This window comes from Nostoc commune NIES-4072, assembly GCF_003113895.1.
GTDB classification, from domain to species: Bacteria; Cyanobacteriota; Cyanobacteriia; order Cyanobacteriales; family Nostocaceae; genus Nostoc; species Nostoc commune.
The window spans coordinates 1,215,821-2,138,566 of sequence record NZ_BDUD01000001.1 but is presented as its reverse complement, the minus strand read 5'-3'; the positions used below and the strand labels follow the sequence as shown (position 1 = coordinate 2,138,566).

The following is a 922,746-nucleotide window of genomic DNA, read 5'->3' as shown; positions in this document are numbered from 1 at the left end:
CAGATTCTTTCGTCTAAAAAATCCGTTGATCGGGTTTAACCATTTGCAAAAAATCGTTTAAAATTAGGCTCTATTTACTTTGAGAGTTCTGGTGTGAAGAGAATGCGGCTTTCACCAACCCTACCAAATGCAGGTGTAGACCAGCGATCGACTACTTTGCCCAGAACTGACATGTCTTGAACTAAGCGGTCAAATTTATCAGGGGTGAGAGATTGGGGGCCATCGGATAAAGCTTTTGCGGGATTGGGATGAACTTCAATCATTAAGGCATCTGTACCAGCTGCGATCGCAGCCATTGCCATTGATGGAACATATTCAGACCTACCAGTACCATGACTAGGATCGATCATAATCGGTAAATGGGTAAGCGATCGCAATACCGGAAGCACCGATAAATCTAAAGTATTCCGGGCATATTTGCCATCAAAGGTTCTGATTCCCCGTTCACAAAGAATCACATTAGGATTTCCAGATGCCAAAATATATTCTGCCGCCATCAGCCACTCGTCAATTGTGGCAGACATTCCCCGCTTCAGTAGCACAGGTTTATCTTGAGCGCCTACCTTTTTGAGCAACGAGAAGTTGTGCATATTTCGCGCCCCAATTTGAATTATGTCAGCTACTCTCGCCACTGCTGATAAATCGGCAGCATCCATAAGTTCTGTAACGATACCCAAACCAGTAGCTTCCCGCGCTGCTGCTAATAAATCTAAAGCACTTTCACCATAACCTTGAAAGGCATAAGGTGAAGTGCGGGGTTTGTAAGCTCCGCCACGCAGAAACTGCGCTCCTGCTGCCTTCACGCGCTTTGCCGTTTCGACAATCATCGCTTCATTTTCAACGGAACAAGGCCCGGCTACTACTACGATTGGGTGAAGTTCGCCGAAATAGACATCACCGTTAGGTGTAGGTACAACAACCTCGCTGGCTTCTCCATGTCGGAATTCTCGGCTTACCCGCTTGAAAGGTTGTTGCACCCGTAATACTTGCTCAATCCAAGGGCTGAATTCCTGAACCTGCAATTTATCGATGCTAGTGGTATCACCAATTAGCCCCAGCACAACTTTATGAGTGCCAACGCTTTTTTCTACCGTGACTCCCCAAGTCTCACTCACTTCTTGGCTGATGCGAGTAATTTCTTCAACAGGTGTACCGCTTTTAAGTATGATAATCATCTATTTTTCCTTCCGTATAGTTTGAGTGGGCTAATCTTTGCAGGTCGATACATTGTTATTGCAGGTCGATGTATTGGCATTGCAGGTCAATGCATTGGCATTGCAGGTCAATGCATTGGCATTGCAGGTCGATGCATTGGCATTGCAGGTCGATGCATTGTTATTGCAGGTCGATGCATTGTTATTGCAGGTCGATGTATTGGCATTGCAGGTCGATGCATTGGCATTGCAGGTCGAGGTGTAGCAACTTTAGAAGACTTGCGTATACACGTAGCTCTTCGTAGGGGAGGTTAGTCTAGCGCAAAAATTCAGCAAGTTGCTCTAGTTTTGTCCAAGCTACGCCGCTTTGCAGAATTTCCTTAGCAAGGGCAATACCTTTAACACAACCTGCTAAAACATCAGTTTCCCCGTGAATGGCTTCACCAACTTGCAGTGCAAGGGCTGTATTTAAAGCGACTACATCCTGCTGCGCTTGAGTGCCTTTACCTTGGAGAACTGCCTTCAAGATTTCGGCATTTTCTTGAACATCTCCACCGCATAACGCCGCAGTCGGTGCAAAACTCAAACCAAGTTCTTGAGGATTAAGCGTTAGAGAACGGACTTTTTTATCTTGAAGTACAGCTAAATCAGTGACATCTGCTAAACCAGCTTCATCTAAACGTTCTCGTCCGTGGACTGCGATCGCTTGCTGACATCCCAGTTGGGATAAAGCTTGAACAATCTCCTCTAGTAAAAGCGGATCGTTCACACCAATAATTTGCCCTGTTGGTCGCATGGGATTTACTAGCGGGCCGAGTAAGTTAAAAACAGTCCGTACTTTCAAAGTTTTTCGCAAAGTAGCGATCGCTTTAAGTGCAGGATGCCAACCTGGAGCAAACAAAAAGGTAATCCCAACCTCATCCACTGCGGCTTGCACTTTTTCTGGAGTGGCGTTGAGATTTATACCCAAAGCTTCCAACACATCAGCCGAACCAGTCTTGCTAGATGCAGAACGATTGCCATGTTTGGCAACTTTTACTCCGGCGGCGGCGGCAACAAAGGCTACAGCAGTGGAAATATTAAAGGTTGAAGCGCCATCTCCACCAGTTCCGCAGGTGTCAATTAGGGGGACTGGGGACTGGGTACTGGGTACTGGGGATTGGGAAAATTCTTGCCCAGTCCCTAATCCCCAGTCCCCAGTCCCTAGACTTTGGGATTGTAAGACGCTAGCCATCCCGACTAATTCTTGGGCGGATACGCCTTTAGCTTGGATTGCGGCTAAAATCGCTCCTGAGAGGACATCGGGAATGGCATCTGTGAGCCAACCTTGCATGAGATCCGCAGCTTGGGAAACTGTCAACGATTGCCGAGCAAACAACTGTTGTAATAATCCTGGCCAGTTGTACAACTCAGAAGTGACGGGGATGTTGTCAAGTGGGGTTTTAGTTACAGCGATCATATTTATTGGGCATGGGGCATTGGGCATTGGGCATGGGGCATGGTTGTCTGCCTCATGCCTTGAAAAGAATAATTAAGGAATTAGGACTTTGGCGACGGTTTGCACATCCTTGTCACCTCTGCCGGAACAGTTGATGACGATGCGGGGGTTGCCTTCTAACTGAGGACAAAGGGTTTCTAAATATGCGATCGCATGAGCAGTTTCTAAGGCTGGAATAATCCCTTCGAGTTGCGAAAGCTTTTGGAATGCATCTAACGCCTGTTTATCGGTAACACTGTAATATTCGGCGCGACCAAGATCCTTTAAATAACTATGCTCAGGCCCAACGCCGGGATAGTCTAATCCGGCGCTAATTGAATGAGCTTCGATGACTTGACCATCATCATCTTGCAGTAAATAGCTCATTGCACCGTGCAATACACCTATTTTTCCTTTTGTCAAGGTAGCAGCGTGTTTTTCTGTATCTACACCTTCACCCGCCGCTTCCACTCCGATTAGGCGCACCGAAGGTTCATGCATAAACTCATGAAACAAGCCGATCGCATTGGAACCTCCACCCACGCAAGCCAGTAGAATATCTGGTAATCCTCCCCATTTCTCCTGAGCTTGAATGCGGGTTTCTACACCAATTATCGCGTGGAAGTCACGGACAATCATTGGGTAGGGATGAGGCCCAGCAACAGAACCCAGGATGTAATGGGTTGTTTCTACATTCGTCACCCAATCCCGAATTGCTTCAGAAGTTGCATCCTTGAGAGTTCCTGTACCTGCTTCCACTGGACGAACTTCTGCGCCCATTAATTTCATGCGGAACACGTTCAGGGCTTGGCGTTCCATATCGTGGACGCCCATGTAAATTACACATTTCAAACCAAACCTAGCACATACAGTTGCAGTTGCTACGCCGTGTTGTCCTGCACCTGTCTCTGCAATCACTCGTTGCTTACCCATGCGTTTAGCTAGTAACACCTGAGCCAAAGCATTATTAATTTTGTGAGCGCCTGTATGATTTAAATCTTCGCGCTTTAAATAGATTTGCGGCCCCGTGCCATCTGGTCTAGCGTAGTTTGTTGTCAAACGTTCAGCAAAATATAATGGGCTGGGTCGTCCTACATAATCGCGCAGTAGGTTTTGCAGTTCTGCTTGGAAACTCGGCTCATTGCAATATTGATTAAATGCCGCTTCTAACTCAGTTAATGCAGGCATTAAGGTTTCGGGGACATACTTACCGCCGAATTTTCCAAACCTGCCTAAAAAATCAGGTAGCACAGGCGTAGTTGAAATTATAGCGTTGATGTCTTGGATGCTTACCACAGTTGAAAATCCTTTATGTTCAAGTATTTTTTACTTTCGTTCTAACTTTTTAGAACTTATCCCACAGATAAAATTCTTTTCGCGTTTCCTGTTCACGGGTTTCGTAGGTATAACCCAATTCCCTGTGATTCAAAACGTCTATAGGGCGCACCAAATCGTCGGAGTTAAAATTTGGTAATAGGGATACTAAATCTCCTAACGCCGTAGCTTTGGGGGTAGACATACCGCCGTCCCAAGGCCACATTAGGTCTTTAAGGTTGTGTCCGTAAGGCTGACCATTGGCAGGATAAAAATCGCTACCTTTATGACTGTTTTCTTGCCATTGGGCCCAGAGGCGATCTACATTTGCATGATGCAACCAAAACACTGGGTCATAAGGCGAACTTGGTATATTGCTCATAGTACCCAAGCCCTTAAACTTTACGGGTCTTGTGCTTGCATCTATCTGCACCCCACCAACTAAACCATGAATGTAGTTGTTAATGAATCCTCCTGGGGTAACTTTACCCTGCTCATCTACAGAGATAAATCCTTCTAAAGCGGGGCGAAATAGAGAATAGTTATTAAGACTCAGCGCACGCTCAACATCTTTTTTGGGCACAGGGTAATCGGTGGCAGGAGGTATCCGTAGAAAGCGGACAAGTGATGTGCCTAATGATGTGTTGGTATCTAGGTCAATGTTTAATACTGGATTCATAATCCAGCCATTTGCAGCAGAAAAAGCTCCAGGCACTGGCCCGCCTGTAAAAGTTCCTTGATTTGGAATTTTGATGGTTACTCCTTGACCGTTAGAACCAAGAAAGTCATCGTTAAAAACCACATCAAGTGATTTGGGGTCAGTCCAATCCCAGTATGGGAGAGTAACATTTGGGTCTACTGCTTGCAGTGCTTGTTCAAATCTGCGAATATATTCTCGATGCCAAGGGAAAAATGCGGCATTTTCATGAGCAAGTTCTTGAGCGGAACCATTGGAATGTCCTTTATGGTTATGAATCAAGCGTGTTGCGCCTATATGTATGGCAACAAATTGGTCGTAAATACTGAGCTTGCTACCTGCGGGAATTGTAGTTTTTAAGGTTTTGATAGCCTTGACGAAGGCTGTTTTCTCTGCTGATGTCAGGTCAGTTACGTTTTTTCTTACAGCTAGGCGAGCGTATTGTCCAACATTGTGATTCCAATGGTATTGGTATTGTCCGTGGCCAATGCGATCGTGCGCGAAGACTGTAATAGCACAGGCGCTAACTAGAAGTACGCTATAAATTAATATTTTGACAGATTTCAGCAGGAGTTTCATAGCTAAGATTTCCTTTGTATTTCTCCTTTGCGGTTTGTTATTTTTTATCGAACCGCCTTCGCGTAGCGTCTCGCAGAGAAGACGCCAAGGACGCAGAGAAAGAAAAAATAGAGCTTTTTTATTTTGCAGAAACAACTTGTTGCAGGGATACTGGAGTAATTGCTGCTTTGAGTTCCTGACACAATTCTTCTACAGCTTGCAATCCTTCATTTGGGCTACCTTCAGCTAAACGTTTCACAAAGGCACTACCAACAATTACTGCATCTGCACCCCATTCTTTTACTTGATGTGCTTGTTCTGGCCCTGAGATGCCAAAACCAACGCCGATGGGTTTATCGGTGACGCTTCGCAAATCTGTTAATAAATACTTTACGCGGTCTTGGATTTGAGCGCGGATACCTGTAACGCCTGTAACACTCACTAGGTAGATAAAACCCTGAGATTGATGAGCGATCGCTTCAATTCTATCTCTAGAACTGGTAGGAGCTACGAGTAAAATTACCTCAATTCCAAATGATGCAGCAGTTTGGATTAATTCTTCGGCTTCTTCTAAGGGTAAGTCTGGTACTACCAACCCTTGCACCCCAGCAGTGGCAATTTGCGCCAAAAACGACTTAATACCCCGGTGCAAAATGGGATTGTAATAAGTAAATAGAATTATCGGCGCTTTTAGGCTAGGAATGACTATGTGCAACATCTCTAGCACTTGTTCTAATTTTGTGCCATTTTGCAAAGCGCGAGTTGCTGCTGCTTGAATCACAGGCCCATCTGCGAGAGGATCGGAGTAGGGAACACCCAACTCGATGAAGTCTGCACCATTGCGATCTAAGATACGTATTGCCTCGGCAGTGGTTTCTAAGTTAGGATCGCCTGCTGTGATAAAGGGGATTAAAGCACACTGTTGGCGATCGCGTAAAGTTTGAAAGGAAGCTGAGATAGAAGTCATGCTGAAAATTAGTTAATGATTGGTTAATAGTTTTGGAATAATTTACACTTAGCAATTAGCAATACCCACGCCAGGTTTTTTGTCGTTGAGTCTTTTATACTCGTGAACGAGTCTTTGATACTCGTGAATGAGGCTTTTATCTCCGTTAGGACTTACGCAAAAATTGCTAAAAAGCTTAATTTCTCGAACCGCCAAGACGCCAAGAGCGCCGAGAATTCGTAGAGTGTGCGTAAGTCCTATCCGTTAACGAGGCTTTTATCTCCGTTAATGAGGCTTTTATCTCCGTTAACGAGGCTTTTATCTCCGTTAACGAGGCTTTTAGCTCCGTTAGGGAATAAGGAAAGGGTTAAGGGGGAAGGGAAAAGGGAATTTTGCCCCTTAAATCAGTTATCAGTTATCAGTTATCAGTTATCAGGCGTATGGTGGGGGATTTAGACCCGCCACCAACGCATTCCACCTCTTTGTGGGGGACTTAAACCCAGGGATAAATAGATCACTGATAACTGTTTACTGTTCACTGTTCACTGTTAAATGTCCCCTTTACCCGCATTCTGCAAGAAACTTATTTTCCTAAACATCTACCCAACCGCCTTAGAAAGGCTTGCTTTAATTTTGAAGGATGGTTAGGGAGCATCTAGCCTTAGCAAACTACGCACAGCTTGTTCGACATCGCTTTGTTTAACTAAAGATTCTCCAATCAAAACCGCACGCGCACCAGCTTCAGCGACAAGAGATAAATCAGCAGGTGTATACAGTCCAGACTCGCTGACGACGGTGATATCCAAACTTTGTAACTGTTGTTGGCGCTGTGTTAAAAGTTGCTGTGTTGTGCCTATATCAAGGGTAAAATCTTCTAAATTGCGATTGTTGATTCCTACTAAATGTAAATCGTCAAGGTTTAACACTCGATCCAGTTCAGCCAGGGTATGAACTTCTACCAGCGCATTCATGCCTAAATCATGAATTAGTTGCAAAAAAGCCTGAAGTTCTTGATCTGATAAAATGGCAGCAATTAACAAGACTGCATCTGCACCTGCTGTTCGTGCTAAATATATTTGATAAGGGTTAATAATAAACTCCTTGCACAGTAGGGGTAATGCTACTTGCTTACGCACCCTTCGCAGATTATCAAAACTACCTTGAAAAAACTTTTGGTCAGTTAAAACTGATAAACAAGCTGCGCCACCTCGTTCATAAGCTTGAGCAACAGCTACAGGGTCAAAATCTGCGCGGATAATCCCACGGCTAGGTGATGCCTTTTTTACCTCGGCAATTAAGCTAGGTTGATTAGGATTTTCTTGCAAAGCAGCCAAGAAATTTCGCACAGTCGGGGCTGAATTTAACTGTTGTCGCAAGGAGGTTAAAGGCAATTCTTGCTGCATTTGTGCAACTTCTTGGCTTTTATGCAACACAATTTCTTCAAGAATATGGCGGGGAGGGGCAACTTGGTTAGTCATAAAATGCTGGGGGAGTGGGGAGTGGGGGGAGATGAGGGAGCAGGGGGAGCAGGGGGAGATTAGGGGGATGAGGGAGTGAGTGAGGGACAAGAATTAATAACCAATGCCCAATGCCCAATGCCCCATGCCCAATGCCCAATGACTAATGACCAATGACTAATGACTCTTTCGTTGTATATGCACGCACCACATTTTTAATGATTTCCAAACCGACTTCTCCGGCTAGAGTCATGATTGACTCTGGATGAAACTGAACGGCGGCGATGGGGAGTGTCTGATGTTCAATGCCCATAATTACGTCGTCATCAGAAATCGCTGTTACCTTGAGTTCTTTTGGCAAACGTTGCGGTAGGGCAAATAATGAATGATATCTACCGACTGGAAAAGATTGTGGTAAATTTTTGAAAGTTACGGAATTAGAATCGGTGACAAAAATCCTTGAGGATTTACCATGTTGGGGATAGTTGAGGACTCCCAATTCTCCATCAAATGCTTCAACAATGCCTTGCAATCCCAGACAAACTCCGAAAATAGGAATTTTGCGATGAAGAAGCGCATCGACGGTCTGGGGAACCCGAAAATCACTTGGTCTACCAGGGCCAGGAGATAATACAACTAAGTCAGGGCGTTCTGTATCAAATAGAGATTCTGAGAAACCATGACGCAGTGTAGTAACATTTGCACCAGTTTGGCGAATGTAATTGGCTAGGGTATGAACAAATGAGTCTTCATAGTCTATTAGTAAGATGCGTTTGCCATCTGCCCCACTTGGAAGGATTTTAGTTGATTTTATAGAACTGGATTCACCAATTTTTTTACTGGTTTCCTTTACACGGCGAATTGTTTCAAATAAAGCAGCAGCTTTGGTAATTGTTTCTTGTTCTTCTGCTTGCGGTATGGAGTCATAAAGGACTGTAGCACCAACTCGCACTTCGGCGATGCAGTCTTTTAATCGAATTGTCCGCAGAATTAATCCGGTGTTTAAATTCCCATTGAAATTTAAATAACCAACTGCGCCACCATACCAACGTCGGGCGCTACGTTCATGCTGTTCAATAAAATCTATTGCGGCTCTTTTGGGTGCGCCTGTGACTGTAACTGCCCATGTATGCGAAAGAAAAGCATCTAAGGCATCAAATTGCGATCGCAGTGTCCCCTCTACATGATCTACTGTATGTATCAGGTGGCTGTATAATTCTATTTGACGACGACCAATGACTTGTACTGAACCTGGTTTGCAGATTCGGGATTTGTCATTGCGATCGACATCAGTACACATGGTCAACTCAGCTTCATCTTTGTGGGAGTTGAGTAACTGACGAATTTGCACCGCATCGTCAAGAGCATCTTGTCCCCGGCTAATAGTGCCACTAATGGGACAGGTTTCAACCCGCCTACCTTCAACCCGCACAAACATTTCTGGAGACGCGCCAATCAGATATTCTCCACCCAGATTAAAAATAAACCCATAAGGACTAGGATTTATTTCTTTTAAGGTGTTAAATAGTTTGCTGGGTTCATCTTCATAGCCTTCAAAAAAGTTTTGACTAGGAACTACTTCAAATAAATCGCCTCGGCGGAAATAATCGAGCGCACCCTCAACTTTTTTGGCATACTCGCCTACTTTATGATCAGCAGTTTGATTAGGGAGAAGATGTTTTCCGCGATAGTCTATAGACTCACCTGTTCGAGGAAGATCATTAGTCTTGCCATGCGCTGTTTCAAATTCATATTGTAAACGAAATGCGCGTTGCTGATAGTAGTCAACAATTATCAAGTCATCAGGCAGATAAAGCACTAAATCCCGTTGATCTGTAGGACGTTCTAGACGCTGGGTAATTGGTTCAAACTGAAAAACTAAGTCATAACCAAATGCACCATACAATCCTAAATGCTCGTCTTCTTGACTCGAAAAAGTGTATAGAATTTCGCGGACAACTGTAAATGCTGAAGGTTGCTTACTGCGTTCTTCTTCAGTAAATAGTTTTTTTGTCGGTTTAACAAAGCCTACAAGATTGTTATTATCTAGAGTAACTTTCTCAAGTTGGATTGAGTTAGATAAGCCCTCTAAAAGTAATGGTAAAAGCACCCGACCGCGTTCATTCAACGCTATCAAAGTAAAAGCATTGTCTTGTGTAGTCAATTCCAATGGTGGATTGACAAATCCGATCGCCCATCTTTTGTATCTGCCAGGATATTCGTAGCTGCTCCTTAACAAACCTCCACGCTGAGAATTTAAGCGGAATAGAATGTCTTCGAGAGCAGTGTCCATCTTCACTTCTGTGATGGAGCGAGAAACAAGTACACCGCCAAGGGTTTTGTAGGAACGGGAATCAAAGATCATGGGAAAATTCTCTGGAAGAGTTATTAGTCAAAAGCCAATCATTATTGATAACTATCTTCAAATTAAAAACAAATCCAGATAATCCGATGTCAATTTAATTCAAACTATCCAAATCTGCGGATTCTTTTTAAAAGATGTAATGAAAAACTTTTCGCTTCTTACTTAAGAATACTAGATATCAAGCAGATAAGACATTGAATAATTTTTCGATTAGATGTCAATTTATTCGCTTTTTATACTGCTTTTCTAGTACATTTCCTGACAGCCATTTTTAAAAATAATCACCTCCCTCAAAAGTAGTAGATCCTCTCATAACCTCAGCGTACCTCTGCGCTTCCCTCAGCGTCCCTCTGCGTTTAAAATCCAATCCTAAAACCCCTGCAACAGCGATATTGCCTGCCTATACAAAAACAAATCCACCTCATGAACCTCAACCCCTTTTCCAATTCGTTGTAACAGCATCAAAGTCAACTCTCCCCCCAAATGTTCCCGGAACTCAGTTAAACCCCGGAACAAACAATGAGGATGTTCTAGTTGTGATAACTTCTCAACCAGTTCTGGGACATACAACGTAAAACCCAACGCCGACAAAGTACTTAATATTCTTTGCCATTGTGAGCAATCCAGCAATCCTACCAAATAGGAATAAGTGCTATCCAAAGCAATACCGATCGCAACTGCTTCGCCATGACGCAAGCGATAATTTGTCAAATGCTCCAGTTTATGAGCCGCCCAATGTCCAAAATCCAGGGGACGAGACGAACCCATTTCAAAAGGATCGCCGCTATTGGCAATATGTTCTAGGTGCAACTGGGCGCAACGATAAATAACTTGTTGCATCGTATCCATGTCTCGCCGTGCAAGGGCTGCGCTGTGAGAGTGGATAAAATCAAAAAAGCTAGCATCCTTAATCAGCGCCACTTTGACTGCTTCTGCGATTCCAGAACGCCAATCGCGATCGTCTAAGCTTGTCAAAAAGGCAGAATCATTTATAACTGCATAAGGTGGCGCAAATGTGCCGAGAAAGTTTTTTTTACCAAAGGCGTTGATGCCGTTTTTTACGCCAACCCCGGAATCATTTTGTGCTAACACCGTTGTCGGAACTCGAATCAGACGAATACCCCGGTGAGCAGTTGCGGCTGCATATCCTACCAAATCCAACACAGCCCCGCCCCCAATGGCTAACACGTAACAATGGCGACATAATCCGGCTGCTTCAATCTGTTGCTGGATTTGATCTACTAAAGTGCGATCGTTTTTAGCAGCTTCTCCTCCCGAAATTATCATTGGTTCGGCTGCGATCGCTACTATCTCTGCATAAAAATTGGTATACGCTACTAATTGCTTAACCAATTCCGGTTGATGTTGTAATATTCCTGCGTCTACTATCGCTACAACTTTTTTCGGCTTTGTCTCCCCATCTGCTGTAATTACTTGGGCTAAGGTGGGGTTTTTCAACTCAAATAAATTTTTTGTAAAGTAAACTCCGTAGTTAAAAGTAACCGAAACACGTTGATGAATTGGTTGCAGATTGAATTTACTTTTTTGCTTAATGTCAACTACCATGTTTTTGCTTATATATTTACAAGTGTGGCACGATTCAAAGCTTGAAGAAAAATGTCTACTGAGTGAGAACCATTGATCTTGACTTTATTATTGATAATGAAAAACGGCACGCTGTTGATGCCATTCGGGCGAGCAAATATCGATTCCGCTACGAAAGCTTTAATCACAGCATCATCGCTCAATTGCTGGCGTAATTCCCTAGAATCCATTTGGTAAGCTCTACCTATGGCAATCAGAACTTCAATATTTCCGATGTTCAAACCGTCTTCAAAATAAGCTTTATAAATGGCTTCTACGACATCGTTTTTTACCTTTGCTGGTGCAAGTGTAATCAGTCGGTGCGAAAGCTTAGTATTGACAGCCAAACGGATTTTGTCAAAATTTAGCTTGACTCCAGCCATCTCACCTGCATATTGCGTAGATTCAAACAGATATTGTAGTTCTTCGGCTTTTATACCTTTTCTATTTTGCATAAAGCTGTGAAATTCGTATCCGTCAGCAGGAATAGTATTATCGAGAATAAAGGGATGCCACCGGATATCTACTTCTTTTTCTGGCCATTTTGCCAATGCATCAAACAGATGCTTTTTACCGATTCTGCACCAGGGACAAACGGGATCGTGAAAGATGTCTATCAGCATAGTTTTTGTCATTTAAATGCTAATATTTGTGTGCATTTGTGGTTTAAAATCTCTTTGAACCGTTGTATTTAAAGGCTGAAGAAAAGCGTTGGTTTTTTCTTCAAAAAAGCTTTGAGTAGTTTCAAATTCCTGAATTAATGCGTCTCTATCTTTCCTTGCTACCAGTCTTGCTAAACGGCTGTAAGTTTTAGCTAAAAAGCTAATTGCATTACACCGTTCTTCTGTAGCTAGCATAATATCAACACATAAATTAGGATTTTGGGAAAACAAACGTTTAACAATGTCAATTTCTTGACGATAGTTAGGTGTTGACATTGTTAAGCTCTGCTTTATATCTACTTTTACTTGTGCTAAGAAAACACCGAGACTAAATCTACAAAAATGTTGCGTTGCTTGAATAATCACCATCATTTGATCGTGTTCTTCAGGCGTGCAAACAATTAATTCTCCACCTTTACTTTTGAGAAAGTCTAATAACCACTGAAATGAATCATCGTTTCGACCTGGGCATACTACGACCTTTTGTCCCAAAAACGATTTGATATTTGGCCCAAACATTGGATGTAAACCCATGACTGGGCCAGAATGATGTTCGAGCATCGCCTGAGTTGGCTGAGTTTTTACGCTCGTGATGTCACACAAAGCTGTATTGGTTCCAAGGTATTTAGCTGCACGTTTGATAACATCAACTGTATGTTCAATAGGAACGCTTACTAATACTAATTCTGCCTGACTTAACAGTTTATCTGCGTATTCCCAATCTTCATGTTCGAGAATGCTAATATTGTGACCTACTAGCGAAAGCTGCTCTTGAAATAATCTTCCCATCCTGCCGCGTCCACCGATGATGGTAACTTGTCGGGGAGCGACATGATTTGTTGTAGATTTAAGAATTAGAGTAGCATGACAACTATTTATTACACTTGCCCAAACAGACTCAGGAATACCAGCTTGAGCGAGGAGGGGAGCCACATCAGCCAGTTGTTCATCTAAAGAAGGTTGTTCTGATGCTGCTAATAATGATATGCGATCGCTAAGTAGGGCGATCAAACTTTGGTCAGTTTTTTTAAGCTGATCTGAATTAGTCATTAGTCATTTGTCATTTGTCATTTGTCCTTGAGATAGCACGCGCATAGGGGATTTGGTTTTAATTAGTTTGATATGATTAGTTTTTTCGACTACAAGGGGCGAGGTATGTACGAGAAAGTCTTGATCGACAAGTGATTCTTTAGAACTCAATTCGGGTAAGATATCCAAAGTTGTTGCTTTTTTGGCGATCGCATCATAAAATAACTCTTCATACCGATCTAATGCTTGCTCAAAGGAATAGTTTTCTACTGCAAACTTTCTTCCTTCGCGCCCTAATTGCGCTGCTAATTCCGGCTGATTGTATAAATTTAATACTGCCGCAGCCAAAGCATCTGCTGACTCTGGCTCAACGATAATACCGCCACCACTTTCTTTGATAGCTTTGGCAGCAGTCCCCGCATCTGGGACTGAACCGACAATTGGGCGGCCACTGGCTAACAGCAGTGGTATTTTAGAAGGCATATTGAAAGAAATCACATTGCTCTTTTGCACAATCAACCCCACATCTGCGGCTGCTAACATTTGCGGTAGTTTTTCTCGCGGTTCCAAGGGTAACAGCAAAACGTTATCTGCACCACAAGCAAGACAATGTTTTTGCAACCTTTCGAGAGCTTGGGGTTCGCCTGCGATCGCAAAGACAATATCATTAATATGACGCAACCGAGCTGCTGCTTCTATGACTGTCTCTAAACCTTGGGTCAGAGCAATATTACCTGAATAAAGTACTACAAATTTATCATCGAGTTGATGGGTAGCTCTCCAAGAGTTATTCTCTTTCGGTAAAGGGCGGATAAAATTTAGATTCACCCAATTTGGAATGCAGGCAATTTTATTAGCCGATACACCTTTATTTATTAAATTATCTACAAAGCCATCGGCAATCACGCTAATGGTATGTGCAGTTCGGTAGGCAAATTTTTCTAAAGCTTCCAGAGCTTGAATCATCAACTTATTTTTAATCAGCCCAACACGCACAGCAGCTTCCGGCAGGATATCTTGCACATTCAGCACTACTGGACAATTGTATAGCCAAGCTATTAAGGTTGCAGGTAAACAAACTAGTAATGGCGGCACTGTTAAGAGTATTACATCAGGTCGCTCGCCCTTCAGCGCTTGTGGCAAACTTGTAAAGACAAAGCTTAACTCTAGCATTAGCCTATCTATAAGGTTAGGCTTAGACTTAATCCGCAGGTAACTACGCTGAATTTTGACACCATTTTTATGTTCAGTAACGTATAGCTTACCCCGATACCCATCGTAAATCTGACGCTGAGGATAGTTAGGCATACCTGTGATTACCCGCACTTGATGCCCTCGCTTTACCAGCCCTTCTGCTAGTTCAGTCATCAAAGGTGCAATACCAATTGGTTCTGGATGATAATTGTATGAATAAATCAGAATTTGCATGAACTTTTAATGTCCTGAAAACACCTTAATAATGTTGACTTTATTAGTGTTATCCAGTTTTTATCTCCCTTGTTCCGGATTTAATAACCTGAAATTTTCGTAGAAACTTTCGTAAGGTATGTTACCGCCAAGGTACAGCACCAAATTTATGGAGATGGTGCGTTAGCCAAAGACATAACGCACCTTACGAAACTGTTACTTAAGCATTAGAACTCAGCATTGTTTTTGCAGTTACTTCTCTAAACTGAAGACTGGCTTTTGTTGTCCACGTTTCCGCAATGTGATAGTAGCAGCCCCAAGTCCGAGCAATGCTAGACTCAGTGCTGAACTTGGCTCCGGTACTTGCTTTGTGCCTTCTACATTTAGCACTTGGACGCGACCTTGGAAGAAATCGCCTACATACAGCTTGCCATCTTTGAGGGCTGTACCACCAGTCCAGTTAAATCTGCCTGGAGTGAGGTCAAGAGGGTTGCCAAAAGGAGGGCCAGTTAATGCTGGAGGCGGTACAGGGTTACCTGATGCATCTAGGGCTGGTTGACCGAAGGAAGTCAAAAAGTTACCGTTTTTATCAAACACCTGAACGCGGCTGTTGATAGAATCAGCTACATAAACATTCTCTTGGTCGTCCACTTCGATGCCAATTGGCTGAAGAAGCTGTCCAGGTTCGCTACCTGCTGAACCAAATGCCAACAGAGGATTACCATTTGGATCGAGTACTTGAACGCGGTTATTATACTGGTCAGCTACAAAGATATTTCCACTAACGGGGGAAATTCTTACACCTGCTACACCTTGGAATTGCCCAGGCGCAGTGCCATTGGTGCCACCAATGACACCAATTTGCTGTCCGTCAGGTGTGAATTTAAGGATTCTTTCGCCGTTAAAATCACCTACGTAAACGTTGCCAGTTTTGTCAAATGTTACACCAGATGGACCAAAGAAAAACCTACCCTCTACGAGAGGGGTAAATTCTCCATTTGCAAAGGATCTAATAAAGTTACCCTGAGAATCGAATTGATTGATGCGGTTGTTGTAAACATCACCTGCATACAAATCCCCTGTTACGGGATTAAAGTCTACAGTTGTTGGCTCGTCAAATTGTCCGGGCCCTGTGCCGCCGGAGCCAATTGCTCCAATATACTGACCGCTTGGACTAAATTTTTCAATTTTGTTACCGAGGTTGTAGTTAGGAGTACCATCCGTCGGGTTAATACCGCGTCCGTTAGCTATGAGGGTATTCCCTTGGCTATCCACCGCTATCCCTTGGGGAACAAACAGTTGCCCAGGACCGAAGCCAGGTTCGCCGATACTTCTGTCGTAAGTTAATGTTACAGCCTTGGCTTGGGCTGCTGTTGCCAGCACCATCAATCCAGTACCGAGAATGCCGATTGAGAAATTTTTGACTAATCCCATGAGTTTGAAGTCCTGGTTGTAGGAGTGTATACTCTTTCCTAGACTAATTTTGTTCCCAGTCCCAGTTCGGGAACCCTAATATTCGGGCTGCTGCCTCCTGTTTGAAATGCAACTTTCTGTGTGAGGCAGCAGCCTATTCTCTAACTATTACCTGGTGTCAGGTAATGAGGAATTAAACCAATTCGCAATTCGCAATGGGCTAACGCCCCGCTCCGCTAACGCAATTCGCAATTACGTTTTGTGACGGGGATTTAGACCCCGACACAAAACGTGCTGCCTATCTTGCTGGGGACTTAAACCCCCAAAGTTCGTTAAACTATCTCTGCTTTGGGTAGCAATTCACCCAACTTGTGTTGGCGTTTGCGCTTGGCGAAAGCAGCAGTTGCGCCTACACTAGCAAGTGCTATTAAGCCAACGATTGAACCAGGTTCGGGGACTGTTTGTGTAACAAGACCATCCACTCGAACAACCTCCCCTAATCCTTTGCCGACACCGCGATTAGTAATATAAATCTTGCCGTCAGGGCCAATATCAATTCCATCAGCCGAATCTAGCCCTTGACCTGCTGCAACAAGTGTTGTCCGAGTGCCGTCAGGAGCAACTCGGATCAGAGAACCAGGTAGATTTGTGATGTCACCCCCTAACTGGGATTTGTCGCTGAACTGTAAGACGAGCAAATCGCCTTTCTCATCAAAGGTTAGGTCTGTGATGTGTGTAAACCCATCCAGAAAAACTTCTGGTTTGAGATCATCGCCAATACGGAAAATTCGTGATTTTCCTGCTGGATAAGGAAAACCCGTATATTCACCAACGTATAAAGCTCCATCGGGGCCAATTGCGCCACCTGTGGGTACTGCTTGAAGTGCTACTTTTCCTCCTGGAACCTCTTCTAATAGCCCAGGAGGTAATTGTAATCCTGGTGGTAAATCTGACTTACTAACAATGGTTTTAGGAATTGGGATCGCCTGGGACTCACTTCCATCAAGTTTAATTTTGTAAGCAACATTCCCGCCCCCGTCAACGACATAAGCATTATCGCCATTAATCGCCAGATCATAAGGATTGGTAACTAGATCCCCCTTATCTGGATTGTTGGTGATTTCATTCTTGGCAAAGTCAAAAATACTTTTGAGAGATCCGGTGTTCAAGTCAACTTGGTAGAGTTTTGCTAGAAGCGGAGTATTCAAAACTTTATCGGGTGTTGATGGCGGAAAAGTAGCAAGTTGCTGTGGTGGGAGAGTTATTTTAGAGCCAAGGTTAAGTGTTTCTAGATCGCGGTTCCCTGGATAACCAGCAAAGCCAGTGATCAGATAAGCATTTCCTTTAGAGTCGAATTGTACGTCTGCAATACCAGCGCCTTGGTTGCCACTGGGTTGTTCTGCTATAGACTCAAAGTTATTAAGTAGACGCTGTTTGGTGCCGTCTGGTGCAACTTTGACCAGTGAACCACTATTACCAGCACAGATAGGCTGGAACAGGGTACTCGGAGATGGTTGGCAATTTCCGTTTCCTCCGATACCTGGCTCTGCTACGTAAAGACTGCCGTCAGGGCCAAAGCTAACACCCCGTGCATTACTGATTCCATCGACAATTTTCGTTAGTGATGCAGCTTGTACAGATGGTGTTCCGCAAATAGCAGCAAAACAAAATGTAAGAGATGTAAGAGCAAATGATTTGAGTTTCATACCTTTGGAGATTGAGAGTTAAATAAGTGGAAACTTTTATGGTTTTAAAGACAATGAATCCCAGTTTTTAAGGAACGTAGGATTGGTTTGAAACTCTTTACTTGAGCGCCACGGCTCCGTTTATGGGAGGTTTAGTTGCTTTCTTTTTGTGCAAGCAACCAACGCCAAAAGCAGCGATCGCTAATATGCCCAAAGCAGAATCAGGTTCAGGTACAGATTTGATATTTTCAATTCTGAGAACTTGTCCATCTCCAGGGCGATCGCCTCGGTTTGTGACGTATACTGCACCATCAGCACCAATAGTCAAGGCGCTAGGCGACTCTAATCCATCCCCACTCAGAAGAGTTGTGCGTGTCCCATCGGGAGCTATTTTGATGACAGAACCATCAAAATCACCCTTCCAGGCTGACTGATTGGCGTACTGCAAAGCATATAAATTGCCTTCAGGATCAAATTCCAAGTCTGTGAGTTGGGTAAAGCCATCTGCATATACTGTTGGCTTGCCATCAGCACCGACTTTATAGATTTTTGCCCCACCTTCTGGGAAGGGAAAACCTGTAAATTGGCTGATGTAATAAGCGCCATCGGGGCCTTTGGTCACACTTGAGGGTACTGGCTGGCTTGCAAACTGCGATGGGCCTTGCACCACTTCCCCTTGAGATGGCACTTGCGCCGGTTCATTGGATGGTGTACCGGAGGGTGGAAAGACGGGATTAGCTAATATATCTTGGGGAAATGCAACCATCGCCTGCAAATTATTGCCATCAGTGTTAACACTGAGTAAGTCATTTGCACCGGCATCAACTGCAAGCAACTTTTTGCCATCTATCACGAAACCCAAGGGATTGCTATCAACATCACCACCATCGGGATTGTTGGTGAGTTCATAGTTACCTAAATCGGCAACACTCGTCCAGGAATTAGTGTTAAAGTCGGGAGCGATGATTTTAGCGAGGTCAGTATTACCTAAATTGCGATCGCGAAAGGCTGGATTAGCCCCATACCCAATTAGAACATAAGGTTTACCTTGAGCATCAAATTTGATATCACGAGGGCCGGCGGCTCCAGTACCATCTGGTAATGCTAAGGAAGGAAGTCCTGTAAGTATGCGTTCGGTTTTACCATTCTCAATTTTGGTAACTGCCCCACTTGTGCCATAGCATAAGGAATCGCCTTGACCGCTTGCTGGTGGAACACAACCTCCACTTCCCCCTATTCCTGCCTCTGTAACATAGAGATTACCATCAGGGCTAAAGCTCAGACCTCCGGCGTTATATAGACCGTCGGCGATTACAGAAAAGGATGCAGCTGAGGCAGCTTTGATTCCAGAAAAAGCGGCAACACAAAAAGTGAGGATAGTAATGGTAAGTTGTTTCAGTTTCATATTTTGTCCTTTGTCATTTGTCATTTGTCATTTGTTAGTTGACCAATGACCAATGACCAATGACTAATGACTATTTACTAGTGCTTCTGGAGTTTTTGGGAGGTAGCTCATTCCTCGGTCAAATGATTTGAGGTTTCCAGCTTTGGCTTCGAGTAAACGTTTGATGTTCATGCTCTCAGCGCCAAAGTCTTCAATTTGAAGTTTGCCGTGAGTGACGGTTCCATCTGTTTTCCAGAATGTGATTCGATGCAGGATAAAACCTGAAGCTTCGGGGTCAGCGAATGCATAAGCGGTTGGGATGAGTAACGCTACAGAACGCTGATAATATTCGTAGTCTGGATAAAAATGTTCTTGTTCAAGCAAGTAGTATTTGCTCAGACTATGAACCCGCACGGAAACTTTTACTTTCTGGTCATATTCATCTTTGAATTCACCTGATTCAGAAGTAATATCACCATTTGGACGCAGTAGATGTGCCCACTCATCTATATTCCGTAGGTCTTTTAAGTATTCAATGCCGATTTCAATTGGGGCATCAACATAGATGGTATCTGTATCGATAAAGTGGCGACCTTTGGCTGCTGAGGTCAGACCAGCTTTGCGTTCCAAATTACCTTTTAGAGAACGACACTCGGAAGTATGTACCGTGTGAATTCCCTGCATAATCATCTGAGTTTGTCGTTTTGGATCGACAAAGCTCAACCAATGGAAGTATACACCTTTTTCATCTGTTCCCGGCTCGATGTAGTCGGTGGGAAATAACAAAACTGGGTAAACCTGAAAATATTTCTGATACTCTAATCCACAATGCCACTCAATGCCGTAGAAAAGCGGATTTTCTAATTTTTTAACGTGATAATAGAGGTTTTTGTGATAACCAGATGCAGTTCCGAGCCAGGTATCTTCGTCAATTTGCTCTTTCATCCGGCTATAAAGCGTCCATTCGTCTAAGTTTTTTAAACTACAAAGATACTCAAAGGCGCTCTCTGGTGAAGTAGCAATGTAAGCTGATGTTGCAAAGGTATTCTTTTCCACTTTTTACTCCTTAAAATAATAACAATTAAGCTGCGATCGCTTTAGTTTTGTTTCGTTTGCCGCTCTGAATCCGGTCTTCTGCTAACCGTTTAGCAGCATCGTTAGTAGTAATTGCCTGCTGTTTAGAAATATCAAAAATTGCTAGTAGTGTGTCATAAATGTTATGCACTTGCTTAAAAGCTTTTTCTTCGTCATAGCCAATCATTTCGTTGTAAACGTTGATTAGCCCTCCAGCATTAATTACATAATCAGGGCTGTAAAGAATCCCTTTTTTAGCAAGCATTTGACTATGTAGCTGCTCATTCTCCAATTGATTATTCGCTGCACCAGCAATAATAGAAGCTTTTAAGAAAGGAATTGTATGACTATTAAGAATTCCTCCTAAAGCGCAAGGAGCAAAGATATCTACATCAAGAGAGTAAATATCGGCGGGTTCTACAATAGTTGCGCCAAAAAGCCGTTTTGCTTCTTCCGCTTTTACAGGGTCTACATCGCTAACAAAAAGTTTGACATCATGCTCATGTAAGTGGCGGCAGAGGTTTTTACCTACATTTCCTAAGCCTTGAACTGCAACTTTCATGCCATCAAGTCTTTTGCTTTGCCAACGAGATTCTACAGCAGCTTTAATTCCAAGAAAAACTCCTAATGATGTTATGGGAGCAGGCCCACCAGATTTTTCTGATACCCCAACTACATGTTTCGTTTCTTGACTGATTGTCCGCACATCGCCGGGGGTAATATTTACATCTTGTCCGGTAATAAAACGCCCATTTAGACTATCAACAAAACGTCCATAAGCTCTTAACAGATCATCTGTTTTATTTTCCGGATTAGCGATAATGACTGCTTTTCCGCCACCAGCCGGGATGTTTGCACATGCAGCTTTATATGTCATCCCACGACTCAAACGAAGGGCATCTTTTAAAGCAGCTTCTTCGTTGACATAAGGTAAGAGTCTTGTAGCTCCCATCGCTGGGCCCAAGGTCGTGTCATGGATAGCAATAATCGCCTTAATTTCAGGATTTTTACCATGACAGAAGAGAACTTGTTCGTGACCCATTTCTCTAACAGTTTCAAATAGCAGCATTTTCACCTCTCGATATTGTTTGGTATTGGTTAGAGAAAGTAATTTGCATTACAAAATGTAAAGATATAGACACAAAAACGCTCTCGAATATTAATATTGGATGAAGCTAAGAAAAACTTAGGGTTAAAAAAGCATAAAAAAGCAAAAGTTCCAGTTGATTGGGTGTAGTTTTTTGGCTGGAATAAAGTTTTTACTGCTTCTAAATTCATCCTTTGTCTTTTGTGAATAGTTGAGATGTTTTAGTGTCTATAACAATTTAAGGAAATTGTCAGGTTTTAAAGTTAAACCATTGGAAATGAAATTTGCTTGGCTGGATTTTTAGCCGAATTTGATTTGACTCCTTGTGCTGCTAAACTTTTATTACGTGCACCAGAGGGTGCTGGTCGATCAGCGTCAATCACGACATCGATCAGAAAGGGAGCATTTGATGCGATCGCTTGTTGTAATGCTGCTTCGATCTCTGACTCTCTGACGACTACGAGTGCTTCTGCTCCCATACCACGAGCAATCATGGCGAAGTTTGTTGGTGGAAGTGTTGCATCTGCGCCCTTTAATCCCAAGATTTTCATCCCTTGATGGCACATGTTGTAACGCGCATCGTTGAGTACAATCCAGATTGCAGGAATTTTATATTTCACGGCTGTGCTGATTTCGTTATTCATCAGCATTGCTCCATCGCCAACAATCCCTACAGCTTTGCTATTGCTAGCCAACGCTGCACCCAATACTCCGGTAACGGCGTGACCCATTGCGCCAACTCCGGTGCTGACTCGGTAACGATTGGCTTCGGAAAATTGGAGGAGATGAGTTGACCAAGTAAAGGAGTTACCACACTCCGCCATTACTACGGCATCGGTATCTTCAACAATGATCTTTTGAATTGCTGCCATCAATACTTCTGGCCGCACTGGATAATCTACCTCTGGTGCAGGTTCAATTGCTTTGTGTTCTGGACGAGGTAGTGGCAAAGTTGTGGAATCAGGAGCATCCGGTAATTGCTGCAATAACTCTTCCACAAAAGCTTTGATATCAGACTGAATTGCCAAAGTTTCAACGTGGGGATAGGCTACACCTGGCACTTCGGGATCAATATCTACATGGATAAAACCTTCTTTTGGAACTAGTGCCGAACTCCAGAAGGAAGTAGGTTCACCAAGGCGAGTTCCTAATACGAGTGTGCGTAGTGGAGGTTGTTGTTCCATATAAGTTAAGACGGAAGCATGACCGCCTAAACCTGTAACACCCACAAACTGGGGATGATCTTCAGGGAAGATACCTTTACCACGGGGTGAACACATGACTGCTGCTCCGGTTCTTTCAGCGAGTTCAATGATTTCCTCTGCTGCGTTACGCGCACCGAAACCAACCCAGATGGCAAAGGGGCCAGATGATAATAACTCTACAGATTTTGCGATCGCTTGTTTTGAAGCAGTCATCGGAAACGGAGTAACATCTAGTTTAGGCAAGGATATGTTCTCAACTAAACTTGTCTGCACTGCGGTAGGAATGCTCAAATGGGCGACAAATCCGCCTGGTTGCGCCATAGCCAAAGCAAGTTTGCGGAAAACCTGCGGTAGTTGAGCCGCAGATTCAATAGTGATTGCATAGTTGAATAAAGCGCCTGGGGTAAAAATTCCCCCACTGGGCAATGTGTAAGTGCTGGTTTCTTGAATTGCCCAACGTCCACGTTGCGGTGCTGAGGTACAAGCCGATAACAAAATTACCTTTGCACCTTCACCACGAGCTGCAAATAACCCGGTAAGAGCATTCGTGATCCCCGGCCCTGCTGTGGTAAAAACTACAGTGGGGCGATTATTAGCAAAGTATGCTTCGGTCGCTGCAAATGCTGCTCCTGCTTCATGGCGGAAGTTCAACACGTTGATGCTGCTATTTGACAGCGCCCCCCAAAGGCTTGCCATCGCACCACCCGCCACACCAAAAGCGTAGTTTACTCCCAAATTTACCAACATCTGAGCGATCGCATCGGCAACTGAGAGCGTTGGGGGTGTTTCGTCGTTTAAAAAAGGCTGAATTTCGTTGTTATTCTCCGATTCATCAACCTGGCGAGAAACGTCAGATACAGATTCTACATATCTGTTTGCTGGAAATTCCTTGTATGGCTCAGTGGTGATTAGAGGAGAGTTTGAACCAGTATAGTTTTGACTCATTAGTTTCACGCAGTTACATAAAATTACACAAAGGCTTTTTAGTTTACAATCACAGTGATGGCAGTATTTTATACAAACGACTCTGTTGCTTTCACAGCTATGACCTAGCTTAGTCGGTTGTAGAAACGGTTAATCGCTGCTGATTGATGCTTGTGAGCGCACTACCAAAAATTTTTACCCAAAGCATACAGCAATCAATACTGTGCTTCTTGTGACCAGAATAAGGGACACAAAGACTGTTGTGCAATCAAATATTCTTTGATGAGGGTGTCAAATCTTTCGTTTTTACTATGGTGACTACAGTGCTTAAGTAGGTTGGCGGGGAAAAACTAAACCATATAAAGGGCTATAAACCAGCAAATAACCTTGATCCAAGCACTTCTCATAAACTTTACAAAACTCAATATAGTTAAGTTTAATAACGCTGCTTTAATTAAACGTCCCTCTTGGCGAGGTGCAATATGGTGATGCTTAGTACAAGCAAAGCCTATTTGCAATGAAAAATCTTTTGATGAAGCTGTTAATTTTTTCGCTTTTATCGTGATTGGGACATTTTCAACTTAGTTATTCTGAAAACTGCGTGGGCGTAGCCCGCCGTAGGCATCGCTGCAAAAACACATTATCAAATGTACAATAGAAAATTTTTTGATCTGATTGTCAATTCTTTTGCTTCTAGATTTCCCCTACCCTACACCACTTTCTCCAACCGAAAGAACCTTATAAGTCCTGTTTTGAAAGGGTTTAGGGCATTTTTTGTGAGTAAGTCCTAGTTTTAGAGCCTCACCCCGAAGCTGTCAACAGTCGAGAAAAAAGCTTGATTATTCACTCTTCAACTCGCCGTTACAAATTATCCGAGTTAAAGTATGAGCTTAACTACAACAGTTTGCCGGCCTTTATATTGCCACTAACAACTTATTGATGCAATTCTTTGTAACGAAAAATACATAATTATTTAACTTTTATCTTTCTTTTGAGAGATGGCTAAATACTAAATAGGTGATTTATTGAGAAAAATTATGATTTATGATGTATAGTATTACCTCAAAATCCGTACACTATAAATAAGTCTGTTTTATATATAACCAAAATCTAAAAACAACACGTAAAAAACCGCAATTTTTCTAATACAAATGTATTTCTGAGGACGGATGACTAAAGATATCCTTTTGTAGTTAAATCCCTGAGAGAGTAAGTTAAGATAATTTAAGAAAAATAAGTTGATGAATAAATTTTGTTCATTTAAGCCAAGCCCAGCAGTGCAAATTTCTTTATGTTGAAAATTAAACGAATCGACACCAATAGTTCGTCAAAACGCATGATTGGTGAACGATAAAGTTAAGTTGGCTCTGGTGCAGGACTAGTTTAAATGTAAAATATTTATTTTTTCTACTTATATACATTAGGAGTTTTGAACTCTTATCTAATAAATTTTATTGGCTAATCTTGATTTGATTCGTCTATATTTTCCTTGCTATATAAAGCTGCTTGGGACAAGAATAAATTTTAAATATTTAGTTTTTTTTAACCGAAGATTGGTTTAATAATTCACTTTTTATTGGTATGATAAGTTTTGTTAACAGGATTAGTAATATTTTTTAATTTACTAACTAATCTTATTCTTGAACAACCTAACGGTGCGCCAAAGATTTTAGTAAGTTATGACTATTAACTCATTAATGGCTATGGTACTGATTGATTACCAGGAGGAAGTAGGAATATGAATTCTGGCGATTCTACATTAGCTAGATCAAATAATCAATGGGTGCTACAACCAGAAGTAGAGATGAAGTTTGCTCACTTCCTAATAAATCACGCTGTAGATGCTGCCTTCTGTTTAGGAGAAAACGCACAGTTTCTTTACGTCAACGATGCCACTTGTCGGATGACTGAGTATTCGCGTGAAGAATTACTTTCCATGAGGCTGCATGATATAGATGTAGATTTTTCTCTACACAATTGGTCAGATATTAGCTCACAAAATTCCCTTACCTTTAAATCTCGTTACCGGACAAAAAGAGGTCGAATATTTCTGGTAGAAATATCCATTAGCTATGTCAAACAACAAGATATGGAATTTGGCTGTGCTTTTGTTCGTGAGATAAGTGATGAAATAGTAGAACTGAGCGTGCAAAAGTGGACTGATGAATTAAGGGATGCCAAAGACAATTTGCAACAGGAATTTTCTCAACTCAAGGCAAAAGAAGTAGAACTAGAAACATCTCTTTCTTTGCTTCGTTCTACTCTCGAATCTACTGCCATTGGTATTGTTGCAGTTAACTTTGAGGGAGATATTCTGAGCTTGAATCAGAAATTTGTGGATATGTGGCAGATCCCGGAGTCTCTAATACTATCTAAGAAATGCCCTCGATGCAAAGCCTTTTTTGAGAACCAACTTAAAGATCCACAAGCCTTTAGTCGGCTGATTTGGGAAGTGTCTAGCCAATCTGATTTCGAGAGCTACGACATTCTGGAGTTGAACGATGGAAGAGTTTTTGCACACTACTCTAAGCCTCAATGGCTCGATAGCAAAATTATTGGTAGAGTGTGGAGTATTTGGGATATTACCGAATCGAAACAGACTGAAGAAGCATTGCGGTTGAATGCAGCTAGATTTCGGGCTTTAGCAGAAACAACAGATGTTAGCACCTTTCTGATTCAAGGCACGCGACTTTGCTATATAAATCCAGCAGTAGAGCAACTCACTGGCTACACAAAAGAGGAACTGCTAACAGGCTTTGATCTTCGCAGACTGATTAAAAGCAAAAAAGGCAGGCAGATACGTAAGCAGGGTGAAGCAGCAAACTTTGAATATCAGGAGATGAGTATTCTGACAAAAAACGGTACGGAGCGCTGGCTAGCTTGCGCGGTTGCAATGCTGGATGGAGGGCTGGATTTTGGTGGAAAATCAGTAGAAATGGTTGCAGGCATCGATATTACCGATTACAAATATGCAGAATTAAGTCTTAACCAAGCTTTAGAACAAGCCAAACAACTTAGCGAACTAAGAGCGCGTTTTCTTTCTATGGTTTGCCATCAATTCCGTACACCACTAAATATTGTTTCATTTTCTAATAGCTTACTAAAGGAAGAAGTAGACAAACGTACACAGAAGAAAATACAACCATTACTAGATCACATTCAAAAAGCTACCGAACAACTCAGTCAGATGTTGGATGATATTTTGTTCTTCTCTAAAACAGAAGCAGCAAAAATAAACTGTGAACCTAAACCACTGGAGTTAGTTGAGTTCTGTAATGATTTAGTTGCCCAAATGCAGATGAGCATTAGCCAAATTCCGATTAATTTTGTAAGTCAATATAGCTCTTTAATAGCCTGTATAGATAAAAAACTGTTAGAGCCAATTTTGAAAAATTTGCTCGACAATGCAATAAAGTATTCTCCCTCGCACATTGCAATTGATTTGAAACTTTCTTGCAAAAATGAGAAAGTAATTTTTCAGGTTAAAGATAGGGGGATCGGTATTTCAGTAGCAGATCAGCAACGAATATTTGAACCATTTTACCGTGGTACTAATATTGATAGTATACCTGGTACTGGATTAGGACTATCAATTCTTAAAACCCTTGTAGATTTACATCACGGTCAAGTATTTGTAGAAAGTCAAGTTGATGTAGGTACTACATTTACTGTGATCTTGCCATTAATCAAATCAGAGTTTAGTAGTTCCGAGTTGTGAATGTTGAATTTAAGATAATTCTTAATTAACAGCTTAACAATCATAACTCTCGGAACGAAGTAATTAATCTCACGCCTATTTACATACTCACCAAAAAGTATAGTAAGCAGCTTCTGCGAAAAGTTATGGTAATAAAAATTATGCATGAATCACCAAAGAAAATTCTTGTCATTGAAGATGATAACGTTACCCGCAACCTTTATTTAATGGGTCTTGAGGCTAAAGGTTTTGATACGATAGGTGCTGACAACGGTCTTGCTGGTATCCAACAAGCACAAGAGTATATACCCGACTTAGTAATTTGCGATATCACAATGCCTGATATGGATGGTTATAGCGTTTTAAATACGCTACGCCAAGATCCTGTTACAGCAATTATTCCGTTCATTTTTCTGACTGGTAGTAGTACCAAAGCAGATGTTCGCAAAGCTATGGAATTGGGAGCAGACGACTATCTTACCAAACCTTCTACACTAGACGAATTACTCAGAGCGATCGCTATTCGCCTACAAAAGCAAGCTACCCTACAATACTGGTGGGCGATGAAATTAGAAAAAGCTCCACAATCAGTATTTGCAGAGAATACCACAGCGATCGCTGTAGGTGGTGGTGTTGGCGTTAGCGATAGCGAAGCGGTAGCGACGTTAGGAGCGTCAGTCAGTAGGGAAGTCTCTGGTAGAGAAGCACCTGATACAGAAATCATGATCCCTCCCAAGTCAATTTTTCCTTACATTCCCCAATTAAAAGAAGTTTTTGACTTTATCGAAGCTAATTATCATCTAGGAATTACTTTGTGTGATGTGGCTGTTGCTGTTGGTTACTCACCTGCTTATTTAACTAACCGAGTAGCAAAGCAAACAGGTGAGACTGTAAACTGCTGGATTGTCAAACGCCGGATGGCGGGAGCACGTTTTCTACTCCAAAATAACGATCAGACAGTCGAGAAGATAGCGAAAGCATTAGGCTATCAGGATGTGTCTCATTTCTCCCGCCAGTTTCGCCAACATCACGGTTTACCTCCCCAAGCTTGGCGCAAAGAGCATCAACTTGTATCACAAAAACAGGTAAAACTTTGGCAAAATTGCTGAAACTTCAAATAAATAGTTGCGTAAACTCATATATTAAATCCACCCTGCCTTTACGTAACATGGCTGGATCTAATCTTTCAGTAGTATTGCAAGTCATCAACACAACTAAGCGTTGCTGCATCTGAATACCAGACTCATCAATTACACTCTGATACAAAGTACCATCTAGCAAACTCAGAATGTGTTCGGTTTTGTTATTGTATTGCGCTACCTCAGAAGCACGATTTTGCGCTAGATTATCAGCTTCGTTAATAACGATACAAATACGCTCTATGTAAGTCGGTGGGACAAAGTTAGCGATCGCATCATGATCTAAAATAAAAATTACATACCCCAAAGGTACAAGAATTTCTTTTGCTACTGCTTGTGTCCAGACTGTCTTACCAGTACCTGGTTGCCCATGTACAACAACCGCTAACTGGTTTTGATTCAGAATCGCTTGTTGTACAGAATCAGTAAAGTTTTGGATATCTGCTGGAAATGTGCGAATGTTAAATTGACTGTGAACCTTGCCTACACGACTTTGATATCCACTCAGCATAACTGCTAAGTCATAAGTCGCTTTGTTAATTAGTGGCGCGAGATTTTTCGCCATTAAACTATATTGTCGTCGTCCGCGATCGTAGGGATCAATTTGCAACCAAACGTCATACTTTGCCCAGTAAGCATAAACAGTATTGATAACGTCTAAGCGTTCCCAGCTAATAAATTTATCTATAGGAAAATAAAAATCTCTTTCTGAGTAATACTGGGTAATAATGTCGGGATTACCTAACACTCCTAAAACTCGTAGTACTGTAATTTCTTGTAGTCGATTAAGAACATAATCAATGGGAATGCTACTACGACTAACGAATTGAACGATGGGCGTTTCCGTACTCAAAACATCTTTGTAGCGATGATCTGGTGATTGAGGATCTGGCGTGATGTAATTCCAAAACTTTTCAACTTCGTAGCGGGTATTTTCAGATACAACATTTAATATATTAGCCCACCAAGCATAATTATTTCGTCCCAAAACATCAGCAAGATTACTCGCTAAATTCAAGCTTTTTTGAGTTAATTCGCGGTAGTCACTATACAACAGTTGCCACAAAAACTCCCAGTCTAATTCTCGGTTAAACGGTCGCCAACCGCTAGCAAGCAAACTTTGTCGGGTATTATTTGTCGGAGTGCCTTCATTACTTCTAAAATAGTCAAAATCCATATTTATTAGTTATGTAGCGTTAATCGAGTTATTTGAGATTAAGTATGAGATTTTGAAAAATTTTTCTCGTAATATTAACTAATTGGGTACAAATGGTAATTTGATTTTCACCGCGCTGTACTGGCTAGTAAACCTTTTTAATCTAACTCATTCTTTATGTAACATACTATAATACACAATAACTACTTACGTCAACTTTTTTAACAAAGCAATTAGTTCTTCATGTACCTGCGCCACTTATCCATCTCTAGATGACGACTAATGCTATCACCGTGGAATTGCTCATAAGATAAAGCACATAACCGCATTTTGACTGATACCATTTCTCTCATTGCTAGCTGGACTACCTACACAAGTAGGAAAACCTCATCCAGGCTTGAATCTGTTAGGATGCGTTAGGGCTAATGTCCATAACGCACCGAAAATATGGGATGGTGCGTTAGCCTACGGCATAACACACCCTACAAATGTTAATCAAGTTGAATATTTGCCATTAATTTCTATATAGCCTTCTGAAAGATCGCAACCCCATACAGTTGCAGAGGCGTCGCCAATATTGAGGCTAACATGAATTCTTACTTGATCTTTGGACATGATTTGCCGCAACTGTTCCAGATTTTCATCAGTTAAGGTATTAGGATAAACTTTCACGTTATCAAAACTAATAACAACTATCTCTGGATTTATCTGCTGTTCATTTTCACATTTGCCTATAGCCATAGCGACTCGTCCCCAATTCGGATCTGCTCCATAGACGGCGGTTTTTACTAATGGTGAATTCACAATTGCTTTAGCTACTGTTTTAGCTTGTGTATAGTTAATTGCTGAATCCACAGTCACCTCAATAATTTTAGTAGCGCCTTCTGCATCTCTGGCAATTTTCAGCACCAATTCTTGTGCAACTTCTTGCAATGCACTGGCAAAATCTGCTTCTGAAACTTCACCGGCTATTCCATTAGCTAGAATCACGGCAGAGTCACTAGTAGAAGTGTCAGTATCTACACTTAGGCAGTTAAAAGTTTTATCTATAGTAGAGCGAAAAATAGAACGAAGGCTATTTGCAGAAATTGCCGCGTCAGTAAAAAAGAAAGTTAGCAGGGTAGCCATATTAGGCTCAATCATGCCAACACCTTTAGCAATTCCTACTAGTTTGGCATTGCCTATTTGTCGTGTAGCTATTTTTGGGACTGTATCGGTGGTCATAATACCACGGGCTGCGGCATGAAAATCAGCAGCAGTCAATTTTTTGCCCAATCCTAATAAACCTGCCCGGATTTTTTCAATTGGGTAACGTCTGCCAATTACACCTGTAGAAGCTATCACAATATTATGTGCAGCAATTCCAGTTTCGGTTGCAACTAATTGCAAAACTTCTTGGGCGTCAGAGATGCCAACAGAACCATTAGCTACATTTGCATTCTTAGATATAACAACAATTCCTTGTGCTTGTGAATCTTTTAAATTATTACGGCTAATAGTAACGCTTGGCCCGGCAAAAAGACTTTGAGTAAAGACTCCATCAGCAACACAAGGAACTGATGATTTAATAAATACAAAATCATCAGTTGTATCTCGTATTCCCAAATTAGTAATGAATGCACTAAAACCTTGAGGTGTGGAAGATATATGTAATGACATTTTTCTGAATTTAATAATTTGGATTAATTATCTCATACCATTACAAAAATATTGGTGACAAATAAATCGGTTGTAGGGGCGTATAGATGTGTGCCTCTAGCTATATGTTGCAAAAGTTTTAATAGAAGCTAAAAACCTATAAATCAGTTAACGTGACAGTAAATGTCGTCCATCCATTATTGCTTTCTACTTGAATGTTTCCTTGCAGTTGTTTGACTAATTTCTGTACTATAGGTAAACCTAATCCCGAACCACCTTGATTCCAGATGTCTGCATTGGGAATGCGATAAAATTTCTCAAAGATTCGTGGTAACTCTGTTACCGGAATTTCTGCTGAATTACTAATAGTAATAATGGTTTTTGCAGGCACTTCCAAGGAATTGTGACGTACACTTAGGACAATTTCACCACCCGCAGGTGTGTATTTACAGGCATTATTAAGCAATTCTACTAAAATTCGTTCCAAGTTAATGCCATCTGAGAACAAGGGCGGGAGATTTGAAGCAAGATTTATCTGTAGGGTTTGCTGATGTTCTTGAACACGGATTTGAAATGGCTCAATAACCCAAGGTAACCACTGTTGTAAGAGCAAGGAATCAGGTGTCATCACTGGATAGTATGAGTTTTCCAAGCGTTGTAAGTCTAGTAGATCGTTAATTAATCCTAGTTCGCGATCGCACTCACCCTCCATCAGTTCTAGATAGCGTTGAGCTTCCTCAGTAAGAGGAGATAGTTGGATCATTTGAATCATTAACTTTATATTACCCAGAGGCGATCGTAGTTCATGAGAAACTAAATTCAAAAAATCATTTTTGAGTTGATTTATCTCCTCCCATTGCACCAGAAGTTGTTCTTGCTCAATTTGCTTTTTACGCGTCTCAATCGCTCGTTTGCGCTCAGTAATATCTCGAAAAACTAATACAGCACCTGTAATATTATCTTGATCATCTTTTATTGGTGCAGCACTATCATCAATTGGGATTTCTCCACCATCTTTAGTAATCAGAATAGTTTCTGCTGGGATACTGATGATAATACCATTTTGAAGGACTTTTATGATTGGGCTTTCAAGAGAGTCATGAGTTTCTGCATTAGCAATATTGAATATTTCTGATGAATTCCTGCCACAAGCTTCTTCCTGTTTCCATCCGGTTAGATTTTCGGCAACCGGATTCATAAAAGTTACCAATTCTTGCATGTCGCTAGCAATGACACCATCGCTGATACTCTTTAAAAGCGTATCTAGCCATTTTTGATTTACCTTTAATTGCTTTTCTAAACCATGTTTAGTCAGAGTTATTTCAATATTTATTTGTAGTTCTCTTTCTTTAAAAGGTTTGATTAGGTAAGCAAAAGGCTCGGTTATCTTAGCTCGTGTTAATGTGTTTTCATCTGCATAAGCAGTCAAATAAATTACTGGAATATCCAAACGTTTATAGATTTCTTCGGCAGCTTCTATCCCATCCATCGTTCCTTTAAGCTTAATATCCATTAGTACTAAATCGGGGGATATTTCTACTGCTTTATTAATTGCTTCTTCTCCTGAAGAAGCTATAGCAGGAACAGTGTAACCGAATTTTATAAGTCGAAGCTGCAAATCTTTGGCAACAATAGCTTCATCTTCCACAACTAAAATTTTTGCCTTTGTCATATTTTAGTTATTTTATATTAATGTAAATTTCACTTGGCATTCTACTCCGCTATCACCTTGGATATCAATATTACCTGTAATTTGATTGGTTAAAGCATCTACTAACTGCCAGCCTAAAGAAGCCATGTTTTTAAAATTGAAATTCGATGGTAAACCAATCCCATCATCACTAACTATAAGTGTAATCTCATGGTCAATGTTTTTGCTCATTTCGATATAAATCGTACCATTTCTACCTGCTGGAAATGCATATTTTAAAGAATTAGATACAAGTTCATGGATAATTAAACTACAGGGAATTGCTGTATCCAAGCCAAGAAATACTTGCTCATCGATATTTACTCTCAGAGCGATCGCATTTTCATTTACTTCATAAGCACTAAATAAACTTGCTACCAAATCTCGAATATATTCACCGAAGTTAATCCTTGCCAAGTCTTGAGACTGATACAATTTTTCGTGAACTAAAGCCATTGAGGCAATTCGCTGCTGGCTTTGTTTAAATATTACTAAATCGTCTGGATCTTTGATATAAGCAGATTGCAAGCTTAACAAACTAGAAATAACCTGTAAATTATTTTTGACTCGATGGTAAATTTCTTTTAATAATACCTCTTTTTCTAAGAGTGAAGCTTGAATTTGTGCCTCCCACTCCTGGCGATCGCGCTGTGCGGCTTGTCGTTCGCTAATGTCTTCGACCACAGAAATAAAATACTTTGGCTCCCCACTCGCTTCGCGCATTAAAGACACGGTGAGATTAACCCAAACAATGGAGCTATCTTTGCAGAAATAACGCTTTTCTATCGAATAAGTTTGAATATTATCTGCTAAAATCTGATCAATATATTTCAGGTCGGCATCAAGATCATCTGGATGAGTAATATCTTGGAAAGTTAGCAACTGTAGTTCTTCGGGTGTATAACCGACAATATCGCAAAGCCTCTGGTTAACTAATAACCACCTTCCATTTATAGCTACATGGGCGATGCCAACAGCAGCTTGATGGAATGTAGCACGAAATCGCTGTTCGCTTTCTCGCAATGCTTGTTCTATTCGCTGGCGCTCAGTAATTTCTGCCTGTAGTGATTGATTAATTTTTGTTAATTCTGCTGTCCGTTCCTCAACCTTGCTTTCTAGTTGGTTAAGTAGGCTACTTAGTGCCTTCTCTGCTTGCTTGCGCTCAGTAATGTCAGTATGTGAGCCTACCATCCGCACTACGTTACCATCTTCATCCCACAGTGCTTGACCTCGATCCAAAATCCATTTGTAAGTCCCATCTTTACATAAAAATCGATATTCGATAGTGTAAAACGGTGTTTTATGAGCAAAATGATCTTGAACTGCTTGTGTCACCCAGTCAAGATCATCAGGATGCACTTGTGTGAGGTATTCATCTAAATAGTTAGAAATTTCCTTGTCTTCGTAACCGAACATTTCCTTCCAGCGAACCGAAAAGAACATTTCATTGGTTTTAACATTCCAGTCCCAAATTCCATCATTATTGCCGCGCAAAGCTAATTGCCATCGTTGTTCACTTTCCCTCAGCACCTTCTCAGTCCGTATGCGTTCAGCAATTTCCTTTGCTAGTTGGGTATGACTCGGTAGAGCCAGTGCCTGGGGTATTAATGGCACAAGTTCTATGGCTGTTAATACTGAGATAAAAGCAGTGATAGCTTTAATTAACCCTGATAGCCAATAGGTAGGATACCAAAGCGTCCACACATCCATTAAATGGGTTGTGCCACAAGCAACGATAAATATGCCAAACATTAGGAACATCCAACCAAAAGGCACATCTCGCCGTTTACGGACAAAATAAACCAACATTACTGGAATTGAATAATAAGCAAGTCCAGTTAACACATCTGAAACGAGATGCAACCATACCAATCCTGGTTTCCAGAGGTAGCAATGTCCGTGAGGAATAAACTGGCTAGTAGAGAAAAAATTATTTAAAAATTCCATCATAAAAACCTATACACTGCACAAGTCTTCACCAAAGCCCAAAGTGCGCTAAAGTGCGAAGAAAGAGGTTTTGAGACTAAGACCTCTGTAGACGCGCAGAGGCTTAGAGAGTGGCTTCTGATACTCTAAAGAAGAACACGTTCGGCGTTTGTCAGAGCTTTCGTGTACTAGCGTTGGGCTAGTACAGAATAGCAGTTAGAGCTTTTACATCCTCTATCTGTCATCCTTTCTGAGTTTTCAAGCTGAGGATGTAAGGTTTATTGAAATAAAAGTACCGCGATCGCTTTGATTTTTGTTACCGTAGATTCTCTGAAATGAATTCTTTAATATATATAGATGCCTTCAAAAAAAATACAGTAATATTTCGCTCGTATAAAATAACTAGTACTGAAATTTTAAGTATATTTTCGGTTTAATAGCTTTCAAATTTCTGTATACTACGTAAAAATTATAAAAGTTCGGTTCCCCATGATTCACACTATACGGTGATACCTGCTTTTTACTTAGTGGCACGCTGACGAGTTTCCTTCTCCTTCTCTTGGGGTCACTACTGACAATGACCAAATGAACTCAGGAATTTTGCTAAAGATGTTCAAATATGAATCTAAGTAAATCGGCACGGAAAACCAACCATCTAAAAATAAATAAATACGCCAGGTTACTGAAAATATGGGCGCTCATCTAAGGGGATTTCTAGTGTTAGCATAAATTTACGCTCACACTTTTTATTTGTCCAAAATCCAATAACGATCGCTCACGACAACAAAATTTTAGATATTGCAGTTCGCATGAGCCATTTGGAAGATAGTATATGCTTCTCTGGTCAAACAAGTTTCGTGACATACCAAATGGATGAAAACTCAACGCTAGTACATTCTGAATATATCTTTGGGAATACCATTTTAGTTTAATGTTCGTACAGCCAGTGGAGACGCAGAAGGTAAAGAATTTATATAAGTCATTTCACTTAATGACTTATACAAACTAACTGACAATAAAGATATTCCTTAAGTCTAATGTAAGACACACCTGAAGTATGAAGTTATAAATTTTCAAGTGAAATATACTTGCATAGCATCTTAATCTAGTCTCAAATGTTAGCAGCATTTAGCTGGTTAAAATTTCTAGTTTATTTTCCATCCAACTAACAAAAATTAATGTAATAAAGTCATTAGATTAAGTAAGGTCAAAATTCTGTTTAACTTAGCGATCGCTTGTATTTATTAAATAAGCCAGTGTAAATAATTAAAAGGTCTGTAGTTTACCCTATTGAGTAAGCAAGCTAAACGTCATGTCTTATATTATATATATGGCTTTAGAGGCTATAACCAGCTACTTTAATGATTTATAGTTGTATTTATCTTCCCTATTTAGTTAACGCATCTAAAGAAGTAACTAAAAAATCCTTACATTCATTATGATTGGTACGAAATTTTATGGTTAAAGATTTTGTTTTTTGTCTACAAGAAGCAGCTTTATACTTTATATCCAAAAAATCCCGACCACATAAAGATCCTTGTAAATGTTTTGTGAACCCTCCCTGTGGATGTGCCAATCCAGGGCAGAATTCCCAGTGTGAAGATTGTGCTTATCTTGAAGCCTGCTTGTCTAATTGCAAGCTCCAAAAATTTTCATTATCTTCACGTTCGTAAACTAACTTTAATGCCAAATTAATTCCTGCGATAGAATTGACTTTACTCTTATGGTAGAGGCCCAGCACAAAAGTAGCAGCTATCCTGAATAAGAATCACAAAATAATTCACAATAAGTAATTAAAAGTTATGATGCGAGTGAATGTAATTTTATAAAAAATAAACATTATTATTCCTTGCAGTTGTGAATAAACAACTTTGTTATTGGGTTCACAATCAGATCATCAATTAGTAATTACTAATTATGAATTAGTTTGAATCTGAGAAACAGTTAAATAAATTGTTGTGTGTGGGAGCTTAAAATGCTTTCAATTTTCCAAAAGAAACTAGGTTAAAGACTCCTCAATCTGTCTTGTAAAAAATTCCCTAATTTAGCAGTAGATTGAGTAGACAATATCGGTTTTGAAAATCAAGTACAGAAATCTAGAACATAAAAGGAACTATAACTATGAAGCCTTTTGATTTATCTAAAGCTGTTTTGGCTACTGTCTTTGCCATCAGTTTCGCTTCTTTGTCCTTACCTCCTTCTGTTTCTGCTCAAAGCGGAGGCTCTGGTAGCGGAAGCTCTGGTAGCGCAGGCTCCAGTGCTGGCAGTAGTAGCTCAGGTAGTAGTGGTACAAGTGGTACAAGTGGCACTACAGGTACAGGTAGTGGTGGTACAAGTGGTATAGGTGGCACTACAGGTACAAGTGGCACAAGTGGCACTACAGGTACAGGTAGTAGTGGTACAAGTGGTATAGGTGGCACTACAGGTACAGGTAGTGGTGGTACAAGTGGTATAGGTGGCACTACAGGTACAAGTGGCACAAGTGGCACTACAGGTACAGGTGGCACAAGTGGCACTACAGGTACAAGTGGCACAAGTGGCACTACAGGTACAGATAGTAGTGGTATGGGTGGCACTACAGGTACAGGTAGTAGTGGTATGGGTGGCACTACAGGTACAGGTAGTAGTGGTACAAGTGGTATGGGTGGCACTACAGGTACAGGTAGTAGTGGTATGGGTGGCACTACAGGTACAGATAGTAGTGGTACAAGTGGTATAGGTGGCACTACAGGTACAGGTAGTAGTGATACAAGTGGCACTACAGGTACAGGTACAGGTAGTAATGGTACAAGTGGCACTACAGGTAGTGGTACAGGCACTGGCACTACAGGTAGTGATGCTACAGGTAGTGGGACAACAGGCAGTGATGCTACAGGTACTGGCACTACAGGTAGTGGGACAACAGGTAGTGATGCTACAGGTACTAATAGGAATGCAGGCGTTGCAGCTTCCGAAAGAACTAGCGATCGCGGTTTCGATTGGGGTTGGCTAGGTTTACTTGGTCTAGCCGGTTTAGCAGGTCTAGCTCGTAATCGTGAAAAAGTCCGGGCTTATAACGATCCTAATGAAGTAACAGGTACTCGTTCTAGATAGTATTTACCAACACTGTAGGAGCTATAGAACTGTTGTTTGTTTTAACTTCAGGCTATTACAGTGGTAAAACTAGATGTATGTGTAGGGGCACAATATATTGATATTGCGCCCCTATAATCACAAAAACTTCGCTGAACGGCAGGGAAGCCACTTGGCAATAGATGCGTGGAGGAAGTGCCAACGGTGGTTTAAACCACCGTCAAGATTAATTATGATGTGGATCTTCGATATACCTTTTAATTACGTCTGTTGAAACCTGTCCGGTAGTGGAGTAGAAATAACTATTAGTCCATAGGCTAGGTAGTTTTAATAATTGTGGAAATTCTTTACGTAACATATAGGATGAACGTCCCTTGAAGGCTTTTACTATCTGATTAATAGCGATATCCGGTTGATGCTCCACAAATAAGTGTACATGGTCGGGGGCGACTTCTAACGCTAAAACATCCCAGTCTTTTTCTAAAGCTAGCTCATTAATGATTTGTCTAAGGCGTTTAGCTATCTCCCCAACCAAAACTCTTTTTCTTCGTTTTGGTATCCAGACTAAATGAACTACTGCATTACCTTTTGAATGATTACCAGTTCTATACTCAAGGGCGGCTTTCATGTTGTTTATTTCGACCTGTTGACAAACTTAGTTTAACTTAGCTATAGTTGACAGGTCAAGAAAAACGACAAAAAGGTATTTGAACTGTGTATGGATGTCAGCAGATTTTAATTACCCCAAACAAGGATTTAAAAGCCTTGCTTGAGTATGTTTGCACAGAAGCAAATAGCTTAATTAATTGCGGAATTTACTACAGTCGTCAGCTTTATTTCAAGACAGGTAACTTACCAAATAAAGCCGATTTACACAAGCAGCTAGGAACTATTCAAAAGAATAAGCATTATCAAGCTTTATATTCAGATACGGCGCAACAGATATTAACTAGCGTGGCTGAATCTTTCAAGTCTTACATTGGTTTAGTGAAGGGGATAAAGAAAGGCACAGTTACTCAAAAACCCAAACTACCTAATTACAGGACATCTGGGGGTTTAGCCTTAGCCACCTTTACAGGGCGCTCTCTTAAATTAAAAGACGGGATGCTCAGGTTTCCTCTAGGTAGCTTGGTAAATATCTGGTTTGGTGTTGATTGTTTTGATCTGCCCATGCCGACAAATTTAGACTTTAAAAGCATCAGAGAAGTTAGAATATTGCCAAGAAACAGATGCTTCTATGCGGAGTTTGTCTACAAAACAGACTCAAAGATTGTCGAGTTTGATAAATCTAAAGTATTGGGAATTGACCACGGAATAGATAACTGGTTAACCTGTGTGTCTAATATAGGAACGTCTTTTATAGTCGATGGGTTACATCTAAAATCTTTCAATCAATGGTACAACAAGTCAGTTGCCAAAATAAAGGAAGGAAAACCTCAAGGATTTTGGTCTAATAGACTTGCAGTCATTACAGAAAAACGTAATCGTCAGATGCGAGATGCTGTTAATAAAGCTGCAAGAGTTGTAATAACCCATTGTGTTGATAATCAAATTGGTTCGATTGTTTTCGGTTGGAATGAAGGACAAAAAGATGGTGCTAATATGGGTAAAACGAACAATCAAAAGTTTGTTCAAATCCCTACGGCTAGGCTGAAAAAACGTATTGAGCAGTTATGTGAACAATACGGGATTGATTTTATTGAAACTGAAGAGAGTTATACCTCCAAGAGTTCGTTTATCGACAATGATTTGCTACCTACATTCGGCGCAAAACCTGAAGGGTGGAAAAGCAGTGGTATTCGGATAACAAGAGGTCAGTTTCAAACCTCAACGGGAATCAAAATAAATTCAGACTGCCACGGGGCAATTAATATAATCAGAAAAGTAGCTGCGATATTTAAGTTTGACTTAAGTGGAGTAGGTAGAGGCTGTTTAAGTCAGCCTAAGAAAGTTCGATTGTGGACTCTTCAGAAATCCCCGTGTCTTCAGACCGGGGAAGCTTAACCCATTCAATTCGCTGCAAACTACTGCTTGTGGCTAAAACAATCAAGCGATCGCCAGCGTAAAGCTTAACATCATACCAGGGCATCAACGAGTAATTGTCTTTTTTATTTCGCGCAGTCTGTAAGAACTTCCGCTTTAACGTTTTTTATTTCGCGCAGTTTGTAGGAACTTCCGCTTTAACATTTCAGTATTTCGCGCAGTCTGTAGCAACTTCTGCTTTCTCTGTAGGAACTTCTGCTTTAACATTTCGGTATTTCGCGCAAGCTGTAGCAACTTCTGCTTTCTCTGTAGGAACTTCTGCTTTAACATTTCGGTGTTTCGCGCAAGCTGTAGCAACTTCCGCTTTCCTTGCAAGAACATCCGTTTTAACGTTTCGGTGTTTCGCGCAATCTGTAGCAACTTCTGCTTTCCCTGCAAGAACTTCTGTTTTAACCTTACTCAGTGGTAAGTCGTGAGTAAGGAAAAAGTCAGGGCGGATTTACTTAATGCAAGAGGGTTTGTAGTAAACACAAAGCCTGCTTAGAAAAAAAGAGCTTAGATCCTTACTACGAATTTGTTTACCCCTCAATTCAAAGCTGACAGACTACTACAGATTTATAACAAATCTAAATTTTTTATAACCGCAATGGTTCTTTGTGAAGCCACTGCGGTTATGAGAGAAAGAGAGGGGGATAAAATTGGTAAAATTACTCAAATTTTAGTCTTAAAAAAAATAAATAGTTTTACGCAGGACAACCTTTTAAAAAATTGTCCATTATAGAATTACTAAAAACTTAAGTTCTTTTTTTAGGTAAAGGAGTATTAAGAATGGCAAGGCGAAAACGCGATTCACGTATTCTTAGCAAAGCTGAGATGCGCTTGGCAAGTATTAAATCTATCAGTTCTACTCTAGATGTGGGAGATAATTTAACGGTTAAAGATTATACAGGGAAAATTGCGAGTCTCCGTCAATCTCTGGAAGCCTACAATACCACTCTCTCTACTATTGATGTTTTATTAACCCAAATCACCGAAAATGAAAGAGATTTGGCAGACTATTCTGAAAAAATTTTGCTTGGTATTGCTTATAAGTTTGGTAAAAATAGCCACGAGTATCAAATGGCTGGTGGTACTCGTAAAAGCGATGTCTCCGACCGGCTACGCCAACGCAAGCGTACTGTGCGCCAAGGTGTTGTTTTAACTACCAGCTAAGAGCAAAACTCCTATTAGTACGCTTTGCATAACCAAAGTAAAGATGAGGGGATAAGGAAAATTAGAAGGATACGGAATAGACATCTCGAAAGAAGAATTGTTTTGATCTAGCATTGCTACTTCTCTACAAGGGTTCTAGATAAGGCATATTTAATTTTTAGAGATGTCTAAGCTGTTGCGCTTTTAATTTGCACTAATATTTTTTTAATATGATTGTGGGGTGGGCATCTTGCCCGCCCTAATTGTGCAAGTTGTATACGTAACAGCTTACTTAATACAAAGATTTCACCCACTCCCATTCCTGTATCAAACCCTCTCTCAAGGAGACTTGCGGCTGATATCCGAGAATTTTCTTGGCTTTAGATACATCAGCAGCCGTGTGGCGGGCGTCTCCCATCGCTTTTTCTATGTGGTTTCTTTTAATTGATTTCCCAACAATTTCTTCAATCGTATCTAAGACTTCTGCTAAAATCACCCTGCTACCGCCACCGATATTAAAGATTTCTCCCACTGCTTCAGGTGTGGAAGCGGCGGCTAAATTGGCGGCGATGATATCACTAACAAACGTAAACTCCCGCGTTTGCTGGCCATCGCCGTAAATAGGAATCGCCTCATCCTGCAAAATCGATTTAAAGAACTTATGAAATGCCATATCTGGGCGCTGTTTGGGGCCATATACTGTAAAATAGCGCAATGACACACAGGGTACGCCAAAGTTTTTGTGATATAGTTCACATAGAAACTCCGCAGCTAGTTTCGTAATCCCGTAAGGAGAAACTGGTTTAGGACAAATTCTTTCATGGGTAGGTAATGTTTCTGCATCACCATATATACTAGATGAAGAGGCAAACACTAACCTTTTCAGGTGTTTAGCATCCTTAGCTGCTTCTAGCAAAACTTGTGTAGCGTTAATATTTCGTTCTGTATAACCTCGAAAAGCTTTACCCCAACTTGCTCTAACACCTGCTTGCGCCGCTTGATGGTAAACTATATCTACATCTTTTAGGAGTTTCTGCCAATCTAAAAACTGCATATCTCCTTCAATTAATGTAAAGCCAGGTGACTGATGTAAGTGTGCAATATTTTTACGCTTTAACATCGGATCGTAGTAATCATTAAATTCATCAATCCCGATCACTTCTTCTCCTTGTTGCAGTAATGTTTCTACAAAATGAGAGCCAATAAAGCCAGCAGCTCCAGTAACAATAATTTTAGCCATGTTGCCTATTTTTGAATATTTTAATTGTTTTCTATATTCACAGATTCATAATTGTAATCAATAATCGTCATCACTTGAAAATGATTTTTTCACTCAATTATTGAAATGGTTAAAAAACTATCATAAATACTTAAATATTGTACTTATATTGGAAAAGTTTCAATACACTTATTTAAGTATTGCAATTGATAAAAAGTTATAATGATACTAATTAACTAAGTTAAATTTTAAGAAGAAATGCAGTAAAAATTCAATATAGTGGTTCTCAGTTGAGTATGTACAGAACCCCATTCCTAATTTAATATTAAATCTCGCACTACGTTTCTATCCCGCCTCGGAATGAATTCCGAGTCTCATAGCTGAACTTTAGTTCTGGGCGGGATGTCGCTGAGTATGACAGCTTAACTCGCTATAGCTATATTTCTTGCTGCCCCTGCTTGTGAGCCTTTTTATTTATGAGGGGGCTTGCATAAGTGTGAAAATTAATGAAAAATTGATCCGCGAGAGCCAAATAGGGCATTCTCGTTTCGCAAGGAACGCACGAGGAAAGCAGTGAAAGTTTTAGTTGTAGGTAATGGAGGGCGCGAACATGCTCTGGCATGGAAACTGTTGCAATCTAAGCAAATTGAGCAAGTTGTCTGTGTACCAGGGAATGGAGGCACAGCAAGTCTGGAACGTTGCCATAACTTGCCCTTAACAGTAGATGATTTTGAGGGCATGAGCCGATATGCTTTAGAAAATGGTATCACTCTGGTGATAGTTGGGCCAGAAGTGCCTTTGGCAAAGGGAATCACAGATTACCTCCAAGGCAAAGGATTGATGGTATTTGGGCCAGTCAGAGCGGGAGCGCAAATTGAGGCGAGTAAAGCTTGGGCAAAAGCTCTGATGCAAGAAGCAGGGATTCCGACAGCACGGGCTGCGGTATTTACGCAAGCAGCAGCAGCAAAATCTTATGTTAAATCTCAGGGAGCGCCAATTGTCGTTAAAGCTGATGGCTTGGCGGCTGGTAAGGGCGTAATGGTAGCTGAAACAGTTGCACAGGCAGAAAGTGCCGTTGAGGCGATTTTTCAAGGACAATTTGGTAGTGCTGGTGAATTTGTTGTCATTGAAGAATGTTTAGTTGGGCAAGAGGTATCAATTTTAGCGTTAACAGATGGGTTAACGATTCGACCCTTGCTGCCAGCTCAAGACCATAAGCGAATTGGTGAGGGTGATACGGGAGACAATACTGGTGGCATGGGAGCATACAGCCCAGCACCTATCGCTACGCCAGAGTTGATGGCCCGCATTCAAACAGAAGTATTAGAAAGAGCGATCGCCACCTTACGAGCTAAAGACATTGATTACCGAGGTGTACTGTATGCTGGGTTAATGATTGCACCCGATGGCGACTTGAAGGTTTTAGAATTTAACTGTCGCTTTGGCGATCCTGAAACCCAGGTGATTTTGCCACTGTTAGAAACGCCCCTAGAAGAGTTGCTTCTAGCCTGTGTACAACAGCGATTAAGTGAATTGCCACCCATTGCTTGGAAAAAGGGAGCATCTGCAACTGTAGTTGCAGCTTCAGGTGGTTATCCAGGAGAATATAAGAAAGGGCAGGTTATTACTGGCATTAGTGAGGCAGAGGCAACCGGAGCAACAGTATTTCATGCAGGTACGAAATTGAACCAACACCAAGAAGTCGTGACAGATGGGGGTCGAGTATTAAATGTGACTGGAATCGGAGAAAATTTTGAGCAAGCGATCGCTCAAGCATACGCAGGTATCAAATATATTCAGTTTGAAGGGATATATTACCGAAAAGATATTGGGCATAAAGTTAGGAGTTAGGAGTACTCCCCCTGCCCCATACTCTATTTCGACTCTTATGAAGTATCTTTCACAGCAAAGCCTGAAAATCTCTCTTTTCTATAGGACTTACGCAAAAATTGCTAAAAAGCTTAATTTCTCGAACCGCCAAGACGCCAAGAGCGCCGAGAATTCGTAGAGTGTGCGTAAGTCCTATTCTAGTCCAGAATGCCCAATACCCAATGCCCAATGCCCCATTTCCTAACATGTTTGTCAAATTAACTGTTAATTTTTTAGTTGTTGGGCTTTATAACAAAGAGTATTAACAACTTTATTTAAGATGCTAAGTCTGTTTAAAACAATTCGACATGCGATCGCTACTTGGTGGTCTGAGTTCACACTCCAGACCAAATTATTGGCTGTAGTCACAATGGTAGTTTCATTAGTGATGAGTGGGCTGACCTTCTGGGCTGTGAATACAATTCAGCAGGATGCGCGGATGAATGACACCCGCTTTGGCCGTGACTTAGGGCTGCTGCTTGCTGCCAACGTTGCTCCTCTAGTCGCTGACAATAATCTGACTGAGGTTGCCCAATTTTCTCAACGCTTCTACAGCAGCACCTCTAGTGTGCGTTATATGCTTTACGCCGACGAAGACGGGGAAATCTTTTTTGGCATTCCTTTTTGGGACGCGGAGGTAGAAAACTCTCTTACCATTAAACGGCGAATCCAACTGCCAGAAGATTACCCTGGTGATGGGGAAAAGCCGATGGTGCGGCAACATGCAACCCCAGATGGAATAGTCACCGATGTATTTATTCCCCTAATTGTCAATAAAAGATACTTAGGTGTATTAGCGATCGGTATCAACCCCAATCAGACTGCTGTCATCTCCACCAATTTTACCCGCGATGTCACCATTGCCGTGTTTATTACCATTTGGGTAATGGTGATTTTGGCAGGAGTGATAAACGCCTTGACCATCACTAAGCCCATTAAAGAACTGCTGGTGGGAGTGAAGCAAATTGCTACCGGGAATTTCAAGCAGCGCATTGATTTACCTTTAGGCGGCGAACTGGGGGAGTTAATTTTAAGCTTTAATGAGATGGCAGAGCGATTAGAGCGCTATGAAGAACAGAATATTGAGGAACTGACCGCAGAAAAAGCCAAGCTACAAACCCTAGTTTCAACGATCGCAGATGGTGCTGTGTTGATTGATAACAACATGCAAGTGATTTTAGCTAACCCCACAGCAGAGCGAATTTTTGGCTGGGAAAACGCTAATGTGGTAGGTGACAACGTGTTACATCACTTGCCCCCAGCAGTACAAATGGAAATCGCTGACCCTTTGTACGAAATGGCAGCAGGCGAATGCGAAAGCGCCGAATTCCGAATTTTTCTTAACCAACCCACCCAAAGGACAATCCGTATTCTCTTGACTACAGTGCTTAATGTGCAAAGGGAAAGCATCAAAGGCATTGCCATTACCATCCAAGATATAACCCGTGAGGTGGAATTAAACGAAGCAAAAAGCCAATTTATCAGCAACGTTTCTCACGAACTGCGAACGCCTTTATTCAACATTAAAACCCATATTGAAACTCTCCACGAATACGGCGAGAACTTGGATTTACAGATACGGCAAGAGTATCTACAAACAGTAAATCATGAAACCGATCGCCTGACCCGCTTAGTTAACGATGTTTTAGATTTATCAAAACTCCAATCTGGTCACAACTACAGCTTCGATGGCGTAGATTTAACCCAAGCGATCGAGCAAACATTGCGTACTTACCAACTGAATGCTAAAGATAAAGGTGTTGAACTCATTCAAGAAGTTGATTCTAATTTGCCCCTGGTAATGGGTAATTATGATCTGTTAGTACAAGTGTTTGGCAACCTGATTGGTAATTCTCTTAAATTCACAAAAGCCGGTGGTAAAGTGGCAATCCGCGCTTACCAACTAGATTTTAAACCCAGTCCAACCCAATCTTCTCCAGTGCGGATTGAAATTTCCGATACTGGAATTGGCATCGCCACAGAAGATCAACGCTCAATTTTTGAACGCTTCTTTCGCGTAGAAAACCGAGTTCACACCCTAGAAGGCACGGGTTTAGGTTTATCGATTGTTAGAAATATCATTGACAGACATCGTAGCAAAGTCCATCTAGTGAGTGAAGTCGGGATTGGCACGACTTTTTGGTTCGATTTAGCCGCCTTTGACGAAAAAGCGCCAACCATATTGATTGAACCTATTGCTGAAGCATCCAAAATCACAACAGTTTGATTGAAGTTAGGAAGTGGGGAATGGGGGAGATGAGGGAGATGAGGGGGATGAGGGAGATGAAGGCATTGGGCATTGAGCATTTGGCAATAATTAATAGTTCTTCTTCCCCTGCTGCCTCATCTTCCCCTACTCCCCACTCCCCACTTAACACAAATCAAGACCTTAATATAACGAACAACAAACAGACCAATAATAAACCCAAAAGTAACAGCAAAGCCTGATTGCGTTTTACCCAACTTTTTACAGTTATTGCAAAACTATTAGTGTAACGCTGCTGTTCCAACTCTAACTTTGTCTCTTCAATATTTTGGTAGAGGGTACAGTCTTTGGCGTAGGGACGCTGAGGAAAATTGCAAGTATCATCAGCGTGATAAGTGCAGGTGTCGCACAGATACCCGTCCCCAATGGCACGGTGCAATGGAATACCGGGATGACCGTAAGCTTTGAGTGTCGTCCGGCAATAGGGACAACTGATAGCTTGATTATCAACGAGTTGATGGCAGTGGGGACAAGATACAGTAGCCAAAACCTTTAGCGCAAATAGGTTAAGTAAACTCTTCGATTCTAGCCATTCTTGGATTTTACTAGCAATAGAGGCAAAAATTCTTACAACGTATAAATTAGCGGATAGAATTGTAAAGTTGGATGCCTCTCGGTGTTAGTATGATTGCTGACTATGGCTGACTATGGCTCGATACTGCAAAACATTTTTCAAGCGATCGCTCCAAATAGTAATGAATCCGATGTAGAGCAAAAGGTAGTAGTTCCCCTCTTAGGTATCCTTGGTTACAGCAATGCCGATTGGCAGTCTCAAGTGGTAGTTCTACAATCTAAGCTTGACTTCTTAGTGGGTCAACCAGACTCCGCTTTAATAAAACCAGCATATTTAATTATTGAAGTTAAAGCGCCCAGCAAAAACATTGCCCACAGCGTTTGGCAAATTAATAATTACATGCGCCACACTGGGTCTGTTATCGGGCTGTTAACCAATGGCTATGACTTTCGTATACTTTATAACTATGATAAAAAAATTACAACTATTGTAGAGTATTCCCAAGCCACACTTATTCTTAGATATAGGTCATTTTACAAAATTTTATCCAAAAAAACTTATTTAAACTTTACTTCTACTTTGTATAAAAACCAACAAAATATTCGGTTACAGTTTCTAAATTTAATCTTAAAAGAGGTGCAACAAGAAGATATGTTGAACTTATTCAACAAACGTAAGACTTCTCCCATTCAAACCCAGCAAACCAGTGAAGAAAAAAAATTAGTTTCTGAAACTAAAGAAGAACGCAAATCGATGATTATTACTGTATTTAATAACAAAGGTGGCGTAGGTAAGACTACAACAACTATCAATCTTGCGGCCGCTCTCAACAAGCTAGGTAAACGAGTCCTTCTGATTGATATTGACGCTCAAGCTAATCTGACAATGGGACTGGGAATAGATCCTTTTGATGATGTTGAACAGCTAGGTAAGAAAGATATAATCAATCTCATTACCGATCCAAGAACCAGCTTAGAAGAAACTATTATTCATAAAAACTGGGATGATGTAGAACTAGATATTGTCCCCTCTCACATTCGTTTAAGTGAGCAAGAACTCACCTTGAATACTACACCAGATATTGATAGAGTATTGGCCAAAAAGCTGAAGAAGTACCATAATCAATATGATTATATATTGATTGATCCGCCACCAGCATTTAGTAGAGTTAATGATATTTCACTCATGGCATCTTCAGGAATTTTAATTCCTACACATCTTGCGGCTTATCCTATTCGAGCATTAGAGTATGTTATTAATCGCGCTATTGGAGTCCATCAATATAGAGATGAACCATTACCAATTCTAGGTATTGCAGTTAGTATGTATAACAGGTCAGCAAATAAGATTGCTCTAGCTATGAGTGATAAAATTTTTGATATTCTCTCAAAGCGTCCTGAAAGTAAAAATGTAGAATTATTTCCTCAAAATACATGGATTCCAAACCTCAGTATAGTTGCAACTACACCTAATAAAGGTTATCCTCTTTGCTTTGCAGAGTTTGATCGTGAATTAAGCTCTAAAGATAAAGAAGCTGCCCAAGATGCTTTTAACTGTTACATAAATTTAGCCAAACACTTAATTTATACTACAAATAAATAAGAGGTAAAAATGCAAGAAACAGAACGTCATAATCGCATTGTTGAATATTTACGTATCAAGTCAATCTCCCACGGACAAGTTTACACTTTTCAAATTGCTGTACCAGAGTCTGAAACTGTAGAAGTTCCTTTTGAAAAACGCGAATACTTAAGGAACAGCCTTACTCAACAAGGTACTAATTTAATTCCTCTGATTGTGCGCCGTACTGAGGCATACAGTGAAGAAAAAGAGTACGAAGTTATTTATGGTGCTGATTGGTGTCTAGTTGCTAAAGAACTTGACATTGAGAAACTGTGGGTTTGGGTATTTGATATGACCGATGAACAAGCTGCTGCTGCTAAAGAAGAAATGCAGCAATTGCTGGGTTTTTCAGATTCCTCGGATTCTATCGCTGTAGTATTACCATCAGTTTCTGAAGAGACAGAATCAACTAAAAAAATACTTAAGCAGCTTAATAAATTATTTCTTGAAGTAGAAACACTTAACAAAAAGGTTGAGCAACTTACTACATCGGTTAAAAAATTGGAGGAGAGTCCAAATAAGCAAACAAATATTGACATTCAGTTAGTTCAGCAATTTACAGAAGCTGTTAAAAAGATTATTGAAGAAGTTCCAAGCAAGCCATCGTATAGCATGAAAAAAGATCAACTACAAGAAATTGCAAGAAAACAAGGGATTAAAATAACAACACGAATGACAAAGACTGATATTCTCAATGCTCTTGAAAAAGCTGATAAAAGTCATGGAGACTAACTACTAACTGGGTCATATTATGATTACCATAGGCTAACCCCGCACCTGTCGCAATGCATTAAACGCCTTACCCCGCAACCCAACTGGTAACAACGATAACCCTAAACCAGTCCAAGCTTTAGCAGTTGAAAAAGACTGTCCCGCTAAAACTAGCTCTCTGCCTTTTTGCGTTTCCCCCTTTTCAATTAAACGCAAACCTAATAATAATTGCGTTTCAGTTAAACGATTTTTCCTGATTGTCTCTATCTTTTCAGACTCAAATTTATAACTTTCTAAATACCGGATTTTATCATATAAATAAGGAATGGCTCTGTTGATACCTTGCTGCTCTGCATGGTAGCGATATTCCATTAATAATTCTGGTAAATAATAGCCTTTTTTCCCAGCCAAAGCTAGACGTACAAACAAATCATTATCCTCACAATTTTGCAAATTGGGCTGCATATATCCTAATTCTTGCAATGTTTTACGGCGAAATAATGTCGCCCCAACTTGAAAACTTTGTTGAATAAATACTACTTCCAACAAATTATCTACAATACCTGCTGATAAATTATTTCTACCCCAGCGATGAGAATTTTCTTGAGTTTTTGCCTCATCCCGCACATTATCAATATCAATTATCCAATGGTCTGTACCAACAAAATCAATGCTAGAGTCTTGAGTAAGAATAGCTGCGGTACTTGCAAGAAAATCGGGTGTTAGCCGATCATCATCATCAAATTTAATAAAATATTCACCACTGGCTGCATCAAAGCCAGAGCGCATATTATTACTTTTACCAATATTTTGCAGATGACGGATATATTTAATCCGGTGATCTGTATACTGTGACATTAACTCAGGTGTGCGATCGCTAGAACCGTCATCACAAACAATTAGCTCAAAGTCTTGCTCAGACTGATTAAGTACGCTGTCAATGGCATAAGGAAGGAGATGAACACGATTAAAAGTAGGAACGCAAACAGTAATTTTAGGCATATATTATACTTTTTTAGAAAATATAGTAAATAAAAATTTTATATCAATTTTCACGAATGATTTAAGATCAGTATAGTTTGCCTGATGTTAACATTACCTATTGTTTGTTTGCATTGGTAAAACCAGTGCTGTGCTATCGTTTGTCCCAAAAATTCCTTGTACCCTTGGGTATTCGATTAAAACACTCAGCCGACAGTTAATCAACGATAAATAAATACTATTTTTAATTTAAGTAAAAAAGGAGTAGCAATGTCTGCCATTGAAGACAACAAAATAATTGCTCGACGGTGGATAGAACTCATTAGCGAGCATCGGATTGAAGATATCTGCGAGATGACTGCCCCAACTTGGAGGATGCACGGTGGTTTACCTGGGCTTCCTCCGGGGCCAGATGGGGTACGCAAACTTTTTGGTTCATTTGGGGCTATCCAGCAGAAATGGACAATTGAAGATGTAATTGCTGAAGGTGACAAAGTAGTGGTGCGTGCAACTAATACCTGCCTTCAGGAAACTTTCTTTGGAATACCTAGCTATGGCCGAGAACAAACGTTCACGGCTATCTTCATTCATTGGATTGTTGACGGGAAAATAATTGAAACCTGGCGTAACGCTGATGATCTTGGACGAGTTCTTCAGCTTGGAGCGCGGATTGAGCCAGGAACTTCTGGGTAATAACTTTAGAGGCTTGCCAAACAAATGGCGAGTCTCTTGAAAAACTGGTAGAAGTTCCTAATAAGTCTAGCTGTTAAACAACTTCTCTCTAGAAAATAATCTCAGCAACCCGGCAGTTCCAATACCCCAAGCACCATTAACCAATAAACCTGTCACTATTCCTGCAAGTTTCCAGCCTCCAGCGATGGGCTGACCCTTGAGTGGTGCGACCACAAACCAAGCCACTAAGGTCGGGACAATTGCACCAAATACTAATGCAGCTAACCAGTAGCTTTTATCATGCCGAAAACGAGGCGCGACGGCTACCCAAATCAGTCCCCAAATCCCTCCCCAGAATGCGCTTGACCAAATTTGTGGGATTCCTAATGGTTGTGTCGGTGCAGTTGCATAGGGGGCGCGAGGCGCGAAATTCACTGCATGTAGCAAGGCTAATACACCTTGGTGAAATAGCAAAACAGACACAAAGCCTGCAATAAATGCTAATGCAAATCGAGATAAGGCAACTTTTTGAGCCATTGCTTATACGAAAACCTCTAGAGCTTGCTTCTTGGAGTTGTCTATGATAGTTTGCTTACTAGTATCAATACAACAAATCTATCGAATTACCGTATTTTATTCAACATTATTGTTAATGTAGTTGAACGAGTCTGGAGTTAAGAATATCTAGGTACTCTACCAAATATATGACAAGTAGAAAAGCCAGTCTTACCGATTGAGAAATCGATGCCTTTGAATTTTTCAATTCATCTATTTGATCAATAAAGCATCTGCTGCGATCGCCTTGAACAAGTAGTCAGAATAGCACCTTACTAAAAGGCAGGGGGAGCAGAAAAGGAATAATTAATACCTAATACTATCAATTACTAAGGAGTTAGATAAATGACAGGTAAATTAGATGAAAAAGTAGCAATTATCACTGGGGCTTCAGCAGGAATTGGAGAAGCAACTGCGATCGCTTTGGCTTCAGTTGGAGCAACAGTAGTGCTGGCTGCTAGGCGTGGCGATCGCATTCAGGCATTGACACAACGTATTGAAGCTAGTGGTGGCAAGGCATTACCCATTGTTACTGATGTAACTGACGAAACCCAGGTAAATAATTTGGTGGCAAAGGCAAATGCAGAATTGGGAAGGGTTGATATTCTTGTGAATAATGCAGGGATTGCTTTACTAGGAACCATTGAAGCAGGAAATAGCTCAGATTGGCGGCGATCGTTTGACCTCAACGTACTAGGACTGCTATATGCTACTCATGCTGTTTTGCCTCTTTTCAAAGCACAAAAATCGGGGCATATAGGGACTTCCAGAAAATAAAATATACAGTTACTAAGAATGATAATCATTGTTAGGGGGGTGGGATAGGCTGCCGTTGGCAGCCTATCCCACCCCAATTTGTAGTAAATTCAATGATGATTCGATTTTGGGATGTTTCAGGTGTCAATACAATTAACCGATTCATTGAAAAACTTGTTGAAGGAAACTGCCGAGCAATTAAAGGGTTCGGCCAAGCGTAAATTTCTAGCACAAACAGTTGCAGCATTAGGACATGGAGGACAGTTGAAAGCAGAGCAAGAGTTAGGATGGAATCGTGTCACAATTAGTAAAGGAATTAAAGAATTAACTAGTGGTATTACTTGTGTAGATAATTATCGAGATCGAGGACGTTATAAAGCCGAATCACATCTACCAAATCTTTTATCAGATATCAAAAACTTGGTAGATGGTCAAAGTCAAATAGATCCAAGTTTTAAAAGTCAAAGGCTTTACACGCGCCTGAGTGCTGCGGAAGTCAGACATCAATTAATTGAGAAATTTGGTTATGCAGATGAAGACTTACCAACTTCAGAAACAATTCGTGTTAAGTTAAATGGTTTAGGATATCGCCTCAAACGGGTTGCCAAAATTCAACCTCAAAAAAAATTCCTGAAACTGACGCAATCTTTGAGCAATTAGCTATAGTTTATCAAGAAGCAATAGAAGATCCAAGTATTTTACGTTTAAGCTTGGATGCAAAAGCTCGTGTCAATATCGGGTCATTTGACCGTGGTGGTAGAAATCGAGCGCCGACAAAAACTGATGACCATGACTTCCACCCTAAAACAAGCGTGACTCCTTATGGCATATTTCTTCCAGGTCTTGACGAGTTATTTTTATATTTTACAGAATCAAAAGTAACGAGTGATTTTATCGTTGATATTTTAGCAGATTTTTGGTCATCAGAAAGTTGGCGATTTCCCGAAATAAAAACTCTGCTTATTAATCAAGATAATGGAGGAGAAAATAGTTTTCGGCGTACACAATTCATGAAACGAATAGTTGAATTTTCTCAGAAATATCAACTGAATTTACGTTTAGCTTACTACCCTCCCTATCATAGTAAATATAATCCTATCGAACGGACTTGGGCTGTACTAGAAAATTATTGGAATGGGAGCATTTTAGATGAAGTAGAAGCTGCTTTAAATTTTGCTAAGAATATGACTTGGAATGGCAAACATCCTGTTGTTAAACTAGTCACTGAAACTTATGAGCTAGGCGTTAAGCTGAACATTTGAAGCTATGTCAAAAGTTGAGGAGCAAATTAAGCGTTTGACTGATTCAACCCATGAAACTTTCCCAGATTTAGGGAAATGGTTTATTGATATTCACTATGGAGCAACATAGGTTAAAAAAATAGTTATTAAAGTTTTCTTTAGCTATAATTAATAATCAAATAGCACTTTTCAGTCAAGCCAGGAAAGTGCAGATTTTCCATGTGTATAAGGTGAGGTCTTGGGTTGCCGTTGGCAACCCAAGACCTCCCCTCATTATAATGATTATCATTCTTACTAGTTGTATATTTTATTTCTTGGAAGTCCCAAACATTTCAGCAGTTTGTATGCCATCCGGTAGCGCTGGTAAACTATTCCACCAAGTACGAAGGGTAGTATCACCTATTTGGGGGCCAATATCAGTAAAAGTCAGTAGATCGAAAACTTTTGGAAGTTGACGAAACAATGAGGGTTTCAGCCGTCGGTTTTGGGACTAGCAATCATAGCCAGTTGCGATCGCTCTTAAGTCTGCCTAGAACAAAAGTTCTTGAAACGCTCCTTAGAAGCTGATTTCGGCTCCTGCTATTCCAAAGCCCAGATCAAGGACTGGTAACGCTTCTGGAAAACTTTTCGGTCTACTGAAAGTCAAATCATCAACAGCAGCCATGTTTTTACTTTTTATTAAAACGGGTACACCACATATCTAGCAATCTTTTCACGGCTTCGTCAAGTACTTTAAAAAGGTTCTTTGCAGCATTCTTCTAGTAGGTTAAGATGCTAGAAAAATGCTTTGTAATAGTGCATAACTACAATGAGTATAAATACTCTAATCGTTAAACAAAAACTATGCGTAACACTCGACACAAATTCGAGCAATAACGTTGTACCAGTTTTTGAATATATTCCCTACAGCAAGCCGGGATATAAATTAATTGATGAATACTTGGAAATCGAAAATTTAAAAGCAGTTGCCTGGATTTATTCATTGCCTCCGGTTCCATTTCCAGTTTTTGAATTAGAGGATACTGAATCAAAACAATTATTAGCAGCAATTAATTTAGAATGGCAATCTCCAAGAATTCAACTCGATATTATGGTGAACATTGATGATACTTTAAATTGGCAAAAAATAGCAGCTTATTCATTATTAAATAGCGACCCCTACCCATATAGAGAATATTCACTAGGAAGTCATACGCTAGGCAATAATTCGTAAGGATTCAGGTCAAGAGGTATTGACAAGTGTGACATCTGAGGGTGAATATCAGAATTATGGGAAAAGACCTGCCTCTAAAACTAGAGCGTGAAACCCTTCTCCAGTTAGCTCCGGAACAACTGGTGGACATGATTGTTGAGCAGGCGATCGCCATACAGAAACTGAACTCCAGAATTTTAGAACTAGAAGAAAAAGTAGAGAAACTCAAGGTCAGTAGAGATTTAGACAGCACAACATCATCAAAACCACCATCGGGAGACCTTCTCAAAAAAACCGAGAACAAGCTTGAAGAGCAATCACAACAGAACGAGGCTACAAAACGAAAACCAGGAGGGCAACCAGGGCATCCGGGAAAAACAAGAAAAGGGTTTGGGAGAGTCGATAGGTTTGAGACATTAAGACCGCAAGTGTGTAGTTGCTGTGGTAACAGAGAATTTCGTTGCGAACCAATAAAAATCGAAACACAGCCAGTAGCGCAGTTAGTGGAGAGGCCAATTGAAATAGTAGAATATCAAAGACATACATGCATTTGCAGCCAGTGTGGGTCAACACAAACAGCAGACTGGTCGCCAGAAATAGTACCGGGACAAGATATAGGAATCAGACTGCAAGCGTTTTTGGGATGGGCAAATAATTATGCACATATCCCTTATGAAAAACAGCAAGAAATGTTATGGGAATTGGGTCAAATTGAAATTGGGTTAGGAACTTTAGTCGCCACCAATGAACGAATTCAAACAGCGATTGAACCAAGTATTAATGAATTGAGCAGTTGGATAAAACAGACACAACCTAATATTCATGTGGATGAAACGCCTTGGTCAGTTAAAGGAATCAAAGAATGGTTGTGGGTAGTTGCCAATTCTGATTTCTGCCTGTTTACTGCGGCTGACACTCGTTCACGATCCGAATTAGAAACGATTTTAGGGGCTAAATATGTAGGGGTACTCAGCAGTGACGATTTTAGTGTTTACAATGGCTATCAAGTTGTTGCCCAGCAAAAATGTTTAGCACATCTACGTCGTCACTTCAAAAAACTAATTATACTTCCAGGTCTTCACAACCAAGCTATTGGTGAAGTGTTTGTTGATTTAATTGATGAAGCCTTTAGGAGCTATGCTCTTCGGGTTTAAGACTCTTGATTCAAGTAGTTATAACGATTGGGTCAATCAATTCAAAGCTAAGTTGCACTCCTCACTCAATCAGTGGATTGAGAAGGCAGGAGCAACGGCAGGCCAGCTTTTACGTTCTTTGCGCGATAAAGCAAATCAATGGTGGTATTTTCTTGACTACCCTGAAGTCCCTCCTGATAACAATCTTGCTGAACGAGAGTCCTTCGGACACGCTTCGCGAACGCTTCGTTTGGCTGTGACCAAACGTAAGGTTAGCGGTGGTTCCCGTTCAATGGAGCGGTTTCAACATACTGCCAATTTGTTGACTGTGGTGCAAACCTGCCGCCGTCAAGGTAGGTCTGTGATTGATTTTTTTGCACAAGCACTGCTGGCTAATTCCAATAATTCTCTGTCTCGCCCATCCCTGCTTCCTAAATATTAGACCTGAATCCTTACAATAATTCAATGATTGGGTTACAAATAAAAAATGTAGAGTATGGATTATTGCAAAATAATGACAAAGTTGTAGCTTATGCTAACGTGAGACGGCACATAATAATCGAAGAACCACCATTGCAACCAGTAATTATTAATTTAACAGGTGAATTACCACCAACACCAACACCAACACCAACACCACCACCAGACCCAATAGGAGATGATGAAATGCCTTTACAGATTAAAATTGCAAATTATACACTAACAAATAGAGATAGAATATTCGCAAAAATAGATAATGCAACTACTAATTTTACACTAACTTTACCACCTAATCCAGTAGAAGGTAACGAAGTAGAAATTATATGCAGCAAGAATAATAGCAGTAATAAAGTATATATCAATGCTGGCAATAATCCTATTTTTGGTAGCGTTCGATCGGCGCAAGTTGTTTCTGTAAATAATGAATATCGTGGCGGAAAGCTTTTGTACACGGAACAAGAGAAATGGATAATTTACCCCTCTTCAGATGCACGTTTTAGTGTAGTTGATCCAAATGCAGATTTTTAATTTAAATGTTATCTAATAAACCATTTGTACATAAATATCCTCGCAAAGGCAAAAAACCAAGTGAACCCTTTGCAGTTTATGAACCAGAAGAACCTCAAGAAAGTTTAGTAAGTATTGGTGGTAATTTTTTTGCTACTCCTGACACCCCAGCAGACCCGATGGATTGCGATAGATATCCTGATAGCCCGTGGTGTGGTGGTAATCCTATTGATTTAGAAAATCCTGTTTCGCTTGATATTGATATTGTTCAAGATGAATGTAATTTTGGCGTTCAATTTAGTGGGACACTTGGATTTATTAAGTTGCCTCCGCTTCAGGTTGTTTATCGTAATCCTAATTGCATTCCTCCTCCACCGCTACCATTAGGGGATTTTCCTGCTTTTTTACCGCCTAAAATTCCTGAAAATGCTTGTAATGCTAAAGGCGGCGGAATACCTCAAATAGTTGTTTTTCAAAGTGATTCTTTTTTTTATCGTCAAGGGTTTAATGATTTTTTTACTAAAGAGTATGTATTGTGGGAAGAGTATAGTAAAAAAATCAGGATAAAACAAGTTGAATTTTTTCCTAGTGGTGAGTACGCTTATCATATTAAATTTGAAATTAATATCAATTGGGAATACAACGAAGATTATGCGATTGATCGTAATTTACCTTTTCCTTCACCTTATCAGATTAATCAAGTAGTCACTTTTGGAATTAAGCGCTATGTATCGGGTTTTGTTCAGCCAATAGATGGCTCTCAAGCTATTTATATTGACCCTTTTGACTTGGGAGGTGTGCTAACTTATTCAACGATTTATTATGATTATTTTGCAACAGGTAAGGGTACTTATAGTGCAGATTGGTTTTCTCGCAATGGTGATTTTTTTCGCAATTATGAAGACAACGAAAGTCAATATGAAGGATACATAACCATTGAGAAAGTAGGCTCTCAATTTCATGTTTTTTGTGGTGATTATAAAGTTTTACCACCACCGCCAGCTAAACCTAAAAAGAAATGTTGTATGTCTTGCGATAATAATGATGCTTTACTGAAATTGATACTTAAAAGAATTGGTAATTTGCCTGCTAGTGTCCCTGATTATTTTACTAAACAAAACCCTAGCTATATCAGCATTGAATCACTAGCGGAATTAATGCTATGGCAGATGCAACAACTAGACGCTTTGATGGGTTCTTATCCTATCAAAATTGAAGTAGAAGATACCGACTTAACGAAGGAAGGAAACCAAACACAAAAACTTGAGTTACCTAATCAAGCTGAATTATTAGCTGAATTATTAGGCTTAGTGATTACACTGAAACGTGATACTCATGCAACTCTAGTAACAGCTATTAAAGCTATGGGTGAATCTGGTATGACAAAAAATTTAGCTACTCAAACACTAGACGTAACACTAGCTAATGCTGAGTTTTTAGGATACAAGCTAGAGCAAGTTAAGCGTAAAATTCCTAGTTTGTTTACTCCGGGTGGTGCTAATTTGGAGGAAACTTTAAAGGAGAAAGAAGTTGAAATAGTTTCTTATGAGAACACCGATAAAAAGGATTTACAAGATGATTTAAAGTTCTTAAAAACAATGGCTGCAAGGTGGAATGCTCAAAATTGGAGACAAGTTACAGGTGAGCCAGTTGAATCCTTGAAACAATCTTTATTTGGTAATCCTGACGCTATTAAGGATACACACAAAGAAAATGAGCAAGGTGATTTTAATGATTTTACAGAGCAAGCTGAAAGAGGATTTATAGAAATTTCTGGCATTACTGACACCGTAAATCCTTGGGGTAGACCTTACAAAGAGCGTCCTAAAATTAGAGAAATCGGAACAGAGAAAGGTAATTACACGAACGACGGAAAAGAGAGGATTGAATAATGGTTATTAGATTACCAGGCGTGAATTATATTCCAAAAGTTCAATTAGCGAGCATTAAAGTAAACGTTGATAATTCGTTAGTAGTTCTTCCAGCAGGAGTAAAATTATTAAGTGGGGGAGATGTCACAACAGCGCCTATTACTTTTGTAGGCGTAAATGTTGACTTAGTTATTACTGATATTGAGAAAGCTAAAGTATCGGCAATAATAGCAAGACTATTCGATCAAATTAATAAAATGGCGAATGGAAATCAGCCAGAAACACCCCCAAGAGATGAACCTATTTTGCAGGGAAGAGTAGGCGGTGATGCGATGACAGAAATAGAAATATCAGTAGATGAAAGCGAAAATATTCCGGTTTGTAGCGTCATATTAAAAATATCTTCTATGCGCTTTGACTTACTTGAATCAAAATTAGCTGAAATTTTCTCTTACATTACAAGCACAATATCAAGTGACCTTTAACATGGCAATAAAGCTTGATTTATCAACACTTACTTCTAGGGTGATAAGGTCTAACGTCGGCTCAAGAATTATCAAAGGAATAGAAGGAAAAATTGAAAAAAAGAATGATAACGGTGTTGTTAATTTCTTGGGATGGGCTTTAGGCGGATTAGCATCACTCGGTGGTTTTTTGCTTAATAAAATAGGAGGATTATTTACTTTTTCATGGACTGCTTTCTGGGGTTGGTTTGTAGCTGCAAAGCAATTCATTTGGAATTTTAACTGGAATGCTACAGATGAAGAACTTAACGCAAGTGTCACCGCTCAATGGAATGCCATAGGTGGGCAAATAGGTGGAACACTTGGGAATGCTTTCGGTTATCTCGCTTGCGGTATTTTACCGGGGATGGTTATTTCTGTTTTCAATGAACCTCTTGGTGCGGTAGTACTGGCGAAAGTAGGAGAAGAGGCACTAGAAGAATTGATGCAAAATCTAGGAGCTTTATTCAATACTGCCTTAAGGTTAGGTACTCAAATATTAATCACTGAAACTTATAAAAATGTTCGTAAGCTTATCAAAAGCAATAGTAATCTTATCGGTAAATTATTCGGTAAAAATGCAAAAAAAGCAGTCGAAGCTTGGGGTACGAAAAGCAGTAAGCCTTGGTCGTTTGCTAGTGCTAATGAAGAATTTTTAGACAACACTTTTGGTTCTGATGGCTTCTGGCGAAATTTAGTAGAGGAAGCACAAGAGGAAGCAGACGAGGCATGTATTGAAGCTGGGTATGTCGTAGCGAATGCAGTAGATACATATCTTTCAGCGCAGATGCTAGCAAAAGAAAAGACACCAGTTTTAGGGCATACAAGATATGTGGAAATAACGCCGAATAGAGAAAACCCTGAAGAAAGGATAGTACTCGGTGGAAGTGAAGAATTATTAAAACCTGTAATTATTCAAACTCTTGCAACTTATGAACAATTTAATGGTAGAGACTTGGGATTGATATATGGTACTCCTGCGGCTGAAATGCCGGAAAGGAAGTATAAACCAGAGGTAGTTTTAAAGTTTTATCAGAGACAAAATAAAGACCCGTTAAAAGGTGCAATAACAGAAAAATTAACAATGCAAATATCTTTTAGATTGATGAATAAATCTAAAGCTGATTTCGCAACTGATGATTACCTTAAATTATTGGCTACTAAAATTTATCAAAAATTTGCTACTCCACCATTTAAAATCCATAAAGCAAAGCAAACCTATATTTATTGTGACTTTGAAAAAGGATATCAATTTAAGCTAGATACAACGACTCAGGCAGAGGCGAGAAGAATTGTTGAGCAAGTTCTGGATATTCAATCACACAAAGTTGATGATAATCTATTGAAAATAGGTAGTAAGCCAGTGAAGCCCGTTAGTACTATTCCTGAAAAGATAACTATCAGAGGGAAAGTTGAGGAATTACCAGTTAGAAGGAAAGAGGGAATTGTAACTTTTACTAATGCTTACTTAAATGTCGGTGTAAATATTCCGCCAATTAACTTAGTAGACTTAACAGGAAAGAGACGAGATGTTGTATACAAAGGAGAATGAGGATAATGTCACAGTTTTCTTATCGATTGGAGAAACTATAGAGTATGAATCAGAAGAAGGAATATACAACGAAGGGCAAGTATTAGAAATTGATGAAACTTGCAACGCTGTTAAGGTGCTACCGTTATCAACAGAAAATCTAATTCTTATTCCAATCTGGATAAGTGGCGACGACGTAGTACCTTTCTAAAGAGGTATTACAAAATAAATTAATGCCTATTCGAGACAAAAATTAAGTTTTGTCACTTCAGCCGCCCAAGCCTTGCTATGTCAGGATACGGGGAAACAAGAAATTGAATCAGAAATCTATTCACAGATAAACCGCATATATACTTAATTATTGAGTTGTTAATTTTTGTCAAAATTCTGCAAAAAGGCGATCGCACCCAGACAACCACCTTTTTGAAACTTGTTAATGGCTATTGAATAAGCTAATCCCTAGTGAAAATGCACTAGTTAGGTTGTCTAGAAGTCGCTGTATTTCTCTGTCTACTGCCTGATTATCGTTGATTAATAGCTTTGGTTCGGGATGATTTTTCACCACATCAGCAAGACAGACATAATCAGGTAAAACCATATTGGAAGTAAGCATAATCTCGCTCTTGTTGGGGGATTTCACTATGTTTCTAGCTTTATTGAAAAATAGCTACAGCAATATTACTGATGCCATCCACAGACTGCTCCAGTTCGACAAACAGAATTGGAGCAGATAGCCTGGGCAAGAATAGCACCTGCTTTATTTCACTCATTGGATTATTGCGATCGCAGTTCTTGGGACGCGATCGCATTTTTCATGCAAGGCGATGACGATGCTTGGCTAAACCTTCATCAGTTGATGTGGGAAGTAAGCTCTTGCAAGTGGCTTGCGGCGATCATCGCATTTTAGCCAGATGCCATCGGCTCTAATGGTGGTAATGGTCGCAAAGGTTTCCTTGTACTTGCCCTCCTGAATTTCCACTTTATCCCCTACGTTGAAATCACTCCTGGGGGATTGCTCACAGTATTGCAAGTCAGTGAAGCGCAAGCTAAGTCTGCCTTTTTCTGGGACTTGGCAGCTAGCTTCAGAGTGAGCGTCAAAAATTTGGAAAACTTTTACCTCTCGCTTGAAAGATGCACTCCAATAAGTAGCTTTTTCCTGAATCAAAGGTAAGACGATCGGCGATTGGTCGTGTATCTGTTTTGACAGAGTTTTTTGAGGATTTTTTGATTCAGAGGTTAAGGAATGATTAACCTCAATTGTTAAGGAATGTGACAACTGATCAACGGTTGGGTCAATTTTTGGCTCAGAAGTGATCAACTCATCAGAAGTGATCAGTTCAGGTTGATCAGTTTTATTCATTGCTACGACAGGATTAGAGGTCGATGTGATCAACTGATCAAACTGATCAACAATTTTTTCGGTCTTTACAATTGAAAATTTTAAATTTTCATTGATCAGTTGATCACATCGCCCAGAACCCTCACCCTGTAAGGCGTTAAATGTGATCAACCGTTGATCACTTCTTTGATCAGGTTGATCAGATCGGTTAACTTCTTTTCTTGCACCACAGTAGTAAACTAAAGCACGTTTATCACGCTGGCTTCTACCTACTCTTACTAGTCCCTCGTTGACACCTCTTTTTAAATCTCGCCTAACAGTGTCTCGATTGAGATTAAGTTCCTCGGCAAGTTCTTGAGCTTCATAGGGGATGCCTCGATGCTGCTTTAGGTATTTGATGCAGCGAGACATAATATTCGTGCTTTGATTATCCCCCTGAGATATTGCGCTGTCTTCTAAACGTCCCGTGAATTTCCAGCCCCAGGTTTCATCGTCGTACATGAATTTGTATGCACCCGGGCCGCGGCTTCTGCTTTTTTCGATGGTCAGTGCGTTGAATTCTTCAATCTCATTGCGCTGCCGGGTTAACTTCCACAGTTCATCGCAAGAGAATTTAATTGCCCTAGTACCGCGAATCTCTCCGTTGGCGTTGCAGTGGTGAACAAGTAGGAAGGTACAGTTGAATTCTTGGGCTAGATGTCTGAGCCGAACGATAGGACGAGCGTATTCGGTATCGTTCTCGCTGTAAATTGAACTGGTTGAAACTGACATCAGCGAGTCGATGATCACCAACTGCGGTTGATTCTGTTTGAGCATCTGTTTGAGTTTTCCAAACTCACCAACTGTCCATTCTTCACAGATAGACAACCTGTCCGAGGTTAGCTCGTCCTCAAAAAAATCTTGCATTTCTAACAGCTTGCTGGTGTTCCTGGCCCCTTGGTCTGTTTCAATTAGCAAGACTTTCATCGGTTCAATTTCTGCGCCGTCATAGGTGAAGCGACCGCCAGAGCAGGCATATTTGGCAAGAGTGAAAGCAAATCTAGTTTTACCTACACCACCGTCGCCATAGGCTACGACCACCGATTCTGTGGGAACCAAGCCAGGGACTACCCAATCTTGCTCTCTGTTGCCGTACTTACCAAAGTATTCTTTGGCTGTATAAAGTTGGGTTTTTGACTGGCTGTCGAGCCATTTAGCATGGAAGTCTAATATTTCTTTTTTGCTGCTAAACTTCCATTTTTTAGCCAATTTTCTCATCAGCCAATCTCGCTGGGCCGCATTTTCAACTTCTTCAATATCTTCGAGTTCTTTACAAAGGCGCTCGAAGGCTATGTCATCAATTTTCTGCCAGTATCCAGTACCTTTAGCGTTCCTCAATTGAGTAAGCTTGAGCATTTTTTGCTCAATATTCTCTAAAATCCATGCCAAAGGTTTCTCTGTTTCATGGGCTTTCTGATCTAGCTCTGTGCTTAAATTTACTAACTGTCTTCTGATATGTTTTTCTACTAACATTTCAGCGTAATGATCTGCGTTAGCACATGAAACACAGTTATTAACAAGCATTGCCAGGGTATTGTTCCCGCCAACTTCTTTGTATAAATTTCTGTCAAGCAACCAGTTAGTAACTGTTAGTGAACTTACTGTTTGTTGCTGTTTATACAAGCTGACAGCAGCTTGATAAATCTTCTGATGAGATTGTACGGTAAATGCTTCTGCTGGCAAGACTTCAGCTACATTGCAAATTACTTGTGGATCAAGTAGAATGGCTCCTAGAAGCGTAATTTCAACATCAACATTGCTCAGTGAAAGTGTTGGAGGCGCAAAAGTATTTATCATATTTTTAATTTGATTTTAGGGGTGATTCAGGTAATCACTCTTTTTTTTTGAGTGTCTGTTTTTTTCCTACTATTAAAAAGGGTCGATCGCAATTTGAAGTTCGGTTTTTATTGGCGATGATTCCTTAATTCCCGACACTCGGCTTTTAGCCCAGCAATAAGGTCTTGGTCTGTTTCGAGCAATGCTGGCAGTCCGTCTAAAATTGCGGCTGTCATTACGATCGCCTCATGGCGTTCCAAGAGTGGGTCTAAGGTCTGAACGTAATCGACAAATTTATGTAGATTGCGGCAGGCAACCTCTGTAGCACCGTTTACTTCTGGGTCAATGATCGCTATTTCGTCTCCATAAATCACGATCGCAGCTTTTATCTGTTCTTCCTGTGTACTCATTGGTTATTGGGTGTTGGGGAATCGGTCAGTTGCAGGTAAAGCAGAAAGTTGTCTAACTCCTCTTCGGTCAGCAGGAGCCGCGATCGCACTCCATAATATTTCATCAAATGCTCTCGACCTTGGAGTTCTGTCCAGCCCAATCGCTGCATTTCTGCATCTGTCTGGTTTACTAGGTTGTCGAAGTTTGGGTATGTTGGTTTCTCGGTCATTGGTCATTGGGTATTAGTCAACAGCGATCGCAACTCAACCCCGAATAGTCACAGATGCATCGCCTGCTACAGAAAGTAGGCGACATATCCATGAAAAAGCCGTCCTTGCCAGAGCGGGCAGGACGGCTGTCATGAAGCTTCTTGAAATTGTTTTTGCAGTTCGGCTCGAAGTGCTTTGAACTCTTGAACCCTGGTTTCGAGCCGACTTACCTCATTATTAAGGCGCTCAATCTCCTCTTGTTTTATTGCCACCTGACTGCAATATTCATCGATCAGGTGGTCAAGCATTCCCCCAGTAACTGCTGTTCCGGAGCTGAAGATACTTGATTTCTGGCTACTCGCTCGATGATCTCGCTCTTGCTGATTCCTAAGATTTTGGCCTTCTCTTCCAGTAATTCCATTCCTTCTGGCGATATCGAGAGGTTTAACTTCTGCTTCCTCTCTCCGTGAAGTGGTTTTCTCATCTTTTGTTGTACCCATCTACTACTCCTTATTGTATCCGCACACAACCTTTACATTTCATGCTCCTACTATTACACTATACTCAGTTGTATACGCCTACAACTACTTTGGCAAGGAAAATCAGTTTTTACAAACCAGGCAGAGATAGCAGCCTGCCAGCACTGAGCGAATACCAAAGACCTGCTAGGGGAAACTTGACCGCCAACAACTTACCCAGGAGATAACCAGCGTGACAATTACTATTCAAAATTTGATTGAAAAATTACAAGGATTCCCGGCTGACTCGGAGATAGCGTTTGAAGACCTGGACAGCGATCAAGAATTTTTTCTTGTCAGCCTTAACCCTGGTGACAACAGAGTAACTATCGTCATCACCGCCGAACCAGAAGAGGAGTAAAGCCGGATAGTAACTGCATTCACCCATAAGTCGTAGCGTCGCGGGGTTGGCAGTGCAAATAAAAAGGCGACCACTACTCGCAAGCGATCGCCCGGTTCAAATTTCAATTAAGGAGATTGTAGCGCAGCACCAAAAGACAAAAACACCGAAATGCTTATACAGCAATACTTTAGCAAATAGACAGATGTCGTTTTCAAGTTAACACAAAGCACACGTCACCCAATATCGAGGTACATATCACCTACTATCGACCCACTTGTGAGGCACATATCACCCATTATCGAGGCACACGTTACCCACTATGACCGACCAACAGACCACAGATCGAGCCACTACTAACGGCAAGTCAGCCAGTAATGCTGAGGCTAAAACCAGAAAGCCGAGAGAGTGGAAAGAAATGTCAACAGATCCACTTTCTGAGGGTTTTGATGTTCACCAGGCTGAATACGTAGTTGGGAAAACTCAAGTAGGTTTTGACACTTTAGCACCCGGACAACTGTTTTCTCGAACCAAAACAGGTAAGAGCCTTTACGTAAAACTCAACGATGGGCGCGGGGTTTGTCTCGATACCCGTCAGCCCATCGAAGTCAGCCCACAAAAGCGAAAAACTTGGCAGATATGGCTAGTGACTAACTTCAATTCAACCACTGCATCAAAAGTTGATTATTAAGGCGGCCGCCGTCCGCACAGATCCGCGATCGCCCCAATGCGATGTCGTCTCCACCAAGAAACTAAACATCACTTTGATTATATGACTGATCAACCAAATCCCAGTAACGAAATTCACCATGTCGGCTTCCCAGAGGGACAGCTACTAGGTAATGGTGCATCTGAGGAGGAGTGCGCCGAAATCTCAACCGCCTACCTCCAAGGGAAACCACTACCCGCCAGTGATAACCCAGTTATCAACCGAATCAATGATCGACTGACCGAAACCAGTGGATACGGCTTGTACAGCGACTGGGGGAGAGAGAATGACTGAAATACTCGTAGCCCTTGGCTGATTGCGGCTATAGCTATATCTGAAGAATTAAAAAAACAACCGCCAGAGGTGCAAGCAGAAATTCGGCGGATGCACAGGAAAACTTACCCCGAAACCTGGAAAGCCATACGAGAGAAGGAGAAGGAGCAGGAATGAATCAAATAAGCATTCTTATTTGCGTCATTGGCGCTCTAATCATTGCGATCGTCACCCTATGCAAACCGGAGGGGAGCCGCCCTTTCTACCTCAAAATCGAGGTGCAGTATGGCAGATGAGCAAAAAATTGTCGTTGAGGTTCCAAGCGATAAGGGTCACTACTCGCCAGTCGCTAGTACAGCCGAGCTATCTAAGTTAGAGCAATTTAAAAAAGGGTGGATAAACGCGATCGCACTCCCAGACAATCTCCCAGACTTAGCTTATACCCTTGCTTCCACAGTTACGATTCCGGCTTTATTAAGTAGTTGCTGGGTAAGTATACCCATACCTGGTTTTATCCGGTTGGGAGTACTGGGGGTGTTAGCGATCGCTGGAATTGTCGCACTTTACTTGCGGCAAATAGTGCCAGAGATTAGAGATGTTCTGCTGTTGCGGGTTGGGTTGGTTGCAGTGGGGGTCTTACTAGGAATATGAGCAGTGATTTACACCCATCCCAGTTACATCAACATTTGCAGATGTACGCCTATGCCAAGTGGTCATTCTGGGGTAGTCTAGCTGTCAGCTGTGGCTTGTTGTTCCTGGGGGCAAGTCAAAAGCCTGAGTCAAAACCCTGGATTCTAGCGGCATCCGTCGGGACTTTAGAAGTAGGTCGCAGACATCGCCAAACAGCCAAATTACTGCAACAATCACTCGGCGATATTGACCGAGCATCACGGGTCAACTTCCAAGCGTGGGCCCGCGCCAACACTCAACCCACAGCACAGTTAGCCGTTACCGTTGGGGCATTGGATGCCAACTGGAAACCAAAGAACTTAATCACTGATCCAGTTGAGTACATCCAGAAAAAACAGAAACACGTTGCTTTAGTTGGTGGAACTGGCGACGGGAAATCAACCTTTACCCAGTACCTATCCTCCAAAATCGGTGGTCGTGTAGTTGTCTACGACAGCGACGCTAAACCAGATGATTGGTCATGGATTAATCAAGCCGAAGCTGCTTCTGTCTGGTGCGTTTGGGACAGTTCGGACGCGACCACGCCAGGACTAAACTCAAAGATCCTCAACTAGAGCAGTGGTTGAAAGCTGGTGGTAAAAGGCGGTTTATGGTCGATGACTGCCCATGTGAGCTTGACCTTAGCAACTGGGGAACCGGATCGACGGTGCAGGCGGAAAACTCCGGCGGGGGAAATGAGGAGATGCAATTGCCCCAAGACCTCAATGAATATGAGCAGATCATTCTCACTTGGGGAAAAGAGCATCCAGGGGAGATTTTGAAGGCGCGAGTACTCCAGCAAGCAAGCCAGCAATTTAAGAAAGATGACCCAGAGAATATCAGGATAATCTTTCAATCCCTTGCTGAGAGGGGTTTGGGGGAAGTGGTAGATAGTGGCGATCGCCTCGGCTGGAGGTGGTCAAAGTAATGTCTACAGTTTGCCTACAGTCCGTCTACACCTTGTCTAGACTTGATTGTAGGCGAATTAACTATCATCTCTCAAATACTTTGAGAATTTCAGCTAACCCTCAATACCCAAGCACTAATTAAACTTTAGACCGTCTACAGTGCCTACAATTTTTAAGATTTAAAAATTCGCCTGTAGACGGCTAAAACCCTTGCTAATAATGGGTTTTAGCGACTGTAGACAAAATTTTCTGGGTTTAAAAAACTTAAAAATTCCAAATAATTTTTAATTCTGCAATGAGTCAAACAACTTGTCCTCGATGTGATTCCACAACGTTAGACTATGAAGAAAATCAAGGTTTCTGGTTGTGTTTAGACTGCGGTCATCTTTGGGCATTAGATGCTGACGACCCAGACTACGACGACACTAAGATTGACAACGCAACCTTGAGGTGGTGTCTTGCAGCAGAGGCTGACAACGCAACCCTATGTAATAAGTGTAATGGCGGTGGGTGGATTCAGGAGGACGGCGAATTGCTCTGCTGTCCTCGGTGCGGCGGGTGGGGAAGCAACTAATGGACACCGAAGATAAGTGGATTAGCTCCGATCCACGGTCAGACAAACTTTTGCTGCGGTTTAGAGTCAAAGGCTTTCCTAAGCAATTTCAAATATCTACGGGGTTAAAAGACCTTAAACGCAACCGCGATATTGTGCGTTTACGTCGGGATGCCATAGCAACCGATATTTCATTGGGGCGCTTTGACCCTACCTTGGAGAGATATCAGTTTAGTCCTAGTGCGATCGCAACTCCCCTAAATTCCCTTTCCCCAAATAGTAAAGGCGACTTGGGGGAGTTGTGGGAGATGTTTACAGAATTTCAGTCTAGGCAGATAGAAGCAACCACTATCTACTCTACTTACAAAGTGGTAAGCAGAACTATCGATCGGCTACCATCTCGCTCACTTTTAGACGCGCCAAAAATCAGAAATTGGCTAATGGAGAACACAAGCCAGTTTATGGCTTCAAAATATTTACTCCGATTTGACCAATGCTGTCGTTGGGCTTTAGAGGAAGGAATTATCACAGCCAATCCATTTGAGAGCCTCAAAAAAATTAAGAAAACCAAGAATAACACCGATGATTGTAGGGCTTTCACCATTGAACAGCGAGATGCGATCGTCGGAGCTTTTGAGTCTGACGACCGATGCAGTCATTACAGCAATCTCATAAAGTTTCTCTTTTGGACTGGTTGCAGACATGGTGAAGCATTTGCTCTTACCTGGAAAGATGTTTCGAGAGATTGCTTACAGATCAGCATCTCCAGATCAAAAAACCTTTTGGGGATAGAGAAAGGCACAAAGAACGGTAAAAGCAGAATATTCCAGTGCAGCGCCGGAGCCAAATTGCATGAACTATTGCTATCGATGAAGCCAACAGCATCAGGTGATTCCCGTATTTTTTCAACAAAAAGAGGCTGTCCTATGACTAGTTCGGCATTGAGCCATGCTTGGAACCGAGACGGGAAAAACCAAACCGGAGTAGTGAAGAAATTATCCAATGAGGGAAAAGTTCCTTATTTGAACCCCTACGCTACCAGGCACACTTTTGCAACTTGGGCGATCGCGGCTGGTAACTCCCCTGACAGAGTTGCCTATTGGATCGGAGACGATGTAAATACAGTACTTCGCTATTACGTTCACCCAGAAGCTACCAAGGGCGAATGCCCAGATTTTTGATAATTTGTGCGTGAATCAAAAATAGAGCGATCGCTACTCATTCGCTACTCAAAAATCTTTAAAAGTAATCAAAACATGCGTTGTTAATACCATCCCTGCATTTCCACCAATTCCATACACAACTCATTAATTTGCTCTAAATCAGGTTTGTGAGGTAGGGTAGATTGTTCGTAAACAATTTCCATTTCAGCCACCAAATCTTCTGCCTTTTTCATCACTTCTTCATAAGAATACTCACCTTTTAAAATAGCTTTTAAATCCCCAAAATCACCAGCTATTCTCCTATCTACAATCACTTCACCCCGCCGCAATATTTCTACTCCACTGCGTAACAATCTAATGCAGTGCATTCCATGTTTGAGGTCAAAACCCGATTTTCTTTCCATTTCTGCTCTAGCCGGATTTCTATTTTCTTGCCAAGATAAGTAAGCTTTCCATTCTCTTAAAGCTATTTGATAACTTTGACTTTTCTGAAGCAGACGGATAAAATCTTTACGGCTATTGGTTAACTTTTGGGTATATTCCAAAGTTTCATCTGGCAAAGTGTATTGTTTCAACACGCCTTTAAAATCAATATCTGCCGTCAGCAATTGGTATAATTGTTCCGCTTCTTCCAAAAACTCAATCCGTCCTCTGATTAAGTTATAAAGATATTCTAGAAAAGCATTTAGCTCATCTTTGCTGAGGGGTGCTTCGTCTTCTATGGCGAAGTCAGATGGTATTGGCTTTTTTTGCGGTGGCTTTAACAACCATTTCCGATGAGTTTCCATTTTTTTAATTTGGGCAAAGGCATAACCAGTGTAAGTATGTTTTACCTTCTTGCTCAAAAATAACTGCTTATGATTAATTAAATGCTGTCCGACTGCGCTTAAAAAAGGATAGTTACTTAACCAGAGCAATTCTAAAACATTGGGATTCGCACCTGCTAATAACTGGAGTATTTTTCTTAATTCATATATAACTGTGTCTTTGTTGCCATCAATAAATGGAAATATTCCTGGTTCATCCCAACCAGTATCTTTTTGTTCTATATGATCAAATCCCAAGTAATACCTTTTGGGTGCGATAAATACTCCCCGATAATCAAAGTCTGAATCAGGACGATTTAAACCATAGCCGTGACTACCTGCCAAACCAATTAAAATAGTTCTTTGCTCAACTTCTATTCTTTCCATATCACCTGATTAAAATATAGTCATCCTAACTCATGAGTTAAGCAGGTGGGAAGTCAATGAAAAATAGTGATACAGAGGATCAGTATAAAAATCCCCATACCCAATGACTAATACCAAGAGTTGCTTAGTACAACATTTCATTAATTCGTAGCGAATTCTTTGCGTACCTTTGCGCTTACCTTTGCGCCCCTCTGCGTTTAAATTTCAACCCTCAATTTGCTACGATTTTACGCAAAACTGTACTTAGTTTAACAAAAATGCCCCTAAAGGAGATGATGCAACGATATCCCCTTAAGGAGCAAAACTTGTCAATTTAGTTGTTCCTATATTTTCGCTTTCCTCGAACAGGAATTATCTAGGATTAATGTGCCGTCTATTCCCCCATCCTGGATTAATAATGGCGGCTAAATCTTCTTCAGACAATTTGTTAATTTCACTATCCAGTTCTTCGACGCTAAAATCATAGCCACGCTCTTGAGCAATTTTAACGAAGGCTTCTGGATTTGCTGTTGCTTTGAGTCTTTGCTGTAGTGCTTGATCTTTTTTTACGGCTTCAAAAAGTCGGGTAGCGTTTTGCTGTGTCATGACAGTTTATCTCCTGTTTTAAATATCAGGTTTCAATCTAGTAATTTGACCCCTATGGAATCACTAAATTTTCTGAAGAACCTTACTATTTAAGAGTGTAAGTTTAATTTTAAAACAAAGAAGAAAAATGTGTAGATTCTGATAAGAAAATATAAGTTTTAGTCTAAATATATCTGCTAATATATAAAACTCAGTCCTAAGATGGAAGCAGTATTTAACTAAATAACATTGATTTTGAATTATCAATGCATTTTACATTCTTTGCGTGGGTGATTTAGCCATGACGACTTGTGGCAAATAAAAGCTTGACTTGGCACCTGTTGATAAAATAGTATATTAGATTGTCTGTCTAATTCCTGCTCGGATCAGGTAGACATATTACAAAAGCTGGCAAAAGGCTCTCTACACGAGATAAAAACCAGCTACCTGTACGGCAACCTCAAGGACAATTCCATGACCTACGCGATTATTGAAACTGGCGGGAAACAAATACGAGTAGAGCCAGGCCGGTTTTACGATATTGAACTGCTTGCGATCGAACCAGATGAAAAAGTTACAATAGACTCCGTATTACTCGTGCAGCACGATGGCGAAGTCACCATTGGACAGCCACTAGTGACAGGTGCAACTGTAGAAGGGACTGTAATGCGACATTACAGAGGTCGTAAAGTTCTGGTATACAAGATGAAGCCCAAAAAGAAAACCCGCAAAAAGCGGGGGCATCGTCAGGAAATTACCAGACTTATGATTGACTCCATCACCCTTAACGGCGAAGTATTTGCTTTTGAAGGAGAAACGGAGAAGGAAACCCCCGTTTTAGATGAGACTCCTACCGAAGAAGTTGAAACTGCTGCTGAATAATAATAAGAAGATACACAAGAGGAAATCATGGCTCATAAGAAAGGAACAGGTAGTACACGCAACGGTCGTGATTCTAATGCCCAACGTCTGGGTGTCAAGCGTTATGGCGGTCAAGTTGTCCGTGCAGGAAACATTCTCGTGCGTCAGCGTGGTACTAAATTCCACCCTGGTAACAATGTCGGTATTGGTAGCGATGACACTCTGTTTGCCTTAATCGACGGTGTTGTAATGTTTGAGAGAAAGGGCAAAACCCGTAAGAAAGTTAGTGTTTATTTACCCATAACTGCTGCTGAGGCAGCCCCTGCTGAGGCAGTAGCAAGTTAAAGTGTTAGGGTGGGTAGTATTACTCACCCTAATTGCTAGTTAGCGATCGCATATCCCAGTACTTAAAAGTCGCTTTGTTCCTTTATTACCCATAATATTAGTATCAGGAGCATCAAAGCGCAGATATTCTTCAATAACAAAATATTACACAAATAAATTGGATTGGGTAGCTTGCTAGTCTTTGGATTAAACGATGTAGTCTTCTGGGCATAATCACAATAACATCAGTGCAATGAAAACATTGTTTATTATGCTAACTTGCGTTCATTCGCTTCAGAATGAGGTTTGGCTGAGAGAATATCTAAATTAAATTCTATAGGAATCCGGTTTGATTTGGAGAAAATATCTGTAGGATGTGTTAGCACAGAGAGTACGGCATCAAACCCTTGATAATAGTGCGTTACGAACTCCGTTCTAACACACTCTACAATACCTAATTCCATTCAAAAATCAAATAGTAATCCTATAGCTTTGAGCTACCATGAATACCTGAGAAAATGCTGAGAATTAACTAAATTTTCTCAAGGGATAAATTTATGAAAATCATGGCTTCGTTTCAATAAACTCTCAGATATAACTGAGATACTTTGGATGTTCCGGGATAACTCAAACATCAGTAGCAAAAGTCTGATGGAGTTCTCTACAAGAAGGTATCTTCTTTATTTCAATAGCTTTTATGAATCTGCTTGTAGCTTAATTTCCCTTGAATCAACACAAAAACAACTATCCAAAGGATGAAAGAAGACTATGAACTGGAAAATACTTTGTTTAATTGCTGGTTTAAGCTTAACCACTAGTCTCACTGCTTGCTCTGGCAGTCCTGCAAGCAACAATCAAATTGCTCCTGAAGCCTCTCCTGCAATGAGTAAAGACAAAGCTGGTGATGCAATGGGCAAAGATAAAGCTGGTAATGCGATGAGTAAAGACAAAGCTGGTAATGCGATGGGCAAAGACAAAGCTGGCGATGCGATGAGTAAAGACAAGGCTGGCGATGCGATGGGCAAAGATAAAGCTGGCGATGCGATGAGCAAAGATAAAGCTGGTGATGCGATGAGCAAAGATAAAGCTGGTGATGCGATGAAGCAATCCCCACCTTCCAGCAAACCTTAGCCACAAGTAGCCTTGCATCTCACTTTTCTTGTACTAAGTATAGGGGCTGCTTACCAAGAAAATCTTGATCCAATCCTTATACTTTGGCACTTTGACCTCAACAGGAGAAATTCTGATGAATCACAACCTACTTCGTCGGCGTCAGTTGCTTTTTTATCTTGGATTGGGGGTTGTCGGAATCGGTGCAACCACAACATTTTCCAACTTCAGAAAAATAGATGCCCCTTCTATTTCTCCTGCAAAAAGTAATAATACGCAAGACTTGAAAACTATTACAATTAAAACTCCGGCAGGTAAGAGTCTGCCAGAGTTTCAGGGTATTAGTCAGTGGCTTAATTCTACTCCTTTGTCGATTGCTGACCTCAAAGGCAGTGTTGTTCTAATACAGTTTTGGACTTTTGCTTGTATTAACTGCCAGCGTACTCTGCCCTACATTACTAGATGGCATCGACAGTATGAGTCGCAGGGACTCAAGGTGATTGGCATCCACACACCAGAGTTTGCCTTTGAGCGAGACGCAAACAATATAAAAAAGGCACTACGACAACACCAAATTACTTATCCAGTTCCGGTTGATAACGAGTACAAAACCTGGAACGCTTACGAAAATCAGTATTGGCCCCATACGTTTTTAGCCGATCGCCAAGGTTTACTACAATATGACCATATTGGTGAAGGGGCATACGAAAAAATAGAGCAAACTATCCGCCAGCTATTGGGGTAGAAGGAATTATGACAACTTCTAGTTTGTCAATCAGTCTGGCTTTACTGGGGGGCGTTCTGAATGTGCTTTCACCCTGTGTTTTACCAATTTTGCCTGTACTATTGGGGCGATCGCTCCAATCCCACATCTACGGCCCAATAGCACTGTTAGGGGGGTTAATCACTGGTTTTGCACTGGCTGGTAGTTTACTCGGTGTCACAGCAAGCTGGTTTACAGGCTTGGCTAATTTACTACGGAATGGCGCGATCGCACTCCTTTTCTTTTTAGGATTACTCACAATTTTTCCCACCTGGAGTTACCGAATATTTTCTTATTTTCCGGTCGGCAATTGGGCTAAGAAACCCCCGCGAATCGGACTTATGGGAGAATTTTGGTTAGGTACTCAATTGGGACTTTTATGGACTCCCTGTGCTGGGCCAGTTTTGGGAGGTATTTTAGTCCTAGCAGCAGTTAATCATCAAGTCATAAATGCATTTTGGCTACTGCTTGCTTATGGAATTGGAGCAGGTTTGCCTCTTTTAGCGATCGCCTACGGTGGGCGAGTACTAAGCCAACGAATCCTTAATCTTCGCTCCCATAGTGCAGCGTTGCAGAGGATTGGTGGTGTAGCGATCGTGGCCACAGCAATTGCTATTCTTCTCGGTTGGGATGTCCGGGTACAACTTTGGCTGGCTCCATTTTTTCCTACTCAACCTCTCTAAAACGTGCCAATTTTAGATTTTGGATTACAAGACCCAATCCGAAAGTCTAACTGGGAACAATCTAAAAATCTAAAATCCAAAATTCAAAATCCAAAATTGGTATGATTTCATCTAAACGCAAAGTCCGGTCAACACCAAGTCAGACTTTTCTATCAAAAACCTTTCACTGGATTAATATCATCAGTCTCATTTTAATGATCGCTAGCGGACTGCAAATCTATAATGCCAATCCGGTATTTGGAGGGCGTGCAGGTTGGCAGTTTCCTGACTTTCTGCTGCTAGGAGGTTGGTTAGCGGGTGGCAGACATTGGCATTTTGCTGCTATGTGGCTGTTTTCGCTGAACTTACTTTGGTATGGATTTTATATTTTTATAACTCGTCGTTGGCAGCGTCGCTTTGCCGATGGCGGTGACTTAAAAGCATTGCAAGTCAGCCAGAACCCAAAGCGCAAAAACTACGCATGGCATCGGCTAGTCTATACTGCTATTATTCCAGTGCTGCTGCTGGCAATCTTGAGTGGTCTGGCGATGTACAAACCTGCTCAACTGTATTGGCTTTCCGGGCTGTTTGGTAATTGGCAAACTCTACGCACTGTTCACTTTATCACTGTTCCTACAGTCATACTGTTTACAATTGCTCATTCTTTACTTGCCCTGAAGGTAGGAAGCATCCGTCTAGTTAAGTCTATGTTCCTGTAGAGGTAATATGAGTCTGATTCTTCCCAAACGCACCCTATCCCGTCGTCGGTTACTGCAAGTATCTGGACTTTCAGGGGTGGGTTTTCTTTTAGGTGGCTGTGGGACAAGTTTATTCTCAGATAATCTGCGGCAAATATCTGAGCCACTAAATCAAAGTCTTGAAGCACTCCTGCTAAGTCAAAAACCAGTTCCAGAATTTCCTGTTAGTGCCATAGAACCAGACAAATTACTGATTAATACCTTTGACTTCACGCCGCAAATCGATCCAGCACAGTTTCGCCTGAAAATAGATGGCGAGGTTAGTAATCCGATGCAATTGAGCATGGCAGATATTCAAAAACTTCCCCTGACTTCAATGGTAATTCGCCATGTGTGTGTTGAAGGCTGGGCTGCGATCGCTCAATGGGGGGGTGTGCGATTAAGAGACTTGGTAGCACTAGTACAGCCGAAGTCAAACGTCCGCTATGTCTACTTTAAATCTGCTGATGGCTACTATGAAAGCTGGGATCTTGCCTCTGCTGTACATCCCCAAACTCTCATGGCTTATCAAAAGAATGGACAACCTTTATCAGTTGATAATGGTGCGCCCATACGCCTAGCATCCCCAATTAAACTGGGCTACAAGCAAAGTAAGTGGGTAACTCAAATTACATTCGTCAGCAATTTGTTACCTCGTAAAGGCTATTGGGAAGATCAGGGCTATGAGTGGTTTGCAGGGCTATAAGGGAAGCAGGCTACGAAATCAGATCCAGTTTTATCCTAGTACGCTTGGGATAAGCCAGAAAGCCCTCATGTAGAGACGCGATTTATCGCGTCTAAAAGACTGACATGTTAAAGAGACGCGATAAATCGCCGTCTCTACAGAGAATGTACTCATCAATTATTCCTTGACAGACTACTATTTCCGACTTGTGTGTACACCATAGGGGGAGCAGGGAAGGCAGAGGGAAATGAGGAAGAAAATTTTACCTTGTTCTCCTTATCCCCGTTGTTCCTTTGTAATGGGATATTTTTATTTGGAAGTTCTTTACATCTCTACACTATAGAGGGATGGGAAATTATGGGAATTAGTTAAAAATCGTTTGGGAAGTGACAAAAAATCAGACACCCAATATCTGAAACTCCCTATCTAGAATTGATTTTGACGAGCTAATAAAGGACACGGCTTTTAGTCCACAAAGCACAGAAAAGTAACAGCATGACTACAGAGAAATTAAGTACCTTGCCATCATCTCCAGCTCAGACCGAATTAGAATTCATAGATTCTCCCGGTTGTCAATCAACAAGTCTGCACGATTCAGATGTACCGGAAGTGGACTTGTTTAGTCCACTGAAAATTCGAGATATTACCCTGCCCGATCGCATCGCAATGTCACCAATGTGCCAATATTCGGCAGAAAATGGATTCGCAAATGATTGGCATTTTGTCCATTTGGGGAGTCGGGCTACTGGAGGTACTCATCTGATTGTAGTCGAAGCTACAGCCGTGACAGCCCAAGGGCGAATTACCCCCGGCGATCTTGGTCTTTGGGACGACATGCACATCGAGCCACTAGCTAGGATTGTCCGTTTCCTTCGTGAGCAAGGAGCGATCGCAGGAATTCAATTAGCCCATGCTGGACGAAAGGCGAGTTGCAATGTTCCCTGGCTGGGTGGTACACCATTAACACCTGAAGAAGGCGGTTGGCCTGTAATTGGCCCAAGCCCAATCCCGTTTCAAGAAGGCGGCCCCGTTCCCATACCCCTCGATGAAGCTGGGATTGAAGAAGTGATTGAAGCCTTTGTTGCCACAGCGCAGCGTGCCGTTCAAGCGGGGTTTCAGATTATCGAAATCCACGCGGCTCATGGATATCTACTGCATTCTTTTCTTTCGCCGCTAAGTAATCAACGAACAGATCGTTACGGTGGTTCGTTGGAGAACCGAATGCGTTTGTTACTGGAGGTTACAAGACGAATCCGAGAGATTCTGCCAACCGGGATGCCGCTTTTTGTGCGCCTCTCTGCTACCGACTGGGTAGAGGGAGGCTGGGATCTCAAGCAGTCAGTGATATTATCGCGTGAACTAAAGGAATTAGGCGTTGATTTAATCGACGTTTCCACAGGAGGCTTAGTCCCTCATGCCAGGATTCCCGTGCAGACAGGTTATCAAGTGCCTTTTGCTGCCAAAATCCGAGAAGAGGCTGGGATTAGGACTGGGGCTGTAGGGATGATAAAGGAGGCTGAGTATGCTAACCAAGTAATTACTCGTGGATGTGCGGATTTAGTTCTCATTGGTCGAGAAATGCTCCGCGATCCATATTGGTCGATTCATGCGCGTTCCCATTTGGATGAAGAACCAAACTGGGCTTTGCCCTACGGCTATGCTGTTAAACAACGGAGACAGGGGAAATAAATCTCAACGGCAGATGTTGCGATCGCAATGGTAAGGTTTGAGATTGCCACGCTGCGATCGCAATTGACAAATAGACCATTTGTAGAGACGCGATTCATCGCGTCTTTACCCAAGGATGTGTTGCAATCTGGGATTTCAATCGCAGGCGGGTAATGCAGCCGATGCAGATTACCTAAATTATTGAAACCAACGCCAGACAAAAGCAACCATTTTCCTGAATCAACGCTGACGATTCCGCCGCAAGTATTCCAGATTTTCACGAAAGGTTATTGTATTGGGATGATTTGCCCCAACCCTTTTTCAACGATCACCGAAACAGTGCTGAGTGCTGAGTAACGAGTGCTGAGTAAAAAAGTAATAAGCGCACTCAGCACAAAAGGTTTGAAGCCCCAGCATGCGGTATGGAAAAACAAAAAAGATTTATTTCGAGATGCGTAGCACGAGAAATAATGCGTCCTTACTTCAATCCCCTAGATTTATCTATGGGGTTACTCAGCACTCAGCACTCAGCACTCCTGAACAAAGCTTCGCTGTACAAAGGTACATCGAAGCCAAACCTTTGTCATAAACGATATGAGAGGTTATTCCAGAACTTGGGGCTTAAGCCCCAAGTCTTGCCATGTCGCCTTTACAAGGCTACCTTAAACCTTAGACGTGAGAAATCTTGATATTTCTGCATGTGCCAACACGGCAGCAGGTTCGCGCTGGAGAGCGTTGTAATACTTTCTCTCGAAGGTATTGCCCGTCTCTAACGGTATAATCAACGTGCGGACATCAGCAATCAACTTTTCAAAATCCTCTATTGCGATCGGTTCATCTGCTTCGAGCATTTCATCAACTTGCACAACCATCTCGGAAATGCGATGTAGCCAAGCAAATTGTTCATGAGCGATAACTAGCTGAAGAAGTTCTCCACTTGATACTCGTCCACTAACCTGTTCGTAGGCAATGCGTTCTGTATCCAGCAACATCTTGTGAAGGTGGAGTAATTTATTTCGTAAATCACGCAGATATTGATGTTGACGAATTCTTTGTGAAAGTGTATTAGAAGTCAATGTTACCCATCCTTTCGTTACGATAGTCTTGAATGGCTTAAATGATTGCTGCGTCAGTATTCATCACGAATAGACTGTAGCGAACAACTAGTTTGTTGAGTCATACGCTAGCGATGAGGAGCATATCTAATGATGGCGTAGCAAGATCCCCGCAGGTTTACGGGAGCGGCACTCAACATACATCGCCACTTCCTCACTGTCTTGTGCAAACAGCATCATTAGCTATCTGCCCAACCTCAGTTCATGTATTCGGTTTCCTTGTTAAGACGCATGACAATCAACATATCTTTTTATAACTGTTGTATCTTATATTTGATTACTCATATATTAGCATAAACTTATAAGAAGTACATAGTGTGGAACCTATCGAGAAAATATCAATTATGGGAAAACTGTCTTAATGTCGCTAGCATACGTAATTCTAGGTCTTCTTCAGCAGCAGGAAATGACGGGCTATGACCTGAAAACGAACTGCTTTGATCAATGCATTGCCCATTTGTGGCCGGCAGACCAGGCACAAATTTACAGAACTCTCGATAAGCTAGTTGAGCAAGGCTGGATTACCTGTACAATTGAGATTGGGCGCGATCGCCCCAACCGCAAAGTCTACAGCGTAACGGAGTCAGGAAAAGCCGAATTCGCCCGATGGCTTGGGACTCATCAGCCTTTGCCAACTATCCGAGAACCAATGCTTGCCCAGTTGCATTTTGCAGATCAGTTACCGAATGAAACCATCATTTACCTGCTGGAGCAACAATTGGCGGCTCGAACTAAAAAGCTTGCTGAATGTGAAATCATTGATTTGCCATCACTTGGTGATGAGTCTGCCAACCGTGAGCAAGTAATGCAAAGGCTGGTGCTGGAGTTGGTGATCCGAAGAGAACAGACTTATATTGATTGGTTGAAGATAGCGCTCAATGTTATCAGTCACCAAAAGCCTTATGCATCAAATTATCAGATTCATTGATACTCCCTAGCATTAAAACGACGGAGATTCCTGTTTCAACCGGCTTGTTTCGGATGATGCCTATCTTCTATTTAGATTAGGACTTACGCAAAAATTGCTAAAAAGCTTAATTTCTCGAACCGCCAAGACGCCAAGAGCGCCGAGAATTCGTAGAGTGTGCGTAAGTCCTATAGATATGTCCACAGGCTCAAAATTATCCTATAGGGCGTTTTCACAGAACCTTTGCGCTAGCATCTCAAAAAGAGGAAGCCGTTGGCTCTAGCTCGTTTTTCTGTAACTCTGATAAATCAAGGCAATGGTAACAACAGCAATCAATCCTTATCTTGATCGCAATTTTGCTCCAATCCGTGAAGAAATCACCACCGACAAGTTGCCAGTTATTGGTGAATTACCCTTTGACTTATCAGGGATGTTTGTTCGAAATGGCCCTAACCCTCAATGGAAACCCATCGGTGAATATCATTGGTTTGATGGGGATGGGATGTTGCATGGTGTGCAAATTAGCAACGGCGTAGCTACTTATCGCAACCGTTACGTCCAGACAGTCGGATGGAAAAAAGAACGAATTGCAGGTAAGGCTCTCTGGAGTGGATTTTTAGAACCACCACAAATGGATAGCCCCTACGCTGGCTACAAAAATACTGCCAATACTGCCTTGGTGTGGCACGCTGGCCAGATGTTGGCGCTGAATGAGGGAGGTAAACCTTACGCTATCAAGCTTCCTGAATTAGATACTATTGGCGAGTATAACTACAATGGCAAGCTGGTTTCAGCCTTCACAGCCCATCCCAAGGTAGATGCAGTGACGGGCGAAATGATGTTCTTTGGCTACTCTGTGTTTGCGCCACCGTACCTGCAATATAGTGTGGTTTCAGCACAAGGCGAATTGTTGTGGACAGTGCCAATTGACCTGCCAATGGGGGTGATGATGCATGATTTCGCCATTACTGAAAACTACACCATTTTTATGGATTTGCCGTTGACTATTAACCCAGAAAGAGCGCAACGGGGAGAACCTGTAATGATGTTTGAGCGCGATCGCTCTAGTCGCTTCGGCATTTTACCACGTCACGGTAACAACAGTAATATCCGATGGTTTGAGAGTCCCGCTTGCTATGTCTTCCACACCCTCAACGCTTACGAAGACGGAGATGAAGTAGTGCTTATTGCCTGTCGCATGAATTCTACTACTGTGTTGATTTCTAGCGATTCGCAACCCGACCCAGAAGGAAATATCCCGCGCTTATATCGCTGGCGATTTAACCTCAACACGGGGACAGTGCGTGAGGAGACGTTGGACGATGTAGCTTCAGAATTTCCCGGCGTCAACGAAAACCTGTTGGGAAGACAAACCCGATATGGTTACACTAACAAAATGGCGAATAATCCCCTACCTTTATTTGAAGGTATTATTAAGTACGACTTCAGCAATGGACAATCCCAAACCCACGAATTTGGACAGGGGCGCTATAGCGGTGAAGCTGTGTTTGCACCGCGTCCTGGTGCAACGGCTGAGGATGATGGTTGGCTGATGACTTTCGTCCACGATGAGGGTTCAGATACTTCAGAATTAGTAGTGGTGAATGCCCAAGATGTGACTGCTGAACCTGTAGCGCGGGTGATAATTCCTCAACGAGTGCCTTATGGATTTCATGGTGCTTGGGTTGCAGGGGAATAGTCGATCATTTCGCTTTTACAGTCAGCAATGGTTATAAAAAGACCTTTCCCTCTCCGACTCGGAGAGGGACAGATTGCAACACATCCTTGGGTAAAGACGCGATGAATCGAGACGCGATGAATCGAGACGCGATGAATCGAGACGCGATGAATCGAGACGCGATGAATCGAGACGCGATGAATCGCGTCTCTACAAATGGTCTATTTGTCGCATTCTTTTTTGCAATTGGTATCACGTTTATGTTTTTTCCCTATACCCTCCTGCGTAATCAATTACACAAATTGTTCTATATAATTTGTGAGTTCCATAAGCAACACCAGATACTTTAAAAGCGCCGTTAAAAATGTTTGTTCGATGACCGCGATCGCGCACACCATCATCAATAATTAACTGCATGACGATATCTTGGGCGGTGTTTGGGCCATAACTAATATTTTCGCCTGCGGTTGTTTGCCATCTACCATAGCGGTTGATGCGAGTAAAGGGGTTGCTACCATCGCTACCATTATGACCTGTAGCACCTTTTGGGCCTTGGTCTTTAACATGGTCTTTTGCTCCTAAAGACATACCTTTAGATGCACTCAACGCCCCTACAGGACGTGCTGATTTCAAAAATGCGATCGCTTCATCAACTGCTTTGACTCCTTCTTGAGTTCGCAAATAGGTATTATTAGAAATTTTGACTCGGTTCCCCTCAAAGCGCTTTCTATAGTTTTCCAAAATCGGGAGATATGATTTAGGATTTGTTCGTACCTTATTTGTTTCAACAATTACCTGTTGTTCCAGTGGTGAAAGATAACTTGCTTTTGCTAATAAAGTTGGAGTGCTAGGTTTAACTACTGCTGGGTTAGAGTTTGCCACAGATGGGTTAGATTGCAACAGTTGATTTGAGCAACCGAATATCAGGGCTACTGGCAAAAGTACCCAAAATTTAATGCGATGCATTCATTACCTCACAATTTTTTCTATGAATTAATTTAGTGAATTAGAAGAAATAATAATTTTCAACACACACAGAAGTTTGGAGACGCTTCTTTATTCAGAATTGTCAGACATCAGAACTTGGATCATTCCCCTAACAAGAAGGGAAATGAGTTGATCAAGAGTATAGATAACGCTGCGAACGTCTTTGTTCCTTGAGTGTTAAAAAAGGGTTACTTAATACCTGTTGTAACCTATCTAACACTGAAACGTAAAGTACAAAAAAAATTTAATTTATTATGCCTGCTTTTAAGTACAATAATTCAAAATCTTCAGTATTTGTCGTCACTGCCCAACGGCGATTATTTATCCCTATACCCATCAGCGTAATTAATTACACAAATTGTTCTATATAATTTGTGAGTTCCATAAGCAACACCAGACACTTTAAAATTTTCTGTGGATTAATAGTTTGAGTGAATTAAACAAAATAAATCTGCAAACGCTTCTGTGGCATTTTGTAACCTCGATAATACTAAAATGTAAATAACAACAAAATTTTTTTCATTTTCTGATGCCTGCTTGCAAATTTACACTTTCAAAAACCAGCGTTGGCGATACATCAGTACACCAACAGCCCACCACAACAACACGGTGACTAGGGCAAATAATAGGGAACCATTTAAAACTCCTGCCCAAGATGCGAAAAAATTCTGGTAAATCCAATTGTAGGTACTGGGAGCATCTTTGCCTGTGCCGATAGTGGTTTTCACTAAGATTTTAATCAATAAAACGGATGGAACGAAAAGTGCGATCGCATTTAAGCCCATAATTTCAAAAGGTTTACTCCAGCGACGATTCGCCCTGACTTCGATGAGTTCATAACAAGCGGCTAGCAAAAGTAACGCCCAACCGCTAGTAAAGATTACATAAGAACTTGTCCACAGCTTTTTGTTGATGGGGAATATCCACCCCCATGCCCAACCGATAATTAAACAACCAACTCCAAATAATGCTAACCCGATACTTGTGCGTGACTGTACAGATTGACTGCGTATCCATTGACCAGTAAAGTAGCCAGCGAGGACGCTTACTATCGCAGGAATAGTACTGAACATTCCTTCTGGATCTCCCATATAGTTGAAACTATCACCTTTATATAGATGTGCTTTGGGAATAATCAAACGGTCAACATAAGCGCCAAAATTACCTTCTCGTGTCAGCACTCCTGCGCCATATTCTGGTACTGGTGCGTACATCATTATTAGCCAGTAGCCGATAAGTAGCACAGATGCCAGTATCCATTGACCTTTGCGCGGAAGGTTGAGAACTATTAAGGAAGCCAGCAGATAGGTAATGCTGATGCGTTGCAACACTCCCATAATGCGGATACTACTCAAGTCAAAAGTCCAAATACCTTGATTCCAAAAGCCATTTAGTAGCAATCCCAAGCCAAAGAGAATGGCGGAGCGGCGTAAGATGCGCCAGTAAACAGCTGAGGTTGGTTTCTTATCTTCGGTGTACTTTGATAGCGAGAAAGTCATTGCTACACCGACAATAAACAGAAAGAAAGGGAATACCAAGTCAGTTGGTGTGCAACCGTGCCAATCAGCGTGTGCTAAGGGAGGATATACATCATCTGCGACCCCCGCCATATTGACGAGAATCATCGCAGCGATGGTAATGCCGCGAAAAACATCCAGTGAAATCAGGCGCATAAGCGGAATTTTCTGTTAGATGAGTATCTAAGTACAGCATTTCATTAATTCGTAGCAAATTAAATTTGACAATGCCAATGCATCGGCTAACAATGCCAACGCATCGACTAACAATGCCAACGCATCGGCTAACAATGCCAACGCATCGGCTAACAATGCCAATGTATCGACTAACAATGCCAACGCATCGACTAACAATGCCAACGCGTCCCTTTGCATTAAAAACGCTACGATTTTACGCAAAGCTGTAATAAGCTACCCCGCTTGATGCAAGTAATCAAGCAAAATTTATAAACTTAGATACAAGGTAAAATTTTGTTAAATAATCACCACAACTTGTTATGCCAATAAAAGTTGGAGATACTGCTCCTAATTTCACTTTACCTGCTCAAAACGGCTCAACAATTAGCCTCCAAGATTTTCGCGGCAAAAATGTTGTCCTATATTTTTACCCCAAAGATGACACACCCGGATGCACGGCTGAATCTTGCGCCTTCCGAGATCAGTATGAAGTCTTTAAAAGCGCTGGCGCTGAAGTTATCGGCGTCAGTGCTGACTCTATCGAATCTCACCAACGATTTGCTACGAAATACAATCTACCTTTTACGCTGTTAACTGACAAAGGCGACCAAGTACGGAAGCTATATGGCGCAACAGCAGCCTTTGGCTTATTCCCTGGTCGCGTTACTTACGTTATTAACCAACAAGGAGTTGTGCAATACGTCTTTGATTCAATGTTTAACTTTAAAGGTCACGTTGAGGAAGCACTGAAAACTTTGCAACAGATTGCAAAATAGGGAAATGGGCATTGGGCATTGGGCATTGGGCATTGGGCATTGGTTCTTTCTCCCTCATCTCCCCATTCCCTATGCCCTATGCCCCATGCCCCATTCCCTTATTTAGAATGCAACTTTTCCTGCATCACAATATTGGCGTGGGTTGCTTTACCGTTCTTGCCGTTAGTATGGCCGTTAGCATTACGGGGATGGATCACGCCATAACCGCCGTGGTTGCGTTCGTAAATTACATTAATCTCTCCAGTTTCAGAATTGCGGAACATATAAAAGTCATGCCCTACGAGTTGTAGTTGTTCTAGGGCTTCTGCAAGAGTCATCGGCGGCATGGAAAAATATTTGGTGCGAACGACTTCGTTGGGTAATTCGGGGGTGCGATCGCCAATTAAATCTGTAACTACCGATTCTACAACAACAACTTCTTCTGGTTGAGACTGAGTTTTATGGTCTTGACGCCGTTCTTTGTATTTCCGCAGTTGACGGGCAATTTTATCTGCAACTAAGTCAATGCTGGCATAGAGGTTTTCGCTGCTTTCCTCGGCACGGATAATGCTACCATTAGCGTAAATAGTTACTTCAGCCGCTTGTCTTGTATTAATTCGAGGATTACGGGCTACGCTAAGATGCACATCTACTTCATTTGTAATGCTCTGGAAGTGACTAACTGCTTTTTCAATCTTTTGATGTACATATTCCCGAATCGCATCGGTGATTTCAATATTTTTGCCGTGGATGACAAGCTTCATGTAAACTCTCCCACTGAATATTTAATGTGTGAATTTGCTTTGTATGAAAAGAAATTGCGGTAAGGTTCATTACTCCCGCCAAAACAAATTGTGAACTTTTTCTATGTACTGCTGGTAAGCTGTGTCTAAGCTTATTGCACCTGGGTTATCGCTCATTATACCCTTGATTTTCCTCTTCATCTCTGCGCTGATATCCAATTGGATATCCACCTAGAATTCTTTGGTGAGGAAAATTTAGCATTGTTAAAACAACGCTTACAGAACTGTTGATAGTTGCTCCTTCTGTGTTCGGTTGAACTTTGCTTTCTATTGTTCAATAATACAAGTCTTTGTGGCAATTTGATTCTATTTGAAATGCAAACTAATGTTATGAGAGTCATCAGCCGGTACATTCGTCTTTATCGTCTCGGCATGATGCTTATTGCAGAGAATTCCTCCTAAAAACCTATTATTGAGGTTGTATATTCAAGCTAGCACTTTGTATTTTCTAATGCATGTTCCCTTGACTTTCCTTTAAAATCCTTTGCAAATCTTGACATTCTTTGACTCTAATCCTGTAAGTTGAAATATATTTCGCCCTTAATGCTGTTGATTTTTGGCATAATCCATAGTATGGAACCACACAAAAACCGTTGTTTGCTGTATAACCAAGGATTAATGCCTTACTTAGAAGCTCATGGATGGCAGCGATCGCTCTTGACTGAGCGTATCCATAATCCTAGCCTAGACGACGTGTTAATTTTGCTAGAACATCCACCCGTCTACACTTTGGGACAAGGAAGCAACTTAGATTTTCTCAAATTTGACATTGACAAAGGTCAATATGATGTGCATCGAATTGAACGGGGCGGCGAGGTTACTTACCATTGTCCCGGTCAATTGGTGGGGTATCCAATTTTAAATCTGCAACGTTATCGTAAAGACCTCCATTGGTATTTACGCGAACTCGAAGAAGTCATAATTCGCATGTTGACAGTTTATGGGTTGCAAGGAGAAAGAATTCCGGCTTTTACTGGCGTTTGGTTACAAGGGCGAAAAGTTGCGGCTATTGGTATTAAAGTCAGTCGTTGGATTACCATGCACGGCTTTGCATTAAATGTTTGTCCAGATATGACAGGCTTTGAGCGCATTGTACCCTGCGGTATTTCTGATAAACCTGTAGGCAGTTTAGCCGAATGGATTCCAGGTATCACCTGCGAAGAAGTGCGTTTTTATATAGCACAGTCCTTTGCTGAAGTCTTTGGTGTGGAATTAGTCGAGTCGCAGCCTTGAGGATTTTTCGGGTCTGAGTAAATTAAGCTTGTAATTATGTAACAAATACTATAGCATTCCTACTTAAATTGTGAGACACTGATGAGGGTAGCCCATATTTAATAGGATAAAAATCACTATTTAATTAAGGTTGTCAAAGCTAAAATCTGATTATTTACAAATTTCTATACTAAATTTTTACGGCTGTCAACCACAACTTTTCGCGTGAATTACTCAAATAATCTCCAGGTATATCCCCCATCTTTAACGTCTTTGAGAGAACGTGATTGGACAGCTTTGATAGAACTATTTGATAGAGATGACGTTGATGAAATTGAAGCCGACATCCACAGTAGTTTGTTTTGGCTGATACCTGAACCTTGTTGGGAAGATGATCCCTTTGATTTCTTGCGTGAGTATCTTTGAATAGTGGGGAGTGGGGAGTTTAAAGAAAGTCTTTAATTACGAATTATTTGAAGGCGACTGAGGAAAAGACGTAGGCGATCGCTTTGCGGATTGGTCAGCAGTTCATAGGCTGGGCCTTGTTCTGTCACAATACCGTTGTCTAAAAATATCACCTGATTGGCTACTTCTTTTGCAAATTGCATTTCATGGGTGACAATTACCATTGTCATTCCTTCAGATGCCAATTGTTGCATCACTTGCAAAACTTCGCCTACGAGTTCAGGATCTAAGGCGCTGGTGGGTTCGTCAAATAACATGATTTGGGGATTCATACATAAACTACGAGCGATCGCTACTCGTTGCTTTTGTCCACCAGAAAGTTGTTCGGGATAAGCAGAGGCTTTTTCAGATAAGCCAACTTTTTCGAGATATAACCTCGCTAGTTGGGCGCTTTCTTTCGGTGTTTTACCCAAGACTTTCTGAGGGGCCAGCGTCATATTTTCTAAGACGCTGAGATGGGGAAACAGGTTGAACTGTTGAAACACCATACCTACTTGTGTTCGTAGTTGCCGCACTTGGCTATAGTTGAGAGTAGGCCTAGATAAGTTAATTCCGTTGATTATTAAACGCCCTTTGTCAATGGTTTCTAGGCGGTTAAAGCAGCGCAGTAGGGTACTTTTACCACAGCCGGAGGAACCAATAACTGCAACGACTTCTCCCCGATTGATTTCGCCTGTGATTCCTTTGAGAACTTTGAGGGAACCAAAGTTTTTTTCGATATTGTCAAAAATAATGGCAGGGATGGTATTGTTCATTACTTGTGTCAAACTACTCTACAGTTGATTGTAAGGTTTTAAGGTAGATGCACGGCTACCGCAGAGGCGTAGAGAGCGCGGAGGGCGAGAAATAATATGGTTAAATTTGGTTTTGTGCGCTGGTGTGTGGTTGTAGGTTTTAGCTGTTTGTTACTAGCTGGCTGTGCTGTGAACTCTAGCGCGGGAAAAACTCTGCAAATTGCTACTGATCCGACGTTTCCACCTTTTGAGTTTCAAAAAGAAAGTGGTGAGTTACAAGGTTTTTCTGTTGAGGTGATGAATGCGATCGCGGTTGCTGCTAACTTTAAATTCAATTTTAAAAGTCTGCCTTTTGATGGCATTATCTCAGCTTTAGGAGCCAAAACGGTAGATGCAGCGATTAGTTCGATCACGATTACAGAGGAGAGGGCGAAGACTATTTCTTTTTCCCGTCCTTATTTTAAATCTGGGTTAGCGATCGCAATTCGTGCAGACAATCAAGATATTACTGGTTTTGACAGTCTCAAAAATAAAAAAATTGCTGTACAAATTGGTACAACTGGGGCTGGAAAGGCTAAAAGTATTCCTGGGGCGCAAATTCGCAGCTTTGATTCTGCGCCCATAGCCTTGCAAGAATTGCTCAATGGTAATGTGGATGCAGTAATTAATGATGCACCTATGACTGTATATGCTATTAATACAGGCAATCTTCAGGGAATTAAAATAGTACAAAAATTGCTGACGGAGGAGTTTTATGGAATTGCTACACCGAAAAACTCGCCGAATTTGGCATTGATAAATGATGGTTTGGATAGGGTGCTGAAAAATGGCACTTATTCCCAAATTTACCAGAAATGGTTTAAAGTTGAACCGCCATCATTACCAGCTAAATCACTATTTGAGGAGCAAAATAATACTAATTCGCCTAAAATATTTACCTCATTTGGCGTGATTTTGCAAGCTTTTCCAACTTTATTACAAGGTGCGTTGGTAACGTTGCAATTGACGATACTTTCTGTAGTGTTTGGTTTAATTGGTGGTTCCCTGATTGGTATTGTCCGCCTTTCTCATATTGCACCTGTGCGTTGGGTGGCGAGGGCGTATGTAGATTTTTTCCGGGGAACACCTTTATTAGTGCAAATTTTTATGATTTACTTTGGATTACCTGCAATTTTGCAAGAACTTGGTTTGACATTTAGTTTTGATCGCTTAACTGCTGGGGTAATTGCTTTAAGTTTGAATAGTGCCGCCTACATTGCCGAAGTTGTTCGTGCGGGGATTCAATCAATTGAACCAGGACAAGCAGAAGCGGCACAGTCATTAGGTTTGAGTCCTGTACAAACAATGAGTTATATAATTTTTCCCCAGGCTTTCCGACGGATGATTCCACCTTTAGGTAATGAATTTATTAGTTTGTTGAAAGATACAAGTTTAGTTGCAGTGATTGGTTTTGAAGAATTGTTTCGCAAAGGACAGTTAATTGTTGCCAATAACTATCGCGCTTTTGAAATTTATGCGGCTGTGGCATTGGTTTATTTATGTTTGACTTTACTTTCTTCCCAAGCATTTAGTCGTTTAGAAGTGTGGATGAATCCAGTAAAACGGCAGAGAAAGTACAATGCTTAATAATCTTTGAGTGATGTTATGATTTATCTATTTTACATAGTCGATTTAATATAAATATGCACTTAATGATTTATAGACAAAAAACTCTGCGTAACTCTGCGCCAACCTTTGCGTACCTTTGCGTTAAAAAATCATAATTATATACAGCTTCACAAACAAACAGTATTAAGTCTCTTTAATGTATTAAGTTGGGTTGACGCTTGAAAGAATCTTGCTGAAAAACGGGAAGACTATGGTTACTCTCTAACGGGGAAATTTCCATGAAAACCCTCAACAGCAAAATGCTCAAAAAATCTCTGCTTAACTGTTTGATTTTGCCTTTTTCTCTAGTGCCCTGGCTGTGTGTGGGAACGCTTTTTGATTCTCAAGCCAATGCTTTACCAGGGCAAAGTACAGAGGAAGTAGGCACTTGGATTAAAGCACATCCCACACTCCGTCCCAGGAGTGGGGAGCAATTATTTGTGCAAAAGACTGATACAGCTGCTCAACGATTCACTTTTCAAGCATCGGTATTGCCTCCCGGTAGGGTAGAGTTTTCCAAAGACCGTAGCACAATTCGGAGTGAGCGCATTGCCATGTATGATGCCATTAACGGCATGACATTTACGCGTCTCCAGGAATCTTTGCGGGTGATTTATGGCTTAGAGATTTATCAAGATTACGATCGCGCCCAAGTGGTGTACGAGTATCCCAACGAAAAGGTAGTTAACTCGGCGCGTCTTGCCAAAACTCCAATTCGGGAAGCTTTAAAGGGAGAATTACGAGTAGGCGATCGCTATGTATACTGGGTGGAAATTGCCCAACCTAAGACTGGCAAAGCTTTTACTGGTCAAATGACGATTTTGCTCAAAACTGATCTAGACAAGTTAGAAAGGGAACTCCAAATTAGGTAATGGGCATTGGGAATAGGGCATTGGGCATTGGGTATTGCTTATTCCCCTTATCTCACTCATCCCTTCTTATTAAAAATGACTGAATTGGTATTCTACAACTTCCCCAACCCTATAGGAGCAAGAGTTTGCCATGTACCCGAAAAGATACTTTCAGATGCTAAGGAAATTCGTAGTAAATCTTCCTTTAGTAGTGGCGGCCAATCAACCCCGGCTTTACGCCCTGCGGCAAACAGCTGTTGCGCCTTAATGCTTAACTGGAAAAGGGTCAAAGCCAGTTCTCGGTCTAGGCTCTTTGCATCTTTGAGGGCTTCAAACACCACTTTCAACGCCAACAAAATCGAGGTGATCTGACCGGGTACCGGTGGTTTTCCCTGTTTCATACGCGTCAACAGCGCATCTGGGTTTTCCTCGGTTGTGCTTGTCTGATCTATGAGGAGTTTCCGAGCTGTTTCGTAATTCATGTAGCCAGTTTAGCGTACATTCTGCTTCAGCAGTAATACCTATAGGACTTACGCACACTCTACGAATTCTCGGCGCTCTTGGCGTCTTGGCGGTTCGAGAAATTAAGCTTTTTAGCAATTTTTGCGTAAGTCCTAACCTAATTAAAAAGTCATCAAACTGGCTTTTGGTTATTTATAGCAATCTCTTGTGATTTGTGAAAAGATAAACTTGGAGAAAATGATGGGGGATGTGCGATGCTCTAGCTTAAGCAGATACACTGAATATAATATCTTGGAAAAATACGTACCGCTTAGAATCAGAAACAAAATGATATCACCAAATTTACTAGAAATTGAGCGCTCCGTCCGTGCTTTGTCTGTGGAAGAACAACTTTGGCTGCTAGAAAGTATCGCTCGACAAATCCGAGAAAGTGAGTATACAAAAGATAAATTGCCTGATGCCAAACATTCAGAAGAACAACTGGAAGTGATAGTTAATGAAGCAAAGATCCCAGTACAAATTGCTTCTATAACTGATGAATTTGCAATTTCAGAAATTCTCTAAGGTAGAAAAGTAAAAATTATGAGTTTGTCAGATTTAAAAAGTTAAATATACAGTTTTTATGGATTCTCTCGTTTCTCTCGTTCCTAGTCTCTAACTGGGAATGCTTGATGGGAGGGCTGCCGCTTCAAGACTTGCGGCAGAAGCCAGAAGCTGGAAATGAGGTTTTAAAGGAATTTTAGTTGAAGTTAACACCAATAAACATTGCTGTGTTCCATGCAATTGAGAACCGCTATATTAGCATTTTCGGTATTGTACTTCGTGTTTAAATTCATCTTGGTTGGACTCAACATTTTGAGAAACAGTCGAGCGTACAAATCCCAAATTATGTAATAAAGCAATAGAACGATGATTTTGGAGATCAACGTAAGCACAAAAATCCAGATTTTGGTATGTCTCAACTAAATAATTAATCATACACGTCACCGCTTCGCGTGCATAACCTTTTCCCCATGAATTAGGAAAAAACACATACGCAATGATTGCACTCTTGTTTACAGTAATTGTTGCTTGAACATATCCAACGTAGCATTTCTCTACAAAACACCAGACAGCCCAATTCAACCAAATCTCTGTTCCATCTGGTGATTGACGACGCGCCAACACCATGTAGCGATCGCGAAGCGATACAACGCTTTGTGGCGGCACATCTTCGATAAAGTCGTATATCCTAGCACTTTGTAGTCCATCAAAAAGCAGTTCGGCATGATCCGGTTCTAGTGGTTCTAAACAAAGTCGTTGAGAGTAGATTTTCATTTTGATCTAACCCTGCACTAAGAAGCCACACCAAACATCTTTGACTAACTCATCTTCAATATGAACCTGTGGAACCAAAAGCTATATGTCAAGGATGTCAAATTTTTGACTTGAAAAAACTCCATAGATATAGTAATTTTCACAACTGATTTAGGATTGCCATAGTTGCTAATCAATAAATACCATACATAATTTCTATATCTAGTACACCACAACGGAAATAGAGTAACCACTTAAAATCCCTAGAGAGCTTATTCCATAATACTTTTGACTTTTTATTTTTGGCTTTTAACTTCCGCCTTGTGGTACTAGCCTTTTAGATGGACTTTTATTTCATCTATCTTTACGATTCAACCTCATTATGGTAAGTCAGGGTAAATACGCTTTTATGATGTTGCTAATTAATAAGTAATAGGGACGATCTCGCAAAACCACTTATCAAGGGTGCTCATTACATTGTTTGAAGTTATGTAGCCTTTTGATTACAGCCTATCAACCACTGCGGTAAACTATGCGTTGATTATGATTCTTTCGCAGAGAAGAACACCTCGAAAGGAGCGGTTTTTTCAATGTCTCATACCGTAAAAATCTACGATACCTGCATTGGTTGCACCCAATGCGTCCGCGCTTGCCCTACTGATGTACTAGAGATGGTTCCTTGGGATGGCTGTAAAGCTGCTCAAATTGCCTCTTCACCCCGTACAGAAGACTGCGTGGGCTGTAAGCGCTGCGAAACCGCTTGTCCCACCGACTTTTTGAGCATCCGGGTTTACCTGGGCGCTGAAACAACTCGCAGTATGGGTCTGGCTTACTAAAAAGCTCAGTGCTAAGTCACCGAACTTCTGATCGCAATGCAGGTCTACTGCCCAACCGTTCTTCTAGAAAGGTTGAAGCGCAAGCCTTTGCTTTGCTCAGAGTTCCCCCTGAGTTCTGAGTCTTGAGTCCAGAGGCAAAAGAAGTAAATCAAAAAAGCAATTTCTTGATTCTTCACTCAGCACGGGCCACGCCCTGCTACGCTAACGGAACTCAGAACTCAGAACTCAGTGTTCAAAACTTTAAAAGTTTCTTAATAGCAAGCATCTTTAAAAATACCTAGTGGCAGAGGGAGTAATTTACTCCCTTTTTTATTTGCAAAAAGGCTACTTTGTGCTACCAACTATACTGGATCTAATCATCCTGAAAAAGAAGTGGTGTGAACAATGTGCGGAATCGTTGGATATATAGGCACTCAAGCGGCGACAGACATTTTATTAGCTGGACTGGAAAAACTAGAGTATAGGGGTTACGATTCTGCTGGAATCGCTACTGTTTGGGAAGGTGAGGTTAATTGTGTGCGGGCAAAGGGCAAACTGCATAACCTGCGTTCTAAACTGGAACAAATAGAAACTCCTGCCCAAATTGGTATTGGTCACACTCGCTGGGCAACTCATGGTAAACCAGAAGAGTACAATGCCCATCCTCACATGGATACGGCAAAGCGAGTGGCGGTGGTGCAAAATGGTATTATCGAAAATTACCGCGAGTTACGCGAGGAACTCAAAGGAAAAGGACACCAGTTTCTTTCTGAAACCGATACAGAAGTAATTCCCCATCTTATAGCCGAATTTTTAAAGAATCTTCCCCCTTCATCTGCCTCATCTTCCTTATCCCCTTTTCTAGAGGGAATTCGCCAAGCAGTTAACCGCTTGCACGGGGCATTTGCGATCGCAGTTGTTTCTGCTGACTATCCTGATGAATTGATTGTTGTTCGCCAGCAAGCGCCTTTGGTAATTGGTTTTGGGCAAGGGGAGTTCTTTTGTGCGTCTGACACGCCTGCGATCGTTGCCTACACTCGTGCAATGCTACCTTTGGAAAATGGCGAAATTGCCCGCCTTACTCCTTTGGGCGTTGAGATTTACAATTTTGCTGGCGACAGGTTGAAAAAACAACCCCGACTGCTCAACTTCAATCCTGCAATGGTAGAAAAGCAGGGATTCAAACACTTCATGCTCAAAGAAATCCATGAGCAACCAGGGGTAGTAAGAGCTAGTTTAGACGCTTACTTTAATCGAGCCGAATCAACCGAATCGCCAATCAATCTTGGTTTACCTGCGGATTTATACAACGATTTAGAACAAATTCAGATCCTCGCCTGTGGTACGAGTTGGCACGCAGCATTAATTGGAAAATATTTACTCGAACAACTAGCAGGAATTTCAACTCAGGTACATTATGCTTCTGAGTATCGTTATGCACCATCACCATTGACATCTAACACGTTGATCATCGGTGTTACCCAATCAGGTGAAACCGCCGATACCCTAGCAGCTTTGGCGATGGAAAAAGAACGTCGCCAGGGGAAAGAACCCAAATATGAAGCGCGACTATTGGGCATTACGAATCGCCCCGAAAGTAGCCTTGGTCATCTAGTACCGCATGTTATCAGTACCCTAGCGGGAATTGAAATTGGAGTAGCCGCGACAAAAACTTTTACTGCCCAACTAATGGCATTTTATGCATTGGCATTGGATTTAGCAGCTCGTCGTCAAACAGTTTCAAAAGATATTTTAGAGAAAATTATTAATGGGTTACGGCAAATTCCTAAAGAAATTGAAGCAACTTTAGAAAGTCAGGAACGTTTAACCGAACAGCTAGCCCACGAATTCGCCGAAACTCAAGATTTTATTTTTGTGGGAAGGGGAATTAACTTTCCCATTGCTTTGGAAGGGGCATTGAAATTAAAAGAAATCAGCTATATTCACGCCGAAGGGTATCCGGCTGGAGAAATGAAACATGGCCCGATCGCACTTTTAGATGCGAAAGTACCAGTAGTTGCGATCGCAATCCCTGGTAGTGTTTACGAAAAAGTTATTTCTAATGCTCAAGAAGCCAAAGCTAGAGATTCTCGGTTAATTGGCGTGACTCCCGTCAACGATGGCGAAGCTGCGGAAATCTTTAACGATCTTCTTCCCGTCTCTCATGTAGAAGAATTACTTTCTCCAATTCTGACAGTAGTTCCTTTGCAATTATTGGCTTATCATATTGCCGCTCGTCGCGGTTTAGATGTCGATCAACCTCGTAACCTTGCTAAAAGTGTCACTGTAGAATAGTATAATTTTATACTTCTACAACTTTTGTGGAGGAATAATTCGGTTAAACAATTAATAATTCGGCTAAACAATTAATAATTCGGTTGAACAATAACCCTTTAGAGAGTACGCTTGTATTAAGAAGATATGCGATCGCTCTCAGGGGTTATTTTTATGGTTAGAGGCAGAGGAGAATGGACACAAGCCAAATTTGAGCGCTATAGAAAAGAAGGTCGTGGGCGGGGGACCCGGATTTCTCACAAAGGTTTAAACGAGTAGCCCAAAACGCTTATGCCACTTAGACTTGAGATAAAATACGCCGTTCACATATTGTTGTGATTCGTGCAGTGTCTAAAACGCTCAAAATCTAAGCCTGATAAAGGTTTGGTAATAGCGATCGCACCGCTTGTGAGAAATGCGGGGGGAGTGGTAAAGACTATAAGCCCTGGATTACAATCCAAGATTTTCCCTCGAAAGGTCGCTCGTCTAGGACTCCTGGCTGGAAAAGCAACCGAGTACATCATTTCTTGTCAGACCAAGAAAAACGATTATTTTATTTATTTGAGTGGTCAGATGTCGTCACAGATACAAGAGAGCAATTCCCTCTAGACGACCTTGACCTAGCGATGAGTATCGCTACGGAGATGGGTATAAAGTATCCTGTAGACCTACAAAGTGGTACTCCTTATGTCTTAACAACTGATTTCATGCTTACAGTAAATCAGAATGGAAAGCAGGTTCAGATTGCCCGAACAGTTAAGCAATCAACAGAGCTAGAGAAAAAGCACTATCACTGCTAAAGGCATTAAACTCAGAGGCAAGGATATGTACTATAGCTGTGATCAAGCAGAAAAGGAACAATGGTTTGAAAAAGCTAGAAGCAATATGCTCTCTAAATCAGAGAACGAGTGCGGGCATTGAAATTATTACGCTCTGTAGAATCAGGGATGTTGTTGATGTGGGATAGGGGATTGCACTCATATGCAATGGTACAGGCAACAGCGTCCAAGGGGTGTGATTATTTAGGAAGAATACCCGCCAATGTAAAATTCCTTGCAGAACAAGCCAGAACTTACGCATTGACAAAAAAGACAATAAATGCAGTATGTGAAATCGGAAAAGAATAGGCGATCGCTAGTCAGCAGGGGGGCTGGAAAGACGGATAATTTATACTGTCTCTATTGAGGATATGGGCAATCAGAGCGACAACCAAGCCATCGACCGCCAAGTGTGATCTGAACACTTATACTCTGTTTCTATTGGCAGCAATCTTTGTATCCAGGCTGCACACGTTTGGCAGATATCATGGAAGATTTGTCACATGATAGCGTCAACAGATTTTTGCTGCGTGAGCGATATGAACCAAAGGATTTATTTGATGAAGTTAAGCCATATATCAACTTAGTAGGTGGCATATTAAGTGGAGATGATACAGTAATTGATAAGCCTCATAGTGACCCAAAATTAACAGAATTAATTGGTTATATCTATTCAGGAAGGCATCATCGTACAGTCAAAGGCATTCAGCTAATTACCTTGTATTACACGGACTTATCAGGTAAATCTGTACCTGTAAATTATCGAATATATGACAAACAGGATGGTCAAACTAAAAATGATTATTTGCGAGATATGATTGCTGAGGTTTTGGTTTGGGGTTTAGAGCCGAAAGCAGTGACTACTGATGCTTGGTATTCCAGTAATAAAAACCTGAAGTTCTTTAGAGACAAGGGATTAGAGTTTTTAACTGGTATAGCCAAAAATCGTTTATGTTCAGTTGATGGTAAAAATTTTACCCAAGTCCAAAATCTAGAAATTCCAGATAACGGTTTAATAGTTCATCTGAAAAAGTTTGGACAAGTGAAAATATTTCGGCGAATTTTCAAAAACGAAATCCCCAGATATTATGTCATGTATGTGTCTGACAAAGATGCACTATTTTGAATTTCTCTCGTCGAGTTTAAGGAGTTACATTCGATTCATTGGGGAATTGAATGTTACCATCGAGCCATCAAGCAAGTGTGTGGAGTTGAGCTATTCATGGTGAGGACATCTGAGGCAATTAGAACTCACTTTTTTAGTGCTATCCGCGCTTTCACCCAACTAGAATTAATGCGAACTGAAGAGTTAATTGAAAACTGGTACGAAGTCCAGAGAAATTTATCTCTTCAAGTAGCTCGTGACTTCATCCTAGAACAGCTAGCACAGAAATCTTGCTTAAATTCACATCATGATATTTCTGTCAATGCGTAAGTCCTGATCCCATCTCCACCGGTTTTTAAGCACATCTCGCATCGAGTCTCTAGACCAAAAACTCATTGCTATTACCAGACATACTACTAATTGTGCTGGTAGCGCTCGCTTGCGTTCTTCTTCAGTTTTAGTATTAGCGATCGCCTGTTCGATGACAGAAGCTGGGATCGCCATCTCAATTGCTTTAAGCAAGTCACCGCTTTGTATCTCAGGAGACACCAACGAGAAATCCTTAAGATGCACCACACTCAATTTTCATTCATGGGAACAATCCCTAGTGTACATAAATTTGAGGCTTAACTGAACCGTATTGCTTTATAAGCAACGGAATTAAATTAATAACACTTTCTTGATGATAGTTCTGTCTATCAAAAGCTCCAAACAAGAAAGAGACGTGAATTTAACACGTCTCTAAGTGATGAGAAAAATATTGAGTTCTAAGCTACATCCGCGACCAGTAAGCCGTTGACAGCAATAATCAAAAGCAGCGCTGAATCAGAAGTGTCACAGCAATGTCTTTTATCGCTATTACAGGGTTGCGCTATCCATTTGCCTTCAAGATTCTGGTAAAAAGTTCCCAGAAGTTGGGGACCGTTCCAAACTCGACAAAGTTCTCCCAAATCATCTGGCACTGAGTCAATTTCAATTTCTGGCGCTACTGCGTCAGCTAAGTGGTCAACATATTCCTCAAACTCTGCTTGAGCCGAGGCTTGGTTGTCAAACTCATCTTGTACAATCATCTGATTCAGAAGGCAGAAGTACGAAGTCAGAAGGAACCCACGTTTAAAAACGTGGGATAGCAAGCTTGGACGCTTTGTATCTCGCGCTACGCGTCTCGATACAATTCTTTGTTTAAACTGGGCTTTATACCCTGCAAATGAAAGTTTTTATTAATACTTCTTTCCTTCTGACTTGAAAATACTCCTTCGATGAGTATCTATATAGATCCGTCTCACATCACATTTTCATTCATGGTGATGAAATTTTTTCATTGGGACTGCCTTCTGACTTGAAAATACTCCTTCGATGAGTATCTATATAGATCCGTCTCACATCACATTTTCATTCATGGTGATGAAATTTTTTCATTGGGACTGCCCTCTGCCTTTCTTTGTAACCTCATTGATGGGGTTTAACAAAAGGCGATCGCAATCTTTGGACGGAGAGCGATCGCCTTTTTGCTTTTATCAATATATTAGTTACTTTAGTAGCTAAAAATCAAGAAAATGTCTAAAACTTTAATTAGTTACTTCAAGAGTGCTAAGGAAGTCGCTTAGAGAAATATCCAATGCTGCACAAATAGCCTCTAATACTTTAATAGAAACACTTTCAGACTCACCGTACTCTAGTTTTTTGATGTTCTGATGGGAGCATTCTCCTCCTGTGGCTGCAATTTCATCAGCTAGTTTCTGCCGCGATTTTTTACCGCGCAATCGCTTTAGAAGCTGACCCCTCTCGTTATTCCAAGCAACGAATACAACATCTGCAACATAAATATACATTTTAGTTTCTTTTTTACCCTTCTCACTCATATAATAGCTACAGCAGTAAACAAGCATTAGAATTTTGGGCTACTACAGTTTACAAACAATGAGGAGATTAAGATGAAAGCGATCGCATCAGGATAGATTTAATTTCTGGAGTCCCTTACTTTCATCCTTGGCAATAATTTTGATATTAGAAAGCCTTCTTGGAATAACTCGCCTACATCAGCGAGATTTTAAGAGTTCTAGTCCGATTATTAGGCTTAAGGATAACTCAACTGTGAGAACCAGCGAAAATCCAGTTGGAGTTGATTATGTTTTTGTAGATGCTTTCAATACCAAACACTTGCGAGTAGCCTTTCTGATACGACAATTGGCTCGTAGTTTAGGTGAGATATGATTTGAACAAAAGTCCTGGGTACTTGGTTGAAATTACTCAAAGTATATTGTAATATTGCAATCCATTGGATTTAAAAAAATCTAAGTATAAGTAGGGTGCGTTACGTCGGAGTCCGTAATGCACCAAAGCTTTCGGACAGTGCGTAACGCAACGCTTTCGGATAGTGCGTATATTTCAAAAATCAAACATGAGCCTTATAGTAAAACAGGCTAATTTGGCAAATTGGTTATGTAAAAATGTTAAGTTATAAAAGCTTTATTGATATATGGAGTTAAAAAAGGTTCTTGGGTGGAGTACGTGCAGATTAAATCCTTAGAAACTACAGTGACATTTGCAACAGAAAAAGACTTACCTTTTGTCAAGGCTCTCGCAGATGCCCATCGCCATGAGATAGGTTTTGTTAATAGAGCTACTTTGGCTGAGGCAATAGCTCATAAGGAAATTTTATGTACGTCTCATGGCTTCTTGCATTTTCATCACAGGCGTGACAAGATATCCACTTTATACCATCTTTCTGTTTCCCCATCTCACCGCCGACAAGGGGTAGGTCTTAAACTAATTAGAGCATGGGAAGAATATAGCAGAACATCCGGTATAAAAACTTTACGCCTCAAATGTCCATTAGATTTGGAAGCTAATGGCTTTTATTACCGAATGGGCTTTAGTCGAGTCAATATTGAACCAGGAATAAAACGCAGTTTAGTTGTGTGGCACAAAAAATTAGTGTCTGCAACACCATTAAGTTCTCAATTTGTTGCATCTTTTAGTGCTGGCGGTTCTCAATTGCAGCGCCTTTTTGAACTATGGAAATCAGGCGGTGATTTGGAACGTAATCCCTTTGCTTACGTTATTTATTCACCTATTGCTTGCCCACCATCTACTACCAAATTTTTGCAGCAACAAAAAGATGTAGAAAACATTAAAAGTGTCTGGTTAGATTGTGGTGCTTATCAAGTGCAGCAAGGTAAACGAACTTATGATGAACTTCTTGCCTTTTTAGATAAATTTTATAAAGAAAACCAGTGGGCAGATGGGTATGTGTTGCCTGATATTGTACCTTTAAGCACAGATGATAATGAGATTGTAGAGTACAAAGTCCGTGACACTCTCTACCATTGTGAGGCATTCTATAGCAAAATGCCTAATTATATACAAGAGCGTGCGATCGCTCCCGTACAGGGACGCACTATCAAGCAAATCAATCGTTGTATCGAAACCTATGCGAGGCTTGGCATTCGCAGAATTGGCTTTGGTTCTTGGGGAACATCAGGCCCTAACGGGAGTGTCAATATGATCTCTCAGGAGAGCTTGGCATTATTTAAAAAAGTCTGTGATATTGCTAGAGAACATGGAATGCTCGTTCACTGTTTTGGGATTGGCGGGCCAAACAGCTATAATCGCCTCCGCAGACATAACTTAATCCCCGATACTCTCGATAGCACAACTTGGTGGAAAGCTGGAGGCTTTGGCAGTATCTTTTTCCCCAATAAATCTCAAATTCAAATTACAGTGAGGCGTAGTTTTGAAACCACTAAAGCGGGTATAGAAAAGCTCAAATTAGATACCGACCACTCTTGCTATTTTTGTGAAAGTATTGAGCAATTAAGAACCAGCCGGACTCATCGAATTATGCACAACCTAGTCGCTTGGTTGGATACATTGGAGCGTGATTTATGAACAAAAAATTGACTCTCCATCTACAGCAGAACACCACATTGGAAAGAGCTGCGATTATTCTGGAAAATTTTTCTATTCAAAAAACTGATATTTATCAGTTAGCTGCTCTGTGTCAACTTGGAGCTACTGTTTTACAAAAAAATGTTTTTCCCTTTCTGCGTAACCTTTCTATTATCGACAAAAAGAATCCATCTGGTTTAACTCCACTAGGGAAAATAGCGGCTGATATTCAACAATCAAACCCATCCCTACTGGGCGATTTTTTACACTTGGTAATTTATCAGCTACATCTTTTCGACGCTGATAAAAGGTTCTCATGGGCTTATGCAACTGTTGTACAACAACTGTGGTTACGAAAAGAAGTTCTTTTATCACCTGCTGAAAGAAAGTCCATAGTGGGAGAAGTGATTGAAAAAGCTACTGTGAACTTTGAACTCCCTGCCAGTGAAATAGCATTCAGTGAAAGCAGTATTACTGGTGTCTTGAACTGGTTACATTCTCTATCACCCTGTGTAATTAAATCAGAAGGAAAATCAGAATACTTCAGCCGTCGCTACTTCTGCGCTGCTCCTATTTTTCTAATGGTGGTAGACACCATTTACAAACAACGCCAACGAACCTATGGAACTAAGATTTTCTTACGCGAAGACATTAAAGACGCTATCTGTCAAATGCTTTTGCTAGATTCGAGTGGGTTAGACGGCACTCTAGATAATGCAAAATGCACGTATGATTATGACCAAGGAGGGTTCTTTGACTATGGGTATGAAGGGGGTTATGGACAGTGGATTATGTTAACTAAATCCCCAGAGTGGACTCAATTAATTTAAAAATTTATATTATCTTCAAACCTCTACATTAAACGACTATTTATGAAGAAATTATTAGAGCAACTAGAATTAATTCAAGCAATTGTTGATACCGTTAGTCCATTTCAGATTGAAAGCGAACTTGAAAGTGTAGCCCATAATTATGAATTATATGCTACCAGCTACGACCCTCTGGAACAAGTTAAAATACTTCGAGACCGTTTAATTGATGAAATTGGTAAGGGAAAGCCTGTCAATGGCTACCTAAGTGCTGACTATGGCTATGGTAAAACAGCAACCCTAATTTATTTGTGGTCTGAATGCAAGCAGAATAAAATTGTAGCTGTGCCACCGTTCAAATTTAAAGAATTGGGCAACTTAATGGTTGCTACTTATGGCTGGATTAAGGCAAGTTTAGAAAAATCTTCTCCTGCTCTTATTCCTGAAATTGAGGCACTGTATTACAAGTACGGACTCAAGACTCAAGCATTGCAAGCCGCAGAAATAGCCCGTAAGTACAAAGTATCTGAAGATAAAGCGCTCAAAATTGTTCAAGAATTAAAAACTGACACCACAAATACTGATAGTGTTTTGAATTTTTGGCAGGAAAGCGTTTCTATCCTGCGCGAAGCAGGTTTTAAGGGTTTAGCAATATTTGCTGACGAATGTCAAGAATTCCTACGCACTGAAGAAGGATCTAGCGTTCGTATCCAGATTTTGAGCGATTTAGTCAAAGGAATGCGGGCTTTAGGTTCTACACCTGTCGCACTCATTCTGGGAATGCCTACCACACCCACTGAATCAGCGATTGAAGAACAGGCTGGTGATATTATCCACAGGATGCAGGAGCAGAAAGTATCGCTACGATTAACTGACGCTTATAAATCTGATTTTCCGGGTAAGCTTTGGGACTTTTTGTGTGAGAAGTTTTTGCCAGAGGATAAGTTTCAGGGAACCCCGTTAGTAGATTTAGCAACGCTTGAAAGTTTAGGACAGTTGTGCGAGCGCAAAGATTTAGGAAACGGCCCTCGCACCGTCATCGAAGTCTTTAAACGCATAGTTACTTTTGCTCAAGAAAAAGGGAAACCGTATACTCCTCTGAATTTGATTGAGGATTATCTTGAGGGACGAGTGCAGCTATACGGTACGCAGCAGCACAAAATTAGTGATGCTATTAACAAAGTTGAGTCACTAATTTCCTTTCAAAAACATCGGCAAGGACGAGAAGTAATTAAGCTTCTTGCTTGTTTTCCATCGGGTGTAAACGCAAGTATAGCTGAGAAATTCGGGCTGTTAAAGAGTTTAAAAAAGCTGGCGGAAGACGACAATTTTTATGGTTCGTACATTGTACAACCAACCGAACGTAGCTTTGCCTTAGTTGCTCTTCTTCAAACAGCTCCTCCTACAGTCATTGATAAAATTCTTGGGTTATTTCGTCGCAGCTGGTTTGGAGAGTGGAATGATGCTCATAAAGAAAAGATAGCAACAACGATTTTCTGCCGGGAAATTCTACCCTTACTTTTCCCAGTTTCTCGCTCTGGTCAGAAAGCCAATTGGAATTGGCGCTATAAAAGTGAATGGCAAGAGGATAGATTTGGATTTTATAATTTTTTGACCGGATCTCCTGAGAGATACAATTTAGAGTTTCCCAACCGTTCTGTCGTCATTAGTGTTGGTGGTGAAGACTCTGACTTGATGAGATTTACTCCGCCGCAAGAAACTCACTTAGACTGGCGATTTTACCTGAGCTATGACCAGAATACAGTTAATGTTCCACAAAGATTAACTGCGATCGCGGGGACAGGTCAAGTAGATTTCCACCTTCAGCTTGATCGAAGCTTTGAAAAGGAATATCCCGCAGCTTTCGGCTTACTCCGTAAAATCATGGTTGCCGAACAGTGTTCAGCTTGTACACTGCTTAATTTATCTGATTATATTCAAAACTGGCTTTCAAGCCATCCTGAAGTCAGCAAAGCAGATAGAGATAGATTAGAACACCACCGTCAGGAATGCCACGCTTTAGCTCTACGCCTCCTGTTCCCATCAATTGCATCAGAAACCTGGAAAATTCTTGGTCTAGAAGCAGTGAATGGTGCGGAAACAAAACTGATAGAATCTGTGTTTTATCAAAAGTGTAAAACTCTATTTCCTAAGTATCAATCTTTCTACACCAATCTGCGTCCAGCACTTCTCAAGTATAAGGTAGCGCTTGAGAATATTCCGTTGTTTGTTCGCCGAGGTCGTCAGTTGTATCAAGCCTCAAAGGAAGACTTTGAAAAGTTATTTGAAACTGCCGGTTCTGGTCTGCCTAGCCTTTTGGGAATTTTGAAACAGCACGGTTTGATTAGTGAATGCAAAATTGCTGGGAAGAAAACAGAAAATTCTCAAGTTCAATTTGCTGCTCATCCTCTGGAATCCTTTATTCAAGACAAACTGAAATCAAAAGAGGCAGTTGAGGCTGTGCAGGGTCAGGAAATTATCCAAGAACTAAACTGTTTAGAGATATGGAAAGAGGTCAAAAAACTTGGCTATCTTCAAGAAGAGTTTGAGGAAGCACTGGAATGCTTGCAACTCCGTCGCTATGTACAATGGGAGCGACAAGAGGAATCATTCGTACTTCTGTAGCAGAACTAGACCCTAATGACCTAAAGGGTCAGTTAAATGAACTTCGCGCTCAGGTTTATTTGTTACTAGAAATTTTTGATGAGAAGCTTTTACAGGAGGTTATTAGCGAATTCAAGGAAGTAGAAAAAACTCTTTTTTCAGTAGCAAGTTCACCAAAAGATTTTAAGAAAACTGAAGATATACAACTAACTTTATTGCAAGAGGTTGATGACGTAAAGGCTGCACATAATCTCACACACTACAATGATGATGTGGTTCTTGATGGAGTTCACAGAACAATACAAAACCTAAATGATCGGCTTGAAGTATTTTGCCACGAAAAACGCTATACTCTGCAAAAAGAACTAGGTGAAATTACACGGAAATTAAAAAAATTCACGCTCAGATTGAAAGCTTCTAAAGTTAGTGAGCCAATTCTTAGCACGAGTAGCTTAGAAGATTGTCTCAATGACTACCGAAAGACTTTAGAAAAACAATTTTTGCAGCTTGATAAAGATTGCTATAATCTAGCCAGTTCCGTTGTATTAGATGAAGCAGACATTCTGAAATTGCATCATCAACTCAATCGCTGTAAGCAGTTTTTGCAAACTAACGAAAGCACTCGAAAAAAACTACAAGATTTAGTAGCTGGTCTCGAACAGTGGCGAATTATTTTGACAGGCGCTGAGAATTTACGAAACAGTTTGAATAACGATTCAGAACATCTATTACAGTATGACGATGAGTTTGTTGACCGAGTGGTAGAGCATTTTAGCCGTCATGGGGTGGAAAGTTTTATAGAATACGATCTGCTACAAAAACCCTTGGTTGAAATTGAAGAACAGATTAAGGGGGAACGGCGATTGCGTCGAAAGGCTTTCGAGCAACTACTAAATCAATATCAAGCTTTATTAAGTCAAATTATTCCAGCAGATAACTATTTGAAAAATCGATGCAAATATGATGATGAAGACTGTGAAGGTTCTTATGAAGTCCTAAGAGAAATTGTTTTAGAAAAGCTTGTTCAGGAGTGTGGTAATCAGATTTCAAATTGGGAGCAAATAGAAAAAGATTTGTGCTTTATTGCTCAAAACTGCGAACATGATGTAACTGAACTTTTGAATCAAGTTAGCAACTTCAAAACACAGTTACTATCGAAAAGGGACTTATTGCTATCTGCAATCGCTGACTTGAAAAACCTTGAATCCCAGATTAACGAAATTAAATTTATTTTTGAGAAATGTGTGGGGTTTCGTGAGGAATTAAGAAAAATTATGAGTCAAAAGCATGAAAATCTTTTAGAAGAAGAGAAAAAACTTTTAAGTATTATTACCACGGTTGAAAGTGGTTTTACAATTAGCCAAATTTTTCAAACTTTCCAAGATACTCAGGATGTATGGAAAATTTTAAAAAATTTGTATGAAAAAGGGCGCTTAGAGATTATTCTGCGCCAACGAGATTAATGTTTATTCTGAAAGCGTTGGGAACTCTGAATAGCAGTATTTGAACTAGATTAACACTCCTACTAACTGATAAATGATAAAATAGAATAAACTTTTTGCTTATAAGCTTATAAGGTAGTATGTCCAAGATAATTCCAATTTTTAATTTTCCCAAGGAATATCCATCAGGATACTGGAGCCTATGACACTATTCTAAAAATCCCTACTTCTTTTCGTAAAATGTGCTTTAAAAGCTTAATTGTTCGTTTTTAGTTCTCAACAAGCTTAAGCTTTTTAGCACAAATATTATTAGTGGGATAGGTTCTGGTAAATGTTCTTGTAGCTAATGACAGTCAAACGTTAAAGACTGATTTGTATTGGCTAAAAGATAAGCCAGGCTTAACTTTTGTTCAATATCTTAAACTTATGAAAAATTAACGAGAGTGATCGCACTTTACACGTAATCCCCTGGTCGCCGAAGAGCCATAAATGGATTGGCAGGCAAAACTTCATAATTGGGATGCTGGGTTAGCGCTGCTGTTCTAGCTGCAATCCACTCAGGATGGTCATCCTGCCATAAAGGATGGTGCAAAATTCTGATTATTCGACGGTCTCGACTTTGGTGAACAAATCCAACTAGCGTTCCAAAATGAGTTGGTGAACCATAATTTAAACGTTGAAACGAAGCGGGAATAGGTGATTGAGTTCCTTGAATTAACCTCAGCCAAGGATTTGGATTACCACCCCAAGGAGTATGCAAATCAATAATTGCTGAAGCATTAGATACTAACCGCGCCATATCTAAAGCCAATCGCCAATCTAAAATTCCGTGATAGGGCAGATTTCGGTAGTCCCGCAAGCATAAGTTACATGATGTATCACAATTTGCCTCATGCCCTGAAGCTAACCATGTCCAAGCAATGCTATTTGGAATAGCAGGGTCAATTTGAGCTAAAAGATTTTGGAACTGCTGTGGTTGTGCCAAAAAGCGACAGTATCCCGCACCATTTTCTAGTTGGTCGCACAAAAATGCTTGACCAATTACCCTTCCTGATTGATCCTGTACAGAGCGAAAACCAGCTTGTAACTCCTGTGGGTCTATATCCAAAAGCGCACCAGCAGCTATCCGTAACCAAAAAGCAAAGGAATACCAAGCTGCACGCCCTTCTACTGTTGTTGGCGGTGCAAAAACACCATTTTGCCATTGGCTGAGATTTACTAGTAAAATGTCTGTCTTACGTTTAGACAATAGTGCTATGCGATAACAAGCACCTGATGTCCTTACAAAGTCATTATTTGTAGCGATCGCATAAGCTCCTGGTTTATGAAAATAAGTACCTGCTTGCTGTCGCTCATTAATCCTAACCGTTTCGTAAAAATCAAATCCACCTTCACCGCCATTATCATTGACAGAAATAATGTTCTCATTGAAATCAGATATAGCAGCGTTGGTATTCACAACGACTGAGGGCAAAGGAACATTAGCACCTATACTCAAAGAAGGTCTAGTTGAGCGTGGTTGCCACTCAAACTGCCCATCAAAATCTTGTGGATTCAAATCTGTAAAGAATCCTTTGGGTTCTCGTGCATCTATGTAACGTAGTTCATTGGCACCACATACCGGACATTGAGTTTTTTGTGGTTCTATACCACCGGGAGGAGGCTGGTTTAATCCTGTATGGGGAAATACCACTGCTTGACAATTTCCACATAGCCCTACAGATTCATTCCCCTCAGGTAGTGCTGGAAATAAGCCTGCGGCAGAACTCACCCTGTGACCTTGAGGGTATAATTCAACTACACCACAAGCATTGTGAACAGCTTTATCTTTAACGGTTTGCGATTTCGGAGCAAATTGGCCAAGTGCAATATCTAAATCCCGATCTACTGTCCCCGTTTCTGGTGGCCAAGGTTCGGGAGAAACAGGCCAGTTTGTGTAAAGTAGCCGGACTCGCGTAGGAAAACCAAACATAGGTAATAAACCGGCATTTGCCAACCGCTCACTCAGGTTATTTTGGGTGTATGAGGGGTCATTAACAACATTGTTAATTAGTGGGATGAGGTTATTGCGTAAATAAGCCAGCATTTGGGCATTACCAGCATTGGGTAAATTCGTCTCAACTCTTAAAGCATCCAAAACTTGCAAAATTATTGGTTCATTTACTGTATCATTTACCCAACTTCTGATCTCAGGTTCGTAATGAGGCCAATCGTTACGAGTACCAAATTCACCATGTACGCTATCAGCCCCATCGGTGGTTAATGGAACGCCACTTGCTTGCAAGCTTAATCTTGCAACAGGGAATGCTTGTCTCAGCACTTCCTTAACTAGAACTCGCTGAAAAATTTCCTGACTTTCCATATCGACATAAGGCGGTGGTGGCGGGTCGCCTGTCATACTTTCTAGACGTTGGAAGTAGAAATCATCATGGCTTCTTCCTCGACAAAAAGTAACAGCAAGAGAAACACCCGCAGATCGTCTTCCGGCTCGTCCGACCCTTTGTTGGTAATTAAAGCGACGGGGAGGCATATTTGCCATCATTACTGCTAAGAGCGAACCAATATCAACCCCTGCTTCCATTGTGGTTGTAACACTTAACAGGTCAATTCCTTGAACACGAGGTATTTCCTGATTAATAAAAATATCCTGAAACCAACGTTGACGTACAGTACGATTGCCCCTGTCAGTTTGTCCCGTCAATTCCGCCGCATTCATGCGGAAAGGCTGACCTGCTTCTTCTGAAAGGTAAGTATAGTAATCGAAGTCCGTAGTTGTTGTGCTGAGACTGAGTGGTTGCAGAGGTGCGTTAGAACAGCGATCACTATTACAAACTGGACAAATTCCAGCCGCTTGATGCAGATAGAAGGCATTACAGCGATCACACCGATATCCAGGACGAGAAAGATTTTGATTTCTAGGAGGTGGGGGAACCAAATAGAGTTGATTTGGTTCTAGCCTGATGCCATTGTTGCTAACCACAGATCCTGATTGTAATAATTGCTGCCGTATATCTTCTGGTATTAAACCAACTCGATTAACGTACCTTTCAGCAAAACCTGGTAAGTTAGCATTATTGCTGTTAGGTACAAAGGCACTATAGGTATGTAATTTTCTAATACCCAACTCACGGATTACCGCATCCACTACTTCTATAACATTTGGAGAAGGATTGCCTTGAGGTTTGTAACTTACCCAACCTTGCCCAAGCCCCTCTAAAGTTCGTGCAATATGTGGAAAAAGAGCGTACATTAGTTCTTCTGTTAGTTTATCCTCAATCAAACTGATATGGTCTGTTTGCTCTTGTGTAGGGTAAACAATTCTTGTAACTGAATTACCAGTCCAGTCATAGCACTCGAACCAGGGTCGATTTGGATTTCTGGTTGGGTACATTAGGATATTGAAACTTGAACCACCCGGACAAATACCATATTCCAGAAGGGTATCTTTCACTTTTTGCCGTAATTCCAATAAGCGAACACGATCTGGATAACGTTGAAGCAATGCCAGCCATTCATGTAAAGCTTGTGGGTTACTTGAAGATAAACCCATTACCCAAGATAAGGCTTGAGTTACTAAAGTCGGATTAGCATTTTGAAATTTGTCACGTCGAATTATATCCTCTGGCTGCGAGTGCTGAGTTACAGCACCATGAAGAGTGGGATTCAAAGCCTGCAATTGATTTAAAATCGTTGGATTTACAGCACAAGTAATCCGCAAAAACGATTCAAGGTCTTGCCAATAGTCATTAAAAGATTGAATTAATAACGAGCGAGCCATATCACGATAATGATCTCGCTCCATCCCCGCAGCTAACTTAGCTGCATCTTGGCGACTATCTGAAAAAATAACTAACTTTCGAGAGGAGCGACTTTGTTGCGTTAGGTTTGCAGGTGCTGGCATTTCTCGAAGCAAACCACTCGCAAGTACCTGGCAAGCTTTCTGAAAGCCAGTGCGATGGGAGCGAAGAGGAGTAGGAAATTTTTCTCTCCTTCCATAGTCAGCATCGCAACGGGGACACTTCGTTGGTAATGCTCGTTGTTCTGGACGATCACCCGCAACTTGGTACACCCACCCTGGTATTTCATCAGGTTGAGGTGGGCTGCTATTTCTTGTTAATACACCTGTAGCTCGGTTGAGTTTGGCACGAACCCACCTGCGTTTTATCTTGTCAACAGTCCACTCTATGCTCTGAGGGTGGGTGTCCCAAGGTTGTGTATCCCAAGGTAAGGGCCAAAATACCCGATAGTTACCGTAGCATTGATTCTGTGTAACTTTGTCTGGAATTCCTTCTAAATCGGGCTGGTCTGGCGTAATAATTTCTACGTTAGTAGTATTACTTCGAGTTGCCCTGTAGCCCCCCACAAGCACTTCTCCGCAGACTTCACACACAATCAAATCTAAAACGCGATAACCACAGGAACAACTCAGGCTATGGGTAGCGTGAATCGCTCCAATAGAAGGGCGATTTTGATTATTTTGTCTAAGAGTTATATCAACTGCTGGATCGCTACAATCAGGGTTACAGCAAGCCCAAAGGTTTTGCAAATTGTGGAAGAATAAATGCCCTCGCACTGGTTGGGGCGATCGCCCATTAGCCCCTTGAGACATAGCTAGTGCTAAAAGTAATCCTCGCATTGCTTGAGATACAAAGCTTAAGCGTTGTCGGATCAAAAAATCATTTAGAAGGTTAATTGCTAAAGTCTGATTCCACATCAGGAGCAACATTAGCAATACTAACCTTGCATAATGTACATTAGGGAAAAGTTTACAGTCTAAATCTGTTGGGTTATTTAAATCTCTAACTTTTGCCGCTCGAACTGTAGGATTATTTGTAGGCTGAACTTGACGATCAACTTCTCGACACGCATCCCGCATCGCATCTGAAGCATCTACTCTGACTAAAGCTTCTGCTAGATGCCTTTGTGCTGAAATTCCTGGTGTAGCTGGAGCTGGTTGCCCTAGTTGTGTTGCCAACTGAGACATTGCGTTTAGCACAGCATTTGATGTGGCATCAGGCTGTGCCATAGGGTTTAACGGGTTTGGTTGAACATCCCGTGTAAACTGAGCAAAAGCATTTGCGTGGGAAGAAAGCGAAAATCTCGCTCCTTGATTTGGAGATGTCTGCGTTCCCGTAATAAATGCAAAGTTATCCCGTCCAAAAAATTCCCGCAAAAACTGTCTTCCTTGAGCCGAGTTATCTAAACTCGCAGTAGTAGTTAAAATTCGTAGTTTAGGTGAGTCTGGTGTTAAATCAAGACGGGAAAACAATAATCTCAAAATATAAGCAACTTCCGTACCAGGTGTTCCCCTGTAGGCATGGAGTTCGTCAATAATGAGGAAAAATTGCCGTTCAGGATGATTTGCTTCAGCCAACCAATCACGAGTGGCATCAAATATATTGTCTTCAATGCTCCGCATCATCATAATGTTGAGCATTGAGTAGTTCGTAATTAAAATATCTGGTGGTGCCTCCTGCATATCCCAACGCGACCACATTTCACCACCATCAATCCGAGGAAAATAATTAATTAGGTCGGGATCGTTTATCAGCTGTATTTGTTGCCATTCTTGTTCTCGCTCCTGCAATTCCCGCCGTAATCTTCTCACGCTATTTGGGTTTTCTTCTCCAGAAACTTCAGTTTGTCCTGTATAGCGACCAAAAGTAATTCGGTTGCCACCCCTACCACCTGGTGATTGATTTAACCAGTAGTGTACTGAAGGAGCTTCAAGAGCTTTTCTTAATCGGCGTAATTGGTCTTCAACTAAAGCGTTGAGACTTGTGTCCCACCAACGATGATTATTTGGTGGTTGAGGATTAGTTGCCCAAGTTTGGGATTCCCTGGCTAACTGTGCTAAAAGTGGCAGCAGAAAACACTCAGTTTTACCAGAACCAGTACCAGTAGTGACGACTATATCTCGCTGATTAACTACAACTTCTCGCAAACTTTCCCACTGGTGTTGGTAAAGCTGGACTCCCGGATCGAAAATCATTTGCCCTAGTTGTGCCAAATTGCGGTATTCGAGGGGTAACTGATTGGCGGCGGCCGACAAATTCAGCCCTGATGTGGGGTAAATGGGAACTGGCTCAACTAAAGGAGGCTGGCTCAAGATGCCTGGTTGCTGTAGGAGGCGATCGCGTTCTTCGGCTAAAGCACGGTAACGTAGCGGAAAAGCACTTTTAATATATAGCTGATAAATACGGTCAAGCCTTTGATACGCACCAACTACGTCATACATGAGTAGATTCCCCGCCACAATTGATGTGCAGTTTATAACATATTTGTAGCATTACGTCTCGTTCTACATTTTCATATAACAACCATGAATTAAAATATTTAGGTAGTATTCCAGATGCCAGCACCAGAGCGCGTTCGTAAATTTCTGGCAATCTTTGGGATACAGGTATTGCTAAACGTTTTGTTTCAACTTCGTAACGTGCAATACATTGTTGACCTATGTGTTGTAATGCCAAAAATCTCAGCCCGTACCAGTCTCCTTGGAACCAGCAACCATTTTCGTAAAAAAGTGTATGTAAGGGGCGATCGCTTATTTTTGTGTTGTACATCCGGTACATACCAGTCTCTCTGGGTAAAGCGCAACTGACAAAATCGTTTCCATCAAAAAGCTCCCACTCGTAGAGACTTGGTACAATTCCCTGTAAATTTCTAAGGCTTTGCTTCCAAGTTATCAGTTCAGGCAAGATGTTAGCTAACAGCTTCGATACTTCACCTGCGTTAATGATAGAAAACTCTTTGCTTAATTCTTCAATTAAATTAGATATAATACTTGGGTTATCAGCTTGAATGCGAACACAAGGAGGAGCTTCTCCTCTTGGTTGGTTTATCAATTCTAATGTTGTTTGATGTGTGAGTTTTTCAAGTAAATTTATGCTTCGTGAACCGCACAATATAAATTCTTGTAAGTTTGAATCTGATAGAATTTTAACAATAGCAATACGAGCGATAGACCATCGATAACCATCTGGAGAAAACTCTATATATCCTAACAATCTTAACCTTCGTAAAATCCTTCTGGGTTCTTCAATCTTTAGGGCAGCACAAGCTTCTTTGAAAGATTCCCAAGTTCCACTACCAAGAGCGGATAGCCAGTAAAGAAGTTGCTCGTATCGACGCGACATATCAATATCAATTAATGAATTATTGATTGATACTGACTCTATTAAGTCAAATGGATTATCACAGGTTAATTGCTGTACAGGCTGATAAGGAATATTGTTAGTATATTCGTAAACATCATGAGCAACCCCAACCATAGGTTTTATTTGTTCATAAGTCAAGCTGGGGCTGCCTTTAATAGCAGATGTAAAAAAAGATAGTTGAAGTAGAGTTGATTGAACTTCGGTTGGTATTTCACCTTCTTGCAAACTTTCAACCGCTAAAAAAAAGTAAAACTGTTTGCGTGATTTTGCTCCTTTTTCCACTCGCAAAAGTGGAACGAACTTCCCAAGATTGTGGCGTTGGACTTGCTCAGAAATTTGCTTGACAAGTTCTTGTGGATTTCCTCTATAAGAAAAACCTTTATACCAGCGTTGGATTTGTGGCATTATGCACCTAGTTTGCTTTTACTCTTTTTCTGAAACTGTCTGAATGACACTGCCACATATATAATTCCCAAAACTAATAGGCGTTATTTCACAACGTTGTGGTTTTTCTATACCAAGCCAACTCCAATCAACGATTTTGACTAAACGTTCAGTGGACTCTCCTGCACAAGTTGCTTTTACAACATAGTCTCCTGAACTTGGGAAATTTACCGAAATTGGTGTATTTGTACTTTGCGATCGCTCAATTATTGATAAATTATCCAATAATCGAGTTATTTGTAACTTCACAGTGGGATAAAAACCAAAGATGGTAACTTGAGGACTATGACCCTCCAACCATGCGCTCTGCTGCGGAACACGTAACCCCCCTGAAAAGCTAATAGATAAACGGACACTGGGCTGTAAAGCATCCTTAAGTTCTTGATTGCTAATAAATACTCCATTCCAAGCTAGGGAAATAACCATGCACTGGTGAAGCTCTACCCAGTTTGAATCATTAAATACAGGCTGAGGTTTACCACTCCACTCTATTAGCCGCTCATCTCGCAAGCGATTGATATCTTGAAGTAGTTCTTTTTTACATAGCAAAATAAATTTAGTGCCGAGTGATGGTTGACCCCAAGTAGCATAAGCTCCTGTATCTGTATCATCTGGATCAGGAACTAATATCCAAAAATTACGAGAAGGTAAAACTAGAGAATCAAGGTCACATTGCAGAGTAATTGGGTATTTAGCACCGCGTTCCAGTTCACTTAAACTTAGAGGAAATTCTAAAGGTAAATACCACCCAGGGCGCTCATCTATTAACCGTTGTTCTCTCTCACGATACTGGATTTTTATAGTGTTTAACTCCCATCCCCGCACTTTTTTTGGATAATGATAGTAATTAACATCACCAAAAAACGGGTCTTCTGTGCGATATAAACCAGCAAATATGTTACGGCTCCAATTACGTACTTCTGCTCTTACTACTGCTGGCCGTCCTTCTGCTTGCCACTGCTGGTAAACTTCGTGAATAGATTCGGCTACTGCTTCATAGCGTTCCCTGTTATCAGTTAGCAATTGTTTGAGATGTGTAGAGAGTCGCTGCGCTTCTCGTCTCACACCAGCAAACAGAGTCATGGCATCCCACTGCGCTGTCCATTGTTTCTCATTAAACAGTTGTACAAGTCGGTTTTTATCTGTACGACGAAGTAGAGATTGAGAAATTGAATAATTAATATAGATTCTTCCTCCGCAACCTCGATGTGCTGAAGGCATGAATCCATTTATCATTAACCAAAGATTCCAGTCTTCCCATAAGGGTTCTTCTCCTTGTTTACCAAACTTCATACCTGGCGGACGACCATTTTCTGATGTTGGCAAACCTAATACTGCTTTTAGACGCTTAAAATAGTTCTCTTCTGAGATTTCCTCTTCATCTACCATTTCATTGGCTGCCAGAACCATTGCACCTAAAAAAGCAACTCCTTCCGGTAAGCCGTCTAAATTACGTCCCTGCAATTTAGCCAAATTAACTCGTCCTTGTGTGACAACTTCTTCTCTTACGGCTCTACGGAAGTCATCACTCCAATTACTATCTTCAATTTTTTGGTTAAATTTCTGACCAATTTGCTCTAAGATTTCACTGTCAACACTTAAATAAACTCTTTTACCCCGTGGCAAGCCAGTGGTAAAATAAAATATAAGCGATTGATTCCACTCTCTGTAATTTGCCATTGCAATTTTAAGTACTTTGATCTTATTGTGTGTATTTATGCTTTTATAGACGAGCTATTAGATACACTCATGGTTTGGTCAGTACAATCTTTCATACTTTCACAACCATAATAAATTATACAATCATTGTACTTAAAAAGTGAGGTGTGGTTGTCGTTTTTATACCAAACTTTATTATTTACGGTAAGAGAATCTCATAGACCAACAAGTTTTCCACAAGCGTACCAGTCCTCCATTTACACTTGGGAATACATGGAACTGAAATGAGCTTGTAATATGCGTTTCAAGCAATTTTGTTCTGGGTAGACTTCAGAGTGATCGCTTCTGTTCATGATCGAAAGTCCTAACAAAGACGGCTGAAACCCTCATTCTCTCATCACCTTGCAACTACAAAAATTACTAGACAATAAGGGACGAAGTAAGGCACTGCGCCAAACACAACTAGAAATGTTGGAGTAGGTGAAAAGTATCAACATTCTTACTTGGACAGCAATCATAAAATGAATCAGTTTTTAGAGTTAAGTGATTGCTCCATGCTATCGGCTACAGGTAAAGTGAAATAAAGTGCGATCGCATCTCTCAAAACTCAAGCTGTTGATTCAGCTTTGTACTTGGAATGCGTAGGCGCAGCCCGCCGTAGGCATCGCCACTAAACTTTGGAGCAAATATTCCCAAATCCTTACAGGAAAGTCGTTTGCAAAGTTGTACAACTTTTTTATTTGTTTTTGAATGCTAGCATGATGAAATTGTACAACTTTATTTTTTCAAAACTTATCAGTAGCTAACGATATAATAGTGCTTGTAGCAGCGCTAATTGTACAACTTTTTTAGTTGTTTACAACTGTGTAAAGATTGGGCAGATTGACAGGGGAAGGCATTTGGCGGTGCGATCGCTCAATGCTACTGGCTATAGGTAAAATAAAATAGAGTGTGATCGCATTCTCAGTGCAAAGCTGAATTAACAGCTTGAGTTTGCGAGACATGCGATCGCCATTGAATCTTGTAGTAAATAATTCTAATCTTTTACAAAACTAGCTTTTGAGCAATTGTACAACTTTTTTATTTATCAATATGACGATTTTTAGAAAATTGTACAACTTTATTTTTGTAAGTCGCGTGAATGCCAACCCTAATATAGGGGTTATAAACTGCAAAATTGTACAACTTTTTTATTTGTTAATTTTAGTAATTTTAGATAAAGTGTATAACTTTATTTTTGGAGATCAGTATTAATGTTAACGGTAATATAATGGTTCTAGCACTTAAAATTGTATAACTTTTTTATACTTTTACAGCTTTGCCAATGGGCTACCAGCAATAGCGCTAGGAGATAGCCAAGTTCACGGATATTTACTCTCTTTTTCCAACCCAAGGATTTTAAGTGAACTAGATGTGCTGGAAGATTAGCAGCCGAATAAACAACCACCAGAAAACCTCTATAATCGACAAATTATCGAGGTTTATGAGCCACAGTAGCTCTCTCTGGGTTGGGCTTGGGTTTATTTAATGGCTTTAGATCGAGTTGACCAATTAGGAGGCATCCTCCAACCTGACGGCTGGTGGAGTAGCTGTGGTTTAACCGCATACAGTTACGATCTGTAAACTGTTAATTTTGCGATTAGTTTATGTCTTGCTTGGAGTCGTGGTGTTGCGGCTGTAGCGGATAAATTGGATTTTCTGGAGAAGCTACTGCTGCTTTAGGAATTTCAATTACCGGGTTATTTAGCCCCACCATCAACGGGGAAGGTGGAATTATAGACGCTGAAGATGTTTGTATCGGTTCTGTTTGTGGTCGTTGTGCCAGTCGCGGCACTCTCGAACCAATAGGTACTAAGCCAGATACTGCACCGATTATACAAGCAGCAATAGCTGCACCTCCCGCCATCCAGTTTAAGCGGGAACGGCGGCGCAAACGTGTCAATACTTGCCCAACTGTTACTTCTGGTGACTGTTGGGCTGTGGGCACTGGGAGAGTCCGCAAGCCTTGGCGCAGTTTTAACAGTCGGGCATACAAGCATTGAACTGAGGCATCATTTGCCAGCCATTCTTCTACTTGTTTGCGTTCGGTGGCTGTAACTTCACCATCGAGATAAGCACTCAATAACTCGAAGCGATCGCGCTTCACTATATCCATAAGACCCGTTGATTCATTGGTATGCTTGGCCATTCCATCTGACAAATCTTGAGGAAGTTGCAAAGGAGAACGGTCGTAAAACTGAGAATCAGTAGTCATCTTAACATTATTACCAATTCATACACGGGTAAACTGGGCGGGAGATTCGGAGAAATTAGCCAATTTTCCTCCTCAGGGCAGAAGCGATCTACGTCTTTGGTGTAATTCTTAATCAATCCTTAAATTCTGCCATTGGGCAGAGCCAAGATACTGTAAATTAGGAGTCTAGATAATTCTGCAAGTGAGTTTGCAGTCTCGATCTAGCTCTGGCAATTCTTGACTTGACAGTTCCTAAAGAAACTCCAGTGATTTCGGCAATTTCTTCATAAGCCATGCCTTCGATTTCTCTCAGGACAATGGTAGTACGAAACACCTCTGGTAAATCCGCGATCGCTTCTCGCAGTTGTTCGTAAAATTCTCTAGTTGTCAGTTCTTCTTCAGGGCCGGGAGTATCACCAGCGATTTCCCAATCCATCTCGCCGTCCTCTAACGAACGCGGAGCATCCAGTGACAAAGGACTCATAACCCGCTTGCGTTTCCGCAACTCGTCGTAAAACAAGTTGGTGGCAATGCGGCTTAACCAGCCCCGAAATTTGGCAGGCTCTTGTAATCGGTTAATATTCCGATACACTCGAATCCAAACTTCTTGAGCTAAATCGGCTCTGTCAGCCCAATCTGGAGCCAGGTGATATAGGACTCTATCAACTTGACTTTGATAGCGGCGTAATAGTTCTGCAAACGCAACACGATCTGGTCGCAGTCCCGCTTGAGTGCGCAAAATTAAATCGTGGTTAGGGAGTTTGTCAACTTGCACTGATGCTTCTGGATACTTTGCATCAACCGTTGACCAGGATACAGAGATCGACTGACTCATAGATCGTACTGGCTCTAAATCATCCCTATCTATTAGACCTGCTAATGGGACAGAAGTTCCATGCTAAGGTGACGGATTTATGACTGGAACACTGAGGCAGACAATTTTGGATACATTTATAGCAATAAAGAGGGTCACTTTTTCCTTATACTGCTGGCATAGTTAGCCAAGACCCAATACGCTTGGGTTAAGCAAATTTATCTGTTAAGGCAGGCAGAGGGAGCAGGGGAGGCTAGCGTTGCAGGGGAAGAGAAAAAGCTTAACTGAACTGTATTAACCCAATATCTATTAAGTAATAAAAGCGCGGCAATATGCACATTTTGGTACTTTTCGCAACTGGGTATATACGCTTGATAAAAATAATTAAATCTGGTTATAAGAATGAAGATAAAACTTTTGTAATTCTAACTTCTTAATACCTTTAAAGCTCAGGTATTAATTTCTGGAAGTTGGGTTGCTGTGGTGACTATAATGGGAATTTATTTTTTTAATTTTGTTACCAGAATAGCTGCTGATTGTTCTGGTTGTGAACCGTAGGTAGCACCATAATGTTGCTCTGGTACGCGAACTTGAAAAAGGAAATTGAGGGAAAATGTAATTGTGACCGCTAAGAATAGTTTTTCAAACATGATTTTTCTCCCACCGACACCACTAAGAATTGATTACTACATTTCAAAAGTTGCATCAGAAAGTCTAAGTATTGGCTTACAACCCCCAGAACTTTGGAGGAATGAGGTTGGTCACTTAGAGTTTTGCTGCTGGAACAATTTGCATAGTCTTAGTTTGCCCAGAGGTGTTGGCAGATTTATAACAGAAATGATAAGTATTGATAAATTTTTGATGATCGGATGATGAACTCATCGAATTCTCGGCTGGATATGTCAGGGATAAATAATAGGCGATGGCAATGGTAAGAAATGAATCTGTAGGGCGAGTGGTAATGTTGCTCTGTTTTGGCACAGCATTTTTATCTTTAGCTGTCCATTGGCGCATTACTACGGCAGAACGGCAGTCTGATAAGTCTGCATCTACTGCGATGCGGCGAGATTCTACCCTAACCAATCCTAAGGGAAGCCGCCCAGAAGGAGTCTACAAGAATCTTTCCCAAGTTAGTTTAGGGGAAATTGCACTGGGTGCATCTGTGCCAATTGATGAAGCTACCCAAGGTACAACTGCCCAGAGGGTATTTACACCAAAGTCTTCTGCTGTTAAGCCTCAAACTAAGGTGAAAGTAATTAAAAAAAAGAATGTAGCCAAAGCAACTAAGTCGAAAATAATTAAGAAGAATTTAGCCAAAGCAACTAATGTAGGCGCAATTGTCCCCCAAACTCAGCCCCAAATCATTAAAAAAGATGTAGCGAAAGAAACCGAACTACCAGCTAAGACGCGGCTGGTGGCACAAACAGAAAGACAAAATTCAGTTACAGATAGTTGGCCAAAAAGTATATGGTCTCAGGCTTCAGCCCAACAAGTACCATCTAACAAGTTGGCAGATGCTAAGACGCAAGTAGTAGTTGATTTAAGCGATCGCCGGACTTATGTATACGCAGGAGATGAGGTGATAGCCAGTTACCCAATCGCTGTAGGTAAGAAAGGTTGGGAAACGCCCACGGGTTCTTTCCAGGTGATTCACATGCGACACTATCCAATTTGGCGTCACCCGATTACAGGCAAAGTATTTGAGGCTGGTACGGATAGTCCCTTGGGAGATAGATGGATTGGTTTTTGGTCAGATGGACGGAATGAAATTGGCTTTCATGGCACGCCGGAAATTGACCTGATAGGAACGGCTGTATCCCACGGCTGCTTAAGAATGCGTAATTCTGATGTTCGATTGTTATATGAGCAAGTTAGTTTAGGAACAAAAGTGTTAGTACGTGATTAATTAGTTAAGAGTCATTAGTCATTAGTCCTTTGTCTAAAACTAATGACCAATGACCAATGACTCTTAAAATTATAATTTTTGCTCAAAGTTAGGTGCATAAGTTTGGAGTAAAGCACTAACTTGGCGTACAACCTCATTTCCAGTGTTTTTGCCCAAAGCTTGCCGTTCTGGGAAGAAATTGGGTCGATCGAGGTAACGATTAATCGCCTCACTTATTTGCTGAGAAATCAAGTCTTGCAGTTGTGCCTGAGCCGTTTGGCGCTGGAAGTTAGCACCTTCTTCTGTAGTAGCATATAAAGGTGGTAGCCTGTTGAGGGCATAAGCAGCAATATCGCCGACATCTAGAGAACTTTCGCTGGTAGCTTCGATTTCTGCGACTCGGGCGATCGCTTCGGTCAGTACCAATTCTTCCATAACGTTAATGAATTGTTTGCGAGGTACCGCCACTACCTCACCAGTCAATAGCGCTCCCATCAGCCGATCTAGCGCCATATACTCTTCAATTGAGAGTTCCGAGGCGTTGTCACATATTCTACCGACTTCTGCTTCCATTGCTGGTGTCAAATAACCATCCTGGAGAGCTTGTTCTACAATTCTTTCGATGCTCATAATGCTTATCATCATTTATGTTAGCAAAGCTTGGTAGGGACGGTATCAACCCAATTTCTTTTGCCAATTTTCAGCAAAAAAAATACAAATTATGCACAGACGCAATCAATTCCGCCTCTACTAATTAACGACCTTAGTTCGCCAAGGTGTTGGATCAACAGATTGTCCGTTGACATACAGACCCCAGTGCAAGTGCGGCCCCGTAGCAGCACCTGTTGAACCTACTGCACCAATTAGTTGACCAGCTTTCACAAAATCACCTTCTTTAACGTTAATACGACTCAGGTGCATGAAAATACTGGTTACTCCTTGACCGTGGTCAATGCCAACTACGTTACCGTGTATCCGAAATCCTTGGGATACCCTACCTACCAAAGCAACTCGTCCAGAGGCTGGGGCAATTATCGGTGATCCGGTAGCACCAGCGTAGTCAAGGCCACGATGATAGTAGTCTTTTGCAAATGTACCATTATAGTAGCGACGTACACCATAGTTTGTACTCATCCGCCCTGCATTTGGCTTCAGAAATACTCCATTCCAATACTTTTGTGGTGTTTGTAGTGCCTTGAAAGCTGCCACACGCTTGAGTTCATACTCTGTGGCATCTACTCCGGCTTTACCAGGTGGCAAAGTAATACGTTGTACGGGGAACTTACGATTAAGCACATTCACTGCTAAATTTTGTACTTGACCATCTCCTGTAACCCGAAGTGTTCTAGTTCCAGCTTTTTCTAGTGGAGTTGTGGGAACGAAAGCCCGATACTGATTGGGGGCAATTTCAAAGGCTGGGTATATATTCTTACCACTAGCTACTGTTGGATTTGGACTATTATCGGTATTATCTCGATTAATCTCTACCGAGATTGTATCCCCTAATTTAGGATTAGTTGGAGTAATTTTGACTTGTAAAGCATCTACAGGCAATGCCAAGGTTAAAGGGAGAACAGCAAATATTCCCTTTAACACATTTATTGCTTTGACATTAAAACCGAGCAACTTCTTGTTTAAACTACTAGCGCTATTCTCAATAATCATAGAGCTGCAAAAATCCCTTGCTTGTGTTGCAAAATAGACTAGCTTATTTCTACTAATGTTTCCTGTTTGAAGTAGATGTTGTTGAAAACCACAAATATTGGGAAATCCATCAGTTGGACACTTGTCCAACTGGACACTCATAGTACACTGTTAGGTTAAAGTTGGTGTAGTTAAATTACTAAACCAGATAAAGTAAGAGCAAGGGGAAAGCGTCAGAAATAACCCCAGAAGATTTAGGCAAAGCTAGCTTTGGTAAGCTGTTGAGCATTTAATTTGCACAATTAGGGTGGACAACATGCCCACCCTATCATAGATTTTATTGATGGATCGTATAAATTATTTCTAGGATTTTTAGCTTATCTAATCTTAATCCTCGTTTATACATTCGTAACAGATATTACTAATATTGATATGGGGTGTCGAGTGTAAAATAACAGTGATTTTACCTAAAATTTTCTGATTCCGAGTTGAGAAGCTAGAGAAATAAAAGCTTATCAACTCTAAACTGATAGTTTTGCTTTTGGCTTGAGTTTGCCATCTTCCATGTGAACGATGCGATCAGCTACATCTAGGATGCGGTTGTCATGAGTAACCATCAAGATGGTACAGCCTTGTTCTTTTGCTAGTTTTTGCATGAGATTGACTACATCTCGTCCCGATTGACTGTCAAGGGCGGCTGTGGGTTCATCGGCTAGGATTATTTGAGGATGACTAACTAAGGCACGAGCGATCGCTACTCGTTGTTTTTGTCCCCCAGACAGTTTATCAGGATAGTAATGCAAATGATTTCCTAATCCTACGTGTTCTAGCATTTGGGCTGACCTAGCTAGCATCTTTTTTAAGCCAAGATGTTTATGCAATTCCAAAGCCATTTTGACGTTTTGGAGTGCTGTTAAACTACCATGCAAGTTATGTGATTGGAAAATATAACCGTTACGGCGTCGCGCCTGTACTAGTTGTTCAGCACTAGCACCACATAGTTCTCGTCCCAATACCCGCAAACTACCAGATTGGGTAGAACGTAATCCACCTACTAAGGTCAGCAAGGTAGTCTTTCCAGAACCAGAAGGCCCAGTCATAATAATAATTTCACCGGCGTTAATCTCCAAGTTGATGTTAGATAAAACTTGCTTACGGAGTGAGCCTTGACCAAAATGGTGGTCGAGATTCTGGATGGAGATGACGGGAAGCATATTTGGGGGGTGGGGAGTGGGGAATGGGGAATGGGGAATGGGGAATGGGGAATGGGGAATGGGGAGTTGTAAGACATTCTTCCCTACTCCCCACTCCCCTAGTTCTAAAACATATCAGCAGGATCGGCGGCTTGGAGTTTGCGGGTGGCGATCGCACCGGAAATTGCACACATAATTATGGTCAGCAGTAATACCTGCAATGCTCGAATCGCAGTCATGTACATGGGTAAATTTGTGGCACTGCGAGTCAGTTGGTAAAGTGCTAAGGATACTCCCAAGCCAGGGAAAAAACCCAGTGCTGCTAATATTAACGATTCTTCAAGCACCACACCTAGTAGATAGTAATTGCGATATCCCATTGCTTTGAAGGTGGCGTATTCCCGAACGTGGGCATTAACATCGGTGGAAAGGACTTGATAAACGATAATCACGCCCACCACAAAGCCCATCGATACACCCAGGCTGAAAATAAAGCCAATTGGGGAATTTGTTCTCCAGAAGTTGTTCTCAAATTCTATAAATTCGGCGTGGGTTAAGACTATGACATCATCTTTTAGATAGGCTTTCAATGTTGCTGCTACCTTTTTCGGGTCATAACCTGGTTTTACCTTTATCAAACCTAAACTGACACTGCTGGACTGTCGCCCAGAAAATAGCCGCAAAAAGTTTTGATCGCTGGTAATCAAATTGCCATCAGAACCAAAGGAAGCGCCGACTTGAAATAAGCCACTAATGGTAATTGTGCGCCGTTCTATTTCGGTGGTTAGGGTTTTACCTTGGTCAATTTGAGCGATCGCTTTTTGATAATCTCCTCTAGCACCACGATCGAACAAGACAGCACCTGGCAGCTTAATTGTCTGCAATTGCTGGTTAACATCTGGTAAATCAAAGGCTGGCTTATCTGGATTAAAACCAATAACTAACACCCCCGCCTCACGGTGTGTTTGGGGATTTTTCCAGATTGTATTGTTGAAATACATTGGTTCTGCTGACTTCACCCCTGGTATATCCATTGCTTGGTAAAGTCGCCGCCGAGAAAATGTAGACAAGCTTGGCAAGTTACGGGCTTGGGGGCTGGTTAAAACAATGTCTGCTTGCAAACTGCGATGCAGTCTAGTGTTACTGTCATACAGCGCAGTCTGAAAGCCCAGTTGCATGAACATGAGAAGATCCGCAAAGGCAATTCCTGATAATGCCACTAAAAGACGGCTTTTTTCATGATTCAATTGCAGCCATCCAAGAGGGGTTCGGCGTCGCAGTTGTTTAATCACATTATAAAAAGGGGGGAGTGGGGAGTGGGGAGTGGGGAATGGGGGCAGGGGGAGATGGAGAATAACTTAAACCAATGCCCAATTCACTATTCCCTATTCCCAATTCAATTACTGCCTTAACTTGCATATTGGTTAAGGTGGCAGCTTTTTGACTGGAGGCTTCATCTAGTCGGATATGGACTTCGACTACTCTGTTATCGATATTGTTAGCAGGATCTGTGTTAATGACATTCTGACGCCGCACTTGTAAGCCTTTACGATCTACGATTCCCTGTAATTCAATGGCGAGGGAATCACCAAAGACTCGCACTTGCTGCCCTGAACGCACTTTGTCGATATCGCTTTCGTAGACTTCGGCTATCACATACATCTGGTTGGTTTGTCCGATATCAGCAATGCCATCATTTGATATTAATTCGCCAGGATGGGTATGGATCTCAAATACCTGTCCATTTTGAGGCGATCGCACTTCGGCCTGTTTTAAATTTACTTTTGCCAGATTCATGGCTGCTATGGTACGATTGACCTCGGCTTGGGCAGCTTTTATATCCACTCCTGGCACTTCGGCGATTTCATCGAGTGTTGCTGTGGCTTCTTTAATCTTTTGCTGGCTTGTTGATTGAGTCCGATTTAACTGTGCTTGTGCTTCTTGCAGGCTTTTTTGAGCGGTTTCCAAGTTTAAACGCTTATTATCTCGTTGGGAAGCGGAAATTGCGCCCTGTTGATATAGCTGCTGATACCGTTCGTCTTCTGCTTGGGCGTTACCCACTTCGGCTTGAAATCGCTCAATTGTCGCTGCTTGGGCATTAATATCACCTTGGCGTTCTGCTTCTAAGCGAGCGATCGCAGCTTTTTGGGCGGCAATTTCACCGGGTTTAGCACCTGCTTGGGTGCGGTTTAGGTTTGCCTGGGCTACTTTTACTTGTTCTTGTGCCTCTTCTAATTCTGCTTGCAAGCGATCGCTACTGTTCAAAATCGCAATCACCTGTCCTGCTTTTACCCTATCCCCCTCCTTCACTAACAACTTTTCTACCCGACTTCCTTCGGCAGACACCGCAGCAGAGAGTTTAATTACTTTTCCCTGTGGTTCAATCCGCCCTAAAGCTGTTACCGTTTGTAACTGTGGCAATTGTGTTGCTGGCACTTGTGCTTCTGAATTTGCATAATTTTGCCAGTTTTTTAGTATATAAAAACTTATTCCGCCAATTGATAAAAATGCAATTATACCTATACCAACGGATAGACGCAGAATAGACTTAGGGAATGTTCTGTACCCTAGCTTTGAGTTTCGCACCATAGATTACCTCTTAACTAGTGGCGCAGAAAAAACTAAATAGTTATTGTTAATCTTTCGATTCTGAATTCATTAAAAATGGTAATTGTTGATATTTTACCAAGCTAATGCGATTTAGCTGGGATAACAACAAATCACTCTTCAGTATTAATAGACTTATGTTTTTAATGAAATACTTTTGTTTTTTTAAAGTACTCAGGTATAGTAAATGTTTTCAAAGTCGCGGGTTGTAACAGCGCCAACAATTAGAGATAAATTCAGTCCAAATAATATTTTTGTCAGAAAATACAAACAAATTAATTCTAATTTATAAATAATATCTTTAAATTTGAGATTTATATAAATTTGAGTGATATATTTGACTACTGAAAGCTATTTTTCCGAATTGTCTTTTAAATTTGACAATCCGTTTGCTACCAATAACTTATGATTCCCACAGTTCAAAGGGTTGGTAGAAACCGCGCCTATACAAAAAAACCCGCGCAAGCGGGTTATAACAAAAGGCTTAATTGACTGAAACTTTAGCTTTTTGTTACTTCCAGCTTCTGGGTATTTTAAAGTTTTCTGGTAAGATTGTGGTGCGATCGCCAAGTGCCTGTTCAATCTGTTGTAATTCAAGGTTTTCACATCCGCTCAAGTTTGCTCTAGAGAGGTTAGCTTCTTGGAAGTTAGCATCTTGCAGGTTAGCTGTACTGAGTAACACAGCTTCTAAGTTAGCTCCAGCAAGCTTTGCATTTTGCAAGTTACTACCAATTAGATTTGCATCTTGAAGGTTGCTATCCTCAAGGTTTACTCCTTCCAAGTTGGCATCACAAAGGATTGCTCCTTCTAAATTTGCACCACAAAGTATTGCTCCTTCTAATTTGGCATCACAAAGGATTGCCCCTTCCAAGTTGGCGTCGTAAAGGGTTGCCTTTGAGAGGTTCGCTTTTCTGAGGACTACGCCTTGGAGATTGGCTTCTGGGAGCATTGCTTTTTGCAGGTTGGCTTCATAGAAAATTGATCCACAAAGATAGGTTATTGATAAGTCTGTCTCTGAAAGATTTGCTCGGGTAAAATTGACCCATTGCAAGTTGGCTCCAACGAGAATTGCCCTAGAGAGGTTTGCTTCGGTTAAGTCTGCATTACTGAGGTCTGTATTGCGTAAATCTAGTTTCTGATTTACCGGATCTTTATGTGAATCGCGCCGTCCAATGACAGTCAACGCTGTTTGAATATCTGTAGGAAGTTTTGATGAGTGCTGTAACTCATCCTCATATTTCTGATTTATTGGGGCATTCTCGCGGATAAATGCAGCGAGAATTTCCATAATTGTCCAATGGTCTTTGTGAGAATCTCTGGCAATTCGCTCTAAAGCATAAATTGCGGCAAACCGCGTTTCAATCTTCTCATTTCCCAACTGTTCAATCGCTTTAGAAAAACGTTCTGGAACAATTTCTTCTAAAGTTTCTTGGGTGTTATTAGTGTCAGTTACAGTGTTGTTATCCCAAGCTAGTGTGCCAGAAAGGAATTTGTTTAACACACTCTGATTGTCACTAAAAGAGAGCCTGGAAGTATAGTAAGCATTAATAATTAATGCTAATCCTCCAATGATTATGGCAATAATGATTAATGCTTGATTAATATATTCTATTTTTTCTTGATTTGAAAATCCTGCAATGTTTTCAAAGAATGAAAAAATTAGAGTTAATGTGAAAATAAATATAATTGAGAGAAATACCAAAAAAGTCGTGAGTCCATTTGTCTTTATGAGAGACATGTCATAAGTCTTCATATCTGACTCCTTACGGAAGTAAATTTAGGTTGATTTTAAGACGATATTCAAGGTTATGATAGAGTACAAACACGTAACTACTTGACAGAGCCTTAAATCTACTTCATAGAAATTATCTATGAAATCTTCGATAAGTTATTTTTCAAACATCCTCTGAAGTGCGCTGGATAGTGGTAGAGACATAAGATGGTTGTGCCTGAAGCGAAGCTATTCCACGCAATTGAAACGTTTGTATTACCTATGAACAATATTTTAAAAAATTTAACATTAATGAGGTTCATCTAATTACTCAGGTTGAGCGCAAACACCTAAGTAGGGGTTGCTGAAAAAAAAGAAAAGGTTACAGTCTCTAGATTATCAGACCAAAGAAAGATATTCAGGTGCAAGAGTTGAGGGTAAAATAACCCAAAATCCTTGCATCACCGTGACTAGCAGGACTAAAGTGTGTCATTAGTAACCATGTACCGAAAGCAGGAGCAAACTACAATCCCACCAGAAAACTTTGAACTTCCGTTTGAAGGAAAATTATCAGAAGATAATCGTTGGGTAATTATGGCTGATTTAATACCGTGGGCGGAATTTGAAGAGGAATATTCTTCATTTTTTTCGGCAGAGATGGGAGCGCCAGCAAAATCATTTCGGGTGGCATTAGGCGCATTAATAATCAAAGAAAAACTAGGAATAAGCGACAGAGAAACAGTAGAACAAATTAAAGAAAACCCTTATCTACAGTACTTCATAGGAATATCATCTTATATTAATGAAGCTCCATTTGATCCATCTATGCTAGTCCATTTTCGTGAAAGAATTAGTGCAGACTTAGTAAACAAAGTAAATCAAGAAACTGTTAAAAGGATGCTAGAGACAACATCTTCGACTTTAGCAACTGAATCAACTGAATCAACTGAATCAACTCAAAAAAAAATAGAAGAATTAGAAAAAGAAGATAACACGCCGAAAAATCGGGGAAAATTAATATTAGATGCGACTTGTGCGCCAGCAGACATCAGCTATCCAACAGATTTCGAGCTATTAAATCAAGCAAGAAAACAGACAGAACGAATAATAGACCTTCTTTATGAACAGATAAAAGGTACATTAGAGAAAAAACCAAGGACTTATCGGGAAATAGCGAGAAAAAACTACTTAGAAGTCGCTAAAAAACGTCGTGTATCCCAAAAAGATAGGAAAAAAGCGATTAAAAAGCAGCTTCAATATATCAAAAGAAACTTATCTCATATTGACCAGCTAATCAGATCGGGAGCAACTCTAGAAAAACTAAGTACTAAACAATATAAAATGTTGCTTGTAGTTGTAGAAGTTTATCGTCAACAACTATGGTTGTATGAAAATAAAAAACAGAGTATTGATGACCGAATCGTTAGTTTAAGCCAACCACATATCCGCCCAATTGTCCGTGGAAAAGCTGGGAAAGCCGTGGAATTTGGGGCAAAATTATCAGCTAGTTATTTTGATGGGTATGTATTTTTAGACCATATTAGTTGGGATAATTTTAATGAATCAGGAGACTTAAAATCACAAGTAGAAGCATATAAAAACTATACTGGCTATTATCCAGAATCGGTTCATGTAGATAAAATTTATCGCACAAGAGAGAATAGAGCTTGGTGCAAAGGAAGAGGTATTATCATGAGTGGTCCTCCTTTGGGAAGACCACCAGCCAATGTTAGTAAAGAAAAAAAGAAACAAGATTTAGAATCTGAGAGAATTCGTAATTGTATTGAAGGAAAATTTGGGCAAGCTAAAAGAAGGTTTAGCCTCAATCGAGTGATGGCGAAACTTTCCCACACTTCTGAAACTGCAATTGCTATTACTTTTCTAGTGATGAATCTTTCTACTCACCTGTCGCGGGTGTTTTATGCTTTTTTATGTCTATTTTTGAAAACTGCACCTTTTTTGCAGTTCCGTATAACTGAAAATTATGATTTTATTAGTTATAAACAAGAAAAGCTTATCTTTGATTTTGCTTGAATAACTAGTCAACCCTTAAGATTGCTTTTTCATACTTTTTCAGCAACCCCTAAGTAGATTGGACTAGATTAGAAATCGCCGTGAGCAATTCCTCTGGTGCTACAGGTTTAACGATGTACTGTTGAAAGCCTGCTTTTAGTGCTTGCTGCTGATTGATTTCGCCTGCATAAGCAGTCAGAGCGATCGCTGGAATCTGTTTTTCACCTATTTTTGCTTCTAGAGTCCGCACCTGTTTGATCAGCATATAGCCGTTCATCTCTGGCATTCCAATATCGCTAAGTAAGATATCTGGCTTTGATTGTGTTAGCGCTTGTAATGCTTCATCTCCTGATGCTGCTGTGGTGACGATCGCTCCAAACTGTTCCAGCACAAAGCTGAAAAAGTCGCGGGTATCAGCATTGTCATCTACAATCAAGACTTGTAAACCCATGAGGGGAGAAGCGGCAAAAACGGCAGTTGAGGAATCACTATTCATGTCATCCTTGATTGTTGCAGATTCCTTGAGCCGTGGTAACTTAACTGTGAAGATAGCTCCTTTGTCCTCGCCAAGACTTTCGACCCAAATCGTTCCACCGTGCATTTCCACCAAGTGACGAGCGATCGCTAAACCTAACCCTAGCCCACCAAACTTTCTAGTTGTTGTACCGTCACCTTGACGGAAATAGTCAAACACATGAGGTAGAAAATCAGGATCAATACCTTTGCCTGTATCGCTGACAGTAATCTGCACTTGAGCATCGATGCACTCCAATAGCACATTTACTTTTCCACCAGTCGCTGTAAACTTGACGGCATTCGATAACAGGTTCCAAAAGACTTGCTGTAAACGGGCTGAATCACCCAAAACTTTCCCCTGCGGATCAAGCACCGTCTCAATCTGAATGGTTTTTGCTTCTGCTGCTAAACGCACTGTTTCCATTGCGGCTTCAATAGTGGATGCCAGATTGACTGGCATCATGTTGAGGTTGAGTTTGCCTTGGAGGATGCGAGAAACATCCAGCAAATCTTCAATTAGTTCAGCTTGTAACTTGGCATTGCGCTCAATAGTTTGAAGGGCTTTTTTAAGTGATATCTCATCAAATTTACGGCTCTGCAACAGTTTTGTCCAGCCGATAATCGGATTCAGTGGCGATCGCAATTCATGGGAAAGTACTGCTAGAAACTCATCTTTGATTCGGTTCGCAGCCTCTGCTTCGGCCCTTGCTGTTTGCTCAAGTTGCAAAAGGCGATCGCGTTCTGATTCGGTGCGCTTGCGATCAGTGATATCAGTTAACATAGCGATCGCACCTAAGAACTCATTTTGTTCATTCAAAATCGCTCTAGCAGAAATCAGTGTCCAAATATACGAACCATCTTTGCAACGCAATCGAGCTTCTTTAAGATCACTCCCTTCTTGCTTGTGCCACTCCAGTTTCTCTTCGGCTGCTACTCCATCAACCCGATCGATAAAATAAAACATAGAACGACCAAGCATTTCTTCTGGCGGATAGCCCAACATCTCACAGAGCCGTTGATTTACAAACTCTGTTCGTGATTGAGAGTCAATCATCCAAATTCCCTCATAGGAGGTATCAACAATTCGGCGATACTTGGCTTCACTCTTCTGTAACGACTCCTCCGCTTGCTGGCGCTCCCGGCGCTCCTTAGCTTCCCGCAATGCCCGTTGCACTGAGGGAACTAACCGCCCTAATCGTTGCTTTAATACATAATCGGTTGCACCATTCTTCAAAGCCTCGATCGCTAATTCTTCACCCAGCGCGGCAGAAACAAAGATAAAAGGAATCTCTGGACATTGATTTTGGGCAATTTCTAAAGCCGAAATTCCATCAAAAGATGGCAGGGCATAATCGGCGAGAATTAAATCGAAAGTCTCTGCTTCCAAAGCAGCCAAGAAATCAGCACCAGTTTCAACTCGTATTAATTCACAATTAATTCCGCCTTCGGTTAACTTCGCTTCGGTAAGCTCTGCATCTAACAAACTGTCTTCTAAAAGCAAGAAACGGAGTAGATTCATTAGTTCTTCTCCTGTTGACGATTAGGTGCTGAAGGTAGAGCGCCAACAGGGGGCTGATTAATGACTGCCCAAAACAGTCCCACACCTTTGATAGCATCGGCAAACTCATGGTAATCAAGAGGTTTGACCACATAAGCATTAACGCCTAACTCATAGCATCGAACTAAGTCTGGCTCCTCACGGGAAGAAGTTAGCACTACCACTGGAATCACTCGCATTATTGGGTCTGATTTTAATTCTGTCAGCACTTCTAATCCATCGATTTTAGGTAGTTTTAAATCGAGCAGCACCACAACCGGATGCCCTTCCATCCGCAACCTAAACAGCCCCCGACGGTAGAGATAATCTAGTGCTTCCTCTCCATCACGCAGTACCACTACTTCGTTGGCGAGATGATTTTCTGATAAAGCGGCCAATATTAATTCTGCATCGTTGGCACTGTCTTCAATTAGCAGAATTCGCTTAAGTTCTTTCATTCGCCCTCCTTCTTTGGCAACTTAGGTAGTGAAAAATAGAAGGTGGCTCCATTGTCAACTATAGCCTCTGCCCAGACTCGACCATTATGCCGATGAATAATGCGTTGCACGTTTGCCAATCCAACACCAGTGCCTTCAAATTTTGGGTCGCTATGCAGGCGTTGAAATACTCCGAATAGCTTGTGAACATATTGCATATTAAAGCCTACGCCGTTATCTTGTACAAAAAAGACAACTTCGTTTTCATTGTCAATACTGCCAACAGTGATTTCTGCTGGGTTTCGAGTCTGGGAATATTTTACGGCATTGTCTATGAGGTTGCGAAGCACGAGCCGCAGCATGGAAGGGTCAGCTTGCACTTCTGGCAGTGATTCTATGTGCCAATTGATTGTGCGTCTTGAGGTTTGAATTTGCAAATCACGTTTTATTTCTTCCACTAGTTGCTCCATATTAATATTGATGTAGCGCATTTCGGTGCGCCCCATGCGAGAAAATGTGAGCAACTCATCTATGAGTATTCCTGCCTGTTTGCTAGTTTCTGCAATTATTCTTAAATAACGCTGACTTGTTTCATCTAATATATTTGTTGAACTATGCCGCTTCTGAAGCAATTCTATAAATCCGGCGATGTGGCGAAGCGGCGATCGCAAGTCGTGAGATACTGAATAAGAAAAAGATTCGAGTTCTTTATTGGCGGCTTCGAGTTGGGCTGTGCGCTCTTGAATCCGTTGCTCTAGCATTTCGTTGAGTTGTTGCAGGGCGGCTTCGGCAACTTTGCGATCGTGAATGTCGCTGGCGATGCCTACCCACTTGATAATCTGTCCGCCTGCATCTCGAAATGGCAAACCCCGGACAAGATGCCAACGATAGCTACCATCAGAAACTCGACGGAAGCGAATTTCTGCTTCGTAGTTTGTACCGTTGGCAACAGCCTGCATCGAAGTTTTAAAGACGCGATCGCGGTCATTGGGGTGAATGATATCAATCCAGCCATACCCAGCCGTCTGCTCCATTGTCAATCCACTGTAATCAAACCAGTATTGATTGCAATAAGTAATACCATTGTGACTATCACCCATCCAAATAGCCTGGGGCGACACTTCTGTTAAAATTCGGTATCGCTCCTCGCTATCACGTAGCGTTTCTTGTGCCAGATTGCGATCGTGTAGCGCAACATGTTGTTCGCTAATGTCAGTGATTAACGCCGCATACCCTTCAACGGTTCCCTGTTGATTAAACTGGGGAACATAAATAGCATTTATATAACGTGTGCCGCCATCTTGATAAGGAACTTGACTTTCAAAAGTGACCTGCTCTCCTGCGAGTACTTGTTCCACATAAGGACGAACTACTTGATATGCGGGTTCACCCAAAACTTCCCAAAGATACTTTCCATAAACTTCTGCTGTCGAATGCCCAAACCATTCTTGATATGCTCGGTTGTTGAAGCGGTAACGTTGTTCTGAATCTACAAAGGAAATCAAAACTGGCAGCGTATCTGTAATTAAGCGCAGTTCCGTTTCTCGTTGCCGCAGTGTCTCCTCCATTTGCTTGCGGTTGGTGATGTCACGCCAGCAATCGATTGCACCAATAATCTGACTTTGGGAATTCCGAATCGGTACTACATTAGCGATCGCTGTAATCCGAGTTCCATCAGGACGTTCAATGATGCATTCCTCATCGCGGATTGTTTCACCGTCGCGCGTAGCACGGTATAAAGGCAATTGCTCTAGGGTAAGGCGCGTTACACCATCAGCTAAAAACAGACCGATGGACTGAACGTAATTGCCAGAAGTCATACCAACGAGGGACTCACCAGGTCTGCCCAAAAGCTCTTGCGCGAGTTTGCTGTTGGCAATGATCGGGAAATCAGGGGGGCCACCAGCGATCGTAATTCCCTCTGGGACGTGTTCTAAGAGCATTTGCAAAATGCTTTGGGAAACTTCTGCTTGTTTGCGATCGCGTAGCGCAGCTTGCCGTTGGCTCAAGTCAAGAACAAAACCAATGATTGTCCTATCTCCTTGCTTGGCAAAGCCAATTAAGACGGGAACTTGAGAGCCATCTTTGCGGATGTATTCTTGCTCAAATGCCTTACAACTTCCAGTAATTCTAAGTTCTTTAATTGCTTGCTCACTCACTTCAATGTATTCGGGTGGAGTAATCTCGCCCCAGCGAATTCTACGAGAGCGCAAATCCTCGCGTGTATAATTAAGCATTTGTAGAAAGGCATCATTGGCTTCAATGATTAAGCCGTTCAGATCAGCCACAATTACCCCAATAATATTGGACTCTGTTAAGCGACCAAATCTTGCCTCGCTTTCGCGTAGTGACTTCAGGTTGATCTCAGCTTTCCGTTGGGCTGTGCGGCGTGATTCGTTGAGCAAGCTGATTAACCCTGCTGTCAACATGAACACAAGCAACGGGACTAAAAAGTTGATATTTATAATGTTTAGCGAATAAACTGGCTTAAAAAAGAAGTAATTGATTGCCAAAGTAGACAAAACGGTAGCAAGTAACCCCGGCCCCAAGCCACCGTACCAGGCACTCACCATCACCGCAGCAAAAAACAGCGCCGCAGGCGTTGGCGTGAGGTATGTTTTGAGCAGCAGAGTTGCCCCCAGTCCTAAAGCAACGCACAGTAAAGCAAGAGTATATTGCAGCAGTTGCTCTCTACCGCCAGCAAAGATGTTTTTAGGTTCCGATGCCCTCACTTTATGAGCCATAACCCTACTCTGCTTTTGGAAAATACTGGTTTAGCAGGCTTTTGCCGGGTTCACCCATCTGCCGTAACATTTCTTTTATTCGTTTTAGCGCTATCCGTGAAGGCACTGTATACCCATTTTCTCAACGATTGACTGTTTTGAATGAAACTTTTAATCTAGCAGCAAACTATTTCTGAGAAAAATTGAGTTATTGCCGAAGCTCTCGAATTAAATCTAAAATCTCTAGCCGCTTTCTGACAGACATCTCCTTTTTCTATCCCCATAGCAATGACTAGCATAGGACAGGTGTCTTATTGTTTATCTCCTGCTTAGGGAATATTTCTCAGGTTATACCAGTAAGTTGAGTTTCGCTGCCTCTTTTCCTCTTATTGACAGTGCGATAAGAGAGCAAATGATTCTATATTAGGACTTACGCACACTCTACGAATTCTCGGCGCTCTTGGCGTCTTGGCGGTTCGAGAAATTAAGCTTTTTAGCAATTTTTGCGTAAGTCCTATATATCATCTTTCTCTACTAAACAGAGGGAAGGGGGATACCGTAAGTATCCAGCATTTAGAAGTTAAAACCAGAAAAATTCAATTAGCACAGCAAAAAAAGAAGTAGCATTTTGTTTTTTGTCAAGTACCTAAAGATAGTTGTATTAGAGATATTTTTCAATGAAACTATCTTTAGATAGATATTTCATCTACCTGAGCCTGTTTCTTTTCCACAAGTTGCATGAAAGTTGTTTACAGCCGATGACCCGTGATGGTTGTAAAAAACATTTATTTTTCTTTAAAGAGATAGCTTTCTCAATATTTATCTAAATACAAGCACAAACTATAACGCCTTTAACTAACTATCGTGTCTTGTCAACATGGACATTAGATTGCGTAAGCCCTGGCCTAATGGGAGAGTGCTTCAACCGAATCTTTGTAAAAGCTTATATAGGGCTGTTTTGCCAAGAATAAATACTAAAAGGATATTTAATGAAAACTAAATTTAGCTCACTCGTGACCAAATCAGTGGTTATTTCTTTTGCAACTACTCCAGTTAATATCCAAACTCATACTTATAAAGTTTTAGCGGATCTATTTCCTTTACTAGTAGGGACAGAAATATTTCCAGAACAAGAAGTACACTTAGTTCAGCTTCACCATGAGATTCGCTTTCAAATTAACAAAATTTTAACTTCTACACAGCAAAGTCAGTTTGAAAGTATCTTAGAAGAAGGTGGAAATTTTAGAGATGCTTTCTGTGCAATGAATCTTTCTTCTCAAGAACAAGCACAATTGCGTAGAGTTTTTCAGTTGTCTTGCATAAAATTAGCTAATCTGCTTACCCCTCAACAGGAAATAAAAATTCTGCAAAATTTGCAGGCTCGTTATAGAAACGAAAGTATTAAAAATAAGGAAATAGTAAAACTATTGACAGGTTTATTGGAGATTTCTTGGCAAGCATCCACAGTCTTAGGGTGAGCCTCAACGTTGAGGTTCTGAAGGTGAAACTTAAGCTTTTTTCCGGTAAGATTGTTGTGCGATCGCCTTTTGCCAATTCAATCTGCTGTTGTTCTAGATTTTCGGCTCCCGTGAAGTCTGGCAATTTTAGACGATTTATTTTTTTAACGAATTGCATTCGCGCAACGTCTAGTTAGAGAAAGACGCAAAGAGCGCAAAGTAAGAGAATTTTAAAGGGTTTTTGCCTCAGTTCCGTAACTTTTTGATTTTTGATTGCGGTCGTGAATTATATAGTGGGTAGGCATTGTTCAAGATGCTAAAACTTCACTGAGGGTAATAACAGGTAAACCAGGAACATTACGAAAGCCTTTATCGTTGGTAATAAATTGGTTAGAATTAACAGATAAAGCTGTTGCAGCATGAATAGCATCGGGTGTTTTAAGGTTACTTGTAGCCCGAATATTTGCAGCTTGTCGTAGTATTAATTGACTCATAGGAATTAACTGCACTTGAGATGACAATAATAGTTCTTCATAGTCTGCTACTAAAGATTTATTACCATTACGTAATGGAACAACTAAAACCTCCATTAATATTAGTTCACTGCTGATGATTTGAATTTCTCCGGCATAAAACTTAAACCATAGTGGTTTCAGAAGAGAGTAATAATCAGGGTTGCCTTCAATAGTATAAATAGCCACCGAAGTATCTATATAAATAGAGCCACTTGTTGGAAGCATTAGCTGTCCCATGATAAGCGTTCTTCTTGTAGTTGTTTTTCTATATCCTCAGCAGTTCGAGAAGGGTGTCTCCTACGGCTTTCTTCTATAATGTCCAGTACAGAACGATGTTTTGGTTCAGCTTTTTCTGGTAATATCACAAATACATCAACGCTATCGCCTATTTCAGCTTCTGGAATTTCAATTTCTATTTTGTTTCCTGGTAAAACTTTGGTTGTGATACGTAAAGCTGATTGCATAGTTTTTCCCTTAAGATTTATTAATACTGTAGGCAAGATTATTCTCTTCTATATTCTCCTACAAGCGATAGACGGCGGTAGTACTTTCATCTATTTCTTGTTTTTCGCTAAATGAATAAATAATGCAATAAATAAAATTAGAATTATAAACAAATTTTTCGGTATGTCTGTGTTGTTATTAGACATAGCTTTCTTCTTCATCTCCAAAATTATTATGGAGACTTTTGGTAGAAACTATAGCACTAAGTGAAACTGGTAGAATGCGCCCAAATAACTAATGATGCTGTGAGAACTCAACTTGATTGTCGCCAATCTGTCGGTGGTTCTATATAATCAGGTAGACGAGTAGTGCGATCGCCAAGTGCTTTTTCAATCTGCTGCAACTCTAAGTTTTTCGCCCCTGTTAAAATTGTCCCTTCCAGTTTGACATCACTAAGGTCAGCTTCTGAAAAGTTAGCTCCCATGAGGTTTGCCTGAGTCAGGTTAGCTTGATAAAAAGTCGCCCTATACAGGTTAGCTCCGATGAGGTTAGCTTGATAAAGGTCAGCTTCCGTTAAACTGGCTTCTGAAAGGTTGGCAAAATAGACTTCTGTTTGGTGGAGTTTGGCTGCATTCAAATTAGCCCCAGAAAGGTTGGCTCCATTTAAGTTAGCCCCTGAGAGGTTAGCACCAATCAAACCCGTCATGTACAGATTGGATTTACCCAATTTTGCTCCTTGCAAGTTAGCTAAAAATAACTTTGCCCCTGAGAGGTCGGTCATTTTTAAGGTCGCTTGTTGTAAGTTAGCTTTATAGAGGTTTGCTCCTTGCAGATTAGCTACACGCAGACTTGCTCCAGAGAGGTTGGCTGAACGCATGTTTGCCCCACTGAGATTAGCGCGGTTGAGATTAGCCCAACAGAGGTTTGCTCCACAAAGGCTAGCTTTTAGTAATTTGGTTTCATAGAGATTAGACCTCACGAGTTTAGCGCCGTTTAAGTCAGCCTCACTCAAGTCTGCTCCCCGGAGGTCAGCGCCACTCAAGTCAGAGCCACGTAAGTCTGCTTGTTGCAGATTAACTCCTAGCAAGTCTGCCTTTCTAATGTCGATATTACGTAAATCAAGTTTTTGATCTTTTGGGTCTTCGAGTAAATTACGTCTGCCAATGACAGTTAAAGCTGCTTGAATATCAGTGCGGATTTTTGGAAATTCTTCATGAAGGTTTTGCTCCAACTGCTGTGTCGGAGGGAACCCACCTCTGTGCCTACCTGAGTAAGCTGCTTCTTGATATTCTGGGTTTTGTTGCTCTACCTTTACCTGCTGGATAGGTGTATTCTCTCGCACAAAGGCAGTGAGAATTTCCATAATTGTCCAATGTTCTTTGGAAAAATCCTGAGCAACTCTTTCTAATGCATAAATTGCGCCTGTCCGGGTTTCAATTTTTTCATGACCAAGCTGGGCAATTGCTCCCATAAAGCGCTCTGAAATCAATCTGTCTTGATTAACTTTTGCATTTTGAATGCCAATTTCCAGGTTTTTCTCAGATGCGATCGCATTTTGCTGCATCGCTTGGGCCCGCTTTGCTGCATAATAAGTATTAAACATAACTGCCGATGCCAGAAAAACTATTGCAGTAGTTGTTAATGCTTGGTTTCTATACTGAATTTTTTCCTGAACTGACAATTCTTTAATACTGGATAAAACAAAAAAAATTACAGTCAATGAGAAGCCAAATATAACTGTTATAGTTATCAAGCAATTCAAAAGAGCGTCTGTCTTTTTAGAAGACATGGTAACGATTTTCCTTACAACCTAGAATTATTACTTAGATGTTGAGGAAAAATAGTATAGCATTTAGCAGAAAATTATAATAGGTGCCAAGACACTCAATTAACTAGTTAATGACAGAACCTCTCCCTGCCTTAACTTAAAATTCAAGTCTGTCCCTCTCCGGCTCGGAGAGGGACGGTTTTACGTAGTAAAACCAGGGAGAGGTCTTTTGATTAGGCTATCCGCCTTGCGATACCAGTGTTTTATTCAGAGAATTTAGCTTCTCTAAGGTTTGCCCCGTCGAGTATGGCATCATTAAGAACTGCCCCATTCAGCCTAGCTAAATACAAGCTTGCACAATGGAGGTTAGCCCCTTCGAGGTTAGCTCCTTTTAGACTAGCTGCACTGAGGATTGCTCCTTCTAGGTTAGCTAAATATAAGTTAGTATCTTCTAGGTTAGCTGCACTGAGAATTGCTCCCGCGAGATTAGCTTCTGTGAGGTTAGCTCCAGCAAGATTAGCTTGATAAAGATTTGTCTGTTCTAGGTTCGCCCTATTTAAATTTGCTCCTCTTATATCCGTGTGACTCAAATCAAGTTGCTCATTTTCTGGGTCTTTGTTTACATCTCTTCTAGCGATAACGGTAAGGGCTGCTTGAATATCTACACGAAGTTTTGTTGACAGGTTACTCGTTAATTTTTCTTGGGGCATATAAGGAGCATTTTCTCGGATAAAAGTAGTCAGAATGCCCATAATTACCCAGTGGTACTGTGCATGATTTTGGGCAATTTGCTCTAAATCATTAATTACAGCGAGACTGGTTTCTATTGTCTTCTTCCCTAGTTCTTCAATTGCTATTCTTAAACTTTCTTTTGGCAAGTGTTGCTGAGTTTGGTTAACTTTTCCATAAAAATCATGTATCCTCAGATATATTTTTGCTAGCTGCCCGTTATTTGTCGGTAAAATATTTTTTATGCCCTGAAAAGCATTAATAATTACTGTCAACATTACTAAGTGATAAAATGAGGTTTCAAAAATTACTTGTACTCACTACTCTTCATTCTTCACTATCAATTAACCTGAGCATGATAATTTTGATTGATGCTAATTATAAAGGATAGCTTTCTTTTACCAGATACGCTAGGCAACAAAAAAATCTGACAACTCAAATAGTATTGTTATTAACTACTTCAATGCAGCAGAAATTACAGCCTATAGTTAAAGACTTAGTGATGATTGGTGGCGGTCACAGCCATGCAATTGCCCTGAAAATGTTTGGGAGAAAGCCTTTACCTGGTGTCCGTTTGACGTTAATTACCGCAGCTAAAAAGACAGCCTATTCTGGAATGTTACCAGGACATATTGCCGGATTTTATAGTCACGATGAATGTCATATTGACTTGCCACCTTTAGCAAACTTCGCTCAAGCACATCTGTATATTGACAAAGTAGTTGCCCTAGACTTGGAAAATCACAAAGTTCTTTGTGCTAATGGACTTGTGGTAGATTTTGATGTGCTGTCTATTGATATTGGCAGCACTCCAGCTACAGTGTCTGTATCAGGTGCAGCAGAATATGCGATCGCAGCTAAACCAGTATCGCAGCTATTGGAACATTGGTATGAACTAATTGAAGCTGTAGGTAAAAATCCTCAAGAACCAATTAGCATTGCGATCGTGGGTGGTGGCGCTGGCGGTGTAGAATTGGCGCTGTCCATGCAATCTCATTTACATCGCATTTTACGTCAAACTCAACAACCAATTCAAAATCTTGAAGTTCATTTATTCCAGCGTGGCACGGAACTGATGCCCAATTATCATTCATCAGTGCGCCATCAAATTCAGCAAATTTTAACCGCGCAAGATATTAAGCTACATCTTGGGGAAACTGTGTGTAAAGTTGCACCTACACTATACAGCGAAACTAAAGAAATGTTTGAGATTAAATGTGAATCTGGCTTAATAGTGGAGTGTAATAAAATTTTCTGGGTAACACAAGCATCCGCACCCGAATGGTTAAAAAGCGCTGGACTAGCAACTGATGAGCAAGGTTTTATTTTGGTAAAAGATACGTTGCAATCTCAAACACACCCGCAAGTATTTGCTGCTGGTGATATTGCCACAATGGTAAATCATCCGCGTCCGAAAGCTGGGGTATTTGCTGTTAGGCAAGGTAAACCTTTATTTGAGAATTTGCAGCGAATTTTATTAGGTAAGCCGCTCAAACCCTATAGACCACAAAAACAATATTTGAGTTTAATTGGTACAGGAGACGAACGAGCAATTGCAACCAGAGGCGCTTTGACTTTACCACCTCACAAACTATTGTGGCATTATAAAAATTGGATTGACTGGCGTTTCATGGAACGCTTTCGTAACCTCCCAAGTAGCAAGAGTAAAGTGTCTTAACGCAGTCTATCTGAGTAAAAAAAGGTCTTACTACGCAAAAACGCCCCTCTCCGAGTCGGAGAGGGACAGATAACGACAGTTCAAGCAGGGAGAGGTTTGTCAAACTCGTTGTTTCAGCAAGTAGACACAGCTACTTTTGCATGTTTGTTAACGTAGTCCACAAATAATTGCTTCAGCCGGGGACTAACACCAGCGTGTTCAAAGAATCCAAAACCCAAATTCTTAGCTTTTTCCAAAGTTTCTTCTGGCGTTAATCCTTCCTGGATAGCGATACTTAACAGCGCAATTCCAGTCGATCGCATCCCGGCTGCACAATGTACCACTGCTGGTTTAGGAATTTCTTCGAGTGTCGTGAGGATTTTGGTAATAGCCTCTTCATTTAAATTTTTTAAATCCACCTTGAGTGGAACATTTGTATAATGCAGTCCCAATGCTTCCGCTACTTTTTGCTCATCCTTAGAAAATCCTAGCTCATCTGGCGATCGCAGATTTAGAACGGACTTAAAACCTTCTTGGATAGCTTGCTCAAGCTGTTTTGGTATAACTTGTCCTGTTGTTGTCAAGTTCTCGTTAATCTGTATGGCGTTGATCACATTCACTCCTTTTCAATTTCTAATGGCTTCTAGCTTGGTAAATAGTCTAATCAGCAAGCTTTAAGAAGATATTCAAATAAGCACCGCAAAATTAGCCACATATCAAAAGATATTGCTTGATTACTTCAAAATACAGATTTTGAAGCTGGTTATTTTATTGCTTTATCCATAATATACGGTTTACCGATAGGCTTAATGGTATTTAAAACTTATTATAGGTTTTGCGTATCAAATTACCGTAGCTTATAGTTTAGAAGTTGTCATCGATTGAATTACAGGGTGTCAGTAAAGCAGCTAAGAATTGCTTAGTTGATGGCTTGCTATGTCTACGACGGTCACTCAGCTTTGTCGTACTCCTTGGAGAAGCAAGCTACGTGCAGCAGAAGTGCGGGCTATACCTGAATAGACTTCTTGCATAAGTCGGGAAAGGGGGAAGGGGAAAAGTTCTGTATTGTCCCCTTCCCCCCTCTTGCAAAAGTGCTTTTTGCAAGAGGTCTAGTTCAGTTAAGCTTTTTTCTCTCCCCCTGCCTGCCTTAACAGATAAATTTGCTTAACTAAACCGTATTGGGCTACACCTACGCAACTAAAATTTCTCATAATATACTAAAAAGTAAAATAGGCACGTAATCTGAATACCAGCCCTGAACCTATGAGCGCTAACGAAATATCTCTTCGGCCTGCCCAAGAAACAGATGCGTGGGTGCTGAGTGCAATTCATATTGCTGCCATCAAAGCTCTACCTGCAACTTTCTACACCCGAAAAGAACTTTTAGCTTGGCGCAATCACCGTGACAAACCTGATGGTTCAAATATCTTGAAGAGTATGAAAACCGAAACTTTCTGGGTTGCGATCCAGGGAGATGTTGTAATAGGTTTTGCTAGTTTTATTGTTGATGAACTTATCGGACTGTATGTCCATCCTAAATATCAGGGTAAAGGGATCGGGCGTGCTTTAGTCCAACATTTTTGCAATGAAGCAACTAATCAAGGTATAAATAAGGTAATTACAACTGCTAGCCTCTATGCCGAAGGCTTTTATTTACGGCTAGGATTTACTGCCATCCAAAGAGCACCTCATTATTTAAGAAGTGGAATAGTTGTCCCAGTTACTAAAATGAGTAAAGTATTAACTATTGCACCAAAATAAATTTAATCTGATATTAGAAGATTTTCAATAACTTTAAAAATGCTCGTATCAAGATTATTTTTCTTCAAATTGCGGCAGCTTTTTCCACATAACATATTATGGAAGTAAGTACTTGCTAGCATAAATGAATAAAACCATCCGGTCATCAGCTCTTACCCGTACACGTTTGATAGAAGCCGCCTCGCAGGTATTTGCTAGTTTAGGTGTTCAAGGAGCAACTACCCGTGAAATAGCTCGTGTTGCTGGTGTGAATGAGGTGACTTTATTTCGCCACTTTGCTAACAAAGAACAACTTTTGGGAGCAGTCATCAAAAACGCCTTGGCACTCCAGACAGAAGCCCTTGCACACCCCCAAGTGTGGACGCAGGATTTAAAAATTGATTTAAGACAGTATGCCCATCTTTACAATACTATGCTGGAGGCACAGGAAGACTTAATTCGTACCTTCATTGGAGAAGCCAAACGTCATCCAGAGGAAGCAAAACAAGTGATTCAAGAAGCTGCCAAGCCTTTAGGGGAAAAATTGGTAGCTTACCTGCAATCGAGTCAGAGATTAGGCACTGTCAGAGCAGACCTTGATCTATTCCCAGCAGTTGATATGTTTAAAGGAATGCTATTAGCCGGAATGCTATGCCGTAGTGCAAATTTCAATCAAGGCAGCTATAGCTGTGAGGATTATATCGAAACCTGCGTAGATATTTTTGTGGACGGTATAATTGCCACTCCGTTTTCGGTTGTCAATACGGCTGTAAACCATGATTTTTGAAGGTAAGTTATTTCTGCGTGACTCCTTACGAAAACTATTCAAGAGGCAACGACTTTAGCGATCGCTAGCTACTGAATACAATTTATGTTTAATCGATATTAATAGTAATTAAAATTCACCAACCTATTTACAAAAAAGATAAAAATATATATTATATGAAAATCTTAAAAGGTAAATTTGTCAGTGGTTTAGGAAACTTTTCTTACTGGATTGAGAAACTCCAAAAATATTACTTGAGAAAAACAGGAATGAAATTTTTCCTGGAACTTTAAATATTCAGCTAGAACAACCTTACCACCTCCCGAAAAATGTAATTCGTCTGGAAAAGGAAGAATATGGAGGGACTGTTTCTGTTAGCATTGTTCCCTGTCAGATATTTAGCAGAGATGCTTTTATCCTAAGAACAGACAAAAATAACACAGAGAGTGGAGATCATCCAAAAACAATTATTGAGATAGCTTGCGACGTTAAACTTCGGGAGCTATATAACCTGAAAGATAATGATTTAATTGAAGTTGAGATTCACGATGTCAGATTTATCTGAATTAAACAATCTGCTTGCAGATGAAGCATTAATCCATTACGCCAGTGGTCAGGAGCAAAACCGATTATCAAAAGGTGCAGGTTTGCTGGAATTAGTCAGAAGCCAAGAACTTATAAGCCGCTATTTACCACCTCCACCCGCAGTGATTTTCGATGTTGGCGGTGGCGCTGGCGTCTATTCTTTTTGGCTTGCTCAACAGGGCTATGAAGTCCATCTCATTGATGCGGTTCCTTTGCACATAGAGCAAGCCCGACATTTGTCACAAGCTCAACCAGAATATCCTCTAGCTAGTTTGGCAGTTGGAGATGCTCGGCAACTGAATCGGGCGGATAATACTGTTGATGCTATTCTCTTACTTGGGCCTTTGTATCATCTGACTGAGCGCACAGATCGGATTATTGCTTTGCATGAAGCTCATCGCATCTTAAAAACTGGGGGTTTTGCTTTTGCTGCGGGAGTTTCTCGCTTTGCTTCAACCTTAGATGGATTATTTCGGGGACATTTAGATGATCCAGAGTTTGTAGAGATTGTTAAACAGGATTTGATTGATGGTCAACACCGCAACCCAAACAACCATCCTCGCTACTTTACCAAAACTTTCTTTCATCATCCAGAAGAACTCAGAGCAGAGGTTGAAGAAGCGGGTTTACATTCTGAAAAGATTTTAGCGATTGAAGGGCCAGGCTGGTTATTACAAAACTTTCAAGAACACTAGAATGAGCTTGGTCGGCGCGATCGCCTTTTAGAAGCGATTCGTTGGTTAGAAACCGAACCCTCTATATTGGGGATGAGCGCTCACATCATGGCTATTGCCCGTAAATAGGCGATAAAGTAAAGCGATCGCCATTAACTAGAGCGCTTGTCGTTTTGCTAATACTTGTTTGCGTAACAAGAGTAATTGTCTATCTTTAATGCCTTCAGCCATCAACCCCTCAACAGTTCTCATGAAATAATCAGCGCAAGACCCCAATTTTCCAGATGCGGTAGCAAGAATTATGCTTGTTTAGTGTTCTTGTCCCGTTGGTCGAATGAGGATTTCGTTGACATTAACGCGTGGTGGTTGGGTAACGGCGTAAACGATCGCAGCCGCAACGTCTTCGCTTTGCAGAGGTGTAATTGCCTTACGTCGTTTTTCGATCCCTTCTTTGGCAACAGGATCAGTTATTTGGCTGTCAATTTCCGTATCCACTAAACCTGGTTCGATGATGGTGACGCGGATGTTGTCTTTGTGGACTTCTTGGCGCAATGCTTCTGAGACGGCATTGACACCCCATTTGGTAGCATTATAAACACCAACGCCCGCCCGCGCTGTCCGCCCAGCCACTGAGGAGATATTGACTATGGGACTTCCAAGAAATAAAATATACAACTAGTAAGAATGATAATCATTATAATGAGGTGAGGTCTTGGGTTGCCGTTGGCAACCCAAGACCTCACCTTATACACATGGAAAATCTGCACTTTCCTGGCTTGACTGAAAAGTGCTATTTGATTATTAATTATAGCTAAAGAAAACTTTAATAACTATTTTTTTAACCTATGTTGCTCCATAGTGAATATCAATAAACCATTTCCCTAAATCCGGGAAAGTTTCATGGGTTGAATCAGTCAAACGCTTAATTTGCTCCTCAACTTTTGACATAGCTTCAAATGTTCAGCTTAACGCCTAGCTCATAAGTTTCAGTGACTAGTTTAACAACAGGATGTTTGCCATTCCAAGTCATATTCTTAGCAAAATTTAAAGCAGCTTCTACTTCATCTAAAATGCTCCCATTCCAATAATTTTCTAGTACAGCCCAAGTCCGTTCGATAGGATTATATTTACTATGATAGGGAGGGTAGTAAGCTAAACGTAAATTCAGTTGATATTTCTGAGAAAATTCAACTATTCGTTTCATGAATTGTGTACGCCGAAAACTATTTTCTCCTCCATTATCTTGATTAATAAGCAGAGTTTTTATTTCGGGAAATCGCCAACTTTCTGATGACCAAAAATCTGCTAAAATATCAACGATAAAATCACTCGTTACTTTTGATTCTGTAAAATATAAAAATAACTCGTCAAGACCTGGAAGAAATATGCCATAAGGAGTCACGCTTGTTTTAGGGTGGAAGTCATGGTCATCAGTTTTTGTCGGCGCTCGATTTCTACCACCACGGTCAAATGACCCGATATTGACACGAGCTTTTGCATCCAAGCTTAAACGTAAAATACTTGGATCTTCTATTGCTTCTTGATGAACTATAGCTAATTGCTCAAAGATTGCGTCAGTTTCAGGAATTTTTTTTGAGGTTGAATTTTGGCAACCCGTTTGAGGCGATATCCTAAACCATTTAACTTAACACGAATTGTTTCTGAAGTTGGTAAGTCTTCATCTGCATAACCAAATTTCTCAATTAATTGATGTCTGACTTCCGCAGCACTCAGGCGCGTGTAAAGCCTTTGACTTTTAAAACTTGGATCTATTTGACTTTGACCATCTACCAAGTTTTTGATATCTGATAAAAGATTTGGTAGATGTGATTCGGCTTTATAACGTCCTCGACCTCGATAATTATCTACACAAGTAATACCACTAGTTAATTCTTTAGTATCGGCTCAATAAGTAGGGGTAGGGCAAGAAAATTATGATCTTAGAGGTCGCGGCATTATAGAATGTGACACATGACGCAAAAGCAGTTGACACAGACACCAGTAGATAAGCTCCTGCAAACCATCGACCCAAACAAGATTGCAGACGAATCTTTGCGTCAGACTGTAGAGATATTGCTGAACCTGATAGAAGAATTAAAATCAGAAGTTAAGGACTTGCGTTCAGAAAACCAACGATTAAGGGACGAAAACAACCGTCTCAAAGGGGAACAGGGTCAACCAGAAATAAAACGCAAGCAGCCAAGGGTTGAGGCCAGGAATCACTCTTCTGAGAAAGAACGAAAAACCCCAAAAAATCATGAGAAAGGTCAGAAAAACGAAAGCATTAAATCAGTTATCAGTTATCAGTTATCAGTTATCAGGCGTATGGTGGGGGATTTAGACCCGCCACCAACGCATTCCACCTTCTTTGTGGGGGACTTAAACCCAGGGATAAATAGATCACTGATAACTGTTTACTGTTCACTGTTCACTGTTAAAATAGACCGTCAGGAAATTATCAAATATCCCCAAGAGAAACTCCCAGTTGATGCACAGTTTAAAGGCTATGAAGAAGTTGTAGTTCAAGACATTAAACTGACAACCGACAACGTTTTATTCCGCAAAGAGAAATACTACTCTCCAAGAGAGGGAAAAACTTACTTAGCGGAACTACCAGATGGTTACGAGGGAGAATTTGGACCGGGAATCAAAGCTTTGGTGATTAGCCTATACTATGGCAGCAACATGACCCAAAGCAAATTACTAGAATTTTTGGGTGATATTGGTATTTCCATGTCAGCAGGTTATTTATCTAACTTGTTGATTAAAAACCACTTGGACTTTCATACTGAGAAAAGTGAAGTCTATGAAGCAGGACTTACTAGTAGCCCTTGGCAGCACTTTGACCAAACAACTGCTCGTGTTGCCGGGGTTAACTACACAACTAATATAGTATGCAACCCGATTTATACGGTATACTTCACGAGCGAGAAGAAAGATAGGTTGACAGTCCTGAAGGGATTACAAAACCAGCAAGAACTCCAGTTTCTGCTCAATCCATTCACTTATGACCTACTGGAGACGTTCCAAATTTCCCAAAAAATCCAGAAGTCTTTAAAGTTGTTGCCCCAAGAAACTAAGTTCAGCGATTTAGAGTTTAATGCCCTACTCGAACACCATCTACCCAAACTCGGCTCTCAACAATGTACCCGTGTAATGGATGCAGCAGCGATCGCTTTTTACCATCATCAAACCGATTGGCCAGTGGTGCAAGCCCTGGTATGTGATGATGCTCCTCAATTCAAATTACTGACAACTGAATTGGCTTTGTGTTGGGTACATGAAGGGCGACACTACAAAAAGTTGAGTCCGGTGGTGGCTTATCATCAAAAGCTTTTAGATCAGTTTCTCACGTCTTTCTGGGATTACTACCGCAAATTACTGGCGTACCAGAATGCCCCAAGCGATGAAGCCGCACAGAAACTGCGGTCTGAGTTTTGGGACATTTTCGCTACCAAAAGTGGTTATGAGGAGTTAGATCAACGAAAACAATTAACAGCAGCAAAAATCGAGGAGTTGTTGTTAGTCTTGGAGCATCCTGAACTTCCGTTGCACAATAATCCTGCCGAACTAGGTGCCAGAACAATGGTTCTGCGACGTAATATTAGCTATGGTACTCAAACTCAGGATGGTACTCAAGCTTGGGATACTTTTATGTCCCTTGTGGCTACGACCCGCAAGTTGGGAATTAGTTTTTTTGAATACGTGCGCGACCGCATCACTCGAACTGAAAATATAGAGTCGCTAGCTCAAATAATTCGGAACAAGACTGCTTCTAATCTGTTTGGTTGGTCCTGGCAAGAATGGCACGCTTGAAAAGCTGAAATACTTGCCTGGTAAGGGGTTTAGAAAACTAATAGTTTTAAGGTCGGGAATCAGAATAATCTGCAACTCTCAGTTTGCGATGCCGAAGGCGGGCGCTTGCGCCATCGCAGATCCATTAGCCTAAGTTTTGCCAAAGTGATGAAACCCTTGTAAATAATACATTTGCGCTTTTCAAGCGTGCCATTCGGTCCTGGCAGACGGAATAACTGCCTACCCCTAATTATTGAGCCGATACGTCTATCCGGTAAAATACTGGCTATTGCAAGCATAGCTATCGCTAATAAGAGCATCAATAATTCTACAAACCTGGGCGGGTTGTATTGGCTAGATAGAACAAAGCTATGAAACCAAAAAGACCAAAATCTCATAATCAGTTTTGAGTGCTAAATGTTGAGTTAGACTCTGCCAATTTTAGATTTTGAATTGAAGGAAAAATCCAAAATCCAAAATCTAAAATCCAAAATTAATTAGCTCCTAGCCCCTAACTTTTGACCTGTGCCGTTTTTTTGTGCAACATCACTTTCTGGTAGTTCGACACCAAAGACGCGGCTAAAAACTTTGGCGACTTTGTAGCCAGAATCAATCGATTCTAAGGGGTCTTTCCGCAGCCTGTGACGCAAGCATAGCGTAATTACGCGGTGGATATCATCAACTGTAACTTCAGTACGTCCTTCATAAGCTGTTAAAGCTTTGGCGGCGCGGTTACTAACAATGTCACCACGCAAACCATCTACATCCAGTTCTGAGCAGACTTCAGAAATTTTCACCCGCAGTTCATAGTCAATTTTCACTTCTGGCAAAAGCTTTTGAGCATTGACAATTTGCTGTTGTAGTGCTTCTTGCTGGGGTTTGTACTTTTCGAGAAATACTAGAGGATTTTGGTCAAAATCCGCCCGTTGTTCCACGATTTGCACCCGCAAGGCTGGTTCCTTTACGGTGTGAATTTCTGCGTGCATCCCAAAGCGATCGAGCAATTGCGGGCGTAGTTCGCCTTCTTCCGGGTTTCCAGAACCCACAAGAACAAAACGCGCAGGGTGACGGATAGAAATACCTTCTCGTTCTACAGTGTTCCATCCACTCGCGGCGGAATCTAGTAGCACGTCTACGAGGTGGTCATCTAGCAAGTTGACTTCATCCACATAAAGAATGCCTCGGTTAGCCTTTGCCAGCAGTCCCGGTTCAAAGGCTTTGACACCTTCAGATAAAGCTTTCTCGATGTCGATTGTGCCACAAACTCGGTCTTCTGTAGCTCCTAGCGGCAGGTCTACCATTTGGACTTTTTTGTGAGCTACAGGAATTTCCGCCCCTTGTTCTAACAGTTGGCGGACTTCATCGCTCATCAAGTCGGGGTCGCTAGGATCGCTACTGAAGGGGTCATTGGCAACCACAGAAATTTCTGGCAGCAGATCGGCCAGCGCCCGGATAGTTGTGGATTTCCCGGTGCCGCGATCACCCATGATCATTACACCACCAATTTTGGGGTCAATCACGTTCAATAGGAGCGCCAGTTTCATTTCTTCCTGGCCCACAATTGCCGTAAAAGGAAATACCACGCGACGCGCACTTGCCGTGGATTGAGCAGTTGGACTCACTAAATTACCTTAACAATATTTTTCTTATTACAGTTCTCTATTGTGACACAGGTGGGGTGTGGCGGAGTGAGAAGATCGGGGGCAGGGAGCAGGGAGCAGGGAGCAGGGAGCAGGGAGCAGAGGGAGCAGGGGCAGCAGGGGAGGCAGTAGGAGATAAAGGAGAAATTTTACCTTGTTGTCCCATTGTCTCTTCCCAATGCCCAATGCCCAATGCCCAATGCCCCATTCCCCATTCCAATATCTATTGGGCACAAATGCCTACTAGCTGCGTCAACTATCTTAATTTGTCTGCTTTAGTTTTTCTGGTGCAAAAGTTCCAGAAGCAGGGAACGAACAACTACCAACTCATCAATCCTGTACTAAGCATAAATACTTGTAGACTAATGGTTAGTAAATTCAATCATCAAAACGAGCAATGGCATGTGTGGGTAGTTAATGCATCATTCAAATTTATGAAATCATCTTTTATTGTTCAAAGTTGGCAACGACTACTCAAGTCTCTTTTTCCAATTCTCATTTTAATATCCTTTTTTACTGTATTGTTGGTGGACAGTTTCACTCCTACCATCGCACAGATACCCCGTCAGGAAATTCGCGGGGTTTGGATGACCAATAATGATTTTGACACCCTCAAGAGTCGTGATAAAGTACAGGATGCTGTAAGTCAATTACGACGGCTGAACTTCAACACAATTTATCCTGTGGTGTGGAATTCTGGCTATGTGATGTATCCTAGTGCGATCGCACAAGGTGCAGGTATTCAACCTTTTGTCTACAAAGGTTCAGATGGACATGATATTCTTGCAGACTTGATTAACCAAGCTCATCGCAAAGGATTGCTGGTAATTCCCTGGTTCGAGTTTGGTTTCATGGCTCCCCCAACCTCAGAATTGGCAATAAATTATCCTCATTGGTTCACACAAAAGCGGGATGGTAGCCAAACTTCAATCAGTGCGGCGGGTGAAGTTATGTGGCTCAATCCGTTCCATCCAAAAGTGCAACAGTTTATCACTAATTTAGTGCTAGAAACTGTTACCCAATATGATGCCGATGGCATTCAGTTTGACGATCACATGAGTTTGCCTCACGAATTTGGCTACGATCAATATACAGTTGCTTTGTACACCAAAGAAACTAAGAATCCTCCCCCAACTAATTCCCAAGATGCGGCATGGGTAAAGTGGCGGGCAGATAAAATTACGGCGTTTATGGTACAAATTAACCAAGCTGTGAAGCAGAGAAAACCGCAGGCGATTTTCTCTGTTTCTCCTAATTATTATGATTTTGCTTACAAGTTTCACCTGCAAGATTGGCTGAGTTGGATACGGCAAAATATTGTGGATGAGTTAATCGTGCAAATTTATCGTCCGGATCTGCAAAGTTTTGTAGCTAATATTTCTCGCCAAGAAATTCAAGAAGCGCAAAAAATAATTCCAACTGGAATTGGTGTTATGACAGGGTTACGAAATAATCCAGTTCCGATGCAGCAAATTAAGTCTCAGGTGCGAGCTGCTCAAGAACGCGGTTTAGGCGTAACTTTCTTTTATTATGAAAGTCTTTGGAACAATGCTCTAGAACCTTTAAATGAGCGCCAAGCTGGATTTGCAACTCTCTTCCGCTCTCCCGCACTCCGCGCCAAAGTTGAATAACTTTTCTGTTGAAGATTATATTTTTGTACTATCAATTAAGGTTTTGACATCTAATTGGTAGTGCCTTGCCTGTTGCAAAGGCTCAGATTCCCGACTATTTTAAAAGTCGGGAATCTTGTTATAATCACTTTAGATGTGTGCTTTTATCCATTCTGAATTGGCTTTTGGAATTAGCCCTAAAATTAGGTGAATCAGGCAAAATCGTCTACATAACGAATATAGGAATCCGGTTTGATTTCTGAAAATATCTGTAGGATGTGTTAGCGACAGCGTAACGCATCAAACCCTTGACACTCGTGAGAGGTTAGAGTGATTGCACTTTTGTCAAGAGGGTGCGGGAAAAGGGGATAAATCCAGCCTGGAGACTGGCTTTCGCAGATATTTAACCACGCCTAAGTCTTGATTCTCTCTTTCTGCGAAGTACTTAATCGGGTCATCCGCTTTGCCTAAGTCAAATGCGACACTAAAATGGTACAAACCGCGAAATATCATCTCCAAAGAAATGCGGTCAAATGGCAGAGATAATTCGTCTGCAACCGCATCTCCCAAGTCAACTAAAACAGCATAAAATAACCAAGTAGCCCCATCGGTGAGAGGTTAAGATAAAGCGCATTTTGTCAATCAGTTAAACTTCTGATCTGCCTTTCAAGTACCTCTGTTCTGGATGGACTTAAGAGCGATCGCAAGTAATTGTGATTGCCAGCCCCAGAAACGTCGCCTGAAACCCTTATGATTTCCTCAACTTTCAAAAGTTTTCGATCTACTGATGGTTGATAAAGTTAGATTTGCATTTACTTAGGACTTACGCACACTCTACGAATTCTCGGCGCTCTTGGCGTCTTGGCGGTTCGAGAAATTAAGCTTTTTAGCAATTTTTGCGTAAGTCCTATTACTGAGGTAAATCCAGAACTCGGTGCATTAAGTACGCTGCCTTATCTACCGCTAATTCTCACTTATGAAAATCGTTCGGTAAGTGTATAAGGCTTGCTAGATACTGGTTCTACTGTGAACGTATTGCCCTACGAAATCGGGTTAAGGCTGCGAGCAGTTTGGGAACGTCAAAGACTCTCGGTTCCATTGGGTGGTAATCTGGCTAGGTTTGAGGCGAGGGCATTGGTGTTGATGGCGAATGTTGAACAATTTCCGTCAGTAGAACTAGCTTTTGCTTGGACAATAGATAGAAACGCCCCATTGATTTTAGGACACATGAATTTCTTTTTAGCGTTTAATGTGTGCTTCTATCGTTCTGAATTAGTGTTTGAGATTAGCCCTAAAATAGCCTGATGGAAATAGTGAAACCCAACATTATATTATATTAGGTTAAAGCTGGGTTTCACTGCATTCAACTAGCTTGATTAGGCGGTATTTCTTCAGGTGGTGCTTCCGCCGGGGGAGCGAGTACCGCATTTGGCGCAATTTCTTCTACGGGAATCGGTTGCTTCTCCTCAATTTCAAAATCTGGTTGCGCTGCTTCCACCAATTCAGGAGATGGGGGATGTGGTGGAATCGCTTCCGGTACACTCTCGGTTTTGGCTTCGGTGTCAGTAGTAACTATCTCCTCTGCTGGTTTTTCTGGTATGGGAGTAGTTTTGTCGATAATCTCAACAGTAGGTTTCTCTGCTATTACAGAGGTAATGTCTTCAGGTTTAGGAGTTGTGGGTATTTTTTTACTCCCAGTTTGTTGTACCTTGTCTTTTACACCACTGAAGGTACTACCAAGACTTTTTTGCAACTGGCCCAGCCGTTCCTGAAGGGAGAACTTATTTACCTGTTCCTGAATGCCAGTTTTCACCGTCTCAGGACTGGGTACTTGGGTTTGTTGTGGCTGCGGGGTCAGTTGGCGACGTAATGATAAAGTTTGCCAGCCAAACCAGACTAAAAGAGCCACACTAGCTACATGACCCAGCAATAAACCTCCAGTAATGCGTGGTGCAAACACCCATAAGACTAAAGCATAAAAAAGTCCTACACCACTCCAGATAAAGTCATTCTTGCGGTGGATTTCGGGAAAAAAGAAAGCTGCTACATAAATGGCTAAACTACCAAAACCGACCACCAAAGCTAGGACAAATGCCAGCATTATTTGGTTACTCCTTACTGCGTCCTTTAACTATTTAAATTTTGCAAATTTTGCCAGTCAATTGTTGATTTAGATACAAATTAAAATTAATTATCCGTGTTAGTTGTGGATTTTTGTCATTTATTCAAGTCTTAAGGTCTTCTTTAGGAGAGAAGGGAAAATATCGGACTACCCTTAAAGTAAAAGGATCTGCAAGAGTTAGCCAGAAATTTTTTATGACACTACAAAGCTTTGGTGTGATTGGATTAGCCGTTATGGGTGAGAACATCGCTCTAAACGTGGAGCGCAATGGCTTCCCAATTGCAGTTTACAACCGCTCCCGAGAAAAAACGGATGCGTTTATGGCGCAGCGTGCTACAGGACGGAACGTCAAAGCCGCCTTTACCTTGGAAGAATTCGTTGCCTTATTGGAACGTCCCCGCAAAATCCTAGTAATGGTGCAAGCTGGTAAACCAGTGGATGCGGTGATTGCTCAACTCAAACCCTTGTTAGAGGAAGGCGATATCATTATTGACGGTGGCAACTCTTGGTTTGAAGATACGGAACGACGCACTCAGGAATTAGAACCCGCAGGGCTTCGGTATCTTGGTATGGGTGTCAGTGGCGGTGAAGAAGGAGCGCTAAATGGGCCTTCACTGATGCCTGGAGGTACAACAAGCTCTTACGAGTTTCTATCACCAATTTTCAACAAAATTGCTGCCCAAGTCGATGATGGCCCTTGTGTAACCTACATTGGCCCTGGTGGTTCTGGCCACTATGTCAAAATGGTACACAACGGCATTGAGTATGGCGATATGCAGCTAATTGCTGAAGCCTACGACTTGCTGAAAAATGTTGCTGGATTAGACCATAATCAGTTACATGAGGTGTTTGCTGAATGGAACACCACCGATGAACTCGATTCATTTTTGATTGAGATTACGAAGAATATCTTCCCATATATTGACCCAGAAACAAAAAAACCCCTGGTGGATTTGATTGTTGATGCAGCCGGTCAAAAGGGAACTGGACGCTGGACTGTGCAAACTGCGTTGGAATTGGGAGTTGCTATTCCTACAATTACAGCAGCAGTTAATGCCCGGATTATATCTTCGATTAAAGAGGAGCGGGTTGCAGCATCTAAAGTCCTCACAGGCCCCAGTGGCAAGTATGACGGGCAAACCAAGGACTTTATCAATAAAGTACGCGATGCTCTCTATTGCTCAAAAATCTGTTCTTATGCTCAAGGGATGGCGTTGCTATCCACAGCTTCAAAAACATATAACTGGAATTTGGATCTGGGCGAAATGGCGCGGATTTGGAAAGGTGGTTGTATTATTCGCGCTCGCTTTTTGAATAAGATTAAGAAGGCTTTTAGCGAAAATCCAGCTTTGCCTAACTTGCTGTTAGCTCCCGAATTTAAGCAGACAATTCTCGATAGACAAACTGCTTGGCGGGAAGTAATTGCGACAGCTGCAACACTGGGAATTCCAGTACCCGCGTTTAGCGCATCCTTGGATTATTTTGACAGCTATCGCCGCGATCGCTTGCCTCAAAATCTAACTCAAGCACAACGTGACTACTTTGGCGCACATACTTATCTGCGTCTTGATAAGCCCGGAAGTTTCCACACTGAATGGGTACCGATTGCTGAAGCTAAGAAGTAATTTTTCACACATCTACACCAGGTTATTGTGAAAAGTTAAAAAGTTTCAGAATACAGTTTTAAGGGTGGCTCTGAGTTTCAGAGTCACTTTCTCTTTAATGCTGAGTTAAAAGTTAAGTAATATTATATCCGCTTGATTACTTATCTTTTGGGGTGGAAATCAAGACGCCTACCCCACAATAAATAATTGGATATTTTTTTATTTGAAATTCCTTTATATTTCAATACGCTTGGGTTAAGGAGACGCGATAAATCGCCGTCTCTACAAGAAGACGCGATAAATCGCCGTCTCTACAAGTGTTTTGGTCTTATCTGAACTGTATTGCTTTATATCTTATTGATTGATTTTAGGGATTGTTATTACCAAGATATTTGGCTTTTAATTCTTCTAATTCTTGATCTATTTCATTTTTACTAGAAGGCCCAGATGTAGGGTTTGGTGGTTGTATTTTATTTGTTTGAGGTTTTTTACTACCCAAAAACTGGGTTTTAATTTGTTCTAATTCTAGATCAATTTGACTGGGAGATGGCGATACAAAAGCAGGTGGAGAATTGGGTGGCGATTGAGGGATAGGTTTTGGTGACGCTGGTGTGGCTGCTACTTGTGACTGTTGATTTAAATCTTTGAGAACTTCATCTACTGTTTGATAACGCCGAATTGGAATACTTTCTAGCATCTTGTTGAGAATGCGACTCAACTGATTACTAACAGGAGTTTTCAAGTATTGCTGCCAAACCCAAGTATCGTTGTTGGTATCATAAGAATCGAAGGGCGATCGCTGGGTTAATAAATTAATACAAGTAGCACCCAAGCTGTAAATATCGCTAGCAAAAACAGCCCTACCTCTCATTTGCTCAGGTGCAACATATTCTGGACTACCGATACTTGTACCAGTTTGATTTAAGGCGGCGCCAGTGGCAGATTTAGCAGCACCAAAATCTACTAATACTAGTTTGCGTTGGGCTTCGCCCTTGCCGTAGGCATCGCTTTCGCGTAAAATAATATTTTCTGGCTTAATATCGCGGTGAATTACGTGTCTAGCATGGCAAAATTGCAATACTGACAATAAATCATTTAATAGTTGCCGGATTTGGATTTCATTGAAAGCACCTCTATGTGCCAATTCCTGGGCTAAGTTCTGCCCGTCGATAAATTCTTGTACAAGATACTGCCGGTCATCTTGGGTAAAATATGCCAGTAGTTCGGGAATTTGAGGATGTTTGCCCAATTCATCTAACCGCACCGCTTCTTGGTTAAATAACTCTACGGCTTTGGCAAGAGTATTAGTGCCTTGGGCTTGGGGATAAAATTGCTTAATTACGCAGCGTGGTTTTGAAGGTTTATCTTCATCTACAGCTAAGAAGGTTTTGCCAAAACCACCTTGTCCGATTGGTTTGATAGCACGGTAACGTTCTTTGAGGAGTAACTTAGAACCACAAGTCCGGCAAAACTTGACATCATTCGGATTTTCCGGCTTGGGACAATGGGGATTAAGGCAGTAGCTCATAATAGCGATCGCTCTTATATGTTTTTATTTTCTCCTGTCCCAGGCAAAAGGGGGTAATTAACAGATTTTGGATTTTAAATTTTGGATTTTGGATTTGTGTCACGCAGAAGGGATAAAAATGTTTAGTGGAACATTAGTCTGGTATGAACCAAAAGAATCTAAAATCTAAAATCTAAAATAATCAAGTGCAATGGCTACGACGGGGTACGCCTATACACTGCTAACTACCCGATACCTTCCATAACTGGATGGAAGTAGAAGGCAAACCCCAATACTGTATAAGCAGCTAATAATAAAGTGCCTTCGAGCCAATTGGATTTACCATCAGAACTAATACTGTTCGCAATCAACACTGACACAACCACAGCTACTAATTCAAAGGGTTTGAAATCCAAATCCATTGGTTTACCTAATACCCGCCCTGCAATTACCAGCACAGGTGCGACAAATAGGGCAATCTGCATACTTGATCCCACAGCTACCGAAAGGGAAAGATCCATCTTATCTTTCATCGCCACGGTGACTGCTGTAGCGTGTTCAGCCGCGTTACCGACGATGGGAACCAATATCACCCCTGTAAACAGCGCCGTCAAACCTAGCTGAGATGTGGCCACTTCCAGAGAATCTACTAACATTTCTGACTCAAGTGCCACTAGTAGAGTACATACTAGCAACACACCTACCCACAACATCATATTTGGTTTTGCGTGAGGGGCTTCCTCGCCTTCTGTCTCCGCTATACCCACATCATAAAGATAGGAGTGGGTTTTCATTGAAAATAGCAGGGTTAGGGCATAAACCAGAATTAATACTACAGCAACAGCAATAGAAAGATTTTGCAGTGTTTCTTCGTTAATTCCTTGAGAGGTATAATTCATCGCCGTTGGCATCAAAATGGCAATCACTGCCAAATTCATCGAAGCAGCATTCACCCGCGCCACAATTGGCTGAAATGTCTGTTCTTTGTAGCGCAGTCCCCCCAAAAGCATGGAAAAACCCATTACCAGTAGTAAGTTGCTAATAATCGATCCTGTAATACTGGCTTTGACTACATCTATTAACCCAGCGTTCAGTGCCACTAGGGCAATGATTAGTTCTGTAGCATTGCCAAAAGTAGCGTTTAACAAGCCCCCCAATGATGGCCCCACTACAACAGCAATTTCTTCTGTAGCTGTACCCATCCAAGCTGCTAAGGGCAGAATTGCTAATCCAGCTGTAATGAAAACTATCAATTCTCCCCACTCCAGAAAGTGGGCTGCTAAGGAGACTGGGATAAACAGTAATAAAACTAGAAGAATAATGTTTTTAGTTGACATTTGTTGTCTTAGGTTGAGGGTATCATTCACAGCGAGCAATCCTAAATTTTAAATTTGGAGTGTTGAATTAAAAATTACTTTCATTCATCACTCCGATATGGTACTCGCAACCACCTGTAGAGCAATTCAGGAATTGTACTGTTTTCGGCTCACTGCGCTGTATGTAAAATAAGATTGCGATATAATGAGTTTTTGTAATCTTTTGTTGCAAAAGTATGAGTCTGAGCCAAAATTTTACATCAAAAATGGGGTTTAATTATTAAAAGACAATTAAAATTTTGATTGGGCCCCAATAAGAGAAAACCCCTAACTAAGGCTTTGTTCAATGGTTAATTACTTTAAGCCTTCAGGGAAAGGGCTGTGCGATAACGCAGATTTCCCACTACTATAAAACCGCCTTGTCAAAAGTTTGGTTGGATTCCATAGTTGTCGTTTATACCGGATTTTGTGTAAAAACAATTGTAGAAAGGTTTACGCACAATGTTTTCGGTGCAACTGCAAGTTTTTTGTTTTGGATAAATATACATGACTTCTGCTGCTGAAATGCCAGCTAGCTCTGGCTCAACGTTAACATTACATTCAGATCCCAATAACACCAAAGAAACCGATCCCCTGAGAAAGGCTAATGGTGTTTATGTGACGGTGCATGGTCATTTTTACCAGCCACCAAGGGAAAACCCTTATCTGGACGCAATTGAACGCCAACCGAGCGCTGCACCTTTCCATGACTGGAATGAGCGGATTCATTGGGAATGCTATCGTCCAAATGCCTTTGCCAGAGTCTTAAATGACCAAGGCGAAGTAGTGGGGATCGTCAATAATTATGAGTATTTCAGTTTTAATATCGGGCCAACGCTGATGTCGTGGCTAGAACGCTACGATGTGGAGGTTTATCAGCGCATTTTAGAGGCGGATGCCAAGAGTAGCGATCGCTTACATGGGCACGGCAATGCGATCGCGCAAGTATACAATCACATCATCATGCCTCTGGCGAATGAACGCGACAAATATACCCAAATTCGCTGGGGTAAAGAAGACTTCCGCTCCCGCTTTGGACGTGATCCCGAAGGGATGTGGCTAGCAGAAACTGCTGTAGACTACGCAACTTTAGAAGCCCTAGTTGCTGAGGGTATTCGCTTCATTGTCCTTGCACCGTCTCAAGCACTGCGTTGTCGTCCCCTCCCCACTCCAGATCATCCCCATCCTGAATGGATCGAAGTCGGCGGTAGTCAGATTGATTCTACCCGTCCCTATCGGTGTTATTTAAAGCCCACATTAGACACTTCATCTTCACCTCTGAGTGCGATCAAAGAAGGGAATAGGGACAGTAACCACTCCCCACTCCCCACTCCCCACTCCCCCCGTTATATTGATATCTTCTTCTACGATGGCCCGATATCGCGGGATATGGGTTTTAGTGATGTGGTTTATAATTCCAGTCACTTTGCCGGACGTATCGGTTCGGCAGTGCGTGGGGATCATCGTCTGGCACAGTTGATTTCTGTGGCGACAGATGGGGAAACCTTTGGACATCACAAAAAGGGAACTGAGAAAACTTTAGCCTACGCCTTTACCAAAGAGTTTCCTCAACAGGGTTGGACGGTGACGAACTTTGCCCATTACCTCAGCTTAAATTCTCCCAGTTGGGAAGTGGAATTGAAGTCAGTCACAGCCTGGAGTTGCGCCCACGGTGTCGGCAGATGGGAGGATGACTGTGGTTGCGGTGGTGAAGGCTCAGTTTGGCATCAGAAATGGCGTCGTCCCTTGCGGGATTCCCTAAATTGGCTGCGGGATCAGCTAACTGAGGTGTATACAGAACATGGTAAGCAGTTATTTCGCGATCCCTGGCTAGCACGAGATGAATATATCCAAGTAATGCGCGATCGCTCTGCTACCAATGTCAACCGTTTCCTCGCCCGTCATCAAACCCACAAACTAACCGCAGCCGAACAAGTAGACGCTTTACGCTTGTTAGAAATGCAGCGTCACGCTTTGTTGATGTTTACTAGTTGCGGTTGGTTTTTTGAAGAAATTTCTCGTCCGGAGGGGACACAAATTCTGCGCTACGCCGCCCGTGCTTTGGAATTGGCAGGGGAAGTGGCAGGTGTGCAATTGGAAAAAGGCTTTGTCAAACGTCTTGGTTTAGCCCCCAGTAATGTGGATCAGTTCAAACACGGTGCGGAAATTTATCGGCAACTCGTCTTAACTGCCCAACTTGGCTTTAAGCAAGTAGCAGCCCATTACGCCATTACTTCTCTATTTACCAATCAGAAACCCGCAGAGACACATAATTCTCTACCGAGAAAAGATGCTGCTGATAAACAGTCTCAGCGTTACCATAAGCGGGTTTATTGCTACGCTGCCAATGAGCTAGATTACCAACTGCAACGCATGGGATCGCTAACTCTGGCTGTGGGAAATTTAAAGCTGGTATCAGAAATTACTTGGGAAAGCGAGCATTTGGTATTTGCGGTTCTGCATTTGGGAGGCTGGGATTTCCACTGCGGCATTCAACAATTTACTGGGCGACGTAACTACAGCCAATTAAAAGAAAAGCTGTTTGGGGCGCTAAAACAAGCTAGCGCGGCTCATACTATCTTGGCAATGACACAGCTATTTGGCGAAGAGGCTTTCAACTTACAGAATCTATTTGCTGAAGAACGCCACCGGATTATGGGGCTGCTTACTGAGGAAACACTGGCACGTTTAGGTCAGTTGTATACCCAAGCGTACCGTGATAATTATGGTGTGCTGATGGCCTTTCATCGAGATGAAATAGCAGTACCACAAGAATTGCAGGTTGCAGCAGATATTGCTTTAGGGCATCGCTGTTTGATGACATTACGATCGCTAGAGCAAGATATTGCTGATCCCCAAAAGAGTTGGAGTCACATCTTAGAATTGGAGGCGATCGCTACTGAAGCAAAACATCTGCGTTGTCGGCTGAATATTCCCGACGGTAAACGGATGTTAGAACAGTTAATTGCGCGATGGCTTTGGCAATTGTTACACGATGCCAATGGTAGTTTTAATGCAGATATCCAACTGTTGGAACGATTGATTGATGTCGGGGATCAACTAAATATTGATGTTTCCCTACAGCGATCGCAGGAACTATATTTTAGTTGTCTGCACAGCCAGATAGGGCCGGTATGTATCACTAGCGTTGATAATGAAGCAGATAATCAGTGTCTTCAGTTGCTCAAGTTGGGCAAAAAGTTAGCCGTTGATGTCAGCATGATCTCAAGTCAACTGCGATAGATGTAGTATGGTAGCACATCTGTGCTACCACGGTAAACGCATCTTATTTCTTAATAAAAATTAAAAAGGATTTTCAAATGACATAGATAACTTCAAAAATGATCAATAAAATAAATTATTTTCAAAAAAAACCTTCTTCATCTGTATCGGCTCACTTTGAACAACGCGGTAGTCAAATAGTGATTGCAGCTTTAAAATACTCCTATCCCTTATTAGAAAAACAATCTATTCTTAATTCTTTAAGTATTTTACTAAATGTCTATCAAGAGCAAGTTATCAAACTTTATGAAAGATTGCCATTAAACCGAAATATGAAAACCGACTTGCATTGGATTAATATTTTAATTGAATTATGTAATTGGAGAAATTACTTGAAAGATAAACAAAACAAATAAATTATTTTCTAAAAAATGAATTAAATTGATATAAATTAGTTGACTATCTATTAGTAGTAACAAACCTTACTTAATGAGTAAGTAAAAGCATGTTTATTAAAAAATATCACACAGAGATAAGGGGAAAATTTCCCCTTTTATTTTGATTTCCTTTACTTCATCTGAGAGCGATCGCAATGGTAGGGATAAAGCCACTCACACCTAAAGAGTCCGTGGGTATGTTTCTCAAAAAAGGTTCCTGCATGGCGTCCAGGTGATATATCGATCCCAGCTTTCGTTTTAATCTCATATAACCAGGGAAAGGCTACTACTAAAACAGCTATGACAGCGAAAAGGTAGAGAATCGTAGTTCTAATGTTGAGGAATCTTAGGGAATTGCTATTGTGATTTTGAGGCATAGATAATCATAAACTAATAGCTCATCCAATCCTAACCTAAAGCTGAAAATATCGCCGGAAGTGGGGATTAATGTTATCTTTTTTCTGTTGATTGCAGGTTAAACAGAGGGTTTGTAAATTGCTGATATCATGTTGACCTCCACGGGCAAGGGGAATGATATGGTCGATACTGAGGTTAGTTTCTATAGTAGTTTTACCGCAGCTTTGACACTGGTATTTGTCACGTTGAAAAACGTATTTCTTTACTTCCGGCGGGATACGAATACGGAGAGTTTTGCTCATTTTATTTCTAGTTGCTAAGAAATTCTCCCAAGCTTGGAACATTTACCCAACTTGCTTTTTGATGCGATTCATGGGATAAATCCATCAACAACTGAGAATAAATTCCTTCTCGCAGTGATGGTATAATTTCCTGATTGCGCTCAATTCCTTGCACCCATTGGTCTACTACGCGGATAAATGCCGAAATGCGTCCATCAGCATAATTTTTCGGAAAAATTAACCGATTCGGTATTTCTATTTCCGTTAGGGGTTTACCAGGGCGGGAACCCCAAACGCGAAAACCATGTATATAATCTTTTTGATTTTCACTACCCACAATTAATGTACCGCGATCGCCATATACTTCTACCCAATGAGTTCTTGGTGCATGAACAACCGCACTGATAGAAAGTTGGCAAGGTGTACCATTCGCTAATTCCAGCGTTAATATACAGTTGTCATCTGTATCCACTGGCTTCGATTCTCCACTAACAGGGTCAACTCGTGTAGGAATAGCAGTAGTTAAATGAGCGTTTAATCTACGCACTGACCCGAATAACCAGTGAATATAATCGAAGGCGTGGGAACCCAAAGATCCCAATGCACCGCCTCCTTTCTCCTTATCAGAATACCAATTCCAAGGGCGTGAAGTATCAGCACGAGAAGAACCCAACCAATCAATTTTAATTAGGCGTAACTTACCCACATAATCTTCTGACAATAATTCAGCAAACAACTGCCATCCTGGTACAAAGCGAAATTCAAAGTCTACAGCTACAATAACGCTTTTTTCTTTAGCTAATTGATAAAGTTCTTTAGCCTCAACTACATTTAAAGTTATCGGTTTTTCTAATAATAAATGTTTGCCAGCTTGCAATACAGTTTTTGCCATTTCATAGTGCAAAAAAGGCGGCGTAGAGATGCTAACTGCTTGTACTTCTGGCAATGCCACAATATCTGTAAGTGAATCGGAGGCGTGGGGAATCTTATGGGATTCTGCTATAGCTCTAGCTTTATTTATATCTCGGTGATAAACAGCAACTACCTCAGTTTGAGGATGTGCTTGGAATCCTGGGATGTGGACTTTTTGACCAAATCCAGTACCTGCGATCGCAATCCCAATCATATCATTATATACTCCTCTAATTATCCAATTTAATTAATAAAATCATTTCATCTATCATATCTAAAATATTTAATCTTTATTTGAGAATTGTAGATATTAAATAACAGAGGTTTAATCATTGTTTTATCGTAAAACTCTAATTGTAAAAGGATAACGATAATGCTCACCATTGTAAGCTTTGATAGAGGCAAAACTCACTAAAAATGATTGTAGTACAAGTTTAAATGAAATCAATGATATAAGTATAAGTAATAAGCTATCTAAAGTGTCTTTTATTTCATCAATTGAAACATTTGTAGTTACTGCAATACTAAACCTAGTGAATAATATAACTAAGGATATAGCGATAACAAATAAAGTATATAATGTTAAAGAAATTTGAAAATTTATAGATTCCTTACCTTGGAAATCAATCCAGGGGTATTGTGTTTTTTTTAATCTCCAAATTATCAATGGGGCTAAAAGATTTAAAGGTAAATATAAGGGAATACCAATAAATACTAAAAAAACCAATAATATCCACCCTAATAAAGCCGATAAATGACAAAAGGTCGCCCACATACGCATTTGTTGTTTAGGTTTTTCTCTCATGGATTTTTATTTATCAGTGGATTTAGCAAACAATTCTCCATTGTAATTCTTTATAAAAAAGCTAAATAAGAGCTTAGAACCTCTGTCATAGTATTCGGGAAGAGTTTCTATTTTCTAGACTATACCTTTTTCTGACAGCAGCGCAACCTCTAAACCTTTGAGGACTTTATCAAGAACGATGGCGTAACCGTCCGTCAGAGGCGATGGTCTCCGACCGACTGGAGGTCATCGCAATCTGAAAAAAGTCTGACAGTTTATACTAAGTACTGGCGCAAACAACCGAATTTTGGGATATCCAATAGCAAGGTTTATATAGAACTTACGCACAAGAGATCCGCTCTACGTGGTAAAGTTAATAACACTAACGGATTTTAAATATGCGAGTTCAAATAACTGTAATTGCGTTGCTTGCCGCCGTAGGCATCGCAGTAATGTTAATGAGTGGGAAAAATGCAGAGGCCCTTGCAGACTCGCAATCTTCTACTCAGGATGAATCTAGTGGTATTGTTAGCCCGGAAGCTACGATCCATATAGGAGAGTATGCCAAATATGGTAATTATATAGGAGCAACTTCAGGAGATAACCAGACTCTTGAATTTTCCCAAAAAGTTGTCAAAGATATCGAAATTCTTTTTATTAATGGCAAAGGTGAGTCGCTTGATGATAAAGGTCAGCCAATTAAAGGGCGGACTCAGACAGATTTTATCATTGGTCTGCTGAAACTCAAACCTGGTCAGGTATTCCGTGAAGATTTACTTCAAGCAGACTTGCAACGATTGAGGAGATTAGAGTCATTTAATCAAGTAAATGTTGATCGAGAACAAGATGCTTCTAGTGTTAAAATCATCTATAAAATCAAAGAGCGCAGCTTCCCTTCTTTAATCTTAGGAGGCGGAAATAACGATGATGTTGGGCTATACGGGCGGGTAGGTTACAAAGATGCAAATATTAGCGGTCTTAACGATAAATTAGATACAACTGTGCAGTTGAGCAGTGAAGATATCCAGTTTAATGGTCAATTCACTAGTCCTTATCGTCCTGGAGAACCAAACCGCTTAGGCTATAGCATTAGAGGTTTTCGTAGTCGAAATATATCAGGAACCTTCAACGAAGATATCAGATTGTCAAACGGTAACAAAGTGCGAGAAGGAAGGTTTGGTGGTTCTGTGGCACTTTTAAGAGCTTTTGATGAGTGGGATACATCAGTGGCTCTCAACTATACCCGGATTAGCCTACGCGATCAAGAATATAACGTTGTACAAGTGGATAGATTAGGGAGTCCCCTATCTGTGAGCGGTACTGGCATTGATGATCTATTTACTGTATCATTTGCTGTGTCTAAAGATCAACGCGATCGCAAAGACAATCCAACTCAAGGATCAATCCTCACCCTCAGCACAGAACAAGCGATTCCCATTGGACTGGGTAACATTTCCAGCAACCGCTTACAGGGAGACTATATTCAGTATTTACCAGTCAGTTGGATAGGGAATGGTCGGCTAACCGACAATCCAGAAATGTTGGCGATTAATTTACAAATTGGTACGACTATTGGAGACTTTCCACCAGCAGATGCCTTTAATATTGGTGGGCTAGATTCTGTCAGAGGTTACGGTTATGGTAAAGTTGCCAGTGGTCGCAGTTATGGTTTAGCTTCTATTGAATATCGTTTTCCAATTTTACAATCAATCGGAGGAGTTCTCTTTACTGACCTCGCCTCAGATTTCGGGTCTAGCGAAACCGTATTGGGAGAACCAGGAGTGCTACGAGACAAACCTGGAAGTGGCTTTGGTTACGGCTTAGGATTGCGATTCAAGTCATCCTTTGGCCTGATTCGAGGCGACTTAGGAATTAGCAACCAAGGAGAAGTTAGATTTGAAGTTACTACAGGTCAGAAATTTTAACTCAAGGCGAAACCTACGCAGTATTGCATCCGGTGTTATTATTCTCAATCTAAACAATGCGCAAAAGGGTAAGTGTAAAAATTCCTCAGCTCCAAAAAAGTGCTTCTATCCCAACTCCTGTAAAGCTTTTAAACCATTAGTTGTCTAATCTTCATCTTCAGTAATTGACCGAGCTATCAAAAAAATTATTAATTGCAATTCATTAAAATCCCTGTTCTCCTGCCTCCTTCCTATCTCTCAGCAGATAGCTTGCTTGTTAAGCTTATCCGTGGTTTGATTTAAATACGGTATATGTATCGATTTATAGTTTTTTGTTAAGGCTCAATTACCTGAATTAACTTGTAAGCCACAAAGTAAATATAAAACTTTCCATGCCTATCCAAACTATTGGTATTTTAAGTCCAGGTGATATGGGACAAGCGATCGCAGCTGTTCTCAATCAAAATGGATTGAAAACTATTGCTGCTCTAGACAATCGCAGTGAACGAACTCGGCAATTAGCAGCCGCAGCCAACATTCAAGATGTGGGTTCCCTCACGCAACTAGTAATTGAATCTGATGTAGTCTTGTCAGTTCTAGTTCCCGCAGCAGCCAGCGAAGCAGCGAATCTTGTAGCTGAAGCGATCAGCAATGTTGGTAAACCCATTCTCTATGTTGACTGTAATGCGATCGCACCCCAAAAAGTCATTAGTATCAGCCAACTTATTGAATCAGTTGGGGGAACATTCGTAGATGCATCAATTATTGGCCCACCACCACGAGTTCCCAATCGCACCCGCATTTATGTTTCAGGAAAACAAGCCAGTCAACTCCTACAACTGCGGGATCATGGCTTGGATGTGCGGGTGATAGGTGATGAAATTGGTCAAGCTTCCGGTTTGAAAATGTCCTATGCAGCCCTGACAAAAGGACTTACAGCAATCGGCACAGAATTACTAATAGCAGCCCATCGTTTAGGATTGGATAAGCAACTATGGGATGAAGTGTCTAGTAGCCAACAGGAACTTGCTAGCATATTAACCCGTTCGATTCCATCGATGACACCAAAAGCGCATCGTTGGATAGGAGAAATGGAAGAGATTGCAGAAACTTTTAAAGAGTTAGGTCTGACTGAAAGGATTTTTTACGGCGCAGCCGACGTTTACCGCTTGGTCAAAGAAACCTCCTTGAGTAAGGAAACACCAGAAGAATGCCATCGCGATCGCCCATTGGATGAAATCATTACAATCCTTTCCAATGAAGCAATATCTGACACCTAATCTTGAGTAATTCTTTTATAGATAGGGTAAAAAGCGAGAATTTATGACTCAAGAGCAATGGACTGCGGTCGATCATTACTTTAACGATTTACTTGTACCGCCCGACCCTGCGCTGGATGCGGCGCTCCAGACTAGCGCCGCAGCTGGATTACCACCGCATAACGTTTCGCCAAACCAGGGCAAGCTGCTGTTGCTGTTGGCACAAATTCAAGGGGCGCGAACCATTCTAGAGATTGGCACGCTGGGCGGCTACAGTACCATCTGGCTAGCGCGGGCGTTACCTAGCGACGGCCGTCTGATTACGCTGGAGGCCAACCCAAAGCACGCCGAAGTCGCCCACACCAACATCGCCCACGCTGGTCTGTCCGATATTGTTGAGCTGCGCCTCGGACAGGCACTCTCTACGTTGCCACAGATTGCTGCCGAAGGTCATACATTTGACCTAATCTTCATTGACGCCGACAAGCCAAACAATCCAGATTACTTCAGATGGGCGCTCAAGCTTTCCCGTCGCGGTAGTCTAATCATTGCCGATAATGTTGTGCGTAACGGAACAGTGATTGATGCTACCAGCAGCGATCCTAGCGTCCAAGGAGTACGTCGCTTCAACGAACTACTCGCCTCTGAGCCGCGCGTTTGCGCCACGGCAATCCAGACAGTGGGCAGCAAAGGATATGATGGCTTTGCGATCGCGATCGTCACTGCTGATCAATAAGACATCGAACCAAGAACCGTGAATTTATTGCTAAATTTTTGCAATCCCTTTTTAAGATTGAATAGCAAATTGTTATTTGGTCAGTCTTAGGAACGATTTTGAGGGAACAGGTAGGCGATCGCAGCATAACCTGAAACACTGAGTAAACTAACTAAAAAAGCAGCCAAAATAAAAGTAGACATAATATTAGACTCTATGTACTGCCAAAATTTCCGCATCCATCAAAAAACAAAGAATTTGGATACTTTCAAATTAGCAATTGGGTATGACACAGCAGTGACTACATTGTGTCAATCTTTTATCTCAAGCTAAAGGCAGAAAAAACCGAAACGTACTGCCAACTCCCAACTCACTTTCTACCTGAATCTGACCGCCTTGTAGTTCAATCAAACGACGGGAAATAGTTAAACCAATACCAGTACCTCCCGAATGGCGATCGCGCGACTGATCGGCTCGCCAGAAGCGCTCAAACACATGAGGCAAATTTTCTGGAGCGATACCAATACCTGTATCTATAACCGCAATCCAGAGTTGAGATCCTTCAGTTCCAACACAAATGGTAATTGAACCTTCATTCGTGTAACGCACTGCATTACCTAGCAAATTGACCAACACCTGTTCTGTGCGGTCAATATCTGCTAATACAGGAGGCAGCACAGATGGACATTGCAATACCAGAACTGGCCCATCCTCCAACAGTTGGTCGGTAAATTTCTCCACTAATGATTCTAATAACGGACGCAGATTTACCCGTTGGATATTAATTGGCAAATAACCAGCTTCTGCCTTAGATAGTTCTTGTAAATCGTTCACCAATCGCTCTAAGCGCTTAGTTTCTTTAGCTAAACGCCGATAAATTTCAGGAGATGCTTCAATTTCCCCATCAGCCAATTCTTCCAAGTAACCACGCACCACTGTTAACGGTGTCCGTAATTCATGGGTCATGTCTCCAATCACTTCTCGCCGCCGCGCTTCTACCCCTTCTAAACTGGCTGCCATCCGGTTGAAACTAGCACCCAATCTATTAAGTTCGGGAATGTCAGACATAGGTAGTCGTGCATCCATCTGACCAGCAGCAAATTTTTGGGTGATTTGTTCCATCTCGGTCAACCTCTGCATAATCCGTCTGGACACCCAGTAACTCAATCCTCCGGCGGCGGTGGTACCGACTAAGACTGACCAAATAGTGCTTCGCTGCCAAGCAAGTTCAAATCCTGCAACCAATTCAGTACGAACATCGATTAAGTCAAACCCCTGATTTTCTAATCGTTCCAAATGCAGTACAAACAAACGAGGGGAAGAAATTTTGCTGATGCTCACCAAACTAGCTACCCCCACGAGCATTACAACTAAGTGGGAGAGAAATAGGCGCGTTCTCAGCCCCATTTTCATAAGATTTACCCTACCAGAGGATCTTCAAATTTATAGCCCACCCCAACAACAGTTTTAATAAAAGTAGGATTTGCCGAATCAGGCTCAATCTTTTTTCGCAACCGAGCTACATGAGTATCCACCACTCGTTCATCGCCAAAAAAGTTATCTCCCCATAGTTTATCAATTAGTTGAGTGCGGTTCCAAACTCGACCAGGATTGCTGACAAAGGTAGTTAGCAAGTTAAATTCTAGAGTAGTTAAGTCCAAAACTTCAACTTCTTGAGAATCCATCTGACGACTAGCAGTGCGCTGGTCTACATCGACAATAAAGTGTTGGGTACGATTGACTTGATGCTGTCCCCCTTGGCGGAGGCTACGCCGCAATAGTGCCCGCACCCTAGCGACTAACTCTCTGGGGCTAAAAGGTTTGACCATGTAATCGTCAGCACCAGTAGATAGACCAATGACGCGATCAATTTCCTCACCCTTAGCCGTGAGCATCAAAATGTAAGGATCTTTGGCACCTGGTTTCTGGCGAATTCTAGCACAAACTTCCAACCCATCCAAACCAGGAATCATTAAATCTAGAATGATTAAATCAGGTGGTTGCTCTTGAAACATCCGCAAAGCATTCATTCCATCGCGGCTAGTGCGACAAAAAAATCCTTCTTTTTCTAAAGAGAGTTCAATTAAATGAGCAATTTCTGGTTCATCTTCAACTATTAAAATATCCATTTCAATTAAGACCAAGCAAAATACGCAAATAGAACTGGCAACTAATGGTCTGTCCCATTAATTTTGCGGGGCTGCTAGCTTCAAGAAGTCGGGGATCTGAACACCACTAACCTCTCAAAACTTTTGGGACAGACTACTAGTATACTGTGACGGAAGTTTACCTACCTTTAATAAGAGTCTTAAACAAACGGCTTAACCTCCTCATGTGTTTGGAGATTGTAGATGGATTTTTACCAAGCTGTACTAAGGAATCTAACCAGTATGAATGGGGATTCAAACCCCACTCAACCTGATAAAAGTTCTACAGGCTTGCAATAACTCAGTATAAATTTCGATAGATTTGAAATACAGTTTTAAAGGTTTGAATTTGAAGGCGTGCGATAACTATAGCCAACATTAGAATCTTTTTGAATGTGTGTCTTAATACTATCAAGGTCAATGAAGCAATCAGCAACATCAATCAAGCTTTCACTAGTGGTATTTTGTAGACTCACCACTTCTACGCGAACCCCCATTCTGCTGACGGCGTTCACAGCATAAGCTAGATCCCCATCGCCACTGACTAAAACCGCAGTATCATAATAAGGAGCTAAGGTTATCATGTCTACAGCAATTTCTACGTTCAAATTTGATTTTTTGAAATTTTCTGCTGGTTGCGCGATATCTTTAGCTACTACACGATAGCCATTACGACGCATCCACAATAAAAAACCTTGTTGCTTTTCATTACTGATATCAACCCCAGTATAGAAGAAAGCACGTAATAGTCTTGAACCGTTAGTTAAATGACAAAGCAATTTAACGTAGTCAATTTCTATACCGAGTTGTAAAGCTGTATGAAACAGACTTAAGCCATCAATAAAAATAGCAACTCGACCACGATTCAAGTTATTTAAAATCGAACTATCGGGTGCTGTATCTTCTGTCTTAGGGTCTTTACTTTTGATGGGAGTATCGCTCAAATTTTGTCCTTGCCAATGTGGTTTAGCTTTGAGTACTTTAGGTTCCTTAAATTCATTTCTTTGTTTGCTAAAATTAGTTATAATCATTGATACCTCTGATTTTAAAGTTAGAAAGACTTTTGGGTAAATTGTCTATACTATATATAGTCTAGTCTGTACTGATTTATAACCCTAGCAGGTAATGGTCTTAAGTCACTACATTTAGATAAACTTAACTGGTGTCTCTGCATAAGCAAGAAAGAGCGTCTAGCGCAAAGGTTCCGATCGCCCTAGAATCAGCGAACGTCATTTATCTATATTTTATTTTACAGCTAGGAAGTTGAAATTTACCGCAGGCTAAGGATACTCAAATACTCCCAGAGTTAGAATCACTAATAATGTAATATGCGATCCCTGCGGCGGGCTACGCCAACGCCCCTTAAAAGGTAAGTTTTAGTAAAGTCTTTAAGTAATCTTTAATACAACTTTTCTAAAATATCTAAATTAGGCAGTACTAAATGGTTAAGTCAGAAAGCATTGACGAAAATACAAGATTCCCGGCTTCTTTAAAGAAGCCGGGAATCTGAGTCTTAATCTTTAGTTAGCTTATTGTTGGATGTGTAGTAAACCTTACTACCAGTATCAGGGACAAAATGGCAGTTGATGCATGAATTCCATACTGACTTCCAAATTGGTTCTTCCGATTTGTGGAAATATTCACCCATCACTGGTTTTATTGCCTCAGTTGCTTTGAGCAAATTGTAGTGAGGGATGTTAAGGAATATATGGTGAGCAACATGAGTACCGATATCGTGATGGATATGATTAACCAAACCATAATCACGATCAATACTAGAAATTGCGCCTTTTAAAAAAGTCCAATCTTCTCCACGATACCAAGGAAGCTCTGGCTCGGTGTGGTGCAAGAACGTCACCAAATCTAGCCAAACTATAAACACAAGGTAAGGCACAGCGTAATATTTTAGCAACCACATCCAACCCCATTGGTAGGTGAGGAAACCTAGCAAACCTACCATGCCAATCAAAAGTATAGTGCTAGTTAGGACATCCCATTTTTCCGATGGTTTGAAAAGCGAACTGCTAGGCAAAAAGTGGGAGCCTTCTTTATTAGGAGAACGCTTAAACAAATACACAGGATAAGCCAAGAGAAAAACATAATATCTGCCTATCTTTTGGGCTAAAGGCATGTCCTTATATTGTGATTCGCTTACAGGATACCAGCTTTCATCATTATCGATGTTGCCAGTATTTTTGTGATGAGTTCTGTGACTAATCCGCCAACCATGATAAGGAACAAGTATTGGTGTGTGAGAAAGATGTCCAATCAAATCATTGAGCCATTTATGCTTAGAAAAAGATTGGTGTCCGCAGTCATGTCCGACTACAAACAAAGCCCAAAACATTGTTCCTTGCATTAACCAGAAAATTGGGAAGAAAAGCCAAGAATCTAGGTAATGAGCAACTGCATAAAGCAGACCGATAATCAGGATGTCACGAAAGAAGTAAAAAAGTGATTTTGTCACATTGGGCTGAAAGCATTCAGCAGGAATTGAAGCTTTTAAATCTTGAAGAGTGAAAGGTAATTTAGTCGTATCCTCAGACGTTTCACCGCTAAGAGGATTGTTGAAACTGATGATATTTGATGGCACTGGATTTTTTTGTTGGATGTAAATCGGAACTTTATTTGAGACAAAATTATCTCACCTCTAGGATGCCCACGAAACTAGCGATCGCTAACATATAAGAGGATAATTTCTGGCAATTTGCCTAACAATTTTAGTTAATAAAAAATTGCCAGATTCTATTTAAACACAGCATGATAAACGCTCTCGTTGGTTCAAGAGCGTGAGTGTAATCACAGCGCTATTTATCGCCCTGTATAATATTCCTTGAAAGTCTTATAACCAACATCAGTTGTGTATAGTTGACATTGGTCTGTAATCTGCTTCATTAAAGGCCAAGAAAACTGACACTCATCATGCAGATAAGGCTCCCAATTTTCTTTGATGCTGCTGTAAGCTAGCCGCAAATTATAAGAAGGAATCGCAGTGGAAATATGATGAGGGACATGAACATTGATATCGTGGCATAGGATTTCTACCCAGCGCGGATAATCGCAATGAATAGTGCCAGCTAGCTGTGCTAAAGCTTCGTTCCACTTGTTCGCTGTCGCAAAAGGAACATCTGCGGCAGTGTGGTGAACAATAGTAAAAGTACTCATCCAAAAATGGTAAATCATCCAGGGCACTAGCCAAAACTTGACAAATCCCCAGATACCAGTTGTGGCGATGAGAAGTGGGAAAGCGATCGCCGCAAACACAACTACTACAGCCACAGAAAGCTTGATACTCGATTGGTCTTTCGTTTTGAAGTTCCGCCAATCAAAATGCACCACAGCCCAATGTCCAATGGAACCTACCCACCAGAGGCGTTTACGCATGAACAACTCAAAAGCAGACTGCCGGATTTTATCCCAATCTTCAAACACTTCTGGTCTAATTGGATGCCAAGCATTATCCTCATCCAGCTTGTTGGTATGAGTATGGTGATAATTATGCTTAATGCGCCAACTGTGAAAGGGGTAAATCAACGGCATCATGAAGAAATGCCCCACCAAATCATTCACCCAACGACGTTTGGCAAAAGACCTGTGACCACAATCATGCCCAATTACAAAAAAACCTGTTAAAGCAGTGCCCGTAAAAACCCAAGCTAGGGGCAAGAGAAACCAAGGAGTAACGATCAGGCTGTAATAGCCCAAGCCAACCGCCAAGACACTGAGCAGTACTTGTGTCCAAGCTTTGCGACGGTTCTGCTGAAAACATTCCCGTGGCAGGGTTTTAACAATATCTTTGAGCCGAAAGTCGGAATTACTAGGCTCGTCACTTAGTTTCTGGCTATTAATTATTGATGTAGTCATGGACACCTGAGAAACAACAAACTCCTCCACCAAGTCACCAAAAAAGTAACTTGCCGCAAAAATTCTTAATATTAGCGCTTCGGATTATAGCAATCTAACGGACACAAGCGCACCAGTAAATAGCTTTTTGAAAAGGAAGGAGTTAAAAGTGATGAGTTATGAGTTAAAAACGTTACGCATCATAACTTTTGTACAGACGCGATTAATCGCGTCTCTACTCCTAACTAGTTTTTATTGGGGCCAACTTCACATTAGTAGCCAAACCAACTGCTTGCAGCAATTGAACAGTCATCCAGGTTAAATCGATTTCCCACCATTCCAGCCCATGACGAGCTGAGTATTGAAAAGCATGATGGTTGTTATGCCAGCCTTCACCGAAAACTAGTACGGCTACCCACCAGCAATTAGTCGATCTATCACCAGAATCATAGCTCCGATAGCCAAACTTATGAGTAGCGCTGTTCACCAACCAGGTGCAGTGATAAACCCAGACAATGCGAACAAAAATTCCCCAAATAACAAAGGGCCAGCCACCCAGAAGTAAAAGCAATACGCCTAGAGCAACCTGGATCAAAATGAAATATTTTTCTAAAAACTGATAAACTGGGTCTTCGGCAATGTCTTTGGTGAAACGAGGAACATCAGCGTGAGCGGGACAATAATGAATCAGCCAATCCATGTGGCTCCACCAGAAGCCTTTATTAGAGTCATGGGGATCAGCGTCAGTATCAGAGTTTAGATGATGAATGCGATGTGTCCCGACCCACTCAATAGGGCCTCCTTGACACGAGAGTGTTCCAAAGAAAACCAAAAGATACTCTAGCCACTTGGGAGTTTGAAAACTGCGGTGGGTGACAAGGCGATGAAATCCTAGAGTAACGCCTAAGCCGCCAGTCACCCAATACAGCAAGAAACCCACACCAACTGCCGTCCAGCTAAAGTTACCAGGAACAAAGGCAAATAAAGCGCCGATGTGCAGTGCAATGAAGAACAGGGTATTAACCCAGTTAATTTGAGGTTTAGTTGAGGTAGCAATTGTCATGCAGTAACCTGAAGAAAGAATTTTCCAGCCTAGTCTGCGCGATCTAAAAATCCGCATATCTATAATTTAATTTTTTTTGAACGAGGAACTGATGAACAGCTTAGAACAGCTGCGGCAAGCAGAACAGGCACTATTAGAAATTTTTTCTGGAATTGACGCTCAGGTCAAGCATAATCTAAAACGAGTGCTGGATGCTTTTCGTAATCACCGTGTAGGCGCACACCACTTCGCTGGTGTAAGTGGCTATGGTCACGATGATTTAGGACGAGAAACTTTAGATAAAGTTTTTGCCGAAGTTATGGGCGCTGAAGCTGCGGCCGTGCGGGTGCAGTTCGTTTCAGGAACTCATGCGATCGCTTGTGCTTTGTTTGGTGTTCTCCGTCCTGGAGATGAAATGTTAGCAGTGGTCGGTTCTCCCTACGATACGCTTGAAGAAGTCATTGGTTTACGGGGTCAAGGTCAAGGTTCCCTTCTTGAGTTTGGCATAAATTACCGACAATTGGAGCTAACCCCAGAGGGAACTATAGATTGGCAAGCTTTAACTACTAGTGTGGCTGAAAATACTCGTTTAGTGCTAATTCAGCGTTCTTGTGGCTATTCTTGGCGTCCTAGTTTATCAATTGCTGATATTGAAAAAATCCTCCACTTAGTCAAACAGCAAAATCCGAACACCGTTTGCTTTGTGGATAACTGCTACGGCGAATTTATTGAAACCAGGGAACCTACAGCCGTAGGTGCTGATTTAATGGCGGGGTCATTGATTAAAAATCCTGGTGGTACCATTGTCAGCGCTGGCGGTTATGTTGCTGGTCGCGCCGACTTAGTGGAAGCATCGGCCTGTCGCCTCACGGCTCCCGGTATTGGGAGTTATGGCGGCGCTACTTTTGACCAAAATCGTCTGCTGTTCCAAGGCTTATTTCTGGCTCCGCAAATGGTAGGAGAGGCGATGAAAGGGACATACTTAACTGGTTATGTGTTTGACAAACTTGGTTATCCAGTGAATCCCGCACCCTTGGCTCCCCGTGGAGATGTAATTCAGGCAATCAAACTCGGTTCTGCCGAAAAGCTAATTGCCTTCTGTAAGGCGATACAACAGCATTCTCCCATCGGTTCCTATCTTGACCCTGTTCCAGATGAAATGCCGGGGTATGAGAGCAAGGTAGTCATGGCTGGTGGGACATTTATTGAAGGGAGTACCTTAGAATTATCGGCAGATGGGCCTTTACGTGAACCCTATGTGGTTTATTGCCAGGGGGGAACTCATTGGACTCATGTAGCGATCGCCTTAGAAGCTGCGATTAATGCAATAGGAAATGCTGGTGATTGATTACAGCATATATTCCGCAGGGCATGAGCTTTGTTGCAATAGGGTTCGGATTGCAGAAGTGGGGTAAAGGGGAAAGGATGGAATTTTCCCTTACCTTTTAACACAGTTTGATCGCTAGAAAAAATCTGCTGACTTTTGCCTTGCGTTGCTATCCTTATTCCCATGATTGAAATTCATCAATGGCGCTACGAATTAAGGAAGTTATTTGAGCGCGACGGGTTTCAAAGTTAGCGGCAATGTAAATCAGGAGAATGCCAACTAGCAAGCCAACAACCCATTTTAAAAAGGAGTACTGCAAACTAAAAATGACTGATTGATAGATTGTAGTAATTAAAAAAGTGGCTGTACCAATGTAGAGAAAAGCCCTAACTCGCAAAGCTAATCCGGCAAAAATGGCGATGAGGCTGAAAATTCCAGGTATCCAGGCTGCATTTTGATTAAAGAAAATTGCCCACCCACAAATTAAACCACTACCTAGCAATCTCAGAATATGACGAGCGCTTTTATTCTCTGGTAGCTTCAGTTGAGTATCTACTTGAGCAATGTAAAGCAGTGATAACCCAATGGGTGTTACATACCATAAAGCATCAGTCAAGCGTAAGGAATCAAACCAACGGTAAAGTGCCCAATCAATCAACGCCACACTAACATAAGTGAAACGGATGTTTTCACCCACCTTTGCAAGGAAGATGTAAAATCCAGCTGCGAGTAGCAAGGTAATTGGGTAAGTTTGCAGTCTAGTTTCCCATAAAATTATCAGTGGTATGATATAGGCGGCTTGCTGCCAAGGTCTTTTAGACCAACCCCAATTTTCCCAAGGTAATATGTACAGAAAATAGGCTACCACACAGGCGATCGCACCGTTCCACGGAACTAATGGCCCAGCCCAAAATCGTCCCACTGCTGTCTCGCGCCAATAAACCCTCATCCCGGCTACCTCTAATAAGCCAAGGTAAACCCACATTTCGGCTATTGTGATTCCTCCAAAAATGCTGGGGGAAGTGCGCGAATTTCGTCCTTGAAAGATGGCATAACGAATCAAAAATACCCCCGTTCCCAATCCCACTAAACGGTTAACTGCAATGGGAAGAGGAATGGCAGCCATTAATAAACAGCTACTCCAAGCCCAGTGAATATGGGCAATTCCTTTCAGTTCTTGAGGAGTCAGCCGTAAGTAGCTTACCAACCAAGGCGATAGGATGCGGTAAGCATACATAATACTTGCGCCAAGGGTAGACATGGCAATCAATCCATCGCCTAATGCTCCTCCTGAAGCTTGTAACATTTGATAGAACAAAAGTTCATAGGCAGAAATTGATACGCCAATAATTCCTAAGTACAACAGGGGTTTAAAGTCTTCGCGGCGTCGCCCTACGCCAATGATAATTAGAGCTACACCCAAGGAATACAAACCAGTCCATTCGGTGAAAGTGTTCACACGCAGCAATACACTGAATGCAGCATAAATTAATGGCAAAATATGAAAACTGCTAGGAAGCCTTTCTAATTGATGTCGTCGCCGCCACCACTCGCCGACAAGTTGAGCAGTTAAACCTAAAGCAATATTTGCAATTGCAATCTTAACTATTGATCGTTCCCCAAATCCCAGCCCTTGGGCAGTCAACAATTCCAAAGACCAACCGATGCCATAAAATGCCCAATTTGTCGGTTCTCGCCAACTGCGATAAACAATAGCTGTCAAGGTGATTGCAGTGGCAGCTAAGTACAAAAATCCAGAAGTAATAAACCCTGAGTAAATTAGTATTGATTGTAACGTTAAACTGAATAACTCAAAACCACACAAGGCGATCGCCCATTTATCATTTGCAGCTGCATATATAACTGGTAATTCGTTACCGCGTTGGTTCAAAACTGTCCGCGTTAACCATAGAATTAGGATTGCGATCGCTCCGACGACAAACCAACCTGATAGTGCGAGGCGAGGTAAGCCAGGTATGCCTACCCATAAAAGTGCCACAATGAAACTCAGAAGAAATCCTTCTGTAATTACCGCAGATATTTGGTTTCGCAAATAGCGCGTATTTACAAACATCAATCCCGTACCTACGGCTAAACCGATTAATCTGGTTTCTGGTAGCTGTAAAGTCAGTAACTGGGCAACTCCCACAGCCAATACACTCAAATAACGGCTAGTCAGGCGACGCTCTATAATTGTGGCATTGGCAATACCTGTGAGAGTTATAGGCGTAACTAGCCATAAGACTCCCCAATGAGCTTGTCCATCAGCTATGCCATACCAAGATGGTTCTGCATTCATCCACAATAGGAAAAAACTAGCGGCGGCTAGTCCTAAACCGATGTCCCAGGCAGTATGTCGCCATAATCCTTCGCTTAAACTAAATACCCATTCTGCAACCATCAGAGCTAATAAAATACTTGCCCAGACTTGATGATTCAGGGTTGGTAATAACCAATTAATGGTAAAGCAAAAAGTCAGCACTCCTATGATGTGAGTTAGATATATCAGGGGAAGGGATGCGGGGGAGCGGCGTTGAGTGACGAATGCCAGAGTGATGGTAGAAAATAGCAAATTTAGCGATCGCAATGCCGGGTTTACTATAGCGATCGTTGTTAAAAAAGCTCCAAATAAAAGGGTAAGCAGTTCACCAAATTTAGCCAATTCTCGCTTTTCGTTGCGATGCAGGTTATCTGTGAGCGCCACCATCAAAATTACGTATGGAAATAAAGCTACACTCAGCAACGCCCAAGGTTCATTTTGAGAATTAGTAAGTTGAGTACCGATTGCGATCGCTAATTTCTGTAAGCTATCAGGTACTAATCGCCAACCTAGCCAAATCGTCTGTAACCCAATGACGAAAACTGCTGCAAAGTCTAATTTTAAACTGTACTGCTGCAAGCGATTTCCCACAAACCACAGACCCAAACCACTTACAGCTATTGCTGACATCGGATAATTTACTACCGAAACCAGCCAACCCAAGAAGAGTAGAGTGCCGCCCAGTCTTTCCCAGAGTAACAAGGATGAAGGGAATGGAGGAGATGAAGGAGAGTCATTTTGAATTTTGAATTTTGTTAGCGCAGCGTTAGCGAGTCCGCGAGCGTCATTTTGAATTGTTTCTCCCTGCCCCCTGCCCCCTGCCTTCCCCTTCTCTGCTAGCCAAGTTACGAGCCAGCCACAAATACCAATAGCTAACCCCAACTGCGTCACATCTACCCGGACAACGAAAATTGCCCGCACTAGCAGCACTATCAAAGCATAAATAATTACAGTGGCAGGTAAACTAATACTTGCTCGGCGGCGATCAGGCCGATCTTCTTCACTGATAGGACTAGGCTGTTGGTAATTGTGATAAACGGTAATAATAGTTGTGCCGATCATTGCCACATAAACGGCAATCAAGGGAAATCCTGGTAATTGCCAACCCCAATGCAAATAACTTAGCCCCAGAATATTTATTAGAGGTAATTTGCCGATAAGTAAATTGGGAAAAATACTGCGATTTTGGGAGAGTAAAACAGTTATAGCAGTGAGGATAGGACAGGCGATCGCAACTACAATCCAATCTAAAGGATTTTGCCACAATCGAAAGCTATCCATTGCCCAAAAGTTCACTGGCACTAACAGCATGGTGACAATTAGCAATGTCTGAGCCGTTAATCTAAGGTTGCTTTGCCTAGTTGCCCAAAAGCTTAATCCCCAGAAAGTCAAAGTATAAGCAAATAAAACTCCATACTGTCCAGAAGCCGGAAACCTCTCCCATTGACTCGCAGCCAGTACCCCAGAGGACACTACTACCAAGAATACCCCTAGAAAAAGTAGCCAACGCACACTCAGTTCTGCCCCCAAGGACTGCAACATTGTGCTGATAAAGTTGGGTTTGGCTGGTTTTTGCTGCGGTTGTTTACGGCTACTAGATTGTGAAGCTGCTACGGGCAGTTGCTGCACGGGGTTGGAAGTTACAAACGCTACCTTTGTTTTAGCTTCAGCTTGGGGTTGCAACACCACCGTACACACCAAGAATTCTCGGCATAGCTGCTTAACTTGGGCATCGGATATCAAACCCAAACGCAGCCAGATATCTAGTCCTTCTAATAAATGAGGATGGGAGGATGGCAGTCTGATTTCAAGTTTTAGTGGGCGCTCAAGGGGCGATGACATAAGCGGCAGCAGTATAAGTATATACTTAATTTTTCATCTAAGTTAAAGTATATTTTGGCTCTAATTGTGCCACTTATTAGGCTGATTGATATTAATTTTTAACCTACGAGTGATATTTAAAGGGCAGGGGAGGCAGGGGAAGAATATTAATGACCAATGACTAATGACCAATGACCAATGACTAATGACTAATGACTAATGACCAATTACTATCTACCAGTAATAGAATTAATAGTGAACCCTTTGTAAAACCTTCAACTATCAAAAGATAGAAGCTCTAGTAGCAGATTGTAGTGAATTTCAGTAGATCGAAAATCTGTATCCCAAATAAGCTAGTATATAAAACGCTTGTAAGATTTTTATGACTTCCCGTATTCGCTTTTTGATGTGCCCTCCTGACCACTACGATGTGGACTATGTGATTAATCCTTGGATGGAAGGGAATATTCACAAGTCATCGCGCGATCGCGCCGTGGAACAGTGGCAGGGACTAAACCAGATCCTCAAACAACACGCCATTGTAGACTTAGTACCACCTGAAAAAGGTTGGCCAGATTTGGTTTTTACCGCCAACGCTGGCTTAGTATTGGGGAATAATGTTGTCCTCAGTCGCTTTTTGCACAAAGAACGTCAGGGAGAGGAGCCTTTCTTCAAACAATGGTTTGAGGCAAATGGTTATACAGTCAATGAACTTCCCAAAGATTTGCCTTTTGAGGGAGCAGGGGACGCACTGCTGGATCGAGAAGGACGCTGGTTATGGGCGGGATACGGTTTCCGCTCGGAATTAGATTCTCACCCTTATTTAGCTAAATGGCTAGATATTGAGGTGCTGTCCCTGCGACTCATAGACGAACGTTTCTATCACTTAGATACTTGCTTTTGTCCCCTAGCAAATGGCTATTTGCTATATTATCCAGGCGCTTTTGATTCTTACTCCAACCGCTTAATCGAAATGCGAGTCGCACCCGAAAAGCGAATTGCGCTTGAAGAGGCTGATGCAGTCAACTTCGCTTGTAATGCGGTGAATGTAGATAGCATCGTCATCATGAACAAGGCGAGTGAGGCTTTAAAAACTCGCCTTGCAGATGTAGGTTTTCAAGTGTTGGAAACACCGCTTACCGAATTTCTCAAAGCTGGTGGTGCAGCTAAATGCTTAACTTTGCGGGTAACAGAACCAGTTAGAGATGAAATTCATGCCAATGTCTCGGTAGAAAGCCGTGTCATTCGCATGGAGGGACACTTGCTGGATGCAGGCTTAATTAACCGCGCTTTGGATTTGATTATAGATGCTGGGGGAAGCTTCCAAGTCCTGAATTTTAACTTGGGAGAACAGCGCCAAAGTACATCAGCCGCAGAAGTTAGGGTATCAGCGCCATCCCATGAGGTGATGGAAGAAATCATCTCCCGGTTGATTGATTTGGGTGCTGTAGATTTACCGCATGATGAGCGAGACGCAAAACTGGAGCCGGTAATTCAAGACGGCGTTGCACCTGATGATTTCTACGTTAGTACAATTTATCCCACTGAAGTCAGAATTAATGGCCAATGGGTGAAGGTGGAAAATCAACGGATGGATGGCGCGATCGCAATTACCCAAACTGCCAATGGCTTAGTTGCTCGGTGTAAAATATTACGCGATTTAAAAGTTGGCGAACGAGTAATTGTAGATGTGCTAGGTATCCGCACCATCCGCAAAACTGAATCGCGGGAACTCCGCAGCACCCAAGAATTCAGCTTTATGTCGGCTGGGGTTTCTAGCGAACGGCGCGTGGAATTGGTTGTAGAGCAAGTGGCTTGGGAATTGCGGAAAATCCGTGATGCTGGTGGTAAGGTAGTTGTCACGGCTGGCCCGGTAGTGATTCACACTGGTGGCGGCGAACACTTGGCGCAACTGATTCGGGAAGGATACGTGCAAGCGTTGCTAGGTGGTAATGCGATCGCAGTTCACGACATTGAGCAAAATATCATGGGCACTTCCTTGGGTGTAGACATGAAGCGGGGTGTCGCCGTACATGGTGGACATCGCCATCACCTGAAGGTAATTAATAGTATCCGCCGTTATGGCAGCATTCCCAAAGCTGTAGAGGCGGGGGCAATTAAAAGTGGCGTGATGTATGAGTGTGTCCACAATAATGTGCCTTTTGTGCTTGCAGGATCGATTCGGGATGACGGGCCTTTGCCTGATACCGTAATGGATTTGATTCAAGCACAGGAACAATATGCTAAACACCTAGAAGGTGCGGAGATGATTTTGATGCTGTCATCAATGCTGCACTCCATTGGTGTGGGAAATATGACTCCAGCCGGGGTGAAAATGGTGTGTGTAGATATTAATCCAGCTGTGGTAACTAAGTTAAGCGATCGCGGTTCTGTAGAATCGGTGGGTGTGGTGACAGATGTGGGATTATTCTTAAGTCTGTTGATTCAGCAGTTGGATAAGTTGACAAGTCCTTATGTTAATAAGGTAGGTTAAGAGAACGTAGACGTGAAACGGCTTCCCGCAGGGTACCGCAAAGACGCAAAGGGCGTGAAGAAAGGAAGATGACAAGAGTAGCTTTCAGTGAATTGCAGGTTAATTGGGTTAGTTTGATTGCTGATTTCTTGTTAGTAGGGATGGTTTTTGGCCCGCCTATCGCTCCCTTTTTGGCTGCGTCTGGAGTGTCTTTGCTTCTTGGGATTGCGGACATCATTTATTTCATGGGTAATCATGTATGTCCGCAACCAAATATGGGGTTAGATTTGGCACCACCGTTTATTATGGCTGTGTGTATGCGCTGCTACGGTACTGTGACGGGTTTGCTGATCACTCGTCTGTTGTATGGAGTAACAGATGGTAAAGGTTTTTACTGGTTGAAACAGTATGGCTGGAGTGGTGTAGCTTTAGCTAGTGTGCTGATGATGGCTTATCCTTTGGAATTGGCAGCACAGATTTTTGGTTTGTGGAGTTTTAATAACTATCTGGTTACGCCTTTTGGGTTGATTACGGGTTTGGCGTGGGGATTGTTTACTATGCCGATTTTGCATGGGTGGCATACCCGGTTACACGAATTGTAGAGACGTTGCATTGCAACGTCTCTACAATAATTAACAGTATTAGTATAGTTCCCCCTTTTTTAAGGGATTGAGAAATTAAGCTAGGACTTACGCACACTCTACGAATTCTCGGCGCTCTTGGCGTCTTGGCGGTTCGAGAAATTAAGCTTTTTAGCAATTTTTGCGTAAGTCCTATAAGCTTTAACTGAATAGTGCCACAGCTACGCCCGTCGTAGCGATCGCTTTTGCTCTAATTTAAGAAACTATTCTGACTCGGAAAATTCCTCAATTCTGTATATTAACCTTGATTTTGTGCTAACCAAGCTTCTAAATCGGTTAAACTCGAAAAATCAAGTAAAGCCTCTGCTAAATCATCCAAATGTGTTGAGTCTAAAGCTTGAATTTTCAATAGCTGTGCAGGTGGAACAGTTCCGACCTTACGGCGAAGTTGTCGGATAATAATCGATAAAGCTTTTTCCTGCTGGATATCCTGATAAATTACAGACTCGCGCATAGCATCACTCCGTAATAACCTTTTGATCAGTTCCTTGTTTAATACTAACCCAGATAAGACTGCCGTTGACGCAGCAATATTACTTTGTGTTCGGATATCATTTATTTGCTCAATAGCTTCAGCAACCTGTTGCAATGTTCGCGTTTTATCCTCAGTTTGACTGAGGGTTGCAAATGGTAACAAACCAGGAGTATTTAAAAATATCTCGCTTGGTTGTTCCCAAAGACGAATGACTCCAAATTCATGACGGGTATTTTCTAAAACAAAAGCTGTTTGTTGGACTAATTCAGATGTGGTGGGTTGCAGATAAATAACAACTTGATGCATCCGCTTATGGGGAAATCTGCGATACACCCTTAATCGATAATCAGTCATCCGAAACGGAATTTCGGCTTTTGCTTCGGTTTGAAATTCTATATGCAGAACAATTTCATCTGACTGTAACAGAATTAACGCATCTGCTCGAATCGGTTCGAGGGATAATTCTGATGGACTGAGTTGGGTAAGTGCAATAGATTCGCCAAGTAACCAGGTGGCGAAATCGGCTGAAAAGGACTCTGCTAAAAAGCGACAGACGTTATCAAACATAGATGGGTATTATATCAGCGAGGTCTTGTCTGTCATTTGCCATTAGTTATTTTGTAAGAATTCAAGAGACGCGATTAATCGCGTCTCTATAGAAATCAGCAGTCATAATTGCTGGAAAATTAAGGGTGGTAAGGCTGCTTAATTTCTTCAAATTATGAAATTGGGGTTTCCAAGCCTTAATAAATTCTGAATTCTTATACTACAAATACTTCTGCAACAATAACCCTAACTTTTCCTTCGTCGCTGCTGGTGCTTTATCTAACTGAGTCAAAATCGCATACTGCAACGCCGAATGCGCCTCACTCGGCGGCGGATTTTCACTCAAGCGTCGCACGGTTTCTTGAATTACTTTTTGAGCATTCACAGCATTTCGCAGCAAATTGCCAATCACCAATTCTACCGTCACACTGTCGTGATCTGGATGCCAACAATCATAATCTGTCACCAACGCTAAGGTTGAGTATGCAATTTCGGCTTCCCTAGCCAACTTCGCCTCTGGTAAATTCGTCATCCCAATGATTGTTGCACCCCAACTGCGGTAAAGATTTGATTCCGCTTTGGTGGAAAAAGCTGGCCCTTCCATGCACACATAAGTGCCACCGCGATGGAGAGTAACTTCTGGTAAATTAAGAGATGCGATCGCATCTGCCAACACACTAGCCAAATTCTTACAAATCGGATCGCCAAAAGCAATGTGAGCAACAATTCCCTCACCAAAAAACGTTGAAATTCGATTTTTCGTTCTGTCAATAAACTGATCTGGAACTACCATATCCAGTGGTTTTGCTTCTTCTTTCAAAGAACCCACAGCACTAGCTGAAATTAAATACTTCACACCCAATTGCTTCATCGCATAGATATTAGCGCGAAACGGTAACTCAGAGGGTAACAGCGCGTGATTACGACCATGACGCGCCAGAAAAGCTACCCGTGTACCATCTAAAGTCCCCAGAATCAAAGCATCTGATGGTGAACCGAAGGGGGTTTGGATATGTACCTCTTCTATATCTTTGAGCGCGTCCATTTTATACAGACCACTACCACCAATAATCCCAATACTAGCTTGAGCCATGATCCTGAACCTGTTCCTTGCTGATCTGCTAAGTTATTTTACCGAAAAGATGAGTAGCAGAGTTAGTTGACTTGCTGGCTTTTTAAGTAGCATACAATCTGGTCAGATAGTACGAAAAAGCTATCTGCTGCTCAACAAACATAAATTTGGTTGAAGCGCGTTTTAGAAATATCGACTAGAGAATTTAAATCACTGAGCGTTTGACTTTCTGAGTTTAGCAATCAAATCTCTAATAATTTTTTCAGATTAATAGTTATATTCAGCCTTGAAATTAATTGTCAGCATAGCGTTTAATCTATGCTCAATGTATACAAATATTAAGTAAATGGACTCCTGAGCAGCGAAACAAAGCAAGCGTTATACTTTTGGGAAAAGGCTTGTTTTAACCTCTGCTTTTAACATTTTCATAAATCAATGGCTCTCAATTTTCGCTTTGCAGTAGTCAGTGACTTACACCTGGCACTTCCTCACACAATCTGGGATCATCCTAACCGATTTCACCTAGTAGAAGTCAGTATCTCGGCGTTTCAAAGTGTACTAGAACATTTAACACAACTCGATTTAGATTTCTTATTGTTACCAGGAGACTTAACCCAGCATGGCGAACCAGAGAACCACGCCTGGTTGCAACAGTGTTTAGCCCAGCTACCTTTTCCTGTCTATGTTGTTCCTGGCAATCATGACGTTCCTGTGCTGTGGGCTGATCAGCAATCAATTGCTTTTGCGGATTTTCCCTACTATTACACAAAGTATGGCTATGAAGATCCACAACAGATTTACTACGTTCGTCAGTTATTGCCTGGAGTTAAGCTGATTGGGCTGAATTCTAACTCCTTTAATGACCAAGGTGAGCAGGTGGGGTGTTTGGATGCCAAACAGCTACGGTGGTTAGAAGAGGTGCTGGCGGCATCTGTTGATGAATTAGTTCTGGTGATGGTGCATCATAATGTGGTCGAGCATTTGCCTAATCAATCAAACCATCCACTGGCAAATCGATACATGTTGTCCAATTCAGCAGAACTGTTGCAGTTGCTAAGGTGCTACGGAGTCAAACTAGTATTTACGGGGCATTTGCACGTTCAGGATATTGCTTACTCAGATGGAGTGTATGATATTACCACTGGTTCTTTAGTGAGTTATCCTCACCCTTATCGGGTGCTAGAGTTTCATCGGGATGACCAAGGTAAAGAATCGTTGCAAATTTTATCTCATCGGGTTGAGTCAGTGCCTGAGTTCCCCGACTTGCAACAGTCATCGCGGCAGTGGATGGGCGATCGCTCTTTCCCCTTCCTCATCAAGCTACTAACTCACTCTCCATTAAACTTACCATTATCACAGGCAAAAAAATTAGCTCCTAGTTTGCGCGAGTTCTGGGCAACTATTGCCGATGGTGATGCAGTATTAGATTACCCCCACTTTCCGCTAGAAGTGCGGCGTTACATTCAGTCCTATGGTGCATTGGCGCAGCAAAACCCCGCTATGGCTACTAATGCAACTCTGACGCTGATTGATAATAACAGCACACTTTTGCTAGGTTAGGAGTGATGAGTGCCCATGTGGAGGTAACTTTTTTGTCTGGGTTAGAAGCTTGGTGACTTTTTAGATAGCGATCGCTCCTACCTCCTACCATAATTCTCCTATCAAAAGTCACCAAGACACGAGCAACTCTTGTACAGACGCGATTAATCGCGTCTCTCTTGTACGATTAATCGCATCTCTCTTGTACAGACGCCGATTAATCGCGTCTCTCTTGTACGATTAATCGCGTCTCTAATTACCGATATCTTCATTCCAAAGTTCGGGATTAGTTTCAATAAACTCACTCATCATCTGTTCGCAATCATCAAGATTAAGATCAATTACTTCCACACCGTGAGATACCATAAATTCTTTAGCACCAGGAAAAGTTCTGGATTCTCCAACGATGACTTTTTTAATCCCAAATTGCACCACTGCCCCAGCGCACAGGTAGCACGGCATTAAAGTTGAATAGAGTGTTGTACCTCTGTAGCTGCCAACTCTCCCAGCATTACGGAGACAATCAATTTCCGCATGGGTGACAGGATCTGCGTCTTGCACACGTTTATTGTGTCCTCTGCCCAAAATTTTGCCATCTTTGACGAGAACCGAACCAATCGGAATTCCCCCTTCTTGTCTGCCTTGTTTTGCTTCTTGAATAGCAGCTTCCATAAACTCATCCATATTAATTCTCCTTCTATGACAAAACAACTAGTATTAATGGATCACGATGGCGGCGTAGATGATTATTTAGCAACTATGTTGCTGTTGACGATGGATCATATTGAACTTCTTGGTGTTGTCGTCACTCCAGCAGATTGCTACATTCAACCTGCTGTTAGCGCCACACGTAAAATTATAGATTTGATGGGATTTTCTCATATTCCGGTAGCAGAAAGTACTGTGCGCGGTATCAATCCATTTCCTACTCTCTATCGCCGTGATTCGTTTATCGTTGACCATCTCCCCATTCTCAATCAAAGCGAAACCATCACTACGCCTTTGGTTGCCGAAACAGGTCAAGATTTCATAATCAAGGTGTTGCAGGAGGCATCAGACCCCGTAACGTTGATGGTAACTGGCCCCTTGACCACGGTAGCAGTGGCGTTAGACAAAGCACCGGATATTGAAGCCAAGATTCACAAAATTGTGTGGATGGGGGGTGCATTAAATGTTGGTGGCAATGTAGAAAAAAGTTTGGAAGCAGGACAAGATGGTTCTGCCGAATGGAATGTTTATTGGGATGCGGTTTCAGCAGCGCGGGTATGGCAAACGCAAATTGAAATTATTATGTGTCCTTTGGATTTGACTAACAATGTCCCAGTCACATCGGAGTTAGTATACAAAATGGGGCGACAACGCCACTATCCCATCTCTGATTTAGCCGGACAATGTTATGCACTAGTTATCCCCCAAGATTATTATTTTTGGGATGTGCTAGCGACAGCTTATCTAGGACACCCAGAATATTATCAATTACGCGAATGGGAAACAGAAATTATCACCACTGGTCTTAGTCAGGGACGTACTAAAGTAGTTCCTGGGGGTCGAAAAATTTCTGCAATGGATAAGGTAGATAAAGAGGCTTTTTATCATTATATTTTACGACAATGGGCAAGATAAAAAACTAAAAAATTAGATGGCGTAGATACTCAAACTCGCTACCGAAAACTAACGACTAAGCTCACTAGATGCAGACAACTTATGCAACTCAACCGACCATATTGAGGCGTTACGGTGCGAAGGCTTTTTTGGGTGTGATGTTACTTAATAATGAGGATTATTCATAGCGTGCCTTTTTAGATTTAATCACCTCAATTACATCATCGTGTCTTTGCCCTTCGATAATATCCTTGAGATGAATTTGCCCATTAATATATTGAACGTGGATACGCCAACCTGAGACTTTATCGATATCAGCACGATAAATTGCCTGCTTCACACCTTTTACTTTGTGCAGCCTCGTTTTTGGAAATTTTCTTGTTCTGTGACACTCGTTATCTTCAAGTTCTGCCAAGGCTTCAAGAAAAGCAATCTTTAGCTCGTCATCTGCCAAAATCTTCATAGCTTGATAAATAATGCCGTATTCATCACACAGAGTAAGGGTTTGTGCCATAAACCAACTTACGAGATCCGGGCAGTTTCTTGATTTTGGTGAAGTAATCCTTGATACAAAGACTCTGCCACACCTTTATATGCTTTATCGAGGTCATCGTGTTTAACCACTCGAAAAAGAGTAAAAATAACTTGCCCAAAAATTGGATCTTCGTCAACTGTCAAAATTACCCTTAGTTTCTGCGAAACCCTTAGCGTGTAGAGCGAAGATTCATAGCCATTAATATGTGAAGGTAGGGGAAGACGACGCAACTTACGATAAACGTCAGCTTTTTGAGTTGGAAAAAGACTGGCGCAATCATTAATTTTTTTAACCGTTGTAGCTTTTTCATCTTCACTCAGCCTGCCAAGATCCTTTTCAAAGCTCCTTGTTGACTCAATTAGAACATCCACGTTACGAACCCTGAATTTATCTACTTGGCCTCTGTCGTGACCATAATCACGGTGATATATATAAAAATTCTGTACATCATCCTTACAAGGACACTATATAGAAACTTTGTTAATATTATTCTAAAGTATTGAGCCAGATCCGACATTTAAGGCTCAACTAGAAGCTAAACTATTACAGGCTCACCAATCAAGTTTAAATCAAAAGACCGACCAAGGAGTGAATCAAATGAACTTTTTGCTTGGGCGGTTAAATCGCCGCGCCTCTCTAGTCGCTTGTGCCTCAATTGCGATCGCTGCTGTTTTCGTTATTCCAACCATGACTTCAGGGCAGATTCCTAAATGGGTTTCAACATTTCTCTACTCAACGGGTGATACAAAAGCAAACGCGCAGACTATTGCCCAAGTGATTGAAACGGGACAAATGACTCTCAGATCAGATGTTCAAAACTATGATGAGAGTACAAAAGAAATAAGAGCAATTGGCAACGCTACTTGGGTATATCCAGAAGCTCAAATTGAAGCCAATGCTGATGAGATTCGATATGTGCCAGGAGGAGGACAAGTTACTTTGTCTGGTAATGTTCAAATTTCACAGAAGGGAGAGCGTTTACAAGGTAAACGAGCAATATGTTCACTTGAACAAAAGCAGTGTAACTTGATTCTGGAGTAAACAATCTCGCCCAAAAAGCATCAATCTCTCAGGAAAACCTAGAGTTTCATCATGATGTGTTTATGCTGCGATCGCCCCTGAGAGATTTGCCTCGAATATCATCTACGCAAACCTAACTCTAAACACTCTACAAACAAATTATAAGTACTATTCCACTAATAACAAATATGCAAATAAATATAAATTTATTTACAGTAAACAAAAGGTTTCCGTTGACTATTAGTCGAGGTACAACGGCACAGACAACTAATGTCTGGGTGAGAATTTCAGAATATGGGATCGAAGGCTGGGGGGAAGCATCACCATTCGGTGTGGGTAATCATCGACAATCAACTGATGCAATCAAAGACGCCCTACAGCAAGTTGTGCCACTGTTGCAAGGATTCAGCCCCTTACAGCGACAGGAAATTGAGCAAGTTTTAACACAAAACCAGGTTCCTTCTGCTGCAAAAGCTGCCTTGGATATAGCAATGCACGACTGGTTGGGTAAGCGCGTAGGATTACCCTTATGGCAAATTTGGGGACTCGATCGCAATCAAATAGTCCCGACTTCTGTCACAATTGGGATTAATTCGCCTGAAGGAGCCAGGGCGAGAGCGCGAGACTGGTTACAATTTACTGATGTCCGCCTTTTCAAGGTGAAGCTAGGTAGTCCAGATGGCATAGATGCAGATAAAAAAATGCTCTTGGCAGTGCAAGAAGAAGCACCATTACTAGAATTTTTCGTTGATGCTAATGGAGGTTGGAGCTTGGAGGATGCGATCGCAATGTGCAATTGGCTAGCTAATTTAGGTATAAAATATGTAGAACAGCCATTGCCACGGGGACAGGAAAAAAGTTTAGCAAAACTCAAAGAACACTCTCCCCTGCCCATCTTTGTTGATGAAAGTTGCTTTACAAGCGCCGATATTCCTCATTTGGCAAACTACGTGGATGGTATTAATATCAAACTGATGAAATCAGGGGGACTAACCGAAGCAATGCGAATGGTACATACAGCGCGAGCATATCGGTTGCAAGTAATGTTTGGTTGCTATTCTGACAGTTCGCTAGCTAATACAGCAGCATTACAGCTGGCGCCACTAGCTGATTATCTAGATTTAGACAGTCACCTCAACTTAATCGATGATCCGTTTACGGGTGCATTATTGCTAAAACAAGGGAGAGTTTTGCCAAACGATTTACCAGGCTTGGGGGTACAACAAAGTGCGTCTATCACCTAATCAACGAGTAGCTATCTTACTGCATGACGGAATTATTGGGACTCACGGCAAAACAGGGCTAGCAATTTTACGTTACAGTGAAGCCCCAATCGTAGCCGTAATTGATCGCGAGTGTGCTGGCAAATCCCTACCAGAATTAACCAATATCAAGCGTGATGTCCCAATAGTAGCATCGGTAGCCGCAGCCCTTGAATACAAGCCAGAAGTCTTAGTAATAGGCATTGCTCCAGGAGGTGGTGCTGTACCAGATGATTACTGGTTGGAAATTAAAGGCGCTCTAGAAGCTGGAATGTCGCTGGTAAATGGTTTACATACACCAATGGCAAATATACCAGAGTTAAATGCACTGCTCAAACCAGGGCAAGTAATTTGGGATGTACGTAAAGAGCCGCCTAATATAAGTGTTGCTAGTGGAATGGCACGTACCCTTTCCTGTCGGCGGGTGTTGACAGTAGGAACCGACATGGCGATCGGTAAAATGTCAACTAGTCTAGAGTTACATTGGGCTGCAAAACAGCGAGGTTGGCGTTCTAAATTCCTCGCTACCGGTCAAACTGGAGTGATGTTAGAAGGAGACGGCGTGCCTTTAGATGCCGTGCGCGTAGACTTTGCCGCCGGTGCTGTGGAACAGATAGTTATGCGCTATGGCAAAAACCACGACATTTTGCACATTGAAGGACAAGGTTCACTGCTACACCCTGGTTCAACGGCAACCTTACCCCTAATTCGTGGTTCGCAACCAACCCAACTGCTGTTAGCACATCGCGCCGGACAAGTTCATGTACGTAATCATCCTCATGTACTAATTCCACCTTTACCAGAGGTGATTCGGCTTTATGAAACTGTTGCTAGTGCTGGTGGTGCTTTTGCAAGTGTTCCTGTAGTGGGGATAGCGCTGAACACAGCCCATCTAGATCAGTCTGCGGCTGAGGAAAGCATTGCTCAAACAATAGCAGAAACTGGGCTACCTTGCACTGATGTAGTCCGCTTTGATGCCAATGTGCTTTTGGATGCGGTGATGAAGAATTAAATGTAGATTTTACTTCATCCAAAAACGATTGCAATATTATAAGCGCTAAATGCGATTACTAGTAGAGACGCGAAATCGTTACGCTAACGTGTCTCCAACCTTTTATTTTGCGATTTAAAAAATTGCGTAATATATGGCGCTTTCGGCGCCTGGAGGAGCTTTGCCTAAATCTCCTATGCCTGATAAGCAACTTTTATTAAAGCCATTAGACTTTTTTTGTCAAGTCCTCTTGACGTTTTGTAACAATATTGTTAAATTTAGTTACATAAACAAACAAAAAAGAGAAAAAACTATGTACACCACTACTAACGAAGACGGCGTTCTCAATAACTACGCAGCTGAACCCAAGATGTATTACGCCGAGTACCCAGCAATTTGGGAACAACGTAAATATGTTTTACAGGCTTTTTTTGCGACTTTAATTGTCACAACTATAGTTTTGGTTGGTTTTAGCGTTAGCTAAGATTTTTTAGATTTCGGTATCGCTATATCTCATCGTCATTCGTACCTCTCTCTCTTACCTCGGTTAGTTTCGCCGGGGTTTTTTGTTTTTTAATTCTCTGCGTTGGCTTTAACGAACTTTGGGGGTTTAAGTCCCCAGCAAGATAGGCAGCACGTTTTGTGTCGGGGTCTAAATCCCCGTCACAAAACGTAATTGCGAATTGCGTTAGCGCAGCGTTAGCGAGGAACGAGCGTCATTGCGAATTGCGAATTGGTTAGGACTTACGCACACTCTACGAATTCTCGGCGCTCTTGGCGTCTTGGCGGTTCGAGAAATTAAGCTTTTTAGCAATTTTTGCGTAAGTCCTATTGGTTTAACCGTCGTAGGCATCGCATCCCAAACAGCGACGTTGTAAAATAACTGCGATCGCCCATAAAATAAAGACAAATCAATAAAAAGGGGTGTTTATGACAACCCAACTCGGTGAAGCTAAATCTTCAACAGAACTGGTAATATCTTGGGAAGCATTGCCAGCAGATTTTCAGCTAGAGGATGAACCAGTGGAAAATACAGGTCAGCCACTATTAGCTGGTGCTTTGCGCGAAAGCCTAGAGATAAGTGGTTTCATCCAACCGCAGATGTTGATAGCCTCGAATTTTGGACTTTGTGCAACGATAAACGGGCAATTTGTTGCTAAAGCACCCGACTGGGTTTATGTACCATCGGTAAATCAAGTTTTAGGAGAACGCAAAAGCTATACACCCAATTTAGACGGGGATATTCCAGCAATTGTGATGGAATTTCTATCTGACACTGAGGGTGGAGAATACTCTTTTAAGCGAACCTATCCACCAGGAAAATGGTTTTTTTATGAGCAGATTCTTCAAGTCCCAATTTACGTAATTTTTGACCCAAATGGCGGTTTGTTAGAATTTTACCAACTCGAAAACAGCCGCTACGAATTAAAGCAACCTGATGAAAATGGTCGTCATTGGATTGATTCAATGGGTTTATTTCTGGGAACTTGGCAAGGAACAAAAGAAGCTAGAACTGGTTACTGGTTGCGCTGGTGGGATGAGGCAGGTAATTTGTTGCTTTGGGCAGTAGAGCAAATTGAACAGGAACGCCAACAAAAAGAACGGCTAATTGCCTATTTACAATCTCAAGGTATTGATCCAAATAATTTGCCAGAGCATATTTAACCAAAATTTGCAAGTATTTGGGTGACTCAGTTTAAACATAAAAGTACTGGGGTACGTCAGCCCCTTTGGGGAAGTCAAAAGTTAAAAGTCAAAAGTCAAAATTAATAATCCCCATAAATAAATTTACTTGCTCTGTATTATGAGTCTTTTTCGGTCACGGAACAGTTCGCACTTGGGCATAATGCCTCACAAAAAATACATCACTGTATGCGTATTTTGCTAATTGCTCATAAAATTTAAAAAAGAGCCTTTTGCATACGTGGGCCCAAGTATGAAACGAATCTGGAAGTCTTTACTGCCAGCTTGGAAGTGGGTATTACTTTCAGCTGCTACATCAATTTTGATAATCCTGACGCAGGCAACTTCACCCCTTCTGGCACAAGAACCTGCTACCTCTACCACTATTGAAACGACAAAGCCCAGTTCAGAAACAACTAAAGTCCAAAAGTTACGGGAAGCGCTGCAACGTTCATCAACGCCAGAAGCACCAAAACCCGCCCCTGGAGTTTCTGAACCGAAAAAGCCAGAGTCGCCACAGGAACCCCCACTCAGCCCGGAAGAACTCACCCGTCAGCTAAAATTTATAGAAGCGGATAAACTTTATCTGGCAGGACAAATCCCGGAGGCGGAAAAAATTTACCGCGAAGTTAAGCAGCCTTTTGGTAAAACATTAGATAATCAACAGCGTAAAGCTGCCATACTCGACCCCACGCAACTATCGCCAGGAGGTAAAGTCTACTGGCGAGAATCAGAGGCGGGGATAGCACAAAAGTTGCAAACAAAAACTTTAGTACCTCTGCAACTATTAGTTGAGCAATATCCTGAATTTATCCCTGGTCATATCCGATATGCTGAAGTATTGAAACAATACGATCGCACTAAAGAAGCATTAGACATATTAGAACGGGCTTCTTCACTGTATCCAGATCAACCAGAATTAATTAAAACTAGAATTACAGCCCTAGCTGATGATAAAAAATGGATGGAAGCCTCTTTGGCGGCGCGTCAATTTGCTATTCTCTACCCGAAAAATCCCCAAGCCCCTGAGTTTACAAAACTAGCAGAAGAAAATCTGAACCGTTACAAAACTCATACACAAAGAGAAATTAGAGGCAATGTCATCGGTAATATTATTACAGGTGCTTTAGGTTATGCCGTCACTGGCAGTCTGCTTGGGCCGTTTTCTGCCCTTGACTCTACCATCATGCTGCTACAAGGTGAACGAGCCATAGGTGAGTCGGTGGCAAAGCAGGCAAAAAAACAGCTAGGTGTAATTATAGACGAAGATATTTTGGCATACGTCAATGAAATTGGACAGAAATTGGCGAAGGTAGGAGGACGGGACGAGTTTAAATACGAATTCTTCGTAATTCCAGAGGAAAGTCTTAACGCCTTTGCATTACCTGGGGGTAAAATTTTTATTAATGCAGGTGCGATCGCTAAAGCTAATTCCGAAGCAGAATTAGCTGGGTTAATGGGTCATGAATTATCCCATGTACTTTTATCCCACACTTTTCAGTTAGTCAGCGAAGGCAACCTGATCTCTAACGTTACTCAATATATACCTCTGGGCGGCACTATCGGTCAACTTTTTGCACTTAGTTACAGCCGCGACATGGAACGTCAGGCAGATAATCTCGGCACACGCCTAATTGTTGCCACTGGCTACGCTGCTGATGGTTTACGTAACTTAATGGTGACGTTAGAAAAACAGCAAAAAAATACTCCTCCTAGTTGGTTATCTTCGCACCCAGGCGGTAATGAGCGAGTTAGCTATTTAGAAAACCTGATTACCCGTAATAGCTACAACCGTTACGCCTATGAAGGAGTGGGGCGTCATCTAGAAATTAAAGCACGGGTGAAAAAGCTACTCGAAGAGAAAAAAGCAAGAGAGGAAAAAAAATAGCGTTTTTGATGAATCAAAACAGAGAATTATTCGTCACTTAGATTATCAGTTCCCTACCTATTTCTACTGGAGGATGATTTATGCCATCACAACTGCTTCGATTGATATCTTTGGGTAGTCTTGGCTTATCTTTATGTTTGGGCAATTCTGTAGCAATGGCGCAATATGATTCTACTGGCGATGGCGTTGTCGTACCAACAGTACCATCAGGTGGGTCATCAGTACCAATAGACACATCAACAGGTATACCAACTTCACCCTCAGCTGACGGTACAACTCGGTTTACCTGTCAGACTTACAATGGTCAATACACCGTTATGTATCAGCCACAAAGTCAACCAGGGCAATACTTTGCTTGGGCTGCACCTGCGGCTTTGGGTGGTGGTTGGGACGCACAAAGGCGTTGTACAGCAATTGCTAGTCGCTTAGAACTTTATCGCCCAGATGGCTTACAAGAACTCCAGACAGCAACAGAAAATAACGAAAATATTGTCTGCGTCACAACAGAAGCTAACCCAACCTGTAGAATTGTCCTGACAGTACCGCCTGGGAAAGACCCCTATGTTATCCGCAATAGTATTTTTCAGAACTTAACTACTGCTGACAGTGGACAACAGACTATAGCTGTTAATACTTATGGCGATCGCAGTAGTGGAGGCAATGAATTATATAATTTAGGACGTACACTTCTAGGCGGTGGCAATAATCGGGTTAGTTCATCTAGAAGTGGAATTAATCTGAAACCTTTCCTCGATCGCAAAGATGGTGGTACCGCTAGAAATCTTCGCAATGGAGTAGCAATTCGTCGTCAGTCACAGCCTAACTCTGTTCGCTTAAATCCTCGTAATTTCCGCTAATGTTTGAATTACATTCAGGTGGGTAACAGCCCACCTGAAATCATATTTAGTAAAGACTTATCATGAAGACTGTAGGGGAAAAAGAGCTTAAAAGTATTATTGTAGCGCTGAACTATTTAGTATGAAACTATCAATTTCGTAATCCCTTTACATCATTTAAGATGGCATCTCTTAAGTCAGCACCAGTTAAGTCAGCACCAGTTAAGTCAGCACCAGTTAAGTCAGCACCAGTTAAGTCAGCACCAGTTAAGTCGGCATTAATTAAGTCGGCATTAATCAAGTTAGCATTACGTATATCTGCATGACTCAAGTCTGCATCACTGAGGTCTGCATCACTGAGGTCTGCTTTAATTAGCTTAACACGACTTAGTTTAGTACCACTTAGTTTAGCGCCTTTCAAACTAGCAGAGCTTAAGTCTAATACAATAGAGTGCCAGTTACTTATAAATTCTGCATCGATTAGAAATCGTATAACACTACCTTTCCGTTCTCCATCTTTGCCAAAGCTACGCAGTATAGTCAGCGTTCTTGTGCGTATTATATCATTTATCAGTTCTAGTAAAGTATCATTGGGTTGTAGGCTATTCACTTTGTTATTAATCAGTAAATCTGATACACGGTCTAAATAATTTAGTAGCGCTTCCTCACGGAGATTTATGTCTGCTACTTCTTTATCTTTCTGCTGAAGTTGATTACCTAAATACAAAAGCAGAAATGGAACTGCTAATAGTTCTAAAAAATCCCAAAGTGTTTTTCCAGACCGAGTTTCATCAGTGGAAATAACCTTTTCAATCGAACTATTTTTTCCACCTTTTTTCTCTGTACTCGTTTTTTTAATTGTGTCTTCTCCAATTCCAGTCCAGTCAGCCCATCTCCATGGCCAACTTTTACTTGCTACAATTGGGGGGACTATAAATATTCCAGCAGTAATTACAGAACCAAAGATGGCTCCTGCAATTAGTAATCGCCACCGATTAAACAACATTTTTCTACCTTTGGACTGCCACTTAAAAAGTATATAGCAATCCGCTTTGACTCCCAAACTTACTCGTAGAGATAAGAAAGAAAATAAACAACATGAAAAAAGGCTCTTCGAGGTTTAATGAGTTTTTTCAAAATTCAAATAGGATTGCTATAATCGCCACTCAAAATATTAAGATTGCTTAATGAATAATGAAAAGTTTAACTGATTAGTGATTTTTGCGAACCACCTATTTTTAAGAGGTTACTTGCTCCATTTAGAAACATTCTTGAACCCAACCAAATACTTCTAGTTTGAAAATTTAAATTGGAATCATAGTACCTCTGTCCGTCTTCACAAACTAAGCCGGTACCACTTGCAATTTGCAAAACTCCATTTAAATACTCCTGAAATCTTTCTCTAATTAGTTGATAATCAAAATTATTACGAGCGTATGTACGACCAAATTCACTCCTAAACGTGATTATATTTCTATAAAGGTCTTCTAATGAGCGCAAGTTTATTTGAACTTGGTTTTGGATAAAAACATCGCAACTTACTACGCAAGAATTGTCAAATCTTTTTAGCCAATCTCTTTCCTGGTCAAATGTAGTATAAGACGGGCTCTTTGTCAGATCACTATTAATACGTTTGACCATTTGATCTTTATTCATGTGCTTTCTGATATTGATGTATTTCTTCAGTGTATCTGAACAATCATCAGTCAGGTTGAATAGTTTCCCAACGTCTCCATCTGCAATTTTACTTATATCATTATGGTTGTTGAAATTTCTGGCGATTATTGCTACTGAACGCAAATGACTTTGTGCATTTTTTAAATGATTACTGCGGTCATTTTTTAATGTAAAGTCTGATGGTTCTCTATGCTTTACTTTGCTCATATTATTCTCCAACACCCTGTGTAAGTTACAGCATCAGTATCAAAATACTAAAAACCTAGTTTCTTTAAGGTTAGTAAATTCACTTTGGATATTTACAATCATTGAAAGAAACCGAGTTATTATTCTCGATTTTGAATAATGAACTAATATTCTGTATTTTACAATAACATTCACAAAATATTTTTATGACAGAAATAATTGCTATAGAACAAAAGTACTCCAAGCCTGAAATTATTTATTATTTTTATCTTAACCTTTTGCTAGCTATTCCTTAATCTAATTAGGATAACTTAAGATTGCCCAATTTAAGTACTAATATCAAAGATTCAATATGTAGTTGTCTTCTGAGAACCTCTAAAAGAGTGGTTTGGAAGACGAATTTTATAGTGTTTAATGTTGATATAGTGATCGCTCTAACTGCAAAGATGTATTTAGGATATATTTCGTAAATTAATTTTAAATGTAATATTTACGAACCTGTGATTTGTCTGTAGGCATAGCGATCGCTTTTGGACTGTTACAAAGTGCGGACAACTTTGGATAAATCGCAAGGGCAATGCCTTTGGCGAAAGTAGCGATACTCAACAGGTATTTGTAAGTGAATTAAGCATTTTGGGTATCATCATTAATTTATCAAGGAGTCTTAGATATGGCACTAAATTCTGGCGACGTTGCATTTATAGGCATCAATACTGCGGGTGGGTCTGACGATTGGGTAGCTTTTGTTACGCTAGCCACTATTCCAGAGGGAACAGTCATCTATTTTACTGACAACGAACTTACAACAGGGACGGCAACGGCTTTTAACACTGGTGAATCATATACTAAATGGACTGCCCCAGCAGGCGGTGTTGTCGCAGGGACTATCGTCACTTTGACCAATTTTGATGTGACTGGTGGGCCAGTTGCTAATGTGGGTACAGCTGCTGTGGTTACTTTCTCAGGGTCTAGTAATCGCGGCTTTAGCCAAACCACGGACTCGGTATATGCTTATCTTGCTGCCAGTGATGCGACGGTAGACACGCCAATAACACAGATCGCACGAATTAATATTGGCAACGCAGAGGATGGTGTCGCACCTAACTTGCTACCTGCCGATAGCCGTATAAGCTTCTTGACGGGTGAGGAATCGGCAGCCTACATTGGTACTCGTACAGCAAATACCTTTGCCGAATTCAAGGCGATTGTTAACAACCCTGCTAATTGGACACTGACCACTGGGGCGACTTTGATTACAGCGCTGAACCAAACCGCCTTCACTATCAATGCAACCCCCACTGTCACGATCGCAGCCCAAGATGCCAATGCAGCCGAAGCTGGCAGTGACCCTGGTATCTTCCGGATCTCTCGCACAGGCAGTACCACCAATGCCTTGACGGTAAATTACAATGTTGCCACGGGTGCTGGACAAGCCACAAGCGCAGATTACACCCCAACCTTAACAGGCACAGCAACGATCGCTGCCGGACAATCCTTTGTGGATATCACCATTACACCTGTGGATGATACGGCAGTTGAAGGAACTGAAACCGTCACTTTGACTCTAAATAGTAGCGCAAACTATACTCTGGGTACTGCTACTGCTACAGTGGCGATCGCTGATAATGACGCAATTCGGATTCACGACATTCAAGGCGCGGCGCATATCTCACCCTTAAGAGGTCAAAGCGTCACCAATGTAGCGGGAATTGTCACGGCTACAGCTAGTAATGGTTTTTACTTGCAAGACCCCAACCCAGACAGCGATGATCGCACTTCGGAAGGTATTTTCGTCTTCACCTCATCAGCACCAACCGTATCTGTTGGCGATTCTATATTAGTCAATGGAACAGTTGCGGAGTTTCGTCCCGGTAATAATGCAAATAACCTGACGGTAACACAAATTACTAGCCCTACAATTGTCACAGTCTCCAGTGGCAATGCTTTACCAACTACCACAATTCTGGGTAATGGCGGCAGAAGCATCCCAACTACAGTAATCGATAACGACACTACTGGTAATATCGAAACTGGAACGACCACCTTTGATCCTGCCCAGGATGGCATCGACTTCTACGAAAGTTTAGAAGGAATGCAAGTACAGGTCAATAACCCGATCACCACTTCACCCACTGCAAGCTTTGGTACATCACAGGAAATTTGGGTATTAGCAGACAATGGGGCAAATGCCACTGGGCGCACAGCTCGCGGTGGTAGCCTAATTAGTGCCTCAGACTTCAATCCTGAACGGATTCAGATCGATGATCTCAACAATGCCTTAGTACTACCTGAGGTGAATGTTGGTACGCAACTTAGCAGTATTACTGGTGTCGTTAACTACGATTTTAGCAACTATGAAGTTTTAGTATCGGCTGCTCCCACAGTAGTACAGAACAGTACCCTGCAAAAAGAAGTCACTAATTTAACTCCCACTACTGACCAATTGACAGTTGCTACCTTCAACGTCGAAAACCTTGACCCAAGCGATGGTGCAACCAAGTTTAACAACCTTGCCAGCCGCATTGTCAATAATCTGAAATCACCAGATATTATTAGTCTAGAAGAAATTCAAGACAATAACGGAGCGACGAATGATAGCGTAGTTGATGCTAGCACCACCTTTCAAACATTAATTAATGCGATCGCTGCTGCTGGTGGCCCCACGTATCAATATCGCCAAATTAACCCAGTAGACGATACTAATGGCGGTGAACCTGGCGGAAATATCCGGGTGGGTTTCTTGTTTAATCCCAATCGTGTCAACTTTGTAGATCGCCCCGGTGGTACTTCCACCTCCAGTACCACAGTTAGTAACGTCTCTGGTCTTCCTACAGTTTCTAATAGTCCTGGTTTGATTGACCCCACCAACTCGGCCTTTACTAGCAGTCGCAAGCCGTTAGTTGGAGAATTTACTTTCAAGGGTGAAACTGTTTATGTAGTCGGCAACCACTTTAATTCTAAAGGTGGCGACCAACCATTATTCGGCGTGAATCAACCGCCAACTCTCAGTAGCGAAGTGCAGCGCCAGCAACAAGCGACACTGGTGAAAAATTTTGTCGAAAGTATTTTAGCAATCAATCCCAATGCCAATGTAGTAGTAGCAGGTGACTTGAATGATTTTGAGTTCTCTAACCCCGTCACCACCCTAGAAAGCGCTGGGCTGACTTCATTAATTGAAACTCTGCCTCAAAATGAGCGTTACACCTATAATTTTGAAGGCAACGCCCAAACACTTGACCACATTTTAGTCAGTAACAACTTACGTAACAGACTAGATGGGTATGATGTAGTTCACATCAATTCAGAGTTTGCCGATCAGGATAGCGATCATGACCCTAGTGTGGCTCGGTTTAATCTCTTTAAAAACAATGCTCCCACTGTAGTACAACCGATTGACGACCAAATCATCTCTACTGACAAACCTTTTTCTTTCAATGTCAGTAACAAATTTACTGACGTAGATCAAGGCGACACCCTCAGCTACAGTGCTACAGGCTTACCCACTGGATCTAGTATTGTTGCTAATACAGGTGTGATATCCGGCACTATCTCCCAAATTGGCATCTTCGGAGTCACAGTTACTGCTACTGATAAGAGTGGTGCTAATGTTAGCGATAGCTTTGACCTGACTGTTGCTAATAACAAGGCGACATCTGGCAATGATATTATCTTTATTGACCAACTTAATGGTTTGAACATAGTCGATGCCTTAGCCGGGAGCGATCGCGTCATCGGTACTAATGCCAATGAAACCATCAATGGTGGTGCAGGCAATGATTACCTTGATGGCAAGGGAGGCACTGACATCCTCCGTGGTGGCGATGACGATGACACAATCTTAGGCGGACTTGGCAATGACACACTTTTTGGAGGCAAGGACAACGACCGCCTCATTGGTTGGGGAGGTGGCACAAGCGAAATTGACCAACTCAACGGCGATCAGGGTGAAGATACTTACGTCTTGGGTAATGCCAATTCAGTTTTCTATGCTAGTTTTGGTAATGGTGACTATGCTTATATTGCCAGCTTTAAGAACAAGGACAAAATTGAACTCAAAGGAGTTGCTAGCAATTACTCACTAGGATCTGCATCAGCCGTGTCTAGTGACAAGTCTGCTGTCGGCATTTTTTATGGAACAGAGTTAATTGCTGTTGTTGAAAATGGGTTAAAGCTAAAGACGAATTTGGCAAGCGATACTGGCTTTGTATTTGTTTAACGCAGATTCAAGCGATCGCCTTCTAACGCAGAGAAAGAGTTGGAAATGATATCATGTCTGCCTAATTCCCCGTAACAAAAGAACCCCACCTCCTGCTCCCTCTTCGGGAGGGGAGACAAAGCACAGCTTTAGCGGAGTGGGGTTCTCCAAGTTTAATAAATAATCAAGCAGACATAATATAAAAGCCAACTCTTAATTTTTAAAGCAGTCTAATATCTGAAATCTACCCCAGAACTAACCTATGGTAACTACAAGCACAGTTCGCTTTTCTCAGTTCAATGCTTCTTTGAATCGCAACGCAACAGGTGAGCTAGTAACCGATCTGTCTACCCCTGATAATGCTCAAGCAAAAGCCGTTGCAGAAATTATCCAGCGTAACAACCCGGATGTGCTGCTGATCAATGAGTTTGATTACTCCCAAGAAGCAGTTCAGTTATTCAAGCAAAATTACCTTGCAGTCAGCCAGAATGGTGCAACTCCTGTTGATTACCCTTATTTTTACATTGCTCCTTCCAATACGGGTATTGCCTCTGGTTTCGACTTGAACAACAACGGCGCAGTAGTTACAATCCCAGGTGAACCGGGATATGGCGATGATGCCTTCGGATTCGGTAATTTTCCTGGTCAATATGGGATGTTGCTGCTATCCAAATATCCCATTGACACAGCTAACGTCCGCACCTTCCAAAATTTTCTTTGGAAGGATATGCCCAATGCCTTGCTTCCCGATGATCCTACAACATCACAGCCAAATGATTGGTATTCTTCACAAGAACTGGCAGTTCTACGCCTCTCCTCCAAAAGTCATTGGGATGTACCCATTCAAGTAAACGGCGAGACAATTCATGTTCTCGCCAGCCACCCCACACCCCCAACCTTTGATGGGCCAGAAGACCGCAACGGTAAGCGCAACCACGACGAGATCCGTTTTTGGGCAGATTATATTACTCCTGGTAATGGTAATTATATTTACGATGATCAGGGTAAAACGGGCGGTATTACGTCTGGTTCCAGCTTTGTGATTGTCGGTGATCAAAATGCAGATCCGTTAGATGGTGATAGTTTTGACAACGCTATCCGGCAACTGTTGCAAAATCCCAATATCAATACTAATGTCATCCCTACCAGCCTTGGTGGCCCCCAACAAGCAGGCTTACAAGGTGGTGCAAACGCTAGCCAAAAGGGTAATCCTAGCTTTGATACCGCAGATTTTGCTGATACGACCCCCGGAAATCTGCGGACTGATTATGTGCTACCCTCGACTAGCCTGACAATTGCCAATTCAGGAGTATTTTGGCCGCTAAATACTGACCCGACATTCTCCCCAGTTGGTATTTTTCCGTTCCCCAGTTCTGACCATCGCTTGGTGTTCGCAGATGTGCAAACTGGGGCGACTCAAGCAGGTAAAACTATTCCCAGTGTGGGATTTGAACGACAAACTATTTTTGCTACTAGCTTTATTCCAACTGGTGTGGCGGGAACGGTGAATGGCGCACCAACTCCACTAGGTGGACTATCTGGTGTCACTTACGATGCTGTTAACAACCGCTATTACGCTATCTCAGACGATCGCTCCCAATTTGCACCTGCTCGTTTTTATACCTTCACTACTGCCGATGCTGGGGTGACTTTTACTAATGTCACACCACTAAAAAATAGCAATGGTAATTTCTTTGCACTCAATAGCCTTGATCCAGAAGGCATTGCTTTAACTAACAATGGCACTGTTTTCATCTCTTCAGAAGGCGAAGTAAATCCTACTGCTGGTCGTGTTAGCAATCCCTTTATTAAAGAGTTTTCGCTGACCACAGGGCAAGAAGTAGGATCGCTACCTGTCCCTACCAAATTCTTACCAGTAGTTGAAGATACCAACAACAATAATATTATCGATGCAGGTGATACGCAGACATCAGGCGTTTACAATAACTTAGCCTTTGAAAGCCTTACCATTACACCCGACCAGAAAACCTTATTCACAGCTACTGAAAACGCGCTCTCCCAAGATGGATTAAAGGCTTCACTCACCAGTGGCAGCCCTTCTCGGATTCTGCAATACAATCTGGTTAGTGGACAACCAGAAAAGGAATACCTCTACATTACTGATGCGATCGCCGAAGCACCCAACCCTAGCACAGGTTCTGCTGACAATGGTTTGACAGATTTATTAGCAATAGATAATCGTGGCACATTATTGGCATTAGAACGTTCCTTTGCCCAAGGTGTAGGTAACACCATCAAAATCTACGAAGTTTCTTTGCAAGGTGCAACAGACATTAGCTTCTACGATTCTCTCAATAATTTGAGTGCTGAACAACTAGCTACTATCAAACCCGCTCAAAAACGTCTGCTGTTGAATTTAAATGACTTAAACTTGCCTAACGGTACAGATAACATCGAGGGTATTACTTTTGGGCCAAAACTAGCAGATGGTAGCCAGTCGATTGTGCTGGTAAGTGATAATAACTTCAGCCAAAGTCAATTTACCCAAATTCTCACTTTAGATGCAGACTTAGTTCCAACTGCTGCACCCATAGTAGAAACTCGTCCTAATTTATTTGATGATGAAGATCCAGCACTACCTGCTGTAGATCAGAATGCTGATGCTGATGATCCTGCTATCTATGTTAATGCTACAAATTCTGCCGATAGCTTAGTACTAACCTCAGTAAAAAATGCTGGATTGCGGGTTTATGACTTGTCTGGTAATTTGTTGCAAACAGTTAATCCAGGTGGTATTCGCTACAACAATATTGACTTACAATACGGTTTCAAATTAGGCAATCAATCTGTTGATATAGCCGTAGCTAGCGATCGCCAAAATGATAAACTAGCAATCTTCAAAATTAACCCCAACCCCACCACCCCCGGTAAATACTTGGAAAATATCACCGATAGCAATATTGGTACTATCTTTCAGACATCACCTTTTGAACCTCCCTATTCTGCATCAACTCGCAGTTCTTACGGACTTACCTTATACCGTAGCCCCGTAACTAATGATTACTATGTCTTTACCAGTCGCCGCCAAACTGGAGATATAGCTCAGTTCAAATTGATTGACAAAGGTAATGGTCAAATTGGAGCAGAACTGGTACGAGAATTCACCATCCCCTCGCCCACGGCAGCAGGGCGTTCTCCCCAAACAGAGGGTATGGTGGTTGACCAAGAAACCGGCTTTCTCTACATAGCCCAAGAAGATGTGGGCATCTGGAAATTCCAGGCAGAACCGGACGGTGGCACAACAGGCAAGTTAATTGATCGCGTTCGTTTTGAAGGTGGTTCTCACCTCACCGATGATACCGAAGGGTTGACCATCTACTACGGCAAAAACGGCACAGGCTACTTGCTAGCATCCAGCCAAGGCGATAGCACCTTTGTTGCCTACACTCGTGAAGGTAACAACGAATACGTGGGTAATTTTGCCATTGGTAATAATGGGTCAATTGACAGCGTGCAAGAGTCAGATGGGGCTGATGTGATTAACCTGCCACTGGGGCCTAACTTCCCATTTGGTTTATTTGTTACCCAAGACGGCTCTAATGAACCTGCCAAAACTATCGATGGCGAAAATGTCAACTCTAATTTTAAGCTAGTGCCTTGGGAAAATATCGCCAATGCTTTCCCCAATTCTCTAAATATCGACACCACTAGTTACGACCCGCGCAATCCTGTTGCCCAACCCAAACTGACTATCTATGAATTTAACAACTTACCCAAGTTAGGAACAACCTCTGAAAATCAAGATATTTTCTTAGGTGGTTTTTCTGGGTTGTATTTTCAAGGGTTTGCAGCAAATGGCAACCTGAAGTTTGTCACCCATACAGACCGTGGCCCCAATGGAGAACCTGATGGTGTAAACAGACCATTTTTCTTACCCAACTTCCAGCCAGAAATAGTCAGCTTTGAACTCAACCGCAGCACAGGTGAAATCAGCATTACCAAGAGGACAGGATTATTCCGCCAAGATGGGACAACCCCATTAACGGGATTACCTAACTTACAAGCTGGGGCAAATGGCACAGCCTACACAGATGAAATTGCCGTTGATTTAGACAACAAGATTATAGCTAACGATTCTTTAGGTGCTGACTTAGAGGGAATTGTAGTTGCGGAAAATGGAGATTACTGGATGGTAGATGAATACCGTCCGGCAATTTATCACTTTGATGTTAATGGTAAACTAATTGATCGCTTTATTCCTCAAGGAACGGCAACTGCACCCGACCCAGATCAACCAACGGGAACTTTTGGCGCTGAGATATTGCCAGCAGTTTATGCCCAACGCCGCAATAACCGGGGATTTGAAGCTGTAGCCCTGGAAGGTAATAAATTATACGCTTTCATCCAAAGTCCCATTGACAACCCAGATGTCGCTAATGATGCGACATCCAAAGCTTCTCTCAACCTGCGAATTCTGGAGTTTGATATTGTCGCCAAGCAGGTAACAGGAGAGTATTTATATCGCCTAGAAGGATTACCACAAACTGATAAGATTGGCGATGCAGTTTCTTTGGGTAACGGCAAATTTGCAGTAGTTGAGCGAGATGACAATAGTACATCTGCTGGCAATAAACTAATTTACCAAATTGATTTAGCTGGGGCGACCAACATTAACAACCCTGCTAACTTTACTTTGCCAGCTGGTAAAACTATTGAACAACTGACCTCTGCGGAGTTAGCTACTGCCAATATTACCACTGTTACCAAAAGTCTAATCGCTAATGCTGCTCAGTTGGGTTACACCGGGGTGGAAAAATTAGAAGGTCTAGCATTGGTAGCACCCAACACTCTAGCCTTGATTAACGACAATGACTTTAACGTTACGGGTAATACGCCTGCTGAAAAACTCGGCATCCTGGAACTACCCAATAACCTAACAACTGTACAGCCTACTTTCCCAAATGGTTTTGGTTCTACCAACAGCGATACTGTCACTCTTGAGCCGGGACAATTCTTTAGTGCAGGTGACGAAGCAGACTTTGTAGAAGGCACTCAAGGTAACACAATCCTGGGTGGAAACGGTGATGACATAGTGCTTACAGGAAGTGAGTCTTCAGTTTCGGGGAATGATGGTAATGATCAGATATTTATTGGTCAAAATGGCCCGGCTCAAAAGACCAGTGCTGATGGTGGCAATGGTAATGATGTTATTACCATAGTAGAAGCCAGTGGTTGTAATAATTTGTTTGGGGGGGCAGGTGATGATAGTCTCACAGTAATTAAAGGTTCTCGTCAATCATTATTCGGTGGTTCAGGTAAAGACACCCTCACGAGTAAGGGTAGCAATAACCGTCTCTACGGTGGTTCTGGAGATGACAAACTCTTCTCTAATATCAATGACTTAGTGTTTGGTGGCGATAGTGATGATGCGCTATTTGCTGGTCAACAGGGCGGTAATCGCTTAACTGGTGGTAATGGTGTTGATCAATTCTGGATTGCTAATGGTAGTCTGCCCACTAGCAAGAGCATAGTGACTGATTTTGCGATCGGCATTGATAAAATCGGGCTTGGTGGTATTGACATGACTCAACTTTCTAGTCTAATACTATTGCAACAGGGTAGTGACACCTTAGTGAAAATTGGAAATACAGAATTGGCTTTATTAGTTGGAATTAACTCAACTAGCCTCACCGCAAATGATTTCGTTTTCCCTGCTAGTATCCTGGATTAATTTGTTCGCCTAGCTTTTGATAGAAACACCTTTTGTAGGGACGTAGAGTTATACGTCCCTACAGCCTATTGATTGGGCAGGAAAGGAAATGGCGATCGCTCCCAAATTCAAACTATAAAAATTTAACTTTATTCTAGAAAAGACTCCTAAAATAAGTGTCAATAACATTTTCATATATTATTTTTATTCCTTATTTTAAAAAATTAATAAAAATTATTTTTTAATTGAGATTTATCAAAACAGAATTCAGGAGTCAGTCGCCAGAATTCAGAATTGAATTCTGTGTGAAAAAGCGGATAGCGCAGCGTTAGCGAGTCATCGAGCGTCTTGATTCTGACTTCTTTTTCAATTTAATCATTTCTTCTAGTTAATTTATTCTTTTCTTAATCTTTCAATGAAAACATCATTATTAATAATGGTCAAGTTCTTTGATAACTACTATCAACATTAAATTCGGAATTTAGTTGCACACTCTTACTAGCTAACACAGATTAGTAGCTAACATTTGACCATCATTACCTCTAAAAAAGACATTGTTTGTAAATGTATTCTCAGAATTTATGGCAAAATCAACTGAACCAAAATATATTTTTGTAATTCTGAAATACTTCAATAATTTGGTTTTTTAGAGTGAAAAGGTGATTTTTCCACAAGTCCAGTTTGGCAATTTTTGCGTAAGTCCACAGCTGATGTAATTAGAGAACTTGAATAGCTTGTGATGCAGCTAAATTCAAATACCCACCAAAAAAGATTCTAATTATGGCAATTGAGAACGGAAGAACAACAGCACTTGCAACACCTGTTCCCCAAGTTGAGTTAGTAGGTTTTGCCTCTTTACCTGCTGATAGCTTTAGTGATGGGCCAGCTTCCGGTCAGGGAATTTCAGCAAATGGCAGAACCGGGCCTTTCCCCGGACAGCCAATACAGGGCTTTAGCGGTGTGCAATTTGCTAACAGCGACTCTTTGTACTTTTTGTCAGATAACGGTTACGGTAGCAAAGATAATAGTGCAGATTTTTTACTGCGAATCAATCGTGTAGACCCAAATTTTAAGGGAACAGAGAATGGAGACGGCAGCGTTAAAGTTTTAGATTACATTCAACTATCTGACCCTAATAAAAAAGTTCCTTTCCAAATTGTAAATGAGGGAACTACTGGAAGATTACTAACTGGTGCAGACTTTGATGTAGAGTCATTCGTCTTTGATAAAGACGGGACAATCTGGGTAGGAGACGAGTTTGGCCCCTACCTACTACATTTTGATGCCAGTGGTAATTTATTAGAAGCTCCGATCGCTACACCTGACCGATTCAAAACTTTAGATGGAGAAGCACCTAAAGTAATTGGTCATAGAGGTGCAAGTGGTTATCGTCCAGAGCATACCTTAGAGTCTTATAAGCAAGCAATTGCACGAGGCGCTGACTTCATTGAGCCTGATTTGGTAGTTACAAAAGATGGTGTGTTAATTGCTCGTCATGAGCCAGCTTTAGCAGTCTTGAACGCTGATGGTACTGTCAATTTCAGCAATACAACCACAGATGTTTACAAGCATCCAGAGTTTGCCGATCGCAAGAAAACGGTAAGTTTAGATGGAAACACAATTACAGGTTGGTTTGCTGAAGACTTCACCTTAGCTGAAATCAAGACTTTACGCGCAGAAGAACGTCTACCTTTCCGCGATCAGTCCTTTGATGGTCAATTTGAAATTCCTACTCTCACAGAAATCATCGATTTGGTTAAGCAAGTAGAAGCCGATACAGGTAAAAAGATCGGCATCTATCCTGAAACTAAGCATCCAACCTATTCGGCTGATGAAGCTACTTATGTAGGCACTACAAATAAAATAAACAGAAACATCAGTCAGTTATTAATCGATACACTGAAGGCAAATAATTTTACTGACCCTAGTCGCATTTTCATCCAGTCCTTTGAAGTATCTAACCTCAAAGAACTGCATGATGTCATTATGCCTGCGGCAGGGGTTGATATTCCACTTGTTCAACTTTTAGATGCAAGTGACATTGATATCAACGGCAAGATCATCGAGAGTCAGCCTTATGATTTGAAAGTCAGTGGTGACACTCGCACTTATGGCGACTTGCGAACACCAGAAGGTTTGGCGGAAGTTGCCACCTATGCCGATGGTATTGGGCCTTGGAAGCGGATGATTGTTAGTGTCAAAGGTACTGATGCTAATGGTGATGGTAAAGCCGATGATGTGAATGGGGATGGAGCAGTCAATGATGCTGATAAGACAACATTACCTCCCTCTACATTAGTTCAAGATGCTCACAATGCAGGGTTGCTGGTTCATCCTTACACCTTCCGGGCGGAAGATCAATACTTAGCAGCAGATTACAAAGGCAAGCTAGCACTAGAAATTCAGCAGTTTTATCAATTAGGCGTAGATGCACTTTTCTCAGATTTTCCAGATATCGCCGATGATGTACGAGATAAACTCAGAGATGATCCTCAATATAATGTAGTGCGATCGCCACAAAACCCCGATGTTCTCTCAGGAGATGCTTTTGCTAACCTGGGTGGTTCCAAAGGTTTTGAAGGCGGAGCAATCAACGCCAGCAAAACTAAGCTTTATTTCCTCTTAGAAGGTACGGTTCAAGGTGATCCTGCTGGTGCTTTGCGAATTAACGAATTTGATTTAGCTAGCGAGAAATACACCAATCAGTTACGCTACTACAAACTGGATAATCCGTCAAATGCGATCGGCGATTTAGCAGTCATTAATGATAATGAATACCTAGTTATTGAGCGGGATAATGGTCAAGGGGCTGCGGCTGAATTTAAGAAGATTTACAAAATAGACTTGTCTAAGACAGATTCTAATGGCTTTGTAGCCAAAGAAGAAGTTGCAGACTTGTTAAATATCCAAGACCCCAATGACTTGAATGGAGATGGCAAAACCACCTTTGACTTCCCATTTGTCACCATTGAAAATGTTTTAGTTGTTGACAAAAACACCATTTTGGTAGCTAATGACAACAATTATCCCTTCTCTACAGGTCGTCCTGGCAATGATCCTCAAAATCCAGTTATAGACAACAATGAAATTATTCTGTTGAAGCTGGAGAATCCCCTTAACCTTGCTGCTGGTTTAGGTAAACCTCAATCTGAACAAATTAAGTTTGGCTCCACTACTAGCGATGATATTACTGTTCAACCAAATCAAACCTTATTCACAGGTGACGGAGCAGACTTTGTAGAGAGTACAAAAGGGAATACAATCCAGACTGGAAACGGTGAAGACACAGTGCTAGTCGGCAGTGACTCTTCAGTATCCACAGAAGAGGGTAACGATCAGATATTTATTGGTCAAAACGGCCCGGCTCAAAATACTACTGCTCATGGTGGCAATGGTAATGATATTATTACCGTAGTGGAAGCTAGTGGTAGTAATAATTTACTTGGGGCAGAAGGTGATGATAGTCTCACAGTAATTGAAGGTTCTCGTCAATTATTATTTGGTGGTTCAAGTAATGATACCCTTCGCAGTAGCGGTAGTAATAACCGTCTCTACGGTGGTTCTGGAGATGACAAACTCTTCTCTAATGTCAATGATTCCCTGTTTGGTGGCGATGGTGATGATGTGCTATTTGCTGGTCAACAGGGCGGTAATCGCCTCAGTGGTGGTGCTGGTGCTGACCAATTCTGGATTGCTAACGCCAGTCTGCCAACTAGCAAGAACATTGTGACTGATTTTGCGATCGGCATTGATAAAATTGGGCTGGGCGGTATTCGCGTCAGTAATTTAACAGTATTGCAACAGGGTAGCGACACTCTTGTGAAAACCGGAAATATAGAGTTGGCTTCATTAGTGGGAATTGCATCAACTAGCCTGACAATAAATGATTTCGTTTTTTCTGCTAGTGTCATTTAGCCGAAAGATGATTACAGCTTAAATTCAACATTAATTAATTAAGCTGTAGCGATTTTGCTAATCATATTTGATTTGCTCTCCACTTAAAGGATCAGATCCCCGATTTCTTGAAGAAGTCGGGGATCTTTTTGTTCGTAAATATCCTTCTGCTTTTTGTCCAAAATCTTAACTTGCTTATAACCTTCCTTAAACTTTGAACAACTATCTTTTGAAAAAGTGACCAGAGTTATATTCATTTGATTTTCTCCACTAATTTATGTGGATACCAAGCATTTTGTCGCCAAATACTACCCAGGTTTTTCTAGCAAAGAATTTTCGTTTGAGTTGAGTGTAATTAATTGCTCAATCTACAGACATCCAATTGCTGCGATTAATCAATCGTAGCTCACAATACTTAAGGAGTAGCTGACATGGCTGATACAAATGGCAATGGTAGAAATGTCATTATTTTTGTTGCTGATGGATTGCGTAACGGTTCTGTAAACCCCATTGACACTCCAACTTTATATAGCATCCGTCAGCAGGGAGTTAGTTTTGCCAATAGTCATTCGCTGTTTCCGACATTTACCACGCCAAATGCTTCTGCGATCGCAACAGGGCATTATCTTGGTGATACAGGTGACTTTAGCAACACCATCTACACTGGTTTTCCTAGTCCTAATGCCAATGGTAGTGTCACGCCATTCATCGAAAACGATGCGGTTTTAGGAGATATTGACGAAAAGTTTCCCGGTAACAACTTTTTAGATGAAGAGTCACTCCTAGCTTATGCGCGATCGCAGGGTTTCAACACAGCAGCAGTTGGTAAACTAGGGCCAGTTGCCATCCAAGATGTTACCCAAGTTAACCGAGAAGGTGGTACTACAGGTACTATTCCTACTCCCGATACAATTATTATTGATGACACTACAAATGGTGCAACACCGCCGCCTACAGCCGCCGGTTCACCTTCTGGTGTTCCACTTGATCCAGATATTGTCAACCGCTTACAAGCGGCTGGTCTGGATGTAAAACCCACACCACGAGTCCAGCCAGCAGGTACTAACACAACTCCTGGCACTCTGAATGCCAATGTGGCTCAACAACAATATTTTGCAGATGCCACTACCAAAGTAATTTTACCTAAATTTCAGGAAGAGGGTAAACCATTCGCATTGGTTTATTGGTCAAGAGATCCTGATGGTACTCAACACAATCAGGGTGATAGCTTAAACACTTTAACACCAGGTATAAATGGCCCTACTTCAAAAGCTGGCGTCAAAAATGCTGATGATAATTTAAAGCAACTTCTTGACTATCTTAAAAGTACAGGCTTAGATAAGACTACTGATGTCTTTATTACTTCCGACCACGGTTTTTCTACCATCAGCAAGCAAGCTATTGATAGTCAAGGTACAAAAACTACAAGTTATGCTGCCACCCAAACTTATGAAGGCGTAAATCCGGGATTTCTACCAGCAGGCTTTGTTGCAATTGATTTGGCTCATGATCTAGGTTTACCCCTATACGATCCTAACCCGACAACCCTGCCCCCAAACCTCAACCAGATCCAGTATGCAACTGTTGATGCCACAAAAGGTCAACGTCCTATTTCGGGGAATGGTGTAATTGGTGGTACAGGTGAGGTAATTAATGGTCAACTTGACCCAGGTACAAAGATAGTTGTAGCTGCTAATGGTGGATCTGACTTGATTTATCTGCCCAATGGCAATGCTAACTTTGCTAAACAGGTCGTGGATTTGCTTTCGCAAAAAGACTATATCAGTGGGATTTTTGTAGACGATGCCTATGGAGACATCCCAGGTGCTTTACCACTGAGTGCGATCGGGCTAAAAGGTGATGCTAAAACACCAGTTCCATCTATAGTTATCAACTTCAAAAGCTTTAGCACAGACCCAAGCAACCCAAACAACCCTCAAGCTCAAGTAGAAATTGCTGATACAACTTTGCAGCAAGGACAGGGGATGCATGGCAGCTTTGGTCGAGGTGATACCTTCAATAACATGGTGGCTATTGGCCCCGACTTTAAACAAGGCTATGTGGACTATGCGCCTGTTAGTAATGCTGATGTAACGCCTACACTTGCTCGGATTCTGGGGTTAGATATTCCCAGTAATGGCGATTTGAAAGGTCGCGTCATTACAGAAGCACTAGTGGGAGGCCCGAATGCAGTTCTCTCCAATAAACAAGTCTTGACTTCGGAAGAAACTGCTAATGGTCAAGCAACAATTCTAGATTCTCAGAGTGTAGGCAATACTCAGTACTTTACAGCCGCAGGGTTTGATGGTCGCACTGTTGGACTAACAACACTAGACCTTCAATTTGGTTCTACCAGTAGTGATGATGTCACCCTGAAGGCAAATCAAACCTTATTCACAGGTGATGGAGCTGACTTTGTAGGGGGTACTAAAGGTAACACTATCGTGACTGGAAGCGGTGATGACACGGTGTTAGTTGGTAGTAACTCCTCTGTGTCCACAGGAGATGGTAACGATCAAGTCTTTATTGGCACAAATGGCCCTGCTAACAATACTACTGTTGATGGTGGTGCTGGTAATGATGAAATTACCGTAGTTGAAGCCAATGGTAGTAATAATTTGTTTGGGGCAGCAGGTAATGATACTTTGACAGTAGTTGAAGGAACTCGTCAACTGTCCTTCGGTGGCTCAGGTAACGATACCCTCACGAGTAAAGGTAGCAATAACCGCCTCTACGGTGGTTCTGGAGATGACAAACTTTTCTCCGGTGTGAATGACTCGTTATTTGGTGGCGATGGTGATGATGTGCTATTTGCTGGTCAACAGGGCGGTAATCGCCTCAGTGGTGGTGCTGGTATTGACCAATTCTGGATTGCTAATGGTAGTCTGCCAACTAGCAAAAACATTGTGACTGATTTTGCGATCGGCACTGATAAAATCGGGCTTGGTGGGATTGGTGTTAATCAGTTTAGTGGTTTAACACTGTTGCAACAAGGCAATGACACTCTAGTGAAAATCGGAAATACAGAGTTAGTTTCATTAGTTGGAATTACATCAACTAGCCTTACAGCAAATGATTTTGTTTTTTCTGCTAATGCCATTTAGCCGAAAAATGATTACAGCTTAGATTCAACATTCATTACTTAATGCGAGGGAATGATTCTCCCTCGTTTTTTACAACATTACTTTAAGGGCCGGTGTTGGACTATGCTAATTATGATGGGATTGCGATCGCCTCTGTCAACGTTGGCATCACTGACAATGATATTCCACTATCGAAGAGTGTTGATAGTGATGTCTTCACCGTCAAAGGTAATAGTGATAAAATAAGACTCTCAGTAGAACTGACAGGTCGCAGTTCTAATCAGCTCTATGAAGTGGGAGTATTTACCGTAGACAATCAACAAGGAAATATTGGTGACATTGCCCCTAGTGCTACTGGTTATGCCGAAGCCGCCGTGCAACAAGCTAAGGTGATTTATTTCCTAGTTCCCTGCGACACGCTACGGGTAAGCGCCCCGCAGACAGACGCATACTCCTAGCTTGCTTCGACCTAAGAGTATGCGTCTAGGGTAAATCAAGGCTTTCACTGCCTTTTTGCGTAAGTTCTAAGTTATAATACATAGCGATCATAGCGATTAGATTGACTCCATATTAATTAAACTAGTAAATTTACTGAAGGCAGTTATTGGATTTACTTCATAAATTTAATGTTTAATCCCTTTGCGGTGATAAAAATCTTAAGATTAATTTTTCTAGTTAATTTTTATGAAATTAAGCTAGCAAAAAAGTGATGGATAATTCTTTCAAAAATCCGGCATATCGGTGTTTACCAACAGGACTTACCGTCTTTGCCATCAGTGAGACTATCAATCCCTATAAGAATTTGTAAAAAATAGTTCAGAAATTTAAAGTTTTTTTTATTACATAATTTTTAACTAGGGTATTTACTTAAAAAAGCATCCGTGATAGTTTCATGTTGATTATCATAAATTAAAACGGGCGACGCTAAATTTAAAAACTACGTTTCTGTGTCTTCGTTTGATGATAGGTATCCATTTTACACATAATTGCAATGCTAAATACTGATTTTACGTTTGTATAAATTATGTGGCGTTAATCAAGTGATAACTTATCCTCAATGTACTGACACCATACTTTACTTGATTTTGAAAAACGCCTAACAATTCTAAACGTGTGATATAAATACAGTCCTGCAATTAGACGAACCTCCTCTCTGTAGTTTTACATATTTAGACACCGGAATTGCACAGAAGTATTGCCACTACTAGCATAAAAGCCAACGCTCTCACTGTTAGTAAGGAATACTCCTTAATGTTTTCGGCTTAATTCCTCACTTTTACTTGTTTTATATGACTTATATTAAGAACAGTTTCCTCGAATTTGTCACCACCCTAGAAGGGTTTGATCGCTTACCAGATGCTGCGATCGCTAACCTATCAGAACAGGTGCAAGCTTGGCGCTATCGGATAGGTCAGAAAATCATCGGTAAAGAAAGCCTCCCAGAACACATCACCATCATTTATGAGGGACAAGTGCGCCTGTTGGGATATGACCCCCACACGCAACTGCCAATTACTCTAAAATTGCTGCAACCGGGGGAAACTATCGGCGAAATTGGTTTGTTGCGCGATGTCGCCTGTGAAACAGCGATCGCCTCCACCGAAGTAGTATGTTTAACCGTGAATGCATCAGCATATTTTAGCTTTCTGGGTTTATACCCAGATTTTGCCAATGCTCGCAAGAACCGCAGCTATTTAGTAGAAGTTTTTGATATTCTCAGCTCGTATTGGAAACAGCAACCGCTCGCTACTTTAAATTTTAAAGAAGTGGCAGAAAAGGCCTTACCACAGGCGAAAATACATTACCTCCCTCCAGGAGCAACTCCATTCAACCAACTCGATAGGGAAAGAGTGTGGTTTTTGAGTGGCGGAGGTACAGTCACGAATTTCTCACCTGGCGATCGCCTAGAATTCGACAATGACAGAGACAATATCCAAGTCATAAGTCAAAACCCTGCACGGTTGGTTGGTATACATCCGTCAGATTTGATATTAGAAGATAGTCATGAGATAGTCCTTGCGGTAAGTAACACTAAATCAGATAGCACAGAGGAATTAGATATTCCCTATGCATCAGACGAAATATTTCCCCAGACACCCCCCCCAACCTCAAAAAGTTCGTCAAAACAAAAATACCCGTTTTTTAGTGGTAAGGGAGAATTAAATACAGCCTTCGCCTGCTTCCAAATGATCGCGAAGCACCTAGAAATGCCGTTTCGTCGAGAAGTGGTTCGCCGCATCTTAACTGAGCAAGTCAAACGTCAGGGTGTCATATCGTTTCAAGTTACAGCTTACCTAGCAGAGTTAATCGGACTGAAAGCGCAGTTGCTAGAGCTACCAATCGCCTCAGTGTCGCGCATTCCGACACCGGCGCTGATTCGTTATGGTGATAATTTTGCCGTTTTATATGAAGTGGATGCAAATACCGTGGTTGTGGGTGTTCCATCGAAAGGAATTGTGCGCTGCAAACCCGCTCAATTGGTTGAACAATTAGATGTTGATCCAACCGACTTTCCGCCCAAAGTTAGGGTATTACTGCTGAGTACTACCAATCAAACGCCGCAAGAGCGTTTTAGTTTACGGTGGTTTCTACCCTATTTGTCACGCCACCGTCGAGTCCTGATAGAGGTCTTTATCGCTTCCTTTTTCGTGCAATTGGCAGCGTTGGCGAATCCTTTGGTGGTTCAGTTAATTATCGACAAAGTTATCACTCAAAATAGTATTGGCACACTACATATTTTGGGGATTTTACTATTAGTAGTCGGACTATTTGAAGCCGTACTGACTACCTTAAGAACCTACTTATTTGTCGATACCACTAACCGGATCGATATGGGTTTAGGGTCGCAAATTATTGACCACTTATTACGTTTACCACTGCGCTACTTTGAACGCCGACCGGTGGGTGAACTTTCCACTCGGATCAACGAATTAGAAAATATCCGCCAATTCTTGACTGGTACTGCCCTAACAGTCGGGTTAGATGCTCTGTTTTCCTTGGTCTATATCGGTGTGATGTTAATTTACAGTTGGCAACTCACCTTAGTAGGCTTAAGCACAATTCCAATATTTGTGATAATCACCTTAGTTGCTTCTCCCACCATTAGTAGACAGTTACGTGGCAAAGCCGAACGCAACGCCGAAACTCAATCTTATTTAGTGGAGGTGATGTCAGGAATTCAAACCGTAAAAGCGCAAAATATCGAATTGCGATCGCGCTTTTCTTGGCAAGAGCGTTATGCTCGTTTTGTCGCTGCTGGTTTTAAAACGGTTGTAACTTCCACCCTCGCTAACTCGACCAGCAACTTTCTCAACAAACTTAGTAGCTTACTGGTTTTATGGGTAGGAGCTTATTTAGTACTCCAAGGAGAATTAACTTTAGGCGAATTAATTGCCTTTAGAATTATATCGGGTTACGTCACCAGCCCAATATTGCGTTTAGCTCAACTCTGGCAAAGCTTCCAAGAAACAGCCTTGTCTTTAGAGCGTTTAAGCGATATTGTCGATACCCCACAAGAAGGAGAAACAGACCGCTACAATATACCTTTACCGACGATTAAGGGAGCGGTGAAATACGAAAATGTTTCCTTCCGTTTTGGGACGAGTGGCCCTCTGCAACTTTCTAATGTCAACCTCGAATTTGAGCCAGGCAAATTTGTCGGCATTGTCGGACAAAGTGGATCTGGTAAAAGTACGATGATGAAGTTATTGCTGAGGCTTTACGAAACTGAGTCCGGCAGAATTTTGATTGATGGTTATGATATTGCCAAAGTTGAACTTTATTCACTGCGACGACAAATAGGCGTAGTTCCCCAAGAAACGTTGTTGTTTGATGGTAGCGTTCAGGAAAATATTGCCCTAACCAATCCCGATGCCACAACCGAAGAAATTATCGAAGCGGCTCAGGTTGCGTGCGCCCACGAGTTTATCATGAACTTACCCAATGGTTACAACACACGGGTGGGAGAACGGGGTTCTGCACTTTCAGGGGGACAACGACAAAGAATTGCGATCGCTCGCTCTGTTTTACAACGACCAAAATTACTGGTTTTAGATGAAGCAACCAGCGCCTTAGATTATCCCACAGAACGGCAAATATGTCTCAATTTAGCCAAAGCATTCAAAGGTGATACAGTATTTTTTATTACCCATCGCCTGAACACTGTAAGTAATGCAGACATGATCGTTGTAATGGATAATAGCAGGGTTATAGAACAAGGTAGCCATCACGAATTAATGGCTGCTAAAGGTCATTATTTTTACCTGTATCAGCAACAAGATGTGAACTTGTAATTAATCATTACATTGGGCATGGGGCATTGGGCATGGGGCATGGGGCATTGGGCATGGGGCATTGGGCATTGGCTATTAATTCTTGTCCCTCACTCCCTTATCTCCCCCTGCTCCCTCATCCCCCTCATCCCCCTCCCTCCCTGCCTCTTTTTCAAAAGATTTTCACTTTGACTAACATTCTATAGATATAGCAATAACTGTAGGGTAGGTACTATCACAAAATATCAAAATCAAGTTTTTCGCATTGCTAAAGAGTGTCCACTCTACAAAAAATCCAAAATCTAAAATCCAAAATCCAAAATTGTTATGACTCAACTTAATGGGAATCACGTTAACAGCAATCACAAAAACGGATTCAAGCAAGATTCACCGGTACTTACGAAACAACAGAAAGCTGCTCAACAGTCTTTAATCAACTCAAGTACTCAGGAATTTGAACAATCTATTGTCTTGCGCCAATCTCCAATTTGGTCGCGTACAATCATGGTGACTTTAATGGCCCTAGCCTGCTTTGGTATTGCTTGGGCTTACTTTGCCAAAATCGAACAAGTAGTGCCAGCAACAGGGCAATTAAAGCCAGAAGGAACAGTCAAAGAAGTTCAGGCTCCTGTTAGTGGAGTTGTAAAAACAGTTAATGTTAAAGATGGGCAAGCAGTAAAGCCAGGAGATTTGTTGCTGACTTTCGATTCCATCGCTTCTGTTGCTGAATTAAATTCTTTAAATAAAATTCGCGTTGCATTAACTAAAGAAAACCAGATTTATCGCCGATTGATGGGGGCAACTAACGCCACGGGATCTGAACTATCGTATTTGCGCGGTAATTTGCCACAAGAAACTGCTTTTCTGCTGAAAAGTCGGGCAACGTTAGTAGGGGAAAATGAATTATTACGGACTCAATTAAAAAATTCTGGTGTAGGTACTGCACTAGGAATTGATGAGCAACAACTTCTACAAGTTGCCAAAAAAGAATTAGACTCTCGCTCTTCGGCAGCGCGGTTAGAAGTAGAAAAAATTAAAAAACAACTAGCTCAAAATAAATATAAGCTAGAAGATAGTAAAGCAAGTTTAGCTATTCAACAGGGAATTTTAGCTAAACTTAAGATATTAGCAGAAGAAGGTGGTATTTCTCAGCTTCAGTATCTCAACCAACAACAAGAAGTACAAAATCGTACAGCAGAAGTAGCACAATTAGGCGAGGAAGAAAAACGCCTCCAGTTTGATATACAAAAAGGGCAACAAGAGTTAAGTAATACGGTGGCTCTTTCTGATAAAAACATTTTGGATAAGATAGCTGATAACAAACAGCGCATCGCCGAAATCGATAGCCAATTCATGAAAGTTATTTTAGATAATGAGCAGCGTTTGGCAGATGTCAATAGTAAAATCTCTCAAGCACAGTTAAATGTTAAATATCAAGAACTGCGTGCGCCTGTCGCCGGAACAGTTTTCGATTTACAAGCAAAAAACCCTGGATTCGTAGCTACTCCAACCACAAAACTGATGCAAATAGTGCCAAACGAAAACTATATAGCTGAAGTTTTCATCACTAACAAAGATATTGGTTTTGTCCGAAAAGGTATGAAGGTAGATGTCAGAATTGACTCTTTTCCTTACAGCGAATTTGGCGATATCAAAGGGGAAGTGGCTGGGATAGGATCAGACGCATTACCACCAGATCAAACACATCAGTTTTATAGATTTCCGGCAAAGCTCCATTTAGATAAACAATCCTTAGTGATTAAGGGTAAAAACGTCCCCTTGCAATCAGGTATGTCCATTAGTGCCAATATAAAAGTACGTGAAGAACGGACTGTGCTTAGTTTATTCACTGAGTTGTTTACCAAGCAAATTGATACCCTTAAAGAGGTACGTTAATTTATCAAGAAAGGCAGGAGGCAAGAGAAAAACTGTCTTGGAGCTAACAAAAACGGCTCTGGCTTTGCTCTGCTTCCTGCCATTACTAGAGAGAGTAAAGGTATTGGTAAGGCAAATTTTATCGCTGCTTGCAGCTAAGACTTGATTTGACAAAGCGATCGCCATTTATAGAAACCTTTCAGACAGCGATCGCAAAACACCCAACCTAGTCGCCTGATATTTGCTCTAGGCTAATGCCGCTACCTTCTCTAACAATCCTTGAAACAACCTCAAGCCGTCGCTATTGCCCAGCATCGCGTCAGATGCTCTTTCTGGGTGCGGCATCATCCCCAACACATTGCCCTGGCGATCGCAAATTCCGGCAATGTTGTTGAGTGAACCGTTGGGATTTTCCCCTTCATAGCGAAACACAACTTGCCCGTTATCTTCAATTTCTGCCAGAGTGGCTGCGTTAGCGTAGAATTGTCCCTCTCCGTGGGCAATGGGCAAAGTAATAACTTCACCAGTCGTATAAGCTTGTGTCCAAGGGAGATTAGTCCGCTCAACTTTTAAGGGGGCGCGATCGCAAATAAAATGCAAATCTCGATTTCTAGTCAACACCCCTGGCAACAGTCCAGCTTCAGTTAATACCTGAAAACCATTGCAAATACCGATTACAAACTTCCCCTTTTGGGCATGTTCAATAACCTGCTGCATCACGGGTGAAAAACGCGCGATCGCACCGCAGCGCAGATAATCTCCGTAACTAAAGCCACCAGGGATGATAACGACATCCAAATCAGCAATATCTGTTTCTTGATGCCAAACCATGCGAGTCGGTTGCCCCAGCAAGTCTCTGGTTACATAAGCAACATCGCGATCGCAATTAGAACCGGGAAAAACAATAACACCGAATTTCATGATTAATCAAAGGGAGTGGGGAGTGGGGAGTGGGGAGTGGGGGGGCAGGGGGAGCAGGGGGGCAGGGGGAGCAGGGGAAGTATTGATTCTTGCCCAATGATGCCCAATGCCCAATGCCCCATGCCCCATGCCCCATGCCCAATCCCTAAAATACCCCAGTCTGTGTTTCGACCTCAATCAAATCAAAGCGATAATTTTCAATCACAGGATTTGCTAGCATTTGGTCACAAATGCGATCGAGGTCTTGACGAGCTTTTTTCTCATCAGACGAGGTAATGGTGAGTTCAATGTACTTACCAATCCGCACCTGGTCAACGTTCTCGTATCCCATTTGCTTAAGACCGGATTGTACAGCTACGCCAGCAGGATCTAAAACTGAAGGACGAAGCGTCACGAAAATTTTGGCTAGATACTTGGTTTGCACGGGCTTTTGCTGAATGCTGCGATCGCTATACTATAACTTTCTGTTCCAACTGAGTGAAAATAAGATTACGAAGCCGTTAAAGTTAATTAATCAATTAGCCTATCTAACAGCTTCAACTACAGTGGCATATTAAAATAATTATCTATGAGAGTCATACGCACCCGCAGTCAAGAGCGTATTTTCAATTTACTGAAAACCATCAAAAAAGGTATTTCAGCCCAGGATATTTACGTGGAACTACGCAATACAAATCAGAGTATGGGTTTAGCAACAGTTTACCGCTCTTTAGAAGCCTTAAAACTCGAAGGCATGGTACAAGTGCGGAATTTGACTAATGGTGAAGCCCTCTATAGTTTAGCGCAGCAAGACAAACATCACCTTACTTGCTTGCAATGCGGTGTCTCAATTCCGATTCATCAATGCCCCGTTCATGACCTAGAAGACCAGTTAGAATCTAGCCATAAATTTAAAGTTTTCTATCACACCTTAGAGTTTTTTGGGTTGTGCAGGGAATGCCAGGTAAATCAAGCGAGTGAAATTAGTCAATAATCATACCAATCCTATGTGATGTTGTACTTCATTTTTCCACAGACTCAAGCCCGTGGCTACCAGAAAAAAGCTTGCTTATGGAGGCTAATAATGTGAATTTTTATAAAGAAATGGTGTGAGCAGGAAATTTTCTTTGATCTTCAAGCTTAACTACAGGAGTAATGCAGTGTTGAGAATTAGCGTTGAAGAAGCAGCTAGGAATTTAAAATCTCTTTTGGAACGAGTAGCTAGGGGAGAAGAAGTAATTTTGTTAGAGCAAGATAAAGCTGTAGCTCGTTTAGTTCCTCCGCTACAAAATGCAGAACGATTAGCAAGTATGAAACAATTTCGTGATTCTCTTGAGATTAAGGGTGAGTCATTGAGTGCAACTGTCATAAATGCACGTATAGAGGAACGTCGTTGATTTATTTAGATACAAGCGTTATCGCTCCTTTGTATTGGACAGAAGCTTTAAGCGACGCAGTTGAACAATTACTACTCAATGAAACTGAAGTAGGTTTGAGTCAGTTGGTTGAGGTTGAACTCGTTTCTGCGTTATCGCGTCGAGTCAGAATGCAAGAAATATCTCAGCAAGATGCAATAGCCATTGTAGAAAGTTTCCAAGCAGATTTGGATAGTGGATTTTATACTCAAATTGCGATGGAAACAGTTCACTATAATTTAGCACGTCAGTGGATTAGTCGCTTTGATACACCATTGCGTACACTTGATGCTCTACATTTGACAATTGCATTTCAAAATCATATCCGATTGGTAACGGCTGATGAGGCTTTAGCTACAAGTGCTGAGATTTCACGAGTTGAGGTTTTGTTACTGCGGTAAATCAACTTTCCTTTACAATTCTTCATTTTCCATAATTATTCAGAAGTGCATTAGCATCAGCTTACTGTTGCTTAATTCAAACAAAACTTAACCAACTAAATACATCTGCAACTGTTAATTGCCAATTTTCCAAAACACTCAAAACGGGTAAGATATCTTGCTGTTCTTTTAATTCTGGTAATTTATTGGGTTCAAAAATCATGATTGACTCATCAGCAGAATCGAGCAACCAACCTAGCTTTGCTCCATTTTGAATAGAAAATGTAATTTTGCGGATAACTCGATTGGGTGATTGTTCTGGTGAAAGAATTTCAATTATCCAATCTGGAGGAATCTCAAATTTATTTGTAATTCTTCCATTAGGAAGCAATGGAATTCTTTGCCATTCAAAAACTGCAATATCTGGTACTATTGAACGACCTTCAAATGTACAGCGTAACTCAGGAAAGGCATAAGCAATTTTTTGCGGTTTAGCAATCTCATTAATAACTGTGACTAAACTACTTTGTAACGTACTATGTTCTCCTTGTGGCATAGACTTTTGGTAGATTTTCCCGTTAAAATACTCGCTTGCTGGTTTTGTATCTGGTAGTTTTAAGAACTCTTCTACACTTAATGCTGTAGTTTGCTGAATAGATAAGGTCATAATTTACAACTTATCAAAGCTTGATCATTTTATCACTTGAAGAATGCAACTTGATAACCTGTTCTGGGTTAATTATCATTAGTCATTAGTCATTGGAAAAAAAAGAAGAGACAAGGAAGAAAGTTGTCCCCTTGTCTCCATTCTCCACTTCTAATTCTAAGTAGAGCGGTTGTTTTCTAATCCTGGGATTTGCTTAGAAAACAATTCGTTAGAGTCAACTTGACCATTTGAGATCACAGAACGCATACCTTCAAAAGCAGCAGGAATAGTGCGCGGATCTATAAATAAGACTTTACTGCTATCGCTTCTACCAATTGTTGCGCCCATATCCAAATAGCCCAAGGCAAACAGAACTTCCACTGCTTTATTGGCATTAGGATTAGTGTGGAGCTTTTGGGCAACAAGTTCTGCTGATTCTGCGATCGCTTGAGCTTTCAAAACCTGTTGCTGACGTTCCGCTTGAGCCTTCAAAACGATCGCCTTTTGTTCAGCTTCCGCTTGCAAAATTGTCGATTTTTGCCGAGCTTCGGCATCCAATATTTGCGCCTCTGCTTTACCTCTAGCACTATTAACAGCAGCTTCACGTTCCCCCTCAGAATTTAAAATTGCTGCCCGTTTGCGTCGTTCTGCCGACATTTGCAATTCCATTGATTCTCGCACCGCTTGCGAAGGAATAATATCCCGCAGTTCTACCCGCGTCACCTTCACACCCCAAGGATCTGTAGCAATATCCAAATCCCTTAACAGAATTTCATTGATTTGAGAACGGGCAGTAAAGGTTTGATCCAACTCCAATTGCCCCATTTCAGAGCGAATTTGAGTTAGCACCATGTTCACCATTGCCGACTGGAGATTTTCTACCTTATACCAGGCTTTTTCCATATCTACAATGCGCCAATAAAACACTGCATCTACCTCAATACCAACGTTGTCGCGGGTGATGCATTTTTGCGGAGGAATATCTAAGACTTTTTCCCGGATGGTTTCTCTGTAAACGATTTTATCCAAAAAAGGAATTAAAAAATTCAGTCCAGGTTCTAGCTTTTTGTTATAGCTACCCAATCTTTCCACCAAAGCTTCATTGCCCTGATTAATGACTTTTACAGACCCCGCTACAGCAGAACCACCAAGGGCTAAAAAGATGAGTAAAAAAAACTGTTCCATTGTAAATCTCCTGATTTTAAATATGAAAGAGGGAGCAGGGAGTAGGGAATGGAGAGCGGGGGATGAGAAAAAAGAGAGGGAGGGGAGGCAAAGGGTTATAGATCAATACGTTTTTTAACGAACCGCCAAGGACGCAAAGGACGCAAAGAGAAGAAATCCTTAACTAAACTGTATTGGGTTATAGATAACAGTTCCTTACTCCCCATTCCCCATTCCCCATTCCCCATTCCCCACTCCCCACTCCCCATTCCCCATTCCCCACTCCCCATTAACTAAGAATTCAACAAATTTTCTGGTATCACAATCAAAGTAGTACCTTCTCTCCTAACCACATAAACTCTTTGATGGGGTGGTACGGTAAATTTGTCATCGTCACATCGTGCTTGCCAAGAATTTCCTTCATACAGCACCCGCCCTGTTTTCCCAGGCGGAATTTCTGTTAAAGTTTCAGCTATAACTGCATCCTGAATTTTTGATTTGCGTTGTCGCGGTTGCAAAAACCGACGAGAAAGCACGATTAGTAATGTGGAAAGTAATAGCCAAACTACAATTTGCAACCATACACTTCCCAAACCCACTCCAGACAGTAGCGCCACCACCAAAGCGCTAATTCCCATCATCAAGGCGACAAACGCCGATGGTAAGAACAGTTCCATTAAACACAAGACTGCTCCTGCCAGAAGCCAGATTAAGGTAAAACTTGGCATAGCGCCATCCTAAACTCTACATTGACGTAAATGCATTTCTACGATTAGATACAGCCAGACGTAAGTTATTTACAGAAAACCAAACTTGGTATTTTTACCAATAACTTTGATTAATTTCAGTAACAAGATGTAGCTAGCAGTACATAAATCCAGTCTATTCTAGCCTTCAAATCTTTGCCAGCTAAACTTAATCGAAGTTCATTAGTTGATTTGTTTGTTAAATTTATACCTTTATGATTTCTACTCAACTGATAATTTATTGTATAAATCCACGCTGTAATAGCCCGATTAATCCGATTGGAGATAGTGTTTGTACCACTTGTCAAACTCCTTTAGTTCACCGCTATCTTTGGGCTACTGGCTCATTATCTGCCAAAATTTCACCAGGTACGAGGGTAGCACAGAGGTATGAGGTAATTAGTCCCCAGATTTGGCTGGATACTCAACCGGGACTGTCGCCAGATGCACCTGATGAATTGCCAACGGAAGTAATTCCTTACCTACGATTATATCAAGAGCGATTACATCTCCCCCAAGCTTATGGGTTTGCTAGCAACTTTGAGGAAGATACAACTAATATCCTCTTATTAGAAAATGTGCCGATAGATGAAAAAGGAAATATCTATCCAACTATTGTTGAGGCATGGGAGCAAGCAACGGCGGTACGACAAGTTTATTGGTTGTGGCAAATTCTCCAACTTTGGACACCTTTATCTGAATTGGGACTTAGCCGCAGTTTACTAGTAGTAGACAACTTGAGAGTCCAAGGTTGGTGTGTGCGATTGTTGGAACTCTACCAAACACCAGCAGATGAGAAACTGAGTTTACGGAATCTGGGGGAGTGTTGGCAGTTTTGGGTAGCGTCTGCAAAGGCATCAGTAGCCAAAGGATTACAGAACATAGTCCAGCAGATGTGTGATGAGGTTGAGTTAGAGACTATTAATATTCAACTCAATAATTTACTACTAGCATCTGCGGCAGAATTGCCATTAGTTTTAAAGGTGGCAGGCTCTACAGATATTGGCCCAATTATGGCGCAAAACGAAGACGCTTACTACCCAAATGCTTTGAGAGTTTTTGGGCATGGGGAATCGGGCATGGGGCATGGGGAAGAAGTTACCAATGCCCAATCCCCAATGCCCCAAGCGACGAGGCAACTATCCCGGAACACCCACAAGGGGATGGAGTTTCCCGTCGCTTTCGATGAACCTTTATTGCCTCACTTGTCGATTGTTTGCGATGGCATTGGCGGACATGAAGGCGGGGAGGTTGCTAGTAAGTTGGCGGTGCAGTCTGTAAAGTTGCAAATTCGGGCTTTACTCAAAGAGGTTAGAGAACAAACTGCACTTGTACCACCAGAGTTATTGCAGGAACAATTAGAAGCAAGCTTACGGGTGGTAAATAATCTGATTAGTGCCCGCAATAATGAACAAAAACGCCAAGGCAAAGAACGCATGGCTACAACCATTGTCATGGCGCTGCAAGTTCCACAACGAGTGCAGACGAGTACTGGCTGGCAATCAAATAATACCCATGAACTTTACTTGGCTAATGTTGGCGATAGCCGTGCCTATTGGATTACTCGCAATTATTGTCAGCTACTGACAGTAGATGATGATGTGGCAACGCGAGAAGTGCGTTTTGCTAAAAGCTTGTATCGAAAAGCACTCTTGAGAACAGATGCTAATGCTTTAACTCAAGCATTGGGGACAAGAGATGCAGAATCTTTGCGTCTCAAGGTTCAGCGATTCATTGTGGAAGAAGATGGCATATTGCTACTTTGTTCTGATGGTTTAAGTGATAAAAACTTGGTGGAACAATCTTGGCAAGATTATGCAATACCCGTGTTAACAGGTGAAATGACAGTTGAAGATGCTGTATGTAACTGGATTAACTTAGCAAATGAAAAAAATGGGCATGATAATACGTCGGTTGTTCTCACTTATTGCCGTGTCTCTCCAGAATACTTAGTACCTGTGACTCCGGCGTTGCCAGAAGAAATTATAGAAGCAGCGATACAAGAAGAACCAGAGGAACCAGAGGAACAAGAAAAATTAGAGGAACTAGAGGAACTAGAAGAACCAATTTCTTTTACAGAAAGTTCCCAAGCTTTGCTAGATTTGGATCTAGATTTGGATTTAGATTTGGATCTTTCAGAAGAACCACCTCTGAGCGTTGAAATTCCACCAACTTTAATTACAAAACCTAAGCGGGGTAAACGTTTGGTAATGCTGGGGGGAGTTTTGGCGTTGCTTGTGGGGGGTACAAGTCTGGGATTATTTGCTTGGTGGCAAATTAATCCTCAAGGATTTCAGCAGATGTGTCGGCAACTTCCCCAAAGAATACAGCAACTTTGTCCGCCTGGAAAGTAAAGAATGAGGGCTGGGGAATAGCTTACAGTAACAACTACCGTAGGTTTCTCAGCTATAAGTATTAAAACATTTAAGTATTTTAGCGATCGCTCTTTGGAGAAAAACTTTTTGGTTTACTGAGGATGTTAGTGACCAATGTTTTAACGGGAGCGGTCTTGCTCACGACGGGAGCGGTCTAACTCGCGACGGGAGTGGTCTTCATCGTGACGGGAGCGGTCTTGCTCACGACGGGAGCGGTCTAACTCGCGACGGGAGCGGTCTTCATCGCGACGGGAGCGGTCTTCATCGCGACGGGAGCGGTCTTCATCGCGACGGGAGCGGTCTTGCTCGCGACGGGAGCGGTCTTGCTCGCGACGGGAGCGGTCTTGCTCGCGACGGGAGCGGTCTTGCTCACGACGGGAGCGGTCTAATCCAGTTTTTGCATTCACAGTGACGGTTTAAGTGGTGACTAATACTGTGAAGCGATCGCACCAGAGATAACTTTACATGACTTTGGCAAAGGCGATCGCTTCCTTCTCCACTTCCACACTTTATGTTGATTTTGTCAACTATGCTCTCATTCTTTACATCTGTCACTCCCTCTGAGTCTGCCTTACACCCATGTTAAGAAAGATGTGACTAATGGATAGTTGCTTAGGAAAAGGGTGGGGATAACGTGTAGTACTTAATTAAATCCGCGTTCCTCAAGTTTTCTCATTTTGAGTGATATTAACTCTTTGAGTACGGTAAACCGTATTTGCTCGTTAGTTCCCAAAGATTAATTTAATTGTTAAGTTTAGTTACATAAATAAAAATTCTGCAACCATTGCTAGAGGAGAGAAATTATGAGAAGCGGTAGTATTGTTAACGATAAAAACGAACTGAACAAGCCTGGACATTACATCACCCAAGTTAAGCTTTCTCAGAAATAAAGCTTATTTAACATTTTTATGAAAGCTACAGATCAATTGGTGCATTTTTTAAAGGAAGAGTTGGGTATTCCTAGTGGAGCAATTTCTCTTGCTTTGCGACATTGTGAGCAGACCCCCAACTTTCTGGCTATGACCCTCTGGCAGTATGGACTGGTAACACTGGATCAGTTAGCCCAAATTTTTGATTGGTTGGAAACAGTATAATACCAATTCGCAATGGGCTTCGCCCCGCTTTGCTAACGCAATTCGCAATGGGCTAACGCCCCGCTTTGCTAACGCAATTCGCAATGGGCTAACGCCCCGCTTTGCTAACGCAATTAAAAAATTTAGATACAGCAATGCTTTCAAGGTTTACCTCTGTATCAGATTTTTTGTTAAATGGTATGAGCTACTGCTTTAACTATTTGGATGCTAAATAACGAACTTTCTGTGAAAGTTACATTTTCAACAGGTTTCATTTTAAGGATTAGTAACATCAATGCCAATTAAAGAACAGCCTAAGTCACCTCGTTTTCGGATCATTGCTAATATATTACTGGCAGTATCAGGGCTATTTTTGCTCTTAAATTTATTTTTACCTGGTTTATTTGCCTCTGGCCCTAGTGGTGTTCCCTACAGCTTATTTATTCATCAAGTACAAGAAGGGGAAGTTAGCCGCGTTTCCGTTGGTCAAAACCAGATTATTTACCAACTAAAAGCAGAAAATGCCGAGCCGCCCCAGGTGTTTGCAACTACACCAATCTTTGATTTAGAGTTACCCAAACTGCTAGAAGAAAAGGGAGTTGAGTTCGCTGCTACACCTCCACCCAAGAATACTTGGTTTACAACCCTCTTAAGTTGGGTGATTCCACCACTGATTTTTATTGGTATTTGGCAATTCTTTCTCGCCCGTGGTGGTGGCGGTGGCCCCCAAGGTGCGCTTTCTATTGGTAAGAGCAAAGCTAAGGTTTACGTTGAAGGCGAATCAGCTAAAATCACCTTTGCAGACGTGGCTGGGGTAGAAGAAGCAAAAACTGAGTTAGTGGAAATTGTGGATTTCCTCAAGACTCCGGCACGATTTACGCAAATTGGCGCTAGGATTCCCAAAGGTGTGTTGTTAGTTGGGCCTCCGGGTACTGGTAAGACACTTTTAGCGAAAGCCGTAGCAGGAGAAGCAGGAGTTCCATTCTTCAGTATCTCTGGTTCGGAGTTTGTAGAATTGTTTGTCGGTGTAGGATCTTCTAGAGTGCGGGATTTGTTTGAGCAGGCAAAGAAACAGGCTCCTTGTATTGTATTCATTGATGAATTGGATGCAATTGGTAAGTCTCGTAGCAGTAACGGCTTCTACGGTGGTAACGATGAGCGAGAACAGACCCTCAACCAGTTACTAACTGAGATGGATGGGTTTGCGGCTGGAGATGCAACAGTGATTGTCCTAGCAGCTACCAACCGCCCCGAAAGCCTTGACTCTGCATTGCTGCGTCCAGGTCGCTTTGACCGCCAGGTGTTGGTAGACCGTCCCGATTTATCTGGTCGGGAAGCAATTCTCAAGATTCACGCTCAAAAGGTAAAATTAGGAGATGATGTAGATTTAAGAGCGATCGCTACTCGTACTCCTGGTTTTGCTGGTGCTGATTTGGCAAACTTGGTGAATGAAGCGGCATTATTAGCAGCCCGTAATATGCGTGAAAGGGTTGCTCAAGAAGACTTTGCTGAAGCAATTGAGCGGGTAGTCGCCGGTTTAGAGAAGAAGAGCCGGGTAATGAATGAGACTGAGAAAAAGATTGTTGCTTACCATGAAGTTGGTCACGCAATGGTCGGGGCGCTAACAACAGGAAACGGTCGCGTAGAAAAGATTTCGATTATTCCCCGTGGAATGGCAGCTTTGGGTTACACCCTGCAATTACCAACTGAAGACCGCTTTTTGATGAATGAAGATGAACTGCGGGGTCAGATTGCGACTTTGTTAGGTGGACGTTCCGCCGAAGAGATTGTGTTTAACAGTATTACCACAGGTGCTTCCAACGATTTGCAACGAGCAACTGACTTGGCAGAACGGATGGTAACAACTTATGGTATGAGCAAAGTCTTAGGGCCGTTGGCTTACCAACAAGGACAACAATCAATGTTCTTGGGTAATGGTGGGGGTAATCCTCGGCGGGCGGTAAGTGAAGATACATCGAGAGCCATTGATAGCGAAGTCAAGGAAATCGTGGAAACAGCCCACGAGCAAGCCCTAGAGATTCTTAGACAGAACCGAGACTTACTAGAAGCGATAGCGACTCAACTCTTAGAAACAGAAGTCATTGAAGGCGAAAAACTGCACAGTTTGCTGGATCAAATTAAACCTGTAGCTCATTCGTAATTAAGATCAGGTTGTAAACTCAGAGGTACGCAAAGATTATTCTCTGCGTACCTCTGCGTTAAACCTCTGCGTTCCTACCCTCCGGGAAGGCGTTCGCGTAGCGTCTCGTAGAGAAGCGCCTATGCGTTTTTAACGAACTTTGGGGGTTTAAGTCCCCAGCAAGATAGGCAGCACGTTTTGTGTCGGGGTCTAAATCCTCGTCACAAAACGTAATTGCGAATTGCGAATTGCGAATTGCGAATTGCGAATTGCGAATTGGTTTAATACTCTGGAACAGAAGGATCAATTTCTCGACTCCAAGCGGTAATTCCGCCTTTGACATTCGTTCCAACAATCCCAGCTTCTTTGAGAATGCCAAGGGCTTTTGCCGATCGCCCGCCCATCTTACAATGAGCAATTAAGCGGTGACCATTCAATATTTCCTTCACCTTGGCAACGCCATTGCCATTTTCAATGTCTGGTAAGGGAACCAACACTGAACCCGGAATTTTGGCAATGTCGTACTCATTGGGGTTGCGGACATCTAGCAGTACAAAATCCTTCGCACCACTATCAAGCAACTCCTTCAAATCCTTAACGGTCATTTCTTCCATTTCCATCTGCTGTTTAGCCTCCTCTGCCTTAGCTTGTGGAATTCCGCAGAATTGTTCGTAGTCTATCAGTTTTTCAATCACAGGGCGAATTGGGTTAGGACGCAGCTTCAACTCTCGGAATTTCATATCTAAGGCGTTGTATAACAGCAATCGTCCACTTAAGGTATTACCTTGTCCCAGGATAATTTTGACAGTTTCTGTTGCTTGAATTAAACCAATAATTCCTGGCAAAATTCCCAATACCCCACCTTCTGCACAAGAGGGAACCATCCCTGGTGGTGGTGGTTCTGGGAAAAGGTCACGATAATTTGGCCCACCTTGATAGTTAAATACAGTAGCTTGACCTTCAAAGCGTAAAATTGAACCGTAGACGTTGGGCTTATTCAGCAATACGCAAGCGTCGTTAACTAGATATCTAGTGGGGAAGTTATCAGTACCATCCACGACGATATCGTAAGGTTCAAGGATTTCTAGGGCGTTTTCGGAAGTTAGGCGGGTTTCGTATAAATCAACCTGACAATAAGGATTAATCTCGTGAATCCGGTTTTTTGCCGATTCAATCTTAGGTTTACCTACCCAAGATGTACCGTGGATGACTTGGCGTTGTAAGTTGGAAGTATCGACAACATCGAAATCGACAATCGCAATACGTCCAATACCCGCCGCCGCCAGATATAAAAGTAGTGGTGCACCTAGTCCGCCTGTACCGATACACACGACACTGGCAGCTTTCAGGCGCTTTTGTCCTTCTAGTCCTACTTCCGGCAAAATTAGGTGTCGGGAGAAGCGTTCGTAATCGTCTTTAGTCAACTGGATTTCATCCAGATTGGGATTGAGCGACATACCATGTACCAATAGTTTCAAGGTTTAATCTGTAATTCTAGTATTAAATATACTAATTTAGTTTTTGAGCTGTTTTTTTATCTTATGGCAAGGGACTGGGGACTGGGGACTGGGGACTGGGTGAAAAGTCTTTTTTTGTCTAAGTTTTATCATCTGTTGATGTCTTAATCACCAAGGCTTTTGCTATACTTTGGAAAAAGCTACTTCTGTACCTCTTAGGTTTTAGGATTAGCGAACGCACTTTATCATCTACAACCCCAGAAAAGCGATCGCCTTTGTAACTATTGCGATATTCTATGCCCAAAACGTTACCCTGCTTTTTTCCACGGAAGTTTGACTGTAAAGCGACTACCTTTACCTAACTGACTTTCAGCGTGGACAGTACCACCATGCAACTCAACAATTTTTTGCACCATTACTAATCCTAAACCACTACCTCTAGCATCACGGTTAGCGGAATTTTCAACTTGCACAAAAGGTTGAAATAATTGGAAAAGGTCATCGGAAAGCATACCAATACCCGTATCTACCACGCTAAAAAAGATATATTCATTTGTGGAATTTGGCTGGACTTCAATCCAAACTTTGCCTCCTTCTTTAGTAAACTTGATAGCGTTAGTTAACAGATTGATAAATACTTGGCGGATGCGGCTTTCATCGACTTGGATGGGTTCGAGTTCTTCAGGTATTTGTACACTCAGGTGGATCTTTTTCTGGAAAGCTAAATGTTTAACAAAACTCAAGCTAGAGTCACATAATCCTTGAATCGAAGTAGTACCTAGTTGCAGTTCTATCTTGCTGGATTCGATGTCGGTAAGCTCAAGAATCTGGTTAATCAATTCTAGTAAGTTCTTACCATTGGATTCGAGAGTATTTAGAGACTGGCTCTGTTCTTCATTCACAGGGCCATACACTTGATTTTGGAGCGCTTCTGTAATTTCTAGAATGGAGGTTAAGGGAGTTCTCAGTTGATGACTGATGTTTCCTAAAAAGGTGCTTTTGGCACGATTTGCGATTTCGGCAACTTCTTTAGCCTCACGTAGAGCGGATTCTGCCCGTTTGCGATTGCCTACTTCTAAGGTTAGAGTAACAAATTCTGCTATTGAGCTAACAAAGTTTTGCTCACTCAGTTCCCATATCCAAGGAATATCAACCTGCTCATACAATATTGTTCCTACAACTTCGCCCCCAACCCAAATCGAAGTATTAATTAGGGATACAATATTCTTTGGTTCTAATAGTTCATCCCATAATTCTTGTATTCGTAGATCGGTGCGAATGTCGGTGACGGCAATGATCCGCGCAGATGTCAGTGATTTAAAGTAGATGGGATAATCTGCAAAGTTGCGTTCTAAACCTGCCGAATGTCTCTGATTGCTACGTTCATAGAGACTTATACATTGTAGTTTGGTGCGGTCGTCATTGAATAACCACACACTGACTCGTTCTATTTCTAAAGCATTTGCTGCTTTCTCGGTAATAACTTTGAATGCCGTTTCCAGCTTTCCTTCTGAAATCGCCCTGTGATTTGCCAGTTCTGCCAACATCTGATGATGCTTTTCCAGTTTTTGCTCACTGTTAATTCGTACTTGAATCTCTTGCTGTAATTCTTGAGTTCGCTGCTTAACTTGCAATTCTAACTCTTCATTTTTGGTTATCTGTGCAGTAAAGGTTTTCCGTAACTGCTGCATCATCTCATTCAAAGATGCACCCAGCACCTCTAGTTCTTTTATGCCCTGTACTACCACCATTGAGTCTTTGCCATTAGTGAAATCAGCTAAATCTTTTGTCGCCGTGCTGAAGTACAAAATTGGCTGAGTTATCCAACGGGCGGTGATAATTCCCAGCAAAGTAGCTAATCCTAATGCTCCCAGACAGAGAAAAATTATGGTTTGAGTGTTGCGATCAATTTGTCCCATAAAGTCTGCTTCTGGAACAGCCACTACTATTAACCAATTGACATTGAGTTCATCCTCTAAGGGTCTAATTTCTAAAAATTGCTGTTTGCCTTCAAAGGAAAAATCTAGTTGCTGTAAACTTTGAATCTGGTCAAAGTTGCTAAATTTAGTTGTTAAATATTTAGCGCTTGCTTGAGTCAAAGAATTTTCACTTTGGGAAGCTGGCAACCTAATAGGTTTACCATTTTGTAAGCGGAATGGTTTTTCGGTTGTGGAACTTGCGACTAATAGCCCGGATCGCTCGATAATAAAAACTTGCCCAGACTTGCCAACTTTAATATTTTGCAGCAAATCTCCAATTTGTGATATGTGAGTTACAGCGCTGTTGACACCGAGTAACTGACCTTGGGAATTATATATAGGAAGAGAAGCACTAATTAGAAGTGTTGGTTCGGTGAGGGGTGTAAAAATCTGACTAAAGTTGAATTTTTTGGCGGTAACTGCTGCTTGATAATCAGGACGCGATCGCACATCATAATTTTTGATCACCTCTGGAAGTTGGGTACGTTGACCAAGAGAGTCAATTTTGTAAGTGTAGAGGTCGTACCCAGTTGACTTGTCGGCAAATCTTAGTAAAAATTGGCGATCGTTGAGCTTTTCCACCGCTAAGTGTTCTTGCTGTTCATTGCTTGCCGTTAAAGCAATGGCATCAGGAAAAATCTCTAACTGCTTTATTAAGTATGATTCCCAGGTTGCTAAATTTTCCATCTTCAGCAACCCGATGTCAATGATATTTTGATTACCGCGTAGTTCTTGACGCAAAGTTGAGAAATAAGTCTGTAACTTCTGCTCTACTCGACTAGCGACTTCATAACGCAATTCGCTAGCTACCTCATTGACTGCCTTTTGCCCATTGTGAATCGATAAATATCCAGTTAATCCCACAGCTAGCAAAATTTGCAGCAGAAATAACGCTACCAAAATACGACGTAAGGGTACGCCTGTAAACAGAGAAAAAACACCACTTTCCCCAGTATTTTTGTTCATCTGCCCACTCCCCCTGCCTGTCCTGTAGTACTAAGTACAACAGTTAGTAACTTTATGGACAAATGTCCTCAAGCAACTTTTCCCGGTGTTACGCGGAATGGATAAACTGCAATATCCTCTATCCCTAAACTATACGTCGCTGGGACTACCTTTCTTGTAATATTCAGGCTGGCATTTATATCTGCATGAATAAGTTTGCCATTACTTGATCTATACCAAGCCCTCTTTATTCGCTTACCACTGAATGTGTGTTTTTCACCCTTTTTGTAAACAGGAATTGGGTCTAAATCGAGAAACGACGAGGCTGAGGTATAGGATTCCTCATTAATCAAAACGGTTATCCCAACCAGTTCGGCTTTATATTGCAATTGCTCAATAAACCGTGAATGAGGAATACTAACAAAGTTCTGGTTAGTCTTTGTCCCAAGATTAATTTCTTGTTTCCATTGGTGATTTTTCCCAATAACCAATGTTCCAATTTTCTCACCAACCAAATGGTTAATGATCCATCTACTGGCATTGTGTAAGTAATTATCAATTCGGTTGTTGCGCTTACAAGTTAAAGCATTGAGCCGAATCGATGTCTTAGCATTGCCTTTGAGGTGGGACTGAAGCTTTGCTTTCACCTTGTTGTATTGTTGGTTGATTGACTTAAGTGGTCGTCCATTAACAAGTACTGGGTTAAATCCAAGCTTGTTTGAAGTTAACGCCGCTAAGTTATCTAAACCGATATCAATCCCTGCTACCAAGAAAGGGTTTAATTGTTGTGGTGTTTCCTCCAATTCATAAACTACTTCAATGATGTACTGTCCACATCTAGGAATTAGCCTTACTTCCTTGACATCATCAACAAATGTTTTCAACTCAATCGCACTTTTGGATAGTCTAATAACTCCTTCTTTTAACGAACTTTGGGGGTTTAAGTCCCCAGCAAGATAGGCAGCACGTTTTGTGTCGGGGTCTAAATCCCCGTCACAAAACGTAATTGCGAATTGCGAATTGCGAATTGCGAATTGGTTTAACCCTTTCTTGGATATCGCCCCAAGTTCATAAATTACTATATTTCTTCCCTTAAGCTTATCTTTGTACTTAGGCAATTTCGGGCGACCATTAAAGTTTGCTGGGTTTTGTCTATATGCTTTTTGAGATTCAAAAAATGATTTCCAATTGCGATGTAGAACCATTAAAACTTGGTTACTTACTTTTGCTGGTAATGCTGTGTATGATTCATGCTTTTTAACTAAATGGAACACTGCAACATTATTTAGATAAGTAGAATCCTTGATAAATGATTGCCTAACTAAATAATTAGCATAATTGTATAGATTCTTGGAACGCCATGCTAATTCATCAACTTCTTTGTAAAACTGATGACTTATCTTGATTATATGGCGTTCTACTAATCTCATTCTTCAACCCCATTTTTATTTAGTTGCCCAGCTTTCCACCAACGATGTGCTGTTTTATAGCTTACTCCAACTTTCTTTGCGTAATCAGATAATTTCATATACCCATATTACAGTTATTGGGTATATATGGGTATAAAATCAATGAATATTTACAACACCTCGACTTTGCTGTTCTGTGGGCTTATACATAGTTTGTACTCGGTCGGGTCAAGAGCCAATATAGCACTTATGGCAAAACAACAAAACGTTAGTTAACTGCACCGATAGATTTTACTAGCCAAATATTGCGATTTTCAAAAGAACTAGTACAGCACGGCGTAAATAAACCACCCATCCCAAATCAACGAAACTCTTACGCTGTATTCATTTTGACTTTTGATTTTTGACTTTTGACTTCCGCCTTGCGGTACTATTACGCCACGGCGTAAATAAAGCAACCATTGAGAATTCCTAAAGAGCTTATTCCATAATACTTTTGACTTTTGACTTCCCCGAACGCGCACAGCGTCTCCAAGAGTTGGGGCTGATTGCAAGAGTCTAATTAAACTAAAGGCAATAAGATTTCAAATTTTGTACCTATACCAGCCTGTGAATGGAAACTTAATTTTCCACCATGTCTCACTGTTATAATTCGATAGCTTACTGCTAAACTAGTATTTTTACTATTCTTCGTTTCAAGAGAAAACGACTCTATAATTTGCTGTTGCAATTCTTGAGACATTCCAGGGCCATTGTCAGAAATGCGAATTAATATCCAGCGAGAATCTGGTGCATTTGGGTTGCTTGCTTCCTGGGAAATTACTTCTGTACTAATCTCAATTCGGGGTTTTTGAAGAGTTTTTGTATCTTCTCGATGCAACTGCTGTCGCACTGCTTCATTGAGTAAAGTATCCACAACTTCGCTGAAAATATTCATCAAAACCTGGTTTAACTGCCCCATAAAGCAATACAGTGGAGGTAATTGACCGTAATATTTTACAATTTCAATTTCTCCTTGAAGACGGCTATTAATTAATAAAATAATACTATCAATACAAGCGTGTAAATCCACTGGTTTGGGATAAAGTTCATCGATATGACAAAAGTTTTGTAAACTGGTAACAAGTTTTTTTAATCTTTCCGCTCCAGTGCGAATACTAACAAGCGATCGCGACAAATCTTGTTCTAAAAACTCAAATTCAATCTCTTCTTTAATATCATTAATTGCCTGAGAAGCTGATGGTAACTCTTTTTCATAAGCCGCTATCAGCTTGAGCAAATCTTGGCTGTAGCTTGAAACGTAAGTTATATTACCCCAAATAAAACCCACTGGGTCTAAAATTTCGTGCGCTACACCGTCTACCAAACGTCCCAAATTTGCCATTTTATCATTTTGAATCATTTGGGCTTGGCTGCGTTCATATCGTACCAGATTGTCGATTCCTCGAATTTGCCAAGAAATAATGCTCAATTCTTGGACATCTAACAATCTATAAGCACCAGATTCTGTTTCTACTACAATTGGTTCTGCTAATAATTCTGGCGATCGCTTTAAGCTAAGTTGCATCGCAGTTAAAATCGACGTTGTATCAGCAAGCAGCAACATTGGTATCCGCGCATAACTGTAGAGAACGGCTAATGGTTGCTGAACAAATAATTCTTGTCCCAATGGGCGAATTAAAAACTCCAGCAGTCGCCGCCGCGAAATCATTCCAACGAACTTTCCCTGTTCTACCAAAATTACTCCTGGTAGCTGGGGGTATTTTTCCAAAAAACTAGCCACTTCCATACCAGTGTGATTGATTTCCACTGGGAAGTTGTACATTGGTAGTTCTTGGAGAGTTGAATTTAAATCAAGATCGCGATCGCTACCAAGAGACACAAATGGCGGTGAGATTTGGCAACTGAATTCTTCTGACACTATACACCCTGATTTTTATAAATACTAGGTAAACGATAAGTTAATATTTTATATTTTGTCATCCTCCAAATCCGGTTTCGGTTTGGGTATCTATCGCAAGGCGGAAGTCCATCTTAAGCCAGTGCGTTCTTGCGGCTCATCGCAAGCTACACTAAAAACAACCTTTACAAAAAGTGCAAAGGTAGCATTATGACCTCTGCAACCAATCAATCCACCGCCCTCACTCCTTTCCCCGACCATACCCAGCTTCCTGAGTCCGATGGCACATTTGTGTTCGCGGAGCGTGCCGAAGGCAAAAATTGGCAAGAACATCCCCAGAGCCTCCTACTAACTGACTCGATTACACCCGTCCTCAAGCAAATAAATCCTGAAGGTCAATACTGTATTGGTCAGGAAAGAGCTGAACAAGAACGCCAAAGGGCAGAACAGGAATCCCAAAGAGCCGATCACCTAGCTGCTCAATTGCGATCGCTTGGCGTTGAACCAGAACTTTAATATTTTGCTCCGAATTACAAATTACGAATTAAAAAGGGGTGGTGTAAAAGAGTCATCTATGGCTTAATTTGTTTAGACACAAATTTTACTGCTACCAGGGTAATCACGATGACAAATAGACCTCCTTCCGAACCGGAGTCATCCCAAAAAACTGCCCTTGGCTTTGATGAATTTATAGCCATACTGGTTGCCTTCGCCACTATCGGAGCGATTCTTTTTTGGTCATTGTCCCGCAGGGATTCTAGCTGGAACTTAAACGGGTTGCTGTCGCCTTCCCCTACTCCGTCTAGAAGTGTTCAACCAAATCAACTATTGCCCTTCCCTACTCCCAAGGGAGAACCAAATGCAGTCGCCAACAACGTTTTGCCGTCATCTCTACCAGAGGCTGTTGTTGAACCCAAGACACCTGCATTCCCTACTTCTTCCCGCACAGTGTTACCATCTGCTCAGGTAATTCCAACTCAATCTCCACAACCACAGACAACTGTATCCTCTTCAGCAGGGCTTGAGTCATCAATTACATCATCAGCTTTGCCTTTAGTAACTCCGGCAAAACAAAAATCTATTATTCCGCCACCAATTGCATTTAACGATGTGCCCAGTAACTTTTGGGGTCGGCGTTTTATAGATGTTCTTTCTTCCCGTGGTATTCTCAAGGGGTTTCCTGATTATTCTTTTAGACCAAATCAGCCTGTAAACCGTGCTGAATTTGCTGCTATCCTGCAAAAAGCCTTTGACCAAGAACCCTCTAAGACTGCGATCGCATTTCAAGATGTACCAGCAAAATTTTGGGCTACTTCAGCAATTGACCAAGCTATCAGTGCCGGGTTTCTCAAAGGCTACCCGAAAAAAACCTTCAAACCACAACAAAATATTACGCGAGTGCAAGTTTTAGTTGCCCTTGTTAGTGGATTGAATTTGAAATCACCCACTTCTCAAAATCAGATTTTAAGTGTCTATAAAGATGCTAAAAATATTCCAAGCTATGCCACTAGCAAAATAGCTGCTGCTACAGCCAATGGTCTGGTAGTTAACTATCCAAATCCACAAATTCTTGCTCCCAACAAAGTAGCTACTAGGGCTGAAGTGGCGGCGATGATTCATCAAGCTTTGGTAAAACGGGGCAAGTTGGAGGGAATTTCATCTCAAAACATAGTGCGTAGACTTAGCCCGTCGCAGACATCCGGTAGCGTGTCTCCAAAATTATCGCCCGCTCCAAGATAGAATCTAAAAAGTTCAAGTCAAAGATAGGTTCATCGAACTTACGTTAAACCGAAGGTCAAAAGAGGCGATCACTAGAAGTCTGATCGCCGACTTCTGGCGATCAGACTTCGTGATTTGCAATTAGAGCTTACTTCTACATAGGAGCAAGCTACGCATAGCGTCTCTAAGAGTTGCGATAATCACTATTAAGCTTCTGGAATTTGTTGACCAACCACTTGTGATTTAAGAGTGGTGATTTCAGTAGTTAACTCTTTCCTGGTTGAGGCTTTGAGTAAATAGCGGTAAACAAACCAAGCAGAGTAACCAATACCGATCAACTCAAAAGTAGGTGCTACCAACGGGATATCATTCAAAGCATCTAATATTGCCAAGAGTACTTTAACCCCAACAATTGATCCCACAATTAAACCAACAGTGATCAGGGGTTGCTTATATTGATTGAAGAAGCTTCCCAGATATTCTGGCAATGTTGCTAAAAAGCTAGAAATTTGCTCACCATATTTTTGCCATTCATCTTGAGACTGTGCGGGAGGCTGGAGTTTGGTGATGGTTCCTGTTTGGCTGTTGATCTCTGCCACTGTAGTCTCTTTGGATGCGGTTTCGGTAAATTCTTGTTCTGGCATTTTCACTCCTATATATTTGACAGTTGAGTTTTTCTAATCTGGATAATTACAACCTAAAGGCTGTTGATTAGGTAATCCACAAGTGCATTAGTACAATTGCGTTAAGGGCACAAAAAGGTTTTAGTGTCCTATAACTATAATTGTCCTGTAATATCTACTGCATCAACTACAAGGTAGACACTCAGGATGAGGATAGAACTAAGAAGGCAGCAGGATGTATTCTGATCAGCTTTCTGAGTTCTTTTCTTGAATCAAGTGGAATCCTCTGGTTGTGATTATCCCATTCTGTGTCATTCGCTCATAATCGTACTAAATTTAAGTACAAATCTGGCAAAAATCAGCCCACCTCTCATTTATATAAGCCTAAAACCCGATTTTAGCTGATATTAAAGCTATCTTAAGCCGCATTGGTAAATTAACGCATTCGTATTGATATTAATACCTAGTAAAATTTTTTTGTGTTCACACAGAGTAGACTTTTAAGCTATTTTATGATACTTCTGCCTTGGAGATGAGGGAGCAAGGAAAGAAATCAATTAAAAATTAAAACTTAAAGAATTTCTGCGTCCAGCCTCCTCTTTCCCCATGCCCAATGCCCAATGCCCCATGCCCAATGCTCAACGAGTGTCAAAGCTTTTGTTTTTTTCCTGATTGTATTAATTTTATAAGGAAGCAGTTAAGGTAGAGTAGTGGCATACCTGATGGTAACAACTCATTGTTATTAACCGCATATTGAGGAAAGTATTGTGGTAAGGAGAAGACAGTTTTAGATAGGTCTTTAGTGTAGAGAATTATTTGTTGCTGCTGAAAAAAGTGAATCCTATTCGCTCTCAGTAACTATACTTAGCAATATTGCTATCAAATTTACCTATTTCATATAAGGATATGTGAATTATATAGTAAGTAATGATTTGCTATTGCTATAAAAGAAGGTAATGTAAATGTTAATCACCAATTAAAGTGTTTGCACAAGTTAAACTGATTTGGTGATTCTTGTGGGAAAGCAAGGGGGTTTGAGAAATGCCTTCCTCAAAAGCCAACCCCTATTGACAGCAGTTCAGAAAGCAAAAAAGTGTCAGCCGAAGAGCCATCGACAGACGAACTCCCGACCATAGAATTTCCCTCACGAGGGAAACTCAAAGCCAGTTCCTGGCGCATCCATCAAAAAATTGGCTATGGGTACTTTGTAGCTATTGGAATTGGCTTTTTTGGCTCACTGACTGGGTTAGTCATCGCCAACTACTACCGGGGAAGGGAAGTTAGGCAATTCAACCAAGCATACGAACAAGGTCAACTACTGAGTAATTATAAAGATGCAGTAGTCGGGGCGCAATTACATAGCTCTAACCTAGTTGCTGTATTGGAAGATTCACAACAGCTACAAACCAAAAAAGCCGATTTTCTGAAGAATGTTGAAAAAGCCAAGCAATTAGAGTCAAAAATTGGCGTATTTATCAACAGTAAACCTAAAAGACTAGCCGCAACAAGTTCGACTTTACAGACGTTATTGCAGGATTACAAGAAAAATTTAAAAGCTTACGTTGAGCAAATCGAGGTCGTCTTAGAGAAAATTGACTCCCAAAAAGTGCAGTCTGGGCAGATTTCTTCCGCCCGATCGCAGTTATTGGCAATTATGCGTGGTGATACAGCCATCCGGCTAGAGCAGCTTTCTCAAAGCTTGACTAACATCCTGCAAACTGCCCAAGAACAAGAGCAACAAAGGCAAAAAGCTGTTGAGCAGGCAAAAATAATTGAGCGATTGATCGTGATCGTGAGTATGCTGGTTTCAGTGGCGATCGCAGCCATTGTAGCTTGGCGTACCAGTCGAGCGATCGCTGAACCAGTTATCACTGTCACCCAAGTAGCTGAACAAGTTGCAAGGAAACATAATTTCGATTTACGAGCGCCTGTTACCACTGAAGATGAAATTGGCCTACTCGCCAAATCTTTAAATCGTCTAATTGAGCGAGTATCTGAGCGAACAAAAGAACTACAACAAGCTAAAGAATTAGCCGAAGCTGCTAGCAAAGCAAAAAGCGTATTTTTGGCCAATGTCAGCCACGAATTACGCACACCATTAAATGCTGTCATTGGCTTAAGTCAACTTCTAGAAGACGACGCTACCGATCTTGGTTTATCGCCAGACTTTATCACAGACTTAGAAACAATTAACGCTGCTGGTAAGCATCTACTGCACTTGATTAACGAAATCCTCGACTTGTCAAAAATTGAAGCGGGGAAAATGGCCCTCTATCCAGAGACATTCGAGATTGCGACGCTGATTCATAATGTTGTCCTCACTGTCAAACCAGCTATAGAAAAAAATGCCAATGTTTTAGAAGTGCATGTTGATCAGCAACTTGGCATGATGTACGCCGATCAAACTAGGATGCGGCAGGTGTTGTTAAACTTACTCAGCAACGCCAGTAAATTCACTACAAACGGCAAAATCACGCTAACAGTCAAAAGAGAAAAGGATGAATTCCGACCGGAGGCTCCTTTGGGGATGATTACTTTCACTGTTACTGACACAGGCATAGGCATGTCTCAAGGTCAACAGCAGCAGTTATTTAAACCTTTTACACAAGGAGATACCTCGACTACGAAAAAGTATGGAGGTACGGGATTGGGGTTAGCAATTAGCCGTCACTTTTGCCAGATGATGGGTGGTGAGATTATTGTCAAAAGTCAACCGGGAGTCGGTTCTACTTTTACTATTCGTCTGCCAATGACTGTGCAAGATTGAATGGGGCATGGGGCATGGGGCATTGGTTATTAATATCTTCTCCCCCTGCCTCCCCTGCCTCCCCTGCCCCCTCATCTCCCTCATCTCCCTTATCTCCCAAACTAAGTAATAATAGTTACCCTCCCTGTATCCAAGTCATAACGACCTCCGACAATTTTCAATTTGCCCGATCGCACTTGCTCAGTTAAAAGCTGCGATCGCTTCAACCGTTCAATTTGATATTGCACATTTGCCACCACAGCATTCTCAACCGCATCACCCGACTGACTCTTAACCTTTTCCACTGCTGGCTTAATTGCCTTCACAAAAGTACTAATATCACCGAGTAACGATTCGTTTTGGACTGCGGCGGTTACAGCTCCGCAACGTTCATGACCCATTACCATCAATAGCGGAGAGGCTAATAAGACAACCGCGTATTCAATACTACCAATCGCTTCAGGCGTAGCGATATTTCCGGCAATCCGAATATCAAAGATGTCCCCAATGCCCTGATCAAAAACAATTTCTGCGGGGACTCGTGAATCCGCACAACTAAGAATAGTTGCAAATGGATGTTGAGCTTGAGCAACTTCTTGCAACCGCAGTGCCGATTGATCGGGGTATTGGGGTTGATGAGCAACAAATCGCTGATTCCCCTCCATCAGTTTTTGTAAGGCTGCATCAGGACTAAGGGATTTAAGGGAAGTTGAGGGTATTTCGGCAGCTTTAGCCTCTTCCACCCGCCAAAGCAAATCGCTGGCAGATAGCATCATCCCAAACGCCCCCGTCATTCCCAACTTCAAAAAGTCACGACGTTCCATGAAATGCTTCATTGATTTATAACTTTTTTACATCGACGCTACACATCTGACAGAGCGAATTTCCATCACATCGGAAACGTAGCAAGTACCTCCGAACTTATTAAGAAGTGGTTTGATATTTTCTACAACCCGATTGAGTTGTTCTGGCATACAAAACGCGAGGATGTAAACATTATCAAACATGGTCATGTCTAAATCTTCAGTCGTTCCTTGTAATCCTTTACCAGTAACATTTCGGATTACGGCATAGTTATGTATACCCGACTTGTCTAAACTATCTAAAATTTTGGCAAGTTCAAAAGAGTTGGCGATAATTTCTATCTTTTTAACTACGTGCATATTATTACCTCCAGAATAGGTTAATTACGTAGAGATATAACGGAATTCCCACAATAATATTGAACGGGAATGTTACTGCTAAAGCGGTTGAAACATACAGGCTGGGATTTGCTTCGGGAACAGTCATCCGCATAGCCGCAGGGACAGCGATGTAAGAAGCACTGGCACACAATACAGCGAACAACAGCGAATCTCCGCGAGGCATACCGATCAATTTGGCGATCACTAACCCGATGCCTGCATTGAGTATAGGAATTAGTATGGCAAATAAAATTAGGAAAACTCCGGTTTTTTGCAAGTCTTTAATTCTTTTAGCAGCCACCAATCCCATGTCAAGTAAAAAGAAGGTGAGAACGCCATAAAATAACCCTTGAGTAAAAGGTTCTAAGACATGCCAACCGTGTTCTCCTGTCAAGACACCTATTAATAGACTACCTACTAATAGAAAAACTGAACTGTTAAGAAATGCTTCTTGCAAAACTTCCGGCCACGATAACTCTCGCTTTCCATCGACGGTGAATATATTTACTAAAATTAGACCAACTATAATTGCTGGAGATTCCATCAGGGCAAGGGCTGCCACCATGTAACCATCAAAAGCAATACCAAGCTCAGTTAAAAAAGCGCTAGCTGTGATGAAGGTGACGGCACTGATAGAACCGTAGGTTGCTGCGATCGCAGCCGCATCGTAAGTATCCAATTTCCACTTCAAGATAAAAAAGGTGTAAATTGGAACAACACAAGCCATCATCATTGCTGCTGCGAGTGTTAGAACGACTTCCTGAGTTACACCGCTTTTGATTAGTTCTACCCCTCCCTTAAAACCAATGGCAAACAGCAAGTACAAGGAAAAGAGTTTGGGCATTGGTGCGGGAATTTCTAAATCAGACTTGACAAAAACAGCAGTCATGCCTAAAAAGAAAAACAGGATTGGCGGATTTAAAATATTGGATACAATTAAGCTGATATCCATATCCACTCCTCCTTGTATTGGTTAAACCTGAAATTAAAGAAATTTTTCATCTTTAAAAACTTAACGGTTGAATCGTGATGTATTGTGTATTGCTACCCAATGTCAATTGGATACTCAAGGAGTGAATAGTCCTATTGGTGACAATACTTATTGGTTAGGTATTAAACAGGGTCAATCGCAGAAAAAGTTAAAGCTTGCCCAGCATTTTTTGATGTTAGATTCCCCGTCGCTGATCTTACGACGAAACGTGTAAGAAGAACTGACGATCAACCTATGTAGCGTAGAAAAAATTAACGTATTGTAGGGGCAATTTATGAATTGCCTTGACACAAATTATATAGGTTTGAAAATTTTTGGCGTAAATCCTGTAAAGATAATGCTCGCTCAAATTGCGCTCGATTAGCAGTAATCTAGGCTTAATCGTCAAGACAGCATAAAATTTTCAGGAATACAATCAATCATGCAATCAACAAAGATTAGGCTGTACGATTTGGCAGGGGCTGAAAACAATCGCCGTTTTAGTCCTAACTGTTGGCGCGTGCGGCTGGCTCTACTCCATAAGGGATTGCCTTTTGAAACTGTACCTTGGCGTTTTACTGAAAAGGAAACTATAGCCTTCTCAGGACAAGGTAAAGTGCCAGTAATAGTTGATCGTGAGCAAGTTGTTTACGATTCCTGGGCGATCGCTCAGTATTTGGAGGAGAATTACCCTAAGTACCCATCACTATTTGGTGGAGAAGTTGGAAAGTCGTTATCTCGATTTACTACTGATTGGGTGGAAGCAGTACTCAATCCTGAAATCTTGCGACTGATTATTACAGATATTTATTCGCACCTACACGAAAAGGACAAAGACTACTTCCGCCAAACACGCGAAAAGGCTTTTGGTGCAACATTAGAGGTCATTTCTGCCGATCGGGAACAACGAGTTGTCACCTTTCGTAATAGCCTAACCCCAATGCGTCGAACTCTCCAGCACCAAAGCTTCTTAGCCGGACAAACACCAGCTTGGGCAGACTATGTGGTGTTTGGCTCTTTTCAATGGGCACGTAGCGTTAGCCCATTTCCCTTACTTGTAGGAGATGATCCCATTTTTAGCTGGCGCGAACGAATGCTTGATACTTTTGATGGCGATGCTCGTAAGGTCTTAGCTTATGAGTAACATTCTGGTTAAGAATATTGCCAATCTTTGTTGACCAAGTTTCGTTAAGATGTTGTAACCTGGGCAATAGCAACTCTCTATTGATGTGACGCCAGGCAATCGCTTTTTCACATCCATGACAACAACCATCGACTTTCTCAGTCACCTTAACCCTAGCCAACGTCAAGCTGTCGAACATTACTGCGGCCCGTTGCTAGTTGTTGCTGGCGCAGGTTCCGGTAAAACACGAGCGCTGACTTATCGTATTGCGAATCTAATTCTGAAACACCGTGTTGATCCAGAAAATATCCTGGCGGTTACTTTTACCAACAAAGCCGCACGGGAAATGAAAGACCGGATTCAACGGCTGTTTGCTGAACAACTGGCGATGAAACAACACGGTCAGAAGTTGGATTTGTTGACAGAATATCAACAAACGCAATTGCGATCGCAAGTTTACAAAGATACGATCAAAGACTTATGGTGTGGCACTTTCCACAGTCTATTTTCTCGGCTTCTCCGGTTTGATATTGAAAAATATGTAGACGAAAAAGGACGGCGTTGGAATCGCAATTTTTCTATCTTTGATGAATCAGATGTGATGAGTCTGATTAAAGAAATCGTCAATAAACAGTTAAATTTAGACGATAAAAAATTTGATGCTCGCTCTGTCCGTTACGCTATTAGTAATGCTAAAAACCAAGGTTTATCGCCCCAAGAATTTGAGCAAGATCAACCCAATTATCGCGGACGAGTAATTGCCCAAGTCTACAGTTTATATCAAGATAAGTTAGCAGAAAATAACGCTCTCGACTTTGACGATCTAATTCTCGTACCAACTAGATTATTTCAGCAAAATGAGCAAGTATTGGGTTACTGGCATCGCAAGTTTCGCCATATCCTTGTAGATGAATATCAGGATACTAACCGCACTCAGTATCAACTAATTCATTTATTGGTGACTAATGGCGAAACCAGAAAGAGCGAATGGGAATGGGAAAATCGCTCAGTTTTCGTTGTCGGCGATGCCGATCAATCAATTTACAGCTTTCGGATGGCAGATTTCACTATCTTGCTGGGATTTCAGGAAGACTTTGGTGATGGTTTGGTAGATGATGACACCCGGACGATGGTTAAGCTGGAAGAAAACTATCGTTCTTGTGAAAACATTCTGCAAGCGGCTAATGAACTGATTGAAAATAACACCCAACGGATTGATAAAGTCCTCAAACCGACGCGGGGGCCGGGTGAGCAGATTACTTGTCACAAAGCCGATGAAGAACTGGCAGAAGCGGCATTTGTGATTAATCAAATTAGCACTTTAGAACAGCAAAATCCAGAGTTAAGCTGGGGTAGTTTTGCCATACTTTATCGGACGAATGCCCAATCTCGACCCTTTGAAGAATTGTTGGTAAAATATCAAATTCCTTACACAGTTGTGGGAGGAATGAGATTTTACGATCGCAAAGAAATTAAAGATGTGATTGCGTATTTAAGAGCGATCGCTAACCCATCTGATACAGTCAGTTTATTACGAGTTATTAATACTCCCCGGCGAGGAATTGGCAAAACCACTATTGATGCTTTGGTAAATGCCTCTCAGCAACTAGGAACAACCCTGTGGGAAATACTCAGTGATGAAACATCAGTTAATACATTAGCTGGACGCGCTACAAAAGCTGTAAATAGCTTTGCCGAGATGATTAGCCGTTGGCAAGGACAAATCGGCACGCTTCCCGTGACTGAAGTTTTGCAAGGAATACTAGAAGATTCTGGTTACGTTCAAGACTTGATGAGTCAAGGCACAGATGAAGCCACAGATCGGGTACAAAACGTCCAGGAACTTTACAATGCTGCACTGCAATTTCAAGAAGAAAACGAAGAGGTTTCCCTGCGAGACTTTCTGAATAGTGCTGCCCTTAGTTCCGATTTGGATAATTTAAAAGAAGGGCAAACAGCCGTTTCATTGATGACTTTGCACGCTTCCAAAGGTTTGGAATTTCCCGTAGTATTTTTAGTGGGATTAGAACAAGGGCTATTTCCTGGCTACCGATCGCTGGGCGATCCTGCATCTTTGGAAGAAGAACGCCGCTTGTGTTATGTGGGAATTACTCGCGCCCAAGAAAGGTTGTATATATCACATGCGCGGGAACGTCGTTTATATGGTTCTCGTGAACCCGCGATGCGATCGCAATTTCTCGACGAATTACCAGAAGAATTATTAACTACTCCACGCCTGAGTCGTCAAACTTATACTAAAAGTGCCTCTACTCCTAATGGAAAGCAAGACACGAAGCAGAATTGGCAAGTAGGCGATCGAGTATTACATAAAACTTTTGGAATTGGTGAAATCACTCATGTCTTTGGAACGGGTAGTAAGATGTCTGTGGCAATTAAATTTGATAGCTTGGGACAAAAAATTGTTGACCCAAGAGTAGCACAGTTGCAACGAGTAGAGTAAGAGGTATATAAACGACCAGATAGACTATATTTTGATGGTGCGTTGCTACAGAACAAGCTGTGTCAACTACAGAAGAAGCATTTATAGCTCAATACGGTTCAGTTAAGGCTAAAACTTTGTTATCCAAGTCAATTTTTTAACGAACCGCCAAGGCGCAGAGGACGCAGAGAGAAGAAAGAGAGGGAAAAATTGCTTAACTGAACTGTATTGATTTATAGCTCCAGAACATCCTGTAGTAACTAAAACTTGTTCATTTGTAACTCCGGAACATCCTGTAGTAACTAAAACTTGTTCATTAATAAGTTAGGAAGAAGTTTTATTAACTAAAACTCGTATTTTACTTATCATTTTTGGAAGTTTTATAATTAATAATTAAATTTATTAAATCCAACTTTAGTTTTACTTATCTAAAAAGGAGTATTTGTAACTAAAACATCAGCATCTATAAGTTGAGCTTAAGTTGTATTAACTCCAGCTTCTTCTGAACTTATCAAAGGATGAGTTTTTGTAACTGATTCTCTTAAAACTGGTAGACGGCTACAGCACAGAAAGCTTTGCGATGTTGCGGTGTTTGCAAAGTATGTTGCTGGGTTAGCGTAGCTTAACTAGGATTGCTATATTTTCAGGTAAATAGACCATGCTGTAGGGGTTTAGCAATTCTAAACTCTTACTACTTGTTTTTTATATTTCAATTTCTTCAAAGTGTTCAACCGTAGGAAATGGCTCATAAAAATGATGTAGAAGTTTTTTCCACTCTTGATACTCAGCAGAATTTCTAAATCCAACAGTATGAGATTCTAAGGTTTGCCATTTGACAAGTAATAAATATTTACCTTGAACTTCTATACATTTATGCAATTCATGGGATAAATATCCATCCATTGAAGAAATAAATTTAGAAGCTTTTTTGAAAGTAGCTTCAAAATCTGATTCTAGACCAGATTTAACATGAAGCATAACTGCCTCAAGAATCATAAATTTTTGCGGTGATAATTAAGCTAATGTTAACGTTTAGAGTTGGATTTTCAGACAACTCTAAAATCTACTCATCGTCCACATCTGCAAATATAGAGCTTAAATCCCGATAACCGCTAACTACCCGCACAATCACAATACTATCTTCAAAAACTCGATAAAAAATAATGTAGCTATCTAAGCGTATTCCTCTAAGCCTGGGGTCAAACTTGGGGTAACTTCGTCCTATATTCGGGAATTGAGCTATGTTTTGGCATTTCTTATTAAATTCTCGAATAAATCTTGACCCAGCGTTGATATTGCGAACTAAAAAATAATCCAAAATCTCATCTAAATCTTGACTTGCTTCCTTGGCAATAGAGTATTCCATTATCCTTGAGTCTCACGCGCTTGACGTAATTTCTCCTCTAGTCGCGCCATCACCACTTCACCATCTACTACATCTCCACGTTCGATAGAAGCAAGCCCAGCAGCTAGTTTTTTCTGGGTTGATTCTTCCCATTCCTGATAACCATTCTCCCATTCTTCCAGCAGTTTCAGTGCTTTAACAATCACATCTTCAGCATTTTCATACCTACCTGTAGCAATTCGGGTTTGTATAAATTGCTCGTATTCCCCTTGAAGTTGGATGTTCATAATTTTTACCCCTAGTTAATTAAAACTTTGTTTATCAGTGGTTAGTTGTTTTGTTGCTAAACCGCCAAGTCATGATTATTGCAGCGATCGCTAAACCAATAGCTAGTCCCCACCAAAGACCAATCGCTCCATACCCCGACGAGATTCCGAAAGTATAACCAGTGAATAAACCAACACACCAATAAGCAAAAATACCAATCAACATCGGAATTCGAGTGTCTTTTAATCCGCGTAATGCTCCGCCCGCAGTAACTTGCACACCGTCAACTATTTGAAAAATCGCTGCCACTCCCAGCAATTTTACTGCGAGGACAACCACATCTGCATTGTTGGGATCGGTAATGTCAATATAAAGAGAAATAATCGACTTTGGCACTAACCAAAATGTAATACCTACCATACCCATAGATAGAGCTGCAATGGCAATGCCTACATATCCAGCCAGACGAGTAGCAAGCAGGTCATTCTGCCCAACTAACTGCCCAACACGTACTGTTGTCGCTAGAGAAATGCCTAGTGCAAGCTGGAATGATATGGAAATTGTTTGTAAAGCAATTTGATGAGCAGCAAGAGCGTTTGTTCCTAATTTTCCTATTATGAAGGTAACAACAGTGAACAGTCCCGCTTCGACCGCAATCAGCCCGCCAATGGGCAATCCAATTTGAAAAATTTCGCCAATGATCCGGCGATGTTCTAAGGGAAAAGCTTTTTTAGATAAAGGTCGAAAAATATTATAAACTGCAAAACGAGGCTGATTACATATATAAACTATCAAAGCAACAAACATACTCCAAAGTGAGAGTGTGCTTGCCCAACCGATACCAGCTAAACCCAGCGCCGGAAATCCCAGTTTGCCAAACATCAGCACATAGTTAGCTGTGATGTTGAGTAGAGTACCCAAAACCACAGTCACCATCACTAATTGCGGTTGGAATAGAGCAGAAAGAAAGCTTTTAAGTACTGCAAAGCCTAAAGCAGGAATAAAACCCAGTGCGATCGCTCTTAAATAAATCTCTGCTAGTGCTACTACCTTAGCATCCTGCCCTAGTAGAAGTAGTAAAGCACCTCCATTGTAAAGCAGCAATGTAATAGGTATTCCTAGTACCAAAGATATCCCTAGTCCCAGCCGGACAATTGTGCCAAGTTTTTCTCTATCTCCGGCTCCGTAGGCTTGGGCGGCTAACGGACTGATAGCAGAAACGATACCAGCAACAATTAACAGACAAAAACTAAAGATAGTAACTCCCAATGCTCCAGATGCAATAGTCTGGCTTCCTAACCAGCCCATCATTACCGTATCCACAAAACCAGTTGCAGATTGAGCCAGTTGTGCTGCTGCTAAAGGTACGGCTAACACGAGACATTTTTTAACTTCAGAAAACATACGCTTATAACCCGATGTGAAGAACAAAGGGTTTTTCCAAAATCTAAACCCATCTTCAGAAGATGCTGCTCCTGTGAACTTCAATATATCTTAATGGAGCAAGAGGATTCACGTTACAGTCTTACGGAGGAAAGACTAATGAAAGATGCAATGTCTACAACAGGCTACTCCATTAAAACTAATTTTTTAGTAAATAAATAATGGCAGCACAAAACTCTTCATAATATCCTTTAGAATCAGTTTCACTGAAACCTAGAATTAAGTCTTGTCTCTCTCCCTCTGTGATTGTGTTGATGATTTCCAAGATTGGCTCAACAGCTTTTGCACGTAAATCTTTCAGCTTATCAATATTAAGTCCAAGTTTATCAATTGTTGTTTCAGCAGCTAATTGCTTTTTTGAATTATCTGTCGCCAAAATCTGCCCATCATCAGTGTAGTTAAAGAACGCCTCACAATTCGCATTTATGGGTGAAACCATCAAATCCTCGTCGTACCAATGATCTTTCTTGCTCCCACAGTGCAGAGGTTCTTTACGCTCTCTTTCTCTTTGGCATGAAGCCAGCATATTTGTGTATTCTAGCGTTAGCTCAGTATAAGGATATCTAGGTTTTAGATGTTCAATATGGCTAATATCCTTGGTAATACGTCTTCCACAATAGCAACAGATAAAACCTTGCTCTTGCAACAAGGAATCATGTACATCGGTTTTTTGTGGTTTGCTGAAGTTGTCTCAACTTGGTTGCCAATCTTCATTTGTTAGAAGAATAGCAAGACAGTCAAGAATACTCGATTTTCCTACACCGTTGATACCAATAAGTACCGTTGGGACTGTTTGATCGAAATCAAGCATCAAATCGCCGATTCCACGGAATGATTGCATTTTTAAACACTTGATTTTCATAATAATTACGCTGATTTTAATTGAATAATACCTTTATCAAAAACGCGATTATTAGTAGCGATCGCACTTACTTCTATTCTATCTTTATACACCTCATAAGAGGCAAAACTTAAATCACTTGTAGAATACTTTGTCCACTCAGAACGCCCTACAGGGCGATTTCCAGCACCTGCACCACAAATTAAATAAGTTGTCCCATCAATAGCACGAGTCCGTTCATAATTATGTTCGTGACCATTGATGTAAAGTTGAACGCCGTGTTTTTGAAATAGAGGAGTGAAAGTTTTTATAAAATTTGGATTACTCCCATACTGACCCGATGAATAAATTGGATGATGACCAAATACAACTTTCCAAGGAGCTTTACTAAGACTTAATTCTTTTTCTAACCAAGTTAACTGGTTTTTCCAATCAGCATTACCGTTAGTATCTAAAGCAAAAAATTGTACTTGATTACGTTTAAATGTATAATAACGTCCCTTCATATTAAAGCCAGCATACTTGACTTGTGGATCGCCATTTTCAGTACGAATATCATGATTACCTAAACAAGCCTGAAATTTCACACCAAGTTTTAGTAAAGCTTGATAAGGACGCTCAAAAACTGCACTAATTTTCTCGATTTCGCCGTTGTTGTAAATGTTGTCTCCAGCTAAAACAACTAAATCATAAGGATTTTGTTTATGATATGCGTTCATCGCTCCAGCCACAGCATACTGTCCTTTAGCGCCAGTCCCTGTATCAGCTACAGACACAAAACGTAATAACAAGTCTTTTTTGGCTGGGTTGGCGGCTATAGCTGTTGTTGAATCGGTGATATCAGCAGTTTGATGATTTTTATCAGCTAACATCCAGCCTAAAAATCCCGTACCAATGGCACTGAAGCTACTTAAAAATAAAAATTGACGGCGTTTGAGGTTCATAACTCACCAAATTTAATAAATAGTCAGTTTAGCTGAAGCAATGTGCAATTGAAATGATACATTAAGGCAAAAGAAGGCAGCACCAGTAATAATGTACGTTGTTTGTCTTTGATTCGCTGCTTTTGGTGAAAGTTCCATGTCACAAGACAATCAGTCAAAACCGACGGATAACCAAGTAACTCAACCTCCCCAAAAACCTTACCAGAGAGTTCAGCCATTTTGGAAGGCTAAAATTATCCAACTTCTCCAAGGGACGATTGGGGTTTTAGAAGTAACGGTGGAGAAACTGGAGGCAGTACCGCCACCTGGTACTGAGGAAAAACCTGGCTTTTTCCAGCAGTTTCAGTTGTGGTGGGGTGGATTGCTAAGGACAATCCGCTTGTTTTTACCATCAAATTTGTCAACAAAGTTATCAGATACAGCAATGACTGGAATTGTTACTGGAATTGCTGTAATTATTGTTTGGACAACTACGAGTGTCTTTACTAGTAAACCTACTGAAATCGCAACAGTTCCACCCGTTGAAGAAGTTCCTGCACCAACACCGACACCAACCATAACTACTCCACCGGAGTCAGTTACACCAGAACCACAGCCGTCACTGCCACCAAAAGAAATTACGCCGCCGCCAGAAGTACAAACTCCGCCACCACCAACGCCGGAAGTGAAAGCGGAACCCGAACCAATTCCCACGCCAACGCCAACGCCAGCGATAGAATTAACGCCAGAACAAGCTTTGATTGCGGCTATTGAAAATCAGGTAGCCGAAATTAGCGATCGCATTGCCTCTGGTCTGATAAAGTCAATTCAAGCCAATTTCCGTACTAGCAATCTTACGGTCAAAATTAGTGACGATTGGTACACTCTCAAAGAATCTCAGCAGGACAAACTAGCTGCGGAGATATTACAACGCTCTCAAGAACTGGATTTTACCCATTTAGAAATTGTTGATTCCCAAAATAGGTTGATAGCGCGTAACCCAGTTGTTGGTACTGAGGTAGTAATTTTTAAACGGCAAACAACAAGTTAAAATAATTCCTAAATCCTAATTTGGACATTTAAATTTAAGTATTTATGTTAGATAATGTTTCCCTATTGCTCCAAGCTTGTGAAAACTTAAACATCAGCTATGAAATTTTTCAACCTGCTGAAAATTTAATAAAAATTAAACTCAATAATAAACAGCATTATTTTTGTAACTATAGCACTCCGTTAATTAATCAAGCAGTAGCAAAAATTATAAAAGACAAGGAATACACATACCATATTTTAAAGCAAAAGGTCAAACTTCCTCGGACAGTAGGTTTTCTTTCGCCTTTTTGTGACATTCAATATAAAATTTATTTAAAATTTCCCAGTATTCAAGATATCGTATTAGAGATTAAAGAAAAATTTGAAACACCAGTAATTGTCAAAAGAAATTCTGGTTCTGGTGGACATAACGTTTTTTTATGCCAGAATATAGATGAAATTGAAACTGCTGTAAAAGAGATTTTTAATATTAATAACAAGTATGATTACGTTGCGATCGCTCAAGAATTTATTCATATAAAATCTGAATATAGAGCGGTTTTCTTAAATAAAGAATTAGTTTTGCTCTATGAAAAAGATACAAGTAATGCAGAGTTTGCGGGGAACCTCAGCCCTCTGCACTGGAATGGTGCAAAAGCAAAGTATATCAACGAACCACAAATATTGTCAGAGATTGCTAATTTTGCTAAACCAGTTTTTGAAGAATTAGACCTTGATTATGGTGGTTTAGATATTGTATTAGATCGAGATAACCAATATTGGTTAATTGAAGTCAATTCTCACCCAAATTATACTATTTTCACTAGAGACAATGGAAAGGAGCCTGTGTTGAAAGTTTTTGAAAAAATGCTTATTAGCCTAGCCTCAAAATAAAAAATTTAGTAGTTTGGTTAGCTGATATAGCAATCCTAAATGATTTATGAGAATATACGTAGATAAGCAATGTAATTTATAAGACATTTAGATAAAAAATACTTAAACTTTTTATGTTTAAGTACCCCTGTATGGAAAGCTATTTTCAACAATCAAATAACAGCTTATTTGCTGCAACTGTTTTCAAAAACCTGCTTAAGATAGAATATTTATTCATACTTAAGTTAGTTGCAAAAATTTTATGTATAGTCTATACGTGTTTTCAAACTCGTTGTATCCTAAAAAATAGGCGAACGCAGGCATAGTGTGTTAATGAATCGAGGCGAGTTAAGTAACCAACAGTGGGCTAAAATCTAAAATCTAAAATCGCATGACTCCTAACTCACCACTCTCATTGCCTGAGCTGGTATCCATACAGTAAAAATTGAGCCGATACTTACAGTGGATTCTACTTCAATTCGTCCCCGATGGAGTTCCACAAGTTGTTTAGTTAAAGCTAGTCCCAGTCCAGTACCTTCGTAGCGGCGGCGATAGGGTGTATCGAGTTGCTGAAATTTATCAAAAATTAATGGTAATTGTTCATCAGGAATACCAATCCCGGTGTCTTCTACTTGAAAAATAGCTGTATCATCTTCCACCCAAAGACGTAAGGTAACGCTACCACTTTCGGGGGTAAATTTAATCGCATTAGTTAACAGATTCCAGAGAATTTGTTCTACTCGTTCTCCATCGGCGGTAAAGCGATCGCGTTTAGGATCGATTTGCAAATCAAGGTTGAGATTAATTTGTTCACTGATTGCTTTTTTTCGCAGTGACTCAACAGCAGTTTCCGCAATATTCACCAAAGAAAATTCCGAAATATTTAAAGCTGTCTTACCAGCCTCGATTTGGGATAAATCGAGGATGTCATTAATCATTTCTAATAAATGTTCTCCACTGTCGTGGATTGTTTGCAGATAACCCCGTTGTCGCTGACTCAATTCACCCAAAGGCCAACGTAACAATGTAGATGACATCCCAATCACATAAGTTAAAGGCGTGAGCAATTCGTGACTGATAGTGGCGAGAAACTCACTTCTGAGACGGTTAGCAGCTTCGGCGGCGAGGAGAGCATCACGTAATCCTATTGTGCGTTCAATAACTCGTTGTTCGAGAGTTTGTTTTTCTTGGGTAAGCGTTTGCATTAAATCAGCTTGGTGAATTGCGATCGCTAACTGTTCTGCGATCGAACTCAGCAAGTTTTTTTCACTCTCAGTCCACTGATGTGGATTATCGCACTGATGAGCAATCAGCAATCCCCACAATTTATCTTCAAATATAATCGGTGCTGCCAACTTAGCCCTAACTTGGGTTTCCCTCAAAAAATTTAACAAACACTCTTCTAGAGCATAAGTTTTTTCGACATCATCCACAGCTAAGGTAAAGCCTTGGCGATATTTTTCCCAACATTGAGAGGTTCGGATAAAGCAATTTTTTTCCGTGTAATTCAACACCGATGTAATAGCATCTGTAGCACGGGCTTCATAGACAATATAACCTCGATAGTTTTGCCAGTCTTCTAGTAATGGTTGATTATTAGCTGACACAGAAAGCGAGGGTTTATCCTTGTTTTTTGGTATAGAAAAATAGATTTCCGAAGCTCCAATCGACTGTTCCGTATCTGTTAGCAGTGCGGTTCCACTGAGGGGAATAGTGTCAGACTGGTATCGTTGAGCCTTGACTTTGGAACCTTCAAATTTATAGATTACTAATCTGTCTAATTCCAGAAACTCACGCACTTGTGTAATTGCTGTTGCCATAATCACTGGCAAATCTAGGCTTTTGCGGATTTGCGTTGTTACCTGATTTAACAACCGCTCCTGGGCAATCTGTTTTTTTAAAGCATCTTCCACTGGCTGACAGATATAAATTGTCGGCGCAGTTGAGCTTGGAGGTGCTATTATTTCTTGGTTTGGCTGAATTAGGAGATATTCTAATAACAACAGTGAGAATTGACTTTGGAGCGTAGCATCATTGGGCTGAATAATTTGGCGATAACCTTCGAGATTTTGGTAAGTGGAGGAATCATACTCAAACAAGTTTCTTAATTCGTAGACAAATGTTGCGATCGCCTCTAAATTAAATGTCAACTGAGCATTAAGCGCCGAGTCAATTCCCTGCTCCCCCTCATCCCCCTGCGCTAAGTTTCCTACCAAGAGCGCACTAAACTGCTCAGAAACCACTAGTGTAAACCTTTGCCTTTGCCACTTCGCAGGTACATCAATTCGTACTAACACAGCTTCTGTCAGTAGCAGAGCGGCACTTCCCACCGTTTGAGCCATCTGTTCTAACAATTCCCCAAGCTGATTAAATACAACAATAGGCAAGGTTCGAGAAAAGCTCAAATCAGGAGAACTAAGCATTTTAAATCATTACTGGTAAGAGGGAGCTGAATGCAAGGAAAAAGTTTGTTTTGATTGTGCAATAACCATATAGTTTAAGACGGTAATACAGCATTATGCATCGTACAAGTAGCATATCGGGTGGATGGAATCAGTCAGAGGGCTTAATTTTTCTAGAACAAACTCCAGCGCCTTTCGTGTTGATTACGGCTGCTGATACCGACATTCAAACTTTGGCAGTTGCGGTGACAAAATTACCTACAAGCTTTCCTGCCTTAAGAGTCGCCAATCTCTTGCAGTTACAGCAACAGTTAAGCATAGATACTTATGGCGAGCAAGTTTTGGAACTTGCCCAAGTAATTATTTTGCGCCTGTTAGGAGGACGTTCCTACTGGAGTTATGGCTTAGAAGTAGTGCAAGAAATTGTACAACGTAATGGTAGAACCCTCATTGTAATGCCAGGGGACGACGCTTTTGATCCCGACTTAATTTCTCAGTCTACCGTGCCTCTGAGTATTGTTAATCAGGTATGGCAGTATTTCAGCGAAGGCGGCGTAGAAAATTTCGTTAATGCTCTGCAATTTATCTCTGATACTTGTCTGTTAACTGCATATAATCCGCCGTTACCCCGTCCAGTTGGGCGTGTGGGATTGTATGAATGGGGAGTGGGGAGTGGGGGAGCAGGGGAGGCAGGGGAGCAGAGGAGCAGGGGAGAGTTAGAACTGAATTCATCCACCTCAGAACTCCGTTCATCCACCTTGGAACTGAATTCATCCACCTCGGAACTCCGTTCATCCATCTCAGAACTGGATTCATCCACCTTGGAACTGGATTCATCCGCCTCAAAACTCCGTTCATCCACCTCAGAACTGGATTCATCCGCCTCAGAACCTCAAGGCTTCCAATGCCCAATGCCCCATGCTCAATGCCCCATTCCCAAAATCGGCATCCTTTTCTACCGCGCTCATTATCTGGCAGGAAACACTAAAGTAATTGATGCTTTATGCGAAGCTTTGGTACAGAAAAATTTACAACCAGTGCCAGTGTTTGTTTCCTCATTGCGTGAACCTGATGTGCAAGTTGAGTTGAGTGAATTTTTTCAACCCAAAGATGGCGAATCGATAGCTGTGCTGCTGAATACCACCAGTTTTTCTCTAGCACGCTTGGAAAGCGAAACACCCCAAACTGAACTATGGGAAAAATTAGATGTGCCTGTATTGCAAGTGATCCTCAGTGGCGGATCAATTGAGCAGTGGGAGTCACAGTTTCAAGGGCTTTCTCCCCGCGATATTGGGATGAATGTGGCGCTACCAGAAGTAGATGGGCGGATTATTACTCGTGCTGTGTCTTTTAAAGCCGTACAAACTCGTAATCCTCATCTAGAGACAGATGTGGTAATTTATGAACCAGTGAGCGATCGCATCGAGTTCGTTGCTAAACTAGCAGCAAATTGGGCGCGTCTACGTTCTAAACCACCCCAAGAACGGCGAATAGCCCTAATTTTGGCAAATTACCCCAACCGCAATGGCCGCCTCGCCAATGGTGTAGGACTCGACACCCCAGCTAGTTGTATAGAAATCCTGCAAGGTTTACATCAGGCTGGGTATGAAGTAGAAAACCCACCCTCTCAAGGAGACGAGTTGATTCAACGCCTGACAGATGGTGTAACCAACGATCCAGAAGGTAAAGAATGGCTTCCGGTACATCAAAGTGTCTCTTGGGAAGAATATCAAGAATATTTCGCTTCATTACCGCCAGCAGTTCAGCAAGGTATTAGTGAAAGGTGGGAAATAGGGCATGGGGCATGGGGCATGGGGCATGGGGAATGGGGAATGGGGAATGGGAACAAGGGGGATGAGGGAGATGAGGGAGATAAGGGAGACAAGAGGAATACCCAATACCCAATGCCCAATTCCCAATACCCAATTCCCAATACCCAATACCCAATGCCCAATGCCCAATGCCCAATACCCAATCCCCAATCCCCAATCCCCGTTCCCGGAATCCAACTCGGCAACGTTTTCGTGGGAATTCAGCCAGCAAGAGGTTATGATAATGACCCCAGTTTGAATTATCATGCGCCGGATTTAGAACCAACCCATGCTTATTTAGCTTTCTACTATTGGGTAAGAGAATGTTTTGGTGCTGATGCTGTAGTTCATGTGGGAAAACACGGAAATTTAGAATGGCTACCGGGTAAAAGTGTGGCTTTATCGAGTAATTGTTATCCAGAAGTGGCTTTTGGCGCACTTCCCCACCTATACCCGTTTATTGTGAATGATCCTGGTGAAGGTTCCCAAGCTAAACGTCGCGCTCAAGCGGTGATTATAGATCACCTAACGCCGCCAATGACTCGTGCGGAACTCTACGGTTCTTTGCAGCAGTTAGAAAATTTAATTGATGAGTATTATGAAGCAGACAGTTTAGATCCTTCGCGTTTGCCAGTGATTCGCGATCGCATCCACGAACTGGTGATCAAAGAAAATCTTCATTTAGATTTAGGAATCCAAAATGAAACAGAAATTTTTAAGTCTGTTAGCGCAGCGTTAGCTCATCCTGGAGCGTCATCCTTAATTTTGAATTCCATCGGTGGCTATCTTTGTGAATTGAAAGAAGCCCAAATCCGTGACGGGTTACACATTTTTGGGCAATGTCCCCAAGGAAGGCAGCTACGAGATTTAATAGTAGCGATCGCCCGCATCCCCAATCGCCATTCTTCAGGTATTACCCGCGCCATAGCTCAAGATTGGGGACTAGATTTCGATCCCCTCACAGCCGATTTGTCAATGCCTAGCGGTGAATACTCAATAGTTAATGCCACAGAATGCCGTACCCTCGGTGATATCGTCGAAGTTTTAGAAGAACACGCCGCCCTCCTAGTAGAACAACTAATAAATCAAAATTCTTCTTGTAGAGACGCGATTCATCGCGTCTTTGCTGCGGAGGGAAACGCAATTCATCGCGTTTCTACGTGGATACGCGATCGCCTCCTTCCCGCCCTACAAAAAACCCCCCAAGAAATCACCCATTTATTACACGGACTCGATGGCGGTTACGTCCCCAGCGCCCCATCTGGCGCACCCACACGCGGCCGCCCAGAAGTTCTACCAACAGGGAGAAACTTTTATTCTGTCGATATTCGCGCCATTCCCACAGAAACAGCTTGGGATATCGGTAGAAAAGCCGCCGAAACCCTCGTTGAATATTACACACAAGAACATGGTGAGTATCCCAAAACACTAGGCTTATCACTGTGGGGAACAGCCACCATGAGAACAGGCGGTGATGATATAGCCGAAGCCTTGGCTTTACTGGGAGTCCAACCTGTCTGGGATGGTGCAGCACGGCGAGTAGTGGATTTTGAAATTTTGCCCTTGGCGATTTTGGGGCGTCCCCGTGTAGATGTCACCTTGCGAATTTCGGGATTCTTCCGCGATGCTTTTCCTAACTTAATTGATTTATTTGCTCAAGCAGTATCAGCAGTAGCAGACTTGGATGAACCACCAGAACAAAATCCTTTAGCGGATGCAGTTCGCCAAGAAACTGATTTGTGGACAAGCCAAGGATTAAGTGTAGAAGAAGCAGTGGTGCGATCGCGCTATCGCATCTTCGGTTCTCGCCCAGGTGCTTACGGCGCAGGACTCCAAGGATTAATCGAATCACAAAACTGGACAGATGACGAAGATTTAGCCCGCGCCTACATCAACTGGAGTTCTTACGCCTACTCTTCAGGAAGCAGCGCAGGGGAAGCAGGGGAGGATAAAATCTCCAATACCCCATGCCCAATCCCCAATGCCCCATGCCCAATTCCCAATACTGAAGCCTTCAAACAACGCTTATCCCAAATGCAAGTTGTCCTGCATAATCAAGATAATCGTGAACACGATCTACTAGATTCTGATGATTATTACCAATTTCAGGGTGGCTTAACTGCGGCGGTACGTTCTCTACAGGGGAAAAATCCCGAAACTTATTTTGGTGATAATTCTATACCCGCTAATCCACGAGTCCGCCAACTCAAAGAAGAAATTGCCAGGGTGTATCGTTCTCGCGTAGTTAATCCCAAGTGGATTGCGGGAGTCATGCGCCACGGTTACAAAGGAGCCTTTGAAATGGCAGCAACAGTAGATTTTTTATTCGCCTACGATGCCACAGCTAAATGTGTCGAAGATTACATGTATCAAGGTATAGTAGAAGCATACCTGCTCGATCCAGTAGTCTCGGAATTTATTCAAGAAAAGAACCCTTATGCACTGCGCGATATTGCAGAAAAATTATTAGAAGCACACAAGCGCAATTTGTGGGAGGATGTAAATATAGGAACATTAGAAGCTTTGAGGAACCTAGTACATCAAGCTGAAGCAGTGATCGAAGAAAAATCAATGGTGTAGGAAACAAATATGGAAAATCTTGCGTATTTGCACCTAGCTTTCGCCTACGAAGACAGCACACCCAGTGAATTGGTCTCCCTCAGTTCCTTGTTTAAGGACGCAGCTGCACCAGACTGGAAACGGCTTTCAGGTAGGGCTTGGAAGTATATGTTGCCCCTTGCTCTGTCTTTATCTATTCTTGGCGCCCTTACCAGCGTCATGGCACTGGAAAAAGGCGATCAAGGCCCTTCCGTCAGAAATTTACAACAAAAGTTGAAAACAGCAGGTTTTTACCAATCTTCTGTTACCCAAGTATATGACGCATCCACACAAGAAGCTGTGCGGCGCTTTCAAAAGGCCGCTGGTTTACCAGTGGACGGCATTGTTGGAGCAAACACCCTGCAAAAATTAGAAACTTGGCAAGCGAAAAAAACTACTGCTGTAAGAAGCACGCAAGCCAAAAAGCCCAATACTACTAGTTCAGCTAGTTCAGCAACTAGCCAACGCCGTAATTCCAACTACCTTGCGAAAGGGGCTGAAGGTGAAGATGTCAGAGCTTTGCAAGAACGCTTAAGAATTGCAGGCTTTTATTACGGAAACGCCACAGGAATATTTGGCCCAATTACCGAAGAAGCTGTCAAGCGATTTCAAGATTCTTACAAATTAAGCGTTGACGGTATTGTTGGCCCAGCAACATTAGCTAAATTGCCGGGAGTTGGCATTGGTGATGGAGAAGAGGCTCCCACAAAGGTAGTCAATCGAAATAAATTTCGTGTAGGCGATCGCGGCGAGCCAGTTAGAGTACTTCAAGAACAGTTAATCCAGGCAGGATACTTAGAGGGAGAGCCAAATGGCTACTATGGCCCTTACACTGCCGATGCTGTACGGAGATTCCAAGCAGATAATTACTTGTCAGCAAGTGGTGTTGCTGGCCCAACTACGCGAGCTAAGTTATATAGCTCAGTTAATACTACTAGCAAAAGCGAATTTAATACCTTAGAAATCCAAACGCGACTACGGGAGCGGGGTTTTTATAAAGGCAAGCTGAACGGTGTAATGGCAGCTGACACCAAAAAAGCAATTAAACAAGCCCAAGAATTCTACGGCATCAGTCTCAAGGATCTTAAGAGCGGACGCTTTTAACATCCGCTTTGGCGTTGTTAGTATCAGTCCCCAACTGGTTGCTTGCCTCCAGTAACAACAAATTACGAACTGCTCAAAATACCATTTATTTGGTTAATTTGAGTAGTTTTGTTTTTTATCTACCCAAGTGCTAAAGCGGCATCAGTGCCCGTTGGCACTTGGGACACACTGCATGAATAGTCATTTGACAGTCCAGTAGGTGAAAACCTTCTTTTTGAGCAGTTTTCGACCCAATTTTTAAAATTGAGTCATTTTTAAACTCAATAGTAGAATTGCATCTAACACAAATTAAGTGATGGTGGTGATGGGGATAGGGCTGGTTGATTTCATAATGCTTATGTCCCTCACCCAGTTCTAGTTCCCGTAAAATTCCCATTCTTGCCATCAACTTCAAAGTCCGATAAATAGTTGACAGACTGATCCCTTCACCATCAGTTTCTAGCCGATGATAAAGATCCTCCGCACTCAGATGCTCACCTTGCGGAAGTTCTTGAAAAATGTGTAAAATTGTTTCGCGCTGGGGAGTTAGTCGCCAGCCTCGTTCGTTCAGTTCTGCCTTGAGTGAAGTAGTTGTGTAGACAGTCATACTAATATTTCTCAACAAAGCTCGTTAGTTGAGAATATAACAAATCTTGGGAGCAATTTGCAACAAACATTGCCTATTGAGAATTCTTACTAAATATTTAAGAACAATTCATCAAATCTTGAGCAAAAATCAAGTAATAAGCTGTAGTGCATTTAATTTGCATACAGCTAATAATTAGGATACTTGTAACGATTGCATCCCTTGACTTTGAATTTTGTATAAGTTAATTTTGAATTGTGCAGTTGATCCCCACCTTCAAGATATTTGAGCAAAGGTCTGGGGAAAGTCTTGTACAATTAAATGCAAATAATTTGCTACAAGCCTCTAAAAGGCTTTTGAGCAGCGATTTTAAATTTTGGATTTTGGATTTTAGATTAAAATAATTTTTGGTTCATGCCCCGTCCCTTATGTACAGAACCAATCTAAAATCCTTGACCTAAGTAACCTTGTAGGCAAAGTCAATCCAAAATTGCAAATCTGAAATTGTTTAACTTGAGTCTCAAATTAGTCCTTTGTCGGTAGTCATTTGTCAAATGTAGTTTTCTAATGACAAATGACTAATGACAAATCACTAACTTAAAGATTCCAAATAGTCGCGGATGAGGTTGCGACGCTTGGGTTGGCGTAGCTTTTGCAAAGCCTTGGATTCTATTTGTCTAACTCGTTCCCGTGATAAATCGAGAGCGCGGCCAATTTCTGCTAATGAGTAAGGATGACCATCTGCCAAACCAAAGCGCATCAAAATTACATCGCGTTCTCGGCTAGTCAAATCTGACAGAAGATGATGCAAATCTCTTTGTAAAGATTCTCGCATTAACATTTCTTCTGGAGTTACACTGTCAGTTTCGAGTAATTCGCCTAATTCAGTGTCTTTATCCTTACCTACTTTGGTTTCCAAAGAAACGGAGCGAGGAACCCGCAACAAAACTTCTCGTACTTGGGTCGGTGTCATCTCTAACTCAGTTGCTAAATCTTCTAGAGTAGGGGTGCGACCTTTTTCTTGAGCAATTTTGCGTTGGGCCTTTTTGATTTTGTTTAACTTTTCGGTAATATGGACAGGGAGGCGGATGGTGCGACTAGAAGTAGCGATCGCCCGTGTAATTCCCTGACGAATCCACCAGTAAGCATAAGTACTGAAGCGATAACCCTTAGTGGGATCAAATTTTTCTACAGCCCGCTCCAAACCAAGTGTGCCTTCTTGGACTAAATCTAACAATTCCAAACCGCGATTTTGATACTTCTTAGCAACAGACACAACTAAGCGGAGATTCGCCTTAATCATGTGTTCTTTTGCTTGGAGTCCTTGGGACTGAACTTGCTCCAACTCTTCTACAGTCAACTTGGCGATTTCAGCCCAGCGACGTTTGCCTTCTGCCAAAGTCGGTCTAAGATCCGATAAAACTATATCAGCAGTAGCAGCCCATCTTTCCAAAGACGGCCGATGTCCTAGTTCGGAAGTAAGACGTTCTTGAACTTCAATTAACCGAAGATAGGGCGTAATCACTTCATCCCCTTCCTTGGCGGCCTTAGCAAGTACTATCCGCATCCGCAAGTAACGCTGGACTTTTTGAGCTTCTGAAACCTCTTCATCCCGCCCTAACAAGCGAACCCGACCAATTTCTTGAAGATATAAACGTACTAGGTCTGTACTCCGACGGTTAGTGTTAGCAGCAAAGTTAGCATTGTCAGCAGAGGCTATCTCTAGCTCCTGTAGGTCATCTACCGATAACTCACTTTCGTCAACCGTGAGATCCGAGTCCAAAGCCTGGCTAGACTTTTTGGTGTTGTAGGGGGCATCTGCATAAAAAGATGTTGCTGGCATAAAGATCGTCTCAATGGCTCCAGGTAACAATAGATTTCGGTCAGCTTAGATTACGGTCAGCTATTCAACTGTTGCTATTGTTCCCGTGATTTACGATGAACTAACATAGTTGAACGTTGCATTACAGTTTTTTTTTGAAATTAACTGTAATGGTTTTATTGGATACAGCAATACTGAACTTAATCAGCTGATAAACTTTTGATTAAACCAATAGCTATTCAAATCGGCAGCTAGGTTTTCAATATTTCAACTACTTAGTTAACATTTCAACCTTGATGGTTTTTAGTAGTAACTTTTTTAACACAGTATAAACATCCTTAAGTGAATGTCATCTTTATAATTGGCATAGTCACATTTACATGGCTACAAAAGTAATATCCTGACGATTTAGCAATTTTTTCTCAGGATTATTCAGGTATAAGTAGAGCTAATAGATATTCAAGAAGTGATTAGTATTAACGGCAAAAATTCTCTCGACACGGAAATAGAAAACGTTAGGAAGTTATTAAATACTCTCTTCTGTCCCCGCATCCTTTTGCATATTAGCCTTAACCTGCCAATTTCAAGACAGACTACTGTCCATGAAGCTAACGAAAGCCTGGTATGTAGTAAGCACTTCAGTGCTTAATATAAGGACTAAAGTCCTTACTACAAACTTAGTTACCCAGCATGGTTGACTTCTAACTAGTACAACACAGCGTAAATAAACCACCCATGCCAAATCAACGAAACTCTTACGCTGTATTGATTTTGACTTTTGACTTTTAACTTTTGGTTTCCGCTTTGCGGTACTAGTAGTTGTACTCTGGCTTGATATCTCGCAACATCAGTTCATCAAGCGCTTGTCGAGGTGTAACTTCACCCTGAAGTAAACGATAAACTTGCTCAGTGATTGGAACAGGAATATTTTCTTGCTTGGCTCGTTGCATCAAAACCCGGCAAGTGTTCACTCCTTCAGCAGTTCCTTGTAAATTTGCGAGAGTTTCTGTAAGTGACTTACCGCCAGCTAGCTGATAGCCGACTTGGTAATTGCGACTTAAGGGACTATTACAGGTTGCTAATAAATCTCCTAGACCTGATAAACCATAAAATGTTTCTGTCTTCGCACCCCAATTGTTGCCGATGCGAACCATTTCTGTAAGTCCACGGGTGACTAAAGCAGCTTTGGCGTTGGTTCCTAGTTGTAAACCATCGCACACACCGGCTGCGATCGCAATCACATTTTTCAGTGTTCCCCCCAATTCCACACCCAAAGGATCGGGATTGGTGTATACCCGAAAACGCCCAGAAGAAAACACTAACTGCACTACTTCCGCAGCCGTGGGAATATTACTGGCTACCACTGTTGCTGCTGGTAATTCCATTTGAATTTCTTTAGATAAATTAGGCCCAGACAAAACAACTACTGCATGGTTAGGGAATGCTGTTTGCCAAATTTGCGACGGCGTGCAGGTGGTTTGAGGGTCTAAGCCTTTCGTCGCTGTGACAAAAATTGTCTCTGGAGAAAGGGGGAAAGACTGGACTTGAGAAGCAACATCCCTCACGCCAATCATTGAGATAGCGGATAGGACGATTTGGACATCTTTTAAAACTGCTTGGATAGTTTGCGAACCTTGACGCGACCACACGCGCACCTGATGACCATTTGCTGCGGCGAGATTTGCCAGAGATGCACCCCAAGCACCCGCACCAAGAATTGCTACAGTTTTTGGATCAGTCATTAATCAAAAGTCTCCCCATCACCGAATTTTAGATTTTAAATTTTGGATTTTGGAATTAATAGGACTTACGCAAAAATTGCTAAAAAGCTTAATTTCTCGAACCGCCAAGACGCCAAGAGCGCCGAGAATTCGTAGAGTGTGCGTAAGTCCTAATTAAATAACTCAAAATCCAAAATTTAAAAAGGTCTGAATGCGAAACGCAAGAACAAATCTAATATCTAAAATTGGCTGCGGGGATAACGTTGCATTAATTCCCTAACTTGTTCTGCATGATATGAGCTTCTTGTCAATGGTGAAGAAACAACTTGTAAAAATCCGATTTCTTCGCCGAATGCCTTCCAAGCAGCAAATTGTTCTGGATTGATAAATTCATTTACTTGCAAATGTTTTTGACTGGGTTGGAGGTATTGCCCAATTGTCAAAATGTCGCAATTTACGGCTCGCAAGTCTTGCATGACCTGGCGAATTTCGGCATCAGTTTCACCAAGTCCAACCATGATACCAGATTTGGTGTATGTGGTAGGAGAAACTTGGCGAGAGCGGTGCAATAATTCTAAAGTGCGATCGTAGTTTCCTTGGGGACGCACCCGCCGATATAGGCGTGGAACAGTTTCTGTATTATGGTTTAATACCTCTGGCGCAGCTTGTAGAATCAACTCTAGAGCATTCCAATTACCGCACAAGTCAGGAATTAGTACCTCAATTGTAGTGTTGGGTGAAACAGTGCGAACCGCATTAATACAGGCTATAAACTGAGACGCACCACCATCTGGCAAGTCATCTCGATTTACAGAAGTGATCACAACATGATTAAGTTTCATGCGGCGAACAGCTTCTGCTAGTCGTTCAGGTTCCGTGGGGTCTAGTGGTTTGGGTTTTTTCTCAAAATCAATATCGCAGTAGGGACAAGCGCGTGTACAAGCCGGGCCCATAATTAAAAATGTGGCAGTCCCAGCATTGAAGCATTCACCAATATTCGGACAGGATGCTTCCTCACAAACTGTATTGAGGGCTAAATCCCGCAAAATATCTTTAACGTTACCGATGCGCTCACGCCCAGGTGCTTTTACCCGCAACCAGTCTGGTTTTACAGTCACAATCCGCTTTTACCACTAGAGTTATACAAATTTAATCGTAGCAAGCAAAGCCTTGGGTGAAGTGATCATATATATAGATGTAATTCTGTTGTTGGGCACGCGTTGTGATATTGTTAATTTATAATGGTATTTTTATGCCGGGATGTGGCGCAGCTTGGTAGCGCACTTCGTTCGGGACGAAGGGGCCGCTGGTTCGAATCCAGTCATCCCGATGTAGATGTAGAGCGACAAATAATTTGTCGCTTTACATTAGTTGAAAGGCGTTGCTGTAGCTCTCTAACTCGAAGCACTAGTATAAAACCTCAATGCAAATCGCCAAAACCAAGTGGAAGCGAAAAACAACGCTACTGCTAATATTGCCGCACCTATCAACCAGCTAATTTCACTACGTCCCAGTAGCGCTTGGGCTGGTACAGTAGTTAAAAAAGCTACTGGCATTACAAAGGTGAAGAAAAAACGGTAAGCATTAGGATATGCTGCGATGGGATATCGTCCAGCTTCTAACAAACCACGTAGTACTTCGGTAACGTTGTATATTTTGACGAACCAGATACTCATCGCTCCGAGCATAAACCACAGGCTGTACAGAATCACAAAGCTGAACAATAACGGCAGCACACCAAGTAGATAGTCATCTATTCCTACACCAAGGCGTTTGCCTGCGTAGCCAATTATAATACTACCAAAAATTATATCTGGTAGTCCCCAAGGTGAAAGGGTATGGGTGGAAAGCCAAAACTGACTGCGGATAGGTTTTAATAATATAAAGTCTAAAGTGCCTTCTTGGACATGGCGGACTATGCGATTCAAGTTCGACGCCAGAAAAGTAGCAGAAAATCCTTGTAGTAAGGTAAAAATTCCTAGAACTACTAAGGCTGCGTCCCATGACCAGCCACTAAAAGTATAACCTTTCCGGTAAAACAAGAATAATCCAAAGAGGCTACCCGCTAAATTTCCCAAGCTGCTGAGGGTAGCTATGAAAAAGTTAATCCGATATTCCAACTCAGCTGCGATCGCAGCACTCCAAAATAGTCTTAGTACTTTCAAATATCTTTGCATCTTGCACACCTAACCCAAAATGTACCATCTGTCACTAGATTTCCAAAGATTACACAATAACTTTACTTAAATTTAATATTACTTTTTATTCAGGAAAATTTCTAAACGTTAAGATGTTGTGGATCTATTGTTGAAAGCTCAAAAATTCTATGCATCTGGATTTACCACAACTGATTAAATCGCTCGGCTATTTTGGCGTATGGGCGATTGTCTTTGCTGAATCTGGCTTGTTAATTGGTTTTTTCCTACCTGGGGATAGTTTATTGTTTACTGCTGGATTTGTGGCATCTCAGAATTTACTGAACATTTGGGTTCTAATTTTTGGTGCTTTTGTTTGTGCAGTCTTAGGTGATAATGTTGGTTATTTTACTGGACATAAATTTGGCAGGAGGCTATTTCAGAAAGAAGATTCATGGTTGTTTCACAAAAAACATCTTGTTAAAACCCAAAACTTTTATGAACAGCACGGTAAAAAAACAGTTGTTTTAGCACGTTTTTTACCCATTGTACGGACTTTCGCACCGATTGTGGCTGGGATTGGTGCGATGCATTATCGCACATTTATGTCTTATAACTTAATCGGTGGCTTTCTTTGGACATTCGGCATCACTATATTAGGGTTTTTCTTAGGAAAATCTCTACCACCTGAACAGGTAGATAAATATTTATTACCGATTATTGGATTAATTATAATTATTTCTTTAGTGCCATCGATTATCCATTTAATACAAGAAAATAGATCAAAAAAAAGTTGAAATATTTTTTGTATTTTGTGTAAATCTATATTTTTACTAAATTTTGCTAAATATTGGTGATATATGGCTAGACTATCTAACGAATTGGAACGCTATTTTTTTGAGGAAGAACGGCCCTCGAAAGTAACTTTGCCAGAGATTTTATCATTAGCAAAAGAAAGAATTTTTGGATTTTTGTTGGTTATCCTGTCTTTACCTTCAGCTTTGCCAGTTCCAGCACCGGGATACTCAGTTCCTTTCGGCATCCTGATTTTTTTATTAGCGATACAGCTAATCACAGGTACTAAAACCCCTTGGCTACCCAAGCGGATGATGAATTATCCTATTCAACTTACAACAGTTCAGAAGTTTTTGAAGGCAGGGATTCCCTGGTTAAAAAGAATTGAAGCGATCGCTCGTCCTCGTCTAAGCTATATCTGTACTACTTTACCTGGTAGAGTGACCATTGGTATAGCGATCGCTTTGATGGCAATTTCCATGATGATTCCGATTCCAGGAACTAATACCCTGCCAGCTATGGGAGTTTTTGTAACTAGCTTTGGCTTATCGGAAGATGATGGTGCTATTAGCTTGGGTGGTTTAGTGATGTGTGTGATGGGGGCAGTTTTGACTACTTCCATACTATTGGCATTGATTTGGGGCGGTTCCAGTCTTCTTGACATTATCAAGACTTGGTTAGGCCGTTAAATAGCAACGCTATAACTGTCTCTCAATTGCCACGACTGTTTAGCTGGGAAGTAAAATCAGACTCTGACCTTAGCTAGGAATTAATCGCAGAATTAGCCATTTTTATTTGTAGTACCCATTTTCAAGATTAAATTACGTATTTAAGAGCTGCTGGAGTCAGCTAAACTGAAGAAGAAATTGCTTAATAAGTTTTAATAATTTTGTTATGAGTACTGATTCACCTGTTAATTCTCCCGATAAGTCTGAATCCAACTTAGGCAAGCGTTTGAGAAACTTTTTAATTGTAATGGTAGCGATCGCTCTTAGCGTTGCTCTCGTCTTGGGCTTGCGAACCGAAACAACCTCGGCAACTCTAGCTAAGTTAAGTGATACGTCCACACCGTTAGAAGTAGCAATCAGCAACGGCAAACCATCTCTAGTAGAGTTTTATGCTGATTGGTGTACTGTCTGTCAGAAAATGGCACCAGATATCACTCAACTGGAAACAGAGTATGCTGACAAGATGAATTTTGTGATGCTGAATGTGGATAACACTAAGTGGCTACCAGAGATGTTGAAATATCGGGTAGATGGGATTCCCCATTTTGTATTTTTGAGTCAGCAAGGGGAAACCATAGCCCAAGCGATCGGCGATCAACCCCGGACAATTATGGCTAGCAATTTAGAAGCTTTGGTTAATGGTTCGTCTCTTCCCTATGCTCAAGCTAGCGGCAAAGTTTCCAAATTTTCAGCCCCAGTAGCACCAACGGCTAATCAAGATGATCCTCGCAGTCATGGCAGCCAAGTAGTAAATTAGCACTTTGGAGGCATAGTTCCCTTCAGGCAATCGATTGCTGCTTGAGACGCTTATGAGCGTACATTAATTCGTCAGACTTGGCGATTAGTTGTTCTAGTGACATATTGCTTTCTGCTGAGTAACGCTCTATCCCGATACTCATCGAAAGTTCATAGTTACGGTTTTGCTGTTGATTAAAGTTGGCGATATTTGTTTGCAAATACTCTTGGATACTGTCAGCGTCCTTAAAGTAGCTAGCGATCGTCCTTGATGGCGTTGGGAACCACTAATATATGATCTGGTTGAAGAATGGCATGGGAGCAAAAAGCCCACTCTCTGGGTGTTTCCCTAGCTTTTAGTCCAACCTTAGATTTAAACCATTGGCGATCGGCATCAACTAAGCTAATTAAAGCTATTGGAGTCTTACAAATATAAGCAGCAAGAGCAGTTAGGTCATCAAATGCTTCTTCAGGTAAGGTATCCAAAATATTGTAGCCTGCTAATACTTTGAGCCTTTCTGCTTCGTTGTCAGGTAGAGGAACAGCTTGCGTTTTCACAGATGAGTGTCTAAACCTTAGCCACGAATGTCTGGTACGCTGGAAATTTTGCAACAACCGCAGGATTACCTTTCCAGCATAAAGGCTGCGTGATAGAAACATCTCTGCAACAAAAATCAACATTCGGTTGAATATACAGAAATATTGTATAGGAATCCGGTTTGATTTCTGAAAATATACGTAGGATGTGTTAGCACAGAGAGTACGGCATCAAACTCGTGTTCATAGTGCGTTACGAACTCCGTTCTAACACACTCTACAATACTTAATTTCGTTCAAAAATCAAATAGTAATCCTATATTACATGATGTTCTTCATGGCTTTGGTTTGCTCTATTGTTCATGTGACTCTAACTTTCACTGTGCAAATTCCCTGAGTATTTAGATGCTTACAAGGTTTTTTGCCCAAAGCCAGGTTGAAAATAATCAATATAAACTAAAAATTATCAAAACTTATTATACTGTCAAGTTACTAGTTAAAAGTTGACTTTTTAATACTGCTATTTTATGTATATCCACAGAAATTCCGAGAGATGGCTTTAAACTCTCGGAAGGTTAAAGGGGATCTAAAGACGAATAAGAAATGGTTTACAGAAATCTAAGTGAACCACTTCTTAGTTTATCTAAAGTCGAATAAAGAAGTAAGAAATTATGAGTGTTCCAAATGTTTCCATTGGAAATAATTTCAAAGTGAACCTACGCTGCTAACGACCAAGCCTGACGACACACACCGCTTACGCGAATTTACGAGATGAGGAGTAAGAGTTATCCCGTCCTGTTACCAAAAATGGCATATCCCTTTGTAAAAATTCTCTATAGCTATGCCTGCGGTATTCTTGTTGCCATCGGTCTGTTAAAACTTAATAAAATAAGTATTTGTTGGTAGGCTTTGGGGGATTCCGGAATTTGTAGACAAATCATTAACTTTACCTGTTTTGAGCACAGCAAACTTATTATTAAATAGCAAGACTTCACCATTACCAGGCGTTATCCAAGCTTTGCGACTCTTAAGATTATTCGGAAAAACTAAAAAACTTGCATCGCCACGGTAAGGTGCAATCAGTTTACCTAAGAATGTTTGGCTATCTCTATTGGGAATTGCGTAAGCAGCACTAGAACCAACAAAAATATCAGTGCCATCTGAGTAAATAGTTTTAGGGAAATTGCTATTGCCGTCTCCCAATCCTCCTGTTGAAGGAAGTCTTGTGATACTTAGTTGTCCACGTTCAACAGAGAATGAAGTTAAATCAACAACTCCTGTATAAACTTTTGTCTCATCACGAGTTTGGGCAGCATTAGTATATTTATCTGTAGTGATCAAAGTTTGTGTTAAGAGGTCTTTACCATTCCACCTAAAGATTGAATTACCCCCGTAGACTGAACCAAGTACGTAGAGTTTATCCCCAGAGATGTGTAATCTGTTGAGTCGAGTATCTGCCATGTTGTCAACAAGACTGGCAGGACTGTAACCCCAAAGCTTACCTTGGTTCTTTCCTTGCAAATTTGGCAAACCAAATATACTTGTGCCATTAAAACCCATTCGGTAAAGAAAAGCAATTTGTACTGGAATGCCTAACCGCTTTTGTTGCTGAAAACCACTAAGGTAGAGATACTTGTTTTTGTACTCAAAATCCATTACCTCAGTTACTTCAAAGCTACGTTTAGCTTTAAAGTTGAGGCTGGTATCATATATCGATAGAGTATTTACAGACTGGTGAATAATCAAGCCATCTAAAAACTTAACTCTTGTTCTTGATGATACAGGACTGTTAACTATTTTTTGGGTAGTTCCATCATTTTTTATTTTTACTAATCCTGTTGGAACAGCGAGAACATAAGTCTTGCCGTCAATAGCTGCACAGTCACGAGCATCCTGATAAGAGTTTGGAATTAGTTTTTTCCTCCCATCAGCTTCTACTTCCCATACACCCTCAGTATTAATGACCGCAATTTTGCTGCCGTTGACACAAGCTGCTATTGGAGATGGAATATTAAGATATGTGGCGATCGCGGGGCTAGAATAACTAAACATTGTTATGCCTCTATCTTTTTATTGTTGTTTGATTTAACCTCACATCACTATAGACCACGTAATAAAAAGCTTCCACAATCTGTACCCGGTTTCTACCTGACTTTTCATATTATTTGGAAAAGCTAACAATAGACCTAACCCCCTTCCCTACCTTCGCGTAGCGGCACGAAGTGCGGGAAGGGGGAAAATTTTTTAAAGTCTCTCTCCTTTTAGGAGCTACGGTGTACACACAAGTGCTTTCGTCCAGAACACAAGTGCTTTTGCAAAGCAAAATGAAGGAAAATCTCAACAGCTATTGGGTGAGTTGGACGCGATCGCCAAGTAAAGTAGCATATTTATTAACAGATAGTGGTATTCAGTGGGCTGTGCTTGGCGTTCTGCGTCTGTTTTACGCGTTGAGAGAGCATGAAATCCTCTCCAAAACGGAGGCTGGTCGATATGCATTGGTGCATCTTCCACCAAAGTGGCATCAACTTATTCAAGAGGCAATTAACCTCCGTGAAATTCGGCATGGTTCCTTTTATCGCAGCAAAGTGAGCCGGGCTGTTGAAGCAGTACGCTTCTTACGGTATGTAATTAATGTATGTAACGAACAGGCATCTTCAAGGGAAAACGGCGTTTAAAATGTTACTGCCTGATTTTAAGAGATAGAAATTCACAATTTTATTAGTGGCGAAACTCTTTCTGAAGCTCAAGCTTGATAGCCTTCAACCACAATTCTTTAAGCAATAGTTTGCACGCGTCTATGAACTTGCGCCAGCCTCAGATACAGTTAAAATTAAGTAAATAGCTAATCTAAACCGTGTCCGCCATTACCAGCAATCATAGAAATCTTTTTAACAGGTAAACCTATTAATAAAATATGGATCGTCGGAATTTTCTAAAGTATGTCACTTTAGCAGGATCTAGCTTTACCTTAACTAGTTGCATTCAAGGCAAAAATTCCAAATTGCAGGGTGAGGTATCTCCCTCAGCGTCCCCTGTGGCAGTAAATGAACCTTTGAAAGTGGGATTTGTTTATGCCGGCCCTGTGGGTGATTTTGGCTGGACTTATGCCCATGATTTAGGTCGTAGAGACATGGAAGCCAATCTTCAAGATAAGGTAAAAACTACCTTTGTGGAAAATGTCAACGAAGGTGCTGATGCCCAACAGGTGATTCGGCAACTCGCATTAGATGGTAATAAGTTGATTTTTACAACTTCCTTAGGGTACATGAACCCAACAATTAAAGTTGCCAAGGATTTTAGTGATGTTGTCTTTGAACACTGTAGAGGATACAAACGTACTGGCAATGTCGGCACTTATCTGGGACGCGTTGAAGAACCGCGTTACTTAACCGGCATGATTGCTGGCAAGATGACAAAATCAAATGTAGTTGGTTTTATTGGCGCATACCCAATTCCAGAAGTAATTCGGGGAATCAGTGCATTCACTCAAGGAGTAAGGCTAACAAATCCCCAAGCAAAAGTTAAGGTACTTTGGGTACAAAGTTGGTACGATCCAGCTAAAGAAAGAGAAGCGGCTCAAGCTTTGGTCAATTTGGGTGCGGATGTACTGACACAGCATACCGATTCTGGTGCTGTTGTTCAATTGGCACAGGAGAAAGGCATTTATGCTTTTGGCTACAACACTGATATGAGTAAGTTTGGTCAAAAAGCCCACCTAACATCAGCTATTAATAAATGGGGCAAATTCTATACAGATAAAGCTTTGGCTGTAATGAATAATACTTGGAAATCTCAAGAGGTTTGGGATGGAATTGGTCAAGGAATGGTGGATATTTCCCCAATGAATCAGGAAATTCCAGGGGATGTGCAACAACTGGTAAATGCGAAGCGCGATGAGTTTATTCAGGGTACTGCACATCCTTTTGATGGCCCGGTGAAAGATCAAAAAGGGGTGGTGCGAGTACCAAAAGGTAAGGTTTTGGATGATCAGAAACAACTGGTGATGGATTGGTATGTTGAGGGAATTGAAGGGTCAATTCCTAAGAGCAAAGCCTAGCACTGTTAAACAATACTAGGATTTCTTTTTTGAATTTTGTTGGAATACAATTATGCGTGACTTTTGACTTCTACCTTGCTGCACTAGTCGCGCAACTTGTCAAATAGCCATGCCAAAGCACCATCAACATCAGTAACTTGCTCTCCTGGTGGTATAGCTGGACGACTTACCATAACAACCTTTACGCCCAGTTCTCGCGCTGCAATAATCTTGGGCTTTGTTGCATCGCCACCGCTATTTTTGCTTACTATGGTGTCAATCTTGTTATGAATCAGGATTTGCCTTTCATTATTGAGGGTAAAAGGCCCGCGATCGCACAATATCATTCCCGGTGGCACTAAAGCATCATTGGTAGGAGGATCAATCATCCGCATCAGAAACCAAATTTTATCTAGGTGAGCAAAGGCGGCGAGTTCTTGCCTGCCAACTGTTAAAAATACTCGCTGTGCCTGGTTTGCTACAGATGCGGCGGCGGCTTCAACGCTGTCAACTTCAATCCAGCGATCGCCACTTTCTTTTTCCCAAGGCGGACGTATTAACATCAGACGGGGTACTCCGACTTCGCTTGCAGCATCCCCCGCATTAAAAGAAATCTGAGTAGCAAAAGGATGGGTTGCATCAATCAATAAGTCGATTTGCATGGCTCGCAAATAGCTAGCCAATCCAGCCACACCACCAAAGCCTCCAACCCGTAAATCGCCTAACGGTACTGATGGTTCACGGGTGCGCCCAGCTAGAGACGTGATTGCTTCTAAACCTTGGATAGTCGCCACTTTGGCAGCTAGTTCTGCGGCATCTCCTGTACCACCCAGAATCAAAACGCGCATCATTAAGATAAAGGTGGAATTTTTGCTAAAATGCCTTTTTTTAACGCTTCTGGACGCTCTGACCAAGGGAGTAAACCATCTGCTTTGGCATAGTATTGACTAGCACATTCTAGTACCGCAGATGCACTACCATCAACAGCTAAATCACCAAATAAATATGTTAATTTGCCTTTAGCAGCAAAGGCAACTACACAGGAACGATTACAAGCACTCATGCATTCAACTTCCTGAATTGGGAATTCATCTCGTAAGTCCCAATCTTGTGCAAGCTGCTGAAGTTGAGATAGAAGTTTTTCACCGCCACTTTCACCTAAGCGTTTTCCATCTTGCCAAACGCTAGCACAAGTTTTGCAAACAAATAAAGTATGGTCAGCAACACCCAAGGGACTAGTCGGGGAAATATTTACAGTAGTAGTCATCTGTACCTCGCAGATATGTGGAACTGATAAATCTATTTCGGCGGGCATCCTGACTCACTCTATTTGGGATTTTAGATTACATCTCAAATTAGTTTACAGTTGCTCCCAAGCGCCGGATTTGCACCGAACTTTAAGAGTTACCTTTGGTAGCTGCTCCCCACCAGAACCGAATAACCTTATCGATCATACACCCTACTCGAATGGGACTTCGCTTATCGAAAAAGTGGGTTTAAAACCCCGTCGTTCTACGACGGCTTTTCTTGATTCTGAATGTATTTTTTAAGGACTTCAAGTGGCGCTCCCCCGACAGAAGATACAAAGTAACTAGGACTCCATAGGGCTTGCTTCCCGTAGGGTTTGGCGAATCCAGCTTGACCATACCTGCGGCTAGACACACCTTTTAACGCATTAACAATTTGAGATATTGAAAGTTTTGGTGGGAACTCAATTACAGTGGGGAGCAACGCGATTTTGTGAGGTGCTAAAATCTGGGACGTATATAGCTTGTTTCAGGATGCGATCGCAACTAAAAAACCAGATTTTGTTGAGAATATAGGGGTGTAATTGAGAACTAAACCCCGATCTCACTTTTTCGCGTTGCTCCCATTACAGTGTGAATGTGGTCTGACTCTCCGTTAAATTCAAGTATTTGAAAATCCATTTTTTTAGCTACTTCTACAAATGATTTGTGGATTAGTTCAAGACTTTCGTTAGTAAAAATCTTTCTTCTGTACTTAGTGACGCAGACCAAGTGCATTTTTAAGTCTGAAACACTATGCCTTTCATGTCTTAAACCACTTGCCATCCTGACCTGACCCTTCGGGTTCGCAGTCGCTACAAGTCGGGGAACCCGCCCAACGCGCTGCTCACCAATGTAGAATATTTTAACAGACCAATCTTAGCATAAAACATGAAAGCTAGATATCAGTATAGATTTTACCCAACAGACCAACAGCAACAGAGTTTAGCTCGGTTGTTTGGTTGTGTTAGGGTTGTCTGGAATAGACAACAAAAGGATTCCAAACGCAGAAATAAAAATAGACTGCGGATAGCCAAACATCACAACCGAATTACAGATACCCGAAAAGATTTTCTGCACAAACTATCAACTAAAGTAGTTAGTGAGAACCAAACTATTGTTTTGGAAGATTTGAATGTGTCAGGGATGGTGAAAAACCGTAAGCTGGCAAGGGTGATTAGTCTGCAAGGTTGGCGAGAATTTCGGGTATTGTGTGAGGCTAAATCTGAAAAATTTAGTCGAGATTTCAGGGTAATTAACAGATGGGAACCCACTAGCCAAACCTGCTCTTGCTGTGGGTATCGCTGGGGTAAAATCGACCTTTCTATTCGCTCAATACTTTGCTTGAGTTGCAATACTGAGCAAGAAAGAGATGAAAACGCTTCCAGAAATATAGAAATGGTCGGCATGGGGCATCGGCACGACCTTAAACGGACGGGGAGTGACTGTAAGACTGTAACGGACTGCAAGTTACTGTGAACTGTCAAGTGTTTCCCCGACGTTCAACGTCGGTGAGTATGTCAAAAGATGGATTTACACCTTTATCTTGCTTTATCAAGAAAGTATGTGTTATTGTTGATAATCGTGTAGTTAAGGACGTATAGCTCAGTTGGTTAGAGCGCTACGTTGACATCGTAGAGGTCACTGGTTCGAATCCAGTTACGTCCATTTTTTTTGTTGTACACTGACTAATTATTTGTCATTGTAGAAGTAAGCAAGCTGCTGAAATCACAGGCTGCACTTTGCGCCAGTTCCAATACTGCGAGAAAAGGGCGCATTTGTTGAGTAAATTCCTAAAGTAGAGGTAGAGGCTAAATCTTCCCTATTAGCAGCGCATGGGTTTGATCCAACTAGGATTTTTGTGGAGCGCAATTAATTATGACTGTAACCTTACAATTACCTCCTAATCTGCAATTTACTGATGAGGAATTTGCACAAATTGTCGCTGTGAATAAAGAATTACGGCTAGAGTTAACTGCTGAAGGGGAATTAATTATCATGTCACCCACTGGGGGAGAAACGGGAAACCGTAATTTTGATTTATTAGGTCAGATATGGTTTTGGAGCAATCAAAATAAGCTCGGAAAAGCTTTCGATTCTTCTACTGGATTTAAACTGCCAAATGGGGCAACTCGTTCACCTGATGCTTCTTGGGTAAGGATACAAAGATGGGATGCTCTTACCCTAGAACAAAGAAAAAAATTTATCCCTTTGTGTCCTGATTTTGCAGTGGAATTAGTTTCTGAAACTGATGATGTGGAAGAGACTAAAGCCAAAATGGCAGAATACTTAGCAAATGGCTTACAACTAGGTTGGTTAATTAATCCTAAAGATAAACAAGTCATAATTTATCGCCCAAATCTTGCACCAGAGGTTTTACAATCTCCCACAAGTTTATCGGGTGAAGATGTTCTCACTGGTTTTGTTTTAAATTTACAGCAGATTTTTACATAGATGCATGAGTTTGGCGTATAATTTCACGGCTTCAATTAGCGTTAATTTGTCACGACGACAGTTAATTAGTCACTGTACACATCTCTTAAACTAAATAGCGTTGCCCAATCAGCACCCTGTGATTGTACAACGTCTAATTTCAAACCCTGTCAAAGAATTGTTATTTGTCTGTGAGTTAGTGAAAGCCTCAAAAAGCTTTTCGTATAAGTTGTTTTACTGCTCTAAATTAACTCTACAAATCTACTCAATTCATTCTTCTTTAGAGATAAATGTTTAAGGCTTAGTTCACCTTGAGATATATAACTAAAGTCACAATTTTTACTAAATCTCCTTATTCACTTCTACAAATGAGAATTGAGTCGTTGTAGACGTTGACGCTGTTTTGACCAGTGCTGACAAACTTCTGTAGCCAAATGCTTTTCTTCTGCTGTTAATAGCTCATCAGGTTTGCCAGAAGCCAATATTTTAGCTGCTCTTGCAGCCAAGTTGTAGTTCACACCGTGTTTGACTAATTGTGTATGAAAAAATTCTTCTAAGTTTTGGACTGACATAAAAACTCTCCTTTAATCAAGTTGTCATATTCGATTAGGGTATTAAAATTTCATAAATAAAATTATGTAACCGCAATTACTGAGAATTATTACAAATGTTTCACCTGACTGGCTTCTCTCGGAAGATGTATGAGTAATTATACCTTTTAAATCCCAGTAGAGGGAAAGTCATAGATCCTGCTGCCGGGAAAGAGTGTAGGCGCAGGCATCGCCAAGGCACCGGAATGGATGGCTTGCCGAGGGAGCGATCGCAACAATCACAAATGCATCAAGAGCATTGCTTGTCTGTGGCACTGCAACAATGCATAAATGCTTCCTTGGCTTGTCGCCAGTTAACAGTTATATAACTCTAAATCAAATTCTTTCTATTGGTTTTATTTTATGGTAAAAAATTGATTGTGACAAAATTTAGTTAATATTAATTAGCTTGGCTAAAATTATCTTATTAAAATCACAATGCGTTCTTCTCACCGTTTGCGACTATCATCAAAATATTTCAATATTATCATTGCAGTACTAACTTTTGTTTTGTTTATCTGGTTAACTCCTGTCGTTGCTCAAACACCCTCTAAAGCTCCGGTTATTTTAGATGGGCAAGAGCTTTTTAAGATCAGCGATTCTGGTCGATATAGCGCTCAAGAACGAACAAAATCAATCAACTTACAACTAAAAAATGCGATTCAAACTTCTGAATCTGTTCAAGTTAAAATTGAAAAACGTAACCAGCTACCTACTATTTTGCTAAATGACCGCTATTTGTTAACAGTTACAGAACAAGATACTGTTCCAGGTAGCACAGTTGATGAGCAGGCAAGGATTTGGGGGCAGCAAATTGAAGAAGCGCTACAGCAAGCTCGCTTAGAGCGAACTAAAACCTATCTCCAACAAACAACTTTTGTAGCTGTAGCAATTTTACTCATCACTGCCGGATTCACTTGGCTATTAGGATGGATTAAGCATTACTTTTTCCGAGTAGCATCACAACGCTTAACTACTCCTAACAATGAGATACCAAATTCGGAACTACTAAAATTATTGGAGTTATTTTTCAAATTAGTGTTGGCGAGTATGCGTATTGCACTTTGGATAAGTGCGATTCTTTATATCACTAATCTCTTTCCTTTCACTCGTCAATGGAGCTACCAAATTTCAAATATCCTGATCACCAGTTTCACCTCACCTATTCTGACATTAGGCAAGAATCCTTACTCTCTTACTGAATTAATAATTTTAATTGGTTTGTTGTTCGGCTTAGTTATATTTGCTGGAACTTTAACCAATTTTTTACGTTCTCGCATTCTATCTTTTACTGGAATCAATCGTGGCGCTCAAGAAGCCATAGTAATACTTTTTAAATATGGTCTGATTTTTATTGGCACACTAGTACTGCTACAAATTTGGGGGCTTGACATTAGCTCTTTGACAATTTTAGCAAGTGCTTTAAGCGTTGGAATTGGCTTTGGTTTACAGGATATTGCAAAGAATTTTGGCAGTGGTTTAGTACTAGTATTTGAGCGTCCAATTCAGGTTGGAGATTTTGTAGAAGTTGGGGAATATACAGGTACTGTCGAGCGAATAGGTGGCAGAAGTACCGAGATTCGGACTCTTGACCACGTTTCAATTATTGTACCTAACTCTCGCTTTTTGGAAAAAGAAGTAATCAACTGGAGCCACCGTAACCCGATTTCTCGGCTTCATCTCCCCGTTGGCGTTGCTTATAGTTCAGATCCCAAAGTTGTGCAAGCTGCTTTGTTAGAAGCAGCCTCTAAGCATCCCAATGTATTACAGGCTCCTTCTCCTCTAGTACTGTTTAAAGAGTTTGGCGACAACAGCTTAAATTTTGAGTTATTAGTATGGACTGCGGAACCTAATAAACAATTCTTACTCAAAAGTGATTTATACTACAATATCTACGAATCATTAGAGCAAAGACAAATTGAAATCCCCTTCCCTCAGTTAGATTTACATCTGCGTTCTGGCACGTTGGAATTTACGCCAGAAATACAGTTAGCCTTAATACAAATGTTTGAACGATTGTCAAACAATAAACAACGCATAGATCCAATCAAGCCAAGTCAAAATCAAACGTAAATTCGGATGCTTGGCTTGCTCTAAGAAAGTTGTTTGTGTCATAATTACTTAAATTCGAGCGATTTTAAGTAGTATTTCAAAAATGACCAAAAGACCTGAATTTGAGGTCGGATGCTGAGGCAGAAAAGAAAGTAGGGTTTAGGCTACAAGTAGTTGCGATCGCTTAACTCCGATGAAAGCATCTCAATGCAGAAACATTAGTTTTTCGCAGGATGGGATTCAGTAGTAGTAAAGTGAATTTTAAAGGAGTATTTATGTCACAGTTGGAGCAAGCAGTGCCAGACACCTTTGTAGCCAAAGGCTTAGAAATCCCCAATAATATATTCGACCAGGTGGAGGCTCTAGCGAAAGACTTTGCTACCCGTGCAGGGGCACATGACAAAGACGGTTCCTTTCCCTTCGAGAATTTTACAGCTTTGCATAAGGCAGGATTACTTAGCCTCACCATTCCTCGTGAATTAGGTGGTCAAGGTTTGGGGCTAGCAACTATCTGCCGAGTGATTGAAGGGATAGCGCGTGGCGATGCTTCCACCGCCCTAGTACTGACAATGCACTATCTCCAACATGCCCATGCAGCCCGTAGCCGTCGCTGGCATCCAGAAGTATATAAACGGCTGTGTCGTGAATCGATTGAAGGTATTGCCCTGCTCAATGCTGCCCGTGTCGAACCTGAGTTAGGAACGCCAGCTAGAGGCGGATTGCCTGCCACAATTGCCGAGCCAACAACAGAGGGTTGGCGTTTAACAGGCCACAAGCAATACACCACGGGTAGTCCCATCCTCAGCTACTTTGTTGTTTGGGCACGGACAACTGAGGATGAACCACAAGTTGGCAATTTTCTGGTTCCGCGCGATCTGCCTGGTTTGCAAATTGTCGAAACCTGGGATCACTTGGGAATGAGAGCTACAGGCAGCCACGATCTCATTTTGGAGAATGTATTAATCCCCAGAGAGTATGCTTTGAATATTAGCCCCATATCAACCGCGCCATCCTTTGATCCCGTGATTTCCACTTGGGGAAGTTTGACAATAAGTGCTTTATATCTAGGTGTTGCTACTAGTGCGCGAGACTGGCTTGTAAAATATCTTTGGGAGCGATCGCCTTCTAATCTCAAAGAGCCACTGGCAACTCTACCACGCTTCCAAACTGCTGTGGGTGAGATAGAAGCACTGTTGTTTGCTAACAATAGATTGATTTATAGCTTGGCTCAAGATATTGATCGGGGCGAATATGAGCCTAACGTAGGATTACAGGCACAAGCTGTTAAATATCTCACCACCACTAACTCGATTCGTGCTGTAGAGATTGCCTTAGAACTGACTGGTAATCCTGGTCTGTTAAAAAAGAATCCTTTAGAGCGACACTACCGTGATGTTCTGTGCAGCCGTATCCATACACCGCAAAATGATGTTATTTGTCAGTCTTTAGGGAAGAGTGTATTGAAAGTAAAGTGAGTGGGGAGTGGGGAGTGGGGATGAGGAAGTAGGGGGAGCAGGGGAGGCAGGGGAGACAAGGGGACAAGGGGACTTAAATCAGAACTTGCAACAAGTGTTTCCCCTTGTCCCCAATTCTCAAGAGTCCCCAAGTACTCTTTCTCATGCCCAATACCCAATACCCAATACCCAATACCCAATACCCAATACCCAATACCCAATACCCAATACCCAATACCCAATACCCAATACCCAATACCCAATACCCAATACCCAATACCCAATATCGGCCAATATGTACTAAAATCAATGACTTGAGTCACAAAGAGAGCAATCATGGCATCCATCCGCGAGTTGCACCAACAGCTGGTTAAGAAAGAACGTTCTGCCGTTGAAATTACCCAAGAAGCTTTAGAGCGCATTCAAGCGTTAGAGCCGAAATTGCATAGCTTTTTATGTGTTACCGCAGAACGGGCATTAGAGCAGGCAAGTGCTGTGGATGCGAAAATTACTGCGGGAGAAGAAATTGGTTTGCTAGCAGGCATTCCGGTTGGGATTAAGGACAATATGTGTACCAAGGGAATTCCTACCACCTGCGCCTCCCGGATTTTGGAAAATTTCGTGCCGCCTTATGAATCAACAGCGACGCAAAAACTGGCAGATGCTGGCGCGGTAATGGTAGGCAAAACTAACTTGGATGAGTTTGCGATGGGTAGTTCCACAGAAAACTCTGCCTACCAAGTCACGGCTAATCCTTGGGATTTATCACGAGTTCCAGGTGGTTCTTCGGGAGGTTCTGCGGCTGCGGTAGCGGCTCAAGAATGTGTGGTTGCTCTTGGTTCTGATACTGGCGGTTCGATTCGGCAACCTGCATCTTTTTGCGGTGTGGTGGGGATGAAACCCACTTATGGTTTGGTTTCTCGTTATGGTTTGGTGGCTTACGCTTCGTCTTTGGATCAAATTGGGCCATTTGGAAACACAGTGGAAGATGCGGCGATATTATTAAGTGCGATCGCAGGTTACGATCCCAAAGACTCTACCAGCCTCAAAGTTGCCATTCCCAACTACGCCGCTAGCTTAAAACCAGACTTCAAACCTAGAGGTCAGCTAAGAATTGGGATCATCAAAGAAACTTTTGGTGAAGGTTTAGACTCTGTAGTAGAACAAGCTGTTACCAAAGCAGTAGATCAACTACAAAGTTTGGGAGCGGAAATTCATATAATTTCCTGTCCCACCTTTCGCTATGGCTTACCCACCTACTACATCATCGCCCCATCAGAAGCGTCAGCAAACCTAGCTCGTTACGATGGCGTTAAATATGGTTATCGCGCCCCTGATGCCGATAATCTACTATCTATGTACACTCGTACCCGTGCCACTGGTTTTGGTACAGAAGTCAAACGCCGAATTATGATTGGCACTTACGCACTTTCGGCTGGTTATTATGATGCTTACTACCTGAAAGCACAAAAAGTCCGTACCTTGATTAAGCGAGATTTTGAAAAGGCTTTTGGCTTAGTTGATGTGTTAGTTTGTCCCACATCTCCCACTACAGCATTCAAAGCAGGGGAAAAAACTACCGACCCCTTGAGCATGTATTTAAATGACTTGATGACTATTCCTGTGAATCTTGCTGGTTTACCTAGTTTAAGTTTGCCATGTGGTTTTGATGATCAGGCGCTACCGATAGGATTACAGCTAATTGGCAATGTCCTGCGAGAAGACTTACTGTTTCAAGTAGCTTACGCTTATGAGCAATCCACTACTTGGCATCTGCGTAAACCGCAAATATCTTGAAAATGGCAATTAGTCATTAGTCATTTGTCATTAGTCATTTGTCATTAATTAATAAATAGTTCTTCTTCCCCTGCCTCCCCTGCTCCCCCTGCTTCCTCATCCCCACTCCCCACTCACTGATTACTGACCATTGACTGTTGACTATTGACTTCTGGAGTCGGAAATTCAGATGTAATTTGTGGTGGATTAAGTGTATGTAAAAGACCAGCAGATGCAGCTACTAATAAGAAAATGTAGGTAACAACAAGAGGTATATAGGTATTTGATTTGTTGCCTGAATTATTCTGATCATTCCTGGAGTCCTGGCAGACTACATTACTTATGAGACTATGTGATAAAGCATTTCCATCCAGTCCTAAAGCATCTCCATAGCGACGGATGAATCCTTGAACAAAAATAGGTTCAGGTAATTCTTCAAATTGTTCTTCTTCTAAAGCTTGCAAAACACCTGCTCTAATGAGTGTTCTTGCAGCTATTTCTTCTATACATATAGATTTTTGTTGTCTTACTTGTCGCAAATGTGTAGTTATTTCTTTTAACTGCTCTACTTGAGCTTGATTTAAGAGTGTCACTGTTTTCTCCTGTATGGGCTAATTCTACTATTCATATAGTCAGAAGCCTTAAATATGCATACGTATTTTTACTGGATAATTGATTTTTAGGAGAAATTTTTGAAAAATGGTTGAAATCTAGATTGGAAAATGCTAAAGCCTTATACTAAGTAAATATATTGTTAATATAGACACTTTATATTTATTAAAAACTTAAGGTATGAAAGCTAATAAAATGCAATTAATAATACAAGTATTTTTCCAACTGCTACTCTGGACTGGGATAATTGCAGCGATCGCTTACTGTGCCATCTGTCTATTTCTTTTTATTAAGCAACCTCGCTTCATTTTCTTTCCCTCTGCTGTTATTGAAAAGACACCAGAGTTTTTTAATCTCCCTTACGAAGAGATTTGGTTATCTGTGCCTAAAACAGGCAAGGTAGAACATATTCACGGTTGGTGGATAGAAGCCAAGCAACCCAATGCTAAGGTGTTGCTATACTTACACGGTAACGGTATTAATGTTGGCGCAAATTGCCCGTGACAATCATGGAACAGGGGTCTGAGTCCTCCACCTCTCCGATTTGGTGGCCAAGATTTGAGCGGGGTTAGAGCCAGGGTCAAATTCTTCCTTTCTGCCCTCTGCCTCCTGCCTTCTTTACAAATCTTCATCAAAATTCTATTCCGATATATCGGAATATATCACGATATATCGTATATTAGAGAAAGTTGATTTGAGATTCATTTATGTTTAGACACTTTCGATCACGTTTTGGCGCACCTGCATGGGCAGGAGTTAACGAAGACGATTCATTGTTTGTCAGGTCATGGTTTGGGCATGGCAAGCATCATGGTAGAGATCATGACAAACACTTTGGCAATGAAATGTTTGGTCGTGGTTGGGGAGACGAATATCGGACTCGTCGGGGTGACATCAAGTTTATCCTGCTGGAATTATTATCCGAGCATCCTAGTCATGGTTACGATCTGATTAAAGATGCGGAAACTCGCTATGGTGGTTTCCGTCGCCTTAGTCCTGGCTCAGTATATCCAACACTCCAATTGCTGGAGGAAGGTGGTTATCTTAAGAGCGCCCAGGAAGGTGGCAAGCGGATTTACACGATTACCGATGAGGGTAGACAATTATTGGCAGAACGCGCCCAACAAGAAACTTCAGATTCTCCTTGGGATACCTTTAAAAGTTTCGTCAAAGGTAAGCCCCAAGAGTTTATTGAGTTGCGGAATGCTGCAACAGAATTAGCTGCTGTTGTGGTGCAGGTTGCTCGTAGTGGCAATATGGAGCGGATAAATCGGGTGCGTGAGCTTCTAGAGCAAGTTAAACGGGAAATTTACGCGATTCTTGCGGAAAAATAAGTAGAAACGGGTTAACAAATTCGCGTCTCTACTCTTGATGTTCTAAGATTTTGCGCTTACAAGTTAGAAGCGATCGCACTCAAATCTGGTTCAATGAGTGAGTTGAGCAATGTCCACAACTGCAAATCAGTAAAATCTGGAATTGCCATAAATGCGCCGACTTCCTGTAAAAATTGGGGATCGTGAGTGGAGGCGATGCCAATAGTGCGGATATCTGCGCTCACCGCCGAACGAATACCAGAGGGAGAGTCTTCTAAAGCGATCGCTTCCTCTGCTGTAATCCCCAAGTTACTCAGGGCGACTTGGTAGGGCGCAGGGTCAGGTTTACCTGCAATACAATCATCTGCTACAACAACTGTATCAAAAGCTTCTTTTATTCCCAAAACTTCTAGCATAAATGCTGCATTTAATCTAGGGGCATTAGTAACTAATGCCCGCTTTAACTGATGTGTTTCTGTCCATGCTAGTAGTTCAGAAAATCCACTCAATGGTTTTAGATGCGGCGCGAGTTTGCGGAAAAGCGCCTCTTTTTCATCTGCAAATTTTTGCCCTTCTGCTGTTGATAATTGTGGCAGAATATCCTTAACAATTGCTGGATTTAGTCGCCCACTCATTCGGGATTTATAAAATGTTTCGTCAATTTCTATGTTGTAATTTAACAGCATTTCCCGCCAAGCTCGGTAGTGTATGGGGTCAGTGTTGACAATAGTGCCGTCTAGGTCAAAGAGAATTGCAGCCAGCATGATTTTTAGGTAAAATGTAAATAATTGTTAACTTAATTTAAATAGTTTACATTGTTTTTTTGCCTTTATACAACGCAAAAAGCTATAAATTAATCTGCTAAATCCTAAAATCTATACCTGATAGGACATATAAGGGCAAATCGGTAGAGCCTCTCAACAAACTACCGTATAATTGATAACTTTCTATGTAAGCAAATGCTAGCCGATCCAAACTTTTTTCGTGTTGATGATTTACTAGTGCAGATTTACAACTCTGAAGTCGAAATGGCTCAAGATGTTGCCGAAATCGCGCAAAAGCATTTACAGCAAGTTCTCCAACAACAGGAGACAGCTGCTGTATTGTTAGCAACAGGTAACTCCCAACTCAAATTTATTGATGCTTTGATTGCATTGGGTAGTGTAGATTGGTCAAGAATTATTCTGTTCCATCTAGATGAATATTTGGGAATTACTGCTGATCATTCTGCCAGTTTCCGGCGCTATATGCGAGAACGTGTAGAAAAGCGGGTTGTTCCTAAAGTATTTCACTATATAGAAGGTGATACATTGCAACCAGTGGCAGAGTGCGATCGCTACACTAAACTACTCCTTGCACAACCAATTGACTTATGCTGTCTTGGTGTTGGCGAAAATGGACATTTAGCTTTTAACGATCCAGCAGTAGCAAATTTTCAAGATCCTTACAGGGTAAAACTTGCGAAACTGGATACAGTGAACCGTCAGCAACAAGTAAGTACAGGTCACTTTCCAAATCTAGAAACTGTCCCACAATATGCTTTTACTGTCACCATCCCAACGATTTGTTCAGCTAAAAAAATTATCTGTCTGGCTCCAGAAACACGTAAAGCGAATGTAGTAAAACAGATGTTGCAAGGAGCTATAAGTATAGACTGTCCTGCTTCTATTCTTCGTCAACAATCCCAAGCAACGTTATTTTTGGATGTCAATTCTGCTAGTTTGCTGTCGTGAAAGTCTTCCAAGTGGGTTTCATCTTCGGACAGAATGGTTAAGGTTCCAATTGCACTACCGGGCTGGCGAGGTTTCCGGGGGTGATTGGAGTTCGCCAATCAGTCTGGCGACAGTGCGATCGCCGGAAAAAATCTCTACTTCTTCACCGGGTTGCAGACTTGCAATCAGTTCGGGTAAACGAAGTTGAGCTTCTGTTAATGGAATTCGTGTCATTGTTTTGTGCTTCTATGCCATCGCTCTTTTTTAATTTTACAGATATCTTGAATTTGGGCGATCGCCTGTCTAATTAGTTCAACTCTTAGCTTTAAGAGTATACGCGCTGTTTGTTCGTTGGTTCTTACCTATCAGGACTTACGCAACTGGCACAGGGCGATCGCATTTGCTATTTTGGCGATCGCGCCAATGCCTTGAACTCGACGGCGGAAAATGGGATTATTGGTAATTAAGAGTTCGTACTCATCTACTTTGGGAAAAAAGTAATTGCAGAAATCTTCGCACTTCCCTGCAAGAGAAGGGGAGTAAGATTCAAACATTTGAGAACCGCTATAATGTTTGCGGTTTAATTTTCATCCCGTCCGTGAACTTGAGCAGGTGGACTGGTTGCCTCAACAGCCGTGAATGGTTCCAGTATTTTGTATGTGTGGCTGGCTCCTTTTGGTACTACCCAAGAACTCCCAGGCTCTAGTAAAATTGCAGGGTTAGCGCGTCTCAAACCCTATTGACAAATGGATTCTAGGAGAGTGTTGAGTTTGGGAGAGCCGTCGCTAAGACAGAAACCATATACTGATCATTCATCGCGGCTCGCCGTGATTTTTGGCGGATACTGCGATGAAAAGATGTTTCTCGTTCTAAGGCATTGAGAGCAATCCGACGTAGTAAAGCAAAATTCTGTGGGCTGTGCAGAGAACGAATTCGACATTCATCTTCATTAAAAGTGACATCTAATGTCCAATGAACAGAATTTTCAATACCCCAGTGCTGTCGAATTGCACTACCAATCTTGTGAGCATCGCAGGCGAGACTAGTAATATAAAATTGCACCTCATGGGTAGTCTGATTCCAATGCTGAATCGAACGCACTACCATAACTACTGTTGTCAAACTAGTCCACAAATCTTGTTCATGAAGTGCAGGAAGTTTTGACACTGGCACGGTGTAAACCTGACGATTTTCGACTCGGTGATGCCCTTTTTCTACCCGTTGACTAACATTCACATCAACATCTTTAAACCCAAGAGATTGTGCTATTTCAAACCAATTTTTCACTTGTTGATGCAGCGTAGGGTGATTATCTTTCAGGCTCAAAATGTAATCAGAACCAGCCGCGATGATTTTCTGGGCAATCGATTTTTGTGTACCCATTGCATCAATTGTGATGATGCAGCCAGATATGTCTAGCATTTCTAACAGTGCTGGAATTGCGGTGATTTCATTGGATTTGTCACTGACCTTTGTTTGTCCCAAGACCAGACGGTGTTCACTCGACCAGGCACTGACCGTATGTAAAGCTTTTAGCTGAGATTCCCGATCATATGAGCCTCTATGAGTTTTGCCATCTATGGCTACTACTTCTACTCCCAATTTCTCAATTAATGATTGTACCCACTCCCGAAAACATTGCTCAAATTCTTTTGGGTTAATTCTTTCAAACACCCTCCTAAAAGTATCGGGGCTGGGTATCCCAAATGGTAGTTGTAAAAATGTTTTCAACCACTCCTGTTTATTGATTCCATACTCTTCAATATCTTCCCAACCTGACGCTCCTGCTATTACTGCCAAAATCGCTATGGTGATGATATCTGTGAGTAAATGATATCTTGTCCTTTCCACTCTGGGGTCTTTTATTTGTGTGAAGTATTCCTGAAACTTAGTGGTAATGTCTTTACTATCTATGCTAGGTGCAAAAGATGCTTTGGTTTTGCTTTTCTTGTTCTCAAATCCTATTGGCATGACTTTGATCTTGCACCTAGATGAATTAAATCTTACCCTACCTCAGATAGCGCCACTTTCTTTTAAACTAATTCTCAATTGTAGTCTTTCCCCATGTATTACACGGAAACAAGACTCCGACCATGCCTATTAATAGGTAAATAACAGCCTCTAAATGAATTCAATTTAATTTCATGGAGTACATCCAACAAATTAATTTCCTTTTTCCATGTAATACACCGTTAATCTCAAACCTTTCCCCAAGTATTACACGGTATTAGCTTGATTAAGATCCAGAATCAGGTTGTTTCCTTGGACAGTAAGCTATTAATTCCTCTCACCGTTCAATCAGGAGCGAACGTACAGTACAGTTCCTAATTCAAACAAATCCCCTTGTCAATAGGGTTTGAGACGCGCTAACCCTGAGTAAAATTGTTTGTCCTTCAATATGCAATTCTGCACGACCACTGATTACATAACCAACAGTTTCATATTCTCGTGCTGTTGGCTCTTTAGGTTCGTTCGGTTCCTCATTTTCCCATAGGCGCATGGAAATGGTTTTGCCAGATGCAAGATATTTCTGACCAAGTTGACCTTTAGGGGAATGGCTAGAGTCTACTTTGATAACGGTTGTATCAGACATATTTTTTGCCTCTTTATAGTTTTAACTTTGGGTATTGGGCATTGGGTATTGGGCATTGGGCATTGGGCATGGTTATTTTCCTTGTTTCCATTCCCTATTCCCTACTACGGTTTGAGTACAACTTTGATGCAGTTATCTTTCTTGTGCTTAAAAATTTCGTAGCCGTGGGGTGCTTGTTCTAGAGGTAAGGTGTGGGTGATGATAAATGTTGGATCGATGTCACCGTTTTGGATGTGTTCTAGCAAGGGTTTTAGATACTTGTGGACGTGTGTTTGTCCCATTTTGAAGGTTAATCCCTTGTTCATAGCAGCACCCATCGGGATTTTATCTAAAAAGCCACCGTATACACCCGCAAGTGATACGTGACCACCTTTAGCGGCAGACACTATTACTTGGCGTAATGCCGTCGGACGGTCTGTTTCTAGACGTACTGCTTGCTTTACTTGGTCGTAGAATGCCATAAAGTCTGTGCCGTGTGCTTCCATTCCCACTGCATCTATGCAAGCATCGGGGCCACGACCGCCAGTCATTTCTTTGAGTGCTTCGCCTACATTCACTTCTTCGTAGTTGAGAACTTCTGCTTTGCCGTATTCTTTAGCCATTTGCAGCCGTTCCGGAACCCGGTCAAAGGCGATTACCCGTTCGGCACCTAGCATATATGCGCTTCTGATGGCGAATTGTCCAACTGGGCCACAACCCCAAACAGCAACAATATCGCCGGGTTTAATGTTGCAATTTTCTGCTGCCATGTAGCCAGTGGGGAAAATATCTGTTAGAAATAGCACTTGCTCATCCGTTAAACCATCGGGAATTTTGAACAAACCGACATCGGCAAATGGTACTCGTGCATACTCTGCTTGACCACCAGCGTAACCGCCGAATAAATGAGAGTAGCCAAATAGACCTGCTGGCGAATGTCCCATTTGCTTTTCTACTAACCAAGCATTGGGGTTAGAGTTATCGCACAATGACCATAAATCCCGATTGCAGAAAAAGCAGCTACCGCAAGATATAGTGAAGGGAACAACGACGCGATCGCCTACCTTCACATTTTTAACTGCACTTCCAAGTTCTACGACTTCCCCCATGAATTCATGACCAAGGATATCGCCCTTTTGCATGGTGGGAATGTAGCCATCATAAATATGCAAATCTGAACCACAAATTGCCGTGGAAGTAATTTTAACAATGGCATCGCGTGGGTTAAGAATTTTGGGGTCGGGAACTGTATCTACCCGCACATCGTTTGCTCCATGCCAGCAAACTGCTTTCATAATATTTAGTCCTTACTTATCATTTCTGGCTCGTTAATATCAAGATAAACACTCGATTTAGCCTGATTTTGAGACGCGATAGTTATCGCGTCTCAGTAAATTTTCAAAGGTTGTTTTGCAGTGTATGAGTCAAAAAGTTAGACTCAAAATTTGCTGCAAATCTAGACTCTATCTTTAGAGTTACTTTCTAGGAGCAGTTCGGTAATAACCTTCTTTAGTTTCAGTCAATGGCTGAACTGTGTCTTCTACTTTATTTTTTGTAGACTTCAGAAACTCTTTTGTAGAGCGAGGAGTCTCTTCATCCAAGTTTAGCTTCTCGCGGATATTATCAGCAGCGCTTTTTAATGGATTTCGGCTATTTGTTGTTTGGGTATCGTTTCTGATTTCACCTTGCCCGTCTGGTACTCCTTTATAATAAGTACCCTCTGGAGTTTTAACATCAGCTTGTGCTACATTAACGTAGGTAAAAGCTTGACCCAGTAAAAACATAAATCCTACTAGGAAAACTACAAGAATTTGAGAAATGCGAATATTTCGTAGCCAAGAAGTTACTCGATTCATAAAAAACCTCAATTGCATTATGTTAGGTGTGCAATTCAAAACGCTGAATGACTATTCACCATTCAGGGTTTAAGAACAACTTTGATGCAGTTATCCTTTTTTTGTTGAAAGATGTGATAGGCGTGGGGTGCTTGCTCTAGTGGCAATTGATGGGTGACAACGAAGGATGGATCAAGTTTTCCGTCCAAAATCATCTGCAATAACGAATGCATATATTTTTGTCCATGCATTTGTCCTATCCTAAAGGTTAGACCCTTATTAAAGGCTGCACCCAATGGTAGTTTATCTACAAAACCACCATAAACACCCATGATTGAAAGAGTTCCGCCTTTACGACAGGCGACCATCATTTCCCGCAGAACGTGGGGACGGTCGGTTTCCAATCTGAGCTTTTGTTTTGTCTGGTCGTAGAAGTCTTCTAAACCAACACCGTGTGCTTCTAAACCAACAGCATCGATGCAAGCATCAGGGCCACGGCCACCAGTCATCTCTTTCAACGCTTCGCCAGCATTAACTTCTTCGTAGTTAATCACTTCTGCTTTGGCAAACTTTTTCGCCATTTCCAGGCGTTCGGGAAAGCGATCTATACCGATCACTTTTTCGGCTCCCATCATGTAGGCGCTAATCATGGCAAATTGTCCAACAGCACCGCAACCCCAAACGGCTACAGTATCACCCGGTTGAATATCGCATAATTCGGCGCCCATATAACCGGTGGGAATAGCGTCAGAGATGAATAACAACATCTCATCCGGCAAATCTGGCGGAACTTTGACGACACCCACATCAGCAAAGGGTACACGGATATATTCTGCTTGTGCGCCTGCATACCCACCTAGCATGTGGGAGTAGCCATAAATGGCTGAGGTGATATTGCCAAATAATTTTTCTTGAATCCAACCGTTGGGATTGGAATTATCGCACAATGACCACATATCACCTTGGCAATAATGGCAATTACCACAGCCAATTGTAGAAGGAACAACAACGCGATCGCCTATTTTTAAATTGTTGACTCCCTTACCAACTTCTACGACTTCCCCCATGAATTCGTGACCAATAATGTCACCCTGTTGCACTGTGGGAATATAGCCGCCATATATATGAAGATCGGAGCCACAAATCGCCGTGGAAGTAATTTTAATAATTGCATCACGCGGGTTGAGAATTGTCGGATCTGGTACCGACTGTACCCGCACATCATTAGCACCGTTCCAGCAAACTGCTTTCATAATTATTAATCATTGGGCATCGGGCATTGGGCATTGGGCATTGGGCATTGGGCGAATAACTAGCTACGTCCAGAGGGTTGCCCTTCAGTTGTGGCAATTTCGCCTGCTTCCATTAGCATTTTGAAACGGCGCAATTCATCACCAATTTGCTGTTCTGGTTCTTCACCAAAAAGTTTAGCTATGGTAGCTGTCAATGCTCCACCGGGGGGGTTATACTCCAAAACAACCTTAACTTCCGTGCCGCGATCGCCTGGTGCTTTTTTGAAGCGAACAAAACCAGAATTATCAACGTCTGCACCTTCTACAGAAGCCCAAGAAATAAATTCATTTTCTCGGTCTTCGAGAATATCTGCATCCCATTCTACTGTATTATCCAAAGGTGCATTGGCAATCCAATGAGAACGTTTTTCGTCGTACACCTTGACAGATTTGAGATGCTTCATAAATGTAGGCAAATTCTCAAAGTCGTGCCAAAAGCGATATAATTCTTCTGCCGATTTATTGATAGTTACCGTTTTTTCAACTTTGATGGGTTGGTTTAGACCTATTGCTTCCTGTGCTTTCTGGATTGTGCTTTGCTTGGTTGCACCTTGATAAACCAAACCACCACCGGCTAAAGCTGTCAGCGCTCCTCGCAATGAACCTTGCCTTAAACCCATCAGCACCATTGCACCGCCACCAATAAGGGATGCCCAACGCTCTACTTCACTAGCTTCTGGCTGGTTTGTACTTGATTTATCCCCTGATGTTGAAGTCACTTTTTATATCTCCATTACTGTAAATTCACCATTGAGGCGCAAATACCCTCTTCTTTCTTGTGTATTATTTGCGCCTCTTCGGTAGCCGCCTACGTTCAAAAAACCTTACATTGACACAGCAGCCCCTGTAGTAGGCTTAGGAGGCTGAATCTGACTGCCTATCCGCGCCCGATACAGTTCTACTAATCGCTGTTCGTATTTCAATAAATCTTGGTAAATTTCTTTGAAAATAGCAGTTGCTACTGGGTCAGTGAACATTGCACACAAATTGCCAACATCGCCGATACCAGTTTGCACATCGCCTAAAGCAGAACGTAACTGATATATGTCATCACTTCCTGTTAAGGCAGTTTTCACCTTGGCATACTGATTAGCAATATTTGCGCCTAAAGAAGGTTTTTCGCCTAATAACTGAAGATAGGTTTCCAGTTTTTGAATGTGGCGCTGTTTATTAGCAATTATTTCTTGAAAAACTGAGTTAACTTCGTTATCTGATTCCTTTTGCAAGTAGTTTTCAAATGCTTCTAGCGAATAACGTTCACCAGCAAGAGCATTATTTAAACCTTTGGTGATCTCACCTTTAGTTGAGCCACCCCAAGCATCAGCCAGCTTCCACCATTGGGCACTTGTGTCTTTTTCATTTGGTAATGCAGCTTCTTTGCCACCATAACCCAAACGGCTCAAAATAGCTGTGGTAAAAATTGGCAAGTCTCCAGGTTCACGGGATGTAATCAAATTTCCGTCAACTACCACCGGCTCATCTAGATATTTTGCGCCAGCGTTAATCATATCCTTGGCAATAGCAATAAAACCAGTAGCTTGTTTACCTTTGAGCAAGTCGCCTTCAATCAAAACTTGTGGGCCATGACAAACAGCAGCGACTAATTTTCCTTGTTGTATAGCTTCTTGGACAAAACGTACTGTGTTGGTATTCCGCCGCATTTGATCGGGAGCCATCCCACCAGGAATGATCACAGCGTCGAATTCGGCTGCGATCGCTTCTGTAGTAGTACCATCAGCTTGGATGCTAAGTTTGCCGCGTTTACCCTTATATTTTTCATTCATTCGAGAACCGAGGACTACTACCTCCATTCCTGCTTGTTTTAGTCCATTATAAGGAACTGTAAATTCTGCATCCTCTACCGCATGTTCAATGAGAATGGCAACTTTTTTATTACCGGAATGATTGTTATACTCAGTCATTGATTGTATTACCTGTTTATTTTTAGTATTTAACTAGCTACAATATTTATTGATTACAAAAGTTAAGCAGCTAGAATTTCTTGTGATATTTAATTGCCTACTATGCAGCAACTTAAATTGTTGGTCAAGTTCCAAACATTTCTTCGTAATCGTGAGACAAATGGGAATGCAAGGTATCAAATAATTCTGGACTGATAGCATTTTGCAACACAGTAAATACAGCCCGAACATGAATTGCCACAGTGGTTGGTTCTATATTTTCTTTCTGACTTGCACGGGCAATAAACTCTTGAAAATTGAAAGAGCCACCACTATCCCCTTCTTTTCCTCGCAAATAATCACCTAGTTGTTGGGGCAAATTTGCAGCTAGTTCTTCTGCTTCATCATTTGCTATCCGTTCTTTAAGGGTTTCTAGTGTGGCACGGGTAGCACGTTCTGCCTCTTCACGAGAATCTGATTGGGTAAGGCTTTGTACATGTGTAATGAACTCATCGTATTCCACTGTTGACCTCCGCTTCTCAAAATTCTTTAGTTAAAAGCATGAATATAAAGTTAAATGCTAAACTTAAATTTGATTTTTTGCTTAATACTAATAGGACTTACGCACACTCTACGAATTCTCGGCGCTCTTGGCGTCTTGGCGGTTCGAGAAATTAAGCTTTTTAGCAATTTTTGCGTAAGTCCTAACTAAAAAATAGTTATGAGTAAGAACTTGGCTACTGAATAATTTCGGTTTTAGAGCTACTAACTCATAACTAAAAACTTCAACTACAAGTTGCTTAACCATGAATTCATATTTACAATGGTATGGCCCAATGTGTACTTTAACTTCGTACCAAGGGGATAGATATTTTATTTCTAAAGCTATACATCTCTAGTAAGACAACTGGGTGACAAGAAAACGTTATTGTGAGAATGCACAAAAGGGCTAGTATCATGGCAGAAAAAAATCATAATGACAAAGTTGAAACCAATGATTTGCCACAGGAAATTACCGAATCTTATGGTACTGGTGTGAAAGACTTGCCGGGATACAATATTGGTGGGCGCTCAATACGAGCAGAAAGACAGGAGTATACAGAAACTAGTCCCGAACTCACTGGTGGCGATGTTGATGCTTATTGGCAAGATGCAGATGCAGTTGGGGATGAAGCTGTTGGTGGTAGTACTTCCACTCCCGATCAAAATGTAACTGAGGAGCTAGAAGCAGCAGTAGGGCTAGAAATGGCTGATTCTGAGTTTCTGCATACTAACGATATTTTAGAAGAACGTGACGATTCTCGTTGGGAGTTAGATCCGAAATCTTCTGAAGATTATCAAGATCGGCGAGAATAAGCTAGATAAAAGCAAAAGCCATATTCCTACTGTACATTAGACTTCTTACAAAAGTGCTTTTTGCCCTCTTGGGGAAAAGGGTAAAGGTTAAATCAGTTATCAGTTATCAGTTATCAGTTATCAGGCGTATGGTGGGGGATTTAGACCCGCCACCAACGCATTCCACCTCTTTGTGGGGGACTTAAACCCAGGGATAAATAGATCACTGATAACTGTTTACTGTTCACTGTTCACTGTTAAAGAGGAAAGGGATAATACAAAACTTTTTCCTCTTCACCTTTTCCTGACTTATGCAAGAAGTCTATTCAAAAATTGGATGTCGCTGTTCATAAATAATATGACTGAATTGGGCAGTGCTTAAAAAGCACTGTCACAATAAAATTAACATCTATCTCCCGAAATAGTTTTTCATAATATTGTTAGCTCCTTTACTGTGCTAAAGGCAAGTATTGTTTTGGCTTTTGATATTTGGTTTTTATTTAACTGTAATACTTCTAATGCAGGACTACAGTTTGCCCAATCTATGTTTTCTTTATAATTGTTCTTCTTTCTGATTCCAATACATCTGTCTTCAGTAGGGTAAAAGGTTAAATGTACATTTGATAACCTTGCTAATGAAATGGATTAATTGCAATCGGAGTTAATAATGACATTTACACAAACTGGCGATCCAACTATTCGTGAACATGTTCAAGCTTGGCAACAGTTGGGTGTGGATCAACAACTGGCTTTGTTTTGGTTCGTTTACAAAGAAATGGGTGGCTCAATTACGCCAGCCGCTCCTGGCGCCAGCACTGTTTCCCCAGAAATTGCTGAAGGTTTGTTTAATCAAGTTAAGGAATTATCTCACGAAGAACAATTACAAGTTCAGCGTGACTTGATTAATAAAGTAGATACCCAAATTTCTCGTGAATATGGTTCTTTAGGTGATACCACTAAGCTACTATTTTGGTATAGATTATCTCAAGGTATGGATCAGGGTACTATCATTCCTGTACCTTCTGACTATGAACTTCCCTCAGAATGTCAACAGTTGCTTGGCAGAATTCAAGGATTAGAGTTTGAGCAACAAATTACTCTTTTCCGTGATTATGTTTCGCCAATGGGCGCTGAAGCAAAAGCAGGTGCTGAAATTTAGCACTTTTGAAGTTTTGAAACTGCTTGGCTACCTTTTTAGCCCCTGTGGATGTCTGTTATACCAAGTTCATTTGGTTGTAGTAGAAGTCAGCAATCAGAATGCTTTTACTCTTCGCTAGGTTTAGGCAATTGGTGTTAGCGTAGCGTTCCAACTCTAGCCTGCGATATGCAGCATCGTCCTCATGAATATGGCAAGGGTATTATAGCCCTTTTGTTAAAGCTTGCCCCGCCAGTCGCTTAATATCTAGCTGAATTTTAATGACTGGCGTTTTCATTTTTTTGATAAATAAACCCAGAGTAAAAACTAAAACTCTTCCTCTGTGTCCATCGTTCATCTATATCTTGAATGGAGTTGTGCCCTATAGTTGTAACGCTCTTTATTTTGTACTTAATATATTAAAAATAATTATAGTTGGATTAATCTGTCTTTTGGTTGGTTTAAATATGCCTAATTTATATTACTAGTCTACCTTTATGTAGTGTTTTATTTGAAGTTAAATCGATACTTTTTTAGTTATTTAAGTAGTTAATATGAGGTGTTTATGACTTCCACGAACGTCAACTTTTTAGAACAAAGTGTATCAAAATTTCAGAGTTTGGATACAGACGATCGCCTGACGGTTTTAGCATTACTTTATACTGAAATTTCTGATGAAATTCCAGCGATCGCTCTCAATGATGTGCAAAATGAAAGTACTGCAAGTTTGCTTGCACAAATTCAAAACTTGTCCCAGGCAGAACAGCTAATTGCTTTGCGTCAGTTGCTACACCCAGATGAAGCAGGGGAAAAGGAAATTCCCACACAGGACTATACTTCAATGAGCGTTGATTGTAAATTGGCTTTTTGGTATCATCTCGCCCAAAATTTGGGAACTTCAGTCATCGGAGTACCAAATGACTATATACCTTCTGAAAAAGCCACAGAAGTATTAGATTTACTTCACACACCTAATCTTGAAGATTTAGTGACTTTCTTCAAGCAAGTGCTGTAACAGTTTTGAGTTAAGAATCGTAGGTGGGGCTATGCCTCACCTTTATTTTTAAGTGTCTTAGTATCTGCCCTATTAATCAACTACGCTTGAATGATGAAGTCTGAACCTATCAAAGTCGGCGCACCAGTCAGAGTTGCAAATAGACCACCGCTACCAAAACCAGCCGCGCTACCATTTTGGTTATAAAACAACTGTCCACTCACAGCGTCATAGACAATTTTTGCCGTGCTGGTCGCTGCTGAAGAAGTGATTTTAAAATCACTGGCATTACTAAAACCTGTTCCCGTAGCAGAAGTAATAGCACTAAAGGTAGTCTTATCCAGGATAATTTTGTCACCTTCGGAGTGTTTAAAATCAGCGATCGCATCTACACCAACAGCAGCACTAGCAAAGGCAGCATTGGTATTGTACAAAAATCTGTCAGCACCCGCACCACCAACAAGGGTATCATTGCCTGCACCACCAATGAAAGTATCATTACCAGCGCCACCCCGCAGCAGGTCATTGCCACTTTTGCCGTCGATTTTGTCATTACCCCCTTGAGCATTGACCACATCAGCAGAGTTGTCAAAACCCTGAATATCGTTAGATAAGTCATTGAGGAATGTCACCGTATTTTTTTCAAACAGGCTAGTTTGAGTGGAATTGGCATCAAAGACATTAAAGTTGGTGATGCTAGTTTGCCCATCAAACAGGATATTACTAATCGCTGGTCTTGTTCCAGAAGCTTTCAGATTATGCAAGTTTTCCAACTGAAAGTTTTGCAGAGTGACTTTGGTATTAGCCACATTTTCAAAGGTAACTTCTAGAATCTTGCCTATTTGAGTCAATAGCAGATTTCGGACAGTTAAGCCACTCCCTGTAAATTGCAAAGTGTCTACTTTCGCAATCACAGCCGCCGATGGATTTGGGCTTTTACCTACACCGCCAAAATCAGTGATGATGTCATTGCCATCGCCTCGGCGAATCACAAACTTATCTTGACCACCACCGCCTGTTAGGGTATCGTTACCAGCTAAACCATCGATAATGTTGTTGCTAGCTGTGCCTACAAGAGTATCTGCACCAGGAGTTCCCGTCAGCTTAAGAGTACCGACGCCGATATTTGGCCCCCCAAACAACACATAGCTTTGTCCAGCGCCAGAGATGCCGTTGGGTGAGGCAAAAGGTGCGCCTATAATTAGGTCGTCAACGCCATCGTTGTTGATGTCACCCGCAGAACTAACTGAAAGACCTATCGCGCCACCCCCAGGAATGGCGAAGCCATTAGTGCCATTCAAGTCAGAGAGGTTGAGGCTGCCACTTTTGCCGACATTCCTTCCCCCAAAGACCACATAGGTTTGGTTACTATTAGGTGCGCCAATAATCAGGTCGTCAATACCATCAGCGTTAACGTCTCCTGCATTGCTGACTGAGGAGCTTGAGAAGCTATTCTCAGTAATACCGTTAATGACAAAGCCATTAGTCCTATTCAAGTCAGAGAGGTTAAAAGTGCCGCTAGTGCCGATATTCGTTCCCCCAAATAGCACATAGGTTTGCCCAGCTTGATTGACGCCGTTGGCGGGCGCACGCGATGCCCCAATAATCAGATCATCAATGCCATCGTTGTTAATGTCCCCCCCATTGCTGACTGTAAAGCCTGATTCGTTGCCTGCTGCAATACCATTAATAGCAAAGCCATTAGTACCATTTAAGTTAGAGAGGTTAAAAGTGCCGCCACTGCCGATATTTTTCCCCCCAAATATCACATAGCTTTGCCCAGCATTCTCCTTGCCGTTAGGGTCGGCTTCATACGCCCCAAGAATCAGGTCGTCAATGCCATCATTGTTAATATCCCCCGCATTGCTGACTGAGAGACTGAATTTGTTGTTACCCACAATATTAATGACAAAGCCATTAGTGCCATCCAGGGATGAAGGGTTGAGGCTGCCACCACTGCCCACATTCGTCCTCCCAAACACCACATAGCTTTTCCCAAATCCCCCAATAATTAAGTCGTCAATACCATCGTTGTTAATGTCTCCCGCATTGCTAACTGAGTTGCCTATGGTGTCTATTTCATTAATGCCGGTGATGGTAAAGCCATTAGCGCCATTCAAGTCAGAGAGGTTGAGGGCGCCGCTACTGGCAACATTCGTCCCCCCAAACACCACATAACTTTCCCCAACTTGAGAGATGCCGTTGCGAAAGGCAAAAGGTGCGCCAATAATCAGGTCGTCAATACCATCGTTGTTGATATCCCCTGCATTGCTGACTGACCTGCCTGAGTCGCCACCAAAGCCGGTGATAGTAAAGCCATTAGTGCCATTCAAGTCAGAGAGATTGAACACGCCGCTACTGCCAACATTTGCCCCCCCAAATACCACATAGCTTTCCCCAGCGAAAATGATGTCATTGCGGTTGGCAAGAGGTGCGCTAATAATCAAGTCGTCAACGCCATCGTTGTTGATATCCCCCGCATTACTGACGCTGTAGCCTGAGTTCCCATCTAAGCCGTTTATAGCAAAGCCGTTGCTGCCATTCAAGTCAGAGAGATTAAATGATGAATTAGCCATGATTTTCTCCTATACTTAGGGACTAAGCTTCAAAGGTTTACTACGCTTTATACACACAAGTCTCTTGACCTGCAATGGCATTGCAGAAAAACCTCTCTCTAAATCTCTCTCCTAAAAGGAGAGAGACTTTGAATTTTTCCCCCTTCCTGTGTCGGGAAGAGGTTTAGGGGGTTAGGTTTTCGTGAACTTTTCCACATAACGTGAAAAGTTAGGTGTGTACACCGTAGAGCAACGAGGAAAACAACCTCGTACATCTACGTTAGCGTAGCGAGACGAAGCCGGGAATGGAGTTTCCCCTTGCTTTCAATAAATTACTCTTAACCTTTTTGAATCAGTGCTTGATAGCGACCTAGAGCGATTAAAGGAAAGTATTGTTGATACAGATGATACTTGAGATAAAAATGGCAAGGAAAGCCAGTACCTGTAAAGTCAGCCTCAAACCAAGTACCATCGGGTTGTTGAGTTGCCACGAGATAGCTAATTCCTCGCTCAATGACTTCAAGAGCTAATTTACCAGTTGCTTCACCTGCTGCCAAGAGGCCAATTAAAGCCCAAGCGGTTTGAGATGCAGTACTATTTCCTTTTCCTTTAAGACTGGGATCGTTATAGCTGCGGCAAGTCTCACCCCAACCCCCATCTCGGTTTTGACATCCAACCAACCAAGCTGCTCCTCGTTCTATACTGAGTTTATGCCTTTGAGGAGCAATTAACGCCAAAGCTGATAAAACACCACTGGTGCCGTAGATATAATTTACACCCCAACGACCAAACCAACAGCCTTCGGTTTCTTGTTCGCTGTGAAGATAAGTAAGCGATCGCTCTAAATTATCACTATCAATTGACAAATCACAAGCACCCAGCATTTCTACGACTCTAGCCGTAACATCTGCGGTATTTGGATCAATCATCGCTTTCAAGTCGCCATAAGGGATGGAGTTAAGCCAATCTTGATCATTATCCAAATCGAATGCAGCCCAGCCGCCTGGTTTACATTGCATAGATGCAATCCAGTTTAACGCCCGTGCGATCGCAGCCTGCTTAATTTCTTCATTGGGAAGTTTCGCCAAATGTAGTGCCATCACCACCACAGCCGAGTCGTCTACATCGGGATAAAAGCGATTGTCAAACTCAAACGCCCAAGCCCCTGGTTTTCCCTGACGATTTTTTACAGCCCAATCTCCGTAATCTAAAATTTGTTTTTGCAACAACCATTCTCCAGCTTGCACCACGGCGGGATGATCTGGTGCAAAGCCAGATTCTACTAAAGCACGCATCGCCCAAGCTGTATCCCAGACGGGTGAAACACAGGGTTGAACCCGATAGCTATCCTCTGTTTCAATGACAAAGTTATCAATTGCTTGCAAACCTCGTTCCACAATGGGATCGTTTCGGTCATAATTCAGACACCGCAAAGCCAGCATTGAATTCAACATCGCCGGAATAATCCCACCCCAGTCACCTGTGGCTTCTTGGCGCTCTAAAATCCATTTTTCGGCGGCTTTGATGCCTTCTTGGCGAAAGGGAACTAAATTTAGACTTTCTGCAAACTTGAACCCCTGATCAAGGGTGAGGAATAAATCTGTCCAATCGCCAGCTTGGGGTAATTCCCACCGGACTTGATCAACGCCTTCAGCGTACAGTTCATCTAGGTTGATAGTTGGATCGGTGATAAAAATAGGTTTGCGATCGCACACAATCAACAACGGCACAGTACTAGAACGTGCCCAACTAGACATTTCGTAGATATTAACTGGGAAAGCTTTTGGCAACAACATTATCCAAGGTGGTAGCGAGGGAATACCGCGCCAGTTGTAGCAGCCAATCAAGGCTAGGTGCAACTTGGTAAAAATCCGAGTTTTGCTGATCCCACCCCGTTGGAGAATAAAGGCTCTCGCTCTAATCATCGCCGGATCGGTTGCTGGTACACCTAGCAGTCTTAGCGCCATGTAGGCTTCAACCGAGGTGCTAAGTTCTCCACCATCACCGTAGTAAAGTTCCCAGCCGCCATGCTGCCGTTGCTCTTGACGCAGGTATGCTGCAACTTTGTGTAAAGGTCTACCGTGGTCTGTTCCCCAAATCTTATGCAAAAGGACGACTTCAGCAGTAATGGTGACATTAGATTGTAACTCTGCCCACCAGTAACCGGCGGGATTTTGAATCGAAAGCAAATATTTTTGACTGGCTGCGATCGCCGTTGCAACTTGATTGACTTTTACCCTGTCTTGTGTTTGCATCAAACCCTATTTAACCTCAACACCAACACTAATTATGAACACGGCAATATTATGATGAAAAAATTTTTCTTTATTTAGTAGACATAGTATTCTGTCTGAGTCACTGAAAATTTGCAATAGGTCATGGATGTAATTGTATTAGGATTGATGCTGTTATCCTTGACAATTTGGTTAGGATTACTGTGTTTTTGGGGACAGTTTTGGCGGACAGACCAGCAATTAGAGGTTACAGAAACTCAGCTACAATCGTTACCTGTGGTTTGTGCCGTGGTTCCAGCCCGTAACGAAGCCGAATTGCTACCAACGACGCTGCGATCGCTCCTACTCCAAGACTATCCTGGTTCTTTCAACGTATTTTTAGTAGACGATCGCAGCACAGACCAAACAGCAAATTTTGCCGAAGGAGTTGCACACGCTGTAGGTAAACCCCAACAATTGCATATTATCTCTGGCGTTTCACTGCCTTTTGGTTGGTCGGGCAAACTTTGGGCAGTTGAGCAAGGTATAAACAGCGCTAGTAAATTCGCACCTGACTATTTTTTGCTGACCGACGCAGATATCGAACACGATCCTAGTAATCTTCGGCGACTCGTTGCTAAAGCTGTGCAAGAAGATTTAGATTTGGTTTCGGTAATGGTGCGGCTCAGGTGTGAAAGCTTTTGGGAAAAACTTTTGATTCCAGCTTTCGTGTTTTTCTTTCAAAAACTCTATCCGTTTCGCTGGGTAAATAATCCCAACAATCCCACAGCCGCCGCCGCAGGGGGATCTATTTTAATCGCCCGTGAAGCTTTAGAGCGAATCGGAGGAATTCAAGTCATTCGCCAAGCTTTAATCGACGATTGCGCCCTAGCTCAAGCTGTTAAGAGAGGGACTGGGAACTGGGGACTGGGGACTAGGGAAGAGTTTTCCCAATACCCAATCCCCAATCCCCAATCCCCAATCCCCAATCAAGGGCGTATCTGGCTAGGATTGAGTAACTTGACTCGCAGTTTACGTCCATATAACTCGCTGGCGACAATTTGGGATATGGTTGCTCGTACTGCTTATACCCAACTAAATTATTCTCCATTACTACTATTGGGAACTTTAGTAGGAATGCCTCTGATTTATCTAGTTGCACCGATGTGTGTAGTTCTGGGTGCAATTTGGGGTAATTGGGCGATCGCACTTACAGGTTTATTAGGATGGTTGTTAATGTCGTTAGCTTACTACCCAACGATCCGCTTTTATAAATGTTCTCCTTGGTTAGCCTTTAGTTTACCTGCGATCGCTTTTCTCTATACTTTAATGACTCTAGACTCAGCACTCCGTCATTGGCAAGGGCGCGGCGGCGCTTGGAAAGGAAGAGTTTATCCCAGTTCGGATAATTTATAGTTAGAATAAAATTAAATGTGGATATCCACAGTGCTAATCTAAATAAAAATAAGCCGAAAGTGGTTGATTAAAAGAGCTATGACAACCGCAACACCCACAATTAATCCTGTTACTGTCCCCAAAAAGCTGCCTTTTCTGGAGTCGATTTGTTGGCAGACTGCCGATGTATATCGGTTTACTTCAGAACAAATGCTGAGTCGCTATGAGCGTGGCTGGCAGTATCATAATCTATTTAATAATCTTGAAGGTGAAGAACTCAATTTTGTTCAGGAACTAGCTAGACGCTATAAATCCTGGTTGCAAGTTTGTTTATGACCTTCAGGTTAGAACACCATAATCAAATTCTCACAGTTCTTGAATCTTTAGATTCTGAAATACTTAGGAAGGGTTCTGCTTACTTCGGTGGCGGAACCCTTCTTGCATTTGAGTTTGAAGAATATCGCTGGAGTAAGGACGTTGATTTTATAGCTTCTGTTAGTACAGAAGGCTACAAATACCTGCGGACAGTGGTATTTGAGGGTGGGCATGAAGCATTATTTCGTGATTTAAGTAAAATTCAAGTTGGACGTAGCACAACTGACCAATATGGAATTCGGATGATAGTTTTTGTGGATAATATACCGATTAAAACGGAAATTATTGCCGAAACTCGTTTTCAACTAGACCCACCAAGATATCTAAACTGGTCACTCGTTCCCTGCTTAAGCTCCAATGACTGTTTTACCTCTAAGCTGCTGTCAAATTCTGATCGTTATGCAGATGACAGCGTTGAGGCAAGAGATTTAATCGATCTAGCAGTTCTTAGGCTACAATCTCCAATACCTCAAGCATCAATTGAAAAGGCTGAAAAAGCATATCAGGTTATACGCCCTTTGAAAAGAGCGATCGCACTATTTCAGGAAAGACCAGATTACAGGGAGAAATGCTTTCTTAGCCTGCAAGTTGATCAAGCTCAGATACCCAAAATTATCGACGGTATTGATTTACTCTCTACAGATTTAGGGTTATCTCCCACTCCAAGGGCTTTTCGAGAACAACATGATATCTTTGCTGATTTAGAAACACAAATTAAAAAACGAGAAGATTCTTAAACAGCGTCGCCCCATGCTTTTAAATCCTTGAAGCTGTTTGTTTAGTACTCGCAGGACTAACAGGCAATGGTTGAGCCGCTTTCAATATCGCATCCAGTAACCCTGGAAACAGCACCTCTAAATCTTCACGCCGCAGGATGTTAATGTGCTGTGTCCCGGATTTCCGTGTAAAGACTATCCCAGACTCCCGCAAAATCTTAAAATGATTGGACATAGTAGACTTAGCGATCGCAAAATCAAAACTGGCACAGCATTGTTCCCCCTCAGTCGCCAGCCGTCGCACAATCTCTAACCGGACTGGATCGCCCAATGCATACAGCACTCCCGGTAAAGAAATATTTTTTCTATCTGGATGATAAAGAAATCTCATAGTTGCATTATCTCATCAGGTGGCATATATTTTTATTATTCGATATTATCGAATTATAGAATTAATTAGGAAGGCAATTTTATGTCATCCATTACAAATGTCACAGAAGCCACATTCAAGCAAGAAGTCTTAGAAAGTGAGATTCCAGTTTTAGTGGACTTTTGGGCCCCGTGGTGTGGCCCTTGCCGGATGGTGGGCCCAGTCGTCGATGAAGTTGCTGCTGAATACGAAGGACAGGTGAAATTTGTGAAGCTGAACACAGATCAAAATCCTACTGTCGCCAGCCACTATGGAATTCGCAGCATTCCGACACTGATGGTTTTTAAGGGAGGTCGCCAGGTTGATACTGTCGTAGGGGCAGTTCCAAAAACCACCTTGAATAAGACCTTAGCACAGCATCTTTAATTTAAGTGAAAGCGAGTAGGTGAGTAGGGAGTAGGGAGAAAATTCCTCTCCTCTGCACCCTTCCTCCTTCCCCTCTGTCTCTTGTGCCCAATCACCAATGCCCCTCTCTTGTGCCCAATCACCAATGCCCCATTCCCTACTCCCAATTCCTAAATTCTGTTTCAACTAACGGGGAAAGAGCGAAATGGACTTGAAATTGCATGGTAAATCCGCGCTGGTGAGTGGCTCAACCGCAGGTATTGGTTTTGCGATCGCTCTTGGGTTAGCTCAAGAGGGTGCATCAGTGATTATCAACGGTCGGACTGAAGAACGAGTAGCTCAAGCGATCGCTAAAATTAAGCATTCTACACCCGACGCGAAAGTTTCTGGTGTTGTTGCTGATACAGGTACTGCATCAGGGATAGAAAAAGTCTTTCAAGAGGTTCCTCACGTTGATATCCTGATAAACAATTTAGGTATTTACGAGCCAAAAACCTCCTTTGATATTACTGATAAAGACTGGTTAAACATATTTGAGGTTAACGTCCTTAGCGGAGTCCGTTTGAGTCGGCAATATCTGCAAAAGCAGCTAGAGCAAAACTGGGGACGGATAATTTTTATCTCCAGCGAGTCTGCGATTCAAATTCCCGTAGAAATGATTCACTACGGCACAACTAAGACAGCACAGCTAGCCATTGCACGAGGTTTAGCAGAGATGACTGTGGGGACTGGAGTCACGGTAAACTCCGTCCTCCCTGGGCCAACCCGTTCAGAAGGAGTTGAAAAGTTTATCACCAACCTGGCGCAGGAACGTAGTATTGATCGCGCCCAAGTCGAGGCTGAGTTTTTTCAAAATGTGCGTCCAAGTTCCCTAATCAAACGCTTTGCAACTAATGAAGAAGTAGCAGCGATCGTAGTTTACCTTTCTAGCCCCGTAGCTTCAGCAACTAATGGTGCAGCTTTGCGGGTAGATGGTGGCCTTATTCGGTCGATTGTTTAGTTTGGGCGGGAGTGGGGAGAGACGCGATGAATCGCGTCTGTACAAAGTGGGGAGTGGGGGATGAGGCAGCAGGGGAGGCAGGGGAAGAAATAATCAATGCCCAATGCCCAATGCCCAATGCCCAATGCCCCATGCCCAATGCCCAATGACTAATGACTAATGACGGAGATAAAACCAATGACTAGTGATATCAACTTATTCTCTCCTTACCAATTAGGGAATCTGGAACTACCTAACCGAATAGTAATGGCACCCTTAACCCGAAACAGGGCAGGTAAGGGAAACGTACCATATCAACTTAATGCTACCTACTACGCCCAACGTGCTTCCGCCGGACTGATTATTTCTGAAGCAACACAGGTAACTCCTGAAGGACAGGGCTATCCTGCTACACCAGGAATTCATTCATCAGAACAGGTGGAGGGATGGAAGTTAGTAACCGATACCGTACATCAGCAGGGAGGGAGAATTTTTCTGCAACTATGGCATGTGGGCAGGATTTCTCATCCAGACTTACAACCGAATGGAGCTTTACCTGTGGCACCTTCTGCCATTGCTCCTAAAGGTGACGCCGCAACTTATGAGGGGCCAAAACCTTTTGTAATTCCCCGTGCTTTAGAAACTTCGGAAATACCGCAGATAGTCGAACAGTATCGTCAGGGAGCGGCAAATGCCCTAGCGGCTGGGTTTGATGGGGTGGAAATTCACGGCGCTAATGGTTATTTAATAGATCAGTTTCTGCGCGATCGCACCAATCAACGTACAGATAAATATGGCGGTTCCATTGAAAATCGTACCCGATTCCTGTTAGAAGTCACAGAAGCAGTAACTAGTGTGTGGGATTCTAACCGAGTCGGGGTACGTTTGTCTCCCAGTGGGACTTTTAACGATATAGGTGACTCCAATCCCCTGGAGACATTTGGTTATGCGGCTCAAGCGTTGAACCAGTTTAATTTGGCATATCTGCATATTTATGAAGCAACAGATGCAGACATCAGACATGGCGGGATAATTGTATCCACTAGTCATATACGCGATCGCTTTACAGGTACACTCATCGTCAATGGTGGTTATACTCGTGAAAAAGGCGATGCTGTACTGGCAAACAAAGCAGCAGATTTAGTTGCCTTTGGCACATTATTTATATCAAACCCAGATTTACCCCGACGCTTGGCTTTAAATGCACCACTAAACGAAGCAAATCAAGCAACCTTTTATGGTGGCGGCGAAGAAGGATATACAGATTATCCATTTTGGTCATCTGCTAATGAGCAGGTAGTCAACACCTAATTTATCTCATCTGAATAATTAAAACCCAGGTTCCGCACTCACTCTGAGGAGATTCTCGCTTTTTTTCAGGATACCAACATCGGTAAAATGGTTGTGCAAGTTGGTTATAAACTATGAAAGAGACTTTAGAAGAAGCGAAAATCAAAGAACGCGTTAACGATTGGCTAGCTGCATTTAGTCCAGGCAATAAACCATTTGATTTTTCTGTTTTAGATACTCTCTACTGGCAAGATGAAAAATTCCTCGCCTTCGATACTCTCTCACCACAGACTACTCGAATTCAAGGATGGCAATCCTATGAGGAAGTCTGGAAGCCTTTCATGGTTGCAATAGCCCAGTGGCAAGTTAAACCAGTTGGAGATATTCGGATCTGGACAAATGATAACATTGCCGTCTCTGCTTTGATCTTCCAAAGTAGCGCAACCACTATTGCGAAAGAAGCGGTTGTAATTACGGCTCATGCGACACTTGTATGGGAGAACCGACAGGGACAATGGCGTATTATCCACGAGCACATCTCTAACCCAGTTAATATAGATGTCAATTAGAGAAGAACACATAACAGTGTTCTGTTCTCTAATGCTCTTGAATCACTCTAGGCAGAGTAAAATTTGAAACCCTTTCATAACTCAACTATCAGGAGAATCTCATGAGTTCCATCACCCAAACTCAAGCTTTAGATGTACCGAGTGCGATCGCTCAACGTCGTTCCATCAAAACTTTTAAAACAGACCCCATTGCCCCAGAACTGCTCAAGCAACTGGTAGAGTTAACCGTGGCAGCGCCCAGCAGCTTTAATATCCAGGACTGGCAAATTATTCTCGTGCAAGATGAGGCGCAAAAGGCAGCACTATCAGCAGCATCGTGGAATCAACAGCAAATTGTCCAAGCACCTGTAACCTTCGTCTTTGCCGCCGATCCTAACGTAGGCGAACGAGACTTAACCCCAATTTTTGAGAGGGCAACTGAAACTGGGGCATGGAATGAAGGCACGGTAAACTACTTTAAAAGCGCCATCCCACAATTTCAAGCTGGGCTAGGCGACAAACGACGCGAATATGCGATCAAAGATGCCATCATTGCCGCTACTCATTTGGTGTTAGCCGCAGAAAGTCTAGGATTATCCACTTGTTTTATGAACGGTTGGATTGAGGATCAGGTAAAACAAGTGATTGGTGCTGAGAATAATCCAGATTTAGCGATCGCTGTTTTAGTTCCTGTTGGCTATGCAGCCGAACCACGCTTAAATCCCGGTCGTTTGCCATTCTCTTCCAACGTCTCTGTAGACAGAATTGGTAATCCTTATGAAGGGTAGTTTTCTTTAAATGGGGAATCGGGCATTGGGCATTGGGCATGGAGAATAGGGGATGAGTCTTTGATACTCGCCGACGAGTCTTTTATACTCGCTGACGAGTCTTTGATACTCGCCGACGAGTCTTTGATACTCGTGAATGAGTCTTTTATACTCGCTGACGAGTCTTTGATACTCGCCGACGAGTCTTTGATACTCGTGAATGAGTCTTTTATACTCGCTGACGAGTCTTTGATACTCGCTGACGAGTCTTTGATACTCGTGAATGAGTCTTTGATACTCGCCGACGAGTCTTTTATACTCGTGAATGAGTCTTTTATACTCGCCAACGAACCTTTGAAGCTGCTCCCCCTGCCCCCTGCCCCAACCATGTCCTTACCCTCCTTCCTAGCGCGTCGTTCGTTCCATTATGGCTGGATTGTAGCTGGCTTAACATTCCTAGCCTTGCTCGTTGCAGCCGGAATTCGTTCTGCTCCTGGAGTTTTTATAGTGCCTCTCGAACAGGAGTTTGGCTGGAGTAGAGCAACTATATCTTTGGCAATCTCCATTAACTTAGTACTCTATGGACTGATTGGCCCTTTTGCCGCTACAGTTATGGAGCGGATCGGCATTCGCCGGATGATGGTGTTCTCACTTGCTGTCATTGCTCTCGGTGTCGGTTTAACTACTTTGATGTCCGCTTCCTGGCAGCTAGTTTTGCTGTGGGGTGTAGTTGTCGGTTCTGGTAGCGGAGTTATTGCCCTGGTTTTGGGTGCTATTGTTGTCAATCGCTGGTTTTTGGAAAAGCGGGGTCTAGTTCTGGGCATCTTAACCGCCAGTACTGCCACGGGGCAACTGGTATTTCTGCCCATGCTGGCCTCAATAGCCGATCGCTTTGGATGGCGAACTGCTGCTCTAGCTCTTACTGGTGCAGCAGTTCTAATTATTCCAGCGATCGCAGCTTTTATGCGCGATCGTCCGGCGGATGTCGGTTTGCGACCCTTTGGCGATAACAGTGAAACTGTGGAATTATCACAGCCTAGAGCAAATTCCATCACTTCCACCCTTAACGCTCTTTGGGTAGGAATGCGTAATCGAGATTTCTGGCTGTTATTTGGTAGCTTTTTTATCTGTGGTGCTAGCACAAATGGGTTAATTGGAACTCATTTGATTCCTGCTTGTATTGACCACGGTATCCCGGAAGTCAAGGCTGCTGGTCTTTTGGCAATCATGGGACTATTCGATTTTTTTGGAACTACTATGTCGGGTTGGCTATCCGATCGCTGGAACAATCGCTACTTGTTGTTTTGGTACTACGGACTACGGGGTTTGTCTTTGATTTTCTTGCCCTTCAGTTTCAACTTCTCCTTCTATGGACTTTCCATTTTCGCCGTCTTCTATGGACTTGATTGGATTGCCACTGTACCACCGACGGTGCGTCTTGTTGCCAATGTCTTTGGTAAAGAAAATGTCGGCGTGATGTTTGGTTGGATTGTCGCAGGACACCAGCTCGGTGCAGCCACAGCAGCCTTTGGAGCCGGAGTGTTGAGAACTTGGACGGGTAGTTATTTACAAGCGTTTATTTTATCAGGCATTCTCTGTCTAATTGCCGCAGTTTGTGTACTGCAAATTGGTCAAAGTCCTACTAAGGGCAATTCAGAGTTATCTTCAGTCACGCTCAATTCTTAATCTATAAATGTCTTAATCGAATAGTATTAAGAAAAGCTCTAAGCTAGGCAGAATAAGCACTACAGGTTTAAAATATGGCAACAACAGCTTTAATTGTCGGTGCAGGTAGTGGACTAAGCGCATCTTTAGCCCGCCTATTTGCTAAAGAAGGATTCACCGTAGCTTTAGCGGCTCGCCAAATTGAAAAACTGACTCAATTGAGCAGTGAAATTGGCGCAGTTAGTTTTGCTGCTGATGCCTCAAACCCAGATGAAGTAGAACAGTTATTTATTGATATTGATCATAAAATTGGTTCCCCGAATATTGTCGTTTACAATCCTAGTTACCGAGTGCGGGGGCCTCTTGTTGATCTAGACCCTGGTGAGGTGGCAAAAACCCTAGATGTAACTGCTTATGGTGGCTTTCTCGTTGCCCAAGCTGCTACCAAAAGGTTTTTGCAACTTGGTGGCGGTGCTATCTTCTTTACTGGAGCCTCAGCGAGTGTTAAGGGTTATGCTGAGTCTGCTCCCTTTGCAATGGGTAAATTTGCACTGCGCGGTTTGGCTCAGAGTATTGCTAGAGAATTAGCACCAAAGAATATCCATGTAGCGCATTTCGTGATTGATGGTGCAATCCGCTCCACAGTCCGCCAAGATCCAGCAGATAATCCTGATAGTACCCTTGACCCAGATGCGATCGCTCAAACTTATCTCAGCATTTTACGCCAACCCCGTAGTGCTTGGACTTATGAAGTAGAACTACGTCCGTGGGTAGAGAACTTTTAGCCAAAACAATTGTTACAAGAATAGTTTTGCAGGTATGAATATTGATTTTGGTGCAACTGCTACTGATTATGCAAAACACCGCGCTGGCTTTCCCAGTTCATTATTTAACAGACTGTCTGAATATGGTATAGGTTTACCAGGGCAGAATATTGTTGACCTTGGTACAGGAACAGGAACACTAGCGCGGGGCTTTGCCGATAGAGGTGCTTATGTCATTGGCATAGATCCATCAGCATCACTTTTAGAACAAGCGAGACTGTTAAGCGAATCTATCGAACTCAAAGTAGATTATCGAGTCGCAACTGCCGAGAATACCGAGTTACCAGATGCAAGTGCGGATGTAGTGACAGCCGGACAGTGTTGGCATTGGTTTGATCGTCCGCGTGCTGTCCAAGAAATTACTCGGATATTGAGAAAAAATGGCTCGCTCGCGATCGCTCATTTTGATTGGATACCCTTAAAAGGTAATGTCGTTGAAGCAACAGAACAATTGATCAAGGCTCATAATCCAGCGTGGAATTTGGATGGTGGTAATGGAATGTATCCCTTGTGGTTACAAGACATTGGCGAAGGAGGATTCCGAGAAATCCGCACATTTTCTTACGATGTCTTTGTGTCTTATACACACGAAGCTTGGCGGGGGCGAATTCGTGCTAGTGCAGGCGTGGGAGCCAGTATGACACAAGAATTGGTAGAAGTATTTGATCAGGAATTGGCGACATTACTCGAAACAAAATATCCTACGCCAATTCTTCAGGTTCACCATAGAGTTTGGGCTGTGATCGCCAAATCACCGCAAAGATGAAGGTTTTCGATAACGGACAAGGCAAAATATTAAGTCAAGACTAATTAAGGCGATTGTTCGCAGAGGGATTTCTCACCCTACGCGATCGCGCCACCCAAAGACATGCGAAAACGAAAACCAATGTCTTGTTTGTAACCCACAGCAGCTACGCCACTCTAGCGTTTCATACAATTGATACCTGCTTAGAAAATCAATTTCAGCGAAAATAGGTAGAAACAACTTAGAAATATTTATTGATAACTTTAAACAAATCCTGCAAGGCTATAAATAATTTATGATTCTTTTATAAATATTATTTATATCTCAACATATCAAAAATATTATATATTGAAAAGCTTGATAATTATAGTAATAAAGGCTATATAACGGATTAAATTCCATATATTTACTTACTAAACTTAGACAAGAAAAATGCTCATAATAAATACTGAAAAAAGAGCAAAAAAATTGTCATAAAGCTTGCTATCTTCCCAAATATGGATTGTCAAGTCTGTGCATATACATTCTTTTTGATTAATCTAATTAATAGTCAGAGGAAGAAAAAATATTATTTTCTTGCTCAAAACATAAAAAAGAAATTTTCGTATTTCTTTATTTGGGAGAATAATTCACTATGTCTGTAAACAAAAGCCTGATAGTTGAAAACCAAGAAGAATTGTTTGAAGACTTATCAGATGAATGTTGCGAACAAATAACAGGAGGTAAAAGTTGGTGGAAGAAAATTACAAAAACAGTTGAACATGCGACAATCAAAACTTTGAATAATGCAGGCAGCGCAGTGACTCAGGCTGGAGGCATGACAGCACTTGGACTCTACACAGCAGGTGAGCTAGCTTTAGAAGCAACTGGAATTGTGGGAAAAAACCAAATAGACGGAAATTAGACTAACAAAACTTAAACAACTTATACCTCATTTCTTAACTCTAGCCGAGAAATGCACTTACTTAAGCTCTGCCTTCTTGAAACAACTAAAGGCAGAGCTTTTTGTTTACTACACTTCAAAAATGACTCATGCACTTTTAGACTACTAAGCAATAAAATTAGCTACACAGCCAGCCGCTTGTGATAGCTTATTTGCTGTAGAGAGACAAATATTGCAATTGTTAAAGCTAGTCGTGTTTGATAGGTTTGTTTCTAGCGATTGCTTGTCTTAACATTTTTGGCAGCCAAAAAAGATAACAATATAGTTGTTTTGCCTGACTATAAAGCGAGAATAACTTTCTTTCACTCAATAAAGTATATGGTCGAACTGCTCTGAGAATTTCTGCAAATTTATCTTCCGCCGCAGTTTGAACTGAACCACTTACAAAATAACCTTGTAAATGTGGAGGTAAGGGCCAGTTAATTTTAGGATCTGGCTGATGTATTACAGGCTCAACATTTCCCCGCCATGCAACTCCCATAATTTGCATAGTTTGATACACCATTGTGTTCCATCCTTTTTCTTTTAAGTAGTCCAAACCTTGGCCTACGTCAGGAGAAGCCAAATCATGAAATAAAATTAAAGCATCTGCTTCTGCAAGTTGTTCGCAAATAATTGTATCATTGAGCGGTGCAGGTGCTTCGTGATTACCATCTATAAATATCAACGACCATTTACGTTGAAATTTATTTGCAATTTCTTCTACTTTTTCAGGGCTACATCCTGGTATTAGATTTACAGATTCTTTAACACCTGCCGACTTTAGTGACTCTGTGACGCTTTCATTAAATAATTCTTCGGATAGCATCGGATCGATGACATCTAGCTCTACTCCTCCTAGAGCCAAATGACAAGCTGACCAACCCATCCAACAACCTATTTCTAAAGCTTTTTTCCCTTTAAATTTTAAGGCTGTATTGTATAAAATATGAGCTTCATCTCTGCTGACAAATCCTACATTCTGCTTTCGCTTATCCACGTACCAGTTATGAGTAATATCCCGCCGCAAGTAAAGCCAAAAAGAATCATATTTATTTCCTAAACTTATATTGGGAAAATAGGAATCTGGCTGAATAGTGGAAAATCCTGACGAAATATAATCTCCTTTCGGTAATAACTTGACTTCAATCACCTTTAATGTTTTTTCACTCATAAGTTACTCTTTAAGTCCTTGAAATTCTAGGTTCTGGATTGACAATTTAACTTCATCAACTTCTTGTTGAAAAGTGCCATCTTTTCTACAGATAAGCTAAAAAGTTAATTTTTTTTAAGCATCTCGTCTTTTTTAATAATGCAAAATCAGTAATAGCCCAGCATAATAGTCCAGTATGGGGCTGTAGCTCCATACCTGACAGCGATTTCTCATCTTACCTCTAAGGGCAATACTTTTGGGTATAAAGTGCTAAAATGCTTATTGTGTATACAGGTTTTAAGTTTTTGCCCCCTTTTTTTTCAAATTTTGTGAGAAATGCGAAAGAGGTGTCCGCACCATTGGCTTAAAAAACAATCGCACAATTTTAGGAAAAATAACCATGATTGATCTTTATTATTGGACAACCCCAAATGGTCATAAGATTACAATTTTCTTAGAAGAAGTCGGTTTGCAATATACCATAATTCCTGTGAATATTGGTGCTGGGGATCAATTTAAACCCGAATTTCTGAATATTTCTCCTAACAATCGCATCCCTGCGATTGTTGACCACGAACCAGCAGATGGAGGTGCGCCGATTTCGGTATTTGAGTCTGGTGCAATCTTGTTATATTTAGCAGAAAAAACCGGGCAATTAATCCCCCAAGATTTACGTAATCGCACTAAAGTTTTAGAGTGGTTGTTCTGGCAAATGGCAGGACTGGGGCCAATGGCCGGACAAAATCATCACTTTAACGCTTACGCTCCCGAAAAAATAGACTATGCGATTAACCGCTATGTGAATGAGACGGGACGCTTATATGGAGTGCTGAATAAGCAACTAGCAGATAGAGAATTTGTGGCTGGCGATTATTCTATCGCCGATATTGCTGCCTATCCCTGGATTGTGCCCTATGAACGCCAGAGTCAGAATCTAGAAGATTTTCCTAATCTCAAACGGTGGTTTGAGGCAATTAAAGCCCGTCCTGCAACAATTCGCGCTTACGAGAAAGCAGAAGCATTCAAAGCTCAAGCGATTGATCCTGATAAGTCACGAGATTTGTTATTTAACCAGTCGGCAAAGACTATTCAACCTTGAGCCTAATGAAATTGTCTTGTTATTGTAGCGATCGCTAAGTTAGCTCTAACCCCAGATCATCTTGTCGCAACTATGAGCAACGATTTCTCACTATCTTCCTTTCCTGAATTAGAAACAGAAAGGCTCCTTCTTCGTGAGACAACGTTGGAGGATGCTGAGGCTATCTTTGCTGTATTCTCCGATCCAGGCGTGACTCAGTTTCACGATCTTGATACTTTCACTTCTATTAAAGAAGCGATTGCTGTTGTTGGACGTAGAGCCAAGCGGTTTGAGCGAGGAGAAGGAATTCGCTGGGGAATCGCACGTAAGCAAGACAACGTTGTGATTGGTTCCTGTGGGTTTACATGGAACCCACAAGAACAGTCTGCTGAGGTCGGTTATGAGCTTGCCAATACTTTTTGGAGGCAAGGCATTATGACTGAGGCAGTGCGTACCATCTTGCAATTTGGGTTTGAGCAAATGGGTTTGCGTTTTATTGTTGCCCAAGTCATGCTGGACAACATAGCTTCTAAAAAGTTGCTAGAAAAATTAGGTTTTCAGAGTCAGGGTGTACTGAAAGAGTATCGCTTCTTCAAAGGGCAGTTTCACGATCTAGAGCAATTTGTGCTTAACAAATAAAAAAACTTGCAAGTAAATATTTTGCTCTTTCGACTCGACATTTAGTAATATATTGGTGAGGTGCTATTCCCATTGATTGCTTAAATAAGCTAGCAAAATAATGCGGGCTGATCTGTGCGATCGCAGCAATTTCTGCTAAAGACAAATTTTGGTCTAAGTTATCGTTGATATAAGCGATCGCTTCTTTTAATTTATGTTTTGGTAATCCATCTGTATATTCTCGAATAATGAATTTTTGCGTTGAATAACGTTTCAACAAATGCACCGCCAACAGATTTACTGCTGACTCTATATACAAGGAACTATCAAATCCACTATTTTCTATTTCCTGCTTGAGTGTCAGTCCAATTTGTTGAATCAGTGGATCGTGGGTTTGCAGTTGTTGTACAATTTCAACTGCATCAGCATTTACTGACTCGTAGGCAACACGAGTAATCATCGCTGGTTCAAGACCAATATGGATAAACCCTAATTCCTGTTCAAATTGTACTGCTGGAGAAATTTGATCAGCAGGAAAAATACCTACATCAGTTGGTGCATAAGATTTACTTTGCCAGTGCCCGTTAATTTTTAATTTGGCCTGAAACTCTCTAGTATAAATGGTAATAATGTTCTGAAAAGGCGAGGTTTCAGGGAGTTGATAGTTTAACTGGCGATGATAGGCAAAATAAAAACCATTCCAACCAGCGACTGGGCTGGAGATAATTAAAGGTTGGGGAAGGAATTGTTTTAGTTTGTCTGGTTGGGCGGCATTAATTCTAAAAGGCTGCTCTATTTGCATGACGATTCGCACGCTTTTTTTCTATATATAAATTAGCTTAGAACGGGAAATAAAATTTACTGAACAGTAACTCTCTAAATACCATTTTTAATTTTAGATTTTAGATTTTGGATTGGAAATCGCTTACTGGATCTGGGTTTTCTCTGTCCATTTGTCGCAATCATTTTTAAAATTGGTATTATTTCTCTAGCCCTTCCCCTTCTACAAAAAGTCTATTCTAGAAGTGCGAAAACTCAAACTACAGGAGAATATAGCAGTGGGTAGGTTAGCAACGGACATCGCAGGCAAAACACCTGTCTCATTAGGACTGTTGGGCGCTGCTGCTTTCATGGTGATTGCTGATGCACGAGTAATTGATCCCCTACTGCACATTATTGCCGACGAGTTTAGAGTCGGTGTTGGTAGTGCTGCGGTGATTATCTCCGCATACACGATTCCCTACGGGCTATTTCAGTTAGTATATGGCCCACTAGGCGATGCCTACAGCAACTCCTTCGGAGAACGCATCGGCAAACTTAAGGTAATTACAGTGGCAGGCGACTAGGTGAAATTGGTTTAATGGGAGTGGGAGGGGGCTCAATGTCTATCAGCTTCTTAGCGATCGCATTATTCCAGAACTGGATGCTGTTTATCCCCTTGAGTATTTTAATGAGATTGGGCTTTTATATGATGCACAGCACCCTCCAAACCTAAGCCACTGAGCTTTCCCCAGAAGCACGAGGCACTGCTGTTTCGCTGTTCGCCTTCAGCTTGTTTTTGTAAAAGTTAAATAAGGAGAATCATCATGAATTCATTGAAGATGTTCATCAATCCCGCAAAGATTTTGGCATTTGCCCTGTCATTTGTTATATTCTGTTTTTCTACATCAGCAATTGCAGCGCCAAGCACTTCTCCTACCTTAATTATCACGGAAAAAGCTCAAATTACTGGAGGAAAGTTTAGTATCGACACAACGACACCAACTCCTTTGCCAGCTACAACAGTTATTCGCTCTGCTAAACTTTTTTTACCGGCTGGTGAAACTGGAACAATTAATAAAATTAAAATTACTGGATCAAATGGACTTGAATTTGGTTGTCAAGATATTAAGGTAAAGGATGGTGTTGATTTAATTAAAGCCTGTGGTGGCCCTGCTGTTTTAAATGCAGGAGGAGCGATTACTTATGTAGCTGAAGGCAGTGGTTTTGCACCAGAACTAAATACCAGCCTAACAGTTGTTTTATCGGATAATTTTTAGACACCAGTTTTAACCGAAATTACACTCACAAGTCTCGTAAATAAGTCGATCTAGTTTTTATTCCAGGCACAAATTATCTGAATCAGTTTCAGGACTCAATATTTGTGCTTGGAATACATGACGCTATATAGACTTCTTGCATAAGTCGGGAAAAGGGGAAAAGTTCTGTATTGTCCCCTTCCCCTTTAACCTTTAACCTTTACCCTTTTCCCCCTCTTGCAAAAGTGTTTTTTGCAAGAGGTCTTATCTAGTGACTAAAAGAGACATCCCATAACCCGCAACTAGGGTGATTACCTGTGTAGAATAACTACGTGCATACTCCAAAATGTAATTGCGCTAATCAAATCATCACATACCGTTGTCATGAGCTTTTTGGTATTAACTAGGCAATAAAAACCCAAACTATGTAAAAATGAATAGGGAAAATGCATCCACCAAGGTAACTTAAAATATGGACGCTCCTTTAAGGAGATTCTTGGCTGTTGGGCAAGACCGAAGTTTGTTAAACCTTAGAAGATCACACTTACTACAGAAAGTCAAATACCAAGCAGAAGTAATTAAGTTGGAATTAGCTGCTGTTAGAGAAGAAACTGACTTAAAGTATTTAGACAAATCAGGTTTTGTGCATGGAGCAAATCTGGTCATACCTAACAAAGGATTGTTTGACGTTTCCCAATCCTGTTAGAATGCATCGATGTCAAAAAAACAACATTTCTTAAACAAAAAACCCGGTTGGTCTTTGGATGAGCGAGATCCAAAGTTCATAGAATCTCTGATGCCCCTGTTGGGCTTTTTCTATCACTACTATTTCCGAGTTAAAACTAGTGGCTGGGATAATATTCCACCCCAAGAAAAAGTCCTATTTGTCGGTTCGCATAATGGGGGACTCGCAGCTCCCGATATGACAATGATGATGTACGACTGGTTCCGACGATTTGGTGTGGAACAACCTGTTTATGGTTTAATGCATCCCAAGGTTTGGCAGGTTAGCCCGCCACTAGCGCAACTGGTTGCTAAGGCTGGAGCAATCATGGCTCATCCGAAAATGGCTTACGCTGCCTTGCGCTCTGGAGCGAGTGTGCTAGTTTATCCAGGTGGAGCCGAAGATATCTTCCGACCGCATTATTTACGCAACAAAATCTACTTTGCGGGGCGACAAGGATTTATCAAGTTAGCGTTGCGGGAAAATGTGCCGATTGTCCCTGTGATTTCTTGGGGCGCTCACGATACGCTGATTATACTGGCTGATTGCTACAAAATTGTGCGGCAACTCCACGAATGGGGGATGCCTTGGCTGTTGGGGATTGATCCAGAAGTTTTTCCGATCTATCTTGGACTGCCTTGGGGATTAGCAATTGGCCCGTTACCCAACATTCCATTGCCTGTGTCCATGTACACGCGGGTTTGTCCGCCAATTGTATTTCAACGCTATGGCCCTGAAGCAGCCAGCGATCGCTACTATGTTAATGAATGTTATGAATTAGTTGTTAGTCAAATGCAGCAAGAGTTAGATGACTTAGTAAAGCTAGCTACTAAGTCCTAAAGCTATTGAGTAGAATTGGCACGTCCAACTTCTAACCAGTTTGATTCCAGACGAGTAAGGACAGCAGGAAAATTATCTTGCCAACGCTAACAAGTGCAAAAATTATTGAGTGCATTTTTCAATTAATTGAATTACACCACTCCCCATTATTTGAAAAGTGATCCATAAACCAATATCTAATATATTCGCCAAAAATAGAGATATATAGTATATTGATTAAAAAAATTGCTGCTCCTTGGAGAAAAAGTTTTTGGTTTTCTGAATGTTAGTTGATGCTTGATAACAGGTTTAAAATTTTACATACCAGATATTTCAATTAGCATAGTGATTATGTGGGCAAAGAGCAAAATATATGCCAAGTATTTGCAACTATAATTTACCTCATACTCAAAATAGTTGAAATGCAGAACTGACAAGGACTTTCAAACTTAATTTCCATTTTTTGCAAGGATCTTAGCTTAATGCTGCCAATACCAATCCCTGCTAAAGTAATTGAAGATGTTCAGTTTTACTATATAACTTTATAGTACTATTGACATAAACCGCATCTACCTTAAAAACGGTAGTTTATTGGAATTAGGAAAAAGCTCAAAACTCAAACCAGGACTGAAAAATCTAGATGTCAAATAAAATAGACGGGGTTTAGACGCATTTAATTGTATAGAATTAAATGACAAATAAACTTATATTTTGATAAGACAAGTAAAAACTTTATTGAATAATTTTTGGATGATTATGCTAAATATTGATAATTATAGCAATCATAAAAAAAACCAAATATTGTTAGGTCTTGCGATAGTATTATCATTAATATTGTGTGTGGAATTAGCAATTAGAGCTTATTCTTTTAATCTTGAGGCTTTAGCTAATTCCACAGGTCAATATATACCTGATTTTTCTAAAACTATTAATAAAATAAGAGTAGGTATAGAATACCGTTGTTTAATTATTATATATATTATATGGCTAATAATAAACAAAAATAAAAAAAGAGATATAAGTTTTATAAAAATCCTAAAAAATAGTTCATTCTTTTTGTTAATTGCCTTCATAAGTTATCCAATAACAACTGATATTAATCTATACGTACATTATGGTTTGATGTATTTAAATGGAATTAATCCTTTTATTAATGCTGCAAGCACATTTACATCAAAGTTGTCTCCATTCCTAGTTTGGAAACAGACTTCAACTTATGGGCCTATATCTCAACTATTTTTTATGTTTTCCGCTATTTTCGTTGCAATTACTCCAATTTTGGGAATTTATGTATTTAAATTAATATGTCTTTTGTTCCATATATTAAATAGTTCCTTAATATGGCAGCATTTAAAAAAATCTCCTCATAAAGCTAATATAACAATTGCATATTTAGTTAACCCATTTTTGCTGTATGAACAGGTTACAAATGCACATATTGATATATTAATTTCTACAGCTTTAATTATTTTAATAATATGCCTCAAAAACCATAATTATATAGCTGCAATTGTTACAGCTTGGATTGGTTTTTTTATTAAAACATTACCAATTATTTGGTTGCCTCTAATCTTTGTTTATTTGATTAAGCAACAACGTTGGAAAATTATCTTTAGTGCTGTTTGTATCTCTTTAGGTATAGTTTGTGCTACTTCTATTATAGCTTTACCTACAATCGATGCTTGGAGAAGTCTTTTAAATCCTGGGGTTGGAGAAAAAGTAGGCGATTCATTATATGCTTTGGTAAAGAGTTTATTAAGTTTGAAAATTCTAAACTTTTCTCTAAGTTTACAACATACTTTATACTCAATAATTAAACCTATAATATTTTCTATATTTGTAGTTTCTTATTTGATTATTCTGGTAAAACCATATTGGAAAAAAAATTATTCCGAAACTAATCTTAGTATAAGTATAGGATGGGTTACTTTAATATTATTTATGTTTGCTGCTCCTTGGTATTGCTCTTGGTATTCTTCTGTGCTGCTGGGAGTCGTAGCTTTAAACATACATTCAAAAAGATTTGCAATTACTAGCATTGGATTCTGCATTATAAGTGCTATTGCTTAGACGGTAGTTTTTCACTCTCCCCCCTAAAACAAGAGTTTGCAGTGAAGTAAAGTAGGGATTAATATGTATGCTAATGTAAAAATAAATCAAACTGCAACGCAATAGTCATTAATTATGAGTTAGAAGTTTTTAATTTTTAACTCCTAACTTCTAACTTTTTTGCTAGCCGCCGCTTACTGGTGGAATCAGGACGACTTCATCCCCATCTTGTAGTAGGGTATCTGGTTCAACAAATATTAGATTAATTCCAAAGCGGGTGATGTCTCGCCATTGGGAGAGTTCGGGGTGTTCAGCTATGAGGCGATCGCATACTGTTTTTACTGGGATACTATTGGGAAATTCCAGCACTAGTTCCGAAACCCTGAAGGCTTCTTGATAAGCAGCGAACAATTTGACGGTAACGGTGATTGCAGATTTAGACATACAACATGCTTTGGCAGTACCAGCAAGTAGTTTAATACTTGACAAGCACCCTGAACTCTTGGGCTTAATTATACATTACTAAGTACATGATTTCATAAGTTCATAACGAAAAAATGTTTCTTAATCCAACATTTCTGGGTCAATTCCTAAAGCGTTGAGTTGTTCAAGAGAGAGAGTACGCAATTTCTCTACAATTCTCTCCCGCTTTTGTCGCTCAATTACAGCCCGTTCCTCACCTGTTAGCAGTAAATTTCCTTGTGCATCCCACCAGCGCAACCAAGGTAACTCTGCATTCTGATAAAATCCTTGCCAGATTCCTAACTCTACCCCCATAGGAGCAATTGGGTAATGTCCTCGTTCATTGGGTTTCATCAATTGATAAGTATTATCCACTAAATGGTAAACTTCCACTTGCGCTTTTGCTACTTCATAAATTCCATAATAAGGCACTCGAATTGCCTGCTCATAAACCCAAAATTTACCAACATTCCCACCATCCCGTTGAGATGGCGGTGTGTTATCTCGTTCTTCTGAACCATCTCCAGAGACAAATTCCAGCACAATCAAGGGTGCAACATACTCCTTCCACAGCACATAAGAACGCCGCATTTTACCGTCAAGGGTCGGTGGTACATTGGGTACATAAAACCAGTCTGGTGCTTCAGCCCCTTTCTCAGGAGGATTTGTCAATCGCCAGTAAATACCAGAATCTTGTCCAATACAATATTGACCGTCAGGATGAAGTTGCTCTAAAACAGGTTTAATTGAATCTGTAATTAAAATGCTTTGCGGATGCTCCTGAAGATTTTTCACGAATGTACCATTTGAGTCTGGTAACTGGGTGTGATCAGGTAAAGTTAATGCCGATAGGGAAGTCATATACACAAACAAGATTATATTTGTATTTTATTTATTATCCTGAATAAATCTAACAAACTTTGTTGTGCTAGACGGCTTTATGGTTGTAAGTTTTGCACTTATTGGGTGTAAGTATATAGCAACAGTTTGAATTCATTGCAGCAATTGAAAATTAATAGATGACAAGAGAAGATTTAATCATATTGAGTAATGGCTGTATAAATATATCCACTATTGGCTTTGCAAAAGCAAGTAAAACTCCAATAGTAATCGTCAATACTAAAGTCTGTTTAATAGAATAATTCTCTACTTTTTTCTCCAGATCATCCAAACGTTTTACCAAAGAAGGAAGAGAAGCAACTGAATCAGGACTATTCATTAAATCAGTGGGAATTAAATCATAACCTAGCTTCTTTCGTGGCTTATCATCATCTTTATCTAAATCTGCATACCATATAGAAAAAACTTTCTCACCTCTCCCTATATGAAGGTGAAGAGGCCCAGCATTATAAACAGCAAAAATTAGTTTACCGCTATAGCCTGGATCGACATGAAGACCTGAAACATTAATCAGCCCCTTTGACTTAAATTTAAATTTAATCGAAATAAATGCAAGTGCATTATTAGGAACTTTGACTTTTTCAGAAGTTATCAGAAATGCAAACTGTCCTGGAGGGATAGGAACAGTTTCTTTATCACTAAGAATAATTTTTTTGCGTTCTTTCAGAGGTGTATCAGGAAGGGCTGAAATATAAACTTCTTCTCCTAAGCACAATTCGTATGATGCAGACTGAATTTGATCCTCATTAAATGGTTCAATTAAACTGGGAAGACGAGAACTCAAAGTTTGTGATGACCAAAAACTCATTTATTTTCCTGCAAGATATCGTTAAGTTAATGTTTTATCTCCACGGAGGCTGAACACAGGCTAGACTTTTTCAAATAGGTTATCAAGCGTGCATCAAGGTCAACAACTACCCTTCCTCCCCGATTTTTCTCTACCTGTCGCCAGACATCATAGCCCATGAGAATTGCCTTCTCCCAATCACCTAGCGAACATTGAGAAACTTCTAAATGGGATGTCATATTTTTGATAGTCTTCAATAGTTGGTAATCTAATGTTGAAACGCCTTCTAAGAAACCGTGATTTTTGGCATAGCTAAATACGAGCGCTGATATACCTTCCTCAATAGCTACTGCACGACCGCCGTCTTCAACTTCATCAATACTAGAATTACTTTTGCGCTTACGTTTAAGCATACTACGAGTGATAACTGACCAACCTAAAACTGCGGCGTAGGAAAAATGAAAAACATCATGAAAGCGGTAGCCATCGCTTGTATAAGAATTATCGGTGAGGTCATTTCCAATCTGTTGTTTGTTGATAAATGCCTTCATTTTGATTGAGTTATCTTTGCTTATCTCCGTAATTTCTACTTCAAATTGCCGTGGTAAACTTTCATTTTCAGGAAAATCATTGTCGAATATGTAGGTTGTAGCTATATCATCTATTTGTGCTGAATCTCTCCATCCCCAACGGTCACGGCACTTTCTCAAATTATCTTCCGCAATTTCTTCCAAATTAAGGTTAAACTTGCTTGCCAAGTTAGAAATATACCAAAGCATATCTCCCAATTCTTCTGCGATGCCTTCTTTAAATAGTTTGTGTGCTTCACCGTCACGTAAATGTTTTTTATACTCAGTCATCAATGAACCAACTTCACCTACTAAACCTAATAGCGGTATAATTAATTCAGTACCTTCCACAGCAGGAATCTGGTCTGTGCTCAGTGCTTGTATTTGATACTCAGAAAAATTCATAACAGACATCTCCAATTTGAAAATTGCTGATTATAGTGATTCTCTGAAGGATGAAATATAAATCTGATGATGAATAAAAAGTATTGCCATTATAAAATTAAGCTATATTTATAGAGAATCACTAGGAAAAATAATTGGTTGTGTACTAACTGAAAGACGTAACGGATGGTGTGGGTATCCATACTTTGTTAGAACTAGGCAGTAAAAAGGTTGTTTATCAGAAATTAGACTTAACACTTCTTTTTCACGGTTCTGAATTCTGGGATATTTCCCCGCACCCCATGCCAAAATAATTAAGGCAGCGCGTTTTGTTGCTACTTGAATATAGCAGTTATTTTTTGGCCCCACAGGGTCATCTACTTGGCAAAGTTCACGGGGGTTTGTAGCACAATAAGCAAATAGATTAACTACTTCAAGAGAACCATATTTCCAAGACTTAGCAAAGTTAATACATCTAGTGAGAGTGTGATCATTTTTCTTATCATCGGCGGTACTTGGATTAAGCATCACAAAAGTAACTTGAGGTAAACTTATATCCCATTTACGCCGCAGTAAGTAGCGATACTTTCTAGTGATGTCGAACTTAGCATATCCTTTTATGTCCATGTATTTTACTCTGAATTACTGTGGATTTATAAAGAGCCGCTTATCTTAAAACAGGCACAACTGTTCATGTTTTTCCATCTCTGGATTTTGTAAAACTTTTGATTTTTTTCTCTGAGTCTCTTGTTCAGATTTTTTATATTGTTTTGATACATGATTTGCAACTTCAGATGTTGTTTTTACCTGAGAATCTAGCTCCAAAGATAATTGCTGACAATTACTATTATTTAATAGTTGCAAATTAGTAATCTCTAATGTTGCCAATCTCTGTGCTAAAGTTTCTTGGACTTTATCATTAATACACCATTTGGGTGGATAAAAATAATCAATTGATTGAGGACTTGAAGTAAATTTCGATTTTATTTTTTTGCGATTACTTTTCAAATCAGGAAATGCTGCTCGGCAGTATTTATCAGTTTCACAAAAAAGATTTTGACAGTCTATAGCCTGTAGCGGACGACCCCAGAGTGATTGAAAGTTTAACTCTAATCGTTGAAACTCTCTCTCTTGGTTTTCAGTCATCCAATGAATTATATCAGTATATGTTTTACCATCTGTATCAACGAAACACTTGCTAATACCACGTTCGGCTCCTGGGCCTGCTATAGTAAAACTGTTTTCGTCAAAGTTGATAATCTCACTATAATTAATATCTGTCGCTAATTGATAAGCCATAAACTTACCTAGCAATGGATATTCTTGAATAAGCTGAAAAACGTGTTCAAATTTTTTAGCTTTGACTATGCGATTGACTACTCTATCTTGGACAACCATTTTGTCGATTAATGCCAAATGATTCTGGTGTTTTTTATCATAACCAAACTCTTTGCTGGCACAAGACATATATGCACTGGTATAAATGACATATCCAAGATTCATAGCCTCTTGTAATATATCTGAGTACACATTGGAGTCAAAATTAGACAGTGTAATATAGTCTCCTATTTTGTTTTCTAAGTATTCCCATGTTTCTATTTTATTAAAAATTTTAAATAGTAGAATCCGTAAAATTACTTCTTCTTGATTTTTGCTCCTATTTTCATCGTAAATTACGTTTTTGATCAGATATTGTGAAACGCGATCACTTGCTCGATATGCATTACAAAATTTATAAGTATTAATAATGGGGTCACTCGTCCAGGGCGGTGGTACATTGTTAATTTTTTTGAAAAATACTTCCTGGCGCATAGCAGCAAATCGCCAATAAGTATCAAAAATTTCTTGTCTTACTTGCATACACGCTTCTCCTGGTTTGTCGTCATTAGTTTCAAACCTTCCTTAATTATGAGGTACTAATCAGAGCTATTGGGTTTAAGCTCAAAACCCCGATTGTGATATATCTTGAGAATCAACGAGTAAAAGTAATTCCAGCAGAAATAATTTTATTCATACAATATAGGGTAGGCGATTTTGCCCACCCCATACAGATTTTAAACAGTTCTGCGAGATATTCTCATCACCGCAATTTAGTCAACACACTGAAAAAATGTAACATTAAAGTATCCACAGAATAATGTGATTTTCATGAAACACTAGGATCATCAGCAGTTTTGATCTCTCGCAAGATTCTTTCTACTTGGTTAACTTTTTCACCTCTATTCTGTTCTTTGAAGATTTTTAAAGCTTTTTCTAAAGAAGATAGCGCTTCATCTTTTTTATTTGTTTGCCACAATGCCAGCGCAAAATTAGTCAGTCCTTCGGCATAATTAGGATTAATTTCTAGAGCTTTTTTATATTCACTAATGGCTTCTTCCCAGCGACTTTGGCTTGCGTAAACCATACCCATCGCATTGTGAGCGAGAGCGTATTTTGGCTGAAGGCGAATGGCTTCTTGATAAGAGCTAATTGCTTCTTCTGGTTTCTTTTGCCGAAAAAGTACATTTCCTAATTGAAAGTGTCCGAAGGCATCGTCTGGGAATTGTTTAATGAATTTGCGTAAATTTTCCTCTGCACCTGTCAACTCTCCCTGATTAAATAAAGCATTAGCTTGTTGCAACATCTGCGATCGCTGTGATGGCCCTGTGTCTGAAAACTGTGCTAGTTTTTGTGGTTGTCTCTGTGCATACTGTTCAGACGAATCCAAAGAAACTTTTGCAGGAACCGCTAACACTAATGGTGATAGACCAATTACAGTGATGATACTCAGCATCATGCCGCTAAAAGATTGAACAAATGCTGATTTCAGTTTGCGCTTTACGTTCATCGCCCTGAATGCCTCAATAATGTTCTATTCTTATAATAATGTGAGGATGCATTAGTAAGTCTGCAATCCACTAAAAAGTTTGTCAATAGGCTGACTGCACGGTGTAATTAAAATTTTAGGTACGGGCGATCGCGCCTATTTGTTTTATAAGAATAAATTTGTATGTGCATACTTATGTATTATTTAGGAATCCGGTTTGATTTATGAAAATATACGTAGGATGTGTTAGCACAGAGAGTACGGCATCAAACTCGTGTTCATAGTGCGTTACGAACTCCGTTCTAACACACTCTACAATACTTAATTTCGTTCAAAAATCAAATAGTAATCCTATTTCTATGATCGTACCAACTATTTATACTTGAAATAATATTAGCTATTTCTTTGTCATCAAGGTTTTTCAGTTCATCATCTTCGTTAAAGTGCAATTTAAATTGCTTTTTTTCATCTATTTTAGGTTCTAAAATCCATTTATAATAACCTTGATCGTTTTCTAAAATAAAGAAAAATAAGCAAACGGGAAATGGTAAATCTTTAAATTTTTCTAGTCTACTCAACCTATTTTTGTCTAGCTTTAAAATATCATTATGCTTCTTTAAATTAGATGTAGAATCTGTTGCTTTTACTTCAATACCAAAAAGTCTTCCAGTATAAACTCCATCTTTGGTAATTGTGATTAAAAAGTCTAATCCTTGATTTGGTGTTGGCTGAGAAATAATCAAGTCATCACGACGAGTTAAGTAAACAATGGCAAGAGATTCTGCCCGTCTTTCAATATACCAAGGTGCTGTGGTTTTCATTGTTTTATCTCCAGTCTCGATCGGTAAATTTGGAAACTAAGTGATTAGTATGGTATCTGCTCCAAAAATCATCAACTTCCTGCCATAGCAGTTCTCTATTTTGTTTGATAATTTTAAATTGGGTAGAAAGGCTTGACATAGACTTAAGACTTTCACCATTTGCAGAAACCATGTAACCTACCTCTTGAATTTCATCAATACCTACTATATAAGTTGGTGCTGGATAAGATGCTAAACCAATTACATTTTCTTGTCGTACTTTCACTTTTAATCGATTATATTTTTTAGTATAACCTTCTCTTGTTGTTTTAACTTGTACAAAGAAATAAGGAACAGATTTACCAGACCCTACCAACTCTACAATAAAATCAACATATTGCCATTTGTCTCCTAAAAACTGCGGCTTGAAAATAGGGCCAGCATGAGAGTGAAATTCCGTCATTAATACTGTAAAGATTGCTTCGCCTCTTTGCCCTAATGCATCTCTCATTTATAGACCTATTTTAATTGAGCCTGTATAGCAAAGGGCAGGCTGTTTTGCCTACCCTATATTATTAAGAATTGCTTTATGTTAGTTTGTTGTTAACAGACTCCTATTTTGAGAAATTTGCATTACTTATGTGCCTTCTCGCAATTTATCTAACACGCTTTTATCTTCTAATGTCGAAGTATCCCCAGATACCTCTTGTCCGGCGGCTAGATTCCGCAGCAAGCGCCGCATAATCTTACCTGATCGCGTTTTCGGTAAAGCATCGGTAAAGCGAATTTCTCCGGGACGCGCGATCGCACCAATTTCTTTGACAACGTGCAGTTTGAGTTCTTTACTCAGTTCCTCACTTGCCTGATAAGTGCCTTCTAAAGTCACAAAAGCAACTACTTCTTCACCTTTAAGTTCATCAGGTTTACCCACTACCGCCGCTTCTGCAACTGCTGGGTGCGAAACTAAGGCTGATTCTACTTCCATTGTACCGAGTCGGTGTCCTGATACATTCAGTACGTCATCCACACGACCCATTACCCAAAAGTAACCGTCTTCATCTTGTCTTGCGCCATCACCAGCAAAGTAAGTATAGTTACCATCCTTGGGTGGAATGTGTTCCCAGTAGGTGCGGCGGAAGCGTTCTGGATCGCCGTAGACTGTCCGCATCATTCCTGGCCAAGGATGGCGCACTGCTAGATAACCGCCTTCGTTATTGGCTACGGTGTTTCCTTCCAAATCTACAACATCTGCAATAATTCCTGGGAAGGGAAGAGTTGCAGATCCGGGTTTAGTGGGAATTGCCCCTGGTAGCGGTGTAATCATGATACCGCCGGTTTCTGTTTGCCACCAAGTATCAACAATTGGACAGCGATCGCCACCAATTACTTTGTGATACCACATCCAAGCTTCTGGGTTAATTGGTTCGCCAACGCTTCCCAGCAAACGCAACGAAGACAAGTTTCGCGCATTTGGATGTTGTTCGCCCATCTTTATAAATGCCCGAATTGCTGTAGGTGCAGTATAAAAAATATTAACGCCGTATTTTTCAATTACATCCCAGAAACAACCAGGATTAGAAGCACGGGGCGCACCTTCATACATCACCGTGGTTGCACCGTTGGAAAGGGGGCCGTAAACAATGTAGCTGTGTCCTGTAATCCAACCTACATCGGCGGTACACCAATATACATCTGTGTCTTGGAGGTCAAAGATCCACTTGGTAGTGATATGCGTATACAAATTATAACCAGCAGTTGTATGCACAACGCCCTTCGGTTTGCCGGTGCTGCCGGAAGTGTAGAGGACAAACAGCATATCTTCACTGTCCATTGGTTCGGCGGGACAATCTGCTGATACACCTTTTTGTAAATCATGCCACCAATGATCGCGTCCGCCCAACTGCATATAGGTTTCTTGCCCAGTGCGCTTGACAACGAGGACATTTTCAACGCTGGGAACAGCACCATCAGCTAAGGCTTTGTCTACCTGTTCTTTGAGAGGAACGATCGCATCTTTGCGCCAACCACCATCAGCCGTGATTACCACTTTAGCTTTAGCATCAATTAAGCGATCGCGCAAAGCTTCGGCACTAAAACCACCAAATACTACGCCGTGGGGTGCGCCAATTCTGGCACAGGCTAACATAGCGATCGCAGCTTCGGGAATCATTGGCATATAAATACCAACGCGATCGCCTTTTTTTACGCCCAGTTGCTTCAATACATTGGCAAACTGGCAAACTTCCCGGTGCAGTTGGGCGTAAGTTAGGGTACGCGAATCACCTGGTTCTCCTTCCCAAATCAATGCTGCTTTATTTTTGCGCCAGGTAGTAAGATGTCTGTCAAGGCAGTTGTAAGAAATATTCATCTTACCGCCAACAAACCACTTAGCAAAAGGTGGTTGCCAATCTAATACTGTATCCCATTTTTGGAACCATTCTAATTCTGTTCCAGCCAAATCTGCCCAAAATTGCTGCGGATCGGCTTTGGCTTTATCGTAGAGGCGCTGATAGTCTTCCAGGCTTTTGATATGGGCATTCTGCGAGAATTCCGAGGCAGGGTGAAATAGGCGATTCTCTTGGAGGATTGATTCTATAGTTGGTTGAGACATGGTTAGTTATGAGTGCGATCGCTATTGTTACTAAAAACCATTCTTAGCCCAGTTGTGCTAGACAATGTTTAGATTTTCGTTAAGCTGGGTAGAAATTGCCGAGTTATTTAGTTTACATTTATTTTCATCTAGCAAAAGCAAGCGATCAAGAAATGTAAAGAGGTTACATTACAACCTATCTAGCGCCAATGTTGCAAAATATAAGTAGTCTTGACAAACAACGCCTGAAATTATGACGCTTACCGTCGAAGCTAGCAGCTTATCTCTCAACGATGTTCATCGGTTTCTCAAACTAGAAAAGCTTTCTAATGCTTCATTCGTAGACTTTTTAAGTCTAGAACCACTATCTGAGTTTGAACAGCAGGATTTATTAAAAATCAGAAACGACTTTGATCGCTATTTAAGCGCTAGGAAAATTTCTGAAGGTTTAGTTAAATTCTTAACGCTCGCACCTTTAATGCGATTAGCAGGATTTTACGATGTGCCGATTCGGTTGACAATGGAAGATAGCATTGCGATCGCAGTTGAAGATGAAGACAAAAGAATTACCGGACGGATGGATATTTTAGCAATCAACAATCCTCAAAGTAATATTGCACCGCCATTTTGGGTTCTAGTGATTGAAACAAAAAATAGTTCGGTCAATGTGATTGAAGGTTTACCTCAATTACTAACTTATGCTTTTAAAAGTTTAGAGCAACAACCATCAGTTTGGGGTTTGGTAAGTAATGGACAGCTTTATCAATTTGTTTATCTAAGACATGATAACCAGTCAACTTATGAGTTAATGCCATTATTAAATTTGAGTCAATCTCTAGATGCAATTGAGTTATTGCAAGTTTTCAAAGCTATTTGTCAGTTACCAAATTTTCAGTAAATAAATCGCGGAGCGATCGCTGATGTCTGAACCTGCTACTCTAGAAATCATCTCTGATAGTATTTCAGAAGACGAAGTTATTTTTCCTCCTGGTGATATACTGAGTGACGAACCACCCTTGGAAAGCGATCTACACCGCGACCAAATCGATTTGCTGATTCGCATCCTCAAATTATGGTGGCGAGATAGGCAAGATTTTTATGCTTCTGGCAATTTGACGATTTACTACAGTCCTAACCAGAAAAAATCAGAATATTTTCGTGGCCCAGACTTCTTTGTAGTTTTGGGAACCCAGAAAAAAGACCGTAAGAGTTGGGTAGTTTGGCAAGAAGACGGCAAATATCCAAATGTGATTGTGGAGATTTTGTCAAGTTCAACGACAGCAGTTGATAAAGGTTTAAAAAAACAAGTTTACCAAGATACCTTCCGTACACCAGATTATTTCTGGTTTGACCCTGTAACAATGGAACTTCAAGGGTTTCATCTAGTTGATGGGAAGTATCAAGAAATTCAAGTGACTACTGATGGACGTTTGTGGAGTCAGCAGTTAGAACTTTATTTAGGAGTTTATGAAGGTAAATTAAGATTCTTCACTACTGAAAATCAATTGATACTATCATCAGAAGAATTGGCTGAACAAGAACGTTTACGTGCCGAACAGGCAGAAGAACGCGCCCAACGAGCAGAGCAAGAAATTGCTCGACTGCGGGAGGTTTTACGTACACAGGGCATCAACCTAGAGAATATTTAATGACACCAGGAAATTAATTAAAGACATTTTCAAGTTAAAATCTAGTTATCAATGTGTAAAAAAAGCGTAATCTTCTGAAAGTAGGGCATCGTTTGCAAGCACAAGAAATTAAGGATCAGCTAAAGTCCCTTACCCTCCAAGCCTCCTCGATAGATCATAATTTAGCGAGAAGATTAGATGAAATCAATCGTTGGATAAAAGACATCAAACCAGGTTCCCTGACTGCAAAACCCTTTGTCACAGCCTTTTTACTAGAGGTAATTACGGATTCGACAATTTGGCTGATAATCAAATCCTTACCTTCAGAAGAAGAACAAAAAGCAAAGTTCGATCTGATGACGCCGCTTGAGAGATATTGGTATGGTTATTTATTTCCCAGATGGTTTAATGCAAGTGACTCCAAGTTTTATATTTGGAAGCAAAAATTAATGGCAGGCGAATTTAATCAGGTGGATGATGATATCATTAAATCAATAGCCCAAGATATTGTTCAGCGAGAAGGTAGCTTTTGGCAGCGTTATATAGCCGACCTTTCAATGGCAACGGATTTAATTGTTAGTCGTAACAATCAACCACTGTGCATTCAAATTACCAGTGTTAGTGAAGAACTTAATCATCAAAAGTACGAAGCTTGGCAAAATACACTGCGATCGTGGGAAATCGAGAGGGGGCTGTTCTTAAGTTACAATCCCAAGGATGCTAATTTTGTCAACCAGTTAGTTAACGTGGCCCTGTATAACAGTGATTACCTTTCTGGTGGCAAATATTTAAAATTTTCGTGAATTTTCAGGAATTTGATATTTCGGGTTTGTGTTCTAGCCTATATACTTACGTGCTAATTAGAGCTTTTATGGCTAACAAAAGAGAGACTCACTGCAACAATCAAGTAGATACATTTGCTGAAGCTTTAGCAACGGCGCGACAAATGCAGCAAAACTGGCTAACTTATGGGGTTGATTTTGTCAATATTTACGTTGAAGATGTAGAGGGAGACTGGCTAGAAAGCTGGGGACATGACGAAATATTAGGTAATTTTCAATTAGATACTATTAAGGAATTCTTGGTAAGTAATGATAGTGTAGCTGTGAAAGTAAGACAGCATTTAGGAGAGCGATCGCTGTTTGATTTTGCAGTAAACTTAGATGAATCTTGGAGAATTTATGAAACCAATGACAGGTTATCTGCTGTAAAAAATCTGTTAGCTGGTGAAGGAAATAGCATTGATACAGATGACATTAGGTTTTTGGATTTAGTAAATAGTCTGGTGGTAAAGTTGGCAGAGATTTTGTGAAATTTTTAGTTGCGTAGTGATAGAGTAAATTTTGAAGTTTTATTTTGGTGCTATTATTCGTTAAGTTCATGGGTTAGCATAGCTAGCTGTGCTACCTTACTCCAAAATCCACGCAGCCTGAAAAAAGTCGCGTTCGCAAAACATCGCATAACGATAAGTTGAATGCACAACGGAACTGGTAGCGGCATAATTGTCAACCAAATTTTCTAATTGTTGTGTTAGTGGTTGAAAATCTGTGCTGCTGTAAGTACGAATCCAGTCTGCATATTGATGATTAGGAATGCCGTTAGTAGCTAACTTTTCTCCTAAAAAGGCATACAAACGCATACAGGGAGACATCGCCGCAGCAGTTAAACCCACATCTCCACCCCAAGCAGTTGCTAACAAAAAGTCAGTATAGCGACGGGTAGCAGATGCAGGTTCTACAGAATGCAAATTCACTCCCCACTGGGAAGCATAACCAATATGCAGCCGCAGTTCTTCTAAAACTCCACTAGCTAAGTTATGAAATGTGGTGAAACCTAACCAGTCTGGTGCTTTAGCTGCGGCTATACTATACGCACGGGCAAAAGCTTCTAAGAAAAAAGCATCTTGCCCTACGTAGTAAGCAAATTTAGCTTGCTCAAGAGTACCATCGCCAATGCCTTGAACGAAAGGATGCTCTAGACAAACTTGGGCTAAGTCTTGATTTGCTGCCCATAATTCCTGAGATAAAGTCATTTGTTATTATCCCCTTTAAAAAGGGAAGAACTGGAGCAAAACTGAACCAAGACTTCCCAAAAAATCAACAAAACTGGGTTTACCAGCACTTACCTTCTCATTTACGGGTGTTTGCAGTTCTTTTATAAAAGCTTGAGCTGTTTGGGTTCCAGGGGTATTGCTTTGGGATGTAAACAACTTTTCAGCAACTTGGGCATCTTGAAATGCACCTTGTCTATCTAGTATTTGGTAACGGGCGATACCGCGAGCTAAATAAGCACCCGCAAATTCTGGTTTAATAGCGATCGCTTGATTAAAATAACTGATTGCTTGCTGTTGGTTGCCTTTTTGCCCTTCTGCTACACCCCAAGCATAAAATTCTTCTGGTGAAGCAATTTGTAATGGTATCCCAACTGCACCTTGAAAGTTAGCACCATTCAAGTAAGCACCAGTTAGTTCTGCATTTGCTAAATAAGTATTTCTCAAATCAGCACCCCCTAAATTTGCCCCACGGAATTTAGCCTCGCTCAGGTTAACACCAAACAAACTCGCACCGCTCAAGTTAGCACCCCGTAAATCTGCGCCACTCAAGTTTGCCCGACTGAGGTTAGCACCTGTAAGATTAGCACCGCTCAAATTGGCTCCAGATAAGTCAGCCATCACTAAACCTGCATTAGTCAAATCACAGTTTTGACATTGCTTGGTTGCCAATAACTGTTTAACGTGTTCAGAATTTGCTGCTTGTACGGTTGTTGCCAAACTAATGGGGGTTAAAAAGGCAGCTATGGCTAGAATTTGCTTCTTCATCTGTGTGTAATATTTATAACTCAATATTTAACATTAACTGAGATAGATTTATACCTCAGCATTATGATATGAGCAATCTGAACAGTTTGCCCTCTGTAGTTGCCTACATCACTTGTAAATTTGAGTAAACACTCACGTATACCCTGATTCTAAATAAATATGAGACTATAGAAGCATTAAGACAGCCATAAAAACGTGAGTCAGCAAGACAAAATCTTAGAAAAGATCCTCTCTGGGACTTCTGATACAGACATCCCTTTTGCCCAACTGTGGCAACTTTTATATCGACTAGGCTTTGAAGAGCGGATTCGTGGTGATCATCGTATTTTTATTAAACCCGATGTTGAGGAAATATTGAACCTGCAACATAAGAGGGGAAAAGCCAAAAGTTATCAAATTAAACAAGTTCGTGCAGTAATTGTCAAGTATAAGTTAGGAAGTAAAAATGATGTTTCGCTATGAAATTATTCTCTACTGGAGTGAATTAGATCAAGCTTTTATTGCTGAAGTACCAGAATTAACAGGCTGTGCTGCTGACGGTGATACTTATCAAGAAGCCCTGCATAATGTAGAATTAGTGATGCAGGAATGGATAGAAACGGCTAAGGATTTAGGGCGGCCAGTTCCTCAAGTTAGACCGCGTTTAATGTACATTTAATTGATACATAAGGCAAGTAAAGCTGATTTTTTAGCATCATCAGAAATATTTAACGCCATAATTGAAAATGTTAGCTATTGGCAACCTGACAAATCACCATAATATGTGATTTATATTTGTCAATACTATAGTGAATAAGTTGTAATCCAGAACGTTCTAGTTCTTGCAAAAGTTTAGGGATTTCATACTTATGATGTCGCCAAATAGTAATTTCTTCACCTTCAGATATTTCAATCTTTTTATCTATCCCCATCCGACTGAAATTTAGAGTGTAATTATGGTGAAATTTCATATTAGCAACTATACTATCTGTTTTTAAATCATACTTTCTGATCAATTCACAATCTTCAGATTTAATCCCAATCTTGCTTTTAACCCATCCATATATTTCTTCTACATGATACTTGCAGCCACCTCTGACGTTTCCATCCCATTTAGAGTTTGAACCAATTTCATTGGTAAACACCAGAAAATCATTTTTTCCCATACTATCTCTAAAGTTTTTTAGTACCTCATCTCTATTTTGATGATTACCGATGGTAACACCTAAATGGAAAAATATTTTTGCTGTGTCGTCAATTTCAATGTTAGTTTGATTTTGGAATAAAGTTTTTGGCACACAACTATTTTCTATGTCAATTGTAGAACTGATAAACTTGACAAGAGGAAACCATTTTGTAAAATTATTCTTGGATAAATTAAGTAATTCTTCACTAATATCTAAAGCTATATATTTATTAACTTTTCCTTGGAAATTAAGTTTTTTAATAAAATTTTTAACTGGATATGAGTTTCCTGCACCAACGTCTACAATATTGACTTTTTTGCCATTCTGAATATTGTCATTCAAGTATTTAAAATTTTCCTTTAAAAGCTCAATTTCTACATTTGATGTTCGATACCATGTTGGAATAACATATTTTCGATAAAAATTGTCCCAGATTTTTGCTCCTCTACCTTTATAAGAATACTTGAGAGGTATTTCTCGTCTGACCTCTAATGCATGAATTATCCCTAAAACTTCTTCTTCCGAAAAAATAGAGTAGAACTCAGAACTTGGCTTTGCTGTGCGATTGATAGCAGTTGACATATTCGAGGAAAGTTGGGAATTGCTATGAAAATTTTGAGCCATTATTCTTGTTCTTTGGTTTTTTAAGGTATTTGAATGGATTAGCTGCAATGCTTGCCAAAGAGGTATTTTCCCATGCCGTTGTCCCAAAATTTCAACCAAAATTTGGACTTACAAGCACAAATAGATCCCACATTCCCTACTGGTCGATTGGTTTTTTACCCTTAAAATACGAGATAATTTTCCAAAGATACAGGGGTGAATTCCAGTGGTTCAGCAACCAGAACTCCAGGAAACTTCGTCGATACAGTCAATCCAGCGCGTGCTTAAGAGTTTAAGCACTTACCGATGGACTTCACTAGGAGCATTGGTGAGTCTGTTGCTGTTGACGATCGCAAACGCAGTTACCCCACAACTATTTCGGTGGGGAATTGATCAGGGCATTACCCAAAAAAACCTCCAAATTGTGCTACATAGCGCCGCCTGGCTGGTACTTGCCGCGATCGCTCGTGGTGTATTTAACTTTGGACAAAGCTATTTAGCAGAAGCAGCGTCTCAGGGTGTAGCTTATGACCTGCGAAACAAAATTTTTAGCAAAATTCAAAATCTCAGTTTCAGTTATCATGACCAGGCGCAGACTTCCCAACTGTTAACTCGTGTTACCAGCGACATTGAGCAGATCCGTACCTTTGTTGGCACTAGCTTAATTCAGGTTGTCGGTTCAATTGTAACATTGGTAAGTATTTCAGTGGTTTTGCTGCTGATGAACTGGCAACTAGCACTAATTACCCTAACGGCAGTACCCCTAGAAGGTTGGTTGATGGCGCAATTTATCACTCGGAATAACAAACTTTTTCGGCAAGTACAAGAGCAACTGAGCGACCTCAATGCTGTATTGCAAGAGAACTTGCTAGGAATCCGGGTGGTGAAAGCGTTTGTCCGGGAGTCAACCGAAAGGTCGCGTTACACGACTCTAAATGATGGTCTAGTCAGGGCAAACATGAAGACCATTAGCGCCATCCACAATACCTTCCCGTTTCTCTTTTTGTTGAGTAATTTGGTAACATTGGCAGTTTTCGCCTATGGGGGAGGGCAGGTGATTGGGGGTAGATTCTCCATTGGCGAACTGGTGGCGTTTAACTCTTACCTAGCGTTGATTCTGCAACCGATTTTGTTAATTGGATTTGCTGCACCGGCGATCGCTCAATCAGCTGCTTCCGCCGAACGTGTCTACGAAGTTGTAGATGCGGAAGTAGAAATTCGCGATCGCCCTGGTGCTGTCCCATTTGAAACCTGCGGCGGTAGAATAACCTTTGAAAATGTTTCCTTCCGCTATCCGGGAGCGACAGCAGAAACTCTTAAAAAAGTTTCCTTTGAAACCAAACCTAACGAGCTGATCGCCGTTCTAGGGATGACTGGTTCCGGGAAAAGCACAATTATGAACTTAATTCCCCGCTTTTATGATGTCACAGGGGGAGCAGTTCGCATTGACGGACGAGATGTCAAAAGTTTTACTCTCAAAAGCCTCAGATCGCATATTGGGATTGTATTTCAGGAAACCACCCTCTTCTCTGGCACAATCCGCGAAAATATTGCCTACGCAAAACCCGATGCAACTCTAGATGAGGTGATTGAGGTTGCCAAAACTGCCCAAATGCACGATTTTATCAGTAGTTTACCCGATGGCTACGAGACGATTGTAGGTGAACGGGGCGTAGGCTTGTCTGGTGGACAAAAACAACGAATTGCGATCGCTCGTACCTTACTAACCGATTACAGCATTCTGATTTTGGACGATAGCACCTCGGCTATAGATGCCAAAACTGCTGCTCAGATTCAAGCCGAACTAGATGACTTAATGCGCCAAAAAGCTTGTACAACTTTTGTAGTAGCTCAACGCATCAGCACCGTCAAGAATGCCGATCGCATTTTTCTCATGGATAAAGGACGATTAGTAGCACAAGGCACACACGAGGAATTGATGCAAACCAGCCCCCTCTACGGTGTGATTTTGGAATCTCAAGTAAAGGCGAAAGAAAAAATGATACCAAACTAAAATAAATAGTCTTGCGTAAGATTTTTATCACAGCCTTGTAATTAAGACAAAGACTTTTAATCCAAAATCCAAAATCTAAAATCCAAAATTGCTATGAGAGGCACAGTTCCCGTTGTTGCATCTGACGATCAAGCGAGTAAACAACTCTCCACCCTACGGCGCTTTTTGCAATACCTGCTACTTTATCGCAAAGAAATTCCCATTGCCCTGACATTAGTATTTATTGGTGCTGTAACCCAAGCAATAGGGCCGTTTTTTCTTGGTTGGTCGATTGATCACCTAATTGCACAAGGAAATTTGCAAGGACTACTACTCTTATTAGGACTACTAGCGCTAAACTACGGACTTGGCGTATTAGCAATCCGGGGTCAAATTATTCGAGTCGGTTGGATTATGCAGCGATTGCTGGCTCAACTAAGGCAAGATATTTTTACTAAAATCCAAAGTCTACCACTCAGCTTTTTTGATCGCAGCGAAGCAGGCGATTTAATGAGCCGTCTACTGAATGATGTTAATACTGTAAATCAGGCATTTGGACTGACGATCGCCCAAATGCTAGGTAACACTTTTAGTTTGGTAGGCATCATCATTGCAATGCTCTCAATTAACCTGCAACTTGGTTTGTTGAGCAATCTGGTTGTACCACTGATGATTTTTACCACAAGCTTATTTGCCCGTTGGGCAAGAGCTAGGTTTCGCGTTACCCGACAAACTATTGGGGAGCTTTCCGCCAAGTTAGAAGAAGATATTGGCAGCGTCAGAGAAGCACAGGCATTTAATCGTGTACAGATGAATATTCAAGAGTTCGACGTTCTTAACGCTGCCAATCGTGATGCTAACGTCGAGGCTGTAGCAATTACTTCGGCCTTTTTGCCCTCCATTGATTTTCTCAATACCCTAGCAACGGCAGGTGTGCTGGCTTATGGCGGCTATCTCGCAGTCACCGGAGCTGCAACAGTGGGTGTGGTGACTGCCTTTTTACTTTACGTTCAGCAGTTCTTTCGCCCGATCCAAATTCTCAGCCAGTTTTACACCCAAGCTCAATCTGCCTTCGCCGGATTAGAGCGAATCTTTCTATTGCTAGATGAACCCTCACAACTCAAAGACGCACCCGATGCTACAGAAATGCCGCCTATTCAAGGTGAAGTGACATTTGATAATGTCAAGTTTGGCTACAACCCAGATCAACTGGTTCTCAAAGGAGTGAATTTGCACGCCTATCCAGGGCAAATGATTGCGTTAGTAGGGCCAACCGGTTCGGGAAAAACTACGATCATTAACTTGATTTTGCGTTTCTACGATGTATCTGGTGGTGCAGTGAAAATTGATGATATTGATGTGCGTAGCGTTACTCAAGCAAGTCTACGCCGTCAAATAGGTATCGTACTGCAAGACAATATTCTATTCAGTGGCACTGTAGCCGAAAACATTGCCTTTGGCTCTGCCCATGCTACCCAAGCTGATATCGAAGCGGCTGCACAGTTAGCAAATGTGCATGAGTTCATTACTTCACTACCACAAGGCTATACAACTCAATTGGGTGAACGGGGAGCGCCCTTGAGCCAAGGACAGCGACAACTAATCAGTATTGCCCGTGCGGTGTTAATTAACCCCCGAATTCTGATTCTTGATGAAGCAACCAGCAGCATTGACACGCGTACAGAAGCGCTAGTACAAATTGCGATCGCTCGTTTGCTGCAAGGTCGTACCAGCTTCGTAATTGCCCACCGCCTCAGTACAGTTACCCAGGCAGATCGGGTATTAGTAATTCAGCAGGGAGAAATTGTAGAGCAGGGTACTCACGCCGAACTGATCAATCAGCAAGGTGTGTATGCCAACCTTTATGCCCTGCAACTGGGTGCAGCAGACACAACGGTTATTTAAAACGAAAAGTAGAATATATATAGCTCGAATTTATCAATTACCAGCAAAATAATGAAGCTACCTGACCTTGATTCACAAACCATCGATCGCATCATTGAAATGGCATGGGAAGATAGAACATCTTTTGATGCCATTGAGGCTCAGTTTGGGCTGCTGGAGAAACAGGTAATCGCTCTAATGAGGCGCGAAATGAAAGAATCTAGTTTCCAGATGTGGCGAGAACGAGTTACCAAACGTGGTACAAAACATTTATCTAAGCGAGAATTTATTGCAGGTCGCTTTAAATCGCATAATCAAAAAACGTAAGGAATTGGGTGAAAACTACCAAATTCAGAAGCACAATGACGAAAGTTACACTATACATTGCAGCTAGTTTGGATGGCTACATCGCTCGCAGTGATGGCGGAATTGATTGGCTCTCATTCCTTGATACAGAAGGTGAAGACTATGGTTACACTGATTTCTACGAATCGATTGATGCGATCGTGTTAGGTAGCAATACATATCAAGTAGGGCTTAGTTTTGATGAATGGCCTTATCCAGAAAAAAAATCCTTCGTTTTCACTCAGCGCCCCCTTCAATCTGATCGTGAAGACGTTACATTTATTTCTGATACAGTGGAGTTAGCCTTAGCAAATATAGAAGCTCAAGGTTATCAAAACATCTGGTTAGTTGGTGGCGGGGAATTAATCAATTCGTTTCTCCAGCACAGCCTGATTGATGAATATATTATTTCAACTATTCCAATTATCTTAGGTGGCGGTATACGCCTTTTCCCACCGCCAAGCCCTGAAGAAAAATTGGAGCTAATTAGCTCAAAACAATATTCTACTGGCTTAGTTCAAGCACATTATAGGCGAAAATAAAACGGTTAAAAATTTATAATTGATAATCATGGTTCAAGTAGTGAGAAGTCCGAGGGTCGGCTTCCAAGGCTCGGAACTTCGTAGAATTTAAACACCACCTAAAACGTCATTGCCGTTATTAGGCATCGGGTATAAACCCTTATTAATTATGGATTACGAATCAGTGGTTGAAACAACCTCAAGAAGCTTCTGAACAGCTTCGCTAAACTGCTCGTAAGGCGAAACTCCTACGATAGTTTCTGCTAAATCACCATCTTTAAAAATTAAAACTGCTGGAATACTGCGAAGACCGAATCTTTTGAAAATTGGCTTGTTGCTGTCAACATCTACCTTAACGACTTTGGCGCGACCTTTGTATTCTTCAGCAAGTTGATCCATTAACGGACTGACCAAGCGACAGGGGCCACACCAAGTAGCAGTAAAATCAACGACAACAACTTTCTCTTCACTTTCAGTTAAAACAGTATCAAATTCGCTTTCTTGAACGTAAGCAACTATGTGAGTATCTGTAGACATTTTTTAATCCTTTAGTGTCAAACTAAAATTTCAGCAAAAAGCTAACTATACAAACTATACTCCCTTCTGCCTGTCAGATTCACCAGTCACCTACATTGGTGAACCCCCACACCCCCACAGATAACTTTTGCTTAGTAGCGATCGTGGATTTAATAATTTACAACTTTCTTACATAGGGCGCGTTAATGCACCCTACCAACCGACCTAATCCAAAAGGGGTACTGTCAAAAGTCATTCTCTGAAGAGAATAGTTCTAACAATCCAATTGTGCCTACGAAAAAAGTATAAGTAGCATATTTTATTGGCATCTTTTTTCTTGAAGGTGCATAAAAAGCTGCTATAATACCTTCGAGAAAATGGCTAGTCATAGCAAAACGTTCAATCCAAAAAATTGGATTAAGGCTGCTTGGTAGATTAGTATTAGTTATTGCTGCATAAATATTCCATGATTCCAATCCAATTGCGCTTGTTATAAGCATTGTGGATATAATTTTTACAAAAGTAAAAACGTTTCTTTTTATAAGTTTTAAGTTCATAGAATTCACAAAAAATTGTTTAAAATATTCAGCAATACTCGTGAAGCAACATACAAGTTAATGTGTAAGTAATTACGCAAAAAAACTCTCTCAAATTATTCGCCGTGTTCTCTGTGCCTCTGTGGTAGCCTACGGCAAACTGCTTTAGTCTAGGTTTTTCTGGTACTCATGTGTAGTCTTATATGTGTTATCTATAATTCCTTTTAAGTCAACCAATCTTATATCATGATTTACATTTTTGTAAAAGCCTCTAAAAATACGAATATGGTGTATTAAGCCTGCGATACCCGTAAACACTACCACAAGGCGGAAATCAAAAGTCAGGCAAAATTGTATTTCAAGCTTATTGCGCCATTTGAAATGGTGAACCAGCGCTGTGGGAGGGTTTCCCTCCGCAGGCGACTGGTGAACCCGAAGGGTATGTTTATTTACGCCGTGTAATACTACGAGTAATGAAGATTAAAATACTCAACAGTCAACAGTTATCAGTTATCACGGCTTCAGTAGGGGATTTAACCTCGAATGAAACACACCACTTGTATTCGTGGGGACTCTGACTTCCAACTGATAACTACTAACTGTTAAATCACTAAATATTTAAAAAATGGTAAAAATATGGAATAATACATAGTGGTAAATTTAATTGCGTTCCGTAAATTGATAAAAATATAAAGCTATGATTACTCAAAACTACAATTCAATTAATGTTGAAAATAGCTTGCTTAAACAAATCAAGGTTAAAGAAAATCAGCTAAAAATTGCACAAGAATCTAATATGCTCTATGTAGCTGAAGCATTACAAGATGAATTGTTAAAGTTACAAGGTCAATTATCAGAATCGCAAGACGTTGAAGTTCAAGCGTTGATGGGTTTGCTAGACGATTAATATTGTAAATTTGTGTTGCAAATATTAAAACACAAAAGCTCTGTAAACAGGAACCAGGGCATACTGATTTGGATGCATGGGGTTCTAAGGTTTCATAAACTCACGATGATTCTTACCTAGTTAAGATATTAGGGTTTTGCTGAGTATGTGGTGTTTTAATCTGCGGTAGTGAATTAATCTTAAGAACAGGTTTAATTGGGCGCAGTTGCCTTTGCCTAAGAATTTTAATTTCTCTCTCAAGCGAATTGTTTCCTTGCCTAAAAAATTCTTGAGAGTTATATGGTACTAAGTCGCGGGACAAATGTTGAGCTTGTGCTGGAGTCAAACGAGGAAGGGGTTGTTGAGCATTGGCAGAAGTCTGTATAGCCAGAAAAAAAGCTGTTGAAAGCACCAAGGGTTTTATTTTTATACATTCGGTGAATATCAGGTTTAACATGATTGATACATCTGTTGCGTGAATGCTGTATCAAACCATCTTGTGTTGGTCTGATTATAAGTAAAGTATACTTATTGGTTTACTTATTACCTCCCACAAATGGGTGAATTAATCAGCGAAAGCTTTATCGAACAGAATTCAGGAGTCAGAATTCAGAATTCAGGGGAGCATCCCAATTTTGCCAAAAGGTACAGGACTGACACAAAAAGCCTGTACAAACCTGTTTCCTTGGCGCTTTTCTCTAACGAGACGCTACGCGTTGGCGGAAGCCTCTCTAAGAGTTGGCGTCCTTCTCTAACGAGACGCTACGCGTTAGCGGTTCGTTATTTCATTATTGTTCTAAGCCAAAATCCCATATAAAAATAAATGATCGCACCTTGGCAATGCATCACCTAAATTATTAGTTTAGGAATGGTGTCGATCCGGTTCAGTGATAATGCTGTAGTAGATGTTCCAGTCTGTAACAGTCACTACTAAATCATAAAATTGTATTTTATACACGCAGTCTTTACCAAAATAATAAAATTACTAACTTAGCTATTGGCAAAACCCCAGTTTGCATACAGTTTATTTACTAACTTTTAAAATAGGTTAATATAATTTACACTAAAAGATATCAGTATTTTAACTGTTGCTTTACCTGTTAATACTTACTTAATATGTAGCACAATCTTTTCCATTATCTTACTCATCGTGAAACCTCTTCTACAAACTTACTTAGAACAAGAAATCTGGATACTAATACGAGACAAATGGTATTTCGCCACAGTTATCGGAGTTTGGGATGATTTGTTGTGGTTTAAACATAGAACTTACAACAAAGATACAGAGGAGGATACTCTCTGGGAAATGGTTGTCAAAATCAGTGAAGTAGTTGCTATTGATAAAGTTAGGTCTGTTATTAGTAGAAAAGCAGACGTGCTTATTTCACGGCTACTAGAAACTGAGCAAGAACTAAACGATCATCATCAAGATCATGACCATTAATTAGCTCAATAGTAAAATACTTGCTTGTCTCCTAGATGAACGGATAAAAGTTGAGACAAGCAGTATAAATCAGTATGATAGAAGATTGGCGGATCTCGTAGTTCCCTTTGGGTTGGTTGCCGATAGATACATTAGGTTAATCTAGCTTCAAGGTTTCTTTTGTAGAGGTTATGGCTACGCTAAGACAATAAAGATGTTCGCACAACGGAGGTTTAATCCTAATCTGATAGACTATCTTAAATTTGAAATTATAAAAACTGGTAGCTCAGGGCTGATAACTAAACTATGAGTGAAGCCTTATTCTGTATCGAAAATTTGCGAGTTGCCTATCCTGCGCGGAGTGGAGAAGAAGCAACCTGGGCGGTTGATGATGTATCTTTCACCTTGCAACCAGGCGAAAGAATGGGATTGGTGGGAGAGTCGGGTTGTGGTAAGTCAACTATAGGACGGGCAGTAATGCGTTTACTACCAGCTTCTAGTCGAATTGAGGGACGGGTGAGATTTCAAGGACAGTCAGTGTTTGACTTGATGCCTAACCAGTTGCGGAAATTTCGGGGAGAAACGATCGCCTTAATTTTTCAAGATCCCATGACACGCCTCGATCCACTAATGACGATTGGTAAGCATTGTATCGAAACCCTCCAGGCGCACTCACCAGAATTATCAACCCGCGAAGCTAAAGAAAAAGCACTTGCTACCTTAGCAAAGGTAAATATTCCAGCTAGTCGTTGGAATCAGTATCCCCACGAATTTAGCGGTGGAATGCGCCAACGGGTAGCGATCGCTTTAGCTTTACTCCTCAACCCCAAATTAATTGTTGCCGATGAACCCACTACCAGTTTAGATGTTACCGTTTCCGCGCAGATATTAAAAGAATTAACTCGTCTGTGCGGTGAAGAAAACATGGGATTGTTGCTGATTTCTCATGATTTGGCAATGGTGGCTGAGTATTGCGATCGCATTGGCGTCATGTACAACGGCAAAATGGTGGAAATGGGTTCTACAGAAACCGTATTTAGACATCCTCAGCATGAATATACGCGATCGCTCTTAAAAGCAGCTTTACACATTCAAGCAGTAAGTGATGACGGAGAATTGATAATTGCCAATGACTCAGAAAAGCAATTACCGATTATTAATAAACAATCCCCAATTTTGAGTGTCAGTGAACTCAAACAACACTACACCATAGAACCTAACTTTATCGAACGGCTGTTTAAGACACAAGCTCAGACAATTAAAGCAGTAGATGGTATCAACCTCGATATTTATCCCGGAGAAATTCTCGGCTTAGTCGGGGAATCAGGTTGTGGTAAGAGTACACTATCACGAACAATCTTGCAACTAATTCGTCCCACGAGTGGCAAAGTTGAGTTTTTAGGACAAGATTTAACTAAACTGTCGCGTCAAGAAATTCGCTCCTCGCGGCGACAGATACAAATGGTTTTTCAAGATCCCCATGCTTGTCTCAATCCGGCGATGACAGTGGGACAAAGTATCGCTGATCCTTTATTTATCCACAATCTAGCCGATCCCGTTAAGGCAAAAGAACAGGTTTTGTGGATGCTAGAGAAAGTTGGGTTAACACCGTCAGAAGTGTATTATGAGCGTTATCCATCAGATTTATCTGGTGGACAACAGCAAAGAGTTGCGATCGCTCGTGCTTTGATTACTCACCCTAAACTTTTGATTTGCGATGAACCCGTAAGTATGTTAGACGCTAGCGTGCAGTCGCAAGTGCTAGATTTGATGTTGCAATTGAAAGAAGAATTTGAGTTAACTTATCTGTTCATCACTCATGATCTTTGGTTAGCTCGATTTTTGTGCGATCGTATTGCCGTGATGAATGGCGGTAAAATTGTCGAACTCGGTTTGACAAAAACTATTTTTGCTAATCCTCAGCATCCTTATACCAAAACCTTACTAGCTGCTGCCCCCTTACTAGCACGCGCTTAACCAAACAAACTCCTAACTTTTGTACAGACGCGATTCATCGCGTCTCTAATTCCCAACTCTTGTACAGACGCGATTCATCGCGTCTCTAACTCTTAACTCTCTTCCTTCCCCTCAAGTAATTTAATTGGTTCTCCAGTCGAACCATATAGCTCAACATATCTTTTAAACAGCAATGCAGCTTCGTTATTTGAAGTCTTACTTAAATTGAATAAACGCGCTATATTTTTATCAGCTAAAGCTCTTAAATACGGCAAATCTTCAAATAGTGTCAAACAAGAAGCAAAATGCAATATTATTTGTAATAATGGCTTTGGCCACTCTAAATCACTATAAATATCTATAAAAAAGTGATGCTCTAAGTCATTTAACGGAAAAGCATGAAATATAACAATTATCCTTTTGTTATTGTAGACTGGGATACTCAGCTCAACAGTATATGGAGTATGTAATATTAAATCCACCTCTACAATCGGTTGACGCCAAATTCTCAGAGCATTACCTGGCGAATCCAATATTGTTTGGAATTTAATTATTCCACCAGTCTTTGTGGGCTGAAAGTGGCTAATTTGAAAAATTTTCAGGTTATTAAGGCTAAAGCTATGAACTGTTTCTAAATGCCTTAAATTCAATAAATGATAGATTTGGCAAATATAAGGAAACGGTAAAATATACTCCTGGCTAATCATGTGGAGCTTTTTTACTTGAAGCTTGTTAGCTTGAGCACGAGCGAGATATTCTTGATATTCATTGGGGCCTAAATCATTGCTATTAAAGCTTTCATCAGGTTTGAGATATAGCCAACTCAGAAAAAAGAAAGAGGCTGTAAGTAACTGAAATATTTCTATAGGAGATAAATAACCATCATTAAATGCAGCTATGCTTCTATCGGTTATCCCAAAAAGCCAAGATGGAATACCAAATAGCCAGATATTACTTTTGATTTGATCTATAAAAAGTGCTATCTCAACATTTGATATATTCCTATCCTTAATTACACTTAAATTATCATTATTTTTAAAGCAATTATTAAACATAATATTTTGATTATTACTACTTAATACTAGTAGTTAATAAAAATTGACTATTTATATTAAGTTTAAATACAAAATATAGTAACAACCTCTATCTTTAGCTGTATATACAAGTTGTATCTCTTCATAGCTGTTTAATATCAAGCTTTTGTTATAGGAATCCGGTTTGATTTCTGAAAATATACGTAGGATGTGTTAGCACAGAGAGTACGGCATCAAACTCGTGTTCATAGTGCGTTACGAACTCCGTTCTAACACACTCTACAATACTTAATTTCGTTCAAAAATCAAATAGTAATCCTATAGATATAATCCTAAATCCTATGTATATCCAGTCAAAACAAAATTATTTCTAATTTCTTATTCCCTACTCCCTACTTCCTACTCCCTACTCCCCGCCCACGTAGATAATTTCAAAAATCAAATACGATTCCTATAAAACTAATATTTATTTGAGGATTTTTGCGTAAATCCTGATAATTTATCTTGTTTGATGCCAAGCTATCTGGGGAGAATATGTCAAAACTTCAGTGAGGTATAAGCAATGATTAATCAGACATACACAGCTGATGTTTTAGTTGTCGGTGGGGGAACCGGAGGCACTGCGGCTGCTATCCAAGCGGCGCGACGGGGAGCCAAAACGATTCTGGTGAGTGAATTTCCTTGGTTGGGGGGAATGCTGACTTCGGCTGGAGTATCCGCACCCGATGGCAACGAATTAGAAGCCTTTCAAACGGGATTATGGGGTGCGTTTTTGCAGAAATTGCGACAACGACAGCCCGGAGGATTAGATAACAGTTGGGTAAGCTTTTTTAGTTACGATCCTCGGATTGGGGCAGAGATTTTTGCAGATTGGGTGCAAGAATTGCCAAATCTGGACTGGATTTCTGGACATGTGCCAATAGAAGTGTTTCGCCAAGGTGATTCTATTACTGGTGTGCGCTTTGCTGATTTTGCTGTCACAGCCAAGATTATTCTCGACGGCACAGAATTAGGAGATTTATTGGCTTTAGCTGAGATACCCTATCGCTGGGGCTGGGAATTGCAATCTGAGTGGGGAGAACCCAGCGCCCCAGTAGCTTTTAACTCTTTAACTGAAAAATATCCAGTGCAAGCGCCCACTTATGTAGTGATTATGCAAGACTTTGGTGAAGCGATGTCTACGACGGGCGTAGCTGCGGCACCAGAAATTCCAGCTGCGCCTAACTATAATCCATCGCAGTTTACAGGCGCTTGGGATAGCTATGGCACAGAGACATTTTTGAATTATGGACGTTTGCCTGGTGGCCTATTTATGATGAATTGGCCAATCTGTGGCAATGACTACGGCGAAGGAGTAGGGCGATTGATAGAGTCAGATGTATCCAGAGATGAATTTATCCAAGAATCTCGCTGGCACAGCCAAAATTTTGCCCATTTTATCCAAAATCAGCTTGGTCGTCGCTATGGTTTAGCAGAAAAAGTATTTCCTCACACCCCTACAGCTTTTGCTCTGCATCCCTATTACCGGGAAAGCCGCCGCTTAGTGGGACTAACTACTGTCCGAGAACAGGATATTTTGCCGATCGCTGGAGGTAGAGTTGCATCTATATATGAAGCGTTCGCCCTACAGCCCTTTGGGCATCCTACGGCAGGCGTTTGCGTTGGCGGAGCCTCTCGTAGAGAAGCGATCGCAATTGGTAACTACGCCAATGACCATCATTATCCTGGTGTTCAATTCCCACTGCAATCTAAATCTATCCGTTGGGGGGGACGCTGGACTGGAACTCCTTTTACAATTCCCTACAGTTCCCTGATTCCAGCCACAACAGATGGTTTCTTGGTTTGTGAAAAAAATATTTCTGTCTCCCACATTGCCAATGGGGCCACCAGATTACAACCTGTGGTTATGGGCATTGGTCAAGCAGCAGGGATGGCAGCAGCGATGTGTGTTGAGTTAAACTGCCAGCCAAGGGATTTACCTGTTAGGGCGCTGCAAATGGCTTTATTGGAAGATAATCGCTCAAAAGCAGCAATTATTCCTTTATTTAATCTTCCACCCAATCATTCGGATTGGCTGCACTGGCAACTGTATTACTTAAATAACCCACAAGCCTATCCAGCTAGTGGTGATTGCCCTTGCCCATCGTCGCGTGAGTACCCTGACTCTACTTTTGGCAAGGGATTAATTCGGGAAAGTAACTGTTTCCAAGGCATTTTTTACCGCTTGGGTCAGCAGGAATACAGATTCACTGTCACATCACCAGCCGCATATCAAGGTCAAAATTGGCAGCTTGTGACTTTGCGATCGCATATCGACAAGCAATTACGCGCTTATCCTCACGAACAATTAATTACATTGTGGGGTCATCAAAACCACTCTGGTAATTGGTTATTAGTCGAACATTTGAACGGAGGATAAGGAGAGTTTATTTTCAGTAAAACTGAATACTTTTTGATGAATTGTCCGGATATTAATCAAAAAGCTAAGTATCAGTGAAGTGGAGAGTTCCAAAATAGACATCTGCTATGCGTGCTGCCATTTCTCTTTTAGTCTCGAGTCTGATGTTCGGCCCCTTAGCTTCTAACTGCCAAACGATGGTCAATCACTTATCCTATGGGCTGCCTTCCACGCCTACTTCGGAACAGTGGCGCTCGGCGGCATCTGAACAAGCTTCAGATGATGCGCCACGTCATCGCGGTAGTGGGCGTAGAGAAGCGACATAAAAATCGGAAAATATCTATGTTGTGGTTTAACTACCGTAGGGTAATGCCTCTTTTTTCAACGGAAACAAAGTACCAGAAAACCCAGTGTTGTACTAACATCGGTTACACAGCTTTTCTGACAGATATATATACAGTTGACACACGAAAATCTTCAGCGATCGCTTAGTATTTCAACTGCAAGCTTTGTATATATAGTTAGCGTCAATCTTGGCGATCAAAACGCAAATTAAATTAAGTGCCTGGTTCCTTCTCCTCACAGATGGCTCCCAACGAAATAAACATTAAGAAGGATCTGCTAGCTACCTCTTAGTCCTCTTAATTATTCTACACCCAAGGGCAGATGCAAAATTTTGCATTTGCCCTTTTTAGGTAAAGTTTATTTAAAGATAAGGGAATGAGAAGGTTTTATCTCAAGCTGGCTTATGAGCAATAAAATACTTACTCATAAAATGGACTTGCGTCTCAATATTCTCAAAGCCTACTTTCTGTAGACGTTCTAGCAGGTTATCAGTGGTGTAATGCTTGTAATAGGGTTCATGGAAAGTTTCGGGGAAAAAATCCATCATATATCCCAACTCAGGTGAATCACTCAACTGAATTGAGTCACAGATAATAAAGACTCCTCCTGGTTTTGTTACCCGGAAGCATTGCTCAATCACTGTCTGACGTACAGTTGCTGGTAACTCATGGAAAAGAAAAACAGAAGTTACAGCATGAAAATAGTCATCTACATAGGGTAACTCTTCGGCATTCGCTTGTAAAAGTTGCGGCAATTCGCCTGCAATTTGGGATAGTAGTTCATTTGCTTTACGCAAATAAGCTGGTGACAAATCTGTGCCAAACAGAGATGCTTGAGGCAAGGCTGCCCGAATCAACTTCAGAGTCCGCCCAGTTCCACAAGCTACATCCAAAATACGGGCTTGCCGTGGTGTAACCAATTCAAAAGCTTTCACCCCTTGCTTGAGGGGAGCGAGAATCCGCCGCCGCATCGCATCAGCTGCCCCACCAAAAAGAATTTCTACTTGTAAATCATATAAATTGGCTGACAAGTCACTCAAGTAGCCATTGCTTTGGTGATGGAAGTTCTGGACGTAGTAGCTGGGATAAGCATCTATGTCAATTTCGGGCGAAAAATCTTGGTAACTCTGTTGTTTAACCCGCTCCCACATTTGAGGGAAATCTAGCCATATCAAGGGATAGTAGCGGAAAAAGTCATCCCAAGGGTTGTCAAACAATAAACTTTCCGGATATACACCTTTTTGAGTATCTTGCCAGTCTGTTTCCAGCAACTGATTCAATCTTTGTTGAAGTTTGGGTAAAAGCTCATTTGGGATGGGTTTGGTCTTTTGTTCAAGTGTCGGATATACCAGGTTCCTTAACCGTGAACTTAATATTTTGTGAGCCAGACCAAAGTAATTTTTGCTCTGCTGAAAGGTTTGATAAGTCAGCTTAGTTAAACTCTCAGGCATAAAAATAGCTTAAGGTTTGATACTTCTATGTAAATAATTGTAACGAAAAAATTATTAGGTGTTGGAAAGATAAAGGCTCTCAGGTGAGACAAATCTGAATCCAGATGATTTTAGCCATCAACGGTAGATTAGGGAGGATTTTTCGAGCTTTGGGGAAAAATACCTGATATTGTCAGCAAAACCAAATATAAATTTTTGTAAAAAGTAGCTTATGTTACAGAATTTTAGCTATAGTAGTTTAAAAAGGAACCAAAAATTATATATTCACAAATAGAGAGGACTATGGTTATGTCTATCGCAGATAAATCTCGTGCGTTGATGGTGCGTGAACATCAGCAAGTTAAGAATCGCCAACAATCAATGCTGATGCGGGCTGCACAAGAACTTGGTCTTCCTGAAGAAGCATCCCACTACTGGAACCCGATTCAAGGGAAAGTAGATGCTAACAGTCGGATGATTTATGGGCCAAGTCATGCTTCGATGAGCTAAGTTTCAAGAGCTTTAAAGTTGATTTTTTGAGCTATTTCCGACAGCAGCCCCACGCCGTCCCGAAGGGCGGCGATGGGAAGAATGTCGGGGCGGTGACGAACACACCCCCGAACCGATGTCAACCGCTAGGTTGACGGGGTGAGTGGGGTGTGTATTGAATCAAGTTAGCTTGTAGTTGTCAAGTTAGCTTGTAGTAATAACTTGTAGTAGTATTTTGTATAGATGACTTCAGGTGAAAACTTTATGACACTAAGAGAGTCACTAGGACTCACTCAAAGACAAATAGCTGAAGCAGTAGGTGTTACCGATCAAACTGTTTCCAACTGGGAGCGTGGAGTTCATGCTCCGAAACTTACCCTAAGACAAACTATCAAGCTTTGCAAAATCACGAGATCCACAGTTGAAGATTTAGCTGATTTATTTGAACCAGAAAAAGATTAGATCAGAATGCGCCTAGCCTACCAGTACCGTCTAAGACCAACCAAACAACAAATAGCCACTTTTGAAAACTGGCTTGAATTGTGCCGTCGTCAATATAACTACAGGTTGGCAGAACGGTTTAACTGGTGGGAGCAAAATCGCTGTAACGTTGACCGATGCTCTATTATTTCTTGTGGTATTGCACCACTAAAAGACAAACCCAGTTATTACAGTCAGAAACGCGATTTAACCAACACCAAAGCCTTGTTCTCTGACTATAAAGAAATCCCCTCGCACACCCTACAAGATGTAATAGCAAGGGTAGAGAAAACGTTTGACCGTTGGCTGAAGGGAGATAGTAAGGGTTTTAAGTCTGGTCGTCCCCGGTTCAAAGGCAAAGGGCGCTATCATTCATTGGCATTTCCTGACCCCATCAAACCAGAACACTTAACGGGTAAATTTATTCAGTTACCCAAAATTGGCAAGGTCAAAATGATTTTGCATCGCCCTATTCCTGACGGTTTCAAAATCAAAACCGCCACAATTACCTGTAAAGCTGACAATTGGTATATCAGTCTTAGCTTAGAAGATGTAACCGTGCCTAGTACTAAAGTTGATGTCATCCCCGCACTGGATAACACACTCGGTATTGACATGGGACTGAAATCATTTTTGGTGACGAATGACAAACAGGAAGTACAAATCCCTCGACATTATCGCAAATCTGAAAAGAAATTAAAGCGGTTGCAGCGTCAATTATCCCGTAGAAAGAAAGGGTCAAAACGTCGTCAAAAATCTATTAAGCGTGTTGCAAAATCTCATTTAAAAGTTGCTAATCAACGTAAAGATTTTCATTATAAAACTGCCTTATGTTTACTTAAGCAATCCCAGGTTATTGCACATGAAAACTTAAATATCAAGGGACTAGCAAAATCAATGCTAGCGAAATCTGTAAATGATGCTGGATGGGGTCAATTTCTACAAATTCTGAACATCAAGGCTGCAAGTGCTGGGTGTTTGATAGTAGCGGTAAATCCCAACGGCACAAGTCAAGAATGCTCTGATTGTGGCGCGACAGTCCCAAAAACACTGGCTGACCGATGGCACAGTTGCCAGTGCGGTGCTAGTTACGACCGTGACCACAACGCAGCGCGAAATATAAAACATAGGGCGGTGGGGCATCCTGTCCTTTCAAAAGCTAGGGAAATGTCCAACCCGTTGGGGGGAGTCACCTAGAAGCCCTCGCCGTCCCGGAGGGCGGCGCAGGGAGTATGTCACGGAACCTTTGCAAGCTCCTCTGGAGAGAGTTCATAGATATTCTTATCTAAATCTAAGGGTTCACCAGGATGGATTTTGTTCCCCAATTCCTAATCCCCAGTTCCCAGCCCCTTTTACTTCAAAGTTCACAACTTATAGTGATATGTGTTTAGACAAAATCAAAGCCACGGCTAAAATCTGAAATTGAAACTCCTTGAACAACCGCGATTAAGTCGTTGTTAAAAGATATCCCTGTCCCCACGGCATTATTAATAGAGATACTACCCAAGCTAAAGGTAGATTCAGGTAGTTCAATAAAGTCTTGGCTGATATTGAAGCCAGTAATCAAGGCGTAGTCACTATTGTTGCCATTATCATAGAAAATTTCATTACCTGCTCCCAGGACGAAGGTATCGCTATTAGCCCCACCAGTTAAGGTATCGACTTCGTTAACAATCGATCCAAATCCTGGGGCAAAAGGTTCAACGCCGATCAGGCGATCGCTCCCATCACCACCTGATAAAGAGTCGTTTCCAGCTCCACCAATCAATAAGTCCGTGCCAGTTTCACCAGTAAGGGTGTCATTTCCAACTCCAGTCCCACCAAATACGGTGTCGTTACCAGCCTCACCCTGAACAAGATCATTGCCTGCATCACCATTGAGTTGGTCGTTCCTCCCGCCACCTGATACCGTGTCATTCCCATTACCCGCAAAAACTCGATCATTTCCAGCGTCGCCAGAAATTACGTCGGCGCCATCAGAGCCATTGAGGATGTCATCTCCATCATTACCATTAATGGTGTCATTCCCTGCATCACCGAAGATGCGGTCATTGTCATTGTTACCAATGATGCGGTCATTGCCGTCCCCCCCATTGATCACGTCAACCCCATCGTCGCCATCAATGGAGTCGTTCCCAGCATCTCCAAATACTAGATCGTCGCCATCCCCACCATCAATTGTGTCGTTTCCTGCTCCACCAACGATCAGGTCTTCGCCATCGTTACCAAAGATTTCGTCGTCACCGGCTAAGGATACAATAGTATCGTCATCATCCAAAGCATCAATGCGATCGCTGCCAATAGTGCCAGCAAGAAAATCGTCCTCATTTGTACCAATAATATCCATGTGTTTTTTCCTTTCAACTTTCAGGAATGATCTTAAAAGGCATCAGTATTATTTGGGCAAGGATCTCTCAACTGACAACTCTGGAAAAAAAGCCACCCTCTACTCTGGGGCGGCAAAACTTATATATTTAGATAGCTACGGTACTTAATTAAGCATCGTAGTAGAGGTAAAACTCGTAGGGATGAGGGCGCAGCTGTAACTGCTTAACTTCGTTACCTAGCTTGTAGTCAATCCAATTTTCGATAAAGTCTTCCGTGAATACGCCTGATTCGGTCAAGAAGGCGTGATCTTTTTCTAGTGCTTGCAACGCCAGTTCTAAAGAACCTGGAGTTGAAGGAACCTTTGCCAGTTCTTCTGGAGAGAGTTCATAGATATTCTTATCTAAGGGTTCACCAGGATGGATTTTGTTCTTGATGCCATCAAGACCAGCACAAAGCATTGCAGCAAATGCCAAGTAGGGGTTAGAAGTAGCATCTGGACAACGGAATTCTAAACGCTTGGCTTTGGGGTTAGTGCCAGATAAAGGAATACGGATAGAAGCAGAACGGTTCCCTTGGGAGTAAGCTAAGTTTACTGGTGCTTCATAACCAGGTACTAGGCGCTTATATGAGTTGGTGCTAGGGTTGGTAATTGCCAACAGCGCTGGTGCGTGTTTGAGAAGACCACCAATGTAGTGCAATGCCATGTCGCTCAAACCAGCATACTTATCACCTGCAAACAGAGGTTGTCCGTCTTTCCAGATGGATTGGTGGCAGTGCATTCCAGAACCGTTGTCGCCAAAAATCGGTTTTGGCATGAAGGTGACGGTTTTGCCGTGTTTTTTGGCAACGTTCTTGATGACATATTTGTAAATCATCAACCAGTCAGCCGCTTCGATCAATTTGCCAAAGCGGAAACCTAGTTCGCACTGACCACCAGTGGCTACTTCGTGGTGATGCTTTTCAATGGGTACACCTAATTGTGCCATCGTCAACAGCATCTCTGTACGGATATCTTGGAAAGAATCCGTCGGTGAGACTGGGAAGTAACCTTCTTTGAAGCGTGGTTTGTAACCTAAGTTGGGTTTGTTCTCTGTACCAGCTTTACCGGAATTCCAAGCACCTTCTTCGGAGTCTAAGAAGTAGTAGCCTTCGTTAGCGGTTTGGGCAAACCTAGCATTGTCAAAGATAAAGAACTCAGCTTCAGGGCCAAAGAAGGCTGTGTCACCAACACCAGTGGAAACCAGGTAATCTATTGCTTTTTGGGCAATAACGCGTGGGCAACGATTGTACCATTCACCCGTGCGAGGTTCCTTAATACTACAAATTATACTTAGCGTTGGGACTTCCATGAATGGGTCGATCCAAGCAGTGTTGGGGTCGAGTACCATCGTCATATCTGATTCGTTGATTGCTTTCCAACCCCGAATGCTGGAACCGTCAAAAGGTACGCCATCAGTAAATGCAGTCTCATCGATTTGGTTCTGGTACAGTGTGAGGTGCTGCCAAGTCCCTACTGTATCGATGAATTTGAGATCAATCAGTTCAATTTTTTCATCTTGAATTCTTTTCAAGACTTCTTGGGGTGTTGTCATTGTTACTCCTTCTCTACCAATTTCCTAAAGTAAACCAGAATCTTACATTGCATCCTAACCCTGCTGATCTCAATCAGGCCGTGACACACCAGAAATATCTTAAATACTAGACATTAGCTGATTTTGTAGCTTCTGTAACAGATATCTAGATTATCAGGTTATATTAACCTTTCAGGGATCATCTGTACAAAACTGGAAAGTTCATCATATAGGGGTCAACTTTGGCATAGAATCCATAGATAGTGGATAAATTGTTTTTGTGCCGAATCTATTTTTAATAGCACAAAAATTTACTGGTGCATAAGTGCAGCCAAATAAATATCAAACCATAAATAGTAATGATTGGGAGAAGAAGGAATGCGCGATGCGGTAACAAGTTTAATTAAGAATTATGACTTAGCTGGCCGGTATTTTGACCGGAATGCGATCGATAGCCTGAAGTCTTACTTTGACAGTGGTACAGCACGAGTACAAGCGGCAGCAGCGATAAATACTAATGCAGCTGCACTTGTCAAGCAAGCTGGTTTAAAGTTATTTGAAGAACTGCCAGAATTGATTCGCCCCGGTGGAAATGCTTATACAACTCGTCGTTATGCAGCTTGTCTGCGGGATATGGACTACTATCTGCGCTATGCCACCTATGCGTTAGTTGCCGGAAACACAAATGTATTGGATGAGCGTGTGCTACAAGGGCTACGGGAAACTTACAATTCTTTAGGAGTACCTATTGGGCCTACGGTTCGCGGTATCCAAATTCTCAAGGATCTGATTAAGGAACAGGTGGCAACAGCAGGTGTAGTTAATACTACTTTTGTGGATGAACCATTTGATCACATCACACGCGAGTTGAGCGAACAGGATATTTAGCATCTAGCCCTAGCAATTAGAAATCGCGGAACTATACAAATAAAGTTCCCGTAAGTGGGCCTAACACGTATCGCACTTTGACTTGATTGGCAAGGTGCGTTTACTTTTATTAATGCAAAAAACTATTTCTTGTGTGACAAATTAATTAGTACTACAAGTAGAATAAGTACTGGAAAAATTTTATACCTGCTCTTATGATATTTATTATTGATATAAATAATTCTTGCCAATAGTTCTATGAGTATTAATGATCTAGAATTTCTGCACGGTGCGGCTTTTCTTCGACTCCTCAAAGGAACATCTTATATCTCTATCAGTTATTTATCTTATATTCATTCATCTCTCTATACAATAAAAAGCTCAAACCAAGAATCAGCTATTTTATTTAAAATATCAAAAAAGCCTACTTCTTCATGGTCATTTAGCTTCAGTTCGCAGGAAGAAAATGCATTAACAAAATTTCGTGAAGCTTATCCGGATATCAAACTTTTTATAGCATTAATTTGTCATCGGGATGGCGTTTGTTGTCTATCAGAACAACAACTATGGACAATTATTGATCCTAGTGAGGGTTTAGCCAAGCAGCGTGTTTCTATTAAAAGAGAACTAAGAGGAAGTTATTATGTTAAAGGTACGGGGAGAGTTCCCTTGGAACAGACAATCCCTCAAAATAATTGGCCTGAAGTAATTTTATCAACATCAAATAACCTATGATACCCACTCAGATTAAAACTAATGGCGACTGTATTGACAGATTAATTAAGAGATTAGAGAAAAAAATCGGAGAAAGAGAAGCGAATCAACTTAAAGAAACTGCTATTGAAATTGTCCAAAATTGTGTCAGAGTTTATTCAGAGAATTTTGGGAATGGTGATGTAGGGAAAAATAGTACAGGTTTAGTGAGTCAACCTTATAAAGGAATAGATGCTATTCCTAATGGGACAACTGGACTTATTTATGGTCGAGTTCAAAGTGGTAAAACTAACACAACTATTGCAACCCTAGCACTGGCTCATGAAAACAATTTTCGCTGTTTTATTATTTTAACCTCTGATAATACATGGTTAGGAAAACAAACGGCTAATCGTTTTAATAATCAAGTTCAAGCAGGTCCTGTTTTCTTTGATTGGGAAGCATGGAAAAAAGACCCTGATGGTTTTGCAAAAACTAAAGTTGCACCCTATATCAAAGATACAGGTGTTGTTTTAGTTTCTACAAAAAACGGTCATCACTTAGATAATTTATTAAAAGTTTTAAAAGCAGCAAAAATAAAATATGTTCCTACTTTGATTTTTGATGATGAAGCGGATAACGCTAGTTTAAATACGAATGAATCTAAACAAGCTAAAAAAGGAAAAGATACGATTGATGATAGTAAAATTTTTGAGACGATAGGTAAAATTCGTCAAGAGGTTGCTAATCATATTTATATTCAAATCACAGCGACTCCTCAAAGTTTATTATTACAAAAGCTCTCTCAGCCTTGTAAGCCACAATTTTGTGCCGCACTACCAGAGCCGGGAGATAGTTATATGGGAGGTGAGTTATTTTTTGCTGAGAAAAGTAACTACTCTTGTATTGTAGATGCTGGAGAAATTAACGAACTTAAGAAACAAAAAGGTACAATAAATCCGGGGAATAAATGGATAATTCCTGAAGGATTACGACTTGCACTTTGTTGCTTCTTCTTAGGTTCAATCTACAAAATGTTATCTTCTGGCAAAGAAGATGATAAATATTCTTTTCTTGCTCATGTTTGTTATAAGCAAGATATTCATAGTGTATTAGAAAAAGTGATTAGTCAATTTGTAATTAATTTAGATCAAGCAATTAGAGAAAAAAGTTCAGATACAGAAAATAAACAAGCTCGGAAATGGTTAGATCAAGCTTACAAGGAGCTAAATAAAACTGCTGATAATTTACCTCCAATTATTGAACTTATAGATGAGCTAAAAGTTCAACTAAGACGTGCAATTCCTAAAATAATTAATGCAAATAATCCTGAGAAAGAGCCTAATTATAATCCTGGCATGAACATATTAATTGGGGGTAATAGATTAGGAAGAGGTGTAACAATTGAAGGTTTAATGGTAACTTATTATGGACGAGATGCAAAACAAAAAGTAATGGATACAGTTCATCAACATGCTCGAATGTATGGTTATCGTTCACAACTAAAAGATGTAACTCGCCTCTTTTTACCAGAACATATACTAGACGCTTTTCGTTCTATTCACGAAGCAGATGAAGCGATGCGGCAAGCAATTGGAGATGATATTCATAATATCAAACTACAACCTGTTTGGATAGGGGGAAATCTTAAACCAACTCGTTCTAATGTTTTAGATCCTTCAGTAATTGATGTATTAGTACCAGGTTCATTAGTTTTTCCTCAAAACCCAGCCTATAAAAAAGATGAAATCGAGGATAATTTCAAAGAAATTGAGGAACTTTTAGTAAACTACCAAGACAATAATCAATATTATGAAGTTGATATAGAACTTATCATTAAAATACTCAATTATACAAGAAGTCATTATGTTTTATCGGAAAAATGGGAAGATAAACGTATTATCAAAGGATTAACAGATATAAAATCAAAGGGTATGACAAAGGGTCGTTTAAATGTTCGTAGAGGTGAAAGAAATAATAATCAAGGATTAGATATGACCAGAAAAGACCCTTTTGAGTGGATGTTTGGCTTCGGCTCAGGTAGGTGGTCATTAGAGGCTAAAGAAAAATATCCCGATGTGCCAACGTTAATTATTTGCTATCAAAAAGGTGAAAAAAGCAAGAAATGGGATGGTCATCCTATATATCTACCTATGTTAGTTTTACCTAAACAAAAATTTGTTTTAATGTTTAATTATGATGAGGATGAATAGGTGATATTTTAAATTTGCGATCGCACCTTTGGAAAATAATTTTTTTAGATTAAATCTGTGTTTTTGAAGCTATCTTTCGACTAATGCCAGCCAGAGACATCTACCACGCCGCAGTCATTAAAGCACTTATAGCAGATGGTTGGACAATAACCAACGATCCCTTATACCTTGCTTATGGGGGTAGAGAACTTTACGTAGATATTGGAGCAGAAAGAGTTACCATTGCTGCTGAGAGGGATAATCAAAAAATAGCTGTTGAAATCAAAAGTTTTCTGAGTCCTTCTCCCGTGAATGACCTTCAGGAAGCTGTGGGACAGTATGAAGTTTATCGTAGCGTGCTTAAAGAACTACAACCAAAACGCCAACTTTATTTAGCAGTTCCCAAGCGGGTTTACGAAGGTATATTTTCCGAACGCTTTGGTCAGCTAATTCTTAATAGTATAGGAATAAACCTAATTGTCTTTGACGAGCAACTAGAAAGGATTATCAGATGGATAAGCTAGCTCGGTATCGTAAAATTATTCGTCAGTTGATATTTGACTATGCTAGTCACAAACCTGCTAACGGTCAAATAGAGACAGAAGCAGTCATTGACTCGGAGCGAGACCACTACGAAGTGTTACATGTCGGTTGGGATGGAGTGCGCCGCGTACACGGTTCGGTGGTACATATAGACATTATTAATAATAAAGTGTGGATTCAATATGATGGTACTTCCCAGCCAGTAGCAGAGGCATTATTAGAAGCGGGTATTTTGCGCGAAGATATTGTCTTGGGTTTCCATCCGGCTGAACTACGGCAATACACTGATTTTGCTGTATCTTAATTATCTGAATATTGTGTATTCGCAAAGAATAATACATTAAGTAGCGATCGCTTCCAATAATCATTTTGTTTTGTGGATGCGCCCAGCCCCGAACCGACGCACATAGCGAAAACCAATACGCACAAACCAGATTTGTGCATCTGGGTAGCGAGTTTCAAGACGCTTCGAGGCATTTATTTCATCAGTATCCATTTCCCATGCACCTGTCTTGATGTCTTCGCTACAATCTTGCCATAATTATTTGCTTCGACTTGTGGGCGCACTTGAGAGTCGTAGATTTTATCACCGCGACGAGCAAATTCTTCTTTGCTGTAACGAGGTTGTCTTAATGGCATAATAAATATTCCGTAGTCTTAAACCACTGGTTAGGAAAGAAAAAGTCCTTTAGCGTCTATTTTAAGTTTAATAGTGTGAATTCTGACTGGCTAAGGAATGCGATCGCTCATAAATTAAACGCATTATTATCTTATCTGAACTAGAACCGCTATAAGCCACAATAGAAGTTGCCGAGGTTTGAGGCGCTGATTATGGAAGAATTATTAGCTCTGAAAGACTTGCTTGTTAAAGGCGATGTTCAAGGAGCATTGATTATAGTTGAAGAATTAACGGAAATGAGCCGAAATGACATCATCAAGACGATTCGTAGCTATGCAGTGATTTTGCTGTTGCATCTGATTAAACAACAAGCTGAAAATCGCACGACTCGCTCTTGGGAAGTCTCTATTCGGAATTCGGTTCGGGAAATTCAACGGGAAAATAAGCGGCGTAAAGCGGGGGGTTATTATCTCACGCCAGAAGAATTGTTAGAAATTTTAGCAGAAGCCTATTTAAATGCCATTGATGAGGCTTCCTTACAAGTAGAAGAAGGTCGTTATGAAGCTCAAGAATTAGAAAAACTTGTTAATCAAGAAGAAATTATTAATCGTGCTTTGACTTTAATTTTACCAGGGTAAGCGCATCTAATTTTGTAGCTCTTGATACAGACAAAAAGCTTAAAACTCTATCTGAATATCAGTTTTTCATTCAAAATAGGACAAATTGTCGTAAATGATTGAAAAAACATGGGTCAAATAGCTTTTTATGTTTTTTGACCACATAAATACGAAAATGTCAATCCCACCCCTTGGCTCAGTGTAGTAATTTTGAACTTATTTGTGCTTTGGTTGAACCCCAAAACCACCGTGTCAATAGGGTTTGAGATGCGCTAACCCTGTTAATTTTACCAGGATCTAGTTAATTGGCTAAACAGAGACTCGATACATTATTAGTAGAGTTAAATTTATGTTCTTCTCGCGCTTTAGCACAACGGCTAATTCAGGCGGGGGAAGTTACTGTTAATCAGCAGCTAGTTGATAAACCTGGTACAGAAGTTGATATTACTGCTCAAATAAATATTAAAGAGCGATCGCCTTTTGTTTCTAGAGGTGGTGAAAAACTCTCCAAAGCCTTATCAGTATTTGCCATTCCCGTAGCAAAGCGCATTTGTTTAGATGGTGGGATTTCTACTGGTGGTTTTACTGATTGTCTCTTACAAGCTGGAGCAAAACAAGTTTACGGAATTGATGTTGGTTACGGACAAGTTGATTGGCGGTTGCGAAATGATTCGCGGGTGATTTTACGGGAACGCACCAACTTACGGCAACTACGACCAGATGAGCTATATGGCGAAAATGACCCGATTCCTGATTTGGCGGTGGTTGATGTATCGTTTATTTCTTTAACAAAAATTCTGCCTGCTTTGTGGCAACTAACTCAAGCTAACCGTGAAGCTGTGTTGTTAGTCAAGCCACAGTTTGAAGTCGGCAGATCCCGTGTGGGTAAAAAAGGTGTTGTGCGCGATCCAAACGACCAAGCTGATGCCATTTTCCAGGTGTTGCAAACAGCCTACGAATTAGGATGGAAATATAAAGGCTTAACTTGGTCGCCGATCACTGGCCCTGCTGGGAATATTGAGTATCTTTTGTGGTTGGGAATGGAAAGTGAAACGCCACCACCTGATTTAGAAGCAATTAAGCAAATAACGCAATCAGCAACAACTGATTTACGGAAGAATTAAAGGTCGTAGATTAGACATTCTACGGATTCAGGATGGCGATCGCAATAATTATCCAAAGAAGTTTTCTTTGATTTTGCTTGCTGTTGATCGGCTTTTTCAGCTTGTAATTCTTCCACAATGTCCCAGGCTACGGCACAACCAGCAGAATCACTGCCATCTAGCTCACAAGTTGTACGCGCTTCACTAATGGCTTGAGTAATAGCTTCTTCAAGATTTGTCGCGCCAGCAGTTTCAAATGAGTTTAGGGTAGTTGTCATGATACTTTTACCTTTAATTTACAGAGATAGATATTAACTGTGAGCTTTCAATGACCCCAAAAAGCTCACTCTCCGGGTGAGGCTCCTGCATCGCTAACGCCAGTCCCTCTTTGTTGGAGCAACAACACCGAGCTGGCTCACATTTCCAGTTTAGATAGGCTTCCCACCAGAGGTGGTGGTAAACACCGCCATCTTTTTAGCTAATTTGAGTGGGAATTACCCTCTTGTCATCTTTGATTCAAAAAGGTAAATAAATTCCACTAGTTGTGGTAACAAGCAGAGATGGTCATGTTCTCAATCTTGCATCCCAAATTGGGAATGTCACTCAATTGTCAGAAGAGTTTGATAGAAGTTGATAAACACTTATAAATAGTAACAAAGGCGAAATAATTTTTATTTATTCTCAACACTTCCGTCTGTAGTAACTCAAAACTCCCTAAAGCACTGCTCATCTGTACAACTACCCAATTCATCAGGTGTACTGTCTCTAAGCAGCTACACTTACATAAGTACCAATACGATTATTTTTTAACTAAAGTATATTTTTTGATTGCTCAAGTAGAGTAAATACTGATAAAACATAAAAGAATAAAGTTTTAATAACAATATGTTAAAGTATACTCTGGGCGCTACTGGTATCGGACTGATAGCCTTAATCATGGGAGAAGTTATAATTCCCCAGCAGGCTGCTGCTATATCTTTGTACTCTATTACCGATCTTGGTTCCTTAAACCCTACTGCTACTGGCTTTGATGCTTTTAGTGCAGCATACGGCATTAACAATGCTGGTCAAGTAGTTGGTAACTCAATTCTTCCTAGTACTGATGTTTTCCGCTCTAACGCCTTTCGCACGGCTCCTAACAGTGCAATTAATCCAGCAACTGACGACTTAGGAACTTTAGGTGGTAATTCAAGCACTGGCTACGCAATCAATGACTTTGGTCAAGTGGTCGGTGAGTCAAAGAAGTCTGTATATGGATCTGATTATGCTTTTCTCTGGAGTGATGCTACTGGAATGCAAAATCTAGGAACCCTTGGAGGAGAATCCAGCGTCGCTTATGCTATCAATAACTTAGGACAGGTCGTTGGCTCGGCAGAAACGAAGGAAGGAGACTTCCACGCCTTTTTCTACAATGGGAGTGGAGGATTACAAGACCTGACCACCCTTGCAGGATTAAGCTCTGCAAGGGATATTAACGACTCAGGACAAATAGTTGGCTCTGCACAAACTCAGTCAGGACAAAATCACCCTTTCCTCTACAGCAGGAGTGGAGGATTACAGGACTTAGGCACACTTGGGGGTGACGAAGGTGTAGCTTATGCTATCAATAACTTAGGACAGGTCGTTGGTAGGGCAGACATTGGAGCAACTTTTGAACCAGATGATCCAGAAGAAGGCCCTAGTAATGTTAGCCACGCCTTCTTTTACAGTGGGAGTGGAACACTGCAAGACTTAGGTACACTTGGGGGACCAAACAGTGAGGCTACTGATATTAATGATTTTGGGCAAATAGTTGGTAATGCAGGCTCTCCCTTCTTCTATAGTGACGGTAAAATGAGTAATTTAAACGACCTCATTCCTGCTAATTCTGGTTGGCTTCTTGGAAGCGCAGATGGGATCAACAACTCTGGACAAATTGTGGGTACAGGTACTATTCAAGACCCTGAACGTAATTACCCTGTTCATGCTTTTCTTTTGACACCTGTTTTGGAACCGACTTCTGTTCCCGAACCCTCAATCATATTGGGTTCATTGACGGCTAGTGCTTTTGGTATAGTCTTAGGCAAAAAATCTAAGCAGCAACGCAAAGCTAAAGGCATAGTCTAGGCTCACAACTTCGACTATTTTATAACTGCCGTGTCAGCGAACTTGATACGGTAGTTTTTACATTAAGTTTTTCTGAGCGACCATCAACCTGTAAATTTCACCGTGCTTATTCTTCTGTGTGAATTGGGGTAAGACTTGTCTTGTTTTTTTTTAAGTTAAATATTTTACCTCCTGATTAATTTGAGCCAACAGAAACTTTTCAGAACACAACTCAAAAATCTCAATACTTTATGCCTAACTCTTGTCGCAAGCGATACAGAATTGTATTTTGGTCAACTTGAGAGAGAATTTCTTGAATGACGCTGCTAGCGCCCAACTGTCCCCAAGTGCAGCCTTTTTCGAGATACACCTGAGCGGCTTTGCCAACGGAGTATGCACCATAACCAGCGATACCAGCTTGAGCGATCGCACTGCCAGCAAAGGCAGTAATATTGCTGGGATTGTCAGCACTGGTTATTGCAGCAGTACTTTTACCCAAGCCCAAAAGGAAACTACTACCTAATTCTCCCAGTAGCAAGCCACCAGAACTAAATAAAATCGTTTTTAAAATTTTCCCGGCTTCGTAGCTAGTCATCGGCAAACCATACAATCTAGCTAGGGCGCGAATTAAAGCCAAATCCGCAACAGTTCCGCCAAGGATATCTAAGAATGCGATGGGATTGAGCATTACTGCCAAAGCTTTGTATTTGGTAAATTGCCAAATGATATCTTCAGCTTCTTGTTCGCGTAAGTCGATGGTTTTTTGAGCGATCGCGGCTTCTGCATCCCGTGCTTGGATGAGTGCATTTAAAGCCAGAAGCGATCGCCCTTCTCGATTGAGAATATTCAGAATTGTTTCTTTGAGTTCGTCTACTTGCGGTGGCGGTGTCTCCCATTCATAACTGACACGACCATCAGGCCATTCAACCCGTACTTCCATTGGCGCTGGTTCCGCCGCCACCATAACAATTTCATCAGGTAATAGAGGTTTCGCTTGAGGATTCCCAGCGCCTAGTTGTTGCAAATTTTGGTAAATCACTCCCTGGTCTGTATCTGGGTAAAGGTCTATTTTGTTAAATACTAAAATCAGGGGTTTTTGCGATCGCCGCAATTCCAGCAGTGCTTGATACTCAGTGCGTGTGATATCACCAGACACGACAAACAAAATCAAATCAGCCTGATGCACGACTTCTCGCGCCATGTCTGCCCGTGACTCACCCTCAATTTCATCTAATCCGGGGGTATCAATTAATTCTACTAACACCTTACCCCCTGGCTGCCAACGGACGGAACGGGGCCATTGAGTGACACCGTTCAGGGGCCCCGTTTGCAGAATCTTCTCTCCCAGTAAGGCATTTAGAACTGCTGACTTACCACGACTTACCAAACCGAAGGCAGCAATTCTAATAATATTAGAATCTAGCTTGTTGAGTGTGGAATTCAAAGCTTCCAATTCTGGTTTCAACAAACCTGCCAATTCCGGGTTGGATGAAAGCTGTCCTGACTTACGAAGATATCCATACCAAGACAGCGCTTGTCTGAGACTGGCGCGGGCACGATTTAAATGAGTTTCTTGCAGATTTCGCACGAAGTTAGGTTGATTCAAGGTTGGACAAACAACAGGCTACATATCCATTTTGATCTAATTCCAAGACTGTTAACCTGTTTTGTCTTTCTTAGGCAATTATTTTGATGATTTACATACCTTTTAATGCAATGTCCATTCAGAACGTAGGATCATGTTCATTATCCCAACACTTGTGATCGCGCCAGTTTCTCCCAGTATGTTCGCATTCAGATGCATTATCTATCCAAGGAATCGATGTAGAGTGGTGCGAGGTTCCAATGAAAGCGAATAAGCTGCCAGTTAATAAGGGCAATAATAAGGATAAAATTATCAATGTACAAATCGGTAGAGCAATTAAATATCCAGTGAGCAGCATAATATTACGATAAGTCCAAAAAACTGTGCCTAATTTATTATTTTTTTGGCTAGTTTTTAAGCTAATTGTTAAATTCAAGAAAAGCATAATGCAACCCTATTAACGCCTGTTTATATAGCAATCCCATTTGATTTTCCAAAGCCAACCTGACTGAGAGCTAGCCGGATTAGGTTTTGGCTCTCAGTATATTTAGCAAAAATCAAATACTACTCCCATATATATACGGATTTTTGCGTAAGAATATTATTGAAGCTATATACTTTAATGTCAAAGGTGGAAGCGACGACTTTTAGAAGTTCTAATTTATGGGCACTAACAAATATTTTTAATGAAAATATATTGAAGTTTTAGCAATCGCCCTTGCGTGAATTCTGAGGAATTTAATTCATAGCCTTCCACCGTCGATGCTGGATTGTTGTATTGCGATCGCTTCTAGGTAAACTGTAAATTTTAGTTCCTACCGCAGACTTTCAGCCCTGAAAGCATGATTTCGGACTCGCTGTTCACTGTATCCCTAATTTGGTTAGCAAAATTTTGCGTGATGCTAGCGGTATAGAAGTAGCGTTAATTGTTTTTTATGCTTAGAGACGATAAATCTGAAACTTCACAAAGGCTAGCTCAATGCTACTTGTAGAAAGTTTTGCCTTCATTGATAATCCCCAACTCTTGCAGTGTGTCATTAATGGCATCTACTACCCCCACATCTTGTGGAGTAGCTTTACCATTTAATACTCAACGCAAAGATAAATAAAAGCTCAGTTGTCCGAAAGCAAGGTCATCAGATTTTTCACCACCTTTGATTATCTTTTGGGCATATTCGTTCACCTTGGTTTCAATAAAATTCGTTAATTCCATAAATGTTTCTAAGATAGCTATGTGTTTTGAATGGTTTTGCTTGTAGCAAGTGACATGTAAATAAACAGCAAAAATGCTGTTTATTTACACTCACACATTATCTGAGAATTGTGACAAAAATGCAAGCACAGTTAAGACAATTAACACAAAATTAAGTATAATTAACGTGTAATTTAATACAAAAATATGTCAAAAAAAGAATTTATATGTTAGCGTGGTGCATTATTTATTAAGGCACCCAGATGATCAGCGTAGGATTGGGATAATTTTGTACTGGAAATACTATCTATTGACTTAGAAACACTAGAAAGTTGTAAATATCGTTCAAAAGCTTTAATCTACAGCGTTTTGTCGTTGATGCTGTAAAAACCACTTATACAACTCTGGATTATTATATGTCTGCGTCCACGAGTCGTGCTTGGCTTCTGGGTAAACTGTAAATTTCACATTTCCGTCGCGGGCTTTGAGTGCAGAAACCATGATTTCAGACTCGCTTAAGGGAACTACATTATCTTTGGCTCCGTGAAATGCCCACACAGGAAGATTTTTCAGATTACGTGTAGCTTATGGATTACCACCGCCACAGATAGGCGCGATCGCAGCGTGCATAACGGGCAATATTTGCATAGTAACCATCATTATGAAAAATTTGGTAAGACTGCTCGTGTATCCTACCAGGTAAAATATCTTGAAAAGGTATAGTAGACCATATTGGCATCCATACTCCTGTAACGATCGCCACTTGCTCTGCAACTTTGCTAAAAGGGTTACGTCGGCTCAACTCTGCAAAATATGGTGCTAATTCATTTTTATAAAATTCTACTTTGGTTTTTAACGGCTCTACATTGCGCCCTTTAACAAGTTCTAAAATTTTATTTTTAATTTCTGGAGTACTCAAATATCCCAAATATTTAGTAGTTGTGACATTTGCCATTACCGTTTATCCTGGGAAGATTTCCAGATTTTGATTGCAATAGACTAACTTGCTCAAAGAAGACAGATACGGGGACGCAAAGAAATAACTCTCCCTATCCCTGTTTCCCCGTGTCTCTTTAGTGAAGGGCTACTACCAAATCCGATTTCCATTTTCGTCAACTCGTGCTGCCCGAATTACGTCAGAAATCTCTTCAGCATCTTTAACGTGGTGGAGTGCTTTTTTTGTGCCATCGGGTTCATCTACAACGAAATAAGTTGGCACTGTGATTTTGTCACCTGTAATATCTGGTACATCATCTACAGCTACCTGTTTAGCCTTTTCTTCAACAGATTGAGACTCATCAGCAATTCTATCTCCTGGATTTGCTGTTAAGTTTCTTTCATTGACGTTTGGTTCTTGGCGCAAATGTGTATCCTCAGCGACTGGTTGATTAATTTGGTTTTCTTGATTTTTATCAGTCATGGCTTTTCTAGGTATTGAAAATACTAGCTTTACTAAATAACATTCTAAAAAGTCGAGGATACAAAGAGTTCTTTCTCTGGAGAGACTTTCAGAAGAACACGTCTTAGGTTAGATATTTACTCTGATAAATTTACTTCTTTAGTTGAAATGGGGTATATTTTCCCCCCAATGCTTCTACAATTGTACGAGTATTCGCTTCCATCATTTTAATATACGAATCTCCTGGACTTCCCTTAGCGCCAATTGAATCAGAATACAGTTGATTTGGTGCTAATTTCACACCTGCTTCTTGGGCAACAGTTTTAATTAAAGCTGGGTTAATTGTAGTCTCAGCAAAAATTGCCGAAACTCCTATTTTTTTAATTGACTCTACCAATCGCTGAACTGTTTGAGCGCTTGGTTGTTCTTCAGTACTGATACCAATTAAAGTACCTGCGATCGCAATTCCATAAGCACGTCCATAATATTGAAATGCATCATGAATTGTTACCAGTTTGCGCTTATCTGTAGGGATAGTTTGAATCTGTTGATTAATCCAGCTATGCAACTGTTTTAATTCATTAGTAAGGTGCGATGCTTTTTGAGTAAATTTTTCTCTATCTTCAGGTGATTGCTTAATCAAAGCATCTCGTATTACATTTGTCATGGCGATCGCATTTTCTGCACTACCCCAAACGTGCGGATCTGGCACAACTTCTCCTTTGCCTTTATCAAGCTGCAAAGATTTCACAGCTTCCCCTACAGCTAACTTTTGCGCCTTATCACCAGAAGCATTCATCAATTTAATCAGCCCCGGTTCCAGGTTATAGCCGTTATACAAAATCAAGTCAGCTTCTTCCAAAACCCTGCTGTCTGCTGGTACTGGTTCGTAAACATGGGGATCAGTACCCGGTTTCAAGATTCCACTTAGTTGAATCTCGTCTCCTGCAACCTCTTGTGCCAAATCAGCAATGATGGTACTTGTTGCAACCACTCGTGGCTTATCTCCCTTGGCAGTGTTGGAGTTAGAGTCTTTCTGGGTACAACTGAATAAAGCCAAAGGCACAAGCATTCCCAAGCAAAGCCGCAAAAGAATTTTTCCCTTCATTCTGCTGATTATTCCTTTGCTGTAAGGATTACTGCCGTCTATCTCTAGTATTAGTTTCATTTATCTTGGATATTACATCTAATTATAGATTTTTTCATATTTCTCTCATTTTTGTAGTAAGCTCAAGAAATAAATATTTAAACGTGATTATGAAAAATGTCTCTTTTCCTGCAAAATTGGGTCTATTCCAGACAAAAATAGAGGAAATGCCTGCAAAAACTATCAAAGCTTTTGACACGAGTTCCAAAGCAGCAATTAGCATTGCCCATTTAGGGGTATACTACCGGACACAAGAAGCCTTAAGGGACGTTAACTGCATCGTCAAACCGGGAAAACTGACGGGTATTTTTGGCCCTAACGGTGCAGGCAAAAGTACGCTGATGAAAGCAATGTTAGGCTTGGTTCCTGTTAGTAGTGGTACGGTGCTATGCGAAGGCAAACCCTTGATGCAACAACTAGAGAAAGTTGCTTATGTACCACAACGTAGCCAAATTGACTGGACTTACCCCGCCACAGTCTGGGATGTAGTAATGATGGGACGGGTAAAGAAAACAGGCTGGTTGCGTAGCTTCTCAACAGTTAGCCGCCAAGTAGCGAAAAATGCCATAGAAAGAGTTGGGATGAGCGAATATTGCGATCGCCCCATTGGACAATTATCAGGAGGACAACAACAACGGGTATTTTTAGCCCGTGCTTTAACACAGCAAGCAGAAATCTTCTGCTTTGATGAACCTCTAGTAGGCATTGATCAAAAAACCCAAGCAGTGATTTTTGAAGTCTTTCATGAACTCGCCGCCAATAATAAAATCGTGCTAGTAGTCAACCACGACTTAGGGGAATCAATCACCCATTTTGATGATTTAATATTACTAAATCGTGAATTAGTCGCCACAGGTTCACGCCAACAAGTACTTACACAAGAGAATTTAAATCTTGCTTATGGTGGAAAAGTAATGTACTTTTCAGATGCTGCCTAAATACTTCCTAATTAAATAGAGTTTATGTTACAAGCATTAATTGAGCCGTTGCAATACGGCTTTATGCAGCGATCCCTCGTGATTGCGATTTTAGTTGGGATGTTGTGTGCAGTTGTAGGTAGCTACCTAATGGTGCAGCGACTAGCCTTGCTGGGTGATGCCATCAGTCACTCAGTTTTGCCAGGACTAGCGATCGCTTTTATGGTAGGAGCAAATATATATATTGGCGCATTTATAGCCGGAGTTTTGAGTACAATGGCGATCGCTTGGATTAGAGTGCGATCGCCAATTAAAGAAGATGCGGCAATGGGCATAGTTTTTTCAGCATTCTTCGCCCTTGGTATCACCCTAATTACTGTTATTCAAAAAGATAACAAAATCGACCTTAACCACTTTCTTTTCGGTAACATTCTCGGTGTTACTATTGATGAAGTGCGGGATACTGCTATTATTGCCACTATTGTTTTAATAGTTGTTCTCTTATTATATAAAGAGCTTTTATTTTACACATTTGATCCTTTAGGCGCTCAAGCCGCAGGTTTGCCCGTCAATCGGCTAAACTTTGGACTGATGGTGCTAATAGCTTTAACAATAGTCGCCAGCATGAAAGCTGTTGGTGTCATTTTAGTATTATCACTTTTGATTACACCAGGAGCTACCGCCTATTTATTAGTTAAGCGCCTCAACTATGTAATGATTTTGGGTGCAGTAATTGGCGTAATTTCTAGTATTAGTGGTATGTATCTTAGCTACTTTTATAACTTGCCCTCTGGGCCTGCGATCGTTTTAGTAGTATCAGGATTCTTTATTTTGGCGTTGTTATTCAGTCCTAAATACGGTATTTTTACCTTGAGTAGCAGAAAGCTCACATCATAATCTTTGAATTACGGTGATTTTCCGGCGTATAGTATTACTATTTGATTTTTGAACGAAATTAAGTATTGTAGAGTGTGTTAGAACGGAGTTCGTAACGCACTATAATCACGGGTTTGATGTGTTACGCTGTCGCTAACACATCCTACGTATATTTTCAGAAATCAAACCTGATTCCTATATATCTATCTGCTTTGGTTCAGGTGTATTGCCACAGATAGGTGGAGAAAAAACTGAGTCGTTGTCGGATGTGTCTGAGCGAAATTATGACGCTGGGTATCGGACATTTAGGCTACCGTCGAAGGTATAACATCGGTGATTACACCTTTTTTTGAAAGCGGCTTTCCATGAAATCGGCATTTAATTTTAAGATTCCTTAGACCGCCAGTTATTTTTATCGCTTCGGCATCATCTATTACTGTGAACCAACTTTTATTTTCTAGCTTTGTATTTTTCATGAAGATTATCCGTTAGAGAATCCTGAGATATTACCATTTTTTTTTGGAAATTACGCACGAATTCGCCCCGGCTACTGCCACGCCCCAATTAATCTCAGCACCTCACCACCGCGATTTTTGACTTCCGCCTTGCTGTACTACTGATTCGCTTGCGATCGCAAACTTTCTAACGCCTTCTGCAAAAACTTACCCCATTCTGCTGCCAAAGGGATTTCTGTAAACGGAACCCGTACTGAATCAGTAGATTCTGAAAATAGAAATTCTAACTCTATAGAACGACCTTTTTCTGGTATATTTTCTAAGTCTACTTTTTTATCATCTACTAAAAGAGATACTTCTTTCACATCAAGCAAAGAGAATGTTTCTAGTTTAATAGGCCCTTTAGGCGTGGGTTTTCCCCAAGTTAGATTGTTGCCTTTTTGACCTAATACAGCGTAGATATCATACTTAGCCCGTTCAAATTGCTCTGCCCAAGCGCGATAGGCTTCAACTTTTTGATATTCCTTCGAGCCTTGCCAAGCCAACCAGAAAAACATTACTAATAACGGCAACCATAAAAGACCACGTTCCATCGTTTAAAAAATTCCTGAGTGAAACTTGTAACTAAAAGTGCAAAATCCACCACTAAAGGATAGAGATAAGTTATGGTAGTGAGCAAACTGGCAAAAAGCGGTGATGAGTTAATATGAGAAAACTTATATTATTGTGCTTGTTTGTCATTGGGCTAGGATCTGCCATATTCGGTTTCCTGAATTTTCAGGGATTGGCAGCTAAAGGAGAGTTTGAGACGATTTTGCTTGATTTTCGGGAAGATATTCCATCACTGGTTGTGGAACAGGATTTGCAAGCGATCGCCAAACAATACAACGTTACACCCCAATTAGACAACAAGTTTTCCAAAAAAGATAATGTCTATATTATCAAGGGCGATCGTCAACGGCTCAAAGAACTGAAAAAATCTCAGTTTGCCCAAGCTACAGAATTCATTGAACCAAACTATATCTATAACAAGATTCCTCAACCGGGTAAGGCAGCAAGGCTGGGAGAATTTTTGAGACCCCAAGAAGATGACGATGAGACAACTCCCTCATTAACTGGCCCCAATGACCAATATTACAGCAAGCAGTGGAACTTGCACAAAATCGGTATTGAAGGCGCATGGAGTCAAACTAAAGGCAGTGGCATCACAGTCGCAGTTATCGACACTGGTATTACCAAGGTGCGCGACTTATATGAGACAAAATTCGTCAAAGGCTATGATTTCGTTAACGACCGAGAAGAAGCCACAGACGATAATGGTCACGGTACTCATGTTGCCGGAACTATAGCTCAAGCTACAAATAACAAATATGGTGTAGCTGGAATTGCTTACGAAGCCAGTCTGATGCCGCTAAAGGTACTTAGTTCTTATGGTGGCGGTACTGTTGCCGATATTGCCGAAGCGATTAAATTTGCTGCTGATAAAGGCGCAGATGTGATTAATATGAGCTTAGGCGGCGGCGGTGAAAGCAAGTTGATGAAAGAAGCGATCGAGTATGCCCATAGAAAAGGCGTAGTTATCATTGCCGCAGCCGGAAATGAAAATGCCAATGGGGCGAGCTATCCAGCCCGCTATCCTTACGTCGTCGGCGTTTCCGCAACTGGCCCAGATGGTGAAAGAGCGCCCTACTCTAACTTTGGTGCTGGGGTAGATATCTCTGCTCCTGGTGGTAGCGAAGCTGGTAAGATTCTCCAAGAAACTATCGACGAAAAGGGCGAAGGGGTATTTCTGGGCTTCCAGGGTACAAGCATGGCTGCTCCCCACGTTGCTGGTGTTGCGGCATTAATTAAAGCTGCTGGCATCAAAGAACCAGATGAAGTCTTAAAAGTTCTCAAACAATCAGCGCGAGTTATCCAGGATGATGGTTTGAACTATTATGGCGCTGGACAACTCAATGCAGAAGCAGCAGTCAAACTAGCCTTTAGCGGGCAAATCAGTTTTCCAGATTTCTTTCGCTGGTTACGAGATAACGGCTATCTTAACCCCGGCTTTTGGATTGATGGTGGTGCAGTAGCACTGTTACCCAAAGTTTTAATGGTAGTTGGTTCCTATCTGCTAGCTTGGTTTTTACGGGTTTACTTCCCCTTCACTTGGAGTTGGTCTTTATTTAGTGGACTAATCGCTGGTAGTTCTGGGTTATTCTTCCTCAAAGGAATCTATATTTTTGATCTTCCCCAATGGCCTTTCCGGGTTTTGGGCAGTTCAATTCCCGAACTAGGCAATACTCTCCAGGGAACCCATGCATTGAACCCGCTATTTGCTAGCGTACTGATTCCCATTGTGTTAATGGCATTGCTGCTGGGACATCCTAGTTGGAGATGGTTTGCCATTGGTTCAACCTTAGGTGTAGCAGCGTGCTTGACAGTAAGTGCGTTTTTAGATCCCGCAGTTATGGGTTTGGGAAGTGGTTACTTAGCACGCCTCTTCCTCATCGCCAATGCCCTAATCTGTTATGGACTTGCTCGTTTAGCATTGAAAAACGAAGAAAAAATAGCATAAATGCAAAGTAGGGAATTGGGAATGGGGCATTGGGCATGGGGAATAAATTTTTATAACTCCTAACTCCTAACTCCTAACTCCTAATTCCTCACTCCTAACTCCCCCACTCAGCACTCAGCACTATTTATGAGCATTACACTTACAGGTACAATCGAACGCCGTGATATTGGCACAGGCGCATGGGCGTTAGTTACAGAAGAGGGCGTTACTTACGAAATCCTCAGAGGTGCTGACAAAGACTTACTCAAAGCCGGACAAAAAGCAAAAGTGAAAGGACAGGTACGTGAAGATATCATGACAGCCGCGATGATTGGCCCTGTCCTGGAAGTTAAATCTTTTGAGGTAATTTAGTTCTGACTAGCTGGGGAATTTAGAACCTCTTGAAGACGGCTTCTAAACTCCCCTTTGGGATGTCCTCCTTTTACTTCACCCACAATCTGAAATTCCCCTTCTGGAGAATTGCAGATGATGTAAGTAGGCCATCCCATTTCTGATTTATCGGGATACTGAGTTAATAAAATCTTGCGATACTTGCGGTAAGCCGCCGTATCCTGCATTTTTACATCGATAAATTCTAAACCCAGTTCTTCAGCCACTTTTTTGTCATAAAAAGACATTTTGTGGCAGATGCCGCACTCACAGCGCTGGCTAGTTTATGGTTAGCAATCATGCCTGATACATTCAGATCCTCGATCCTAATGACAGCAGCTTTACGACTTATGTCAGTGGTCATTTTTTGAGTGGCATCTTGCCGAATGTTGGCAACATGAGCGTGTTGTGTTGCCAGTCGGACATAATATCGTTTCGCTTTATTTGATGCTTTGATTTTCAGCTTCTTATTGCCAAGGACTTTATTACGATTTCGCCACTGCAATTTCCCAAGCTTGATTTTCGCCTTTTTGGTAGTGACAGGCATATCGTAAAAAGTACCGTCAGAACAAGTTGCTAAGACTTTCACTCCTAAGTCAACACCAATCTTTTTAATTGGGTGAATTATTGGTGGAATCTTCTCGGCATCCAACACAAACGCAACGAACCATCTATCTGCGGTTCTAGAAACAGTAAATGTCTGGGAACTACAGATAAAATCAATTCGTTCTTTTAATCTAAGTTCCTTTAGTCCGGGTAACTTTATAATCTTTCCAGCATTTATTACAACTCGGTTAGTAAATGGCAGTGCTGGTTTACCTTTTTCGAGATATATGCCAGCAGTTTTGTAAACACTAAAGGAGTCACCTTTTTTCTTGGACTTCTTCTTTGGGAAATCTCCTAACCCTTTACGCCACTTCGAAAAAGCATCCTTCAAGTCAATAAATGCTGACTGATACACTGTGGACGGATACTCTCTCATCCACGCATATTCAGGCTTTTGCATTGTAACTTGAGTTAGAACTTTCTTGATAGCATCAATGCGTTTGGAGTCAGAAGCTTTTACGTCTTCAAAACTCCAAGATGCAGTTAGCAGTTCTAATCCATAGTTGTAAACAAACCGCTTAAAGCCAGCATTGCCACGCATCAAGGAGGTTTCAACCTTATTTAGTTTTAATTCTCGCTTGATAGCAAACATAGCTAAACTTTTGCAAACTTATTTACTTAAATAAGTATATCCTACTTTGAACAAGGATCGACACCTTGAGCAATTAACTTTACTTTTTGCTTATATTTGCGTAATCCGTATAAACGACTGGAAAAGCAATGCACGATTGACAACAAATCTTGAACCAGTTCTTCATGGGGCGATAATGCTTCACTGTTAGCTACTACAACAGTTCCGCCTCCCCAGACAATAATTTGTTCTACCAAGTCAAAACCGAAGCGGCATAGCCTATCTTTGTGGGCTACATAGACCGATTTAACTTCTCCTTGAATTGCCCACTGAATAATTTGGAGAAACTTTTTGCGCTTAAAGTTAAGTCCACCGCCTATTTCTTCGATTCTGTCAGTGACTACTACGCCATTAGCAACACAAAACCCATCCATAGATTCAACTTGACTAAGCAGATCATCTTTTTGCCCATGTGATGAAACACGGCAATAGATAATTATTCTTGTTGGAAATTTGCCGGACTTCAGGTTTCGAGCTAGTGCTAAGTGTGATTCTGTGTAAATTCTTTGATTGCCTAGCGTCCTTTCCGGGGTTAGTTTCCCTTCTGTCTCCCACCGCCTTAACGTCGATGAAGAGACACCAATTAATCCGCCAAACTCTGCAACCTTCCACATAAACTTGTCTAAAATACCTAAATATAGATAAGTTTAGCAAAGTTTTCTGCTATTTAGTTTAACTCTTCTGAAGAGAACTTAATTACAGCTAAACTCATGGGTTGGAGACTCTTTGATTCTATGCAAAGTTTTTTAGCATAATGCCATGAAATATTACCATATAGCTGGTCATTCTTGGCAAATTAATAGTGAAACCCTGAACCAGTAAGTGTTTTATCTCCTTCCCTGCTTCTAGTAGGGAGGGCAATTTTTTGGCAGTAAGGGTCAAAATGTAGAAAAAAAATTAAGAATATGATTAAATATCATAGCAATCATTTTGATATGACATCTCTAGCTCATAATAAAAAGAAAGCGATTCAGGGACGGGGCGATCGCATTATGCTTTATCCTGGCAGCAACATAAGGATACTCAAGGTCTACCACCAGTAGCAACAAGTAGAGTAATGCACTACAGTTATGTAGGCGGTGTCTGACAACAAGCCACTACGCATCTAAGCCAAAAAAAAACCCCCAGTGGATGTTAGCCAACCAGGGGAGTTAGTTATCAGGGTGCATCTACCAATTAAATGTTCTCAGGTTAAACACCATACTCCGGATAAATTTGTACAAAGGTTAGTTATTTATTAAAATAAAAAAACCCCAGTTGGTGTTAGCCAACTAAGGGAGTGAGTTATCAGGGTGCATCTACCATCAATCTTTTCTAGGGGCAGCCAGTATCTTCCGGAGAAAATCGTCAAAATCGGGGTTGATGGCAATGTCTACGACGGGCTACGCCTACGAAACTAGAAAAAACCCCCAGTGGGTGTTAGCCAACTAGGGGAGTGAGTTATCAGGGTGCATCTACCAATAATTTTTTCTACAGTAAATGGGTCGCTACCGGATAAATTAGCAGAGCATGAATTTGTTACTGTTTGTTTATCAAAGAAAAACCTCAGAGGGGTTAGTTATCAGGACTAATTTGCCAATTAAATAATGGGTGTGCCAGCCCCAACGGGGAAGTTAAAAGTCAAAAGTCAAAAATCAAGCATGATTGTTGCTTTAGGACTTAAGCACAAGAAATCGCCCAAACTCCTGACAAAGTTGACTCTTAGCGTAGCGATCGCAACGTAAGAGTGCGTAGAGTAGGAACTGTTGAAAGGGTTCCCCGACTCTTAAAGCTTGCTAGCAAGAACGTCTTTGAACAGGATAAGCAACTGGCGTAAGCTCATTATAAATATAGGTTTGAAGCTTTTAGTGCGTAAGTTTTGTGCTTAATTCTTTCATAAAAAAACCCCCTAGTGGGCGTTAGCCAACCAGGGGAGCTAGTTATCAGGGTGCATCTACCAATTAAATGTTCTAGGTTTAACCACCATGTTCCGGATAAATTTCTGAGAAAATTGATTCTTCTGTTTTTTCCAAAAAACAAGAGTGGATATTAACTGAATTAAGGGAGTTCAAGATCAAGGGACATCCCATCTACTAATCAAGTATTCTAGGGTTAAGCACTATTTTCTGGTAGAGAATATCTGCGTCAAAAGTTGCTGTTGTTTGCCAAAATTAAAAAAACCCCCAGTGGGTTTTAGCCAACTAGGGGAGTTGAAGATCAAGGTGCATCTACCAATTAAATGTTCTAGTCGCAAGTAATCCGATCCGGATAAAGTTGTAAAGGCAGAAAAAGCAAAACAACTAGAATTCAGAAACATTCAGGGGTGGGATGCATCTAAGTTATCAGAGGGAGCGGAAAATCGACTTGAAACTTTCGCGTTTCAAACCAGATTTAGGAGGCAAACAGGAGAAACTGTGACCCAGGAATTCCACATTTCGGTAACTCCTGTAGGGCGAAATGACTACTTGGTGCGGACGGAACAAGTCGCGCCTGGGGTACCATTGGCAGAAGAATTGGTGACTTGGCCTGTAGCTGATTGGTTAATAGCTGCTGGGCATTTGATGAATGATCCGTTGAAGTCGGTGTTGCAAGGTGATCTATTCGCCTCTGGTGGTCACGAAAGCGATATCGCCAGAAACTCTGTTAATTTGGTGGTCTTAGGTCAACAATTTTATAACGCCCTATTCCAAGGTACTCTTAGGGATAGTTGGATTACTGCCCAAGGTATTGCTCAGAACCATCAACAAGTACTTCGCTTACGGTTGGGGCTAAAAGACACCAGATTAGCTCGTTTGCCTTGGGAAGTGATGCACGCTGGCGATCGCCCTCTAGCTACCGGGCCTTATGTGGCTTTTTCTCGCTTCCAAAGTGGAATTTTGGGAGTTTCGCCTTTGCGATCGCTGCGGGGGGCTACGCCTACGCCAAATATGCCCACACCACTACAACAAGGTGGTGTAAGAGTATTGATGGTAATTGCTTCCCCTTCAGATCAAGTCCGCCTTGACTTACAGAAACAAGAAGCTATCAAACTGCAAGCAGAGCTTCACCGTTTACCACGAATTGCTGAAAATAGCAATCGTTTCCCAGAAATTGAACTCACTGTATTAGATCAACCAGGGCGAGAAGAACTGACGCAAGCTCTAGAACAAGGCAGATACCATGTTCTCCACTACTCAGGTCATAGTAACTTAGGTTCCAATGGCGGAGAAATTTATCTTGCTAGTCGCAGAACTGGCTTAACAGAAATCTTGACTGGCGACGATTTGGCTGGTTTGCTCGTCAACAATAACATCCAAATGGCAGTGTTTAACTCCTGCTTGGGGGCATACACAGCTGCATCCGATCCCTCTGGAGATACTGGCGAACGGAATTTGGCAGAAAGTCTGGTGAAGCGCGGAATTAGAAGCGTTTTGGCGATGTCAGAACGGATTCCTGATGAAGTGGCGTTGACGCTCACACAATTGTTTTACCGCAACTTGAGTCAGGGATATCCAGTAGATTTGTGCGTCAGTCGGGTACGCCAAGGATTAATTTCTGCTTATGGTTCTCACCAGATGTACTGGGCATTACCGATTTTATATCTCCAGCCAGAATTTGACGGTTTTCTGAGCCAAGAAACTGAGTTATCGGATGCAAAGCCCAACCAGTATAATTCGCCTTTAGGGGCAACTTCTACGATGTACTCTGCTATGGCAGACGATAGCGAGATGCCTTTAGGAATGGAGGATATGATTCCTTCTGATTTGGCGCGTGATTCTGGGCTGGACTGGCTAGGTGAAGATACTTGGGGCGATCTTGTTGATGAAATTGAGTATGATGACCCAAGCTATGCAGAAGATTGTGCGATAGTTTCGGATTTATTTCGTCAGCTAGATAACCAAACAGCTCCAACTGAACTGGATCAACAAATTTCCGAAAATACTCTTCAACAAAGCCAGGTTTCAGAAGAAATGACTTCTTCGCAAGAGGAAGCAGATTTGTGGGGAGAAGCCCCAACACCGCCGCCTCCAACTCCTGGAAACTTGGAAGGAAATTTGCAAAATTCTGCTGATTTTTTGCGTTCACAACCACCGCCACCAAGACCTCGTACCCAACGCCGCAAGGTGTGGCCGATTGTGGGTATTGTGGGGATCAGTGCGTTAGTAGCTGCGATCGCTTTAAATTGGTGGTGGCAGCGATCCCAGCAGCCAATTCTGCCTAACATACCAGTAATTTCCACCCAGCCTTTACCCATTAAAAAGCAGCAAAATATCGACTTACAGGCGGCAGAGACTGGAATTGTCACCGCCACCGCTACAGAAAAATTGAGCCAAGGCGACTTGCAAAGTGGGTTATTGGCTGTAGAAGAACTACTCAATCGTGGCGCACTGACTGCGGCTGAAACTGCCCTGAAACTGATTTCAAGTAAACAAGCTGATGATCCATCGGTGAACTTTTACAAGGGACGGTTAGCTTGGCAGTCTATACAAGCCGGAAACAGTAACTATAGCGTCGATGATGCCCGCCGTTACTGGGAAATTGCTGCAAAAGCTAACCCAGAATCGCTTTTGTATAATAACGCCTTGGGATTTGCTTACTACACTGAAGGCGATTTAAATCGGGGTAATGATTCTTGGTTCAAGGCTTTGAATTTAGCTCTTAAAGAACAGAAAACAGGCTCAACATCTACAGTCCCTCAAGATGCTTTAACTTCTTATGCTGGTTTAGCTCTCGGACTGTATAAATCTGCACTGAGTCAACCTAATGGTAAGCAGACACAATATCTGAAAGAAGCGATCAAGTTGCGACAATTGGTAATTAAGTCTGATCCAGTAAATTTTCAGATAGATAAATTAGCTAAAAATTGGCTGTGGACGGAGAAGGCGATCACAGATTGGCGATCGCTCCTCCAGGAAAAGAGTCAAGAGCAGTAATATGTTGTGGTGGTGCGATCGCTTCTAATTAGTAAATCTTTCAGTGCGATCGCTCTGTTGATTCAGGCTGGCGATCGCTTCTGGCAGTGTCGTTAATTGGTTGTAGGCTATTGGTTCCTAGAACTTTGAGTTTCAGGCGATCGCGGCTACTAATTAAGAATCCTGCAAGATATCAAAGCAATCTACTATCCTGTGTAAGACTACGCGATCGCTAAGAATTTTTACTGAATCTAAAAATAATTTATCATTACCAATAGCTTTAATTGACTTCTAAACGAGTCTTCGATACTCGCGGACGAGTCTTTGATACTCGTGGACGAGTCTTTGATACTCGCGGACGAGTCTTTGATACTCGCGAATGAGTCTTTGATATTCGCGGATGAGTCTCTGATACTCGTGGACGAGTCTTTAATACTCGTGGACGAGTCTTTGATACTCTTTTACTTTTTTAGCCCTTGTTTACGCGACTTCTCCAGCCCGAAAAATCTGTTCAGCAGTTAAATTCAACTCTGGGAACGCTGGCGACTGAATGAGGTCATTTTCCCGAAATTGCCTAACTTGATACTCACCTTCAATTAATTGGTAAATCGAGATAGTTGGTTGTTTAGGATTGCCAATAAAGCGCCTACCACCTAAACCTAGATAATTTACAATCCAATATTCAGGAATACCCAAAGACTCGTAATCTTCTAGCTTCAAAGCATAATCATCACTCCAGTTGGTTGAAACAACTTCTACAACCAACTTCACGGAACTACCCCGCGTAATGATAGATTCTTTTTTCCAACGAGGTTCATCCATAATAGCTTGTCTATCAAGAACGATTACATCTGGTTCATAACCTGAATCAGTGTTAATTGACTTGATGACGCATTCTTTAGGGATAAAACAAGGGATGGACAGACGGGTGATTTCAATAAACAAAGAACCATTGATGAACCCGGCTATCTCTGAGTGCTTCCCTGTTGACTTAGGCATTTCAACAATTACCCCATCATGTAGTTCATAATGCCTGTCTGAAGATTCGGGATACCAGGCGATAAATTCATCAAATGTTACTTGTTTGGTTAAGGCTTGAGTCATACTTTGCCCTCTTTATGTCAAATTTGACCCCTCTCCAAACCTCTCCCCGACACGGAGAGAGGCTTAATCAGCGAACTGAGGTTAAACTTTCGCAGCAGCAGCATTTGGTAAATTCACTTTCAATCGCTTAAACATCGCTTCTCGTGCTTGTGCAGCGAGGCTATCGTCAAAAGGTTTTAAGGTAATTTGTTGCTGATACTTTAGCCGCAGTGCTGTTTGAATTAACCAATCAGCGACAAAGGGATTTTTCGGTAACAAAGGGCCGTGAGAATAAGTAGCGATCGCATTCTGATAAAATGCTCCTTCTGTCCCATCCTCTCCATTATTTCCCAAACCGTACACCACTCGCCCCAAGGCTTCCACTTTTCCCAACTTGGTACGTCCGCCGTGATTTTCAAAGCCTACCAAATATGGTGTGCTACCCGTCATCTCTTTTAAATCTTGCGCTAGGCGTGAAGCTGTCACTTCAATTACCAAGTTACCAATACAACGCTTAGTATTTTCACCAGGATGCACGGAAACTAAATCGAGTATTCCCAAACCATCAATCCGTTGTCCTAAGCCTGGTTCATAATAATGTCCCAGTAATTGGGGTGAACCACAAGTAAATACTCCTGGTGTTCCATTTTCGATTTTCTCGCGCATCGCATCAGCTTTTGCACCTTGCAAATCACGCATGACAATTTCTTGCTGACGATCTTGTGCGCCACCACCAACGATTACATCTACAGTTTTTATATCTGCGGCTGTGGAATTTTGATCTAGGGGTAACACTTTAACATCGTATCCCCGCCACTCGGCGCGACGTTCTATAGTAATTACATTACCGCGATCGCCATAGGTACTCATCAGCGTCGGGTATAACCAACCAATTGTTAATTCCAAATTTTGAGAACTCATAAATTTAGGGAATGGGGAATAGGGAATGGGGAGTAGGGAGTGGGAAATTAGGAATTGAGAATGGGGAATTGGGGAAATAATTTCTCTTTTCTTTACCCCTACTCCCCATTCCCCACTCCCTACTCCCCAATTTAAAGAATTTTCCGCCCAGTTAGAACTTCTCGCACTTCTAGCATGGCTGAGTAGGTGGGCAGAATGTGCAGAGTTTCATTCTCTGGTGTATGCTCTAATGCAGTAGCGATCGCTTGTCGCAAATCTTCTTCCACAATTAAATTTAAGTTACTCTCAGGGGACTTTTGGCTGTAACGTAGACGTAGTGCCATATCGTAGACGCGATCGCCACTCACTACTAAAGTCCCGCCGCGTTCGACTAATTTCTCGGTATCTACGTCCCAAATCCAGGATACATCAGTACCATCGGGTGTGCGATCGTTTAATACCAGCAGTGTGGTTTTATCTGTGCTTTGAGTAACTACGCGAATGGTTTCATTCGTTCCTACAGGATTTTTTGATAACAATATCCGCACCCGTTTACCATTAATTACTAAATCTTCAGCCCGACCAAAGGCAGCTTGAAAGGTATTAATAGTATCTCTAATTGTTACTTCATCAACTCCTAACTCAATAGCCGCAGTAGCAGCAGCTAAAGTATTATATTTGTTGTACAAACCAACCAGAATTTGTGACCATTCACTACTTTCGAGAGTCGGTTTACTTTTACTAAAACCACACTTAGGACAAGTAAAATCTCCCAAATGAGACAAATAAACACCTTTGTAATCTAGAGAATGTCCACATTTGGGACAATAAATAGAATCAACGGCGTGAGGAATTGCTTCTAAATAATGTTCTGGTTCATTCAAGCCAAAGAATAACACCTGTTGGGGTAACTGCTGACCGAGGTTAGATAAAGTTGGGTCGTCCGCATTGGGAATTACTACCGTTTCTGGTGGTAGCGTAGAAATAACTTTTGTCCAACGTTTACTAATTGTGTCTACTTCGCCATACCTATCGAGTTGGTCACGGAACAAGTTTAAACAAAGAATAATTCGCGGCTGGAGTGGTGTTAATACTCTTGGGACAATATTTTCATCAACTTCCAAAATGGCGTAATCAGTATTTAGCGTACCTAGTAAGTTGGTGCTTTCTAAAAGCGCCGTCATCAAGCCATTTTCCAGATTTGCACCTGTAGAATTATGAGTGACGCGAAAACCCTTGCGTTCTAGTATTGTGCATAAAAGCAGGGCTGTAGTGGTTTTGCCGTTAGTACCAGCAATTAAAATCACTCCGTTTTTAACTTGCTGACTCAATAATTGTAAAAGTCGGGGTTCAATGCGACGAGCAATCGAGCCTGGTAATACACTAGCAGCACCCAGACGGAGCGATCGCACTATAAACGTTACACTTTTTGCTACTGACACCGCGAAACCCAATCGCAGCCTATCTATGAATTGTATTTTGTTTCCCACATTCGTACCCTAGTCTTCTGGCGTTGCTAATTAAAAGTGCAAATTTAATCTTGTGAGTTTAGCGAATCCTGGCTGAAAAAGCCAGCCTCAAAATCAAGATGCAGGGAGCAGGGGAGAGTTTGAATTTAGTTCATCCACCTCGGAACTCCGTTCATCCACCTCAGAACTGGATTCATCCACCTCGGAACTCCGTTCATCCACCTCGGAACTGGATTCATCCACCTCGGAACTCCGTTCATCCACCTCAGAACTGGATTCATCCACCTTGGAACTCCGTTCATCCACCTCGGAACTGGATTCATCCACCTCGGAACTCCGTTCATCTTCATCATCCACTTACGAGAGATAATCTCAGTAGGCGTTATCTTAAAAAGTAGTGCGCGGGCGTAATTACATATCCAGCCCAGTTTGCCGAATTCAGCACAAACTCACGACAACTAATAGCTTGCAAGGTTCCTTTTGATGAATACCACAAAGTTTCTTTTTTTACATAAACAAATTACTGGCTGGCAAAGGTGGTTGTCCAAGTGCCTGTTGTTGCTTGCAAGTCTTTTCATTATAAGTATGCAACCTGCATTTGCTGGTCTTAATAATGATTTATATGATGGCAACATTTTTGTCGTTTATGCTGGCAACGGTTCATTGGTTCCTCCCAGACAGACATTGGCACAGGCTTTAGCGGAACATAAACCCATATTTTTGGCCTTTTATTTGGATGACAGCAGCGATTCCAAAAGATATGCTATTTCCATTTCACGAGTACAGGAATTCTATGGTCGGGTAGCAGAAATTATGCCGATTAGTGTAGATGCTATCCCGCTTAAACAGACCTACGACCCTACAGAAGCAGGATATTACTATTCTGGGGCTGTTCCTCAAGTTGTGGTGTTTAATAAATCAGGTGAAGTCGTTTTAAATAAAAAAGGTCAAGTACCTTTTGAAGAGATAGACGACGAATTTCGTAAAATCTTTGATTTAGTACCACGCACTGAAACAGCACAGCTAAAACGGCGAGCCTTTAATGAGTTTAGTAGTGAGTTAGCTAAGTAACTTATAGGGTAGGCCAAATTGGTCTGCCCTAATTTTTAGTGATATCTGTTACTACATTGCCATCGTTCTCAAAGCATAATATTGAAATATCTGTGTTAACAGATTAGAAAGTTAGCAAGAATTCAGCACCCAGGAGTCAGAAATCAGAATTTAAAAGGAATGCAGTACGATCAGTAAATTGATGTATCAAGTATTCTTCTGATTCTTTAACTATTCTGACTCTTAAATTCTTACGAAAGTTAATTCATAGTCTATAGTCCATAACAAATGACTAATGACTAATGACTAATGACAAACTAGAGTGTATTCTAATGTCAAAGGTTTACACGACTCAGGAGCTAATTAAAATTTTGGCAGCCGAACGCCAAGCTTGCCTCAACGGAAAACGCCTAAAATTAGAAATACCAGTCTCTGGCAATCCTGTAATTGACCAGTTTCTCATGACTGATGGGCTGCAACAGTTCACTGCCTATCAAGATTTCAAAGCTGCAATTCATGAATATCAAAGGGAAAACCAAGTTTCAGGTATTATTTGGCGTGAGGTAACAGTCAAAGGTAAAAACTTAAACTATCCCGAAGTAGACAGCGAGTTAATAGCCCTCACCAGTGACTTAGAAATATTAAAAACTGCTAAAAATTCTATTGTAGAATTTTGGTATGAAGTCTCTATGGGGATGGATTTATACTTAAGTTTCAATAATAATAAACAATACCAAAAAATTGTTACATCTGATGTAGAAAGAATTGTTCAAATAACAGAATGGGCAAGTTTATGCAAGTGGGAAAATTCTAACTTTTTGGAAATGATTTTGCAGCTAGGATGGGGTAAACCAGAAGAAGCTTGTTATAAACGAGGAAGACCGCAATCGGGTAGTGAATATATTCATGCAGTCAATCCTGGTAATCGGCCTATTGGTTGAGCGAAGAGGCAGGGGGGCAATGCTCTGTTTGGTTAAGGAATTTTTTGGTTGAGGTAGGCAGGGGGGGCAGGGGGAGAAGAGAAGCAGGGGGAGAGAAGAATTACTGAACAATAAATAACCTTCTTTCCTCCCCTGCCCCCTGCCTCTTTCAAAATTAATTCTGCGCGATGAGATTGACGATCGCACTAGCTAAATCTGCTGGATCGACGGGTTTCGGTAGGTGCTTTTGAAATCCAGCTGCCATTGCTTGGTTATAGTCAATTTCTCCAGCATAAGCTGTCAATGCGATCGCAGGAATTTGCCCACCTTGTTCTGGCGGTAATTTTCTCACTTCGCGCAGCAGCATATAGCCATCCATTATGGGCATTCCAATATCGCTTAACAAAATATCTGGCTTTGATTGAGTTAGTATTTCCAGCGCTTCACTTGCTGATTCAGCTAGGGTTACAGTTGCGCCATATTGTTCTAGCGCAAAGCTAAAAAACTCTCGCACATCTGCTTGATCGTCCACAAGCAGAATTTTTACTCCAGCAAGTAATGTGTCGTCATTACTTAGTTCTGGTTGAGAAGCTTCATCACTGCTGACTCGTAACTCGGAGTTTTTGAGCAAAGGTAGTCTGACTGTAAAGGTAGCTCCTTTTCCTTCTCCTAGACTCTCTGCCTGAACTGTACCACCGTGAAGTTCTACCAAATGACGCACAATTGCTAACCCCAATCCCAACCCGCCAAATATCCTGGTTGTCTTGGCATCTGCTTGTCGGAAGTAATCAAATACGTAAGGCAAAAATTCCAGCATAATTCCCTTACCTGTATCAATCACCTGAATTTGAGCTTCTGACCCAACTTGCTCTAGACGCACTTCTACTCGTCCTTCTGTGGGTGTGAATTTAACGGCATTGGAGAGGAGATTCCACATTACTTGTTGCAAACGATCGCTATCACCCAAAACTTTGCCGATATCAGGACTTAGCACCGTTTTTATTTCGATTGATTTGGCTTCTGCTGCTAAACGCACCGTTTCTAGTGCAGCTGCGATCGCTACTTTCAAATCCACTGCATAAAGATTTAACCTGACTTTACCTTGTAAAATCCGCGAAACATCAAGTAAATCTCCAATCAGTTGGGTTTGTAACTTGGCATTACGCTCGATTGTTTCCAATGCCCGGATTCTTGTGGCTTCGTCAAACTTGCGGGTTCTGAGTAACTTCGCCCATCCTAAAATCGGATTTAGAGGAGTTCTAAGTTCATGGGAAAGGACAGCAAGAAATTCATCTTTAATCCGGTTAGCTGTCTCGGCTTGTGCCCTGGCAGTTTTTTCGGCTTCGTAAAGTTGAGCGCGGGCGATCGCTTGGCCACACTGCTGTCCCAGTGTCAACATAAATCCCCGGTCTTCTTCATTAAATATTTGAAGAGGAGTAAAGCTGAATCCCAAAGCCCCAATTACTTTGCCTTCTGCTACCAAGGGAATAGAAGCCCAGGCATTATTCGCTATAACAGTCACAATATTTGCTAAGTCGGGATATCTAGCAATCATGGCTGCTAAATTTTCTAAAAAAACCGGCTGCCCAGTTCTGACTGTTTCTGCTATTTGGTTAGGTGCTGTGATGGGAAAAGTCTCCCAAGTATCTATAAGTGTTTGCGGATAGCCAATTGCTTGCACAACTTTTAGGGTAGTACCTCCCTCAGTAAGTAAGACAACGGAACCACCAGTAGCTTCTAAGGCGGCAATGCCTTGGTTCACCACTACATCGGCTACCTGTTGGGGAGTTAAGGCTTCGGAGAAGGCAGCAGTTATTCTTTGCAAAAGTATGGTGCGATTGACAGACCGTTGAGTTTCTTGGTAGAGTCTGGCGTTGTCAATCGCTATTGCTGCCCGACGAGCAATATCCTCTGCTAAAGCCAAGTCTGTCTGTTGATAATGCCGACCTGACTCGGCTGTAAAAAAAGAGATTGCTCCGAATAATTGCCCACGGGAACGGACTGGAATCACCATTAGAGAACGAATACCCAGGCTTCGCAGCAATTGTAGATGTTCCTCGTCTTCAGCCATCTGTATAAGATGAGAGTCGGAAAATTCCGGGTAAAAGACAGATATTCCCTGCCGTAGCTGCCACACAAGTTGTTTTGCTCTGGTTTGGGGTGAATAACGCCGTTGGATTTCGTCTAAAATATTTTGTTTTCTGGGATTAGCAATTGCGATCGCAATTTGTTTACTTGACCAATCTTTCTGGAAAACATCTACAATACACCAGTCAGCTAGGGTGGGAACTGCTAAATTGGCCACACTTTCCAAGGCGACTTCATAATCTAATGAGGCAGCTAGTAAGGTGCTGGCTTCGACTAAAAACTGTTGTGTGGCTTCAACTCGTTGGCGTTCGCAAAGCGCAGCTTGCTGCTCGCGGAGCGCGGCAAGCCGTTCGCTAATATCTTCAATAATGCCTAAAGCATACTTTGGTTGTCCGTTATCATCCCAAACTACTGATGAAGTTAAATTTACCCAAACAATAGAACCATCTTTGCGGATGTAGCGCTTTTCTAGAGAATAACCACTAATTTCTTTTGCTAAAACTTGCCGAGCATTTTCCCAATCAATTTCTAAATCGTCAGGGTGGGTAATTTCCTGAAAGTTTAATTGGATTAACTCTTCATGGCTGTATCCAGTAATTTCACATAGGGCAGGATTAACTTGAAGAAATTGTCCATCCAACCCTACTAAAGTAATGCCAACAGCTGCCTGGTTGAACATTGCCCGGAACCTTTCTTCGCTTTCTCGTAAGGCAACTTCTGTTTGCTTTGCTGCTGTCACATCTGCCAAAATAATTCCAATCCCTATCCTTTCTCCCATTGGATTATTCACCGGATAATAGTTGCCCAGCCAGTAGCCGTAACGTTCTGGTTGTTCCCTTGTATTACCACTGATTTCTACATTCAGCAGGGGTTCTCCAGTATCCAACACGTGCTGTAATTGTAGCTCCAACTCAGCCGCCATCGCTGGCAAAACTTCCCCAAATTTGCGTCCTAGATGTTCTTCTATGGTCAAACCGTTAATGTCAGCGAAAACTTGATTAATTCGGATATATCGCAGTTCCCGATCCAAAAAGCATACCGCAACGGGAGCAGCGCCTAAGAGCGCATCTAGAAGAGATAGAGATTCGGCGTAATGGACTAAAGCCTGGTGGATATCTCGATAAAGTCGGGCATTTTCCACTGCTAAGGCAGCCCGATGGCTAATCTCTGTTGCTAAAGTTAGGTCAGTGCGATCGTAGCGACGGTTTGATTGGGTGCTGACAAAACTAATAGTGCCGAGGACTCGCCCTTGTGCGATTAACGGCACAATCATCATAGACTTCATCCCCAATTGCCGAACAAGTTCTAAGTGTTCCTGATTCTGAGTACTTGCCACTAATAGCGAGTCAGAGATATCTGAGATTAATTCACTTTGCCCAGTTTGCAGTACTTTAGCAATTACACTTGCACCCTTGTAATCTGGCACATACTCCTGAAGTTTACGCGCTAACTCCGCTTTCGATGAGTCTGCATGGGCAATGGGTAGACGGCGAATAGAACCATCTTCATTTAGAACATCAACGCTACACCAATCAGCAAGCTGGGGAACTGATATTTTGGCGATCTGTTGTAAGGTTTCTTCGTAATCTAGCGAAGTAGATAGTAAACTACTAATTTGGGCGATATAGCGAAGCCTTTCTTCAGCCTGCTTGCGCTCTGTAATATCAAGAGCAAAAAAAGCTCCTCTATCTACAGTCCCTTCAAAGTGGCTACCACCCGCCAAAATTGGGAAGCGCGAACCGTCTTTACGAATATATTCTTTTTCAAAGGGGGTGCAAAAGGAATCGTTTTGAAATTGAGTTAATGCTTGCTTATCAAGTGGCAGGTATTCTTTAGGAGTTAGGTCTTGCCAACGAAGTTCTCCGGCAAGTAATTCTTCACGGGTATAACCCACCATATTTAGCAAGGCATCGTTAGCATCTGTAATCCTGCCGTCTCTATGCCAGAAGCCAATACCAATCATATTAGACTCAACCACACTGCGAAACTTCGCTTCGCTTTCTTGCAGTGCTTGCTCAGTTTGTTTCAGTTGAGTAATATCAATTGAACTAATGCCTACTCCTAATAACTGTCCATCCGGCAAACACACCGGATAATAGCTGACAAGACCATAACGATATACTCCAGAAGGATTAGTTTCACCGCTCACTTCCTGATTAAGCAAGGGTTGCCTAGATTCCATCACTTGCTCAAAAACAGGCTCAATTTGAGCTGCCCATTCCGGTAGTACTTCCCTAAAGGTGCGACCAATATGTTGACTTTGTGGTACACCATTGGTAGCTGCTAACGCTTCATTAACATGAATGTAGCGAAGTTCAGTATCGAGAAAAGCCAGCGCCACTGGTGAACTAGTAACCCAAGCATTGAGTAACGCCAGAGATTCGTCTTTTTGCTGAATCACTTGCTGAAGTTCTTGGTGTAACGTGGCTTTTTCTAGTTCTGCCTGCTTGCGCTCAGTTATATTTACACCTACACAGGTAATACCTTGAATGCTATTGTCTACATTTCTTAGCGGTTCAATCAGCAAATCGTAGTAACGGTTTTCTCCATCAATTGTCAGATAAACCTCTTGGCGGGTTGAAATACCAGTTTCTAGTACCTTCTGCTTAATTGCCCTCAATTGCTCTGCTACTAAGGCTGGAAATAGTTCATCATCAGACTTACCCAGCATTTCCTCAGCAGTGTTTAGACTTTGAGGATTATGAATCCACTGATATCGCAAATCGCGATCGTGTTGAAATACCACGATATCTGAACTACTTAACGCTAATCGAAATCGCTCCTCACAAACTCTGAGCTTTTGGAGATTTCCATCAGCCCGGCTTTTAGCAGTCTTTAATGCCTCACATAAGATACTAAAGAGCAATCCTTGTAATGCAAACAACCCAATTCGCACGAAATTGGATAAGTCAAAACTCAGATCATAAGCTGGAGGGAGAAAAAAGTAATCGCTCAGTAACGCAGACAAGGAAGTTGCTAACAGCCCTGATTTCAAACCACCATACCAACCACTCACCATTACAGCGCTAAAAAACAGCAAGAAAGGAGTTTCTCTCATGCTTAACCAGGGGTCTAGCATCAACATCAGCACTAATGCAAGTGCGACAATTAATACAACAATGCCATAACGCAGTAACTGAGAATAACGAATATGGGGCATGAAAATGTTTTGGAATAACCAATACTTATTGCAAAGGCTCTATACACCCTAAGCTAGTTTGCAATTTTTAGGAATTTATCTCTAGATAGATTTTTATTTATTTATAAAACTTCTGTGGTGAGAGGTTAATTACCCAGTAATATAGTATCTAAAGCCAGAATTTATTACTTATCTTATATATTTATCGGACTAATATTTGATTTATGAAAAAGCTCGGTACAGATCGAAAAGCCTAATTCTTTATCCCTTACTCCCTACTACTTCGGCTCCTTTTGACTTCGCTCAAGGCAAGTCGCTCAGTACAATTCCCTACTCTCCGCCCACCTAGATAATTTCCAAAATCAAATACGATTCCTATATAACATCGGTTTGCTGCTAATAAATACTAAATTCCAAGAGATGCATTAACCCAAGTTTATAACAAATATCAAAATAAAGATGATTTTAAACATCCGATATATCTTCTGGTTCAATAAATCACAGTCTTCAGCACTGTTACCAATTTTTCAATATGTGCTGCTTCATGAGTTGCCATTAAAGATATTCTAATCCGACTTGTCGGCACTGTTGGGGGACGAATTGCTGGAGCAAAAATGCCAGCATTTCTTAGCTGTTTTCCAGCTTTGAGGGCATCTGTTGCATTGGACAATTGGAAACATAGTATAGGTGATTCTGAAGGTAATAGTTTTAGATTAGGTAACTGTTGTTGCAGCAAATTTTTCAAGTGATGTACATTTTGCCATAATTGGGCACGGCGTTGCGGTTCTTGTTGGACTATTTTGATTGCTGCTAAGGCCGCCGCCGTATCAGCAGGTGAAAGCCCAGTGGTGTAAATCCAAGTGGGTGCGCGGTTTTGCAAAAAGTCAATTAAGGCGCTACTTCCTGCTACATACCCGCCTAAACTACCCAAAGCTTTACTCAAAGTGCCAACTTGAATTAACTGCTTTCCTGTACATCCAAAATGTTCCACACACCCAGCGCCAGTTTTTCCTAGTACCCCAGTGGCATGAGCTTCATCAACTAGTAGCATACAGTTAAATTCATCAGCGATCGCCAATAATGCTGGCAACGGACATAAATCGCCATCCATGCTGAAGACGCTATCAGTAAGAATCAAACAGCGTCGGTAGTTTTGTCGCTGTTGACTCAACTGAGTTTTTAAAACTGCAATATCACAATGTGGGTATTCCACAAATACTGCACCACTGAGAATTGCTCCATTTTTCAGACTGGAATGATTGTACTGGTCAGATAAAATTAAATCACGTTTGCCAACAATGGCGGTAATTGTACCCAAATTCGCTAGATACCCTGAACTAAATACCAAGGCATCTTCTGTTTGTTTGGTAGATGCGATCGCCTCCTCTAATCCTCTGTGCAATTCCCGATGCCCACTGAGTAATCTAGAACCAGTACTACCAGTGCCAAATTCTGCGATCGCAGCAGTTGCGGCTGCCATCAATCGCTCATCCCCAGTCAATCCCAAATAGTCATTGCTGGCAAAATTAATTACCTCTTGCCCAGCTAAAACCACCGTTGCACCTGGACGACCGTGGATTGTTTGTACCGAACGATACCAGTCAGCCCGATGAATTGTTGCTAAGGAATGTTCTAGCCAGGCATAAGGGTCGGTGGGCATGGGGCATCGAGGGAGATGAGGAGGATGAAGGGGATGAGGGTGTTGAGATTAAAGTTGATAAAGCAGCAGTCACGGGGATGAGGGGGATGAGGGGGATGAGGGGGATAAGGGGGCAAAGAGAATAAATAACCCATGCCCAATGCCCCATGCCCAATGCCCCATGCCCAATGCCCATGCCCATTAAACTTGTTCGCTGCTGAGATGAGCGATCGCTTGTTTAATCCAATCTTCGACGTAGGCATCTTTGGGTAGTCCGATGTCTTCACTTACTACATGCAGGGCGTGACTGACTTCATGGGCAGTATATCCCAAGGCGAAGAGGGTCATTTGCACCTCTTCGAGAATTCCTGGTGCTGGGCCACCTGTGGCGACGAAGAACCCGGCTGATTTGCGCCACTCGACTAATTTGCTTTTCAGTTCCAAACAAATGCGTTCAGCGATTTTTTTACCGACACCGGGAGCCTGAATTAAGATTTGCGTATTACCAGCGATAATTGCTTGGACTAAATCTGGTAGTTCCAGAGTGTCTAAGAGGGCGATCGCTAAGGCTGCACCAATACCAGTAACAGTCAGTAAGTGGCGAAATAAATCGCGTTCGGCTGGCGACGCAAAGCCATATAGAAAGGGCACTTCTTCACGAATTTGCAAATGGGTAAAAATTTGTGCCACTCCTCCTGACTCTGGTAACTGGTTTGCTAGCCGTTGAGGAACTTGCAAATCATACCCCAAGCCATTCACTTCTAGAGTCAGAATCACGCGATTAGCGCCAATTGTTTGGATACCAGCGACTATACCTTTTAGATAACTAATCATTACAAAAAACCAAAATAATTTAAGCCTTCAATGATTCCACCTGCACAAAAACTTTTTGCCAGGTAGCGATGTTCAGAGGGATGCTCATTGTGCCATTGGAGTAACTCTTTTCGGGCATTCCCTACAATGATTCCCCGTGCGTTGCCTACAGCAAATAAAGCAATATCATTACCTGAATCACCACAGACAACTGTTTGTTCAGCTGCAAATTTCCACTTTTGGCGTAAAAACTGCATTGCCTGACCTTTATCGCTGGTATGGGGTACAATGTCAAGGTCAATACCGCTACTGTAGATTAACTTTACATTTAATTTATATTTCTGCAACTCCGCTTCAAGCTGTGGTAAAAAATTTGCAGATGCATCTTGTTCTAGAAAAAAGCTCACTTTAAAGGGACGCTGTTCTGAATCTGGTTGCCGAACTAACTCCCGGTATTTTTGAGTAATAGATAAGATAGTTTCCCGTTCCCATCCCGGAGAGAGGATTTCTGACCAACTTGAGTCTGGAGTATCAGTACCATCTAGGTAAATTTCTGTACCCACAGAAAGAACGAGGGCATCGGGTTCTAAAAGATTTTTTTGAGCTTGGAGTTCTTTATAAAGTACAGGCGATCGCCCGGTAGAATAAACAATTTTTGTACCATATTCTTGGCGATGTTGACTCAGCAGTTGATTTAGTTCTGCTAAGGCGCTGTCATCGCCTACTGTGCGATACACCAGGGTGTCATCCAAATCTGTTACGAAAAGGAATTTAGTCATAATCATCTCTTATGCTTTGCTTTAACATCAAATTTGCACTTATTTAAAGAAAGCATAGATGTAGTCTGCTTTAATAAAAAATCAGCTAGCAGATATATTCCTTCTTGCAAAAACTGCTTTCATTGTTATATTTCACGTAATAAATGGATTTATAAGCTCATTACAATGATTGTTGCAAATGCTTAAGCCTTTCTTATACATGGAAGAATGTTTGTTGCAAAGTATTAAGCGTTTGCAGCAACTAATTATATGTTTGCTGCAAATACTTAAGCCTTTCTTATATATGGAAGAGTGTTTGTTGCAAAGTATTAAGCGTTTGCAACAACTAATTATATGTTTGCTGCAAATACTTAAGCCTTTCTTATATATGGAAGAGCATTAGCTGCAAACATTCAAACTTTGACAACTAATGTTTAAATTTGAGAGATGTTTACAGAGACGTAGGACTGAAAAACAATGTAGAGAGGTGGGAATAATGTTTGGTTAAGGCAAGAGACGCGATGAATCGCCGTCTCTACAAGAGACGCGATGAATCGCCGTCTCTACAAGAATACAATTTATTTAAATTACTCTACTGCTTGCGATCGCGGTTAACATGTCTCCATAACATCCACCAACCGAATGAATAAATCTCGCACTGCGTTTCTATCCTGCCTCGGAATGAATTCCGAGTCTCATAGCCCAGAATTAAAGTTCGGGGCGGGATGTCGGTAACTGTGACAGTTTAACTGTGACAAAAATGTGGGTAAAAGAGTTGAAACTGCTATTTAGAAATGATCGACGACTCTTAACGCAATGGCGATCGCTTAATTGATTTTTTAATCTTCACAAAAAATTTAGGACTTACGCAAAAAGCGCTAAAAAGCTTAATTTCTCGAACCGCCAAGACGCCAAGAACGCCAAGAATCGTAGAGTTTGCGTAAGTCCTAAAATTGTATTGTTTTTAGCTAATTGAAGAGGTTAGACCCTCAGAGACAAGCTCAATATCAAGACGGGGTATAAAATTAGGCTTGTTCTCAAGAGTGGCGAATTGGGTTCCTTGGAAGGACAAAGCACCAGTGTTGCGGTTGTAACTGAACTCGTTAGTGGAAGTAGCGCCAAACCCAATTGTGGAAATCTGAATTTTGTCACTCTGCAAGTAGCTGAAGTCTTTGATGATCTCAATGCCTTCAGACCTGAAGTTGAAGACAAATGTATCAGCCCCAGCATCGCCTGTGAGTGTGTTGTTACCAGCACCGCCTGTGAGTATGTCGCTACCAGAACCCCCATTTAAGAAGTCGTTACCAGCGCCGCCTTCGAGTGTGTCGTTACCAGCCTCACCAACCAAAATGTCGTAGTCTCCATAGCCAAGCAAGTGATCATTGCCATCACCGCCAACCAAAAAGTTGTGACCGGCATTCCCCTCAATTCGATTGTCCAGGGCGTTGCCTATGCCATCAATATCCTTGCTATCTGTGAGAATCAAATTCTCTAGGTTATCACCTAAGTTGTAGCTGGACGAAGACTCAACCGTATCGATTCCTTCATTCAAATATTCTGTAATACTAACTGTTATGATCTGATTCGCAAACTGATTGATGAGAAAACCGTCCTCAGACCCAAATACAAAAGTAATATAAGTATCGTTGCCAGCTCCACCAAATAGGTCAGCAAGCCCCTTGCTGCTATCAAGGATGTCATCGCCTTCCCCACCATACAGTTCGCCGCCGCCTTCTTTGCCCCTTCTGCCTTCCTGAATAAGTATATGAACCGAATCATTTTAAGGAAGGGGATGGTTTACTGTGTGCAAGTGCCACCACAGCTTGAACTAACTCTTGTGGATTAAAGGGCTTGGTAAGATGCCGTTGATAGCCACTGGTTATGGCTTGCTGGTAATCATCAACTCTGGCATAAGCGGTCAAAGCGATCGCCAGAATGTGTCCCCCTTTTTCCGGGGTTAAAGTGCGGATTTGTTGCATCAAGCAATAGCCATCAACTTCGGGCATCCCAATATCACTGATTAAGACATCGGGTTGAAAGGACTCCAGATTTGCCAACACTTCTGCCGCAGAGGAAACAGTCAGGACTTGCGCTCCGTATTCAGTAAGCAATACTGTTAATAGCTCACGGGCATCAGGATCATCATCAACTGTGAGGACTCGAATTCCCGTGAGTTCGAGTGTTTGTTGTGACAATTCATCTATCTGCTTAATTTCCGATTCAACATTCAGCAGTGGCAAATGGACTGTAAAGGTCGCTCCAAAGCCAACACCCGGACTATCAGCCGCGATCGTGCCGCCATGAGCCTCAACTAACTGACGGACGATCGCTAACCCCAATCCTAACCCGCCATACTTGCGAGTAATTGAGATATCTTCCTGACGAAATGATTCAAAAATATACGGGAGAAAGTCAGGACTAATGCCTTTGCCAGTGTCGCTAACAATAATCTGTGCTTGATCATTGACTTGCTTTAGTTGAATTTCTACCCGTCCGCCTTTGGGAGTAAACTTGATCGCATTAGAAAGTAAATTCCAAACGATCTGTTGCAGGCGGTTGGAATCTCCACAAACCTGCCCAATATTCGGCAGTACTGGATGCAATAGTATTGATTTAGCAATAGCTGCTGTACTTACCGTGTCGATGGCACATTCAATGACAGATGCCAGATTCACAGGACTAGCATCAATGCTGAGTTTGCCGCGCAGAATCTTGGCGATATCGAGCAAATCATCAATCAGTTGAGTTTGCAGTTTAACATTACGTTCGATAATGGCTAAGGCTTCAAGTGTTCTAGTTTCATTGAATTTGCGACTTTGTAGGAGTTTTGTCCAGCCGAGAATAGGGTTGAGAGGCGATCGCAATTCGTGGGAGAGAACGGCAAGAAACTCATCTTTGATGCGATTGGCACGTTCTGCTTCAGCCCGCGCGGCTTGCTCTAGCTGGAATAAGCGATCGCGTTCACCCTCCAGTTGTTTTTGCGCTTCGATATCAGTCGCACTGCCAAACCATTTGACAACTTGACCTTGCTTATCTTTTTGCCCAATTGCTTGGTGTAGATGCCAACGATAGACACCATCTGCCCTCCGCATACGACCTTCGGCTTGATAAGAAGTACCCTGTTGTGCTGCTTTGCTCCAATGTTGAGCCAGAATAATTATATCTTCTGGATGGACAACCTCTTTCCAGCCGATGGTGTGGGCTTGTTCTAGCGTTAATCCTGTGAATTCCAACCAACGTTGATTGACATCGAGTAACGCTCCTTCTGCGTTGGCTGTCCAAACTAATTGTGGAATTAATTCTGCCAAGCACCGATAGCGTTCCTCACTTTGGCGTAATGCTTCCTCTACCTGTTTGCGATCGGTGATGTCTTCGGCAATACCTGCAAATCGATAAATCTCTCCTGTTTCATCTCGAAGCCCAAAGCAGCGATCGTGAACCCAGCGAATGCTACCATCGGGTAAAAAAATCCGATATTCCTGGTCATATTTACCTGCAACAGCTTTTTCATGAAAGGCTCTCTGGACTGATTCTCGATCTTCTGGGTGGATACGATCAACCCAGGCTTGTTGTCCTTGATACATTTCTTCTGGGTTTAATCCCCACAGTCGTTTGTAGGCAGGACTGACATAGCTGACTCGATTTTCAGCCACTTCTCTGATCCAGAATACTGCATCAATATTTTCTGCAAGTTGCCGAAAACGTTCTTCACTGTCGCGCAAAGCTTCGGCTGACCGTTTGCGTTCGCTGATATCTATATCAATACCAGCCATCTGCATCGGTTGCCCCTGTTGGTCGTAAAACACCTTGCCCTGGCTCAATGCCCACCTAATTGTGCCGTTGGGATATACTACCCGAAATTCAATGTTATAGTCTTCTCCGGTAGCGATGGCACGATCTACATCTGCCAAAACGCGATCGCGATCGTCAAGGTGTAACCGTGCCACAAACATTTCAAATGAGCCGTCAAACTCTCCTGGTTGCAGTCCAAATAAGGCTTCTAGATTATCTGACCAAGAAATTTTTCCCGTTTTAATGTTCCAGTTCCACGTTCCCATTCCAGAGGCTAGTAGTGCCAATCGCAGCCGTTCTTGGCTCTGCCGTAGTTCCGCTTCTACCTGTTGGCGTTCCTTTAGTTCACGCTGTGCCTGCTGATACAGTTCTGCCTGTCGCAAGGCGATACTCATCTGAGTTGCCAACTCTTTAAGCAAGTCTATTTCTAAGGGCTGCCAAAATCGAGGGGAGGTACAATGATGAGCAATCAGCAATCCCCAAAACTGGTTATCTTGCAGAATTGGTACAACCAGATGAGCTCTGACTTGAAATGCCAATAATTCAGCGTGGCATGGCTCAATACTGCTATCATGAATATCTGATACTGCCGTTACTTGCCCCTGATAATAGCGTTCAATATAATTCTTGATAAAGGTGGGATTATACCTGACAAATTTCGGTTGATTTGAGGCGATGTAGCTTTCATTTGGGCAGGGAGCATACATCGTAGACGAAAGCACCGATCGCCACTCTGCCCCAACCGATTCAGCTAGTATAGTACCATTGCCGTCAGGTTTTAACCGAAAAACCAAAACCCGATCAGTGTGAAGAAATTCTCTGACTTCGGCTACAGTCGTCTGAAGAATTTCATCCAGATTCAGCGATTGGTGAATTTTCTGGGTAATATATAAGACTACGCGCTCTCGTTCAATACGCTGTTGTAATTGGGTGTGTAGCCGCATTGTTTCAATTATCCCGTTGACTGCTATTTGTAGCCTTTCTGGGGTAATTTGCTCTTTGACAATATAATCTTGTGCGCCCGCTTTGATTGCTTGAACTGCGATCGCCTCATTGCCCTGTGCGGTGACAACAATCACAGGTAAGCAAGGCTGTGGGGTCAAGGGTTGCAATTGAGCCAGAAATTCCAGTCCGTCTAGGTCGGGTAATCGGTAATCGAGTAAAACGGCATCTGGCTGATGTCGCTGCCACAGTTCTAGTCCTTGCACCGCTAACGTTGCTTCCAGGATAGCATAGGAATATTCGCGATCGTGCAGCAAATATTGCCGATAGAGTTCTCGATCGTCTGGGGAATTAACGACAATTAGGACGGTGCGCTGTTGCTGAGACATCGTAAATTAATTGAGCGGATAGAGTTAAAGCCCACATTTGGCAGATTATCATAGAGAAATCAATCTTTTTAAAATAGCGCTAAAATCCTCATTTATATCAAGATTTTGCCATAGTCCTATTTTATGGCTCAGGGAAATGTATGATTCGTACTCTCTGACTCATAGAGCACAATACATAATTCAGGAGTAAAAAAAGAAGAATAAATCGTCTCAAAGCTAGGTGAGCAAATTCTTTGGCTGCATTATTATCAATACCGCAGTAAATGTGCTTTTGTTGCCCACGCTGCTATAGTAGTGAAATTGTTACATTAATGCTTGAACACAATATTATTGTCGTTGGAACATCAGCCGGTGGAGTTGAGGCGCTGACTTATCTAATCAAGAATTTGCCGCCCGATCTCAATGCTGCTGTAATTATAGTTCTTCATGTATCCAGTCATAAAACGAGTGTTCTGCCAAAAATATTAAGTCGCGCTGGCAACTTGCCTGTGTCTCACCCTCAGGACGGCGAAGCTATTGTTCATGGTTGGATTTATGTCGCTCCCCCTGACTACCACTTACTAGTAGAAGAAGGATATTTGCGTTTGACGCGGGGAGCAAAAGAAAACCGTAGTCGTCCCGCTATCGATCCGTTGTTTCGCAGTGCAGCGCGAACCTATGGGCAGCGAGTGATTGCTGTGCTACTAACAGGTACGCTTGATGACGGCACCGCAGGACTAATGGCTGTAAAAATGCGGCGCGGCGTGGCAATTGTCCAAAATCCCGACGATGCTTTGTTTCCTGATATGCCACGTAATGCGATTAATAATGTAGACGATATTGACTATATCGTGCCACTTTCAGATATTCCTTCTATTTTGCTAAGTTTAGTTAATATACCAATGGAAATAGAAGCAGAAAACCCCATACCTACCAAGATGGAGTTTGAAACTGAAATAGCGCAATTGAATTTAAAAGCAGTAGAAAACGAAAACGATCGACCTGGTAAACCATCAACCTTCGCCTGTCCTGACTGCGGCGGTATCCTTTGGGAAGTCGAAGAGAAAAATTTGTTGCGCTTCCGATGCCGCACAGGTCATGCTTATTCAGCAAAAACTTTGCTAGCCACGCAGTCTGATGCCATAGAGGATGCGCTATGGATGGCTTTAAGGGCATTAGAAGAGAAAGCTTCTTTATCACATCGCCTGGCTTCAAGAATGGAAGCTCGCAACCTACCATTGGCAGCGCAAAGATTGAAAGAGGAGGCGCACTCTGCTCTTGAACGCTCCGCCATTATTCGAGAAGTGCTATTAAAAGACGATGCCAACACAGATGATTAAATCAGTGAACAGTCAACAGTTATCAGTTATCAGTTACTCATCGCTTAACGTTTCAATCAACAACTCTACCTGTTGCTGTCGTTGCTGCAAAAAACTTTCGCACTGACGCAAATATTCAACAGCACTTGCAAATTGCTCAAACACAGCTTCCAATTCCAACTCACCTGATTCAATACGAGCGATAATTCCCTCTATTTCAGCAACCTTTGCCTCATAATTCCAAGCTTCCTCAGAACTAGAAGCATTCTTACGTTTAGCCATCTAAACCTCCGGGGTACTCCCGCCACATTGGTACTCCAATTGGCGGTGACGGGGGATAGGAGGGCTGATTGAGTGGGGGTCGATACCCCCGAAATCAGCAATCAGGACTGCTTTGCTTCTCAACATAAGACTTAAGTTGTTCCAATGTAACGCCTCCACATGAGGCGACAAAGTATGCACCTGTCCAGAAGACTGGTTTGCTGTAAAACCGATTAACGTGTTCATTGAACTCCTTGCGAATTAAACGACTAGAAACGGTTTTAAGGTTGTTCACGAGTTTACTTATTTCCACATCCGGCGGGTAACTAATAACCAAGTGAACATGGTCTGACTCTGCGTTGTACTCTGTTACCTTACTCCTCCACTTAGCGCAAGTGCCTTCAAATATCTCTTGTAGTCGTTTCAACATTGCTTGGTTGATAACCTTTCTTTGGTACTTGGTGACAAGCACTAAATGAATATTAAGGCTATAAACTGCTCTGTGTCCTATGTTGTAAATCATGCCACCAAATGGTATTATGACTATATGCTACTAACTTATCAGTTCAAACTCAATCCCACTCCCGAACAGGTTGTCATTCTTGAAATCTGGGGCGAGTTGCTGCGTCGTCATTGGAACTACGCGCTAGGTGAAAGATTGGAGCGGTAGCCTGCGGCAAGCCCTTCGGGTGACGCTCCTACGTCGCTAACGCTTCGCTAACAGCAGTCGCTCGTGGGAGAAACCCCCAAAACCGCGCTGCTTCACCGCTACGCGTCTACGTTTACTTTTATAACCTTCACTTTAACCTGACCCTGCCCCAACTGAATCAACAAATCTTCTCCTACATTCAACTCCGGCGCAGAACGAGCGATCGCCCCATCTTCCCGCCTCACCACCGCATAACCACGCTGCAACACAGCTTTCGGGTCAAGACTAGCTAACTTTTGCCGCAACAACTCTAAATGCTGCGTTGCTTGCTGCGATCGCGCCGTCGTAATTTGCACCAAATGCTGACGCTTCCAACCTAATTTGTCTACCTCCAGCTGCACTTGCCGATCTAAGCGCAAACGTCGCAAACGATTTCGTAATACTTGCAGTTTATTAAGAGCAGTTTTCCCAGAGTCATATACCGCTTCATGTAAAGCTACAACTCGCTGCCGATGATCAGTATACAACTCTGAAAGTGATGGCACAACCAGTTCCGCCGCCGCAGTCGGTGTATGCACACAAGCATCTGCAACTAAATCTGCCAAAGATTCATCTCGTTGATGACCGATACCAGTAATTACCGGAATGGAACAAGTAGCAAGCGATCGCACCACTCGTTCATCATTAAAACAAGCTAACTCCTCCACCGCGCCACCACCCCGCGATAAAATTAGCACTTCGGCGCGACCATCTCTTTCCACCCGCTCAATTGCTTTGACGATAGATTCTGGCGCTTGCTCACCTTGTACTGTTGCGGGAGAAAATAAAACCTGTAAACCTGGATACCTTTGTCTGAGAGTTTTTTGAATATCACCCCAAGCAGCAGCCGTTGGTGAAGTGACAACAGCGATCGTTTGGGGGTGAGTTGGGAGCGATCGCTTTCTTTGCGCGTCGAACAATCCCTCAGCCAGTAAGCGATTTTTGAGTTGTTGATAGCGCAACGCCTGTAAACCAACACCAGCAGGTAGAGTCTGCCAAACTGATAACTGATACTCTCCCCGTTGCGGATACAGGCGAATACTACCCAAAATAATTATCTGCTCACCAGGAACGGGTACCTGGGCGAGTTTTGGCAATTGGCTATTCCATACCACACACTTAATTCCGGCGGTGCGATCGGTATCTTGCAGCGTAAAAAATAAACCACTGCGATGGTGGTTAGCGCTAGAGACTTCGCCAGTTACCCAAACTTGCCGTAATTGTTCATCTTGCTCTAACAGCAAGCGGATATAGTCAGTTAATCCAGAAACTGAAAGTGCAGTATCGAGAATGAGAGAGTGGGGAAGGTCAAAAGTCATCAAAGATGCCTGAAAGCATTTGTGCTGGAGCGATTCTAGCATTTTAATGAAAACCAAAGGTTAACCCAGTAAACGCTTCAATCTTTTGTAGACATCATCATCATTGCGCTTACCGACTAAAATCACTTCTATTAAATCTTCATCTGGAAAATACCTGTAAACAATTCGATATTCACCACTATCAACTCGATATAAACCCTGATAACCAGATAGCTGCTCACTATCAACGGGTAAAGGCTCAACATTCAAAGCCAAAACCTTTTTTGCAATCTGTGCTGCTATTTTAGGCTGTAAACCGTTCAGAAAATCAAGAACAGTTGCTAGACCATCAAGCTTCGCCATTAGCTAAATGCTTTAATGCAGATGTAAAAGCCTCTGTACCAATCATTTTGGACTCACTCAGAGCAACTTCAGCAGCTTGACCGAAAACCATATCTTCTAATTCTTCCAGCCGATTAATTAATTTTTGGTAGCTCTCTGCTGAGATAATCACATGGCTAGGCCGTGATTGCTTAGTTAGTAGAACTGGCTCAGTAGCAGCTTTGTCAAAAACTTCACCGTGTCTGTTACGAGCATCTGTGAGAGTATAGGTCTGCATAGTAATTTTGACTATTTTAGACATTTTGACTATATTTTAGCAGATAACTCTTTTCATCTCAATTTTGACTCAAGATAATATACTGTTCATTAGACATCTGGTGAAAATGAATGTAGAGACGTTGCAATGCAACGTCTCTACAAAGGTTTCAGGTAATGCATAATTAATTTCTGAAGATGTCTATATTGAATGTTAGATTTTTCACTGCGTCTTAAAGCAATAAGTGATTACATTATTTGGTTTAATCTTTCAAAGACTGGAGTAACTGGCTAGGACGTGCCATTTTCACAGCAAGATAAACATTGGGATAGTGAACAAATATATAGTGTTCATACTTGTACCAATGCATTTCACCCTTTTCTTTATTACAAACCTGGCAAATGACCCATAAATTATTGAATTCCATTGATAACCAAGGATACTGTGACCGAGGTAGCTTGTGATCTATCGTCTTACCACCTTTGTCAGAGTAGTGAGATCCACAAATTGGACAGTACCAATTGGAATTTTTTCTTACCCAGTCTTTACTATCTTGAGTTGTACCGCACTCATAATCACCATTAATATAGCGCCAATAATCGAATTTTCTATAAGTTTCAAAATCTTCATCAGTTAGCCTGTGATATCGCTTGTTACCAATTGTGTCTGCAAGCTCAAATAATTCTTTAAGTTCTTTATCTTCAATATTAACCATCTTAATTTCTAAAACTTGACTGTTTTATACGTCTTGTGATTATGCTTATTTTTATATTTAATATTAGTATTTTGGCTGAAATCAATAAATTCAATTTCTGTCTCAGGAAAGTGCTTATCTATTTCTTCTGCTACCTCGTTAACTACTTTAGATAAGCTTTGGTTATAGTCGTTTATTTCTTGATTCGTGAGATATTTATTGCCAATCCTATCAGCCTCGATAAATAATTCTTCAAGCGTCAATTCCTTAACCTGATAATTGTTCAGAAGCTCTTCTATTTTTTGATAAAAATTAACAACATTATTCCAGCCAATATTCTTGTAAAAGTTTTCTTTTAACCAAATTTGGTCTTTTTTATGAAGCTTGCTCCGATTATTTGAGTTGGCAAGTTGAACAACCCGATAACTCATTCCTCTAAAATTCCTTTTTTTACCTTTTTGCTCAATCATATATTCAGTGTTTTAGCCTAAAGTCCATTTGAAAAAAGTAATTACTGCTTTCCGAATTTCACTATCTTCATATTGGAGGATTTCTTTAGTATTTATGGCTAGTTTCAGTTTAATTTTATCAACTAAATTTTTTAGAGATTTATTATCTTTTTTGAGTTGTTCATTAACTTCGGTTAAATTTTTATTGTGAGAATATATTGTTTTGAGTTCAACTTCTAAAATATTATTTTTCTGAGACAAGCTTTTAATTTCAGCTTCGTATTTTTCTCTTTCCTGTTTTGGGTACTTTTTAACTTGGTCAATTTTGGCAGCATATTCCTGCTCCTTCAATTCAATCTCTTTAGTTTTCTTCGTTACCAGACCTTTCTGGGCAGCTTGAAGACGCTGACGCTTAATTAATTCAGAACCAGCAAAAGGCGAAATAGCTCTGCGAATAGTAATTTCATCAGGATTGGTACTAAAATCAATTACTTCCAAAGCACGCATAGCATCTGCTTTTGTCCATCCCTCACTTTCAAGTAGCTTAATAGACTGTGATTTATTCACGTTTGCTGAAGATAGTTTATGTAATTTATGTTACTATGATATCAATACATTATCTCCATGCCAAGAAGCTGGATTCAAGGATAGCAGTAACTTTAATAGCTTTATCGATACTGAAGACTACTTAGTTTTTTGTTGTGACTAGATTGGGATTTGACGAGCGATGTCTACGACGGGCGTAGCTGCGGCACCACGATAGAGGTTTTCTCTCCAAAACAAAGCATTCTCATTATGTACAGTGCATAAGGCTCAGTTGTTTATAGGACTTACGCACACTCTACGAATTCTCGGCGCTCTTGGCGTCTTGGCGGTTCGAGAAATTAAGCTTTTTAGCAATTTTTGCGTAAGTCCTAGTTTAGATAATTTTTTGTTGAAAACCCCTTGCTTACCCAGCCAAAAAAAGCTATCTCTAAATGCAAGTTGGTATCATTGTGCAAGACTACCCTAATCTGGTAGCGATCGAGTTACGATCTTGTTACACCCCTTTTTTGATTTGAGAAGTCCTATTCCAGAATTTTCTGGTTAAAATAGTATATCTGTTCTACTCAAACTCCCAGAGTAACACTCCTTAAAACCATATATTTAGAGGCATTAGAGGCAGGAATGGCTATCAACACCGATACTTCAGGCAAGCAAAAAGCGCTGACTATGGTGCTTAACCAAATTGAGCGCAGCTTTGGTAAAGGAGCAATCATGCGCCTGGGCGATGCTACCCGGATGCGGGTGGAGACTATTTCCAGTGGGGCGCTTACCCTAGATTTAGCATTGGGTGGTGGTTTACCCAAGGGGCGGGTAATTGAAATCTATGGGCCGGAAAGTTCCGGAAAGACTACAGTAGCGCTACATGCGCTCGCCGAAGTGCAAAGAAATGGCGGTGTTGCAGCCTTTGTTGATGCAGAACACGCCCTCGATCCTACTTATGCTGCGGCATTGGGTGTAGATATTGACAATTTGCTGATTTCCCAACCTGATACAGGCGAATCAGCTTTGGAAATTGTCGATCAGCTTGTTCGTTCTGCTGCGGTTGATATTGTAGTCATTGACTCAGTAGCAGCACTGGTTCCCCGTGCTGAAATTGAAGGCGATATGGGTGACGCCCACGTTGGTCTGCAAGCGCGATTAATGAGCCAAGCCCTACGTAAAATTACGGGCAACATTGGTAAATCTGGTTGTACAGTCATTTTCATCAACCAGTTGCGACAAAAAATCGGTGTTACCTACGGTAGCCCAGAAACGACTACTGGCGGTAATGCATTGAAATTTTACGCTTCGGTGCGCTTGGATATTCGCCGGATTCAAACCTTGAAAAAAGGTACGGATGAATTTGGTAATCGCGTTAAAGTCAAAGTTGCTAAAAATAAAGTAGCGCCGCCTTTTAGAATCGCTGAATTCGACATTATTTTTGGTAAAGGTATTTCTACCTTGGGTTGTCTTGTTGACCTAGCAGAAGAAACTGGTATTATTGTCCGCAAAGGAGCTTGGTATAGTTACAATGGCGATAATATCTCTCAAGGACGAGACAACGCCATTAAGTATCTAGAAGAAAAGCCCGAGTTTGCTGACGAAATTAAGAAACTGGTGCGGGAAAAGTTAGATAAAGGTGCTGTTGTTTCTGCTAACTCTGTAGCTAAAGCCAGTGAAGAGGATGAAGAGGAAGAAGTCGATTTAGAGCTAGAAGAATAAGGAATGCGGATTTATATTTATCTGCAACTTTAATATGCAGTGGGTTACATAGATAGATAGCTAACCCACCTTTTCCAAAGTATTGATGAGTTATAGCAAGCCTTAGATAATGATTGCCACTATTATGATGAGCAATCATTTTATTTTTATGGCGTTTGTCCTTGGAATCAGTATAAAAAAGGGGCACAAAAATTTTATGTTGTGCCCTTGCAAATTGTCTACACTTCACGCAATTAAAAATTGCAATAATTTTCAATTTTTTAGCTGGGATACTATGGTATTTGTCTGCTAAAAAAGCGGTCTAAAATTTCTGATTTCTGTTCCGAATTGAAGTTTTCATAGGAATCTTCAAACTTTTCAACTAGTCCAGGATTTCTAAAAATCTCTGAATTATCATTTGGTTTTTCAGTCAAAAGTTTTGGTCTGTTACAGGGATAAGTAAGTATTTCTACTTGATTATCCCTCTTTCGATGCATAAGTTGCATCAATAATTCCATTGCTACAGTTGGCAACACGCGGCAGGTAGAACTCATGAAAAAATCAAAAGTCATACTACCTAGACGGATGCGATCGCCATCTTTGAGCTTGATCGGCCCAAAAGCGCGATCGCCATTCACAAATGAGCCATTGGTACTGTTGAAGTCTATAAAGTAGAAACCTTGATCGTCGATATATTGAATAGCAGCGTGGCGACGAGACATATAACTATCAACAATGCAAATACCACTGTTGCGATTACGACCTATTGTCCAGATTTGCTGTGGCTGCCGTAAACTTTGGGTTTGATTGTCGCACAAATTAGTCATCAAATAAACAGCAGAAGTATCCACTACACCATGTATGTAAGATGCCTTCCTTCTCGTCAACGAAGGTTGAGATAGGTTTTCTAGCTGGAGAATTTCATCTAGAAGTCCACTGTGGTGTTCATACAACTTAAGAAATACCTGATATAAAGTTAATCTCCGTTCTATTTCCGTTTGTGCAAAGTCAGTCATTATATGTAAACCTTGTATGACCTGATTTCGGTTGTGAATATTCTGCTTCAGCCTACAACCAGGGATAATTAATTTTTAACTTTCCGCTACCATCTAAAAATTTGAGTGGCTTAAGAGCGTTAGATTTTACAATTTTTAAAAGCGAGATTCCCTGTCGTTTCTAGCCATGAAAAGCATGGAAACATCAAAAAAAAAGTATTATGATGCTTTATTGTTTATTGTAAATAATCATTTGTTGTTTGTAACAGATAATAATTATAAAGATTTGATTAAAAATTGCCAACTGTATGCGTATTTTTACTGAAAAATAGGATATTTATTGACATTTGCAAGAGCGATGACTAGACTATCGTTTAACACAACTATAGGATTACTATTTGATTTTTGAACGAAATTAAGTATTGTAGAGTGTGTTAGAACGGAGTTCGTAACGCACTATGAACACGAGTTTTATGCCGTACTCTCTGTGCTAACACATCCTACGTATATTTTCAGAAATCAAACCGGATTCCTATATAGGAATCCCAAATTATTCGCGATCAACAAGATCCCCAACAACTTTTACGATGTCGGGGATCTCCGGGTTGAATTGCAATTCTTCCAAGTTAAATAGAGTTGTTATATCCTATTTATTTAGTCAGTTCTGAATAAATCTGAGTTTTCTCGATAAAAATAAGAGCTGATTTATCTAAGCTCATGAGGAAATAGAAGCCTTGTCAGCTTTGTAAAACAATACAGTTGAGTTTAAGACTTGGCCTAAGCACCCTTAAAAAAGAGGGAACTAGTACTGCGAGGCGGAAGTCAAAAGTCACATATACTTTAATTTTGCGCTTTCTGACTGTAATGAAATGGTAGGTTTATTTCCGCCTTGCGGTACTAGTCTGGGAGGCAGAGCAAGCAAGTAACTCTCAAATTTAAACTTTCAACTTATAACAAGCCTCGTTTCCCATTGGGGCGGATGGTCATCCAATTTGTTTTTGCTAGTGCAAGCTGCTCATCAGAAATTTTGGCATTGGTGAGATTAGCACCACACAAGTTAGCTCCTTGGAGGTTGGCATTACTAAGACAAGCATTGCTGAGGTCTGCGCCTCGCAAATCTGCCCCTTGTAAATCAGCATGATTAAAGTATGCTTTGCTCAAATTAGCATCCTTGAGATTTGCTCGAGTGAGACTGGCTCTGCCAAAGTCACTATTGTGAAGATTAGCTCCCTGGAGATTAGTTTTTTGCAATTGAGTGGAATGGAAATTTGTTTGGGATAAGTCAGCACCTTGCAGATTCAGCAAACTTAAATTGTGTAGAGCAAAATCTCGTCTTCCTTTCTGATAAGCAGTTAATAAACCTTGAGTATCTAATTTACGCTCAACTTTAGAAGTTTTAACTTGTGAACTATTACTATTGCTGTTAACAAAAGTCGTTGATTTCGCCATCCCAGAACCCTGGTGTAATCCACCTGCTTCGGCTGCTGCCTTGGCTCGTCTAGCGCGAATTGCTGCCGCTACTTGTGCCACTCCTGTACTAGTAGCAGAAGAGTTGTTACATAAAACAGCAGAATTTTCCAGATGGCTGTGTGTTCGATCTTTAGACCCAGTATCTGATTTAATTAATAAACCCTTTGCTAAACTTTCTAAATATGGTTCTATTTCCAATGCTCTGAGAACTTCTGTTGCTGACTGATAGCGATTACGTACAGACACCTCCAACATTTTTCGCAATACATTGCCCAAGTGGTCACTCACTTGCACAAGTTGCTCCCACATTATCTCGCCAGTGTTGGGATTATAATCTAAATCTTTAGGAGTTTTGCTAGTCAGCAAATAAATGCATGTCACCCCCAGTGCATATATATCACTGGCGTAGACTGGACGCATAGCCATTTGCTCTGGAGGTGCAAAACCAGGAGTGCCAATGGCATAAGCTGTTAATGCTGTCTGTCCTGATTGATTTACCGCACCTTGGCTAATTTGGTTTTTGACAGCGCCAAAGTCGATTAGTACCATTCTGGCATCTTGAGTGCGGCGAATTAAGTTGGCTGGCTTAATATCACGGTGGATCACCTTTTGATCGTGGATGTATTGCAATAGTGGCAGAATTTCGCTCAAAAATTGCTTGACTCCAGTTTCGCTTAAGATACCGTTAAGTTTGATCTCTTCCTGTAAGGTATCACCACTGATGTATTCTTGAACTAAGTAGAATTGTTCATGATTTTCAAAATAGTCTAACAGTCTCGGTACTTGGGGATGATTGCCAATCTTACCTAAAGTTTTGGCTTCTCGTTCAAAGAGTTCTCTGGCCATCTGTAAAACGTGTGGAGCGCTTCCTGATGGGCGTAATTGTTTGATTACGCAACTCGGTTCTCCTGGTAAGCCTTGATCGTTGGCTAAGAAGGTTGCTCCAAAGCCACCTTGACCTAATGGTTTGATCACCTGATAGCGATCGCGCAACAGTAGTTGCGAGCCACAAGACTGGCACCTTTGGCTATATACCAAATTTTCTGGATTGGGACAGATAGGATTTAAGCAGTAGCTCATGCACTGTCAACTCGCTGCACGAAGAATCACGGTGAGTTGTTATACTCTCTTTCAATTATTTAGATATTAATCAACTCTTGCCAGGTAATTTTTGCTGGAAATGCTTTGAAGATTTTTTAAAGTTTAGCTAATATTACGTAATTTAGTTATGAAATAAAAAATTTATTATACTTAAAACGTTAGGTAATATAGCAATCCGATTTGATTTTTGAATCACTTGTAGAAGTAAGGGACTGGGGATTGGGGACTGGGGACTGGGAAGAAGGAATAAAAGTGTACTGAGTTCTGTTCAAAAATCAAATATGAGTCCTATATCTAAATTACTTTTGGAGCGAAGTCGGAGTAGCGGTTTGGGCTGATAGCGGAGCATTAGCGCCGCGCTATCGACCTACACCTACAACGGGTATCTCCCCATCTCCGAAAGGGAGAGGCTAGTACCAAGGGATAATAAATATCAAGTTCGGATGATAACTTATAATGAAATCTATCAATGTAGGTTGGTTGGGTTTTAGCAAGATCCCTTTAGAACAGGGCAGTCAAACCCAACATCAACAAGGATAAAATGTTGGGTTACCTTGCGGAAAACCCCTTCTTTACCAAACGCTGTTCGCTTAACCGAACCTGATATAAGCCCACACTAACTCCCTTACAGAAAATCGCTGTATAATTTTAGATGCCCAAGTTTGGAGGCAATTTAACTCCATTAGTCGTTACGAAACTATTAGCTGGCTTTCATGTTTACACTAATCAGTTGTTCGAGAAGTGCAAAAACATCACTGCGACTAAGTTTCTCTTTACCACTAGCAAGGGCATCAAGAGTGCCATTAGCCAAGGTTAAGGGAATTTGGCAAAAATCTAAGGCTGGGCCAGTAGGAAGGTTTTTGGTATAAACTTCTGCCAGGGCTAGATTGCGCCGGGCATACTCTTGCATATTTTCTGCACTCCAACCCTCTGGAAAAAAGTCTACCCCACGCCCTAAATCTTCAGTATGGTTACGCAGGATATTAACTGCTTGTAAACCCCGCCCAAACCCGATCGCCTGAGTACGGTTAGTTTGCGTTCCATCGTACCATGTCCATAAGTCCGATAGTAACAATCCGACTGCACCTGCAACCCCAAAGGTATAACGATCCAAATCAGATTCTGTATAAATTTTCCAGTTTCTTTCTGCCCAGTAAGCCATCCGGTCTGCCATTGCAGCAGTGGCATCCCAAATTCGAGGCGCAATGGTCTCTGGCGCTAGTATCGACCATTCTCTAATCCTTACTGTGACTTCTTCTAAGGTATTCTCATACCCACTAAATCCCGCAAAGAAAGCATCTACCGGGAAGCCATCAACCCCTGCCTGTAATGTCAGGCTAATCGTTCTTAACAGCTTTGCTTTAGTAGCGTTATCTAATTCGGGATGATCTTCTATTTCATCAATGGCACGCATACACAAATATGCTGATGCTACTGCTTCTTGTAATTCTGGCGGTAAAAGACTAATTGGGATATAAAAAGTTCGGCTAGTTTCTTTGAGGATTTGCAATGCATCTCTACGTAAATTCATGTTTTCACTCCCCGATTGATTTTTGCACCACATGAAGTTTGCAGTTTTTTGATGATACTGGATATAGTTTTGACTAAACTTTAAAAACTATAGACTATAAGATACGCTAGTATTTCATCTAAAAATTAATAGTTTTTGGTGTTGCAATTAACAAAACTCTCAAATTTATCAAAGTCTAATTTAGTATATAGGGTTTTGGTCGCAAAAATCTTTAATGTGCCGTTTGATATAGCTATCATCAACTTTTAGTGGATATATAAAAAATTATGCTAATATTTGGTTGATTAGTGCGAATTTTTTCCATGAGTAAACATCCATAGTCTGGATTTGAAAGTATTTTAAGTCTGCGTTAAATTGACTAAGAAATTATAATTATTGTATATATAAAGACAATTGAAGAGAAGCTATAGGACTCATATTTGATTTTTGAACAAAACTCAGTACACCTTTATTCCTTCTTCCTAGTCCCCAGTCCCCAATTCCCAGTCCCTTACCTCTACGAGTGATTCAGAAATCAAATCGGATTCCTATAGTAATGGATAATAGTAAGTGTAAGCACCTTTAGATACGAACGGCGCTATGTCGAAGAGTTAGGGTAAGTTACATAGACATAAAGGGCTGGGATGCGTGCGTTGGGCTATGTCCACGCTTGTTGGGTTACAATGGGAACCTGCTTAGTGTTTAAGGTGGTATCAAGTGACCATAACCGAGAACAAGAAGTTCCCCTATATTTACGAGATTGACAATAAAAAAGTGGGCTGTTTACCCACTCAATAAAACATTTATGAATATTTGACCTCTTTTATCATGTCCGCTTGATTGCTTCTTAAACTTGAAGAACCCCACCCCGCCAAAGCTATGCTTTGTCTCTCCTCCCGGCTCTTCGACAGGGATTGAGGGGTAGCGTATAATGAATGACTGTGGTCAGCAAATTATTTATGCGGACATTATCACTGAATATGGAAATTTGGCCTTGCATAGTTGCGGGATAATTTAGCAACTTCCAAAATTCTCCCCCTGCTTCTGTTGCTTGCCTCAATTCATCTCACCGTTCTGCAAGGAAGCTATACTCTCCACTTTTTACTTGTTTTCCACTGGTGTCAGTCCATTAATTGCTGGGCCGTTGATTACCTTTCCTTGTGTATCAAACCGCGAACCATGACATGGGCAATCCCAGGTTTTTTCTGAGGAATTCCAGGCGACGATACAGTTGAGGTGAGTACAGATTGCTGAATGTTCGTGCAGTGTGCCGTTTTCATCTCGGTAAGCTGCGACTTTTGTCAAACCACTTAGCACTACTGCACCTGTACCGGGAGCAACTTTTTCAACGGAATCAACATCGCCTGGTGTCACCCACTTTAAATACTGAGCAGCAACGTTGAGATTTTCAGAGATAAAATCACCGACTCCACCAATTTTCACACGCGATGGGTCATAAAGTTCTGCCCAGCTATTATTTCGCCCTAAAATCAAGTCAGTTAATAGTATCCCCGCGATCGCACCGTGGGTCATTCCTATGCCTGTATCACCTGTAACGATGTAAACGTTTTCCTTATCAAAGGGGTTTTTGCCAATGTAGGCAATACCATCATCAGAATTCATTACCTGTCCCGACCAGCGAAATAAAACCTCCTGTGCCATTGGGAAACGTTCTCGCGTCCATGTTTGGAGTCTGGTATAGCGAGCATCGGCATCGTCAGCTTGTCCGGTTTTGTGGTCTTCGCCACCAACAATTAATACATCATATTGTTCGTCAATACTTTGTAATCTTACGTAATGGTAGGGGTCAAGGGTATCCCAATAAAGCGCTTTGGGAACAGAACCACGAGGCACTTTTGCACCGATGACAAAAGTGATGTATGGAGCCTGCTTGAAGTGCATAGTAGCTAAGTTACTGATGGGTGAGTTGGTTGCTACTACCACAGCATCGGCTGTGACAACCTTACCACTGCTTGTCTCGACACGGGCGGGTAAACCACCTTGGATTTTTTCTACGTGCGTCCCCGTATAAATTCTACCGCCACGCCGTTCTATGGCTTCTGTAAGTCCAGCTAGATATTTTAATGGATCAAATTGCCCTTGTTGGGGAAAGCGTAGACACACTCCTGTATCAAAGCTAGTCAATGGCGCTTTCTTCACCATTTCAACATTAGTTAGTCCAACGCGGTGTGCTGCTTCTAACTCGTGCTGAATCTCGTCTATTGATTTTAAGTCTGGCGGAAAAAGATAGCCATCAAGTCGCTCAAAATCACAGTTAATGTTTTCTTGGGTAGCGATCGCCTCTATAGTATTAATTGCTGTTGTATGACTTTGAGCAACTAGTTTTGCGCCCTCTTTACCGTGCATTTGCTCTAGTTCGTAGTAACGATAACTCAGCACATTCGATACGTGTGCTGTTGTTCTTGCAGTTTGACCGCCACCAATAGGGCCATCATCCAGCACGACTACTGATTTACCTGCGCGGATTAACATATAGGCAGTTGACATCCCCGCTATCCCAGCACCGACAATGCACACATCTGCATGAGTATTTTCGGTAAGCACGGGTTGCTCTGGGATTTCTGCCGTTGTCATCCAAATAGAAATAGTTTTACCAGAGTCGTTTTGCATATTTCTTTAGAGTCTTAAGCCTAACTTAATTCGCTGGAAAGAAGGTTATGAAGGTAAGAGTTATGAGAAATTAGAAGGAAAAATATTGCAATATTTTCCCTTCTATGGTTGTGCCTTTATATGTCTTTCAACCTTCCTACAACCAAGCTAAGATGTGTATTCCAGCTTGTTATTTTATAAGCCTAGACTATTAATTGTAAATAACGTATCTGCATCATGATAGACATAAAAATATGCTTTATGGAGGATGGAATTGCCAAATATTTGTATAACTCAAAAAGATTTAGAGTATTTTGTAAAACCTTTAACCTTAGAACAGTCATAATTTCCTAGAGGTGAAAGTGATATCATCATTTTTGAAGTGGATTTCCATTAATACAATAAATTTTGAAATAATTTTTTACAAAATGTTTCGTTAGATAGATGTACACTGTTGCCAAAGTGAAAACAAAAACATATCTGTGTTGGCTATGGAGAGCCTATAAATGCTAGAGCCTGGTAAATTAGGATCTATAATTAATGGTTTATTAATACTGACATTGTTAGCCTCTTGCAGTGGTAAAAGTTCTGTAGAAGATATGGACAAAGAAACACAAAATATATCTTCTTGGGTAGCAACAGAAAATATGATTGGTGATGCTTGGATACGCAATATTGTACCAAATAAATATGCTGAACAAACATTGAAAAAATCCACTGAGGAACTGCGAAAAGAAAAAGATAAAATAGACAAAATAAAGTTATCTAAAGATGTAACAGAACATGATAAATCACTACTATTAGCTGAAGTTATACACTTAGCAAATAAAACAGAAGAAATGTCCAGGGCTGTAGGAGAAAAAATCGTTTAAAGGTACAGCAAAAACTCGAAGAATTAGCAGCAGAAGAACGATCGCTAAATAAGCTGAAAAAAAGTAGCAAAGCAAATTAATGAATAAAATTTTGGAAATCGCTCTTGGGATTGTTACCAGTATTGGTGGGTTTCTAGATGTAGGTGCGTAGGCAATACGGTTCGGATAAGCATTTTTCACTTTCCTTGTGGTCTGGGGAAAGGGTAAGGGGTAAAGGGTAAAGGATGTATTGAAAACCTTTCCCCTTTTCCCTTTGCCCTTTAACCGAACCGTATTGGAAGTGGATGTTGAAGCTGAAGCAACACCAGCTTTAGAGTATGAAAAATGGCTGCGCGATCGCATCATCGCACGAATTCCAGGGGGAGGATCATGACAACTCGTGAAATTCATCTAGAGTTGCTGCTCGGTAAACCAGTATTAGACTCAACTGGTAAAGCCGTCGGACGCATTGAGGAAGTACGCGCCGAACAACAAGGCGAAGAATGGATTGTTAAGGAATATCTTGTCGGTTATGCTGCGGTGTTAGAACGGTTATCTGCTTGGACAATTGGGTTAGGAATTTTGCATCTATTGGGGGCGCACAAAATCCACGGTGGTTATACAGTACCTTGGGATAAGTTAGATTTGACTGACCCTGACAAGCCGCGTTTGCGTTGCAGTCTAGATGCATTAAAGTCATTAAACGAGCGACCACAGGATATATAGATGCCTACGCATTAGTATTGTAAGGTGATGCATTGGCATTGCAGGGTATTGGCAAATTTAATTTGCTACGAATTAATAAAATTCTGTTTTTATACCGTTTCAATTGATTATTGCAACACATCCTTGGGTAAAGACGCGATGAATCGCGTCTCTACAAATGGTCTATTTGTCGGATTCTTATTTTCAAATTGGTATTACCACACACGAAAATCACTCTCTGTTAAAAAATATCTGCTAATCTTTTACCCAACCTCTAGCGAAAGAAAGAGTTTGAGGCTGGATATCTCTGTAATCATGAATGCGGACAAGTGTTTATCTGCTAAATAACTAATATGCCGCAATATTTCGGAAAACTACCCACTACTAACCAACCTTGGACAACTGTTAGCAATATAAAAGCTGTAACCTCCGACAATAATATTATTAATTTTGACTGTGGCGACTCACGCCTTACTATCAGCGTACTTGCGCCCAATTTACTCCGCGTGCGTTTTGCACCAACTGGGGAATTTATGCCTCGTCGGTCTTGGGCAGTAACGCTAGATGATGCAGAATGGGCAACAACACCTTTTACGGTGCAAGAAAATGAAGCAACGGTAGAAATTGAAACAGCACAGATTCGTGTGTGCATCCAGCGAGAAAAGTGCCGCATCGTCTGTTTCGACAAAGCTAATCGCCCTTTTGCCCAAGATGCAGAGATGGGTATAGGTTGGCGGATGGGTGCAGTTGCAGGTTGGAAAGAAATTGTAGCCGATGAACATTTCTATGGTTTTGGTGAACGCACAGGCTTTTTGGATAAACTCAGCGAAGTAAAAACCAACTGGACAACGGATGCCTTAGATTATGATGCACTGACTGATGAAATGTACCAAGCAATTCCATTTTTTATGGCTTTGCGCCCAGAGTTAGGCTATGGCATCTTTTTCAACACTACTTTTTGGAGTCAATTCGATATCGGTGCTGAACAACCAGGTATTTGGAAGATGGAAACTCGTGGCGGTGAGTTGGATTATTACATTATCTATGGCCCCGAACCTGCCAAAATTCTGGAGACTTACACTCAGTTAACTGGGAGAATGCCATTACCGCCAAAATGGGCGCTAGGTTATCATCAATGTCGTTGGAGTTATGAATCAGAAACCGTTGTGCGGGAACTAGCGCAAGAATTCCGTCAGCGTCGCATTCCCTGTGATGTTATTCACTTGGATATTGACTATATGCGGGGTTTTCGGGTATTTACTTGGAGTCCTCAACGCTTCTCTAACCCAGCAAAACTTATTAGTGATTTAGCACAGGATGGTTTCAAAACAGTCACAATTATTGATCCTGGTGTGAAGTATGAACCAGAAGGTAATTATCATGTTTTTGACCAAGGCTTAGAAAACGACTATTTTGTGCGGAAACCTGATGGCGAGTTGTTCCACGGCTACGTTTGGCCTGATAAAGCTGTTTTTCCTGATTTTTTGCGTCCTGATGTGTCTAACTGGTGGGCTGATTTACACAAAAGTTTAACTGATGTTGGTGTGGCAGGGATTTGGAATGATATGAATGAACCTGCTATAAACGATCGCCCTTTCGGCGATGATGGTGAAAAGATTTGGTTTCCCCTAGATGCACCGCAGGGGGGAGATGAGGGAGCAGGGAAAGAGGAGGAGAACCAATCTAAAATTGATGTGACTCATACAGAAGTGCATAATTTGTATGGGTTGATGATGGCTAAAGCTTGCTATGAAGGGTTGGAACGGCATCGAGGTTCAGAGCGATCATTTGTGTTAACGCGATCAGGTTATGCTGGTGTGCAACGCTGGTCTTCTGTGTGGATGGGAGATAACCAATCGTTGTGGGAGCATTTAGAAATGTCTCTGCCGATGCTTTGCAATATGGGACTTTCGGGTGTGGGGTTTGTGGGTTGCGATATTGGCGGATTTGCTGGTAACGCCACAGCTGAATTATTCGCTCGGTGGATGCAGGTAGGAATGCTTTACCCATTGATGCGCGGTCATTCGGCAATGTCTACTGCTCGTCATGAACCTTGGGTATTTGGCGATCGCGTTGAAAATATCTGTCGAGAATACATTAATCTACGTTACCAATTACTTCCCTATATTTATAGTCTTTTCTGGGAAGCGGCAACGACAGGCGCACCGATTTTAAGACCCTTATTATACCACTTCCCCAATGATCTGAAAACCTATAGCCTCTACGATCAAGTATTACTAGGTGCATCGTTGATGGCTGCACCAATTTACCGCCCTGGAGTTGAGCATCGAGCTGTCTACTTACCTGCTGGCACTTGGTATGATTGGTGGAGTGGCGATCGCTACGAAGGCCCGATTCACATTCTTGCTCATGCACCGCTTGAAAGAATGCCACTGTATGTCCGTGGTGGTGCGATCGTTCCCATGCAACCTGTCAAGCAATACGTTGATCAAGCCCCATTAGACGAGATCCGATTACGGATTTGGCCTGGTAATAACGAATATCAGCTATTTGAAGATGATGGACAGACAAATGAGTATCAAGATAAAAAGTTTTCGCTATCAACTATCAGCGTATTTGCTGAATCTAATCAAACAGTAGTTGAAATTGGAGCAAGAGTGGGAGAATGGACACCTCCACTGCGTGAAGTAATTGTAGAACTTGTTGGGGTTGGAGAGCAACGTTTCCAGGATGATGGTAAGCGACATTCTCTGCAATTTTGAAATACGGATTGGGGATTGGGCATTGGGCATTGGAATTAGATATTAAAAATTAGCGATTAGCTATTAGGAAGGATTTTTCGCAGTTCCCAGTCCCTAGTCCCCAATCCCCAGTTTAACCACCATTATTTCCTACTCTAAATTGTGCAATAAAAAATATGCATAGAGGTAGATGATAAGCAAGTCAAGGACAAACATACAATACAAATGATAGAAATGGTTAAACCGTAAGAAATAGATAAGTTTACCACGCTAAACAGATGCGGTTAGAGAACAATCGATGTTAAATATTAACCGCTTGCGGCTGCAAGATATATCTAAAATCCTTACAAATTCACTTGTCGCAAAAGTTGCGAGTGCGATCGCTGTTTTTGTTGGCAGCTTGATACTAGTTGGTTGGTGTCTTGGCGTTGAAGTTCTTAAGCGTGGCTTCCTTGGTAGTCCTGCCACAATGAAAGTAAATACAGCGCTCTGTTTTGTGCTATGTGGTGTGTCGCTGTGGCTATTTTTAAAAGCAACAAATCAGGGGAGCAGGGAGGAAAAAACAATTGAAAATTCCCCTGATAGTTCCCTTTTAATTTCTAGGCTCTGTGCAATAGCTGTCACCACAATAGCTGCGGTTACACTTTGTGAATATCTGTTTGGCTGGAATCTTGGCATTGACGAGCTACTGTTTCGTGATTTGTCAACTACGCATCCAGGGCGAATGGGCACGAACACAGCACTGAACTTTATGCTGGTTAGCGTTGCCCTACAGATTTTGATTGATCCAAAAACCCACCGTAGTTATTGGTATGCTCAGATTATCGCTCTGATAGCTACTTTCATTTCCTTTCAGGCGCTCATGGGCTATGCCTACAAAGTGAAAGTTCTCTATGGGCTTGCTCCTCATACAACATCAATGGCTTTACACACGGCGATGTTGTTCAGCTTATTAAGTGTGGGGATTCTGTGGGCGCGGTCAGACCAGGGGTTAATGAGGGTAGTTACAAGTGATAGTTACGGCGGCTTACTTGCACGTCGTTTATTAATTGCCGCGATCGCAGTACCTTCTATATTGGGGTGGGTAATTGTTGAAGGTCAACGAGCAGGACAATACGATCTAGCTTTTGCAGTATCGGTATTTGCGATCGTCCTGATTGTGATTTTTACTATTTTGATTTGGCAAAGTGCTAGGGTTATTGAACGCCTTAGCCATCAACGCGATCTTGCCCAAGAAGCACTCAGAACCTACGAAGCTAAACTGGGAAGTTTCGTAGATTCTAACGTTATCGGCATTCTGTTTGGCGATGTGTATGGCGGTATCGAGCAGGTCAACGACGAATTTCTCAGGATGATTGGTTACACGCAGGAGGATTTGTTAGCAGGTAGGTTAAGTTGGCGCAATATCACACCCCCGGAGTATCTATACTTAGATGAGCGAGGTGTCGCCGAAGCAAAGGGAAACGCCAACGCTGCTTGTACGCCTTACGAGAAAGAATATATTCACAAGGATGGTAGGCGCATCCCGGTTTTAGTTGGTTACGTGCTACTAGGAGAAAACCGCGAAGAGGCAGTAGCGTTTATCCTTGATTTGAGCGAACGTAAGCAAGCACAAGCAGAGCAACAAAAATTAGTATCACTAGTAGAAAATAGCTCAGACTTTATCGGCATCGCCACCCTTGAGGGTCAATTACTCTACATAAATGATGCAGGTCAAAAGCTAGTAGGGCTTTCCAGTTTTGATGAAGTCAGGCAAAAGGCAGTATTAGATTACTTCATGCCCAAAGACAAAGCCTATTTTCAACAATATATACTGCCGGCTGTGCTACAACTTGGGCGCTGGCAGGGAGAATTCTGCTTTCGCCACCTCCAAACAGGTCAACCGATACCAGTTGATTACAATATCTTCACTGTTACAGACAACAAAACAGGTCAGCCAATTGCCTTAGCAACTGTGACTCGCAACATCAGCGAACAAAAAATGGCTAAGGAAAAAATCTTACAACTAAACAAGGATCTACAGCGCCGCATTACTGAGTTACAAACTCTGTTGGAGGTAATTCCAATTGGAATTGGTATTGCCGAAGATCCAGAATGCAAAAATATCAAAGTCAATCCTGCTTTTGCCAATCAGTTGGGAATATCGTCAGATATAAATGCCTCCCTCAGCGCTCCTTTGGACGAAAAACCGACAAGCTTTAAAGTCTACCGCGAGGGAAGGGAACTGGCAGCAGAGGAACTCCCAATGCAATACTCCGCAACTCATGGTGTTGAAGTTGTGGATTGTGAACTTGATGTTGTCCATGAAAATGGAAAAATCGTCAACCTGTTGGAGTACGTTGCACCTTTGTTTGACGAAGAGGGTAAAACCAGAGGAAGCGTTGGTGCATTCTTAGATATTACGGAGCGCAAACAGGCAGAGGAAGCACTTCTAAATCAGCAAAAATGGCTAGAAGATGTGTTAAATCTGATGCCAAGACCATTGTTGTTTATTGAACCAGGAACGGCGCGGGTAACTTTTGCCAATCGTTCTGCTAACGAATTAGCTGGGGGTGAATTTCCCAAAGGTGTACCAGCCGCAGAGTATCACACAGTCTACCACTATACAGATGCAGCCGGCGATCGCATCCCCAATGAACAAATGCCAGGAGTACGGGTTGCCCTTGGCGAACGCTTGAATGGATTGGAGGTAGACTGGCACACCCCTGGTGGTGTGCGCTCTCTATTAGTATTTGCTGATACCTTAGCAGAAATGTACGGTCATCCGGCTACCTGTATCTTGGTGTTCCAAGAGATTAGCAACCTCAAGCAGGCAGAAAAAGCCCTCTCGTTAGGTTACAAAAGGCTAAAGCTACTATTTGACACAGCCAACGATTTACTCTCAAGCCAGGAACCAGTACTACTAATCGATAGCGTCTACCAAAAACTAAAAGAGCAAATTAGTTTAGATGTTTATTTGAACTATTTGGTTGAGGATAACTCTCAGGTAATGCGGTTGGGGTCTTACAGTGGTATTTCCCCAGAGATAGCAAAGGAAATTGAGTACTTGCCATTAGGTCAAGGGGTTTGCGGTACTGTAGCGCAAGAACGCAATTCCCTAGCTGTAGAGAATGTGCAGGAATCCACTGACGCGCAAACAGAATTGATTCGCTCTTTAGGCATTACTGCTTATTATGCCTACCCATTGATTGCCCAAGGACGCTTGTTGGGCACTCTTTCTTTTGGCAGCCGTACTCGGTTAAGCTTCACTGACAATCAAAAGGGGATGATGCAAGCAGTGTGCGACCAAATAGCGATCGCAATGGAACGAGCTAGTTTAATTGCTTCTTTACAACAACAAACTGAGCAGTTGCAAGAGGCTAACCGCATGAAGGATGAGTTTCTAGGAATATTGTCCCACGAATTGCGATCGCCTCTCAATGCAATTCTTGGCTGGGCGCAATTACTGCAACGAAGTAAGCTTAGTGAAACCCTAATAGCTAGAGCTACGGAGACAATTGAGCGCAATGCGAAGGCACAAACCCAGCTAATTGAAGACCTGCTGGATATATCACGGATGATGAGAGGTAAGTTACGTCTCAATGTCAGTACTTGTAATTTGGTTCCAATAATTGAGTCGAGCCTAAAGACTGTTAGCCTCGCCGCCCAATCTAAGGAAATCGATTTAAAATTTTCCCTTATTCCTTCAAAAGAAACGTCAAATTCAGATTTGGGATTAGGAATCAATCACGAAAATCTAGAATCAAGAGAATCACAATCCCCAACCATGTTGGGCGAAAATTCTCAATTCTTAGTATCCGGTGATTTTGAGCGCTTGCAGCAAATAATCTGGAATCTGCTGTTCAATGCCATCAAATTCACACCCACAGGAGGACGGGTAGAGGTGCAATTGTCTGTAGTCACTAGTCAAGAAAAACAAGACACAACGGATAAATACGCCCAGATTCAGGTAATTGACACAGGTATTGGTATCAGCCCTGATTTTCTTCCTTACATTTTTGATCGCTTTCGTCAAGCTGATAGTTCTAGCACTAGAGCCTATGGTGGATTAGGACTAGGATTAGCGATCGCGCGTAATTTAGTAGAATTACATGGCGGTACTGTTTACGCAAATAGTCCAGGAATTGGACAAGGGGCGAGGTTTACTGTCAAACTACCACTTCTGAAAAGTCCGCCCCTCCACCCCATTGCCCCTTTACCCCTCTCTCCCTCCATCCCTCTCTCCCTCCTTGGTGTACGCGTGCTAGTTGTAGATGACCAAGCCGATACCCGTGACTTCATCACCACAATCCTCGAACATTACCAAGCCGAAGTTCAAGCTGTAGAATCGGTTGCAAAAGCATTACAGCTAATTACACAGTGGAAACCAGATGTTTTAGTTAGCGACATTGGTATGCCCGATGAGGATGGTTATTCTTTGATCCGCAAAGTGCGATCGCAACCACCAGAACTAGGGGGAAATATTCCCGCCGCAGCGTTAACAGCTTATACCAGGGCAGAAGATCGGATGCGAGCTATACAAGAAGGTTATCAGCTATATTTACCTAAACCTATTGAGGCAGCTGAGTTAGCTACAGTAGTTGCTAGACTTGCTGGACGGACTTAGAGAAAATGGGGTATGGAAAATAGGTATTAAATTTTACTTTATGTCCCATTCTCTTTGTTATTAATATCAAAATTTATACAAAATATCAATTTTATGAGAAGAATTCAGAAATCAGGAGCGGAGCCGGAGCCTCTAAAGCTCCGGTCAGAATTCAGCATGAAATAATCTGGATTTATTGTACGGGAAGGCTTACGATACGAGCTTTTTAGCCCAATTGCACGAAGAAAACATGAGCCTCAAGTCAGTAATTTTCATAATGAGATTTCCTGGCTTTTGGTGCATTTTATCGTCGTTTAGGTTCTCAACCTGATTTATTCCTATTTTGTTTAATTTCTCACCTATCAATCCTGATTTTTTATTTTTTGATTAATTTAATACCTAGTTTTATATAAAATATTTTCCTGACTTTTTCCAATTGTATTTTATTTTTACTTAGATAATCATAGTAAATGTAAATCTTTATTTGGAGGAAAACACTGTCCCATGAAAGCGGAGTCATTGATCAAGACCAAATCTATCTGACCGACCGACGCCAAGATTGGGGCGAGGCACCTGATGCTTCAATTTTCCATAGTCGTAGCGACGAACTGGCTAATTTTTAACTCAGAATCGGGTTTGGGTTAAAGGTTTTTTCTTTCCTTTTCCCCAAAACCCGAGAAGTATTGTATCCCTTTATAGGTAGAGTATTTTGAATTCTGACTCCTGTTTTATTCCAACGTCAATACCTGCATATAAAAATATTTAAATGTATATTTTTATTTCGGTATAAGAAATTTTTGTCTTTTGGGGCGATCGCTATTTAGGAAAAGCGGCTTCAATAGGCTGGCTCTTTTCCTTCTTTAGTCCATTCTCAAGGGGATCATTAGCACGGGAAGATTATTTAAAGCTTATAGGACTTACGCAAAAATTGCTAAAAAGCTTAATTTCTCGAACCGCCAAGACGCCAAGAGCGCCGAGAATTCGTAGAGTGTGCGTAAGTCCTAGCTTATTAGAAGCGAATTCCGAAATAGGCAATTTAAGAATTGTATTTAAAGCATGTAACTTAATCTAATGCAAACAGACTACATAAATTGCAAATTGAGTATTTCAAGAAAATAGTCCTAACAACACTTGGGTTGCTGCCATCAGCATGATTGATCTGTAATATTCACCCAATTTATTCAGATAATCATCCAAGAAATAGATAGTGCATCTTTCAACTTCCCTCAACTACTAATCAGCAGTATTTTCTAGATTATAATTTTCCCTATGATCGCCCTAACAAAAACATTAATAAAAACAGCAAAAATAGTAGCTGAAACACAAAAACTAGATAGGATTGACTTATATGAATCGAAGCGAGCTGATTTTTTGCAAGAAGTAATTGAAGGCTTAGAAGATGGTATATTAATTCTAAGCCAAACTGGTGAAGTAATTCATGCTAATGCATCAGCTCGTAGCCTTTGCTGTCAATTTAATCAAGGTAACTTCAACCAAAATTTTGTTGTACCACCAGTCATCTGGAATCTTTGTGAATCATTATTCAATAGTCGGGATTTATTTTCTGATAAACTTTTAATTCTGTCGGATGAAATTGTACTTGATAAGTCTAATATTTTTCGGATTAGGGTGAGACTGCTAGATTTAGAGGGGTTTGAAGTGCCTTGCTTATTGGTGACTATAGAAAATCAATATGAATCTGTGAAAAATGTAGCACTCACTGAAGTTAAAAAATTTGACCTGACGCCACGAGAAGCTGAAATTTGGTTTCTCTATAGAAGTAACTACAGCTACAAAGAAATTGCTACTAAGCTTTACATCACCATAAATACCGTAAAGAAGCACATGAAAAATATTCACACCAAGCGCCAAGCAAACATGTCTTATGATTGAAAATCCCTAAAGATGCAATACGCTTGGATTAGCACCAAAAATCTTAAGCCAAAGGCAATACAGTTCAGTTAAGGTTTGATCCTCCCTAATCCTACTTAAAAAGGAGGAAACTAAGCCCCCAAATTTATCGGGGGATTGGGGGGATCTTCCGAGGTCAAACATCTTAACTGAACTGTATTGGGTTTTATTCTCCTTGATAAAAATTCATTTGTAAAATGTAATAAATAATTAGCAATTAACCTACTCTTCATAAACAAGTGTTTCATGAATTAATATTGGCAGATTTTTGTGTAAAAGCAATACTATAGGATTACTATTTGATTTTTGAACGAAATTAAGTATTGTAGAGTGTGTTAGAACGGAGTTCGTAACGCACTATGAACACGAGTTTGATGCCGTACTCTCTGTGCTAACACATCCTACGTATATTTTCTCCAAATCAAACCGGATTCCTATAGCCTTCACTTTTATGCAGGGGTAGTTAATTGTAATACCATTTAACGAAAAATTTGATGCAGATGTCAACCCTGAAAGCCTTGCTGCATCTAATTTTTTAATTTCGTTAGCGTAGCGGGGCGTTCGCTTTTAGCGTCTCTAAGAGTTACCCATTGCGTAGCTTGCTTCTCGCTTTTGGCAAGTATTGTGAATTGGTATAACGCGTGCCTTTCTAATTTTTATGCAACTTTTAACTATGGAGAATCAGGACTTTTTTGCAGGCGTAATAAAGTATTGTAAACCTGCCGTTTTAAGACATCGTTATTTTGTAACTCTATAGTTATTTTGTTGAACTGCTCAAATCTCAAACCCTTCTCTTCGACAACTTTCTGAGCGTAGTTACAGTAATTCACTGCGATATCTTGAGCCTTCTTTGGAAGACCACTTATGCTGTTAGAATCGTTACAAACAATCTGGGGAATTTCTCCATTACCAATAAGTTTTTTAATTTCTTCAAAGGCATTTTGACGCGCTGGCTCCATTGCTAGCACGGCTTTAGCGTAGCTATCGATTTGAGTATTGTTAACTATTGGTGTTGGAGTTTGACCATAAGCTTTTGAACTAAAGGAAAAAGCGTTGGAAATTACACCCACAGTAGCGATCGCGCCGAAAAAGAATGATTGGGAAAGGATTCGCTTTCGGCTAGATCGAGAAAATAAATCAGAAATTTTATTCATATAGTGTGTGACACAAAACTACATCAGGGATATTATAAGAACGTTGAATTATTTTCGGAGTTGGAAGTTCCAGGAACTGCTCAACATATCAAGCTTTTATATTTGATTGTCAATTCCCTCGGCAGACTTGACAAAGTTCGATGACTTTAGTTTGGAGTGTTGGTATTTCTGATGCTCCTTGCTTGAGACTCACTTCTAATTCCAATAGTAGGGGTAAGCAAGAGATTAACTGTTGCACAGAAAGAAGCTTGATTTCTTGCTGTAAGAAGTAGATCCGTTTGGGATTGCCGATATCAGCAGCAATAGCGATCGCTTGTTGATTGCGCTCCCCACTTTCTATCATAATCTTGACCCACAGCCATGTGCGAAATTGTCCAATCAGCGTGGCGACTATCCGTAATCCCGGCTCGGAAGCATTGCTCAAATCTGCCAGTGTCGTCAAAGCTTTAGGTGTATCTCCTGTTCTGATTGCTGCTGCTAATTGTAAGCTATTTTGAGTAGTATTTCTTACTAACTTTGTAACAGTATCTGTGTCTAAGGGCTTATTGCTACCTTGGGCATATAACCGCAGTTTCTCTAATTCATTGTAGAGCAGCCGTGTATCATTTCCTACAGATTCTGCTAAAAACTGGGCAGCATTGGCAGTTAGTTTTACGCCCATAGTCTGAGCTGCTTGATTAACAGATTGCACCAGCAATTCAGTTTTCCAAGGGGGAATGAGGGGAAATTCTCGAAACTCGGTAGCAAATTGTTTTAATAATTTTGTGGATTTGAGGCGTTCATCTGGCTTGTTCCGGCTGGTGAGTAATAAAAATGAGTTTTCGGGAATGACAGATAGCGATCGCACCAGTTCTGCTAACACATTCTCTGGACACTGCTGGCACAGAGTAGTATTTATCAGCCATACCAAGCGTCCACCAGCACCAAAAGTGGGTGTCATGACCTGATTTAACCCTTGGATAGCAGCATCAGCTTGATCTGAGGTGAATGCAGTGTAATTAAAACTTATCCATTGGGGATCGAGGACGCGATCGCGCAGCATAGCGATCGCCTTTTCCATAGCAAAATCATCCTCACCCCAGTAAACATAAATTGGCATAGACTAACCTCGTATATTAGGGAATGGGGGATTGGGGATTAGGCATTGGGGATTGGGGATTGGGCATGGGGCATTGGGCATTGGGCATTGGGCATTGGGGAAAAACTTACTTCTTCACTCCCTCATCTCCCTCATCTCCCTCATCTCCCCCTGCTCCCCCTGCTCCCCCTACTCCACACTCCCAAAATTAAATACTTTTAAAATCATTCTGTTAATTAAGGTAATTTTCCCTAAAATCTATCAAGTGAGAGCATGAGGCTATGAAGATTGGACGACAACTATCAAACTTACTTAAATCGGTTAGCACGGCTAACGCTGCCAGAAGCCTACAGATCCCAAGTCCAGCATATCCAGGAATCTTCTAAATTTCAGCCACATTCTGGGTTGAGACAAGCAGCGTCCTTTCCTGGCTATACGCTAATTACCCCACCAGCAGGAGAAGAATCGCAAAATTCTGCTTTCTATGACAAATTACAGACTTACCAACAGGAACTTTTGCAGTTGCCTGTAAGCCGTGATTTGATTGTGCCTCTACCTCCTGCTAGCTTCCATATAACTTTAGCGGATTTAATTTGGGACAATGCTTACCTTGACGCTTGCGAAAAAAATCCCAAATTTGATGAAGAGTTACACTCTTGTTTAGCCGAAACCTTTGAGCAATATCAACAATTGATGACAAATAGGAGTCATCCGATTAAATGGCAAATGCTGGGACTGATACTGATGCCAAGGGCTGTAGCCGTTTGTTTAATACCCCAAGACGAACGCTGCTACGAGGAAATTATTAAATTTCGTCGAACAATTTATCAAAATCCCAAGTTAATTGCTTTGGGTATTGAGCAGCATTATCACTTGACAGCCCATGTTACATTAGCCTATTTTGGGGAGGTTTCATCTGACTTAGACCGTACAAGTTTCAGCACAATGCTTTCTCAATTGAATGATCAATGGCTGTTAAATTTGCCAGAATTTTTGATCAATCGTGTTGAATTGCGAAAGTTTGACAACATGACACGCTATTATCGTGAACCAGACTGGCCAATTTTAGATTTTTAAGTCATTAGTTAGCAGCTAGTAGTCAGTAGTTTCCACTTACTGACTACTCAATTCCCCAACCACTTGAGATAAGTTTATTAAAATCTTGTTTATTTAAATGCCCCTACTAGTGTATTTATATTATTAAAGTGAAATAGTATTAATCCAATACAAACATCCTTTAAGTTCATCTATGGGAATGTTGGGATTTTTGAAATAATTGGGATATACCCAAGAGTAAAGACGCTAAAATTTACAGATATTGACAACGGGTTAAATTGATGAGTTCGTCACTCGAAAAAATTTTAAGCGAGATCGAGCAACTGACTCCACAAGAGCAATTGACCGTAATAGGGCATTTGGTAGAGCGGATAAAAAAGCATATTAACCAAGCTCAACCAAAACGCAAGTGGAGCGATTTGAAGGGTATGGCTCCCTATCCGCTATTGGGTGAGGATGCTCAGGAATGGGTTTCCCGGACTCGACAAGAAGGAGATGAGCATCGAGAACGGTTATTCCGAGAATAAGAATGAAGATTAGTGATGCATTAGCAAATGTTTCTCGCTTGTTTCTCGATACAGCACCTGTAATTTATTTTGTAGAACGCAATCCACAGTTTGTGGATTTAGTCGATCCAATTTTTGAGCGATTGTCAGCTGACATTACAGCAGTAGTATCTGGGATAACGTTATCAGAGTGTTTGGTAGGTGCTATACGTCTGGAGTTAGCTGACTTAGAGCAAGCTTTTGTCGATGTGTTGCAACAAGAACAAGTGGTTTTTGTGGAGATTAATGCTGCTATTGCGCGAGAAGCTGCGAGAATTCGGGTGCGCTACAACCTTCAGTTACCCGATGCATTGCAGGTGGCGGTGGCAATAATTGCTGGTTGTGAGGCATTTTTGACCAATGATGCAGCTTTGAAGCGGGTGACGGAGTTCAGGGTTGTAGTGGTGTATGAGTTGGAAAGCGAGAACCCATAATTACGCGCTAGTTGTAGACATACATAGCAGAGAAAATAAGCTCAAATATAAATTTCTAAATAAAATTCCTATCCTAAAATTCCGGTTGTTGATAAAGAAGATAAACAGCTTCTAAAAATACATCAGGTGTAATAGCTTCTGGCAATTTTTCTAAATTAATAATAGCTTTAACTTGCTCGGCTAGCTTTAGAGATAGTGATGCTCTTGCCTTTAACGACATTGCACCACGTCGCTGTAAATACTCACGAATCACAGCAAAATCATCTGGCATTAATTGCGAAAAATCAGCAATCTCGATTAACTGTTCATGCAGTCCTTTTGCCTGTTCTGAAATTGTCAATGTCGCGGATGCAGTGGGTGTTTGGGCTTGAATTACAATTGTGCCAGCAGCTAAATCACCTAAACGCTTTTCTCGATGACTCAACATAATTAAAAAAGCGCCAATAAACAAAGTTTCATCAAAAGGTCGCAATAAGGCACGTAAAGTTGCTTGCTGTAACCCGATGAGTCTACCATCATCTCGAACTACGCGAATTTTAGCAACCCGTTTACCAGGGGTTTGCCCAAACCATAAAGTTTCAAAAATTACAAAATATCCTACATAGATAATAAAACTGACAAGAAATGCGATCGCCATCAACCACAAAGTCACTGCGGTACCGAAAATATCTGCCCAAAAATCTCCTAACTGATCTGAAACGATAGACCAAGCTACGACAAATCCCACCAAAATCACAGCCAAAACGTGATAGTCAATGATCAAAGCCCAGGCACGATTTCCGATTCCAGCAAGAGTAAATTCTAGTTCTACACTTTCTGGAGTATTAAATTTAATATTATTGAACAGGTGCATAGTCGTTTTTATACTGTGGTTTAAATTTCGCGATCGCGTAATTGCAAGCCTAACCCTTCACGACGACTTCGCATGTCATAGTAAATAACAGCTTTAATTGCTTGCCAAAATGGCAAAATTATTGCGCCAGTACTAAAACTCAATGCAAGGATAAGCACAGCCAAAATCGGAGCAAAAATAGCAGAATTATCATTTATTAAGGGCAAGAAAATACCCTGAATCACAGCAGAAAGAATCTGAAGAACAATTTGAGCAGGTATTGTGATCAAAAAGGCTACAAATGAGATAAATAAAATCCGCCAGACGTGACCTTGAGTCAATTCCCAGCTACGGCTAATAACCCAAGTTGCTAGTTACTCTTATGGGCGATCGCTTTGGGACAGTAAAGCAATAAAATGCCCTCCAAGAAGAGAAAATTAGGAGGGCTAAATGCTAAACGAAATAATTTCCATATATGCTATCATAGACGACCTGTTAAAGGCGATTGGGCATAATGAAGATTGTCGTCGAGAGATGAATGACGCAGAAATTATTACAACGGCAATAACATCGGCGATGTTCTTTAATGGTAATCATAGTAAGGCTTGTACCTATATGAAAGAACATAAGTTGATATCTAATATGTTAGAAAAGTCACGATTTAACCGGAGATTACACAGTGTCTCAATGTTAATCAACGACTTGTTTCATCAAGTGGGAATGGCACTGAAGGAAATTAGTGATTCCACTGAATATCTTTTAGACTCGTTCCCAGTGCCCATCTGCGATAACATCCGTATCTTTAATGTAAAAATAATACAGTCGGCGCAGTATAGAGGTTACATCGCATCGAAAAAACGATATTTTTACGGGGTTCGAGTTCAGTTATTAACAACCAAAAATGGTATTCCTGTCGAATTTGTGTTTATGCCTGGTAGTGCCAACGATGTACGTGCTTTAAATGCCTTACCCTTGAATCTACCACCTGGTAGTGAAATTTATGGTGATTCAGCTTACACCGACTACACGATTGAGGATGACTTGGAACAAACAAGTCACATTTCTTTAAAAGTCATGAGGAAAAAGAACTCCAAGCGTCAAGACCAGCCTTGGAATCAATATATTAAACAACATACTCGGCATTATATCGAAACTGTGTTTAGTAGTATCACTTGTGTTTTTCCAAAATCAATACATGCAGTCACTTATCAAGGGTTTTTACTTAAGCTACAAGCATTCATTTTTTCTTTTACTCTTCAACAAGCTTTTATTGAATAAGTAATTTATACAACTAATAGGCATTTAAGTAGCTGAATGCTGGCAACAATGGCATCGGCACGTTGGCGCTAGGCACCAACTTTGTTGTACGCGATCGCATGAATTGAGTGATAACAAGTGCATATCAGTCGATAACCAGCAACTTGGGTTAATAGTTGATGTACCATTAACATTGTCTTCAATGGCAAGGGGCACATCCGCCAAATAGAATCGCGTCAGAAGCCATAAAACTGCCACAATTGCCACAATACTCAACACAATGGTAAGCAGACCAATGAGAATATAGGTAGCTGGATTTCCTTGCTGTCCTAACCCTAAAAATGCTGATAAAAAAGCAAACAACATAAATAAAACGAAAACACCTAAGCCGATTCCTATACCAATTAGAAACATTAACAGCATTGTGACTAAAAATTGCCACAATCGGGAATTCACGTAACGCTGACCTGACGAAATACTTTCAGGTTGATTGACCAACTCGCCAAAGGCCAAACGAGAAATCAGCGCGGAAAGGGCATAAAACTTAGCCCATCCATAAACTGGAAGCAGTACCCATACGTAAGCTTTCAGTGCTAGTAAAAAATAGTCTTTCAAATGAGAACGATACAACCGCACGGCAGCACTCACTACATTCCCAACACTTAAGGGTTGTATCTGACTGGGAGATCCAAAGCTTTCAGACATAATGGCAAATTTACCTTGAAATTACGGAGATGAATTTGAAGCTATCTTAAGCTAAGTTAAACTCAGTGTTCCCAAAATTCATGAATATTCAACGTTGGATTGCGCGACGAGAACCAAATTGGCAGCGTTTGGATGCCCTATTAAGGCAGATAGAAAAAAAAGGGTTAAAGTCCCTACGGGCAGCAGAAATTAGAGAGTTAGCGAGTTTGTATCGTTCAGTAGCAGCAGATTTAGCCCGTGCCCGTACTCAGCAAATCGGCAATACTTTGATACAAAGTTTACAATCTTTAACAACTCGTGCCTATACGCAGATTTACCAAGGTTCGCGGCGACAGGAATGGCAGGCAATCCTAAAATTTTACCAATGGGGATTACCCTCTGTAGTTCAGAAAACATTTGCATATATTGCTGCTGCAACGGCGCTGTTTCTATTGGGTGCATTAGTAGCTTGGTGGTATTCTTGGCAAAATCCCAGCTTTATGTCTTTGATCGTACCTGAAAGTTTGATTACCAAAGTGCGAGATGAGCATAAATTATGGATGGGGTCAATTGTTGGCGTTGAACCTTTAGCATCTAGCAGTATTATGATCAATAATCTGTCGGTGTCCTTTGGTGCTGTTGCCGGTGGCATCACGGCTGGGCTATACACAGTCTATTTGATGGTATTTAATGGCTTATTGATTGGTGCTGTTGGCACTTTAGTAGGCCAAAATAATCTGGCTTATCCTTTTTGGGCGTTTGTGTTACCGCATGGTTCCTTAGAATTACCCGCCATCTTTTTTGCTGGGGGTGCAGGATTTTTATTAGCAAGAGCAATTTTATTTCCTGGTAAATATCGGCGTGGGGATGCACTGAAATTTTACGGTTCTCAAGCGGTGCAGCTCATATTTGGGATTGTACCAATGTTAGTTATTGCTGGTGCGATCGAAGGCTTTTTTTCACCTAATCCCAGTGTACCTGATGCAATTAAATATTTGGCAGGAATGGGATTGTTTATACTTTTGGTACTGTATTGTAGCCGCAAGGAAAATTGAAATAATTTAGATGCCGATAAATTTGCAAATTGCAAAATTCAATTATTAACCAAGAAAAACATTGGTAATTAAAAGCAAAATTTAAACGTATATTAACTTTTATTTTATTCAATGTTAAATTAACTTTAACCAAAATAAATGTAACTTGATTAAGGCTGGAATTACCGCAGGAAAGTATTCCTTTAATCAGAGGTTATATGATTTTTTCGACCACCATCTTGAATCGTGTCGTCGCTACTTCAGTGGTGACAGCTTCTGTCGCACTTAGTCCATTTTTTAGTGCGATCGCACAAGCTCAAACTTTGAACGGTGCAGGAGCAACTTTTCCGGCTCCGCTTTACGAACGCTATGCTCGTGAAGTGAAAAAGAAGTATCCAGACTTGAAAATTAACTACCAAGCAATAGGTAGCGGTGGTGGTATTCGTCAAGTTACTGCTGGAACCGTTGACTTTGGTGGTAGTGATGCTGCCATGAAAGATAGTGAAATCGCTAAAGTCAAGAATGGTGTAATATTAGTACCCACAGCAGGCGGTGCTGTTTCTGTTGTTTACAATGTTCCAGGTGTTAATAATCTCAAATTATCCCGTAGTACACTACCGGCAATTTTTTCAGGTCAAATTACCAAATGGGATGACGCAAAAATTAAAGCTGATAATCCAGGTGTCAATCTACCAAATCAACCAATTAAATTTGTTGTTCGCGCCGATGGTAGCGGTACAACTTTCATTTTTACTAACCACTTAAGCGCTACTAGCAGTTATTTTAAAGGCAGAGTTGGAGCTAACACTGCTCCCAAATGGACTCTGCCAAACGTCCTCAAAGGCAAAGGCAACCCAGGCGTAGCTGCTTTGGTATCTCGTACTCCTGGTTCTATTGGTTATGTAGAATATGCCTACGCTGTCAAAAACAATCTGAAATCAGCGCTAATACAAAATAAGAGAGGAGAATTTGTTGCTCCTTCTTTACAATCTGCAAATGCAGCTTTGTCAACTGTCACTTTCCCAGACAACTACCGTGTTTTCGTAGGAGATCCAGGACAAGGTTATCCAATCGTCGGTCTTACGTGGATGATGGTTTACAAACAGTATGCTAATGCTTCTAAAGCTGATGCTATAAAAAAATGGATTAATTGGGTATTGAAAGACGGTCAACAGTATAACGATGACCTTAACTACACCAAAATTCCATCTGATGTAGCAAATCGGGTGCTTCAGACAGTAAATAACTCTGTCAAGCCTTAATTTGTAATCTTTTAGGACTTATGCATAAGAGATCCCCCAACACCCTTAAAAAGGGGGCTAAAAGTCTCTTAAAACAGTGAACAATCAACAGTTATCAGTGAACAGTTATCAGTTACCTGTTCACTGATAACTGATATCACTTTACTAGTAAGAAAAAATTTATTTGATTAATTTGTAATGGTAAATTCATCGGAACCAGCCGACAGAAATTCATCACATGATTCTAATCTAGGCGATGAAGATTTCAATTTAACAGCTATTGGTGGCACAAATCTTTGGTTTGACCAGGGTTTTACACGGCTAGTATACTTATTTGCCGTGATTACTGTTGCAGTGCTACTTTTGATGAGTTGGGTAATTTTACACGAAGCTCTACCAGCAATTAAGCAGTTTGGATTGGGGTTTTTGTGGGGTCAAGATTGGGATACAGGTAATCAGATTTTTGGTGCATTACCTTATATTTATGGAACTTTGGTAAGTAGTGCGATCGCTATTTTATTCGCTGTCCCAATTGGCATAGCAGTAGCCCTAGTCACGAGTGAAAATTTCTTACCTCCATCGCTACGAACAACCCTAGCATTTGTTGTTGAATTAATTGCAGCTATTCCTAGTGTCATTATTGGTTTGTGGGCGATTTTTGTCTTTATTCCAGTTCTAGAACCTTTACAAAAATGGCTAGCCAGCACTTTTAAATGGATACCACTATTTAATACAGAAGACCCTTCTGGGACTAATATTTTGACTGCTGGAATTATTCTAGCCATCATGATTTTGCCTACAATGGCAGCAATTACTCGTGATGTTTTAATGGCTATCCCTAAAGAATTACGTAGCGCATCTATGGCTTTAGGTGGTACTCGTTGGGAAACAATTTTTCGGGTCTTGCTACCAACTGGATTTTCTGGAATAGTGAGTGCAGCAATGCTCGCCTTAGGACGTGCTTTGGGTGAAACAATGGCTGTCACTATGGTAATTGGCAACTCTGCTCAAATCAGTGCTTCTTTACTCAATCCAGGTTATACAATTCCCTCTGTATTAGCTAATGAATTTGCCGAGGCTGAACCGGGCTTGCATATAGGCGCTTTAAGCTATTTGGCGTTGATTTTGTTTGGGTTGACTCTAGCTGTAAATATTGGGGCTGTACTCTTGGTAAAATGGGTTGGTAGGAAAAATAAATAACATTACTTTAATAAAAATGCCTAAATGTAATCAGAAGTTTATCAATCAAAATTAACAAAAAACATGAGTGGTTATATTCAGTCAGAAACTGATGAATTGGCAACAGAATTATGTAGTCCTCTGCCAACAGAGCGAGTAATATTTACATATACAATGAATGCGATCGCCTTTGGTTTTACAGTTCTGGCACTAATTCCTTTATTATCAATTTTGTGGGAAATTTTCGTTCGGGGAATATCTGGACTGAAATCAGAAATGTTTGTCAAAGCAGTTATTGATAATGGCTTTGGCAATGCCATCTTAGGAACCATAATCATGGTGGTAATTGGTGCTATTTTAAGCATTCCCACAGGAATAATGACAGGAATTTTCTTGGCAGAATTTGGTCAAACCAACTCAATTGCTAGTGTTGTTCGTTTTATCAGCAGTATTTTAACAGGCGTGCCTTCAATAGTTGTAGGCGTATTCGCTTATGGTGTGATAGTTTTGGTAACTAAAGGATTTAGTGCGATCGCAGGTGGTTTTGCTTTAGCCGTGATTATGCTACCTGTAATTATATTGACCACGGAAGAATCTTTAAAACTGATTCCCACATCTCAACGTCTAGCCTCTGCTGCTTTAGGAGGAACTCGCTTTCAAACTACCCTTCGCATTGTTGTCACTGCTGCAATTCCCGGAATTACTACAGGCATTTTATTAGCTGTAGCTCGTGCTGCTGGTGAAACAGCACCCTTAATTTTTACTGCTTTATTTAGTTTAGATTGGTCAGAAGGATTATTAAGTCCAACAGCTTCTTTACCAGTATTAATTTTTAACCTTTACAACGACCCAGATCCGCAAAAAAATCAATTAGTCTGGACTACTTCTATAGTTCTACTTGGCTTAATTTTATGTGTTAATATTCTCTCTCGCTTAGTTATTAAGCAAAGAAAACTGAAGTAAAATAAATAATCTTTTATATTGTTTTGCGTCTTGGCAAAGTATGATATTAAAATGGTAAGCCGCCAGGTTAAAGCCTTGTTTTATATTTCTTAATTACGAATTACAGATTAGCATGAGTAACCTAATACCAGCTATCAAAGTTAAAAATATCAGTTTTTACTATGGCACAATAAAAGCGATTGAAAAGGTGTCAATAGATATTTATCAAAAGCAAGTAACCGCAATTATTGGCCCTAGTGGTTGTGGTAAATCTACCTTCATCAAAATTTTGAATCGCATTAGCGAATTAGAAGGGCCTGTGAAAGTTGAAGGAGATGTAGAATTTTTTGGTCAAAATATTTATGCTCCTCGTGTCAACATCAATCGGTTACGCCGTCAAATTGGTATGGTGTTCCAAAAACCGAATCCTTTTCCGATAAGCATCTACGAAAATGTTGCCTATGGTATGAGGATAGCAGGCAGGTATTCAAAATTAGAATTAGATGAAATTGTCGAATCTGCACTTCACAGCGCTGCTCTTTGGGATGAAGTCAAAGATAAGCTAGATAAATCAGCTTTAGGGCTTTCTGGTGGTCAACAACAAAGATTATGTATTGCCCGTGCTTTAGCAGTCAAGCCAAAAGTTCTGCTGATGGATGAGCCTTGCTCGGCTCTTGACCCCATCGCTACTATGAAAGTTGAGGAACTACTTCATAGCTTGCAGTCTGAATTGACAATTGCGATCGTTACCCATAACATGCAACAAGCCGCTCGCGTCTCTGATTTTACAGCTTTTTTTAGCACTGATGAAAGTCGGATAGGCCAAATGGTTGAATTTGGCGCTACAGAGCAAATTTTTAACAACCCAATAGACCCCCGCACCCGCGACTACATTTCAGGGCGTTTTGGTTAAGGTGAATTTTGGCATGACTTCATGATTTTTATTGAACCATCTCGTACTAGAGCATATTTATAAAGTGTGGTTTAAAAAATAATTACTAATTTATCTTTATTAGGTAAACTAGCTCCTCACTACCCATGAGGGGTATATGATATTAATATTTTTATTTCTATTACCTAAATTTTTTCAATAATCAAATCAGATTGCTATATATAGGATTACTATTTGATTTTTGAACGAAATTAAGTATTGTAGAGTGTGTTAGAACGGAGTTCGTAACGCACTATGAACACGAGTTTGATGCCGTACTCTCTGTGCTAACACATCCTACGTATATTTTCAGAAATCAAACCGGATTCCTATAGGTCAATGTGCCAAAGGTTGGTATAAAAAATCTATAAAAGATGATTTTTAAAGCATAACTTTAATATAAATATTCATTAACAGTTTATCTGCTTGATGACTACTGTATAACTACGTAATTTCTATGAATATTCCCTTTTAGGAGTAACATAGTGAAACAGCGCTGCTGATTTGTACTACTTTACTTCGTCACTTTTATTTCACACGTTTTGGGGATATGAGTAAACTAATTCCAGCTATCAGAGTCAAAAACTTCAGCTTATCTTACGACGCTCAAAAGATAGTTGAAGGCGTGTCAATGGATATTTACCAAAACCAAGTCACGGCAATTATTGGTTCTAGTGGTTGTGGCAAGTCTACTTTTCTTAAATCGTTAAATCGCATGAGTGAATTAGAAGGAGATGTGAAAGTTGAAGGAAAAGTAGAGTTTTTTGGACAAAGTATTTATGAGCGTCGTGTCAACATCAATCGTTTACGTCGCCAAGTCAGTATGGTTTTTCCCAAGCCAAATCTTTTTCCCATGAGCGTTTACGATAATGTTGCTTATGGAGTGAAATTAGTTGGATGGCATCCGAAAGTAGAATTAGATGGAATCGTTGAATCTGCCATCAAAGCTGCTGAACTTTGGGATGAAGTGAAAAATAAGCTGCACAAATCTGCTTTAGAACTTTCTGGCGGTCAACAACAAAGACTATGTATTGCGCGTGCTTTAGCAGTTAAACCGAACGTTCTATTAATGGATGAACCTTGTTCAGGTCTTGATCCTGTCGGTAGTATGAAAGTTGAGAATTTGATCCATAACTTGCGTTCTGAGTTGACAATTGTGATGGTTACTCACAATATGCAGCAAGTTACTCGTCTATCTGATTTTACGGCTTTCTTTTATAGTAATGAAAATCGCATTACTCAAATGGTTGAATTTGGTACTACAAATAAAATCTTTACTAACCCCGTCGATTCTCGCACCCGTGACTATGTTTTCGCCCGCGTTAGTTGAAGTTTTCCTAAAATTCTAACTATTCAGTGAGCTACCACATAGCCTTGCGTAAATTAGGGTTGAAATCTAATTTTTGCTTGTTTTAAGTTTTTGTTATGTTGACAGTAATTTTTTACACTGTATATTTAGAGGCAAGCATCTACTCTAGACCACCTGAATCACAAAATGAAATGTCCTCGGTGCGAATCTACTTTATATCGAAAAAATGGTCGTCGGAATGACAAGCAGAATTACCTCTGCAAAAATTGTGGTAAACAATTTCTTGAGCCTGCATTCCCTCGTTCCTTAGAAGGTGAGTTGCTTGCTAATAGCAATGGACATACTAAAGTATCTATAACTGAAACTACAGAAGATCCTTTAGTAAAAAACTTGCCAGAAGAAAAAATCACAGAGAAGAGTCTTAGTTCTTTTAGTCTTAGATTAGCTGAAGAACTGCTGCAAACTATATTATCACCTGATTGGCTAGAATCTGCTACCTTCAACCAATTTATCCAAAAAATTCAACAAAAAACTGAAATTAAACATCAATTAGAAATAGGAATCTCACTTCTGCTTTTAGATGCAGAAAACTTAAAATTAGATATTAATTCAGAATTGTTTTTAGCTAGTGTCTGTAAGTATCCTCTCCAAGTTAAAATTGCATTTGCTAACTGGAGAAATCCAAGTACTGGTAAGCAAGATATTGAACTATACAATCGTGGCTATCAACTTGTCCATGTGCCTGGAGGTAAAGACAGTGCTGATGCAAAAATGATCGCACTTGGTGCTTGTGTCTTACGCTCTTATCCAACAGTTAAAGAAATCTTGGTCTGTTCTGGCGATGGAATTTTGATTCACCTCTGTAACGAACTTCAAAATCAAGGATTAATTGTTTACTGGGTACGTAGACAAGGACAAAATTTGCAAATAGAAAACCGGAATACTGGCAAATTAACTCATTATTCCTTATCAATGGCAACAGAAATTCCATCTTTGGAACAAGTGGTTGATAAAATTCAAGATTTAATCAAAACTGAACAGGAATCAATCAATGCCCGATTAAACAGTTTAGTGGCTGTTGCAACTTTATTTCAAGAAAGATGCGATATTAATACTAAACATCATTCAAAACAACCAGAAATTGAGGAAATAATTCCTGTTACAGATGATTCATCTGCACAATTTATTCAAAAACCAGAAAAACAAGATTCTGCGGAAATTTCTAATGGAGAAACATTAGATAAATTACTATTGAAAATTATTCAAGATATACAAATTAAATCTCCTGAGACTAGATTATCTGTGTCCAAGCTAGGTTCAGAGCTACAGAAAATAACCAGAAAATCTCCTAATTCAATTATTAAAGAATTAAAGTTAGGTTCCAATTTTACCAAATATCTAGAATCATCTCCCACATTTACATTAAAGGCGAGTGGCAAGGAATATCAGGTAATACCGCTATGTGAGTAAATATCTAGATGTCTACATACAACCTGAGTCTGTAATTTAGTATTATGTGTAAAGATGTAAAGAAATGTAAATATTACAATGCAGGATAAAGTCGTTGTTATTGTCGGTGCTACTGGTGGCATTGGTTCAGCTTTAACGCACAAACTTGCGCCTACCGGAGTGCGGCTGGTATTGGCTGCCAGAGATGCGGTTCGTTTAACAACACTGGCAAATGATTTACCAGGGCAAGTTTTGAGCGTTCCCACTGATATTACTGACCCGCAACAGGTAGATACTTTGATAGAAAAGGCGATCGCTAAGTTTGGTCAAATCGATATTTTAGTAAATGCGGCTGGTGCTGGTATACTCAAGCCCTACAACAGCCTGGAACCTGCTGATTTAGACAAGATGTTAGATGTCAACTTGAAAGGCAGCTTTTACACCACTCAAGCGGCCGCTGAAGAGATGCAAAAGCGCAAGTCTGGTCACATCTGTAATGTGGTTGGAATTCTAGGCAAGCATTCGATGGGAATGGCAGCAGCTTATTCTGCTTCTAAGTTTGGTGTTGTCGGTTTCAGCAAATGCATGGCAGAGGAACTCAAGCGTTTTGGTATCAAGTTCACGCTATTCTACTTTGGTGGGGTAGATTCTCCTTTCTGGGATAACGTCAGTCTAAAAGTAGACCGGAAAAAAATGCTCAGTCCTGAAACTGCTGCCAATGCTATTTTCTTTGCCCTTTCTGCCGAACCGCAAGCTGTGCCAATGGAAATTAACATTCAACCTGATAGTCATTTGTTTTTTTAAAGTGGCAGTAAGCCTACATAATTCTTGCCTGGGAAAGACCTGAAAATTTAGCAAAAAAGGCAAAATTTACAGAGATATAAGCTGTTATGCTGGATTTTCAGTATCTATGAAAATTGATCACGTTCATTTCTATGTAGAAGACGCCAAAGTATGGCGGGATTGGTTTGTCCACCATCTTGGTTTTCAAGTAGTAGCCGATCGCAGCATTTCATTTCACACTTGTACAGAAGTGGTAAGAAGTGGTGCTGTCTGCTTTTTTCTATCTTCACCACTGTTACCCACAAGTCCAGTAGCTGAGTTTCTGCGTCAATATCCACCTGGTGTAGCAGATGTTGCTTTTGCTGTCGAAGATGTAGAAAGCGCGATCGCACTAGCTCAAAAACATGGTGCTACAATCCTACAACCTACCCAGGAACGCCAAGTGGGTACGGAATTCCTCAAGTGTGGCAAAATTGCCGCCTGGGGTGGACTGACTCATACGTTAATAGAAAGGTCATTGGTTTTTGACAAAGGACAAATAACTAATGACAACACTTTTACCGCCATAGATCACATAGTGTTAAACGTGGCTGTTGGTGAATTAGAAAATGCTGTCGCTTGGTATGAAAATATCTTAGATTTTCAACCTCAGCAGGCTTTTAAAATTAAAACCAATCGTTCTGCTTTACACAGTCAAGTCATGGTTTCGCACAACGGTAGTGTCCAATTGCCAATTAATGAACCAGCTTCCAAAAATTCCCAAATTCAGGAATTTTTAGATGTCAATCGGGGGCCGGGTATTCAACATATTGCCTTGCGAACAACTAATCTTGTGAGTGCGATCGCTAAATTTCGTGCCAGTAATTTATCCTTACTCTCAGTTCCCCAAAGCTATTACACGCAACTAAAACAGCGTCCGGGATTGCCTCTATCACTTTTAGAACTGGAAGCGATCGCTCAACAGGAAATTTTGGTAGATTGGCAAGAATATACTCCTTTAGGGGGAAGAAATACGCCGCCCTTATTACTACAAATTTTTACTCAGCCAATATTTGAACAGCCGACATTTTTCTTTGAGTTTATAGAACGCCGTTTCCAAGCTCAAGGTTTTGGCGAAGGTAACTTTCGCGCCTTATTTGAAGCTATTGAAAGCGAACAAATCAAACGCGGTACGTTGCAATGATGCCTGAGTACAAAATATCAATTGAAATCCACCCAGACTCCAAACAAATTGATTTTATTGACAAGCAACTTCAAAATTTTAATGTAAGTAGGTAGGCACGAAAAAACCAATCTATGTAAAGATAAGTAAATACGGAAAATGCATCTACCGAGGTGACTTATATATGGGCGCCCGTTTAAGGATATTCTTGACTCGTGAGCAAGACAGAACCTTGTTAAAGCTAAGAACTGCGGATGTACCACAGAAAGTAAAAGATCGAGCAGAAATAATTAGGCTAAACGCACATGGCTGGTATGTAGAAAAAATAGCTGCTCACTTTAATTTGACTTTACAAACGGTGAGAGAAGTTTTGCACAAATGGAAAAGCAAAGGTCTAGAAGGGCTTTGGGAACTACCCGGTCGAGGAGGAAAGTCAAAATGGGGAGAAGAGGACATAGTATTTTTGGAAGAATGCCTGAAAAAAGAACCACGTACATACAATAGTCTTCAACTTACGCAAAAATTAGAACGCGATCGCAATGTGAAACTGAGTCCCGACAGATTAAGACGGGTACTCAAAAAAAGGGGGTTAATTGGAAGCGAGCAAGGAAGAGTCACAAAGGGAAGCAAGACCCAATCGCACGAGCAAACAAGCAAGCAGACCTAGATATGTTGGAATTATCTGCTGCTGCCAGAGAAATAGACCTAAAATATTTGGATGAATCAGGGTTTTGTGTATGGAGCGAACCTGGTTATACCTACTACTTTAAGGGTGAACAAAAACGTTTAGAGCAAACAAAACGTCGTGGTCGTAGATTAAGTATTATTGGGTTTCTTCAACCAATAATCAGTTTTGTTTACGGTCTCGTCATTGGCGGTGTCAATCGCAAATCTTACATCCAGATGATGGAGCTAGAAGCCCTTGAAGCTCAAAAGGCTGGACGGATCAGAGTAATAGTACAAGACAACGGTCCTATACATAGATGCAAAGAAGTTCAGCAGTTATGGAAAAAGTGGGAATACATGGGTTTGTACATTTTCTTTTTACCAAAATACTGCTCTGAAATGAACCCAATCGAATTGGAGTGGCAGCACCTTAAAAAAGATGAGCTATCCGGGCAAATATTTGATGATGAGTTAGACCTTGCTTACGCTGTCATTGATGGTGTTACAGCTAGAGGAGAGAAAGGAAACTATAGTACGCAACGTGTAAAATTTAACTCTAGCTCCTATGGTTAAGGTTTCGTTACATAGTTATAAATTTTCCCGCCTACCTACTTAAGTAAGATTGGAGATTACCAATATACGCCACTGTTTCTATTGCTTCGTGATTCAGAAAAAAATGTTATGGGCGGCTTGGAAGGTTTTATTGGCTTGGGATGGTTCCATATTGCTACTCTCTGGGTTGCAGAGGAGTTCAGAGGTTACGGATATGGAAAAGCACTTCTTTTGGAGGCAGAGCAAGAGGCTGTTAATCGTGGCTGCTTAAACGCATATCTTTTTACTTACAGCTTCCAAGCTCCCAAATTTTATCAGCACTTGGGGTATGAAATTTTTGGAGAGTTAGAAGATTTTCCTCCAGGTCATTGTCGATACTTTCTTAAAAAGAGTTTACAAAAAAACCTTTAACTAGACTTGATACCCTGAAAAAATAGCCATACATCTGAGATAAACTTAATAAAAATTAACTTTTACCGCCGATGCTAAGACTTATTACTGACTTCGACGGCCCAATTATTGATGTTTCCGAACGGTACTACCGTGTTTATCAATTCTGTTTAGAGAAAACCCGTCGCCCAGAGCAAATAGTGCAAGAACTTCCGAAAGCGGAATTTTGGCAGTTAAAGCGATCGCGCGTTCCCGAAAAACAAATCGCCTTAAATTCAGGGTTAGACGAAGCCCAAGCCCAAGAATTTGCCCAGTTGCGGCGGCAAACTGTGCATACAGAACCCTACTTTGACTATGACACCCTCGCGCCTGGTGCTGTGGATGCACTGTTAAAAATTCAACAAGTTGGAATTGATTTAGCAGTGATGACCATGCGCCGAGTTCGGGAACTAGATTATGCCTTCAAAAAACACGATTTAGGAAGATTTTTCCCCGAAAACCGTTGTTATTGCTTGAGTAACGACTACGTTAAAACTCGTGATATTGAAGATAAGCCCTTATTAATGGCTAGGGCATTAAAAGAACTGCCCCCGGCTACTGATACCTGGATGGTGGGAGATACAGAAGCTGATATCACCGCAGCTAAAAATTATGGAGTTAAAGTGATGGCTGTGGAATGTGGCATCCGCGATCGCACCCAACTGGAACTTTACCACCCCGACTTAATCGTTAAGGATTTCAGCGCTGCTGTAGATTTAGTCTTAAAACCTAAACAATTTGTCTAGAAAAGCTTTGTAGCTGCAACAGATTGAATTTATCGGCATTCAGGTTGCAAATTAAAATAGGAGTCAAAATAGGTATTCTGACTCCTGACTCTCAAATTTTGAGAAGAACACATATAAACCATGTCTTCTTTACGGAAACTTGCTTACAGGTAGCACTTTACCGGAGAAAGCTACTAACCAACCACAATAATATAAACGTTAGTACAGTAGAGAACTGATTCGATGATAAATTGAGGAATGGTATTTGTGGTAAGAGCCAGCCAGCAACTAGTCCCCCAACGATTAAGCCAATTATTAAACTGACCAGGGTGAACAAAACTGCTCGGCCAAATTTGCTTTCCTTGCGATTGAGGAAGTAAATACTAGTACCTACCCCAACTACCAATGCCAACTGCAAAACTTGATCGCCTCCCTCTGGGTAAAACACACTGATAGAACTCAAACCAAGAAACCAAGCTCCTGGTAAGAATATATCAGCAGGTGAAGGCTTATCCAGCATCCGTTGCAGCCATGCAGGTGACTGCTCACGAGGGGCTGGGCTTTCTTTAGGAGGCGATTGCACTCGCAACTCTGGAAACCGAATACGCTCAGGGACTTTAATTTTACCTTCTTGGCGCATCCGTAAGCGATCCATTAAAATCGCATCGTAAGCAGCTTCAATTACTTCTAAATGCTTGGCATCGCTACTATATTGCTCGAATAGGCGATTACGAGCATCCTGAATTTCATCGAAGCTAGCCTCTTCTGATACCCCAAGTTTTTCGTAGGGATTTTGATCGCTCATGGGAGTTTGTTACTTCAGCCTCAGTCAGCGGCAGTCTTTTGTCGAATAAAAAACAGCTTTAGGTTTTCTTTTAATCGAAACTAAAGTCTCGACTTATTTTATGCCCTAACAGGATAGTAGCACGGGTTAGTTTAATCGACTTTGTAATTTTAACTATAGCCACTTTAACACATCGCTATAACTCCGTGTATACCCTCATGTCGTTGTCTAATTCTGGCTTTAATCTAGAATTTGAACGGAGAGTACCTAAAACACATAGTTTTTCATGAAAATATTAATCTTAATGTTTCAAATTTGGCAACTTACTGTGCCCTAATAGAATTTTTTAATTATACTGAATAATCGCTTGTGGTATATATCCGCATATCGATTTAAAATTGAGACGTTTTAAGTTACCACCTAACTGGGATCAAGAACGTGTCTTGGTGTTAAGAACTGTTGCGGCTATCAGAGCGCTTATATACTGTGCCTAACAGAAATTTAGCGTTCTCATCGCCCCCAATCCTGATTAGAGTATTTATTTTTGAATAATCAGGAATCTCATCCCGTAGACATGTAGATTCTTAGTTAGCCCCTAAGTGGCAACTGCGTTTTTACGCAAACCTTTTGTTAATCTTACGAATTTTTGTGCAAAGTAATGGTCATGGCTCCTGCCAAGATTCTTGTAGTTGACGACGACCCTGCGGTTCGGAATTTAATCCAACGCTTTCTGATTAAGCAGAACTATCAGGTGGAGGCTGCCGAAGATGGAAAGACAGCCTTAACTCTATTTGAGCAGTTTAACCCCGACTTGGTGATTCTAGATGTGAATCTACCAGATGTAACTGGGTTTAACCTCTGCCAAGAGATGCAAAGTCGTAATGGTGTGTTTGTTTTGATGTTGACTAGCCGTGCTGACGAAGCTGACAAAATTCGCGGCTTTGCTAAAGGTGCTGACGATTATCTCACCAAGCCTTTTGGGCTAGGAGAGTTAGAAGTCAGAGTCGGAGCTATTTTGAGGCGTCAACGAGTGATAACTACTGCCGAGCAAAAACGCTTGGTATTTGAAAAACTGATGATTGACCCAGTGCGGCGGGAGGTAGCGCTTAATAACCAAGCAGTACCTTTAACTGCTCTGGAATTTGATTTATTGCATTTTTTAGCCAGTCATCCAGGTCGAGTTTGGCGGCGTGCAGAGCTAATCCAAGAGGTATGGGACTATGAATATGTCGGCGACCAACGGGTTGTAGATGTCCATATCGGGCAAATTCGCAAGAAGATTGAAATTGATGCTAGTCAGCCAGCATTAATTCAAACTGTACGTGGCGTAGGGTATAAGTTTGAATCTCCTGCTCATCCCCAGCACTTGGAAGCTAAGTCTTGAGTTAATAGTCTAGAGTTTTTTAACTCTTGACTGTTAATTCTTGGGAGAGTGATTTGTGAATTTTTTTGGCTTTAGTAAAAGACAAATTTAAACAGTCAAATAGGTAAATATTGCTCAAATACACACCAGCTAGTTATTTGAGATATTTATTTATGCGTTTAAGACAGTGAGCAGGGGAGAGAATCCACTGGAAAATATTTATTTGCATCGACCGTTTTGGTAGATACAACAGTGCTTAGGTTGGAGTTTGTAGCGGCGCACAGCTATGATTGGTGTCAACACCCAACAATATTTGGGCTTATCTTCTTAATTTGACACCAATGGGCATTGCTGTGTGCCTACTACATATTTGGTTCAAACAAATGAAAACTGTTGTAAAACATTAACAATTATTTACCACTATAGAAAAAGGCAATTTCTTTTTCTTTTAGGGGTGCAAAACCAGCATCTACAAGTAATTGATCGAGTTCTGCTTGGGGAATGTGTTTTGCACCAATTCGCACTATGCGCGATCGCATAGTATTAGATACGCCACTGCGCTGTCTATTGGCTTCTAGCGCCATAACTTTACCATAAAGTTCTAGCTTGGCAGGGGGAATAGGAGAACCATCAAAATCAATTCCCTGTGCGATCGCTTCATCAATAGCATCAGCACCTGTGGTAGTTTGATTTCCTGGGTTAGTTTCGGTAGGCATGGTGATTTACTCTTCTTCGTTATGGGTAGATTTTACCAGCCTTGTTGACACCAAACTTGCGTATCTAGCGTTTTACAGTAGCCCTCTTCTGTCACTCTCCGAAAAATTTTGCCATTTCTGAAATAAGAGAGCTTTTGTATAGCAAGCGATAGCGCGATTATTTTCTAATAACAAATACAAGACCGATTTTTTTCTAATAGTATAGCTTGTATTGATTGCCTGATGAGGCTTCTAGCCATCGCCCTCTCGGAAAGTGACAGAAGAAGGGTAGAAAGCTGCTTTGTAACCCAATTCCTTTATAGGAAAAGGGGTTGTTTCAAGGGTTTTGATGTTAGCAATGATACTTTTAAAATATCTTCTTAGAAAAAAATCAGCGATCCCAAAGCGTGAGTTAATTTTTGCAAGTCGATGCAATGCCATTGTCAGTTGAAACAATAACCTTTAAGATGTTTTACTACGCAAAACCTTCCCTCTCCGACTCAAAGAGGGACAGACTTGAACTTTAGTTCAAGGTAGGGAGAGGTTTATCGAACTCACGCTAGACTAATTACGAGCTTCTCGCGTCACTAAACCACCAACAAACGCCCCTAAGATAGTGCCTGTCCATAGTCCTGTTGTGCTACCTTGCCATATTGCTCCTGGTGTCATCCAAGCGTTGCACATCTCCTTGAAACCCCAAGGTTGGTTTTGACACTTTTGGGTATGCAGCATTATGGTGATTTGCCCACTGGTGTAAGCACCAAAAAAACCTGCTGATAATGCCAAAAAAGTGCAAATTAAAATTCTATTTTTTGTCATTTGTCATTTGTCATTTGTCATTGGGCATTGATCAATAATTAATAGTTATTCTTCCCCTGCTCCCCTGCTTCCCCTGCTCCCTCATCCCCATTCCCCACTCCCAATCAACCTGTATTTCTCATCCCAGCAGCAATCCCATTAATAGTTAATAATGCTCCTCGCAGTAACTCGCCTTTGCTGTAACGAGAATGGATGACTCCAGAAGTAGCAGTAGTATTTAGGGACTGCCGTAGGCGCTTGAGTAGTGAAACTTGGATAAATCCCAAGGGGACAATTGTGCCATTGCGTAACTGCACAGATCGTTGCAAGACAGGATCGCCATCTAACAGCCGATTGTGATCGGTGATTTTTAACACCAAATCTCTTGTGAGATAGAACTCGCTGGCAATTTGCTCAAAAACTTTGGCAAAACGAAGTTGATCTTCTGGTTTTGATAATTCCTGTACGTAGTGATGTGCCATTTGCATATCTACTTTTGCCAAAGTCATCTCAGCTTTAGAAATCACCATCTTGAAGAACGGCCATTTAATGTAAAAGTAGCGCAGCAATTTCAAATGTTCTTCTGGTTCTTCGTTCAAAAATTCTTGTAAAGCTGTGCCTACGCCATACCAAGAAGGAAGTAAAAAGCGGGTTTGTGTCCAGCTAAATACCCAAGGAATAGCTCGCAGACTGCTTAAATCTTTCTTACCAGATGGACGGCGGGCTGGACGGGAACTAATTTGGAGCTGGCTAATTTCTTCAATGGGTGTTACTTCGTGGAAGAAGTCAACAAAATCAGGCTGTTCGTAGATTAAAGCACGATAATGTTGACGCGATCGCGCTGCTAATTCTTCCATAATCTCATTCCAGGGTTCAATATCATCAAACCCTGTCCGCAGTAGACTAGCTTGAATCACCGCAGTGGTAATGGTTTCCATGTGGTATAATGCCAAGTCCAATAAGGAGTATTTAGAAGCCAAAACTTCTCCTTGTTCGGTAATCTTGATTCGCCCATTGATACTATGACCCGGTTGAGCCAAAATCGCCTCGTAAGCAGGGCCACCACCCCGTCCCACAGAACCGCCACGTCCGTGGAAAATCCGCAAATTTACATCATAGTTTTCTGCTATTTGTTGCAGTGATTTTTGGGCTTTATGAATTTCCCAATTGCTGCTTAAAAACCCAGAGTCTTTGTTGCTATCAGAATACCCCAGCATTACTTCTTGTAAGTTTGGGGGGAGGGGGGAGGAGGGAGCAGGGGGAGCAGGGGAGGCAAGGGTGGATGAATTTTCATCCACAATACTCTCTGTTTTTGTTTGTTCGTAGCCGCCAGCTAATAAAGCGCGATATAAGGGGAGTTCAAACAGTTTCCGCATGACGCTTCTGGAGCGTTGTAAGTCTTCTACTGTTTCAAATAGGGGGACAACTTGAATTGTTCCGACAGCAATGGCGGGGTCAAAAAGTCTGGCTTCTTTGGCTAAAAGTAATACTTCCAGCACGTCGCTGACGTCGCGGCACATGCTGATAATGTAAGTTTGGCAGATATTTAGACCAAATTCTTGTTGCAGCGATCGCACAACGCGAAAGGTTTCAATTACATCGTTGGTTTTTTGAGAAAATGGCAATTCTGCCGGAATTAATGGCCTCCGGGTTTGCAGTTCTCCTGTGAGCCAAGCGACTCTTTGCTCCTCAGATAGTTCGTTGTAAGGTTGAGGTAATATTTGCAGGTATTCGAGTATCTCATTGAGCGCATCGGCATGGCGAGATGATTCTTGGCGAATATCTAGCTGTGTCAAATTAAAACCAAAAATTTCTACCTGGCAAATCAGATTTTCTAATTCTCGACAGCTTAAACCTGTTTCTGTCAAGTTGCGCTGAATCATCCGCAGTTCTGCTAAAAAATCGGCTCCTGAAAGATACAGGGGACTATCTTGATTTTTTGGCGTTTCCCGATTGTACAAAGCTAGATTGCGATCGCGAGTATTTTCTAGCCGTTTCAGGACATAAGCCAGTTTGAGCCGATATGGTTCTTGCCGATAACGCAATGCCAGTGCGTCATATACCTCACTCAACTGGGACTGATCCAATTCTAGAGATTCTAGTAAATCTGGTAAAACATCACTCCAGTGCATCGACACACTCAATAATTCAATCAGATTTTTCACTGACTGAATATATTTCCCAAGCACCATTTTGCGCTGATAGCAAGCTGTTTGCCAGGTAATTTCTGGTGTGACTGATGGGTTCCCATCCCTGTCTGAGCCTACCCAGGAACCGAAAGAGCAAAAGTTTTTACTTGGTGGTTCTAGCCAAGGAAAGGTATTAGATAGGGTGTGTTTGAAACGTCTATAAAGCTGAGGAATGCCATCAAATAAAACTTCTTGGAAGTAGTGCAGAGCATAATCTACTTCATCTAGCACAGTGGGTTTGAACTGGTGAAGTTCGTCTGTACGCCACCAGAGGCGAATTTCTTCGAGCAATTGTTCGCGTACATCTGCTGCTTCCCAAGCATATCCCCCAGTTGCCGCACCAGAATAATTTTCCAAAGCATCCAGTTTTTGCAAAAGTTGTACCACCTGGCGCTGCTTATCCCGGATGGTATGACGAACAATTTCTGTCGGGTGAGCTGTGAAAACTAACCGTACATCTAGATGTGCAATTAGACGTTGAATTTGCTGGGGTGGTACATTCAGTTTAAATAAATAGGGAAACAAAGCAGCAAAAGTACCTTTTGGTTTGACTTGCGCTTTTTCTAGATAATTCTTTCTAAGCAACTCTGCTGCTATTCCCCTGCTAACAGGCGCGTCATCTTCTCTTTGATTGGAAGAATAGTTGACATTGGATGCTATTTCTGCATCTGTAGGCTCTGTTTCTACCTCATAGCGACTCAATTGCTGCCGTTGTTCGTATTCCTGCTCTATGATGTTAATCAACTGAAAATACAGAGCGAAAGCACGAGCCGCACGAATTGCTTCGTTAATATTTAGTTGTTCAATCAATTTTACGGCTGAGGATGCTTGGTCATTTGTTGCTTGTCCTTCGGGTGAACACAAATCTCGCAACTGCCGCAACAACTCTACCATGTTTTGACCGCATTCTTGCCTCAGAACTGACTCCCACAATTCTTCCACTACCTGGAGACGATGACGCAAAAATAATTCCGACACCGGGTATATATCAGCAGTTTGAGACGAAGAGTATAAAAGGGAACCCATATTCTCTATTGTTGTAAAGCTAATAACTGTTTACGCTTCTAGGTTGTGCAATTAATGCTCACCAAGTTTTTCCTGAGCAAATAATTATTTAGTGTATATTTTCTAAGTTTGATTAGTTTCGCTATCTTCTGGGAAGTCGAGATTGGGTAGGCGATCGCCTCGCAATAATTCTTCACTTGCTTCCCCTATGGCTTCTAGTGCCCTTACTGTAGTTTTTCCGGTAATCAGCAGCAGTAATATAGACGCTGTACCTATTTGTAAAAGGAAAGATTGGGGAATGCTAAAGAAATCCAGATTGGATGCGGGGTTAGTTGAGGGTTTTTGGTAGGCAGGAGGCATTGCTAATTCTTGGTTATGGGAATATGAGTTAAAAAGAGTTGGGGGTTAGGAGTTAGGAGTTAGGAGTTAGGAATTAGGAATTAGGAGTTAGAAGTTATGATTACTCCAAAGATCATCAAGAGACGGAGTTTAAATGAGATAAGCTTGTTGTTTTCGCCCATCAGGGCCGTTAGCGCAGTGGGACGCAAGTTCAGCTTTAAAGGACAAGTTATCAGCCAGTCATATAGAATTATTCTGACTCCTGGCTCTTAACTTCTAACTCCTAACTCCTAACTCTTAACTTCTGAATTCTGACTCCCTATTAGTAAAATAAACGCAAAACTCAACATTAGTCAGACTTGCAACCTGTACAAGACTATCTTGGCCGATTTTATGAGCTACGAAGGTAACAAAATTGTTAAAAAAAACGTCGGAGTATGGTAGACCTATGGTTCTAGTTTACAAGTGCAGGCACTATCCCCCAACAATCGCTTCTTGTAAAGTTAACTGAGCATGAAAACAGTATTACCAGATCGCCAGCAATCCTTAGTGCAGTGGGTAAGCCAAGCAACAGGAATCAACACTTTCGGGGTGAAAGTCCGGTTACGGGGAAATAACCTTCATATTCTCTGTGAAGGTACAGAATGTCCGCAGCGTTGGCATACTTTGTCTGACTTGCTGCAAGCACTACAGCAGACAGACTTGGATATTCTCACAAGCGACGAACAACCCTCAATATATCAAGTATTTGTCTATGGGCGAAGAAAAGGGGAACAGCGCCCTAACTGGTGCCATCGGGTTTACTTGAATCAAATAGATAAGCATCTAGAGCAGGTAAAGCAAGCGCTGCTAGAAGATGCGGAAAAATCAAAACAGTCGGCTGGGGCGCTGATTGTCTCGAACGAAAGTTTGGCACGCCAAGGAAATCCAGAAGCGATCGCTCGATATCTGAGCGAGACTCTGAGTACTTTAGGTGTATCAGTACAGGCAAAGATTAAGCCATATAAGTCAAAGAACTCTCAGGCGGAAGAAGATCGCTTGTGGATATTTTGCCAGTCGAGCTATAGCCCCGATGCATCATTGCTTGCCGAACCAATAGCACAGAAGTTGCGTTATCTCAAGCTTACTGGCTACCAAGATGCAGTAATTGTTTCCCAGGTGAGCGGCGAAACAGCCCCGGATTGGCTGTTGCGGGTGGATTTGACCCCACCAGAGGTAATGCTGAAGGAATGGGCGCGTTGGGGCGATATACAAGCGATCGCGCGATTATTAACTGAGGTATTGTCAGGGTTAAAAGTTGCTGTTCAAGCTTTTTTGAAAGAATCAACACTACATATCTTTTGTAGCCCAGCTTTTGATCCTTTGGGAACTGCGCCAATCCCCGACAAGGAAGTGTGCTTACAAGCGATTTTACCGCAGCTAGAAGCGATCGCACCTCAAGGCATTCTCGCTGCCACCATATACGGGCAAAAAGCAGGCGACAATGAACCAACTTGGATTGATTGGGTGGCTTTACCTGCTACAAATTATCCCGCCTTTGCCACATCACCGCTAGATTTGGCGAATACTGGCGATGAACCAGCCATCATATTTTTACTAGAGCGTTTACTCAATCCTGACTTGGATTGGCGTTTATTGACAGGTGGAGTTCGCGTACTTCTGCTGAACAAAAATGACTTATTGCACATTATGTGTGATGCACCTGTTTGTCCAGGGCGTCAACAAGTAGCAACTAAAGTTACGCAGTTTATCCGCCAGTTAAAAATTCCCGGTATTATGGGGGTACGTGTCTACGGTCGCCGGGCTGGGAATAAAGAACCTTTTTGGAATTATGGCGTTGATATTGAGCATCGCCAACGGTTAGTACCAGAAGCAACCCCAGAATTTGCTGCTACTTCTAAATACGTTAAGGAGCTAGTAACCTCTGAGACTAGTGAGCCAATTTTGCGCCCCGACTTAACCACAGAAGAAGTTCAAAGTTTTGTAACAGAAGTCGCGCGAGATTGGATGACAACGGCGAGTACAACTGCGAAAAAATTCCTGTTACAAAGCCAGCTATTTATCGAAAGCGATCAGTCAGCAGAACAAAGCCCTGATGTTCAAGGACTTAAGGTTGCTTTAGTGTGGGGAACACTGGGATTATTGCTTACCCTTCAAACTGATTGGGTATTGGGTCGAATTATTGCAAATAGTATGCCGACGCCAAAAGCAGCTAGTGTCTTGCCTTCATCATCTTCTGGTCAAAAGGCATCTTTGATATCTGGGAAAACTCAGAGTGAGAAAACGACATTTTTTACCAGCACCTCCAAAACAAAATCTTCTCCAAATCAGAGTTCTGTATTTAATGCTTCGGAGTTTACCCAAAGTGATGATACCCCGACAAATAATTTGGCAGCCGCACCACTGAAGGAAAAAGCAACCGCTACCGCTATTCTTTTAGCAGCGCGATCGCAAATGCCAAGTTTCAATGTTAGGCAGTTAGACGAGCAACTAGCACTGTATAAACAGCGTTTGGCTAGAACTGGTACTCCGCCAGATGTGTTGATTATTGGCTCCTCCCGCGCTCTCAGGGGAGTAGATCCCGCAGCACTTTCTAAAGCTTTAGCGACTCAGGGCTATCCAAATCTTGATGTATTTAACTTTGGAATCAACGGTGCTACTGCACAAGTTGTAGACTTTGTAATTCGCCACGTACTGGAAGCATCAGAACTGCCTAAAGTCATTATTTGGGCAGATGGGGCCCGTGCTTTCAACGGTGGACGTGAGGATATTACCTTTAAATCCATCGCTGCATCAGCTGGTTATAAACAAGCATTCCAAAAAGCCCCAACAACTGCTAATAGCAGCGATTTGCCCGAAAATACGATAAATTTGGGAGAAGAAAAGATAAAAGAAGAAAAACCAGAGATTAGCGCTTATGAAGCTGTGAATCAGTCGTTAAATCAGGCTCTAGCATCTCTTTCTGCAAGTTATCCAAACCGTGACCAAATTAAAAGTTTACTGCAAAAACAACTGCTTATAAGTGGTCGCAATCAGACGGTTGGATCACAAAAACAGCTAACAGACGGTACTTCAGATGAAATTACTTCCCAACAAGCAGTTGATTTTGATGGCTTTCTACCTTTGTCGATTCGCTTCAATCCTGCAAGATACTATCAAAAACATTCTAGAGTTCCCGGAAATTATGACAACGACTATAAATCTTTCCAAATAGAAGGACAGCAAGATGCTGCGTTTCAAGAAGTGCTTCAGTTTACCCAGGCTCAGAAAATTTCCTTAGTCTTTGTCAATATGCCTCTCACGGCAGATTATTTAGATCCAGTGCGTAAACAACATGAGCAAGAATTTCAGGAATATATGTTGCGTCTAGCTACTAGTCCCAACTTTATTTATCGAGATTTGAGCCAACAGTGGCCAAAAGCAAATGATTACTTCTCTGATCCCAGCCACCTCAACCGCTTTGGAGCATACGAAGTCTCCAAAAAGCTGGCTAATGATCCGATGATTCCCTGGCCAGTGAAGTAGGGAACTGGGGAATGGGGAGTGGGGAGTGGGGGATGAGGAAGATGAGGAAGATGAGGGAGCAGGGGAAGAATAACTATTAATTATTGATCAATGCCCTATGCCCCATGCCCTATGCCCTATGCCCAATGACAAATGACAAATAACTAAAAAATGAATTTTATATCAATTTTTTATGGATTGTTCTTATTGAGTGTGCTAGGAATTTATTGGTCTTTAGCACAACAGAAATTGCGATTATGGACGCTACTAATTGCTAGCTTGGTTTTCTACGGATCTTTGCAGATTCAGTACATACCATTACTATTAGCATTGACTTATATTAATTTCCGTGTGGGGCTAGAGATTGGAAAAAATACCTCACCCGGAAAACATTCTCTTGACTGGCAAATTTCTAATGAAGAGTGGCAATTTGCCCAAGGTGACTGGAATCGCCGTCGTTTAAAAGTGTTGTGGCTGGGGATAGTTCTAAATGTTTTACTGTTATTAGGTTATAAGTATTTTACTCCTTTATTCAAGTTTGTTTTTAATATACAAACAAACTCACCCGATAGCTCTTTTAAATTAATTGCACCCTTGGGAATTTCATTTTTTACCTTTGAATGCATTGCTTATTTAATAGACGTTTATCGTGGTGCGCCTGCTACTGAGCAGTTTATCAAATTTGCTACCTACAAATTATTCTTCGTAAAACTAATTTCAGGGCCGATTACGCGCTATCACAACTTAGCAAATCAATTCAATACACTAAACTTACCCAATAGCGATAGAGTTGCTGAGGCGCTGTGGTTGATTGCTAGAGGCGCAGTCAAAAAAGGTATTTTTGCAGACCACCTTGGTATTTTTGTCGATTTATGTTTTGGTAATCTACAACGGGCGGGTAGTACCGATTTGTGGTTAGCTACATTTGCCTACGGTTTGCAGTTATATCTAGATTTCAACGGTTATGTAGACATCGCCCGTGGTAGTGCTATGCTTTTTGGCTTGGTTCTACCTGAGAATTTTGATTTTCCTTACTTCAGCACCAATATTTCCGAATTTTGGCGGCGCTGGCATATCACTCTAGGAGATTGGCTACGTAACTATGTCTACTTTCCTTTAGGTGGTTCCCGTCGGGGTTTAGTCCGTACCTGCTGGAATTTATTTATTGTGATGCTAATCGCTGGTATCTGGCACGGTGCTGCTTTGGGTTATGTAGTTTGGGGCATATTACACGGTTTAGCCTTGGTGGTTCATCGACTTACAGATACTATGAGCGATCGCTTTGAAAATCTAGAACAATTCTGGCAAAATCCTCTGGGTATCTTTGTCGCTTGGTTATTAACCCAACTGATGGTTTTTACCTCTTGGATTTGGTTCCGTCTACCTAACCTCGAAGACTCTTCTTTGGTAATTCGGCATCTTTGGGGTTATCCGGCTGACGCCCAGTTTGCTGAAAAAGTCTATGTGGATGCCTTAAATATGAGCCAATCTCAACTCGCTTGGATACTTATAGCTTTAGCTGCTCTTATGGCTGTAGTCTATACCTTCAACCGAATACTGAAGTTAGAGTTTAACTGGCCTCTTAAGCTTGTCTTCGTTCCCATCTGTTTCTACGCTGTTTGGTTATTAGCTCCTGAAGGCAGTTTGCCCTACATCTACTTTGATTTTTAATAAAACATAAGACAACTTACAACTTATTATTTCTTTACAAATCAACAAAACTCAAAATTTTTGCAACAGGCTTTTTGTAAAGGAATGTAAAGAGAATTAACTAGGCGATCGCGGCATTAAAAGTTATAGCTAGTTTGGTGTTGAAACGCCTTACAAAGCTTTAATACATTACCTTTATGGCTATTGTTGATAGTAGGAAAACTTTACAGTTCTATGAGCTTGTTAAAGTATTTTTGTTACAGAATATTAAGTGCAAGATCACGTCAAAGTAAATTCATGTAGACTGTATTTCAACAGGCAAAATAAATCTTGCTTGTTCCATATTTAACAACCCATAGCACTTATAAAACAATGACCACAACCTTACAACGGCGCTCTGACGCTAACGTATGGGATCGCTTTTGCGAGTGGATCACCAGCACTGACAACCGTATTTATATCGGTTGGTTTGGTGTATTGATGATCCCAACCCTGCTAGCTGCTACTGTTTGCTTTGTAATCGCTTTCATCGCAGCACCTCCAGTAGACATCGACGGTATCCGTGAACCTGTTGCAGGTTCATTGATCTATGGAAACAACATCATCTCTGGTGCAGTTGTTCCTTCCTCGAACGCTATTGGCTTGCACTTCTACCCCATTTGGGAAGCAGCTTCCTTAGATGAGTGGTTGTACAACGGTGGCCCTTACCAATTGGTAGTTTTCCACTTCTTGATCGGTTGCGCTTGCTACCTTGGTCGTCAGTGGGAACTTTCTTACCGCTTAGGTATGCGCCCTTGGATCTGCGTAGCTTACAGCGCACCTTTGGCTTCCGCTACCGCAGTATTCTTGATCTACCCAATTGGTCAAGGTTCATTCTCTGATGGTATGCCCTTGGGTATCTCCGGAACCTTCAACTTCATGATCGTGTTCCAAGCAGAACACAACATCTTGATGCACCCCTTCCACATGCTAGGTGTGGCTGGTGTATTCGGCGGTTCATTGTTCTCTGCAATGCACGGATCTCTTGTAACTTCTTCCTTGGTGCGTGAAACCACCGAAACCGAATCACAAAACTACGGTTACAAATTCGGTCAAGAAGAAGAAACCTACAACATCGTTGCAGCCCACGGCTACTTCGGTCGTCTAATCTTCCAATACGCTTCATTCAACAACAGCCGTTCACTGCACTTCTTCTTAGCAGCTTGGCCTGTCGTCGGTATCTGGTTCACCGCTTTAGGTATCAGCACGATGGCATTCAACCTGAACGGTTTCAACTTCAACCAATCAGTTATTGACTCCCAAGGTCGCGTTATCAGCACCTGGGCAGACGTAATCAACCGCGCTAACTTGGGTATGGAAGTAATGCATGAGCGTAACGCTCACAACTTCCCCTTAGACTTAGCTGCTGGTGAAATTACTCCTGTTGCTCTGACTGCTCCTGCTATCAACGGTTAATCCTGAAGATTTAGCTAAATAAAAAGCGCCCTCCAGAAATGGGGGGCGCTTTTTATTTGTAATTATCTAAAATAATCTGAGTTCGGGTTAAACAGAGTTTTTGGAAGACAATATAAACTAAACATAGGACAGGTTGCTGGATTTAACGCTATTTTCAGCTTACTACCTGTCCCTTTCCTTATCCCGAACTCAGGTTAATTAATCTGATGAACCGAGTTTTTTGGTTAACATAAAATTCGGTTTATCAGCCTATTTTTTGAACAAAAATGCTAATACTATTTGTCTTTTAATCTGATATCAATAACAGTTGCATTAAAGTTGTAATTAAAGCCTTCCAACTCAAATGGCATTCCAATTTTAACTTTACTGTTACCGATAACAGGTCCATTATCAGTTAACTGAGCTTTGCCATCTAAAGTCATAAGCAAATCTGTGCTAAAATTGTTACTTTTTGGATCTGGTAATTCTTTAACAGTACCATCAGGTTGGGAAACATTTACTGTTCTAGGTAGCTGTTGAATGGATTTAATCTCAATCGCCCCGTGGGGTTGATTGCGGATAATCACATTAGTTTTACCGCCCTTTTTTAATCCGTTATTGAATAATTGTTCAGGGTCACGGACATTTAAACCACGAACTACTAAATCTACTTCTATGGGTACTGTTTTCGCACCGACTTGGGCAACAGAACCAGAAGTGCCAGGAAAGATAAAGATGCCAAATATAACTAGCAGAATTACTAGCGCAGCACCTAAATCTAAGAGGTTGATTTTGCCGAACAAGCGACCTTTTGAATCTAAAATAGCCATAAAAAGTTTTCCGAGGTAATAGCGAAGTAATTGATTGTAGCAAGAAGGTTTTCAATGGGAATAGTAATTTTCCCTATTTGATAATAATTCAAAGCGGCTGGGCGTTGCGGTTATGCGACAGTTTATCACGAGTTTGTAAGTTCGCAATGGTGGCAGCTAACCCTTAAACTTTTGCCCGTTAAGATTGACACACCCAGAAAGTAATATCTAGTGTTTAAGCCTATCTCTAGAGGGAGTCTCTAATTCCCATAATTCGGTAGATTTGCCTAAACATTAGCTGTATAACAACTCCTTTGGTCTGGATTTAAGAATGCAACTTAGAATACTCTAAATCCGTCTCATAATTTGTTCCATCATTTTATGTTCTCCCAAAATAATCTTCAAAGCGTATTATGTTCAACTGGAATTTTTTTACAAATTACCGTGTGTGGCGGCGTCGCTGGTTTTATCCTTTAATTTCAGTGATAGTTGCCTTGAGTCTGTGCTTGAGTACACCTCTACCTGGAAGAACTTTAGACTTCTTGCCTCTTCTACTCCAAGGAGTTCAGGCATTTCAGCTTTCTAGTATGTCTCCTCGTCAGGAAGTTGATCTGGGTAAGCAAATTAATAAAGAATTGGTAGGCAGTGAAGTGCGGCTTTACCGCAATCCAGAAGTTAATCGCTATGTGGAACAAGTTGGTCGGCGTTTAGCAGCTAATAGCGATCGCCCCGATCTCCCCTATACTTTCCAAGTAGTTCAAGATGACAGTATTAATGCTTTTGCTACCTTGGGCGGCTATGTATATGTCAATACGGGTTTGCTGAAAACCGCAGACAATGAAGCGGAACTAGCAAGTGTACTCGCCCATGAAATTGGTCACATTGGTGGTAAACACGTAGTTAAACAGATGCAGCAAAAAGCACTCGAAAGTGGTCTATTAACAGCTGCTGGCTTAGACCGGAATACGGCGGTGCAAATTGGTGTACAGTTAGCGCGAGACTTGCCACGCAGTCGTAATAATGAATTTGAGGCTGATCAAAGAGGACTACGAACTTTGACACGGACTGGTTATGCCCAGTCTGCAATGGTTAGCTTTATGCAAAAGCTGCTGAAAAAGGGTGGTTCTGCTCCGACATTTTTAAGTACGCACCCTGGAACGAGCGATCGCATTGATGGCCTCAGACGTGCAATTAACTCTCAACCTAGTAAGGGAAATTACGGCTTGGATAAGGCTAGTTATAAAGCCAATATTCGACCATTAGTGAGGTCTTGAGGTATTAGGCATCGAGCATTGCTTATTCCCCTTGTCTCCCTCATCTCCCCACTCATCTTGAATATTGCTCAATTCTTATTGCGGCGATCGACTTTGATTTTAGCTGGATCAATTCTGATCACTACATCTTCTAAGGGCAAGGTACGGAGATAGTCTTTAAAAATATTAACTTGATAAACCAGGTTATTTGTGACATCTAGTCCAGTCAACCAGCCACTCCGGGGATGATAAGCGCCAGTATCTATGTCTAGCCATCCCTCTCCTTGTGCCAGTTTACCAGGAGAAACACCCGGCAGAGTAAAGGTAATGGTATGACCGATGATAATGAGCTTATCTGGGAAGTAGGGTTTTTCAATGCTGTGAAATTCTTCTCGTATCCAGCACAGTTGATCGGCAGTTTGTTCTGTTACAGACTTGGAAGGGTCAACACCAGCATGAGTTAACCAAATATCCCCCAAGTCGAGATATGTAGGCAAACTCTTAAACCAATCCAGATGGTCATCAGGAATTGATGCCTCGTGGTAACTGGCTACGGTAGCTTGCCCTCCACTGTACAGCCATGCTTGCATCGTCGGGGAGGAAATTCTGTCATTGGTCAGAATGTTTAATAACATCTGCTCATGATTTCCCAGCAAACATGAGTAGTTATGTCGCTTGACAAAATTGACTACTTGTGAACTATGAGGCCCACGATCAATTAAGTCTCCCAGAAAATAGATTTGATCGTCTGACGTGGGGGCGATCGCCTCCAACAATGTCATCAAACCTTCATAGTGACCATGTACATCCCCAATTACAATTCGTCTGGGGCTAGTTTCGCTCATTTTCTCTTAGCTTCAATAGTTTGGCTAATACTTCTGCTACAGTTTAAGCTGTCTGGTTTCCGTAGTAGAAGGTAGAAATACTGAATAAGTTTTATTTTAATTTAATTATTCCCCCATAAATAAAATTAATTTAATATGCAATGGGATAAAATGCATCGTCTTGAGTGTTAAGAAAGAAAATCAGCAAATTTCATTCGCGTTGTTAGTTTAGAATTTAAGCTGTTGCTTCTATCTCAACAATGTCTAAAGATTTTTCTGCTGATATTAGTTCACGCATCTGCAAGCACATGAATGATGATCATGCTGATGCCATAGTTCTTTATGCTAAGACTTTTGGTGGTGTAACAGATGCAAATGCAGCACAAATGCTGTCAATTGATGCACAAGGTATGGATTTAACAGCGCAAGTGAATGGGAAAGCTGTGTCAGTTCGCATTCAATTTGATCATGTTTTAGCAGATGCGGAAGATGCCCATCAAACTCTAATTGCGATGGTGAAGCAGGCGCGGGTGAAGGCAAATTAAAAATTGGGCTAATTGATATAACTAATGCTTGGCTGTCTTTATACACACTTAGCTGTCAAGGATATTGGCTGCTGCGGTATAAGCCTTTGGTTGTACAATTTCAAGCTTCCAATCTGAAGAATAATCAGGCAAATCGTAGCCAACACTCTTAACATGAGCCAACATCAACTCATCCCGTTGATGCCAAACTGCAAATATTTTCTCTCTGCCATCATAGAATGTTTCTAGGTCGATTTGATAAACCTCATTTACCCGCTTTAGTTTCAAGCCCAGCAAATTTAACAGTCGGCTGAGTATTTTTATTCCCGAAACCTGCTCTTTCTCCCCGACTAAGTTAATCCCAAGCGCTCTTTTAATATGCTTACTGTGCTGAAAAACAATATTTTTCAGCAATATTAAATCTGGATTACTCTCAGTAAATTCTCTTTCTGATTCGAGAAACTGAAGCATTCCCAAAGCTCTCATCGCCTCAACTTTGAGCGTATAAGTTTTTAAATCTGGCAGAAAAACTTTCCCTTCACCCCAAGACAATTGCTGATGCCATTCTTGCTGGTCTCTAACGTGAAAATACTCGCTTTCGTGAGTTAGATAATAATGAATTAACAATTGACGATAATATGCGTGGTCATCCTGCAATTTCAGCCAAGGAGTAACTTCTACACCATACCTTTGCCTGAGAACATACTTGTTGATTTGGTTACGTTCTCCATCAGTCAGAGAATGCTTCACTAATAGCTGCTCATATTCTACGTAATCGATATCTTTAGCATTAGCTACAGCAGTTGCTATCGATAATTGATTTTGCTGCTTAATATCTTTAATTTTGCGTTTAATTTCTTTAGCTTTTTGACGGCTTTGCGCCCAATCTTTTTGAACTTTGACAATTTCTAAAATTAATCTTCTGCGAGTAGATAAATCATCAGCGTCAGTTGCCAAAAACGCAAGGCGTAAATCTCGAATAATATTATTGTGAACAGCATTACTCCGCATCTGAATTTGATGCCCATCAGCAATCAAACCATCTTGCAGCGATTGACGGTAGAGGCGAATAGAAGCATTTACCCGTGCAGATAACTTGGCCCAAGTTCGCAAATGAATCGGGTCATGAACTAAAGGTAAATCCACATCTATTTTATGCAGTGGACTAAGCAAAGCTAAGTTTTCTTTCTGGTTTTCTTGATACCAATCAGATAGCAAGCGATAATTTGTACTACCACTACCAATTAAGCCAATACCTCGTTTAGCGCACCAGACAACACGCGGCACATCATCCCGCACTCTTGCTAATGCTTGTCTTGCTTCCGAATCAGGAATTACCCCTTGAAAAATGCCATAAACTCGGTCGAAATGTTGGACATCAATACTAATTCCTGTACCAAGACTAGGGGTAACAAAAACGCCGTCATAAGCAGAGATTTTTTGATTGATTGCTGCGATAAAATCAACCGCTTCGTGGCCAGGTGTATTTGTAGTGTGGCTACTAACTACTAAAGTTTTGGGAAATTGCCTTCGTAATTTTTGTAAGCGTTCTTTGAGATAACGTTCAATTGTTTCGCAACTGTAACGCCCAGCGCGGCTATCGGTAGTCACATAACATTTACGTCCAGCAAGTAAATCCAATTCCAGTTGGTGAATTAGCGGTGTTGGGTTCGGCGAATCATAAAAAGTTACATCCCAACCATGCTGAGGCTTCCATTGATTGAGAACTACCCAAGGCGTTAATTTAATTCCTGCTAATCCCTGTAAATATTCAAGTGAAACATCTGATAAATCAGCATCTTGGGCAATTACTAATCCCCCAGTTGTTAACACTGTGGAAATTAGTTGCTGGAATAATTTTAATATTTTTACACGCTTGTGCTTACAAGTATTACTGTTTAATAGATGCCACAAAGACTGCTCTACTTCATCCAGAATTACTATTGCTCCCCGCCAATTTTCAGGATTAAGTTTCCAAATAGAATCAACACATAGTCCAAGGGATTGCTGTGGAAAGAGTGAACGGAGGATGGGAGGAGCAGGGGTAAGTGTTTTATCAATCCTTTTATCCCCATCTTCTTTATGTGTTCCCCATTGAATACCAATTTTCTCACACAAAAATCTTCCTAGTAGGATTCTATGAGTAATTAATAAAACAGGTTGATTTCTAACTTTTGCTTGCTGAACAACAGCTTGTAGTGCTGTAGTTTTACCTGTTCCTTTTGCTGATTTGACTCCTACTAATCCAGAAGTGGGGAAAGGTATTTCACTTATATAAGGGCGATTCAATGTGAGAGCCACAGGAATGCTTAACTCGGTGTGGGGTTTGCTTTGAGCTAAATAAATTTCTAAATCAACACTTTGGCGATAAACTTTATCAAAACTAGTTGCACCTTTGGCAACGATAAATTCATCAACTCCTTTTTCTATTCCTGGGAGTTCGATGACTTTAACAGTGCAATTTTTTTGCTGGAATAAACAACCAAGTTGAGAAATGGCGTTATTTACAGCAGCAATTGTTTTAGGTTGAGTTTCAAAATCAAAGCAAATATAAAAACTACGTTTTGTAATTGCAAACGCTGCTAAATCAGGAATTAACTGACGACGGGTAACTTTGCCAAATTCATCTTTAACAACCCGATAACCACTGGTAATTCCAGGAATGGCAATAGCTACATATCCTTGCGTTAAAAGTGTGGCTGCTTTTTTCACACCCTCACATAGAATCAGGGGAATATTATGTTGCATCACCCATTGCCAAAAGCCTTCAGCTTCACCATCAGCAGTAATGGTGATATTGTCAGGCATGACCAGATTGTAACGTCCAGCAACTTGCTGCCACACTTGCAGCGTTACCCGCAAACAAAACACCCGCGTTGGCGTGCTGGGGGGATGCTCGTATTTGATGGACTTACCATTGTGATTCTGTCGGGGTTGGTTTGGCTTAAAGCATCCCCATTCCATCATTTGCCAATTATTCAAAGGGTCTAGCCCAGAACACCACCAACCACCTTCAGTAATATGAGTATAACGCTGCAACCATGAACTTTTCACCATTCCGGTATTGGTGCGAGGGAGTAGCTCAGAAATCAATAGGTACTCAAAAGCTGTTACGCCTTGGAGTGACTTAAAATTGAGTTGCACTAGGTGTAAGTCTATACCACTACTCTTGACTAATTCTTCAAGGTGTTGGGGGTGTAAATAATAGTGCAGATGCATAGGGAAAGGAACGAAGGGAAGTCAATGAGATTAAAACATTAACATGCATCTGCTTTTTTTCTCTAAGAGAGATTGCGAGGCTTTTGTGATGCTTTTTTTACTTCGTTATGGGAGACACATCGGTTTGGACTTTAGTAAGTTATTCTGCCTATTAGATCCCCGAAGTAATAATTTTGTATTGTGATATTTGTTCGCTATTAATTTTTATTTATCAGTAAATTTCTGTGTTAAGGAATGCGATCGCTAGAGGGGTTGTAGTTGCGATCGCTATAGGGTAGTATCTTCGTACACCTTGGCGTAAATCTAGCTACCATCTCAAACCAGCAAGGAGCTTAAGCCCTTAAGGTAGGGAACTTCCGCCACACTATACTAGAAACTCGGTGCAAGTATCTTAAAGTTTACATTTTATTGGCTCTACGTTCCAAACCCAAGAGGTGATGTCTACTTTAACCCTCTTTTATCACTTTCGGGAGAGAATAATCTGGAATGCTTACAGCATAAGACTTTTACCAAAAACCATGATTTCAACCATTGTGTTAGAAAATAAACGCTCAAATGCCCACTCTATCTACAGTTCAAAATTTGGCTTTGGTTTTTATTTTCCCAGAGTGACAAAAGAGGGTTAAGGGGCTGTGACGCTCGTTGCGCGGCATGGTCTCCCCTTGGGAGATGACTCGCTAATGCTATCGGTGACGCACTAATGGGATCTATGCCAACTTCTGCGGTCATTGGCTATCGATCTCAATGCTGTTTGATTATGCGATCGCTATAAGTTATAACCATTTTACGAAATACCTGATACAAATATTTTGAGAAACGGTATTAACATCTGGCTTTTTAACAGTTAACAGTGAACAGTTATCAGTTATCAGTTAAATCCCCATCAATAAATTGAGGGGATAAGGATTTGGAGGCCTTTATGTCTCGCGCTATGCGTCTCGACATAAAATTTTTATTCTATCTCCACGATTAAAATCGGGGGCTTGTACCGAACAACACATTTATTTGATAACTGATAACTGATAACTGATTCGGTCAAGATTCCTAAATGCACAAATAATGTTAAGAATTAAGAACATCTTCTGGAAACTACCGTTGACAACGTTTATTTTCTATATGTATGTAACTTCCTTAGTAAAAAAAAGAGCTATCAAAAGTTAATCGAGGAAATTATTACTACCGCCCTTAAAGGTAAAATCAGTTCCAAAGAGTTTATATATCGCCAATTAGTAGAAAATGTAAGCAGTGGTAATGGTGAAATCTTTGAACGCTGTTTGAGCGATCGCTCACATTCCACCCAATCTGAAAAAGACTGGGTGGAGTTGACAGTAATTCTCCAAAGAATACAGCAAAGTTTGGTGACTTGGTTTGAAAGACAACCTTATGATTCCAAATGGGGTACATCTGCGTCCATTGCCACTTTTCTCAGTTTCGCTGCAGTTTGGTGCGAGTTATCTAATGGTTTCCGTATCGCTACCAGTATCGATCGCAGCAAAGGCGAAGAATTAGCGAAAGCCTGTTTTCAGATCGTCTTACAAATTCTCAGAACTTTTGCCCATCGCGAATACTTTCCCCTTTACGGCGGAGTTTTTGCCTTTTTCGGTAGGGATGCGCTGCGAGATGCCATCGCTTATTTGGATACACCACTAAAAGAAGTGGAAGGTACTCAAGAAAAAGCGCGGATACTAACGCTGTTGGGCTATTCCCAGTTTATTTTAGGTAAATATCCAGAGGCTAACTCATTTCACCAGGAAGCCTTAGAAATTGCCCGCCAAGCCGGGGATCAACCCTGTGAAATTGCCAATCTCAACCACAATAGCTGTGTTTGCGTTGCTCAAAAAGATTATTCTCAGGCGATTAACTACAGCCAGAGGGCGTTAATTTTGGCTCGTCAAGCAGGCGAACGCTTAGGAGAAGCTCACGCCTTGGCAACTTTAGGCTATAGCGAAGTGTTTGCGGCACAGCAGATGGAACGCATAGAACCAGATGTCTATGAACAAGCAATAGAATACTTGCACCGAGGTTTGGAATTGTCAGAAAAATTGAGTGATTCACGATTTGGTATCAGCTTGGCGGCTCGCCAAACTCAAGCCCTTTGTTACATCAGTCTTGGTATTGCTCACGTCGCCTTAGAAAAACCTCAAGCTGCTGTAGAATACCTAGAAAAAGGCAGTGAGGCGGTGCAGTTTTCTAGTGATAAATATCTGCAAGGGCTGAACTTTTTGTATCTGGCGGAAAGTTACTACAACCTGAATAATTATGAAAAAGCTGTATACAATAGCTGTCTAGGGATGTATTTATTAGAGCAAATTGCTGCGATGGAATGGCGGCAAGCGGCTGGGTTATTAACAATTTTACAGAGTAAATTAGGAGATGAAACCGTACAGCAATTAATAGTAAAGTACCGAACTAACATCATTAAATTTATTGGCGTGGACGGTTATGATTACTTGCCGCAATTGCTAGAAAAATACAAGCGATCGCACTAAGTTTTTGCAATAGATAGAGGTGCGTAGGCACAGTTCGCCGTAGGCATCGCTATTTTAGCAATGTAAGGAAAATAACTAAAAGTAGCTGTAAAGTCACATTACTGGTATTGGCTATTTCAGTAGTGATATCGAGCTTGAAGAAAATCAATTCGGTCATCACTTACTAGATAAACAATCCGGTGTTCTTGAGTAAGTCGCCGCGACCAAGCATCTGAATCTAAGTATTTCAATGGTTCAGGTTTCCCAATACCTGTAAAAGGATCTCGCATAATCGCTTCAACCAAGTTAAAAGCGCGAAGCGCTGTTTTGCGGTTTGTCTCTACCCAATAGGCGAGGTCTTCCCGAAATTCTGGATGAAATACAGCATCTCGAACTTTATTTTCTTGGGGTTGGGTTTCATCCTTCTTTTTCTTCGTCAACACCCAACTCCTGACGTAGTTCGTTGATACTTTGAGGTTTTAAAGTTCTAGCTTTTGCTCTTTCCAAAGCAGTTAACAGACGGATTGCATTTTTAGGTGAACGAAGTAAATGAGATGTTTCTAGTAAACTATCTAGTTCTTCAACAGCAATTAGGGCAACGCTTTCGCCTTCTTGTCGAGTGATAATTACCACTTCTCTATCTGCAACTACTTGAGCGCAGAGTTCGGCTAGGTTGTTACGAGCATCAGTCAAGTTTGTCTGGTTGGACATGGTGGCATATTTCCTAATGCTGTAGGCTTTACAGAACATAATAGCTTGAGTGATTGGAGGCTCGTGTCTTAGCTAAAATCAGTACAGGATGCCCTTTCATCTAACTTAAATTTTCTAAATCTAACCAAATAAGTAGATAAACTGATTAGTCCTCAGTTATTATTCAGACCTTGTATTCCGTTCTATGCGGCTTAAAAGGTCAATAATTGCTCTTAAAACTGCTGTCATAACATATATAACAATACAGTAAATAATCACATAAATTAAAGGTAAGAGACTAAGTATATTAGTTACAGGAGAACTTAAAGCTACACCAAATATTACAATAAAAAAAAAGACTATAATAAAAAAGACGACATACTGAAGTATCTTGAGTGTAGTAACTAATCTGGTATACAGTCTATTTTCGTTCAATCTGCTGGATAATTGATTGTTGTTCATAAATACACTATTTTTAATAAATTAGTTTGTGCAAAAAAAATTTATTTCATAATAAGCAGAAGAGTGTTTTCTCAAAGAAACACTCTTCTATAGAATTATAGCTATCAGTTTTATAACTGATAACTAAATTATCATTAAGCTCCGACGGCTTCCTTGGCAGCGTACAATACCTCAGCGTTTATTTCTTTGAAACCGCGATCGCGGGCAAATTTCTCAGTATTACGCTTCACTTTACCGCGCACAAATCCAGGAATCTTATTCAATTCTGCTTGACCATCTTTTGTCCAATTCAAATCAGAATCAGCAGAAATTCCCCTAGTAATAACTTCTTTGGTATCATGACCACCGAAGATTTCTAATAGGTGATCTTCCATTCCCAAAGTGAAAGAATTATAGATCAAATCGGTAATCTGATTCGTGCCTTCGTAACCCATAAATGGTTTGTAACCAATGGGGAAGTTTTGGACGTGGATTGGTGCAGCAATTACGCCGCAGGGAATATCCAAACGTTTACCAACGTGGCGTTCCATTTGAGTACCGAAAATGGCAGAGGGTTCGACACGAGCGATCGCATCCCCAATTTCACCATGATCTTCGGAAATTAGCACTTCATCGCAATACTCGCTAACCTGTTCGCGGAACCAGTCGGCATCATATTTACAGTAGGTTCCAGCCCAAACAACATGAATTCCCATTTCTCGCGCCAAAATCTTGGTAATGGCGGCGGCGTGGGTGTTGTCACCAAAGACTACAGCTTTTTTGCCAGTCAAGTTTTGACAGTCAATTGAACGGGAGAACCAAGCAGCCTGAGATACATGCAGGGTTTGCTCATTGATGAAGTCTTCATAGTCAACTTCTGCACCTTGAGCGTTAATTACCTGCTGAATCTTACGAATACAACGGGCAGTTTCCACTACACCCATTGGAGTAATGTCTATATAAGGTGTGCCGAATTGTTCTTCCAGGTAACGCGCTGTGGTCAAACCGAGTTCACGGTAAGGCACCAGGTTAAACCAGGCTTGGGACATCTTCTTCAAGTCATTCACCGAAGCACCTTCGGGAATTAAGGTATTTACCTCAATTCCCAAGTCAGCCATCAACCGTTTCAGTTCTGTGCAGTCGTGATTGTTGTGGAAACCAAGGGTAGTAGTACCGATAATGTTCACCGAGGGTTTCGCAGTTTTACCCTCAGCCAATTCACCCCGCCTCCGGGCTTTCTCAATGTAGTATTGGACGATTTGATCCAAAGTGCGATCGGCGGCTTGCAATTCGTTGTAGCGGTAGTGGTTCACATCCGCCAGCATTACGTCTCCTTTCGCTTCCAACTGCGCCCGTTCGACAAAGTTGTGTAAATCCTCTTGCAAAATGCTGGAGGTGCAGGTGGGAGTTAACACAATCAAATCTGGGTGTTCCTCAGCATCCTTGCGAGTGATGTTATCTACTACCTTCTCTTGGGAGCCGCGTGCCAAAACGTTGCGATCGACGACACTAGTTGTTACCGGAGTAAAATCCCTTTCCCGCGATAGCATGGAGCGCATGACGTTAAAGTAGTCGTCGCCAATGGGGGCGTGCATGATCGCATGGACATTTTTAAAAGAGCTAGCGATTCGCAGAGTGCCGATGTGGGCTGGGCCTGCATACATCCAGTAAGCCAATTTCATGTTTGTGTTCTCCCTTTTCAATAGAAATAACACGGAGTCCGATAAGAGTGGACTATAAGTGCTTGATTATTATTAAATCGTTTCTGATTGTCTCAAAAGTTGTATCCCTCTTGAAGTGAAGACTTGTAAGGATTTTAGCTGCGCTGTATAGGCGTAGACATCGCTCAAACCTTGTTCCTGATTGGAATGTAGCTTCTGAATTTAACAATATTACTGTTGCTTTTTTAAAATAAATCTTAATTTTTCGGCAAATTTGTTTTCAATGTGGGGCGGTGTGTTAACCATCACCAATAAATTTAGAAAATTTATGTACAACTTCTCCAAAATTACAAACATCCTCTTAAAGGATGTTTGTAAAGAATCAGGTTGTATTAATATTCCTACTAACCTTCCTTAAACAAGGAAAAAATGAGGAATAACGCTAGGGCTATTTCTTCATTCGAGGGAATAGAAATTAACCTAGAGAGGTATTAATTACTGCCGAAAAATTTCTACTTTTTCTAACACTACGTCTTGGTTTGGACGATCTCTAGTCGTAGGCACATTGGCGATGCGGTTGACTATATCCATACCTTCGACAACTTTACCAAAAACACTGTGTTTGCGGTCAAGATGAGGCGTTGGCCCTTCTGTAATAAACCACTGCGAACCATTAGTACCGCGTCCTGCATTTGCCATTGAGAGGATACCCGCACTAGAGTGTTTCAATTCAGGATGAAACTCATCTTCAAATTGATATCCTGGCCCACCAGTACCCCAACGGTTGGCCATATCTGGATAACGAGCCAGGGGATCGCCACACTGAATCATAAAATCAGGGATGACTCGGTGAAAGCGAACTCCATCATAGGCAGGAGTCCCTTTCTGAGATTGACCTGTCTTAGGGTCTTTCCAGTCGATTGTACCGGTTGCTAAACCTACAAAATTTTTGACGGTGTTGGGGGTTTTGTCTTCCTCCAAACGAACTATAATTTGGCCCAAGGAAGTAATTAAACGAGCGTGCAGTGTGCCATCACCGGGAATATTAATTTCTGGAAAATTCATGAGCTATCCTATGAATGAAAACTGCCAGTATTTGACCTACGATAAGCTTATCAGCATTCAAGTTACAGGTTTACAGATTACGAAAAAACTGAACCTAGAAAACTTTAGAAAACTAATATTTTACTCTGGTAAATTAATCGCTGGATTACGGCTAAAGAATCCTCTAGGTACTAGCTTAAAGCCAACTTGGTGAACAGGCATCACAGGCCAATCTTCCGATCGCGGAACATGAGTTACGCCCATTGTGTACCACAGCACGATATCTTCACCCGTCAAAGATTCATCGTCTGCAATATATTTAGGTAAACCCTGTCCTGGTTGAGTCTGGTTTGGATAATCGCCGCCAGCATAGAGTTCAGCAGGTTTATATTTTGTTATCCAGACATGGTGAGTCGCAAATTCTGCCTTTTGACGGATGTTTGAGCCTTCCACAGGGAAAAATATGGAGTTTCCACCAGGCATCAGCATATATCCAGGTGCAGCCCCTAGCGTATTTTTCTTATCTGCACTAACAATCATCCATTCCCGACTGCTTTTCATATCCAAATCGCGGACAGCAGCCGTTTCTTTTGTGAGTGGGGTTTCTGTAACTGCGATCGCATTTCCTAGAGGATTTTTCTCATCCATCGGTAAAGCTTTCACATTCATTTCCATCACAGAATTAGCCTGTCCATCGACATCGAAATCTAGGCGGTAGTTGAAAAAGTGCTGATGATTTACTCCGAAGATATTCTTAGCGATTAGCCGACCATAAGAGTCATCCTCAGATTGCTTTTGGGCAGCCGTTCCCTGCGCCAGCACGATACCTGTTAGTTCATTTTGGACTTCCAAAGTCCCATCCTGGTGAAAGATCCAATTAAGGCTGTAATCATAATTATCAACAGCCGCAGTCATCGATATCACTAATTCTCGACTGCGACGGACATCATTATGCTGAGTATTGTAATCATAATGTTTCCATAGTATTCCGCGATCGCGTTCATAGATACCGATAACTCCTGGTATTTTATAAGGTTCTCCCTGCTCATTAGCAAATACAGCATCCAGCAAAAGACCGTTTTCAGGAATTTCTTTACCTAACTGCATCGTATTTGCTAGTAAACCAAAGTTGTATTCTCCAACATCAAATGCATTCCTAAACGACCAAGTAGGATTTGGATCGCCGTAAGGAACTACCATTTCCGATAGGCTAGCGCGGTATAAAACTGGTCGAATATTTTCCCCATCGTCGTGTGTCACTTGGTATAGTACCAATCCACTACGGGGATGCATTAAATACCTAAACTTCCAACCTTGCCAGCTAATTTCATTATTATTAATTTGGAAACTTGCACCATTTGGTTGCAGAATCTTTAATGCTTTAGGTGCTGAAAGTAATTTGCCTAAAGATTTTACATCATAGTTCCAGTTTTCTTTAGAGAAAGGTACGTTTCCCTTGTCAAGGAAACTGGCGATTTTACCCGTGTTTAAATTGACTGTTGCTAAGACTCCTTCAATGGGACTACCGTAATAGTTCCAGCCTTTGCCTTTGTAGTAAGATAAAGCTCGACACAGACGATTACCTGTTACTTCTTCCTGTTTACTTAAGATTCCTGGTGCCCAACAACTAATTGTGACTTGATCAAAATCAGTAATTCCCCGCCTTCGTATCGCTTTTTGCCATCGGGAATCGGCTTTAACTACCTGAGTTGCCAGTTCATATTCTGAAACCACGATCGCAGGTTGAACAGAGGATATTTCTTTCCAAGAACTTAAGGTTTTGCTTGTTAGATCGACAATTCCTTCATAAGTTTTGTTTTGCGATCGCTCATAGATCACCAAAAAAGCTTTTCGCCCAAAAGCTTTACCAGGTGTAAATTTCAGAACTTCTTCTTTATCTGGTTCTTGTAAAGCGATCAGTGGAAAAGCTGCCATTTCGCTCAAAGTTTTTTCTCTTTTGACGACCGAAACGGCTGTACTAATTTCTGCCTCTGTTAGCGAAGTGAGAGGATGGGAAATCAAAGGCTGTTGAGCCGTCAATCTTCCCATTAATCCGAGTGATATAGAAATGGCGACAATGATGGCAATAACTAGCCACAAAAAACGCTTTAGCCGCTTAATCATCTTTTACATTTTTAAAAAAGACTTATAGTTATCTATTTCCAAGCCTAAGCATGAAAACCGATAAATTAAGAGGCTAAAGCCAAATTAATTTGTTAATAGTTAGGCAGTAGGGAGAAATAAACAATGCCCAATGCCCAATTTACGCAGAAACCAAACGACGTAAAGATTCAGCACGGCGTTTAGCAATAGGATTATTTGGATCAAACTTTAGTGCTTCCTCGTAACTTTGTAACGCCTGAGTAGTTAACTTTTTTTTCTCATAAGCATGAGCGAGATTATTCAACCCTGTTACATAGTCTGGTTTAGCTTTTAGAGCTTCTTTATACTGACGAATTGCTAGGTCATATTGCTCTTGGGTAAAATAAATATAACCCAGCCCGTTGTAAATAGGGGCAATATTTTCTTCTCCCTCTTCTTGGGCAGCTTTGATAGCTTTTTGAAACAGCAGTATTGCTTGGGAATACAGTTTTTTTTCGGAATAAATACTGCCTAACTCATAATATTCTTGAGTCGTACCTTTTTCTTTCTCTAATTTCTTTCGCAACTTCGCAAAAGAGCTTTCAATCTTGCGAGTTTTGAAAATCTGGCGAAAAATACTCACGGCTGCAAGTGTGAGTATAGTCACAAAAATTGAGAGATAAATTATGGCTAGACTGTTATCCATTGCTGCAAATACAAATATTATAAAGTTGGTTTTGTATCTATTATCAGCTTATTGTTATTTGCCCTTTGTCCTTTGTTATTCACTAATGACCAATGACTAATGACAAAATTACGGTAAACCCCAATATTGAATACGTTGCTGGAGCCAACCTTCTGCTAAGTAACGAGCGATCGCTTGATTCACATTCCGTCTTAATTCATCGTACTGCAATCCCTTGGGCATGACTACAGATAAGGGTTCAGTTGATAGCTTAATTGGCAGTAGCCGATATTGAGGATATTGTTGCACCCAACCGCTCAGAACGCTAGCATCTGCGGCAAAGGCAAAGGCTGCATTAGTTTCTATTTTATCTCGCGCTTCTTGATATGAATTTACTCCTACCAAATCGGCGTTTGACACAAAGTAACGCACCTTAGCAATGGTGCTGGAATTGTTGAGTACAGCAATTTTTTGTTTTGCAAAATCGCTCAATTTCTGTACAGAGGGATCTTTTGTAACTAATACAGTGCTATCCAAATAGTAGGGAACACTGAAACTAACTATGCGGCTGCGAGATTCAGTTGCTGTCACCCTAGCGATCGCAAAATCAACTTTATTGTCTAATACTACAGACAAGCGATCGCGATTCGCTACGGGTTTCAATTTCACAGCCTCGGTACCTACCAAGTCAAGTGCCAATCGCTGTGCCAAGTCAATTTCTAAGCCTTGCAAATTACCGTTAGCATCTCTAAATCCCAACGGACGCAAGTTATCTTTAACGGCAACAGTTAGATAGCCTCGCTGCTGAATTTCTGGCATTTTGGCAGCAGACGCAGTTAATCCCGTCCCCACTATGGAAAAGCAAGATATCCAAAAAATAGTGGCGGATAATACCAGATGTAACCGAGTAATTACTTGCCATCTGTTACATCTGTTATACATCCTTTGCCACCTTTATCCTTTAGCTTTATTTGCGAGTTCAGCAACTTTACCAAAGCTAGCTGGATCGAGGACTGCCAATTGTGCCAACATCTTGCGATTTAGTTGGATATCAGCTTTTTTCAAGTTACCGATCAACTGGCTGTAACTCAAGCCGTGTTGCCTTGAAGCAGCGTTGATGCGGGTGATCCAGAGGCGGCGAAAATCGCGCTTTTTCTTTTTGCGATCGCGGTAGGCACTCCGTAGCGCCTTCATCACTTGTTGGTTGGCAGTTCTAAACAGAGTTGAGTGAGAACCGCGAAAACCTTTAGCTAGTTTGAGAATTTTATTGCGGCGCTTCCGAGCTACATTACCGCGTTTTACCCGAGTCATAACTTATTTCCTAAAATACTTACAAATATGGGAGCATCAAGCGCACGTTAAGTTCATCGCGTTCATGTACAAGCGCACTCTGACGCATACTACGCTTTTTGTCAGAAGATTTGTGCTCTAAAAGGTGGCTTTTGAAAGCTTTACGACGGACGATTTTGCCGGTGCCGGTGGCACGGAATCGCTTCGCTGCGGCTTTACGAGTCTTTAGTTTAGGCATTGTTTAGCTTTAATTCGACACGATCCATTATTATACTAATAAAATTGCTGGAATGGAAATTAAATAAAGGATTGAACCAACTACTAAAGAATATCGTTATTTAAGAAAACTGTCTCTAAATCCCGATAACCACTGACAATACGTACAACTTCCACACCGCCATCAATAGGACGATAAAATATCAAATAATCTTCTACAGGGAAACTCCGTAAACCGCTTATAAAGTTATCGCAACTTTGCCCCATGTTAGGGAAATTAGCCAGCAATTTACACTGCTGTTTAAATTTTTCATTGAATCTTCGAGCCGCAGCAGGATTAAAGCGGATAATATAGCGATTAATTTCCTTGAGGTCTTGCTTGGCTGGAATTGTTAAAACATACCGACTCATTATTTAGCGGCCTCTGCTTGTTGCATTTGAGCTTCAGCACGTCGGATATCTTCTTCAATTTCTGCAAACACCTCTTCGCCATCGATTACTTCACCACGCTCTGAGGCTTCTATTCCTTCTTGGATTTTAGCTTTCAATTCTGCTAGACGCTGATCTCGAATGCGATCGCGTTCTTCTAGCAATCTCAATGCTTCACCCATCACTTCAGTAACTGAGTTGTATTTCCCACTACTAACCTTATCCTTAACCAACTGCTCTAGTTCTGGGGTCAAAGATATATTCACAACTATTACCTCATTCCATTTACCCTATATCCTAACCGACAGGGGTTAGAGCAAGATTCAAATAATTCGTAATTGATAATCTAGCCTCTGGCAAGTATTACGAATGACAAATGACCAATGACCAATGACAAATTATTTAATTCGCTGCTATTTGGGCTTCTTGATAAACTATTTCTTGAAACTGGATCATATCTTTTTGCGGATCGGCGTGGCTGACTTTCACCAATATTTGTTCGCCCAAGTTAACAGAACGTTTGAAAACCATTGGTAACTGCAAGCCCAAATCTTCTAACAAAATTAGGGCCAAGTTGCTGTCTTCTCGCAGCCACATTAATACTGTTACCTCCCAGGTTTCCTCTGGATGACGGCGTAAATACTCTAGAGCATAATATCTATTAGTTTGCCGTTCCACCATCGTCACTTCTTGAGTGATGCTGGTGACAGTCATCATTACTTCTTTAAGTTGATCTGCGGTAAATGGTAAAACTTCACCCCGCAAATGGGCTTTCAATTGGAAGTGGGTAAGCAAATCACTGTAACGACGGATGGGAGAGGTTGCTTGAGTGTAGGTATCCAAACCCAAACCAGCATGGCGCAGAGGCGTAATGCTCATTTCGCTCTTGGGCATACAACGACGCATAGCGCAAGCGCGAACGAATCCGGCGGGAAGTAGCAGCAATTCCTCTTCTGGGGGTAATTCCGGTTGGGGCTGACCGCGAAAGGGCAAAGGTATGTTATGAGCTTTACCATAACGTGCCGCAACTTCACCGGCAACAATCATCATTTCTGCCACTACTTGCCGCGACGGAGAATCGTCCAAGATGTCAATATTGATCTCATCATCTTTGACTTTGATCATCGCTTCCGGCATGGTGATGCTAATTGCCCCTTGAGCGTAACGCCAAGCTTTGCGCTTCTGTGCCCATGTAGCGATCGCTGCAATTTCTGGTTCTGCCTGTACCCGTAATTGCAACATTTCATCTACATCTTCGTAGGTGAGGCGATAAGTCGGCTTAATCAAGCTCGTATGAATGCTGTAATCTTCTACTTTGCCACTTGTATCTAAAATAATCCCGAAACTGAGGGCACAACAAACCCGTCCCTGGATCAGACTCATCGGCCCAGTCGCCAATACCTCTGGGAACATGGGAATCATCCCCGTAGGTAAATAGACTGTACTACCCCGCTTTCTCGCTTCCAAATCTAATTCATCTTCTGGTACTAACCATCGAGTCGGATCGGCGATATGCACCCACAGGCGTTCCCGGCCATCAGGAAGTATTTCCCAACTCAGACCATCGTCGATCTCTGTGGTAGTTTCGTCATCAATGGTGTAGACCTTCAGGTGAGTCAGATCAAGGCGGTTTGTATCTGAGTCAATCGGCGGGAAATCCAAACGCTGTTGCGCCACTTCTAATACCTTATTAGGAAATTGAATCGGAATTGAAGAACGACGCAGGAACAGGTTTTCATAAGGACTCCAGCAACCCAAATCCACTAACAGCTGAAAGGCTCCTTGAGGTGTTGTGGGCCGTCCCAGCATGGTCATAGTTTCTAATACTGGAGCGCTTGGCGGATAAGCACGAGCCAAGGAATCATAATTGACTCCTGTCCGCACGGTGTCAGCAAGCAGTGCTGCGTATTTTTCGAGTCCTTCTAAGCGCTGGCGATCGTGACGGCCCCACTCTACTGCTTCACCTTTGAGCGCCTGCTCTACACGAGTTAAAAATTCCTGCTGTCCCTTAGCTTTTAGCGCCTCTACTTCCATCTGGTGCTTGCGTTCTGCCACTTGAGCAGCAGTTCGCGGCTCGTAAGCATCTCCTTTTTGCTTGAAATAAAGTTTGTCGTCTGATAACAAGCAATGGGCGGCGTAACAAGGAGGCGCGTCTGATGCTGAAAATAGCAAATTTGCCATTTGGTCGGGAGTGACTGTTTCCCCATCCTCAACCAGTAGTTCCCAAGCTACTTCTAAGCTAGATGGATCTAAATAAGGCTTGATCTGCTCCAAAAAGCTAGCAATCTCAGAAGGCTTGTAAGTCTGCCCGGTAACTGTATAAGTTATTTGTCTAGGCGCGAGGCTGTGGGATTGACCACGTTCGTCTACCACAAACCAGCGGGTTTTACCGTCTGGACGTTCTACGATGCCCAGACGGCGATCGCCTTGAACCCTAAATTCAACTAGCGTCCCCTTCTCCACAACTCTCGCACTTTAATTTGGTGAACAGTTTAAATAGTTTTAAGTTAGGAGTTAGGAGTTAGGAGTTTTGATTCTTAACTCATCACTCATAACTCATCACTCTTTTTAGCCTTCCGCATTGATAAATGGCAACAAAGCCACAATCCGCGAACGTTTAATTGCTAATGTCAACTCTCGCTGTTGCTGAGATGTAAGCCCAGTAATCCGACGTGGCAATATCTTACCCCGCTCGGTGACAAACTTACGCAGTAAATCAACATCTTTATAATCGATTGGTTCTCCTGGCTTGATCGGAGAAAGGCGACGACGGAAATAACTCATCTCTACTTAATTTCCTTGTGAACGGTATGTTTGTTGCAGTGGGTGCAGAACTTTTTCAGTTCTAGCCTGTTAGTGGTGTTGCGGCGATTCTTGGTGCTGGTATAACGTGAAACACCAGCAGAACGCTTGTCTGAATTTGTCCGACACTCGGTACACTCTAGTGTCACAATAATGCGGGCACCTTTACTCTTAGCCATAATCTTACAAACAGTGAAGCCTGAAGAGAATTAACACAAATGACTATCTTCTCACATTCCGCCGCATATTATCAACTAATCTTTTAATTTTTATGTCAAGCGAGTAGCCACGACGCGACGAAACTATGAAAGTTTCACAATAGCGATCGTGTAAAGCCTGCCGCATCTGGGTATCAGAAAAGGCAGTTCCACAATCAATTGCTAGGGGAAGTACTAGCAGTATAGCAGTGGGATTGGCTCTAATATTGCTGAGGGCAATTGATACTAAAAGGGCACCCAAGCCAACGATCGCCTCTCGCTTCACCAGTGAGAGCAAATCTGGAACTCTGCCCACTACTTCCCCATCTTCGACTTCCAATACCTTTAAATCGAACGCCCAACGCCCTAAACTTTGCCCTTGATTGTTGTATACCACCAGCACTCGCAAAATCAGCCAAAATATCACAAAAACTAGGATTTGCAGAAATTGAATCCCGATATCGCTGCCCCCCAGTAGGGAACTGACTAACCAGACACCAAGGAAATCAAGCCCCAATGCCATACCTCGTCGCCCAATTTCAGCCTTGGGATAGTGTTTTTGGGGAAGTCGTTCGATAGTCATACAACACAGGTATTTTTATTTAGAGATTGGGAAATAATTACTTCTGTTTTTAATATTAAGGTGATGACTTGAGTTTGGCGTTTAGGCTAGTTTTGGATGAAGAGAGCTTTTTTGGTAAAGTTTCGTAAATTATTAAAGATTTGTATCTAAAGAGCCTCAAAAGCTTATTTGAACAGTGGGTCAATCCTAACAACTGAGGATTTTTAGAGGGTGTAGAGGATTGCTCTTGGTGTCATATTGGTTTACATCTAGATCAATAGACAGGTGAACCGAAAGGTTCTACAATCTGACTGATTGCGGTAAATTTACCTATTGCCCAATCCACATAAGCATAGTAAAGATTTTCTAGTGATTACGTTTGATTGCGAAAGCACTAAATTAATATAAGAAAGTCTTTAAGTAAGGGGCAGCAAAAAAATGGATGTAAAGCTGATTCTAGCTGGATTAACAGTTATCTTTACGCTTTCGTGCTTGTTTTTTGGCACGAAAAATGGATTCTATGATTCAGATAACTATCATGGCAATGGCTCTGCACATTGAGATAAGTCTGTAAACGCTTTGGCGACTTCCTGTAAGGTGAGTTGGTTAAGAGCGTTCAGAACTTGCAAAGGGAAAATAAACAAAAGGCATCTTTGAGCTAGTAATTTGATGGCTTCTGGTTAGTCCACCTTTCTGAATCAGTGCGGGTTCAGTAGAGGCGTCCTCCCCAATCAAAAATCTGTATTCTCAGGGTGTAGGGGCGCACAATAAAACTTACCCCTAAGTCACAAAACCAAAATTTGTGTAATTTTTGGCTTTTGGGATATGTCCATGATGATGAGGTTTGAGGGGAGGAGAGCATGAGGGATAATCTGTCGGCATCCTCTCGCGTAGATGCTGCGTTCGGGGGTACTGAATTAGAATGTTTCCCCTATAGTGTCCAGCATTACGATGAGGGCGTGTGTTTATTAGTGAAGATGGGCCCACACCGCATCCTATTGGATTGTGGTTTGGAGGATATTTCATCGCTGGCGAAGGGGCTTACTAAGTCGGTACGTGGAACTGGTTCGCCCCCACCAGCAGACTTCGTTTTGATTAGTCACGCCCACCCAGATCACGCCAGAGGCTTACTGGCACTTCATAAAGCTTTTCCAAAGTTACCTATTTATGGTAGCGAAGTAACCAGCAAGTTACTGCCGTTGAATTGGCTAGACCAAGATCCTGAGAAAATTTCCGAATTTTGTCATGCCTTGCCGTTGCGATCGCCTGTGGAATTCCAAGATGGTTTGGTGGCAGAATTATTTCCCTCCGGGCATCTACCAGGGGCAGTGGCAATTCTCCTTACCTACACCACTAAGCAGCGTACTTATAAGTTACTGTACACAGGAGATTTTTTCCTGTCAAACTCCCGGTTGGTAGAAGGTTTGCGTTTAGAGGAACTGCGAGGATTAGATTTGGATGTGCTAATTATTGAAGGCAGTTATGGCACATCCCGTCATCCTCACCGCCGCAACCAAGAAAATCAATTAGCAGAACGAATTAATCGGGCGATCGCTGACCATTGTTCTGTGATCCTTCCCACCCCGGCTTTAGGATTGGGTCAAGAATTATTAATGCTCTTACGCTCTCATCACCACTTCACCGGGCGAGATATAGATATCTGGGTAGATGGTGCTGTTGCTACTGGTTGTGATGCTTATCTAGAACTGTTACCCCATCTTCCCCCATCTGTACAGAACTTCGCCCGCCATCAACCCTTATTTTGGGATGAACGGGTGCGTCCCCGCGTGCGTCGTTTACAAGCAGAACATCGTCCCACTGTGGGTAAGTCACCTTGTATTGTTCTCACCGATTCTACAGATGATTTGGGTAAGCACTGCCAACTAGACACTGGCCCTTGGCTAATCCTGCTACCAGAAAAAATTGATATAAAAGTTAATAAAGAATATTTAGCACCTACCACTGTTGAAACTTATCTCTTGGCTCAACATAGTGATGGGCCTGGTACTACGCAGCTAATTCATAATTTGCGACCCCAGCACGTCATTTTTGTTCACGGTTCACCTGCCTACTTGGCAGACCTGACTAGCTTAGAGGAGTTGCAAAACCGCTACCATGTCCATTCGCCGGCGGCTGACATTTTAGTAGAATTGCCTATCGGCGATACATTTTTACAACCTGCAGCACCAGAAACTAATTACGAAGGTGAACTGACAGAGTTGGGAACAGTAATCACAATCACCCTAACTGATGTGATTACTACCGATCCTCGTTGGCGGCAATTTGCTGATACTGGTTTGATCGAAGCTCGTTGGCAAGGCGAAGAACTAGTATTGAGGGGATTGTCTCAAAGAGAATTGCTCAACCAAAATAGCGATCGCTATACATGGACAGATGTAGACTGTTGTGGTACTTGCCGACACCAAAGGGGGCAGCGATGTTGGAATCCAGCTTCCCCGTTGTATAACTTTAAGGTAACTCTAGAAGGTTACTGTCCTGCTTTTGAAGGTTTGAATGATAGCCAATAGTCATTAATCCGGTGTCTTTTGTCATTTTTAATTAATGACGAATGACTAATGACTAATGACTAATGACTGATTATTCTGGATTAGAGTCAGTGTAACGGTTGTGGATGCGTTCGGCTTCGGGACAATCTTCAGTCATCAAAGGCTCCACATTACCGCGTGGTACTGAAGCTAGTTTTTGCGTTACAGCACCAATGCTCTCGAGGCGAACCATTTCTTCCCAAGAACAAACTTCGTCTTCTTCTTCTGTTTCATAGCGTAGGGTCACTAAATCTCCCTCTATGTCGATGATGCGGGCGCGTTCAATCCAGCGTTGCTGGTCCCGCAAGAAAACACATACCTCGCGCCCATCGCAACAGAGTTGATAAATCTTGCGGTGTAGCATGTACTGTTTCTGCCTTTTTAAACAACGTAGTTAAACCTGTCAAAATCTGGGTTCTACCCAATTACATTACACCTTTAAGAGCTTAATTTCACTGTTCAGAACAAGTACGCTTCATCACCTAATCCCAAAACTTGCATGTAGTTGTCAAATATTGGGAAATTTTGGGTCAGAAATCAATGCTTGCAGCAATGAACTTAATCTCCCTCCGGCTCATTCTACTCAATGTCTGCTTCATCGAAGCCAAACAATTCGGAACCTGTCCTAACCAGGCTCATATTTGCTGGTGAGTTCTTGTTACTATTATGTAATAAAGAATACTCAAAACCAATCGTTGATTGCGGTTGTTTAACTTGCCTACTTTTAATCATTGGCATTGCTGGGAAGTCCGGGGACTTGGTTTTACTTTTACCCATGTGTATATGATCTTAACTCATTCTCTTGCTGACCTTGATGGTTTTCAACAACAACACCTAAATAGTTTTGATTTTTAAAGGTTTTTGCCTGATGATAGCTAATTAAAAAGCAACGGAGTAGAGGTGAGAAGCTTCAGGGGCAAAGGAAATGGGGGATAAGAGGGAAACATAGGAAAATCACCCTCCGCTTATTTTGGACTATCAGCAAGATTTATATGGTAGCGAAAATTCCATAAGCACGTTTGATGAGGAGGCTTCTCGTTTAATTTTACCTGCCCGAACTGCATCGTATAGGGCTGCGAGGGCTGACAAATCCTCTTCCTTCCAGCATTTAGTGACAAGCACTTGATGGAGTAATCCCTCAGATTCAACACTAAGATATCCAGTTTGGAAAGCAGATTCAACGAGTGTGCGAATCATCTTGGTTAGGACAGAGTAAACAAATTGTTATGTCAAGTGTGGAACATTTACCTTTGATATTAATTGATATGGAACATGAATATGATGTGATTATCATTACACCTAGTTAGTGATTTAGATCACATCAATGGGTTACAATATAAGATTTAAGTGCATTTATCTATTTATATACGCAGATAATGGTTACAAAAAACTTTAGCGTCGGTACTGAGATGGCGTACAATTTGATCAGATTATAAAGATAAGGAAATTTTAGTGAAACATAAGCAATCAAGCAAAAAACTGGCGGAAATCTTCATCCTTTTGGCTTAATTGCACCCAGTCTAAGTTTAAAGACTGGAATTTTTGCACCAAGCGATCGCAAGCTGGACGTTCGGTAGCGTAATGTCCGGCATCGATTAAAATGAGATTGCGATCGCGGCTTTCTTGAAACTGATGAAACTTACAGTCAGAAGTCAGATAAACTTGAGTACCAGTTTTGGCGACAGCTGAAATATAACTAGCCCCCGAACCACCTAAAACAGCAACTCGTGAAATTGTTTGCTGTAAATCAGCACTTGGAGAAAAAATCAAATTAGGGGGAGCAAGTCGGCTTTGAATGGCTGCGAGTAATTCCTGTAATGTTAGAAATGGCTCTAGCAAACCAACACGACCATATCCTAATCCTCCTTGTGTCGGTACTATGGGAGTAACTTCTTTGAGTTCTAAAATTTGAGCTAAAACGTCAGCAGTACCATCCTGCACTTGATCAAAATTCGTATGGGCAGTGTAAATACCAATATTGTGGGTAAAGGACAACCGTACCATTTCTGCGATCGCTTCACCAGTGCGTAAAGATTTGGGAGGAGTAAAAATCAACGGATGATGGGCAAATATCAGATTAGCATTGAGAGCGATCGCTTCTTGCATTACTGCCAAAGTCGGTGTCAAACATACTAAAACCCGTGCTTTTTCCTGCAATACTCCTGGTTCAATCTGCCAGCCGCAATTATCCCAGCTTTCACACCAAGCGGGATTTGCCCATGCTTCAAACCAAGTAATTAAGTCAGCAATTTTCATAACTATAGGAATCCGATTTGATTTCTGAAAAGATACGTAGTAGCCCAATACAGTTCAGTTAAGCATTTCTCTCTTCTCTCAGTGCCCTCTGCGCCTCTGTGGTTCGTTAAAAAAATTGACTTTGACAAAGAGTTTTAGTCTTAACTGAACCGTATTGCGTAGTAGCCTGTCAAGGCTAAAATAATGCAATAGATTTCCTTTAATATCTCTGTGTTCTCTGCGCCTCTGCGGTTAGTTAATGCACAAAATTAGTCTAGACACGCCAGTAGGGTGTGTTAGCGACAGCGTAACGCACCAAACCCTTGATAATGGTGCGTTACGAACTCCGTTCTAACACACCCTACAATATCTAAATCTAAATTTTGTTCAAAAATAAAATAGTAGTCCTATATATTTATTCAGCAATTTTTAATTTTAATTGCTAATTAGTGTTTCTGTGGTTGAATATTTAATTTTAATGCTAATTGCTGGCGCATTTCTTGGAAAGGTTTGTTCCAGACAGGGCTAGCATTCCAGTTCCACACTGCTACTGGAATCAGTTCTTCTTGGGCAAGACAAGTTAATAGACGATATTCATCTTCTGGTTCACGAGAAAAGGTGAAGGGATTACGGTAGCCTGTGTCACATAGTTTATAAGATGTAACCTGACCGTGATTAATCCGTTGTAAAAGTTCTTTACCTTTGACAAGCAAATAATCCAAAAAAACTGGACTAAAAGGCTCTATATGTGCGCGTTTTTGTGGCTCTTTTTGTACCCACCTTGCCCACTCAAACCCATACATAAAATCGTGAACATAACGAAAGCGGATTTCTGTTTTACTCCCGAACATCTCCGTCAGCAAAACCATCTTTTTGCCGAAAAGGTTTAAAAAAGGAACAGCACCCTCATTTGCTATAAGAGCCTGCTTTAGCATGCTACTTACCATAAAATCAAAATCCCAGAATATGTTTTCTGGAAAGTTTTGCAACTGAGTACGGACTATGGATTCAAGAGTTTGCTGAAGGTTTATGACGAGTTCAATTTCGGTATTTTCTTCAGCAATTAAATTTCCTAATTCTGTGAAACTGGTAATTAATGTTTTTTTGGGATTAAGTGATAATAGATTAATAGACTGTTGGGCAAGGATTTCATCAATAAATTGGAAAGTATGAGTTGTTGTCAGTTCTTCCTTCATAGTCATTGAAATAGCCCATACAGCTTATACTAAATATTAGTTTATATGGAAACAAGTAGATTTTTAAATAATCACAAATAAACTTTACTTTTTAATTTACAAATTGACACGAATTATTTAGCGTATATCTGATTAATTTTCATGACAAAGCGAACGCGGCGAAATTTGTTAAATGCATATCACCGCGAGTTTATGAGATTATAGCCAAAAGGTAAGCTGGATAACTAGAGTATTTAAACTCTATCTTAAATAAAACTTAAGAATCACCTATGCAGAAATATGAATAACCAATTCTCTTAAATGACTGCGTTGGCGATGTTCCCAAATATAAATTCCTTGCCAAGTTCCCAGTACTAAATGACCACGATTAATAGGGATATGTTCAGAAGTATGGGTGAGTGCGGTACGAATGTGTGCCGGCATATCATCGGGGCCTTCTGCATCGTGAATGTATTTTCCCGATTCTGGCACGAGTTTTGCCATAAAGTTAGCTAAATCCACAAGGACATCGGGATCAGCGTTTTCTTGGATAACTAAACTGGCTGAAGTGTGGCGTAAAAATAGAGTACAAAGACCAGTTTCAACTCCCGATTCTGCAACTGCGGCTTCAATTTTTGCAGTGATATTGTAAAAAGATTTACCAGTGGTAGAAATTTTTAGTAGCTTTTGGTAGTGAGTCATTTAAAACACTGTTATTGATGTTAGTAAGAGCTAATTAGCGGTTGAATCTGCTGGATGTTGCCATTGTTCTACTATTAATTTATGTTGTTTTAAAGAACTTTATTCGACTCGAAATAATTAATTACAGCATAAGCGATCGCTTCATTTCCATCTTTAGCAATTGGTTCAGATTGCTTTGGTAATTGGGGTAACTCACGCAGAAAATCCCAAGTCCCTTGAAAAAACTCAGATGGGGTGATGATTTGATGCTGGTTATAATTTGTAATGCCTTCTATTAAAAAAGTTGCTTCGGCAAAGTCCTCGCGGGGTATGGTAACAATAGGTACTCCTAATAGGGTGGCTTCAGCAAAAGTACTGTAACCAGGTTTAGAAATGACTCGCCCACAAATAGACATAAAATCCACAGGGCGGTATTTGCGGTCATCAATTTTCACTAAATTAGGTAAATCAGGAGCAGATTGATCAAAGACGATAAATTGCCAATCTGGGAATCGCCGCAGGTTCTCATAGGGAATTTGTTGTAAACCCAAGCCGCCAAAGGTTAACAAAATAGTTTTTTCTACTGGTGTAGTTATTCTCCAAAGAGAACGTAATTTCTCAGCAGAGTGACGGGGGGAACCGCCTGTTAAACCGACATCTGTGATATTGTTAAAAGCTGGCATCGGTTCGTGGAAGGGTAGACGAAACAGGCGATCGCACTTTGAGTACCAATCACTAATCCAATCTGCAACTACGCTAAATTCGCCTCCCCAATCTCGGTAGATAAAGTCCCAGCCAAAGTTACTCATCATCCAGCAGGGAATATTTGCACCTTTGGCAAACCCAGGAGCGAGGAAGGGAATATCTGCCAAAATGAGATTAACGCGATTTTGGCGGATAAAATTCACTTCTGAAGCAATGAGGGAATTTTGATGCTTTTTAATATCCAGCAACTTTTCTAAAGTCGCTACTTTATCCATTGTCAAACTATCGGTTTGCACCACACCCAAATCAAATGCACGGGGACGATAGATAAAATCGCCTTCTATGTAGCACTCTAGCAACCAGCGCGGGGCAGTAGTTACCAGAATTAGCAGAACTTCTGGACATAATTTTTGAATTGTCGCAGCTACAGAAGCAATGCGGGTAGCATGACCAAAGCCGTGGTTAGTTATGGCTAAGTATAAGATTGGACGTTCCATTTTTATGTTTGTCATTTGTCATTTGTCATTTGTCATTAGGAATTATGACTTTAACTCCTAATGAATAATGACTAACTATTTTTGCAAAAGCTTTGAATTGCTTCAACCAATTGGTCGATTTCCGATTCTAAAGTCAGGTAATGGAGAGTGACGCGTATACAGCTAGGATCGGCAATTGTCCGAGTTAATATTCTTTGTGAGTCTAAAAATTGCACCAACTTGAGATGAGGCTGGGGCTGATTATTTAGCAGTTGAAACGAGACGATACCGCTTTCAGGCGGAGAAGTTCGTAAACATTTAACATCGGGTAATTCTACTAAGCGCCGCCAAAGATACTCACTGTTTTGACAAATTTGCTCGTAACGTTCCTGTGATGTTCCCCATTGCTGATGAATTGCGATCGCCTCTCGTAACCCAACATACAACGGATAAGCTAGTGTAGACACTTCATATCGTCGCCCATCTGGAAGCCAATCCACAGGCTGAGATTGACTATCCACAACAATGCCATTCAAACCAATAAAGGTAGGTTTCAAGCTTTCTCGTGCTTCTGGTCGGACATACAAGCCACCAGCACCCGCAGGGCCACATAACCATTTATGACCAGTGAAAGCATAAAAATCTACACCCAATTCTGTCAAGTTTAAAGGCAACAAACCAGCAGATTGGGCAGCATCTATCAGTAAAAAAGAATGATTATTTCTACATACTTCGGCAATTTTATCAAGAGGTAAAACTTGACCAGTATTCCAGAAAACATGACTTAATATTACAAGACGGGTATTAGGGCGCAAGTGCTGGGCAATGACTTTTACAGGATCGCCTTCATTTAAAGTTGCCTTGAGAGGACAGGTAGTAACTTCCACCGCAAATCTTCGCGCAATTTCCTGTGTTGTGGCAATTACGCCTGGATGTTCGCAGTCTGAAAGTAGTATATGGTCGCCAGCACGCCACTCGATGCCCCATATAGCGATATTACAGCCAACAGTGACATTCTGCGTCAGAGTAATTGTTTCGCTTGGTGCATGTAACTCTGAAGCGATCGCAACTCTAGCAGCTTGAGTCTGGGGGGCTATCCAGCGATATGCTTCATTACCAAAGGGGCCTATTTGCTGAACATAAGCTTGAGTTTGAGCGATCGTATCCATTGCCCTTTGGGGCATCGGGCCTTGTCCCCCATAATTGAAATAAGTCTTATTCCCTAAAGCCGGAAATTGCTCTCGATGGCTATGCAACCTGGTCTGTGTAGCAGAAGTACTGGTCATACCAATTTTAGATTTTAGATTGTAGATTTTGGATTAGTCAAAAGTCATTGATCGTTAGTTATTTTTTACTCATCCCCCTCATCCCCCTCATCTCCTCCATTCTCCCACTCCATCATTAATTGTCTGAGTGACTCCCAGACTGTACTAATTCTTGTTAACTTAAAAGAATGCTAATTAATGCTGAACTCCTACTGCAATACCAACGCTGTAAACGTCGGACTTTTCTAGATATCCACGGTGACAAAAGTCAGCGTGATGCTCCCAATGAGTTGCTGCGGAAACTACAACAGGACAAAATTGCTCATCAGCTGAGTGCTTTGGCAAAGGTGACTTATCACCAACCAGATTATTCTTCTTATGGAAACTGGGAAGCAGCAGAGGCAGCTACTCTAGAATTGATGCAGCGTGGAGTTGAGTACATCTATAAGGGAGTATTGTTAGCAAATTATTCTGAAGGATACACTCTGCTAAGTCGTCCAGATTTACTCGTCAAACGGCCAGGAAAATCTTGCTTTGGAGATTGGATGTATGTTCCGGCTAGTATTGAACTGGGTAAGCGTCCTAAGCAAGAATATCAAGTTGTTGCTGCATTTCACGCCCAGGTATTGGCAACAATACAGGACTTAGCACCAGAAACAGCTTGGCTGATATTGCGTACCAAAGAGAGAAATTATCCTGTGGATTTGCTCAAATGGACACCACGGATGCAGCAGATTCTGGAGGAGTTGATTCAAGTTTTAGAGTTACCAAATTCGCCAGAGGTGTTTATTTCTCGGCAAAAGTGCAATCTTTGCCATTGGTATAGTCAATGTTATGCGATCGCTCAATCTGAAAAACATCTCTCATTATTACCAGGTGTAACACCTCTTCGCTACACTCAACTCCAAGACGTAGCCATTACCACGCTAGAATCTCTTGCTAACACTAGTCCCAGCGCCTTAGAAAACTTGCTTGGTTTTGACAAGGAAGTAGCGCCCAAACTCATAGTGCAAGCTCAATCTTCACTGGAAAAACGACCATTAATATTACCTTATCCATTACCAATAAAAGATATTACATTTACAGCACCTATAGAGCTTTACTTTGATATTGAGGCACAGCCAGACTTAGATTTAAATTATCTTTTAGGGGTTTTAGTCGTTGATAGACTTGCCAATACAGAACAGTTTTATTCGTTTTTAGCAGACAAACCAGAAGACGAAGAATTAGTTTGGCAGCAATTTTTGGATTTGGTTTGGCAATATCCCGAAGCGCCAATTTACCATTTTTGTGTCTACGAGTTTGATACAGTTAAACGGTTGGCAAGGCTTTACAACACTCCTTCCTCCTTAGTGCGTCCTGTACTGAATCGATTTGTGGATGTATATGAACAATTAACGCAAAGTGTAGCATTACCTGTAGAAAGTTATGCCCTGAAAGCGATCGCTCGTTGGTTAGGATTCGAGTGGCGGGAAAAAGAAGCTAGTGGCGCTAAATGTATTTACTGGTATGATCAGTGGCTAGAAACAGGCGATCGCACCTTACTAGAAATTATCCAAAGCTACAACGAAGATGACTGTCGCGCTACTCTCAGAGTGAAAAACTGGCTGGTAAACTTTTTTCAGGATGAATATGGTTTGCGTCTAGCTTAAGTAATTTTAAAGCTTTTAAGTTGCTTATAATACATGTTATTTTTAGCGGTGTACAAATGTGAACCCCGCTTCTTTTAGCGTGATATCTTATTTATAATTTTTCCACTTTAACAAAAAATATATGCAGCTAATTAAAAATATTTTCAAATTTCCAAGAATTATTTACTTCTTTATTCCAATTATAATTATCGTCCTTTTATTAAGTTTTTTACCTATAAATGCTGTTGAGATAAGTAGCATAGAGTTTATCGGAGAAGCTAATTTAGCAAAAAGTTTAACCTTACAAAAAACTGAAATTGGAGGTTTATCTGGAATTACATATAATGCCAAAAACAACCTTTATTATGCTATTTCTGATGACCGTGGACAAAAAGCTAATGCCCGTTTCTACACCCTGAAAATCGACTTAAGCAAGGGTTTTTTACAAAATGGTAAAGTTATTCCTGTCAGCGTTACCACATTATTAAATGAAAATGGTCAAACATTTCGCTCTGGTGAAACTGATACAGAAGGTATTGCCTTAACTAATAAAGCAACTGTATTTATTTCTTCTGAAGGTGATGCTGCAAAATTAATTAATCCTTTTATTAAAGAGTTCTCATTATCTTCTGGTAGAGAAATTGCCACACTTCCCATACCAAACAAATTTTTGCCTAATAAAAGTGGTAACCAAGGTATCCGCAACAATTTGGCTTTTGAAAGCCTTACCATAACACCTGATAAAAAGCATTTATTCACAGCTACGGAAAACGCTCTAATTCAAGATGGTATCGCAGCAAAAGCTAACATCGGTACTCCTTGTCGGATTTTGCAATACAACTTGCTCAACAACCAGCCAGAAAAAGAATTTCTTTACCAAACAGAATCAGTTTCTCCCTTTTTGAATGTGACTGGCAAATTCGCTAGTGGATTACCTGATTTACTTGCTCTAGATAATCAAGGACACTTCCTAAGTTTAGAGCGGTCTTTTACTGGTTTAGGATTTGCTATTTCCCTGTTTCAGGTTTCTTTAGAAGGCTCTGATGATATTCATCAAATAAATAGTCTTTTAGCAGTTGACTCTAAGAATATTAAACCAGTTCAGAAAAAACTTCTGTTAGATTTGAGAACCCTAGATGTACTGCTAGACAACATTGAAGGCTTAACTCTTGGCCCTAAGTTACCTGATGGTCAGCAATCATTAATTCTCATCAGTGATAACAATTTTAACTTCCTGCAACGCACCCAGATACTAGCCTTTAAAATTAAAATTGAAACACCACTAATCAGATTATTACGCCGTTTACTCCCGAATCTCAACCCTTAGCCATACAGAGGCATCAGAGTTTTAATACCATTTACTTTTTCCTGTGTATTCACGGAATCTACTAGCCAGCTTTATCTAGCTTATTTGTAGTTTCCGTGTAATTTCTCAACCGTATTGCTTAATAGATATGTTACACAATATCTAGGAGATTTTTCCGAGAAATTAATCAGGATTATAGGATCTGATTATTTTTCTACAAATTATGATATTTTCTAAATTTAAATTTAATAATTAGCTAAAACATATTAAAGTACTTTGCCAACAATATTTTTCATAAATGATTTTTATGTCACCAAACAAAATTGAGAATATGGTAGGGCAAAAAGTAGAATTAGACAATTATATTGGACAATTTTTAAATAATCGCTATTTAATCAGAGATTTGATTGGCAAAGGTGGCATGGGTAGAGTTTATTTAGCAGAAGATACTGCTAAAGGTGGAATGCCGATCGCAGTCAAAATTTTATCACTGAGTTTGGCGAACCAGCACATGTCCCAACGCTTTGCTAGAGAGATTTTTATCGGCGCTCAATTGGGACGCAAAAGTAAACATATTGTTCGCATATTAAGCTATGGCATTACTGAAGATAAAACTCCGTTTTATGTAATGGAATTCCTGCAAGGAAAAAATCTTAAACAAATTCTTAAAATTCAGCCTTTAACAATATCTAAATTTTTAGAGATTTGTAATCAAATTTGTTTAGGCTTACAATGTGCCCACCAAGGTATTAGCCTCAAAGGAGAGATTTATCCTATTGTTCATAGAGATATTAAACCAGAAAATATCTTCATTACTGAAGATAGTAAACAAGGAGAAATTATTAAAATACTAGATTTTGGTATTGCCAAGTTTTTAACAGAGCGAAGTGGAATGACTCTAACAGATTCTTTTATTGGCAGTTTACCTTACTGTTCTCCCGAACACATGGAAGGGCGAAAATTACTAGATGTTCGCTCTGATATTTACAGTTTGGGAGTACTAATGTTTGAAATGCTGACAGGAAAGCATCCATTTCAGATTCAGACAAAAAGTAACTCCTTTGGTACTTGGTATCAAGCGCATCGCTTTCAAATGCCACCTACTCTTGAGGAAGTGAATCCGCAAGTCAAAATCCCGCAGGTGTTAGAAAAAATAGTGATGAGTTGTTTAGCTAAAGATGTAAGCGATCGCCCTCAAAATGTCAACCAAATATTAGAAAATTTAGAAAGAGTTAACGTTCAGATTAATGATGGTATTACTAGCAACAGTAGTGATATTATTAAACTTTCATTTCCGGTTCAATTAGTACCTTCAACTTTATTATCAGAAAAAGAGTGTTTGCAGAAGAATTGGCCTAAAAATAAACCAGTTGCGCCAATAGGATTTCCCCATTTACTACAAACAACTGAAAGAGCTATACCAACTTTTTGGGCAATGTTACCCAAACAAGAAATTACAAAATTTTTGGATAAAATACATGGTACTGAATTTATTAGTAAAATAAATGTTTACCCGATGCTATTGTGGGTAACCGTACTATATGATACCCAACCTTCTATGACTAAGTGGCTACCTTATTTTCTGGATTTGAAAGATAATAAAGGTCAGAATATAGCACGTACTTTAGCGGAAGTAGGTTACTATCATCTACTATTTTTTGCCATAGAAGATCCAACTCGTTGCTCTCATGTAACAACTTTAAGCCTTACTGGTAACCAGCGTCAACAACTTATAGATTGTTTAGACATGAGTCAACATTCAAATGAATTAATTATGTCTAATCAAGCCAAAAATCTTCTAAAAGCAGATTATGAAAAGCTGAAATTAAACATTTTACAAAAGTTAACCGCAGATCAAAAATCTGAGACAGAAGGCTTAAAAAGCTGGATGGATAAATTTTTGGAGATGTTTTTAAAGCTTTTATCACGTCATTGAAAGTCTGCTATCAAAATATAAAGACTTGCTCCCATTACCTAATGATATTTTTATGCGTGTATTGCTAACTTTAAATAGACTCAGCAACAGAGATGAATAAAGTGAATAAGAGCTTATTTACATCTCCAAGTAGTACGGGCTTGCTTGCCAATCGTTATCAAATCAAGCAATTAATTGGTAGCGGTGGCATGGGTGAAGTTTTTTTAGCAAATGATATTTTGTTAGGAGGCACACCAGTTGCTATCAAGTTTTTGACTCAAACTGTTGTAGATAACAAAATGCAACAAGACTTTGCTCGTGAAGCTTTAATGAGTGCAGCTTTGAGTCAAAATAGTTTACATATAGTCCGGGCGTATGATTATGGTGTAAATGAGAAAGGAAAACCATATTACGTCATGGAATATTTATGTGGTAAGAGTTTAAAGGATTTAATTCCGCTTCCACTGCCTATGTTTTTGACTCTCTCCCGCCAAATTTGTTTGGGCTTACAGTGCGCCCATCAAGGCATTAACATTGATGGCAAAATTTGTCCATTAGTTCATAGAGATATCAAGCCTGCCAATATATTAGTTATTCCCGATCCTATATTGGGACAGTTAGTTAAAATTCTCGATTTTGGTATTGCCAGATTTTTAAATTATGCATCATCAACAGCTAGTACAAGCAGAGGATTTAATGGCACTTTACCCTACTGTTCACCAGAACACCTAGATGGAGAAAAATTAGATAGTCGCTCTGATATTTATAGCCTGGGTGTGATGATGTTTGAAATGCTCACAGGCAAAAAACCTTGGCAACCAGAAACTGATTACTTTGGTGCTTGGTATAAAGCACATCACTTTGAGCAACCAAAAGCGATCGCAGATGTTCAACCTACTCTGAAAATACCAGAAAAACTAAATAATTTAATCATGTCTTGTCTTGCAAAAAAATCTTGCGATCGCCCTCAAAATATCGCTCAAATTTTGCAAGTCTTAAACAGTTTAGAAGAGTCTAATTGTCCCAGTATACCTACAATACCCTCTAGTTCCATCCTTAGCCGTCCTTTAGATTCAGGTTTACCAATCACAGTAGAACAAAGCTGTCATAAACTTTTGTGGCCTCAAAATAAACCAATTCAAGAAATTGTTTTTCCCCAGCTTATAGACACCGCACAGGGATCTATGACAGCCCTATGGTTGATGTTGCCTAAAAAAGAAATCAAAAACTATGCCCTTTCTACCCGTTACAATCACTTTATCTTTATGACATCCCCTCACCCAATGCTGTTGTGGGTGACTGTACTATACAATCGGCAATTGGCTCCTAAGTGGCTACCTTGCTACTTAGATATGCAAAATCCCCAAAATCTTAGGTTGGTAAGTTTGCTGGCTGAAAATGAACACTATCCTTTGATTTTCTTTACTCTGGAAGCACCACATTCTTGCACTAACGTTCTCAGCAGTCGAATCGAGCCAACTCAGCGACAAATGTTGAAGAACTGGGCGCAACAAATTCACAGTCTACCACCAGCTTCTCAACCCCAGTTGAGTAAACAGCTATTAAAGCAGCAGTATAAACAAATGCAATCTCGCATATTGCAGCATCTGGAATCACAGCCACAGGTTGTATTATCAGGCTCTATTTGAGGAAAAATCCGCACCTTGGAAAGACGGGACAAAAAGGATTCCTAATTTCTAACTCCAAAACACTTGACAAGTAGAAAAAAAATAGTGATAATAGCAAAGTTGCCAAACAAGGGACTGTAGTTCAATTGGTTAGAGCACCGCCCTGTCACGGCGGAAGTTGCGGGTTCGAGCCCCGTCAGTCCCGTTATAAATTTATGAGTAGTGAATAACTGAACTGAACTCCGGTAATTTTGGATTTTGAATTACCCAAAGGGATTGACCCAGAATTCAGAGTTTGAATATAAGCTACATTTATCATGCTTTGCGAAAGAGAGAATTAACTGTGACTGTCAGAGTCAGAATTGCGCCGAGTCCAACCGGAAATTTACATATTGGTACAGCTAGAACGGCTGTATTTAACTGGTTATTTGCCCGCCACCACGGCGGAAAATTTATCCTGCGAATAGAAGATACAGATTTAGAGCGATCGCGTCCTGAATACACCGAGAATATTCTTGAGGGATTGCGTTGGCTAGGGCTTAACTGGGATGAAGGGCCATTTTTCCAATCTCAACGCCTGGATCTTTATAAAGAAGCAGTGCAAAAACTGCTAGACCAAGGATTAGCCTATCGCTGCTATACTACTTCTGAAGAACTAGAAGCTCTTAGAGAAGCCCAAAAAGCTAGAGGCGAAGCTCCTCGCTATGACAATCGTCACCGTAGCCTTACGCCAGAACAACGCGCCGCTTATGAAGCAGAAGGTCGCTCCTCTGTGATTCGCTTCAAAATCGAAGATGGGCGAGAAATTGTCTGGAACGACCTAGTAAGGGGAAAGATGTCTTGGCGAGGTAGCGATTTAGGTGGTGATATGGTCATCGCCCGCGCTTCAGAAGAGGGTAGTGGTCAACCTTTATACAACTTTGTAGTTGTAGTGGATGACATTGATATGCAAATCACCCATGTCATTCGGGGAGAAGACCATATTGCTAACACCGCCAAGCAAATTCTGCTATATGAAGCAATGGGTGCAAAAATTCCAGAGTTTGCCCACACGCCCCTGATTTTGAACATGGAAGGGCGCAAGCTTTCTAAGCGGGATGGTGTCACTTCTATTTCTGACTTTCAGAAAATGGGCTTTACTGCTGAAGGCTTAGTGAATTACATGACATTGCTGGGTTGGTCGCCACCAGACTCGACGCAAGAAATATTTACCTTAGAAGAAGCAGCCAAAGAATTTGGTTTTGAGCGTGTAAATAAAGCAGGTGCAAAGTTTGACTGGGACAAGCTGGATTGGTTAAACAGTCAGTATATCCACAAGACGCCAGTAGATAAACTCACAGATTTACTCATACCCTATTGGCAAGCGGCTGGGTATAAATTTGATGGTGGACGCGTAGACGCAAAGCGGCTTCTCGTCAGAGATCGCGCCTGGTTAGAACAGCTAGTAACTTTAATTAGCCAGAGTTTGACTCGTTTAGTAGATGCAGTACCTCAAAGCCAACTGTTTTTTACTGACACAGTTGAATTTAGTGACGAAGGTAGTACACAACTGAAGCAAGAAGGTTCTACTGCTGTCCTTGAGGGGATTGTCACAGCTTTAGAAAATCAGCCGCAACTGTCAGAAGCCGCCGCCCAGGATATTATTAAACAAGTGGTGAAAGAGCAAAAAGTCAAAAAAGGCTTAGTAATGCGATCGCTCAGAGCAGCCTTAACTGGGGATGTTCATGGCCCTGACCTTATACAATCTTGGTTACTACTAAATCAGATTGGTTTAGATAAGTCACGCTTGAGTAAGGCAATAACAGAAGCTAATTAGCGATTACAACAATTTTTAGATGCATTTGGGAGTGGTGAATGAGGGATTCTAAAAATTCTTCCTCCATTCCCGATTCCCCAATTTCAAAGCTAAAATAGGTAGTCAATTCTCCTCACGTTGGGAACTTGGTGTGTAAAATTCATGTCTTCAAAAACACTTAGAAGCGAACGTAATTACAATGCCAAAAAAAGCGCTTAATAGTGGGATGAGATTATCGTTCATGATAGTTATGCTGTTCATCACATCAACAGTAAATGCTACCGTTGATGCTGAGGAAACGCCAACGATATTTGGAGATGTCACCATTAGCCCTCAATTTTCTCCAGATCCCCTGACAGTTCGCGGGATGAGTGGTGGTTCAATATCTGGGAGTCAAGTAGGTGGGAGAAGTGAAACAGCCACTGGCCCTTGCACCGGATTTGTTGATGAAACACCAGACCACACATTAGCGCTAACAAGTAAATTTGACTACCTAAAGCTGCAAGTACAAAGTCCTGAAGACACCACCATAATTATCAAGGGGCCCGGTGGTACTTGGTGCAATGACGATTTTGATGGCAAAAATGCTGGCATTATTGGTGAATGGCTGCCTGGAAATTACGAAGTTTGGGTTGGTTCCTACCAAAAAGACAAGTATCTTCCTTACACTCTACAAATTACAGAAGTTAAGTAGGGAATGGGGAATGGGGCATTGGGCATGGGGCATTGGTTATTTTCCTCATCTCCCTCATCTTCTCCACTCTCCCATAATGACGATTGAGAGAGGCTGGAATGACACGAGGAGCATTCTGGAAAAATTCTCCGTGTCTTTGCATCCTGTTGCCTCCCTTTTCTCGTGCGATTTTGTATTAAAATTAAGTTAACTTTGATTAAGATTCTTGTTGGCATCGCCATAATGCTCTAAATGCTTTATAGCAGTGCATATAAGAGATCAAATTAAACAAAATGGATTTATAAACATCCGTTTAACAGCTTAAAGTGGCAGAGTGATGAACATTCGGTTACTAAGGCTGATGAATTGTATAGGCATCTAGAGGCAAATTAAGATGAAATTCTCTTGGAAAGTCGTAGTACTCTGGACATTGCCTGCTTTGGTAATTGGTTTTTTCTTCTGGCAAGGGGCCTTTGCAGGCGCTCCTACTGACATGAGTAAGAATGCAGCCAATACGCGCATGACCTATGGTCGCTTTCTAGAATACTTGGATGGCGATCGCGTCACCAGCGTGGATTTGTACGAAGGCGGTAGGACAGCAATTATCGAAGCCCGCGATCCAGACATCGAAAATCGTGTCCAAAGGTGGCGTGTGGATTTGCCTGTTAACGCTCCTGAGTTAATTAGCAAGCTCAAAGAAAAAGACATCAGTTTTGATGCTCACCCCATGCGGAATGATGGCGCAATTTGGGGATTATTGGGCAATCTGATATTTCCAGTTTTATTGATTACCGGGCTGTTCTTTTTGTTCCGGCGTTCTAGCAACCTCCCCGGCGGGCCAGGTCAAGCGATGAACTTCGGCAAATCCAAGGCGCGTTTCCAAATGGAGGCGAAAACCGGGGTCAAATTTGACGACGTAGCCGGGATTGAAGAAGCTAAAGAAGAATTGCAAGAAGTTGTCACCTTCCTGAAGCAGCCAGAAAGATTTACTGCTGTAGGCGCACGGATTCCCAAGGGAGTGCTATTAGTTGGGCCTCCTGGAACTGGTAAAACTTTACTAGCAAAAGCGATCGCTGGTGAAGCAGGCGTACCTTTCTTCAGTATTTCCGGTTCGGAATTTGTAGAAATGTTTGTTGGTGTAGGTGCATCCCGCGTCCGCGATTTGTTCAAGAAAGCCAAAGACAACGCTCCTTGTATCATCTTCATTGATGAAATCGACGCAGTAGGACGCCAACGTGGCGCTGGTATCGGTGGCGGTAATGACGAAAGAGAGCAAACCCTCAACCAGTTGCTCACTGAAATGGACGGGTTTGAAGGTAATACAGGCATCATTATTATTGCTGCCACCAACCGTCCCGACGTACTAGACTCAGCTTTGTTACGTCCCGGTCGCTTTGACAGACAAGTAACTGTCGATGCACCCGATATTAAAGGACGTTTGGAAATCTTACAAGTCCATGCGCGGAATAAGAAATTAGATCCTAGTGTATCGTTGGATGCGATCGCTCGCCGCACTCCTGGATTTACTGGTGCTGATTTAGCCAACTTACTTAATGAAGCAGCAATTCTAACTGCGAGAAGACGCAAAGATGCTATCACCCTTCGCGAAATTGATGATGCGGTGGATCGGGTCGTCGCGGGGATGGAAGGTACTCCTTTGGTAGATAGCAAGAGCAAGCGCTTAATTGCATACCACGAAATTGGACACGCTTTGGTTGGGACTTTGTTAAAAGACCATGACCCAGTGCAGAAAGTTACCTTAATCCCAAGAGGACAAGCGCAAGGTTTGACTTGGTTTACTCCCAACGAAGAACAAGGGTTAATTTCTCGTTCTCAGTTGAAAGCCAGGATTACTGGTGCTTTAGGCGGTCGCGCTGCTGAGGAAGTAATTTTTGGAGCTGCGGAAGTCACAACTGGCGCTGGTGGAGACTTGCAACAGTTATCGGGAATGGCACGGCAGATGGTGACTCGTTTCGGCATGTCCGATTTAGGGCCACTTTCCTTAGAAAGCCAGCAGGGTGAAGTGTTCTTGGGTCGTGACTGGACAACCCGATCTGAGTATTCCGAATCTATCGCCTCTCGCATTGATGGACAAGTGCGAGCGATCGTAGAAGAATGCTACGAAAACGCTAAGAAGATTGTCCGTGACCATCGCACTGTCACCGATCGCTTAGTCGATTTGCTCATCGAAAAAGAAACCATTGACGGCGAAGAATTCCGCCAGATTGTGGCTGAGTACGCTGAAGTCCCAGAGAAGCAGCAGTACGTACCGCAACTGTAATAATTAATTATTTTCTGGGCTAATGCCTGGGAATGAGCAAATAAGCAATAAATCAAATGAGGATGGCACCATCCTCATTTTTTTAGCTATACCGCAAATTGGGCGTATCTAGCCTTTGGGGGAGGGAAACTAGGGTGTCAGACTCCGTAGCAAGTGCGAGGATATTTGTGTGGCTATGACTTCAGGTTCTAGGTTTTGATTCTTGACAACGAGTAGATCGTAAAGAGTCCAATTAATCGTGCCAATAATGCTGTTGATAGCAATTTGAACATTGAGTACAGGTGGATTGAGAAATATCTCTTGAGCAATCCCATCCTCAATAATGGTCAAGAAAATATTGCGATAGTTTTGTCGCGCCGACTGAAGTTGTTCGGTTGCTGCCACATCACCATAACCGACTTGGATGAAGAATAGCTTGATTAGTCCTTGATGCTGATGGAAATAGCGCAATGTGAGCAAAACAACCATCTGCATTGCCTCTTTTGGATGAGAACAGGCTTTGTGAGTTTGAGCAATTTGAAGATGTAGCTTGTTTAAATGCCTGACTATGATGGCGGTAAGCAATTCTTGCTTGCTTTTAAAATGCCGATAAAACAATCCAACTGATACACCTGCTGTATCAGCAATGAGTTGAGGTTGAGCTTGCTCGTAGCCCCTCAAGAGCAATGTCTCGCCTGCATCCAACAAAGCTGTATATCGCCCAAGGACATCATATCGAGGTTGTGTAGGTTTGGTTGTTTTTCCCATAGAGCGAACGGTTGTGGTAATGTGAAGCGAGTGAATAATATTCATTCACTCACTCTCAATCATTGCATGATGGATATATCTTATGCCTGGGCAAATATTTATCAACACAATTGAGCAGCCGTGGGTTGATTTGACTCAATTTCCCGGAACTCAGTTTTTACCATTAGCGGAACCTGTTCCACAGGGGTCAATTCATCGTTTGAAAATGAGTGCTGGAACTACAATTCCAGTTCACATCCATTTATGTGATGAGTATGTTTACATACTTGCTGGGGTAGTGGAAACTGGGGGAATAACATCTTCTGTGGGAACCTTTTGGTTTACCCCAGCCAACACTCGCCAGGGGCCGCACAAAGCTATAACAGACGTTGAACTCCTAACAATTCGCCTGGGAGCAATGGGAACGTTTGAATTCGATTCTGATTTATAAGGGTGTAAGTTTTTCTATTAATGCAATACCGAATTGAACAACTGTTTCCATTAGACATGTCATAGATACAGCAAACGACTACGTAGCAAAGGGTTTATTAAACGACAAATGCTTACCCTTGTGGGACAAGTAGAACGCTCTAAATCGGGGGCTTGCCAAAATCCGAAACTGGCAACATGGCTATTGTATATAAATATCTACCCCTTTGATTTGTCGCAAATGAATAGCAAAGCTAAATTATTGACTTTTGGCATCGTAACGCTTGCTCTTTCTTCTCTAACTGTCAGCACAGTTGTAGCACAGGCGAAACTGACTAATAAATCGAAATTATTCATCAATGGTATCGGAGAGGTAAGAGTTGGGATGACTGTTTCCCAAGCGGCAAAAGCTGCCCGTACTAAGCTAGCGGGAGATTCGCCGAATAGCAGTTGCTACTATGTTAAGCCACAAAATGAACCCAAAAATCTTTCGTTCATGGTTACAAAAGGTCGCATTTCTAGAGTAGATGTGCGGCAGAATACCCAAATTACTACCCTTAAAGGAGCAAAAATTGGCGACACCGAAGCACAAATCAAGTCTCTCTACCCAGGACAAATTAAAGTCACGCCTCATAAATACGTCCAAGGCGGACACTACTTGACATTTATCCCGAAAGACCGTGCTAACCAGAACTATCGTGTGGTATTTGAGACTGATGGTAAGCGTATTACTCAGTTTCGGTCAGGTAAACTACCAGAAGTTGAATTTGTTGAAGGCTGTTCTTGATCTGAGATATCATCAAACTTACTTGCCTAGCTTCCGCACTTCGACAAGCTCAGTGACCGCCGTAAACATCGCTGCACTTTACGACCAAGATGATACTATGCAGTTAAGCGTGATTGAGGGGTGATACATTGCCGTACAGCGCCTTTAATCTTAGCAAGGTAAAAACAGACTTTAAATTAATCTTTGTTGAAAATCAAGATTTATTTACAGATGTGCAGACAGTTTCACCTAGTGAATATCTAAATTTGATTTTCTCTGAGCATCTACCATTGGTGACAGCAATAAATACAGAAAAAGCTCGTTCTGAACTAATTATTATGCCTGTTTTAATTGAAGTTAAACGCTTCTTTAAATACCAAATTAGTATATTTTCTGGTTCAGAGTTTAATGTAGATGCTTCTAAAGGCTTAGAAGGACGCTGTGATTTTATTCTCAGTTGTTCACCAGAACAATATGATATTACTAGTCCTGTCGTGACTATTGTAGAAGCTAAAAATGAGAGTATTAAATCTGGTTTAGGACAATGTATTGCGACAATGTTTGCATCTCAATTGTTTAACCAGCAACAAGGAAATATTATCAATGAAATTTATGGTGTAGTTACAACAGGAACAGATTGGAAATTTCTCAAACTTTGTGAGAATACCATCTTTATCGATAAGAACGATTACTTTATTAAAGAAATAGACAAAATCTTAGGAATTCTAACAATGACTCTGATGGCTTGTCCGCAATTTTAGCTTAGAGATAGTTAATATAATGTCTAAGCTAGTAATGAAAAGTTTGTAGTAAGCACTTTAGTGCTTAGAAAATAAGGACTGAAGTCCTTACTACGAACTTGCTTAACCATGAATTGAAACTTTACAGATTAGTACACACCATCCCCATTTTTTATCTTTCCACTTCATCCACTGCTTTGGGAACTCCCGCAGTTAAAACCTCATGTCCATCAGATGTAACTAATACATCATCCTCAATCCGAATACCAATGCCAATCCATCGAGGATCAGTCTCTGGTTGGTCTTCTGCTAGTTTGGTGTCAGGCACAATATATAGTCCCGGTTCCACTGTCAAAATTTGGCCTGATTGTAAAATCTGTGGTTTATCTTCACCGTGCTGGTAAACTCCCACATCATGAACATCCAACCCTAACCAATGACTGGTGCGGTGCATATAATATGGCTTATATTTCTCTTCTTCAATTAATTTATCAACTTCACCTTTGAGGATGCCAAGTTCAACTAAACCTTCCGTAAGAACGCGCACTGCTGTATCATGAACTAATTTGAAGGGATTACCTGGTTTTACTTGAGCGATCGCTTGTTTTTGCGCCTCCAATACAATCTCGTACAGCGTCTTTTGTTCTGGCGTAAATTTACCCCCAACAGGAAATGTCCGCGTAATATCCGAGTTGTAATAACCGTAAGCGCAACCGGCATCAATTAGCAGTAATTCTCCATCCTGCATTTGACGGTTATTTTCAATGTAGTGCAGTACGCAAGCATTCACACCGGAAGCCACAATCGAAGGATAAGCTGGCCCCATTCCACCCCTGACTCGAAAAATGCGTTCCATCTCCGCTTGAATTTCGTACTCATAACGTCCGGGTGCAGCAATTTCTTGGGCGTAATTGTGTGCTTCGACTGCGATCGCTACTGCTTGACGCATCAATTCCAATTCAGCTTGACTTTTAATTAGTCTCATGCTGTTGAGAACAGGGCCAGTATCTTCAATGGCGATCGGCCCAGTACCTCGCTTAGGATAAGTTCGCAGTAAACTTTGGTAATGTCTCAGGATTTGGTCATTAAAAGTGCGATCGCGTCCTAAGTGATAATAAATCCGACTGGCTTTTTCCAAATACTGCGGCAACTTTTCATCTAATTCGCTAATGGGGTAAGCTTCATCAGCACCATAAATTTCCTTAGCTGCATCTACCCCAGAAAGATAACCAGTCCATACTTCCTTTTCGCGATCCTTCGGTTGGACAAACAGCACAAACCGATGTTCCGAATGATGCGGCGCTAACACTGCTACTGCTTGTGGCTCATTAAAACCAGTCAGGTAGAAAAAATCACTGTCTTGGCGATAAACATACTCGACATCGTTGTGCATCACTGCCATTGGTGCACTGCGAAAAATGGCTGTGCCATCACCAATTTTTGCCATTAACTGCTCACGACGCTGCCGATATTCTGCTTGCATAGCTGATGTATTTATGAAAGTATTGTGTTATTTTACACTTTTGGCAACTAGAGGATGCACAGATCATGCCTCTTAATAGTTGCTAATCTAAGTTATTCTAACCAATATTTCTTTCTACTCAAGTTATAAATCATTAGAGAATAATCAATTATCTCGAAAGATTCAGATTTCCTACTTTTTAAATCATTGGAAATCTTTTTGTTATCGAATGAATTAGGGCTAATGTAGCGATCGCTTCTTTTTTAGCCTATTTGGGACTTTGTATAGGCTAGTACATCGGGCGCGGAAATAAACATACCATTTCAAATGGCGCAAGACCTTGGAAGTCCCTTATGCGTGAATGCGTGACTTCCCCGAACGCGAGTGCGTCCCCAAGGGTTGGAGGTTAGGTCTATATTGGACTGAACTGCAAACTACTATAAGTATATTTTGATATAACACTTAAAAGTTAAAGCAAACAGATAAAATCATCAGCCTTTATCTATAAATCATCGTATATATAAAGCACAAAAAATATTTTTTAATTGCTTGCATAGGACTTGAAAATTTTATTATGGTCGTTTAAAACAAACATATATTTATCCTCAAAGAATGACATTAATAAATTAAAAATAGTTATAAAGAAATATTGAAGCCTTCGTAAATGTTATTTAGTTACAGAAAGAGATTATCAAAAAAAGTTAAAAAAATATGATAACCAATGATAAAAATACACCATGCCTGAAAATACGAATTCCTTACCCTTAGCTTTGAATACATCTAAATGGGCATCAGACTCTTTTGCAAAATCACAAATCTTGACAACTTCTTTTGAGAATTTAAATTATGATCCTGTGGGGTTTTTGAGTAAGAGTTCCTCACCAACACTACAAACTGAAGCAGTAACTACGCCTGTCAAAACATCATCAAATCCCAATCCTAATCCTTACTTAACTAGTGCGGCGATTACTCCTGACTTTAACGGTGATGGCAAAACGGATAAAGTTTGGGTCGATTCTACAACCGGTGAGATTATCATTCGGTTGATGGATGGGACAAAAGTTGTTGAGCAAGGTTCTTTGGGTAATTTCGACTTATCCGCCTATGATTACAAAATTGCTGACTTCAATGCTGATGGTAAAACCGACTTCTTATTACGGAATAAGACAACAGGTGAAAATAGTATTGTGCTGATGGATGGAACCAAAGTTGGTACTGCGGCTTCTCTAACTAGTGTTGACCCAGCTTGGACTCCTCAAATTGGAGATTTCAATGGCGATCGCAAAACTGACATCTTCTGGCATAATGCTACAACTGGTGAAAACGCTATTTGGCAGATGGATGGCACTACAGTTCTGAATGCAACTGTTTTAGACACTACAGACCCAGCGCTAACTCCTACCATTGTTGATTTCGACGGCAATGGTAAGAGTGACATTTTCTGGCGCAATGCGACAACCGGCGATAACACCGCTTGGTTTATGGATGGTACACAAAAGACTGAATTTGCGCTGCAATCACAAGATGCCGCCTGGACTGCTAGCCTTGGTGATTTCAACGGCGATTATAAGACTGACATTCTGTGGAGAAACGCTCAAACTGGTGAGAACAAGGTTTGGACGATGAATGGTATCTTAGTCACAGAAGGCGCTTTGGGGACACTTGACTCAGCCTGGACTTCTAAAATTGGCGATTTCAACGGCGATGGCAAGACTGATATCTTCTGGCATAATGGCACGACAGGTGAGAACACCGCTTGGTTGATGGATGGTACAACAGTTGCGACTGAAGCTTTCTTACCGACTAATAACGCAGCCTTGACACCATCTCTTGGCGACTTCAACGGCGATGGTAAGACCGACATCTACTGGCGCGACCAGACAGCAGGTACAGACAACATTTGGACTATAAATGAGACGACAGCCGTTGAGACTCCCATCAGCGACGCAGATAAGCTTGGCCCACAGTGGTATACGTTCTAAAAGTAGAGACGCGATTTATCGCGTCTATACAGGAGTTAGGAGTAGAGACGCGATTAATCGCGTCTCTACAGGAGTTAGAAATCTTCCACTGCTTCCCCTACTCCTGTACTTCTCAAAACTTGTAACTCAAAATTTGTAACTTAAAACCTGAATCACGCTATTTTCCGGCAAATCTTTAGGGCTAATGGAAATACTATCTCCATTGCTACGCCGCACTGTCGTACCTTGCATCACGGTCAGAAAATTATCGAGTGGTGAAATATCACACTTCGCAGCATCAGCGGCCTGTGTGCGGTAATGGGTTGGAATCACTATCTTGGGATTTAAGATTTGCACAGCCTGCTTTGCTTCCTCAGCATTGTAGGCTTTTGCACTGCCTCCCACCGGAATAAATGCTACATCAGGACGCCCCATGAGGATTTTTTGCTCAATAGAAATAGGTGCAGCAGCTCCACCTAAGTGTAGAATATTAATTCCCCCTTGCTTCCAACTCCAAGCGGTATTGGAACCAAACTGTCTACCACCTTTGCGATCGTGGTCTATGGCAATTCCTTGGAACTTAATACCTTTATACTCATAAACTCCTGGTTCGTAGATGAGTTTTGCATTTCCTGGTAATACGTCTACAGCACCTTCATCCAGCAGTTGGCTGCTAATCAGTACTAAATCTGCTGCAACTTTTGGTAGACGATACCCAGCAGTACAACCGGCCGTCCGAAATGGATTAACAAGAATTTTCGCACCGCCACCAGTAAAAAGAAAGCAAGTATGACCCAACCACTGAACTGATAAACCGCTAGATTGTGCGTCAGCTTGAGATTCAGAACCCAAGTTACTAACCAAAGCTGTGACTAACCCCGCCCCAGCATAGCCCATCAACTGTCGTCGTTTCATTAATTATGCTCTCGACTGTAACTGTTCCAGAAAATTTCGCAATAACTGTTTTCCTGAAGATGTCAGGACACTCTCTGGGTGAAACTGGACGCCCTGAATATGAGGATATTTCCGGTGTCGCACTCCCATAATGGTGTTATCTTCAACCCAAGCGGTGATTTCTAACACATCTGGGCAAGTCTCACGTTCTATCACCAAACTATGATACCTGGTTGCGGTTAAAGGATTTTCTAATCCCCGAAAAACCCCCACCCCAGTGTGAGACACCTGAGAGGTTTTGCCATGCATCAACTCTGGAGCAGGAATTATTTTACCACCGAACACTTGACCAATGCTTTGATGTCCTAAACAAACACCCAAAATTGGCAACTCTTGCCCTAGCTGTTCAATCAATTTTAAAGAAATACCGGCATCTTCCGGGCGACCTGGCCCAGGAGAAATAACCACGGCTTCGGGCTTTAATGCCTGAATTTCATCTATGGATATCTTATCGTTACGAAAAACTTTAATATCATCTGCCACTGGGAATTCTGCTGCTAATTCTCCCAGATACTGCACCAAATTATATGTAAAACTGTCGTAATTGTCGATAACTATAATCAAAGCTCATAACTCCTGGTTTTTACCACTCATCAGTTACAAAAAGCATAGACAAATATCTCATGCTATTTGTTCGCTAGGTGTAAAAATAACGCTGACGTGGACGGCTAAAAATTACCGAGTAACCCTTTATCTAGGATGCTTGGCACGTAGGCATAGCCCGTCGTAGACATCGCCTCACTTTTAAATTGCTTATAATGTGTTTTCCAGGGAATCGGACAGAGTGTTTATCGGCTCACTTGGCGATGCCTGGGTTGGACTACGCCGGAGTAAATCAAGTCTACAAAGTTGATATAATTAACTTTACCAGAGGAGGGAGCAGGAGCGTACAAGCTACTAGCACCGCTACCAAAGCAGAGACAAGCACTGCACCAGCCGCACAATCTTTAGCAATTTTTGCCAATTCATGGTATGTCTGCTTAACGGTTAAGTCTACAAGAGACTCGATCGCTGTATTTAGTAACTCTAATGCCAAAACTAAACCACTAGTTACACCTATTACCGCTATTTCTACCGCTTGCAGATGTAGAAAAACGCTTAAAGCGATCGCTAAGGCACAAACACTTACATGAATGCGAAAATTCCGTTGAGTTTGAAAACTATAGCTGATTCCAGCCCAGGCATATTTAAAACTAACAAATAAATTAGAGGCTACTTTCCAGGAGAATTCCCGTTCGTTAGACACCAGTGTTTGTAACGAGGTAGGCGTTGGTGATGGAGAAATTTTTTGGGACATAGACTTAAAAACACAAAAACAGAGTTGCTACGTGGGAATATTCGCCGATTTTAATGGCAGAATTAACTTTGAGGCAATCTTTAAGCAATTTTCCACAGAAGTATTATAAAAGCATTACCCAAAATTAACATTATAGAAATACACGAACTACTACTATTCCATGTCAATAGGAATACCTATTGCATTCAGCAATCTCACTTGCTGTTCTAACATTCGCCCCAAACTTTCTTCATCAGGATGATCCCAGCCCAAGAGATGTAACAAACCGTGACTAGCTAACCAGGCTAACTCAGTGGGTAAGCTATGTTCCTGCTGTTGAGCTTGACGCTGTGCTGTATCTACAGACACGATGATATCACCTAAGTATAATGGTACAGAAGCAAGCATCTCTTTGCTTTGAGGAAAATCCACCTCCAAAGCAGCAAAGGCTAAAACGTCTGTGGGCTTATTTTGTTGCCGATATTGGCTATTTAGTTCTTGAATTTGCGAGTCATCTGTCAAACGCAGCCCAATTTCATAGCTTGGCGCTGGTGGAATATGAGGGTGAAGGATTTCCAACCAGTGATTAAACCAATTTTCCCAAGTTTCAGGAGTAATTCGGGGATCAGGATAATCAATTTTTACAGATGTTGTCGGGGACAACTCGTAAAAATCATCCTCTACGTATAGTTCAACGCTCAGGGGCACATAGTCTCCTAATCTGAGGTTTACGGTTTTTTGCTAGTGAGTTAGGTAAGCAAGACCAACAAGGAGAGCTAAAAGCCCTACGGCAGTCAACGCAAAATGCTTTAAGGAAGTTCCACCCTTCCGCACCATGTTTCGCATAGCGAGTTTTACGTAGCTAGGTTGAGGTTCTGTTGAAGGAGTGTTGCTCATAGTTATTTGTCCACAGACTCTTTTATAACTGTAACAGTTGGCCTGGGATAGAGTGGCGATCGCCTGTATATTACTCAGGAATTTATCTAAAAACGCCCCAATAAGAAGGAATGCTATGCAATCACACCAATTATTAGAAAAATAAATAACAAGTGCTAAGTAATATTAAAGTTAATTACTTAGCACTTGTAAATAATGCAAAATTATGCAGAAGTGTTTTCTACTAATTTATTTTCTTGGCGCAGATAAGCTTGAATGAATGGATCAATTTCGCCATTCATCACATCGTTAATCGCCGTTGTTTCTGTATTTGTACGCAAATCTTTCACCATCTGGTAAGGGTGAAATACATAGTTACGGATTTGGTTTCCCCAGGAGGCTTCCACCATATCGCCACGAATTTCGGCAATTTCTTGGGCGCGTTGCTCCTTGGCGATGACCAACAGCTTGGCTTTGAGGCGATTTAGAGCTTTTTCTTTATTTTGTAGCTGCGATCGCTCTTCTGTACAGCGCACAGCAAGACCAGTGGGAAGGTGAACAATCCGCACCGCAGTTTCTACTTTGTTGACGTTTTGCCCACCTTTACCACCAGAACGAGTTGTGGTGATTTCCAAATCCTTATCTGGAATATCCAATTGCACAGAGTTATCAATCTGCGGCATCACTTCCACCCCTGCAAAACTGGTTTGTCGCTTGCCGTTGGCATTAAAAGGTGAAATCCGCACTAAGCGATGTGTACCCATTTCCGATCGCAAGTAACCATAAGCATAGCGACCAGTAATTTCTAGGGTTGCAGATTTAATTCCGGCTTCATCACCCTCCGACTCTTCAGCTAAAGTTACCTTATAACCGTGTGCTTCGCCCCAACGGGTGTACATCCGCATCAGCATAAATGCCCAGTCTTGAGCATCTGTGCCACCAGCACCAGCACTAATCGTCAATACAGCACCTTCCGCATCATAGGGGCCAGAAAGTAACTGTTGTAACTCCCACTGATCCAGGTCACGATTCAGTTTAGTGATGGTAGATTCTGCTTCTTGGAGTAGTGCCTCATCGGTTTCTAACTCCAATAATTCAACAACTGCCTTAGTATCTTCTAGATTGGCGTGCCAGCGATCGTATTGCTGGAGGTGGGCTTTCAGGTCATTGAGTTCTTGCAGAGTTTGTTGGGCTTGGGTTTGGTTATCCCAAAAGTCTGGCTGTGCTGATATTTTTTCGAGGTCTTGAATTTTGGCTGTCAGTGCAGGTACGTCAAAGATAGTCCTGGGTTTTACCCAGGCGGCCAGACAACGTTTCGATTTCGCGTTTGAGTTCTAAAACTTCCATAGTGCTTGCTGAATGAGAGATAGAGCGCTTTAAATTGGAAAATTGCTCTTTATTCTACTTGTGTTTCTTGATTTTAGCTGTAGTTGGGCAAATTTTTTCTACACTACTTATATAAGTTACAAAAGTGACTTGAAATTATCAAGCGCTTCTTCACCCACTGAAGTAGTGTGATTTAGCTGTTGCAGATAGGCTTTGATAAAGAAATCAATTTTACCGTCTAATACCTCTGTCGCAGCAGGTGTTTCTACATTAGTACGTAAATCTTTCACCTTGGTGTAAGGATGCAAAATATATTCACGGATAAGCTTGTTGGATAGAGGTTTTATCTGTTGGGGTTGAATTTTGTTAATCTGGACATGTTGGGCTTGTGCGTAGGCGTAGCCAGCCGTAGGCATCGCAAACAGTTTACTCTTGAGAATAGCTAGGGCTTTCTCTTTGTTCTGCATTTGACTACGTTGTTGGTCACAAAATACGCTAATCCCGGTAGGAACGTGAACCGCCCGCACCCATACTTCTGGACGGTTGATATTCCCGCGATGGCGATACCAAGTAATTTCCAAATCCTTCTCTGGAATTTCCCACTCAATAGACTCATCCAATATTGGGATAACTTCTACACTTGCTAAACTCGTCCGCAAGCTGTTAGCAGCATCAAAGGGCGATATTTGCTGTAATTGATGTGTACCTGTTTCTGATTTGAGGTAGCCGTATGCACAATGTGCTGTAATTTCTAAGGTTGCATACTTAATTCCGGCCTCATTCCCATCAGAAATCTCTACTACATCCAATTGGTAATTGTGGCTTTTTGCCCAACGCCAGTACATTTGCAGCAACATATATGCCCAATATTCAGCATCTACAACACCAACCCCAGCAGTTATAGTGATAAATGCACCGTTTTTGTCATGGGCGTCAGATAATAACTGTCTTATTTCTGCTGTTTCGAGTTCTTTTTGGAGTTGGGTAAGGTTGGTTTGCGCCTCTTGCAGTAATTGCTCATCGGCTGATAATTCCAACAACTCCAGTGCAGCCTTGATATCTTCTAGAATTGAACACCAACGCTGATATTTCTGATGGTTGTAGAATATGGAGTATTCAATTTCTTGAAGTGTCTGATAAGCAGGGGTGGGATTTTTCCAAAAATCTGGTTGAGCAATTACTAAATGAAAGTATTGAATTGTTGCAGTCAAATATTGAAGGTCAAAGACACTCCTCAGCCTTACCCAAGATATTAGACCACTTTTCTACTTCACGTTTGATATTTGCGAGTTCAAGCATAGTTTTGCTCACTTGATACTTAACTTATCTATAGGAATCCGGTTTGATTTCTGAAAATATACGTAGGATGTGTTAGCGACAGCGTAACGCATCAAACTCGTGTTCATAGTGCGTTACGAACTCCGTTCTAACACACTCTACAATACTTAATTTCGTTCAAAAATCAAATAGTAATCCTATATATATTCTATATTAAAACAGTGAAAAAACCGTGGTTACTGAAAATTTAACCACGGTTTTTACTTTATAAAACTTTACTTTTGTAATTGCCTACAGACAATTAATCGCGGCCATTTATGGCAATTAGCAACCGCAATATAAAGACAAACAAGTTGATGTAAGTTAAGTACATCGACAAAGCAGCAGGCAGATATTGGTCATCGCTGTAAGTGCGGGGCAAGATGTAGAAATCGACAACAGAAACCCCAACAAACAGAAATACTCCTAAACCGGAGATGGCGATTTCTAACCAATTTGGCGTGTAAACACCAAACATCGTAAAGCCGAATTGGGCAAGACATACAACCACCAAGGCGATAACGCCGAGATTGATGGTTTTCGTCAAAGCCATGCCATCTTGTTCAGAAAGATTTGAACCAATTTGACGGGCAGCAATAAAGGTAACGCCACAACCAAGGGCAGCTATACCAATACCTTGAATGCCAACACCTTGGGATCTCAAAGCGACAAATACTAAGCCACTGAGAGTATACCCAGACAAGAGACTGTAGGTTGCTAGCAGGGGTAGTGCAAGACCCTTGTTACCTTTTTGGGCAACATTTTGGGCAACAAAGAACAAAACTAACTCCAAAATCACCGCACCAATGAAGGTGGGAAAGAATATTTCGGGGTTAGTACGGATAACTCCCAAACCGCCGTAGGTTCCTAATGCCGTTAGTACTAATCCACCACCGACGTAGGGGAGAGCGTTGGCAATCACATTTGGGCCAACGAGGGCGTGAGATTTAGCCTCACGGATAGCTTCACGAAAATTACTGGTATTGCTCATATTGAAAAACTGTTTTTTAGGAAAACGTTCAGCCTATTTCTATTCTTACCAAGATTTAAGGCAAGAAACCACTAAGGGCTACGTAAGGTAGGAGACAACTAAACAAAAAAGATTATGTAAGGTCGAAATTTTTATCTGAAAAACAAACATTACCTGCAACAGCGAGGGTAATAAAATCATGCGTACAAATACTGAATTATGGAGTGCGACTCCTCACAAGTTCAGTGAAACGACGATAGCTTATTCTGCCCTTGCTAAGGAAAATAATAACAGCTTAGAAGAAAATATACGCAACTCCATTTTCCCAGGAATAGGAGTTACAACAAAGGAATGTATATGGCAGCAAGTGAGTCCTCTTTACGAACTGATGGTATAGAATTATTACACTTGTACCACCAGAATCCATCTATTAAACTTCGTAATAAACTTGTACAGTTACATACTGGCTTGGTACGGAAGATGGCTCATAAATTCAGCCATCAATGTAATGAACCTTATGAAGATTTAGAACAAATTGGTTATTTTGGTTTGATTAGGGCAATTGAGCGTTTCGATCCTAGCCAAGGATATGCTTTTAGTTCTTTTGCAGTGCCATATATTCGCGGTGAGATGCTGCACTTTTTGCGCGATCGCAGTACTCTATTAAAAATTCCCCGTCGTTGGCAAGAATTATATAATGAAGGGCAAAAGATTCGCAAGGACTTGGCAATGTCTTTAGGTCGTCAGCCCAAGGATGCTGAAATTGCCAGCCACCTTCGGGTATCTGTGCATGAATGGCAAGAAACCAAGTTAGCTGCTCAAAACCGGATGCCTTTGAGTTTAGATGCAACCGCAGTTAACTATGTTGATTGCCAAATAACCTTGGGTGAAGCACTTCCTTGTCCTCGTTCTCATGTCCTTCTGCAACAAGAAGAAGAACGCCAACAACTCCAAGGCGCAATCAATATGTTGGAAGAAAAGCCCCGGATGGCAGTTGAAATGGTATTTTTGAAGGAACTTTCTCGCAAGGATGCTGCTAAAAACATTGGTACTAGTCCAATGACAGTAACGCGGTATCTGCAAAAGGGAATCCAAGATTTGATTTGCTATTTACAACCACAGGTAATGCCCACTGGATCGTAGTCGTGCTGAGTCAAAAATCCAATGACTAATGACTAATGACTAATTACCGAGATTTTAAATCAGCGATCGCACCTTTGGTCATGGCAGCAATAGCTTGATCTGTCGCTTTTGGCAAATGATAATATTTACCGCCTGCTGTTTGCGATAATTCTTTAGCAAAGCCAGTAGACACAAATTTACTTTCTGTATCAATTACTAATAGTTGCATTCCCAAAGCCCGGATTCTGGCAGCAATTTCTAATAATTCTCCTTTGATATCTGGCTTTTCTCCTGGTTCTAGCTGTTCACCCAAAGAACGCGCTAAGGGAATATTACCCCGTCCATCGGTGATTGCTACAAGGACAACTTGCCCAATATCTCCACTCATCTGAGCATTTAAGCCGACGCGCACAGCTTGGGTTAAACCATGCGCTAAGGGCGAACCCCCACCACAGGGCAACCTTTCCAAGCGGTTACGCGCCAAAGCAATAGAACGTGTTGGAGGCAATAATACCTCTGCCTGTTCTCCCCGGAAGGGAATTAATGCTATTTGGTCACGATTTTGATAAGCTTCTGTCAAAAGTTGCATCACCGCACCTTTAGCCGATTGCATTCGATTCAGGGCCATTGAACCAGAAGCATCTACTACAAATACTACCAACGCCCCGGCTTTACGTACCAAGCGTTTCGAGCGAATATCAGGCTGTTCGACAATAACTTTTCTATTTGGTTGTCTTTCTCTGCGTGCTTTTTGATAAGGAGCAGCTGCCCTGAGAGTAGCATCTACTGCAATGCGTCGCGCTTTCCCTTTGGGCAACATCGGCTTAATGTAGCGTCCCCTGTCATCGGAAAAGATGACGCTGCGACTACCAGATTTACCTTGCCGCTTCGCCATTTGAGTAAAATACAGCACGTTGTCATCAAGAATTACCCCTTCTGGATCAAAGATAAATTCTTCCGGGATACTAGGGGGTTCTTGCTCTTGATTCTCTTCCTGTTCTTGTTCTTCTTGTTCCTCTTCAGATTCCTCCTGGGGTTCTTCTTGATTCTGTTGTGGTGGAGGTGGAGGCGGTGGTGGTGCTTGATCGGGTGGCGGTGTCTGCACAACTGTGGCGCGTGGTACAATCACTAATTCCACAGCACGCCGCAAATCTTCGGCATTAACTGTTGTCCGTCCCTCCAAAGCCGCCGCAGCTTTAGCAACCCGCGTGGCGAATAACTCGGCGCGATGTCCCTGAACTCCGCCGCGAATGGCTTCATCTACCAAGTAGGCAATTTGTTCGTGGGTAATGATCACTTCTTTTAACCATTCCCGTGCCAAGATGATTTGGGTTTTCAGGGAGTCTAAATCTTCGTTGTACTGTTTGAGAAAATCTTGAGGAGATTTAGAATAAGCGATCGCAACTTCAACTGCTTCTACTCTTTGATCTAAGCCGAGTACACCGTCAGCAGAAAGTGCGATCGCAATCCTATCTAATAAATGCTCCCGTAATCCACCTTCTTCTGGATTGTAGGTGGCAATAAACAGGGATTTGCACGGATGCTGAAAACTAATTCCTTCCCGTTCTATCTGGTTGCGTCCTTCAGATAATACTGTTAGAAGCTGATTTGATATTTGGTCATCTAATAAATTAATTTCATCTACGTACAGTACACCCCGGTTAGCTGTAGCAAGTAATCCAGGCTGAAAAATGGTATCACCTTGTTTTACAGACTTTTCAACATCTACTGAACCTAATAGTCGGTCTTCAGTGATACCTAGAGGGATTTGCAAAAAAGGCGCGGGGATAATTTCGACGGGCACATCTTGAATGTCTTTGTCTGCGTACTCCGCCAACAGTTGATCATCCCATTCTTCTGGATGGTTGGGGTCACAATTACTAATTGAATCTTTGACAACTTCAATCGGCGGTAGTAGAGCGTGAATAGCACGAGCCATCACAGATTTTGCCGTACCCCGGCGACCTGCGATCGCCACTCCTCCCAAACCAGGATCAACGGCTGCTAACAGCAAGGCTAATTTAATTGCTTCTTGACCGACTACAGCACTCAAGGGAAAGGCAGTGATGCTGGGATTGATAGTAGGCGCAGGCATTGTTTGCTTTTATAGCGAGTCTCGGCTTTTAGCATACCAATTTCTGACACATTTAGAATAGGGATTATGGCAATGAGAGAAAGGTAAGGTTATGAGTATTGCTCAGGCTAAACGCTTCACACTGGATGAATACCACAGGCTTGGAGAATTGGGCTTTTTCCATGAAGATGACCACATTGAATTAATCAACGGGGAAATTATTGAAATGGCATCCAAAGGTACAGCCCATGAAACTTGTTTAAGAAAACTGTGGAAGGAACTCCCCAAAATACTGGGAGACAAGGCTACTTTGCAATCACAAGCGCCGATTACTTTGCCACCTAATAGCGAACCTGAGCCTGATTTTGCGATTGTTCAAAACCGTGCTGATGATTATCTGTCGGCTCACCCTAAACCTGCTGATGTTTTATTGGTGATGGAAGTTTCAGATTCTTCTTTAGCTTATGACCAAGATGTGAAAATACCTCTCTATGCTAAAGCGGGTATTACTGATTATTGGATATTCAATTTATTCGATAATTATTTGGAAGCTTATAGTGAACCATATCAAGATAACCAAGGCAGATATGGTTATTCAAATAAGCGAATTTTCTTGTCAAATGAGGTAATAAATTTTCCCTGCTTCCCTAATTTGTCTCTTGATTTAGCTAGGGTGTTTCCGCCAAAGCTGAATTTTTAAACTTTGTTATAGGATTAAGTCATAAGACAAAGGAGTAAGTTTTATGGCTTATAGTGATTTTAAACTTATTGAAGTTATTGATTATTTTGGGTTAGTTATCCACGAATCATCTGGACTATTCGCAAATGTGCAGGAGCAAGAGTGTAGTGATTTATTATCTACTATTCTTAAAGAAAATGTTGATTTAGCAGTAGCGATAAGTTCAGAAAAAGCTCGAAGTGAAATGATAATAAGTCCAATTTTATTAGAAATTAGACGCAAGTTTAATTATGAAATAAGCTTTTTTTCGGGAGTTGACTTTACTGTTGATAGCCAGCGAGGATTAAACGGCTTTTGTGATTTTATTTTGAGTCTTTCTTCAGAGCAGTTGCTTGTACGTAGTCCGGTGATTGTCTTAGTAGAAAGTAAAAATGAGAATTTGAGGTCTGGTTTAGCTCAATGTATTGCCGAAATGGTAGCGGCTCAGTTATTTAACGAGAGAGGTGGAAACCAAATTAAAGCTATATATGGTGCTGTTACTATCGGTACTATCTGGCAATTTATGAAACTTGAAGGTAATGTAGTTTCGATTGATTTGAGTGAATATTATATTAAGGATATTAAGAAAATTTTAGGTATTTTGTATGGTGCGATCGCTCAAAGCAAACCGTAGATTATTTATTAACTAAAAAAATAGTGGTTGTGAAAGAATACCATAAATGATTATTAAAGTTGATGGATAAGAGACGATGTTTTACAATAACCCGCATTTCTCACAAGCGGTGCGATCGCTATTACCAAACCTTTATCAGGCTTAGATTTTGAGCGTTTTAGACACTGCACGAATCACAACAATATGTGAACGGCGTATTTTATCTCAAGTCTAAGTGGCATAAGCGTTTTGGGCTACTCGTTTAAACCTTTGTGAGAAATCCGGGAATAAGCGCTACGCGTCTATGCTTTTACGAAATCTTCATAAGTAACTATATTGACACGAAGTAGTAGCTATGCAATTCTGTATGTAAGACAGAATAAACAACCCCACTCTAAAACGCAAGTTTTTGGTAGTGGTCTCAGCAGCAGAATTCCTAGTTTACTGCCGAGCTTCGTGTCATCTCTTCGGCTGATTATTTAGCCCAATGTCAAGTCAAATGATTGACTAGACTTTCAACGGGAAGACAAGATGTTTGGATGAATATTCAGGGGAAAGGATGACGCGAAACTTGGTAGGAAGCCAGGAATTCTAAGGCTGAGACTTGAACCAAACGAAAGCGACGGTAGAGAGCTTTATTGCATGGAAGTGCTTTTTGAGTATAAATTCCTTGTATCAACCTCTGCTACTGCTAAATGTGTGATTTGTTGAAGCTGTCCAGTTCACCAAAGAATACTGGATATATTACAATGCCACACGCTAATCAATCTTCCAATAGACAAACAAGCCAGCAGAAAAATTCTGTCGGTATTTTTGCCGATATTCAGAACGTCTCTTCAATTAAAGGAAAGGGTCATTTTTTGCTGGAATTTGCCCAATCCAAGGGGCGTATAGACTGCAAAAATGTCTACTATAATTCACACTACATAAACCAAGTTTGTATCAAAAATGAGCTAGAACTTATTGGTATGAAGTGTGTTGATGTTCCTGAGCATTCAAATAATAGTGCAGACTATCGATTGATCGCTAACTGTGTTCAAGCAGTTGCCTTTAATCCTTCTCTAAAAACAATTATCTTATTTTCAGGAGACTGGGACTATGCTGGCTTAATTTGTATTCTAAAATCTTTGGGTAAAAAGGTGATAATTTTTGCTCAAAGAGGTAGCGCCAGTCCAAATTTGATTAAACTCGTTGGTAATGATAACTTCCACTTTGTAGATGAATTACCTCAGCTAGTTGGCAATAGGAATAAGACTCAACCGCCAAACACGGATCTTGTGTCTCGAATTAATTACAATGAGGCTATAGAGTATCTAATTGAAGCTATCAAAACTGCCTTAAGCCAAGATAAGCTTACCGTATTTGGTCGTATTGATAGATTGATGCGTCAACGTTGTGCTAACTATCAAGGATACTTATCTATTTCTACAGATGATGGCAATAAATTTAAGAGTTTTAGCCAGTTTATTGACGTTGCCGTAAAGGAGGGTAAAGTTCAAAAGCAAGGTCAGGAATTGTTTTTAGTTGAGTTAAAGAAATTAGCTGCTTAAAAAAGCTTTTAAAAACCCAGTTGAGTCAAAGCTGGGTTTTAGTAACACCGCTATATGCGGTTTTTTTATGTCTGAAGACAATAGCATTCGTAAAGTTTCCAACAGTCAATTTACGCAACAAAACACAAGAGAAAAATGCATAAAATTCTAATATTTCATAATGAAAAACTTCTGCGACAAGCGCTTACGCATCGTTCTTATGTCCATGAAAATCCAGGAGAAGGCGAACATAATGAGCGCTTAGAATTCCTCGGTGATGCTTTGCTGAATTTCTTAAGTGGCGAGTATCTATATAAGTGTCACCCAGAAATGGGAGAAGATGAATTAACCCGGCGGCGTTCGGCGCTGGTAGATGAGAAACAATTAGCAAAGTTCGCCGAGGAGGTAGGTTTAGACTTTAGAATGCGGTTAGGAAAAGGCGCAATTCGAGACGGAGGCTTCCAAAATCCTAATTTGCTCAGTAGCACCTTTGAAGCTGTACTTGGTGCTTACTATTTAGATAATGATTCCAATATTGAAGCAGTTCGCGCAATTATAGAACCGTTATTTGATTCTGTAGATCCTAAGCATATAGTTGTGTCTCGTTCTAATGTAGACTCAAAAAATCGCTTTCAAGAATGGGTACAACGCAACGTTACTCCAAATCCCCCCAAATACTTTACAGAACAAATAGGAGGCCCTTCTCACGCGCCAGAATTCATCGCAAAAGTATTGGTAGATGGAAAATTTTACGGCGAAGGTAAGGGACGCAATAAAAAAGACGCAGAAAAAGCTGCTGCTGAGGATGCGCTAGATAAGTTGAAAAAACAAGGATTGTTGTAATAATGTTTTTTGATTTCACGCAAAGGCGCAAAGAAGAATTTTACGTCTTGGCGCGAAATCAACTCTCTATTTGTAATGGCAAAATTACGGTGAAGGTAGAACCAACGCCTACCTCAGAGACTAGCTTAATTTCACCTTCGAGTAGTTTTACTAAACGAGATACGATCGCTAATCCTAATCCTGTACTATCAGGGAGATAGGGACGATCGCTAAAACTGACGCGAAAGTAAGGTTCAAATATCTGGGCTTGATTTTCTGGTGCAATGCCAATTCCAGTGTCAGAAACCGCGATCGCCCATTTCTGATTCTCCAACACCTGACACATTATAATAATAGTTCCTGACTCTGTATAGCGAATCGCATTACTAATAAGATTTGTAAAAATTTGTTGACATTGAAAAGGATCTGTAATTATTTTTTTAGGAGCGTGATCGCAATCGACTACGACTTTTAAATTTTTCCCAGCAGCTAAAGGTTCCAACATTTCACAGACATTATTGATTAATTCACGCACATCGGTGGGTGCTAGGTGGAGTTTTATCTGCCCTGCGTCATACCGCGAAAGTTCTAATACATCGTTGATGAGATGGAGTAATTGTCTGCCATTGCGTAGTACCCGCTCAATATGTTCGAGATTGGCAGAAGTGTCTTTTATCTCAGTCTTTCGTCGTTGTTGGCGTAAAAACAGATCCGAGTAACCAATAATGGAAGTTAGGGGATGTTTTAATTCGTGGGCTAGCTGCGAAAGATACTCTTGATTAGCACTCATTAAGCGCGTGAGTTCATCATTATGAAGTGTTAGTGATAAATGCAACTGCTGTAATTCTCGGAACCGCTCCTCAACATAACTCTTGAAACACCGAGCGATCGCTTCGTCTATGATAGCGTCAATCAAACGCATGGAACGAATTATCTCTACAGCTGTTCCCCCTAATAAATCTGGTTGTAGAGCATCAAATATTACTGTTCGCAGCAAATGATATTCTCTGGCAATTTCTGCTGGGTCAAAGCCTTGTTCCGCTCGAATCGCTCCATGCTGAAAACTGGCAGTAACTATTGACTGAATATCATTATCCTGAGATTTTGAAAGCACTGTCACCATTGCTTTCAAAACATCAGGGATGTGATCCTTTACTGCTGTGTAAGATAGGTCATCAGCACTTTCAATCCGTCTATCCTTGCGAACTGCTGCAACCCATTTATCGATGATGGTATCCGTTTTTTCAGCCAGTATTTGACTAAAATCCATTATGTTAAATATCAGCTAAGAGATAGATGAGCAAACTTCCATATCCAATTAGTTTAGCGAGTGCAGGGAGCTTATACCAAATTTAACGATTTTGTTCACCTACCAAAAGGAATAGATTATATATGCTCTTTTGTTTGCTGATTGACTAAGCGTATATAAAATTTTCCTAGTATAATCTATTTTTTATTAAAAAATATTAATATTAAGCACGTAAGATTTTTGATGCTTGGCTCGACTATATTATTTAGCCGTCTGTGCAAGGAGTTCATTCACAACACAACTAAATTGTAGTTTTATTTTTTACATTTAGTTACAAGTAAATACTTAAAATAGGTATTAAAATAAACAACATTTATTATAAGATAGATGGCTTTTACTGAGCATCAATGTTATATTATGCATAATTTTAGTATCCATTAGAGTAAGTCAGCCTAATTCAGCGTGTCACAGTGCATAACGCTGGAGCGGAGGAACCAAATTGTGGGGCGTATCTCATAGAAAGTGAGAGGTTGAGAGTGGGGAGTTGGAAGTTACTAATATTAATAATATTTAACTGATAACTCATAACTCATAACTCATAACTTTCTTTCTTGTGAAGGGCATCTCTCAGCCCTAGCCCGTCAGCTAACTTCGTAGGCATTGAGAGGAGACTGAAGAGACGGCATTTTTATAGTGTTCCGATCTCATCGGTGTCCAAGGCTGGTACTGCTCGGATTCTTTGTACCTGCACTTAAATCTGTTGAGGTCGGAAATGATATTTCAATTAAATTTAGCAGCGATCGCTGCGATCGCTGGACAAGCCGCTTGGAAAAAAGCAAAACCTGTCGTCGTTAAAGATGTCTTCTTTCTACCTGTGTTGGGGTTCTTGGGAATAATTGTGCTGTGGTGGATTGTTGCACTTGCAAACCATGAATTGATGCCCACTCCACCAGAAGCGCTAATCGCTAATCTAGATTACATCAGATTTCCCTTCTACCAGCGAGGCCCGGGCAACTTGGGAATTGGTTGGCTGTTGATTGCAAGTCTGCGCCGGGTGTTAATAGGCTTTTTATTGGGTGCAGTAGTAGCGATTCCTCTGGGGTTTCTAATTGGCATGTCCAGACCGGCAATGCTAGCACTCAATCCCATCATTCAAATTTTTAAACCTGTATCACCTCTAGCTTGGCTACCCATCGCCTTAGCAATTTTCAATTTAGCAGATCCTTCAGCCATTTTTGTCATCTTTATTACTTCTTTATGGCCGACAATTATTAATACCGCTTTAGGAGTTTCTAGCGTTCCCAAAGATTATTTAGATGTGGCACGAGTCCTAGAAATGCCCCGTTGGCGGCGGATTACAAAAATCATTTGGCCTGCAAGTTTGCCGTATATTTTTACAGGCTTACGAATTAGTTTAGGCATAGCTTGGCTGGTAATCGTTGCCGTGGAAATGCTCACAGGTGGTATCGGTATCGGCTTCTTTGTCTGGGATGAATGGAGCCGCTTAAACCTGAGTTCAGTCTTTTTAGCTGTGTTGGTAATTGGTGTAACTGGGTTAATTCTGGATTATGCCGTGGGCAAAATCGAAGAATTAGTAACCCATCGCCCTAAAACTTCCAACTAACAAAATTCGGCTGCTATCAAAACAGCAAGATTTAACAAGACTCTGCGCCTGAAGCGTGAGCAATCAATCACCAATGGAACTACAAAAATGGGTGATATTAACTGGACTCGACGAGATATTATCAAGGGAATAGGAGCAACAACGGCGGGAATGGCGCTGTCCTCCTGTGGGATTTCAGGAGATAGATCAGCCAAAGGATTGACAGAAGAAGCCTTAGCTGTGCAACCAGTAGTTCAAAGCGGCGACCTGGAAAAAGCCGATCTTACTGTTGGTTACGTTCCCGTTAATGATTGTGCGCCATTTGCGATCGCCTGGAAAAAAGGCTTCTTCCGCAAGTATGGTTTGAACGTTACACTCAACCGCGAAGCCAGTTGGGCTACTTCCCGCGACGGTCTAATTTTTGGTCGTCTGGATGCTTCACCCGTAGTATCTGGTGCGGTTACTAATGCCAGAATTGGTGCTGAAGGCGCACGCCACGCCCCTTTGTGTGCAGCCATGACCATACACCGTCACGGTAACGCCATGACAATGAACAAAGCCATGTGGGATTTTGGGCTGCGTCCGTGGTACGAGTATCAAGAAAAATATGGCGATGGCGCTTTAGAAGCCTTTGGGCGCGATTTCCGAGGTTACTTTGACAACCAACCGCCAGAAAACAGAGTTTGGGCAGTAGTATTAAGTTCCTCCATTTACGAATACTTTATCCGTTACTTATCCGCCGCCGCAGGGGTTGATCCGCTTAAAGAGTTTCGCGTGATTATTGTTCCACCACCCCAAATGGTAACAAACGTGCGGATTGGTGCAATGCAAGCTTACATGGTTGCAGAACCTTGGAATACGCGAGCAATAACAGGTAACGAAAACATCGGCTTTACCTTCGCACAAGGTAAAGAAGTCTGGTTAGGACACCCAGACCGACTTTTGGGCGTGATGGAATCTTTCATCGACAAATATCCCAAAACCTATCGTTCTCTAGTCAAGGCGATGATTGAAGCCTGTCAGTATTGCAGCAAAGCAGAAAACCGCCAAGAAGTAGCCGAACTGATAACAGACCGTTCCTTTACAGGTGCTAGACCTAAAAAGAAAAATGCCCCAATTGCGAAATTTACAAGTCCGGGAATTATCGGCAATTACAACTATGGCGGCTTTGACGGCAAAGACCGCACCATCAAAGCCGCTGACACCACGATTTTCTTCGATATTCCTGACAACCTTCCCAAACAGCCAGGAGAACACTCCACATTCTTATGGAGATCCAGAAGTATCTGGATGATGACACAAGCAGCACGGTGGGGACAAATAAAGGAATTCCCCAAAAATGCCGAGAAACTAGCAGAACTTGGCTGGAGAACAGATTTATATCGGGAGATAGCATCTGAAATGGGCATTCAGTGTCCCAAGGATGATTACAAGGTCGAACCACCAGAAGTATTTATAGATAAGAAAGGCTTCGACCCCAGCGATCCTGTGGGTTATCTGAATAGTTTTGCCATCAGGGCTAACGCTCCCACTAACTTTTTCATGTCTTAAATGCCAAGTTCAAATATTGACTGATGACTAAATTATTTCGGGAGCATTTTGATGATGGAATATACCTCATTACCTATTAATACCCAGACCGGAGTTCTGCCTAGACCTGGATTTTTAGAAATTGAAAATTTAGTCAAGTCTTATCCGACACCTGATAAAGATAATTTTGTCGTTTTAGATGGAGTTAATCTAACGATTAGTGAAGATGAATATATATCTGTAATTGGTCACTCTGGTTGTGGAAAATCGACTCTACTAAAGATAGTAGCTGGTTTAGAAAAAGCCACTTCCGGCTCAGTAAGGCTAGATGGACAAGAAATTCGTGAGCCAGGAGCCGAACGGATGATGGTATTTCAGAACTATTCGTTATTACCTTGGTTAACCGTGCGAGAGAATATCCGTTTAGCTGTAGATGAAGTGCTAAAAAATGCTAATCGATCTGAGAAAATTAGCATTGTAAATGAACACTTGGCAATGGTAAACTTGACGGCGGCAGCTGACAAATATCCTGATGAAATCTCTGGAGGTATGAAACAACGAGTAGGTATTGCCAGAGCTTTAGCAATTCGTCCGAAAATGTTGCTGATGGATGAACCTTTTGGGGCGCTAGATGCACTAACTCGTGGCAAATTACAACGGCAGGTATTGGATATTTGGGAAAATAATCGTCAGGCAGTAATGATGATTACCCACGATGTAGATGAAGCAATTTATATGTCCGATCGCATCGTCTTGATGACCAATGGCCCAGCTGCTAGTATAGGAGAGATATTAGAAGTTCCTTTTGAACATCCACGCGATCGCGCGGCCATGCGAAACTCAAAAGAATATTTTGAACTCCGCAATCACGCTCTGAATTTCCTTGATCGATATTTTGCCCAAGACGAGTAAACTAGATTATCATTTTTTTTAGTGGGTAGCCTAATTCAAATTCATGAAAGCTGAATTTGGAACGGAGGAACCATATTGTGGGGCGTATCTTGCAGAGAGCGGCAATTTGAGAGTAAAAAGTGAAGAATAATTAATCTTTAACTTAGCACTCAGCACTCCTAAGAGAGAGACACCTTCCAGTCTTAGCCCGTCAGCTAACTCCGTAGGCAATGGAAGGAACCCCCAAGACTTTGGCTGTAATACAGTTATTATTGGGGTTTCCTTGATTGATTTAAGATTTGAAATTTTGGTTATCGTTACTCAATCTAAAATCCACAATCTTAAATTGATCGCCCTGCTTCTCATTGTTAATTCATTTCATTGGGAGAAGTAAAGCTGTGCAAATTAAGCCAATGTTAGCACGTCTGCAAAGTGCCACAGGACGAGATAATTTAATTGAACAAATGGTACTGTTACCAGAACCAAAAAAACCTTTTTCTAAAGAACCTCAACAAGTAAAAGCAGTTAATTTAATTGTTGCTTATGACGCATCCCCTAACAGTCATACAGCACTAGATATTGCCTTTTGGATTGCCCATCAAACGCGTTTAGCTACTAATGCAGAAGTTACAGTTCAAGCCGTTTATGTGCTAGAACAAAATCAAAGCAACCAGTATCCAAATGTCTTGAGCTTACCAATACAACAGCCTCCATTTGAGTGCCAAATCAGTGAAATATCACAGTCTACCACGCAGGTATTAACTCAACCCCAATTGCAGACAGTGGTAACTCCCTTGCAACAAGCAGATATAATTCTCTGGCAAGCCCGAAGTCTGGCTGAAGAATGGCAGGGTTGCTTCAAATCTCATTTACGGTTTGGTTGCATTTCTACAGAACTTAAGAAAGTTGTTGAATCAGAAGCTGCCGATATCCTATTCGTCGGTTGCAACTCTGTCAATCATCCGATGATTAAAGCACTAAATTCTAATTTCCCCTGCGCTGTTCTAGGTATTCCCAATTGTATTGATGAATAATCACTGTTAAGAATTTCAGTAATTTTTATCCAATTGTAATCATAGATAAGTCACCTATAACTAGGTGATTTTTTTCGCTAATATGCAACAAATTAAACTTCGAGAGGTAAGGTGTGGAAAACTGGCAAGCAATCCTCAGTGTGATTACATTTATCAGCGTCATTATTTTAGTAATGACAGAATGGGTACATCTTACTATTGCGGCATTATTGGGAGCATTGTTGTTAGTTTTTACCAACGTCATGACTTTAGAAGAAGCTGTTGATTACATCGGCGAAAGTCATGGAACCCTCGGTTTATTCTTTGGAGTTATGGTATTAGTACGGGCTTTTGAACCTACTAAGATATTTGATTATTTAGCTACTCAAATAGTACTTCTGGCAAAAGGACAAGGCAAGCGTCTATTACTCGGTATTGTAGCTATTGTGACACCCATCTGTGCAGTTTTACCAAATGCCACAACAGTAATGCTATTAGCACCTTTAATTCCGCCAATGGCGCAGGAAGTTGGGATAAATTTCGTACCGTTGTTGATTTTAATGGTGTTTGTTGCTAATAGTGCTGGACTGCTGACTTTAGTTGGAGATCCAGCGACATTTATTGTTGGCGATGCTGTGAATATCAGCTTTACAGATTATTTATTGAAGTTGAGTTTAGGAGGAGTAATTGCCATTATTATAGTAATTGCAACATTACCATTTTTATTCCGTAAAATCTGGAATACACAGTTAGATAATCTTGAAGAATTGCCACATCCACAAATCAATCATTCAGGAGCTTTAAGCGTTGGTGCAGTTATTGTATTTTTCGTACTGCTATTTTTTGTTATCGGAGAATCTCTACCAGTTCCCATCTCGCCTGCTGCCGCAGCTTTGTTAGGAGCAGCTTTAGCTTTACTTTTATCTCACCATAGCAAAATAGATTCAGTTAATAACATTTTGCGGGATGTAGACTGGAGTACATTAATATTTTTTATGAGTATTTTTGTGCTAATTGGAGGGCTAGAAAAAACTGGCGTAATTAATGGTTTATCAGGAGTATTAGCAGCAATTTTAGGAAAAAATATTATTTTGGGTTCCCTAGTTTTATTATTTTCTGTGGGGGTATTATCTAGTCTAGTACCCAACATTCCTTTAGTGGTGGGGATGGTGCCCTTACTCAAACAATACATTGTTACTGTCGGATTAGCACCGGCAGAAGTTTTAGCACAAGACTTTCAAGGACAGTTTCCGCCAGAAGTATTACCACTATTTTATGCGATGATGTTTGGTGCAACTTTAGGAGGTAATGGCACACTAGTAGGAGCATCATCTAACATTGTAGCCGCCGGTATTTCTGAGCAGCATGGACGGCGTATTTCGTTTAAAACTTTTCTCCATTACGGTATTCCAGTAATGGTATTGCAACTAGTAGCTTCGGCTTTGTACGTGTTAGTTCGCTTTTTGCTTTAAATAAACCTAAATTAAATATGAAATGCTCAGGAGATAAATCCCCGACTTTTAGTGAGAAGTCGGGTTTCTGAGTAATGTTGTTATTTATACTCAGATATTTATCAATCCTGAGCTATTCCTAATATCCAATTAGGTGTAAAACATCACGTAAGACGCTATAGCCAGCTAAATCCCAAAGTAAATATGCAAGGAATCCAATTGCTGCCAAGCGACCATTCCAAATTTCGGCTTGGGGTGTCCAGCCAAACAGAAATTCATTGCGATCGCGACCGTTGTATTCTGTTGCAACAGGTGGTAAATCTGTAGATGGACGAGTCTCTTGAGTTGCCATTTTTTTTCTCCAATATCTAGTAATTTTTCAGGTGTTAAATGTTTTAGTAGCCAACTATGCGTAAAACGTCACGCAGAACGCTATAGCCTGCTAAATCCCACAATAAATAAGCTAGAAAACCAATTGCTGCCAAGCGACCATTCCAAATTTCGGCTTGGGGTGTCCAGCCAAACAGAAATTCATTGCGATCGCGACCGTTGTATTCTGTTGCAACAGGTGGTAAATCTGTAGATGGACGAGTTCCTTGAGTTGCCATTTTTTTTCTCCGATATCTAGTAATGTTTCCGGTGTTTAAGTTCTAGTAGCCAACTATGCGTAAAACGTCACGAACAACGCTATAGCCTGCTAAATCCCACAATAGATAGGCTAGAAAACCAATTGCTGCAAAGCGACCATTCCAAATTTCGGCTTGTGGTGTCCAGCCAAACAGAAATTCATTGCGATCTATGCCGTTGTATTCTGCTGCAACAGGTGGTAAATCAGTAGAAGGACGAGTTTCTTGAGTTGCCATTTTTTTTCTCCGATATCTAGTAATGTTTCAAGTGATGTTCTAGTAACTAACTAAGCGCAAAACGTCACGAACAACGCCATAGCCTGCTAAATACCAAAATAAATAGGCAAAAAAGCCAATTATTGCAAAATGATCGTTCCGATTTTCGGTTTGAGGAGTCTAGATAAACAGAATTTAATTGCGATATTTGCCATTCAATTCTATTGGAAATAGTGGCAAATCTTTAGAATAACGAGTTGCCATTTATTTTTATATCCTCAACGCTTCATTTGTTAACTTTAATGTAGCTGTTTATCACTAGACTTATTTCTGTCTGTGGGTACAAACCGCAGGCACTTCTTCTGGACGATTATCATAAACGTATTTTTTTTGACAAATCCACCTTGAGAGGGTGACTAAAAACAGATATGTAAACAAATGTAAAGACGTTATAAAGTAAATATAATCGAAATAGAATCAATCGCTACAAATAAGCAATTAAAAAGTAAAAATTAGGTATACATAATTAAGATTAGGTGGTAATTTGATTAAGATTATCACCGAAGGATAATAAAAGTTATATCTTTCGTTGGATACACTTTTCAATCTTTAGAGAGATGCTTTAAATAGCCAAATTCCAGGATTCTGAGCTAATGAGTTAGGTAATTGCCATAGGTACAAACATACATAAATACTAAGAGTTGCTTCTCAAGAAAATCTTAATTCCCCAAATTTAAACCTTAGAAGAAGGAAATACAATGTTCCAAAGTACGGAAATCATGCTGGGACTCTACAAACCACTATTGTGGTTGGCACAGCTTTCAGGAGAATCCTCAAACGTCACGCCAGCACAGGCATCGGTTCTCACTTCTGGGCCGCGCTTTTTTGTGGCTTTAATCTCCGGCGTGATTTTAGCCTTTGCTTTCCAATTAGTTCTAACTAATCTTTCCCTTGCAGCCGGTATTTCCTACCTGGGGCACTCATCTGACTCAGATTCAGATAATGGGGAAGCGGAAAGTTTGGGCGGTAACATTCGCAAAATTGGCACCGCAGTGGGTCTTTGGACATTAGTCACTGTGACGATCGCCTTATTAATTGCTTGTTTTCTGGCGGTTAAATTGAGCTTGGTAATCTTAGACCCAGCATTGGGAGCGATTCTCGGTTTGGTGATTTGGGGTGCTTACTTTTTGCTCCTCGTTTGGGTAAGTTCCACCACCGTAGGTTCCTTAATTGGTTCAGTCGTCAATACGGCAACTTCCGGTTTTCAGGCGATTATGGGCACAGCCACCGCCGCACTAGGCGCAAAGGCTGTGAATAACCAAGTTGTAGCGACAGCTGAAGCCGCCGCCGCCGCCGTCCGCCGAGAACTAGGAAGCGCCATCGACCCTGGAAGTATCCGCGAGAATATAGAAGATTACTTAGAAAAGATACGTCCTCCAGAGCTAGATTTGTCAAAGATTCGGAGTGACTTTGAAAATTTACTCAACGATCCGCAATTAAAAGCGATCGCAGGGACTCCAGATATTCGCAACATCGACCGCCAGAAGTTTATCGAGTTAGTCAGCAGCCGCACCGACCTTTCCAAAAAAGACGTTAGCCGGATTGCTGATACGTTGTATAAAGTTTGGCAGCAAGTTGTGAGTCAGCAATCACCCACCCAAGACCGCCTGGGTGAGTTGATGGATTATCTGAAATCACTTCCAGCAGGACAAAACAAAACAGATGAACTCAACGCCAAACTGGATCGGTTATTAGCAGAACAGAGTAGTTCCAAAGAAGCTGACCAAAAAGCAGCCCCTAGCGCAACGCAAAGTACAATCCAGCAAGCACTATCCGCCTTAACCGCCACTGTGTTGGGACGGGCAGATTTGCCTGATTTGGATGTGGAAAAAATCTTGCGTAGTCTCACCACCGCCAAAGATAAAGTTACCCAACAAGCAGATAAGCTAGGGTTGCCAACACCATCAGAACCTTATAGCCCAATTCGGGCTGATGTCGAAAACTACCTGCACAACACTTATGCTTGGCAACTAAGCCCAGAAAGAATCGCTCAGGAATTTCGTGATGTTCTCTATGACCCAGCAGCTGACCCTGGAATAGTCCGCAGAGAACTAGAACGACTATCCCGCAACGATTTCGTTAATATCCTACAACAACGCGGACTCCTTACCCAAGCCCAAATTCAGCGCATTGCAGATCAGTTAGAAGCTGTCCGCAAAGATGTGCTAGTGATAGTTACAGGTATTGAAGAAAGAGAGATAGTCCAAGACTTGCAACGGGCAGTTGAAAGTTATCTGCTGGTTACTCCGAAAGCAGAATTGACAGTACAAGGCATTGAGCAGAATTTCAAACCACTGTTGCAAGACTCAGATGCAGATTATGAAACTCTGACATTGCGACTAGCCCACCTTGATCGTCAGGAAATGCGGTCGATATTGCTGCAACGTAATGATGTCCAGCTATATGAAGTAGACAGCATTCTCGAAGAGTTGGAAAAACAACGCGATCGCGTCTTGGTAGAATCCAAAGGGCTAGCAGAACAGGCGCAATATCAAGCAGAAACCCTGTGGCTGAATGTAGAATCATATCTGCGTAATACAGGAAAATCAGAACTGAATCCTGATGCCATCCGCGCAGAATTAAAAAGATTACTAGAAGATCCCCAAGCTGGAATTAGCTCAATTCGGGCGCGGTTGTCTCGCTTTGACCGCGATACCTTGGTGCAATTGTTGAGTCAACGGCAAGATTTGAGTGAAGATCAAGTTAATCAAATCATCAATACTGCTGAGGAGTCGTGGCATAGTGTTCGCCATGCACCCCAAGCTGTAGTCGATAAAGCCAAAGAGCAATACGACTCTGTTACTACCACGATCGCAGATTATCTGCGAAATACTGGTAAAGAAGAATTGAACCCAGAAGGTATCGGGCGAGATTTGACCAGATTGTTTGAAAATCCCCAAGAGGGAGCCGTAGCATTGCGCCGTCGGTTGTCGCAGGTAGACCGGGATACACTGGTGAAGTTACTCAGTCAACGTAAAGACTTGAGTGAAGAACAAGTCAATGAAATCATTGATTCCACGCAAACTTCGATTCGTAACTTTGTGCGTGCGCCTCGTCGTTTAGCTACCCGCACACAGCAAAGAGCCGCAACATTTAAAACTTATGTAGAAGAGTATCTGCGTCAAACTGGCAAGGAAGAACTTAATCCTGAAGGTATTAAACGCGACTTACAACTACTGTTGCACGATCCGCGAGTTGGGGTAGAAAGTTTTAGCGATCGCCTTTCCCATTTTGACCGTTCTACGATCATCGCCCTGCTGAAAATTCGGGAAGATATGTCCGATGAAGAAGCGGCGCGGATTGCGGATAATATTGTGTCTGTAAGGGAGCAATTTGTAGAACAAGTGCGGAATATCCAACGAGGCATTCAAGATGCGATTGACGGGGTTTTTGCCCGGATTCGTAACTATCTCAACTCCTTGGATCGCCCGGAACTTAACTACGATAATATCAAGCGCGATGTTCGCACATTTTTTGACGATCCCCAAGCAGGGTTTGATGCTCTGCGCGATCGCCTATCTTCTTTTGACCGTGATACCCTGGTAGCAATAATGAGTTCTCGTGAGGACATCTCTGAGGAAGATGCCAACCGGATTATTGACCAAATTGAACGGGCCCGCAACACAGTATTGCAACGTGCAGAACGCATACAGCATGAAGCTCAACGCCGCCTAGAACAGGTGAAGCATCAAGCACAGCGACAAGCAGAAGAAACCCGCAAAGCCGCAGCGACAGCAGCTTGGTGGCTGTTTGCCACAGCAAGCGTATCTGCGGTTTTCTCTGCATTAGGAGGAGTAATCGCTGTAGTTACGCAGTAGTTTAACAAGATTGTTAACAAGTTTTCTCCGCTAAATTTTAAGCCTCCTGTTATGGGAGGCTTTTTTATATTTGGAATGTTATTAGTAATTACGAATTGTTTAATTCTCCTTAGACACCACAGATTTCAATACTTGTCGGGTTTTGGGGAAAAGGGGAAGGGAAAGGGGAAAGAAAAAATCTTTAACCTAAACCCAGTAACCTTTTCCCGAAACCCAATTCCGAGTTAAAAATCCTTAACCGAGCAGTATTGCCACAGATTTCGTCTTATACCAATTTTACATATACAAACCTGGAAACCTATATAAAATAAGGCTTTTTTAATTAGTATAACTATGCCTTTAAATATAATCATATATGAATATTATTTACTGCTCTAACATCAGGAATTAGATGGGTGAAAATAGATATTTAATAATGCTTTAATATTATTAAATGGATTGCAATTTAATCTAATAATCTATATAATTTATAAAACCTCCCGTAGCAATAATGGCAAAATTATTAGGTTAGAGTTCCTGCTCGTTATGTGAATGTAAGAGTTTAATATCTAAATAGAGGTTAACAGCCCTACTACAGTTGTTAGCCTCTATTAGCTAGTTTGTTGCTAAAGAAGACTTACAAAGTAAATAAAAGTATCTCGCATAAGTCAATTGAATTAACATGAATATATATCAAAGTTCTCAGAATTTAAAAAAGCTTCTAATAGTTCTACTTGGAATTAGTTTATTGACAGCTTGCGATTCCATTCAGGCTGAACAAAAAAGTATAACTAAAGCAAAAATCTTGAGTGGTGATAATTATGGAGAACTAAATGACCAAGGAAAGTTACGTACTTACTATTTGTACACTCCAAAATCTTATAATCCAGACCGCCTAATGCCGTTAGTTTTAGTATTTCATGGAGATGATGGTAATGGTCGGTCTATCAGTAATGTGACTCGCTTCAATGAATTAGCAGATAAAAAAGGATTTATTGTTGTTTATCCAGATGGAATTGACCAAAAATGGAGCCTTAGAGGTAACGCTCAAGGAAGGGTGGATGATGTTTCGTTTGTTAATGCTTTGATTAATCATCTTCAGCAGCAAATCAATATTGATAGCCATAAAATTTATGCCACTGGTTTTTCTAGAGGTGCAATACTTACCCAGGCACTGGCTTGTAAGTTACCTGATAAAATTTCTGGTTTTGCATCAGTAGCTGGTTCACTACCAGTTAGACTCAAATCTAATTGCCAGCCTCGAACTTCTATATCGATGTTAACGATCAATGGTACAAAAGATCGCGATGTCCTTTATGAAGGTGACGATCACACTCAACGAGGAGCGCTGCTTTCTATCTCAGATATGGTAGATTTTTGGCGATCGCATGATCAATGTACTTCATCAAATGAATCTCCTAACTTTTCTCAAGATAAAGTAAAAACCGCTATCTACACAGGTTGTACTGGCAACTCAGAAGTATGGCAGCTAGCGGTAATAAACGGCGGACATTTCTGGCCTGGTGGTTTTTCAACTGACAAGAACGTAAACAAATTCAATGCAAACCTGGGGCTGAACGCCAGTGAAACAATTTGGAACTTTTTTCAAAGTCACAGTTAGTACGATACCGTTAAACACCGTTTTTCTTAAACCACGCCAAAAGACGTTTCCAACCGTCCTTAGCATCTTTTTCGCGGTAAGAGGGGCGATAATCGGCAAAAAAAGCGTGGGGTGCATCGGGGTAGACGATGATTTCAGATTTGCTGCTGCTAGACTTTAAGCGATCGCGCATCTGTTCTACTGTATCAAGAGTAATACCTGTATCCTTCCCACCGTAGAGTCCGAGAACGGGGACTGTCAGTTTTGATGCAATATCGACGGGATACTGGGGCTGAAGTTCGGTAGCATCGCCCACAAGTCGGCCGTACCACGCCACACCAGCCTTCACCTTGGGATTGTGTGCGGCATATAACCAGGTAATGCGGCCACCCCAACAGAAGCCTGTAATCCCCAATTTATCGCCATTACCTTTAGCTGATTTCACAGCCCAGTTTACTGTAGCATCAAGATCGGATAACACTTGAGCATCTGGCACTTTGGCGACAATTGGGCGAATTTCGTTTATGTTGCTTAACTTAGTCACATCGCCTTGACGGATGAATAATTCGGGTGCGATCGCTAAATACCCCAACTTGGCAAAGCGACGGGTGATATCCTGAATATGCTCGTGTACTCCAAATATTTCCTGAATTACTAGGACGATAGGGAAGTTGTCGCCAGTAGCAGGTGCTGCTCTATATGCAGGAATTTCGCCATCTTTAACAGGAATTTTCACCGCACCAGCTACCAACCCCTTGGCATCGGTGGTGATAACTTCGGCAGAAATGGGTTGTACTGCGAGGGCAAAACCCGTCGCCACGGTGGCTGTTGCGATAAATTTGCGGCGTGTTATTTCTTTCATCATCTCTACTTTACAATTGGCGAAAACTTTATTGTTGCTTATCCGTACAGTACTACAATGTATAGACTACGGTTTAGCAATCAGTTTACCGTAATATTAGCTTCATTTGGTACCTCAGTTTTCGCCTGTATAGAAATAGCGATCGCTATCAAAACATAAGCATTAATTAAAGCTTAAGCTGCCTTGAAGAATGAAACACGGTTAAGATATTTACCTGATCATCGCTGACTAAATATACGATTCAGTAACTACCAAAGATAATCTCTCGAATATCCTCTTGAGCGATTTCTGGCACTACACGCCCTGATAGCGGAAACTGTTGTAGACGTTCTACAGATTGAAATACCCTGTCTACAAATACCTGGGCAAAACTTGGTGCATCCCGTGCAATAAAATCGCCAATTGCTTCTAAATCAGTTAAGGCTTGACTTGTCCATTACTTGTGCCATGTCTTAATCTGCTTTTTGGCTTCTGGATGTGAGATGGTATTACCAGTCTCAACTTCCTTTAAACCTCGATCAACTTTGTACAGGAAATAAAGACGTTCCATTACTTCGTCAAAAGTAACGTCTTGGGGCATTTCCTCTACTGCTTTGAGGACTTGATATTTTACAGTAGTATCTGCTGTCATTTGTATTTCCTTTAAGAGATGATGGTGCTAATTTGAATTTAACACTTGGTATCACCGCCGAACAAAGAACAGATATTTATTTTTCCCGATTTATCCAATCTTCACCACCAGCTAACTGACTGAGATAATCATCCATAATCGCTGGTAATTCCTTTGGCGAATAAGTATATGTTAAAGCCAGTAAACTAGTAGCTGTAGTTAAAATCTGGTTTTTATCTAGCATTGCAGACAACTGAGAGCGAGTAAATTTGCCATTCATCACTTCCTCGCTAGCATCAGCGATCGCATCCTCAATAATTTCCTCTTCTATCAAATTTCCCCATTCATCTAAATTAATGTAGTAAGATGTTTTATTATCTTTGATATTCACTTCTTTAATTTCGCGGATGGCGTTGCGAATAGAAGCAGCCCAAGAATTTGTTAATCTCTGTTCTAGTTTATTCTTAATCAAATGAATCAGCAAAATTCTTAAAAACGATTTAATCTGTCGCAAAATTGCCTTTTTACTCATCCCCTCTAATTCATCTACAATTGCCAAAGCATCTGCATAACGTCCTTCCAAAATACTGTTTTTGAGGTCTATTAGTTCCTGGGTCATTTTTTTATCGCCTACCTGCTTTCCAATCTTCTCCACCGACTAGCTGAGTTAAATTTTCAGCCACAACTGCGGGTAACTCCTTAGCTGAATAGGAATAAGTTAGCGCCAAAAACTTCAACGCAGTCTGAATAATTTGGTTCCTATCCACTATTTCAGCCAGTTGAAATTGATTATATCCTCCATTCATTACTTCATCGCTGGCATCAGCGATCGCATCTTCAATCACTTCCTCTTCTATCAAAGTCTCCCACTCATCTAAATTAATATAGTAATATTTTTTATTATCTTTGATATTTAGCTTTTTAATTTCTCTGATTGAATTACGAATAGAATTTGCCCAGGAACCAGTTAATCGTTGTTCTACTTGGTTTTTAATCAAATGAATCAACAGAATGTTTAAATAAGCTTGGATATTCCGCAGAATAGCTTGTTTACTCATGCCTTCTAATTCATCTACAATTGCCAAGGCATCTGCATAACGTCCTTCCAAAATACTCTTTTTGAGGTCTATAAGTTCCTGTGTCATTTTTTATCGCCTACCTGCTTTCCAATCTTCTCCACCGGTTAGCTGAGTTAAATTTTCAGCCAAAACTGCCGATAACTCCTTGGCTGAATAAGAATAAGTTAGCGCCAACAACTTCAAAGCAGTCTGAATTATCTGGTTCCTATCCACCATTTCAGTAAGTTGGAATTCATTGTACATTCCATTCAAAACTTCCACACTGGCATCACGCACTGCTATTTCTATTTCATCTTCAATATAAGTATCCCATTCGGTTAAATTGATATAATAGGATTTTTTATTGTCTTTGAGATTGAGTTTCTTAATTTCTATAAGTGAATTACGAATAGAAGCAACCCAAGAATTGGTTAATCGCTGCTCTAGTTGGTTCTTAATCAAATGAATCAGTAAAATCCTTAAATAAGCTTGGATATTCCGCAGAATAGCTTGTTTACTCATCCCCTCTAATTCATCAACAATTACCAAGGCATCTGCGTAACGTCCTTCCAAAATACTCTTTTTGAGGTCTATTAGTTCCTGCGTCATTTTTTCACTGCTTACCTGCTTAAGTGCTATATAACAATCACTCATACTTTATTAATAGCAAAGTCTCTTAGCTGCCATTAATAAAGCAGTATTGTTTACTTCTTGGCCTGTATCACTTGCAAACTACCACCTGCATATAAAGTTGGCTCACCCACATTAAACCCAGTCTGAGTTAACAATCCAGGTAAATCAGTTTTCAACAATTGCCAAGCTGTTTCCGTTTCAAACAATAACAAAAACACTGATACCCCAGGCCAAAATATCGGATTTGTAGGAGCATGAAAATCTATCAGTGTAAACACTCCTCCTGGCTTCAATACCCGATAAACTTCACTAATAATTTTTCGCAATTGCTCAGGCTGCATCTCGTGTAATGCAACGCTGGTATGCACCACATCAAATAGATTATCTGCAAATGGCATCTTCTCGGCAAAAGCTTCTAGATAGCAAGCTTGAGGTACATTTTCCCGCGCCCGTTGCAAAGACTTGGGTGAAGCGTCCAATCCTGTTACATTTTGTGAAAGTTTTACTAAAAATTGCGTCGTTTGACCACTGCCGCAACATAAATCTAAGACCTGAGAATCTGAGTGAATTGTTAAGCCTTGCAAAGCAAGTTGTCGAAAACGGGCTTCACCACCTACACTTAAGGCTGCTAAACGAGAGATACCATCATATAGCCACTGATAACGGTAACTCCAATCTCTTAAAATTGTAGCCATTGCATATTTCCTTGCTATTAAGCTTTATATTTAATAAAGATATATTGTTAACATTAGTAAAAAACCTGAAAAGATTGGGGGAAAGTAACTGCTATGGGTCGTGTAGGCGTCTTATTACTCAATCTCGGTGGCCCCGATAAGCTAGAGGATGTCGGGCCGTTTTTGTACAACCTATTTTCCGATCCGGAAATTATTCGCCTACCATTTCGCTGGTTGCAAAAGCCCCTAGCCTGGTTTATTGCCTCGCGGCGAACCAGAACATCTCAAGAAAATTATAAGCAAATTGGTGGTGGTTCTCCACTGCGGCGGATCACAGAAGCGCAAGGCGAAGCTTTAAAAGAACAGTTGAGTCATTTAGGGCAAGAAGCCAATATCTACGTGGGAATGCGTTATTGGAATCCCTATACAGAAGAGGCGATCGCACAGATTACCCAAGATAATATAGAACACCTGGTAATATTACCACTATATCCCCAGTTTTCTATTAGTACGAGTGGTTCTAGCTTCCGGCTTTTAGAAAAACTTTGGCAAGAAGACCCAAAGCTTCAACCCATTGATTACACCGTCATTCCTTCCTGGTACAAAGAACCAGGCTACCTGCAAGCAATGGCGGAACTCATAGCCCAAGAATTAGAACAGTTTCCTAACCCAGATGAGGTTCATATATTCTTCAGCGCTCACGGCGTTCCTAAAAGCTACGTTGAAGAGGCTGGCGACCCTTACCAGCAAGAAATTGAGGAATGTACTGCTTTGATTATGCAGACCCTCAATCGACCCAATGTCCACACCTTAGCTTACCAAAGTCGCGTCGGCCCAGTAGAATGGCTCCAACCTTATACTGAGGATGCCCTCAAAGAATTAGGTGCAAAGGGCGTGAAAGATTTGGTTGTCGTGCCAATCAGTTTTGTCTCAGAGCATATTGAGACACTGCAAGAAATTGATATTGAATATCGGGAAGTAGCAGAAGAAGCAGGAATTCACAATTTCCGTCGTGTTCCTGCTCCCAATACCCATCCAGTATTTATTAATGCACTTGCAGACTTGGTGATTAATGCGCTGAAAAACCCCAGTTTCAAGCTTTCGCAAGCTGCCCAAATGAAAAAAAGGGTGAAAATGTACCCCCAAGAGCGTTGGGAATGGGGTCTGACTACTAGCGCTGAAGTATGGAATGGTCGGATTGCCATGTTGGGCTTTATCGCCTTAATCATCGAATTGATTACCGGTCATGGCTTCTTGCACATGATTGGACTTTTGCAGTAAAGGGCATTGGGCATTGGGTATTGGACATTGGGTATTGGAAAACTCTTCTTCCTCTTCTTTTGTTCCAACGTTTGTGTATCTTCTCTTTTAGGAAAAATTCTCTACCACTTTGGAGGTAGCGTAGCCTCATCTAAGCCTGATATTTAAACTTTGCCCCATGCCCCATGCCCCATGCCCCATGCCCTATGCCCTTTTGTGATACCAGTCATACCACTGCTTCGCGCTACGAACTGCAAACCAGAGCAGTATTAAAGCAATTAATCCTCCTTGCCAGGGAGCATCAAAAGCAAAAAGTACTAGAGCAATACACAAGATATCTTGAAGAAAGACTGCCCACAAGGGTAAACCACGTAACCGATAGAACCAACCAACTTGAACTAGTTGGAGTACCAAAGCTAACAAACCCCCAATACAGGCAATCAGCCAGCTTGGCGCTGCTGTTGCACTAGCTACTGCTAACCCCATAATTGCCCCCACGAGGGGAGACATGAATAATTGAACTAGTTGTAGCAATCTTTGCCCCCATAGCTTTTTTGAGGCTAGTAATTCAACTAAAGACCAACAGCTAAGGCAAGCTAACAATATTGGTGGAGAAATGTGAGATAAAATCGGAACTTGTGACCACAAGCTACTACCCTGCAACAATCCAATGATTAGCAAAGGTATACCTATTCTCATTCCTGCTGCCGCAGAGGCTGAAAGTGTGGCTAGGATTTCAATCATTTAGGCACTCGAAGCACTAATAAATAAGTAGTATCATGTTCGTTTAATTACTTATTAATCTCTAAGAACCCCACCCCGCCAAAGCTGCGCTTTGTCTCCCCTCCCCGCAGCCGGGGAGGGGTTGGAGGTGGGGTGCGATGAGTTGGGGAATCACAACTAATTATGCAAACATGATGTAAAGGTGTGTTATTTATACTACCCATTAATGGCAAAAATTCCAGCACCAAATTAACAGTTTTCAGTAATGTAATACTAAAGATTTTTGGTATTTTTATATATTCTTTTTTGAAAAAGTTTGTGTATTTTTTGAGTAACAGGTTAGTAGTAAGCGCTTCAGCGCTCACTACAAGTAAATTAATCCTAAATTCCCAGTCGTCGGTAAATCTCTTCTAAATGGTTCAGATGCTGCTGGGGGTCAAAACAGACTTCTAGTTCTGCTGGGGACAATTTTTCGGTAACGCGAGGATCTTTGCTAATCAAGTCCTGGAAATTACCTTCTGGCTTGTTCCAAGCGGCGTGAGCGCTTTCTTGAACGATCGCATACGCTTCTTCTCGGCTGCTTCCCTTGTCTATCAAGGCTAGCAGGACTTTTTGGCTGAACACAACGCCGCCGTAGCAGTTGAGATTTCGTTTCATGTTTTCAGGATAGACCAACAGGTTTTTCACCAAGTCGGTTATTTCTAAAAGCATAAAGTGCGTCAAAGTGCAAGCATCTGGCAAAATTACCCGTTCTACAGAACTATGGGAAATATCCCTTTCATGCCAAAGTGCGACGTTTTCCAAAGCTGCACCAGCATGGCTTCTGACAAGTCGCGCCATTCCCGTCAGCCGTTCCGAACGGATGGGATTGCGCTTGTGTGGCATTGCCGAGGAGCCTTTTTGACCTTTGGAGAAAAATTCTTCAACTTCCAAAACGTCTGTTTTTTGCAGATTGCGAATTTCTACAGCAAAACGTTCGATGGATGCTGCTACCAAAGCTAATTGTTGCACATAGTCGGCATGGCGATCGCGGGAAATAACTTGCGTTGAGGCCGTATCAGGTTTGAGTCCGAGTTTTTGGCAAGCGATCGCTTCTACACGCGGTTCAACATTCGCATAAGTTCCCACCGCACCAGAAATCTTACCCACAGCGATCGTTTCGTGGAGAATTTTCAGGCGTTCTTGATGACGCAACACTTCAGCTAACCAGCCAGCTAGCTTGAAACCAAAAGTGATCGGTTCAGCATGAATACCATGCGATCGGCCAGCCATCACTGTATGACGATGTTCCCGTGCTTTTTCGCGAATTACCTGAATTAAATCTTCCAGACGTTGCAATAATATATCCAGGCTGGCAACCAATTGCAGTGCTAAAGCTGTATCCAAAACATCCGAACTAGTTAAACCCAGGTGAATGTAGCGTCCTGCATCACCAACATATTCGTTGACATTTGTCAAGAAAGCAATAACATCGTGGCGGACTACAGCCTCAATTTCCAACACTCGCTTTGGATCAAAATCTGCCTTGGCCTTAATTTCCTCAACCGCCTCAGATGGAATGTAACCTAGTTCAGCTTGAGCCTCGCAAACAGCAATTTCAACTTGCAGCCAAGTTTTTAGCTTATAGGCTTCACTCCACAGATTAGCCATTTCGGGTAAAGTATAACGCTCAATCACAGTTCGGCACAGAATACAACCGTCATATTTTACAGTTTAATTAATGTAGATCGCTTTTTAGTACTGCTTTTTGCTCAGGGACAGTACTACTTTTGGAGTCGAAGGTGATGATACTAATCCTGCCGTCAGCCTCCATATATGCAAACTTCACATCTGCTAAAAATTTCACACCTTGCTGGCGTAACTTGCTCATCAATTCATCGTCTGTAATTAACTCTCGTTGTAAATGACGCTCAATCATCCGACCATTTTTTACAAGAACTTAGCGGGAGCGTGAAAGCCCCTGAGAAGTAGCAACGTAGTTGCGTCCTTCGTGCAACAGATGCGGGGATGAAACGCGACTCGGCAGGTTTTAACCTGCCGTATCTCCTTCAAGTTTTAGGCTATCAATCCAATCTTCTATTAAAGCAGTGATAGTTCTATCTTTTTGAGCAGCATATAAATAGAGCTTATTTCTTCTACGCTCAGATAAACGTATTGTTAATGTTTTTGTTTTCATGTTGCACATACATTGTTAGTATTTAGTGTTAGTATATCTTAAGGAGGTAAAAACAATGTATGGTTGTCAGCAAAATCTAGTTAATCCAAATAATGAACTTAGAGCAGTACTTGAGTTTATTTGCTCTGAGTCCCATAAGTTTAGGACTTACGCAAAAATTGCTAAAAAGCTTAATTTCTCGAACCGCCAAGACGCCAAGAGCGCCAAGAATTCGTAGAGTGTGCGTAAGTCCTAAAGTTAACAAATTGTGGCATCTATTATGCGCGTCAGTTATATTTCAAAACTGGTAAATTAATCGGTAAGTATGACCTTGAGAAAGAGTACAAAACTAATAAACATTATCAAGTTTTGCATTCGCAAGCAGCACAACAAATACTCAGGTCTGTTGCCGAGTCATTCAAATCTTTTAAGGAACTAGACAAAAACTACAGTAAAAGTGAACTGCACTTCAGACCCAAGTTGCCCAAGTATCGTAAAGGTAGCGGTTATGCACTTGTGACTTATCCAAAGCTTGCGCTGAAGCTTGTTGGTAACAATATAAAGATACCCTTGGGCAATACCGTTAAACGTTGGTTTAAGCTTGATAGTTTCTTGATACCAATGCCTTCTAACCTGAGATTCGTAGATATCAAAGAGCTAAGAATACTACCAAGAAACCAATGCTTTTATGCTGAGTTTGTCTATGAGCAAGAATCCGCACAAGAGCTAGGGCTAAATCCAGAATACGCATTAGCTATCGATCCAGGTATTAATAACTGGTTAAGTTGTGTTTCTAATATTGAAACCAGCTTTATTATTGATGGGCGTAAAGTTAAATCTCTCAATCAGTGGTATAACAAACGTGTCTCCACAATTAAGGAGGGTAAACCGCAAGGATACTGGGATGATCAGTTAGCTCATATCACAGAAAAACGTAATAGACAGATGCGGGATGCTGTGAATAAAGCGGCTAAGTTGGTGGTTAACCATTGTATTGAGCATCAAATTGGTACAGTTATTTTTGGATGGAATCAAGGACAAAGACAAGAGGCTCGATTAGGCAAGACAACGCAATCTTTTGTACAAATACCAACAGCTAAACTAAAAGAACGAGTTAAGCAACTGTGCGAATACTACAACATCAATTTTGTTGAAACAGAAGAATCTTATACCAGTAAGGCTAGTTTTCTAGATAGTGATTTTCTACCTATTTTCGGCGCAAAACCTGAAGGGTGGACACCAAGCGGAAGGCGAGTAAAACGCGGAATGTATCGGACTAGCAAAGGCATTCTAATCAACGCTGATTTGAATGGAGCCGCAAATATAATGCGAAAAGTAGAGACACAATTAGGTTTAAGCCTAGTCAAGGTCTGTAGGCAAGTTTTGACCCTTGCTACCAGATTTCGTATCTGGGAAACCAAAACTAAAAAGCGGAGAGGGACGGCTTCAGCCTCCCTCGTAGCAACAGTTTAGAATCCCCGTCGCTTCAGCGCGGGGAGAGGTCAATAGTAGCAATGGCGGCTGATTCATAAAACGTTGGAACTGGGGGATTTTGTAGCCTAACCAGTTTAGTAAGTAACTCCAGAAAATCACAGTTCCTACCAAGATAGCGCCTTCGGTAATTGATGTATAATTACTTGCCATAGCGTTTTGGGCAGCTTCAGCAAATAGCACAACTACGAGTAAATCAGTAATTCCTAGTGTTCCTAATTGTCGGCTAGGAAGCACGCGTAACACTGAGAACAGTGCTAAATAAACTAGCGAACCACGGATAATTAACTCAAAAACGCTGATGCTAGGAACAAAGATTGCCTGCCAATCGATAAAAAACCATTTTTCCATTAGCACTGATTTTGTTCCTTTCTGGATAGACTTCTGGAAAAAATCCAGTATAGGTTATTTATCTGTGGTTTCATTTCATAAAACTATACTTTTATTAGAGGTTAAATACTTCAAAATCTATCAGATTTATAAACTTACATTCCTAACAATCAGGAATTAAAATCGCTCATTTTTCCTTCTCTGTTTTAAGCGCTTGGGCTTCTTAAAAGACTGGAACAAGCGATTAATAAAATTAGAAGGAGGCTTTTTATTAGTGGACGATTGACTTGTTGGAGCCTTACCATTGTATTCCCTGTTATCAGATAAAGGTATGGCATGTTTAGATGGGGTTATGCCACTACCGTACCTTCTGGCATAAACTTGGGTAAACTCCGCACCGAAGAAAAGAATCTGCGCGGCATAGTTAACCCAAGCTAAGATTACCACTAGTGAACCAGCTGCACCATAGGCTGAACCAAAACTGCCATTACCTAAATATTGTCCTAACAAAAATCTACCAATAGAAAACAAAAAGGAAGTGAGCATAGCTCCAATTAAAACATCACTCCAACCAATTTCGACATCTGGTAGAACTTTAAAAATGAGTCCGAACAGGAACGTAGTGATGGCAAAAGAAAGGATAAAGTTGATAATCTGCCAGAGAAAATCTACACCTGGTACTAAGTTACTAAAGTATGTTAATAATGCTGCTAATGCCGTACTAATCACCAGAGAAACTAAAAGTAAAAAGCCAATACCGATCACCATTGCAAAAGATAAAACGCGTAAGCGAATCATGTTAGTTACACTGCGTCCGGGTTTTGGTTTCACTTCCCAAATTGTGTTGAGGGAATCTTGCAACTCGGTAAATAAACCAGTAGCACCTAAGAGCAAAACTCCAATACTAATGATAGAAGCCATTGCTCCTGTCTGTGGTTTGTTAGCATTCTGAATGGCTGTTTGGATAAATGCTGCGCCATCTCGGCCGACTAAACCTTGAATTTGTCCAACGATTTGGCCCCTTGCCGCTTCTTCTCCAAATACTGCCCCTGCGATCGCAATTACAATAATTAACAACGGTGCAATAGAAAAAATTGTGTAATAAGCTAGCGCCGCCGCTAACCGTGAGGCTTTATCCTCACTCCATTCTTTGAATGTCTCTTGTAATAACTTCCAAATCGCCTGCAAATTCATCCAATCAGTCTCCTTAAGCGGTATCGGTTACTTCCTGATATATTGGATACTGATTTCATAAGTAGAGGCATCCCCCCAAGGGGGTTTGTGCAGCATCCTTGGGGAGGAATTTAGCAGAATCGATAATTTCCTTAATGGAAATATCTATAAATAATTTGCTTTTTAGTAGACAATTAATGTAGTGCGATCGCTTTAGCATATAAAATGCAGTGGCAGCGATCGCATAATCCCTTATTGATTCCCCTAATTCGGTTAGCTATTCTATTGCCTTTGACTGAAAATTTATTACTTACTTATATAACGCTTCCGATTCATTAACCGATTCTCCCGCCTGTTCTAAATTACGTAGGGTGTTTAACGATAGAAAACCAAACCCGATTTTAGAGGCAATATCTAGTAGCGTATAACTCATTGTTTCCCCACCTTGACCAAAAGCGTTAAAACATTCTGGACTAAGAATCCATACAATTGGATAAAGTGTCCACAGCACCAGATGCACAGTTACCAGCTTGCGGAATGCTTGGATCTGGGATGTTTGCGTTCTGCCTCGATTCGGTAGGGTTTCACTAATAAGTAGAAAATTGCTGCGTAAGCAGCACAACTAACAATATCAGTAGATCGAAAACTTTTGGAAGTTGACGAAATAATCAGGGTTTCAGCCGACGTTTTGGGGTTGACGATCGCGATCGCTTGCACTGCACTCTTAACCCACCAACAATGCCCGTTCCTTGAAAAGCAGACTCCAATAGGATTCCGGTAGATTATGTTCCTAAACTCAAATGAACGGCTGGTAAGGCTTCTGGAAAAGTTTGTGATCTACTGAATATACCAGATGTAGCTGATCGGCTTGGGTGTAATTGTGGCAAGGAAGCCAGTAGCAAGCATATAGGCGTTAGTAAAAATCTGATTTAAATATAATCAAAAATTAGACTTTAGTAGCTTGCACTTTAGTTCAGTATAAGCAGTCTCCTCTAGAGCAACACTTTATTACTAAATCTGTAATAGTCCGTGCTAGTTTGAAAATACGATGTCTACGACGGGCTGCGCCTGCCAATTGGCGATGTCAGTTTGGGCGGCTGTACCGCAAGCCCTAGCTTATATGATGGCTAACCCCAACTCCAGTAAACCTGTGTTTGGGATGGTGACTAATGGAGACGATATTTTATTTGTCAAAGTGACGCAAACAAATACACCACAGTACGATTTGTCAAGGATTTTTGCTCCGTTTGCATCTGCGAGAGAACTGTACACCGTTTTGCAAATTCTCAAGCGTATTGGTCAGTTAATTTCTCCTGCGTCTTAAAGGTTGTTTGAAAAGTATCAAGTTGTATAAAGATCCCCCGGAACCCACGCCAGTTGCTGAAGGGGGAATCGGAATCAAAGTCCCCCTTTTGAAGGAAGATTTAAAAGGATAGAACTTACGCATTGACAGAAAAGCCAAAATAACAGGTAGAGTTTTCAAGGCTGATAGCTAGATTTTTCAATGAGATTTTAGCGATGCCTGCGGCGGGCTACGCCTACGCACTCAATCAAAGGTGATTGATAAAAGCCCGAAACAACGTATTTAGGTTGATGCACAAGATAGTTATTTTGTACAGTGCGTAAGTCCTAAAGGAGCTACAATAATGTTTAGGCAACGAATAATTTCTAAATTTATTCTCTGGAAAAGAGCGAATCTTCTTTTAGCATGGAAAACACAAATCACGAACTTTTCAAGCATAGTTCGTGATGTGTTTATAAGGAGTTCGTGAGAGTTTCTGAAGCGCCTAGTCTGCTCTCGATTGAATATCTTAACAATCAAGAGCAGAGCATACGCGTTTACGCTTTTAACCAATAAATCAAGTCGAACTTGACGATACCTACTTAGATGTAACGGCTAAACCAATGAAGTTACCTTTAGGTACATCGGCGATTTTAGTTGCAGTGCCAGTAGATAGGTCAATAGTGTAAAGAACTGAACCAGACAGTGCATAGCCAGTATTTTTGCCTTGTGCATTTGTAAAGATGTCGAACCCGCTTATCGGTGCAAAGTTAACACCAAGCTTGCCGATTGTTCTAAGAGTACCATCATTGGGTGGGTTTTGCAGTACTAACACGTCAAGATCGTAATCGATGCCAAAAAGTTGAGTTGATGTGGCTCCAGCAACTGAATTTGTGTAAGCGGCACCGGTAATGTTGGGGTTAACTGTGGCGTTAACATCATCAGTAGCATACGCTAGGATTGTATCGACAGTGACTGCACCAGTATCTACATTGGTACGAAAATTTTGGTCATTGCTACCTACTATCCGTAAGCGGTCTGGTACGGGATTGAAGTCAAACCCTGACTGAAATCCTCCATTAAAGCTGCTAGATAGTTTGCTCACAAACGTAGCCTGACCAGTTCTATAATTTATCGTGTATATGTTGTCAGTATCTGTGACACCATAAAGCAGACCGTTTGCTGGACGGAAGTCAATACCTTGTAAGTTGCCGTCAATTCCTTTGACTTGAATTGTGAAAGCAAATCCACTCGGATCTATATTTACAAGAGTATTATTTGAGGTTAAACCAATGAATCTTAAATGAGACCATTTGCCTGTAACATTGATTTGAAGGATATCACCTATTTTGATGATCCCAACGTCAGCTAAAATTTTGTTAGCACTCAAGCCAAGACTTGCAGTGACTACAGTAATTACAAGAGCAATTTTACGTGTGATAAAGCCTTTCATCCTACACCCCAAAATAATAATTTCTGATTTTGATTCAGCAACGAATTATCCTTTTAAAAAAGGATTAATGGTTAAAGTTTACTGATTACTACAGATTACACTTAAATCAATTTTTACAGGTTAAGAAAAAATTAATTTTTTAAAAAAAGTAAGCCGAATCTTTCAAGAATGAACTTAAAGAAAAGTTTATTTAATGCTTTATAGAAAACATCCTACTTTTCCTACTTAACCCACTCTTAAGTGTTAGCTTCAACACGATACTGTAGAAGTTCCAAAAGGGTGCATCCCAGTTTTTATTATTCGATTAAATAATAAAATTTAATATGTCATTGCGATCGCGCTATCATATTCTCTATTTTTCAGCAAAATATTGACTTTTAAATTTGCGGTCTGTAATTCTGATAAAGTTTAGACTCTGACTCATTTATTAGAATCACAGCTTTAGCCTTACTGTTCTAGCTGCTGGGAACACGAACTATTTGCGTCAACCCTTAACACACTTAAGCCATCATCACCAGATTCTTACTGCATTCTATCGATTGTACGATACTGAATCGCTTCCGCTACATGATTGGTTTTTAACTCATCTTCTGCCGCTAAATCTGCAATAGTTCGTGCTACTTTGAGAATGCGATCGCTTGCTCTTGCCGATAAACCTAATTTTCTAATTGCTGCTTCTAATAAATTCCGGCTAGCATCATCTAGCTTGCACCATTTCTGGAGATGACGACTCTGCATGTGAGCATTGCAACGCAGATTTGCTTCTCCTTGGAAGCGGGTAATTGCGCGATCGCTTGCTTGTTGCACCCGTTCGCGTACTGATGTTGATGCTTCTCCGGTAGGTTGTTGGGTAATCTCCTCTGGTTTCAAGCGATTCACCGCAACTTGTAAATCAATTCGATCCATTAACGGCCCAGAAAGCTTTGCCCAATATTGCTCGCGTTGACGGGGAGAACAAGTACATTGTTGGATGGTATCGCCATAATAACCGCAAGGACAGGGATTGGTACTCGCCACCAAAGTAAACTGCGCGGGAAACATTACTGATAGTTTGGTGCGGGAAATTGTCACATAGCCATCTTCTAAAGGTTGGCGCAGAAATTCTAATACATCACGTTTAAACTCAGTTAATTCGTCCAAGAACAGCACGCCCCTGTGAGATAATGAGATTTCCCCAGGACGAGGGAAGCTACCACCACCAACGAGAGAAGGCCCGGATGCTGAGTGATGGGGACTGCGAAAAGGGCGATCGCGTACCAACGAACCGCGATTTTTCAATAAACCAGCTACCGAATGGATACGAGTCACTTCTAAAGATTCGGCAAAACTTAGGGGTGGTAAAATACCTGGTAAGCGCCTTGCTAACATGGTTTTTCCACTACCAGGCGGCCCAACAAAAATTAGATTGTGTCCACCAGCTGCCGCAATTTCTAAAGCACGACGCGCATGAGCTTGTCCTTTTACATCATGCAAATCTGCGCCAGGGTAAGATACTGTTGCTATCTCCGTTGTATGATCAATTTGCACAGGTTTGTAACGCCCCGGATTATTTAAAAAATCCACCACATCAGACAGATGTTTGCAAGCGTAAACAGCCAAGTCTTGAACCACTGCTGCTTCTTGGGCATTATCAGCAGGGATAACTAAACCTGTAATTCCCATCTTTTGGGCTGCTGCTGCGATCGGTAAAACACCAGCCACCGGACGCAAACTGCCATCTAGCGAGACTTCGCCCAAAAATAGATAATCTCCCAATAAATCAGCGCTAACTTGCTCAGAAGCCGCCAAAATTCCCACACTAATAGGCAAATCGAAACAGGGGCCTTCTTTCCGTAAATCTGCCGGAGTCAAATTGATCACGATTTTCCGCATGGGAAAAGCGAAACCTGCATTCTTCAACGTTGCTTTGACTCTTTCTCGTGATTCTTGAATTGCCGAATCTGGCAATCCCAAGACAACAATTCCCGGTAATCCCCCTGACACATCGACTTCTACGCCGACTTTGACGGCATCGATGCCTACAATTGATGCACTCCAAACTCTGGCAAGCATTGATTATATAAAAGTAAACCTTTCAAATCTCTAGCAGATGAGTTGCTACATTGGCATTAGTAAAATTACAGAGATGATTTCCTGAGCAAAGTAGTTACACGAATTTTCAGGTAAATAGACCACACTGTAATACCATTTCACTTTAATGAAATATGCTCTTTTGGAGCAAGGCGCAATGCCCATTGGTGTCAACTTAACGTGAAAGCTATGTCCCGCAAGGAACTGAAGTTCCTTGCTAATAGCGAAAGTCATCTGAAGATGACTAAATATTAGGACTTACGCAAAAACCCTCTCAAACTCTTATTCCTCCGTGTCGCGCCAGTTGCTACCCTGCGGGTTCCGCTTTAGCGGTACAAGTCGGGGAACCGCAAGGGCGCACTGGCTTCTCTGCACCCTCTGTGGTTCGTTTTTCTTTACCCGGCTGCAACAACAGCACCATCATTTACTAACTTGCCATCTTCCATGTAGACGATGCGATCGGCAATATCTAGAATGCGGTTGTCATGAGTAACCAAAAGAATAGTACAATGCTGTTCTTTAGCTAGGGTTTGCATCAGGTTGACCACATCTCGTCCCGATTTACTGTCAAGGGCGGCGGTGGGTTCATCCGCTAAGACAATTTTAGGACGACCAACTAAAGCACGAGCGATCGCAACTCTTTGTTTTTGTCCCCCAGATAAATCATCAGGATAATAATTCAGGCGATTTCCTAATCCTACTTCCTCTAACATTTGGGTTGAACGGGTTTTCATTTCTGCTGGGGAAATATTATTATGCACTTCTAAGCCCATTCTGACGTTCTGGAGTGCTGTCAGGCTACCGTGCAGATTGTGCGCTTGGAAAATATAACCGTTACTGCGTCGCGCTTGAGTAAGTTGTCTTTTGTTAGCACCACACAGTTCTTGTTCCAATATTTGCAAACTACCAGATTGGGCAGAACGCAAGCCGCCGACTAAGGTGAGAAGTGTAGTTTTACCAGAACCAGAAGGCCCAGTCATAATAATAATTTCGCCAGCGTTAATATCCAGGTTGATATCAAAAAGAACTTGCTTACGGAGTTGACCATGACCAAAATAGTGGTCGAGATTTTTCACAGAGATTACAGGTTGACTACTCATAAATAGCTTGATTACTCGTGATGCTCGTCATTTGTCCTTTGCAAATGACAAATGACCAATGACAAATGACAAATTTAAAACATATCTGCGGGGTCGGCGGACTGTAATTTACGGGTAGCGATCGCACCAGAAATTATACACATAATCATAGTTAGTGTTAGTACCGTCAAGGCCCGTGCTACGGTCATGTAAACTGGCAAATTGGTGGCATTACGAGTTAAATGATAAAGTCCTAAAGGTGCGATCGCTCCTGGGATAAAGCCCAAAATCGCCAAAATTATCGCCTCTTCAAACACTACACCTAATAAGTAAAGATTGTTATATCCCATTGCTTTAAAAGTGGCGTATTCTTTGATATGGGAATTCACATCTGTAGAAAGAACTTGATAGACGATAATCACGCCCACCAAAAACCCCATTGCTACACCCAGGCTGAAGATAAACCCGATCGCCGTATTTGTTTTCCAGTAATTTATTTCAAATTCGAGAAATTCTGCTTTGGTTAAAACTTTAACATCATTATCTAAATGAGATTCTAAAGCTGCTTTCATCTGTTTTGGATCATAACCTGGTTGCAGCTGCACTAAACCGAGACTGACACTACTTGCTTCTTGTCTGGGAAATAGTCGCAGAAAGTTCTGGTCGCTGGTGATCAAAGTACCATCGGCTATGAAGGAAGCCCCGACTGAAAATAAGCCGCTAATGGTAATTGTCCTCCGTTCTATTTCGGTTGTGACAGTTTTACCTTGTTCAATTTTGGCGATCGCTTCATTGTAATCTCCTCTAGAGGCGCGATCAAATAGAACCGTATCTGGTAGCTTAATAGCATCTATCTGGCGATTCACATCCGCTAAGTTCAACATTTGCCGATCGGGATTGAACCCCATAACTAATATTGTCGTCTTCTTATGTGTTTGGGGATTTTTCCAATCAACAATGTTGACATACATTCCTTCTGCCGACTTTACACCTGGTACATCCATTGCCTGATACAATCGCCGCCGCGTAAAGCTAGACATATATGCTAGGTTACGTGCTTGGGGGCTGATGACAAACATATCAGCCTGCATACTGCGATGCAGCATTGTGTTACTTTCAAACAGGGCATTCTGAAACCCTAGCTGCATGAACATCAGAACATCGGCAAAGGCAATACCTGACAATGCTACCAAAAGACGGCCTTTTTCATGACTTAGTTGCAGCCATCCTAAAGGCGTTCGCCGCCGCAGTTGTTCGATTAATTTCATAAGAGGGAGTGGGGAGTTAAGGGAGCAGGGGAGGCAGGGGAGGCAGGGGGAGCAGGGGAAGCAGAGGAAGCAGGGGGAGCAGGGAGAGCAGGGGAAGCAGGGAAATAATAACTATTAATTATTGACCAATGCCCAATGCCCAATGCCCAATTCCCTTTAAATTTCAATTACCGCCTTCACTTGCAAATTAGTGAAGCTAGAAGCATTTTGGCTAGATAGTTTATTCAGTTGCACATGGACTTCCACTACTCTGGCATCAATATTGCTAGAGGGATCAGAGTTGATTAAATTTTGCCGCTTTACCTGCATACCAATCCAATCCACTCTTCCCTCTAATTCATTGCGTAGGGAATCACTACTTACCCGCACATCCTGTCCCGGACGCACTTTCTTGATATCACTTTGGTAGACTTCTACCACTGCATACATCTGGTCGGTTTGCCCTAGAGCCACAATTCCTTCATTGCCAACAGTTTCTCCGGCTCGTGTATTAATCTCCAAAATTCGACCAGCTTTAGGAGCCACAACATAAGCCTGCGCCAGTTCTACTCTAATTTTATCCGCCGTGGCTTGAGCGCTGTCTACCTCTGCTTGTGCGTTTGCTATATCTGTTGGACGGACTTCCGCAGTTTGATTTAAGTTAGCTTTTGCTTCGTTAATCTGCTGTTGCAAGCTGGCGAGGGTTTGATTCTGGTTGGCTTTTGCTTCGTTAAGCTGCTGTTGTAGGGTTGCGACAGTTCTTGTCTGGGTGGCTTGGCTTTCAATTAACGCTTGAGTGGAAGTTTCGGCGTTTAAGCGTCTGCTATCAACTTCCTGGCTAGAAATTGCTCCTGCTTTATATAAAGTCTCGTAGCGCTGCATGTCAGCTTGAGCATTACGTCGCTCGGCTTCTACGCGAGCCACTGTTGCTTGCAAGCTGCGTTGTTGCCCAAGGAGTTCTGCTTCTATACGATTAATTGTCGCTTGCTGAGTTTTAATATTTCCTTCTAGTTCTACTTGCAAACGATTCACAGTAGCTTGACGCGCTCCAATTTCTCCCTGTTTGGCTCCAGCTTTTACCTGGTTAAGGCGGGTTTTGGCAACTTGAACTTGTTTTTGTGCTTCAATCAAACTAGCTTGTAGACGATCGCGGTTATCCATAATCGCAACTACCTGCCCAGCTTTGACGCGATCGCCTTCTTTCACCAATAGTTGCTCTACCCGATTTCCTTCACCATTTGAAGAAGGCGCTGACAGTTTTATTACCTCTCCCTTTGGTTCCAACCGCCCTAATGCTGTTACTGTTTTTATTACAGGCTGAACTGCTACTGGTGTTTTTTGTTTTTCATTAGCTGTAGCCTGGAACTTCATCACCGCATAAACACTGATTCCGCCTATTGCTAGAGCTGTAATTATTGCAAGTAGAACAGGCGATCGCACAAGATTATGAGAAGACCTTAAGCCCTCTGAATTCCTGTTTTGCTCCATACTATTTTCCCTTACCACCAGTAGCAATTTGTACTAAACTGTCCAGTTCAATTCATGCTAAACTAAACGGACTAGTTTAGTCAATATGATACAACTAAACTTGTCAATCAATTTGCAAAGGCATTATGCAGCGAAATGCTATTCCTGCCCCCTGCCTCCTTCAACGAAGGTATATTTATTTTCGCCATTTTGTGCTGGGGCATTTTGCAGCATCTATTAATATTGTTTATAAGAAAGGATAATTAATAAATGGTACGCATCAAAGCTGACGAAGTTGATCGAGACAATTCCGTTGATAAAGTGGAGCAAATTCTGCAAGGGGCAATGCAAGAATTCCTTCAACATGGCTATGCTGGCACAAGCATGGATCGGGTAGCAGTAGCAGCAGGCGTTTCTAAAGCGACAGTCTACAGCCACTTTCAAGATAAAGAAGGACTTTTTAAAGTACTGTTAGAGCAACTGGCAAGCAAAAAGAACAGTTCTATTTTTGGCACAGAACCTATTGAGGGAGAACCAGCCGCCATACTGCACCAGGTAATAACTAAAGCATTAGAGCAAATGCTTAACGACAAAGAACATAGTGCATTTATGCGAGTACTAATTGGAGAATCTGGGCGTTTTCCTGAGTTAGCTCAAATTTGTGTTCAGGCGCTGATTAAGCCAGTAGCAGAAACTCTTACTCACTACTTGGCAGCCCCAGAACTAAACATACCTGACCCAGAGGCAACAGCGAGAATTCTTATAGGAGCGTTGGTGCATTTTCATATTACTCAAAATGTAATGCATGGAGAGGACATTATACCAATGGAAAGCGATCGCCTGATTGATGCCTTGACACACTTAATCAATAAATGCGCCGATTAAACTGGCTATTTCCCGGCGCTTGTTCAGTCATAAGGCAATACTTTTCGGTTAAGGGGGAAAGGGGAAGGGGAAAAGGAGAAAGAAAAACCTTTAACCTTTACCCTTTAACCTTTACCCAAAACCCAATTCCAAGTTAAAAATGCTTAACCGAACAGTATTAAGTCAGAAGCCAACTGTAAGAGCTTGTTTTACAATAATTCCTCCATCTAAATAATACGGATTTTTATCCAACCCTATACAAAAGGTCTAAAAATTATATGGATGATTTAAAACAATTAGATAAGTATGCCTTTCAAGTCTTAACTATGAGCAGAGAGGGGTATTCTAGTCGCCAGATCGCCCAGCAGTTTCATCTAAGTTATAAGACAGTAAAGGATATTGTGGAACGGTTTTCTAACTAGCGATAAAATGAAGAAAATTTTCAATCTCCCAATGCCTCTTTTATACGTAAAGCGCATTAGATAAATCCAAAAGCCGCACTTTTAAATGTTAGCGCGGCTTGCAGAAATCAATATTCGTACAAAGGATCTGAGATGTTTCGATGTCCCAGTACTTGGGGTTATGGCATCCCCTACTGGTTTAAGGTTCCATCCTCATCTCCAGTGTAGCCGTGTGCAAGCGCGAGTGGATGCCCAGCGAAAAAATCCCCTTGCTGTCTTCAGTGGGGAGAATCTCAATGTTTTTTCCATAGAAGCTACAGTGTTGCCTCCAGCTTTTTTTGTTCCGTTAACAAGCTCTCACCAATATATCCTCTAGCGATCGCAAGATTAACTAGGCAGGAATCACTTGAACAACTAGTGCGCGTTTATCCAGCGATTGGATTTTACCTACTTGACTAAGATCATTTGCAATTCGGTCTAGCAGTTCTCCTGCTTTGTCACGATATTGATGTTCTCGGCCTCGTAAACGGATGGCAAACTTGACTGAATCGCCTTTACTCAACCATTCACCTGCTTGTTGGATGCGTAAATTGTAATCAGCCACGCCCACGTTTAGGCCAAATCGAACTTCCTTTACCGTGGGTCTAGCACTCTGGCTCTGACGTTTTTTCTTTTGATACTGAAGCTTGCCATAGTTGAGAATCTTGGCGATTGGAGCCTCCTTACCTTGGGAGACTACAACTAAGTCAAGCTCTAAGCTCTCGGCTAGCTGTAGCGCCTCATTGGTGTCGATCAGACCACGATTGTTATTCTCATGGTCAATCAAGAAGACACTAGGTGACTTGATTTGTGAATTAATCAGTTGCTTTTGGATTGCGATAACGAATTTCTCCTAATTGTTCAACATTTTACATTCCAAGTAATGCTAATTTAACACAACGCTGAATTAGAGCAACTTTAACGACACAATCGACTACAATCTGTTAAAATGTGGAATTGCGGCACTCGCTCTTCAGTCTTTGCGCTATTGCCCATCAGCCTTTCAACGCTTTTTTATCCGTCCGCCTAAGACTGACGCCGCCATTGGCGACAGGCCGATGTTATTTTTGGAGTTTTATGTCTTTTTCTAATCTCGGCTTGTCCAATGAAATTATCCGTGCGGTTACCGAACGCGGGTACACCGAACCCACGCCAATTCAAATACAGGCGATTCCTGCTGTATTGTCGGGTAGGGATTTGCTAGCTGGGGCACAAACTGGTACTGGAAAGACCGCTAGTTTTACCCTACCGCTTCTGCATCGGTTGTCGTCTGATAAGAGCATCAAAGGTACATATAAGGGATACCCCCCAATCCGGGCGCTGATTCTTACCCCGACTCGTGAACTCGCCGCACAGGTAGAAGAAAGCGTGCGCGAGTACGGCAAGTACTTGCAGTTAAACTCAATGGTAATGTTCGGTGGAGTCGGTATTAATCTGCAAAAGCAGCGTTTGAAGAACCGAGTGGATATTCTAGTGGCTACTCCAGGGCGACTGTTAGACCATGTACAGCAAGGGACGCTGAACCTGTCGCATATTGAGGTTTTGGTGCTAGATGAAGCAGATCGGATGCTAGACATGGGCTTTATTCATGACATCCGCCGCATCCTCTCACTATTACCCAAAAAGCGACAAAATTTGCTATTCTTCGCTACTTTTTCGGACAAAATTAAGACACTCGCCGCCGGACTGCTGAATAACCCGACGATGATTGAGGTAGCACGCCGCAACGTTACCGCCGAGACGATCGCACAAAAAATTTACCACGTAGACCGTGACAAGAAACGCCAATTACTTGCTCACCTGATTCGCCGAGATAATTGGTATCAAGTGCTAGTGTTTACCCGCACTAAGTATGGTGCTGACCGTTTGGTTAAGCAGTTGGGCGAAGACCGCATTCAAGCACTGGCAATCCACGGGAATAAGAGCCAGCCGGTGCGTACTAATGCTCTGGCAAAGTTCAAAAATGGTAGCTTACAGGTATTGGTGGCGACAGATATTGCTGCTAGGGGTCTTGATATCAGCGAACTGCCTCATGTAGTTAACTTCGATCTACCCAATGTACCAGAGGATTACGTTCACCGCATTGGGCGCACTGGCCGCGCTGGCGCGTCAGGTGAAGCGGTATCGCTGGTGTCCGTCGATGAATACCCTCTATTGAAAGATATTGAAAAACTGATTGAGCAGCGCTTGCCAAGGGAAGTGGTGGCTGGTTTTGCGCTCAACCCCGATATCAACCCCGAACCAATCCCAAATGGACGGCAACACAGAGCTAAACCCGAACGTGACAAGCGTCCGGCTCGTACTGCTAAACCCTTACCACAGACATCGGCTAAACGTAAGGTAGCGCCACCGGTGACGAATGGCGATAAGCCTGGTGCTCGTTCGTCGGCATCGCGCCGTTCTGCTAAACGCGATCGCTAATCTTCGTTCTTAAGGATTAATCTTTCAGCAACACCCCTAAGCGGTTAAATTCACTTTCAACCTGCTCTTGAACTTGACTTTATAGCCAGGACTTACGCACAAACTATGATTTTACGTCATTACGAGCGTTCGCGGAGCGTCTCGTAGAGAAGCGAAGTAATCGCCAAGGCTTGGTTTTTCGTCACGAGTGCGTAAGTCCTAATAGCGACACTACTGTTAGGACTTACGCACTTAGCTTAGATATTGAAACTAAGAATGAAAAATAGCACAACGCCCCATGCTCAATTACAAAATTCCCAAAAAATGGTTAATTTTGGTTACAGTGGCTTTGATATCTGCCTTGTTGCTGGCGATCGCATCTACAGCCTCAAGTATTTACTTATATGGCAGCAGTACTAATAATATCAAGGCAGGTTTAAAATCTAGCTGTAGTCTTTTACTCCCTAGCCTTCAAGCAAGAACTTGTATAAATAGTTTTGAAACCTTTTAGAATTAGATCCGGTCTTAAGAAATTAAATGAACCAAATAACCAATATCATAGCTCTTAATAGCAGCTTTAGTTCTAATCATCAGGCGATCACTAGCTGAAATTTTAGGAGATTGTATGACAAGTTTTCAACGGATTCGACACTTTTCTATTTTAAGTTTGGTATTTTTGCTGTTTTTAACGATAGCTACTAGTCTTTTTGCCTATCAAGTTTCACCGTTAAGAGATCCGACTTTTCAGCCCAATAGTGCAAATGGAGGTTCGTTAATACCTTGGATGCAAGGCGTAAGAGAAGACCATTGGTTATTATTAGCTAATATAATCGCGTTTTCTCTTTCTACAAATCTCACACTTATTATCTGGCAATGGCGGCGATTTGATCAAAATAATAAGTGGATAAGTTTCATAACTATGACAGTAACATGGACGATGTTATTTGGTACTTTTATGTTGACCTCGATAATTTACTTATTAATGCAGTGGCTAGTTGATTAAAGCAAGAGCCACAGGCAATACGGTTCGGATAAGGTTTTTTGATGACACGCCGCTAATCGCAAAGACGCGATAAATCGCCGTCTTTACAAGAATCAGTCCTCTGTAGAGACGGCGATTTATCGCGTCTCTTGCCTTAACCGAACCGTATTGGAGCCACAGGAGTTACAGAAGTTCTCGATAAAATTCAGCTATTGCAAAAGGTCTATTATGAAAAGCGTGCAAGACATAAATTTTTCCCCTATTTTGACTGCGTAAACCGAAACTACAATAACTCTGTGATGGAAAATAACCGTTGTCGGTCTATTTGTTGCAGCTTGATTTTTTCAGCGTAGAAAGCTTGATAATAAGATTGATACCGCTCTGGTTCAGCTTCGGGATCGGTTTGTTGCCATAGTTCCAAAAAGTGGCGATAGCGTTTTTCAAGCATCACTAAATCCATACAAGCGATCGCAGCTTGAACCACTTGCGGAGTCCGAAGTATTTCTTTTTGGTTTTTTTCATCCACATGAAACAAATGGGAAATCAACCCCATCTCGCTGCCAAATTCTAAAAACTGGTCTTGCAAACGGGAAATTAAATCTGGTGGAGACGCAAAATTTCTTGTCTCTCCATCAACGGATGAAATTTCTAAAATCTGTTGCCATAAAAATCGGTGGTGGGAAAGGCTAAATTGCAAATCTCGCTCCTCTAGTTCGTCAATAATCACTTGACGCTGTTCGGGACAATGCAAGTAAATTCGCAGTAATAATGCCTCTGCGTGTTCTAAAAGGCTCCGTTCTGTGGGGAGTGGGGAATGGGGAGAGACGCGATTAATCGCGTCTGTACTAGGGAGTGGGGATTTGCTACTTCCCCATGCTTTTCTGGCTGACACAGGTTTAGAGTATGTAGCCGGAGGAGGAGCAATTTGAGTTAACAGATTTTCAACTCGTAGGGGTATCAGTCTGGTATCTCCTAAGCTGAGTATTTCTGCACAGTAGGAAACGTAATAGTTGCGTGTATCGCTGTTAGCTATATTTTTAAGTAATTTGACTAATTGCTGAGTTACTTGCTGAAAATCAGTAGCCTGTTTCAAATTACGGTCTTGAATAATTTGCTGAATCTGCCAGTCTAGCCAAAGTGGCGCATTTTTTAGCAGTTCTCCATAATCTTCTGGGGTGTGGCTATGCAAATATTCATCAGCATCTTTACCATCGGGTAAATTGAGAATTTTTAGCTGAACTTCCCCTTTGTATGCTAATTCGGCAATTTCACCGATCGCCCGTTCGGCAGCATTCATTCCAGCTTTATCAGCATCAAAGTTGAGTACTAATTGTTTGGATTCGGTGTACCGTAATATTAACCGCACTTGTTCTAAGCTTAAGGCTGTACCGAGTGAGGCGACAGCGTTATTAATACCAGCAGCATGGAGAGCGATCGCATCAAAATATCCCTCTACTACCACGGCTTGATCGAGTTGAGAAATCCCACCTTTGGCTTGATCGAGGGCAAATAATGTTTTACCTTTACTAAAAAGTTCGGTTTCTGGTGAATTCAGATATTTGGGCTGTTCATCGGTTAGGGTTCTACCACCAAAGGCAATTACCCGCCCTTGGACATCACGGATGGGAATCATCAAGCGATCGCGGAATACATCATAATAACCGCCTCCTTCCCGCCGTGGCTTAATCAGTCCCGCTTTTTCTAGTATTTGTACTGGGTAATGTTTATCTTCCACTAGATAACGATAAAGAGTTTCCCAACCTGCGGGGGCATAACCTAAACCAAATTGCTGTATTGTTTCTTCTTTAAATTGGCGGTTAGATTGCAAATATTCAAGTGCCTTTTGCCCTTGTGATTGTCTGAGGGCGTGTTGATAAAATTGGGCTGAGGAAGCTAGAACTTCATATAACTGCTCACGCAAAGATAGCTGACGCTGTAATTCTTGGCGTTGTTCGGGTAAGAGTGTTTGTACAGGTACTTGGTAACGCCGTGCTAAATCCAGTACCACATCAGCAAACGAACGTTTCCCCAATTCCATGACAAACTTAATGGCATTTCCTCCGGCTTGACAGCCGAAGCAATAGTACATTTGCTTAGTCTGGCTGACGGTGAAACTGGGAGATTTCTCATCGTGGAAAGGACACAAACCGACGAAATCTTTCCCACGTTTGCGTAAAACTACGTATTCCGAGACGACATCTACAATATCAGCCCGTAGTTTAACTTCCTCAATTGTGTCTGGGTGCAAGCGGGGGATTTGCATATTTAGTCATTAGTCATTGGTCATTGGTCATTAGTCATTGGTCATTGGGCATTGGGCATTGGGCATTGGACATTGGACAATAATTAATAATTCTTCTACCCTGCTTCCTCATCTCCCTCATCTCCCCCACTCCCCACTCCCTGGAGATTAACTTTGGAGAAATAACAAAGGATAAATGACTTTAGACTTCTGATGGCTATTATATTCTTGTTGTTAGACCAAGAATGATCTATATAATTTTACATTTAATTTTATCAGAGGAATTACTTAAAATGGGGCGTATTTTTATTTCGGCGGCTCACGGAGGTAAGGAAGCTAGAGGGATAGATCCAGGTGCGATCGCAGGTGGTACAACTGAAGCTAAAGAAATGATTCTGCTGCGGGATTTGATTGTTACGGAACTGAGGGCGCGGAATGTCGAAATTTTGGCAGTCCCTGATGACTTGAGTGCCGCCCAAACTATCACCTGGATCAATTCTCGTGGTCGCCGAGGTGATGTCGCCCTAGAAATTGAATCTAATGCGGCTAATAGCCCTTCTGTGCGTGGGGCTGGCGTTTTTTATATTGCTAATAATAGCGATCGCAAGAGTAATGCTGAACAATTGCTAGTGGGGTTGTTGCGCCGCGTACCCCAATTGCCGAATCGGGGAGTCAAGCCAGATACAGATAGTGGATTGGGTAGTTTAGCATTCTGTCGCCAGACAACGCTTCCAGCTTTGGTGATGCAAGTGGCATTTCTCAGCAATCCAGAGGATCGGGCTTTGCTACAAAGTCGTCGCCGCGATTTTGCTTTGGGAATTGTCGATGGATTAGTAATTTGGAGTCGGATAATTGACCCTACTCCTGGAACTCCGACGGAAGCAAATTATCCGCCAATTAATATTAATATTAATGGACAAAAATACTCAGAACAAGGAGTTTTAGTTAATGGTAATGCTTACATTCCCATTGATTTAGTAGACCGTTTGCGGATTGACCTTTCAAAAACGGCTAATGTCAACAGAATTACCTATCGCAAAGTAGTTTATGTCAAAGCGATCGAACTGCGAGATTTTAATGTTGCAGTCACTTGGGATGCTGCAACGCGCACTGTTAGTTTGCGCTCAAATTTGGCAGTTTGCCCTGGTCAATTTTCGCGGGTGATGTCGAACGGTAATACTTCTGAAGTCCAGTTACAATTATTTCTGAGAAACAATAATGAAAATGCTTTAGTAAGCTTTCCTGATATCCCAAAACTTTATCGAGAAGAAGCAGGTATAGAGGGAGTGAACTATGACATTGCCTTTTGTCAAATGTGTGTAGAAACTGGATTTTTACGGTTTGGTGGCGATATTAAGCCTGAGCAAAATAACTTTGCAGGCTTAGGTGCGATCGGTGGTGGTTCGGAGGCTGCATCTTTTCCAAGTGCCAGAATTGGAGTGAGGGCACACGTCCAACATTTGAAAGCTTACGCCAGTTTAGAACCTTTGGTACAAGAAGTAGTAGATCCCAGGTTTCGCTTTGTCACGCGGGGAATTGCGCCATTAATTGATCAGCTATCAGGGCGGTGGTCAGCAGATTTGGATTATGGTACGAAGATTTCAGCAATGCTCAAACGATTATATGAATCAGCAGGACTTCTTTAAGTTGCACTTGCAATAACATTGTCTTCAACTACTTAACAATGCAAATCTCAGCTTATTTGTATTTCTATTAAGTGTTTCAACAAAGATAGTATGTAGACTAAAAAATCCACATCAGTGTTTTTATTTATGTTTTGTTCAGCGTACCTCCGTACCCAGAACTGATAGAAATTATTAACTATTTATCAATAAGTAATAATGCTTAAAGTTTAGTCAAAAATATTTGAAGGAGTTTGCGTGATTGCAGTTGATACTTTTTGTCCCAAAGGTTTATATTCAGTTTGATTTCGCTATCCTAATGATCAAATTACTTTATTAGATATCTTGTTTATATTCTTCTAATAATTGCGGAATGTGATCATATCCATCTACACCGATAACTGCAATCATTTTTGGGCGATGTTGCTGTAAAAACTTTTGGAAAGCTTCTGCCCCTATTTGTCCTTGTAAAATTGTTAGCAACCCTGCTGGTTGACGCCACTCACTAGAAGCAATTTGCTCCAAAAGATACATTCCCAAACAGCCTGTATAAACAGTTTTTTCAGAGTTTTGTAGATGATAATAAGCTTCTGCTAAATAAGCTAAGTTACGCCCTTGGAGATACAAATCACCGGAAACTTGCGCTGTTTTAAAGCCATCTTCAAGATATTTAATTGCACTTTGGTGTTCTCCAATTACTAGATAGGCAATTCCTAAGCTACTGACACATAAGGCTTTACTTTGAATATCGCCTAATTTTTCTGATAATTTTAAACCTTGTTCCAAATAGTTAATTGCAGCTTGGTATGTTTCTGGTTCTAAGTTTTCCAATTCCTGAGCTTGCATGACTTCGCTGTAACCTAAATTGACCAGCGCGTTTGCTTCTCCTGTGCGATCGCCTGCTTGCCGACTCAATATCAATGCTCGTTGACTGTAGTTAATTGCCTCAGTATAATTTTGCTGTTGCACGTATGTACGGCTGAGGTGGTTGAGATTGGCAATTTCACAGGCGCGATCGCCTGCATTTCTGGCTATCTCTAATGCCTGCTGATGAAAATCAATAGAACGCTGGTATTGTCCCAAAGCACGCTGAGAATAGCCTAAAAGTGTCAAAATCCGTGCCTTTTCTTGGGTTCCCTCGCCTCGTCGCAATGGTTCATCCAAATAATCTAAAGCATCTCGCAAATAAGTGCCTGTAAAAGAGGCAAAAATCCCGCCGTAAAAGGGAAAATATGGACGCTGGGCAAAGGTTCGCAAAATCTGGAGCATGATTTGAGAACAGGCATCGCTGTATACTTTCCCAATACTCCCAAAACCACTTGCTAGCTGACTCCAAATCACTGCAAAGGTCAAAAAGGTGGAAATGGACAACTTTGGCCCGGCCTTAATATCGTAAGCTTGTTGGTCAAACCAACTAATTAGTCCCCGTTGCAAGTACTGTAAAATCAATGCCATTTCCACCCAATCTCTAAGGGTGATCCCCCGTTGTCGCTCGGCAAACTCTATTGCAGATTCTTCCATAGCTAAGGTGCGAAGCAGTGCTTGGGGTAACTCACTGTTAAGTTGTTTCGCCCAACTTGCCCAAGGGCCACGTTCTCCCGGTACGCCGCCAAATCCCAAAGATTCTTTTTGCTCGTACATCCAACTGAGCAAGTTGTCTTGTAATCGCTGCCAAGAAGCTAAACCACGGGTAATCCCTTCGGAAAATTGTTGTAAATCAGCATCTGCCTGGGCAAATTGCTGTAATGCTTTTGATAATTGCTGTAGCTGTTGCAAATTTAGCGGATACTTCTGATTGGGATCAGTAACCCGTAAAAATACCGCCAGGCGCTCGTCAGCAGGAGCTGTGGTAATTTCTGTAACTGCGGAGGCGATCGCTTCTGTGGTTTTGTTTTGCTCTTGCCAGCGTTGCCATTGACTTTGAATAGTTTTAATGGCTCTCAAACTGCGAGTAGCCTTAGCTTTTTTGAGTTCGTCTTTTTCACTATCGACTTGATTTTGGAGAGCATTCAAGCGATCGCTCAAAGCTAGCTCAAAAACTTCCCCTGTACCGGAAGTAATTCCTTTAAGCAGCATTTGGTATACCATCTCAACAGAGCTAATTTTGCCCTTGAGGGTGGTTTCGACAATTTCATCGATTAAGGCAAGATAGCGATCGCGCAATGGCAAAGAGTCTGGCACTTTAGCTACTAGAGAACGTCACGTCCATTCTAATTCTAGTCTGAGTGGATTAGACGCGTAGGCATTTACCTGCAAAGTTTAGAATGATGTCAAGGAAACTTTTTAGCAGAACATAACAATGCTGAGAATTAGCCTAAAAATATCTTATGGTGCGATCGCAGGAGGCAAAAAATGAGCTTGGCTGGATTAAGAATTGTGTTGGTAGAGCCAGCTGGGCCGATAAATATCGGAGCGATCGCCAGGGTAATGAAAAATTTCGGGCTATATAATTTAGTATTAGTGAACCCCCAATGCGATCCGTTATCGACGGAAGCTTTGATGATGGCTGTTCATGCTCAGGAAATTATCGAATCTGCGGTATCAGTGCCGACTTTACCAGAAGCATTGCATGGATGTGTACGGGCGATCGCTACTACTGGTCGCGTTCGCAGTTGGGAAACACCCTTAGAAAACCCGCGCACTGCACTACCCTGGTTACTGGAGGAACCAGAAAAACCCGCAGCACTGATTTTTGGCAGGGAAGACCGGGGATTAAGCAATGAAGAATTAAATTATGCACAAAGATTTGTTGCCATTCCTACGAGTCCAGATTATGTAGCCCTAAACTTGGCTACCGCCGTAGCAATTTGCTGTTATGAATTGTCACAATGTACCCAGCAACCTGACATTAAAACCTTAACCCAAACTGAACTCGCCCCCTTAGATGTTGTGGAAGGATACTATCAGCAATTAGAATCATTATTATTAAAAATTGGTTATGTATATCCCCATACGGCAGCTAGTCGCATGGCAAAATTTCGCCAAATATATAATCGCGCTCATCTCAAAACAGGAGAAGTATACATGCTGCGTGGAATTTTGCAGCAAGTAGAATGGGCCCTTAAAAACCAGAGGGATGGTGAAAACTTGTAATTATTTGTTTAATATATACGCAATTATCCCCCTAAAATATTTAATATGGCTTAAACTAAACACAAAAATGCTACTTAGTGGCAAAGTGTAATTTGAGTATTAATATTATTTGCTTAAAGATTAAGTTTGGGGTTAGGAGTCTGCAAGAAAACAGCCAAGTGGGTCACAAGGAGTAACTGTGTCAGAGTCAAGTGACGAACTAACAGCTTTCTCGCGGCGTCAACCCTTAAATCGCCGCCAACCGCCACAAAAAGTTCAAAAAGTGGTAAAGAAGAAAGTTAAAGCTAACAGCCAGCAACAAGCTGCCAATGGACGAGAAGCGGCGCTAACACGCCCAAAAAATCCGAGCAGTCCTCCCCCAATCCCTGGTGCTACACGTAGGGTAAAATCGGGGTTAGTCATGCCAACGGCAGTAAAACCAATACCTAGTGTGAAGGGCAAAATTCCTCCCTTTCGACCAGGTGCTGTAATGGTGAAAACAGTGCGGATGGAAAAGCCAAAAAGAGGCCTGCGTTCATCAAGGAAGACGCAGTTAAAGCCAATGGCCAAAACCTTGTTATATATTGTACGGTTGTTGATTGTGGGTGTTGGCATGGGTGCAATTGTTGGCACAGCATTGTCAGTATTAGACCCCGCTAATCGCATCAGCACAACTTCTGCGCCGCAATCTAATAGTAATGTAGTGCGATCGCAGCCACAACCTACCCAAACTCCCACAGTTGCAGCTTCAAGTCTATACTTATCCCAGGAAATTAGCTCTTTGAAAAGTGCTGTGCAAAATTTGGCGGCGACCAACCCAAATCTTACACCCGGAGTTTTCTTATTAGATTTAGATACTGGTAATTATGTAGATATCAATGCCTCTACCAGTTTTCCGGCAGCTAGCACAATTAAAGTGCCGATTTTGATTGCCTTTTTCCAGGATGTAGACGCGGGGAAAATTCGCCTTGATGAAATGCTGACCATGCAACAGGATATGGTTGCTGGCGGTTCGGGAACTCTGCAACGCCAACCAGCCGGAACCCAGTACGCCGCTCTGGAAGTCGCTACAAAAATGATTACCGTCAGTGATAACACGGCGACAAATATGCTGATTGCACGACTGGGAGGAATAGACGCTTTAAACCAGCGTTTCCGCACTTGGGGATTAACAACCACAACAATTCGTAATCAACTCCCGGATTTGCAAGGGACAAACACCACTACTCCGAGGGAATTGGGGAATTTGATGGCGATTGTGAGTCAGGGAAATTTAGTGAGTATGCCATCACGGGATCTCATGCTCGATATCTTGCGTCGCACCCAGAGAGACACTTTGCTACCATCCGGTTTGGGAACAGGCGCGAGAGTATACCACAAAACGGGCGATATTGGTACTATGCTGGCAGATGCAGGTTTAATTATTGTTCCAACTGGCAAACGCTACATAGCCTCTGTCATGGTACAACGCCCCAATAATGACCCTCGCGCCGAAAAATTGATTAGCTCAATTTCTAGTGTTAGCTACCAAGAATTTAGCCAAAATTCTGTCACACCCAACAGTACCACAAGCATAATACCCGTAAATGGTTATCAGCCTCCTGTTGTAAGTCCTGGTTTAACTAACAATACAACGGGCACTGTACCTATGAGCGTTTATCAGCCCTCTGTTGTGAATCCTGTACCCAACAGTATGGGAAGTACAGTACCCCCAAATGGTTATCAATCTCCAGTTATGAATCCGCAGTATTATCCCCCAAGATAATTAATCTGGGATTGTTGAATTTGTATTATTTTGTATTGTTTATGACATCCATCACCGCCTCATAAATGAGCAGCGAACTAGAGCTGATTGCTTGCCAACCTCACCCTCTTGAGAGTAATGGTTTTAATCTTAATGCGGCTTTGCCATACGACTGTAAAATGGAACACATCGTTTTGGCAATGAATAATTTTGTAGAGTTTTTAGGCTTTATCAATCAACAGCTTTACAGTAAAGAAATGGAGCGTCTTGAGGTAATGCTGATGCCAGCCAACTTTAGCAGTATGGTTGGAGAATTCATGATTTCAAATATTCCGAAATACTGCTCTAGCCTGGTTAAAAATCAATATCATAACGGACATCCTGACTTAATTCCTGCTGGGATGTTTCTGAAAAACTCTGTACAGCATTCTCATATTGGTATTGAAGTAAAAGCTTCTCGTTATCAGAGTGGATGGCAGGGTCATAATCCTGAAGATACTTGGCTGATGATATTTGTTTTTGATAGTAACCGTCCTAGTGACGCTGTTCGAGGTATTCAGCCAAAGCCCTTTCGTTTTATTAAGGTTGTTGGTGCCAGCCTCACGAAAAATGATTGGTCATTCTCTGGACGTTCAGAAATTAGTCGCAGAACAATAACTGCCAGTGTTACTAAATCTGGATATCAAAAAATGATGTCCAATTGGATTTATCAAATTCCCAATCTACCATAGCGTTAATTGCAAGTCTGTAATATTCTGGGAAGGGGTTTCTAAAGTTATCAAGTTAGGAATAGCGGTGCAACTCATCTCGTAATAATCTAAATTACGCTCAATACCAATGCAGCAAACATCTACAGCCTCCGCGGCTGCAACTGTCGAACCAGAACCCATAAAAGTATCAGCAATTATACCTTCACCTAAAGGCAGTGCAGCATAAACTACCTGACGTAAAAAAGACTGTGGTTTAAGGCTTGGGTGATTTGCAATAGCTCGTTCCTTCTGAGGTGTCCTCTCACTGGCAATAACATCACCCAAAGGTGTACCATCTCTGTTGCGTCTTAACCCTCCAGTTTGAAATTCTCGCAAACATTCACTGAGTTTCATTCCTACTGGTATTGGTTTTCGTAAAATACCCCACGGCTCATAACATCCTCTGAGCATGGAAGACACATGAGGAAATTCATCTTCGGCATTTTTTGGGCGATCGCCACCACGAAGTGTTCTCACCAGGCGAATCAATTCTCCACGAAACTCTAAACCGCCCTCAACTAAAGCAGAGAAAACTAACTGGGAAAGAAATGCATTACTTGCAATAAAAACATGGCCACCAGGGCGAAGTACACGTACTACTAGTTTTGCCCATTCTACAAAGAAATTTTTTAAAACTAGACGTTCTTTGGGGCTAAGTGCGGTAAATCGTGGTAGAGGTGCGCGTTGATGTCCATCAAATGATGGTGGAATTCTCCAAATACCTCCGTTTCCATTTGCTCTTTTTAGCAATTGGTCAAAATCATATTCTTTCACCCCATAAGGTGGATCTGTAACTACTGCATGAATACTATTTTCTGGTATTCTACTCAGCCACTCGAAACAGTCTGCGTGCAAAATAACAGATTTACCTATATTTTCTACTTGGTATTCAAAAGCCCACTGGTTCATTATTTTGATTAGTTTGTTTTTATATAAAAATTGTATTTTTATATTGCCATAAATCTGATGATTAAATTGCTAAACACAAAGCTAAACTATAGTATTATTTTTTAATTATTAACTTTTTTGATACCGCATTCCTGGTAGTTGCGAAACCAAACCCATAAGTTCCAGCTGTAACAACGCACCGGAAACTGAACCAGCAGCCATGCCGGTTTGTTGGACAAGAAAATCGAAGGGTAAAGCTTCACTTGCGATCGCATCCATTACTGTTTGCAATTCTGGCGATAAAGTTGGCAAGCTTAACTGTTCTGGTACTGTAGAAGCCTCGACTCCATCAATTTGTGGTATTGCTCCTAGCATTGTTAACAGTTCATCTAATTCTTTGAGGATGAAAGAAGCTCCTTGACTGAGTAACTTTAAGCACCCTTGGGATGGATGATCGTCTACCCTACCAGGCAGTGCATAGACATCTCTACCAAATTCATTGGCATAAGTAGCTGTAATTAAAGCACCAGATTTTAAAGGCGCTTCCATTACGAGGATGGCGCGGCTTAAACCCGCAATAATCCGGTTACGGCGGGGAAAGTGGGTGCGATCTGGTGGGGTTTTTGTGGGGTACTCACTCACAACTAAGCCAGCCGTCAAAATCTGCTTGTACAAATCTCGATTTTTATGCGGATAGATGACATCCACACCGGTTCCCAAAACTGCGATTGTTCGTCCACCTGCTTTCATCGCGGCGCTGTGGCTTTCTGTGTCAATTCCCTCTGCCATCCCAGAAACAACTGTAAAGCCATTTTTAGCCAAAGCTGTACTAATTTGGCGAGTCCAACGGATACCGTATTCTGAGGGTTGGCGGGTTCCGACAATTCCAACCATCGGTTTTTGTCCGAGATTTTCTTGGAGTTCAACTTCACCGCGATAGTACAAAATCGGCGGTGGACTCGGAGTTTCCAGGAGTAAGCGGGGATAATCTGCATCTGCTGGTGTCCAGAAATGAGAATTTTCTTGCTGGTGCTTGGTAAATAGTTGTTCTGGGTGTAAACGCGATCGCTGTTGTACTACTTTTTCTAGTGTTTGAAAACCAAAACCCTCTACTTCTCCCAACTGTACCTTGCTAGCGTTCCAAGCTGTTGCTAACGTGCCAAAATGCTGTTCCAGCCGCCGCAGTAATACCGGGCCAATTCCCGAAATTTGCGCCCAAGCTAGCCAATATGCGCCTTCTTCTACCACGGTTTCATCCTCACTACTGAATTAAGTATTCCCAAATTGGGGTTGGATGTTGATATTAAGGGGGAGTAGGGAGAGCAGGGGAAGCACGGGAAGCAGGGGAGAGTAACTCTTGACTAATGACTAATGACTAACCCCTTGACTTTTGACTCTTGACTCTTGAGTATTAACTATTGACTATCTTTTTATTTTGTGTGATGAAATATTTCTATCGTCTTTTAATAAGCCTATCTGGGTGCTTAATATTTTTACTGTTGCACAGTGGACTTGGTTCATTGCCTAGTTTGGCTGCTGAAAAAGTTACTGTCAGATACGGATTGTTTGAGCGATCAATCCCTGTGGCAGATATACGCAACTATGGCGAGAATCAAAAGGCTTCTGCCGATCTGCAATCTTTCCTAGATTATCTCAGCGCGAAGGAGAAACAGAAATTCCAGGATGCCCTTCAGGTAAAAATGTCTCTTGATATTGTGGCTTTAGATAAGCTGATAAATACAGGAATGGGCAAGCAAATTTTATCTTTTGCATCCCAAGCGATCGCCCGTCGCGATCAAGCCAGTATACAAGCCCTACGATCTGCCATTATCATAGGAGCAAAATCACCAGAAGGTCTAGGATTAGTCAGCTTTCTAGCAGCCTATCCCAGTAATCAATTAGTTATTGATGTGTCAAAAATTTCTAAGCTAGTTGGCATGGCAAATTCCTCTTCTGGTTCTGCTGATGCGCCTCCAAAGGACAATGTGAGTTCTTCACCCTTTGGAAAAATTGCACTGCAATATCAAATACTTGCCGCCCAAAATAAACAGTTTTCAGGTTGCTTATTTGGTGATTCTGTTTCGGCTGAACTTGGTAATACTCTTGGGAATGGTACTTTTAATTTCGGGTTAAATGGCTTGAGTACAATCTCATTACTAGAACAACTGAAAAGTTTAATTCCTACCAAGGTTACATGCGAAAAAGCTATTATTGCTGTAGGTGGAAATGATGCTTGGTATGGAATTAGTGATGAGTTGTTTAGCAAAAATCTGCAAGAGGCGATCGCACTTGTCCGCACAATGGGAAATAAAGAGATTTTTCTCATTCCGGCTTTTTATTCAACAGTTGCAGCAAGCTCAGATCCAACTATATCAGCCCCAAATTCTAGAGTTGAACAAATTAATGCTTTGATTAATAAAGTTGCTGAAATAGAAAAAGTGCCAGTTGCAGCAACAGAAGTAGCACCATTGTATGAGAATAATGTTCTTAAAGAGAATTTATCGAGCGATGGTGATCATCTAAACTCAGAGGGCCTAAAAATTTACCGACAAGCATTATTACAACTTCTGCAAAAGTAATATGATGTCTGTATAATTGCATATAGTAAAAGCACCCTAACCTACCAAACTTACATTTTATACAACGGTTCTCAGTTTTCAGTTGAGTAGGTACTGAACCCCACCTCTAATTCCTTAAGAACAAGCTCGTCGCTTGCTCTGATCTAGCTCATTTAATTAGGAAAATCTACATAACATAATTCGTAGTTCGTAACTCAAAATTACGAATTACAAATTATTACTTTTAGGATTTCCAATTCAAAAACCGCGCATAAATATAAGCTATGCCTTCATCAATAATTGTCCGTACACCTTGGCTATAATCCCACCATTTGTTTGGATCATAATCTTGTGTTTTTGCAGCGATCGCACCAACTTTTATATTAGGGCTAAGTAGTTTTTTGAACAGCAACCAACTCCTACGGGTGTGAACATCCAAAGAAAAAACATTAATTGATTGTAGCTTTAAATTGGAATCGGATAGCCAACGATGAAATTCGGCAGCAGATGCATAACTACGATCCTTGATTACTACAGGTGTCGGCACAGCTACCACCTTCTCTGATTCTAAACCGAGTTTTTTGAAAGTGGCGGCTGACACTTCTGCAAAATTCTTATATTCACTAAGATAATTTCCTTTTTCTATTGAGCCTCCCGTGGTAATTACTAGACTATAAGAACCGTTTTTAAATTCAGTCAAAGCTTGTTGTATGGCATAATCTGGTAGCCATCCTTCAACAACTAATACTTCTGCTGATTTGATCGGGGAAGTCACGGCGAGAAATGAGTGTACATGAGTAATAGTGAAAAATATTAAATAAGTAATCGTAGCGATTGCAATCGCCCACCCCTGAGCCGTAAGTGTCCACATTTCTTGGCGTTTTATTAGTTTAATTGTTGGAAATTTTCGACACCGACGATTTTTTGTCTGCATTAAGCCTTAGCTAAACGTTGTTCTTTCAAGTAAGTAAATACAGATTTATCTCCGATATCAGCAGGAATTGCTTGCACTGTCTTTCGCAGGGCAAACACCAAAAACAACGTTGCCCAAATCCCTAATAAAACACTTTCTCCCTGAGTTGGTAAAATTCCCACCAAATGTCCTAACAATAGTAGCGGTACTATTAGGGTTAATACTTTGGTTTCCAGGCGATTGAAGCAAAAAGCCTCTTTAAAGTAAATACCTGTCAAAGCAACAAAGATAAAACCAACTCCAAATAAGGTAAGAGGGTGATTGTAAACAGTGAGAGCTAAAGGTTCACTACTAGTGATTGCCAGAATCACTGATGCTATAGTACCGATCGCCCAAAAAATTTGCAATATTCGGTGCAGTGATGCCATATAAATATGAATGGTAAATAAACTTACACCAAGAGCGACACTAAAACAAGTATATAGAGGTGTAAGTGCGGTAAAAATAGCCGGGTTATTATTGAGCAAAACCAAAGCACTGCCTATGGCAAAGCTTAGTGCTGCTACCATTAACCCAGCGCGGTAGATAATTACGCCAGTGCGATCGCTCTGAGTAATTGTAAATTCCCCAAACTGACCTTGATAAACTTCTGCTGGAGGTAGTGTCTGCGTAGTCATAGTTAAAAATATAGTTATGATTTATTAATAGAGTACAACAGTAAATTGCTGAAGGATTACTTTTATTATTATGGGCAAACAGACTAACTAAGTGTCACAATCCCTAAAGTATTAAGCCATTTTTGTAGTATTAGTTGACCTGACAGACGCACTAGAGTCGTGAATTATTTTTACCATTTGACCAGATTTCCTTCGAGAGCGAAAGACATAGCAACAGTAAAGCACGGCGTAAATCCAAGTACCATCTCAATTAACCAGACTAATAAGAGGATTTTGCCCCTTGTTAAGGGTAGGCAAACTTCCGCCATATTATACTAGTAATTAGCAATGGTTTGTATAGTATCTAGTTTAACTGAAGACTTAATTCTAACATTAGACTTTAGCTGTAAACAGTAGATATTGACAAATTTAAAATTTAGTGCATATAAAAGTTTGGCAATCAGATAACCCCATAATTAGTTGATATAGGAAGATGAGGTGAGCTATGGCGCTGTTTCTCCCACCGTAGGTGATAGCATTTGTCTAAAAAATTGCGAAACTGTAGACTCTTCCTCGGCTTGTCGTCAGATATTGCTCTTTGCCCTGGATGCGCGATCGCTTAAAATAATTTCCACTCAAGTCAATAGCGTTCGCGTAGCGTGCCGTAGGCATTCGCCTACGGCACAATTTATTGATGCGTGTTAGCAATATGCTTTAGTTTAACGTCTACGTATAGGTCAGCACCAGAAAGCAGGGATATCCACTCAACAAGCTTCTAAAGCTTGCAAAGCATCCTTAAAGGTTTCAATTTGTTTAACATTAGTTGTCCAAAATTCTGCGGCTTTGTGGTTGGCAAATTGCCATTCATTGCTGAGGCGTAAACGCGCGATCGCTTCTTTCCGAATCACCGGATGCAACCAGTATTCACCTTTATCGCACTCCACCAAAGACCGATTTCTCAACGAGGCGATAATTTGGCGATGTTGATCAGATGAGACATCCCAAAGTAAACAAAACAATCCTTGAGATGGAATGGTGGGTATATCCTGGTAACGATAACATCCCAAACGGCAAAGTAGGCGATATGCTTGGGGATCAAGGACTTGTAGACGATTGATTTGACTAACCGCTAAATTTTTTAAGTCGGTTGCTGCTAACGGATCGGCATGATTTTCTTGCCAATAAAGAACCATATCACCGTCAAAATCCTCCTGAATCGAACCACAGAGAATTCCCATTGCTTTAGCATTACCGCCATAAGTGCGATGCATGATTTGCAAGGTTGGTGAGTCGATGCTTAACCCACGGTTGCTAAAAAAATGTTGCCATGCAGTTTGATCCAAACCAGGTAGGACTTACGCAAAAATTGCTAAAAAGCTTAATTTCTCGAACCGCCAAGACGCCAAGAGCGCCGAGAATTCGTAGAGTGTGCGTAAGTCCTACCAGGAAGCCGATAGTGACTCACATTTAACCCAGGTTCACAAAGGCGATCGCGGCTAGTAATCAAGGTAACAGATTGCACCCTAGCATCAGTCAAAACCCGCAATAGTTCTACATAGTTGCGGTGAGAAGCAATTAACCTACCTTGTTGATCCAATGCAGGTTCCAGATTGTCAATTAACAGCCCAATGCGCCGATTGTGGAGTTGGCGCTTGAGTCGTCCCAATGTCACCCCAAATTCTACCCCAGGTTCTTGAGCAAAGTCTTGTTTGAGCCATTCCTCTACAACTCGTTCGGCGGGGGTAATGTTTTGAGTTTCCTTCGCCATCAGCAGTTCCAAAACGAACTCAAACCCCTGATGAAGATATTGCTGCGCTAGAGTTGTTTTGCCTAAACCTCCCTCACCTTGGATGACAATGACTTTCGATCCCTGATTTACCAAAGTATTCAAGTGAGCGATCGCTTCTGTTCGTCCAATAAAATTGGTATCCTCTAATTTTGGGGTGGGTTGGGGCGATCGCGAGTAATCAATCAGACTGGATGATATCGCAGTAGTTTTTCTCAGAACCCGTTCCAAAGTAGCGCGACAATTACTTTTGGTAATCTTTTCTCGCAATACTTTAGAAAGCAGCTTCCATAACTGAGAACCAGCATCCTTAGCGTGTCCTTCCGTACAACCGTAAGCATGAGCGATATCCAAGTATTTTCTACCCAACCAAACTTGCACAAGAATCACTTTTTGCAAATCGCTCAACCGTTCCCCAGTCTGAGGAGGAATTATGGCGTCTAACCATGCTAATGCTGCTTCAGCGTCCATTGTGTAACGACAAGGGTAGTTCAGATTTTAGGGACAACTATAAATCACTTTACAGTTATGTTGCTGGAGTTTTCGGATAAGATTCTGTAAATCCGACTTTTTTCCCGACTTTTCCGAATAAACCTTTCTCATCTAATAAAATAAAGGTCATTAGGTCATCTCAGCACCATCATTACTTATGGTGAAATCAGACCCCCGTCAATTGCCTAGCAGTGCTGAACTTCCTTGTTCAGACGATACCCCTGTGGATAACGAAGACCAGAACTTTATTCCCAACCTGCTTCTCTTTTTATTGCAATATATTTGGGCAAACCGTAATGACTGGTTTTTCACCGTGGATATGGGCGTTTACCATACCACAGGGGTTAGTCCACTTGTGCCAATTGTACCAGACGGATTTTTGAGCTTAGGTGTAGAACGCCGCAAGGCAGATAAATCTCGTAAAAGTTATGTTGTTTGGGAAGAAAACAACATTGTGCCTATCTTGGCTTTGGAAATTGTTTCCTTAACTCCGGGTGGAGAATATGACAAAAAATTAGATACTTATGCCAAGTTAGGGGTACTGTACTACATTATTTATAATCCAGAGTATTGGCAACGCGATCGCCATCAACCTTTTGAAGTTTATCGCTTAGTAGATGGTAGCTATCAACTGCAAATTGGTGAACCCTTTTGGATGCCAGAAATTGGTTTGGGAATTGGGCGATCGCAATATATATCTGGTAATATCCAGCGTCAGGTTTTGTATTGGTATGACCAACAAGGAAAGCGCTATCAAACTCCAGAAGAAGCTGAACAGCAAACTCGCCAGCAACTTGAATTAGTACAACAACAACTTGAGCGTTATCGTCAGCAATTTGGGCAACTGCCAGAAGCGTAAGGCTAATTTCTTAAAAGGACAAAATTTTAAACCAAAATTTTCTATAACCAACTTTTTCCCCGACTTTTGCAACCCTATCACATAAAACTGCCGACTTCAGCCGACTGACAGAACGAAGTGCGATCGCTTAGGCTATTGGGCATAGAGATAAAAACTTAAGTATAAAAATATGCTTAATTCCCTCAGCCCACTCGCAGAAGACTTAGCAGGTCAAAACTATCCCAGTCCTCATTACTTGCAAACACAGCGCCGCATTCGTTCACTCATAGACAAATATATTGCAGTCGAAAAACTACATGAACGTCTGCAAGATTTACCGATACAGTTTACCAATCCTCAACCGCGTCCCTGGAAACCCATCGATTGGCAAACAATTAATCGCAATCAAATTATCGGCTTAGACGCAGAGGTATTTTTATCTATATTAATAGGTGCGATGGATACAGAAGCTCCCATTCGCGGCTATACCCAAACCAGTCGTCAGTATTTAGAAAGATTGCATCCTCAAATGGCTCGGTTTGTTGGTGGAACTGTTGGTGAAAATGGCGAATTGCTGGAACTTGGTTTGTGGGAAAAGGAAGAACGTCAGCACACACCAGCATTAATTAAAATCTACACCCAATTAACAGGCGAGAAAATTACCCCAAAACTTCGGACTGTTAGAGGCTATCTCCCCACAGATGACGCCAACGAAGACTTATATCGCCACGGCTTACACCGCATTGCCACAGAATACGGTGCTACCTGTCTTTATATTTGGTTGATGGCTCATACCACTGGCGCACTCCAGGATGTTCTAGAGGAACCGAAGTCGCGTAGGCGTAGCCCGTCGTAGACATCGCCGTTTTGGTCAAGTTAAAGCTTCAGTGTCAGCTTAGTCTACCAAACCCAGACATCGCCTCAAAATCAAACCAGATTGTTGCCATGAGCAATAAAATAAAAGCACCCACATTACCACGATGGTACATGAGCGCTAATAAATGAAACATTATTGAGGATAATCTATCTGCTATGACAGACCGAAGTAACTATAAGAATAGCAGGCGTTGGGTAAATAAACTGCAAGGGTAGTTACAAATGTTTTGTTAAAAATATTACTTACTGTCAGGCATTGTTTATTTTTCTAAAATGTGATATACGAGACTATTGTGAGGTCTATAGTAGGCTACAACCGCAGGAGAAATTATTTCCATTGTTTTCTTGCTGATTTTACCTGCACCCAAATCGATCAGCGATCGCAATCTCTTGATTTTTTTTGAGTAAATTATTCTCTGGTAGGTATTGAGCCGAAATCCTTGGCTCACTATTTATATCTACTATCACAAAATGAGACTTATGTAATTATTGTTTTGTAAATATAGCAATCTGTTTTTATTTTTGAACAGAGAAAATTGGGAAGGCTTATGAATTAGGCATCCTACAGAAATTACTGTTCACAAACCATTGAGTATTGTCTATAGTAACCATAGAAACTATCAATATAATTTATTGTTAATTCTTTCCAAAAATAGTATTTACTATAATTTAATACTTGCGATATAAGTTGATGTCCATGATAAGTAAATTCAGAAAAAATCCTGAAATAAAAAATTTAAATTTAACAAGATTCTCTTGCTAAATTTACTTTAAATTTACTTATCAATCCATTTTGAAATCGCAATTAATTTTTGCAGTATTTTATTAGGTGTGGGGAGTTATGATGGCAAAATATCTACTAGCTTCTGCTAGTGGGATGGGATTTTTATGTTTAATTGCCGGGTTATCACCTGTGCAAGCCCTTCCTAGTTTAGAAATTACAGATCAAAACGTAGCTGTTAATCAAGATGATGGCAGCTATCAAAAAAATGATTCTCATCAAAGCAATTTAACAAAAAATATCTCCAGTAAATTGTTGATAGCTAATGAGAGTCAAAAAAATTTATCCTCAGTCAATCAAGAGCCAAAAAATCAAGATTTAGAAGTAAATTCTGCTGTTAACTTGTGGCAGGCAATCACACCACAATCTGCAAGTTCATCTCCAACCTCATACAAACTTGCACAAGTAACATCCGTATCCCAATTGTCTGATGTACAGCCGACCGATTGGGCTTTTCAGGCACTCCAATCTTTAGTTGAGCGCTATGGTTGTATCGCAGGTTATCCCAATCAAACTTATCGCGGTAATCGGGCGATAACTCGCTATGAATTTGCTGCTGGTTTAAATGCTTGTTTAGACCGAATCAACGAACTGATTGCGACTGCAACTGGTGATTTGGTCAAGAAGGAAGATTTAGCCACATTACAGAAACTACAAGAACAATTTGCGGCCGAATTGGCAACATTGCGGGGTCGAGTAGATGCTGTAGAAGCTCGCACAGCAGAACTAGAAGCAAATCAGTTTTCTACAACTACCAAACTCAATGGAGAGGTAATTATTGCTGGTGTTGGTGCTAGCGGCGGCGCTCCTAATAACAGCGACTCGAACATCATCTTAGTCAATAGAGTGCGGTTAAATCTCACCACTAGCTTTACTGGTAAAGATTTATTAATTACTGGATTGCAAGCCTATAACTTTTTGGGTGGAGACAATGGACAGGGTAGCTTACAACAAAGTTTAGGATTAGCTTCGCGGATTTTAAGTGCAAGTAGCGCTCGTACCAGTTTTGAGCCACAATTTCCGGGGTTAAATGTCAATACTTTTTCGAGTGTTGGTGCAAACAGTGTTCAGATTTACAAATTGTTGTATATCTTTCCCGTCGCTAATAAATTAACTTTGTTTGCGGGAACTGCGGCAGAAACATCAGATGCTTTCCCAGCAATTACGCCTTTTTATGGTGAAGGACAAGAGTCAATTTCTCGTTTTGGCAACTTGAATCCTGTGGTACGGATTTCTGGTGGAACTTCGGGTACTGGTTTAGCATCGGCGGCAGGATTTATTTTTAACATTTCGCCAAATTTGGATTTAAGAGCTTTATATGGCAATCCAAATGCCAATTTAACCCAAAAATCTGATAATACACCTTTGGGAGCAGGTTTATTTAGTGGTAGTAGTGTTATTGCCACACAGTTAACCTTCAAGCCAAGTGCCGCTCTGGATATTGGTTTAAACTATGCCCACAGTTATCACGAAATCAATATTTTGGGCACTGGATTAGTTAGTAGTGATATCGATGCTTTAGCAGGGGTTGCAACTGGAACTGGAACACCGGTCACACTCAACTCTGTTGGGGGTACGCTAACATGGCGATTGTCTCCCAAGATAGCCTTATCTGGCTACGGTGCAGCACTATTTGTTGATGCTGCTTCAAATAGCGTGAATGCTTCCACCACCTTTACAAGTTGGATGGCGGGAGTTCACTTCAGAGATTTATTCAAGTCAGGGAACACTGCTGGGATTATTTTTGGTCAGCCGCTTTTCCGTAGTGATACTGGTGGTTCTGCTCAACTTACCCCCACAGGCGAGAATCGGGCGACTCCTTACCATTTGGAAGCCTATTACCGCCTTCAAGTTAGCGATAATATCAGCATTACCCCTGGTGCGTTTATTCTCTTTAACCCAGAAGGTAACAGCAACAATGACACTACGACTGTAGGTGTACTTCGGACTACTTTTACCTTTTAAGAGATTGGCAGTAGGGAGTCAAAGTCCCCCAATAAATTGGGGGATTTAGAGATTGGATAACAAAGTTCACAGTAATAACAATATTGCCCTGTCTCACTAGTATCGTGACAAAAAAATCTTTAATCGATGCTGAACCCCACCAAGGTTTGTAGAATCTAAACCCACTAACCTAGATATAGATGGAAAGTGTCCTTTAGGTACGTCCAAGCTGAAAGTATATTCTTCATATTTAACCCATTCATTATTGGCAAGACTTGCTAGCCATCCAACTTTATAAGCAAAGCGCTTACAATCTTTCTTGGCTTGCCAAATACGTTGTTGAACGCTAAAACCAAATCTGCCTTCACTATATTGAACCCAGAGCTTATTAATAATATATAGGACTTACGCAAAAATTGCTAAAAAGCTTAATTTCTCGAACCGCCAAGACGCCAAGAGCGCCGAGAATTCGTAGAGTGTGCGTAAGTCCTAATATAAAGGTCATGACGAGGAAATCTTTTAATTTCTCCATCATCTAACCAGCCTTCTTCTTCACGCTCACATATTTTGAGCATAGTAGAGTAGGTTTCTTTATCAGCTTCCTGCCATTTTTGTTCTGCTAAGAATTCTTGCAATTTTCTGTAATCAATACCAGATGTTTAACAAGACCTCCAAATAGCCATCCCATCATTTATCCACATCCTTTCACAGCATAATTAGTAAGCAGATATCCTCACAAAAATAACACTCCTTTTCAGGAGTGTCGAGGATAAAATAATGGCTAATAAATAGGTATAAATTCGGTGGAAGATTATAAAATAATATTATTTAGTGTTTGAGAAAAATATAGTTGCTTTGCCTAAAATCTGTTGTGCAAAACTTTGCCTACCTTGAGATACGCCTACACTACACTAAAAATAACTTGTGCAGGTGTAGCTCATCATAGACATCGCCCTACAGATAAGCTAATTATTTCTTTTGCCTGATTTATCGGTTTGATTTGAAAGTTGGTGCTTTTGTATAACCCGCTCAATTTGGCAAGTCACCGCATCTATTCTATATTTAACCTTATCAAAATCAATATTTACCCAAATATAGGCTTTGTCAGGTCTTTCCTGCTTGTTATTCATATACTGCTTTACTTGTCAAGATATTTTGTTATATCTACACAATATAGCCGCCTCAATTTCTAAACTACTTTCTTTAGACGTATAAGTAGATATGCTTAATATTTACTTAAGGTTTTACATGTTGATTCGTAGGGCTACAGCTAGCTGTAGCCCTACTAAAAAAGACGCGATATTCCGCGCCTCTAGTAGCTAAAATCCAAAATTTAAGTATTAGCTTAAACCTTTGTTTGTAGATATTGCACCAACTGCGGTGCTTGCATCACTCCCTCTATCCGATCCACAGGCTGACCCTGCTTAAATAGTACTAAGGTTGGTAGAGCGGCAATTTTATACTGAGTAGCTAAATCTGTATATTTTTCCGTGTCGATTTTGACAATCCGCAGGCGATCCTTAAGTTGGGCATTGACTTGCTCTAAAATTGGCACCATCATCTGGCATGGGCCACACCAGTCAGCATAAAAATCTACTAATACAGGTACATCAGAAGCAGACAGCATCTCTTCAAAGCTGTTAAATTGCTTTTTAGTTGCCATGTGATACACACCGATTTTCAATTGTTTGTTTCAATAGTAATTCTTAGAAAATAAAAGCGGTATAGGTTTATGGGTTTTTGTTGGGAAAGGATTAAATTAGTCAATATAGAATGATTTGCCAGCAAAAAATCTTAAATAATTATAATAAAATTCGTATATTATTGTTGTTTGTGCATTTGGATTAAATATGTATTTAAACTTATCCTAACCAAGCAAATAACTAACTAACTACATAGGCATTCAGGAAAGTGATGTCTACGACGCTGGTAGCTGCAACGCTTTCTAGTGTATCCAATTGGGTGATGTCTACGATGGGTTATTGGGCGTCACAGCTATAAATTAAATCAACAATATATTGCTTCAAGTTATTCATCTATTAAGTGAGAAATAACTATAGATATTTAATTATCCAGACAATATTCAGATGTTCCCTAAATCACCATAAGATAATTAGCGCGGTATTTCTAAGATTGAGGAACATTAAATGACACTATTACAAGATAAAGTCGCAATTGTCACAGGTGCATCACGAGGGATTGGACGAGCGATCGCAATTGAATTAGCTACACAGGGAGCGATCGCAGTTGTCAATTATGCCAGTTCCAGTGCTGCTGCTGAGGCAGTTGTTACAGAAATTACAGATGCGGGAGGTCAAGCGATCGCTATCCAAGCAGACGTTTCTAAAGGCGATCAAGTAGACGCACTAGTTAATACCGTCATGGAAAAGTTCAGCCGTGTGGATATCTTAGTCAACAATGCAGGTATTACGCGTGACACACTGCTTTTGCGTTTGAAGCCAGAAGATTGGCAAGCTGTGATAGACCTTAATCTAACTGGTGTTTTCTTATGTACACGTGCTGTAAGTAAAATCATGCTAAAGCAGCGATCGGGACGGATTATCAACATTACTTCCGTTGCTGGGCAAATGGGCAACCCAGGTCAGTCAAACTACAGCGCCGCCAAAGCAGGTGTAATCGGCTTTACCAAAAGTGTTGCTAAAGAACTAGCGACTCGCGGCATCACCGTTAACGCTGTCGCCCCTGGATTCATCACCACCGATATGACTAGCGACCTCAACAACCCCGAAGATATTCTGAAATACATCCCACTTGGCCGCTTTGGTCAACCCGAAGAAATCGCTGGGATGGTGCGCTTCCTAGCCGCCGATCCTGCCGCCAACTACATCACCGGACAAGTCTTTAACGTTGATGGCGGCATGGTAATGGCCTAAATAGTTGAGCTAAATAATTGAGGAGTAGCGATTGTTCGTAGTTGACGCTTTAGCGCTAAAGCGCCAACTACGAACTTATTAAATAAAATATGACAGACTAATTATGAAAACCGACTCCATTTTTTATCGTTTATTTCAAACTTTTCCCAGTGCTTTTTTTGAATTAATTAATCTGCAAGCATCAGAAGCAAATGCATATAATTTCGCTTCAGTAGAATTAAAGCAAACAGCATTTCGCATTGATGGAGTCTTTCTTCCTGTTGCTGATACTAGTAGTCAGCCGATTTATTTTGTGGAGGTTCAATTTCAAAAAGATAACGAATTTTACGCTCGTTTATTTTCAGAAATATTTCTGTATTTGCGACTTTACGCACCTACTACAGATTGGCGAGCAGTAGTTATATTCCCTCGTCGCAGCCTTGAACCAACCCAAATACAACCTTATCGAGTCTTACTTGAAAGCCAACTTGTAACAAGGCTATATCTAAACGAGCTTGGAGAAGTAACTGAACATTCCTTGGGAGTCGGTATCATCAAATTAGTAGTTGTAAATAAAAAACAAACTCCCCTATTAGTCAAAAGTTTGATTACAAAGACACGTTCGGAAGTGAGTGATAAAGCACTTCAACAAAAAGTGCTAGATTTAATAGAAACAATTGTAGTTTACAAACTACCGCGTATCAGTCGTCAGGAGTTGATAAAAATGTTTGGACTCGGTGATTTTGATATCAAAACTACCAGAATTTATGAGGAAGTCCATGATGAAGTTTATGAGGAAGTCCGTGATGAAGTGAGGCAAGAACAGACTCTAGAAGTGGTCATGCGTCAGTTACGACGACGCCTTGGTAATTTGAGTCAGCAATTGTCAGAGCGCATCAGTCAGTTATCTATTGAACAGCTTGAAAATCTAGCCGAAGCACTGTTAGATTTTTCCACAGAAGGAGATTTAGTTGTTTGGCTGCAAGACAATTTAACTCAAACTTGAATTTTTTGTGGACAGAATAAACCATAGTAGGGCTAGCATTGCAATGCTCACCCTACAAGCAACTAAGGCTGTTGGTGTATTCTTTGCCAGATAGTAAAGCCTAAAAGAATGATAATGCTACTGGCGGTAGCCAGCATCACAGCCAAACTCATGCCTTGTATTCTCATAGCCAGCAAGTTGAAAACTAAGGTAATTGACCAAAGTGTGAACGCAGCATGGCGCTGTGATAGTCCCCAAGCAAGTAAGCGGTGGTGCAGGTGATCTTTACCAGGAGTACTGAGAGGGTTATTTCCTGCTAATAGCCGTCGCACAAATACTTGAGTGGTGTCTAGTACTGGCAATAGCAGAAATAAAACCGTGGGAATTAGTGCATAAACTGTGTTTTGTTGCAACCTACCTAAAATACTAGTTGCTGCTAATACATAGCCGAAAAAGTATGCTCCCGCATCACCCATAATGATCCGCGAGGGGTGAAAGTTGTGACGTAAAAAACCCAGTGCAGCACCTGCCAAGGCTGCTAATACCAAGATTGCTGCTGCACGATTGTTAAACTGGGCTGCAACGCCCAACAAACTCATGGCGGTAATAAAGCTAATTCCTCCCGCTAAACCATCCATACCATCCATCAAGTTAATGGCATTGGTAATTCCTACTACCCAAAGTACTGTTAACGACATAGACAGGAGCGAGTCTATGGGAGTACCGAACATAACATGAATGCTGATACCATTAGCTACTAGTAACAGTGCCGTAAGAATTTGCGCCCACAAACGAACAGAGGGCGGCAAGCCGAACTGATCGTCGATAAAGCCCACAAGGACTAATATCGAACCCCCCAACAGAATAGTGAGAACCTGAGCTAATACGTTTTGGAGTTCGATAGGTCGTAAAAGGCTAGCTAATATCAGTGCGGCAATCACACCCGCGTAGATAGCCAAACCCCCTGCATTGGGCAAAGGTTCTCGGTTGAGCCGCCGGGCATTGGGTTGGTCAGCCCAACCTACCCGCAAGGCGAATTTGCGTACTGTCGGAATTAAACGCCACGTTACAAGGCAAGCCAAAAGAAACGTAAATACTACCGCCAACCAGCCGGTGCCGCTAGGGTCGGCGATACCGAGAGACTTAAGGGAGTTGTATAGATTCATCTCCCAATTCAAGCATTACTGCCTGTATGTAATATGAGCATCACCTGTATATTAATCAATTTTTTTATTTCCATTTGTAATTTGAGCCGCTTGGGATATTAGCACTCTGGCGCTGTGAGTGCTAAATTGTCTAATGGAAGCGCTAGAGAAATAAAACATGGCGAAAATTATTGCATTTGACGAGGAATCGCGGCGATCTCTAGAAAGGGGTGTTAACGCCCTTGCCGATGCCGTAAAAATCACCTTGGGGCCCAAAGGTCGCAATGTCCTTTTAGAGAAAAAATTTGGCGCACCTCAAATTGTCAACGATGGTATCACTGTTGCCAAGGAAATTGAATTAGAAGATCCTTTGGAAAATACTGGTGCAAGACTCATCCAGGAAGTGGCCTCAAAAACTAAAGATGTCGCTGGGGATGGGACAACCACCGCCACAGTTTTAGCACAAGCCTTGATTCGGGAAGGTTTGAAGAACGTCGCGGCGGGTAGTAACCCAGTTAGCTTAAAGCGCGGGATCGACAAAACTATTGAGGCATTGGTACTAGAAATTGCCAAGATAGCCAAGCCAGTAGAAGGAAGTGCGTTGGCATCGCCCGCCGCAGGCATCGCTCAAGTTGCCACTGTCTCTGCTGGTAACGATGAAGAAGTTGGCCAAATGTTAGCCCAAGCAATGGAAAAAGTCACCAAAGATGGTGTAATTACCGTTGAAGAATCTAAATCTCTCACAACTGAACTAGAAGTAGTTGAGGGGATGCAGATTGACAGGGGTTACATTTCTCCCTACTTTGTCACCAACAATGAGCGGCAAATCGTGGAATTTGAAAACGCCCGGATCTTGGTTACTGACAAAAAAATCAGCAGTATCCAAGATTTAGTGCCGATTTTGGAAAAAGTTGCCCGTTCTGGTCAGCCTTTGCTGATTATTGCTGAAGATGTCGAAGGTGATGCTTTGGCAACTTTGGTAGTTAACAAAGCGCGGGGTGTACTAACCGTGGCTGCAATTAAAGCACCTGGGTTTGGCGATCGCCGCAAAGCTTTGTTAGAAGATATTGCTATTCTCACCGATGGACAGTTGATTTCTGAAGAAATCGGCTTAAGTTTGGATACTGCTGCTCTAGAAGCACTGGGAACTGCCCGCAAAATCACTATCGACAAAGAAAGCACCACAATTGTAGCTGGTAGCGTCACCAAGCCAGAAGTACAAAAACGGATTGGTCAAATTCGCAGACAGTTGGAAGAAACCGATTCTGAATACGATCAAGAAAAACTGCAAGAACGCATCGCCAAGCTCGCTGGCGGCGTAGCAGTGATTAAAGTGGGTGCGGCAACCGAAACCGAACTCAAAGACCGTAAACTGCGAATTGAAGACGCGCTGAACGCTACTAAAGCTGCTGTGGAAGAAGGTATTGTCCCTGGTGGTGGGACAACCTTGATTCACTTAGCTAAGAAGGTAGAAGAGATTAAAAAGACCCTAGAAAATGACGAAGAAAGAATTGGGGCTGATATTGTCGAACGAGCGCTAGAAGCCCCCTTGCGCCAAATAGCAGATAACGCTGGTGCTGAAGGTTCTGTAATTGTCTCTAGAGTCCGTGAGAGCGACATCAACACTGGCTATAACGCCGCTACCGGCGAATTTGAAGACTTGATTGCTGCTGGTATTATTGACCCTGCCAAAGTAGTGCGTTCAGCTTTGCAAAACGCTGGTTCCATTGCTGGTTTGGTCTTAACCACCGAAGCGATCGTTGTTGAAAAGCCGGAGAAGAAATCTGCTGCTGCTGCTCCTGATATGGGCGGCATGGGCGGCATGGGCGGCATGGGTGGCATGGGTGGCATGGGCGGTATGGGCGGTATGGGCGGCATGGGCATGTTCTAACTTCTGCTCACCTAGATAAATATTTTTCAGCAGTTTGTCTTAACTAAGGCAAACTGTTTTTTTATAGCATTGCTGATTCAGAAGCAATATGTTATCTCTATTGCTGGTAACTCACTGAAGCCAAATAAACTTACAACAGTTTTCATGTACTTAAACCACACATATCTTAGGGGCACAGCATTGCTGTGCCCTTAGAACTAAAAATAGCTGTAATTATGAAATTTTTTTCAGTGATTAGTTCTAATTACAACTCACAACCAACAAAATGCTGATAATCAAGTTAGCAACCTAAATAATTACTTAATCTAAAAATTGCCGTATTTGTATTAGTTTTTGTTAAATTAAATTTAACAGATTATTAGCCAATAGTCAATTATTTTTACTAATGACTAATGACAAATAACTAATAACTATTAGGTAATATTGCATGGCACGAAAACTGAGTCGCCTTCCCAAAATCATCACCAAGTCATATGAAGATGAGTTTTATCACCAACCAGGGACTGTACCTGGAACCATTTTTATTGATGCAGATGCTCCACCACCGATAATTTTCTTGATTGACTATAACCAAACCAATTTCATCCGTGAGCAAATAGCAACTCCAGAAGAATCTATTCCATATCTGGAGAGGGAATCGATTTCTTGGGTAGACGTACAAGGTTTAGGCAGTCAAGACATATTACAACGATTAGGTAAGGTTTTTGAGTTACATCCTCTAGTTTTAGAAGATGTAGTCAATGTACCGGAACGCCCTAAAACAGAGGATTATGAAGACCAATTGCTATTCATTGCCCGCATGGTAGTACCAAAGGAAAGAACATGTGGTTTTCACAGCGAGCAAGTGAGTTTGATATTAGGAAAAAGTTATTTGCTGACAGTACAAGAAGAACCAGAACATGATTGCTTTGAAGCGGTGCGATCGCGAATTGAAAAAAACAAAGGGATCATTCGCAAACAGGGAGCCGATTATTTAGCTTATGCTGTGTTAGATGCGATTATTGATGGCTTTTTCCCAGTACTGGAGCTTTATGGAGAGCGAATCGAAGAGTTAGAAGAAGAAGTAATAATTAAACCTACTCCGCAAACACTACAAAATATTTATCAAATTAGGCGAGAATTACTGCAACTGCGTCGTGCTATCTGGCCCCAGCGAGATGCAATTAATTCTTTAATTCGTGATGATCCCGATTTAATTAGTGAAGAAGTACGAATTTACCTACGAGATTGTTATGACCATACGGTGCAAGTGATGGACATGGTGGAAACTTACCGAGAACTAGCATCTGGATTAATGGATGTGTACCTTTCGGCGGTGAGTAATAAAATGAATGAAATCATGAAGGTACTAACAATAGTTTCAACAATTTTTATTCCACTAACTTTTGTGGCTGGAATATATGGTATGAATTTCAATACTGAAAAATCACCATATAATATGCCTGAATTGAATTGGTATTGGGGTTATCCACTTTGCTGGGCAGTGATGTTAGCGATCGCAGTTGGATTACTATTGTTTTTTTGGCAACGAGGCTGGCTGCAAAATTCTGTAACAATCAAGCGTAATTAAAAATATTAGATGGATAATGACTCAAATATACATTTATTAGCACCGGGAGTTAATATTATAAGTTATGAGGAGCAGCGATCAGAATTTAGTAGTTTTAACGATTTATATTATCGGTGTTTCATACGTTTTTAACCGCATGGTTGAATCCATCGATGATCAAATTAAGTTTGAGTTTAAAAAAGGAATCGTTGACGAGCAACTCAAAGAAAACAATCTCGACGACAAAATTGGAATTTCCTTTAAACTCAAATCCTCCTACCCAATTGATGATTTGAAAGATTTAGGAATTAGCATTGAAAATAAATCTGAAAATATTGCTGTATACGTTGATTGGGACAACAGTTCTTTAGTAGTTGAACATAGCAAGCAATCGCGCCGCGTAATTCGGAAATCACCAGACTTAACCCGCGACTTAGCAGTACCCCAAAGTCCTAGCCTGATTGCTCCCAAAAAAACACTTTCTGAAACGGTGACAGCAGAAGATGTATTCGAGCGCGATCAAGTAGCTGGAACCTATTCAGCTAAAAAACCACTAATTGATATCAACGGGCTGCAAAAAGGGCAAAAAAAATTGTACAACGACTTTATGAACAGAAGAAAGGAGTTAGACTTTTCACTGCAACTGGTGCTACGGATATCTGAGGTGCGTTTAGGTCTAGCTCCAGGTCGTGATTTTCCTCCCATTAGCATTATTAATTGTCCTTTTACAGTCAGAAAACTACCTTGGACTTACGCTCTACCTTGGAATAAAAAAAAGTAATGCCATGTCAACATACTACGTCAACCAAAGATTACACTGGATCTAAGGAGAGAGTAGGCGCAGGCGGTTGCAGATCAGTCATAGTTACTGGTTTGAGGAAAGTCCGGACTCCCGAAAGACCAAACTTGCTGGATAACGTCCAGTGCGAGCGATCGTGAGGATAGTGCCACAGAAAGATACCGCCAAAAAAGTTAGGAGTTAGAAGTTAGGAGTTAGGAATTATTAACTTTTAACTCATCACTCATAACTCTTAACTAAATTTGGTAAGGGTGCAAAGGTGCGGTAAGAGCGCACCAGCAGTATCGAGAGGTGCTGGCTCGGTAAACCCCGGTTGGGAGCAAGGCGATAGGAACTACGGTTGGTCTTTTACCAGTTCCGCTCAATGAGAGCCGCTAGAGGCGTTTGGTAACAAGCGTCCCAGATAGATAACTGCCCTCGCAAGAGAACAGAACCCGGCTTATGTCCTGCTCTCTCCCCCCTTTTTAGTGCTGAGTGCTGAGTGCTGAGTGCTGAGTTAGGAGTTAGGAGTCAGAAGTTAGTATTTTTCCCCTGCTCCCCCTGCCTCCCCTGCCCCCTGCCCCCTGCCCCCTGCTCCCTGCCCCCTGCCCCTTGTCACGTAATGCCCCTTGCCTATCCACGCCGTCAACGGCAACTCGAAAGTTTAGTCCAAAAATTAGGTTTGTCGCTAGAAGCACCTATAAAGTGGGAATTGCTAGATTTAGCGCTAACTCATCCCACTGTCTCTGAGTCGGCAAATTATGAACAACTAGAGTTTGTTGGCGATGCAGTGGTGCGGCTGGTGTCGGCTGTTGTGTTATGGGAAAATTATCCTGATTGTCCAGTAGGGGATTTTGCGGCAATTCGTTCGGTGTTGGTGAGCGATCGCATCCTCGCTCAATTAGCAAGAGTTTATGGTTTGGAGTTATACTTACTAGTCGCTGGTAGTGCTACTGCTGATAAAGTTGGTCAAGAGTCACGATTAGCAGATGCCTTTGAAGCAGTTCTGGGTGCGCTTTACTTAAGTACTCAAAATCTGGAACTGATCCGCTCTTGGCTAGATCCCCACTTTCAACAACTAACAACAGAAATTCGCCTCGATCCTGCCAGACTTAATTACAAAGCTGCTCTCCAAGAATGGACTCAGGCACAATTTAAAGTTTTACCAGAGTATCGGGTTGTGGAAGTCACTCAACCGCACCGCAATCAAGAACGTTTTGTGGCTGAAGTTTGGCTACACGGAAACAAGTTAGGAGAAGGTAAAGGGCGATCAATCAAAACTGCTGAACAAGCCGCAGCTAAAGTAGCCTTTTTAGCAATTCCTAACCCGCAAATACCCTAAACCAAAAATAGTGCTGGTCAGTGGTCATTTGTCCCTAGTCCCTTGCATACTAATGACTAATGACTAATGACTAATGACTAATGACAAACCAAATTAAAATTGCTGTCATCGGAGTTGGGCGTTGGGGAGTGCATTTGCTGCGGAATTTCTTAGCACATCCTCAAGTAGATGTAGTTGCTGTAATAGACCCCCATCCAGAACGATTAGCGGCGATAAAACAGCAGTTTAATTTAGATGATAATGTAGTCTTAACAACTCAATGGGAAGATTTAAAGAAAGTTCCAGGGTTGACAGGGGTGGCGATCGCAACTCCAGCTACCACTCACTACGTTTTAATTAAAGACGCTCTCCAACAGGGATACCATGTTTTAGCTGAAAAACCTCTAACTCTCAACCCAGGAGAATGTCGGGAACTTTGCCAGTTAGCAGAGCAGCATCATTTAATACTCATGGTTGACCATACTTATTTATTTCACCCAGCAGTTGAGCGAGGAAAAACTGTAGTACAAGCGGGGAAATTAGGTGATTTACGCTATGGCTACGCGACGCGCACCCATTTGGGGCCTGTTCGGCAAGATGTTGATGCGCTGTGGGACTTAGCTATTCACGATATTGCTATCTTTAACGCTTGGCTGGGACAGACCCCTGTGAAAGTACAAGCAACGGGTACGGTGTGGCTACAGGGAGAGGGGAGTAGGGAGTGGGGAGCAGGGAGTAGGGAAATGACCCACTCCCCATCTCAAGGATTAGCTGACCTAGTATGGCTAACACTGACATATCCAGATAACTTTCAAGCTTATATTCACTTATGCTGGCTAAATCCTGATAAGCAGCGACGGCTGGCGATTGTAGGTAACCTTGGTAGTTTGATTTTTGATGAAATGTCGCAATCATCACCTCTCACCCTACTACATGGTGAGTTTGAACAGCAGGGGAATCAATTTATTCCTCTAAATCAAAAGCAGGTGATGCTGGAATTAGAGCCAGGGGAACCATTGGGGCGAGTTTGCTCCTGCTTTGTTGTCTCTGTTCTTAACAATACTCCCTCAGAGGTTTCGTCTGGCTGGGTAGGCGCACAGTTAGTAGAAATTCTTGCTGCTTTAACAGTATCTCTTAAGCAAGGCGGCCAACCTGTTTTTTTGAATGATAAGGAGCAAAAGTAACAAATGACAGATGACTCGACCAGTGTTCATGATCCATTCAAACAGTTCGAGCGTGACAGATTTTCTCTCGTAGCCCAAAAATATGATGAAGCGATCGCTACTGTAACTTCTCAGGTGGATGAAGCCATATTGGATGCTGTAGGAGCATCTGGTTTGAGGTTGCTCGATGTAGCTTGCGGGACTGGCTGGCTTAGTGCCGCAGCATTAAAGCGGGAGGCCATAGTAACAGGATTGGACTATGCAGAGAATATGGTGGCTATTGCCAGAGTGCGATGCCCTCAAGCATCATTTTATAACGGAGATGCTGAGAACCTTCCTTTTGAGTCGGGCCAGTTTGAGGCGGTTGTTTGTAGCTTGAGCATCCTCCATTTCCCCAACCCAGAAAGAGCGATCGCTGAATCCTTTCGCGTACTCAAACCGGGAGGGCGATATGCCTTTACCTGTTGGACACCGCCAACGTGCAATCCGTTTATGGCTCTTATACTGGGTTCGGTGCAGACTTATGGCAACATGGATCTGGATCTACCTTCGGGGCCGCCTTTGTTCCGCTTCGGCGAAAGAGGCGAATGTGAAAGGGTCTTGAGCGCCGAGGGATTCACTGAGGTGTCTGTCACTGAATTGCCTATAAAGTGGACTTTCTCTACACCTAAATAGCGTGGGAAAGGTGGTAGCCACGAAGTAGGTAGTTCAAGAAAATAAATGAATTGAACTACCTACGTTATTTATATCGTGGCGGAAACCTGACTCATGCGGATTTATCCGCAGTGGTTATTTGTAGTGATGTGGGTCATTAATGTATTTCTCAATAATTGCAGATGAAATTTTTCCCGTTGAATCGTAGTAATACGAGTGAGTCCACAAAGTAGGAAGTTTAAGTAATTGTGGAAACTCTTGTCTTAAATATCTGGATGAGCGACCTTTGAAAGCTTTAACAATTGAATTAATTGGTGTGCTGGGGTCATATTCCACCAAAGCATGAACATGGTCAGGTGCAATCTCTAAGCATTTAATTATCCATCCTTTTTCATTTGCAACCTCAGTCATTATTTGGCTAAGACGAAATTTAATGTCTCCAACTAAAACGGGTTTTCTTCTCTTGGGTATCCAGATTAAATGCACAGTAGCAGACCCTACCGAATGATTGTTATGCCTGTACTCCCTGCTAGATTTTTTCATCACCTTACATGATTGTGTTGACAGATATATTACAACAGTGTATTGTATATAGCAATGAGCCTTATACAAAATTTAGGAGGTGATAAAACAGTGGCTAAGAGCAAAACTCCATCTTTCGTAACTACAATTTCATTAGTGGTTGACAGCAAGCAAGAATCAGAATTATTAGCTAGGTTTCAAGCGAGTAGACAGCTATACAATGCTTGTCTAAATGAAGCGGTGACTAGGATGGAGTTAGTTAAAAATTCTGATATTTATCAAGCAGCTAGAAAGTTACCTAGAGAGCAAAAGAAACAACGTTCTAATATGTTCTCTGAAGCTAGAAAGTTGTATAGATATTCGGATTATGAATTACAAGCTTATGCCACGTTAGTTAGTAATAAATCAAAATGGATTGCTGATAAAATAGACTCAAACACTCAGCAGACGATAGCCACTCGCGCTTTTAGGGCTAGTGAAAAAGTTTTGTTTGGACTAGCCAAAAAAGTTAGATTTAAAACTTCTAATAGATTCAGGTCTGTTGAAGGTAAGACTAACAAACAAGGGTTGCGCTGGAAAGATAATCAAGTAGTTTGGGGAAAACTTAGACTCAACTCTATTATTGATAAATTTAATCCAGTAATACAGCATGGGTTAAATTCACCTGTTAAATACATTCGTCTGTTATGGAAAGAGATTAATGGTAAACGTCGCTGGTTTATCCAGATAATAAACGAGGGGATACCACATCAAAAGCCACAAAATTATGTTTTAGAAGGTACTATTGGTTTAGACCTTAATATCTCCAACATCGCTTTTGTAAGTGACAATCAAGCGGGACTGTTGCCCTTTGCTGATAAAGTCCCTAACTTCCAGAAGGAGATAACGAGACTACAACAAAAAATGCAACGTTCCCAACGTGCTAATAATCCTGACAATTATGAGCCAGATTTCTTAGCTAAAAAGGGACGCAAAATAGTTACCAAAAAAGGCAAAGTCAAAAAGGGTAATCGCAGGTGGAACAAGTCTAAATCCTACAAAAAGGTTGCTCAAAAGAAGCGTGAACTAGAAAGACGTAAAACTTCTTATGCCAAGTCTCAAAACCGTAAAGTAGTTAATGAGGTTTTAAGGCATGGCAGCATAATTAAAACGGAAAAAGTCTCAGTCAAAGGATGGCAGAAACGCTACGGTAAGGCTATTTCTGCTAAATCACCTGGATTTGTACAATCTGAATTGAAACGCAAGGCTGAAAGTGCTGGTGGTCAATTCATAACTTTTTCTACTCAGAAAACTGCACTCTCTCAAACTCATTTAGATGGTAGTCGTATCAAAAAATCGCTATCCCAACGGGTTCATAGAGATGTGACAGGAGTTGTTATGCACCGTGATATTTTTAGTGCATTTCTGAGTAGATACGTTAATGAGGATCAGTTGTCATTGCAGGATGCTCAATATGAGTATCCAAGGTTGGAGTCAATCTTAAAGTCGGCATGGCAGCAATATCGAATAAACTGCGAACAAGTAAGCGCGTCTGAAAGTAGGTTATCTCATTTACCCTCAGAGCAGTTCGACTTACAAGGCAAAAGTGATAACCAGATAGCGGTAAAGCGCGAAAAGTTATCATAACCTTTGCCCGAATCCGCGTCACTTTAGTGCGCGGGTGCGATTCGTTCACTCGAAATGAATAGAAATATTCAGGGATGAGTGACATTTGAGAGATAACCCCATTGGGTTGAGTTCGCACTTTAATCTCTCTCAGATGATAACTGAATAACCATGAGGGTGACTCCAAAAGAAATTAAGGAGAAGTCCCTCTCCGTAGGTGCAACGGTAACAGCATCATCCCTACGGTAGCGACTAGCCATCAATCCGTAAAGCGGGATGAAAAGGAGGAACAACTGGCAGCCTAAGCTGGTTCCCTTTCGAGCATGAACCCATGAATAGCAAAAGCAAAGATGCGCCGAACCATCGTAATAAAGAACCAGCGAAATAAGGCTTAATGCGTTGGAGCCAAAAGGTAAGGGATAAAGGGCTGGCAGTTCCTCGCCTGACCAGTTGCACTCCTAATAAACCCGGTGGATAGCATCATTCTAAAGGTTCTAACAATGGTTATTCGGAACGAAGTAACCTTTCGTTTGCTCTCAGTAAGGTCGATAACCGAGTAGGTGCTAACCGTATGCAACGAGAGTAAAGATTTAGTCAGAAGCGAACGCTCTGTTGTAATGACAGAGATATGCTGACGGACTTACGGTGATTTGGAGTGTAAAGTTATGAGTAGCAATGCAAAAGTCTAATACACGACAAATTGCTCCTAAACCTAACAAAAACGGTTTTCTTCCCCTGAAGACTAACCCAATTAGAACGGTTTTGAGTAATGAATCGATGGTGGAATGGAAACACATCAACTGGCGTAAGTTGGAAAGACGTGTTTTTAAGTTGCAAAAACGAATTTACAAAGCATCTCGTCGTGGTGATGTCAAAGCATTTCGCAGACTCCAGAGGACGTTGATGAATTCCTGGGCAGCAAAGTGTCTATCGGTTCGTCGGGTTACACAAGATAACCAGGGCAAAAAGACAGCAGGGGTGGACGGTGTTAAATCACTATCCCCAGAAGCTCGTTTGATACTGGTTACAAAAATAAAACCTAAGTCAAAGGTGAAACCGACACGACGGGTTTGGATTCCCAAACCAGGAACGGATGAGAAACGACCTTTGGGTATTCCCGTAATGAACGACCGAGCCTTGCAAGCGCTGTTCAAACTGGCATTAGAGCCGGAATGGGAAGCACGATTTGAGCCTAACTCATACGGGTTCAGACCTGGGCGCTCATGTCATGATGCAAGAGAGGCAATATTCCAAGCAATTGTGCAGAAAAGTAAATTTGTGCTTGATGCCGACATTGCAAAATGCTTCGACCGCATCGACCATGAAGCACTGCTAAGAAAATTAAATACATCTCCCACCATCCGCCGACAAATTCGAGCATGGTTAAAAGCGGGGGTAATGGATGGTAAGCAGTTGTTTCCAACATCTGAGGGTACGCCACAGGGTGGGGTAATCTCTCCGCTACTAGCTAACATCGCCCTTCACGGGATGGAAGAACGGATAAATAAGGCATTCCCAGAAATGTCTCAAACCATGAGGGAAACTTGGTATCACAAAAAAGGTACAAAGTTCAGAAGCCCTCAAGTTATCCGATATGCCGATGACTTTGTGATTCTCCACAAAGACATAACCGTTGTCCAAAGATGCAGGGAGATAATCTCTGAATGGTTAATAGACATGGGTCTGGAATTGAAGCTTTCTAAAACACGTCTAACCCACACTTTAAATAAGTATGGGTCAGAAAAACCAGGTTTTAACTTCCTTGGTTTTAACATAAGACAGTGGAAAGTGGGTAAATACCACTCAAAACAAGGCTTCAAGACAATCATCACCCCAAGCAAGGAAAAGCAAAAGATACATTACGACCGAATAGCAAGTATCATCGATGACCATAAAGCAGCGCCACAAATGGCGTTAATCAGCCGACTAAATCCGGTAATAACAGGATGGTCTAACTACTATTCAACATCAGTAAGCAAGGTTATCTTTGCTGACCTAGATAATCTCATGTATCCAAAGCTAAAGGCTTGGGCGCAACACCGCCACCCCAAGAAATCCAGGGGATGGGTAACAAAGAAATATTGGCAAACCATAGGTGGTGATAATTGGGTATTCGCAACCAGGCAAGAGGGTAAAAACCCGTTGCGGTTACGGTCACACGCGGAAACAAAAATTATTCGGCATGTGAAAGTTAAAGGCGAAGCTAGTCCTTATGATGGCAACCTAATTTACTGGAGTTCAAGAATGGGAGAACACCCAGAAACGACTACGAGAGTAGCAACACTCTTAAAGAAACAAAAAGGGAAGTGTACCCACTGCCGAATGTACTTTCGAGAGGAAGATGTACTGGAGATTGACCACAAAATCCCCAAAAGTTTGGGAGGTAAAGACGATTATAAAAATCTCCAGATATTACACAGACACTGCCACGATGAAAAGACAACTGTAGATGGTTCAGTTGTGAAGTACGCATGATAAGCGCCGATTCATTGAGGAGCCGGATGAGGTGAAAGTCTCACGTCCGGTTTTGAAGACCAACGGGGTTGGTGACAACCTCGTTGAGTTTACTAGTGGCTCAACTGAAGATGTGATGGCAAAGGTTGTTGTGAGTACGGCGCGTCTCGGCACGATATTAGCAATGCAAACCCTTGAGCAACGGCGCAATATTGAGAATGCTATTATCGACGGAGCATCAAAGTATGCCACGGACAATGGTGTGGAAATTCCCGCTTCTGTGGTGCTAGCTGTAGGTTACAAACCATGAGCTAGAACAAATCTTGTTAAATAATTACCTCTTTAAAAGAATATCCGCACAAACTCCCCCTTTTGGAAGACTTACCAAGAGAGTTTGCTGCGGCGAAAGACTAATCTCGTAAGTCTCGTTCCCAAGTAACACCTGGAACTTCGAGGACTTCTCTTTGTCTACATCTGCTTTTACAGATTTGTTACTACTCAAGGAAGGACTTCTCTCAGACTCCTGTAGGCTAGGGTAGTGGCCTACTTTTGCCGCATCATTCATAGAGGAAAATCCAAGATCCCCTACATTTTCTTCTTTCTTTGCAGTAGGTAACAGCGAGATATCAATCAAAGGTAAGGTAATTTTCAACGTCGTACCTTGATGAAGTCCCGTACTTTCAAGAGTAATGCTGCCTCCCATGAGTTCGATTAAGTTCCGTGAAATTGCTAGTCCCAGTCCAGTCCCTTCAAACTGGCGGCTGGTTGTGCCATTCACCATCACAAAGGGGCGAAATAGTTTGTGCTGTTGAGTGGGATCAATCCCTATACCTGTATCTTTAACTATTACCACCACTTGAGATTTACCATTACTATGTTGAATTTCTGTAGCAATGGTGATGCTTCCTGCGTCAGTAAACTTAGTGGCGTTGCCGATAACATTAATCAGCACTTGCTTCAGTTTTGCTGCATCTGCTTTAATTGGTATTGCTTGAGAATCTAACTCGCATTTTAATTGCAAGCCCTTTTGTTGAACATTAACTGATTGTAAATTAATCACCTCTAACAATATTTGTCGGAGATCAAGAGGTGTGGTGACTACAGAAAGCTTACCTGCTTCGATTTTAGAAATGTCGAGTAAATCATTAATAATATTTAGCAAATGAAGCGTTGTTTCATCGGCACGTTTGAGAAACTCCATTTCTTCTTCCCGGCTATCACATAACCCCTCTTCAACCAGGCGAATGCAGTTAATAATAGTATGTAATGGGTTTCTCAATTCATGGGAAGTCGTAGCCAAAAACTGGCTTTTAATCTGGTTAGCATTTTTTGCTTCTTTCCAAGCTATTTCCAGTTCTTCTGAGCCAGCTTTGAGCCGTTCTACCATTTGGTCTAATGCTTGGGCCAGTTGATTGAATTCCCGGATTTGAAAATTGTGCGGAACTGGTTGTGCGGCGTGGTGAGAGTGAATATTTAGAGCGTAGTCTCGCAATTCTTCTACAGGACGTGCCAAGTAAGGAGCTAGATATAAAGATGCTAACAAACTTGCACCAATCAAACCAACTGTCAAAACGATGAGAATGAGTTTGATTTCCTCTAAACCAAAAAGTGCATTCTCAACACTAGTAACAGCTAAGACTATCCATTTTTGCTGTTGCTGTTGGGTAAGTGGATTTGCAATAGCCGTATAACCAGCTACTAATTCGTTCCCCTGTGTAAAAGACAAATTTATCGAATTGTTTTGCCCTGCAATGGCATGTTTAATTATGCTCTTGAGTTGAGAAGCATTTGGGTGCTGATTAATATTAGTTCCCACCCAGTCTGTGAATGGGTGTGCCAAAATTGTGCCATCTTCAGCAATCACTACCATAGCGCCTGTGAGTGATCCCGGCGGATTTCTAGTTTTTTGGTACAATGCAGACTGAATACTTAAGCTGTAAACCAAATTTTTTCGGCTATCGAAGACTGGCGCAGATAACACTACTTGCAATTGATTTTGTGTGTTTCTTTTTCCAGTTATTCCTGCCTTTGGCGGAAAGATTGCTTTGACATCAATTCCGTCGCTAGGCAAAGGTAATGTTAACTCTCCAATTGCTTGATCCCCACAACTACTAGCAACTATTTTCTGGCTTAACAGATTCGTTAATTGAATGCATTCAATACTGGCTGGAAGTTGTTGCTTTAGCTGCGTGAGAATTTCTTGCTCTTGTATTGGCGCCGACGGAATAACCGTTGTTTTACTTACAGTCAGCAAATTAGCTTTTAAGATAGCGATCGCATCTCTAATTCTCTCCCCTTTACTGATAGCGCTTTCTGTTAAATTTTGACGCGCAGTTCCCAATATGCTAGAACGTGCCTTATTCAAGGCAATAATCTGGCCTATAAGTAAAACTGGAACGAACAGAAGCAGTATTCTCGTTACTAAAATTCGACGAAAGGAAGATTGGCGGTAATTAGTCATCGAGTGTCTCACTTTGCATCTGCAAACCACAACAGCAAAGATATGTAATTAGATGAGCTAGATGAGACATTTTATTAAATAATCAGAATTTTATTTTCAATGTTTAAAATTAACAAATTGCTATGATTCAAAAAGAAACGTGGTATACCAAAATTAAGATATGCTAGATTCAGAAGCTGTTTGTGTTGCATATAAATACAGTAGTGAAGTTGTAAAAGAGTAGGTTGTAGGCATGGATTTTTTTTGGAAATCTACACACTAGCAAAGAAAATATTCAAATTCTCAAATCAATTTAATGTTGCAACATCGTCCTCACACTACAGTTGTTTTAGCAATGAGTGCAGATGGTAAAATAGGAGACTTTAGGCGATCGCCTGCTCGGTTTGGCTCAAGGGTTGATAAAGCACACTTAGAAAAACAAATCGCTGCCTGTGATGCGGTTTTATTCGGTGCTGGCACTCTCCGGGCCTACGGAACAACACTTACTATATCAGATCCAACTCTAGTGCAACTTCGGGCGCAAGAAGGGAAGTCTCCGCAGCCAGTTCATATAGTGACTACACACTCTGCAAACTTTCATCCGGAAATTAAGTTTTTTAAGCAACCAGTTAGACGCTGGCTACTCACGACAACAACAGGAGCAGCTTCATGGAAAGAACGTTTAAGGACGCTTCCCTCAATGGGAACTAGATCAAAGGAATGTCCTCCAAAATTTGAGCAAATTCTGGTTTTTGAAACACCAACGCGAGAAATAGACATTTCCGCAGCTTTAAAGTATCTAGCCACTTTACATATAACACGCTTGGCGGTTTTGGGTGGAGGTGAATTAGTCGCTTCCTTGCTGAGATTAAATTTAATTGATGAATTATGGCTGACTGTTTGTCCGTTGATTTTAGGTGGTAATACCGCACCCACTCCCGTAGATGGGAAAGGATTTTTACCTGATTTAGCTCCCAAGCTGCAACTGCTAGAAGTTCATACAGTTGAGCAAGAAGTGTTTTTGCACTATCGCCTGCAACAACCAGCAGATTAGATTACGCTAAATAAGGGATTGGGGATTGGGGATTGGGGGTTGGGTACTGGGTATTTTCCTTATCCTCCTACTCCCTAGTCCGCAGTCCCCTAGTCCCTAGTCCCCAGTCCCCCAGTCCCTAATCCCTAGTCCCCAGTCCCCCAGTCCCCCAGTCCCCCAGTCCCCCAGTCCCTAATCCCTAGTCCCCAGTCCCTAAAAAGTGGAACAACTTAAGCCTCGCTATTCTGTCATTTGGACGAACAAAATTGCTGAAGTACCCCAAAATGCCTGGAATGCTTTGGCAATGCCACTCAAAACACCGTTTTTAGAATGGGAGTGGCTAAACAATATTGAAACCTCTCATAGTGCTACGGCTAAAACTGGTTGGTTGCCTAATCACTTAACATTGTGGCGAGATAGAACGCTGATTGCTGCTGCGCCACTTTATCTTAAAGGACATAGTTCTGGTGAATTTGTTTTCGATCACCAATGGGCAGAGTTAGCCGATCGCATCGGAGTTCAATATTACCCAAAATTGCTGGGAATGACACCATTTACCCCAGCAGAAGGCTATCGCTTCTTAATTGCGCCAGGAGAAGATGAAGACGAAATCACCGCGCTAATGGTGCATGAAATTGACACTTTTTGCGCCAAAAATCGAATTTCTGGGTGTCATTTTCTCTACGTTGATCCCCAATGGCGGCCGATGCTGGAACGGCATGGTTTTACAACTTGGCTGCACCACAGCTACGTGTGGGAAAATGCTGGGTTTAAAACTTTTGATGACTATTTGAAGGTTTTCAACGCTAATCAACGCCGCAACATCAAGCGGGAACGCAAAGCAGTGGAAAAAGCCGGTTTACGATTACAACCTCTAAGCGGGGATCAAATTCCTCAGTCTTTGTTTCCCTTGATGTACCAGTTCTATGCTGACACCTGTGATAAGTTTGGCTGGTGGGGTAGCAAGTATCTCACACGGAGGTTTTTTGAGCAGCTACACGCCGATTATCGCCATCGAGTCTTGTTTATCGCTGCATATAGTGAGCAAGATAACTCTCATCCTTTAGGCATGTCTTTTTGTTTGTTTAAAGGTGACAAACTCTATGGACGCTATTGGGGAAGTTTTCAAGAAATAGATTGCTTACATTTTGATGCTTGCTATTATGCGCCGATTGAGTGGGCGATCGCTAACGGTATCCAAATTTTTGACCCTGGCGCAGGTGGGCGACACAAAAAACGCCGTGGTTTCCCTGCTATGCCCAATCACAGCCTGCACCGCTTTTATAATAATCGTTTAGGACAAATTATTCGTCCCTATATTAAGGAAGTGAATCAACTCGAACAGCAGCAGATTGAGGCAATTAATGCAGAGTTGCCATTTAGTGAGAAAAATGCTTAAGGAAAAGGAACTACTTTCGTAACATCACTGCGTAAGTCCTAATAAGTTTAGGAAAGTATTTATGAATCGTGATGAGTTGATTAGAAGATATGCTGCTGGAGAACGTAACTTCGCTCTAGTTAAATTTTCCGATCCTGCCTTGGACGGGATTGACCTGAGTGGCACTGACTTGACTGGGAATAATATGGAGGAGTTCTATCTTGCTCGTGCTATTTTGAAGGCAGTTAGTTTAGTTAATGCCAGATTGTTTGAAGTTTGTCTGAATAGTGCCGATTTGACTGAAGCCGATCTTAGAGGAGCAGACTTGCGACGTGCCAGTATCAATGTTGCTAACTTGACTTATGCCGACCTTAGAGGAGCGAGATTTCACAACACTAGCTTCTATAAGGCTAATTTAACAGGGGCTAACTTGAGCGGAACTGATTTAGGGGGATGCGACTTCTGGGAAGCTAACTTGACTGGAGCCAATTTGGAAGGATCTAGTCTGCATCGCACTAATTTTCGTAACACCATTATGCCAGATGGCACTATTCGGAATAGTTGAGTCTAATTCTCTAATTTTCTTTTAAGTAAAAGCGATCAAAAATATCTGAAAGATATCAAGAAGACTAAGGAAGATAGGAATTACACTTGATATAGAGTGTAAAAACCCTGAAAAAAGAAAATTTCTTTTTATAATGCTTATGGATTTAATAGTTGAAGATTTAGCCGCAATTGATGATAAACTTTCCCAGCGTCATATTGACCTCGATCCCGGTGGATATTTCATTATTTACTTAGATCGAGACGCAGGATTAATTTATGCCAAGCATTTTACAAATGTAATTGACGATCGCGGTTTAGCTGTCGATCCCGAAACGGGAAAGGTAATTCCAGCGCGACAAAAGGTAGAACGAACTCATACTACAGTTTTTAGCGCGAGGACGGCTAAAGAACTTTGCGTGAAAATCTTTGAGGAAACTCAGCCCTCTCCTGTAACTCAATTAGATCATGCAGCTTACTTAGGCCGAGAATTTGTCCGGGCTGAGATGGCTTTAGTTACAGAGCAAGAGTATGTTCAAGATTAAAGTTAGGAGTGAGGAGTTAAAAGTTAAGAGTTAAAAGCTAAGAGTTAGAAATTTATAACTCCAAACTCCCCACTCCAAACTCCTAACTCTTCCATTACCCATTCGATGATGGCTGATTTATCTGATAGATATAGTAAGTCGCCATTGGGATAACGGTGGCGGCAATTAACAATCCTACTACCCAAGCCGTAGCGTTACCTTGGTTGGTTTCTTCTGCTTTCTTGAATGTGCCTTCTACCTGTACATTGTCAGCAATTTGGGGTGGCCCTGGATCGGGTTTGCCGGAGAGAACAGCAACAAGGCGATCGCTTGCATCTAGAAATGCCTGATTGTATTTGTTACCATCGCGTAACGGCACACTGACTGTTTCCGTAGCTATACTCTCGGCTATAGAGTCAGTAAGCATTGGCTTGACTTGATCCCCAGTTATAATGGCAGTACCATTAGTAACCGTATCAATAACCAATAAGGTTTCATTAGCTTGGGCTTCTTTTGTGGGAAACCATTTTTCAAACAGTTCTTTGGTGAAGCTTTCTGGTGTTTCCCCATAATCGAGGCGACGAACAGTAACTATTCTAACTTCCTTACCTGTTTGCTTTGCCAAATCCTCGAAAGCGCTGTTAATCTTACCTTCATTCAGACGGCTAATAACTTCACCCTGATCTAAAACCCAGGTGTTATTCCCTGCTGTGAGGTTGGGTATTTGATTCACACCTGTAGCAAAAGCAGGTACGGCAAACAGCGAGGCTGCTAAAATAACCGTCACCAAAGGCAGAATTAGCCGGATGAGGTGTTTTTGACTATTAAATACTTGTTTGAAAAGCTGTTTCATCGTATGAATCCTAAGACAGACTTGCACCCAAAATACTACAGAACCACTGCAAAAATCACCTCGTTCACGGTTTTCTCCAGTATCAAGTTTCTGCTACTGCCAGCAAAGATATATTTTACGGGATTTTTTGATTGCACAAACTTGTTCTGAGGGCGGTTGCAAGCATTAAATTGACAAGAAATACCGCCCATTTTGGGAATTAACCCAAAAACTTAGGGCGGAATTTGCAAACCATCTAAAGATGATATCGTATGATCAATATTTTTGGCAGAATTAAGCATATTTTTTCATATCTGCAAGTAGCTTTTCTTGCTGTACCCATTGAAGGGTTGATATCTGCATTTTTCGGATATTTTAGCTAAATTTATATCTATAGGACTTACGCAAAAATTGCTAAAAAGCTTAATTTCTCGAACCGCCAAGACGCCAAGAGCGCCGAGAATTCGTAGAGTGTGCGTAAGTCCTAATCTATATAATATATTGGACTAATATTTGATTTCTGAAAAAGCTCGGTAAAACCCTAATTCCCTACTCCCCACTCCCCACTCCCCACCTACAAAGATAATTTCAAAAATCAAATACGATTCCTATATACATGACCATAATTTTAACTAACGACGACGGCATTGATGCCCCCGGTATCCGAGCGCTCCTGAAAGCTGTAAACGGCAAAAATGCTATTATCGCTGCTCCTGCTGATCATCAATCTGGCTGTGGACATCAAGTTACCACCACTCGTGCCATCAACCTCCAGCGACGTTCTGAGACTGAGTATGCGATCGCAGGCACTCCCGCCGATTGTGTAAGAATTGCCCTAACACAAATTCCGGCAGATGTCAAATTTGTAGTTTCAGGTATCAACGCTGGGGGCAACTTGGGAGTAGATTCCTACATTTCTGGCACAGTGGCTGCTGTGCGGGAAGCCGCAATGCACGGTATTCCTGGAATTGCCATTTCTCAATATCGCAAAGCCAAGCAGAATTTTGATTGGGATATGGCTGCCAAATTCACAGTTGAAGTAATAGAAGACTTACTCCAGCGTCCCCTAGAACCGGGAAGCTTTTGGAATGTGAACTTGCCCCATCTGCAACCAGGAGAACCAGATCCGACTATGGTGTTTTGCCAACCCTGTAACAAACCTTTGCCTGTAAACTATCGAATTGAAGGCGATAATTTTTATTATGTAGGCGAATATAGTAAACGCGATCGCACTCCTGGTAGCGATGTAGATGTATGTTTTTCCGGCAATATTGCGGTAACTCAGTTAAGGGTTTAACGATTGAATCCAGAATCCAAAATTGGTATTAGTCATCCTAAAGCTTCAATTCAAGACATATTTCAAAGTTTTGAAATTTGGTAAAGTTTCAGTAGCACTGAACACTAATTTCAAAAAAAGCAGAAAAATATGCAGTTTCTCAAAATTGTTATTGTCGCTTTCGTGTTGATGGTAAACCTGTTAATTGCTCAACCCTCTTGGGCGGGCAAGGATTTTACTAAGGGGGCAGACTATGCTGAGGTAACTCAGGCACTTAATCAACTTCTAACTGTAAAAGATACACCTGAGCAAACCGGTTATACACCTGAGCAATTCCAGCAGCGACTAGCACAATTGCAGTTTCAGAAAAATATCATAGAAACAGCTAGAAAGCGGGCGCAGTGCCGCAATGAAACAGGAAAAACCTTGGCTGTCTATGCTAATAAACCAAAAAAATCTCCAACCCAACTCTACTTCCTGGGCGCAGGAACAATCACAGATGATGATTGGGATTGTGATGGCATTTACTTACCCGCAGGTTCTCAAGTGGTTCTAGGGCCGAACGCTCAACCACAACAACTAACCCAAGCAATCGCCGTTAAGTTTGTGGATGGTACACAATCTATTGCAAGAACTAATCCAGCCACTGGTGCAATTGAATTGAATGTTGAACCTGCCAAAGTATTCAAGGCGGGTGAGAGCAGCTGGTTACTTCCCAATTTCTCTCAAGCAGATATTGATACGCAAATTCCTACCCCACAACTCATTGACTAATATAGGAATCCGGTTTGATTTCTGAAAATATACGTAGGATGTGTTAGCACGGAGAGTACGGCATCAAACTGGGAGCATCCCAATTTTGCCAAAAGGTACGGGATTGACACAAAAACCCTGTACAAACCTCTTTCCTTGGCGCTCTTGGCGTCCTTGGCGGTTCGTTATTTCATTATTGTTCTAAGCCAAAATCCCGTATAAAAAGAAACTTGCACATTTGGGATGCTCCCATCAAACTCGTGTTCATAGTGCGTTACGAACTCCGTTCTAACACACTCTACAATACTTAATTTCGTTCAAAAATCAAATAGTAATCCTATATCATCTAGATAATTCAACTTTTATGCAATTACCGCATAAAAGTTGAATTAAACCAAATTCTAAAGGTTATTTGATAAATTATGTGAACCAACAAAAAAAGAAGTTAGAAAAGGAAGGAGTTAGAGTTTTACTAGAAGCAGATTTATTAAGTAATTTAAACAAATTTTTTGTAGATATTAAAGATTATCAATAGAAAGATGACACTATATATTTAGAATAAAGATTACTGAATTTTTCATAATACTTGTAAGGTTTGGTAAAAAAATGCTTCCTTTAATCAAGATAATCCCTGATTTTTTATTTGTTTAGATGTAGCTTCCATAAAGTCGATAAAGACTTTTATCAGCTTATGAATTCCCTCGCTACCTCCTGCAATTAAACCTCCTGTCAGTAATGCATCTAAACAACGGAAAATAACTACTTGTATTGGATTATCTAAATCAATAACTACAAGTGGCTCGATTGAACGAATACCTATTGCACTCATTAAAAGACCGAATAAAAGAGATGTCCATAGAGCAATTATTCGTGTATCAGATTTATATGCTGCTTTCTGGCGCTCTTTTTCATTTATATCATCAATTTGCGGCTTGAATATTTTTAACGGTTCTTGTTGGCTTTGTGTAAAGTTTTGGATGATTTGCTGCTCTAAACTCATTCCTTCAGGTGGGAGTCCACTGATTTGATTGGATTCTAAAGAAGAGAATTGATTCTGTTGTACTTCCATAAGTCTTATCTTTTCCGACAATAGAGCCTTTTTTTGCTGAATACTAATATCTAATTGTTCAACGAATGGGCCCCGCCAAGTAGTTATAAAAACTTCTAAAGAACGCTCTAACAACAAAGAAATAAATAATTGTAAAGTAAGTAGCTGGATAATATCATTAAGACCAAATGGTTTTAAAACGAATGGTTTAGATGATAACCAAGTTGACAAAGTTACTACTAGAAAACTAATAATAATTAATACAATAAATAGAGGAGATTCTGGAGAAAGCTTTAACAAAGTATCTATACTCCTGTTTCGCGTCGCAATATCTAACACAGCCTGGAGGTGAAAACTACACCTGCTGAGTAACTTAACAACGTTAATTTGATAGAACAGTAAATAATTTATTACCCAACCATTTTTTTCATCTGGGTAATATAGTCTTCTCTGCGAGATGCTACGCGAACAACGGGCTACGCCTACACACCTTGGCAGAGTAAAAGGTATTGCTATACAAGCATTCCAGAAGTAAACGCTAGGCTTGAACACACTATGCGAAGCCGGACAAGGGGCGATCGCGTTAAATATGAAAAGGTGCGACGCTAGAACAAACAGCAAGCGTAGTACTAACTAAAAACCCCTCCAAGGTTGAAGGGGTTAAAGTAATTTTTGGTAATGGAACGGTGATTAGGGAAAGACGGCAGCTTTTCCTTCTTTGTGAAGTATTTTCTTATCAAAGCAACGAGATGAGAGTAAAGCATTTTATAAATCCGTTACGAACCTTTGCAACGCTGTACTTAGTAAGATAAATTATTAGTGTTGCTGAATGATGTCAGCTGCCACTCTACGGCATTTAAGTAACCTATATCGTTCAAAGCTTGTGCTGGTAACTTTTTAGCGTTGACAGCAGCCTTAACCACATCTTGTGCAGTCAGGCTTCCTGTTCGGTATTGAGAAACCAAAGCACTACCACTAGGAATACCCTGTACTTTCAAGTTACCTTGATAAGCTAGAAATGCAGCATCAAAGGGTTTGAGGTAGCTGACGTTCGTAAAATGAGTGAGTAAATTATTAGAGTTGATAGCTATAGGTTCGCCACTATTGTTAGTAGTTATTTGAGAGCCACCGATTCCAGGTAATAAAGCAATTGAACCAACAATGAGTATAGAATCAATCAAGGTGGAGAATTTCATAGGGTTATCCTTAGCTAGAGTAAAGTGCAATTAGTGTTATTGAGTAATAGAGTCTTATTTTTTATCAGTCTCAACTTCCTGCACTCAGGTCACCTGAGCGGTTGGTTTATTCCTCACCCAAATGGGTGAGCTAATAAGTGCAAGAACTAAAAAAATAAATCGAGAGCAAAGTTCAAGACAAACTTGAACAGATATATATTTAACTGAGGCAATCTAAAAATTTATGCAATCGCTGTTACTCAGTTGTAGGGGTAGCAAGGAAAGTAGGGGAAGTAAGGGAAGTAGGGAAGGCAGGGCAAACGCATCTAAAGTATAAGAATCTTTTAATAGCAAAGGTTTCGGCGTTTTTTAATTGAGCCTATTTTTTCGTCAAGATCCTTATGCAGCAGGGGTTTTAGAAATCCCGTGCCTTTGCCCTGGTATTAGGGTTAGACCAACCCAGGGATTGTATTTCTGTACTATACCCTTGAATAGCAGATTTATTGGTTAACTATGATTCAATCTATTTGTATATTCGGATTTACCGAACATATAAATTAGAGTAAACCGTAACTTTTTTCATGTATAACTTGGGGCGGTAATCATCAATTAGTTGGTGTTAATAACCGAATTTACGGTAGGTTTAACTTTACATAATATAAATATGTAAGCACCAATTGAAGTGCGAAGCTTTAAGCTTTTCGATCTGTACCGAGCTTTTTCAGAATCAAATATTAGTCCTATATATATGTAATGGTGTGCATGGGTAACAGAACCCAAGGGTGCTGGGCTACATCTAGCCACTTCTTAACCTTTAAATAAGTAAAGCTAATAACGTATATCAGGTTTACTGAAGTAATAAAACTTGATTAAAAATTGTAAAGCATTGTAAAGTAGTTTCACAGGCAAAGACTTTACCGCCTGATTCATAAACAACTAACCGCACTTATAAAACCATGACAGCAACCTTACAACAGCGCTCAAGCGCCAACGTATGGGATAGATTCTGTGAGTGGATCACCAGCACCAACAACCGGATTTACATCGGTTGGTTCGGCGTAGTAATGATCCCCACCCTACTAGCCGCCACCGCTTGCTTCGTAATCGCCTTCATCGCCGCACCTCCAGTAGACATCGATGGTATCCGTGAGCCAGTAGCAGGTTCCTTAATCTACGGAAACAACATCATCTCTGGTGCAGTAGTACCTTCCTCCAACGCCATCGGTTTACACTTCTACCCAATTTGGGAAGCAGCATCTCTAGATGAGTGGTTATACAACGGTGGCCCTTACCAATTGGTAATATTCCACTTCTTGATCGGCGTATTCTGCTACCTGGGTCGTGAATGGGAACTATCCTACCGCTTAGGTATGCGTCCTTGGATTGCGATCGCATATTCTGCTCCAGTAGCAGCAGCAACAGCAGTATTCCTCGTATACCCAATCGGACAAGGTTCATTCTCTGACGGTATGCCTTTAGGTATCTCCGGAACCTTCAACTTCATGATCGTGTTCCAAGCAGAACACAACATCTTGATGCACCCCTTCCACCAACTAGGTGTAGCAGGTGTATTCGGTGGTTCACTGTTCTCTGCAATGCACGGATCTCTTGTAACTTCTTCACTAGTTCGTGAAACCACCGAAACCGAGTCACAAAACTACGGTTACAAATTCGGTCAAGAAGAAGAAACCTACAACATCGTTGCAGCCCACGGCTACTTCGGTCGTCTAATCTTCCAATACGCTTCATTCAACAACAGCCGTTCACTGCACTTCTTCTTAGCAGCATGGCCTGTAATCGGCATCTGGTTCACCGCCTTGGGTGTAAGCACAATGGCGTTCAACTTGAACGGTTTCAACTTCAACCAATCAATCATTGATTCAAGCGGTCGCGTGATCAGCACTTGGGCTGATGTAATCAACCGGGCTAACTTGGGTATGGAAGTAATGCACGAGCGTAACGCTCACAACTTCCCCTTAGATTTGGCTGCTGGTGATGTTGCTCCTGTAGCAATGAGCGCTCCTGCTATCAACGGTTAATTCTGAAGTTTAACTAAATCTTAAAGCGCTCTCCCAAATTGGGAGGGCGCTTTTAATTTAAGTTAGTAACAGATACTGTTATGGAGTTGGATAAAAACCCCGAAACATTGTTGATAATTACTAAAAAATAGCGAAAAATTATACAAAAAACAAAGACAAACTTTGTAAGAACTCTAGATAGAATACATAAGCCTCACCTTTTTTCTCAAAATCATGGGCAATATTTTTGGTCATCTATTTCGCATCAGTACTTTTGGCGAGTCTCACGGCGGCGGCGTGGGGGTTGTGATTGATGGTTGTCCTCCCCAATTAGAAATTTCGGCAGAAGAAATTCAAGTAGAACTAGATAGAAGGCGTCCCGGACAAAGTAAAATTACGACGCCTCGCAAAGAAGCAGATACCTGCGAGATTTTATCAGGGGTATTTGAAGGCAAAACTCTGGGAACGCCTATTTCAATTTTGGTGCGGAACAAAGACACTCGTCCCCAAGACTACGATGAGATGTCCGAGAAATATCGGCCATCTCATGCTGATGCAACTTATGATGCCAAATATGGCATTCGTAATTGGCAAGGCGGGGGTAGATCGTCAGCGCGTGAGACAATCGGAAGAGTAGCAGCAGGTGCGATCGCTAAAAAAATTCTTCGTCAAGTCACCAATGTCGAAGTTATCGCTTACGTTAAGCGCATCAAAGACTTGGAAGGTGTCGTTGATCCAAATACTGTCACCTTAGAACAAGTGGAAAGCAATATAGTGCGCTGTCCCGATCCTGAATGCAGCGATCGCATGATTGAATTGATTGAGCAAATAGGTAGACAAGGTGATTCTATCGGTGGTGTAGTAGAATGTGTGGCGCGAAATGTGCCAAAAGGTTTGGGCGAACCAGTATTTGATAAATTGGAAGCTGATATCGCCAAAGGTGTCATGTCTCTTCCTGCTAGCAAAGGCTTTGAAATTGGTTCCGGTTTTGGGGGAACGCTGCTAACCGGAATTGAGCATAACGACGAATTTTATATTGATCCAAATGGTGAAATCCGTACACTAACAAATCGTTCTGGTGGTATTCAAGGAGGAATTTCCAACGGAGAAAATATTATTTTGCGAGTTGCATTTAAGCCGACAGCAACAATTAGAAAAGAGCAGAAGACTGTAACTCGTGAAGGCGAAGAAACGCTCTTAGCAGCCAAAGGACGCCACGATCCTTGTGTATTACCGCGTGCAGTTCCAATGGTTGAGGCAATGGTGGCGTTGGTGCTGTGTGACCATTTGTTAAGGCATCATGGGCAGTGTAAGGTCTTGTAGGCTATATCGACTGATAGATGAGGTAGGAGTTAGGAGGGAATAAGTAATGCCCAATGCCCAATGCCCAATGCCCCATTCCTAATTCCAATCCTGTTCCTCTTTCTTGCCACGACTTTTGTAAACACCCCCCAAATTGTGAATTTGGCGAGTTTTCTCAAAAAGCTCGGCTTCGGTCAAACCCCACTGCTGCAAGGCTTTATCTAGGTCTTTTTGGATATCTCTTGCCCCTGGAAACCCTTGATAACGCATTCGCAGCCTAGCTAATTCTGCTAAGTTATAGTCTGTCGCCTCTTGAGAGAGTAAAATATCAATAAGGGGGCGATCGCGGCTATAAAGAGGATGTTGTTGGTCTTTACCTGCCGATGCATCATTGATCATGAGTCAGTCCTGAGTGTCGTTAGCGGATAGTTATGGTTGAGCTAGTGCTGAGGGCTGAGTTTTAAGTTTAGCCCAGAGTAGAGGAGCAGGAAAAGCAAAAGAAAATCATCTTTTGCACTGAGAAGCTAATTGTCAAATTAACAACTCCTTACTAACTCCTAACTTTTAACTCTTAACTCCTAACTCCTAACTCTTCTTAGACGGCAAGTACACCTGATGTCTTACGGCTCTCACCACTGCCACTTAAGTTTAAATAAAGTTACATTAGTCCTTAAGAAAATACAAAAAACTTTAGATGAGGGTGAATTTTATCTCACCCAAAGTCCAAGCAGCGAGGGAGCAAGAACCCATTATGTTTGAACACTTCACTTCCGAAGCCATTAGAGTAATTATGTTAGCTCAGGAGGAAGCCCGTCGCCTGGGACACAACTTTGTAGGAACAGAACAAATTCTCCTGGGTTTGATGGGAGAAGGAACTGGGGTTGCTGCTAAAGTGCTGGCCGAATTAGGCGTTACCCTCAAAGATTCACGTCGCGAGGTAGAAAAAATTATTGGCAGGGGTTCTGGCTTTGTACCACCAGAAATTCCTTTTACTCCTAAAGTAAAAAGCCTCTTCGAGCAATCGTTTAAAGAAGCTCATAGTCTGGGACAGAATTACATTAACACTGAACACTTACTCTTAGGATTGACCGAGGCTGGTGAAGGTGTTGCCGCCAAAGTACTGCAAAATCTAGGAGTTGACTTCAAGACTGTCCGCAGTGCCATAATTCGCCGTTTGGGTGAAAATGCACCAGCTTTAGCTGGTGGTGGTAGTCAAAAGCGCACTCAACCACTAACTATGGAAGAGTTTGGTCGGAATTTGACCAAATTAGCACAAGAAGGCAGACTTGACCCCGTAGTTGGTCGCCAAAAAGAAATTGAGCGGGCGATCCAGATCCTCGGTCGCCGCACTAAGAATAACCCAGTGTTGATTGGAGAACCAGGAGTTGGTAAAACTGCGATCGCAGAAGGTCTAGCTCAACGGATTATCAACCAGGATGTTCCCGAAAGTTTGCAAGACAAGCAAGTTATCAGCCTCGATATGGGGTCTTTGGTAGCTGGAACTCGCTTCCGTGGCGATTTTGAAGAACGCATCAAAAAAGTCGTAGAAGAAGTCCGCACTGTGGGCAATATCATCTTGGTGATTGACGAAATTCACACCTTGGTTGGCGCTGGTGGTACAGAAGGTGGTTTGGATGCAGCAAACATCCTCAAACCTGCCTTAGCACGGGGTGAACTCCAGTGTATCGGCGCAACTACCCTTGATGAGTATCGTAAGCATATCGAACGCGATGCCGCCCTAGAGCGTCGTTTCCAACCGATTATGGTTGGCGAACCCTCAGTAGAAGAAACCGTACAAATTCTTTACGGCTTGCGCGGCGCTTACGAACAGCACCACAAAGTCACAATTTTGGATTCAGCGCTTGTAGCAGCAGCAGAATTATCAGACCGCTACATTAGCGATCGCTTCTTACCAGATAAAGCAATAGACTTAATTGATGAAGCTGGTTCTCGCGTTCGTCTGCGGAACTCTCAAATTTCTCCCAATAAAGAACTCAAGCGTGAACTCGCTGGCGTTACCAAAGAGAAAGAAGCAGCAGTCAGAGTCCAAGATTTTGACAAAGCTACCCAACTGCGTGACCAAGAGTTAAAACTCGCAGAACAACTGCAAGCAACGTTTGCACAAAACGATCAACCCGTCAACTCGACTGTAGTTGACGAAGAAGATATTGCCCAAATCGTTGCCTCTTGGACTGGCGTACCAGTCAACAAGCTTACCGAGTCTGAGTCAGAATTGCTTCTGCACCTAGAAGACACTCTGCATCAACGGCTCATCGGTCAAGAGCAAGCAGTCTCGGCTGTATCTCGCGGTATCCGTCGCGCCCGTGTCGGCTTGAAGAATCCTAATCGTCCCATTGCTAGCTTTATCTTCTCTGGGCCTACCGGAGTCGGTAAAACAGAATTGGCGAAAGCATTAGCTGCCTACTTCTTCGGTGCGGAAGACTCCATGATTCGCCTAGATATGTCCGAATACATGGAAAGCCACACCGTCTCCAAGCTAATTGGTTCGCCTCCTGGTTATGTCGGATACGACGAAGGTGGACAACTTACAGAAGCAGTGCGCCGGAAACCGTACTCAGTGCTGCTATTCGACGAAATCGAAAAAGCACACCCCGATGTATTCAATATGTTGCTGCAACTCTTGGATGACGGTCATCTTACCGATGCCAAAGGTCGGAAAGTGGACTTCAAGAACACGCTGATCATTTTGACTTCCAACATCGGTTCTAAGGTGATTGAAAAAGGTGGTAGTGGTTTAGGCTTTGACTTTGACACTCAAGCCGACGCTAGTTATAACCGCATCCGCACCTTGGTAAATGAGGAATTGAAAGCTTACTTCCGTCCTGAGTTCCTTAACCGTCTCGATGAAATTATCGTCTTCACCCAGCTTTCTAGAGATGAAGTGAAGCAAATCGCTGAGATTATGCTTCGTGATGTTTCTAAGCGCTTGACAGAAAAAGGAATTATCTTAGAAGTTACCGATCGCTTCAAAGACCGTGTAGTACAAGAAGGCTACAACCCAAGTTATGGTGCTAGACCATTACGCCGGGCAATTATGCGCCTCCTAGAAGATTCTCTCGCCGAAGCAATGCTGTCTGGTGAAATTACAGATGGAGATACAGCGATCGTTGATGTTGATGATGACTCTCAGGTAAGAGTGCGAAAATCAGAAAAACGAGAATTGCTCTTGGCAAATGTTGGCTAATTTTATACCCGATCACCTTTTGCTGTAATATTTGAGAATCACTCCAGCCTCTCATCTAAGTAGAGGCGATCGCAGGGGCATCTCCGACAAACATAAAGTGAAATGGTATTATATCTTTCACCCCTAGTATTTCTACTGGGGGTTTTTTTATCAAAATATTTCCAATAAATCAATTATCTGAGGGATTTTCAGAAAATAAAATATACAAATAATATATTTTGACATACTCCCCCGAATTATATTCGGGGGATTCTAAGCTCAAATATCAATTGCAGGCGTTGCCTGTCTAACATTGCCTAACTTAGGAGTCGATGCCCCGACTTTGAATGTTTTTTCTCATTGTTAATTTTCTCACAAGAACACTAATGAGAAAACTGGGTATGCATCTAAATTTAGAATGAAATAATCTTACATAGGAGGAAAAATATGTTTGTTTTATTACCTCTAGTTTCATTAATCGTTCTATATGGAATTTTTTATCAGAGAGGTAGTTGCTGGCGCAGTTCGGTATTATCAGCAGCTATAGTTTGGGGATTTTTATTAACTGGAATTACTGAGATTTTAAGTTTAGGCAAATTGCTGGTATTTTTTTGGTTGGTAGGAGTATGGATACTGATCAATATTGTACTAATCTACATATATTTTCAACTCGTTAAGAAAAAGAAGCCGATTGCCAATCAAAAAACGACTCTTAATCTGTCACCTTTCTCAATTCTGTTATTGTGCGGTGTAGCTTTTATCATTGCCTCTGTTAGTTTAGTTGCTTTAATAGCGCCGCCCAACAACTGGGATTCGATGTCCTATCATATGGCTCGTATAGTTCATTGGATTCAAAATCATAGTGTCGCCTATTATCCAACGAATTATACAGCACAGCTATTCTTAAGCCCTTGGTCAGAATTCGCCATCATGCATTTACAAATTCTGAGTGGTGGGGATCGTTTAGCAAACCTTGTTCAATGCTTTAGTATGGCTGGTAGCATTCTTGGAGTGTCACTTATTGCAAAACAAATTGGTGCGGATTTGCATGGTCAGGTTTTCTCTGCTGTTGTATGTGCCACTATTCCTATGGGAATTCTTCAAGGTTCAAGCACTCAAAATGACTATGTAGTTTCTTTCTGGTTGGTTTGTTTTGTTTACTATGTATTATTAACATTAAATCAAAGTAAGAATAAAACCAATTTATTCAAAATTAGTGCAAGCTTAGGACTGGCTATTTTGACCAAAACGACAGCTTATATTTACGCATTTCCATTTTTATTTTGCTTTTTTATTCTCAATATAAAAAACCTTGGTTGGAAAATATGGAAAATCGCTGTGACGATGGGATTTGTAGTTTTAATTATTAATATTGGTTTTTATACACGCAACTTGGATTTATTTCATTCCCCTCTCGCAACAAATCCAAAATTGACAAATTTGGATTATACAAATGACGTATTTAGCCTTCCAATATTAATATCAAATATCATTAGAAATATCAGTTTGCATATTGGCATACCATCATGGAAACACACATTTCTTAGCTCAGTCCGTGATGTCATTGAGGGAGATATCCGCATACTCCATACAGTTTTAGGGGTAGATATCAATGACCCTCGTACAACATGGGTGGGATTTTCCCTTCCAACTTCACTAACCTTATTACATGAAGACAGGGCTGCTAATTTTATTCACTTATTATTAATAGTGTTGGCTATTATTTTCTGTCTAAGTTGGAAGCGTTTAAGAAGACAAAAATATCTGGTAGTTTATGGTGCGCTTGTAGTTAGCGCATTTCTACTATTCTGCTTACTTCTTAAATGGACACCGTACAATAGTCGCCTTCATCTACCTCTTTTTGTGTTATTTTCTCCATTTGTTGGGGTAGTATTGTCGAATTTGCCTCAAAATAAACTGGTCAATTCTATAGCTGTTATTTTGATACTTTCATCACTTCCGTGGTTATTCTTTAATCAATCTCGTCCTCTTATTTCTCTTCTTTCGACGCTCAAGGATGGTAGGATAGAGAATATCTTTAATACCAGCAGAACTAATCAATACTTTAATAATCGAGTAGAACTAAGAGAGCCTTACATTGGAGCAACTAACTTTTTGAAATCTCAAAAATGTTTTAAAGTGGGATTGTCAATTCGAGCTGATGATTGGGAATACCCATTTTGGATACTCTTGGAAAATGATAAAACTCAAGAGATTCATATTGAACATATTAATGTCAAGAATATTTCTTCAGTAAAATCTAAAGAATATCCCTATAAAGACTTCATTCCCTGTGCCATCATTTCTATCGAGCCTCAAAACAATCAAGATAAAACAAGTGAGGAAATAGTTACTCAACAAGGCACTTATATTAAGGAATGGTCGGCAAAGCCAGTCAGTGTATTTATGGCACGTTGAAAAATTCCTTAGAGGATGTTTTAAATGTCATGACTCTTTTGCCAATAATTCTGATGCTGTTTCACTTTTAACTACATTCTCAGAATCATCAGATTTATAAAAATTATCTGCTATATCTTTGATAAAACCAGCTACAGGTACTGCGATTAGCAAACCCAATACTCCACCAACATTGGTTCCTACAAGCAAAGCGATTAACACCCATATTGGTCTGATACCAGTAAATTTGCCTAAAAGTCGTGGTGCGATCGCTTGATCAATTAACTGGTCAATGACAACAGCTACTGCAAAAATCTTCACTGCTAGCCAAAAGTCATGTGTGGCTATTATTAAAGTTATTACAACAAGACTGACGACATCGCCAAAGGGAATTAAACTCAAAAGCCCAACCCCTAAACCAAAAAGTAAAGCAAACTGGACTTGAAAAGCTAAAAACAATAATGTTAATGAAACTCCCATCAGCAAAGCCAAACTTCCCTGACCAATCAAGTAATTTTGAAAGTTTTGTTGAATAGATTGACTTACCTTCTGAGCAAAACCTCCAGGTAGCCTTTTAAATATCACCTCCCAAATCCTTGGCCCATCTAACAACAGATAGAAAGTCAATACTATTGTGATTAATGCCTCAGAGATACTATCAATCGTATCTATAATAATGCTTAAAAGTTTATCTGAAAGAAACTCTAATTCATTGGGTAATTGCTGTGTTAATCGGCTTAATAACTGACTTAAATCCACATTTACTTTGTGCCTAAAAAACCAATCATTTAAAATATGAAGTTTTTCTTTACTAGAATCAATCCATTGGGGAAACACTTTCACCATCTCATTAAATTGCTCTAAAACAATGGGAATCAAAGTTATACCCAGAGCAACGATAATGATCAATGCTGAGATAAAAACTAATGCTACTGCATAGCCACGTTTCACTCCTCGCTTTTGGAGAATGGCAACAGGATAGTTTAAAACGAATGCAAGCAAAGTAGCCAAAACAAGAATTGTTACGACAGGTTGAAAATTTTTAACCAGCAAAAATGCTAGCCAACCATTGAGAAACACTAAAGGAAATAATAGCGTAAAAATTAACCATCTAAGTAATTGATTCAGTGAAAAATTCATAATTAATTTAAAAATCCAAATTATTTTAGTTAGTAACCCAAGTTGCTAGTTACTCTTATGGGCGATCGCTTTGGGACAGTAAAGCAATAAAATGCCCTCCAAGAAGAGAAAATTAGGAGGGCTAAATGCTAAACGAAATAATTTCCATATATGCTATCATAGACGACCTGTTAAAGGCGATTGGGCATAATGAAGATTGTCGTCGAGAGATGAATGACGCAGAAATTATTACAACGGCAATAACATCGGCGATGTTCTTTAATGGTAATCATAGTAAGGCTTGTACCTATATGAAAGAACATAAGTTGATATCTAATATGTTAGAAAAGTCACGATTTAACCGGAGATTACACAGTGTCTCAATGTTAATCAACGACTTGTTTCATCAAGTGGGAATGGCACTGAAGGAAATTAGTGATTCCACTGAATATCTTTTAGACTCGTTCCCAGTGCCCATCTGCGATAACATCCGTATCTTTAATGTAAAAATAATACAGTCGGCGCAGTATAGAGGTTACATCGCATCGAAAAAACGATATTTTTACGGGGTTCGAGTTCAGTTATTAACAACCAAAAATGGTATTCCTGTCGAATTTGTGTTTATGCCTGGTAGTGCCAACGATGTACGTGCTTTAAATGCCTTACCCTTGAATCTACCACCTGGTAGTGAAATTTATGGTGATTCAGCTTACACCGACTACACGATTGAGGATGACTTGGAACAAACAAGTCACATTTCTTTAAAAGTCATGAGGAAAAAGAACTCCAAGCGTCAAGACCAGCCTTGGAATCAATATATTAAACAACATACTCGGCATTATATCGAAACTGTGTTTAGTAGTATCACTTGTGTTTTTCCAAAATCAATACATGCAGTCACTTATCAAGGGTTTTTACTTAAGCTACAAGCATTCATTTTTTCTTTTACTCTTCAACAAGCTTTTATTGAATAAGTAATTTATACAACTAATAGGCATTTAAGTAGCTGAATGCTGGCAACAATGGCATCGGCACGTTGGCGCTAGGCACCAACTTTGTTGTACGCGATCGCATGAATTGAGTGATAACAAGTGCATATCAGTCGATAACCAGCAACTTGGGTTAGTAGATTGAACCGAGTAATTAAATATGTTCAAGGCTCAGAACTTGCACCAGTCCCAACAACCGCCTCAGAATGAATTTTGGGGCTACTAGCTAAAGTTTATCTATTGAAGACTGGGTAAGGTTTATAGTCCACGCTTAGTGGGCTTGTGCTATTAACCAGAGAATTTATTCTCTGGCTATAAAGTGGGCAGTGCAAGATATAACCAAGGGTAAGTACATGAGAAAAATCTTCCCCTATTCCCTACCCCCCACTCCCCATTCCCCCAATCACTAACTTTCAGCAAAAGCTAAAAATTGCTCCTCATTTATTCGTCCTGCTTGATACAGAGTATTAGTAATTTCCGAAATAGTTAAAACTGCATGACTACGATAACCATTTTGCTGTAACCTATCTTTCACCCCTTGTTCATGATCGATAAATACCACAATATCATTAACATTTAATCCTGCTGATTCTAACTTTCCTGCGCCTTCCATAACACTTTTACCACTGATGAGAATATCGTCAACAACTACAACTGTTTCACCAGGATGGAAATTACCCTCAATTACTCTCCGAGTCCCGTGAGCCTTTACCTCTTTACGAGGGAAAATCATCGGACAATGAAGGCGCAAAGCTAAACCAGTCGCAGTAGGTAAAGAACCATAGGGAATACCTGCTAATCTATCAAAAATGAGATTCTTCAAAATATCTTGATATGCAGTGAGAACTTGATTAAAAACTTGGGGATTGGAAATAATTTTGCGTAAGTCAATGTAATAAGGAAATATAGCTCCTGATGCTTGGACAAAGCTACCAAACATAATGCAGTCAATATCATAAAGTTGTAAAATCAAATCTTGGTAGGGATGCTGATTTAGGAAACAAACATCAGGAAACCACACAGAACATGTGGAATTTTCGTGAACAATTTCAGTTTTGATTTGATTAATTTCTGCGCGTAAATTTTGAACTTCCTCAGATAGTTGGGTGTTTCCCAACATATCTTGAGGAACAGGAATCAGTAAACCATCACCGTTAGTATTCAAACCCGCTTCTAAAATTTGCTTCAGCTTTGCACCTTCCGCCCAAATGCTACGCGCCATAATAATTCGTTCAGGCGCGATCGCTCGAATAAGTGCTAAAATCTCAGGATTTGTAGTTCCCACTTCCAAACCCAATTGTTCTGGAGTTCCCCAGGTCTTTGATTCTTTTACTACCTGTAAATAAAGGGGTGATTCGTTTGTCGGATATTGCTGTAAAGCTTCTGCGCCTGGATTAGAAGTACAGCATAAAATAAACACCGCTTTATCAGGATAGACCAAAAAAGGTGCTACATGATCTTGTCCCGTATAAGGACTAAGAGTGATTGCATCCACCTGCCATTCTGTAAACACAGTCCGAGCAAAAATGGTACTAGTATTTAAGTCACTGTGTTTGGCATCTAAAATTACTGGAATATGGGGTGGAATAGCTGCTAAAGTTTTGTACAGCAATTCTAAACCGGGAATACCTAATGCTTCGTAGAAGCCAAGTGTCGGTTTATAGGCACAAACATAATCAGAAGTTTCGGCAATAATGAATTGTAACCATTTCTCCAAACCAGTGATCAGTTCTTCAGATTCATAACGCACAGGCATCATCTCTGGATTTGGATCAAGTCCTACAAACAGTAAGCTTTGATTTTGCAAGATATTACGATTCAATTTATCAAAAAAGTTCATTTTTATTAAAAAAGTTTGTTTACGAAAACATTGATTCTGTTAATTCCGTTCCGCCAGCTTTCCGCCCCAATAGAGAGTGAATAACTGCAAATAAGATAAACATTGGCACTGAGGCAAAGTGAACAATTCGCAATGCTTGCCAACTGCCAAAGAAATCCACAATCCAGGGAAATTGAGCAGGTTTATACATTCCTATTCCTGTAAATAATGCCAACAGCAAGATCGGAATAATTGCTGTATAGGCAATCCGATGCCAAGCATAAATTAGGCGTTTGGAATTTTGACTTTTTTGTAATGCTTTGAGGTCATTAGCACCTACAAAGCGATGTCGCCAGCGTCGGGTAACTAAAATGTAAATTCCATACCACAAGAGATTCAGCGAAAATAACCACATTGCTGCAAAATGCCAGTGTCTACCTCCTGCGAGCCAACCTCCTAACGTAAATATCGGAGGAATGTGCAAACCTGCACGTCCACCAAAAACAGGGTTGGCGTTGTAAATTTGTAGTCCACTGGTGAGCATGATAAATAGACTAATGATGTTACACCAGTGGAAAATTTTGGCTCCTATTGCTTGAGTAGGTAGCTTTCGAGTTTGAGAGGAGGTCGAAGTCATAGATTTTGACTGATAAAGTTTGTTGTTTATCTGTCTTGAGTAATATAGTCCAGCAAATTTGAAGGTGGGCATTACTCACTTTTATTTTCCCATCCTATGACTCAGTATTCTGACATTGATGGTTTACCATCTGCTGTTTTAAATGTCAGTTTCAGTGTGGCTAAGGTTGTTCTAAGTTAAATTTTCAAAATTGGGCGATGTCTACGATGGGCTATTGAGTGGCTTTGGTAAGATGCTGTACCCTGTTTTAGTGCCCACGATCAAAGTATTCTATCCAGTGTATCTCTAACGGCGATCGCTAATTGGACTTCCTGGGCAATCAGTTGTGCTGGGTCTGGTGACAACCGTTACCCACACAATCAGCGTTTTTCGCAGCACTCCTGCGTGTGAATTATATCGTTTATATTTCCGACAATATCTGAAAAAAACTGAAAGTTTAAATAATAATTGTGTTGAACAGTTGTTTTAACTCTCAGTTTAGGCGCGGCTAGTGTTATTGCTGTAGTTTGCTAGTTTAGTTAATGCTGCTAAGAAAGCACTCTATTAAAAAATCAAAGGACGCTATATCTACCATGGGCTACGCGATCATATTATAGTTTAATATAGAAGTTATCATCAAGTAAGGAACTTGAGTTATGGCTAGTGCGACCATCACGAGCAAAGGACAAATAACTATTCCTCAAGAAATTAGGGATTATCTTAATCTGGACACAGGTAGTAAGGTTGATTTTGTCATTGATGAAAATGGAGCAGTCAAACTGATTCCCCTTCAGGTTTCTATCCAAACCTTATCAGGGTTTTTACACCGTCCGGGAATGAAAAGCGCAACTTTAGAAGAAATGGAAGTAGCCATCCAAGAAAGTTCAAGTGATTGGACTTGATACAAATATTTTAGTGCGTTACTTGACCAAAGATGATGAAAAGCAGTGGAAGCAAGCTGCTGAAATCATTGAAAGGGGAGAGCAATGTTTTGTTGCTAATATAGTTCTCTGTGAATTAGTCTGGGTTTTGCGCGGGAACCCTTATCAATTTAGTAAGGAAGAAATTAGTAATACCATAGACTTGATGCTGCAATGTTCGGTGTTTGAGTTAGAAAATCGCTCTGTAGCTTATCAAGCATTACAACGATTTAAGCAGGGAAGTGCAGATTTTTCTGACTATTTAATTGGTGTAATCGCTCAAGATTATGGTTGTAATTCAACAGCAACTTTTGACAGAAAGCTGAGAAATGAAAAGGGATTTGATTTATTTGAGTAATGCTCATTTCTAAACTAGGCGATCGCTTGTCGATTTATACTCTAAACTAAGGCGATGTCTCCGATGGGCTACGCCTACGGCAGCTTTCGGCTCAATGATATACCAAAATGAATGCGTGAATTACTCAAATGAGTAAGCAAACTAGGATTTGAGAAAGTAAAAGCTGCTTTTGTTTGCGGAAAACACTAAAATGCAAGATTAAAAGCTGCTTTTGTTTGCGGAAAACACTAAAATGCGAGATTAAAAGCTGCTTTTGAAGAAGTAAAAGCTGCTTTTGCTTGCGGAAAACACTAAAATGTGACATTAAAAGCTGCTTTTGAAGAAGTAAAAGCTGCTTTTGTTTGTGGAAAACACTAAAATGTGAGATTAAAAGCTGCTTTTGAGAAAGTAAAAGCTGCTTTTGAATAAGTAATCAGACATTTTTACTTAATTTAATATGAATTTCAGTCTAGGCGATCGCTTATGGGTTTACGCAAATTATCTTCAACCAAGCGAAAATAACTAGCAAAATACCGTACATCTGCCACTAAAGATGTAATAGGAATATTCCCGGTTAAGTCGCCTCGTCTTGTCATTGCTGCCAAATATTCTCTTAAAGTTTGGCGACTAATCCATAAATCAATACCTTGTTCCGCAAGTGCTTGCAGTCGTTCTGTCGCTTGTATATGAAATGGCGACAAAGCTAAATTTGCATAAACTAAAATATTCGTATCGATGAATACAGAGCTATTAGTCGTTTGCATAAAGGTCTTCCCTACGGAAAGTTAAGCTTTCCGAGACTAATCCTACAGGATAGGCGGAAAATTTGAGAGACGCTTTCTTTTTTTCCGTCTCTACTTCTTCAGCCAAAAGCTTTTCATCAATTACTATTACCACCTGATGTTCACCCTCTGGAATATCCAATGGTAACTGCGCTGTAATCTTACCATCTTTGCTAACAGTAGCAATTGTTTCTATACTTTTCATCTCATTTATCCTTGTTCAATCCATTACAGCTAACACAGCTTTTGGCAATAACTTATCTTTAAACCAAACAATTCTCGCAGGGACATCGTTTAATTTTACTCCCGCTTTTTCTAAATTAAGTCTCTCGGAAATTGCCAAAATCAAATCATCACGTCCAGCCCGTCGCACTTGAGAAAACTTCTTTTGTAAATATTCTGGTCGCCAATAACCAACAATTTCTAATAAGAAAGTGCGTCCATCAGGATGCACTAAGCGAAAATCGGGAATCATCACACTACCAGGGATTGGTATCAAATCCACTTCTCGCTCTAATGCCCAACCACTTTTCAACGCATCCCATTTATCAGCAAAGGATGCTTCTAGCATACTATCGTAGGGCTTCCCTGGTGGATAATGGGATACCAAACCACATTCGGAATTGAGAGTAAAACGTCCAGTTTTCCAACTATTTGTATAAACGTCGCGGGTTTGGAGAATCGACGAAAGACTCCATTTAGTAACGTGAAGTAAAGCGGGAATAAGTTTAGCGATCGCTAACCCATATCGTGTACTAGGATTAAACAAACTCGTTGGCCCATCTATCGTAATTGTAAACCCGTGGTCAGCATCACCCTCAATATAAGCCATCAATTGAAACAACTTTAAATAGCGAAATAACAGCTTATATTCACCCGGAACATTCCGATGAGCATTCAATACAAGTTGACTGGCTTTATAAAATACACCCTGCACCTGAGATAAATTATATCTATTTAATAAATCTGGCGCTGTTGGTGCATCAAAAACAGTCAAAATCTTATTTTCAGATAAATCAGCATATAGTCCATTCCGAACCTGTTCTAATAAAACTTCCCGTTCAAGTTCTTGAGTTAGCTCATCAGCAATTTTACTCAGGGTAACTTGTGTTGATTCTCGACTAGAAACCGATTTTGCAGCCAACGAAAACACCCGTTCTCTTAACATTTGTGGTTCCAAAGGACTAACCACCTCAAAAGTGCAAAAACTGCTTTTGAGAATATAAGCTAATCCCCGCTTCACTCGATAATCTGTAGAATCTCCTTCAAAATCAGTCAGTTGTCGCTCAAGCACACCTTGAGTCTTCCCCACTGCTGATTGAAAGTAATTAATTAACTCAATCGCCAACTCGGAAGTTTTTTGATCAATCTTCAGTCTCTTCGGAATGATCTCCTCTCCGTTTTGGCGATGCATCAGTAAGTCTGTCGGTAACATCTGCTGAATTTTGGATTTTAGATTTTGGATTTTGGATTGAATAATTAATTTCTAACTGTTCCGCAGCCTTCAAACTCCGTTCCTTCCCACTCCCATACACAACCTGCAAATTTCCTTTCTTCTCCCCTTGTCCCCTTGTCCCCTTGTCCCCTTGTCCTCTTCTCCTAGCCGAAGTCCCCTCCTCACTCGTATCCTCCGCCACCACCTCATACAAAATCGCCTGCTTATTCTCAATATTCCCCTTTCGTAAAATCCTACCCAATCGCTGAGTATACTCTCTAGCCGAACCCGTTCCCGATAAAATAATTGCAACAGTTGCCGCCGGTACATCAACCCCTTCATTCAACACATGAGAAGCAACCAAAGTATTATATTTACCCTCTCGAAAGTTTGTTAATATCTCATGGCGTTCTTTCACAGGAGTTTGATGAGTAATTGCCGGAATTAGCAACTCTTGAGAAATGCGATAAACCGTCGTATTATCAGCAGTAAAAATCAAAATTCTTGCTGGATAATGTTCTGCCAATAAATCAATCAAAATTCGCAACTTTCCATCAGTACCCAAAGCGATATCTTTCGCTTCTCGATGCGCTAACATAGCCCTACGTCCAGATTGCGATCTAGCGCTCATTTGCACGAACATTTGCCAACCTTGTAAACTTCCCAAAGAAATCTTTGATTGCTTTAAAAAATCATTGCGGGTTTGAATTAGTTGATTGTATCTTTCCCGCTCAAGTTGCGATAACTTTACCTTAATTTGAACAATTTCATGTTCTGCTAACGCCTTTCCCGCCAAATCTTCAGCGCGTTTGCGATATACTTCTTGACCAATGAGGATATTTAACTCAGCGTGTTTACCATCGGTGCGTTCTGGTGTCGCGGAGAGTCCCAAGCGATAAGGTGCGATCGCATATTCAGCAATCACCCGATTAAAATCTGTGGGTAAATGATGACATTCATCAAAAACAATCAAACCATATTGATTTCCCAACGTCTCAGCGTGAATTGCTGCACTATCATAAGTTGCAACGAGAATTGCTGTTCTATCCCGCGAACCACCACCCAACAATCCCACCTCAGCATCGGGGAAAGCTGCTACCAAGTGTGCATACCACTGGTGCATTAAATCCAAAGTTGGCACCACAATTAGCGTCGTGCGCGGCGTTGACTGCATCGCCATTTGCGCTAAATAAGTCTTTCCCGCCGCCGTGGGAAGCACAACAACCCCTTGTCTACCCGCCAGTTTCCAAGCTGTTAGCGCTTCAGTTTGGTGGGGATAGGGTTCCATTTCTAGACTAGGAACCAAATCTACAGGATAAAATTGCTTTGCCTCATCGATAAAATTCACATCTTCCGCTTGTAGTGCTTCCACTAGCGATCGGTATCTAATTGCGGGAATGCGGAATTTTTCAACTCTATCATCCCATGTAGCATAATCCATCCAACCTTTGCCGCGTGGCGGTGGATGCAAAATTAATGTGCCGCGATCAAAATTTAATGTAGGAGTACGAGCCATGAGTATTGAGCATTGGGGATTGGGCATTGGGGATTGGGCATTGGGCATTGGACATTGGTAATTTTTCCATTCGCTATGCCCCATTCCCTAGTCTATTGATTACTAATAACGCAAAAAGTGCATGATTCATCCAAGTAACTCTGACAAAATCCAACTAGATACGCTTATTAGTAATGGAATGTATGAGCCATAAACCAACAATAATCTTGCTGAATCATACAAATAACAATGACAAGGCTTTCTGCTGAAACAGTCACAATTGCAGCCGCAGATTATATTGATTGTTTGCTTAAACTTAATCTCTTTTTCTATTTACATAAGTCACAATCAGAAGAAAAATATACAATTTTTAAATCGGTATCTTAATGTCATTAATCAATATTATTTGTTGGGTTTTATGTAAAATTCCTTTTGTTCGCCGCCATCTTCCTTAATTTTTTTGAGTTTATCCTGGGTTTGCCTACGACCTTTGGGAAAATACAGTAAATACTGCTAGTAGAATGAAATCAGATGGTATAGCAGGTAGTATCCAAGTTTGTGAAGTAAGTTGTCAGCTTTTGAAGGATAAATACTTATTGGAAATACAAGATTTAATTAAGATTAAATGCAAAGAAAAAATGATAATTGAATCTACTAAAATAAATAAACTTAAAAAATTAATATATCTTAGGACTTACGCACACTCTACGAATTCTCGGCGCTCTTGGCGTCTTGGCGGTTCGAGAAATTAAGCTTTTTAGCAATTTTTGCGTAAGTCCTATATCTATGCTTTTTGATTGAGACTCAAAAAGCATAGATATATAATTAGAGCGACAATTATCAGGTTATTGACCTGTGTTAAAACTAAGTTTTACTACTTTAGATAGATTCACCGCAAGTAACCGCTTAAATGTGGATTTTTCCGATGCATAATAAATGTTGAGCGATGTCTACAACGGGCTACGCCAACGCATTGTCTAGCTGATTTTGGGAATAACCCTTTAGCTAGCTGCATACAAGGAGAAGCCACATTGAAAGGAACACGTTCCCTTCTAGCGCCCTATGCTGTGACATTATTAGCTGTTGGTAGCGCATTGCAACTAACACTATTGCTACAGCCACTACTGAAGCCAACTATTTTTCTGCTATTTTTTCCTGCCGTAGCGGTTAGTACCTGGTATGGCGGTATGAAAACAGGGTTACTAGGTACTGCTTTGTCTACTTTAGCCGTCAGCTACTTTTTTTTAAAGCTAAAGCCAGTGTTTTCGGTCTTTGTTGATAATCTTGACAGCATAGTGCGGTTAGGCTTGTTTATGCTGGTGACAATATTCATCAGCTTGCTCACCTCAGAGTTACGCACTGCTAAACAACATCTTCAAATGAGTTTGCAGAAGCTACAGGTGAGCGAGGCAAAATTTAGAAGGTTGGTAGAATCCAACATCATTGGGGTAATTGTAGCCAATATGGACGGGGCGATGCCTACGGCGGGCTACGCCTACGCAGAAGCTAACGATGTCTTTTTAGCAATGGTAGGTTATTCGCGGGAGGATTTGCTAGCAGGGCTTCGATGGCGCGACATGATACCACCAGAATATATTGAAGCTAACAACAGTGCGATCGCAGAACTCAAAACCAAAGGCGTGTGTCAGCCTTTTGAGAACGAATACATCCGCAAAGATAAGAGCCGCGTTCCCATTCTATTAGGTTGCGCCTTATTAGAAAATAATCCAGAGCATGTTATCTGTTTTGTACTTGATTTAAGCGAACGCAAACAAGTAGAGCTTGCCCTTTCCAAAAGCGAAGAACGCTACCGCGCTTTTTTAGAGCAGAGTTCAGAAGGTATTTGGTGCATGGAATTGGAAGTACCAATTTCGCCAGATTGTCCTGAAGATGAACAAATTCAACATTTTTATCAATATGGTTACTTAGGGGAATGCAACAATGCTATGGCGCAGATGTATGGCTTTTCTCGTGCCGAAGAAATTATCAGCGCCAGACTAGGAGACTTTCTCGTTCCCTCCGATCCACATAATATTGCATATCTATGTAATTTTATTCGTTCTAACTACCGAATTATTGATGCAGAGTCTCATGAAATAGATAAGCAAGGTAATTCCAAATATTTTTTGAATAATCTGGTGGGAATTGTTGAAAATGGCCTTTTAGTCAGAGCATGGGGAACTCAACGCGACATCACAGAACGCAAGCAAGTAGAAGCAGCACTGTGTCAACGAGAAGATCAACTCCGCCTGATTACAAATGCTGTACCCGTCCAGATTTCCTATGTTGATGGCGAACAGCGTTATCGCTTTAATAACAAAGGATATAAAGACTGGTATGGAATTTCTACTTCAGAAATTTATGGTAAACACATAAGAGAAATTGTCGGAGAATCTGTTTATCAGTCAATTCTTCCTTATATAGAAACAGTACTTTCAGGAGAACAAGTAACTTACGAAACCCAAGTACCCGATAAAGATGGCACAAACCATTATGTGAATGTCACTTATGTTCCTCAGTTCAGTCAGCAAGGAAAAGTTGAAGGATTTGTTGCCCTAATCACAGATATTACACTTCATAAATTAGCAGAAGCAGCTCTCAAACAGAGCGAAAAACGGTTAAGGACACTCACAGAAAAAGTCCGCGTGATTCCTTGGGAGGTAAATGCTACTACCGGAAATTTTACTTATGTAGGGCCGCAAACCGTTGATATTCTTGGCTATCCTTTGTTAGACTGGTACACCGAAAATTTCTGGGAAAAATACATGCATCCAGAAGATCGAAAGTGGGCTATCCAGTATTGCCAAGAATCTTCTTTATCATTGAATAATTACGAATTTGAATATAGAATGTTGGCTGCTGATGGCAGAGTCGTATGGTTGTATGACATTGTTAATGTGGTGCGGGATGAGAATGGGCGGCCGCAACTATTACATGGATTCATGATTGATATTACCGATGTCTTGCGACAAGCCGCTTCGCGTCTACGCAAGCAAGCAGAGCAAGAACGTGAACAATTGCTTGAACGCGAACAAGCAGCACGCGCCGATGCTGAAGCTGCGAACCGGATGAAGGATGAATTTCTCGCCACACTCTCCCATGAACTCCGCACACCCTTAAACGCCATATTGGGCTGGACGCAGCTACTTAGGAATCGCAAGTTTGATGAAACTACTACTGCGCGGGCACTACAGACAATCGAGCGTAACACCAAATCCCTCACTCAACTAATCGAAGATGTCTTAGATGTCTCACGGATTATTAGAGGCACACTCCATCTAAATATTCATCAGGTAAAACTTGTACCACTTGTACAGGCAGCAATCGATACTGTGTACCCAGCAGCCCAGGCCAAAGAGATTAGCATAAACTGTCAATTCGACCCGGAATTAGGGGTGGTTGTGGGTGATGCCAGCCGCTTGCAACAAGTTGTCTGGAATTTGCTCTCCAACGCCGTTAAGTTTACACCCAAGGGGGGAAGAATTGATGTGCAATTAAAGCGTATTGAATCTTGCGTGCAAATTCGGGTGAGCGATACAGGAGTAGGAATTGCTGCCGAATTCCTGTCCCATGTATTTGAACGCTTTCGTCAAGAAGACAGTTCGATCACGCGATCGCATGGTGGATTAGGATTAGGGTTAGCGATCGTCCGCCATTTAGTAGAATTACACGGCGGCACAGTCTCTGCCGAAAGTCCAGGAATTGGACAGGGGGCGACATTCATTGTCAATTTGCCAATGAAAGCCGTCTATGTTGAGGCTAATACCGCAGAGCAGCTTTCATCTGTTGCAGATACCCAAGACGCTAACAATTACCTGCCAAAGCTAGATGACTTGCGGGTGCTGATTGTTGATGATGAGGCCGACGCGCGTCATTTGCTCACCATGATTCTGGGACAGTATGGGGCCCAAGTCATGGCTGCTCCATCTGCAAGCGATGCACTGCTGGCCCTGCAAGAATTTCGCCCCCATGTACTGGTAAGCGATATTGGTATGCCACAAGAAGACGGCTACACACTAATTCGTCAAGTCAGGGCACTACCAGCAGACCAAGGTGGGCGAATTCCAGCAGTAGCGCTGACAGCCTATGCTAGGGCAGAAGATCGGACACAAGCTTTATTAGCAGGCTTTCAACTCCATGTCCCCAAACCAGTCAATCCGGGCGAGTTAGCAGCCGTAATTGCCAACCTTACGGGACGTACTTGAATAGTTCAATAAAAATTAGGACTAGCCTTGTCAAACGTAGGAACAATAACTGTTTTTTATCTTATAAAATTGCTAGTAGCAGTTTATACTTAGGTTGTTTCAATTTCCGGTGACCCAACAAGTGGTTTTGACACAACAGGTGGTTTTGGCACAAGATTTACGTGAGATATAGGAGGTTCACCAGTAGCATTCTTGATTTTGGGAACGCCACTAACAGGGATATCTGTACCTTCTGTGGGAGTGCCTCCTTTATAGCTTTCTTCTTCTTCTTCGGTAAGCTCCCTCAGAATAGCTAATTTTAAAACTTTAATAACCATTCGTAAAACCTCCAAAATTAAAACTTACATAAAAAATGTATAGCAAATACATTGATATATCAATATGTATATTTAACTTTTGGTATGCTTGAGGCTGAAAAGAAAGCCGTCCTATAAGTGCGTAGCTTTAAATCTATTTTTCTGGAACCTATCCCACTATTTTAAAAATCCCTACTCCTTTTCGTAAAATGTGCTTGAAAACCTTAATTTTTCGTTTTCAGTTCTCAATAAGTTAAGCTTTGTAGCACAAATATTATTAGTGGGATAGATTCTGGTAATATCAGGTAATTTCACTAAACAATGCCACGGGAAGCTCAAATAAAAACCTTCAAGAAACGTTGGTTTCCCCAGATTCTCAAAAGAACTCTGATTGTACTGTTAATAATGGGGCTATTGTTAGTGGGATTTGCCACTTACATTCTTCAGATGTTTTCCCTGCTTTAGAGTCAATTACTAAGCCGATGATGGCTTTGGAAGAACTTATAGGGCCTATAGGTATAGGTATTGGCTCGAACAACTGGGTGATATCTGGTGAGCGCACAGCTACGGGTAAGCCAATTTTGGCGAATGACCCCCATTTAGGTGTGCAAATACCTTCTATCTGGTATGAAGTTGGTTTGCACTGTACGCCCAAGAGTGCAGAATGTCCTTACAACGTTACTGGGTTTTCTTTTGCGGGAATGATTGGAGTAATTATCGGTCATAGCGATCGCATTGCCTGGGGTGTGACCAATGTACAATCTGATGTGATGGATTTATACATCGAGAAAATCAACCCAAAAAACCCCAACCAGTATGAGGTAAATGGCAAATGGGTTGATATGCAACTTGTGCAAGAGACGATTCAAGTTGCGGGAAGTCAACCGATTGTCCAAACGGTGCGTTATACCCGACATGGGCCGCTCGCTTGCAAGCAGCCCAAAAACTGCTATTAAATTGGAATTTGCAGTTGGGAATGACATCGCCTGCGGCTGCCTTATTTGAAGTATTTTGGAAACACTTGCTAGCAGATACGTTTCACGATCAGTTACCTGAAAAGTACTTTCCTGATGGCGGCGATCGCTGGTATGCTGTGGTAGCGAATTTAGTCAAACAGCCTAATAGTTCTTGGTGGGATAATCGTAACACCCCAGAAGTTGAGAACCGCGACCAAATCCTGCGGCAGTCCTTTACCAATAATCACTAAATTGCAACCTAAGATGATGAAATTACTGAACCATTAGCAGGATAACAGAGGCTATATTCAGTTTTCAAAGATATAGGTGTATCTACCATTGATTATGAATCAGCCTACAATAAAATCTTGGCAAGAAGTTCTCGCTACATTTAAAAAAATCTGGGGTTATGAAGATTTCCGTCCGCCACAAGGAGAGATTGTCAGCAGTTTATTGTCACAAAAAGATGCGCTGATTATTATGCCTACAGGTGGAGGAAAGTCGATTTGTTTTCAACTTCCTGCACTATTACAAACAGGATTAACTTTGGTAGTTTCGCCCTTAGTAGCGTTGATGGAAAATCAAGTACAGGAACTATTACAAAGTAACCAAAAAGCAGCACTTTTACATAGTGAATTACCTTCATTTCAACGCCGTGCAACTCTGCAAGCTTTAGAACGTCAACAGCTAAGATTGCTTTATTTATCGCCAGAAACTTTGCTAAGTGCGCCAGTGTGGGAGAGATTATGTCAGCCGCAATTGCAAATTAATGGCTTAATTTTGGATGAAGCCCATTGTTTAGTTCAGTGGGGAGATACGTTTCGCCCAGCTTATCGCAGATTAGGGGCTGTGCGTCCGGCATTGCTAAAATCAAAACCACCAGGAACAAAAATCAGCATCGCCGCTTTTACTGCGACTGCTGACCCGTTAGCGCAAAAAATTATTCAAACAGTTTTACAATTACAGCAACCAGAAATTTTTCGGTTGAATCCCTACCGTCCGAACTTGCATCCCAGCGTTCGCATTGCTTGGACACCACGAGGTAGAAAACAACAATTATTAAAGTTTATTCAAAATAGACCGCAAGAATCGGGGTTAGTTTATGTTCGCACCAGAAAAGATAGCGAAGATTTAGCCCAATGGTTAGCAGACATGGGTTATGCAACAGCTAGTTACCATGCAGGATTAGGTGCAAGCGAACGCCGTGAAGTAGAAGCAAGCTGGTTAGGTGGCAAAATTCCTTTTGTTGTGTGTACCTGTGCCTTTGGTATGGGGATTAATAAAAGTAATGTCCGTTGGGTTGCCCATTTTCACGCGCCACATTTGTTATCTGAATATGTGCAAGAAATTGGCCGCGCTGGAAGGGATGGGAAACCAGCCGAAGCACTGACATTGGTAAGTGAACCTACAGGATGGTTAGATCCAGAGGATAAGCAAAGACAGGAGTTTTTTCAAGAAAAAATGCGATCGCAACAACAAATAGCGCAGCAACTTGTGAAAAAATTACCTAAACAGGGAGAAGTGAATGCAGTAACCCGACAATTTCCTGAAGGTGCTACGGCGCTAGCTTTACTCCACAGCAACGGTCAGCTAAACTGGCTTGATCCTTTTCATTACACCATTGCTCAAAAAGCCGGAAATCAGCCAACGACCCAATTACACGCTGCTAAACAGATGCATCAATATTTAACAACTAAGCAGTGTCGTTGGCAGTTTTTGTTAAATGCCTTTGGTTTTGACAAAGAAGCTGCTAACTTGCGTTGCGGACATTGCGATAATTGCCGTCAATGAGTATCAAAGACTCGTTCACGAGGATAAAAGGTGGATGAACGGAGCTAAAAGCCTCGTTCACGAGGATAAAAGGTGGATGAACGGAGCTAAAAGCCTCGTTCACGAGGATAAAAGGTGGATGAACGGAGCTAAAAGCCTCGTTCACGAGGATAAAAGGTGGATAAACGGAGCTAAAAGCCTCGTTCACGAGGATAAAAGGTGGATGAACGGAGCTAAAAGCCTCGTTCACGAGGATAAAAGGTGGATGAACGGAGCTAAAAGCCTCGTTCACGAGGATAAAAGGTGGATGAACGGAGCTAAAAGCCTCATTTATAAGTATTAAAGACTCGTTCAATAGATCAATACCTTATCCCTTATTCTCCAATGAGGTTCACCCAATAGGATGAATTGTCATTTTCATAACCAAGTGACAATAAGGTAGTTAAGTAGAGGATGAAAATATGTCATCTGCTCAAGCGCCCTCTCTACCACCGCTAATTCCACGCGAAATTCTGTTTGGGAATCCCGAAAAAACTAGCCCACAACTCTCGCCTGATGGCAAGTACTTAGCATATATCGCCCCTGATGAGAAAAATGTCTTGCAGGTTTGGTTGCGAACTATAGGACAAGAAGACGACCAGATACTAACTGCCGATAAAAAGCGCGGTATCCGCATTTTCTTCTGGACTTATAACGCCGACCAGTTGATTTATATGCAAGACTCCGATGGCGACGAGAACTTTCACCTCCACTTGGTTAATATTCACTCTAAGATTGTGCGTGACTTAACGCCATTCCAGGGTGTAAAAGCCGAACTCGTGGAACTGGAACCCAAATTTCCAGATCAAATGCTGGTAGCTTTGAACTTGAACAATCCCCAAAAGTTTGACGTTTACCGCATCAACCTAAAAAATGGTGCAGTGGAGTTCGACACTGACAACCCCGGTAACATTATCAGTTGGACATCTGACGCTGATTTCCAAATACGGGCAGCAACAGCTAGCGCACCGGATGGTGGTTACGACCTCTTATTGCAGAAACCCGATAAACAGTGGGAAATTCTTCGCCACTGGGGGTCAGAGGAAGAAGGGAATTCTGTAAGTTTCTCGGCTGATGGTAAAACCCTTTATATTCAAGGGAATCACGACGCTAACGCCAAACGTCTGCTAGCTGTTGACTTAGACACCCGTCAAGAAACTGTCATTGCTGAAGATCAGCAGTATGACGTTGTGGGGATAATCATTCAGCCATTAACACGAGTTGTCCAAGCAGTTTCTTTCTACAAAGATAAACAGGAATGGCAAGTAATTGACCAGAGTATCGCCGCAGATTTTGAGGAAATTGCCAAGGTACGTCCTGGTGAATTCTCTATAATTAGCCGCGATTTGGAAGATAAAACTTGGCTCGTAGCTTATAGAACTGACGATGGCCCAGTTTATTACTATGCCTACAGCCGAGAGTCAAAAACTAACACCTTCCTTTTTAGCAACCAACCCAAACTCGAAACGTTGCAGTTAGCTTCAATGCAACCGATTTCTTACGAAGCGCGGGATGGTTTAACTATCCACAGTTACCTGACAACCCCTGTAGGAATACCTACACAGAATCTACCAACAGTACTTCTGGTTCATGGCGGCCCTTGGGCGCGGGATACTTGGGGTTTTTCTCCCACAACGCAATGGCTCGCTAACCGGGGTTATGCTGTTCTGCAAGTGAACTTTCGCGGTTCCACTGGTTACGGTAAAGCATTTTTGAATGCTGGAAATCGAGAATGGGCTGCTAAAATGCACGATGACTTGATTGACAGCGTGAACTGGTTAATAGAAAAAGGCATTTCCGACCCGCAAAAGATTGCAATTATGGGCGGTTCTTATGGAGGTTACGCTACTTTAGTAGGGTTGACTTTTACACCAGAAATCTTTGCGGCTGGTGTGGATATTGTAGGGCCGAGTAACCTGATTACTTTGATAGAAACTATACCGCCTTATTGGGAACCATTGAAGGCAATGCTTTATCATCGTATCGGTAACTTGGAGACAGAAGAGGAATTTTTGAAATCGCGATCGCCTTTATTTTTCGCTGACCGAATTCAAAAACCTTTACTCATCGGTCAAGGTGCAAATGATCCGCGAGTCAAACAATCAGAAAGCGATCAAATTGTCAATGCAATGCAGCAGGCTGGTTTGCCAGTGCAATATGCACTTTACACAGATGAAGGACATGGTTTTGCCAGACCAGAAAATCGGTTGCACTTTTTTGCGATCGCAGAAGAGTTTCTTGCCAAATACTTAGGCGGCAGATTTGAACCTTTGGCAGATATCGCCGGTCATTCAGGAATTGTTAAATAAATAGGACTTACGCAAAAATTGCTAAAAAGCTTAATTTCTCGAACCGCCAAGACGCCAAGAGCGCCGAGAATTCGTAGAGTGTGCGTAAGTCCTAATAAAGTCTCACGCATGGTGGTTAGTGTAATTCAATAGCCACCTTTTGGCTTAAGTTGACACACATGGGCAATACGAGGCTCTATGTTCATCTGTGGTTAAATATTTGTTCTGTACTTTAACCATAATCAGGAAAACTATAGTGACACAAGAAGCTGAGGATATCCACAAAGAGGAAGAAGTAGTTTCCTATAACGTTTTGACTCCCAAACAACAGAAGCAGCGATTAACAGAACTGGCGGCGGTGTTTTTGCGATTGGGGGCGATCGCTTTTGGTGGCCCTGCTGCCCACATCGCCATGATGGACAATGAAGTGGTGAATCGCCGTCAGTGGATGAGCCAGGAGAAACTGCTAGATTTGCTGGGGATTACGAATTTGATTCCAGGCCCCAACTCGACGGAATTAGCGATTCACATTGGCTACGAACGAGCCGGATGGCGTGGGTTACTGGTTGCGGGTAGCTGCTTTATTCTCCCGGCGATGCTGATCGTTTGGGCATTAGCCGCCGTTTATGCACGTTATCAAACAGTCCCGCAAGTGGAATGGCTGCTCTATGGAATTAAACCTGTAATAATTGCGATCGTGATTCAGGCTGTGTGGAATCTGGGGAAAAAGGCAGCTAAAGATGTGCCGACAATCATTGCAGGGATGGCAGGAATCGCAGCGTATTTAGCTGGATTGAACGAAATTTTGGTGCTGATTTTACTAGGTATCGCTGTCATGCTAGTGAAGAATTGGCAAGCTAGAGGACACACAAGTGGAGCATTCCTGTTACCTATTTCAGGTATTCTGGCGCAGGTTGGTAGTACAACAGCAGTTACATCAGTCAGTTGGATTAGCGTCTTTGTCTTTTTTCTCAAAATTGGATGTGTTCTCTATGGCAGTGGTTATGTGTTGCTGGCATTTCTGCAACGGGATTTGGTCGAGCGCAACCATTGGCTGACATCACAGCAGCTTTTAGATGCCGTAGCGATCGGGCAGTTTACACCGGGGCCTGTTTTTACGACCGCAACCTTTATTGGGTATTTGCTAGCAGGGAATGCTGGGGCAATTGCTGCTACAATTGGCATTTTCTTGCCAGCTTTTCTGCTGGTTTGGGTAGTTAATCCTTGGGTTACTAAGTTGCGTCAATCTTCCTGGGCTAGTGGATTTCTGGATGGTGTGAATGCGGCTTCTCTCGGATTAATGGCAGGAGTAACTTACACATTAGGACAAGCCGCGCTAGTGGATTGGTTAACAATTATCGTAGCAATTGTGAGTGTGATCGCTGTGTTTAAATTTAAAATAAATTCTGCCTGGTTAGTACTGGCAGGAGGAGCGATCGGATTTGCTTCACACATATTATTAAGTTAAAGATAGCGATAAGAAATGGTTCTAATTTTTTTTGTTTACGGCTAAATATTAACTTTTTGCTTTTGACTTATTTGGTAATTATTTGACTTTCCAAGTTTGGAGTAATTGCTGTGCTGTTAATTGTAAATTGGGGAAGATGGTAGAAGAGTTTCTCGCCAAATACTTAGGCGGAAGATTTGAACCTTTGGCAGACATCCCCGGTCATTCAGAAATAGTTAAATAAAATCTCACGTATGGTGCTTAGTGTCATTCACCGACCACCTAAATATTTTTAATTTGAAAATATTTATCCATACAACAACTGATTCCTAATTTCATCAGCCGTTAGTGTGCTTACCAGAATCCCAATCCGTTGTGCGACTTCATAAGCATTTTTCTGAGGCACAACGATAATCCCAAAATGTTCTTTATTCTCTTCTATATACTGGAGATGCAACCGCTCAAAATCAACACGGTTATGTGTCAGAATACATCTGCCTACAGAAGTTGCAAATTCAAGTTGCTCACGGTCAGTTTTACCGAGTGTTGCTTGTTCAGGAACAGTTGTGATATCCAGACCGCGCGAACGTAACAGTGTAGCAACCAACGCTGACATATCCTCATCACTGTAAAGTGCAGCAAAAACTGTCGTCACAATGTGTCCAATATAGCTTTTACAGATGGATGTATTAATTCATCAGGTACTCGGTTTCGCTCAATGTATTCATTAATCTCTGCTTGATGATCGAGATAAAAACTCAAGGCATCAAATACTTGTGCCAGCGTCAGATGTGGCAAGTGGTTCAGGATTTCTTCTGGCATAATCCCCAACCGCCACAAACCGACAATGGCACGAACAGATGTCCGAGTACCTATAATAATTGGCTCTCCACTCAAAATTTCCGGGTTACGGGTAACGTAGCGCGAGGAGGTTTCAGCAAACATAGAACGAATCACTCAGCAGAACTGGCGTTACTTCTAGTTTACCAATAGTTTAACTTTTATATAGGAATCCGGTTTGATTTGGAGAAAATATACGTAGGATGTGTTAGCACGGAGAGTACGGCATCAAACTCGTGTTCATAGTGCGTTACGAACTCCGTTCTAACACACTCTACAATACTTAATTTCGTTCAAAAATCAAATAGTAATCCTATATTACATTGGTAAATACATAAGTATTGTATAAATAAAAAAAATTCTGAATTTATATAAATTAATAATTCTTAAGTCAATGTTCTAAGAATATTATTCCCAAAACCAACTCAAAATTAGATTTATCGTCTTTTGGCAACGGCACAAGCAGACAGTTGGTTAGCTTTTCTTCTGCGATTTTTGCATCCTGCGGTAAAAAGGCCATTGTCTCATGGCATGAATTTTGGCTAGGAATTATTGACTATATTTTACTCTGGGACACTGGTCTTCTGCATATTTGAGATATTATCCCGCGTTAAGTACTTGCTCTGCGGTTAGCTGTAATTCTGGGAAAATAGTAGAAGCGATCGCAGTGTTTCCAGTAAATCTGGTTTCTTCATAAAACCCGTCAACTAATATCAGTACGGTAACTGCATTTATTTGGGGGTCAACAATCCAATATTCAGCAATTCCCCTTGCGGCATACTCGGAACGTTTGTAGCGATAGTCTCGATCTTCGTTAGCTTTGCCAGGAGAAACAACTTCGACAACTAATGCTGGAGGTGGCATATCGAAGGTGATTGTAGATCGCGTTGCATTTTCTAAGGCTGTTACAAGTTCATCCGTCAGCACAACTAAGTCAGGAATGCGAGTTGTCGCACGAAAACCAGCAACAACAATTTCAACTTTGTTACTCAACCGATTCAAGGGGACGAACTTGAGGAAATTGACCAGCAAAAAAAGAGATATATGGACATTTTTTGGGCTTTCGGGTGGTATTGCAACTAACTCACCTGCTACCAGTTCATATTGGCTATCCGTGCGATCGTCATATTTCAAATATTCCTCAAGCGTTAGACGTTTGCCACGCTGTTGAAGCTGTTTAGTAGGTTTTCCGCCAACCCGCCGCAGTGCTTGCTTCATCTGTTCTTCAGTCACTTCTGGAATGTCAGAAAGATCAATGTCTTCATCTTGCATTGCATTAATCCTATCCCAATCAGTTTGAGAGGCTTTGAAAGAAAATGATTTGCTCACGTTTAGTACCCTCCCTCATCGAAATCACACGAATTTCATCGCCAACTTCTGTATGGGCAATCACCACCACTCGCCCGCGCAATAGTCCCAGTGTAATAAAGCGCTGTTCTCGATAAGCATATCGCTCATCTTCAAACGTGAATGTTGCACCTTCAAAAACCTGAGAAGCATCAACGAAATCAAACCCGTGTTTGCCCAAATTTGATTGTCGCTTATTTTCATCCCAAGTGAACTGCATCAGCTTACATCGTGCTAAATTTTGAATTTTGAATTATTCAATCCAAAACTCAAAATTGTTTGACTTTTGCAAGAAATTTAGTAACTGCCTGATTATTTAAAGCAACCAATTACTAAAATTGCTGCAAAAACCGCAAATCACTAGCATATAACCGACGAATATCATCGATTTGGTGTAACACCATTGCAAAACGTTCTACACCAAAACCGGCAGCAAACCCAGTATAAACTTCTGGATCATAACCCACAGACTTAAGTACATTTGGATCGACCATACCGCAGCCCATTACCTCCAGCCAGCGACCATTCCACTGCAAATCTACTTCAGCCGAAGGTTCAGTAAACGGAAAATAACTGGCGCGAAAGCGAATTGGCAAATCGCCAAATATTGTTTGTAAAAATACTTTAATTGTGCCTTTGAGGTCTGTAAACGTTAATCCCTCATCAATCGCTAAAAGTTCTATTTGATGGAAAACAGCCGAGTGAGTCGCGTCTACATTATCTCGCCGATAAACTCGCCCTGGAGCCACAACCCGAATCGGTGGTTCTTCTCTTTCCATGTAGCGAATTTGTACTGACGAGGTATGAGTGCGTAAAAGATTACCATCTGGCAAGTAGAAGGTATCCTGCATATCACGAGCAGGGTGGTCAGGTGGGGTATTAAGAGCCTCGAAATTATAGTAATCTGTTTCCATCTCTGGCCCTTGAGCCACGGTGTAGCCCATACCAACAAAAATATCTAGTGCCCGGTCGATAATACCATTGAGGGGATGAATGCGACCTTGGGGGCTATAAATTCCCGGCATAGTAACATCGAGAGTTTCCGCCTCTAGCTGTATCTGAATTTGCGCGGCTTCCAGGGCAACGCGTTGCTGGTCTAGACTAGTTTGCAAGGATTCTTTGACTGTATTAGCGATCGCTCCAATTTTTGGTCGTTCCTCTGCACTCATCTGCCCCATACTTCGCAACAGTGCCCCCAGTTCCCCTTTTTTACCTAGATAGTTAACTCTGAGTTCCTCTAGACGTTCTAAGGTGTCGGCGGCTGCGATCGCTTTTTCTCCTTCCTGCCGCAGTGCTAAAAGTTGAGCTTCTAAATTGCTAGTCATTAGTTATTAGTCATTGGTCATTAGTCATTAGTCTATATTCAAAAGCTGTAAGCTGCTCGACAAATCAACTTACAGCCATGCCATCAATATCAGCCAAAGGGAAGGTTTCTGACCATCAGAACTTTTCAAGACGAATTTTTAATTTTAAACTCTACCTTGCGGTACTAGTAAAGCTTGGCATAAATCCAGGTAACATCTCAATATCTAGCTAATATACATCTCAATTGACTAAACAAGCAGCTTAAAGCCCCTTGTTAAAAGTAGGCAAATTTCCGCCACAGTCTACTTGTGAGTATGTATAGTTTTTTGCTGCTTGTGACCTCAGACATTGACAAATTGCTAATAACAAATAACAAATAACTAATGACCAACGACTAATGACTAATGACAAATGACAAATGACCATGAAATTACTAATTAGCAACGATGATGGCATTTCTGCCTTGGGGATTCGTACCCTAGCTAACTATTTGGCAGAGGCAGGTCATGATGTAAGTGTAGTTTGCCCAGATCGAGAGCGATCGGCAACTGGACACGGGTTAACTTTACACCAACCCATTCGCGCCGAAGTTGTTGAAGGGATTTTTCATCCTGCTATCAAAGCTTGGGCTTGCGATGGTACGCCTTCAGATTGCGTCAAATTGGCGCTGTGGGCTTTACTAGATGCTCCTCCCGATTTGGTTCTCTCTGGCATTAATCAAGGTGCGAATTTGGGAACTGAAATTTTGTATTCCGGCACTGTTTCTGCGGCAATGGAAGGTTTAATTGAAGGCATTCCTAGCGTAGCTTTGAGTCTTATTAGTCACACCTCTAAAGACTTTCAACCTGCTGCTAAGTTTGCCAAAATTCTCGTAGACCAGTTAGCCCAAAAACCTCTGCCAGATTTAATGTTGCTCAACGTCAATATTCCTGCGGTCAAATGGGAAGAAATTGCCGGAGTTACTCTCACTCGTCAAGGGCTACGGCATTACATTGATGTGTTTAATAAACGAGTCGATCCTCGTGGAAAAACGTACTACTGGTTAACCGGAGAGGTAATTGAGGATGTAGAACCCCCAACGGGATTAAATCTGCTGCAAAATGTACCGTTAGATGTGCATGTTGTACGTAAAAACTACATCAGTATAACTCCGTTACAATACAATCTTACTTACGCAGATGGGCTAAATAAATTGTCTGAGTGGGAATTCAATTTTCAGTGAATCATTTGATTTATCAGGATAAAACTAGAATTATTTAAAGGCATTAGAGAAAAATGTAGGCTATAACGTAGGGGCACTCTTGAAATAACCGATACACATCCACCCGAAAAATTGGAAAATTCTACTTGAGAGTCTCTCATTCACATTTACACAATCAGCCAGAAACACGGTATGCTGTTTTACCAAGAAATCCTTCCGATAGCAGAATTGGTCAGACAGCATAAACTTAGACAAAATAAGTAGCAATTTTTTCACTTATCGCCCGCTCAGTCCAGCAAGCAATACCCATGTCTAGGATAGAGAACCAATTTACCGTACAATTTTGGGGCGTTCGCGGCAGCATCCCCAGCCCAGGGCCAAACACCGTTCGTTACGGCGGTAATACCCCTTGCATCTCAATGCAAGCGGGCGATAAACGCTTAATTTTCGATGCAGGCACGGGACTACATGTTTTGGGGCAATCTTTGTTGCGCCAAATGCCGTTAGAAGCTCATATATTTTTTACCCACTCTCACTGGGATCACATGCAGGGTTTTCCCTTCTTTACCCCAGGATTTGTGAAGGGAAATGACTTTCATATCTACGGCGCGATCGCACCTGATGGTTCTACCATAGAACAGCGCCTCAATGACCAGATGTTGCACCCGAACTTTCCTGTACCCTTGCAAATTATGCAAGCTAATTTAAATTTCTACGACATTCGACCGGGGCAACCAATCCACATTGATGACGTTACCGTAGAAACAGCACCTTTAAACCATCCAGGTGAAGCTATAGGATACCGCGTTAACTGGCTTGGTGGTGCTGCTACTTATATCACTGATACCGAACATTTTCCCGACCGACTCGATGATAATGTGCTGTGGCTAGCTCGGAATGCTGACATTTTGGTTTACGATTCCACTTACACAGACGAGGAATACTATTCGCCCAAATCCCCGAAAATTGGCTGGGGACATTCTACCTGGCAAGAAGCGGTGAAAGTGGCACAAGCTGCTAACGTCAAAACTCTGGTAATTTACCACCACGACCCCGCACACGATGACGACTTTTTGGATGGTGTAGGAAAACAAGCATCTGCGAAATTTCCTGGGGCAATCATGGCACGGGAAGGATTGGTACTTCAGATTCCCACCTCAGTTGTCTTATCAGAATCTTTTCCTGTTAGTAAGTTTTCTACCTAAAGATTGCGATCGGAGGAATTGGAGATTTTAGATTAGATTGGTGATCAGAAGCTTTCAGCATGAGAGCATACCTGTTGGCTGTACGGTGAGACAGCACTGCCCAGAGTTGTCACGCCAACCACAGGATAAGGGCAAAGGACATACCTTATAGATTCACCAACACAGCCCAGATACCCACAGACGCCCTAAAATTGCGACTGATCGAAGTAAACTTCGTTGCAGTTCCAACAAGGAACTAGAGCCTTTTTAGCTCTGGTATTTGGGGTCATCTGGACTTAGTAATTAGCTGTCAAGCTAATGGCGCAAGATACCATCTTAGGCAACTTCCCTTGGGTTAGGCTTTTGGCTGATAGCTAAAAGGGGTAGTATCAACACCCTGGCCGATCGCACAAGACTTCATGGGCAGTTGGTGAATGTCCTCCTCAAGGCGGTTTACCATAAGGTAGCTTCTTGCTGATAGCTAAAATAAACCTAAAATCTCAGAATCCACGTGCTAAATTTGTCTAAAAATGGGTGTTCTGTGTGGGTTGCTTCTTCTAGCGTTGGGCTGCTAACGCCGACTGCTATTGCCCTTGGCAAGTTTGATGGTGTTCATCTTGGTCATCAAAGGGTAATTCAGCCAGTCTTGCACACTGATGATCAGTTGTCAGTAACTAGTAGTCCGCAGTCAAAGGAAAAGCAAGAATATATTTACTCAACAGTTGTCACCTTTGACCCCCATCCACAGGAATTTTTTACGGGGCAGCCCCGGACTTTGTTAACGCCACTGGATGAAAAAGTCCAACAATTGCGATCGCTTGGGGTAGAACAACTGGTATTACTACCCTTTGACAAAGAATTATCTGCTTTGACTCCCGAAGAATTCGTCCAAAAAATTCTTGTGCAACAACTGCGATGCCAGCAAATTAGCATCGGGCAGGATTTTTGTTTTGGCGAAAAGCGCAGTGGTACTGCCAAAGATTTGCAATTAATCGCTGCCAAGCACAATATCCCCGTTACTATCGTTCCCTTACAAACTTATACAGGTAACTCGCCCACCGAAAGCAGTTGCGTCAGTACTAATTCGACTCAGGATGCCCGCATTAGCACTTCATTAATTCGGCAAACCCTTGAGCAAGGTGACATCGAAAATGCAAATTTACTACTAGGACGCCCCTACACTCTCCTTGGTGTTGTCGTTCAAGGTCAGCAATTGGGTAGAACAATTGGCTTTCCCACCGCCAACCTCCAACTACCAAAAGAAAAGTTTTTGCCCCGCCAAGGAGTCTATGCTGTCCGTGTTTTCATTCTCAGTGAAACATCAGATATCGTTTCTAGTGAAAGCTTGGGCGTAATGAATATTGGTAACCGCCCAACTGTAAATGGTACTTATTCATCTGCGGAAGTACATCTGTTCGATTGGTCTGGTGATTTGTATGGTAAAAAACTGGCTGTAGAACTAGTGAAATTTTTGCGCCCTGAACAAAAATTTGCTTCTCTAGAAGCCCTGAAAACACAAATTCAACTTGACTGTGTTATTGCTAAAGAAATTTTAAATTCTGAGTGGGAACAATAGATAGGGCACGGGACATGGGGCATGGGTTATTAATTCATATTTCCAATGCCCAATGCCCAATGCCCAATGCCCAATGCCCAATGCCCAATTCCCCACTCCCCGCACCGCATGAGAGAAAAAATTGACGCTTTAACACAAAATCTGGCTCTTACCATCGTTGGCAAAGCTGAGGCAATACGCTTAGTGCTAGTAGCCTTGCTAGGTGGTGGTCATGCCCTGTTAGAAGATGTCCCTGGTGTTGGTAAAACCTTACTCGCTAAATCTTTAGCTCGTTCATTGGATGGTAAATTTCAACGGCTACAATGTACCCCCGATTTACTGCCAACTGATATTACTGGTACTAACATCTGGAACCCAAAAAACGGCGAATTTACTTATCTTCCTGGACCAATTTTTACCAATATCCTCCTAGCTGACGAAATTAACCGTGCTACACCCCGCACTCAGTCAGCTTTACTAGAAGTAATGGAAGAACATCAGGTAACAGTCGATGGTGTCTCTCGTGCAGTTCCTCAGCCCTTTTTTGTCATTGCCACTCAAAACCCGATTGAGTATCAAGGTACTTTTCCCCTGCCGGAAGCGCAAATGGATCGGTTCATGTTGTCGCTGAGTTTGGGCTATCCTTCCGAGCCAGAAGAACTCCTTATGCTGCAAAATCTCCAAAATGGTGTGAAGGTTGCTGATTTGCAACCTTGTATTACCTTGGCAGAAGTACAGGAATTGCGTTACCTCTGCTCTCAAGTAAAAGTGGCACCCTCCTTGCAACAGTACATCCTCGAATTGGTACGAGTAACACGGCAAGATGAGGAAATAACCCTTGGTGTTAGTCCGCGTGGCACATTAGCATTACAACGGGCTACCCAAGCGCTAGCTTTTCTATTAGGGCGTGATTATGCCATTCCTGATGATGTGAAATTTCTCGTCCCTCATGTTCTTTGCCATCGCCTGATTCCTAGAGGAGGACGCAACGCTAGAACTGTTGTTGAGCGATTATTGCGATCGGTTTCTATTCCTTAATATAAGAGTGAATATAAACTTTAGATTCTTTATCCTGCTTCAATTTGTGCGTGTTAAAGTGAGTTCGATGTCTCTGAAATTTTGTGCTTGTTCTCTTAGTTATGTTCTACTTTATTAAGTACATACATTCACAAAATGTACACTGTTTGGAAATGTCATAAATGACCGATAATAGCCATGTTAACACTGAGCTAATACAGGGTCATCTGATATTTTTCTACCAGTGTAGACAATATTGAACGGGCAAGAGAGCCATTATAGTTCCTGTCAGCCAACCATTTTTTACCTTTATCTGGGATGACACAGTTGCCACTTAATGGACTCTTGTCATTGATAACTTTCAATAATCCCAAATCTGATAATTCTCTCACTACTTGCGAAATATATTCATGACCAGCTAGTGGTTCACCTGTTAACATCATTAAGCGGTCGAGCTTGTACCAGTGAACTCCTTCATCACCTTTTAGATCAAGAAGTTCAAGAATGAGAGCATAATCCTTTTCCATAGATTCTAATGAGGTAGACAACAGATGAAAGCGATCGAAGTTACCGGTAGGATTGACTCTCAAGGAAACCTAGTTTTAGATGAGCCGATTCAGGGAAGCACTTATCCTCATCAGGTTCGGGTAATTGTGTTGATTCCAGAACCAGCAGAAGCAGAAGAGGTTGACCCTGATGATACACCCGTTGAAGAGATTAAAGCTAGCTTGAGGAGAGCCTTACAGCAAGCAAAAGCTGGTCAAACTAGACCACTTAGTGAACTATGGGACAGGATTGATGCAGAGTGATAATGCGGTTTCAATTCGATTTTCCGATGAGTTTGAGCAGGAACTTTACAGACTATCAAAGAGATTCCGCAATATTCGCTCTGATGTTCAACCGATTATTGAGCAATTACAACAAAGGAATTTTGTAGGAGATAGGATTGCGGGCATTGGTGAAGAGTATATTGTTTACAAGGTAAGAGTACGCAACAGTAATATTCAAAAAGGTAAGAGTGCTGGATACCGATTGATTTATCAGGTTGAGTCACCTACAAGTATTTTGCTACTAACAATTTATTCCAAATCTGACCGAGAAGATATTGGTGCAAATGAAATCCGAGAGATTGTGGCTGATTTTTCTAGTGAGTCAGGTTAAAACTGCTAAGAGGTTTTTCCTTGAAATGTTGAGAGATGCACAGACGCAGAAGGACTTGCTAAGAGGCATTGCTATGTTGCTACTACCAACGCTGCGTAAGTCCTATGATTAGCACAAGCGCCACTTCTAAATATCTGGGAATGTGAGGAATGTCAATTTTTGTTAAGCGCAAAATCCGCGATCGCGAAAATCGCCCGTCTTACAGCAATCGCCTTGTACTACAGCAAAGTGCCGAACGCCAATTCAAACGTCAATTTTTCGGTTTACTTTTGGTAATTGTCACTTGGAGCCTAGCTATGGGTTGGCTTTTAGCCTTAGCAACTAATGCCCAAAGTGCTACTCCCACCGCCGAAATTGGCACTGTTGATGTAGTGCCTGCACAGTATCAATTAGGACAAGAACTGTATTTGGAAAACTGCTCCACCTGCCACATCGGCTTACCACCAGCCGTTTTCCCCACCCAAACTTGGAAAAATCTCCTGCAAGACTCGCAGCACTACGGCGCACAACTAAAGCCTTTAGTCGATCCGCCACGTATCTTGGTGTGGAAATATCTTTCGACTTTCTCTCGTGTTAAGCGAGACGACGAAGAAACACCATATCGCCTTAATGACTCGCGTTATTTTAAAGCTTTGCATCCAGGAGTTGAGTTACCACGTCCCGTCCAGCTTGGCAGCTGTGTCAGTTGTCATCAAGGCGCTAGCGATTATAATTTCCGCCGCCTGACAGGAGAATGGAAGTGAAGAGAGACGCGATTAATCGCGTCTGTACAGGAGTTAAAGGTTGAAAAATTTATAACTCCTAACTCCTAACTCTATTCCCTCTCTGGCCCCATCTGAGGGCAAAATGATACTATGAAGAAAGACTAAATAATCAGATAAGAGTTAAAACCAATCATTAGTAAACTGATTGCCTCGTTTTTCTTCTGTTTTTGAGTTAATTCTCATTTGACACCCATCCACAACCAAGAAGGTTGGGTTGGGTTAAATGTTTATAATCAATGCCAAACCTTTAATTCCCATCCCCCTTGATTCAGTTCTATAATCTGCCATGCTAAAACTTTTGTTGGGCGACCCCAACGCTCGTAAGCTTAAAAAATACCAACCTTCTGTTACTGAAATTAACCTTCTAGAGGAAGAAATTAAGGCTCTTTCCGATGAGGAGTTAAAAGGTAAAACCGTCGAATTTAAACAACGGTTTGCCAAAGGCGAAACTCTAGATGACCTATTGCCCGAAGCTTACGCCGTTGTCCGGGAAGCAGGACGGCGAGTCTTAGGCTTGCGGCACTTTGATGTTCAACTCCTTGGCGGTATCATTTTGCATGTAGGGCAAATTGCCGAAATGAAAACCGGTGAGGGTAAAACGCTTGTAGCAACCTTACCGAGTTACTTAAATGGCCTTACTGGGAAAGGTGTACACGTCGTCACTGTGAACGATTACCTAGCTCGTCGGGATGCTGAATGGATGGGACAGGTGCATCGGTTCTTGGGGTTGAGTGTGGGGCTAATCCAGTCAACCATGACTCCGAGCGAACGCCAGAAAAACTATGATTGCGATATTACTTATGTTACCAACAGCGAGGTAGGGTTTGACTACCTGCGGGATAACATGGCGACATCAATGGCAGATGTGGTGCAACGCCCGTTTAATTATTGCGTGATTGACGAGGTAGACTCGATTTTAATTGATGAGGCGCGGACACCGCTAATTATTTCTGGGCAGGTAGAAAGACCTACGGAAAAGTATCTGCAAGCGGCTGAAATCGCATTCACACTCAAAAAAGACGAGCATTATGATGTGGATGAAAAAGCTCGTAACGTGCTTTTGACAGATGAAGGATTTGCAGAATCAGAAAATCTTTTAGGAGTCACAGATTTATTTGACCCCGAAGATCCTTGGGCGCACTTCATTTTCAATGCGATTAAAGCCAAAGAACTTTTTCTTAAGGATGTAAATTACATCGTCCGTAATGGCGAAGTGGTAATTGTGGATGAATTTACCGGTCGGGTGCTACCCGGACGGCGTTGGAGTGATGGATTACACCAAGCTATTGAAGCCAAAGAACACGTAGAAATTCAGCCAGAAACTCAAACTCTAGCGACAATTACTTATCAAAATCTGTTTTTGCTGTATCCAAAACTGGGTGGAATGACCGGAACGGCAAAAACGGAAGAACCGGAATTTGAAAAAATTTACAAATTGGAAGTTGCGGTAATTCCTACTAACCGCGATCGCAGACGCGAAGATTTGTCTGATATGGTCTTTAAGACAGAACCAGGCAAGTGGGGTGCGATCGCTAGAGAATGTGCCGAAATGCACGAACTCGGTAGACCTGTATTAGTAGGAACCACTAGTGTAGAAAAGTCCGAACTTCTGAGTCGGCTGCTGAAGGAATTGGCGATTCCCCACGAATTACTAAATGCCCGTCCCGAAAACGTTGAGCGTGAGGCGGAAATCGTCGCCCAAGCTGGACGAAAAGGTGCTGTTACCATTGCTACTAACATGGCTGGTAGAGGTACAGACATCATTCTGGGTGGTAACTCCGAATACATGGCACGTCTGAAGCTGCGGGAATACTTCATGCCCCGGATCGTTATGCCAGAGTCAGAAGATAGCTTTGGCGTTCAAAGACCAGCCGGATTGCCTACAGGACATGGCGGTGGTCAAGGCTTTGTCCCTGGTAAAAAAGTTAAAACTTGGCGGGCTTCGCCAGAAATTTTCCCCACCCAATTGACAAAAGAAACAGAAAAACTACTCAAAGATGCAGTAGAAATTGCGGTGCGTGAATATGGCGATCGCAGTTTACCGGAATTGGAAGCTGAAGACAAGGTAGCTGTGGCCGCAGAAAAAGCTCCTATCGATGACCCTGTAATTCTGAAATTGCGAGAAGCTTACAACCGCGTTAAGCACGAATACGAACAATTTACTACCCGCGAACATGATGAGGTAGTGGGAATCGGTGGTTTGCACGTAATTGGTACAGAACGTCACGAATCACGGCGGATTGATAACCAGTTGCGTGGACGTGCAGGAAGACAAGGCGACCCTGGAACCACGAGATTCTTCCTCAGTTTAGAGGATAACCTACTGCGGATTTTTGGTGGCGAGCGCGTTAAAGGGTTAATGGATGCTTTCCAAGTGGAAGAAGATATGCCCATCGAATCTGGGATGCTCACCCGCAGTTTGGAAGGCGCACAGAAAAAAGTTGAAACCTACTACTACGACATCCGTAAGCAGGTATTTGAGTATGACGAGGTGATGAACAATCAACGTCGGGCTATTTACGCTGAACGCCGCCGGGTGTTAGAAGGTCAAGACTTGAAAGAACAAGTAATCAAGTACGCCGAAAAAACGATGGATGACATCGTTGACTACTATATCAACGTAGACTTACCCTCGGAAGAGTGGGAGTTGGAAAAACTGGTTGACAAAGTTAAAGAATTCGTCTATCTATTAGCGGATTTGCAACCAAATCAATTAGAAGATATGACAGTTAGCGAGATTAAAGCCTTCCTGCATGAACAGGTGCGAATTGCTTACGACCTCAAAGAAGCGCAGATTGACCAAGTTCAACCCGGACTGATGCGCCAAGCAGAACGCTTCTTTATTTTGCAACGCATTGATACACTGTGGCGGGAACACCTGCAACAAATGGATGCCTTGCGCGAATCGGTGGGATTACGTGGTTACGGTCAAAAAGACCCACTGATTGAGTATAAGAGCGAGGGTTACGAATTGTTCTTGGATATGATGGTCAACATCCGCCGAGATGTGGTGTACTCGTTGTTCATGTTCCAGCCGCAGCCGCAGCAGATGGTGCAGCCTTCGTCTGAGATGGTGTAGAAAGTTAGAGAAAATAACTCACGCAAAAGCGCTAAGAGGCAAAGTTTTCTTAGCGCTTTCGCGTTTTGATCCAACGTTGAAAAATACTCTCTTTTCAGGATTTTGCTGAAATAGGTAAGCTAATAATCCCAAATCTTCAAGGCAAGCGGACTTATAAGAGAATTTGCATTTAATTATTGTTAGACCTCGTGTGAGTTTGGGAACACTGAGAACTATAGGACTCCTATTTGATTTTTGAAAAAACTCCGTACATCCCAAGAGTGCTGAAATCAAAGGTAGTGTGTCGAATAAACCACTCAAACATCCACTTTAAATGAGAAAATGTTGGAATTAAGGAACAAAAACGTCGAACCCATGTTTTAGCCTGCAACCAGATATCTTCAATAGGATTTTGCTCTGGACAATTAGGAGCAAAACGAATGCAGTGAATTTTCCATTGTTCTGGTTGCAAACCTTGATTAAGCTCATCTAAAAAGCTTTGGATTTCTTTAGAACGGTGGTAAGTAGCACCATCCCAAAAAATCAGCAGTTGCTGGTTACCAGACTCAGTTAGCAGATATTGCAGGTAATCAATAGTATTTTTTGAATTTCCCCTGTCATAAGCTTTAAGCAGTAATTTTCGTTCAAGATAGTCGACTGCTCCGTAATATGTTTGTTTCTCTCGCTCATTTACCACTGGAACCGTTATTTCCTGGTCAGTTCTCCCCCATACATAGCCACTTAAGTCTCCCCACATTAAATGACACTCATCAATTAGCAATACCCTCAATTTTCCGGCTTCGATTTCGGAACGCTTACTTGCCAACAAGGTTTCAATTTCGTTTTTTTTTCTGCAACAGCATCTGGATTGGCTTTGGGATTTAGCTTTGTGGTTTTCTTCCAACTGATAGAAGCTGCATCGAATAAATCATAGTAACTTTGTTTTGACTCATAAACGACGTCATATTCAAAGGCTAGTTTATACTCCAGTTCCCCAAGCTCCCAATTGTCCTTGGTTTGTAGCCAACTCAACACTTCTTCTTGCTGTTCGTGACTCAGGTAGCTTTTTCGTCCTTTGTGGTTCAACCGTAGTCCGTTGATTCCATCCTGCTCGTAAGCTTGCTTCCAACCTGTTATCGAACCTAAAGACACGTCTAAAATTGTTTGAATCTCTTCGTACAAGTAATCTTGGTAAACCAACTTAACTGCTAAGGCTTTTCTTGCCTCACGGGCATCGCGACAAGCGGCGATAAAGTCTTGTAATTCTGCGATCGCAGTTGCTACTTCTACCGGGAGTGATGTAGTTTGTAGATGCTGAGTTCTCATTGTCTACTCTTACACTTGTGCACTTAGCCGTATTTTCTCGTAATTTCTTTCAAAAATCAAATAGGATTCCTATAGTGTCTAGTAGGCCACAAACAATCTTTGTGAGGTCAATAATGGAAGTGAATGAACTTGGTTTTACTGCTGAAAAAATGGCTGAACTTGACTCTAAAGGTTATGAACTATATCAGCAAGCCGAATCTAATCCTAGCAAGGGCTATGGGATGGTCGTTCAATAATAATTCCAGTAATAATTATCGTGAATGGATTTAACAATCTATCAAAAATGTCATGATAATTGATGTTTATGCTAGGTAATCTCCTGACACAAATATAAATGTATACTGTTGCAATAATCTTTGAAATTATAGAGGTATTTATATGGAGTACAGTAACAATACTGAACTTGGTAAAGTCAATTTGTGATGTCAAATCTTCAAGGTAAGCAAATGGGGCAAGTAATAGTTACCCTCACCGTTACGAATCGAATTGAACAAGTTTTGGCTCAATGAAGCTTTATTTATCCAAAGCAAGTTCGCTCTTATACTAAAAATAATGTTTTATTTGATACTAGTACAAATTTGCTGTTAATATAGGGCAATGTTTTGAATTTTAGAGCTTAAGTGGGTGCATTATTCATGTTTGCGAGAATCACAGACTCTAATGGAAGTATAGTCACAATAGTTGATCGGAAAGTAGTGACACACCAAAATGGTCAAATTATAGATAGATTCATTGACAAAAATGGCAATATTTACCTCGAACGTCCTCAAAGCGAAGTCATTGACGGTATCGAGATCATAAACGCACTCAGGATCGGGGCTGAAAGTTTCTACCAGATGCAAGGACTTGGTATATCGATTGGTCGAACCGAGTAAATTAAGTTAGTCTACCTTAACCACTAGGTAGGCAGCTTGGTGGTGCAGAAAAGTTTTTTGAGTCTCATGATGAGGAGCCTGTGTAGTCAAAATATCGGCTGAAACCCATTGTCCTCGTTAGACTTTTGTGGAGATGTCTAAAATACTATCTCATTAAAAATTCTTTATCCATAAGGGTTTCAGGAGTTTTTTGCACCACTAAGGGTAGGCAGAGATAAGCTAGCCCATAAAGTAGCTGATATAATATCAATAGCAGTCAAGAGGTCTGACCTTTTCAGATCGCGGAAGCTAGGTCTTCCCTTGACTGATTTTTATTGTCTAAAAATATAGAACAGCCATGTATTTGCTGTATGCAGATGAGTCTGGCACAACGCATGACTCAAACCAACAATATTTTGTACTGGCTGGATTTTGTGTATTTGAGCGTCAAGGATACTGGATTTCTGATCAGCTTGACCAAATTGCTGCTAGATTTGATCCTGCTGATCCAGTATCAGTTGAATTGCACGGTAGTCCAATGCTGAGTGGTAGAGGAAAGTGGAGGAGCTATCCTAAGAGCGATAGAGAGAAAGCTATTGAAGATATTTTGCAGGTTTTTCTACAGTCACACCCAAGTAATCGACTATTTGCAAGTGTGATCAAGAAAACTGTAGTATCGCCAAAAGACCCTGTTGAAGTTGCATTTGAACAACTGGCTAGTAGATTTGATAGGTACTTGATCAGGCTGCACAAAAATGATAATACACAGAGAGGCATTATAATTTTTGACAAATCCACTTACGAGACAACAATTCAATCTTTAGCAACTGACTTTAGAACTATTGGATACAGTTGGGGCGTTATCAGAAACTTTTCTGAAGTGCCTTTATTTTTAGACTCAAAAGCTTCGAGACTAATTCAACTTGCTGATATACTCGCTTATGCAATTTTTAGATATTTTGAAAAGGGAGATAGCAAGTTTTTCTCTATTATTCAGTCCAGATTGGATTCTGAAGGCGGTATAGTTCATGGATTACATATACAGCAATAAAATTATATTTATCTAACACCACACTCCAATGCAAATTTTTGAAGCAAGGCAAAAAATACTGTACTTAACTTAAATTAAATCTAATTGCATTATATTCCCTTCAGAGAAACCGATGCTGGAGTAAACTGGTTTACCCGATGGCGAGGCGTTAAGAAGTACTCGCGTGCAACCGATCGCTTTTAAATATTCAATTGCTCTATTAGTTAGGCATTTAGCAATGCCTTGTCTGCGGTAAGATTGTTCTACATAAACGCCCCAAATATATCCAAACTTGCGGTATTCATCTTTGAAAACATTCGGGTATAAGCCTGCAAAAAGTTGACAACTTGCAGAACCCACAACTGTATTATCAACCTCTGCAACAAAAGCCTTGTAAAACAAATCCCGACGCGCCTCTTCTATGAATTTGAGGGTAATCTTCTGCCAATCAAGATCGATATTACTTTCATGCACACCAATATTTAGCCACATTTGGTAGGAGTGTTTTGTAATCAGTGAGTCTTCTTTAATCGTGGCTTCTCTGATCGTGATATGTTTTTCTGTGAGCATAATTTTCTAACAATTTTTCGGAACTCACACCTAACTCCTCCCCAAAATCGGGAAGGAGTTTTTTAGCATTACCTAAAAACAAGGTGCTGTGCTTGTATTATGGGCAGTTTGACAGATACAATCTCAGACTCTGTGTGCAGATATTTCCTCTGGCTTTTCTTGCCTTTGCAACGCAGAATACAGCCTATTGAGCGCATTTACATAAGCTTGTGCGGATGCCACGATGATATCTGTGTTCGCTGCATGACCAGAAAACACTTTAGAATCATAACGTAAACGAATCGTTACTTCTCCAATAGCATCAATACCGGCTGTTACTGACTGCACAGAGAACTCAATCAACTCGTTAGGCACATTCACCACACGGTTGATAGCTTTGTAAACTGCATCCACTGGCCCAGTACCGATCGCAGCATCGGTTAATTCTTCACCTTCTGGGGTACGCAAGGTAACTGTAGCAGTCGGGCGGGCGTTGCTACCACAGGAAACTTGCACCAATTCGACTCGGAACAAATCGGGTGCTTGTTGGATTTCATCGTTAACGATCGCTTCCAAATCCCAATCAGAAATATCTTTCTTTTTATCTGCTACTTCTTTGAATCTGACGAATGCTTTATTTAAATCAGTATCTGACAGTTCAAAGCCCAATTCTTTCAACCGGGTGCGGAAAGCATTTCTACCTGAATGTTTGCCCAAAACTATTTGATTGTCTGTTAAGCCAATCAATTGAGCATCCATAATTTCGTAGGTGAGCTTATTTTTTAGCACACCATCTTGGTGAATTCCAGACTCGTGGGCAAAAGCATTTGCCCCAACGATCGCTTTATTTGGTTGTACTAACATTCCCGTCAAATTGGAAACTAGGCGTGAGGTTTTGTAAATTTGCCGAGTGTCGATATTTGTCAGGGATTCTTGAGATTCTTCTGGTCTTCCCAAATAGGGATTAAAATATTGCCGTCGCACATGCAGCGCCATCACCAATTCTTCTAGTGATGCATTTCCAGCACGTTCGCCAATGCCATTGATGGTACATTCTAGTTGGCGTGCGCCATTTTTCACAGCTTCTAAGAAGTTAGCAACTGCCAAGCCTAAATCGTTATGACCATGAACGGAAATAATCGCTTGGTCGATGTTGGGGACATTTTCAATAATCCCCTTAATGATTGCCCCAAACTCGCTAGGGGTTGTGTAACCGACAGTATCAGGAATGTTAACTGTAGTTGCACCAGCTGCGATCGTTCTCTCTAACACTTGGTAAAGAAATTCTGGATCGGAACGAGCCGCATCCATCGGTGAAAATTCTACATCTGTCACGAAGGATTTGGCATAAGCTACCATTTCTTCTGCGATCGCTAGCACTTCTGCCCGTGACTTCCGCAACTGATACTCTAAATGTATATCAGAAGTGGAAATAAATGTGTGAATTCTGGCGTTAACTGCTGGTTTTAATGCTTCTGCGGCTGCTTCAATATCTGCTTTAATCGCTCTTGCCAAACTGCAAATTACCGGGCCATTTTCTGTCCCGACAATTTTGGCAATCTTGCTGACTGCTTCAAAATCTCCAGGGCTAGCAAAGGCAAAGCCTGCCTCAATTATATCCACACCCAGACGCGCCAGTTGCTTGGCAATAACTAGCTTCTCGTCTATATTCAGAGTCGCTCCTGGACACTGCTCTCCATCTCGCAGTGTAGTATCAAAAATGATGATTCGGTCTGTTTTGTTTGTCATTTGCGGTTTGTTGTTTAATTTTTACTTGTGGATCAAAATATCTTCAAACTTAGTTTTTATTTATACTCTAACCTTTGTAAATAATTGCTAAGAATACTAACCTTCTGTTTTTTCTATTTGATCTCTGATATCATTTAAATCTATATATCTGTCAGTAGCATTGCGTAGCTCTCTAGCTATCATTCCTTCTGTCGATACTACTGTAATATGTGTATTTTTTGAGCGTAATAGTTCGATTGCTCTTTCAAAATCTCCATCGCCACTGAATAATACTACTCGGTCATACTGGTCTACTGTATTAAACATATCTACAACAATTTCAATATCTAAATTCGCTTTTTGCGAGTAACGACCAGAGGTATCATCATAATATTCTTTAAGAATTTTAGTTCTAACTGTATATCCTAGACTAATTAGAGCATCTCTAAAACCTCTTTGATCTTGTGGGTCTTTTAAGCCAGTGTACCAGAATGCATTAATTAATGTTGTTTCTGATTGTTCATGTTTAAAGTATTCTAAAACTCGCCGAGGGTCAAAAAACCAACCATTTTTTTGTTGAGCATAGAACATATTGTTTCCATCTACAAAAATAGACAGACGATTCATTGGAGAACCCATACAAATTTACACCTAATAATATATATGAATTTAGATGGAACAATAGATTATAGCAATTTTCAAATGCCTTGTTTGCTAATATCTATAAACTAACTCTTCATCTGTAGCTTTTATCCTACCTCTTTCAAGGGATAAAAACGCCTGCAACATTGGAGTTGAGATCCTGGGTGCTAAACCTTATTCACCTCCGGCACTGCAAGAGCCACCCTGTGATCAAAATCTACCAATAAAATTGAACTAGTAACAGCATTCATAACTGTATAACACTAAATTTTACTCCTAAAGAGGTATGGCATAAGCTTAGGGTAGGATATAAGTTGATCCCTATCTATAGGTTTAGCTTTCAGTATAAGGATACGCTTTGTGGGAAGTACCAATATTGCGCCAAAGACAGAAGACAAGCTTGGGACAGCTTCTGGTAAAACCCTAGTTAAGAGCATACTTGTTGGTTAGGTTAAGGTAAAATCTTGCCCCAACCAACTACAGAGACAAAGTATATCCGGCTATAATCTGTGAGACAATCACTCTTTTGTAACTCACTCAACAGAAAAATAATAAGTCAGGCAGTACCTGAGTAAGAATCTCTTGGGGGCTACCTTTGCCAATAAAAGTTTGTTGATAAATAGAAGATACTTTACAAATGTATAAGATTATCATTTAAGTATTATTTCAATGTGCTTGTACTAAAACGTGGTCTGAATAAATAAAAGTGTTGGACTTAAATCAATCAGTAACACGATATGGCAGAAGAACCTACATCTACCTTAACTAAAAACTATGTCTCTGCTGCCAATAGACACTCAAGTAAACCGACAAAGGTAACATCAACAGCATCGGCTCGTCAGTCAAGATGGATGGTTCTCTTAGGTCATCTCCTCGCTGGCGGTTGGGCAATGGGTGCAGCAGTGCTGAGTGCTTCTGGTGGGGAATTGGTTCAATTGATGGAGAATAAGGCGCTTTCTGCCTTTTTTCAAGTGCGTGGCCCGATTTCGCCTCCAGAAGACATCGTAATTTTAGCAATAGACGATCAGTCAATATCAGTTCCCGCACAGTACTATAAAACAAATCCGAAACAGTATGCCTACTTAGAAACACTGAAATCTTATCCTTATAAACGGGCTGCTTATGCTCAAGTAATCACAAAGTTAATCAAAGCAGGTGTCCGTTCTGTAGCAATAGATGTCGTTTTTGACACGCCAAGTAGTTATGGAGCTAGTGACGATCGCCAACTCCAGGCAGTATTACAAAAATATGGCAGCAAAGTTACCTTAGCAGCTGTCTACGAAAATTCCCAGACGCACCAAGGGTCTTTTATGCAACTGATTGACCCGCAACAAATGTTTCATACAGGGTCAGTGTCCATTGGCTCAGTTAATTTCCCTTTGGAGACAGATGGTAAAGTTCATCGATTGGCAAGTGAGTTTTCTAAGTTGTTAGCGGAAGACAATTTGATTGAGAAACTACCTTCTTTTGATGAAGCAGCAATCAGGGCCGCACAAGTAAATTATCCCCGACCAAAGGGCGATCGCATTCATTTTTGGGGGCCTGCGGGTACATTTGAGCAAATACCCTTTTGGCATGTACTTGATCCGGAAAACTGGAACACCTATTTGCAGCAAGGAAAGGTCTTTAAAGACAAAATAGTGCTGATTGGTGCAACAGATAAGTTACACAATGATTATTATCCAGTCGCTGCTAGCAACAGCGCTAAACCCATGTCGGGCGTGGAAATTCACGCCAATGCGATCGCAACTTTGATGCAAGGTAAAGCAATCGCCCCAGGAATTAAAAGTCCACCATTGCGGGGTTTGTTTGTGCTAATTATAGTTGGCAGTACAGCCTTGATGATTAGCAGACGCAAGCGTACTATCAATAGATTTCTTTATAGCCTCGCCCTGTCTGGTGCTTGGGCAGGAATTAGTTATGGGTTATTTATTCATGGTCAGTTAATTCCCACTACTGTACCAATGATTGCGATCGCTATGATTGGATTTTCCTACCTGGGAACCTCATTAGTCAGAGAAAGCATCAAAAAACGCCAATTAGTAGATATTTTTCAAAAGTATAAAACTTCCGCCGTTGTCCAAGAGATTATCAGCCAACAAGATGACTTGCAAGACCTAATCCAGCAACGAGATTTAGCCTTATCAGGAAAAGTCCTAGCTAGACGCTACAGAATTGTCAAAGTTCTCGGTTCCGGTGGATTCAGTGAAACCTACATTGCCGAAGATACCCAACGTCCCGGAAATCCGCGATGTGTTGTCAAACAACTAAAACCAGCCAACACCAAACCAGAAGCATTGCAACTTGCTAGACGTTTATTTAACTCGGAGGCGCAAACACTCGAAAAATTGGGAATACACCCTCAAATTCCTCAACTTTTGGCGTATTTTGAAGAAGATGAAGAATTTTATTTAGTACAACAACAGATCATTGGTCATCCTTTAAATCAAGAATTGCCACCAGGCAGAGCAATTGAGGAAATTGCAGCGATCAGAATTGTTAGGGACTTATTGCAAATATTAACATTTGTCCATAAAAATAATGTGATTCACCGGGATATTAAACCCAGCAATATCATGCGCCGACATTCAGACGGTAAACTAATCCTGATTGACTTTGGAGCCGTCAAAGAAGTTAGTACCAAACAGCTCGATCATCAAGAGCAAAGCCCCTTCACCATTGGCATTGGTACTCAGGGTTACGCACCAAGCGAGCAATGTTTTGGGCGTCCACACTACAGTAGTGATATCTATGCAGTCGGTATGGTTGGGATTAAAGCCTTAACTGGTATGGCACCCCGTGAGCTACCTAGAGATGCTGATGGAGAGATAAGATGGAGCGATGCCTACGGCGGTAAACTACGCACCCAGGTGAGTCACTCCTTCGCTAAAATTCTCAGTAAAATGGTGCTGGATGACTTCAAACAGCGATATCAGTCGGCATCAGAGGCTCTTGAGGATCTTGAAGCTTTTGACGATGTTGTAAATTTCCAAAGCATATACCCCATGCTCCAGAATGACTCATTAATGAATACTTTAGATGACTTAGGCACTCCCACAAAATCTAGCTCAGAAGCATCCTCAGAAACTACTTGAGAAGAATGCAAGGATGGGAAATGATTCAGATAAATAAGCAGGGGAGGAAAAAGAGTTAAGTTATTGGTGGACAAATAATTCTTTATCCTCCTCTCTCCCTCCCCGTGTCTTCTTCACTCAGTGCTGCATATAATTTAATCTAACGACAAAAATTCTTCCCCTGTCGTGGGATGAATGCCTATAGTTTCATCCAAATCTTCCTTAGTGATGCCTTTTCGAATTGCCACACCCAGACTTTGAATGATATCTGCTGCATGTTCACCCACCATGTGAGCGCCCAAAACTTGCCCAGAATCACCATTTAACACTAACTTTATAGTGGTTTGATCATTCTGTTCGATTAGCTGATACAACAGTGGTTGGAACTGGGTGCGGTAGCATTGTACAGCTTCACCGAATTTTTCCCGTGCTTTCGCCTCTGTCATTCCCACACTAGCCGCTTCTGGACGGCAAAAAACAGCAGTGGGTACATAATCATAATTTAGTTTTTGCGCCTTGTTGCCAAAAACTGTATCTGCAAAGGCAATACCTTCTGCCTTAGCCACTGGAGTCAATTGCACGCGGCTAGTGCAATCACCCACAGCAAAAATATTTTCTTGGCTGGTGCGGCTGTATTCATCTACTTTAATTGCACCATCTTCGCCAAGTTCAACATGGGCATTTTCCAAACCAAGATTCTTGGTATTTGGAGCGTAACCTGTGGCAACTAAGATGGTATCTGCTGTAATTATTTCTTGCTTCTCACCAGTAATAGTTAACAACAAAGTCTCATCTGAGTATTTTATTTTAGCAACGGTGCTATTGGTGAATATCTTAATTCCGCGTTTAATCAAACCCTGTTGTACAGCAGAGCAAATGTCATCATCAAACCCCGATAAAATCGTCCCGTCTCTTTCAATCACCGTCACTTCACAGCCGAAAGCGTGCATCATGCTGGAAAATTCTACGCCAATGTAGCCGCCGCCAATAATTGCTAAACGTTTCGGCAGATAGGGTAGCTGAAACATCTCGCGGGATGTGATAGCGTATTCTATACCTGGGATTTTGGGCTTGAGGGGTTGCCCTCCCACAGCAATTAAAATTTTGTCGGCTGTAACTTTGCGTCCATCAATATTAATAGTGTGGGTATCGATGAAAGTTACGTGTTGAGAAATTAACTCAATTCCAGCTTTTTGCAATTGCTGAAAATAAGACTGGTTAATGGTGTCAATATGCTGGTGTACTGACTTAATAAATAATGTCCAGTCAAAGTATGTTTGGCAGTCACTCCACCCATAACTGTGCGCTATTTGATTTTGCAAGGCGAAGTCAGCTGCGTAGACAATCAGTTTTTTCGGAACACAGCCGCGATTTACACAAGTTCCACCGACGGATTCTTGTTCAGCAACAGCGACACGTACACCGTAACTAGCTGCTTTTTTAGCTGCTGCCAATCCTCCAGGCCCAGCACCAATGACAAACAAATCGTAATCAAATGTCATAAAAATCTGTTCCTTTTTCACTTTTTGGAAAGCAGAGCTATTTCATACCTTATAGTGATTCACACAAAACTTAATCTACTGTCTTTGGGTGGACAATTTGGGATGAAACCAGGCTGATATCTAGCAGATTGGCACATTAATAGCAATTACATCCAAAAGGAACAGCGATCGCGCGAATAATGCTAAATTATATTACATTATGTTGTAAAAAAGCATCTTGGCTAGATTTGGTGAGTATGCGATCGCACTTTTAGGATTTCCCAAAAATAAATTATCCCATCTTGTAGGGTGGGCATCGCATCTTAACCTATCGATAATTATGGAGAATCAAGGAAAATTTGCATCTCTTGTGCATCCCGTGTCATTCCTAAGAGCTTAAAACCATCAATAGCCTTAATTGACAATTGGTAGGCTTTCTCTGCACTTCCCCACTTTTTCTCCCAACGGGCAAGAGAACGCTGATAGCGAGCTAAACGCCGCTTATTGTGGGTCATTTCAGCGACAGTGAAACCTTGAATTAATAGCTTTTCAGCTTCATTGCGATCGCCTTGTTCGATAGCAATATCAGCTAGCCAATTTCTAGCAGAATTGATTACTCGATGCCAACTAATTTTTTCTGCACTTTGCATCACATCTTGGAAAAGCTTCTTTGCCAAAGAATATTCTCCTTCTAAATAAAGGATTTCAGCCCGATGGTAAAGAACGGGAATAAAATAGCGGATGTGCTGTCGTTCCTCTAGATTCGCCTCGATCACCAATTTTTCTTCTACCGTTAGCCAGTGGCGGGCATCTTGATAATCCTTTTGTCTAATTTGTAGCCTAGCCATACTTTCGGCTAAGTCAGCCTGAACACATAAATCTGCATGATCGCGTAAAATCCACGTCCGCCGCAAAATTTTATCTGCTTCTTTGAGACTCACAGATGAACACTCTCGAATTAGTAGCCAGCTTTTGCGGACAATGATTTTTACGAAAGAAGACCATTCACCACGCCGTTCTGATTGTTCTATGAGCCATTGCAGCCAATCTAAGCGATCGTCCCAATAGGCATAGACATTTGCATAGTGGATCAAGAGCATCCATAAATCTCTAACTGCTTCATAGCGGTCTTGGTCTTTACACCAATAAAGTACTGCCCGTAGGTTTAAGGAGTAGCCACTGGATAATTGACCAATTGAATATACGATCGCCAAAGGGATTCCGCCTGTGCGATCGTATAGTTGCTTCGAGTCTTCATCGTTGATGCTTATACCTTTTTCTTCAGCTTGTTGTCGAATCAACTGCAAACCATCATCTGGTGGTAAGTTTCGCAGACGGATTGGCAGCAAGGCAATTTGTTCGCGGCTAGTAATTATTACTTTGATGCAAATGGGTAGATTATATAAAAATTCAATAACCTCATCCCTATCCTCTATAGTCTCCATATTGTCCACAATCAACAGTGTTCTCCGTTTTGAGAGAATTTGGCGTACACGATCAAATTGGTCATTGGGAGGAGATTGAAGAATTGTCGGGTCGTTTAAAGCATTAGCAATTTCTCGAAAGATATCGCGTAGATTACGCTGTCCCTGTTGCCGCCACAATATACTATTAGTGGGAATAAGTTCTTGTTGTTTGGCTGAAGTAAAAATAATCGCATCAAATTTGGGTGCTTCAGAAGAGTTTTCGTTACTAGCTTTTAAGCACAGGTAAGCAGCTGCTAACACCAGTGCCGTTTTACCTACGCCACCAATGCCATGTACTGTGATCATGTGAGCGCCATGCACCGACGAAAGACGTTCTAATAGCTTTTTCATATCTGCCTCCCGACCAATAAACTGGGTGTAAGTCGGTGCTGGCAGATTGTGGGGGATATCACGGCGTTGGATAGCAGATACAACAGATCCTCTACGATAACCATGCTTTTCCAAAACATAGGCAAGATTACTTGACTTGACGCTTTTATTTGCTTCTCCTGTCAAAGCTTCGATATCCCGATAGATATTGGTTAACCCTGCTCTGACAACACCATTTTCTTTGTGCAAATCTTGACCAATCTTTTTCAAGCTGTACCCACAGAGTAACCCAAGTAACAGGTCTTTCCTGGTACTTTGTCTGTAACGCTTTTGAAGCGTAACCTCCAAATTAGTCAGTAGTCGGTCTATCTCCCAGTCCTGCAAAATCCTGCGATTCCAACTTTTAGGTAAATTCCAACCTTCTGACTGATTTGGCATAAATATCACCTAATAAATTCGTCATCAATGTGACATTGGCAACATTTTAACAAACAAAAGTTTAACAATTTAATAACATTTTTTTAACAGTGTTAATTCTTGTCTTCAATTTAACCAGTAAGCTAATTTATAAGTTTATTTTTGTCTCTACTAAGTAGAGGCTAGCGGTCATACCGATTTCTAAGCTCTAAAACTTTGTCAAATGATTTTTTCAAAAATTACTCGATAAAATTATGACAAATAAAACACTTAGCTTTCTAAACCTCTTGTTTGGACTAAAACAATCCCGACGTTATTTTCCAGACGAAAAACAAGTCTGTGTATTCAATAAACGTCCTATATTATACCGAGGCTTTTCACCAAACTCTGCACAGGAATCAATCAATGAACTGCAAGAGAGACTTCAAGCTCAGGGTTTTCTGTCAAGTATTAGTGGTAAATTTGACTTAGAAACAGAAGAGGCTGTAATCAAATTTCAAAAAGCCAATAATCTTCATGTAGATGGAATAGTTGGGCCACTGAGTTGGTCTTGCCTTTTCTACCCAAAGCTTTACCGCAATCAAAAAAGTATGTCTCCAAAATTACAGGATGCAGTTAAGGAACTGCAAATTATTCTTAATGAAGAAGGGTTTTTCAAAAAAGAACCTGACGGGTATTTTAGTCGTGAAACTGAAAGAGGCGTTAAACGCTTTCAAAGAACTTATGGACTGAAAGATGATGGCATCGTTGGGGCTGCAACTTGGGCTGTCCTTTTGGGAATGCGACAAAAAATAGACAACAAAAGCTTTCTCCAGTTAATTTATTTTCTACCACCACAGTCCTGGTTTTTATGGGAGCAGTTTTTAATGATCTCTTTCATTATGTTGGGTATTTATTATAGCCCTATACCAGGAGATGATCCTGAATGGAATACAGCTTTAGCAACTGCTTATGGGCTTACCTGTATAGTGCCTTTTCTCTTGGAGTGTTTACCGATAAAGTCGTCGAAGCAGTCAAGCTTACCGCTTTTACAATACGCTCCTTATGTGTTGACTGGTATCTTTTGGAAACCAATTATCAATTTCCTGGGGACATTGTTTAATTAAGCATTCGATAGTTGAATAAATTATGAGCGATCGCTATTTTATTTTGGGTTGTGCTTGTAAAGAATTGCGATCGCTTAGTTCGGGTGGATATGCGATCGCACTTCTATGCTGCAACTGCACTGAAGAAAAAATTCAGCCGATTCAGCCATTGATGCCAGACATGAATTAGCGTTGCACGATCAAATTCAAAAATTTCTGCTTCTTCACCTGGCAAGGCTACAACAATGAGAGCATGGTTAATTTTGCAGTTAAAAAGGCGATCGCTACAATATCGGTTAATTGCACCACTATAAGCAGCTACTTGTAAAGGCTTGTCATAAAGCTTATCAAATCTCAGTTTTGGTTCTTCGGCTGTCGTCCATTCAATTACATGTGGAACACCTTGATAACGAGCAACTAAATCAACTTTTCCGGCGTAAAGTTCCTGATAGTTAGGCACAACTTGCTCAACCAGTTGAACATCGCTAAGTTGGTTTAGGACAGATTGAACGCTATCCCAGTAAGGCTGAATCAGGCTGCTGTCAGGTTTGGGTGAGTAACCTTGCAGGTGTTCTTTAATCTAGGACTTACGCAAAAATTGCTAAAAAGCTTAATTTCTCGAACCGCCAAGACGCCAAGAGCGCCGAGAATTCGTAGAGTGTGCGTAAGTCCTAATCATGATGAAATATTGTGAAATTTTTCACAATTGGCAGTTAAGTCCTGAGCAAATAAAGCTGCTACTAAAGCAGTATAGAGATGGTAATAGATTACTTGTCGATTGCCTAAATAACGCTACTTCTAATGTATCTCCTGAAGTCCGATCGCACATCGAAGACACCCTACTCTTACCCATCGCTGAAATAGAAAAACGACCATTCAAAAATTAAATCGCCTTCTTCTTTGCGTAAGGATAAAATCATAACAAAGGCGGGTGCGGGGATTGAACCCGCTAATCCCCACAATGGTGGAGACGTAACCGATAATCCTAAATTCATCGGCCCCGAAAGGCAAGTTGCGAACAAGGATAACCCGCCATGAAGTATGAAGGATAAAGTGTTTCATCCTTTACCCTTCAGGAATATCTACAATTCACCCGTAGCTAGCATCTGAATGATTCGAGGTGTACCTGGGTCGAACCCTGCCAAATCCCAAGACAGCGAATCTTCAGGATCTACCAAAGTAATTTGGTAAGGTGTTAAGGTGACATACACCGCCTTAACGTTAGGGTTTACCTTTTTGCGGTACTCCTTCAGCGCTTGACTTGGATGCTTATACCCAGCCCAGCTTTCTGAATCAGTCCAAAAGCAGACTACATCTGCTTTAAACTTATTCTTAATCATCCAGTCGTAAGCTACAGATGCATCCGTTCCACCGAAGTTTTGGTTGCTAGCTTTGCGAACCGCAGAACTAAAACTATCTTTGGCGGTGATACCCAATTCCCGGAATTCCGTAGCAAAGCCGCGAATCATGTAGTTTTTCTCTGCTTTTGCTGTTACCAGTGCCATTGTGGTGGCAATTTCACAACAAGTTAGTCCCATATCTGCAACTAAGCTACCCATAGAACCAGAAACATCCACGGCGTGCATGAATACTTTACCTGTGGGTTGCACAACATCAAAAGACAGTTCAACCGCCTTTTCTAAAATGTCCACAATCCGAGGAACTGGGTTCCAAGTTTTCTTACTGCGTCCTAATGTTCCACCACATTGATATGTTTTGAGTGCTTTCAAAACATCAATCGGATGGATGCGACCTTTACGCAGATGTTCTCTACGATTAAGAACTGCTTCCACTTGCTGCAAATTAGCGTTTTCATCAGCTCGCAACACACCCAGTTCAGTTAAAGAACCCAAGTTACGTAACATTGCACCTATTGGCATTTCCTGAAATAGCAGCTGCCAAGCAAGCTTGTCCATTTTGCCCACAGGTGCAGCCATTTCGTGGGTTAAGCGTCCTTGGGAAATAGCTTCATGGGTTTGGGTGGGATTCCGCTTGAGCCACTCATACCACCAAATCTGCGCCAATGCCTCTGAGGGGATATCTGCTGGCAATTCTTCCCAGCCTCTAACTACCCACTCAAATAGTTGACGGTGATTTTCTGTAGGCGGTTTGACATGGAACAACCGCAACGCATCTCGGTGGGAGAAGCCTTGACGCTGTTGATATTTCAACAGTTGATAAGCTAAACCCTTGACATCTTCCCTTGAGAGCCAAGTTTTACCAGCTTCCCGCACTACTTTGCCAAATCCCCGCAGAGATTTGGTGTAGTTCAACCATTCGTAGAAGTGGCTACCAGTGCGGACAATTTGTGGAAAGATTTCACCAAATGTCTGTTTTGCTTCTGGTGCTTCACCCATCGACAGCAACACTAAAGCCAAGATAGGCGCACTGTTATTGATGGCGCGTCCATCGCTAGCATAGATAATTTCTTCTGCTACACGGCCGGGATTTTCGGCAACAGCAAGTCTTACAACTGTCACAAAATCTTCAGTTAATTCCTGTTTGCCAGCGTAGTAAGTGCTTTTTGCTGTGCCAACTAAAAGACAACGGCGCAGCATTTTCCAAATGCCAGCATCAAACATCCAGCCGCCGGAACGTCCCTGAACCATTTCGGCTTCTCGTCCGGGGATAGGTTGATTTTGGGGTGTTGTAGTCTTATTTTTCGTGAAAAAATTGTAATTCATGACTTCATCTCCCGGCCCTTGCAGGCAAAAAAGAAAGGTGGCGGAGCGGGATTTGAACCCGCGACCTCTCGAACCCAATTCGATAACCCTAATTCGTCGGCCTTTTCAGGCAAGGGGTGAATAAGGATGTTTTTAGCGCTCTACCTCTGAGCTACCCGCCACGTAAAAAGTTAGGAGTTAGGAGTTAGGAGTTAGGAGGTTGGAGTTTGGAGTTAAATATTTAAAACTTCTCACTCTTGAGTTTCTACTCAGCATTCAGTACTTAATTTGGTGTAGTGGAGCGGGAATTGAACCCGCGACCTCCCGCTTAACAGGCGATAACCCTTGATTCGTCGGCCTTTTCAGGCAAGGGCTGAATAAGGATGTTTAGGCGCTCTAACCACTGAGCTACCCACCACATATCAAGTAAAATTAGCTTGTATTACTAATGTAGTATATGTATTATGCGTTGTCAAGGGGTTGGCAAGTTAATTTATGAGTTCTTGGTTGAGTGAAAAACTCTCTTGTTTTCGCTAGTAAAAACTTTTGTGCGATCGCTAACAAGTAGGAGGTCGATAAGGGTATGACATCTACTGAGTAAAGGTTTTGCCGACAAATTTGCCACAACTTTGCCAAAAGATACAAAAAAGTGTCTCAATTTTTGCCAAGATATATAATATTATTTCCCAAAATTCACTTGGCAAAAATCGGCATGAGTGAGAAACCCATAGAAGATAACGGCAAGGCTTTTCTCGTTCTACTTTTGCCCATCTCGTTCTTGATTATTTTCCTAGTTACCACTTGGAGATTTTTACTGGCGCTAATTGTTCTAGTAATTGGCTTCAAGCTTTGGCAGGAATATCAATGGCAACAGTGGACTCATCGAGTTAACCCAATTTTTCATCAGTTGGTTCGGGAAAATCAAGGCAGACTTACGCCAATGGACTTGGCAATGAGGGGCAATTTTCCTGGAACGACGGCAAAACGCTACTTGGATAGTAAAGCCTCGGAATTTGGCGCTAGTATAGTCAACTCCGAAGATGCGGGGCAGTCTTATTACTTTATAACTGCCAGCATTCTCGGTAATATTCTTGATAGTAGTGAGCCTGTTAAAGAACTTCCTACTCAACCAGTTACTAAAACTGCGCGTTCGTCGCAGACGTTGGCGCAGCCATTGCTCCTAGCACCACCACCAACCCCACAAGAGGAAGAACTAGAAACCGAATCACCACTACAGCCAACCCATGAGTCAGCTAAACAATCCCTGGAAAAACAGTTAATTTTTGGCTCTCTGATTCAATCCGAACTTGCCAAACGACTAAATGTCTATTCCAGCACGGTTTATAAACGGCGAAACGATCCAGAGTTTCCTGAGTGGAGTCGCAGCAAAGACCCTGATGGTATTGCCTGGACATACTCGGAAAAAACTAAAGAGTTTTTCCCAGTGGAGGAAGAAGGGTAAAACAATTCGTAATTCGTAATTAGAATTTTTGAATTCTTGTTTGTAAACCTACAGCTTCGTTGATGGAATTTAAGCCGCTTTGTTCTAGTAGGACAAGCAAACCTGCTAAAATCCGGCGAACCATCAGTGGGCCTTCGTAAATCCAGCCTGTATAAACCTGGATCAAACTAGCACCAGCAGTAATTTTCTCCCAAGCATCTTCAGCAGAAAAGATGCCACCAACGCCAATAATCGGGATTTGTCCTTGGGTTTGCTGCCAAATAAAACGAATTACCTCAGTGGAGCGATCGCGCAATGGTTCACCGCTAATTCCGCCAGCTTCATCCTGGGGTGATTTGCCTGTTTGGTCAATCACCTGGGTTTTAAGTCCATCACGGCTGATGGTGGTATTAGTGGCGATAATTCCTGCTAGTTGGTAGGTTTTAGCCAAAGAAATAATGTCAGCGATCGCAACCCAATCCAAATCTGGCGCTATCTTGACAAAAATTGGCTTTTGTGTAGTATTTTCTTGTTGCAATAAATTCAATATGGAACTGAGCATAGAAGCATCTTGGAGCGATCGCAACCCCGGTGTATTGGGAGAAGAGACATTAACAACAAAATAATCTCCCAAATCCTTGAGGTAGCGAAAACTATCGAGATAATCCTGTGCGGCTGCTTCTAGAGGAGTTACCTTAGATTTACCCAAATTTATCCCTATGGGTATTGACTGGGTTAACTTCTGCTTTTCCTGTATCAAACGTGCCGCCATTGCTGCTGCACCGCGATTATTAAAGCCCATCCGATTGAGAGCAGCTTTGTCCAACGGCAAGCGAAACAAACGCGGACGCGGATTTCCTAGCTGTGCGTGAAAAGTTACAGTTCCTAATTCCGCAAAGCCAAAACCCAGGTTAGACCAAATGTTAGCAGCTACTCCATCCTTATCGAAACCAGCTGCTAACCCTACCGGATTTGGGAAGTTTAGCCCAAACAAATTTTGTTCTAAGCGTGAATCGTACAGACATAAAGATTTTTGTAAGCGTTGATTTAACCAACTAGCAGGGGTTTGCGATAGCCAGCTAAAACTGCGAATCGTCTGCTGGTGTAACCACTCTGAATCGGCTTTTACCACATTGAACAAAAGCGGACGAATGGCAAATTTATAAATATCCATTAGCTTTTCAAAAAAATTACTCACTTAGGCATAGTTGCATAAAAAATACCCTTACTTACGGGTAAGGGTATGGGAATATTACTATGTATGAGATATCCTTGTTTTGTCACTTTGGGAGAATGTAATAGCCCAAAGGTTTACGGGGCTTTAGTTTCGAGTTTGTTATAAATAAAGCCTCAAACCTTTATAAAATCAAAGTCTTAGAGTTTGGCTTTCATTCTTGTTTACCGAGAGTGACAAAACAGGGATAAAACAGTTCTTTAGCTGTGTAACAACGACGAATTTATTCTGCTTGAGAGGCTTTTTGCTTGCGCTTGATCATCCATCCCATGACACCAGCAACTGCTATGGCACTAAGAGTACTGGGTTCAGGAACAGAGGTAATCGCTACTTTCGTTCTGAAGATAGCATAATTGCGATCGCTACTAGAGTCGTCGTTGAGCGAGTCATGCCATATAAAGTTTGCTTGCGAAGATATACCTGGAATGGTAAACCAAGGAGAAGTTCCTTGGGGAGCCGATGCTTGGGGAATACTCCAAGTTGCGCTACCTATTTCGCTAGCGACAGTTGTTAATAAAGGAACATCACCAAACACACCTGGATTTGCACCACTACCAATTGTGTATACCCAATCGCTGGTATTTGATAAGAGTGAAACGCCACTAGGCAATTTGAACTCGCCTATCCAGCTTTGTGGGAAGCCATCATCCCAAGCTAGGACGTACAAGTAGTCTCCGTTATTGGCGTTGAAATTGAAGGTTTCAGGCAAAGACCAGTTATATTGGCCAGGATCGCCAGTTTCACCCTTCTCGTTTCTACCAACAAATGTCAACCCGCTACCATCCTCTTGACCGTAGTAAAGGCCATAATGGTTATCTGCTGTCAGGGTTGCTGTAATATTGACAGCGTGGGCCGAAGTTGTTCCAGTTAACAATAAAGCAACTGATCCTAACATCCCTGTTAGTCCAAGTTTGAGAGAATTAGGATTTGAAATGAAAGTAAAACTCATTTGCTCTCCAAAAAAGCTCAAATTTAGCCTGTCCTAACGTACATCGTTGAACAGCACAGATATATTACTGCTAAAAATACTTAGTATCAATCGCTAATTGAGCTTTTTATCAAATCAACATAATATCAACATCATGTATAATTTGTTTTTTTATTAAATTAAATACATTTAAGCTTCATAGCAGGTTTACAGCTTTTTTTACAGTATCTTTACTTAAAATAAAGATTTTATAAAGTTACAAATATTTACTATTTACTGATTTAAGAGTCTCGTCTAGGGAAAATGCGCGATCGCTTATTACTCAGAGTACTTTTCTGGGCATCTTATATATTACAAGTTATGTTAACCAATAAATCAGATGGGGCAGCCGCAAAAACCTATAGCCGCCGAACAGCAGATCCTCTCATTAGGGCGCGTCCTCCAGAGCCTCAGAGAAGAAGATGATGTTGACGTTCTGATTGAAACTACTATTTCTTATCTTAAAGAACAGTTTGATTACAAACTGATTTGGATTGCTCTTTACGATCGCCTGAATCACATATTATTCGGCAAAGGTGGCATCACACCCGATCGTGACACGAGCTTTTTACGCCAAAGGGTTGTTCTCAGTCCTGGGGATTTATTAGAGCAAGCGGTGATTGAACAGCGTCCCTTAGGCATAGCTGATTTGCAAACTGAAATTCGCGCTGCTGAATGGCAAAAAATTGCTGAAAAATTCCATATTAAAGGAACGATCATTTTACCAATTTGTTATAAAGACCGTTGTTTAGGTGTGCTGTTACTGGGTTCAGAACGCTGGGGCTATTTACTGGCAGGGGAAGCAAAAGCACGTTTGATGATGGTTTTAGGCGAACTGGGGGCAGTGGTTTATCAAAATGAGATGGATTTGCAGCAAAAGCAAATCAAGCGAACCGACGAGCCATTATTAGAATTGCTAGAAAATTTACGCACCCTTAGTAACCTTAATCAAAGACTTGAAGCTACGGTGCAAGCAACTCATAAATTTGTCTCTCCCAACCGGACAAATGTTTACTGGTTTGAGCGAGAGGGGCGCTACTTTTGGTGTCGGATGAGCAATCAACTGGTGAAAATTGATCGTAATTCTAGCAGTCAGCAAGCGGCGGGAATGACTGTGCAGGAGTTGAGCGACTTTTATTATGCTTTGACAGTTAACCAAATTGTTTCGATTGGTGATGCCCGCAGTTCTTTAAAGAGTCATTTTACGGCAAAATTGCTGCAACGCTTGAAGGTGCGATCGCTCTTGGCAGCTCCGATAATCTGGCAAAAAAACTTACTTGGTTTTCTGGCGGTAGAAAGCAATGAACCTCGAATCTGGACGGAGACAGACAAAAATTTTGTCCAAGGTGCTGCTGGCTTAATTTCTCTGGTCGCAACTACCGAAAGCATGGAAAGCACTATCAAACAGATTCAAGAGGATGCCCAACTGACTAGTCAAGTTGCTCAAGGTATCTATAGCGAACATGACCTTCAGGAAACTTTAGACAACTGTGCTAAAAGAGTTTTAGCTCGATTAGCTGCTACGCGCTTTTTGCTATTGCAGTATGATCCTGAACAGAATAATTATCAATTTATTTACCAAAGTCAGCCCTATAATCGCCGACCGTTGGCATTTGCCCTTAATACTCTCAAAGAGTTAGATGGGCAGCTTTTACAACGTTCAACTCAAGCGGTGGAAATTGAGAATTTAGATGAAGATTTACGCTTTTTTAATTGGCGTCCCTTGTTGTTAGAAAGTGGAGTGCGATCGCTACTTATTTCTAAATGCACTCACGATCATATACCAGCAGCGCTTCTAGTCATCACTCACGACAGCTATCATTCTTGGACAACTTTAGAAAAAGAATTAGTATGGGCCGTTAGTCAACAGATTGGTGTAATTGTTCGCCAGTGGCAATTACATAACCGCACGACCCAGCAGCAAAAGACTTCCCAGGCATTTGAGCAATGCCTACGCATACTGACACAATCCCAAAATAGCAAAATCGAGGTAGGTAAAAAACATTTAGAACGTACAGCACTCGAACAAATAGCATCGATTCTAGGTTGTCCCTTAGCAGTACTGCTATCCTGGTCGCCTGGTGAAAGTTGGGCAGAAATTATCCCTGGAGTGGTTGACAATAGCCTATTTGGGATTTTTTCCGATGCATCTATTCCTATCCAGACTGAGGCACTAATTCAGTGGGCACTTGCCACAGAGAGTTATCTGACTTTGAACGTAGATAATTTACCTCCCAAAACTCGAAAATGGTTGAATACTCCAGACAAAGGTCAAATTTTGGTAATGGCATTACGTACCAATACTGATTATGAAATTACGGGTGTAGTGTTATTAGCAGATTATCAAGAGCGTCACTGGTCTGAACAAAACCTCAGTGCAACTGCAACTCTGATTTCTCAATTAGCCTGGTGGCGTCGTGAAAAGCTAATTACCCGACTTTTAGAATCCACAACAGAAGATTTACGACAACTCAACTGGTACAAACATCGCCGCTTAGAAGAAATCCAAAGAATAACAGCGCTATCCCTTAAACAAATACATGCTTTGGGTATTCCTGCTAATGAACTGACTCAGATGCGCTACGAATTATTGCTGCGGCAATTAGATCATACAGCTGCCTCCATGAGTGGAATGCTAAAACTTGAGCAATGGCAGCTCCATGTAAGTTGGGAAACTATGCCCATAGCCAGTTTACTAAAGCGATCGCTCGAACGCATTGAAAATTTACTTAAACAGCATAAGCTGTGGATTGGTGTACATGGTTTGGGACAACAGATTGAAGAACAATCGCCAAATAATTCTTCACTCGCTAGAGGTATTCCTACCTCCAGCGCTCAATCCGCAATGGCGATCGCAGGTGATATTGTCAAAATTGAGTTAGTTATCCATGAGTTATTGATCAATGCCTGTAACTATTCTCAAAGCGGCGGCAGAATTGATATTTGGTGTCGTCGTTTAGATCCGTCAAAATCTTCAGATTCAAAGCATTCTTATGAAAGTGGAGCGACTGAACATCAGACATCTCTAGAACTGTCGATTACATATAACGGTGCGATCAAACCACAGCTACTCACAGAGTTACATGATAATAGACCCAAAGATGTGCTTGCTCCTTCCAAACTTGACCAACCACCAGGTTTACATTTGCTAATCTGCCAAAACCTGATGCAGGTACTAGGAGGAGAGTTGAATTTCTATCAATTACCAGATAATCGGGTGGTTAGTCGCTTGTTGTTGACCTTAGTTGATCATAATTCTTAGCGCAGGCAGCTTTGTATAAAATCGTGACGAATCAAGGGTTAAAGTTTAAACGCAGAGGGGCGCGGAGAATTCGCTACAAATGAAATGCTGTATTTAGTTTAAATTTAAACACAGATATGGTTAGCTTTCCGCAGTATAAAGTAGTACTTATGTATTATTTCACTATGGTTAATTGTTTGGGAACTACTATAACTACAAGCGTTAACAATTGATGCTTGTCACTGTCAAGGTTAATTAAACGGAAATATAAAATTATCTTGGCAATTATCTCAACTATTTTGTATATATTTACTGGCTAAATCAAGAGTTGAACTAGTAGCTTTTGATAATTTGAATGTCTCAAAAAAAACGTGACATTTTTAAAAATACTAGTTAACATATAACTTGATAAAACGCCGATCAACACTATTCCTCTTTTTTAATTCATAAAAAAGCAATTATCCAGTTAAAGTTTGTAAATTTTTTATATAGAGTCTATCTAAAAATTTGATTAGAGCAGAAGCAATTACCAATTGTTATTAGTGCCTGTTTGGAGATTTAAATATTATCGCAATATTTAGCCAAGGCATTAATAACTAAAATAAAATATCTTTTCTGATTACAAATTTAATTGAATAACTAATCAAATTTGTATACCATTTTTGGAATACAAATAGCCGATTTATCCTATATATCTCTGTTAAGCAAGAATATGGTATCAGTACATCAAACGATAACTGCTAGTGTATGGATTATTAACTTACTGCGAAGAAAAATATATAGATTTTATAAAAATATCTTTGAAATCATCAATAAAATTAAATATCAACCTTTAATATACCGATTTGAGGAAGAACAATATAAAAATTATATGTCTGGAGAAATCTATCAATGAGTTTTAGACACTTCAAGCATTGGTTGAAATTTAGTTCAATCCAAAGCATTATTTCTCTGGCTATAATATCAATTCCTAACTTATATAGTGCATCTGCTCAGACTACTCCTAAAGGTGGAATTGACTGGATTATAGTCGTAGATACTTCTGCTTCCATGCGTGGTGCTGGCGGAACAAAAAACATTTTTGAGCCAGTAAAAAATTCTATTACTGAATTTGTTAATACAGCCAGGTTAGGCGATACAGTTACTATTTACAGTTTTGATAAAGATGTCACCCTAAACGCCAATGATATCACTATTAATAGTAATCCAGACAGAGGTAAACTCAAGCAAATAATTAGCTCGCTTCAAGCTGAGGGTATACGTACTTATACAGGTAAAGCTGTGCAAAAGGCTTTAGAACATTCTGCCCTGTTAAATAAACGTGCTGACGCTCTTGGTCGTACTGTTAGCATCGTATTTTTGACAGATGGATTAGAAGATGTGCGCGGTATTCCTAATCCTGTTTCTATTCCTAGCAATACCCAATTTTTGCGTGAGCAACAATGCAAGCCCTATATATTTTTTGTGTCTTTAGGATTAAAAGAACACGAAAAGCAACTGAATGACTTTGCTAGCAATCCAGCGCTTTGTGGCAAGGGGCAAGTATTGCGAGATCCTGGAGGAGTTCAGCTAAACCAACTGGCTCAAAATATTCGACCAGCGCTTATTAAACCCAAACTTGATGTTAATTTACCCACTACCAATTTAGGGCCAGTATCACCGGGAGCAACTACTGAACCATTCAATATTAATGGTATTAGTAATGTCAATGCTAAGGTAAGTTTGCAATTAGAAGACCCTCAGCAAAGTGGTATTCGCTTAATTTCACCCGATCGCACCATCAACTTAGCTGCTAATCAAGCAACAACCATTCCCGTGCGTTTACAGATACCACCGGAGGCAAAGGCGGGTGCTAATAACTTGCGCTTGGTGTTGATAAGTGCAGATCAAGCGATGTCTGGCGACAAGCCGCAAGGCGTCTACGCACCAATTAAAATCGACCTACCTGTAACCATTCAGTCAAAACTACAAATACAACCTACAAAGATAGATTTTGGCTCAATAGAAGCAGGTAAAACCACTGAAACCCAAACTTTGGTACTTCGCACCAATATATCTGGAACAGCTAGCTTACAACTGCAAGGCAATTCCAAAGACGTTTCTATGGCAGAACCTTCAGCAGCGATATCCTTACAACCAGGAGAAACTAAAATTCCTGTGCAATTGCAGGTTAGGGATAGCAGCTTTGCAGGCGATCGCACTTTCACCCTAGTCCTAACCCCAGATAACTCTATCGCTAATCCTGTCAATGCAGAAGCTCATCTGTATATTTTGATGCCACTGTGGCGAAAAATAGTTATTTGGTTGCTCTTACTGCTGTTGATATTGTTAATTACCCTGATAGTAGTTTGTTTGATTCAACGCAAAACTCCTTTGGAATTAGTCGAAGATTTCCGCAACCGCAACCGCTTAGAAGGAGCGTTGGTAGTGCTAGAACCACTGCCACAATCATCGGAAGACGAAGAGATTAGTCTCACTCACCTACAGAAGGGTAGAGTATGCCTGAGTGATTTGATACCAGCTATCGCTGCGACAAATTCTGATGCCGAGTTAGTCACAGTTTGGCGGTTGGCCTAGGGACATTCCAGCAAATGCCTTGATTGGTGGTGCCGGACAAATTCGGGCCCGGGGACGGCTCGCCTTATTTGCCAGAGTAGGCGATATTGATGCTTTAATTGCTCAAGCAATCAATGCTGTCCGCGAAATTCGCACTAGTAAACAAGCATTTTCAGATAACTTTCAAGTTTCCAGTCGGGATGGTGTTGAAGTTTTTATTGTTGGCAGTTTGGCTGGTGGAACGGGCAGTGGCACATTCTTAGATACGGCTTTTTTAACACGGCAACATCTCAATAATTTTTCTAATATTACAGGGGTATTTGTTTTACCCAGAGTGTTTGCCAATATTCCCCAAACTCACTTGGTAAAGTCTAATGCCTATGGCGCTCTCAAGGAAATTGAACACTTTTGGGGATTGTCACCATCTAATAGTATTGAGATTGATTATGGGATCAAAAAAATCAAAGCCGATCGCCCTCCCTTTGATGCTGTATTTTTAATTGACGGGGTTAACAAAAATGGAACTGTAGTCGGTCGTCCAGATGATTTACAAAATTTAGTTGCAGATGGCTTGTACATCCAGATTGGTTCTCAAATCGGTTTAGACGCTGCTAACGTTGCTGATAATATTCGGGCTTATCTGGCAGCTGGTGAAAAAGTTCGAGGACGCAATATCAATTATTGTAGTTTCGGCTTTGCTACCCTAACTCTGCCAGTACAGCAATACGAGCGGATGAAATTAGAAGATGCTCAAAGCTTGCTGAAGAATGAGTTGATGGCATCTACCGCAACACTGAATTTAGAAAGCGATATCACCCGGTTTTTAGAAGATTGCAAATTAGCAGAAGCGACTACTCTCCTGAATGCGTTGACTGAAAGCGATCGCGGCGGACAGATGAAACCCGAATTTAGAATTGGCGAAATCCGTCAGGATCGTACAGCTTTACCGACAATCAAAGAACTCTACAAACGGCAGTTAGATCAATTTGAACAACGGACGGCTCAAGAACTGGGATTGAGTTTTTATCGCTTAGAGCAGACTGCATCTGGTGCGATCGCAACTTTCTGGGAACGTGGTCTTAATCGTCCCAATGGATTAGCTTATGTTTTGGAATTTTTGAGCAAACTTTCCCAAAAATTAGACGAATTACAGCAAAGTGTGCAGCAAAAATCGCAAGAGGCACAATCCAGTTTCAATGCTTTGAAATTAGAAGCTCAAGAAGAAAAAATAAAAGAAGCCGCAGAAACTTGGTTCCCAAATAAAAACACGATCCAAGCAGCTTGTCAGAGATACAAAGAACGGGCTGACCAAAAGTGGAAAACTTATTTACATTGGAAACGGTGTGATAAAGCGGCTGAACTCTATGGTGTACTCCGGGCTAAGGTAGAGCAAATCCAGGAAAAGTGCCAGCGTCTACACAGCAACTTAGATAAAGTTTACCGAGATTTAGAACAAAGTTATCACGAGGTCAACCGTCAAGGAAGTAACGATAATCCTTTTATTCACACAATTGGGCGCATCAATCTGCAATCGAAACGCCCCAAAGTTACTGGCGAAGATTTTATCCGTTGGCATCGAGAACAGTCTCAAACTTTAACGAATTGGTCTGAGAAAAAAGCTGAAGATGTCAAGAACGAAATCCTGAAATTTGTCGATGAAGCTTACTATCCTCTTACCAGTATGACTGTTGAGCAGGTTTTAGCAGATAGCAATCCCGAAGATGCGGGGCAAGATTTGCAACAACTTGGCAAACTTGCAGTTCCTCTTTGGCAATATGAAGAAACGGAAATTCCCGTTCAACAGCAGCACGTAATCACAGAATTTTATTACTACGGAGTAGAGAGCAACAACACAATTTTTAGCGATCCGCCTCTTTCTAATCGTTTGCCTAAAGGAAATAATAATCCTTCTTTTGTACCAACAGGTGAACCCCATAAAGTAATGCTGTTTCGAGTAGAAATTGGTGTTCCCTTATTTGCCTTCAACGGAATGAAGGATATGGAGTCAGCTTACCTAGATCCGAATAAAGTCTTCAAACACTTACATCGCAATTGGACAAACTTAGCTAATTTAATCCCTCCAGAAGATGACGGTGGAGTATTGCGTTGGTTTGCATTAGCGTTAGCACCCGATCCATACAAATTAATTGTCAATCAAGGTAAGAAATATTTCGTTTCTACAGAACAAGCGAAAAGATTAGAGGGCGGAGTTTTGCCATTGGGAAGCGATCGCAAGTCAGCATTTAAAGCTTTCAAAAGTAACTTGCCTCTAGTTAAGGAAATTGCTGACAAAGTTGAGCGGATTACCCACGAAGACCAAGACAAAGCCAAATCTACTTTGCAAAATTACATCAATCACCTCAATCAGGTTTTAAAGGGAGGCAAGGTTGATGCCCAAATTCAAGAACAGGTAGAAATGGAAATCCAGGAAATTGAAGCTTACCTGGAAGATTTAGATGTGATTATTTAGCCCTATAGTTTGCACTCTGAGAGTGTCCCCATGCCAAAACCAACTATTTTACTTGCACTCGATCCTCACAGTGCCGCTTTTTGTGCAGCCATTAAACGGCAACTGCAAGAATTTCCAGCCGATCAAACCTGTTTAATCCAAACTTATACCTTAACTTGGGATGGTCAAACTTTTGGCTTTAGTGGCGAGTTAGATCAGTTTGCTGACACGAGTTTTGATCTGGCTCAAACTCATAGTAAACAAGCTTATGTCTCCAAAATTCGTACCCAGTTCAGTGAAGCGACTGGCGAACTGCAAACTGCACTGATTGAATTATTGAAAACGGCTAGTCAATCAAAAGAAGCGATTGCAGCGAAACGCCAAGGAGTAGAAATCAGCAGCCATCGAGTATATCTCATGCTATCAGCCAGCAATCAATTTGCAAGGGGAGTAGTTTTTGACATAGTACGTTTGATTCGTTGGCTATTTTCTAACTACTTTGTCGATATTCCTTATAGCTTAGAAACTTTGTTGTTACTGCCAGGGTTATTTTCCCAAACCACAAATGTTGATTATGGTGCTGCTTACGCGCTTCTGAAAGAGTTAGATTACAAAATGACCAGTGGAGTTGTGATTAAAGGTGCTCAAAAAGTACCACCTTTTGATAACTGCTGGCTAATGGACGGGCGAATTGGCGGACTAAGGGATAATTTACCAAGCTATGCTGATGCTTTGGCAGGTTTTCTCACCGTGGAACCGGAAATCAACGGCTTATTGCTTGGCGCACAAAAAGTCCGGGGGAAAATACCCGCCTATAGTTCATTTGGTTATGGAGAATTGTTTTTCGCAGGAGAAACAACTATCAACCGTTTGAGTGCTGCCTTTGCTGCCGATATTATCAGGGAGCAGTTTTTACCGAAGGCAGAATTCACTCCCGAAGCGAGTCGCAAATGCCTATTAGATGCCAAAGGATTTGTTCTTAGCGAAGATTTCAGTAATGCTTTTCTGCAATTAGAACGAGATAACGGCAAACCAGTTTGGCAAGATTTTAATCCGCGTATTGAGATCCATGCTGGCATGGCGCGGGAATATGGGATGGAATTGCAACGTGCTTATCGGCAATTTGAAAATAAAGAGCTACTTTCTTATAAGCGCACGTTGGAAAAGTGTTGCAAACAACTACAAGGAAACCTCACCAGCTTCTTAGATCGCAGCATAAATAGCTATATTGATGCTACACCTAGAGGCTTACATGAAGGAGTTAGACTATTAAACATATTGACCTTTTTGTATTTGGAACTGCAAACGGATGCCATTGGCGATCAATCCCAGAATCTGGTTACAGAACTGCGAACGGCTGAGGCATTTCTCGACTCAAGATTGCAGGTGACAATCGATCGAGAAGACACTCAAAAGCTGCTCAACCAAGTTCTATCCTTAAAATTGCGGCAGCAACAATTACAAGATGGTTTAGCTGAAAGAAAATCTGAAGAACAACTGCAAGAATTACAAACAACTCAGAAACAGCTAGAAACGGCAGTTGCTGACTATCGTCAAGCGTTAAATACCGAAATCGAACAAGCTCGACAAATTCGCTTTATGGCGATCGCTCGCGCTCGTGAACAAGCTGAAGCTGCGATCGTTGTCGCTCAGAACCACTTAACGGCGATTGAAAATCAACTCGAAACAGCTACAGATAACTTAGATGAACTACTAACGGAAGAAAACCGTTTTCGTTCACAGTATTTGATTGTTTATCCTACCTTGGTTGCTGGTGCAATATTCGCCTTGCTGGTTCTGACCGGAATTTTCAGTCAATCAACACTATGGCTATTATTGCAAAAATTTTGGGCTAACTTAGTTACTTATCTGCTTTGGACTGCGGTATCAATTTTAACTTACTTAGGTATAGTTTGGCTCAAGTACAGTACTAATATTCGCGATCGCATTCAGAAGGTTCAGAAACAAATTCAACGCTTAGAAAGCTCTATTAAAGCAACCGCCGTAGAATTGCGTCGCAGTTATAACGAACAATTAAAGTTAGAGTACGATTTATACGCCCAAAATCTCCGTGTCGAGGCGTTAAATTATTTGATTAAAACAGCTAAACAAAGAACTGAAACCTTACGTCAAACTCTGTCCGATTTCTCTGAGATATACAATAATTTAATTGCTCAACGCGACCAAGCTACCACAAAGTTCTCCGAAACTCGGCTCACAGTTCTAACTGATGCGGATATTGATGCTTATTACCAAAGTTTTCTTTCCACATTACCAACAGAAAAGTTTACTCAGGAACAGGTTAGCCGTTCTCAATCGTGGAAAATTTCTGCTGAAGAATTTCATAATCAACTTATACCCTTTGCTCGTCAGCAGTTCGAGCAATTGGGTAATTTGTCTATTGGCGAAGTATTAAAGCAATCAGATTTAATTGCCGCCAATACAGCTAATTTGCGTTTGAATCAACTTTATGATAGCGCTAATTTGTTGCTGCGAATTCAAGATATTGACACTAACTTAAACCCAACTTCTCAACGGGAAATTACCCTCTGGCTGGGAGCAAAAGATAAAGAACAAATTTTTGCATTTTACAGCCGATTTAGTCGTAGTTTAACCGCCTTGGTAGCTGAAGATGAGCAACGGTTGTGTATTTTGACTCGTTCCTTGGGCTTTCCGGCTTATTTTCTCAGTCAAATTGAGTATTATCGAGACTGCTATGAACGGACTCAGAGCGAACAAATCGATGAAGACGAAAACATTCCCGATTTAATCCCAGAAGAAATTGGTTCTGGTAGGGAATTAAAACTAGCTTATCAGACGGTGATTTTAGCGATCGCTCTTGGGCTATTAGCCCAACGTTCTCAAGGTGATTATCAATTCAACGGTCGATCCCTTGGGAAAGATCGAGAACAAATTGCCTTAGCTTTAGCAACTGAGTTCACCTTTCAGGAACTTTATGGAAACTTAGAAGAACGTATCGAAACATTTGAACGTGATTTTATTTACCAGAAATTACAAGATTTAGGAACATCTGCTTCATATTTAAATCCTTACGAAGGTAAGCTTTTAGATCATCTACTCTCAGACTATAACCCTCTGAATTAGGCATTAAATCGCCCTCTTTATGGTACGGTACAATACGCTTGTAAGGGCATATTGTAATACGCCCCTACGAATCTACTAATAATCAGCAAAAATTCCGAGTGCGAAGTGTAAAATCATTTCGTGAGCAGGCTTTCAAAGACTCAAATTAAGCCAAAAAAGTTTTTCAGCCTGTGATAAGCTAATTTCAAAGTAGCCGATTATGCACAAAGCAGTTATTAGAGAGATGAAGATAAATCGTTTCATATTTTTCTCGAAATAAGATTTTCTGACATCTAGTTGTTCAGGGTTATTTTACAAAACTGAGTGCTTTGTATGATTGCACTTTCATCTAGTTCCAGGGATGAGCGAGTAAAGCCTGTGAAGTAATGCCTAAGCCAATTAAGGTAATACATAAAGCGCTTGCTACAGGTAACATTTTTATCCTGGGTATCTGCAATGGTAAATGCTCAAACCGATCCTTGGCGTAGACTAGCATTAAGCCGATTCCAGTTAGTACTGCTGCTAGACCTAAGCTAAAGGCAGATACCAGCGCTAATCCAAAGCCAACTCGTCCCATTGCGATCGCACTCAGCAAAACTACTAAGGCTGAAGGACAAGGTAATAAGCCGCCCGATATTCCCAGCGCTAGGAGGCTAGACCACTTCATGGAACTTACATCACCGTGAGGCGGTAGATGCGAATGGTGTACATGGTTATGGTGATGATGCAAGTCGTGGCTGTGTTCATGACTATGTTGATGGTCATCTGAATGAGAGACTTGAGTCCCTTGCAATCGACTGATAAACAAATTCAGACCAATTACAGTTACCAATACACCAGAGACTACGCTTAACCAAGGGTACAATTGCTCTGTCAAAATAAACTGGGATGTGCCAAGAGTGACCAGTCCCAGAGCAAATATGCCAGCAGTATGGGTAATCGTCATAATCAACCCCAGGAATAAAGCATGTTGGGCATTACTGCGGGAACCCACCAAATAAGCACCCACTATCGTTTTTCCATGACCAGGAGAGAGGGCGTGTAAACCACCCCATAAAAAGGCGATCGCTAGAGCTATTAGAATAGTCAGGAAGTTATGATTTTCCTGGGTAATTAAGCTAGTGAAGAGATCGTTGGTTCTTCCTGTCAAAGCATTATCTAAGCGGCTGGATGACTTAACAGACGGTGGAGGCGCTTGTTCACTCGATGTCAGAGACGGATTGAGTTTAAAGTCAATCCGACGTTGGTCGAGAGGACTGCTGAGTAACTCAGTAGGGTAATCTCTCAAGCGGTTGGTGATACTCGAAGAAGTAAAATCACCTTGAATAGGAATGCCATTTGCCGCAACAGTAATTTCACGCCAGCCCAAGCGCTGTGGATAAAACTGATCTTCAAACTCGATTAACTGATTCGCGCCGACTAACTCCGTTGACCCCTGAAAATTACAACTCAGCCGCAGTGTAGATAATCCTCCGACACCTGGAGGAAATTCGACTGTTGATTTGAGCAAAGACAGTGCTAAAGGCTGTTTATCAATCAACAGTTCCAAATGTGAATTGACTTCCTGGCATTTTTGGTTGGGGTATCGAACCGTCTCTACAGGTTCAGCTTTGCGATCGCGATTAGTATCTAAGTGATTAATCTCCTGAAAAGCCGGAATCTCTGCCATGTCTAGAACATAATCAATCCCCACACCATCGGTTGCTACCTGCACTCCTGCGTAGTGATTGATGGTGAAATTGCCTAAAGGATGGGCATCCGCCCTCGGCATCCAAAATAAACATATTGCGATGATTGCAGTAGTGCAAGCCAAGTAATGTAGCAGCTTTTTCATAAAGAACTCCCTATAGCGTTAGGAGTGGGAAAGGTTATTTTGAGAGAGACACAGGGCATTAGGTTTGCCAAGACTTGACCGAAAAAGACTCATGATACAGAGCAAGTAAATTTCTTTATGGAGATTGTTAATTTTGAATTTTGAATTTTGAATTTTGAATTAGGAGCGAAGCGACTTGACGAGCTTCATCAGCATACTTGTGATGAAATTGAGGATTCAGATTAACAGCTTGAGTTAGTCGCTTTATTGCTTCGTCACGCTTACCTAAGTGAAGTGCAATCATGCCAGCATGAAATTGCAGCAAGGCATCCTCTGTTCCAAAGTGAGTTGCCCGTTGTGCTGCCCTTTGCGCTTCTTGCCATTCCCCATTAGCCGCAGCTGCCCAAGCTAATGTATCCTCTGCATATACATCATCTCGCACTGCCACTTCATTACGGGCAATCTGTAGCGCCTCTGGTAAGTGGATTCCGTGTTCGGTGTAGTAGACAGCCATTGCGCGATCGTAGATTCCTTTAACCTTGCTTAGGTAAGCTACTACCCCGATCAAATCTTCAGTTTCAGCTGCGCCTTTTTGGTCGAGAAGAGCTAGTTGAGCATCAGCTTTATACCCCAGTGTTTCTACCAACGGTATCAGTTCTATACCCTGATTTGCGGTATTTAGAACATCTTGCCATCGATGCTGTGCCGCATAGAGGCGGGCTAGTCCTGTAAACGCAGCTATATGCCGTGGAAACAGGTCAAGAGCTTCCCGATATCGCTGCTCAGACAGGGCAAAATCCCCGGCTGCAAAAGCCAGATCCCCAGTCCGCACATGAAACCAAGCACGAGTTTCGGCGCTCGTCGTGTAGAAAGAGTCCATCTCCTGCATAGCCTCATCTAGCAGTTGTCGCGCTGAGGCTAAATTGCCAGTTAACTCTAAGTAACGGGCGACAATTGCCTTATGACCAGAGTTCGATTCCTCATGAGCAAGGCTCTGCAATAGTTGATGAGTTGCTTTATAATCACCCAACTCCATCTGAATCGATGCCTTGAGCGAGATAATACTGGGATTATCAACAGATGAATTATTTAATACTTCTAAAGCTGATCGAAACTGGTGTTGAGATAATAAAGCTGATGCTAGGAGCATGGAAGAAACATCATTATGGAGCGGCTGTAGTGCCAGGGATCTACGTGCCGCTTGTTCTGCTCGTAACACATCGTCTATATCTCCAATTTCTCGAAAGCGCCTCAAATATTGATCGGCTAACAGACGTAAAAATATTGAAGAATCGGGAGATTGGGCAACTTTCTGCTCATAGATGCTGATAATGTGCGATCGCTGTAAATAATCAGGGAAAACTAAATCTGACTGCTGATCTGGTAATATCTCCCTAGAATTAACAGTCAGCAGTTGCACAGTAGAGGAATATGCACCTAAATTACTATTGGTGTAGCCTAAATTTAGCGCTTGTGTATCACAGGGTCTTAGTAAAACCAGTAGGCTAGTCAGCACTAACACCCATAGTATTCGTAGATGCATAACCTTACAAAGGATTACCTAAATAAGGGAAGGTAGGAAGAAAGTTAGCATTATTAGGCCCAACATTATCGCTAGTCAGCGCCGGAATTTGTCCTGCGGTAATCCCTGTAACTGCATTACCAAAGACAACAGATGCTGTGACATCAATTACGTCATCTTTTGGTCTTCTACCACCAAAGTTGTTGGCTAATTGAGTACCAAAATAAGTACCGCTAGGTTTAGAAAGGTCTGCTTGGATCACATCAGGAATCGCTACTGAGATCACTGCATCGGCTATGCCTTGAGGTCTACCAATCGCTTTCACAAAGGTTTGAATGAATTGGGATTGATTGCTAGCGTCTTGTGTTGGTGTCTGAAGATTACTATTATTATGATCCTTGTAGTCCATAAAAAGTTCATTCAGGGCTGGAACTGCTAACCGCTCAATCTGAGCTAAATTTCCGTTTCTGAGTCTAGGAGTTCTAACACTAGTTGTTATCCAAGCACCAATCTTGCCTGTACCAAGCAGTTTCCTGGGTAGCTCGACAATAATTGAGTGAACATTGAATGGGGCTAGAGTGTCTTGTGCTTGTCCAGGTGGTCTGAAGGTAAGAACTGTGAAGGGAGGATTGGGATTAGGCTGAATATTATAATTACGATCTGGGATGATTTTGAAGAATTGTTCCAGATCGAAAAAGAATGGGTCTTTGCGTGTGCCAACAAAGAACTTGATGCCGTTAGATGCGGAGAATGTTTGGTTAAGTTGCCCTGTCCAACTTACTGGAAGCAAAGCTGACGTTGTTCCTACTTTGATTGGACTACTTGGGCCGCGCACTGTGACAGTTTGCTGTGAGCCTTTACCATTTATATTGAATTGAAGTACAACATCTTCAATACTGTCGCCAGTGTTATCAATCTTGAACTGATAAAGAATATTTGGCTCAAATGGTCTGTTTTCACCAGAAACGATCAGAGGGTCGAAATCCATCACTAAGACAACATTTTTGGGGTTTGTCGGACTCTCAAACACAAACAAATCTGTGAGATCCGCAGCAGTAAGCCTACTGGCAAGAAAAATTGTGTCCTGGTGGTCTGAGGCTAAAGCTTGAGGGGTTGCATAGGTTAGGACTACAAGCAAAATAGCGACAAATGCCACTATAGTACGAAAAAAACGAGTAGCTCCAGTCAGCGATCGCTTGATCCGAAAAAATGCCATATTTTGGACTAGTTTATCTACAAGTACCCACCCTTGAGTTGGTATAAAAGAGGTGAGACTCTGAGCATTTATTCTCATAGTTGGACTGAAGTGTTTTGTCTCTAGTATTGTATGCGTAAATAGTGCGGTTATTACTGAAGTGCCTCACAGCTTATTAGCTCCTACTACTCACTTTTTACACCAAAACTTACTTACTTTTCTAGTTTCTAATTGTAAGACTTATTTAATACATGTACACTACATCTGATTTTGTCAGTATTTCTGCTTATAAGCTAATGAGCATTTAAGTTGCATAAAAGCAGGTCTGGAACCGCTCACTACAAGCGAATCATTCTGAAAAAATGAATGACGATTAGCTTAGTTCTATATTCCTATACACGTATAGGACTTACGCACACTCTACGAATTCTCGGCGCTCTTGGCGTCTTGGCGGTTCGAGAAATTAAGCTTTTTAGCAATTTTTGCGTAAGTCCTAACGTAGCTAAAAAATAATTCTAAGGATAGATTGACATTATATTTATTTGCCAAAAGTTTCCTCCCTTCATAGCAAACTGGTTATAATTATTTTCCATCTCTCTCAGAAATAAACTTCTCATCTACACAGCATTTATATGGGACGTGTTCGTTCTAAATCTGACCTACCTACAAAAATCTGTCCGGTATGTCAACGTCCTTTTACATGGCGTAAAAAGTGGCAAGATTGTTGGGACGATGTGAAATACTGCTCAGAACGTTGTCGCCGTCGCCGTTCTGAAGCTCAAAATGAAACTAACCGCAACACAGACGCAAATAGCGCAAGAGATTAATGGAGTCACAGGTGCAACCTAAATTAATTATTCATGGGGGGGCTGGTAGTTCTCTCCACGGTAAAGGCGGATTGGAGGCGGTGCGCCGATCGCTCCATACAGTGATAGAAGAAGTCTATTCTCTACTATTATGCGGAGCAACTGCCTCAGAGGCGGTGGTGCATGGTTGCCACATGCTCGAAGATAATCCCCGCTTTAATGCTGGTACTGGTTCAGTACTCCAATCTGATGGGCAAATCCGCATGAGTGCTTCCCTGATGGATGGCGCATTAGGGCGGTTTAGTGGTGTAATTAATATTTCACGGGTGAAAAATCCCATTGAGTTAGCACAATTTTTACAAAACTCGCCAGACCGAGTGCTATCAGATTTCGGTTCGGCTGAGTTGGCGCGGGAAATGCAACTTCCCAGCTATAACGCTTTAACTGATTTGCGGTTACAAGAATGGATACAAGAGCGCCAGGATAATTTTAAAAGCGCAATGGCTGGCGTGGTAGCAGAACCCGAACTGTTAGAAACCAGCAATGCCGGACGCGGAACCATCGGTGTGGTAGCTTTAGATGCATCTGGTAGGCTAGCTGCTGGCACTTCTACTGGTGGTAAGGGCTTTGAGCGGATTGGCAGGGTAAGTGATTCTGCGATGCCAGCCGGTAATTATGCTACTAGTAATGCGGGTGTTAGCTGTACTGGCATTGGCGAAGATATCATTGATGAGTGTCTAGCTCCCCGAATTGTAGTACGTGTCACTGATGGGATGTCCTTGAAGGAGGCGATGCAGCGATCCTTTGGAGAAGCGCACCAGAACAAACGGGATTTGGGAGCGATCGCCTTAGATGCTAGTGGAGCGATCGCTTGGGGTAAAACTAGCGAAATTTTACTCGCCGCCTACCATGACGGCGAAAAAATTGGTGACACTTTGGAATGGAATGATAGTGAATTGATTGGCTATTGTTGAATAAATTCTAGCGCCTGAGTTAAGATTTCTTCCTGGTCAACCATTGCAGCCAATTCTTCGGCTTCATAACGCCCCTCAAAAGCTTCTAGCGCCGCTCTTTTTAGTGCCACTTGATATGCTTGTTGCAGAATATCGATTAATTCTGCCTGATTCAAGTAATAACCACCGAATTTGCGGCGCTTGTTTATTTTATTTATTTCACGGACTGTATTTTCTATTGAAACATCCCAAGAGCGAGTAGAACGTTTTTCGGTCTTTTGTTTAATTAAATGGATGAGCAGAATTACACCATAACTATCAATTTTATTGATTTTGTCACCAAGGCTCATTTCTTCTAACTCATCCACCAACAGCAACGCCTCATGGATTTTGCCTTGTTCTAGAAATTGCCTAAGTTCTAGCAGTTCTTCCATACTAAATTGGGTTTGTCTTGCTCTGATGACTCAAATGGGACAAGCTAAAACCATACAAACCATTTGATTGTACTTGAGCGGTGAAATAACTAAGATACAAGGGTGCATTAGGAACCTCATTAACCATGAGATTGCTTAACTGCACCTTCTGCTAATTCACTTCAAAAAGAGCGCGTGGCAATCCTGACTGGCGAATAATAGATCGTAAAGTACCGACACGAAGCTCGTCATAATTAGGAACAGGAACGGTTACAGTTTAGGACTTACGCAAACTCTACGATTCTTGGCGTTCTTGGCGTCTTGGCGGTTCGATAAATTAAGCTTTTTAGTACTTTTTGCGTAAGTCCTAAGTTGAGTCTTCTGTTCGCTGTTGCATCATAATATGGCTACCATGCTGGCGTACTTGCACAAAGCCATGCATCTCTAAAATTGGACACACTTCCCCACCCGAAAGAACGCGCAGCTTACCCAACACTTACCTCTAAGCGTGTAATAAAGACTTCTGTAATTAGCCGATCTTGGATTTCAGAGGGGTCAGCTGTCTCAAAAAATAATTCCAATGCCTCAACCAAATTACTGCGTGCTTCTTCGATAGTGTCACCTTGGCTAGCAATATCTAATTCTGGACAAAGCGATACATAGCCTTTTTCCTCGCGCTCAATAATCGCGGTAAGTTGTTGTGTTTTTCTCATTTTTTACCTTTAGTTGAATCAGCTAATCTGATGATTTAATTATCGCTTTATTGGCTTTTCTTGCGCCAAGCTGGTTTTACCACCTGACGACTACGGGCAATTACCAAAGAATCATTAGGCACATCTTCTGTAACAGTGGAACCAGCAGCTACGTAGACATCATCTCCCAAGGTGAGTGGAGCTACTAAAACGCTATTGGAACCCGTTTTTGTCCGATCGCCTATTTTGGTACGGTGTTTCTTCACGCCGTCATAATTGGCAGTAATTGTACCTGCACCAATATTCACCTGATTGCCGACGACCGTATCACCTATATAGGACAAATGTGCTGCATTAGTGCGATCGCCTAATTGCGTATTTTTCAATTCCACAAAATTACCTACACGGCAACCAGCACCCACTTCTACCTGACCGCGCAAATGAGCATAAGGGCCAATTCGACTTCCCGCCTGCACAGTGCTATCTGTCACCACTGAATATTGCACCGTGACATTTTCAGCCAACTGGCTATTTTCAATCAAACTTCCTGGGCCAATGTGACAACTTGATTGAATCACTGTATTTCCCCGCAGATGAGTTTGGGGTTCAATAATTACATCCGGCTGTAATTCTACAGTTTCATCAATGGTGATGCTGGTGGGGTCGATGAGAGTGACACCCGCCAGCATCCATTTTTCCTTGACTCGCCTTTGCAAAATCTCGTAGGCTGTTGCTAGTTGCAAGCGATCATTAATGCCAAGAATTTCTTGGTAATCTTCCACATCCACTGCCATAACTTTTCCCACTTGAGTCACAGCATCAGTGAGATAGTATTCTTTTTGAGCATTGTTTGCTTGTAGGTGGGGAAGCACCTTTGCTAAATCTGGCCAACGGAAGCAGTAAACTCCAGCGTTAATCCGGTGATTTTGTCTTTGAGCAGCAGTACAATCTTTGTGTTCGACCATTTGCTGCACAATATTTTCATCGTTACAAAAAACTCGCCCGTAGCCCGTGGGGTCGGGTAGGTTTGAGGTCAGAATAGTGGCGGCGTTCTGATTTCGGGTGTGAGTTTGTAACATCTGCTTGAGGGTTTCGCTACGTATTAACGGTAAATCACCGTTAAGTACTAGCAAATCCCCAGTGTAGTCTTCCAAGTGAGGGAGTAATTGCTGGATGGCATGACCTGTACCTAGTTGCACAGTCTGTTCAACAAACTCCAAACTGGGAATTGAATGCATGGCGGCTTGCACTTCCTCAGATTGATATCCCACAATCACGATTCGCCGTGAGGGCGAAAGTGGTTCTACACTTTCGAGAACTCTTTCGACTAGCGATCGCCCACCCAAAGAATGTAAAACCTTGGGTAAGCGTGATTTCATCCGTGTGCCGCGTCCCGCCGCTAGAATTGCTACAACTACCATAATTAGCTATCAGCTATCAGTGAAATTATGATTAATGCTGTTGGTACTTTAAAATATTGGCTCAAATCATACCAGCTAATCATAGAAGACCGAAATATACAATGAGTCAGGATTATATCAATTTTCGCCGCTCGCGGCAGCTACAAAATTTTTTACTCCCTACTCGTTTTCATAATAGGAGAGAATAAACTCGGTAAATTGCTGCATTAGTTTGGGATTACGCCAACCAAAATCAGTTTCTTTCTGCATCACTGAAAGTGCTTCTACTGAATTAAAAGCTTTTTTGTAAGGTCGTTCGCTGGTTAGAGCATCGAAAATATCAATTAACTGAAATACTTGCGCCAGGTAAGGAATATCATCTTCTTTGAGACCATCAGGGTAGCCTGAGCCATCCCAGCGTTCGTGATGATGACGAATAATCGGAATTACACCCCGCATACTGCGTAGTGGCTGGCAGATTTTTTCTCCAATCAGAACATGCTGCCGCATGACCTGCCAATCTTCGGGGGTAAGTTTGCCTTTTTTCAGCAGCACGGCATCGGGAATACCTACTTTACCAATATCATGGAGATAACCACCCCACATCAAATCTCGAATTTGGTAACGTGAAAAATTGAGGTATTCACCAAAAGCTTGTCCCAGCTTTACCAAGCGTTCACAATGATTGCCTGTATTGGGATCGCGGCTTTCAATCGACATGGCAATAGAAAATAATACTTGTTCGGCATGTTCTAAATCTTCGTTCAGACGCTTCTGCCGAACTAAGGACTTTACACGCGCCGCCAGTTCCACACGATCAAAGGGTTTGGTGAGAAAATCATCTGCCCCAACTTCAATTCCCCGAATACGCGATCGCCTGTCATTTAAAGCCGTAATAAAAATTACCGGGATTAGCCTAGTCTGCTCATCCTGCTTGAGTAATTGGCACACTTCAAATCCATCCATTCCTGGCATCATCACATCCAGCAAAATCAAATCTGGTTGTTTTTGAGTTACCAATCCTACAACAGTAGAACCACTATCCGCCTCAATCACTTCGTATCCTTCCATCCCCAAAAGAGCAACAGCAGTCATGCGACTGGCGGCATGATCGTCAACTACTAAAATTTTCGGCGGATCTAAATCAAACCCATTCACTTTAGAACCTTTAGCTTGTAGCGTTCTAGAAACCAATGAATTATCACCACAATTAACATCAGCTTTTATCCAAGAAGACACTGCTTGGTTATCTTTAAGCATAAGGTCTTCTTGAGATAAGCCTAAAGAATAAGCCTCCACATTATTTTGTGATCCTACGGCATGATTTGAACCGATACTCTTCACTGTGCTAATGGGGTTTGGCCCACTAACAATTTCTTCTGTAAAGCCTGTATGGTTGGATTTCCATTGAATCACAAAGGCACTCCAGTTTTTTGCACAAGTTAACAGTGTCAAATTTCAAAAACAAATTTAATATTCAACTATATCTGAGCCAGAGTTTTAATAGGGATTATGCATTATGTCAAACTGCGGATCTAAGTTTTTCGCACCATCTCTGTTTTATGTTACAAACAAGGGGTATCTTGCTGTCAATTTTTTTGTTTTGCTTCTAATTACAGTATGATTAATTGACACAAATCTTAAATCAGGTTTTTCACGGATATTTTTTCATTGAACGGCCCTAAAAAGCCTTCTAATCGCTTGTTTTATATTAAGATACCCAGTTTTGAATGTTAAGTCTTTATGGTAATCATTTAGGTATATATAGGAATCCGGTTTGATTTCTGAAAATATACGTAGGATGTGTTAGCACAGAGAGTACGGCATCAAACTCGTGTTCATAGTGCGTTACGAACTCCGTTCTAACACACTCTACAATACTTAATTTCGTTCAAAAATCAAATAGTAATCCTATAGCTTTTTACTTATTCAGTTATAGCAGTATTTTATTACTGTCAAATAGTATGTAGTATTAAATGCTACCACATAATTAACCCTATTAGCTTGTAAAAAGTTGTTGGCTTATCTGGAAAATAAATCAGAATTTTTGGCAAAAAAGAGAAGTGTCGAATCCCCATCTGAATTATCTGCCTTCCTGGCTGATACCTTGTCTCTATTGCAATTGCCGCAGCTACGCCCGTTTTAGACATCTCAACCGAACTATAAACTAGTTCCTATAAAATCTCTGCCTTGTGTTCCCAATAACCACCTTTTTCGCCAATGGGAGGTAGGTTCGAGTGAAGAGGCTTGTTGCTCTTGTTGCCGCCGCATTATTATGACTTCGGTTGAATCGCTTAATTCAGGATCGCGATAGGGAATAGCAGCACGGGTTAGCAAGTGTTCTTTTTCAGGTTGTGAGAGCATATAGCTATGGTTGAGCCAGTGCTGAGTGCTGTTAGAATGGGCTGCCACAGTACCAGGCGATCGCCTCCCCACTGGTGGGGTAGAGATGATTACCAAACCAGCAGACAAAAGTGCTGTGCGTACAGCAGCAGCACAAGAATAGGTGGCTAATAAACCATCTTGATGTAAACACAATGACACTTGTTTAATAAATTCAACAGTCCATAATTGAGGACATTGAGGTGGTGAAAAGGGATCAAGGAAAATTGCATCTGCCCAGAACCCCGACTGACGTAATAGGGTTATCGTAGTTCTAGCATCCCCAATTAATAGCTTTGCTTTTAGACAAGGTGTTTGCACTTGATGATCATTTGCTAGCTGGGACAAAATTTCAATATAGTTACAGTTCCAATTGTCGAACAACTGATGAGCGATCGCAGCTTGTGGCACTGCTGGATTCAGTTCTAAACCAATTACTTCAACAAAACAGTTAGGATTTACTGCCCAAATTGTCTGCAAAGCAGCAGCCGTGTTATATCCTAGACCATAACAAATATCCAAGAGTCGCAAAACTGGTTTTTGAGCGACTGTAGTCAGTTGAGTAGGTTCCACAAACTTGAAAAAACTCTCCTGCTTTGCACCATAATGGCTGTGAAAGGATTCACCAAACTCTTGAGAAACAAAGGTGAAAGAACCATCTGCTGTTAACTTAGGTGTAAAATTTTCTAAGTCTGACATTTTACAAATAAAACTAAATAATCACTAATCCCCTTCAGGAGTACTGAGTGCTGTTAGCGGATAGCTATGGTTTAGCCCGTACTGAGTGGGGAAAATCTCACTTATTTACTCAGAACTGTTTTGCCCAATGCCCAATTCCCCATGCCCAATGCCCCATTCCCAATGCCCAACCCTCAATTTGTTGTTTCGCCAGCTTGGCTATTTGAACATCTAGAAGATCCGCAAATCGTTATTGTGGATTGTCGCTTTTCTCTAGCCGATCCACAACTAGGGCAACAACAGTACCAAACAAGTCATATAAATGGGTCATATTATCTAGATTTGAATCAGGATCTTTCCAGTCCAGTGGGTAAACATGGTGGGAGACATCCTTTACCTAACCCCAATGATATCGCTAACAAATTGGCAGCGATTGGGGTAAATTCCCAAAAAAGTTTAGTTGTAGCTTATGATGATTCGCGCTTTGCCTTTGCGGCTCGTCTATGGTGGCTTTTGCGCTATCTAGGGCATGAACAAGTAGCAGTACTGGATGGAGGCTTTGCTGGATGGCAAAAAGCTGGCTATCCTGTTACGGATGTTGTTCCTCAACCCCGGATGGGTACGTTTGTAGCTCAAGTACAAACAGAAAAGGTGGTAGATATTACAGAGGTCAAAAGTCGCAAAGATAGCCATGAGGTAGTATTGGTAGATTCAAGAGAAAGCGATCGCTATCGAGGTGAACGAGAGCCAATTGATAAAATTGCCGGGCATATTCCCGGTGCAGTCAACTATCCTTGGCAAGAAGTTACAGACTCTTCCGGCTACCTACTGCCTCAACCGGAACAACGCCGTCGCTGGGAACAGCTAGAAACAGCCGAGGAAATCTTGGTTTATTGTGGTTCTGGCGTTACTGCTTGCGTAAATTTACTTTCTTTAGAATTAGCTGGCATTAGCAAGGGTAAACTTTATGCTGGTAGCTGGAGTGATTGGATTAGTTATTAGTCATTGGTCATTGGTCATTGGTCATTAGTTTAAATAAAGGACAAATAACAAAGGACAAAGGACAAATTTCAAAACTGACCTAATTGCAAACTGTAATTAATACTAAAGAACCACCCATCAAAATCAATGTTTTCGGCGGTTGAACTACCTAAACTGACTCCAGCCTGCACACTCATATTGCTGGTATCAGATATTCGGTAATTTAACTGCCCGAACAGCCGGTGAAATTGGTCTTCTCGATCGCGCTGTGTAAAGTCCGAAAAATTCACCTGGTAGTCAATACCAACCTGGAGAGGCTTTTGCAAGTAGTAGTTCAGAGACACCCAAAAGGAATTGATTATCCGATCGCGACTTTGGGGATCAGCAAAATTTACACTCAATTCGTAAAAGCTATTTAGTATTAATTTTGAAGTTAGGGGATCTCGCCGTCCTAAAGACACTTGAAAGGAATTCTCATTTAAAAAGCGATCGCCTGCTTTGAAGCTATCCAGGCGATCGCTGTTGTTGGCATAAAATAACTGTTGATTGCTCCAACTAACTTCTCCATACATTCGCTGCGATAGCTGCTGGTAAATACCGAGATTAAATCTTACCTGGTTGTAATCGTATTGTGACTGATTGATATAACGAATGAGATTGCCATCAATTGAGCCGTTTAAAAAAGTCTTAGCTCCCAAAGGGAAATATGCAGAGGCTAACGTCAGTCCAGAAAAAATTAAACCATCTTCTATGGGAGTATCCTCTGAAGAAAAAATATTACTCGTTTGGAAGTAGGCGACATGCCCTTGTAGATAGCCTATAGGTTTAAACCTGACTACGGGTTGTTCTATTGGTGGAAAAGTAGGCTGTTCTAGGGGTCGTAACCGCACCCGCAACCCTAATTCGCGATCGCTATCAGATTCAGGTGGCTGTTTTGGCAATTTTAGCAGCTGCATTAGCCTTTCTAGCCTTTGGGACTGATTTATCTCAGGTGCATTCAACAGTTCCTCTTTTGGGTCAGGAGGAGATGTAGGCAAATTACTTGGCTGCGATTCTAACTGTGGCGGGTCATTTTGCTTTTGAGTATCTTCATTGGCTGTGTCTGGGGCTTGAGTAGTTTCGGTTGTTTGCTGCGCCAGCTTTAACGAAGAGGCAGGGGCAAGGGGGCAGGGGGCAGCGAGAAATGACCCCTTCCTCTTGTCGTAGAAATGAACGGGGGAACATGAGTCTGAATCCCTCACTTCTATTAACTGGTTATCGTACCCTACGGGAATCTGGCGCAACAGATGGGGTCGAATCCCCATATTTACTATCTCCCCAACTAGGAGTTCCCTGCTTCCTTGCCTCTTTTTCAACGGCATCTGCGAATTTGAAGAATGCGACTCACTGGACTGCTTGCACAAAAAGTTAATTATCTCTTGCTCTAAATTCTGACATGGCTGATAATTTACCTGTTTGCTTGCTAAATTTTTAGAATGCCAAATATCTCTATTTGCAGATTCTGCCGCATCTACTCTAATGCAACACCAGCTTCCACCACTGGAAACTAACAAAATACAAAAAAACAAATTCTTCCAGTTTTTGAGTCGCATCTGTTAGATTGCGTTGATTGCGTTTGGCAAATGTAGACCCACAAGCTGTATCAGAAGTTCCGACTCAGAATATACAATTGAGTGCATCTATCTTAGCTTTGTCGGTATATACTGAAACTACAAACTGAAATTCCTACTTTTCGGATTTTTTCCCAGATTCTTTCGCAAAAGTGAGATGAGCTAATATAGTTACACTTTATGCTCAAATCTAGTGAAATAAAGGCAGTGAGTCATTTCACAACAGATCCCTAACAACTTTTTGTTTCTGTAGCTGATCTGATTAAAATGGATTATCTGTAAGGTACTCATCAGTTAATTGTTAATATCAAGCAAGTACTAACCTTGAAATCTGCCACAGGCTTTCTTGTATCTAATAGCAGTTTCATAAAAAAAATTATATCAGCTAAACACATAATTTGTTTGTTGTCTATTTTATCTATTAAATCTAGGCTAAAGTACAGCTAAAATTACTAAAGAAAATCGCTATAAAAATTCTCAACAGCTTAAACTTTAAATTTTTGGTATTAGTTGAAAATCCCAAGTTCTCAAACTATGTTTTATAAATCATTTCCATTGTTAGTGATTGGTTTATGGGGAGTTATAGTACTGCCCTTGTCAAATAAAGTAAATGCCATAACCCCTTTGACGCGAGCAGAGATTCAAGACCTCCAGAACATCGTCCAACTGATACCCAAAGATAAACTCAAGAAACGTCCTGCACGCAAATTAGATGCAATGATTCCTGGGGACGGGCTGTCAACTGGTCGAGCTTCCCTAGCAGATTTGCGTTTCAATGATGGCTCTTTGGCACGAGTTGGAGAACAGGCGTTATTTCAATTTTTGCCGAAGACTCGTGACTTTAAACTTTCAAATGGAACTGTGTTGCTGCTCATCCCACCAGGAAGGGGACAAACACGTATACAAACGCCAAGTGCAGCAGCAGCAATTCGTGGTTCAGCATTATTTGTACGCTACGACCAACAAACAGACACCACAATTGTGGGTGCGCTGACAAATAGCGGCATTGAAGTTTCTAATAAGGAAGGTGAAACTAAGGTGCTGAAAGCAGGGCAGATGATAATTCTAATTAAAGGGGAATTTCAGAACTTATATGATTTTGATCTGAGAAATTTTTATGAAAATAGCGAACTGGTTCGGGAACTTGATTTGAACAGGCAAAGTCCTGTGCCTACACATCATGATCCAGCAATCACCAGTGTTCAAGCCGAAACTACTGCGGCCTTAAAAGCACAGCCACCGATAAAAGGCGAGGGAGTAATTGAAATGCAGCTACCTCGTCCTAATAGTCCAACTGAGACAACACCCATAACCTCAACTGAGAAATCACCCAACACCTCAACTGAAACAACATCCGTAACCCCAACTCCTCCAACATCCCTAACTCCAACTCCTCCAACATCCCTAACTCCAACTCCTCCAACACCTGTAACTCCAACTGAGCCAACACCTGTAACTCCAACTCCTCCAACACCTGTAACTCCAACTGAGCCAACACCTGTAACTCCAACTCCTCCAACACCCGTAACTCCAACTGAGCCAACACCTGTAACTCCAACTCCTCCAACACCCGTAACCCCAACTGAGCCAACACCTGTAACTCCAACTCCTCCAACACCCGTAACCCCAACTGAGCCAACACCCGTAACCCCACCAACTCAGCTTCCAAGCACATAAAACTGCTAATGGGAGTACAAAATGCTCTGCGAATGCCGAACGTAGTTGGTTTTGTCATAATTTTAATTTCGCCTAAGTATTGTGGGATTTAGCTGCTTCAAGGCAGTAGCACAGACTTATGCCCAAAACCAGAGACAGAACTATGACAAACAATTTTAGTTACTGCCTCTACAGCAACCAAAGCAAAAAGTGATATTCCCTACGACGAGAGAACATCTGCTAACGCTAGATTAAATCAAGGACAGGACTTACACAGGGTTAACCGATATCCTTGTATAGTTCAATGACGTTTTCTGTGTAAGTTCCCAAGAACTGATTTATTGCTAAAGAGAACATAAATTTATGACTTTTGATTACGACCTGTTTGTAATTGGTGCGGGTTCTGGAGGTTTGGCGGCTTCCAAACGGGCGGCTAGCTATGGGGCTAAAGTAGCGATCGCTGAATATGATTTAGTTGGTGGCACTTGTGTGATTCGCGGTTGCGTTCCCAAAAAATTCATGGTCTATGGCTCTCACTTTCCCGCACTATTCAGTGAAGCTTCAGGTTATGGCTGGAAAGTAGGTAATGCCGAGTTAGACTGGGAACATTTCATTACATCTATAGATAAGGAAGTTCGGCGACTGTCGCAACTACATATCAGCTTTTTAGAAAAAGCGGGAGTGGAACTAATTTCTGGTCGCGCCGCATTGGTAGACCCCCACACGGTAGAAGTTGATGGACGCAAAGTTACAGCAGATAAAATTTTAATTGCTGTTGGTGGACGTCCCATCAAGCCAGATTTACCAGGGATGGAATATGGCATTACCTCCAACGAAATCTTTCATCTAAAAGAACAACCAAAACACATCGTCATTCTTGGCGCTGGTTATATTGGCACAGAATTTGCCTGTATCATGCGTGGTTTGGGTTCTGAGGTTACACAAATTACCAGAGGTGAAAAGATTTTAAAGGGGTTTGATGAGGACATCCGTACAGAAATTGAAGAGGGGATGACGAACCACGGAATTCGGCTGATTAAGAATAATGTGGTAAAAACAGTTGAACGCGTGCCGGAAGGTTTTAAACTGACTTTATCAGGGAAAGACCAAGAACCAGTTATTGCCGACGTGTTTTTAGTAGCAACTGGTCGAACTCCCAATGTAGATGGACTAGGTTTAGAAAACGCTGGGGTTGATGTTGTTGATAGTTCTATAGAAGGGCCAGGGTACAGTACCACAAATGCGATCGCAGTCAATGAATACAGTCAAACTAATCAACCAAATATCTTTGCCGTTGGCGATGTCACAGACCGAATCAATTTAACTCCCGTAGCCATTGGTGAAGGTCGCGCCTTTGCAGATAGTGAATTCGGTAATAACCGCCGCGAATTCAGTCACGAAACTGTTCCTACAGCCATATTTTCTACCCCAGAAGCCGCTACAGTCGGTTGGACTGAAGCCGAAGCACGGGAAAAACTCGGCGATGCTGTCAAAATTTTTCACACTCGCTTTCGCCCCATGTACTATAGTTTGACTGGTAAGCAAGAAAAAACAATGATGAAGTTGGTAGTTGATAGCAACACTGACAAAGTGCTAGGCGCTCACATGGTGGGTGAACATGCTGCTGAGATCATTCAAGGTGTAGCGATCGCTGTGAAGATGGGCGCAACTAAAAAAGACTTTGACGCCACCGTTGGTATCCATCCCTCAGTAGCGGAAGAATTTGTCACAATGCGATAACTAGGTCATTTGTCATTTGTCATTTGTCCTTTGGAATCACAAATGACAAATGACTAAGAACGACCTAACGGAAAAACTTTAATGTCTACCCAGTATATTTACCTGCACGGTTTTGCTTCCAGTCCTAATTCGGCCAAAGCACGGGACATAGGCGATCGCTTTGCCCAAATTCATACAAAGCTAAAAATTCCCGATCTAAATGCTGGCGATTTTTCGCACTTGACAATCACTCGTCAGATTACTCAAGTTGCCGCAGAATTCAGTAATAATTCTACGCCAGTAACCCTCATTGGCTCAAGTTTAGGCGGCTTGACCACTGCCCACTTAGGACAGCAATATTTACAAGTACAACGTCTTGTGCTATTAGCACCAGCTTTTGAGTTTTTATCCCATTGGTTACCCAAGCTAGGCGATGAAGAACTACAACGTTGGCAGCAAGAAAAATATATCATGGTCTACCACTATGGGGAGCAGCGAAAGCTTCCCTTAAGTTACGATTTTGTTACAGATGCTGCCCAATACCAAGAAAAGTTTTTGCAACGTCCTATCCCCACCCTGATTTTGCATGGAAAAAACGATGAAGTCATCCCCATCGAAGCCAGTCGTAACTTTGGGCGTTGGCGAAGCCCACCGCAGGTATCGCGTCCTTGGGTGGAGTTAGTCGAACTCGACAGCGATCACGCCTTGGGTAATGTTATGGAAGAAATTTGGCAGGCAATTCGCCTCTTTTGCCAATTACCTTGAAGCTGTAAAATATTAGACTCTTACATAAATAATGTCCTTAGTCATTTGTCCTTTCTTTAGTTACTAATGACTAATGACTAATGACCAATGACTAATTCCTAAAATTATGCTTCCCTTTATCCGGTCAGATTTAGCCAAATTTACCGCGTACAAACCTCACCCCAGCAGCGATACAGCCGAATCTGTCGCCGGGCAATTTGATCGGCTAGATACAAATGAAAGCCCTTATGATTTACCACTTGAGTTAAAAGAAAAGCTAGCCTGGACATATCAGCAAGTAATTGAAACAAATCGTTATCCTGATGGCGGACATGAGACACTTAAAGATGCGATCGCCCAATACGTCAATGAATCAGCCGCTATCTCGCTATATACTGCTGCTAATATTTCTGTGGGAAATGGTTCTGATGAACTAATCCGTTCTTTATTAATCGCCACCTGTCTGGGAGGAGAAGGTTCAATTCTAGTTGCCAATCCCACTTTCTCGATGTACGGAATTTTGGCACAAACTTTAAGTATTCCTGTAGTCGCGGTGGGTAGAAATGAAACAAATTTTGAAATTGATTTAAAAGCTGCACAGGCTGCGATCAAACAAACTCAAAATCCCCCGATTCGCGTAGTTTTTGTAGTGCATCCCAATTCGCCGACAGCAAATAGCTTAACTGCGGCAGAGTTGGCATGGTTAAGAAGTTTGAGTGAGCATATTTTAGTAGTAATTGATGAAGCTTACTTTGAATTCAGTCAAACTACCCTAGTAGGTGAATTAGCACAGCGTCCTAATTGGGTAATATTACGTACTTTTTCTAAAGCCTTCCGGTTGGCAGCTCTCCGTGTTGGCTATTGCGTCGCTCATCCCGAAGCGATCGCCATCTTAGAAAAAGTTCGCCTACCTTACAATCTCCCTAGCTTTTCCATAGCAGCAGCATTAGTTGCTTTACAAAACCGTACACTCTTGCTAGAGTCAATTCCCCAAACCTTGAGTGAACGAGCTAAACTAATCAAAATTTTATCCCAGCAACCAGAACTACAAATTACCCCAAGCGCTGCTAACTTTATTTACCTACGTCTTAAACCAAATAGCTTTAATTCCCAAGATGCTGCGTTAAAAACTCTCCACCAGAAACTTAGAACACTTGGCACTGTTGTGCGACACATTAGCGGCGGATTGCGAATTACTGTAGGGACAATTGAGGAAAATGCCCGTACCATTAATCGAGTACAAGCTGTTTTAGCAAATTTGGAATTTTAGTAATTCACTCAGTAATTAAATCGGCTGTTCACCTCACTGCCCAAACGGCGTACTATTCCCACTGTTTGTGGCAGCACACCAACTAAAAGAGCAAAAGCAACATCCGGCAGAAGAGCCACTATATCTGGTGGAAAGTATTGTTCAAATTGATCGAGAATTTTCTGAACTCGCTGCCCAGGCACTGGGTTTTCTGTAATTTGTTTGATCAATCGAATCCACTGTCGTCTAATCAAGTAAGCTTTCTGGCGTTCTTCATTAGATTCGGGAGTTAATAAAGACAGATTCCCTATGGGCAGTGCCCTTTGGCAATCACAATCGTAATCCCCACCTACAGCAGCCCCAGGTCCAGCAAACTCCGCATGATAGCGTTTAAAAAGGATTAATCCATTTCGTCTACGGCTATTGACGATGAAAACTTCCCCACTGTGTAAACGTGTAAGGATATCCGAGCCTGGCGATTGCTCAGTTCCATCTGGCATCACAAGAGAGTCAAGGAAACTAGCTTCAGGGTAATAAGTTGATACCATAGAGGTCTGATAGCGTCGATGCTGTTCGCTATCCATGTTTTTTAAACTTTCAACGAATTTGGTAGTAGTATGCACTTCAAAACAAAATTAGCTGTTATGTCAAATCAGATTTTTGAATTCTTTATATTATCAAGAGTGTTTTAGCCAATTTTACTAAGATAGTAATAAATAGGCATTGTAATTGAGTGATCATATTTTATGAGATATAACTAGATTTGTCTTCCAATTAAGAGAGGCTTTTCTTAAAGTTTTTATAAAGATGAATATCTTAATTAAAAAGTTATTATGAGCTAATACTAGTTTTCTCAGGGCAATTCTACAGCTATTTTCATTATAATTAATATATTTGTCTATATAAAATATTCTAAAATACTTGTCGTTTAATAGCAAACAAAAAAGACAAACTTTAATAAGTTAATCATTTAAGATAAGTTTTCCAAAGTTATATATTTATTAATATGACGAATAATAAGCTCTGTAAAAAGTCTAAACAAAATATTCTTAAAATAATTATTTAAAGCTATATAGCAGTCATAAATGATTCGTAAGCTTTTTTGCTTCTTTTCTTCTCTACGAGACGCTACGCATTGGCAGAAGCCTCTCGTAGAGATAGTGGTTCAATAATTTTTTCAAAAATCTATATGTAGGGTGCCCTAGAAAGCAGTCCGTAACAAAGCCTTTGGACAGTGCTATACTTTCGTCTGGCACACCCTGCATATATTTCAAAAATAAAATATTAGTCCCATAACTAATACTAGCTTAGTTTTAATTAAGTTAGTTTGTGCTTTGATTGTCTATATTGATGAGAAATTTCCCAAAAGTAATTACAACACCAAAACTTAATTATTATCTGCCAAAATAAAATTCAAATAGTACATTCAGTACTCAGATGCTTGTGCAATAACATTTGGCTTGAGCGTCTTAGGAAAAATTTATTCCAATTCGATTCAACTTTATGCACCCGATATCCCAACTTGAAATAAAGTTGCCTTGCTTGATGGTTATTTTCTAAAACGTGGAGGTATAAGTCTTGAAATCCCCAGTCACGAGAAACTTTTTCACAGCTACTTAGTAACCCTGAAGCAACACCGTGTCTACGGTATTGCGGGTGAACTGCTAAATTAGATAAGTAAGGAAAACCCGTGCCAGCCTGGCTCCACGAATCACTGTAACGTACACCCAGTTCTACACTTCCCACTAAGTTATTAGCCGCACCAGTAGTAGCTTCAAAGGCCACTAAACAAATATGACGCGACGAAGGTGATGCCATGCGATGCCTTAAGTCTTCGTAAATACCGAGACGTAGCAATGGAAATGCCCATCCCCATATACCCTGTTGGGAGTGAAAGCTTTCAGCAATAATTTGAGAAACACTGATTAAATCAGCAGGTGTAGCTGTACGAATTTGAAATTGGCAGCAAGCTGGATTAATTGGCTGTTGCTGGCATGGATGAAAAAACCGATATTTCAAGGCTAGTTTAGTATTGATTTTGTTCAACGAAAATTTTCTCAAATCTCCTCAAATACCATTTCAACTGAAGAAAAACTTTATATCTGCCCAGGATATTGAACTAACCTAAGATTGCTAATTCGCTTTTGCTTGTGGAGCATACAAAGTTTCCCACTTTCATTTGGGGCTTTATAGCCTGTATTTTTGGAAAAGTCAAAGTCTTAGAAGTTATAGCTTCATCAATCTACAATCTTAAGTTCAATTGGTTCAAGTGCATCCCTTGCTTTAGGTAGGGAGGATATCAGTCTTACCACAAAAACATCTGTAAAGTCGAACAGGTTTAGGTAAATGGGTAGATAAATAGCATAACCTGTCCGTAAACATTACTTACAAAATTGTTAAGTAACTATACTGCCAACAAATTCTGCTTGCAAACCACCTTTAGTTACAGTACTGAACTCGCTTAGGCAATTGCCGCTACACTAACAGGACTTTACTACTAGTACAGGTCGGCGGAAATAAACCTACTATTGCATTACAGCCAAAAAGCTCAAAATTATAGACCTTTCACTTCTGAGAGCCAGTTGCTTCTCTTCTCTTCTCTTCGAGAGGCTACGCCAACGAGACGCTGCATGTAGCTTGCTTCCCCACAGGGAAGTAGGCAGAGCCGCAAGGGTGTACTGGCTTCTTTTGACTTCTGCTTTGCGGTAATAGGTCATAGTAACAGTCTGTGCAGGTATACGGGAAGAATCTCCAAGATCCAAGATCCCTAACTTCTTAACCCTACCTTGTCTTAATGATAGTTCTGATTGCTAAATTAGAAGGAGGTATTTGTCTAATAGTATACTTTGACTTTAAATCTTTATGTTTTAATATTTTTGACTCTACCATGACTACCATAAATAAAATTTACCTGCAAGTGTTAGTAAAACTGCTGCAAAGGGAAAACTTAATATGCAGCTTCATCTGGATTTGTCAGCTAGCTATGAGCGCTGTATGTAGTATCAGACATTACTCACAGGAGGTGAAGGAACATTTGGCAAGCAAGCCGCGACTCTGTAACTCTAAAACTGATTATGAAAACAATTACACTGCACCAACGCAATCGGTAATAGGCATAAGCCATTGAGACGAATTACTGTGCGTAAACGCTTCTATACTCAGCAGTCATGTAGCCAAAAAGCCTTATTGGTCAAAATGCTCTGCTCTTACCTGACTCAGAAAAATTCTTACCTGATCAGATTATTCTTTATCCGACTGCCGTTGCAGCAGGAAAGCGGTGCATGAAATCCCAAGCAAACAGTAAGCCTAAAATTTTGGTTGTCGATGATGAACCAGACAACCTTGACTTGCTTTACCGCACTTTCTATCGCGACTATAAGGTGCTAAGGGCAAACTCTGGCCCTGCGGCACTCGATCTGCTGGCTCAAGAGGGAGAGGTCTCAGTGATCATCTCCGATCAGCGGATGCCGATGATGAGCGGTACAGAATTTTTGAGCCTGACAGCAACTCAATATCCAGATATTATCCGGATTATTTTAACTGGCTACACCGATGTCGAAGACTTGGTGGAAGCTATCAACGCTGGTAAGGTATTTAAATACGTTACGAAACCGTGGGAAGCCGAGGAACTCAAAGCAGTGGTACGCCAAGCTTTGGATACTCACAATGTTCTTAAAGCCCGCACCCGCGAGCTTACCCGCACACTTCGGCAAGAATCGCTGCTGAATACTGTCACAAATACAATTCGCAGTGCTTTAGACTATCGCCAAATTTTGCAGGCAATTGTAGATACAGTGGGTCACATGTTGGAGGTGGATGTTTGCCTGTTGCGTCCCTTTCAAGATGAGCAGTTAGCGGATAAAGGATTTATTTATCAGAAGCCTCTTTCTGAAGAAGCAGGGGTGCAGGCAAATAATTCTTCTGCTGTGCCCTTGTCAACCTCTGCCCCTCTACCTCTTTTGGCTCAAACGGTGTGGGAAACTCGTGAAGTCCAAGTGATTCACGATGTAACTGATGATGAGCGAATTCATGGTAATACTCCCGAACTACGCCAACGTGAGGAAGCTTTTACTGCCGCTAACATTTGCTCTAGTTTAGTTGTGCCATTAATCTGCCAACAAGAACTGATGGCAGTGCTGGCACTGCATCAGTGTTCTGTGCCTCGCATTTGGGAGGAGGATGAGGTGCAGCTAGTGTTGATGGTGGCGGATCAGGCAGCTTTAGCTTTGTCTCAAGCTTATGCTTATGAGCAAGTCCGTGCCCTTGCCAAGAGAGAAGCTTTAATTAATACAATTACTAGCGCGATTCGCTCTAGCTTAGACCCCCAAGATATTTTTGCGGCGATTACCCAGCAATTGGGACAAGCTTTACAAGTCGATGGCTGCGTCCTGTCTTTGTGGACAGAGGAAGATGAGTTTGTCCAGTGTGTGGGCTTGTATGACAGTTTTCAACATACGGACAATTTGCGTAGGGACAGCCCAACCCAGGCATTGCCAGCCCCAGACAATAATTCAAGTAGCAAGAATCATCTATTACCTCCGAGATTACCTTATTCTCAAGCATCTATACAGGAGAATCCAATCCTCCAACAAATGCTACAGACTCATGAACCTGTGGTAATTGGTAATGTAAGCCATTCTCCTTCAGATGTGCAGGGTTTTGATTTGCCGTTAAACATGCCAGCGCGATCGCTAATGTTTGTACCATTATTGGCTGATGGCAAATGCATCGGTAGTATTACGTTGCATGAAGGTAAAAAAGTACGCCAATGGCTATCATCTGATATTGATTTAGCTAAAGCAGTAGCAGCTCAAGCAGCGATCGCTGTGCAACAGTCATACCTATATCAAAAAACTCGCCAACAAGCTGAACGCTTACTGGAATTAGATAAACAAAAAACCGAATTTTTCCAAAATATTTCCCATGAGTTTCGTACACCTATCACCCTGATTCAAGGGCCTTTAGAATCGGCGGTGGCGGCTGGTGAAGGATTATCTTACTCTCAAAGTGCGATCGCCCTGCGTAACTCCCGCCGTCTGCTGCGACTGGTAAATCAACTCCTAGATTTACAACGCCTGAATGCAGGGAGAATGCAGCCTAGCTTCCATCCCTGCGATTTAGCAGAATTTGTCACCCAAATTGTGGAATCTTTTCGTCCCTACTGCGAGAAAAAGAGATTGCATCTCGTCACCCAGTTAGATGAATGTTCCCCGGTGTACTTGGACATGGAAAAATTTGACAAGGTGGTTTATAACCTCCTGTCAAATGCCATGAAGTTTACTCCCGAAGGTGGGACGATCAATGTCAGACTAAAATCTGAGCGCGATCGCTGCATATTGCAAGTACAAGATACTGGAATTGGCATTGTTAAAGAACAAATTCCCCACCTATTTGAGCGCTTCCGCCAAGCTGAAGGTTCAGCAAACCGCTCCTATGAAGGTAGTGGTTTGGGTTTAGCTTTAGTTAAAGAATTGGTCGAATTACATGGTGGTCAAGTCACTGTGGAATCAGTTTATGGCCAAGGCACTACCTTTAGTTTATGGCTTATGACTGGAAATGCTCATTTACCCACACAGCAAGTACTAGAAACGCCTACCGAACTGAATACAAGCCGCGCTAGTGTAGAATTGGCTGATTTAGAACTGGTATCAACAACAGACGATATTGAAAATATTACAATAAACCTTTCCCCCAGTATTGATACTCAAGAGTCAGCACTTAAGACTCAGCACTCAATTTTAGTTGTAGATGATAACCCGGATTTACGAACTTATGTATCTGAGATTTTCCGCCGTAATGGCTATCATGTGCAGACAGCTCGTAACGGTTCTGAAGGGCACCGTCTAGCTCAGGAAATTATACCCAGCTTGATTGTGACTGACTTAATGATGCCCTTGGTGAGCGGACTTGAAATGATTCAGATGATCCGCCAAGAGGAGAAGTTGAAAGGAATACCAATCATTCTGCTGACAGCAAAAGCTGATGAGGAAACCCGCATCGAAGGTACAGAAAATGGTGCAGATGCTTATTTAGCAAAACCATTTAATGATCGGGAACTTTTGGCGGAAGTTCGGAATCTTTTGGCATTGAAGGAAAATGAACGGCGAATCGTGGAGTTAAATACTTATCTAACAGAATCGGTGCTAAAGCGCTTTTTACCGGCTGTATTGGTACAAAAAGCCGCAACCGGAGATTTAACGTTAGATTTGCGCCCAGAACCACGCTTAATTACAGTTTTGTTTAGTGATATCGTGGGTTTTACACAGCTATCAAATACTCTCAGATCCCGACGAGTCGCGGAATTGCTAAATGAATATTTAGAAGCTATGACCAAGGTTGTATTTGGCAATGGCGGCACTGTAGATAAATTTATGGGAGATGCTATTTTAGCTTTATATGGAGCGCCGGAAGAGCTAACCCCTAATGAACAAGTGCGTCGTGCCATCAATACAGCAAGAGCAATGCACCGCTCACTGGCTGAGTTGAACCAGCGCTGGCGAAATCAAGGTGTATTCGATGGTGACAGACTTACTAGCGTCCAGTTTCGGTGCGGTATCCACCAAGGTACTGCTGTTGTGGGGATGTTTGGTAGTGCTGAACGGGCTGATTATACTGCCATTGGCCCAAGTGTGAATATTGCTGCAAGGTTACAAGCTGCTGCTGTTCCCGGTACGATCCTAGTTTCTGCTGCCGTGGCAGATTATTTGCAGGAAGAAGAAATTACTAAAGGTAGTCCGCTAGAACTTAAAGGAGTAGATGAAACAGTTTTGACTTTTGCTGTTATACCAGAAGTAATGGTTAATCGCTAAAATTTAGACTGGTATTTTAAAGCATTAGCAATGAGTAATACTGCCTAATCATATCCAGTTTATACAATATAATATGCCACTATCAGTTGCAGACAAAACTCCAATTCCAAGCAAAGTCTGGAGGCGACACACCGATCCACCAGCTTTGTGGATTTCTGTCATTATAGGTTCAGTCTCTCTGCACTTGCTGGCGTTCTGGCTGATGCGCTCATCTCAGTTTAGCCGTTTGTGGCACCAGCCAAATCAAGCCACTATTCCAATTGAAATTGTGGAGATTTCTTCTGAGCCAAAACCAAGAACAAGAAAAGTTGCGTCTGAACCAAAACCAGTCTCGCCCAAGGAATCATCCAGAATTCAAAAGCTACAACCAGTAAAGTTACCAAAGCAAGTAGTTCCAAAAGATAAGTTAACAGCAAAACCTACCCCTAACGGTCAAGATAGAAGTGCAATCGCATTGACAAATCATAAAAATGCGATCGCTCAACAACGTCAACAAGAACTTGCTCAACAACGTCAACGTCAGCAAGAACTCGCTCAACAACGTCAACGTCAACAAGAACTCGCTCAACAACGTCAACAAGAACTTGCTCAACAACGTCAACAAGAACTTGCTCAACAGCGTCAACAAGAACTTGCTCAACAACGTCAACAAGAACTTGCTCAACAGCGTCAACAAGAACTTGCTCAACAAAATGGTTCACCCCTACAGGAACCACGCACTCAAACAGGACAAGCTCCACGAACTGAAAATGATGGAACTATTGCCAAAACTCACACAGCAGGAGGAGTAATAGTTAGCTGGATTCCTTTAACTCCATCTCAACAGACGATCTTAATGAGAACTGATTTACCGAAGGACATCAAACTACCTGAACTTGCACAAAGTACAAAACAAGATTCTACAATTGCAATCCAACCAGACCTCGGACTGAAGACGGGGAATTTTTTATTTAGCTTAATCATTGAGGCAAATGGCGTATGTTCAAAGGCTGTATTATTGCCTGATCAGAATATATCACCTGGCGAAAGGGGCATATATGAGCAATTCGCCTTTGAGGAAGTTTGTCAAAAAAATAAATTTAACCCTGCCTACGAACTCGCTGATCAAACAAAAAAACAAGCAAGCAACCTACTTGTAAGGTTTAAAATCCAACCTGCCAATTCCAACTAGATGCTTGAATTTTTCCAAAGCCTATGTTATACTTAGCTAGTTGGAAATTTGCGGGCGTAGTTTAGTGGTAAAACTATAGCCTTCCAAGCTATTAATGCGGGTTCGATTCCCGCCGCCCGCTTTGAAAAAGTACTAAATTCACTAGTGCTGCACGGTGTAAATACACCTACGATTTTAACTAAACACTGTACTATAATTGCTATTTTGAAGTGGGTGTAGTACACCACTAAATTAATGCAAATCTTGGGTTAAATAGCTTAATTATTGCCTTTCTTAATCAAGCAATGCCTGCGGCGGGCTATTCGGCGTCGCTAACCTTGGCAAACAAATAAAAAACTAGAGGAATATCGCCCAGCGTTAATTTTCGAGTATCCCTCATTGTTCTAAAATCAACAATCTCTAATATTTATTGATCGCGCGTAAAACCCCATCCCCTTGTGGGTGGGGATGCAAGCGCGGTTAATTGAAGGGGTTCGATGCCCCTTCAATTAACACTCTCCCTTCGGGAAAGCAAGTCACCTCTCTGTTTCTGAGTTTCGATGTATCGCTTCACTGCTTCTTCTGAGACTCCACCAACAGATGAGTAAAACGTGCCATCACTCCACATTCCTGAACCCCAAAAGCGACGTTTTTTAAGGTCTTTGAATGTATTAAATATATGCACAGCAGAAATTGATTTCATAGTTTTGGCAATTTCTACTGGTGCAGTTGTGTGATCTGCCTGTACAAATACATGAACGTGGTCGGGCATTATTTCTAGCGCGTGAAGTATCCATCCATAGGTTTTACAGATTTCGCCAAGGATACGTTTTAACTCTATTTCTACTGCATCTTTAAGGACTTGATGACGGTACTTGGGGCAAAAGATAATGTGATATCCCAGGCAGTGTTTAGCGTGTGAACTTGATAAAATTTCCATATTTTGTGTATATCAACAAAACATATAAAAATTGTGATATAGTAATTTTACACAAAAATGCCCCTGCGATGTCGTAACCATCCAGGGGCTTGGTCAACCTAATATCAGTAGGTCAACATGAAAATTCTACAGCAAATAGCAGTAGGCGTTACCGAAGAGGCAAAGGGGCAGTTCTTGCAGGGAGCAGGGGGAGCAATCCCTGTCCCGAAGCCGTGAAGCGGAGCGGAACATGGGTATCAAGCCCCGCCCAAAAGCGGGCGTTCTCGATTGGTGGGAGTACAAGATCCGTTACTACCTCTCCCCTGCTAAGTGCTCCCCGCCCCCCTGCCTCTTTTGACGAAGCTGTGATTATTGCTTACTACAAGCCAGTAGAATCTACATGAAACGTACTGTTAGTATCCCAGTTGATTTACCATCGGATAAATTTTTACCTTTGATGAACCAGTGTGCAGAGATATTTAACGCACACGTTGACTGGGCTATTGCTAAGAGTAGTTACAACAAAAATAAGGCACACAAGGAACTGTATCACTTGTTAAGAGTTCAGTATCCGTGTGTGCCTTCTGCGCTATTGCAAACAATCAGAGATAACGCACTTGAAGCTATCAAAGCTACAAAATTCAAGAGCATTCCCAAGAAAAAACCAACATCGGGATTAAGGTACGATAAACGCACAATGACGCTAAGAGGAAAGCAATTAACCCTCTCGTGCATTGGGAAACGAGTCACTTTAATTCTTGATGTTCCTGAATATTTTCAAGAAGTGTTTGAAACTTGGGAATTTTGCGGTGCAACTGTTACCTGTACTAACAACACCAAGCAATTCTGGGTGAGATTGGTTTTTGAGACAGAAGACCCGCAACAGATAGAAGGACAAATTCAAGGAATTGACCGAGGCTTGTATCATCAAGCTGTTACCAATGATGGTCAATTTTTCAGTTCTTCTAAAATCAGGGAAGTACAAAGACGTTATTTACATAATCGTCGTAAACTCCAGCAAAAAGGCACTCGCAGTGCCAAACGTCGTTTAAAGGCGATGTCTGGACGCGAGAAGCGGTTCATGCGGGATACGAACCATTGTGTAAGTAAAAAGTTAGTCAACCAACCCTTAATTGCGGTTTTTGTACTAGAGGACTTGTCCAGTATTCGCACTCAGCGACGCGGCAAGAAAATGAATAAATGGTTGGGTAGTTGGGCGTTCTATCAGCAAGAGCAGTTCTTGGCTTACAAGGCAGAAGCGTTGGGAAAACGAGTAGTACACCAAGATCCTCGTTATACCTCCCAAAAATGCAATATTTGTAAGCACATCCGAAGAACAAATCGGCACAAGTCCAGATTTCATTGCAAAAATTGTGGACATCGGACACACGCGGATCTCAATGCTGCCAAGAATGTTCGGGACGACTATATTCTCTCCTCTACCCAGTTAGGGACACAGGAGCAGGCATCAGTCAATATGCCGTATGTTTCAGCCGATTCTGTCGGTTAGTTACAAGCCCCATCCCCTTGTGGGTGAGGCGGTTGACCTATTTATCCAAATCTGCCGCTAACGTAATCTCTGGTATCTTGCTGCTGAGGATTGTTGAAAATTAGTTCTGTGGCGTCGTACTCTACCATATAGCCGTTACGACCTCCGCTTTCTGTAGTTTTAACATTAAAAAACGCTGTCTTATCAGAAACCCGCGCTGCTTGCTGCATATTATGGGTAACGATAACGATGGTGTATTGCTCTTTAAGTTGGTGAATTAGTTCTTCAACCCGCAACGTAGAAATAGGATCTAGGGCAGAACAAGGTTCATCCATTAATATAATTTCAGGTTGAACTGCGATCGCACGAGCAATACATAACCTCTGTTGTTGTCCACCAGATAAAGACGAACCACTTTGTCGCAGTTTATCTTTTACTTCATCCCACAAAGCTGCTTGTCGCAAACTTCGTTCTACTAATTCATCCATATCACCTTTGTAGCCATTGATTTTGGCTCCAAAAGCAATATTGTCATAAATTGATTTTGGAAACGGGTTTGGTCTTTGAAACACCATTCCAATCCGACGACGCACCTCTACAGGATCAATGTCGGATGCATACAAGTTTTTATCGTAAAAAAGTATTTTACCATCTGCCCTAAATGACTCAATCAGGTCATTGAGGCGGTTATAGCATCGCAACAACGTACTTTTACCACAACCAGAAGGCCCGATGAAAGCTGTAACCTGATTTTTTGGAATATCTAGCCAGATATCTTTCAATGCTAAAAATTTGCCGTAGTAAACGTTGAGGTTTTCGGTGCGTAAAACGGTTTGAGTATCGTTGACTGTGCTAATGTTGTTAGCCATAAATTAAATGTAGTATTAGTTTTAGCGATACAAATCCGCTATTATGTAGTATTTGACTAAACTTTCTTGCGAGTTGCCCAGCGAGCGATGATACTTGTGATTAAAACCATCAATACCAAAATCAAAGATGCTGCCCAAGCTAGTGATTGCCAATTTTTAAACGGAGAAATAGCATATTTATAAACTAAAACAGCAAGGGAAGCTGTGGGTTCAAATAAGCTACCAGGCCAAAAATTGGAAAACAGGGCGGTAAATAGTAAAGGTGCGGTTTCTCCAGATGCTCTGGCGATCGCTAACGTTGCCCCAGTTACAATTGCAGGTAAGGCTGCTGGCAACACTACTTGTGTTACTGTTTGAAAGTTAGTTGCTCCTAACCCTACAGATGCTTGTCGCAAATCTTGCGATACTAACTGCAAGGCTTCATCAGTGGTTCGGACAATAATTGGCAACATCAAAATTGCCAGTGCAAACCCTCCACCTAGAGCAGAGTATGATCCTAAGTTTAACTTTACCAGTGTCAAAACTACAACGCCATAGGCAAATACTCCAGCAATGATTGACGGGACTCCACTCAGGACGTTAGCCGCAAAACGTACCCATCTCGCTACTTGGGCCGAGCTAAATTCTGTGATGTAAATTGCCGCCAAAACACCAAATGGAATACTAATTAGGGCAGCAATTCCTACCATTAATAGTGTACCCAAAATTGCATTACCAAAGCCTCCTCCCTGTTGTAAAGCTTTGGGTGGCAGTTCAAAAAAGATGCTGGGATTCAAACTGCTAAAACCTTGAATAATGACGTAAGAAAGTACTGCTAGCAAAGGCACAAGTGCCAATACCCCACAGATAAATGCGACTACAGTCATTACTGTATTAAACAGTGTCCTTTGAGACATGGGAGCGCGAGTTAAACTGCGCTCTGGAAAACTAGAAGTCATAATTCAACCCACAACTAAGCTACAGTCGCTTGACTCTCAGAACGATAAACTCGGCCATGATATTAACTACCAGGGTCAAGAAGAATAGAACTAAAGCAGCGTACATTAAAGCCGAAACTTGCAAACCACTAGCTTCTGAAAATTGATTTGCTAATAGAGAAGAAATCGTATTGCCTGGTGCTAACAGTGAGATACTAATGTTGTTGGAATTACCAATCAACATTGTTACAGCCATTGTTTCTCCCATTGCCCGACCGAGTGCCAACATCACAGCGCTAACTATCCCTGAAAAGGCTGCTGGAATCAGAATTTGCAAGATGGTTTCCCATCGGGTTGCTCCTAATCCTACGGCGGCTTGGCGCAAACTGGAGGGTATAGAAATTAAGGCATCGCGCGATAGAGCTGTGATGATGGGCAAAGTCATAATTGCTAATATGACTCCTGCCGGTAACATTCCTGGGCCTGTAGGGGGGGTGCTAAAAAATGGTATCCAGCCAAAGTAACTATTGAGCCATTTTCCCAAGTTAGTTAAAATAGGCACTAAAACAAAAATACCCCACACGCCATAGACAACGCTGGGAATAGCTGCAAGCAGTTCTACTGCAAAAACCAGTACCAACTTCACTTTTGCTGGTAAAAAATCCTCGCTTAGTACAACAGCAGTACCAACTCCAATCGGTACAGCTATAAGTAAACCGATAAAAGAACTCAAGAGAGTTCCATAAATTTGAGGTAGAACCCCGTAGCTATCATTAACTGGATTCCAAGTGGTGTTAGCTAAAAAGCTAGCACCAAACTTTTGGATGGCTGGGCCAGAAGCAATTGCAACCTGGAAGCCGATCCATAATAAAGCGGCAGCAACCCCAAAGGCGAAAATTGCAGTAAGCCAAATAAAACCCCGATCTAGGGACTTTTCTACATCAGAGCGATTTTTTGTCGCTGATGAAAGGTTTTGAGAATTTGTAGTCATGACTACCGACTTTCACAATTAAATCAGAGGAATATATGGGAGGCAACCATATCAACAAATTTGTTGCCTCATCGTCTTTTGAAACCGAGACATTGGTAAAATAGAGTTCCAAATTACGAATGCCTATAGTGTTAGTAAGCAGCCTAAAAATTATTGTTTAGGAATGCTTTATGTCTTAACTGTAGCTACTTGCTAGCACTAGTACCACTACCAACAGCGATTTTATAATCTGGACTAATTTGATCGGCAGCAGCAGCCACCTTTGTAATGACGTTTTGGGGCAGAGGAACATACCCTAGTGCCACAGCATTCTTCTGGCCTTCAGTTAAAGCATATTCGATCGCAGCTTCCATAGCCTTAGCTTTTGCCGCATCAGGATATTTCTTGTAAACCAACAGCCAAGTGTAAGTGACGATGGGATAAGAATCAGCGCCTTCTGGATCGGAAATGAAGATGCGGAGATTAGGCGGTAGAGTTGCTGATGCCAGAGTTTTAGAGGCTGACTCCTCACTAGGGACAATAAACTTACCGCCTTTATTTTCTAAAGCAGCAAACTTGAGACTATTTTGTTTGGCGTAGCCGTATTCGACATAACCAATAGAACCTTGTGTTTGTTGGATTTGGGCGGTAACACCCTCATTGCCTTTTGCACCAACTCCTACAGGCCAGTTGACAGTTTTACCTTCACCAACTTTAGTCTTCCAATCCGGACTGATGGTGCTGAGGTGTTTTGTAAACACACCTGTTGTTCCACTACCATCGGAACGATGAACAACTGTGATTGGCTGGTTAGGAAGCTTTGCACCTGGGTTAGCCTTGGCAATTTGGGGATCATTCCAAGACTTGATTTTGCCTAGTAGAATATCGGCGTAAACGGCTCGTGGTAGCTTTAGTTCTGAAACATCAGGCAAGTTGTAAGCCAACACAATACTACCAGCAGTTACAGGCAGTAAAATAACGCCTTTATCTGCTGGTACTTTTTGGATTTCTTCATCCTTCATGGCAACATCGCTAGCACCAAAGTCTACAGTCCCTTTGATAAACTGCTCAACTCCAGCACCGCTACCAACTGAAGCATAGTCAATTTGTAGATTTGGATATTTTTTGTTTAAATCCGTAAACCATGTATCATACAGTGGTGCTGGGAAAGACGCACCAGCCCCGCTTAACTTGAGATTTCCACCCAAATCTAATTTGGTTGTGCTAGAGGCTGTGGTATCTGTAGCAGTACCAGAAGGAGCATCCTTGGTGGCTGTATTATCTGGATTTTGCTGTCCGCCACCACATGCAGCTAGGCTAATTGTCAGTGCTAACACTGAAACTGAAGCTGTGAGGCGATGGATTTTTGTTACACTAAAATTTGAGGGCATCGCTATCAATGTTTGGGTAACTTTTCAGGTGAGCGCTTCTCAGGATACCCCTAAAAGATGAAGGTCAAGGTAAAGGATAGGTTAACAAAGCAAAAAATGCTTGTTTTTTTTTGATGAAGAACAAACACTCTTTTCTCGTTTTACTTAATAAAATTTATACTGCTATTTTCGTCACATCTTACAAATATTACCACAAGGATTGGGTTACAGATATTTACAAAAAATTTTGATAGTGTAAATTTATTGGTCAATTTATAAAAAAATGTATAAAAATATTGCAGTCTATGGTATACTCTAAGCCTCATAAATTATTGGGTATTAACATCGAAGATTGTTTTTGCTTATCAGTCTCAGCAGATTTCAAGGCATAAGTAAAAAATCTAAGTTTAATGAGTGAAATTATTGTTGAGGAAAACAGAAGAAAAACTATAAATTGCCTGTTTTTTGAGAGTAGGGGGGCGATCGCTAAAAAATTAGTAAAACTGGGTATTGAATCTAAAAATTTATAATAAATACTATATTTTATTTACTACTATTATTAACATGTATTAGGCCAACTACCATAAGCAGACTACGCTTCAACCAATAAAATTACAACTATTGACACCTAAGCCATAATTTGCGTAACTGAAAAGTTACATACCAAAAAGGCAAAAAAATATGCTAGTCCTTAGAGGTGTCAGCACTAATCCCATTCTAACACTAATGAATATACTAGTACGGCGGACGCAGAAATGAACATACCCATTTCAAATGTACAAAAGCCTGAAATACAATCCTTTTGACTTTTGACTTCCGCCTTGCGGTACTAGTTGCTGTTAGTTTTCCCTTTTGCCTTTCCCTGGTTGACTGAATAAATGTTTGCTGCTTCCAATCAATTACTATGGTCAATGATTGGCTTACTCCTGACAATGGGTGGCACTTTCCTAGAAGTTTATGGTATCACCTTACCTTGGAATTGGAGTAAGCACGGAATTCAGACAATTTCTTTAGGTGTCACTTTTCAAGTTGGCGCAGTATTGCTGGTGGGTTGTTTAGGGGGCAAAAATGCTGGTGCGCTTTCACAAATTGCCTATTTAGTCATGGGATTGACCTTATTACCTGTATTTGCGGATGGGGGCGGTATTGGTTATGTTAAATTATCTCAATTTGGCTATCTATTAGGCTTTATTCCTGGAGCTTGGATTTGTGGTTTGTTCGCTTTTAAAGCTAGACCTCGACTAGAAACTCTCGCCTTTAGTTGCATTTGTGGCTTGTTAACTATCCACATCTGCGGTATTGCTTATTTGATTATTAGCTATATTTTTCAGTGGAAAGGCACAGAAAATCTTCCCTTGATGCAAGCAATCCTTAGATACTCTTGGTTTGCACTACCAGGGCAACTAAATGTGGTCTGTGCCGTTACTGTAATAGCATATATATTGCGTCACTTAATGTTTTATTAGTCATGAAGGGGCTAGAGACTAAGGACTAGAAATTTAAAATTCTTCTAATCCTTAGTCCCTAGTCCCTAGTCCCTAATCCTAGCCCCTAGTTTCATGCGTTTAAAAAATCGCCTTTTCTGGATAGCTGCCTTCATAGCTTTTTTCTTAGATCAAATAACAAAATACTGGGTAGTGCAAACCTTTAGCTTGGGGCAAACACTACCACTTTTTGCTGGAATATTTCACTTCACCTATGTCACTAATACTGGTGCGGCTTTTAGTCTATTAAGTGGGAAAGTAGAATGGTTGCGCTGGTTATCTTTAGGAGTGAGTTTAGTATTGATAGCGTTGGCCTTGTTTGGCCCAACATTAAATTTATGGGATCAGTTGGGCTATGGCTTGATTTTAGGTGGAGCTATGGGCAACGGTATTGATCGCTTTGTTTTGGGCTACGTCGTTGATTTTCTTGATTTTCGCCTGATTAACTTTGCTGTATTTAATGTGGCAGATTCATTTATTAGTATCGGTATTGTTTGCCTGTTAATTGCTTCCTTTCAAAAAACACCGACTTCAACTGACAGGTCGCATTAAACTATTAAGCCTGGGATAAATCATCCCAGGCTATTAATTACTAAAACCTTTGCTCAATCCTATATGCGAAGACTTTATTTATTGGTTTGAGCGATTTTGAGTTATTATTTTACACCAGTTTGCATAACTGGTGTAAGAGGTCAAGATGCACTGGCGATCGCTGATGGCAAACTATTATTCAGATTATTATGCCTCAGCTTTTAATTTAGTTATCGGCTAGGAGTTGGCGAATTAGAGCCTGGAGTATTATTGGGAGAACCAGTACTTGGTTCGGGATTGCTGTCAGTAGTACCAGACTCAGGTGTAGTTGGGTTTCCTGGTACGGTAATGCTGCCTGGAGCGCCAGACTCAGGTGAAGTTGGGCTGCTTGGTTCGGTACTGCTGCCAGGAGTGCCAGGTTGAACTGGAGTAACGCTTCCTGGTGGAGTTAAGTTGCCAGGAGTGCCAGAATCAGGCGGGGTAACGCTTCCTGGTGCTGGAGGAGTTAAGTTGCTAGGAGAACCAGGTTCAGATGGGGTAACGCTTCCTGGCGCTGGAGTGCTTTCGGGAGTGGCAGATCCAGATCCTGGTGCAGTTGTGCTACCTGGTGCAGTTGTGCTATCTGGTGTGGTGGTACCACTGGGCGTGGTTTCTGCTGGTGCTGTAGTGCCACTAGGAGTGCTAGGGGTGAGTGCTGTGCCGCCGGGACAGCGTGAGTTGAGTGGAAAATACTCGCATAGAATTTTCTTACCTTCTGGGGACAACTTAATTTCCGTTGGTGCACTAGTTGAGCCGCCACTGGATTGGGCTATGGAGGATTTACTAGATTCGGCTACAGCAATGTTAGCAGTGAATGCTAAAGATAAAGCTGCACCAATCAGAGTCAGAGATTTTCCCATCATTCTGTAATTAACCTCAACGGAACACTCGGCCCATTAAAACAGACAATAGAATTTAGAAAATCTTCCTAAATGAATATATTTAGGTTTGTTTCAGAATATGTGAATATGTAAAATTGGTAAAAATTAAATCTGTTGTCTATTAATAACTAGTGCTTAAAAATACAATCTTTAGAAGGAAGATTGTAGTGAGAGAAAAAGTAACACATATAAAATAGACCTTTGAGAATGGATAAAAAATTTATTTGTATGTGAGAAAGTAGCAAAAAATACAACATATTAGCAGGGATAGGTTGGTATTAAGTATAAATTAAGCCAAAAAATTCCGTATAGATAATTTCTGCTTTGGCTTATGAGTAAAATGATGAAAGACTAACATCTAAATTGATTGTAATTCGCCCGATTCTTCACTAAAAAGTGTGATGTAAATAGCCGATGAGTTCTCCCCAACCCCCTCAAAAGCCACAAACTTTACTTGGTCAACTGACTCAAGCGGTACATACTATCCAAGCTAGGGTCGATTTTTCTAAATTGGCGCTCAAGCCTAATGCCAAAGTACCGGAACTTTGGGTGCAGGATGCGGGGGCGGATAAAGCAGAGGTATATCCACTGTTGGGCGATCGCTATATTCTAGGTCGTAGCTCCAAATCCAGCGATATCGTCATCCGTAACCCTGTTGTCAGCCAAATTCACCTGTCGCTATCGCGGAATTCTAGCCAACGCACACCAGTTTTCGTCATTAAAGATGAAAACTCTACCAATGGCATTTATCGTGGCAAGCGTCGTGTCAATTCTCTAGAACTGCGTCACGGCGATATTCTCACTTTGGGCCCCCCAGAACTCGCCGCTTCTGTGCGGTTGCAATACGTCGATCCACCAGCCTGGTATGTGAAAGCTGCAAGTTGGACAGCTTATGGCGTCGGTGGTACTAGTGCCCTGTTAGCGTTAGTAATTGGCGTCGAATGGCTGAAGTTTTCAGTTAGACCCCTACCTACAGCTACACGCGCCCCAGTAGTTGTTTACGCCCGTGATGGAGCCACTCCCCTGAGAGAGCCTCGGACTATCTCTCACGTAGACATGAAGCGATTAGACGAATTTGGCCCTTATTTGCCTGCTGCGGTGGTGGCTTCAGAGGATAGTCGTTATTACTGGCACTTCGGGGTTGATCCTGTAGGAATTTTACGAGCCGTATTGATTAATAGCCGTAGTGGAGATGTGCAACAAGGAGCCAGCACTGTTACCCAGCAAGTTGCCCGCAGTTTGTTCCGCGAGTATGTAGGCAGGCAAGATACCCTTGGACGCAAATTGCGAGAAGCAGTTGTTGCCCTAAAGCTCGAAACCTTTTACAGCAAAGATGATATTTTGCTGATGTACTTAAATCGGGTTTTTTTAGGGGGAGATACCTCTGGCTTTGAGGATGCATCCCGATATTATTTTGAGAAGCCCGCTAAAGAATTAACTTTGGCAGAAGCAGCAACATTGGTAGGGATTTTACCTGCTCCCAACGCTTTCGATTTTTGTGGGGATGCGCCAAATAAATTAGAAGCAGCTGAATACCGAAATCGTGTGATTAAGCGGTTGCTGGAGATGGGCAAAATCAAGCCTGAGGATGCGAACCGAGCTAGACGCTCCACTGTCCAAATTAGTCCTAAAGTGTGTGAACAGCAAGCTAAGACGATCGCTCCTTATTTTTACAGTTACGTCTTCTCTGAGCTTGAATCAATCTTAGGGGAGGGAGCTGCAAGAGAAGGAAATTATATCATTGAAACCAAGCTTGATCCAGCGATACAAAGCCAAGCAGAAGCGGCGTTAAATAATTCAGTGAACAACGCCGGCAGAAATTTTAATTTTTCTCAAGGGGCGATAGTCACTCTTGACTCTAGTACGGGCAGTATTCTGGCAATGGTGGGCGGGACTGATTACAGAAAAAGTCAGTTCAATCGTGCCGTTCAAGCCAAAAGACAACCAGGTTCCACCTTCAAAATCTTTGCTTACACTGCTGCTATTCAACAGGGAATTCCAGGATCAAAAAGTTATTCTTGTGCCCCTTTAACTTGGCAAGGCTTTACTTATAAACCCTGTCGTGCTGGTGCTGAGGCTACTTTAGATATTGCCACAGGGCTGGCTCTTTCAGAAAATCCCATTGCCCTACGAGTTGCAAAAGAAATTGGGCTGAATAAAGTCGTGGCAATGGCACAGAATTTGGGAATCAAGTCAACCCTTGATCCAGTTCCTGGCTTAGTACTAGGTCAAAGTGTAGTCAATGTTTTGGAAATGACTGGTGCTTTTGGCGCTATTAGTAATGGTGGTGTATGGAATCCTCCCCATGCGATTAACCGAATTTTAGACAGCGGTGATTGCCGCGATCGCAATGATATCAAAACCTGTCGTGTAATCTACTCCTTCGACCAAGATCCAGATGCCAACAAACGAGTTCTGTCAAATGGTGTAGCCGATGAGATGACTAGTTTGATGCGTGGCGTAGTCACCAGAGGGACTGGGCGTAGTGCTGCAATTGGACTGGGGGAAGCTGGGAAAACAGGCACTACTGATAAAAACGTTGACTTATGGTTCATAGGTTTTATCCCCAGTCGGCGGCTTGTAACCGGTGTCTGGCTGGGAAACGATAATAATTCCCCTACATCTGGTAGCAGCGCTCAAGCAGCTCAATTGTGGGGGAATTATATGCGGAGAATTACGAGGTAAATTGGGCATGGGGCATTGGGCATTGGGCATTGGGCATTGGGCATTGAGAATTGGGAACTATTGATCATTTATTGATCAATAGAATTTTGTGAGAAGACCTGATTTTGAGGATTTAGAAGTTTATCAACTTGCTGAAAAGCTAGCTAATGAGATTTGGCGTATTGTTAAATCATGGGACAATTTCACTAAAGATACAATAGGCAAGCAAATTGTTCGCAGGGTAAGCGCATCTAATTTTGTAGCTCTTGATACAGACAAAAAGCTTAAAACTCTATCTGAATATCAGTTTTTCATTCAAAATAGGACAAATTGTCGTAAATGATTGAAAAAACATGGGTCAAATAGCTTTTTATGTTTTTTGACCACATAAATACGAAAATGTCAATCCCACCCCTTGGCTCAGTGTAGTAATTTTGAACTTATTTGTGCTTTGGTTGAACCCCAAAACCACCGTGTCAATAGGGTTTGAGATGCGCTAACCCTGAAATTGTTCGGTCTGCTGATAGTACTTGTGTAAACATTGCAGAAGGTAGAGGTAGGTACAATGACCAAGACAATCGACGTTTTGTCAAGATTGCGAGAGGGTCTCTATATGAAACTATCAGCTGGTTGAGGTTAGCCTACGCCAGACAGTTATTGACAAATGAACATGTAAGCAGATTTAAACCAATTCTTGATGAACTATTACCCAAGCTCAATGCTTATTTCAAATCCTTGACATCTCCTCCGACTAGAAGTCGGAGGATTCTAAACTGATGTTGCTACGGCGGCTATAAGCCGCACTTCGCAACGTTTACGATATGATTTATTTAATCTCTTGAACAAATCAATTCGTTGTGGCACTGTCAAAATTGCCCTACCCACCTCGGCTAAGTCTAAACCTAGCTGTGTGGCTACTTTTCTCATGATGTTGGCGCTACCATTGCAGTCTGCATTGATAATGAAGCCATCACGACTTTTGTACAAACCTCGTTCTATCCTCTTCCCTGATGCTTTCCACCCTTCTGGCTTTTCGCCATGCCTGGGTAGGGAGTCGCAATCAAGAAATGATGCCTTGCTGGTGTATGCCTCTTCAGTAATTGTTAAAGTAATTCCGTACTCTGGGCAGAGTTGTTTAAGTCGCTCAATTAACCGACTGGTAGGAATAATTACAAAATTCTGGTTATTTCTTTTTCCCATGTTGGAATTTTGCTTCTGTCCAGCATTCCAACCAATAACAATATTGCCCACCTTGTCGTTAAGACACTGATTAACAATAAACCTTGCTGCTTTGTTAATCGCATCTCGCATTTGATTATTCCGTTTGCGCTGCACTCTATCAAGATTGGAATCCCAATAAAAATCTGATTTTCCTTGCTTGTATTTAGCAACTAAACGCGAATATCCTTGATTTAATGATCTGAGTTTGCGACCATCAATAATTAAACTTTTCCCACGGGTTGAGACACCTGTCAACCAATTAGAACCGCCGTGGTCAAAACTCCACGCTTGCGTGTAATCTAATTGGGGATTATTTTCTATTGGCTCTTTACCATCATCAATTACCCAATCAATCCATAATTGTCCTAAATTTGGACGCACAGTTACTTCTTTAACCCAGTCAGAATCGATAAACTCTGGAAGATATAACTTAATCTCAGTCAGCAATTCTGGTTTACTTTCTTTGCTGACTGAAGGTTTAAAATATCCTTCTTTGAAGCTTAAAGCCTGACGCGGAAATGTAACAGCCGCTAGTCCTCCTTTTTTTCGATACTTTGGTAAAGATGGTTTATCAACCTCACCGTTGTAATAAGCTTTTACCAGTCCGTTATAAGCTGTAATTGACTCGCCAACTGACTTTAGCGTTTGCTGTGCTGATTGAGCCGCCATTGCTTTGTAATGCACATTCTGTTTGAGAATTAAGTCTAATTCAGGGTAAGTTGTAGTACATCTATAAGTTTTCCATCCACTACGCAAATCATCACCACGCCAATAAGTAGTAAAGGCATTACCATTTTCTTGCAATTTGGCATAATGAATTTTCTTGGCTTCGTACAATGCACAATTTATCAAGCTATTAGCATTTTCGCACTGGTTTAACCAAAAAGCTGTTTCTTCATCATTAAATTTAGCCCTAATTGAACAGGTTTTGTACACTTGTTTTTACAAGACAGTATGTTTTACTATAATTGTTGTCAGGATATAATTCAACAACATTTAATTAGTGGCTAAACTATCACCATCAGACTACGAATACAGGCGCACAAGTGGCTCGGTTTCTTCCCTGAACTACCATTTTGTATTTGTTCCAAAACGGCGAAAAGCTGTGCTAATAAAAGAAGTAGCACAGCGTTTACAAGAAATTATATTAGAGTTAGTGGTTGAGCATAGTTGGAGACTTATCGCTTTAGAAATAATGCCCGACCATGTTCATTGTTTTTTAAATGTCCCAACGCATGAATCACCTGCTGATGTAGCAAGATGGATTAAGGGTAGGGCATCTCACCATTTAAGGCGTGAATTTCCACACTTGAAAAAGCTTCCTTCTCTCTGGAGTCCTAGCTACTTTGTTGCTTCTACTGGTGCAGCAAGTACCGAAGTTGTTAGACAATATATTGAGAATCAAAAAAGCAATTAAAACTAAAATGCCTGATAAATCAGGCGGATAGCTTTCATCCCCTTAGCTATTAGCCGGAGGTTCTCAGCATAGGTACGATAGGGAATAGGGAATAGGAAATAGCAACTTAATTCTTTTCCCCATGCCCCATTCCCCATGCCCCATGCCCAATTACTAATATCCCTGCCAAGGAGTAACTTCTAGTGTGCCGCTAGGCTTAAATATTACTTTGAAGTGAGCGAGGGGTTCTTTATTGTTGGGAGCTGCTACATTGGAACCGTAGACAGCGTTGAACATCTTGGGAAGAGGTGTTTCGCGGAAATAGTCAAAGGCAACTTGGTTTAGTGGTTCATAGTCAGCAATTACACCATCTTTATTAACTGCTACCCGATATTTCAAATCCCGCGTAAAGGTGGGGGTACCACTCCAGCTTTGGCGAACTGTACTATAAAGCTTTTGGTTTAAACCTTTAACTATATTAGAGTCAGTAATTTTTGCACCTACTACCTGTGGTGTCCTAGCATAACCCCGCCAAGGGCTAACTTCTAGCACACCATTTGTATTAAATACTACTCGAAATTGGGCGATCGGTTCATTAGAAATAGGAGGGCGGCTAGCTGGATTGTAAAGTACGTTAGGCAAAGGAGTTTGACCTACTCCTATATTTGCCTCTTTATTCACCGCTTTATAACCAACGATCGCTCCATCCGCAGCTACACCCAGACGATAAATCAAATCCTGTTTTAATCCTAAGCGATTAGTCCAAGCTGGATGAATTTGGTTGTAAACTATTCGATTCAATGCACGCAGCTGGGATGGATCGGTAATTTCTGGAACTGTATTTAAAAGTGCTTCTAAATCTTTAACTGGCGGATTTGTATTAGCTGCGGGTGTTCGTGTAGGCGTTGCAGCAGCTGATGCTGGAGCAGCGATATTATTTGTAGAGCTAGTTTGCTCATCTGGTTTAGGCTGCGGTGGACGCATTTGGGGAGGTGGAATCAAGTTAAAGGCGATCGCTGCTACTGCTAAACTTGACACACCCACAGCAGCAGGAACAGCCTGTCTGATTACAGCCTGACTAGCACCGCCATAGCGTCTGGTAACCGGTTGTAGTTCTAAAGAAAGTTCAGGTAAAGTTTGGGTATCAGCAAAAAACTGATCCACTGCTTCCACTAAATCAAACAACTGTACTGTATTTAAATCTATTTCGATAGGCGGACGTTTGGAATTGTTAGAGTTATCGAATCCCTCTGGAGCGCCTTCTGAATATATAATTAGCCTATGTCGGTTGCTATCAATTTTCCGAAACTCTACTAGCTCCGATTCCTGGTTATGTGCCTGCGGATTGGGTACACTACTCAAAAATTCTTGGGCATAGCCACTAACAGCCCTCACCAAACTTTCAAAAAATTCCCGCCCTCCGGTTAGGGGTTGGTTATAACCAGATAAATAACATTCTGCATTAACCAATATTGATAATTCCGGGCGCATTTCCTGAAAGTGTGCAGCCCTACTGACATCACTTAACCCTTCTAAAAGCAGTGTACAATTAGGCAAACTGTACTTACGTTGAATGTTCATTCCACTTCACCGTCAAAAAGACTAATCCAGAATCGCTGCATTCCAGTTGTACCAGTACAAAATAGTAATTGTCCTAACAAATTTATCGCTAGCTCATCTAATTTTGCATCAGAAGTTAATGCCAGGACACCAGAACGTCGAGCATTCATCCGGCTCTTAAAATGCGCTCTAAACCTCTCTAGGTAATTAGATAGGCGCAAATTCTGTTCTAATGGAATCTGCTTTTCTTCCATTTGTTGACAGATCATTAGTAACTGGCGAATCACAACAGTTAAACGCCGTGCTATATAGCAAGCAATCACCACCAGAGCTTTTGCTTCCATGATACTTAAGGGACGGCGCATGTGCGCTCTCCGTAGCGGATTAGAGCTACGCATCCGCCATAAATTCACCCTGTCTTTAACAATTCCTTTTAGATCCAACTCTTGAGCAAAAGTCAGGATTGCTTCTGAACCACCAAGCTCTAAAGCTTCAATTGCCAGTAAAATCAGGTCAATTTGCAACCGGGTTCTGCGAGGACACGTTTTAGAAGCGATCGCAGGATCTGGCAAAGTGTCCAGAACCATCGGCAGTGAATCTTGAGTTGGACTGTTGAACGGCGTTAAACTTGCTGACACATTCATCCTATAAATACCTTATGCGGTTCCAACAGACTAGATAAAACAAATTTAAGATTGGTAGCCAAGACTTGAACATTAGACTTGTAGAAGTAGCATGACCACCTGATATATACATTACTTAACTCTTTCTACTCAAAGTTTTCCCTATATTGAAATCAAAATTTTAAAACATAACTTAATTCACCTCATTTATTTAGTGCAATACCTTTTATAGCTTGATTTAGATTCTAATTATCGTCAATAAAGGGCGAAGCTTCAGCCTCGATCCCCAGCGTATGACATTATAGTGTACGATTTTTCAGGTATCTGAAATTAGGTATTGGGCATTGGGCATTGGGCATTGGGCATTGGGCATTGGGCATTGGGCATTGGGCATTGGGCATTGGGCATTGGTTATAATTGTTCTCCCTCATCGCCCTCACTCCCTTATCCTCCCCTGCCTCCCCTGCTCCCCCATCTGCCCATGCCCCATTCCCCATTCCCCACTCCTCGTTTTATGGATTTGAAGTCTCTCGTTCGTGACATTCCAGATTTCCCTAAACCCGGAATTTTATTTCGGGATATTACTACCCTGCTGCGCGATCCCGAAGGACTGCGCTACACTATTGACTTTCTAGCACAAAAATGCCATGAAGCTGGGATAACGGCGGATTATGTCATTGGTATAGAGTCGAGGGGATTTATTTTTGGTTCACCCCTGGCTTATAAATTAGGATCTGGTTTTATTCCCGTCCGCAAAAAAGGTAAGTTACCAGCAGCCGTTCATTCAATTGAATATGAACTAGAGTATGGTATGGACTGTCTAGAAGTGCATCAAGACGGTTTACACCAAGGTAGCCGAATTTTAATTGTGGACGATTTGATTGCCACGGGTGGAACTGCGAGTGCAACAGCAAAGTTAGTGCAGAAGATTGGCTGCGAACTAGTAGGATTTGGGTTTATTATCGAGCTACGGGATTTAGAAGGGCGTAAATATCTGCCGGACGTGCCGATTATCTCTCTAATTGAATATTAGTTATTTGTCATTGGTCATTAGCAAACAACAAATGACAAAGGACAAAGGACAAAGGACAAAGGACAAAGGACAAATGATATCTACGAGAATTTCATTGGAGACAGGTCGGGATTGGCTAATAACGCTAGTCACGAGTGAAACTTTTGTTTATGTGGGAAAGCGGGTATTGCAGGCACTACTTACTTTGTTGTTGGCGTCAGCGTTATCGTTTTTCATTATTCAACTTGCTCCAGGAGATTATGTAGATACGTTGCGGCAAAACCCGAAGATATCGCCAGAAAGAATTGAAGAACTCAAGCGGCAGTTTGGTTTGGATAAGTCTTGGCCAGAACAATTTGGGCTGTGGCTATGGCGAATCTTGACAAAAGGGGATTTTGGCACGAGTTTTATTTATCAACGTTCAGTAGCATCGCTGTTGTGGGAACGAGTACCAGCGACTTTGCTATTAGCGATCGCATCTTTAATTGTCACATGGGCGATCGCTATCCCTCTGGGAATCTTTGCTGCTGTTAACCAAAATAAGCTATCAGACCGGGTTTTACAGGTAATTAGCTATGCCGGACAAGGCTTTCCCAGTTTCATCACTGCTTTAGCGTTGCTGGTTTTAGCCCAAATCACCTCGCCCTTCTTCCCAGTGGGTAGCATGACTAGCATCAATCACTCGGAACTAACGTGGTTTGGCAGAATTTTAGATATCGGCTGGCACATGATTTTACCGACGATAGCCCTTTCAATTACTAGTTTTGCTGGTTTACAACGCATCACTCGCGGTGAATTATTGGATGTGCTGCGTCAAGATTACATCCAAACGGCTCGTGCCAAAGGATTGCCAGAAAATCGCGTTATCTACGTTCATGCACTCCGTAATGCGATAAATCCTTTGATTACCTTATTAGGTTTTGAATTAGCTGGTTTATTAAATGGTGCTTTCATTGCCGAATTTTTCTTTAACTGGCCCGGTTTAGGAAGGTTGACCTTACAAGCTTTACAAGCTCAAGATTTATATTTGTTAATGGCAAGCTTGGTAATGGGCGCAGTCTTGCTGATTGCTGGCAATTTAATCGCCGATTTAATGTTAAAAGCCGCCGATCCACGCATTCGTCTAGAAAATCTCAATTAGTCATTAGTCATTAGTCATTGGTCATTCGTCATTAGTTATTAATTTTTCTCCCCCTGCTCCCCTTGCCTCCCCTGCTCCCCCACTCTCCCGATCCCCATCTCCATGCTGTCCGAAGTCTATTACTTAGTGCGCTCAAAAACTGACGGTAATTATCTCATAGCTCGTCCTGACACCGGAACATCAGGTTATTTGTTGCTGTTTCAGGAAAACTTTGATGCCCTTAGCTATCTCAACACTCATGCAGCAGAAGTAGCAAATCGCTTTTCTGTAGAATCTATTCCACGTACACAGTTGGGAAACTTACTCAAACGCTGGGGTTTTAGCGGTGTGGGTATTGTAACTGACCCGTTATTGCCCAAGGTCGAGTTTTTGCAGCACAGTTAAGCTCAACTACTGAATAAGGCGAAACTCAAGAGGAGATGTAAAAATCTTACCCACCCAAACATCTTCTATTTTAATAGTCTCAAGTGTTAGGTAGTTGTTTTTTGGCTGCTCCCGCATTGGCATTAAAGAGATAATTCCATCCCCCCAACTAGCCTGTTCCCAGGTAGGATAAGAATTTTCATATATGACATTGATCGAGTATGTACCTAACTCAAAATTGCCATACCACCAATGTGTAGCATCTTTTCCTATAAATGCAAACTTCAGTTCACTTTTAAACCATTCAAAACATCCTTCCAATAAGAAAGTTAAACTTTCTTCAGGCATCAGTAATTTAAAATCAGATAATTCTGGAGAGGCAGCTGTATTAACAAGAGGGCCAGAGTGTGGAATCTTTTGCTTGTTTGCTTGGATAAATTCTGGACGCGCTGTGAAGAGTAGAAAGTTACGAGGATTTGCTGTATTGTTAGTAATCCGAATGCCAAACTGAACTTGAGTTTTAATACCAGGTTGCTTTGCAGGAATTAGCACTATAGGCTTAGGTATTACCGTTTCAAATTGAATTCCATCTACTTCAACGGTATTGTTACTATTTGATTTAAAAGATGACATATAGGCTACCTTCTCATCTTTTACTTTTTATTAAAAATTGCCAATAGTAAGAAATTACAGCCATTCTATGAACTTGTATTAAGTAAATAAGGATGCGATCGCACAAGTAAAATTAGGCAATATGGGTGAGTTCAAGTCATCACCATTGAACAACGTAGCAACTAACCTTAAACTCGCTTGTTCGCGTCGATAAACTTCCACCTGTTGCTTGCGCCAATCCACAATCCAATATTCCCTAACACCTCTTGCTGAATAAAGCTTTAGTTTAAATTCCCTGTCCCGCTTTTCGTTCTCAATACCAGCAGACAGTACCTCTATTACCAGTTCTGGCGCACCAGTTAAATGCCCCGCCTCGTCTAAAAGCAGGGGCAATCTCTCGTTGCTAGCCCAGACGACATCGGGAATAACATTATCATTATCCCCAAAAATTATTCCTGGAGCAGTCACAACTTCTCCCAAAGCAGTAGTCTGTGACCAAGTATCCAAGGAAGTACTAATTCTGACACAAGTTTTTTGATGATTCCAGTGAGGCGCTCTGGTCACAAACAATTCTCCGTCAATAATTTCATAGCGGTTCCCGTTATCTGGAAACAACTCTAAATCGGCGGTAGTCCAGCGCACTCTCTCAGATATCGGCTGGTTCATAAACCATTTTTATTTAGGTGATTTACCTATTTTATCTTGAATGAGGATGGGGCATTGGGATTAGAGGAGAGGTGACAGGTGATAGGGAATAATCTGTATCCTGTAACCTGTAACCTGTACCCTATTCCCTTCTTCAATTCCTACACCACTACCTTTTCTAAACTCAATTTAGAACGCTTCACTTGCTCAGGAATCGCTACAGGATAATCTCCAGTAAAGCAGGCAGAACAAAAACTATTAGTGTCTTCTCGTGTCGCTTCTAGCATTCCTTCCCAACTGAGATAGGCGAGGCTGTCTACTTCCAGTTGCTTGGCAATTTCCGCTACTGACTTGGTAGCAGCAATTAGCTGATCTTGAGAATCAGTATCGATGCCATAGAAGCAGGGATGAGTTACTGGTGGAGAAGAAATTCGCATGTGTACTTCCACTGCACCCGCTTCACGCAAAGTCTTAACCAATTTACGGCTGGTAGTACCCCGCACAATCGAGTCATCAACAATAATTACTCGTTTACCCACCAGCACATCTTTAAGGGGGTTGAGTTTCATCCGAATACCTGACTCGCGCATGGTTTGGGTTGGCTGAATAAAGGTTCGTCCAACATAGCGATTTTTAATCAGTCCTTCGGCATAAGCTACACCAGAAGCTTGGGAAAATCCGATCGCCGCAGGGATACCTGAATCAGGAACACCAAAGACAATATCGGCATCTACAAAGGATTCTTTAGCTAGTTGATGCCCTAAGCGCATCCGATAGCTGTACAAACTCTCGTTGTGCATGACGCTATCAGGGCGAGCAAAGTAAATCATTTCAAAGATACACAGTTTCCTCTGGGGCTTTTGGCTCCAATGATAGGAAGCCAAACCTTCTTCAGTAATCCAAACTAATTCACCTGGTTCTACGTCTCGCAGGTATTCCGCTCCAATAATGTCTAAACCACAAGTCTCGGAAGCCAAAACGTAACGGATTGGATTACCAGCCAAAGTTCCAATTACTAGGGGGCGAATGCCATTGGTGTCTCGAACACCCATAACGCCGTTAGGAGTGCCAATAACTAAACTAAAGGCTCCTTGGCAACGATGGAATGCCTGAATTGAACCTTCTAGCCAATCTGCACCAGCGTTGATGGCTTCTGCGATCGCAAAAGCGATCATTTCTGAGTCGGTTGTCGTGACTAAGTTGCATTTTTTCTCAAGCAACTCTTGACGCAATTGCACCGTATTGACTAAATTACCATTGTGTGCTAATGCTATTGAACCTAAGCGAGTTTCTAGTACTGCGGGTTGAGCATTAACTTTGCGGCTAGAACCTGTGGTTGAATAACGAGTATGACCAACAGCAAGGCTACCAGGCAAATGATCCAAGATGGATTCATTAAAGACTTGAGATACCAAGCCCATATCTTTGTGGAGATGTACTTGTGTCCCCTCAAAGGTGGCAATACCGGCTGATTCTTGACCCCGATGCTGGAGGGCATACAATCCAAAGTAGGTCAGTTTCGCAACGTTTTCTCCTGGTGCGTAGATGCCAAAAACACCACAAGCTTCTTCTGGCTTGTCAGGCTGATTTTCATGACTATTAATTGGGTTGTTGGTCCGGTCGGGGTATTCATCCGAAGTGACAGAATGAATAGAAATCATGCTAGCTTTGCTCCTGGTGGGGGGGTCAAGTCACTGGGATTATGTATATAGATAGTTGCAGCTTTCTTAATAAATCTTTAACCATCTATTAAAACAGTACCGTAATTATGATCAGAGACGCTAATAAAAGAGTTAGAAGTTAGGAGTGAGGAGTTAGGAGTTATGCTGTTTATTCCTAGCTCCTTACTTGTTTAACTGGGGTTAGTGGTGTGGATGGCAAGACGCCTAGCGATCGCGTGGAAATAGCGATCGTTCATATCTTCGATCCTAACTTTGATTAAGGCTTGGTTATCAGTAGTGAAAACCCCCAAACCCGTTTCATAATTACGAACGATACCCAGTTTTTGCCACTCTTGACCCAGATGTTCCTGTAAATATGATTCCCAAATTTCTTGTTGTTCTGATGCTACAGAAACAAAAATCCGGGCACCACCTTCGGCAAACAACACCTCATCTAGACGGTTTAACTGTGTTGGTGCTATTCCTAAATTGATTTCGGCACCAAGATTGCCAGAAATGCAACATTCTGCTATTGTGATCGCTAATCCGCCCTCAGCAGAATCGTGGGCTGAACGTACCCAACCATTACGAATTCCTTCACGACAAACTTTCTGGACACGACGTTCTAAGTCAAAATCTACTTGTGGCGGTTTCCCGGCAACAGTACCGTGGATTGTGGCTAAATACTCCGATGCTCCCAAACTGATTTTGGATGACAGAGGCAATCCGAGAAGATAAATCACATCACCGACTGCTTGCCAACCTTGACCACAAATTTTGGTGATATCGGGAATTAAGCCCACCATACCCACTACTGGGGTGGGATAAATGGGTTGTGGGATGCCTTGAGAATCAAGGGTTTCATTGTACAAAGAGACATTACCGCCTGTGACGGGTGTTGCCAATTCTCGACAACCTTCTGCCAAACCACGACAAGCTTTTGCCAATTGCCAGTAACCAATCGGTTTTTCTGGAGAGCCAAAATTCAGGTTATCCGTTACCGCCAGAGGTTCTGCACCCACACAGCTAAGATTGCGTGCAGCTTCTGCCACCACTGCCTTAGCCCCTTCGTAAGGGTCAAGATAAACATAGCGAGGATTGCAATCTACCGTTGCTGCCACTCCTGATTTTAGATTTGGGATTTGGGATTTTAGATTGGGGATTTCTTCAAGGGGGCGCAAACGAATAACAGCCGCATCTGCACCACCTGGGAGTATTACCGTATTATTTTGTACTTGATGGTCATACTGACGATATACCCAGTTTTTAGATGCGATCGTGGGTGTATCGAGCAAAGTTAACAGAATATCATTCCAACTTTGCACGCCTTCAGGGAGTTCTATTCCAGCATTTGTGCAAGCAGGTAAGGAATCAGGTGTCCATTCCCAAGCTTGACGAGCATATTCTGGCGGTTCTGTCAACAATTCCCGATTATATAGTGGGGTATTCTCCGCCAAAGCCTCGGCGGGAATTTCTGCTGCTACTTTACCTTCAAAGAGAATCCGCACGATGGGTTCAGCGATGACAGTACCAGCTACAACGGCCTGAAGTCCCCAACGGTGGAAAATGTCGATTAATTCCTGCTCACGCCCCTTGTGGGCAACGAACAGCATTCGTTCTTGAGATTCCGAAAGCAGATATTCATAAGGAACCATCCCCCTTTCTCTTGCGGGAATTTTATCTAAATCTAGTTCAATTCCCACAGCGCCTTTTGCTGCCATCTCTGAAGTAGAACAGGTGATACCTGCTGCTCCCATATCCTGGGCGGCGACAACTGCACCTGTCTTAAAAGCTTCCAGACAAGCTTCAATTAACGACTTTTCCAAAAATGGATCGCCCACTTGCACAGCAGGGCGATCGTCTATTGACTGATCGCTCAATTCTGCACTGGCAAAACTTGCGCCTCCCATCCCATCGCGCCCGGTAGTGGAACCAACATAAAGCACGGGATTGCCTAAGCCAGATGCTCCAGATTTGACGATTTCTGGTGTTTCCATCAACCCTAGTGCCATAACGTTCACCAGGGGATTACCAGAATAAGCCGGGTCAAAGTACACTTCGCCGCCAACCGTGGGTACTCCCACACAATTACCATAATGTGAAATTCCCGCCACTACACCTTGGAACAGCCTTTGAGTTTTGGCATCTTCTAGGGAACCGAAGCGCAGGGAATTTAATAGAGCAATGGGACGCGCACCCATTGTAAAAATATCTCTGAGAATACCACCTACTCCCGTTGCTGCTCCTTGAAATGGTTCTACAGCTGATGGGTGGTTATGGGATTCAATCTTAAAAGCTAGTTGGAGTCCGTCGCCCAAATCTACAACACCAGCATTTTCACCAGGCCCCACGAGGATGCGGGACCCCTCAGTGGGAAATTGTTTGAGTAGAGGTCGAGAATTTTTGTAACAGCAATGCTCTGACCACATTACCCCAAACATTCCCAGTTCAGCTTTGTTGGGATGACGCCCTAACCGACGGACAATTTCTGCGTATTCTTCTGGTTTAAGACCTTCAGCAGCGATTTCTTGAGGGGAGAAAGCAGGAGATGTGGCGGTCATGGAAATAATGCACCAATTGTACAGAGCATTATTCTATCGATTTACTTGCCCTGTAGGTGCAGTTCTACAATGGTTCATGGCTAAATGCTAAAGATTAACCAAATAAATAGATTTACTCAATAAAATATTGTAATACGTCTAAAGATAAATCGTATTACATATTAAAATAGTAGTAATTGTACTGAGTAAAAGGTAATAAAATTTTATTTTTTTGTAATATACATAGGTAATTTTCAGGCTATAGAAATGGCTATCAGCCTGTCAGACAAGACATTATTCTGAATGCAGAAACAATTCATAGAATGCGATGCCTGTAGCGAACTACGCCTACGCCCCTACATAAATATAAGTATTTAAACTTAATTCAGAGGATTTTGATTATGCCTAGACTAACCGTTCCACCAAATTTCATTGGCACCACTGGTTCCGACACTTTAATCGGGGAACAGTTAAATGTATCCGTGGCAATTGGCATTGATATTTTAACTGGAGGTTTTATTTGTACGCGCTCAGGAAAAGACACGATTACTGGCATCGCTACAGGCACAAACAACCTCGAAGGTAGCAGCAACGGCGGTACTGGGACAGGCATTGCCAATAGTGGCAAAGTGAATGTAGGCGATGGAGAAGATGCGATCGCAGGCACAGGCAACGGTGGCAACGGCGGCAAGGGGATCGAACTCGCTCCTGGAGGCAATGGTGGTAGTGCGATCGGCATCACCAATACTGGCAGTCTGAATACAGAGAACCGAAACGACGCGATCGCAGGTACTGGTCAGGGCGGCAACGGCGGCATCGGTGGCAACGGCGGCGATGGTGGTAATGCGATCGGCATCACCAATACTGGCAGTCTGAATACAGGCAACGGACAAGACACGATCGCAGGTACTGGTCAGGGCGGCAACGGTGGCAGCAGTAACGAAAGTATGCTGATCCCTGGCGACGGTGGAGCTGGAACTGGCATCACCAATACTGGCAGTCTGAATACAGGGGACGAAGAAGACACGATCACTGGCATCGGTACTGGCGGTAATGGCGGTAGTAGCGGAGGTGGAAATCCTGACGACGCAGGCGCCATAATCGGGGTCGGTGGAGCTGGGACAGGCATCACTAACAGTGGCAATTTGAATACAGGGAACGGAAAAGATAAGCTTGTCGGTACAGGGAATGGCGGCAATGGCGACTCTATTTTTGGTAATAGCGGCTACGGCGGAACTGGGACAGGCATTAGCAACAGTGGCACTCTAACTACTGGGGACGGAGAAGACACGATCGCCGGTAGTGGTACTGGTGGCAACGGCAGCAATGGCCGCAACGGTGGCGGCCTTGGTGGAGATGGCATTGGCATCAGCAACAGTGGCAAACTGGATACGGCAGACAAAGAAGATACGATCACCGGTACAGGGAAGGGCGGCAACGGCGGCAACGCTGGCAATGCGGGAGGTGGTGACGGCGGGGCTGGGACAGGCATCGCCAACAGTGGTAATTTGAATACAGGAAATGCAAAAGACATGATCGCTGGCATCGGTACTGGCGGCAACGGCGGCAGCGCCGTTGGTAGCGGTAGCGGTGGTACTGGCACAGGCATCAGCATCAGCAACAATGGCAGTCTGAATGCAGGAGACGGAGAAGACACAATCACCGGCATTGGTACTGGAGGCAATGACATCAACGGCGGTGTCAGCGACGGCACTGGTTGTGGGATCGGCATCGCTAACAGTGGCACTCTAAATGCAGGAGACGGAGAAGACACAATCACCGGTATAGGTACTACTGGCATCCCCAACTATATCTACTTCAACGTCATCAGCGTTACTGGCACAGGCATCGTTAACAGTGGCACTCTAAATGCAGGGAATGGAAAAGATGCGATCGCCGGTACCGGAACTGGCAGCAACGGCGACAATGATGGCAACGGTGGAGCTGGTACAGCTGGGACAGGCATCGCTAACAGTGGCAGTTTGAATGCAGGGGACGGAGAAGACACAATCACTGGTATCGGTACTGGCGGTAACGGCGGAATCATCCGTAATGACGGCGGAACTGGGATCGGCATCACCAACAGTGGCAAACTGGATACAGAAGACGGAGAAGACACGATTATCGGAACTGGTACTGGTGGCATCGGCAACCTTACTTCTGATGGCATCGGCAACGTCGGTGTTGGAATCGGCATCCAGAACACTAAAGACGCCACCATCACTACAGGGTGGCGCAATGACACGATTACGGGTTATGGAAATAGTTTAGGAAAAAACGCCACCGCCTATGGCATCGTCAACGATGGAGTGATTGATACCGACAATGGTTCTGACAAGCTTACCGGACAGGCTACAGCAACAATTGGTGGTACTGCATACGGCATTTATGGACAAGGAATCATCAAGACTGGCGATGGCAATGACGAAATTATCGCCACCAGTATCCTAGATGGAGTTCAACAAAAAGTCTCTATCGGTGGCGGCATCAGTATTGATTTGGGCACTGGGGATGACTACTTCAAAGGCTTTGGGCAAGCAACTGTTGATGGCGGAGATGGTTTTGATACTCTCGACTTGAGAGCTTTCAATCGCTCTCAACTGCTGGTATCTGGTGTAATTTCTGGCAATACCCTTAAAAGTGCCAACCTCATTTTCAACAACAATGAAAACTCCATTAGCTTATCTACCACTGGCTTTGAGAAATTTATCTTTGCAGATAGTTCTTTCTGCTACAGTACTTTAGCAAACGGGGCATAGGTTTGTTAATTCCTCTATCTCGTGTTTTAACCTTTGGAGAAAGTTAAAGATAAAGCTAATCATTTTACTGAACTTAAAGAGCAAGAATCAATCATGAAAATGCACTCTGGGGGACAGAGAATTATTCTATCTATCTATTTACTTGCTTTGTAGATGCAGTTCTATAAATGCAGATAATTCTTCTTTGGATATTTCATTTTGAACTACTTGAATCACTAAATTGTAAGCTTGCTCTTGAGATAGGTTAAAAGTATAACAATTTAAGTTCAAAAAAGTAAGCATAACAGCGAAAGCGGTGCGCTTGTTGCCATCAATAAACGGATGGTTCATCGCTAAATGGTACAGGTACGCTGCTGCTTGCTCGTGAATTGTTGGATGGAGAAGTTCACCGCCAAAAGTAACTTGAGGTTGTGCCAGTGCTGAATCTAGCAAACCTTCGTCTCTAACACCTGATGTTCCACCAAATCTTTGAATTTGGCGTTGGTGAATATCTAAGACTTGAGAAATAGTCAAAAATTTAGGAGTTTGCAAGGCGGCGGAAAACCTCTTCCCATTTTTTTTCAACTGCTAAATAAGCCTGCCATACCTCTTCATCTGAGGCAATCTGATTTGAGGCAGTATTTTCTAACTTGTCTTCATTTTGCTCAATCTCGCGGAAAAATTGGGCAAAATCAGGAATATTTAATAATACTTTTTCAGTAACTTCTTTTTCTTCTGTTTCTTGTAAATAAGTCAGAAACGCAACTGCTAATCGCAGCTTTTCAATAGAAAGTTGACGCAAACGGCTTTCGGCTTCTGATAGATAAGTGCTGTGCTTTTGTTCTGTTGCCATCGTTACCCCAAGCTACGTTTGTTACCAGTTGTGAATCAGTTTTGCTGCTAACTCTAGCTTATCGCGCTGAGTGATTGCGATCGCCATCGTGTAGTCAAACAATCCCATATCTGGCGATCGCTTCACACTGCAATTGAGATTAACGTAGCGGTAGATGAACAAAAGTGATTAATTATACAATAACTAGGGCTGATTATTTAGGTCTAAAGACAGATTGTAGTATATCCAGAAATACTGGTAATTTTACTGCTAATTACAAAGTAATACAATTGGCTTACATTGTAATACGTAGAGGTCATTTCTAAATTATGGAAATGGCTATCAGCTTATTAGATGAGGCGATCGCACCTGCTGAATCTGGGTTTAATCCCCTGGAATTTAATTCGGCTTGAGTAAAAGCCATAACAGCAGACTCAATCACTGAATGGCTTATAGAGAAACGATTCCGGGAATTTTTTCCCAGACTGCTCATCTAAATCAGCAAACTGACCTGACTAACCTAATTAAGAGGATTTTGATTGTGACTAGACTTACCTTTCCACCCAATTTCACTGGCACAACTGGTTCCGACAGTTTAATCGGGGAACAGTTAAATGGATCTCCAGCAATAGGTATCGATATTTTAACTCAAGGTTTGATTTATACGCGCTCTGGGGATGACACCATTAAAGGCACGGGTGCTGGTAGCATCAGCAACTCCACTCAGACTGGTAGTGGGACTGGCATTGTTAACTATGGCAGTCTCAATACAGAAAGTGGAAAAGACGCGATCGCTGGCATTGGTAAAGGTGGTGTCGGCTACGACTTCGATGGCAACGGCGGCATTGGCACAGGCATTAATAACAGTGGCAGTCTGAATTCAGGGGACGCAGAAGACACGATCACTGGCACTGGTAGTGGTGGCGACGGTGGCAGCGTTGACATCTACGGCGGCACAGGCAACGGCGGCACAGGCACAGGCATTTATAACAGTGACAGTCTGGATACAGGGGACGCAGAAGACACGATCATCGGCACTGGTACTGGTGGCAGCGGCAGCGGCGGCTACGACACCGCTGGCAGCGGCGACGCTGGCAATGGCATTGTCAACGGTGGCAATCTGAATACAGGGAACGGAAAAGACACGATCACTGGCACTGGTAAAGGTGGCAACGGCGGATTTAGCGGCACTTCCGGCGGCAGCGGCGGCGCTGGCAATGGCATTGTCAACAGTCGCAATCTGAATACGGGGGGCGAAAATGACACGATCACTGGCACTGGTACTGGCGGCAGTGGTGGCACTAGCAGCAAGGGTGGCGGCGGCGACGGCGGTACTGGGACAGGCATTAACAATAGTGGCAGTCTGAATGTAGACGATGGAGATGACACAATCTCTGGCATTGGTACTGGCGGCATCGGCGGCGGCAGCGGCGGTACTGGGACGGGCATCACCAATAGTGGCAATCTGAATACAGGCAAGGGAAAAGACACGATCGACGGCATCGGTACTGGCAGCATCGGCGGTACTGGCGGCCTCCTCGGTGGTAGCGGTAGTGGGACAGGCATCAACAACAGTGGCAAACTCAATACCGAAGATGGGGAAGACACGATCACTGGCAAAGGGAATGGCGGCAATAGCAGCGATGTCCCCTTCGATAACGACGGCGCTGCTGGGATAGGTATCGCTAACAGTGGCAGTCTGAATACAGGGTTGGGCAAAGACGCGATCGCTGGCATCGGTATTGGCGGCATCGATGGCAGCAGCTACGGCGGCAACGGCGGTACTGGGACAGGCATTGCTAACAGTAGCAGTCTAAATACAGGGGAAGAAGACGACACGATTACTGGCACCGGTACTGGCGGCACCAGTGTCAGCAATGGTACTGGCGACATCAGCATTAGTGGTGCTGGAATCGGCATTCAGAACATTAAAAACGCCACCATTACTACAGAGTCGGGTAACGACACAATTACAGGTTCTGGCAACAGTTCTGGAACAAAATCCACCGCTTATGGCATCGTCAACGATGGAATTATTGATACTGGCGATGGTTCTGACAAGCTTACCGGACAAGCGACAGTCACAATTGGTGGTACTGCTTATGGCATTTATGGACAAGGAACCATTAAGACTGGCAATGGCAATGACGAAATTATTGGCACCAGTACCCTAAATGGAGTTCAACAGAAAGTCAGTATCGGTGGCGGCATCAATATTGCTCTCGGCACAGGGAATGACTACTTCAAAGGGTTTGGTGCTGGAACTGTTGATGGCGGAGACGGTTTTGATACCCTCGATCTTAGAGCTTTTAATCGCTCCGAAGTGATCGTATCTGGTGTTACTTCTGGCAATACTCTGAACTCTGCCAACATCAGTTTCAACAACAATGGAAACTCCGTTAGCTTGTCTACCACTGGCTTTGAGAAATTTATCTTTGCAGATACCTCTTTGTCTTACAGCACTTTGGCAAATGGCGCATGAGTTTGTTAATTCCTCTATCTCATGTTTTTCCAGCTAATTGGCGTTGTTTGCTCTAAAGCTGAAAAAGGATCTACCAGCGTACATAACTCTTAGCTGCAAACTTGCATAGATTTACTGGAATTCAGTGATTTCTTGGGCATATGCAGTTTCCCTGTGACAATCAAGTGACGAGAATCACACTTATACATGATTAGGATCGTCACCTTGCGATCGCCAGCTAGGCATAATTAATGACAACTGAACTCTAGCCGAGTCATTAATAGGGAACACACTTAATTGCCGACAGCCTTAATCAAGGACTGTCGGTTTTTTATGTCCGTATGTCCTTCATCCTTTGAGAAATGCCCCATCCCCCAATAAAATTTCCCCACAATTGGTTGGTAACTTGACAGAGATTATGCCAGAGCCACTACCAATTGTGGGGAAGGTTACAATCAAATTGGGTATCTTATGCCTATCGAGCGCTAATATATTGCACTCACTCTAGTAGACCGGAAGTATACTCGTAGAACCAGCACACACTTTGTATTAAGACATCGCTTGAATGATGTAATCAAAGTAGGGTGCTGCTTCGGCAGCGTCTTCCGCACTCAGTAAGCTAAGGGAGGCTGTTTTGAGGGAATTGATCGCTTCTACCATTCCAGGCACAGGAACGCCCAATGAGTTGTACATTTCCCGCACACCAATCAAACCAATTTTTTCAATTGGCTCTTTGTCGCCGGCAAGCACACCATAAGTAATTAGACGTAAGTACCAGCCAAAATCACGGATACATAGAGAGCGCTGGCGTTCTCCGTAAGCATTACCTCCGGGGGAGATAAAGTCAGGACGCTTCTGCCAAAGTTGTTTGGTTGCTTCTTGAACTATCTTTTTTTCGTTTTCGGCTAAAGTAGCCGCAATCCGCGTCCGTTGTACGCCGGTTTCCAAAAAGTCTTTGATGTTTTTAAGTTCGCCACTGCTGGGATAACGCAGTTCGTCGTCGGCTTTGAGAATAACTTGGCTAATTACAGTCATGATTATTGAAATCACCTGAAATATTATCTGTTAGTTTAGCGAGTTGGAGGTACACAAGTGAAGGGATAGGAGCTAGTTATGTATTGAATTTATCTATTTAGGGAGTGGGGAGTGGGGGCAGGGGAAGCAGGGGAAGCAGGGGAGACAAGGGGAGACAAGGGGACAAGGCGACTTAAATCAGAACTTGCAACAAGTGTTTCCCCTTGTCCCCAATGCCCCATGCCCAATGCCCCATGCCCAATAACAAATGACCAATGACTAATGACTAATGACTAAAATAATTTGGCAACAGGGTGAATTAATTGAAGTGACGATCGCTAACCTGAGTGATACAGGCGATGGAGTGGGACGCGCTGATGAGCGTGTAGTGTTTGTCCCAGATACAGTACCAGGCGATCGCGCCCTTATCCGCTTGCTACATGTTAAACCAAAATACGGCCACGGGAAGCTCCAGGAGCTATTGTCATCATCTCCTCACCGTATCCGACCTAGTTGTATTGTGGCGGATAAGTGCGGTGGTTGCCAGTGGCAGCATATTAATTATGATTACCAGTTAGTAGCCAAGCAAAATCAAGTTATCCAAGCTTTGGAACGTATTGGCGGTTTTCTCCAACCACCGGTAGATCCGGTACTCGCCGCCGCTTCTGCTTTAAGTTATCGTAATAAATCTACATATCCTCTCTTGCTATCGGCAACAGGACAGGTACAAGCTGGTTACTACCAAAAAGGTAGTCACCAATTAATTAATTTAAATCAATGTCCAGTCCAAGATTCACGATTAAATCCCTTACTTGCCGAAGTTAAGCAGGATATTCAACAACGGGGTTGGCGAATCTATGACGAACAGCGCCATCAAGGACAAATTCGCCATCTTGGTTTACGCATTGGCCGACACACTGGAGAAATGTTGCTGACTTTGGTGGTAAAGGACTGGAATTTATCAGGAATTGAAACCCAAGCGCAGGAATGGTTAAAGCGTTATCCGCAGTTAGTAGGAGTGTCACTTAACCGCAATAGCGATCGCACAAATGCTATCTTTGGATCAGAAACTCGTTGCATCGCTGGAGTCCCACACCTGCGTGAAAATTTTGCTGGACTGGAATTTCAAGTGCGCCCAGATACATTTTTCCAAGTGTATACAGAAACAGCAGAGGCACTATTGCAGGTGATTGAATCAGAACTCAATCTTCAAGGGCATGAGTTGCTAGTTGATGCCTATTGTGGTATTGGAACTTTAACTTTACCCCTCGCTAAAAAAGTACGGATTGCTACAGGATTAGAGGTGCAACCAGCAGCAGTGGAACAAGCTATTTTGAATGCCCACCGCAACGGAATTGATAATGTGACTTTCATTGTCGGGGCAGTAGAGAAATTGCTTCCCAAAATGGGCACAATACCAGAAGTAGTAATACTCGATCCGCCACGTAAGGGGTGCGATCGCGCAGTCATCGATACTTTACGGCAATTGAAACCATCTCGGATTGTTTACGTCAGTTGTAAAGTAGCCACCCTCGCCCGCGACCTGAAATTGCTTTGTCAAGATGGGCAATATACTATCACACGGGTACAACCTGCTGATTTTTTTCCTCAAACTGCTCATGTTGAAGCTGCCGCCTTTCTTGTGCTATCAGATTTGCACAAGGATAGTAATTCCTTTGCAAAAACTGAAATTTGAAATTTTTAGTTTAGTGCATACTAAAGATGCTAAAATTGAATTAAGGCAAAAATAAAAATCCATTTTGTTTAAATAAATTCAAGCTGCATAGGTTCTTAGAAATATGAATTGAATTGTGTAAATGATAAATCGGCAATTAACTGGAGTCTGCCAATACTCTGTCAAATTACTAGCATCTTTTTAAGTTGCTTAATTCATTATCAAAACTATTCCAGCCGTTATCTATCTAAGCAATCCAAACTCATACTATAGAGCTAATGCTCCCTAGCATTTTCAAAATTTAGTTTTAAAGACGCAAGTTTGAAGGCAGCATGACCACCTCAATTTTATCAGGGTGCCTGTAATAGCAAACTGATGTCTAGCTAACTAAAAGCTATGGGGTTTCTCTTGTGATTACAATTTCACTCCGTCCAGTTGCACGTTATTGGGGCACTATTAGTTTTGCCTCAACCCTCTACCTTTGTCCAATCTTAGATTTACTGTTGGCAGAAATCCCAGCCAAATTACAAGCAGAACTGCGGCTAGGACTTCAAGAAGCCCTGGTAAACGCAGCTAAACATGGCAATAATCTCGATCCAAGTAAAACAGTTGTAGTCCGTTTTTCCTTAATAGATAATCAATATTGGTGGATAATATCAGACCAGGGTAGCGGCTTTACTCCTTCATCTACTAATGAAGAAGAACCAACAGACTATCTCCCACCAGATGAATCAGAAAATGGTCGTGGTTTATGTCTTCTGCATCAAATCTTTGATCAGGTAGAGTGGAGCCGCAAAGGCACAGAATTGAGGCTTTGTAAACAAATGGAAACTCGCCGGGGATTATCTCTGCGGCGGTAGGGTAGTTAGGAGTATAGACGCGATTAATCGCGTCTATACAGGAGTTAGGAGTTGAATAATAATTCATAACTCCTAACTCTTAACTTCTAACTTTTTCCGTGAGTTGGGCAAGGAGGGGCAGAAATGGAGCGATCTAACCAACCAATTGCCTGTTCTAATCTAGCTTGAGCTTCTTGTGGCTGATTCTTTAAAAGATACACCATAGCTGCTGCCACTTGTTCATTAGCGCGAGAATTGCGGTTAGACTTGAGGCGATGCCAATCGTTAGGGGAAATGCTCAGTCTTTCCATGAGGGCTTGAGCAAGTTCTAGAGTACTAAGTTCATTCAGTTGACTGGTTTTCGGCAGCTGGGTAGATTGAGACATAACTATTGGCACATTTGCATTTACTTCTACTTTACTACTTGTAAATGAAGCCGCCAAAACAATCACAGCCGTCAGCAGAAAATCCCGAACCAGATTTTGAACAAGAGCTAGAGGAAGTAGAGCGATCGCTCCTATCCTTAAAAGAACGTTACGATCAAGTGCAACGCGATCGCCAACAACAGGCACAATGGCAACAGCGCCGGGATCAACTAAAGCACAATAAATCTCAGACATCAGAAATCAAAGCAGAGTTACGGCACATTCAACAGCAGTTGGAAAGGCTAGAACTAAACTTAGAAAGCCAGTTATTTTCTTGGCGTAGCCTCAAAAAACCTTTCTGGCAAGTCGTCCGCTTTGGTGGAATGGGCGTTATCATAGGCTGGATATTAAAGTCTTATGCTGGATAAATCCAATTTTGGATTTTGGATTTTGGATTGGGTTAAAGAGTTAAAATTCTTTAATATCTGTACTTTTTACGTTGACGAAATATTAAGTTGTAAAATATGGCAAATCGACGGATTGCAGAAATATTGCGAAGTGGTCAACCTGATGAGTCCCTCCAAGTGCAAGGCTGGGTGCGGACGAAACGCGAGTCCAAAGGGTTTGCTTTTATTGAAGTCAATGACGGCTCATCACTAGCTAATTTGCAAGTCGTCATTAATCAAGATTTGCCAGATTACGAAGCTATTTTGAAAAAACTAAATACAGGTGCTGCTGTTGAGGCTACAGGGTTACTAGTGGCTTCTTTGGGTAAAGGACAGCGAATTGAGTTGAAAGCCGAGTCCGTGAAAGTTTACGGAGAAGCTGATCCCGATACATATCCTCTGCAAAAGAAACGCCATTCCTTTGAGTTTCTGCGAACTATTGGACATTTGCGATCGCGTACTAATTCTTTTGGTGCAGTTTTTCGTGTCAGAAATGCTTGTTCGACAGCAATTCACCAATTTTTCCAAGAAAGAGGCTTTTTGTGGGTACACACCCCCATCATCACTGCTAGCGATTGCGAAGGCGCGGGTGAATTGTTTAGCGTTACCAGTTTAGATTTAAAGAATATCCCCCGCACAGAAAACCAAGCAGTAGATTACAGCCAAGACTTTTTTGCTAAACCCACATATTTAACAGTTAGCGGCCAGTTGGAAGCGGAAGTGATGGCGATGGCGTTTAGCAACGTTTACACCTTTGGCCCTACCTTCCGTGCAGAAAATTCCAACACCTCCCGCCACTTAGCAGAATTTTGGATGGTTGAGCCAGAAATGGCTTTTTGTGACTTAGAAGGCGATATGGATTTAGCTGAGGCGTTTCTTAAACACATATTTAAATATGTCTTGGAAACTTGCCCAGAAGACATGGAATTTTTCAATGAACGCATTGATAAATCTGTGTTAGCGACAGCTGAAAATATTATTAATAATCAGTTTGAACGGTTAACTTATACAGAAGCCATCAAACTTTTAGAAAAAGCTGATGTTAAATTTGAATATCCAGTGAGTTGGGGTTTAGATTTACAATCAGAACACGAACGCTACCTAGCTGAACAATTATTTAAAAAACCTGCGATCGTTACAGATTATCCAGCGCAAATCAAAGCATTTTATATGCGCTTGAACGACGATGAAAAAACCGTCCGCGCAATGGATATTCTCGCACCCAAAATTGGCGAAATCGTCGGCGGTTCTCAGCGCGAAGAACGCCTAGAAGTATTAGAACGCCGCGTATTAGCGCAAGGATTAAAGCCAGAAGATTTATGGTGGTATCTTGATTTGCGTCGTTATGGTACTGTTCCCCACGCTGGTTTTGGACTAGGTTTTGAACGACTTGTGCAATTTATGACGGGTATGGGAAATATCCGTGATGTCATTCCCTTTCCGCGTACACCACAAAGTGCTGAGTTTTAGTTTAAATTTTAGACCTGGCCATTTTTAATCGCCAGGTTTTTGATTTTTGTGGATAAACAGAAATCTATCTGAGAAGATTTATCATGAGTATACAAGACCAAACCATTGGTAAAATCCGGCAAATGCCAGAAGCTTTAGTTCAGGAAGTAAGTGATTTTATCGACTTCCTATTAATGAAGCATAGCAGTAAGAACTGGGAACTATGGCTTCAGTTTAGCGAGTCAGTGGAAATAGTGGAATCAGATTTTTCTGACTATTTATCTAATTTAGAAGATTATGAAGAACGCTTGGCGCGTGGAGAAATCCAGTGGTAGATATCTCAAGAGGAAATGTAGTTTTGTGTGATCTCAATCCTGTTATTGGTACAGAACAAGCAGGGATTAGACCTGTCGTAGTAGTGCAAATTGATCGGACAAATGCTGTTAGTCCCCATACCATTATCGCACCATTCACCTCAAAAATTAGACCTGCTATTTTACCCTCTCATGTGTTTGTACCTGCTGGTATCGATGGTTTAAGCCAAGATTCTGTTGTGCTTTGTGAGCAAGTTCGGGTTGTTGATAAATCAAGAATTCTCAGAGTGATTGGTCAATTGGATAATAGTTATTTAGATCACTTGGCAATAGCTTTGTGTACTATCCTTGGCTTAAGGATTATGAATAATAATGATTGAGAAATATGGATAATGGGGATTTATACAGTCGGTCATTACACAGAAGTAAATATCCTAAAGAATTGATTTTTATTGATATCTAAACAGAGGGTTAAACCTATAAGTTTCTATTAATAGAGTTCCCTAAAACTTTGTCAAAATAATATATATAGCAATCCGATTTGATTTTTGAATCACTTGTAGAGGTAAGGGACTGGGGATTGGGGACTGGAGACTGGGAAGAAGGAATAAAAATGTACTGAGTTCTGTTCAAAAATCAAATATGAGTCCTATAGCAGTTTTCACTTCAGTATTAAATCTCATACACAATAAATTGGGGTTACAACAATTGTTGTAACCCTACGATTAGCTTGAAAATCACTATAAAATAATAATTAACCTCATAACTGCTGAATTATGAGCAATTATTCATATTCATTACATCTAGACTAATGGTTTGCCAAGGCAAATACTTTCTTGCTTGCCTGCGTGGGATAAGTAACGCTAGTGTTAAAAGAATTGTGCAAAGTAAAACCCTCATCCCAGAAGTCGAGTAGGAAGCTAGAATGGTAATTCCAAATAAACAAGTAAAATCTAATACTGATATTTTAGATAATAGACGCACCCAAACTCGTATCCAAGTTCGCATTCCTAAAGACTTGCATGAGGAACCAGTCATTTCACGACTGGTTTCTCACTATGGCATCACAGTGATTATTGCTGATGCCCAGGTAAGCGTAAATATGCCACAATATAGCTGCTTTGATCTGGAACTGCGAGGTACTGTTTCTCAGATTGAAAGCGCCCTAACTTACCTGGATGAACTAGATTTAGAAGTTTTGCACCAATCCAGCCCTGAAGAAGATGGGTGGTAAATCTTAGTTAGGAGTTAGAAGTTAAAAAAATCATAATTCATAACTCCTAACTTTTAACTCTTAACTTTGTTTAAGCCATTTGATTTTCAATCGCCCACCGCGCTAGTTCAGTGCGGTTGTGGAGATTGGTTTTGCCCAACATATTGGACACATGACTTTCAACTGTGCGCTGACTAACATTTAGTTCTTCAGCAATTTCCCGGTTAGCTAAACCCCTAGCGACGAACTGGACTACTTTCAGTTCGGTTGGGGTTAATTGCACATCGAAGGGAACCTGGATGCGGGAACCGTTTTCGCCTCCTTTTGCTTGGTGTTCTTTCCAACGGATAGTTTGTTTCAGCGAGGATTCAACTTGCGCTACGAGTTCTTCTGGTTCAAAGGGTTTGACCATATAAACATCAGCACCTTTATTCAGACCCTTAACTCGGTCTGCACTTTGTCCCTTAGCTGAAAGGAAAAGAACCGGAATCCAACTGGTGCGTTCGTTTTGCCGGACTTGTTCTACAAAAGTATATCCGTCCATTTCCGGCATCATCACGTCGCAGATAATCATGTCTGGAACATCTTGCTCTAAAATTTCCAGAGCTTCACGTCCATTTTCGGCGGTGATGACTTCGTATCCCCGGAATTCTAAGTAATCCTTCACCAGCAAGATGAGGTTAGGGTCATCATCAATCAATAGAAGTCGTTTGTGATCTTTCATGCTGGGCTCTTTCATAGCAGTGGCACTTGTCGCGCTTCGGTCCATCAAAGTCTTGAATATTTATCCTCTATCGTGGGTTATTTCGAGATGTTGTCCTTTTTCCTACTTAACTTGCCTTTGCTGTCTCGAAACCTCAAAAATGCCGAGCACTTTCAAGAGACTAGTAGCTAGATAGCAAAAGTCCAGCAAGGATACGTATAGCAGTAGTATCTATAATGCGCTATTATATATCGCATTGAAAGTGACGGGCGAAAAAACACTGATTAAATAATAATCCTTCTGACTCACAAGTAAGTATTGGCTTAAAGATGACCCTACCTCAAAACCAACCCGCACTTTCTTAAAGCTTACTGCTGTACCATATCCTTCGATTTTTAAGCCTCTATGAGGTGTTCACAAGAAACTAGGGAAGTTTCTGGCAAAGGATGGGTTAAAAATGTATATTCTTCTACCACCTTATTGCCTATTAAGTGTTCTTGGATGATCCGCTCAATAACTTCCGGTCTTGCTTGGCGATATCAGACACCATCAGTGTAAACCACCATTATGAGTCCAGAACAACAAACGCGCAAGCAGTTGGCTTTTAGTTCTATAGACGCAAATGGAATAACTCTGTTGCGGCTCATCAAATTTTAACTCTTTAAGTCGCTTTTTTAAGTATTCCCAAGATTCCAGACTAGCTCGTTTTGAGCAGCAGCTAGCAATTGTCTGGTCAGCGCTACCTAACTCTCCGCTCCCTACTCTCTTCGTAACTTACCGAACAAAACCCGAAAGGTATAAATAATTAAGCATTTATACTTAAGTACATCTTTGAGCTTCTAGTTCGGGAACCCGTACTCAAAGAATTCTTGCCATTGGACGCTACTTTTCGGTAAATTAGCACTCAGGAGTTGAGAGTGCTAATCTCTAAAGGAAAGAAATAATATGGCAGCTTTATCTCTAAGCGTTTCTACAGTTAAACCTTTAGGCGATCGCGTTTTCGTAAAAGTGAACGCCTCTGAGGAGAAGACCGCAGGTGGTCTGTATTTGCCCGATACCGCCAAAGAAAAGCCCCAGGTAGGGGAAGTAGTGGCTCTTGGCCCTGGCAAGCGTAATGACGACGGAAACCGTCAGGAATTGGAAATCAAAGTCGGCGATAAGGTGCTGTACTCGAAGTACGCTGGCACTGACATCAAACTCGGCACCGAAGAATATGTACTGCTTTCTGAAAAAGATATTTTAGCAGTTGTTATCTAGTGGGGAGTGGGGAATGGGGAATAGGAAAGAGTTTTCCTGATGCCCAATGCCCAATACCCAATGCCTAATTCAACAAAAACTTGACTTACTCCCGGAATTTAGACACCTATGGCAAAGCGCATTATCTACAACGAAAACGCCCGTCGCGCCTTGGAACGAGGCATTGACATCCTGGCTGAGGCTGTAGCTGTTACCCTTGGCCCCAAAGGTCGTAACGTAGTCCTAGAAAAGAAATTTGGCGCACCGCAAATTGTTAATGACGGTGTAACGATCGCCAAAGAAATCGAATTAGAAGACCACATTGAAAACACTGGTGTAGCTCTGATTCGTCAAGCTGCTTCTAAGACCAATGATGCTGCGGGCGATGGTACTACCACTGCTACCGTTTTAGCTCATGCGATCGTCAAAGAAGGCTTGCGGAACGTTGCAGCTGGTGCTAACGCAATTTCTCTGAAGCGCGGTATTGACAAAGCTACTGGCTTCCTCGTAGAAAAAATTGCTGAACACGCCCGTCCAGTGGAAGATTCCAAAGCCATTGCCCAAGTTGGTGCGATCTCGGCTGGTAATGACGAAGAAGTTGGTCAAATGATTGCCCAAGCAATGGACAAGGTGGGCAAGGAAGGCGTAATTTCCCTAGAAGAAGGGAAATCTATGTTCACCGAGTTGGAAATCACTGAAGGGATGCGCTTTGACAAAGGCTACATCTCTCCTTATTTCGCTACTGACCCTGAGCGGATGGAAGCGGTTTTTGATGAGCCTTTCATACTGCTGACCGATAAGAAAATCGCTTTGGTACAAGACCTTGTACCAGTGTTAGAGCAAGTAGCTCGTGCTGGTCGTCCTTTGGTGATTATCGCCGAAGATATTGAAAAAGAAGCTTTGGCAACCTTAGTAGTAAACCGTTTGCGCGGTGTACTCAACGTGGCTGCTGTTAAGGCTCCTGGCTTTGGCGATCGCCGCAAAGCACTACTAGAAGATATCGCCGTTTTAACTGGTGGTCAACTAATTACCGAAGATGCTGGTTTGAAGCTAGATAATACCAAGCTGGACAGCCTGGGTAAAGCTCGCCGGATCACCATTACCAAGGACAGCACCACAATTGTTGCCGAAGGTAACGAAGCTGCTGTTAAGGCCCGTGTAGAACAGATTCGTCGTCAAATCGATGAAACCGAATCTTCTTACGACAAAGAGAAATTACAAGAGCGTCTTGCTAAACTCTCTGGTGGTGTCGCTGTAGTGAAAGTGGGTGCAGCGACCGAAACCGAAATGAAAGACAAGAAGTTGCGCTTAGAAGACGCTATCAACGCTACCAAAGCTGCTGTGGAAGAAGGTATTGTTCCCGGCGGTGGTACAACTCTGGCTCACCTTGCTCCTGAATTGGAAGAGTGGGCAAAGAGCAACCTTAAGGATGAAGAGTTGATTGGTGCTTTGATTGTGGTTCGTGCCTTACCCGCACCTCTGAAGCGGATTGCTGAAAACGCTGGTCAGAATGGTGCTGTTATTGCTGAACGCGTCAAAGAGAAAGATTTCAACATTGGCTACAACGCTGCAACCAACGAGTTTGTTGATTTGTTAGCTGCTGGTATTGTTGACCCTGCTAAGGTGACTCGTTCTGCTCTGCAAAACGCTGCTTCCATCGCTGGTATGGTGTTGACAACCGAATGTATTATAGTTGACAAGCCTGAGCCTAAAGATAGTGCTCCTGCTGGCGCTGGTGCTGGTGGTGGCGACTTCGATTACTAATACTTTGTAGTTACATAATTTGTAAAACAGCTGCTTCCGTTGTGGAGGTGGCTGTTTTTTTGTGTCAGGAGAAGAAAAGTGAGTTACGACAACGCTTGTAAATATTTAGCTGAACAGTACCCTACTGATTTTGTGCGTTGGTTACTTGGGGTAGAGGTGCAAGAAATTGAAGTATTAAAAACGGAACTCACGCTTGAACCAATTCGCGCGGATTCTGTGACATTTCTACAAGCAGCTAACCAAATTTTGCACATTGAATTTCAAACTTTGGCGAAATCTAATCCGGCGCTTAATTTCCGATGCTCGATTATTCTGTGAGGTTGAAGCGTCAGTACCGTTGTCCTGTAGTGCAAGTGCTAATCTTTTTGCAAGAAACTACTAACGAAATCGTTTTTACTGAAGAATATCGGGACAACACGACAATTCACCAATATCAGGTTGTTCGTCTTTGGGAGCAAGATTCAACACTATTTTTGGCTAATCCGGCGCTGTTACCTTTAGCAAGTTTGACGCGAACTGACTCGCCACAAACTTTACTGGCACAAGTGGCTGAACAAGTCGCTACAATTCCAGATAGGGAGGAGCGACAAAATATCGCGGGTTGTGTAGAAATTCTGGCGGGTTTGCGGTTTGAGAAGGATTTGGTTCGGCAATTTTTGCGGGAGGATATTATGAAAGAGTCCGTAATTTATCAAGATATCGTTCAAAAAGAAGCGTTTAAATTGATTAGTCGTCTACTTAAACGGCGCTTTGGTGATATTGATGGATCGTTAGTTGAACAGGTTCGTAATTTATCTGCTGAACAGTTAGAAAATTTGGGAGAGGCTTTGTTAGATTTTTCCGAACTTGCTGATTTGGTAGTTTGGTTAGAACAGAAGGAACAAGCTTAATCAAAATGAATAAAAACCCCCTTTATTACTAAGAGCGGTTAAGAAAATCTTCAGGTTCAATACCAGCTTGCTTTAAAATTGCACGTAACGTTCCTTCTGGCATATCACCAGAATGATTGGGAATAGTAGTGTAACGGTTACTTTCAGGATTAAACCAGATTTCATGACTCCCTGCGGCTTGACGATGAAACACAAAGCCAAAGGTTTTTAATATTTTGATAATCTCTCTGTAGCTAAACCCAGCCAACCGTCCCATAAATTAACTACTGACCTAACACTAAAGGATAGTTAAATTGTTCAGCTATTGGTTGCAAATAATCTAGTTGTTGATCCTGAGATTGTGCTTCTAACAACTTACGCGCTACATCACGAGCAATTTCTAAAGTTTCAGAAACAGTCCGTCCTTGAACGACTAAACCTTGAAGCTCATCGGATGTTGCTAAATAAACGCCTTCAGGTAATTTTTCAATGTGGATGTTTAGCAATCTTTCCATTATTGTATGTAGATGTTACTGTTTAGAGCGGTTTAATTGTTATGATATCGCTTTTATGAACTACAGCAATGTCTACGACGAGCTACGCCTACGCATTTCTACTTTTCCATAAAAACCCATGAGCCAAATTAATCCTGAAACAACCCCCTTACATACCTTAAACCCACTCAACCGATTTTCTGACAGAGCAGAGGATTATGTAAAATATCGGCCAAGCTACCCCGCAGATGCAATTGATATTATCTTGGAAGGATTAGGTGAAAATTCACAACTTGTAGCAGCAGATATTGGTGCTGGTACAGGAATTGCTTCAAGATTGTTAGCTGAACGGGGAGTTAATGTCATAGCCATAGAACCAAACGCGGCAATGCGAGAAGCTGCTAAACCACATCCTTTAATAGAGTTTCGTGATGGAACAGCAGAATTTACCCAACTACCTGATAATTCAGTTGATTTAGTTACTTGTTTTCAAGCTTTCCACTGGTTCAATCCCGAACCAACTTTATTGGAATTCCACCGCATTTTAAAACCATCAGCACGCTTGGCTGTAGTGTGGAATAACCGCGATCGAGAAGATGATTTAACTACAGAATATAGCCGAATAATCCGCGAAGCATCTAATAATCACCCAGCAGAATCTCGAATGCAATCGGTAGAGCCATTGTTAGTAACTCCCCCTTTTATTAATATCCGTGAATATAATTTTACTTATAAACAAAAGTTAGATTTAACTGGACTTATTGGACGAGCAATGAGTGTTTCTTACCTTCCGCGTGAAGGCTTGGGATATGAACAGCTTATTGATAGGTTTCAAGAATTATATCAGCGCTTTCGTGATGAAAGTGGTTTTGTCTATATGGTCTATCGCACTAGCGTACACCTTGGTGAAGTAATTTAAAAATAAAAATGGGAATCATAAGAAGTAGGGTGCGTTAATTCACTCTCAATCAATATCAGGATTCACATGGCACAACCAAAATATGAAGGTTATTGCGAATGCATTCCTACGAAATTAGTCAGAGAAAAGTTTGGAGATGTCAATGTTTATGCACAAAATGCTAAATCACTCTTAACAAAAGCTACTGGTTTTATTGGTAATTATGATTTTACTCTAAATCCTTACAGGGGATGTCAATACGGTTGTAGTTATTGCTATGCTGCTGCATTTACTCCTAATGCTCAAATGCGCCAAGATTGGGGTAAATGGGTAATTTTTAAACAAAATGCTGCTGAGATTTTAGCGAAAGAATTAAAAAAATGGTATGAAAAAAATCCCCAGACTCCTCCTAGTATATACATGAGTAGCGTTACCGATCCTTATCAACCACTTGAGTCTAAACATCAATTGACTCGTCGGTTGTTGGAGGTAATGCTAGATATGGGGATTGACGGTTATCCAACTCCAACCTTGGTGATTCAAACTCGTAGCCCAATTATTGTTAGAGACATTGATTATTTACAACGATTTAAGCGATTGCGAATTAATATGAGCATTCCCACTGGGAGCGAATTAGTAAGAAAGGATTTTGAACCGCGATCGCCCAGTATTAAAGCTAGACTAAATGCTATTAGTAAAATAAAACAAAGTATTGATTACTTCAAAGGTTTTCTTCCTAAAATTTCTATTACTATTACCCCTCTACTTCCTACTTTAGCAACTGATGAAGCTGCTTTTATTGAAAAACTAGCCATCGCCGATAGGATTGTAATTCAAGCTTTTCATGCTAACCACAGTCGTTCTCTCATAGCATCAACTCGCCAAGAAGCTGAAGAAATTAAGCAAAAATACTCTTGGTGGTATGAAAATGAGAAATTAAGCTATAGGAAATTTAAGGAAAAGCTAATTTGTCGGCTTCCAGGTGTAGAAATTATGGAAGGTAAAGAGGGATTTTTTTATGAATAATCCTATCATTAATTGGTGGCGAAGTCAGCAGTTAAAATTATCTTTAAAACGCGGGGAGATCCGACGTGCAGTCCAACTATTGCAAGAGATTCAACAATCAGGTGCAAGATTCTCATGGTTAGAAAAACTATTTAGAGATAAACTTCAACTTGAACGTTATTCCCAAGAATACAAACGACAAACAGAAACTTTAGGTAAACAACTAACAGAAGCATCCCAGCAAAAAGATAATCTTATCTTATATTAATGCCAGATGAGGAATTTGTTAAATATATCTATAAAGTTTTTAAGTTAATACACCACGATGAATATAAATTGCAATCTACTGGTATTGATGAACGGATATTTGATGATTTTGAATCAAGTTTAGTTGAATATCTTAAAGAAGAATTTAGTAGGATTCCTGATAAACAGTTATTAATTAAGTTAGAAGACGCTCTTGAGGATATTAATAACTTAAAAATTGGACAAGACCCAGACTACCGTTTTAGTCTAACTCCTCATGTCTACTTTATGAAGTATTTTTTAGAAAATGTATATTGTATATATTTAGCTTGGTTTCTCATTTACCAGAATGCTTTACTACCAAGTAAGGTTAATATTCTTGATATTGCAGCAGGCCCAGGAACAGTTGCTTATGGTTTAGCTTTATTTCTCCAAAGTAGTAGCGGTTTTTTTCATATCCCGCAAATGCACATATCTTACTACTCTTTAGAAAAACAAGATGCCTTCCAATTTCGTGGACTTCAGTTTTGGCGGCGATATATAGAGTCGCGTCTAACTCCAGTAAATGCTTTCTTCCGCTTTGTTACTACCGATATTTTTAATTGGAAAACTCAATCGAATAATCTACCAAAAGACTTTTTTGACTTTATCGTAATTTCCCACTGTTTCTTTGCAGATCCAGGCAAAAGGGTTGAAGCTAATAATACTTACAAGCAAATATTTACCACTAGCTTAAAAAATTCAGGTTATGTTCTACTAATTGTGCAAGATAAAAAATTATTTAAAATTTCCGATGTTCACCAAGTCGAAAATCAAGAAGAGGAAAAAAATGTAGTGCATAAATTTTTGACAGAATTGGGTTTAGAGTTAGTTTGGTATAAATATCTAACCTCAACAGATTCAAGAATACCTATGTCTGGGGTTGAATTTGGTAAGTTTGCTCGAAAAAAATTACCAAATCAAGTGTATATGAGTCCAATACTCCAACAGTATTTTGGTCAGAAGCATCACTTACACTATACATTAGATGATTATGTAATATTGGCGAAAAATTATGATAAATTGCAGGAAAAATAACAGACAATATATTAAATAAATATAAGATATCTGAACTTTAATCTTGAATTTATAAATGACCTGCAATCCGCAAATAGCAGAAGGTTGGCATGGCAAACTTAATTTAGTCTATGCCGATCGCCAGGGTAAAACCCAATTAATTTATAATCACCAACAAGCGCCCCTAAAGGTACAACGCCCATTTTATCCAGAAGGGGGAATTTGTCATAGCGTAATTTTACACACGGCTGGGGGAATGGTAGGAGGCGATCGCTTATCCTCTAACATCCACCTCCAACCCCAAACCCAAGCCTTAATCACTACAGCTGCTGCAAGCAAGATATATCGCAGTAATGGCTTACAAGCTAGACAAACCATCCAGATGCAAGTTGATACTGGTGCTTGTTTAGAGTGGTTGCCGCAAGAGACAATTTTATTTAACGACGCGATTTATCGGCAAGATTTACGGGTAGAATTAGCAACCGGGGGCAGTTGGTTAGGCTGGGAAATTACCCGATTTGGTCGCAGTGCTAGAGGAGAAAAATTCTTGCAAGGGGAATGGCGATCGCATACCGAAATTTGGCAAAAAGATGTTCCCTTATGGATTGATCGGCAATACTTACCGGGTAGCGAAGACATTTTCCACAGTCCCCACGGCTTGGCTGGAAAACCAATAGTAGGTAGTTTAGTTTGGGTCGGTGGTACAGTTTCGGCAGAAATTTTGGAAAAAACGCGAAGTTTGTGGGGCGGGGAAGGTGAAGCGGGTGTTTGTCGATTACAACATGGATTATTATGTCGATATCGCGGTGCTTCTACATCTGAGGTGAGAAACTGGTTTATTGATGTTTGGCAGTTGTTGCGAGTTTCTTTTCTGAATCGTGGTAATTGTATACCAAGAGTGTGGCAGGTTTAAACGAACCGCCAAGACGCCAAGAACGCCAAGAGGGAGAGAAGAATGCAACTTACCCCGCAGGAAAAAGATAAGCTATTGATTTTTACAGCTGCTTTATTAGCAGAAAGACGCAAGGAAAGGGGTTTAAAACTAAATTATCCTGAAGCAGTTGCTTATATTTCTGCTGCTATTTTAGAAGGGGCAAGAGATGGGCAAACTGTAGCTGAATTAATGAGTTATGGTACAACACTCTTAACGCGGGATGATGTCATGGAAGGGATATCAGAAATGGTGCATGATGTGCAGGTTGAAGCTACTTTTCCTGATGGTACAAAGTTAGTGACAGTACATAATCCAATTCGTTAATTTTTTAATTTATTATGATTCCTGGGGAAATTATTACACCAGCAGGTGAAATTGAGCTAAATGTTGGTCGTCCAACTATAAAATTACAAGTGTCAAATACAGGCGATCGCCCCATACAAGTCGGTTCCCATTATCACTTTTATGAAGTTAACACCGCTTTAAACTTTGATAGAGAACAAGCGCGAGGAATGCGCCTAGATATCCCCGCCGGAACCGCAGTTCGCTTTGAACCAGGCGACGAAAAAGAAATAACTCTAGTCCCCCTCGTTGGTACTCGCCAAGTCTACGGCTTCAACGCCAAAATTAACGGAAACCTCTAAAAACCCTCTGCGTACCTCTGCGCTTTCCTTTGCGTCCCTTTGCGTTAAAAAAAGGATTTTATATGCCTTATAGAATGGATCGCCGCGCCTACGCTGAAACATACGGCCCAACAATAGGCGATCGCATCCGACTTGCAGACACAGAATTATTTATTGAAGTTGAACAAGATTTCACTACCTACGGCGATGAAGTGAAATTTGGCGGCGGAAAAGTTATCAGAGACGGAATGGGACAATCCCCAATTTCTAACGCCGATGGTGCTGTAGATTTAGTAATTACTAATGCCTTAATTCTCGATTGGTGGGGTATTGTCAAAGCGGATATTGGCATTAAAGATGGCAAGATTTTCAAAATTGGTAAAGCCGGGAATCCTTATATTCAAGATAATGTAGATATTATTATTGGCTCCGGAACTGAAGCTTTAGCAGGTGAAGGAATGATCCTCACTGCTGGCGGTATTGATGCCCATATTCATTTTATTTGTCCCCAACAAATTGAAGTTGCGATCGCTTCTGGGATTACCACCATGATCGGCGGCGGTACTGGCCCAGCCACAGGTACAAATGCCACTACCTGCACTCCCGGCCCTTGGAATATTTACCGAATGCTGCAAGCTGCTGATGCTTTTTCCGTCAACTTAGGATTTTTAGGTAAAGGTAACGCCAGTCAACCCCAAGGACTTGTAGAACAAGTAAATGCCGGTGCAATGGGATTAAAACTTCATGAAGACTGGGGAACCACACCCGCAGCAATTGATACTTGCCTCAGTGTTGCCGATGAGTATGATGTGCAAGTAGCAATTCATACTGATACCCTAAACGAAGCTGGATTTGTCGAAGATACGATCGCCGCTTTCAAGAATCGTACTATCCACACCTACCATACCGAAGGCGCAGGCGGCGGACACGCACCAGATATCATCAAAGTTTGCAGCCAAGCCAATGTTCTACCATCTTCCACCAATCCCACACGTCCTTATACCCTGAATACCTTAGACGAACACCTGGATATGTTGATGGTATGTCATCATCTCGACCCAGCGATCGCCGAAGATGTTGCTTTTGCCGAATCTCGCATCCGTCGAGAAACCATTGCTGCGGAGGACATTTTGCACGACTTAGGGGCATTTAGCATGATTTCTTCCGATTCTCAGGCTATGGGAAGGGTAGGCGAAGTGATAATTCGCACCTGGCAGACATCTCACAAAATGAAGGTGCAACGGAGAACTCTTAACGCACAAGGAACTGAGCAAAAAGCAGACAATTTTAGAGCAAAAAGATATGTTGCTAAATATACGATTAATCCGGCGATCGCTCACGGAATTGCTCAATATGTGGGTTCAGTGGAAGAGGGAAAATTAGCAGATTTATGTTTGTGGCGTCCGGCATTTTTTGGCGTGAAACCAGAGATGGTCATTAAAGGCGGAATGATTGCATGGGCGCAAATGGGCGATGCTAACGCCAGTATTCCCACACCGCAACCAGTCTATATGCGCCCGATGTTTGGTAGTTTTGCAGGGGCGCGTCATGCTACATCATTAACTTTTGTTTCGCAAGCAGCTTTAGAGAACGAAATTCCCAGCCAGCTAGGTTTACAAAAAGCAGCAGTTGCCGTTTCTGGGACACGCCAATTGAGTAAGCGGGATATGAAGCTGAATGATGCACTACCCCACATTGAAGTAGATCCAGAAACATACGAAGTCAGGGCAGATGGTGAGTTGCTAATTTGTGAACCTGCGACAGTTTTACCAATGGCACAGAGGTACTTTTTGTTTTAAAGACCAATATACTGAAGTCAGAAGTTACCAAGAAGGGATTATCAAAACTCCTAGAGACGCGGTTTGGAGAAGTGCCAAGCTCAATTATCAGATTTGTTAATGGAATTAATGATTTATGTGTGCTAATAAAACTGCCAAAATAGTGATTGCAACTCTGGGAAATCAGCGTAGACATACAGGGTTAGCGCATCTCAAACCCTATTGACACGGTGGTTTTGGGGTTCAACCAAAGCACAAATAAGTTCAAAATTACTACACTGAGCCAAGGGGTGGGATTGACATTTTCGTATTTATGTGGTCAAAAAACATAAAAAGCTATTTGACCCATGTTTTTTCAATCATTTACGACAATTTGTCCTATTTTGAATGAAAAACTGATATTCAGATAGAGTTTTAAGCTTTTTGTCTGTATCAAGAGCTACAAAATTAGATGCGCTTACCCTGCGTAGACATAGAGCGGCTTATTGCTAGATATCGCCCTTGAAGCAATATTGTTTACGAATGATGTAAGATTGGCTGATTTAACAGAAATTAACACTCAGGCAGTGCAAATTGTGTAATTGTAGCCTGAGTTCTCAGCAGGTTTATGCTGTGAATATCGCATTTCGAGATACTCTCGCAAGCGGGTTTCTTTACAGCGATCGCCTACGCAATTATATCTCTAGTTCTCTACCGAAAGCGATACATCAAAGTCTCCATAAGTCATTTAACCATTTACTGCATCCAAAGCTAAAATTTTACCAGCCACAATTTAATAGTAAAAAAATACTTCTTAGGTAGGGAGGCTTACTAAAAAACTTGGTAGACAAATTGTTATAACTACAGCTAGTCTTACAAAAATTTACTTTTACCTCGTACCTTGCATCTATATGACTTCACAATCTTCTCGCTCTGACAAAATTCTAGTTGTTGATGACTCTCCTGATAACGTGTTTTTGATCAAAACTATTTTGGAGGAAGAAGGTTACATCATTAGCACCGCAGAAAATGGGATTTCAGCCTTAGCAGAATTGAAAGCTTCTCCTTGTGACTTGGTTCTGCTGGATCTGATGATGCCAGATATGGATGGGTACGAAGTCACTAAGCATATTCGTGGAGATATGAAATTGCCGCAATATATCCCCATACTGCTGATTACTGCCCATGATGCACCCAACGTCGCCCACGGATTAGACTTGGGTGCTGATGATTTTATCCGCAAACCTGTAACAGTAGATGAATTGCTGGCACGAGTGCGATCGCTCCTGCGCTTAAAGCATAGTATGGATGAACGTGATGAAATTGCCCGCCAGCGAGAAGATTTTGTCTCCCGCCTCACCCACGATTTACGCACTCCTTTGGTAGCTGCCGATCGCATGTTAATGCTATTTCAACAAGGTGCGTTGGGAACATTATCACCGCAAATGCAGGAAGTAATCGCCATCATGGCCCGTAGCAATATCAACCTGCTTTCTATGGTTAATACCTTATTAGAAGTTTATCGCTTTGAAGCAGGTCGCAAAACTTTGGCGTTTCAACCAGTTAATCTGAGCCAATTGCTAGAGGATGTGACTGGAGAATTAGCACCTCTAGCTCAAGACAAAACACTGTCTCTAAATTTAGACATTACTGAGGAATCAAGCACAAAAACAGTAATGGGCGATCGCTTAGAACTGTATCGTCTATTCACCAATCTTATAGGGAATGCGATCAAATTTACCGACTCTGGGTCTGTTACTATTCGTTTAACTTCTCAACACCAGTTTGGTAAAAATAGTCAATCTCAGTTATTAGAAAAATCCAATTCCGTTGAGTATATTAGTATTGAGATAGCGGATACCGGCCCAGGTATTCCTGCTGAAGAACAAGCCACTATATTTGAACGATTTCGTCAAGGTAGCCATAAAAGTTCTGGTAGTGGCTTAGGATTGTACCTTGCTCGTCGAATTGTCGAGGCACATCAAGGTATTATTCTACTTAATTCTGAGTTGGGCAAAGGTAGTGTATTTATTGTGCTTCTACCTACCAAAGCATGAAAAAATTAGTAATTATAAATTATGAATTGTCAATTTTTAATCCTGGTAATTCATGATTTATAAGCTTACTACCATCTATCGAAAATTTAAAGTAAAAGATACTTAGAAAATCAAACGCTAAAAATTGATGAATGAAATATGCTGAAATAATAGCATTAGTATTAAATAGTTTTTGATAGGGCAAAACAATGATGACCACTGAATTATCTAACATTGGCAATATTATCCAGACTCAGCGAAATTTTTTTCAAACGGGCAAAACTAAAGATGTAAATTTTCGCATTGAACAACTTAAAAATCTCAAGCAAGCAATTATCGAGCATGAAAAGTCAATAGTTGAGGCATTACAAGCGGATTTACATAAACCAGAAGTAGAAACTTACCTTACAGAAATTAGCGTAATTAAGGATATTGATTACGCCATCAAACATCTTCAAAAGTGGAGTAAGCCCAAAAAAGCACCCGTTTCTTTTGATTTTTTTTCCTACTCGGCGAAAATTTATCCAGAACCGTTAGGGGTTGTTTTAATTATTGGGCCTTGGAACTATCCATTTCAGTTAATTATCTCACCGTTAGTAGGTGCGATCGCAGCCGGAAATTGTACAATTATCAAACCTTCAGAAATTGCTTCTCATACGTCTGATGTCATTGCTAAGATTATTAACAAAAATTTTGACCCTGCTTATATTGCAGTAGTTGAAGGAGGAGTGGAAGCAAGTCAAAAACTACTAGCAGAAAAGTTTGACCATATCTTTTTTACTGGTGGTACAGCCGTAGGCAAAATCGTTATGGCAGCAGCAGCAAAATATCTCACACCAGTTACTTTAGAATTGGGTGGTAAAAGTCCTTGTATCGTAGATACTGACATTAATCTTGAACACACTGTCAGACGAATTACTTGGGGTAAATTTATTAACGCTGGACAAACTTGTATCGCCCCTGACTATCTTTTAGTTAATAAAAAAATCAAAAAAGATTTAATAGATGGGCTGGGGAAATGTGTAAAAGAATTTTATGGCGATAATCCAGCAAACAGTCCTGATTATGCCAGGATTATCAGTCAAAAACACTTTGATAGGTTGGTTAACTTTCTCAAAGATGGTGAAGTTATTATTGGTGGAGAAACTCAACCTTCAGAGTGTTATATCGCTCCTACAGTGGTTGATAATGTCTCCTTAGAAGATTCTGTAATGCAGGAAGAAATTTTTGGCCCGATTCTACCCATCATTGAATATACTGACATTGCAGAAGCGATCGCCTTGATTAACTCTAAATCTAAACCGTTGGCATTATACTTATTTTCTCAAAACAAAAATCTCCAAAATCGAGTTTTGCAGGAAACCTCCTCTGGTGGAGTTTGTATTAACGACACAGTGATGCAGGTTGGTGTCTCGTCTTTACCATTTGGTGGGGTGGGAGATAGCGGTATTGGCAATTATCACGGCAAAGCTAGTTTTGACACCTTTTCCCATAACAAAAGTGTATTGCAAAACTCTTTCTGGCTCGATTTAAAATGGCGATACGCTCCATATCAGGGCAAGTTGCCTCTAATCAAGAAACTTCTGGGTTAAAAAAGTTAGGAGTTAGGAGTTATGAATTTTTAACTCTAAACTTCTAACTCTTGTACAGACGCGATTAATCGCGTCTCTTCTAACTCTTGTACAGACGCGATTAATCGGGTCTCTCCTAACTCTTAATTATTAAAACCCAAAAGCGTTACTGTAACGCTCCTCAGCCCAAGGTTCACCACGGCGGTGGTAGCCATTACGCTCCCAAAAACCAAGTTCTTCACCAGCTAAAAATTCCAAACCATTAATCCACTTAGCACTTTTCCAAGCGTAGAGGTGGGGAACAACTAGCCGCATCGGGCCACCGTGTTCAGATGGAAGGGGTTCGCCAAAGACTTTAAAAGCAAAGAAGTTTTCTTCGCGCATAAAATCTTCTACAGAAATATTTGTAGTGTAGCCGCCGTAGCAGTGTTCCATAATGTCGGCTACTTTGGGATCTAGCTCAATCAGACCCATGAAATCCGTAACTTTTATGCCAGTCCATTTGACATCCAGTTTAGACCAGCGCGTTACACAGTGAAAGTCTGCCGTAAATTCGTGTTGAGGCAGCGCCATAAAGTCTGACCAACTAAAAGTAGCAGGTTTTGCCAAACCCCAAACTCGAAATTCCCATTCCTCAATGCTGACTTGGGGAGTTGCACCGTAAGTTAATACGGGGAAACCTTTAGCTAAGTGTTGACCAGGAGGGACGCGTTCTCCCTCTTCCTTCCCTGGTTTCTGAAAAAATTTTCCTAGCATAGTTAGAGAAAACTTATTTTTCTCAAGATGTGTACAAGCTTTTTTGCTGAGTTGCCAACAGCATCAGATGTTTGACTCTTTATATGATTACTTGATCATTACTTGTAAATGATAGGTAATGGGTAATGGATATTCCCAATTACTCACTACCAATATTTTCGATCTAATGAGCTTTTGTAGAGTATCTAAGATTCATAATGCAATCAGGAAAGCTAAAAAAAGCATTTATCCAATGGTAAGAAGTTTGATTGGTGACTTTGGCAATCAAATCTATCGGTGCTGTTCACGCTTTTCCTGACTGGGAAATTATGATTCTTCTTCCTCTTCTTCAGCAACTGGATATACAAATGTAGAACGTCCAGTCAAAATTGATTTGCCCAGAGACAGAGCTTTTTGAGCTTCAACGACGGCTTTATGCCTCCAGGTAGCTCGACGTTTATCTCGTTTTGATTTTGAAGTTTTCTTCTTAGGAACAGCCATGTCAGCAGATATCGCAATTCTTGACAACCTTACTATTCTAGGCCATCCACTGACGCGAAGGACAACAGTAAAGGCAATTAATGAATTGCCTCTACAGAAAATTAGGGTTTCGGCTATTTTTTGGGTAAGTTCTGGCTATTTTCCAAGAAAAGTAGCGATCGCGCAGTTTTGAAGTAAGTTGCCCAATTTTGAGCATCGGGACGTGATCGCCATTCGGGACGACTAACATCTAATGCCAGAACCGGTGCGATCGATCCATTATTTTGTACGGACACAATAATTGAAACATCTGTCACCAAGATATCTTGGTCAAAACTCCGTTGAGCAGCTGCTCTAGCGGCTGCTTCCGCCCTTCTGAGAACGGTTTCATAGTTTTCATCTGGCAGGCGGTCAATATCTAAATCAACTCTAGCGGTGTAAGCTCGCACAACCTGAGGTGCGAGCGCTTCCATCAAAAACCACGCAGGAACAGTAGATATAAGCAAAACTGCTAAAGGAATTATCCGGATTCTTCTGGCAATTTGGCTAATAACTGAAAAGGGAGTGATCGATGATGGTAGGTGAGCAGAAATTTTGCTCATAACCTTCTATCTCCTTAGTAATGATCTTTTATTGAAATTAGGTAAAAGGTATTTTCCGCTCTATATACGTAATAAAAATTACATTCTAACTTAAGATTCGATCAGAATCACTTAGACTATAAAACACAGGTTAGCTTTGTTTTTTGGGCAAAGCCAACCGCAATTTTAAGACCAGCAAACAATAACTGACAAATAGCGGGATGGCAAATTACTGGGCGATCGCGATTGGCATCAATCAATATCAGTTATTTCAACCTTTAAGTTGTGCCCAAGCAGATGCTGAGGCACTAGAGGATTTTTTGGTGACGGAGGCAGGTTTTCTCCCCAAACACTGTCTACTAATGACGGATACCTCACCACCGATTGGGGATAGATCAACTTATCCGACTAAAGAAAATATTTTGCTGCTACTTGAGGATTTGGCAGCGACAAGTTGGCAACCAGAAGATTATCTGTGGTTATTTTTTAGCGGTTATGGGGTCAACTACAAGGGCAAAGATTACTTAATGCCAGCAGAGGGCAACCCCGAACTCGTGCAAGAGACTGGCATAGAATTGCGATCGCTAATGCAAAGTCTGCAACTTGCTGAATTAAATGTATTGTTACTACTCGATATCAACCGCGCTTTTGGCACTCAAGCCGATGCTCCCGTTGGTGAAGAAACAATAGAATTAGCCCAAGAACTACAACTTGCAACCATTCTTTCTTGTCAACCAGAGCAATTTTCCCATGAAAGTAGCGAATTAGGTCACGGATTCTTTACAGCAGTCTTGTTAGAAGCTTTACGTTCTGGTAATGGCAACAACTTGGCAGATTTAGAAAGCTATCTAAGCCTGATCATGCCAAAAGTATGTCACCACCACTGGCGTCCTGTCCAAAACCCTGCCACTATTATCCCATCAAGGCAGCAGGTAATCTTGCCAAAATTGGCCATGGAAAGCGACTTGCAATCAGAACCGGTGATTTATCCTGAAGAATCCTTTGCTGTTGCCCTTGCGGCTCCTCCTCTCGACGATTACCCTAAAACTTCAGCAGAACGGGGCAGATGGGGAGAAACGACTGTGAACTCTTCCCAACAGGTGAAAGCTCGCAAGGCCGAAAAATCTAAAGGTCAACAAATCCAAGAGTCAACTACTGGCTTAGTTTCCCAGCCAATGGCGGAAACTTCTTTAGGAGTGCCGAGCGGAAGATTTATCCCCAATTCCTCTAAAGGTTACGTTTCTCGATTGCCATCCAATCAGCCAAGCATCCCTTTTTGGAAACAGTTTATTTTATGGGGCGGAGGCAGCCTGCTAGTAGCAGGTTTAATTGCTGTAGTTTTTCTCCGTAATCAAGAAACTTTTAAAATTAAGCAGATATCAAGCACATTACCTAATGCTGCTGCGAGCGATCGCACCCCACCAGTTAGACTTAAAAATCAATCTAGCGCTCAAATAACTACTAGTTCCGAGCCAGAAAAGCGGAATCAAGCAGTATTAGACCTAGCGAAGATGTCGCTTAGACAAACTCAGGCTAGCGATTTGAGCATGGCGATCGCAACAGCCCGGAAAATTCGACCTGGTGAACCACTCTATGATCAAGCTCAGGAGAATATTAAGATTTGGAGTGAGATGATTTTAGATTTAGCAGAAGGTCGTGCTAAACAAAGACAGTATGCTAGCGCTATTGCTGCTGCTCGATTAATCACCAAAGATGAAGCCCCCTATGCCAAAGCACAAGCAGCAATTAACCTGTGGCGGTTAGAGGGCAAGCAGTATGTAAGTAATAAAACTCTTTTAGATGCAGCTAATGCCTTAATTAAGTCTGGACAGGCATCTACCTACAATCGTGCGATCGAAGTTGCGAAAAAAGTACCACCGGGTCAACCAGGCTTCGATACTGCCCAAAAATCGATCAATAAATGGAGTGAGAAAATTTTAGACCTGGCCAAGCGTCGCGCCACCGAAGGAGAACTTAACGCCGCAATTGCGACCGCCGCTTTAGTACCAGAGGAGACAGGCGCTTATGAAGATGCTCAGGATGCCATTCAAAAATGGCAAAAAAATAGCTAATCAATAGATAGTTAGGAGTAGAGATGCGATTAATCGCGTCAGTACAGGAGTTACGAGTTAGAAGTTTTAATTCTTCACTCATCACTCCTCACTCCTCACTTTCCCTTAGCAGTACTGTGATACATCTTCGCCGCATTCGTCGGCTAAATAGCACAGCGCTCGAAAACGTAAACCAACTACTTCGTCATATAAGGGATTAAGCTTGCACATGGGTGGAATGTGAAACAGGGTTTTCCCAAATAATTTGACATCTCGCTCAAAGGGACACTGAGATGGAATCAGTTTACACAAACGGTGAGCTAGTTGGCGATCGCGGACTTGAATGTTTTCTACACGCTGCCGTAGAGGGTGGAGAATATCCCAGTAAGGCTTAGAAACAGAACGGTTTAGCTGGGTTACTTGATCGTCACTAGTTTCTGCTTGATTGATTGATACCCAGCTTGCCAAAAAGATCTTTTTAGTGGTATTGTCGAATACCTTCATGGTTTATCCTCTGTGTTATTGAGGCTATTCATCTTTTTGATGAATATATACAACGTGGCAACGAACTTTCCCGGAAAAATCGCGTTCTGACTGCGATATAATGTAATACCTGATTAGCCACTTAAGTCAGAACCTAATTTATTACTACGTCAAGTTAATCGCAATTTTCTGGGGATCGGTAGTGTAATATTACGATCTTGTTCATAACTTGATATAGATTAGATTTTAATAAAGACATCCATCATTGGATAGGTTTTAGTGTAACATTTACAGAACTTAATATGAGATATTTTTGAGAGCATTTTTGCTAAGTATAAATATCGGTAATACCTTAGCAGGCATCTTTCCTCCCCGTATTCTCACCTCCCCACGTAAGAGCATTCTTTTTATTGGTGGCTGAATAGCGTAGAAATAGAGAGAAGTCTGTAGATGCTGCTGCGGTTTATAGCCAGGTGGGTTGGCTTTCTCAGTAGATGCAGAGCGGCTAGACATGAAATATCGGTCGTAGCAAAGTCTCGGTAAAGAAAGTGATTCTTCTCCAATTTGCAATCTATAGCGTCTTAGGGCTAACTTATCTGGGGTTAGCATTGGGCTACGTTCCTGGTTTACGCATGAACCGCGCCACCATTGCTTTGGTTGGTTCTGCCTTTTTAATTGCTTTAGGTGTTTTGAATTTACAGGAAGCATGGCAGGCTATTGATGCCAATACCATCGTATTTCTATTGAGCATGATGGTAGTTAATGCCAACCTATCCTATGCAGGGTTTTTTAAGCGATCGCTATCAGTGATATTGAGTATCACTCGCAGTCCTCTAGGTCTGGTCATTGCTTTAACTTTTGCTAGTGGTATTCTCTCCGCCTTTTTTCTCAATGACACTATAGCGTTGATTTTCACACCTTTAACTTTGAGCCTGACTCAAGCTTTGGGTTTAAATCCGATTCCTTATTTACTAGCGATCGCAGGTGCAACTAATATAGGCTCGGTAGCAACTTTGAGCGGTAATCCCCAAAATATCCTGATTGGCTCCTTTTCAGGTATCGCCTATCTAGATTTTTTACGTGTATTAACCCCAGTTGCCCTTGTCGGCTTGGTAATTCAGGTAATATTACTGTGGCTACTTTACCCAGATGTGCGCTCAGTCAAACCTTGCCAACAGGTAATAGTTGATAACCAACGTATTTTTAAACCCTTATTTAAAAAAACATTAGTCATTACAATTGGACTGCTGATTGCATTTACTGTCGGTTTACCGTTAGGGGAATCTGCTTTAGTTGCTGCTAGCTTGTTGCTAATCACTCGGCGGATTAAACCGCAACGCATTTTGCAAAAGGTAGATTGGAACCTACTGGTAATGTTTTCTGGATTGTTTATCCTGACGCGAGTCACACAAAAGTTGAATTTGCTCCAGCCATTTACCCATGCAATCAATTCTGCTGCGAGTTTTTTGGGTGTAACTGTTATTTTATCTAACTTAATTTCTAATGTGCCTGTTGTACTTCTGCTGCATCCCCTGGTTCCTCCAGGTGACAGTAAGTATTGGCTATTGTTGGCAGCCGGATCAACTTTGGCAGGGAATTTAACTTTGTTTGGTTCAGTCGCCAACTTGATAGTTGTAGAAGCTGCTGCGGATTTAGGCTACAAGCTAACTTTTTGGGAACATCTAAGGTTTGGAGCGCCTTTAACAGTGTGTACTTTAGTTCTAGTATACCTCTGGGTTCATTGAGGGCGATCGCTCTAATTACTAAAGTGAGTCACGCAAATTAAATTATCACAGTGTATGTTCCTAACTCTAGTTTACTTTGGGCCAGTTCCCTTTCCAAACGTTATGACTCCAGCTGAACTGTCTGCACTGAATAAAGGTAATAAGATTGCAGTATCATTTGAATAACAAACTGCCTTGTAATCAAAGCTCGTATTATTGCTTCGCTCAACCCAGGTTACTGAACCATCGGGTGCAAGCGTTATACCGATAGAAGCTGGTTGATTGATGGCGAAGGGTTGAGAAGAGAAACTAAAAGGCCCATCTCCTGGCAAACGAATAAATCGGTTACTCAACAGTTGTGTAAGATCACCTGTGAGGTTGTTTCCATTTAGATTGAGCGTTCCAGTGGTGTAGGTAACTGGATTCTTTCCTGCGTTGTTAAAAACTACAGAGGCGGTTACAAAATTGAGAAAACTTCCCCTTTCCCAATCAAAATAGGGTTGTAGAAATGTTGAGCATGGCACTTCGCTCACCGGAACTGTCGCTTTGATTACCGATATAGTTCTGAGTAGCGATGGATTTAGCTTTAGTTGTGCATTTGCTATCGGAATATTGAAAGTAAGTCCGGTATAAAAAAGAAAGGCATAAAATATAGAACCCCAAAAATTCACTCGGTTGTACATATTTTCTCCTCTTATGAAAAAGAATTAGTGTTCGTCAAGTTAACACATGATATTATTCAGCTTTAACCTGGGGTTTTACGCTAAACCTGCTAATTATTTACATAAGTTTAGAGGTCAGATGTGTTTTTTCGTTCATCTGTAGACGCAGCTATAGAAATTGTCCAGTTTTCTCCACAGCAGAGTAGATAGAAATCTAGGACTTACGCACACTCTACGAATTCTCGGCGCTCTTGGCGTCTTGGCGGTTCGAGAAATTAAGCTTTTTAGCAATTTTTGCGTAAGTCCTAAAATCAATACAGTTCAGTTAGCGTCAAAAACCTTTATAGCGATTTTGACACTCCCCATGCCTGAAGGCAGGGGATTCCAGCGTCACTGACGCTCCTTGCTTTTACTGGACTTGCGTCCAACAGAAGTAGAGGGAACATCTCGACTGGCGTTACTTCCCGGATGCCCTCCGGTAGCGTTTGCACGACCTAAAATTACTTTGGCAGCATTCACATCACGTTGTTCAACGTGACCACAATGCAAGCAAGAATGAGTTCTAGTACTAAGTGATTTCTGAACTCTAGCACCACAGTTACTACATTCTTGACTGGTGAAATGAGGGGGGACAGCAATTATTTCCCGACCTAATTTCTCTCCAAAGTATTCAAGCCACTGGCGGAAGTTGTACCAAGACGCATCAGAAATACTCTTGGCAAGTTTGTGGTTTCTCACCAACCCACTAACATTTAAATCTTCCAAGACAACCTTAGCGTTAGCTAGGCATAAGTTACGCGCCAATTTTTTGGCGTGTTCATTCCTTCGTCGAGTTACTTTCAAATGTTTACGAGCATAAACACCACGAGCTTTCCTTCTACCAGATGACCCCTTTTTCTTTTTATAAATTTTACGCTGAACCCGTTTGATATCTTTCTCAGCTTTACGCAAGTATCGCGGGTTTTCTTCATGCTTGCCGAAAGAATCAGAGTAGAAGTATTCCAATCCCACATCAATACCAATAACAGAATTAGTTAATGGTGCTTCCTGCTTGTTATCAACTTTTACGCAAAACTGCACATAATACCCATCTGCACGACGAACGATCCTAACTCTTTTGATTAGCTCAACAGGATAAGTATGGATATCCCACTTGCCCAATAATTTGAGTTCACCAATACCTTTCTTGTCAGTGAATGTTATTCGTCGTTTTGTTGGGTGTAATTTCCAAGACTGTTGTTTGTATTCAACAGAGCGACTATGTTTTTTAAATCTTGGATAGCCCTTCAATCCTTGCTTTTTAGTTTTGCAGTTGTCGTAGAAACGCTTGATAGCACGTTCTACATTCTCAACAGATGCTTGGCAAGCATGACTGCTCAAATCTCTCACGAATTCATATTCTGCTCTTAATTGAGTGTTGTATTGGTACAATTCTTTCTTGCCAATACCACGATTATCTATCCAATATCTAAGCACTTTATTTCTGACAAACTGACTTGTGCGAATAGCTTCATCTATAGCTTTTGCTTGTGGTTTTTTGACAACTGCTTTGTACTCCATTACTAACACTCTTAAATCACCTCCTTGATATACAGCATTACCTGAAATACTATATAGTTACAGGCTATATAATGTCAACAAGGTTCCATGCAAAAGTTTAAATCAAACAACAATGTTGTTTATTCGTGTAAATATCATGTTATTTTTTGCCCTAAATACAGAAGGCCAGTGCTTGTGAATGCAATCGCCTCTCGACTGAAAGAGTTGCTTGCTCAAATAGCAATTGACATTAAAGTTGAAATTATAGAGATGGAAATAATGCCAGATCATGTACATTTACTAGTAGAAGTTGACCCGCAATTTGGAATACACCGTGTTGTGAAGAGATTCAAAGGTGCGACTTCTAGGTATTTGCGATTAGAATTTCCAGAGTTGAAAAGTAGATTACCTACTTTGTGGACTAATTCTTATTTTGTTTCGACAGTGGGAGGCGCACCACTGGAAGCGGTGAAAATGTACATCCAAAACCAAAAAGAAACTTGACGGCGATAGCGTAGCGGTAGCGAGTCATCGAGCGTCTTGAAATCGCCAACGGCTAACCCCCATAAATGAATTTAGGGGCTAGCCCGCCGTTGCTACTTTGGTCTGTGCCATCATCAAAATTGATGTATTCTTCAAGAGTACTAATTTTTATTGGTGTTTTAGTCATAGCGATCGCCTCCAAGAACTATAGACAAGTTCTATACCCATGATAAAAGACCATATCTCACGCCAAAGCGCAAAGACGTTAGAAAAACTCTACGTCTCTGCGCTTATGCATGATATTTTTATCTGAAATTCTCTATGATGCTACTTGAGCAGCAGTCCGAGTCCGCCGTCTTCTACCGTCGGCAACTTTCACGGGTGGCTCATCAGGGATTTGCATCAACAAAGTCACAGATGGCTGACATTGCAATTCTCGACGGATGGAACGTTGCAATTCTCGTTCTAAAGTTCCTTGCAATCCACCCCAGTCTATATCTGCTGCTTGACCTTCGCCAGGAGCAAATTCTGTCCAGCGCACAGTTAAAATTTCTTCAATCCGTTGTTTGACCCAGGTTTGTAAGAGCGATCGCTCTACACTTGTAACTACACCCCGTAGGTGAATTTCTGGTTTCGCCAGCAGTTTACCATTCCAATCAATGGCAGCTGCGATCGTAATAATACCTTCTGAAGCCATGCGTTGCCGTTCTTGCAGCACTTTAGCACTTACCATACCCGAACTAGTAGTATCCACCAATTCGATACCAGATGGCACTTTACCAGCGACGCGAATCGCATCTTCAGTTAGTTCGACAATATCACCATTCTGAATAATGATCATATTTTCTGCGGGAATGCCCATACTCTGAGCCGTTTCTGCGTGCTTCACTAGCATCCGATGTTCGCCGTGAAATGGCACAAAGAATTTGGGTCGAGTTAAGGCAATCATCAGCTTTTGTTCTTCCTGACAGCCGTGACCGGAGACGTGAATCCCTTTATCTCGTCCATAGACAACTTTTGCACCTTGAATCATCAATTTATCAATGGTGTTGACTACTGCGATCGTATTTCCGGGAATTGGGTTAGCAGAGAATACTACTGTATCTCCTTCGCGGATTTTAATGTGAGGATGTTCTTTGTTAGCAATGCGGGTCATTGCTGCCATCGTTTCACCCTGAGAACCTGTAGTTAAAATTAGTACTCTCTCATCAGGCAGATTCCGGACGGCGTGCAATGGTTGCAGCAGATTGTCTTCACACTTGATGTAACCTAAATTGCGGGCATGAGCAATCAAGTTCAGCATAGAACGCCCGACAATCGTCACTACACGGTTTTGCTTCTTGGCGATATCCAAAATCATGTTGATGCGATGCACGCTAGAAGCGAAGGTAGTGACAAATAATCGTCCAGTGGCTTGACTAAATACTCTCTCAAGATTGGGATAAACTGAACGTTCCGAAGGTGTAAAGCCTGGTATCTCAGCGTTAGTGGAATCACTTAGAAGGCAAAGAACGCCTTTTTCACCATGTTCTGCTAACCGTTGCAAATCAAACTTTTCCCCATCCACTGGGGTATGGTCAATTTTGAAATCCCCTGTGTGAATGACTACACCAAGGGGAGTATGAATGGCAACAGTGAAACTATCAGCAATGGAGTGGGTGTTGCGGATATATTCTACTAAAAAGTTTTTGCCAATTCGCACCACGTCGCGTGGTAGAACTGTTCTAATTTCTGTGCGATCGCGCACTCCTGCTTCTTCTAATTTACCCTCTAGCATTGCCATTGCTAGTCTTGGCCCATAAATCACCGGGATATCAAATTGCTTGAGATGAAAAGCAATCCCGCCAATATGGTCTTCATGACCGTGAGTAACGATCATCCCTTTAATTTTGTGGCGATTTTCCCGCAGATAGGTCGTATCTGGCAGAACAATATTTACTCCATGCATCGCCTCTGTGGGAAAAGCCAATCCTGCATCTAACAGGATAATTTCATCATCATACTCAAAAAGACAAGTATTTTTCCCAATTTCGTGTAAACCGCCCAAAGGAATAATTTTCAAGGCGGAATTATCAGCTTCGTTTTTAGCCATTTTCTCCTTAGATTTTTACTTGTGGTTAATTTAGTTGATAGTTAACGAACTTGTATTTAAGACAACATCATTTGTCTCTTAATTCAGTCCCAAAGCAATCAAGTTTTAATTGAAGATTTCAATTTTTTATTCAATAAAATCGACTGTATACTGAAGAATTTATAGTATGTCTATCAGTCCTAACACAGATTTTTAATTTCCAACTTATGAACAATTATGAGCATTGTTTATATGTATCTTTAAAAAGCAGCAGATTAACAGCGCTTAACCGCATGGTGGCTAGATTAAACTAAGTTTTTTCAGAACCGCTTCTAACTTTTGACTTACTTCTAAATCAGCTTCACACAGGGGCGGACGAGTTGAACCAACCTCCCAACCTTGAAGCTTCAATGCTTTTTTCACTGGAATGGGATTTGAAGTGAGAAATAAAGCTTTAAATAACGGGAAGAGTTGGAGATGAATCTCGCTTGCTACCTCAATTTTTCCCGCTCTAAAAGCTTGGATCATCTGCTGTAGTTGGTTTCCTACCAGATGAGAAGCCACACTTACCACACCCTTTGCCCCGATCGCTAACAAGGGCAAAGTCATGTAATCATCACCAGAATAGATGTGAAATTCTTTTGGTGTCAAGCGACGAATTTCGCTTGCTTGATCTATACTACCAGTGGATTCTTTAATTCCGACAATATTGCTAACCTCAGCTAACCGGGCAACTGTTTCTGGCTGAAGGTTTTGTCCGGTACGACCGGGGACATTATATAACAACAAAGGTAAGTCGGGACAGGCTTGTGCTATAGCCTGAAAGTGCGCTTCCAATCCCGCTTGTGGCGGTTTGTTGTAATAAGGGACAACTTGTAAGGAACCATGTACTCCTATTTTAGACGCTTTTTGGGTGGCTGCGATCGCTTCTTTAGTAGAATTTGAACCACAACCTGCAATCACCTTGGCTTTTCCTGCCACGGAGTGCAATACCTCGACAAACAGCTGGTATTCCTCATCCCAGGTTAGGGTAGGGGATTCTCCGGTTGTGCCGCACACCACCAATGTATCTGTACCGTTGTTAGCTAGATGTGCCGCCAGTTCTGCCGCTACATCATAATCTACACTCCCGTCTGCTTTAAACGGCGTAATCATAGCGGTTAAAACATTGCCAAAATCTCCCACCCTGTTTTCACTCCTAATTACCCATGTTTTTATATCTTGGTGGTTTTCTATTGTAATAACCTATGTGCAAATTTCTTTCAACAGTAATTTGCACATTTGCTCTTTTTCATTAGTTGTTTGTTTTTACTAATGATTTAGCTTGAAACGTAAGCTTTAGCAGGTTTGAGTAGATTTTTTTCTACGAGCAATTCGGCGATTTGTACTGCATTTAACGCTGCGCCTTTGCGGATTTGGTCACCACATAACCATAATTCCAACCCACAGGGATGAGAAATATCTTGACGAATTCTTCCCACTAAAACTTCGTCTTTACCCGTTGCTTCAATGGGCATCGGAAAATAGTTAGTTTCCCAATTTTCTACCAACTTCACTCCAGGGGAGGAATTTAAAATCTCTCTGGCTTCCTTTGCACTAAAGGGAGTCTCAAATTCTAAATTAATGGCTTCTGAATGGGCGCGGAGTACGGGAACCCGTATACAGGTAGCAGTGATTCTGATTTGCTGCGTACCAAATATTTTTCGGGTTTCGTTGACCATTTTCATTTCTTCCTCACAATAACCCAAATCGTTTAATGGTGAGTTATGCGGGAATAAATTAAATGCCAGTGGGTAAGGCAATACCTCAGCGACTGGCGGCTGTCCTTGTAGTATAGCGCTTGTTTGCCTTTTGACTTCTGCCATTGCTCTAGCACCAGCACCACTTGCAGATTGGTAGGTTGCAGCTACGATGCGTTGTACTGGTTTAATTTTATGCAATGGCCATACTGCCACTGCCATTAAAATTGTCGTGCAGTTGGGGTTGGCAATAATACCTTGGTGATTAGCTGCGGCTTCTGGATTCACCTCTGGCACTACTAAGGGAACTTCCGGGTTCATCCGAAAAGCACTGGAGTTGTCAATTACCACTGCACCTTTTTCGACGGCAATTGCTGCCCAAGCTTTGGATGTGGAACCACCCGCACTAGCTAGTACTATATCCACATTTTCAAAGGCGCGATCGCTCACTGCTTCTATGGGTATATTTTCTCCTTTAAAGCGCAGCGATCGCCCGACACTCCGCTCTGATGCCAATAGCTTCAAGTCAGCAATTGGAAAATTACGGATTTCTAATAATTCCAGCAACTCTGTGCCAACGGCACCAGTCGCCCCCAAAATAGCTATACGATAGGATTTAGACAAACTCACTTCCTCCTTTAAGAGGTTTATTTGCAATTTGGAACAGTTGAAGATTTACTTATATTTAAATGGCGATGATTGCCTTGGAATACATTTTCAATAAGTTGAAATTTATCTCTAATTTAGTCTATTCTGTGTCAATTTTTAATTTCTAAATATTTAATACATTTATTTTCTGGGCTATTTAATAATTTAAGTTACGTTGCGCTTTACAACAATGGCTATCCAATTTTTCCATCGATTTAAACTATATATTATACAACAAACAGCCATTTAGCAGAAAAATAGAGATATCTGCACTTAGGCGTTTCATAGGCATCCCACTTGTAAGGCTAACTAACGCTTAGATTCAAAGTTGCTTACCAAGATGACGCATATACTATGATCTAAATGGATAAAACCAGCACAGTATAAAACTGAGCTATACGGTTAGGTAATAGATGCGATCTTGTATCACAACTTAATAATAGCTAGACTCAATACTATAACTTGAACTTGGGAGTACTAACTAGTCGCTGAGAACCAGGATATCACGGCGTTAGCCCACTGAATAATTAATTCCTAAGTTTCCGAGGGAGCAGAGGGACAAAGAAGAACTAATGCTAGTCCCCATTAACTAAATTGTTATGAAGGGAAAATGTCAAGTCCCAGGTGATTGGCAGTAAACTGGATCTTTGCCCCAAGACAAACATCCATCCTTTGGATGTCATAAAGCCTTTTGGCATCCCATTTCCTTAAGACACATCAAGCCATAAACGCAAACAATTATTGCATCTTGTGTGTACTTGGAGTATAAAATACCAGAAAACTAGAGACTAAGCATGAAAGTTACCCAGGAAAAACTTCCCGCCAGCCAAATTGGCCTGGAAATAGAGATTACGCCAGAAATTACCAAGCAAACTTACGAACAGGTCATTAAAAACTTAGCGAGTACTGCCAATATTCCTGGGTTTCGTAAAGGCAAGGTGCCTCGGCCGATATTGCTACAACGGCTGGGTACAACTCGAATTAAGGCAGCAGCGCTGGAAGAACTAATTCAAGACGGTATTGAGCAAGCGGTTAAACAAGAAGCTATTCCGGCAATAGGTCAGCCGCAATTGCGTTCCTCTTTTGAGGATTTAATTAAGAATTATGAACCTGGGAAACCCCTGACGATTTCGGCTGCTGTCGATGTAGAACCAGAAGTAAATTTGCTTCAGTACACTGATTTGCAAGCTAAAGCTGAAGAAGTTAAGTACGAACCAGAACGAGTGGACGCTACCCTTGACAAAGAACGTCAAGAATTGGCGACATTGATTCCTGTAGAAGGACGTGCAGCCCAAATCGGTGATATTGCCGTAGTCGATTTTAAAGGTTCATTCGCCAGAGGTGAAGGCGAAGACGAAACAGCTGAACTAGAACCGATTCCCGGAGCCGAAGCAACTGATTTTCAAGTTGAATTGCAGGAAGATAAGTTTATTCCAGGCTTTATTTCGGGAATAGTGGGGATGAATCCGGAAGAAACCAGAGAAATTGCGGCACAGTTCCCAGATCCTTATGCTAATGAAGATTTAGCTGGAAAAGCGGCAACTTTCACAGTGACGCTTAAAGAACTGAAAGAAAAGGAACTACCAGAAGTAAATGACGATTTCGCCCAAGAAATCAGCGATTTTGAAACCTTAGAGGAGTTACGCGCTTCTTTGGTCGAGCAATATCAAAAAGAGGCGGACGACAAAACAAAAACAAATAAACAGGAAGCATTGTTAACGGAACTGCTCAAGCATGTAGAAGTTGACTTACCAGCAACCATGATTGAGCAAGAAGTGGATGCAATGCTAACGCAAACAGCAATGCGACTATCTCAGCAGGGATTGGATGTGAGGAAGTTGTTTACTACAGATATTATTCCTCAATTGCGGGAGCGATCGCGCACTGAGGCAATTGAACGCATCAAACGCTCCTTGTCCTTGCGGGAAGTTGCTAAACGCGAATCTATCGAGGTAACACCAGAAGAAATCGCAGCCAGAGTCACAGAACTTTTGGAACAGTACCCAGAGGAGCAAGACGTTGATGAAGATAGACTGCGCTCAATTGTGGAAAACGAACTATTAACTGAAAAAACCATTGATTGGCTCTTAGAACACTCCTCAGTTGAACTTGTACCCGAAGGCTCGTTGAATCCTATAGAGGAAATAGAAGCCACAGAATCAGACGCTGATGCTGATGCACCTCAGACAGAGGAAGAAACCATCGAAGCTTCAACAGAAGTCACAGAAGGATAATTAGAAATCTCACTAGCCATCAATTCACCAGTTCTGAGTTAAAGTACTGGTGAAATGGGTAAGGTAAAAGAGATGAGGGAGCAGGGGGAGAATAACTACTAATTATTGTCCAATGACTCTTAAATCCTGAAAACTCAGGTAGGAAGACAAAATAATTAAAGAATGAATAAATTTTCAGCAAATTGTGACACATGTGAGCGCCTGAGCTTGATACTGTGTTACACGAGAGGAAATTATATGAGGCATAATGGTTAACACGTACCTATAAAAATCCCATTCGTCGAAAAGGCAGCATCTGCTGCTGAACCATTTGTCCTAAATTATCGTCAAAGAAAGCTTGTATGCTTGTATCGCAGTCGGGAAACAACCCCATCAGCAACCAAAGTCGAATAAACATTAACTCCCAGTTGAACAGCCCTAGCAACATCGTGCCGATGGTGGTGGAACAATCTGGCATGGGAGAAAGGGCTTTCGACATCTACTCCCGCCTGCTGCGAGAGCGGATTATCTTTCTGGGAACGCCAATAGACGATACCGTAGCCAACTCAATTGTGGCTCAGTTGTTATTCCTAGACGCCGAAGACTCAGAAAAAGACATCCAACTGTATATTAATTCTCCTGGCGGCTCTGTCTACGCAGGCATGGCAATCTATGATACAATACAACAAATTCGCCCTGATGTTGTTACCATCTGTTTTGGATTAGCCGCGAGCATGGGGGCATTTTTGTTAACAGCAGGGGCTGCCGGTAAGCGAATGTCTCTGCCCGACTCCCGGATTATGATTCACCAACCACTTGGTGGCGCTCAAGGTCAAGCCATTGACATTGAAATTCAAGCCAGAGAAATTCTTTACATTAAGGCTAAGTTGAATGAGTTAATGGCTCATCATACTGGTCAACCCATAGAAAGAATTGAAGCAGATACTGAGCGCGACTTTTTCATGTCGGCAGAAGAGGCGAAGAACTACGGTTTGATTGATCAGGTCATTTCCAGGCAAAATCTTCCCACAGCAGGGGAAAACGTCACCATTCTGAAATAAGAGGCTGGTATGTCTAAGTACGACTCCCATTTAAAATGTTCGTTTTGCGGCAAGTCTCAAGAGCAGGTGCGTAAATTAATCGCGGGGCCGGGAGTCTACATCTGCGATGAATGCGTTGACTTGTGTAATGAAATACTAGACGAGGAGTTACTCGATACGAATGGTGCGGCAGCACAACCGGCACCAAGAGCAGAACCACCTCAAAAACGACGTACCCAATCTTCTAGTATTTCGTTTAATCAAATACCCAAGCCAAGAGAGATTAAAAATTATCTAGACGAACACGTTATTGGTCAAGACGAAGCCAAAAAAGTGCTGTCAGTAGCCGTTTACAATCACTACAAGCGGTTGGCGGTCATTCAGTCTAAAACAAGTGGCAAAGCTGCGGCAGATGATGCTGTAGAACTGCAAAAGTCCAACATTTTGTTAATTGGCCCGACTGGTTGCGGTAAAACTCTCTTAGCGCAAACCCTAGCAAAAATTCTGGATGTACCCTTTGCCGTCGCTGATGCTACGACGCTGACAGAAGCGGGGTATGTAGGAGAAGATGTGGAAAATATCTTGCTGCGACTGTTGCAGGTGGCAGATTTAGATATAGAAGAAGCGCAACGAGGAATTATCTACATTGATGAAATTGACAAAATTGCTCGCAAGAGTGAGAATCCGTCAATTACCCGCGATGTTTCTGGCGAAGGCGTGCAGCAAGCCTTGCTGAAAATGTTAGAGGGAACGATCGCCAATGTACCACCCCAAGGAGGGCGTAAGCATCCCTATCAAGACTGCATCCAGATTGATACAAGTAATATTTTGTTCGTCTGTGGTGGTGCTTTCGTAGGCTTAGAAAAGGTTGTGGATCAGAGAGTTGGCAAAAAAGCAATAGGCTTTGTGCAACCTGGAGAAGGCCAATCGAAAGAAAAACGGGCAGCAGATACTCTACGCCATTTAGCACCAGACGATCTAGTAAAATTTGGCATGATTCCCGAATTTATTGGACGCGTGCCAATGGTAGCAGTGGTAGATCCGCTAGATGAAGAAGCGTTGATGGCGATTCTCACCCAACCACGCAGTGCCTTAGTGAAGCAGTACCAAAAACTGCTGAAGATGGATAATGTCCAGTTAGATTTTAAACCAGATGCTTTACGAGCGATCGCTCAAGAAGCCTACCGTCGTAAAACTGGTGCGAGAGCGCTGCGGGGCATTGTGGAAGAATTGATGCTGGATGTTATGTACGAGTTACCATCTCGTAAGGATGTGACACGTTGTACAGTAACACGGGAGATGGTTGAGAAGCGATCAACTGCCGAACTGATAATACATCCATCTTCACTACCGAAGCCAGAATCAGCCTAATAGTCATTAGTCATCGGTCATTAGTCATTAGGCAAAAACTAAGGAATAATAACTATGTGACAACTGACAAAGGACAAATGACTAATGCCTTATATTAATGTTCGTGGCGTTGAGCATTACTACGAATGGGTGAAAAAACCATCTGGTTCTTTGGTAAAACCAGTGATGGTTTTTATGCACGGTTGGGCTGGTTCGGCTAGATATTGGCAAAATACTGCGAATGCTTTATCGGAGCAATTTGATTGTTTACTCTACGATATGCGGGGGTTTGGCCGTTCTGGTGGAAAGCCAACCATAGCCGAAGCAAGTGAAGCTGTTGCTGAATCGGAATCCCCCCAGGAAGAATCACAGGCAATCAGAGAGTTAACTTATGAATTAGAAGAATACGCTGATGATTTGGCAGCTTTGTTAGATGGGTTGCATCTTCAGCGTGTTTATATCAATGCTCACTCGATGGGCGCGTCTGTTGCTACTTTATTTTTTAACCGCTATCCTCAACGAGTGGAACGAGGAATTTTAACCTGTAGCGGCGTTTTTGAGTACGACGAAAAATCCTTTAGTGCTTTTCATAAATTTGGTGGCTATGTAGTTAAATTCCGTCCCAAGTGGTTAAGCAAAATTCCATTTGTTGACCGGATGTTTATGGCCAGATTTTTGCATAGTTCCATACCACATTCTGAGCGGCAAGCTTTTTTGGAAGATTTTCTCGAAGCAGATTACGATGCGGCTTTAGGAACAATTTTTACTTCAGTCAGTAAGGCTCAGTCTGAAGTGATGCCGCAAGAGTTTGCCAAGCTGACAGTGCCGACTCTGCTTGTGGCGGGGGAATATGACAAGATTATTCCAGCCGAGATGGGGCGTCAAGCAGCTGCACTGAGTGACAAAGTGAAATTTGTGATGATTCCTAACACAGCGCATTTCCCGATGTTGGAAGATGCGCCAACTTACCTGCGACTAGTAGAAGAGTTTTTGCAAATTAACACCTCACAAGCGCAAGGAAGTTAACTTATTTATTTTTCTTAGCCTCACGCAAAAGCGCAAAGAATTGTTCTTTAGTTATATCGAAAAATGTCATTGCAGGTTTGAAAAAGTCGAGGTGCAATGCTAGTTACAGTGTTTATCTCCAGGGACAATTCTCTCCAGATAAACAAATAGCACTCTTACCTAAGCTTGTTTGAGGGTTATCGGTGAGACAAAAGAATTCTAATGCATCTCCACCTGCATTCACACCAAAGTCATCTACAGATGCATCAGGTACGGTTGCTAATCGTCGAACATAGTAAAAAATATTACCAACTAATCTATAGCCGATAATACCCTGAGTAAGTCCATCTGTAACACAATCGGGTGTTTGTATTTTAGGTGCGGAGAATTGAGCTTGAGCAACGAATTTTGTTGAAAAAAAGCCAAAGAATAGCGTTAGAACTATTACAAAACTAGTAATCCATAAACCAGTTGAGCTTTTAATTTTGAGCATGATTAAAACCTTTTGAAACAAGAATCAGAATTGCTGATCAAGGTATTCTTGTAGGTTACTGCGTTTAACTATTCTGGTGTTTATACGGTATTAGAAAGCCTTGATAAACTTCACAATATACTGTTAGTTGCTATTTCACCAATGAACTTTTAAAAAATTTACACAATTAGGCATCGTGCTAAGATACGTTTGATTTCCTGAAGATGATCTGAAAACCCTTATTCTGTCTAGGCTTAATCATTTGCAACATTAGAGGAAAAAAAGCGGTTATTTGATTGAGACACTTGTTATCCCTCTTCTGTCACTTTCCGAGATAAGCAAGTAGTTCAGGAGCTAAATCATCCATAAGCATAAATAAATTATTTCTCTAATATATCTTGTCTCTGATTTTTGATTGCTAAATGTTCTCTCAAATTTACACCATTTATTTGCCCTAACCCTTTGCCCTGCTGGTAGCCATACTCCATGATTACTTCTAATTGACACCACATAACCTAAGTTATATTCAGCGATTTTTCTAATGAATTGGCTACTTTCACCATATAAACTATCAGCCAGTACTAATTCAATATTGAACCCTGATTCCATTAATACGGTTAGTTCTAAAATGTTATTTTCGGATAGCCTGCACAAATTCTGCAATAGCGTCATACTGGTCAGGATGTCCAATATATTGCAGCAACAAAGCTGGGTCTAAATTTGGGAAGAAACTACTACGGTTTACTTCTTCATACTCGCCAGTCGCATTTAAACGGAATATCTTTATCTGGTCAGATTTCCAGAACCAAACTTCAGGCACTTTCTTGGGTTTGTATAACTCTTTTCGATTAATGGTGCCACTAGTAATAATTACTTCAATAACAATGTCTGGCGTTTCTTTATTGCTACCAATACAGTAAGATTCATCTGGTGTACCAGAAGCATACCCTGGTTCTTCCAAAGTAAAACCACCACGACCGTAGAACCGGATTCCCAACTCTCTCATGTAAGCTTCTAGCAAGTAGCCGAGAGTTCTTTTCACGTACTCATGTTTTTCACCAATGGGCGACATAATTTCTAATATTCCTGATAAATAGGAGAGTCGGACATTGCGGTTGTCCTTTAACTGTGCCTCAATAGCTTTGAATTCCTCCCAAGAAACATCTGCGACGGTCACTAGTTTCTCTTGTATGGGATAGTCTAGAAGTGAGATACTCATATTGCCTCTTAACAGTTCCTTTATTGGATGATTTAGTAAGGGACTTCCAAATTAAAAAATATCCAAAAACCTCATATAACAATCTTCTGCTTTAAAAAACTTACTCAAACCTACTTAACCTTAATTAAATAGACTTAATGTTTTCTTCCTGCTTCAACCAAGGTAGTCGGCTACTTCTTGTCCACAGGCGTTAAGTTTGGGTCAAGCCAACCCTACTTTGCTTAAAGGTGCATCCCTCAAATTAATTGAGGCGTTCTCATCACGATCTTGAATATTGCCGCATCCACCACATCTATAAACACGCTCACTCAGTCCCATCGGTTGAATGTGGTGGCACTTGGAACACATCTTCGAGGACGGATACCATCTATCAACCAACTCAACCCTAGTCGCGTAAAAAGGTTGCTTGTAAGTCAACTGTCTACGAATTTCGTAAAAACAGTTATTACTCACAGCGCTGGCTAGTTTATGGTTAGCAATCATGCCTGATACATTCAGATCCTCGATCCTAATGACAGCAGCTTTACGACTTATGTCAGTGGTCATTTTTTGAGTGGCATCTTGCCGAATGTTGGCAACATGAGCGTGTTGTGTTGCCAGTCGGACATAATATCGTTTCGCTTTATTTGATGCTTTGATTTTCAGCTTCTTATTGCCAAGGACTTTATTACGATTTCGCCACTGCAATTTCCCAAGCTTGATTTTCGCCTTTTTGGTAGTGACAGGCATATCGTAAAAAGTACCGTCAGAACAAGTTGCTAAGACTTTCACTCCTAAGTCAACACCAATCTTTTTAATTGGGTGAATTATTGGTGGAATCTTCTCGGCATCCAACACAAACGCAACGAACCATCTATCTGCGGTTCTAGAAACAGTAAATGTCTGGGAACTACAGATAAAATCAATTCGTTCTTTTAATCTAAGTTCCTTTAGTCCGGGTAACTTTATAATCTTTCCAGCATTTATTACAACTCGGTTAGTAAATGGCAGTGCTGGTTTACCTTTTTCGAGATATATGCCAGCAGTTTTGTAAACACTAAAGGAGTCACCTTTTTTCTTGGACTTCTTCTTTGGGAAATCTCCTAACCCTTTACGCCACTTCGAAAAAGCATCCTTCAAGTCAATAAATGCTGACTGATACACTGTGGACGGATACTCTCTCATCCACGCATATTCAGGCTTTTGCATTGTAACTTGAGTTAGAACTTTCTTGATAGCATCAATGCGTTTGGAGTCAGAAGCTTTTACGTCTTCAAAACTCCAAGATGCAGTTAGCAGTTCTAATCCATAGTTGTAAACAAACCGCTTAAAGCCAGCATTGCCACGCATCAAGGAGGTTTCAACCTTATTTAGTTTTAATTCTCGCTTGATAGCAAACATAGCTAAACTTTTGCAAACTTATTTACTTAAATAAGTATATCCTACTTTGAACAAGGATCGACACCTTGAGCAATTAACTTTACTTTTTGCTTATATTTGCGTAATCCGTATAAACGACTGGAAAAGCAATGCACGATTGACAACAAATCTTGAACCAGTTCTTCATGGGGCGATAATGCTTCACTGTTAGCTACTACAACAGTTCCGCCTCCCCAGACAATAATTTGTTCTACCAAGTCAAAACCGAAGCGGCATAGCCTATCTTTGTGGGCTACATAGACCGATTTAACTTCTCCTTGAATTGCCCACTGAATAATTTGGAGAAACTTTTTGCGCTTAAAGTTAAGTCCACCGCCTATTTCTTCGATTCTGTCAGTGACTACTACGCCATTAGCAACACAAAACCCATCCATAGATTCAACTTGACTAAGCAGATCATCTTTTTGCCCATGTGATGAAACACGGCAATAGATAATTATTCTTGTTGGAAATTTGCCGGACTTCAGGTTTCGAGCTAGTGCTAAGTGTGATTCTGTGTAAATTCTTTGATTGCCTAGCGTCCTTTCCGGGGTTAGTTTCCCTTCTGTCTCCCACCGCCTTAACGTCGATGAAGAGACACCAATTAATCCGCCAAACTCTGCAACCTTCCACATAAACTTGTCTAAAATACCTAAATATAGATAAGTTTAGCAAAGTTTTCTGCTATTTAGTTTAACTCTCTTCTTCCTTTGTCTGTGCGCTCTGCGCCTCTGTGGTAGCCTTCGGCAAGCCCTTCGGTCTACGTTTTCTTGGATAATTTATTTCTTGGAAATCCCTAAGTAGCTGAATCAATATATAGGAATCCGGTTTGATTTGGAGAAAATATCTGTAGGATGTGTTAGCACGGAGAGTACGGCATCAAACCCTTGATAATAGTGCGTCACGAACTCCGTTCTAACACACTGTACAATACCTAATTCCGTTCAAAAATCAAATAGTAATCCTATAGCTGAGTGCTAGTAAACAGCAGACATACATCTACTTGAGTGCTTCTACCAAACCAATAGAGGGTTGCATTTCTACAATCATAATCCTGAGTTATTTGTTAGGTGTGTCCGCCTATGCAATTCTTCTTCTCTCTTAATTATCCTTGAATTAACCTAAACCCAGTTCTCGTTTTAGCAAGTTAATTGAGTTAGTACCGATATAATTTTCAACCTTAATCAGCTTCGGTGGACGAATAATATCTTCATCAGATGCTTGCACGGCTGCTTGGACTGCCGCAAAACTGGCTTGATCACTTATGATTACTTCAGCTCGTTTAACCATTGCCTGAAGTTTATAAGCATCTTTTGGTTGCGAAGTCATTACTAGTAGTTCATCCCCTCGCAGACCGTGGAGGATGACTTCTGCGGCTCGTGCAATCCCGGAACTGAGGCTAACTATGCCTACACAGTTTTCTTTTGGTAAGGTTTTCAAGAGGTTGAGTTCTTTGCTGTAGTCGTAGATATCCAGAGGAATTACCCGTGCAGCTTTAGGAGCTGCGATCGCTTCTACATTACTGATAAAATACCGACTTGTGACTACTGTCGCAGAGGTAGTTTTATCTAATACAGCAGTTAATTCTTCCATTGCTACCAACTGGACTGGTATTTTTAGCGATCGCTCTAATTCATACACCATCAACTCACCAGCACCCATATCATAAGATGGAACTGCTACCAGTACCCGCGCACTACAACGCAAGCGCCAGTCAATTTCTGCTAAAAATAGCTCTCTGGCTTGATTGAGTGAACATCCTTGGGTGAGCAAATCATCAAGTGCTTTTTGGACAACTTGATATGCATCAGGATTTTGTTTGAGTATTGGTGATTGCAGCCTGCTACCGCCCTCATGACCTTGGGGACGAACATAAATCCCCGAACCAGCCATACTTTCAACAAATCCGTCTTCTTCTAGTTGACGGTAAACTTTGCTTATGGTATTACGATGTAATCCAGTTTGCATTGCTAATGCCCTTGTGCTTGGCAATTTGTAAGCAGGGGGATATTGCCGAGACGCGATCGCAAACCGGATTTGATTAAACAGCTGGGTTGATGCGGGAATTTCGCTGTCTGGCTGAATACGGAATTGAATCATCAGCAAATCTCCTGAATACTGAGTGGGGAGTGGGGAGTGGGGAGTGGGGAGTGGGGAGTGTTGATTTACTACTCAGCACACAGCACTTTTAACTCAGCCCTCCTTTAGTGACCAGCTGCATTTGCTACATGTCAAATATTTTATTTACACATGAAGTTTTTCTGGTACAAATTTCTAATGCGCTCCTACTGGTAATTGATAATTTAAATGGAAATGACCTGGGCGTACTGGCATAGTTATATCAAATAAACACACGGCTAATCATACAGCACTGGTAAAAATTATTATGACAGAGCAAGCAATAATTACCACAACAGTTAATCTTTTGCAAGATAATATTCAAGTATCTGCTTATTTAGCAGAGCCAAAAGAAGCTGGATCTTACCCAGGAGTCGTGGTATTACAAGAGATTTTTGGTGTCAACGTTCACATTCGGGATGTTACTGAACGGATTGCCAAACTTGGATATGTAGCGATCGCACCTGCACTTTTTCAACGGACTGCTCCTGGTTTTGAAACCGGATACACACCCGAAGATATTGAAACGGGCAGAAGCTACGCTATGCAAACTAAAGCCTCAGAGTTATTAAGCGATATTCAAGTAGCAATTGACTACCTCAAAACTCTGCCCCAAGTCAAAAAAGATAGTTTTGGCTGTATTGGCTTCTGCTTTGGCGGTTATGTCGCATATCTTGCAGCTACCTTACCAGATATTAAAGCTACGGCTTCTTTCTACGGTGCTGGAATTACTACTCGCACACCAGGAGGTGGAACTCCCACTGTTACCCGCACCAAGGAAATTCCAGGCACTCTCTATGCCTTTTTTGGCAAAGAAGATGCTAGCATTCCACCCGAACAAGTAGATGAAATTGAAGCAGAGTTAGAAAAATATAAAATTCCTCATCGTGTGTTTCGCTACGATGGAGCTGATCACGGATTTTTCTGTGACCGTCGTGCCAGTTATAATCCTAAAGCTGCTGCTGATGCTTGGGAGCAAGTCCAACAACTCTTTAGTCAACTGAATTAGTCATTAGTCATTAGTCATTAGTCATTAGTCATTAGCAAAGGACAAATGACAAATGACAAATGACAATCTTAAACTCCAGTTGCACCATATCAAATAACAATTAATCTTCAAAAGTCATGAATTCCGAATCGAAACTTTCTCAAACAGCCAATTCGCCGTTTACAATGGACGATTTTGCCAAAGCACTAGAAAAACACGACTACCAGTTTCAAAAGGGACAGGTTGTACATGGCAAAGTGTTCCAACTTGACCATGATGGAGCTTATGTCGATATTGGTGGCAAGTCGTCAGCTTTTCTGCCGCGCGATGAGGCTTCTTTGAGAGCAGTTACCGATTTATCGGAAGTGCTGCCATTGCAAGAGGAAATGCAGTTTTTGATTATCCGAGATCAGGATGCAGAAGGTCAAGTTACTCTTTCTCGAAAGCAGTTGGAAATTCAGCACATCTGGGAAAGATTGGCGGAAATGCAGGAAAATGCTCAGACTGTGCAAGTTCGGGTTATGGGTGTAAATAAAGGTGGTGTCACCGTCGATATTCTTTCCTTGCGAGGGTTTATTCCGCGATCGCACCTGGCAGAGCGTGATAATTTAGAAGCACTCAAAGGTCAAAATCTGACTGTGGGCTTTTTGGAAATTAATAAAAACACCAATAAACTCATCCTTTCCCAGCGTTTAGCAACTCGTTCTAGCAACTTCAGCTTATTAGAACTAGGTCAACTGGTGGAAGGTAAAGTTACTGGTATCAAACCTTTTGGTGTGTTTGTCGATTTAAATGGTATGGGGGCTTTGCTTCATATCAAGCAGGTAAGCCAAAAATTCATCGACTCATTAGAAAAGGTATTTCAAGTTGGTCAGCAAATTAAAGCTGTAATTATTGACTTGGATGAGGGTAAAGGGCGGGTTGCTCTTTCTACCAGAGTTTTGGAAAACTTCCCTGGCGAAGTCTTAGAGAATATGGATGAGGTGATGGCTTCGGCTGAAGCGCGTGCTAATAGAGCTAATAACAAAGCTGCTGAATAGTTTTGAAGTGGGGTGTTTGGACAAAGTGTTTAAATGCCCATGTGAAACAATTTTGAATTGTTAATACTCCCCCTGCATCTACAAAGATGTGGGGGATTTTAAATTGGGAAAAATTTTTTCAAGCTTCTTTCTAGCCTTTAGCTGGAAATGCAGGTAAAACAAGAATTTCAGTCAGCTTTAGATGACTTTTGCTATGAGCCGCAGAATTTATTCTGAGGCGGACGTGTGGGCAATGCCAATATTCTGCAATGATGCAAATACCTTAATCCACAATCTTATATTTTAATTTATCACCCGCCATAGGTTAGAAACCTACGGCTAATAGCGAAAGTCCTCTCAAGAGGACTAAACAAGAATTTATATCACGTTATGACTCGCTCACGTCGAAATTTTTAATCTGGATTTTGTTATTACATTACCACTCGCAATACGGTTCGGTTAAGGAAAGAGACGCGATAAATCGCCGTCTCTACAATTAGCGGCGTGTCATCAAAAAACCTTATCCGAACGGTATTGCCCAAACACCAGTTTACTTTCTTATTTCGGTATTTTCCGCAAGCAATCAAGCATATTGCTTTTTCAACATGCTTAATTGCTGATTCATTGCAGTAATTCACACACTTGGGACAACTATTTCTTTGAGATTACTTTTCTCTATCTTTATCTAATGCTTCCTGGATTGCACGACGGCAAAATTCTGGAGGATCATCTTTAGTAGATAGTTCTTCCTTCATAGTTTTTGTGACACGTAAATTAAGACGCTCACTTAAAGGTTCTTCCCTCTCTGATTTAAATGGGTTTAAATTTTCTGGATGACCTTTAGGGTTAGGCATTTATGTAGAAATATAAATATAACTTGAATCACTGGTAGGCAGCAGATTAAATTGTTTTTTGGTGGTTGCTACAACTTGCCGGAAGTACAACCACCAATATCCAATTTCAAAAATGGACACTACTATTTTATGTTCACGCGTTCCGAACTTGAAATCAAGACTATTAAAGAATTACGCGACTTGTGTCGTAGATACGGCATCAAACCAACTGGGAATGCAGGATACAAAACCTCGTACATCGTAACTCTGATGGCATTTCCACTTTTAGCCCTGCAACAAATGAAGCAAGGTAAAGGGTTAAAATTCCCTAACTTTAACGCTATCCAGGTAATCAGTTCTGCTATAGATGAGATGAATTCACCCACAGATGAGCAAGCAGCACTAATTCGGATAACGCTGGAAGGCAGGAAAATGAGCTATCCTGACCGATACGACCAGGAGAACCTACTGAACTTGCACAAGGCTAAGATGTCGCTTGAACAAGCTGTTGACTTGTTGAGCCAGTAAAACTAATCTTATTACCCCATCCCCTGCATCTACAAAGATGTGGGGGATAATTTTTTGAGATTAAGATAAATAAGGTATGACTTATTGGCTTACAAACAAACGAGCGAACCCCTATATAAACCCTGTAACTATTCAATTTAGGTATTTATATGTTTCTAATAACTGGAGTAACGGGAGGAATCGGTCGCAGAGTTGTGCGACTCCTCCGACAACGAGAACAGTCTGTAAGGGGATTTGTCCGCCTTACCTCGCGCTATAGCGAGTTAGAACACCGGGGTGCAGAAATTTTCATCGGTGACTTGCTAGAAGAAAGAGATATCCAGAAAGCTAGTCGGGGTGTCAAGTATGTTATCAGCGCCCACGGTTCTGATAGCGATGCCTTATCTTTAGATTACCGCGCTAATATTGAACTAATAGACCAGGCGAAAGCCAATGGCGTAGAGCATTTTGTTTTTATTTCTGTACTGGGAGCCGATCGCGGATATGAAGATGCTCCTGTATTTAAAGCCAAACGAGCAGTAGAACGATATTTGTCAGCTAGTGGCTTAAATTACACTATTTTACGCCCATCTGGATTAGCATCTAACTTGCTGCCACTAGTAGAACAATTTCGGCAAACGGGATTGTATTTGCTGATTGGCGATCGCAAAAACCGTACTTCAATAGTCAGTACCGATGATTTAGCAAAGATAGTGGTGGATTCTGTGACAGTTGAAGGCGCTCGCAACCAGATTTTACCAGTGGGAGGGCCGGAGATTTTATTACGAGAAGATATTCCCCGGATTTTTGGCCGGATCTTCAACAAACAACCAGTAATAATTAACTCACCACTATTTGCCATTGATGGGTTACAAAGTGCATTGGGTTTAATTAATCCCCAAATCCAAAAAGCTTTAGGAACTTATCGCACATTGCTAGCAAATGAATTTTTCTGTACAAAAGATGAAATTGCCAATTTAGAAGCGATTTATAACTTCCAGTTAGAGACATTAGAAAGTTTTTTGCGGCGCTATCTAGCAGTTTGAATGGGGAATGGGGAGTAGAGGAGACGCGATTAATCGCGTCTGTACTGGGGAGGAAGGAGTAAAAGAAAGGATATAAATGACAAACAAACAATTATTCCCCATTCCCCATTCCCTACTCCCCACTCCCCATTTTTAAAATCTAAAATTCTATGAAATCTTCCCTAGCTGTCAATGCTGCTCAAGCACGTCAGACAAAAGAGCGATTCGCCCAACCAGAGGAACAACTTACTTATGAGTTGGGGAAGGCGGTACAGGAATTGCCACCCCTGTATACTAGATTATTAGCGGGAACGATGAGCGTCATCGTATTTGGAACCATCGCTTGGGCGTACTTCTCGCAAATAGATGAAGTAGCAACAGCACCAGGAGAATTAATTGCTTCCACACAGGTAAGACCGGTGACATCCTTGGGTGGGGGGTCAATTGTTGCTGTTAAAGTCAAAGAAGGCGATCGCGTTACTAAAGGTCAAGTTCTGATTCAAAAAGATCCAGACTTGCAAATAACCGATGTTTCCCGCCTAGCCAAATCTTCTAGATTGATTCAGGACGATTTGCAACGTTTGGATGCAGAACGCACCGGAGGCAAAACTACTGGAACGAAAGTGCAAGATGAACTTTTAAACTCCCGCCTGCAAGACTTCCAAGCACGTCAAGCAGGGGCGGAAGCAGAAGCAAATCGCCAAAAATCACTCATAGATCAAGCCAAAGTCCGCTTGACTCGGTTGCAAGACAACTTAGTTAATGCCAAAAGCAGCGTTGCCAATGCCAAAACCAACCTTGCCAACGCAGATAGCATCCGAATTAAAATTGAAAGTAATTTGGCACTTGCCGAAGAAAGGGAAAAAAGCTTACGTAGCTTAATGACTCCTGGTGCTGTACCTCGTGTCGATTACTTGGATGCCCAAGAAAGATTAACTCGTGCAAAGACAGAAATCACTAGATCGCAAGATGAAGTGACTAACGCCCAGAATAAAATAACAGAGGCTCAAGATAAAGTCACATCATTAGAAAAAGATATTGCTGCTCAAGTCCAAGAAATTCGCCAAGCAGAACAAGCTTACAATGCTGCACGTAGTCAAGCCCAGCGTGTAGCGTCAGAACGTCAAAGTGAAATTTTGACCCAGTTCAACAAGCGTAAAGAAGAACTGACAACTGTTCAAGGTCAATTAGAACAGGCGAGGAAGCAGCAAGCTTTAGAAACAATTGAGGCTCCCGTTGCCGGTACAATATACAGAGTTAAAGCCACCAAGGGGCCAGTGCAATCAGGTGAAGAATTGCTGTCAATTTTGCCGGAAGGAGAAGAAATGCTCCTAGAGGTGAAAGTTCTCAACCGCGATATCGGCTTTATTCGTCAAGGAATGAAGGCAAAAGTAAAAATGGCGACTTTCCCTTTCCAGGAATTTGGCACTGTGAATGGGGAAGTTATGCAAGTCAGTCCGAATGCAATTGTTGATAAAGAATTAGGCTTAGTTTTTCCGACCAGAATTAGGCTAAATAAACACTCAGTTAACGTGCGGGGTCAAGAAGTAGAGTTTACACCAGGTATGTCTGCTTCAGGTGAAATTGTCACTCGTAAAAAATCAATTTTGACATTCATCACTGAACCTGTGACGCGGCGGTTCAGTGAGGCATTTTCCGTCAGATAGGTTTATAGCCTCTGCTGTTTTTATCGTTATCTGGAAGTGACCTACGCTCAAAAACGTTAAGCGATCGCTAAGTTGATTTTTTGAGGGTTCCAAAAAATTAGACCTCTTGCATAAATACTTAAATTGTCATCTTGAGCAAGGCGAAACATCTAGTGAAATTTTTCTCTCCCCTGCGTTACGCTCAAAATGACATTCCTGATTTTCTGACTTTTGCAAGAGGTCTATTGTAGTGTTTATGGTTAAACCTAAAGGAAAGATTTATAACCTTGTCTTTATAGTTCTATGTTGTGAATTGATTTATTTATTTAATCAAGATAGTTATTTGCATCTTGTAAAGATATATTACTCTCTTTAAGAAAATAAATATCAATGATAAATTGTTTTTGTCTAATGTTTTTGACAAGCTATAGCAATCCTATTTGAGTTGTGAAAATTATCGAACCGCCTTTGCATAGCGTCTTGTAGAGAAGGCGCCAAGGGTGTTAAGAGGTTGTTTGAAAAGGGTCATCTTGAGCCTCAAGTGGAAATCAGGGGCACGATCTCAAATCCCAAAACTCCGATTCTTTCGTAGCTGTTTCTCGGTAACTAGGGTAGTGAAACACACGTTGGAACACTTTTCAAACATCCTCTAAGGAAAGAATGAAAGAAGTTTATCAATGATTTAGGATTGCTATAAAATCCTATGCTTTTTATCAATAAGTACAGAGTAAACTACTAGGCTTTTTACCTAAATAGTTTAAATGTTTGAAAATCACCAACTAGAAATCAGAGGATAAAATGTTTAGATTTCGCATTAATAACAAGTGGTTAGTAATAGCTGTTTTATCCTGTGTTTTGGTAACCAGCAGTGCTTTCGCAATAAGCTTCCGAGATACGAATTCAAGTACTCCAGTTAAAATTCATTATCATCCTACAGACAATACAAGCCGATCTAATTACCTTACGCAATTAGAAAGAAGAAGTACTTTTGATACAGACAAAACAAGCCGATTCGATTACCTTACGCAAATAGAAAATGTTTTCAATACAATAGAGTCAACGAAACTAGTAACACTTGAGAAATCTGAAGAAATTAGTAATGCAACAAAAACATACGCAGATAGGACAAAAGCAGATTTGGATATTGCCTTGGAAAACGCTAGATTGCTGGCTGAAACAGAAGGAAAGTCTGGAGAAATTCAATCTCTTTCTAGATTTGAATTGCGATCGCTTGCTCAAGAACTTGGTTTAACAATCGTCGATCTACTCGCTACTGATAAAGGATTAGTGCCAGAAACATGGTATTTTCAAGGACGCAAAATTCCTGAACTAGAAATTATTAATTACTTTATTCCTTTAGCACAGAAAATTGACGAGGATTTAGTTGCCATTGGGGATGGAGATGTAAATTATCGCTCTTACAATCAGGCAACTTTCACTTTAGTAGAACTTACGCATTGACAGAAAAGCCAAAATAACAGATGGAGTTTTCAAGGCTGATAGCTAGATTTTTCAATGAGATTTTAGCGATGCCTGCGGCGGGCTACGCCTACGCACTCAATCAAAGGTGATTGATAAAAGCCCGAAACAACGTATTTAGGTTGATGCACAAGATAGTTATTTTGTACAGTGCGTAAGTCCTATTTAGATAATACCTCCATTGCAGAGTATTTAGAACAAGCAAAAATTAATCCCATTCTGCAAAAAATGCTGTATGTTGCCTATACTACTGAGTATGGACGAGAAGCAGCAGAACAATCGTGTTTGAATCTGGTGTTTTTAATTGGTACTAACACCGATACATTCTCAGTCTACGGTGAAAGCGATGAACGTTACACCATTCGTGGTGGTAACGAGCAAGTACCTCGTCTGTTAGCAGATTACTTAGGAAATGCTATACAAACTGACACAGAATTAGAAGCTATCTGTATCCGTCCCGATGGTCGGTATCGAGTTAGTTTACGGTCTGGCTATAGAACCTTTGAGCGTACTTATGAAAGAATTTTGTTGACATTGCCCTTTAGCACTTTATAATTATTAAAATGAGAAATAGTGTCTGGTGTTAGATATTCTGCTGTTTTTGTAATCCCCTGACCGATTAAAGAACCGACATCATAACTATTAAAACGAGAAATAGTGTCTGGTGTTAGATATTGCGCTGTTTTTATAATCCCTTGACCGATTAGAGAACCAAAATTGAAACTATTAAAACTAGAAAATGTCTGTGATGTAAGATAATTTTCGGCTGTTGCGTTCCTAGCTAGCAAATTATTGCTAGAAATCACCTGCTTTGCTAGAGAACTAACATTGGAAATCTTAAAATTAGAGAAACTAGAGATTGTACTTTGTGAACTATTTTCTGCTGTGTCTGCGTAGGCGTGGCTCGTCGTAGACATCGCCTGACTCGGCATAGAACTAGAAATATTTGAACTATTTGTACTTTGTGTACTTTGTGTACTATTCTCTGAGGTTTCTGCCACAATCTGACGGACTTGGGCATCAGTCAAGTTGGGGTTAGCACTAAGCATCAGGGCAACTATACCAGCAACATGGGGAGCAGCCATAGACGTGCCGCTATAAGTGGCATATTGATTATTTGGAAGTGATGAATAAACCTTGACTCCTGGGGCTGTAACATAAGAAATTTCATTTGTTCCAGAGCGGTTAGAGAAGTCGGCCAGACTATTATTTTTATCTACAGCCCCAACGGCAATTCCCGACTTGGATGCATAGCTGGCGGGATAGTCTGGTGATGAGTCACCATTATTACCTGCTGCCATGACGACAATTACTCCTTTGCTGCTGGCGTAGTCAATGGCTGACTCTAAAGCACGATTGGAAGATGCGCCTCCTAAACTGAGGTTAATCACATTAGCTCCATTATCCACAGCGTAGCGAATACCTTTAGATATGGAACTATAGGAACCAGAGCCAGAGCTATCTAAAACTTTGACGGGCATAATTTTGGCATTGTATGCAATACCAGTGACACCGTAATTATTATTTTCTCCGGCGATCGTGCCAGAAACATGAGTGCCATGACCATTGTTATCTAGGGTGTTGTTGTTTTTATCGGCAAAGTTCCACCCATAATTATCATCAACATAGCCATTGCCATCATCATCTATACCGTTACCCGCAATTTCTTTGGTATTCGTCCAGATATTATTTTTTAAATCCTCGTGGTTATAGTCAACCCCAGTATCTACAACAGCAACAACAACGCCTTGCCCTGTGTATCCATGCGCCCAGACTTCTGGTGCTTTCACAAGGTCTGCTCCCCAATTATTGCCACCAAGAGCAGGAACATCAGCAAAGGTATTCTGACCAATAGCTCTAGCTACTGCTGCTGCTCCATTAATTAAGCCATAGCCATTGGTGGAGTTATAATTTTGAGCGTTAAAAGCATTTTTAGTAGCGTTATTGCTATTTTTGGAGTCACCATTATTTAGCAAGTGTACATCAGCATCATCTGAGTTATAGCTATTACTTCTGCTAAAGTTGAGGCTGTGGCTATCTTTCGTATTAAAGCTATCTAATGAGGAAATTGAAGTGGCATTTAGCTGTTGAGTTGACAACACATTGTTCTTAACATCATCAATGAGCATAGGTGTTTTTTCTCAAAGATAGCAATCATTTTTTGACAGTTTGAAGCTTTAAAATCTCGCTCAGAAAAATTCAATATGTGAAAAAGCCCCATTGTCAATAATTACTATGAAATTTCATAAGAAAATGCTAATTTTATTACCAAAAAATGTTTTGACAACTGTGGTTTTTATTAAGAGTAAATCCATCAATTGAATATTAAATATTTAGGGTGTGTTAATGGATACTAACCCAATGAGAAGAAAACGTTATGACTGTTACTACCTTTAAAACAACTGCGATCGCTGCTTATAAAATTATTTACACTACTCAAACTGGAGCGAGGGTAATTATCAAAACCATCAAAATTAAAATGGCGAATGAAATTATACTTCATTCGCCAAAAACTATTCTTAAGCGGCTTTCAAGACGTTTATTTTTTATGTAGCCACAAGCTTTGAGTTAGTCAGGACTTACGCAAAATACCTCTCAAACTCTTATTCCTCCGTGTTCTCTGTGCCTCTGTGGTTCGATTTTCCGTTACCTGTGCGTAAGTCCTGTTAGTTAAATATTTGCTTGCTGCCGTTGATATAGTGACCAATACAAACCCTTTTGTTGCAACAATTGTGAGTGAGTACCACGTTCGGCAATCACGCCTTGCTCCAATACCAAAATCAAATCAGCACGTTTGAGAGGGGCAAAGCGGTGAGCAATTAAAAACACGGTACGATTAGCAGAAATTTTTTGCAGGTTTTGCAGTACTTGTTGTTCAGTTTCACTATCCAAAGCGCTTGTAGCTTCATCTAAAACTAAAATCGGCGCTTGAGAAAGAAATAGCCTTGCTAAAGCAATACGTTGTCTCTGTCCGCCAGATAAAGCAGTACCGCGTTCACCCACATTGGTTTCGTAACCGTAGGGTAATTGACTGATGAAATCGTGGGCTACTGCTAGTCTTGCCGCTTCTACTACTTGCTCTGCGGTAATGTCGGGACTACCGAGAGTGATATTTTCCAAAATAGAACCGTTAAATAAAAAGTCTTCTTGGAGAACTACACTAACTTGTTGCCGCAGTGACGCTAAATCGGCACTTTTTATATCAAAACCATCAATAAGGATACGTCCTGATTCAATTTGATAGAGGCGTTGTAATAGCTTAGACAGAGTACTTTTACCAGAACCGCTACGTCCGACAATGCCAACAAATTGCCCTGGTTCGGCATTGAAAGAGATTCCCCGCAGAATTGCTTCAAAGTTGGGCCGGTAGCGGAAAAATACTTGCTCGAAAGTGACTTGTCCTTTTAGGGGTGGTAAAACTAGACCGGTTCCCAGTTCAGCTTCTGGAGAGACGTTGAGAATATCACCAATGCGATCTACAGAAAGTAGCACTTGTTGGAGGTTTTGCCACAACTGTACTAAGCGCAAAAGCGGGCCTGTAACTCTACCAGAGAGCATTTGAAAGGCAACAAGCTGTCCAACTGTGAGCTTTTGTTCGATAACTAACTTAGCGCCAAACCAGAGAATCAGCAGAGTGGAAAAATTGGTAAGAAAGTCACCAATATTGCTGCTGATATTAGAGGTGGTAGAAGCTTTAAAACCTGTGCGAATGAAGCGAGCAAATAAGCCTTCCCAGCGATCGCGGGCTACTGGTTCGGCTGCATGGGCTTTAACGGAGTGAATTCCAGTGATTGTCTCTACTAGAAACGATTGACTATCAGCACTCCGGTTAAAGGTTTCGTTGAGCCAGTTACGCAGAATTGGTGTTGCAACTATCGTTAATGTGGCAAATAGCGGCAGTACTGCTAAAGCCACAAAGGTGAGTGGGATATTATAGTAAAACATCAATGCTAGGTACACCACAGCAAAGATGCTATCCAGAATCACAGTTAATGCTGTACCTGTGAGAAATTGACGTATTTGTTCGAGTTCTTGGACTCGTGCTACTGTGTCTCCGACGCGCCGCGACTCAAAATAAGCTAATGGCAGACGCATCAGATGGCGAAATAGCTGTGCTGATAAACTTAAATCCAGACGACGAGCTGTATGGGTAAAGATAAATAAGCGCAGAATCCCAAGTACGGACTCAAATATGGCTACGAACAAAAGTGCGATCGCCATTACGTCAAGAGTCGGCAAACTCTCCTGCACCATCACTTTATCAATAACGACTTGCGTAATTAGTGGTGTTGTTAACCCCAAAAGCTGCAAGGTAAAAGATGCTAACAATACTTCTGTAAGCAATCCCTTATACTTCCAAACTGCTGGGGTGAACCAACTGAGGTTAAATTTTTCTTGCTGGGATATCAGTTCTACTTGCCACAATCGCCCATCCCAAGATGCTTCAACTATTGACTGCGGTAAGCTTTCACAAATGCGATCGGGATTTAGAGGGTTAGCGATAATGAGGCGATCGCCTTTAACTCCATAAGCCACTACCCAAGATGGACTCTGGGGTGAGTCAGAATTCCACAGTAGTAAAGCTGGAAATGACAACTGTCGCAACTCACCCCAACTCACTTGTAACCGCCGCAACACTAACCCTAACTTTTCTCCTGCTTCTACAACCTGTTTTGGGCGTTGTCCTCTGAGTTGGCGCTGTACCCATTCCAGTTGCACAGAATTTTCTAACTGTTGCGCCACCATTGTTAAACATGCAGCAGCAGTGTTCCAACTGGCAACAAAAGGATAATTTGAGACGATCAAATTGGCAGCTGGAAGTCCTCTTTGGGGTTGGAGGCTGTGGGGGCTAGAAGTTCCCTCTGAGGCTGGCGCTAATGAAGGAGTGGAAGAAAAGGAAAATGTGTCTTTCTCTCTCTCTACGTCTACTGGTAACACTTGCCAGAATTCCTGAATTTGTGGGTTAGAAAATTCTGCCCACAACGCTGTATGCCAACACACTACTACTACTTCTTTACTAGCAGCTACAGCTTTAAAATCTCCAGATAGCTTTTGGAAGTCACCAAACCAATCCCCCGCATCTAGGGCGGCTATTGGTTTGCCAACGCCCTCTTCTCGTAAGCGGACTTTTCCAGCCACAATTAAGAATTGGTAACCGCCAACATCGTTTGACCAGATTTTCTCTCCAAGACGATACTGACGAGTTTGGGACTCCTTTTCCAATCGGGATTGTTGTTCGGGAGTCAGCCAACATAACGGTGGCTGATTCCAAGGCAAAGAAGCTAGCACTTTTAATCGTAAAGATTCATTATCCAGAATATTTAACTCACTTGTAATTTGACTGTCAGTTTTTGAATTTTCTCTGCTAGCCATTTCTCAAACAACTCATTTTGTAGTGCAAGATTTAGTTGAGTATCTTCTAAAGACGCTGGCAGAAATTGTTCTACTCGAAACAAACCATAAGGCCCTTCTCCTTGGGGAGAGTCTTTGCCAACGATTTCTATTGGGCCGATCAATTGTCCGGGACTGGCCACATCAATAGCTGCCCGTAATATATCCGGCATAGTTCCTCGGCTGACTATTCCCATCATGCCGTTCACAATTCGGTCATCTGAAAGGGAATACTCTTTAGCTAGTTGCTCAAAACTACCTCCTTCTTCAATTTGGGTGTGTAGTTCGTCTGCCAATTCTCGATTATCAACAACAATCCGAGAAAGTACCACCCGATCCAAAAAAATTTTGCGTTCAATAAAATATTCTGGGATTTTTGCTTGGGTCACTACAGCTTTTAGCTTTTCTAACTTGTAACCAAAAGCTACTGATGTGTGAAAGGTAGCATAATCTGTGTTGTTGGCTTTTAACCATTCTTGAAAACTTTGGGGGTCAATCAGTTGGTTTTTCAGCCTAAAGTCAATAATTGCCTGTTCAGTTACTGCTGTACCAATCTCAATATCGTCTCGTGTTCGTATTTCTTCTTCAATTACGTACTGACGGAGAATATCCCCAATGAACTGTCCCAGTTTTCCAGAGGCTTGCAGGTACTTTACTGCTGACTCAATAGAAATTGTTTTGTCATTGATTGTCAAAAATGATAAAGATTCCATGAATTAACTATGTAAAAATGGTTAAGTATTTATAAGACTTTTAAATTAAATCATATAAAAAGTATTTGGTCATTGATGATTAAATATGATGAAGATTTTATGAACTAATTACATCTAAATGGTCAAAAAATTATATAACTAGTAAATAAAATAATTTCCCATAATTACTTTTACGGTCTAGTGCGGACAGAACAGGATTTAAAATATCAGTTATAAAGCAAAACCAGTTGTGTAACCAAATCTTTATAAATTCAGAGCAGTAATAAGGTAGCTAAATAGGCGAAAATAAAGCAAAACATATTAAGAATTGTTTCTTGCCAGTTGCTCAACTCAAACTACTGGGTTGCTTTTGTTACCAAATTCATAGCAACTGAGATGGGAAACCCTTGCCATGCGGCATCTTAATAAGTAACCCTTTATTCTCACCTGTCTACTTAATTATACTTATCCATGTCCAGGCAAGTAGCACAGATGCGATCGCACCGATTAATGTATTAAAAATGTTTACGACCTCATTAGTCAGCCAGGTATACTTAGATTGCAATGTTGCCCCAATCACACTTTCTAAGTTAGTGGCAATAAATGCTGCGAGTACACACCAAGCTACTCCTAATAAATCAATTAAACCAACTCCCCAACCAACAAATGCGATCGCTACAGAAGCCACAATCCCGGCTAAAGTCCCCTCTAAACTTACTGCCCCTTCTGTACCGCGAGGCACTGGTTTGAGTGTAGTAATGAGAAAGGTGCTTTTACCATAGGCTTTACCAACTTCACTAGCAGTAGTGTCAGCCAGCTTGGTACTGAAACTAGCTACATAGGCTAACAATAATAGGGACTGGGGATTGGGGATTAAAGATTGGGAACTAGGTACAATAAATCCCGAATTTATTATCCCTACTCCTAACGCACACAGCGCCCCAGTCAAAGCTGAACCCCAAACATTTTCTGGGCCTCTTGCCCCAGAGCGTTTTTCGGCAATTCCTTCAGCCTCCTTCTGCGCCATTCCGATGCGGGTAACGCCAGAACCAACGAGAAAATAGAACATTACTACTGCATATCCTTGCCAACCCAGAGTTACCCAAATTAGGATGGCCAGAAACCAGGCGTGGAATAATCCAGCAGGGGTAAGCAGCTTTTTCGGAGCAATCCAAGCTAAACCCAATAGAATTGTGTTTAATCCTATTGCCACCAACCAGGGATTAACAGAATCAATTAAGGATGACATCAGCAATTAATCAATGAGTAATTTTGTCTGAATATCAACAGAATAACTAATTTGTTACCCCTAGCGCTTCATTTATGGCACCTCCGCAGTTAAAGTAATATATTTGTATTATTAACTAAATTTCGTAGGCATCACCCTGAAACCTGAGTGTAAAACGATAAACAATGTCTTAGATAGACACTGCAATATTGATTAAAGAACGTGGATTAAACAAAATGCAAAACTTCTGTTTAGTTGAGTGGACTCTTCGAGTACGTAACATACTCAAAGCAATTTCTAGGCTGAAATAGTACTCAGTCCCCAATCTTATTCATAAGGATAAAGTATATAAGTTAATGCCAATTAAAACTGTGTTCAAGTTGACCACAATCAAGATTAACAGCATAAATTATAGATAGCATCAACTACTAGTAGTACAGCGTGGCGTAAATAAAGCTACAATTTTAAAACTTGCAAATGTCTTAATATACAAAACTTTTGAACGCCAGTTGCTTCTCCTGTCGGAGACGCTGCGCGAACAAGTCGGCAAAGCCGCAAGGGCGCACTGGCTCCTTTTGACTTCCGCCTTGCGGTACTAGTCTTTTCCACACAAGCTATGACGCAAACTTTATTCCATCTTGCTTTCCCTGTAACCGATATTGCCCAAACAAAAGCATATTACGTGGATGGGTTGGGCTGCATTCCTGGTCGTGAAAACCATCACGCCCTGATTCTTAATCTCTACGGTCATCAATTAGTGGCTCATGTCACCAAAGAACTCTTAACACCGCAACAGAGTATATATCCTAGACACTTTGGGCTAATTTTTACCCAAGAAAGTGACTGGGAAGATTTACTAACAAAGGCACAACAAAAACAGCTACTTTTTCGTGAGGAAACCAAAAACCGCTTTGTTGGCTCTCCTCTTGAGCATCGCACTTTCTTTTTAGAAGATCCTTTTTATAACCTCATGGAGTTCAAGTATTATCGTCACCCAGAGGCGATTTTTGGAAGTTACGAACATACACAAATTGGGGATAGGACTTGAGAAATTCGTAATGACGCTTGTTTTGACGCTGCGCTATCTAACGTAATTTAAAGATAAATAAATCCAGTATGGTAAGCATTTTAGCTACTGACTGGATGCTTTTTTAAGTAAAGGCAGCTTAATATCCTCTGCTAAAGCTGCTTTAACTACCGCTAAACTCCTGGGGTCTGTCAACATCCAAGGGTGTAGAGCAACTGGTACTATGACTTCGCTTCCTACAGACATTTGTGAACTATTCGCTGGGACAATCATCAAATCATAAGGTGTCCAGATAGATGTAAAGTTCAGCTGTTTTAACATCTCAGCATCAGAATTTAAATCTTTAAGAAAAATGCTGTCAGGGCGCATTTGCACGCAACCAGGACGCCCGGAACCATAAGCAACCACAGTTCCATTATGGGGCGAAGAAATTGTGATAAATCTCTGAACGCGGTTAATTCCTCCCAATCGCTGGACATAGTAACGGCTGACAATTCCTCCCATACTGAAGCCTACTAAATCCAGACATTGTTCTGGTGCAAAGGTGGCTGTAACATAATCTGCTACTTGTTTTGCCAACTTATCAAGACCTACATTACCATTATTAGGTAAGAGATCGAGAGAATATACAGACCAACCCTGTAGTCTTAACTGAGCCGCCATTTTATGGAAAACTGCCTCTGTGTCGTCAATTCCGTGTATTAACAAAACGGGATTGCGTTGTTGATTTTCAATGTTCATTTACAAAATTTGGCTGAATTAACAGGTATATTTCACTTTTGTAGGTACATACTGCTCTACAAACTGAAGCTCTTGCTTTTCGGAGTCTTTAAAAGACATTTTTGCAAAACTGAAATGCTCCCAACAAGAGTTCGTATAAAATTTAACTTATAGCCAGCGCCATTTGCCAACAGGCTATGACACTCCCCCCACTGGTTGAAAGTAAAGCGCTTGCTTTTCTTCAATCAGCAATTTTCAAACAAAGAAATGTTAATTTTTGTAAAGCCAGGTTTCAGAATCTTGCTCTTAGTTACAGTAAAATTTAATAATTAGTTCTCGGTGTATACAGGTCGCAAGTGCTTGCAAAAGAAGATTTGCCCTATAGTTTTACTACAATGTTGATTAAAGACAAACCTATAAGGGTTGTCACCAGAATGAGGTGACGCAAAGTAAAAAATGTAACATTTTATCGTAATTTTTAACAATTACGGTCGAGTTTCAAATATAAAAGGTAAAAGGCAGGAGTAATTGTAATGGATTTTATCAAAAAGTTAATTTCAGGTATTTTGGATTTCGTTACTGGACTGTTACGAGGAAAGAAGAAAAGCAACGGCTACTTCTTGGAATTGGATGAAGCCAAAGATGCTGCTAAAGATGCTGCTCAAGAAGTGGCATCGAACGCGAAGAAAGTAGCAGAGACAGTTGTATCGAATGCTAAAAAAGTAACGGCAACAATTGGTGGTTCAGAAGCACCAAAAGCACCAGAAGCATCCAAGCCAGCTTCATTGAACGGAACAAAAACCGCCGCAGCTAAAACTAAGGAAAAACCAGCTAAAAATCCTAAACCAGCCGATGTTACGCTAGTTCAGACTGCTGAGGGTCTTAAAGTTGAACCTGGTAAAAAGGCAAAAGCCGCAGCAGCCAAAGTTCTCAAAGAGGAGCCAAAGGAAACTACCTTTGCGCCTAAATATCTCTCTCCTTCAGCGACTAGCTCTAATGGTCGTCGGCGTCCAGGGGCGAATATGAGCGCTTACTTAGACATGGCACGTCAGGTTAAAACCCCTGGTTAAATCACAGAGACGCGAAATTTCGCGTCTCTATACTATTGATGAGTTAATAGGACTTACGCACACTCTACGAATTCTCGGCGCTCTTGGCGTCTTGGCGGTTCGAGAAATTAAGCTTTTTAGCAATTTTTGCGTAAGTCCTAGTTAAGTGTGAATACGCAATACTAAGACAAGTTTACCAGTTGTAGATGGGGGAACTCTCCAAAGTAGGAGCGATCGCTTAATTTTCTCCACTACAACTGTATCTTTTAAGTTTGAGTGAGATAGTTTATTAGTATAACTAATTGGCATCTTTAACAAACACCAGTCCACTATATAAATGAAATGCTGAGTCCCAATTAGTCTCTTCTCTACGCAACAAATCAATGTGAGACTTAATATGGCCCAGTATTTCTGTCTGATCTAATGTTGTATCTGCAAAAGACGTGAAATCTGACCAGATTTTGACTTCAGGTAGTTGCTGGTCAATCCAACTTGATAAACTATTCCAATTAATTCTGATTGTATTTTGGCTAGCTTGAGGAATAATTTTTAACCCTTGCTGGAATTCATAGCCGTTATCATAAATTCGGAGAATGGAACGTCTACCAGGTATGTGTAAATCACAAAACTGAGCATAGTCTTGTGTTTGAGTTTTCCATTCCAGTTTACGGCGGGCATCAACATCTACAACTTGTTCAAAAATAGGTAACAGTCCCACTACTTTTGCTGTTACTTCTGACCAGTCAAAGGTAAGAGAACCAAGTTGATTTGTCTCATTACAGCAAACAACAGTAGCTTGTGGGGTAGATGCTTGGAAATATTTGACTTGATAAACTTGAATTTGTTGAATTTGAGCTATTGTTGCCCAAAAGCAAGCAATGCCAGCCTGTTGTAACTGTTTCCCGTAAAATTTTAGTTCTCCCACTGGGCCAATGCGGTACAACCTCCAGCCACGACTTGGCAGTACCAGGCGTGCAGTATAGGGGTCTAGCTGCATAATTTGGGCAAATTTTCGAGACGCTTCTGTTTTGAGTTCGTTACTGAGTGGCTCTAAAACTAGTACGCCAAGTTCAATGTCACTTGCTTGGGTTGTTGCTTGAGAAATGGCTCTTTGTCTTTCTTCTATTTCCATTTCTTGTAGCCGTCGCAAACCTTCGCGTGCGAGGGTAACTATTCTACTATTCCTCGTATCCCGCAGCAGTTGCCGATAAACTTTTTCTGCATCCTGGTGCTTTCCAGATACTTCATGCAGCCGGCCGAGATAAAATTGTACCCAAGGATGTTCTGGTGATTCTACTAACAGCTGTTTGAGTAATTTAGCAGCTGTTTGATAATCTTTATGCTCAAAGGCGATCGCAACTTGCTCAATCATGTTTCAATCCACTGGATCAATGTCTCGCGCAAAATCACTTTTGCGTGAGCTATAAATCATTTATACTTCACAAGCTGCGGTAATCAAGGATAATGCTACGACTGGGGCTGTAACTGCTCTCAGGATGCGGCGACCAAGGGAAACAGGCTGAAATCCAAATGCGATCGCATTCTCGATTTCTTGTGTTGTCCATCCCCCCTCTGGGCCAGTAGCAATAACAATCTCGTCAGAGATGCTATTCAGCACTTTTTTTAAATGGGGATACTCTCCACGGGCCTCGCAAATGTAACTGTGAATTGTCTGATTAGCGGTAACAGCAGTGTTAAAAGTAACAGGCTCTAAAATTGTTGGTACAAATGAGCGTTCTGATTGCTCTGCGGCTTCCGCAGCGATGCGCCGCCAACGTTCCAGCTTTTGAGGGCTAGGATGAAGCAAAGTGCGATCGCTCAATACTGGTGCAATACAAGTTACTCCCAACTCTGTACAACACCGCACCACTTCATCAAATCCATTGCCTTTGGGCAACGCCACCATCAGCGTAATTGATACAGGTAATTCTGTTTCTACCAAAAGCGCTTCTAAAACCCGTGCTTGTTCCCCTGCTAACTGCGCTAACCACCATTTTCCTTTACCATCCATTGCAATAAAGCGATCGCCTTCACGCAAGCGCAACACACGCCTTAAATAATGCTGTTGTTCTTTTGTGAGCAAAATTTGCCCTTGCTGGAGTTGGGAGGGTGCGATCGCTATTCGTTGCAGTTGAGACATTTTTCTTAATAAATTATTGCCCTGCTGTAGATATCTGTTGTCTAACCCAGGTACGGAAAGCACGAGTTGCTGCTATTTGTCCAAGTTTCTTGCTTTCTTGGATAAATCGGGGAATCTCCGTCACCAGTACAGGCGCAAAAGTTGGACTGCGATCGCTTTGCGAGTATTGCCCACTGTTAAGGGTATAGATCCTCAAGATATTTCCGTTATAGCGCCAGAATTCTGGGACTCCCATTGAAGCATAAAGGCTTAACTTGTCTATCTTGGGTCTGGAATATTCCACTTCCAGTACTATGTCTGGTGGTGGATCTGTATTGAGGTCAATATTTTCTTTGTTGCGGACTAACAATTCATTTTGGATATAGTAACTACTGTCCGGCTCGCCTCCTTGCTCCAAATCATCCCGCGTCATAGTCAACGAGCCAGCGCTTTTAACTTCTAAACCAAATTCTTCACACAGCACAAGAACAAAACCTTCGATGAGACGGTTTGAATTCTCGTGCGGCATTAGCGGAGTCATAATTTCTACTATTCCGTTGTCATAAGCTAGCCTTTTATTTCGCTCAGATCCCATATCTGCCAGCATAGCTTTGAACGTCTGCCAGCTGATATTTTGCAGCACATCCCTAGTTTCTGCGAATTTTGCTGTTGTTACCATAGTTCAGTTTTCCTGTGGATGTGTTACCTAACTGTATTAGGATTTACGCGAGAAAGACACAGATAGATTTATCTGTGTCTCTCTTTAATTTCATTATCTTCAATTTTTCAGCTTACGAAAGATTCTGGAAGTAGGCTTCTAGCGCTTCAGTCACTAACTGAGTCATGGGCTTACCTTGGCTTTCTGCTATTTCCTTCAACTTGCTATAGACCTCTTCTTTCAAATTCACCCGATGGCGCGATTTGTTTGCACCATTAGCGCTGTTAGGATCGTAGCTAGCAGCAAACTCGCGGATGGCATCAAAACCAACGCGATCGCAAAAATCACCGAATTTTTCCTTCGATTTTCGAGATTTCTTAAAGTAAACAAAAATTGGCTCTAAGAAGATTTCTAAGTCATTATGGTGCAGCTTCTCTGTGTAAGGTTGTGCCAGTCGAGTCTGATTTGGCGAACCCCCTAACCATAATTGGTAAGATTCTGGAGCGCTACCCACAAAGCCCAATTCTGCTAAGTAGGGACGAGCGCAACCGTTGGGGCATCCTGTCATCCTTATCACAAAATGCTCATTTTGTAAACCCACTTTATTTAAAAGGGCGCGAACTCTTTCCAAAATGCCTGGTATTGCCCGTTCTGATTCTGTAATTGCCAAGCCGCAAGTGGGCAAAGCCGGACAAGCCATTGCATACCGTACTAAAGGTTCGATTTTACTAGGGTCGTCTCCGACGCCGTGACGGCTGAGAATGTCTTGAATAGCTTGCTTGCTATCTGGTTCGATATCGTAAAATATCAGGTTGTGGTTCGCTGTCAGACGGATGGACAAATTAAACTGCTCGATAATTTCCCGCAAAGCAGTTTTCAGTTGAAACGAACCTTCATCTTTGATTCGACCATTGTCAATGGAAATTCCTAAAAATAGTTTGCCATCACCTTGTTCGTTCCAGCCGAGGAAGTCATAATATTTAAACTCCGGCAGTGGTTTGAAGGCTTCGACTGGTTTACCGAAATATTCTTCAACTTGAGTACGGAATTTATCTACGCCCCATTCGTTTATTAAATATTTTAATCTGGCATGACGACGATCAGTGCGATCGCCATAATCTCTTTGGGTCGCAACAATCGCTTTCACAATGTTGTAAACGTCATCTTTCGCCACATAACCGATGGGGTCTGCTAACCTAGCGAAAGTTTCTTCTTTACCGTGGGTTCTACCTAAACCACCACCAGCAAAAATATTAAATCCTTCTAATTGCTTCTTCTTATTGGTAATCACTACCAACGTCAGGTCTTGAGAATACAAATCAATGGAATTATCCCCTGGCACCGTCACGCAAATTTTAAACTTGCGAGGCATATAGTACGTGCCATAAATCGGTTCTTCGTTGTCATGAATAATTGTGCCATTCCCATTGCGTTGTCGGGCTGCCTTTACCTCTGGGTTCTCTTCAGCACTAATTGCCTTTTCCCCATCTAACCAAATTTCGTAATAAGCGCCTGTTTGCGCTGTCAGCAAGTCAGCAATATTCTGGGCATACTCCCAAGCGTACTGATACTCTGGGCGATTCTTAAAAGGGGCTGGTGGTGCCATCACATTGCGGTTGATGTCGCCGCAAGCTCCTAAAGTCGAACCCAGGTTCTTGACAATGGTGGCGATCGCTGATTTAAGATTCTTCTTTAAAATTCCGTGCAATTGGAAACCTTGACGGGTAGTTGCTCGTAACGTGTGGTTGCCATACTCATCAGCGATTTTATCTAAAGCCAGATACAGCTGCGGCGGTACTAAACCACCCGGATTTTTTGTCCGCAACATAAACTGGTAATCTTTTTCCTGTCCCTTGGTGCGGTTGTCACGATTATCCTGCTGGTAAGAACCGTGAAACTTCAAAAGCTGCACCGCATTTTCAGTAAAATGGGTAGTGTCTTGAAGGATTTCAGTTGCTACAGGTTCACGCAAAAAATTACTATTTTCCTTGATTCCTTCTACTTTGGAAGGCTTACGGGTTGCGATGGGGGAAGGAGCAGATTTAACCATTAGACTTGTATAGTATTCTCAATAAAGCATTAGTAGACGCCGAATCAGCACCCTTCGGCTATTTTATCCCCGGTAATCCGGCCGGAATAATGAGGAATAGTTTAATTTTACCACGGCAAAAGCAGGCTTTGTCAGTGATGTAACACTTAACAAAACCAGCTTTTTGAAGTAGTGAGTTTTAAGTGCTGTTAGCGGTAGCGGGGCGTTTAGCCCGTCCTGAGTACTTAAGTAAAGTATAAACTGACTGAGGACTCAATAATCTTTTATTTGAAGCGATAGCCCAAACCACCATTAATGCTAACAGCAGGAGTATCGCTATTTTGGTAGGCACCAATTCCTACCTTGGCGTTAGTGTAGACGAGGAAATTGTTAGCAACTTCTGATTCAACACCAGCACCTAGCACAACGGAATCTTTGTTACCTATGGGAGTTGGTGAGCCATCTTTTTCTACAAAAGAATAACCACCAGTTAAATAGGCATTAGTTCTATTAGCGATAGGCACATCCACAGAAAGTTCTGGGATAATCGCACTTGTTTTATCACTCCAAAGGACATTACCGCGTGCAGAAAATGGCGTAGTTCCTAATTTCACGCGGCCTGTGACATTACCACCAAATGTAGCATCATCGTTAATATAGGAATCCGGTTTGATTTGGAGAAAATATACGTAGGATGTGTTAGCACAGAGAGTACGGCATCAAACTCGTGTTCATAGTGCGTTACGAACTCCGTTCTAACACACTCTACAATACTTAATTTCGTTCAAAAATCAAATAGTAATCCTATACCTTGTTCACCACTAGTAACACCAGCTGCGACACCAGCACCAACATAGCTAGCATCAGTACCTTTTTTGGTTTCAGCAGAAGCTTGACCAACTGATAGAACAAGAGGAGCAATTATTAAAGAAGATAATGCAGAAATTGTCATGAAAGACTTTAGTAAGCACTTCATAACTTTTACCAAATTTTGTATTTTTTACTTATATATTCCAAGTCGAAAGTTGTATAAGAATGTTCCAAACATTTTTCATATTTTATTAAATTAATGTTGCCATTCATGCATAGCCCTTACAGGTTAGCTATCCCTAAAAATGATAAATAAGCTGTTATAATTATATTCAATGTCTTTTCATCTGGGTTCTTTGTTCCAAAAATAGACGCTTTTAAAACTGGCACAATATTTGGAACTAAAACTAAGTCGTGAGATGGTAAATAAAATACCTGGTTAACAATTTTTTGCCGAGCTTTTCACAGATGATGAAAAGTAGGCTGTAACATCTGTTGCAACAAGCTAGAGAGGGAATCTATAAAGTTAATTTTGAGCAATTTTTGTGGAGATTGAATAATGCTAACCGCTGCAAAAACGTTATCTGGTTTGATGGGTTTATGTGTCGGTGATGCGTTGGGTGTGCCGGTGGAGTTTACTAGCCGTGCTGAACGAGTAAAATCTCCAGTGACAACGATGCAGGGTTATGGCACATGGAATCAACCACCAGGAACTTGGTCAGATGACAGTTCCTTAAGCTTTTGCTTGGCAGAATGCCTTTGTAGGGGGTATTCGTTGGATGCTATAGCCAATTCCTTCTGGCGCTGGTACAAGGAGGCTTACTGGACTCCCCGTGGCGATGTCTTTGATATTGGTCAAACTACCCACACAGCAATTATGCGCCTGAAACAGGGAGTTGTTCCCCATCAGGCGGGTGGTAAGGTTGAAAATAGTAATGGCAATGGTTCGTTGATGAGAATCTTGCCGATGGCTTATTGTCATAGAAACTTCACTTTAGGCGAATTGCTGGCGCGGGTGCATGATGTTTCAGCAATTACTCATGCTCATGCGCGATCGCAAATGGCCTGTGGCATTTATATTAGTATTGCAGTGGCGCTCTTGGAAGGCGCTGACCCGCAAACAGCTTATTTACAAGGATTGCAAGATATCCAAACAATTTATTCTGTGCGAGAATTTTTATTAGAGAAGCCGCATTTTGGCAGAATTTTCAGTGGTGAGATTGCTAAGGTACCAGTGGAAGAGATTAATTCTGGTGGCTATGTGATTGATACCTTAGAGTCATCCCTGTGGTGTTTGTTAAATAGCTCGTCTTATTCTGAAGCAGTGCTGAAAGCTGTCAACTTAGGCGGAGATACCGATACTACCGCCGCCGTCACTGGTGGGTTAGCAGGAATTTATTACGGCGTGGAAAATATTCCTAAACAATGGATGAACCAAATTGCTCGTAGACAGGACATTATTTACTTAGCAGAGCGTTTTGCAAGGGCTGTTTACGCTTAGAGTTAGTAGTTGAGAGTGAGGAATGAGGAGTTATGGAAATTCCAATTTCTCACTCTTTACTTTTAACTTGCTGAGAAATCCACTGTAAGTAGGCTTGAGAACCAGCAACAATTGGTAAAGCAATTATTTCTGGCACTTCATAAGAGTGCAGTTCCTTAATTTTGGCCTCCATTGCCGGAAATTGCGCCAAATCAGTTTTAATCACTAATTGCCATTCTTGCTCTTTATGCAGTTCCCCTTGCCAGGTGTAAATTGAGTGGATTGGTAACAAACTCACACAAGCCGCGAGTTTAGCTTCCACAAGGGCATTGGCAATTGCTTCTGCCTCCTGTATGTTGCCAGCTGTCACCAATACCACACCATAGCCAGTAGGTGTCTCCATGACCTCTAAACCGTCGTAGATAAGGAATAGACCTGACCATCAATCAAGAGGCGTGTGATGCCCTTAGCTTGCAAATGAGTCCGAGCCTTATGGAGCATTTTACTATCAGGAACTTTAATCACGCGATCGCGCTTCGTAGAAAAACGCTTGGCCACGCGATGGTTATCAAACACCGGCAGAGTTCTTTGCTGGGTTTCTAGGCTAGGAATTTGCCCCAAATCACCAAAGTCTTTGAGAGGACGGGTAATTAATTCCGAAGAACGGTCAATTACCAAATAGCAAGTTTTTGGCAAATTGGCTATCGACAGAGGTAAAACTTGAACTGATGCTTCACCTGGTCTACGTTTTGTGACTAACGGTCTTTGGTCATCCAGGTCATCGTCATCAAAGTCTTCTTCCTCAAAGTCGTCATCATCTAAATCATCATCATCTAAATCATCCAAATCCTCTGATTCGTCGAGCAAATCTTCGCCCAGCATCTGCGCGATGACGGCCGCTCCTGGATGTTCATTCTTTAGTGGTGGGATGGGGATGCTGACTATTTCCGGCGGCTTTGGCTCTGGAGTTTCTAATTTCTCCGGGACTCGGAGCTTTGGTTTTTCCGTCGCTGAGGGGCGTCGCCGCACTCGTCTACTAGCAGCAATTGACTCCGCCGTTTCCTCTGAGTAAAGTTCCTGCTCTACATGAATTACCCGACGTGGCAGTGGCTCAACCTTTGGTACTTCCACAGGCGGGGTTTCGATGGGTGGAACCTCTATCTCTGGCTCTGGTTGAGTCAGCAGTGGTAACTGCTCGTAGTTTACCTGCGCCCTCCCCTCAGGAGTTCTCGCAGCCCGCTTTAAGGAGACTAAGTATTCATACTCATCTTCTGGCAAAGTGCTTTTGAGCAGGCGACTAATTGTCGAATTACTCACACCATAGCGGTCTGCCAAAGTTGAGGTTGTTTCGGCAGTCTCTCGATATAACTTAAGAATTTCTTGTTTGTCAGAATCTGTTAATTTTCTCACGGTAGATACCAAAAATCTTTACTAAGCTCGTTTTCGTCCACTGGTACGGCGCGTTCGTCTTAGTGATGCGTCATATTCTAAGACAGCGCCCATGCCAAATAACACTCCACTAAAAACCCAAAACACTTCTAATATCTCTCCACTTTGATAATTGGGGCCTTGGGCATATTTAAACCACATATCTGCAATGTAAAGCGAAAAGGCCGCGGCTGCAATCATTCGCCAAGACTGGGAAACTCTTCCCCCCCAAAAGGCTAGTAGCAGAGTGGTAGCAATAATTAACAGAACTACATCGCTAACTACGTAAAACCAATTCAAAATAGCGACTAGTAGTTCTGAGGGTTTTTCCTGTTGCATAGAAATCCACCATGCTAACAAACTACCGAAAACTGCAATTGCTAACACAATTAGCCACTGCCATTTTTCCAGATTGATTCGCCTGGAAGCCACAGCTAAAATCATGCCTGCGCCAAGTAATAGATAAGTCAGTACAAAAAATATATCGCCTACAGACACATCCGGTTCATCTTTTAAAACTATTTCGGTATAACCGAAAATTATCCCCCCAATGAAATAGGAAAGCATACCTAGCCCAATTAAGAGCCAAACATTTCGACCACTGACGATTTGCGGACTCAGCCAGTTCCTCAAGCATAAGATACCGGCAGCCAAATAAGCTAAAGCTTCAAAAATATTTGTGCCAATCACATACCACTCGGCTCGGCTTTCTATACCATCTGCTCCGGGAACTTTGGCACTAAACAACAAAAAGTATAGCAGTGCCAGTACGGCCCAGCCAATATTAGCTAAGACAATGTTCTGAGTGTTGAAAATTGATTTAGAAAGGAACGAATTCTCGTAAGAGTTATTCATAAAACTTGATTATGTAGATGCACTCTGGCAGTATTTTGAGTTAAAGGACTGTATATCTAGCACTGTGTCTGCTAAGTAATGCACAATCTGCTACCAAAAGCAAGTGTCATTGGCAGGAATTTTGTTACTGCCATAGTTTACCCAGTGGCGATTGATTTAGCCAAGTGATAAACAGCGATCGCTCGGCTTCTGGCATATCTTCTAGCTTATAAATCACTTGTTTGGTAAAATTAGCGTTGCCAAAATAGCCTTTTCCTAATCGATGCAGTTCTTGTAACAGAATTACTACATGATTTTCTTGCCAATCAGGTATTTTGGCTGTCGGTAACGGATTAGTAGATACCAAATATTTAACTGCTTCTAAAGAAGATGCTTGGGGAAATTGTTTCTGCTTGAACACTTCGGCAATATCTTTTTCAAATAATGCAGCTTGCCTAGCACCTAAAAACTCTTCAATGTCGATAGAAACACCCTGCAACAGCAAAATACTGGCTTGGATTAAAATTGCCGTTTTGCCATGACCACCTGTGTCACCATCCAGCTGCTCTAAACGGATTTTACCCCAAACGCTAAAGCGTTCGGGTTCTTCTAGTAAAACACAGGCTTTACCTCGGTTATCCGTTAATTCTCTCCATAAGGCTCTAGCTTCTTCTTCTTGACTAGCTTTGAAGACACTAATCAAGCGAAAAGTCTGCCCTTGATAACTGAGGATCGGCACCTGCTGATCCTTTTTTGGGTGCTGAATGCTTGATATTTCAACATCCTGCCGTTTGAGAATAAACATGGCACTAGCAAAAACTCCTCACAGGGGCACTCTTAATATGGAATATATAATGGCATTTGGCAGTATCGGCAAGGCTGAAATTACCTAGCATACTGTGGAAATGAGCCTAGCGATCGCCAGTTCTTTCCCGAAGGTAGCCGCCCATAGGAGGGTGGCGTTAACAGGCAAATAACCCTTTGAAAACTCAATATATCTAAACCAATACTCCATCTGTTTCGTTTTCGGTGTAGATTAACTAACTAGCGACTAGCATCTTAGCCTTGCTAGTAGTAAATCTGCAATTTTCGATTGCTTCTTGGTACGCGAAAACGATATAATAGTTTAGATGACTCTTTTGGGAGCCATGATTTTGTTTTGGGCGCGTAGCTCAGTGGATAGAGCAATTGCCTTCTAAGCAATCGGTCGCAGGTTCGAACCCTGCCGCGCTCGTTTTAACTCAATATGAACCCTCAAGCACCGTTAAGTGATATGATGATTACCTCGGTTGAGGGTTCGTTATTGCTGCATCATACCAAGAACAAGGGCGATATTGCTGCTACGAGAGCGATCGCGGATCTAACGCTTAAAGGATACTTGATTCTTACGCCACTTGTTTGTGAACATTTACCTTTTGATTTTGTTGTCTACAAAGACGATAAATTTTACAAAATACAAGCTAAATACGCAGGAGATAATAGGGTAGTAAATAAAACTATTTGGGTAGATAAAAATGGAACTCATCAAAAGAAGTATAAAGTAAATGACTTTGATTTTTATGCGGTTTATCTTCCTGACATAGATAAAGTTAGTTGTTTATCCATCAATTAACTTTAATGGTTGCTACATAACCACCCAGATACCTAATTCAGCTACACCCTTTTACTGGTGGGAAGATTTTATAGACTTTACTGAAGATGCGTCTAAGCGAACCTACAAGGAGTTTGGCGTTGATTTAACAACCAGAAAAGTTAATCCAGACTCTAGGATTCATACCAGAAAAGTAGAAAGACCATCTAAAGAAGAACTAGAAAAACTAGTTTGGGAAAAGCCAACTGCACAAATTGGGAGAGATTTTGGTGTGTCTGATAAGGCTGTAGAAAAGTGGTGTAAGGCTTATGGAGTAGAAAAGCCACCTAGAGGGTATTGGGTTAAGAAAGTTTATGGAAAAGTGGAAGGACAGTTAATAAGCCATAACGAAGAAACAAGTCGTGACCTTAGCCTGAGTAAGGATGTGAATTTCTGAATACTAAAGCGGTTTAAGTTGCTCTAAAAGTTTAGCATCAAGATATTTTTGTTCTATAACATCCACCGAGTTATCACACCATTTTGCAACTACAGCAGTAGGAACCCCTTTTGCAATTTGCTCAGATATGAAAGTATCACGACATGAATATGGTGTGGTTTGACGTTCTACTAATGGGTCTACAATTTTATCCCAAGCTCGACGTGAAAAGTTTCTATAATGTATTGATAATCCTTCTGGTGATGGAAATATTAAAGATTCCGGCTCAACATATTCTGGTTTGATTTTTAAAATTAATTCTTGTAGTCGTTGGTTACAGTTAAAAACACGCTTTTTATTGTTCTTAGAGCCATTAACCCTCACCCTTTCACCATTTCCCACCTGAACTAATGCGCCTTCAAAGGTAATTTGAGAACAATCAGGTGTAATATGCTTCCATTGCAGACCGATAGCTTCTGATGGTCGGCATCCTGTTAAAAACAAAAACTCCACAAATGGTGAGTAATAACTGTAGCCTATACCTTTAGATGGTTTGTGATTTTTAAAAGCCTGAATTATTCTTTCTTTCTCTTCTTCACTGAAGGCGTTAGGTTTTGAATTATCCTGCCACTTATGTTTGGGAAGCTCATTGTACATCCCTTCAAAAGGATTAAAAGTTACTAAACCATGTTTCATTCCCCATTTACAAGCTGCTGAAAGATACATGAGTACATCTTTGGCTTGTGAGGTAGTCGTTTGTTGCAACAATGCGAGTCTGATTTTTATACCCTCATCCAAATCTTGATATGGACAGCGTTTAATATGTTTTTCTAGTACAGCTAGTTTATCCAGTGTTCTAGGTTTTAGAGATGGGCGCTTGTAATCAATGTACCTATCCCACAAGTCTGAAATTGTTAATATCTTCTGCTGTTCGCCAGGAGTAACTATAGATAAATGTCTCTGTGGCTTGTACTTAGCCAGTGTTTCATCGAAGCTACCAGATGCAATGTCTAACTCTATCTGATGTGCTTTCTGTTCTGCTAGCTGACGATTTTCTGGCGTATCAGCTAAATTCAGAGTCAAATATTTTTGTGTACCTTCGTAAAGTTGTCTTGGCAGTCTCAGACGTAATCGACTTTGAAATGATTCAACACTTACTGTTCCTTTAGACGCTTTTTGTGTTCTATCCATTAATTTTGACTATTATAAATAATTTGCTCTATAAAAATCATAGTCAAATCATAGTCAAAAAATAAGCTCATAGCCAAATCATATTCAGAATCATAGTCAGAATAGCCACAAATGCAAGTAAGAAACTTAGCTTTTGAACATCTAAATCTCTTAATAAGGCTGAAACCCTTGAATTTGGGTTGATTGTTTTATAAATTTAAAAAGCCCGTGACGAGGATTGAACTCGTGACCTCACCCTTACCAAGGGTGTGCTCTACCACTGAGCCACACGGGCAAAATATAACTTTGGTTTTTTAGTTGTAAGTTACAATGCTGGGAGCTTTGCTCTTAACCCAGTCATTATAACTTATAACTTCGTAAGTGGTGGGCCGGGCTGGATTTGAACCAGCGTAGGCGCTAGCCAACGGATTTACAGTCCGTCTCCATTAACCACTCGGACACCGACCCGATTTGTCTCACGATTTAAAATCTTAGCACCATGTTTTAGAAATTGCAAGTAATTAAAAAAAATAACTTGCAGGTAGAAATCGCAACAAAACTGCGTCTCTACCTTATGGATAAAAAATACTGGTTACACGCTCATCTCCAGCATTCGTTGCATTGGTCGCAGTGCAGCCAGCCGAATATCTTCTGACATGGTAATTTCGGGAGTGCGATTTTTCATTGCCCAGTAAAGCTTTTCTAGAGTATTTAACCGCATAAAGGGACATTCGTTACAAGCACAATTATTCATTGGTGGTGCAGGAATAAAACGCTTGTCAGGAGCTAGTTTTTGCATTTGGTGAATGATTCCTGGCTCTGTCGCAACGATAAATTCTTTGGTGGGGCTGCTTTGACAATACTTGAGTAAGGCGGCTGTAGAGCCAATAAAACTGGCGTGGCGCAATACACTACTTTCACATTCTGGATGTGCGATCGCCTCTGCTTCGGGATGGGCAATTTTTAACTGGACAATTTTCTTTTCTGAAAAGGTTTCATGGACAACACAGCTACCTTGCCATAGCACCAAATCTCGTCCTGTCTGTTCCATTACATACCGCCCCAAGTTCCGATCTGGGGCAAAAATAATCGGCTGTTCTTTCGGTATCTGCTGCACAATTTTCACAGCGTTGGAGCTAGTACAAATAATATCGCTCATCGCCTTGATATCAGCAGAACAGTTGATGTAAGATACCACCAAATGATCTGGATGCGCTGCTTTAAAAGCCGCAAATTCGTCTGGTGGACAACTGTCTGCTAAAGAACAACCAGCATCCAAATCTGGTAAAAGTACTAATTTATCGGGATTAAGTATCTTTGCTGTTTCTGCCATGAAGTGAACGCCAGCAAAGACAATTACATCCGCATTGGTTTTTTCGGCGGCTCTCGCTAGTTGTAATGAATCCCCAATAAAGTCTGCAATATCCTGAATATCTGGCTCTTGATAATAATGTGCCAAGATAACGGCGTTGAGTTCTTTTTTGAGACTCTGAATCGCGGCAAACAAATCTAGTGGTAGTTCACCCAGTTGGGTGTTTTCTCGTTGAGCTAGTGCAGTGGTAAACACAGTTTAGGGGTGCTTTATGTTGTAAATGTATGTCCTGTGGATTCAATTATAGTAGTTTTTACCAAAAATAGTGGACGGTTGATATTTTGGGGTTGTGTCCAAATCGGGCTGAGTTTCATATCCTGGAGATAGACGGCAAGGAAAGTGGCATGACCAGTCAGAAAACTCAATCGATAAACCTCAAAATTGCTGTAGTTGGAGATATTCACGACCAATGGGAAGTGGAAGATGGCGTTGCACTCAAGCATTTGGGTGTTGACTTAGTGCTGTTTGTCGGGGATTTTGGCAATGAGTCGGTGGAAGTGGTCAGAGCGATCGCTTCTCTCGATATTCCCAAAGCAGCCGTAATGGGCAACCACGATGCCTGGTACACCGCCACCGAATGGGGACGCAAAAAGGCTCCTTATGACCGCTCTAAGGAAGACTGGGTACAGGAACAACTCGATTTATTAGGCCCGTCCCATGTCGGTTACGGTAAGTTGGATTTTCCCGCTTGGAATTTAACTGTAGTGGGGGGTCGTCCCTTTACTTGGGGTGGCCCGGAGTGGAAATTCGCGGAAATCTGTAAAGAACGTTACGGTGTGACGAGTTTAGAAGAATCCGCCGATCGCATCGTGAAAGCAGTTAAAAGCGCCGCTTACGAGACAATTATATTTTTGGGTCACAATGGGCCTAGTGGGTTAGGCGATCGCCCCGAAGACCCCTGCGGCAAAGACTGGCATCCAATTGGCGGTGATTTTGGCGATCCAGATTTGGGCGAGGCGATTTCTCAAGCCTTGACTGCTGGTAAAACCATTCCTCTGGTGACATTTGGTCACATGCACCGAGATTTACGCCATACCAAGAAAGTGCAGCGCAAGCCCATCTTTAGAAGTCCAGAGGGAACAATTTACTTAAATGCGGCTAGTGTCCCCAGGATTGTGGAAAATGATAGCGAGAAGTTGCGTAATTTTTCCATTGTCACTCTAGAGGCGGGTGTGGTTTCGCAAGTGTCCCTAGTTTGGGTGGGGAATGACTTTCAAGTGGCTAAGGGGGAAATTTTGTACGAGCGATCGCGTATTGTGTCGTAGATATTCGCATCCAGTAGTGCAATCTGCGTAGATAATAGGGTATAGTATGATCTGTCAAGTTTAGTGCTAACCAACAAAAGCGCCTGAATAGCGTCTGAAACTAGGATCAGCACAAGTTTGACAGATTTACTGGAGAGGTGGCAGAGTGGTCGATTGCGTCCGACTTGAAATCGGATGAGGCTAAAACCTCCGGGAGTTCGAATCTCCCCCTCTCCGTTGCATGAATACTGAATTTTATACAAGTGTTTTTATGTAAGACATCTCTAAGCAATATTTGCATCTCAATCCTTAGCAAAAAGCTTTGCGATCGCTCTCCCTTTTGCTTGCATTATGCTATCATTTTGATAAATTCTACTTTGAGGTAAAGCGATGGCTACCCTTTATGTAAGAAATTTACCCGATGATTTGTATGCAAAGCTGCAAGAGTTAGCGGCATCTGAACACCGTTCCATTAACGCCCAAGTTATAACTCTGTTAGAACAAGCTTTAAAAACTGAAGCACAGCAAACAGAAGAAGAAAGACGAAAGAATGTGCCAAAACTTTTAGAGGAAATCCGTCTTCGCCGTGAAAAGCTACCAACTGATATCGAATGGCCTGACAGCACTGCCATGATTAGAGAAGATCGGGACAGATGACAATTCCTCTTAGGTGCGTCGTGGATGCCAGTGTGTCCGTTAAGCAATTTATTCCCGATCCGCTAACAGCCAAGGTTAATCAACTGTTTGCTTACCTTGCCTATTCCCAGACAGAAATCTTTGTACCTGACCTGTTTTACATTGAGTGTGCAAATGTTTTGTGGAAGTATGCTCGTGCAGGTAGTTACGATGTTTCTCTGATTCAGGGGAATTTAGCTAGTCTGAAAGCTTTCCCTTTGCGTGTCGTCTCCACGGCTGATTTGATGGTGGATGCAGTTGCGATCGCATTAAATTATGGAATCTCCGCCTACGATGGTTCTTATGTTGCACTTTCACAGCAGGTAGGTGCTACTTTGCTGACTCTCGACGGTAAGCTGGTGAAAGCAATAGCCGCTTCGTCTTACAATGTTTGCTCGTTTAATGACTTTGAGGTTCCGCCGTTGGAGTCAATGTAGAAGCGATCGCTTTTCCTCAATATATATTCAACCCCAAAGTATTGGATGAGACTAAATATCTCGATACATCAGGGTTGGGGATAAGGTTTAGACTGTATTACACCGAAGTAAGAATCGCTTGGAATGATTAAGTTGCCCGATCGATTTTTTGCACTTCTTCATCAGATAGTTTCACATTGATAGCTTGTGCTGAGTCTTCAATGCTAGAAACCTTGCTAGCACCAGGAATTGGCAAAATAGCGGGCGACTTGGAACGCAACCACGCCAGAACGATATTATATACTGACACACCTTTTTCTTTAGCTAAGTTAGCGATCGCAGGGATATCTTGTAAATCCTGATGGCGACGCCTACCACCAAAGGGACTCCAAGGCAAAAAGGTCAATCCTTGTTCTTCGCAATACTTCAACACGCCGTCATTTTCTGGCTGTCGTTGCCAAGGGCTGTATTGATTCTGCACCGATACAATATCCACTACATCCCGCGCCCGCTTAATTTGTTCAACGGAAAAGTTAGAAACTCCGACAAATCGAATCAAACCTGCCTCTACTGCTTCTTTCACAGGTGCAAGGGATTCTTCGATTGTGTACTTAGAATCGGGCGAATGGTATTGCCAAACATCGATGGGTTTATCACCACCTAACGCTTCAAAACTAACTCGAATTGTTTCACGCAAATGTTCTGGGTTCCCGTTGCTTGTCCAGTTTCCATCAGGACGCATCAAACCGCCCTTCGTTGCTACAATTACTTGGCTAACATCGCCTTTGTAACTAGTAATTGCCTTGTGAATTAGTCGCTCGTTATGATGCTTGTCTGACTCATCTTTGCAGTAAGAATCGGCAGTGTCAATAAATGTAATACCCAGATCCAAGGCCCGATGAATAACTTGGATTGATTCTGATTCGGGAGGGCGATTAGAGATTGACATGGGCATACCACCCAAACCGATCGCACTTACAAAGATACCAGTTTTTCCTAGCTGTTTGGTTTCCATGCTTCTAGCTCTAGCTTTCTGCCCCAATTATCTACCAGCTAGCCAAAGCTTGTTTAGCAATTCATCATAAATCCTCCCTAGTACTTAGACTTGGTGATTAATGAATGCGCTACGAGGGGAATACTCTACTCAGGGGTTCAGTATTTTATACACAAACACTGATGAAAATTGTAGAGGAAACTCGTACCAGATTACAGCTAAAGCATCAACCACTCAGATATTGGTTCATTGGGTGGTGCCTTTTTACTGTCTGTTTAAGCTTTTTGATTTACTGTTTATTTTTTGAGTCTGCTTCAGTTAATATGACTTGCGTAGTTTACCGCCGTAGGCATCGCCTCTCCCAAAATCAAATTAATTGTGAATTTAGGCGGTTTAATTTGCTGGGAAGCATGGAAAAACTCAAAATGTTTGATCCTCAAGAAGCATACACTCATTTCTAAAATCTTAATAAAAATTACCCGCACTACTTACCAGTGTGTTCATAGACGAAAGTCACAGATCGCTGACTTTAGCTGATAAAATTGGGGATTTTGTCTATCACGAATGACTTAGGATTGCTATAAAGACACGGAACGCCGAGATTAAGTAAGTTTGAGTCACTTTTAACTGAAATTTTACAGCATCCTCGATTAGTACAATTTTTGCTCAACTATAAATACTCACTTTGTCAGTTTATCTATTTAAGCTATTTTGGTAAATAAAATAAGAAGCCAGCCTAATATGAGCGGCTGCTATTCTACACTTGACATAAAGCATTGTGAGTGCTAAAAGACGACTGCCAGAAACCATTGCCCATGTCAGAATCACCCGCCAATCCTGGCAACACGGCTTCCTTGAGGGTGAAGTGAGTGCAGGTGAGTTTGAGTGGCATTTCCAGTGGCATTTTCGCCGGGGAGAACTTGCCGTCAAGCCTTCCCAAGGCCGCGCCTTAATCAAAGAACCCCTCGGTCGATTTTTGGAACAACAAGATTATCAGCTAGAGCCTGGAGGAGATTATGCTTTTACTATTCGGGCGGAACTCTAGGAGTTAGGAGTGATGCAATTTTGGATTTTTGGATTTTAGATTTTAGATTTTAGATTTTTGCTTGAATCCCTTCGGGTTCAGCAGTCGCTCATGGGGGAAACCCCCAAGACCGCGCTGCTTCACCAAAATCCAAGTTGCGCTGGAAGCGCACCAGAGATGCGACCCAAAATCTAAAATTGACTGACTGTTGATTCAGTGAGGCGATTTAAGTATCTTTCGATTAAGAGGATGGCAACAATGTCATCTATTGGTCTTGGTGGCTGTCGTAGACCCTGTGGCAATAGCTTTATTAACCCTTTGGGCGGGAACATTTGCCAATAGCGATCGCGTGCTTCTAAGGTTGTGTAGCGCTCATCCACTAAAATAATACTCAACGGTTCTGTCAATTCTTGATATAATTTCTGTCTCCACTCCTTGGCTGTAGTTTGGTCGCCCATGACCATCAAAGAAATCGGAAACTTTTGACGCAGTGTCTCAATGGTAGCGATCGCCTCTTTTGCTAAGACGACCTGATGATAATACAATTGCCGATCCAGTCCCATCACCGCTAAACCACACTTATCTCGACCTGGATCAAACCCCAATATGACTGGTTGCGTTGGTGAAAATTCCGGGAAAGTCATAATAAATTAAAAATTAAAAATTAAGAATTAGAAATGAATAAATGCAATTACAGCAACTATTTTGACTGCTGTTCGATATGTTTAAATCTTACTAATAACAGTGTGCAAATAATGTTTTAAGTAGTAAAAATAATTTGTCCGTTGACTATTGCCACTAGTTTTACTCTCAATGGCCCGGCTGTATAAGTGTCCTCTGCTGCGATCGCTTTAATCTCCAATGGTTGATTGTATTGTCTTAATTGGCTGACAAAGCGTAAGAAAGTCCCCTCTACTTGCACATCTTCGACAATTCCGGCATTACGGGCCCGAAATTGGGAAGCAGAAATCAGTATTTCCAGTCGCTGCTGTAATTGATAAGATGTCATGGTTTTGGAATCAGCAGTCGTTGTGGCCAGTACCGCGCCTCCCGAAAAAACCAGTTGATTGCGGGCTATATCGGTGAAAAATTCTATCTGCTTTTCTCCCCTGACGTAATTACCAGCCGAGAAAATTCGCACCACGTATTCTTGACCATCGCTAATCTGCTTGCTCAATTGGTCAATCCTATCTTGGGTCACGCGCAGTAGCTCTGCATTTGCAGAATTTGATCCAGGCTCACTTAATTCGAGGTTAGCGTTGCGATTGGCTTCTTGTAAAAGTTGTACCACTGCCTGACGAGCAGCACCAGGTTGGGTAATACGAATTACAGCAGCAGCCAAAACTTGACTGCGAACTAAGGCCAGCTTGCCTAAACGTAGGTCGCGGTAAGACTGATAATATTTTTCCAACCTTGCAACTTCCATTTCTAGTTGCTCTTGTTGTGCTTCCAATTCTTTGAGGCGCGATTCCCGTTTGGCAATTACTTGCTCTCGCGCTGCGACTTCTACATTGCGCTTTTGAATCAATTGATCGAGTTGGGAGATTTTTTGATCGCGCACTTCTATGGCTTCTTGGCGATTAGCAAGTTCGCGATCGCGTTTTTCAATAGCTGTTTTAGCTTCGTCAATAGCTTTTTTAGCTTCAGCGTACAGTCGTTGACGCTCTGTCTTCAGTAATTCAACTGCTGCCTGTAGCTCCTTCCTCTGATTGTAAACGCTTTGCAATTCAGCTATAGCTTTTTGGTATTGAGGTACAACTTGTGCTAGCTGACTTTGAGTGCGTTGGAGTTGAGTTTGAGTTTGAGCTTGTTGACTAATGGTGCGGTTCAACTGAGCTTGTGTTTGGCGTTGTTTGGCATTGGCCGCCTGCAAATATTGATTAATTACCTGCAAGTCTTGTTGTGCTTTTGTTTGGGCAATTCTTGCTTGGTTTAGCTCACTCTCTACCTGACTTTTTTGAGTTTCTGCGGTTTTTAGCTGTTCCCGCTTCTGTCTGAGGTCTGTTTGAATATCTTCTAATTCAAAGACTCCCTTTCGTAAGCCTTCGTCAGCAGCGAATAAAATTCCTAAGGTTGATGCTGAAATCAAACCGCCCGTAAAAATAGTTACTAGTACAGCAGTATTTTTTGGACGAAGGTTAAAAAGTGAGAGGCGGGCTTTGCCAACTCGTGTGCCGATGCGATCGCCCACGGTTGCAATTACGCCTCCCAGAATTAAAATTGCTGCGATGAGGATGTATCCGGTGGTCATCTTTAGCTACCGAAATCCTTCCAGATACAGCCTACTACTTTTAAGCATTGTCTGGAAAGAAGTGGAAATTGGCAATAGCTGAAATTACTCAATTTTAGATTTACCTCTAGCTATTAGTGTCATTTTTCAAAATAGAACACGCGCCGATTCCCCTTTCTCCAATTGATTTTATGTGAATTGCCTACTTAAGGTAACAGGTTTGTGCACAGTAATTTTCTTTTTGTGGATAGAAATCATCTTTTTCTCACGCAAATCCCCTAGTAGCCTAGTAACGGTAACACGAGTTGAACCAATTGCTTCTGCGATCGCTTGATGAGATAACTTCAGATCAATTGTGATCCCATCTGCACAAGGAACTCCAAAATCCCGGCAAAGAATTAGCAAAAAACTCACCAACCTAGAACCCATATCTCGGTGAGCGAGAGTTTCAATCATCATCTCTGTTTGTAAAATGCGCGAAGACAGACCTCGCAGCATTAACATTGATAATTCTGGATTTTCCTTGAGTGCTTGCTCCACTTGTTCAATTGGTGCTGACAGTAATTCTGCAGGCGTAAATGCAACCGCATGGTAAAACCGATCCGACTTATTTCCTGTCAGCAATGACAATACACCAAAAACACTATTTTCCCGCAGCAACGCTACCGTTATTTCCTCTCCTGCCTCGTACACCCTGGAAAGTTTAACAGCACCTTTCAAAAGAAAATAAACTCGTTCGGCAGGATCGCCAGGAAAAAAGATCGTTTTATTGCGTTCAAACGTTTCCACAACTGGCGGAAACGCCCCGGTCGCCATCTGACGAAATACATTTGCTAGGGCTTTATCTTGTGTCACGATCATCTCCCTTCCCCTACCCAATGCCGGAAAAACAAAAACTGATTACCTAAGAATACACCTGAAAAATGAATAAAGCACCGTCAACCTTTCTGTACTTTACTATACTCAAACTAATCTCTTCATAACCCTTTGTTTATAATGATACATAATTGGTGATCCTTTCAGCTACAAATTGTTGATAAGTACTTCCAATAGCTGTATTAAAAAGGGTTTTTTAAAGAACAAATAAAGTTATTTTGGGAATATCTTTAGGAAAAATCAAGATTTTTACACGCAGTAAACACTCTTACCAATATTCATTTTTGCAAATCCTGTATAAAACAAAGACAAAACGTGCCTCAGATTCTAGTATGCTCCTAAATGATCGATCGCATTAACAATTTATATGCTAAATCTGACTGGAAAAAATGCTCTTGTTACAGGTATTGCCAATAACCGCTCGATCGCCTGGGGTATCGCCCAACAGCTGCATAAAGCCGGAGCAAACCTGGGTATTACCTACCTGCCCGATGAACGCGGCAAGATGGAGAAAAAAGTTGCAGAATTGGTAGAACCCCTCAACCCCAGCTTATTTCTTCCCTGTAATGTCCAAAATGATGAACAGATTCAATCTACTTTTGAGACAATCCGCGAAAAGTGGGGAAAGCTAGATATCCTCATCCATTGTCTTGCCTTTGCCAGCAAAGATGATTTGACTGGAGATTTTAGTCAAACCTCTCGTTCTGGCTTCAACACCGCCTTAGAAATTAGTACCTACTCGCTGGTGCAGTTAAGTGGTGCAGCTAAACCTTTGATGACAGAGGGAGGTAGTATCGTTACCCTCACATATTTAGGCGGTGTTAGGGCAATCCCTAACTATAACGTCATGGGAGTTGCCAAAGCTGGCTTAGAAATGAGTGTGCGTTACTTGGCTGCTGAACTAGGGCCACAAAATATCCGCGTCAATGCCATCTCCGCAGGCCCCATCCGCACTTTGGCATCTTCAGCAGTGGGTGGTATTTTGGATATGATTCATCATGTAGAAGAAGTAGCTCCCCTACGACGCACCGTAACTCAGCTAGAAGTGGGTAACGCTGCCGCTTTCTTATGTAGTGATTTGTCTAGCGGCATTACCGGACAAATTCTATATGTAGATGCAGGATATGAAATTATGGGAATGTAAGATAATTTGGGCATAGGGCATTGGGGATTGGGCATTGGGAATTGAGTATTAGTATTTTTGCTCATTCCTCATTCCCCATGCCCGATGCCCCATGCCCCATTCCCCATTGTTTATGCAAACAACCAATCGTCAAGTTAATTCAAACTACGACCAGTCAACTATAACCCCTCGAATTGCCACTGTTCACCGCACCACTGGTGAAACTAATGTGCAAGTTACCATCAATCTGGATGGTAGAGGAACTTGCACGGCAGCAACTGGCATTCCATTTTTAGATCACATGTTGCATCAAATTGCCTCCCACGGGCTGATTGATATAGATGTTCAAGCCAAGGGAGACTGGGAAATTGATGACCATCACACCAACGAAGATGTAGGTATTACCTTGGGCCAAGCCTTTAACCAAGCACTAGGCGACAGAAAGGGCATTGTCCGCTTTGGTAATTTTCTTGCGCCACTGGATGAAGCCTTAGTTCAGGTAGCGCTAGACTTTTCTGGACGCCCTCACCTCAGTTACGGCTTGCAAATTCCTACCCAGCGTGTAGGAACCTATGACACCCAACTAGTACGCGAATTTTTTGTGGCACTCGTGAACCATAGCCAAATGACACTACATATTCGGCAACTGGATGGCATTAATTCCCATCACATTATTGAAGCTACATTTAAGGCATTTGCCAGAGCAACCCGGCTGGCGGTGGAAATCGACCCTCGTCGTGCTGGTCTAATTCCCAGTTCTAAAGGCGTTCTATGAAAGGAGGCAAATGGGGCATAGGGCATGGCGCATTGGGCATGGGAAAGAGGACTTGGGGACTCTTGAGAATTGGGGACAAGGGGAAACACTTGTTGCAAGTTCTGATTTAAGTCCCCTTGTCTTCCCCACTCCCTACTCCCCAGTTCCCAATAATTGACACACAGGTTAGTGATGGTTATTATCAGCCTATCGGGTAACTTGTAATTAGTGCCAAGCTGGTAATTAGTAATTGAACCGAGATGAAGTCTGTTGCAGATGACCCTGATTCTCAACTTAATACGACGGACACTCCACCAGTAGTCTTGACTTCTGAGTTGCGAAAAGTTTATCGCACTGGTTTTTGGCTAAATCAAAAAGTCGTATCTCTCAAAAACTGTTCTTTAACAGTTTATAAAGGTGAAACCTTTGGGTTGCTGGGGCCAAATGGTGCTGGTAAAACCACCCTTTTAAAATTGTTGCTGGGGATTATTCGCCCTAGCTCTGGACGGGGATTATTATTGGGTAAGCCAATAGGCGATCGCAGTGTTAAGCAACATATCGGCTATCTGCCGGAAAATCCCTATTTGTATGACTATCTCACTGGCTGGGAATTTTTACAGCTAGCCGCCGGGCTATTCCAAATTCCCCAAAGTGTGCAACGCAAACGCATTCCCCAACTGCTGGAATTAGTGGGTTTATCTCAAGCCGATGCCCGTAAAAAGCTGCTGCGTCGCTATTCTAAAGGAATGTTACAGCGTGTTGGTATGGCACAGGCGCTAATTAACGAGCCAGATTTGGTTTTTTTGGATGAACCGATGTCTGGTCTTGATCCTGTGGGACGCTACCAAATGCGAGAAATTATCCTGGCGCTAAAAGCTGCTGGGAAGACGATTTTTTTCAACAGCCACGTTCTTAGTGAAGTAGAACAGATTTGCGATCGCATTGCTATCCTCGCTCAAGGTGAATTAATTTGCTCTGGTTCCCTCAATGAACTCTTAGGCAGAAACGACACATATCATGTCAAAGGTCAAGGTGGTGATTGGGAAATTCTTCAAAAATGGATACCTACTCTCAGATTTGAACCAGATGGTTCCTGGCAAGGTACACTACAAGAGGATTACTATGATTTTCTCGCCAGTCTTCGTCTCATGGAAGGTAAAATTATTGCCATGAATTTGTCGCGTTACTCCTTAGAAGAGTTTTTTATTCAACAAATCCAAAGCAAAAATAACTCGTTTAATTAATCTTGCTGCCAAATAGTAAATTTTGGGTTTGCTTGAGCAAAAAAGCCCAAAATGTATGCCTTTTGAGTTGATCTTTTTCAAGACAACCCACGAAAAATAAAATTCAGATCTATTTTTAACGTTATTTGTATTAATTTAATGAACTTGTTCATAGTTTTGGTAGTTATAGTAGGTTTTAAATCGCGCTAAAATGTTATGTCATTGACTTTTACAAAAAAATCTTATTTCTCATTACCTTATTGGTTAACAGAAAATTTATTGTATAAACTGCGCTTATTAGTGTCAGTCCTAATATTTTTGATAATTCCTATATTCAAGTTGGCTTAACTTTAAATTAACTTCACTAAAAATTCAAATTCAATAAACAAATTTCCTCCGGAAAATGACACTTTTCGAGGAAAATAAGAGTGTCGGGGAACTTGAATACTTAGGTATAGTCCAAATAAAAATGTTTAGACAGTACATTATTGATTGTAGTTTCAGAGTTTCAGGTAAATATGCTTAATACAAGTTTGTTTAAATTCCTAACTCAGCCAGTTGTGGGTGTGGCTTTGTTAACTGCTGTCAATGCCGTTGTGCCATTTGCCAGTCTAGCTCAGGGACAACCATTACCACCAACAACACCAACACCAACCACATCAACACAATTAGATACTAATTATTCATTAGGAGGCGGCGATCGCATCCGTGTAAATGTATTTGAAGTACCTGAATATACGGGGGAATATCAAATTCCCCCAGGTGGAGCAATCAACTTACCTTTAATTGGCAGTGTGTCAGTCCTGGGTCTAACGACTGAACAGGCTGCTGACGAAATTGCCAGAAGATATGCTCGCTTCCTGAAACGTCCCTTGATCTCAGTCAATTTGTTATCGTCTCGTCCCATCAATGTTTTTGTTGCCGGAGAGGTGACACGTCCAGGCGCTTACACCCTGAACTTGAGCGGAGGCGCAGGAGACAATCCCGGCGTACAATACCCCACTGTATTAGCCGCACTGACAACAGCACAGGGGGTAACGCTGGCTGCGGATGTGACTCAAGTTCAATTACGGCGTAAAATAGGGCGCTCCTCAGAGCAAGTCGTCAGTATCAATTTAAAGGAACTCATCCAAACAGGCAGGTTATCACAAGATATTACCTTGCGGGATGGAGACACTATAGTTGTGCCAACTGCAACCAACTTCAACTTGGCAGAATCCCGCAATATATTTGCAGCTAACTTTGCCGCTAGCCAAACCACACCCCGCACGGTAACAATTATCGGTGAAGTTAACCGTCCTGGTTCCTATCTTGTCACCCCAGCTAGCACAGATGCACAGGGGGGAGGCGCAACCAATAACAGTGGTACTACCACTCCCAATGGTCTACCAAATGTGACGCGAGTAATTCAATTAGCTGGGGGAATTACAGCACAGGCTGATATTCGTAATCTCAAGCTACGCCGACCTACAAGAGCTGGTTCAGAACAAGCTATAGATATCAATCTTTGGCAATTATTACAGAGTGGTGACGCCAATCAAGATATCATCGTGCAAGACGGAGATACAATAGTTATTCCGACGGCAACTGAAATCAACCCCGCAGAAGCTACTCAATTGGCTACCACTACTTTGTCTCCTGCACGCATTCAAGTTGGTGTGGTAGGTGAAGTTAAAAGACCAGGGTTAACAGATGTTCAGCCGAATAGCTCCTTAAATCAAGCTATACTCGCTGCTGGAGGATTTAATGATGCCAGAGCTAGTAGTAGTGCTGTTGATTTGATTCGCCTCAACCCTAATGGTTCTGTGACTAAACGTATAGTAAAAGTGGATTTCTCCGCTGGGATTAATGAGCAAACTAATCCCATACTCCGCAATAATGATGTTGTGGTAGTCAACCGATCTGGTTTAGCTAAGACTGGCGATACCACAAACACTATAACTGGGCCTCTAGGCGTTATTTTTAATATTCTGAGGTTGTTCGGAATCTAGTTTAAAATATGTTTGTAAATAGGGGACGTTGGTCAACCCTCTTCGTCCCCAAAATTGCACTATGTATGAGTTAAGGCTCAATAGTGAAGAGTTAATATAGCCCTACTTAATCATTTGTGAGAGAAAAAAGCTGAAAAGCTTATAAATAAGTATCTTTATCTCCGTATTTTTTCACAATTTAACCAACTTTGGGGGTTTAAGTCCCCTGTTTCTACAAGCAGCGTGTTTTGTGTCGGGGTTTAAATCCCCGTCACTTTCACGTAATTGCGAACTGCGAATTGTTTTAAATTGGATTGCTATAGAAAAGAACTATAGACTCATAATGGCAAGTCTTAAATTACTCTTGTACTGCGTTTTGAGAGCAAAAATAAGTAAGTGGGCGTGAATAATTAAAGGTTTGTACTAAGCGGCTTCAGCCATATCCCAAGTGTTGGAGCCGCTTAGTACCAGCAAATTAAATTAATTTTACATTACGTAACATAGTTTTATTTATTCTTGCCCACTATACTTAAATGATGCGTTTAAATATGACGCACAGAGCCGTACTATTACAGAGAAGCAAGCTATGTAACACATCTCTTATTCCAAAGAAAAACTTCTAGATTAGAATAGCTGTTCTTGTGCTCTTATAGGAAAGCAAGCTACGCACTCTCTCGGTCACAGGATAAGACTAGGGTACAGAACTGGCTTACATGGAGCGATCGCTCCTCCAAAATTGCATTTTCTATCCCAATTTTAGGATTTTTTTAGGTAGTATTACTTGTTTACAAATACTATAAACCTAAAGTTTTCACTGAAAATTCTTAATCTGCTATTGATAGGCTTTTTGAACTTTATTTTAGTTACTCGAATTTTTATGATAATGATAATCTTTTATAAGATATTGAAGTAAAATGTAGCCTTTACAGTCCTTTTCATATTTATTCATTCTTCTTATCATAAGTATTACTTAAGTAAATTCACTAATTAATGAAATATATAGTATCTTAACCATAGATATCACGTATACACAATACAATAATATCCAATTGGAAATGTCGCCATTTGTAAAGTTGCTTGGTGTCCATTAATGAAGTAAGTCTGGATACTGAATCATTTTCCTTCAGTACTTTTACTATATAGTTGCTACTTTGTGGAAGACAAGCTAAAAAGGCTTTTCAGGCATATCTACGTGGTAACTCGCAGGTTAAAACCTGATAAAGCGTGTATAAACTTACAAATGGCAGTTACACGACTGTATCCAATACTGAGTTACTGACTAAGGCTAGAGCTACTGACCGTCGACGAATCAGTTTTTGCAACATACCCTATTTTTCCCTATGATGATTCATGGTTTAGGTTTTCTCAGTTTGAGCGCATCTCTTGTACTTCCCTGGGCATTAACAGGTCTGGTTCAAGGACAGAGAATAACAGAGTCTTTTGTTAAAGATGTTGGTCAGTCATCCACTGATCAAGAAATGCCACTACCAAGCCGCAAACTGATCAGTTCTATTTCAAATGGGACAACATACTATGTTAGTGGTAAAGGAAACGATAGAAATAGCGGACGCACTACCTCATCTGCCTTTAGGACAATTCAAAGAGCAGCAGACCTGACTAACCCTGGCGACACAGTACTTATTATGGACGGGGTATACAATAATGCAGATCCATCTGGAGCGATAATAGATATTAAACGCTCTGGAAGGACAAATGCATGGATTACGTATAAAGCATACCCTGGACAGCGACCGAAACTTCAGCACAATGGATGGCATGGAATTTGGATTAACGATGGAGCATCATATATTGAAGTTAATGGGCTGGAGGTTGTAGGGAACAATGGCAAAATGTCCCGTAGTTATGCGCTGAGTCAGAAGTATGACGACTCAAACCCCCTGACCAATGGAAATTGTATCAGCATAGAAGGAGGAGAAGATGGTCGTTCCCACCATATACGTATTCTCAACAACAAGGTACATGATTGTGGAGGCGGAGGCATTTCAGCCGTTGAATCAGACTATATAACAATAGATAATAACGAAGTGTTCAATAATGCCTGGTACTCAGTTCACGCCTGTAGTGGCATTTCGATACTTACTAGTTGGAATTCTGATAACAACCAAAACTACAAGATATTTGTGACCAGAAACAAGGTCTACAATAATCGAATGTTCGTTCCCTCGATTTATAATGGCAAGATCCAAGACGGTAATGGCATTATTGTTGATCGTGGAATGAATAAGCACAAAGAAGCAAAATTGAGTGCGTATCGAGGACGTACTTTGATTGCCAGCAATATCTCATATAAAAATGGTGGTGGCGGTATTCACACATTCCAAAGTGAGAATATCGATATTGTCAACAACACTAGTTATATGAATAACCAGAGTCCAGGAATTACCTACGGGCAAATCTCGATTAATGATTCAAATAATATCAACGTTCTCAATAACATCCTTTATTCTGAGCGTGGGAAACCGATAAACGTAAGATACGGTGGTAAGGACGTCAGATTTGACTACAACCTCAACGCCAATAGTTCATTGATAAATGTTTCCGGGTCTAGTGATATGATTGCAGATCCACTCTTTATGAATCCCTCCGATGGTGATTTTAGGCTGAAGTCTACGAGTCCGGCAATCAATAGTGGTATGAAGTTCAATAGTGTAAAAACCGATTTTACAGGCGACCCTCGTGTAAAGGGTTCACTACCCGATAGAGGGGCATACGAAATGCGGTAGTAGTTAAGAGTATGGAATTGGGTTGTATGGCAAAATCCTGATTTATCCAGCCTTTTTGTCTACAACCCGTTTTTTAACACACTGTTGGCTTATTTATTAGAAACTAAGAAAAAGTGTGGTAAATAATCAAAGTTTCAACATTTGCGAAGATAGTTAATACTTGTATCAAACAACGCTAATGCATAAGTAATTACGTGCTAAATATAGCTGTTGCTTTAACAGCTATGGATTTTCTTCTATATTCAATTCCAGATCAAAACTAGATTCCTAATCTTTCCTAACTCTAATAAAAATAAATGGGCGAAGTGTAAGTTTTAACCTCCATTCCGCATCTTCAACTAACTATTAAAGAACAGAAAAAGGGGCAGTTCTCGCTGGGAAGAGAACCCTATATATAAATAAATGCACAGGCTGTGAAACAAGGACGCATTATTTTTGCGTCTTGCGTCTCGAAATAAATATTTTTACTTTTTGGCATCAATAAATTTATTTGCTCTGAAACCCTTGTGGCAGGGTAATTTCACTATTATTCTCTCAGCAAGAGATGCTCCTTGCTGCCCTGCCTCTTCAACCACATGAATTAGGATCATGGTTTATTAATATGTATTGGAGTAGTTCTTAGCCTCTAAAAGTTTTATTTTTTTGCAAGTCCCTGAAATTCCTTTGCCAACTTTGTTGGTTTAAAATATTCATGATCGTGATATAAATAACTACTAGATTCATTTTTATCAATGATTCCATTCACGACTAATCCTAGTACGTTGTAATTGGATCTTTCTAACATCTCTTGAGCAGCGTTAGCACTGTTAGAATCAATTACCCCAGGTCGAGCTACTAACAAAATCCCGTCAGTCATTTGGCTTAAAGTCAAAGCATCGGCTGCTAAAAGCAGGGGAGGAGCATCAATAATTACAAAATCATAGTTATGTTGAGATGAAAAATTTTCAATTAATGATGCCATCCGTTTAGAGTCAAGCAAAGCCAGTGGGTTGGGAGGTCTAACCCCAGCAGTTAATACATCAAGATTATCCATTACCCTAGATACAGTAACGTCAAATTCAGCTTGACCTATAAGAACCTCACTTAAACCAACTGCATTGGTTAGCTGCCAAAGATGATGCTGAGAAGGAATTCGCATATCTGCATCAATTAATAAAACTTTACGCCCTAGTTGAGCGATCGCTGCTGCCAAATTAGCTGAAACTGTAGACTTGCCTTCTTTAGGAACTGCGCTAGTTACCACGATAGTTCTGAGCACTTTATCTGAACTCAGGAATTTCAGATTGGCTTGAATCATGCGGTACATTTCGCTAGTTAAAGAGTAAGGCGTATCTCTGACAGCAATTTTTGGTTCTACATTTGAATCACGACGAACTTTTTTAACAGATAAAGGAATAATTCCCAGCAACGTATATCTAAATACATCTCTGACTTCCTTAAGTGTTTTCAAAGATCTATCTCTCATGCTTAGGAAGAGAACAGTTGTAGTAGCCAAAAATAAACCGAACATCACTCCTAGCAATAAAATGATAATTTTTTTACCTATTACTGGCTTGTTTGGCACTACAGCCGGAGCAATAATCCGCGAACTGGGTGTATTTGTATTTTCAACTAACTGTAATTCTTGTACCTTTTTCAACAGAGTTTGATATGTGGATTCTGCAACTTCAACTTTCCGTTCTAACTCTCGCTGATTTTGTGCTAACTGAGGTATGATTTTCACTCGCTGCTCGTAGGTAAAACGGGAATTAGACAGAGATGAGAGTCTTTTAGCTAAACCAAAGCGCTGTATTTCTGATTGTAGAAAACTTTGGATCAAGTTTTGTCTGAGGTCTCCAATCTGCAATAGTCTTTGCGGAATTTGTGTTTGATTACCAACAGTCTGACCAATTTGCTGTTGCAGGAGCGATTGTAAGCTAGCTTTCTTTGCTTGTAAGTTAATAATTACGGGGTTATCATCTAAAAAACGGCTACGCTCTATCGCTAGTTGTCGGTCTGTATCTTGAAGTTGTGCAAGAACTCCCTGCACTGCGGGTGACTGACTGAGGGCACTCACAGCGATCGCTTCTTGAGAATTTAGCTCTACTTTCTGGCGCAGTTCATTGGTTTGGGCGTTTACCTCATCTAGTTGAGCCTTAACAGTATTCATCTCATTATCTAGATTTCCAATAGTTGCAACGGCTGATCTTGTCTCCTCTGATAAATCAGCTATCTGATGCTTCTGTTTAAATATACGTAACGCTACTTCTGCATTATTAACAGCCTCTTGAGTTTTAGGCAGCTGTTTGGCCATAAATTGACGAGTTGCTGCTGCCTCAGAGCGATTCGTCAAAATATCATTTTCTAAATAAAGATTCATGATTGTGTTGACGACTGCCGCTGCTTGTTCAGGGTCACGGCTGGCGTAGCTAATTCGTAATACATCTGTGCCGTTAATAATTTTCAAGATCACGGCTTTTCGTAGTTTCTCTACCTCTATGGGTTTACCTTCTTCATCTTTAAGCCCTAGTTTATCTATTGTTCGCTGCAATAGATTAGGTGAAGAAATAACTTCTATTTGAGTGTTTATAGGATTTTGAGTTGCTAGCAGGGATTTTAAATCTCCTGGATCTCCTCCTTCAGCGTTAGTAGGAAAAAGATTGGAACCTACTACTTTAAAAGAAGGAATTCTAAACAAAAGTTTTCCTTCGGCTTCATAAGATGGCTTCATAAATTGTGTAGCTACAGCACTTAGCATAACTGTAGCTGCAAATATTGCAGTGCCAGGTAGCCACCATCGTTTTAATATCAATAAGTAACGGCTAAGGTCTAAATCGATAGATTCTCTAGATTCCATAGATTTTTTTGACATAAATCTTCAAAAGTACAGGTTTTAAGCAAGAAACTAAAAATTGACTTAGAGAATGCACAAACCACTGCAATTGACAAGACTGATCTGTTTTACAATCTGACAATAGTATAGACTATCTAAGTTACAAATTTAGTTTCCATCCGAAATTTAAAGTGATTACTAGCTTTGCCAAATTTTATTATAAGCCTCTAACAGTTTCGGAGCTTGATATTGCCACTCAACTATCTTCTCTATTTTGCGTTGCCTTTCAGATCCTATCTCAGAACATAATCAATTCTCTCTGGTTCAGCCTTTGCATGTGTAGAAAGTTTGCTTGATATTATGGCTGATACATAAAGTATCCAATCCAAACTATTTTGCTCTAATAATGTAGTTTCAGTTAAATTTGAAAGAATAGTATAAGTAAAAAAAACTAAAAGCCATAAATTTTCTATTTCATTCCATCGAATTAAATATATTGCTCTTAATAAATTAATAACGAACCCAATTGTAAAAATCAAAACTCCTACTAGACCCAACCCTAGCCAGAGATCCAAAAAACCATTGTGAGCATTAGGAGCATTCCATTGTACGGTTTGTAAAACAAGAGAAGACTCACTACTATTATCCCAGAATGCTCCATAGCCATATCCTAGCCACGGTCTTTTCGCAATCATGTCCAACACAGCAGGCCATAGTTCTGCACGTCCAGTGAGTGTTGTGTCCTTACCTACAGTACCTAAAATTGTCTCGGCTTGGGAGACAAGTAAAGTATAAAGAGCTATACCAACTGTTGTCATCAACGTCACAACAGGTATCATTACTTTATACTTTAAACGTAAAATTCGGTAATATATCAGAAAAGCAGTAGTAATAATTATAAAGTTAAATAGGGATGTTGCTGATTTTGATAATAATACAAGTAATCCAGAACTAGCATAGCCAAGCCATGAAACCCAGCGATTTTCTCGATTAGTCATGGCAAAAAAGAAAAATACTGCTCCAGCAAGTACAAATTTCCTGCCAAGAACATTCTTTTGTGGGTATATCCCTCGCCAAGCACCTGTTTCAATCCCACCAGCAATACCATATTTTGGTATTAATAAAGCAAACAAGAAACACATTACTGCGGAGATTCCAAGCATATATGCACAAAGCTTCAGTTGTTCTTTTAAGGTGTAGCGTGAAGCAAAATAAAGCCCAAAGAGCATTGTTCCTGCCAGACCGAAAACACGACGTATGGTAGTATCTGAATCTAAAGACCAAAAACTAGAAAGTGCACAAACTCCAAGTAGTAACCAAATAAGTTTCTCTTTGCTTAAGACGTAAATAACCTTTTTCCAACGGAGAGTCATTAAGGAAAGGCTGAATATATACGTAAAAATGACAAGCAATCGGCCTATGGTGTTATCAGCTTCTTTAATGGTAAAACCATTTGTTATAAACGGAACTAGTGGAGTTCCTGAATAGATCATTAAACAAAGAACTGTAACTAATTCTTCAGCAGAAATTAAAAACTTTTTCATTTTTTATCATGTGTAAATATCATTTTATATATAAAATTCACAAATTTTTAATTATTAGTAAACATTGATTTGCTAGACTGCTTTACTATATTTATCCACTCAAATTTTATGATATAAGTGTATTTTTTTAATTGACATTTTTAATTTAACTCGAAGACAGAAGTAACCTAAGTTGAAAAGCATGTAATTTAACTAGAGACGTTTTGTATCTCTTACTATGGCTATGCACAGAACTCTCTTTTTTAGAGGTCTTTAAATTCACGCTTTAAGGTTTTTTGTAATTTTTATCTTCTGCCTTCTGCTTTACTTTTGTGAACAGCCTCTTATTTTTGGAATTTCTTGGTCAAAATAGAGCTAACTTGTTGCCTCAACTGCTGAGGGAACAGCCACATAATTAAGTACAAGCCTATATCAATTGGGCGGGGCTTACCGCAGCGTATAGCTTCCCACAACAAAGGAAAAAAGGCTTTCCAATCACCAACTGAGGACGCAGAAGGAGTGATCATTGTTGCAATGAAGCCTGAATAAGCCTTTGGTGTTACCAAATTGCGAGTGGAACGAATCCAATCCAAGGAATATTGCCAGTCGTTAATGTTGCTTAAGCGCTTGATTCCCATTTCTGAATGCCAAATTGCCATAGGCTCAGGCACAAACTCTACTCCTACACCTTCGATAGCAGTAACTCGAAGCAACCACTCCCAATCTTCATGTCTGTAAAATTTTTCTTCCAGAGGCATTTTTTGCATTAATTCCTTTTTCACGAAAATAGTTGAGGTTTGTATGCAGCCTTCTTCTTTAAAAAAAGAGTTACGTGCAAAAAGATATTCACTTAGAGGTTCAGATACCTTAGGTAGCCTTATCGGACGAATAAACTCACCTTTTGGAGTCTGTGAAATGAAACGACTGGCAACAACTGGAAAATCATAATGGGAATTATTTGCTACTTCAAGTTGACGCTCCAATTTTTGTGGAAGCCATTCATCATCATCATCTAAAAATGCTATCCAAGTGCCTTTAGCTTCCCTTACACCAGTATTTCTAGCGCCTGATGGTCCAACATTTTTTGATAGTTCTATGACTCTCAATCTTGGATCGGCTATTTGAGATAGTACATTGACTGTTTCCTGATCAGGGCCGTCTATTATTACAATCACTTCAATTGATTGAAACGTTTGAGCTAATGCCGTTTTGACACCTCTGGCAACAATTTGTGGTCTATTGCGTGTAGGAATCACAACGCTAACTATTGTTTCGTTACTTTCATTTACCATTGCTAATTTTTTGGTTGTTGATTTTTGCTGGGAGATATTTAATACTCAATTGCTTTGCTTATCTTAAATTCGACAATTTTACTGTTTTATAAGCAGGGTGAGCCATTAAAACTTCGTCCTTATATTTAAAAATTTTTCCTTTAGTATATTAATTCCGCCTAAAGCATGAATACTCAGAAAAATAACGAATAAAGTATAGAAAGAAATTGCACTAATCAGAGTGGATAAAAAGTCTAAATTGATTTTTTTTAAAATTAAGAATACAACTAGCATCAAAGTGCTTATCATCACAGGACGACGAATAACTCGCCATAAATTTAATGGAAATAGGAGAGTATAAGTGAAGTAAAGATACTGGCTAAAGGCAAGAATAGTCATTAGCAGTACCATTATACCTGCACCTACTAACTGATATCGTGAAACTAATACTACACCTCCTAAACCTCCTAATGTAGTTGTAATAACTAGTTCACGCAGGTTCACTCTCTCAAAATGGTTGGCTACAAGTAGAGAGCAAAGTGTGCGCGTGAAAGGCAACAAAAGCAGTGACATAGCGCTTATACTAAGAGCTAAACTTCCTTGAGCAAAGCTAGAATCATAAATAAAAACCAGTAAATCTTTCCCAAAAAATAACAATCCAAGGAATAAGGGTAATCCCATCGTTAGTAATATTTCAATAAAGCTTTCAGTGATTTTCTGCTGCTTTTGCCGTCCTTGATCTACTACTTTTGACAGCCTCGGAAACATTGCTACAGTTATACTATTGGCAATAATTAAAAATGGTTGTAGTAATTGTAAAATTGCACCGAAAAGACCTACTAAAAATTCATTTCCTAACAATGAAAGAATCAAAATTTCAATTCTACTACTGATTACAGCTATTGCTTCAATAGCAAAAAATGTCCGTGAGATTTTGATTGTATTCCATACAAAATCTTTATCAATCTGCCATTGTATTTTGACTAATTGCGTGATTATAATCCATTCAATTATGAGAATTAATGTTTCAGAACAAAATAGTATCCCTCCCAGACTTTCAATTCCATACTTCAGGTGCATCGCCCAAATCATTATTATTAGACGTAGTACATATACTGGGACTGTAGCAATGGCAATCAAATGCATCTTTTCTTTAGCTTGAAAAATTGCCTCTGTTACGTTGGAAAGTGCAAAGGGAATTATTGTTAAGCCCATTATGTAGCAAAGATTTGAGGTTTTGGAACTATAGGGAAGTAAAAATACTACAACCACCAATGCCCCATAACTGAGCAAACTAAATATTAACTGCAAGCAGGTACCACTCATCAAATAAACTGATGTTTTTTGTGGTTCACGGGCTAGTTCTCTTGTAAATAATATCTTTAGTCCCTGTGAAGCAATGCCTACAAAAATAAAGTAGTAGCTATAGGCTAGTAGATACTGGCCTATAGCTTCAGCTCCTAGATTACGAGCAATAGCAGCGGTTAATACAAAAGCTGTTATGCTTTGCGCTAGCCGATTGACTATCATTGAGAGGGAATTACTTATGAATTTGTACTTTTCTACCATTCTTAAATTATTAATTCACCTTAATTCGCTCATTTTGAATTGCCAATACCTACTATATATCTCATAACCTGATTTTTTTGGATAGATCGTTTAGAAGCTTGAGTTGTAAATGCAAAACCTTTTATCGTCTTTAAGTAGGCAGTCACTCAGCAAACTAGACAATCTGAATTTAATACGTCAGAAACAGAAGCTCCACCGAAAACTGCAATAATTGTATCTATCAATATGTAAATACTATAATTATTGCTGTCCGCTATAATTTTGTTTTCTAATCCTAGTAAGCACCTTCTTTTTTCAAAACTACCATAACTGTTTTGAGGAGTATTTCAAAATCTAACCGAAGCGACCAATTTTCGATGTAGTTAAGATCAAGATTTATCACTTGTTCAAAGTCTAAAATGTCTGAGCGACCTGAGACTTGCCAAAGACCTGTAATACCAGGTAAAACTTCATGGCGAATAAAATGATGTTCAGAAAACTTATCTACATCTCTAATAGGTAAAGGGCGAGGACCTACTATACTCATTTCTCCAAGGATAACGTTAAAAAGTTGGGGTAATTCGTCTAAACTATAACGTCGAAGGAATTTTCCAACACGGGTAATGCGAGGATCATCTTTAATTTTAAAGATAATCCCATCTTTCGTTTCATTTAATGCTTCTAATTCTTTTTGGAATTTTTCTGCATCAGACCTCATAGTTCTGAATTTCCATACTTTAAACTGTTGCCCATGTAAACCTATACGGGTTTGTTTGTAAAATACTGTGCCAGGAGAGTCCAGTTTGATAGCTATAGCTATAGCTATATAAATAGGGAATGATAAAATTACAAATAAAGTCGCAAAGCAAAAATCACAAGTACGCTTTATCCAAAAATCTTTTCCTGTAATTATTGGACAATCCAAACTTAGACAGGGCATTCCCCCTATTTTATTAAATTCTATGTTTTTATAAATTGGTTTTAATTCCATCGGCAAAATATGTACTTGGATGCCAGATGCTTGAAATAACCAGCATAAAAACATTCTATTTTTGAGAGCATCCCAAGATATAAAAACTTCTGTTACACCTAATTCATTAAGTTGATTCAATGTTTTTTGACGTTGATATCTATCTAATGAATTAGCTTTAGCAGTCCCAGATACAATATAATGCTTTTCTTTTTTTATAAAGCTAGCTATCAGTTCATGATCTTGAGAATCACAAATAATGAAGACAGAAGAACGAACTATTTTTTTCTGTTTCCGCAGATATTCAAGCGTAATATTTATAGCATATCTACCAGTACAAACAAACAATATACTTAGCAACCAAGATAACAATATTAATCTTGGGCGTGTAATATCAATGACTGGCTGATATAAAAGACAAACTAGGAGAATTAATCCATGAGCAAAAGTTAAGGATTTTATAATATTGAAATAGTCATAGCGTTTTTGACCTTCTCGATAAATACCCTCGATAGCTAATGAGCCTATTTGAATAGCAATAGTTATTAGAATCGGCAAATAATGACTCTGTATATACGAAGTCAAATGCCCATAAGAAGATTGATATCCAGCTATAACCCAAGCCAAGGATAAGAGAGTATAGTCTACTAAAAACAATGTTGTTAGTCTCAACCACCACGAACCCTTGCGTACCCTAGCAAATGAAGATGCACGTAAATCTAAAGGTACTTCATTGAATTTACTTGTTGTAATGCTTTGATTACTCATAGTTATAAAGACTTGGTGTAGTTAAAATTTGATGGAAGCTTATATTAATACTGCAAGGAATCTCATATTTTTATTTCAAAGAAACCTGGACTTTACAGCCTACTAATTAACCATTTTCTTTGCACTAAATTTTCTTTGCACTAATTTTAAATTTAAATTCTTGATCAAAAGTATCTTCCAGGATCGGTTGAGCGCAGTTACTACCCAGATACTTAGCTTTTATTGCAGGCTATAATCCAGTGTAGCCTGGAAATTTTGAGCTTTAGATGCCAAAACAAAGATTTTTTGGTGAATGTTAACTTAATAGCAGAATAAAATTCCTGACGTAAATAATAAAGTAGGTCAGGTAATCGAGTAGCTGAGATAAAAGTATTAGGAAGGATTTTTAAGGTGCGTAAGAGGTGAACTGAGTTACTACAGTTCCATTGCAGATTTTCACTTCTATTAGGCAACTATATGCCTTCGGAAATTACTGTAGCATGTTTAGCTAGACTAATTCAGCTTTGCTTAGAAGTTGTCTGTTTGTTTACGCATGATTACTGATTAACAAAACTTACACACATAAGATATAACAAAATGCATCAAAAATTTGATTATCGTTACAAAACTTTACATAAGTTTTCATTCTGGTTGAGTCTGAGTAAGTTTCATGGGCATCTCTCGAGAATTGGTCATAAAGTAATATCAACAGTGGTTAATATCTGTTGAGTCTTGTTATATCTGCATTATAGACATTTTTACTTACTCACAGAGAATCAATTCTTTGGCTTTACAGTATTTTTACATTTGAATAAACACAATGAAGATTGGGTAATAATTGTTTTTTCTTTCAGCAAATTTTCGTAGGAAAAGATAAAGTCTTTTCAGTCCTTGTATTTAAACCATCTTGAAACTTATACAAAAAGGCATTTGTAAAGTAAACAAAAATAATATTGAAATTAAATGCTTGTTTTTAACTGTAATTCCATAATGTAATCAGACATTTTTTTTAAAATTTAAATGCGTTTAAAATTTTAGTTAGGGATAAAATACTTGGTAAATTTTCGGCAATCATTATGTTTAATAAAAATTGATTAACTAGAATTTTAAGTATCAATTATGTTTGAAGATGTATATAATTAGCCTGGATACTGCAAACCAGAAGTATTTCGCGCACCGGACTGACCTTAAGCTTGGCTAGGCTTCTATCCTGAGAGCATTTATTAATGTGCAATTTGGCAGAAAATTTTGTGTAAAAACATTTACAATAAATAATAAATTAAAATAATCGCATTTGTTGATGGAGTTGATATATAAAAAATGCAGAGAAATAGCCAGACTCCAGAGTATAAACAAAATATTCCGTTAAATACCTTAACTCACATTATTGGCACTCAAGTTTTAGAGGCATGTAATAACACTCAAGTAGTTAATCACGATCTGTGCATCCATCAGATGTTTGAGATGCAAGTAGAGCGATCGCCTCAAGCAATTGCTGTAGCATTTGAAGATATACAACTTACTTATCAACAGTTAAATAAGCGGGCGAATCAACTAGCGCATTACCTACGTACTTTGGGAGTTGGGTCTGAAGTGCTTGTGGGAATTTGCATTGAGCGCTCCTTGGAGATGATCGTAGGAATACTGGGTATTCTCAAAGCTGGAGGCGCTTATGTGCCTTTAGATCCGGCATATCCCCCAGAGCGTTTAGCCTTCATCTTGTCAGATACCCAGGCATCAGTGTTGTTAACGCAAGAAAAATTGGTTAAGAACCTACCACCGCATCAGGCGCAAGTGGTTTGTCTAGACTCAAACTGGCAAGGTAACATCCAAAACAGTCAAGAAAATCCTGTAAATCAAACAACGCTTGATAACCTGATCTATGTAATCTACACATCTGGTTCTACAGGACAACCTAAAGGGGTAATGATACCTCATCGTGGTATATGCAATCAACTATATTGGCGGCAAACAAACTTTAAATTAACTCCAGCAGATAAAGTTTTACTGACTATCTCTTTTAGCTTCGACCCCTCAGTGTGGCAGATATTCTGGCCATTGTGCTTTGGGGGGCAATTGATCCTGGCTCGTCCTGGTGGACAGCAAGATACTGCTTACCTAGTGAAGGTGATTATTGAGCAGCAAATCACTGTCTTGGCCTTAGTACCTTCTATACTACGTGTTTTACTAGAAGAGAAGGGAATTGAGAATTGTCGATTTCTTAAGCATATTACCTGCGGTGGTGAAGCTTTACCTAGCGAACTCATAGAGCGCTTTTTTGCCCAACTGAATTTGGATAATGTTTTCCATAATTGCTATGGCCCGACAGAAGCTTCCATTGATGCCACTTTCTGGACTTGTCAGCGCGGCAATAATTATACCATTGCTCCTATTGGTCGCCCCATTGCTAATGCAGAGATTTTCATCCTTAATGAAAATTTGCAGCCTGTGCCTGTTGGTGAATCAGGTGAACTGCACATTGGCGGGATTGGTTTAGCGCGAGGCTATCTAAACCGTCCAGAATTAACCACAGAGAAGTTCATTTTCAACCCTTTTAGCTCTGAAGTTGGGGCACGTCTTTACAAAACTGGGGATTTGGCACGTTTTCTACCAGACGGTAATATCGAGTTCCTTGGTCGTATTGACTACCAAGTGAAAATTCGTGGCTTCCGAATTGAATTGGGAGAAATTGAAGCGATATTAGGTCAACATCCGGCACTGACACAGACTTTAGTCATAGCTAGAGAGGATATTCCTGGTGACAAGCAACTCGTAGCGTATATTGTTGCCAACCCAGAGCAAATTCCTAGTCAGATTGAATTACGTCGCTTTTTGCAAGGTCGGTTGCCTGAATATATGGTGCCTGGATGCTTTGTATTTTTGGACAACCTGCCATTAAACCCCAACGGCAAAATAGACCGCCGCGCTTTACCTGCACCGCATATATCTGACCTTGTGTCAACTAACTTTGTCCCACCACAGAATGCTACAGAAGAAGTCTTAGCTAGCATCTGGGTAAAAGTTTTGCGTTTGGAACAAGTAGGCATTCACGACAATTTTTTTGAATTGGGAGGCCATTCACTGCTGGCGACGCAAGTCATGTCTAGGGTTCGCCAAGCCTTTCAGATAGAAATGCCGTTGCAAATCCTATTTGAGAATCCAACGATCGCTAGTTTAGCTCAAGCAATAGCTCAAACCCAGACTCAAGAAAATGATCCTCAAAACCAGACTATTCCTCTAATAGCCAACCGCGAGTCAATTCCTTTATCCTTTGCCCAGCAGCGAGTGTGGTTTTTGGAGCAGTTGGAACCTAACAGCCCAGCTTATATCATCTCCAATGCACTGCGCTTAACGGGCGAGTTCAGGGCGAGTATATTGCAACAGGCACTAAATGCGATCGTCATTCATCATGAATCACTGCGAACAAACTTTATTACATCACCGGATGGTAGCCCCATACAAGTTATTGGCAAGCCTCGGCCAGTTGAACTCAAAGTAATCAAAGTAACACAGGAGCAAATACAATCTCTACTAAATCAAGAGGCGAAACGCCCCTTTAACTTAGAATCTGACTTAATGTTGCGAGCTTGCTTGCTCCAGATAGACGAACAGGAGCAAATACTTTTGCTAGTGATGCACCACATCGCTTCCGATGGCTGGTCAATGGGTATTCTCTGGCAGCAGTTAGCATCCCTTTATGAAGCCTTATTGAGCGGTAAGCCTTCTCCTTTGGCAAAATTACCTATTCAGTATGCCGATTTTGCTGTGTGGCAGCATCAATGGCTATCTGGTGAAGTCCTTTCCAGTCAAATCAACTACTGGAAAACCCAGTTAGCAGGTGCTAATACTGTACTGGAATTGCCTACCGACCGGCCAAGACCACCAGTGCAAACTTACCAGGGGGCGGCTCAATCCCTCGTGCTACCGCAGACTCTGAGTTCATCGCTCATTGAACTCTCGCGTCAAGAAGGTGTTACCCTATTCATGACCTTGCTGGCGGCCTTTGGGACAATCCTGCATCGCTACAGTGGGCAAGAAGATATTCTCATCGGTTCTCCCATTGCTGGACGTAACCGTTCTGAAATTGAAGGGTTAATCGGATTTTTTATTAATACCGTCGTTTTACGGACTGATTTTTCCGGTAATCCTAGTTTTCGTTCAGTGCTAAGTCGAGTTCGCCAGATGGCATTAGGTGCTTATGCCCATCAAGATATGCCTTTCGAGAAATTGGTAGAAGAACTGCAACCAGAGCGAGATACCAGCCGTAACCCACTGTTTCAAGTGTGGTTTAATATGCTCAACTTAAAGGATATCCAACTGGAACTACCTGGGGTGGCTATAGAACCAGTTTCGATGTTAGAAACAGCTTCTAAGTTCGACTTAACTTTGTATGTGACAGAAAAAAATCAGGGAATCCAACTTGATTTAGTCTACAACACTGATCTGTTTGCTTCAGAGCGGATGATGGAAATGCTGAATCAATTCCATCATTTGTTGGAGCAAATTGTTGCTGCAACGGATAGCCAGATTAGTTTGTATTCTCTTGTGACACCAAAAGCCAGAACTTTGCTACCAGAACCAAGGGTGGTTTTGCCAGAACCTCGATACGAATTGGTAACAACAATGTTTACCTCTTGGGTAAATCGCACCCCAGAACATTCGGCACTCCGTCAAGGATCTCGCACTTGGAATTATGGGGAATTGGGCAAAAGCGCTCAAGCTTTAGCACGGGTAATTTTGTCTCACGGAGTCCAACGGGGAGATGTTGTAGCCGTGTTCGGGACACGAAGCTTTGGACTGATTGCGAGTATGAACGCTGTACTTTTGAGTGGTGGTGTTCTACTGACTCTCGATCCGAAACTTCCTAGCGATCGCCACCTGCTCATGTTAAAGGAAGCTAAAGCTAAATATATCTTATATATAGAGAGTCAGCGTTCAGAAGATAAAGAAATATACAATTTTTTAACAATCATCAGTGTAAACCCAGACACAGGAGAAGCGATAAACTCACCACAAGACAGCAGTAAAGAACTAAACTTACCTGAAATCACTGGCGATGATCCAGCTTATATTTTCTTTACTTCTGGCACTACTGGTATACCCAAGGGAGTACTGGGATGTCACAAAGGGCTGGCGCATTTTCTGAACTGGCAGAGGCAAACATTTGAAATTGGTCAGCAAGACCGGGTTGCCCAATTAACAGGTCTTTCCTTTGATGTAGTTCTCAGAGATATCTTCTTACCTTTGACTAGTGGTGCAACCCTGTGTTTGCCAGAGGAAGGGGATAACTTAGAACCAACTAAAATTTTGAATTACTTGGAACATGAGCAAATTTCTGTGCTGCACACAGTTCCATCGCTGGCGCAATCATGGTTAGCCAATGTGCCGTCAGGAGTCTATCTACGTAACTTACGCTGGTTATTCTTGGCTGGAGAACCTCTCAAAGAAACACTGGTATATCGGTGGCGCGATGCTTTTCCAGAATCAGGTGAAATTGTCAATCTCTATGGGCCGACAGAGACAACTTTGGCGAAGTGTTATTACAAAATACCTGTGGAGTGTACACCAGGGATACAGCCAGTAGGATTGCCGCTTCCTGAAACCCAAGCACTAGTTTTAACACCAAATAACCAACTGTGTGGCATTGGGGAACCAGGCGAGATAGTTATAAGAACGCCATTCCGTACTTTGGGTTACATAAATGCTCAAGATGAAAACCGTTCTCGGTTTGTCAAAAATCTCTTTCGGAATGACGAACAAGATTGGATTTATTATACAGGCGATCGCGGTTGCTATCGTCCAGATGGCTCTCTAGCAATTCTCGGTCGCCGAGATCATCAAGTTAAGATCCGTGGGATACGCATTGAGTTAGGGGAAATTGAGACGGTATTAGCCCAGCACCCGCATGTACTCCAAACCGTAGTAATTGCCCGTGAAGATGTTCCTGGCGATCAACGTTTAGTAGCTTACATTATCCCGAATCAAGACTGGGCATCTACAATTAGTGACATACGGAGCTTCCTTTTGACAAAGCTTCCACAGTACATGCTACCTTCCGCTTTCGTCTTGCTTTCCACCATGCCTCTAACTCCCAACGGTAAGGTAAACCGCCGCGCCTTACCAGCACCCGACTTATCAAGGCAAGAGTCGGAAGCCACCTTTGTTGCTCCCCGCAATGAAGTAGAACGCCAGCTAACAGAAATTTGGGAACAGACTTTAGGTGTCCAGCCCATTGGTGTTAAGGATAACTTCTTTGAGCTAGGAGGACACTCGATATTAGCAGTAAAACTGTTTTGGCAAATTGAGAAGACATTTCATAAAAATCTGCCTCTTGCCATTCTCTTCCAGTCAGGAACTGTAGAGGCTTTAGCCCAAATAATCTGCCAAGATGATTTAGCCGCAAACAAAACTTTAGTCAATACCTTAGACGAGTCAAGAACTACTTGGTCATCCTTGGTAGAAATTCAACCCAATGGTTCCAAGCCGCCTTTTTTCTGTATTCACGGACTGGGTGGAGAAGTTTTGTGTTTCCGTGAATTGGCACAGCATCTAGGGCCAGAACAACCATTCTACGGACTACAACCACAAGGGTTAGATGGAAAACATGCTTTCCATACACGGGTTGAAGATATGGCAACTCACTACATTCAAGAAATCCAGACCCTTCAGCCCAATGGCCCTTATTTTCTGGGAGGTTATTCTTTTGGAGGTGTGGTTGCTTTCGAGATGGCTCGGCAACTGCGAGAACAAGGCGAACAAGTTGGTATTCTAGTTATGCTTGATAGTTGTCGTCCAGGTTATAGCTGGCGGGCGTCATTTCTCAAGCGAGTTTTCTTGCATTTAAATAATATCGTTCAACAAGGGCCAGCCTACCTTTGGCAAAGAGTTGTCAGATGGAGTTATTGGCGTAAGTCTCTGCTCCAAAATACATACGACCGTTACTTAGAAGTGGCACTAGATATACCTGTAAGTGACAAGCACTTAAAGATTATAGATGCTAACACTCAAGCTGTTAGTGAATATACTTTCCCGGTTTACCCTGGCCGAGTTATCCTCTTGCGAACAGAGGATCAAAATCGGGACGAAGCTATAGGCACACAATACGATCCTCAATTCGGCTGGGGCGAAGTAGTTGCTGGAGGATTAGATATCCATTATGTTCCCGGATCTCACCTTGGCCTACTTAATGAGCCGCATGTACAGCTGTTAGCCGAAACATTAAGAAATTGCTTAATCCAAGCGCAGTCTCCAAAGAATTAACCTGACAACCCGCTACCTTAGCAAAAGAAGTCAATCAATTTTTGATTTTTGATTTTGGATTGAAAAAAAACTAAAAGGATACGAGGTTTAAGGATTTTGGATTTTTTCTACCTTCACTCAGCACTGCTGGGTGGTTTTGTCATATCTTAGCCTAAAAACTAATTGGGAAAATAATAGAGAAATGTTTGCTAGTGCTAACTAGGATGAGATAATTATTTTGTGGAACGGGAATACTGGTCGCAGTCCAATAACCAAAAGACCTGATCAATTTAATATGCGATGAATCCTGCTAGTGTCACAGATTGAACAGAGGTAGTTATTGTGGCACTGTAGCCTTGAATGGCTGTTGTTTTAGATTTTAAGTTGGTAAGCAATCCACAATTTACTGATGCTATATAGACGATTTGGACGCACAGAATTACAGATGCCAGTGTTTTCCTGCGGTGGCATGAGATATCAGTTCAAATGGGAAGATGTTCCCAATAATGAAATTCCTGCTGATAACCAGGCGAATCTGGAAGCGACTATTAGAAGGGCACTCGATGTTGGAATTAATCATATTGAAACTGCCCGTGGCTATGGAACTTCCGAAATGCAATTAGGGAGAATATTGCCCAAGTTTCCCCGCGAAAAGTTGATTGTTCAGACCAAAGTCGGCCCAAAGGCAGATGCGAAAGAATTCCGCGAGACATTTGAGCAATCATTGCAAAATCTCCAGCTAGATTATGTTGACCTTTTAGGGCTGCATGGTATCAATCATGCTGAGTCATTTGATGACAGCATCCGTCCAGGTGGCTGTTTGGAAGTAGCGCAGCAATTGCAAGCAGAGGGAAAAGTTAGATTTATTGGCTTTTCTACACACGGATCAACAGATATAATTGTGCAAACAATTAATACCAATCTATTTGATTATGTGAATCTGCACTGGTACTACATTAATCAATGGAATTGGGCAGCAATTGAAGCAGCTAAACGCCACGATATGGGGGTATTTATTATTAGCCCATCTGATAAAGGAGGTTTATTATATAAACCACCGCAAAAATTAGTAAATCTTTGCGCCCCTTTAAGTCCAATGGTGTTTAATGATTTATTTTGTCTGAGTCATCAAGAGGTACATACTCTGAGTTTGGGAGCAGCAAAACCAGAAGATTTTGATGAACACCTGAAGACTTTAGAATTAGTAGATCGGGCATCAGAAATTTTGCCGCCAATTTTAGCAAGGTTGGAAGAAGAAGCGATCGCTACTTTGGGAGAAGATTGGGTAAAATCCTGGGAAACAAATCTACCAACCTTTGACCAAACCCCTGGGGAGGTAAATATTCGGGTGATTTTGTGGCTGCGAAACTTAGCGATCGCCTACGATCTGCTAGAGTATGCCAAAATGCGTTACAACCTGCTTGGTAATGGCAGCCATTGGTTTCCTGGCAACAAAGCTGATCGCCTAGACGAATTAGACTTGCGGCAATGTCTCACTGGTAATCCCCACGCCGATAAAATCCCCCAATTTTTGGCACAAGCCCATCAAATGTTAGCAGGTGAGGCCGTTCAACGTCTATCGAAGACTTGATAAATTGCATAAATAAAGGATTGGGTATGGTGCATAGTAAATAGTAAACAATAATTATCAATGCCCAATTCCCAATCTCCAATGCCCAATAAGCTTTTTGACTTTTGAACGTTAGTTGCTAAAGAGCGGGAACGCTAAGAGCGTAGCAAGATCCCCGTAGGGGTAAAAGTCGGCAGAGCAGCCCAACGCGCTGGCTCCTTTTGACTTCCGCCATGCGGTGCTATTCAGATTTTGCCGTATCCGGTGGTTTACTCCCCTTTGGTATAACTAGCACCTTATCAACGCGATTACCATCCATATCCATCACTTCAATTCGCATACTTTGCCATTCAAAATGATCTGTTGCGGCAGGAATACGACCTAAATGGGTAATCACAAAACCACCTAATGTTTGATAACTGCCGCTTTCTTCAGATTGCCACTCTTCCATACCGAAAAGTTCCAAAAACTCCTCTACAGGCAACATCCCATCCAAAAGCCAGGAACCATCTTCGCGTTGTATGGCTTGTGGTTGATCTTGCCCATCTGTTGAAGGAACATCACCCACGATTTCGCTCATGATGTCGTTGAGAGTGACTAATCCTTGAATCACGCCATATTCATCGACTACTAGCGCCATGTGAGTAATCGTTTGCTTGAATAATTCCAGAACTTTCAAACCACGAGTGCTTTCTGGCACAAATACGGGCTGCCGCAATCCTACTGTCAAATCTAGCGGTTCTCCTCGAAAACTCCTAGCTAATAAGTCGGTAACTGGCATAACACCCAGCACATTGTCAAGTCCCCCCTGACAAACTGGATACCGAGAATAGGCACTATCAACCATTTTTTGGCGATTTTCTTCGGCAGTATTATCCAAATCTAGCCAGACGATATCTGGACGGGGTGTCATTAAGTAGCTAACAGGGCGATCGCCTAAACGAAAAACTCGCTCTACCATATCCTGTTCGGCTTCCTCAAAGGTTCCCGCCTCAGTGCCTTGCTCGATTAGGATTTTAATTTCTTCTTCGGTGACTTGCGGCTCGGTAGAAGCTGTGATTCCCAATACTTTCAAGATCAAATCTGTAGAAGCGCTTAAGAGAAAGACTACAGGAGAAGCGATCGCTGCCAAGGCTTGCATAGGAATCGCTACAATCGATGCAATCCTTTCTGGGTTGTTTAATGCCAAACGCTTCGGTACCAATTCGCCAACAATCAGTGACAAATAGGTAATGATCAAAACCACTATTCCAAAAGATAGCGGTTCACTATAAGGTGCTAACAAAGGCACAAGTTTTACATAGATTGCCAGTCGGTTGGCAATTGTTGCCCCTCCAAAAGCACCAGTCAGGATACCAATCAAGGAAATACCTACTTGGACGGTTGACAAAAAATGATTTGGAGACTCAGCTAGTTTCAATGCTGCCTTTGCCTTGGCATCTCCTTGATTGGCAAGTTGTTGTAGCCTAACTTTCCGTGCCGAGACAATCGCCATCTCAGACATAGAAAACACGCCGTTGGCAATAATTAGCACCAAAATGATTAAAATTTCAAAATTTATGGAGGACATGTTTAAAATTGCCGCTTATCAGAGCGAACGTAGCTCAGTACCTAGTATCTAGTATTAAAGGTGCTTCTATAAATGCAAATGCTTTTACTGTACACAAAGTAATAGTTATAGTTCTTAAGTTTATTCGTCGCCGTGCATTATTCTTCCACCAAAAGAATAAGAAGGCTGTTAACACTTTTAAAATAGTTGAGATAAACTGCCTTAATATTTTCTGATCCACAAAGACTCCCACCGCTAGTAGTACTTATGTCATTTTCTTCTATTGTGCGTGCCTTAGCGCGATCGCCGCTCACCACTGAATTTATTTCTAAGCTAAACCGACAACACGAATTGCGGTTAAATGGCGTTCCTCGACTACCCAAGGGTTTGGTGGCTTCGGCATTGGCGCAGGCTATGGGCAAGGATTTGTTTGTGGTTTGTGCCACTCTGGAAGAAGCTGGACGCGTTTACGCCCAACTGGAGGCAATGGGATGGCAAACAGTACATTTTTACCCCACCTCCGAGGCTTCTCCCTACGAACCTTTTGACCCGGAAACTGAGATGAGTTGGGGGCAAATGCAGGTATTGGCAGATTTGATAACAGGGGACAGGGGATTGGGGGCTGGGGACTGGGGATTAGGAGGACAAGAGGGAATTGTTGAAAAAGTTACTCCCTTGTCTGTTCCCAATCCCCAATTCCCAATCCCCAGTACCGGAGCGAAGCGACCCTTAGCAATTGTGGCTACTCAAGGAGCGCTGCAACCCCACTTACCACCACCAGAAGCTTTTGGGCAATTCTGTCTTACTTTGAAGCGGGGGATGGAATTAGACTTGAATGCTTTCAGTGAGAAAATAACTATTCTGGGATACGAACGAGTACCTCTGGTGGAAACAGAAGGACAGTGGAGCCGCCGGGGCGATATTGTTGATGTGTACCCAGTTTCATCTGAGTTTCCAGTCCGCCTGGAATGGTTTGGTGATGAAATCGAGCAAATGCGGGAATTTGACCCAGCAACCCAACGTTCCGCACTCGACAAAGTTGATCAGTTAATTCTTACCCCCACTAGCTTTGCTCCCATCGTCATGGCGGCACTCAAAAATAGTGTTGAGTTCCGAGTGCTGAGTGCTGAGTCAGAAATTAACTCAGAAATTAGCACTGAGAACTCATCACTTTTGGAGGGTAGTCGTCGCTTTTTGGGGTTGGCTTTCGAGCAACCAGCATCTCTGCTAAATTACTTATCAGAAAATACCCTGATTGCCATTGATGAACCAGAACAGTGCCATGCTCATAGCGATCGCTGGGTAGAAAATGCCCAGGAACAATGGAGAATAGGGAATAGGGAAGAGTCTAATATCCTAACATTGCCGAAAATTCATCGGTCGTTTGATGAGTGTTTGGCTGACGTTGCCAAATTCAAAACATTATATTTATCGGAACTGTCAGAAGAAAATGATGGGATTAATCTTGCTAGCCGACCTGTTCCTGTCACGCCGCACCAGTTTGCTAAATTAGCTGAAACCATCCGCCAAGAACGCGATCGCAATTTCTCGATTTGGTTGCTTTCTGCTCAACCTTCGCGTTCTGTATCGCTGTTGCAAGAACATGATTGTCCGGCTCAGTTTATCCCGAATCCCCGCGACTACCAGGCGATAGATAAGCTGCAAATCAACCATACTCCCATAGCTTTAAAATATTCTGGTCTGGCAGAATTAGAAGGTTTTATCCTGCCTACGTACCGATTGGTAATTATTACAGATCGGGAATTTTTTGGGCAGCATTCTTTGGCGACTCCCGGCTATATCCGCAAGCGTCATAAAGCTACTTCTAAACAAGTTGATCCTAATAAGCTGCGTCCAGGCGATTATGTGGTTCACAGAAATCATGGAGTTGGCAAATTTGTCAAGCTGGAAAGTTTGACGATTAATAATGAAACCCGTGATTATTTAGTAGTGCAGTATGCTGATGGGTTATTAAGAGTTGCAGCCGATCAAGTAGGCGCTTTATCTCGGTTCCGCGCCGCAGGTGATAAAGCACCAGAACTCAATCGGATGACCGGTAAAGCTTGGGAAAATACCAAGAATAAAGTCCGCAAAGCGATTAAAAAATTGGCAGTGGACTTGTTGAAACTGTATGCAGCGCGATCGCAACAACAAGGTTTTAGCTTCCCAGGTGATATGCCTTGGCAAGAGGAATTAGAAGATTCTTTCCCCTACCAACCCACAACGGATCAACTCAAAGCTGTACAAGATGTAAAACGCGACATGGAAAGCGATCGCCCAATGGATCGCTTAGTTTGTGGCGATGTCGGTTTTGGGAAGACGGAAGTGGCGATTCGTGCTGTTTTTAAAGCAGTCACCGCCGGGAAACAAGTGGCACTCCTTGCGCCAACAACTATTTTAACACAGCAGCATTACCATACACTCAAAGAACGTTTTGCTCCCTACCCGGTAAATGTCGGTTTACTCAACCGTTTTCGGTCTGCTGAAGAACGCCGTGATATTCAAAAGCGATTGGCTACGGGTGAATTAGATGTAGTAGTTGGTACGCACCAAATTTTAGGTAAAGGTGTGACATTTAAAGATTTAGGACTGTTGGTAGTTGATGAAGAACAGCGATTTGGGGTAAATCAGAAGGAGAAAATTAAAAGCTTGAAAACTCAAGTGGACGTGCTTACCCTCTCCGCCACTCCCATTCCCCGGACTTTGTATATGTCCTTGTCGGGAATTCGGGAAATGAGTTTGATTACTACACCACCCCCAACCAGACGCCCGATTAAAACCCATCTTTCACCAATCAATTCTGAAAGTATCCGCACTGCAATTCGTCAGGAATTAGACAGGGGCGGACAGGTATTTTACGTAGTTCCACGAGTGGATGGAATTGAAGAGACAACAGCCAATTTACGAGAAGTGTTACCAGGAGCTAGATTTGCGATCGCTCACGGTCAAATGGATGAAAGCGAGTTAGAATCAACCATGCTCACTTTCAGCAATGGCGATGCAGATATCCTGGTTTGTACGACAATTATTGAATCTGGCTTAGATATTCCGCGAGTCAATACGATTTTGATTGAAGATGCTCACCGCTTTGGATTGGCACAACTGTATCAATTACGCGGTCGTGTGGGACGTGCAGGTATCCAAGCCCATGCTTGGTTATTTTATCCGAAGCAACGGGCATTATCTGATGCGGCACGGCAACGATTACGAGCGATTCAGGAATTTACCCAACTAGGTTCTGGGTATCAGCTAGCGATGCGCGACATGGAAATTAGAGGCGTAGGTAACTTGCTAGGTGCAGAACAATCTGGGCAAATGGATGCCATCGGTTTTGATTTATACATGGAAATGCTAGAAGAAGCAATTCGGGAAATCCGAGGACAAGAAATTCCGCAAGTGGAGGATACCCAGATTGACCTTAACCTGACGGCGTTTATTCCGGCAGATTATATCACCGATTTGGATCAAAAGATGAGTGCATACCGGGCGGTAGCAACAGCTAAATCTAAATCAGAATTAAAACAGATTGCAGCCGAGTGGAGCGATCGCTATGGTAGTTTACCAGTCCCTGCAAATCAACTTTTGCGAGTTATGGAACTCAAACAGCTAGCAAAAAAACTCGGATTTAGCCGGATTAAACCAGAAAACAAGCAGCACGTCGTTTTAGAAACGCCAATGGAAGAACCTGCTTGGAATTTGTTAGCGGCAAATTTACCAGAAAATCTCAAGACGCGCTTTGTCTATTCTCCTGGTAAAGTGACGGTGCGCGGATTAGGAGTTTTTAAAGCAGATCAACAATTGCAGAATTTGATTGATGCTTTTGGGAGAATGCAAGGTGCGATTCCAGAGGCGGTTGGTGTTTAAATGCTAGAAAAAGATTAGTCATCAATTGCTTGATAAGTTTTGCTCAAGTTTTTATCAATTCAGAACCAAACCTACAGAGGATAAGCAGAGTGAGTATTAATCTTGATTTGCCACCAGAGTTAGAAAACCAGCTTTTTACTGAAGCGGCTCGGTTAAATCTTCCTCTTTCTGAATACATTCTTCGGATTCTTTCTGTGAGACAAGTTTTAGCAAATCCTCCCAAGACAGGAGCCGAACTCGTTGCTTATTGGCAGAGTGAAGGTGTGATAAACTCACGACCTGATATTACAGATAGTCAAGCATACGCTCGCAAGTTACGCCATGAGGCCCAAACCCGTGAGCGAGAATAGTTGTCGAAATTGCTGTATGAAATCGATTTCTGGCAAGCAACTTTGTAAGATTGTAGAATAAAAAAGTTGGGTTTTGCAAAGAATTACTGGCAGTAATCATATTTCTGAAAACCTTAAAGTATAAAAATGCTGTCAATTCCTGTTCACCGCAATTAAGACTTGAAAGTTAGAACCTTGAAAGCCTTGATGAAAATAGCCCAGCTATCTGAGGAAGATTTACTTTAATCTCAAATTACTGCTCTGATTCATCTAGTAATTTGCTTGGTTCACCGGGGTAGAAATTATAGTCCACAATCTCTACCAAACTGTAGGGACACTCTACAGGAAAAGTCCGCTTAGGCAAATCTGTCTCTCCAACCGCTAATTCGACACCTTTAAGGTAGGCTTTGCAAAATGCTTCTTCAAGGTAAGGCTTTAGGCTAGGATTGTCTTCGAGCAGTTCAGCAATATCTAAGCGTTGAATCCGAAGTGTTGCTAACCAACTACGGCTACGGCGTTGAGGCTGGTACTGCCATTTTAGTAAATGTCCAATCAACACACTCAGACGGTTTCGCAGTTCTTGACGTTGCTGTTTACCCAAAGATTGAATCTCCTCAATCAGATTTTGCAGATCAATCTGACTCCACTGCTCATTGCGAAGTAAAGTTACTTGTTCCTGTGTCCAAGCGTAAAAATCAGTTTCGTATAAGCTTGGTGAAAGCATTGGTATCTTTGGGTTTGTTTCAGGTATACCCATTAGGTTAGTTCAACCTCAACGTCTTTGCTTTTATTGTATAACTGTCTCAAACTCTACTACTTCTGCTATTGAGAGCGATCGCTATGGTACTTTACCTGTCCCTGCAAATCAACTTTTGCGAGTCATGGAACTCAAACAGCTAGCAAAAAAACTCGGATTTAGCCGGATTAAACCAGAAAACAAGCAGCACGTCGTTTTAGAAACATTTCACAGAGAAAGCGTTCGATAAATTCAGCTTTTTAGCAATTTTTGCGTAAATCTTGACGATATATCGCACAGTAACAGATGTTGACCATCATCGGGACTTGCCCAATTTAAGTAATAGACCAAAACTCAAGGCAGCTAAACTAGCAAATCCAACGGTAGGTTCGGGAATCGATTTTGCAACTACAAGCGGTTGAATTTCAGAAGAGGTAATATAGTTGGCAAGAAAAGGTTTGCCAATATAATTAAGATAAGGTAAACCAACAATATTAGCAGTATACTCATCTAAATTTTCAGAAGTTGAGAAAGCTAATTTAGAATTACTAGAGTTAAATCCAAAAGAACTTAAACTAGATACACCCGACCATTTCTCTTGAGGAACTTTAGAGTTGCCAGAAAATATCAAATCAAAGGTATTTAACTCACTTGTGTAAATTAACCCATCATTATTTTGATCCACACCAGAAAATGAACCAGATAAGATACCTCCCCCTTCCCAGCCTGATTGTGTAAAAGCGTAGTCCAGAGATGCAGCTTGTACTTGCTTAACTGAGGTTCCTAGCAAGCTGAAAATACTAAGAGTAGTTGTAAATGCTATTTTTGAGAACCATCTCATAGTTTTATGCCAAAGAATTGTTGAAGAAATTTTGATATTGAAAAAGACAAAGTACTTGCTCAAAACTAGCTATACTAATTGTTTTAATCAACTTAGTACAGCAGAGCGTAATATAGAGATACCATTCACAATCAGGGAAAAGTTTATAACACAAGCTTTTTGACTTTTGACACTTCGACTCCTTTCGACTGCGCTCAAGGCAAATCGCTCAGTGTTAACTTTTGACTTCCGCCTTGCGGCACTAGCTTTTACTCACCCAAAGGTGCTCCTTCACGACGTGGGTCAGCACCACTAACTAGCCCCTGATTAGTTAGTACAATTCCCGTGGAACCACTGGTTAATTGGATAACGCTGACTGTATGACCCTTGGCTTCTAAAGCAGGTTTCAGGTTGGCAACATCTGTATCTGCTTCTAGTTCAGTTGGGCCATTACGACTACCAAAATTTGGCAAAGCTAGCGCTTGCTGAATGTCCAATCCCCAGTCCAGATGGCCTACTATTGCCTTAGCGACATAATTAATAATTTGCGGCCCACCAGCTGAACCAATTACCATTACTAGCTTGCCATTGCGATCAAAGACCATCATGGGAGCCATTGAGCTTCTAGGGCGTTTCTTGGCTTCTATGCGATTAGCAACAGGCTTTCCTTCTGATGTCGGCGAAAAAGAGAAATCTGTCAGTTGGTTGTTAAGTAAGAAGCCTCGTACCATTAATCTTGAGCCAAAGGCATCTTCAATGCTAGTAGTCATTGAAATAGCATTACCTGCCGCATCGACAATTGAAACATGACTAGTAGATGGCAAATCCTTAGATTGATCTATACCCAAAAGATTTGCTTGCTGTAACAATGGATTGCCTGCTTGAGCTTGACCGATTGAACGTTCAGGATTGATTATTGCTGCCCGTAACTTCAGGTAGTTAGGGTTAATTAATTCTTTGACTGGTACTGGGACAAAATCTGTGTCAGCTATATATAAATTTCTGTCAGCATAAGCTAAACGTCCAGCTTCAGAAAATAAATGGACTGCTTCTAAAGAAGCTGGCTTTAAAGCTGGCAGATTAAATTGTTGAAGAATACCTAGAATTTGCAGTACGGTTAAACCACCAGAACTTGGAGGCCCCATGCCGCAAACTTTGTAAATTCGATAAGCGCCACAAACTGGTTCTCGCAGTTTAGCTTGATATTGCACTAGATCAGTGGTGGTTAAGTCACCTGGTACAGCTGCTTGGCTCACCGTAGCTACTATGTCTTTAGCAATATTTCCTTGATAAAAAGCATTAGCGCCTCCTTTGGCAATCTGACGCAATACCTCTGCCAAAGGCTGATTGACCAATCTTGTACCAATTGGCTTGGGTGTACCATCGGGTTGATAGAAATAGCTCTTAGCTGGTTCGTTGCGAGATAGATATAGATCCTTACTTAGCAGAGTGTACAAACGTGGTGAAAGTGGAAAACCTTGTTCAGAAAGTTGGATAGCTCCTTGAAACAGTTGAGACCAAGGTAACTTGCCATATTTTTTGTGTGCCAACTCTAGCATTCGTAACACCCCAGGCACACCTACAGATTTACCTCCGACAACAGCATCATAAAACTGTAAAGGTTTGCCATTGGCATCAAGAAAGCGATCTGGTTTAGCCGCAGCCGGTGCAGTTTCTCGACCATCATAAGTAACCAACTTCTTCGTTTTGGCATCGTAGTAAACAAGGAAAGCACCACCACCAATACCTGAAGATTGCGGTTCTACCAACGTCAGTACCATTTGGACTGCAATAGCAGCATCTATGGCACTACCTCCACGACGTAGAACATCGCGTCCGGCTGCTGATGCTAGTGGATTTGCAGCTACTACCACATACTTATTTGTACGAACAGCTTCACGCTCAACTCGACCACTCCCAGCCTCTGGTGGAGGAGGGTTTTGGGCTTTGCCTATGATAGCTGGCAACAGGGTGGCACTGAGTGTGAGAGGAAGCAAACAAGTACCTAACGCAAACTTAGATGCTTTAGTCAACGCAACTCTCCAAATTTAAATATTTTATTTATCGTCAATGCTGGAACTACAAAAAAACTCATCAAAACTCTAGCAATATCGAGAGTCTTGCTTGTTGATTTTTTGCTTTACTTCACAGATTAGCTTACAAGACATCAACTTACAGCATATTAAGAGGGTAGTCAACTATTTATCACTTTTAAAAATTTTGATTGTGTATGTATTGAAAACAAAGCAATACTTTCTCTGCGTTCGCGCAGCGTGTCGTAGACAGACGCTAGGCGTAGCTTGCTTCCCCAAAGGGTTACAGTGGGTTACGCCAATGCCACCCACACCATCTGTAAAGATATCTTTGCCACTAAGCTGTTCTACATCTAATTTGCAAATTTAAATTAGATAAACTCGTCTATCTACTGCTAAGAAAGTCAGGTTTAAAAAATCAACCTATTTACATAAAATCTAAAATCAGGAAACAGCTTATAAATTGGTCATTTCAGAGTTTTTATAAAACTAAACATACATGGGTTTTATCGTGCCGACTTACTGATGCCAGCCATTAGATACCTAACTCAATCGCAGAAATGAAAGTTTACAAAAAGCTCTTTCAAAGAGTAGGTAAAGACGATACAGTTTATCTGTCAGTGTTCAGCATCAATTTCCTGCTCTGATTCATCTACCAACTTGCTTGGTTCACCAAGGTAGAATTCATTGTCTCAAAATCTACTAGTTCTGCTATTGAGGCGATCGCTATGGTAGTTGACCAGTCTCTGCAAATCAACTTTTGCGACTCATGGAACTCAAACAGCTAGCAAAAAACTCGGATTTAGTCGGATTAAGCCAGAAAACAAGCAGCACGTCGTTTTAGAAACACCAATGGAAGAACCAGCTTGGAATTTGTTGGCGGCAAATTTACTAGATAATCTCAAGACCCGCTTTGTGTATTCTTTTGGGAAAGTAACGGTACGCGGTTTAGGAGTTTTTAAAGCAGATTAACAATTGCGAAATTTGATTGATGCTTTCGGAAGAATGCAGGGTGCGATTCCAGAGACGGCTATTGTTTGATTGGGATAAAAACATTAGTCATCAAATGATAACCTATGTCATTTTGAGCAGGCGGGAATTCTAGACCCAGCCCTTTGAGTATAGTTAGTAGAATTAAAGGAAATACCAACCCAACTTTAATTCATGATAAAAACTATCGAAGGCATTTATCAGGATGGGCAAATTCATCTCACCCAGCTACCGCAAGATATTAGCGATCGCTCTCAAGTTCTCGTCACCTTTCTAGATCCTGGCAAAATCGACCCCAGTAAATTACGCCAACTGATTGATCAGTTGGAGACAATTGCAGGTATTGGACAAGGTTTCGAGGAGCTCAACGCTGGTAAAACTCGCCCAATTGAGGATTTTGTCCAAGAAATGCAACGAAAGTATGGCATTTCAGGTTGAGATTACCCCAATCGCAAAAACTCAGATTGAGCAAGCTTATCGCTGGTATCGAGAGCGGAATCCTGAATTTGCTGATCGTTGGTTTTGAGGATTGATGAATGCTATTGCTACCCTACAAGAGAAGCCCCAACGTTGTGCTTTAGCAGTCGAACATGAAATTTTTCCAGAAGAAGTACGTCAACTTCTTTATGGAAAAGCCAAAAATGTATACCGAATACTTTTTACGATTCGAGGTACTACAGTTAATGTATTGTATGTGCGCCATAGTGGTCAAGCACCACTGGCAGGAGATGACCTAGAGCAGTTAGAAGGTGGAGTTTAGGATTTCAAGGCGATTTATAGTATGACTTTCGTAACGATTAACAGCTATGACAGAGCTACTTGAACAAGCGATCGCTAAACTGAAAAATTTGCCTGCCAATGAACAAGATGCGATCGCAGCGATGATTTTGGCAGAACTAGAAGATGAACGCCGTTGGGATGAAACTTTTGCCCGTTCTCCAGACATACTTGCCAAACTTGCAGCCGAGGCAATGGCTGAATATCGTGCAGGTAAAACCCAAGAGTTAGATCCAGATACATTGTGAAGTCACGTATAACCGCTCAGTTTCGTCAAGGGTTTGGTGATCTACCTGAGCAAGTTCAAGAGCAAACCCGTGAGGCATACCGTCTTTTCAAACAAGATCCGAGCCATCCAAGCTTACGCTTCAAAAAAGTACATGCAGAACTACCAATTTATTCAGCACGGATTAGCAAAAATTATCGAGCGGTTGGACAGTTAGATGGAGATACCGTTATTTGGTTTTGGCTTGGTTCACATGCAGAGTATAACAAGTTGCTTTCTCAGTTGTAGCTATACAATGCGATCGCGTACAGCAAATAGCTGAACTATTAAATTTAGAAGAGTGGATTGATGAAGACACTAAACCAGAAGAACCAGCAGATTGAGAAGCCGTCCTTAGAATATTATTTAAATCTCCAGTACCCTGTAACACTTTACCCCGACCCAGAGGAAGGATATGTAGCTCAAATTAAAGATTTACCTGGATGTCTTACCCAAGGCGAAACCCTTGAAGAGACAATGGCAAATCTTAATGAGGCGCGGGAATTGTGGATTGAAACAGCTTATGAAGCCGACGATAATATTCCTTTACCAAGTAGTAACGATAGCTATAGCGGTAAACTACTACTAGGGATGCCAAAATCTTTACATCGACGTTTAGCTGAGACTTCTGAACGGGAAGGCGTTAGTCTCAACCAGTATATTGTGTCTTTGCTGAGTGCAGTAACATAATTAACAGCAAAGTAATTTTAGTAAACTTCCATATTCTTTATAAATAGTCAAAAAATACTTCAGGTACTAATCGTAATTCCCCAGATTTCAAGCGAGAAATATCTATCCATAAGGCTCTATGTTTATGAGTTTGTGATTCAGAAAAAACTAAACTTTCTAGTTGATAAAATTTTGAATCAGCAAAGTCACATTGATAAAGCTGAATAATTTCATGACCTTGCCTACCACTAAATGTAAACAGGTTTTCTATACAACCTAAATATTTAATATTCGTTAAGTCTGCCTGAATTTCCTCTTGAAACTCTCGTTCTAAGGCGGCATGGCTGGTTTCGCCAAATTCAACACCACCGCCTAAAGCGCGATAAAATGTTTCTTGCTTTACGGGATCGTAGCCTTCAGAAAGAAATATGCGTTCGCCATCCCGAATTAGCCCCAAGACTATTACCCGAATTTCGCCTGCTTTATTCATTTTTGTAACTAATTATCGTAAATAGACTGAGGACGGCTTTCGCTACCCTCAATAGGCCAATCTGGATTTTCGCCACCGATGTACAATTCTTCAATGGTGACATATTCCTGACTTAGCTGGGTGAGGGCGTTGATTAAAATATCCAGAGCGATCGCATCACTAGTTCCTAAGTCAAACCAACAACGCCCCCATTGACCCTCATATTCAAACTCACCAATGTTGTGCATCAGTGCTAGCAAGCTTTTGTCATACCCTTGCTGATCATAATTCATGTAGCTGATATCGAGTCCAGTATCCTGTACCTGAAGATTTTCTGCATTAAATGCACCCAATTTACCCAGATAAAACCAAGAATTGAAAACTTCTTCTACATACTGCTTTTCACGCGCAGAAGGATTTGTGCTGAATTTCAGCCAAATCCACACATCAAAAGGATTAATTTCGCGGAACTGAATCTCCATTTTGGTCTAATATTTCAATTACTCTTCTGCAAATAAGCATATCAAAGTAGGGAGTAGGGAATCGGGAATGGGGCATGGGGCATGGAGAAAAAACTTAATCGCCAATGCCCAATGCCCGATGCCCAATTACCCAGGATTTTTTAAGCTAACAGCACTGCTGCGTTCACGTTCAATTTGTTTGACTAAATCGCCTGGGAGTTGGGATTTTTTAGTCAATGCTTTGTCAAAATTAGCGATCGCTTCCTGGATCATCTGCTGGCTTTTTTCTCTTTGCCCCAGTTGTTTCAGTATTTGGGCTTTAAGATAATAAATTTCTGGATTATCAGATGTCGTTTTAATCGCCCGGTTGACATACTCTAGCGCCTGTGGATAACGTTTTAAATCCCGGTAAGCAAGAGCAATACCCCGATCTACTAGATACCCAGGAGCAGCATTTTTTTCTAAGCGTCCAATTGCCTGATCTGGGCTAGCAAAAGGCAAATTAACCGCCAAAAGTAAATCCATATAACCTTTGATTAAATTCAGTTCTGGATCGTTGGCAGAAATTGCTTCAGCTTTGTCTAAATATTCATAAACTTGCCGCAACCGACTAAAGGCTTGCGGCACACCGTTGACTGTACCCTCGCGGGTGATAATTGCTGCTCCCTTTAAAAAATGACCAACAGCAGTGTATAAATTACCACGCAATGGATCGCTAGAAATCAGTTTTTGTCCTGTTTCTAGAGTTTTTTGGCTGTAGGTATCTAGTTTAGCCCAATCCTTATTTCCGTATGCTAAAGATGCGCTCATGGCATAAGCTAGAGGTTCATTTGGCTCTTTGGATAGTGCTTGTTCCAGATAACGCTGTGCTGCTGGATAATTGCCCTGTTGGAAAATCGCTTTAAAAGCGGCTTCTGTTTGGTCGCCAATTTGATGAGGTTCACGATTGCGAAACGGATCGCCAGCCAGGGAGGGATTTACCCACAAATTAAGTGCGATTGCCCAAGGGGCAACGCCAAAGGCGATCGCAACGCCAAAAGCAGTCTGAGCAAGCTTAGTGAGTCTAGCAGACACTACTAATCGAGGCGAAGAAAACCTTTTAGTCATTTTAACCCTCAGAATATTTGCGGTTGAAATAGTTGTATGTGTTACTTAGAATGCAAAAAATGGTTAATTTTAACTTGCCTCTGCTTCAACCAAAATTTTCTTATATAAAGGTTGACTTTGGTAATTTTTTCATGTTCCCAGGCTGGTTAGAGCCAAAGTTTTAAGGGTGACTCTGCCACAATAGAGAAAAAGTGGATGATTCTTGCTGCTAGATTAAGGTGTTAATCCTTTCTTTGAATTTTCCAGATGTTTTCAGTGTAGCTAATCAGTAATTTGCTGACTTTTTGGTAATCTTAACAAATGCTCTATCTCCGAAATCTAAATTATCACCCCACAGCGTGCCCAACAGCGATTCTCAAATCGATCAACTTGGAATTAGCACCCCAGCAGCTAGGTCTGATTATTGGCGCAAGTGGTTCGGGTAAAAGTACCTTACTAGAAATTTTGTCGGGACTAGCCGAACCCACTAGCGGCGCACTCTTTTGGCGGGAACAAGAACTTATAGCCGAACAGCTGCAACAGTTAGCTGGGTTGGTATTTCAATTTCCAGAGCGTCACTTTTGCGGTGGTTCAATTTTAGAAGAATTGCGTTTAGGACATCCTGAGTTAGGGTCAGAACGAGTCAGACAAGCCCTTACTGAGGTGGGATTAGACCATTTATCACTCTCCGCCGCTCCCTATGCTTTGAGTGGTGGTCAGCAACGACGTTTAGCTTTGGCAGTGCAATTGATTCGCCAGCCAAATTTACTGTTATTGGATGAACCCACAGCTGGGTTAGATTGGTCAATGCGTCGGCAATTGGTAAATTTATTAGCAAAACTCAAAAAAGATTGGACGCTACTGGTAGTGACACACGATGCTGGGGATCTGTTAGCGATCGCAGATCGTTGCTGGACACTCAACCACGGTGAACTACAATCAGTAGACCCAAGAACATTAGAAACCAAAGTTAAAGAACCTTTACCAGCAGTATGAAAGGGGCAGTAGGGAGTGGGGAGTGGGGAGTAGGGAGCAGGGGAGGCAGGGGGAGCAGGGAGAGAAGAAGTATTAATTATTGTCCAATGCCCCATGCCCAATGGCCAATGCCCCATTCCCTATTCCCTATTCCCCATTCCCCACTCCCCATTCCCCACTCCCCATTCCCCAATGACAAACTTATTGCCTGAGATGGCAGAAATCTGGCAGCAAACTCTTAATTGGCAACCAAATGTCCAACAACAAGCGCAATTCCAAAGGCTTTATGAGTTAATCCTAGAAGGTAATCGCCAACTAAATTTAACTCGGATTACTGACCCCCAAGAGTTTTGGGAAAAACATCTCTGGGATTCTCTGCGAGGAATTGCACCCTTGTTATCAGCAAATTTCTCTCTTGCTTCCCCTGCTATCATTGATATCGGTACAGGTGCGGGTTTTCCAGGTATTCCAGTGACAATTACTGTACCTAATTGCACAATTAATCTTCTCGATTCCACTCGGAAAAAAATTTCTTTTATCAACAATATATTAACTGAACTTGCCCTTGCCAATGCCAAAACTGTTGTTGCTAGGGCTGAAGAAATCGGCCATCACCCGCAGCATAGACTAGCTTACGATATTGCATTAATCCGTGCTGTAGGGCCAGCTTCTGTCTGTGCAGAATATACCTTACCACTGCTCAAACAGGGAGGTTTAGCCATAATTTATCGCGGTAATTGGACAGAGGATGAAACAACTACTTTGCAGAATGCTGTGAACCAGTTGGGTGGTGTCGTTGAATCAATCGAACAATTTACAACACCCCTAAGTTACAGCATTCGCCACTGTGTTTATTTGCGTAAGCTAGCTACCACACCAGCTAATTTTCCTCGTGCTGTTGGTATACCTACTCAAAAGCCTCTTTGAGAGGAAAGATGAGAATAGTGGGGAAAAATAATTTCTTTTTCCTCGTATCTATCATATAAATAGTAGCAATTAAGACACTGGAATCTTAATAACAAATTCTGTGCCCTCACCCAGAATCGAGTTGCAGATTAACTTAACGTGAGTTCGACGGGTTGATTTAGATGCAAAAAAAAGCTGAGACTAGAATTATTTTAATTACTACCGTATTTTGGTCGCTGAATACTTCAGTGCGAAAGTGCGAATTATAATTTGTTGATAATTAGCTTGTAATTGGTCAAATATTCACCCAATGCTTTCTGTATCTAATACATCAATACCAATATAAAAAATATTGAAATTAGTTTGTAGTGAGGGCTAACCTACGGGAACGCTTCTCTACGAGAGGCTACGGCAACGCAAACAGCCCTCACTACTAACCTTTAATCATTGACGCCGCCCTACTTAATCAGACAAAATATTAGCACTAATTCCTCAGAATATACCAAGTGCCATTACTTGGTCGCCATACTGCGAAGTCAGTTTTAATAGAGAAATTATAAATGGCAGGGACAGGAATATCACCATTTATGCCCAATTTTCTAGTAACTGTTTGACCTGTAGAACTGTTAATTATATACCAATTACCATTACTTGGTCGCCATACTGCAAAATCAGCTCTAGTATCATCATCGTATTTACCAGGGGCAGGAACATCACCATTTACGCCCAATTTTCTAATAACTACTTGACGCGTATAACTATTAATTACATACCAAGTACCATTACTGGGTCGCCATAGTGCAAAATCAGTTCTACTATCATAATCATAATCGGCGAGAACGGGAATATCACCATTTACACCCCATTTTGTAGTAACTGTTTGACCTGTAGAACTGTTAATTACATACCAAGTACCATTACTAGGACGCCATACTGCAAAATCAGTTTTACCATCATTATCATAACTGCCGGGAACAGGAATATCGCCATCTGTGCCCAATTGTTTAGTAACTGTTTGACCTGTAGAACTGTTAATTACATACCAAGTGCGATTACTTGGCCGCCATACTGCAATATCAGTTATCCTATCACCATCATAATCGCCGATAACGGGAATATCGCCATTTACACCCCATTTTCTAGTAACTGTTTGACCTGTAGAACTGTTGATTACATACCAAGTACCATTACTTGGTCGCCATACTGCAACATCAGTTCTACCATCCTTATCATAATTACCGGGAACGGGAATATCACCAGCTACACCCAATTTTTTAGTAGTAACTTGAGCTTGTGCTTTAAAATTTAAAATTCCAAGAAATAATGGAACAGTTAAAGCAAGCATGAATAATTTGCAACCAATCTTCACGAGAATATACTCCTTATAATTAAAATGACTCAAGAGTGTTTTTATTCAAATTGCACATTTGAAGAAATGATTTTAAGGGTTCTCATGACAAAATTTTAAGTTTTATAGGACTTACGCAAAAATTGCTAAAAAGCTTAATTTCTCGAACCGCCAAGACGCCAAGAGCGCCGAGAATTCGTAGAGTGTGCGTAAGTCCTATTTTAATCTTATATAGCTTTTGCTTTTCATAAGTAATTCAGCACGATAGGTGTAACACCACTTCTTACGATGGGAGGAGTTATGAGCAGAGCCTTACTATTAGGCAAATCTATGCAATGCAGTGGTTTTGCTTATCATAGGAATGAATCATATTTGATTTTTGAAATTATCTACGTGGGCGGGGAGTAGGGATTAGGGAGTAAGGAATTAAACTTTTTGAGCTGTACCGAGCTTTCTCAGAAATCAATTATTAGTCCTATAGCCCTATACAAGCGAATCATTCTGAAAAAATGAATGACGATGAGCTTATCATATCCAGAAAGATGGCAGCAGAATATTGTTTCTGTTGCCAGCTTTTAAGCGTTTATAACTCTAAAATATTGTCTGTTTTCAGGCAAATTTAGTTGCTGCTGCAAATCGCTTGTTAATTTCATCCCAATTAACCACGTTCCACCAAGCATCTAAGTAATCGGCGCGGCGATTCTGGTAATTGAGATAATATGCATGTTCCCATACGTCATTACCCAAGATGGGATATTTACCTGCGCTTAAGGGAGTATCTTGATTAGCTGTAGTGGTCACTTCCAACTTGCCACCTTTATTATGTACTAGCCAAACCCAACCACTACCAAAACGACCAGCACCAGCTTCGTTAAACTGTTTTTTGAAAGCTGCAAAAGAGCCAAAATTTTGATTAATCGCGGAGGCTATATTTCCTGTTGGTTCTCCCCCACCTTTCGGCTTCATAATTTGCCAGAACATTGAGTGGTTCACATGACCACCGCCATTATTGCGTACTGTATTGCGAATATCTTGTGGTACATTGTCAAGTTTCCGCAACAGTTCTTCAACACTTTTACCTTTGAGTTCTGGATGTTTGGCTAACGCTGCATTCAGGTTTTTTACATAAGTTGCGTGGTGTTTATCGTGGTGAAATTGCATCGTTTTGGCATCGATGTGTGGTTCTAGTGCTTCATAGGCGTAAGGTAAAGGCGGTAGTTGGATAGCCCCTGTTGTATTTGGTGTTGTATTTGCTATTGTATTTGGTGTTGCAGTTTTTCCGTCAGGAGATTTCTCTGCTAATGCACAAGCATCTAACGCAAAAGCACCCGCACCTGATGTCAGTAAAAACAAGAAATACCGTCGATTAATAGTCATATAAGTTTTTGCAGGGAATCTACTAAGTCTCTATTACAGTTTTTATTTTCTTAGATTCTGGTTACAAAAAATTGGGAATTGACGATTATTTCTGGCAGTTTAAGAAACTCTTTATAAAATTCTGTCTCCAGTTTTGGAATCAAATACAAACAATTGATTTAAATCGAGTTGTAGAGAAAGGCGATCGCCTGGACGCGGACGCACATCCCCGCCCACCTGAATATTCAACACTACGGGCGAACCAGGTAAACCAGCACGAATCAAAGTTTCCCTTCCCAAAGGTTCCACTACCTTAACTTCCACAATCAGCTGACTCTCATTTACTTCTTGTACTTCTTGGCGCTCTTCTCTTCGAGAGGCTGCGCTAAGGCGACTTAGCGGTTCGTTAATAAAAATATGCTCTGGACGAATCCCCAAATCATAACTGTGTCCCTGACGCAACTGTAATTTCTCTTTCACAACTACTGGGATTGTTAATAACTGTCCACTTACATCAAAACCGTTATTTTCATAGATTGCAGGCAAAATATTCATTGGTGGACTGCCTAAAAAAGTTGCCACCATCTGATTAGCAGGACTTGCATAAATAGTTTGGGGATCGCCAATTTGTTGAATTCGCCCGCGATTTAGCACGACAATTTTATCAGCCAAAGTCATCGCTTCGACTTGATCGTGGGTGACGTAAATTGTTGTAATACCTAACTCTTGATGTAGCTGTTTTAATTCTGCCCTTGTATCATCGCGTAATTGGGCATCTAAATTAGATAAAGGTTCGTCAAGCAAAAACACTTGGGGTTCACGAGCGATCGCTCTCCCTAATGCTACTCGTTGTTGCTGTCCCCCGGAAAGTTGTTTGGGTTTACGATCCAGCAAGTGATCGAGAGAAAGCGATCGCGCCACATTCATCACGCGTTCTTGAATGATTTTCTGGTCAACCTTCCGCATTTGCAAGCCAAAGCCGATGTTTTGGGCCACACTCATGTGAGGATAGAGAGCGTAGTTTTGGAACACCATCGCTACATCCCTTTGTCTGGCTGGGATATTATTCACCAAGCGATCGCCAATGTAGAGTTTGCCAGATGTAGCGGTTTCTAAACCCGCGATCGTTCGCAAAATTGTAGACTTCCCACAACCCGATGGCCCAACTAAAACCCAAAACTCGCCATCAGGAATTTCAAAGGTAATATCCTCAATAGCGGTGACATTATTAAACCTACGCTTAATATCTTCTAGACGAACGTTTGCCATTATCAAAATTTGGTATTTTCAAGGGATCTGCGGCACTTCCAACTAAGCACTAGGAGGTTTAATCCGCTCCCTCCGAGGAACTGTGAGGCTGCTTTATAAGTGCAGAAACTTGGTCGTTCTGCACAACTCTAATCAGAAATCTTAGAGCCTCATTGACGGCATCAGCATTGGGAAAAACCTCTGCAACATCCGCTTCTAAACGAATTGTTGTCTTCCCAAAGCTTTTTCGTTCAGGGCCAAACTTTCTGATCCTTAAACTCCTTAAGTCATACTCTGATCGCAGACTACAGCATGACATTTTTGACTTCTTAGACATCCTCTAAACAGAGTTCAATTACTTGTTTCATATTAGCCATCAACTCATCAATTGTTTCTCCCTGGCTGTAACAAGCTTTTAACTGAGGAACTTCTCCAACATAGTAGCCATCTTCATCCCGTTCAATGATGACGTAGAATTCTCGATTGGTGGAATTGATCATAATCTGTTTGTCCTTAGGCTCAAAATCATTTTTCTGGATTCTTTGACCAAGCTGGGTGAGAGAGTAAAGAAGCAAAGACTCGTACTCCCCGAAGTTGATTTGAGAGGGGTAAGTGACCTCTAGGCGCACTCAAATCCCAGGTAAACCCGTTAGGGTATCGCGTCCAGTTATTACCTGCTTTCCAGCCAATTTTCGGCCAGAAATTCTCCCAGTTTTTACCCAAACTTAACCAGATTTCTCGCTGTACTGAAAAACCAAATTTACCTTCTGAGTGGACTAACCAGAGGTTGTTAATGGTTTGCAAGTCAACAGCCGAGGTATTTTCTACCTCAGTAAAGTACAACCATTTTCGTTGTACAGCCGTTGGCCCTGATAGTTCACACATTTTTTCGATGGTGACGCGATCGGCTGCTTGGAAGTCTTGAGCAGCTAGTAGCTGTTGCAAAGAATTGTAGTTTATCCCGCACTCTGATTTTAGAGGTACAATTCCTTCAGGAAAACAAGAGCGCAGAAATTCTTTGGCTTGAGGTGCATCAGAGTTATAGAGAACTTGGTAAGCTTTGCCATCGATCCAAGTCGCTGGGTTCTCACGCCGTTTCAGTAAAAATTCCATCAACACGTCTAATCCCTCATTACCCAACTCAGCTAATTGTGGGATTATCTGTTGTTGGACTTTTTCAGACCCAGCGATTAATGGTCTTCGGAGGGAGTCGATGTCATTTGCAGGGCCTGATAAAATCATTGGGTCTGTCATGCCATTCTTGTTTTAGCGGTCAGTGAAAGAGCGTTAAGCTATCTGGCTCCTCTAAGGTGAAGCACTGATAGCGAAAAGTAGTTTACTATTTTTGATCGTACAAAATTGCGATCGCTTCACTGAATCCCACACTTAATCCCCAAATAAGGTACAAGGGGAACAGGGGGAAAATCTGGAGACTAGGAACTGGGGACTAGGGACTGGGTACTACGACTGAGGGGACATGGAGGACAAGGGTGAATTATTGAAAAAATCACTTCGTGTCTCTTCCCAATCCCCAGTACGCAATCCCCAGTACCTAAAATATAAGCCTGCCACATAAGGTTTTTTTTGAATAGCAGCGTATCGATTAGGAGTGTGTGAACGATGTACGAAAAGATTACCCCCCCCGCAACCGGAGCAAAAATCACCTTCAAAAATGGTGAACCAATCGTACCGGACAATCCAATTATCCCCTTTATTCGTGGCGACGGCACAGGCATAGACATCTGGCCTGCTACCCAAAAAGTCCTCGATGCTGCGGTAGCCAAAGCATATAAGGGTCAGCGTCAAATTAGTTGGTTCAAGGTTTACGCTGGGGACGAAGCCTGCGATTTATACGGAACATATCAATATTTACCTCAAGACACTCTAACGGCAATTGAAGAATATGGTGTAGCTATTAAAGGGCCTTTGACTACTCCCGTTGGGGGGGGAATTCGTTCTTTAAATGTAGCGCTGCGACAAATTTTTGACTTGTATGCTTGCGTGCGTCCTTGCCGTTACTATGCAGGTACGCCTTCACCGCACAAAAATCCCGAAAAGCTGGATGTAATTGTTTATCGGGAGAATACGGAAGATATTTATTTGGGCATTGAGTGGCGACAAGGTAGCGAAATTGGCGATCGCTTAATTAAAATTCTCAATGAAGAACTGATCCCCGCCACCCCAGAACACGGGAAAAAACGCATTCCTCTTGATTCTGGTATTGGCATCAAACCCATCAGCAAAACTGGTTCCCAGCGTCTAGTCAGACGTGCCATCAAACACGCTTTGCTATTGCCCAAGCACAAGCAACAAGTGACTCTGGTGCATAAGGGCAACATCATGAAGTATACTGAAGGCGCTTTCCGCGATTGGGGCTATGAACTAGCAACCAGCGAATTTCGCCAAGAAACTGTCACCGAACGAGAATCTTGGATTTTGAGCAACAAGGAAAAAAATCCGAATATTTCCTTGGAAGAAAACGCCCGCGAGATTGATCCTGGGTTTGATAGTCTCACTGAAGAGAAGAAAGGGCAAATTGTCAAGGAAGTTGAAACTGTTCTTAACACAATTTGGGCAACCCACGGCGATGGCAAATGGAAAGAGAAAGTTTTGGTGAATGACCGAATTGCTGACAGTATTTTTCAACAAATCCAAACCAGACCGGATGAGTATTCGATTTTGGCGACGATGAACTTAAACGGCGATTATTTGTCTGATGCGGCGGCTGCGATTGTTGGGGGATTAGGAATGGGGCCAGGGGCGAATATTGGTGATTCTAGTGCCATATTTGAAGCTACCCACGGCACTGCACCCAAACACGCCGGCTTAGATCGGATTAATCCTGGTTCAGTGATTTTGTCTGGTGTGATGATGCTGGAATTTATGGGTTGGCAAGAAGCCGCAGACCTAATTAAGAAAGGTTTAAGCGATGCGATCGCAAATAGTCAAGTCACCTACGATTTAGCCCGGTTGCTAGAACCACCAGTTGAACCTTTAAAATGTTCTGAATTTGCTGAGGCAATTATTCAGCATTTTGTTTAAGTCTACTAGGGTTAATTAGTCAATTGATCCCCCTAAATCCCCCTTTTTAAAGGGGACATTGAAAGCTTTTTGTCCCCCAATTTATCGGGGGGTTGGGGGGATCTAAAGCCTGTAGCGCAACTCTAAAAGACTTGTGTGTACACGTAGCAAATGGCATTTTATTTGCAAAAAATACCAAAATCAGAAAGCAAACTGGGGTTTGAGTAAGTCAAACCTTATTAGGACTTACGCAAAAAGCGCTAAAAAGCTTAATTTCTCGAACCGCCAAGACGCCAAGAACGCCAAGAATCGTAGAGTTTGCGTAAGTCCTACTTATTTTGAGAAAGCAAAAGCTGATTTTACTTGCGGAAAACACCGAAATGAGAAAGTAAACTGGGGTTTGAGAAAGTCAAAGCTGATTTTACTTGCGGAAAACACCAAAATCAGAAAGCAAACTGGGGTTTGAGAAAGTCAAAGCTTCTTTTGAGAAAGTAATTGCGGATTTTACTTATTGAATTTAGTTAAAATATAAAGTTTAGATAAAATTATTGAAAAAATTGCTGATAAATTTTGATCCGTCAGATTTCAATACGGTTCGGATAAGGTTTTTTGATGACATGCCCTAGATCCAAAGACGCGATAAATCGCCGTATTTACAAGAATTAGTCCTTTGTAGAGACGGCGATTTATCGCGTCTCTTGCCTTAATTTATCGCGTCTCTTGCCTTAACCGAACCATATTGCCCTATAAAGTTTCCGTTATTTGGATTTACAGTTATCGAGAACTCGGCGCAAGTTCTCCATTAATTTGGATTTAACCCAATCGGTAATTGCTTTAACTGTGATTTCGCTAATTTATCAGGTGCGATCGCTCCATTCTCTGTAATGATGGCTGTAATCAACTCTGCCGGAGTCACATCAAAAGCTGGGTTATAAAAATCTACACCCGCAGGAGTGAGAATCGTATCACCAACTTGATAAATTTCTGTTGGTTCGCGTTCTTCAATCGGAATTTTGCTACCATCGGCTAATTCAAAATCAACAGTAGAAAGGGGTGCAGCGACAAAGAAGGGGATATTATGTGCCTTAGCCGCGATCGCAACACTATATGTACCAATTTTATTAGCAGTATCGCCATTTGCAGCAATGCGATCGGCGCCTACAACTACAGCATGAATCAAACCCTGTTTCATGCAATGGGCTGCCATATTATCAGTAATTAATGTTACTGGAATACCTTCTTGCACACATTCCCAAGTGGTGAGTTTTGCGCCTTGCAAACGAGGACGGGTTTCGTCGGCAAATAAACGTTCTAAACGTCCTTCTCTCCATGCAGAACGCACTACACCCAAAGCTGTGCCATAACCAGCAGTAGCTAACGCCCCAGCGTTACAGTGAGTAAGTAACCTTAGCTTTTCTGGGGTAGCAGGTAACACTGCCAAACCATTGTCACCGATCGCTTGACAGGTTTGCAAATCTTCAGCGTTGATTGCTTGGGCTGTTTGGAAAAGGGTTTGCTTGATGTCTTCTACCGTTCCCAGCGTTTCGTAGGCGGCTTTCAGCATCCGGCTAATTGCCCAAAATAAATTCACCGCCGTTGGACGAGTAGAACGCAACAACTGGGCTACTTTATCTAAGTGTTGCAAAAATTCGTGGCGATCGCTTGTTTTAATTTCCCTGGCACCAAGATACATTCCATACCCCGCAGCTACACCAATGGCTGGCGCACCTCGGACAATCATAGTTTTAATTGCCCGCGCCATATCTTCACTGCGGTGAATTTCTACAAATGTATATTCGTTTGGTAAGCGCGTTTGATCAATTAGTGACACTGAGTCATTGTGCCAAATAACGGGATAAACCTGGTTTGTGGAACGTGTCATAAAAAGGGGTAATTAATACATGAGCAGTAAATACTTAAATGTTACTTGATATTACGTGTTTCAACTAACGACAGCGATCGCTAATACAATAGAAAGTGGTTTTATCTCGCTCAAAATCCTGATCATTTCTCAAATTTCGAGATATCACTGAGTAATAAAAAACATTACGAATAACCAGAGTATCAAACAAAAGAGCAGTTTAATAGATTGATATTGTTACGTCAATTAAAAATACTCAAACTGTTTTATGCGCTTACTTAACATGCCCTGGAAACGAGTGAGCAAGAGATATTATTATTTTCTGCTATCCCTTAGTCTAGCGTTATTGTTACTTTTCACTTCAGTAGAGTTGGGTAAAGCAGAGACAATTAATAGCACTGGCCAGCCAAATAACAACAATTCAGGTCAGACAAGCACTACAACATCCACTCAGCAAACTAGCACTCAATCAGCAATCATATCCGAAGTTGCGTCTATAAAAAGCATCAGTCCTAAAGATTTTTACGTCAGTATTCCTCAGTCGATTATACCGGAAAATAACAGTAGGTACGAGAACGAACGTATCAATGTAGTGGTGACAGGAGAAAACTTTCCCAAGCAAGACAGTTCGCCTCAAAATAAAATTGAGATAAAAATTGGTAAGTTCTCTAATATTGCGATCGCTAGGGCAAAAGTTGCAGAAAATGGGAAAGCGATTTTTGCTAGCTTTAATAATGAGCAGCTAGCGAAATTAAATACCGGAAAAAACCCTGTAATTGTTGAGATTGGTGGTAATGCAACTGATATAGACCCTCAAGAGGCTGACGAAAAACTTCAGGTCACGGTAGAGCGCCCTGTGAGCGTGAGGAAATACCCCCGCCGGCGACAGTACCAGAACAATCAAAATCTGATAATGCTTAATTTCTAGTTTTCCCAAATTTTACAGCTTTTTCTGAACTACAATGCAGCTTTATAACCCAAAAATCTCAGATTTTCTTGTGTATATTGCTGGCGTTCTAGCGGTGTCAATACAGTTTGGTTAAGCCCAAAAAATAAAAATGTGTAGGTTGAATCGAGGAACGAAACCCAACAACTTGGGGGTTCTGATGATTTTGTTACGTGGATGGTAACTTTATCAATTACAATCTACATTGCCAGCCCGTTTATGTAAATTCGGGATTCTTTGTTTCTATTTGTACATTTTTACTCAGTGTGCCTGGGATTTTTTACCAGTTTTGCATATTTGACGCTACAGGGTGCTTATTGCACGAGCAAACTTTTTTGGGTCAATTCCCAAACTCAAATTTAGATCAAACCGGAAGCAAAGTTTCATGAAAAAGCCTTTTTTCAAAAACCATCTTTGTTATTCACTTCTATCTTCTCTAACACTGTTAGTAACGTTGCCAATTGCTTTTGGTAGTCAACCTGCTTTTGGTAGTACCTTGAATCGTACACCAATAATTTTAGATGATGATGGTAGTCAGGATGGCATGACTGCTTGGGCGTACATATTGCAAAATCCCAAGTTCGAGGTCAAGGCTATGACCATAAGCCAGGGATTAGCCCGCCCTCAAATATTTGGCAATAATGTCATGCGGATGCTGGCAGGACTGGGAATAACTGGGATACCTGTTGCTGTTGGTAGGGAAACACCCTTGTCAGGCAATAATGCTTTCCCCGATGCATTTAGAGCGGATACGGATACATTTTGGACTCCTTTTACCAACCTGCCAGATAAAGCCCTTGAAACTGTTGATCAAAGAAGTGCTGCTCAACTGCTTGTAGACACAATAAATCAGTCGCCAGAACCAGTCGAGATTTTAATGACTGGTTCTGCGACAAACATAGCAGATGCACTGACGATAGATCCAAGTATCGCTAAAAAGATTTCGCGCCTGGAAATTATGGGCGGTGCAGTCTTTGTTCCAGGAAATCTCAGGGAACACCTTGACCCGATATTAAAACAAAACCTAGTTTCTGAGTTTAATATCTGGACTGATCCGGTAGCAGCACAAAAGGTATTTTCCGCAGGATTGCCAATATCTCTAACTCCATTGGATGCAACTAACCAAATTGGGTTTACTCGAGCAGACCAAGCAGCATGGAAAGCGACTGGTACTCCTGAGAGCATTCTGGCATCACAATTATTGGACTACGCTCTGACAAATATTTCTGGAAATGACCCGTTGATTCCTAACCCAGCCAGGGTTAGCGCATCTCAAACCCTATTGACACGGTGGTTTTGGGGTTCAACCAAAGCACAAATAAGTTCAAAATTACTACACTGAGCCAAGGGGTGGGATTGACATTTTCGTATTTATGTGGTCAAAAAACATAAAAAGCTATTTGACCCATGTTTTTTCAATCATTTACGACAATTTGTCCTATTTTGAATGAAAAACTGATATTCAGATAGAGTTTTAAGCTTTTTGTCTGTATCAAGAGCTACAAAATTAGATGCGCTTACCCTGCTAACCCAGCTTGGGATTTAGTTGCAGCTATTAACCTCAGTGAACCATCATTTTGTCAACCTACACCGCTACACATAGAGGTAAATACCGATGGAAAACCAGAGGTTAACCAGGGCCAAACTCTTGCTATTCCTAATCAACCACCGAATACTAATGTTTGCTTAAATCCCAGTTTAGCTAACTTGCCATTTACTAGCCAAGAGTTATTCTCAGATGAGGCTAAACTCCAGGCTGTACCAGAAGCTAGTTTCGGGTTAGGATTACTGGCTGCGGCAATGAGCGCTGTTTTTTTGCCAAAGCGTTTATATACGACAATGAGTAGAAATAGCGATCGCTAATATTCTCAGGAAAATAACCCCTGTTCTAGGGGTTATTTTTGAATAATTAATGTTGATAAATTAACTAAACCACAGCAGATACTTGCTGCTTAAAGAAAGCTTGCAATACTCTCTCTGCTATTTGATGGCTAGTTAAACCTAATTCTGTCTTAGATTCATTGGGTTCAGCATGATCTACTAATACATCTGGAACACCGAATCGCTTGACAGGAACGAGGATATCTGCATCTAGTAAAGCTTCAGCGATCGCACTACCAAAGCCACCCATGACACAGCCTTCTTCTAAGGTGACAACTCGGCCAATTTTCTTAGCTAAAGGTAAAATCAACTCGGTATCCAAAGGCTTAACAAAACGGGCATTAATTACAGTTGCTTCAATGCCGTGTTCGCTGAGAATTTCCGCAGCTTGCATTCCTGGATAAACCATTGTGCCATAGCCAACGATTAATACGTCATCGCCTGTACGCAGAATTTCTCCTTTGCCGATTTCTAAAGGTTCCCAACCTTCTTCCATCAAGGGGACACCGTAGCCATTGCCACGAGGATAGCGCATAGCGATCGGGCCACTGGTATGGTTAACGCCAGTTACTACCATGCGTTGCAATTCTGCTTCGTCTTTGGGTGCCATTATTACCATATTGGGAATGCAACGCAGATAAGCGATGTCATACATACCTTGGTGGGTAGGCCCATCAGATCCGACAATTCCTGCCCTATCCAAACAGAAGAATACTGGCAGGTTTTGGATGCAGACATCGTGAATTATCTGGTCATAAGCGCGTTGCAGAAAGGTAGAATAAATGGCAGCTACGGGGCGCATCCCTTGAGTTGCAAGTCCTGCTGCTAGGGTGATTGCGTGTTGTTCAGCAATGCCGACATCAATATATTGATTAGGCAGTTTCGCTTGAAGTTTATCCAAGCCTGTCCCCGTTGCCATCGCCGCAGTAATCCCAACGATTTTGGGGTTTTGTTCGGCAAGTTTCACCAGAGTGTGAGAAAAGACTTTGGCATAAGCCGGAGGTTTGGGTTTGCTAGAAGGAATGGCTTTGCCAGTTGCTACGTTGAAGGGGCTTTGGGCATGGTAGCCAACTTGATCTAGTTCGGCAATTTCATAACCTTTGCCTTTGACTGTTGCTACATGTACCAAAACTGGGCCTGGTATTTGATGTGCTTGTTGGAAGGTGGCAATCAATTCTTCGAGATTATGCCCATCGACTGGCCCAATGTAGGTAAAACCGAGTTCTTCAAAAACTGCACCTACCTTGGGAACAGCCAAGCGTTTCATACCTTCTTTGATGCGTCCGAGTTCGGGAGACAAAGATTCACCCACGAAGGGAATTTGCTTAAATTGTTCTTCAAGATTATCTTTAATAAATTGCACCGGCTGGCTGAGGCGCATTTTGTTCAGATAACGGGGAATCGCGCCGACGTTGCGAGATATAGACATGTCGTTGTCGTTGAGAACAACCAACAGGTTAGTTTTTGGCAAGTGTCCGGCATGGTTGATGGCTTCTAAAGCCATACCCCCAGTCAGCGCCCCATCTCCAATAACAGCGACGGCTTTAAATTTTTCCCCTTTCAAGTCTCGTGCTAAAGCCATGCCCAATGCTGCTGAAATACTTGTAGAAGCATGTCCAGCCCCAAAGTGGTCAAACTTGTTTTCACAGAGTTTGAGATAACCTGCAACTCCGTCCTTTTGTCTGAGGGTGTGGAAGCGATCGTATCGTCCTGTAAGCAGTTTGTGGGGATAAGCCTGGTGTCCTACATCCCAAATCACTTTATCCCGATCTAAGTCCAGCGTCTGGTAAAGTCCTAGTGTTAGTTCTACAACACCCAACCCTGGCCCCAAGTGTCCACCATTAACTGCTACGGTTTGGAGATGCTTATCTCGAATCTGACGGGCAATCTGTTGCAGTTGGCGAACAGATAAACCGTGCAACTGATTAGGATGGGTGATTTCGCTCAGATGCATATTATAGGGTTTTCCTCTCTAACTTCAGGTTTTCGGTATTTTGATTTTCCCACGGCCGGGTTGTTCACATTATCAGACTCTTACATTGTTACTAAGTTGTAGCGGAAAGTATAACTTCGTAATTGATAATAGTGAAAAATTTGTTAACCATTAACAATTTGTCCAAATAAAATTGAAATCAGTTAAACTCAAAGCACATTTGTCAATAAGTGATGCTACTTAAAGATAGTTGCTAATTCGTATAAAAAACAGGTGTTACAGCCACATTTTGCGGAGATTCCTTAGCTAAATCACTCGCTTTAGTTAAACTCAGTATTTTTTTAGTAAAATAATCTTTCTAAATTAATAATTATAAAATTTTGTTTTACTTCTGAGATAACTAGCAAATAACATGCGATTAAAATCACAGCATGAAGTTTATATAATTTGTGCAATAATTTAGACTTTCCTAAATTATTTATAAACAGCAAGATTCCCGACTCTTGTAAAAAGTCGGGATCTAAGGCTTTCGATTTGAACGAAATCAAATAAGATTACTATTTACCAAAAGCATCTTTGATATTATCAACAGTGCGTTCAACAACATTCTTTGTGTTGTCTACTGCTTCTTTAGTCCGAGTTGCATCTTCGTCTGCTCTTCTTTGAATTGTAGCGGCATCTCTCTTTGCTTTGCGCTCAACAAAACTACCATTGTCTGTTGCTTGGTCAACTTTACTGGCGTTGCTCTTGGCAGCTTCTTTAACTTTATCTTTTGTATCCTCGATGAAATTTTTGGCCCGTCCAGCATCTTTACTGGTTTTTTCTTGAACTTTATCGCCTGCGTCTGATGATGCGATCAAGGTTGCAGTAGGAGCAGCCATTGCTGAAGTGTTCGAGAAAAATGCACCTTGCCAAAGAAAAGCGATCGCTAACATACAAAACAGTGTTGTAGCCATCCAGCGTTTTACGGTAGAAAGCTGTTTTGTAACATAATTCAATTTCATAGAATACAATCTCAATGTGACTTAGTATACTATTTCTAATTCATTTAGCTGATTTGCCATATCGTTCCCTAGATAGAAGTTTTTGCGTCATTAGTTATGAAGTGAATTCACTATTTTGATAGATTGAATTTTGAGTAAAGGTTTTTTTGTTGCTAATTAAGGAGCGAATTAAAAATTCACAGCTTTTAAATATGAGCTTAGACGCGTAGAGGCTTGTCCTTAGCGATCGCCATAAAGTTAATTAACTTGCGATCGCACCCGCAATGCTATTTTCCAGGCTTTTGGGCAAGCAACTTAATACTCTACCTAAGCATAAATAACGCTTTTAAAAGGTTATATTTTGACTAATTAATTGAGCGGGCAAACGGCGTGTTTGATTCTGAGCAGGCATATATATATGACTAACACTAAGAAAGTATCACGCTGACATCAATTGCTGAAGGCGCTGTGGTTCCTCTCCTAGCCAATCTGGATTTTGGGCAGTGCTATCGAAAATTGATGAGGTTTTGAAAGGCTCAAACTTGCCGCGTGATGCCGCTTCTGCCGTTTTTGCTAAAAGCGATCGCACCTGCTGGTCATTCATTGGCTGGAATGTCCGCACTGCTTCAAAAGCTTGCTCTAGAATCTCCATGTTGTCAATTCCGGTAATCACAACCGATGTGGGCAGATTCAAAGCATAGTGTAAACATTCAATTGGGGTTACAGTATTTGACCGTAAAATAATACCGTTTGCCAAGCTTTTCATTCCCAGAACACCGATGTTTTGTTTAACTAGTTCTGGCACAACCAGCTTTTCAAAGCTTCGGTAGTGGGCATCCATCACATTAAGCGGCATCTGCGCTGTATCAAATTTAAACCCGTTAGCGGCTGCAACTTCCAGCATGTGCAGATGAACATAAGGGTCTTTGTGCCCAGTAAAACCAATATATCGGAGTTTGCCGGCTTCTCGTGCCTCAATCAAGGCAGCATTCGCTCCTTCTTCGTCAAAAACTCGATGTGGGTCTTCGTGCCGAAGGATTTCGTGGTGCTGAACGAGATCGATGCAATCAACTTGCAGGCGTTGGAGTGATTCGTCTAGCTGTTTTGCTGCTACTTTTTTAGAACGACCATCGATTTTCGTCATCAAGAACACTTTATCTCGATAGCGATCGCGCAGCGCCTTTCCCATGCGAATCTCGCTGACTCCACCGTTGTAATCCCAACTGTTATCCATAAAGGTAATGCCACGATCAATGGCTGTTCTAACAATTCGGATTGCCAATTGCTCATCAACGTGCTTCAAGGCGAGATGCCAACCACCCAATCCAATGGCGGAAACTTTTTCTCCTGTACTACCGAGAACTCGATATAGCATTTCTGAATTTGATGTAGTTCCTGGCATCTATTCTCCAAGTCTTTCAACTATTACTTTACATATAGCTATGTGGCAATTCAAACACAAGGGCAAGTTGAGAATATCTTGCTGAAGATACACTTTTTAACCCGATCAGGAAATTATTGAAGAAGCCAAAATACCGATGGCAATTTGGAATGTGTGAGATACAGAAGCGACTTTACACCAATCCACAGCAATGCGCCCCTAGTAACATGTTTGTATTCAAAATAAAACCGTTATGTAACAAATACTAACGGTCAGCTAAATATATTCAAGTTTTGTCTCAATTATAAATTTTGCACTATTACCAACTAGTTTTGGCAACAAGAGAAACTATTGGAACCTCTTTAAATCTACTGTTCTTTTTTGTTGTAATATTACCCCGATATGAGCGATCGCTTTGGTTCAAAATCCCATTGATGGGGCACGGTTTGCCGTGCCCATATTAGGTCATACCAGTATCTAAGGGGTGTCTAGTAAATTAGCTGTTGCGGGTGAGTTGGTACAAGGCATTTTTACTGTGGAGTGGTGGAACAATGTTTCCAGATAAACTCGAGCAGCACGGCGATCGCTATCTCCATTTTGGAGTAAAAACAATGATAGCGCCGCCGTCAATACTCTGTTTTCATCCCAATCGGGATGGGTTTCTAAGTAGTTTTTTAAGGATTCGTGGAGTGTTTCAGGAATTTCTGTAAAGATGCTAACCGTTGCTTTCATGAGATTTTCCTCCTATGAGGATAATCAAGAGGGACAAGTTGCTTGCGCTGAAGCGGCTTAGAGCTATTTCACACGCTCTTTCGCCAGCCCGCCAATCTACGCTTACATCTGGTGGTAATATATTTTACACATTTGATGCCAACGGTTGAACGGATTACAAAAGCAAGCCGAATCATTGTGCGCCAAGAGGGGGTGGGTTTGTCAATGCTGCGAAATGTTAAAAACGAGTGTATAAAAAATAAATGCGAACGTAATAATCAGCGTTTAAAGCCATTTTTCGTTACATAACTTTATAAGAACTCAGTCCTTGAAGTTACTTCCCACTATTTATCAACAATCCCCAACAGGATAGTAAGAAGCCCATTACCTCGTAGATAACTTGTGGAAAACTGTTAAAATCCCTGTGGAAACCCTGTGGAATGCGTGAGGAAAATAGCAGCCAATGATAAGAATTACAAAAATGTCACGAAACCATGACATCTAAACTCATGAAATTAGCTTCGCAATCGCAGTTATCATCGTGGCTGCCCTCGATACATCCGCAGGTATGGATTTTTGCAATTGGTAGATTTCTGTCGGAAGTTGGTACTGGCTGTACCCTGTTTTACGCCCCGATCTTTTTTGTCAATCAAGTTGGTTTATCTGCAACCAGTGTTGGGGTAGCCTTGGGTAGCGCTTCGATTTCCGGCGTTGTAGGGCGGATTGTAGGTGGTTCTTTGGCTGATTCTGAACACTGGGGACGCCGCCGCACTTTATTGCTAGCCACGGCGATTTCCGCAATTGGTTCTCTGGTTTTAGCTGCAACCAATAATTTTATGATTTTGGTAATCGGTAGCTTGATTAGCGGTTTAGGGATAGGTTTCTATTGGCCTGCTGCTGAATCTGTTGTTGCTGACGCTAGCCAGATTGACAATCGCCGCGAAACTTTTGCGATCGCTCGCCTAGCTGATAATCTTGGGTTAGCTATCGGAATTATGCTGGCTGGTTTTTTGATCTCAATAATTGGGAGTTATCGCTGGCTTTTTGTGATTGATGCCATCTCTTTTTTAGTGTTTTTTGGGGTTGTCTATATAGGAATTAGTGAAACTGAACAGCAGCAAATAGAGGAATCTGAAAACACAAAACTTTTTGCTTCTTGGATGGCAGTATTAACAGATGGCCGTTTCCTGGTTTACATAGCAGTTAATATATTCTTTACAATCTATATTTCTCAAATCCACAGCACCCTGCCGCTTTTCTTCAAAAACTTTGTTATCAAAAGTACTACTGAAGGATTTGCTCAAACTACGATTAGCGTTTTATTTGCTTGGCATCTGGTGTTCGCCATCATCTGTCAGTTGCCTGTCACTAGTATCTTAAAACGCTGCTCTCACACACTCGCACTAACTGTTTCTGCTATTTTCTGGGCAATTGGTTTTGGACTGATTTGGGTAAGCGGCACTGCCCCATCTGATAATCTGGTTTGGGCAATATTGGCATTGGGAGTATTTTCTGTGGCGATTGTCTCTTACACCCCATCTGCTGCTTCTTTAGTGACGGAGTTAGCCCCGGAAAATCAACGTGGTGTTTATTTTTCCATCAATGCTTTGTGCTGGGCTGTTGGCTCATTTATTGGTCATCCCTTGGGTGGATGGGCATTAGATCAACCACAAATTATTACCAATAGTTACTGGTTATGCTTCATCTTGAGTGTAGCGATCGCAGTGGCGATTTTACAATACCTAAATCGAATTTTGTCTGAGTAGGGGCGCACACCTGTGCGCCCCTTATTCCTCCTCATTGGCGACGTTCTTGCAACTTACGATATACCGCTTTTAAATCAACTTGATGGTGAGCTAAGGCAACCAAAGTATGATATAGCAAATCAGCCACTTCACCTGCGATCGCATCTGCTTCATCATCCTTAAAAGCCATTACCACCTCGGCGGTTTCCTCACCAATCTTTTTCAAAATTTTGTTATCGCCACCTGCCAATAGTTTACAGGTATAAGAACTTTCTGTCGGATTATCGCGGCGATCGCATATTATTTGAAACAATTGCGACAATGTATCCCCTGGTGGTGGGGCAATTTTTCCTTCTATTTGGTGAAAGCAACTGCGTTCTCCAGTATGGCAGGCAATATCTCCTAATTGCTCTACCCCGATGAGCAGCGCATCACTATCACAGTCATAACGGATACTTTGCACTTTTTGAATATGTCCAGAAGTCGCCCCCTTATGCCACAATTCTTGCCGCGAACGACTCCAAAACCAAGTTTCTTCAGTTTCTAAAGTTTTTTGTAACGACTCCTGATTCATCCACGCCATCATTAGGACAGTACCATCCAAATAATCTTGGACAATTGCAGGCACTAGACCCCGTTCATCGTAGCGAATTTCCTCAACAGGGATAGCGTAATGCAGAGAGTGCGAATCGTTAGAAGACATACCACCTAGTTTGCTCTAATGAGAATAATTCATGGATTCACGATACCATTCTCAATAGGGCAACTGGCATGTTTTTTTGAATTGAACTATTTTATCTAGCTTTAAACAAGAACATTCCGTTCCATAGCAGACTGCATCTTTACAGCACTCAAAGCGACTTTGTGAGCTTTTGAGGCTTCACCATACCAATGGATGGCCGAATTAAAAGCTGCTCGGTAAAGATCCTGGTATGCTTCAGATAATCGAGTTTGAATATCTAGAGGTAAGTCTTTATTCGAGTTGTATAACATATTATTATTTTTTGGTTCAGCTATGTATATAGGATAGAAATTCTAAGTAGTTTTTGAAACTATCCTAAGATAGAGCTTTTTATTGCCCACTGTTAGGAGAGAACCTTGGTAAATACCACAATTAAAACAACAAAATCACAAGAAATCTTCGCTGCTGCTCAAAACCTCATGCCCGGAGGAGTCAGTTCTCCGGTTCGTGCCTTTAAGTCTGTGGGCGGACAACCCATCGTTTTTGATCGTGTTAAAGGCGCATATATTTGGGATGTAGATGGCAACCAATATATAGATTATGTAGGCACTTGGGGGCCAGCTATTTGCGGTCATGCTCATCCAGAAGTAATTGCAGCCTTGCATGAAGCTTTAGAAAAAGGCACGAGTTTCGGCGCTCCCTCAGTCCTAGAAAATGTTTTGGCAGAAATGGTTATTGATGCCGTTCCTAGCATCGAAATGGTCAGATTTGTCAACTCTGGAACTGAAGCTTGCATGGGAGTTTTGCGACTGATGCGGGCTTTTACAAAACGAGATAAAATCATCAAATTTGAAGGCTGCTACCACGGACACGCCGACACGTTTCTAGTGAAGGCGGGTTCTGGTGTTGCCACACTTGGCTTGCCAGACTCACCAGGAGTTCCGAAATCGGCAACTAGCACCACTCTAACTGCGCCTTTTAATGACTTAGAATCCGTCAAAGCCTTGTTTGAAGAAAACCGCGACGAGATTGCTGGTGTAATTCTTGAGCCAGTTGTCGGTAATGCTGGATTTATTGCACCTGACGCTGGTTTCTTAGAAGGATTACGAGAATTGACTCACGAACATGGAGCATTATTGGTATTTGACGAAGTGATGACAGGCTTCCGTATTGCTTACGGTGGCGCTCAAGAAAAATTTGGTGTGACTCCCGACTTAACAACCTTGGGTAAAGTGATTGGTGGTGGGTTGCCAGTAGGAGCTTATGGCGGTCGCCGAGATATTATGTCAATGGTTGCCCCCGCCGGCCCTGTATATCAAGCTGGGACTCTTTCTGGTAATCCTTTGGCGATGACTGCTGGTATTAAGACTTTAGAATTGCTGCAAAAGCCAGGTACTTACGAATATCTTGACCGGATTACTAAGAAGCTAGCAGATGGTTTACTGAAAATTGCCAAAGAAACTGGTCATGGGGTGTGCGGTGGTCAAATCAGCGCTATGTTTGGCTTATTCTTTACCTCTGGCCCAGTTCATAACTACGAAGATGCCAAAAAGTCTGATACAGCCAAATTCGGACGCTTCCATCGGGGTATGTTAGAGCGTGGTGTTTACTTAGCACCCTCTCAATTTGAAGCTGGGTTTACGTCTTTTGCTCACACTGAAGAGGACATTGAGCAGACTTTAGCAGTTGCACGGGATGTAATGTCTAGCCTGTAATGCAAATCTAGTACAAGTAGCGGAGCCAGGGCGTTGCAGTGAATCCAGCGTTGTAGGGGTACAGCAGCGCCCATTGGTGTCAACTTAACGTGAAACCCTTGTAATGACGTGATATTCAGTTCTCTGGCTTCCCATCACCATCCGTGTCACCCCACCCTAACCCTCCCCGATGTCTTGGGGAGGGAACAAAATTCCTGTTTCCCCTCTTGACAAGGGGGGATTAAGGGGAGTAAAAATCATATCTTGCAAGGAACTGGACTTCCTTGCTAATAGCAGAAGTCTTATTTTAATGACTAAGATATACCCAAAAATCTTTAGTCTACTTCAGTAGACTTTAGCTAAAATAGGACTTACGCACACTCTACGAATTCTCGGCGCTCTTGGCGTCTTGGCGGTTCGAGAAATTAAGCTTTTTAGCAATTTTTGCGTAAGTCCTATAAAAGCCAAAGAACTTTAGTTCCAGATGGGTCAGTCAAGCTTTCAATTAAGCTATTTCTAGGCTTTTGTTGACACTAATGAGCAATGCTATGACCCTACGACAGATATGGTTTTTCAAATTATTCATATTTGCTCTTTCATGTCAATGGGTAAGCATACAATATTTATTACAAAAAAACCGTCCAAAACTAACATCTGAACGGGGTTTTTTCCTATTAATACTTAATGCCAACCTAGTCTGCTACTGGCTGTACTTGTACCTAAAACTACAAGTCAGGAGGCAAAATTACCTGATCAATTGCGTGGATAACACCATTAGTGCCTGTGATATCTGCCTGGGTCACTTTAGCATCATTGACAGTTACACCGGTTGCAGGATCAACTTTAACGTTGATTGCGCCACCTTCAAGGCTTTTAACTTCGCCAGACTTCAAATCAGTGGACAACACCTTACCAGGTACTACATGGTAAGTTAAAATCTTGAGCAATACTTCTTTGTTAGCTGGATTTAACAATTCTTGTAAAGCATCTTGTGGTAACTTAGCAAAAGCTGCATCAGTAGGTGCAAAAATGGTTAAGTTATCTTTGCCTTGCAAAGCTCCAGTCAACCCTGCTGCTTTCAAAGCCCTAGTTAAGGTTTTAAAAGAACCGTTTGACTCTGCCAACCCTAACAAGGTTTTACCTTGATTGCCTGTTGCTCCTGGTGCTGATGGAGTTGTAGGAAGTGTCTCAGTGGGTTGAGTTCCTGGGATAGTGGGTGTTGGTTCACTAGGTGTAACGCTACCACCACGGTTATAGGGCGGCTCGTTGAAAATACTTGGTCTGGGATTTGTTACACTACCTTTCTGCGCTACTTGTTTAGGTTTGGTATTGCCTTTTTCCATTACGGAAGCAGCTTCACCAGGTGTGTATTGAGTGTTTACTTGAAGACGTTGACCCTTATTATAGGGAGCTTCGTTAAAAATACTGGGGTTAGGATTTAGTGCCTCTTTAGCTTCAGATGGTAAAATAATAACAAGGCTGAAACTACTAAATCCTGCTATGCCTGCCAACGTGATCAGCAATTTGCTGTAACTTGTCTTCATAAATTTTGTTTGTCTTTTTGTCCACACATTACATAAAGATTTATAACATTTTGCTATGCACAAAATCTAACCTAAGAAGGTAGAAAAATTTTCCCACAAGAGTTTGTACTGATCAGGTAAAATATCAAACGTCGGCTCACGCTGAGAATTATGAAATATATTTAGCACATATTTTATGTAATGAGTATATTTTTTTGTTTATACCAAAAATAGTTTAAAAGCCTAACTTGCTATAGGGTCAACTCTCAAAAAGTATGAAAATATTACATCTACAAGGTATGATTTACAAGAAGTTGTGAGAAATATTTTCCTTACTTAAAAGCAAATTTATATACAAAGCTCTACGTAAATTAATAGGAAATTAAAAAATACTGAATCTCATAAGGAATAAGGGAATATCTTTGAATTAACCGTTGATTATTCAGCAAAAGTACAGAAATTAATTATCTCGATATTTTAACCTAGCCTAAGCAGTAACGGAAATTAAAGTAAGTGCTGAAGACTTGCAAATGAGCAGTTAAGTTTATCTATAGGATTACTATTTGATTTTTGAACGAAATTAAGTATTGTAGAGTGTGTTAGAACGGAGTTCGTAACGCACTATGAACACGAGTTTGATGCCGTACTCTCCGTGCTAACACATCCTACGTATATTTTCTCCAAATCAAACCGGATTCCTATATGTATGCTAAATTCAATTATTTAATTATTTGATATTTTAATCAAAAAATAATCCTTTTTAATTCGATGATTTTGCTAAAAATCAGCCATAAGTTTAATCCAAATCTCAATTAGATAGCAAAAAAGTAAATAATGTAAAGAAAAATTACTTTAACTAAAGATACAATTGTAAAGTTAAGAAGTTGACCAGTTATAAGGTATACAACATGCTGGAATTATACCAATGGGAACTATCTCAATACTCAGAGAAAGTGCGCCTAATTCTAGATTTCAAAGGACTAGATTACCGCAAAATAGAGGTTACGCCTGGGATTGGACAGGTAGAACTATTTCGGTTGACTGGTCAGAAACAAGTGCCGGTATTAAAGGATCGTAATAGATATATTGCGGATTCTACGGAAATAGCTAAGTATTTGGACTTAGAATATCCCGATCGCCCAATAATACCGCAAGATCCCAAAAGACGGGGTTTAACTTTATTAATAGAAGAATGGGCGGATGAGTCTATAGGCATCAAAGGTCGCAAAGCACTATTTGCAGCCATAAGTCAAGATCAAAATTTCCGCAAGTCTTTATTACCCACCTCAACACCAGATATATTTAAAAGTCTGGTTGAAGGAGTCCCCACTGACTTACTCTCAGTGCTGGGTTTTGGCGTAGGTTATAGTCCAGATATAGTAAAGTCAGCGATCGCATCTTTAAAACAAGACTTGGAAGCGGTAACGTTATTATTGGCAGATAGTCCTTATTTAACAGGAGATGAGCCAACTTTAGCTGACTTAGCAGTAGCTGGCTTATCGATATTGCTCAAGTTCCCCTCTGGCCCCTATCTGGATTTACCAGCTTCTATTAGAGGTAAAGGATTACCAATCTTTTCCGAGAATATAGATTATGAACCATTCTTTACCTGGCGCGATCGCCTTTACGCCCAATTCCGCAAACCATTAATCAGTACCACTCCTCCAACAGGAAGTGCGCCAACTTCAATTCAGATTGACTAATAAGGGGCATTGGGCATTGGGTATTGGACATTGGGCATTGGGCATGGGGGAAAATAACTAATGACTAATGACTAATAACTAATGACTAATAAAATGAATTCAGAACAGCCATTAGGTTCGGTTATTCAAGGTTCTCTAACTGAAGGTTTAGAAGTACGATTGCATCCTGACATTTCTGTGGAAGATATGCGGGTGGGTAAGTTTCTTGTTGTGCAAGGGATGCGATCGCGCTTTTTTTGTATGCTGACAGATGTAGCATTGGGGGCTGCTAATGCCCGAATTATTGCTAATCCCCCTAATTGGGAAGACACTTTTTTACGGGATGTTTTAGCCGGAAGTAGTACTTATGGGACTATCAACCTCGCGCCGATGTTGATGTTCACTCCCGAATCGGAAGAATCTTTCTCCCCAACAAATGGTAAATCGACAAATCCCTTTCTCCCATCGGTGACGGGTTTGGCTTCATTTGTGCCACAAACCAGCACTACAATGGAATTGTTGCCTGTTAAAACTATTCCTAGCCACTTTAGCCAAGTTTACGATGCCAGTGTTGACGATTTTCGCCGCGTATTTGGTTGGGAAGATGACCCCCAAAGGCGTAATTTTTCCATCGGTAAACCTTTGGATATGGATGTGCCCGTTTGCATCGATTTAAACCGCTTCGTGGAACGGAGCAACGGAGTTTTTGGGAAATCTGGTACTGGTAAATCCTTTCTAACACGGTTACTTTTAGCTGGCGTTATCCGTAAAAATGCAGCAGTAAATTTGATTTTTGATATGCACTCTGAGTATGGCTGGGAAGCCGTTGCAGAAGGGAAGAATGTAAATACAGTTAAGGGTTTAAAACAATTATTTCCTAGCAAGGTAGAAGTTTACACCCTCGACCCAGAATCGACAAAGCGCCGGGGTGTGCGTGATGCTCAAGAACTTTATTTGAGTTATGAGCAAATTGAAGTTGAAGATATTAAGTTATGTGGTCGAGATTTAGGACTTTCTGACGCAGCCTTGGATAACGCTAATATTTTGTTTAATGAGTTTGGTAGGTCTTGGATTGTCCAGCTGTTAAATATGACTGGTGAGGACATTAAGATGTTCTGTGAGGAAAAGCCGGGACACCCAGGTTCAATTAACTCTTTACAGCGCAAACTGATGCGTATGGATAATTTGAAGTATATGCGAGCGGTTTGTCCCCAGAATTACATTGATAAAATTGTGCAATGTCTGGAAGCTGGGAAGAATGTTGTGATAGAATTTGGTTCCCAGTCTAATATGCTCTCTTATATGTTGGTGACGAATATGATCACCCGACGTATTCACGAGCATTACGTCAAAAAAGCAGATAAATTCCTGCAAAGCAAGAACCCGAACGATCGCCCCACGCCATTGATGATTACCATTGAAGAGGCGCACCGTTTCCTTGATCCGGCTATCGTACAAAGTACTATCTTTGGGACTATCGCCAGGGAACTGCGAAAGTATTTCGTCACACTTTTGGTAGTTGATCAACGCCCATCGGGTATTGATAATGAAGTCATGTCCCAGATTGGGACTCGAATTACCGCTTTGCTTAATGATGAAAAAGACATTGACGCGATTTTTACAGGTGTATCTGGTGGTGGCGGACTGCGATCGGTATTGGCAAAGTTAGACTCTAAGCAACAAGCTTTAATTTTGGGTCATGCTGTTCCTATGCCAGTAGTAGTACGTACCCGTCCTTACGACGCAACTTTTTACGAAGAAATTGGTGAACCAGCCTGGGAAGAAAAACCTGACGCAGAAGTATTCGCTGCTGCTGAACTAGCCAAAGCTGACCTGGGATTCTAAATAGTCATTAGTCATTGGTCATTTGTTATTTGTTATTTTCCCAATGCCCCATGCCCAATGCCCCATGCCCAATTCGTAACATCCCTCCATTATCGCAGGAAATTAAGTTCGGTTATCCGGCTAGTTTTGGGCAACAGAAGAGAGGTTTTTGGCGTCACTATAGATATAGTCAGTAATTTCAAGGAAGTTTATTTTTTTTTTGCAAATCGGCAATTTTGAATTATAATTAAAGATTTTATCTTAAAGTACTTTACTATTTGCCTGATTTATCGTACTATAAAGTAAATGGAACTCATACCGACTTCGGATTTCCAGTTGCTATTAGTAACTGCCTAAGAGAAGAATTTTCCAAAACAACCAGCGTGCTTATATAGAAACTGAAAATTTAAGAGAGTGAAAATTTAGGGAAGGTAGGGGAACCTATCATTGGGAGTTTACGTCTCAACAACGGCTAGATCAATTGATAATTACTTTTGATAGCTCCCGATATTTCGTGATAGATGTACTACCTTTCTCCATCGATTCTAGTAAGAAAAAATACATTGTGTTTACGGAGTAGAGGATAACACATCAATGCCTACTGTCAACACCCAAACGGAAAACCTCAATACCAAATTCACGGCTGATATGGTGCGAACCTATCTGCGAGAAATTGGTCGTGTACCACTGCTAACCCGTGAACAAGAGATTGTCTATGGGAAGCAGGTGCAACAAATGATGAAGTTCATCGACGCCAAAGAAGCTTTGGCGAAGAAACTGCACCGCGAACCGGAAATGTCAGAGTGGGCTGACCACGTTCAACAATCGGAAACCGAGATCCAACAAACGGTGGCGCAAGGTAAGCGGGCGAAGCAAAAAATGATCGAAGCGAATTTGCGCTTGGTCGTTGCTATTGCCAAAAAGTACCAAAAGCGGAATATGGAGTTTCTGGATTTAATCCAGGAAGGAACACTAGGATTAGAACGGGGCGTGGAGAAATTTGACCCGATGAGGGGTTATAAGTTCTCAACCTATGCTTACTGGTGGATTCGCCAAGCGATTACCCGTGCGATCGCTCAACAAGGTCGTACCATCCGCTTACCAATCCACATTACCGAAAAACTGAATAAAATCAAGAAAGTGCAGCGCGAATTGGCTCAAACCTTGGGGCGATCGCCTACTCCAGCCGAAATTGCCAAAGAACTGGAAATAGAACCTGCTCAGATCCGCGAGTACCTGAACATGGCGCGTCAACCAGTATCTTTGGATGTTAAAGTTGGCGATAATCAAGATACTGAGTTGCAAGAAATGCTCGAAGATGATGGCCCATCACCAGAGTATTACACCAACCAGGAATTCTTACGCCAAGACTTGAACAACCTGCTAGCAGAACTAACCCCGCAACAGCGACAAGTTTTAGCCTTGCGCTTTGGTTTAGAAGATGGTAACGAAATGTCATTGGCGAAAGTGGGTGAGAGATTGAATCTCAGCCGTGAACGCGTCCGCCAGTTAGAGCATCAAGCTTTGGCTCATCTGCGTCGCCGTCGTGCCAATGTCCAAGAATACGTTGCTAGTTAAAATGAGAGACGCGAAATGCCGCGTCTTTCCACCACCTTGGTGATGCGCCTCCTGAATTCAGGGGGCTATTTTTTTATGCTGATAACCCAATTATGTTAGGTCGAATGCGATCGCATTGTCACCGGATGCAAGCCCATCATTAAAATTACCAAAATTCGGCAAGACTCTAAAATAGGAACATAAAGCCACATCTATGGTAGATAGTATATTATGAATATTTCCTTTACTCCAGAATTAGAGCAATTTATCCAAAGTCAAGTTGCCAATGGTAAGTATGCCTCCACAGAGGAAGTGGTTGTTGCGGGTATTAAACTGCTGGAGGAAAGGGAATCTATTTATAAGGGTAGATTTGAAGAATTGCGACGAGAAATTATGGTTGGGGTCAAAGCTTCGGAACGTGGGGAAGTTATTGAGGGGGAAACGGTTTTTCATCAACTAGAACAGAAGCTACAGCAGCGTCGTCAGCAGACTGGTGAATGAGCAATATTTGTAGATTTACTGCTCCTGCAAGTCGGGATATTGAAAGCATTATTGATTATGTTGCTGACAACAGTAGTTTTGATGCTGCGGAGCATTTGCTCAATAAAATTAACGAAAAGTGCAGTAATTTAGCAAATTTTCCCAATATGGGACGCAAGCGTGATGAACTTTTACCTTTGTTACGTAGCTTTCCTGTAGATGATTATCTGATTTTCTATCGTGCGATCGCAAGCAAGCTTTCGGCTCAATCATATACCAAAATGAATGCGTGAATTACTCAAATGAGAAAACATTCAGGCAATTGAGAAAGTAAAAGCTTCTTTTGAGAAAGTAAGAGCTACTTTTACTTGCGGAAAACACTAAAATGAGAAAGTAAAAGCTGCTTTTGTTTGTGGAAAACACTAAAATGCGAAATTAAAAGCTGCTTTTGAAGAAGTAAAAGCTACTTTTGTTTGTGGAAAACACTAAAATGCGAAATTAAAAGCTGCTTTTGAAGAAGTAAAAGCTGCTTTTGTTTGTGGAAAACACTAAAATGCGAAATCAAAAGCTGCTTTTGAAAAAGTAAAAGCTTCTTTTGAGTAAGCAATCAGACATTTTTACTTAATTTAATATGAATTTTAGTCTAGGCGAATCGCGTGTCTAAGTTTTAGGATGGTACACTTTGCCGGAAAGTCAAATTTTACTGTGGTGCGGAGAGGCGATCGCGAAGATATGCTAAATTGTCACGAGTAGTAACAGTATTAGGATGATTCACCCCTACCTGTCGCTCAAAAATATCTAAAGCTTGGATGAAAAGGGGTTCGGCTTCGCTGTATCTGCCTTGGGAGTAGTAGAGATACGCTAGGTTGTTGAGGCTAGTGGCGACATCTGGATGTTCTTCACCCAGCAGCTTGCGCCAGAGTGCTAAAGCTTGGATGAAAAGGGGTTCGGCTTTGCTGTATCTGCCTTGGGAGTCGTAGAGTCCCGCTAGGTTGTTGAGGCTAGAGGCGACATCTGGATGTTCTTCTCCCAGCAGCTTGCGCCTGAGTGCTAAAGCTTGGATGAAAAGGGGTTCGGCTTCGCTGTATCTGCCTTGGGAATCGTAGAGTCCCGCTAGGTTGTTGAGGCTAGTGGCGACAGATGGATGTTCTTCTCCCAGCAGCTTACGCCTGAGTGCTAAAGCTTGGATGAAAAGGGGTTCGGCTTCGCTGTATCTGCCTTGGGAGTTGTAGAGTAACGCTAGGTTGTTGAGGCTTTGGGCGACATCTGGATGTTCTTCTCCCAGCAGCTTGCGCCTGAGTGCCAAAGCTTGGATGTAAAGGGGTTCGGCTTCGCTGTATCTGCCTTGGGAGTAGTAGAGTCCCGCTAGGTTGTTGAGGCTTTGGGCGACATCTGGATGTTCTTCTCCCAGCAGCTTGCAGCTGAGTGCTAAAGCTTGGATGAAAAGGGGTTCGGCTTCGCTGTATCTGCCTTGGGAGTAGTAGAGTCCCGCTAGGTTGTTGTAACTGGTGGCGACATCTTCCTCTAACCCTAATTCTTTTTGCAATTCCAACGCTTTATAAATATACTTAATTGCTAAATCTAATTCTTGTTGATAGTCCTGGGCTTCGCCTCTATCTAATCTCTGTTTGTAAATGTTCGCCAACGTAATATACAAACTTGCTAATTTCGCGTCTTTAATTTCGCTTTGCTGTTCTATTTGCTGAATTAATCTTTGTAAATCTTCAATGGGTAAAAAATAGTCATTATCACTATTAAAATTTTCTAACTCCGTACTTGTTAACGCAAAACGTATCGCCTCAACTTCTCTCGCAGAAATAACACTTTTAGCATGGGAAACAAACCGAAATACTCCATTACGCCAACTCCAAAAATCCGGCGCTTTTTTCATTAAATTAATCATCAATTGATGCGTCACCCACAGGACGATCGCAAAGGGAAATTTCCCCAAACCTTCCCTTGTCCACTGCAAATAACCGAAGAACTTTTCTTGTGGTGATTGTTCTTCCCCCAACCTGAGAAACAGCAACTTTTCTGCACCTGTAACAGTTATCACTGCTGGTTGATACTGTTGTAGACATTTTTCTTTTTCTAAAAGTTCTTGAATAGCACCTTTTAAATTAGGTTCTTTTTCGTCTAATGTAACCCTATAAGTACAAAAATCAGGTTTTAATTCTGTTTCATATCGGTCAATCATTTGATTCCGAAAATCAGCATTATCACAAACACCAATAAGTAAATTAAATTTACCTGTTCCCGCTTCAATAGAGACAATTAAATCATCAAAAGCATCTTGATTTTTTTGATCAGGGTTAATCTTTTTGTTCTGATTATTGGCTGTCATCAATTAACCCCTCTTCACGCAACAATTCAACAATAATAGGATGAACATCATACCAATTTTGACGATTGCGATATTCAAGTACATAAAGCCCATGTAGTAAATCGAGAAATTCTTGCTGTTTCGGGTCTTCTGGCTTGAAATTATTATAAGTTGTCTGCAATATCCGATAATCTACACTACCTAAAGGCATAGCAAAATCATTGCGAATATTATTTATTGCTTGGTCTAAAATCTCATCATTAATTATTACTTTATCTTCTGGCTTCCGGCGAATTAACCGCAGACAAATCCGACAACATTCATTAGAAATACGAATTAATTCCCGTAATACGCCACCACTATTTAAAACTATTTTTTCTGCTGTTGATGATTTGAGTAAATTAGGTGAGATTCGTTTAGTCAATATTTCACAAAGAATATTCAAAGTTTTTGGAAATGGTCTAGCATTTGGTAAATGACTCTCTCCTTTTTTAAATAACTTTAAAACAGGCATTGCCACAACTTGATCGTTAGTTTCATTTTCAATAGTTGGTTTGAGGTCTTTTTCCCGCAAAGCAGCAATGGGGATAGTATAAATAATCCTAAATCCAGGTAAACAAAGAGCTTTAATATTATCTTTAAACAGATGATTGACTACTGCCAAATCAAGTTTATCTAAATCATCAAGAATTACTAATATTTGTTTTTTGGTAACTGCTTGAATTGCTGCGGCGATAATATTTAATTGAGCGATTAACTCAGAAATTTTACGCTCAAATTCTTGTTTAAGTTCATAACGAATTTTCGAGTCAACTTTTAATTTGACACTAAAAAATTTCAATATATTAAAATCTTTAGAGGCTTCCCTTTCAATATTAGTTTCTTCCGTACGGACGCGGGTAGCAAACCATTTATCAATCGCATTTTTAGTAGAAGCAGGAATATCAATTTGACGCGCCTCCGCTTCCAGCATTAAATTAACAGCAATAGAAAACAGGACATTAATATGATTTACGTCGGACATTTCTATAGTGTCAGCAATAGAAAATAAAACAACAAAATATTTATCTTCTATTCTCCGGCTAAATTCCGCCAACAAAGTAGATTTACCACATCCCCGATGTCCGGTAAAAACAACCTTACCATCTGAATTGGGACTATCTTCAATCAACTGTATCAATTCATCAATAGTATCTTCGCCATACTCTACCCGAAACCGTCGTAAATCATTCTCTTCAATTAATGGTAACAGTTCCAAATTACGATAAGCTTGTTGAAACGACTTGAGTAAATCTTCAGTCATAGAATAGGGTAAATATAATTAACCTGCACCACAGTTAATTATCACCCATTTCCCCACAGATGGAAATCCAAAATGATCGTTTCTGTGTAGAGAGATAATTTTATCCAAACCCCCACAACCCATCAAAATTGCAACTTAATTTGGTCACAATATTTACACCATTGCAACTCTTTTTCAATCTGACGCATTTTCACGTCTAGGCGCAGTCTTCCTCGATCTACGGGACTACCTGCAAGTACCAAAATTACTTTGACTGTAGGACTATTACCCATAATCGAGTAAAAAAGTTATCATCGAAACTCAGTACTTAGCTAAGGGGCAATCCTTTTGTATGAAAGCAACAAGGGAGCGATGCCTACGGCAGGCTACGCCTACGCAGAAATTGGCAACACTCTGGCAAGAGATTATAGCAGAGGCAAGGGCGGCACTTCCTGAAAGACCGATGAAATCAGCATTTTTACCACTTGAAAATCTCAAAGGCAAGATGTCAAAAAATTAAATATTAATTGAGAAGGTTTAATTTATGATTAACCTCACCCAATGGGATGAATCTATTGGATGAAGAATAAAGACTCTAAGTGATGGTAATCTAAGCTGGTTGAGCTAAATTAAATAAAAACTTCAGTTTTTGACAGTTTTCTTTTTTGGACAATAGTAATATAAGCTGTAAACAAAGTCTTTGATAATTAAGACTTAGTGATAATTTAAGTAAATCAGAAAGAACTTAGTTCGTTTTTTAACAGGAGAAGTAGGGTGCTTAATAACCTTCATCAGTTCTTATCTCCCCGTCAATGGGGAATTTCCCTCGCAGGCTTAGGCTTACTTCTCGGTTTGGGCTTTATAGCCAAGCAGACTCAAGTAGTACCATTTACAAATTCTTCACTATCATCGGCTCAAATTCAGAAAACCAGCGAAAACTCTCTTTTGTCGCAGCTAAGAAGAGTTCGAGAGCAGAGAAGTCAACTCAATGCGGCTTCTGAAGATAGAGGGTTTTTTGGTCATAAGAGCGGAAAAACATTACCTACAACCACAGCGTTGGTTCCAAATTCTCAAGGATCTACAAAAGACGCAGGAGTTTTACCAAAAGCGGATTTTCCTGTAAAAGATGGGATTTACCTCTATGGTCAATCCCCAAAATCAAATCAGCTTGGTCAAGGTTATATCATATTTCAAAAGCAGCAGGACAAGGTAACGGGTGCATTGTTTATGCCCCACTCAGAGTTTAATTGTTTTCAGGGTACACTCAACCCATCAGGAGAGTTGGCGATGACGGTTAATAGTTCGTCAAATGAAGCCAGTACTACTCAGTCGAATCAGGTAGCTGCAAGCAATAGACTACCTCAAGTGAGTGAAGATGAGTTAAGTAGTTATCCTTACTCGCTGGCTCTGCAAGACTTTTATCATTTAAGTTCTATCACTGCTAGCGATCGCCGCACGTTGCAAATGTGTAAGTAATCTTCAATTTAATACTCAATTCCTGGTTGCGCTTTAACGCCTTGATCGCGGAAAGGATGCTTAACTAGGGTCATTTCAGTTACCAGGTCGGCACACTCTATTATTGCAGCCGGTGCGCCTCTACCTGTGAGAATAACGTGCTTATCGGCTGGTTTTTGCGCCAACCCGGCTAAAACATCCTCTACTTCTAAGTAAGACATTTTCAGCGCGATATTGATTTCGTCTAACAACACCAGATGAAAGTCTGGGTTGCGAATATATTCTAATGATTTTTGCCAAGCGGCGCTAGCTTTATCGAGATCGCGATCGCGGTCTTGAGTTTCCCAGGTAAAGCCTTCGCCCATTGCGTGAAATTCTAACTGGTCTTCCCAATTACTAAAAACCCGTTTTTCTGAAGGTTCCCAACTACCTTTGATAAATTGAACGATCGCTACTTTATACCCGTGACCTAGCGATCGTAACACCATTCCCAAAGCCGCAGTGGTTTTACCTTTACCATTACCAGTATTTACAATAATTAATCCTTTTTCTGGTACAGCTTGTGCTATACGTTGATCCTGCACTTCTTTGCGTCGCTGCATCTTTTTGCGATACTGTTCATCAGTCAGAGATGAAGACATTACCTCATCAATCAAGCGCCCAATCTCTTTGTCTGGGTTTAATTCTTCTGGTGTATCGTTTTTCATCAATTTTGTGTGCAAATAACTGTTAAAAGTTTCGAGAATGAACTGAAATTCAGTCTATTCTTTAATTTTACTTAAATTACATAATTCAATATGTCCAGAAAGATTTTACAGAAAAATATTGATACCGTGTTAGCTTGTTTAACATCATTGGCAGACAACTAAGTAAAACTCTATGATATACAAACTAAGGTTATAATTTGAGTCCAATATTGCTATTTTAAAAAAATTAATAGGTTTATTAAATCATTTTACTAATATTTCCTTCGGTAGGTCAGTTAGTTAGGATAAAGATTATCATTTCATCACTTGTTTAGAAAGTTACATTAATTTTACCAGGGTTACTATTTTAAAAACCGAGTTACTAAAATAGTACAATTACTCTCCCTCATTCTCCTCATCTTCATCCTCACTCCAATATTGTTGAGGTGCATTTCCGTGAACTTCTAAAATCTTTGGTTTTTTAATTTTATTATCAGGCTGATTAATTGCTTCTAACTGCACATCAAATTTCCAGTTATCACCAAAATCATAAAGATAGGTCATTTTAGCACCTGGTTCTAGAGATAAATCACCAATCTGTACTTGGTCAGCGAATGGAGGTATTTCCATGTAGGGATGACCTATTTTAATTGTGCGACCAAAACGGTCTTTATAACTAAACTCATATAAATGGTCGTAGTCAAAATCAAAAGCATCAAGAATTGTTTCTGCTAGCCAGCCTAATGTTTTTTTCGCTGGTATAGCAATGCGTCTCCAAGCGTGAGAAATAGACACTTTAAAAATATAAATTCCATCCGTGAAGCCTTGCTGTGGAACAAATAAGTTATGCTCCCATTCTGGAAAAAATGGTTGTAAATGTGACTGCAATTTCCCAAAATTCACATTTACATCATCCTGTAATTCTCCTCGTATCCCTAGCGGAAATAATAATTGTAACAGAGCATCCCCAAAAGGCAAGCGTTGTAAACTCGTAATCCGCCATCCCTTACCTTCTTGTGCTTTCCCTTGCTTGATAGATAACAATCCAAATAACTCTAACAGAGCAACGTTATGCAAACCAGGGTAATAACTAATATTGTATTGGTCTTCATATTTAGGAAATTTTAAACCTTTATCTGGGACGCGAGGCCAAAGTTGACTACATCTAAATAAATTACCGAATGAGTCTTGATGCTCACCCAAAATTTCGTTATTCCCCCAAATCAACCAAGCTTCTAACAAGTTGAAATAGCGTTCTGTTGGGTTGAGATTTGACCATGATTCCAAGGTGGCTGTATCTAATACTAAAATTTGCTTCTTACCTTGGGATCTTATTTGGGCTATTCCAGAACTGCGTAATAACAGATATAGTCCATTAATGTAGGGGTATGATTTCTGGACAGGACGTTTGAGTTTAGTTTCAATTGGGTGACTTAACCGAGAATTAACTTCTGATAATACTTTCAGTGGTAAAAGGTTATTAACACTACTAACTTCCACTCCATTTGGTTGCAAGAAATCTATTAGAGTTTGAAAGTCATGCAGAATCGTACCAGGTTGATTTTCATCAATGTTGAGTTCTTGTAGAAGTTGTTGCTGTGACTCTGTTAAGGAAGGCAGTTCAGGATTGAATGTGCGTTCTAGCCGCGCAAATAAATCTTCCATAAATAAAACTTATAAATTCACAATTTAACCTTCCGTAAAATCCTGTTCTCTATACTATGACTTCAGCAGTTACCCTAATAAACCTTTAGCTGCTAAGTATCACAGTAGGTCTATTAAGACCGTAAGCTTAATGAGATGTGAATAATATTTTCACCTTGTAGTTGATTATCCCAGGAATTTGATATGAATAGTAACACTCGTCTACAGATGATTTTAAATGATACACCTGTTGATACAGTATTAAGAGCGATCGCTCAACTAAATTTACCTAACTGGTGGTTAGCCGGGGGTGCAGTCCGAAACACCGTTTGGTCTTCAATTTTTGGCAATGAGTGTAAATTAGGTATTAAAGATTTTGATATTGCATTCTTTGATATAGAGGGGAACTGTTCTCAAGAACTAGCAGCAAAGGCGACTCTTACAGAACAATTTCCTCATGAACAGTTTGATGTAAAAAATCAAGCTAGTTTTGCTCGTTGGCGGCTTGGTAGCAGACCCTACACTAGTACAGAGGATGGCATCACAGATTGGCTGCACACTTCTACTGCTGTAGGAGTTCGGCTAGATACACAAGGCCAATGGCAATTTTTTACTCCCTACGGGTTAGATGACCTGTTTGATGGCATTATTCGACCTACGCCAGCACATACTCATAACCTAGATGCCCACAATAAGGCAGCAACATTCTTGCAAAAGTGTCCTTATCTGCGGTTGGCGTAAAAGTTACAGTCGGCTTGTAACCACTAGTTTTCGTTACAAGAAAAATTAGCTTTTTAATTTACAACCCTTGCGTATGGAATCCCATGTTAATATGCGCCAAACTATATGAGGAAAGAACCGTAAAGAGCGCAAAGTAGACAAATAAAGAAGAAGCCAATAAAATTTGGCGCAGCCTCACAAAGAAATGGTATAAGCAAACTATAGTGCAATATAAAAAACACAATCTAGCATTCAATAATTTAGTGAAACAATATCCTAATCTAAGCATTAGCAAAGCTGCAAAACTATTCTTTATTCTGTTTGATGCGTGAGTAAAGAAATTCGCGTAGGCGTAGCCCGTCGTAGACATCGCTGTGAGGATTTACAATTAAGCATGGGCTATTTCCGCTACTTCCATTACTTACAATAACGACAGTAATGCCCGATTTTGGACAAACCCCTAAACAACTGGTGCTAACAACCCGAAATTCTCCCCATAATCCCTCAAATTTTAAACGAGATTTTAACCAATTCTCTAAGTCTTTGGAAGCTGTTGAGCCTGATTGCTCTTTTGTACATTGTGAACATACAAGCACTAAACCAGACTCCCATCGAGGTGAAACACTGGGAATAGAAGTGTCTAACGGGCGAGAATTTATTAAGGGTGATGTCTGCTGAGAATTGGATGCAAACCTCTTGAAGATACGTTGCAGCAATTTTTTAATACGCTGGATCAGTTTTTTCATGGACGATCCTATTTATTTCTCTGAACAACTTAAAAAGACCTCTCCCTGGTTTTACTACGTAAAACCGTCCCTCTCCGAGGCAAAGAGGGATAGAGTTAAACTTAGAAAGAGGTTTGTTGAACAGGATAGTGGAAATTTCTTGTCTAGTCTGTTCTGGTAGATCATCTAGTTCCAGCAAGAATCAGCGTTTTTGAGCAATTTGCTGCAAGTATGCAATTAGCTGTTCTCCTGCGGTGTCTATGTGTCGTTTCAGTAACCTGACAGCAGTTTTTGTATCCTGCTTTTGACAAGCATCTAAGAGTTGATAGTGTTCTTTTTGCGATCGCTCCTGGTAATCCATCTGCGCCAATTGTACCCGGACATAGCGATCGCAATTAACATGTAAAGTTTTAATCATCCCCAACAACCGGGGACGTTCAGCAGTGGCGTACAGCGTCGCATGAAATTCCCAGTTGAGTTTCGCCAACACACCTGCATCAGTTGCTTGATCTGTCGCTTCCAGAATCACAGCAGCTTTTTCTATATCTGTTTCCCTGAACTTGGGTATTGCCAACTGTATCGCTTTCACTTCCAAGGCGCTACGAATTTCACAGATTTCTTGCGCCTCTTGTGCTGTCAACACCGATACGATCGCACCACGATTTAAATGTAGTGTCACCAATCCTTCTGCTTCTAGCTGCTTGAGCGCTTCACGCACGGGAATACGACTAACTCCAAACTGAGTAGCGATTTCATCCTGTCTCAGGGATTGTCCTTCCTGAAATATGCCGCGCAGAATCGCTTCCCGCAAAGCATCGGCAATTAAATCTGGGGTACTGCGTTGTTGTTGCAGCACATTCGCTGCCAAGTCATTTAAGCTCATATTGGATATTGTATACAAAATCCTGAAGATTGTATACAATATCCAAAGTAAGTTTTTGAAATATCCCCTCAATACCACGGGAGACAATTATGAGCATCGCATCTCAACCAGACCGAGTTATCATCTTCGACACCATGCTACGGGATGGCGAACAGTCACCGGGCGCAACCCTCAATGTAGAAGAAAAGCTGGCGATCGCTCATCAACTAGCTCTCCTTGGTGTTGATGTGATTGAAGCAGGTTTTGCCGTTGCTAGTCCGGGAGATTTTCAAGCTGTCAAAACTATTGCTGAACAAGTCGGAATACCCGGTGGGCCAATCATTTGCAGTTTAGCTAGAGCCATTCGCCAAGATATTCACGCCGCCGCCGAAGCTTTGAAGGGAGCGGCTCGTCCCAGAATCCACACGATGATTTCTACCTCTGATATTCACTTGAAATATCAATTGAAAAAATCTCGCAGCGAAGTATTAGCGATCGCATCAGAAATGATTGCATACACCAAGTCGTTTGTAGACGATGTAGAATTTTCACCAATGGATGCTAGCCGCACTGAGCCAGAGTTTCTTTATGAAGTTTTGGAGATGGCGATCGCAGCAGGTGCAACTACAATCAACATTCCTGATACCGTTGGTTACTGCACACCCAAAGAAATCGGAAATCTGATTCAAGGAATTCGAGAACATGTTCCTAATATCGATGGGGTGATTCTTTCCATTCACACTCAAAATGATTTGGGTTTGGCGACAGCTAACGCATTGGCAGCAATTGAATACGGTGTGCGTCAGGTGGAGTGTACCATTAATGGCATTGGGGAACGAGCAGGTAATGCAGCTTTAGAAGAGATTGTCATGGCGTTGCAGGTTCGTAAACCATTTTTCAATCCTTACTTTGGTCGTCCAGTTGATGACGATACACCCCTGACTAATATTAAGACTCAGGAGATTTACAAAACTTCATCCTTGGTTTCCCAATTAACTGGGATGCTGATTCAGCCCAATAAAGCGATCGTGGGAGCAAATGCTTTTGCCCATGAGTCTGGTATTTACCAAGATGGGATTATCAAGCATCGCCAGACTTATGAAATTATGGAAGCTGCTGCGATCGGTTTACCAGAAAATCGCATTGTTTTGGGGTAAGGATTCAGGTCTAATATTTAGGAAGCAGGGATGGGCGAGACAGAGAATTATTGGAATTAGCCAGCAGTGCTTGTGCAAAAAAATCAATCACAGACCTACCTTGACGGCGGCAGGTTTGCACCACAGTCAACAAATTGGCAGTATGTTGAAACCGCTCCATTGAACGGGAACCACCGCTAACCTTACGTTTGGTCACAGCCAAACGAAGCGTTCGCGAAGCGTGTCCGAAGGACTCTCGTTCAGCAAGATTGTTATCAGGAGGGACTTCAGGGTAGTCAAGAAAATACCACCATTGATTTGCTTTATCGCGCAAAGAACGTAAAAGCTGGCCTGCCGTTGCTCCTGCCTTCTCAATCCACTGATTGAGTGAGGAGTGCAACTTAGCTTTGAATTGATTGACCCAATCGTTATAACTACTTGAATCAAGAGTCTTAAACCCGAAGAGCATAGCTCCTAAAGGCTTCATCAATTAAATCAACAAACACTTCACCAATAGCTTGGTTGTGAAGACCTGGAAGTATAATTAGTTTTTTGAAGTGACGACGTAGATGTGCTAAACATTTTTGCTGGGCAACAACTTGATAGCCATTGTAAACACTAAAATCGTCACTGCTGAGTACCCCTACATATTTAGCCCCTAAAATCGTTTCTAATTCGGATCGTGAACGAGTGTCAGCCGCAGTAAACAGGCAGAAATCAGAATTGGCAACTACCCACAACCATTCTTTGATTCCTTTAACTGACCAAGGCGTTTCATCCACATGAATATTAGGTTGTGTCTGTTTTATCCAACTGCTCAATTCATTAATACTTGGTTCAATCGCTGTTTGAATTCGTTCATTGGTGGCGACTAAAGTTCCTAACCCAATTTCAATTTGACCCAATTCCCATAACATTTCTTGCTGTTTTTCATAAGGGATATGTGCATAATTATTTGCCCATCCCAAAAACGCTTGCAGTCTGATTCCTATATCTTGTCCCGGTACTATTTCTGGCGACCAGTCTGCTGTTTGTGTTGACCCACACTGGCTGCAAATGCATGTATGTCTTTGATATTCTACTATTTCAATTGGCCTCTCCACTAACTGCGCTACTGGCTGTGTTTCGATTTTTATTGGTTCGCAACGAAATTCTCTGTTACCACAGCAACTACACACTTGCGGTCTTAATGTCTCAAACCTATCGACTCTCCCAAACCCTTTTCTTGTTTTTCCCGGATGCCCTGGTTGCCCTCCTGGTTTTCGTTTTGTAGCCTCGTTCTGTTGTGATTGCTCTTCAAGCTTGTTCTCGGTTTTTTTGAGAAGGTCTCCCGATGGTGGTTTTGATGATGTTGTGCTGTCTAAATCTCTACTGACCTTGAGTTTCTCTACTTTTTCTTCTAGTTCTAAAATTCTGGAGTTCAGTTTCTGTATGGCGATCGCCTGCTCAACAATCATGTCCACCAGTTGTTCCGGAGCTAACTGGAGAAGGGTTTCACGCTCTAGTTTTAGAGGCAGGTCTTTTCCCATAATTCTGATATTCACCCTCAGATGTCACACTTGTCAATACCTCTTGACCTGAATCCTTACGAATTACAAGCTTACCACCCGGCTTCAACGCAGTTTGCAAATTGAGCAATAAATTCTCCAATGGCAAATGATGAACAGTTGCAATGGACACAATTGCATCAAATTGCTTTACTGAAAACTCCCACTGCAAAATGTCAGCAACCTGATAATCTATATTTGGATGCTGCCGAGATTTTTGTTTAGCAATTTCTATCATGTTGGGAGATAAATCTATCCCCAGAACCCTATCAGCACGTTTAGCTAAAAGACGCGAGAATAAACCAGTTCCACACCCAATATCAAGAACATTTTCGCAGTGTGATGGTAACTGTTTGAGTAAAAAATTGTGATAGTGATTGTTGTGATTCCATCCTTCTTGCTCATGCAAAGCAATTCGGTTAAAATCATTCCGAATTTTTTCAGTCCACATTTTAGGCTCCGGGTTTGAAATAATCGAAGAGGCGATCGCCTGAATCTGCGCGAATTAATGCTACAACTACATCTGGTAAGGCAGCTAAACTAGGGTAAACCAAATAACGTGGTTCCCAACGGGGGCGGAACTTCTCTCTGTAGGCGTGCAGTCCCTTGAAATTGTAGAAGCGATTCAAATGTCCGTATAGATAGTGCAATATTTTCTCTAGGCGGCGTGATTCTGGGTTGTCTCCAACTCCCGCAAGGGCAGAAAGACCGAAATTAAAGCTGTCGTAGCCACCCTCTTTAAAATGTTGAAGCAGGGAAATAAATAGAAAGTCCATTGTGCCATTTTCGATGGACGCACGATGTCGCATCATGTCAATAGTGGCTTCGTTGAGTTGATACTCCCGGAGAATGTTGGCAAAGGCGCTGATGTTACCTTCGGGATTATGCACCACAGCAATCTCACACTCTCGCAGGTAAGCCTCGTCAAACCAACCCAAAGAAAAGTGTTTTTCCGAACCTTGTACCATCTTCAGCCATTCATCACTTACAGATTTGAGCTGGTGCAATAAATCATTGGCGATGGGTGGTTGGTAAAACTCGATTTGGTATCCTAGCTTAGTTAAACGACTGATTGATGGTCTAAAGTTTTTACCGGCTTTACCTTGTAATGTAAAACTTTTCAAGTCAACGATCGCTTCTTCTCCAATCTTGAGTACCTTAAACCCCAAGGATTTGTAAAGCTCAACATCATCGGGTAAAGTCTGATAAAAACCAGGATACCAGTCATTGCGTTGGCAAAACTGCGAGAAAGCAACAATTGTTTCTTTGCGGTCTTCAATGGGGCCGATGGGATCTCCTAATGCGATCGCACCTCGTCCCTTGGGAACATAAGCAATTAAACTATTACCTGAAGGGCTGAAATAATAACTTTTATCATTTAAGAGTGTGAATGCTGCTAAAGAAGAACATCCATATTGCTCGACAATTTCTTTAGCTCTTTTCTGCTCATTTGGCGTTGCTACATTTCGCCAAAACACAGGTTGCAAGAGCATTACCATTGCATAAGTAATAGTAACTGCGGCAATAACATAGATAGAATTAGCAAAAAATTCTCCAAATTTGCTTTTTGGTTGCAGTCCCCAATTATCCTCAGTGAAGAACATCGCCAAAGTCTGAACTATGGCTTCACGCCAATTAAAATTTTCTGAAAACTTGCCGTCTAATAAGTAAAATCCAATAGTTCCGTATGCCAAGGTAAATAATAACGCGCCTATCAGCGCTCGAACTCCCCGTGCGATCGAAGGACGGTCTGATTGCGCTGTGAAAAAATGGCGCATCAAGATTAATTGCACCAGTAAAACTCCAGAGAGTAGACTTTCTTCATAGTCCAGTCCCTTCAGCAAGTGGCTGAAAATGGAAATCACTAGTAAACCAATGGTAAGTAACCAGGCTATTCTTTTGCGACGTAATAAATTAGTCGCAAGTGCTAGTAAAACAAACCCAGTCAGGGCTGCAAATATATGACCACTGGCTCGGATTTCAAATGGTAAAAATTCCTTCAACCAGTGATTTCGCCCATATAGGGTAGGTGTCACTGCTGATAATAAATTTACTACTCCGACTAAACCTGTAAGGAAAGCTGCACTCCAAAGTCCAATCTGAGTTTTTAAATTATTAGTCATTAGTCTAAAAGTATTAATTAGGAGTTAGGAGTTTGAAGTTAGGAGCTTGGAGTTTTGGCTCTACGACTCTCTTTAGGGACTAAAATAATAAGCAGACCAGTTTTCTCGGCTCTGTCAATTATACAAATTAAGTTTTAATTTTCTCCATAACAGTTAGTAACTTTATGGACAAATGTCCTCAAGCAACTTTTCCCGGTGTTACGCGGAATGGATAAACTGCAATACCCTCTATCCCTAAACTATACGTCGCTGGGACTACCTTTCTTGTAATATTCAGGCTGGCATTTATATCTGCATGAATAAGTTTGCCATTACTGTTTATTTAGTTGCCCAGCTTTCCACCAACGATGTGCTGTTTTATAGCTTACTCCAACTTTCTTTGCGTAATCAGATAATTTCATATACCCATACTACGGTTATTGGGTATATATGGGTATAAAATCAATGAATATTTACAACACCTTAATTTTAATGCCATAGCAGAGTGAGAGCAATAGAACCTGAGTTTTCAAATTTTAACTCTTAACTCCTAACTCCTTACTTTTTAAACTGTTCTCCTACATAAGAGAGGGAATCTTTAAGATGCTTGTGGAAGTAGTTCCAGCCTATATCAGCACCAGACAAACCATGACCTCCTGGAAACGCATAAAATACATGAGCAATGCCTAATTTATTTAAGGTTTCCTTGAAATCTTTGGTAGAAGCCAGCAAATTAGTATCGTTCAGACCTGCATCTAGGTAAACACGCAATCGCTTCCTATCTTCAATTGATAGCTGTTGCACGATTTGTTGGGGGCTATTTTGCGAACCGCTATTATCGGTAAAATAACCGCTATGACTAAATAGAATGTGGAAGTTATTGAGATGGCGCAACCCGATATTAAAAGCCCCCCATCCTCCAGAAGAAAGACCTCCCAAGGCCCAAAACTGGGGTTCTTCTAAAGTGCGGTAGCGTGACTTGACAACTTGCACTAGTTCTGAACCAATTAAAGTCCCAACTTTACCATTCGGCCCATCAAAATAATCGGGGTCGTATAAAGGGCTGGAACCGCGATTATCATTACCATCAGGTGTAATCACAATCGATGGCGGTAATTTTTGACTTTGATAAAGTTCATGCAATACATCTAAAATGGCATATTTATCAGCATAAGCACGGGCGTCATCATGACCACCGTGTAGTAAGAATATCACCGGGTACCGCTTTTGCTGATTTTTATCATAACCAGGTGGCAAAATCACGCCATAGTTACGGACTGCACCCATCGCTTGGGAGTTAAAGGTTGCTAATTGAAACTTTAGCCCAGTATTTGCCTCTTCTTGGGGTGGGTCTAGTTGTGGCGCACCTAAGATGAATACATAATAATAACCAGCAGTAGTCAGGAGTGCGATCGCTCCTACCAAACTAATTAAAAATTTAGAAATCTTCATATTATTTCAACTTTCAAAAAGCACCTCCATTAGAACTTACTATAGTTAATCTATTGAAAAATTGCAGATGAGTCTTCCATATTGATATTTAAATATCAACTTATTTCCAAAATATGGGACTCCTATTTGATTACGTGAAAAAGCTAACTCTAAACTCGAAAAGGCTGATTCCCTACTTCCTGCCTAAGCAAAAAAGTTCAGAAATCAAATCGGATTGCTATAGGATGACTTTTACAGTAAATTACTAATTATTTTGACCATTTTTATTTTGATTAATACCTAACTTATCAGTACTATGTGCTATTTCAGCAACTCGAAATTGTTCTCCTACAAATGTCAAAGAATCAGATAAATGTTCTCGCCAGTATTTCCAAGTATGGCTACCAGGAAACTGACGAAACAAATTATAAACTTTTAGCTTATTTAGTACTTGGCTAAATTTTTGAGCTTCTTCGAGTTCTTCAATATCTGATGTGCCAGAGTCTAGATAAATTCTTAATTTTTTTTGAGCTTGTAAAGGAATGGTTTTGATATAACTTATTGGGCTATTCATTGGGCCACTTTTATCATTAAAATAACCGCTATGACTAAATAAAATCGAGAAATGGTCCAGGTTATGTAATCCCACATTCATTGCTCCCCAACCACCAGAGGATAAACCACCTATCGCCCAAAAATCTGGATTGTTTAGTGTACGATAACGGCTTTGCACAACTTTTACCAACTCATCCCCTATGGCTGTGGAGACTTTACCATTAGGGCCATCAATATATTCGGGATCTCGGTAGGGGCTAGAGCCACGTTTGTCGTTGCCATCTGGTGTGATAATAATGCTGGGTGGCAACTTACCTTTAGTATAAAGTTGTTCTACAGTTTTAAGAGCTTGTCCCTTGTTCTGAATAAACCAATCAGTGGGATTACCATGTCCACCGTGGAGGAGAAATATTACAGGATAGCTTTGTTTTGGGTTTTGTTCATAACCAGGGGGTAAAGAAACGCCGTAGGTGCGACTTGCGCCCATTACCTGACTATTGTATGTTTCAATTTTGTAGGTCAGAGGAGTAGCTGAGTCGCTAATATTGGAGTGGGTTGGAAGAAGGGAAGGCTTTGTTTGTAAATCCTGTTGTGGTGGTTTTGCTACACTAGTTTGGGATAAATTACAGCCAACAAGAGTTAATACTAAAACTAGCAAGAGAATTTTAGATTGTTTGTAGTTCATCTATTGGGTAGCCAATGTTTACCTTACAAAAGCTTATGCAAATGATATGTCAATGCTGTGTCAACAAGATGGAAACTTTACGACTGGTTGTAAATTAAAAGTCAAGAGTTAGAATCAGTTTTTTCATGATGCTTAAAAAGCTGCGATTCAATTTTAGTTCTTTGTTTGGCTTGTTGCTGCTGGTGCTTTGCGTGTGGGCGATCGCTAACGAATTGCATGAGTATAATTATCGTGATATCCTCAACTCCCTAGCAGCAATTCCTAAAAGTCGCTTAAGCTGGGCAATTTGGCTGACAGCCTTGGGTTATCTGGTGATGATTGGGTACGATATCTTAGGTTTTAGCTATATTAATCGTTCCTTAACTTGGAACAAGATTGCTCTAACCAGCTTTATTAGCTCTGCATTTAGTAATACCATAGGTTTTGCCTTGCTAACTGGCAGTGCTATCCGTTATCGATTTTATGCTAATTGGGGAGTTTCAGCAGTTGCGATCGCTCAAGTAATTGCTTTTGCTAATTTTACTTTTTGGTTGGGGATGTTTGCCGTTGCAGGTTTCTTGTTTATCATCAACCCTCTCAAAATTCCCACTCAAATACATTTACCTTTTGCCACTGTGCGTCCCATCGGCGTGATTTTTCTGCTATTAGTCGCTATTTATTTAATCGGAAGTATTTTTATTAAACAACCGTTAATAATTCGTGGGCAAGAATTTCGATTTCCTTCTTTTAAAATATCCCTGGCTCAAATAGCAATTTCTAGTTTTGACTGGATTTTGGCAGCAGCAGTTTTTTATGCTGTGCTTCCTAGCAATATGTCTTTGTCCTATCTAGACTTCTTAGGAATATACTTACTAGCAATGTTTGCAGGTGTTGTTAGTAATGTCCCAGGCGGTTTGGGAGTATTTGAAACTATAATTTTGCTGATTCTCTCATCAAAAGTTTCGCCTGCGGCAATTTTGGCGTCAATGTTAGCTTATCGAGGAGTCTACTATTTCTTACCTTTGCTAGTAGCAGCAGGTTTACTAGGACTTTATGAAATTAAATTTAGATGAGGTTCAACATCCAGATACACGACACGCAACAGACCTCTTGCAAAAGTCCTTAGGGACTTCCAAGAAATAAATTATCCAATCTTGTGGGGTGGGCATCTTGCGCGCCTTTGACGCCCTTGACTATGGGCGGGCGAGACGCCTACCCCACAATAAATAGTTGTATATTTTTTTATTTGGAAATCCCTTAACACTCCACCCCCAATCCCTCTTTGCTCTTTGGCCTACGGTGTACACACAAGTCGGAAAAACTTCATCTACTAAAGATTTGCAGTTCGTTACGCTGGCTTCAGTAGTGCTGAGTACTGAGTGCTGAGTGCTGAGTATAACCCCATAGTTAAAACTAGGGGATTGAAAACAAGGACGTATTTTTTCTTGCACTACGTGTCTCAAAAAAAATATTTTTATTTTTTTCATATAGGACTTACGCACACTCTACGAATTCTCGGCGCTCTTGGCGTCTTGGCGGTTCGAGAAATTAAGCTTTTTAGCAATTTTTGCGTAAGTCCTATCATAAATAAATTTAGGGGCTTCAGACCCTATATGCTGAGTGCAATTAATTTTACTTTTTACTCAGCACTCGTTACTCGGCACTCAGCACTGTTTTGGTGACAAAGCTAAATTCTTGCAATCATTGTGTACGCATTTGTTATTTCGGCGT

General features: G+C 41.4%; 795 protein-coding genes, 10 tRNA genes, 1 other RNA gene, 36 pseudogenes and 2 riboswitches. Of the genes and pseudogenes, 408 read left to right on the top strand and 434 right to left on the bottom strand.

What is annotated here, in order from left to right:
• Positions 1–74: 74 nt before the first annotated feature.
• A complete protein-coding gene (gene aroF, locus CDC33_RS09640) occupies positions 75–1,175 on the bottom strand; it encodes a 3-deoxy-7-phosphoheptulonate synthase (RefSeq protein WP_109008296.1) in 1,101 nt (366 codons plus the stop codon).
• Between the two features lie 37 nt (positions 1,176–1,212).
• Here aroF and CDC33_RS09635 point away from each other — a divergent pair, with 37 nt between their 5' ends.
• Entirely contained in the window at positions 1,213–1,419 is a 207-nt protein-coding gene (locus tag CDC33_RS09635; protein ID WP_109008295.1) for a hypothetical protein, read from the top strand.
• A gap of 51 nt (positions 1,420–1,470) precedes the next feature.
• Here the strand turns inward: CDC33_RS09635 and trpD are convergent, their stop codons facing one another.
• From trpD to scyA, 16 genes are all read right to left on the bottom strand, one after another.
• Entirely contained in the window at positions 1,471–2,613 is a 1,143-nt protein-coding gene (gene trpD / locus CDC33_RS09630) for an anthranilate phosphoribosyltransferase (protein ID WP_109012513.1), read from the bottom strand.
• Positions 2,614–2,685: 72 nt separating this feature from the next.
• A complete protein-coding gene (gene trpB / locus CDC33_RS09625; RefSeq protein WP_109008294.1) occupies positions 2,686–3,927 on the bottom strand; it encodes a tryptophan synthase subunit beta in 1,242 nt (413 codons plus the stop codon).
• A gap of 49 nt (positions 3,928–3,976) precedes the next feature.
• Entirely contained in the window at positions 3,977–5,221 is a 1,245-nt protein-coding gene (locus CDC33_RS09620; protein ID WP_109008293.1) for a tyrosinase family protein, read from the bottom strand.
• Positions 5,222–5,339: 118 nt separating this feature from the next.
• Positions 5,340–6,167: a tryptophan synthase subunit alpha gene (gene trpA / locus CDC33_RS09615; RefSeq protein WP_109008292.1), complete on the bottom strand. Its 828-nt coding sequence runs from the start codon at positions 6,165–6,167 to the stop codon at positions 5,340–5,342.
• Between the two features lie 623 nt (positions 6,168–6,790).
• On the bottom strand, positions 6,791–7,624 hold the full coding sequence (gene trpC / locus CDC33_RS09610) for an indole-3-glycerol phosphate synthase TrpC (RefSeq protein WP_109008291.1): 834 nt from the start codon (positions 7,622–7,624) through the stop codon (positions 6,791–6,793).
• Between the two features lie 142 nt (positions 7,625–7,766).
• A complete protein-coding gene (locus CDC33_RS09605; protein WP_109008290.1) occupies positions 7,767–9,968 on the bottom strand; it encodes an anthranilate synthase in 2,202 nt (733 codons plus the stop codon).
• Between the two features lie 369 nt (positions 9,969–10,337).
• A complete protein-coding gene (locus CDC33_RS09600; RefSeq protein ID WP_109008289.1) occupies positions 10,338–11,534 on the bottom strand; it encodes a 3-dehydroquinate synthase in 1,197 nt (398 codons plus the stop codon).
• An 8-nt stretch (positions 11,535–11,542) separates the two neighbouring features.
• Positions 11,543–12,175 (bottom strand): DsbA family oxidoreductase, encoded by a 633-nt coding sequence (locus tag CDC33_RS09595; protein ID WP_109012512.1) that lies wholly within the window; start codon positions 12,173–12,175, stop codon positions 11,543–11,545.
• Positions 12,176–12,187: 12 nt separating this feature from the next.
• Complete coding sequence (gene tyrA, locus CDC33_RS09590) at positions 12,188–13,264, bottom strand: bifunctional chorismate mutase/prephenate dehydrogenase (protein WP_109008288.1); 1,077 nt, start codon at positions 13,262–13,264, stop codon at positions 12,188–12,190.
• Between the two features lie 3 nt (positions 13,265–13,267).
• A complete protein-coding gene (locus tag CDC33_RS09585; RefSeq protein ID WP_244919189.1) occupies positions 13,268–14,671 on the bottom strand; it encodes a glycosyltransferase family 4 protein in 1,404 nt (467 codons plus the stop codon).
• Between the two features lie 231 nt (positions 14,672–14,902).
• A complete protein-coding gene (scyF, locus tag CDC33_RS09580) occupies positions 14,903–16,084 on the bottom strand; it encodes a scytonemin biosynthesis PEP-CTERM protein ScyF (protein WP_109008287.1) in 1,182 nt (393 codons plus the stop codon).
• A 311-nt stretch (positions 16,085–16,395) separates the two neighbouring features.
• Entirely contained in the window at positions 16,396–17,769 is a 1,374-nt protein-coding gene (locus CDC33_RS09575; protein WP_109008286.1) for a ScyD/ScyE family protein, read from the bottom strand.
• 97 nt (positions 17,770–17,866) lie between these two features.
• Positions 17,867–19,153 (bottom strand): ScyD/ScyE family protein, encoded by a 1,287-nt coding sequence (locus tag CDC33_RS09570; RefSeq protein ID WP_109012511.1) that lies wholly within the window; start codon positions 19,151–19,153, stop codon positions 17,867–17,869.
• Between the two features lie 63 nt (positions 19,154–19,216).
• Positions 19,217–20,188 (bottom strand): scytonemin biosynthesis cyclase/decarboxylase ScyC, encoded by a 972-nt coding sequence (gene scyC / locus CDC33_RS09565; RefSeq protein ID WP_109008285.1) that lies wholly within the window; start codon positions 20,186–20,188, stop codon positions 19,217–19,219.
• A gap of 25 nt (positions 20,189–20,213) precedes the next feature.
• Positions 20,214–21,275, bottom strand: coding sequence for a tryptophan dehydrogenase ScyB (scyB, locus tag CDC33_RS09560; RefSeq protein ID WP_109008284.1), 1,062 nt, complete (start codon positions 21,273–21,275; stop codon positions 20,214–20,216).
• 281 nt (positions 21,276–21,556) lie between these two features.
• A complete protein-coding gene (gene scyA, locus CDC33_RS09550; protein ID WP_109008282.1) occupies positions 21,557–23,443 on the bottom strand; it encodes a scytonemin biosynthesis protein ScyA in 1,887 nt (628 codons plus the stop codon).
• Positions 23,444–25,160: 1,717 nt separating this feature from the next.
• On the opposite strand from scyA, the gene CDC33_RS09545 reads away from it, so the two are divergent.
• A complete protein-coding gene (locus CDC33_RS09545) occupies positions 25,161–27,140 on the top strand; it encodes a scytonemin biosynthesis sensor histidine kinase (protein WP_109008281.1) in 1,980 nt (659 codons plus the stop codon).
• Between the two features lie 125 nt (positions 27,141–27,265).
• The gene (locus CDC33_RS09540) at positions 27,266–28,228 is read left to right on the top strand and encodes a response regulator transcription factor (RefSeq protein ID WP_244919188.1); all 963 of its coding nucleotides are present in this window, start codon (positions 27,266–27,268) and stop codon (positions 28,226–28,228) included.
• 4 nt (positions 28,229–28,232) lie between these two features.
• Here CDC33_RS09540 and CDC33_RS09535 read toward each other — a convergent pair whose 3' ends face one another.
• From CDC33_RS09535 to CDC33_RS41890, 7 genes and pseudogenes are all read right to left on the bottom strand, one after another.
• Positions 28,233–29,435, bottom strand: coding sequence for an AAA family ATPase (locus tag CDC33_RS09535; RefSeq protein ID WP_109008280.1), 1,203 nt, complete (start codon positions 29,433–29,435; stop codon positions 28,233–28,235).
• Between the two features lie 474 nt (positions 29,436–29,909).
• The gene (gene argJ, locus CDC33_RS09530; protein WP_109008279.1) at positions 29,910–31,073 is read right to left on the bottom strand and encodes a bifunctional glutamate N-acetyltransferase/amino-acid acetyltransferase ArgJ; all 1,164 of its coding nucleotides are present in this window, start codon (positions 31,071–31,073) and stop codon (positions 29,910–29,912) included.
• Positions 31,074–31,209: 136 nt separating this feature from the next.
• Complete coding sequence (locus CDC33_RS09525) at positions 31,210–32,724, bottom strand: hybrid sensor histidine kinase/response regulator (protein ID WP_109008278.1); 1,515 nt, start codon at positions 32,722–32,724, stop codon at positions 31,210–31,212.
• Positions 32,725–32,736: 12 nt separating this feature from the next.
• The gene (locus tag CDC33_RS41905; RefSeq protein WP_439956633.1) at positions 32,737–33,426 is read right to left on the bottom strand and encodes a sensor histidine kinase; all 690 of its coding nucleotides are present in this window, start codon (positions 33,424–33,426) and stop codon (positions 32,737–32,739) included.
• Positions 33,400–33,750: pseudogene (locus tag CDC33_RS41900) on the bottom strand (PAS domain S-box protein); the annotation flags it as partial. The pseudogene CDC33_RS41900 and the gene CDC33_RS41905, both read right to left, overlap by 27 nt.
• Before the next feature lie 129 nt (positions 33,751–33,879).
• Positions 33,880–34,305, bottom strand: a pseudogene (locus tag CDC33_RS41895) (PAS domain-containing protein); the annotation flags it as partial.
• A 36-nt stretch (positions 34,306–34,341) separates the two neighbouring features.
• Positions 34,342–34,689 (bottom strand): annotated as a pseudogene (locus CDC33_RS41890) (hypothetical protein); the annotation flags it as partial.
• Between the two features lie 2,100 nt (positions 34,690–36,789).
• Here CDC33_RS41890 and CDC33_RS41885 point away from each other — a divergent pair.
• A complete protein-coding gene (locus CDC33_RS41885) occupies positions 36,790–37,761 on the top strand; it encodes a WGxxGxxG family protein (RefSeq protein WP_109008275.1) in 972 nt (323 codons plus the stop codon).
• A 205-nt stretch (positions 37,762–37,966) separates the two neighbouring features.
• Here CDC33_RS41885 and tnpA (CDC33_RS09505) read toward each other — a convergent pair whose 3' ends face one another.
• Entirely contained in the window at positions 37,967–38,368 is a 402-nt protein-coding gene (gene tnpA / locus CDC33_RS09505) for an IS200/IS605 family transposase (RefSeq protein ID WP_109008274.1), read from the bottom strand.
• 86 nt (positions 38,369–38,454) lie between these two features.
• On the opposite strand from tnpA (CDC33_RS09505), the gene CDC33_RS09500 reads away from it, so the two are divergent.
• Together CDC33_RS09500 and CDC33_RS09485 are read left to right on the top strand one after the other, a co-directional pair.
• Entirely contained in the window at positions 38,455–39,744 is a 1,290-nt protein-coding gene (locus CDC33_RS09500) for an RNA-guided endonuclease InsQ/TnpB family protein (RefSeq protein WP_109008273.1), read from the top strand.
• A gap of 807 nt (positions 39,745–40,551) precedes the next feature.
• Complete coding sequence (locus CDC33_RS09485) at positions 40,552–40,935, top strand: hypothetical protein (RefSeq protein ID WP_109008271.1); 384 nt, start codon at positions 40,552–40,554, stop codon at positions 40,933–40,935.
• Positions 40,936–41,206: 271 nt separating this feature from the next.
• Here CDC33_RS09485 and CDC33_RS09480 read toward each other — a convergent pair whose 3' ends face one another.
• The gene (locus CDC33_RS09480; RefSeq protein ID WP_109008270.1) at positions 41,207–42,154 is read right to left on the bottom strand and encodes an NAD-dependent epimerase/dehydratase family protein; all 948 of its coding nucleotides are present in this window, start codon (positions 42,152–42,154) and stop codon (positions 41,207–41,209) included.
• Positions 42,155–42,706: 552 nt separating this feature from the next.
• Between CDC33_RS09480 and purD the strand changes: the two genes are divergently transcribed.
• Together purD and nblS are read left to right on the top strand one after the other, a co-directional pair.
• Positions 42,707–43,984 carry a phosphoribosylamine--glycine ligase gene (gene purD, locus CDC33_RS09475; protein ID WP_109008269.1) on the top strand — a complete coding sequence of 426 codons (1,278 nt, stop codon included), beginning with the start codon at positions 42,707–42,709 and terminating at the stop codon, positions 43,982–43,984.
• 298 nt (positions 43,985–44,282) lie between these two features.
• Positions 44,283–46,229 carry a two-component system sensor histidine kinase NblS gene (gene nblS / locus CDC33_RS09470; RefSeq protein WP_109008268.1) on the top strand — a complete coding sequence of 649 codons (1,947 nt, stop codon included), beginning with the start codon at positions 44,283–44,285 and terminating at the stop codon, positions 46,227–46,229.
• Here nblS and CDC33_RS38530 read toward each other — a convergent pair.
• Together CDC33_RS38530 and CDC33_RS09465 are read right to left on the bottom strand one after the other, a co-directional pair.
• Positions 46,216–46,380: a hypothetical protein gene (locus tag CDC33_RS38530; protein ID WP_181373951.1), complete on the bottom strand. Its 165-nt coding sequence runs from the start codon at positions 46,378–46,380 to the stop codon at positions 46,216–46,218. The genes nblS and CDC33_RS38530 overlap by 14 nt on opposite strands.
• A 3-nt stretch (positions 46,381–46,383) precedes the next feature.
• Positions 46,384–46,755, bottom strand: coding sequence for a zinc ribbon domain-containing protein (locus tag CDC33_RS09465; protein WP_109008267.1), 372 nt, complete (start codon positions 46,753–46,755; stop codon positions 46,384–46,386).
• 150 nt (positions 46,756–46,905) lie between these two features.
• Here CDC33_RS09465 and CDC33_RS09460 point away from each other — a divergent pair, with 150 nt between their 5' ends.
• Both CDC33_RS09460 and CDC33_RS09455 read left to right on the top strand, forming a co-directional pair.
• On the top strand, positions 46,906–48,384 hold the full coding sequence (locus CDC33_RS09460) for an AAA family ATPase (RefSeq protein WP_244919187.1): 1,479 nt from the start codon (positions 46,906–46,908) through the stop codon (positions 48,382–48,384).
• 9 nt (positions 48,385–48,393) lie between these two features.
• The gene (locus CDC33_RS09455; protein ID WP_109008266.1) at positions 48,394–49,137 is read left to right on the top strand and encodes a ParB N-terminal domain-containing protein; all 744 of its coding nucleotides are present in this window, start codon (positions 48,394–48,396) and stop codon (positions 49,135–49,137) included.
• Between the two features lie 33 nt (positions 49,138–49,170).
• Here CDC33_RS09455 and CDC33_RS09450 read toward each other — a convergent pair whose 3' ends face one another.
• The gene (locus CDC33_RS09450; RefSeq protein WP_109008265.1) at positions 49,171–50,118 is read right to left on the bottom strand and encodes a glycosyltransferase family 2 protein; all 948 of its coding nucleotides are present in this window, start codon (positions 50,116–50,118) and stop codon (positions 49,171–49,173) included.
• Positions 50,119–50,367: 249 nt separating this feature from the next.
• Between CDC33_RS09450 and CDC33_RS09445 the strand changes: the two genes are divergently transcribed.
• Complete coding sequence (locus CDC33_RS09445; RefSeq protein ID WP_109008264.1) at positions 50,368–50,790, top strand: ester cyclase; 423 nt, start codon at positions 50,368–50,370, stop codon at positions 50,788–50,790.
• Positions 50,791–50,856: 66 nt separating this feature from the next.
• Here CDC33_RS09445 and CDC33_RS09440 read toward each other — a convergent pair whose 3' ends face one another.
• Entirely contained in the window at positions 50,857–51,306 is a 450-nt protein-coding gene (locus CDC33_RS09440) for a hypothetical protein (protein WP_109008263.1), read from the bottom strand.
• A 363-nt stretch (positions 51,307–51,669) separates the two neighbouring features.
• On the opposite strand from CDC33_RS09440, the gene CDC33_RS09435 reads away from it, so the two are divergent.
• The 9 genes and pseudogenes from CDC33_RS09435 to CDC33_RS09395 all read left to right on the top strand — a co-directional run bounded on the left by CDC33_RS09435 (position 51,670) and on the right by CDC33_RS09395 (position 60,749).
• A complete protein-coding gene (locus tag CDC33_RS09435; RefSeq protein ID WP_244919186.1) occupies positions 51,670–52,101 on the top strand; it encodes an SDR family NAD(P)-dependent oxidoreductase in 432 nt (143 codons plus the stop codon).
• A 126-nt stretch (positions 52,102–52,227) separates the two neighbouring features.
• Positions 52,228–53,451 (top strand): annotated as a pseudogene (locus tag CDC33_RS09430) (ISAzo13 family transposase).
• A gap of 678 nt (positions 53,452–54,129) precedes the next feature.
• The gene (locus CDC33_RS09425) at positions 54,130–54,534 is read left to right on the top strand and encodes a hypothetical protein (protein ID WP_109008262.1); all 405 of its coding nucleotides are present in this window, start codon (positions 54,130–54,132) and stop codon (positions 54,532–54,534) included.
• 56 nt (positions 54,535–54,590) lie between these two features.
• Positions 54,591–56,088 (top strand): annotated as a pseudogene (tnpC, locus tag CDC33_RS09420) (IS66 family transposase).
• A 23-nt stretch (positions 56,089–56,111) separates the two neighbouring features.
• The gene (locus tag CDC33_RS09415) at positions 56,112–56,654 is read left to right on the top strand and encodes a hypothetical protein (RefSeq protein WP_109008261.1); all 543 of its coding nucleotides are present in this window, start codon (positions 56,112–56,114) and stop codon (positions 56,652–56,654) included.
• Positions 56,655–56,659: 5 nt separating this feature from the next.
• Positions 56,660–58,525, top strand: a complete 1,866-nt coding sequence (locus CDC33_RS09410; RefSeq protein ID WP_109008260.1) for a hypothetical protein — start codon at positions 56,660–56,662, stop codon at positions 58,523–58,525.
• The gene (locus tag CDC33_RS09405; protein WP_109008259.1) at positions 58,525–58,989 is read left to right on the top strand and encodes a hypothetical protein; all 465 of its coding nucleotides are present in this window, start codon (positions 58,525–58,527) and stop codon (positions 58,987–58,989) included. Before CDC33_RS09410 ends, CDC33_RS09405 begins: the two co-directional genes overlap by 1 nt.
• A 1-nt stretch (position 58,990) precedes the next feature.
• Positions 58,991–60,559, top strand: a complete 1,569-nt coding sequence (locus CDC33_RS09400; protein ID WP_109008258.1) for a hypothetical protein — start codon at positions 58,991–58,993, stop codon at positions 60,557–60,559.
• Positions 60,537–60,749 carry a hypothetical protein gene (locus CDC33_RS09395; protein WP_109008257.1) on the top strand — a complete coding sequence of 71 codons (213 nt, stop codon included), beginning with the start codon at positions 60,537–60,539 and terminating at the stop codon, positions 60,747–60,749. The genes CDC33_RS09400 and CDC33_RS09395 overlap by 23 nt, the downstream gene beginning before the upstream one ends.
• 222 nt (positions 60,750–60,971) lie before the next feature.
• Here CDC33_RS09395 and CDC33_RS37735 read toward each other — a convergent pair whose 3' ends face one another.
• Positions 60,972–61,151, bottom strand: coding sequence for a hypothetical protein (locus CDC33_RS37735; RefSeq protein ID WP_146195793.1), 180 nt, complete (start codon positions 61,149–61,151; stop codon positions 60,972–60,974).
• 71 nt (positions 61,152–61,222) lie between these two features.
• Here CDC33_RS37735 and CDC33_RS39780 point away from each other — a divergent pair, with 71 nt between their 5' ends.
• Complete coding sequence (locus CDC33_RS39780; RefSeq protein ID WP_219930009.1) at positions 61,223–61,366, top strand: hypothetical protein; 144 nt, start codon at positions 61,223–61,225, stop codon at positions 61,364–61,366.
• Positions 61,367–61,376: 10 nt separating this feature from the next.
• Here CDC33_RS39780 and CDC33_RS09390 read toward each other — a convergent pair whose 3' ends face one another.
• The 5 genes from CDC33_RS09390 to CDC33_RS41615 form a co-directional block, all read right to left on the bottom strand.
• Positions 61,377–63,713, bottom strand: coding sequence for a DnaB-like helicase N-terminal domain-containing protein (locus tag CDC33_RS09390; RefSeq protein ID WP_109008256.1), 2,337 nt, complete (start codon positions 63,711–63,713; stop codon positions 61,377–61,379).
• Between the two features lie 107 nt (positions 63,714–63,820).
• Positions 63,821–64,102 (bottom strand): hypothetical protein, encoded by a 282-nt coding sequence (locus CDC33_RS09385; RefSeq protein ID WP_109008255.1) that lies wholly within the window; start codon positions 64,100–64,102, stop codon positions 63,821–63,823.
• Entirely contained in the window at positions 64,099–64,311 is a 213-nt protein-coding gene (locus tag CDC33_RS09380) for a hypothetical protein (protein ID WP_109008254.1), read from the bottom strand. The genes CDC33_RS09385 and CDC33_RS09380 overlap by 4 nt, the downstream gene beginning before the upstream one ends.
• A gap of 129 nt (positions 64,312–64,440) precedes the next feature.
• The gene (locus CDC33_RS41620; protein ID WP_181373948.1) at positions 64,441–64,599 is read right to left on the bottom strand and encodes a hypothetical protein; all 159 of its coding nucleotides are present in this window, start codon (positions 64,597–64,599) and stop codon (positions 64,441–64,443) included.
• Positions 64,584–64,712 carry a ribbon-helix-helix protein, CopG family gene (locus CDC33_RS41615; protein WP_369694384.1) on the bottom strand — a complete coding sequence of 43 codons (129 nt, stop codon included), beginning with the start codon at positions 64,710–64,712 and terminating at the stop codon, positions 64,584–64,586. Before CDC33_RS41615 ends, CDC33_RS41620 begins: the two co-directional genes overlap by 16 nt.
• Positions 64,713–65,002: 290 nt before the next feature.
• Between CDC33_RS41615 and CDC33_RS38510 the strand changes: the two genes are divergently transcribed.
• The 9 genes from CDC33_RS38510 (at position 65,003) to CDC33_RS09340 (ending at position 69,442) form a co-directional block, all read left to right on the top strand.
• The gene (locus CDC33_RS38510; protein WP_181373947.1) at positions 65,003–65,170 is read left to right on the top strand and encodes a hypothetical protein; all 168 of its coding nucleotides are present in this window, start codon (positions 65,003–65,005) and stop codon (positions 65,168–65,170) included.
• 301 nt (positions 65,171–65,471) lie between these two features.
• Entirely contained in the window at positions 65,472–65,840 is a 369-nt protein-coding gene (locus CDC33_RS09370) for a hypothetical protein (RefSeq protein WP_109008252.1), read from the top strand.
• A gap of 81 nt (positions 65,841–65,921) precedes the next feature.
• On the top strand, positions 65,922–66,152 hold the full coding sequence (locus CDC33_RS09365) for a hypothetical protein (protein ID WP_109008251.1): 231 nt from the start codon (positions 65,922–65,924) through the stop codon (positions 66,150–66,152).
• A gap of 152 nt (positions 66,153–66,304) precedes the next feature.
• Positions 66,305–66,427: a hypothetical protein gene (locus tag CDC33_RS41175; protein ID WP_280524403.1), complete on the top strand. Its 123-nt coding sequence runs from the start codon at positions 66,305–66,307 to the stop codon at positions 66,425–66,427.
• A complete protein-coding gene (locus tag CDC33_RS09360) occupies positions 66,417–66,782 on the top strand; it encodes a hypothetical protein (RefSeq protein ID WP_109008250.1) in 366 nt (121 codons plus the stop codon). The genes CDC33_RS41175 and CDC33_RS09360 overlap by 11 nt, the downstream gene beginning before the upstream one ends.
• Positions 66,779–67,375 (top strand): hypothetical protein, encoded by a 597-nt coding sequence (locus tag CDC33_RS09355; protein ID WP_109008249.1) that lies wholly within the window; start codon positions 66,779–66,781, stop codon positions 67,373–67,375. Before CDC33_RS09360 ends, CDC33_RS09355 begins: the two co-directional genes overlap by 4 nt.
• The gene (locus CDC33_RS09350; protein WP_146195792.1) at positions 67,315–67,728 is read left to right on the top strand and encodes a hypothetical protein; all 414 of its coding nucleotides are present in this window, start codon (positions 67,315–67,317) and stop codon (positions 67,726–67,728) included. Before CDC33_RS09355 ends, CDC33_RS09350 begins: the two co-directional genes overlap by 61 nt.
• Before the next feature lie 275 nt (positions 67,729–68,003).
• Complete coding sequence (locus tag CDC33_RS09345; protein WP_109008247.1) at positions 68,004–68,282, top strand: hypothetical protein; 279 nt, start codon at positions 68,004–68,006, stop codon at positions 68,280–68,282.
• Positions 68,282–69,442 carry a site-specific integrase gene (locus CDC33_RS09340; protein ID WP_109008246.1) on the top strand — a complete coding sequence of 387 codons (1,161 nt, stop codon included), beginning with the start codon at positions 68,282–68,284 and terminating at the stop codon, positions 69,440–69,442. The genes CDC33_RS09345 and CDC33_RS09340 overlap by 1 nt, the downstream gene beginning before the upstream one ends.
• Before the next feature lie 83 nt (positions 69,443–69,525).
• Here CDC33_RS09340 and CDC33_RS09335 read toward each other — a convergent pair whose 3' ends face one another.
• Entirely contained in the window at positions 69,526–70,617 is a 1,092-nt protein-coding gene (locus CDC33_RS09335) for a nucleotidyltransferase domain-containing protein (RefSeq protein ID WP_109008245.1), read from the bottom strand.
• A 351-nt stretch (positions 70,618–70,968) separates the two neighbouring features.
• Positions 70,969–71,202, bottom strand: coding sequence for a Nif11-like leader peptide family natural product precursor (locus CDC33_RS09330; RefSeq protein WP_109008244.1), 234 nt, complete (start codon positions 71,200–71,202; stop codon positions 70,969–70,971).
• A gap of 453 nt (positions 71,203–71,655) precedes the next feature.
• On the opposite strand from CDC33_RS09330, the gene rplU reads away from it, so the two are divergent.
• Both rplU and rpmA read left to right on the top strand, forming a co-directional pair.
• Positions 71,656–72,063, top strand: coding sequence for a 50S ribosomal protein L21 (gene rplU / locus CDC33_RS09325; RefSeq protein ID WP_109008243.1), 408 nt, complete (start codon positions 71,656–71,658; stop codon positions 72,061–72,063).
• Positions 72,064–72,090: 27 nt separating this feature from the next.
• Positions 72,091–72,387 carry a 50S ribosomal protein L27 gene (gene rpmA, locus CDC33_RS09320; protein ID WP_099099325.1) on the top strand — a complete coding sequence of 99 codons (297 nt, stop codon included), beginning with the start codon at positions 72,091–72,093 and terminating at the stop codon, positions 72,385–72,387.
• Positions 72,388–72,635: 248 nt separating this feature from the next.
• On the opposite strand, the gene CDC33_RS09315 is transcribed toward rpmA, so the two are convergent.
• A complete protein-coding gene (locus tag CDC33_RS09315; protein ID WP_109008242.1) occupies positions 72,636–72,830 on the bottom strand; it encodes a hypothetical protein in 195 nt (64 codons plus the stop codon).
• Positions 72,831–73,134: 304 nt separating this feature from the next.
• Between CDC33_RS09315 and CDC33_RS09310 the strand changes: the two genes are divergently transcribed.
• The 6 genes from CDC33_RS09310 to CDC33_RS09285 all read left to right on the top strand — a co-directional run bounded on the left by CDC33_RS09310 (position 73,135) and on the right by CDC33_RS09285 (position 78,012).
• Positions 73,135–73,497, top strand: a complete 363-nt coding sequence (locus tag CDC33_RS09310) for a hypothetical protein (RefSeq protein WP_109008241.1) — start codon at positions 73,135–73,137, stop codon at positions 73,495–73,497.
• Between the two features lie 115 nt (positions 73,498–73,612).
• Positions 73,613–74,221 (top strand): thioredoxin family protein, encoded by a 609-nt coding sequence (locus tag CDC33_RS09305; protein ID WP_109008240.1) that lies wholly within the window; start codon positions 73,613–73,615, stop codon positions 74,219–74,221.
• Positions 74,222–74,229: 8 nt separating this feature from the next.
• Positions 74,230–74,922: a cytochrome c biogenesis CcdA family protein gene (locus CDC33_RS09300; RefSeq protein WP_109008239.1), complete on the top strand. Its 693-nt coding sequence runs from the start codon at positions 74,230–74,232 to the stop codon at positions 74,920–74,922.
• A 101-nt stretch (positions 74,923–75,023) separates the two neighbouring features.
• On the top strand, positions 75,024–75,620 hold the full coding sequence (locus CDC33_RS09295; RefSeq protein WP_109008238.1) for a cytochrome b/b6 domain-containing protein: 597 nt from the start codon (positions 75,024–75,026) through the stop codon (positions 75,618–75,620).
• 7 nt (positions 75,621–75,627) lie between these two features.
• Positions 75,628–76,344 (top strand): molybdopterin-dependent oxidoreductase, encoded by a 717-nt coding sequence (locus CDC33_RS09290; protein WP_109008237.1) that lies wholly within the window; start codon positions 75,628–75,630, stop codon positions 76,342–76,344.
• Positions 76,345–76,818: 474 nt separating this feature from the next.
• Positions 76,819–78,012 carry an NADH:flavin oxidoreductase/NADH oxidase gene (locus CDC33_RS09285; RefSeq protein WP_109008236.1) on the top strand — a complete coding sequence of 398 codons (1,194 nt, stop codon included), beginning with the start codon at positions 76,819–76,821 and terminating at the stop codon, positions 78,010–78,012.
• Here the strand turns inward: CDC33_RS09285 and CDC33_RS09280 are convergent.
• Both CDC33_RS09280 and CDC33_RS09275 read right to left on the bottom strand, forming a co-directional pair.
• Positions 77,979–78,272, bottom strand: coding sequence for a hypothetical protein (locus CDC33_RS09280; RefSeq protein WP_109008235.1), 294 nt, complete (start codon positions 78,270–78,272; stop codon positions 77,979–77,981). The genes CDC33_RS09285 and CDC33_RS09280 overlap by 34 nt on opposite strands.
• A gap of 381 nt (positions 78,273–78,653) precedes the next feature.
• Positions 78,654–79,067, bottom strand: a complete 414-nt coding sequence (locus CDC33_RS09275; protein ID WP_181373946.1) for a hypothetical protein — start codon at positions 79,065–79,067, stop codon at positions 78,654–78,656.
• Positions 79,068–79,467: 400 nt separating this feature from the next.
• On the opposite strand from CDC33_RS09275, the gene CDC33_RS09270 reads away from it, so the two are divergent.
• Both CDC33_RS09270 and CDC33_RS09265 read left to right on the top strand, forming a co-directional pair.
• Entirely contained in the window at positions 79,468–80,034 is a 567-nt protein-coding gene (locus CDC33_RS09270) for a PadR family transcriptional regulator (protein WP_109008233.1), read from the top strand.
• 295 nt (positions 80,035–80,329) lie between these two features.
• On the top strand, positions 80,330–81,712 hold the full coding sequence (locus CDC33_RS09265) for a carotenoid oxygenase family protein (protein ID WP_109008232.1): 1,383 nt from the start codon (positions 80,330–80,332) through the stop codon (positions 81,710–81,712).
• A gap of 237 nt (positions 81,713–81,949) precedes the next feature.
• Here the strand turns inward: CDC33_RS09265 and CDC33_RS09260 are convergent, their stop codons facing one another.
• From CDC33_RS09260 to CDC33_RS38505, 4 genes and pseudogenes are all read right to left on the bottom strand, one after another.
• Positions 81,950–82,657, bottom strand: coding sequence for a CAP domain-containing protein (locus CDC33_RS09260; RefSeq protein ID WP_109008231.1), 708 nt, complete (start codon positions 82,655–82,657; stop codon positions 81,950–81,952).
• Between the two features lie 338 nt (positions 82,658–82,995).
• A pseudogene (locus tag CDC33_RS40280) lies at positions 82,996–83,085 on the bottom strand (CAP domain-containing protein); the annotation flags it as partial.
• A 138-nt stretch (positions 83,086–83,223) separates the two neighbouring features.
• A complete protein-coding gene (locus CDC33_RS09250; protein WP_109008230.1) occupies positions 83,224–84,351 on the bottom strand; it encodes an acyltransferase family protein in 1,128 nt (375 codons plus the stop codon).
• A 27-nt stretch (positions 84,352–84,378) separates the two neighbouring features.
• Positions 84,379–84,570, bottom strand: a complete 192-nt coding sequence (locus CDC33_RS38505) for a hypothetical protein (protein ID WP_219930008.1) — start codon at positions 84,568–84,570, stop codon at positions 84,379–84,381.
• Between the two features lie 122 nt (positions 84,571–84,692).
• Between CDC33_RS38505 and CDC33_RS09240 the strand changes: the two genes are divergently transcribed.
• The gene (locus tag CDC33_RS09240; RefSeq protein ID WP_109008229.1) at positions 84,693–85,148 is read left to right on the top strand and encodes a peroxiredoxin; all 456 of its coding nucleotides are present in this window, start codon (positions 84,693–84,695) and stop codon (positions 85,146–85,148) included.
• Positions 85,149–85,246: 98 nt separating this feature from the next.
• On the opposite strand, the gene hpf is transcribed toward CDC33_RS09240, so the two are convergent.
• The gene (hpf, locus tag CDC33_RS09235; protein WP_109008228.1) at positions 85,247–85,891 is read right to left on the bottom strand and encodes a ribosome hibernation-promoting factor, HPF/YfiA family; all 645 of its coding nucleotides are present in this window, start codon (positions 85,889–85,891) and stop codon (positions 85,247–85,249) included.
• 600 nt (positions 85,892–86,491) lie between these two features.
• On the opposite strand from hpf, the gene lipB reads away from it, so the two are divergent.
• On the top strand, positions 86,492–87,163 hold the full coding sequence (gene lipB / locus CDC33_RS09230; protein ID WP_181374211.1) for a lipoyl(octanoyl) transferase LipB: 672 nt from the start codon (positions 86,492–86,494) through the stop codon (positions 87,161–87,163).
• 204 nt (positions 87,164–87,367) lie between these two features.
• Positions 87,368–87,568, top strand: a complete 201-nt coding sequence (locus tag CDC33_RS09225) for a hypothetical protein (protein ID WP_109008227.1) — start codon at positions 87,368–87,370, stop codon at positions 87,566–87,568.
• Positions 87,569–87,600: 32 nt separating this feature from the next.
• Here CDC33_RS09225 and CDC33_RS09220 read toward each other — a convergent pair whose 3' ends face one another.
• A complete protein-coding gene (locus CDC33_RS09220) occupies positions 87,601–88,362 on the bottom strand; it encodes an amino acid ABC transporter ATP-binding protein (protein WP_109008226.1) in 762 nt (253 codons plus the stop codon).
• 96 nt (positions 88,363–88,458) lie between these two features.
• Here CDC33_RS09220 and CDC33_RS09215 point away from each other — a divergent pair, with 96 nt between their 5' ends.
• Both CDC33_RS09215 and CDC33_RS09210 read left to right on the top strand, forming a co-directional pair.
• Complete coding sequence (locus tag CDC33_RS09215) at positions 88,459–89,967, top strand: ABC transporter permease subunit (protein ID WP_109008225.1); 1,509 nt, start codon at positions 88,459–88,461, stop codon at positions 89,965–89,967.
• A 281-nt stretch (positions 89,968–90,248) separates the two neighbouring features.
• The gene (locus CDC33_RS09210; RefSeq protein WP_109012507.1) at positions 90,249–90,860 is read left to right on the top strand and encodes a hypothetical protein; all 612 of its coding nucleotides are present in this window, start codon (positions 90,249–90,251) and stop codon (positions 90,858–90,860) included.
• 92 nt (positions 90,861–90,952) lie between these two features.
• On the opposite strand, the gene CDC33_RS09205 is transcribed toward CDC33_RS09210, so the two are convergent.
• Positions 90,953–91,321 carry a Dethiobiotin synthetase gene (locus tag CDC33_RS09205; protein ID WP_109008224.1) on the bottom strand — a complete coding sequence of 123 codons (369 nt, stop codon included), beginning with the start codon at positions 91,319–91,321 and terminating at the stop codon, positions 90,953–90,955.
• A gap of 307 nt (positions 91,322–91,628) precedes the next feature.
• Here CDC33_RS09205 and CDC33_RS09200 point away from each other — a divergent pair, with 307 nt between their 5' ends.
• Positions 91,629–91,865 carry a hypothetical protein gene (locus CDC33_RS09200; RefSeq protein ID WP_109008223.1) on the top strand — a complete coding sequence of 79 codons (237 nt, stop codon included), beginning with the start codon at positions 91,629–91,631 and terminating at the stop codon, positions 91,863–91,865.
• Positions 91,866–92,099: 234 nt separating this feature from the next.
• Here the strand turns inward: CDC33_RS09200 and CDC33_RS09195 are convergent, their stop codons facing one another.
• Positions 92,100–92,618 carry a GNAT family N-acetyltransferase gene (locus tag CDC33_RS09195; RefSeq protein ID WP_109008222.1) on the bottom strand — a complete coding sequence of 173 codons (519 nt, stop codon included), beginning with the start codon at positions 92,616–92,618 and terminating at the stop codon, positions 92,100–92,102.
• A gap of 569 nt (positions 92,619–93,187) precedes the next feature.
• Here CDC33_RS09195 and psaC point away from each other — a divergent pair.
• The 5 genes and pseudogenes from psaC to CDC33_RS09170 all read left to right on the top strand — a co-directional run bounded on the left by psaC (position 93,188) and on the right by CDC33_RS09170 (position 97,939).
• Positions 93,188–93,433, top strand: a complete 246-nt coding sequence (gene psaC / locus CDC33_RS09190) for a photosystem I iron-sulfur center protein PsaC (RefSeq protein ID WP_012411495.1) — start codon at positions 93,188–93,190, stop codon at positions 93,431–93,433.
• 384 nt (positions 93,434–93,817) lie between these two features.
• Complete coding sequence (gene glmS / locus CDC33_RS09185; protein WP_109008221.1) at positions 93,818–95,707, top strand: glutamine--fructose-6-phosphate transaminase (isomerizing); 1,890 nt, start codon at positions 93,818–93,820, stop codon at positions 95,705–95,707.
• 506 nt (positions 95,708–96,213) lie between these two features.
• A complete protein-coding gene (locus CDC33_RS09180; protein ID WP_244919184.1) occupies positions 96,214–96,486 on the top strand; it encodes a TnsA endonuclease N-terminal domain-containing protein in 273 nt (90 codons plus the stop codon).
• Between the two features lie 96 nt (positions 96,487–96,582).
• Positions 96,583–96,750: pseudogene (locus CDC33_RS09175) on the top strand (IS4 family transposase); the annotation flags it as partial.
• A gap of 132 nt (positions 96,751–96,882) precedes the next feature.
• Positions 96,883–97,939: pseudogene (locus CDC33_RS09170) on the top strand (IS701 family transposase).
• 21 nt (positions 97,940–97,960) lie between these two features.
• Here the strand turns inward: CDC33_RS09170 and CDC33_RS09165 are convergent.
• From CDC33_RS09165 to CDC33_RS09155, 3 genes and pseudogenes are all read right to left on the bottom strand, one after another.
• Positions 97,961–98,113 (bottom strand): annotated as a pseudogene (locus tag CDC33_RS09165) (transposase domain-containing protein); the annotation flags it as partial.
• A gap of 263 nt (positions 98,114–98,376) precedes the next feature.
• Complete coding sequence (locus tag CDC33_RS09160) at positions 98,377–98,679, bottom strand: hypothetical protein (RefSeq protein ID WP_109008220.1); 303 nt, start codon at positions 98,677–98,679, stop codon at positions 98,377–98,379.
• A 498-nt stretch (positions 98,680–99,177) separates the two neighbouring features.
• On the bottom strand, positions 99,178–99,441 hold the full coding sequence (locus tag CDC33_RS09155; RefSeq protein WP_244919183.1) for a helix-turn-helix domain-containing protein: 264 nt from the start codon (positions 99,439–99,441) through the stop codon (positions 99,178–99,180).
• Positions 99,442–100,147: 706 nt separating this feature from the next.
• Between CDC33_RS09155 and CDC33_RS09145 the strand changes: the two genes are divergently transcribed.
• Genes CDC33_RS09145 through CDC33_RS39770 form a run of 4 tightly spaced genes read left to right on the top strand, consistent with a single transcriptional unit; the run spans position 100,148 to position 106,376 of the window.
• Positions 100,148–101,500 (top strand): GNAT family N-acetyltransferase, encoded by a 1,353-nt coding sequence (locus tag CDC33_RS09145; RefSeq protein WP_219930007.1) that lies wholly within the window; start codon positions 100,148–100,150, stop codon positions 101,498–101,500.
• Positions 101,497–102,330 carry a hypothetical protein gene (locus CDC33_RS09140; RefSeq protein WP_109008216.1) on the top strand — a complete coding sequence of 278 codons (834 nt, stop codon included), beginning with the start codon at positions 101,497–101,499 and terminating at the stop codon, positions 102,328–102,330. Before CDC33_RS09145 ends, CDC33_RS09140 begins: the two co-directional genes overlap by 4 nt.
• A gap of 42 nt (positions 102,331–102,372) precedes the next feature.
• Positions 102,373–104,934, top strand: a complete 2,562-nt coding sequence (locus CDC33_RS39775) for a hypothetical protein (protein WP_219930006.1) — start codon at positions 102,373–102,375, stop codon at positions 104,932–104,934.
• Positions 104,871–106,376 carry a hypothetical protein gene (locus CDC33_RS39770; protein WP_219930005.1) on the top strand — a complete coding sequence of 502 codons (1,506 nt, stop codon included), beginning with the start codon at positions 104,871–104,873 and terminating at the stop codon, positions 106,374–106,376. Before CDC33_RS39775 ends, CDC33_RS39770 begins: the two co-directional genes overlap by 64 nt.
• A 433-nt stretch (positions 106,377–106,809) precedes the next feature.
• On the opposite strand, the gene CDC33_RS40275 is transcribed toward CDC33_RS39770, so the two are convergent.
• The 7 genes from CDC33_RS40275 to CDC33_RS09095 form a co-directional block, all read right to left on the bottom strand.
• Positions 106,810–112,593, bottom strand: coding sequence for a DEAD/DEAH box helicase (locus CDC33_RS40275; RefSeq protein WP_244919182.1), 5,784 nt, complete (start codon positions 112,591–112,593; stop codon positions 106,810–106,812).
• Positions 112,586–113,920, bottom strand: a complete 1,335-nt coding sequence (locus CDC33_RS09120) for a hypothetical protein (protein WP_109008215.1) — start codon at positions 113,918–113,920, stop codon at positions 112,586–112,588. Before CDC33_RS09120 ends, CDC33_RS40275 begins: the two co-directional genes overlap by 8 nt.
• Positions 113,921–113,938: 18 nt before the next feature.
• On the bottom strand, positions 113,939–115,639 hold the full coding sequence (locus CDC33_RS09115) for a hypothetical protein (RefSeq protein ID WP_109008214.1): 1,701 nt from the start codon (positions 115,637–115,639) through the stop codon (positions 113,939–113,941).
• Positions 115,640–116,466: 827 nt separating this feature from the next.
• On the bottom strand, positions 116,467–116,622 hold the full coding sequence (locus CDC33_RS38495) for a hypothetical protein (protein ID WP_181373944.1): 156 nt from the start codon (positions 116,620–116,622) through the stop codon (positions 116,467–116,469).
• Between the two features lie 635 nt (positions 116,623–117,257).
• Positions 117,258–117,872, bottom strand: a complete 615-nt coding sequence (locus CDC33_RS09105) for an anti-sigma factor family protein (protein ID WP_109008213.1) — start codon at positions 117,870–117,872, stop codon at positions 117,258–117,260.
• Between the two features lie 157 nt (positions 117,873–118,029).
• A complete protein-coding gene (gene sigG / locus CDC33_RS09100) occupies positions 118,030–118,686 on the bottom strand; it encodes a sigma-70 family RNA polymerase sigma factor (RefSeq protein ID WP_109008212.1) in 657 nt (218 codons plus the stop codon).
• A 479-nt stretch (positions 118,687–119,165) separates the two neighbouring features.
• A complete protein-coding gene (locus tag CDC33_RS09095; RefSeq protein ID WP_181373943.1) occupies positions 119,166–119,315 on the bottom strand; it encodes a QAALIT motif small membrane protein in 150 nt (49 codons plus the stop codon).
• A 278-nt stretch (positions 119,316–119,593) separates the two neighbouring features.
• Between CDC33_RS09095 and CDC33_RS09085 the strand changes: the two genes are divergently transcribed.
• On the top strand, positions 119,594–120,571 hold the full coding sequence (locus CDC33_RS09085) for a L,D-transpeptidase (RefSeq protein WP_109012505.1): 978 nt from the start codon (positions 119,594–119,596) through the stop codon (positions 120,569–120,571).
• A gap of 69 nt (positions 120,572–120,640) precedes the next feature.
• Here the strand turns inward: CDC33_RS09085 and CDC33_RS09080 are convergent, their stop codons facing one another.
• The 6 genes from CDC33_RS09080 to CDC33_RS09050 form a co-directional block, all read right to left on the bottom strand.
• The gene (locus tag CDC33_RS09080) at positions 120,641–121,180 is read right to left on the bottom strand and encodes a late competence development ComFB family protein (RefSeq protein WP_109008209.1); all 540 of its coding nucleotides are present in this window, start codon (positions 121,178–121,180) and stop codon (positions 120,641–120,643) included.
• Between the two features lie 120 nt (positions 121,181–121,300).
• On the bottom strand, positions 121,301–122,215 hold the full coding sequence (locus CDC33_RS09075) for a M23 family metallopeptidase (RefSeq protein WP_109012504.1): 915 nt from the start codon (positions 122,213–122,215) through the stop codon (positions 121,301–121,303).
• A gap of 500 nt (positions 122,216–122,715) precedes the next feature.
• Positions 122,716–123,408, bottom strand: a complete 693-nt coding sequence (locus CDC33_RS09070) for a DevA family ABC transporter ATP-binding protein (RefSeq protein WP_109008208.1) — start codon at positions 123,406–123,408, stop codon at positions 122,716–122,718.
• Between the two features lie 104 nt (positions 123,409–123,512).
• Complete coding sequence (gene devC / locus CDC33_RS09060; RefSeq protein WP_109008206.1) at positions 123,513–124,679, bottom strand: ABC transporter permease DevC; 1,167 nt, start codon at positions 124,677–124,679, stop codon at positions 123,513–123,515.
• A 1-nt stretch (position 124,680) separates the two neighbouring features.
• Complete coding sequence (locus tag CDC33_RS09055; protein ID WP_181373942.1) at positions 124,681–125,976, bottom strand: ABC exporter membrane fusion protein; 1,296 nt, start codon at positions 125,974–125,976, stop codon at positions 124,681–124,683.
• 529 nt (positions 125,977–126,505) lie between these two features.
• On the bottom strand, positions 126,506–127,747 hold the full coding sequence (locus CDC33_RS09050; protein ID WP_244919180.1) for a pentapeptide repeat-containing protein: 1,242 nt from the start codon (positions 127,745–127,747) through the stop codon (positions 126,506–126,508).
• Positions 127,748–128,206: 459 nt separating this feature from the next.
• Here CDC33_RS09050 and CDC33_RS09045 point away from each other — a divergent pair, with 459 nt between their 5' ends.
• Positions 128,207–129,739 (top strand): IS5 family transposase, encoded by a 1,533-nt coding sequence (locus CDC33_RS09045; protein WP_109007337.1) that lies wholly within the window; start codon positions 128,207–128,209, stop codon positions 129,737–129,739.
• Between the two features lie 49 nt (positions 129,740–129,788).
• Here the strand turns inward: CDC33_RS09045 and CDC33_RS09040 are convergent, their stop codons facing one another.
• Genes CDC33_RS09040 through CDC33_RS09030 form a run of 3 tightly spaced genes read right to left on the bottom strand, consistent with a single transcriptional unit; the run spans position 129,789 to position 134,952 of the window.
• Positions 129,789–131,753, bottom strand: a complete 1,965-nt coding sequence (locus CDC33_RS09040; RefSeq protein WP_109008204.1) for a hybrid sensor histidine kinase/response regulator — start codon at positions 131,751–131,753, stop codon at positions 129,789–129,791.
• Positions 131,753–132,229: a response regulator gene (locus CDC33_RS09035; protein ID WP_109008203.1), complete on the bottom strand. Its 477-nt coding sequence runs from the start codon at positions 132,227–132,229 to the stop codon at positions 131,753–131,755. Before CDC33_RS09035 ends, CDC33_RS09040 begins: the two co-directional genes overlap by 1 nt.
• Positions 132,226–134,952 carry a PAS domain S-box protein gene (locus tag CDC33_RS09030; RefSeq protein WP_109008202.1) on the bottom strand — a complete coding sequence of 909 codons (2,727 nt, stop codon included), beginning with the start codon at positions 134,950–134,952 and terminating at the stop codon, positions 132,226–132,228. The genes CDC33_RS09035 and CDC33_RS09030 overlap by 4 nt, the downstream gene beginning before the upstream one ends.
• A 968-nt stretch (positions 134,953–135,920) precedes the next feature.
• On the opposite strand from CDC33_RS09030, the gene CDC33_RS09020 reads away from it, so the two are divergent.
• Positions 135,921–136,409: a hypothetical protein gene (locus CDC33_RS09020; RefSeq protein WP_109008201.1), complete on the top strand. Its 489-nt coding sequence runs from the start codon at positions 135,921–135,923 to the stop codon at positions 136,407–136,409.
• 287 nt (positions 136,410–136,696) lie between these two features.
• Here CDC33_RS09020 and CDC33_RS09015 read toward each other — a convergent pair whose 3' ends face one another.
• The 4 genes from CDC33_RS09015 to CDC33_RS09000 form a co-directional block, all read right to left on the bottom strand.
• On the bottom strand, positions 136,697–137,128 hold the full coding sequence (locus CDC33_RS09015) for a type II toxin-antitoxin system VapC family toxin (RefSeq protein WP_244919179.1): 432 nt from the start codon (positions 137,126–137,128) through the stop codon (positions 136,697–136,699).
• A complete protein-coding gene (locus CDC33_RS09010) occupies positions 137,128–137,367 on the bottom strand; it encodes a hypothetical protein (RefSeq protein ID WP_109008199.1) in 240 nt (79 codons plus the stop codon). The genes CDC33_RS09015 and CDC33_RS09010 overlap by 1 nt, the downstream gene beginning before the upstream one ends.
• A 293-nt stretch (positions 137,368–137,660) precedes the next feature.
• The gene (locus CDC33_RS09005) at positions 137,661–139,136 is read right to left on the bottom strand and encodes a pentapeptide repeat-containing protein (protein ID WP_109008198.1); all 1,476 of its coding nucleotides are present in this window, start codon (positions 139,134–139,136) and stop codon (positions 137,661–137,663) included.
• Positions 139,137–139,378: 242 nt separating this feature from the next.
• Complete coding sequence (locus tag CDC33_RS09000; RefSeq protein ID WP_109008197.1) at positions 139,379–140,122, bottom strand: pentapeptide repeat-containing protein; 744 nt, start codon at positions 140,120–140,122, stop codon at positions 139,379–139,381.
• A 185-nt stretch (positions 140,123–140,307) separates the two neighbouring features.
• On the opposite strand from CDC33_RS09000, the gene CDC33_RS08995 reads away from it, so the two are divergent.
• Positions 140,308–141,522, top strand: coding sequence for an FAD-dependent oxidoreductase (locus CDC33_RS08995; RefSeq protein ID WP_109008196.1), 1,215 nt, complete (start codon positions 140,308–140,310; stop codon positions 141,520–141,522).
• 113 nt (positions 141,523–141,635) lie between these two features.
• Here the strand turns inward: CDC33_RS08995 and CDC33_RS08990 are convergent, their stop codons facing one another.
• Positions 141,636–142,115, bottom strand: a complete 480-nt coding sequence (locus CDC33_RS08990) for a protein tyrosine phosphatase family protein (RefSeq protein ID WP_109012502.1) — start codon at positions 142,113–142,115, stop codon at positions 141,636–141,638.
• A 649-nt stretch (positions 142,116–142,764) separates the two neighbouring features.
• Between CDC33_RS08990 and CDC33_RS08985 the strand changes: the two genes are divergently transcribed.
• The 4 genes from CDC33_RS08985 (at position 142,765) to CDC33_RS08970 (ending at position 145,287) form a co-directional block, all read left to right on the top strand.
• Positions 142,765–143,262: a GNAT family N-acetyltransferase gene (locus CDC33_RS08985; RefSeq protein ID WP_109008195.1), complete on the top strand. Its 498-nt coding sequence runs from the start codon at positions 142,765–142,767 to the stop codon at positions 143,260–143,262.
• Positions 143,263–143,386: 124 nt separating this feature from the next.
• Entirely contained in the window at positions 143,387–144,028 is a 642-nt protein-coding gene (locus tag CDC33_RS08980; protein WP_109008194.1) for a TetR/AcrR family transcriptional regulator, read from the top strand.
• Between the two features lie 226 nt (positions 144,029–144,254).
• Entirely contained in the window at positions 144,255–144,572 is a 318-nt protein-coding gene (locus CDC33_RS41610; RefSeq protein ID WP_219930087.1) for a DUF120 domain-containing protein, read from the top strand.
• The gene (locus tag CDC33_RS08970) at positions 144,556–145,287 is read left to right on the top strand and encodes a class I SAM-dependent methyltransferase (RefSeq protein ID WP_109008193.1); all 732 of its coding nucleotides are present in this window, start codon (positions 144,556–144,558) and stop codon (positions 145,285–145,287) included. The genes CDC33_RS41610 and CDC33_RS08970 overlap by 17 nt, the downstream gene beginning before the upstream one ends.
• A gap of 288 nt (positions 145,288–145,575) precedes the next feature.
• Here CDC33_RS08970 and CDC33_RS08960 read toward each other — a convergent pair whose 3' ends face one another.
• A complete protein-coding gene (locus tag CDC33_RS08960; protein WP_280524402.1) occupies positions 145,576–145,941 on the bottom strand; it encodes an SDR family NAD(P)-dependent oxidoreductase in 366 nt (121 codons plus the stop codon).
• Between the two features lie 277 nt (positions 145,942–146,218).
• Positions 146,219–147,060: pseudogene (locus CDC33_RS08955) on the bottom strand (ISAzo13 family transposase).
• A 177-nt stretch (positions 147,061–147,237) separates the two neighbouring features.
• On the opposite strand from CDC33_RS08955, the gene CDC33_RS40270 reads away from it, so the two are divergent.
• On the top strand, positions 147,238–149,082 hold the full coding sequence (locus CDC33_RS40270; RefSeq protein WP_244919137.1) for an IS66 family transposase: 1,845 nt from the start codon (positions 147,238–147,240) through the stop codon (positions 149,080–149,082).
• Between the two features lie 476 nt (positions 149,083–149,558).
• Here the strand turns inward: CDC33_RS40270 and bchI are convergent, their stop codons facing one another.
• The gene (bchI, locus tag CDC33_RS08935) at positions 149,559–150,683 is read right to left on the bottom strand and encodes a magnesium chelatase ATPase subunit I (protein ID WP_109008191.1); all 1,125 of its coding nucleotides are present in this window, start codon (positions 150,681–150,683) and stop codon (positions 149,559–149,561) included.
• 383 nt (positions 150,684–151,066) lie between these two features.
• Between bchI and CDC33_RS08930 the strand changes: the two genes are divergently transcribed.
• Positions 151,067–152,332 carry a glycoside hydrolase family 10-like protein gene (locus CDC33_RS08930; protein WP_181374210.1) on the top strand — a complete coding sequence of 422 codons (1,266 nt, stop codon included), beginning with the start codon at positions 151,067–151,069 and terminating at the stop codon, positions 152,330–152,332.
• Between the two features lie 336 nt (positions 152,333–152,668).
• Here the strand turns inward: CDC33_RS08930 and CDC33_RS40265 are convergent.
• A pseudogene (locus CDC33_RS40265) lies at positions 152,669–152,911 on the bottom strand (IS4 family transposase); the annotation flags it as partial.
• Between the two features lie 405 nt (positions 152,912–153,316).
• Between CDC33_RS40265 and CDC33_RS08920 the strand changes: the two are divergent.
• Positions 153,317–153,616 carry a hypothetical protein gene (locus tag CDC33_RS08920; protein WP_244919177.1) on the top strand — a complete coding sequence of 100 codons (300 nt, stop codon included), beginning with the start codon at positions 153,317–153,319 and terminating at the stop codon, positions 153,614–153,616.
• A gap of 58 nt (positions 153,617–153,674) precedes the next feature.
• Here the strand turns inward: CDC33_RS08920 and CDC33_RS08915 are convergent, their stop codons facing one another.
• Entirely contained in the window at positions 153,675–154,412 is a 738-nt protein-coding gene (locus tag CDC33_RS08915; protein ID WP_109008190.1) for a Ycf66 family protein, read from the bottom strand.
• A 215-nt stretch (positions 154,413–154,627) separates the two neighbouring features.
• On the opposite strand from CDC33_RS08915, the gene gnd reads away from it, so the two are divergent.
• Positions 154,628–156,058, top strand: coding sequence for an NADP-dependent phosphogluconate dehydrogenase (gene gnd, locus CDC33_RS08910; protein ID WP_109008189.1), 1,431 nt, complete (start codon positions 154,628–154,630; stop codon positions 156,056–156,058).
• A gap of 346 nt (positions 156,059–156,404) precedes the next feature.
• Here the strand turns inward: gnd and CDC33_RS08905 are convergent, their stop codons facing one another.
• Both CDC33_RS08905 and cax read right to left on the bottom strand, forming a co-directional pair.
• Positions 156,405–157,565, bottom strand: a complete 1,161-nt coding sequence (locus CDC33_RS08905) for a serine/threonine-protein kinase (protein ID WP_109008188.1) — start codon at positions 157,563–157,565, stop codon at positions 156,405–156,407.
• Positions 157,566–157,789: 224 nt separating this feature from the next.
• Positions 157,790–158,881 (bottom strand): calcium/proton exchanger, encoded by a 1,092-nt coding sequence (gene cax, locus CDC33_RS08900; protein WP_109008187.1) that lies wholly within the window; start codon positions 158,879–158,881, stop codon positions 157,790–157,792.
• 525 nt (positions 158,882–159,406) lie between these two features.
• Between cax and CDC33_RS08895 the strand changes: the two genes are divergently transcribed.
• Both CDC33_RS08895 and CDC33_RS08890 read left to right on the top strand, forming a co-directional pair.
• Complete coding sequence (locus tag CDC33_RS08895) at positions 159,407–162,142, top strand: DUF3536 domain-containing protein (protein WP_109008186.1); 2,736 nt, start codon at positions 159,407–159,409, stop codon at positions 162,140–162,142.
• 98 nt (positions 162,143–162,240) lie between these two features.
• Positions 162,241–162,537 (top strand): hypothetical protein, encoded by a 297-nt coding sequence (locus CDC33_RS08890; RefSeq protein ID WP_109008185.1) that lies wholly within the window; start codon positions 162,241–162,243, stop codon positions 162,535–162,537.
• A 152-nt stretch (positions 162,538–162,689) separates the two neighbouring features.
• Here CDC33_RS08890 and CDC33_RS40260 read toward each other — a convergent pair whose 3' ends face one another.
• The 4 genes from CDC33_RS40260 to CDC33_RS08870 all read right to left on the bottom strand — a co-directional run bounded on the left by CDC33_RS40260 (position 162,690) and on the right by CDC33_RS08870 (position 164,913).
• Positions 162,690–162,935, bottom strand: a complete 246-nt coding sequence (locus CDC33_RS40260) for a hypothetical protein (protein WP_109008184.1) — start codon at positions 162,933–162,935, stop codon at positions 162,690–162,692.
• A gap of 36 nt (positions 162,936–162,971) precedes the next feature.
• On the bottom strand, positions 162,972–163,217 hold the full coding sequence (locus tag CDC33_RS08880) for an HNH endonuclease (RefSeq protein WP_109008183.1): 246 nt from the start codon (positions 163,215–163,217) through the stop codon (positions 162,972–162,974).
• A gap of 7 nt (positions 163,218–163,224) precedes the next feature.
• Positions 163,225–164,322, bottom strand: coding sequence for a Gfo/Idh/MocA family protein (locus CDC33_RS08875; protein WP_109008182.1), 1,098 nt, complete (start codon positions 164,320–164,322; stop codon positions 163,225–163,227).
• 123 nt (positions 164,323–164,445) lie between these two features.
• Positions 164,446–164,913, bottom strand: a complete 468-nt coding sequence (locus tag CDC33_RS08870; protein ID WP_109008181.1) for a DUF4870 domain-containing protein — start codon at positions 164,911–164,913, stop codon at positions 164,446–164,448.
• Positions 164,914–165,290: 377 nt separating this feature from the next.
• On the opposite strand from CDC33_RS08870, the gene CDC33_RS08865 reads away from it, so the two are divergent.
• The 3 genes from CDC33_RS08865 (at position 165,291) to CDC33_RS08855 (ending at position 168,791) form a co-directional block, all read left to right on the top strand.
• Entirely contained in the window at positions 165,291–166,817 is a 1,527-nt protein-coding gene (locus CDC33_RS08865; protein ID WP_109008180.1) for a BamA/TamA family outer membrane protein, read from the top strand.
• Between the two features lie 371 nt (positions 166,818–167,188).
• Entirely contained in the window at positions 167,189–168,076 is an 888-nt protein-coding gene (locus CDC33_RS08860; RefSeq protein WP_109008179.1) for an NAD(P)-dependent oxidoreductase, read from the top strand.
• A gap of 43 nt (positions 168,077–168,119) precedes the next feature.
• Positions 168,120–168,791 (top strand): O-methyltransferase, encoded by a 672-nt coding sequence (locus tag CDC33_RS08855; protein WP_109008178.1) that lies wholly within the window; start codon positions 168,120–168,122, stop codon positions 168,789–168,791.
• Positions 168,792–169,094: 303 nt separating this feature from the next.
• Here the strand turns inward: CDC33_RS08855 and CDC33_RS08850 are convergent, their stop codons facing one another.
• From CDC33_RS08850 to CDC33_RS08825, 6 genes are all read right to left on the bottom strand, one after another.
• On the bottom strand, positions 169,095–170,183 hold the full coding sequence (locus CDC33_RS08850) for a sensor histidine kinase (RefSeq protein ID WP_109008177.1): 1,089 nt from the start codon (positions 170,181–170,183) through the stop codon (positions 169,095–169,097).
• 5 nt (positions 170,184–170,188) lie between these two features.
• Positions 170,189–170,899, bottom strand: coding sequence for a response regulator transcription factor (locus CDC33_RS08845; protein ID WP_109008176.1), 711 nt, complete (start codon positions 170,897–170,899; stop codon positions 170,189–170,191).
• Positions 170,900–171,252: 353 nt separating this feature from the next.
• Positions 171,253–171,948, bottom strand: coding sequence for a LabA-like NYN domain-containing protein (locus CDC33_RS08840; RefSeq protein WP_109008175.1), 696 nt, complete (start codon positions 171,946–171,948; stop codon positions 171,253–171,255).
• 482 nt (positions 171,949–172,430) lie between these two features.
• Positions 172,431–173,510 (bottom strand): fatty acid desaturase, encoded by a 1,080-nt coding sequence (locus tag CDC33_RS08835; protein WP_109008174.1) that lies wholly within the window; start codon positions 173,508–173,510, stop codon positions 172,431–172,433.
• Positions 173,511–173,728: 218 nt separating this feature from the next.
• A complete protein-coding gene (locus CDC33_RS08830) occupies positions 173,729–174,781 on the bottom strand; it encodes a fatty acid desaturase (RefSeq protein WP_109008173.1) in 1,053 nt (350 codons plus the stop codon).
• Between the two features lie 220 nt (positions 174,782–175,001).
• Positions 175,002–175,823 carry an acyl-CoA desaturase gene (locus tag CDC33_RS08825; RefSeq protein ID WP_109008172.1) on the bottom strand — a complete coding sequence of 274 codons (822 nt, stop codon included), beginning with the start codon at positions 175,821–175,823 and terminating at the stop codon, positions 175,002–175,004.
• Positions 175,824–175,914: 91 nt separating this feature from the next.
• Between CDC33_RS08825 and CDC33_RS08820 the strand changes: the two genes are divergently transcribed.
• Positions 175,915–177,150, top strand: coding sequence for a methionine gamma-lyase family protein (locus CDC33_RS08820; protein WP_109008171.1), 1,236 nt, complete (start codon positions 175,915–175,917; stop codon positions 177,148–177,150).
• A 154-nt stretch (positions 177,151–177,304) separates the two neighbouring features.
• Here CDC33_RS08820 and CDC33_RS08815 read toward each other — a convergent pair whose 3' ends face one another.
• Positions 177,305–181,291: a DUF2157 domain-containing protein gene (locus CDC33_RS08815; protein ID WP_109008170.1), complete on the bottom strand. Its 3,987-nt coding sequence runs from the start codon at positions 181,289–181,291 to the stop codon at positions 177,305–177,307.
• Between the two features lie 361 nt (positions 181,292–181,652).
• Between CDC33_RS08815 and argZ the strand changes: the two genes are divergently transcribed.
• Together argZ and CDC33_RS08805 are read left to right on the top strand one after the other, a co-directional pair.
• Entirely contained in the window at positions 181,653–183,764 is a 2,112-nt protein-coding gene (gene argZ / locus CDC33_RS08810; protein ID WP_109008169.1) for a bifunctional arginine dihydrolase/ornithine cyclodeaminase, read from the top strand.
• A gap of 68 nt (positions 183,765–183,832) precedes the next feature.
• Positions 183,833–184,345 carry a DUF2085 domain-containing protein gene (locus CDC33_RS08805; RefSeq protein WP_109008168.1) on the top strand — a complete coding sequence of 171 codons (513 nt, stop codon included), beginning with the start codon at positions 183,833–183,835 and terminating at the stop codon, positions 184,343–184,345.
• A 277-nt stretch (positions 184,346–184,622) separates the two neighbouring features.
• Here the strand turns inward: CDC33_RS08805 and CDC33_RS08800 are convergent, their stop codons facing one another.
• Both CDC33_RS08800 and CDC33_RS08795 read right to left on the bottom strand, forming a co-directional pair.
• Complete coding sequence (locus CDC33_RS08800; RefSeq protein ID WP_109008167.1) at positions 184,623–185,426, bottom strand: Rpn family recombination-promoting nuclease/putative transposase; 804 nt, start codon at positions 185,424–185,426, stop codon at positions 184,623–184,625.
• Positions 185,427–185,625: 199 nt separating this feature from the next.
• Positions 185,626–186,498: an S-methyl-5'-thioadenosine phosphorylase gene (locus CDC33_RS08795; RefSeq protein WP_109008166.1), complete on the bottom strand. Its 873-nt coding sequence runs from the start codon at positions 186,496–186,498 to the stop codon at positions 185,626–185,628.
• A gap of 414 nt (positions 186,499–186,912) precedes the next feature.
• On the opposite strand from CDC33_RS08795, the gene CDC33_RS08790 reads away from it, so the two are divergent.
• Positions 186,913–188,037 carry a metallophosphoesterase family protein gene (locus tag CDC33_RS08790; protein ID WP_109008165.1) on the top strand — a complete coding sequence of 375 codons (1,125 nt, stop codon included), beginning with the start codon at positions 186,913–186,915 and terminating at the stop codon, positions 188,035–188,037.
• Positions 188,038–188,268: 231 nt separating this feature from the next.
• Here the strand turns inward: CDC33_RS08790 and CDC33_RS08785 are convergent, their stop codons facing one another.
• On the bottom strand, positions 188,269–188,700 hold the full coding sequence (locus tag CDC33_RS08785; protein WP_100896992.1) for a nucleoside deaminase: 432 nt from the start codon (positions 188,698–188,700) through the stop codon (positions 188,269–188,271).
• 15 nt (positions 188,701–188,715) lie between these two features.
• Here CDC33_RS08785 and CDC33_RS08780 point away from each other — a divergent pair, with 15 nt between their 5' ends.
• On the top strand, positions 188,716–189,639 hold the full coding sequence (locus tag CDC33_RS08780) for a nucleoside hydrolase (RefSeq protein WP_109008164.1): 924 nt from the start codon (positions 188,716–188,718) through the stop codon (positions 189,637–189,639).
• A 157-nt stretch (positions 189,640–189,796) separates the two neighbouring features.
• On the opposite strand, the gene CDC33_RS08775 is transcribed toward CDC33_RS08780, so the two are convergent.
• Together CDC33_RS08775 and CDC33_RS08770 are read right to left on the bottom strand one after the other, a co-directional pair.
• Entirely contained in the window at positions 189,797–190,132 is a 336-nt protein-coding gene (locus CDC33_RS08775; RefSeq protein WP_109008163.1) for a hypothetical protein, read from the bottom strand.
• 8 nt (positions 190,133–190,140) lie between these two features.
• The gene (locus tag CDC33_RS08770; protein ID WP_109008162.1) at positions 190,141–190,524 is read right to left on the bottom strand and encodes a hypothetical protein; all 384 of its coding nucleotides are present in this window, start codon (positions 190,522–190,524) and stop codon (positions 190,141–190,143) included.
• 226 nt (positions 190,525–190,750) lie between these two features.
• Between CDC33_RS08770 and CDC33_RS08765 the strand changes: the two genes are divergently transcribed.
• The 7 genes from CDC33_RS08765 to CDC33_RS08735 all read left to right on the top strand — a co-directional run bounded on the left by CDC33_RS08765 (position 190,751) and on the right by CDC33_RS08735 (position 197,854).
• The gene (locus tag CDC33_RS08765) at positions 190,751–191,194 is read left to right on the top strand and encodes an LptA/OstA family protein (RefSeq protein ID WP_109008161.1); all 444 of its coding nucleotides are present in this window, start codon (positions 190,751–190,753) and stop codon (positions 191,192–191,194) included.
• Between the two features lie 167 nt (positions 191,195–191,361).
• Positions 191,362–192,417, top strand: coding sequence for a dipeptide epimerase (locus CDC33_RS08760; protein ID WP_109008160.1), 1,056 nt, complete (start codon positions 191,362–191,364; stop codon positions 192,415–192,417).
• On the top strand, positions 192,401–193,447 hold the full coding sequence (locus CDC33_RS08755) for an N-acetyltransferase DgcN family protein (protein ID WP_109008159.1): 1,047 nt from the start codon (positions 192,401–192,403) through the stop codon (positions 193,445–193,447). The genes CDC33_RS08760 and CDC33_RS08755 overlap by 17 nt, the downstream gene beginning before the upstream one ends.
• A 292-nt stretch (positions 193,448–193,739) precedes the next feature.
• Positions 193,740–193,910, top strand: coding sequence for a photosystem II assembly protein Psb34 (gene psb34, locus CDC33_RS08750; RefSeq protein ID WP_109012499.1), 171 nt, complete (start codon positions 193,740–193,742; stop codon positions 193,908–193,910).
• A 446-nt stretch (positions 193,911–194,356) separates the two neighbouring features.
• Positions 194,357–195,091 (top strand): Uma2 family endonuclease, encoded by a 735-nt coding sequence (locus CDC33_RS08745; protein ID WP_109008158.1) that lies wholly within the window; start codon positions 194,357–194,359, stop codon positions 195,089–195,091.
• Between the two features lie 271 nt (positions 195,092–195,362).
• Complete coding sequence (locus CDC33_RS08740) at positions 195,363–196,997, top strand: M48 family metallopeptidase (protein ID WP_109008157.1); 1,635 nt, start codon at positions 195,363–195,365, stop codon at positions 196,995–196,997.
• An 80-nt stretch (positions 196,998–197,077) separates the two neighbouring features.
• Positions 197,078–197,854 carry a COP23 domain-containing protein gene (locus tag CDC33_RS08735; protein ID WP_109008156.1) on the top strand — a complete coding sequence of 259 codons (777 nt, stop codon included), beginning with the start codon at positions 197,078–197,080 and terminating at the stop codon, positions 197,852–197,854.
• 130 nt (positions 197,855–197,984) lie between these two features.
• Here CDC33_RS08735 and CDC33_RS08730 read toward each other — a convergent pair whose 3' ends face one another.
• From CDC33_RS08730 to CDC33_RS41170, 3 genes are all read right to left on the bottom strand, one after another.
• Entirely contained in the window at positions 197,985–198,839 is an 855-nt protein-coding gene (locus CDC33_RS08730; RefSeq protein WP_109008155.1) for a pentapeptide repeat-containing protein, read from the bottom strand.
• A 197-nt stretch (positions 198,840–199,036) separates the two neighbouring features.
• A complete protein-coding gene (locus tag CDC33_RS08725) occupies positions 199,037–199,717 on the bottom strand; it encodes a hypothetical protein (RefSeq protein WP_109008154.1) in 681 nt (226 codons plus the stop codon).
• A gap of 456 nt (positions 199,718–200,173) precedes the next feature.
• Positions 200,174–200,302 carry a hypothetical protein gene (locus CDC33_RS41170; protein ID WP_280524401.1) on the bottom strand — a complete coding sequence of 43 codons (129 nt, stop codon included), beginning with the start codon at positions 200,300–200,302 and terminating at the stop codon, positions 200,174–200,176.
• Positions 200,303–200,366: 64 nt separating this feature from the next.
• On the opposite strand from CDC33_RS41170, the gene CDC33_RS08720 reads away from it, so the two are divergent.
• From CDC33_RS08720 to CDC33_RS08690, 7 genes are all read left to right on the top strand, one after another.
• Positions 200,367–203,912, top strand: a complete 3,546-nt coding sequence (locus tag CDC33_RS08720) for a DUF8508 domain-containing protein (RefSeq protein ID WP_109008153.1) — start codon at positions 200,367–200,369, stop codon at positions 203,910–203,912.
• Positions 203,913–204,153: 241 nt separating this feature from the next.
• Positions 204,154–209,583, top strand: a complete 5,430-nt coding sequence (locus tag CDC33_RS08715; RefSeq protein ID WP_109008152.1) for a phytase — start codon at positions 204,154–204,156, stop codon at positions 209,581–209,583.
• Between the two features lie 759 nt (positions 209,584–210,342).
• The gene (locus CDC33_RS08710) at positions 210,343–213,477 is read left to right on the top strand and encodes an esterase-like activity of phytase family protein (protein ID WP_109008151.1); all 3,135 of its coding nucleotides are present in this window, start codon (positions 210,343–210,345) and stop codon (positions 213,475–213,477) included.
• A 410-nt stretch (positions 213,478–213,887) separates the two neighbouring features.
• On the top strand, positions 213,888–216,560 hold the full coding sequence (locus tag CDC33_RS08705; RefSeq protein ID WP_109008150.1) for an alkaline phosphatase family protein: 2,673 nt from the start codon (positions 213,888–213,890) through the stop codon (positions 216,558–216,560).
• A 95-nt stretch (positions 216,561–216,655) separates the two neighbouring features.
• Entirely contained in the window at positions 216,656–216,997 is a 342-nt protein-coding gene (locus tag CDC33_RS08700; protein ID WP_146195791.1) for a hypothetical protein, read from the top strand.
• An 831-nt stretch (positions 216,998–217,828) separates the two neighbouring features.
• Entirely contained in the window at positions 217,829–220,831 is a 3,003-nt protein-coding gene (locus CDC33_RS08695) for a peptidase domain-containing ABC transporter (protein ID WP_109008148.1), read from the top strand.
• A gap of 306 nt (positions 220,832–221,137) precedes the next feature.
• The gene (locus tag CDC33_RS08690) at positions 221,138–222,706 is read left to right on the top strand and encodes a beta-barrel domain-containing protein (RefSeq protein ID WP_109008147.1); all 1,569 of its coding nucleotides are present in this window, start codon (positions 221,138–221,140) and stop codon (positions 222,704–222,706) included.
• A 225-nt stretch (positions 222,707–222,931) separates the two neighbouring features.
• On the opposite strand, the gene purQ is transcribed toward CDC33_RS08690, so the two are convergent.
• Positions 222,932–223,606 carry a phosphoribosylformylglycinamidine synthase subunit PurQ gene (gene purQ, locus CDC33_RS08685; protein WP_109008146.1) on the bottom strand — a complete coding sequence of 225 codons (675 nt, stop codon included), beginning with the start codon at positions 223,604–223,606 and terminating at the stop codon, positions 222,932–222,934.
• A 145-nt stretch (positions 223,607–223,751) separates the two neighbouring features.
• The gene (purS, locus tag CDC33_RS08680; RefSeq protein WP_100897184.1) at positions 223,752–224,030 is read right to left on the bottom strand and encodes a phosphoribosylformylglycinamidine synthase subunit PurS; all 279 of its coding nucleotides are present in this window, start codon (positions 224,028–224,030) and stop codon (positions 223,752–223,754) included.
• 144 nt (positions 224,031–224,174) lie between these two features.
• Between purS and CDC33_RS08675 the strand changes: the two genes are divergently transcribed.
• From CDC33_RS08675 to CDC33_RS08665, 3 genes are all read left to right on the top strand, one after another.
• The gene (locus CDC33_RS08675; protein WP_109008145.1) at positions 224,175–224,579 is read left to right on the top strand and encodes a Fur family transcriptional regulator; all 405 of its coding nucleotides are present in this window, start codon (positions 224,175–224,177) and stop codon (positions 224,577–224,579) included.
• A gap of 166 nt (positions 224,580–224,745) precedes the next feature.
• The gene (locus CDC33_RS08670) at positions 224,746–224,982 is read left to right on the top strand and encodes a type II toxin-antitoxin system Phd/YefM family antitoxin (RefSeq protein ID WP_109008144.1); all 237 of its coding nucleotides are present in this window, start codon (positions 224,746–224,748) and stop codon (positions 224,980–224,982) included.
• The gene (locus CDC33_RS08665; RefSeq protein WP_181373940.1) at positions 224,979–225,401 is read left to right on the top strand and encodes a type II toxin-antitoxin system VapC family toxin; all 423 of its coding nucleotides are present in this window, start codon (positions 224,979–224,981) and stop codon (positions 225,399–225,401) included. Before CDC33_RS08670 ends, CDC33_RS08665 begins: the two co-directional genes overlap by 4 nt.
• 76 nt (positions 225,402–225,477) lie before the next feature.
• On the opposite strand, the gene CDC33_RS08660 is transcribed toward CDC33_RS08665, so the two are convergent.
• The 4 genes from CDC33_RS08660 to CDC33_RS08650 all read right to left on the bottom strand — a co-directional run bounded on the left by CDC33_RS08660 (position 225,478) and on the right by CDC33_RS08650 (position 227,918).
• Positions 225,478–226,047 (bottom strand): Uma2 family endonuclease, encoded by a 570-nt coding sequence (locus tag CDC33_RS08660; RefSeq protein WP_109008142.1) that lies wholly within the window; start codon positions 226,045–226,047, stop codon positions 225,478–225,480.
• A 156-nt stretch (positions 226,048–226,203) separates the two neighbouring features.
• Positions 226,204–227,211, bottom strand: a complete 1,008-nt coding sequence (locus CDC33_RS08655) for an SPFH domain-containing protein (RefSeq protein WP_109008141.1) — start codon at positions 227,209–227,211, stop codon at positions 226,204–226,206.
• Between the two features lie 95 nt (positions 227,212–227,306).
• On the bottom strand, positions 227,307–227,459 hold the full coding sequence (locus CDC33_RS38485) for a hypothetical protein (protein ID WP_181373939.1): 153 nt from the start codon (positions 227,457–227,459) through the stop codon (positions 227,307–227,309).
• Between the two features lie 24 nt (positions 227,460–227,483).
• Positions 227,484–227,918: an NfeD family protein gene (locus CDC33_RS08650; protein WP_109008140.1), complete on the bottom strand. Its 435-nt coding sequence runs from the start codon at positions 227,916–227,918 to the stop codon at positions 227,484–227,486.
• Positions 227,919–228,151: 233 nt separating this feature from the next.
• On the opposite strand from CDC33_RS08650, the gene CDC33_RS08645 reads away from it, so the two are divergent.
• The 3 genes from CDC33_RS08645 (at position 228,152) to ftsH4 (ending at position 233,545) form a co-directional block, all read left to right on the top strand.
• Positions 228,152–230,290 carry a 4-Cys prefix domain-containing protein gene (locus CDC33_RS08645; RefSeq protein ID WP_109008139.1) on the top strand — a complete coding sequence of 713 codons (2,139 nt, stop codon included), beginning with the start codon at positions 228,152–228,154 and terminating at the stop codon, positions 230,288–230,290.
• A 929-nt stretch (positions 230,291–231,219) separates the two neighbouring features.
• On the top strand, positions 231,220–231,405 hold the full coding sequence (locus CDC33_RS08635) for a DUF2949 domain-containing protein (protein ID WP_109008137.1): 186 nt from the start codon (positions 231,220–231,222) through the stop codon (positions 231,403–231,405).
• Between the two features lie 274 nt (positions 231,406–231,679).
• Positions 231,680–233,545, top strand: coding sequence for an ATP-dependent zinc metalloprotease FtsH (ftsH4, locus tag CDC33_RS08625; RefSeq protein ID WP_109008135.1), 1,866 nt, complete (start codon positions 231,680–231,682; stop codon positions 233,543–233,545).
• 260 nt (positions 233,546–233,805) lie between these two features.
• Here ftsH4 and moeB read toward each other — a convergent pair whose 3' ends face one another.
• The 4 genes from moeB to CDC33_RS08595 form a co-directional block, all read right to left on the bottom strand.
• Entirely contained in the window at positions 233,806–234,981 is a 1,176-nt protein-coding gene (moeB, locus tag CDC33_RS08620) for a molybdopterin-synthase adenylyltransferase MoeB (RefSeq protein ID WP_109008134.1), read from the bottom strand.
• 308 nt (positions 234,982–235,289) lie between these two features.
• Complete coding sequence (locus CDC33_RS08615; RefSeq protein ID WP_109008133.1) at positions 235,290–237,926, bottom strand: ATP-binding protein; 2,637 nt, start codon at positions 237,924–237,926, stop codon at positions 235,290–235,292.
• A gap of 68 nt (positions 237,927–237,994) precedes the next feature.
• The gene (locus tag CDC33_RS40255; protein WP_244919176.1) at positions 237,995–239,335 is read right to left on the bottom strand and encodes an RNA-guided endonuclease InsQ/TnpB family protein; all 1,341 of its coding nucleotides are present in this window, start codon (positions 239,333–239,335) and stop codon (positions 237,995–237,997) included.
• 541 nt (positions 239,336–239,876) lie between these two features.
• Positions 239,877–241,235 carry a sensor histidine kinase gene (locus CDC33_RS08595; protein ID WP_109008132.1) on the bottom strand — a complete coding sequence of 453 codons (1,359 nt, stop codon included), beginning with the start codon at positions 241,233–241,235 and terminating at the stop codon, positions 239,877–239,879.
• 189 nt (positions 241,236–241,424) lie between these two features.
• Between CDC33_RS08595 and CDC33_RS08590 the strand changes: the two are divergent.
• Positions 241,425–241,631: pseudogene (locus tag CDC33_RS08590) on the top strand (Uma2 family endonuclease); the annotation flags it as partial.
• Positions 241,632–241,838: 207 nt separating this feature from the next.
• Positions 241,839–242,954, top strand: coding sequence for an S-layer homology domain-containing protein (locus CDC33_RS08585; RefSeq protein WP_109008130.1), 1,116 nt, complete (start codon positions 241,839–241,841; stop codon positions 242,952–242,954).
• Between the two features lie 185 nt (positions 242,955–243,139).
• Here the strand turns inward: CDC33_RS08585 and CDC33_RS08580 are convergent, their stop codons facing one another.
• Complete coding sequence (locus tag CDC33_RS08580; protein WP_109008129.1) at positions 243,140–243,577, bottom strand: CAAD domain-containing protein; 438 nt, start codon at positions 243,575–243,577, stop codon at positions 243,140–243,142.
• A gap of 1,072 nt (positions 243,578–244,649) precedes the next feature.
• Here CDC33_RS08580 and CDC33_RS08575 point away from each other — a divergent pair.
• Entirely contained in the window at positions 244,650–246,323 is a 1,674-nt protein-coding gene (locus CDC33_RS08575) for a sensor histidine kinase (RefSeq protein WP_181373937.1), read from the top strand.
• A gap of 101 nt (positions 246,324–246,424) precedes the next feature.
• Here CDC33_RS08575 and CDC33_RS08570 read toward each other — a convergent pair whose 3' ends face one another.
• From CDC33_RS08570 to CDC33_RS08560, 3 genes are read right to left on the bottom strand one after another with little or no spacing between them, the layout of a single operon-like run.
• Positions 246,425–247,126 carry a carbonic anhydrase gene (locus CDC33_RS08570; protein ID WP_109008127.1) on the bottom strand — a complete coding sequence of 234 codons (702 nt, stop codon included), beginning with the start codon at positions 247,124–247,126 and terminating at the stop codon, positions 246,425–246,427.
• A 27-nt stretch (positions 247,127–247,153) separates the two neighbouring features.
• On the bottom strand, positions 247,154–247,465 hold the full coding sequence (locus CDC33_RS08565; protein ID WP_109008126.1) for a P-II family nitrogen regulator: 312 nt from the start codon (positions 247,463–247,465) through the stop codon (positions 247,154–247,156).
• Between the two features lie 4 nt (positions 247,466–247,469).
• A complete protein-coding gene (locus tag CDC33_RS08560; protein WP_109008125.1) occupies positions 247,470–248,438 on the bottom strand; it encodes a sodium-dependent bicarbonate transport family permease in 969 nt (322 codons plus the stop codon).
• A gap of 460 nt (positions 248,439–248,898) precedes the next feature.
• On the opposite strand from CDC33_RS08560, the gene CDC33_RS08555 reads away from it, so the two are divergent.
• Both CDC33_RS08555 and pcrA read left to right on the top strand, forming a co-directional pair.
• Positions 248,899–249,600 carry a glutathione S-transferase family protein gene (locus tag CDC33_RS08555; protein ID WP_109008124.1) on the top strand — a complete coding sequence of 234 codons (702 nt, stop codon included), beginning with the start codon at positions 248,899–248,901 and terminating at the stop codon, positions 249,598–249,600.
• Between the two features lie 115 nt (positions 249,601–249,715).
• Positions 249,716–252,040, top strand: coding sequence for a DNA helicase PcrA (gene pcrA, locus CDC33_RS08550; RefSeq protein WP_109008123.1), 2,325 nt, complete (start codon positions 249,716–249,718; stop codon positions 252,038–252,040).
• A 681-nt stretch (positions 252,041–252,721) separates the two neighbouring features.
• Here the strand turns inward: pcrA and CDC33_RS08545 are convergent.
• From CDC33_RS08545 to CDC33_RS08520, 7 genes and pseudogenes are all read right to left on the bottom strand, one after another.
• The gene (locus tag CDC33_RS08545) at positions 252,722–253,015 is read right to left on the bottom strand and encodes an antibiotic biosynthesis monooxygenase family protein (RefSeq protein ID WP_109008122.1); all 294 of its coding nucleotides are present in this window, start codon (positions 253,013–253,015) and stop codon (positions 252,722–252,724) included.
• A 67-nt stretch (positions 253,016–253,082) separates the two neighbouring features.
• The gene (locus CDC33_RS08540) at positions 253,083–253,385 is read right to left on the bottom strand and encodes a type II toxin-antitoxin system RelE/ParE family toxin (protein ID WP_109008121.1); all 303 of its coding nucleotides are present in this window, start codon (positions 253,383–253,385) and stop codon (positions 253,083–253,085) included.
• Positions 253,385–253,651, bottom strand: coding sequence for a type II toxin-antitoxin system ParD family antitoxin (locus CDC33_RS08535; RefSeq protein WP_109008120.1), 267 nt, complete (start codon positions 253,649–253,651; stop codon positions 253,385–253,387). Before CDC33_RS08535 ends, CDC33_RS08540 begins: the two co-directional genes overlap by 1 nt.
• 34 nt (positions 253,652–253,685) lie before the next feature.
• Complete coding sequence (locus CDC33_RS08530; RefSeq protein WP_109008119.1) at positions 253,686–255,035, bottom strand: MATE family efflux transporter; 1,350 nt, start codon at positions 255,033–255,035, stop codon at positions 253,686–253,688.
• A 178-nt stretch (positions 255,036–255,213) separates the two neighbouring features.
• Positions 255,214–255,750, bottom strand: a pseudogene (locus CDC33_RS08525) (retron system putative HNH endonuclease); the annotation flags it as partial.
• Between the two features lie 15 nt (positions 255,751–255,765).
• The gene (locus CDC33_RS38475) at positions 255,766–255,936 is read right to left on the bottom strand and encodes an AAA family ATPase (RefSeq protein ID WP_280524400.1); all 171 of its coding nucleotides are present in this window, start codon (positions 255,934–255,936) and stop codon (positions 255,766–255,768) included.
• 5 nt (positions 255,937–255,941) lie between these two features.
• Complete coding sequence (locus tag CDC33_RS08520; protein WP_109008118.1) at positions 255,942–256,859, bottom strand: metallophosphoesterase family protein; 918 nt, start codon at positions 256,857–256,859, stop codon at positions 255,942–255,944.
• Between the two features lie 136 nt (positions 256,860–256,995).
• On the opposite strand from CDC33_RS08520, the gene CDC33_RS08515 reads away from it, so the two are divergent.
• Positions 256,996–257,889, top strand: a complete 894-nt coding sequence (locus tag CDC33_RS08515; protein ID WP_109008117.1) for a hypothetical protein — start codon at positions 256,996–256,998, stop codon at positions 257,887–257,889.
• 44 nt (positions 257,890–257,933) lie between these two features.
• Positions 257,934–258,764, top strand: coding sequence for an ATP-grasp domain-containing protein (locus CDC33_RS08510; protein ID WP_109008116.1), 831 nt, complete (start codon positions 257,934–257,936; stop codon positions 258,762–258,764).
• A gap of 377 nt (positions 258,765–259,141) precedes the next feature.
• Here the strand turns inward: CDC33_RS08510 and CDC33_RS08505 are convergent, their stop codons facing one another.
• Positions 259,142–261,166, bottom strand: coding sequence for a GAF domain-containing sensor histidine kinase (locus CDC33_RS08505; RefSeq protein ID WP_109008115.1), 2,025 nt, complete (start codon positions 261,164–261,166; stop codon positions 259,142–259,144).
• Between the two features lie 95 nt (positions 261,167–261,261).
• Between CDC33_RS08505 and cobN the strand changes: the two genes are divergently transcribed.
• Complete coding sequence (gene cobN, locus CDC33_RS08500; protein WP_109008114.1) at positions 261,262–265,536, top strand: cobaltochelatase subunit CobN; 4,275 nt, start codon at positions 261,262–261,264, stop codon at positions 265,534–265,536.
• Positions 265,537–265,545: 9 nt separating this feature from the next.
• Positions 265,546–266,658, top strand: a complete 1,113-nt coding sequence (locus CDC33_RS08495) for a peptidoglycan-binding domain-containing protein (protein WP_109008113.1) — start codon at positions 265,546–265,548, stop codon at positions 266,656–266,658.
• 130 nt (positions 266,659–266,788) lie between these two features.
• On the opposite strand, the gene CDC33_RS08490 is transcribed toward CDC33_RS08495, so the two are convergent.
• From CDC33_RS08490 to lipA, 4 genes are all read right to left on the bottom strand, one after another.
• Positions 266,789–267,244, bottom strand: a complete 456-nt coding sequence (locus CDC33_RS08490; RefSeq protein ID WP_012407750.1) for a Fur family transcriptional regulator — start codon at positions 267,242–267,244, stop codon at positions 266,789–266,791.
• A gap of 571 nt (positions 267,245–267,815) precedes the next feature.
• Positions 267,816–269,066, bottom strand: a complete 1,251-nt coding sequence (gene sigC / locus CDC33_RS08485; protein ID WP_100897260.1) for an RNA polymerase sigma factor SigC — start codon at positions 269,064–269,066, stop codon at positions 267,816–267,818.
• 791 nt (positions 269,067–269,857) lie between these two features.
• A complete protein-coding gene (locus CDC33_RS08480; RefSeq protein WP_109008112.1) occupies positions 269,858–270,787 on the bottom strand; it encodes an NAD(P)H-dependent glycerol-3-phosphate dehydrogenase in 930 nt (309 codons plus the stop codon).
• A 218-nt stretch (positions 270,788–271,005) separates the two neighbouring features.
• On the bottom strand, positions 271,006–271,884 hold the full coding sequence (gene lipA / locus CDC33_RS08475) for a lipoyl synthase (protein WP_109008111.1): 879 nt from the start codon (positions 271,882–271,884) through the stop codon (positions 271,006–271,008).
• Positions 271,885–272,022: 138 nt separating this feature from the next.
• On the opposite strand from lipA, the gene CDC33_RS08470 reads away from it, so the two are divergent.
• A tRNA-Pro gene (locus CDC33_RS08470) sits at positions 272,023–272,096 on the top strand.
• Between the two features lie 64 nt (positions 272,097–272,160).
• Here the strand turns inward: CDC33_RS08470 and CDC33_RS08465 are convergent.
• A complete protein-coding gene (locus CDC33_RS08465; protein ID WP_109008110.1) occupies positions 272,161–272,943 on the bottom strand; it encodes an ABC transporter permease in 783 nt (260 codons plus the stop codon).
• Between the two features lie 149 nt (positions 272,944–273,092).
• Between CDC33_RS08465 and CDC33_RS08460 the strand changes: the two genes are divergently transcribed.
• The 3 genes from CDC33_RS08460 to CDC33_RS08450 all read left to right on the top strand — a co-directional run bounded on the left by CDC33_RS08460 (position 273,093) and on the right by CDC33_RS08450 (position 275,181).
• Positions 273,093–273,698 (top strand): DedA family protein, encoded by a 606-nt coding sequence (locus CDC33_RS08460; RefSeq protein ID WP_109008109.1) that lies wholly within the window; start codon positions 273,093–273,095, stop codon positions 273,696–273,698.
• A gap of 63 nt (positions 273,699–273,761) precedes the next feature.
• Positions 273,762–274,385 (top strand): exopolysaccharide biosynthesis protein, encoded by a 624-nt coding sequence (locus tag CDC33_RS08455; protein WP_109008108.1) that lies wholly within the window; start codon positions 273,762–273,764, stop codon positions 274,383–274,385.
• Between the two features lie 205 nt (positions 274,386–274,590).
• Positions 274,591–275,181 carry a thioredoxin family protein gene (locus tag CDC33_RS08450; protein ID WP_109008107.1) on the top strand — a complete coding sequence of 197 codons (591 nt, stop codon included), beginning with the start codon at positions 274,591–274,593 and terminating at the stop codon, positions 275,179–275,181.
• Positions 275,182–275,203: 22 nt separating this feature from the next.
• On the opposite strand, the gene CDC33_RS08445 is transcribed toward CDC33_RS08450, so the two are convergent.
• From CDC33_RS08445 to CDC33_RS08435, 3 genes are all read right to left on the bottom strand, one after another.
• Entirely contained in the window at positions 275,204–275,392 is a 189-nt protein-coding gene (locus CDC33_RS08445) for a diguanylate cyclase domain-containing protein (protein ID WP_280524446.1), read from the bottom strand.
• Positions 275,393–275,414: 22 nt separating this feature from the next.
• On the bottom strand, positions 275,415–275,819 hold the full coding sequence (locus CDC33_RS08440) for a hypothetical protein (RefSeq protein WP_219930004.1): 405 nt from the start codon (positions 275,817–275,819) through the stop codon (positions 275,415–275,417).
• A 750-nt stretch (positions 275,820–276,569) separates the two neighbouring features.
• On the bottom strand, positions 276,570–277,748 hold the full coding sequence (locus CDC33_RS08435; RefSeq protein ID WP_109008105.1) for a hypothetical protein: 1,179 nt from the start codon (positions 277,746–277,748) through the stop codon (positions 276,570–276,572).
• Between the two features lie 272 nt (positions 277,749–278,020).
• Here CDC33_RS08435 and CDC33_RS08430 point away from each other — a divergent pair, with 272 nt between their 5' ends.
• Both CDC33_RS08430 and CDC33_RS08425 read left to right on the top strand, forming a co-directional pair.
• Positions 278,021–278,371 (top strand): aminoglycoside adenylyltransferase domain-containing protein, encoded by a 351-nt coding sequence (locus tag CDC33_RS08430; protein WP_109008104.1) that lies wholly within the window; start codon positions 278,021–278,023, stop codon positions 278,369–278,371.
• A gap of 239 nt (positions 278,372–278,610) precedes the next feature.
• Positions 278,611–279,753 (top strand): BMP family ABC transporter substrate-binding protein, encoded by a 1,143-nt coding sequence (locus CDC33_RS08425; RefSeq protein WP_109008103.1) that lies wholly within the window; start codon positions 278,611–278,613, stop codon positions 279,751–279,753.
• Between the two features lie 83 nt (positions 279,754–279,836).
• On the opposite strand, the gene CDC33_RS08420 is transcribed toward CDC33_RS08425, so the two are convergent.
• The 5 genes and pseudogenes from CDC33_RS08420 to tnpA (CDC33_RS08405) all read right to left on the bottom strand — a co-directional run.
• Complete coding sequence (locus tag CDC33_RS08420) at positions 279,837–280,580, bottom strand: cobalt-precorrin-6A reductase (protein ID WP_109012498.1); 744 nt, start codon at positions 280,578–280,580, stop codon at positions 279,837–279,839.
• A 2-nt stretch (positions 280,581–280,582) separates the two neighbouring features.
• Positions 280,583–280,999 carry a DUF1636 domain-containing protein gene (locus CDC33_RS08415; RefSeq protein WP_109012497.1) on the bottom strand — a complete coding sequence of 139 codons (417 nt, stop codon included), beginning with the start codon at positions 280,997–280,999 and terminating at the stop codon, positions 280,583–280,585.
• 245 nt (positions 281,000–281,244) lie between these two features.
• Positions 281,245–281,448: pseudogene (tnpA, locus tag CDC33_RS08410) on the bottom strand (IS200/IS605 family transposase); the annotation flags it as partial.
• Positions 281,444–281,587: a hypothetical protein gene (locus CDC33_RS38470; RefSeq protein ID WP_181373935.1), complete on the bottom strand. Its 144-nt coding sequence runs from the start codon at positions 281,585–281,587 to the stop codon at positions 281,444–281,446. The pseudogene tnpA (CDC33_RS08410) and the gene CDC33_RS38470, both read right to left, overlap by 5 nt.
• 19 nt (positions 281,588–281,606) lie before the next feature.
• Positions 281,607–281,804, bottom strand: a pseudogene (tnpA, locus tag CDC33_RS08405) (IS200/IS605 family transposase); the annotation flags it as partial.
• A gap of 105 nt (positions 281,805–281,909) precedes the next feature.
• Here tnpA (CDC33_RS08405) and CDC33_RS08400 point away from each other — a divergent pair.
• The 3 genes from CDC33_RS08400 to CDC33_RS08390 all read left to right on the top strand — a co-directional run bounded on the left by CDC33_RS08400 (position 281,910) and on the right by CDC33_RS08390 (position 283,472).
• Positions 281,910–282,497, top strand: a complete 588-nt coding sequence (locus CDC33_RS08400) for an RNA-guided endonuclease TnpB family protein (protein ID WP_109008102.1) — start codon at positions 281,910–281,912, stop codon at positions 282,495–282,497.
• Positions 282,498–282,612: 115 nt separating this feature from the next.
• A tRNA-Val gene (locus CDC33_RS08395) sits at positions 282,613–282,686 on the top strand.
• Between the two features lie 207 nt (positions 282,687–282,893).
• Positions 282,894–283,472, top strand: a complete 579-nt coding sequence (locus tag CDC33_RS08390) for a Uma2 family endonuclease (RefSeq protein WP_109008101.1) — start codon at positions 282,894–282,896, stop codon at positions 283,470–283,472.
• Between the two features lie 341 nt (positions 283,473–283,813).
• On the opposite strand, the gene CDC33_RS08385 is transcribed toward CDC33_RS08390, so the two are convergent.
• Together CDC33_RS08385 and CDC33_RS41165 are read right to left on the bottom strand one after the other, a co-directional pair.
• Positions 283,814–284,023 carry a hypothetical protein gene (locus CDC33_RS08385; protein WP_109008100.1) on the bottom strand — a complete coding sequence of 70 codons (210 nt, stop codon included), beginning with the start codon at positions 284,021–284,023 and terminating at the stop codon, positions 283,814–283,816.
• A gap of 168 nt (positions 284,024–284,191) precedes the next feature.
• Positions 284,192–284,317: a hypothetical protein gene (locus CDC33_RS41165; RefSeq protein WP_280524399.1), complete on the bottom strand. Its 126-nt coding sequence runs from the start codon at positions 284,315–284,317 to the stop codon at positions 284,192–284,194.
• 162 nt (positions 284,318–284,479) lie between these two features.
• On the opposite strand from CDC33_RS41165, the gene CDC33_RS08380 reads away from it, so the two are divergent.
• Positions 284,480–286,114, top strand: coding sequence for a mechanosensitive ion channel family protein (locus CDC33_RS08380; protein WP_109008099.1), 1,635 nt, complete (start codon positions 284,480–284,482; stop codon positions 286,112–286,114).
• A 254-nt stretch (positions 286,115–286,368) separates the two neighbouring features.
• Positions 286,369–287,568 (top strand): acyl-CoA dehydrogenase family protein, encoded by a 1,200-nt coding sequence (locus tag CDC33_RS08375; protein ID WP_109012496.1) that lies wholly within the window; start codon positions 286,369–286,371, stop codon positions 287,566–287,568.
• Here the strand turns inward: CDC33_RS08375 and CDC33_RS38465 are convergent.
• Positions 287,532–287,885, bottom strand: a complete 354-nt coding sequence (locus CDC33_RS38465; RefSeq protein WP_181374254.1) for a hypothetical protein — start codon at positions 287,883–287,885, stop codon at positions 287,532–287,534. The genes CDC33_RS08375 and CDC33_RS38465 overlap by 37 nt on opposite strands.
• Between CDC33_RS38465 and gatA the strand changes: the two genes are divergently transcribed.
• Positions 287,884–289,344, top strand: coding sequence for an Asp-tRNA(Asn)/Glu-tRNA(Gln) amidotransferase subunit GatA (gatA, locus tag CDC33_RS08365; protein WP_109008098.1), 1,461 nt, complete (start codon positions 287,884–287,886; stop codon positions 289,342–289,344). The two genes, CDC33_RS38465 and gatA, sit on opposite strands and share 2 nt — an antisense overlap.
• Before the next feature lie 113 nt (positions 289,345–289,457).
• On the opposite strand, the gene CDC33_RS08360 is transcribed toward gatA, so the two are convergent.
• Positions 289,458–289,916, bottom strand: coding sequence for a helix-turn-helix domain-containing protein (locus tag CDC33_RS08360; RefSeq protein ID WP_109008097.1), 459 nt, complete (start codon positions 289,914–289,916; stop codon positions 289,458–289,460).
• Between the two features lie 214 nt (positions 289,917–290,130).
• Here CDC33_RS08360 and CDC33_RS08355 point away from each other — a divergent pair, with 214 nt between their 5' ends.
• Both CDC33_RS08355 and CDC33_RS08350 read left to right on the top strand, forming a co-directional pair.
• On the top strand, positions 290,131–290,439 hold the full coding sequence (locus CDC33_RS08355; RefSeq protein WP_146195790.1) for a hypothetical protein: 309 nt from the start codon (positions 290,131–290,133) through the stop codon (positions 290,437–290,439).
• Positions 290,440–290,642: 203 nt separating this feature from the next.
• Complete coding sequence (locus CDC33_RS08350) at positions 290,643–291,269, top strand: PadR family transcriptional regulator (RefSeq protein ID WP_109008095.1); 627 nt, start codon at positions 290,643–290,645, stop codon at positions 291,267–291,269.
• Between the two features lie 56 nt (positions 291,270–291,325).
• Here CDC33_RS08350 and CDC33_RS08345 read toward each other — a convergent pair whose 3' ends face one another.
• Positions 291,326–292,012, bottom strand: coding sequence for an HAD family hydrolase (locus CDC33_RS08345; RefSeq protein WP_109008094.1), 687 nt, complete (start codon positions 292,010–292,012; stop codon positions 291,326–291,328).
• A 195-nt stretch (positions 292,013–292,207) separates the two neighbouring features.
• Here CDC33_RS08345 and CDC33_RS08340 point away from each other — a divergent pair, with 195 nt between their 5' ends.
• The gene (locus tag CDC33_RS08340) at positions 292,208–292,981 is read left to right on the top strand and encodes a glucosamine-6-phosphate deaminase (protein ID WP_109008093.1); all 774 of its coding nucleotides are present in this window, start codon (positions 292,208–292,210) and stop codon (positions 292,979–292,981) included.
• A gap of 54 nt (positions 292,982–293,035) precedes the next feature.
• On the opposite strand, the gene CDC33_RS40250 is transcribed toward CDC33_RS08340, so the two are convergent.
• The 11 genes and pseudogenes from CDC33_RS40250 to CDC33_RS08285 form a co-directional block, all read right to left on the bottom strand.
• On the bottom strand, positions 293,036–293,194 hold the full coding sequence (locus CDC33_RS40250) for a type II toxin-antitoxin system Phd/YefM family antitoxin (protein ID WP_244919174.1): 159 nt from the start codon (positions 293,192–293,194) through the stop codon (positions 293,036–293,038).
• A gap of 173 nt (positions 293,195–293,367) precedes the next feature.
• A pseudogene (locus CDC33_RS40245) lies at positions 293,368–293,514 on the bottom strand (NADH-quinone oxidoreductase subunit D-related protein); the annotation flags it as partial.
• A gap of 26 nt (positions 293,515–293,540) precedes the next feature.
• Positions 293,541–293,672, bottom strand: a pseudogene (locus tag CDC33_RS08325) (cupin domain-containing protein); the annotation flags it as partial.
• A gap of 41 nt (positions 293,673–293,713) precedes the next feature.
• Positions 293,714–294,931 (bottom strand): ISAs1 family transposase, encoded by a 1,218-nt coding sequence (locus tag CDC33_RS08320; RefSeq protein ID WP_109008091.1) that lies wholly within the window; start codon positions 294,929–294,931, stop codon positions 293,714–293,716.
• Positions 294,932–295,319: 388 nt separating this feature from the next.
• Positions 295,320–295,553, bottom strand: a pseudogene (locus CDC33_RS08315) (cupin domain-containing protein); the annotation flags it as partial.
• A 104-nt stretch (positions 295,554–295,657) separates the two neighbouring features.
• Positions 295,658–296,827, bottom strand: coding sequence for a zinc-dependent alcohol dehydrogenase (locus CDC33_RS08310; RefSeq protein ID WP_109008090.1), 1,170 nt, complete (start codon positions 296,825–296,827; stop codon positions 295,658–295,660).
• 180 nt (positions 296,828–297,007) lie between these two features.
• Entirely contained in the window at positions 297,008–297,388 is a 381-nt protein-coding gene (locus tag CDC33_RS08305) for a hypothetical protein (protein WP_109008089.1), read from the bottom strand.
• A gap of 62 nt (positions 297,389–297,450) precedes the next feature.
• Positions 297,451–298,620: a zinc-dependent alcohol dehydrogenase gene (locus tag CDC33_RS08300; RefSeq protein ID WP_109008088.1), complete on the bottom strand. Its 1,170-nt coding sequence runs from the start codon at positions 298,618–298,620 to the stop codon at positions 297,451–297,453.
• A 59-nt stretch (positions 298,621–298,679) separates the two neighbouring features.
• Positions 298,680–299,378, bottom strand: coding sequence for an SRPBCC family protein (locus CDC33_RS08295; protein WP_109008087.1), 699 nt, complete (start codon positions 299,376–299,378; stop codon positions 298,680–298,682).
• A 105-nt stretch (positions 299,379–299,483) separates the two neighbouring features.
• Positions 299,484–300,581, bottom strand: a complete 1,098-nt coding sequence (locus CDC33_RS08290; protein ID WP_109008086.1) for a DJ-1/PfpI/YhbO family deglycase/protease — start codon at positions 300,579–300,581, stop codon at positions 299,484–299,486.
• Positions 300,582–300,705: 124 nt separating this feature from the next.
• Positions 300,706–301,083: a DUF2267 domain-containing protein gene (locus CDC33_RS08285; RefSeq protein WP_109008085.1), complete on the bottom strand. Its 378-nt coding sequence runs from the start codon at positions 301,081–301,083 to the stop codon at positions 300,706–300,708.
• Positions 301,084–301,517: 434 nt separating this feature from the next.
• On the opposite strand from CDC33_RS08285, the gene CDC33_RS08280 reads away from it, so the two are divergent.
• The 3 genes from CDC33_RS08280 to CDC33_RS08270 all read left to right on the top strand — a co-directional run bounded on the left by CDC33_RS08280 (position 301,518) and on the right by CDC33_RS08270 (position 304,045).
• The gene (locus CDC33_RS08280; protein WP_109008084.1) at positions 301,518–301,916 is read left to right on the top strand and encodes a DUF6335 family protein; all 399 of its coding nucleotides are present in this window, start codon (positions 301,518–301,520) and stop codon (positions 301,914–301,916) included.
• Between the two features lie 646 nt (positions 301,917–302,562).
• Complete coding sequence (locus tag CDC33_RS08275; protein WP_109008083.1) at positions 302,563–303,054, top strand: orange carotenoid protein N-terminal domain-containing protein; 492 nt, start codon at positions 302,563–302,565, stop codon at positions 303,052–303,054.
• A 541-nt stretch (positions 303,055–303,595) separates the two neighbouring features.
• Positions 303,596–304,045: an orange carotenoid protein N-terminal domain-containing protein gene (locus CDC33_RS08270; RefSeq protein WP_109008082.1), complete on the top strand. Its 450-nt coding sequence runs from the start codon at positions 303,596–303,598 to the stop codon at positions 304,043–304,045.
• 80 nt (positions 304,046–304,125) lie between these two features.
• Here CDC33_RS08270 and CDC33_RS08265 read toward each other — a convergent pair whose 3' ends face one another.
• Together CDC33_RS08265 and shc are read right to left on the bottom strand one after the other, a co-directional pair.
• Positions 304,126–306,600, bottom strand: a complete 2,475-nt coding sequence (locus tag CDC33_RS08265) for a beta strand repeat-containing protein (protein WP_109008081.1) — start codon at positions 306,598–306,600, stop codon at positions 304,126–304,128.
• A gap of 317 nt (positions 306,601–306,917) precedes the next feature.
• Entirely contained in the window at positions 306,918–308,834 is a 1,917-nt protein-coding gene (gene shc, locus CDC33_RS08260; RefSeq protein ID WP_109008080.1) for a squalene--hopene cyclase, read from the bottom strand.
• Positions 308,835–308,957: 123 nt separating this feature from the next.
• Between shc and CDC33_RS08255 the strand changes: the two genes are divergently transcribed.
• The 3 genes from CDC33_RS08255 to CDC33_RS08245 all read left to right on the top strand — a co-directional run bounded on the left by CDC33_RS08255 (position 308,958) and on the right by CDC33_RS08245 (position 311,299).
• Positions 308,958–310,208, top strand: a complete 1,251-nt coding sequence (locus CDC33_RS08255) for a glycosyltransferase (RefSeq protein WP_109008079.1) — start codon at positions 308,958–308,960, stop codon at positions 310,206–310,208.
• Between the two features lie 78 nt (positions 310,209–310,286).
• Positions 310,287–310,523: a hypothetical protein gene (locus tag CDC33_RS08250; protein ID WP_109008078.1), complete on the top strand. Its 237-nt coding sequence runs from the start codon at positions 310,287–310,289 to the stop codon at positions 310,521–310,523.
• Positions 310,520–311,299, top strand: coding sequence for a nucleotidyl transferase AbiEii/AbiGii toxin family protein (locus CDC33_RS08245; RefSeq protein WP_109008077.1), 780 nt, complete (start codon positions 310,520–310,522; stop codon positions 311,297–311,299). The genes CDC33_RS08250 and CDC33_RS08245 overlap by 4 nt, the downstream gene beginning before the upstream one ends.
• A 19-nt stretch (positions 311,300–311,318) precedes the next feature.
• On the opposite strand, the gene CDC33_RS08240 is transcribed toward CDC33_RS08245, so the two are convergent.
• Positions 311,319–311,669 (bottom strand): ArsR/SmtB family transcription factor, encoded by a 351-nt coding sequence (locus tag CDC33_RS08240; RefSeq protein WP_109008076.1) that lies wholly within the window; start codon positions 311,667–311,669, stop codon positions 311,319–311,321.
• Between the two features lie 81 nt (positions 311,670–311,750).
• On the opposite strand from CDC33_RS08240, the gene trxA (CDC33_RS08235) reads away from it, so the two are divergent.
• From trxA (CDC33_RS08235) to CDC33_RS08180, 10 genes are all read left to right on the top strand, one after another.
• The gene (gene trxA, locus CDC33_RS08235; protein WP_012412473.1) at positions 311,751–312,074 is read left to right on the top strand and encodes a thioredoxin; all 324 of its coding nucleotides are present in this window, start codon (positions 311,751–311,753) and stop codon (positions 312,072–312,074) included.
• A 184-nt stretch (positions 312,075–312,258) separates the two neighbouring features.
• Positions 312,259–313,053: an SDR family NAD(P)-dependent oxidoreductase gene (locus tag CDC33_RS08225; protein WP_109008074.1), complete on the top strand. Its 795-nt coding sequence runs from the start codon at positions 312,259–312,261 to the stop codon at positions 313,051–313,053.
• 26 nt (positions 313,054–313,079) lie between these two features.
• On the top strand, positions 313,080–313,202 hold the full coding sequence (locus tag CDC33_RS41160) for a hypothetical protein (protein WP_280524398.1): 123 nt from the start codon (positions 313,080–313,082) through the stop codon (positions 313,200–313,202).
• A gap of 28 nt (positions 313,203–313,230) precedes the next feature.
• Entirely contained in the window at positions 313,231–314,343 is a 1,113-nt protein-coding gene (locus CDC33_RS08215) for an alkene reductase (protein ID WP_109008072.1), read from the top strand.
• A 113-nt stretch (positions 314,344–314,456) separates the two neighbouring features.
• Positions 314,457–314,891: a YybH family protein gene (locus tag CDC33_RS08210; RefSeq protein WP_109008071.1), complete on the top strand. Its 435-nt coding sequence runs from the start codon at positions 314,457–314,459 to the stop codon at positions 314,889–314,891.
• Positions 314,892–314,992: 101 nt separating this feature from the next.
• Complete coding sequence (locus CDC33_RS08205; protein ID WP_109008070.1) at positions 314,993–315,658, top strand: nitroreductase family protein; 666 nt, start codon at positions 314,993–314,995, stop codon at positions 315,656–315,658.
• A 300-nt stretch (positions 315,659–315,958) separates the two neighbouring features.
• On the top strand, positions 315,959–317,323 hold the full coding sequence (locus CDC33_RS08195) for an MFS transporter (protein WP_244919173.1): 1,365 nt from the start codon (positions 315,959–315,961) through the stop codon (positions 317,321–317,323).
• Between the two features lie 74 nt (positions 317,324–317,397).
• A complete protein-coding gene (locus CDC33_RS08190) occupies positions 317,398–318,087 on the top strand; it encodes an SDR family NAD(P)-dependent oxidoreductase (RefSeq protein WP_109008068.1) in 690 nt (229 codons plus the stop codon).
• 34 nt (positions 318,088–318,121) lie between these two features.
• Positions 318,122–318,892, top strand: a complete 771-nt coding sequence (locus CDC33_RS08185; RefSeq protein ID WP_109008067.1) for a class I SAM-dependent methyltransferase — start codon at positions 318,122–318,124, stop codon at positions 318,890–318,892.
• A 613-nt stretch (positions 318,893–319,505) separates the two neighbouring features.
• The gene (locus CDC33_RS08180; RefSeq protein WP_109008066.1) at positions 319,506–319,775 is read left to right on the top strand and encodes a calponin homology domain-containing protein; all 270 of its coding nucleotides are present in this window, start codon (positions 319,506–319,508) and stop codon (positions 319,773–319,775) included.
• A gap of 226 nt (positions 319,776–320,001) precedes the next feature.
• On the opposite strand, the gene CDC33_RS08175 is transcribed toward CDC33_RS08180, so the two are convergent.
• Positions 320,002–320,967 carry a class I SAM-dependent methyltransferase gene (locus CDC33_RS08175; RefSeq protein ID WP_109008065.1) on the bottom strand — a complete coding sequence of 322 codons (966 nt, stop codon included), beginning with the start codon at positions 320,965–320,967 and terminating at the stop codon, positions 320,002–320,004.
• Positions 320,968–321,346: 379 nt separating this feature from the next.
• On the opposite strand from CDC33_RS08175, the gene CDC33_RS08170 reads away from it, so the two are divergent.
• Both CDC33_RS08170 and CDC33_RS08165 read left to right on the top strand, forming a co-directional pair.
• The gene (locus CDC33_RS08170; RefSeq protein WP_109008064.1) at positions 321,347–322,045 is read left to right on the top strand and encodes a glutathione binding-like protein; all 699 of its coding nucleotides are present in this window, start codon (positions 321,347–321,349) and stop codon (positions 322,043–322,045) included.
• Positions 322,046–322,117: 72 nt separating this feature from the next.
• A complete protein-coding gene (locus CDC33_RS08165) occupies positions 322,118–322,663 on the top strand; it encodes a GNAT family N-acetyltransferase (protein WP_109008063.1) in 546 nt (181 codons plus the stop codon).
• Here the strand turns inward: CDC33_RS08165 and CDC33_RS08160 are convergent.
• Positions 322,653–323,444: a helix-turn-helix domain-containing protein gene (locus CDC33_RS08160; protein ID WP_109008062.1), complete on the bottom strand. Its 792-nt coding sequence runs from the start codon at positions 323,442–323,444 to the stop codon at positions 322,653–322,655. The genes CDC33_RS08165 and CDC33_RS08160 overlap by 11 nt on opposite strands.
• A 256-nt stretch (positions 323,445–323,700) precedes the next feature.
• On the opposite strand from CDC33_RS08160, the gene CDC33_RS40240 reads away from it, so the two are divergent.
• The 5 genes from CDC33_RS40240 to CDC33_RS08135 all read left to right on the top strand — a co-directional run bounded on the left by CDC33_RS40240 (position 323,701) and on the right by CDC33_RS08135 (position 328,273).
• Positions 323,701–323,988, top strand: coding sequence for a hypothetical protein (locus CDC33_RS40240; protein WP_244919172.1), 288 nt, complete (start codon positions 323,701–323,703; stop codon positions 323,986–323,988).
• 279 nt (positions 323,989–324,267) lie between these two features.
• Positions 324,268–324,681, top strand: a complete 414-nt coding sequence (locus CDC33_RS08150) for a hypothetical protein (RefSeq protein ID WP_146195789.1) — start codon at positions 324,268–324,270, stop codon at positions 324,679–324,681.
• A 451-nt stretch (positions 324,682–325,132) separates the two neighbouring features.
• Positions 325,133–325,366, top strand: coding sequence for a hypothetical protein (locus CDC33_RS08145; protein ID WP_109008060.1), 234 nt, complete (start codon positions 325,133–325,135; stop codon positions 325,364–325,366).
• A 9-nt stretch (positions 325,367–325,375) separates the two neighbouring features.
• Positions 325,376–326,224 (top strand): lysophospholipid acyltransferase family protein, encoded by an 849-nt coding sequence (locus tag CDC33_RS08140; protein WP_109008059.1) that lies wholly within the window; start codon positions 325,376–325,378, stop codon positions 326,222–326,224.
• A 714-nt stretch (positions 326,225–326,938) separates the two neighbouring features.
• Positions 326,939–328,273, top strand: coding sequence for an MptA/MptB family glycosyltransferase (locus tag CDC33_RS08135; protein ID WP_219930003.1), 1,335 nt, complete (start codon positions 326,939–326,941; stop codon positions 328,271–328,273).
• Between the two features lie 162 nt (positions 328,274–328,435).
• Here CDC33_RS08135 and CDC33_RS08130 read toward each other — a convergent pair whose 3' ends face one another.
• From CDC33_RS08130 to acs, 10 genes are all read right to left on the bottom strand, one after another.
• A complete protein-coding gene (locus CDC33_RS08130; RefSeq protein ID WP_100901683.1) occupies positions 328,436–328,696 on the bottom strand; it encodes a MoaD/ThiS family protein in 261 nt (86 codons plus the stop codon).
• A 120-nt stretch (positions 328,697–328,816) separates the two neighbouring features.
• Positions 328,817–329,575 (bottom strand): Uma2 family endonuclease, encoded by a 759-nt coding sequence (locus CDC33_RS08125; protein ID WP_109008057.1) that lies wholly within the window; start codon positions 329,573–329,575, stop codon positions 328,817–328,819.
• Positions 329,576–329,726: 151 nt separating this feature from the next.
• Positions 329,727–330,422, bottom strand: a complete 696-nt coding sequence (locus CDC33_RS08120) for a dCTP deaminase domain-containing protein (RefSeq protein WP_109008056.1) — start codon at positions 330,420–330,422, stop codon at positions 329,727–329,729.
• Positions 330,423–330,448: 26 nt separating this feature from the next.
• Positions 330,449–331,375: a nucleoside triphosphate pyrophosphohydrolase family protein gene (locus CDC33_RS08115; protein ID WP_109008055.1), complete on the bottom strand. Its 927-nt coding sequence runs from the start codon at positions 331,373–331,375 to the stop codon at positions 330,449–330,451.
• A 108-nt stretch (positions 331,376–331,483) separates the two neighbouring features.
• A complete protein-coding gene (locus CDC33_RS08110) occupies positions 331,484–331,981 on the bottom strand; it encodes a DUF1643 domain-containing protein (RefSeq protein WP_109008054.1) in 498 nt (165 codons plus the stop codon).
• Positions 331,982–332,026: 45 nt separating this feature from the next.
• Positions 332,027–333,214: a nucleotide kinase domain-containing protein gene (locus tag CDC33_RS08105; RefSeq protein WP_109008053.1), complete on the bottom strand. Its 1,188-nt coding sequence runs from the start codon at positions 333,212–333,214 to the stop codon at positions 332,027–332,029.
• 286 nt (positions 333,215–333,500) lie between these two features.
• Complete coding sequence (locus CDC33_RS08100; protein ID WP_109008052.1) at positions 333,501–334,181, bottom strand: tetratricopeptide repeat protein; 681 nt, start codon at positions 334,179–334,181, stop codon at positions 333,501–333,503.
• Between the two features lie 317 nt (positions 334,182–334,498).
• Positions 334,499–334,981, bottom strand: a complete 483-nt coding sequence (locus CDC33_RS08095; RefSeq protein WP_109008051.1) for a DUF4365 domain-containing protein — start codon at positions 334,979–334,981, stop codon at positions 334,499–334,501.
• 4 nt (positions 334,982–334,985) lie between these two features.
• Positions 334,986–335,471 carry a DUF4365 domain-containing protein gene (locus CDC33_RS08090; protein WP_109008050.1) on the bottom strand — a complete coding sequence of 162 codons (486 nt, stop codon included), beginning with the start codon at positions 335,469–335,471 and terminating at the stop codon, positions 334,986–334,988.
• A 126-nt stretch (positions 335,472–335,597) separates the two neighbouring features.
• On the bottom strand, positions 335,598–337,571 hold the full coding sequence (acs, locus tag CDC33_RS08085) for an acetate--CoA ligase (RefSeq protein WP_109008049.1): 1,974 nt from the start codon (positions 337,569–337,571) through the stop codon (positions 335,598–335,600).
• A gap of 232 nt (positions 337,572–337,803) precedes the next feature.
• Between acs and CDC33_RS08080 the strand changes: the two genes are divergently transcribed.
• From CDC33_RS08080 to CDC33_RS08065, 4 genes are all read left to right on the top strand, one after another.
• Positions 337,804–338,448, top strand: a complete 645-nt coding sequence (locus CDC33_RS08080; RefSeq protein ID WP_109008048.1) for a restriction endonuclease subunit R — start codon at positions 337,804–337,806, stop codon at positions 338,446–338,448.
• A gap of 22 nt (positions 338,449–338,470) precedes the next feature.
• Positions 338,471–339,199: a Uma2 family endonuclease gene (locus tag CDC33_RS08075; protein WP_109008047.1), complete on the top strand. Its 729-nt coding sequence runs from the start codon at positions 338,471–338,473 to the stop codon at positions 339,197–339,199.
• Positions 339,200–339,291: 92 nt separating this feature from the next.
• Positions 339,292–339,981 (top strand): hypothetical protein, encoded by a 690-nt coding sequence (locus CDC33_RS08070; RefSeq protein ID WP_181373934.1) that lies wholly within the window; start codon positions 339,292–339,294, stop codon positions 339,979–339,981.
• Positions 339,982–340,049: 68 nt separating this feature from the next.
• Positions 340,050–340,490, top strand: coding sequence for a hypothetical protein (locus tag CDC33_RS08065; protein WP_109012493.1), 441 nt, complete (start codon positions 340,050–340,052; stop codon positions 340,488–340,490).
• A gap of 96 nt (positions 340,491–340,586) precedes the next feature.
• On the opposite strand, the gene CDC33_RS08060 is transcribed toward CDC33_RS08065, so the two are convergent.
• Together CDC33_RS08060 and CDC33_RS08055 are read right to left on the bottom strand one after the other, a co-directional pair.
• Complete coding sequence (locus tag CDC33_RS08060) at positions 340,587–341,210, bottom strand: TenA family protein (RefSeq protein WP_109008045.1); 624 nt, start codon at positions 341,208–341,210, stop codon at positions 340,587–340,589.
• Positions 341,211–341,225: 15 nt separating this feature from the next.
• Positions 341,226–341,996, bottom strand: coding sequence for a pentapeptide repeat-containing protein (locus tag CDC33_RS08055; RefSeq protein WP_109008044.1), 771 nt, complete (start codon positions 341,994–341,996; stop codon positions 341,226–341,228).
• A gap of 195 nt (positions 341,997–342,191) precedes the next feature.
• Between CDC33_RS08055 and CDC33_RS08050 the strand changes: the two genes are divergently transcribed.
• Positions 342,192–342,458, top strand: coding sequence for a type II toxin-antitoxin system HicA family toxin (locus CDC33_RS08050; RefSeq protein ID WP_109008043.1), 267 nt, complete (start codon positions 342,192–342,194; stop codon positions 342,456–342,458).
• Positions 342,442–342,654 carry a type II toxin-antitoxin system HicB family antitoxin gene (locus CDC33_RS08045; RefSeq protein ID WP_109008042.1) on the top strand — a complete coding sequence of 71 codons (213 nt, stop codon included), beginning with the start codon at positions 342,442–342,444 and terminating at the stop codon, positions 342,652–342,654. Before CDC33_RS08050 ends, CDC33_RS08045 begins: the two co-directional genes overlap by 17 nt.
• 70 nt (positions 342,655–342,724) lie before the next feature.
• Here the strand turns inward: CDC33_RS08045 and CDC33_RS08040 are convergent, their stop codons facing one another.
• Positions 342,725–343,786: an L-histidine N(alpha)-methyltransferase gene (locus tag CDC33_RS08040; RefSeq protein WP_181374208.1), complete on the bottom strand. Its 1,062-nt coding sequence runs from the start codon at positions 343,784–343,786 to the stop codon at positions 342,725–342,727.
• A 205-nt stretch (positions 343,787–343,991) separates the two neighbouring features.
• Here CDC33_RS08040 and CDC33_RS08035 point away from each other — a divergent pair, with 205 nt between their 5' ends.
• The 4 genes from CDC33_RS08035 (at position 343,992) to CDC33_RS08020 (ending at position 348,529) form a co-directional block, all read left to right on the top strand.
• Positions 343,992–345,779: an ABC transporter ATP-binding protein gene (locus tag CDC33_RS08035; RefSeq protein WP_109008041.1), complete on the top strand. Its 1,788-nt coding sequence runs from the start codon at positions 343,992–343,994 to the stop codon at positions 345,777–345,779.
• 93 nt (positions 345,780–345,872) lie between these two features.
• Positions 345,873–347,663 carry an ABC transporter ATP-binding protein gene (locus tag CDC33_RS08030; RefSeq protein WP_109008040.1) on the top strand — a complete coding sequence of 597 codons (1,791 nt, stop codon included), beginning with the start codon at positions 345,873–345,875 and terminating at the stop codon, positions 347,661–347,663.
• A 51-nt stretch (positions 347,664–347,714) separates the two neighbouring features.
• Positions 347,715–347,969, top strand: coding sequence for a TIGR03643 family protein (locus CDC33_RS08025; protein ID WP_100899538.1), 255 nt, complete (start codon positions 347,715–347,717; stop codon positions 347,967–347,969).
• A gap of 35 nt (positions 347,970–348,004) precedes the next feature.
• A complete protein-coding gene (locus tag CDC33_RS08020) occupies positions 348,005–348,529 on the top strand; it encodes a dihydrofolate reductase family protein (protein ID WP_109008039.1) in 525 nt (174 codons plus the stop codon).
• A 153-nt stretch (positions 348,530–348,682) separates the two neighbouring features.
• On the opposite strand, the gene trxA (CDC33_RS08015) is transcribed toward CDC33_RS08020, so the two are convergent.
• Both trxA (CDC33_RS08015) and CDC33_RS08010 read right to left on the bottom strand, forming a co-directional pair.
• Positions 348,683–349,045 (bottom strand): thioredoxin, encoded by a 363-nt coding sequence (trxA, locus tag CDC33_RS08015; RefSeq protein ID WP_109008038.1) that lies wholly within the window; start codon positions 349,043–349,045, stop codon positions 348,683–348,685.
• 224 nt (positions 349,046–349,269) lie between these two features.
• Positions 349,270–349,581: a hypothetical protein gene (locus tag CDC33_RS08010; RefSeq protein ID WP_109008037.1), complete on the bottom strand. Its 312-nt coding sequence runs from the start codon at positions 349,579–349,581 to the stop codon at positions 349,270–349,272.
• A 676-nt stretch (positions 349,582–350,257) separates the two neighbouring features.
• On the opposite strand from CDC33_RS08010, the gene CDC33_RS08005 reads away from it, so the two are divergent.
• Positions 350,258–350,467, top strand: coding sequence for a hypothetical protein (locus CDC33_RS08005; protein ID WP_109008036.1), 210 nt, complete (start codon positions 350,258–350,260; stop codon positions 350,465–350,467).
• A 112-nt stretch (positions 350,468–350,579) separates the two neighbouring features.
• Here CDC33_RS08005 and CDC33_RS08000 read toward each other — a convergent pair whose 3' ends face one another.
• Entirely contained in the window at positions 350,580–350,903 is a 324-nt protein-coding gene (locus CDC33_RS08000) for a hypothetical protein (protein ID WP_109008035.1), read from the bottom strand.
• A gap of 693 nt (positions 350,904–351,596) precedes the next feature.
• Between CDC33_RS08000 and CDC33_RS07995 the strand changes: the two genes are divergently transcribed.
• Entirely contained in the window at positions 351,597–351,890 is a 294-nt protein-coding gene (locus CDC33_RS07995) for a hypothetical protein (protein ID WP_109008034.1), read from the top strand.
• Positions 351,891–352,175: 285 nt separating this feature from the next.
• Positions 352,176–353,846 carry a dipeptide ABC transporter ATP-binding protein gene (locus CDC33_RS07990; protein ID WP_109008033.1) on the top strand — a complete coding sequence of 557 codons (1,671 nt, stop codon included), beginning with the start codon at positions 352,176–352,178 and terminating at the stop codon, positions 353,844–353,846.
• A gap of 92 nt (positions 353,847–353,938) precedes the next feature.
• On the opposite strand, the gene CDC33_RS07985 is transcribed toward CDC33_RS07990, so the two are convergent.
• Positions 353,939–354,880, bottom strand: a complete 942-nt coding sequence (locus CDC33_RS07985) for a hypothetical protein (RefSeq protein ID WP_109008032.1) — start codon at positions 354,878–354,880, stop codon at positions 353,939–353,941.
• 541 nt (positions 354,881–355,421) lie between these two features.
• Here CDC33_RS07985 and CDC33_RS07980 point away from each other — a divergent pair.
• On the top strand, positions 355,422–357,278 hold the full coding sequence (locus CDC33_RS07980; RefSeq protein WP_109008031.1) for an FAD-dependent oxidoreductase: 1,857 nt from the start codon (positions 355,422–355,424) through the stop codon (positions 357,276–357,278).
• Positions 357,279–357,385: 107 nt separating this feature from the next.
• Positions 357,386–357,583, top strand: a complete 198-nt coding sequence (gene patX / locus CDC33_RS41155) for a heterocyst-inhibiting protein PatX (RefSeq protein WP_109008030.1) — start codon at positions 357,386–357,388, stop codon at positions 357,581–357,583.
• Positions 357,584–357,993: 410 nt separating this feature from the next.
• Here the strand turns inward: patX and CDC33_RS07970 are convergent, their stop codons facing one another.
• On the bottom strand, positions 357,994–359,052 hold the full coding sequence (locus tag CDC33_RS07970; protein ID WP_109008029.1) for a class I SAM-dependent methyltransferase: 1,059 nt from the start codon (positions 359,050–359,052) through the stop codon (positions 357,994–357,996).
• Positions 359,053–359,340: 288 nt separating this feature from the next.
• Between CDC33_RS07970 and gifA the strand changes: the two genes are divergently transcribed.
• The 3 genes from gifA (at position 359,341) to CDC33_RS07955 (ending at position 361,197) form a co-directional block, all read left to right on the top strand.
• Complete coding sequence (gifA, locus tag CDC33_RS07965; RefSeq protein WP_109008028.1) at positions 359,341–359,541, top strand: glutamine synthetase inactivation factor IF7A; 201 nt, start codon at positions 359,341–359,343, stop codon at positions 359,539–359,541.
• Between the two features lie 243 nt (positions 359,542–359,784).
• On the top strand, positions 359,785–359,982 hold the full coding sequence (locus CDC33_RS07960; RefSeq protein ID WP_244919171.1) for a helix-turn-helix transcriptional regulator: 198 nt from the start codon (positions 359,785–359,787) through the stop codon (positions 359,980–359,982).
• Positions 359,983–359,988: 6 nt separating this feature from the next.
• A complete protein-coding gene (locus CDC33_RS07955) occupies positions 359,989–361,197 on the top strand; it encodes an RNA-guided endonuclease InsQ/TnpB family protein (RefSeq protein ID WP_109008026.1) in 1,209 nt (402 codons plus the stop codon).
• Positions 361,198–361,387: 190 nt separating this feature from the next.
• On the opposite strand, the gene CDC33_RS07950 is transcribed toward CDC33_RS07955, so the two are convergent.
• Together CDC33_RS07950 and glnA are read right to left on the bottom strand one after the other, a co-directional pair.
• Entirely contained in the window at positions 361,388–362,347 is a 960-nt protein-coding gene (locus CDC33_RS07950) for a calcium-binding protein (protein WP_109008025.1), read from the bottom strand.
• 148 nt (positions 362,348–362,495) lie between these two features.
• Complete coding sequence (gene glnA / locus CDC33_RS07945) at positions 362,496–363,920, bottom strand: type I glutamate--ammonia ligase (protein WP_109008024.1); 1,425 nt, start codon at positions 363,918–363,920, stop codon at positions 362,496–362,498.
• Positions 363,921–364,277: 357 nt separating this feature from the next.
• Here glnA and apcB point away from each other — a divergent pair, with 357 nt between their 5' ends.
• The 5 genes from apcB to CDC33_RS07920 all read left to right on the top strand — a co-directional run bounded on the left by apcB (position 364,278) and on the right by CDC33_RS07920 (position 368,498).
• Positions 364,278–364,787 (top strand): allophycocyanin subunit beta, encoded by a 510-nt coding sequence (gene apcB, locus CDC33_RS07940; RefSeq protein WP_109008023.1) that lies wholly within the window; start codon positions 364,278–364,280, stop codon positions 364,785–364,787.
• Between the two features lie 237 nt (positions 364,788–365,024).
• Complete coding sequence (locus CDC33_RS07935) at positions 365,025–365,501, top strand: hypothetical protein (RefSeq protein ID WP_109008022.1); 477 nt, start codon at positions 365,025–365,027, stop codon at positions 365,499–365,501.
• The gene (locus CDC33_RS07930; RefSeq protein ID WP_109008021.1) at positions 365,498–367,672 is read left to right on the top strand and encodes a Z1 domain-containing protein; all 2,175 of its coding nucleotides are present in this window, start codon (positions 365,498–365,500) and stop codon (positions 367,670–367,672) included. The genes CDC33_RS07935 and CDC33_RS07930 overlap by 4 nt, the downstream gene beginning before the upstream one ends.
• 83 nt (positions 367,673–367,755) lie before the next feature.
• A complete protein-coding gene (locus CDC33_RS07925) occupies positions 367,756–368,175 on the top strand; it encodes an element excision factor XisH family protein (RefSeq protein ID WP_109008020.1) in 420 nt (139 codons plus the stop codon).
• Positions 368,163–368,498, top strand: coding sequence for a XisI protein (locus tag CDC33_RS07920; protein WP_109008019.1), 336 nt, complete (start codon positions 368,163–368,165; stop codon positions 368,496–368,498). The genes CDC33_RS07925 and CDC33_RS07920 overlap by 13 nt, the downstream gene beginning before the upstream one ends.
• 60 nt (positions 368,499–368,558) lie before the next feature.
• Here CDC33_RS07920 and CDC33_RS41605 read toward each other — a convergent pair whose 3' ends face one another.
• Positions 368,559–368,690, bottom strand: coding sequence for a hypothetical protein (locus CDC33_RS41605; RefSeq protein WP_369694291.1), 132 nt, complete (start codon positions 368,688–368,690; stop codon positions 368,559–368,561).
• Positions 368,672–368,833 (bottom strand): hypothetical protein, encoded by a 162-nt coding sequence (locus CDC33_RS41600; RefSeq protein ID WP_369694290.1) that lies wholly within the window; start codon positions 368,831–368,833, stop codon positions 368,672–368,674. Before CDC33_RS41600 ends, CDC33_RS41605 begins: the two co-directional genes overlap by 19 nt.
• A gap of 192 nt (positions 368,834–369,025) precedes the next feature.
• Between CDC33_RS41600 and CDC33_RS07910 the strand changes: the two genes are divergently transcribed.
• Complete coding sequence (locus tag CDC33_RS07910; protein WP_109008018.1) at positions 369,026–369,451, top strand: DUF29 family protein; 426 nt, start codon at positions 369,026–369,028, stop codon at positions 369,449–369,451.
• A 284-nt stretch (positions 369,452–369,735) separates the two neighbouring features.
• Complete coding sequence (locus tag CDC33_RS07905) at positions 369,736–370,554, top strand: TlyA family RNA methyltransferase (protein ID WP_109008017.1); 819 nt, start codon at positions 369,736–369,738, stop codon at positions 370,552–370,554.
• Here the strand turns inward: CDC33_RS07905 and CDC33_RS07900 are convergent.
• Positions 370,551–370,811 (bottom strand): Calvin cycle protein CP12, encoded by a 261-nt coding sequence (locus tag CDC33_RS07900; protein ID WP_109008016.1) that lies wholly within the window; start codon positions 370,809–370,811, stop codon positions 370,551–370,553. The two genes, CDC33_RS07905 and CDC33_RS07900, sit on opposite strands and share 4 nt — an antisense overlap.
• A 607-nt stretch (positions 370,812–371,418) precedes the next feature.
• Between CDC33_RS07900 and CDC33_RS07895 the strand changes: the two genes are divergently transcribed.
• Positions 371,419–372,639 (top strand): PEP-CTERM sorting domain-containing protein, encoded by a 1,221-nt coding sequence (locus CDC33_RS07895; protein WP_109008015.1) that lies wholly within the window; start codon positions 371,419–371,421, stop codon positions 372,637–372,639.
• 220 nt (positions 372,640–372,859) lie between these two features.
• Here the strand turns inward: CDC33_RS07895 and CDC33_RS07890 are convergent, their stop codons facing one another.
• From CDC33_RS07890 to CDC33_RS07860, 6 genes are all read right to left on the bottom strand, one after another.
• On the bottom strand, positions 372,860–374,206 hold the full coding sequence (locus CDC33_RS07890) for a GTP-binding protein (RefSeq protein ID WP_109012491.1): 1,347 nt from the start codon (positions 374,204–374,206) through the stop codon (positions 372,860–372,862).
• Positions 374,207–375,293: 1,087 nt separating this feature from the next.
• Positions 375,294–375,416, bottom strand: a complete 123-nt coding sequence (locus tag CDC33_RS41150; RefSeq protein ID WP_280524396.1) for a hypothetical protein — start codon at positions 375,414–375,416, stop codon at positions 375,294–375,296.
• Between the two features lie 333 nt (positions 375,417–375,749).
• Positions 375,750–375,968, bottom strand: a complete 219-nt coding sequence (locus tag CDC33_RS07875) for a carboxylesterase family protein (protein WP_305778808.1) — start codon at positions 375,966–375,968, stop codon at positions 375,750–375,752.
• 19 nt (positions 375,969–375,987) lie between these two features.
• Positions 375,988–376,350 carry a hypothetical protein gene (locus CDC33_RS07870; RefSeq protein WP_244919169.1) on the bottom strand — a complete coding sequence of 121 codons (363 nt, stop codon included), beginning with the start codon at positions 376,348–376,350 and terminating at the stop codon, positions 375,988–375,990.
• Between the two features lie 132 nt (positions 376,351–376,482).
• Entirely contained in the window at positions 376,483–376,815 is a 333-nt protein-coding gene (locus CDC33_RS07865; RefSeq protein WP_109008014.1) for a hypothetical protein, read from the bottom strand.
• 130 nt (positions 376,816–376,945) lie between these two features.
• Positions 376,946–377,962: a metal ABC transporter substrate-binding protein gene (locus tag CDC33_RS07860; protein ID WP_109008013.1), complete on the bottom strand. Its 1,017-nt coding sequence runs from the start codon at positions 377,960–377,962 to the stop codon at positions 376,946–376,948.
• A gap of 146 nt (positions 377,963–378,108) precedes the next feature.
• Between CDC33_RS07860 and CDC33_RS07855 the strand changes: the two genes are divergently transcribed.
• Both CDC33_RS07855 and CDC33_RS07850 read left to right on the top strand, forming a co-directional pair.
• Positions 378,109–378,879 carry a metal ABC transporter ATP-binding protein gene (locus CDC33_RS07855; RefSeq protein ID WP_109012490.1) on the top strand — a complete coding sequence of 257 codons (771 nt, stop codon included), beginning with the start codon at positions 378,109–378,111 and terminating at the stop codon, positions 378,877–378,879.
• Between the two features lie 24 nt (positions 378,880–378,903).
• A complete protein-coding gene (locus CDC33_RS07850) occupies positions 378,904–379,755 on the top strand; it encodes a metal ABC transporter permease (RefSeq protein ID WP_181373931.1) in 852 nt (283 codons plus the stop codon).
• A gap of 592 nt (positions 379,756–380,347) precedes the next feature.
• On the opposite strand, the gene CDC33_RS07845 is transcribed toward CDC33_RS07850, so the two are convergent.
• A complete protein-coding gene (locus CDC33_RS07845; protein WP_109008011.1) occupies positions 380,348–380,782 on the bottom strand; it encodes a hypothetical protein in 435 nt (144 codons plus the stop codon).
• Between the two features lie 113 nt (positions 380,783–380,895).
• On the opposite strand from CDC33_RS07845, the gene CDC33_RS07840 reads away from it, so the two are divergent.
• Positions 380,896–382,749: a S8 family peptidase gene (locus tag CDC33_RS07840; RefSeq protein ID WP_109008010.1), complete on the top strand. Its 1,854-nt coding sequence runs from the start codon at positions 380,896–380,898 to the stop codon at positions 382,747–382,749.
• Positions 382,750–382,875: 126 nt separating this feature from the next.
• The gene (locus tag CDC33_RS07835; RefSeq protein ID WP_109008009.1) at positions 382,876–383,100 is read left to right on the top strand and encodes a hypothetical protein; all 225 of its coding nucleotides are present in this window, start codon (positions 382,876–382,878) and stop codon (positions 383,098–383,100) included.
• On the opposite strand, the gene CDC33_RS07830 is transcribed toward CDC33_RS07835, so the two are convergent.
• The 3 genes from CDC33_RS07830 to CDC33_RS07820 are packed head-to-tail and all read right to left on the bottom strand — an operon-like array spanning position 383,097 to position 384,969.
• On the bottom strand, positions 383,097–383,366 hold the full coding sequence (locus tag CDC33_RS07830) for a thioredoxin family protein (RefSeq protein WP_109008008.1): 270 nt from the start codon (positions 383,364–383,366) through the stop codon (positions 383,097–383,099). The two genes, CDC33_RS07835 and CDC33_RS07830, sit on opposite strands and share 4 nt — an antisense overlap.
• The gene (locus CDC33_RS07825; protein ID WP_146195787.1) at positions 383,324–384,316 is read right to left on the bottom strand and encodes an RNA-guided endonuclease InsQ/TnpB family protein; all 993 of its coding nucleotides are present in this window, start codon (positions 384,314–384,316) and stop codon (positions 383,324–383,326) included. The genes CDC33_RS07830 and CDC33_RS07825 overlap by 43 nt, the downstream gene beginning before the upstream one ends.
• Before the next feature lie 41 nt (positions 384,317–384,357).
• Positions 384,358–384,969, bottom strand: coding sequence for an IS607 family transposase (locus tag CDC33_RS07820; protein ID WP_109007710.1), 612 nt, complete (start codon positions 384,967–384,969; stop codon positions 384,358–384,360).
• A 1,779-nt stretch (positions 384,970–386,748) separates the two neighbouring features.
• Here CDC33_RS07820 and hetF point away from each other — a divergent pair.
• The gene (gene hetF, locus CDC33_RS07815; RefSeq protein ID WP_109008007.1) at positions 386,749–389,247 is read left to right on the top strand and encodes a cell division protein HetF; all 2,499 of its coding nucleotides are present in this window, start codon (positions 386,749–386,751) and stop codon (positions 389,245–389,247) included.
• A gap of 459 nt (positions 389,248–389,706) precedes the next feature.
• On the opposite strand, the gene CDC33_RS07805 is transcribed toward hetF, so the two are convergent.
• From CDC33_RS07805 to CDC33_RS07790, 4 genes are all read right to left on the bottom strand, one after another.
• Positions 389,707–390,330 carry a Uma2 family endonuclease gene (locus tag CDC33_RS07805; RefSeq protein ID WP_109008005.1) on the bottom strand — a complete coding sequence of 208 codons (624 nt, stop codon included), beginning with the start codon at positions 390,328–390,330 and terminating at the stop codon, positions 389,707–389,709.
• Positions 390,331–390,411: 81 nt separating this feature from the next.
• The gene (locus tag CDC33_RS07800; RefSeq protein WP_109008004.1) at positions 390,412–391,230 is read right to left on the bottom strand and encodes a type 1 glutamine amidotransferase; all 819 of its coding nucleotides are present in this window, start codon (positions 391,228–391,230) and stop codon (positions 390,412–390,414) included.
• Between the two features lie 131 nt (positions 391,231–391,361).
• Positions 391,362–392,699 (bottom strand): Mur ligase family protein, encoded by a 1,338-nt coding sequence (locus CDC33_RS07795; protein WP_109008003.1) that lies wholly within the window; start codon positions 392,697–392,699, stop codon positions 391,362–391,364.
• Between the two features lie 93 nt (positions 392,700–392,792).
• On the bottom strand, positions 392,793–393,035 hold the full coding sequence (locus CDC33_RS07790) for a hypothetical protein (RefSeq protein ID WP_109008002.1): 243 nt from the start codon (positions 393,033–393,035) through the stop codon (positions 392,793–392,795).
• A gap of 126 nt (positions 393,036–393,161) precedes the next feature.
• On the opposite strand from CDC33_RS07790, the gene CDC33_RS07785 reads away from it, so the two are divergent.
• Together CDC33_RS07785 and CDC33_RS07780 are read left to right on the top strand one after the other, a co-directional pair.
• Positions 393,162–393,749, top strand: coding sequence for a thylakoid membrane photosystem I accumulation factor (locus tag CDC33_RS07785; protein ID WP_109008001.1), 588 nt, complete (start codon positions 393,162–393,164; stop codon positions 393,747–393,749).
• 311 nt (positions 393,750–394,060) lie between these two features.
• Positions 394,061–394,669, top strand: a complete 609-nt coding sequence (locus tag CDC33_RS07780) for a hypothetical protein (protein WP_109012489.1) — start codon at positions 394,061–394,063, stop codon at positions 394,667–394,669.
• A 154-nt stretch (positions 394,670–394,823) separates the two neighbouring features.
• On the opposite strand, the gene CDC33_RS07775 is transcribed toward CDC33_RS07780, so the two are convergent.
• The 4 genes from CDC33_RS07775 to CDC33_RS07760 all read right to left on the bottom strand — a co-directional run bounded on the left by CDC33_RS07775 (position 394,824) and on the right by CDC33_RS07760 (position 403,106).
• Positions 394,824–399,896: a PAS domain S-box protein gene (locus tag CDC33_RS07775; protein WP_109008000.1), complete on the bottom strand. Its 5,073-nt coding sequence runs from the start codon at positions 399,894–399,896 to the stop codon at positions 394,824–394,826.
• A 469-nt stretch (positions 399,897–400,365) separates the two neighbouring features.
• Positions 400,366–401,535, bottom strand: coding sequence for an 8-amino-7-oxononanoate synthase (gene bioF / locus CDC33_RS07770; protein ID WP_109007999.1), 1,170 nt, complete (start codon positions 401,533–401,535; stop codon positions 400,366–400,368).
• 180 nt (positions 401,536–401,715) lie between these two features.
• On the bottom strand, positions 401,716–402,348 hold the full coding sequence (ruvA, locus tag CDC33_RS07765) for a Holliday junction branch migration protein RuvA (RefSeq protein WP_109007998.1): 633 nt from the start codon (positions 402,346–402,348) through the stop codon (positions 401,716–401,718).
• Positions 402,348–403,106 (bottom strand): sucrose-phosphate phosphatase, encoded by a 759-nt coding sequence (locus tag CDC33_RS07760; protein ID WP_109007997.1) that lies wholly within the window; start codon positions 403,104–403,106, stop codon positions 402,348–402,350. The genes ruvA and CDC33_RS07760 overlap by 1 nt, the downstream gene beginning before the upstream one ends.
• A 479-nt stretch (positions 403,107–403,585) precedes the next feature.
• Between CDC33_RS07760 and CDC33_RS38435 the strand changes: the two genes are divergently transcribed.
• Positions 403,586–403,735, top strand: coding sequence for a hypothetical protein (locus CDC33_RS38435; protein ID WP_181373926.1), 150 nt, complete (start codon positions 403,586–403,588; stop codon positions 403,733–403,735).
• A 314-nt stretch (positions 403,736–404,049) separates the two neighbouring features.
• On the opposite strand, the gene CDC33_RS07755 is transcribed toward CDC33_RS38435, so the two are convergent.
• Complete coding sequence (locus tag CDC33_RS07755) at positions 404,050–404,637, bottom strand: calcium-binding protein (protein ID WP_244919168.1); 588 nt, start codon at positions 404,635–404,637, stop codon at positions 404,050–404,052.
• 223 nt (positions 404,638–404,860) lie between these two features.
• Positions 404,861–408,208, bottom strand: a complete 3,348-nt coding sequence (locus CDC33_RS07745) for a PAS domain-containing protein (protein WP_109007995.1) — start codon at positions 408,206–408,208, stop codon at positions 404,861–404,863.
• A gap of 311 nt (positions 408,209–408,519) precedes the next feature.
• On the opposite strand from CDC33_RS07745, the gene CDC33_RS07740 reads away from it, so the two are divergent.
• Positions 408,520–409,527 carry a chemotaxis protein CheB gene (locus CDC33_RS07740; protein WP_109007994.1) on the top strand — a complete coding sequence of 336 codons (1,008 nt, stop codon included), beginning with the start codon at positions 408,520–408,522 and terminating at the stop codon, positions 409,525–409,527.
• 33 nt (positions 409,528–409,560) lie between these two features.
• Here the strand turns inward: CDC33_RS07740 and xseB are convergent, their stop codons facing one another.
• Both xseB and tnpA (CDC33_RS07730) read right to left on the bottom strand, forming a co-directional pair.
• Complete coding sequence (xseB, locus tag CDC33_RS07735) at positions 409,561–409,788, bottom strand: exodeoxyribonuclease VII small subunit (protein ID WP_109007993.1); 228 nt, start codon at positions 409,786–409,788, stop codon at positions 409,561–409,563.
• A 94-nt stretch (positions 409,789–409,882) separates the two neighbouring features.
• Positions 409,883–410,290, bottom strand: a complete 408-nt coding sequence (gene tnpA / locus CDC33_RS07730) for an IS200/IS605 family transposase (RefSeq protein ID WP_244919167.1) — start codon at positions 410,288–410,290, stop codon at positions 409,883–409,885.
• 24 nt (positions 410,291–410,314) lie between these two features.
• Here tnpA (CDC33_RS07730) and CDC33_RS07725 point away from each other — a divergent pair, with 24 nt between their 5' ends.
• The gene (locus tag CDC33_RS07725) at positions 410,315–410,437 is read left to right on the top strand and encodes a helix-turn-helix domain-containing protein (protein WP_244919166.1); all 123 of its coding nucleotides are present in this window, start codon (positions 410,315–410,317) and stop codon (positions 410,435–410,437) included.
• A gap of 98 nt (positions 410,438–410,535) precedes the next feature.
• Here the strand turns inward: CDC33_RS07725 and xseA are convergent, their stop codons facing one another.
• The 6 genes from xseA to CDC33_RS07695 form a co-directional block, all read right to left on the bottom strand.
• Positions 410,536–411,774 carry an exodeoxyribonuclease VII large subunit gene (xseA, locus tag CDC33_RS07720; RefSeq protein WP_109007991.1) on the bottom strand — a complete coding sequence of 413 codons (1,239 nt, stop codon included), beginning with the start codon at positions 411,772–411,774 and terminating at the stop codon, positions 410,536–410,538.
• Positions 411,775–411,834: 60 nt separating this feature from the next.
• Positions 411,835–412,116 carry a type II toxin-antitoxin system RelE family toxin gene (locus CDC33_RS07715; RefSeq protein ID WP_109007990.1) on the bottom strand — a complete coding sequence of 94 codons (282 nt, stop codon included), beginning with the start codon at positions 412,114–412,116 and terminating at the stop codon, positions 411,835–411,837.
• A complete protein-coding gene (locus CDC33_RS07710) occupies positions 412,103–412,396 on the bottom strand; it encodes a type II toxin-antitoxin system Phd/YefM family antitoxin (protein WP_244919165.1) in 294 nt (97 codons plus the stop codon). Before CDC33_RS07710 ends, CDC33_RS07715 begins: the two co-directional genes overlap by 14 nt.
• Positions 412,397–412,613: 217 nt before the next feature.
• Entirely contained in the window at positions 412,614–413,066 is a 453-nt protein-coding gene (locus CDC33_RS07705; RefSeq protein ID WP_109007989.1) for an HNH endonuclease, read from the bottom strand.
• Between the two features lie 8 nt (positions 413,067–413,074).
• Positions 413,075–413,515 (bottom strand): hypothetical protein, encoded by a 441-nt coding sequence (locus CDC33_RS07700; RefSeq protein WP_181373925.1) that lies wholly within the window; start codon positions 413,513–413,515, stop codon positions 413,075–413,077.
• Between the two features lie 12 nt (positions 413,516–413,527).
• The gene (locus tag CDC33_RS07695; RefSeq protein WP_109007988.1) at positions 413,528–414,061 is read right to left on the bottom strand and encodes a hypothetical protein; all 534 of its coding nucleotides are present in this window, start codon (positions 414,059–414,061) and stop codon (positions 413,528–413,530) included.
• Between the two features lie 600 nt (positions 414,062–414,661).
• Here CDC33_RS07695 and recA point away from each other — a divergent pair.
• Complete coding sequence (recA, locus tag CDC33_RS07690) at positions 414,662–415,741, top strand: recombinase RecA (protein ID WP_109007987.1); 1,080 nt, start codon at positions 414,662–414,664, stop codon at positions 415,739–415,741.
• 272 nt (positions 415,742–416,013) lie between these two features.
• Here recA and CDC33_RS07685 read toward each other — a convergent pair whose 3' ends face one another.
• The 4 genes from CDC33_RS07685 to CDC33_RS07670 form a co-directional block, all read right to left on the bottom strand.
• Positions 416,014–416,736 carry an FHA domain-containing protein gene (locus CDC33_RS07685; protein ID WP_181373924.1) on the bottom strand — a complete coding sequence of 241 codons (723 nt, stop codon included), beginning with the start codon at positions 416,734–416,736 and terminating at the stop codon, positions 416,014–416,016.
• 927 nt (positions 416,737–417,663) lie between these two features.
• Complete coding sequence (locus CDC33_RS07680; protein WP_109007985.1) at positions 417,664–419,265, bottom strand: serine/threonine-protein kinase; 1,602 nt, start codon at positions 419,263–419,265, stop codon at positions 417,664–417,666.
• A 721-nt stretch (positions 419,266–419,986) separates the two neighbouring features.
• On the bottom strand, positions 419,987–420,817 hold the full coding sequence (locus tag CDC33_RS07675) for a squalene/phytoene synthase family protein (RefSeq protein ID WP_109007984.1): 831 nt from the start codon (positions 420,815–420,817) through the stop codon (positions 419,987–419,989).
• Between the two features lie 1,080 nt (positions 420,818–421,897).
• Positions 421,898–423,427 (bottom strand): FAD-dependent oxidoreductase, encoded by a 1,530-nt coding sequence (locus CDC33_RS07670; RefSeq protein WP_109007983.1) that lies wholly within the window; start codon positions 423,425–423,427, stop codon positions 421,898–421,900.
• Between the two features lie 485 nt (positions 423,428–423,912).
• On the opposite strand from CDC33_RS07670, the gene CDC33_RS07665 reads away from it, so the two are divergent.
• The 6 genes from CDC33_RS07665 to CDC33_RS07645 all read left to right on the top strand — a co-directional run bounded on the left by CDC33_RS07665 (position 423,913) and on the right by CDC33_RS07645 (position 434,142).
• Complete coding sequence (locus CDC33_RS07665) at positions 423,913–424,278, top strand: hypothetical protein (protein WP_109007982.1); 366 nt, start codon at positions 423,913–423,915, stop codon at positions 424,276–424,278.
• 229 nt (positions 424,279–424,507) lie between these two features.
• A complete protein-coding gene (locus CDC33_RS38430; protein ID WP_181374253.1) occupies positions 424,508–424,651 on the top strand; it encodes a hypothetical protein in 144 nt (47 codons plus the stop codon).
• Positions 424,648–424,983, top strand: a complete 336-nt coding sequence (locus CDC33_RS07660; protein ID WP_109007981.1) for a hypothetical protein — start codon at positions 424,648–424,650, stop codon at positions 424,981–424,983. The genes CDC33_RS38430 and CDC33_RS07660 overlap by 4 nt, the downstream gene beginning before the upstream one ends.
• A 332-nt stretch (positions 424,984–425,315) precedes the next feature.
• Positions 425,316–427,685 carry a glycoside hydrolase family 31 protein gene (locus tag CDC33_RS07655; protein WP_109007980.1) on the top strand — a complete coding sequence of 790 codons (2,370 nt, stop codon included), beginning with the start codon at positions 425,316–425,318 and terminating at the stop codon, positions 427,683–427,685.
• 277 nt (positions 427,686–427,962) lie between these two features.
• Positions 427,963–432,270: a PAS domain S-box protein gene (locus CDC33_RS07650; protein ID WP_109007979.1), complete on the top strand. Its 4,308-nt coding sequence runs from the start codon at positions 427,963–427,965 to the stop codon at positions 432,268–432,270.
• A 1,248-nt stretch (positions 432,271–433,518) separates the two neighbouring features.
• The gene (locus CDC33_RS07645) at positions 433,519–434,142 is read left to right on the top strand and encodes a LuxR C-terminal-related transcriptional regulator (protein WP_109007978.1); all 624 of its coding nucleotides are present in this window, start codon (positions 433,519–433,521) and stop codon (positions 434,140–434,142) included.
• 689 nt (positions 434,143–434,831) lie between these two features.
• Here the strand turns inward: CDC33_RS07645 and CDC33_RS07640 are convergent.
• Complete coding sequence (locus tag CDC33_RS07640; protein WP_109007977.1) at positions 434,832–435,314, bottom strand: DUF4168 domain-containing protein; 483 nt, start codon at positions 435,312–435,314, stop codon at positions 434,832–434,834.
• A 109-nt stretch (positions 435,315–435,423) separates the two neighbouring features.
• Complete coding sequence (holA, locus tag CDC33_RS07635) at positions 435,424–436,413, bottom strand: DNA polymerase III subunit delta (protein WP_109007976.1); 990 nt, start codon at positions 436,411–436,413, stop codon at positions 435,424–435,426.
• Positions 436,414–436,680: 267 nt separating this feature from the next.
• On the opposite strand from holA, the gene CDC33_RS07630 reads away from it, so the two are divergent.
• The 3 genes from CDC33_RS07630 to CDC33_RS07620 all read left to right on the top strand — a co-directional run bounded on the left by CDC33_RS07630 (position 436,681) and on the right by CDC33_RS07620 (position 438,427).
• Entirely contained in the window at positions 436,681–437,469 is a 789-nt protein-coding gene (locus CDC33_RS07630; protein ID WP_109007975.1) for a DUF1868 domain-containing protein, read from the top strand.
• Between the two features lie 260 nt (positions 437,470–437,729).
• On the top strand, positions 437,730–437,975 hold the full coding sequence (locus CDC33_RS07625; RefSeq protein WP_109007974.1) for a hypothetical protein: 246 nt from the start codon (positions 437,730–437,732) through the stop codon (positions 437,973–437,975).
• Between the two features lie 2 nt (positions 437,976–437,977).
• Positions 437,978–438,427 (top strand): type II toxin-antitoxin system VapC family toxin, encoded by a 450-nt coding sequence (locus CDC33_RS07620; RefSeq protein WP_109007973.1) that lies wholly within the window; start codon positions 437,978–437,980, stop codon positions 438,425–438,427.
• Between the two features lie 73 nt (positions 438,428–438,500).
• Here CDC33_RS07620 and CDC33_RS07615 read toward each other — a convergent pair whose 3' ends face one another.
• Positions 438,501–439,280, bottom strand: coding sequence for an RDD family protein (locus CDC33_RS07615; RefSeq protein WP_109007972.1), 780 nt, complete (start codon positions 439,278–439,280; stop codon positions 438,501–438,503).
• A gap of 20 nt (positions 439,281–439,300) precedes the next feature.
• Positions 439,301–439,627: pseudogene (locus CDC33_RS07610) on the bottom strand (DUF975 domain-containing protein); the annotation flags it as partial.
• 82 nt (positions 439,628–439,709) lie between these two features.
• On the opposite strand from CDC33_RS07610, the gene CDC33_RS07605 reads away from it, so the two are divergent.
• Positions 439,710–440,537: an IS982 family transposase gene (locus CDC33_RS07605; protein WP_109006873.1), complete on the top strand. Its 828-nt coding sequence runs from the start codon at positions 439,710–439,712 to the stop codon at positions 440,535–440,537.
• Between the two features lie 141 nt (positions 440,538–440,678).
• Here the strand turns inward: CDC33_RS07605 and CDC33_RS07600 are convergent.
• A pseudogene (locus CDC33_RS07600) lies at positions 440,679–441,221 on the bottom strand (DUF975 domain-containing protein); the annotation flags it as partial.
• Between the two features lie 80 nt (positions 441,222–441,301).
• Here CDC33_RS07600 and CDC33_RS07595 point away from each other — a divergent pair.
• From CDC33_RS07595 to CDC33_RS07540, 12 genes are all read left to right on the top strand, one after another.
• Positions 441,302–442,255: a stage II sporulation protein M gene (locus tag CDC33_RS07595; protein WP_109007971.1), complete on the top strand. Its 954-nt coding sequence runs from the start codon at positions 441,302–441,304 to the stop codon at positions 442,253–442,255.
• Positions 442,256–442,452: 197 nt separating this feature from the next.
• Entirely contained in the window at positions 442,453–443,496 is a 1,044-nt protein-coding gene (pstS, locus tag CDC33_RS07590) for a phosphate ABC transporter substrate-binding protein PstS (protein ID WP_109007970.1), read from the top strand.
• Between the two features lie 177 nt (positions 443,497–443,673).
• Entirely contained in the window at positions 443,674–444,675 is a 1,002-nt protein-coding gene (pstC, locus tag CDC33_RS07585; protein WP_109007969.1) for a phosphate ABC transporter permease subunit PstC, read from the top strand.
• A gap of 63 nt (positions 444,676–444,738) precedes the next feature.
• Positions 444,739–445,617: a phosphate ABC transporter permease PstA gene (pstA, locus tag CDC33_RS07580; RefSeq protein ID WP_109007968.1), complete on the top strand. Its 879-nt coding sequence runs from the start codon at positions 444,739–444,741 to the stop codon at positions 445,615–445,617.
• 112 nt (positions 445,618–445,729) lie between these two features.
• A complete protein-coding gene (pstB, locus tag CDC33_RS07575; protein ID WP_109007967.1) occupies positions 445,730–446,509 on the top strand; it encodes a phosphate ABC transporter ATP-binding protein PstB in 780 nt (259 codons plus the stop codon).
• 568 nt (positions 446,510–447,077) lie between these two features.
• On the top strand, positions 447,078–447,857 hold the full coding sequence (locus CDC33_RS07570; protein ID WP_109007966.1) for a phosphate ABC transporter ATP-binding protein: 780 nt from the start codon (positions 447,078–447,080) through the stop codon (positions 447,855–447,857).
• Between the two features lie 165 nt (positions 447,858–448,022).
• Positions 448,023–449,306 carry an IS1/IS1595 family N-terminal zinc-binding domain-containing protein gene (locus tag CDC33_RS07565; RefSeq protein WP_109007965.1) on the top strand — a complete coding sequence of 428 codons (1,284 nt, stop codon included), beginning with the start codon at positions 448,023–448,025 and terminating at the stop codon, positions 449,304–449,306.
• Between the two features lie 78 nt (positions 449,307–449,384).
• Positions 449,385–450,089 (top strand): SDR family oxidoreductase, encoded by a 705-nt coding sequence (locus CDC33_RS07560; RefSeq protein ID WP_109007964.1) that lies wholly within the window; start codon positions 449,385–449,387, stop codon positions 450,087–450,089.
• A 106-nt stretch (positions 450,090–450,195) separates the two neighbouring features.
• The gene (hppD, locus tag CDC33_RS07555) at positions 450,196–451,251 is read left to right on the top strand and encodes a 4-hydroxyphenylpyruvate dioxygenase (RefSeq protein ID WP_109007963.1); all 1,056 of its coding nucleotides are present in this window, start codon (positions 450,196–450,198) and stop codon (positions 451,249–451,251) included.
• Positions 451,252–451,414: 163 nt separating this feature from the next.
• Positions 451,415–452,469 (top strand): IS630 family transposase gene (locus tag CDC33_RS07550; RefSeq protein ID WP_244919164.1). Its coding sequence is split into 2 segments (ribosomal slippage): positions 451,415–451,807 and positions 451,810–452,469, totalling 1,053 coding nucleotides; the frame shifts between segments, so codons are not numbered across the junction.
• Positions 452,470–452,550: 81 nt separating this feature from the next.
• Positions 452,551–452,859, top strand: coding sequence for a GNAT family N-acetyltransferase (locus CDC33_RS07545; protein ID WP_280524395.1), 309 nt, complete (start codon positions 452,551–452,553; stop codon positions 452,857–452,859).
• A gap of 71 nt (positions 452,860–452,930) precedes the next feature.
• Entirely contained in the window at positions 452,931–453,623 is a 693-nt protein-coding gene (locus tag CDC33_RS07540) for an HAD family hydrolase (RefSeq protein ID WP_109007961.1), read from the top strand.
• A 157-nt stretch (positions 453,624–453,780) separates the two neighbouring features.
• Here CDC33_RS07540 and CDC33_RS07535 read toward each other — a convergent pair whose 3' ends face one another.
• Positions 453,781–454,407 carry a CPP1-like family protein gene (locus CDC33_RS07535; RefSeq protein ID WP_109007960.1) on the bottom strand — a complete coding sequence of 209 codons (627 nt, stop codon included), beginning with the start codon at positions 454,405–454,407 and terminating at the stop codon, positions 453,781–453,783.
• 643 nt (positions 454,408–455,050) lie between these two features.
• On the opposite strand from CDC33_RS07535, the gene CDC33_RS07530 reads away from it, so the two are divergent.
• Positions 455,051–455,770, top strand: coding sequence for a response regulator transcription factor (locus CDC33_RS07530; protein WP_069071980.1), 720 nt, complete (start codon positions 455,051–455,053; stop codon positions 455,768–455,770).
• 389 nt (positions 455,771–456,159) lie between these two features.
• On the opposite strand, the gene CDC33_RS07525 is transcribed toward CDC33_RS07530, so the two are convergent.
• The 4 genes from CDC33_RS07525 to CDC33_RS07505 form a co-directional block, all read right to left on the bottom strand.
• Positions 456,160–456,465 carry a small RNA NsiR4-regulated ssr1528 family protein gene (locus tag CDC33_RS07525; protein WP_109007959.1) on the bottom strand — a complete coding sequence of 102 codons (306 nt, stop codon included), beginning with the start codon at positions 456,463–456,465 and terminating at the stop codon, positions 456,160–456,162.
• A 543-nt stretch (positions 456,466–457,008) separates the two neighbouring features.
• Positions 457,009–457,263, bottom strand: coding sequence for a hypothetical protein (locus CDC33_RS07515; protein ID WP_109007957.1), 255 nt, complete (start codon positions 457,261–457,263; stop codon positions 457,009–457,011).
• 104 nt (positions 457,264–457,367) lie between these two features.
• Positions 457,368–460,457 carry a phosphoenolpyruvate carboxylase gene (locus tag CDC33_RS07510; RefSeq protein WP_109007956.1) on the bottom strand — a complete coding sequence of 1,030 codons (3,090 nt, stop codon included), beginning with the start codon at positions 460,455–460,457 and terminating at the stop codon, positions 457,368–457,370.
• Positions 460,458–460,559: 102 nt separating this feature from the next.
• On the bottom strand, positions 460,560–460,796 hold the full coding sequence (locus CDC33_RS07505) for a hypothetical protein (RefSeq protein ID WP_109007955.1): 237 nt from the start codon (positions 460,794–460,796) through the stop codon (positions 460,560–460,562).
• A gap of 492 nt (positions 460,797–461,288) precedes the next feature.
• Here CDC33_RS07505 and CDC33_RS07500 point away from each other — a divergent pair, with 492 nt between their 5' ends.
• The 3 genes from CDC33_RS07500 (at position 461,289) to psbA (CDC33_RS07490) (ending at position 467,384) form a co-directional block, all read left to right on the top strand.
• A complete protein-coding gene (locus tag CDC33_RS07500; RefSeq protein ID WP_109007954.1) occupies positions 461,289–464,300 on the top strand; it encodes a DUF1574 family protein in 3,012 nt (1,003 codons plus the stop codon).
• 150 nt (positions 464,301–464,450) lie between these two features.
• The gene (locus CDC33_RS07495; protein WP_109007953.1) at positions 464,451–465,950 is read left to right on the top strand and encodes an MBOAT family O-acyltransferase; all 1,500 of its coding nucleotides are present in this window, start codon (positions 464,451–464,453) and stop codon (positions 465,948–465,950) included.
• A gap of 351 nt (positions 465,951–466,301) precedes the next feature.
• Positions 466,302–467,384: a photosystem II q(b) protein gene (psbA, locus tag CDC33_RS07490; protein ID WP_100898464.1), complete on the top strand. Its 1,083-nt coding sequence runs from the start codon at positions 466,302–466,304 to the stop codon at positions 467,382–467,384.
• A 275-nt stretch (positions 467,385–467,659) separates the two neighbouring features.
• Here psbA (CDC33_RS07490) and CDC33_RS07485 read toward each other — a convergent pair whose 3' ends face one another.
• A complete protein-coding gene (locus CDC33_RS07485) occupies positions 467,660–468,193 on the bottom strand; it encodes a DUF4330 domain-containing protein (RefSeq protein WP_109007952.1) in 534 nt (177 codons plus the stop codon).
• Between the two features lie 392 nt (positions 468,194–468,585).
• Here CDC33_RS07485 and CDC33_RS07480 point away from each other — a divergent pair, with 392 nt between their 5' ends.
• A complete protein-coding gene (locus CDC33_RS07480; protein ID WP_109007951.1) occupies positions 468,586–469,446 on the top strand; it encodes a M48 family metallopeptidase in 861 nt (286 codons plus the stop codon).
• A gap of 68 nt (positions 469,447–469,514) precedes the next feature.
• On the opposite strand, the gene CDC33_RS07475 is transcribed toward CDC33_RS07480, so the two are convergent.
• Positions 469,515–470,270: a metallophosphoesterase family protein gene (locus CDC33_RS07475; protein ID WP_109007950.1), complete on the bottom strand. Its 756-nt coding sequence runs from the start codon at positions 470,268–470,270 to the stop codon at positions 469,515–469,517.
• Between the two features lie 239 nt (positions 470,271–470,509).
• Between CDC33_RS07475 and CDC33_RS07470 the strand changes: the two genes are divergently transcribed.
• Positions 470,510–470,794 (top strand): DUF2470 domain-containing protein, encoded by a 285-nt coding sequence (locus CDC33_RS07470; protein ID WP_109007949.1) that lies wholly within the window; start codon positions 470,510–470,512, stop codon positions 470,792–470,794.
• Between the two features lie 48 nt (positions 470,795–470,842).
• On the opposite strand, the gene CDC33_RS07465 is transcribed toward CDC33_RS07470, so the two are convergent.
• Positions 470,843–473,992: a plasmid replication protein, CyRepA1 family gene (locus CDC33_RS07465; RefSeq protein ID WP_109007948.1), complete on the bottom strand. Its 3,150-nt coding sequence runs from the start codon at positions 473,990–473,992 to the stop codon at positions 470,843–470,845.
• A 1,274-nt stretch (positions 473,993–475,266) separates the two neighbouring features.
• Here CDC33_RS07465 and CDC33_RS07460 point away from each other — a divergent pair.
• Positions 475,267–476,481: a tetratricopeptide repeat protein gene (locus tag CDC33_RS07460; protein ID WP_244919163.1), complete on the top strand. Its 1,215-nt coding sequence runs from the start codon at positions 475,267–475,269 to the stop codon at positions 476,479–476,481.
• 116 nt (positions 476,482–476,597) lie between these two features.
• Here the strand turns inward: CDC33_RS07460 and CDC33_RS07455 are convergent, their stop codons facing one another.
• The 15 genes from CDC33_RS07455 to CDC33_RS07385 form a co-directional block, all read right to left on the bottom strand.
• Positions 476,598–476,900, bottom strand: coding sequence for a Txe/YoeB family addiction module toxin (locus CDC33_RS07455; protein ID WP_109012486.1), 303 nt, complete (start codon positions 476,898–476,900; stop codon positions 476,598–476,600).
• Positions 476,878–477,171, bottom strand: coding sequence for a type II toxin-antitoxin system Phd/YefM family antitoxin (locus CDC33_RS07450; protein WP_109007946.1), 294 nt, complete (start codon positions 477,169–477,171; stop codon positions 476,878–476,880). The genes CDC33_RS07455 and CDC33_RS07450 overlap by 23 nt, the downstream gene beginning before the upstream one ends.
• A gap of 575 nt (positions 477,172–477,746) precedes the next feature.
• Entirely contained in the window at positions 477,747–479,273 is a 1,527-nt protein-coding gene (gene bchB / locus CDC33_RS07445; protein WP_109007945.1) for a ferredoxin:protochlorophyllide reductase (ATP-dependent) subunit B, read from the bottom strand.
• A gap of 474 nt (positions 479,274–479,747) precedes the next feature.
• Entirely contained in the window at positions 479,748–480,317 is a 570-nt protein-coding gene (locus tag CDC33_RS07440) for a peptidylprolyl isomerase (RefSeq protein WP_109007944.1), read from the bottom strand.
• A gap of 120 nt (positions 480,318–480,437) precedes the next feature.
• Entirely contained in the window at positions 480,438–482,420 is a 1,983-nt protein-coding gene (locus CDC33_RS07435) for a primary-amine oxidase (protein ID WP_109007943.1), read from the bottom strand.
• 139 nt (positions 482,421–482,559) lie between these two features.
• Positions 482,560–483,084: a tetratricopeptide repeat protein gene (locus tag CDC33_RS07430; RefSeq protein ID WP_109007942.1), complete on the bottom strand. Its 525-nt coding sequence runs from the start codon at positions 483,082–483,084 to the stop codon at positions 482,560–482,562.
• A 108-nt stretch (positions 483,085–483,192) separates the two neighbouring features.
• Positions 483,193–484,005: a transporter substrate-binding domain-containing protein gene (locus tag CDC33_RS07425; protein WP_109007941.1), complete on the bottom strand. Its 813-nt coding sequence runs from the start codon at positions 484,003–484,005 to the stop codon at positions 483,193–483,195.
• A gap of 12 nt (positions 484,006–484,017) precedes the next feature.
• Complete coding sequence (gene rplT / locus CDC33_RS07420; RefSeq protein ID WP_109007940.1) at positions 484,018–484,374, bottom strand: 50S ribosomal protein L20; 357 nt, start codon at positions 484,372–484,374, stop codon at positions 484,018–484,020.
• Between the two features lie 19 nt (positions 484,375–484,393).
• Positions 484,394–484,591: a 50S ribosomal protein L35 gene (gene rpmI / locus CDC33_RS07415; protein WP_109007939.1), complete on the bottom strand. Its 198-nt coding sequence runs from the start codon at positions 484,589–484,591 to the stop codon at positions 484,394–484,396.
• 83 nt (positions 484,592–484,674) lie between these two features.
• Complete coding sequence (locus tag CDC33_RS07410) at positions 484,675–484,980, bottom strand: type II toxin-antitoxin system RelE/ParE family toxin (protein ID WP_109007938.1); 306 nt, start codon at positions 484,978–484,980, stop codon at positions 484,675–484,677.
• A complete protein-coding gene (locus tag CDC33_RS07405; RefSeq protein ID WP_109007937.1) occupies positions 484,980–485,264 on the bottom strand; it encodes a type II toxin-antitoxin system ParD family antitoxin in 285 nt (94 codons plus the stop codon). Before CDC33_RS07405 ends, CDC33_RS07410 begins: the two co-directional genes overlap by 1 nt.
• 136 nt (positions 485,265–485,400) lie before the next feature.
• Positions 485,401–487,461, bottom strand: a complete 2,061-nt coding sequence (locus CDC33_RS07400) for a ribonuclease catalytic domain-containing protein (protein WP_109007936.1) — start codon at positions 487,459–487,461, stop codon at positions 485,401–485,403.
• Positions 487,462–487,566: 105 nt separating this feature from the next.
• Positions 487,567–487,782 (bottom strand): 30S ribosomal protein S18, encoded by a 216-nt coding sequence (gene rpsR / locus CDC33_RS07395; protein WP_012411240.1) that lies wholly within the window; start codon positions 487,780–487,782, stop codon positions 487,567–487,569.
• Between the two features lie 2 nt (positions 487,783–487,784).
• Entirely contained in the window at positions 487,785–487,979 is a 195-nt protein-coding gene (rpmG, locus tag CDC33_RS07390) for a 50S ribosomal protein L33 (RefSeq protein WP_094333178.1), read from the bottom strand.
• Positions 487,980–488,022: 43 nt separating this feature from the next.
• Positions 488,023–488,580 (bottom strand): RDD family protein, encoded by a 558-nt coding sequence (locus CDC33_RS07385; RefSeq protein WP_109007935.1) that lies wholly within the window; start codon positions 488,578–488,580, stop codon positions 488,023–488,025.
• Between the two features lie 417 nt (positions 488,581–488,997).
• Here CDC33_RS07385 and CDC33_RS42085 point away from each other — a divergent pair, with 417 nt between their 5' ends.
• On the top strand, positions 488,998–489,120 hold the full coding sequence (locus CDC33_RS42085) for a DUF8629 family protein (protein ID WP_041565249.1): 123 nt from the start codon (positions 488,998–489,000) through the stop codon (positions 489,118–489,120).
• Between the two features lie 299 nt (positions 489,121–489,419).
• The gene (locus tag CDC33_RS07380; protein ID WP_109007934.1) at positions 489,420–491,087 is read left to right on the top strand and encodes an MBL fold metallo-hydrolase; all 1,668 of its coding nucleotides are present in this window, start codon (positions 489,420–489,422) and stop codon (positions 491,085–491,087) included.
• 70 nt (positions 491,088–491,157) lie between these two features.
• On the opposite strand, the gene CDC33_RS07375 is transcribed toward CDC33_RS07380, so the two are convergent.
• From CDC33_RS07375 to CDC33_RS40235, 3 genes are all read right to left on the bottom strand, one after another.
• The gene (locus CDC33_RS07375; protein ID WP_012408115.1) at positions 491,158–491,469 is read right to left on the bottom strand and encodes a DUF6679 family protein; all 312 of its coding nucleotides are present in this window, start codon (positions 491,467–491,469) and stop codon (positions 491,158–491,160) included.
• A 215-nt stretch (positions 491,470–491,684) separates the two neighbouring features.
• Complete coding sequence (locus CDC33_RS38420) at positions 491,685–491,837, bottom strand: hypothetical protein (protein ID WP_219930115.1); 153 nt, start codon at positions 491,835–491,837, stop codon at positions 491,685–491,687.
• A gap of 246 nt (positions 491,838–492,083) precedes the next feature.
• A complete protein-coding gene (locus tag CDC33_RS40235; protein WP_109007932.1) occupies positions 492,084–492,302 on the bottom strand; it encodes a hypothetical protein in 219 nt (72 codons plus the stop codon).
• Between CDC33_RS40235 and CDC33_RS41145 the strand changes: the two genes are divergently transcribed.
• Positions 492,290–492,412 (top strand): hypothetical protein, encoded by a 123-nt coding sequence (locus tag CDC33_RS41145; protein ID WP_280524463.1) that lies wholly within the window; start codon positions 492,290–492,292, stop codon positions 492,410–492,412. The genes CDC33_RS40235 and CDC33_RS41145 overlap by 13 nt on opposite strands.
• A gap of 160 nt (positions 492,413–492,572) precedes the next feature.
• On the opposite strand, the gene CDC33_RS07360 is transcribed toward CDC33_RS41145, so the two are convergent.
• From CDC33_RS07360 to CDC33_RS07340, 5 genes are all read right to left on the bottom strand, one after another.
• Positions 492,573–493,361, bottom strand: coding sequence for a Nif3-like dinuclear metal center hexameric protein (locus CDC33_RS07360; protein ID WP_109007931.1), 789 nt, complete (start codon positions 493,359–493,361; stop codon positions 492,573–492,575).
• Between the two features lie 425 nt (positions 493,362–493,786).
• The gene (locus tag CDC33_RS07355) at positions 493,787–494,536 is read right to left on the bottom strand and encodes a hypothetical protein (RefSeq protein WP_109012485.1); all 750 of its coding nucleotides are present in this window, start codon (positions 494,534–494,536) and stop codon (positions 493,787–493,789) included.
• A 267-nt stretch (positions 494,537–494,803) separates the two neighbouring features.
• Positions 494,804–495,217 (bottom strand): secondary thiamine-phosphate synthase enzyme YjbQ, encoded by a 414-nt coding sequence (locus tag CDC33_RS07350; protein WP_109007930.1) that lies wholly within the window; start codon positions 495,215–495,217, stop codon positions 494,804–494,806.
• A gap of 89 nt (positions 495,218–495,306) precedes the next feature.
• Positions 495,307–496,398: a glycosyltransferase family protein gene (locus CDC33_RS07345; protein ID WP_109007929.1), complete on the bottom strand. Its 1,092-nt coding sequence runs from the start codon at positions 496,396–496,398 to the stop codon at positions 495,307–495,309.
• 71 nt (positions 496,399–496,469) lie between these two features.
• Positions 496,470–497,663 carry an aminotransferase class V-fold PLP-dependent enzyme gene (locus CDC33_RS07340; RefSeq protein WP_109007928.1) on the bottom strand — a complete coding sequence of 398 codons (1,194 nt, stop codon included), beginning with the start codon at positions 497,661–497,663 and terminating at the stop codon, positions 496,470–496,472.
• Between the two features lie 167 nt (positions 497,664–497,830).
• Here CDC33_RS07340 and CDC33_RS07335 point away from each other — a divergent pair, with 167 nt between their 5' ends.
• From CDC33_RS07335 to ftsH2, 8 genes are all read left to right on the top strand, one after another.
• A complete protein-coding gene (locus CDC33_RS07335; RefSeq protein WP_109007927.1) occupies positions 497,831–499,294 on the top strand; it encodes a TM0106 family RecB-like putative nuclease in 1,464 nt (487 codons plus the stop codon).
• Positions 499,295–499,415: 121 nt separating this feature from the next.
• Positions 499,416–500,600 carry an esterase-like activity of phytase family protein gene (locus CDC33_RS07330; protein WP_109007926.1) on the top strand — a complete coding sequence of 395 codons (1,185 nt, stop codon included), beginning with the start codon at positions 499,416–499,418 and terminating at the stop codon, positions 500,598–500,600.
• A gap of 286 nt (positions 500,601–500,886) precedes the next feature.
• On the top strand, positions 500,887–502,515 hold the full coding sequence (locus tag CDC33_RS07325) for a serine/threonine protein kinase (protein ID WP_244919162.1): 1,629 nt from the start codon (positions 500,887–500,889) through the stop codon (positions 502,513–502,515).
• Positions 502,516–502,616: 101 nt separating this feature from the next.
• Complete coding sequence (locus tag CDC33_RS07320) at positions 502,617–504,143, top strand: serine/threonine protein kinase (RefSeq protein ID WP_109012484.1); 1,527 nt, start codon at positions 502,617–502,619, stop codon at positions 504,141–504,143.
• Between the two features lie 110 nt (positions 504,144–504,253).
• Positions 504,254–504,327, top strand: a tRNA-Asp gene (locus CDC33_RS07315).
• Between the two features lie 138 nt (positions 504,328–504,465).
• The gene (gltX, locus tag CDC33_RS07310; RefSeq protein ID WP_109007924.1) at positions 504,466–505,938 is read left to right on the top strand and encodes a glutamate--tRNA ligase; all 1,473 of its coding nucleotides are present in this window, start codon (positions 504,466–504,468) and stop codon (positions 505,936–505,938) included.
• Positions 505,939–506,116: 178 nt separating this feature from the next.
• Positions 506,117–506,611, top strand: a complete 495-nt coding sequence (locus tag CDC33_RS07305; protein ID WP_109007923.1) for a hypothetical protein — start codon at positions 506,117–506,119, stop codon at positions 506,609–506,611.
• Positions 506,612–506,984: 373 nt separating this feature from the next.
• Positions 506,985–508,871, top strand: a complete 1,887-nt coding sequence (gene ftsH2 / locus CDC33_RS07300; protein ID WP_109007922.1) for an ATP-dependent zinc metalloprotease FtsH2 — start codon at positions 506,985–506,987, stop codon at positions 508,869–508,871.
• A 129-nt stretch (positions 508,872–509,000) separates the two neighbouring features.
• Here ftsH2 and CDC33_RS07295 read toward each other — a convergent pair whose 3' ends face one another.
• Entirely contained in the window at positions 509,001–509,663 is a 663-nt protein-coding gene (locus CDC33_RS07295; protein WP_109007921.1) for a TetR/AcrR family transcriptional regulator, read from the bottom strand.
• A gap of 37 nt (positions 509,664–509,700) precedes the next feature.
• On the opposite strand from CDC33_RS07295, the gene CDC33_RS07290 reads away from it, so the two are divergent.
• From CDC33_RS07290 to CDC33_RS07280, 3 genes are all read left to right on the top strand, one after another.
• Positions 509,701–510,048 (top strand): cupin domain-containing protein, encoded by a 348-nt coding sequence (locus tag CDC33_RS07290; RefSeq protein ID WP_109007920.1) that lies wholly within the window; start codon positions 509,701–509,703, stop codon positions 510,046–510,048.
• A gap of 108 nt (positions 510,049–510,156) precedes the next feature.
• Entirely contained in the window at positions 510,157–510,813 is a 657-nt protein-coding gene (locus CDC33_RS07285; protein ID WP_369694287.1) for a hypothetical protein, read from the top strand.
• Positions 510,814–510,941: 128 nt separating this feature from the next.
• Positions 510,942–511,553 (top strand): hypothetical protein, encoded by a 612-nt coding sequence (locus CDC33_RS07280; RefSeq protein ID WP_109007919.1) that lies wholly within the window; start codon positions 510,942–510,944, stop codon positions 511,551–511,553.
• Positions 511,554–511,704: 151 nt separating this feature from the next.
• On the opposite strand, the gene CDC33_RS07275 is transcribed toward CDC33_RS07280, so the two are convergent.
• Entirely contained in the window at positions 511,705–513,015 is a 1,311-nt protein-coding gene (locus tag CDC33_RS07275) for an aminopeptidase P N-terminal domain-containing protein (protein WP_109007918.1), read from the bottom strand.
• A 716-nt stretch (positions 513,016–513,731) separates the two neighbouring features.
• On the opposite strand from CDC33_RS07275, the gene CDC33_RS07270 reads away from it, so the two are divergent.
• The gene (locus CDC33_RS07270; RefSeq protein ID WP_109007917.1) at positions 513,732–514,976 is read left to right on the top strand and encodes an FG-GAP repeat domain-containing protein; all 1,245 of its coding nucleotides are present in this window, start codon (positions 513,732–513,734) and stop codon (positions 514,974–514,976) included.
• A gap of 126 nt (positions 514,977–515,102) precedes the next feature.
• Here the strand turns inward: CDC33_RS07270 and CDC33_RS07265 are convergent, their stop codons facing one another.
• The 8 genes from CDC33_RS07265 to CDC33_RS07230 form a co-directional block, all read right to left on the bottom strand.
• Positions 515,103–515,870, bottom strand: coding sequence for an MBL fold metallo-hydrolase (locus tag CDC33_RS07265; protein ID WP_109007916.1), 768 nt, complete (start codon positions 515,868–515,870; stop codon positions 515,103–515,105).
• Positions 515,871–515,873: 3 nt separating this feature from the next.
• Entirely contained in the window at positions 515,874–516,473 is a 600-nt protein-coding gene (locus CDC33_RS07260) for an anthranilate synthase component II (protein ID WP_109007915.1), read from the bottom strand.
• Positions 516,474–516,750: 277 nt separating this feature from the next.
• Positions 516,751–517,206, bottom strand: a complete 456-nt coding sequence (locus CDC33_RS07255) for a diacylglycerol kinase family protein (protein ID WP_109007914.1) — start codon at positions 517,204–517,206, stop codon at positions 516,751–516,753.
• Between the two features lie 153 nt (positions 517,207–517,359).
• The gene (ybeY, locus tag CDC33_RS07250) at positions 517,360–517,887 is read right to left on the bottom strand and encodes an rRNA maturation RNase YbeY (RefSeq protein WP_109012482.1); all 528 of its coding nucleotides are present in this window, start codon (positions 517,885–517,887) and stop codon (positions 517,360–517,362) included.
• A gap of 39 nt (positions 517,888–517,926) precedes the next feature.
• Positions 517,927–518,082, bottom strand: a complete 156-nt coding sequence (locus tag CDC33_RS07245) for a DUF3285 domain-containing protein (RefSeq protein ID WP_109007913.1) — start codon at positions 518,080–518,082, stop codon at positions 517,927–517,929.
• A 203-nt stretch (positions 518,083–518,285) separates the two neighbouring features.
• Positions 518,286–519,408, bottom strand: a protein-coding gene (prfB, locus tag CDC33_RS07240; protein WP_109007912.1) for a peptide chain release factor 2 whose coding sequence is annotated in 2 segments (ribosomal slippage) — positions 518,286–519,335 and positions 519,337–519,408 — 1,122 coding nt in all. Because the reading frame shifts where the segments join, the coding sequence is not laid out codon by codon here.
• Between the two features lie 116 nt (positions 519,409–519,524).
• Positions 519,525–520,686, bottom strand: a protein-coding gene (locus tag CDC33_RS07235) for a PCRF domain-containing protein (protein WP_109007911.1) whose coding sequence is annotated in 2 segments (ribosomal slippage) — positions 519,525–520,610 and positions 520,612–520,686 — 1,161 coding nt in all. Because the reading frame shifts where the segments join, the coding sequence is not laid out codon by codon here.
• A 280-nt stretch (positions 520,687–520,966) separates the two neighbouring features.
• Entirely contained in the window at positions 520,967–521,695 is a 729-nt protein-coding gene (locus CDC33_RS07230) for a Bax inhibitor-1/YccA family protein (protein ID WP_109007910.1), read from the bottom strand.
• Positions 521,696–522,031: 336 nt separating this feature from the next.
• On the opposite strand from CDC33_RS07230, the gene CDC33_RS07225 reads away from it, so the two are divergent.
• Positions 522,032–522,817: an RNA polymerase sigma factor SigF gene (locus tag CDC33_RS07225; protein WP_109007909.1), complete on the top strand. Its 786-nt coding sequence runs from the start codon at positions 522,032–522,034 to the stop codon at positions 522,815–522,817.
• Between the two features lie 43 nt (positions 522,818–522,860).
• Here the strand turns inward: CDC33_RS07225 and bchD are convergent, their stop codons facing one another.
• Positions 522,861–524,891: a magnesium chelatase ATPase subunit D gene (gene bchD, locus CDC33_RS07220; RefSeq protein ID WP_109007908.1), complete on the bottom strand. Its 2,031-nt coding sequence runs from the start codon at positions 524,889–524,891 to the stop codon at positions 522,861–522,863.
• A 91-nt stretch (positions 524,892–524,982) separates the two neighbouring features.
• Here bchD and CDC33_RS07215 point away from each other — a divergent pair, with 91 nt between their 5' ends.
• From CDC33_RS07215 to rnc (CDC33_RS07200), 4 genes are all read left to right on the top strand, one after another.
• Positions 524,983–525,570 (top strand): Uma2 family endonuclease, encoded by a 588-nt coding sequence (locus tag CDC33_RS07215; protein WP_109007907.1) that lies wholly within the window; start codon positions 524,983–524,985, stop codon positions 525,568–525,570.
• Positions 525,571–525,613: 43 nt separating this feature from the next.
• Positions 525,614–526,222 carry a hypothetical protein gene (locus CDC33_RS07210; RefSeq protein WP_109007906.1) on the top strand — a complete coding sequence of 203 codons (609 nt, stop codon included), beginning with the start codon at positions 525,614–525,616 and terminating at the stop codon, positions 526,220–526,222.
• A gap of 728 nt (positions 526,223–526,950) precedes the next feature.
• Complete coding sequence (locus CDC33_RS07205; protein ID WP_109007905.1) at positions 526,951–527,751, top strand: NYN domain-containing protein; 801 nt, start codon at positions 526,951–526,953, stop codon at positions 527,749–527,751.
• A gap of 135 nt (positions 527,752–527,886) precedes the next feature.
• Positions 527,887–528,573, top strand: coding sequence for a ribonuclease III (rnc, locus tag CDC33_RS07200; RefSeq protein ID WP_109007904.1), 687 nt, complete (start codon positions 527,887–527,889; stop codon positions 528,571–528,573).
• A 58-nt stretch (positions 528,574–528,631) separates the two neighbouring features.
• On the opposite strand, the gene CDC33_RS07195 is transcribed toward rnc (CDC33_RS07200), so the two are convergent.
• Positions 528,632–529,822: a sensor histidine kinase gene (locus CDC33_RS07195; protein ID WP_109007903.1), complete on the bottom strand. Its 1,191-nt coding sequence runs from the start codon at positions 529,820–529,822 to the stop codon at positions 528,632–528,634.
• 418 nt (positions 529,823–530,240) lie between these two features.
• A riboswitch (cyclic di-AMP (ydaO/yuaA leader) is annotated at positions 530,241–530,476 on the top strand.
• Between the two features lie 97 nt (positions 530,477–530,573).
• On the opposite strand from CDC33_RS07195, the gene ntrB reads away from it, so the two are divergent.
• From ntrB to CDC33_RS07170, 5 genes are all read left to right on the top strand, one after another.
• Complete coding sequence (ntrB, locus tag CDC33_RS07190; protein ID WP_181373920.1) at positions 530,574–531,425, top strand: nitrate ABC transporter permease; 852 nt, start codon at positions 530,574–530,576, stop codon at positions 531,423–531,425.
• An 87-nt stretch (positions 531,426–531,512) separates the two neighbouring features.
• A complete protein-coding gene (locus CDC33_RS07185) occupies positions 531,513–532,955 on the top strand; it encodes an ABC transporter substrate-binding protein (RefSeq protein ID WP_109007902.1) in 1,443 nt (480 codons plus the stop codon).
• Positions 532,956–533,009: 54 nt separating this feature from the next.
• A complete protein-coding gene (locus CDC33_RS07180; protein ID WP_109007901.1) occupies positions 533,010–533,846 on the top strand; it encodes an ABC transporter ATP-binding protein in 837 nt (278 codons plus the stop codon).
• Between the two features lie 38 nt (positions 533,847–533,884).
• Positions 533,885–534,070: riboswitch (cyclic di-AMP (ydaO/yuaA leader) on the top strand.
• Between the two features lie 168 nt (positions 534,071–534,238).
• Complete coding sequence (locus CDC33_RS07175) at positions 534,239–534,859, top strand: universal stress protein (RefSeq protein ID WP_109007900.1); 621 nt, start codon at positions 534,239–534,241, stop codon at positions 534,857–534,859.
• A 113-nt stretch (positions 534,860–534,972) separates the two neighbouring features.
• Positions 534,973–536,310: an SLC13 family permease gene (locus CDC33_RS07170; protein WP_109007899.1), complete on the top strand. Its 1,338-nt coding sequence runs from the start codon at positions 534,973–534,975 to the stop codon at positions 536,308–536,310.
• Between the two features lie 118 nt (positions 536,311–536,428).
• Here the strand turns inward: CDC33_RS07170 and CDC33_RS07165 are convergent, their stop codons facing one another.
• From CDC33_RS07165 to CDC33_RS07155, 3 genes are read right to left on the bottom strand one after another with little or no spacing between them, the layout of a single operon-like run.
• Positions 536,429–536,641: a high light inducible protein gene (locus CDC33_RS07165; protein WP_109007898.1), complete on the bottom strand. Its 213-nt coding sequence runs from the start codon at positions 536,639–536,641 to the stop codon at positions 536,429–536,431.
• Positions 536,642–536,684: 43 nt separating this feature from the next.
• The gene (locus CDC33_RS07160; protein WP_109007897.1) at positions 536,685–536,897 is read right to left on the bottom strand and encodes a high light inducible protein; all 213 of its coding nucleotides are present in this window, start codon (positions 536,895–536,897) and stop codon (positions 536,685–536,687) included.
• Positions 536,898–536,939: 42 nt separating this feature from the next.
• Positions 536,940–537,152 (bottom strand): high light inducible protein, encoded by a 213-nt coding sequence (locus CDC33_RS07155; protein ID WP_100899164.1) that lies wholly within the window; start codon positions 537,150–537,152, stop codon positions 536,940–536,942.
• A 737-nt stretch (positions 537,153–537,889) separates the two neighbouring features.
• Between CDC33_RS07155 and CDC33_RS07145 the strand changes: the two genes are divergently transcribed.
• A complete protein-coding gene (locus tag CDC33_RS07145; protein ID WP_109007896.1) occupies positions 537,890–541,009 on the top strand; it encodes a hypothetical protein in 3,120 nt (1,039 codons plus the stop codon).
• A gap of 727 nt (positions 541,010–541,736) precedes the next feature.
• Positions 541,737–542,609, top strand: a complete 873-nt coding sequence (locus CDC33_RS07140) for an extracellular catalytic domain type 1 short-chain-length polyhydroxyalkanoate depolymerase (protein ID WP_219930002.1) — start codon at positions 541,737–541,739, stop codon at positions 542,607–542,609.
• A 10-nt stretch (positions 542,610–542,619) separates the two neighbouring features.
• On the opposite strand, the gene CDC33_RS07135 is transcribed toward CDC33_RS07140, so the two are convergent.
• The 7 genes and pseudogenes from CDC33_RS07135 to CDC33_RS07105 all read right to left on the bottom strand — a co-directional run bounded on the left by CDC33_RS07135 (position 542,620) and on the right by CDC33_RS07105 (position 546,446).
• Positions 542,620–543,450 (bottom strand): dienelactone hydrolase family protein, encoded by an 831-nt coding sequence (locus CDC33_RS07135; RefSeq protein WP_109007894.1) that lies wholly within the window; start codon positions 543,448–543,450, stop codon positions 542,620–542,622.
• 241 nt (positions 543,451–543,691) lie between these two features.
• Positions 543,692–543,874: pseudogene (locus tag CDC33_RS07130) on the bottom strand (type II toxin-antitoxin system RelE/ParE family toxin); the annotation flags it as partial.
• Between the two features lie 12 nt (positions 543,875–543,886).
• A complete protein-coding gene (locus CDC33_RS07125) occupies positions 543,887–544,081 on the bottom strand; it encodes a hypothetical protein (protein WP_109007893.1) in 195 nt (64 codons plus the stop codon).
• A 76-nt stretch (positions 544,082–544,157) separates the two neighbouring features.
• Complete coding sequence (locus CDC33_RS07120) at positions 544,158–544,679, bottom strand: DUF29 family protein (RefSeq protein ID WP_109007892.1); 522 nt, start codon at positions 544,677–544,679, stop codon at positions 544,158–544,160.
• A 4-nt stretch (positions 544,680–544,683) separates the two neighbouring features.
• Positions 544,684–545,205: a DUF29 family protein gene (locus CDC33_RS07115; protein WP_109007891.1), complete on the bottom strand. Its 522-nt coding sequence runs from the start codon at positions 545,203–545,205 to the stop codon at positions 544,684–544,686.
• 3 nt (positions 545,206–545,208) lie between these two features.
• On the bottom strand, positions 545,209–545,727 hold the full coding sequence (locus tag CDC33_RS07110; RefSeq protein ID WP_109012479.1) for a DUF29 family protein: 519 nt from the start codon (positions 545,725–545,727) through the stop codon (positions 545,209–545,211).
• A 95-nt stretch (positions 545,728–545,822) separates the two neighbouring features.
• Positions 545,823–546,446: a class I SAM-dependent methyltransferase gene (locus CDC33_RS07105; RefSeq protein WP_109007890.1), complete on the bottom strand. Its 624-nt coding sequence runs from the start codon at positions 546,444–546,446 to the stop codon at positions 545,823–545,825.
• 93 nt (positions 546,447–546,539) lie between these two features.
• Here CDC33_RS07105 and hemH point away from each other — a divergent pair, with 93 nt between their 5' ends.
• A complete protein-coding gene (hemH, locus tag CDC33_RS07100) occupies positions 546,540–547,706 on the top strand; it encodes a ferrochelatase (RefSeq protein WP_109007889.1) in 1,167 nt (388 codons plus the stop codon).
• A gap of 183 nt (positions 547,707–547,889) precedes the next feature.
• On the opposite strand, the gene CDC33_RS07095 is transcribed toward hemH, so the two are convergent.
• The 4 genes and pseudogenes from CDC33_RS07095 to CDC33_RS38410 form a co-directional block, all read right to left on the bottom strand.
• Positions 547,890–548,429, bottom strand: coding sequence for a DUF4126 domain-containing protein (locus tag CDC33_RS07095; RefSeq protein ID WP_109007888.1), 540 nt, complete (start codon positions 548,427–548,429; stop codon positions 547,890–547,892).
• 360 nt (positions 548,430–548,789) lie between these two features.
• Entirely contained in the window at positions 548,790–550,085 is a 1,296-nt protein-coding gene (gene purB, locus CDC33_RS07085; protein WP_109007886.1) for an adenylosuccinate lyase, read from the bottom strand.
• 40 nt (positions 550,086–550,125) lie between these two features.
• Positions 550,126–550,347, bottom strand: a pseudogene (locus CDC33_RS07080) (YetF domain-containing protein); the annotation flags it as partial.
• A 90-nt stretch (positions 550,348–550,437) separates the two neighbouring features.
• Positions 550,438–550,584, bottom strand: coding sequence for a hypothetical protein (locus CDC33_RS38410; RefSeq protein WP_181373919.1), 147 nt, complete (start codon positions 550,582–550,584; stop codon positions 550,438–550,440).
• 252 nt (positions 550,585–550,836) lie between these two features.
• Here CDC33_RS38410 and CDC33_RS07075 point away from each other — a divergent pair, with 252 nt between their 5' ends.
• Positions 550,837–552,036 carry an RNA-guided endonuclease InsQ/TnpB family protein gene (locus tag CDC33_RS07075; RefSeq protein ID WP_369694383.1) on the top strand — a complete coding sequence of 400 codons (1,200 nt, stop codon included), beginning with the start codon at positions 550,837–550,839 and terminating at the stop codon, positions 552,034–552,036.
• 30 nt (positions 552,037–552,066) lie between these two features.
• Here CDC33_RS07075 and CDC33_RS07070 read toward each other — a convergent pair.
• The 3 genes and pseudogenes from CDC33_RS07070 to CDC33_RS07060 all read right to left on the bottom strand — a co-directional run.
• A pseudogene (locus tag CDC33_RS07070) lies at positions 552,067–552,405 on the bottom strand (DUF421 domain-containing protein); the annotation flags it as partial.
• Positions 552,406–552,561: 156 nt separating this feature from the next.
• Positions 552,562–553,578 carry a YihY/virulence factor BrkB family protein gene (locus tag CDC33_RS07065; protein WP_109007885.1) on the bottom strand — a complete coding sequence of 339 codons (1,017 nt, stop codon included), beginning with the start codon at positions 553,576–553,578 and terminating at the stop codon, positions 552,562–552,564.
• A 289-nt stretch (positions 553,579–553,867) separates the two neighbouring features.
• Complete coding sequence (locus CDC33_RS07060; RefSeq protein ID WP_219930001.1) at positions 553,868–554,179, bottom strand: bacteriorhodopsin; 312 nt, start codon at positions 554,177–554,179, stop codon at positions 553,868–553,870.
• A gap of 426 nt (positions 554,180–554,605) precedes the next feature.
• Here CDC33_RS07060 and CDC33_RS07050 point away from each other — a divergent pair, with 426 nt between their 5' ends.
• Positions 554,606–554,881, top strand: coding sequence for a hypothetical protein (locus tag CDC33_RS07050; protein WP_244919161.1), 276 nt, complete (start codon positions 554,606–554,608; stop codon positions 554,879–554,881).
• A 556-nt stretch (positions 554,882–555,437) separates the two neighbouring features.
• Here CDC33_RS07050 and CDC33_RS07045 read toward each other — a convergent pair.
• The 5 genes from CDC33_RS07045 to CDC33_RS07025 form a co-directional block, all read right to left on the bottom strand.
• A complete protein-coding gene (locus CDC33_RS07045) occupies positions 555,438–556,292 on the bottom strand; it encodes a DUF4394 domain-containing protein (protein ID WP_109007884.1) in 855 nt (284 codons plus the stop codon).
• 522 nt (positions 556,293–556,814) lie between these two features.
• Entirely contained in the window at positions 556,815–558,344 is a 1,530-nt protein-coding gene (locus tag CDC33_RS07040; protein WP_109007883.1) for a YifB family Mg chelatase-like AAA ATPase, read from the bottom strand.
• 413 nt (positions 558,345–558,757) lie between these two features.
• The gene (locus tag CDC33_RS07035; RefSeq protein WP_109007882.1) at positions 558,758–559,462 is read right to left on the bottom strand and encodes a DevA family ABC transporter ATP-binding protein; all 705 of its coding nucleotides are present in this window, start codon (positions 559,460–559,462) and stop codon (positions 558,758–558,760) included.
• Between the two features lie 74 nt (positions 559,463–559,536).
• Positions 559,537–560,709 (bottom strand): ABC transporter permease DevC, encoded by a 1,173-nt coding sequence (gene devC / locus CDC33_RS07030; protein ID WP_109007881.1) that lies wholly within the window; start codon positions 560,707–560,709, stop codon positions 559,537–559,539.
• A 156-nt stretch (positions 560,710–560,865) separates the two neighbouring features.
• The gene (locus tag CDC33_RS07025; RefSeq protein WP_109007880.1) at positions 560,866–562,176 is read right to left on the bottom strand and encodes an HlyD family efflux transporter periplasmic adaptor subunit; all 1,311 of its coding nucleotides are present in this window, start codon (positions 562,174–562,176) and stop codon (positions 560,866–560,868) included.
• Between the two features lie 249 nt (positions 562,177–562,425).
• On the opposite strand from CDC33_RS07025, the gene CDC33_RS07020 reads away from it, so the two are divergent.
• The 3 genes from CDC33_RS07020 to CDC33_RS07010 all read left to right on the top strand — a co-directional run bounded on the left by CDC33_RS07020 (position 562,426) and on the right by CDC33_RS07010 (position 563,796).
• Positions 562,426–563,040 carry a TetR/AcrR family transcriptional regulator gene (locus CDC33_RS07020; RefSeq protein ID WP_109007879.1) on the top strand — a complete coding sequence of 205 codons (615 nt, stop codon included), beginning with the start codon at positions 562,426–562,428 and terminating at the stop codon, positions 563,038–563,040.
• Between the two features lie 257 nt (positions 563,041–563,297).
• On the top strand, positions 563,298–563,441 hold the full coding sequence (locus CDC33_RS41595; RefSeq protein WP_109007878.1) for a helix-turn-helix domain-containing protein: 144 nt from the start codon (positions 563,298–563,300) through the stop codon (positions 563,439–563,441).
• A gap of 160 nt (positions 563,442–563,601) precedes the next feature.
• Positions 563,602–563,796 (top strand): hypothetical protein, encoded by a 195-nt coding sequence (locus CDC33_RS07010; protein ID WP_181373918.1) that lies wholly within the window; start codon positions 563,602–563,604, stop codon positions 563,794–563,796.
• Positions 563,797–563,811: 15 nt separating this feature from the next.
• On the opposite strand, the gene infC is transcribed toward CDC33_RS07010, so the two are convergent.
• Positions 563,812–564,279, bottom strand: a complete 468-nt coding sequence (infC, locus tag CDC33_RS07005; RefSeq protein WP_225892454.1) for a translation initiation factor IF-3 — start codon at positions 564,277–564,279, stop codon at positions 563,812–563,814.
• Between the two features lie 257 nt (positions 564,280–564,536).
• On the opposite strand from infC, the gene CDC33_RS07000 reads away from it, so the two are divergent.
• The 3 genes from CDC33_RS07000 (at position 564,537) to CDC33_RS06990 (ending at position 566,862) form a co-directional block, all read left to right on the top strand.
• Positions 564,537–565,880: a DEAD/DEAH box helicase gene (locus CDC33_RS07000; protein ID WP_109007876.1), complete on the top strand. Its 1,344-nt coding sequence runs from the start codon at positions 564,537–564,539 to the stop codon at positions 565,878–565,880.
• Between the two features lie 255 nt (positions 565,881–566,135).
• Positions 566,136–566,279: a hypothetical protein gene (locus tag CDC33_RS38405; protein ID WP_181373917.1), complete on the top strand. Its 144-nt coding sequence runs from the start codon at positions 566,136–566,138 to the stop codon at positions 566,277–566,279.
• 205 nt (positions 566,280–566,484) lie between these two features.
• On the top strand, positions 566,485–566,862 hold the full coding sequence (locus CDC33_RS06990) for a hypothetical protein (protein ID WP_109007874.1): 378 nt from the start codon (positions 566,485–566,487) through the stop codon (positions 566,860–566,862).
• 262 nt (positions 566,863–567,124) lie between these two features.
• Here CDC33_RS06990 and dnaG read toward each other — a convergent pair whose 3' ends face one another.
• Positions 567,125–569,104, bottom strand: a complete 1,980-nt coding sequence (gene dnaG, locus CDC33_RS06985; RefSeq protein WP_109007873.1) for a DNA primase — start codon at positions 569,102–569,104, stop codon at positions 567,125–567,127.
• Positions 569,105–569,376: 272 nt separating this feature from the next.
• On the opposite strand from dnaG, the gene tftA reads away from it, so the two are divergent.
• On the top strand, positions 569,377–570,729 hold the full coding sequence (tftA, locus tag CDC33_RS06980) for a hormogonium tapered terminus morphoprotein TftA (RefSeq protein ID WP_109012477.1): 1,353 nt from the start codon (positions 569,377–569,379) through the stop codon (positions 570,727–570,729).
• Between the two features lie 312 nt (positions 570,730–571,041).
• Here tftA and CDC33_RS06975 read toward each other — a convergent pair whose 3' ends face one another.
• Complete coding sequence (locus tag CDC33_RS06975) at positions 571,042–572,886, bottom strand: tetratricopeptide repeat protein (RefSeq protein ID WP_109007872.1); 1,845 nt, start codon at positions 572,884–572,886, stop codon at positions 571,042–571,044.
• A gap of 171 nt (positions 572,887–573,057) precedes the next feature.
• Between CDC33_RS06975 and CDC33_RS06970 the strand changes: the two genes are divergently transcribed.
• The 3 genes from CDC33_RS06970 (at position 573,058) to CDC33_RS06960 (ending at position 576,252) form a co-directional block, all read left to right on the top strand.
• Entirely contained in the window at positions 573,058–573,798 is a 741-nt protein-coding gene (locus CDC33_RS06970) for an RNA methyltransferase (protein WP_109007871.1), read from the top strand.
• A gap of 178 nt (positions 573,799–573,976) precedes the next feature.
• Entirely contained in the window at positions 573,977–575,542 is a 1,566-nt protein-coding gene (locus CDC33_RS06965) for a serine hydrolase (protein WP_109007870.1), read from the top strand.
• A 65-nt stretch (positions 575,543–575,607) separates the two neighbouring features.
• Entirely contained in the window at positions 575,608–576,252 is a 645-nt protein-coding gene (locus CDC33_RS06960) for a hypothetical protein (RefSeq protein ID WP_109007869.1), read from the top strand.
• Here the strand turns inward: CDC33_RS06960 and CDC33_RS06955 are convergent.
• Entirely contained in the window at positions 576,244–577,179 is a 936-nt protein-coding gene (locus tag CDC33_RS06955) for a DNA-methyltransferase (protein ID WP_109007868.1), read from the bottom strand. The genes CDC33_RS06960 and CDC33_RS06955 overlap by 9 nt on opposite strands.
• A 108-nt stretch (positions 577,180–577,287) precedes the next feature.
• A complete protein-coding gene (gene dprA, locus CDC33_RS06950; protein ID WP_109007867.1) occupies positions 577,288–578,406 on the bottom strand; it encodes a DNA-processing protein DprA in 1,119 nt (372 codons plus the stop codon).
• A gap of 170 nt (positions 578,407–578,576) precedes the next feature.
• On the opposite strand from dprA, the gene CDC33_RS06945 reads away from it, so the two are divergent.
• Entirely contained in the window at positions 578,577–579,737 is a 1,161-nt protein-coding gene (locus tag CDC33_RS06945; protein WP_244919160.1) for an SGNH/GDSL hydrolase family protein, read from the top strand.
• 223 nt (positions 579,738–579,960) lie between these two features.
• Here CDC33_RS06945 and CDC33_RS06940 read toward each other — a convergent pair whose 3' ends face one another.
• Complete coding sequence (locus tag CDC33_RS06940; protein ID WP_109007865.1) at positions 579,961–580,650, bottom strand: YdcF family protein; 690 nt, start codon at positions 580,648–580,650, stop codon at positions 579,961–579,963.
• Positions 580,650–581,306, bottom strand: a complete 657-nt coding sequence (locus CDC33_RS06935; protein ID WP_109007864.1) for a DUF2301 domain-containing membrane protein — start codon at positions 581,304–581,306, stop codon at positions 580,650–580,652. Before CDC33_RS06935 ends, CDC33_RS06940 begins: the two co-directional genes overlap by 1 nt.
• 477 nt (positions 581,307–581,783) lie before the next feature.
• Between CDC33_RS06935 and CDC33_RS37730 the strand changes: the two genes are divergently transcribed.
• Positions 581,784–581,990, top strand: a complete 207-nt coding sequence (locus CDC33_RS37730; protein WP_146195786.1) for a hypothetical protein — start codon at positions 581,784–581,786, stop codon at positions 581,988–581,990.
• A 65-nt stretch (positions 581,991–582,055) separates the two neighbouring features.
• Here the strand turns inward: CDC33_RS37730 and CDC33_RS06930 are convergent.
• A pseudogene (locus tag CDC33_RS06930) lies at positions 582,056–583,542 on the bottom strand (helix-turn-helix domain-containing protein); the annotation flags it as partial.
• 178 nt (positions 583,543–583,720) lie between these two features.
• Here CDC33_RS06930 and CDC33_RS06925 point away from each other — a divergent pair.
• From CDC33_RS06925 to CDC33_RS06915, 3 genes and pseudogenes are all read left to right on the top strand, one after another.
• Positions 583,721–584,422, top strand: coding sequence for a Uma2 family endonuclease (locus CDC33_RS06925; RefSeq protein WP_109007863.1), 702 nt, complete (start codon positions 583,721–583,723; stop codon positions 584,420–584,422).
• A gap of 169 nt (positions 584,423–584,591) precedes the next feature.
• Positions 584,592–585,227: pseudogene (locus CDC33_RS06920) on the top strand (ferritin-like domain-containing protein); the annotation flags it as partial.
• Between the two features lie 894 nt (positions 585,228–586,121).
• Positions 586,122–588,023, top strand: coding sequence for an iron uptake porin (locus tag CDC33_RS06915; RefSeq protein WP_109007862.1), 1,902 nt, complete (start codon positions 586,122–586,124; stop codon positions 588,021–588,023).
• Between the two features lie 96 nt (positions 588,024–588,119).
• Here CDC33_RS06915 and CDC33_RS41590 read toward each other — a convergent pair whose 3' ends face one another.
• The 4 genes from CDC33_RS41590 to trxA (CDC33_RS06900) all read right to left on the bottom strand — a co-directional run bounded on the left by CDC33_RS41590 (position 588,120) and on the right by trxA (CDC33_RS06900) (position 589,665).
• Positions 588,120–588,395 (bottom strand): GUN4 domain-containing protein, encoded by a 276-nt coding sequence (locus CDC33_RS41590; RefSeq protein WP_369694382.1) that lies wholly within the window; start codon positions 588,393–588,395, stop codon positions 588,120–588,122.
• A gap of 35 nt (positions 588,396–588,430) precedes the next feature.
• Positions 588,431–588,652, bottom strand: coding sequence for a GUN4 domain-containing protein (locus CDC33_RS41140; protein WP_109007860.1), 222 nt, complete (start codon positions 588,650–588,652; stop codon positions 588,431–588,433).
• Between the two features lie 315 nt (positions 588,653–588,967).
• Complete coding sequence (locus tag CDC33_RS38395) at positions 588,968–589,132, bottom strand: hypothetical protein (RefSeq protein WP_181373914.1); 165 nt, start codon at positions 589,130–589,132, stop codon at positions 588,968–588,970.
• 215 nt (positions 589,133–589,347) lie between these two features.
• Positions 589,348–589,665: a thioredoxin gene (trxA, locus tag CDC33_RS06900; protein WP_109007859.1), complete on the bottom strand. Its 318-nt coding sequence runs from the start codon at positions 589,663–589,665 to the stop codon at positions 589,348–589,350.
• A gap of 484 nt (positions 589,666–590,149) precedes the next feature.
• Here trxA (CDC33_RS06900) and fabG point away from each other — a divergent pair, with 484 nt between their 5' ends.
• Together fabG and CDC33_RS06890 are read left to right on the top strand one after the other, a co-directional pair.
• Entirely contained in the window at positions 590,150–590,896 is a 747-nt protein-coding gene (gene fabG, locus CDC33_RS06895) for a 3-oxoacyl-[acyl-carrier-protein] reductase (RefSeq protein ID WP_109007858.1), read from the top strand.
• A 103-nt stretch (positions 590,897–590,999) separates the two neighbouring features.
• Positions 591,000–591,881, top strand: a complete 882-nt coding sequence (locus tag CDC33_RS06890; RefSeq protein WP_109007857.1) for an Rpn family recombination-promoting nuclease/putative transposase — start codon at positions 591,000–591,002, stop codon at positions 591,879–591,881.
• Between the two features lie 62 nt (positions 591,882–591,943).
• On the opposite strand, the gene CDC33_RS06885 is transcribed toward CDC33_RS06890, so the two are convergent.
• Positions 591,944–593,026 (bottom strand): MraY family glycosyltransferase, encoded by a 1,083-nt coding sequence (locus tag CDC33_RS06885; protein WP_109007856.1) that lies wholly within the window; start codon positions 593,024–593,026, stop codon positions 591,944–591,946.
• 157 nt (positions 593,027–593,183) lie between these two features.
• On the opposite strand from CDC33_RS06885, the gene groL (CDC33_RS06880) reads away from it, so the two are divergent.
• From groL (CDC33_RS06880) to CDC33_RS06850, 7 genes are all read left to right on the top strand, one after another.
• The gene (gene groL, locus CDC33_RS06880) at positions 593,184–594,896 is read left to right on the top strand and encodes a chaperonin GroEL (RefSeq protein ID WP_109007855.1); all 1,713 of its coding nucleotides are present in this window, start codon (positions 593,184–593,186) and stop codon (positions 594,894–594,896) included.
• A 427-nt stretch (positions 594,897–595,323) separates the two neighbouring features.
• Entirely contained in the window at positions 595,324–596,466 is a 1,143-nt protein-coding gene (gene corA / locus CDC33_RS06875) for a magnesium/cobalt transporter CorA (protein ID WP_109007854.1), read from the top strand.
• Between the two features lie 64 nt (positions 596,467–596,530).
• The gene (locus CDC33_RS06870; RefSeq protein WP_109007853.1) at positions 596,531–597,226 is read left to right on the top strand and encodes a hypothetical protein; all 696 of its coding nucleotides are present in this window, start codon (positions 596,531–596,533) and stop codon (positions 597,224–597,226) included.
• Positions 597,227–597,276: 50 nt separating this feature from the next.
• Positions 597,277–597,701: RNase P RNA component class A (gene rnpB / locus CDC33_RS06865), an RNA gene on the top strand.
• Between the two features lie 144 nt (positions 597,702–597,845).
• A complete protein-coding gene (rnc, locus tag CDC33_RS06860) occupies positions 597,846–598,565 on the top strand; it encodes a ribonuclease III (protein ID WP_109007852.1) in 720 nt (239 codons plus the stop codon).
• An 80-nt stretch (positions 598,566–598,645) separates the two neighbouring features.
• The gene (locus tag CDC33_RS06855) at positions 598,646–599,728 is read left to right on the top strand and encodes a Gfo/Idh/MocA family protein (RefSeq protein ID WP_181373913.1); all 1,083 of its coding nucleotides are present in this window, start codon (positions 598,646–598,648) and stop codon (positions 599,726–599,728) included.
• Positions 599,729–599,731: 3 nt separating this feature from the next.
• Entirely contained in the window at positions 599,732–600,382 is a 651-nt protein-coding gene (locus CDC33_RS06850; protein WP_109007851.1) for a class I SAM-dependent methyltransferase, read from the top strand.
• Between the two features lie 114 nt (positions 600,383–600,496).
• Here CDC33_RS06850 and tnpA (CDC33_RS06845) read toward each other — a convergent pair whose 3' ends face one another.
• A complete protein-coding gene (gene tnpA / locus CDC33_RS06845; protein ID WP_109007850.1) occupies positions 600,497–600,904 on the bottom strand; it encodes an IS200/IS605 family transposase in 408 nt (135 codons plus the stop codon).
• A 54-nt stretch (positions 600,905–600,958) separates the two neighbouring features.
• On the opposite strand from tnpA (CDC33_RS06845), the gene CDC33_RS06840 reads away from it, so the two are divergent.
• The 3 genes from CDC33_RS06840 (at position 600,959) to CDC33_RS06830 (ending at position 605,252) form a co-directional block, all read left to right on the top strand.
• Positions 600,959–602,509 (top strand): transposase, encoded by a 1,551-nt coding sequence (locus tag CDC33_RS06840; RefSeq protein WP_244919159.1) that lies wholly within the window; start codon positions 600,959–600,961, stop codon positions 602,507–602,509.
• 654 nt (positions 602,510–603,163) lie between these two features.
• Positions 603,164–604,963 carry a group II intron reverse transcriptase/maturase gene (gene ltrA / locus CDC33_RS06835; RefSeq protein WP_219930000.1) on the top strand — a complete coding sequence of 600 codons (1,800 nt, stop codon included), beginning with the start codon at positions 603,164–603,166 and terminating at the stop codon, positions 604,961–604,963.
• A gap of 31 nt (positions 604,964–604,994) precedes the next feature.
• Entirely contained in the window at positions 604,995–605,252 is a 258-nt protein-coding gene (locus CDC33_RS06830) for a hypothetical protein (protein ID WP_146195785.1), read from the top strand.
• Positions 605,253–605,276: 24 nt separating this feature from the next.
• Here the strand turns inward: CDC33_RS06830 and CDC33_RS06825 are convergent, their stop codons facing one another.
• Positions 605,277–607,403 carry an ATP-binding protein gene (locus tag CDC33_RS06825; protein WP_109007848.1) on the bottom strand — a complete coding sequence of 709 codons (2,127 nt, stop codon included), beginning with the start codon at positions 607,401–607,403 and terminating at the stop codon, positions 605,277–605,279.
• 295 nt (positions 607,404–607,698) lie between these two features.
• On the opposite strand from CDC33_RS06825, the gene CDC33_RS06820 reads away from it, so the two are divergent.
• The 4 genes from CDC33_RS06820 to CDC33_RS06805 all read left to right on the top strand — a co-directional run bounded on the left by CDC33_RS06820 (position 607,699) and on the right by CDC33_RS06805 (position 610,881).
• A complete protein-coding gene (locus CDC33_RS06820) occupies positions 607,699–608,436 on the top strand; it encodes a RibD family protein (protein ID WP_109007847.1) in 738 nt (245 codons plus the stop codon).
• Positions 608,437–608,635: 199 nt separating this feature from the next.
• Positions 608,636–609,814, top strand: coding sequence for a GNAT family N-acetyltransferase (locus tag CDC33_RS06815; protein WP_109007846.1), 1,179 nt, complete (start codon positions 608,636–608,638; stop codon positions 609,812–609,814).
• 61 nt (positions 609,815–609,875) lie between these two features.
• A complete protein-coding gene (locus CDC33_RS06810; protein WP_109007845.1) occupies positions 609,876–610,358 on the top strand; it encodes a pentapeptide repeat-containing protein in 483 nt (160 codons plus the stop codon).
• A gap of 139 nt (positions 610,359–610,497) precedes the next feature.
• Positions 610,498–610,881 carry a DUF4346 domain-containing protein gene (locus tag CDC33_RS06805; protein WP_109007844.1) on the top strand — a complete coding sequence of 128 codons (384 nt, stop codon included), beginning with the start codon at positions 610,498–610,500 and terminating at the stop codon, positions 610,879–610,881.
• Positions 610,882–610,975: 94 nt separating this feature from the next.
• Here the strand turns inward: CDC33_RS06805 and psb32 are convergent, their stop codons facing one another.
• Positions 610,976–611,713, bottom strand: a complete 738-nt coding sequence (psb32, locus tag CDC33_RS06800) for a photosystem II repair protein Psb32 (protein WP_109007843.1) — start codon at positions 611,711–611,713, stop codon at positions 610,976–610,978.
• 595 nt (positions 611,714–612,308) lie between these two features.
• Between psb32 and surE (CDC33_RS06795) the strand changes: the two genes are divergently transcribed.
• Together surE (CDC33_RS06795) and CDC33_RS06790 are read left to right on the top strand one after the other, a co-directional pair.
• Positions 612,309–612,989 (top strand): 5'/3'-nucleotidase SurE, encoded by a 681-nt coding sequence (surE, locus tag CDC33_RS06795; RefSeq protein ID WP_109007842.1) that lies wholly within the window; start codon positions 612,309–612,311, stop codon positions 612,987–612,989.
• A 129-nt stretch (positions 612,990–613,118) separates the two neighbouring features.
• Positions 613,119–613,742, top strand: coding sequence for a hypothetical protein (locus CDC33_RS06790; RefSeq protein WP_109007841.1), 624 nt, complete (start codon positions 613,119–613,121; stop codon positions 613,740–613,742).
• 598 nt (positions 613,743–614,340) lie between these two features.
• Here the strand turns inward: CDC33_RS06790 and CDC33_RS06785 are convergent.
• Complete coding sequence (locus CDC33_RS06785) at positions 614,341–615,069, bottom strand: hypothetical protein (RefSeq protein WP_109012473.1); 729 nt, start codon at positions 615,067–615,069, stop codon at positions 614,341–614,343.
• A gap of 500 nt (positions 615,070–615,569) precedes the next feature.
• Complete coding sequence (locus tag CDC33_RS06780) at positions 615,570–615,965, bottom strand: hypothetical protein (RefSeq protein ID WP_109007840.1); 396 nt, start codon at positions 615,963–615,965, stop codon at positions 615,570–615,572.
• 935 nt (positions 615,966–616,900) lie between these two features.
• On the opposite strand from CDC33_RS06780, the gene psbA (CDC33_RS06775) reads away from it, so the two are divergent.
• Together psbA (CDC33_RS06775) and aroC are read left to right on the top strand one after the other, a co-directional pair.
• Entirely contained in the window at positions 616,901–617,983 is a 1,083-nt protein-coding gene (gene psbA, locus CDC33_RS06775; protein WP_109007839.1) for a photosystem II q(b) protein, read from the top strand.
• Positions 617,984–618,196: 213 nt separating this feature from the next.
• Positions 618,197–619,285, top strand: a complete 1,089-nt coding sequence (aroC, locus tag CDC33_RS06770; protein ID WP_109007838.1) for a chorismate synthase — start codon at positions 618,197–618,199, stop codon at positions 619,283–619,285.
• Between the two features lie 78 nt (positions 619,286–619,363).
• Here aroC and CDC33_RS06765 read toward each other — a convergent pair whose 3' ends face one another.
• Positions 619,364–619,663 carry a DUF3288 family protein gene (locus tag CDC33_RS06765; RefSeq protein WP_109007837.1) on the bottom strand — a complete coding sequence of 100 codons (300 nt, stop codon included), beginning with the start codon at positions 619,661–619,663 and terminating at the stop codon, positions 619,364–619,366.
• A gap of 352 nt (positions 619,664–620,015) precedes the next feature.
• On the opposite strand from CDC33_RS06765, the gene CDC33_RS06760 reads away from it, so the two are divergent.
• Positions 620,016–622,469 (top strand): ATP-dependent Clp protease ATP-binding subunit, encoded by a 2,454-nt coding sequence (locus tag CDC33_RS06760; RefSeq protein ID WP_109012472.1) that lies wholly within the window; start codon positions 620,016–620,018, stop codon positions 622,467–622,469.
• A 426-nt stretch (positions 622,470–622,895) separates the two neighbouring features.
• Positions 622,896–624,866 (top strand): glycosyltransferase family 39 protein, encoded by a 1,971-nt coding sequence (locus CDC33_RS06755; RefSeq protein WP_109007836.1) that lies wholly within the window; start codon positions 622,896–622,898, stop codon positions 624,864–624,866.
• 27 nt (positions 624,867–624,893) lie between these two features.
• Here the strand turns inward: CDC33_RS06755 and CDC33_RS06750 are convergent, their stop codons facing one another.
• Positions 624,894–625,985 (bottom strand): AI-2E family transporter, encoded by a 1,092-nt coding sequence (locus CDC33_RS06750; protein ID WP_109007835.1) that lies wholly within the window; start codon positions 625,983–625,985, stop codon positions 624,894–624,896.
• A 125-nt stretch (positions 625,986–626,110) separates the two neighbouring features.
• Here CDC33_RS06750 and CDC33_RS06745 point away from each other — a divergent pair, with 125 nt between their 5' ends.
• Positions 626,111–626,938: an IS982 family transposase gene (locus tag CDC33_RS06745; RefSeq protein ID WP_109006873.1), complete on the top strand. Its 828-nt coding sequence runs from the start codon at positions 626,111–626,113 to the stop codon at positions 626,936–626,938.
• 421 nt (positions 626,939–627,359) lie between these two features.
• Here the strand turns inward: CDC33_RS06745 and CDC33_RS06740 are convergent, their stop codons facing one another.
• Entirely contained in the window at positions 627,360–628,793 is a 1,434-nt protein-coding gene (locus CDC33_RS06740) for a bifunctional orotidine-5'-phosphate decarboxylase/orotate phosphoribosyltransferase (RefSeq protein ID WP_109007834.1), read from the bottom strand.
• Between the two features lie 19 nt (positions 628,794–628,812).
• Positions 628,813–629,409 carry a cytochrome b/b6 domain-containing protein gene (locus CDC33_RS06735; protein ID WP_109007833.1) on the bottom strand — a complete coding sequence of 199 codons (597 nt, stop codon included), beginning with the start codon at positions 629,407–629,409 and terminating at the stop codon, positions 628,813–628,815.
• A gap of 635 nt (positions 629,410–630,044) precedes the next feature.
• On the opposite strand from CDC33_RS06735, the gene CDC33_RS06730 reads away from it, so the two are divergent.
• Positions 630,045–630,290 carry an AbrB/MazE/SpoVT family DNA-binding domain-containing protein gene (locus tag CDC33_RS06730; RefSeq protein WP_109007832.1) on the top strand — a complete coding sequence of 82 codons (246 nt, stop codon included), beginning with the start codon at positions 630,045–630,047 and terminating at the stop codon, positions 630,288–630,290.
• Positions 630,277–630,666: a type II toxin-antitoxin system VapC family toxin gene (locus tag CDC33_RS06725; protein ID WP_109007831.1), complete on the top strand. Its 390-nt coding sequence runs from the start codon at positions 630,277–630,279 to the stop codon at positions 630,664–630,666. The genes CDC33_RS06730 and CDC33_RS06725 overlap by 14 nt, the downstream gene beginning before the upstream one ends.
• Before the next feature lie 443 nt (positions 630,667–631,109).
• Here CDC33_RS06725 and CDC33_RS06715 read toward each other — a convergent pair whose 3' ends face one another.
• The 4 genes from CDC33_RS06715 to CDC33_RS06700 are packed head-to-tail and all read right to left on the bottom strand — an operon-like array spanning position 631,110 to position 634,378.
• Positions 631,110–631,409: a type II toxin-antitoxin system VapC family toxin gene (locus CDC33_RS06715; RefSeq protein ID WP_109007829.1), complete on the bottom strand. Its 300-nt coding sequence runs from the start codon at positions 631,407–631,409 to the stop codon at positions 631,110–631,112.
• Positions 631,396–631,632, bottom strand: coding sequence for a hypothetical protein (locus CDC33_RS06710; RefSeq protein ID WP_109007828.1), 237 nt, complete (start codon positions 631,630–631,632; stop codon positions 631,396–631,398). The genes CDC33_RS06715 and CDC33_RS06710 overlap by 14 nt, the downstream gene beginning before the upstream one ends.
• Before the next feature lie 15 nt (positions 631,633–631,647).
• Positions 631,648–632,862, bottom strand: coding sequence for a DUF790 family protein (locus CDC33_RS06705; RefSeq protein WP_109007827.1), 1,215 nt, complete (start codon positions 632,860–632,862; stop codon positions 631,648–631,650).
• The gene (locus tag CDC33_RS06700; protein ID WP_109012471.1) at positions 632,792–634,378 is read right to left on the bottom strand and encodes a DEAD/DEAH box helicase; all 1,587 of its coding nucleotides are present in this window, start codon (positions 634,376–634,378) and stop codon (positions 632,792–632,794) included. Before CDC33_RS06700 ends, CDC33_RS06705 begins: the two co-directional genes overlap by 71 nt.
• Before the next feature lie 470 nt (positions 634,379–634,848).
• Here CDC33_RS06700 and CDC33_RS40220 point away from each other — a divergent pair.
• Both CDC33_RS40220 and CDC33_RS06690 read left to right on the top strand, forming a co-directional pair.
• Positions 634,849–635,109 (top strand): annotated as a pseudogene (locus CDC33_RS40220) (adenylate/guanylate cyclase domain-containing protein); the annotation flags it as partial.
• A 279-nt stretch (positions 635,110–635,388) separates the two neighbouring features.
• Positions 635,389–638,562, top strand: coding sequence for a hybrid sensor histidine kinase/response regulator (locus tag CDC33_RS06690; RefSeq protein ID WP_109007826.1), 3,174 nt, complete (start codon positions 635,389–635,391; stop codon positions 638,560–638,562).
• A gap of 89 nt (positions 638,563–638,651) precedes the next feature.
• Here CDC33_RS06690 and CDC33_RS06685 read toward each other — a convergent pair whose 3' ends face one another.
• Positions 638,652–638,879, bottom strand: coding sequence for a hypothetical protein (locus CDC33_RS06685; RefSeq protein ID WP_109007825.1), 228 nt, complete (start codon positions 638,877–638,879; stop codon positions 638,652–638,654).
• Between the two features lie 425 nt (positions 638,880–639,304).
• On the opposite strand from CDC33_RS06685, the pseudogene CDC33_RS06680 reads away from it, so the two are divergent.
• The 5 genes and pseudogenes from CDC33_RS06680 to CDC33_RS06660 form a co-directional block, all read left to right on the top strand.
• A pseudogene (locus tag CDC33_RS06680) lies at positions 639,305–640,053 on the top strand (penicillin acylase family protein); the annotation flags it as partial.
• 106 nt (positions 640,054–640,159) lie between these two features.
• On the top strand, positions 640,160–641,605 hold the full coding sequence (locus CDC33_RS06675; protein WP_109007824.1) for a RecQ family ATP-dependent DNA helicase: 1,446 nt from the start codon (positions 640,160–640,162) through the stop codon (positions 641,603–641,605).
• 34 nt (positions 641,606–641,639) lie between these two features.
• On the top strand, positions 641,640–641,927 hold the full coding sequence (locus tag CDC33_RS06670; RefSeq protein WP_109007823.1) for a hypothetical protein: 288 nt from the start codon (positions 641,640–641,642) through the stop codon (positions 641,925–641,927).
• Positions 641,928–642,045: 118 nt separating this feature from the next.
• Positions 642,046–643,932, top strand: coding sequence for a S9 family peptidase (locus CDC33_RS06665; RefSeq protein ID WP_109007822.1), 1,887 nt, complete (start codon positions 642,046–642,048; stop codon positions 643,930–643,932).
• Positions 643,933–644,167: 235 nt separating this feature from the next.
• Positions 644,168–645,379, top strand: coding sequence for a chromate transporter (locus CDC33_RS06660; protein WP_109007821.1), 1,212 nt, complete (start codon positions 644,168–644,170; stop codon positions 645,377–645,379).
• A 286-nt stretch (positions 645,380–645,665) separates the two neighbouring features.
• Here CDC33_RS06660 and CDC33_RS06655 read toward each other — a convergent pair whose 3' ends face one another.
• From CDC33_RS06655 to pheS, 5 genes are all read right to left on the bottom strand, one after another.
• Positions 645,666–646,013, bottom strand: a complete 348-nt coding sequence (locus CDC33_RS06655) for a DUF5615 family PIN-like protein (RefSeq protein ID WP_244919157.1) — start codon at positions 646,011–646,013, stop codon at positions 645,666–645,668.
• A complete protein-coding gene (locus tag CDC33_RS06650) occupies positions 646,010–646,303 on the bottom strand; it encodes a DUF433 domain-containing protein (protein ID WP_109007820.1) in 294 nt (97 codons plus the stop codon). The genes CDC33_RS06655 and CDC33_RS06650 overlap by 4 nt, the downstream gene beginning before the upstream one ends.
• Positions 646,304–646,798: 495 nt before the next feature.
• Entirely contained in the window at positions 646,799–647,416 is a 618-nt protein-coding gene (locus CDC33_RS06645; RefSeq protein ID WP_109012469.1) for a Uma2 family endonuclease, read from the bottom strand.
• Positions 647,417–647,489: 73 nt separating this feature from the next.
• Entirely contained in the window at positions 647,490–647,765 is a 276-nt protein-coding gene (locus CDC33_RS06640) for a BrnT family toxin (RefSeq protein ID WP_109007819.1), read from the bottom strand.
• Positions 647,766–647,877: 112 nt separating this feature from the next.
• Positions 647,878–648,870: a phenylalanine--tRNA ligase subunit alpha gene (gene pheS, locus CDC33_RS06635; protein ID WP_109007818.1), complete on the bottom strand. Its 993-nt coding sequence runs from the start codon at positions 648,868–648,870 to the stop codon at positions 647,878–647,880.
• A 404-nt stretch (positions 648,871–649,274) separates the two neighbouring features.
• On the opposite strand from pheS, the gene surE (CDC33_RS06630) reads away from it, so the two are divergent.
• The 4 genes from surE (CDC33_RS06630) (at position 649,275) to CDC33_RS06615 (ending at position 653,828) form a co-directional block, all read left to right on the top strand.
• The gene (surE, locus tag CDC33_RS06630) at positions 649,275–650,072 is read left to right on the top strand and encodes a 5'/3'-nucleotidase SurE (RefSeq protein WP_109007817.1); all 798 of its coding nucleotides are present in this window, start codon (positions 649,275–649,277) and stop codon (positions 650,070–650,072) included.
• 287 nt (positions 650,073–650,359) lie between these two features.
• Positions 650,360–651,256: an MBL fold metallo-hydrolase gene (locus CDC33_RS06625; RefSeq protein ID WP_109007816.1), complete on the top strand. Its 897-nt coding sequence runs from the start codon at positions 650,360–650,362 to the stop codon at positions 651,254–651,256.
• A gap of 490 nt (positions 651,257–651,746) precedes the next feature.
• Positions 651,747–652,811, top strand: a complete 1,065-nt coding sequence (locus CDC33_RS06620; RefSeq protein ID WP_109007815.1) for a bifunctional riboflavin kinase/FAD synthetase — start codon at positions 651,747–651,749, stop codon at positions 652,809–652,811.
• A gap of 108 nt (positions 652,812–652,919) precedes the next feature.
• Entirely contained in the window at positions 652,920–653,828 is a 909-nt protein-coding gene (locus CDC33_RS06615) for an AAA family ATPase (protein WP_109007814.1), read from the top strand.
• A gap of 191 nt (positions 653,829–654,019) precedes the next feature.
• Here CDC33_RS06615 and CDC33_RS06610 read toward each other — a convergent pair whose 3' ends face one another.
• Positions 654,020–654,334, bottom strand: coding sequence for a hypothetical protein (locus CDC33_RS06610; protein WP_109007813.1), 315 nt, complete (start codon positions 654,332–654,334; stop codon positions 654,020–654,022).
• Between the two features lie 24 nt (positions 654,335–654,358).
• Between CDC33_RS06610 and CDC33_RS06605 the strand changes: the two genes are divergently transcribed.
• From CDC33_RS06605 to secA, 4 genes are all read left to right on the top strand, one after another.
• A complete protein-coding gene (locus tag CDC33_RS06605; RefSeq protein WP_109007812.1) occupies positions 654,359–654,616 on the top strand; it encodes a type II toxin-antitoxin system RelN family antitoxin in 258 nt (85 codons plus the stop codon).
• A complete protein-coding gene (locus tag CDC33_RS06600; RefSeq protein ID WP_109007811.1) occupies positions 654,606–654,968 on the top strand; it encodes a type II toxin-antitoxin system RelE/ParE family toxin in 363 nt (120 codons plus the stop codon). Before CDC33_RS06605 ends, CDC33_RS06600 begins: the two co-directional genes overlap by 11 nt.
• A 149-nt stretch (positions 654,969–655,117) precedes the next feature.
• Positions 655,118–655,711: a cytochrome C gene (locus CDC33_RS06595; protein WP_109007810.1), complete on the top strand. Its 594-nt coding sequence runs from the start codon at positions 655,118–655,120 to the stop codon at positions 655,709–655,711.
• Between the two features lie 307 nt (positions 655,712–656,018).
• Entirely contained in the window at positions 656,019–658,811 is a 2,793-nt protein-coding gene (gene secA / locus CDC33_RS06590) for a preprotein translocase subunit SecA (RefSeq protein ID WP_109007809.1), read from the top strand.
• A 223-nt stretch (positions 658,812–659,034) separates the two neighbouring features.
• On the opposite strand, the gene CDC33_RS06585 is transcribed toward secA, so the two are convergent.
• Positions 659,035–660,116, bottom strand: a protein-coding gene (locus CDC33_RS06585; RefSeq protein WP_109007808.1) for an IS630 family transposase whose coding sequence is annotated in 2 segments (ribosomal slippage) — positions 659,035–659,633 and positions 659,633–660,116 — 1,083 coding nt in all. Because the reading frame shifts where the segments join, the coding sequence is not laid out codon by codon here.
• A 113-nt stretch (positions 660,117–660,229) separates the two neighbouring features.
• Here CDC33_RS06585 and CDC33_RS41135 point away from each other — a divergent pair.
• Both CDC33_RS41135 and CDC33_RS06575 read left to right on the top strand, forming a co-directional pair.
• Positions 660,230–660,352: a hypothetical protein gene (locus CDC33_RS41135; protein WP_280524394.1), complete on the top strand. Its 123-nt coding sequence runs from the start codon at positions 660,230–660,232 to the stop codon at positions 660,350–660,352.
• Between the two features lie 982 nt (positions 660,353–661,334).
• Entirely contained in the window at positions 661,335–662,021 is a 687-nt protein-coding gene (locus CDC33_RS06575; RefSeq protein WP_244919156.1) for a DUF3800 domain-containing protein, read from the top strand.
• A 69-nt stretch (positions 662,022–662,090) separates the two neighbouring features.
• Here the strand turns inward: CDC33_RS06575 and CDC33_RS06570 are convergent, their stop codons facing one another.
• From CDC33_RS06570 to CDC33_RS06560, 3 genes are all read right to left on the bottom strand, one after another.
• On the bottom strand, positions 662,091–662,570 hold the full coding sequence (locus tag CDC33_RS06570) for a GNAT family N-acetyltransferase (protein ID WP_109007805.1): 480 nt from the start codon (positions 662,568–662,570) through the stop codon (positions 662,091–662,093).
• A gap of 123 nt (positions 662,571–662,693) precedes the next feature.
• Entirely contained in the window at positions 662,694–664,298 is a 1,605-nt protein-coding gene (locus CDC33_RS06565) for a 2-isopropylmalate synthase (RefSeq protein WP_109007804.1), read from the bottom strand.
• A 96-nt stretch (positions 664,299–664,394) separates the two neighbouring features.
• Positions 664,395–664,916 carry a LabA-like NYN domain-containing protein gene (locus CDC33_RS06560; protein ID WP_041565194.1) on the bottom strand — a complete coding sequence of 174 codons (522 nt, stop codon included), beginning with the start codon at positions 664,914–664,916 and terminating at the stop codon, positions 664,395–664,397.
• Positions 664,917–665,656: 740 nt separating this feature from the next.
• On the opposite strand from CDC33_RS06560, the gene CDC33_RS06555 reads away from it, so the two are divergent.
• Positions 665,657–668,014 (top strand): CHASE2 domain-containing serine/threonine-protein kinase, encoded by a 2,358-nt coding sequence (locus CDC33_RS06555; RefSeq protein ID WP_109007803.1) that lies wholly within the window; start codon positions 665,657–665,659, stop codon positions 668,012–668,014.
• Positions 668,015–668,148: 134 nt separating this feature from the next.
• Here CDC33_RS06555 and gorA read toward each other — a convergent pair whose 3' ends face one another.
• Together gorA and CDC33_RS06545 are read right to left on the bottom strand one after the other, a co-directional pair.
• Positions 668,149–669,495, bottom strand: coding sequence for a glutathione-disulfide reductase (gene gorA / locus CDC33_RS06550; RefSeq protein ID WP_109007802.1), 1,347 nt, complete (start codon positions 669,493–669,495; stop codon positions 668,149–668,151).
• Between the two features lie 317 nt (positions 669,496–669,812).
• Positions 669,813–671,708 (bottom strand): tetratricopeptide repeat protein, encoded by a 1,896-nt coding sequence (locus tag CDC33_RS06545; protein ID WP_109007801.1) that lies wholly within the window; start codon positions 671,706–671,708, stop codon positions 669,813–669,815.
• A 233-nt stretch (positions 671,709–671,941) separates the two neighbouring features.
• Between CDC33_RS06545 and CDC33_RS06540 the strand changes: the two genes are divergently transcribed.
• Positions 671,942–672,793 (top strand): peptidoglycan-binding domain-containing protein, encoded by an 852-nt coding sequence (locus CDC33_RS06540; protein WP_109007800.1) that lies wholly within the window; start codon positions 671,942–671,944, stop codon positions 672,791–672,793.
• Positions 672,794–672,896: 103 nt separating this feature from the next.
• Here CDC33_RS06540 and CDC33_RS06535 read toward each other — a convergent pair whose 3' ends face one another.
• Positions 672,897–673,232 carry a hypothetical protein gene (locus CDC33_RS06535; RefSeq protein ID WP_109007799.1) on the bottom strand — a complete coding sequence of 112 codons (336 nt, stop codon included), beginning with the start codon at positions 673,230–673,232 and terminating at the stop codon, positions 672,897–672,899.
• Positions 673,233–673,449: 217 nt separating this feature from the next.
• Here CDC33_RS06535 and CDC33_RS37725 point away from each other — a divergent pair, with 217 nt between their 5' ends.
• Positions 673,450–673,659, top strand: a complete 210-nt coding sequence (locus tag CDC33_RS37725; protein WP_146195784.1) for an NACHT C-terminal helical domain 2-containing protein — start codon at positions 673,450–673,452, stop codon at positions 673,657–673,659.
• Positions 673,660–673,854: 195 nt separating this feature from the next.
• On the opposite strand, the gene CDC33_RS06530 is transcribed toward CDC33_RS37725, so the two are convergent.
• The 3 genes from CDC33_RS06530 to CDC33_RS38380 form a co-directional block, all read right to left on the bottom strand.
• Positions 673,855–675,456, bottom strand: coding sequence for a TROVE domain-containing protein (locus CDC33_RS06530; protein WP_109007798.1), 1,602 nt, complete (start codon positions 675,454–675,456; stop codon positions 673,855–673,857).
• A gap of 37 nt (positions 675,457–675,493) precedes the next feature.
• A tRNA-OTHER gene (locus CDC33_RS38385) sits at positions 675,494–675,617 on the bottom strand.
• Positions 675,618–675,724: 107 nt separating this feature from the next.
• Positions 675,725–675,854 (bottom strand) — tRNA-OTHER (locus CDC33_RS38380).
• 293 nt (positions 675,855–676,147) lie between these two features.
• Here CDC33_RS38380 and CDC33_RS06525 point away from each other — a divergent pair.
• Positions 676,148–676,897 (top strand): hypothetical protein, encoded by a 750-nt coding sequence (locus CDC33_RS06525; RefSeq protein WP_109007797.1) that lies wholly within the window; start codon positions 676,148–676,150, stop codon positions 676,895–676,897.
• A 19-nt stretch (positions 676,898–676,916) separates the two neighbouring features.
• Here CDC33_RS06525 and CDC33_RS06520 read toward each other — a convergent pair whose 3' ends face one another.
• Complete coding sequence (locus CDC33_RS06520) at positions 676,917–678,050, bottom strand: quinone-dependent dihydroorotate dehydrogenase (protein ID WP_109007796.1); 1,134 nt, start codon at positions 678,048–678,050, stop codon at positions 676,917–676,919.
• A 283-nt stretch (positions 678,051–678,333) separates the two neighbouring features.
• Complete coding sequence (locus CDC33_RS06515; protein WP_109007795.1) at positions 678,334–679,059, bottom strand: PEP-CTERM sorting domain-containing protein; 726 nt, start codon at positions 679,057–679,059, stop codon at positions 678,334–678,336.
• A 358-nt stretch (positions 679,060–679,417) separates the two neighbouring features.
• Here CDC33_RS06515 and CDC33_RS06510 point away from each other — a divergent pair, with 358 nt between their 5' ends.
• The 4 genes from CDC33_RS06510 to CDC33_RS06490 all read left to right on the top strand — a co-directional run bounded on the left by CDC33_RS06510 (position 679,418) and on the right by CDC33_RS06490 (position 690,428).
• Positions 679,418–682,339 (top strand): GAF domain-containing protein, encoded by a 2,922-nt coding sequence (locus CDC33_RS06510; RefSeq protein ID WP_109007794.1) that lies wholly within the window; start codon positions 679,418–679,420, stop codon positions 682,337–682,339.
• An 870-nt stretch (positions 682,340–683,209) separates the two neighbouring features.
• Positions 683,210–684,895 carry a VWA domain-containing protein gene (locus CDC33_RS06500; RefSeq protein WP_109007792.1) on the top strand — a complete coding sequence of 562 codons (1,686 nt, stop codon included), beginning with the start codon at positions 683,210–683,212 and terminating at the stop codon, positions 684,893–684,895.
• A 19-nt stretch (positions 684,896–684,914) separates the two neighbouring features.
• Entirely contained in the window at positions 684,915–687,344 is a 2,430-nt protein-coding gene (locus CDC33_RS06495; RefSeq protein WP_244919155.1) for a tubulin-like doman-containing protein, read from the top strand.
• 30 nt (positions 687,345–687,374) lie between these two features.
• Positions 687,375–690,428 carry an AAA family ATPase gene (locus CDC33_RS06490; RefSeq protein WP_109007790.1) on the top strand — a complete coding sequence of 1,018 codons (3,054 nt, stop codon included), beginning with the start codon at positions 687,375–687,377 and terminating at the stop codon, positions 690,426–690,428.
• Positions 690,429–690,756: 328 nt separating this feature from the next.
• Here CDC33_RS06490 and CDC33_RS06485 read toward each other — a convergent pair whose 3' ends face one another.
• From CDC33_RS06485 to CDC33_RS06475, 3 genes are all read right to left on the bottom strand, one after another.
• Positions 690,757–692,241: a nickel/cobalt transporter gene (locus CDC33_RS06485; protein WP_109007789.1), complete on the bottom strand. Its 1,485-nt coding sequence runs from the start codon at positions 692,239–692,241 to the stop codon at positions 690,757–690,759.
• Between the two features lie 127 nt (positions 692,242–692,368).
• Entirely contained in the window at positions 692,369–693,763 is a 1,395-nt protein-coding gene (locus tag CDC33_RS06480) for a tetratricopeptide repeat protein (protein WP_109007788.1), read from the bottom strand.
• Positions 693,764–693,767: 4 nt separating this feature from the next.
• Positions 693,768–695,036, bottom strand: a complete 1,269-nt coding sequence (locus CDC33_RS06475) for a DUF4331 domain-containing protein (protein ID WP_109007787.1) — start codon at positions 695,034–695,036, stop codon at positions 693,768–693,770.
• 533 nt (positions 695,037–695,569) lie between these two features.
• Between CDC33_RS06475 and CDC33_RS06470 the strand changes: the two genes are divergently transcribed.
• Together CDC33_RS06470 and CDC33_RS06465 are read left to right on the top strand one after the other, a co-directional pair.
• The gene (locus tag CDC33_RS06470) at positions 695,570–695,764 is read left to right on the top strand and encodes a DUF2256 domain-containing protein (protein ID WP_094350216.1); all 195 of its coding nucleotides are present in this window, start codon (positions 695,570–695,572) and stop codon (positions 695,762–695,764) included.
• Positions 695,764–696,717, top strand: coding sequence for an isoaspartyl peptidase/L-asparaginase (locus CDC33_RS06465; protein ID WP_109007786.1), 954 nt, complete (start codon positions 695,764–695,766; stop codon positions 696,715–696,717). Before CDC33_RS06470 ends, CDC33_RS06465 begins: the two co-directional genes overlap by 1 nt.
• On the opposite strand, the gene CDC33_RS06460 is transcribed toward CDC33_RS06465, so the two are convergent.
• The 5 genes from CDC33_RS06460 to CDC33_RS06435 form a co-directional block, all read right to left on the bottom strand.
• A complete protein-coding gene (locus CDC33_RS06460; RefSeq protein WP_109007785.1) occupies positions 696,708–697,130 on the bottom strand; it encodes a DUF29 family protein in 423 nt (140 codons plus the stop codon). The two genes, CDC33_RS06465 and CDC33_RS06460, sit on opposite strands and share 10 nt — an antisense overlap.
• A 464-nt stretch (positions 697,131–697,594) precedes the next feature.
• The gene (locus tag CDC33_RS06450) at positions 697,595–697,822 is read right to left on the bottom strand and encodes a type II toxin-antitoxin system HicB family antitoxin (protein WP_109007784.1); all 228 of its coding nucleotides are present in this window, start codon (positions 697,820–697,822) and stop codon (positions 697,595–697,597) included.
• A gap of 47 nt (positions 697,823–697,869) precedes the next feature.
• Positions 697,870–699,222, bottom strand: coding sequence for a bifunctional UDP-N-acetylglucosamine diphosphorylase/glucosamine-1-phosphate N-acetyltransferase GlmU (gene glmU / locus CDC33_RS06445; protein ID WP_109007783.1), 1,353 nt, complete (start codon positions 699,220–699,222; stop codon positions 697,870–697,872).
• 159 nt (positions 699,223–699,381) lie between these two features.
• Positions 699,382–700,617 carry a response regulator gene (locus tag CDC33_RS06440; protein ID WP_109007782.1) on the bottom strand — a complete coding sequence of 412 codons (1,236 nt, stop codon included), beginning with the start codon at positions 700,615–700,617 and terminating at the stop codon, positions 699,382–699,384.
• A 744-nt stretch (positions 700,618–701,361) separates the two neighbouring features.
• Positions 701,362–702,282 (bottom strand): tRNA (5-methylaminomethyl-2-thiouridine)(34)-methyltransferase MnmD, encoded by a 921-nt coding sequence (locus CDC33_RS06435; RefSeq protein ID WP_109007781.1) that lies wholly within the window; start codon positions 702,280–702,282, stop codon positions 701,362–701,364.
• Between the two features lie 47 nt (positions 702,283–702,329).
• Here CDC33_RS06435 and CDC33_RS38375 point away from each other — a divergent pair, with 47 nt between their 5' ends.
• Together CDC33_RS38375 and CDC33_RS06430 are read left to right on the top strand one after the other, a co-directional pair.
• Positions 702,330–702,488 (top strand): hypothetical protein, encoded by a 159-nt coding sequence (locus CDC33_RS38375; protein WP_181373911.1) that lies wholly within the window; start codon positions 702,330–702,332, stop codon positions 702,486–702,488.
• Complete coding sequence (locus CDC33_RS06430) at positions 702,445–703,263, top strand: sulfurtransferase (RefSeq protein ID WP_109012468.1); 819 nt, start codon at positions 702,445–702,447, stop codon at positions 703,261–703,263. Before CDC33_RS38375 ends, CDC33_RS06430 begins: the two co-directional genes overlap by 44 nt.
• Before the next feature lie 68 nt (positions 703,264–703,331).
• On the opposite strand, the gene CDC33_RS06425 is transcribed toward CDC33_RS06430, so the two are convergent.
• Positions 703,332–704,546, bottom strand: a complete 1,215-nt coding sequence (locus CDC33_RS06425; protein ID WP_439956591.1) for a porin family protein — start codon at positions 704,544–704,546, stop codon at positions 703,332–703,334.
• A gap of 900 nt (positions 704,547–705,446) precedes the next feature.
• Here CDC33_RS06425 and CDC33_RS06420 point away from each other — a divergent pair.
• The 4 genes from CDC33_RS06420 (at position 705,447) to CDC33_RS06405 (ending at position 710,241) form a co-directional block, all read left to right on the top strand.
• On the top strand, positions 705,447–706,529 hold the full coding sequence (locus tag CDC33_RS06420) for a FecR domain-containing protein (RefSeq protein ID WP_369694285.1): 1,083 nt from the start codon (positions 705,447–705,449) through the stop codon (positions 706,527–706,529).
• 342 nt (positions 706,530–706,871) lie between these two features.
• Positions 706,872–708,248: a glutathione-disulfide reductase gene (gene gor, locus CDC33_RS06415; RefSeq protein WP_109007778.1), complete on the top strand. Its 1,377-nt coding sequence runs from the start codon at positions 706,872–706,874 to the stop codon at positions 708,246–708,248.
• Positions 708,249–708,329: 81 nt separating this feature from the next.
• Positions 708,330–708,992: a YqiA/YcfP family alpha/beta fold hydrolase gene (locus CDC33_RS06410; RefSeq protein ID WP_109007777.1), complete on the top strand. Its 663-nt coding sequence runs from the start codon at positions 708,330–708,332 to the stop codon at positions 708,990–708,992.
• A 106-nt stretch (positions 708,993–709,098) separates the two neighbouring features.
• Entirely contained in the window at positions 709,099–710,241 is a 1,143-nt protein-coding gene (locus tag CDC33_RS06405; RefSeq protein WP_181373910.1) for a histidinol-phosphate transaminase, read from the top strand.
• An 8-nt stretch (positions 710,242–710,249) separates the two neighbouring features.
• Here the strand turns inward: CDC33_RS06405 and CDC33_RS06400 are convergent, their stop codons facing one another.
• Together CDC33_RS06400 and CDC33_RS06395 are read right to left on the bottom strand one after the other, a co-directional pair.
• Positions 710,250–710,804 carry a hypothetical protein gene (locus tag CDC33_RS06400; RefSeq protein ID WP_109007775.1) on the bottom strand — a complete coding sequence of 185 codons (555 nt, stop codon included), beginning with the start codon at positions 710,802–710,804 and terminating at the stop codon, positions 710,250–710,252.
• A gap of 829 nt (positions 710,805–711,633) precedes the next feature.
• Positions 711,634–712,266 (bottom strand): GNAT family N-acetyltransferase, encoded by a 633-nt coding sequence (locus CDC33_RS06395; protein WP_439956590.1) that lies wholly within the window; start codon positions 712,264–712,266, stop codon positions 711,634–711,636.
• Between the two features lie 1,235 nt (positions 712,267–713,501).
• Here CDC33_RS06395 and CDC33_RS06385 point away from each other — a divergent pair.
• The 3 genes from CDC33_RS06385 (at position 713,502) to CDC33_RS06375 (ending at position 718,321) form a co-directional block, all read left to right on the top strand.
• On the top strand, positions 713,502–717,029 hold the full coding sequence (locus CDC33_RS06385) for a response regulator (protein WP_109007774.1): 3,528 nt from the start codon (positions 713,502–713,504) through the stop codon (positions 717,027–717,029).
• A gap of 73 nt (positions 717,030–717,102) precedes the next feature.
• Positions 717,103–718,200, top strand: coding sequence for a hypothetical protein (locus tag CDC33_RS06380; protein ID WP_109007773.1), 1,098 nt, complete (start codon positions 717,103–717,105; stop codon positions 718,198–718,200).
• A 50-nt stretch (positions 718,201–718,250) separates the two neighbouring features.
• A tRNA-Gly gene (locus CDC33_RS06375) sits at positions 718,251–718,321 on the top strand.
• Between the two features lie 363 nt (positions 718,322–718,684).
• On the opposite strand, the gene tnpA (CDC33_RS06370) is transcribed toward CDC33_RS06375, so the two are convergent.
• On the bottom strand, positions 718,685–719,119 hold the full coding sequence (gene tnpA / locus CDC33_RS06370) for an IS200/IS605 family transposase (protein WP_109007772.1): 435 nt from the start codon (positions 719,117–719,119) through the stop codon (positions 718,685–718,687).
• A gap of 379 nt (positions 719,120–719,498) precedes the next feature.
• Here tnpA (CDC33_RS06370) and CDC33_RS06365 point away from each other — a divergent pair, with 379 nt between their 5' ends.
• Complete coding sequence (locus CDC33_RS06365) at positions 719,499–720,608, top strand: RNA-guided endonuclease InsQ/TnpB family protein (protein WP_109007771.1); 1,110 nt, start codon at positions 719,499–719,501, stop codon at positions 720,606–720,608.
• 41 nt (positions 720,609–720,649) lie between these two features.
• On the opposite strand, the gene pstB (CDC33_RS06360) is transcribed toward CDC33_RS06365, so the two are convergent.
• The 4 genes from pstB (CDC33_RS06360) to pstS (CDC33_RS06345) all read right to left on the bottom strand — a co-directional run bounded on the left by pstB (CDC33_RS06360) (position 720,650) and on the right by pstS (CDC33_RS06345) (position 724,734).
• A complete protein-coding gene (pstB, locus tag CDC33_RS06360; protein WP_109007770.1) occupies positions 720,650–721,456 on the bottom strand; it encodes a phosphate ABC transporter ATP-binding protein PstB in 807 nt (268 codons plus the stop codon).
• A gap of 56 nt (positions 721,457–721,512) precedes the next feature.
• Positions 721,513–722,394 (bottom strand): phosphate ABC transporter permease PstA, encoded by an 882-nt coding sequence (gene pstA, locus CDC33_RS06355; RefSeq protein WP_109007769.1) that lies wholly within the window; start codon positions 722,392–722,394, stop codon positions 721,513–721,515.
• A gap of 19 nt (positions 722,395–722,413) precedes the next feature.
• Positions 722,414–723,364: a phosphate ABC transporter permease subunit PstC gene (gene pstC / locus CDC33_RS06350; RefSeq protein WP_109007768.1), complete on the bottom strand. Its 951-nt coding sequence runs from the start codon at positions 723,362–723,364 to the stop codon at positions 722,414–722,416.
• A 185-nt stretch (positions 723,365–723,549) separates the two neighbouring features.
• Positions 723,550–724,734: a phosphate ABC transporter substrate-binding protein PstS gene (gene pstS / locus CDC33_RS06345; RefSeq protein WP_109007767.1), complete on the bottom strand. Its 1,185-nt coding sequence runs from the start codon at positions 724,732–724,734 to the stop codon at positions 723,550–723,552.
• Between the two features lie 857 nt (positions 724,735–725,591).
• On the opposite strand from pstS (CDC33_RS06345), the gene CDC33_RS06340 reads away from it, so the two are divergent.
• Both CDC33_RS06340 and lspA read left to right on the top strand, forming a co-directional pair.
• Positions 725,592–726,179 (top strand): biotin transporter BioY, encoded by a 588-nt coding sequence (locus CDC33_RS06340; RefSeq protein WP_109007766.1) that lies wholly within the window; start codon positions 725,592–725,594, stop codon positions 726,177–726,179.
• A gap of 93 nt (positions 726,180–726,272) precedes the next feature.
• A complete protein-coding gene (lspA, locus tag CDC33_RS06335) occupies positions 726,273–726,749 on the top strand; it encodes a signal peptidase II (protein WP_109007765.1) in 477 nt (158 codons plus the stop codon).
• Between the two features lie 209 nt (positions 726,750–726,958).
• Here lspA and CDC33_RS06330 read toward each other — a convergent pair whose 3' ends face one another.
• A complete protein-coding gene (locus CDC33_RS06330) occupies positions 726,959–727,630 on the bottom strand; it encodes a hypothetical protein (protein ID WP_109007764.1) in 672 nt (223 codons plus the stop codon).
• A 432-nt stretch (positions 727,631–728,062) separates the two neighbouring features.
• Between CDC33_RS06330 and CDC33_RS06325 the strand changes: the two genes are divergently transcribed.
• The 3 genes from CDC33_RS06325 (at position 728,063) to CDC33_RS06315 (ending at position 731,089) form a co-directional block, all read left to right on the top strand.
• Complete coding sequence (locus tag CDC33_RS06325) at positions 728,063–730,333, top strand: transglycosylase domain-containing protein (RefSeq protein WP_109007763.1); 2,271 nt, start codon at positions 728,063–728,065, stop codon at positions 730,331–730,333.
• A gap of 88 nt (positions 730,334–730,421) precedes the next feature.
• Complete coding sequence (locus tag CDC33_RS06320) at positions 730,422–730,655, top strand: four helix bundle protein (RefSeq protein WP_109007762.1); 234 nt, start codon at positions 730,422–730,424, stop codon at positions 730,653–730,655.
• 143 nt (positions 730,656–730,798) lie between these two features.
• A complete protein-coding gene (locus CDC33_RS06315; RefSeq protein ID WP_109007761.1) occupies positions 730,799–731,089 on the top strand; it encodes a four helix bundle protein in 291 nt (96 codons plus the stop codon).
• Here CDC33_RS06315 and CDC33_RS06310 read toward each other — a convergent pair.
• Positions 731,081–732,469: an RNA-guided endonuclease InsQ/TnpB family protein gene (locus CDC33_RS06310; protein WP_109007760.1), complete on the bottom strand. Its 1,389-nt coding sequence runs from the start codon at positions 732,467–732,469 to the stop codon at positions 731,081–731,083. The genes CDC33_RS06315 and CDC33_RS06310 overlap by 9 nt on opposite strands.
• Before the next feature lie 67 nt (positions 732,470–732,536).
• Between CDC33_RS06310 and tnpA (CDC33_RS06305) the strand changes: the two genes are divergently transcribed.
• Positions 732,537–732,950, top strand: a complete 414-nt coding sequence (tnpA, locus tag CDC33_RS06305; RefSeq protein ID WP_109007759.1) for an IS200/IS605 family transposase — start codon at positions 732,537–732,539, stop codon at positions 732,948–732,950.
• A gap of 153 nt (positions 732,951–733,103) precedes the next feature.
• On the opposite strand, the gene CDC33_RS06300 is transcribed toward tnpA (CDC33_RS06305), so the two are convergent.
• The 3 genes from CDC33_RS06300 to CDC33_RS37715 all read right to left on the bottom strand — a co-directional run bounded on the left by CDC33_RS06300 (position 733,104) and on the right by CDC33_RS37715 (position 735,609).
• Entirely contained in the window at positions 733,104–734,510 is a 1,407-nt protein-coding gene (locus CDC33_RS06300; protein ID WP_109007758.1) for a DUF4335 domain-containing protein, read from the bottom strand.
• Positions 734,507–735,133 carry a DUF3038 domain-containing protein gene (locus CDC33_RS06295; protein ID WP_109007757.1) on the bottom strand — a complete coding sequence of 209 codons (627 nt, stop codon included), beginning with the start codon at positions 735,131–735,133 and terminating at the stop codon, positions 734,507–734,509. The genes CDC33_RS06300 and CDC33_RS06295 overlap by 4 nt, the downstream gene beginning before the upstream one ends.
• A 278-nt stretch (positions 735,134–735,411) precedes the next feature.
• Entirely contained in the window at positions 735,412–735,609 is a 198-nt protein-coding gene (locus CDC33_RS37715) for a hypothetical protein (protein ID WP_146195782.1), read from the bottom strand.
• A gap of 17 nt (positions 735,610–735,626) precedes the next feature.
• Here CDC33_RS37715 and CDC33_RS06290 point away from each other — a divergent pair, with 17 nt between their 5' ends.
• The 3 genes from CDC33_RS06290 (at position 735,627) to CDC33_RS06280 (ending at position 737,649) form a co-directional block, all read left to right on the top strand.
• Positions 735,627–736,145: an adenine phosphoribosyltransferase gene (locus tag CDC33_RS06290; RefSeq protein WP_109012465.1), complete on the top strand. Its 519-nt coding sequence runs from the start codon at positions 735,627–735,629 to the stop codon at positions 736,143–736,145.
• A gap of 73 nt (positions 736,146–736,218) precedes the next feature.
• Positions 736,219–737,265 (top strand): ABC transporter permease, encoded by a 1,047-nt coding sequence (locus CDC33_RS06285; RefSeq protein ID WP_109012464.1) that lies wholly within the window; start codon positions 736,219–736,221, stop codon positions 737,263–737,265.
• Positions 737,266–737,367: 102 nt separating this feature from the next.
• Complete coding sequence (locus CDC33_RS06280; protein ID WP_109007756.1) at positions 737,368–737,649, top strand: hypothetical protein; 282 nt, start codon at positions 737,368–737,370, stop codon at positions 737,647–737,649.
• A 6-nt stretch (positions 737,650–737,655) separates the two neighbouring features.
• On the opposite strand, the gene CDC33_RS06275 is transcribed toward CDC33_RS06280, so the two are convergent.
• The 4 genes from CDC33_RS06275 to purL all read right to left on the bottom strand — a co-directional run bounded on the left by CDC33_RS06275 (position 737,656) and on the right by purL (position 743,107).
• Positions 737,656–738,261 (bottom strand): hypothetical protein, encoded by a 606-nt coding sequence (locus CDC33_RS06275; RefSeq protein ID WP_109007755.1) that lies wholly within the window; start codon positions 738,259–738,261, stop codon positions 737,656–737,658.
• A 78-nt stretch (positions 738,262–738,339) separates the two neighbouring features.
• Entirely contained in the window at positions 738,340–738,906 is a 567-nt protein-coding gene (locus CDC33_RS06270) for a Uma2 family endonuclease (protein ID WP_109007754.1), read from the bottom strand.
• A 140-nt stretch (positions 738,907–739,046) separates the two neighbouring features.
• The gene (purF, locus tag CDC33_RS06265; RefSeq protein WP_109007753.1) at positions 739,047–740,546 is read right to left on the bottom strand and encodes an amidophosphoribosyltransferase; all 1,500 of its coding nucleotides are present in this window, start codon (positions 740,544–740,546) and stop codon (positions 739,047–739,049) included.
• Positions 740,547–740,737: 191 nt separating this feature from the next.
• Positions 740,738–743,107: a phosphoribosylformylglycinamidine synthase subunit PurL gene (gene purL, locus CDC33_RS06260; protein WP_109007752.1), complete on the bottom strand. Its 2,370-nt coding sequence runs from the start codon at positions 743,105–743,107 to the stop codon at positions 740,738–740,740.
• Between the two features lie 380 nt (positions 743,108–743,487).
• Between purL and CDC33_RS06255 the strand changes: the two genes are divergently transcribed.
• A complete protein-coding gene (locus CDC33_RS06255) occupies positions 743,488–745,845 on the top strand; it encodes a beta strand repeat-containing protein (protein WP_109007751.1) in 2,358 nt (785 codons plus the stop codon).
• Between the two features lie 138 nt (positions 745,846–745,983).
• Here CDC33_RS06255 and CDC33_RS06250 read toward each other — a convergent pair whose 3' ends face one another.
• Genes CDC33_RS06250 through CDC33_RS38370 form a run of 3 tightly spaced genes read right to left on the bottom strand, consistent with a single transcriptional unit; the run spans position 745,984 to position 746,839 of the window.
• Positions 745,984–746,376, bottom strand: a complete 393-nt coding sequence (locus CDC33_RS06250; protein ID WP_109007750.1) for a type II toxin-antitoxin system death-on-curing family toxin — start codon at positions 746,374–746,376, stop codon at positions 745,984–745,986.
• The gene (locus CDC33_RS06245; protein ID WP_109007749.1) at positions 746,363–746,677 is read right to left on the bottom strand and encodes a hypothetical protein; all 315 of its coding nucleotides are present in this window, start codon (positions 746,675–746,677) and stop codon (positions 746,363–746,365) included. The genes CDC33_RS06250 and CDC33_RS06245 overlap by 14 nt, the downstream gene beginning before the upstream one ends.
• A gap of 21 nt (positions 746,678–746,698) precedes the next feature.
• The gene (locus CDC33_RS38370; protein ID WP_181373907.1) at positions 746,699–746,839 is read right to left on the bottom strand and encodes a hypothetical protein; all 141 of its coding nucleotides are present in this window, start codon (positions 746,837–746,839) and stop codon (positions 746,699–746,701) included.
• A gap of 262 nt (positions 746,840–747,101) precedes the next feature.
• Between CDC33_RS38370 and CDC33_RS06240 the strand changes: the two genes are divergently transcribed.
• On the top strand, positions 747,102–749,138 hold the full coding sequence (locus tag CDC33_RS06240) for a beta strand repeat-containing protein (protein WP_109007748.1): 2,037 nt from the start codon (positions 747,102–747,104) through the stop codon (positions 749,136–749,138).
• Positions 749,139–749,666: 528 nt separating this feature from the next.
• Here the strand turns inward: CDC33_RS06240 and CDC33_RS06235 are convergent.
• Positions 749,667–750,152 carry an allophycocyanin subunit alpha-B gene (locus tag CDC33_RS06235; protein WP_109007747.1) on the bottom strand — a complete coding sequence of 162 codons (486 nt, stop codon included), beginning with the start codon at positions 750,150–750,152 and terminating at the stop codon, positions 749,667–749,669.
• Positions 750,153–750,263: 111 nt separating this feature from the next.
• Between CDC33_RS06235 and CDC33_RS37710 the strand changes: the two genes are divergently transcribed.
• The 3 genes from CDC33_RS37710 (at position 750,264) to CDC33_RS06225 (ending at position 752,666) form a co-directional block, all read left to right on the top strand.
• Positions 750,264–750,410: a histidine kinase gene (locus CDC33_RS37710; protein ID WP_146195781.1), complete on the top strand. Its 147-nt coding sequence runs from the start codon at positions 750,264–750,266 to the stop codon at positions 750,408–750,410.
• Between the two features lie 10 nt (positions 750,411–750,420).
• The gene (rlmD, locus tag CDC33_RS06230) at positions 750,421–751,827 is read left to right on the top strand and encodes a 23S rRNA (uracil(1939)-C(5))-methyltransferase RlmD (RefSeq protein WP_109007746.1); all 1,407 of its coding nucleotides are present in this window, start codon (positions 750,421–750,423) and stop codon (positions 751,825–751,827) included.
• A 389-nt stretch (positions 751,828–752,216) separates the two neighbouring features.
• A complete protein-coding gene (locus CDC33_RS06225) occupies positions 752,217–752,666 on the top strand; it encodes an ATP-binding protein (protein ID WP_109007745.1) in 450 nt (149 codons plus the stop codon).
• An 86-nt stretch (positions 752,667–752,752) separates the two neighbouring features.
• Here CDC33_RS06225 and CDC33_RS06220 read toward each other — a convergent pair whose 3' ends face one another.
• Positions 752,753–753,031 (bottom strand): DUF6439 family protein, encoded by a 279-nt coding sequence (locus CDC33_RS06220; protein ID WP_109012463.1) that lies wholly within the window; start codon positions 753,029–753,031, stop codon positions 752,753–752,755.
• Between the two features lie 44 nt (positions 753,032–753,075).
• On the opposite strand from CDC33_RS06220, the gene CDC33_RS06215 reads away from it, so the two are divergent.
• From CDC33_RS06215 to CDC33_RS06195, 5 genes are all read left to right on the top strand, one after another.
• Positions 753,076–753,438, top strand: a complete 363-nt coding sequence (locus CDC33_RS06215) for a sll0565 family protein (protein WP_109007744.1) — start codon at positions 753,076–753,078, stop codon at positions 753,436–753,438.
• A gap of 96 nt (positions 753,439–753,534) precedes the next feature.
• A complete protein-coding gene (gene asnS, locus CDC33_RS06210) occupies positions 753,535–754,926 on the top strand; it encodes an asparagine--tRNA ligase (RefSeq protein ID WP_109007743.1) in 1,392 nt (463 codons plus the stop codon).
• Positions 754,927–755,009: 83 nt separating this feature from the next.
• Positions 755,010–755,240, top strand: a complete 231-nt coding sequence (locus tag CDC33_RS06205; RefSeq protein WP_109007742.1) for a DUF2281 domain-containing protein — start codon at positions 755,010–755,012, stop codon at positions 755,238–755,240.
• Positions 755,234–755,599: a type II toxin-antitoxin system PemK/MazF family toxin gene (locus CDC33_RS06200; RefSeq protein ID WP_109007741.1), complete on the top strand. Its 366-nt coding sequence runs from the start codon at positions 755,234–755,236 to the stop codon at positions 755,597–755,599. Before CDC33_RS06205 ends, CDC33_RS06200 begins: the two co-directional genes overlap by 7 nt.
• Positions 755,600–756,144: 545 nt before the next feature.
• Positions 756,145–756,453 (top strand): NIL domain-containing protein, encoded by a 309-nt coding sequence (locus CDC33_RS06195; protein WP_109007740.1) that lies wholly within the window; start codon positions 756,145–756,147, stop codon positions 756,451–756,453.
• Between the two features lie 70 nt (positions 756,454–756,523).
• On the opposite strand, the gene CDC33_RS06190 is transcribed toward CDC33_RS06195, so the two are convergent.
• Complete coding sequence (locus tag CDC33_RS06190) at positions 756,524–757,201, bottom strand: response regulator transcription factor (protein ID WP_012407592.1); 678 nt, start codon at positions 757,199–757,201, stop codon at positions 756,524–756,526.
• An 879-nt stretch (positions 757,202–758,080) separates the two neighbouring features.
• Between CDC33_RS06190 and groES the strand changes: the two genes are divergently transcribed.
• The 3 genes and pseudogenes from groES (at position 758,081) to CDC33_RS06170 (ending at position 761,025) form a co-directional block, all read left to right on the top strand.
• Positions 758,081–758,392 carry a co-chaperone GroES gene (gene groES, locus CDC33_RS06180; RefSeq protein WP_100898362.1) on the top strand — a complete coding sequence of 104 codons (312 nt, stop codon included), beginning with the start codon at positions 758,081–758,083 and terminating at the stop codon, positions 758,390–758,392.
• 108 nt (positions 758,393–758,500) lie between these two features.
• Positions 758,501–760,135: a chaperonin GroEL gene (gene groL, locus CDC33_RS06175; RefSeq protein ID WP_109007739.1), complete on the top strand. Its 1,635-nt coding sequence runs from the start codon at positions 758,501–758,503 to the stop codon at positions 760,133–760,135.
• Between the two features lie 78 nt (positions 760,136–760,213).
• A pseudogene (locus CDC33_RS06170) lies at positions 760,214–761,025 on the top strand (Rpn family recombination-promoting nuclease/putative transposase).
• Positions 761,026–761,053: 28 nt separating this feature from the next.
• Here CDC33_RS06170 and CDC33_RS06165 read toward each other — a convergent pair.
• Together CDC33_RS06165 and CDC33_RS06160 are read right to left on the bottom strand one after the other, a co-directional pair.
• Positions 761,054–761,281 carry a type II toxin-antitoxin system HicA family toxin gene (locus CDC33_RS06165; RefSeq protein WP_109007738.1) on the bottom strand — a complete coding sequence of 76 codons (228 nt, stop codon included), beginning with the start codon at positions 761,279–761,281 and terminating at the stop codon, positions 761,054–761,056.
• A 7-nt stretch (positions 761,282–761,288) separates the two neighbouring features.
• Entirely contained in the window at positions 761,289–761,519 is a 231-nt protein-coding gene (locus tag CDC33_RS06160; RefSeq protein WP_109007737.1) for a type II toxin-antitoxin system HicB family antitoxin, read from the bottom strand.
• Between the two features lie 118 nt (positions 761,520–761,637).
• Here CDC33_RS06160 and CDC33_RS06155 point away from each other — a divergent pair, with 118 nt between their 5' ends.
• From CDC33_RS06155 to CDC33_RS06105, 10 genes are all read left to right on the top strand, one after another.
• Positions 761,638–762,417, top strand: coding sequence for a class I SAM-dependent methyltransferase (locus CDC33_RS06155; RefSeq protein WP_109007736.1), 780 nt, complete (start codon positions 761,638–761,640; stop codon positions 762,415–762,417).
• A 66-nt stretch (positions 762,418–762,483) separates the two neighbouring features.
• Positions 762,484–763,422: an SPL family radical SAM protein gene (locus CDC33_RS06150; protein ID WP_109007735.1), complete on the top strand. Its 939-nt coding sequence runs from the start codon at positions 762,484–762,486 to the stop codon at positions 763,420–763,422.
• Positions 763,415–763,669: a hypothetical protein gene (locus CDC33_RS40215; RefSeq protein ID WP_244919154.1), complete on the top strand. Its 255-nt coding sequence runs from the start codon at positions 763,415–763,417 to the stop codon at positions 763,667–763,669. The genes CDC33_RS06150 and CDC33_RS40215 overlap by 8 nt, the downstream gene beginning before the upstream one ends.
• On the top strand, positions 763,669–764,724 hold the full coding sequence (locus CDC33_RS06145; RefSeq protein ID WP_244919153.1) for a photosystem II assembly protein: 1,056 nt from the start codon (positions 763,669–763,671) through the stop codon (positions 764,722–764,724). The genes CDC33_RS40215 and CDC33_RS06145 overlap by 1 nt, the downstream gene beginning before the upstream one ends.
• Before the next feature lie 55 nt (positions 764,725–764,779).
• Positions 764,780–765,616, top strand: a complete 837-nt coding sequence (locus CDC33_RS06140) for an urease accessory protein UreD (protein WP_109007734.1) — start codon at positions 764,780–764,782, stop codon at positions 765,614–765,616.
• A gap of 42 nt (positions 765,617–765,658) precedes the next feature.
• Positions 765,659–765,961, top strand: coding sequence for an urease subunit gamma (ureA, locus tag CDC33_RS06135; protein ID WP_109007733.1), 303 nt, complete (start codon positions 765,659–765,661; stop codon positions 765,959–765,961).
• A gap of 14 nt (positions 765,962–765,975) precedes the next feature.
• Complete coding sequence (locus CDC33_RS06130) at positions 765,976–766,281, top strand: urease subunit beta (RefSeq protein ID WP_181373906.1); 306 nt, start codon at positions 765,976–765,978, stop codon at positions 766,279–766,281.
• Positions 766,282–766,343: 62 nt separating this feature from the next.
• A complete protein-coding gene (gene ureC / locus CDC33_RS06125) occupies positions 766,344–768,059 on the top strand; it encodes an urease subunit alpha (RefSeq protein ID WP_109007731.1) in 1,716 nt (571 codons plus the stop codon).
• A gap of 869 nt (positions 768,060–768,928) precedes the next feature.
• Positions 768,929–770,074, top strand: a complete 1,146-nt coding sequence (locus tag CDC33_RS06115) for a hybrid sensor histidine kinase/response regulator (protein ID WP_109007730.1) — start codon at positions 768,929–768,931, stop codon at positions 770,072–770,074.
• A gap of 188 nt (positions 770,075–770,262) precedes the next feature.
• On the top strand, positions 770,263–771,645 hold the full coding sequence (locus CDC33_RS06105; RefSeq protein ID WP_109007728.1) for an aldehyde dehydrogenase: 1,383 nt from the start codon (positions 770,263–770,265) through the stop codon (positions 771,643–771,645).
• A 129-nt stretch (positions 771,646–771,774) separates the two neighbouring features.
• On the opposite strand, the gene CDC33_RS06100 is transcribed toward CDC33_RS06105, so the two are convergent.
• The 3 genes from CDC33_RS06100 to CDC33_RS06090 form a co-directional block, all read right to left on the bottom strand.
• Entirely contained in the window at positions 771,775–772,380 is a 606-nt protein-coding gene (locus CDC33_RS06100) for a sulfite oxidase-like oxidoreductase (RefSeq protein WP_109007727.1), read from the bottom strand.
• 306 nt (positions 772,381–772,686) lie between these two features.
• Positions 772,687–772,860: a 50S ribosomal protein L32 gene (gene rpmF / locus CDC33_RS06095; protein ID WP_109007726.1), complete on the bottom strand. Its 174-nt coding sequence runs from the start codon at positions 772,858–772,860 to the stop codon at positions 772,687–772,689.
• A 113-nt stretch (positions 772,861–772,973) separates the two neighbouring features.
• Positions 772,974–773,441, bottom strand: a complete 468-nt coding sequence (locus tag CDC33_RS06090; protein ID WP_109007725.1) for a hypothetical protein — start codon at positions 773,439–773,441, stop codon at positions 772,974–772,976.
• 200 nt (positions 773,442–773,641) lie between these two features.
• On the opposite strand from CDC33_RS06090, the gene CDC33_RS06085 reads away from it, so the two are divergent.
• The gene (locus CDC33_RS06085) at positions 773,642–775,492 is read left to right on the top strand and encodes a caspase family protein (protein ID WP_109007724.1); all 1,851 of its coding nucleotides are present in this window, start codon (positions 773,642–773,644) and stop codon (positions 775,490–775,492) included.
• A 105-nt stretch (positions 775,493–775,597) separates the two neighbouring features.
• Here CDC33_RS06085 and CDC33_RS06080 read toward each other — a convergent pair whose 3' ends face one another.
• Positions 775,598–775,975 carry a Mo-dependent nitrogenase C-terminal domain-containing protein gene (locus CDC33_RS06080; protein WP_109007723.1) on the bottom strand — a complete coding sequence of 126 codons (378 nt, stop codon included), beginning with the start codon at positions 775,973–775,975 and terminating at the stop codon, positions 775,598–775,600.
• Between the two features lie 527 nt (positions 775,976–776,502).
• On the opposite strand from CDC33_RS06080, the gene CDC33_RS06075 reads away from it, so the two are divergent.
• The gene (locus CDC33_RS06075) at positions 776,503–777,699 is read left to right on the top strand and encodes an anion transporter (RefSeq protein ID WP_109007722.1); all 1,197 of its coding nucleotides are present in this window, start codon (positions 776,503–776,505) and stop codon (positions 777,697–777,699) included.
• 71 nt (positions 777,700–777,770) lie between these two features.
• Here CDC33_RS06075 and CDC33_RS06070 read toward each other — a convergent pair whose 3' ends face one another.
• On the bottom strand, positions 777,771–778,361 hold the full coding sequence (locus CDC33_RS06070) for a hypothetical protein (protein ID WP_109007721.1): 591 nt from the start codon (positions 778,359–778,361) through the stop codon (positions 777,771–777,773).
• A gap of 369 nt (positions 778,362–778,730) precedes the next feature.
• Complete coding sequence (locus CDC33_RS06065; protein WP_244919277.1) at positions 778,731–779,900, bottom strand: RNA-guided endonuclease InsQ/TnpB family protein; 1,170 nt, start codon at positions 779,898–779,900, stop codon at positions 778,731–778,733.
• Between the two features lie 87 nt (positions 779,901–779,987).
• On the opposite strand from CDC33_RS06065, the gene tnpA (CDC33_RS06060) reads away from it, so the two are divergent.
• A complete protein-coding gene (gene tnpA, locus CDC33_RS06060; protein WP_109007719.1) occupies positions 779,988–780,383 on the top strand; it encodes an IS200/IS605 family transposase in 396 nt (131 codons plus the stop codon).
• A gap of 298 nt (positions 780,384–780,681) precedes the next feature.
• Here the strand turns inward: tnpA (CDC33_RS06060) and CDC33_RS06055 are convergent, their stop codons facing one another.
• The 3 genes from CDC33_RS06055 to CDC33_RS06045 form a co-directional block, all read right to left on the bottom strand.
• Positions 780,682–782,454 (bottom strand): ribonuclease J, encoded by a 1,773-nt coding sequence (locus CDC33_RS06055; RefSeq protein WP_109007718.1) that lies wholly within the window; start codon positions 782,452–782,454, stop codon positions 780,682–780,684.
• 279 nt (positions 782,455–782,733) lie between these two features.
• The gene (gene dapA / locus CDC33_RS06050; protein WP_109007717.1) at positions 782,734–783,618 is read right to left on the bottom strand and encodes a 4-hydroxy-tetrahydrodipicolinate synthase; all 885 of its coding nucleotides are present in this window, start codon (positions 783,616–783,618) and stop codon (positions 782,734–782,736) included.
• 134 nt (positions 783,619–783,752) lie between these two features.
• Positions 783,753–784,796: an aspartate-semialdehyde dehydrogenase gene (locus tag CDC33_RS06045; RefSeq protein WP_109012462.1), complete on the bottom strand. Its 1,044-nt coding sequence runs from the start codon at positions 784,794–784,796 to the stop codon at positions 783,753–783,755.
• A gap of 818 nt (positions 784,797–785,614) precedes the next feature.
• Here CDC33_RS06045 and tig point away from each other — a divergent pair.
• From tig to CDC33_RS06025, 4 genes are all read left to right on the top strand, one after another.
• Positions 785,615–787,054: a trigger factor gene (tig, locus tag CDC33_RS06040; RefSeq protein WP_109007716.1), complete on the top strand. Its 1,440-nt coding sequence runs from the start codon at positions 785,615–785,617 to the stop codon at positions 787,052–787,054.
• 341 nt (positions 787,055–787,395) lie between these two features.
• Positions 787,396–788,094 carry an ATP-dependent Clp endopeptidase proteolytic subunit ClpP gene (gene clpP, locus CDC33_RS06035; RefSeq protein ID WP_109007715.1) on the top strand — a complete coding sequence of 233 codons (699 nt, stop codon included), beginning with the start codon at positions 787,396–787,398 and terminating at the stop codon, positions 788,092–788,094.
• A gap of 9 nt (positions 788,095–788,103) precedes the next feature.
• Positions 788,104–789,444, top strand: a complete 1,341-nt coding sequence (clpX, locus tag CDC33_RS06030; RefSeq protein ID WP_109007714.1) for an ATP-dependent protease ATP-binding subunit ClpX — start codon at positions 788,104–788,106, stop codon at positions 789,442–789,444.
• An 84-nt stretch (positions 789,445–789,528) separates the two neighbouring features.
• The gene (locus CDC33_RS06025) at positions 789,529–790,449 is read left to right on the top strand and encodes an alpha/beta fold hydrolase (protein ID WP_109007713.1); all 921 of its coding nucleotides are present in this window, start codon (positions 789,529–789,531) and stop codon (positions 790,447–790,449) included.
• Positions 790,450–790,561: 112 nt separating this feature from the next.
• Here CDC33_RS06025 and CDC33_RS06020 read toward each other — a convergent pair whose 3' ends face one another.
• The 6 genes and pseudogenes from CDC33_RS06020 to CDC33_RS05995 all read right to left on the bottom strand — a co-directional run bounded on the left by CDC33_RS06020 (position 790,562) and on the right by CDC33_RS05995 (position 795,617).
• The gene (locus tag CDC33_RS06020) at positions 790,562–790,921 is read right to left on the bottom strand and encodes a hypothetical protein (protein WP_109007712.1); all 360 of its coding nucleotides are present in this window, start codon (positions 790,919–790,921) and stop codon (positions 790,562–790,564) included.
• Between the two features lie 354 nt (positions 790,922–791,275).
• Positions 791,276–791,521 (bottom strand): annotated as a pseudogene (locus CDC33_RS06015) (transposase); the annotation flags it as partial.
• Between the two features lie 10 nt (positions 791,522–791,531).
• Positions 791,532–792,119, bottom strand: coding sequence for a Uma2 family endonuclease (locus CDC33_RS06010; protein ID WP_109007711.1), 588 nt, complete (start codon positions 792,117–792,119; stop codon positions 791,532–791,534).
• 201 nt (positions 792,120–792,320) lie between these two features.
• Positions 792,321–793,499: an RNA-guided endonuclease InsQ/TnpB family protein gene (locus CDC33_RS06005; RefSeq protein ID WP_181373844.1), complete on the bottom strand. Its 1,179-nt coding sequence runs from the start codon at positions 793,497–793,499 to the stop codon at positions 792,321–792,323.
• Positions 793,500–793,540: 41 nt separating this feature from the next.
• Positions 793,541–794,152, bottom strand: coding sequence for an IS607 family transposase (locus CDC33_RS06000; RefSeq protein WP_109007710.1), 612 nt, complete (start codon positions 794,150–794,152; stop codon positions 793,541–793,543).
• A 481-nt stretch (positions 794,153–794,633) separates the two neighbouring features.
• Positions 794,634–795,617, bottom strand: coding sequence for a GntR family transcriptional regulator (locus CDC33_RS05995; protein WP_109007709.1), 984 nt, complete (start codon positions 795,615–795,617; stop codon positions 794,634–794,636).
• A gap of 286 nt (positions 795,618–795,903) precedes the next feature.
• Here CDC33_RS05995 and CDC33_RS05990 point away from each other — a divergent pair, with 286 nt between their 5' ends.
• Together CDC33_RS05990 and CDC33_RS05985 are read left to right on the top strand one after the other, a co-directional pair.
• Entirely contained in the window at positions 795,904–796,644 is a 741-nt protein-coding gene (locus CDC33_RS05990; protein WP_109007708.1) for a dienelactone hydrolase family protein, read from the top strand.
• A 116-nt stretch (positions 796,645–796,760) separates the two neighbouring features.
• Positions 796,761–797,663: a S1 RNA-binding domain-containing protein gene (locus CDC33_RS05985; RefSeq protein ID WP_109007707.1), complete on the top strand. Its 903-nt coding sequence runs from the start codon at positions 796,761–796,763 to the stop codon at positions 797,661–797,663.
• A 644-nt stretch (positions 797,664–798,307) separates the two neighbouring features.
• Here the strand turns inward: CDC33_RS05985 and CDC33_RS05980 are convergent.
• Positions 798,308–798,496 (bottom strand): hypothetical protein, encoded by a 189-nt coding sequence (locus tag CDC33_RS05980; RefSeq protein ID WP_109007706.1) that lies wholly within the window; start codon positions 798,494–798,496, stop codon positions 798,308–798,310.
• Between the two features lie 129 nt (positions 798,497–798,625).
• Here CDC33_RS05980 and CDC33_RS05975 point away from each other — a divergent pair, with 129 nt between their 5' ends.
• The 5 genes from CDC33_RS05975 to CDC33_RS05955 all read left to right on the top strand — a co-directional run bounded on the left by CDC33_RS05975 (position 798,626) and on the right by CDC33_RS05955 (position 803,687).
• Positions 798,626–799,003: a hypothetical protein gene (locus CDC33_RS05975; protein ID WP_109007705.1), complete on the top strand. Its 378-nt coding sequence runs from the start codon at positions 798,626–798,628 to the stop codon at positions 799,001–799,003.
• A 149-nt stretch (positions 799,004–799,152) separates the two neighbouring features.
• Complete coding sequence (locus tag CDC33_RS05970; RefSeq protein WP_109007704.1) at positions 799,153–800,028, top strand: SDR family oxidoreductase; 876 nt, start codon at positions 799,153–799,155, stop codon at positions 800,026–800,028.
• Positions 800,029–800,177: 149 nt separating this feature from the next.
• The gene (locus CDC33_RS05965; protein WP_109007703.1) at positions 800,178–801,674 is read left to right on the top strand and encodes a beta-barrel domain-containing protein; all 1,497 of its coding nucleotides are present in this window, start codon (positions 800,178–800,180) and stop codon (positions 801,672–801,674) included.
• A 777-nt stretch (positions 801,675–802,451) separates the two neighbouring features.
• Positions 802,452–803,114 carry a hypothetical protein gene (locus tag CDC33_RS05960; protein WP_109007702.1) on the top strand — a complete coding sequence of 221 codons (663 nt, stop codon included), beginning with the start codon at positions 802,452–802,454 and terminating at the stop codon, positions 803,112–803,114.
• Positions 803,115–803,282: 168 nt separating this feature from the next.
• Entirely contained in the window at positions 803,283–803,687 is a 405-nt protein-coding gene (locus CDC33_RS05955; protein WP_181373905.1) for an FAD-dependent oxidoreductase, read from the top strand.
• On the opposite strand, the gene CDC33_RS05950 is transcribed toward CDC33_RS05955, so the two are convergent.
• A complete protein-coding gene (locus CDC33_RS05950) occupies positions 803,645–805,261 on the bottom strand; it encodes a S8 family peptidase (RefSeq protein ID WP_109007701.1) in 1,617 nt (538 codons plus the stop codon). The genes CDC33_RS05955 and CDC33_RS05950 overlap by 43 nt on opposite strands.
• Before the next feature lie 248 nt (positions 805,262–805,509).
• Between CDC33_RS05950 and CDC33_RS38365 the strand changes: the two genes are divergently transcribed.
• Positions 805,510–805,686, top strand: coding sequence for a hypothetical protein (locus tag CDC33_RS38365; RefSeq protein WP_181373904.1), 177 nt, complete (start codon positions 805,510–805,512; stop codon positions 805,684–805,686).
• Positions 805,687–805,802: 116 nt separating this feature from the next.
• Here the strand turns inward: CDC33_RS38365 and CDC33_RS05945 are convergent, their stop codons facing one another.
• The 3 genes from CDC33_RS05945 to CDC33_RS05935 all read right to left on the bottom strand — a co-directional run bounded on the left by CDC33_RS05945 (position 805,803) and on the right by CDC33_RS05935 (position 810,464).
• Positions 805,803–808,505, bottom strand: coding sequence for a type I secretion system permease/ATPase (locus CDC33_RS05945; RefSeq protein ID WP_109007700.1), 2,703 nt, complete (start codon positions 808,503–808,505; stop codon positions 805,803–805,805).
• Complete coding sequence (locus CDC33_RS05940; protein ID WP_109007699.1) at positions 808,454–809,236, bottom strand: peptidylprolyl isomerase; 783 nt, start codon at positions 809,234–809,236, stop codon at positions 808,454–808,456. Before CDC33_RS05940 ends, CDC33_RS05945 begins: the two co-directional genes overlap by 52 nt.
• A 430-nt stretch (positions 809,237–809,666) precedes the next feature.
• Positions 809,667–810,464 (bottom strand): TIGR00297 family protein, encoded by a 798-nt coding sequence (locus tag CDC33_RS05935; RefSeq protein ID WP_109007698.1) that lies wholly within the window; start codon positions 810,462–810,464, stop codon positions 809,667–809,669.
• 595 nt (positions 810,465–811,059) lie between these two features.
• On the opposite strand from CDC33_RS05935, the gene CDC33_RS05930 reads away from it, so the two are divergent.
• Complete coding sequence (locus tag CDC33_RS05930; RefSeq protein ID WP_109007697.1) at positions 811,060–811,491, top strand: VOC family protein; 432 nt, start codon at positions 811,060–811,062, stop codon at positions 811,489–811,491.
• Between the two features lie 84 nt (positions 811,492–811,575).
• On the opposite strand, the gene CDC33_RS05925 is transcribed toward CDC33_RS05930, so the two are convergent.
• Positions 811,576–812,211 (bottom strand): esterase/lipase family protein, encoded by a 636-nt coding sequence (locus CDC33_RS05925; protein ID WP_109007696.1) that lies wholly within the window; start codon positions 812,209–812,211, stop codon positions 811,576–811,578.
• A 512-nt stretch (positions 812,212–812,723) separates the two neighbouring features.
• On the opposite strand from CDC33_RS05925, the gene CDC33_RS05920 reads away from it, so the two are divergent.
• Complete coding sequence (locus CDC33_RS05920; RefSeq protein ID WP_109007695.1) at positions 812,724–813,260, top strand: hypothetical protein; 537 nt, start codon at positions 812,724–812,726, stop codon at positions 813,258–813,260.
• A 277-nt stretch (positions 813,261–813,537) separates the two neighbouring features.
• Here CDC33_RS05920 and CDC33_RS05915 read toward each other — a convergent pair whose 3' ends face one another.
• From CDC33_RS05915 to CDC33_RS05890, 6 genes and pseudogenes are all read right to left on the bottom strand, one after another.
• On the bottom strand, positions 813,538–814,611 hold the full coding sequence (locus CDC33_RS05915) for a tetratricopeptide repeat protein (RefSeq protein WP_109007694.1): 1,074 nt from the start codon (positions 814,609–814,611) through the stop codon (positions 813,538–813,540).
• A 60-nt stretch (positions 814,612–814,671) separates the two neighbouring features.
• On the bottom strand, positions 814,672–815,379 hold the full coding sequence (locus tag CDC33_RS05910) for a 16S rRNA (uracil(1498)-N(3))-methyltransferase (protein WP_109007693.1): 708 nt from the start codon (positions 815,377–815,379) through the stop codon (positions 814,672–814,674).
• 13 nt (positions 815,380–815,392) lie between these two features.
• Complete coding sequence (locus CDC33_RS05905; RefSeq protein ID WP_109007692.1) at positions 815,393–816,037, bottom strand: Uma2 family endonuclease; 645 nt, start codon at positions 816,035–816,037, stop codon at positions 815,393–815,395.
• Positions 816,038–816,149: 112 nt separating this feature from the next.
• The gene (sir, locus tag CDC33_RS05900) at positions 816,150–818,066 is read right to left on the bottom strand and encodes a sulfite reductase, ferredoxin dependent (RefSeq protein ID WP_109007691.1); all 1,917 of its coding nucleotides are present in this window, start codon (positions 818,064–818,066) and stop codon (positions 816,150–816,152) included.
• Positions 818,067–818,329: 263 nt separating this feature from the next.
• A pseudogene (locus tag CDC33_RS05895) lies at positions 818,330–818,698 on the bottom strand (hypothetical protein); the annotation flags it as partial.
• Between the two features lie 131 nt (positions 818,699–818,829).
• Positions 818,830–818,997: a hypothetical protein gene (locus CDC33_RS05890; protein ID WP_219930114.1), complete on the bottom strand. Its 168-nt coding sequence runs from the start codon at positions 818,995–818,997 to the stop codon at positions 818,830–818,832.
• 417 nt (positions 818,998–819,414) lie between these two features.
• Here CDC33_RS05890 and CDC33_RS05885 point away from each other — a divergent pair, with 417 nt between their 5' ends.
• On the top strand, positions 819,415–820,356 hold the full coding sequence (locus CDC33_RS05885) for an ADP-ribosylglycohydrolase family protein (protein WP_109007689.1): 942 nt from the start codon (positions 819,415–819,417) through the stop codon (positions 820,354–820,356).
• Between the two features lie 49 nt (positions 820,357–820,405).
• Here CDC33_RS05885 and cutA read toward each other — a convergent pair whose 3' ends face one another.
• The 4 genes from cutA to CDC33_RS05860 form a co-directional block, all read right to left on the bottom strand.
• Entirely contained in the window at positions 820,406–820,738 is a 333-nt protein-coding gene (cutA, locus tag CDC33_RS05880) for a divalent-cation tolerance protein CutA (RefSeq protein WP_109007688.1), read from the bottom strand.
• A gap of 5 nt (positions 820,739–820,743) precedes the next feature.
• On the bottom strand, positions 820,744–821,745 hold the full coding sequence (locus CDC33_RS38360; protein WP_181373903.1) for a helix-turn-helix domain-containing protein: 1,002 nt from the start codon (positions 821,743–821,745) through the stop codon (positions 820,744–820,746).
• Between the two features lie 21 nt (positions 821,746–821,766).
• Positions 821,767–822,618 carry a hypothetical protein gene (locus CDC33_RS05865; RefSeq protein WP_109007686.1) on the bottom strand — a complete coding sequence of 284 codons (852 nt, stop codon included), beginning with the start codon at positions 822,616–822,618 and terminating at the stop codon, positions 821,767–821,769.
• Between the two features lie 124 nt (positions 822,619–822,742).
• Positions 822,743–823,402, bottom strand: coding sequence for an Npun_F0813 family protein (locus tag CDC33_RS05860; protein WP_109007685.1), 660 nt, complete (start codon positions 823,400–823,402; stop codon positions 822,743–822,745).
• 356 nt (positions 823,403–823,758) lie between these two features.
• Between CDC33_RS05860 and CDC33_RS05855 the strand changes: the two genes are divergently transcribed.
• A tRNA-Arg gene (locus CDC33_RS05855) sits at positions 823,759–823,831 on the top strand.
• Between the two features lie 42 nt (positions 823,832–823,873).
• Positions 823,874–824,624 (top strand): annotated as a pseudogene (locus CDC33_RS38355) (group I intron-associated PD-(D/E)XK endonuclease).
• Between the two features lie 3 nt (positions 824,625–824,627).
• On the opposite strand, the gene CDC33_RS05840 reads toward CDC33_RS38355, so the two are convergent.
• From CDC33_RS05840 to nadA, 4 genes are all read right to left on the bottom strand, one after another.
• On the bottom strand, positions 824,628–825,794 hold the full coding sequence (locus CDC33_RS05840; protein WP_109007684.1) for an Arm DNA-binding domain-containing protein: 1,167 nt from the start codon (positions 825,792–825,794) through the stop codon (positions 824,628–824,630).
• A 202-nt stretch (positions 825,795–825,996) separates the two neighbouring features.
• Positions 825,997–826,068, bottom strand: a tRNA-Thr gene (locus CDC33_RS05835).
• Between the two features lie 87 nt (positions 826,069–826,155).
• A tRNA-Tyr gene (locus tag CDC33_RS05830) sits at positions 826,156–826,241 on the bottom strand.
• A gap of 124 nt (positions 826,242–826,365) precedes the next feature.
• A complete protein-coding gene (gene nadA / locus CDC33_RS05825) occupies positions 826,366–827,340 on the bottom strand; it encodes a quinolinate synthase NadA (RefSeq protein ID WP_109007683.1) in 975 nt (324 codons plus the stop codon).
• 149 nt (positions 827,341–827,489) lie between these two features.
• On the opposite strand from nadA, the gene CDC33_RS05820 reads away from it, so the two are divergent.
• The 4 genes from CDC33_RS05820 (at position 827,490) to CDC33_RS05805 (ending at position 829,501) form a co-directional block, all read left to right on the top strand.
• Positions 827,490–828,410 carry a TIGR04168 family protein gene (locus CDC33_RS05820; RefSeq protein WP_109007682.1) on the top strand — a complete coding sequence of 307 codons (921 nt, stop codon included), beginning with the start codon at positions 827,490–827,492 and terminating at the stop codon, positions 828,408–828,410.
• Positions 828,411–828,541: 131 nt separating this feature from the next.
• Positions 828,542–828,626, top strand: a tRNA-Ser gene (locus CDC33_RS05815).
• 153 nt (positions 828,627–828,779) lie between these two features.
• Positions 828,780–829,046 (top strand): FitA-like ribbon-helix-helix domain-containing protein, encoded by a 267-nt coding sequence (locus CDC33_RS05810; protein ID WP_094330234.1) that lies wholly within the window; start codon positions 828,780–828,782, stop codon positions 829,044–829,046.
• On the top strand, positions 829,043–829,501 hold the full coding sequence (locus tag CDC33_RS05805; protein WP_109007681.1) for a type II toxin-antitoxin system VapC family toxin: 459 nt from the start codon (positions 829,043–829,045) through the stop codon (positions 829,499–829,501). The genes CDC33_RS05810 and CDC33_RS05805 overlap by 4 nt, the downstream gene beginning before the upstream one ends.
• Positions 829,502–829,628: 127 nt before the next feature.
• On the opposite strand, the gene CDC33_RS05800 is transcribed toward CDC33_RS05805, so the two are convergent.
• Positions 829,629–830,495 (bottom strand): aldo/keto reductase, encoded by an 867-nt coding sequence (locus CDC33_RS05800; RefSeq protein ID WP_109007680.1) that lies wholly within the window; start codon positions 830,493–830,495, stop codon positions 829,629–829,631.
• Between the two features lie 754 nt (positions 830,496–831,249).
• On the opposite strand from CDC33_RS05800, the gene CDC33_RS05790 reads away from it, so the two are divergent.
• Positions 831,250–831,519: a DUF3146 family protein gene (locus tag CDC33_RS05790; RefSeq protein WP_372726526.1), complete on the top strand. Its 270-nt coding sequence runs from the start codon at positions 831,250–831,252 to the stop codon at positions 831,517–831,519.
• A gap of 170 nt (positions 831,520–831,689) precedes the next feature.
• Here CDC33_RS05790 and CDC33_RS05785 read toward each other — a convergent pair whose 3' ends face one another.
• From CDC33_RS05785 to ntcA, 3 genes are all read right to left on the bottom strand, one after another.
• Positions 831,690–832,142 (bottom strand): pre-16S rRNA-processing nuclease YqgF, encoded by a 453-nt coding sequence (locus tag CDC33_RS05785; protein ID WP_109007678.1) that lies wholly within the window; start codon positions 832,140–832,142, stop codon positions 831,690–831,692.
• Positions 832,143–832,258: 116 nt separating this feature from the next.
• A complete protein-coding gene (locus CDC33_RS05780) occupies positions 832,259–833,749 on the bottom strand; it encodes a DUF3084 family protein (RefSeq protein WP_109007677.1) in 1,491 nt (496 codons plus the stop codon).
• A gap of 168 nt (positions 833,750–833,917) precedes the next feature.
• Positions 833,918–834,589 carry a global nitrogen regulator NtcA gene (gene ntcA / locus CDC33_RS05775; RefSeq protein WP_017652326.1) on the bottom strand — a complete coding sequence of 224 codons (672 nt, stop codon included), beginning with the start codon at positions 834,587–834,589 and terminating at the stop codon, positions 833,918–833,920.
• A 382-nt stretch (positions 834,590–834,971) separates the two neighbouring features.
• On the opposite strand from ntcA, the gene fabI reads away from it, so the two are divergent.
• From fabI to CDC33_RS05750, 5 genes are all read left to right on the top strand, one after another.
• A complete protein-coding gene (fabI, locus tag CDC33_RS05770) occupies positions 834,972–835,748 on the top strand; it encodes an enoyl-ACP reductase FabI (RefSeq protein WP_109007676.1) in 777 nt (258 codons plus the stop codon).
• Positions 835,749–835,860: 112 nt separating this feature from the next.
• Positions 835,861–836,502, top strand: a complete 642-nt coding sequence (gene hisB, locus CDC33_RS05765) for an imidazoleglycerol-phosphate dehydratase HisB (RefSeq protein WP_109007675.1) — start codon at positions 835,861–835,863, stop codon at positions 836,500–836,502.
• A gap of 239 nt (positions 836,503–836,741) precedes the next feature.
• Entirely contained in the window at positions 836,742–837,725 is a 984-nt protein-coding gene (locus CDC33_RS05760) for an ABC transporter ATP-binding protein (RefSeq protein ID WP_109007674.1), read from the top strand.
• 497 nt (positions 837,726–838,222) lie between these two features.
• Positions 838,223–839,695, top strand: coding sequence for an SLBB domain-containing protein (locus CDC33_RS05755; protein WP_109007673.1), 1,473 nt, complete (start codon positions 838,223–838,225; stop codon positions 839,693–839,695).
• Positions 839,696–841,152: 1,457 nt separating this feature from the next.
• Positions 841,153–842,418 (top strand): right-handed parallel beta-helix repeat-containing protein, encoded by a 1,266-nt coding sequence (locus CDC33_RS05750; RefSeq protein WP_244919152.1) that lies wholly within the window; start codon positions 841,153–841,155, stop codon positions 842,416–842,418.
• Positions 842,419–843,052: 634 nt separating this feature from the next.
• Here CDC33_RS05750 and CDC33_RS05745 read toward each other — a convergent pair.
• The 5 genes from CDC33_RS05745 to CDC33_RS05725 form a co-directional block, all read right to left on the bottom strand.
• A complete protein-coding gene (locus CDC33_RS05745; protein ID WP_109007672.1) occupies positions 843,053–845,269 on the bottom strand; it encodes a GumC family protein in 2,217 nt (738 codons plus the stop codon).
• 254 nt (positions 845,270–845,523) lie between these two features.
• On the bottom strand, positions 845,524–846,774 hold the full coding sequence (locus tag CDC33_RS05740; protein WP_109007671.1) for an O-antigen ligase family protein: 1,251 nt from the start codon (positions 846,772–846,774) through the stop codon (positions 845,524–845,526).
• A 323-nt stretch (positions 846,775–847,097) separates the two neighbouring features.
• Positions 847,098–848,045 carry a glycosyltransferase family 2 protein gene (locus CDC33_RS05735; protein WP_109007670.1) on the bottom strand — a complete coding sequence of 316 codons (948 nt, stop codon included), beginning with the start codon at positions 848,043–848,045 and terminating at the stop codon, positions 847,098–847,100.
• Positions 848,046–848,150: 105 nt separating this feature from the next.
• Positions 848,151–849,554 carry an oligosaccharide flippase family protein gene (locus tag CDC33_RS05730; RefSeq protein ID WP_244919151.1) on the bottom strand — a complete coding sequence of 468 codons (1,404 nt, stop codon included), beginning with the start codon at positions 849,552–849,554 and terminating at the stop codon, positions 848,151–848,153.
• Between the two features lie 313 nt (positions 849,555–849,867).
• Positions 849,868–851,310 carry a sugar transferase gene (locus CDC33_RS05725; protein ID WP_109007668.1) on the bottom strand — a complete coding sequence of 481 codons (1,443 nt, stop codon included), beginning with the start codon at positions 851,308–851,310 and terminating at the stop codon, positions 849,868–849,870.
• A 1,299-nt stretch (positions 851,311–852,609) separates the two neighbouring features.
• Between CDC33_RS05725 and CDC33_RS05720 the strand changes: the two genes are divergently transcribed.
• Both CDC33_RS05720 and CDC33_RS05715 read left to right on the top strand, forming a co-directional pair.
• Positions 852,610–858,549, top strand: coding sequence for a non-ribosomal peptide synthetase (locus CDC33_RS05720; protein WP_109007667.1), 5,940 nt, complete (start codon positions 852,610–852,612; stop codon positions 858,547–858,549).
• Positions 858,550–858,937: 388 nt separating this feature from the next.
• Positions 858,938–860,119: an aldo/keto reductase gene (locus CDC33_RS05715; protein ID WP_109007666.1), complete on the top strand. Its 1,182-nt coding sequence runs from the start codon at positions 858,938–858,940 to the stop codon at positions 860,117–860,119.
• Between the two features lie 220 nt (positions 860,120–860,339).
• Here the strand turns inward: CDC33_RS05715 and CDC33_RS05710 are convergent, their stop codons facing one another.
• Positions 860,340–861,668: a hemolysin family protein gene (locus CDC33_RS05710; protein ID WP_109007665.1), complete on the bottom strand. Its 1,329-nt coding sequence runs from the start codon at positions 861,666–861,668 to the stop codon at positions 860,340–860,342.
• Positions 861,669–861,914: 246 nt separating this feature from the next.
• Here CDC33_RS05710 and mfd point away from each other — a divergent pair, with 246 nt between their 5' ends.
• Both mfd and CDC33_RS05700 read left to right on the top strand, forming a co-directional pair.
• A complete protein-coding gene (gene mfd / locus CDC33_RS05705) occupies positions 861,915–865,511 on the top strand; it encodes a transcription-repair coupling factor (protein ID WP_109007664.1) in 3,597 nt (1,198 codons plus the stop codon).
• An 89-nt stretch (positions 865,512–865,600) separates the two neighbouring features.
• Positions 865,601–865,861, top strand: a complete 261-nt coding sequence (locus CDC33_RS05700; protein ID WP_109007663.1) for a hypothetical protein — start codon at positions 865,601–865,603, stop codon at positions 865,859–865,861.
• A 232-nt stretch (positions 865,862–866,093) separates the two neighbouring features.
• Here the strand turns inward: CDC33_RS05700 and CDC33_RS05690 are convergent, their stop codons facing one another.
• The gene (locus CDC33_RS05690; protein ID WP_109007662.1) at positions 866,094–866,597 is read right to left on the bottom strand and encodes a DUF29 domain-containing protein; all 504 of its coding nucleotides are present in this window, start codon (positions 866,595–866,597) and stop codon (positions 866,094–866,096) included.
• A 73-nt stretch (positions 866,598–866,670) separates the two neighbouring features.
• Between CDC33_RS05690 and CDC33_RS41880 the strand changes: the two are divergent.
• A pseudogene (locus CDC33_RS41880) lies at positions 866,671–866,802 on the top strand (TRCF domain-containing protein); the annotation flags it as partial.
• A 90-nt stretch (positions 866,803–866,892) separates the two neighbouring features.
• On the opposite strand, the gene CDC33_RS05680 reads toward CDC33_RS41880, so the two are convergent.
• Both CDC33_RS05680 and ggt read right to left on the bottom strand, forming a co-directional pair.
• Positions 866,893–867,417, bottom strand: coding sequence for a hypothetical protein (locus tag CDC33_RS05680; protein ID WP_109007660.1), 525 nt, complete (start codon positions 867,415–867,417; stop codon positions 866,893–866,895).
• A 248-nt stretch (positions 867,418–867,665) separates the two neighbouring features.
• Positions 867,666–869,429 (bottom strand): gamma-glutamyltransferase, encoded by a 1,764-nt coding sequence (gene ggt / locus CDC33_RS05675; RefSeq protein WP_109007659.1) that lies wholly within the window; start codon positions 869,427–869,429, stop codon positions 867,666–867,668.
• 721 nt (positions 869,430–870,150) lie between these two features.
• On the opposite strand from ggt, the pseudogene CDC33_RS05670 reads away from it, so the two are divergent.
• From CDC33_RS05670 to CDC33_RS05645, 6 genes and pseudogenes are all read left to right on the top strand, one after another.
• A pseudogene (locus CDC33_RS05670) lies at positions 870,151–870,470 on the top strand (TRCF domain-containing protein); the annotation flags it as partial.
• Positions 870,471–870,593: 123 nt separating this feature from the next.
• Positions 870,594–870,857, top strand: a complete 264-nt coding sequence (locus tag CDC33_RS05665; protein ID WP_109007658.1) for a hypothetical protein — start codon at positions 870,594–870,596, stop codon at positions 870,855–870,857.
• Positions 870,858–870,951: 94 nt separating this feature from the next.
• Complete coding sequence (locus CDC33_RS05660; RefSeq protein ID WP_244919149.1) at positions 870,952–871,179, top strand: hypothetical protein; 228 nt, start codon at positions 870,952–870,954, stop codon at positions 871,177–871,179.
• Positions 871,180–871,225: 46 nt separating this feature from the next.
• On the top strand, positions 871,226–871,444 hold the full coding sequence (locus CDC33_RS05655; RefSeq protein ID WP_109007657.1) for a hypothetical protein: 219 nt from the start codon (positions 871,226–871,228) through the stop codon (positions 871,442–871,444).
• On the top strand, positions 871,441–871,710 hold the full coding sequence (locus CDC33_RS05650; protein WP_109007656.1) for a ParE family toxin-like protein: 270 nt from the start codon (positions 871,441–871,443) through the stop codon (positions 871,708–871,710). Before CDC33_RS05655 ends, CDC33_RS05650 begins: the two co-directional genes overlap by 4 nt.
• Positions 871,711–871,770: 60 nt before the next feature.
• A complete protein-coding gene (locus CDC33_RS05645) occupies positions 871,771–872,151 on the top strand; it encodes a type II toxin-antitoxin system HicB family antitoxin (RefSeq protein WP_109007655.1) in 381 nt (126 codons plus the stop codon).
• 37 nt (positions 872,152–872,188) lie between these two features.
• Here the strand turns inward: CDC33_RS05645 and CDC33_RS05640 are convergent, their stop codons facing one another.
• The 3 genes from CDC33_RS05640 to CDC33_RS05630 form a co-directional block, all read right to left on the bottom strand.
• Positions 872,189–872,620, bottom strand: coding sequence for an NUDIX hydrolase (locus CDC33_RS05640; protein ID WP_109007654.1), 432 nt, complete (start codon positions 872,618–872,620; stop codon positions 872,189–872,191).
• 8 nt (positions 872,621–872,628) lie between these two features.
• On the bottom strand, positions 872,629–873,081 hold the full coding sequence (locus tag CDC33_RS05635) for a DUF3531 family protein (protein WP_109007653.1): 453 nt from the start codon (positions 873,079–873,081) through the stop codon (positions 872,629–872,631).
• A 126-nt stretch (positions 873,082–873,207) separates the two neighbouring features.
• Complete coding sequence (locus CDC33_RS05630; RefSeq protein WP_109007652.1) at positions 873,208–874,167, bottom strand: Sll0314/Alr1548 family TPR repeat-containing protein; 960 nt, start codon at positions 874,165–874,167, stop codon at positions 873,208–873,210.
• 300 nt (positions 874,168–874,467) lie between these two features.
• On the opposite strand from CDC33_RS05630, the gene CDC33_RS05625 reads away from it, so the two are divergent.
• Together CDC33_RS05625 and rsmG are read left to right on the top strand one after the other, a co-directional pair.
• Positions 874,468–875,142 (top strand): ABC transporter ATP-binding protein, encoded by a 675-nt coding sequence (locus tag CDC33_RS05625; protein WP_109007651.1) that lies wholly within the window; start codon positions 874,468–874,470, stop codon positions 875,140–875,142.
• Positions 875,143–875,313: 171 nt separating this feature from the next.
• Positions 875,314–876,048 carry a 16S rRNA (guanine(527)-N(7))-methyltransferase RsmG gene (gene rsmG, locus CDC33_RS05620; RefSeq protein WP_109007650.1) on the top strand — a complete coding sequence of 245 codons (735 nt, stop codon included), beginning with the start codon at positions 875,314–875,316 and terminating at the stop codon, positions 876,046–876,048.
• A gap of 463 nt (positions 876,049–876,511) precedes the next feature.
• Here the strand turns inward: rsmG and CDC33_RS05615 are convergent, their stop codons facing one another.
• The 6 genes from CDC33_RS05615 to CDC33_RS05590 all read right to left on the bottom strand — a co-directional run bounded on the left by CDC33_RS05615 (position 876,512) and on the right by CDC33_RS05590 (position 881,233).
• Positions 876,512–877,372, bottom strand: coding sequence for an FG-GAP-like repeat-containing protein (locus CDC33_RS05615; protein ID WP_109007649.1), 861 nt, complete (start codon positions 877,370–877,372; stop codon positions 876,512–876,514).
• A 612-nt stretch (positions 877,373–877,984) separates the two neighbouring features.
• Complete coding sequence (locus CDC33_RS05610; RefSeq protein ID WP_109007648.1) at positions 877,985–878,752, bottom strand: superoxide dismutase; 768 nt, start codon at positions 878,750–878,752, stop codon at positions 877,985–877,987.
• A 111-nt stretch (positions 878,753–878,863) separates the two neighbouring features.
• Positions 878,864–880,000, bottom strand: coding sequence for an ABC transporter ATP-binding protein (locus CDC33_RS05605; RefSeq protein ID WP_109007647.1), 1,137 nt, complete (start codon positions 879,998–880,000; stop codon positions 878,864–878,866).
• Between the two features lie 58 nt (positions 880,001–880,058).
• On the bottom strand, positions 880,059–880,298 hold the full coding sequence (locus CDC33_RS05600; protein WP_219929999.1) for a hypothetical protein: 240 nt from the start codon (positions 880,296–880,298) through the stop codon (positions 880,059–880,061).
• 10 nt (positions 880,299–880,308) lie between these two features.
• On the bottom strand, positions 880,309–880,479 hold the full coding sequence (locus CDC33_RS05595; RefSeq protein ID WP_109007645.1) for a type II toxin-antitoxin system HicB family antitoxin: 171 nt from the start codon (positions 880,477–880,479) through the stop codon (positions 880,309–880,311).
• A 25-nt stretch (positions 880,480–880,504) separates the two neighbouring features.
• The gene (locus tag CDC33_RS05590) at positions 880,505–881,233 is read right to left on the bottom strand and encodes a GUN4 domain-containing protein (RefSeq protein ID WP_109007644.1); all 729 of its coding nucleotides are present in this window, start codon (positions 881,231–881,233) and stop codon (positions 880,505–880,507) included.
• A 366-nt stretch (positions 881,234–881,599) separates the two neighbouring features.
• On the opposite strand from CDC33_RS05590, the gene CDC33_RS05585 reads away from it, so the two are divergent.
• Positions 881,600–883,021: an NADP-dependent isocitrate dehydrogenase gene (locus tag CDC33_RS05585; protein ID WP_109007643.1), complete on the top strand. Its 1,422-nt coding sequence runs from the start codon at positions 881,600–881,602 to the stop codon at positions 883,019–883,021.
• 781 nt (positions 883,022–883,802) lie between these two features.
• On the opposite strand, the gene mtnA is transcribed toward CDC33_RS05585, so the two are convergent.
• The gene (gene mtnA, locus CDC33_RS05575; RefSeq protein WP_109007641.1) at positions 883,803–884,882 is read right to left on the bottom strand and encodes an S-methyl-5-thioribose-1-phosphate isomerase; all 1,080 of its coding nucleotides are present in this window, start codon (positions 884,880–884,882) and stop codon (positions 883,803–883,805) included.
• A 277-nt stretch (positions 884,883–885,159) separates the two neighbouring features.
• On the opposite strand from mtnA, the gene CDC33_RS05570 reads away from it, so the two are divergent.
• From CDC33_RS05570 to CDC33_RS38350, 3 genes are all read left to right on the top strand, one after another.
• The gene (locus CDC33_RS05570) at positions 885,160–885,789 is read left to right on the top strand and encodes a hypothetical protein (protein WP_146195779.1); all 630 of its coding nucleotides are present in this window, start codon (positions 885,160–885,162) and stop codon (positions 885,787–885,789) included.
• Positions 885,790–886,192: 403 nt separating this feature from the next.
• Positions 886,193–887,149 (top strand): nucleoside hydrolase, encoded by a 957-nt coding sequence (locus CDC33_RS05565; RefSeq protein ID WP_109007639.1) that lies wholly within the window; start codon positions 886,193–886,195, stop codon positions 887,147–887,149.
• Positions 887,150–887,514: 365 nt separating this feature from the next.
• Positions 887,515–887,670, top strand: a complete 156-nt coding sequence (locus tag CDC33_RS38350) for a hypothetical protein (RefSeq protein WP_181373901.1) — start codon at positions 887,515–887,517, stop codon at positions 887,668–887,670.
• 64 nt (positions 887,671–887,734) lie between these two features.
• Here CDC33_RS38350 and dxs read toward each other — a convergent pair whose 3' ends face one another.
• From dxs to CDC33_RS05545, 4 genes and pseudogenes are all read right to left on the bottom strand, one after another.
• A complete protein-coding gene (dxs, locus tag CDC33_RS05560; protein WP_109007638.1) occupies positions 887,735–889,642 on the bottom strand; it encodes a 1-deoxy-D-xylulose-5-phosphate synthase in 1,908 nt (635 codons plus the stop codon).
• A gap of 536 nt (positions 889,643–890,178) precedes the next feature.
• Positions 890,179–890,625 carry a hypothetical protein gene (locus CDC33_RS05555; protein WP_109007637.1) on the bottom strand — a complete coding sequence of 149 codons (447 nt, stop codon included), beginning with the start codon at positions 890,623–890,625 and terminating at the stop codon, positions 890,179–890,181.
• Between the two features lie 418 nt (positions 890,626–891,043).
• Positions 891,044–892,006 carry an aldo/keto reductase gene (locus CDC33_RS05550; protein ID WP_109007636.1) on the bottom strand — a complete coding sequence of 321 codons (963 nt, stop codon included), beginning with the start codon at positions 892,004–892,006 and terminating at the stop codon, positions 891,044–891,046.
• A gap of 519 nt (positions 892,007–892,525) precedes the next feature.
• Positions 892,526–892,717 (bottom strand): annotated as a pseudogene (locus CDC33_RS05545) (DUF2811 domain-containing protein); the annotation flags it as partial.
• Positions 892,718–893,190: 473 nt separating this feature from the next.
• Here CDC33_RS05545 and CDC33_RS05540 point away from each other — a divergent pair.
• The gene (locus CDC33_RS05540) at positions 893,191–894,462 is read left to right on the top strand and encodes an MDR family MFS transporter (protein ID WP_109007634.1); all 1,272 of its coding nucleotides are present in this window, start codon (positions 893,191–893,193) and stop codon (positions 894,460–894,462) included.
• Positions 894,463–894,493: 31 nt separating this feature from the next.
• Here the strand turns inward: CDC33_RS05540 and hisIE are convergent, their stop codons facing one another.
• Together hisIE and CDC33_RS05530 are read right to left on the bottom strand one after the other, a co-directional pair.
• A complete protein-coding gene (gene hisIE / locus CDC33_RS05535; RefSeq protein ID WP_109007633.1) occupies positions 894,494–895,144 on the bottom strand; it encodes a bifunctional phosphoribosyl-AMP cyclohydrolase/phosphoribosyl-ATP diphosphatase HisIE in 651 nt (216 codons plus the stop codon).
• Between the two features lie 101 nt (positions 895,145–895,245).
• A complete protein-coding gene (locus CDC33_RS05530; RefSeq protein ID WP_100899632.1) occupies positions 895,246–895,434 on the bottom strand; it encodes a ChaB family protein in 189 nt (62 codons plus the stop codon).
• Between the two features lie 105 nt (positions 895,435–895,539).
• On the opposite strand from CDC33_RS05530, the gene hemL reads away from it, so the two are divergent.
• Positions 895,540–896,838 carry a glutamate-1-semialdehyde 2,1-aminomutase gene (gene hemL, locus CDC33_RS05525; RefSeq protein WP_109007632.1) on the top strand — a complete coding sequence of 433 codons (1,299 nt, stop codon included), beginning with the start codon at positions 895,540–895,542 and terminating at the stop codon, positions 896,836–896,838.
• 704 nt (positions 896,839–897,542) lie between these two features.
• On the opposite strand, the gene CDC33_RS05520 is transcribed toward hemL, so the two are convergent.
• Positions 897,543–898,361 carry a fasciclin domain-containing protein gene (locus tag CDC33_RS05520; protein ID WP_109007631.1) on the bottom strand — a complete coding sequence of 273 codons (819 nt, stop codon included), beginning with the start codon at positions 898,359–898,361 and terminating at the stop codon, positions 897,543–897,545.
• Positions 898,362–899,248: 887 nt separating this feature from the next.
• On the opposite strand from CDC33_RS05520, the gene CDC33_RS05515 reads away from it, so the two are divergent.
• From CDC33_RS05515 to CDC33_RS05495, 5 genes are all read left to right on the top strand, one after another.
• Entirely contained in the window at positions 899,249–900,043 is a 795-nt protein-coding gene (locus CDC33_RS05515; protein ID WP_109007630.1) for a glutathione S-transferase family protein, read from the top strand.
• 93 nt (positions 900,044–900,136) lie between these two features.
• Entirely contained in the window at positions 900,137–901,867 is a 1,731-nt protein-coding gene (locus tag CDC33_RS05510; RefSeq protein ID WP_109012458.1) for a helicase HerA domain-containing protein, read from the top strand.
• 573 nt (positions 901,868–902,440) lie between these two features.
• On the top strand, positions 902,441–903,424 hold the full coding sequence (locus tag CDC33_RS05505; protein ID WP_109007629.1) for an RNA polymerase sigma factor, RpoD/SigA family: 984 nt from the start codon (positions 902,441–902,443) through the stop codon (positions 903,422–903,424).
• Positions 903,425–903,634: 210 nt separating this feature from the next.
• Positions 903,635–903,904 carry a type II toxin-antitoxin system ParD family antitoxin gene (locus CDC33_RS05500; RefSeq protein WP_109007628.1) on the top strand — a complete coding sequence of 90 codons (270 nt, stop codon included), beginning with the start codon at positions 903,635–903,637 and terminating at the stop codon, positions 903,902–903,904.
• A complete protein-coding gene (locus CDC33_RS05495; protein WP_109007627.1) occupies positions 903,901–904,176 on the top strand; it encodes a type II toxin-antitoxin system RelE/ParE family toxin in 276 nt (91 codons plus the stop codon). The genes CDC33_RS05500 and CDC33_RS05495 overlap by 4 nt, the downstream gene beginning before the upstream one ends.
• 407 nt (positions 904,177–904,583) lie before the next feature.
• Here CDC33_RS05495 and CDC33_RS05490 read toward each other — a convergent pair whose 3' ends face one another.
• Both CDC33_RS05490 and CDC33_RS05485 read right to left on the bottom strand, forming a co-directional pair.
• Complete coding sequence (locus CDC33_RS05490; protein ID WP_109007626.1) at positions 904,584–906,227, bottom strand: tetratricopeptide repeat protein; 1,644 nt, start codon at positions 906,225–906,227, stop codon at positions 904,584–904,586.
• On the bottom strand, positions 906,214–907,509 hold the full coding sequence (locus CDC33_RS05485; protein WP_109007625.1) for an ATP-binding protein: 1,296 nt from the start codon (positions 907,507–907,509) through the stop codon (positions 906,214–906,216). Before CDC33_RS05485 ends, CDC33_RS05490 begins: the two co-directional genes overlap by 14 nt.
• Positions 907,510–907,840: 331 nt before the next feature.
• Here CDC33_RS05485 and CDC33_RS38340 point away from each other — a divergent pair, with 331 nt between their 5' ends.
• Positions 907,841–908,008 carry a hypothetical protein gene (locus tag CDC33_RS38340; protein ID WP_181373899.1) on the top strand — a complete coding sequence of 56 codons (168 nt, stop codon included), beginning with the start codon at positions 907,841–907,843 and terminating at the stop codon, positions 908,006–908,008.
• A 254-nt stretch (positions 908,009–908,262) separates the two neighbouring features.
• Positions 908,263–908,964, top strand: coding sequence for a hypothetical protein (locus CDC33_RS05480; RefSeq protein ID WP_109007624.1), 702 nt, complete (start codon positions 908,263–908,265; stop codon positions 908,962–908,964).
• A gap of 8 nt (positions 908,965–908,972) precedes the next feature.
• Here CDC33_RS05480 and cobO read toward each other — a convergent pair whose 3' ends face one another.
• Together cobO and CDC33_RS05470 are read right to left on the bottom strand one after the other, a co-directional pair.
• The gene (gene cobO, locus CDC33_RS05475; RefSeq protein WP_109007623.1) at positions 908,973–909,650 is read right to left on the bottom strand and encodes a cob(I)yrinic acid a,c-diamide adenosyltransferase; all 678 of its coding nucleotides are present in this window, start codon (positions 909,648–909,650) and stop codon (positions 908,973–908,975) included.
• Between the two features lie 375 nt (positions 909,651–910,025).
• Positions 910,026–911,294 carry a plasmid pRiA4b ORF-3 family protein gene (locus CDC33_RS05470; protein ID WP_109007622.1) on the bottom strand — a complete coding sequence of 423 codons (1,269 nt, stop codon included), beginning with the start codon at positions 911,292–911,294 and terminating at the stop codon, positions 910,026–910,028.
• Between the two features lie 183 nt (positions 911,295–911,477).
• On the opposite strand from CDC33_RS05470, the gene CDC33_RS05465 reads away from it, so the two are divergent.
• Entirely contained in the window at positions 911,478–912,014 is a 537-nt protein-coding gene (locus CDC33_RS05465; RefSeq protein ID WP_109007621.1) for a nucleotidyltransferase family protein, read from the top strand.
• Between the two features lie 284 nt (positions 912,015–912,298).
• Here CDC33_RS05465 and CDC33_RS05460 read toward each other — a convergent pair whose 3' ends face one another.
• Together CDC33_RS05460 and CDC33_RS05455 are read right to left on the bottom strand one after the other, a co-directional pair.
• A complete protein-coding gene (locus tag CDC33_RS05460; RefSeq protein WP_109007620.1) occupies positions 912,299–912,739 on the bottom strand; it encodes a (2Fe-2S) ferredoxin domain-containing protein in 441 nt (146 codons plus the stop codon).
• Positions 912,740–912,920: 181 nt separating this feature from the next.
• Positions 912,921–913,601, bottom strand: a complete 681-nt coding sequence (locus CDC33_RS05455; protein ID WP_109007619.1) for a GntR family transcriptional regulator — start codon at positions 913,599–913,601, stop codon at positions 912,921–912,923.
• 89 nt (positions 913,602–913,690) lie between these two features.
• On the opposite strand from CDC33_RS05455, the pseudogene CDC33_RS05450 reads away from it, so the two are divergent.
• Positions 913,691–914,734, top strand: a pseudogene (locus CDC33_RS05450) (2-isopropylmalate synthase); the annotation flags it as partial.
• A 13-nt stretch (positions 914,735–914,747) separates the two neighbouring features.
• Here CDC33_RS05450 and tnpC (CDC33_RS05445) read toward each other — a convergent pair.
• From tnpC (CDC33_RS05445) to CDC33_RS05415, 5 genes and pseudogenes are all read right to left on the bottom strand, one after another.
• Positions 914,748–916,245, bottom strand: a pseudogene (gene tnpC / locus CDC33_RS05445) (IS66 family transposase).
• On the bottom strand, positions 916,211–916,714 hold the full coding sequence (locus CDC33_RS05440) for a class I SAM-dependent methyltransferase (protein WP_109007618.1): 504 nt from the start codon (positions 916,712–916,714) through the stop codon (positions 916,211–916,213). The pseudogene tnpC (CDC33_RS05445) and the gene CDC33_RS05440 overlap by 35 nt, the downstream one beginning before the upstream one ends.
• A 1-nt stretch (position 916,715) precedes the next feature.
• Entirely contained in the window at positions 916,716–918,386 is a 1,671-nt protein-coding gene (locus CDC33_RS05435; protein ID WP_109007617.1) for a phosphatidylglycerol lysyltransferase domain-containing protein, read from the bottom strand.
• A 537-nt stretch (positions 918,387–918,923) separates the two neighbouring features.
• Positions 918,924–919,817 (bottom strand): alpha/beta hydrolase, encoded by an 894-nt coding sequence (locus CDC33_RS05420; protein ID WP_109007616.1) that lies wholly within the window; start codon positions 919,815–919,817, stop codon positions 918,924–918,926.
• A 244-nt stretch (positions 919,818–920,061) separates the two neighbouring features.
• Positions 920,062–921,036 carry an alpha/beta hydrolase gene (locus CDC33_RS05415; RefSeq protein ID WP_109007615.1) on the bottom strand — a complete coding sequence of 325 codons (975 nt, stop codon included), beginning with the start codon at positions 921,034–921,036 and terminating at the stop codon, positions 920,062–920,064.
• A 125-nt stretch (positions 921,037–921,161) separates the two neighbouring features.
• Between CDC33_RS05415 and CDC33_RS05410 the strand changes: the two genes are divergently transcribed.
• Positions 921,162–922,088, top strand: a complete 927-nt coding sequence (locus tag CDC33_RS05410; RefSeq protein WP_439956589.1) for a lysylphosphatidylglycerol synthase domain-containing protein — start codon at positions 921,162–921,164, stop codon at positions 922,086–922,088.
• Positions 922,089–922,746: the final 658 nt, after the last annotated feature.

Coding starts and splice junctions, on each gene's coding strand:
- CDC33_RS07525 (WP_109007959.1), bottom strand. CDS start 456,465: ATGCCTACCGAAACTAACCCAGGAAATCAAACTACCACAGGTGCTGAT.
- CDC33_RS09085 (WP_109012505.1), top strand. CDS start 119,594: ATGGTAAGAAATGAATCTGTAGGGCGAGTGGTAATGTTGCTCTGTTTT.
- CDC33_RS06085 (WP_109007724.1), top strand. CDS start 773,642: ATGGCAAATTACTGGGCGATCGCGATTGGCATCAATCAATATCAGTTA.
- CDC33_RS08350 (WP_109008095.1), top strand. CDS start 290,643: ATGTTTAGACACTTTCGATCACGTTTTGGCGCACCTGCATGGGCAGGA.
- CDC33_RS07895 (WP_109008015.1), top strand. CDS start 371,419: ATGTTAAAGTATACTCTGGGCGCTACTGGTATCGGACTGATAGCCTTA.
- CDC33_RS08870 (WP_109008181.1), bottom strand. CDS start 164,913: ATGAGAGAAAAACCTAAACAACAAATGCGTATGTGGGCGACCTTTTGT.
- CDC33_RS38410 (WP_181373919.1), bottom strand. CDS start 550,584: ATGAAAACAAAAACATTAACAATACGTTTATCTGAGCGTAGAAGAAAT.
- CDC33_RS05680 (WP_109007660.1), bottom strand. CDS start 867,417: ATGAGATGGTTCTCAAAAATAGCATTTACAACTACTCTTAGTATTTTC.
- CDC33_RS07340 (WP_109007928.1), bottom strand. CDS start 497,663: ATGACCAGTACTTCTGCTACACAGACCAGGTTGCATAGCCATCGAGAG.
- CDC33_RS06670 (WP_109007823.1), top strand. CDS start 641,640: ATGAACGGAGCTAAAAGCCTCGTTCACGAGGATAAAAGGTGGATGAAC.
- CDC33_RS09300 (WP_109008239.1), top strand. CDS start 74,230: ATGACAACTTCTAGTTTGTCAATCAGTCTGGCTTTACTGGGGGGCGTT.
- tnpA (WP_244919167.1), bottom strand. CDS start 410,290: ATGATTTACAACATAGGACACAGAGCAGTTTATAGCCTTAATATTCAT.
- glmU (WP_109007783.1), bottom strand. CDS start 699,222: ATGGTAGTTGTAGCAATTCTAGCGGCGGGACGCGGCACACGGATGAAA.
- rnc (WP_109007852.1), top strand. CDS start 597,846: ATGCCCCTTGCCTATCCACGCCGTCAACGGCAACTCGAAAGTTTAGTC.
- CDC33_RS08850 (WP_109008177.1), bottom strand. CDS start 170,183: ATGAAAATGGGGCTGAGAACGCGCCTATTTCTCTCCCACTTAGTTGTA.
- CDC33_RS06465 (WP_109007786.1), top strand. CDS start 695,764: ATGGAGTCACAGGTGCAACCTAAATTAATTATTCATGGGGGGGCTGGT.
- CDC33_RS05470 (WP_109007622.1), bottom strand. CDS start 911,294: ATGGAAGATTTATTTGCGCGGCTAGAACGCACATTCAATCCTGAACTG.
- CDC33_RS05930 (WP_109007697.1), top strand. CDS start 811,060: ATGACGCAAACTTTATTCCATCTTGCTTTCCCTGTAACCGATATTGCC.
- CDC33_RS06065 (WP_244919277.1), bottom strand. CDS start 779,900: ATGGAGTACAAAGCAGTTGTCAAAAAACCACAAGCAAAAGCTATAGAT.
- CDC33_RS06525 (WP_109007797.1), top strand. CDS start 676,148: ATGAGTGAGAAACCCATAGAAGATAACGGCAAGGCTTTTCTCGTTCTA.
- CDC33_RS07605 (WP_109006873.1), top strand. CDS start 439,710: ATGCTAAACGAAATAATTTCCATATATGCTATCATAGACGACCTGTTA.
- CDC33_RS07265 (WP_109007916.1), bottom strand. CDS start 515,870: ATGAAACGACGACAGTTGATGGGCTATGCTGGGGCGGGGTTAGTCACA.
- CDC33_RS08000 (WP_109008035.1), bottom strand. CDS start 350,903: ATGTTAAACCTGATATTCACCGAATGTATAAAAATAAAACCCTTGGTG.
- CDC33_RS05945 (WP_109007700.1), bottom strand. CDS start 808,505: ATGGCTAGCAGAGAAAATTCAAAAACTGACAGTCAAATTACAAGTGAG.
- CDC33_RS06425 (WP_439956591.1), bottom strand. CDS start 704,546: ATGGGGATTCGACCCCATCTGTTGCGCCAGATTCCCGTAGGGTACGAT.
- secA (WP_109007809.1), top strand. CDS start 656,019: ATGCTAAAACTTTTGTTGGGCGACCCCAACGCTCGTAAGCTTAAAAAA.
- CDC33_RS06600 (WP_109007811.1), top strand. CDS start 654,606: ATGCAGAGTGATAATGCGGTTTCAATTCGATTTTCCGATGAGTTTGAG.
- CDC33_RS08510 (WP_109008116.1), top strand. CDS start 257,934: ATGTTAGATAATGTTTCCCTATTGCTCCAAGCTTGTGAAAACTTAAAC.
- CDC33_RS08645 (WP_109008139.1), top strand. CDS start 228,152: ATGATTTCTACTCAACTGATAATTTATTGTATAAATCCACGCTGTAAT.
- CDC33_RS06490 (WP_109007790.1), top strand. CDS start 687,375: ATGCCAAAACCAACTATTTTACTTGCACTCGATCCTCACAGTGCCGCT.
- CDC33_RS06820 (WP_109007847.1), top strand. CDS start 607,699: ATGTTGCAACATCGTCCTCACACTACAGTTGTTTTAGCAATGAGTGCA.
- CDC33_RS05820 (WP_109007682.1), top strand. CDS start 827,490: ATGACCAGTCAGAAAACTCAATCGATAAACCTCAAAATTGCTGTAGTT.
- CDC33_RS05630 (WP_109007652.1), bottom strand. CDS start 874,167: ATGACTAAAAGGTTTTCTTCGCCTCGATTAGTAGTGTCTGCTAGACTC.
- hemH (WP_109007889.1), top strand. CDS start 546,540: ATGGGTCGTGTAGGCGTCTTATTACTCAATCTCGGTGGCCCCGATAAG.
- CDC33_RS08265 (WP_109008081.1), bottom strand. CDS start 306,600: ATGGCTAATTCATCATTTAATCTCTCTGACTTGAATGGCAGCAACGGC.
- CDC33_RS07245 (WP_109007913.1), bottom strand. CDS start 518,082: ATGAGCAACACTCCTTCAACAGAACCTCAACCTAGCTACGTAAAACTC.
- CDC33_RS38405 (WP_181373917.1), top strand. CDS start 566,136: ATGAAAAATAGCACAACGCCCCATGCTCAATTACAAAATTCCCAAAAA.
- CDC33_RS07475 (WP_109007950.1), bottom strand. CDS start 470,270: ATGAGCGAAACTAGCCCCAGACGAATTGTAATTGGGGATGTACATGGT.
- CDC33_RS38505 (WP_219930008.1), bottom strand. CDS start 84,570: ATGCAAAGGGACGCGTTGGCATTGTTAGTCGATGCGTTGGCATTGTTA.
- CDC33_RS05745 (WP_109007672.1), bottom strand. CDS start 845,269: ATGTCAAAAAAATCTATGGAATCTAGAGAATCTATCGATTTAGACCTT.
- CDC33_RS09155 (WP_244919183.1), bottom strand. CDS start 99,441: ATGTATATTTATGTTGCAGATGTTGTATTCGTTGCTTGGAATAACGAG.
- CDC33_RS07900 (WP_109008016.1), bottom strand. CDS start 370,811: ATGACAACTACCCTAAACTCATTTGAAACTGCTGGCGCGACAAATCTT.
- CDC33_RS09095 (WP_181373943.1), bottom strand. CDS start 119,315: ATGTTTGAAAAACTATTCTTAGCGGTCACAATTACATTTTCCCTCAAT.
- rpmF (WP_109007726.1), bottom strand. CDS start 772,860: ATGGCTGTTCCTAAGAAGAAAACTTCAAAATCAAAACGAGATAAACGT.
- ntrB (WP_181373920.1), top strand. CDS start 530,574: ATGATATTTCAATTAAATTTAGCAGCGATCGCTGCGATCGCTGGACAA.
- CDC33_RS06215 (WP_109007744.1), top strand. CDS start 753,076: ATGAAGCCGCCAAAACAATCACAGCCGTCAGCAGAAAATCCCGAACCA.
- pcrA (WP_109008123.1), top strand. CDS start 249,716: ATGACAACAACCATCGACTTTCTCAGTCACCTTAACCCTAGCCAACGT.
- CDC33_RS09305 (WP_109008240.1), top strand. CDS start 73,613: ATGAATCACAACCTACTTCGTCGGCGTCAGTTGCTTTTTTATCTTGGA.
- CDC33_RS08115 (WP_109008055.1), bottom strand. CDS start 331,375: ATGAATTTTTCTGAGTATCAAATACAAGCACTGAGCACAGACCAGATT.
- CDC33_RS08695 (WP_109008148.1), top strand. CDS start 217,829: ATGACTTATATTAAGAACAGTTTCCTCGAATTTGTCACCACCCTAGAA.
- CDC33_RS06710 (WP_109007828.1), bottom strand. CDS start 631,632: ATGAAAAGTATAGAAACAATTGCTACTGTTAGCAAAGATGGTAAGATT.
- CDC33_RS06070 (WP_109007721.1), bottom strand. CDS start 778,361: ATGTACAACCGAGTGAATTTTTGGGGTTCTATATTTTATGCCTTTCTT.
- CDC33_RS07010 (WP_181373918.1), top strand. CDS start 563,602: ATGGCATCCCCTACTGGTTTAAGGTTCCATCCTCATCTCCAGTGTAGC.
- CDC33_RS08705 (WP_109008150.1), top strand. CDS start 213,888: ATGGCTGATACAAATGGCAATGGTAGAAATGTCATTATTTTTGTTGCT.
- CDC33_RS07470 (WP_109007949.1), top strand. CDS start 470,510: ATGTCTAAAGATTTTTCTGCTGATATTAGTTCACGCATCTGCAAGCAC.
- CDC33_RS09385 (WP_109008255.1), bottom strand. CDS start 64,102: ATGAGTACACAGGAAGAACAGATAAAAGCTGCGATCGTGATTTATGGA.
- CDC33_RS08515 (WP_109008117.1), top strand. CDS start 256,996: ATGTCACAAGACAATCAGTCAAAACCGACGGATAACCAAGTAACTCAA.
- CDC33_RS06000 (WP_109007710.1), bottom strand. CDS start 794,152: ATGTGGAAGGTTGCAGAGTTTGGCGGATTAATTGGTGTCTCTTCATCG.
- CDC33_RS07740 (WP_109007994.1), top strand. CDS start 408,520: ATGCTTGAACACAATATTATTGTCGTTGGAACATCAGCCGGTGGAGTT.
- CDC33_RS07375 (WP_012408115.1), bottom strand. CDS start 491,469: ATGCTACACCGCAAGATTTATCAACTCTGTTGCGATGGGCGCGAGGTA.
- pstC (WP_109007768.1), bottom strand. CDS start 723,364: ATGACTACAAATTCTCAAAACCTTTCATCAGCGACAAAAAATCGCTCT.
- CDC33_RS06855 (WP_181373913.1), top strand. CDS start 598,646: ATGACAAACCAAATTAAAATTGCTGTCATCGGAGTTGGGCGTTGGGGA.
- CDC33_RS05750 (WP_244919152.1), top strand. CDS start 841,153: ATGCCACTACCAAGCCGCAAACTGATCAGTTCTATTTCAAATGGGACA.
- sigG (WP_109008212.1), bottom strand. CDS start 118,686: ATGAGTCAGTCGATCTCTGTATCCTGGTCAACGGTTGATGCAAAGTAT.
- CDC33_RS40255 (WP_244919176.1), bottom strand. CDS start 239,335: ATGAGATTAGTAGAACGCCATATAATCAAGATAAGTCATCAGTTTTAC.
- CDC33_RS06755 (WP_109007836.1), top strand. CDS start 622,896: ATGTTTGTTTTATTACCTCTAGTTTCATTAATCGTTCTATATGGAATT.
- CDC33_RS06160 (WP_109007737.1), bottom strand. CDS start 761,519: ATGGAAAGATTGCTAAACATCCACATTGAAAAATTACCTGAAGGCGTT.
- CDC33_RS07960 (WP_244919171.1), top strand. CDS start 359,785: ATGACACTAAGAGAGTCACTAGGACTCACTCAAAGACAAATAGCTGAA.
- CDC33_RS08855 (WP_109008178.1), top strand. CDS start 168,120: ATGACTCAAGAGCAATGGACTGCGGTCGATCATTACTTTAACGATTTA.
- CDC33_RS06130 (WP_181373906.1), top strand. CDS start 765,976: ATGATTCCTGGGGAAATTATTACACCAGCAGGTGAAATTGAGCTAAAT.
- CDC33_RS07210 (WP_109007906.1), top strand. CDS start 525,614: ATGGCTTATAGTGATTTTAAACTTATTGAAGTTATTGATTATTTTGGG.
- ureC (WP_109007731.1), top strand. CDS start 766,344: ATGCCTTATAGAATGGATCGCCGCGCCTACGCTGAAACATACGGCCCA.
- CDC33_RS09620 (WP_109008293.1), bottom strand. CDS start 5,221: ATGAAACTCCTGCTGAAATCTGTCAAAATATTAATTTATAGCGTACTT.
- CDC33_RS09340 (WP_109008246.1), top strand. CDS start 68,282: ATGGACACCGAAGATAAGTGGATTAGCTCCGATCCACGGTCAGACAAA.
- CDC33_RS07110 (WP_109012479.1), bottom strand. CDS start 545,727: ATGACGCAGGAACTAATAGACCTCAAAAAGAGTATTTTGGAAGGACGT.
- rpsR (WP_012411240.1), bottom strand. CDS start 487,782: ATGAGTTATTTCCGTCGTCGCCTTTCTCCGATCAAGCCAGGAGAACCA.
- tyrA (WP_109008288.1), bottom strand. CDS start 13,264: ATGACTAATTCAGATCAGCTTAAAAAAACTGACCAAAGTTTGATCGCC.
- CDC33_RS08585 (WP_109008130.1), top strand. CDS start 241,839: ATGACAAATAGACCTCCTTCCGAACCGGAGTCATCCCAAAAAACTGCC.
- CDC33_RS08100 (WP_109008052.1), bottom strand. CDS start 334,181: ATGAACGTAAAGCGCAAACTGAAATCAGCATTTGTTCAATCTTTTAGC.
- CDC33_RS07325 (WP_244919162.1), top strand. CDS start 500,887: ATGTCACCAAACAAAATTGAGAATATGGTAGGGCAAAAAGTAGAATTA.
- CDC33_RS38485 (WP_181373939.1), bottom strand. CDS start 227,459: ATGGGGAGTGGGGAGTGGGGAATGGGGAATGGGGAATGGGGAATGGGG.
- CDC33_RS09290 (WP_109008237.1), top strand. CDS start 75,628: ATGAGTCTGATTCTTCCCAAACGCACCCTATCCCGTCGTCGGTTACTG.
- CDC33_RS07295 (WP_109007921.1), bottom strand. CDS start 509,663: ATGAATATTATTCACTCGCTTCACATTACCACAACCGTTCGCTCTATG.
- CDC33_RS08005 (WP_109008036.1), top strand. CDS start 350,258: ATGATTACTCAAAACTACAATTCAATTAATGTTGAAAATAGCTTGCTT.
- groES (WP_100898362.1), top strand. CDS start 758,081: ATGGCAGCTTTATCTCTAAGCGTTTCTACAGTTAAACCTTTAGGCGAT.
- CDC33_RS08565 (WP_109008126.1), bottom strand. CDS start 247,465: ATGCACGTAGTTAAAAAGATAGAAATTATCGCCAACTCTTTTGAACTT.
- CDC33_RS06750 (WP_109007835.1), bottom strand. CDS start 625,985: ATGAATTTTTCACTGAATCAATTACTTAGATGGTTAATTTTTACGCTA.
- CDC33_RS06500 (WP_109007792.1), top strand. CDS start 683,210: ATGAGTTTTAGACACTTCAAGCATTGGTTGAAATTTAGTTCAATCCAA.
- CDC33_RS09435 (WP_244919186.1), top strand. CDS start 51,670: ATGACAGGTAAATTAGATGAAAAAGTAGCAATTATCACTGGGGCTTCA.
- tnpA (WP_109007719.1), top strand. CDS start 779,988: ATGCAAAAGTTTAAATCAAACAACAATGTTGTTTATTCGTGTAAATAT.
- CDC33_RS06280 (WP_109007756.1), top strand. CDS start 737,368: ATGCTGTCCGAAGTCTATTACTTAGTGCGCTCAAAAACTGACGGTAAT.
- CDC33_RS05785 (WP_109007678.1), bottom strand. CDS start 832,142: ATGACTTTCCCGGAATTTTCACCAACGCAACCAGTCATATTGGGGTTT.
- sigC (WP_100897260.1), bottom strand. CDS start 269,066: ATGCCAGCAACATCTTTTTATGCAGATGCCCCCTACAACACCAAAAAG.
- CDC33_RS06700 (WP_109012471.1), bottom strand. CDS start 634,378: ATGGCTCGTACTCCTACATTAAATTTTGATCGCGGCACATTAATTTTG.
- groL (WP_109007739.1), top strand. CDS start 758,501: ATGGCAAAGCGCATTATCTACAACGAAAACGCCCGTCGCGCCTTGGAA.
- CDC33_RS05730 (WP_244919151.1), bottom strand. CDS start 849,554: ATGATAGTCAATCGGCTAGCGCAAAGCATAACAGCTTTTGTATTAACC.
- CDC33_RS06480 (WP_109007788.1), bottom strand. CDS start 693,763: ATGCATCTACGAATACTATGGGTGTTAGTGCTGACTAGCCTACTGGTT.
- CDC33_RS05510 (WP_109012458.1), top strand. CDS start 900,137: ATGAATTCAGAACAGCCATTAGGTTCGGTTATTCAAGGTTCTCTAACT.
- CDC33_RS09540 (WP_244919188.1), top strand. CDS start 27,266: ATGGTAATAAAAATTATGCATGAATCACCAAAGAAAATTCTTGTCATT.
- CDC33_RS09405 (WP_109008259.1), top strand. CDS start 58,525: ATGGTTATTAGATTACCAGGCGTGAATTATATTCCAAAAGTTCAATTA.
- trxA (WP_109008038.1), bottom strand. CDS start 349,045: ATGTCTACAGATACTCACATAGTTGCTTACGTTCAAGAAAGCGAATTT.
- CDC33_RS05910 (WP_109007693.1), bottom strand. CDS start 815,379: ATGTCTCAACTGCAACGAATAGCGATCGCACCCTCCCAACTCCAGCAA.
- CDC33_RS41615 (WP_369694384.1), bottom strand. CDS start 64,712: ATGGAATTACTGGAAGAGAAGGCCAAAATCTTAGGAATCAGCAAGAGC.
- CDC33_RS08205 (WP_109008070.1), top strand. CDS start 314,993: ATGAGTTCCATCACCCAAACTCAAGCTTTAGATGTACCGAGTGCGATC.
- CDC33_RS08105 (WP_109008053.1), bottom strand. CDS start 333,214: ATGCAAGTAAGACAAGAAATTTTTGATACTTATTGGCGATTTGCTGCT.
- CDC33_RS09395 (WP_109008257.1), top strand. CDS start 60,537: ATGTTGTATACAAAGGAGAATGAGGATAATGTCACAGTTTTCTTATCG.
- CDC33_RS05740 (WP_109007671.1), bottom strand. CDS start 846,774: ATGAAAAAGTTTTTAATTTCTGCTGAAGAATTAGTTACAGTTCTTTGT.
- CDC33_RS05555 (WP_109007637.1), bottom strand. CDS start 890,625: ATGAAATTGAATTATGTTACAAAACAGCTTTCTACCGTAAAACGCTGG.
- CDC33_RS08490 (WP_012407750.1), bottom strand. CDS start 267,244: ATGACTGTCTACACAACTACTTCACTCAAGGCAGAACTGAACGAACGA.
- CDC33_RS05800 (WP_109007680.1), bottom strand. CDS start 830,495: ATGGAAACCAAACAGCTAGGAAAAACTGGTATCTTTGTAAGTGCGATC.
- CDC33_RS05600 (WP_219929999.1), bottom strand. CDS start 880,298: ATGTCATGCTGTAGTCTGCGATCAGAGTATGACTTAAGGAGTTTAAGG.
- CDC33_RS06870 (WP_109007853.1), top strand. CDS start 596,531: ATGAGGAGCAGCGATCAGAATTTAGTAGTTTTAACGATTTATATTATC.
- CDC33_RS06825 (WP_109007848.1), bottom strand. CDS start 607,403: ATGACTAATTACCGCCAATCTTCCTTTCGTCGAATTTTAGTAACGAGA.
- CDC33_RS06885 (WP_109007856.1), bottom strand. CDS start 593,026: ATGAATCTATACAACTCCCTTAAGTCTCTCGGTATCGCCGACCCTAGC.
- psb34 (WP_109012499.1), top strand. CDS start 193,740: ATGTACACCACTACTAACGAAGACGGCGTTCTCAATAACTACGCAGCT.
- glmS (WP_109008221.1), top strand. CDS start 93,818: ATGTGCGGAATCGTTGGATATATAGGCACTCAAGCGGCGACAGACATT.
- CDC33_RS06970 (WP_109007871.1), top strand. CDS start 573,058: ATGAGCTTGGCTGGATTAAGAATTGTGTTGGTAGAGCCAGCTGGGCCG.
- pstC (WP_109007969.1), top strand. CDS start 443,674: ATGGTAAATTCATCGGAACCAGCCGACAGAAATTCATCACATGATTCT.
- CDC33_RS06955 (WP_109007868.1), bottom strand. CDS start 577,179: ATGAACCAGTGGGCTTTTGAATACCAAGTAGAAAATATAGGTAAATCT.
- CDC33_RS09000 (WP_109008197.1), bottom strand. CDS start 140,122: ATGTTGACAGTAATTATTAATGCTTTTCAGGGCATAAAAAATATTTTA.
- CDC33_RS07920 (WP_109008019.1), top strand. CDS start 368,163: ATGGATAAGCTAGCTCGGTATCGTAAAATTATTCGTCAGTTGATATTT.
- CDC33_RS05995 (WP_109007709.1), bottom strand. CDS start 795,617: ATGATTCAATTCCGTATTCAGCCAGACAGCGAAATTCCCGCATCAACC.
- CDC33_RS07185 (WP_109007902.1), top strand. CDS start 531,513: ATGGGTGATATTAACTGGACTCGACGAGATATTATCAAGGGAATAGGA.
- CDC33_RS08275 (WP_109008083.1), top strand. CDS start 302,563: ATGACATTTACACAAACTGGCGATCCAACTATTCGTGAACATGTTCAA.
- CDC33_RS05905 (WP_109007692.1), bottom strand. CDS start 816,037: ATGGTAACAACAGCAAAATTCGCAGAAACTAGGGATGTGCTGCAAAAT.
- CDC33_RS06245 (WP_109007749.1), bottom strand. CDS start 746,677: ATGGCAACAGAACAAAAGCACAGCACTTATCTATCAGAAGCCGAAAGC.
- bchD (WP_109007908.1), bottom strand. CDS start 524,891: ATGCCTGCGCCTACTATCAATCCCAGCATCACTGCCTTTCCCTTGAGT.
- asnS (WP_109007743.1), top strand. CDS start 753,535: ATGGCAAATCGACGGATTGCAGAAATATTGCGAAGTGGTCAACCTGAT.
- CDC33_RS09345 (WP_109008247.1), top strand. CDS start 68,004: ATGAGTCAAACAACTTGTCCTCGATGTGATTCCACAACGTTAGACTAT.
- cobO (WP_109007623.1), bottom strand. CDS start 909,650: ATGAAAAACGATACACCAGAAGAATTAAACCCAGACAAAGAGATTGGG.
- CDC33_RS09455 (WP_109008266.1), top strand. CDS start 48,394: ATGCAAGAAACAGAACGTCATAATCGCATTGTTGAATATTTACGTATC.
- CDC33_RS08270 (WP_109008082.1), top strand. CDS start 303,596: ATGACTTCCACGAACGTCAACTTTTTAGAACAAAGTGTATCAAAATTT.
- CDC33_RS08240 (WP_109008076.1), bottom strand. CDS start 311,669: ATGAGATTTCTTTATCATCCAGATAGAAAAAATATTTCTTTACCGGGA.
- trpA (WP_109008292.1), bottom strand. CDS start 6,167: ATGACTTCTATCTCAGCTTCCTTTCAAACTTTACGCGATCGCCAACAG.
- CDC33_RS08425 (WP_109008103.1), top strand. CDS start 278,611: ATGGATCGTCGGAATTTTCTAAAGTATGTCACTTTAGCAGGATCTAGC.
- CDC33_RS08840 (WP_109008175.1), bottom strand. CDS start 171,948: ATGATTATAACTAATTTTAGCAAACAAAGAAATGAATTTAAGGAACCT.
- CDC33_RS07360 (WP_109007931.1), bottom strand. CDS start 493,361: ATGAAAATTGCTGACTTAATTACTTGGTTTGAAGCATGGGCAAATCCC.
- CDC33_RS08915 (WP_109008190.1), bottom strand. CDS start 154,412: ATGCTGGCATTTGTCCTAGCTTTGGTGGTCGGTTTTGGTAGTTTAGCC.
- CDC33_RS06545 (WP_109007801.1), bottom strand. CDS start 671,708: ATGCCAAATCAGTCAGAAGGTTGGAATTTACCTAAAAGTTGGAATCGC.
- CDC33_RS07990 (WP_109008033.1), top strand. CDS start 352,176: ATGAGTGAAGCCTTATTCTGTATCGAAAATTTGCGAGTTGCCTATCCT.
- CDC33_RS06450 (WP_109007784.1), bottom strand. CDS start 697,822: ATGAGAAAAACACAACAACTTACCGCGATTATTGAGCGCGAGGAAAAA.
- CDC33_RS07710 (WP_244919165.1), bottom strand. CDS start 412,396: ATGTCTAAAATAGTCAAAATTACTATGCAGACCTATACTCTCACAGAT.
- CDC33_RS08730 (WP_109008155.1), bottom strand. CDS start 198,839: ATGTTGTTTAATCGGTGGCGATTACTAATTGCAGGAGCCATCTTTGGT.
- CDC33_RS06400 (WP_109007775.1), bottom strand. CDS start 710,804: ATGGATAGCGAACAGCATCGACGCTATCAGACCTCTATGGTATCAACT.
- CDC33_RS08210 (WP_109008071.1), top strand. CDS start 314,457: ATGAAAGAGACTTTAGAAGAAGCGAAAATCAAAGAACGCGTTAACGAT.
- CDC33_RS08725 (WP_109008154.1), bottom strand. CDS start 199,717: ATGAGCAAAGTAAAGCATAGAGAACCATCAGACTTTACATTAAAAAAT.
- cutA (WP_109007688.1), bottom strand. CDS start 820,738: ATGGAGACACCTACTGGCTATGGTGTGGTATTGGTGACAGCTGGCAAC.
- CDC33_RS08160 (WP_109008062.1), bottom strand. CDS start 323,444: ATGCAAATAGAGCAGCCTTTTAGAATTAATGCCGCCCAACCAGACAAA.
- CDC33_RS07780 (WP_109012489.1), top strand. CDS start 394,061: ATGTCAAAGGTTTACACGACTCAGGAGCTAATTAAAATTTTGGCAGCC.
- CDC33_RS05415 (WP_109007615.1), bottom strand. CDS start 921,036: ATGAACTACAAACAATCTAAAATTCTCTTGCTAGTTTTAGTATTAACT.
- CDC33_RS41620 (WP_181373948.1), bottom strand. CDS start 64,599: ATGCTTGACCACCTGATCGATGAATATTGCAGTCAGGTGGCAATAAAA.
- CDC33_RS06330 (WP_109007764.1), bottom strand. CDS start 727,630: ATGATGGGAAAATCTCTGACTCTGATTGGTGCAGCTTTATCTTTAGCA.
- CDC33_RS08045 (WP_109008042.1), top strand. CDS start 342,442: ATGATGTTTCGCTATGAAATTATTCTCTACTGGAGTGAATTAGATCAA.
- CDC33_RS07435 (WP_109007943.1), bottom strand. CDS start 482,420: ATGATTAAGCGGCTAAAGCGTTTTTTGTGGCTAGTTATTGCCATCATT.
- CDC33_RS08535 (WP_109008120.1), bottom strand. CDS start 253,651: ATGAACATCCAACTTCAAGGGGAATACGAGCAATTTATACAAACCCGA.
- CDC33_RS07330 (WP_109007926.1), top strand. CDS start 499,416: ATGCAGCTAATTAAAAATATTTTCAAATTTCCAAGAATTATTTACTTC.
- CDC33_RS07035 (WP_109007882.1), bottom strand. CDS start 559,462: ATGAGTAGTCAACCTGTAATCTCTGTGAAAAATCTCGACCACTATTTT.
- rsmG (WP_109007650.1), top strand. CDS start 875,314: ATGACAAACTTATTGCCTGAGATGGCAGAAATCTGGCAGCAAACTCTT.
- CDC33_RS08985 (WP_109008195.1), top strand. CDS start 142,765: ATGAGCGCTAACGAAATATCTCTTCGGCCTGCCCAAGAAACAGATGCG.
- CDC33_RS06190 (WP_012407592.1), bottom strand. CDS start 757,201: ATGGACCGAAGCGCGACAAGTGCCACTGCTATGAAAGAGCCCAGCATG.
- CDC33_RS05925 (WP_109007696.1), bottom strand. CDS start 812,211: ATGAACATTGAAAATCAACAACGCAATCCCGTTTTGTTAATACACGGA.
- rplT (WP_109007940.1), bottom strand. CDS start 484,374: ATGACTCGGGTAAAACGCGGTAATGTAGCTCGGAAGCGCCGCAATAAA.
- CDC33_RS05935 (WP_109007698.1), bottom strand. CDS start 810,464: ATGTCATCCTTAATTGATTCTGTTAATCCCTGGTTGGTGGCAATAGGA.
- CDC33_RS08280 (WP_109008084.1), top strand. CDS start 301,518: ATGGCAGAAAAAAATCATAATGACAAAGTTGAAACCAATGATTTGCCA.
- CDC33_RS07350 (WP_109007930.1), bottom strand. CDS start 495,217: ATGACTCACTACCAAAAGCTACTAAAAATTTCTACCACTGGTAAATCT.
- CDC33_RS06615 (WP_109007814.1), top strand. CDS start 652,920: ATGAGAGAAAAAATTGACGCTTTAACACAAAATCTGGCTCTTACCATC.
- CDC33_RS08890 (WP_109008185.1), top strand. CDS start 162,241: ATGATCAATAAAATAAATTATTTTCAAAAAAAACCTTCTTCATCTGTA.
- CDC33_RS08520 (WP_109008118.1), bottom strand. CDS start 256,859: ATGAACCTCAAACGCCGTCAATTTTTATTTTTAAGTAGCTTCAGTGCC.
- CDC33_RS07355 (WP_109012485.1), bottom strand. CDS start 494,536: ATGAAGGAAGAACTGACAACAACTCATACTTTCCAATTTATTGATGAA.
- tnpA (WP_109007850.1), bottom strand. CDS start 600,904: ATGAAAAAATCTAGCAGGGAGTACAGGCATAACAATCATTCGGTAGGG.
- purF (WP_109007753.1), bottom strand. CDS start 740,546: ATGATTTCTATTCATTCTGTCACTTCGGATGAATACCCCGACCGGACC.
- CDC33_RS07105 (WP_109007890.1), bottom strand. CDS start 546,446: ATGGCTACAATTTTAAGAGATTGGAGTTACCGTTATCAGTGGCTATAT.
- CDC33_RS09480 (WP_109008270.1), bottom strand. CDS start 42,154: ATGGCTAAAATTATTGTTACTGGAGCTGCTGGCTTTATTGGCTCTCAT.
- CDC33_RS39775 (WP_219930006.1), top strand. CDS start 102,373: ATGAAGAAATTATTAGAGCAACTAGAATTAATTCAAGCAATTGTTGAT.
- CDC33_RS07050 (WP_244919161.1), top strand. CDS start 554,606: ATGTCTACGACGGGCTGCGCCTGCCAATTGGCGATGTCAGTTTGGGCG.
- CDC33_RS06115 (WP_109007730.1), top strand. CDS start 768,929: ATGACTTCACAATCTTCTCGCTCTGACAAAATTCTAGTTGTTGATGAC.
- ftsH4 (WP_109008135.1), top strand. CDS start 231,680: ATGCCAATTAAAGAACAGCCTAAGTCACCTCGTTTTCGGATCATTGCT.
- aroF (WP_109008296.1), bottom strand. CDS start 1,175: ATGATTATCATACTTAAAAGCGGTACACCTGTTGAAGAAATTACTCGC.
- CDC33_RS08480 (WP_109008112.1), bottom strand. CDS start 270,787: ATGACTGATCCAAAAACTGTAGCAATTCTTGGTGCGGGTGCTTGGGGT.
- CDC33_RS09570 (WP_109012511.1), bottom strand. CDS start 19,153: ATGAAACTGAAACAACTTACCATTACTATCCTCACTTTTTGTGTTGCC.
- CDC33_RS06555 (WP_109007803.1), top strand. CDS start 665,657: ATGGCAGAAGAACCTACATCTACCTTAACTAAAAACTATGTCTCTGCT.
- trpC (WP_109008291.1), bottom strand. CDS start 7,624: ATGACTAACCAAGTTGCCCCTCCCCGCCATATTCTTGAAGAAATTGTG.
- CDC33_RS05840 (WP_109007684.1), bottom strand. CDS start 825,794: ATGGATAGAACACAAAAAGCGTCTAAAGGAACAGTAAGTGTTGAATCA.
- CDC33_RS05465 (WP_109007621.1), top strand. CDS start 911,478: ATGAATAGTAACACTCGTCTACAGATGATTTTAAATGATACACCTGTT.
- CDC33_RS05920 (WP_109007695.1), top strand. CDS start 812,724: ATGGATTTTATCAAAAAGTTAATTTCAGGTATTTTGGATTTCGTTACT.
- rpmA (WP_099099325.1), top strand. CDS start 72,091: ATGGCTCATAAGAAAGGAACAGGTAGTACACGCAACGGTCGTGATTCT.
- CDC33_RS05440 (WP_109007618.1), bottom strand. CDS start 916,714: ATGTGGACTGAAAAAATTCGGAATGATTTTAACCGAATTGCTTTGCAT.
- CDC33_RS08030 (WP_109008040.1), top strand. CDS start 345,873: ATGAGAGGCACAGTTCCCGTTGTTGCATCTGACGATCAAGCGAGTAAA.
- ltrA (WP_219930000.1), top strand. CDS start 603,164: ATGCAAAAGTCTAATACACGACAAATTGCTCCTAAACCTAACAAAAAC.
- CDC33_RS09360 (WP_109008250.1), top strand. CDS start 66,417: ATGGCAGATGAGCAAAAAATTGTCGTTGAGGTTCCAAGCGATAAGGGT.
- CDC33_RS07205 (WP_109007905.1), top strand. CDS start 526,951: ATGCCACACGCTAATCAATCTTCCAATAGACAAACAAGCCAGCAGAAA.
- CDC33_RS07670 (WP_109007983.1), bottom strand. CDS start 423,427: ATGCAAAACGACTCTGGTAAAACTATTTCTATTTGGATGACAACGGCA.
- CDC33_RS07860 (WP_109008013.1), bottom strand. CDS start 377,962: ATGAAACTAATACTAGAGATAGACGGCAGTAATCCTTACAGCAAAGGA.
- CDC33_RS06475 (WP_109007787.1), bottom strand. CDS start 695,036: ATGAGAATAAATGCTCAGAGTCTCACCTCTTTTATACCAACTCAAGGG.
- CDC33_RS08660 (WP_109008142.1), bottom strand. CDS start 226,047: ATGACCTTATCTATTCAGCAAACTACAGCATTAAGTGTAGAAGAGTTC.
- holA (WP_109007976.1), bottom strand. CDS start 436,413: ATGCCAATTTATGTTTACTGGGGTGAGGATGATTTTGCTATGGAAAAG.
- CDC33_RS09010 (WP_109008199.1), bottom strand. CDS start 137,367: ATGCAATCAGCTTTACGTATCACAACCAAAGTTTTACCAGGAAACAAA.
- CDC33_RS09220 (WP_109008226.1), bottom strand. CDS start 88,362: ATGAACAATACCATCCCTGCCATTATTTTTGACAATATCGAAAAAAAC.
- CDC33_RS05455 (WP_109007619.1), bottom strand. CDS start 913,601: ATGAGCTTAAATGACTTGGCAGCGAATGTGCTGCAACAACAACGCAGT.
- CDC33_RS08125 (WP_109008057.1), bottom strand. CDS start 329,575: ATGACTTCCCTATCGGCATTAACTTTACCTGATCACACCCAGTTACCA.
- CDC33_RS06790 (WP_109007841.1), top strand. CDS start 613,119: ATGCAGTTTCTCAAAATTGTTATTGTCGCTTTCGTGTTGATGGTAAAC.
- CDC33_RS07485 (WP_109007952.1), bottom strand. CDS start 468,193: ATGGCTATTTTAGATTCAAAAGGTCGCTTGTTCGGCAAAATCAACCTC.
- CDC33_RS06705 (WP_109007827.1), bottom strand. CDS start 632,862: ATGTTACCGACAGACTTACTGATGCATCGCCAAAACGGAGAGGAGATC.
- CDC33_RS08465 (WP_109008110.1), bottom strand. CDS start 272,943: ATGCAAAGATATTTGAAAGTACTAAGACTATTTTGGAGTGCTGCGATC.
- CDC33_RS08145 (WP_109008060.1), top strand. CDS start 325,133: ATGGACGCTCCTTTAAGGAGATTCTTGGCTGTTGGGCAAGACCGAAGT.
- CDC33_RS06295 (WP_109007757.1), bottom strand. CDS start 735,133: ATGAATGTGTCAGCAAGTTTAACGCCGTTCAACAGTCCAACTCAAGAT.
- CDC33_RS07335 (WP_109007927.1), top strand. CDS start 497,831: ATGCTAATTAATGCTGAACTCCTACTGCAATACCAACGCTGTAAACGT.
- CDC33_RS09585 (WP_244919189.1), bottom strand. CDS start 14,671: ATGCAAATTCTGATTTATTCATACAATTATCATCCAGAACCAATTGGT.
- CDC33_RS06810 (WP_109007845.1), top strand. CDS start 609,876: ATGAATCGTGATGAGTTGATTAGAAGATATGCTGCTGGAGAACGTAAC.
- CDC33_RS08580 (WP_109008129.1), bottom strand. CDS start 243,577: ATGCCAGAACAAGAATTTACCGAAACCGCATCCAAAGAGACTACAGTG.
- CDC33_RS09525 (WP_109008278.1), bottom strand. CDS start 32,724: ATGACAAAGGCAAAAATTTTAGTTGTGGAAGATGAAGCTATTGTTGCC.
- CDC33_RS06385 (WP_109007774.1), top strand. CDS start 713,502: ATGAAATCCCAAGCAAACAGTAAGCCTAAAATTTTGGTTGTCGATGAT.
- CDC33_RS40215 (WP_244919154.1), top strand. CDS start 763,415: ATGAATAATCCTATCATTAATTGGTGGCGAAGTCAGCAGTTAAAATTA.
- CDC33_RS05485 (WP_109007625.1), bottom strand. CDS start 907,509: ATGACTGAAGATTTACTCAAGTCGTTTCAACAAGCTTATCGTAATTTG.
- CDC33_RS08795 (WP_109008166.1), bottom strand. CDS start 186,498: ATGGCTCAAGCTAGTATTGGGATTATTGGTGGTAGTGGTCTGTATAAA.
- CDC33_RS06090 (WP_109007725.1), bottom strand. CDS start 773,441: ATGAGCAAAATTTCTGCTCACCTACCATCATCGATCACTCCCTTTTCA.
- CDC33_RS06405 (WP_181373910.1), top strand. CDS start 709,099: ATGCTTCCCTTTATCCGGTCAGATTTAGCCAAATTTACCGCGTACAAA.
- CDC33_RS07120 (WP_109007892.1), bottom strand. CDS start 544,679: ATGACCCAGGAACTAATAGACCTCAAAAACAGTATTTTGGAAGGACGT.
- CDC33_RS07950 (WP_109008025.1), bottom strand. CDS start 362,347: ATGGATATTATTGGTACAAATGAGGACGATTTTCTTGCTGGCACTATT.
- CDC33_RS08530 (WP_109008119.1), bottom strand. CDS start 255,035: ATGTTTTCTGAAGTTAAAAAATGTCTCGTGTTAGCCGTACCTTTAGCA.
- psaC (WP_012411495.1), top strand. CDS start 93,188: ATGTCTCATACCGTAAAAATCTACGATACCTGCATTGGTTGCACCCAA.
- CDC33_RS09390 (WP_109008256.1), bottom strand. CDS start 63,713: ATGATAAATACTTTTGCGCCTCCAACACTTTCACTGAGCAATGTTGAT.
- apcB (WP_109008023.1), top strand. CDS start 364,278: ATGCGCGATGCGGTAACAAGTTTAATTAAGAATTATGACTTAGCTGGC.
- CDC33_RS05735 (WP_109007670.1), bottom strand. CDS start 848,045: ATGGTAAATGAAAGTAACGAAACAATAGTTAGCGTTGTGATTCCTACA.
- CDC33_RS07805 (WP_109008005.1), bottom strand. CDS start 390,330: ATGACTCAAGCCTTAACCAAACAAGTAACATTTGATGAATTTATCGCC.
- CDC33_RS05640 (WP_109007654.1), bottom strand. CDS start 872,620: ATGAATAAAGCAGGCGAAATTCGGGTAATAGTCTTGGGGCTAATTCGG.
- CDC33_RS08065 (WP_109012493.1), top strand. CDS start 340,050: ATGGCTAACAAAAGAGAGACTCACTGCAACAATCAAGTAGATACATTT.
- CDC33_RS07065 (WP_109007885.1), bottom strand. CDS start 553,578: ATGAATTTGCAGGCGATTTGGAAGTTATTACAAGAGACATTCAAAGAA.
- CDC33_RS08560 (WP_109008125.1), bottom strand. CDS start 248,438: ATGGATATCAGCTTAATTGTATCCAATATTTTAAATCCGCCAATCCTG.
- CDC33_RS08440 (WP_219930004.1), bottom strand. CDS start 275,819: ATGTTTCTATCACGCAGCCTTTATGCTGGAAAGGTAATCCTGCGGTTG.
- CDC33_RS07025 (WP_109007880.1), bottom strand. CDS start 562,176: ATGGAGCAAAACAGGAATTCAGAGGGCTTAAGGTCTTCTCATAATCTT.
- pheS (WP_109007818.1), bottom strand. CDS start 648,870: ATGACTAGCAATTTAGAAGCTCAACTTTTAGCACTGCGGCAGGAAGGA.
- aroC (WP_109007838.1), top strand. CDS start 618,197: ATGGGCAATATTTTTGGTCATCTATTTCGCATCAGTACTTTTGGCGAG.
- CDC33_RS05515 (WP_109007630.1), top strand. CDS start 899,249: ATGCTGGAATTATACCAATGGGAACTATCTCAATACTCAGAGAAAGTG.
- CDC33_RS08745 (WP_109008158.1), top strand. CDS start 194,357: ATGACAACCCAACTCGGTGAAGCTAAATCTTCAACAGAACTGGTAATA.
- CDC33_RS40270 (WP_244919137.1), top strand. CDS start 147,238: ATGACGCAAAAGCAGTTGACACAGACACCAGTAGATAAGCTCCTGCAA.
- hpf (WP_109008228.1), bottom strand. CDS start 85,891: ATGAAGCTTGTCATCCACGGCAAAAATATTGAAATCACCGATGCGATT.
- CDC33_RS05435 (WP_109007617.1), bottom strand. CDS start 918,386: ATGACTAATAATTTAAAAACTCAGATTGGACTTTGGAGTGCAGCTTTC.
- CDC33_RS07565 (WP_109007965.1), top strand. CDS start 448,023: ATGAAATGTCCTCGGTGCGAATCTACTTTATATCGAAAAAATGGTCGT.
- CDC33_RS06145 (WP_244919153.1), top strand. CDS start 763,669: ATGCCAGATGAGGAATTTGTTAAATATATCTATAAAGTTTTTAAGTTA.
- CDC33_RS08060 (WP_109008045.1), bottom strand. CDS start 341,210: ATGACTTTATCTCAGGAATTATGGGCAGCAAATCAAGACTTAGCCCAA.
- CDC33_RS08570 (WP_109008127.1), bottom strand. CDS start 247,126: ATGGAACGTCGTGACTTTTTGAAGTTGGGAATGACGGGGGCGTTTGGG.
- CDC33_RS07845 (WP_109008011.1), bottom strand. CDS start 380,782: ATGGAACGTGGTCTTTTATGGTTGCCGTTATTAGTAATGTTTTTCTGG.
- CDC33_RS09265 (WP_109008232.1), top strand. CDS start 80,330: ATGGTAACAACAGCAATCAATCCTTATCTTGATCGCAATTTTGCTCCA.
- CDC33_RS05500 (WP_109007628.1), top strand. CDS start 903,635: ATGAATATTTCCTTTACTCCAGAATTAGAGCAATTTATCCAAAGTCAA.
- CDC33_RS07535 (WP_109007960.1), bottom strand. CDS start 454,407: ATGAGCGATCAAAATCCCTACGAAAAACTTGGGGTATCAGAAGAGGCT.
- CDC33_RS08825 (WP_109008172.1), bottom strand. CDS start 175,823: ATGACAATTGCTACCTCAACTAAACCTCAAATTAACTGGGTTAATACC.
- CDC33_RS08020 (WP_109008039.1), top strand. CDS start 348,005: ATGACGAAAGTTACACTATACATTGCAGCTAGTTTGGATGGCTACATC.
- psbA (WP_100898464.1), top strand. CDS start 466,302: ATGACCACAACCTTACAACGGCGCTCTGACGCTAACGTATGGGATCGC.
- CDC33_RS06410 (WP_109007777.1), top strand. CDS start 708,330: ATGTCTACCCAGTATATTTACCTGCACGGTTTTGCTTCCAGTCCTAAT.
- CDC33_RS06025 (WP_109007713.1), top strand. CDS start 789,529: ATGCCTTATATTAATGTTCGTGGCGTTGAGCATTACTACGAATGGGTG.
- CDC33_RS08495 (WP_109008113.1), top strand. CDS start 265,546: ATGGAAAATCTTGCGTATTTGCACCTAGCTTTCGCCTACGAAGACAGC.
- CDC33_RS09195 (WP_109008222.1), bottom strand. CDS start 92,618: ATGAAAATCTACTCTCAACGACTTTGTTTAGAACCACTAGAACCGGAT.
- CDC33_RS07290 (WP_109007920.1), top strand. CDS start 509,701: ATGCCTGGGCAAATATTTATCAACACAATTGAGCAGCCGTGGGTTGAT.
- tnpA (WP_109008274.1), bottom strand. CDS start 38,368: ATGAAAGCCGCCCTTGAGTATAGAACTGGTAATCATTCAAAAGGTAAT.
- CDC33_RS08845 (WP_109008176.1), bottom strand. CDS start 170,899: ATGGATATTTTAATAGTTGAAGATGAACCAGAAATTGCTCATTTAATT.
- CDC33_RS41605 (WP_369694291.1), bottom strand. CDS start 368,690: ATGGATACTGATGAAATAAATGCCTCGAAGCGTCTTGAAACTCGCTAC.
- xseA (WP_109007991.1), bottom strand. CDS start 411,774: ATGACTTTTGACCTTCCCCACTCTCTCATTCTCGATACTGCACTTTCA.
- CDC33_RS07510 (WP_109007956.1), bottom strand. CDS start 460,457: ATGGGTTCCCTTTTATACTCTTCGTCTCAAACTGCTGATATATACCCG.
- CDC33_RS07135 (WP_109007894.1), bottom strand. CDS start 543,450: ATGAAAGAAATAACACGCCGCAAATTTATCGCAACAGCCACCGTGGCG.
- CDC33_RS09055 (WP_181373942.1), bottom strand. CDS start 125,976: ATGGTGCGAAACTCAAAGCTAGGGTACAGAACATTCCCTAAGTCTATT.
- CDC33_RS07440 (WP_109007944.1), bottom strand. CDS start 480,317: ATGAATTTTCCAGAAATTAATATTCCCGGTGATGGCACACTGCACGCT.
- CDC33_RS08635 (WP_109008137.1), top strand. CDS start 231,220: ATGAAAGCTACAGATCAATTGGTGCATTTTTTAAAGGAAGAGTTGGGT.
- CDC33_RS08995 (WP_109008196.1), top strand. CDS start 140,308: ATGCAGCAGAAATTACAGCCTATAGTTAAAGACTTAGTGATGATTGGT.
- CDC33_RS07640 (WP_109007977.1), bottom strand. CDS start 435,314: ATGAATAAAATTTCTGATTTATTTTCTCGATCTAGCCGAAAGCGAATC.
- glnA (WP_109008024.1), bottom strand. CDS start 363,920: ATGACAACACCCCAAGAAGTCTTGAAAAGAATTCAAGATGAAAAAATT.
- CDC33_RS09250 (WP_109008230.1), bottom strand. CDS start 84,351: ATGCGCCTGATTTCACTGGATGTTTTTCGCGGCATTACCATCGCTGCG.
- CDC33_RS08455 (WP_109008108.1), top strand. CDS start 273,762: ATGGCTAGACTATCTAACGAATTGGAACGCTATTTTTTTGAGGAAGAA.
- CDC33_RS09040 (WP_109008204.1), bottom strand. CDS start 131,753: ATGAATCTACTCCGTTTCTTGCTTTTAGAAGACAGTTTGTTAGATGCA.
- CDC33_RS08080 (WP_109008048.1), top strand. CDS start 337,804: ATGACGCTTACCGTCGAAGCTAGCAGCTTATCTCTCAACGATGTTCAT.
- CDC33_RS07345 (WP_109007929.1), bottom strand. CDS start 496,398: ATGGAACGTCCAATCTTATACTTAGCCATAACTAACCACGGCTTTGGT.
- CDC33_RS06155 (WP_109007736.1), top strand. CDS start 761,638: ATGAGCCAAATTAATCCTGAAACAACCCCCTTACATACCTTAAACCCA.
- corA (WP_109007854.1), top strand. CDS start 595,324: ATGGCACGAAAACTGAGTCGCCTTCCCAAAATCATCACCAAGTCATAT.
- CDC33_RS07835 (WP_109008009.1), top strand. CDS start 382,876: ATGAGCATTACACTTACAGGTACAATCGAACGCCGTGATATTGGCACA.
- ntcA (WP_017652326.1), bottom strand. CDS start 834,589: ATGATCGTGACACAAGATAAAGCCCTAGCAAATGTATTTCGTCAGATG.
- CDC33_RS05970 (WP_109007704.1), top strand. CDS start 799,153: ATGTTTCTAATAACTGGAGTAACGGGAGGAATCGGTCGCAGAGTTGTG.
- CDC33_RS39780 (WP_219930009.1), top strand. CDS start 61,223: ATGCCATCCACAGACTGCTCCAGTTCGACAAACAGAATTGGAGCAGAT.
- CDC33_RS05590 (WP_109007644.1), bottom strand. CDS start 881,233: ATGACAGACCCAATGATTTTATCAGGCCCTGCAAATGACATCGACTCC.
- CDC33_RS08340 (WP_109008093.1), top strand. CDS start 292,208: ATGCTAGCCGATCCAAACTTTTTTCGTGTTGATGATTTACTAGTGCAG.
- pstB (WP_109007770.1), bottom strand. CDS start 721,456: ATGGCTAACAACATTAGCACAGTCAACGATACTCAAACCGTTTTACGC.
- ureA (WP_109007733.1), top strand. CDS start 765,659: ATGCAACTTACCCCGCAGGAAAAAGATAAGCTATTGATTTTTACAGCT.
- CDC33_RS37735 (WP_146195793.1), bottom strand. CDS start 61,151: ATGCTTACTTCCAATATGGTTTTACCTGATTATGTCTGTCTTGCTGAT.
- CDC33_RS05755 (WP_109007673.1), top strand. CDS start 838,223: ATGCTTAATACAAGTTTGTTTAAATTCCTAACTCAGCCAGTTGTGGGT.
- CDC33_RS09140 (WP_109008216.1), top strand. CDS start 101,497: ATGAACAAAAAATTGACTCTCCATCTACAGCAGAACACCACATTGGAA.
- lspA (WP_109007765.1), top strand. CDS start 726,273: ATGCGTTTAAAAAATCGCCTTTTCTGGATAGCTGCCTTCATAGCTTTT.
- hisIE (WP_109007633.1), bottom strand. CDS start 895,144: ATGTCTTCTAACGATTCGCACTCTCTGCATTACGCTATCCCTGTTGAG.
- moeB (WP_109008134.1), bottom strand. CDS start 234,981: ATGTCGCTCAATCCCAATCTGGATGAAATCCAGTTGACTAAAGACGAT.
- CDC33_RS07725 (WP_244919166.1), top strand. CDS start 410,315: ATGCTACTAACTTATCAGTTCAAACTCAATCCCACTCCCGAACAGGTT.
- CDC33_RS07385 (WP_109007935.1), bottom strand. CDS start 488,580: ATGACTATCGAACGACTTCCCCAAAAACACTATCCCAAGGCTGAAATT.
- CDC33_RS06570 (WP_109007805.1), bottom strand. CDS start 662,570: ATGCTCACAGAAAAACATATCACGATCAGAGAAGCCACGATTAAAGAA.
- CDC33_RS06515 (WP_109007795.1), bottom strand. CDS start 679,059: ATGAGTTTTACTTTCATTTCAAATCCTAATTCTCTCAAACTTGGACTA.
- CDC33_RS07500 (WP_109007954.1), top strand. CDS start 461,289: ATGAAAACAGTATTACCAGATCGCCAGCAATCCTTAGTGCAGTGGGTA.
- CDC33_RS40235 (WP_109007932.1), bottom strand. CDS start 492,302: ATGATTCGCACACTCGTTGAATCTGCTTTCCAAACTGGATATCTTAGT.
- CDC33_RS07430 (WP_109007942.1), bottom strand. CDS start 483,084: ATGGATAACAGTCTAGCCATAATTTATCTCTCAATTTTTGTGACTATA.
- CDC33_RS09070 (WP_109008208.1), bottom strand. CDS start 123,408: ATGCTTCCCGTCATCTCCATCCAGAATCTCGACCACCATTTTGGTCAA.
- shc (WP_109008080.1), bottom strand. CDS start 308,834: ATGCAAACACAAGACAGGGTAAAAGTCAATCAAGTTGCAACGGCGATC.
- CDC33_RS09330 (WP_109008244.1), bottom strand. CDS start 71,202: ATGACACAGCAAAACGCTACCCGACTTTTTGAAGCCGTAAAAAAAGAT.
- CDC33_RS08040 (WP_181374208.1), bottom strand. CDS start 343,786: ATGGCTCAAAATTTTCATAGCAATTCCCAACTTTCCTCGAATATGTCA.
- CDC33_RS06540 (WP_109007800.1), top strand. CDS start 671,942: ATGACAAATAAAACACTTAGCTTTCTAAACCTCTTGTTTGGACTAAAA.
- CDC33_RS09035 (WP_109008203.1), bottom strand. CDS start 132,229: ATGAAAGAACTTAAGCGAATTCTGCTAATTGAAGACAGTGCCAACGAT.
- CDC33_RS08095 (WP_109008051.1), bottom strand. CDS start 334,981: ATGAAAACCACAGCACCTTGGTATATTGAAAGACGGGCAGAATCTCTT.
- CDC33_RS08300 (WP_109008088.1), bottom strand. CDS start 298,620: ATGAAAGCAGTTTGCTGGAACGGTGCTAATGATGTGCGGGTACAGTCG.
- CDC33_RS05915 (WP_109007694.1), bottom strand. CDS start 814,611: ATGATTGAGCAAGTTGCGATCGCCTTTGAGCATAAAGATTATCAAACA.
- CDC33_RS05520 (WP_109007631.1), bottom strand. CDS start 898,361: ATGAAGACAAGTTACAGCAAATTGCTGATCACGTTGGCAGGCATAGCA.
- psb32 (WP_109007843.1), bottom strand. CDS start 611,713: ATGAAACAGCTTTTCAAACAAGTATTTAATAGTCAAAAACACCTCATC.
- CDC33_RS08505 (WP_109008115.1), bottom strand. CDS start 261,166: ATGCTTAGTTCTCCTGATTTGAGCTTTTCTCGAACCTTGCCTATTGTT.
- CDC33_RS08310 (WP_109008090.1), bottom strand. CDS start 296,827: ATGAAAGCAGTTTGCTGGCATGGAGCAAACGATGTGCGGGTAGATACA.
- CDC33_RS08375 (WP_109012496.1), top strand. CDS start 286,369: ATGTCACAGTTGGAGCAAGCAGTGCCAGACACCTTTGTAGCCAAAGGC.
- CDC33_RS07830 (WP_109008008.1), bottom strand. CDS start 383,366: ATGTCTTTTTATGACAAAAAAGTGGCTGAAGAACTGGGTTTAGAATTT.
- CDC33_RS07840 (WP_109008010.1), top strand. CDS start 380,896: ATGAGAAAACTTATATTATTGTGCTTGTTTGTCATTGGGCTAGGATCT.
- CDC33_RS07705 (WP_109007989.1), bottom strand. CDS start 413,066: ATGGTTAATATTGAAGATAAAGAACTTAAAGAATTATTTGAGCTTGCA.
- CDC33_RS09120 (WP_109008215.1), bottom strand. CDS start 113,920: ATGCCACAAATCCAACGCTGGTATAAAGGTTTTTCTTATAGAGGAAAT.
- CDC33_RS08245 (WP_109008077.1), top strand. CDS start 310,520: ATGACCTTCAGGTTAGAACACCATAATCAAATTCTCACAGTTCTTGAA.
- CDC33_RS08830 (WP_109008173.1), bottom strand. CDS start 174,781: ATGACTACATCAATAATTAATAGCCAGAAACTAAGTGACGAGCCTAGT.
- CDC33_RS41135 (WP_280524394.1), top strand. CDS start 660,230: ATGGAAGTGAATGAACTTGGTTTTACTGCTGAAAAAATGGCTGAACTT.
- CDC33_RS09445 (WP_109008264.1), top strand. CDS start 50,368: ATGTCTGCCATTGAAGACAACAAAATAATTGCTCGACGGTGGATAGAA.
- gifA (WP_109008028.1), top strand. CDS start 359,341: ATGTCTATCGCAGATAAATCTCGTGCGTTGATGGTGCGTGAACATCAG.
- CDC33_RS08970 (WP_109008193.1), top strand. CDS start 144,556: ATGTCAGATTTATCTGAATTAAACAATCTGCTTGCAGATGAAGCATTA.
- rnc (WP_109007904.1), top strand. CDS start 527,887: ATGCATAAAATTCTAATATTTCATAATGAAAAACTTCTGCGACAAGCG.
- CDC33_RS09355 (WP_109008249.1), top strand. CDS start 66,779: ATGAGCAGTGATTTACACCCATCCCAGTTACATCAACATTTGCAGATG.
- bchB (WP_109007945.1), bottom strand. CDS start 479,273: ATGAAATTGGCTTACTGGATGTATGCAGGCCCAGCCCACATCGGCACT.
- CDC33_RS08010 (WP_109008037.1), bottom strand. CDS start 349,581: ATGAACTTAAAACTTATAAAAAGAAACGTTTTTACTTTTGTAAAAATT.
- fabG (WP_109007858.1), top strand. CDS start 590,150: ATGACACTATTACAAGATAAAGTCGCAATTGTCACAGGTGCATCACGA.
- CDC33_RS06140 (WP_109007734.1), top strand. CDS start 764,780: ATGACCTGCAATCCGCAAATAGCAGAAGGTTGGCATGGCAAACTTAAT.
- CDC33_RS08980 (WP_109008194.1), top strand. CDS start 143,387: ATGAATAAAACCATCCGGTCATCAGCTCTTACCCGTACACGTTTGATA.
- CDC33_RS08735 (WP_109008156.1), top strand. CDS start 197,078: ATGCCATCACAACTGCTTCGATTGATATCTTTGGGTAGTCTTGGCTTA.
- CDC33_RS09365 (WP_109008251.1), top strand. CDS start 65,922: ATGACTGATCAACCAAATCCCAGTAACGAAATTCACCATGTCGGCTTC.
- CDC33_RS06510 (WP_109007794.1), top strand. CDS start 679,418: ATGGGGCAGCCGCAAAAACCTATAGCCGCCGAACAGCAGATCCTCTCA.
- CDC33_RS07045 (WP_109007884.1), bottom strand. CDS start 556,292: ATGAAAGGCTTTATCACACGTAAAATTGCTCTTGTAATTACTGTAGTC.
- gnd (WP_109008189.1), top strand. CDS start 154,628: ATGACACTACAAAGCTTTGGTGTGATTGGATTAGCCGTTATGGGTGAG.
- CDC33_RS06150 (WP_109007735.1), top strand. CDS start 762,484: ATGGCACAACCAAAATATGAAGGTTATTGCGAATGCATTCCTACGAAA.
- CDC33_RS07465 (WP_109007948.1), bottom strand. CDS start 473,992: ATGCATCTGCACTATTATTTACACCCCCAACACCTTGAAGAATTAGTC.
- CDC33_RS09210 (WP_109012507.1), top strand. CDS start 90,249: ATGCTCAAAAAATCTCTGCTTAACTGTTTGATTTTGCCTTTTTCTCTA.
- CDC33_RS06460 (WP_109007785.1), bottom strand. CDS start 697,130: ATGGAAGAACTGCTAGAACTTAGGCAATTTCTAGAACAAGGCAAAATC.
- CDC33_RS07000 (WP_109007876.1), top strand. CDS start 564,537: ATGTCTTTTTCTAATCTCGGCTTGTCCAATGAAATTATCCGTGCGGTT.
- CDC33_RS05885 (WP_109007689.1), top strand. CDS start 819,415: ATGCTAACCGCTGCAAAAACGTTATCTGGTTTGATGGGTTTATGTGTC.
- CDC33_RS08090 (WP_109008050.1), bottom strand. CDS start 335,471: ATGAGAGATGCATTAGGGCAAAGAGGCGAAGCAATCTTTACAGTATTA.
- CDC33_RS08690 (WP_109008147.1), top strand. CDS start 221,138: ATGACTCAACTTAATGGGAATCACGTTAACAGCAATCACAAAAACGGA.
- CDC33_RS07910 (WP_109008018.1), top strand. CDS start 369,026: ATGGAAGAATTATTAGCTCTGAAAGACTTGCTTGTTAAAGGCGATGTT.
- CDC33_RS06470 (WP_094350216.1), top strand. CDS start 695,570: ATGGGACGTGTTCGTTCTAAATCTGACCTACCTACAAAAATCTGTCCG.
- CDC33_RS09380 (WP_109008254.1), bottom strand. CDS start 64,311: ATGACCGAGAAACCAACATACCCAAACTTCGACAACCTAGTAAACCAG.
- pstA (WP_109007769.1), bottom strand. CDS start 722,394: ATGACTTCTAGTTTTCCAGAGCGCAGTTTAACTCGCGCTCCCATGTCT.
- CDC33_RS05725 (WP_109007668.1), bottom strand. CDS start 851,310: ATGAGTAATCAAAGCATTACAACAAGTAAATTCAATGAAGTACCTTTA.
- CDC33_RS05645 (WP_109007655.1), top strand. CDS start 871,771: ATGAAGACACTAAACCAGAAGAACCAGCAGATTGAGAAGCCGTCCTTA.
- CDC33_RS08655 (WP_109008141.1), bottom strand. CDS start 227,211: ATGGAACAGTTTTTTTTACTCATCTTTTTAGCCCTTGGTGGTTCTGCT.
- hppD (WP_109007963.1), top strand. CDS start 450,196: ATGAAAATTGATCACGTTCATTTCTATGTAGAAGACGCCAAAGTATGG.
- acs (WP_109008049.1), bottom strand. CDS start 337,571: ATGTCTCAACCAACTATAGAATCAATCCTCCAAGAGAATCGCCTATTT.
- pstB (WP_109007967.1), top strand. CDS start 445,730: ATGAGTAACCTAATACCAGCTATCAAAGTTAAAAATATCAGTTTTTAC.
- CDC33_RS05940 (WP_109007699.1), bottom strand. CDS start 809,236: ATGGAATCTTTATCATTTTTGACAATCAATGACAAAACAATTTCTATT.
- CDC33_RS08430 (WP_109008104.1), top strand. CDS start 278,021: ATGAAGGAAAATCTCAACAGCTATTGGGTGAGTTGGACGCGATCGCCA.
- CDC33_RS07935 (WP_109008022.1), top strand. CDS start 365,025: ATGAGTATTAATGATCTAGAATTTCTGCACGGTGCGGCTTTTCTTCGA.
- CDC33_RS38495 (WP_181373944.1), bottom strand. CDS start 116,622: ATGTCTCGCAAACTCAAGCTGTTAATTCAGCTTTGCACTGAGAATGCG.
- CDC33_RS08880 (WP_109008183.1), bottom strand. CDS start 163,217: ATGAGCAAAACTCTCCGTATTCGTATCCCGCCGGAAGTAAAGAAATAC.
- CDC33_RS08650 (WP_109008140.1), bottom strand. CDS start 227,918: ATGCCAAGTTTTACCTTAATCTGGCTTCTGGCAGGAGCAGTCTTGTGT.
- CDC33_RS06675 (WP_109007824.1), top strand. CDS start 640,160: ATGAATCAGCCTACAATAAAATCTTGGCAAGAAGTTCTCGCTACATTT.
- CDC33_RS05585 (WP_109007643.1), top strand. CDS start 881,600: ATGTACGAAAAGATTACCCCCCCCGCAACCGGAGCAAAAATCACCTTC.
- CDC33_RS07480 (WP_109007951.1), top strand. CDS start 468,586: ATGTTCAACTGGAATTTTTTTACAAATTACCGTGTGTGGCGGCGTCGC.
- mtnA (WP_109007641.1), bottom strand. CDS start 884,882: ATGACACGTTCCACAAACCAGGTTTATCCCGTTATTTGGCACAATGAC.
- scyA (WP_109008282.1), bottom strand. CDS start 23,443: ATGAGTCAAAACTATACTGGTTCAAACTCTCCTCTAATCACCACTGAG.
- CDC33_RS07650 (WP_109007979.1), top strand. CDS start 427,963: ATGTTAAATATTAACCGCTTGCGGCTGCAAGATATATCTAAAATCCTT.
- tftA (WP_109012477.1), top strand. CDS start 569,377: ATGGGGCGTATTTTTATTTCGGCGGCTCACGGAGGTAAGGAAGCTAGA.
- CDC33_RS08875 (WP_109008182.1), bottom strand. CDS start 164,322: ATGATTGGGATTGCGATCGCAGGTACTGGATTTGGTCAAAAAGTCCAC.
- CDC33_RS41160 (WP_280524398.1), top strand. CDS start 313,080: ATGAATCGCGTCTGTACAAAGTGGGGAGTGGGGGATGAGGCAGCAGGG.
- CDC33_RS07930 (WP_109008021.1), top strand. CDS start 365,498: ATGATACCCACTCAGATTAAAACTAATGGCGACTGTATTGACAGATTA.
- CDC33_RS39770 (WP_219930005.1), top strand. CDS start 104,871: ATGCTTGCAACTCCGTCGCTATGTACAATGGGAGCGACAAGAGGAATC.
- CDC33_RS08290 (WP_109008086.1), bottom strand. CDS start 300,581: ATGACTGAGTATAACAATCATTCCGGTAATAAAAAAGTTGCCATTCTC.
- CDC33_RS06100 (WP_109007727.1), bottom strand. CDS start 772,380: ATGCTAGGAAAATTTTTTCAGAAACCAGGGAAGGAAGAGGGAGAACGC.
- CDC33_RS07285 (WP_369694287.1), top strand. CDS start 510,157: ATGCTTACCCTTGTGGGACAAGTAGAACGCTCTAAATCGGGGGCTTGC.
- CDC33_RS07855 (WP_109012490.1), top strand. CDS start 378,109: ATGCCTGCAAAAACTATCAAAGCTTTTGACACGAGTTCCAAAGCAGCA.
- CDC33_RS07195 (WP_109007903.1), bottom strand. CDS start 529,822: ATGGATTTTAGTCAAATACTGGCTGAAAAAACGGATACCATCATCGAT.
- CDC33_RS07095 (WP_109007888.1), bottom strand. CDS start 548,429: ATGATTGAAATCCTAGCCACACTTTCAGCCTCTGCGGCAGCAGGAATG.
- CDC33_RS40260 (WP_109008184.1), bottom strand. CDS start 162,935: ATGCCTCAAAATCACAATAGCAATTCCCTAAGATTCCTCAACATTAGA.
- CDC33_RS08775 (WP_109008163.1), bottom strand. CDS start 190,132: ATGGCACAAACCCTTACTCTGTGTGATGAATACGGCATTATTTATCAA.
- CDC33_RS06990 (WP_109007874.1), top strand. CDS start 566,485: ATGACAAGTTTTCAACGGATTCGACACTTTTCTATTTTAAGTTTGGTA.
- trxA (WP_012412473.1), top strand. CDS start 311,751: ATGTCATCCATTACAAATGTCACAGAAGCCACATTCAAGCAAGAAGTC.
- CDC33_RS06520 (WP_109007796.1), bottom strand. CDS start 678,050: ATGGATATTTATAAATTTGCCATTCGTCCGCTTTTGTTCAATGTGGTA.
- CDC33_RS08800 (WP_109008167.1), bottom strand. CDS start 185,426: ATGTTTGATAACGTCTGTCGCTTTTTAGCAGAGTCCTTTTCAGCCGAT.
- CDC33_RS05565 (WP_109007639.1), top strand. CDS start 886,193: ATGAAAAAGCCTTTTTTCAAAAACCATCTTTGTTATTCACTTCTATCT.
- CDC33_RS07850 (WP_181373931.1), top strand. CDS start 378,904: ATGTTACAAGCATTAATTGAGCCGTTGCAATACGGCTTTATGCAGCGA.
- CDC33_RS05495 (WP_109007627.1), top strand. CDS start 903,901: ATGAGCAATATTTGTAGATTTACTGCTCCTGCAAGTCGGGATATTGAA.
- CDC33_RS09310 (WP_109008241.1), top strand. CDS start 73,135: ATGAACTGGAAAATACTTTGTTTAATTGCTGGTTTAAGCTTAACCACT.
- CDC33_RS06925 (WP_109007863.1), top strand. CDS start 583,721: ATGGTGAAATCAGACCCCCGTCAATTGCCTAGCAGTGCTGAACTTCCT.
- CDC33_RS08140 (WP_109008059.1), top strand. CDS start 325,376: ATGTCAAAAAAACAACATTTCTTAAACAAAAAACCCGGTTGGTCTTTG.
- purQ (WP_109008146.1), bottom strand. CDS start 223,606: ATGAAATTCGGTGTTATTGTTTTTCCCGGTTCTAATTGCGATCGCGAT.
- CDC33_RS07625 (WP_109007974.1), top strand. CDS start 437,730: ATGAGTTCGTCACTCGAAAAAATTTTAAGCGAGATCGAGCAACTGACT.
- CDC33_RS07925 (WP_109008020.1), top strand. CDS start 367,756: ATGCCAGCCAGAGACATCTACCACGCCGCAGTCATTAAAGCACTTATA.
- CDC33_RS07620 (WP_109007973.1), top strand. CDS start 437,978: ATGAAGATTAGTGATGCATTAGCAAATGTTTCTCGCTTGTTTCTCGAT.
- CDC33_RS09450 (WP_109008265.1), bottom strand. CDS start 50,118: ATGCCTAAAATTACTGTTTGCGTTCCTACTTTTAATCGTGTTCATCTC.
- CDC33_RS07275 (WP_109007918.1), bottom strand. CDS start 513,015: ATGCAAGCAGAATATCGGCAGCGTCGTGAGCAGTTAATGGCAAAAATT.
- CDC33_RS07020 (WP_109007879.1), top strand. CDS start 562,426: ATGGTACGCATCAAAGCTGACGAAGTTGATCGAGACAATTCCGTTGAT.
- CDC33_RS09415 (WP_109008261.1), top strand. CDS start 56,112: ATGATTGGGTTACAAATAAAAAATGTAGAGTATGGATTATTGCAAAAT.
- rlmD (WP_109007746.1), top strand. CDS start 750,421: ATGACTAAAATAATTTGGCAACAGGGTGAATTAATTGAAGTGACGATC.
- CDC33_RS07685 (WP_181373924.1), bottom strand. CDS start 416,736: ATGACTGACTTTGCACAAACGGAAATAGAACGGAGATTAACTTTATAT.
- CDC33_RS06840 (WP_244919159.1), top strand. CDS start 600,959: ATGAGCCTTATACAAAATTTAGGAGGTGATAAAACAGTGGCTAAGAGC.
- CDC33_RS06165 (WP_109007738.1), bottom strand. CDS start 761,281: ATGGGACGGTTGGCTGGGTTTAGCTACAGAGAGATTATCAAAATATTA.
- CDC33_RS05960 (WP_109007702.1), top strand. CDS start 802,452: ATGTTTAGATTTCGCATTAATAACAAGTGGTTAGTAATAGCTGTTTTA.
- CDC33_RS07505 (WP_109007955.1), bottom strand. CDS start 460,796: ATGCCTCCTGCCTACCAAAAACCCTCAACTAACCCCGCATCCAATCTG.
- CDC33_RS06275 (WP_109007755.1), bottom strand. CDS start 738,261: ATGTCATCTTTTAAATCAAATAGTAACAATACCGTTGAAGTAGATGGA.
- groL (WP_109007855.1), top strand. CDS start 593,184: ATGGCGAAAATTATTGCATTTGACGAGGAATCGCGGCGATCTCTAGAA.
- CDC33_RS06560 (WP_041565194.1), bottom strand. CDS start 664,916: ATGGGTTCTCCAATGAATCGTCTGTCTATTTTTGTAGATGGAAACAAT.
- CDC33_RS08225 (WP_109008074.1), top strand. CDS start 312,259: ATGGACTTGAAATTGCATGGTAAATCCGCGCTGGTGAGTGGCTCAACC.
- gorA (WP_109007802.1), bottom strand. CDS start 669,495: ATGACATTTGATTACGATTTGTTTGTCATTGGTGCTGGGCCTGGAGGA.
- rpmG (WP_094333178.1), bottom strand. CDS start 487,979: ATGGCTAAGAGTAAAGGTGCCCGCATTATTGTGACACTAGAGTGTACC.
- CDC33_RS07680 (WP_109007985.1), bottom strand. CDS start 419,265: ATGAGCTACTGCTTAAATCCTATCTGTCCCAATCCAGAAAATTTGGTA.
- CDC33_RS07570 (WP_109007966.1), top strand. CDS start 447,078: ATGAGTAAACTAATTCCAGCTATCAGAGTCAAAAACTTCAGCTTATCT.
- CDC33_RS08865 (WP_109008180.1), top strand. CDS start 165,291: ATGCGAGTTCAAATAACTGTAATTGCGTTGCTTGCCGCCGTAGGCATC.
- CDC33_RS07970 (WP_109008029.1), bottom strand. CDS start 359,052: ATGCCTGAGAGTTTAACTAAGCTGACTTATCAAACCTTTCAGCAGAGC.
- CDC33_RS05595 (WP_109007645.1), bottom strand. CDS start 880,479: ATGATCAATTCCACCAATCGAGAATTCTACGTCATCATTGAACGGGAT.
- CDC33_RS08215 (WP_109008072.1), top strand. CDS start 313,231: ATGACTAGTGATATCAACTTATTCTCTCCTTACCAATTAGGGAATCTG.
- CDC33_RS07255 (WP_109007914.1), bottom strand. CDS start 517,206: ATGTCCCAAAAAATTTCTCCATCACCAACGCCTACCTCGTTACAAACA.
- CDC33_RS06735 (WP_109007833.1), bottom strand. CDS start 629,409: ATGACTTCGACCTCCTCTCAAACTCGAAAGCTACCTACTCAAGCAATA.
- CDC33_RS08785 (WP_100896992.1), bottom strand. CDS start 188,700: ATGGATGAGTTTATGGAAGCTGCTATTCAAGAAGCAAAACAAGGCAGA.
- CDC33_RS06380 (WP_109007773.1), top strand. CDS start 717,103: ATGCCACTATCAGTTGCAGACAAAACTCCAATTCCAAGCAAAGTCTGG.
- CDC33_RS09160 (WP_109008220.1), bottom strand. CDS start 98,679: ATGATTGTACAAGATGAGTTTGACAACCAAGCCTCGGCTCAAGCAGAG.
- rpmI (WP_109007939.1), bottom strand. CDS start 484,591: ATGCCTAAACTAAAGACTCGTAAAGCCGCAGCGAAGCGATTCCGTGCC.
- CDC33_RS08255 (WP_109008079.1), top strand. CDS start 308,958: ATGGATGTAATTGTATTAGGATTGATGCTGTTATCCTTGACAATTTGG.
- trpD (WP_109012513.1), bottom strand. CDS start 2,613: ATGATCGCTGTAACTAAAACCCCACTTGACAACATCCCCGTCACTTCT.
- CDC33_RS08450 (WP_109008107.1), top strand. CDS start 274,591: ATGAGTACTGATTCACCTGTTAATTCTCCCGATAAGTCTGAATCCAAC.
- CDC33_RS06940 (WP_109007865.1), bottom strand. CDS start 580,650: ATGCAGACAAAAAATCGTCGGTGTCGAAAATTTCCAACAATTAAACTA.
- CDC33_RS38365 (WP_181373904.1), top strand. CDS start 805,510: ATGACTGTTACTACCTTTAAAACAACTGCGATCGCTGCTTATAAAATT.
- CDC33_RS07425 (WP_109007941.1), bottom strand. CDS start 484,005: ATGTATAACAGATGTAACAGATGGCAAGTAATTACTCGGTTACATCTG.
- CDC33_RS08385 (WP_109008100.1), bottom strand. CDS start 284,023: ATGTCAGTCCAAAACTTAGAAGAATTTTTTCATACACAATTAGTCAAA.
- mfd (WP_109007664.1), top strand. CDS start 861,915: ATGTCATTTTCTTCTATTGTGCGTGCCTTAGCGCGATCGCCGCTCACC.
- CDC33_RS08415 (WP_109012497.1), bottom strand. CDS start 280,999: ATGACTACTACTGTAAATATTTCCCCGACTAGTCCCTTGGGTGTTGCT.
- CDC33_RS40275 (WP_244919182.1), bottom strand. CDS start 112,593: ATGTATGACGTAGTTGGTGCGTATCAAAGGCTTGACCGTATTTATCAG.
- CDC33_RS05780 (WP_109007677.1), bottom strand. CDS start 833,749: ATGACCACCGGATACATCCTCATCGCAGCAATTTTAATTCTGGGAGGC.
- CDC33_RS05975 (WP_109007705.1), top strand. CDS start 798,626: ATGTTCACGCGTTCCGAACTTGAAATCAAGACTATTAAAGAATTACGC.
- CDC33_RS08545 (WP_109008122.1), bottom strand. CDS start 253,015: ATGATTCTTGAGGCAGTTATGCTTCATGTTAAATCTGGTCTAGAATCA.
- tig (WP_109007716.1), top strand. CDS start 785,615: ATGAAAGTTACCCAGGAAAAACTTCCCGCCAGCCAAATTGGCCTGGAA.
- CDC33_RS06300 (WP_109007758.1), bottom strand. CDS start 734,510: ATGAACATTCAACGTAAGTACAGTTTGCCTAATTGTACACTGCTTTTA.
- CDC33_RS08380 (WP_109008099.1), top strand. CDS start 284,480: ATGCGTTCTTCTCACCGTTTGCGACTATCATCAAAATATTTCAATATT.
- sir (WP_109007691.1), bottom strand. CDS start 818,066: ATGGTTAAATCTGCTCCTTCCCCCATCGCAACCCGTAAGCCTTCCAAA.
- CDC33_RS07160 (WP_109007897.1), bottom strand. CDS start 536,897: ATGGCAACTCAAGGAACTCGTCCATCTACAGATTTACCACCTGTTGCA.
- CDC33_RS09200 (WP_109008223.1), top strand. CDS start 91,629: ATGATATCACCAAATTTACTAGAAATTGAGCGCTCCGTCCGTGCTTTG.
- CDC33_RS06650 (WP_109007820.1), bottom strand. CDS start 646,303: ATGTTTGCTGAAACCTCCTCGCGCTACGTTACCCGTAACCCGGAAATT.
- CDC33_RS05690 (WP_109007662.1), bottom strand. CDS start 866,597: ATGGGTATACCTGAAACAAACCCAAAGATACCAATGCTTTCACCAAGC.
- CDC33_RS05635 (WP_109007653.1), bottom strand. CDS start 873,081: ATGGAGATTCAGTTCCGCGAAATTAATCCTTTTGATGTGTGGATTTGG.
- CDC33_RS06685 (WP_109007825.1), bottom strand. CDS start 638,879: ATGGTTATTAAAGTTTTAAAATTAGCTATTCTGAGGGAGCTTACCGAA.
- fabI (WP_109007676.1), top strand. CDS start 834,972: ATGCTAAATCTGACTGGAAAAAATGCTCTTGTTACAGGTATTGCCAAT.
- CDC33_RS09400 (WP_109008258.1), top strand. CDS start 58,991: ATGGCAATAAAGCTTGATTTATCAACACTTACTTCTAGGGTGATAAGG.
- CDC33_RS08555 (WP_109008124.1), top strand. CDS start 248,899: ATGCAATCAACAAAGATTAGGCTGTACGATTTGGCAGGGGCTGAAAAC.
- CDC33_RS08765 (WP_109008161.1), top strand. CDS start 190,751: ATGAACTTTTTGCTTGGGCGGTTAAATCGCCGCGCCTCTCTAGTCGCT.
- CDC33_RS06195 (WP_109007740.1), top strand. CDS start 756,145: ATGGTAATTCCAAATAAACAAGTAAAATCTAATACTGATATTTTAGAT.
- CDC33_RS06745 (WP_109006873.1), top strand. CDS start 626,111: ATGCTAAACGAAATAATTTCCATATATGCTATCATAGACGACCTGTTA.
- CDC33_RS09285 (WP_109008236.1), top strand. CDS start 76,819: ATGACTACAGAGAAATTAAGTACCTTGCCATCATCTCCAGCTCAGACC.
- ruvA (WP_109007998.1), bottom strand. CDS start 402,348: ATGATTAGTTATCTAAAAGGTATAGTCGCTGGTATCCAAACAATTGGC.
- CDC33_RS09050 (WP_244919180.1), bottom strand. CDS start 127,747: ATGAAGACTTATGACATGTCTCTCATAAAGACAAATGGACTCACGACT.
- CDC33_RS07675 (WP_109007984.1), bottom strand. CDS start 420,817: ATGAATTTACGTAGAGATGCATTGCAAATCCTCAAAGAAACTAGCCGA.
- CDC33_RS05460 (WP_109007620.1), bottom strand. CDS start 912,739: ATGAAAAAACTGATCCAGCGTATTAAAAAATTGCTGCAACGTATCTTC.
- CDC33_RS07450 (WP_109007946.1), bottom strand. CDS start 477,171: ATGTCCAACCAGACAAACTTGACTGATGCTCGTAACAACCTAGCCGAA.
- CDC33_RS06565 (WP_109007804.1), bottom strand. CDS start 664,298: ATGACAAACAAAACAGACCGAATCATCATTTTTGATACTACACTGCGA.
- CDC33_RS06805 (WP_109007844.1), top strand. CDS start 610,498: ATGGATTTAATAGTTGAAGATTTAGCCGCAATTGATGATAAACTTTCC.
- CDC33_RS08815 (WP_109008170.1), bottom strand. CDS start 181,291: ATGTCATCGCCCCTTGAGCGCCCACTAAAACTTGAAATCAGACTGCCA.
- CDC33_RS07760 (WP_109007997.1), bottom strand. CDS start 403,106: ATGACTAAATTCCTTTTCGTAACAGATTTGGATGACACCCTGGTGTAT.
- CDC33_RS05490 (WP_109007626.1), bottom strand. CDS start 906,227: ATGACAGCCAATAATCAGAACAAAAAGATTAACCCTGATCAAAAAAAT.
- CDC33_RS08760 (WP_109008160.1), top strand. CDS start 191,362: ATGCAAATAAATATAAATTTATTTACAGTAAACAAAAGGTTTCCGTTG.
- patX (WP_109008030.1), top strand. CDS start 357,386: ATGCGTGCTGCCATTTCTCTTTTAGTCTCGAGTCTGATGTTCGGCCCC.
- CDC33_RS09270 (WP_109008233.1), top strand. CDS start 79,468: ATGTCGCTAGCATACGTAATTCTAGGTCTTCTTCAGCAGCAGGAAATG.
- CDC33_RS07800 (WP_109008004.1), bottom strand. CDS start 391,230: ATGAGTTCTCAAAATTTGGAATTAACAATTGGTTGGTTATACCCGACG.
- nblS (WP_109008268.1), top strand. CDS start 44,283: ATGCTAAGTCTGTTTAAAACAATTCGACATGCGATCGCTACTTGGTGG.
- CDC33_RS09485 (WP_109008271.1), top strand. CDS start 40,552: ATGGCAAGGCGAAAACGCGATTCACGTATTCTTAGCAAAGCTGAGATG.
- CDC33_RS08860 (WP_109008179.1), top strand. CDS start 167,189: ATGCCTATCCAAACTATTGGTATTTTAAGTCCAGGTGATATGGGACAA.
- CDC33_RS05710 (WP_109007665.1), bottom strand. CDS start 861,668: ATGTCCTCCATAAATTTTGAAATTTTAATCATTTTGGTGCTAATTATT.
- CDC33_RS06485 (WP_109007789.1), bottom strand. CDS start 692,241: ATGAAAAAGCTGCTACATTACTTGGCTTGCACTACTGCAATCATCGCA.
- CDC33_RS06235 (WP_109007747.1), bottom strand. CDS start 750,152: ATGACTGTAATTAGCCAAGTTATTCTCAAAGCCGACGACGAACTGCGT.
- CDC33_RS09045 (WP_109007337.1), top strand. CDS start 128,207: ATGTACCGAAAGCAGGAGCAAACTACAATCCCACCAGAAAACTTTGAA.
- CDC33_RS09260 (WP_109008231.1), bottom strand. CDS start 82,657: ATGCATCGCATTAAATTTTGGGTACTTTTGCCAGTAGCCCTGATATTC.
- CDC33_RS05550 (WP_109007636.1), bottom strand. CDS start 892,006: ATGCCAGGAACTACATCAAATTCAGAAATGCTATATCGAGTTCTCGGT.
- CDC33_RS07865 (WP_109008014.1), bottom strand. CDS start 376,815: ATGACTGATAAAAATCAAGAAAACCAAATTAATCAACCAGTCGCTGAG.
- CDC33_RS09205 (WP_109008224.1), bottom strand. CDS start 91,321: ATGAATTACGAAACAGCTCGGAAACTCCTCATAGATCAGACAAGCACA.
- CDC33_RS05410 (WP_439956589.1), top strand. CDS start 921,162: ATGATGCTTAAAAAGCTGCGATTCAATTTTAGTTCTTTGTTTGGCTTG.
- CDC33_RS37715 (WP_146195782.1), bottom strand. CDS start 735,609: ATGGGGAATGGGGCATGGGCAGATGGGGGAGCAGGGGAGGCAGGGGAG.
- CDC33_RS08460 (WP_109008109.1), top strand. CDS start 273,093: ATGCATCTGGATTTACCACAACTGATTAAATCGCTCGGCTATTTTGGC.
- CDC33_RS08120 (WP_109008056.1), bottom strand. CDS start 330,422: ATGAGTTTTTGGTCATCACAAACTTTGAGTTCTCGTCTTCCCAGTTTA.
- CDC33_RS07665 (WP_109007982.1), top strand. CDS start 423,913: ATGCTAGAGCCTGGTAAATTAGGATCTATAATTAATGGTTTATTAATA.
- CDC33_RS06760 (WP_109012472.1), top strand. CDS start 620,016: ATGTTTGAACACTTCACTTCCGAAGCCATTAGAGTAATTATGTTAGCT.
- CDC33_RS07270 (WP_109007917.1), top strand. CDS start 513,732: ATGCCTGAAAATACGAATTCCTTACCCTTAGCTTTGAATACATCTAAA.
- dxs (WP_109007638.1), bottom strand. CDS start 889,642: ATGCATCTGAGCGAAATCACCCATCCTAATCAGTTGCACGGTTTATCT.
- CDC33_RS07980 (WP_109008031.1), top strand. CDS start 355,422: ATGATTAATCAGACATACACAGCTGATGTTTTAGTTGTCGGTGGGGGA.
- CDC33_RS06645 (WP_109012469.1), bottom strand. CDS start 647,416: ATGAAGCAAGCACTGCGGCGGGTTGGCGGAAAACCTACTAAACAGCTT.
- surE (WP_109007842.1), top strand. CDS start 612,309: ATGACCATAATTTTAACTAACGACGACGGCATTGATGCCCCCGGTATC.
- dnaG (WP_109007873.1), bottom strand. CDS start 569,104: ATGCAAATCCCCCGCTTGCACCCAGACACAATTGAGGAAGTTAAACTA.
- CDC33_RS08400 (WP_109008102.1), top strand. CDS start 281,910: ATGAAAGCTAGATATCAGTATAGATTTTACCCAACAGACCAACAGCAA.
- CDC33_RS06730 (WP_109007832.1), top strand. CDS start 630,045: ATGGCTAGTGCGACCATCACGAGCAAAGGACAAATAACTATTCCTCAA.
- CDC33_RS06010 (WP_109007711.1), bottom strand. CDS start 792,119: ATGAGTATCTCACTTCTAGACTATCCCATACAAGAGAAACTAGTGACC.
- rplU (WP_109008243.1), top strand. CDS start 71,656: ATGACCTACGCGATTATTGAAACTGGCGGGAAACAAATACGAGTAGAG.
- clpX (WP_109007714.1), top strand. CDS start 788,104: ATGTCTAAGTACGACTCCCATTTAAAATGTTCGTTTTGCGGCAAGTCT.
- CDC33_RS06890 (WP_109007857.1), top strand. CDS start 591,000: ATGAAAACCGACTCCATTTTTTATCGTTTATTTCAAACTTTTCCCAGT.
- surE (WP_109007817.1), top strand. CDS start 649,275: ATGAAATTACTAATTAGCAACGATGATGGCATTTCTGCCTTGGGGATT.
- CDC33_RS41595 (WP_109007878.1), top strand. CDS start 563,298: ATGGATGATTTAAAACAATTAGATAAGTATGCCTTTCAAGTCTTAACT.
- CDC33_RS06765 (WP_109007837.1), bottom strand. CDS start 619,663: ATGATCAATGATGCATCGGCAGGTAAAGACCAACAACATCCTCTTTAT.
- CDC33_RS06605 (WP_109007812.1), top strand. CDS start 654,359: ATGAAAGCGATCGAAGTTACCGGTAGGATTGACTCTCAAGGAAACCTA.
- CDC33_RS09410 (WP_109008260.1), top strand. CDS start 56,660: ATGTTATCTAATAAACCATTTGTACATAAATATCCTCGCAAAGGCAAA.
- CDC33_RS06740 (WP_109007834.1), bottom strand. CDS start 628,793: ATGAACTTTTTTGATAAATTGAATCGTAATATCTTGCAAAATCAAAGC.
- CDC33_RS09295 (WP_109008238.1), top strand. CDS start 75,024: ATGATTTCATCTAAACGCAAAGTCCGGTCAACACCAAGTCAGACTTTT.
- CDC33_RS08320 (WP_109008091.1), bottom strand. CDS start 294,931: ATGCCAATAGGATTTGAGAACAAGAAAAGCAAAACCAAAGCATCTTTT.
- CDC33_RS09370 (WP_109008252.1), top strand. CDS start 65,472: ATGACCGACCAACAGACCACAGATCGAGCCACTACTAACGGCAAGTCA.
- CDC33_RS09600 (WP_109008289.1), bottom strand. CDS start 11,534: ATGGTAGTTGACATTAAGCAAAAAAGTAAATTCAATCTGCAACCAATT.
- CDC33_RS06430 (WP_109012468.1), top strand. CDS start 702,445: ATGCCCAACCCTCAATTTGTTGTTTCGCCAGCTTGGCTATTTGAACAT.
- CDC33_RS08740 (WP_109008157.1), top strand. CDS start 195,363: ATGAAACGAATCTGGAAGTCTTTACTGCCAGCTTGGAAGTGGGTATTA.
- hisB (WP_109007675.1), top strand. CDS start 835,861: ATGCAAACAACCAATCGTCAAGTTAATTCAAACTACGACCAGTCAACT.
- purL (WP_109007752.1), bottom strand. CDS start 743,107: ATGACCGCCACATCTCCTGCTTTCTCCCCTCAAGAAATCGCTGCTGAA.
- CDC33_RS07040 (WP_109007883.1), bottom strand. CDS start 558,344: ATGCTTGCCAGAGTTTGGAGTGCATCAATTGTAGGCATCGATGCCGTC.
- CDC33_RS06935 (WP_109007864.1), bottom strand. CDS start 581,306: ATGACTACGCAGACACTACCTCCAGCAGAAGTTTATCAAGGTCAGTTT.
- CDC33_RS06240 (WP_109007748.1), top strand. CDS start 747,102: ATGGCTTATAGAGAAACGATTCCGGGAATTTTTTCCCAGACTGCTCAT.
- CDC33_RS09535 (WP_109008280.1), bottom strand. CDS start 29,435: ATGGATTTTGACTATTTTAGAAGTAATGAAGGCACTCCGACAAATAAT.
- CDC33_RS07115 (WP_109007891.1), bottom strand. CDS start 545,205: ATGACACAGGAACTTATAGACCTCAAAAAGAGTATTTTGGAAGGACGT.
- CDC33_RS06610 (WP_109007813.1), bottom strand. CDS start 654,334: ATGGAAAAGGATTATGCTCTCATTCTTGAACTTCTTGATCTAAAAGGT.
- CDC33_RS06530 (WP_109007798.1), bottom strand. CDS start 675,456: ATGAATTACAATTTTTTCACGAAAAATAAGACTACAACACCCCAAAAT.
- CDC33_RS41150 (WP_280524396.1), bottom strand. CDS start 375,416: ATGGAATTAACGAATTTTATTGAAACCAAGGTGAACGAATATGCCCAA.
- CDC33_RS07540 (WP_109007961.1), top strand. CDS start 452,931: ATGCTAAGACTTATTACTGACTTCGACGGCCCAATTATTGATGTTTCC.
- CDC33_RS08190 (WP_109008068.1), top strand. CDS start 317,398: ATGGCAACAACAGCTTTAATTGTCGGTGCAGGTAGTGGACTAAGCGCA.
- CDC33_RS06285 (WP_109012464.1), top strand. CDS start 736,219: ATGATATCTACGAGAATTTCATTGGAGACAGGTCGGGATTGGCTAATA.
- CDC33_RS08175 (WP_109008065.1), bottom strand. CDS start 320,967: ATGAGTGAAAAAACATTAAAGGTGATTGAAGTCAAGTTATTACCGAAA.
- CDC33_RS06715 (WP_109007829.1), bottom strand. CDS start 631,409: ATGCAAACGACTAATAGCTCTGTATTCATCGATACGAATATTTTAGTT.
- CDC33_RS06960 (WP_109007869.1), top strand. CDS start 575,608: ATGAGCAGCGAACTAGAGCTGATTGCTTGCCAACCTCACCCTCTTGAG.
- CDC33_RS38395 (WP_181373914.1), bottom strand. CDS start 589,132: ATGAATAACAAGCAGGAAAGACCTGACAAAGCCTATATTTGGGTAAAT.
- CDC33_RS41885 (WP_109008275.1), top strand. CDS start 36,790: ATGAAGCCTTTTGATTTATCTAAAGCTGTTTTGGCTACTGTCTTTGCC.
- CDC33_RS08930 (WP_181374210.1), top strand. CDS start 151,067: ATGGTTAGTAAATTCAATCATCAAAACGAGCAATGGCATGTGTGGGTA.
- pstS (WP_109007970.1), top strand. CDS start 442,453: ATGATTTTTTCGACCACCATCTTGAATCGTGTCGTCGCTACTTCAGTG.
- CDC33_RS07660 (WP_109007981.1), top strand. CDS start 424,648: ATGACAACTCGTGAAATTCATCTAGAGTTGCTGCTCGGTAAACCAGTA.
- CDC33_RS09015 (WP_244919179.1), bottom strand. CDS start 137,128: ATGCTTCCAACAAGTGGCTCTATTTATATAGATACTTCGGTGGCTATT.
- CDC33_RS07785 (WP_109008001.1), top strand. CDS start 393,162: ATGAATACCACAAAGTTTCTTTTTTTACATAAACAAATTACTGGCTGG.
- CDC33_RS09105 (WP_109008213.1), bottom strand. CDS start 117,872: ATGACTACTGATTCTCAGTTTTACGACCGTTCTCCTTTGCAACTTCCT.
- CDC33_RS07230 (WP_109007910.1), bottom strand. CDS start 521,695: ATGAGCAATACCAGTAATTTTCGTGAAGCTATCCGTGAGGCTAAATCT.
- CDC33_RS41175 (WP_280524403.1), top strand. CDS start 66,305: ATGAATCAAATAAGCATTCTTATTTGCGTCATTGGCGCTCTAATCATT.
- CDC33_RS08710 (WP_109008151.1), top strand. CDS start 210,343: ATGGCAATTGAGAACGGAAGAACAACAGCACTTGCAACACCTGTTCCC.
- CDC33_RS07560 (WP_109007964.1), top strand. CDS start 449,385: ATGCAGGATAAAGTCGTTGTTATTGTCGGTGCTACTGGTGGCATTGGT.
- bioF (WP_109007999.1), bottom strand. CDS start 401,535: ATGCCCACCGACCCTTATGCCTGGCTAGAACATTCCTTAGCAACAATT.
- CDC33_RS05810 (WP_094330234.1), top strand. CDS start 828,780: ATGGCTACCCTTTATGTAAGAAATTTACCCGATGATTTGTATGCAAAG.
- argJ (WP_109008279.1), bottom strand. CDS start 31,073: ATGTCATTACATATATCTTCCACACCTCAAGGTTTTAGTGCATTCATT.
- CDC33_RS09460 (WP_244919187.1), top strand. CDS start 46,906: ATGGCTGACTATGGCTCGATACTGCAAAACATTTTTCAAGCGATCGCT.
- CDC33_RS08420 (WP_109012498.1), bottom strand. CDS start 280,580: ATGCGCGTTTTGATTCTGGGTGGTACAGGAGATGCCGCAGAACTAGCT.
- psbA (WP_109007839.1), top strand. CDS start 616,901: ATGACAGCAACCTTACAACAGCGCTCAAGCGCCAACGTATGGGATAGA.
- CDC33_RS05665 (WP_109007658.1), top strand. CDS start 870,594: ATGATAAAAACTATCGAAGGCATTTATCAGGATGGGCAAATTCATCTC.
- CDC33_RS38340 (WP_181373899.1), top strand. CDS start 907,841: ATGAAAGCAACAAGGGAGCGATGCCTACGGCAGGCTACGCCTACGCAG.
- CDC33_RS07775 (WP_109008000.1), bottom strand. CDS start 399,896: ATGCCCCATATTCGTTATTCTCAGTTACTGCGTTATGGCATTGTTGTA.
- CDC33_RS07700 (WP_181373925.1), bottom strand. CDS start 413,515: ATGATTGAGCAAAAAGGTAAAAAAAGGAATTTTAGAGGAATGAGTTAT.
- CDC33_RS07225 (WP_109007909.1), top strand. CDS start 522,032: ATGGCAGCAAGTGAGTCCTCTTTACGAACTGATGGTATAGAATTATTA.
- CDC33_RS08820 (WP_109008171.1), top strand. CDS start 175,915: ATGAACAGCTTAGAACAGCTGCGGCAAGCAGAACAGGCACTATTAGAA.
- CDC33_RS07655 (WP_109007980.1), top strand. CDS start 425,316: ATGCCGCAATATTTCGGAAAACTACCCACTACTAACCAACCTTGGACA.
- CDC33_RS07305 (WP_109007923.1), top strand. CDS start 506,117: ATGCCAAAAAAAGCGCTTAATAGTGGGATGAGATTATCGTTCATGATA.
- CDC33_RS07175 (WP_109007900.1), top strand. CDS start 534,239: ATGTTAGCACGTCTGCAAAGTGCCACAGGACGAGATAATTTAATTGAA.
- CDC33_RS08720 (WP_109008153.1), top strand. CDS start 200,367: ATGGCACTAAATTCTGGCGACGTTGCATTTATAGGCATCAATACTGCG.
- CDC33_RS07155 (WP_100899164.1), bottom strand. CDS start 537,152: ATGGCAACTCAAGAAACTCGTCCTTCTACTGATTTACCACCTGTTGCA.
- scyF (WP_109008287.1), bottom strand. CDS start 16,084: ATGGGATTAGTCAAAAATTTCTCAATCGGCATTCTCGGTACTGGATTG.
- CDC33_RS42085 (WP_041565249.1), top strand. CDS start 488,998: ATGGATGTAAAGCTGATTCTAGCTGGATTAACAGTTATCTTTACGCTT.
- CDC33_RS08250 (WP_109008078.1), top strand. CDS start 310,287: ATGACAACCGCAACACCCACAATTAATCCTGTTACTGTCCCCAAAAAG.
- CDC33_RS05605 (WP_109007647.1), bottom strand. CDS start 880,000: ATGGCAAACGTTCGTCTAGAAGATATTAAGCGTAGGTTTAATAATGTC.
- CDC33_RS07595 (WP_109007971.1), top strand. CDS start 441,302: ATGAATATTCAACGTTGGATTGCGCGACGAGAACCAAATTGGCAGCGT.
- CDC33_RS09115 (WP_109008214.1), bottom strand. CDS start 115,639: ATGGCAAATTACAGAGAGTGGAATCAATCGCTTATATTTTATTTTACC.
- CDC33_RS08025 (WP_100899538.1), top strand. CDS start 347,715: ATGAAGCTACCTGACCTTGATTCACAAACCATCGATCGCATCATTGAA.
- CDC33_RS08715 (WP_109008152.1), top strand. CDS start 204,154: ATGGTAACTACAAGCACAGTTCGCTTTTCTCAGTTCAATGCTTCTTTG.
- CDC33_RS06290 (WP_109012465.1), top strand. CDS start 735,627: ATGGATTTGAAGTCTCTCGTTCGTGACATTCCAGATTTCCCTAAACCC.
- CDC33_RS05505 (WP_109007629.1), top strand. CDS start 902,441: ATGCCTACTGTCAACACCCAAACGGAAAACCTCAATACCAAATTCACG.
- CDC33_RS07165 (WP_109007898.1), bottom strand. CDS start 536,641: ATGGCAACTCAAGAGACTCGTCCATCTACAGATTTACCACCTGTTGCA.
- CDC33_RS09005 (WP_109008198.1), bottom strand. CDS start 139,136: ATGTCTTCTAAAAAGACAGACGCTCTTTTGAATTGCTTGATAACTATA.
- CDC33_RS07825 (WP_146195787.1), bottom strand. CDS start 384,316: ATGTTTGCTATCAAGCGAGAATTAAAACTAAATAAGGTTGAAACCTCC.
- CDC33_RS08615 (WP_109008133.1), bottom strand. CDS start 237,926: ATGAACAAAAATACTGGGGAAAGTGGTGTTTTTTCTCTGTTTACAGGC.
- CDC33_RS09030 (WP_109008202.1), bottom strand. CDS start 134,952: ATGGCTCATAAAGTGAGGGCATCGGAACCTAAAAACATCTTTGCTGGC.
- CDC33_RS07515 (WP_109007957.1), bottom strand. CDS start 457,263: ATGACAAAAAATAGAATTTTAATTTGCACTTTTTTGGCATTATCAGCA.
- CDC33_RS06850 (WP_109007851.1), top strand. CDS start 599,732: ATGACAGATGACTCGACCAGTGTTCATGATCCATTCAAACAGTTCGAG.
- pstA (WP_109007968.1), top strand. CDS start 444,739: ATGAGTGGTTATATTCAGTCAGAAACTGATGAATTGGCAACAGAATTA.
- ftsH2 (WP_109007922.1), top strand. CDS start 506,985: ATGAAATTCTCTTGGAAAGTCGTAGTACTCTGGACATTGCCTGCTTTG.
- CDC33_RS40250 (WP_244919174.1), bottom strand. CDS start 293,194: ATGACACGAATTCCATTAACAGAAGCTCAACTTCGTTTACCCGAACTG.
- CDC33_RS09020 (WP_109008201.1), top strand. CDS start 135,921: ATGAAAACTAAATTTAGCTCACTCGTGACCAAATCAGTGGTTATTTCT.
- clpP (WP_109007715.1), top strand. CDS start 787,396: ATGCTTGTATCGCAGTCGGGAAACAACCCCATCAGCAACCAAAGTCGA.
- CDC33_RS08180 (WP_109008066.1), top strand. CDS start 319,506: ATGTCTGTAAACAAAAGCCTGATAGTTGAAAACCAAGAAGAATTGTTT.
- CDC33_RS07955 (WP_109008026.1), top strand. CDS start 359,989: ATGCGCCTAGCCTACCAGTACCGTCTAAGACCAACCAAACAACAAATA.
- CDC33_RS06435 (WP_109007781.1), bottom strand. CDS start 702,282: ATGTCAGACTTAGAAAATTTTACACCTAAGTTAACAGCAGATGGTTCT.
- CDC33_RS07645 (WP_109007978.1), top strand. CDS start 433,519: ATGATCGCCCTAACAAAAACATTAATAAAAACAGCAAAAATAGTAGCT.
- CDC33_RS05530 (WP_100899632.1), bottom strand. CDS start 895,434: ATGTTATACAACTCGAATAAAGACTTACCTCTAGATATTCAAACTCGA.
- tnpA (WP_109007772.1), bottom strand. CDS start 719,119: ATGGAAATTTTATCAAGTTCACACGCTAAACACTGCCTGGGATATCAC.
- CDC33_RS05760 (WP_109007674.1), top strand. CDS start 836,742: ATGAAGTCTGTTGCAGATGACCCTGATTCTCAACTTAATACGACGGAC.
- cax (WP_109008187.1), bottom strand. CDS start 158,881: ATGTCAACTAAAAACATTATTCTTCTAGTTTTATTACTGTTTATCCCA.
- CDC33_RS07870 (WP_244919169.1), bottom strand. CDS start 376,350: ATGGCAAATGTCACAACTACTAAATATTTGGGATATTTGAGTACTCCA.
- CDC33_RS05980 (WP_109007706.1), bottom strand. CDS start 798,496: ATGCCTAACCCTAAAGGTCATCCAGAAAATTTAAACCCATTTAAATCA.
- CDC33_RS05655 (WP_109007657.1), top strand. CDS start 871,226: ATGACAGAGCTACTTGAACAAGCGATCGCTAAACTGAAAAATTTGCCT.
- CDC33_RS09545 (WP_109008281.1), top strand. CDS start 25,161: ATGAATTCTGGCGATTCTACATTAGCTAGATCAAATAATCAATGGGTG.
- CDC33_RS08355 (WP_146195790.1), top strand. CDS start 290,131: ATGCAATTAATAATACAAGTATTTTTCCAACTGCTACTCTGGACTGGG.
- CDC33_RS06020 (WP_109007712.1), bottom strand. CDS start 790,921: ATGCTCAAAATTAAAAGCTCAACTGGTTTATGGATTACTAGTTTTGTA.
- CDC33_RS08905 (WP_109008188.1), bottom strand. CDS start 157,565: ATGAGCTACTGCCTTAATCCCCATTGTCCCAAGCCGGAAAATCCGAAT.
- CDC33_RS06080 (WP_109007723.1), bottom strand. CDS start 775,975: ATGAAGGTATTCGACAATACCACTAAAAAGATCTTTTTGGCAAGCTGG.
- CDC33_RS07495 (WP_109007953.1), top strand. CDS start 464,451: ATGAATTTTATATCAATTTTTTATGGATTGTTCTTATTGAGTGTGCTA.
- CDC33_RS07615 (WP_109007972.1), bottom strand. CDS start 439,280: ATGCACCTGTTCAATAATATTAAATTTAATACTCCAGAAAGTGTAGAA.
- CDC33_RS05420 (WP_109007616.1), bottom strand. CDS start 919,817: ATGAAGATTTCTAAATTTTTAATTAGTTTGGTAGGAGCGATCGCACTC.
- CDC33_RS06005 (WP_181373844.1), bottom strand. CDS start 793,499: ATGTTTGCTATCAAGCGAGAATTAAAACTAAATAAGGTTGAAACCTCC.
- CDC33_RS09075 (WP_109012504.1), bottom strand. CDS start 122,215: ATGATTATTGAGAATAGCGCTAGTAGTTTAAACAAGAAGTTGCTCGGT.
- CDC33_RS07180 (WP_109007901.1), top strand. CDS start 533,010: ATGGAATATACCTCATTACCTATTAATACCCAGACCGGAGTTCTGCCT.
- CDC33_RS09595 (WP_109012512.1), bottom strand. CDS start 12,175: ATGCTGATAGACATCTTTCACGATCCCGTTTGTCCCTGGTGCAGAATC.
- CDC33_RS06325 (WP_109007763.1), top strand. CDS start 728,063: ATGAGTTCTCCCCAACCCCCTCAAAAGCCACAAACTTTACTTGGTCAA.
- CDC33_RS08110 (WP_109008054.1), bottom strand. CDS start 331,981: ATGGACATAAAAGGATATGCTAAGTTCGACATCACTAGAAAGTATCGC.
- recA (WP_109007987.1), top strand. CDS start 414,662: ATGGCTATCAACACCGATACTTCAGGCAAGCAAAAAGCGCTGACTATG.
- CDC33_RS08790 (WP_109008165.1), top strand. CDS start 186,913: ATGGCTCTCAATTTTCGCTTTGCAGTAGTCAGTGACTTACACCTGGCA.
- CDC33_RS05805 (WP_109007681.1), top strand. CDS start 829,043: ATGACAATTCCTCTTAGGTGCGTCGTGGATGCCAGTGTGTCCGTTAAG.
- CDC33_RS05720 (WP_109007667.1), top strand. CDS start 852,610: ATGCAGAGAAATAGCCAGACTCCAGAGTATAAACAAAATATTCCGTTA.
- CDC33_RS08780 (WP_109008164.1), top strand. CDS start 188,716: ATGACAAAACAACTAGTATTAATGGATCACGATGGCGGCGTAGATGAT.
- CDC33_RS09440 (WP_109008263.1), bottom strand. CDS start 51,306: ATGGCTCAAAAAGTTGCCTTATCTCGATTTGCATTAGCATTTATTGCA.
- CDC33_RS08130 (WP_100901683.1), bottom strand. CDS start 328,696: ATGTCTAAATCTGCAATCACCGTTACCGTCAAATTGTTCGCTGCTTAT.
- CDC33_RS06205 (WP_109007742.1), top strand. CDS start 755,010: ATGAGTATACAAGACCAAACCATTGGTAAAATCCGGCAAATGCCAGAA.
- CDC33_RS06780 (WP_109007840.1), bottom strand. CDS start 615,965: ATGAAATTCTCCACCTTGATTGATTCTATACTCATTGTTGGTTCAATT.
- CDC33_RS09335 (WP_109008245.1), bottom strand. CDS start 70,617: ATGGAAAGAATAGAAGTTGAGCAAAGAACTATTTTAATTGGTTTGGCA.
- argZ (WP_109008169.1), top strand. CDS start 181,653: ATGACTTCCCGTATTCGCTTTTTGATGTGCCCTCCTGACCACTACGAT.
- CDC33_RS09315 (WP_109008242.1), bottom strand. CDS start 72,830: ATGGAATTAGGTATTGTAGAGTGTGTTAGAACGGAGTTCGTAACGCAC.
- CDC33_RS07745 (WP_109007995.1), bottom strand. CDS start 408,208: ATGTCTCAGCAACAGCGCACCGTCCTAATTGTCGTTAATTCCCCAGAC.
- scyB (WP_109008284.1), bottom strand. CDS start 21,275: ATGCTGCTATTTGAAACTGTTAGAGAAATGGGTCACGAACAAGTTCTC.
- CDC33_RS38465 (WP_181374254.1), bottom strand. CDS start 287,885: ATGATTGCTCTCTTTGTGACTCAAGTCATTGATTTTAGTACATATTGG.
- CDC33_RS09605 (WP_109008290.1), bottom strand. CDS start 9,968: ATGATCTTTGATTCCCGTTCCTACAAAACCCTTGGCGGTGTACTTGTT.
- CDC33_RS07820 (WP_109007710.1), bottom strand. CDS start 384,969: ATGTGGAAGGTTGCAGAGTTTGGCGGATTAATTGGTGTCTCTTCATCG.
- devC (WP_109007881.1), bottom strand. CDS start 560,709: ATGAAATTAATCGAACAACTGCGGCGGCGAACGCCTTTAGGATGGCTG.
- CDC33_RS08075 (WP_109008047.1), top strand. CDS start 338,471: ATGTCTGAACCTGCTACTCTAGAAATCATCTCTGATAGTATTTCAGAA.
- CDC33_RS09425 (WP_109008262.1), top strand. CDS start 54,130: ATGAGTATAAATACTCTAATCGTTAAACAAAAACTATGCGTAACACTC.
- CDC33_RS08185 (WP_109008067.1), top strand. CDS start 318,122: ATGAATATTGATTTTGGTGCAACTGCTACTGATTATGCAAAACACCGC.
- cobN (WP_109008114.1), top strand. CDS start 261,262: ATGCATCGTACAAGTAGCATATCGGGTGGATGGAATCAGTCAGAGGGC.
- CDC33_RS06055 (WP_109007718.1), bottom strand. CDS start 782,454: ATGGCTAAAAACGAAGCTGATAATTCCGCCTTGAAAATTATTCCTTTG.
- xseB (WP_109007993.1), bottom strand. CDS start 409,788: ATGGCTAAACGTAAGAATGCTTCTAGTTCTGAGGAAGCTTGGAATTAT.
- CDC33_RS05615 (WP_109007649.1), bottom strand. CDS start 877,372: ATGCTTGCTTTAACTGTTCCATTATTTCTTGGAATTTTAAATTTTAAA.
- CDC33_RS06625 (WP_109007816.1), top strand. CDS start 650,360: ATGTCTAGGATAGAGAACCAATTTACCGTACAATTTTGGGGCGTTCGC.
- CDC33_RS05660 (WP_244919149.1), top strand. CDS start 870,952: ATGAATGCTATTGCTACCCTACAAGAGAAGCCCCAACGTTGTGCTTTA.
- CDC33_RS09215 (WP_109008225.1), top strand. CDS start 88,459: ATGGTTAAATTTGGTTTTGTGCGCTGGTGTGTGGTTGTAGGTTTTAGC.
- trxA (WP_109007859.1), bottom strand. CDS start 589,665: ATGGCAACTAAAAAGCAATTTAACAGCTTTGAAGAGATGCTGTCTGCT.
- pstS (WP_109007767.1), bottom strand. CDS start 724,734: ATGCCCTCAAATTTTAGTGTAACAAAAATCCATCGCCTCACAGCTTCA.
- CDC33_RS05540 (WP_109007634.1), top strand. CDS start 893,191: ATGACATCTAAACTCATGAAATTAGCTTCGCAATCGCAGTTATCATCG.
- CDC33_RS05610 (WP_109007648.1), bottom strand. CDS start 878,752: ATGACTATTAATCGACGGTATTTCTTGTTTTTACTGACATCAGGTGCG.
- CDC33_RS07530 (WP_069071980.1), top strand. CDS start 455,051: ATGGCTCCTGCCAAGATTCTTGTAGTTGACGACGACCCTGCGGTTCGG.
- CDC33_RS08805 (WP_109008168.1), top strand. CDS start 183,833: ATGACAAGAGTAGCTTTCAGTGAATTGCAGGTTAATTGGGTTAGTTTG.
- CDC33_RS08435 (WP_109008105.1), bottom strand. CDS start 277,748: ATGTTTAGTTATTCTAGCCCCGCGATCGCCACATATCTTAATATTCCA.
- CDC33_RS06220 (WP_109012463.1), bottom strand. CDS start 753,031: ATGTCTCAATCTACCCAGCTGCCGAAAACCAGTCAACTGAATGAACTT.
- CDC33_RS06640 (WP_109007819.1), bottom strand. CDS start 647,765: ATGCAGTTCACTTGGGATGAAAATAAGCGACAATCAAATTTGGGCAAA.
- CDC33_RS07145 (WP_109007896.1), top strand. CDS start 537,890: ATGTTCCAAAGTACGGAAATCATGCTGGGACTCTACAAACCACTATTG.
- CDC33_RS08675 (WP_109008145.1), top strand. CDS start 224,175: ATGAGAGTCATACGCACCCGCAGTCAAGAGCGTATTTTCAATTTACTG.
- CDC33_RS09080 (WP_109008209.1), bottom strand. CDS start 121,180: ATGAGCATCGAAAGAATTGTAGAACAAGCTCTCCAGGATGGTTATTTG.
- CDC33_RS38475 (WP_280524400.1), bottom strand. CDS start 255,936: ATGAAAATCAAGTGTTTAAAAATGCAATCATTCCGTGGAATCGGCGAT.
- CDC33_RS05625 (WP_109007651.1), top strand. CDS start 874,468: ATGCTCTATCTCCGAAATCTAAATTATCACCCCACAGCGTGCCCAACA.
- CDC33_RS08055 (WP_109008044.1), bottom strand. CDS start 341,996: ATGAAGAAGCAAATTCTAGCCATAGCTGCCTTTTTAACCCCCATTAGT.
- CDC33_RS06595 (WP_109007810.1), top strand. CDS start 655,118: ATGTCAATTTTTGTTAAGCGCAAAATCCGCGATCGCGAAAATCGCCCG.
- CDC33_RS07985 (WP_109008032.1), bottom strand. CDS start 354,880: ATGTTTAATAATTGCTTTAAAAATAATGATAATTTAAGTGTAATTAAG.
- CDC33_RS37725 (WP_146195784.1), top strand. CDS start 673,450: ATGATGAAATATTGTGAAATTTTTCACAATTGGCAGTTAAGTCCTGAG.
- CDC33_RS08895 (WP_109008186.1), top strand. CDS start 159,407: ATGACTTCTGCTGCTGAAATGCCAGCTAGCTCTGGCTCAACGTTAACA.
- CDC33_RS05715 (WP_109007666.1), top strand. CDS start 858,938: ATGCTATATAGACGATTTGGACGCACAGAATTACAGATGCCAGTGTTT.
- CDC33_RS07410 (WP_109007938.1), bottom strand. CDS start 484,980: ATGAGTCGGTATGTTTTAACAATTCCAGCCAAGCAAGACCTCAAGGAA.
- CDC33_RS05950 (WP_109007701.1), bottom strand. CDS start 805,261: ATGCTCATTGATGATGTTAAGAACAATGTGTTGTCAACTCAACAGCTA.
- CDC33_RS08540 (WP_109008121.1), bottom strand. CDS start 253,385: ATGGAATACTCTATTGCCAAGGAAGCAAGTCAAGATTTAGATGAGATT.
- CDC33_RS07215 (WP_109007907.1), top strand. CDS start 524,983: ATGAGTATTGCTCAGGCTAAACGCTTCACACTGGATGAATACCACAGG.
- CDC33_RS06340 (WP_109007766.1), top strand. CDS start 725,592: ATGTTTGCTGCTTCCAATCAATTACTATGGTCAATGATTGGCTTACTC.
- gor (WP_109007778.1), top strand. CDS start 706,872: ATGACTTTTGATTACGACCTGTTTGTAATTGGTGCGGGTTCTGGAGGT.
- CDC33_RS05965 (WP_109007703.1), top strand. CDS start 800,178: ATGAAATCTTCCCTAGCTGTCAATGCTGCTCAAGCACGTCAGACAAAA.
- CDC33_RS41600 (WP_369694290.1), bottom strand. CDS start 368,833: ATGCCATTAAGACAACCTCGTTACAGCAAAGAAGAATTTGCTCGTCGC.
- CDC33_RS09575 (WP_109008286.1), bottom strand. CDS start 17,769: ATGAAACTCAAATCATTTGCTCTTACATCTCTTACATTTTGTTTTGCT.
- CDC33_RS06665 (WP_109007822.1), top strand. CDS start 642,046: ATGTCATCTGCTCAAGCGCCCTCTCTACCACCGCTAATTCCACGCGAA.
- CDC33_RS38420 (WP_219930115.1), bottom strand. CDS start 491,837: ATGATTAAAAGTAGGCAAGTTAAACAACCGCAATCAACGATTGGTTTT.
- CDC33_RS05865 (WP_109007686.1), bottom strand. CDS start 822,618: ATGAATAACTCTTACGAGAATTCGTTCCTTTCTAAATCAATTTTCAAC.
- CDC33_RS08345 (WP_109008094.1), bottom strand. CDS start 292,012: ATGCTGGCTGCAATTCTCTTTGACCTAGACGGCACTATTGTCAACACT.
- CDC33_RS08165 (WP_109008063.1), top strand. CDS start 322,118: ATGAGCAACGATTTCTCACTATCTTCCTTTCCTGAATTAGAAACAGAA.
- CDC33_RS05860 (WP_109007685.1), bottom strand. CDS start 823,402: ATGTTTATTCTCAAACGGCAGGATGTTGAAATATCAAGCATTCAGCAC.
- CDC33_RS06365 (WP_109007771.1), top strand. CDS start 719,499: ATGAAACGTACTGTTAGTATCCCAGTTGATTTACCATCGGATAAATTT.
- CDC33_RS08170 (WP_109008064.1), top strand. CDS start 321,347: ATGATTGATCTTTATTATTGGACAACCCCAAATGGTCATAAGATTACA.
- CDC33_RS08305 (WP_109008089.1), bottom strand. CDS start 297,388: ATGAATCGAGTAACTTCTTGGCTACGAAATATTCGCATTTCTCAAATT.
- CDC33_RS09240 (WP_109008229.1), top strand. CDS start 84,693: ATGCCAATAAAAGTTGGAGATACTGCTCCTAATTTCACTTTACCTGCT.
- CDC33_RS06255 (WP_109007751.1), top strand. CDS start 743,488: ATGCCTAGACTAACCGTTCCACCAAATTTCATTGGCACCACTGGTTCC.
- CDC33_RS06270 (WP_109007754.1), bottom strand. CDS start 738,906: ATGAACCAGCCGATATCTGAGAGAGTGCGCTGGACTACCGCCGATTTA.
- gatA (WP_109008098.1), top strand. CDS start 287,884: ATGGCATCCATCCGCGAGTTGCACCAACAGCTGGTTAAGAAAGAACGT.
- CDC33_RS05990 (WP_109007708.1), top strand. CDS start 795,904: ATGACAGAGCAAGCAATAATTACCACAACAGTTAATCTTTTGCAAGAT.
- CDC33_RS06915 (WP_109007862.1), top strand. CDS start 586,122: ATGGCAAAATATCTACTAGCTTCTGCTAGTGGGATGGGATTTTTATGT.
- CDC33_RS07380 (WP_109007934.1), top strand. CDS start 489,420: ATGAGGGATAATCTGTCGGCATCCTCTCGCGTAGATGCTGCGTTCGGG.
- CDC33_RS05985 (WP_109007707.1), top strand. CDS start 796,761: ATGAATTCCGAATCGAAACTTTCTCAAACAGCCAATTCGCCGTTTACA.
- CDC33_RS07715 (WP_109007990.1), bottom strand. CDS start 412,116: ATGGCGAAGCTTGATGGTCTAGCAACTGTTCTTGATTTTCTGAACGGT.
- CDC33_RS05890 (WP_219930114.1), bottom strand. CDS start 818,997: ATGACAATTTCTGCATTATCTTCTTTAATAATTGCTCCTCTTGTTCTA.
- CDC33_RS07125 (WP_109007893.1), bottom strand. CDS start 544,081: ATGACAGCAGATACTACTGTAAAATATCAAGTCCTCAAAGCAGTAGAG.
- CDC33_RS06105 (WP_109007728.1), top strand. CDS start 770,263: ATGATGACCACTGAATTATCTAACATTGGCAATATTATCCAGACTCAG.